Here is a 922,746-nt window from a genome sequence, read left to right on the forward strand (position 1 = left end):
CGCGGTGTTGGGCCGGTACCCCAGCGCGGCGATCGCGTGCTCGACCCGGGAGCGGGTGTCCGGGCGGATGTTGTTGGCGCCGTTGATGACCCGCGACACCGTCTGGTGCGAGACGCCGGCCAGCCGGGCGACGTCGGCCATCACCGGGCGCCGCACCGTGCGGTCCGCGGTCACCGGGTGTCCCGCGACAGCACGCGCTGAACCAGGACGAACAGCAGCAGCAGCACCCCGGTCACGATCCTGGTCCAGTACGAGTCCAGGTTCTCCGCGGTCACCAGCGTCTGGATGGTGCCCAGGATCAGCACGCCGATGACCGACCCGACAACCATGCCGACACCGCCGGAGAGCAGCACCCCGCCGATCACCACGGCGGCGATCGCGTCGAGTTCCAGTCCGACGCCGTTGAGGCTGTAGCCCGACAGCTTCTGCACACTGAGCAGCAGTCCGGCCAGCGACGCGCACAGCCCGCTGACCACGTACACCGACACCCGGGCCCGGCCCACGGCCAGCCCCATCAGCATCGCCGACTGGCGGTTGCCGCCGACCGCGTACACCGTGCGCCCGAATCGGGTCTGGTGCAGCACATACGCCGCCGCCACCACGACCACGATCGTCACCACCACGGCGGGGCGGATGAACTTCTCCTCCCACACGTAGAGGTAGTGCAGACCGAACGTGCGCAACAGCGGGTCGTCGATCGGCAGCGTCTCGACGCTGACCACGTAACACATCCCGCGGGCCAGGAACATGCCGGCCAGCGTCACGATGAACGGCTGCACCTCGAAGTACTCGATGATCAGCCCCATCACCAGGCCCAGTGCCGGACCGACCAGCAGCACCACCACGACCGCGACCGGCGTCGGCCAGCCCACCTGCAGGGTCTTGGCCAGGATCACCGTGGACAGCGCGACCACGGACCCGACGCTCAAGTCGATGCCGCCGGTGAGGATCACGAACGTCATCCCGACCGCGAGCACCACCAGATGGGCGTTGTCGATCAGCAGGTTCAGGAAAAGCTGTGTGGTGCTGGCGAAGTCGTACCGCACAGCGACGAGTCCGAACAGTGCGACGAACAGCGCCGACGACGCCATCAGGGGCCGGAAGCGGCCGCCCCGGCTGATCCGCCCCGCCGGGGCGAGGAACTTCGGGCGGACTGCGAACTCGACGCTCATGGCGTGCTCACCTTCTGCGTCGTCGGTTCGGCGACGGTCCGGACCTCGTCCGGCATGCCGGACCCGGCGGTCCCGGCCGGGGCCGCCGCGGGGGGAGTGCGCCTGCGGGTCCACCGGTTGCGCGCCAGCGCGCGGAACTTCGGCGCCTGGGCCAGGCACACCAGGATCACCGCGGCGGCCTTGAACACCAGGGTGGTCTCCGGCGTGATGCCCGCGGTGTACACCGTCGTGGTGAGCGTCTGGATGATCAACGCGCCCAACAGGGTTCCGGTGAGGCTGAACCTGCCGCCGAGTAGCGACGTGCCACCGATCACCACCGCGAGGATCGCGTCCATCTCGATCCACAGGCCGGCGTTGTTGGCGTCGGCGGCGGCGATGTTCGACGCGATCATCAGACCCGCGATGCCTGCGCACACCGCGCAGAACACGTAGACGGCGAACACGATCGTGCGGTACCGCACCCCGGCCAGCCGGCTGGCCTCGGGGTTGACCCCCACGGCCTCCAGCAGCATGCCCAGCGCGCTGCACCGGGTCAGCAGCCCGACCACCGCGAACACCGCGAGGCTGACCAGCACCGCCACCGGTAGGCCGAACGCGTAGCCGGCGCCGAGGACCTTGAACGGATCGCCGGTGACGGTCAGTATCTGGCCTTCGGTGATCAGCAGCGCGATTCCCCGCCCCGCGGTCATCAGCACCAGCGTGGCGATGATCGGCTGGATCCCGAAGATCGACACCAGAGCGCCGTTCCACAGGCCCAGCACCGCCGCGGCGCCGACCGCCAGCACCATCCCCACCGCGATGGTGGCACCGCTGGTCGGGTCGGCAGAGCCGGCCACGTGCGCGCAGGCCAGCGCGCCGGAGATCGCCACCACGGCGCCCACCGACAGGTCGATCCCGCGTGAGGCGATCACCAGTGTCATGCCCAGCGCGACCAGCATGGTGGGCGCGCCGTTGCGCAGGATGTCGATGGTGCTGCCGTAGAGGTGACCCTCCTGGATGCGCACGCCGAGGAATCCGGGGGTCAGGAACACGTTGAGCACCAACAGCGCGACCAGCGCGAGGGCCGGCCAGATCAGCGGTGAGTCGGCGATACGACGCCGGACCGACGGGCGGGCGGTCACTGCCCGTCGCCTGCCGCGATGAGCCGGGTGAGCTCGGAAACCGAACAGCCGCCCCGGATCTCGGCCACGGTCAGGCCGTCGCGCAGCACCGCGACCCGGTTGCTGATGCGGGCCACCTCGTCGAGTTCGGCCGAGATGAACAGCACGGCCATGCCCTCTGCCGACAGTCTGGTGATCAGTTTCTGGATCTGCGCCTTGGCGCCGACGTCGATGCCGCGGGTGGGTTCGTCGAGGATCAGCAGACGCGGCGTCGTGATCAGCCAGCGGGCCAGCAGCACCTTCTGTTGATTGCCCCCACTGAGATTGCGGATCGGGGTGTCGGGGTCGGCCGGTCGGATGTCGAGCATGTCGATGTAGCGCGCGACGAGTTCGGTCTTGGCCTGGGCCGACAACGGCCGCGCGAACCCGCGGCGGGCCTGCAGCGCCAGCACCAGGTTGTCGCGGACCGACATGTCGGCGACGATGCCCTCGGTTTTGCGGTTCTCCGAGGTGAACGCGAACCCGTGACCGATCGCGGCGCGCGGTGTGCGGATCTGTGCCGGTGCGCCGTCGACGCGGACCTCGCCGCCGGTGGCGTGGTCGGCGCCGAACACCAGCCGGGCCAGTTCGGTGCGTCCGGATCCGAGCAGCCCTGCCAGCCCGACGATCTCGCCGGCATGCAGGTCCAGGTCGGTGGGCTTCACCCGCGGCGGCCGCGCGATCTGCTCTACCGACACGAACGGCGTGGCGGACTGCTCGGTGCGCAGTTCGGATGCCTCGGAGGCGATCTCGCCGAGCGTCTCGAGATCGTGTCCGACCATGGCCGAGACCAGCCGGTGCCGGTCGAGCTCGGCGGTGCGCCATTCGCCGACCGTCCTGCCGTTGCGCAGCACCGTCATCCGGTCCGCGATCTCGTAGACCTGGTCCAGGAAGTGGGACACGAACAGCACCGCAGTCCCGTCGTCGCGGAGCCTGCGGACGACCCGGAAGAGCTCGGCGACCTCGCCGGTGTCCAGGCTGGAGGTGGGCTCGTCCAGCACGAGCACCTTCGCCTCGACGGCGGTGGCGCGGGCGATCGCCACCAATTGCTGGACGGCGATCGGATGGCTGCCCAGCACCGAGCGGGGGTCGATGTCGAGTTCGAGCTGGGCCAGCAGCGTGCGCGCCACCTGGTGCACCGTCCGGTAGACGATGCGGCCGAACCGGCGGGGTTCGCGGCCCAGCAGGATGTTCTCCGCGACCGTGAGGTTCGGGCAGAGGTTGACCTCCTGGTACACCGTGCTGATCCCGGCGTCCTGAGCCTGCCGGGGGCCGGTGAACCGCTGTGGTTGGCCGCCGACCGTGATCTGCCCGCCGTCGATGTCGTAAACACCGGTCAACGCCTTGATCAAGGTGGACTTGCCTGCGCCGTTCTCACCCATCAGCGCGTGCACCTCCCCGGGCATCAGGCGGAAATCCACCCCGTCGAGGGCCTTGACCCCGGGGAAGGTGACGTCGATGCCGCGCATCAGCACCAACGGTTCGGTGACTGGATCCATGTTTACGGTCCGCTGTCCGATGCCCGGTTCAGTACTGCCGGTTGGGAAGTGCTTCGATCGCCTGCTCGGTGGTGAACGTCTGGTCCGGGACCACCACGCGTGCGGGGACCTGCTCGCCCGCCACCACCTTCTTCGCCAGATCCATCAGTTGCGGTCCGAGCAGCGGGTTGCATTCCACCAGGAAGTTGAACTTGCCGTCGGCCAGCGCCTGCATGCCGTCGTTGGTGGCGTCGACCGCGACGATCTCGATGTCCTTGCCGGGGGTCTTGCCCGCGGCCTGGATCGCCTCGACCGCGCCCAGACCCATGTCGTCGTTCTGCGCGAACACCAGGTCGATGTCGGGATGGGCCTTGAGGAACGCCTCCATCACCTGCTTGCCGCCGGATCGAGTGAAATCGCCTGTCTGCGACGCGATCACCGTCAGGTTGGGCGATGCCGAGATCGCCTCCTCGAAGCCGGTGTTGCGGTCGATGGCGGGATCGGCACCGGTGGTGCCCTCCAGGATCACGATGTTCACCGGGTCGGTCCGGTCCGCGTACTCCTCGACGACCCACTGGCCGGCACGCGGCCCTCGTCGACGAAATCCGCGCCCAGGAACGTCTTATAGGCATCGGGAACCGTGGTGTCCACCGCGCGATCGGTGAGGATCACCGGGATGTTCGCGTTCTTGGCCTCCAGCAGCACGGCGTCCCAACCGGTGCGCACCACGGGGCTGAACGCCAGCACGTCGACGCCCTGCTGGATGAACGACCGCAGCGCCGAGATCTGGTTCTCCTGCTTGCCGTTGGCGTCGGAGAACTTGAGGTGGACGCCGGCGGCCGAGGCGGCCTCCTGGACGGATTTGGTGTTGGCGGTGCGCCAGCCGCTCTCGGCGCCCACCTGGGAGAAGCCCATGGTGAGGCTGCCGTCCCCGCTCCCGCTGCCGCCGCCCGGTCCGGGGCCGGCCCGCTGCCGCACCCCGCCAGGGCGGTGGCCACGGTGGCTGCCAATGCCGCGAACAGTGCTCTTTTCCTCACGGTCGCTCCTTGCTGGTGGGGGTGATGGCGTCACACCGGGCCGGAGAGTGTGGCCTAGGTAACAGGGTGGATGTTAACGCTAACGTTTTGGCACTGTCAATAGCCAAAAGGGCAGTTCAAGGGCTGCTGGGCGGATTGGTGAGCGCTCACATGGCCCGGCTGCTGCGCGCTCAGCGCACCGGTTTGAGCCGCACCGGCGTGGTGGCCACCAACCCCAGCGGGTCGACGTAGTCGGCGCGCGAGGCAGGTCCCCACATCGCGCCCCAGTGCAGGCATGCCGACACCGGGCAGCCCGGATGTCCCGCGGTCAGCGCGCCGAGGGTGGTGCCCGCCGCGACCACCTGGCCCTGCCGCACCGCGGGGTCCACGGGCTCGTAGCTGGTGCGCAGACCGCCGGGATGGGCGATCGACACGACCGGCCTGCCGGCCAGTAGGCCCGCGAACACCACCGTGCCCGGGGCCGTCGCGTGCACCGGCTGTCCCGCGACACCGGCAAGGTCGACGCCGCGGTGGCCGCGCTGCCACTTCGGGGTCGGTGCATCGAACATCCGCACCACCGCCGGCCGCGGACGCATCGGCCAGCCCAGCCGCCCGTCGTCGGCCGCCGCGGGGGCCACCGGCAGTACCGTGACGGCGACGGCTATCAGCGCGATCCGCATCCGCCCAGTTCAGCGCACTGTCGCCGGGTGGCGGAAGCGCGACATCGCACGCCTGTGCACGGTGTGTGCGCTGGTAAAACCAGCTGCTCGCAGGGTGTAAACTGCTACCCGCAGCTCGTTTGCGCGGGCTGACTTCGCGCGTCTGCGACACGGGCTCCAGTTGTTCCGGGGCATCGTCACCTCGCATGCCGGGCGGTCCCGTCCCGAGGTTCTCCTCGACGGCGGGTCCGGCATCGAAAGCAGACGCCAGGGTCCGGCTCACCCGATGCCGGACGACAACCGACAAGCAAAGAGGTATCGCCAACCATGGCTGTTGTAACCATGAAGCAGCTGCTCGACAGCGGCGCACACTTCGGGCACCAGACCCGTCGCTGGAATCCCAAGATGAAGCGGTTCATCTTCACCGACCGCAACGGCATCTACATCATCGACCTGCAGCAGACGCTGACCTACATCGACTCGGCGTACGAGTTCGTAAAGGAAACCGTTGCGCACGGCGGTTCGATCATGTTCGTCGGCACCAAGAAGCAGGCGCAGGAGTCCATCGCCCAGGAGGCGACCCGCGTCGGCATGCCGTACGTGAACCAGCGCTGGCTGGGCGGCATGCTCACCAACTTCCAGACCGTGCACAAGCGCCTCCAGCGGATGAAGGAGCTTGAGGCGATGGAGCAGACCGGTGGCTTCGAGGGTCGCACCAAGAAGGAAATCCTCATGCTGACGCGTGAGAAGAACAAGCTGGAGCGCTCGCTCGGCGGTATCCGGGACATGCAGAAGGTGCCGTCGGCGATCTGGGTCGTCGACACCAACAAGGAGCACCTCGCGGTCGCCGAGGCCCGCAAGTTGAACATCCCGATCATCGCGATCCTGGACACCAACTGCGATCCCGACGTCGTCGACTACCCGATCCCGGGCAACGACGACGCGATCCGCTCGGCCGCGCTGCTGACCAAGGTCGTGGCCTCCGCGGTCGCCGAGGGCCTGCAGGCCCGTGCCGGCGGCGGCGCCGACAAGCCCGCCACGGAAGCGGCCGAGCCGCTGGCCGAATGGGAGCAGGAGTTGCTGGCCGGTGCCACCACCGCCGCACCCGAGGCCGGCGCGCCCGAGGCCGCAGCACCCGAACAGTCCTGATTTCGACGCCTTTAAGGAAAGACATCTATGGCTAACTACACCGCCGCCGACGTCAAGCGCCTCCGGGAGCTGACCGGTGCCGGCATGCTGGATTCGAAGAACGCGCTGGTCGAGGCCGAGGGCGACTTCGACAAGGCCGTCGAGTTGCTGCGTATCAAGGGCGCCAAGGACGTCGGCAAGCGCGCCGAGCGCGCCACCGCCGAGGGCCTGGTCGCCGCCAAGAACGGTGCGCTCATCGAGCTGAACTCCGAGACGGACTTCGTCGCCAAGAACGCCGAGTTCCAGGCACTGGCCGACCAGGTCGTCGCCGCGGCCGCCGAGGCCAAGGCCGGCGATGTCGAGGCTCTCAAGGCCGCCAAGCTCGGTGACTCGACCGTCGAGCAGGCCATCGCCGACCTGTCGGCGAAGATCGGCGAGAAGCTCGAACTCCGTCGCGCCGCCTACTTCGACGGCACGGTGGAGACCTACCTGCACAAGCGTGCCGCGGACCTGCCGCCCGCGGTGGGTGTGCTGGTCGAGTACGAAGCCGGCGACGCCGACAAGGGCACGGCCGCCGCGCACGCGGTCGCGCTGCAGATCGCCGCGCTGAAGGCCAAGTACCTCAGCCGTGAGGACGTCCCCGAGGACATCGTCGCCAACGAGCGGCGGATCGCCGAGGAGACGGCCCGCGCCGAGGGCAAGCCGGAGCAGGCGCTGACCAAGATCGTCGAGGGTCGGGTCACCGGGTTCTACAAGGACGTGGTGCTGCTCGATCAGCCGTCGGTGTCCGACAACAAGAAGTCGGTCAAGTCGCTGCTCGACGAGGCCGGGGTGACCGTGACGCGGTTCGTCCGCTTCGAGGTCGGTCAGGCCTGATCGCCTGACACGCAGACAACGACAAGACCCCCGAGACAGTGTCTCGGGGGTCTTGTCGTTGTCGGGAGGCGCGACGGCGGGCCGGGCGGCGGATTCCGCACCGCGTCGGCGGCGCGGCACGGGAACCCCGCGAATCACCCGCGATTGTTTGCCAACGCTGCACTGTGTGCGGCAAACCGGGGTGCCTGGGCCGTGCCGCCGAGTTCCGTGGTTTGCCGTGTTCCGTGAGTGATGGCGGTGGCAAAGAGTGCAGCTAATCTGCCTGCCATTTAACGGCTCAGTTAATTGGTGTTCGTTGCTGTTTTCGCTATTTGCTGAGTTAACCTCTGTCCATGTTGGTGGGGAATAAAATTCGCGGTCCAGGTGACGGATACCGTTGAAGTCCGCCGTACGGCAAACATTGCCGTCGGGGGGGAGGTTTCAGCCGAGGAGATCGCTGACTTCGGCCAGTTACGCAGACACAAAGCCTGGGAACGGGTTGCCGGTCCCCTGATCGACCTGTCGACCGCGTCGGCGGCGGTGGCGATCGGGATGTTCTGGGCGTCGCACGATCACCTGCAGCTGCCACCGACCTGGATGCTGTGGTTCTTCGCACCGACCATCCTGATGATGAGCGCGCTGCGGGGTCTCTACCGGCGGTCCCTGGAGCGGACCTTCCTCGACGAACTCCCGACCCTGCAGGCCGTCACCGCGCTGACCGCGATGCTGCTGCTGAGCGGCCTCGTCCTGAACTCGGGGGTGTCCGGCTCCCTCGGCAACACCGTGGCCAGGATCTGGATGTGCGCGGCGGTGCTGATCCCGCTCGGGCGGCTGCTGTGGTACTCGATCAAGCGCCACCTCTACCGCCGCAACGTGCTGACCGCGCCGACACTCATCGTCGGCAATGGCCGGATCGCCGCCAAGGTCGTCGACCGGCTCGAGATCACCCCGGAGTACGGCCTGCGGCCGGTCGGGTTGGTCGACGACGAGCCGCCGTCGATGGGCATCGACCGCGACAAGCCTTCGAGCATCCCGTACCTGGGGCGGCTGGACGACCTGGACCGGGTCATCACCGCCACCGGGGCCGAGTGCATGATCGTCGCGTTCTCCCGCACCCGCGACGACGCGTTGTCCACGGCGGTCAGGCTCGCACAGAACCGGGGCGTGGCGGTGTGGATGGTGCCCCGGATCTTCGACACCATCGGTGTGCACGCCCGCATCGACCACATCGGCGGCCTGCCGCTGATCGCCGCTCCCCGCACCGACCCGCGCGGCTGGCAGTTCGTGGCCAAGCACGTGTCCGACCGGGTGGTCGCGACGGTGGGGCTGGGGCTGATCTCGCCGTTGTTCGTGACCCTGATGCTGCTGGTGCGGCTGAGCTCGCCCGGACCGATCTTCTTCGGCCAGCCCCGGGTCGGCCGCGACGGCCGGGTGTTCATGTGCCGGAAGTTCCGGTCCATGCGCCCGCCCGAGGCCACCGACGGCGCGTTCACCCTCGATCCCGACCGCGCGCCGGGCGGGGTGGAGGGCGAGGACCGGCGCACCCGGATCGGCAAGATCATGCGGGCCACCTCGCTCGACGAACTGCCACAGTTGATCAACGTGATCCGGGGCGAGATGAGCCTGGTGGGCCCGCGCCCGGAACGCCCGGAGTATGTCGACCTGTTCAACATCCAGATCGCCCGCTACGGCGACCGGCACCGGGTCAAGGCCGGCATCACCGGATGGGCACAGGTGCACGGTCTGCGCGGGCAGACCTCGATCGCCGACCGGGCCGAGTGGGACAACTTCTACATCGAGAACTGGTCGCTGTGGCTGGACTGGAAGATCCTGGCGATGACCGTCGGGGCCGTGCTGCGTCGCGCCGAGTGAGGCCGACCCGCCGGTACGCTTTGGTACCGTTCGGCCATGGATCGAGTGCACGCGTTCGGTGACGATGCCCTTGGCGACTCCGACGCCGTCGGCCTGGTCGAGGCGCAGCAACGCGGCGAGGTGTCCGCCGAGGAACTCGTCGAGGCCGCCATCGCGCGCACCGAGAAGGTGAACCCGGCCCTCAACGGTCTCGCCTACCAGGCCTACGACCGGGCACGGGCCCGCGGGCGGCAGCACCGCCGCTACGGCGGGTTCTTCGACGGGGTGCCGTCGTTCGTCAAGGACAACGTCGCCGTCGCCGGGATGCCCACGATGAACGGCACGGACGCCTGGGATCCGGTGCCGGCCTCCGACGACGGCGACTTCGCCGCCGCCTACCTGGCCACCGGCCTGGTGCCGCTGGGCCGGACCCGGATGTCGGAGTTCGGTTTCAGCGCCGCCGCCGAACACCCACGGCTGGGCGCGGTGCGCAATCCGTGGCACACCGGGCACACAGCCGGCGCGTCGTCGTCGGGGTCCGGTGCGTTCGTCGCCGCCGGGGTGGCGCCGATCGCGCACGCCAACGACGGCGGCGGGTCGATCCGGATCCCCGCGGCGTGCAACGGACTGGTCGGGCTCAAACCGAGCCGAGGCCGGCTCCCGCTGGACCGCGACATGCGGCAGATGCCGCTGCGCATCGTGGCCAACGGCGTGGTGACCCGCTCGGTCCGCGACACCGCGGCGTTCTACCGCGAGATGGAGAAAGTGGTCTCGAACCCGAAACTGCCGCCCATCGGCGACGTCACCGGCCCCGACGGCCGACGGCTGCGGATCGCGGTGTGCACCCGGTCGATTGCGCACGAGGCCAGCCCGGAGGTCGCCGAACTCACGCTCAAGACCGCGGCCCTGCTCGAGGCGCTCGGCCACCGCATCACCGTGATCGACAACCCGGTGCCGCAGCGGTTCATGGACGACTTCCTGCTGTACTGGTCGTTCCTGGCGTTCGCGTTGATACGCGGTGGCCGGCGCACCTTCGGCCCGAGCTTCGACCGCAGCAGGCTGGACAACCTGTCGCTGGGTCTGGAACAGCACGCCGCGCGCAATCTGCACCGGGTGCCGACGGCCATCGCGCGCCTGGCGCGGGTGCGCCGCGTCACCTCGCGGTTGCAGGCCGACCACGACGTCCTGCTGACACCCACGCTGGCCCACGTGACGCCGCCGGTCGGGCACCTCGATCCCAGCGCTGCGTACCGGCAGATCATCGACCGGCTCGTCGAGTGGGTGGCGTTCACCCCGCTGCAGAACGCGACGGGGGAGCCGGCGATCTCGTTGCCGCTGGCCCAGTCCGGGACCGGGATGCCCGTGGGGATGATGTTCTCCGCAGGCGTCGGGGAGGAAGCCCGCCTGCTCAGCTTGGCGTTCGAACTCGAACAGGCACAGCCCTGGTGCCGCATCCAGGATTGATCACCGCGACATGACGCCGTAACGGGACGGCGATCTGTTAACAACGCCGACACTGCAGGCGGCTGTTGAGGAAACCTGCGAGTCGCAACATCGCTTCTCGTGGAGACCAGTCAGGTCGGCAACGCACCCACAACAGGTCGATCACCGCAGATCCCCACCGGCTCTCAAAACACGTTCACGTGCCTGATCCGGTTCGCGTTGGCCAACATCCGGCGACGCCCTGAGAGGTTCGTGCTCTCGGTCGTGGGAATCGCGCTCGCGATCGCGTGTGTCACGGTCGTGCGGACCATCTCGGCCAGTTTCGTCATCACCGGCGAAGATTCGGTCGACGATGTGCTCGGGGCAGGGCAGCTCTGGGTGGTGCCTGCCGCCGGCGTGCACTACGACCCTGCGGCGCAGGCCATGGTCGCTTCCGGCCCTGCTCCCGCGATCGCCGTCCCTGAGGGGTGGACCGCGACACGCACGCTGTCAGGGGTCACCGACGTCGACGGCGAATCGGTGTCGCTGCGGGGCAGCGATCAGATTCCCAGCGGCGAAACGAATCTCGGATCGTCGCTGGCTGAGAGGCTCGGAGTCGGCGAGGGCGACCACGTGACGGTCGGCGGGCGTCCGCTGCGCGTCGGCATCACCGGCCACGGCCAGTCGATGACCGTGGCGACCTCCATGGCGCAGTCGATCGTCGGCGACGACGGTTGGTGGGTGGTGGCCGCGCCGCCGGGCAGCGAACAGCGTCGCGACCTCGCGCAGACGTTCGGAGCTGCTGTGGGGCTGCCCTCGACTCCCGACCCGTCGGTGCAACCCGACCCCGCGGGCGCCGGACTCATCTACGACACGGTCGGCGGTTCGGGACCGCTGTCCTTCGCGCAGAAGTTCTCGGCTCTGTTCTCGGGCAAGGTGACCGGGTCGACCCTCGGATTGATATCGATGATCGGGCTCGGTCTGGGCTTCGTCATCGCGATCTCGTCGTTCCTGGCCGCGGTGACCGAGCGGCGCCGCGAATTCGGCATCATGAGCAGCATCGGCCTGGCCGACGAAGTGCTGTACTTCTTCCTCGTCGAATCGGCCATCGTGTTCCTGTCCGCGTACGTGGTGGGCATCATCGGCGCGGGTATCGCTGTGGCGCTGGTGATTCCGGGCATCGCGACGGTGACATCCTGGCTGCAGGGCGCCGCACTGACCGCGATGTTCCTGCCCGCGATGGCCATCGTCGGGGCGTTGGTTCCGGTCCACCGGCTGCTGCAACAGCGCCCGGTGTCGTTGTTGGGGGAACGCTGATGATCAGCAAGGGTCTGTCCTACGGGTGGCTGGCGGCGCGCCGCCGGGTCCGGGAGATGGTGCTTCCGGCCATCACGACCGCCACCGGCGCGTTCCTGGTCGTGCTCGTCTTCGGGATGTCGGACGGGATCCGCACCCAGTCGGCCTCGCTCGGACACGCCGACGAAATCGCCCGTGCCGTCGTGCTGATCGCCGTCACCGTGCTGTTGGTGGGGGTGGCCGAGGTCGCGGTCGCGACCACGCGCACCGTCGCCCATCGCACCGGTGAACTCGGGGTGCTGGGCGCCAACGGGGTGCCACGCCGGCCCGTGGTGGCCGCCCTGCTGGTCGAACCGGTGATCGCGGCCGTGCTGGGCGCGCTCGCCGGTGCGCTGCTGGCCGTCGTCGCCGGGGTCGTCCTCGGTGCCGTCGGCGCCGTCGCCACCGGGGTGTCCTACCCAGGTCTGGCCTCCGGCGCCGTGACCGCGATCGTGGTCAGCGTCCTGGCGGCGCTGACCACGAGCATCGTGCCGACCTGGAAAGCGGCCTCGCAATCGCCCATCCGTTCCCTCGCATCAGGAGGTTGACCGTGACCGCACTCGACGAAACACCAGGTGTCGCAGTTCCCGTCGGCGCCGATCCAGTCGCCCCGGTCATCGAGATCGCGGATGTCTGGAAGCTGCACAAACTCGGCGACGAGATCGTCAAGGCTCTCAAGGCCGCCGACCTGACGGTGCTGCCCGGAGAGTTCGTCTGCCTGATGGGACCGAGCGGCAGCGGCAAATCCACCCTGCTCAACATCATCGGCGGCCTGGACCGGCCGACGAAGGGCACCGTGAAGGTCGCAGGCAAGGACACCGCCGCGCTGACCGAAAGTCAGTACGCCGCGTTGCGCCACGACGCCATCGGCTTCATCTTCCAGAGCTACAACCTGATCCCGTTCCTGTCGGCGGTCGAGAACGTCGAGCTTCCGCTGATGTTCGAGCCCTACGATCGGAAAGCATTGCGTCAGCGCGCGATCGAGCTGCTTGAGCTGGTCGGGCTCGGGCACCGGATCAACCACCAGCCCACCAAGATGTCGGGCGGTGAGCAGCAGCGCACGGCGATCGCCCGCTCGCTGATCAGCAGCCCGGCACTCGTCCTCGCCGACGAGCCCACCGCCAACCTCGACCACCGCACGGGGGAGACGGTGGTGCGGATGCTGCGCGACCTGTGTTCGACCATGGGAGTCACCGTGGTCGCGAGCACCCATGACCCCACGGTGGCCGACGAAGCGAGCCGTGTCATCCGGATGAAAGACGGACAGATCGTCAATTGATCTCAACCACTTTGGGAGACAACCAATGACACAAGCTGAGGCGGCGCCACCTGCGGGGCGCGACACACTGATGACGACCGAACTCGTCCCCGAGCAGATCCTCCCCAAGGTGATGAGCACGTTCGGCCTGACGGCGGCCTACGTCTTCATCATCTGCTGGGTCACCGGTTCCTCGGTGATGGCAGGCGGCGGTTGGACGGCCATCCCGATGTGGGTGCTCGGAATCCTGACGTTCCTGGTCCCCGCGGGTATGGCCGTGGTCGAGCTCGGCAACCTGTGGCCGGGTCAGGGTGGGGTGTACATCTGGGCCTACCGCACCATGGGTGAGACGTGGGGCTTCATCGGCGGCTATCTGTCGTGGGTGCCGGTGATCCTCAATGCGGCATCCTCGCCTGCGGTGGTGCTGCAGTTCCTGCTGCTGGCCTTCCACACCGAACTCGGGCTGACGACCAGCATCATCCTGCAGCTGGTGATCCTGTGGACCGTCATCGGTCTGGCGCTGGCGAAACTGGCCGCCAATCAGAAGATCATGAACATCGTCTTCGTGGTCTACGGCGTGCTGACTCTGACGATCTTCATCAGCGGTCTGCTCTTCGCCGTCGAGAACGGCTCGGCGACACCGTTCAGCTGGGCCGAGGCGACCATCCCCAATTTCGCCGTTGCCGGCTTCCTCTACGGAACGGTGCTGCTGTACCTGCTCGGCGTCGAAACCCCGTACAACATGGGCGCGGAGTTCCTGTCGGTCCGCAAGAGTGGGCCGCGGATGATCCTCTGGGGCTCAACGGCTCTGGTCGCCATCTACCTGATGACCACGCTAGGCACCATGATGGCGCTACCCGGCGACGAGATCGACCCGGTGACCGGCATCATCGGGATGCTGGACGTGGCGGGCTTCCCCGGCCTGATGGAGATCTGCGCGATAGTGCTGGCCGGCATCATCATCGTGGCGCTGATGACCTACCAGGTGGCGTACTCGCGGTTGATCTTCGTCTCCGGCCTGGAACGGCACCTGCCGCGCATCTTCACCCACCTCAACCCACGGACCCGTAACCCGGTGACGGCCATCCTGATCCAGGGCGTCATCTCGTCGCTGATCCTCGTGGGCCTGTACTCGCAGAGCAGCATGGCCAACGTCACCATCTACCTGCAGGGCGGCCTGAGCACGGTGTGGCTGCTGTCAGGGTTCTTCTTCCTGATCCCGCTGGTCGTCGCCCGCAAGAAGTACGCGGACAGGTATGCGAGCGAACAGTTCTGGCGCATCCCCGGCGGCATGGCCGGAGTGTGGGCCGTGGTCGTCGTCGGTTCGATCGGCACGATCGGCGGCATCTACTACTCGTTCGTCACGCCGTGGATCGACGTGCCACAAGCGACCTGGATGACATGGGTCGGATCGATCAGCCTCGGCATGTTCGCCCTCGGGCTCGTGGTCTACATCTTCGGCCGTCGCTCGGCGCACAAGACCAGCCAGGAAGACAACCTGGCTCATCTCGCAGTATTCGACCTCACCAAGACAGAAGCAGAGGACACAACCAAATGACCATGGAGGACACCGCACTGAGCGCGGATCCGATCGGGGACTTCCATCACTACCCGCTCGACCCGCTGAGTGGCCCCGAGATCGAGGCTGCCGCGGCGGTCGTGAGGGAATCCGAATACGGAACTCCCACACTCAAGTTCGTGATGATCCAGCTCGCCGAACCGGACAAGAACGCGGCGCTGACGTTCGAGGGACAGCACGACGTTGCGCGTCGTGCATTCCTGACGATGTACGACGCGCCCGCCAAACTGGTCTACGAGGCGGTCGTCGACCTCGGGGCGCGCGTCGTCGAGTCCTGGACACCGATCCCGGGGCGGTTCCCGTCCTACCTCGTCGAGCACATGACCGGGGTGGAGGAGAAGGTCAGGGAGGATCCCCGCTGGCAGGAGGCGATGCGCAAGCGCGGCGTCACCGACTTCAGCCTCGCGATGATCGACCCGTGGCCCGCAGGCTATTACGGTGCGCAGGACCACTACGACAACTCGGCGCTGATCTGCCGTCCGCTGACGTTCATGCGGGCGGCGCCGTCCGAGCACGGATACGCCCGGCCGGTCGAGGGACTCATCGTGACGTTCGACCTCGACGCGATGGTCGTCGTCGACGTCGAGGACCACGGGGTGGTGCCGTTGCCGCCGACGGCGGGCAACTACAGCGAGAAGTTCATGTTCGACCCGGACAATCGGCCCGCCTTCACCCAGTTCCGCGACGACGTCAAACCGATCGAGATCATCCAGCCCGACGGGCCGAGTTTCACCGTCGACGGCTGGAAGGTGCAGTGGCAGAAGTGGTCTCTGCGGATCGGGTTCAATCCGCGGGAGGGCATCACCCTGCACGAGATCACCTACACCGACCGGGGGGAGACCCGGCCGATCATGTACCGTGCCTCGCTGTCGGAGATGGTGGTGCCCTACGGCGACAGTTCCCCCACGCACTGGAACAAGAACGTCTTCGACATGGGTGAGGTCGGGATGGGGTTCTCGGCCAACCCGCTGACGTTGGGCTGTGACTGTCTCGGCGAGATCCACTACTTCGACGGCACGGTCAACGACTCCAGCGGCAACGCGGTGACGATCCCGAACGCGATCTGCATGCACGAGGAGGATTTCGGGATCTCCTGGAAGCACACCGATTTCCGCACCGAAGAGGTCGAGGTGCGCCGGTCCCGGCGGCTGGTGATCTCGATGATCTGCACGGTCGGCAACTACGAGTACGGGTTCTTCTGGTACTTCTACAACGACGCCTCGATCGAGGTCGAGGTCAAGCTCTCCGGGGTGCTGACCACGGGCGCGGTCGAGATGGCGCCGGGGGAGCAGCCGCGCTGGGGCAAGATGGTGGCTCCGGGTATCTACGGCCCGAACCACCAGCACTTCTTCAACTTCCGCCTGGACATGAGCATCGACGGTGCGAACAACAGCGTCTACGAGGTGGATTCGGTACCCGAACCCGACCCGGAGCTGAACCCGCACCACAATGCGTGGATCACCCGAGACACCCTGGTGGCCTCCGAAGCCGACGGGGCGCGCGACTGGAACTGGTCGACGGGCAGGTACTGGAAGGTGACCAACCCGGCCAAACCCAACGAGCTCGGCATCCCGGTGGCCTACAAGCTGGTGCCCAAGGACGTGGTGCCGGTGATGGTGCAGGAGGGCTCCCACATCTATGACCGCGCCCGCTTCCTGCAGCACAACCTGTGGGTGACCCGGTACGACCCCGCCGAACGGTTCGCCGCAGGCGACTACATGTACCAGTCGGCCGACGTGCAGGGGCTGCCCGATTTCGTCGCCGACGACGCGCCGCTGGAGAACACCGACGTGGTGCTCTGGTACACCCTGGGCGCCCACCACGTGGTGCGGCCCGAGGACTGGCCGGTGATGCCGTGCGCGTACACCGGCTTCCACCTGAAGCCGATCGGCTTCTTCGACGGGAACCCGGCGCTGGACCTGCCGCCGTCACCGCCGAAGGCCTGCCACGCGGGTCAGGCCGGTCTGCCGGTGGCCGAGCGCGCCCTGGAGTCCTGACCCGTACTCCCGTCGTTCCGCCTGAACGGGATGAACAGTGCCAGCGACGCGAGAAGCAGAGCGCTCAGCGCGACGACATTGAGCACCTGGTCACGCGGGCTGTAGTGGTGCAGCATCTGCAGGTGAAGGATCAGATGCAGCAGGTTGAACACCGCCCACGTGCCTGCGGTGACCCGGACGAGCGTGGTGTTGGCCACGCAGATGAACGCCAGCACGCTGAGTACCGTCAGGCCGAGGAAGAAGGCTCCGACGTCCTTGGCGAAATGTTCGTTGTAGGGGCCGAGTTGGGGCAGCCAACTCATCCCCAGGCCGGGGAACGTGTCGTACCAGTGGACAGGCGCGAAGTACGCCCATCCGCCGGTGACCGCGCCCGTGAGGGCAAGAAAGCAGAGCAGGACGCGATGCGGTGTCGGGTTCACGTCGACTCACGGCTCCACGGCGTAGTGGCTGGAGATCGCTATGCGGTTGAGGGCGTTGATGACGGCGGCTACCCAGCGCAGCGCGGCGGCCTGCTGCCCGCTGAGTGCGGCGGTGTCCTCGTCGATGCCTGCGTTGGGGGTGTCGATGCGGGTGATCTCCTCGGCGATCGCCAGTGCGGCCCGCTCGGTGGGGGAGAAGTAGTTCGTCTCCCGCCACGCGGGAAGCACGGCGAGTTGATCGGTGGTCGCTCCCTTGGCCAGCGCGTCGCGCACGTGCATGTGCAGGCAGAACCCGCAGCCGTTGAGCTGGGAGGCCCGGATGCGGACCAGCTCGACGGTCAGCGCGGGCACCCCGGCCGCCAGCGCCGCCTTCTCGGCCTGTCCGGAGAGCGTGATGGTCGTCTGGTATGCGTTCGGGACCGCTGAACTCAGCGGCGTGCGTGCAGTCATGTCAGTGAGACGAGAACGGGGCGGCAGATGTGACAGCGACGAGCGTGCGTGGACTTCGGGAGAATGTCGGCGTGTCGGCCGCAGACACGCCCGCTCGCGCGGTGGAGAGTGCCGCCTGTGGCCCTTCGGTCATCTGACGCTCCTGGGTTTGGCAGGATTGGGGGGTCGTCACGTGGTGGCGGCGTTGTGTGCAGACCGGAAGGAGCCCGATGGCTGATCCAGCGGACGAGCCATTCACCGACCAGCCCCCTCTGATCCGGCCGGCATACGGCAGGGTCCTGCTCAAGCTCGGCGGTGAGATGTTCGGCGGCGGTCAGGTCGGGCTCGATCCCGACGTGGTCGCGCTGGTCGCACGCCAGATCGCCGAGGTCGTCCGCAGCGGCGCGCAGGTCGCCGTCGTGATCGGCGGCGGGAACTTCTTCCGCGGCGCCCAGCTGCAGCAGCGTGGCATGGAGCGCACCCGGTCGGACTACATGGGCATGCTCGGTACCGTGATGAACAGCCTTGCCCTGCAGGACTTCCTGCAGAAGGAGGGCATCGACACCAGGGTGCAGACCGCGATCACCATGGGTCAGGTCGCCGAGCCCTACATCCCGCTGCGGGCCGTCCGGCACCTGGAGAAGGGGCGCGTCGTGATCTTCGGCGCCGGCATGGGTCTGCCGTACTTCTCCACCGACACCACCGCCGCCCAGCGCGCGCTGGAGATCGGCGCCGACGTGGTGCTGATGGCCAAGGCGGTCGACGGCGTGTTCTCCGCGGACCCGCGCATCGAGCCGGACGCCGAACTGCTGACGGCGATCAGTCACCGTGAGGTCATCGACCGCGGGCTCAAGGTCGCCGACGCGACCGCGTTCAGTTTGTGCATGGACAACGGAATGCCGATCCTGGTGTTCAACCTGCTCGTCGACGGCAATATCGCGCGCGCCGTCGCGGGTGAGAAGATCGGGACACTGGTCACCACGTGACGCGTGGCACCGGGAGAGCAACAGCGACGGGAGAAAGACAGTGATCGACGAAACCCTCTTCGATGCCGAGGAGAAGATGGAGAAGGCCGTCTCGGTGGCACGCGACGACCTGGCGTCGATACGTACCGGCCGCGCGAACCCCGGGATGTTCAACCGCATCCATGTCGACTACTACGGCGCCTCCACCCCGATCACGCAGCTGTCCAGCATCAACGTGCCTGAGGCGCGGATGGTCGTCATCAAGCCGTACGAGGCCGGCCAATTGCGCATCATCGAGGACGCGATCCGCAACTCCGACCTCGGGGTCAACCCGTCCAACGACGGCAACATCATCCGCGTCTCGATCCCGCAGCTCACCGAGGAGCGCCGCCGTGACCTGGTCAAACAGGCCAAGGCCAAGGGCGAGGACGCCAAGGTGTCGGTGCGCAACATCCGTCGCAAGGCGATGGAGGAACTGTCCCGGATCAAGAAGGACGGCGACGCCGGCGAGGACGAGGTGACCCGCGCCGAGAAGGACCTCGACAAGAGCACCCACCAGTACACGAATCAGATCGACGAACTGGTCAAGCACAAGGAAGGCGAGTTGCTGGAGGTCTGACCATGACCGACCAGCACTCGACTCCCGTGGGAACCCAGCCGGTCGACGAGCCGCCGAAGAAGTCGTCACGCGCCGGGCGCAACTTCCGGCCGCGCTCGCGGTGGGCTTCGCCCTCGGCGGCATGCTCATCGTCACCCTGCTGTTCGCACCGAAGGTGTGGGTGGTCGTGGTGTCCGTGGCCATCGCGATCGCCACCGTGGAGGTCGGCCGTCGGCTGCGGGAGGGTGGCTTCGCGATCCCGCTGGTACCGCTCCTGGTCGGCGGACAGGCGATGATCTGGCTGACCTGGCCGTTCGGCGCCGCGGGGGCGCTCGGCGCGTTCGGCGGCACCGTCGTGGTGTGCATGATCTGGCGGCTGGTGTCGGGCGGACTGTCCACCGCGCCGCAGAACTACCTGCGCGACACGGCCGTCACCGTGTTCCTGGCCGCCTGGGTGCCGCTGTTCGCCAGCTTCGGCGTGCTGCTGATCTACCCGGACGACGGCGCCGGCCGGGTGTTCTGCCTGATGCTGGGCGTGGTCGCCTCCGACGTCGGCGGCTACGCCGCCGGGGTGCTGTTCGGCAAGCACCCGATGGCGCCGGCGATCAGCCCGAAGAAGTCCTGGGAGGGCCTGGCCGGTTCGCTGCTGCTCGGCGTGGTGGTGTCGTCGCTGGCCGTGGAGTACCTGACCGACAATCCGTGGTGGGTCGGGGTCCCGCTCGGGCTGATGCTCGTCATCACCGGAACCCTCGGCGACCTGGTCGAGTCTCAGGTCAAACGCGATCTGGGGATCAAGGACATGGGCACGCTGCTGCCCGGTCACGGTGGCCTGATGGACCGGCTGGACTCGGTGCTGCCGTCGGCCGTGGCGACCTGGGTCGTGCTGTCCCTGCTGGCCTGAGCACACCCCGACGGGGGATACTGGACGGCAGTCATGCCCAATCCACTTCCGCTCGTCTTCGATGCTCCTCGCCGCGCGCTGCCGCCGAGGCACTTCGCCGACCTCGCCGACTCCGAGTGCGCCGCGGCCCTGGCCGATCTGGGATTGCCGGCCTTCCGGGGAAAACAGCTGGCCAACCAGTATTTCGGCCGGCTGATCGCCGATCCGCTGGAGATGACCGACCTGCCTGCCGCGGTGCGCGAACAGGTCGGCGCCACCCTGTTCCCGACGCTGCTGCACGCCGACCGCGAGATCGAGTGCGACTCCGGCGCCACCCGCAAGGTGCTGTGGCGTGCGGTCGACAACACCACGTTCGAGTCGGTGCTGATGCGCTATCCCGACCGCAACACCGTGTGCATCTCGTCACAGGCAGGCTGCGGGATGGCCTGCCCGTTCTGCGCCACCGGGCAGGGCGGGCTCCAGCGCAACCTGTCCACCGCCGAGATTCTCGAACAGGTCCGCGCGGCCGCGGCCGAACTGCATAACCGCGGTGGCCGCCTGTCGAACGTCGTCTTCATGGGCATGGGCGAGCCGCTGGCCAACTACAACCGGGTGCTCGCCGCCGTCAAGCGGATCGTCGCCCCGCCGCCGAACGGGTTCGGCATCTCGGCGCGCTCGGTCACGGTGTCCACGGTCGGGCTGGCCCCGGCGATCCGCAAGCTCGCCGACGAGAAACTCAACGTGACGCTCGCGGTGTCGCTCCACACCCCCGACGACGAGTTGCGCGACACGCTGGTGCCGGTCAACAACCGGTGGAAGGTCGACGAGGTGCTCGACGCCGCGCGCTACTACGCCGACGCCACCGGGCGCCGGGTGTCGATCGAGTACGCGCTGATCCGTGACGTGAACGACCAGCCGTGGCGGGCGGATCTGCTCGGCAAGAAGCTGCACGGCAAGCTCGGCCCGCTGGTGCACGTGAACCTGATCCCGCTCAACCCGACCCCGGGCAGTGAGTGGGACGCCAGTCCCAAACCGGTCGAGCGCGAGTTCGTCCGGCGGGTCCGCGAGCGCGGGGTGTCGTGCACGGTGCGCGACACCCGCGGCCGCGAGATCGCCGCTGCCTGCGGGCAGCTGGCCGCTCAGAGCTGACGCATCACGGCGCGCCGCCGGGACGGTTGACGAACCACACGTTGTCCTCGCGCAGATGCCGGCTGCGCCAACCGTCGGGCGTGCGCACCAGTTCGTGGAAGTAGTAACCGCCGCACGAGCTCTGGTCGGCCATCCCCGGCAACTGCATCGGGTTGTAGAACATCGCCCGCACCGAGGCGGTGTCACCGGTGACGGTGGCCTCGACGTTGGTGATGTAGTGCATGGTCCACGGAATCGCCTCGAACGCGCTGCTGAACAGCTCGGCGATCTCGTCGCGGGAGCCCGGCGGAATGCCCGCCGACGAGTAGTCGATCACCGCGTCCTCGGTGAACACCGAGCGGTACAGCTCCCAATCCTTGGTGTCGACGCCCCGGGCGTACCGATTCAGCAGCGCCCGGATCTCCAACTCGTCGGCGAGCGCCTGAGGTTCCATCAGTCGGGCAGACCGATCGTCTTGGCCTCCAGGTACTCCTTGTAGCCCTCTTCGCCGTTGCGGTAGCCCAGGCCGCTCTGCTTGGTCCCGCCGAACGGGCTGCCGATACCGAAGTGGCTCTTGCCGTTGATGGTCACGTTGCCGGTGCGCATCCGGGTCGCGACGGCGAACGCGCGCTCCAGGTCGGCGCCGCTGACCTCGCCGGAGAGCCCGTAGATCGTGTTGTTGGCGATCGCGATCGCCTCGTCGTCGGTGTCATACGGGGTGACGGTCAGCACCGGGCCGAAGATCTCCTCCTGGGCGACCTGCGAATCCGGGTCGACGTCGGCCAGCAGCGTGGGCTGGGTGTAGTACCCGACCGGCAGGTTCTCCGGGATGCCGCCGCCGGTGACCAATCGGGCGCCGGAGTCGATGCCGCTGCGGATCAGGCCGAGCACCTTCTGCCGCTGGGTGTCGCTGATCTGCGGGCCCTGCATGTTGCCCGGGGTCCACGGATCGCCGACCGGGAAGTTCTCCATCATGTTCTTGAGGATCTCGATGCCCTCGTCATAGCGGCTGCGCGGCAGCAGGATCCGGGACGGCAGGATGCAGGACTGCCCGCTCATCACGCAGGCCATCATCGCGGCCATCGACAGCGCAGAGCCGAAGTCGGCGTCGTCGAGCACGATGTGCGCGGACTTGCCGCCGAGCTCCAGCAGCGTCTTCTTCACCGTCGGCGCGCCCGCCGCCAGGATGGCGCGGCCGGTGGCGGTGGATCCGGTGAACGTGATCATGTCCACCCGCGGATCGGACGACAGCGCCGCGCCGACCTCGTTGGCGTTGGAGACCACCACGTTGAACACCCCCGCCGGGATGTCGGTCTCCTCGGCCACGATGCGGCCGTATTCACTGCCCGACCACGGGGTGAGCTGAGCGGGCTTGAGCACCACGGTGTTTCCCGCCATCAGGGCGGGCACCGTCTCGGCGATGTTGAGGTAGAACGGCACGTTCCACGGCGTGATCGCGCCCACCACGCCGACCGCCTCGTAGTGGATCTTGCGCCGGGCGGGCCCGAGCGGGGTGTCGTGCACCCCGTTGTCGACGAGGTACTCGAAGTTGCGGCCGTGCTCGGCCCAGTGCTTGACCTCGTCGATCGGGCTCTCGATCTGGCTGCCAGTGACCGAGACGGGGCAGCCGACCTCGGTGATCAGGACCCGGCGCAGCCGCTCCTTGTTGCGGTCCAGCGCCTCGTGCAGCTGGGTCAGGCAGTGGTAGCGGAAGTCCTTGTCGCGTGACCAATCCGTCTCGTCGAAGGCTCTCCGGGCGGCGCCGACAGCGCGCGCCATGTCCTCGACTGTGCCGTCGGTGGCCTGCCCGGCGACTTCCTCGCTGGCGGGATGGACGACATCGAATGTCGCTCCGCTACTGGTGTGTTGCAGCTCGCCGTCGATGAGCATCCGCTCGTCGCCGGCCAACACGCCCGATTCGCTCTGCACTGTGGTCATAGCCACAGCATTACAAATTTTGAGCTGACTGTCAGCCTGATTGATCGATCGATCAGTCGGTGGACGGTCGGATTCCGACCGCGTGGCGCAACTGCGCAAGAAACTCGTCGTCGTCGTCGCTGCGCACGATGTAGTGCGATACCGCGACCCGGATCGCGGTAGCGGCCTTGACCCCGGCATTGGCGCCGGTGAGCAGTCTCTCCAGCTGTGCCCGCATCGACGGGATGATCTCGGACAGCCGCCCGATCACCACCTCGGGCTCGATGTCGACGAGCCGCACCCCCGAATAGGACTGCTGGTATTCGACGATGAAGCGCATCGCCGCGTCGAGCCGCTCATTGCCGCGCAGGCCCGCGGTGGCCTTGGCGATCCCGGTCTCGAACATCTCCCGTTCGTAGACGCCGAACGCCTCGAGCAGCGCCTGCTTGTCGGCGAACCAGCGGTACAGGGTCGGGCGGGACACCCCGGCCTGCAGCGCCACCTCGGACAGGCTCAACTTGGTCTGGCCGCTGCGGCCCAGCACCTCGGAGGTGGCGACGAGGATCCGTTGCCGCGTCGAGATGTCCTCGGCGGCGCCGGCGGTATCGGCTGCGGACTGCTTCACGTTCTACGGGCCTCACTTACGGGTTCGGAGACGATCGTAAAGCGTGGGCCCCTCAGATCGCGGGCGAAGCGCTCGCGTCGTTGGTCACAGGCTCCGCTGGAGCAGGGCCACGGTGTCGAGGTCCTCCAGTGCGTTGAGGCTGCGCGTCAGGCCCTTCAGTGCGATGTCCTCGACCTGCATGCCACCCATGCCGGCGGTGATCAGCGCCGCGACGTACGGATACAGCGCACCCTGCCGGTAGCGGAGCCACAGGTCGTCGCGGTCGATGTCGGGGCCGCCCGATGCGGCCAGCGCGCGCCGGTACACGTCGAGCAGGTCCTGCTGGGTCTGCTGCCGGTCATCGGTGGTCATGGAGGTGACCAGGGTGTAGGCCAGCTCGCGGCTGGGGTGGCCGCGCCGGACCGCCTGCCAGTCCAGCAGTCCGGCCTGCCCGTCGCGGAAGTACAGGTTGCCGGGGTGGGCGTCGCCGTGCATCACGGTGTGCGGCGGGCGGTCCACGAGCGCCGCCACGGCGCGGTAGTTCTCGTCGATGAAGCGTCCGCGCTGCACCGGAAGGTCGGTGCGTTCGGCGATCCGCCGCGACGCCGTCCGCAGCAGCGGAGCGGTGAGCATCGAGGCGCTGTCGCCCGAGGCGGTGTAGAGCCAGCCGAGCGGGCCGGTGCGGCCGCGCGCCGGCAACCGGCCCCAGAACGTCCCGTGCAGCCGGGCCAGCAGTTCCACGACGAGCGCGGCCCGGTCGGGATCGATCGGATGGAGGGTGTCGGGGAATTCGCACGGCAGTCCGGACGGGTCCGCCAGATCTTCCAGGATCAGCACGAACCTGCCCGTGGCCGGGTCGAAACGCGAACCGAAGCTGCGCGGCACCCCTGCCAGCTCCGGTGCGAGCTGGCGGTAGAACCGGGTCTCGGTGTCGGCGAGGTTGCCGAGCTCGCCCATCAGTCGGGTCGTCACTGTCTCGGCGGCCATCTTGACGAACACCGTCGCGGGGATGTCGTCACCGGTCAGTGCGAGGCGGGCGCGCGACGAGGTGCCTGCGTCGCCGCCGAGCACCGACACCGACGTGACCGAGCGGCCGAGGATCGACGACAGTGCCTCGGCATCGAGTTGGGCGACGGTGCGGGGCAGGGCGCGCCGGCCGCCGACCAGCGCGTCGGTCCCGATCCGGCGGAACGCGCGACCCAGATGCGAGGCCAGACCCGCAACGGGCGCGACCCGATTGGCGATGACGGACACCAGGTGACTCCTAGGCTTGGACCGATAGCCCACATAGGGTTACAAAGCGGAACGATTTTGTAAAACGGAGGAGGTCGGAGGCATGGTGGGTCCGCTGGCGGGGGTCCGGGTCGTCGAGCTCGGCGTGTGGGTGGCGGGTCCGGCCGCAGGCGGCATCCTCGCCGACTGGGGCGCCGACGTGATCAAGATCGAACCGCCCACCGGTGACCCGGCCAGGACGTTCGGCCGGATGCTGGGCATCGACCCCCAGGACGCCCAGCACGTCAGCCCGCCGTTCCAGATGGACAACCGCGGCAAGCGCAGCGTGATGCTGGATCTCACCACGGCCGAGGGGCAGTCGGCCGCGCGCGAACTGCTCGCCGGCGCCGACGTGTTCCTGACCAACATCCGCACCGGCGCGCTGCGCCGCATCGGTTGCGACTTCGAGACGGTGGCAGCGGCCAATCCGCGCCTGGTCTACGGCCTGATCACCGGGTACGGCGGTGACGGTCCGGACGCCGACCGGCCTGCCTACGACGTGGCCGCGTTCTGGGCCAGGGCCGGGCTGGCGCATCTGCTGACGCGCCCGGGGGAGACCCCGCCGTTCCAGCGCGGCGGGATGGGGGACCACATGGCCGGTATGACGCTGGCCGGCGCGGTGTGCGCGGCGCTGCTGGCCCGGACCCGCACCGGTACCGGGCAATTGGTGACCACGTCGCTGTACCGGCAGGGCGCCTACACGGTCAGTTTCGACCTCAACACGTTCCTGATCACCGGGCAGCCGATCGCGATCGGCGGCGGGAGTCGATGGGCAACCCGTGCATGAACAACTACACCGCGGCCGACGGGCGACGGTTCTGGCTGGTGGGCCTGCAGGGCGAGCGGCACTGGCCCGCACTGTGCGCGGCGGTCGCACGGCCCGAGTGGCTGGCCGACGAACGGTATGCCACCGGACGGGCGCGGGCCGCCAACGCGGTCGAGCTGATCGCCGAACTCGACGAGATCTTCGCGGGCCGGACGCTCGCGCAGTGGTCGGAAATCTTTGCCGGACAACCGGATCTGTTCTGGTCGCCGATCAACTCGCTGGAGGACGTCGTCGCCGACGAACAGTTCCACGCCGCGGGCGGGATCGTGTACGTGCCCGACGCCGCCGGCGGATCGGTGCCGATGGTCGCCACCCCGGCCGACTTCCACGGGACGCCCACCGAGATCCGCCGTACGGCACCGGAGCTCGGCGAGCACACCGACGAGGTGCTGACCGAGCTGGCTCAGCGCACGAACCGTTCGACGTAGGGCGCGAAGCGGCGGCGCAGTTCGGTCTTGTCCAGGCCGAGGTCGGCGGCCCGGTAGTCCACCGAGCCCAACCTGCCCCTGGTGTGTCCGGCCAGGTATTCGCGGACCGCCGCACGTGATTGCGCGCTCGGCCGGTAGCCGGCGGTGTCCCAGACCCGCTCGACCATGGCCAGGTCGTCGGCCATGAACTCGTCGAAGCGCACGTCGATGGTCCGGTCCGTCGGCAGCTTGTCGTGGTCGCGCAGACATGCCGCCAGCATCTCGTCGATGCGGTCTATCCAGTAGCCGGCCACGGTCGGCACGTCAACCTCGTCGACGCTCATGCGCATCGTGTAGGTCATCATGGTGGCCATCGACACCGCGACGTCGACGGGGTCGCGGTGGGTGACGATGAACGTGGCGTCGGGGAAGACGTTCATGATCGGCACGAACTGCTCGAGGTGCTGCGGGCTCTTGAGCACCCACCGCCGCGGGTGCCCGTCCTGGTGCAGCAGCACCTGGAGCATCATCCGCAGAAACTGGTATCCGGGCGTCTGATCGTTGTCGCGCAGGTAGTCCGACCACCGCGGCAGATGTGTCAGGGTGGTGAAGAACCCGCTGGCGAAGTCCTGCACCATCAACCCGATGTCCTCGTGGATGTGGTCGATCGTCATCTCGTGCATCAACTGGAAGTACGGCATCAGCGTGTTCGAGATGTTCAGCGCCGCACCGGTTCTCTCCCGGCGGGGGGCGATCGTGCCCTCCTCGCCGGGCGGGGGCAGCGGTTCCTGGGCCTCCCAGTACGGCAGCGAGCGCAGGGCGGGATCGGCGGCCAGCAGGCTGTGCAGATGGGTGGTGCCGGTGCGGGGCAGGCCGGCGATGATCAGCGGGGCGCTGATGTCGATGTCGAACACCTCGGGATGGCGCTTGAGGTGCTCGACGACATACAGCCTGCCCTTGAGGAATGTGAGCATCAGCGAGAACGCATAGGTGCGGCCGAACCGGGTCAGCCGGGGGAGCTCGTGAAAGGCCTGCAGCAGCACCGCCATCCGCTCGCGGTAGTCCTGCTCGCCGAAATCGGTGAGTCCGGTCTGGGCTGCCGCCTGCTCGTGCAGTGCGTCGGCGGTCAGCGGGCAGTAGTCGGCCATGGCCGACATGCCGTCGATGATCGCCTGCGCCTCCGCGGTGAACGTCGGCCGGGCCAGGTCGGTGATGTGCACTGGCGCCGGACGCGGAGAGGGGGGAGCTGTCACGGGGCAGGACGCTACTCGGACGTTACATATCTTACAAGAAGTGTTTTGTCGTAAGGTTTGTGGTTATGATCTCGGGCATGTCTGCTCCCGGCGGTGACACGGCGGCCGCGTGGCGTGAATTGCTCACCGCCTTCGCCGATTTCGACAAACAGTTCCTCGAAGGGCCGAAGGCGGTGCGCGGCGGGACCGCGGTGGCCGAGGGGTACCAGAACCTCGCCACCATGCTCTCGCTGTCACTGGACATGCACTTCTTCGCCGACCCGGTCGCGCCGCGCTTCATCGACACGCTGACACCGTTCCGGCCAGACCGGCGCTGGGGCGGCGACAACACCGACTGCTACTACGGTTACGCGGTCGTCGACCCGCGGCGCACCTACCGGGTCAGCGGCCGGCCGAACGACAGTGTCATGTACTCGGTGACGGTCTACAACGAGCCCGAGCCCGGCGCCTGGCCCAACCGCACCGTCGGCCTGCTCTACGACGTCGACATGCCGCTGGACGGTGACGGCCGGTTCGCGTGTCTGCTGGGCCCGCACCGGCCGGCGGGCTATCAGGGGCCGTTCATCGAGCTGTCCCCGGACGCGCGCGGCATCATCACCCGCGACTACCACGAGCATCCCGACACCGGGGCGCGCGTGCAGTGGGACATCGAGGTCGTCGATCACGCCGGGCTGCCGGTCGTGCCTCTGAAATCCGATGCCGACCTGTCGAAGTCGCTGCGGGCGTCGTTGCGCTTCGCCCAGGACATGTACGCGTTGACGCCGCTGATCCTGGCCGAGCGGCAGCCGGTCGAGCTCGCCGACGGTCAGTCGCTGAGCGTGAACACCCTCGCGCCGCCGTACCGCGCGGGCGGCGCGACGTACGGGTACTCGATGCAGGACGCCTGCTACTGCCTCGGCGGGTTCTCGCTGCAGCCGGGGGAGGCCCTGGTGATCACCGCCGAGCACCCGGCGTGCCGGTTCTGGAATCTGACCCTGTGGAACCAGTACATGGCCGCGCTGGACGTCGAATACGGCCGGGCAGGTCTGAATTCCGGTTCGGCCGTGCCCAATTCCGACGGCACGGTCACGATCGTGATCAGCATGGAGCAGCTCGACCATCCCAACGCGATCTCGACCAAGGGCCACCCGGAGGGGCTGATGTCGTTCCGCTGGTTCCTGGCCGACGACCTGCCCGCACATCCCGCCACCGAGGTGGTGCCGGTCGCGGCCGCGCCGGTCACGCTCAGCTGAGGGCCGCGCCCATCACCGGCGCGATCCACTGCCGCAGATAGTCCCGCAGCGCCGCGGGCGACCGCGGTGGATCCGACGGCGCGATGACCATCGACTGGATCATCCGCAACACGAACTCCACCAGGTCGTCCATCCGCTGTCCGGTGAAACCCATGGCCGCCCAATCGATGCGGGTGCGCTCGAGCATGGTGCGGGAGCGCGATATCGCTGCGGGCATCACCATCTGCCGGCTCATGACACGCATCCGGTCGGTCTCCAGCAGCAGCGCCAGCAGAGGTTCGTGGGGCAACTGCTCGACCACGTAGGCGACCGCCTCGACCAGCAGATCGGTGGGATCGCTGAGGCGCCCGGCGATGCGGCCGATGCGGGCCGTCCAATGGTCGAGCGCGATCTGCGCCGCGGCCGCGAGCAGTTCCTCGGTGGAGGCGAAGTAGCGGTAGATGGTCGGGCGGGTGATGCCGACGTCGGCGGCCACCTCGGTGAGCGTGGTCAGGCGCGGGCCCCGACGCTCGATGCTGTTCAGTGCGGCGCTCAGGATGCGCCTGCGCGCCTCGGTGTCGTCGGCGGGCGGCGCGCCCCGCCACCCTTTGCGCCCCATCGGGCGAACACTACCGGCCGGGGTCCTTGACCCCGGCCGCGTGGCGGAGCTGAGCCAGCAACTCGTCGGAGTCGTCGCTGCGCACCAGGTACTGCGAGATCGCCACCCGCACGGCGGTGGCCGCGGCCACGGCCGCGTCGGGGCCGGTGCACAGTCGCTGCAGCCGCTCACGCATCAGCGGCAGCACCCGGGCCAGCCTCCGGATCACCTGGTCGGGTTCCACGTCGACCATCCGCAGTCCGGGATAGGACGATTGGTAGTCGACGATGACGCGAAGGGCCGCATCGAGCCGCTCGGCGGGCGGGAGATCGGCGGTGGCGGCTGCGATCGCCCGCTCGTAGTACTGACGCTCCCACACCACGAACGCGCCGAGCAGTTCGCGTTTGTCGGCGAAGTACCGGTAGAGCGTGGGCCGGGAAACCCCGGCCTGGGAGGCCACCTCCGACAGTGACAGCTTCGTCGTTCCATTGCGGCCCAACACTTCTGCGGTGGCGACCAGGATCCGCTGACGGGTGGAACCGTCCGGGTCGTCGGCATCGCGGGGTCCGCCCTCACCCGACATCCGTTGCGGCATGCACACAGCTTTACAAATTAACAGTGGAGTGTCACGCTATTTCCGTGACTGCACCATCGCTGCGCGAGCGTGAGCACAGCTCGATCGACATCACCTCACACGACTTCTGGAGCCGGCCCTTCACGCAACGCGACGAGTGCTTCGCAGCCCTGCGCGCCGGTGAGGGGCTGACCTGGCACGCGCCGCTGCCGTCGCTGTTCCCGATCGAGGAGCCCGGTTTCTGGGCGCTCACCCGCAGGGCCGACATCGCCTACGTCAGCCAGCATCCGGAACTGTTCACCTCGGAGCGCGGTGTCGCACTCGACCCGATGCCGGCCGAGGTGCAGCGTTTCGCGTCGTTCTTCCTGACCATGGACCCGCCGCAGCACACGACCTACCGGCGGTTGATCAGTTCGGCGTTCACCCCGCGCAACGTCCGCCAGATCGAGGCGCAGATCCAGCGCAACGCCGTCGCGATCGTCGACGATCTGGTCGGGGCCGGCGACATCGACTTCGTCGCCGATTGTGCTGCGCGCCTTCCGATGCTGACGATCATGGAGATGCTCGGCGTGCCGGAGGCCGACCGGCCCGCGCTCGCGCTGGCTGCAGAGAAGCTGTTCTCGATGAGCGACGACGAGTACAGCTCGCTGGAGGAGCGGGCGGCCAACACCCTCAACGAGATCATGTTGCTGTCGAGCACCGGCGTTGAGCTGGCCAGGTTCCGCCGCGCCAATCCGGGTGACGACCTGATGACCGCCATCGTCAACGCCGAGGTCGACGGCCAGCGGCTCACCGACGAGGAGATCGGCGCGTTCCTGATCCTGCTGGCGTCGGCGGGCAACGACACCACCAAGCAGACGACCACGCACGCGATGCTGGCGCTGAGCCGGAATCCCGATCAGCGGGACTGGCTGACGGCGGACTTCGACGGCCGCATCGGCACCGCGGTCGAGGAATTCGTCCGGTGGTCCTCTCCGATCATGCAGTTCGCCCGCTTCGCCACCCGCGACACCGAGATCAACGGCCAGCCGGTGGCCGAGGGGGACAAGGTCGGACTGTTCTACTGCTCGGCCAACCGCGACGAGACCGTCTTCGAGCACCCCGGGACCTTCGACCTGTCCCGCTCGCCCAATCCGCACCTCGGGTTCGGCGGCGGCGGCCCGCACTTCTGCCTCGGTAACCAGCTGGCCAAAGCGGAGCTGCGACATCTGTTCCGTGAGTTGCTCTCTCGGCTGAAGGTCGTGGAGCTCGGCGAACCCGAGCTGCTCTACAGCACATTCGTGCACGGCGTGAAGCGACTACCCGCCCACGTGCGCTGAGGATCGGAGTGGTCATGCGGATCGCAGTGGATCTCACCAGGTGCACCGGTCACGGTATCTGCGAGTCGATCGCCGAGGACGTGTTCGAGGTGCAGGACGACGGCAGCGTGGTCATCCACGGAGCCGAGCGCCCGGAGTCGGACCGCGACCGGATGCGGCAGGCCGTCACCCAGTGCCCGGCCGCCGCCCTCCACTTCGCCGCGGAATAGCGCTATTCCGCGGGCGGGGTTTTCGGCGGGCGGGGGCGCACCAGCACCGACTGCTGGATCGCCCCGACGGCGCCGGCCTCGTCGAACAGGGTGCCCAGTGTGGTGCCCACACCGTCGGGCCCGTAGTTGGTTTCGGCGCGGATGCCGATCCACTCGCCGGCGGGCATCCGGTGGATGTGCACGGCGAGGTCGGTGTTCAGGAACGTCCACTTGCGGATGTCGAGTTTGGTGCCGATGCCGTTGGCGTCGTCGGCGACGGCGAACAGCCGCTCCAACGCCGTCATCGATTCTCCGCCGACCAGGTCGACCTCCGGCCTGATCCAGGATTCCCCGGGCCGGCGGCCATCGGCGTGGTCAGCCAGCGCCAGTCCAGGCTGTGCACGTAGTTGCGGTCCCAGTTCTTCTTCATGTCCCGGCCGCGGGCCTGCGACAGTGGCCGCAGCGGTTCGGCGGCGGCGTGCTCCACGGCGGCGGTATCCAGCGTCTGCAACCGCCACCCGCTGGCCCTGGCAACCGCCCGCGGGGTGCCGTCGGGCCCCGGTGCCAGCATCTCGGCGGTGATCAGCTCGATCTGCTTGCCGGAGCGTTCCCGCCTGCTGCGCACCCACAGGTCGCCTTCGGCGGGGACGGGCCCGAGCAGGTCGACGAGCACCCGGCTCAACCGGGTGTCCGCCCGCGGCTCGCAGCGCTGCAGTCCGCGCACCAGCAGCGCCGAGACCGGCGCGGCGTGCTGGATGTGCGTCGACCATGTGCTGCGCACCAGATCGGAGGCGACGAACTTCTCGCCGAGTTCGTCGGCCCCGACGAGGGTGTAGTAGGAGTCGCGCGTGGTCGGCTCGGACACGGTCACCTTCCGGGGATGTCGACGGTGACGGCGTCGAGGCTGGACAGCGTGGTGCCCCGCAGCCGTTCGGGATACGCGCTGGGCGCGCTCAGCAGGAACAGCGTGCGGTTCTCGGGCCCCCCGAGGGCACAGGCGATGGCGGCGCGGTCGGCGATGTGGATCCGGTCGGTGACCCGGCCGCCGTCCTCGATGCGTTCGAACTGGTGGGCCAGCGTCATCGCCGTCCACACGCCGCCCTCGGCGTCGATGCAGATGCCGTCCGGTGGCCCGTCCAGGCCGTCGGCGAAAACCCGTGGCGCCGAGAGGCTGCCGTCCTCACCGACGGTGAACGCGGTCAGTCGTCGGCCGGTGGATTCGGCGACGATCAGCGTGTCGCCACCGTCGGTGAGGACCATCCCGTTGGGGAAGTCGAGGCTCTCGGCAACCACGTCAGCGCGCCGGCGGTCGGGATCGACCCGGACGACGACGCCGCCTTCGCGGGCCTGGGAGCCGACGTAGGCGCAACCGTGCCGGTCGATCACCATGTCGCCGAGGGCAGCCGGGGTGATCGCCGACAGGTCGGCGACGGTGGTCACCGACTCGCCGTCGTAGCCGAGCACCAGCCGCTGCTCGGTGGACACGATCAACAGCGAACCGTCCGGCCGGAAACCCAGTCCCGACGGGGCGTGACCTGGCAAGCTCAGGGTGCTCATCTCGCCGGCCAGGGTCACGGTGTGCACGGCTTCGCCGAGCATGTCGGAGAACCACACCAGGCCTTCGAACCAGCGCGGGCCCTCGCCGAAGCAGAAGCCGTTGGCCAACGGAGTGAACGTCATGTCGTGACTTTACAAAACACGGGACAAGTGTCACGCTCGCTGGGTGCAGCTGTCAACCAGGAGCATGTCGTGAACATGAAGAAATACCACAGCCACACGTTGCTCTACCTGCACGAGACCATCGACCTCGGGTCGGCGGGCAGCGAACGGTTCGTCGCCGAGTTCGACGGCGTCTACCACCCGATGATGGCCGAGCTCGGCGCCCGGCTGTTCGCCCTCTGGGAGACGACGCCGTACAACGGGCACTGGCCGCAGGTCACCGTGATCTGGGAGATCGACGCGTTCGCCGACTACGCCCGCATCGGCCGGGCCCAGGCGCGCGGCGGCAGTCACGAAGCCGCAGCGGGCAAGTGGGCGGCCTACTTGCGTGAGACCGGTGCGCGCGGCGAGGGCCGCATCATGTACGCCGGGCGCAGCAACAAGACCCTGGCGCAGTTGCAACAGTCGGATTTCAAGGCCGGACTGGTGATTCAGGAGGTCATGCAGACCAAGCCGGGCCGCCAGGACGACTACATCCGCGAGCTCGAACGACTCTACGTACCGTGGTCGGAATCCACCGGCAAGCGCTGGCTGGGCTCGTTCATCACCACCTTCCGGTTCAACGAGGTGATCCACTACTGGGCGCTGGAAGGGGAGTGGGCCTGCTTCGAGAACCACTACCCGTCGTGGAAGGACAGCCCGCCGGCCGAGATCGTCACCTGGATGAGCGTGGCTCCCGCGCTGCGCGACGGCTGGGAGGATTCGATCCTGGCCGCCCTGCCCCCGTCCCCGCTGCAGTGAGTGCGGAAGTGACCACGGCGCAGGACTTCACGTACGACCCGTTCGACCCGGCGGTGATGGCCGACCCGCTGCCGTACTACCGGGTGCTGCGCGACGAGCATCCCGTCTACTACCTGGACAAGTGGGACACCTACGCGCTGTCGCGGTTCGACGACATCTGGCGGGTACTGGAGATCAACGACGGGACGTTCGTCGCGTCGGACGGGACGCTGCCGGCCGCGGCTGTGCTCGCCCGGCACCACGACGGCCCGGTGCCCGACCCGCCCCTGCACCCCATGCCTTTCCACGCCAACTTCGACGCGCCGATCTACGACGAGGTCCGCCGCTGCACCGCGGCGCCGTTCCGGCCCAAGAACGTCGCCAAGCTGGGTGAGCGGATCCGGGTGCTGGCCAACGAACGGCTCGACGAGCTGCTGCCCCTGGGCCGGTTCGACCTGACCCAGGACTACGGCGGGATCGTCGCGGCCTCGGTGGTGTGCGAACTCGTCGGCCTGCCAAGCGATCTCGCAGCTGACGTGCTGGCCACCGTCAACGCAGGCAGCCTGGCGCAACCGGGCAGCGGCGTCGAGGTGGCCAACGCCCGGCCGGGCTACCTGGAGTACCTCACACCGGTGGTGCAGCGCAGGCGCGCCCAACAGGGTGACGCACTGCCGATCGTCGACAACCTGTTGGCCTACCGGCTGCCGGACGGATCGGCACTGTCCGATCTGGAGGCGGCCGTGCAGATGCTGGGGGTGTTCATCGGCGGCACCGAGACCGTCCCCAAGATCGTCGCGCACGGACTGTGGGAACTGTCGGCGCGGCCGGGTCAGCTCGCCGAGGTGCGGTCCGACCTGGACGTCAACGTGCCCGTGGCGCGCGAGGAGATGATCCGCTACTGCGCGCCGGCCCAGTGGTTCGCGCGCACCCTGCGCAGGCCGTTCACCCTGCACGACACCACCATCCGGCCCGGCCAACGGATCATCTCGCTGCTCGCCTCGGCCAACCGGGACGAGCGCGAATATCCCCGCGCCGACGAGTTCATCTGGAACCGGCCGATCGAACGGCTGCTCGCGTTCGGCCGGGGCCAGCACTTCTGCCTGGGCGCACACCTGGCCCGGCTGGAGATCACGATCATGGTGACCGAATGGCTCAAGCGGGCGCCTGCCTTCCGAGTCGACACCGCCGCCGCCTCGCGGCCGCCGTCGAGCTTCCAGTGGGGCTGGAACAACCTACCGGTCGAAGTCGAGGTGTGACGTGTGGGCCTACCGACTCGTCGCGCCGTACACATTCGAGAAAATCGATGTGCCGCAACCGTCTCCGCAGTCACTCCGCGACGGCCAGGTGCTGCTGCGGTTCCTCGCCGCGGGCATCTGCGGCTCGGACCTGCCCGGGTATCGCGGCGCCAAGGGCAGACTGCCCGGTGACACCGGCGCCCGCGCCGCCGAGATGACCGGCTTCCCGATCCACGAGATCGCCGGCGAGGTGATCGCGAGCAGGCACGCCGCGCACCATCCCGGTGACCGGGTGGTCGGGTGGGCGTCGGGCTTCGACGGGCTCATGCAGGAGGTGGTCGCCGACGGCGAAGGTCTGGTGGCCTACCACGACTCGTTGACCCCGGCCCACGCGGTCGCGCTGCAACCGCTGGCATGCGTGCTCTACGCCGTCGAGCAGTTGCCCGAGCTGACCGGCCGGCACGTCGCCGTCCTCGGTCAGGGCTCGATCGGCCTGCTGTTCTCCTACGCGGCCAAAGTCGCCGGGGCGGCCCACGTCACCGGCGTCGACCCGGTGGACCGCACCGACGTCGGGCCCGCGTTCGGCGTCGACACCGTCGTACGCGCCACCAGCGACCGCTGGGTGAGCCACCTGCCCCCGGACGCCAAGCCGGACATCGTGATCGAGGCGGTCGGGCACCAGGTGGCGACCCTGTCGCACGCGGTCGAGGCGGCCGCGTTCGGCGGTACGGTCTTCTATTTCGGTGTGCCCGACGACGACTCGTATCCGATCAGCATGCGCACCATGCTGCGCAACAACCTGACCCTGAAGTCCGGGGTGACGGTCGAACGCAGGCGGGTGCTCGCCAAGGCCGACGCGTTCGCGCGCTCCCACCCGGGGCTGCTGGACAAGTATCTGACCCACACCTTCGGCGTGGACGAGGCCCCCGCGGCCTTCGAGCTCGCCTCGCGTCCGGTGCCGGGCCGAATCAAGATCGCGATCGCGGCCTGACATGGCGAACAGGATCCGGGACGCGCTGGCGGACAAGCCCCAGATATGGGGCGGCTGGGTGGTCGGCCCGACGGTGCTGGGCCCCGAGGAGTTCGCCGCAACCGGCTACGACTATGTCGGATTCGACTGCCAGCACGGCTATCTCAGCGATGCCGACGTCGCCCGGATGCTGCGCCGGCTCGAACACGTCCCGGTCGCGACCGTGGTGCGGTTGCCCACCGCCGACGCCGCACCGATCGGCCGGGTGCTCGACGCCGGTGCCGACGCCGTGGTGATCGCGATGGTCGAGTCGGCCGAGCAGGCCGCGGCGGCGGTGGCCGCCACCCGGTACGCGCCGGCCGGGGTGCGCAGCTTCGGGCCGCTGCGCGCGAGCATGGGCATCGACCCGCAGAGCCTGCAGGACCGCGTGTCGGTGTTCGCGATGATCGAATCCGCACCCGGCCTCGCCGCGGTCGACGACATCTGCGCCGTCGAAGGGCTCACCGGCATCTACGTCGGGCCCGCCGATCTCGCGATCGCGTTGGGCCACGGCCCGACCGACGCGTGGACGCGACCCGACGTGTCGGCGGCGATGCAGCGCATCCAGCGCGCCACCGCCGGTGCCGGGCTCGTCGCCGGCATACACGCCAACACCGGCTCCATCGGACATGCGATGGCGCAGAAAGGGTTCCGGATGATCACCCTGGCCTCGGAGTCGCAGGCGCTGCGCCGCGGCGCCGCCGAGCACCTCGCCGAGGCGCTCGGCCGGTACTCCTGATGGGCGCCGACCGCGTCGCGTTGGTGACCGGCGCGGCCCGCGGGCAGGGCGCGGCGATCGCGGCCCGGCTGATCCGGGACGGGTTCCTGGTGGCGGCATGCGACCTGCTCGTCGACGAACTGCGGCAGACCGTCGACGGGCTCGGAGCCGACCGGGCGATGGCGGTGGAGCTGGACGTCACCTCCGGAGAGCAGTGGGGTGACGCGGTCGCGGCGGTGCTCGACAGGTTCGGCGCGCTGAGCACGCTGGTCAACAATGCCGGCGTGCTGCACCGTGCGTCACTGTCCGACGAGACGGCCGACGGCTTCGAAGGCAGCTGGCGGGTCAACTGCCTGGGCCCGTTCCTCGGTATCCAGGCCGCATTGCCGCACCTGCGCGGTGCGGCGAACGCCTCGATCGTCAACACCTGCAGCACCGGGGCGGTCCGGCCGTTCCCGAACCACAGCGCCTACGGCTCGTCGAAATGGGCGCTGCGGGGCCTGACCCAGGTCGCCGCCGTCGAGCTGGCGCCGGCCGGTATCCGGGTGAACGCGGTGCTCCCGGGCCCCGTCGAAACCCCGATGCTCGACCCGGCCACCCAGTCCCGGCTGGCCGATACGGCGTTCATGGGCCGCATCGGCAAACCGGCCGAGATCGCCGACGCGGTCGCGTTCCTGGTCTCCGAGCACGCCACCTTCATCACCGGTTCGGAGCTCATCGTCGACGGTGGGCAGTCCCTGAAGATTGGATGACGATCCCCATGGCCAACACGCTGTCCGTAGCGATCATCGGCGCCGGCCCCGGAGGCCTGGCACTGGGAATCCTGCTGCGCAAGGCCGGATTCGACGACTTCACCATCTTCGACCGCGAAGACGGCGTCGGCGGCACGTGGCGGATCAACACCTATCCGGGCCTGGCGTGCGACGTGAAGTCGCACCTGTACTCGTACTCGTTCGACCTCAACGCCCGCTGGTCCCGGCTGTGGTCGGGGCAGGAGGAGATCCTGGAGTACTTCGAACGCTGCGCCCAGCGTCACCGTCTGCGGGACAACCTGCGGTGCAACACCGAGATCGTGTCGGCGCACTGGAACGCCGAGTCCCGCACGTGGCGGCTGACCACCGCCGCCGGCGACGAGCACACCTTCGACGTCGTGGTCTCGGCCGTCGGGATGTTCACCCGGCCGGTGATGCCCGACCTCGTCGAGGAGGAACCGTTCACCGGCACGATCATGCACACCGCGCGGTGGGACCCGTCGGTGGACCTCAGCGGTGCCCGGGTGGCGGTGCTGGGCACCGGATCGACTGCGGCGCAACTGGTCCCGGAAGTGGCGAAGAAGGCCGCCAAGGTGTATTCGGTGCAGCGGTCACCGACATGGGTGCTGCCCAAGCCCGACCGGGAGTACAGCGAGCGGGAGAAGTGGATGTTCGCCCACATCCCGCTGGCCAAGAAGATCTACCGCACCCGGCTGTGGTTGCGCAGTGAGTCCAACATCTCGGTCATCGAGCACGGCAGCGACAAGACCCAGGAGTTCAAGAGCATCGCGCTGCGCTCGTTGGAGGCCACGGTGACCGACGACGCGCTGCGCGCCAAGCTCACCCCGGACCATCCGCTGGGATGCAAACGGCTGGTGTTCGCCACCGACTACCTGCAGACGCTGACCCAGCCGCACGTCGAGGTGGTCTCCAGTCCCGCGCGCCGGCTGCGGGCGCGCTCGCTGCTCACCGAGGACGGCACCGAACTCGACGTCGACGTCGTCCTGTGCGCGACCGGTTACGCGGCGGCGGACTACCTCGGGCAGATCGAGGTGCGCGGCGCGGACGGCGCGCTGCTGAGCGAGACATGGCGCGACGGCGCGTTCGCCTACCTCGGGATGACCGTGCCCGGCTATCCCAACTTCTTCATGCTCTACGGGCCCAACACCAACGTCGGCTCCAACAGCGTGATCTTCATCCTGGAGGCGCAGGCGCGCTACATCGTGCGGGCGCTGCGGCACATGCGGCGCAGGAAGCGGAACTACATCGAGGTACGGTCCGAGGTCATGACGCGTTACCTGGACTGGATCGACACCTGGATGCAGGGCACCGTGTGGCTGACCCGGTGCAGCAACTACTTCCGCGCCGCCAACGGCCGCGTGGTCACCCAGTGGCCGCGCAGCGCCCGCACGTTCTGGCAGCTCACCCGGTTCTTCAAGCCCGGTGACTACGCCTTCGCCGAACCCCAGCGCAGGACCGCCATCCGGGTCGGCGCGCAGACCGCGGCGCAATCGGTAGGCCGGCCGTGACCGACCACGACTTCGCTGAGCGCCTCGACCCCGCCCTGCGCCACCTCGCGGCCGCGCGCACCGACCTGTCACCGCACCTTCTCGGCGTCGTGCGGGACTCGCTGAACCAACGACGGGCCGAGACTGCGAGGACACTCGACACCGTCGGTGTGGAGATCGAGCAGCGTGAGATCGCGGTGCCGCAGGGCCACCACGTCACGGTGCGGATCTATCGTGGCGGCGTGCCCGGGTCGGGGGCACTGATCTACTGCCATTCCGGAGCTTTCGTGCTCGGCAACCTCGACACCGACCACCGCCAGTGCGTCGAACTGGCCCGCCGCGGACGGTGCACCGTGCTGTCAGTGGACTACCGGCTGGCCCCCGAGCATCCGTTCCCGGCGGCGCTCGACGATGCGGCCGCGATCCTGGAATGGGCATCCAGGAGCGCGGTCGAACTGGGGATCGACGCGGCGATGATCGCCGTGGCCGGCAGCAGCGCAGGCGCGGCGCTGGCAGCCGGTCTCGCTCAGCGGGCCGCGGCAGGCAGTGCGCCGCCGGTGGTGTTCCAGCTGCTGCACCAGCCGGTGCTCGACGACCGGCTGTCCCCGTCGAAAGAGGAGTTCCTCACCACGCCCGGCTTCGACGGGGAAGCGGTGCAGTGGATGTGGCGGCACTACGGAGCGGGTACGGAGGTCCCGGAAGACGCAGTACCCGCGCGCGCCGAGGACCTGTCCGACCTGCCGCCCGCGCTGATCACCTGCTCGGAGCTCGATCCGCTGCGCGACGAAGCGATCGACTACGCGCTGAGACTGCTGTGGTCCGGCGTCGGCGCCGGTCTGCACGTGTTCAGCGGCACCTGCCACGGTTTCGACTCGCTGGTCCCGGAGTGGGAAGTCAGCGAGCAGCTCTTCGACATCCAGGGCGCGGCGCTACGCCGGGCTTTCCTGCGCTAACTCCCGGGCGATCGCCTGGTGGTAACTGTCGATGTTGGCCGGGTTCACGATGCGGAAGAAGTTGTCGGGCAGGGGTGATTCCCGGTAGGCCTCGACCGTCATGGTCCGGCTGAACAACGTGACGCCGTCGGCGGGTTGAGTGAATTTGTACTGCACACTGATCCGGCCCGGCATGCCGCCGTTGCCCTCGCTGTCGTGGCCGAGGTTGCCGACGGAGTTGAACATCCACAGCCGGGGCCGCATCGCGATCGCCAGATGCCAGGTGAAGATCCGCTTCCCGTCGGGACCGGTCTCGGTCCAGGTGTCGCCGACCTCCAGCGGCAGCTTGTCCGGCACCTTGCCGACATGCGCGCTGCCGGGGTAGGTCCTGGTCCAGTTGACAGGGTTCGTCACGAAGTCGTAGATCTGTTCGGGGGATTGGGTGAACGCCGTCTCTGACGTCGTCGTGACGATTCCCATGCCAGCTCCTTCTCGCCTGCCGCGCGTCTTTACAAAGTCACGCCATAATGTCACGCTGCCAGGTGGGCGGCCAAGGGGGCGCGGGAACTGGAGGTGCCACGGTGGACTTCTCCGAAGTCAGCCTCGCCGAGGGAGATCGAGCATTTCAGGCCGAGCTGCGCGAGTTCCTGGCCTCGGTGGTGACCGACGAGGTCATCGACCGCGACCGCCGGACCGGGGACAACTTCGACGAGACCGTTCATCTTGCCCTCGGCACGGCCGGGTATCTCGAACGCGACTGGCGCGCCGAGGCTGACGGTGGTTTCACCGCCGTGCAGCGGCGGATCTGGGAACTGGAGATCGGTCGCGCGCATACCCCGTGGTTCCACTGGGGGACGACCTCGATGGTCGCTCACGCGGTGACGCGGTTCGGCTCCCAGTCGTTGCGTGACGAGATCCTGCCCGGGGTGCTGGCCGGACGAATCCGGTTGTGCCTGGGCTACACCGAGCCCGAGGGCGGTTCGGACGTGGCCACCTGCAAGACCCGGGCAGTGCGCGACGGCGACGACTGGATTGTCAACGGCGCGAAGATGTTCACCTCGAACGCCCAGCACGCCCAGTACGTCTTCCTGATCACCAACACCGACCCGGCGGCGCCCAAGCACCAGAGCCTGACGATGTTCCTGGTCCCGCTGGACTCGGACGGCGTCGAGATCCAGCCGCTCCGCACCGTCGACGGGGATCGCACCAACATCACGTTCTACAGCGACGTCCGCGTCGCCGACCGGTACCGGGTGGGGCCGGTCAACGGCGGCTGGACCGTGTTGCGCGATGCGCTGAACACCGAACACGGCACCGTCGACCGCGACGAGAACGGATTGAGCAAGCTCGCGGTGATGATCGATCAGGTGCTGCTGCTCGCCGAGGAGCTCGACCGGGTGGCCGGCGAGGTGTCGGCCGACGGTCGGCTCGATGACGAATCGGTCGGTTATCGCCTGGGGCGCAGTGTGGCCCGGCTGGAGGCGGCGATGAGCACGCCGGGCATGTTCGGCAGGGTCGCCCTGGCGCAGACGATGCGCGACATCACGCCAGACCTGATGGACATCGGCGGTGCGGCATCGGCGGTGGAGAACGGGCTCAGCGCCGAGTATCTGTTCCGGCTGGCTGCGCCGGTGGGCATCTACGGCGGCACGCTGGATGTGTTCCGCAACATGATCGCCCAGCACGTGCTGGGACTCGGCAGGCCGAACTATTCGCCGGCGCGCACGTAGGTCCATCCCCTCAGAACGGCGGTGGGTCGTCGCCATAGTCGGGTTCGCGCCAGCCGGTGGGTGATTCCCACGGGGTGTGACTTGGTGATCGCGGGTGTGCTCGCGCGTTGTCGTTGTCGGACAAGCGCTGTCGGCGGTTGCGTCGGCGTTCGGCTTCGATGGACCGGGCTCGGGTGTTCGAAGCGCTCTTCCGCACTTGCTGTGCGGTTGCACTTGCGGTCACCTGCTGGGTTGCGCAAACGTTGGTGGCAACCAACAGTTCCCTGCGAGCATCATGTCTGGTCTTGTCGGCAGCGCTGTATTCGGGGCCACCCATTTACCGTGCGTAGCCCGGGAGTGAGACAGAGCGTTTAATCAGCTATTACGGCTACGGAGCGTGTGGTGGACTGCGAAGGCAGCCCATATCAGAGTCCACATTCCGCCCCAGAGTAACCACCCGACGCCAAAGAATCCCAAGATGCCGCCTGCCGCTTCGGCGCTTTCACGTTCTGACTGACTTGCTCCGGGCTCGACGTCTACGTTGGCTGCTGATGCGAACCAGAACAAGGTCGGGATGACCGTGCCGAGAAGCGAGAAGATTGCCAATAGAGCAAAGCCATAGTGGATGGTGAAGCGTCGTTCGTTGTTATGCGGGCGGCGCTGAGGCGGTGTTGGCGGAGGAGGCGCTGTAGGCCCCCATGCTGTTCCGTCGAAATACCTTTGCCCACCATTGCCCGACGGATCTGGATACCAGCCTGGTGCACTCATTGTGCCCCCTTCCCCATGATTTGAGACGATAACCCGCGCCGCCAGCAAACATATCGGAACTGCTGGCTGTTGCCGGCAGTTCTCGATGCCCTGACATTGGAGCAGCCTTCCAAGGTTGACGCGCGCTGAGTCGCAGCGATTTATTCGTGGCTGAATCTTCTAGCGAAGAATGTCGGTACCGGGCGGCATCCAGCGCGGTTCGTCAGGCAGGACGTTATGGTCGAACACCAGGTATGTCTCACGGGCCTGGATGCTCTCGTCGTAATGGTAGCCACCTGTGGTGGTGCACGAGTAGGACCCGCATGAGGTGCGAATCGGCATGTAACCGGCTGGTGACCAGATGACGCGGGCCCGTTCCCAGCTACCGTCGGAGTAACGCGGCGCGTCACAGATCGTCCGACGCTGTGAACCGAACAATCCCCACCTGATCGTTTCACAGCCGACCCGCGGGTCGGCATTCGCTGGAGCTGCACTGATGGTGACGGATGTGGCAAGCAGGCTGCAAGCAATGGCCAATAAAGCGGTAGCGCGCATAGATATCCCCCCAGGACAATAGCGACACGCATGTATGCTCGTAAATTTACGCTACCGTTATCGTCGGCGCAATGCAGAAGTTTGCGAAAGTTGCACCGCGACGTTGATTCAGAAGCTCTGTACCCAGCGCCGTGGTCGTCGATTCAGGTAGCTGTCCGGGATAGCGCGACCTATACGAGCAAACTTCTACGGGCGATTTGTCCACGCCTGGGGCGGCAGCAGCAGTGTCGGGGGTTCGCGGCCATCTGCCAAGCCGTTCCTCTTTTCCCGTCCATAACATGATCGCCCAGCACGTGCCGGGACTCGGCCGGCCGAACTACTCGCCGGCGCGCACGTAGGTCCGTCCCTTAGAACGGTGGCGGGTCGTCGCCGTAGTCGGGTTCGCGCCATCCGGTGGGTGATTCCCACGGGGTGTGACTTTGTGGCATCAAGCGTTGTTTGCGGTTGCGTCGGCGTTCGGCTTCGATGGATCGGGCTCGGTTGTGGGCGCGGGTGTTTCGGCGTTTGGGCATCATCGCCCCGCGCCCGTTACTGATCACCGGCTCTGGTGGGTCGCCAGTCCACAACGTGCCGGTCGGTGTGCACAGGGCCGGGAAGAGTCGGCGGCTGCCGGGGTGGGTGGTGTAGGTGTGCCCGGTGGGGGCGGTCCAGACGACCGTGCCGTCGGGATACTGTCGGTCGCGCCACCCGGTGGGGCCGGTCCAGAACGTTTTCAGCAAATGATGAAAACGGCACAGCGACTTCAAATTTGAGGCGTGCGTGGGCCCGAGTGGGTAGGGCACGGTGTGGTCGATGTCGGCCAGCGTGGCCGGGGCGTCGCAGCCGGGGAATCGGCAGGTGAGGTCTCGGCAGCGGATGAATTCGGCCAGTGCGCGTGAGGGGGTGTAGCGCGGCTCGGGCCCGGACATACCGGGATGGATGACCTCGCGGATCTTGGCTCTGTCGAGCATGCCGTCGAAGAAGGGTGCGGGCATGAGCCCGGCTCCGAAGATGTAGCCCGACCGCCCCGGGATCAGGGTGGGTGCGCCGCGCCGCGCCGTGGACGCCGGCGCCGGGACGGGCTCTTCGGGCGCGTGGTCGGTGTCTGCGTCGGTCTGCTCGGCGGGCTTGGGCTGCGTTCCTTCTTCTGTCTCTGACTCGGACGCCGTGGTCTCGCAGGACGTCCTCGATTGCCCGGTGGTGTGGTCGGTGAGGGCGTAGACGATGATCTCCTGCACTGGGCGGGGGTTGGTGGCAGCCTCGCAGTCACCGTTGCCGCAGCGGCAGGCCAGGGTGGTGATCCCGTGGAACAGGGCGGCCAGGGCATCCTCGCGGCGCTCATCGAGGGTGCGGGGGTCGGCGTCGCAGACGCTGTAGGCCATCGCGGTCAGGGTGCGTTCCCCAGCAGCGGCATCACCGTCGAACATCCGCGCCCACACCGTGGTGAACCCGGGCGCATCACCGGGGTTGCCGAACTCGATAGTGCGCCCCAGGTCGCCTTCGCGACTCTTCCGTACGGCGTCGGGGTCGTGGCGTTCGACGATGGTGTCGATCTCGGCTTCGGTCTTCTTGACCGACAACGGTCCCCAGCCGAGGATGTCGGCGGCCAGGTCGGCGTCGACCGCGGCGATCAAGTCCGGGTCGGTGATCAGGTCGGTGCGGGTGATGATCGCGCGCACCAACATTTCGCTGATCAACCCCTGCAGGAACAGCGCCCCGAGTTTGGGGAGGCGGTCGCGCAGCACCACCGCGCGGTAGGCCTGATGCAGCGCCAACCCCTGGGTTATCCGATACGCCGCGGCCAGTTCGGCGGTGACCGCCGCTTCCGGGTCGACCCACCAGTCCAGTCGGTCATCGGGGGCGAGGTCGACGCGGCGGATGAACAATTCGGCCATCAGCGCCAGCTTGCGGGCACACACCGCGTTCTCCATCCGCGAGGTCACCGCGGCGGCGTCGATGAGCTCGGCATCCGAGAGCCCGGCGAGCTGGTCGGGCTCCGGAACCGATCCTTCGAACATGTGTGCGACTCTACCGATGGGGTGTGACAGGTGCGGTCGTTACTGGAGCATCTGTGGACCGATTCGGATCTGTGGACAAACCGCCGCAGATCAAAGCTGCGGAATGACCTCCGAGGCCAGCAGTTCCAGCGTCTGATCCGAGGCCCGATCGTGGGTGAACAACACGATCTGGCCGAATCCCAGCTCGACCAGCGCGCCGAGGCGATCTGCCATCTCGGCCGGTGTCCCGATCAAGTCGGTGTCGTGTAATCCGAATCCCTCGCCGCCGAAACGCTTTTCGGCGAGGCTGCGCACCTTCGGCAGTGCGGCGTCATCCGGTGCCAGCGCCATCACCGCCTCGATCGAGAGCGTGATGGTGCCCGGGTCGCGGCCGACGTCGTCGCAGATCGACCGCAAAGCGGCGATCTTCTCCTTGATCTGACCGAGAGCGTAGGTCGGCACATTCCACACGTCGGCATACCGCGCCACCAACGGCAATGTGAACTTCTCGCCGACCCCGCCGACGACGATCGGGGGGTGTGGATGCTGGACCGCGCCCGGTGCGATCGGCATGTCGGTGACGGTGAAGTACTTGCCCGCGAAGTCGATCCGGCCGTCGTCGAAAGCCTGATGCAGGATCTGCAGGGTCTCGCCGAGTTGTTCGGACCGGTCGGCGAAGGTGCCCCACGGCAGGCCGGCGCGACGGTGTTCATCCTCGATGGAGCCGCTGCCGAGGCCGAGGCTGAGCCTGCCGCCGGAGATCTGGTCGAGCGTGGTCGCCATCTTGGCCAGCGTGACCGGATGGCGGAACTGGTTGCACAACACCATGTGTCCGACCCGCAGCGTGTCGGTGCGGCTCAGCAGCGCGGTGGCCAGGGTCCAGGCCTCCATCGACGGATAGTCCGGCATGCCCGGCCCGTACAGATGGTCGTAGAGCCACAGCGAGTCGATGCCGAGGTCCTCGCACCGCAGGGCCCGGTGCAGGATCTCATCGAAGGCGAAGCCCATCTGGGGCAGGTAGATGCCGATCTCCGGCCTGCTCATGACCCTCCTGGGTGCCGCGCTGTACATTGTGCCGTCTGCATGGTAACGACATTCTCGCAAGTGAGAAGGAAGTTCTGGCGAGACGACCCGGAAGGCTGCCATGCAGTTTGCGATCACCCATCCGATGCACAGCCATCCCTACAATCCCGAACTCGTCACCGGGACCGGGATCGCGCAGGTGGCCACGGCCACCGAGAAGGCCGGGTTCGGCGGCTTCGGCTTCACCGACCATCCCGCGCCGACCCGACGCTGGCTGCAGGCGGGCGGGCACGACGCGCTCGACCCGTTCGTGGCGATGGGCTTCGCAGCGGCCCACACCACGACGCTGCGATTGATCCCGAACATCGTGGTGCTGCCGTACCGCAACCCGTTCGTCGTCGCCAAAGCCGGCGCCACCCTGGACCTGATCTCCGGCGGTAGATTCACCCTGGCCGTCGGAGTCGGCTATCTGAAGCGGGAATTCGCCGCTCTCGGTGTGGCATTCGACGAGCGTGCCGAACTGTTCGAGGAGGCGCTGAAGGTGATCCGCGCCGTCTGGACCACCGACGAGGTCACCGTCGAGGGTAGGCACTTCAGCGCCGCCGGCATCGCCGCCCATCCCAGGCCGGCCGCCCCGCCGCCGATCTGGGTGGGCGGCAACACCTCGGCCGCACGGGCGCGGGTCGCCAGGTACGCCCAGGGTTGGTGCCCTTTCCGGGCCCCGGCGCTGCTGGCGCAGACCGCCCGCACGGCGCCGCTGGAGACGTCGGAGCACCTGAAGGCCGGCATCGATGACCTACGGCGCCGCCTGGAGGATGCGGACCGCGATCCGTCCGGCGTCGACATCACGTTCACCAACGACACGGGTGGTTCTCCGGGGTCCACCGACTTCAACGCCGACGAATTCCTCTCCGGCGTGGCCGAACTCGAAAAGGCCGGGGTGACCTGGATTCAGGTGACGGTGCCGGGGGACAGCCTCGCGCACACACTGGAGACCATCGAGGAGTTCGGCGAATCGGTCATCGCCCCGGCGTCGCTCACGACCCGGCGAGCCTGACCAGCGTCTTGCCGATGTTGGCGCCGGTGAACAGGCCGTTGAGCGCGTCCACACAGGATTCGATGCCGTCGAAGATGGTTTCGCGGTGAGTGAGCAGGCCCTGCTCGTCCCAGCCGCGCAGCGCGGCGAACGCCTCGTCGAAGCGCCCCCATTCGTCGAGGGCGTTGAAACCCTGCATCGACGCGGTTTTGGCGAGCAGATTGACGTAGTTCGCCGGTCCCGGGTGCTCGCCGGTGAGATAGCTGGAGATCACCCCGCACAGCACCACCCTGGCCTTGTGCGCGAGCCTGCCGAGCACCGCGTCGAGGATCGGTCCGCCCACGTTGTCGAAGTACACGTTCACGCCCTTCGGGCAGTGCAGGCGCAGCGCCGCGGGCAGGTCGTCGTTGCGGTAGTCGATGCAGGCGTCGAATCCGAAGTCCTGCACCACCGCCCGGCATTTGTCCGGCCCGCCGGCGATACCGACCACCCGCGCCCCGGCGATCTTGGCGATCTGCCCGGCCACCGATCCGGTGGCCCCGGCCGCGGCCGACACCACGACCGTGTCGCCGGGCTGCGGGCGGCCGATCCCGGTCATGCCGAAATACGCGGTGGCGCCCGTCGGCCCGTAGACCGACATCACCGCCAGCTGGTCCACCCGGTCGCCCGGGCCGGGCACCGGCGTGGTGAACAGGTCGTCGCGCACGGTCGTGTACTCCTGGAACCCGGTCAACGTCGTCACGATGTCGCCGACCGTGTAGGCGCGACAACGGCTTTCGATCACCTCGCCGATGCCGGCGGCGCGGATCACCTCACCCAGGCCGACCGGCGGCAGATAGCCGGGCTGGTCGTCGAGCCAGGTCCGCACGGCCGCGTCGACGCCGACGTAGGTGGTGCGCACCAGGGCTTCGCCGGCCGCGGGTTCGGGGGCACGCGTGGTCACCAGCTCGGTGTCCTCGGGTGCGACCAACCCCTGTGGCCGGCGGCGCAACACAATCTGGCGGTTCGTCAGCGTCGACACCCGGCCGAACCTACCCAAGCCCGGATGGCGCCGAGCCGCTATTGAACTAACAGCGCCACAACGCCTCCTGCGTCGTGGTGGCGATCAACGTGCCGTCGGTGTCGTAGAGCGAACCGCGCACCAGCCCGCGGGAGTCGCCCACGTTGAGCTGATGCACCTCGTACCGGTGCCAGTGGTGCGGGGTGAACGCGCGGTGGAACCACACCGAATGATCCAGGCTGGCAGCAAAAGTCGAAGACCCGGGCTCCGGCTCGAGCGGGACGCCGGACGGCCGGGCCACCGGCACCGGCCCGAAGTCGGACAGGAACGTCAGCGTGCACGCGCGCAGCAGTGGGTCGTTCTCGATCTCGTCGCGGGTGCGGATCCAGAACGGGGGCACCGCGAAGACCGAGTCGTCCTCGGGCCGGGTGCGGATCTCGAAGCGGTCGGCGAACTCGATGTCGGGTTCTTTCGCGCACGCGTCGGGCAGCGCCACCGACGGCGCGGGGGAGGGGTGTTCCTCGGCGCCCGGCTCCGGCACATGGAAGGACGCGATCATCTCCAGGATCACCGCGCCCCGTTGGACGGCGGTGACGCGGCGAGTGTCGAAGGAGCGGCCGTCGCGGGTGCGCTCCACGTGCAGTTCCACCTCGTCGCCGTAGCGACCGCCGCGGACGAAGTACAGATGCAGCGACTGCGGCAGCTTGCCCGCCCCCACCGTGGCCCCGGCAGCGCCCAGTGCCTGCGCGGCGATCAGCCCGCCGAACAGCCGGGAGCCGGGCCCGGCGGCGGTCGGCCGGGTGACGAACACGTCGTCCCGGCGGTCGAAGCGCAGAAGGTCGGCGATCCAGCTCTGCTTGACACCTGTCACAAGAAGCCGACCCTATCGGGTGGCGAAGTAGCGCTTCCCGTCGGCGGCTACCGGGCGACGCCCGGCAGCTGTGCGCTCATCTCGACCTTGTCCGCGTCGAAGCTGAGCATGCCGGCGATCGGCAGGCTCTCCGGCGGTGGGTCGGTGTAGCTCCACGCCACGTCCTCGACCACCAGCTCACCGACCACCGCGTCACCAACGACGGCGTCCCAGTACGTCGCGTAACCCTTGTAGTTGCAGTAGGTGACCGTCTCGGAGCGCCGGAGCGCATCGGTGCGGACCAGCGCCGGGTCGACGTAGAGCCGCGGCGCCAACGCCGTCTCGAACACGATCACGGTGTTGGCGGTGTCGACCAGCACGGTCCCGGCGACGACGACCCGCAGCGCACGGGAGGTGGGGCGGCAGTCGACACGGTGGTACGGGTTGGGCGGGTAGTGCACCAGCCGGCGGCCCTCCTCCAGCCAGGCGTCGACGGCCGACCACGGCACCACCGCGAAACCGGGCAGCTCCGGAACCGGCGTGCTCGGCAGATCACCGATGTCCGTGGTCGTGAACGCGTAGCTCAGCGGCTCACCCCGCCGGTGCACCATCACCGCGTCCTCGGTGTCGAGCACGGTGCGCCCGTCGACGAGCGCCTGCACCCGCCGCGGATGCGGCTCGATGTAGACCAGGTCGCCGGACACCTCTGGGCTGAACCGGCCGGCCCGGTCCCGGCTGAGCGGGCCGCTGCCCGCCACCAGACTCATCGAAGCGCTCCGCCGACAACATGATCCGTCGCAGTCAACAGCTGGACCCCTCCGCTCGGACGTCGTGGGTGAGATTTTGGTGAGTGAGATTCTTCTAACAACAGACCACCCCGCAGCGGCAAAGTGACGAAGATCTACGAAACGGGTACCACCTTGCAACCGGGTGGACGACGAACGGGGTGGCCGCGTGAGACGACTCAATGGCGTGGACGCCATGATGCTCTACAGCGAGACCCCGGAAGTCCACATGCACACCCTCAAGATCGGTGTGCTGGACGTGTCCGCAGTCGAGGGCTTCGACTTCGAGTTCTTCCGGCGCGCCGCGTTGGCCAGGCTGCACGCGCTGGCCCCGCTGCGCTATCAGCTCGTCGACATCCCGCTGAAGTTCCACCACCCGATGTGGGTGCAGAACGCCGAGATCGACGTCGACTATCACGTGCGCAGGGCGCGGGTGCCGGCGCCGGGCGGTCGCCGCGAACTCGACCAGCTGATCGGCGAGATCGCGGGCACGCCCCTGGACCGACGGTATCCGCTGTGGGAAATGTATGTCGCAGAAGGGTTGGCGGACAACAAGATCGCAGTCATCCACAAGGTCCACCACGTGCTGGCCGACGGTGTCGCGTCGGCCAATCAGCTGGCGATGGCGATCCAACCGCGCGAACCGGGGATCGGCGGCCAGATGCCCGAGTCGCCCGCCGACTCGACCGCGCCGAGAAACCTGCTCAAGGCCGCGGCACGCGATCACGTGCGCCAGGTGCGACGGCTGCCCCGGCTGGTCAACGAGACCGCAACCGGAGTCTCGCGGGTGCGGAGGCAGGCCAGGGAGCGCGGGCGTCATCCGGACCTGGCGCGCAACTTCGCGCCGCCGCCGACCTTTTTCAACCACGTGGTCACACCGGGTCGGCGCTTCGCGACCGCGCCGCTGGCGCTCGCGGATGTCAAGGAGACGGCCCGGCATCTCGGGGTCACGCTGAACGACATCGTGCTGGCGACCGCGGCCGGTGCGCTGCGCGAACTGCAGTTGCGTTACGACGGGAAAGCCGACTCCCCGCTGATCGCGGGTGTCCCGGTCAGCTTCAACACCTCGCCGGAGCGGCTGTTCGGTAACGAATTCACTTATATGACACCGTCTTTGCCGGTCCATGTGGCGGATCCCATCGCTCGGGTACGGCTCACCGCGACGGCGACGGCCATCGCCAAGGACAATCACCAGCTGCTCGGGGCGATGCTGCTGCCGAACTGGCTGACCTATCTGCCGCCGGCCGCCACTCCGCACATCTTCCGGTCGCAGGCCCGTCGCCTGGAGTCCTCGATGGTGATGAACCTGACCGTCTCGAACGTGCCGGGTCCGAGGGAGCGCGGCGTGATGGACGGCGCCGTCGTCGACGAGATCTACTCGGTGGGCCCGATCGTTGCCGGCAGCGGCATCAACATCACAGTGTGGAGCTACGTCGATCAGCTCTCGATCTCGGTGCTGACCGACGACTCCACACTGAAGGACCCGCACGAGGCCACCGATGCGTTGCTCGCGTCGTTCGTGGAGATCCGGGCCGCCGCAGGGCTGTCGGAGATCCTGACACCTGTCGAGAAGACGATGCCGGTCGCGCCGGCGCTCTGAATCGTACCGAAGTCCGGAACCTGTTGTTCGGCGCACTCTTTCGCGGCGCGTCGACGATTTCCCGCGCGCACCGAGATCCGATCGATACTTTACAGATGCCATCATAAATGTCACGCTATCGAAGGCGCCACGCGATGCGCGCCGAAGATGTGGAGGCAGACGGTGAGAGCTCGGACGTTCGAGACAGGCAGCGTCGCGGGTCCATCCGGGAAGAGGTCCGGAGTCCGCATCGACGGCGAGACCGTGCACACCTACGACCTTCACGTGATCGCGGCCGACGTCGACGGGGTCGTCGCCGCGGCCGGCGGCTGGCTGTGTGACCGGGCGCGGGCCGGCTGGCAGGTCACGGTGGCGGTGCCGCCGGATCGCGACGTCCGGGCGCTGACGATCCTCGGCCTCGACGTCGACGCGCATCAGCCCGCCCTGACCGCACCGCCGGGCACGGCCGCGGTCGCGGTCGACGCCAGGGTGCTGCGCGACGACGAGCGCCTGCGCGAGCGCGTGCTGGACCTGGTCGACGCCGCGCGGGCCGAGGTCACCGTCTGGGGTGACCCGTCCCCGGTCGGATCGGACGGCCGGTTCGACAAGGTGGTGCACCGTCTCAGCGCGGCCGCGCGGGCCTTCAAGGCGCGGGCCCTGCAGACCACCGGACAGGTGGCGCCGGATCTCGCGGTCGAGAGCTTCGTCAGCGCCGCGCTCTGGTATCCGCCCGACGGCGCCGATCTGATGCCGCTGTCGGAGCGCTAGTGGCGTCGCGGCGCTTCCGTTCGGTCAGTGGCGCGGGCGCAGGCCCGGCCCGCCACGGCGTCGTGGTGCTGGCCTGCGGGGTCGCGCCGGTCGTGGCAGCGGTCGGCGGGTTCCTGTGCGACCGCGCACGCGGGGGATGGGACGTCAGGGTGCTGGTGTCCGGGCCGGTCGACACCCGGGCGCTGGCCATCCTCGGGGTGTCGGCGCACCCGGAGCCGGCGGACGTCGAGACGTTTCTGGACGGGATCGCGGCCGGCACGACCGTGGCGGTGCAGGACCGGATGCTCGACGCCGACGCGTCCATCCGTCACCGGTTGCGCCGGGTCGCAGCCCGGCCGGGCGTCACCGTCGCGGTGTGGGGAGAGGGCAGTCCCGCAGGGCCGGCCACGATCGCTCACCGTCCGTCCGCGGCCGCCGAAGCGTTCAAGACCCACGCACTGCGCGCGGCATCGGCCACCGATTCCGGCGGCGCGGGGGTCGAGGTGCTGCACCCGCTGCACGCCGGTGCGTACCGGCGCCTCTCCATCGTCTGAAGAGACCCCATCGTCTGAAGAGCTACTGGGTGTCGCGGTAGCGGTGGATGTACCAGCTGCGTGCCACGAACCCGAGCACCATGGCCGCGAAGCCGACCATGAACCAGTCCTCGACGCGGCCGGTGTGGTTGCCGTGGATCATCAGCAGCAGGAAGCCGGCGACCAGCAGGCCACCGATCTGGTAGAAGCGGTAGTTCTCCGTCGACCAGCCCCACTGGGCGGACGGCACGTCTTCGACGTCGACACCAGTGCGTCGTTCCACCTCGGTGCTTGCCACGGCTGCTCCTCATGGTCGGGCTGACAACTGACGCCAATTCTGGCACAGGCCTACTACGGACCGCCGTAGACCTCGGTGAAGGCCAGTAGGCTCCGCGGTCATGGCATCCCAGATCCTGCAGGACAAGGTCGTCTTCATCACCGGCGCGGCCCGCGGTCAGGGCCGTGCGCACGCCGTGCGGTTCGCCGAGGAGGGCGCCGACGTCATCGCCTACGACCTGTGCGACCAGCTCGACAGCGTCGCCTACCCGATGGCCACCCCCGAGGACCTCGACGAGACGGTGCGGCTGGTGGAGAAGACCGGCCGCCGGATCGTGGCCGAGCGCGGCGACGTGCGCGACCGCGACCGCCTCGCCGAAGTGGTGGACCGGGGCGTCGCGGAGTTCGGTCGCCTCGACTTCGTGCTGGCCAACGCCGGCATTCTGCCCGCCGCGGGCGCGCCCGGCCGCGACATCACCGCGTTCACCGACGCGATCTCGGTGATGCTCAACGGCGTGTACTTCACCATCGAGGCCGCGCTCCCGGCGCTGCTGCGCAACCCCGACGGCGGCGCGATCGTGATCACCAGCTCGGCCGCCGGGTTCACCTCGGTCAGCACCGGGTTCGACACCATGAGCCACGGCGCGGCCGGCTACACCGCCGCCAAGCACGGCGTCGTCGGCGTGATGCGGCACTTCGCCCGCTCGCTGGCCGAGAAGAACATCCGGGTCAACTCGGTGCATCCCGGCGGCGTCGCGACCCCGATGGTGCTCAACGAGGCGCTGGCCGAGTGGGCCGGCGAGCACCCGTCGTTCAGCGCCGCGCAGCAGCCGCTGCTGCAGCTGCCGATGATGGAACCCCACGACGTCAGCGACCTGATGGTCTACCTGTGCGGGCCGTCGGGCCGCTACATGACCGGCGCCGCGATCCCGCTCGACGCGGGCCAGACCTCGAAGTAGTCAGCCGAGCGCGCCGTACCGGCGCTTCAGCTGATGGCGCCGTAGCGGCGCAGCGCCTCGGCCCGTTCCTGCCCGTGGTCCACGAGCGGCTGCGGGTAATCCTCGGGACGGTCGGCGCCGAGATTGTGCACGTCGGCCACGCCGGCCAGTTCCGGCACCCAGCGCCGCACGTAGTCCCCGGACGGGTCGAACTTCTTGCCCTGGGTGCCGGGGTTGAACACCCGGAAGTACGGGGCGGCGTCGGTGCCGCTGCCCGCGGCCCACTGCCAGCCGTGCTGGTTGTTGGCCATGTCGCCGTCGACGAGCTGCTCGAGGAACCAGCGCGCCCCCCACTGCCACGGCAGGTGCAGGTCCTTGACCAGGAACGACGCGGCGATCATCCGGACCCGGTTGTGCATGAAGCCGACCTCGGCCAGTTGCCGCATCCCGGCGTCGACGATCGCGAAACCGGTCCTGCCGCGCTTCCACGCCTCGAAGGTCCGTTCGGCGTCGCCGTCGTCGTCGACCTCGATCGCGTCGAAGCTCCTGTTCCAGTTCCACCAGGTGCTGTCGGGCCATTCGCGCACCACCGAAGCATAGAAATCCCGGAACGCCAGCTCCCGCAGATAGGCCTGCGCGCCTCGGCCGCTGCCCAGGTCGGCGGCCAGGGTGCGCGGGTGGATGGCGCCGAACTTCAGATGGGCCGACATCCGGCTGGTGGCGGCGAGATCGGGGCGGTTGCGGTCCTCGGCGTAGTCGTCCAGTCCGTCGGCGACGAAGCTCCGCCACGCCTGCAGCGCAGCCGTCTCCCCGGCGGGCAGCTCCAGTGCGACGCCGGGATCGGGGATCTCGACGGCATGGCGGCCCGCGACGTCGGCGGGGTCGATCCAGCGCGCCGTCGCCGCACCGGACTCCGCCGGGGCTCGCCAGCCGTGCCTGCGCCAGGCGTCGAAGAACGGGGTGAACACCCTGTACGGGGTGCCGTCGGCCTTGGTCACCCGGCCGGGGGAGACCAGGTAGGGCGACCCGGTGGCCACCAACTCGACGTCGCCGAGCGCGTCGCGGACCTGCTCGTCGCGCCGCCGGCCGAACGGGGTGAAGTCGTCGGACACGTGTACCGAGGACGCCCCGACCGCCTCGGCCAGCGCGGGGAGCCGCGGCGGGGATCGCCCTCGGTCACCAGCAGGCGCCCGTCCAGGCTCTGCTGCACGTCGCGCAGTGCGTCGTAGAGGTACTGCAGCCGCCGCGGTCCCGACGAGGCCCGTAGCCGCGGGTCCAGCACGTAGCAGGCGAGCACCTCGGTTCCGGCGCCGTCCGTGTCGGCGGCGGCCCGCAGTGCGGGCAGATCGGTGAGCCGCAGATCGCGGCGCAACCACAGCACGGCGGTCATGGCGTTGATGCTGCCCGCTGTCACCGGCGGGGAAACCGGTGCGGGCAAAGGTGACGGAACGGTCATCCGGAAGCGTTCCCGCCCCGCTGACGCGAGGGTCCCCCGCACCGGCCGGGGGGACCGTGCGCGGGGGACCCTCTTCTGTGGTGCCGCCGGCTACGCTGGCGGCGGCATCAGCACGGTGTCGATCAGGTACACCGTGGCGTTGGCGGTCTGCACGCCGCCGCACACCACCGAGGCATTGTTGACCTTGAGGCTGTCGGCCATGCCGGACACCGTGAGCGGCGCCCCCTCGACGGTGACGTGCTCGCCGACGACCTGGTCGGGCGCGGCCTGACCGGGCACGACGTGGTAGGTGAGGATGCTGGTCAGCAACGCGGAGTCGGTCTTGAGGGTCTCCAGCGTGGCCGGGTCGATCTTGGCGAACGCGGCATTGGTGGGCGCGAACACGGTGAACTCGCCGCCGTCGAGGGTGTCGACGAGATTGACGTTCGGATTGAGCCGGCCCGAGATGGCCTGCGACAGCGTGGTGAGCATCGGGTTGTCGGCCGCGGCGGTCGACACCGGCGAACTGGCCATGCCCTGCACCGATCCCGGACCGTCCGGCACCTGCTGCACGTAGGCCGCGCAGCCCGGTCCGACGGGCGCGGCCGCGGCGGTTCCCGCGGCGCCCAGTGACAGTCCGACGGCGGCGCTCATCGCGAAGCCCGCTCCGGCAAGAGTTTTCATGCTGATGTTCATGGTCGTGAGATTCCTTCCAGTGGTCGATCGGTGATTCAGTTGGCGGGGGGCGGCATCAGAACGGTGTCGATCATGTAGACGGTGGCGTTGGCGGTCTTGACGCCACCGCACACCAGCCCGGCGTCGTTGACCTTCAGGTCGTCGCCGGCACCGATGACCGTCAGCGGCGCGCCCTGCACCGTGGAGTGCTCGCCTGCGACCTGATCGGGCGCGGCCTGGCCGGGCACGACGTGGTAGGTGAGGATGCTGGTCAGCAACGCGGAGTCGGTCTTGAGGGTCTCCAGCGTGGCCGGGTCGATCTTCGCGAACGCGTCGTCGGTCGGCGCGAACACGGTGAACTCGCCGCCGTCGAGGGTGTCGACCAGATTGACCTGCGGGTTGAGCTGGCCGGAGAGCGCCTGGGTCAGCGTCTTGAGCATCGGGTTGTTCGACGCCGCCACGGTCACCGGTTCGGCTGCCATGCCGGCCACCGAGCCGGGGCCCTCGGGGACCTGCTCGGCGTATGCCGCGCAACCGGAGCCGATGAGGTTGGCCGCGGGATCGGCCGCAGGGGCCATCGACGACGACGTGGTCATCTCGTCGGTCGCCGATGCCATGGCCGACGAGGCGGTGCTGCTGGCCGACGAGGCTGTGCTCCCACCGTCCTCACTCGAACACGCGGCCGCACCGAGGATGGCCACCGCGGCGATTCCCGCCACTGCGGCTGACTTCCGGCGAGTTGTCATCATTTCCTGAATCCCTTCGTGGACGGACACCGTTGCCCGCACTGAATTGGCACACGGGTGATTCCCAGCTGCGGCGCGGTTGGATTGGTCCGGACGGGCCGGCGTCACAGTCGCGTCACACTTGGAGATTCCCGACCGGCGGGCGGCACAATGGGTCGGTGAGCGAAACCGGGGCGCGTCGGCGCGTACTGATTCTGGGCAGCACGGGGTCCATCGGCACCCAGGCGCTCGAGGTCATCGCGGCCAACCCGGACCGCTTCGAGGTCGTCGGACTGGCCGCAGGCGGCGGCAACACCGCGCTGCTGGACCGGCAGCGCGCCGAGACCGGCGTGTCGCGCGTCGCCGTCGCCGACGAGGCCGCCGCCGCGACGCTGGGCGGGGTCACCCACGCCGGGCCGGATGCGGCCACCCGGTTGATCGAGGACGTCGCGGCGACGACCGGTGTCGACGTCGTGCTCAACGCGCTCGTCGGCGCGCTCGGCCTGCAGCCGACACTGGCGGCGCTGGCCACCGGCGCGCGGCTGGCGCTGGCGAACAAGGAATCCCTGGTGGCCGGTGGGCCGCTGGTGCAGAAGGCGGCCGCGCCCGGCCAGATCGTGCCCGTGGACTCCGAGCATTCCGCGCTGGCCCAGTGCCTGCGCGGCGGCAGCGGAGACGAGGTGGCCAAGCTGGTGCTCACCGCCTCGGGCGGCCCGTTCCGCGGCTGGACCGCCGAGCGCCTCGAGGACGTCACCCCGGAGCAGGCCGCGGCGCACCCGACCTGGTCGATGGGGCCGATGAACACGCTGAACTCGGCGTCGCTGGTCAACAAGGGCCTTGAGCTGATCGAGACGCACCTGCTGTTCGGTGTCGACTACGACCGCATCGAGGTGGTGGTGCACCCGCAGTCGATCGTGCACTCGATGGTCACGTTCACCGACGGATCCACCCTCGCCCAGGCCAGCCCGCCGGACATGAAGTTGCCGATCGCGCTGGCGCTGAACTGGCCCGCGCGCGTCGCGAGCGCCGCCGCGGCGTGCGATTTCACCACCGCCTCGCGCTGGGATTTCGAACCGCTCGACGACGAGGTGTTCCCGGCTGTGGCCCTGGCCCGGGAGGCCGGCCGGGGCGGCGGTTGCCTGACCGCGGTGTACAACGCGGCCAACGAGGAGGCGGCTGCGGCGTTCCTCGCCGGCCGGATCCGCTTCCCGGCGATCGTGCGCACTGTGGCCGACGTCCTGCGCGCTGCCGACCAGTGGGCGGCCGAACCAGCTACCGTGGATGACGTACTCGACGCGCAGGACTGGGCCCGTGACCGGGCCAGGCGCGCCGTCGAGCGGGAACCCGCAGGTAGCAGATGATAGGACTCACCCCCGGATGATGTACGTGCTCGGCGTGACGCTGTTCGCGATCGCCATTCTGGTGTCTGTCGCGCTGCACGAATGCGGCCACATGTGGGTGGCGCGCGCCACAGGCATGAAGGTGCGCCGCTACTTCGTCGGCTTCGGGCCGACCCTGTGGTCCACCCGCAGGCCCAACAAGCTCGGCGAGACCGAGTACGGCGTCAAGGCCGTGCCGCTCGGCGGGTTCTGCGACATCGCGGGCATGACCGCGGTCGAGGAACTCGACCCCGAGGACCGGCCGTACGCGATGTACCGGCAGAAGACCTGGAAGCGGGTGGCCGTGCTGTTCGCCGGGCCTGCGATGAACTTCGTCATCGGCCTCGTGCTGATCTACGCGATCGCGGTCATCTGGGGTCTGCCCAACATCAAGGCGCCGACCACCGCGGTGGTCGGGGAGACCTCGTGCATCAAGTCCGAGGTCAGCCAGGGCGAGCTGGGGGACTGCATCGCCAACAGCCCGGCGGCCGCGGCAGGCATCCAGGGCGGCGACGTGATCACCAAGGTCGGTGACACCGAGGTGCCCACGTTCGACGCCCTCGTCGACGCCGTGCGTCAGCAGAACGGCCCCACCACGCTGACCGTCCAGCGCGACGAGAACGGCCGGACGCGGGAGTTCACCACCACCGTCGACGTCACCCCGAGCCAGCGCTACGTCGCCGGCGAGGACGGCGGTCCCGCCGTTCCGGTGGACGTCGGCAGCATCGGCGTGACCGCCGCGCAGTTCGGGCCGACGCAGTACAACGCGCTGACCGCGGTGCCCGGCACGGTGGTGTTCACCAAGGACCTCGCGGTGGAACTCGGCAAGGCGATCGTGAAGATCCCGACCAAGGTCGGCGCACTCGTCGAATCGATCACCGGCGGGGAACGCGATCCCGAGACGCCGATCAGCGTGGTCGGTGCGTCCCGGATCGGCGGGGAGACCGTCGAACACGGCATCTGGGTGGCGTTCTGGTTCTTTCTGGCACAGCTGAACTTCGTGCTCGGCGCGGTGAACCTGATCCCGCTGCTGCCCCTCGACGGCGGACACATCGCGATCGCCCTGTACGAGCGCGTGCGCAACAAGATCCGCGAGCTGCGCGGCAAGGTCGCCGCGGCGCCCGTCAACTATCTGAAGCTGATGCCCCTCACCTACGTGGTGATCATCGCGATGTTGGGTTTCACGCTGCTCACCGTGACCGCTGACGTGGTCAATCCGATCACGTTGTTCCAGTAGGAGATTCAGTCATGACCTCAATCGGCCTGGGGATGCCCGCGCCGCCTGCGCCGGTGTTGGCTCCCCGTCGCAGGACCCGCCAGCTGATGGTGCGCGACGTCGGCGTCGGCAGCGACCATCCGATCTCGGTGCAGTCGATGTGCACCACCAAGACCCACGACATCAACGCCACGCTGCAGCAGATCGCCGAGCTGACCGCGTCCGGCTGCGACATCGTCCGGGTGGCCTGCCCCCGGCAGGAGGACGCCGACGCGCTGTCGGTGATCGCGAAGAAGTCGAAGATCCCGGTGATCGCCGACATCCACTTCCAGCCCAAGTACATCTTCGCCGCGATCGACGCCGGATGTGCTGCGGTGCGGGTGAACCCGGGCAACATCAAGGAGTTCGACGGCCGGGTGGCCGAGGTCGCCAAGGCCGCCGGTGATGCCGGCATCCCGATCCGCATCGGGGTCAACGCCGGATCGCTGGATCCGCGACTGTTGAAGAAGTACGGCAAGGCCACGCCGGAGGCGCTCGTCGAGTCCGCGCTGTGGGAGGCGTCGCTGTTCGAGGAGCACGGCTTCGGCAACATCAAGATCAGCGTCAAGCACAACGATCCCGTGGTGATGGTCGCGGCCTACGAGCAGCTCGCCGCGCAGTGCGACTACCCGCTGCACCTCGGCGTCACCGAGGCCGGCCCGGCGTTCCAGGGCACCATCAAGTCCGCGGTGGCCTTCGGTGCGCTGCTGTCCAAGGGCATCGGCGACACCATCCGGGTGTCGCTGTCCGCGCCGCCGGCCGAAGAGGTCAAGGTCGGCAACCAGATCCTGGAGTCGCTGAACCTGCGCCCGCGCGGGCTGGAGATCGTGTCGTGCCCGTCGTGCGGCCGTGCCCAGGTGGACGTCTACACGTTGGCCAACGAGGTGACCGCCGGGCTGGAGGGCATGGACGTGCCGCTGCGGGTGGCGGTGATGGGCTGTGTCGTCAACGGACCCGGCGAGGCCCGCGAAGCCGACCTGGGGGTGGCCTCCGGAAACGGCAAGGGGCAGATCTTCGTCAAGGGTGAGGTCATCAAGACCGTCCCGGAGGCGCAGATCGTGGAGACCCTCATCGAGGAGGCGCTGCGGCTGGCCGAGGAGATGGGTCGGCAGGCGGGCGACGCACAGGGCGCAGAAGGTGCCTCCGGTTCGCCTGTTGTGACCGTAAGCTGATAGACGGCCCCACGGGGTGGGGCCGGGTGGTCAGGGTCAGTTCAGAAAGAGTCCAGATGTCGGCTCCTCCGCTTTTTCGCCTCGTTGACGAGCGAAGGGTGTCGGTGGTGCGCGACATCCGTGACATGGTCGCCGTCCGCGAGGTTCTCGACGACGATCCCGTGGCCTCCTGCATGGTCGCCGCCCGGGTCGCCGAGCACGGCATCGACCCGTCCAACATCGGCGGCGAACTGTGGACGCGCAGGCGGGCCAACGAGTCGCTGTGCTTCGCCGGGGCCAACCTGATCCCGCTGCGAGGGGCGCCCAACGACCTGAATGCGTTCGCGGACAAGGCGATGAGCAGTGCCCGCCGGTGCTCGTCGCTGGTCGGCCGCGCCGAGTTGGTGCTGCCGATGTGGCAGCGCCTCGAACCGGTGTGGGGCCCGGCCCGCGACGTGCGGGCCCATCAGCCGTTGCTGGCGCTGCAGACCGCCCCGGCGTGCCCCGTCGACCCGGCCGTGCGCCCGGTGCGGATGGAGGAGCTCGACGCCTACCTCGTCGCCGCGATCGATATGTTCATCGGCGAGGTCGGCATCGACCCCCGCGTCGGCGACGGCGGGCGGGGCTACCGCCGGCGGGTCGCCGGCCTGATCGCCGCGGGCCGGGCGTGGGCCCGGTTCGACCGCGGCGAGGTGGTGTTCAAGGCCGAGGTCGGCTCGCAGTCCCCGGCGGTCGGGCAGATCCAGGGCGTGTGGGTGCATCCGGACCAGCGCGGCCGGGGCATCGGCACCGCAGGCACCGCCGCGGTAGCGGCCGCGGTGGTGGGCAGCGGCCGCATCGCGAGCCTGTACGTCAACAGCTTCAACACCGTCGCCCGCGCGACGTATGCGCGCATCGGCTTCACCGAGATCGCGTCGTTCGCGACGGTGCTGCTCGACTGACCGGGCCGGACCCTTACGCTGCACGCATGACCGAGCCCGACGTGACGACGAACCGCACCGCGGCGAGCCGCGAGATGGCGACCGCGGCGAGCCGCGAGATGGCGACCGCGGCGAGCCGCGACATTGCCGCTGCGCTGGTCCACGCTCTGGAACGTCGGCACGAGGTGCTCGACACGGTCGTCGCCTCCGAGGACTACGACGCGGCCATCGAAGCGCTGGCCGATCTGCTCGACACCTCGCACGAAGCCGCCGAAGCCGTGCTGCGGCTGTCCTTCGACCGGCTCACCAAGGTCTCGCGGCGCCGCATCGCCGCCGAACTGCAGAACCTCACCAGCCGGGAGCAGGACTACACCCCGCCGGAGCAGCTGCCGGGGTCCGCGCGCAGGCTGATGCTGCGGCCTTTCAGCCCCGACCGGGATCGCGACATCTTCGCCGCCCGGACAGGGGACATGCGTTCGGCCGGTGACGGAACCGACGCGCCTGCAGGCGATCTCAGTGAGGAGATCGCCGCCGCGGTGGCCCGGGTGGCCGCCGAGGAGGCCGCGTGGCTGGTGGCCGAGGTCGGTTCGGCGAAGGTCGGCATGGTGTTCGGTGACCTGGTCGACGGTGAGGTCGGTGTGCGCATCTGGATCCACCCCGCGCACCGCAAGCAGGGTTACGGGACCGCGGCGTTACGGGCGTCCCGGTCCGAGATGGCCGCGTACTTCCCGGCGGTGCCGCTGGTGGTCAGGGCGCCGGCGGCAGGCGGCTGACCTTTCTCCTCGAAGGCGCGCGGTGCGCCTGCACCGAAATCGGATCGTTACTTCTTAACATCTGACTCAATGGCAACACTGTTCACACACGCAACACGGATGACGGGGTTGGCGACGGCGGCCGCGCTGGTGCTGACGCTCGGCGCGTGCACCCCGCGGCCCAACGGCCCCGAACCCACCGCCGAGAAGTTCTTCGCAGCGCTGGCCACCGGCGACACCAACGCCGCGGCGCAGCTGGCCGACCGGCCGGAGGCGGCGCGGGCAGCACTCAACGAGGCCTGGGCGGGACTGCAGGCCACCGGGCTGGACGCACAGATCCTGAGCTCGAAGTACGCCGAGGACACCGGCAGCGTGACCTACCGCTACACCTGGCACCTGCCCAAGAACCGGACGTGGACCTACGACGGACAGCTGAACCTGGTGCGCGATGAGGGCCGGTGGGAGGTGCGGTGGGGTGCCACCGGACTGCATCCCAGGCTGGGGGAGAACCAGAGCTTCGCGCTGCGCGCCGACGCCCCGCCGCGAGCCTCGGTGCACGAGCGCACCGGAACCAACGTGCTGGTGCCCGGCTACCGGTACCACTTCGCACTCGACGCCAAGGCCGCCGGCGCCGACCTGATGCCCACCGCGCACACGATCGTCGGCGCGCTGCACCGGTTCGACAACACCCTCGACGCGCAGCGGCTGGCCGAGCTGGCCAGTTCCAAGAAGGGCCCGCTGGGTCTGGTCACGCTGAACCAGGCCGACCACGACGCGGTCGCAGGCGCACTCGCCGCGGTGCCCGGCGTGGTGATCACCCCGCAGCCCGAAATGGTGCCGACCGACCCGACTTTCGCGCCCGCGGTGGTCAACGAGATCAAGAAGACGGTGGCCGAGGACCTCGACGGTGATCCCGGCTGGCGGGTGGTCACGGTCAACCAGAACGGCGTCGACGTCGACGTCCTCAACGAAGTGCCGGGTCAGCCGGCGCCGTCGGTGAGCATCACCCTCGACCGTGCCGTGCAGACCGCCGCGCAGAACGCGGTCGGCTTCACCGACAAGCAGGCGATGATCGTCGTGATGAAGCCGTCCACCGGCGAGATCCTCGCGGTGGCCCAGAACTCGGCGGCCGACCGGGAGGGCCCGCTGGCCACCATGGGTCTGTTCCCGCCCGGATCGACGTTCAAGATCATCACCGCGGGCGCGGCCATCGAACGCCAGATGGCAACGCCGAACACACTTCTGGGGTGTCCGGGCACCATGGACATCGGCCACCGCACCGTACCCAACTACGGCGGCTTCGACCTCGGCACCGTGCCGATGTCGCGGGCCTTCGCCAGTTCGTGCAACACCACGTTCGCCGAACTTGCCAGCAGGATGCCGCCGCGCGGACTGACCCAGGCCGCCTCGCAGTACGGCATCGGGCCCGACTACGACATCCCCGGGCTGAGCACCGTCAGCGGATCGGTGCCGCCGACGGTCAACCTGACCGAGCGCACCGAGGACGGCTTCGGCCAGGGCAAGGTGCTGGCCAGCCCGTTCGGCATGGCCCTGGCCGCGGCCACCGTCGCGGCCGGGCACACCCCCGTGCCGCGGCTGATCGAGGGCCGTGACACCCAGATCACCGGCGACCAGCAGCAGATCCCCCCGGCGGTGGTCGACGGGCTGCGCCCGATGATGCGCCTGGTGGTCACCAACGGCACCGCCAAGGACCTGCAGGGCGCGGGCGACGTGCGCGGCAAGACCGGGGAGGCCGAGTTCGCGGGCGGCTCGCACTCGTGGTTCACCGGCTACCGCGGCGACATGGCGTTCTCGGCGCTGATCGTCGGCGGCGGCAGCTCGGAGTACGCCGTGCGGATGGTCAAGGGCATGCTCGACTCCCTGCCGCCGGACTACCTGGCCTGACGCCGCGGCGGTACCGTGGACACCGCCATGACGGACATCAACCACGGTCGAGCCCGCCGCGCCGACGACGGGGGACCGCACGGCCCCGACGCGGTCGAGATGCGCATCTCCGACGCCGACCGCAACGGCACGCTGCGCCGGCTGCACAACGCGGTCGCGCTCGGGCTCATCGACATCCAGGAGTTCGAGGAGCGCTCGGCGGCGGTGTCGCGGGCGCGGTTGCGCTCCGAACTCGACTCGCTGGTCGGGGATCTGCCCGGGCCCGGCGCGATCGTGACGTCGGCGGCCGACCGGGTGGAGCTGCGCGGCGTCCTCGGCTCACTCAAGCGTCAGGGGGAGTGGGTGGTGCCGTCGCGGCTGGCGCTGCACCGACGGATGGGTTCGGTCGACCTGGACCTGACCCGGGCCCGCTTCGCCGGCCCGATCGTGGTGATCGAGCTGGACATGAAGTTCGGCGGCCTGGACCTGCGGTTGCCCGACGGGGCCAGCGCGTCCATCGACGACGTCGAGGTCAACGTCGGCAGCGCCCACGACCACCGCAGGGACGCCCCGGCCGAGGGCAATCCGCACGTGATCCTCACCGGCAAGGTGGTGTGCGGGTCGGTAGACATCCGCGGTCCGCGTAAGTCGTGGCGCATGGGGCCACTGCGGAGCATCTGATCAGGCCCGCTAGCGCGGGTCGAGCACGGCGAAGCTCACCGTGGCGCGCGCGGCCAGCCGGTCGCGGGCCATATCGGTGACGTCCACCGCGATCACCGACAGGCGTCGTCCCGCCCGCACCACGGTCGCCTCGGCGCGCGCCGGCCCCTCGAGCACCGGCGCGAGATAGTGGATGGTCATGTCCGCGGTGGTCACGTCCTGGCCGGGCCCGACGTGCCGATCGGCCAGCCGGCCCGCCGCGATGTCGATCAGCGTCGCGACCAGACCGCCCTGCAGCGCGCCGCGCCGGTTCACCAGATCGGGACGGTTGTCCAGTTCGATGACCATGCGTTCGTCGGAGTCCACCACGTCACGGAAGTCCATCTGGGCGAACAAGTGGCCCGGGGTGACCTGCATGGCGGAACGCTAGCATTGACGCTATGTCAGTACGGACCGCCCTCCGGCCCGGCACGGTCTCGCCGATGCTGCCGGTGCCCAAGTCGATCGCGCGCCCCGAGTACGTCGGCAAGCCCACCGCGCGCGAGGGCAGCGAGCCGTGGGTGCAGACCCCGGAAGTGATCGAGAAGATGCGGGTGGCCGGGCGGATCGCCGCCGGTGCGCTCGCCGAGGCGGGCAAGGCCGTCGCCCCCGGCGTGACGACCGACGCGCTCGACCGGATCGCCCACGAGTACATGATCGATCACGGCGCCTACCCGTCGACGCTGGGCTACAGGGGATTTCCGAAATCCTGCTGCACATCGCTGAACGAGATCATCTGCCACGGCATCCCCGACTCGACCGTGATCGAGGACGGCGACATCGTCAACATCGACGTCACCGCCTACATCGACGGCGTGCACGGCGACACCAACGCCACGTTCCTGGCCGGCGACGTCAGCGAGGAGCACCGGCTGCTCGTCGAACGCACCCACGAGGCGACCATGCGCGCCATCAAGGCCGTCAAGCCTGGCCGGGCTTTGTCCATCGTCGGGCGGGTCATCGAGTCGTATGCAAACCGGTTCGGCTACAACGTGGTTCGCGACTTCACCGGGCACGGCATCGGCACCACGTTCCACAACGGGCTGGTGGTGCTGCACTATGACCAGCCTGCCGTGGAGACCGTGCTCGAACCCGGGATGACGTTCACGATCGAGCCGATGATCAACCTCGGCAGCCTGGACTACGAGATCTGGGACGACGACTGGACCGTGGCCACCAAGGACAAGAAGTGGACCGCGCAGTTCGAACACACGCTGGTGGTCACCGATTCGGGCGCCGAGATCCTCACCCAGCTCTGAGGTTCTCGGTAGCCTGACCAGATGAGCAGGCGCGGGTGGGTCGCGGTGCTGCTTGCAGGCTGTCTGCTCGCCGGGTGCGGGCATGCGGTCACCGGTACCGCCACGTGGCCGGGCACCCGGCTGGAGCGCGTCGTGCTCGCCGAGGCCGACTTCCCGCCCGGTGTGCGCTACCAGCGCACCGTCAATCAGCCCGGCGAGGGCAACGTCGAACGTCCGACGCCGATGCTGTCCCGGCCGGAAGGCTGTGCCGACGCGCTGACCCGCGACATCGCGGTGACCGCGGAATGGGGACCGGGCAGCGCCGCCGAGTACGTCGTCGCCTACGACGGCGCCCGGATGGTGATCACCCTGCTGACGTGGCAGCTGGATCTGGAGCAGCTGGCCGAGACCGCGCAACGGTGCGCCGAATACGAGACGTTCTTCGAGCCGAGCGACCCGGGCATCCCGGTGACGACCACACGGCTGCCGGCGCCACGCAGCGACGCGCTGCTCTACCGGCAGACGATGCGGCTGCGCGGCGAGGACGCCAGCGTGTACTTCGCGTTCGAGAACGTCGGCGACATGGCCGTGTTCGGGATCGCGTTCCCGACTACCGACGAGTCGATATCGGTCAAAGGCACGCTGCCGCAGACCTTTCTGGAGGTCACCGGCAGGCAGGCCGAACGCGCGCAATCGGATTGACGCCGCAGCCGACCGGACGCAAACAGCCCCGGCGACGCGGCAGTGCACTGTAGCGTGGCGCAATGCCTTCCCCCATGGTCACTGTCGACGGCTTCGGCGTGCTCGTCGAGGTCGCAGGCCCGGAGAAGGGCTCGGCCGTGGTGCTGCTCGGCGCGGCCCAGCAATCACCGGCCGCGTACGAGGGCATCTGCCAGCGCCTGCACACCGCTTCACTGAAAACCGTGGTGATCGGCCCCGATCCGCGGCTGACCGCCAAGGGCGTCGTCGGCATCCTGGATGCGCTCGACGTCCGCTGGGCGCTGCTCGTGGGGGACAGGGCCGGCGGCGAGCTGGCGTGGGAGCTGGCCGCCACCCGACTGGACCGGTTCATCGGTCTGGTGGTGATCGACCGGGGGCACCCGAAGGTGGCCGATCTCAGCGGTGCGGTCCGCGACGAGCACTGCCCGCCGGTGGAACTCAACACCACCGCACTGGTCAGCACCAGCGCCGCGCGCGCAGTCGCCAAGGCCAGCCAGCGTTACGTGTACGGCGAATACCGCATCGTCGACCTGCTGGGCCGGCGCAACGCCGCCGACTCGACCGCCCAGCTGGCCGCCGAGATCGTGATGCGCACCAGCACCTGGTAGGCCGTCACGCTTCGGGGGAGGGCACCTCGTCCGGGGTCCAGGCCTGAGGCAGGCCGGGCTGGCCCGGGAACAGGAAATCGACGAACGCCGCCGCGGTCGGCTGCGGCTCGTGATTGGCCAGCCCCGGCCGCTCGTTCGCCTCGATGAACACGTACTCCGGCTGGGTCACATCGGGCACGAGCAGGTCGATGCCGGTGACCGGGACGCCGATCGCCTCGGCGGCCGCGACGCCGACACGGCACAGCTCGGGGTGCACGATCGCGGTGACGTCGTGAATGGTGCCGCCCTGGTGCAGGTTCGCCGTCCGGCGGACCCGGAGGCGCTCGCCCTCGGGCAGCACGTCGTCGAACGAGTAGCCGGCCTCGCGGACCGTCGTCTCGGTCACCACGTCCATCGGGATGAGCGACTCGCCACCGGTGGCGGCCGCGCGCCGCCGGCTCTGCGTCTCGATCAACTCGCCGATCGTGTGCTGACCGGTCCCGGTGATCTCGGCCGGCATCCGCAGCGCGGCGGCCACCACCTTGCCGTCGATCACCACCAGACGCAGGTCGTCGCCGTCGGCCCGCTGTTCGATCAGCACCTCGGGGTGCTGCTCGCGAGCGCGGGCCAGTGCGGCGTCGAGTTCGGCGGGGCCGTCCACCCCGACGGTGATGCCCTTGCCCTGCTCGCCGCGGGTGGGTTTGACCACGACGTCACCGACCTCGGCCAGGAACTCGTGGTCGGCCTCGTCGAAGGTGGCCAGCCGGCCCTTCGGTACCGTGATGCCCGCTTCCGAGACGATGCGCCGGGTCAGGCGTTTGTCGTCGCAGCGGGCCATCGCGACCGCGGAGGTGTACTCGGACAACGACTCCCGCGTCACCACGCTGCGGCCGCCGTGGGACAGCCGCATCTCGCCGGACTCGGCGTCGAGCACCTCGACCCAAATGCCGCGCCGCAGGGCCTCGTCGGCGATGATCCGCGCGTACGGGTTGAGATCCTCGACGGTCTCCGGCGCATGGGTGTAGAGCGGCTCGTTGATCGCGTTCTTGCGTTTGACCGCCATCACCGGCACCCGGTGGAAACCGAGCTTCTCGTACAGTGCGATCGCGGCGTTGTTGTCGTGGGTGACCGACAGGTCCATGTACGCGCGGCCACGGTCCCGGTAGAGCTCGGCCAGACTGCGGGTCAGCGCGGCGCCGACACCGGGCAGCGCGGCGGCCGGGTCGACCGCCAGGGTCCACAGGCTCGACCCGTGCTCGGGATCGGCGAACAGCTCGCGGTGGTCGACGCCGGTGACGGTGCCCAGCACGGAGCCGTCGTCGCCGACCGCGACCAGGTAGTCGACCGCGGGCTGACCCTGGTGGTTCTCCCAGATGACGTCGGTCGGTGCGGGCACCATGCCGCAGCGCACATAGACCCGGTTCATCTCGTCGGCGTCCTCGCGGCCCTGCAGGCTCCGGACGTGGAATCCGTTGGGCGCCTTGGCGGCGGTCTCGGTCTCGGCGAACCGGAGCCGGTAGGTGTGGCTCGGGTCGATGAACAGCTCGGCGGGCGCCCGGGACACCAGGACGTGGGGTTCGCGCGCATAGATGCAGATGTCGCGCCGGCCCTGGCCCTCCTGGCGCAGTACGTCGGCCAGGTGTTCGGGGTCGGCGAAGGTCTGCCCGAAGATCAGTCGGCCCCAACCGAGTTCGAGGACGACGTCGTCGGCCATGGTGTCGAGCAGGCGAGGCGTGGCCGCCTCGTGCAGCGCGAGGGTGATGCCTTCGGTGTTGTCCGCGGAGGGGTCTGCCGTCATGCGGCCGGCCCGTTGATGCCGTGCCGCTGCAGCCACAGTTCGAGCAGCGCGATCTGCCACAGCTCGTTGCCGCGCAGCGGGGTCAGCCTGCCGTTGGGATCGGCCAGCAGCCGCTCCACCGCCTGCGGCCGGAACAGACCGCGCTCCTTGGCCGCCGGGTCGTAGAGCGCGTCGCGCACCATGTCCAGGTACGGGCCCTCCAGATGGGTCAGCGCCGGCACCGGGAAGTAGCCCTTCGGGCGGTCGATCACTTCGGACGGGATGACCTGGCGGGCGGCCTGTTTGAGCACGCCCTTGCCCTCGTGCGCGGTCTTGTACTGCGGCGGGCAGGTGGCTGCCAGCTCGACGAGATCGTGGTCGAGGAACGGCACGCGGCCCTCCAGCCCCCACGCCATCGTCATGTTGTCGACGCGTTTGACCGGGTCGTCGACGAGCATCACCGTGGTGTCCAGGCGCAGCGCGCGGTCCACGCCGGTCTGCGCGCCCGGGCGGGCGAAGTGCTCGGTGACGAACAGCTCGCTGGGATCGTCGGCGGTCAGGTAGGCAGGGGAGACGATGTCGGCGTAACCGGCCTGGTCGCGGTCGAAGAACGCGGCCCGGTAACTGGCCACCGAACCCTCGACCGACGCCGCGCCGGGCGCGCCCATCGGCGGGTACCAGTGATAGCCGGCGAACACCTCGTCGGCGCCCTGACCGGACTGCACCACCTTGACGTGCTTGGCGACCTCCTGGCTGAGCAGATAGAACGCCACGCAGTCGTGGCTGACCATCGGCTCGCTCATCGCGGCGATCGCGCCGTCGAGGGCGGGCAGCATCCGCGCGGTGTCGATGCGGATCTGGTGGTGGTCGGTGCCGAAACGCTCGGCGATGATGTCGGAGTACTTGAACTCGTCGCCCTTGACCCCGTTGACCGACTCGAAACCGATCGAGAACGTCTTCAGCCCGTGCTGGCCGGCCTCGGCGAGCAGGCCGACGATCAGGCTGGAGTCCACCCCGCCGGACAGCAGACAGCCCACCGGCACGTCGGCCACCAGGCGGCGCTTGACCGCGACCCGCAGCGACTCCAGCACTGCGTCTTCCCAGTCCTTCTCGGACCAGTCGGCGCGGTCCTCGCGGCGGGTGAAGTCGGGCTCCCAGTAGGTGGTGGTGACGACCCGGCCGTCCGGCTCGATCGCCATCAGCGAGGCCGGGGGCAGCTTCTCGATGCCGCGCAGGATCGTGCGCGGCGCGGGTACCACGGAGTGGAACGTCATGTAGTGGTGCAGCGCGACCGGATCGATGCGGGTGTCGACCTCTCCGCCGGCCAGCAGGGCGGGCAGCGAGGACGCGAACCGGATCCGGTCGGTGCCGCGGTTCAGGTAGAGCGGCTTGATGCCCAGCCGGTCACGGCCCAGCAGCACGCGGCCGCTGTCGCGTTCGACGATGGCGAACGCGAACATGCCCTTGAGGTGGTCGACGAAGCGGTCACCCCAGTGGTGGTAGGCCTTGAGCAGCACCTCGGTGTCGCTGTGGGAGAAGAAGCGGTAGCCCTGGCCGGCCAGTTCGTCGCGCAGCTGCTCGTAGTTGTAGATGCAGCCGTTCCACGCCACGGTGAGGCCGAGCTCGGAGTCGACCATCGGCTGGGCGCCGGCCTCGGTGAGGTCGATGATCCTCAGCCGCCGATGGCCGAGGGCGACCCGGCCCTGCGACCACGCACCTGCGGCATCCGGCCCGCGCGGGACCAGGACTTCGGCCATCGCCGCGACAGCGCTGATATTCGGGGTTGTTCCGTCGAGGCGCACCTCGCCGGTGGCTCCACACACGTTGTCGACCCTACTCTGTGACGGCTCTGCGATCAGTTGATCAACGGGCCGCCGGATGCCGGGCCCGGCGGCGCGGTCGTGATTACCCGTGCGTCAATCTGCCAAACCCGGGTGGACCGATCAAGATCGAGACGCTCGTCACAGCGGGATCGTTTATTGGTCTGGTGCCCTACCTTTAGACGTGGAAATCTGATCTGCACATGTAGGAGACAGAACCGTAGGGAAGGGCAGGCTCGATGACCAAACGCGGAATGCTGTCGAAGGCGGATCTGGAATCACTGGTCGCAGGCGGCGACATCGACACCGTCATCGTCGCGTTCTGCGACATGCAGGGCAGGCTCACCGGCAAGCGGATCTCGGCCCGGCTGTTCGTCGAGGAAGTCGCCGAGCACGGCGCGGAGTGCTGCAACTACCTGCTGGCGGTCGACGTCGACATGAACACCGTCGACGGCTATGCGATCTCGAGCTGGGAGACCGGTTACGGCGACATGGTGATGACGCCCGACATGTCCACCCTGCGCCGCGTGCCCTGGCTCCCGGCCACCGCACTGGTGATGGCCGACCTGTCGTGGACCGACGGCAAGCGAGTTACGCAGGCCCCGCGCAGCATCCTGCGCTCCCAGCTGGATCGGCTGGCCGAACGCAAGCTGGAGGCGGTGACCGCCACCGAACTCGAGTTCATGGTGTTCGACACCGGTTTCCGTGAGGCGTGGGCCGCCGGGTACCGGAACCTGCGGCCCGCGACCGACTACAACATCGACTACGCCATGCACGCCTCGACCCGGATGGAACCGCTGCTGCGCGACATCCGGCTGGGGATGGACGGCGCGGGCATGTTCTGCGAAGGGGTCAAGGGCGAATGCAACCTGGGCCAGCAGGAGATCGGATTCCGGTACGACGAGGCGCTGGTCACCTGCGACAACCACACGATCTACAAGAACGGCGCCAAAGAGATCGCCGACCAGCACGGCAAGAGCCTGACGTTCATGGCGAAGTTCGACGAGAGTGAAGGAAACAGCTGCCACATCCACATCTCGTTCCGGGGCAAGGACGGATCGGCGGTGTTCGCCGACGACTCCGACCCGCTGGGCATGTCGCCGATGTTCCGCAGCTTCATCGCCGGCCAGCTGGCCACGCTGCGCGACTTCACGCTGTTCTATGCGCCGAACATCAACTCGTACAAGCGATTCGCCGAAGGAAGCTTCGCGCCGACCGCGGTGGCCTGGGGAACCGACAACCGCACCTGCGCACTGCGGGTCGTCGGCCACGGCCACGGCATGCGGGTGGAGAACCGTGCGCCCGGCGGGGACGTCAACCAGTATCTGGCGGTGGCGGCGCTGATCGCCGGCGGTCTGTACGGCATCGACAACGAACTGGAACTCGAAGACCCCGTCGAGGGCAACGCCTACACCAGCGGCGCCGACCGGCTGCCGACCACGCTGGCCGAGGCCGCCGAGGTGTTGGACAAGTCCACGATCGCGCGCGAGGCGTTCGGCGACGACGTGATCGACCACTACCTGAACTACGCGGCGGTCGAACTGAAGGCCTTCAACGCCACGGTCACGGACTGGGAGAGGAGACGTGGTTTTGAACGCCTCTGACGTGCGTCCCGTGATCGGTCTGACCACCTATCTGCAACAGGCGCGGACCGGGGTGTGGGACGTGCGGGCCAGCTTCCTGCCTGCCATCTACTTCGAGGGTGTCGGGATGGCGGGCGGGATCGCCACGCTGCTGCCGCCCCAACCGGTCGAGGACGCGATCGCCGAACGGGTCCTCGACGGTCTGGACGGCCTGATCATCACCGGCGGGCGCGATGTCGAACCGGCCGCCTACGGAGCGCAGCCGCACCCGGCCACCGACCCACTGGTGCCGGACGGCCGCACCCGCGACGCGTTCGAGTTCGCGCTGGTCCGAGCCGCACTGCGGCGTGGCGTACCGGTGCTGGGCATCTGCCGGGGCGCGCAGGTGCTCAACGTCGCGCTGGGGGGCACGCTGCACCAGCACCTGCCCGACGTCGTCGGCCACACCCGCCACCAGCAGGGCAACGCGGTGTTCAGCACCTCCTCGATCGCCACCGTGCCCGGTACCCGGCTGGCGGCCCTGGTCGGATCCGACACGCAGGCGCAGTGCTATCACCACCAGGCCATCGACCGGGTCGGCGACGGCCTGGTCGTCAGCGCGTCGGACACCGCCGACGGGGTGATCGAGGCCGTGGAGATCGACGCCGCGCGGTACCCGGACCACTGGGTGGTGGCGGTGCAGTGGCACCCCGAGGAACGACTCGACGACCTACGGCTGTTCGCCGGACTGGTCGGCGCCGCGGCCGGCTACGCCGGCCACAAGAGACAGAAAGTGAGCAGATGAGTCAGGCAACGGCAAGCGAGGTCGTCAATCCGGCGACCGAGGAGGTGCTGCGCACCGTCGAACACACCGACGAGGCCGGTGTCGACGACGCGGTGGCCCGGGCCAGGGCGGCCCAGCGCCGGTGGGCCGCACAGGCCCCCGCTGAACGGGCTGCCGCGCTGCGTGCCTTCGCCGCGATCGTCGACGCCCACGTCGAGGAACTCGCGCAGCTGGAGGTCGCCAACTCCGGACACCCGATCGGCAACGCCCGGTGGGAGGCCGGCCGACGTCCGCGACGTGCTGCAGTACTACTCGGCGGCGCCGGAACGGTTGTCGGGCAAGCAGATTCCGGTTGCCGGTGGGCTGGACGTGACGTTCAACGAACCGCTCGGCGTGGTCGGGGTGATCACCCCGTGGAACTTCCCGATGACGATCGCGGCCTGGGGCTTCGCCCCCGCGCTGGCGGCTGGGAACGCGGTGCTGGTCAAACCGGCGGAGTGGACCCCGCTGACCACCATGCGCCTCGGCGAGCTGGCCGTCGAATCCGGTTTGCCCGCAGACCTTTTCCAGGTCCTGCCGGGACGCGGGTCGGTGGTCGGGGAGCGCTTCGTCAGCCACCCCGACGTCCGCAAGATCGTGTTCACCGGATCTACCGAGGTGGGCACCCGGGTGATGGCCGGCGCCGCGAAGCAGGTCAAACGCGTCACCCTGGAACTCGGCGGCAAGAGCGCCAACATCGTCTTCGACGACTGCGACCTGGAGCGCGCCGCGGCCACCGCGCCGTACGGGGTGTTCGACAACTCGGGCCAGGACTGCTGCGCACGCAGCCGGATCTTGGTGCAGCGCACTGTCTTCGACAAGTTCATGGAATTGTTGGAGCCGGCCGTCAAGGGTGTCGTGGTCGGTGACCCGAGCTCTGAGGGCACCGAGATGGGCCCGCTGGTGTCCAAGGCGCACTGGACCTCGGTGTCCTCGTTCGTCCCGGACGACGCCCCGGTGGCCTTCCGCGGCAACGCGCCGTCGGGACCGGGATTCTGGTTCCCGCCGACGGTGCTGATGCCCGAGCGCGGCGACCGCACCGTGACCGAGGAGATCTTCGGCCCGGTGGTCTCCGTGCTCCCTTTCGACGACGAAGCCGACGCGATCGCGCTGGCCAACGACACCGTGTACGGTCTGTCCGGCTCCATCTGGACCGAGAACCTGTCCCGCGCGATGCGGGTGTCGCGAGCGGTGGAAGCCGGCAACCTGTCGGTCAATTCGCATTCGTCGGTGCGCTACAGCACGCCGTTCGGCGGGTTCAAGCAGTCCGGGCTGGGTCGCGAACTCGGCCCGGACGCCCCGCTGTCGTTCACCGAGACCAAGAATGTCTTTTTCGCAGTAGAGGAGAACTAGATGGACCTGAGCCAGCGCCTCAAGGACAAGGTGGCTGTGATCACCGGTGGCGCAAGCGGTATCGGGCTGGCCACCGCCAAGCGGATGCGCGCCGAAGGCGCCATCGTGGTGATCGGGGATCTCGACGAGAAGACCGGCAAGTCGGTCGCCGACGACCTGAACGTCACCTTCGTCCAGGTCGACGTGTCGGACCAGGTCGCGGTGGACAACCTCTTCGACACCGCGTTCGAGGTGCACGGTTCGGTGGACATCGCGTTCAACAACGCGGGCATCAGCCCACCCGAGGACGACCTCATCGAGAGCACCGGGATCGATGCGTGGGACCGGGTGCAGGACATCAACCTCAAGTCGGTCTTCTTCTGCTGCAAGGCCGCACTGCGCCACATGGTGCCCGCGCAGAAGGGGTCCATCGTCAACACCGCGTCGTTCGTCGCGGTGAACGGATCGGCGACGTCGCAGATCTCCTACACCGCATCCAAGGGCGGTGTGCTGGCGATGTCGCGCGAACTCGGAATCCAGTACGCGCGGCAGGGGATCCGCGTCAACGCGCTGTGCCCGGGGCCGGTCAACACCCCACTGCTGCAGGAGCTGTTCGCCAAGGATCCCGAGCGTGCCGCCCGGCGGCTGGTGCACGTGCCGATGGGACGGTTCGCCGAGCCCGAGGAACTGGCCTCCGCGGTGGCGTTCCTGGCCAGCGACGACGCGTCGTTCATCACCGGGTCGACCTTCCTGGTCGACGGCGGCATCACCGGCCACTACGTCACGCCGCTGTAGGCGCGATGGCCGCCCACGGACGCGCACGCGAGGAGCACACGTCGAGCGACGCGCTGCTGCGTCCGGTGCGCCCGTTCAACGCGTTCGAGGACTCCGTCGAGCGGTTGTTGCAGACCATCCGGCTCGGCGTGCTGGGGCCGGGTGACTCGCTGCCCCCTGAGCGGGAGCTCGCCGCGCAGATGGGGGTCAGCCGCGACACCGTGCGGGAGGCGATCAAGTCGCTGGCCGAGGCCGGCTACCTGGTGTCCCGGCGCGGCCGGTACGGGGGCACCTTCGTCGCCGACGCACTGCCGGCCCCGCGCGCCCACGACGTCGAGTTCAGCCGCGCCGACATCGACGACGCGATGCGGTTGCGGGAGATCCTGGAGACCGGCGCGGCGCGGATGGCGGCCACGCGCACCCTGACCGGGACCGACCGCGAGGCGCTGTCGGCCCGGCTGCTCGACGTGCGGGGGTGCGCGCCTGCGGACTACCGGCGGCTGGACTCCCGCTTGCACCTGGCGATCGCCGAGGCGGCCGGGGTGCCCTCGCTGGTGCCGATGATCGCGCAGAACCGGATGCGGCTCAACGAGATGCTGGACCGGATTCCGCTGCTGACCCGCAACATTGCGCACTCCGACGAGCAGCACGAGGCGATCGTGGCGGCCATCCTGGCCGGGGACGCCGACGCCGCGGCCGAGACGGCGGCCGCGCACGTGTGGGGGTCGGCGGCGCTGCTGCACGGCTTCCTGGACTGACCCGGACACGCTGACACGCCGCAACACCGGGCACTCGGCGGGTGTCCGCCGGGGACTACATTGCTCGTGTGGAGGATCAGCAGCTCGTCGAGCGGGCGTCGTCGGCGCTGGCCGACGTGGACACGCCGAGCTGGGCGCAGCGGTTCGACCTGGTGTCGGATCCGCACCGGCTGGAGATCCTGCTGTGTCTGCACCGCGCGCCGGGGATCTGCGTCAGCGACCTCGCCGCCGCGCTGGGCAGGTCGGAGAACGCAGTGTCGCAGGCGCTTCGGGTGCTGCGCCAGCAGGGCTGGGTCAACAGCACCCGCGCGGGACGGTCGGTGGCCTACCGGTTGGAGGACGAGACCGTGCACGATCTGCTGCACTGGATCGGCGCCAGGCACGGCTGAGCTCTGCGGCGGACCCGCCGCGCACCGCCTCGAGCTGCCGTCGGGGTTCGTCGTCGGGTCACGCTGACACCGGCTGCGCGGCGCCGACCGGCGCGGCGGGCAGCCGGATGCGGAATGCCGTGACTCCCGAGCCGGAGGTGGCGACGATCGTGCCGCCGTGCGACTCGACGATCGAGGCCACGATCGCCAGGCCCAGCCCGAAACTCCCGTTCTGCCGCGACCGGGACTTGTCGGCGCGCACGAACCGTTCGAACAGATGCGGCAGCAGTTGCGCGTCGATCCCCGGACCGTCGTCGGCCACCGTCAGCGCGACGTACCCGGCTGCGGCCGACACCGTGGTGGTGACCGTGGTGCCCGCCGGGGTGTGCACCCGCGCATTGGCCAGCAGATTGGCCAGCATCTGGTGCAGCTGGGCCCGGTCGCCGAGCACGTTCACCACATTCTCGGACACGTCGTCGGGCACCGAGATCCGCCAGCGGTGCTCCGGTGCGCACACCGCCGCATCGTTGACGGCGTCGACGACCAGGTCGGCGAGGTCGACGTCGGTGGTCTGGCGGTCCTGACCCTCGTCGAGGCGGGCAAGCAGCAGCAGATCGGCCACCAGCGCGTGCATCCGCTGCGCCTCGGCCTCGATGCGGGCCAGCGAGTACTCGGTGGTCTCCGGCAGCACCGAGCTGTCCTGGCGGGTCAACTCCGCGTAACCGAGGATGGCGGCCAGCGGAGTGCGCAGTTCGTGGCTGGCGTCGGTGATGAACTGGCGCATCCGCCGGTCGGACGCGGCGACGTCGGCCAGCGCCTGCTCGACGTGGTCGAGCAGCCGGTTGAGGGTGTCGCCGACCGATCCGACCTCGGTGCGCGGATCGGTGTCGACGCCCGGGACGCGCGGCGTGATCGCGTAGTTGTCCCGGTCCAGCGGCAGGCCCGCCACCTCCGACGCGGTCGCGGCGACGCGGCGCAGCGGGCGCAGCGCGAACCGGACGATCGCGACCGTGCTCAGCGCGGTGATCAGCAGCGCGATCGCGGTGATCCCGGACACGATCGCGGTCTCCCGCACCATCACGTCCCACGCGGGGGTCCGAGATGCCCCGGTGACCAGGAGTTCGTCGCCGTCGCCGGGCAGCCCGACCATGCGGTACCACCCCAGCCCGGGCAACTCGACGGTGCGCGGGTGCGGGTCCGACCACGACAGCCCGGCGATCTTCTCGACCGCGGCCTGCGGCGCGCGCTGCGCATCCCCGTCCCCGAAGTAGGCCGAGTCCACCACCTGTCCGTTCTGGATCAGGGCAACGACGTTGCCGGGCGCCTGCCCGATCAGCTGCGTCAGCGGTTTCATCGCGCCCGCCGCGGGCATCTGACCCTCCGGCCCCGGTGTGCTGCGGTACTTGGCCACCGAGCTGAGCGTGCCGTCGGCCGCGGCGGCCAACTGGTCGTCGATGATGCCGAGCACCGACGAGCGCATCGTCAGCACCGTCAACGTCCCGACCGAGACCAGCGCGACCATCACGACCACCGATACGCCGACGACGAGTTGGCGCAACAGGGTCCAGCTCTGCCAGATGCGCTTCATCGGGCGGGCCGCAGCATGTAGCCGACGCCGCGGACGGTGTGGATCAGCGGATCGCGGCCCGCGTCGATCTTCTTCCGCAGATACGACACGTAGAGGTCGACGATGCTGGTCCGCCCGCCAAAGTCGTAATCCCACACCTGCCTCAGAATATCGTTGCGGGTCAACGCTTTCCGTTGATGACGCATCAGCAGCCGCAGCAGCTCGAACTCGGTGGAGGTCAGTGCGACCGGCTCCCCGGCCCGGGTCACCTCGCGGCTGGCGACCTCGAGCGTGAGATCGCCCACCGACAGCGACTCGTCATCGGCCGGGGTGAGGTAGGCCGACCGGCGCAGCAGTCCGCGCAGCCGCGCGACGAGCTCCTCCAGCGAGAACGGCTTGGTCATATAGTCGTCGCCACCGGCGGTCAGGCCGGTCACCCGGTCGGCGACGGAGTCGCGCGCGGTCAGGAACAGCGTCGGGGTGTAGTCACCGGACTCGCGCAGCGCCGCCAGCACGCCGAGCCCGTCCATGTCGGGCAGCATGATGTCCAGCACCATCAGGTCGGGGGTGTTGGCGCGATAGGCGGCAACGGCCTCGGCGGCGTCGTGGGCGACGTCGATCTCCCACCCCTCGTACCGCAGCGCCATCTTCACCAGATTGGTCAGCGCGCGCTCGTCGTCGACGAGCAGGACGCGGATCGGCGACCCGTCCGCGCAATACATCCTGGGCAGCTTGCCCAGAATCGCGCGACGGGGGCCCTGGTCCTCGACCGGCGCAGACGTCACCCCCTCATTGTGGCCGCCGGGCGTGCACACGTCACCGCAATCATAGAGATTTCATATGTCCCGGCCCGCCGCGTTCACATGATCTCCAAATGTTTGTGGTTCCTATGCGAATCGGTCAGCTCGACCGGATCGTCCATACAGTGGGATCACCAGTCAGAGAATGCCTTTGGAGGATGACAATGGCTCCCATTTCGGAGGACACCGTCCTGGAACGGTTCGAGCGCGACGTGCTACCGCTGATCGATCAGCTCTACCGGGCCGCGCGCCGGCACACCGGCAGCCCCGCAGACGCCGAGGATCTGGTGCAGGAGACGATGATCAAGGCGTACCGCGGATTCCACCGGTTCGAGGACGGCACCAACGTCCGCGCCTGGTTGCTGCGAATCATGACCAACACGTGGATCAACTCCTACCGCAAGACCCAGTGCAGACCGGAAGAGGTTCTCTCCGAAGGGATCACCGACGCGCAACTGGCCGGGCAGGCGCGCCACAGCGGCACCGGACTGCCGTCGGCCGAGCTCGCCGCGCTCGAAGCGATGGGCGACGCCGAGGTCAGAGACGCCCTCGCCCGGCTCCGCGAAGACCAGCGACTGGTCGTGTACTACGCCGACGTGGAAGGCCTGCGCTACCGCGAGATCGCGTTCATCCTCGACATTCCGCTCGGCACCGTGATGTCGCGTCTGCACCGCGGCAGGCGCACCCTGCGCACACTTCTGTTCGACGTCGCCACCGCCCGCGGCTACCTGCGCGGCAACCAGGCGGCATGAGCGTTGCGCGGCAAGCGGATTCAGTGTCGCTTGGATGGCGGCCACGGAGGTTCCCCGCACAGCGCCAGCAACGCGTTCTCGACCACCTCGGGCAGTGCCGGGTGGATCCAGTACTGACCCCGCGCCATGTCCTGGGCGGGCAGGTCGAACGCCATCGCCTGCACCAGCGGCTGGATGATCGACGACGCCTGATGGCCCATGATGTGCGCGCCGAGCAACAGCCCGGTGTCGTCGTCGACGATCAGCTTCGCGAACCCGGTGGAGTCCTCCATCGCCCAGCCGTAGGCCACGTCGCCGTAGTCCTGCACCTTGGACCGGATGCGGTAACCCGCTGCGCGCGCCTGGTTCTCGGTCAACCCGACCGACGCGATCTGGGGTTCGGTGAACACCGCCGACGGCACGTGGCGGTGGTTGGCCGGCATCAGGGCCTCGGTGTCGTCCCAGTCCTGCAGCAGATTGTGCTTGACCACCCGGGCCTCGTGGTTGGCGACGTGTTTGAGCTGATAGGGCGAGCTGATGTCGCCGAGTGCGAAGACGTTGCGTGCCGTGGTGCGCTGGAATTCGTCGACCACGACCCGACCGTCGGCGACCTCGACGCCGGCCAGGTGCGCGTCGAGCTGGTCACCGTTGGGGATGCGGCCGGTGGCCACCAGCAGCGCGTCGGCGCGCACGGTGGAGTCGTCGTCGAGGACCAGCGTCACGCCTGAGTCGTCCGGGCCCGTCGACTTGCTGGCCACGATGTTGCGCCTGCTGCGGATCTCCCACTTCTTGCCCGCGATGTCGGTGAACCGCTCGCAGACGGTGTCGTCAGAGTGGGTCAGCATGGTCGTCCCGCGCAGCACGATCGTCACCCGCGAACCCAGCGAGGAGAACACGTGCGCGAACTCGGCCGCCACGAACCCGCCGCCGACGATGACCAGGTGCTCGGGCAGCTCCGAGATCCGCATGATCGTGTCGCTGGTGTGGTATCTGACCCCGCAGTCGGCGATCGCCGGCGGCACCGTGGCCCGCGCGCCTGCGGCGATCACCACCTGCTCGGCGGTGAACTCGTCGCCGTCGTCGGTGCGCAGCCGGTACGCGCCGTCGGCTTCGCGGCCGGCGAACCGGGTGTGGCTGGCGAAGACCTCGACGTTCGGCGAGGACCGCCGGTAGTGTTCGCCGCCGCTGGCCAGGGGGTCGATGCGGCCGAACACCCGCGACACGATGTCCGTCCAGCGCACGCCGTCGATATGGCCGTCCACGCCGAACCGGCTCGACTCCCGGATCTGCTCGGCCACCCCGGCGGCGTAGACGAACATCTTGGTGGGGATGCAACCGACGTTGAGGCAGGTGCCGCCGAACAGGCCCTTCTCGCAGATCGCCACCCGCTTGTCGACGTAGCGCTCGTCCAGGATCGAGTTCCCGGAGCCGGTGCCGATGATCGCGATGTCGAAGTCAGCCATGGCTTCCGCTTTCGTTCAGTGGGGTGGGGGATTGCGGAGTCTCGGCCAGATACCAGTCCAGCCAGCGATCCAGTTCGGCGTAGGCCGCCCGGCGCGGCTCGGGCAGCGACAGGAACACGTCGTGCTTGGCGTCGGCGATCGGCACGATCGTCGTCCGGTTCCCGATACAGCCCGCCCAGCGGGCGATCTGGCCGACGTCGAGCACCGCGTCGCCGCGCTGGATCCGTTCCGGATCGGCGACCTCGCGCACGCTGTGGTCCGACCGCAGGATCAGATTGGGCACGCCGACGTCGAGGCCGCGGTGCAACCTGGCCTGGGCCCGCCGGATCGCGTGGATCCAGCCGTAGGTGACAGGGAACCCGCCGACCGGTTTCCACTGCAGGTTGTAGTCGAAGTCGCCGCCGTAGTCCCGGTGCAGCGTCGCGCCGTAGCCACCCTGGCCCGGGCGCCGCACCACCGAGTTCTTGCGCAGCCGGCGCATGGCCGTCAGCGTCGCCGACACGGCCGGCGTGCGCAGCACCGCGGGGCCCTGTAGGTCCAGCCACGGGCTGTTGAGCACCAGCCCCGAGATGTGCCGGTGCAGTTCCGGTCGCCGGGAGCGCAGGCGGTGCAGCCACCACGACACCACCAGCCCACCCGCCGAATGCCCGTACATCAGCACCCGCACCGGACCCGCGGCGGCGACGACGTCGAGGGCGGCGTCGAGCTCCGCGTCGTAGCGCCTCAGGTCGGTGGTGAAGTGCGGGGTCTGGCCCGCCCGGTGCGACCGCCCGCACTTGTGCAGATCGATGGCATAGAAGTCGAACCCGCGGGCGGCGAAGTGGTCGGCGAGCTCGGTGTGGAAGAAGTAGTCGGTGAAACCGTGCACCACCAGCACCGCGTGCCGCGCCGACGGCTCCGCCTGGCCGCGGCGCACCAGCGTCGCGACGAGCTCGCCCTCGCCGTCGGGATCGGGCCCCAGCGCGAAGGTGCGCCGCACGTATCCGGGCAGCACGTCGGGCTCCCATCCAGACACGTTCGCCACCCTAGTGCTCCCGACAGTGGTCGGCGGGTTAGTGCCGGGCCCGGCGGGATAACCTGAACACCGGTAAGCCGTGTTGCAGCGGGCAGCGACCACGAAGGACCATCGAGAAGGTGTCAGAACCACAGAAGACAGACGTCCTGCTGGTCGGAGCGGGCATCATGAGCGCCACCCTGAGCGTGTTGCTGCGCCTGGTGGAACCCAACTGGTCGATGACGTTGGTCGAGCGCCTCGACGGTGCGGCGGCCGAGAGCAGCGATCCGTGGAACAACGCGGGCACCGGCCACTCCGCGCTGTGTGAGCTCAACTACACCCCGGCCCGGCCCGACGGCTCGATCGACATCGCCAAGGCGGTCAACGTCAACGAGCAGTTCCAGGTGTCGCGCCAGTTCTGGACCTACGCCGTCGAGAACGGTGTGCTGCCCGACGTGCGCAGCTTCCTCAACCCGATCCCGCACGTCAGCTTCGTCAGCGGCGCCGACAACGTGCAGTACCTGCGCAAGCGCTACAACGCGCTGGTCACCAACCCGCTGTTCGCGACCATGGAGTTCATCGACAGCCCCGACGAGTTCGCCCGCCGGCTGCCGCTGATGGCCGACGGCCGCGACATGCGCGAGCCGGTCGGCCTGAACTGGACCCAGGACGGCACCGACGTCGACTTCGGCGCGCTGTCGCGCCAGCTCCTCGGGTACAGCGCCCAGCAGGGGATGGAAACCCTGTTCGGCCACCAGGTGACGAATCTCAGCCAGAACTCCGACAGCACGTGGACGGTCAAGGTGGTCAACCGCCGGACCGGCCAGAAGCGCACGTTCAACGCGAAGTTCGTGTTCGTCGGTGCCGGCGGCGGTGCGCTGCCGCTGCTGCAGAAGGCCGGCATCAAGGAAGCCAAGGGCTTCGGTGGTTTCCCGGTCGGCGGTCAGTGGCTGCGCACCGGCAAGCCGGAGCTGACGGCCAGGCACCAGGCCAAGGTCTACGGGCTGCCGCCGCTGGGTGCGCCGCCGATGTCGGTGCCGCACCTGGACACCCGCGTGATCAACGACAAGTCGTGGCTGCTGTTCGGGCCGTTCGCGGGCTGGTCGCCGAAGTTCCTCAAGCAGGGCAAGGTCACCGATCTGCCGTTCTCGGTCAAACCCGACAACCTGGTGTCGATGCTAGGTGTGGGCCTGACCGAGATGGGACTGCTGAAGTACCTGATCGGCCAGCTGCTGCTCAGCGAGCCGGCCCGGGTGGAGAATCTGCGCGACTTCGCCCCCAGCGCAAAGGACTCCGACTGGGAACTCGACATCGCCGGACAGCGCGTGCAGGTGATCCGCAAGGCCAAGGGCAAGGGCGGGGTGCTGGAGTTCGGCACCACGGTGCTTGCCGCGGCCGACGGCAGCATCGCCGGTCTGCTCGGTGCATCGCCGGGAGCCTCGACCGCGGTGCCCGCGATGTTCGACGTGATGAAGCGCTGCTTCGCCGACCGGTACCCATCCTGGGAGACCAGGTTCAAGGAGATCGTGCCGTCGCTGGGTGTCCAATTGTCCGATGAGCCTGCGCTTTTCGAGCAGATCTGGGCGCACGGGACGAAGGTGCTCAAGCTCGACAAGCCCGCGGGCGGTGTGCCGGCCACCAGCGGGGACGTGTCGACCGCGGGCACCGAGCACACGCCGACCGACGCAGCGACCGTTTGAGTAGGGACCGGATGGCGGTCGCGTTGCGGCGCAGCTGGGCCAAGGACCTGGACGCCGCGACGCTCTACGAACTGCTGAAGCTGCGCGTCGAGGTGTTCGTCGTCGAACAGGCCACTCCGTACCCCGAACTCGACGGCCGCGACCTGCTGGCCGAGACGCGTCACTTCTGGCTGGAAAACCCTGAAGGAGAAGTCATTTCGACCTTGCGGTTGATGGAGGAGCATCCCGGCGGGCAGAAGGCGTTCCGGATCGGGCGGGTCTGCACCAAACGCAGCGACCGCGGCCACGGGCACACCGCCCGCTTGCTGCAGGCCGCGCTGGCCGAGGTGGGCGACTACCCGTGCCACATCGATGCGCAGACCTACCTGGAGGAGATGTACGGCAGGCACGGGTTCGTCCGTGCCGGCGACGAGTTCCTCGACGACGGCATCCCGCACGTGCCGATGGTGAAGCCGTGACCTCGCCGGTGGAGTCGCCGCCGATCTATCCGTTCAGCGCCGTCATCGGACACGACCGGCTGCGGCTCGCGCTGATGCTGTGTGCGGTGCGGCCCGACATCGGCGGCGTGCTGATCCGCGGCGAGAAGGGCACCGCGAAGTCGACGGCCGTGCGCGGGCTGGCGCAGGTACTGTCGGCGGCGCACAAGACGTCTGGCGAGCCCGGCGGGCATCTGGTGGAACTGCCGATCGGCGCCACCGAGGACCGCGTGGTCGGCTCGCTCGATCTGCAGAAGGTGCTGCGCGACGGCGAACACGCGTTCTCGCCGGGTCTGCTGGCCCGCGCCCATCGCGGCGTGCTCTACGTCGACGAGGTCAACCTGCTGCACGATCACCTGGTCGACGTGCTGCTCGACGCGGCCGCGATGGGCCGGGTGCACATCGAGCGCGACGGTGTGTCGCACAGCCACGACGCGCGCTTCGTGCTCGTCGGCACGATGAACCCCGAAGAAGGCGAGCTGCGGCCGCAGTTGCTCGACCGGTTCGGCCTCACCGTCGACGTGGTGGCCTCCCGCGACGTCGACGTCCGCGCCGAGGTGATCCGCGCGCGGCTGGCCTACGAGGCAGATCCTGCGGCGTTCGCCGAACGGTACGCCGCCGAGGACGCCGAGTTGGCCGACCGGATCGCGGCCGCGCGGGCGTTGGTCGCCGATGTCGTGTTGCCCGACAAGGAATTACGGCGCATCGCCGCGCTGTGTGCGGCGTTCGACGTCGACGGGATGCGCGCCGACCTGGTGGTCGCGCGCACCGCTGTCGCGCACGCGGCGTGGCGAGGGTGCGCCCCCGGGGCGAGCGCAGCGACGGGTGATGTCACCGGGGCGACGGGTGGTATCACCGTCGGGGAAGAGGACATCCGGATCGCCGCCGAACTCGCGCTGCCGCACCGCCGCCGTCGCGATCCGTTCGACGATCCCGGCCTGGATCAGGATCGCCTCGACGAGGCGATGGAACAGGCCGCCACCGAGTCCGCCGCCGAGTCCGCCGAGGGGGAGCCCGAGCCGGACCCGGATCCGGATCCGGATGGCGGCGGTGGCGGTGCGCCCGAGAGCGGGCCGCAGTCCCCGTCCGACGGGCAGGCGCAGCAACGGAATTCGCCGCCGCCGACCGGGCAGAGTGCGGCTCCGTCGGATGCGTTCAAGACCAGGGCGCTGGTCGTCCCCGGTGTCGGGGAGGGCGCGCCCGGCCGCCGGTCGCGGGCCCGCAACCGCACCGGCACGGTCGTGTCGGCGACCGCGGAGCGCGAGTCCGGGCACGGCATGCACGTGTTCGCCACGCTGCTCGCGGCCGCGGGCCGCAAGACCGGCCCCGGCGCGGTGCGGCCCGGTCCCGACGACGTCCGGCGCGCGGTCCGGGAGGGTCGCGAGGGCAACCTGGTGATCTTCGTGGTCGACGCGTCCGGATCGATGGCGGCCCGGGACCGGATGTCGGCGGTGGGTGGGGCGACGCTGTCGCTGCTGCGCGACGCCTACCAGCGCCGGGACAAGGTCGCGGTCATCACCTTCCGCGGGCAGGACGCCCGCGTGCTGCTGCCGCCGACCTCGTCGGTCTACATCGCCAGCCGCAGGCTCGCACAGTTCGACACCGGCGGGAAAACACCGCTGGCGCAAGGTCTTCTGGCCGCACGCGACATGGTGGTCCGGGAACGGGCCCGGGACCGCGCGCGCCGCAGCCTGGTCGTGGTGCTCACCGACGGGCGGGCCACCGGCGGGCCGGACCCGCTCGGCCGGATGCGCACCGCGGCGGCCCGGCTGGTCGCCGAGGGGGCGGCCGCGGTCGTCGTCGACTGCGAGACGTCCTACATCCGGCTTGACCTGGCTCAGGACCTGGCCCGGCAGCTCGGCGCACCGGCCGTGCGCCTGGCCGAACTGCGGGCCGACAATCTGACGTCCCTGGTCAAGGCGCAGGCCGGCCGGGACGCCGCATAGAAAGACGCTGCATAGAAAGAGGTGGCGAGATGCCGCAAGGGCAACCGCTGACTGTTCCCGACGACGGACTGACCACCAGGGCGCGGCGCAACGCCCCGCTGCTCGCGGTGCACACCGGCCCCGGCAAGGGAAAGTCGACCGCCGCGTTCGGGATGGCGCTGCGCGCGTGGAACCAGGGTTTCGACATCGCGGTCTTCCAATTCGTCAAGAGCGCGAAGTGGAAGGTGGGTGAGGAGACCGCGCTGTGTGAGCTCGGCCGCGCGCACGACGAGCGCGGGGTCGGCGGTCCGGTGGAGTGGCACAAGATGGGCGCGGGCTGGTCGTGGACCCGCAAAGCCGGTTCCGAGGTCGACCACGCCGCCGCCGCAGCCGACGGCTGGGCCGAGATCGCGCGCAGGCTCGCCGAGGAGCGCCACGACTTCTATGTGCTCGACGAATTCACCTACCCGCTCAAGTGGGGGTGGGTGGACGTCGACGAGGTGGTGTCGACGCTGGCCGCCCGCCCCGGCACTCAGCACGTGGTGATCACCGGCCGCGACGCCCCACAGGCGCTGCTCGACGCCGCCGACCTGGTCACCGAGATGACCAAGGTCAAGCATCCGATGGACGCGGGCCGCAAGGGCCAGAAAGGCATCGAGTGGTGACGCTTGCCCGCGAGCGTGCGCACAGTTCGGGATCTTGCCGGAGTGTCGCCCGCAGACACGCACGCTCGCGCAGGTGGTGGGGGCGGGGGAGCGGCGGGTGAGTACCCCGGCGGTGGTGATCGCCGCGCCGGCGTCCGGCAGCGGCAAGACGACCGTCGCCACCGGGCTGATCGGCGCGCTGCGCCGGGCGGGGCGCCGGGTGGCCCCGTTCAAGGTCGGCCCCGACTTCATCGACCCGGGCTACCACGCGCTGGCGGCGGGCCGGCCGGGACGCAACCTGGACCCGGTGCTCGTCGGGGAGCCCCTGATCGGGCCGCTGTACCGGCACGGCAGCGACGACGCCGACATCGCGGTGGTCGAAGGCGTGATGGGGCTGTTCGACGGGCGCATCGCCGCCGGGCCCGGAGTCGGGCCCGCCCAGGGCTCGACCGCGCACGTCGCGGCGCTGCTCGGGGCGCCGGTGGTGCTGGTGGTCGACGCCCGCGGGCAGAGCCACAGCGTCGCGGCACTGCTGCACGGCTTCGCGACCTTCGACCGCTCCGTGCGGCTGGCCGGGGTGATCCTGAACCGGGTCGGGTCGCCCCGCCACGAAGAAGTGCTGCGCCAGGCGTGCGAGCAAGCCGGCGTGCAGGTGCTGGGGGCGATCCCGCGTGCCGCCGAGCTCGCCGTGCCGTCGCGCCACCTGGGTCTGGTCACCGCCGTCGAACACGGCAGGCGGGCGACCGACGCGGTGGCCGCGATGGCCGACCTGGTGGCCCGGCACGTCGACCTCGACGCGGTGGCCGCCGTGGCCGCGAGCCGGGTCGCCGACCCGCCGTGGGCTCCAGCCGGTTGCGGGCCCGCCACACGCCCGCCGGTCCGGTGACCGTCGCGATGGCGGCGGGCCGGGCGTTCTCCTTCGGCTACGCCGAGCACCGCGAGATCCTGGCCGCGTGCGGTGCCGAGGTCGCCGACTTCGACCCGCTGTCGGACCCGCTGCCCCCCGACACGGCGGCGGTGGTGCTGCCCGGCGGCTTCCCCGAGGAGTTCGGGCCGCAGCTGTCGGCCAACGACACCGTCCGCGCGCAGATCCGGGCGCTGGCCGCGCGCGGCGCGCCCGTGCACGCCGAGTGCGCGGGACTGACCTACCTGGTCGACGACCTCGACGGAGCCCCGATGTGTGGCGTGCTCGCCGGGTCGGCGACCTTCACCGACTCGCTCACCCTGGGCTACCGCGACGCGGTGGCGGTGTCGGACTCCGCCCTGCACACCGTCGGGGACCGGGTGGCGGGACACGAATTCCACCGCACCGCAGTGCGTTTCGCCGACACTGTGCAGCCGGCCTGGCGCTTCACCGGCCGCGGCGGGCAGGTGGTCGAGGACGGCGCGGTGGCCGGCGGCGTCCATGCCGGGTACCTGCACACCCACCCTGCCGCGCACCCGCAGGCGGTCGCCCGCTTCGTCGCGGCCGCAGCAACCTCTAAGCTCGCCGGGTGAGTTCGGCGGACAACAGGAGCAGTGTGAGTTCTTCCGAGAACGCCTATCTGGTGGGCCTGCGTCTGGCCGGCAAGAAGGTGGTCGTGGTGGGTGGCGGCACCGTCGCTCAACGACGGCTGCCGCTGCTGGTCGCCAGCGGCGCCGACGTGCACGTGGTCACCAAGGCCGCCACCCCGGCGGTCGAGGCCATCGACGAGATCACCCTGACGCTGCGCGAGTTCCGCGACAGCGACCTGGACGGCGCCTGGTACGTCATCGCCGCCACCGACGACCCCGCGGTGAACGCCGAGATCGTGGCCGGGGCCGAACGCAGGCGCGTGTTCTGTGTGCGTGCCGACATCGCCGTCGAGGGCACCGCGGTCACGCCGGCGACCTTCGAATACGAAGGGCTGTCGGTGGGCGTGCTGGCCGGCGGGGAGCACCGCCGCTCGGCGGGCATCCGCACCGCGATCCGCGAGGCGCTGCAGCAGGGCCTCATCGGCGTGGACAGTGCGGACGCCCCCGGGGTGACCAAGGGGACCGTCGCACTCGTCGGCGGCGGGCCGGGGGATCCCGAACTGGTGACCGTGCGAGGGCGCCGGCTGCTCGCGCACGCCGACGTCGTGGTCGCCGACCGGCTGGCACCGCAGGACCTGCTGTCGGAACTGTCGCCCGACGTCGAGGTGATCGACGCGGCCAAGATCCCGTACGGCCGGGCGATGGCGCAGGACGCGATCAACGAGGTCCTGGTCGCGCGGGCCCGGGAGGGCAAGTTCGTCGTCCGGCTCAAGGGCGGCGACCCGTTCGTGTTCGCGCGCGGTTACGAAGAGGTCATCGCGTGCGCCGAGGCCGGTGTCCCGGTGACCGTGGTACCCGGTGTGACCAGCGCCATAGCCGTTCCGGCCCTGGCCGGGATTCCCGTCACCCACCGGGGCCTGACCCATGAGTTCGTGGTGGTCAGCGGGCATGTTGCGCCCGACCACCCCGAATCGTTAGTCAATTGGGATGCATTGGCCGCGATGACCGGCACGATCGTTTTGCTGATGGCCGTAGAGCGCATCGAGCAATTCGTCCGAGTGCTGTTGGCGGGAGGTAGACCTGCGGATACCCCGGTTCTGGTGGTCCAGCACGGGACCACCGCGGCGCAACGGACTTTGCGAGCGACTCTGGCTGACGCCCCGGAACGGATCCGGTCCGACGGCATCAGGCCCCCTGCGATCATCGTGATCGGGGCCGTCGCCGGCTTCGGGGCTTAGAGGACTCTTAAGATTACTGTAGGGTAGCCGCTTATGACGGCTCTCAACGATTCGGAGCGTGCCGCCATCCAACGTGAGGCAGACGGCAGGGACAAACGAGGCTCGAAGCGGGCCTCGAAACAAGCCCTGCCCGATCGCGTGTCCGGCTCGGGAGAGACGGCGGGTGGCCGCGGCGGAGACGGAGCACGAACAAGCAGAACCCCGGCATGGCTGCCGTCGCGGAGATTCTTCGCCGCAGTCATCGCGATCGGTGGCATGCAGTTATTGGCGACGATGGACAGCACGATCGCGATCGTCGCCCTCCCGAAGATCCAGGACGAGCTCGACCTGTCCGACGCGGGTCGCAGCTGGGTCATCACCGCCTACGTACTGACGTTCGGCGGCTTGATGCTCCTCGGTGGCCGCCTCGGCGACACCATCGGCCGCAAGCGGACCTTCATCGGCGGCGTGGCACTGTTCACGATCGCCTCCATCCTGTGCGGTATCGCCTGGGACGAGGCGACCCTGGTGACCGCGAGGCTCCTGCAGGGCGTGGGCGCGGCGATCGCGTCACCGACCGCGCTGGCGTTGATCGCGACGACCTTCCCGAAAGGCCCGGCCCGCAACGCCGCGACAGCGGTGTTCGCGGCCATGACCGGCGTCGGCTCGGTGATGGGCCTCGTCGTCGGCGGCGCACTGACCGAGGTCTCCTGGCGCCTGGCGTTCCTGGTGAACGTCCCCATCGGCCTGATCATGATCTACCTGGCGCGCAAGACGCTGCGCGAGACCAACCGCGAGCGGTTGAAGCTCGACGCCGCCGGCGCGCTGCTCGCCACGATGGGCTGTACGGCCGCGGTGTTCGGCTTCTCGATGGGTCCCGAGGCGGGCTGGATGGCGCCGATCACCATCGGGTCCGGCATTACCGCGGTGGCCTGCCTGATCGCGTTCCTCTGGGTCGAGCGCACCGCCGAGAACCCGGTCGTGCCGTTCGAGCTCTTCCTCGACCGCAACCGGGTGGCCACCTTCGCCGCGGTCTTCCTGGCCGGCGGCGTCATGTTCACGCTGACCGTGACCATCGGGCTCTACGTCCAGGACATCATGGGCTACAGCGCCCTGCGGGCAGGCGTCGGCTTCATCCCGTTCGTCATCGCCCTGGGTATCGGCCTCGGCGTGTCCTCGGCGCTGGTCTCGAAGTATCCACCGCGGGTGCTGGTGATCGGCGGTGGCGTCCTCGTGCTCGCCGCGATGATCTACGGCTCGACACTCGACGCCACCATCCCGTACTTCCCGAACCTGGTACTGCCCATCACGATCGGCGGCCTCGGCATCGGCATGATCGTGGTGCCGCTGATGATCTCGGCGATCGCCGGCGTGGGCTTCGACCAGATCGGTCCCGTCTCGGCGATCGCGCTGATGATGCAGAACCTCGGCGGTCCCGTGGTGCTGGCCATCATCCAGGCCGTCATCACCTCGCGCACGCTCTACCTCGGCGGCACCACCGGTCCCGTCAAGGACATGAACCCCGCGCAGATGCACGCACTGGACCAGGGGTACTCCTACGGCCTGCTGTGGGTCGCCGCCGTCGCGGTCATCGTCGGCGCCGTGGCTCTGTTCATCGGGTACACCGCCCAACAGGTCGCCCATGCGCAAGAGGTCAAGGACGCGATCGACGCCGGAGAGCTCTAGTCCGACGGCCGTAGCCCGTCGGCGACCGCACGCAGCGCGGTCACGACGGCCCGCACCTCCTCACTCGGCGCGGTGGGCGTCAGTGCCACCGACGCGCGACCCGGCCAGGCCGGGTCGTCGACGCCGACCGTGGTGACGCCCGCGGGCACCGACAGCGCCGCCAGTTCCGGCATCACGCAGATGCCCAATCCCGCGGCCACCAGCCCGAGCCGGGCCAGGCCACCCGACCACGCGATAGCGGATGTTCGGCTCCGCCAGCGTCGGCCATGCGGTGAACTGCGGGTGGCCGGCAGATCCCGCCCCGGCGATCCACTGCTCACCGGCGAGTTCGTGCACCGCGACCCGGCCGAGCCCCGCCAAGCGGTGGTCGCTCGGCACCGCGACGCACATGTCACCGGCATAGATCCGGTGCTGGATCAGGCCGTCGAGGTCGTAGTCGGGGAGTCCGGGGCCCGTCGCGATCACCGCGACATCGAGGCGACCGGCCCGCAGATCGCGCACCAGAGTCCGCGAGGGTCCCTCGGTCAGCGCGATCGCCAGTGCCGGGTAGTCGATCGCCAGGCGGGCCGCGGTGCGGGGCACGAGTACCGACATGGCCGCCGGGAAGGCGCCCACCGCCACCCGTCCGGCCAGCCGTTCACCGAGGCTGTCCACGTCGTGGCGCAGCGCAGCCGTCGCGCCGAGGATGCGGGCCGCGTGCTCGACCACCACGGCACCGGCCGGCGTGACGCTCACCCCGCGTACAGCGCGGGCGAACAACCGGTAGCCGACGGCCGCCTCCATCGCCGCAACCTGCCGCGAGACCGCAGGCTGCGAGTACCCCAGCGACCGCGCCGCGGCGGTGAACGAGCCCAGCAGCGCGACCTCGCGACACACCCGAAGGCCTTCCAGCGACAGCTCAGCCATTCGCTGATCGTATGGCTACACGCCGTGATCGTCATGGCGCGTATGGACTGACGTGGGTCCCGATCCCGGTTGACCGAGGGGTAGGACAACCCCGAAAGGACCCTCGTGACCAAGACCTGGTTCGTCACCGGCACCTCCCGCGGCATGGGCCGCGAACTCGTCGAGCAGCTGCTGGCCCGCGGCGATCGTGTCGCCGCGACATTGCGCCGTCCCGCACAGCTCGACGATCTCGCCGCGCAGCACGGCGACCGGTTGTGGCGCCGCGCGCTCGACGTCACCGACGCCGACGACGTCCGCGCCGCGATGGACGAGGCGTTCGCCGCCCACGACCGCATCGACGTCGTGGTGTCGAACGCGGGGTACGGGATCTTCGGCGCGGCCGAGGATCTCACCGACACGCAGATCGACGAGGTCATCGCCACCAACCTCACCGGATCCATCCAGCTGGCCCGCGCGGCGCTGCCGCACCTGAGGGCCCAGGGCGGCGGACTGCTCATGCAGATGTCGAGCATGGGCGGGTACATGACGTTCCCGGCCTTCTCGCTCTACCACGCCACCAAGTGGGGCATCGAGGGCTTCTACGACGCGATGGCCGCCGAGGTGGAGCCGTTCGGCATTCGCACCACGCTCGTCGCCCCCGGCATCGTGCGCACGGGCTTCTTCGACGCCGCGACCCGCGTCCCGTTCAGCGCGCCCTACCGCGGCGGGCCCGCCGACGGCACGCCCACCACCGCCGACGAGATGGCCGTCGACCCCGTCCGGGTGGTCGCCGCCATGATCCGGGCCGCCGACGCCGACGTCCCGCCGCGGCGGCTGGTGCTCGGCACCGACGCGTACACGCTGATCACCGACGCGCTCACCGGGCGGCTGGCCGAGGTCGCCGGCCAGCGTGACAACGCGGCCACCGCCGACTTCGCGGCGCCGCCACAGGCGCGCGAGTGCTGACCACGCCGGTCAGTAAGGTTGTCAGCTGTGATCACCCGCATGTCCGAGCTTTTCCTGCGCACTTTGCGCGACGATCCGGCCGACGCCGAGGTCCCGAGCCACAAGTTGCTCCTCCGGGCCGGCTACGTCCGGCCCATCGGGCCCGGGCTGTACACCTGGCTGCCGCTGGGGCTCAAGGTGCTGCGCAAGATCGAGAAGATCGTCCGCGACGAGATGAACGCCATCGGGGGACAGGAGATCCTGTTCCCGGCGCTGCTGCCCCGCGGCCCGTACGAGGCCACCAACCGGTGGACCGAGTACGGCGACACGCTGTTCCGGCTCCAGGACCGTCGCGGCAACGACTACCTGCTCGGCCCCACCCACGAAGAGGTGTTCACCCTCACGGTCAAGGGCGAGTACTCGTCGTACAAGGATTTCCCGTTGCGGCTCTACCAGATCCAGAACAAGTACCGCGACGAGGCCAGGCCCCGCGCCGGGATCCTGCGGGGCCGCGAGTTCCTGATGAAGGACTCGTATTCGTTCGACATCGACGACGCAGGCCTGAAGAACGCCTACATCGCCCACCGCGAGGCGTACCAGCGGATCTTCGACCGGCTCAAGGTCAGCTACGTGGTGGTCTCGGCGGTGTCCGGAGCGATGGGCGGCAGCGCCTCCGAGGAGTTCCTCGCCGAGAGCGAGGTCGGCGAGGACACCTACGTGCGCTGCCTGCAGTCCGGCTACGCCGCCAACGTCGAGGCCGTGGTCACCCTCGCGCCCGACCCGCTGCCTGCCGACGAGATCGCGAAGCTGCCCGGCGCGACCGTCCACGACACCCCCGAGACCCCGACGATCGCGACGCTGGTCGACTGGGCCAACACCGCCGGTCTGGGCCGCACCGTCACCGCTGCCGACACGTTGAAGAACGTGCTGCTCAAGGTCCGCGAACCGGGCGGTGAATGGGAGCTGCTGGCGATCGGCGTGCCGGGTGACCGGGAGGTCGACGACAAACGGCTCGGGGCGGCCCTGGAGCCCGCCGAGTACGCGATGCTCGACGACGCCGACTTCGCCAGGCACCCGTTCCTGGTGAAGGGGTACATCGGCCCGAAAGCGCTGCTGGCCAACGGTGTCCGCTACCTCGTCGACCCCCGGGTGGTGGACGGCACGGCGTGGATCACCGGCGCCGACCAGCCCGGCAGGCACTACGTCGACCTGGTCGCCGGCCGCGACTTCACCCCGGACGGCACGATCGAGGCCGCCGAGGTCCGCGAAGGAGACCCGTCCCCGGACGCGCGGCCCGCTGGTCGCCGCCCGCGGCATCGAGATCGGTCACGTGTTCCAGCTGGGCCGCAAGTACGCCGACGCGTTCAACGCCGACGTGCTCGGCGAGGACGGCCGGCCGGTGCGCCTGACCATGGGCAGCTACGGCATGGGGGTGTCCCGGCTGGTCGCGGTGATCGCCGAGCAGCACCACGACGAGTTCGGGCTGCGCTGGCCGTCGAGCGTGTCACCGTTCGACGTGCACGTGGTGATCGCGAACAAGGACGCCGACGCACGCACCGGCGCCACCGAGCTCGCCGCCGAACTCGACCGCCTCGGTGTGGACGTGCTGCTCGACGACCGGACGGCCTCGCCCGGCGTGAAGTTCAAGGACGCCGAACTGCTCGGCGTGCCGTGGACCGTCGTGGTCGGCCGCGGCTGGGCCGACGGAGTGGTCGAGCTGCGCGACCGGTTCACCGGGGACAAGCGCGAGATCCCGGCCGCCGAGGCGGCCGCACAGATCACCGCCGCGCTGACCGGGGGATGACCGGGTCTACTCGGCTCCGCCGGGGAACGCCACGGTGACCGACGGGTCGCCGCGCAGTACACGCCACCGCGCTGCGGTGAGCGCGCACTCGGTCAGCGCGGTCACACCCAGCGCCCGCACCGACGGGTCGACGGACTGCTCGACGACCGCACGCCACGCGACCGCTGCATCCTCTTCCATCGTGATCGCGAGGTTGACCGCGTCGGTCGGGGTGTCCACCTCAGACGGCATCCGGTAGCCGGCCGCGGGCAGCGGGCTGTCGACGCCACGTTCGGTCAGCAGCGCGATCGCCGCCTCCCGGCGGGCCCGGTGCTCGGCCATCGCGTCGGACACCAGATAGTTCACGTCGGGCGTGGAGTGCGCCGACACCAGCCCGTACCCGTAGATCGTGGCGTGCTCGGTGGCGACGGCGTCGAACAGCGCGCCGTCGGTCGGATCCTCGGGCCGCGACTGCGCCATCGGCGCCGGCGAGGTCATCGCCCACCCCCGGCACCGGCCAGCGCCACGGTGTAGGCGCAGGCGCAGGACGCGGCGATCGACGCGAGCAGCCCGGCGCGGTACCCGGTCAGCGCACCCGCGGCTTGGGTGGCGCTGTCGGCGGAGGCCCGCAGAGCGCCGATCACGTCGTCGACGGTAGGTGCAGGCACCGACGCCGCCGAGGACGGCGTCGTGGAGGTCGCACCGGCGCTCGGCGCGGCCTGCCCGGTCAGTCGCACGATCTCGTCGGACAGCGCCTCGGCGTGCGCGGACCGCTGCGCGGCGACGTCGGCCAGTACATCGGCGAGCCGTCCGCGGGACGTCGAGGCCAGTTCGGCGGCCAGCTTGCTGTCGGCGCGGGCGCGGTCCAGCGCGGTGGTGAGGTCGTCGAGATCGGGCGGCGGAGGTGCGGCGCCGCACGCGGCGGCACCGGCACCGAGGGCGGCGAGTGCGACCGCGCCGACAAGCACACGTCGACGGCTGACGGTCGGCGGGGGGCTCGGCACGCCCACATCCTGCCACCCGCGCATCGCCGCGATGCGCCGCCGCCCCGGCGGGGGGCTTTCGGTCGTTCGGCGCCCCCGCGCTGGCGTATCGTGGGATGTCGGATTCGCCGGAGCCCTTCCGGCGGATCCGTGTCCGGACAACTCAAGACGAGGAGCTCGCCGTGGCGGAGCGGTCTGCGGGATTACCGTCGCAACGACAGGTGGTCGAACTGCTCGACGGCGAATTCGCGCGCGCCGGATACGACATCGAGGACGTCGTGATCGACACTGCCGCACGGCCCCCGCGCATCACCGTCGTGGCCGACGGGGACCACGGTCTGGACCTCGACACGGTCGCCGAACTGTCCCGCGCCGCGTCGGAGCGGCTCGACGAACTCGACACCGTGCCGTACGTGCTCGAGGTGACCTCGCCGGGCGTGGACCGCCCGCTGACCACCGAGAAGCACTACCGCAGGGCGCACGGCCGGCTCGCCGCGATCACCCTCGACGACGGGGCGAAGCTCACCGCCCGCATCGGCCCGGTCGCCGACGGCGCCGTCAGCGTGGTCGTGCGGGAGGGGCGCAACACCCTGACGGTCCGTGACATCGCGATCGATAAGATCGCCGAAGCTGTTGTCCAGGTGGAGTTTTCGCCGCCGAACCCCCGTGAACTGGAACTGGCCGGCGTCGCCGGAGAGGAAGCCTGAGCATGAACATCGACATGGCGGCCCTGCATGCCATCGAAGCCGACAAGGGAATCACCGTCGACGTGGTGGTCGACACCATCAAGAGCGCGCTGTTGACGGCCTACCGGCACACCGACGGCCACGAGCCCGACGCCCGGATCGACATCGACCGCAAGACCGGCGTGGTCAAGGTGATGGCGCGGCAGACCGACGAAGACGGCAACGTGCTGCACGAATGGGACGACACCCCTGAGGGTTTCGGCCGGATCGCGGCGACCACCGCACGCCAGGTGATCTTGCAGCGGCTGCGCGACGCCGAGAACGAGAAGAACTACGGCGAGTTCGCCGCGCGTGAAGGCGACATCGTCGCCGGGGTGATCCAGCGCGACGCCCGGGCCAACGCCCGCGGGCTGGTGGTGGTCCGGATCGGCAGCGAGACCAAGGGCTCCGAAGGCGTGATCCCGGCCGCCGAACAGGTGCCGGGGGAGAGTTACGAGCACGGCGACCGGCTTCGGTGCTACGTCGTCGGCGTGACGCGTGGGGCCAGAGAGCCACTGATCACGCTGTCGCGGACGCACCCGAACCTGGTGCGCAAACTGTTCTCGCTGGAAGTGCCCGAGATCGCCGACGGTTCGGTGGAGATCGTCGCGGTGGCCCGCGAGGCCGGGCACCGATCCAAGATCGCCGTCGCGTCCAGGGCCCCCGGGCTCAACGCCAAGGGTGCCTGCATCGGGCCCATGGGGCAACGCGTGCGCAACGTGATGAGCGAACTGTCCGGCGAGAAGATCGACATCATCGACTACGACGAGGATCCGGCACGCTTCGTCGCCAACGCACTCTCGCCCGCGAAGGTGATGTCGGTGACGGTGATCGACGAGGCCGCGCGCGCGGCGCGGGTCATCGTGCCGGACTTCCAGCTGTCGCTGGCGATCGGCAAGGAAGGGCAGAACGCGCGGCTGGCGGCCCGGCTGACCGGCTGGCGCATCGACATCCGTAGCGACGACGCGGCCGCCGACGAGCAGAGCGGGCCGCCCGCGCACGCGCCGCGCCGGGACGGCGCGGGCGAGCACTGAGTCGACAAGCACTGAATCGACATTCGCTCGAATTGCACACCGGCTTTCTTTCCAGAGGCGTGATGACGGTAGACTCAGCTGTGATCCAGCGCGAGACATCGGCTCGGATGCAGAAAAACACCGCCACACCTTCGGGCGCACCGGTGCGGACCTGCATCGGATGCCGGAAACGAGAGCTGGCTGTCGATTTGCTCCGGGTTGTCGCTGTCGAAACCGGGAATGGCGAGCACGCCGTGACCGTTGACGCAGCAAGACGGCTTCCTGGGCGGGGCGCTTGGTTGCACCCCGATCCGGGATGCCTGCAAGCCGCAGTTCGGCGGCGGGCCTTCGGCCGAGCGTTACGGATCACCGGTTCACCGGACATCACCGCGTTGTCGCACGCGTTCCCAACCGGGAACGTGGCGGCTGACTCGGGCTAGAGAACAGGTAAGCGAAGAACATGAGCACACCGTGAAGTCCCGATGACCATGTGTCATAGCTAAACCGAGGCGCGGCGCCGACCACCGCTGTCGCCTCCCAGACAGGAGATGTAGTGGCAGGTAAGGCCCGCGTGCACGAGTTGGCTAAGGAACTCGGTGTCACAAGTAAGCAAGTACTCGCCCGGCTCAGTGAGCAAGGCGAATTCGTCAAGTCGGCATCCTCGACGGTGGAAGCTCCCGTCGCCCGCCGGCTGCGTGAATCGTTCGGTGGAAACAAGTCCGACAAGCGGGCCGCGCCGGCAGGCACCAACGGCTCCGCAGGTGTCACGGCGAAGCCGTCCGCCCCGCGGCCCGGTCCCAAGCCCGGCCCCCCGGTAGCACAGCAGCCCGCTGCCGCACCCGCGCCGCCGACGCCCCCGGCACCGCCCGCACCGGCACAACCTCCGGCAGCGCCCCCGGCCCCCGCCGCGGCAGCCCCGCAGGCGCCCCCGGCGGCCGAAGAGACCGCCGCCCGGCCCGCCGCCCCGACCCCGGGACCGCGTCCCGGTCCCGGTGGACCCCGGCCCGGTGCTCCCAAGCCGGCCCCGCGCACGCCGCGCGTCGGCAACAACCCCTTCTCGTCCCAGCAGCCCGTCGAGCGGCCCGCACCCAGGCCTCAGGGCCCGGCCGGCCCAGGCGGGCCCCGGCCCGGACCCGGCGCCGGTGGCCCCCGCCCCGGCGGCGGACCTCGTCCCGGCGCCACGCCGGGCAACATGCCGCCTCGTCCGCAGGGCGCACGTCCCGGCGGCGGCCCCCGTCCCGGTGGCGGTCCCCGTCCCGGCGGTGGCCCGCGTCCCGCACCCGGTGGTGTCGGCAGGCCCGGCGGCGGCGGTGGCGGCGGCGGTAACTACCGCGGCGGCGGCGCAGGTGCCGGCGGCGGAGCAGCCGCAGGCGGATTCCGTGGTCGCCCCGGTGGTGGCGGCGGTGGCCGTCCCGGCCAGCGCGGCGGTGCCGCAGGCGCCTTCGGCCGTCCCGGCGGCGCCCCGAAGCGCGGACGCAAGTCGAAGCGCGCGAAAAGGGCCGAATACGAGAACATGCAGGCCCCGGTCGTCGGTGGCGTGCGGCTTCCGCACGGCAACGGCGAGACCATCCGGCTGGCCCGCGGCGCATCGCTGAGCGACTTCGCCGAGAAGATCAATGCCAACCCGGCTTCGCTGGTGCAGGCGCTGTTCAACCTCGGCGAGATGGTCACCGCCACCCAGTCGGTGGGTGACGAGACCCTGGAGCTGCTCGGCAGCGAGATGAACTACGTCGTCCAGGTCGTGTCCCCGGAGGACGAGGACCGCGAGCTGCTGCAGTCCTTCGACCTCACCTACGGCGAGGACGAGGGCGGCGAGGAAGACCTCGAGTTCCGTCCGCCGGTGGTCACCGTCATGGGTCACGTCGACCACGGCAAGACCCGACTGCTGGACACCATCCGCAACGCCACCGTCCGCGAGGGCGAGGCCGGCGGCATCACCCAGCACATCGGCGCCTACCAGGTCACCGTCGACCTCGACGGCACCGAGCGGCCGATCACCTTCATCGACACCCCCGGTCACGAGGCGTTCACCGCCATGCGTGCCCGCGGTGCGAAGGCCACCGACATCGCGATCCTGGTGGTCGCCGCCGACGACGGCGTGATGCCGCAGACGGTGGAGGCCATCAACCACGCGCAGGCCGCCGACGTGCCGATCGTGGTCGCAGTCAACAAGATCGACAAGGAAGGCGCGGACCCCCAGCGGATCCGGGCGCAGCTGACCGAATACGGACTGGTGGCCGAGGAGTACGGCGGCGACACCATGTTCGTCGACATCTCCGCCAAGCAGGGCACCAACATCGAGGCTCTGCTGGAGGCTGTCATCCTGACCGCCGACGCGTCGCTGGACCTGCGGGCCAACCCCGACATGGAGGCCCAGGGTGTCGCGATCGAGGCCCACCTGGACCGCGGCCGCGGGCCGGTGGCGACCGTGCTCATCCAGCGCGGCACGCTGCGGGTCGGCGACTCGGTGGTCGCAGGCGATGCCTACGGCCGCGTGCGCCGCATGGTCGACGAGCACGGCGAGGACGTCACCGAGGCGCTCCCGTCGCGTCCGGTGCAGGTCATCGGCTTCACGTCGGTGCCTGGCGCAGGTGACAACTTCCTGGTCGTCGACGAGGACCGCATCGCCCGCCAGATCGCCGACCGGCGCAGTGCGCGCAAGCGCAACGCGCTGGCCGCCCGCACCCGCAAGCGGATCAGCCTGGAGGACCTGGATTCGGCGCTGAAGGAAACCAGCCAGCTGAACCTGATCCTCAAGGGCGACAACTCCGGCACCGTCGAGGCGCTGGAGGAAGCCCTGCTGGGCATCCAGATCGACGACGAGGTCGAGCTGCGCGTCATCGACCGCGGTGTCGGTGGCGTCACCGAGACCAACGTCAACCTCGCGTCGGCGTCGGATGCGATCATCATCGGCTTCAACGTCCGTGCCGAGGGCAAGGCGACCGAGCTGGCCAACCGCGAAGGTGTGGAGATCCGGTACTACTCGGTGATCTACCAGGCCATCGACGAGATCGAGAGCGCGCTCAAGGGCATGCTCAAGCCGATCTACGAGGAGAAGGAACTCGGCCGCGCCGAGATCCGGGCGATCTTCCGGTCGTCGAAGGTCGGCAACATCGCCGGCTGCCTCGTCCAGTCCGGCATCATGCGCCGCAACGCCAAGGCGCGGCTGCTCCGCGACAACGTCGTGGTCGCCGAGAACCTCACCGTCTCGTCGCTGCGGCGTGAGAAGGAAGACGTCACCGAGGTCCGCGACGGTTATGAGTGCGGTCTGACGCTGACCTACAACGACATCAAGGAAGGCGACGTCATCGAGACCTACGAGCTCGTCGAGAAGGCGAGGACGTAGTGGCTGATCCCGCACGGGCGAAGCGGCTGGCCAAGCGGATCTCCACCATCGTCGCGACCGCGATCGAGTACGAGATCAAGGATCCCCGGCTCACCGGGGTGACGATCACGGACGCGAAGGTCACCAACGACCTGCACGACGCCACGTTGTTCTACACGGTGCTGGGCCGGTCCCTCGACGAAGAGCCTGACTACGACGGTGCCGCAGCCGCCCTTGAGAAAGCCAAGGGCGTGCTGCGGACCAAGGTGGGGGCGGCGTTGGGGGTCCGGTTCACGCCGACGCTCGCGTTCTCGCGAGACACGGTGCCCGACACGGCGCACCGGATGGAGGAACTGCTGGCCCGCGCGCGAGCGGCCGATGAGGATTTGGCGAGAGTTCGGCAGGGCGCCAAGCACGCCGGTGAGTCTGACCCGTACCGTGTACCTGGGGCGGAGGACGAAGCAACCGGGGACGCTGAGGACACGGGTGACCTTGACACGCTCGATGACAGACGCGGCAGCTGAAGCCCTGACCGCTGCCCGGTTGGGCAGCTCGGCCGCCGCGGGCGCCAGCGTCGACGCCTGCAAAGCCGCCGAACTGCTCACCGCCGCTGACACCGTCAGTGTGGTGTGCCACGTGTTCCCCGACGCCGACACCATCGGCGCCGGACTGGCGCTGGCGCTGGTCCTGGACAAGGCCGGCAAGCGTGTCCAGGTGAGTTTCGCCGAGCCCGACGAGCTTCCCGAGTCGCTGCACACGCTGCCCGGTGGCCAGTTGCTGGTCGCGCCGCATGATCTGCGCCGCGACGCCGACCTGGTGGTCACCGTCGACATCCCCAGCGTGAACCGTCTGGGGACGCTCGTCGAGCTGATCAGGCCGGGCCGTCCGGTGCTGGTCATCGACCACCACGCGTCGAATCAGTTGTTCGGCACCGCGAACTTCGTCGACCCCGCAGCGGATTCGACGACGATGCTGGTCGCCGACCTGCTCGACGCGTGGGAGACACCGATCGACCTGCCGGTGGCGCACTGCCTGTACGCCGGGTTGGCCACCGACACCGGATCGTTCCGCTGGGCCAGCGCCCGCGCGCACCGGCTGGCGGCGCGGCTGGTCGAGATCGGCGTCGACAACGCCGCGGTGAGCCGGACGCTGATGGACTCGCATCCGTTCGCGTGGCTGCCCATGCTGTCGCGGGTGCTGGGCTCGGCACGCCTGGACGCCGACGCGGCCGGTGGCCGCGGGCTGGTGTTCGCGATCGTCGACCACGAGGAGTTGTCGGCAGCCCGCTCGGAGGAGATCGAGAGCATCGTCGACATCGTGCGCACCACCCAGCAGGCCGAGGTGGCTGCGGTGTTCAAGGAAATCGGGCCCCGGCGGTGGTCGGTGTCGATGAGGTCCAAGTCGCTGGACGTGTCGACGGTCGCCGGCACCTTCGGCGGGGGCGGGCACCGGCTGGCCGCCGGCTACTCGGCGACCGGAACCGCTGACGACCTGGTCGCCGCGCTGCGTGCTGCCCTTGGCTGACGCGCTCGAACCGGCGACCAACCGACGGATCGCCGCGCTCGCGTTCCCGGCTCTCGGCGTCCTCGCCGCCGAACCCGTCTATCTACTGTTCGACCTGGCGGTGATCGGCCGCCTCGGCGCGCTGAGCCTGGCCGGCCTGGCGATCGGCGCGCTGGTCATGGGCGTGCTGAGTTCACAGCTGACCTTCCTGTCCTACGGCACCACCGCACGTGCGGCGCGCCTGTACGGCGCGGGCGACCGCCGGGCCGCTGTCGAGGAGGGCGTGCAGGCCACCTGGCTGGCGCTGGGCATCGGGACGGCGATCGTCGTCACGGTGCAGCTGACCGCGCGGCCGCTCGTGTCCGCTTTGGCCGCCGGCGGTGAGATCGCCGACGCGGCGCTGCCGTGGGTGCGCATCGCCAGCCTGGCCGTCCCGGCGATCCTGATCGCCGCCGCGGGGAACGGGTGGATGCGCGGCGTGCAGGACACCATGCGGCCGCTGCGCTACGTGGTCTTCGGGTTCGCGGTCTCGGCGGTGCTGTGTCCGGTGCTGGTGTACGGCTGGCTGGGCGCCCCCGAACTCGGGCTGCCCGGTTCGGCGGTGGCCAATGTGGTCGGGCAGTACCTGGCCGCGGTGCTGTTCTGCCGGGCGTTGCTGGTCGAGAAGGTGCCGCTACGGCTGCGGCCGCAGGTGCTGGGGGCGCAGGTGGTGATGGGTCGCGACCTGGTGCTGCGCACCATGGCGTTCCAGGCCTGCTTCATCTCCGCAGGTGCGGTGGCCGCCCGGTTCGGCGCCGCTGCCGTCGCCGCTCACCAGGTGGTGCTGCAGTTGTGGAGTTTCCTTGCGCTGGTGCTCGATTCGCTGGCGATCGCCGCCCAGTCACTGGTCGGTGCCGCGCTCGGAGCCGGGCAGTTGGGCCACGCCAAGACGGTGGCGTGGCGGGTGACGATCTTCTCCACCGTCGCCGGTGTGGTGCTGGCCGCGGTGTTCGCGCTGGGCAACTCGGTGTTCCCGGCGGTGTTCACCTCGGACCGTTCGGTGCTCGACCAGATCGGGGTGCCCTGGTGGTTCCTGGTGGCCCAGTTGCCGATCGCCGGCATCGTCTTCGCGATCGACGGGGTGCTGCTGGGGGCCGGCGACGCCACCTTCATGCGCAACGCGACGCTGATCAGTGCCTTGGTCGGCTTCCTGCCGCTGATCTGGCTGTCGCTGGCATTCGGATGGGGACTGCTGGGCATCTGGGCCGGGCTGAGCACGTTCATGGTGCTGCGCCTGGTGTTCGTCGGCTGGCGGGCGCTGTCGGGGCGCTGGCTGGTGCCGGGCACCCGCTGACGCCCTGGACTTTCAGTCCGCCGTCACGCCCACGAACGTGCGCGAACTTCGTCATCTGCCCGGCGTGTTGGCCGCTGACACGCACGCTCGCGGCTGGGGGAGGGCTGGGTTCTACTGTCGGACCTGCGTCCGGCCGCGGTCGATCACTTCGCTTCGGCTCGCCGCGATGTCGTCACCGGAGGTGCTGCTCATCCAGTCCCGCGCCGCGGCCGCTTCCTGCCACAACGCTGCGCCGTTCTGCGTCTCGTCGATCTGGTGGTACGACGCCAGCAGCGCGCGCACCGCCTTCTGGTTGTTGCCGACGATCGACGCGGCGATCCGCCGCGCGGTGTCCAGCAGTTCCGCGTGCGGCACGACCTGGGTGACGAGCCCGCAGCGCAGCGCCTCCTCGGCCGACAGGTAGTCACCGGTCATGCTCATCCGGCGTGCCATCCCGACGCCGACCTTCTGCGGCAGCCGCACCGACAGGCCCCACGTCGGCAGCAGCCCGACGCGCGCGTGGGTGTCGGCGAAGCTCGCCTGCTCGGAGGCGATCAGGATGTCGCAGTACAGCGCGATCTCCAGACCACCGGTCACCGCGGCGCCGTTGATCGCACCGATCACCGGCTTGGTCATCGGCGGCCACTTCGGCGAGATGTCGGGCAGTTCGGTGGTGTCGCCGAGCTCCTTGAGGTCCAGACCCGCGCAGAACACCGGGTCGGCGCCGGTCAGGATCACCACGTCGACGTCGTCGTCGGCCTGGGCCTCCCGCAACGCGCCGAACAGTGCCTTGCGCAGCGCGGACGAGAGCGCGTTGCGCGACCGGGGCCGGTTCAGGGTCAGGGTCCGGACCCGATCCCGGGTGTCGATCAGCAGGACGTCCTCGGTGGAATTCTCGGTGCTCATCGGCTCACCGTATCGGCTGCGGCGTCCGCGCCTAGCGTGGATCCCATGTGCCGAAACATCACCGAGCTGAGGGGTCTGGAGCGGCCGCCACGGCCGACGAGATCGAGGCCGCCGCACGCCAGTACGTCCGCAAGGTCAGCGGCATCACCCGGCCGTCGGGGACCAACGTCGACGCGTTCGAAACGGCCGTCGCGGAGGTCACCGCATCCACCCGCCGGCTGCTGGCCGGTCTGCAGCCGCGCAGGCAGCCGCCGAAAACCGTGCCGCCGCTGCGCCGGCCTGAAGTGCGCGCCCGGCTGAACCTCGGATGACCACCACCCTGACCCATCCCGCGCTCAAAGAGTGGAGCGCGGCGATCCACGCGCTGCTCGACGGCAGGCAGACCGTGCTGCTGCGCAAGGGCGGCATTCACGAGAAGCGCTTCGAGCTCGCTCCCGACGTGGCCGCGTCGCGGTTCCTGCTCTTCCCGACCGTCGCGCACAGTCATACCGAGCGTGTCCGTGCCGAACACCGCGACCTGCTGGAGCCCGCCGCCGCGGACAGCACCGAGGACGCCGTCGTGGTGCGGGCCGGCGCGAACGTGGTCGCCGCGGTCGCGGTGGAACGCCCGGAGAATCTGGACGCCATTGCACCGCTGCACATCTGGACCGCCGAATCGGTGCAGTCCGACCGTCTCGACTTCCGGCCCAAGCACCGGTTGACCGCGCTGGTGGTGTCGGCGGTGCCGCTGGCCGAGCCGGTGCGCCTGACCCGCACCCCCGACTACCGGGGCTGTTCGAGCTGGGTCTCGCTCCCGGTCACCCCGGCCTGGGGCGAGCCCGTGCACATTGACGCCGAACTGGAGCGGATCGCGCGGCAGGTGCGGGACTCAGTGGGCTGACGGCGGCTCCGGGCCCGCCGGCAACGCCAGCCGGGTGCCCGCACCGAGGTGCACCGTGTGCCGGGCGGTCGCGAAAGTGGTTGCGGTGGCGACCGGTTCCCCGGTACCCAGGTTGCGCAGGAAGCGCGGATGAGACCCGCCGGCGATCAGCACCCGGATCCGCGAACCCGCCGGGAACGTCCACGCGACGGGATCCAGCTCGACGCGCACGGTGCCCGAATCCGGCGCCGACGCCACGTAGCCGTCACTGACCTTGCGGGAGCGGCCGTCCGCGTCGACCTGACTGATGCGCACGAACACGTCGTTGTGCGGGTTGGCGCACGAGTGCGCCAGCTCCAGCACCGGCACGCCGACCACGTACAGGTCCGCGGCCAGCGCGGTGCCGGTGAACGTCAGCACGTCGGCGCGGCGGGCGAGCTCGGTGTCGTCGCGGTAGCCGCCGACGGGGGAGAGCAGCCGGCCGCCGACCGTCGGGGTCGGATCGGCGGGGTTGTAGACGAAGGTGGCCGAATGGCCGTCCCCGGGCGCCACCGGGGCCAGTCCGCCGCCCGGGGCGGGATGCAGCACCAGCTCCGGCATCACCGGCGGCCAGTCCGGCAGTTCCAGCCAGCCCCGGCCGGCCAGGTGGATCCGCACCGGCGAGCGGCGTTGCGGCGCCGCGCCGCCCAGATGGGTGGCCAGCCAGTCCAGGCTTTCCCGCAGCACGGTCGGAGCGCCCTTGGTCATGATCTGCCCGTGGGTCCACGGCCCGACGGTGAGGCCCGTGGGCACGCCGCGGCCGCTGAGCATGCGGTAGTGCTCGACGGTCTGCTCGACGAACAGGTCCTGCCAGCCGGTCAGCAGCAGCACCGGCACCTCGGCGCGAGCCAGGGCGTCGCGCAGCCGCACCCGGGTCCAGAACGGGTCGTCGCCGTCGGGGTGGTCCAGCCACGACTCGAACCACGGCGCGCCGTCGCCGAGCAGTCTGCGGCTGGCGGCGCCGAGCGGCAAGTCCAGCGACGCCGCGGTGACCCGCCGCTGGGCGCCGGTCTGCCGGACCAGGGCGCGCAGCCGGTTCGGGTCCTCCTGATGGCCCACCAGCTCGCTCCAGCCGAGGAAGTCGTTGAGCCCGAACGAGCCGGTGCCCCACCGGGGCCCGCTGACGTCGTCAGGCCCGACGGTGATCACCGCGGCGGTGAGCTCCGGCGGTGGGTCGGTGAGCAGCGCCCACTGGGTGAAGCCGAGATAGGACAGCCCGATGGTGGCGAACGTGCCGGTGAACCACGGCTGGTCGCGCAGCCAGGCGGCGGTGTCGGCGCCGTCGTCGACCTCGTTGACGAACGGATCGAACTGTCCGCCCGAGCCGTAGGTACCGCGGACGCTCTGGAAGACGACGTGGTAGCCGCGGGCGGCATAGACCGAACCGAACAGCGCCGCGAACGGGAAGCCGCGGCCGTACGGGCCGCGGATCAGCAGGGTGCCCGCCGGCGCGTCGGTGCGCGGTGCGTAGTGGTCGGCGACCAGCTCGACGCCGTCGCGCATCGGCACCGGCACGGCCCGCCGGACCGTGAAGTCGCAGACCGGCGGCGGCAGACCGAGCGCGCGGCTGGTGGCGTGCCGGGCCAGCCGCGAAAGCTGTGAGCTCATCTAACCGACCCTACTGACGGGCCGTCGGTCAGAAGACGTAGTACGGGCTCAGTTCGTGCGCGCGCTGCAGGTTGGTCTGCATGCAGTCCGGGTCCGGCTCGGAGTACACCGGTGAGTAGAACAGCGACTGCTGGATCACGCCGTAGCTGGTCTTGAACGCCACCATGCAGGTGATCCACCAGCGGTTGTTCCAGTCGGTGGGCTTCATGATCCAGAACTGGGCCGCGCGGTGTCCGTTGATGTCGAGTTCGACCGCGTCGGCAGGCAGCGTCTCCTCGTAGGTGCGCCACACGATCGTCTCGACGGCCATCTGGTAGTTCCCGGCGTCGTACTTGCAGCGCAGGCCGTCCTCGTGTGCCGGCGGGGTGAACGCCAGCCCGAGCCGGCTGACGGCGTCGAGCGGAATTTCCTCGCACGGATTGAACGGGTCGGGATCGGTGAGATCGAGCACCGGCCACTTGATCGTGGTGGTCGCGTTCGGCAACGGCACGAACGTCGACCGCAGATCGACGCGGTCCGGGCTCGCCGTCACGGCCGGGTCGGTCTGCCAGACCACCATCACCGCTGCGACCAGCGCGCACAGCGCCGAGAACAGTCGCAGCTTGGCGACCATGACACCCCCTGGGTTTCGTGGCCGCCGTGGGAACGGGCCGCCGCCGGCATCGTCGTCGTTCTGCCGGGAGTGTAGCGGGCGCCCGCCGGGCCCACGGCAGGAACTTAGAACATGTTCTAGTTGCCGGTGGGCGATGCCGCGGTACTCCCCAGTAGGCTTGGCGGTCGTGACCACTGACGAACGGCGCCCGACTTTGTGGGCGGTCAGTGACCTCCATACCGGGCACACCGGCAACAAGCCGGTCACCGAGTCGCTGTATCCGGCCTCGCCGGACGATTGGCTGATCGTGGCCGGGGATGTCGCCGAACGCACGGACGAGATCCGGTGGGCGCTGGACCTGCTGCGAAAACGGTTCGCCAAGGTGATCTGGGTGCCGGGCAACCACGAATTGTGGACCACCAACCGCGATCCGATGCAGATCTTCGGCAAGGCCCGGTACGACTACCTGGTCAACATGTGCGACGAGATGGGCATCGTGACGCCCGAGCACCCGTACCCGGTCTGGACCGAGGAGGGTGGCCCGGCCACGATCGTGCCGATGTTCCTGCTCTACGACTATTCGTTCCTGCCCCAGGGCGCGGGCACCAAGGCCGAGGGCCTGGCCATCGCCAAGGAACGCAACATCGTGGGCACCGACGAGTACCTGCTGTCGGCCGAACCGTATTCGACCCGCGACGCGTGGTGCCGCGACCGGGTCAACCAAACCCGCAAGCGGCTCGAAGACCTCGACTGGATGACGCCGACCGTCCAGGTCAACCACTTCCCGATGGTCCGCGAACCCTGCGACGCGATGTTCTACCCCGAGTTCTCGCTGTGGTGCGGCACCACCGCGACCGCCGACTGGCACACCCGCTACAACGCCATCTGCTCGGTGTACGGGCACCTGCACATACCGCGCACCACCTGGTACGACGGCGTGCGGTTCGAGGAAGTCTCGGTGGGCTATCCGCGCGAGTGGCGCCGCCGCCGGCCCTACCGCTGGCTGCGCCAGATCCTGCCGGACCCGAAGTACGCGCCCGGCTATCTCAACGAGTTCGGCGGGCATTTCCAGATCACCCAGGAGATGCGCGACAACGCCGCCAAGGTGCAGCAGCGGATCAGGGACCGGGCGTGATCGCAGCGAAACTGCTCGCCGGCGTGCTGCCCGGCGAGGTCGACGCGCTGGCCGCGGCCGAGATGTACTCCGACCCCAAGGAGTTGGCTCCGCTGCCGGAGGAGGAGCCGCTGATCGCCAAGTCGGTGGCCAAGCGGCGCAACGAGTTCGTGACGGTGCGCTACTGCGCGCGCCAGGCGCTGGTCGACCTCGGCATGGAGCCGGTGCCGATCCTCAAGGGCCCCAAGGGCGAACCGTGCTGGCCCGACGGCGTCGTCGGGAGTCTGACCCACTGTGAGGGGTTCCGCGGCGCCGCCGTGGGCCGACAGGCCCAGGTGCGCTCGCTGGGCATCGACGCCGAACCACACGGCGTGCTGCCCGACGGCGTGCTCGACGCGATCAGCCTGCCCGCCGAACGGCACGAGCTCTCCGGTCTGCCCGCGGGGGTGCACTGGGACCGGGTGTTGTTCTGCGCCAAGGAGGCGACCTACAAGGCGTGGTTCCCGCTGACCCACCGGTGGCTGGGATTCGAGGACGCCCACATCACCTTCGAGGTCGACGCCACCGGTCAGGCCGGGACGTTCACCTCGGAGATCCTGATCGACCCGGCCGCGGAGTCGGGACCGCCGCTGACCTCGCTGGCCGGCCGGTGGGCGGTCCGCGACGGCATCGCGCTGACCGCGATCGTGCTGTGAGCGCCGGCGTGCACCCGAGGAGCAGTCCGGATCCGGGGCTGGTCGTGGTCGACAAGCCGGGCGGCATGACCAGCCACGACGTGGTGGGCCGGTGCCGCCGACTGTTCGGCACCCGCAAGGTCGGCCACGCCGGCACGCTGGACCCGATGGCCACCGGCGTGCTGGTCGTCGGCATCGAACGCGCCACCAAGATCCTGGGACTGCTGACCGCGACGGACAAGTCGTACACCGCCACCATCCGGCTGGGCCAGACGACGTCGACCGAGGACGCCGAAGGGGAACTGCTGGAGTCGGTTTCGGCGGCATCGGTCACCGACGAACAGATCGAGGCGGCCGTCGCCCCGCTGCGCGGCCGGATCGACCAGGTGCCGTCGGCGGTCTCCGCGATCAAGGTCGACGGCAAGCGGGCCTACCAGATGGTCCGGGAGGGCCACGCCGTGGAACTGGCCGCCCGCCCGGTGCGCATCGAGCGGTTCGACGTGCTCGAGGTGCGGCGGGCCGGGGAACTGGTGGACGTGGATGTGGCCGTGGACTGTTCGAGCGGCACCTACATCCGGGCGCTGGCCCGCGACGTCGGCGCCGCGCTCGGGGTGGGCGGGCATCTGACCGCGTTGCGCCGCACCCGAGTGGGCGGATTCGGGCTCGATCAGGCGCGCACCCTCGAACAACTGGCCGAGCACGCCGAGCTCAGCTGGTCCCTCGACGAGGCCTGTCTGCAGGCGTTCCCGCGCCGCGACCTGTCCGACGCGGAGGTCGTCGACACCGGCCACGGCCGCCCGCTGGCACCGGCCGGCATCGAGGGCGTGTACGCCGCGACCGCCCCGGACGGCCGGGTGATGGCGCTGCTGGAGGACGCCGGTGCGCGCACCAAGTCCGTCGTGGTGATCCGGCCCGCCACCCTGTAGTCAGGCTCGCGTCTTGATCGAGCTCGCGTCTTGATCAAGCTCGCGTCTTGATCAAGCTCGCGTCTTGATCAAGCGTAGAGACGCTCGAACTCCTTGATCGACTTGTCGATGTCGCCCTTGACCGCGCGCACCGCCGCGGAGCCGATCGGACCGAACAGCGGCGCGCCGCCCAGATCCATCCGCACGGTGAACGTGCAGCCGTCCCCGTCGGGAACGACCTTCATCGCCAGCTTGTAGCGCGTCCCGCCGACGCCCTCGCCGCTGATCGCCAGCGCCGACGGCGGGTCGAACTCGCGCACCGTCCACGTCACCCGGTTGCGCATGCCCTTGGCGCCGGCCACCCCGACCACCGTGGCGCCGGGGCCGAGCTCCTCGGGCAGTTCCGAGCGCCAGCCCTGATGCATGCTCATCCAGTCGCCCAGCGTGGACAGGTCCGACGCGTGCGCCCAGGCCTTGTCGGCCGACATGGGCAGGGAACGCGACATCTCGAGCTTGGCCATCTGACTCCTATGCTATGACCCAGATCGCTTGTGCGGCCGGGCTTCCCAGATCGACGGTGGTTTCGGTTCCGGGTTCTGCGGCGTCGGGGTGCGCCGGGTTCTTTATGGCCACCGAGATCATCCCGGCGAAGTCCCGGCGCGCCACCACCCGCAACCGGGAGTCCAGGCTGATCCCGACGGTGTCGAAATACCGCAGCATCTCCGGGTCGGCGTCGGAGATGCGCGCGACGGTGCCCGCGTCGCCGTCCTGGCAGTCCGACAGCTGGCGGGCCGGCGGGGTCGGGACCTTGCCGTCGGCGGCCGGGATCGGGTCGCCGTGCGGGTCCCTGGTCGGATATCCGAGCTTGGCGTCGATCCGGTCGAGCATCCGGTCGGACACGGCGTGCTCGAGCACCTCGGCCTCGTCGTGCACCTCGTCCCAGCCGTAACCGAGCTCGTTGACCAGGAACGTCTCCATCAGCCGGTGCCTGCGCACCATGGCCAGCGCGGCACGGCGCCCGGCGTCGGTCAGGGTGACCGCGCCGTACTTCTCGTGATCGACCAGACCCTGGTCGGCGAGTTTGCGGATGGATTCCGACGCGGTGCTGGCCGACACCCCGATCCGGTCGGCGAGCAGTTTGGTGCTGACCTTCTCGTGCGACCACTCCTGCGCGGTCCAGATGACTTTCAGGTAGTCCTGGGCGACCGTCGACAGATCGGCGGGGTTGTCGCGGCTTCCGTCAGGACTCACGAGGATGAAGTTTAGGCAATCATCACCTGATCCGGTGGTGCTGCTGGGCCTCCGGTGTGCCCAGACCGTAGGCTAGCGGCGTGCAGCGCTGGCGGGGGCAGGACGAAATCCCCACAGACTGGGGCCGATGTGTCGTCACCATCGGAGTATTCGACGGTGTCCATCGAGGGCACCAAGAGCTGATCAGCCGTGCGGTGAAGGCGGGCCGGTCCCGGGGCGTCCCGGTCGTGCTGATGACCTTCGACCCGCACCCGATGGAGGTGGTGTTCCCGGGCAGTCACCCGGCGCAACTCACCACGCTCACCCGGCGCGCCGAACTCGTCGAGGAACTGGGCATCGACGTCTTCCTGGTGATGCCGTTCACCGCCGACTTCATGAAGCTCACCCCCGAGCGGTACGTCCACGAGTTGCTCGTCGAACGACTGCACGCCGTCGAGGTGGTCGTCGGGGAGAACTTCACCTTCGGCAAGAAGGCCGCGGGCAACGTGGAGCTGCTGCGCAAGGCGGGGGAGCGCTTCGGTTTCGCGGTGGACTCGCTGACCCTGGTCTCCGAGGCCGCCGAACCGGCCCGGCACGAGTCGGTGACGTTCTCGTCGACCTACATCCGGTCCTGCGTCGACGCCGGCGACATGGTCGCCGCGGCCGAGGCGCTCGGCCGGCCGCACCGGGTCGAGGGAGTGGTCGTGCGCGGCGACGGCCGCGGGCGGGTGCTCGGGTTCCCGACCGCCAACGTCGCGCCGCCGATGTACTCGGCGATCCCGGCCGACGGCGTCTACGCGGCGTGGTTCACCGTGCTCGGGCACGGCCCGGTCGTCGGCACCGTGACCCCGGGCGAGCGCTACCAGGCCGCGGTGTCGGTCGGCACCAACCCGACGTTCTCCGGGCGCACCCGCACCGTCGAGGCGTTCGTCCTCGACACCACCGCCGACCTCTACGGCCAGCACGTCGCCGTCGACTTCGTCGCCCGCCTGCGCGGGCAGGAGAAGTTCGACTCGGTGGCCGATCTGGTGACCGCCATGACCGCCGACACCGAACGCGCCCGGACCATCCTTTCGGCCCGCTAGCTGGGCTTTCGCCGATTAACAGGCCACGCGGTGGCGCTGCTAGACTTCCTGCCGACCCGGCACGTGCTGCAGTTCGCGGTGGCCGTGCTTCACAGGGTCCGGAATCTGATCCCGGACCCTTCATGTTCGCGGACCGAATTGATGGAGTTGTTTCGTGGCGCTCACTGCCGAACAGAAGAAGGAAATCCTGGGCCAGTACGGCCTGCACGACACCGACACCGGTTCTCCGGAGGCCCAGGTCGCGCTGCTGACCAAGCGGATCGTCGACCTCACCGAGCACCTCAAGCAGCACAAGCACGACCACCACTCGCGTCGTGGTCTGCTGCTGCTCGTCGGCCGCCGCCGCCGGCTGCTCAAGTACGTCGCCCAGGTCGACGTGCAGCGCTACCGGTCGCTGATCGAGCGTCTCGGCCTGCGCCGCTGACGCGTCCGGCCTGACCGCCGGATCCTCACACGTTGCGAGCCCCGTGGCCGTGACCGCCCCGCGCGGTCACGGCCACGGGCGTTTTGCGGCGCGGCCGCAAACGGTGGATTAGGGGTTTCCGGTATGTCCCAATGTAGCATGGGTGCGTTCGGATGCCGTAGGGCACGAACAGCATGGGTGCGGTCCTCGCAGATCCGCGAGCACCGCTCCCGCGTGACATGACACGAACCGCCCGATCGCGCGGTCTTCGGTAGTGGCTGCCGGAGCGAGAACTCCGGCCGCTTCGATCGACGGCCGTCGACGCATCCGGGCGCGGCTTCCCGGGTCTCCGGAGTTGGCCGCACACACCGCGCGTGCTCACGCGAAACCGCTGATGTGAATCAGAGAGGTCATACGGACGTCTATGTCTGTAGTTGAAATCGAAGAAGGCGTGTTCGAATCGACCGCCACCATCGACAACGGGAGCTTCGGCACCCGCACCATCCGTTTCGAGACCGGCCGGCTGGCCCAGCAGGCCGCAGGCGCCGTCGTCGCCTACCTCGACGACGAGACCATGCTGCTGAGCGCCACCACCGCCAGCAAGAGCCCCAAGGACCATTTCGACTTCTTCCCGTTGACCATCGACGTGGAAGAGCGGATGTACGCCGCGGGCCGCATCCCCGGCTCGTTCTTCCGCCGCGAGGGCCGTCCGTCCACGGACGCGATCCTGACCTGCCGTCTGATCGACCGGCCGCTGCGCCCGTCGTTCGTCAGCGGTCTGCGCAACGAGATCCAGGTCGTCGTCACCGTGCTGAGCCTGGATCCCAAGGATCTGTACGACGTGCTGGCCATCAACGCCGCGTCGGCGTCCACCCAGATCTCCGGCCTGCCGTTCTCCGGCCCGGTCGGCGGTGTGCGCGTCGCCCTCATCGACGGCCAGTGGGTCGCGTTCCCGACTGTCGAGCAGCTGGAGAAGGCCGTGTTCGACATGGTCGTCGCGGGCCGCAAGGTCGGTGACGACCCCAACGACGTCGCGATCATGATGGTCGAGGCCGAGGCCACCGAGAACGTCATCGAGCTGGTCGCCGGCGGTGCGGGCGCACCGACCGAGACCGTCGTGGCCGAGGGCCTGGAGGCCGCCAAGCCGTTCATCGCCGTGTTGTGCGATGCGCAGCAGGCGCTGGCCGACAAGGCCGCCAAGCCGGTCGCCGACTACCCGCTGTTCCCGGACTACCAGGACGACGTCTTCTACTCGGTCGCCTCGGTGGCCACCGACGAGCTGTCGAAGGCGCTGGCGATCCCGGGCAAGGCCGATCGTGACGCCCGCACCGACGAGATCAAGGCCGAGGTGCTCGAGCGCCTCGGGGAGACCTACGCCGGCCGCGAGAAGGAGATCGGCGCCGCGTACCGCGCGCTGACCAAGAAGCTCGTCCGCCAGCGGATCCTGACCGACCACTTCCGGATCGACGGCCGCGGTGTCACCGACATCCGCGCGCTCTCGGCCGAGGTCGCGGTCGTCCCGCGGGCACACGGCAGCTCGCTGTTCGAGCGTGGCGAGACCCAGATCCTGGGCATCACCACCCTCGACATGGTCAAGATGGCCCAGCAGATCGACTCGCTCGGGCCCGAGACGTCCAAGCGCTACATGCACCACTACAACTTCCCGCCGTACTCGACCGGTGAGACCGGTCGCGTCGGTTCGCCCAAGCGCCGCGAGATCGGCCACGGCGCGCTGGCCGAGCGTGCGCTGGTGCCGGTGCTGCCGAGCGTTGAGGAGTTCCCGTACGCGATCCGTCAGGTGTCGGAGGCGCTGAGCTCCAACGGCTCGACCTCGATGGGCTCGGTGTGTGCGTCGACGCTGTCGCTGCTCAACGCCGGTGTGCCGCTGAAGGCGCCGGTTGCCGGTATCGCGATGGGCCTGGTGTCCGACGACGTCGAAGTCGACGGCAAGACCGAGCGTCGCTTCGTCACGCTGACCGACATCCTCGGCGCCGAGGATGCCTTCGGCGACATGGACTTCAAGTGCGCGGGCACCAAGGACTTCGTCACCGCCCTGCAGTTGGACACCAAGCTCGACGGCATCCCGTCGCAGGTGCTGGCCGGTGCGCTCGCGCAGGCCAAGGACGCCCGGATCACCATCCTCGAGGTGATGGCCGAGGCCATCGACGCCCCCGACGAGATGAGCCCGTACGCGCCGCGCATCACCACGATCAAGGTTCCGGTCGACAAGATCGGTGAGGTCATCGGGCCCAAGGGCAAGATGATCAACTCGATCACCGAGGAGACCGGCGCGTCGATCTCCATCGAGGACGACGGCACCGTGTTCGTCGGCGCGTCCAACGGCGAGGCGGCACAGGCGGCGATCGACAAGATCAACGCGATCGCCAACCCGCAGCTGCCCAAGGTCGGCGAGCGGTTCCTCGGAACCGTGGTCAAGACGACTGACTTCGGCGCTTTCGTGTCGCTGCTGCCCGGTCGCGACGGCCTGGTGCACATCTCGAAGCTGGGGCGCGGCAAGCGGATCAACAAGGTCGAGGATGTCGCCAAGGTCGGCGACAAGCTGCGCGTGGAGATCGCCGACATCGACAACCGCGGCAAGATCTCGCTGGTCCTGGTCGCCGAGGATTCGGAGACCGCGGACGCATCTGCTGACGCACCGGTTGATGCAGCGTCGACCAGCAGCTGAGTCGAAGGCGGTGCGCCGCACCCTGTTGCCCGGTGGCCTGCGCGTGGTCACCGAGCACATCCCGTCGGTGCATTCCGCATCGGTCGGGGTGTGGGTCAACGTCGGATCCCGCGACGAGGGCCGCAGCGTGGCCGGTGCGGCGCACTTCCTCGAACACCTGCTGTTCAAGGCGACGCCGACCCGCTCCGCGGTGCAGATCGCGCAGTCGGTCGACGCCGTCGGCGGTGAACTGAACGCGTTCACCACCCGGGAGCACACCTGCTACTACGCACACGTGCTGGACTCGGATCTGGCGCTGGCCGTGGACCTCGTCGCCGACGTGGTGCTGCGCGGCCGGTGCCAGGCCGAGGACGTCGAGATCGAGCGGGACGTGGTGCTCGAAGAGATCGCCATGCGCGACGACGATCCCGAGGACACGCTCGGCGACGTCTTCCTGTCGGCGATGTTCGGCGACCACCCGGTCGGCCGGCCCGTCATCGGCAGCGTGGAGTCGATCTCGGCGATGACGCGCGCCCAACTGCATTCGTTCCATCTGCGCCGGTACACGCCGGACCGGATGGTCGTCGCGGTCGCGGGCAACGTCGAGCACGCTGAGGTCGTGAAGCTGGTCCGGGAGCACTTCGGTCCCCGGCTGGTGCGCGGCCGGTCGCCGGTGCCACCGCGCAAGGGTGCGGGCCGGGTCAACGGCAAGCCCACGCTGGAGCTGGTGCGCCGGGACGCCGAGCAGACGCATCTGTCGCTCGGGGTGCGGACGCCGGGACGACACTGGGAGCACCGCTGGGCGTTGTCGGTGCTCAACACCGCGCTCGGCGGGGGCCTGAGTTCCCGTCTGTTCCAGCAGATCCGGGAGACGCGCGGGCTGGCCTACTCGGTGTACTCGACCGTCGACACGTTCGCCGAGAGCGGTGCGCTGTCGGTGTACGCCGGCTGCCTGCCGGAGCGGTTCGCCGAGGTGGTCCGGGTGACCACCGACGTGCTCGCCGAGGTGGCCCGTGACGGCATCACCGCCGAGGAGTGCCGCATCGCGAAGGGCTCGCTGCGCGGCGGGCTCGTTCTGGGGCTGGAGGATTCGGCGTCTCGGATGAACCGGATCGGGCGCAGCGAGCTGAACTACGGCGAGCACCGCACGATCGCCGACACGCTGGCCCACATTGAGGAAGTCACCCTCGAAGACGTCAACGCGGTGGCCCGGGAGTTGCTGACGCGGCCCTTCGGGGGTGCGGTACTGGGCCCGGTGCGGTCAAAACGCGCTCTGCCACGGCCGTTGCAGAAGATCGCGGGTTGACCGTAGCCTGACTCCCGATGACGGAATTCAACCGACGGCACGTGTTGTTCGGTGGGGTGTCGCTGGCTGCCCTGGTCGCCTGTTCACCCAAGACTGTTCTCGCCGAGCCTGCCGGACCGCTGCCCCCACCCGACGAGCGCCTGCAGGCGCTGGCCCAACGGCATGATGCGGAGATCGGCGTCTACGCAGTCGATCTCGTCACGCAGCACAACCTCGCGTTCCGCGCGGACGAGACCTTCGCGGTGTGTTCGACGATCAAGACCTACATCGCCGCGGCGGTTCTGCAGCGCACCCAGACGGGGCAGTTGTCCCTGCAGGACACGGTCCCGATCGAACCCGACGACATCCGGCCGCACTCGCCGGTGACCGAACCGCGGGTGGGGACATCGATGACACTGGCCGAGTTGTGCCAGGCGGCACTGCAGCAGAGCGACAACGCGGCGGCCAACGGACTGCTCGGCGTGCTGGGCGGTCCGCCCGCGGTCACCGCGTTCGCGCGCAGCATCGGCGACGACCGCACGCGGCTGGACCGCTGGGAGGTGGAGTTGAACTCCGCCGTGCCCGGGGATCCGCGGGACACCAGCACTCCGCGCGCACTGGGCCTCGGTTACCGCGAGATCCTCACCGGTGACGTGCTGGAACCGACTGTGCGCCAACAGCTCCTGGACTGGATGCGGGCCAATCAGACCTCCAGCATGCGCGCTGGACTGCCTGCCGGGTACACCAGCGCCGACAAGACGGGCAGCGGGGACTACGGCACGACCAACGACGTCGGCGTGGTCTACGGTCCGGCCGGTCAGCAGGTGCTGCTGTCGCTGATGACGAAGTCGGCCTCGGGGGATCCGGACGCGCCCAGCCTGCGCCCGCTCATCGGAGAGCTGGCGGCGCTGGTGCTCGCGGAACTAGGTTAGCCGCAGCGAGTTGTCGCGCTGCAGCACGAAGAAGTACGGCTTCCTGATGCCGCGCAGGTCCATCGCGCCGAGCACGGTCCGCTCGTCGATCGACCGGAAGACGTCGTTGACCGGCACCTGGTCGTAGATCATCGTCGCGGTGTCGACTCCGCGGTAGCGGGTGGTGCGCAGCCGCGCCTTGGGCCCGCCCGCCTTGAGTGCCGGCCTGAGCAGGGGGACGACGCCGGCGAAGCCGCGCCGCTTGAGCACGGGCAGCCTGGTGGCCACGCCGAGCCCGGCGAACGCCGGTGCGGGGTTCAGCGGCCACAGGGCTTTTCCGTCGGCGGTGGGAAAGAGCAGCGGATGGACGGTCTCGCTGTCGGTGAAGTGCTTGCCCCACCACCCGCTGGCGGTCAGCAGCCCGTCGAGGGGATGACCGGTCGGCACTTCGGCGCCGTGCCAGGTGCCGAACATGGACTCGGGTTCCACGGCCGGACGCGAGTCGAACAGTTCCAGCGCATCGGCGGTGGTCGTCGGAATGTCGCCACCCAGGAGTTCGGTGAGCACCAGCATGTCCCCGATTGTACGTTGACACGTGTCAAGTCGGCAGACTGTCCTGATGCGAGCCGATGATCCATGCCCGTGCGGCACCGGTGATCCGTACGGGCGTTGCTGCCTCCCGTTGCATGTGGGCGAACGCCAGGCAAGCAGCGCCGAGCAACTGATGAGGTCGCGGTACAGCGCCTACGTGGTGGGCGCGTCCGAATACGTGTGGCGCACCTGGCATCCGCGGACCCGCCCCGCCGAGGTCGCCGACGACGTCACGGTGACCTGGACACGGCTGGAGATTCTCGACGTGGTCGACGGCGGGCCCGGCGACGAGACCGGGGAGGTGGAGTTCCGTGCCCACCACCGGGCCGGCGCGCTGCACGAGAGGTCTCGGTTCGCGACCCGCGCCGGCCGGTGGTTCTACCTCGACGGCGAACTCCTCGACTGAGGGCCGCTCAGCCGAGCAGGGCGGCCGGGTCGGTGTAGGGCAGGTCCAGGTCGGCCGCCACCTGCTCGGACAGCAGCGCGCCCTCGTGGGTGGAGAGTCCCTTCGCCAGTGCGGCGTCGGCCCGGCATGCACCGCGCCAGCCGTTGTCGGCGAGCTGGAGCACGTACGGCAGGGTGGCGTTCGTGAGCGCGTACGTCGAGGAACGCGGCACTGCGCCGGGCATGTTGGCCACGCAGTAGAACACCGTGTCGTGCACGGCGAACGTCGGGTCGTCGTGCGTGGTCGGGTGCGAGTCCTCGAAGCAGCCACCCTGGTCGATCGCGATGTCGACCAGCACCGCACCCGACTTCATCGCTGCGACAGTGGAATTGGTGACCAGCTTGGGCGCCTTGGCGCCGGGGACCAGCACCGCGCCGATGACGAGGTCGGCTCCCTTGACCGCGTCCTCGAGGTCGAGGGAGGACGAGTACCGGGTCTCGATGCTGCCGTTGAACTCGTTGTCGATCTTGCGCAGCGTGTTGATGCTGACGTCGAACACGTTGACGTGGGCGCCCATGCCCTTGGCGATGCGGGCCGCGTTGTAGCCGGCCACCCCGCCGCCGATGACGACGACCTCGGCCGGTGCGACACCGGGCACGCCGCCCATCAGCACGCCGCGGCCGCCGTGGCTGCGCATCAGGTGGTAGGCGCCGACCTGGGCCGACAGCCGGCGACCTCGCTCATCGGCGCCAGCAGTGGCAGCGCGCCGTCCGGGGTCTGCACGGTCTCGTACGCGATGGACGTCGTGCGCGATGCCATGAGCGCGTCGGTGCACGGCTTGGACGCGGCCAGATGCAGGTAGGTGAACAGCGTCTGGCCCTCGCGCATGCGCGGGTACTCCGACTCGATCGGTTCCTTGACCTTGAGCAACAGGTCGGCCTCGGCCCACACCTCGTCGGCACCGGCGATCAGCTGTGCGCCGGCACGCTTGAAGTCGGTATCGGCGATCGACGAGCCGTCGCCCGCGCCGGACTGGACGAGCACGTCGTGGCCGCGTGCGACCAGCTCGGCGACACCCGACGGGGTGATCGCGACGCGGTACTCGTTGTTCTTGATCTCGGTCGGGACTCCGACGCGCATGATCGCTCCTCGTGATGGGGACTGGGTAAGTAAAGTGTGAAGAAACCGCGGAATGCAGGCAATATTCCTGTCAAAGATTCTGGAGATACGAGGGTGGCAGAAGGATCGTCAGCAAGGGCCGAGTCGAGGGCGGCAGCGCCGAAGGATGTTCGGGCCGAGGTCGACGACATCGACCGCCGGATCCTGACGGCCTTGCACGCCGATGCCCGGATGCCCAACAGCGCACTGGCCGAGTTGGTCGGCATCGCACCGTCGACCTGTCACGGCAGGGTGCGCCGCCTGCAGGAGATGGGGGTGATCCGGGGGTTCTACGCCGACATCGATCCTGCGGCGATCGGGTTGACCCTCCAGGCGATGATCTCGGTCAACCTGCAGTTCACCGCGCGCGGCAAGATCCGCAACTTCATCCAGCAGATCCGCAGCAAGCCGCAGGTCATGGATGTGTACTTCCTCGCGGGCGCCGACGATTTCATTCTGCACGTGGCCGCGCGGGACACCGACGATCTGCGCAAGTTCGTCGTCGAGAACCTCAACGCCGACGCCGACGTCGCAGGCACCCAGACCTCACTGATCTTCGAGCATCTGCGCGGCGCGTCGCCGCTGTGACGGTCAGGCCGGCGTCAGCGTGACGTTGTGCAGTGCGACGGCGACGTCGGTGGGTGCGATGTCGACGAACGTCGGCGCGTCCCGCAACGCCTCGCCGGTGCCGATGATGTTCTCCGGAGATGTTGGCGTGCAAGGGAAATTGCTGCACCGGAACCATCGGCCGGGCGGGCTCTGATAGGGCTGCATGCTGGGGGACTGGTCCACCCGGTAATGCCCGGGCGGGATGAAAGTGGTCGCCCAACCGTCGCGGGGCTGGGTGGTGACTCCGAAGACGCCGTTGCTGCCGTAGGGCGCCGCGACCGCGGGCGCTGCGGACAGCGCGCCGCCCGTGAGCGCGCACGCGGCAACCAGGGTGAGCGCCGGCCATCGCCGGTGGGCACGAGTCATGCCATGAGATTAACCGCGGTACCGAATGTGCGGTGTCGGCTTCCCGGGACCGATTCCGCACGGCCGTTTTTGTCGGTGGGTGGTGTGAGGATGGGGTCATGTCTTCGACGGTTTCCGATCACGCCGAGCAGGTGGGTCAGTCGGAGCGCCTTGAGAGTTTTTTCGCCGAACTGTCGGAATTGGCCGGACAGCGTAACGCTATCGATGGGCGGATCGCCGAGATCGCTGCGGAGATCGATGAGGCTCGGTTGTGGGGGTTCACCGGGGTCAAGTCGATGGAAGGGCTGATCGCCTGGAAGCTGGGTACCTCGACCCGCAACGCCGAGACGATCGTGGCGGTCGCGCGTCGGTTGGAAGAGTTCCCGCAGTGCGCCCAGGATCTGCGTGAGGGCCGGTTGTCGTTGGATCAGGTCGGGGCGATCGCCGAAGGCGCTGGTGCGGGTTCGGATGCCCATTACGCGGTGTTGGCGTCGCATTCCACGGTCGCCCAGTTGCGCACTGCGATCAAGCAGGAACCCAAGCCCGAACCCGAGCCTCTGCCCGACGCTGAGGCCGAACCGGAGCCGGTGGTGGTGCCGCAGCCGTCGATTTCCAAGCGGGTGGAGGGGGAGTTCGTGTGCTGGCAGATCCGGCTGCCGGCCCCGGAAGCGGCGATCTTCGATGCGGCGCTGCAGTCCCATCAGGATGGGCTGATCGCCCAGTGGCAACGCGACCACCCCGATAGCCAGGATGGTGCGGGGCGCGCGCCGCTGCCGACGGGCGGGAATGCGTTCATGGCGTTGGTGGAAGCGGGCTGGGATGTCGAGGCCGCGCGTCGCCCGCACGGGCAGCACACCACGGTGGTGGTGCATGTCGATGTCAAGGACAAGATCGCCGCCCTGCACCTGGGGCCGGCGCTCTCGGCCGAGCAGCGCCGGTTCCTGACCTGTGATGCCAGCTGTGAGGTGTGGTTCGAACGCGACGGCCAACCCCTGGGCGTGGGGCGCACGACTCGCACGATCAGCCGCCGGCTGCGCCGGGCGCTGGAGTACCGCGACCGCTCGTGTGTGGTGCCCGGGTGCGGGGCCGCCAAGGGCTTGCATGCCCATCACCTGCAGCATTGGGAGGACGGCGGCGCGACCGAGTTGGACAACCTGGTGCTGATCTGCCCGTTCCATCACCGCCTGCACCACCGCGGCGGAATCACCCTCACCGGGCCGGCCGATCAGCTGGTCGTCACCGACCAGAGCGGCAGACCACTGGAACCGGGATCGTTGGCCCGGCCCCCGACTCAACCCCCACCCGAAGTGCCGCCCTATCGCGGACCATCCGGGGAACGCATCCAATGGAAGTGGTACCACCCCTACCAACCCCCACCGCCCACCAGAAACTAGTGCCCGGAGCGAGATTCCTGAGGTCAGTGCGTGGGCGTTAGGGTGTGCGCATGCGAGTCGGAGTTCTGGGCGCCAGAGGCAAGGTGGGCGCGACGATGGTGGCCGGCGTTCGAGGCCGCCGACGACCTCACGTTCACCACGGGCGTCGACGCCGGGGACCCGCTGTCGGCGTTCGTCGACAGCAGCACCGAGGTCGTCATCGACTTCACCCACCCCAGCGCGGTGATGGACAACCTGAAGTTTCTGATCGACAACGGGATTCACGCCGTCGTCGGCACCACCGGGTTCACCGACGAGCGGGTCCGTCAGGTCGAGGAATGGCTCGCGGCCAAGCCCGAGGTGTCGGTGCTCATTGCCCCCAACTTCGCGATCGGCGCGGTGCTGTCGATGCATTTCGCCCAGCAGGCCGCCAGGTACTTCGAATCGGTCGAGGTCATCGAGCTGCACCATCCGCACAAGGCCGACGCGCCGTCCGGCACCGCCGCGCGCACCGCCAGGCTCATCGCCGAAGCGCGGAAAGGCATGCCACCCAACCCCGATGCGACCAGCACCGGCCTCGACGGCGCCCGGGGTGCCGACGTCGACGGCGTCCCGGTGCACTCGGTCCGGCTGGCCGGACTCGTCGCGCACCAGGAGGTGCTGTTCGGCACCCTCGGCGAGACGCTGACCATCCGCCACGACAGCTACGACCGCACCTCGTTCGTGCCGGGAGTGCTGCTGGCCGTGCGCAAGATCCGCGAGCACCCCGGCCTGACCATCGGGATCGAGTCCCTGCTCGACCTGACATGAGCGACGGGGCGCGCGCACTGCGTACACAGCTGCTGATCGGCTTCATGTGCGTCGCGCTGCTGGTGTACTTCGTGCTGCTGGGGCGCTCGGCGGTGTTCCTGATCGCCTCGGGCGAGCCGGCGCCGATCGGGCTCGGGCTGGCGATCCTGATCCTGCCCGTGATCGGCATGTGGGTGATGGTGGCCACGCTGAAAGCCGGTCTGGCACACCAGCGTCTGGCGCGACTGGCGCGTGAACAGGGGATGGAGCTCGACGTCACCGACCTGCCCCGACGGCCGTCGGGCCGCATCGAACGCGACGCGGCGGACGCGCTGTTCGCCACGGTGCGCGACGAAGTCGAGGCCGATCCGGACAACTGGGTGCGCTGGTACCGATTGGCACGCGCGTACGACTACGCCGGTGACCGCGGCCGGGCTCGCGAGACCATGAAGAAGGCTGTGCTGCTGGAGGAGTCGGCGCGATGAGCGCGACGCTGCTGATCGTCCACCACACCCCGTCGCCGCACTGCCACGAGATGTTCGAGGCGGTGCTGGCCGGCGCGACGGGTCCCGACATCGAGGGAGTCGAGGTGCTGCGCAGGCGCTGACGGTGTCGCCGGCCGAGATGCTGGCGGCCGACGGCTACCTGCTCGGCACACCGGCCAACCTCGGCTACATCAGCGGCGCGCTCAAGCACGCATTCGACTGCGCGTACTACCAACTTCTCGACTCGACCAAGGGTCGGCCGTTCGGCGTCTACCTGCACGGCAACGAGGGCACCGAGGGCGCCGAACGCGCGCTGGCCGGCATCACCGGGGGCTTGGGGTGGCAGCGGGCGGCCGACACCGTGGTGGTCGGCGGCAAACCGACCAAAGCCGACCTCGAAGCGTGCTGGAATCTCGGTGCGACAGTGGCCGCCACCCTGATGGACTGACGAAGGAGTTCTGATGCCCGGATTCGCCGAATTCGCGTTGGCTGGTGCGCCGATCGCAGGTGGCGCGCTGCTCGGCCTGGCGGCGGGCAACCTGCGCGGACCCGACGTGCGCGGCGCGATCGCCAGTGACATGGACCTGCTCGAGCGGCTTCCGGCTGATCAGGTCGAGCGGCGTGCGGAGTTGCAGCGGACCATCGACATGCGCATCGACGGGCTGATCGCGGCGGCGGACAAGAGCCGCGAGCTCCGGGAACTGGCGATCTCCTACGAGGGAAACTGGCGCGACATCGTGGTGTTCATCTGCGCGATCCTGTTCACCATCGTGTGGTGGAACGTCGAACACAGCCGGACCAACTGGCTCGTCATGTTCGTCGTCCTGATCATCCTCACCGTGCTGGCGGGCATCTATGCCGCCCGCGGGACGTTGCGCGCCGTCGCGACGTACATGGCGCGCAGGCGGCCCGCGGCTCAGTAGTGGCCCGCGGCTCAGTAGTGGTAGGTGTCCGACGGCGCCGGGATGTGGGCGGGCGCGTCGACGTCGTCGAACTCCGAGGGTTCGATGTCGTAGGCGCGCGCAAGCTCCAGGATCTTGTTGGCGCGGGCGATCCGGGGCAGGTCCGAGCCGTTGCGGATCTCGCCGCCGTCGCGCTCGTACTCGGCCAGAAACTCCTTGGCCCAGGCGATCTCCTCGACCGACGGGGACAGGCCCTCGTTGACCGTCAGGCACTGTTCGGGGGTCAGGCAGATCTTGCCGGTCATGCCGAACTCCGCCGACACCGCGGTGGCCTCGCTGAGCCGCAACGCGCTCGAGCCGACCGTCGGTCCGTCGATCGCGCTGGGCAGGTGGGCGGCCTTCGCGGCGATCGTGAAGCGCGAACGGGCATAGGCCAATGTCAACGGGTTGTCGCCGAAACCGGTGTCGCGCCGGAAGTCGCCGATACCGAACGCCAGCCGGAACGTGCCTTTCGCGGAGGCGATCTCGGTGATGCGCTCCAGGCCGCGCGCGGTTTCGACCAGTGCGACGATCGGGACGCCGGGCAGGCGTTTGGCGGTCTCGGTGACGTGGTCGACCGACTCGACCATCGCCAGCATCACGCCGCCCACCGAGGTGCCTGCCAGTAGCTGCAGGTCGTCGGCCCACCACTGGGTGCCGAAGCCGTTGACGCGGACCCAGTCGGTGTGGCCCTCGCCGAGCCAGCGGGTCACGTTCGCGCGCGCCGCGGCCTTGTCCTTGGGCGCCACCGCGTCCTCGATGTCGAGAACGACGATGTCGGCCCTGGAGTGGGCGGCCGCCTCGAACCGCTCGTACTGCGCACCGTTGACGAGCAGCCAGCTGCGCGCCAGTACGGGGTTGATCCGCCGGCCCTGCTCGCCGAACGCTGATTCTCCGAAAGTCTGGTCGTACACGCAGCTCACACTAGGTGAGTGCCGAAGAACGACCGCATCGCGTCCCAGTGCTTGCGCGCCGCGGGCTCGTCGTAGGGTCCGTTGTCGGGCACGGCGAACCCGTGGAACGCCGAGTACCACTCGATGACGTGCTCGACGCCGGCGGCGGTGAGCGCCTTGTCCAGCAGCTCGCCGTCCGCCGCGGTGAACGACCGGTCGCTCTTGGCGGCGCCGACGTAGACGGCGGCGCGGATCCTGTCGGCGAGCAGGTGCGGGCTGTCCGCGGCGTCGGTGACCAGGCCGCCGCCGTGGAACGACATGGCCGCCGCGACCCGCTCGGGGAGCCGGCCGGCGATCACCAGCGACGTCCTGCCACCCATGCAGTAGCCGGTGGTGCCGAACGCGTCGCCCCGCACTTCGGGTCGCCCGCCCAGGTAGTCGAAGAGCGCGGCCGCGTCCGAGGCCATGATCTCGGGCGTCACCTTCGCGATCATCCCGGACAGGCGTTTGCGCTCGGCCGGGTCCTCGAACACCGTCGACATCGTGAACGGCGCCCAGTCGCCGTCGCGGTAGTACACGTCGGGTACCAGCACCGCATAGCCGTAGCCGGCCAGCCGGTCGGCCATCGCGCGGAAGGTGGGCCGGGCGCCTCCGGCGTCGGGATACATGACCACACCGGGCCAGGGCCCGCCCGAGTCCGGAGTGTGCAGGCTGATGGGGCAGGAGCCGTCGTCGGTCGCCACGGTGTCGGTGATCCTCGGCATGGGTTCCGTTCTACTCCCGTCGGCGCGACGTAAGCTAGCCCCGTGCCGATCGCCACCCCCTACGAGGATCTGTTGCGTCTGGTGTTCGATACCGGCATCGCCAAATCCGACCGCACCGGAACGGGCACCCGAAGCCTGTTCGGTCACCAGATGCGGTACGACCTGAACGCCGGGTTCCCGCTGCTCACCACCAAGAAGGTGCACACCAAGTCGATCGTGTACGAGCTGCTGTGGTTCCTGCGCGGCGACTCGAACGTGCGGTGGCTGCAGGAGCGCGGTGTCACGATCTGGGACGAATGGGCTTCTCCGACAGGAGATCTGGGCCCCGTCTACGGAGTGCAGTGGCGGTCCTGGCCGACCCCGTCCGGCGAGCACATCGACCAGATCAGCGCCGCGCTGGAACTGCTCAAGCGCGATCCCGACTCGCGCCGCAACATCGTCTCGGCGTGGAACGTCGGCGAGATCCCGCAGATGGCGCTGCCGCCGTGTCACGCGTTCTTCCAGTTCTACGTCGCCGACGGCCGGCTGAGCTGCCAGCTCTACCAGCGCAGCGCCGACCTGTTCCTCGGCGTGCCGTTCAACATCGCCAGCTACGCGCTGCTGACCCACATGATGGCCGCGCAGGCGGGCCTCGGGGTGGGGGAGTTCATCTGGACCGGCGGCGACTGCCACATCTACGACAACCACGTCGCGCAGGTCACCGAGCAGCTGTCCCGCGAACCGCGACCGTATCCGGAACTCGTTCTGGCGCCGCGTGATTCGATCTTCGACTACACCTTTGAGGACGTCGTCATCAAAAACTACGACCCGCATCCGGCGATCAAGGCCCCGGTGGCTGTATGAGGACTGCTTGCAGGTCCGAATCGAAGATGTTGAGGACTGCTTGCAGGTCCGAATCGAAGATGTTGAGGACTGCTTGCAGGTCCGAATCGAAGATGTTGAGGACTGCTTGCAGGTCCGAATCATGAGTACGACCGAACTCAACCTGATCTGGGCGCAGTCCAGTTCCGGGGTGATCGGCCGGGGCAACGGGATCCCGTGGCAGGTGCCCGAGGACATGGCCCGCTTCAAGGAGCTGACCATGGGCCACACGGTGATCATGGGCAGGCTCACGTGGGAGTCGCTGCCGGCGAAGTTCCGCCCGCTGCCGGGCCGCCGAAATGTCGTAGTGACGCGGCAGGCTGACTACATGGCTGACGGAGCAGAGGTGGTGACGTCCCTGGAGGACGCCCCGCTGGACGACGCATGGGTGATCGGCGGATCGCAGATCTACGGGCTGGCACTGCCGCTGGCGACGCGGTGCGAGGTCACCGAGGTCGACATCGGCCTGCGCAGGGAAGACGACGACGCGCTGGCGCCCGTTCTCGACGAGTCATGGATCGGCACCGAAGAGGACTGGCGAGACAGCGCGTCGGGGCTTCGGTACCGGTTCTACACCTATAAGAGGCGATGAAACTCACCGCCGCGCAGGCGCGGCGGGTGGCGGTGGCGGCCCAGGGCTTCCACGAGGCCGCGCCGACGGGACCGGTCACGCGCGCGCATCTGAAGCGGCTGATCGCGCGCCTGCAGGTGCTGCAGCTGGACTCGGTGTCGGTGGCGGTGCGCGCGCACTACGCGCCGGTGTTCAGCAGACTGGGACCCTACGACCGCGAGCTGCTCGACCGTGCCGCGTGGAGTCATTCGGCGCGGTCGCCCCGGCTGCTGGTCGAGTACTGGGCGCACGAGGCCGCGCTGATGGCGGTAGACGACTGGCCGCTGCTGCGCTGGCGGATGCGGGAGTACGAGCACGGCCGGTGGGGCAGGGAGATCGTCAAGAAGAACGCCAAGCTGGCCGACGACATCGTCGCCGCGGTGGGCGTGCTGGGGCCGTCGACGGCCGGGCAGATCGAGGCGTACCTGGAGTCCGAGCCGCGGGGCCGCAAGGGTCCGTGGTGGGACCGCAGCGACACCAAGTGGGTCGCTGAGGCGTTGTGGTCGGCCGGCGTGCTGACGACCGCGACGCGGGTCGGGTTCGCCCGGCACTACGACCTGACCGAGCGTGTGCTGCCCGCGGAGGTGGTCGAGCGCCAGGTGGACGAGGCCGACGCGGTACGGGAGCTGGTGTCGCGGGCGGCCACCTCGCTCGGGGTGGCCACCGAAGCCGACCTGCGGGACTACTTCCGGCTCAGCGCCCGCCAGGTCAAACCGGCCGTGGCCGACCTGCTGGCCGCCGGCGAGATCGAGCAGGTCGAGGTCGACGGCTGGTCGGCGCCCGCCTACCTGCGGACCGGGCAGACCGTCCCGCGCCGCGACCGCGGCACCGCGCTGCTGTGCCCGTTCGACCCCCTGATCTTCTTCCGGCCCCGGGTGGAGCGGCTGTTCGGCGGATTCCACTACCGCATCGAGATCTACACCCCGGCGCCGAAGCGGCGGTACGGCTACTACGTGTGGCCGTTCCTGCTCGACGGGAACCTGGTCGGCCGCGTCGACCTCAAGGCCGACCGGACCGCGGGGACGCTGCAGGTCCTCGGCGCGTTCACCGAGGACGGCCGCGACCACGCGCACGTCGCCGCGGAGTTGGCCACCCAGCTGACGTCGATGGCGGGCTGGCTCGGGCTTCCCGACGTGACCGTGGGGGAGCGCGGCGACCTGGTCCCGCGGCTGCGCGCCGCGTTGGCCGGCTGAACCCGGCGTACGGCTGTCCGCTGGGCCCGGCGGCCCGACCGTGACGTTAGGCTCACCCGATGGCCGAGATCGCGCCGCTGCGCGTGCAACTGATCGCCAGGACGGAGTTCACCGCGCCGCCGGATGTGCCGTGGAGCACCGACGCCGACGGGGGCCCCGCACTGGTCGAGTTCGCCGGCCGCGCCTGCTACCAGAGCTGGAGCAAGCCCAACCCGCGCACCGCGACCAACGCCGCCTACGTCCGCCACATCATCGACGTCGGCCATTTCTCGGTGCTCGAGCACGCGTCGGTGTCGTTCTACATCACCGGCATCTCGCGGTCCTGCACCCATGAGCTGATCCGGCACCGGCACTTCTCCTACTCGCAGCTGTCCCAGCGCTACGTGCCCGAGCACGACTCGCAGGTGGTCGCGCCGCCGGGCATCGAGGACGACCCGGAGCTGCTGGCCCTGTTCACCGAGGCCACCGACACCGCCCGTGCCGCCTACACCGAACTGCTCGCGCAGCTGGAAGCCAAGCTGGCCGACCAGGGCAACGCGACACTGCGGCGCAAACAGGCCCGCCAGGCCGCGCGCGCCGTGCTGCCCAACGCCACCGAGACGCGGATCGTGGTGACCGGGAACTACCGGGCGTGGCGGCACTTCATCGCGATGCGGGCCAGCGAGCACGCCGACCTGGAGATCCGGCGTCTGGCCGTCGAATGCCTGCGCCGGCTCACCGACGTCGCACCGCAGGTGTTCTCGGACTTCGAGATCGCGGTGCTGGCCGACGGCACCGAGGTGGCGACCAGCCCGCTGGCCACCGAGGTCTGAGCGCAAAGGCATTCGTGGGGCGCGAGGGTGACCGGGTAATCTTGGTGCCCGTGAGTAACAGCGGATTCGACGCCCCGGCCCGGTTGGGCACCCTGTTGACCGCGATCGTTACCCCGTTCAAGCCCGACGGCTCCCTGGACACCGACGCGGCGGCCCGGCTGGCCACCCGTCTGGTCGATGCCGGGTGCGACGGCCTGGTGGTTTCCGGCACCACCGGCGAGTCCCCGACCACCACCGACGACGAGAAGCTGCTGATGCTGCGCACGGTGCTGGAGGCCGTCGGCGACCGCGCGCGGATCATCGCCGGCGCGGGCAGCTACGACACCGCGCACAGCGTGAAGCTGGCCAAGGCCAGCGCCGCCGAGGGCGCGCACGGGCTGCTGGTCGTCACCCCGTACTACTCGCGTCCGCCGCAGGCCGGGCTGCTCGCGCACTTCACCACGGTCGCCGACGCGACCGAGCTGCCCAACATCCTCTACGACATCCCGCCGCGGTCGGTCGTGCCGATCGAGTGGGACACCATCCGCACGCTGGCCCGCCACCCCAACATCGTCGCGATCAAGGACGCCAAGGGTGACCTGCACGGCGGCGGCCAGGCCATCGCCGAGACCGGGCTGGCTTACTACTCCGGCGACGACGCACTGAACCTGCCCTGGCTGGCCGTCGGCGCGGTGGGCTTCATCAGCGTGTGGGGTCACCTCGCCGCCGCCCAGTTGCGGGACATGATGTCGGCGTTCGCGTCCGGTGACGTCGCGACGGCCCGCAAGATCAGCGTCACACTCGGGCCGCTGGCGCAGGCGCAGGCGCGTCTGGGCGGGGTCACGCTCTCCAAGGCCGGCCTGCGGTTGCAAGGGTTCGAGGCCGGAGACCCGCGGTTGCCGCAGATCCCGGCCACCGACGCCCAGCTCGAGGCCCTGGCCGGCGACATGCGCGCCGCAGGGGTGCTGCGGTAGTGAACTCCGAGCTCAACGCACCGGCTCCGCTGGCCCCCGGCGGGCTCCGGGTCACCGCGCTCGGCGGCATCGGCGAGATCGGCCGCAACATGACCGTCTTCGAGCACCTCGGCCGGCTGCTGGTCGTGGACTGCGGCGTGCTGTTCCCGACCCACGACGAGCCCGGCGTCGACCTGATCCTGCCCGATCTGCGCCATGTCCAGTCACGGCTGTCCGACATCGAGGCGGTCGTGGTCACCCATGCCCACGAAGACCACATCGGTGCGATCCCGTTCCTGCTCAAACAGCGCCCGGACATCCCGATCGTGGGCTCGAAGTTCACCCTCGCGCTGGTGGCCGAGAAGTGCCGCGAGCACCGGTTGTCCCCGAAGCTGATCGAGGTCGGCGAGGGACAGAAGAGCACCCACGGCGTGTTCGAATGCCAGTACTTCGCGGTCAACCACTCGATTCCGGGCTGTCTGGCCATCGGGATCCACACCGGGGCCGGCACCGTGCTGCACACCGGTGACATCAAGCTCGACCAGCTGCCGCCGGACGGCCGACCCACCGATCTGCCCGGGATGTCGCGTCTCGGCGATGCCGGGGTGGACCTGTTCCTGTGCGACTCGACCAACTCCGAGATCCCCGGTGTCGGACCGTCGGAGAGCGAGGTCGGACCCGCGCTGCACCGGTTGATGCGCGGCGCCGAGGGCCGGGTGATCGTCGCGTGTTTCGCGTCCAACGTCGACCGCGTGCAGTCGATCGTCGACGCCGCGGTCGCATTGGGCCGCAAGGTCTCCTTCGTCGGGCGCTCGATGGTGCGCAACATGGGCATCGCGCGGGAACTCGGCTACCTGCGGGTCGCCGACGACGACGTGCTCGACATCGCGGCCGCCGAGATGATGCCCGCCGACCGGCTGGTACTGATCACCACCGGCACGCAGGGCGAGCCGATGGCCGCGCTGTCGCGGATGTCGCGAGGCGAGCACCGCAGCATCACGCTGACCGAGGGCGACCTGATCATCCTGTCCTCGTCGCTGATCCCCGGCAACGAGGAGGCGGTGTACGGGGTGATGGATTCGCTGGCCAAGATCGGCGCCCGTGTCGTCACCAATCAGCAAGCGCGCGTACATGTCTCGGGGCACGCGTACGCGGGGGAGCTGCTGTTCCTCTACAACGGGGTGCGGCCGCGCAACGTCATGCCGGTGCACGGAACGTGGCGGATGCTGCGGGCCAACGCGGCGCTGGCCGCCCGCACCGGGGTGCCCGAGGAGAACATCGTGCTCGCCGAGAACGGCGTCAGCGTCGACCTGGTGGCCGGGCGGGCGAGCATCGCCGGCGCGGTGCCGGTCGGGAAGATGTTCGTCGACGGTCTGGTCACCGGTGACGTCGGCGACGCCACCCTCGGCGAGCGGCTCATCCTGTCGTCGGGGTTCGTCGCGATCACCGTCGTGGTGCGCCGGGGCACGGGCAAACCGGCCGCCCCCGCGCATCTGTACTCGCGGGGGTTCTCCGAAGACCCCAAGGCGCTCGAACCAGTGGCCAGGAAGGTCGAGTCGGAACTGGAGCACTTGGCCTCGCAGAATGTCACCGACCCGTCCCGCATCGCCCAGGCTGTGCGGCGCACGGTGGGCAAGTGGGTCGGCGAGACCTACCGCAGGCAGCCGATGATCGTCCCGACGGTCATCGAGATCTGACCGGCGGTCAGAGCGCGTCCAGGCGATAGCCCAGGCCGCGCAGCGTGACGAACCGGTTGGCGCCCAGCTTGCGCCGCAGATACCGGACGTAGACGTCGACGACGTTCGACCCCGGTTCGTGGTCATACCCCCAGACCTGGTGGAGCAGGTCTTCGCGGGAGAGCACCTGACCGGGGTGCCGCAGGAACGTCTCGGCGAGCTTGCATTCCCGCGCGGACAGGTCCACCGCGTAGTCGCCGACGTGCGCGCGGCGGGTGCGCAGGTCCAGGAGCAGGTTGCCGTACTTCAGCATCGGCGGTGCCGCGGCCCGGCCGGTGGTCAGCCGCAGCCGCACCCGGATGAGCAGGTCCTCGAACCGGAACGGTTTGGCCAGGTAGTCGTCGGCGCCCGCGGCGACGGTGGCCACGGCCTCGGCGACATGGGTGCGTGAGGTGGTCAGCACGATGACCGGCAGCGGACTGCCCTCAACGCGCAGGCGGCGCAGCACCGTGAAGCCGTCGAGCCCGGGCAGGCTGGTGTCGAGCAGCAGCAGGTCGAAGGCGCCGGCGCGGGCCAGCGTCAGCGCGGAGATCCCGTCGACCACCACGCGCACCGAGAACCCCTGGGCCGACAGTCCCTTCCGGACGAAGGTCGAGACCCTGGGCTCGTCCTCGGCGATCAGGATGGCGGACATGGCCGGGTCCGTTCGCGGTCGCCCGTGAAGTCGTGCCAGAAGTCGCCCATGACGTCCCCCTCATGCCCACCCACCACCGGCCGACGGCTCCCCAGCGACCGGCAACGGCCTAGTCGGCGACCGGCTCGACGAGCCCCCGACACCGCCGATGCTACGCCGACCTGCGACGGCGGCGTTCGAACTCAGCGTTCGGCCAGCACCGTCCACTCGATGGGGGAGGCGCGCACGGTGCGGCCGGTCGGGCGGATGTAGGTGTCGCGGAAGTAGCTCGGACCGGCCTGCTCGACCAGGCGCCAGCCGTGTTCGGCCAGCCGCTCACCGACCAGCTCGGGCACCATCCCGGACCGCCACACCTGGCGGCGGCCGCGGAACCGGCGGTACACCGCGTCGGCCCCATGCAGGTCGGCGCCGTCGATGAAGTCCTGGCGGATGTAGGTGAAGATCAGCCTGCTGCCGGGCGCGGCGCCGCCCAGCTGGGCCAGCGTGGCCTGCACGGCTTCCGGGCTCAGGTACTGGGTGACGCCCTCCCAGATGAAGAACGTGCGTTGCTCGGGGCGGTAGCCGTGCTCCTCCAGGGCCGGGATCAGCAGGTCCTGTTCGAAATCGACCGGCACCAGGCGCACCGAGGCCGGGGTGCCGCCGAGCACCCGCTGCAGCACGGCGGCCTTGCGGTCGATGTTGATCTGCTGGTCGACCTCGAACACCGGAAGGTCACCGTGGCGTGCGATCCGGCAGGCGCGGGTGTCCAGACCGGCGCCGAGCACCACCACCGAGTCGGTGACGTTCAGCGGATCCGACAGGCGTTCGTCGATGTAGCGCTTGCGGCAGGCGATGCCGGCCCACAGTCCCGGCCCGGACCGTTCGGTGGCCGCGTGCACCGCCCGGCGGACGGCACCGGAGCGGGTGGCTCGCACCAGCAGGCGCAGGTGCGTGGGCAGGAACGATGCCGCGAGGTCGTCGTCGACGAGTCGCCGCGGCGCCGGTTCGTTGTGCTCGATCGCCGCCAGCACCATCGGCCCGAAGGCGGTCTGCGCGGCGGCGTTCGGGGCGGTCATCGTTTATTGATATACCCCGCGTCGACCGGCAGCGTGACCCCGGTGACGTAGCGGGCGGCGTCGGACACCAGCCAGAACGCCGCGTTGGCGATGTCCTCCGGTTCCAGTGCCGACACCGGCAACGCGTTGCCCATGTCGGGCCCGCCCTCGCTCTGCTGGGCCATCCCGTCCAGCCAGGAACGGGTGAACTCGTTGTCGATCATCGGGGTGTTCACCGCCGACGGGTGTACCGAGTTGACCCGGATGCTGTGCGGGGCAAGGAAATTGGCGTAGACCCGCATGATGCCGACGATGCCGTGCTTGGCGGCGGCATAGCCGACCGAGCCTGCCATCGGGGCGCCGAGGCCGATCAGGCCCGCGACCGAACTGGTTAGCACGATCGATCCGCCGTTGCCGAACTTGATCATCGGCTTCATCGCGACGTCGATGGTGTTGTAGACGCCGGTGAGGTTGACGTCGATCACGTCCTGCCACGCGTCGGCGGCGGCCATCGGTGCGATGCCGGCATTGGCGATCACGATGTCGAGGCGGCCGCCCAGCTTCTCGGTGCCGTCGCGCACCGCGGCCTTCACCGCGTCACGGTCGCGCACGTCGGCCTCGTGGGCGACGATGCGCGCGCCGGCGTCCTCGACGAGTTTGACGGTGGCGGCCAGATCCTCCGGCGTGGCCAGCGGATAGGGGACCGAGTCGATCTGTGCGCACAGATCCAGCGCGATGATGTCGGCGCCCTCGGCGGCCAGTTTCACCGCGTGCGCGCGGCCCTGGCCCCGGGCGGCACCGGTGATGAAGGCGACCTTGCCGCTCAGTTCACCCATGATGTCCCGCTCCTGCGATTTCCCGCTCCTATGATTTCCCGCTAAGGCCGCAGCCGGCCCTTGGCCGGGTCGCCGGCCACCACGGGCTGGAGCATCTTGATGTCCGGCGCGCCGTCGAGCAGCTCGCCGACGGTGCCGAACAGGGTGGCCACCGCGGGGGCGGCGCTGTGCTTCTGCAGCGCATCCCCGTCGGCCCACTGTTCGACGAACACGAAGGTGCCGTCGGCCTCGTGCAGCGCGTAGAGATCGCAGCCGGGTTCGCCGTGCACGGCCTCGATGGCCGTCTGGCACGCGGCGCGGACCGCATCGACGGATTCGGGCTTGGCCTTCATGGTGGCGATGACGACGACAGGCATACGGGCTCCTCGCAACAACAATTCTGGACAGCTGTCCACCTTACTCAGCGAACGTGCCGCGGGTCACATTGGCTCACGTGCAGGTCAGGCGACCGTCACCAATCTGTGACCAGTGTGGCAGATGGTGCATCTGTGACCTTTGGGACTAGGCTGGCTCCCATGGCGAGTAAGACCGCAGCGCGATCCGCAGCCCGTCCGAGCAGGGCAAAGACGCCTTCGCGGAGCGGGTCCCGGTCATCTCGGCCGGCGGCTCCGCGCCGTAAGGCGCCCAGCCGGCGTCCGTCGCCGGTAGCCGCGGCCGGGACCGCGGTCGGCCGCGGCGTGCGTGCCGGCTGGCTGATGGTGGCCAAGGGTGCGGGCAGCACCGCGCGGTCGGTGGGCCGGGCGCGCGAACTGGAGCCCGGTCACCAGCGCGACGGCCTGGCCCTGGCGCTGCTCGGGCTGGCGGTGGTGGTGGCCGCGAGTTCCTGGTTCGACGCCGCCCGGCCGGTCGGGGCCTGGATCGACACCGTGGTGCGGGTGGTCATCGGCGCGGCGGTCGTGCTGGTGCCGGTGGTCCTGGCCGCCGTCGGGGTCATGCTGATGCGCTCGGAGCCCGACCCGGAGTCCCGGCCCAGGCTGATCCTCGGCTTCGCCATGGTCGCGCTGCCCGCCCTCGGGCTGTGGCACCTGTGGTCGGGTGCGCCGCAGGACCCGGACGCGCGTCAGAACGCCGGCGGATTCCTCGGCTTCGCAATCGGCGGGCCGCTCTCCGACGGGCTGACCCCCTGGATCGCCGCGCCGCTGCTGTTCATCGGCGTGCTGTTCGGCGTTCTGCTGGTCACCGGCACGACGATCCGCGAGGTGCCCTCGGTCGTGCGGGACATGTTCACCACGCGCTGGGAGCGTGACTACGACGACGAGTACGACGACTACGACGGCGAGTACGAGGACGACGGCGATTCGCCCGCCGACACCCGGCGCAGCGCCGCCGTCGTCGACGACCTGTCGGACGGCTACTACGACGAGGTGGACCCCGCCAAGGACGAGGCCGAGGCCTGGCCGACCGCGAACCAGCCCACCGAGCCGCTGGACAAGCCCGCCGGTCCCACCGGCACGCCGATGGACAACTACCCGCTCGAGGAGGAGGAGCCCGCGCCCCCGGCTCCGGTGGCCGCCGCGCGTCCGCGCAAGAAGCCGCGTCCCGAGCCCAAGCTGACGCTGGACCGGGTCGTCGAGGGGCCGTACACGCTGCCCCCGCTGGACCTGCTCATCGCCGGGGATCCGCCGAAGCGGCTGACCGCGGCCAACCAGCACATGACCGACGCCATCAACTCGGTGCTGCAGCAGTTCAAGGTGGACGCCGCGGTGACCGGCTGCACCCGCGGCCCGACCGTCACCCGCTACGAGGTCGAACTCGGGCCCGGCGTGAAGGTCGAGAAGATCACCGCGCTGCAGCGCAACATCGCCTACGCGGTGGCCACCGAGAGCGTGCGCATGCTCGCGCCGATCCCGGGCAAGTCGGCCGTCGGCATCGAGGTGCCCAACACCGACCGCGAGATGGTGCGCCTGGCCGACGTGCTCACCGACCCGGTGACCCGCTCCGACCACCACCCGCTGGTGATCGGTCTGGGCAAGGACATCGAGGGCGAGATGATCTCGGCCAACCTGGCCAAGATGCCGCACCTGCTGGTGGCAGGGTCCACCGGCTCGGGTAAGTCCAGCTTCGTCAACTCGATGCTGGTCTCGCTGCTCGCCCGCGCCACCCCGGACGAGGTCAGGATGATCCTGATCGACCCCAAGATGGTGGAACTGACACCGTACGAAGGCATTCCGCACCTGATCACGCCGATCATCACCGAGCCGAAGAAGGCTGCCGCCGCGCTGGCCTGGCTGGTCGAGGAGATGGAGCAGCGCTACCAGGACATGCAGGCCTCGCGGGTGCGCCACATCGACGTGTTCAACGCGAAGGTGCGTTCCGGGGAGATCACCGCCCCGCTCGGCAGCAACCGTGAGTACAAGCCTTACCCGTACATCCTGGCGATCGTCGACGAGCTCGCCGACCTGATGATGACCGCGCCCCGCGACGTCGAAGAGGCGATCGTGCGCATCACCCAGAAGGCGCGGGCGGCCGGCATCCACCTGGTGCTGGCCACGCAGCGGCCGTCGGTCGACGTCGTCACCGGCCTGATCAAGACCAACGTGCCGTCACGGCTGGCGTTCGCGACGTCGTCGCTGACCGACAGCCGCGTCATCCTGGACCAGCCTGGCGCCGAAAAGCTGATCGGCATGGGCGACGGGCTGTTCCTGCCGATGGGCGCGAACAAGCCGCTGCGCCTGCAGGGTGCGTTCATCACCGACGAGGAGATCCACGCGGTCGTCACGGCCACCAAGGACCAGGCCGAGCCCGAGTTCGTCGAGGGCGTCACCGCGGTCAAGGCCGGCGAGCGCAAGGACGTCGACCCGGACATCGGCGACGACATGGACGTGCTGTTGCAGGCCGTCGAGCTGGTGGTGTCGTCGCAGTTCGGCTCGACCTCGATGCTGCAGCGCAAGCTGCGCGTCGGTTTCGCCAAGGCCGGCCGACTGATGGACCTGATGGAGACCCGCGGGATCGTGGGGCCCTCGGAAGGGTCGAAGGCGCGCGAGGTGCTGGTCAAGCCCGACGAGCTGGCGGGCACCCTGGCGCTGATCCGCGGCGGCAGCGACGCCAACGGGGGCGACGCCGACGACGCGGACGACCCCGGCTTCTGACCCCAGCGGGGTTCAGAGGGTGAGCAGCATCCTGGTGTTGCCCAGGATGTTGGGCTTCACATAGGACAGGTCGAGGAACTCGGCGACGCCGGTGTCATAGGAGCGGCACATCTCCTCGTACACCTCCGCGGTCACCGGGGTGCCCTCGATCTCGGCGAAACCGTGCCGGGCGAAGAAGTCCACCTCGAAGGTGAGCACGAAGATCCGCTGCAGGTGCAGTTCGGCGGCCACCGTCAGCAGGCGGTCGACGATCGCATGGCCGACACCGCGCCCGCGCACCTTCGGGTGCACCGCCACCGTGCGCACCTCACCGAGATCGGCCCACAGCACGTGCAACGCCCCGCAGCCGATCAGCTCCCCGTCGATCTCGCCGACCCAGAACTCCTGCACGGACTCGTACAGCGTCACCAGGTTCTTCTCCAGCAGGATCCTGCCCGCGTAGATGTCGACGAGGGCCTTGATTCCCGGCACGTCCGAGGTGGTGGCGCGGCGCACCAGCAGCTGACCGGCGGATGCGTCCGGATCTGCGCTCATGCACCGAAGAGTATCGGCAAGGGCAACAAGTATTCTGTGTCGGTGCCGGGCCAACCACATACCGATCCTGTGGTTCCCCGTGCCCGGGTCGCGAACCTCGCCAACATGCTCACGGGTATCCGGATGCTGCTGGTGCCCGTGTTCCTGGTCGCGCTCTTCGTCGGCGACGGCCACGAAACGACGTGGCGCGTAACCGCGTTCGCGATCTTCGCGGTGGCGGTGATCACAGACCACTTCGACGGGGCGCTGGCCCGCAGCTACGGCATGGTCACCGAGTTCGGCACGCTGGCCGACCCGATCGCCGACAAGGCGCTGATCGGGTCGGCGCTGGTGGGGCTGTCCCTGCTCGGCGACCTGCCGTGGTGGGTGACCGCGGTGATCCTGGTCCGCGAGCTCGGGGTCACGGTGCTGCGGCTGGTGGTGCTGCGCCGCGGCGTGATCCCGGCCAGCCGGGGCGGCAAGATCAAGACGCTCGTGCAGGCGGTGGCGATCGGCCTCTTCATCCTGCCGCTGTCGGACGGCTGGCTGACCGCGGCGTGGGTGATCATGCTCACCGCCGTGGTGCTGACCGTGACCACCGGGGTGGACTACTTCGTCTCTGCGGTGCGGGACTGGCGTGGACGCCCCGCTGGTCGCTGACCGCGGGCCTGCGGCGGTCGCTGGGACATCCGGGCCCGGGATCGGGAACCATCCCGGCGCCGTCGGGCGTTGGACGTGAAGAGCAAACCCACAGCAATCGGAAGGGGCGCGCGATGACGACATTGCTGCGCGAGGTCATCGGCGACGTGCTGCGTCGCGCCCGGGTCGAGCAGGGCCGCACCCTGCGGGAGGTCTCGGACTCGGCGCGGGTCAGCCTCGGCTATCTGTCCGAGGTCGAGCGCGGCCGCAAGGAGGCCTCCAGCGAGCTGCTCAGCGCGATCTGCGGTGCGCTGGACGTGCCGCTGTCGTGGGTGCTGACCGAAGCCGGTGACGAACTCGCCCTCCAGGAGTCCCGGGTCGCGGCGGATGCCGCCCGGGCGGCGAGCACCGCCGGTATCGACGCGAGCACGAAGGTGGTCATTCCGCAGGTGGTGTCGATGGCGGTGGCCTGACCGGTTCCCCGGCAGGGGTGTGGCGATCTGCGCCGAACCGATAAGTTGGGGTGCAGGTACTTCCCGATACAGGCGACACCATTCGACAGACACGAAGGCGGAACGAACACATGGCCAATCCGTTCACCAAGGCGTGGAAATACCTCATGGCGCTGTTCAGCTCGAAGGTCGACGAGTACGCCGACCCGAAGGTGCAGATCCAGCAGGCCATCGAGGATGCCCAGCGCCAACACCAGGCGCTGACGCAGCAGGCGGCACAGGTGATCGGTAACCAGCGCCAGCTGGAGATGCGGCTCAATCGCCAGCTCGCCGACATCGAGAAGCTGCAGGTCAACGTCCGGCAGGCGCTGACGCTGGCCGACCAGGCCGTCGCCGCAGGTGATGCCACCAAGGCCACCGACTACACCAACGCCGCCGAGGCGTTCGCCGCTCAGCTGGTGACCGCCGAGCAGAGCGTCGAGGATCTCAAGGGTTTACACGACCAGGCGCTGCAGGCCGCAGGGCAGGCCAAGAAGGCCGTCGAGCAGAACGCGATGGTGTTGCAGCAGAAGATCGCCGAGCGCACCAAGCTGCTGTCCCAGCTCGAGCAGGCCAAGATGCAGGAGCAGGTCAGCTCGTCGCTGCGGTCGATGAGCGAGCTCTCCGCGCCCGGCTCCACCCCCAGCCTCGACGAGGTGCGCGAGAAGATCGAGCGCCGCTACGCCAACGCGATGGGCGCGACCGAGCTGGCCCAGAACTCGGTGCAGGGCCGGATGATGGAGGTCCAGCAGGCCAGCGTGCAGATGGCCGGGCACTCGCGGCTCGAGCAGATCCGGGCGTCCATGCGCGGTGAGCAGCTGCCCGCAGGCGGGACCACCCCGGCCGCCCAGGAGACCCCGGCCACCCCGGCCGCCAACCCGACACCGGAAAACCCGCTGTCCCAATAACATCCTGCGGAGTGTGACGTGAGTACCCGGACCAACCGACCCGAAGCCTGGCGTTCGCTGACCCAGCGCGGCATCGACACAGCCGCGGAGTGGTCGGAACTGATGGCCGAGAAGCTCAACGCCGCGGCGGACCCGCGCGCCAAACTGCTGCGCAAGCGGCGCTGGGCGCTGCGGCTCGGGGTGTTCTTCACGGTGTCGGCACTGTTCTGGCTCGCGGTGACCGCGCTGGTCGCGTCCTGGAGCACCCCGGTGTGGGCGCTGTTCATCCCGTCGCCGATCGCCGTCGGCGCGGCGTTCCTGGCCACGCTGGCGTTCCTGCGCTACCGCTGGCTGCGCGGTGAACCGCTGCCGCCGCAGCGCGTCTCCCGCCGCCTGCCGGCCTGGGGTTCGGCGGCCCGCGCGCCGATGGCCTCGCTGGCGGCCTCGGAGCGGGGGCTGTTCTCGCTGCTGGGGGTGATGGAGCGCGGTCAGATGCTGCCCGCGGCCGAACTTCTGGAGATGCGGGTGGCCGCCGAACAGACCGCGGCGACGATGGCCGCCACCGCCGCCGAGGTGGTGTCGATGGAGAAAGCCGCCAAGGCCGCCCCGCATTCCCGCGACTACCTCAGCCCGACGATTGCCGCGTTCACCACCCAGCTCGACCGTGGCGCCCGTCAGTACAACGAGATGGTCTCCGCGGCAGCGCAATTGGTGTCAGCGGCGAATTCGGGTCAGCTGTCGAGCTCGCCGATGGTGCAGCGCAGGCACCGCGATCAGCTCGGGATGGCCACCGACCGGCTCACCGCCTGGGCGCAGGCGTTCGACGAGCTGGGCCGGCTGCGGCAGGCCTGACCCCCGGGGCGGCGGGTCAGAACGTCGGGCGCAGCGATGGCACCGCCAGTCCGGCGATGGCTCGCAACGGCGCCTTGACCATCACGTCGAGGAAGTCGAAGTAGTCCCGCCACAGCGTGATCTGGCCGGCGTCGTTGATCTCGAACGTGCCGCACACCCAGAACTGCAGGCGCAGCGGTCCGAAGATCAGCGCGTCGGTGCGCTCGGTGAGGACCGTGCCGCCGCTGCCAGTTATCCGGTGGAACTTCACCAGGAACCCGAACTTCCCCTCACCACGGCGCAGCAGCTTCATGATCCGGCTGCGGCCCCGGATGGACGGCAGGCCCACGTTCTGCCAGACCAGGTCCGGGGCGGCCAGGGATTCGATGGTGTCGAAGTCCTGCTCGGCCATCGCGAACAGGAACTTCTGCACGGTGGCGGTGTGGTCGGTCGCGATCGGCAGTAGCGGATCAGGGGCGTCGTCGGTCATATCGCCCGAGCCTAACCGCGGGTGGTGTGGCAGGGTAGCCCGCATGCGCGTAGCCGTGGTCGCGGGACCGGATCCGGGGCACGCGTTCCCCGCGATCGCGCTGTGCCAGAGATTCGTGGCGGCCGGAGATTCGCCGACGCTGCTGACCGGCACGAGATGGCTCGACACGGCGCGCCGCGAGGGCCTCGACGCGGTCGAACTGCTCGGCCTGGACCCGACCGCCGAGGACGACGACGCCGACGCAGGCGCCAAGATCCACCACCGGGCCGCGCGGATGGCCGTGCTGAACCGCGACGTGATCGCCGAGCTGGCACCGGATCTGGTGGTCTCGGACTCGATCACCGCGTGCGGCGGGCTGACCGCCGACCTGCTGGGCGTGCCGTGGGTGGAGCTCAACACCCACCCGCTGTACCGCCCGTCGAAGGGGCTGCCCCCGATCGGCAGCGGGCTGGCGCCGGGCACCGGGCTGCGGGGCAGGCTGCGCGACACCGTGCTGCGGGCGCTGAGCGCGAAGTCCTGGCGGGAGGGGCTGCGGCAGCGCGCCGAGGCGCGCGCCGGGATCGGGCTGCCCGCCGACGACCCCGGCCCCGTCCGCCGGTTGATCGCGACGCTGCCCGCGTTGGAGGTGCCCCGCCCCGACTGGCCCACCGAGGCCGTCATCGTCGGCCCGCTGCACTACGAGCCGACGACGCAGGTGCTGGCCTTGCCCGCCGGCGACGGCCCGGTCGTCGTGGTGGCCCCGTCGACCGCGACCACCGGTGCCGACGGCATGGCCGAGGTCGCGCTGAGCGCGCTGGTGCCCGGTGACGCGCTACCGGCGGGGGCCCGAGTGGTGGTGTCTCGCCTCGACGGACCCGACGCCGCGGTGCCGCCGTGGGCGGTGGTCGGTCTGGGCAGGCAGGACGCACTGCTGGCGCAGGCGGACCTGCTGATCTGCGGCGGCGGGCACGGGACCGTGGCCAAGTCGCTGCTGGCCGGCGTCCCGATGGTCGTCGTCCCCGGCGGAGGCGACCAGTGGGAGATCGCCAATCGTGTTGTCCGGCAAGGCAGCGCGCAGCTGGTCCGGCCGCTGACCGGGGCGGCGCTGGCCGGCGCGGTGCGGGAGGTCCTCGGCTCGCCGGGTTACCGGGAGGCCGCGAGGCGGGCCGGCGCAGGCGTGGCAGGTGTCGCCGATCCGGTACGGGTGTGCCACGCCGCGATAGGGGCCCCGGCGTAGTTTGTCGGTGTGCGGTTGACGGAATTCCAGGTGCTCGTCGAGGGACAGTTCGGTGCGGCACGGGCGTCGTCGATGCTGGTGGACCACGTGCTGACCAGCATCGGTGGACGCACGCCCGCGCAGGCCATCGAAGACGGTGTCGATCCCCGCGAGGTGTGGCGGGCGCTGTGCGCGGACTTCGATGTCCCGCGCGACCAGTGGTGACCCGTCAGCGTTTCTGCTCCCCGCGCCCGGTGCCGGGGGTGTGGGACGGGCCCACGCTGTCGTCGTCGCGCTGACCTTCCGAGGCCTGCGCCGCCGGTTCCTCCTGCGCGGGGGAGGCGGTGGCGCCGCCGGGGGTGTCGGCCGGGGCCGGGGATTTGTAGTCTGGATCCGTCGTGGGGGCGGTCGCCCCTCCGACCCTGGCGCCGTGCCGCGCGGTGTCCTGCCCGGAGTCGGCCGACTCTTTACGCCCGGCGTAAGGCGGCACTTCGGGCTGGACGTCACGCGGCGGGTCCGTCGTGAAGCCTGTCTCGAAGTCGCGCTCGCCGGGTTCGCCGTGACTGGGCACCGACTCGGCGTCCTCGATCGCGCCGGACGGCCGGTTCGCCGGTCCGCCCGACGGTTGATCTGACCCGGTGTCCCGGGATCCGCTCGCGTTCATGGGACTCACTCCTCACCGGCCGCCGTGTACGCGGCCATACCGCCGGGGCGGATTCCCCGGAGGTGCTCAGCAAAACCGTCCCGCCGGACGTCTTCGCAGTTCATGATCGTCTTCTGGTCGCGTTCACCAGCTCCAGCGTGGCCTGCGTCGCAGTCGTCAGCGCCGCCGCGTCCGCGTCGGTGAGCGACCCGCACACCCAGTCCCAGTGGGCGGCGACGACGTCTCCGGCCTCGGGTGCCGCGGTCAGCGCGGTCGCCCCGCGACGCCACCGCACCCGCTCGGTGACGGGTTCGGCCAGGCGCAGGCCGCCGTCCTGCAGGGCCAGCGGCCGGGTGTCCAGGACCACATGCTCGTCGTCCACCGAAATCACTGTGCCCCAGCGGATCCGGCAGTTCTGCAGGACGCCCAGCGCGGTGCCCGGGTCCCGGTCCAGGAAACGCACCCACGGATAGACCACCAGCACGTGGAAGCTGTGGTGCGCCGACGCGGGCGCCCCGGCGGGGAGGTCGCCGAGCAGCCCGGTCACCTGCCCGGCGAACGCCGACCGGAGCCGCTCCAGCAGCGTCGCCGCGTCCACCGCGTCCAGCGACGGACCGCCCACCCAGTAGCTGTGCACCACCTCGGCGTCGAGTGGATCGGCGCTCCCGGTCGCATCGGCGATCGCCTGCAGGTACGGCCACGCGCCGTCGAATTCGCGTGCCACCGCGGCCATCTGGTCACCGGCGTCCAGCAGCGCATGCGTGTCCTGCGGCCCGCAGTAGCCGAGTTCGTTGGGCGGGTAGGCGAACCGGGTGAACAGCGCGTGGCCGGGACGGCTGCGACCGGTCGGGTATCGGGTTGCCGGGACCACGTCAGCAGATCCGGGGGAGCTGTTCGCCGATGGGCAGGTCGACCACCCGGGTGCCGCCCAGCGCCGTCCGGGCCACCACCATGCCGGGGTGGTCGCCGACGCAGGTACCGATGACCGCCGCCCGGGCACCCAGCGGGTGCGCGCGCATCGCGGCGAGCACCCGGTCGGCGTCGGCGGCGGGCACGAACGCGACGAGCTTGCCCTCGTTGGCGACATAGAGCGGATCGAGGCCGAGCATGCTGCACGCATCGCGCACCTGCGACGGAATCGGAAGCGCGCGTTCGTCGATCGACACCCCGACCTTCGCGGCCCTGGCGATCTCGTTGAGGGTGGCGGCCAGCCCGCCCCGCGTCGGATCGCGCAGCGCGTGCAGGTCGGCGCCGGTGGCCATCATCGCGGCCACCAGACCGTGCAGCGGGGCGGTGTCGCTGGCCACCGTGGTGCCGAACTCCAGCCCTTCGCGGCAGCTCAGCACGGCGACCCCGTGGACGCCGAGGTCGCCGCTGACGATCACCGCATCGCCCGGCCGCGCGCGCTGCGGACGGATGTCGGTGCGGTCGTCGACCAGCCCGATGCCCGCGGTGTTGATGTACACGCCGTCGCCGTGACCGGAGTCGACGACCTTGGTGTCGCCGGTGACCAGTTTCACCCCCGCCGCCAGCGCCGCCGTCCCGACGGCCTGGGCGATCCTGGCCAGTTCGTCGAGTGGGGTGCCCTCTTCGAGGATGAACGCCGTCGACAGCACCTTGGGCACGGCGCCGGCCATCGCCAGGTCGTTGACCGTGCCGTTGACCGCGAGATCGCCGATGGTGCCGCCCGGGAACACCATCGGTTTGACGACGAACGAGTCGGTGGAGAACGCCAGTCGCGCGCCGCCGATGTCGACGACCGCCGAATCCCCGAGCCCGGCGTCGGCCGCGGGCCCGAACGCCGGCATGAACAGCTGCTCGATGAGTTCACCGGACATCGCGCCGCCGCCGCCGTGTCCCATCACGATGTTGGGCGCGTCGCGCAGGGCGACCGGGCACACCCACGCCTGCAGATCCACGGTCGGCTGCGGCTCCGGATCAGGCATGGGTCACCTCGAGCCGCCGGTACAGGTAGTAGGCCGCGCAGGCGCCCTCCGACGAGACCATGGTGGCCCCCAACGGATTTCGCGGTGTGCACCGGGTGCCGAACGCCGCGCACTCGTGCGGTTTGAGCAGGCCCTGCAACACCTCGCCGGACCGGCACACCGCGGACTCCTCGGTGTGGATGCCGGTGACGGCGAATCGCTGCTCGGCGTCGAAGTCGCGGTAGGCCTGCGACAGTCGCCAGCCGCTGCCGGGGATCACGCCGATGCCGCGCCAGGCCCGGTCGGTCACCTCGAACACGTCCAGCAGCATCGCCCTCGCGGCCGGATTGCCGTCGTCCTGCACCGCCCGCTGGTACGCGTTCTCCAGTTCGTGCCGGCCGGATTCCAGCTGCACCACCGTGCGCCGGATGCCTTCGAGGATGTCCAGCGGTTCGAATCCGGTCACCACGATCGGGATCCCGTATCTCTGGCACAGCGGCGGATATTCGGCGGTGCCCATCACCGTGCACACGTGTCCGGCGGCCAGGAACGCCTGCACGCGACACGACGGGGACTCCATGATCGCCGCGATCGCCGGGGGCACCAGCACGTGCGAGACGAGCAGCGAGAAGTTCTCGATGCCGAGCCGTCTGGCCTGGTACACCGTCATCGCGTTGGCGGGGGCGGTGGTCTCGAATCCGATGCCGAAGAACACCACCTGTTTGTCGGGGTGGTCGCGGGCGACGGTCAGCGCGTCCAGCGGCGAGTAGACGACGCGGACGTCGCCGCCCTCGCTCTTGACGCGGAACAGGTCCTTCTCGCTGCCCGGCACCCGCAGCATGTCGCCGAACGAGCAGAAGATCACCTCGGGGCGGGACGCGATCTCCAGTGCCTTGTCGATCACCTCCAGCGGCGTGACGCACACCGGGCAGCCCGGCCCGTGGATCATCTCGACGGTATCGGGGAGCAGCTGGTCGATGCCGTGGCGGATGATCGAATGTGTCTGGCCGCCACAGACTTCCATGATCGACCAGCGCCGGGTGGCGGCCGACGTGATCTGGTCGATCAGCCTTCTGGCCAGCTCGGGATTGCTGAACTCGTCCAGGTACTTCACGGGGTCACCTCCGACCCGTTGCGTGCGGGGTTGGCGGCGCCGGCCTGCCGGGCGGCCGCCTCGAAGCCGTCGCCGAACTCCTCGGCCAGCACGCCCAGGTGTTCGAACTCGGCCAGGGTGCGGGTCGCGGACTCCTCGTCGAGCCGTTGCAGGGCGAACCCGACGTGCACCACCACGTAGTGGCCGATCTCGGCGTCGGGGAGGTACTGCAGGCACACGTCCTTGCGGACGCCGCCGAAGTCGACGACCGACATCAGCGTGCCGTCCCGTTCCTCGATGCTGACGATCCTGCCCGGTACTGCAAGACACATCGGCCTCCTCCTTTCAGACGGCGTTGCCCACCAGTAGTTGTCCCAGCGCGAGGCCCGCGTCGTTCGGCGGCACCATGCGGTGGGTGATCACGTCGAATCCGTGGTCGCCCAGCAGGGTGCGGGCGGTGCGCAGCAGCAGGGCGTTCTGGAACACGCCGCCGGACAGCGCCACGGTGTGCCCGGGATTCGCGGCGGCGACGTCGAGGATCAGCGCCGCGACGGCACGGTGGAAGCGGGCGCCGATCACGCCCGCGGTGACCCCGGCGCGGACGTCGTCGACCACCGCGCTCAGCACGGGCGCGGGGTCGATCAGCGCGGTGGAGTCCGCGGTGCCGACGGCGAACCGGTAAGCCGTGCCGCCCCAATCGCTCTCGCGGGCCAGGCCTTCGAGTTCGACCGCGGCCTGCGCCTCGTAGTCGACCACCTGACGTACCCCGGCCAGTGCGGACACCGCGTCGAACAACCGGCCCATGCTGGAGGTCGGTGCGCAGCCCAGGCCCGTCTCGAGCTGGTGGCGTAGCACCCTCTGTTCGTCGGCGGGGCAGGCGCGCACCGGAGCCAGATCCCGCGTCCACGGCAGGCCCGCGGCCCACAGGTGCGCCAGCGCCATCCGGTACGGGCGCCGCACGCTGACGTCACCGCCGGCCAGCGGGACGTAACACAGCCGGGCCAGGCGCTGGTAGCCCTTGTAGTCGGCCAGCAGGACCTCGCCGCCCCAGATCGCCCCGTCGGGCCCGTAACCCGTTCCGTCGAAAGCGAACCCGAGGACGCGGTCGGAGCCGTCCAGGCCGTGCTCGGCCATCACCGCGGCGATGTGCGCGTGATGGTGCTGCACGAGGCGCACCCGGCCTGCGGCGTTGCGGTGCGCCCACGCCGTCGAGCGGTACCGCGGGTGGGCGTCGGCGACGAGCACCTCCGGGTCGACGGCGGTGAGCCGGCTCAGGTGTTGCTGCGCGGAGTCGAAGGCCGACAGCGTGGCCAGATCGTCCATGTCGCCGATGTGCTGGCTCAGCCAGGCGTACCTGCCTTCGGCGACGGCCAGGGTGTTCTTCAGGTCGGCGCCCACGGCCAGTGTCGGCGGCACCGCGACCGGCAGCGCGATCGGCAGCGGGGCGTAGCCGCGGGAGCGCCGGAGCGGGGTGTCGGCGCGCATCACCGAGTCGTCACATGGTGTCAGGATGGCTCGGTCGTGCCACAGCCGGCCGTCGGCCAGGCCCGAAAGGCGTTCCAGGGCATCGTCGTCGGTGAAGCAGATGGGTTCGCCGCCGAGGTTCCCCGACGTCATCACCAGCACCTGCGGCCCCGGCTCGTCACCGTCGATCCCGAAGAGCAGCGTGTGCAGCGGGGTGTAGGCCAGCAGCACCCCGAGGTCGGGGTTGCGCGGCGCCACCACGTCGGCGACCGCGGCGCCCGCGCGCCGGGGCATCAGCACGATCGGCCGGGCCGGACCCTGCAGCAGCGCCGCGGACGCGGCGTCCACGTCGGCGACGGCGCGTGCCCCGGCCAGGTCGGGCACCATCACCGCGAACGGCTTGTCGCCGCGGCGTTTCCGGGCGCGCAGCGCGGTCACCGCTGCCGGGTCGGCCGCGTCGCACGCGAGGTGGTATCCGCCGACACCCTTGACCGCGAGTACCCCGCCCGCGCGCAACAGCCGCCGTGCCGCGCGCAGCCCAGCCGTCCCGGGCGTCTCGTGCCCGTCGCCGTCCCGGTAGCGCAGCGTCGGTCCGCAGCCCGGGCAGCAGACCGGCTGGGCGTGGAACCGGCGGTCGGCGGGGTCGGAGTACTCGCGCGTGCAGTCGGGGCACATCGGGAAGTCGGCCATCGTCGTGGACGACCGGTCGTACGGCAGCGCGGCGATGAGGGTGAACCGCGGACCGCAGTTGGTGCAGTTGACGAACGGGTGCCGGTAACGGCGGTCGTCCGGGTCGCGCAGCTCGGCGGCGCAGTCGGCGCACATCGCGACGTCGGGGGAGGCGAGCGTGCGGCCGCCGCCGGTGCGGGACGTGTCCGCGATCGTGAAACCGGTGCCGCCGATGAGCGGGACAGATTGCACGTCAACGGATTCGATGACTGCCAGCGGCGGCGGGCGCTCCCGCAGGAGGGCCAGGAACCCGTCGATGTCGTCGGCGGCGCCCTCCAGTTCGACCACGGCCCCGGTGCTGTCGTTGCGCACCGAGCCGGACAGTCCCAGCGCGGTGGCCCCGGTGTAGACGAAGGGCCGGAACCCCACGCCCTGCACCACACCGTGCACTTCGACGCGCACCCGCCGCCGGCCGGTCACGGCTCGTCCTCGTCGGGCCAGGCCCCGGCCCATCAGTTCCAGACCGGCCAGCGCCGCCTCCGCACCGGCCGCGTCGGTCTTCTCGACCACGAACCCCATGTGGATGATCACCCAGTCCCCGGGTGCGAAGCGTTCCTCGGGCAGCATGCCGATGTTGACCTTGCGGTGCTCGCCGGCGACGTCGACGAGCGCGAGCTGGTCGCCGTACCCGGCCACCATGCCGACGACCTGTCCCGGAATGCCCAGACACATGTCAGGCCCCTTCCGCCTGGGGGTGCGCCCGCAGGAGGACCAGCACGTCCTCGACGGCGCGCGCGGCCGCGGGCACCGCGGCCGCGACGGGCGCCGACAGACCGATGCCGTCCTCGACGACGGCGACCTCACATCCGACGACGACGGTGGGCGGGGCCGACCCGCCGAGCGCGGCCAGGCCGGCGAACACCGCGCCGGGATCCATCGCGTGGGCGTCCAGACCGGCACGGGTGGTGAGGGACCGGTGATCGACTTCGAACACGTGCAGCGTGCCGGGCGCGCCGCGGTCGGGGACGGCGTCGACGAGCACCAGCGCCGACCAGTCGTCGAGCAGGTCGTAGGCCAGGTGCATGCCCCGGATGCCGTAGTCGGTCAACTGGATGTCCGGCCCGGCGAGCCGGCGCGGGACGCGGCGGATGACCTCGGGGCCGAAGCCGTCGTCCCCGAGGAAGATGTTGCCGATACCGGCTACCAGGATCCGTGGCGTGATGAGGACTCCTCGCCGGTCACATCCGGCGTATCTTCAGATAGCGCTGCACATCGGGGAGCGACTGCACCCCGATCAGCACCGCGGCGAGGGCCGCGACGACCAGCACCCCCACCGTGATCCGACCGATTACCTCCATGGCGAACTCCTTCCGGCCAGCGGTTCCACCTCATCCGGGGCGAAGTACAGGTAGCGGCCGTACCAGTCGTGCAGATCGGCCGCCGGATCGTCGTCGAGGACGACCCCGATGTGGGTGCCGCCGTCGACGTCGGCGTGCACCGAGGTGACCAGCGCGGTCCGGTCGGCGTAGAAGAAGTCCTGGGCGTCGGCGCGGCGCGACGGGTGCAGCCGGACCCGGCTGCCCCGGGCGACCCGGGTGCCGTCGACCAGGACCGCGTCCAGCTCGGGACGGACCGCGTTGTCGGCCTCCGGATCCCACCAGTCCGTACCGGCGGGGACCTCCGGGATCGGCGACGGCGGCCCGGCGTGCGGATCGCGCAGCACGCCGTGCAGGTCGAGCATCTCCTCGGGGGACATCGCGTCGCAGCGGTCGATGATCCGGGCCGCCAGCGGGTCGGTCGCGCGGGCCTGTGCCTTCTCCTGGTCGGTCATCGTCATCACCCGCAGGGTCAGGATCTCGTCGATCTCGCAGGAGTCGTAGAGGTCGCCGCGACTCTGTTCGGCGATCTCGGGATGGTCGTACAGGATGATCGGCGAGACCAGCACCAGGTGGTGGTCACCGGGCGCGCCGGCGAGCACCGGAAAGCACCGGTGCCGGCCACACCGCGCCGCCGCGCCTGCCGCCGTGTCGGGCGGTTCGAGCAGCGACACGAATTGGCCGCCGCTGATCTCCAGCAGCAGGTGTGCCCCGATCAGGGAGGTCGCGATCGCCGCGGCCCGGTCGGTGGCCGGCGCGACGGTGTTGTGCACCTCGACGGTCAGCCGGAGCAGGCCGTCGTCGGGCTCGGCGCGGATCAGCAGCCGCCCCCGCAGCTCGCGGCGCTCACGCACCAGCCTGCCGCCGGTGACGGTCTCGACATCGGTGCCCGCGGGCACGGTGAAGTCCACGGTGTTCAGGATGTCCGCGGCGTCCAGTGGACCCAGCGCGATCTCGCACTCGACCGCCTCGTCCCAGCTCAGCCATCGGTGCGCGCCCGCCCGCAGCTCGTCGACCTCGCGGTAGCGGCCACCGGCGTACTCCTGCACGGCCCGGTGCTGCAGTTGCAGGAAGCGCACCACCCCGGACAGCCGAGGCTCACCCTGCGGCTCGATGAGGATCTGCGCGCTCAGCGATGAGTTCTCACCGACGCCCGCCTGCTCGGCGCCTGGCGGACCCAGCACACCGAACTGCCAACGGGATCGGTTCTTGTCCGAGGTGGCGCGGTAGGGGTAGAGCAGGTAGCCCTCGTAGAGCACGGCGTCGGCGACGGCGCGGGCTCGGTCCCATCCGGCGTTCATCGCAGTTCCGGTGCGGCGGCGAGCAGTTCGGTGATCGCCTCGTCGAAGCCGAGCAACCCGCGCGCGGAGCGGTAGGCGGCCAACGCGTCGATGGCCTCGCGCGTCAGGCGCACCCAACCGGTGCCCGGGTAGTGCAGCCGGATGAGATCACGCCACACCGAGACCGGCATGTCGAAGGGCTGCTCGCGGTCCCACGGCACCTGCCGGACGCTGAAGCTCTGGTTGCCCCGCCCGAACACCGTGCCGCTGAACAGGAATCGCAGCGGCACCGTGCCCCCGTCGAGGGCGAGCAGATACTTGGCGGCTTTGACCTCGAAATCGTAGGTGCACTCCAGCGGCAGTTCGGCGACGGTGTCCCCGGTGAAGCCGGGCACCACCGCCGAGGTGTGCTGCCACAAGAAGGTCTGCTGAGTCGCCGACCAGCGGTCCCGGGTGCCGAACAGGTCGGTCAGCCCGTCCGCCTCGGCCTCGGAGTAGGTCCGCCGCAACGGTTCTATCCGGACCTGACAGCGCAGCGCGACGGCGTGCACCGGATCCGGCCCGTCGGAGGTGATGCCGATGCGGGCGGTCAGGACCGGGGTCACGGCATAGGGCTCCGGTGCGATGTCGACGACGTCGAAGTGGACCTCGGTCATGGGCGTGGCACCGCCGCGGCGCGCTCGTCGAGGAGGGCGAAGAACTCGTCGACGAAATCCTGTGCCTCCCGGCCGCCGTCGAATCCGTGCCACAGCATGCGCAGCCAGGCCGACGAACTCGTAACACGCGTCGATCGGGACCAGGTAACCGCGGGGCGCCGCGCGCTCGGCGGTGCGCACCAGCACGGCTTCGGTGTCGGCGGCCAGATGGTCCACCCGCGGGTCGGCGGCGCGAACATCGTTCCACGCCTGCAGATCCAGCTCGGACTCGGTGGCACCCGCCGGGCCGGGATAGAGCGCGACCGTGCGACCCAGCGCGGAGTTGTGGAAGAAGAACGCCAGACCGACCGGGATCTGCAGGCTCTCCCACAGCGCGCGGTCCATCGCGAAGTCCGGGAACGCGAGGTAGCGGTCCGGCACGGCGCGGTACCGCAACGTCGCGGCCGCATCGGTGAACAGCAGATAGCAGCCCCGGCAGACGCACATCAGCCGCCGGCCGTCGATGTCGACCACATGGCGGTGTTCGGCGCTGACCTGCTCCGCGCACATCTCGCACCGCTCACCGGCGGGCCGGGCGGTGGCCTGGTCGGCCCGAATCCGGGACAGCACGTCGAACGTCCCCGCCATCAGGCCACCTCCGCGGGCGCGGACACCGCCAGCGAGAGCACACCGCTGCGTTCGAGCACCGGGATCGGCTGTAGGTGCCCGTCGCCGCCCACGCCGCAACCGGCGTGCACCACGTCGAACCCCGCTCCGCAGCCGGGACAGTGCAGCACGGCGCCGGTCAACGCGGCCCCGGCCAGCGACCCGGCGCAGGCCGGGCACCGGTCGCGGTAGGCGAACACGGACCCGCCCACGCGACAGACCAGCGCGGACATGTCCTCCACCCGGAAGCCGCCGATCTCACCTTCGACCAGCTCGGTCAGTTGCGGCACCGGTATCCACCGGGCCGGGCCGCCTGCGGCCCGGACCCGGCTCATCAGCGAGCTCGCCGGGATCATGGCCGATCCCGGGTCCGGTTCGGCCGCCACCACCTCGATCGCCTCGATGTCCGGTGCCGCTGCGCGGACCGCGTCCTGCACCGCCAGTTCCAGCGTCGCCGAGGAGGACGGACAGGTCTTGCAACTGCCCAGCAGCTGCAACCGCACCACGCCGTCGGTGACCCCGAGCAGCGAGACGTCCCCGCCGTGGGAGCCCAGATAGGGCCGCACCCCCGCCAGCGCGTCGGCGACCCGACGCTCGACACCGTGCGGGTGCAGTCCGTGCACCAGCAGCAGGCTGGCGATCAGGTCGTCGTCGGCAAACTCCTGGGCCAGTTCGGGTTTCGCGGTCACCGCCAGGTCGGTCATCCGCTCCAGCGCGGCGCCGTAGAGATCGGTCACCTCACGGACCAGATTCTCGGCCCGCGCCCGCGCTGCCGCCCCGCTCGCACCGATCCCGTCGATCAGCGTCTCCATGCGCTCGCCGGCCGCGCGCCACCGGCCGTCGTCGTGTCGCGGCGTCGGTGGGGCCATGCGCTATTCCCCGGTCACCGACTGGGTGGGGGAGTGCAGCAGGTCCAGTTGCCGGCCCTGACCGAGGTACATGTGCACCCCGCACGGCAGGCACGGGTCGAAACTGCGCACCGTGCGCATGATGTCGATGCCCTTGAAGTGGTCGCGGTCGTTCTCCTCGAAGATCGGCAGGCCCTGCACCGCGTCCTCGTAGGGGCCCGGCGTGCCGTAACTGTCGCGGGGACTGGCGTTCCACGGCGTCGGCGGATACGGGTGGTAGTTCGCGATCTTGCCGTCGCGGATCACCATGTGGTGCGACAGCACCCCGCGCACCGCCTCGGTGAAGCCGCAGCCGACACCGTCGTCGGGCACCTCGAACCGCTCCCACGTCTTGGTCCGTCCGGCACGGATCTCGACGAGCGCCTTCTCCGCGAAATGCAGTGCGCACGCCGCGGCGTAGGCCTGGAAGTAGGTGCGGGCGCGGTTGCGCTCCAACGTGTTGCTGCCGTACGCCGGGATCGCCCACTCGAACTCCACCGGCCCCTTCAGCGCGGTCTTGGGCAGGTTGATCTGCACGCTGTGGCCGGTCGACTTCACGTATCCGATGTCGACGAGCCCGGCCAGCGCCGTCGACCACATCCGGGCCAGCGCGCCGCCGCCGGTGTCCAGTGCCAGGTTGTCCTTGCCGTCGAACCACCGCGGCGACATCACCCAGCTGTACCCGTCGTCGAAGTCCCGCTTCTGCGGTTTGGGATTGGTGTGCTGGTTCCAGGGATGGCGGCGGTCCACCGGGTTGCCCAGCGGGTCATTCTTGACGAACATCTCCTGGTCAGTCCAGTCGTCATAGAAACTGTGCCCCAACAGGATCCGAATACCCAGGTTGATGTCCACCAGCGAGGTGGTGACCAGCTTCCCGTCGACCACCACGCCTGGGGTGACGAACATCTTGCGCCCCCACGACTCCATGTCGCGGTAGGAGAAGTTGCAGTGCTCGGGATCCTGGAAAGAGCCCCAGCAGCCGAGCAGGGTGCGGCGCAGGCCCACCTGTTCATATCCGGGCAGGGCCTCGTAGAAGAAATCGAACAGGTCGTCGTGCATCGGCACGACCTTCTTCATGAACTCGATGTAGCGCATCAGCCGGGTCATGTAGTCGGTCATCAACTGGACGGTCGCCACGGTGCCGACCCCACCCGGGTACAGCGTGGACGGGTGCACGTGGCGACCCTCCATGAGGCAGAACATCTCCCGCGTGAGCCTGCTGACCTGCAGCGCCTCCCGGTAGAACTCGCCGGTGAACGGATTGAGCGCACGCATGATGTCGGCGATCGTGCGGTGGCCGTGCATGTCGGCGTGCGGGGCCACGGTGTTCTCGGCTCTGGCCAACACGCTGGGATTGGTCTCGGCGACCATCTTCTCGCAGTAGTCGACCGCGACCAGGTTCTCCTGGAAGATGTTGTGGTCGAACATGTATTCCGCGGCCTCGCCCAGATTGATCAACCATTCGCCCAGGTGTGGCGGCTGCACGCCGTAGGCCATGTTCTGCGCGTAACACGAACAGGTCGCATGGTTGTCGCCGCAGATGCCGCAGATCCGGCTGGTGATGAAATGCGCGTCGCGGGGGTCCTTGCCCTTCATGAAGATCGAATAGCCGCGGAAGATCGACGAGGTGCTGTGGCACTCCACCACTTCCCGGTTCTCGAAGTCGATCTTGGTGTAGATGCCGAGACTGCCGACGATCCGGGTGATCGGGTCCCACGCCATCTCCACGAGCTGGCCGGGGTCGCGCTCCGCGGGGGACGGCTTGGGCGTGGTCGTGGTCATCGGCCTACTTCTCTCTGTGAAATGCTCAGCAGTGCAACAGGTGTCACGACGCGCGAGGACGCCGAGGTCACCAGGTGCGGGTGACTCCGGTCGTCAGTTCGGTGCCCGGGCGCCGCCAGTGGGGCTCGTGGTCGAGCGTGCGACCGGTGATGTGGCGCAGACTCCGGATCACCGAGCCGTAGAGCTCGGAGCCGGTGGAGGACAGCTTGCCGCCGGGCGGTTCGTCCATGAACGGCATGAACTTGTCCGGGAAGCCCGGCATGGTGCAGCCGATGCAGATGCCGCCCACGTTCGGGCAGCCGCCGACGCCGTCCATCCAACCGCGTTTGGGCACATTGCATTTCACCACCGGGCCCCAACATCCCAGTTTCACGATGCACTTCGGTGACCCGTACTCGGTGGCGAAGTCGCCCTGCTCGTAGTAGCCGCCGCGGTCGCAGCCCTCGTGGACCGTCGCACCGAACAGCCACTTGGGCCGCAACGCGTCGTCGAGCGGGATCATCGGCGCCTGGTCGGTGGCCATGTAGAGCAGGTAGGTCAACGTTTCCGACAGGTTGTCCGGCTGCACCGGACACCCCGGCACGCACACGATCGGGACGCCGGCCTTGGACTTCCAGTCCCAGCCGAGGTAGTCGGGCACTCCCATCGCACCCGTCGGATTGCCTGCCATCGCGTGGATGCCGCCGTAGGTGGCGCACGTGCCTGCCGCCACCACCACGGTGGCCTTCGGGGTGAGCCGGTCCAGCCATTCGCTGGTGGTGATGGGCTGGCCGGTGGCGGGGTCGTTGCCGAACCCGCACCAGTAGCCCTCGTCCTTGATCTTCTCGTTGGGGATGGAGCCCTCGACGACCAGCACGAACGGTTCCAATTCGCCTCTGTCGGCTTTGAAGAACCATTCGAGGAAGTCGTCGGCGCCTCCGTTGGGTCCGCATTCGAAGTCGATCAAGGGCCAGTGGATGGCGACCCTGGGCAGGCCGGGAAGCGCGCCGAGCGCGATCTCCTCGATGCTCGGGAGGGTGGCGGCAGTCAGCGCCACTGAATCGCCGTCACAACTCAGGCCGGCATTGATCCACAGAACGTGGATCAGCGCCTCTTCCGCTTTGACTGCTGCCTCGCTGGGCATATGTCACAGCTTTCCGGGGCCGGGCTGTGGCCCCTGCGGCGCCGGAGTCGACGCTCGGCCCACTTGCACGCCGCTGACTTTGGTCTACTCGCGCGGATATCGGTTGTCAACGGGTTGAGGGCCGGGTTGAGGTACGGTCCGGGCCGGTCTGGATCTCGATCCAGCGGTACCACTGCGCGAGGCCTTCGCCGCTGCTGGCCGACACCGTCAGGATCTCCACGCCGGGGTTGACCGACCTGGCGTGCCGGACGCACTGCGCGACGTCGAAATCGACGTAGGGCAACAGGTCGGACTTGTTGACCAGAACCAGGTCCGCTGCAGCGAACATGTGCGGGTATTTCAGCGGCTTGTCGGCGCCCTCGGTCACCGAGACGATCACCACCTTGGCCTGCTCGCCGAGGTCGAACATGGCCGGGCAGACCAGGTTTCCGACATTCTCGATGAACAGCAGCGAGTGCTCGGGCGGATCGAGGGCGGTCAGCGCGTCGCCGACCATCTGCGCGTCGAGGTGGCAGCCGGCCCCGGTGTTCACCTGCACCGCGGGCACCCCGGTGGCGCGGATCCGCTCGGCGTCGAGCAGGGTCTCCTGATCGCCTTCGATGACGGTCACCGCGGTCCGCGCGCCCAGTTCGCGGATGGTCCGCTCCAGCAACGTGGTCTTCCCGGCCCCGGGCGAGCTCATCAGATTCAGCGCGAGGATCCGGCGCTGCGCGAGCCGGTGCCGGTTGTGCTCGGCGAGGGCGTCGTTCTTGGCCAGCACCCGCTGCTCGAGGTCGACGGTGTGCGGGTGCAGGTGCGGGTGCGCGTGGGGGTGGGGGTGCTGGTGGTCGGCCGGGGTGCCGGGGACGGTGACGGTCGCCGCGTCGTCTCCGCACCCGCAGGTTGCGCACATGGTCAGCTCACTTCCATGGACCGGATCAGGATGTCCTGGCCGGCGGTCACCTCGACGTCGGCGCTGCCACACGGGCAGAGCAGGATGAAATCGGCCAGCACGAAGTCCTCGCCGCAGCCGCGGCAGTGCCCGCTGGCCGGGCGCACGTCGATGTCGAGGCGGGCGCCCTCGGCCGCGGTGCCCTCGGTGACCAGCTCGAAGCAGAATTGCATCGAGTCCGGCACCACCGCGCACAGCGCGCCGACCTCCAGCCGGATCCCGTGTATCCGTCGGCCGGCGGCGTGGTCACACACGGCATCGACGACACTCTGGGTGATCGCCATCTCGTGCATACCGGTCCGTTTCCGTGGCGGATCGCTCCACGATAGGACCGCGCGCGGCACGCGTCCAGGCTCGTCAGCCGGCGGGACCTGCCGAAACGGCGACCCGTCGGCGTGTCCACTTGTATCGAACACCTGTTCGTCTACTGTGGGGGGAGTTCGACCCAGCGACTTGTCGGTGGCCTCACATAGCGTCACTGCCAACCGACCGAGAACCGGTCGACAACGACTATCGGAGAGGTATCACCATGGCGCCACAAGCCCCCGACCGCGAGAAGGCCCTTGAGCTGGCACTCGCACAGATCGACAAGAACTTCGGCAAGGGTTCGGTGATGCGGCTCGGCGAGGACGTCCGTCCGCCGATCGCGGTCATCCCCACCGGTTCGATCGCGCTCGACGTCGCGCTCGGCATCGGCGGGTTGCCGCGCGGCCGCGTGGTCGAGATCTACGGTCCGGAGTCCTCCGGTAAGACCACCGTCGCGCTGCATGCGGTGGCCAATGCCCAGGCCGCCGGCGGTATCGCGGCGTTCATCGACGCCGAGCACGCGCTGGACCCCGATTACGCCAAGAAGCTCGGGGTGGACACCGACGCGCTGCTGGTGTCCCAGCCCGACACCGGTGAGCAGGCGCTGGAGATCGCCGACATGCTGGTGCGCTCCGGTGCACTGGACATCCTGGTCATCGACTCGGTGGCCGCGCTGGTGCCGCGCGCCGAGATCGAGGGCGAGATGGGCGACAGCCACGTGGGTCTGCAGGCCCGCCTGATGAGCCAGGCGCTGCGCAAGATGACCGGTGCGCTGAACAACTCGGGCACCACCGCGATCTTCATCAACCAGCTGCGCGAGAAGATCGGTGTGATGTTCGGATCTCCCGAAACCACCACCGGCGGTAAAGCATTGAAGTTCTACTCCTCGGTGCGCCTGGATGTCCGGCGCATCGAGACCCTCAAGGACGGTACCGACGCCGTCGGTAACCGCACCCGCGTGAAGGTGGTCAAGAACAAGGTGTCGCCGCCGTTCAAGCAGGCCGAGTTCGACATCCTGTACGGCCACGGCATCAGCCGGGAAGGCTCACTCATCGACATGGGTGTCGAGCACGGCTTCATCCGCAAGTCCGGATCCTGGTTCACCTACGACGGCGAGCAGCTGGGCCAGGGCAAGGAGAACGCGCGAAAATTCTTGATGGAGAACCCCGATGCGGCCAACGAGATCGAGAAGAAGATCAAGGAGAAGCTCGGTATCGGGGCTCAGCTGACCGATGGCGCAGCCGATGACGCTCTTCCCGCTCCCGTCGACTTCTAGTCCGGCGGCGGGTGCCGACGAGCCCACCAAGCGAGGCGAGCAGGCGCGGGCAGTGTGTCTGCGCCTGCTCACCGCAAGGGCGCGCACCCGTGCTGAACTGGAGGCCGCGCTGGCCAAGCGCGGATACCCCGACGACATCGCCGCGTCTGTCCTGGACCGGTTGACTGAGGTAGGGCTGATCGACGACGAGGACTTCGCCGAGGAGTGGGTGCGGTCCCGGCGCGCGAATGCCGGAAAAGGCAAGCGCGCGTTGGCTGCCGAGTTGCGCAAGAAGGGTGTCGACGACGAGGTGATCGACGGCGCATTGGCCGGGATCGACGCCGGCGCCGAACGCACCCGCGCCGAACAGCTGGTCCGCGACAAGTTGCGGCGCGAGAAGCTCGGCGACCCCGACGACAGAGACGCCGAGAACAAGGTGGCGCGGCGGCTGGTCGGCATGCTGGCCCGGCGCGGCTATCAGCAGTCGATGGCACTCGATGTGGTCACCGCCGAATTGGCGAACGAGCGGGAGCGCCGCAAGGTGTGAGCGACAGGTGAGCGGGGGAGGTGATCGTCGCTTCCCCCTCTCACATTATTGGGCACCCCCGGTCTTGCGGCAAGACCGGGGGGTGGCCCCAGAATCGGCTGCCGTGACCAGAACACAGCTCAGTGACAGCCGAATTCGACCCGGGGACAGTGACCACCAGCCCGGGGACAGTGACCACCAGGTGGTGATCGGCGGGGGCGGCCCCACCGGCATGATGCTGGCCGCCGAACTGGCGCTGGCGGGGGTGGACGTCGCGGTCGTCGAACGTCGTGACAGCGGGAACCTCACCGGTGCGCGGGCCGGCGGCCTGCTGTCGCGAACCCTCAAGATCCTCGACCAGCGCGGCATCGTCGACCGCTTCCTGGCCGCCGGGCAGACCCTGCAGGTGCACGGTTTCGCCCAGGTCCGCCTGGACATCAGCGACTTCCCGACCCGCCATCCGTACGGTCTGGCGTTGTGGCAGAAGCACATCGAGCGTCTGCTGACCGAACGGGCCGACGAACTCGGGGTCGTGGTGCACCGCGGGCGGGAGGTGGCGGGCTTCACGCAGACCGGCAGCGGGGTCGACGTCAGGTTGTCCGACGGGCAGACCCTGCGGGCGAGTTACCTTGTCGGCTGCGACGGCGGACGCAGCCTCATCCGCAAAGCGGCAGGCATCGACTTTCCGGGCTGGGAACCCACCACCAGCTATCTGCTCGCCGAAGCCGAGATCGCCCCGGAGCCCGGACGGGAACCCGAGTGGGGCATCCGGCGCGACGCCTGCGGGGTGCATGCGCTCAGTCCGTCCGACGACGGGCAGACGCGGATCATGGTCACCGAGCAGCACCTGCGGCGTTCGCGCGAGCCGGGCCTGTTCGAGCTGCGCGACGCGCTGACCGCGGTGTACGGCACCGACTACGGCGTGCACAGTCCGACATCGCTTTTCCGGTTCACCGACGTGGCACGGCAGGCGTCGCGCTACCGCAGCGGGCGCATCCTGCTGGCCGGGGACGCGGCGCACGTGCATCACCCCGTCGGCGGGCAGGGGCTCAACACCGGACTGCAGGATGCGGTCAACCTCGGCTGGAAGCTGGCGCAGGTCGTGCGCGGGACGTCGGCTGACGACCTGCTCGACACTTATCACGACGAGCGGCACCCGGTCGGTGCGCGCGTGCTGCGCAACGCCGTGGCCCAGATGGCGCTGCTGCGCCAGGACGACCGCAGCACCGTGCTGCACGGCGCCGTTGCCGACCTGCTCGCCCTCGACGAGCCGCGCAGGCATGTCGCCGCGATGATGTCCGGGCTCGACATCCGGTACGACCTCGGTGACGGGCACACCCGCTGCTCGGCCGGCGGATGCCCGACCTGGAGCTGAGCACCCCGGGCGGCACGGTGCGCGTCTACGAACTCCTGCACGACGCGCGGGTGCTGCTGCTCGACCTCGGGATCCCCGGCGGCGTCGACCTGACCGGAAGGCACGACCGGGTGCAGCGCGTGCCCGCGCGGTGCGCCCCCACCTGGGAACTGCCGGTGGTCGGGGAGGTTCCCGCACCGTCGGCGGTGCTGATCCGGCCCGACGGGCACGTCGCCTGGGCCGCTACCGAGGACGGTGCCGGGCTCGCCGAGGCCCTCCTCAGGTGGTGCGGCGCACCCGCCACGGCGACGACGTGAAGTCGGCGACCAGCACCCGGGTGATCATGCGGCGCAACACGATCAGCGTCGCGGCCACGGCGATCGCCGTCCACGACGAGTCCACGCTCAACCGCAACAGACCGGCCGCGGTGAGGAATTCCAGCGTCACCCGCAGTGCGATCAGCGGCTTGCCGAACACGATCAGCGCCGCCGACCCGAGCACGATTCCGGCGATCGCGACGCACCACGACGCGGCCAGAACGACGCTCACGGCGCTGGGGGAGCGGGGGCCGGGCCCGGGCGGGCCAGCAGCTCGAGCTCGCGCTTCTCCTGAGCGATCTCGCGATTGAGGAAATAGTTGAGCGCGGTGCGGATGGCGGCGATGGCGGCCAGCTTGCCGATCTCCTCGAACGACGGGGAGATCGCGGTGCGCAGCACGTCCGCGGCGAGCTGGAACTCCAGCCCCAGCACCAGGAAACGGGCCATCGTCAGCCGCACCGCGGAGAACTGGTCGAGGTCGCGCCGGGCCAGCGCGGCGACGAACTTCACGATCGCGACCACCGCGCCGATCATGATCACCACCGCGCCGCACGCCTCGATCAGGCGGACCATCAGGTCGACCATGCCGCGCAGCGTCGCCTCGGGCAGTACGTCGAAGGCCAGCAGCGCGGAACTCACGGCGCCGGTCAGACCCCGCGGCTGCGGTCGCCCTGCAGCTCCAGCGGCTCGGCCTCCATCGGCGCCGGACCCTTGCGGGAGCGGCGCATCCGCTTCTCCAACCGGGTCGCCAGCCACGACAGGGTGAAGTTCATCGCGATCATCAGCAGCGCGATCACGATCAGCGCCGGAATGTAGTTGCCGTAGGCCGAGCCGATCACCGTGCCCTGGCGCACCATCTCGACGAACGTGATCTGGTAGCCGAGCGCGGTGTCCTTCAACACCACGACCAGCTGGGAGACCAGCACCGGCAGCATCGAGGTGATCGCCTGCGGCAGCAGGATCGACCGCATCGTCTGACCTGAGGTCATGCCCAGCGCGGACGCAGCCTCGGCCTGGCCACGCGGCAGCGCGTGCACACCGGCGCGCACGATCTCGGCGATCACCGCGGCGTTGTAGAGCGTCAGGCCGGTGATCACGCCGGCCAGCGCGAGGTGCTTGGACGGGAACACGTCGTAGAACGCGTACAGGAAGTACGCGAAGATCATCATGATCAGCACCGGCACCGCGCGGAAGAACTCGACGAACACCGACGAGGCCCAGCGGATCCCGTTGTGCGTCGACAGCCGGCCCACCCCGAGCACCAGGCCCAGCGCCAGGGCCAGCACGATCGACACGGCCGCCGCCGTCAGGGTGCCCTCGATGCCCGGCAGCACGTAGGTGCGCCACAGATCGGGGGTCAGGAACGGTTCCCATTTCGCGGCGGTGAGCTGGCCCCGCGACTCCAGCCGGGAGTAGACCACCCAGGCGACGAGCGCGAGCACCACGATGGTGACCACCGAGATCACCCGGTTGCGGATCCGCGCGCGGGGACCCGGAACGTCGAACAGGACAGAGCCGGCCACTAGTGAGCCACCGCCAATCGCTTGCCCAGCCAACCGAACACCAGCCCCAGCGGCAGGGTCAGGATCACGAATCCCAGCGCGAAGATGCCGCCGACCACCAGCACCGCCGCGGTGTTCTCGATCATCTCCTTCATCAGCAGCGCAGCCTCGGCGACACCGATCGCCGAGGCGATCGTGGTGTTCTTCGTCAGCGCGATCAGCACCGAACCGAGCGGGATGATGACCGCACGAAACGCCTGCGGCAGCAACACGATCCGCAGGTTCTGCCCGAACGTCAGGCCCAGCGAGCGGGCGGCTTCGGCCTGGCCCAGCGGGATGGTGTTCACACCGGCGCGCACCGTCTCACACACGAACGACGCGGTGTAGACGGTCAGCCCCAGCACGGCCAGCCGGAACCCGCTGTCGGCGATGAACGTCGCCGACCCGCGGTTGGCCAGCGTCAGCCCCAGCGTCTGGGCCAGCCCGAACGAGCAGAACAGGATGATCAGCGTCAGCGGGGTGTTGCGCACGATGTTGACGTACGTGGTGCCGATCCAGTTGAGCATCGGCACCGGGGCCAACCGCATCGCCGCCAGCCCCGTGCCGAGCACGAGCGCACCCACCGCCGACAGAACCGTGAGCTGGATGGTGGTCCAGAACGCGGCGAAGATCTCCGCGCGGTACTCGGTGAAAATCTCCACAGGCGGCTCCGGTGGCTACCTGTGGCTCAGTTGTCGAGCGGCGGGGGTGCCGGCGCGGTGATTCCGGCCGGGCCGAGGTTCTTGTCGAACGCTTCCTTCCAGGCCCCGCTCTCCTCCATCTTGCGCAGCGCGTCGTTGATCTTGGTGCGCAGTTCGGTGTTGTCCTTCTTCAGGCCGATGCCGTAGCGCTCCTCGGAGAACGGCTCGCCGACGATCTTGAACGCGCCGGGGGTCTGGGCGGCGTAGCCGGCCAGGATCGTCTCGTCGGTGGTGACCGCGTCGACGGCGCCGTTCTTCAGCGCGTCGATGCACGCCGAGTAGGTGTCGTACTGCTGCAGCTGCACGCCCTGGTACTCGTCCTTGATCTTCTGCGCGGGCGTGGAGCCGGACACCGAGCACAGGATCTTGTTGTTCTCCAGCGACGCCGCGCCGGTGATGTCGTTGTTGTCCGAGCGGACCAGCAGGCTCTGGCCGGTGACCAGGTACGGGCCCGCGAACGCGACCTTCTCCTTGCGCGCGTCGGTGATCGAGTACGTCGCGGCGATGAACTCGACCTGACCGTTCTGGATCAGGTTCTCCCGCTGCGCCGACGGCGACTCTTTCCATTCGATCTTGTCCGGGGCGTAGCCGAGCTCGTTCGCCACGTAGGTGGCCACGTCCACGTCGAACCCGCTCATGGTGCCGTCGGGGTTCTTCTGGCCCAGGCCGGGCTGGTCGAACTTGGTGCCGATGACGATCGTGTCGCCGCCACCACCACCGCCGCTGCCGCCGTCACCGCCGCCGCACGCGGTCACTGCGAGGGGAAGTGCGGCCGCGAGCGCGAAGGCGCCGACGACGCGTGCGGACAGGGACTTGGGGAACATGGTGGTGATTCCTTTCGCCGGGGGGACCGGGTCAGTGGTGCAGGATCTTGCCGAGGAAATCCTTGGCGCGGTCGGTCTGGGGGTTCTCGAAGAACTCGGCGGGTTCGGCGTCCTCGACGACCGCGCCGTCGGACATGAACACCACGCGGTTGGCGGCTCTGCGCGCGAACCCCATCTCGTGGGTGACCACCAGCATCGTCATCCCGTCGGAGGCCAGGCCCGCCATCACGGCCAGCACCTCGTTGATCATCTCGGGATCCAGCGCGCTGGTGGGCTCGTCGAACAGCATCACCTTGGGGTCCATCGCCAGCGACCGCGCGATCGCCACCCGCTGCTGCTGCCCGCCGGAGAGCTGGGCCGGGTACTTGTCGGCCTGGTTGGCCACCCCGACGCGTTCCAGCAGGCGCATCGCGTTCTCCCGCGCCTGCTCCTTGGACGCCTTGCGCACCTTCATCGGCGCCAGCGTCACGTTCTCCAGGATCGTCTTGTGCGCGAACAGGTTGAACGACTGGAAGACCATGCCGACGTCGGACCGCAACTGCGCGAGCTTGCGGCCCTCCGCGGGCAGGACCACACCGTCGATCGCGATGGTGCCCGAGTCGATGGTCTCCAGCCGGTTGATGGTGCGGCACAGCGTCGACTTGCCCGAACCCGACGGACCCAGCACGACGACGACCTGGCCGCGACCGACCTCGAGGTTGATGTCCTTGAGGACGTGGAGGGCGCCGAAGTGCTTGTTCACCGCCTTCACAGAGATCATCGGCACGTCAGGGGACTCCCTGGGGCTCTCCATGCGTGAAGACCTTACCCAGGGAACGTCCAGCGTGCTGTGAACTCGACGATCGGCGATTTTAGGGGTGGCCGCCGCGCTCCGTAGGATGGCCCCCGTGACTTCCACGGTGACGCAGCAGGCGAGCGGGCTTTCTCCCGACCGTCCGGCGCGAACGTTCGAGGTCCGCACGTACGGCTGTCAGATGAACGTGCACGACTCCGAACGCCTGGCCGGACTGCTCGAGGAGGCCGGCTACCGCCGCGCGGGCGCGGGCGCCGACGCCGACATCGTGGTGTTCAACACGTGCGCGGTGCGGGAGAACGCCGACAACAAGCTGTACGGCAACCTCAGTCACCTCGCGCCGCGCAAGCAGGCCGACCCGGACATGCAGATCGCCGTCGGCGGCTGCCTGGCGCAGAAGGACCGGGACTCGGTGCTGCAGAAGGCGCCGTGGGTGGATGTGGTGTTCGGCACCCACAACATCGGTTCGCTGCCCGCGTTGCTGGACCGGGCCCGCCACAACCGCGTCGCGCAGGTCGAAATCGCCGAAGCGCTGCGGGAATTCCCGTCGGCACTGCCGGCCAGTCGCGAATCATCCTATGCGGCTTGGGTTTCCATCTCGGTCGGCTGCAACAACACGTGCACGTTCTGCATCGTGCCGTCGCTGCGCGGCAAGGAGATGGACCGGCGGCCGGGCGATGTGCTGGCCGAGGTGCAGACGCTGGTCGACCAGGGCGTGCTGGAGATCACCCTGCTGGGGCAGAACGTGAACGCCTACGGCGTGTCCTTTGTAGACGCCGACCAGCCGCGCGACCGCGGCGCGTTCGCCAAGCTGCTGCGCGCCTGCGGACGGATCGACGGGCTGGAGCGGGTGCGCTTCACCTCGCCCCATCCCGCCGAGTTCACCGACGACGTGATCGAGGCGATGGCCGAGACGCCGAATGTGTGCCCGACCCTGCACATGCCGCTGCAGTCCGGCTCCGACCGGGTGCTGCGTGCGATGCGCCGCTCCTACCGGGCCGAGCGCTACCTCGGCATCATCGATCGGGTGCGCGCCGCGATCCCGGACGCGGCGATCACGACCGACATCATCGTCGGCTTCCCCGGCGAGACCGAGGAGGACTTCCAGGCCACCCTCGACGTCGTCGCGGCGGCCCGGTTCAGCAGCGCGTTCACCTTCCAGTACTCCAAACGGCCGGGCACCCCGGCCGCCGACTTGGCTGACCAGGTCCCCAAAGCCGTTGTCTCCGAGCGGTACCAGCGGCTGATCGACTTACAGGAGAAGATCTCGCTGACCGAGAACACCGCACAGATCGGGCGCCGCGTCGAGTTGCTCGTCGCCACCGGCGAGGGACGCAAGGACGCCGCCACCGCCCGGATGTCGGGCCGGGCCCGCGACGGCAGGCTGGTGCACTTCACTCCCGGCCCCGCCGGTGACGAGATCAGGCCGGGCGACGTCGTGGTGACCACCGTCACCGGCGCCGCGCCGCATCACCTGATCGCCGACGGCGCCCCGGTGGAGCACCGGCGCACCCGGGCCGGTGACGCGCACGCGGCCGGGCGGAAGCCGCGCACCGGGGTCGGCCTGGGGATGCCCGCGATCGGTGTGCCCGCCGCGGCGCCGGCGACGAGCGGATGTGCCCGATGAGCGGGGAGTCGAGCGCGAACGGCTTCGACGCCTACAAGAGCGACCTGGAGGCGGCCGAACGGCGCGTCTCCCGCGAGATCGACCCGGGTGCGCGGGCGCTGGTGCTCTCGATACTGGTGTTCGTGCTGCTGGCCACGCTGGTGCTCCCGCACACCGGCGGTGCGCGCGGACTCGACGTGCTCTCCGGCTCCGAGGCGGCCACCGAGGCCGGCGTCGCGCTGCCGTCGCGGGTGTTCGCATGGTTCTCGCTGGTGTTCGGCGTCGGCTTCGCGATGCTGGCACTGCTGACCCGGCGCTGGACGCTAGCGTGGATCGCCCTCGCCGGGTCCACCGTGTCGGCGTTCCTGGGGATGCTGGCGGTGTGGTCGCGGCAGACCGCGCCGGACCCGTATCCAGGTCCCGGGATCGGCCTGGTCGTCGGCTGGCTGGCGGTGATCCTGCTGAGCTACCACTGGGCCCGGGTGGTCGCCACCCGAACCGCGCTGCAACTGGCCGCTGAGCAAGAGCGTCGCCGCGTCATCTCCGAAGGCCAGCAGAAGGGCCTCCTGGAGTCGTTCCCCGGCGAGGGCGACGACGACAAGGGTGACGACGCCGCCCCGCCGAAGAAGCCGACGAACTAGTCAGCGTTTGCGGCTGACCGCGTCCGCCGCCGCGTCCGCCCACTGGCGCCACTGCTCGGCACTGGCGCGTGCCTGCTCGGCGTCCTTGGTGCGACCGGCCGCGGCCGCCTTTTCCGCCTGCCGCTCGAACTGCTCGGCGCGGGCGCGGAACTGATCGGCACGGGCCTGGGCCTCCGGGTCCACCCCGCCGGTCGGGGCGTCGCGGATCTTCTTCTCCACCGACCGCAGCCGGCGCTCCAGGTCGGCCGCGCGTTCCCGTGGCACCTTGCCGATCGCGTCCCACCGGTCGCCGATCGTGCGCAGCGCGGCCCGGGCCGCGTCCAGATCCGAGGTGTCGATCCGCTCCGCCTCGGCCAGCAGCGCCTCCTTGGCCTCGGCGTTGGCGCGGAACTCCGCGTCGCGTTCGGCCGTGGCGGCGTTGCGCGCCGAGAAGAACTTGTCCTGGGCGGCCTTGAAGCGCTGCCAGAGCGAGTCGTCGACGTCCTTGGACGCGCGCCCCGCGGCCTTCCACTCGGTCAGCAGCTCGCGGAACGTCGCCGAGGTCGGCCCCCACTCGGTCGAATCACACAGCGCCTCGGCACGCTCGCACAGCGACTCCTTGGCCTGCCGGGCGCCGGCGCGTTCCCGGTCCAGCTCGGCGAAATGCGAACCCCGGCGGCGGTTGAACGTCTCCCGCGCTGCCGAGTAGCGCTTCCACAGCGCATCGTCGATCTTGCGGTCCAGCCCGGTGATCGTCTTCCACTCGTCGAGGATGGCGCGCATCCGGTCGCCGGCGGCCTTCCACTGGGTGGAGTTGGCCGCGATGTCCTCGGCCTCGGCGGCCAGCGCCTCCTTGCGGGCGGTCTGGGTGGCACGCAGCTCCTCGCGGCGGGCCTTCTCCTCGTGCGAGGCGCTGTCGGCCTGCTCGACGATCGAGGCCAGGCGCGCGGCCAGCGCGTCGACGTCACCGAGCACGTGCGCGTCGGCCAGGCCCTCGGCCAGCGACACCGCCGCCGACCGGATCTTGCGGGCATCGCCGGTCCCGGACGCCAGCCTGGTCTCCAGCAGCACCACCTCGGTGTGCAGGTCGTCGAAGCGGCGCCCGAAGTGGGTGAACGCGGCCTCGGGTTCGCCGGCCTGCCACGAGCCGATGGTGCGCTCACCGGCCGCGGTGATCAGCCAGACCGTGCCGTCGGGATCGACGCGGCCGAACCGGTGCGGATCGCTGGTCGGCGCGGTGCCCACCACCGGCGCCGACACGGGGACGGCCGGCCGGGGACCGGGCCGCATCGCACCCGGCTTGGGTTTGGCGGCGGAGGGCTTGGGTCGTGGGGCCGGCGCGGAGGTGACCTCCTGCGTCGTCGCTTCGGTGCCCTGGGGTCCGGCGTCCGGGGAGCCGCCGCGTTCGGTGATCGTCATGTCCGTTACCTCGTGTCTTGTCGCGCGGTTCCCCGCGCACCTGCCGCGCACCGCGGCGCCTGTGAGCTGACAACGCTCCTGGCTATTGAAACAGGTCGCCCGGCACCGCGCCCACGCGTTGGCCTGTGCCGGTGCCTAGGCTCTCCCGGGACACACCGGAGGAGGTCGCCGATGGCGAAGGCGGATCTGGCCGCACTGCTCGCGCTCGCCGCCGCGTTCTTCATGGCGGCCGGCGACGTCATCCATCAGCGCTCGGCGCACGAGGTGACCGACGAACAGGTCGGCCACCTGCAGCTTTTCGGCAAGCTGCTGCGGGACCGGCAGTGGTGGACAGGCAGCGCGGTGGCCGCGGTCGGTTTCGTGCTGCAGGCCGCGGCGCTGGGCCTGGGCTCGGTGTTGCTGGTGCAGGCGCTGCTGGTCACCTCGCTGTTGTTCGCGCTGCCGATGAGCGCGAAGCTGTCCCACCGCCGGGTGACCCGCTGGGAGTGGCTGTGGGCGGCGCTGCTGGCGGGAGCGGTCGCGATGATCGTCACCGTCGGCAATCCCACCGAGGGTGCGTCGCGGGCCTCGCTGGAGACCTGGGTGGCGGTGGCGCTGGTCCTCGGGCCCGCGGTGGTGCTGTGTGTCATCGGCGCGAGGGTGTGGTCGGGGCCGGTGAGCGCGGTGCTGACGGCGGTGGTCTCCGGCGTGCTGTGGGGCCTGTTCGCCGTGCTGACCAAGTCGGTGGTGCATCATCTCGACGTCAGCAGTCTCGGCGGACTTCTCGCGGTGGCCCGGCTGCCCGAGCTCTACGCGTGGGTGGCGGTGGCGATCCTGGGAACCTCGACCCAGCAGGCAGCGTTCCGCGCCGGCGCGCTGACGGCCTCGCTGCCGACGATGACGGTCACCGAACCGATCGTCGCGTGCGGGCTGGGCGTCGCGGTGCTCGGCGAGTCTCTGCGCCCCGGAGAGGCGGGCTGGATCACCTTGGTCGTCGCGGTGGCCGTGCTGGTGGTGGCCACCGTCGCGCTGGCGCGCGGGGAAGCGGCCACCCGTGACCCGGTGACTGTGTGATTAGTTGGATGCCGTGTTGACCGCCATCGCGATCGTCCCGTCGGCGCCGCTGATGGTCCCCGAGCTGGCCTCCTCGGCCGCCGCCGAGACCGAGGACATGCGCGCGGCCGCGGTGTCCGCGGCGGCCGGTCTGCCGCGCCGCTGGATCGCCGTCGGCGTCGGACCCACCGACAGCGTCCACGACCCGCAGACCGCAGGCACGTTCGCCGGCTACGGCGTCGACGTCAGGGTCGGGCTGTCCGCGCCTGCCGTCACCGGCGAGCCCACGGCGCTGCCGCTGTGCGCGCTGATCGCCGGGTGGCTGCGCGGTGCCGCCACCCCGGACGCCGAGGTGCAGGTGCGCGCCTTCGGCGGCGACCGGGACGCCGCCGCGGCCGTCGGGACCGGCGCCCGGCTGCGCGCCGAACTCGACGCCGCACCCGAGGACGTCGGTGTGCTGGTGATCGCCGACGGCGCCAACACCCTGACACCGTCGGCCCCGGGCGGGTACGACCCGGCCGCGGCGCCCGCGCAGGACGCGCTCGACGACGCGCTGGCCGCCGGCGACACCGACGCGCTGACCCGGCTCCCGGCGGCGATCCTCGGCCGGGTCGCCTACCAGGTGCTGGCCGGCCTGGCCGGACCCGGCCCGCGCTCGGCCGACCAGTACTACCGCGGCGCCCCCTACGGCGTCGGCTACTTCGTCGGCGCCTGGACCCCGTGACCGCCGTGCGACCACTGGCCCTGGTCGGCCCCACCGGGACGGGCAAGTCCGAGCTGGCTCTGGCCGTCGCCGACGCGCTCAGCGGCGACACCGCCGTCGAGGTGGTCAACGCCGACGCGATGCAGCTCTACCGCGGTATGGACATCGGCACCGCCAAGCTCACGCCGGCCGAGCGCCGCGGCGTGCCCCACCACCAGCTCGACGTCCTGGAGGTCACCGAGACCGCGACCGTCGCCCGGTACCAGGCCGCCGCCGCCGCGGACGTCGAGGCGATCGCCGCCAGGGGCGCGGTGCCGGTGATCGTCGGCGGGTCGATGCTCTACGTCCAGTCGCTGCTCGACCAGTGGTCGTTCCCGGCCACCGACCCGCAGGTGCGGGCCCGCTGGGAACAGCGCCTCGCCGACGTCGGCGTCGCGGCACTGCACCGCGAACTCGCCGCGGTCGACGCCGCCGCGGCGGCCTCGATCCTGCCGACCGACGGCCGGCGGATCGTGCGGGCGCTGGAGGTGGTGGAGCTGACCGGGCGGCCGTTCGCGGCGTCGGCGCCGACCATCGGCACCCCGCGCTGGAACACCGCGATCATCGGACTGGACTGGGAGACCTCCGTCCTCGACGACCGGCTGGCGCGGCGCACCGACCTGATGTTCGAGCGCGGGCTGGTCGAGGAGGTCGTCACGCTCGTCGGTCGCGGCCTGCGCGACGGTGTCACCGCAGCGCGGGCGCTCGGCTATGCGCAGGTGCTCGCCGACCTCGACGCGGGCGGTGACGGCAGCGCGGCACGCGAACCCACCTTCGTCGGCACCAGGCGCTACGTGCGCAGGCAACGCTCGTGGTTCCGCCGCGACCACCGCATCACCTGGCTGGACGGCGCGGCAGCCGGCAACGTCGACGCGGTGCTGCGCGCGTGGCGCGACGTATCCTGACCGGGTGAAGTTCGCCAAGGGACACGGCACGCAGAACGACTTCGTGCTGCTCCCGGACCTGACCGCCGAGCTGCCGCTGACCCCCGCCGCGGTCAGCGCGCTGTGCGACCGGCGCCGTGGCCTCGGCGCCGACGGCGTGCTGCGCGTGACCACCGCCGGCGCCGCCCACGCCGCCGGGGTGTTCGCGCGGATCCCCGAGGGGGTCGCCGAGTCCGACTGGTACATGGACTACCGCAACGCCGACGGGTCGATCGCGCAGATGTGCGGCAACGGCGTGCGGGTGTTTGCGCACTACTTGCGGGCCAGCGGACTGGAAACACGCGACGAGTTCGTCGTCGGCTCGCCGGCCGGGCCCCGGCCCGTGGTGCTGCACGGCCCCGCCGGCACCACCGCCGACGTCACCGTCGAGATGGGCAAGGCCGCCCAGCTGGGCACCGGCACCGCAACCGTCGGCGGCCGGGCCTTCACCGGGCTCGCCGTCGACGTCGGAAACCCGCACCTGGCCTGTGTGGACGACACGCTGACCGCCGAGGAACTCCTCGCCCTGGACGTCGCCGCACCCGTGCGGTTCGACACCGCGCAGTTCCCCGACGGCGTCAACGTCGAGGTGCTCACCGCTCCGTCCGGCGGCGCGGTGTCGATGCGGGTACACGAACGCGGAGTGGGGGAGACCCGCTCGTGCGGCACCGGAACCGTCGCGGCGACCGTCGCCGCGCTGGCCCACCAGGGCACACCGACCGGATCGCTGACCGTGCGCGTGCCCGGTGGCGAGGTCCTGGTCACCGTCACCGAGGCCACCAGCTTCCTGCGCGGACCGTCGGTCCTGGTCGCCGACGGGGAGATCGCCGACCGGTGGTGGGCGGCCCAGCAGGGAACAGCCGGCCCGGCCGGGACGTTAATTGGAGTGCATGCTCAATGACATTCGTGCGAATCTTGATTCGCCTATGACCCATCCTGAATTTCCCCACGACAATCCCAGCGCCGGCGAAATGGCCCTGGAGGACCGCACGGCATTGCGCCGGGTCGCCGGTCTCTCCACCGAGCTGGCCGACGTCACCGAGGTCGAATACCGCCAGCTGCGCCTGGAACGCGTCGTGCTGGTCGGCGTGTGGACCGAGGGCAGCGCCGCCGACGCCGACGCCAGCCTCGCCGAACTCCGCGCGCTGGCCGAGACCGCCGGCTCCGAGGTGCTCGAAGGCCTGATCCAGCGCCGCGACAAACCCGACCCGTCGACCTACATCGGCTCCGGTAAGGCCGCCGAACTGCGCGAGATCGTGATCGCCACCGGCGCCGACACCGTCATCTGCGACGGCGAGCTGAGCCCCGCCCAGCTCAACGCGCTGGAGAAGGTGGTGAAGGTCAAGGTCATCGACCGCACCGCGCTGATCCTGGACATCTTCGCCCAGCACGCCACCAGCCGGGAGGGTAAGGCCCAGGTCTCGCTCGCCCAGATGGAGTACATGCTGCCGCGGCTGCGTGGCTGGGGCGAGTCGATGTCCCGCCAGGCCGGTGGCCGCGCCGGCGGCGCCGGGGGCGGCGTGGGCACCCGCGGTCCGGGCGAGACCAAGATCGAGACTGATCGCAGGCGCATCCGCGAACGAATGTCCAAGCTGCGCCGCGAGATTCGCGATATGAAACAGGTGCGCGACACTCAGCGCGGGCGGCGGTTGGCCAACGACGTGCCGGCGGTCGCCATCGTCGGCTACACCAACGCAGGCAAGTCCAGCCTGCTCAACGCGCTGACCGGCGCGGGGGTGCTGGTGGAGAACGCCCTGTTCGCCACGCTGGAACCCACCACCCGGCGCGGGGAACTCCCCGACGGCCGCGAGTTCGTGCTCACCGACACCGTCGGTTTCGTGCGGCACCTGCCGACCCAGCTGGTCGAGGCGTTCCGGTCGACCCTAGAAGAGGTCGCCGACGCCGACCTGCTGGTGCACGTCGTCGACGGTTCCGACGCCAACCCGCTCGCGCAGATCAACGCGGTGCGCCAGGTGGTCAACGACGTGGTCGCCGAGACCGACGTGCCCGCACCGCCGGAACTGTTGGTGGTCAACAAGATCGACGCCGCCGACGGCCTCACCCTGGCGCAGTTGCGCCGCGCGTTGCCGGGTGCGGTGTTCGTGTCGGCGCGCACGGGCGACGGGCTGGAGCGCCTGCAGACCCGGATGGCCGAGATGATCGCGCCGCGCGACACCGTGGTCGACGTCACAATCCCTTACGACCGTGGTGATCTGGTGAACCGGGTGCACGCCGAGGGGCGCGTCGACGCCGTCGAACACACCGAGAGCGGCACCAGGATGAAGGCCCGGGTACCGGTCTCGCTGGCCGCCGGATTGGCCGGGTACACCACGTACTGACCACCTCGAATGCGCTGGGCCGGGCGGCATCGGCTATTGTTGACGAGACGTCGGCTGCGGACCACCGGAGCAGGGTGCCTTTTCACAGCGCCGACGACCATCACCACCAGACATTGTTGTGGCGAACTCGCCACGGTGTGCGCACTCCGCATGACGGTCTCCGTCGCGGCTGCCGGGCACACGCTGCCCGACAAGGCCGAAAGACAGGAAGCCCTCTCAGAATGACCACCCAAACCTTCGCCGAACTCGGTGTGCCCGCAGCCCTCGTCGGCTCACTGGCCGCACAGGGGATCGGCGAGCCGTTCCCGATCCAGGCCGCCACACTGCCCGACTCGCTCGCCGGACGCGACGTGCTCGGCCGCGGAAAGACCGGCAGCGGAAAGACTCTCGCGTTCTCCTTGCCGCTGGTGACCCGGCTCACCGGTCGCCGTAGTCAGCCCTCGCGCCCGTCGGGCCTGGTGCTCGCCCCGACCCGCGAACTGGCCACCCAGATCACCGCGACGCTGGCGCCGCTTGCGGCACTGTCGGGTCTGACCGTCACCACCATCTACGGCGGGGTCGCCCAGAGCAGGCAGGTCAGCGCGCTGCGTTCCGGCGTGGACATCGTGGTGGCCTGCCCCGGACGCCTCGAAGACCTGATGCGGCAGAAGCTGATCAACCTCGACGCGGTGGCCACCACGGTCATCGACGAGGCCGACCACATGGCCGACCTGGGCTTCCTGCCCGGCGTCACCCGCATCCTGGCCGCGACGCCGGCCGGCGGGCAGCGGCTGCTGTTCTCGGCCACCCTGGACAACGGCGTCGACAAGCTGGTGCGCCGCTTCCTGACCGATCCGGTGATGCATTCGGTCGACGAGGCCGCCGACGCGCCGGTCCATATGACCCACCACGTCTTCCACGTCGGGGGTGTCCAGCAGAAGAAGGACCTGGTGCACCGCCTGGCGTCCGGCACCGGCCGGCGGATCCTGTTCATGCGCACCAAGCATCAGGCCCGCAAGCTGGCCAAGCAGCTCACCGAGGCCGGCGTGCCGTCGGTGGACCTGCACGGCAACCTGTCCCAGCCCGCCCGGGAGCGCAACCTGGCCGCGTTCTCCAGCGGCGAGGCGCGCGTCCTGGTGGCCACCGACATCGCCGCCCGCGGCGTACACGTCGACGGGGTCGAACTCGTCGTGCACGTGGACCCGCCGATGGAGCACAAGGCATACCTGCACCGTTCGGGCCGCACCGCACGGGCAGGCAGTGACGGTGACGTGGTCACCGTCGTGCTGCCCGAGCAGCGCAGGGACACCCAGCAGCTGCTGCGCCGCGCCGGAATCACGGTGCGCCCCCGCGACGTCGACGCCGAATCCACCGAGGTCCGCGACCTCGTCGGCGAGATCGCGCCGCTGCGCACCGCCCCGGCCCCCGTGGCCAAGCCCGCCGTCAGGACCTCCGAGCACCGTGGGTCCGACCCGCGTCGCGGAGGCCCGGCACGCACCGGCCGCGGACCGCGCAGGCGCGGGCCGCGCCAGGGCGCTCAGCGGACCGCGAGAACCGGCGGCTGATGCGCACGCACCGGGGGCGGTGCGGCGGTGTACTTCTCGACCTGCACCAGCACATGCGCCCCGGTGCACCCGCGCGCCAGCGCTGAGGTCCCGACGTCCTCGGTGAGCACGTTCGGGTTGCCGTGCACGCACATCGAATCCGGGTCGGCCGGATCGGCGGGGTCGAACCACGCCCCGGTCGACAGCTGAACCACCTCCGGGCGGACCCTGTCGTCGAGCACCACGCCGACCAGGCACGCGCCCCGGTCGTTGAACACCCGGACCACGTCGCCGTCGGCCACGCCGCGCGCCGCGGCGTCGCCGGGATGCATGCGGATCGGTTCGCGGCCCGCCACTTTCGAGGCCTGGCTGACCGCGCCACCGTCGAGCTGACCGTGCAACCGGCCCACGGGCTGGTTGGCGATCAGGTGCAGCGGATAGCGCTGCGCGCGAGGCCCGCCGAGCCACTCGGCGGGTTCGAACCAGGCCGGATGGCCGACGCAGTCGTCGTAGCCGAAGCCGTCGATGTCGGCCGAGAAGATCTCGATCAGCCCGCTCGGGGTGCCCAACCGGTGCACGTCGGGGTCGGCGCGGAAGTCGGCGAGCAGGGTCAGGCCGTCGTCGGTCGGCAGTCGCAGCCGGCCCTCGCGCCAGAACTGTTCGAACGGGGGCACGTCGAAGTTCAGTGTCGTCGACCATTTCTCGTACATGTGCCGGAGCCACTGCCATGACGTACGGCCTTCGGTGAAGGCCTGCCCGACACCGAGCCGGTGGGCCAGCGCGCTGAAGGTGTCGTAGTCGTCCCGCGACTGCGCATAGGGCTCGGTGAGCCGGGGCATCGCCATCAGCAGCGGGTCGTTGCGTGAGCCGGAGAAATCGTCGCGTTCGGCGAAAGTGGTTGATGGAACCACGATGTCGGCATGCTTGGCCATCGGCGTCCAGTACGGTTCGTGCACCACGACGGTGTCGGGGCGGTGCAGCGCGCGGCGCAGCCTGGGCAGGTTCTGATGGTGGTGGAACGGGTTGCCGCCGGCCCAGTACACCAGCCTGATGTCGGGGTAGCGCAACCGCAGACCGTTGTAGTCGAAAGGCTCACCCGGGTGCAGCAGCATGTCGCTGACCGCGGCCACCGGGATGAACGTCGCCACCGGGTTGACACCCTGGGGCAGCCTGGGCAACCCGCACCGCAGTGGGGCCAGGCCGGGCTCGTTCATCGAGCCGTAGCCGTGGCCGAATCCGCCGCCGGGAAGGCCGATCTGGCCCAGCATCGCCGCCAGCGTGAGCCCCATCCAGGGCGCCTGCTCGCCGTGGCGGGTGCGTTGCAGCGACCAGCTCACCGTCACGATCGTGCGGCAGGCGGCCATCCGCCGGGCCAGCTCGGTCAGGTCGTCGGCGTCGAGACCACAGATCCGCGCCGCCCACTGCGGCGATTTCGGCACCCCGTCATCGGTTCCGAGCAGATAACGTTCGAACCGCTCGTACCCGGTGCAGTAGCGCGTCAGGAAGTCACGGTCGGCCAGGGACTCGGTGGCCAGCACATGGGCCAGCGCCAGCATGATCGCGACGTCGGTGCCCGGGATCGGCGCATGCCAGTCGCACTCACCGGCGACGTCGTCGCGCAGCGGCGAGAACGACACGATGCGGCCACCGCGCGCCCGGAACCGGTCCAGCGCATCGCGGGCCGGGTGGGCGGTGGTGCCGCCGTGGTTGACGCCGGTGTTCTTCAACGCCACCCCGCCGAAACACACCATCAGATCGGTGTGTTCGACGATGACCTCCCACTGGGTGGACCGCTTGAACAGATCGTCGTGGGTGCCGACGACGCGCGGCATGATCACCCCGGTCGCCCCGAGGCTGTAGGAGTGACGCGAAAAGGTGTATCCGCCAAGGCAGTTCAGAAAGCGGTGCACCTGACTCTGCGCGTGGTGGAAGCGTCCGGCGCTGGACCAGCCGTAGGAACCGCCGTAGACCGCCTCGTTCCCGTGGGTGTCGATGACCCGGCGCAGCTCGCCGGCCAGTCGCTCGGTGAGCTCGTCCCAGGACACCGCGACGAATTCGTCGGCCCCGCGGCGGGTGGTGGGCCCGGGGCCGTCGTCGAGCCAGCCGCGCCGGATGGCCGGGCCGGTGACGCGCGAGACGTGCCGCACCGACCCGGGCAGATTGCCCAGCGCCGGTGACGGATCGCGGTCACCAGGCAGCGGTGCCACCGATGCGATGTCGCCGTTGGCCACCGTGGCGGTGAATCCGCCCCAGTGCGTGAGGCTGGTCTGAGCTGCGGACACGGCCCCGAGTGTAGGTGGCGGCGTGGGGTCTGCAGCGGCCGAGACCGACCCCGAGGAAGCCGCGCCGGACTTCTCGCACCGGTGTTTCGTGTGCACATTCTTTGCCTGGATTCGGCGAGGTGACTTGGTTATCGACCTCCGCTGCCGCAGAGTGAACCCACGCGGTAACTTTCTCAGAATTTTGCAAGGAGCTTGCAGAAGGACCAGTCGCCGACCCGCGGGGAGGAAGAATGAGCCGGCAGCCGATGCTGCGCCTACGTTTGGTCGGTCGTTTGACGGTCGGATTGCTGGGAATCGCCACGGCGCTCCTGTTGGCACCGTCCGCGATGGCCCAGCCCGAGGTGGAAGCCAACGATGCGATCACCGCGGCATGGCAGGCCGGCGGTGGCGACACCGGGCCGCTGGGCCCCAAAGCGGGCGAGGTCTACCCGGCAGGCGCCGGGTTCGCGCAGAACTTCGCGTCGGGGAAGATGTTCTTCACCCCGACCACCGGCGCCCGCTTCATGCAGGGCGCCATCCTGGAGAAGTACGAGTCTCTCGGCGGTCCCGCCGACAGCGACCTCGGGTTTCCGACCATCGACGAGGGTCCCGGCCGTGCGCCGGACAGCCGCAACAGCACATTCAGCGCCGCCGACAACCCGGTGATCTTCTGGACACCGGCCACCGGCGCGCGTGTGGTCCGCGGGCCGATCAACGCGGCGTGGGACAAGCTCGGCGGATCCTCCGGGGTGCTCGGGGTGCCCGCCGAGGACGAGACCTACGACGGACCGGTCGTCAGGCAGAGGTTCACCGGCGGTGAACTGGCCTACGACTCCGCGACCAAGACCTTCACCACCGTGCCGCCGGAGCTGGCCGGCCCGCTCGCCGACCTGGAGGTCCCCGACGACCCCGTCTCGGCGATCAACGCCGCCCGCCGGGCCGCCGGCGGCCCGCTGGGACCGCTCGGCGCCGCCGAGGGCGAGCCGTATGAGATCGGCGAAGACGGGATGGGCCAGGACTTCGTCAACGGCAAGATCTTCTACAGCCCGCAGACCGGGGCCAACGTCGTCACCGGCCAGGTGCTGGCCAAATACGAGAGCGTGGGCGGCCCCGAAGGCGACCTCGGCTTCCCGGCCACCGGGGAGCAGGACGGCGGGCAGCCGCCGGGTAGCCGGATCAGCACATTCGCCGCCGAGGACAAGCCGGTGATCTTCTGGACGCCGGACCACGGCGCGGTGATCGTGCGGGGTGCCATCAACGCCGCCTGGGACAAGCTGGGTGGCGCCACCGGTGAACTCGGCGCCCCGGTGGCGGATCAGACGCAGAACGGTGACGTCATCACCCAGCGGTTCAGCGGAGGCGCCATCTCCTGGGACACCGCGACCAAGAAGTTCAGCACCGAACCGGCGGGTCTGGGACCGCAGCTGGTCGGCCTGGAGGTGCCGGGTGAGGAAGCCGCCCCCGAGGCGACGCCGCCGCAGGCGCAGGCTCCGGACAACAGCGAGAGTTCCGGCCTGAAGTGGACGTGGTGGTGGCTGCTGGCCATCGTGCCGCTGTTGCTGCTGGCCGGGCTGGGAGCCTTCGCCGTGGTTCGTAGCCGGGGGCGCCGTGCCGAGGTCGATCCGTTCGCGACGACCGAGGACGACTCCTCCCGCAGCTACGAGCCCGCGCTTTCCGCCGTCGGCGGGCAGACCGGCCACGAGGAGGGCCGGGAGGACGAGCTCTTCGGTGAGCGTTACTCCCGGGACGACGTCGGCCCGCTGGGTGCGGCCGCCCCGTCCACCGCCGGCGAGCTGAGCTCCGACCCGCCCGAATTCTGGGGGTCGCAGGCGCCCGGCGACGATGCGCACGACGGGCCGGTCGGAGAGCAGGAAAATCCTGACACCGTGGATACCGCGCCGACGCGTGTGCTGACCCCCGACCCCGAAACCCTGTCGCACGACGTTCCCGACGACCACGGCGCCGAGCCCTGGGACGACACCGTGTTTGAGGACGGCGCCGCGTTCCAGGACGCCGAGATCGCCGCCGATCGCGAGCCGTTCATCGCGCATTTCGGTGGCATGGTCGAGGCACCCGTCGACGCGCAGGTACCGGCGCGTGATCCGGTGACCGACACCGGACGGCACGCGCGGATCGACGTCGACGAGCCGCTGCCGTTCGGCACCGCACTGCACATGCCGTTCGACGATCCGGCCGAGATCCCCGAGGGCTACCCGATCAAAGCGGACACGAGGTCCGGCCTGTACTGGACACCGGAGAGCGTCGACTACCACGAGGCGCCCGTCGAGATCTGGTTCGCCACAGAGGAGATCGCGCGCACGAACGGTTTCGTCCGCGGCGAGTGACCGGGGGCCCGTCGAGCGGGCCGCCGTCACCGTCAGATCTTGCGGATGACGGTGACGACCTTGCCCAGGATCACCGCGTCGTTGCCGGGGATCGGGTCGAACGCGGGGTTGTGCGGCATCAGCCAGACCTGACCGCGGGTGCGCTTGAAGGTCTTGACGGTGGCCTCGCCGTCGATCATCGCCGCGACGATGTCACCGTTGTCGGCGACGTTCTGCTGCCGGATCACGACCCAGTCACCGTCGCAGATCGCTGCGTCGACCATGGATTCACCGACCACCTTGAGCAGGAACAGGGATCCCTCGCCGACGAGTTCGCGGGGTAGGGGGAAGACGTCCTCGACGGCTTCCTCGGCCAGGATCGGGCCGCCCGCCGCGATGCGGCCGAGCACGGGCACGAACGTGGGCTCGGGCAGCGCATCGGAGCCGGCCACGTCGGTCCCGACGATCGGCACGGAGTTGTCGTCGAGCTCGCGGACGTCGACCGCGCGCGGCCGGTTGGGGTCCCGGCGCAGAAATCCCTTGCGCTCCAACGTGCGCAGCTGGTGGGCGACCGACGACGTCGAGGTCAGCCCGACCGCGTCGCCGATCTCCCGGATGCTGGGCGGATAGCCGCGGGTGCTCACCGATGCTCGGATGACCTCCAGGATGGTCCTCTGACGCTCGGTCAGACCGGAGTCGCGATCGCGACGGGTGCCGGTGCTGTCTCTGCTGTCATCGCTCATGTGCCCGAATCTAACCCGGCGGACCGGGATAATCAAACATGTGTTCGAGGCGTGTCGCGTCGGTCCGTCGGCGGTTCTCGCGTGCCCGGACATGTCGGTGGCCTCGGTTAGCGTTCGCAACAGTTCGATCACGTGTTCTATCAATCGAACACCTGATCGAGTAATCTTCGAACACAAGAGCGAACGAATCAGGACCGAAAGGCGAGCTGATGACCATTCTCGACGATCGTGCGACATGGAACGAGTTCGAACGCGCACCCCGCCTGCGTGTGGACGGCGGACGGACCCGCCCCGTGACCCCGGTCCGGCGGCCCCCGTCCCGCCGCCCCGGCGGGGCGCCGGCGAGTTACCGGGGGACCGGGGTGCTGATGTCGAGGGCGTCGCACCGCCGCCGTCCGATCACGCCGGCGACCACCGTGTTGCTGGCACTGGTCGCCGCCGTGATCACGCTGTGGCTCGGTCTGGTCGGCCAGTTCGGCGGTCTCGTCGGTGGCGCGCCGGAGGTTCCCGGTCGCCTCGCCGTGGTGCAGGTGCAGAGCGGGGAGTCCCTGCAGCACGTCGCGCGCAGGGTGGCCCCGGACGCTCCGGTCGCCGAGGTCGTGCACCGCATCCGGGAGCTCAACAAGCTGGAAACCGCGGCGCTGGCCACCGGCCAGACGCTGATCGCACCGGTCGCCTGAGCATTCGTCGAGGACGGCTCCGATGAGGCATGCGCTGTCAGGTCCGGCCGTGAGCCCGCCGTGGGTGACGCAGGTACGCTCAAGGGCGATCGAAGCGATCGAACCCCGGAGTGGCGAAGGAGCGGTGATGCACTGTCCGTTCTGCCGGCATCCCGATTCCCGGGTGGTCGATTCCCGGGAGACCGATGAGGGTCAGGCCATTCGCCGGCGCCGGTCCTGCCCCGAATGCGGGCGCCGGTTCACCACCGTGGAGACCGCGGTGCTTGCGGTCGTCAAACGCAGCGGGGTGACCGAACCGTTCAGCCGGGAGAAGGTCATCCGCGGCGTGCGACGGTCGTGCCAGGGCCGTCAGGTCGACGACGATGCGCTCAACCACCTGGCTCAGCAGGTCGAGGACGCGGTCCGGGCCACCGGATCGCCCGAGGTGGCGAGCCACGAGGTCGGACTGGCGATCCTGGGCCCACTGCGTGAACTCGACGAGGTCGCCTACCTGAGATTCGCCTCGGTGTATCGCTCCTTCACCTCGGCCGAGGACTTCGAGCGCGAGATCCAGGAGTTGCGCGCTCATCGCGGGGTCACCGCCAAGAGCTGACGGGGTCAGTCGAGTTGGCGGTTTCCGTCGTCGACCACCCGTCCGGCCACCTGCACCCAGCCCTCGGGGCTCCACGTCGTCTCGATGACTGAGCCCTGCCCCTGCACGATGGTCAGATCCCGGCTGAGATGCTCGGTGATCCGGACTGCGGCCGCCCCGGTCGCCTCGTCCTCGCGGATCCCCAGGTGCGGTGCGAACATCCGGGACCGAATGGTGCCTGCCGACTCGTCCAGCCAGGTCCACAGGTAATGCTCGGAACCGTCGGCGTAGTCATCGGGGTCGGCGGCGAAGAGCTCGTCGACCGAACCGACCTGGGCGATGGAGAACACGGGGGCCCACTGCGCGCGAGCGCTGACCGAGGTCAGCTCGTCGGCATAGGTGACTTGCACGATGCCCGCGGGCACCTGAAGCGTCTTGACCGGCATTCCGCGGTCCTTCAGCCACCACGACGCCCCCACCGTGGGGTGTCCGGCGAACCGCATCTCGGCGGTGGGGGTGTAGATGTGGACTTGGGCGCTGTGCGTGCCCTCGCGCGGTAGGTGGACGAAAACCGTTTCGCTGTAACCCAATTCGGTGGCGATGCGCTGGCGTTCGGAGGCACTCACCGTCGCGGCGTCGACGACGCCGAGCGGGTTGCCGAAGTTTCCGTCGTGGTCGGTGAATACGCGCAACACGGTCACATCGATGGCCATGGCCCGATGCTACGTGCTCGGCCGGGCCGGCCGGTCAGGTTGCCGAGCGTTCGTCGGCTCCCATCGCATCGAGCACCGCGACGCGGGTGTCGACCGTGCCGGACAACGCGCGTTCGTTGAGGCCCGTGCGAAGCAGTTCGCGCAGATAGTCCTGGTCGTAAACGGCGGGTTCGGTCGAGTCGATGAACCTCTCGACCACCTCGACGAAACGGTCCGGGTCGTCGTGGAACGGGAAGTGGCCCGAACCCCGGAAGATCTCCAGCCGGGACCCCGGCATGGCGGCGTGCGCCATCTCCGCATGACCGACCGGGATGACGGCGTCGAGGTCACCCCAGATCAGTTGCACGGGAACAGATTGCGTCAGATAGCAGCGATCCAGCATCGTGACCACCTGGCCGCGCCAGTCCACGACTGCGCGCAGGGTGCGGGCGAAAGCCGACGATGCCGTGGGTTCGGGCAGGTCGGCCAGGATGCGGAGCATGTGCGGGATGTCGTGGCCGACGCCGGTGGAGCCGAAGACCGTGCCGCCGAGGCGGCCGAGCGCCTGCAGCGCAGGCAGCACCATCGGGAGGCGCAGCAGCGACAGCGCCTCGGTGCCCAGCGGCATCGCGGCGATGCGCAGCGCGATGTTGACGTCCTTGGTGACCCCGCCCGCGCCGACCAGGATGAGCCGGTCCACCAATTGCGGGAACTGGTAGGCGAACTGCATCGCCACCCCGCCGCCGAGCGAGTGGCCGATCACCGTGGCCCTGTCGATGCCGAGGACACTGAGCAGATCCCGCATACCGTTGGCGTAGGCGGCCACCGAGTAGTCCGCGCGCGGCTTGTCCGACTTGCCGTGCCCGAGCAGATCCGGCGCGATCACCGTGAACCGCTGGGCCAGTTGGGCCTGCACGGTGTCCCACGTGGTGGAGTTGTCGCCGATGCCGTGGATCAGCAGGATCGCCGGACCGGAGCCGGCCACCCGGTAGGCCCGCCGGTAGCCGTGGATGGTGCAGTACTCCAGCGTCGGGGTGGTCTCGCGCACGGGGTGCAGATGCGGTTTGCGTTCGGTCATGTCGCCCATTCCGTCGTCGGCACGGCCGGCCGCCGGTGGCGCTACCGGCCGTCCCGGGGGTCTTCTCTGTCCTTGGGCTTCTTCTCACCGGCCTGTTCGGCGAGGAACCGCTCGAACTCGGCGCCGAGTTCGTCCCCGCTGGGCAGATCTTCGTCCCGCGCCAGAAGGGACCGGTTCTCCTGAGCAGCGACGAACGCATCGTACTGACGCTCCAGGGCCTCCACCACCTGAGCGACCTCCGCGCTGGCTCCCACCTGCTCGTTGATCTTGTCGAGCACCTCGGCCGAGGCCTGGGTCAGCGCCGCGGTGGGGATCTGCAGCGACCCGTTTCTGGCGACCTCGGAGATCAGGGTCTCGGCCGCGGATGGATAGTCGGTCTGGGCCAGGTAATGCGGGACGTGCACGGTGAATCCGACGACTTCGTAGCCGTGCTGGGCCATCCGGAACTCCAACAGGCTCGACGCGCTGCCGGGCACCTGGACCTCGGTGACCCAAGGCTGGTGCTCGGCGATCAGCTCCTTGTCGTTGGAGTGTGCGGTCAGCGTCATCGGCCGGGTGTGTGGCACCGCCATCGGGATCGAGCCCAGCCCGATCACCCGGCGCACACCGAGGCGCTCGGACAGCAGCCGGACCGCGGTGATGAACCGCTCCCAGCGCAGGTCGGGTTCGAGCCCGGCCAGCAGCAGGAACGGCGTGCCCACGCTGTCGTGCAGCGCGTACAGGTTCAGCGCCGGCTCGTCGTAGTGGGTGAAATGGTCGGTCTTGAACGTCATCAACGGCCGGCGGGACCGGTAGTCCAGCAGCTCGTCGATCGCGAAAGACGCCACCAGCTCGGTGTCGAGGGTGTCCTTGAGGTGCTGCACGGACAACCGGATCGCATGCCCGGCATCGGAGAACCCCTCGAGCGCGTGGACCAGCACCGGACCGCGGCCGTCGGGAGAGGACAGCTGCGGGGACGGGAACTCGAGTTCGTACATGCCGGTCTGTTCCGGGTGGTACTGCTGGCCGGAATCCTGCTCGTCGTCAGCCATATGTCTCGCCTTCCTCGGTTCGGTACTCACAACTGGTGATGCGGGCAAACCGTGAACCACAAGTGTCCCGCACGGATGCCGCGCCGCCACGCGGGGTGGCCCGCCGTCACGCAGATGTTCGAACACGCACACGCCGATGTGACATTCCGCGAGGAGCCCGCAACGGGCAGGATCGGCGGAGTGGGTGGACTCCGGCGGGCGTGCCCGCTCCTGGCGGCGGCGCTGCTGGGCGCGTGTGCGGGCACCGAGCCCGCGCCGTCGCCACCGCCTGCAGGGGGTCTGCCGTCGGCGACGCCGGTGGCGCCGGACCCCCGCGTCGGAGCGGTGTTCGCCGGCGCCGCGGACCGTCACGTGTGCACCGGCTCGGTGCTGGACTCTGCGGCGGGCGATCTGATCCTGACCGCGGCGCACTGCCTGCCGGACGGCGTGGCGGCGGTGTTCGTACCGGAGTTCGGTGCGGGCCGCACACCGCGTGACGGTTGGCGGATCGACGCGGTGTTCCTGGACCCCCGGTGGGTGGACGGCAGCGAACCGGCCGCCGACTACGCGATCGCGCGGGTGAGCCGAGCCGACGGGAAGCGGCTGCCGCCGCCTGTCGGCGGTGGGCTGGAACTGGGCGCGGCGCCGGAATCGGGCCAGGAGGTCACCGTGATCGGCTACCCCGCAGGCGTCGGTGGCGGTCCATCGGTCTGCCGCGCACCGGCGGGCTTTGCGCGGCAGGGATTCCCGACACTGCACTGTGCCGGGGTGGTCGACGGCTTCTCCGGTGCGCCGTGGATCTCCGGGCCGACGGTGACCGGTCTGATCGGTGGCCTCGACGGTGGGGGATGCGCCGAGGAGGTCTCGTTCTCGCCGCCCTTCGACGACGGGATCGCCGCACTGATGGCGCGTGCGGAGGCCGGCGGACCCGGTGACGAGGCGCCGGGGGCATTCGACGACGGCTGCGCGTGACGGCCGGTTTCATCCCCAGATCCGATTTCATCCACAGTTGCGCCGCGCCCGCACGCCTTCGAACGATCGGTGTCGGCGGCGGTTGCGAGGTTGGCCACATGGCCTCAACACCTCACCCGTATCCCTCGCTCGACCGCCCCGGCGCCCTGATCGCGGCACTACCCGCCGTGCTCGGCTTCGTGCCGGTGAAATCACTGGTCCTGATGACCATCGCCGACGGCGAGATGGGCGCCGTGCTGCGCGCCGACCTGTCCGATCGGCCCGCCGATCAGCTGTACCGGCTGGCCGAACTGGCGGCCTTGTCCGGTGCCGACGCCGCGGTGGCGGTGATCGTCGACGCCGACGGCGCGTACTGCCCGATGTGCGCCGAGGAACACCGGCAGCTGGCCGAGGAGCTGACCCGGGAGATGGAGACGCAGGACGTCGAACTGATCGCCTGCCACGTCGTCGCCGAGATCGCTGCGGGCGCGCAGTGGTACTGCGCCGACGGCTGCGGCAACTCCGGCGTCGTCGAGGACCCGAACGCGTCGCCGACGGCGGTCGCCGCAGTGCTCGACGGTCGCAGGCTCTACCAGCGGCGCGAGGAGCTCGTCGCGGTGGTCACCACGGCCGACCCGGCGCGCACCGCGGCGCTGGCCCGCGCGATCGAGGCCGCCGGACCGCCCGCTCCGTCGCGGCCGGACCCGCTGGTACGCGGGGACATCGAGCATGCGCTGGCGTGCGCCGGCCGGTTCAAGGACGGCGGTGCCCTCGCTGAGGAGGACCGGGTGCGGCTGGCGTGGTCGCTGACCGACGATCGCGTGCGCGACACCCTCTATGCGCTGGCGGTCGGGGACGGCGCCGGCGCGGCCGAGGCGCTGTGGGCCGAACTGGCGCGGTGCCTGCCCGAGCCGTGGCGGGTGGAAGCACTGGTGGTGCTGGCGTTTTCGGCCTATGCGCGCGGTGACGGTCCGTTGACCGGTATCGCGCTGGACGAGGCGTTACGGGCCCAGCCGGCACACCGGATGGCCGGGATGCTGGATCAGGCGCTGCAGTCCGGGATGCGGCCCGAACAGATCCGGGAGCTCGCGCGGACCGGGTACCGGCTGGCCCGCCAGCTCGGGGTGCGCCTGCCGGCGCGGCGGCCGTTCGGGCGCAGAGCGGGGTAGGTCGGTCAGACCTTCTCGACCTTGACGGCGTGCGCCATCTCGTGGGGCAGCTCGACCTGCTCGTGCCCGGGGATCACGATGTTGACGCCGCCGTGGTCGTTGACCTCGACGGTGACCCTGGCGTTCGGTACCACGCCGGCCTCCTTGAGGCGGGCGATCAGATCCGCGTCGCCCTGGACGTGCTCGGTCAGCTGGCGCACGACCACGGCCACCGGCATGCCCGCGGGCAGCTCGGTGAGCCGCACCAGGGCGAAGCTCTCGAAGCTCTCGTCGCCGACACCGAGCTCGGCCAGGCCGGGGATCGGGTTGCCGAACGGGGAGGTGGTGGGATTGTTGAGCACCTGGACCAGCCTGCGCTCGACGTCGACGCTCATCACGTGCTCCCAGCGGCAGGCCTCGGCGTGCACTTCCTCCCAGGGCAGCCCGATGACATCGACCAGCAGGCGCTCGGCGAGCCGGTGCTTGCGCATCACCGCGACCGCGAGAGCGCGACCCTTGTCGGTCAGTTCCAGATGCCGGTCGCCGGCGACGTGCAGCAGCCCGTCGCGCTCCATCCGGGAGACGGTCTGGCTGACGGTCGGGCCGCTCTGATCGAGACGCTCGGCGATGCGCGCGCGCAGTGGGATCACGCCCTCTTCCTCGAGGTCGTAGATCGTGCGCAGGTACATCTCGGTGGTATCAACCAGATCGTTCATCGCAAACCCTCCGTCCGGACCGAGTCTACCGGCCAGATCATCAAATACGGCGCTTCCTCACGCGAGGCCGGACACACCTGCGCCTGCGCGCACGCAGAAAGCCCGCCGGGGTCGCCGGCGGGCCTTCGCTCGTGTGGGGTCGGGCGGTGGGCGTCAGCTCGCGTAGGACCGCAGGCGGTCGGCGCGCTCACCGTTGCGCAGCTTGGCCATCACTTCGCGCTCGATCTGGCGCACCCGCTCGCGGGAAAGCCCGAACAGCTTGCCGATCTGATCGAGGGTGCGGGGCTGGCCGTCGTCGAGGCCGAACCGCAACCGGATGACCTGCTGTTCGCGCTCGTCGAGGGTGGCGAGCACGTAGCGGATGTCGGTGTGCAGCAACTCGGAGATGACGGCGTTCTCGGCCGACATCGCCTCGGCGTCCTCGATGAAGTCACCGAGCGGCGCCTCCTCGTCGCTGCCGACCGGCATGTCCAGGCTCACCGGGTCGCGGCTGTGCTCCAGCAGATCGTTGATCTTCTCGACCGGGATGCCCGACTCGGCGGCCAGTTCCTCGTCGGTGGCCTCGCGGCCGAGGTTCTGATGCATCTCCCGCTTGATCCGGGCGAGCTTGTTGACCTGCTCGACCAGGTGCACCGGGAGCCGAATGGTGCGGCTCTGGTCGGCCATGCCGCGGGTGATCGCCTGACGGATCCACCACGTGGCGTAGGTGGAGAACTTGAAGCCCTTCGCGTAGTCGAACTTCTCCATCGCGCGGATGAGGCCGAGGTTGCCCTCCTGGATCAGGTCGAGCAGCGGCATGCCGCGGCCGGTGTAGCGCTTGGCCAGCGACACCACCAATCGCAGGTTCGCTTCGAGCAGGTGGCGACGCGCGGCCTCGCCGTCGCGCACCACCGCGGCCAGGTCCCTCTTCCGGTTCTCGCCCAGACGCTTCCGGGTGTCGAGAAGGTGCTGTGCGTACAACCCTGCTTCGATCCTCTTGGCCAGCTCCACCTCATCGGCGGCGTTGAGCAACGCTGTCTTGCCGATGCCGTTCAGGTAGACCCGCACCAAGTCGGCGGCTGGACTCTGAGCGTCCAGATCCTGGTCGATGCGGCTGGTGGTGGCATTTGCCATGTCGGCCTCCTGATCGGGTGGGACTTACATGAGCTACAACGTCCCAAGCCCGAAATGAGTTCCCGCGATCCCTGTGCTTCACACCTTCTGATCTGCGGTTATTGGCCCGTGACCTGAGAATGTGCTGAGAATGGCGAAAGAAAGCGCTCAGCCAGGAAGATCGCCACGCGGATCGCCGGCCTCATGTTGCGGCGCAGCGTGGGTCGCGCCGTCGATTGCCGGGCGCTCGGCAGTGGGGAACAGCGGGATCCGCCGCGGCGTGTCGTAGCGACGGGGTTCTTCGGCCTTGCGGGGCGGCCGGTCGTTGGCGATGAGCACCGCCATCCACGGCAGCGGGATGGCCACCAGGATGATGGCCAGGGAGATCAGCCCGTTGTGCCAGATGTTGTAGGCGACCGCGGCGAGGATCAGCGAAGGGATGCGGAAGGACATCAGGGTGAGGTACTTGCGCACACGCCGGCGATGTTGTTCTTCGTAGGCGGGAGCGGCCCGGGTGATCAGTACCGGGCGTCCCTCGTCGTCGAAACTCAGCTCCGAGTCACGCACGGGATCACGATGCTCAATCCGGCGTTCATACCTCCACTGTTCCACATTCCGGCCCGCCTACACCCATCGCGTTTCTTACCGATCGAGGGCGGGGCAGAATGGGCGCCATGCAGACCGACACCATCGAACGGACCGACGCCGACGAACGCGTCGACGACGGGACAGACGACGACACCCCGAAGTTCTTCCACTACGTCAAGAAGGACAAGATCGCCGAGAGCGCGGTGATGGGCACCCACGTGGTGGCGCTGTGCGGCGAGGTGTTCCCGGTGACCCGTTCGGCCAAGCCGGGGTCTCCGGTGTGCCCCGACTGCAAGCGGATCTACGAGCAGCTCAAGAAGTAGCCGCGTCGCCGCCGGCCGCCGGGCTCTCGGCGGCCGGCGCCGCCGGTGCCGGGGACGGCCTGGTGCGTGCGCTGCGGTTTTCGGCCTTGGCTCCCAGCCACGCCCGCAGCCGGTTGGCGTGCGTCTCGGGCGCCGGGAACTCCTCCTGAACGGCGGCGTTCAACTCGGCGCCGATCATGATCGAGAACCCGAGGAAGAACGCGAACAGCAGGAACGCGATCGGGGTGGCCAACGCACCGTAGGTGTAGCCGGTGCTGGTGATCCAGGTCAGATACACCCGCAGCCCCCAGGTCGCGATCAGGAACACCGAGGTCGCCAGCACCGATCCCAGCACCAGTCGGTGCGACGGCAGCGGTTTGGGCAGCGAGACCCGGTAGAGCAGGTTCACCGACACCGTCAGCGCCAGGAACAGCACCGGGAAATAGCCCATGCTCAGCACGTGGTCCCAGCTGTCGGGGATGAACTCGGCGACCTTGCGCGGGCCCAGCGCCAGGAACGGCGCCGCGGCGATCGCGCCCACGAGCATCACGACGTAGAGGCCGAGTGCGTAGAAGCGTTGTCGCACCGGGTGGCGCAGCGGGGTCTGGTCGTGCGCCTCGGTGACGGAGTCCACGAACGCCGAGATCGCCGACGAGCCGGCCCACAGCGAGATCACGAAGCCCAGCGACACCACCTCGCCGCGGGCGCCGCGGACGATGTCGCGCACGGTCGGTTCGATGATCTCGCTGACCACGTTGGGGGAGAAGAACTTCCCCGCCACGCTGATCAGCTGGCTCTGGATCGTGGGCAGCGTGTCCGGGCCGAACAGCGGCGCGATGTAGGCCAGGCTGCCGAGCATGCCGAGCAGCAAGGGCGGCAGCGACAGCGCACACCAGAAAGCGGCTTGCGCCGACTCCGAGAAGATCGAGTCGTCCCAACTCTTTCCGAGCGTCCGGAGCGTGATGCGCCGGATGTGATGCCGCTGTGGTCTGGCCCGCTCGGGTTTGACCCGTGCGTGGTCCTGCTGTGTGCGCCCTGCGCCCGGCCGCTCTGACTGGTCATCCATGACCAGACCAGCATTGCCGATTCGCTGCTACGGCTCCAGCGGGCTCACTTCGAGGACTGCGGCGAGTGCGACCAGCTTGGCCTCGTGCTCGTTGGCGTGGTGCTGGCAGAAGAGCAGTTCGGCACCCGAAGGAAGCTTCGCCCGGACACGGGCCGCGGCCCCACAACGGTCGCAGCGGTCAGCCTTGGTCAATCCAGGACTGGTCAGCGTTGCGGTCATGGCACCTCCATAGGGTGGTAGCGACGTAGTTCCACTCTGTCAGACGCTTGGGGTTCCGGCCTTGTTCCCCGGGGGTTTACAGGTGTGTCGTGTCTCACGGGTTCCCGCGTTACTGCGGCGGAAAGGGGGCGCAATGAGTTCACTTTCAGGTCCTGAGGTGCTCGTACACCTGTGCAGCACCGTCGAGTGGGAGCGTGCACAGCGTGCCGGGGTCCACGCGCCCGGCTCGCTGGACGCCGTCGGCTTCGTCCACCTGTCGAGTCCGTCGCAGGTGCATCTGCCGGCCAACCGGCTCTACGCCGGCCGTTCCGATCTGATGTTGCTCCGGGTCGATGCGGCACGCCTGACCTCTCCTGTCCACTGGGAGCCGGGGGTCCCGAGCGATCCCGATGGCATGGTGTTCCCACATTTGTACGGACCCCTGCCCGTGACTGCTGTGATTAGCGTCACTTCCTATCTGCCCGGCCCGGACGGCACGTTCGCGCCGCTGACCTGACCCGCGCTCTTCAACCGAGTACGTACGCGTCGGCCTCGATCTCGACCACCAGTTCCGGCGAGATCAGCGCCGCCACCTGGACCATCGTGGTCACCGGGCGGATGTCGCCGAACACCTCGGCATGGACGGCGCCGATGTCGGGCCACGCCGCGATGTCGGTGACGAAGATTCGGGTGCGCACCACGTCGGACAGCCGTGCGCCGACGTCGAGCAGGGCGCTCTCGATCCGGCGCAGCACCTCCCGGGTCTGGGCCGCCGCGCCGGGTCCGTCGGCGGTGGTGCCGGCAACGGCGACGAGGGGACCGGTCCGCACTGCCCGGGAGTAGCCCACCGCGGCCTCGTACGGCGAGTCGGTCGAGACGTTCACACGCGTGGTCACCGTGACAAAGTAAGCCGAAAGTGACAAGGGCCTCGACTCGACGCCGATCGTGATTCCCTACACTGCTGGCCGTGGGCATCATCTCTGGCTTTGCACCGTGGATCGTCTTCTGGGTTCTGGTCGGCAATGTGCCGTTTGCGGCGGCGGCGCTGATCGCCCTCGCCCTCGCGGTGGCCGCCTACGTCGCAGGCAGAGCCGATCGCCCGGCCGCACCTTCGAGATCGGCGCGGTCGCAACGTTTGTGGTGCTGACCGTGCTGGCGCTGACAATGAGCCGGTCCTTCCTGGAGCAGTGGCTGCAGCCGCTCGGCAACGCCGGCATGTTTGCGGTCGCGGTCGTCGGCGCGCTGACCGGCAGGCCCTTCATCCGCGACTTTGCGGTGGTGGGCCAACCCAAGGCGGTCCTCGAAAGCGAGCCGTTTGCCCGGATCACCTCGGTGCTGACCTGGATCTGGGTCGCCGCGTTCGGCGTCATGACGGTGTCGTCGATGATCCCGCCGCTGGTTCGGCAGGACGCGACGATCCTCGACACCGGGACACCGCTGAGCTTCGTCTGCTACTGGGTGGTGCCGTTCACCGTGCTGGGTGTTGCGGCGCTGCTGACGCGGGTCCTGCCCGACCGGATGACGCCGCCGGAGGACGAGATCGTGCGCAAGACGACGTTCGTCGCGTTCGCCGAGGCCGAGATCGATCAGCTGATCTATCTGGCGACCGAACACGCCAACCGCGAGGCCGGTGCCGGCAAAGAGGCCTACGACGTGCGGATCGGCTCCAAAGGGGTGCCGCTGGTCGGCGACGAGACCCGCGAGTCGTGGCCGTCGACCTACAAGGTGCGCGACCGCAAGCGCTAACCGTCCGACCCGCCGACAGCGTCATTGACCGCGCCGTTGATTTGCCGTGTTAAATTTCAGCTAATTTACACGGCAAATAGACGGGGGAGAGTACGTGGCGCAGCGACGAGGTGGAGCAGCAGGATCGACGGGCAGGCACAGGGCGCCGTGCGCCCCGGGTGCGGCCCACTCCTGGCTCGCCGCCGGTACCGGCGGCGCGGCGATGGTCGGCCTGGGCGTGCTCGCCGGACTGCAGTCGGAGCCGCCCGTCGTATCCCAGCGTGCCGTGCAACTGGTCTCGTTCGACTCGCTCATCATGCCGAATTCCACTGTGCCAGAAGAACTCTGGCTTTTCGGGACGGCCGGCTCGGGCAAGCGTGACCGGCCGGTCTCGGCAACGTCGGCCGCTGCGGCGGCCCGTCCGATGATCGGTCCGGGTGGCTGGCTCATCGGCGACGGCGCGGACGCGGCCGAAGACTGCCAGGGCAGGGCGTGCAACGGAACCCACGGCGGTCTGCTGTGGGGCGACGGCGGAAACGGTGCGCGCGGCGGCAACGGTGGCAACGCCGGGCTGTTTGGCGGTAACGGCGGCCGCGGGGGCGATGGTCATCTGGCCGGGCAGGACGGCGGCAACGGCGGGCACGCCGGGATCCTCGCGTCGACGGGCAACGGAGGCGACGGCGGGCACGGTGCCGACGGCGGCCTCGGCATTCGGGGCGGCCACGGCGGCGCCGGTGGCAACGCGGGCCGGCTGCACGGCAACGGGGGTGTGGGCGGCAACGGCGGGGCCGGCGGTACCGGGCTGGACGGGGTGAACCCGAATGCGGGCGGCCGGGCCGGGACCGGCACCCCGAACTTCCTCGGTTCGGCCGGGTTCCCGGCGACCAACGTCGTGGTGGACACCGTCGTCACGGGCCGCTCGGGTGGACGTGGCACCGACGGCGCCGCAGGCACCGACCGATCCGGCGGACACGGCGGCCAGGGGCAGGGCGCCACCGGCTTCCTGGCTGCCCCGCACCAGTACGTGATCAGCGGTTCCGGCGGTGACGGCGGCAACGGCGCAGGCGGCGGGGTCGGCGGCAACGGCGGCGACGCGGGGCTGGCGCGCGAATCCACGCCGTTCGCGGCGGCGTTCGGTGGAAGCGGCGGCAACGGCGGGACCGGCGGCGTCGGCGCACGGGGCGGCGACGGCGGCGCGGGCGGCAACGTGGACATCGGGCCGGCCGTCGGGTTCGGCGGCACCGGAGGCAGCGGCGGCACGGGCGGTGCCGGCGCGGCCGGGGCGACCGGCGGCGCGGGCGGAAACGGCGGCGCGGGCGGACGCAGCGGTTCGGTCACCGGCAACGGCGGCGCGGGCGGCAGCGCAGGCAGCGGCGGCACGGGCGGGTCCGGCGCGCAGGGCGGCGACGGCGGCTCCGGCGGCAGGGGAGGAGCCGACCTGTCCGACCCGGGCAGCGGAGCGGTCCGCCCCGGCGCCGGTGGCGCCGGTGGCCGCGGAGGCGTGGGCGGAGCAGGCGGTGACGGCGGGTCCGGTGGCGTCGGCGGCAAGGGCGGCGCGGGCAGCGCCGAGGGCACGGCCGGAACCGACGGCGCGGGCGGCGCGACGGGTGCCGGTGGCGTCGGTGGCACCGGTGGCCGGGGCGGAGCCGGGGGAGCGGCCGGCGACGGCGGCACCGGGTCCGTGGGGAAGGACGGCGAGTCCGGTACCGGGCCCAGCGGCAGCAAGGGCGGTCAGGGTGGCGCAGGCGGCAGTGCGGGCGCAGGAGGCGCGTCAACCGACTGACGCACCTGCCGGCCGTGGGTCAGACCGGAACGGCCTCCACGATCGACAGCGGACTGGCGGTCGGGATCACCCGAGTCATCCGGAATCCGGCCGCGGACAGCAGGTGTGCGTATTCGGAGGCGGTCCGTTCGCGGCCTCCGGCGCTGACCAGCATCTCCAGGTCGACCAGGAAGCCCAGATGGGCCTGTGGCCGCTCGGGCAGCACCATCTCGAACAGCAGCAGCCGGCCGTCCTCGGCGATGGCCGAGCGCACGTTGCCCAGGATCGACACCGAGTCCCGGTCGTCCCAGTCGTGGATGATCGCCTTCAGCACGTAGGTGTCCCCGCCGGCCGGGACGGTCTCGAAGAACGAACCGCCCTCGGCGCGGAACCGCGACCGCACCCCGGCCGGGCCGAGGACGGCGTCGGCCCCGGCGATCACCGGCGGGCGGTCGAACAGGATGCCGCGGGCCTCAGGAGCGCGGCCCAGGATGGCCGCCAGCAGTCCGCCCTGGCCGCCGCCGACGTCGACGACGAGCCTGCGGGAGCTGAAATCGTATGCCGGGACCGCGTTCTCGATCACGGCGCGGGATCCGCCGGTCATCGCGTCGTCGAACAGCCGGGCGAAGTCGGGGTCGGTGTCGAGGTAGTCGAAGATCGGGACCCCGCGCAGCTTCTCCACCGAGGTGCGGCCGGTCCGCACCGAATGCGTCAGCTCGGACCAGTGTTCCCAGTGCTGGCGGCTGCCGACGAACGCGATCATCGGGGCCATCGACTCCGGATGGTCGGAGCGCAGTGCGGCACCGAGCCGGGTCAGCGCGAAAGTGCCGTCACGGCGCAGCTTGAGCACCGACCGGCTCGCCAGCGCGCGCATCAGCCGCTGGGTGGCCTGCGGATCGGCGCCGACCCTGGCGGCCACCTGCTCGGCGCCGAGCGGGCCGCCCGCCAGTTCGTCGGCGATACCCAGTCGCACCGCGGCATAGAGCGCCGCGGTGAACCAGGATCCGAGACCGAGCTCGAGCAGTCCGATGTGAGCGGGGGCGGTGGCCCGGTGCAGCCGTTCCAGCGCACCGCGCACCTTGCCGACCGCGCAGAGCACCGCCGCCGGCGGTAGCTTCCCACCGGTCGGCGTGGAACCTGCTCCGTCGTGTGCCGTCGGCGTGGATCTCATGCCGGCGACGCTAGGCCGGGCGGCTTAAATTTTTCTTGCCCGGGACTTGCGGGCGCCTAGTCCAGGTAGTCGCGCAGTACCTGGGAGCGGCTGGGATGGCGCAGCTTCGACATCGTCTTGCTCTCGATCTGGCGGATGCGCTCCCGGGTCACCCCGTAGACCTGTCCGATCTCGTCGAGGGTGCGCGGCTGGCCGTCGGTCAGCCCGAACCGCAGCCGGACCACACCGGCTTCGCGCTCGGACAGCGTCTCCAGCACCGACTGCAGCTGATCCTGCAGCAGCGTGAACGACACGGCGTCCACGGCCACCACGGCCTCGGAGTCCTCGATGAAATCGCCGAGCTGCGAATCGCCTTCGTCGCCGATGGTCTGGTCCAGCGAGATCGGCTCACGCGCGTACTGCTGGATCTCCAGCACCTTCTCCGGCGTGATGTCCATCTCCTTGGCGAGCTCTTCGGGCGTGGGCTCGCGGCCCAGGTCCTGAAGCAGCTCGCGCTGGATGCGACCCAGCTTGTTGATGACCTCGACCATGTGCACCGGGATACGGATGGTGCGGGCCTGGTCGGCCATCGCGCGGGTGATGGCCTGCCGGATCCACCACGTCGCATAGGTGGAGAACTTGTAGCCCTTGGTGTAGTCGAACTTCTCGACCGCGCGGATCAGACCCAGGTTGCCTTCCTGGATCAGGTCCAGGAACGCCATGCCGCGGCCGGTGTAACGCTTGGCCAGCGACACCACCAGACGCAGGTTCGCCTCCAGCAGATGGTTTTTCGCGCGGTCGCCGTCGCGGCAGATCCACATCATGTCGCGGCGCTGCGCGGTGGTGAGTTTCTCGCCCTTCTCCGCGAGCTCGGCCATCAGCTGCGTGGCGTACAGGCCGGCCTCGATGCGCTTGGCGAGTTCGACCTCCTCTTCGGCGTTGAGGAGGGCGACCTTGCCGATCTGCTTGAGGTAGGCGCGCACCGAGTCGGCCGAGGCGGTGAGCTCGGCGTCCTTGCGGGCCTGGCGCAGCGCCTCGGACTCCTCCTCGTCCCAGACGAAGTCGCCGGAGGCCTTGTCCTTCTCGGACGGCTCGGGAAGCGAGTCGTCGTCCTTGGCCGCCTTGCGTGCCGCCTTCGGCGCGGCGACGCCGGGTGTGGCGGCCTCGTCGTCGGACTCCTCGTCGGAGTCGTCGTCCGCGGAGGTCTCGTCCTCGACCTCGATGTCGTCGAGGACGATCTCGGTGTCGTCGACGTCGAGATCGTCACCGGGCTCGGCCTCGATGCCTTCGGCGTCGTCGTCTACGGCGAGATCGTCGTCGCCCGCGGCGGAGGTGGCCTTCTTGGCGCGGCCCCGGGTCGCGGGTGCGTCTCCGGCCTTGGCGGCACGCTTGGTGGCCTTGGCCGGCGCGCTCTTGGCGGCCTTCTTCGCGGGCGCCTTCTTGGCGGGAGCTTTGGCGGCGGTGCGCTTCACCGGCTCGTCGGTTGCCGGGCTTGCTTTGGTCGCTGCCACGTACACCCTTTCGGTCGTGCGGGTTTCGGGCGCGCACAGGTGCGCCACCGAAATGTGTCGGCTATGGGGAATGTCGGCGGCGATCTCACAGCGTCATCGTGTCGAGGTGGGATACTCCGCTGCTGTTCAGTAGGCGGCCGCCGATGACCATTGTAACGACAGTGTGGGTCCGCGCTGTGCCCAGCGGCAAATTTGACGCCTGCGCGCGTCGGTGCACCCCGCGAGTGCGGCTACTTGCCGGTGGCGGTGACGTCGAATTCCGAGGCCATCGCGGCGCCGACGATACCCGCGGTGTTCTGCAGCGCGGCCGCGACCACGGGTGTGCGATTGCCCAGCAGCGGGATCCACTTGTCGGCCTTGCGGCTGATGCCGCCGCCGGCGATGAACAGGTCCGGCCATATCGCGTTCTCGACGGCCACCAGCACTTTGGTGACCTCTTTGGTCCAGCGTTCGTAGCTCCAGCCCCGGCGTTCCTTGACCGAACTGGCGGCCCGGTGTTCGGCTTCCTTGCCGCCGACCTCGAGGTGCCCGAACTCGGTGTTGGGCAGCAGCACGCCGTTGTGGATGACCGCCGAGCCGATGCCGGTGCCGAAGGTCAGCAACACGATGACACCGGTGTTGTCGCGGCCGGCGCCGAACTTCTCCTCGGCGAGTCCTGCGGCGTCGGCGTCGTTGAGCACGGTCACGGAGTGTCCGTTCAGCGCGCTGCTGATGACCTCCTTGGCGTTGAGGCCGATCCAGCCCTTGTCCACGTTGGCGGCGGTGCAGACGATGCCGTCGGCCACGACCCCGGGATAGGTCACCCCGAGCGGGCCGTCCCAGCCGAAGTGCGCGACGACGTCGGCGATGGTGGCGGCCACGGCGTCGGGGGTGGCCGGCTGGGGGGTGGGCAACTTGAACCGGTCGCCGATCAGCGTTCCCGTGTCCAGGTCGACGATGCCGCCCTTGACGCCGCTGCCGCCGACGTCGATGCCGAACCCCCGCCGCGAGGAGCCGGAGTCGGACGGGGATGACGCGTCGGCTGTCATGCGGGCTCCTCTGCGCAGGTGATCGCACCGGTGCTGTCCGGCGCCCCGGTGTGGCGCCGGTCGCCCGGCGCTTTGACACCCTATCGGCTCGCCAATTGCGATGGGGGCCAGCCGTGCATCCGATGGCGGCGTCGACCGTCACACAGCGTGCTGCACGATGGTGTGGTGAATAGCGACAGCGATCCCGAGCAGCTCCGTGTGGTGGCCGAGCAGTTGGCGAGCGAAGCCGCCGAGTTCGTCGCCCGGAGGCGCCCGGAGGTGTTCGGGGCGGGCCCGCAGCCCGATGGGTCGCAGCCCGCGGTGCGGGCCAAGAGCACCCCTACCGACCCCGTGACCGTGGTGGACACCGAGACCGAACGCCTGCTGCGGGAGCGGCTGGCCGTGCTGCGCCCGGGCGACGCCATCCTCGGCGAGGAGGAGGGCGGCGCGGTCGACGGCACCGACGGACAGCTGACCTGGGTGCTCGACCCGATCGACGGCACGGTGAACTTCCTGTACGGGCTGCCCGCCTACGCGGTGTCGGTGGGGGTGCGGCGCGACGGGGTGTCGGTGGCCGGTGCGGTGGCCGACGTCGCCGCGGGCGCCGTGTACTCGGCGGCCCTGGGGCACGGGGCGACGGTCCGGCGTGCCGGCGAGGTCACCACGTTGCACTGCACCGCCGTGACGGACCTGTCCATGGCGCTGGTCGGCACCGGGTTCTCCTACAACCGCGAGCACCGGCGCAGGCAGGGCGAGATCGTGGCCCGGATCCTCCCGGAGGTGCGCGACGTGCGGCGGATCGGTTCGTGCGCGCTGGATCTGTGCCAGGTGGCCGAGGGCAGGCTGGACGCCTACTACGAGGACGACGTGCACCTGTGGGACTGGGCGGCGGCGGCGCTGATCGCGGCCGAGGCGGGCGCGGTGGTGCGTCCACCCGCGTCGGTGGAGGGCGGCGGGCTGATGGTGGCTTCAGCGCCCGGGATCAGCGCGGCGCTCGGCGACGCGCTGGTCCGCAGCGGGGTGAGCGCGGACTGACTCAGCAGGTGCCGGTGTGGGCCTTGGTCAGCAGGTCCGCGCCGGCGGGTTGGGTGGCGTCGGGGAGCAGGCTGGCCAGCACCGCGTCGATGTCGTCGCTGTGCGTCAGCTCGGTGAAGTCGGTGCCGATCGCCAGGTCGACGGTGTCGTCGGTGCGGCCGTCCTGGAACAACTCGGTACACGGGGCGACCAGCCACACCGATGCGGCGGCGGCCCGGCCGGCCGGGCCGAACCGGATCTGGCCCTGGCACTGTAGGCGGGCGGTCGCGTAGACGGGGTCGTTGGCGGCCTCGGGATTGGTGAAGCCGAGATCACGCAGCTCGCCCGCGATCTCGCTGGCCTGTCCGCCCTGGCCGCTGGCATTGAGCACGCGGACCCGGGCGTCGGCCAGCTTGGCGGGGGTGACGTCGAGCATCGCCGAGCCTGTCACCTGTTCGCCTAGGTTGGGCGGCGGCCCGCCGGGCTCGGCCGGCGGCGGCGGGGGGTTGCAGACCGCGGCCTGCTGCACTTCCGGGGGGCGGGACAGTGCGACCGCCCAAACCAGCGCGGCCGCGACTGCCAGGCAGCAGAACGTCACGATTCCGGGCAGGAAGTTACGGCGGCGGAAGGGTCGACCGTGCTTGTCGAACGCCGTGCCCTCGGTGATTTGCGCGACCACGATCAGCACTCTAGAGCCATCGCGGGCAGGGCTCCGACCGGCGGTGACAACCGGTCCGGTCGACTTGTGACATAAATCACATTAGATCCGAGGGCATTACGGGCACGAATCATTTGGTGGATGCGTTCGACGCTGGTACAAAGCAACGCTGCAACGAGCTTCACGGAGGGGACAGGTATGGCCACCGATTATGACGCCCCAAGGCGCACAGAGACCGATGACGTTTCTGAGGATTCACTCGAGGAACTGAAGGCACGGCGCAACGAAGCTCAGTCAGCTGTCGTCGACGTCGATGAGTCCGAATCCGCGGAGAACTTCGAGCTGCCAGGTGCGGACCTGTCCGGCGAAGAGTTGTCGGTTCGGGTGATCCCGAAGCAGGCCGACGAGTTCACGTGCTCGAGCTGCTTTCTGGTTCACCACCGCAGCCGGCTGGCGAGTGAGAAGAACGGCATGATGATCTGCACCGACTGCGCTGCCTGACGTTTTGGGCTGCGCGCCTGCTCAGGCGCGCAGCGCGGCGAGGACCTCGTCCGGACGCCTGGCGCTGACAAGCCAGTACGGGGTGGGATCGTCCGGATCCTCGAGTACCAGCAGCACCATCGGGCCGACCCAGCCTTTGTGCACGACGTAGGCGGCGGGGTCGAGCTGACGCCCCAGCGCGGCCGACTTCGCCGAGCGCGGAACCTTGGCCGCGCGGGTGATCACCGAGGCGGGCAGGTGCGCGTCGCCGACCCAGAGTTCGGTCTCGGTGCCGTTGTCCACCACCTTCAGCTCGGTCCTGCCGAGCATCACCAGCACGACCGCGGCGACCGGAAGCAGCACCGCATAGGGGAGCCAGTCCGGTACACCGCTGACGCCCTGGTCGACCTCCAGTGCGATCAGGGCGCCCACCCCGAGTCCGGGAAGCCACCACCACAGCGGGACAGACAACCGCTCGCGATAGCGGATCGTTTGGGCAGTGGCGCGCGTGTCAGACACAAGGTCCAGAGTAATCTGTGACGTCGTGTCCACCTCTCTGGCGGTAGTGCGTCTCGACCGCGACCTTCCCTTGCCCAGCCGCGCGCACGACGGCGACGCCGGGGTCGATCTCTACAGCGCTCAGGACGTCGAGCTGGCTCCCGGTCAGCGGGCCCTCGTGCCCACCGGGGTCGCGGTGGCGATTCCGCACGGCATGGTCGGACTGATTCATCCCCGTTCGGGACTTGCTGCGCGCGTGGGACTTTCGATCGTGAACAGCCCGGGCACCGTCAACGCCGGCTATCGGGGGGAGATCAAGGTCTCGTTGATCAACCTCGATCCCGCGGCCGCGATCGAGATCCGCCGGGGTGACCGGATCGCCCAATTGCTGGTGCAGCGTGTCGAGTTACCCGAGTTGGTCGAGGTGACGTCTTTCGACGAGGCGGGGCTGTCCGACACGACCCGAGGTGACGGTGGCCACGGATCCTCGGGCGGGCATGCCAGTCTGTAGGGGGAGAGGTCATGGCAGTGGGCAGACACCACAGTGACAGCGCTGCAACGCCTGAGGAGGTGACGTCGGTGGACTCCGTCGACGAGGAGCTTGAAGGCCCGTTCGATATCGACGACTTCGACGACCCGTCGGTCGCCGAGGTGGCGCGGCTGAATCTGGGCTCGGTATTGATCCCGATGCCCGAGAACGGCCAGGTTCAGGTCGAACTCAACGAGACCGGAGCGCCGAGCGCCATCTGGGTGGTGACGCCCAACGGACGCTTCACGATCGCGGCGTACGCGGCGCCGAAATCGGCGGGGCTGTGGCGCGAGGTGGCCGCGGAGCTGGCGGAATCGCTGCGCAAGGACGCTCCCCGGGTCAGCATCGAGGACGGGCCGTGGGGCCGCGAGGTGGTCGGCTCGGGCGGCGAGGGTGCCGCGGTCGTGCGGTTCATCGGCGTGGACGGTTACCGCTGGATGGTCCGCTGCGTGGTCAACGGCCCGTACGAGCGGATGGCCGTGCTGGCCGAGGAGGCGCGAAACGCGCTGGCCGATACGGTGGTTCGGCGCGGAGACACTCCGCTGCCGGTGCGTACCCCGCTTCCGGTGCAGCTGCCGGAGCCGATGGCCGCCCAACTGGCCGCCGCGCAGCAGCAGGCCGCGGCGCAGCAGCAACAGGCCGGCGGGCAGCCCCCGCAGCCGCCACAGGCACCGCAGCAACCGCAGCCACCACAGCCACCGCAGCCGACGGCCGAACAGCAGCAGCCGCCGCAGCCCGACGCACGTCGCTCGGCGCTGGGATCGGCGATGCAGCAGTTGAGGTCCAGCACCGGCGGATGACGATCAAGCGGTGAGGGACGAGCCGCGTTGAGGAATCCGCCGATCAGACACCGGCGGATGACGATCAAGCGGTGAGGGACGAGCCGCGTTGAGGAATCCGCCGATCAGACACCGGCGGATGACGATCAAGCGGTGAGGGACGAGCCGCGTCCGGTGACGGTCAGGCCCCGTGCGTGGCGTCCTGCAGCGCGGCGAGGCATTCGGCGCCCAGCACCCCCGGATCGGCGCCGATCGCGTCGAGGGTGACGGTGCGCAGCGCCGCGCACGGCGACGCCGTCGCCCACTCCATGCCCACCTCGAGCGGGTGTACCGCGTCGTCGGTGGCCGACACCACACCGAGTGGGGCGCGAAGGCGCTCCAGCGCGGCGCTCGTCGGGGCGACGAAGCCGGCCGCCTCGTCCATCGCGTCCGGCAGCGCCGGCCACTGGCCCAGCCACGACCGGGTCAGTTCGTCTGCCAGCCATTTCGGGGTGGTCGCCTGCATCTGCGCGGTGGCCGCGGCCAACCCGTCCCGGCGCAGCATCTCGGCCGAGTAGCGCGCGGCCATCGCCGCAGGCGCGGTGTCGGGCGCACCGGTCCAGGCCGGCAGCGCGGCCAGCACCGCCACCACCCCGCTCGGGTGGGTCAGCGCCCACTCGGCGGCGACCGCCGCACCGATCGAGATCCCGCCCACTGCGATCGGCCCGAACCGCGCCGCGTCACTGAGCGCGTCACGGTAGCTGCCGATGAGCCGGTCCGGTTGTGGCGGGGGCGCCACCACCACCGCGCCGGCCGCGTGCAGGGCTGTGCCGAAAGCCCGGTAGACGAAGTCGTCGTCGGATCCCGTGCCGGGCAGCAGGACCGTGATCACGTCGCGCAGATTGACCGCCATGTGTCGATCGTGCCTGGTCGTGACGGCCGCGGCGACGCGGCCCCACGCGACCCGCGGCGTAGTTAGCATCTGGGAACCAACAGGTCTACCGTGGCGTTGGTTCAACAGGATCCACAGTGGATGGCAGAAGATCAGGAGACGCCATGGCCACGGCCGAGGGATATCTTCGCCGGCTCACCCGACGATTGACCGAAGACCCGGAAAAACGAGATGTCGACGAGCTCACCGATGAGGCCGCAGGCACCGGCGCGCAGAAGGCCATCGACTGTCAGCGCGGTCAGGAAGTCACCATGATCGGCACCCTGCGCAGTGTCGAGTGCAACGGCAAGAGCGGCACAGGCGGAGTCAAGGCAGAATTGTTCGACGGCACCGACGCGGTGATGCTGGTCTGGCTGGGCCAGCGTCGCATCCCGGGCATCGAGACCGGTCGCACTCTGAAGGTGCACGGCCGAGTCGGCAAGCTCGACAACGGATCCAAGGCGATCTACAACCCCCGCTACGAGATCCAGCGGTGAGCGCCCCGGGTACCGATCCGGGCTCGCAGCAGACCGCTCCGGCACGTGGCGCCGCCGTCCTGGAACAGATGGGCGGCATCAGCGGCCTGATCTACTCGTCCCTGCCCGTCGTGGTGTTCGTCCCCGTCTCGTCCGCGTTCGGGTTGATGCCCGCGATCGCGGCCGCGCTGGGCGTCGCGACGCTGATCCTGATCTGGCGGCTCATCCGCCGCGAGTCCACCCAGCCGGCGATCTCCGGCTTCTTCGCCGTCGGCATCAGCGCGTTGATCGCCTATCTGGTCGGCGCGTCCAAGGGCTACTTCCTGCTCGGCATCTGGACGTCACTGATCTGGGCGGTGGTGTTCACGCTGTCGGTGGTGATCCGCCGTCCCGCCGTCGGCTACATCTGGGGCTGGGTGCACACCGGCGACCGACGCTGGCGCGAGGCACGGCGGGCGGTGCTGGCCTACGACATCGCGACGATGGTGTGGGCGGTGCTGTTCGCGTCGCGGTTCCTGGTGCAGCAGCACCTGTACGACGCCGACCAGACCGGCTGGCTCGGGGTGGCCCGCATCGCGATGGGCTGGCCGCTGACCGCGGTCGCCGCACTGGTCACCTACATCGCGATCCGCTCGGCGCAGCGGACGCTGCGGGAGCGCGGTCTGCACGAACCGGCGGCACCGGAACGGCGCACCGACGCCGACAGGGACGCCGAGGACGCCAAGGACATCGACGGGGCAGCGCGCGAGTCGAACTGACCGCCTTATCGCGGCTGGGGTTTGAGCAGCAGCTCCCGCAGTTCCTGCTCGGCCTCGGTGACCGCCACGAACAGCAACTCGTCGCCGCCCTCAAGCGGCTCGTCGCGTTCCGGCACGATCACCCGCGGCCCGCGCAGGATCGTCACCAGCGTCACATCCCGCGGCAGCTCAAGGCGTTTGACGGGCTTGCCGCCCCACGGGGTGTCGTCGGGCAGCGTGATCTCGACCAGGTTGGCCTGCCCTCTGCGGAACTCCATCAGCCGCACCAGATCGCCGACCGACACCGCCTCCTCCACCAGCGAGGCCAGCATGCGCGGGGTGGACACCGCGACGTCGACGCCCCACGCCTCGTCGAAGAGCCATTCGTTGCGAGGGTCGTTCACCCGGGCCACCACCCGCGAGACCGCGAACTCGGTCTTGGCCAGCAGGCTGAGCACAACGTTGGCCTTGTCGTCTCCGGTGGCGGCGATCACGACGTCGAACTCCTCCAGCTGGACCGATTCCAGCAGGCTGATCTCGCAGGCGTCGCCCAGCCGCCAGTGCGCCGTCGGGATCGCGTCGACGTCGATGTGGTCGGGGTTGCGTTCCAGCAGCGTGACTTCGTGCGCCGCGACGAGTTCGCGGGCGATGGACCGTCCCACCGCGCCCGCTCCGGCGATCGCGACCTTCACGCGTCGGCCTCCTCGCCGGGCGGCAGCGCGGCGATCGCCAGTGCCTCGGCGATGTGCCCGGAGATCGCGGCCAGGTACACCTGATCGCCTGCCTGGATCATCGTTTTCACGTCCGGCAGCAGCCCGGCGCCGAAGCGGATCAGGAACGCCACCCGGCCCAGGGTCGCCGCCTCCAGCTCGGTGATCCGGCGGCCCACCCAGGCTTCGTGCAACGCCAGTTCGGTGACCCCGACGTGGCCGCTGGGATCGCGCCACTTGGTGGTCTCGGTCTCCCGGGTCAGCACGTGCAGCAGCCGGTCGGTGGTCCACGGCACGGTGGCCACGGTGGGGATGCCGAGTCGTTCGTAGACCGCGGCGCGCTTGGCGTCGTAGATGCGCGCGACCACCCGCTGCACACCGAAGGTCTCGCGGGCCACCCGCGCGGAGATGATGTTGGAGTTGTCGCCCGAGGACACCGCGGCAAAGGCGCCGGCGTGCTCGATGCCGGCCCGCACCAGCACGTCGCGGTCGAACCCCATCCCGAGCACGCGCTCACCCGGGAAGTCGGGGGAGAGCCGGTGGAATGCGGTGCCGTCGCGGTCGATCACGGCGACGTCGTGGCCGATCCTGGCCAGGCTGTCCGACAGGGATGCGCCCACCCGGCCGCACCCCATCACCACTACACGCACCTGATGGTCCTTTCCCGGACGGGGTCGCTGCAAACCCGTGCATCTCGGAACCTACCGCTTCCCGACGGTATTGGACCTTCGGGCATACCCTTGGCACTCGTGTCCAAGCTTTCGACCGCCGCCAGGCGCCTGGTGCTGGGCCAGGCCGTTCCGCAGCGACAAGCTGTCGCACACCCTGCTGCCCAAGCGGATAGCGCTGCCGGTCTTCGCCTCCGATGCGCTGTCCTCGACGGCCTACGCACCCGAGGAGATCTTCCTCGTGCTGTCGGTGGCGGGCCTGGCCGCGTACTCGATGGCGCCGTGGATCGGACTGGCGGTGGCGGCGGTGATGCTGGTCGTGATCGCCAGCTATCGGCAGAACGTGCACGCCTATCCGTCCGGCGGTGGGGACTACGAGGTGGTGACCACCAACCTGGGTCCCACCGCGGGCCTGACCGTGGCCAGCGCGCTGCTGGTGGACTACGTGCTGACGGTCGCGGTGTCGATGTCGTCGGCGATGTCGAACATCGGCTCGGCGGTGCCGTTCGTCAACGAGCACAAGGTCTGGTTCGCCGTCGTCGCGATCCTGGTGCTGGCGTCGCTGAACATGCGCGGGATCCGGGAATCCGGAACGGCTTTCGCGATTCCGACCTACGCGTTCATGATCGGCATGTACCTGATGCTGGCGTGGGGCTTCTTCCAGATCTACGCGCTGGGCACCCCGCTGCGCGCCGAATCGGCCGACTTTCACATGCAATCCGAGCACGGGGACATCCTGGGCTTCGCGCTGGTGTTCCTGGTGGCGCGGGCGTTCTCGTCGGGTAGCGCGGCGCTGACGGGCGTGGAGGCGATCAGCAACGGAGTGCCGGCGTTCCGTAAGCCCAAGTCCCGCAACGCCGCGACCACGCTGCTGCTGCTCGGGGTCATCGCGCTCACGCTGTTCATGGGGATCATCCTGCTGGCCAGGGCGATCGGCGTGCAGATCGCCGAACGTCCGCTCGAACAACTCGAAGGTGCCCCGCCCGACTATCACCAGAAGACGCTGATCGCCCAGCTCGCCGAGACGGTGTTCCACGGTTTCCCGCTCGGGCTGTATCTGATCGCCTCGGTGACCGCGCTGATCCTGGTGCTGGCCGCCAACACGGCCTTCAACGGTTTCCCGGTGCTGGGATCGATTCTGGCCCAAGACCGTTTCCTGCCGCGCCAGCTGCACACCCGCGGGGACCGGCTGGCGTTCTCCAACGGCATCCTGTTCCTGGCCTTCGGCGCCATCGCGTTCGTCGTGGCGTTCCAGGCCGAGGTGACCGCGCTGATCCAGCTCTACATCGTCGGGGTGTTCGTGTCGTTCACCCTCAGCCAGATCGGCATGGTCCGGCACTGGACCCGGCTGCTGCGCACCGAGACCGAACCGGCCGCGCGCGCACGGATGGTGCGGTCCCGGCTGATCAACACCGTGGGCCTGCTGTGCACCGGCACCGTGCTGGTCATCGTGGTCGTCACCAAGTTCCTGGTCGGCGCGTGGATCGCGATCCTGGCGATGGCCGCACTGTTCGGTGTGATGAAGCTCATCCACCGGCACTACGCCGCGGTCAGCCGCGAGCTGGACGCCCAGGCCGCCGAGACCGAGGACGTGGTGCTGCCCAGCCGTAACCACGCGATCGTGCTGGTGTCCAACGTGCATCTGCCGACGCTGCGCGCACTGGCCTACGCGCGGGCCACCAGACCCGATGTGCTGGAGGCCATCACGGTCAGTGTGGACGACGCCGAGACCCGCCAGCTGGTGCACAAGTGGGAGCAGAGCGACATCTCCGTGCCGCTGAAGGTGATCGCGTCGCCGTACCGGGAGATCACCCGGCCCGTGCTGGAGTACGTGAAGAGGGTCGGCAAGGACTCACCGCGTACGGTCGTCACCGTGTTCATACCCGAGTACGTCGTGGGGCACTGGTGGGAACAGTTGCTGCACAATCAGAGTGCGCTGCGGCTGAAGGGCAGATTGCTGTTCGAGCCCAATGTCATGGTGACGTCGGTCCCATGGCAGCTGACCTCCTCGGAACGGCTCAGGAAGCTGGCGCCGCAATCCGCGCCCGGCGATGCGCGCAAGGGGTTCCTGGAATGACCGACGACCTGATCCTGACCACCACGGCCGCGGCCAACGGCGGCAGTTGTGTTGCGCGCCACGACGGCCGGGTGGTGTTCGTCCGCTACGCGCTGCCCGGGGAGACGGTGCGGGCCCGGCTGGTGGGCGACCGGGGTTCGTTCTGGAACGCCGACACCGTCGAGGTGCTCGAGCCGTCGCCCGACCGTATCGACTCGCTGTGCCCGATCGCCGGGGTGGACGGGTCGGGGTGCTGCGACCTCGCGTTCGCCGAGCCGTCGGCGGTGCGCCGGATCAAGGGCGCGGTGGTGGCGAATCAACTGGTCCGGCTCGGCAACCACCACTGGCGTGACGAGTCAGACGCCTCGGCGGAACCGGTGGGCGACGGCCGGGCGACCGGGTGGCGCACCCGGGTGCGGCTGGACACCTCGGTCGACGGGCGCGCGGGATTCCACCGCTACCACAGCGCCGAGCTGGTGCACCGGCTCGACTGCGCCCAGCTGCCCGAGGGCATGCTCGACGGACTGGCCGAGAACCGGTGGCCCAAGGACAGCACGGTCCACGTCGTCGTCGACGACGACGGTGTCCGGCACGTCGCCCATTCCGGTCGCGGCCGGCGCACCACCGTCGTCGAGGGCGGCTACGAGGCGGTGCAGCGGGTGGGCGGGCGCACCTGGCAGGTTCCGGTCACCGCGTTCTGGCAGGCCCACCGCGACGCGCCCGCGCTCTACAGCGGGCTGGTCGCCGAGTGGGCCCAGCTGCAGCCCGGGATGACCGCCTGGGATCTGTACGGCGGCGCAGGGGTCTTCGCCGCGGCGCTGGCCGAAGGCGTCGGGCCGACGGGCGCGGTGACGACGGTGGACACCTCCCGCGGCGCGTCGCGGGCCGCGCGCTCCGCGCTGGCTGACCTCGACAACGTCACCGTGGTGACCGATTCGGTGCGCCGCGCCCTGGCCGGCCAGGACCGCCGCGCCGACGTCGCCGTGCTGGATCCGCCGCGCACCGGCGCCGGCCGCGAGGTCATCGATCTGCTGGGCGCGGCGGGGGTACCCCGGATCGTGCACATCGGCTGTGAGGCAGCATCGTTCGCCCGCGATGTGGGCCTCTACCTCGGTCACGGCTATGCGGTCGAGCAGCTGCGGGTGTTCGACTCGTTCCCGCTGACCCACCACGTGGAGTGCGTCGCGGTGCTTTCCAGGTTGTAAGGTGACCGTCCACAGGTGTGCCGGGAAGTCTGGTCGGCGGTACGTTCAGAGACGCCGAACAACGAGGCAGGCCTTGTGACATCCGATCCACGCAGACAACGTCTACAGCTCACTCCGTTCTCACGCGGCTCGTGGGCCGAGACCAGCAGGGTCACCGAGATCCTGCGCAAGGAGACCGTCGGCGGGGTGATCCTGCTGATCGCGGCCGCCGCTGCGCTCCTGTGGGCCAATTCCCCGTGGTCGGAGTCCTACTTCGCGCTGCGCGACCTCGAGCTCGGCGGCGAGCCGTTCGGACTGCACCTGGACCTGAGCGTCGGGACCTGGGCCGCCGACGGGCTGCTGGCCATCTTCTTCTTCGTCGTCGGGCTGGAACTCAAACGCGAGTTCGTCGCCGGTGACCTGCGCGACCCCAGCCGGGCCGCGCTGCCGATCGCGGCCGCGGTGGGCGGCATGGTCGTGCCCGCACTGATCTTCGTCGCGATCACCGCCGGCGCGGCGAGGGGGCGGTGCGCGGTTGGGCGATCCCGACCGCCACCGACATCGCGTTCGCGGTCGCGGTGCTGGCGGTGATCTCCACGCATCTGCCGTCGGCGTTGCGCACCTTCCTGCTGACCCTGGCCGTCGTCGACGACCTGCTGGCGGTCACGGTGATCGCGGTGTTCTACACCGAGGACATCAACGCGACGGCACTGGCCCTGGCCGCGGTGCCACTGGCACTCTTCGGTTTCTGCGTGCAGCGGCGGGTGCGGTCGTGGTGGGTGCTCATCCCGCTCGCGGTGGTGACCTGGGTCCTGGTGCACGAGTCCGGCGTGCACGCCACCGTGGCGGGCGTACTCCTCGGCTTCCTGGTGCCGGTGCTGCGCAGCCAGGCCGCCGGGGGACCGGAGGCGGGACCGGGCCTGGCCGAGCACTTCGAACACCGCCTCCGGCCGATCTCGGCGGGTGTGGCGATCCCGGTGTTCGCGTTCTTCGCGGCCGGGGTGAGCCTGGGGGGCGCCAGCGGTCTGGCCCGGGCGTTCAGCGACCCCATCACCCTGGGCATCGTCGCGGGGCTGGTGCTCGGCAAGCCGATCGGCATCTTCCTGACCACCAGGGTGCTGGTGGCCGTGTCCCGGGCGAAACTGGACGCTGCGCTGCGCTGGGTGGACGTGCTCGGGGTGTCCATGCTGGCGGGCATCGGGTTCACCGTGTCGCTGCTGATCGGTGATCTGGCCTACGGATTGGGCTCCGAACGTGACGAATTTGTGAAGGTCGGGGTGTTGTCGGGATCACTGTTTGCGGCCGCCGTGGCCACCGTGGTCCTGCTCACCAGAAACCGTGCCTACCGGCGCATTTACCGTGAAGAATCGGTCGACGCCGACTATGACGGAGTGCCGGATGTGTACCAGACTCAACAGGACCGGCCGGCGGGGCCGTGCGTAGACTGACGGGATGCTTGAACAGATCCGCGGTCCCGCAGATCTACAACACCTGTCGCAGGCGCAACTGGAGGAACTGGCTCGGGAGATCCGAGATTTCCTGATTCACAAGGTTGCTGCCACGGGTGGACACCTGGGACCCAACCTCGGCGTGGTCGAGTTGACGCTTGCCCTGCACCGGGTCTTCGACTCTCCGCACGATCCGATCGTGTTCGACACCGGGCATCAGGCCTACGTACACAAGATGCTCACCGGCCGCAGCCAGGACTTCGGTTCGCTGCGCAAGAAGGACGGCCTGTCCGGCTACCCGTCGCGCGCCGAGAGCGAGCACGACTGGGTGGAGTCCAGCCACGCCAGCTCGGCGCTGTCCTACGCCGACGGATTGGCCAAGGCCTTCGAGTTGTCCGGGCACCGCAACCGGCACGTGGTGGCGGTGGTCGGCGACGGCGCGCTCACCGGCGGCATGTGCTGGGAGGCGATGAACAACATCGCCGCGTCGCGGCGTCCGGTGGTCATCGTCGTCAACGACAACGGCCGTAGCTATGCGCCGACGATCGGCGGGTTCGCCGAGCACCTCGCCGGGCTCCGGCTGCAGCCGGGCTACGAGCGCGTGCTGGAGGAGGGCCGCAAGGCCGTCCGCGGCGTGCCGATGATCGGCGAGTTCTGCTATCAGTGCATGCACAGCATCAAGGCGGGCATCAAGGATGCGCTGTCGCCACAGGTGATGTTCACCGATCTCGGCCTGAAGTACGTGGGGCCGATCGACGGCCACGACGAGCACGCCGTGGAGGGTGCGCTGCGCCATGCCCGCGCGTTCAACGCGCCGGTGGTGGTGCACGTGGTGACCCGCAAGGGCATGGGCTATTCCCACGCGGAGAACGACCTCGACGACCAGATGCACGCGTGCGGGGTCATCGACCCGCAGACCGGGCTGGCCACCTCGGTGCCGGGTCCCGGCTGGACCTCCACGTTCTCCGAGGCGTTGATCCGGCTGGCGGCCAAGCGCCGCGACATCGTGGCGATCACCGCCGCGATGCCCGGGCCCACCGGGCTGAGCGCATTCCGGGAGAGTTTCCCGGACCGCTTCTTCGACGTGGGCATCGCCGAGCAGCATGCGATGACGTCGGCCGCGGGGCTGGCGATGGGTGGCATGCACCCGGTGGTGGCGATCTATTCGACGTTCCTCAACCGCGCGTTCGACCAGATGCTGATGGACGTGGCGCTGCACAAGCTTCCGGTGACGATCGTGCTGGACCGGTCCGGGGTCACCGGGCCGGACGGCGCCAGCCACAACGGCATGTGGGACCTGTCGCTGCTGGGCATCGTGCCCGGCATGCGGGTCGCCGCGCCGCGCGACGGCGCCCGGCTGCTCGAGGAACTCGGCGAGGCCGTCGAGACCAAAGACGGGCCGACCGCCGTGCGGTTCCCGAAAGGCGATGTCGGCGAGGACATCCCGGCACTCGAACGGCGTGACGGGGTGGACATCCTGGCCGTGCCCGCCGACGGGCTGTCCGAGGACGTGCTGGTGGTCGCCGTCGGTCCGTTCGCCGCGATGGCGCTGGCGGTTGCCGAGCGGCTGCGCAACCAGGGCATCGGCGTGACGGTGGTGGACCCGCGGTGGGTGCTGCCGGTCCCCGAGCTCATCGCGACGCTGGCGCCCCGGCACAAGCTGGTCGTCACCATCGAGGACAACGGCGGTCACGGCGGGGTCGGATCAGCGGTGTCGAGTGCGTTGCGGCGCAAGGAGATCGACGTGCCGTGCCGTGACGCCGCGCTGCCGCAGGAGTTCTTCGCCCACGCCTCGCGCGGTGAGGTGCTGGCCGAGGTAGGCCTGACCGAGCGCAACATCGCCCGCCAGATCACCGGCTGGGTGGCGGCGCTCGGCGCTGCCGACGGCGACCGCGAAGTCAGCGAGCGCGTGGACTGACGGTGCTGAGGACTTTCTCCGCACGCCTCGCGGCGGCGGTTCTGCTGATGATCTCTGCGCTGGTGACCGGTGTGTCCCCGGCGAACGCCGGGACCCCGGTGTGGTCGGGTCTCGACGCCAGGAGTTGGGTCGCGCCCGCGGCGTCGCCGGGCACGCTGCTGGAGACGGTGACGCTGGATCCGGCGCTGTCGGTGCCGGGCGCAGCCGCGGCGTACCGCATCCTGTACTCCACCATCGACCAGCACGACCGCCCGGCGGTCAGCACCGCTGTGGTGTTCACCCCGAAAACCGTGGCTCCGCAAGGCGGCTGGCCGGTGGTGGCGTGGGCGCACGGCACCGTCGGGCTCGGTGACGACTGCGCCCCGTCGGCGCTGCCGCGCAGCGACCGCGACGGCGAGTACCTGTCGCACTGGCTCGACCAGGGTTACGCCGTGGTCGGCAGCGACTACACCGGTCTGGGCACGCCGGGTCTGATGAGCTACCTCAACAGCCGGACCACCGCCCGGGCTGTGGTGGATTCGGTGATCGCGGCTCACCAGATGGGTCTGGACCTGTCGCCGAAGTGGGCGGTGGTCGGGCAGTCCCAGGGTGGCGGAGCCGCCGTGGCGACCGCCCGCTGGGCCACCGAGTTCAGCGCCGGACACGGACTCGACTACCGCGGCGTCGTGGCCACCGGCACCCCGGCCAACGTCGAGACCATCGTCAAGCAGGCGGGCCCCGACATGGCCGTTCCGGCCGAACTCGGTCCGATGGGCAGCGCCTACACCGCCTACATCGTCGCGGCGCTGCGGGAGGCCCGTCCCGACCTCGATCTGGACGCGGTGCTGACCCCTGCGGGCCGCGCCGCCGCCGACAAGGCCGAGACGCTCTGTGCCGGTGAGCTTCCCGGCGCCCTCGACGGGTTGACGGTGCCCGGATTCTTCACCGCGCCGATCGCGTCGATCCCCGGCGCCGGCGAGGCGATCGATGCGTTCATGGGCATCCCGGCGGACGGTTACGACCGGCCGATCTTCCTCGGTGTCGGTCTGCAGGATCGCGACGTGCCCCCGGATCTGACCCTGCGGTTCGCCGAGCGGTTGACGGCCAACGGCCAGGACGTGACGCTGAAGGTGTACCCGGACTCCGACCACAGCGGTACGGTGCTGACGTCGATGCCGGATTCGAGCGCGTTCCTGTCGCGGGTGCTGGCCTGAGCGCTGCCGGTCAGCGCGCGAACCGCGGTCTGCGGGCAGAAGTTTGACTCGTTGGCACAGGTGATCGCATAGTGTATCCAATCACCTGAAAGCGAGAGCCGATGTCACCGCGCACCGCAACCAATCGTTCCGGACCCCGGAACAACAACGAGGGCGACGCGTCGAGGGCCCCGGCCGCGGATGCCGATCGGGGACGCCGGTCGGATTTCGTCCGCCCCAAGACCGCCCAGCAGGCCGTCGCGGAGGCGCTGCGGCACGACATCACCACCGGCAAGCTGGCCCCCGGAAGCTGGATCGTGCAGGAGGCGGTCGCCGAGCAGTTCGGCATGTCGCGCATCCCGATCCGCGAAGCGCTCAAGACGCTGGAGGCCGAGGAGTACATCACCTACGTGCCGCACAGCGGCTACCGCGTCACCAAACTCAGCCTGACTGACCTGGTCGAGGTGTTCACCCTGCGCGCCATCCTGGAGGAGGCGCTGATCCGGGATGCGATGCCCGGGGTCACCGACCAGATCGTCGACGAGATGCGCAGCTGCAACGCCGAGATGGACAAGGCGCTCGCCGAGGGCGATCTGATCTCGGTCGGCGTCTTCAACCGGCAGTTCCATTTCCTGACCTTCCACGCCAGCGGGATGGCCCGCACCAAACGCATCGTCACCCAGTTGTGGAACACCGCCGACGCGTACCGGCCGATGTACTCGACGCTGCTCGACATGCCGAAGGTGTGCCACGAGCACGTGGCGATGATCGACGCGATGGCCGCGCGTGACGTCGAACGGATGGTGGCGCTCAACAACGAGCACCGCGCCCACGCGATCGAGCCGATCCACCGGATCTTCGAGTCCGAGCCGGACACGACGGCGTGACGGTCGCCGACCGGCTGCGCGAGTTGGGGCTGTCCCTTCCCGCCGCGCCGCCCCCGAAGGGTGCCTATTTCCCGAGCCGGCGGTGCGGCGATCAGCTCTGGGTCTCGGGTGCGACGGCCCGCCGGGCCGGGGTGCCCGCGCTGCGCGGGATCGTCGGCGACGATGTGAGCGTCGAGACCGCCCAGGAACAGGCGGCACTGGCCGCGTTGAATCTTCTCGGCTCGATCGACGCCGCGGTGGGGCTGGATGCGGTACGCGCGGTGGTGCAGCTGCGCGGCTATGTGCGCGCGGTCGGCGAATTCGACGCCCATCCGACGGTCATCGACGGTGCGTCGCAGGTGCTGATCGACGTGTTCGGTGCGGACGTCGGCGCGCACGCGCGGACCGCGATCGGTGTCGCGTCGCTGCCGGGCGGTGCCTGCGTGGAACTTGACCTCGTAGTCAGCGTCTAGGTGGTCAGCGTCGTGCAGGGCTGAGGCGGTCCAGCCAGCGCCCGATCGCCAGGCCCAGGGCGAGTCCGGCGAATCCGTTGGCCGCCAACGTGATCCATTCCGGTCGTGGTGCCGGGGCCGGGCGTGACGGGCGTTCGGTGATCGCGGCGGCAGACGGTGTGGGGCCGCCGACGATCACGGCGTCGAGCCGTTCGACGAACTGGCCGATGATGCGATTGCTCACCGGCACGATCGCGCTCTTGCCGAATTGGGCGATGCGGCCGCTGAGTTCGAGGTCGGTGGTGACGGTGACGGCCGTCCTGCCGGCCTGTTCGCGGGCCACCAGGCGCACCGTGGCCTCGGTCGAGCCGTTGCCCTTCCGGTCGGCGGCCGTGCCGGAGACCACCATCTCCCTGGCGGCGTCGTCCTGGGTGACCAGAGTCGCCTTGCCTGCCAACGTCATTCCGATCGGGCCGACCTTGACAGTGACGTGGGCGTGGTAGTCGGCGCCGTCACGGTGGTCCAGTTCGGCGCCCGGGACGCACCGGACGACGGTCGGGATGTCGGTGAGCACCGCCCACGCGTCGTCCAGCGGCGCGTCGACCGTGAACTCGTTGATGAGTTTCATTCGCTGCCTCCGGTTGTGGTTCGGACCACGTCACCCTACGATTGGATACGATATACAGCAATCTCAAACTCGCCCCCGAGGAGGCTTTTCCGAATGCTGAGCATGGGTGTAGGACTGTTCCCCACCGAACCGGCGGCAGCGATGTGTTCCTATGTCCGGCTGTGTGAGGACCTCGGCTACGACCACGTCTGGTTCGGCGATTCCCAGAACATCTGGCGGGAGTCGTCGACGGTGATGGGTGCGGCGGCGGTCGGCACGGAGCGGATCGTGTTCGGCACGGGGGTCACCAACGCGGTCACCCGGCACCCCTCGCTGCTGGCCTCCACGTGGGCCACCCTGGCCGAGTTCACCGGTGGCCGAGTCGCTCTGGGTATCGGCACCGGGGACTCGTCGCTGCGGACGATGGGCCTCAAGCCCCTCAAGCTGGCGGAACTGGAGAAGTCGATCACGGACCTGCGGGCGCTGTTCCGCGGCGAGAAGGTCGCCGAACCCACCAGTGGCGCCGAGTACCACCTGAACTACCTCACCGGCCCGGTGGACATCCCGATCTACATCGCGGCGTCCGCGCCGAAGATCCTGGAGATGTCCGGCCGCATCGCCGACGGCGTCATCGTCCTGGTGGGCACGGCGCCCGAGTTCATCGAGGGCGCGCTGCAGACCATCGAACGGGGCGCGCGGCAGAGCGGGCGCACGCTCGACGATCTGCACATCGTGTTGTGGACCCCGACGGCGATCGGCGAGGACAGCACCGAGGCGCGAGATCTGGTGCGCGCACACGTCTCCCGGGTCGCGATCCGTCCGCTGCCGGCCAAGGTGGACCCCTCGTTGGAGAAGGCCATCGACCGGATCCGGGAGCAGTACAACTACTACGAGCACATGAATCCCGAGGCCGCACACGCCGACCTGGTGCCCGACGAGCTCGTCGATCTCTTCGCGCTGGCAGGCACCAAGGCCGAGTGTGCCCAGCGCCTCAAGGAGATCGAGTCCCTCGGGGTCGACCAGGTGTCGATCGTGCCGTTCGTGCGGCCCGGTCAGAGTCGTGAGGGCACGATTCGCGCCTTCGCCGACATCGTCAACGGTCGCTAGGGTGAGCCGGCCCGACGCCGCGGACCTGCGGGCGCACCCGGCGCCGGGCAGTGCCGTGCCCGGCGCGCCCCCGGCGTTGAAGCGGGCGCTGACCCCCGCTGACGGGGTCGTCGAATCTGGACCTGCGCCGACGGCCGCCACCGAATATGCTGACCCGCGGCGCGAGGCCGGGAACGCCGAAGCTGCGAACCGATCCGGTCTGCATGGCGCGTTCGCGCTGCTGGGAGTCGCGGCGGGGCTGGAACTGGCCGCTGTGATCTCCCGCCGACATCGCGGTAAATGTTGACCAAGATCACACAGCTTCGTATAGTGTATCCAATATTCAACCCCCTTCTGGAGGCTCCCTTTATGTCACGGTTCCCCAAGGTCATCGGCGCGATCGTCGCCACGTCCGCCCTTCTCGTCGGTGCCACCGCGTGTGCCGACGAATCCGCCGGGCCTGGCCGAACGCCGGCGGCGGGGGAGCCGCGACCGACACGCTGAGCATCTCGGCGACCGGCGTCGACAGCCTCCCCTTCATGGCGATCCTGACCGCGGGCATCAACAAGAAGTGGTTCGAGGAGGAGGGCCTCAAGGTCGACCTGTTCTCCGGCGGCGGCGGCGGCAACACGCTGCGCGTCGTGACCAGCGGTGACGCCGACATGGCGATCGCGGGCAACAGCTCGGTGCTTCTTGCTGCGCAGAAACCCGATTCGAACCTCAAGGTCGTCGCGCCGTGGTTCCAGATCAACGACTTCTCCTGGATCAGCCCGCCCGGGCGTTCGATCGAGGGCGCCGTACTGGGCTTCAGCTCCGCCGGTTCGTCGACCGAACTTCTCGTCAAGGGTCTGGAACGTGAACTCGGCCAAGGTGTCCGGGCGCAGGCGGTCGGCCAGATGGGTGACAACTGGACCGCCGCCAAGGCGAACCAGATCACCGCGGGCTGGGCCATGCAACCGTTCATCGCGGAGAAGCAGGCCACCGAGAACGCCGAGGTGCTGATCAACTCCCGCGACGTGCTGGGCGACCTGCCCGCCGACCTGGTCGCGGTCAACACCGATTACGCCGAGGCCAACCCCGAGAATCTGAAGAAGTTCTTCAAGGTCGCCGACCGGCTCAACGAGTGGGTCGTGTCCAACCCTGACGAGGCCGGCGCCGAGATCGGGCCGCTGGTGGGGGTCTCCCCGGAGGTCATGCAGGCCGCCCTGCGCAACAACCCCGACCTGGCCAAGGCCTACTCGCTCAAGGTCGATCCCGAGGGCCTGAACAACCTCTCCGAACTGATGCTGGCCGCCGGCCAGATCGACCAGCCGGTGGACTGGGCCACGGTGCTGGACCAGCAGTACCTGCCCGAGGATGACCGGGCCACCTTCTGACCGACCGTCGACTCCCAGCCCACGACCGAGCGAAAAGGTAGCGTCTTGAACTCACCAGGCATCGAGATGACCGGAGTGTCAGTCGTTTTCGACACACCGGCCCGTCGCGTCACGGCGGTCACCGGCATCGACCAGAGTGTTCCGCATTCGAGCTTCGTGTCCATCGTCGGGCCGAGCGGATGCGGGAAGTCGACCCTGCTCGCAGTGGTCGCGGGTCTGCAGAAGGCCACCACCGGCACCGTCAGCGTCGCCGGCACGCCGGTGACCGGCCCCGACCCGAAGATCGGCGTGGTGTTCCAGGAGGACTCGACGTTGCCGTGGCGCACCGTCGAGGAGAACGTCAGCTTCGCCATGGAGATGATCGGCGTCCCGAAGGACACGCGGCGCAAGCGGGCCAAGGAAGCCGTCGACCTGGTCGGCTTGAGCGGATTCGAGAAGTCTTATCCCTCACAGCTATCCGGCGGTATGCGGCAGCGTGTCGCGCTGGCGCGCACGCTGGCGGTGCAGCCTGAGGTGGTGCTGATGGACGAGCCGTTCGCAGCGCTCGACCAGCAGACCCGGCTGTTCCTCGGCACCGAGGTGCGCCAGATCTGGGCCAGGACGAAGCAGACGATCATGTTCGTCACGCACGACATCTCCGAGGCGATCCTGCTCTCGCAGCAGGTCTGGGTGATGTCGTACCGTCCCGGAACGATCATCGACGTCGTCGACATCGACCTGCCGGGGGAGCGCGACGCCGGGGTGGTCTCCACGCCGCGCTTCAACGAGCTGCACAACCGGATCTGGGGATCCCTGCAGGCCGAGTCGATGCGTGGCTTCCAGCAGCAGGAGACGGCGGCCACGTGAGCACCTCGTTCGCGGCCACCGACGACCTGCCCACCGAGGCCACGCCGCCCGGGACACCGGCCGCCACGCAGCGTCGCGGGCGCCGGTTCGGGAAACTGGCCTACAGCGCGGGGTCGACGGTCGCGCTGCTGCTGGTGTTCACCGCGTTCGCCGAGATCGGCTCCGCGGTGGGCTGGTGGAACGACCACGTGATGCCCGCGCCGTCGGTGATCCTCGCCGAGTTGGGCGTTCTGCTCACCGAATCGCAGTTCTGGCTGGACGCGCAGCGCACCGGCATCGAGGTCGCGCTGTCGATCCTGTTCGGCTGCCTGCTCGGGTTCGCCGCGGGCCTGCTGTTCTGGAAGGTCCCGCTGCTGGGCCGGGTGTTCGAGCCGTACCTGGTCTCGTTCTACGCCGTGCCGCTGGTGCTGTTCTACCCGGTGATGATCGTGCTCGTCGGCATCAACTCGATGTCGGTGATCATCCTGGCCACCATCATGGCGGCCATCCCGATGGCGCTGAACACCGCCGTGGGCCTGAACCAGATGCCGCCGGTGTACATGAAGCTGGCGCGCTCGCTGAAAGCCTCACCGCGGCAGACCCTCTTCGCGATCGCCATCCCCGCCGCCGGACCGTTCATCGTCGCCGGTCTGCGGCTGGCGGTGGTGTACGCGCTGATCGGCACCATCGCGATGGAGTTCACCACGGCCCAGGCCGGATTGGGGTACCGGATCCGGTATCTCTACGAGATCTTCGACAACGTCGGCATGTTCGCCTACATCGTGGTCGTGCTGTTGCTGTCGTGCCTGCTGACGGTCGCGCTGGCCACCGTCGAGCGGGTGTTGTTGCGAGGGAGGAACGCGTGACCGCCACCATGCCGGCCCAGTCCCGAGCCCGAAGCCGACCTCGACCGATAGCGACACCGAACGCGTTGCACCGTCCCGCTTCTCGTGGCGTGCCGTGCTGGCCAGCCAGGCCTTCGGGGCCAGCCTGCTGGCGGTCGTGGTGGTGCTCGCCTGGCAGGTGATGTCCGGTCTGACGTTCGTGATCCCGTCACCGGCGCAGACGATCGTGGTGCTGTTCGAGAATCTGTCGGATCCCGCCTATCTGTTCGACCTGCGCGTGACCGCGCAGGCGGTGCTGATGGCGTTCGTCGTCGGTACCGCTGTCGGCGGCGGGGTGGGCCTGCTGCTCGGTCTGTCGAGCCGGCTGCGGATGATCTTCGAACCGCTCATCATCATGCTCAACGGGATTCCCAAGATCGTGCTCTACCCGGTGCTGCTGCCGATCTTCAGCCTGTCGGGTTCCAAGGTCGTGATGGGGGTGTTGTTCGCACTGTTCCCGGTGCTGATCAACGTGTCCACCGGCGTGCAGGAGATCCCGAAGGTCTACTGGAAGCTGGCCCGCTCGGTGCGTGCCAACGCCTGGCAGATGTTGACCCACATCATCTTTCCGGCAATCCGGCGTCCGCTGCTGACCGGGATCCGGCTTGCCGTCAGCCTCGCGGTGGTCGGCGTCGTGCTCTCGGAGTTCTTCGCCACCCGGCGCGGTCTGGGCAGAGTCGTGCTGCAGGCCTACAGCCACGGCGACTACCCGTCGATGGTGGCCACCATCATGCTGCTGATCACGATCTCGTTCGGTATCTCGATCGCCCTGTGGCAGTGGGAGAAACGGCTACATTGAGCCGATCAGTGGGCAGCTCGGTGCGGCGCCGGGAGGACGACCGCATGCTGGCCGGGAACGGGCGGTTCCTGGCCGATCACGCCGCGGGCGCCAAACACGTCGTGTTCATCAGGTCCACCCAGGCACACGCCAGGATCACCGGCATCGACACCGGCGCCGCCGAGCAGATGCCCGGTGTGCACGGCGTTTTCACCGCGGCCGACCTCGGCCTGGAGCACACGCCGATCCCGTCGTTGACCACGCCTGATCCCGACTTCACCGCGGCCACCTCGCTGGTGCTCGCCGAGCAGCGGCTGGCGATCCTCGCCTCGGACCGGGTGCACTTCGTCGGCCAGCCGATCGCGGTCGTGGTCGCCGACGACCGGTATCTGGCCGAGGACGCCGCCGAGCACGTCGTGGTGTCCTACCAGGGCTTGGAACCGGTCGTCGACGCCGCGGCGGCGCTCGACCCCGCCGCTCCCGTGCTGTTCGACCACCTGGGCCACAACGAGGCGGCCCGGCTGGAGTACGAGTTCGGCGATCCCGGGCACGCGTTCGAGGCGGCGGCGCATGTGGTCGAGGACACCTACCGGATGGAGCGGCACGGTGCGGTGCCGCTGGAATGCCGCGGTGTGCTGGCCGAATACGCCGCCCCGCTGGGCCGCGTCGAGGTGTCCACCTCTACCCAGATCCCGCACATGGTGCGCAACGCGATCTGCTCGGTGACGGGCTGGACGCGCGACCAGGTGAAGGTCAGCGTGCCCGACGTCGGCGGTGGATTCGGCACCAAGGCCAACGTGTACGCCGAGGAAGTCGTCCTCGCGGTGCTCGCCGAACACGTCCGGCGCCGGCTGATCTGGGTCGAGGACCGGCAGGAACATCTGGTTTCCAGTGCGCAGGCGCGCGACCAGACGCACCGGGCTCGGCTGGCGGTCGACGCGGCCGGGCGGATCCTGGCGTGGGACGTCGACTTCGTCGTCGACATCGGCGCCGGAAGCCTCTGGGTCGCAGGCATCGTGGCCAACACCGCGGTGCACCTGATGGGGCCCTACCGCGTCCCGGCGGTGCACGTACGCGGCCGGGCCGCGCTGACCAACAAGACGCTGGTGGCGCAGTATCGCGGTGCGGGCCGGCCGGAGGCGACGTTCTCGCTGGAACGCAGCCTCGACGCGGCCGCTGCCGCGGTGGGCATCTCCGGGGCCGAGATCCGCAGGCGCAACCTGTTGACCGCCGAGGACATGCCCTATCCGCGGCCCATCCCGTACCGCGACGGGGTGCCGATCGTCTACGACGGTGGCGACTACCTCGCGTGCCTGGAGTCGGTGCTGGCGGCGCTGCCGCCGTCGGAGGCCGACGTGTGCGCCCTGCAGAACCCGGACCACCACATCGGTTACGGGCTGTCGTCTTACCTGGAGGCGACCGGGCGCGGACCGCACGAGACCGGGCGCGCGCGCCTGCTGCCCGACGGCCGGTTCGAGGTGACGGCCGGGGCGGCCTCGGCGGGCCAGGGACATGAGACGGTCTTCGCGCAGGTGGCCGCCGACGCGCTGGAGGTCCCGCTGGAGCGGGTGCGCTACGTGGCCTCGGACACCGAACGCCTGCCCGAGGGGGTGGGCACGTTCGCCAGCCGGTCGGCCATCCTGGCCGGCTCGGCGGTGCACCAGGCGTGCCGTGAGCTGCTGGAGCTCGCGTCGGCGCGCGCCGCGGACCTGATGGGCGCCGCCCACGCCGATTACGCCGACGGCCGGTTCACCGCGGGCGACCAGGTGCTGGGCTGGGACGAACTGGCCGCGGCGGGCCGGGTCGGCGGGGCAGGCGAAAGCAGTGCGGCACTGGACGTGACGTCGGTGTACCGGGTCGAGACGGTGACCTGGACGATGGGCGTGCACGCGGTGATCGTCGGTGTGCACCGGCGGACCGGAATCGTGAAGGTGTTGCGCTACGCGGTATCCCACGAGGGAGGCCGGGAGATCAACCCGCGCATCGTCGAGGGCCAGATCGTCGGCGGCGTCGCGCAGGGCATCGGTGGCGCGCTCTTCGAGGCGTGGCGGTACTCGCCGACCGGGGAGCCGACCTCGACCACCTTCGCGGCCTACCACCTGCCGCTGACCACCGACGTGCCCGACGTGATCGTCAGTCATCTGGCCGTCGACACCCCGGCCAATCCCCTCGGCGTGCGCGGCGCGGGGGAGAGCGGCACCATCGCCGTGTACTCGGCGGTGGCCGGTGCCGTCGACGACGCCGTCGGCGGCGGTCTGCACGTCACCAGCACGCCGATCCAGACCGGTGACCTGTGCCGGGCGCTTGACCGGGTGGCCTCGTGAAGCCGGCGCCCTTCGACTACCACCGGCCCGAAACGGTCGCCGGGGCATTGGATCTGCTGGCCGGGGACCCCGACGCCAAGCTGCTGGCCGGCGGCCAGTCGCTGCTGACGTTGATGAACCTGCGCCTTGCCCGGCCGTCGGCGGTGATCGACATCGGCAGGCTCACCGAACTGAACCGGATCTTCGACGACACCGACGACCTGATCCTGGGCACTTTGGTGACGCACCGCACCGTGGAGGTGGACCCGCTGATCGCGGCGCGCGCTCCGCTGCTGAGCGAGGCGGCGCGGCACATCGGGCATGTCGGCATCCGTAACCGCGGCACGATCGGCGGTTCCATCGCCCACGCCGACCCTGCCGCCGAGATGCCCTTGGCCACACTCGTTCTGGACGCGACATTCCATGTCGAGTCGGCGTCGTCCGGGCGACGCACGGTCGGCGCGGACGAGATGTTCGTGTCCTTCTACACCAACGCGCTGGCGCCCGACGAGATGATCACCTGGATCTCGGTGCCCGGGATCCGGCCGGACCAGGGCTGGGGTTTCGTCGAATACGCCCACCAGCACGGCGATTACGGCCTGGCCGGCGCGGGTTGCATGCTCACCCTCGGACCCGACGGCCGGATCTCGGCGCTGCGCGCCGGCGTGCTGAGCGTGGCCGACCGGCCGCTGCTGTTCGTGGGCGACGATGTGGTCGGCGAGCTGCCGTCGGAACGGTTGTGGCACCAGCTGGGCCTGCGGTGGGCCGCAGGCACGGAACCGGTCGCCGACGACGCCGACTATGCGCGGCGGCTCTGCGCGGCCGCGCTGACCGAGGCGATGACCGCCGCGCACCGGCGCGCCGGCGCGTCCGGAAGGGAGCACGATGCAGGCTGACACACCGGCGCCGGTGACCATCTCGCTGATCGTGAACGGCAGGCAGATCTCCCGCGCCGTGTCTCCCCGGCTCACGCTCGCCGACTTCCTGCGCGACGAACTCGGGCTCACCGGAACGCATCTGGGCTGCGAGCACGGGGTCTGCGGCGCATGCACGGTGTTCGTCGACGGCCGTTCCGGACGGGCGTGCCTGATGCTCGCGGTGCAGGCCGACGGGCTGCGGGTGGACACCGTGGAGGGGCTCGACCAGTTCGAAGAGGCCGCGCGGCTCAAGCAGGCGTTCACCCGGTGCGGTGGGCTGCAGTGCGGCTTCTGCACCCCGGGATTCCTCGTCAGCGCCGTCGAACTGCTGCGCGATCCGGATGCGGAGAAGCCGCTGACCGCCGAGTCGGTGCGGGAAGCATTGTCGGGCAACGTGTGTCGCTGCACCGGCTATCAGGGCATCGTGGCGGCGGTACTGGATGCCGCGGCGGCGCCCGCCGATGGCGCGGACAGTGCCGAGTCCTGACGGTGCACCCACTTCGGCGGTGCCGCCGGCCCCGCGCCGCCGGCATCCCGCGGAGCTGCTGAGGCCGGTCGGCCGGAGCCGGTGGGGGATGGCGGCCTGGCTGGCGGGCGCGCTCGGCGCGATCCTCGCGATCACCGCCGCTGTCGGACACGCCGAACTCGGGTCGGCGATGGGTCTGGGATTCGTGTTGACCGCGGTGCCCTCGCTGGCGCCGACCCGGCGCGCGGCGTTCGCGACCATCGGGATCCGGGCGCTGGCGGTGCTGATCGGCGCCGTGCTGGCCGTGTTGACGCTCGGCCACCCGGCGATGCTGGCGGCCGTGACGGTCGCGGCCGCGGTGTGCGGCGGCCTGTTGGCGCGGGTCGGCCCGACAGCCGCGCTGGCCGTGGTGCTGATCGCGGTCGATGTGCCGGACGACGGTGGCGCCGAACGGTTATTGCCCTACCTGGGGGGCGCGCTGGTGGTCGCCGTCGCATGGACGGCGTGGTTCCTGTGCGCCGAGGCGCTGCGCCGGCGGCGCGGGGCGCCGGCCCCTGCCCCGCCCGCGGCCGGGCGGGCATGGCGGGAGTCGTGGCCGCATGCCGTGCGGGTGGGGGTGGCCGTCACCGCCGCGGTCTGGGTGGCAGGCCTGCTGCCCGACGACCTGGTCGGCGCGCACTGGCTGGTCACCAGCGTCGTGCTCACCGTGCAGCCCGCCGCCGGGGACACGGGAATGCGCCTGGCACAGCGTCTTTCGGGCAACGCCGTCGGCGCGTTGATCGCCGCGGTGGTGCTCGGGACGCATCCGTCGATACCGGTGGTCGCGGTCCTCACGGTGGTGCTGTTCACGCTGGCGATGGCGCTGCGGCCGGTGAACTACACGTGGTGGGCGGTGACGGGCCCGCCGGTGCTGCTGGTGATCAGCGAGTACCCGCAGCTTTTCCCGTGGTACGAGGGAGGGGTGCGGCTCGCGATGAATCTGGCCGGCGCCGCGATCGTGTTGGTGGTGGTGTTCGGCGTTCCGGCGTTGACGCGCAGGGGATTCCGCGGCCCGGCGACTTCCCAGAAGCCGAATCAGAAGATAGTGTATACAAAATCCAATCAAGGAGGCGCTAGGTGACGACGCTGCTCGTGGAGGACATCGGCCTCCTGGTGCATGGCGATCCGGCGGTCGCGCCGGTGCGCGACACCACCCTGCTCGTCGAGGACGGCGTGGTGACCGGGATCGGGGTGAGCGCCGCGGCGCCCGACCAGGTGCTGTCGGCGGGCGGGCTGACGGTGATGCCCGGTCTGGTCGACGGCCACGTCCACCCCACCTTCGGGGAGTGGACGCCGGCCCAGGACGCGATCGGCTGGATCCACAACTACCTGCACGGCGGGACCACCTCGATGGTCTCGGCCGGCGAACTGCACATCCCCGGGCTGGCGTTCGACGCGCTCACCCCGGAACTCGTGCTGTCGATCGCGATCACCTCCAAGCACACCACCGGCAGGATGCGCCCGTCCGGGGTCAAGGTGAACGCCGGCACCGTGCTGCTGGTGCCGGGGATGACCGAAGAGCACTTCGACCGGGCCCACCGGGAGGGCATCGACCAGCTCAAGTTCATCTTCTACGACTGGAGCAGACTCGGCGACGGGGAAGCCCAGCGCTATGTCCAGTGGGCGCACGAGCGCGGGATGACCGTCAAACTGCACTCCGGCGGCGTCTCGCGGTCGGGGTCGAGCCGGGTCGCCGGCGCCGACGTGGTGACGGCCGTGGGTCCCGACGTGGTCGGGCACATCTCCGGCGGACCCATTCCGCCGCCGGACGCCGACATCCTGGCGATCATCGACGGACTGCCCGACACCCATGTCGAGGTCTGCAGCTCGAACAACTACCGGGCCACCGGAGTCGTCGTCGACGCACTGACGCGCCTCGGCAGGCTGGACCGGCTCACGCTCGGCACCGACACCCCCGGCGGCACCGGCGTCATCCCCCGCGGGATGTTGCGCGCGGTCTGCTATCTCGCCTCGGTGTGCGGCGTCGACCCTGTCGCGGCCGTGGCCGCGGCGACCGGACAGACCGCGGCCGCCCACGGGCTGGACACCGGCGTCATCGCCGAGGGCAGGCCGGCCGATCTGCTCGTGTTGGGCCCGATCACCGGATCGACGGCCACCGACGCGCTGGAATCCTTCGCCGTCGGCGACCTGCCCGGCATCGCGACCGTGCTGGTCGACGGCGTCCCCCTGGTCGCCACCCGCAGCGAACAGACCCCGCCGCCGAGCCGCTCGGTGACCTGGCGGGGCGCCCGGCCGCGACCGACCGAACCGGAGCGCACCGCGCCTGTCGGAGCGCACACCTCCGGCTGCTGCTGACCACCCCCACCACGAGTCACCCCCACCACGACGTAAAGGAGACACCATGTCCGGCCAGCCTTCGCCGCACACCGGTCCGATCACCCCCGATGTGCTGCTGCGCGCCGACAGCCTGCTCGACGACGAGGAGCGCCAGATCCGCGACACCGTGCGCGCGCTGGTGAAAGCCCGCATCTCGCCGGACATCGCGGCCTGGTACGAGAGCGGCGAACTGCCCGTGCGTGAACTCGCCGTCGAACTCGGCGAACTCGGGCTGCTGGGCATGCACCTGCAGGGCTACGGCTGCGCGGGCACCTCGGCGGTCGCCTACGGCCTGGCCTGCCTGGAGCTCGAGGCCGGCGACTCCGGAATCCGGTCGCTGGTCAGCGTGCAGGGCTCGCTGGCGATGTTCGCGCTGCACGCCTTCGGCAGCGAGGAGCAGAAGCAGCAGTGGCTGCCGGAGATGGCCGCTGGGCGCAAGATCGGCTGCTTCGGTTTGACCGAACCCGACTTCGGGTCCAACCCCTCCGGCATGCGCACCCGCGCCACCCGCTCCGGGGACGACTGGATCCTCGACGGCACCAAGATGTGGATCACCAACGGCTCGGTGGCCGACGTCGCCGTCGTGTGGGCGCGCACCGAGGAGGGCATCCGCGGATTCGCCGTGCCCACCGACACCCCCGGGTTCACCGCCAGGTCCATCACGTCGAAGATGTCGCTGCGCGCGTCGGTGACCAGCGAGCTGGTGCTCGACGGTGTCCGCCTTCCCGACAGCGCCCGGCTGCCCGGCGCGACGAGCCTGCGCGCGCCGCTGAGCTGCCTCAACGAAGCCCGGTTCGGCATCGTGTTCGGCGCCGTCGGCGCGGCCAGGGACTGCCTGGAGAGCGCGCTGGCCTACGCGCAGTCGCGTCACCAGTTCGACCGGCCCATCGGCGGCTTCCAGCTGACCCAGCAGAAGCTCGCCGACATGACGCTGGAGTACGGGAAGGCGTTCCTGCTGGCCCTGCATCTGGGCCGGGCCAAGGACGCCACCGGCCTGCGTCCCGAAGAGGTCAGCCTGGGCAAGCTCAACAATGTCCGCGAGGCCATCGAGATCGCCCGCACATCGCGCACCATCCTGGGCGCCAGCGGCATCACCGGCGAATACCCGGTGATGCGGCACGCCAACAACCTGGAGTCGGTGCTGACCTATGAGGGCACCAGCGAGATGCATACGCTGATGATCGGGCAGGCCCTCACCGGCACCGCCGCGTTCCGCTGACCGCCAGGAGTCGCTGTGGCAGAACCGATCGACGAGTACTTCAGCACGGCTGTCTCGTCGCTGACTGCGCCGGAAGCCGGCAAACCCGAGGTGTTGCAGGGGGTTTCGGCCCAGGACTGCATCGACGTGTTCGACGCGCAACTGGGCAGCAGGCATCTCGACCTGGCCGCGCGCTGGTTGCGTGGCCAGGGCAAGGGCTTCTACACGATCGGTTCGTCCGGTCACGAGAGCAACGCGGCGGTCGCGGCGGCCCTGCGCCCCACCGACCCCGCGCTGCTGCACTACCGCTCCGGCGGGTTCTTCCTGGCCCGCGCGCAGCAGGTGCAGGGCAGCGATCCGTTGCGTGACGTGCTGCTCGGGATGGTCGCGTCCACCGAGGAGCCGATCTCGGGCGGACGGCACAAGGTGTTCGGCAGACACGACCTCGCGGTGATCCCGCAGACGTCGACGATCTCCTCGCACCTGCCGCGCGCGGTCGGCGTGGCGTTCGCGATCGCGCGGGCACGCAAGCTGCAGGTGGACGGCGCGTGGCCGGCCGACGCGCTGACGGTGTGCAGCTTCGGCGACGCGTCGGCCAACCACTCGACCGCGGTCGGCGCGATCAACACCGCGATGCACACCGCCTACCAGGGCATGCCGCTGCCGCTGCTGTTCGTCTGCGAGGACAACGGCATCGGCATCAGCGTCAAGACCCCGCGGGGCTGGATCGCGCGCACCTATCGCGGCCGGGAGGACCTGAGGTACTTCACCGCCGACGGTACGAACCTGCCCGAGGTGCTGACCGTCGCCGCGGAGGCCGCCGAATACGTTCGGGCCAAACGCCGTCCGGCGTTCCTGCACCTGCGCACCGTGCGGCTCATGGGTCACGCCGGCTCGGATTACGAACCCGGCTACCGCAAGAGCGACGAGATCACCGCCGACTACGAACGCGACCCGGTGCTGTGCACCGCGCGCACCCTGGTCGAGGCGGGCGTGCTCACCCCCGCACAGGTGCTGGACCGCTACGAGGCCAAGCGCGCCGAGGTGCTCGCCGCGGCCGAGGAGGTCGCCGAGCTGCCGCAGCTGGACAGCGCGCGGGCGGTGATGACGCCGCTGACCGACGCGCTCGACGACGCGGTGCGGGCCGGGCGCAGCGCCGCGGAGGCTGAATCCACCGCCGGTGAGTCGGCGCCGCTGACGGTGGCCCAGGGCATCAACCGGGCGCTGGCCGACGTGCTGGCCCGCCACCCCGAGGCGATGATCTTCGGCGAGGACGTGGGCCGTAAAGGCGGCGTCTACGGGGTGACGCGCGGACTGCAGGCCAAGGCGGGCACCGCCCGGGTGTTCGACACCCTGCTGGACGAGCAGTCGATCCTCGGGCTCGCGCTGGGTGCGGGCGTCTCGGGGCTGCTGCCGATTCCCGAGATCCAGTACCTGGCGTACCTGCACAACGCGGCCGACCAGATCCGCGGCGAGGGTGCGACGCTGCAGTTCTTCTCCGATCGTCAGTACCGCAACCCGATGGTGGTGCGCATTGCCGGCTACGGCTACCAGAAGGGCTTCGGCGGGCACTTCCACAACGACAACTCGATCACCGCGATCCGCGACCTGCCCGGCGTGATCGTCGCGTCACCGGCCCGGCCGGACGACGCCGCGGCGATGATGCGCACGTGTGTCGCGGCTGCGCGGGCGGCCGGGGTGGTGTGCCTGTTCCTCGAGCCGATCGCGCTCTACCACACCCGCGACCTGCACGAGGACGGCGACGACCTGTGGCTGGCCCGCGACAGCGGCGGCGCGGTGCCGATCGGGCGGGCTCGGGTCTACGGCGACGGCCGCGATCTGACGGTCCTGACCTACGGCAACGGGCTCCGGATGAGCCTGCGGGTCGCGCGCAGGCTCGCCGAGCGTGACATCGACGTGCGCGTGGTGGACCTGCGCTGGCTGGCGCCCCTTCCGCTGGCCGACATGCTCGCCGAGGCCGAGGTGACCGGCCGGGTGCTCGTGGTCGACGAGACCCGGGAGAGCGGCGGCGTCAGCGAGGGCATCCTGACCGCGTTGATCGACCACGGCTACACCGGCGCGCTGGCGCGGGTGGCCAGCCACGACAGCTTCATCCCGCTCGGCGACGCCGCACTGGAGGTGCTGTTGTCCGAGGAGACGATCGAGGCGGCCGCGATCAAGCTGGTGTCGGCCGGCCGCTGAGGCTCGCCGCGAGTCCGGGGCCGGGGCCCACCTCGACCTCGGCCGCGGTGATCTCGTCGCCGCACGTGTCGCACAGCAGGCGGGTGTGGGTGTGGCCGCCGCACCCGCGGTGCCGGTACTCGACGAACGGTCCGTCGGGGGCCAGATACTTGTCGCCCCATGCGCGCAGCGCCATCAGCACCGGGTAGAGATCGCGGCCCTTGTCGGTCAGCCGGTACTCCTGGCGCGTCCGCCGGTCGTCGCGGTAGGCGTGCCGCTGCAGCACGCCCGCGTCGACCAGGCGCTGCAGCCGCTCGGCAAGTACGGCCCGGCTGAGGCCCAGTCCGGCCTGGAAATCCTCGAAACGGCGCACCCCGGCGAACGACTGGCGCAGCACCACCAGGGTCCAGCGGTCGCCGAGCAGCGCGAGCGGGCGCAGGATCGAGCACGGCTCGGCGGCCAGGTCGTCATGACGCATGCGGCGATTCTACCTATTGCGTTCAAAAAGAGAACTCAGTTATGGTCCCAGGCGTGGACGCTGAACTGAACCGCTGGCGCGACGCCGGACACCACTTCGACTACCTGGGCTTCGACGTGTTCTACCGCCACGAGGGCACCGGCCCAGCCCTGCTGCTGATCCACGGCTATCCGTTCAACAGCTGGGACTGGGAACCGTTGTGGGAGAGGCTCACCGAACGTTTCACCGTGATCGCGCCGGACATGCTGGGGATGGGTTTCTCGGCCAAGCCGGTGGCCTACGGCTACAGCGTGCACGACCACGCCGACATGCACGAGGCGCTGCTGGATCACCTCGGTGTGGACTCGGTGCACATCCTGGCCCACGACCTCGGCGACTCGGTGGGCCAGGAATTGCTTGCCAGGCACGAGTTCTCGCAGCACGCGTACGGGGCGCCGGGTATCGAGTCGGTGACCTGGCTCAACGGCGGGATGTTCACCGAGGCCTACACGCCGCGGCGCATGCAGAAGCTGATGTCGGGAACGGCGCTGGGGGATGTGCTGAGTCCCCTCCAGGACAGCCGGATCGCGCGGCGGCTACTGGAGCCGACGATCAACGAGATGTTCGGCCCGCACACCAAGCCGAGCCGGCGCATGCTCGACCTGTTCCATCAGATCCTGGAGTACAACGACGGAAAACGGGTGCTGCACAAGGTCGGCCGGTTCCTCGATGACCGCAACCGGCACCGCAACCGATGGGTGCGCGCCATGCGCGAGACCGCTGTGCCGATGCGGCTGATCGACGGCGCGCTGGACCCGAATTCCGGTGCGCACATGGCGCGCCGGTACGCCGAGGTGATCGCCGATGCCGACATCGTGATGCTCGACGACATCGGGCACTGGCCTCAGATCGAGGCACCGGACGCGGTGTGGACGCACTTCGTCGCGCATGCCGACGCGGTTCTCAGCCGGCGGTAGACAGCGCTTTCGCCAGCACCGGGACGGTCAGCTCCCGTTGCCACTGACGAGCGGCGGATCCCCGCAGGAAGTCCTCCACCGCCGCGGTGGCCGCGTCGATGCCGTCGACGGGCTGCCAGTCCCAGCACAGTCTGCGCACGATCTCCGGTGAGAGCAGGTTCTCGGCCGGCACCGAAACCCGTTCGGACAGCGCGGAAAGCTCGGCGCGTGCCGCCTCCAGCCGGGCCGCGGCCTCGGGCTTGCGGCGGGCCCACCGCGATGCCGGCGGGGGACCGTTGGACGGCTCCTGGGCATCCGGTGGTTCGCCGGCCCGGGCGCGGGCCAGCGCGTCCAGCCACACCTGGGCGCTGCGCCGTTGCTTGGAGCCGCCGAAAACCGGCAGCGCCGTGAGCTTTTCGACGGTGTCCGGGTTGGCGGTGGCCGCGCTGATGATCGCGCTGTCGGGCAGGATGCGGCCCGGCGCGATGTCGCGGCGCCGCGCGATCTGGTCGCGGGTCTGCCACAGTTCCCGCACCGCGGCCAGTGTCCGCGGGTCGCGGACCTTGTGGATGCCCGAGGTGCGCCGCCACCGGTCCCGTCGTGTCGGGGTCGCCTCGGCTGTCCGCAGGTACTCGAATTCCTGTGCCGCCCAATCGGCTTTGCCCTGTTCCTGCAGCACCGCGTCGATCGCGTCGCGCAGCTCGACGAGCACCTCGACGTCCAGCGCGGCGTAGTTGAGCCATTCGGCGGGCAGCGGACGCTTCGACCAGTCCGCGGCGCCGTGGCCCTTGGTCAGCTGCAGGCCCAGCAGGCGCTGCACCATCGCGGCCAGATTGACCCGCTCGTAGTTGGCCAGCCAGGCCAGCTCGGTGTCGTACAGCGACGGCGGGTGCATGCCGATCTCGGCCAGGCACGGCAGGTCCTGGTCGGCGGCGTGCAGCACCCATTCGTCCTCGGAGAGCACGTCGGCCACCGGGGCGAGGACCTGGAGCGGGTCGCCGCCGTGGCTCACGGGGTCGATCAGCACGGTGCCCGCGCCGGCCCGCCGGATCTGGACCAGGTAGGCGCGGTTGGAGTAGCGGAAGCCGGACGCCCGTTCGGCGTCGACCGCGAACGGCCCGTGCCCGGAGGCCAGCAGTTCGGCGGCGTCGGCGATCTCGTACCGGCTGACGGACAGGCGGGGCACCCCCTCGCGGGGGGCCAGCAGCGGTTCCGCCTCAGGCAGGTCGTCGGCGGCGTCGGTGGTCTCGGTGGCGTCGGTCAACTGGTCGTCGGGCAGTTGTTCGTCGGCGCCGCCGGGGGAGGCTGCGTTCTCGGGTTCTGGCATCGGGCTCAGGCGCGGGTGCGGGAGTTCAGGTCGGTCACTCCGGTGGGCGGCAGCCCCGCGGCGTGCTCGAGCACCTCGCAGAACGCCTCCACGTGGGGGCCGAGTTCGAGGTCGGTGGCGGTCCAGGATGCGCGCAGTTCCAGCTGGTGGGCCCGGGGCGGTCCGGAGATGTCGCCGTAGCGCACCGAGGTGGTCGCGGTGACGGTCCCGCCGAGCGCGGTCACGTGTTCGGCCCGCTCGTGCAGCGCGTCGACCAGCCAGCTCCACGCCACCTCGGGCAGCAGCGGATCCACGGCCTCGGAGGAGTCCAGGTCGGCCTGGATGTAGGCGACCAGGCGCATGGTGCCGTCCCAGGCGTCGGCGCCCTCGGGGTCGTGCAGCAGGATCAGCCGGCCGAACGCGTTGCCCTCGGAGCGCTCCGGGATGATCGCCGTCTCGGCGTGTTTGACCTCGGCGCCCAGCGCATAGCTGAACGGCGCGAGGCGCTGCGGCGGACGGATCGGGCCCAGTTCGATCTCCGGCCGTGGGGTGGTGGCATTCATGGCCGCCACCGCTTCACGGAATTGGGCCGGTTCGGCGGTGGTCACGGCGTTTGACGCTAGCGGATTCGGCCAGGTCTGTGCTCATGGCGCGCCGATCCGGGCCCGACCCGACATGGCAGCATGGGGGGCGATGAACACGCGTCGCGAGCTGCCCGAATCCCCGTACCTGGCCGCCGTCGCCGGCCGCAAGCCGCTCCGGGTGCCGGTGTGGATGATGCGGCAGGCAGGACGGTCGCTGCCCGAATACCGCGCGTTGCGGGCCAAGAACACCATGATGCAGGCCTGTTTCGACGCCGACCTGATCACCGAGATCACGCTGCAGCCGGTGCGCAGGCACGGCGTGGACGCCGCGATCCTGTTTTCCGACATCGTGGTGCCGCTGCGCGCGGCGGGCATCGATCTCGACATCGTCCCGGACGTCGGGCCGGTGATCGCGCACCCGATCCGCACGGCCGCCGACGTCGCCGGGGTCAGACCGCTGGAGCGCGACCAGGTCGCGCCGGTGGCCACCGCGGTCGGCGGCTGGTCGCCGAGCTGGGCGATGTCGCGCTGATCGGGTTCGCCGGGGCGCCGTTCACGCTGGCGTCCTACCTCATCGAGGGTGGACCGAGCCGCAACCACGAGCGCACCAAGGCGATGATGCTCGCCGACACCACCACCTGGCACGCGCTGATGACGGCGCTGACCGACGTCACGATCGCGTTCCTGCGCGCCCAGGTCGACGCCGGTGTGGACGCCATCCAGGTGTTCGACTCGTGGGCCGGCACGCTGTCGCTGGCCGACTACCGCGCCTACGTGCTGCCGCACAGCGCGCGGGTGTTCACCGAGCTCGCCGCGGCCGGGGTGCCGATGACGCACTTCGGGGTCGGCACCGCCGAACTGCTGGGCGCGATGTCGGAGGCGGTCACCGGGCACGGGGTGCCCGCGGTGGTCGGGGTGGACTGGCGCACGTCGCTGACCGACGCCGCGGCGCGGGTGCGCCCGGGCACCGCGCTGCAGGGCAACCTGGACCCGGTGGTCCTGCTGGCCGGCCGGTGGTCGACCGCGCGGTGCGCGCAGTGGTCGAGGACGGCAGGCGCGCGGTGGACGCCGGCGCGGTCGGGCATGTGTTCAACCTCGGCCACGGCGTGCTGCCCGCCACCGACCCCGCCGTGATCACCGACGTCGTGGCGCTGGTGCACGAGCTGTGAGCCCCGCGACCCGGCGCTATTGCGTTGTCGGCGGCGGCATCTCGGGCCTGGTCAGCGCATACCGGCTTCGGGTCGCCGCCGGGCCGGACGCGGAGATCACGCTGCTCGACCCGGCCGACCGGCTCGGCGGGGTGCTGCGCACCGAGCGCATCGGCGGCCAGCTGCTCGACGTCGGCGCGGAGGCGTTCGTCGCGCGCAGGCCCGAGGTGCCTGCGCTGCTGGCCGAGCTGGGCTTGGGCGACAGGCAGATCGCCACGTCGGGGGCGCGGCCGCTGATCTACAGCGAGGGCAGGTTGCACCCGCTGCCCGCGGACACCGTGCAGGGCATTCCGTCGCGACCGGCCGCGCTGACCGGCCTGGTCGACGACGCGACCGTCCGGTGGATGCTCGACGAACCACGGCGGCCCTTCTCCTGGCGCCAGGGCGCCGACCCGTCGGTGGCCGATCTGGTCGGCGACCGCTTCGGCGAGCAGGTGGTGACCAGGTCGGTGGATCCGCTGCTGGGCGGCGTGTACTCCGGCTCGGCGGCGACGATCGGCATCCGGGCCGGGGCCCCGACGGTCGCCGCGGCCCTCGACGGCGGGGCGCGCAATCTCACCGAGGCGGTGACCCGGGCGCTGCCGCCGCCGCAGCCGGGCTCGGTGTTCGGTGCGATCGACGGCGGCTACCAGGTGCTGGTCGATGAGCTCGTGCGCCGCGCGGAGCTGCAGTGGGCGCAGGTCGCGGTGCGCGGCGTGCGCCGCGACGGCCGGGTCTGGTCGGTGCTCGACGACGAGGGTGGCCACTGGCCTGCCGACGCGGTGGTGCTGGCGGTGCCCGCGCCGCGCCTGCCCGCGCTGATCGCCGACCTGGCTCCGGACACCGCCGCCGCGGCCCGCCGGATCCCGGTCGCGTCGGCCGCGGTCGTGGCGCTGGCGCTGCCCGGCGGCACCCCGCTGCCCGAGCAGTCCGGGGTGCTCGTCGCGGGACGCGGCCGGCTGCACACCAAGGCCGTGACGCTGTCGTCGCGCAAATGGGGGCGGCGGGCCAACGTCGAGATGGTCCGGCTGTCCTACGGGCGCTTCGGTGAGGACCTGGCGCGCAGCGCCGGTGACGAGGATCTGCTGACCTGGGCGGGCCGGGATCTCAAGACGCTGTTCGGCGTCACCGTGGACCCGGTCGACGCACGGGTGGTCCGCTGGATCGACGCGATGCCGCAGTACGGGCCGGGCCACGCCGCGCTGGTCGCCGAGCTGCGGGCGGGGCTGCCGAGGGGGCTGGCCGTGGCCGGTGCCTACCTGGACGGCATCGGGGTGCCCGCGTGTGTGGCGTCGGCGACGCGGGCCGCGGCGGCGCTGATGGTCGGCGGTGCGCCGGAGCCCCGGTGACGTGCCGGATCACATCGGCGTGCGTGGCACGATAGGCGCATGGCCAAGCTCGATTACGACGAACTGAACTCGACGATCCGCTACCTGATGTTCTCGGTGTTCGCGGTGAAGCCGGGCGTGCTGGGCGCCTCGGACGACGCGCGCGCGTCGGTCGTCGACGAAACCGCGACCTTCCTCAAACACCAGGAGGACGCGGGGGTGGTGGTGCGCGGCCTGTATGACGTCGCGGGTATGCGTGCCGACGCCGATTTCATGATGTGGACGCACGCACCGACCGTCGAGGCGCTGCAGAAGACCTACGCCGACTTCCGCCGCACCACCGCGCTGGGCCGGGCGTCGACCCCGGTGTGGAGCAACGTGGCGCTGCACCGCCCGGCCGAGTTCAACAAGAGTCACATCCCGGCGTTCCTGGCCGGTGAGGAGCCGGGCGCCTACATCTGCGTCTACCCGTTCGTGCGGTCGCTGGAGTGGTACCTGCTGCCCGACGAGGAGCGCCGCCGCATGCTCTCCGAGCACGGAATGGCCGCCCGCGGGTACAAGGACGTGCGCGCCAACACCGTGCCCGCGTTCGCGCTCGGTGACTACGAGTGGCTGCTGGCCTTCGAGGCGCCCGAGTTGCACCGCATCGTGGACCTGATGCGCGATCTGCGGGCCACCGACGCGCGCCGCCACGTGCGGGAGGAGACGCCGTTCTACACCGGCCCGCGGGTCTCGGTCGAACAGCTGGTCGCGGCGCTGCCCTGAGCGCCGCGGGTCAGGACTCCGACGGCACCAGGCGCAGCGAGATCGAGTTGATGCAGTAGCGCTGGTCGGTCGGGGTCGGGTAGCCCTCGCCCTCGAAGACGTGTCCGAGGTGGCTGTGGCAGTTGGCGCACAGCACCTCGACGCGGCGCATGCCCAGCGAGTCGTCGGAGCGCAGGATCACCGCGTCGGAATCGGCGGGGTCGAAGAACGACGGCCAGCCGCAGTGCGACTCGAATTTCTCGGTACTGCGGAACAATTCGGCTCCGCAGGCGCGGCACTGGTAGATGCCCTCGGTCTTGGTGTCGGTGTACTCGCCGGTGAACGGGCGCTCGGTGCCGGCCTGCCGGAGTACTGCGAACTCCTGGGGGGTCAGCCGTTCGCGCCACTGGTCGTCGGTGAGCTCCAGCTTGGGACCTGTCATGGGTTTCAGGCTACTCGGACGGCGTGGTCGCAGGCGTGCGCTGCGTGAGCCACGGCGGATCGATGCCCTCGTCGAGGCGGCCGTCCCGTTTGGCGTCGAGGTAGCGGAACAGCAGCACCGAGAACACCACCACCATCAGCAGCGACCAGCCGAAGGTGATTCTCAGGTACTCGAACGCCCGCCCGGTGGTGGGCAGTTGCCACAGCAGCCAGCGGTCCATCGTCAGGAAGCCGTAGGCGGCCAGCCACGCCACCCAGTTGCGGATCACCGAGTTGGGCAGCACGACGGTCATCAGGAACGGGAACAGGGCGATCGAGTAGTAGCCCTGGCCCAGCGACAGCGCCAGCCACGACGTCGTCAGCAGCACACCTGAGGACGTCAGCATCCAGAAGAACGGATCGCGGGAGCGGTAGTAGCGGTACAGCAGCCACAGCGACGCCGCGGCGAGCACCACGAAGGCCAGTCGCAGCGCCATGATCAGCCACATCGGCAGGCCGTAGTAGACGCCGTTGCCCAGGATCGAGCTGTTGAAGTAGTCGCGGGTGGACATGATGTAGGGCACCGTGCGGGTGATGAAGTTCATCGGGTCGCTGATCAGCGGCCAGGCCGCCAGGTTGAACGCGACCGGCATCGCGAACGCGGTGACCAGGGCCCGCCACTGGCGGTTGAGCAGTGGCAGCAACAGCAGCGGCGCCAGCAGCGGCTTGACCACCAGCGTCAGCCCGATGCTGACGCCGGCCCACCACTCGTGACTGCGGTTGCCGTCCAGCAGCCACCGGAAGAACAGCACCTCCAGCAGCAGCATGACACCGTTGATGTTGCCGAACACCAGTGTGTTGGTGACGCTTTCGGTGCAGAACGTGGCCAGCAGCAGCGCGGGCGCGGCGACCGAGGTGAGCGTGTAGTTGAACAGCCGCAGCAGGAAATACCCGGCCAGGATGATCGCGACGGTGTTGAAGAAGATGAACCAGTTGCGCGACGCGACCTCGGGCAGGTAACCGAACGGCGCCATGATGAGGGTGCCGCCGGGCGGGTACAGGTAGTGCGGGTCTACGTGGTCGAAGTGCTCGTTGTAGATGTCCCAGTTGAACTTGAAATTGATGACCGCGCGATAGACCGGGGCGAAGTCGTCGGTGATGTAGCGGTTGAACACCAGCACGTAACTGCGGTGGATCACCGCCATGATCGCCAACGGCCACAGGATGGATCGCAGGACCGACGCCGTGGTGGGAGGTGCCGTGCGAGGTCGGAAAGCCGTCAGAACAAGATCGCGCACGCCCCGCACCGTACCGTAGCGTCCGCCGGGGCCCGTCAGGCCGGGCAGTACGTGTCGGTCGACGGGAGCTCACCGGTCTTGAGGTACTCGATCGCGGGCGGCAGCGCGCACGGGGAGTAGATCGTCGCGCCGTGCCCGATGCCCTGCCAGATCACCCGCCGGTTGGCCGAACCGGCGTTGATGGCGGTCGCGGCCACCGCGGCGACCCCCTCGTTGCCGACGATCGGGTTGTTCTGCACCCCGAGCAGCAGGGTCGGGATCTTCAGGTCGCTGGGCTCCTTCGGGATGCTGCCGCTGGGCCAGTTCAGGCACTTCACCATGTCCAGCGCGCCGACGGCACCGAACTGCGGGTACATCTTGGCCCACGCGACCACCAGTTCCCTGACCCGGTCGGGGGTGGGCCGGTTCAGCGCGTCGCTGCAGGAGTTGACGAACTGCCCGTCGGTCTGGCGCAGGGTCTCGGCCTGGTTGATCAGGTTGTTGAGCCGGTTGGTGTCGCCGGACCGGGCGTCGGCGACGGCCAGCGCGAGCTCGTTGCCCGCATCGATCCGGCCGCCTCGGGGGTAGCCCAGCGCGGTGGAGATGGCATCGGCGACCGCGGCCACCGACGCGCCGCCGGGACCGCGGCCGGCCCGGGCGTCGGCGAGCAGCGCGTCCACCGCGCCCTTGGGGTCGGGTCCGGCCGGGCAGCTGGTCGCCGCGCACTGGGTGGCCCACGCATCCAGCGCGGCCTGTTCGCCCTTGACGCGCTGCTCGGCGGCGGCTTCGGCCGAGATGCCCAGCGGCAGCGGCGAGTCCAGCACCAGCCGGGCCACCTTGTTGGGATGCGACCCGGCGTAGGCGAGGGCCACCTGGGCGCCGTTGCCGATGCCCAGCAGTGCCAGCGCCGGGACGTCCCAGGTGGTGCGCAGCCGTTCGATGTCCTCGGCGGCGTGGGCGTTGTCGTAGGCGGAGTCCCCGGGGGCGATGGTGTCGGTGCAGCTGGTGGTCGCGGTCATGGTGATTGCGCCGAGGTTGGCGACGGGGTCGTCACCGGACTGGAACTGCGCCTGCTCGAACATCTCCTGCCGGTCGAACAGGTCGCGGCAGTCCAGCGCTCCGGACAGGCCGATGCCGCGCCGGTCCACGGACACGATCGGGTGGCTCTTGAGCACGTCGGCGCCGGCGCGGGACAGCCACACCGGCAGCTGCACGGACGAGGGCAGGTCCGAACCGGTGGTCATCACCAGCGGGCCGGCGTCGGCGGGGGTCTGCACCGACGTGGCGCGCACCACCCCGATGCTGACGGTGCCGGTGGCGCCGTTGATCGGGTCGAGGTCGGCGTCGTAGCTGGCGCAGTCGAGTTTCACCCCGGGCAGGGCCTGTACCGCCGCGGACGCGAACACCCGCGAGGTGCAGTCCCGCCAGGACAGGTCGTTCTTCGGCACCTCGACGGCCGGCGGTCCCGGGGGTGCGTCGCTGGTCTGCGGCTCACCTTGGGGGTGGGCACCGGAGTCGGTGGCAAAGCGCGGGTTGGCGGCCAGGCCGGGGGAGCAGGCCGCCAGCGGGAGTACGGCGGCCATCGACAGCACGACAGCCGGCACCAGACGACGCATGGGCACCACAGTACTGACCGGCACCTATCCGGCCGCCGGGGCTGAGCCGGAGCGGTCGCGGGCGTAGCGCAGGTACAGGAAGCCGTCGGCGTCGGTGAGCGTATGCCGCAACTGCAGCGCGCTGCGCACGTCGACCGGGCCGGTCACGATGCGCGACGCGGCGCCGCCGACCAACGTCGGGGCGACGGTCAGGCACAGCTCGTCGAGCAGGTCGTGCGCGGCGAACAGCCCGAGGGTGGCGGGGCCGCCCTCGGCAAGCACCCGCAGCAGGCCGCGCTCGGCGAGGATCGCCAGCGCGGTGTGCGGGTCCACCGAGTCCGGGTCGGCGCCGGACGCGTCGATCACCTCGGCGACCCGGCCCAGCCGCTGCCGGGTGTCCTCGGCCGCGCCGGACGACGTCAGGATCAGCGGGGCGATCTCGCTGTGGTGGAAGAGCTTCGCGTCGTGGTCCAGGCGGCCCGATCGGGTGAGCACCGCGATCGGCGGCACCTCGGACTGGCCCCGGTGCTGCCGGGCGAGCCGCGCGGTCGCACCGAGCTGGACCCCCGAGTAGTTCTCCACCCGGGCCGTGGTGGCGCCGACGACGATCACGTCGGCGAGTTCGCGCAGCGCGGCGAACAGCGCGCGGTCACCGGCGCCGCCGAGTTGGCCGGACTTGCCGGCGCTGGTCGCGCCGCCGTCGGCGGAGGTGATCATGTTGGCGCGGACGAAGCAGCGGCGCGGGCCGTCGGGGTAGGCCTCGGGGTAGGTGTAGCGCGCCGCGAGTTCGGCCGCACCGAGTTCCCCGCTGGGGCCCAGCAGTGTGAACTGCGTCCCGTCACCGTCGCCGGACATACGCAGAATCACAGCACGCCGATAGGGTGCGTGCATGCACGGGTCCAGTGATGTCGCACATCTGGTGGATCGACAGCCCAGCGTCACCCCGGAACGTCTGATCGCGCAGCTGATCCCGCCGCCCACGTTCGCCGACGTCAGCTTCGACAGCTACCGGCCTGATCCGGCCGAGCCGTCGCAGGCCGAGGCGGTGCAGATCTGCCGCCGGTTCTGCGAGCAGGCCGTGGAGCGGCGGGCGGGCAAGAAGAAGCTGTTCGGCAAGCGGGAGGTGCTGCCCGGGGTCGGGGTCTACCTCGACGGCGGGTTCGGTGTCGGCAAGACCCACCTGCTGGCGTCGTCGTACTACGCGGTGTCGGGCAAGAAGGCGTTCGCCACGTTCGGCGAGCTGACGCAGCTGGCCGGGGTGTTCGGCTTCCAGGATTGCATCGAGCTGCTGTCGGACTACGTGCTGGTGTGCATCGACGAGTTCGAGCTCGACGACCCCGGCAACACCACGCTGATCTCCCGGCTGCTGTCGGCTCTCGTCGAGCGCGGGGTGTCGGTGGCCGCGACGTCGAACACGCTGCCCGAGCAGCTCGGCGAGGGCAGGTTCGCCGCGCAGGACTTCCTGCGCGAGATCAACACGCTGTCAGCGATGTTCACCACGGTGCGGATCGAGGGGCCGGACTACCGGCACCGCGACCTGCCGCCGGCGCCGGAACCGCCCGGTGACGCGGAGGTGGCCGAGCGGGCCGCGCAGGTGCCCGGGGCGACGCTCGACGACTTCGACGCGCTGTGCGCGCACCTGGCCACGATGCACCCGTCGCGCTACCTGACGTTGATCGAGGGGGTGACGCAGGTGTTGATCACCGGCGTGCATCCGCTCGACGACCAGAACGTGGCGCTGCGGCTGGTGTCGCTGACCGACCGGCTCTACGACGCCGGGATCCCGGTGTTCGCGTCGGGCGCCAAATTGGACACCGTCTTCAGCGAGGAGATGCTCGCCGGCGGTTTTCGGAAGAAGTACCTGCGGGCGACGTCGCGGCTGCTGGCGCTGACCGCCGCCGGTCAGGCCGGGCGCACCATCACGTAGTCCTGCTCCCAGTGGCCGCCGAGGCGGAACCTCTTGGTGCCCGCGACGGTGAACCCGTGCTTGGCGTAGAACCGCTGCGCCCGCTCGTTGCGCTGGTTGACGCCGAGCCACACCGAGGCCGCGCCGAGCGTCTGCGCGTGCCGCAGCACCTCGGTCATCAGCGCCGCGGCGACGCCGGCGCCGTGCGCGTCGGGCAGCACGGTGACGTCGGGGTCGTCGGGCAGGCCGCGAATCATCATGGCGTAGCCGAGGATCCGACCGTCCTCGACGGCGGCCAGCACGGTCCGGTCGGGGTCGGCGAGGTACTCGGCGAACCGCTCGGCGGACAGGTTCTCGGCGATGAACGCCGCGACGTCGTCGGGTCCGACGCCGGCGGGCAGGCCAGCGGGAAGGTGCGGGCGGCGACGTCGGCGAGTTCGGCGACGTGACCGGGCCGGCGGGTTCGACCCTCAGGCCACGTTCCACTGCGCCAGGCGGGTTCCGGTGATCTTGTCCACGAGTACGACGTTGGACACCAGGTCCCGGTAGCAGTCCCACCAGACCCCGCCGGTGAACGACTGCCCCGCCACCGCGGTCGTCATCAGGTGCTGCAGCGCGTCGGGGGCGTCGCTGTTGCGGGACTCGTAGGCATCGCCGGTCGGGGTCACGCCGCGGAACGAGTAGGTGATCGCCATCGCGTACGGCGTGGGCACCTTCACCGGCGTGACGGTGACATCGGCGCGGTAGACCTGGTAGCGCGGCGCCCGCGGCGGGTAGCCGAAGCCGGGCGGCGGGGCCGAGGGCACGATGTTGTTGACCGACACGTCGGCGACCAGGCCCTTGTACTCGACGCGCAGCGTCTCACCGAGGCGCCCGATCGGGATGTCCGCGGCCGAGACCGGTGCGGCGACGACACCGCCGAGCGTGGCCAGGGTGGCGAACAGGACTACGAGCCAGCGACGCATGCCTGGCATGATCGCACACCGGCGTCGATAGCTGGATGGTCTTGGCCCTCAGGACGTCCAGGGGCCGACGCCACCGACCTTGTCGATCCGGATTCTGGTCAGGAATCCGGGCGGCGCGTCCGGCGGCGGGAAGCCCGAGTCCGGGGCGGACAGCGTCTGGGCCAGTTGTGCCAACAGCTCGGGTGCACCGCCTTCGACCACACGCGCGGTCCCGGTGACGGCCAGGTAGGGCCGCATCGCCTTTCCGACGCCTTCGGGCGAGAGGATCGTGAGCGCCACCCGGGGATCGCGTCGCACGTTGCGGACCTTCTGGTGCTCGGCGAGGTGCGCGGTGACGAGTTCGTCGCCGTCGGGGGTGGACTGCAGGGCGACCCAGACGAGGGTGACCTGGGGGCTGCCGTCGGGGTTCAGCGTGACCAGCGTGGCGTCTGCGCCGTTGCCGATGAGATCGCGGGCGGCGTCGTTGAGTTTCATGCCACGTTCTACGCGTGCGACATGCCGTTTCATTCCTCGGTTTCCATCGCCAGCAGTGCGGTCTTGGCACGCGCGCCGCCGACGTACTGGCCGGTGCCGCCGTCGGAGCGCACCACGCGATGGCACGGGATGACCACCGGCAGGGGGTTGCGCGCGCACGCGGTGCCGACGGCGCGCACGGCGCGGGGGCTGCCGACGGCGGCGGCGACCTGGGCGTAGCTCTCGCGCCGCCCGTACCCGATGTCACGCAGGTGCTCGAGCACGGTACGGCGGAACCCGGCGGCCAGCCGCAGGTCCATCGGCACGTCGAACGTGGTGCGCCGCTTGCCGAAATACTCGTCGAACTGACGCGCCACGAGGTCCAGGCGGGCGGGGGCGTGCATGATGCGCGGACTCAGCGTCTCGGCCAGCCGGGCCAGCACCGCGTCGTGGATCTCGATGTCGAACGCGACCCGGACCAGCCCGGCCGGGGTGGCCGCCAGCAGCAGGGTGCCCACGGGGGAGTCGAGCGTGCGGTAGGCGAGGTCGAGCAGCCCGTCGGCGTCGGCCGCGGCGGCGAGCCGGCCGTGCAGGCGCGCCAGCGTGTCCTGGTCGTCGGTCATCGACACGTCGAACATGTTGGTGTTCATGGGTTTCCGTCCTCGCGGTAGTGGGCGCGCAGGTTCTTGATGCCGTCGGCGGCCGCGCGGCGGGCCGCCTCGGGGGTGTTGCCGAGGATGGCGGCGATCTCGGCGAAGGGCAGCCCGGCGATGTGGTGGTAGGCCACGGCGTGCCGCTGCTTGTCGGGCAGTCGCTGCAGGGCCGCCCACAGATCGGGGTCTCGGTGTGCCGGGTCGGCCCGGGCGTCGGGCCGGTCGGGCAGCGTGTCGACGGGCATGGGCCGCCGGGTCCGGGCCCGGCCCACGTCGAGGGCGCGGCGGTGGGCGATGGTCACCAGCCACGCCTCGACGTTGGCGTCCGCGGGGAGCTCGGGATAGGCCCGCAGCGCCGACAGGAACGTCTCGGACCAGGCGTCCTCGGCGTCGGCGGCGCCGACGACCGCGCGGCAGACCCGCAGCACGGTGGCCCCGTGCCGGGCCACCACCTCCTCGAACGGTCGCACCTTCACATCATGAAGACGTCCGGTCGGGCCGGGATGTGAGATCACCGCGCGGTGAGCGCCTCCAGCGCTTCGCGGAGTTCGCGCTCGAAGCGGTCCCGGTCCACGCCGATCGCGTGCAGCACGCCGTCGTCGTCCTCTTCCTCGTAGAGCGCCAGCAGCAGGTGCTCGGTGCCGACGTAGTTGTGGCCCAGGCGCAGTGCCTGGCGGAAGGTCAGTTCGAGTGCCTTCTTCGCGCGGGTGTCGAACGGGATCAGCGCCGGCACGTCACCGACGCTGGGCGGCAGTGTGATCCGGTCGGCGGCGGCCGCGATGTCGATGCCTTGGCCGGCCAGCAGGTGCATCGCCAGCCCGGTCGGGTCGGCGAACAGGCCGAGGATCAGGTGGGCGGGCAGGATCTCGGGGTTGCCTGCGGCGTGCGCCTTGTTCTGCGCCTCGACGATCACCGCACGGGCACGGTCGGTGAACCGGCTGAAACCGGCGCTGGGGTCGAGCGCGGCGGTGTCGGCCGGAGAGCGCGGGACGAACCGCTTCTGGGCGGCCTGTTTGGTGACGCCCATGCACCCGCCGATCTCGGTCCACGACGCGCCGGACCGGCGGGCCTGGTCCACGAAATGCCCGATGAGGTGGTCGGCCACCTCACCGAGCGCCTCGGCGGCCAGCACCGCGTCGGTGAGTTGGTCGAGGGGCTGGTCGTGCACGCGGGTGATCACGTCGATCAGGTCATCGAGCCGGACGGGGTGGCTGATCTTGGCGGCATCGCTCATGCGTCAACCGTAAGTTGACGCAGCTGCATCGTCAACCCCGGGTTGACGTCAACCTCGGGGGTAGCCGCGGCGCACGGTGCGGTCCAGGATGCCCAGCGTCCCGCGCAGGGCGAGTTCGGAGACCACAGGGAAGATGCCGGCGTCGCGCCAGTGCTGGTGGATGTCGGACCAGTCGTAGAACGAGGTGACCAGCGTGCCCTGGTCGGCGGGTGCCAGTCGGTAGCCGTAGACGTGGCCGATCTGGGGCCTGAGCCGGCCGAGGATGGTCCACGCGATGAGCGCGTCCTGTTCGAAGTCGGTGATCTTCACGGTCACGTCATAGCGGCCGAGTTCGGGAAAGTCGTTGAGCGCCTCGCGATCCATGTGCACCACGAAGGTGTCTCCGACGGCCCGGGCCGGGGCGCCGTCGGCGTCCTGGAGCATGCCGGTGGCGTCGATGGCCACGTGCCCATGGGGGTCGCACAGCACGGAGAAGATGTCGGCCGCCGGTGCGGCGATGGTGCGGGATACCTCGATGCGATCGGTCATCGCTCGATGGTGCCATGGAGTGGCGCCGGTCACTCTGGCGTTTCGTCTGCGCTGGATTTCGGTAATCGGGGAGAACCATGAAGACCAACGGGAGCACCTCGCCGCATCCGCGGATGCTGCGGCGCGCGTTGGACTTCATCCACGAGAACTCTCAGTACGACATCTCGATTCGCGACATCGCCGCGGCGGCCGACGTGACGCCGCGAGCCATCCAGTACGCGTTCCGCGAGCACCTGCAGAGCACGCCGCTGGAGTATCTGCGGCGGATCAGGCTCGAGCGGGCCCACCGGGAACTGAAGTCGGCCGACCCCGCCTTCGACACCGTCACCTCCATCGCGGGGCGGTGCGGGTTCAGCCATCCCGGGCGATTCAGCAGCGCCTACAAGCAGGTGTTCGGGGTCGAGCCGAGCCGCACTCTGCGCTCGGTCTGACCACCGCGGGCAGCGGTCACATCGGCGTGAAGCCGACCCCGTTGAACTTCCGGCCTGCCATCCCTGAGAGCCCATGCAGACCAGCGGGCGGCCGTCGGGGGCCTGGGCGGCCGACTGAGGCTTCGGGCACGGGCCGCCGATGTCGCGGACGCCGACGAGCTCATAGCTGGTTTGCCAGAACCCGGTGTAGATCGGCGGCCACTGGTTGGGAATCCACCGGCACTGCAGCGCCTCACCGGCGGGTCCGCGTCCGAAGGTGAAGCGGTCCATGTTGGTGCAGGGGGCGGTCCGGTAGGCGTCGTAGACCATCCCCGGGACGTCGGTGGCGTAGCGGCCGGGCTTGTCGGGGTACATGGGCCCCGGCTCGGCGGCCGCCGTCGGAGCCGAGCACAGGACCGCAGCGCCGAGCGCGGTCGCTGCGAGCATTTCGCGGATCATGTACCACCCCTACGTCGTCCGAAGCCGTACCGGCGTACTGCGACATTAGCGGGTGCCATGGGGAGGCTGTGAGGTTTCGGTAGGCCAGAACGATCTCGGCCCGCCACCCGGGGGGTAGGTGGCGGGCCGAGCGTATCGGGTTCGTCTTGGCGTTCAGTCAAACCGAACACTGCTGACGCTAAGGCCGGAACCTGAGAGCCACCTAATAGACAGTTAGGCGCCGCCTTCGAAAACGCGGCTATTTAAGCCGCAGGACCGAGGCCGGCACCCAGTGGGTCACCGGATCCTTCTCGCCGCCGTGGCGGACGGGGTAGGTGACCAGCCCCCACCATCGACCTTGCTCGCTCAACCCCCAGCAGCGCAGGGTGCCCTCGACGATCGCATCCATCTGCAGGCCCTTCGGGTGATAGCGGCTTTCGCAGTGCGGTTCGCGCGGGAACAGCGCGACCAGGTCGACCAGGACGGCCCGGGGCGGGTGCACGCGACGGAAGACGGGGCGGAGAGGCTGCCCGCCGTGCCCGATCTTCTGCATCGCCACTGTTCGATCATATGTTCGATGGCAGGCGGGTGGGAAAGGGGCTTACCCGGAGGTGTCCGTGGCGCGGGCGTCGCGAACGATGCGCCGGATCTCGGCCGTGTTCGGCGTCAGTCCGGCCTTGCGTAGCTGGTCCTCGACGCTGCGGACGGCGTCGTCTTCGGATCCGCCTGTGGGCACCTGCAGGCCGTCGCCGAGCTGTTCGTGGACCTGTTGCTCGATCTTCCGCTGCAGCCGACGGATGCCGACATTGTTGATCTTGATCTTCACGATGGCGTCTCGTCTCGGCGAGGGCTGCGGCGGGTCGGTAACTCCCACCTATAGAAGACACCGGGCAGCCGACAAATGCGGACAATCTGCTCGGTCTGCGGAGACGAAAAGGGCCCGGGCTGAGCCCGGGCCTTTGCGTAACATGGTGCGCGATACTGGGATTGAACCAGTGACCTCTTCCGTGTCAGGGAAGCGCTCTCCCGCTGAGCTAATCGCGCCGGTAACAACTTTGGAGGTGGAGACGGGAATCGAACCCGTGTGCACGGCTTTGCAGGCCGTTGCCTCACCACTCGGCCACTCCACCGCTGGGGTTGATGCCACTGCATCCTCGAGCGGATGACGGGATTCGAACCCGCGACCCTCACCTTGGCAAGGTGATGCGCTACCAACTGCGCTACATCCGCACGCCACGGGCGAGATCGTCGCCCGTCGCGATGCAGAACATTAGTCCAGGCAGTCCGGCATACACAAATCCCTTGCTCGCGCGGCGTGCCGACGCTCAAAACCGCAGGTGGAGCCGTCCCGCTATCGTGCGGCCGTGGCAGGGGGAATTCACCGGGTCGGCGCGCCCGCGGCTCCTGACGCAGCGGGGTGCGCCCGGGAACCGGGAGTGTCCCTCGCGGGGCGCTCGACCGTCGTCGGGCAGCGCGTCCCGGGCGCATCGCGCGGAGTGCGCTGGCCCGTCGACCCGTTTTCACCAGGGCGTTTCTCGGGCGATCGGGACCGCGTGCTAGTCTTCTGCCTCGTTCCACTCGTCGGATATCCGGTCTCGTAGCTCAGTGGGAGAGCGTCCGCCTCACACGCGGAAGGTCGCTGGTTCGAAACCAGCCGGGACCACCACCAATCACGTCTCACCGCAGGTTGCCGCCGCGCCGCGGTGCGCACTCACTCCGGCCCAGGCCAAGAACCGGATCAGTCGGGGCGGTTGCGGCGTCCTGCCCGCGCGGCGAACTCGTCCAGTGCGCTCAGAACTTCAGGTGCGCGCCAAGCTCTGTTTCGCCCACGATCGGTGAATTCGACGATGACGCCGGCTTCGGTGAGGGGATCGATGTACCGGCGTGCATTTCCGGTCCTGATGCCGAGTTCACGTTCGAGCAGTCGCGCGTTGAACACGGGGTGCTTGACGAGCAGATCGGCGACGCGATGTACCGCGGAGTCGCGGCGGGCGACGATCCTTGAATTCCATTCGCCGCGAATCGATCTGAGGTCTGCGACGAGTCGGCGGCCGTTGGCGACCGCCAGCAGTGACGCTTCCGAGAGTCGCTCGATGATGGCGGCGGGATCACCGTTGCGATAGGAGCCGAGGGCACCGAAGTAGGCATCGGTGTCTGTAAGGAGCCCGGCCGAGACCGGCACGGTGATCTGGCGGGTGAGTCGCTTCTGGCGCAGCATCGCCTGGATCAGTGCCCGTCCGGTGCGGCCGTTGCCATCGGTGAAGGGGTGGATGGTCTCGAATTGTGCGTGGCCGATAGCGATTTGGGGGAGGGTGGGTACATCGGCGCGACGGATGAAGGCAAGTAGATCGTCGATGGCGCCGGGCACGCGGGTGTGGTGCGGGGCGATGTAGTCGGCGCCGCGGGGGCCGAAGTTTCCGCCGCCGATCCAGACTTGCTCAGTGCGCCAATGTCCCGCCGATGCGGGATCGCTGCCCCGCATCAGAGCGGCGTGCATGGTGAGGATCGCGGTCTCGTCGAGGCGGTCTGCCAGGGAGACCGCGGCCTTCATCGCTTCGGTGTTGCTCACGATCAGCGCGGCATTGCGCCGGCCGGTGTCACCGAGAACTTCTGCTTCGGCGATTGCACGGGCCGAGGCGGTCAGGTTTTCGATGTTGGAACTCGCCGCTGACTCGGAGCGCAGCAGTACCGCGGAGAAGGGCGCGATCTCATCGCCCAGTTCGGCGTCGAAACGAGTGATCTCGTTGCTTGCTTCTTCCGCGTCGGCCAGGACCGCCGCGGGAAGAGAGACGGTGAGCTCGGCGATGGCGGCCGGGATCGCGGCTCGGTACTTTCCGGCTTGTCGCTGCGCCGCGCGCAGGTCGGCGAGTCCATAGCCGGCTTCCACGGCGGCATCCCACGTCAGCGTTTCGTACGTGAGCGCGGTGCCCGCACCAACTGATGCCACGCCGCAAAGATAGCATCACTTATCGGATAAGTGATGCTAAAAGTGTCGACAGCATCACGTACCGGCCGCGTCGGAATCACGCGCACGCCGCGCTCGTCCTCCCCGCCGTGCGGCTACCCGTAAACGAACCCTCCTGCAGGTCGGCGGGCCTGCCGCAAGGACTCCGTAAAGGAACCCCGCCGGGGCGTCAAGAAACCGTCAGGAACCGCCGTAGCCGGTTCGCGCGGATGTTGACTCCAAGCGAGCCCACCCGATGTGGGCCGCGAAACGGAGTTGAACTGATGTCTGTTCTTGCCTACTTCGGGCTGACCGTCGCGCTCTTCGCGATGTTCACCGGGGCCGTGAGGGTGCTCGAGCGATGAGCCTCGCCAACGGTGTCGGCCTGGTCCTGGCCGTCGCGATCGCCCTGTTCCTGATTGCCACCCTCCTCTTCCCGGAGAGGTTCTAGTGTCGGCCACCACCGCGGGGATCCTGTTCGTCCTCGCTCTCGTCATCGCGCTCGCGGCCGTGCACGTGCCGCTGGGCGACTACATGTACCGCGTGTACAACACCGCCAGGGATTCCCGCGTCGAACGCGGCATCTACAAAGTCATCGGCGCCGACCCGAAATCCGAGCAGACCTGGGGTGCCTACGCCCGCAGCGTGCTCGCTTTCTCCGCGGTCGGCGTGCTGTTCCTGTTCTTCCTGCAACTGGTGCAGGGCAGGCTGCCGCTGCACCTCACCGATCCCGGCACCGAGATGACGCCGGCGTTGGCATGGAACACCGCGGTCAGCTTCGTCACCAACACGAACTGGCAGGCGTATTCGGGGGAGTCCACCCAGGGCCACCTGGTGCAGATGGCGGGCCTGACCGTGCAGAACTTCGTGTCCGCCGCGGTCGGCATGGCCGTCGCGATCGCACTGGTTCGCGGCTTCGCCCGCACGAGAACCGGTGAGCTGGGCAACTTCTGGGTCGACCTGGTGCGTGGCACCCTGCGGATCCTGCTGCCCGTCGCCGTCATCGGTGCGATCATCCTGATCGCCGGCGGGGTGATCCAGAACTTCGCCCTGCACTCGCAGGTCGTCAACACCCTGGCCGGCGGCACCCAGACCATCCCCGGCGGCCCGGTCGCCAGCCAGGAGGCGATCAAGCTTCTCGGAACCAACGGCGGCGGCTTCTTCAACGTCAACTCCGCTCATCCCTTCGAAAACCCCACCGCGTGGACGAATTTCGTGCAGATCTTCCTGATCGCGATGATCGCGTTCTCGCTGCCACGCACCTTCGGCAAGATGGTCGGCAACACCCGGCAAGGGCTGGCCATCGTCTCGGTGATGGGTGTCATCGCCGCGCTGAGCGTGACGCTGCTGATGCTGTTCCAATTGCAGGCCCACGGCACGGTGCCGACGGCGGTCGGCGCGGCCACCGAAGGCGTCGAGCAGCGCTTCGGTGTCGCGAACTCGGCGGTGTTCGCCGCGGCGACCACACTGACGTCGACCGGTGCGGTCAACTCGTTCCACGACTCCTACACGAGCCTGGGCGGCATGATGACCCTGTTCAACATGCAGCTGGGTGAGATCGCGCCCGGCGGTGTGGGATCGGGTCTGTACGGCATGCTGATCCTGGCGATCATCACGGTCTTCGTCGCCGGCCTGATGGTCGGCCGCACCCCGGAGTACCTGGGCAAGAAGATCACCCCACGGGAGATCAAGCTCGCCGCAAGCTATTTCCTGGTCACGCCGCTGCTGGTGCTGACCGGCACGGCGATTGCGATGTCGGGTCCGGAGCAGCGTGACAGCATGCTCAACAGCGGGCCCCACGGACTTTCGGAAGTGCTCTACGCGTTCACGTCGGCGGCCAACAACAACGGCTCGGCCTTCGCCGGCATCAGCGTGAACACGCCCTGGTACAACACCGCGCTCGGGTTGGCCATGCTGCTGGGACGTTTCCTGCCGCTGATCCTCGTGCTGGCGCTGGCCGGCTCGCTGGCCCGACAGGGCAGCACGCCCGCCTCGGCCGGCACCCTGCCGACCCACCGTCCGCAGTTCGTCGGACTGGTCTCCGGCGTCACGCTGATCCTGGTCGCCCTGACCTTCCTGCCCATGCTCGCACTCGGGCCCCTCGCTGAAGGAATCCACTGAAAATGACTGTCACCATGGTGACTTCGGCGGTCGAATCCGCCGAAGCCGACTCGAAACCCGCGGCCCGCGTGGGCGGTGGGCTGCTCGACCCCACGATGCTGCTGCGCTCGCTGCCGGACGCGCTGCGCAAGCTCGATCCGCGCACGCTGTGGCGCAACCCGGTCATGTTCATCGTCGAGATCGGCGCCGTCTGGTCGACCGTCCTGGCGCTGATGGAGCCGTCCTGGTTCTCGTGGCTGATCGTGGTCTGGCTGTGGCTCACGGTGATCTTCGCCAACCTCGCCGAGGCGGTCGCCGAAGGCCGCGGCAAGGCCCAAGCCGACTCGCTTAGGAAAGCCAAGTCCGACACCGTCGCCCGCCGACTGAACGGCTGGACACCCGGCCGCACGGGCACCGAGGAGAGCATCGCGGCCCCGATGCTCAAGCAGGGCGACTATGTCGTCGTCGAAGCCGGACAGGTGATCCCCGGCGACGGTGACGTCGTGGAAGGCATTGCCTCGGTGGACGAGTCGGCGATCACCGGAGAATCGGCACCGGTCATCCGGGAGTCCGGCGGTGACCGGTCGGCGGTTACCGGCGGCACCACGGTGCTGTCCGACCGCATCGTCGTCAAGATCACCCAGAAGCCGGGGGACAGCTTCGTCGACCGGATGATCGCCCTCGTCGAAGGCGCCAACCGGCAGAAGACGCCCAACGAGATCGCACTGAACATCCTGCTCAGCGCGCTGTCGATCATCTTCGTGTTCGCCGTCGCGACGCTGCAGCCGCTGGCGGTGTTCGCCAAGGCCGGCAACCCCGGCGTGCCCGACACCCTCGCGCTCGACGGCAATGGGGTGACCGGCATCGTCATGGTGGCGCTGTTGGTGTGCCTGATTCCGACCACCATCGGCGCGCTGCTGTCGGCCATCGGCATCGCGGGCATGGACCGCCTGGTGCAGCGCAACGTGCTGGCCATGTCCGGTCGCGCCGTCGAGGCCGCCGGCGACGTCAACACCCTGCTGCTGGACAAGACCGGCACCATCACCCTCGGCAACCGGCAGGCCGGCGAGTTCATCCCGCTGCGGGGTGTCAGCCCGGAGACCCTCGCCGACGCCGCGCAGCTGTCGAGCCTGGCCGACGAGACCGCGGAAGGCCGTTCGATCGTGGTGTACGCCAAGGAAACCCACGGGCTTCGGGCCCGTCAGCCCGGCGAGTTGGCCGGCGCGCGCTGGGTCGAATTCACCGCCGCCACAAGGATGTCCGGGGTCGACCTGGAGGACGGCCAGTCGCTGCGCAAGGGCGCGGCCGGCTCGGTGGCCGAGTGGGTGCGCGGCCAGGGCGCAACGGTGCCGACGCAGCTGACCGACATCGTCAACGACGTCTCGAACTCCGGCGGCACACCGCTGGTGGTGGGCCGCTCGCACCACGGCAGCGCCGAGATACTGGGGGTCATCCACCTCAAGGACGTGGTCAAGCAGGGCATGCGGGAACGCTTCGACGAGATGCGCCGCATGGGGATCCGCACCGTCATGATCACCGGCGACAATCCGATGACCGCCAAGGCGATCGCCGAGGAAGCAGGTGTCGACGACTTCCTCGCCGAAGCCACCCCGGAAGACAAGCTGGCGCTGATCAAGAAGGAGCAGGCCGGGGGCCGGCTGGTCGCGATGACCGGCGACGGCACCAACGACGCACCCGCCCTGGCCCAGGCCGACGTCGGCGTGGCGATGAACACCGGCACGTCGGCGGCCAAAGAGGCCGGCAACATGATCGACCTCGACTCGGACCCGACCAAGCTGATCGAGATCGTCGAGATCGGCAAGCAGCTGTTGATCACCCGTGGCGCGTTGACCACGTTCTCCATCGCCAACGACATCGCGAAGTACTTCGCCATCATTCCTGCGTTGTTCGTGACGTTGTTCCCCGGCCTGGACCTGCTCAACATCATGCGGTTGCACAGCCCGCAGTCGGCGATCCTGTCCGCGGTGATCTTCAACGCGATCGTCATCGTGTTCCTGATCCCGCTGGCGCTGCGGGGTGTGCGCTATACCCCCGCGAGCGCGTCGAAGTTGTTGAGCCGCAACATGCTGATCTACGGCCTCGGCGGCATCGTCGCCCCGTTCGTCGGCATCAAGCTCATCGATCTGGTAGTCCACCTCTTCCCCGGGATGTCTTAGATGAATCTGTCCACCGTCCTCCGCCACCACTGGGCGGCGCTGCGCGCGCTGCTGCTGCTCACCGTCCTGCTCGGGCTGATCTATCCGGCGCTGGTGTGGTTGCTCGCCCAGGCGCCCGTGCTCAAGCACAACGCCGACGGCTCCCTCGTCGAGGTCGGCGGCCAGGCGGTCGGCTCCAGCCGGCTCGGCCAGCTGTTCACCGACGCCGACGGCAACCCGCTGCCGCAGTACTTCCAGTCCAGGCCGTCCGCTGCCGGTGACGGCTACGACCCGATGGCCACCAGCGCCGGCAACCTGGGACCCGAGGACATCGTCGACACCGAGGATCGCACCAGTCTGCTGACCCTGGTCTGTACCCGGAGCCTGCAGGTCGGGGAGGCCGACGGCGTCAGCGGCGCCCGACCGTTCTGCACCAATGACGGTGTCGGTGCGGTGTTGTCGGTGATCGGGCCCCGGGACGCGCGCGGCGTCGTGGTCAACCCCACGCGGGTGATCAGTGTCAATCAGCCGTGCGCGGACACCACCGCGCCGTTCGTCGCGACCTACCAGGGGGTGCGCGTGGAATGCAATGACGGCCAGGACTATTCGCTCGGACAGATCGTTCCCGTCAAGGGTGCCGCGGGGGAGCCTCAGGTACCCGCCGACGCCGTCACCGCCAGCGGCAGTGGACTGGACCCCGACATCTCGCCGGCCTACGCCGATCTGCAGGTCGAGCGCGTCGCGCGGGCCCGCGGGATCAGCGCCGAAGACGTGCGCGCGATCGTCGCCGAACACACCCGAGGACGGGATCTGGGGTTCATGGGGCAGCCACGGGTCAACGTGCTGGCCGTCAACCTGGCCCTGGACGGGCGCTCCGGTCGGCCGGCGTGACGGTCAGGCGCGCACCGGGCGATTGCCGGGTGCGCGCCGCGACTGACAAGGTGAACAGGTGAGCACCGGCGGATACCGCACGAAGCGGGGTGAACTGCGCATCTACCTGGGCGCGGCCCCGGGGGTGGGCAAGACGTTCGCGATGCTCGGGGAAGCTCACCGCCGGCTGGAGCGCGGCACCGACCTGGTGGCCGCGGTGGTCGAGACACACGGCCGCAAGAAGACCGCCGAGCTGCTCGAAGGCATCGAGATCGTCGCGCCCCGCTACGTCGACTACCGGGGCGGCACGTTCGCGGAACTGGACGTCCCCGCCGTGATCGCCCGCAATCCCGAGGTGGTCCTGGTCGACGAACTCGCGCATACCAACACCCCGGGCAGCGCCAATCCCAAACGCTGGCAGGATGTCCAGGAGCTGCTCAATGCCGGGATCACGGTGATCTCGACGGTCAACGTCCAGCACCTGGAGAGCCTCAACGACGTGGTCGCGCGGATCACCGGAATCGCCCAGCAGGAGACGATCCCGGACGCGGTGGTCCGCAGCGCCGATCAGATCGAGCTGGTGGACATCGCCCCGGAAGCGCTGCGGCGGCGGCTGTCCCACGGAAACGTCTATCAACCCGAACGCATCGACGCGGCGCTGAGCAACTACTTCCGGCAGGGAAATCTGACCGCGCTGCGGGAATTGGCCCTGCTGTGGCTTGCCGACCAGGTGGACGCGGCGCTGGCCAAGTACCGCGCCGACCACGAGATCCGCGACACCTGGGAGGCCAGGGAGCGGGTCGTCGTGGCGGTCACCGGCGGTCCCGAGTCAGAGACGTTGGTGCGCCGGGCATTTCGTATCGCCTCGAAGTCCAGCGCCGAGCTGATGGTGGTCCATGTCGTCCGTGGTGACGGCCTCGCGGGCGCGTCCGCGCCGGAGCTGGGCAAGATCCGGGAGATCGCGTCCAGTCTCGGCGCCACCGTGCACACGGTCGTCGGCGACGACGTCACCACCGCGCTGATGGATTTCGCGCGGGAGCGCAACGCCACCCAGCTGGTGATCGGCACGTCGCGGCGGTCCCGCTGGGCGCGGATCTTCGACGAGGGCATCAGTGCGAGAACCGTGCAGGAATCCGGCCGGATCGACGTGCACATGGTGACCCACGAGCACGCCACGCCGGGCTGGTCGATGGCCTCGCTGTCACCGCGCAGCCGCCACCTGACGTCGTGGCTGGCCGCGGTCGTGGTGCCGGCGGTGCTGTGCGCGATCACCGTGCTGTGGCTCGACCCGATGCTCGGTATCGGCGGCGAGAGCGCGCTGTTCTTCATCGGCGTGCTCGTCGTCGCGCTGCTCGGCGGGGTGGCGCCGGCCGCACTGTCGGCGGTGCTGTCGGGATTTCTGCTCAACTACTTTCTCGTCGAACCCCGGTACACGCTCACGATCTCCGCGCCGGACAGCGCGGTCACCGTGTTCGTGCTGCTCGCCGTCGCGGTGGCGGTGGCCGCGCTCGTCGACAGCGCGGCCAAGCGGGCGCGGGAGGCGGGCCGCGCCGCCCGGGAAGCCGAACTGCTCGCGCTGTTCGCGGGCTCGGTGCTGCGGGGCGCGGATCTGAGCGCGCTGCTGGAGCGGGTGCGCGAAACCTATCTGCAGCAGTCGGTGTCACTGCTGCGCGAAACCCCCGAGGACGGGCCGGTGGTCGTCGCGTGCGTCGGCGACCACCCCTGTACCGACATCGCTTCGGCCGACACGGCGATCGAGGTCGGCGATGACGAATTCTGGCTGCTGCTGGCGGGCCGCAAGCTGCAGGCACGCGAGCGTCGCGTGCTGGGCGCGGTTGCGGCGCAGGCCGCGGGACTGGTGCGTCAGCGGGAACTCACCGAGGAGGCCAGTCGCGCCGAGGCGATCACGAAGGCCGACGAGTTGCGACGCTCGCTGCTCTCGGCGGTCAGCCACGACCTGCGCACGCCGCTGGCCGCGGCCAAGGCGGCGGTGTCGAGTCTGCGCAGCGAGGACGTCGACTTCTCCCCGGAGGACACCGCCGAACTCCTCGCGACGGTGGAGGAGTCCATCGACGGGCTCACCGCGCTGGTCGGCAACCTGCTGGATTCCTCCCGGCTGGCCGCCGGGGTCGTCACACCGGACTCCGGACGGGTCTACCTGGAGGAAGCTGTCCAGCGCGCACTGCTCGGGATCAGGCGCGGTACCGCGGCGTCCGGACTCGGCGCGCTGGAACGGGTGAAGGTCGAAGTCGGTGACGCGGTCGTGCTCGCCGATCCCGGGCTGCTGGAGCGCGTGCTGGTCAACGTGATCGACAACGCGCTGCGGTACTCCATGGGCGGCGTGGTCCGGGTCAACGCCGGCCGCGTCGGGGAGCGAGTGCTGATCAACGTCATCGACGAGGGCCCCGGCGTGGCCAGGGGCACCGAGGATCAGCTGTTCGCACCGTTCCAGCGGCTCGGCGACACCGACAACACCAGCGGAGTGGGGCTGGGCCTGTCGGTCGCCCGCGGCTTCACCGAGGCGATGGGAGGGTCGATCTCGACCGGTGACACCCCCGGTGGTGGGCTCACCGTCGTCGTCGACCTTCCTGCCGACTCCTCAGGAGGCTCACGATGAGCAAGACCCGGGTGCTCGTCATCGACGACGAACCGCAGATCCTGCGCGCGTTGCGGATCAACCTGTCGGTACGCGGCTACGAGGTGTTCACCGCCGCGACCGGTGCGGAGGGCCTGAAGCTGGCCGCCGAGAGCAAACCCGACGTGGTGATCCTCGATCTCGGCCTGCCCGACCTGACCGGGATCGACGTGATCACCGGCCTGCGCGGATGGCTCTCGGTGCCGATCATCGTGCTGTCGGCGCGCACCGACTCGTCGGACAAGGTGCGTGCCCTCGACGCCGGCGCCGACGACTACGTGACAAAACCGTTCGGGATGGACGAGTTCCTCGCGCGGTTGCGGGCCGCCGCACGGCGTAGCGCGGCAGCCTCCGACATGGATGAGCCGGTGATCGAAACATCCTCGTTCACAGTCGATCTCGCCGCCAAGAAGGTCACGCGCAACGGCGCCGAAGTGCACCTGACGCCGACCGAATGGGGGATGCTGGAGATGCTGGTCCGGCATCGCGGCAAGCTGGTCGGGCGCGAGGAACTGCTGCGCGAGGTCTGGGGACCGGCGTACGCCAAGGAAACACATTATCTGCGGGTGTATCTCGCGCAGCTGCGGCGCAAGCTCGAGGTCGACCCGGCCAAACCCAAACACCTCCTCACCGAGGCCGGAATGGGCTACCGCTTCGAACAGTGAGGCACGTCAACATCGCGCTAAGAACGGTCCAGCCGGCGTCAGGAGTGCGTATGGGCGGTGGCGACGGCCGGTCGCCGGCCGTAGACCTGAGTCATGACCCTGCTTGTGCACGCCACCGATGACCCTCCGCTATCTGCCGCTCGCGCACCGGGGATACGCGTCAACGCGGGCCACTGCATTCCCGCCGCCGCCCTGGTCGACCGGGGGCTGGCGGACTGGGCGCGCTCGCGCGGGGTTTCGGTGACCGCGCGCGACGACCGCGATCTCGACCTCGTGCGGTACCGGCGAATCCGCCCCATCCAGGTGGTGTTCCGCTGCGGTCCCGCCGCGGCCCCTATTCGCCGCGCCGTGGCGATGGACGTGTCGCGGTTCATCGTCGACACCGCGCAGCACATGGCGCAGGTCGCGGAGGAGGCCCACAACACGAGGTACCTCTACCTGACCGGTCAGGCGCCGGTGATGCTGGGGGACCGGCGGCTGACCGTCATCGGGCTGCACACCGAGGTCGAACATGCCGGGGATGCCGCCGAATGGGCTGCCGCGGCGCGCAGGCTGGTTCATCGTGCCACGGTGCTGCGAGCCTGCGGTGCACCGGTCAGGCGACTTGCCCTCAGCGGCGGGTCGATTCAGTTCTGGGCCTACACCCCGCAGGCCGCCGGCATCGTGGCGGCGGTCGACGACGCGGTCCGGACCGCATGCGACGAGCGCGCACTGGCCCGGCCCGCAGTCACCCTGGCCGCGCTGACGGTGGCGCCGGCCCTCGTCCGGGCGCGGTGAGCAGCGCGGCGGCCTCGTGCGCCGCGACCGAAACCAGCGCTCACCGCAGCTGCCAACCCGATTTCCCGCTCCAGGTTGTCTGATGCCTGCTCTGGGCGAACCGGTCGAGTCGGGCCAGCGCCGCATTGAGGTCGTCGGCAACCGGCAATTCCTTGACGGGATCACAGATGTCGAGCAGCCGCTGGACGGCCGGGCTCGGCACGATGACCCAGTCCACGTCCCTACGTACGCTGTGCACGCTGATGTAGTACAGCGCGGTGAATCCCTGGCTGCCGAAGAAGTCGACTGCGCGGAGGTCGAGCACAAGTTGTCGGGACACTCGGGTGTGCCGCTCGACGTAGCGCGCCAGCGCGCGACCGTTCACGGCGTCGATCTCGCCGATCACCGCGACAGCGACACGGTAGGGCGAACAATGGCGCACGGCGAATTTTGCGTTGCCGCACCGCTGTTGCTCCTCGTCCAGGGCAGCAGCGGCTTGGTAGGTGGGTTCAGTACCGACGGAGACCATCCTCATTTCCACAGGCGTATTGCAGCGAAGTCATGGGGCACATCCGCGGCTGGGCACTCAACCGCAAACCAGAGTAGTACGGATTCCGTAGGTTGTGGCACACACTCGATGATCGCGAGTTCTGGGCAGACTGGCCGACATTGCCGCATCCGGTACCCAGCGCGGCTGACGAAAGCGTCAATCTCGCGGTGGCTGTGCTGCGGAATCCGTCGTCAGTCGCCGGGTGGGGCGCCCCGCCGCGTCTCGATCACCTGCGCGGCGATGTCGGTCAGGCGTGTGTTGCTCTCCTGGGACAACCGCCGCAGCATGCTGAATGCCTGTACCTCGTCCACCCCGAAGCGCTCCATGATGATGCCTTTGGCCTGCCCTATCCGGTCCCTGCTGCCCACCGCGGACCTGAGCTGTTCACCCTGGTGGTGCGACGTGATGGCCGCGGCGGCGTGGGCGGCCAGCACGCTGCCGACCATCTGCTTCTCGGCATCCCATTCGGTGGGGGCGAAGCCGAACAGGTTCAGCGCACCCGCGGTTCGGTCGTGGGTGTAGAGCCGTAACGACAAGCTGCTGAGCACGCCCAGCTTCTGCACGGCAGCGGTGTAGGCAGGCCAACGTGTTTCGTGGCGGAAGTCGTCGGTGCGCACGACGTCATGGCCGGTTGCGGCCTCCAGGCATGGTCCCTCCTGGAGCGATTGCTGGAGTTCGTCGAGCTGGTGCGGCAGTTCGGTGGTGATCGCATGGGACTCGAACTTGCCGCCCTTGCCGATCAGCAGGATCCCGGCGGTGTCCACGCCCGGTATCAACTCTGCCGCAGCAGAAGTGACCTCCTGGAAGATCTCCTCAACCGTCCGCGGCACTGCGACGCTGCGGGCCAGCATTGCCATCCGCACCGCCAGTGCATGGCTCGTCGACGTAGTCACGCCGTGCTGTCTGCCCGGTCTCCTTGCCGCCAAACCCAGTGAGGGCATAACCACACCGTCATGGGGTAGCACCACCGGTGCACGCCGCCCAGCGGGCCGACGCCGCCGAAATTCGAGGAGACTTCATTGCCCAGACAGAAACGGCCCACACAAGAACGCACCCAGCCGCTCCGTGTCGTCATCACCGGCGCGTCGAGCGGAATCGGGCAGGCCACCGCCGAATTGCTGGCGAAGCGGGGTGCACGGTTGGTGCTGGCGGCGCGCAATGCCGAAGCGCTGCAGACAGTGGCCGGACGGTGCGAACAGCTCGGCGGCGAAGCGATCTGCGTGCCGACCGACGTGACCGACAGCGAAGCGGTGCGAGTGCTGGCCGAGCGTGCCGCAGCTGATCTCGGTGGCGTCGACGTGTGGGTGAGCAACGCCGGTACCGGAGCCGTCGGACGTTACGAGGAGACACCGATGCAGTCGCACGAGCAGGTGATCCGGATCAATCTGATCGGCCACATGAACGACGCACATGCTGTGCTGCCGACTTTCCTGCGGCAGGGCCACGGGATATTCATCAACATGATCTCGCTCGGCGGTTTCGCCGCCGCGCCCTTCGCGGCGGCCTACAGCGCAGGCAAGTTCGGTCTGCGTGGCTTCGCCGAAGCCTTGCGCGGGGAGCTGGCGCAGTACCCGGACATCCATGTCTGCGACGTCTACCCGGGGTTCGTCGACACCCCGGGACTGCGCCACGGCGCCAACTACGTCGGGCGCAGGATCTCCGCGCCGCCACCGGTGCTGGATGCGCGCCGGGTCGCCGAGGCCATCGGACGGCTGTGCGACAAACCAAGGCCCACAACGGTGATCGGCGGCTCTGCCGTCCTCACCCGGGTCGTACACGCGGCGAATCCGGTGCTCACCGCGCGGATCGCGGCGCGGCTCATGCAGTCCTACTTCGACCGGGCCGAGCCGGTGGCAACCAGCGACGGCAACCTGTTCGACCCGTCGGCCGATGCCGCGGTCATCGACGGAGGCTTACGCAAACCGGCGCGGGGGATAGCAGCCGGCACCTTCGCCGTCGGCAGCCTTGCTGCCGCAGCAGGGGCCCTGGCGCTGGCTCGGACGAAGTCGCACCGCTGACCGGCTCGGCCTCACCCGATCTGCGCGCGCAGCGTAGCCAACGCCCGGCTGAGCAGCCGCGACACGTGCATCTGTGACACGCCGATGCGTTCGGCGATCTGGCTCTGCGTCTGGTTGTCGAAGAACCGCAGCTGCAAGACCATCCGGTCGCGAGCCGGGAGGCTGGCCAAGAGCGGTTGCACGGTCTCGACGTCGATGACGCGCTGGATGTTCTCGTCGGGGCCGCCGATGGTGTCGAGCAGGGTCAGGCCGTCGCCGTCACCGTTGAGCATGGTCTCCTGCTCGGTGGAACGGGTGGAGTATGCGTTCGCGGCGACCAGCCCTTCCACGATCTCGTCCCGGTCCATTCCGAGATACTCGGCAAGTTCGCTCGGTGTCGGCGCCCGATTGAGCGTATGAGTGAGCTCGGACTTTGCCGCATTCATCCGTACATTGAGCTCTTTGAGCCGGCGTGGCACCTTCAACGACCAGCCGTGGTCGCGGAAGTACCGGCGGACCTCACCCATCATGGTCGGCACCGCGAACGCCAGGAAGTCATTCGCGGCGTCGACGTCGAAACGGTTGACCGCGTTGAGCAGGCCGACGCGCGCGACCTGGACGAGGTCCTCGTGGGCTTCGCCGCGTCCCCGGAAGCGGCGCGCGATGTGGTCGGCCAGGGGCAGACACCGCTCGATGATCACCTCGCGTTGGCGCTGATACGCAGCCGATGCGGGGTCGAGGGTGGCCAGCTCGCGGAACATGTCCACGACGTCGTCGTAAGCGCCGCTGTTACGGGACCGGGATCTGCCCGGTTGCCTGCGCTCGATCGTCCCGGTTTGAGTGATCGGGGCGGGGACGGTCGTCGCAGTGGTCCTGGCGATGGTCCGGGCGGCAGTGGTCTTGGGGTGTTCGATCGTCTGCACGGGTCACGCTTTCGGGTCGTGCACATGACGGAGGGAACGCTCGATGCCGTTCGGCTCGCGAAGAGCCTCTACCGGGGCGGTGATCTGTCCCCGGCGGGCGAATTGTCTGAGGGGTGAGCATCCTCGTCACGCTGTGGACCGCTCACTAGCGATTGGTATTCGGACCAACGGGTCACGCCGGGTTCTCGACATGCGCTTGCGGCGGTAGGTAGGTCGCCTCGATGTGCAAAACGCCTGGACGCTCAAGCATTTCCTGCTGCGAGATGGTGACTCACTTCAATCACCTGCTGAAGAGAATACTGGCTGGACCGGCAATCGCAACCCCGATGCGAGGGTTCTCAGCGTTCTGCCATCGCCGCTTGTTCGCGCTGGGTGCCGCCCACCCGGGGCCGCTTCACCCGGGTGTGGCGGCGCGCAGCCGGTCTAGAACCAGACTTTTCGACCACCGACCGGGCGGCCGACGGCACCGAGGATCCACAAGACGATGCCGACGACGACGAGGATCCCGCCGATGGTGTAGAGGATCGAGAGTCCGGTGAAGTATCCGATCAACAACAGGATGACTCCGAGGATGATCACTATTTGCTCCGATCCGAGGTGGTGTGGGTCTGCAATTGCGAGATAGGTATGTCCGGCGGTTGCGGAAAATAAACCTGCCGGTGTGAAAGGAGTCCGGTCTGATATCCGGCCGACACCGCGGACGCTGCCCCCGGCTCTGGACGGCGGTCCCCGGAGTTTGGTCACCGACGGGCGCGGGCATCACCCGGCCATGCCGCAACAGGTCAGTGGTCTTCAGGGTCAGCACCAGCTCGGGACCGGCGGCACGGTCGTGCGCAAGCGTCGGCCGACTGCCGTGTTGGGGGCCTTCGTCGTCGGTGTGGCGACCGGTGCGCTGACCCGTTCCCGACGGTCTCGGCACGCCCCGCTGCCGGTCCAGCCGAGCCCCCGCCCCGACCCCCGTGCGGAGGCCGGACCGGACCCTGAGGCCGCGCCGCCCGCCGAAGACCTGAACAAGCCAGACGCCCCGCCCGTTGACCACCCGGCCAAACCCGACTCGCCGTCCGACCTGACCCGGCCGTCGGTGAAGTACGTGCTGCGGCAGACCGTGAGCCAGTTCAGCCGGGACCAGTGCACCGATCTGGCGGCCGCGCTGACCTACTACGCGGTGCTGTCGCTGTTCCCCGCGCTGGTGGTGGTGATGTCGCTGCTCGGGGTGCTCGGCCAGGGGGAGCGCACCGCGGACGCGATCCTGCAGATCGTCGACGACGTCAGCCCCGGCGCGGCCGTCGACGTGCTGCGCGGGCCCATCGAGAATCTCGTCAACGCGCCGTCGGCCGGCTTCGCGTTGGTCGCAGGCATCCTCGGCGCGCTCTGGTCGGCGTCCGGCTTCGTCGGCGCGTTCGGGCGCGCGATGAACAGGATCTACGAGGTCGAGGAGGGGCGGCCGATCTGGAAGCTGCGGGCACAGCAGCTGCTGCTCACGCTGGTGGGGCTGCTGGTCGCGGCCGCTGTCGCGCTGGTGCTGGCGCTCAGTGGACCGGTCGCCGAGGCGGTCGGCGGCTACCTCGGCATCGGCGAGACCGGGCTGGCGATCTGGAACGTCGCGCGCTGGCCGGCGCTGCTCGCGCTCATCGTGGTCGGAGTGGCCGCGCTGTACTACCTCAGTCCGAACGTCCGGCAGCCGAAGTTCCGCTGGATCAGCATCGGCGCGGCGATCGCGATCCTGACCTGGGTGGTGGCCTCGCTGGGCTTCGGCTTCTACGTGGCCAACTTCGGCAACTACAACAAGACCTTCGGCACCCTCGCCGGGGTCATCGTGTTCCTGCTGTGGGTGTGGCTGACCAACCTGGCGCTGCTCTTCGGCGCCGAGATCGACGCCGAAATGGAGCGCGGTCGTCAGCTTCAGGCCGGGATCAGGGCCGAGGACACCCTGAAGCTGCCGTTGCGCGACACCACCGTGATCGACAAGAACCGGGCCAAGGACCGCGAGAATCGGTTGCGGGGCCGCAAACTTCGCCGCTCCCGCGGCCGGCAGGGATAGCTGCCGTTTGCCGTGCCGGGCTGCCGGGTAAAGGGCCGATTCAGCCAGAGAAAAGGAGGCCGATGCCGTGAGCGTCGTCCGTCGTAGTCGTTCCCTCGTCCGTCGCGGTGTCAAGGTGCAGCGCCGGGTCGCGCTCGCCCAGATGCTCTTCTGGCCGTTACTCATCGGTGGTGGACTGGCGGCCGGGGCGACCGCGCTCGCGGTGCGGCGTCGCAGCAGGGCCGACACGCACCCAGCCCCGCCGGTGGTGGTCGGATAAACCCGGGCGCCACGCCACCTGCTGCTTTACGCTGAGCGGATGCGGTTGGCGTGGCCGCTGGTAGGCCGCGGACACGAGACCCGTCTCATCGAGGCGGCGCTGTCGGACGCCGCCATCGCCGGTGTGGTGATCTCCGGCGGCGGGCGTGGGCAAGAGCCGGGTGGCATCGGCGGCGCTGGACGGCGCGGCCACCCGCGGCGACGAGGTGCGCTGGATCGCCGGTTCCTCGGCCGCACGCGCCATCCCGCTGGGTGCCATGGCCTCGTGGGCCGATCCGGCTGACACGCACGCGCTGCAGTCGGTCTGCGGCGTGATCGAACGGCTCACCGCGGCGCCGCGGCCGGTGCTCGTCGGGGTGGACGACGCGCACCAACTCGACGACATGTCGCTGTTCGTGCTCCACCAGATCGTGCACCGCCGCACCGCCAAGCTCGTCGTGACGCTACGGGAGGGCGAGGCGGCCCCCGGCGGGCTCACCGAACTGTGGCGGCTCGCCGATTTCGAGTGGCTGACGCTGGCGCCGCTGACTCGGGGCGACACCGCGACGCTGTTGACCCGCACCCTCGGCGGGCCGGTGGACGCGGAGTCGCTCGGCCGACTCCACCGGCTGACCGGTGGCAACGTGCTCTATCTGCGGCACATCGTGGAACAGGAACTGGCCGACGGCCGGCTGACCCGGCGCCACGACCACTGGTGCTGGAGCGGCCAACCCTCGGTGCCGCAGACGCTGGTCGAGCTGATCGAATCGCGGATGGGGGCGCTGCGCCCCGAGGTGGCCGCCGTGCTCGATGTGCTCGCGGTCGGCGAACCTCTGGAACTTGCTGTGCTGCAACGCATCACCGATGCTGCGGCGGTGGAGGAGGCCGACGTGCACGGCCTGGTCAGCGTCGACCGGGACGGTCCGCGCCCCGAGGTCAGGGTGGCGCACCCGCTGTACGGAGAGGTGCGGCGCAACCGCACCGCGCCGACCCGGCTGCGCCGGTTACGCGGACTGGTCGCCACCGAACTGGCCGGGGCCCCGGATCGCGACGAGGTCCGAATCCTGGTGCGCCGGGCGGCGCTGACGCTGGACTCCGACCTCGAACCCGACGCGGACCTGTTGCTGTGCGCGGCCCGCGGGGCGGTCTGCCTGGCCGACCTGCCGCTCGCCGAACGGCTGGCCGAGGCGGCGGGCCGGGCCGGGGCGGGTCCGGCGGCGCAGTTCGTCCGCGCGCACGCGCTGTCCTGGCTGGGCCACGGCGACACCGCCGAAGAAGTGCTCACCGCCGTCGACACCGCCGCACTGAGCGAGGCGGATTTCGCCCGCTACACCTTCTTCCGGGCCAGCAACATGCTGTGGGCACTGGCCGAACCCGCACGGGCGCAAGAGATCATCGCCGCAGCCGGGCGCGTGACGTCCGCGCCGGCACGCGACGAGATCGCCGCCGTGCGGGCCGTGCACGCCTTCGCCACCGACCGGCCGGGGGATGCGTTGGCCGCGGCGCAGGACCTGGATCTTCAGGACCTGCCCGCGCCGATCGGCGGCGAGGTGGCGTGGGTGCTGACCAGCATCCACGGCGACGCAGGGCGGACCGGCGTCGCGGAATCCGTCGCCGAGACCGGCTATGAGATCGTGCGCAGTTCCGACGCCCCTCAGTTGCGGTGCAACATCGCCGACGCCCACATCGGCGCGCTGCTGATGGCAGGCCGGGTGCGGTCGGCCGGGCAACTCGCCGAGCGGGAACGGCGCCACGCCGCCGACCTGCCCGGAGCCGCACGGCTGCTCGGGGTGGCGATCGCCGGTCGCGCCGCCCTCGGGGCGGGCCGGGTCGCCGACGCGCGGTCGCTGCTGGGCCGGGCGACGACCACGCTGTCCGCCGCGGGCCACGACCTCGGCTGGGGCTACCGCTACCGCGTTCCGTACGTGGTCGCGCTCGCGGCGACCGGCGACATCGACGGTGCCGCAGAACTTCTGGCGGTACTGCGGGCGAAGCGACGGCCGTTCCGGTCGCTGAGTGCGGAGACCGCGGTGGCCGAGGCCTGGGTGGCCGCAGGCCAGGGGGCCACCAGCGAGGCCATCGGCGTCCTCGGCCGCGCCGCCGAGAATGCCGCAGCGGCAGGGCAGTTCGCCGTCGAGGTGGAATGCCTGCAACTGGCCACCCAGTTCGGCGCGCGGACCACCCATCCACGGTTGCGTGAGCTGGCCGCGGTCATCGACGGTCCCCGGGTGCAGGTGGCTGCCCGGCTGGCCGCGGCGCTGGAGGCCGGTGACCCGGCCGAGCTCGCGGCGGTCTCGGAGGTCTTCGAGGACATGGGTGATCTCATCGCGGCGGTGGACGCGGCCGCGCACGCGGTGGTCTTGTACCGGCGTGCGGGTCTGCGCGGTTCGGCGCTGGGCTGCGCGGCACGGGCCGACGCACTGTCCGCCGACGGCGGGGGAGTGCACACCCCGGCGCTGACGGCCGCGGGCTCGGACCTGCCGGTGACCGAGCGGGAGCGCGAGGTGATCGCGCTGCTGGGACTGGGCCTGTCCAACCGCGACATCGCCGATCGCCTGGTGCTCTCGCCCCGGACCGTGGAGGGCCACATCTACAAGGCGATGGCCAAGACCGGCGTGAACAGCAGGGAGGAACTCGCCGCGCTCCTGCGTCCCCGCACGCTGCGTCGGCCGCCGCACCCGTGACCGGCGGACCCGCTCACCACCAGCCGGTGGCCACCCTGAGCTGCCGGCCCAACTCGTCGGCCATGGTGCGCATGTACGTCGCGGACACGTGATGAGAGTCGTGGTAGACCATCACGTTCCCCTCGGCGGCCCGGCAGTCGGTGGCGTCGCAGACGGCATCGCTGAGATCCAGCGGTCGCATCAGCGGGTACTGCTCGGTGTAGGCCAGCGTCGGGTTGACGTCCGACAGCGCCCAGGACCGCTTCACCCCGCAGCTGACGGCGTCGCCGCCGCGTGCCAGGCAGTCCGCCGGGTCCCTCAGCCACCCGTTCCTGACCAGCCACGGGGTGTCGCGCATGCCGAGCACCGGGATGCCGCTGGCGGCGAACGTGTCCCAGATCCCGAGGTAGCCCTCCGGCACGATGTCGCCCGGGCCGTCGATCCTGGGCCTGGTGGTGGTGGTGAACACGAAGTCCGGCCGGTCGGCGACCAGCTTGTTCATCACGTCCTGGTTCCACTGGTGACACTGTGGATAGGGGTTGTCCGAGATCGCGATCGTGGGCACCAGTTCGGTGGTCAACGGGCAGCCCATCTTCAGATAGGTGACCACGCGGAAGCCGTGGCGCATGCCGAGCATGTCCAGTGCGGTGATCCAGTGCTCGGCGTGTGAGCCGCCCGCCAGTGCGATGGTGCGCAGCGCGTCGGGATCGCCGTAGATGCAGTTGATGATGTCGGGGTTGAGGAAGTCGCTGATGCAGCCGTCCTGGGTGGTCGCGGGCAGGTCGTCGCGGGCTTCCAGGACGCTGGGCCGCATCGGCAGTTCCGGCACCCGCAGCCGGTTGGTCAGCGCCCGCGCGCCCGGGTAGTCGCGTTCGGGAAGCAGGGCCAGTTCATGACCGTGGGCGCGCTGCGTGGTCACGTGTTCACGCCAGGAGAACGATGTCGCCGCCAGCGCGACGGCGAGCAGCACCACCGCGGCACCGAGTGCGACGGTGGGGCGGCGCAGCCAGCCCCATACCCGCGCGGCCCGGTGCGGGCTTTCCGGCCGGGCGGCCGGGTAGCGCAGCGGGTTCTCGACGAAGCGGTGGGTGAGGAACGCCAGGAGCAGCGACACCGCCAGCACCCCGAGGCCGTCGAGGACGCCCGCGCCGGCCCGCCCGGTGTGTACCAGCCAGAAGATCAGCAACGGCCAGTGCCACAGATACAGCGAGTACGCGATCGCGCCGAGCCAGATCAGGACGCGGCCCGACAGCATCCGCAGCGGGGCGGCGACCTTGTCCGGCCGCCCCGCCCCGGCGGCGATCACCAGCAGGGTGGCACCGACCGGCACCAGGGCCCACGGTCCGGGGAACAACTGCGCCCCGTCGATCCAGGCGCCGCATGAGACGATCAGCGCGATTCCGGCGGCCGCGGCCACGGTCCGCAGCCACCTCGGCATCCGCAGCCCGGTGAACAGCAGCGCCGCGACGGTGCCTGCGAGAAGTTCCCAGGCGCGCGCAAAGCTGTCGTAGTACGCGCTGGGCGGGTGCTCGGCCTGCGCGAGGACCGCGTACCAGAACGACGCCACGGTGAGCGCGCCGAGCACCGCGATCAGCACGCCCTTGAGCCGGGCGCCGGCGATCGGGCGGACCAGCGCGGCGAGTACCAGGACCACCACCAGCAGCGCCAGGTAGAACTGGCCCTGCACGGACATCGACCAGAGGTGCTGCAGCGGGCTGACCGCCTCGCCGGCGCGGCTGTAGTCCGCTGCGGTTCCGGCCAGGTGCCAGTTCAGGTAGTAGCCCAGGCTGGCCAGGCTCTGGTCGGCGAAGGATTCCCACCGGGTCTGCGGCTGGATGGTCACGGTCAGCAGGGCCGCGAAGCCCAGCACCACGACCAGCGCGGGCAGTAACCGCCGCGCCAGCCGGCGCAGCACCGGGAGCGGGTTGAGTGACGACTGGGGGTCCAGTGCGCGGCGCAGCACCATCGCGCCGAAGAAGTAGCCGGACAGCACCAGGAAGACGTCCACGCCGCCGGACACCCGGCCGAACCAGATGTGGAACACGGCGACCAGGGCGATGGCCAGGCCTCGCAGCCCGTCGAGATCGGCGCGGCGGCTTCCCTCGGGTGCCTGCGCCGGCCCGCGCCACCTGCCCGACAAGTTCACCACCTAGATCACGGATACCATCTCCGCCCGCCGGGGATCGTCGCCGGACCGGGTCGGCCAGTAATTTACCCAATGCAGCGGCCCATCCGCGCATGACGGCGGGCCGGTGCAGGTCAGGCCGCGGCCGGTGCGGGGTGCAACTGCACCTCGCGGGCCTTCACCACGAAGTACACGGTCTGTCCGGGCACCAGGTTCAGCTCGGCGGCGGCCGCCACCGTGATGTCGGCGGCCAGGCCGGTGCCGCCGTCGGGCTGGTCGGCGCCCCGCACCCGGACGCCGTCCCCGTGCACGTCCACCTCGCCGATGGTCAGCTCGATCACGTTGCGTGGGCTGCCGTGGGGCGGATCCAGGTGCACCGCCACCGCGTCGGGCCGGAACAGGGCGACGACGGCCGCGCCGACGGCGACGTCGCCGGTCCCCGAGATCACGGTGTTCCACGCGGTGCGCACGACGCCGGGCTCGGCGACGGTGCCCGCAACCAGGTTGACCCCGGCGATGCGGGCGGAGAAGTCGCTGCGGGGGGCCGTCAGCACCTCCCGCGCCGGGCCGCTCTCGACGATCCGGCCGTTCTCGACGACCGCGACCCGGTCGGCCACGGCCAGCGCGTCGAACAGGTCGTGGGTGACGATCACCGCCGTGCGGCCGGCATCGCGCAGCACCTCGCGCAACAGCCGGCGCATCGCGGGCGCGGCCGCGACGTCGAGGGCGGCCATGGGTTCGTCCAGCAGCAGCAGCTGGGGCTCGGCGGCCAGCGCACGGGCCAGCGCCACCCGCTGCGCCTGGCCCCCGGACAGTTGCGCGGGACGCCGGCCAGGTCGGCCGCGCCGACGGCCGCCAGCCACCGCTGCGCGCAGTCGCGGGCCTGCCTGCGGGACCGGCCCCGGCAGCGCGGCGCATAACCGACGTTGCGCTCCACGGTCATGTGCGGAAACAGCAGCGGCTGCTGGTTCAGCAGCGCGACGCGCCGCGCGTGCGGCGGCACGAACGTCCCCGACGCGGTGTCGGTGACCACGGTCGCACCCACCTCGATGCGGCCCGCGTCGGGCCGGAGCAGTCCGGCGATCAGGTGCAGCAGCGTGGACTTGCCGGCGCCGTTGGGCCCGAGCACCGCCAGCACCTCACCGTCGTCGAGGGACAGGTCGACGTCGATCCCGCGCTGATCCAGGCGGGCCCGCATCCGCACGCCGCTCACAACGGCCCCGCAAGGCGGCGGCCGGCGGTGGCGATCACGATCGCGGCGGCGACGACGATCAGCAGCAGCGACAGCGCCACGGCGGCGTCGGGGTCGGTCTCGCGTTGCAGGTAGATCTCCAGCGGCAGCGTCCTGGTGACACCTTGCAGCGACCCGGCGAAGGTCAGCGTGGCGCCGAACTCGCCGAGGGCACGCGCGAAGGCCAGCACCGCGCCCGAGATCAGGCCGGGAAGCACCAGCGGCAGCGTCACCGTGCGCAGCACCGTGGTCGGCCTGGCGCCCAGGGTGGCGGCCATGCGCTCGTAATCCGATCCGGCCGAGCGCAGCGCGCCTTCGAGGCTGACCACCAGGAACGGCAACGACACGAACGACTGCGCCAGCACCACCGCGGTGGTGGAGAACGCGATGCGGATGCCGAGCACGTCGAGGTGCTGCCCGAGCAGGCCCTGCCTGCCGAACGTGTACAGCAGCGCGATGCCGCCGACCACCGGAGGCAGCACCAGCGGCAGCAGTACCAGCGCCCGGCACACGGAGCGGCCGGGGAACTGTCCGCGGGCCAGCGCCAGCGCCATCGGAACGCCGACCAGCACACAGACCACGGTGCTGGCCGCCGCCGTCTTGAGGCTGAGAAGCAAAGCGGCACGGGAGGATTCGGAGGTTATCAGCGGCACGAAGTGCGGCCAGTCGATCCGCAGCAGGATCGCCAGCAGCGGGGTGAGCACGAACAGCGCCCCGGCCGCGGCGGGGAGGTAGATCCAGGCCGGCAGTCCCACCTGCGTCGGCGCGGCGACGGGTCGGCGGACGCTCACGGCGTGCCGAACCCCGCCGCGGACAACACCTCCCGCCCCTGCGGGCCGGTGACCAACTCGACGAACCTCTGCGCGGCGGGCGGATCGGCCGCCTCGGTCAGCGTGGCGATCGGGTAGGTGTTGACGGCCTCGGAGGATTCCGGGAACGGGATCGTGGTGACCCGGTCACCGGCGGCCGCGGCGTCGGTGACGTAGACCAGGCCTGCATCGGCCTGGCCGGAGGTGATCTTGCCGAGCACGTCGGTGACCGCGGACTCCTCGCTGACCGGGGTGAGGGTCACGCCCGCCGCGTTCTCCACCTTCTCGGTGGCTGTCCCGCACGGCACCTGCGGTGCGCACACCACGACCTGGATCGCGGGGTCGGTCAGATCTTCGAAAGAGGTGATCCCCGCGGGGTTTCCCGCCGGGGTGACGATGGTCAGCGTGTTGGTCGCGAAGTCCTGGGGCGCCCCGGCGACCAGTCCGTCGTCGAGGGCCCTGGTCATGGTGGTCGCGTCGGCCGAGGCGAACACGTCGGCGGGCGCGCCCTGGGCGAGCTGGGCCACCAGGTCCGACGAGCCCGCGAAGTTCAACGTGACTTCGGTTCCGGGATGATCGTTTTCGAATCGCGCGGCGAGTTCGGTGAACGTGGATTGCAGCGACGCGGCGGCGAAGACGGTGACGTCGCCGGTGGCCGCCTCCGAATCATCTGCTCTCGCAGAGCATCCCGTGGCCAGTGCGGCGATGGTCAACGCCGCGAGGACACCGACGGCCGGTGTCACGAAGTCCCTCCCGGGGTGTCGATGATGACGTTGGTCGCCTTGATCACGGCGACGGCCACGACTCCGGGTTCCAGGCCCAGTTGACGGGCCGACTCGGTGCTCATCAGTGACACCACCGTGAACGGTCCACACTGCATCTGCACCTCGCTCATCACCCGGTCGGCGGTGACCTTGGTGACCAGTCCGACGAACCGGTTGCGCGCCGAACTGCCCACTCCGGACGGGTCCGGCGGCGGGGACGCGTGGTCGCGCGCGAACTCGGCCAGCGCCTTCCCGTCGATCACGGTGCGGCCCGTGCCGTCCTTGGCCGACGGCAGGTTGCCGCTGTCGATCCAGCGCCGCACGGTGTCGTCGCTGACCCCGAGCAGGGTGGCCGCGTCCCTGACGCGGATGTCCGGCATGTGGCCCCCTCTCGGCGCAGAGCTTCCGCTTTTGAGGAGTGATTGTGTCACCCTGGCCGCATCTGCGGAAAGTCGGGTCAGGTCGGTGGCGGCACACTCACCGCGATCACCGCGGTGTCGTCTTCCAGGCCCGCACCGAAGCCGTCGAGCAGGCGCTGTACCGCGGCCACGAAGGTCGGCGCGTCGGTGGGGCTCTCCCGGCGCGCGAAGTCGAGGAAGTCGTCGTGATCGTCGAAGCGCCGGTTCGGCCCGGTTCTGGCCTCGGTGAGCCCGTCGGTGTAGAGCACCAGCGTGTCGCCGGGCCCGAGATGGACCGTCCGCGCCACGAACCGCGGCTTCTTGAGAATGCCGACGGCCTGACCCCCGGTGGTGTGCACATACCGGGTCTGTCCCGACGCCGACATCAGCAGCGCAGGCGGGTGCCCGCCGCTGGCCAGTTCGACGTCGAACCCGTCGGCGGTCGGCGCGATCACCCCGAACAGCACGGTGCAGAAGTGGGGGTCGTCGCCGTGGAACTCGTGGCTGAGGACCGCGTCGAGGTTGTGCAGCACGGTGACCGGGTCGTCGTCGTAGGCCGCGGCGGCGCGCAGGGTGTAGCGGGTCAGCGACGTGACGGCGGCCGCGCCTGCGCCCTTACCCGACACGTCGCCGAGGAAGATGCCCCACTTGTGCCGCGTCAGCGGGAACAGGTCGTAGAAATCTCCGCCGACGTCGTCGGGGGACGCGGTGTGGTAGTGCGCCGCGGCCACCAGGCCGTCCGGCGGGGTCAGACTCGGTGGCACCAGCGAGCGTTGCAGGGTCGCGGCCAGCAGTTGCACGCGTTCACGTTCGCGGTCGGCGACGCGGCGCGCCTCCAGCAGCTGGCGTTCGTAGGAGCGCCGTTCCGTGGCGTCCTGCACGGTGATGCGCAACGCGACCGGGGCGCCGTCGGCGCCGGTCCTGACGTTGGCGGTGACGAAAACCGGTAGCCGCGAACCGTCTTCGCCGATCAGATCGAGGGTGATGCCGGTGAGGGAACCGGTCATCTGCAGCAGCGGGGCGAAATGCGTCTCGTAGTGGATCCGGCTGCCTGCGGCCAGCAGATCGGGAAACCGGCGTCCCGCCAACTCCTGCGGCGGATGCCCGACCCAGCCGGCGAACGTGTGGTTGGCCAGCGTGATGCGGCCGTCGGGGCCGGTGAGCAGCAGGCCGCACGGCGCGTTGTCGAAGAAATCGTCGACCGCGTCCGGAAAGTGCCGGCGCCGTGGGTCGGTCACAGGCTCTCGGCGAAGTCCGCGATGGCGGCCGCGGTCGCCTCGGGGACGCTCAGGTGGGGGCAGTGGCCCGCCGCGTCCAGCGTCACCAGCGTGCTGCCCTCGATGTGGGCGTGGCAGTAGGCGCCCACGTCACGGGGCGCCAGGGAGTCGTAGGCGCATTCGACGATCGTGGTGGGCACGGTGACGCGGGCCAGATCGGCCCGGTTGTCGGACAGGAACGTGGCGCGGGCGAATGTCAGCGCCCGGACCGGATCGGCGCGGCAGAACGTTTCTGCCAGTTCGGCTTCCAGCTCCGGGCGATCGGGGGTCCCCATGATCACCGGCGCCATCGCGCGCGACCAGCCCAGGTAGTTGCTCTCGATGGAATCCAGCAGTTCGTCGATGTCGGACCGGCTGAACCCGCCGCGGTACGGCCCGTCGTCCAGATAACACGGCGACGGGGTGAGCAGGACCAGCCCGGCGAACGCGGCGGGGGAGTCCGCGGCGGCGAGCACACCCATCATCGATGCCACCGAATGGCCGACGAACACGACGTCGCGCAGCTCCAGTTCGTCGACGATCGCCAGCACGTCGTCGGCGTACTGCTGCAGGCCGGTGTAGCGCTGCGCGTCCCAGGCCGACGGATCCGAGGCGCCCGAACCGACGTGGTCGAACAGGACGAGACGGAACCGGTCGGCCAGCAGCGGCACGACCAGCCGCCACAGATTCTGGTCGCAGCCGAATCCGTGGGCGAGCATGATCGGGCGGCCGTCGGCCCGTCCCGTCACCCGCACGTTGTTCTTGGAGCGGACGTCCATTCTGAGATGATCTCAGAACAGCCCGTCCCGCAGATCGTGTACCGAAAGCGCAATATGACCGACGAGATCAGCAGTCCTGCCTTTCCGCCCGGCCGCAGCGAAGTCGCCATCAGCACCCGAACGGTCGAGAACGCCGAGGTGGTGACCGTGTCGGGGGTGGTGGATGCCGCGACCGCTGCCGAGGTCACCGCGGCGCTGCAGCAGGTCTTCGACGCCGCCCCGGCGGCGGTGGTCATCGACCTGTCAGATGTGACGTTTCTGGCGTCGGCCGGGATGACGGTGCTGATCAAGGCCAGCGAGCAGGCCAGAGAACAGGCCGGATCCGCGGCCGGGTTCGCAGTGGTCGCCACCGGCTCGGCGACCAAGAGGCCGCTGACGCTCGTCGGCCTCGACGGCGAACTCAACCTGTGCGAGACCGTGGACGAGGCACTGCGGCGCGTGTCGTGACCGTCAGTCGTCGTCGAGCACGGAGAACGGCTGGGTAGGGTCCTCGACCACCGACAACTGGGCGGCCGACTCCGACGGCACCACCTTGCGTGCCAGCGCCTGCAGCGCGCGCTCGGTCCCGACATCGTGGCCGGCGCGTTCGGAGAGCAACCAGCGGACCTCCAGCAGGTCGCAGTAGGCCTGGATCGGGCTGCCGATCCCGCCGACCGCGGAATGGGCCCGGTGCATGGTGGGGGTGGCCACCTCCATCACCCACAGCTGGGCGGCGGTGCGCTCGTCGACGTCGTGGCCGGCCTCGTAGCAGAGCTGGCCCTGGTAGGCCTGCAGGTCCCCGAGCAGGATCCGCGCCTGACCTTCGCCGACGTCCAGCCCGGTCAACCGCCGCAGCTGCTGGGCGTGGTACTTGCGGTCGCCCACGGCCACGTGCAGCCGCAGGTCGTCGGTGTCCGTGCTGACCGGCCGCAGCGACACCTCCTCGACGGCGAATCCGGCCTCGTTGAGTTTGCGGATCGTGCCCTCGACCCGGTAGCGGTCGGCGAAACCGAAGGTCGGCTCCGCCGTGAGCAGACCCCACAGCTGCTCGTAGCGGGCCCTGATGTCGACGGCTTCCTGGATGAATCCCGGCTGCAGCTCCGGGCGTTCGAGTTTGGCCGCCATGTCCAGCAGCCCGGCCGCGACGTTCTCGACGGTGATGTCGATGTCGTGGTTGCGCTGCCCGTCGGACAGGCCAGGATGCACCTCGCTGGTCTCGGCGTCGACCAGGAACGCCTGCAGCACCTGGCCGTCTCGGGAGAACAACGTGTTGGCCAGCGAACAGTCGCCCCAGAACACGCCGTGCCGGTGCAGTTCCACCAGCAGCGTGGCCATCGCGTCGAACAACCGGGCCCGGTGCTTGGGCGCGTCCGGCGGCAGCCGCATGAACAGCCGCCGGTACTGCCACGAGCCGACGAGATATCGGGTCAGCAGCACCGCGGTGTCGAACCCGGGCTGGAAGACCAGTCCGGCCGGGCGCACGGCGTTGAGGCCCATCTCCTCCAGCCGGCTCAGCACGCCGTACTCGCGGGCGGCGATACGGGGCGGGAGGTCCTTGAGCGCCCACAGCTCGCCGTCGCAGTGGACGAACCGCACCAGATGTCGGCTGGGCCCCACCCGCATGTCGCGCAGCGGGACCTCAGGCGCCGTCCAGTCGGCGAGCGGCCGGTCCCAGGGCAGCGCGATGAGACCCGGGCAGGGTGCCCGTAGCCGCAGCTCGGGGGCGGCCATCGCCGGGCGTCCGCAGGCTCAGCCGGTGGCCGCCGCGTGCCTGCCGCGGGACTCGGTCTCGGTCACCCTGGTCAGATTGTCGCCGGAGTGTGGGTCGAACAGGTGCAGGCGTTCGGCATCCAGCCACAGCGTGGCCTTGTCGCCGCCGCGCACCCGGCTCAGCGGATCCAGCTCGACGCAGATCTGGGTACGCAACTGCTCACTGTCGAGCTCGTTGGCGAGCTCGGCGAGCTGGCCAACGATCTCGGGCGAGGCCTCGAACGGCACGAACGCGTACTGCTCGTTGCCCAGCCATTCGGTGACGTCGATATCGACGTCGAAAGTGACGCCGCGCGAACGTTTGTCGTCGTCGACGAATCCGGCGTCCTCGAACGCTCCCGGCCTGATGCCGGCGATGTAGACCTTGTCGTTCTCGACCACCTCGCGCCACTCGTCGCGCAGCGGGACTTTCGCGAACGGCAACTCGATCTCGTCGCCGCGCACCTTGGCGGGGACGAAGTTCATCGGGGGAGAACCGATGAAGCCGGCGACGAACAGATTCACCGGCTGGTCATAGAGCTCACGCGGGCTGGCGACCTGTTGCAGCACGCCTTTTCTCAGCACCGCGACCCGGTCGCCGAGGGTCATCGCCTCGGTCTGGTCGTGGGTGACGTAGACCGTGGTGACGCCGAGCTTGCGTTGCAGCCGCAGGATCTCGGTGCGCATCTGGCCGCGCAGCTTGGCGTCGAGGTTGCTCAGCGGTTCGTCGAACAGGAACGCGTCGGCCTCGCGCACGATGGCCCGGCCCATCGCGACGCGCTGCCGCTGCCCGCCGGACAGGTTGGCCGGCTTGCGGTCGAGGTGTTCGGTCAGCTCCAGCGTCGCGGCCGCGTCGTTGACCCGCTTGCGGATCTCCTCGTCGGAGAACTTGCCCGACAGCCGCAGCGGGAACGCGATGTTCTCGAACACCGAAAGGTGCGGGTACAGCGCGTAGTTCTGGAACACCATGGCCAGGTTCCGGTCACGCGGAGCCATGTCGTTGACCCGCTTGTCGCCGATCAGCATGTCGCCGGAGGTGATGTCCTCCAGCCCGACGATCATCCGCAGCAGGGTGGACTTGCCGCAACCCGACGGGCCGACAAGGATCATGAACTCGCCGTCGGCGATGTCCAGACTCACATCGTTGACCGCCGGATAGCCGTCACCGTACTTCTTGACGATATTGCGCATCGTGATTGCTGCCATGGGGCTATCCCTTCACTGCTCCGGAAGTAAGACCGGCGACGATGCGCCGCTGGAAGATGAGAACCAGGATGACCACCGGGATGGTCACGATCACCGAGGCCGCCATGATGTAGGGCACCGGTGATTCGAAGTACGACGCCCCCTGGAAGAACGCCAGCGCCGCCGGAACGGTACGGGCACTGTCGGTGGACGTCAGCGAGATCGCGAACAGGAAGTCGTTCCAGCAGAAGAAGAACGTCAGGATCGCGGTGGTGAACACCCCCGGCGCCGCCAGTGGGACGATCACCTTGCGGAACGCCTGCCACGCCGTGGCACCGTCGACCTGCGCGGCATGCTCCATCTCCCACGGAATCTGGCGGAAGAACGCCGACATCGTCCAGATCGACAGCGGCAGTGCGAAGGTCAAGTACGGGATGATCAGGCCGAGCCAGGTGTCGTAGATGCCCAGCCCGCGCCACATGTCGAACAGCGGGCCCACCAGCGCGGCCTGCGGGAACATCGCGATGCCCAGCGCCAAGGACAGCAGCACCTTTTTGCCCGGAAACTCCAGACGGGCAATGGCGTACGCGGCGAACATCGCGATGATCACCGAGATGACCGTCGCGATGATCGCTATCCCGATCGAGTTGATCAGCGCCCGGGTGAACAGTGGCTCACTGAAGATCTGCGCGAAATTGTCGAAGGTGATCGAACTCGGCAGGAACGACGGCTTGCCCGAGACGATGTCCGACGGCGGCTTGAACGCCAGGCTGATCATCCACAGCATCGGCACGAAGCTGTAGATCACGATCACGATGCCCGCGATCGTCCACCACTTGGTGTTCTTGGTCACTGGTCACCCCTGACTTGCGAGAGGTCGGTTTTGAAGACCTTGATGAATATCCAGGCGATGGCGACCACCGACAGGAACAGCAGCACCGAGACCGCCGATCCCATACCGAGATTCACCAGCGTGACGTTCTGCCGGTAGGCCAGGAACGAGATGGTCTCGGTGTTGTTGGCGCCCGCGGTCATCACGTACGGGTTGTCGAAGATCCGCCAGGCGTCCAGCGTCCGGAACAGCAGCGCGACCATGATGGCGGCCTTCATGTTCGGCAGGGTGATCTTCCACAGCCGCTGCCATGCGGTGGCGCCGTCGACCTTGGCCGCCTCCTGCATGTCCTCGGGGACCTGCACCAGACCGGCGAGCAGCAGCAGCGAGATGAACGGCGTGGTCTTCCAGATCTCGGACAGGCAGATCACGAAGATGGCCGACCACCGGTTACCGAACCAGTCGAACTCTGTCAGGTTCAGCCACTGGTTCACGAACCCGGAGTCGATGGCGAACGCGTAGCGCCAGATGAACGCCGAGACCACCGTGACGATGCCGTAGGGAATCAGGATGGCCGTGCGCAGCGGACCGCGGCCCCGCACGATGCGCAGCATCACGAACGCGAACCAGAACCCGAGCACCAGTTCGACGGCCACGGTGACGACGGTGATCGCCAAGGTGGTGACGAAGTCGTTCCACCAGATCGGGTCGGTGAGGATGACGAGGTAATTGCCCAGCCCGACGAAGCTGCGTCCCTCCGGGTCGGTGAGCCGGAAGTTGTACAGCGACAGCACCAGTGCGTAACCGAGCGGGTAGGCGGTGACGAGCAGCATCACCACATACGACGGCAGGGTCAGGTAGAGCCCGAGCCGGCGTTCGCCCTTGACGCGTTCGCTGACCGAGGGTTTACCCGGATCCTTCTGGATCGGCGGGTCTGCCAAGGCGGTCACAGCAGTCGCCTTCCCGCCAGCACGTCAGCCATGAATTGGTCTGTCCTTTCCGGTGTTTCGGCATTCACCGAGGCCGGCGGGTGCCAGGTCTGCTGGATCGCGCCCGAGATGTCGGTGTAGAACGGCGTCGGCGGGCGGGGGCCGCCGTCGCCGATGGACTCCCGGATCAGGTCGGCGTTCTCGTACGTCTCCCGGATCTCCGGACTGTCGTAGGACGCCGAATACGGGGACGGTTCGCTCTCGTCCAGCATGTACTGGGTCGCCTTCGGTTCGGCGTTGATGCACTCGACCAGCGCCACCGCCTGTTCCGGGTACTTGGTGTAGGCGCCGATACCGAGGTTCGCGCCGCCCAGCGGCGGCGCGCTCGGGAGGTCGGGGGACACCCTGGGGTAGCGGGCCCAGCCGATGTCGTCGACGACTTCCTGAGCCAGAGTGCCTTCCTCGGCCGCGCTGCGCGCGGCGGCGAGCACGTAGGGCCAGTTGACCATGAACATGCCCTGATCGGACTGGAAGTTGGCGCGGGCCTGCTCTTCCGATGCGTTCGACATGTCGGTGGGTGCGGCGGGGGAGCGACCGAGGTTTCCGACGATCTCGGCGGCCTTCTCGCCGGGCGGGGTGGCCAGTGACGGCTTGGCGTTGCGGCCGGCCTCCACGTCCTCCAGCAGCGCGCCGCCACCGGAGAGCACCAGCGCGTTGATCAACACCGTGTAACCCTCATAGCGCTGCGCCTGGACCGCGATCTTCTTCTTCTGGCCGACAGCGGCTTTGAGCATCTCATCCCAGGTGAACGTCGGCGATGCGGGATCGACGCCGGCCGCGGCGGCCGCCGATTTGCGGTACCAGAGAAGCTGGGCGTTGGACTTGTACGGCGCCCCGTAGAGGGTGTCCTCCCACATGCCGGTCTCGATCGGGGCGGGCAGCATCCCGGCAGTCAGCCGATCGGCCTCTTCCGCGGTGTACGGGCGAAGGAAACCGGCGTTGGCGAACTCGGCGGTGAACACCACGTCCATGCTGACCAGATCGATCGACGAATCACCGGCGGCCAGGCGGCGGACCATCTGCTCACGCTGGGCGGTGGCGGTGCTGGGCAGCGATTCGATGCGCACCTGATAGGCGCCGTTGGAGGCGTCCGCGCACTGCTCGGCGCGGGCGACAGAGCCTCCGTTGTCGGGAAGGATGTACCACGTCAGCGTCGGAGGGCCTCCCTGACTACCGCAGGCCGACAACAACGTCGCCGCGATCACGGGTGCGCTGGCCAGCGCGATCGCCCGACGTCGTCGCCCGCGGGCGAACTGAATCCGTTTCATCACGTCCTCGTCTATGAAGTTGTGGTCTCCGATGAGGGCCACGGGCAGCACATTCGGTACGTCTGAGAGTGTGTCACACCTCACAGGCCTGGTGGGGAAGGGTGTCAGCGTGGCGGGGCGGTGGATCCGCGGATCACCAGCCGGGTCGCCGATGTGGTCACCGGTGGCGCTGTTTCGGGAGTTCCCTGGTGCCGGGCGACCGTGGTGAGGTCGGTGATGTCCGCGGCCGGACCGTCGCCCCCGATGATGATCGAAATATGTTGCGGTACAGAGATTTCAGAGCGCTGCAGGGTGTGCGGCGCGCCGGCGCGACCTTGTCGGGGGGCAGTGGTGCACCGAGTTGACACCCGCCTGTCGTGACACGAATCTGGACGAGAGAACGTTTTCGTCGGGTATCGCGCTGTGGAGGATCGACCGTTGTCTGCTGAAGAGTCGCACTGGTGGCACACCGCCGTCGTCTACCAGGTCTACATTCGCAGCTTCGCCGACGGCGACGGTGACGGCGTCGGGGACATCCAGGGCCTGCGCGCCCGGCTGCCCTACCTGGCGCAGCTGGGCGTCGACGCGATCTGGATCAACCCGTGGTACCCGTCTCCGATGGCCGACGCGGGCTACGACGTCGCCGACTACCGCGACATCGACCCGGCCTACGGCACGCTGGAGGACGCGCAGGCCCTGATCGCCGACGCGCACGCGCTGGGCATCCGGGTGATTCTCGACATCGTGCCCAACCACACCTCGGACCGGCACGAATGGTTCAAGGCGGCGCTGGCCGACGAACCCGGCGCGCGGCAGCGGTACCACTTCCGGCCCGGTCGCGGCACGGACGGCGGATCCCCACCCAACAACTGGCAGAGCGTGTTCGGGGGTCCCGCGTGGACCCGGGTGGACAGCGGTCCGCTGAAGGGCCAGTGGTATCTGCATCTGTTCGCCCCCGGACAGCCGGATCTGAACTGGGAGCACCCCGAGGTGCGTGCCGAGTTCGAGGACATCCTGGCGTTCTGGTTCGACCGGGGCGTCGACGGTTTCCGGATCGACGTCGCCCACGGGCTGGTCAAGGAGGCGGGGCTGCCCGACGGCGCGGACGCCGACGCCGAATCGCAGGTGATGCTGCACACCGAGGGCCGTCACCCGGCCTGGGACCAGGACGGCGTGCACGACATCTACCGCGGCTGGCGTTCGGTGGCCGAGCGCTACGCCCCGGAGCGGATCTTCATCGCCGAGGCGTGGGTGCCCAGCAACGAACGGCTCGCGCGCTACCTGCGCCCGGACGAGTTGCACACCGCGTTCCAGTTCGACTTCCTGCGCGCACCGTGGCGCGCCGAGTGGCTGCGCAAGGTCGTCGACGACGCGATCAGCTCCGCCGCGTCGGTCGGCGCGCCGCCGACCTGGGTGCTGTCCAACCACGACGTCACCCGCACCGTGACGCGGTTCTCGCGATCCCAGCCCGCACATCTGGTCGACACCGAGTGGGAGCGGGGACGCTGGGGCGAGGAGGTGCCCGATCACGCGCTGGGCCGGCGGCGTGCGCGTGCCGCGGCGCTGGTGCAGCTGGCACTGCCCGGGACCGCGTATGTCTACCAGGGCGAGGAACTCGCGCTGGAGGAGATCGAGGACCTGCCCGCCGAGGCGCGTCAGGACCCGACCTGGGTGCAGTCCGGCTACACCGACGTCGGCCGGGACGGCTGCCGAATCCCGTTGCCCTGGAACGGGACCGAACCGCCCTACGGATTCTCGCCCTACCCCGGCGCGGTGCTGTGGCTGCCGCAGCCCGGGCACTGGGCGCAACGCAGCGCCGAGGCCCAGGAGCACGACCCCGGTTCGACGCTGAACCTGTACCGGGAGGCGCTGCGGCTGCGTCCTGAGCTGTGGTCGAGCGCCGGCCCGGTGGAATGGATCGAGGTCGCCCCCGACGTGGCGGCCTTCCGGCGCGGGGATGCCCAGTGCTGGGTCAACACCGGCACCGACGACGTGCGCCTGCCGGCCGGGGCGACGGTCGCGCTGGCCTCGGAACCCGGAGTCGAGCGGGTGCTCCCGCCCGACACCGCGGTGTGGTTGCGCTGAACGGCCCAGAAGAGGTCTTTGTGCCCTGACCGTGGTGCCGTCGACAGCGCACCCTGGAGGGGACGAGAACTCCCGAAGGGAAAAGAAGCGATGTCCGGTCATTTTCCCGATGGCGACACCCTGCGGTCCGCGCTGTCGCTTGCCAGTCGTGCCCCCTCGGTGCACAACTCACAACCGTGGCGGTGGCGGGTGGGCGATCAGCGCCTGGACCTGTTCGCCGATCCGGACCTCTTGTTGCCGCACACCGACCCCGACGGTCGTGACCTGATGCTCAGCTGCGGCGCCGCGCTCAACCACTGTGTGGTGGCCCTGGCGGCGCTGGGTTGGCAGTCCAAGGTGCACAGGTTCCCGGACGCGGGCGACCCGCAGCACCTGGCGGTGCTCGAACTGCACCGCTACCCGGCGGCGGAGGTGGATGTGACGCTGGCCGCGGCGATTCCGCGTCGGCGCACCGACCGCCGGTACTACAGCTCGTGGCCGGTGCCGCGCGGTGACATCGCGTTGATGGGCGCCCGCGCGGCCCGGGCCGGGGTGCTGTTGCGCCGCGTCGACGATCTGGTGGGCCTGACCCGGTTGGTGAACGCGGCGGCCCACCGGCACGGCGCGGACGCGGGCTATCTCGCCGAGCTGGCGACCTGGAGCGGGCGCTACGCCTCGACCGCGGGCGTCCCGGCCCACAGCGTCCCCGGCGCCGACGGCAGGGGACCGATCCCGCTGCGCGCGTTCGCCGGCGGGGTGTTGTCGCAGACCCCGAACGCCGAGGGGGACGACGACAACGCGGCGGTGCTGGCACTGGGCACCGTCGACGACGACCGGCTGTCCTTGCTGCGGGCGGGGGAGGCGACCAGCGTGGTGCTGCTCACCGCCACGGCACTGGGTTTGGCCAGCTGCCCGGTCACCGAGCCGTTGGAGATCGCCGACACCCGCGATGAGTTGCGCCGCGACGTGTTCGGCGCCGACGGACATCCGCAGATGCTGCTGCGGGTGGGCTGGGCTCCGGTCAACGCCGATCCGTTGCCGTCCACTCCGCGCCGCGATCTGGCCGAAATCGTTGTCGGCCTTGACGAATCGCCCCTGAGGTAGGCGGGCTAGGGGTAGTCGGGGCGGCGTTGCCGTTCGAGTTTGGAGACGAACACCGCCGCCTGGGTGCGGCGTTCCATCCCGAGTTTCGCGAGCAGGCGGGACACGTAATTCTTGACCGTCTTCTCGGCGAGGAACATCCGGGCCGCGATCTGTTTGTTGGTCAGCCCTTCACCGAGCAGGTCGAGCAGCACCCGCTCCTGCTCGCTCAGTCCGGACAGCGGGTCGCTGGGTGCGCCCTCGCCCCGCAAGCGGGCCATCAACGCCGCGGCGGCCCGGTTGTCCAGCAGCGAGCGGCCGGCGCCGACCTCCTTGATGGCCCGGGCCAGTTCCATGCCCTTGATGTCCTTGACCACATAGCCGCTGGCCCCGGCGAGGATCGCGTCGAGCATCGCCTCGTCGGAGGTGAACGAGGTCAGGATCAGGCAGCGCAGGTCGGGAAGCCGGGACAGGAGTTCGCGGCACAACTCGATGCCGTTGCCGTCGGGCAGCCGGACGTCGAGCACCGCGACGTCGGGCTGGGCCGCGGGGATGCGGGTCAGCGCCTCGGCGACGGTGCCGGCCTCGCCGACCACGTCCAGCTCGGGGTCACTGCCCAGCAGGTCGATCAGTCCTCGCCGGACCACTTCGTGGTCGTCTACCAGGAAAACCTTCAGCATTCGTGACGTCGTCCCTGTCCAGGTGGGCACTGATCACAGTGCGGTGTGCGGTTCGCACACCAGTATCGAGCAATCGGTGTCGCGCAGGGCCGCGTTCCCGGGGGCGCCCAGCAGTGCGGCGATGCCGTCGGGCCGGTTGCGGGCGGTGACCACCAGTTGGACGGCGTCCCCGTGGGCCGAGAGGTAGCCGAGGGTGCCGCCGGGATCGTGCACCGCGGAGATGTCCACATCGGGGAAGGTGTGGCGCCATTCGGCCAGCCTGCGGTCCCAGCGCGCGCTGACCTCGGCGGGGGTCAGCACCCGTGCCGGTGCGTGCCGTCGGCGCGCCTCGTCGAGCCCGCGGCGCATCACCTCGCCGCCCGCGTCGGTGTCGGTGTACTCGATCACCACGGCGCGTTCGGCGCGGTGTTGCGGCCGTTGTGCGCGCACGATCGCGACCGCACAGCGCGCCGCCGCGGTCAGCGCCGCCGCGGTGGAACCGATCCGGCCGCTGGTGGAGTGCCTGAACCCGCGCGCGCCGAGGCACAGCAGCGACGCAGGACGGGCCGCCTCCAGCAGCGTCTCGACCGGTCTGCCCTGCAGCATCTCGAGCTCGATTTTGACGGGGCGCTCGGTGGCCTCCACGGCGGTCAGCGCGTGACGCAACGCGATCTCGCCGGTCGCCACGCGGCGGGCCTGGTCTTGCGGATCGACCGCGCCGGGTGCGGCGTCGACCACGTAGACCAGCCGCAGCGGGATGTCGGCCTCGACGGCCTCCTCGACCGCCCACAGCGCGGCGTCCACTGCCGCCGGGGACCCGTCGATGCCGACGACGATGCAGGGTCGTTCCTGTGCCCCTAGCACCGGGAGCCGCTGCGCATCTCGAGCACGTCTTCCACGGCACGGCGGGGAGTGGGCGGGGGACTGGGATCCAGCGCCGGGGCCAACCCGACCCGCACCAGCACCTGCGGGATCGCGGTGCTGTCGATCAGCGCGGCGACGACGTCGCGCCCTTCGGGGATCTCGGTGATGTGGGTGACGGTGCAGGTCGCCATCCCCGCCATGGTGGCCTCCAGGAGCACCGCCGACAAGGCTTCGCCGCACCGCAAGACGCTCTCGGCGCAGTCGTCGTCGGTGGACAGCACCAGGATCCCGGCGTGGTCCTCGTCGGGACGGCCGTGCCGATCCGGGGCGGTGGTGACCGGGAACGCGCGGCCGACGTGCACCCGGTCGCTCTCGGCCGCGGAGATCAGTGCGCTGTGTGGAATCCCTTCGCCGGTGTTGAAATCCGCTGTCCACCAGGAGAGTTCGGCGTGATACCGGGAATCGTAGAGGCGCAGCGCATCGGCCAGGTGGGAGGCCTCGGCCAACGGGCCCCGCACGTCGTCGGCGACGGCCGCCAGCCGTGCCGCGCCGTGGCGCGAGGTGAGCTCCAGCGCCTCGATCAGCAGCTCCCAGTCGGGCGGGGCGGCCATCGCCAGCCGATCGCTGCGCCGCAACAGGATCGCGTCGGCGCGCCGCCGGTGATCCTCGGCGTCCGCGGTCGCGCTGAACTCGATTCGGGCGAGGTGGCAGGTGTTGTCCGGATCGGGGAAGCGCTGCACGTGGGTCTGCCACCCGGCGGCGGCCATCGCGACCCGGAAATGGTCGAGCGCCGCGCCGCAGCTGATCAGCGCCTCGCGGCCGGACGCGTCTGCGGTGCGCAGCAGCCGCTGCGGATCGGCGAAGAGATCCACCCCGGCGTCGGTGATGGCCCACCGCCACGGCTGGCTGTTGTGCAGGGAAGGCGCCCGGCAGGCCAGTCCCAGTGCGTGGACGATCGTGACGGCGGGTACCGGTGTCGTAGTCATCTGGCCTCCTCCGGTTCACCTTCCAGCCTGCACGGGCGGTGGTTTCCGGGACAGGGCCAATGGTCCTCAACCACGGCGCCGCGTCCGTGGTGCACCATGGTCGTGTGGGGGAGATCGACGAGGCCGAACCTGACGGCGGGCTGCGCGCGGTGCGCGGCACCCTGTCCCAGCTTCGGCTGCACGAGCTTCTCAACGAGGTGCAGGACCGCGTCGAGCAGATCATCAAGGGCCGCGACCGACTCGACGGCCTGGTCGAGGCGATGCTGGTGGTCACCTCGGGTCTGGAGCTCGACGCCACGCTGCGCACCATCGTGCACACCGCGATCGACCTGGTCGACGCGCAGTACGGCGCGCTCGGGGTGCGGGGTTCCGAGGATGAACTCGTCGAGTTCGTCTACGAAGGCATCGACGAGGCCACCAGAGACCTGATCGGGCATCTCCCGGAAGGCCGAGGAGTGCTCGGGGTGCTCATCGACGACCCCAAACCCATTCGTCTGGAGGATATCTCGGCCCATGCTGCGTCGGTGGGCTTCCCGCCGAACCATCCGCCGATGCGCACCTTTCTCGGTGTCCCGGTGCGCATCCGCGACGAGGTGTTCGGCAACCTGTATCTGACCGACAAGATCGGCGGCGAGCCGTTCAGCGAGGACGACGAGGTCCTGGTCGAGGCGCTGGCCGCCGCGGCGGGCATCGCGATCGAGAACGCCCGCCTCTACGAGCAGTCGCGTGCCCGGCAGGAGTGGATCGCGGCCACCCGCGACATCGGCACCGAGTTGTTGTCGGGCACCGATCCCGCCGGGGTGTTCCGCCTCGTCGCCGAGACCGCGCACAAGCTCAGCGGGGCCCGCACCACCATGGTGGCGATCCCGGAGGATCCGGACCTGCCGGCCGAGGAGGTGGACGAACTCACCGTGGCGGCCTGGGCCGGTCTCATCGACGGCGTGCCGCCGCCCATTCCCGTCGCGGGCACCGCGGTCGGTGCCGCGTTCACCCAGCGGCTGCCGGGCAGGTTCAGCGGCGAGGACGTCGGCATCGGCGGTGTGACGGGGCCGGCCCTGGTGCTGCCGCTACGGGCCACCGATGCCGTTCCCGGCGTGTTGATCGCGGTGAGAGATGGTGGCGCACAGACGTTCTCGATCGACGAGCTGGACATGATGACGGCATTCGCCGACCAGGCCGCGCTGGCGTGGCAATTGGCCAGCACGCAACACCGGATGCGCGAACTCAGCATCCTGACCGACCGGGACCGCATCGCCCGGGATCTGCACGACCACGTGATCCAACGGCTGTTCGCCGTCGGACTGTCGTTGCAGGGCACGATCGCGCGCGCACGCTCCGACGAAGTGCAGCAACGGCTTTCCGGCTGCGTGGACGACCTGCAGGATGTGATCCAAGAGATCCGCACGACGATCTTCGACCTGCACGGCGGTTCCTCGGCGATCACCCGGCTGCGCCAGCGGCTCGACGAGGCGGTGGCCGCCTTCCCTGAATCGGGGATCCGCGCCTCGGCGCAGTACGTCGGCCCGCTCTCGGTGGTCGACGCGACACTGGCCGATCACGCCGAGGCCGTGGTGCGCGAAGCGGTCAGCAACGTTGTTCGCCACTCCGGTGCGACGGCGCTCACGGTGCTGGTCACCGTCGACGACGATCTGTCGATCGAAGTCGTCGACAACGGCAGGGGAATCGACGCCGACGTCACCGGAAGCGGGCTGGCGAATCTGTCGCAACGTGCCGTGGAGGTGGGCGGCTCCTTCACCGTGCGGGCGCGTCCGGATGGCGGCACCACGCTGACGTGGCGTGCCCCGTTACCGTGACCCGGCGGGCGGGTTCGCCCTGCCCACCCTGATCGGCATCGTTTCCCCAGCTTGACGCTGGTTTCTCCGCGCTGAGACGGTTTTCTCGTCTGTGACGGGAACGCTTCTCCTTCGCAACGGTTGGATAACGCCAGATTTGTCGCGTCGGTGATTTCTCAAATTGTCGGTTCAGTAAGCCCCGTAAGGCCGCAAAACGGAGTTCGCGCAGCACGACGTAGAAGGACTGGGATCAGATGTCACGGACCAAGAAGGGCGTGGTCGTTGTCATGATGGGCAGCGCGGGGATCTTCCTGAGCGCTCCGGTGCTGAGCCCATCGGCAAACGCGAACCCCACTCGAGGCGGTGTGCCGTGCGTGGGCATTCTCCAGCAGCTGGTGTCTCGTCCCGGCGATATCCCGCAGGCCCTGACGGACACCGCGCGCGCTTTCACCAACCCCGGTCAGCCGGCTCCTCCGGTGGTCGTGCCGCCGGCCAGCTCGTCGTCCTCGATCGGCACGCCGCCCGCGCCGCCGACGCCCCCGGGCTCGGTGCTCCGGCCTTCTTCGGGCGCGACCCCGCCCGTCCCGCCGTCCCCGGGTACGCCCGCCTCGACGTCGACAAGCGGTGCGACGCCGCCTGTTCCGCCCGCTCCGCCCGGATCGACGGGCATCCCGAACTCGGGTGCGACACCGCCCGCACCGCCGGTGCCGGGTGCGCCCGCGGTGACCACGACCAATGGCGGGACCCCGCCCGCACCGCCGGTGCCGGGTGCGCCCGCAGGCGTTCCGGTGGGTAATCCGGGCCCGCCGGCACCGCCGGTCCCGGGTCTGCCGATCGTCGGTGACGGTGGCGCGGCGCTGCCGCCGCTTCCCCCGGTCCCCGGTGGTCCCGCGGCGATGCCAGCCGGTGCTGTTCTGCCTCCGGCCCCGCCTGCTCCGGGTGCGCCGATCTTCGGTGAGGCCGGTGCGGCTCCCGCTCCCGGCGCCCTGGCAGGCCCTGGCGGCGCGGGCGCTCCGCTGGAAGGCGCCGCGGGTGCGGTGGCTCCCGGTGGTGGTGCCGGCGGTGGCGCCGGTGTCCCGGGCGGCGGTGCGCCGCTGGCCGCGGCTGCCGGTGAGGCCGGCCTGCCCGCCCCGGGCGCGCCGGTCGAGGGTGCGTCGGGTGTGGTGCCGCCTGTCGGTCCGCCCGCGCCGGGCGCTCCGGTGGAGGGTGCATCGGGTGTGGTGCCGCCTGTCGGTCCGCCCGCGCCGGGCGCCCCGGTGGTGGGTGACGGCGGCGTGGTGACCCCGCCGGCTCCCGGTAGCCCCGGTGTTCCCGTCGTCGACGAAGGTGGCGTCGTGACGCCGCCCGCTCCTCCTGCGCCGGGTGCGCCGGTGGTTGACGAGGCCGGTGTGGTGACCCCGCCCGCTCCTCCTGCGCCGGGTGCCCCGGTGGTTGACGAGGCCGGTGTGGTGACCCCGCCCGCTCCTCCTGCGCCGGGTGCCCCGGTTGACGGTGCGAGCGAGATCGCCACCTCGCCCGGGCCGGGAGCGCCTGGTGTTCCCGTCGAGTCTTCGGTGGAGGGCGCCACGCCGCCCGCGCCCGGAGCTCCCGGCACCCCCTCGGTGAACACGGTCGAGACGTTCTCTCCGCCTGCCCCACCCGCACCGGGAACCCCGTCGTCGAGCACTGTCGAGACGTTCTCGCCGCCGGCGCCGCCGGCACCCGGCACTCCTGTCGAATCCTCGGTGGAGATCCCGGCGCCGCCTGCTCCCGGCGTGCCCGGTGTGCCTGCCGGTGGTGAGGTCAATGTGGCGACCCCGCCGGCTCCGGGCGTGCCCGGAACTCCGGTGCATACCGCGCTCGAAGTGGCGACGCCGCCTGCACCCGGTGTGCCCGGCGTGCCGATTGAGGCGTCGTCGAGCGTGGTGACCCCGCCGTCTCCGGGTGTGCCTGGGACGCCGGTGAATTCGTCGATCGAGGTGGCGACCCCGCCGGCTCCGGGTGTGCCCGGTGCGCCGATTGAGGCGTCGTCGAGCGTGGTGACCCCGCCGTCTCCGGGTGTGCCTGGGACGCCGGTGGATTCGGCGATCGAGGTCGCGACGCCTCCTGCTCCCGGTGTGCCTGGTGTGCCGGTGGATTCGGCGATCGAGGTCGCGACGCCTCCTGCTCCCGGTGTGCCTGGTGTGCCTGCCGGTGGTGAGGTGGATGTGGTGACGCCTCCTGCTCCGGGTGTGCCCGGTGCTCCGGTGGTGAGTGAGGCCGGTGTGGCGACCCCGCCCGCTCCGGGTCTGCCTGGGGTGCCGGTGGATTCGGCGATCGAGGTCGCGACGCCTCCTGCTCCCGGTGTGCCTGGTGTGCCTGCCGGTGGTGGGGTGGATGTGGTGACGCCTCCTGCTCCGGGTGTGCCCGGTGCTCCGGTGGTGGGTGACGCCGGTGTGGCGACCCCGCCGGCCCCGGGTCTGCCTGTCGTCCCTGCCGGGGGTGAGGGCGGCGTCGTGACGCCGCCCGCACCCGGTGTCCCGGGTGCCCCGGTCATCGGTGAGGCCGGCCTGGTTCCGCCGCCGGGGGTTCCTGCGCCCGGTGCCCCGATCGACGCGGCTGCCGGAGTGGCGGGACCCGCGGGACCGCCCGCCGCGCCCGTCTTCGGTGAAGCAGGTGCCGCCGGTGTGCCCGGCGGAGGTGCGCCCGTCGAGGGCGCCGCCGGAGCAGTCGGTGCCGGAGCCGGTGTCCCCGGTGGCGGTGCCGGTGTCGGTGCGGGTGCACCGCTGGATGCCGCCGCTGGTGCCGCCGTTCCGGGCGGAGTTCCCGGTGCGCCGATCTTCGGTGAGGCCGGGGTGGCCACGCCGCCTGTGCCGGGTGTTCCCGGTGGTCCGGGTGCGGTGCCCGTCGGTGTGGTGACTCCGCCCGCGCCGGGTGTTCCCGGTGGTCCGGGTGCGGTGCCCGTCGGTGTGGTGACTCCGCCCGCCCCGGGTGTCCCCGGTGCGCCGATCTTCGGTGAGGCCGGGGTGGCCACGCCGCCTGTGCCGGGTGTTCCCGGTGGTCCGGGTGCGGTGCCGGTCGGTGGGGTGACCCCGCCCGCGCCGGGTGTCCCCGGGACGCCTGCGGCGGTCACGGTTCCCGGTGGGACTCCGGGGACGCCGCCGGTTCCGCCGTCCTCGACCGGCGTCTCGGTCAACACGGGCACGCCGCCGCTGCCCGCCACGCCGGGCACGCCTGCCGCGTCCTCGGTGCCCGGGAACACGCCCGGTCTGCCGCCGGCCCCGGGCACGTCGACCGGGGTCAACACCGCGACGCCGAGATCCCCGATCCCCGGGACCCCGGGCAGCTCGGTGGCGCTCGAAGATCTGCTGACGCCTCCCGGAATGATCCGGTCGGTCCAGGACGCGACGTCCTCGGTGGTCAGTGTCCTTCCGCCGCCGCCTGCTCCGGTGCCGGGCGGAGCAGGATCGGTCAGTGTCGGCGTCCCCGGCCCGCCGGACCCGTTCACCCCGCTGGCCGCGACCAGCCTGTCGAACCTGGTGTCGCCGCCGTCGCTGAGCATCCCGTCGATCCCGGGCCTGCCGGTGCCGCTTCCCAGCGAGGTGCCGGTCCCGTCCGATCTGCTCTGTGTCGGTACGGATTGGTCTGCCACCCAAGGTGATTCAGGTGCGGCTCCGGTCAACGCCGAGATCCCGCGGGCACTGATCACGGGTACGGCGCCGGCGGGTGAGCGCCGGGACCGGTGGGACACCCACTAGACCCGAACGGCCCCGGCCGTCCGTCCTCCCGCTGCGAGAGGTTCGGACGGCCGGCGCCGTCCAGTTCGAAGTGATTGGGCGAGAGGCTGTCTCGGGACGGTCAGGCGGTCGACGCCTGCGCGTCGGCGACCAGTTCGGTGGCCACCTTGATCAGCGGCACGTTGGTGTCCTGGGACAGCTTGCGCAACAACTCGAAGGCCTGGACGGCGTCCACGTGGTAGCGCTCCATGATCATGCCTTTCGCCTGGCCGATCATGTCCCGGCTGGCCAGCGCGCGCTTGAACTGGTCTTCGCGGCGCGCGGAATTCCAGGCAACCGACGAGTGCGCGGCGAAGATGAGTCCGAGAGTGCGCGACTCGGGGGTGAAGGCATCGGCCGTTTCGGCGTAGACGTTCAATGCACCCAGCGTTTCGTCGGCGATGAACAGCTGAAACGCCATGATCGCGCGAATGGGTGTCTCTGCCAGCGCGTCGCGCCGGTAGTTCGGGAAACGCTCCTCGGTCTGCAGGTCGGGGACGTGGACAACCCGTTCCTCCCACGCCGCTGTCAGGCAGGGCCCTTCCAGGTGCTGCTGCTGGATCTTGTCCAGCAGTAGCGGCCAGTGATGTGTCGCCGCCGGGGTCTCGATGCGATTGGCATTGCGGCTCAAAGTGATTCCGGCGTACTGCGCACCGGGGATCTCAACAGCGGCGATCTCGGCCAACTCGGCCACGACGGTGTCGGAGTCGGTGTCGGACCTGTTGTGCAGTCCCTGGACAAGTTCGGCCACCCGTAGATGTGCGGCCTCCATGCCGGCTGGATCGATCATCCCTCACCCGTCCGATACTTACGCGTCAATATGGCACTACAGGCTACCGCTGACCGCAACGGTCGGTGCGGGCATGGGAAATGTTGCCTCTGTGACCGTTTGCTGCGGTCGTCGGGGCGGTTCCCGGCACCGCTGCGCCCCTGATGGGGCCCGTTTTGCACACCGGCAGGCGCTTTCAGCGAATTCACAGGGGGGATCAGAGCGCGCGGAGATACCGGTCGGTGACCACCCGTTGCACCACAGAGGTCACCGGGGCGCCGAGCCGGCTCCACCACGTGGCATGCCGGGAGAACGCAGTCACCTCCGCAGACACCGCTTCAGAGTCGGGCTGGTAGCTCACCAGGAAAAGCTCCTCGCCGGATACCGCATGTCCGGGCAGCGTGCCGTAGGCGAAACCCCGGCGGTCGGGCTCGTCGACGACGTAGACCACCCGGCACGGCGCGACCACGGGTCCGAGGTGCACCAGGACCTCGGCGCCCACGGCCGCCTCGACGGCGGTGGCCTCCACCCGCAGCCCCGCCCCGCGCAGCATGCCCCACCGCATCCCCGCGGCGGCGGCTTGCTCGAACCGGTCCCGGCCCCGGCCGATCACCGACGTCTTCCGCAGGTGGCGGTAGCCCGCGGGCAGTTCGGCGGCCGTCGCGCCCACCTCGGGGTAGGTCAGCGGCCAGGCTCGCCAGATCAGTCAGTTTCACGGTGCCAGCTTGGCACCGACCGCGTACCGTCGGTGCCGTGACTGCTGCCCCCGCGCCGACCTTCGCCCTCGGCGGTGAGCTCACCGTCAACCGTCTCGGGTTCGGCGCGATGCGGCTGACCGGCAAGGGCGTCTGGGGGCCGCCTGCCGACCGGGACGAATGCCTTCGGGTGCTGCGCCGGGCCGTCGAGCTCGGGGTCGACTTCATCGACACCGCGGACTCCTACGGCCCGTATGTCAGCGAGGAGCTGATCCGCGAGGCGCTGCATCCCTACGACGGCGTGGTCATCGCGACCAAGGCCGGGCTGCTGCGCACCGGCCCGGACGTCTGGGAGCCGCTCGGGTTCCCGGCCTACCTGCGCCAAGAGTGCGAGCTGAGTCTGCGCCGGCTCGGCGTGGACACCATCGACCTGTTCCAGCTGCACCGCATCGACTCGAAGTTCCCGGCCGAAGACCAGATCGGTGAACTGACCGCGCTGCAGCAGGAGGGCAAGATCCGGCACATCGGACTGTCGGAGGTCGACGCCGACCAACTGGCCGCCGCCCGTGCGATCGCGCCGATCGTGTCCGTGCAGAACATGTACAACCTCACGACGCGCGGCTCCGAGCCGGTGCTGGAGGTGTGCGAAGCCGAGCAGATCGCGTTCATCCCGTGGTTCCCGCTGGCTGCGGGCCCGCTGGCGGCGCCTGACGGCCCGCTGCAGCGCATCGCCGCCGAGCACGGGGCCACCCCGTCGCAGCTCGCGCTGGCCTGGTTGCTGCACCGTTCACCGGTGATGCTGCCCATCCCCGGCACCTCCAAGGTCGCCCATCTGGAGGAGAACGTTGCCGCGGCGGCCATCGAATTGACCGACGCCGAGTTCGAGACACTGAGCAACGCCGGCGCCGCCGCGGGCTGAGCAACCAATACGGTGGGCGGGTGAGCACCAACAGCGCGGCTGACACACACGTCGGTACTGGATCCGACGCCCGCCTCGGTACTGGAGTCGACGCCCGCGTCGGTACTGGATTCGACGCCCGCGTCGGTGGAGGTTTCAATCCGCCGAAACCCACCGACCGCGGGGGACCGGACTACGGGCGTTTCGTCGAGGCGGTGCGGGCACTGCAGGATCACGCGCGCGCCGCGGATGCCCCCGACACGGTGATCACCGAGGCCGCCGACCTGATCGAGAAAGCGTCGGCGCTGCTGGCGCCGTTCGACGCCGACGAATGGTCCTCGCCGTCGGGCCGCCGGATGGACCTGCCCAACCGCGGCAACATCCTCAGCCCGCCGGTCGACCTGCACGTCACCGAGGACGGCCGGGTCCGCGGCACCGCCCGGTTCCGCCGCTATCACCTGGGCCGCAACGGCGCCGCGCACGGCGGCGCGGTGGCCCACCTGTTCGACTCGCTGCTCGGTTTCACCGCGTTCAAGCTCAGCGGCAGCAAGGCCCAGCGCACCGCGTTCCTGCACGTCGACTACCGCAAGATCGCGCTGATCGGTGCCGAGCTGCAGGTCAACGCCGGCATCGACGACATCGTCGACCGCAAGATCTTCGTGTCGGGGCGTCTGCTCGACGGCGACCAGGTGCTGGCCGAGGCCCATTCGCTGTTCGTCAGACTCAAGCCGGGGCAGCCGTGAGCGAAGACACCGGGCTGCGCGGGCTGACCCACAAGTGGGCGCGGTGGCGGGACCGGCTGCGGCAACGCCGCGCCCTCGATCTGGCCTACCGCATCGCCGTCGGCATCGTCGGCCTGCTGGTGCTGGTCGTCGGCATCCTGGCCATCCCGTACCCCGGCCCCGGCTGGGCGATCGTGTTCCTCGGTCTGGCGATCCTGGCCACCGAGTTCGAATGGGCGCACCGGCTGCTGAGGTACGTCCGCAAGCGCTACGACGCGGTGATGGACTGGTTCAAGGAGCAGGGACTGTGGGTGCAGGCCCTCGGCGCGCTGCTCACGTTCGCCGTGGTGGTCGGGACCTTGTGGTTGCTGGGAGCCCTGGCGTTCGTCGGGGGACTGTTCGGGATCGAACACAGCTGGCTGGATAGCCCCATTGGTATCGGGGCGTGAGCCCCCGCACCGATAGCATGGTCGCGGTCGACCCGGCCCGCACCCACCTGAACGTTTGGAGAACCCAGCGATGAGCGCCCCCGCCCGCCCCGCCCCCGTAGCCCCGATCCGGGTCGCTGCCGGGACGACCGCCGGGCAGGCGGTGCGTGACGCCGGCTTGCCGTCCCGCGGCGCGTCCGACGCCGTCGTCGTCGTGCGCGACCCCGAGGGTCGGTTGCGGGACCTGTCCTGGATTCCCGACGCCGACGTCGAGGTGGAGCCGGTTGCCGCCGACACCGACGACGGCCGCAGCGTGATCCGGCACTCGGCGGCCCACGTGCTGGCCCAGGCGGTCCAGGACATGTTCCCCGAGGCCAAGCTCGGCATCGGCCCGCCGATCACCGACGGCTTCTACTACGACTTCGAGGTCGCCGAGCCGTTCACCCCCGAACATCTCGAGGCCCTCGAGAAGCGGATGCGCAAGATCGTCAAGGACGGTCAGCTGTTCGAGCGCCGGGTGTTCGAATCCAAGGACCAGGCCCGCGAGGAACTCGCCGACGAGCCGTACAAGCTCGAGCTCATCGACGACAAGTCCGGGGACCTGGAGTCATCGGACGAGATAATGGAGATAGGCGGCGACGAACTGACCGCCTACGACAACCTCAATCCCCGTACCCGCGAACGGGTGTGGGGCGATCTCTGCCGCGGCCCGCACATCCCGACCACCCGCTACATCCCGGCGTTCAAGCTGACCCGCAGCTCGGCGGCCTACTGGCGCGGCGACCAGAACAACGCCAGCCTGCAGCGCATCTACGGCACCGCGTGGGAGTCGCAGGAGGCACTCGACCGCCACCTGGAGCTGATCGAGGAAGCGCTCAAGCGCGACCACCGCAAGCTCGGCGTGGAGCTGGACCTGTTCAGCTTCCCCGACGAACTGGGTTCGGGCCTACCGGTTTTCCATCCCAAGGGCGGAGTGGTGCGTCGCGAGCTGGAGGAGTACTCGCGGCGCAAGCACATCGAGGCCGGCTACGAGTTCGTCAACACCCCGCACATCACCAAGGAACAGCTCTACATCACCTCCGGGCACCTGGAGTGGTACGCCGACGGCATGTTCCCGCCGATGCAGATCGACGCGGAGTACAACGAGGACGGCACGGTGCGCAAGCCCGGGCAGGACTACTACCTCAAGCCGATGAACTGCCCGATGCACCACCTGATCTACCGGTCGCGGGGGCGTTCCTACCGCGAACTGCCGTTGCGGCTCTTCGAGTTCGGCAGCGTGTACCGCTACGAGAAGTCCGGCGTGGTCCACGGGCTGACCCGGGTGCGCGGCATGACCCAGGACGACGCGCACATCTACTGCACCCGCGAGGAGATGCGCGACGAGCTGGCCCGGCTGTTGCAGTTCGTGCTGGAACTGCTGGCCGACTACGGGCTCAACGACTTCTATCTGGAGCTCTCGACCAAGGATCCCGAGAAGTTCGTCGGCTCCGACGAGCTGTGGGAGGAAGCCACCGAGACGCTGCGCGAAGTGGCCGAATCCTCGGGGCTGCAACTGGTTCCCGATCCCGGTGGCGCGGCGTTCTACGGTCCGAAGATCTCGGTGCAGGTGCGCGACGCGCTGGGACGCAACTGGCAGATGTCGACGATCCAGCTGGACTTCAACATGCCCGACCGCTTCGAGCTGGAGTACACCAGCCCTGATGGGACACGTAAGCGGCCGGTGCTGATCCACCGTGCGCTGTTCGGGTCGATCGAACGGTTCTTCGGGGTGCTCACCGAGCACTACGCCGGCGCGTTCCCGGCCTGGCTGGCGCCGGTGCAGGTGGTCGGCATCCCGGTCGCCGACGACCACATCCCGTACCTGGAGGGGCTGGTGAGCCGGCTGCGCGGGCTCGGCATCCGCGCCGAGGTGGACACCAGTGACGACCGGATGGCCAAGAAGATCGTCAACCACACGAACCAGAAGGTGCCGTTCATGCTGCTGGCCGGCGACCGCGACGTCGAGGCCGGAGCCGTTTCGTTCCGGTTCGGGGACCGCACGCAGATCAACGGCGTGCCGAGCGACCGAGCCGTCGAGGCCATCGTGGACTGGGTGCGCCGCCGCGAGAACGCGGTTCCCACAGCGGAACTCGTCGAGATCAACGCTGAAGCGGACGAGGGGTGACGTGGACTCCGAGGACACGATCGTAGACCGCGGTGTCGGCGACCCCGATCAGCTGCAGCGGCTCTGGACACCGCACCGGATGACCTACATCGTCGATGCGGTGAAGGCGGGTCCGGAGACGTCGTCGGAACCGTTCACCGACATCCCGAACATGTCCGACGAGGACGGGCTGGTCGTCGCGCGCGGCGAGCTCGTGTACGCGGTGCTCAACCTCTACCCGTACAACCCGGGTCACCTGATGGTGGTCCCGTACCGGCGGGTGGCCGAGCTGGAGAGCCTCACCGTGGCCGAGAGCGCGGAGCTGATGGCGTTCACGCAGAAGGCCATCCGGGTGATGAAGGCGGTGTCACGCCCGCACGGCTTCAACGTCGGCCTCAACCTGGGCACCTCGGCCGGCGGATCGCTGTCCGAACACCTGCACATGCATGTGGTGCCGCGCTGGGGCGGGGACGCCAACTTCATCACCGTCATCGGCGACTCCAAGGTCATCCCGCAACTGCTGCGGGACACCCGCCGGTTGCTGGCCGCCGAGTGGGACAGGCAGCAGTGAGCGATTTCTACCTGATGACCCGCGCGGCCTACACGAAGTTGTCACGGCCGGTGGCCAAGGGCGCGCTCAAGCTCGGGCTGACCCCGGACAGTGTCACCATCCTGGGCACCGCCGGCTCGGTGCTGGCCGCGCTGACCCTGTTCCCGATGGGTTATCTCTTCGCCGGCGCGTTCGCTGTCGCGTTCTTCGTGCTGGCCGACATGCTCGACGGGGCGATGGCCCGGCAGAGCGGCGGCGGCACCCGGTTCGGGGCGGTGCTCGACGCCGCGTGCGACCGGATCAGCGACGGGGCGGTGTTCTGCGGGCTGCTGTGGTGGGCGGTGTTCGGGCTGCACAGCACCGGCCTGGCGGTGGCCACCATGATCTGCCTGGTGTCGTCGCAGGTCATCTCCTACATCAAGGCCCGCGCGGAGGCCAGCGGCCTCAACGGCGACGGCGGCCTGATCGAGCGTCCGGAACGCCTGTTGATCATCCTGGCCGGGGCGTGCTTCTCCGATCTGCCGTTCTTCCCGCTGCCGTGGCTGCTCGACGTCGCGATGTGGCTGCTCGCGATCACCAGCGTGGTCACGGTGGGGCAGCGGTTGCACAGCGTACGGACCTCGGCCGCGGCCATGGACCCGCTGCCGGTGCGCGAAACCGGGGACACGCCGAAGACCACCGACCAATGACAGAGCACCCGGCCGGGTCCGGCGGCACTGGACGGGGACTGCGCTCGCTGCCGTCGGCGGTGGGTGGACAGCTGGCTGACTGGGGCTACGCCGCCGGCTGGCAGCTGGTCCGTGCGGCCCCGGAGGCCGTGGCGCGCAACACCTTCGACGCCGGCGCGCGATGGGCGGCCCGCAACGGCGGACCCGAACAGCTGCGCAAGAACCTCGCGCGGGTGACGGGGACGACCCCGGAGCGCGTGCCCGAAGACCTGATGCGCGCCTCACTGGCGTCCTACGCGCGGTACTGGCGCGAGGCGTTCCGGCTGCCGGCGATGGACCACGCGGACCTGGCCCGACGACTGCGCGTCAACGACATCGAGCTGCTGTGGGCGGCACTGGACGCCGGCCGCGGCGCGGTGCTCGCGCTGCCGCACAGCGGCAACTGGGACATGGCCGGGGTGTGGCTGGTGCAGAACCACGGCACGTTCACCACCGTCGCCGAACGGCTCAAGCCTGAGTCGCTCTATCACCGCTTCCTGGCCTACCGCGAGCGCCTCGGCTTCGAGGTGGTCCCGCTCTCGGGCGGCACGCGGCCCCCGTTCGACGTGCTGCGCGACCGGTTGCTCGGCAACGGCGTGGTGTGCCTGATGGCCGACCGGGACATGACCCGGACAGGAGTGCCGGTCGACTTCTTCGGCGAGCCGAGCAGGCTGCCCGCGGGCCCGGCCAAACTCGCGCTGACGACCGGAGCCGCGCTGCTGCCGGTGCACTGCTGGTTCGAACCCGACGACTGGGGCATGCAGGTCTATCCGGAACTGGACACCTCGTCCGGGGACGTCATCGCCATCACCCAGGCCCTGGCCGACCGGTTCGCGACCAACATCGCCGCCCACCCCGAGGACTGGCACATGATGCAGCCGCAGTGGCTGGCCGACCTGTCCGACGAGCGCCGGGCCCGCCTGGAGTCTTACGGATGAGGATCGGGATGGTCTGCCCGTACTCGTTCGACGTTCCCGGCGGGGTGCAGTCGCACGTGCTGCAGCTGGCCACGGTGTTGCGCGCCGACGGCCACGAGGTCAGTGTGCTGGCACCGGCTTCTCCGGAAGCGGGGGACGCCCTGCCCGACTTCGTGGTCTCCGGCGGCCGGGCCGTACCGATTCCGTACAACGGCTCGGTGGCGCGGCTGCGCTTCGGCCCTGCTACCCACCGCAAGGTCAAGAAGTGGCTGCAGCAGGGCGCTTTCGACGTGCTGCACCTGCACGAGCCCAATGCGCCCAGCCTGTCGATGCTCGCGCTGAACATCGCCGAGGGCCCGATCGTGGCCACCTTCCACACGTCGACGACCCGGTCGCTGACGCTGTCGGTGTTCGAGCCGATCCTGCGGCCGATGCACGAGAAGATCGTCGGCCGCATCGCGGTGTCCGACCTGGCGCGGCGGTGGCAGATGGAGGCGCTGGGCAGCGACGCCGTGGAGATCCCCAACGGTGTCGACGTGGGCAGTTTCGCGTCGGCGCCGCTGCTGCCGGGGTATCCGAGGCCGGGCCGCACCGTGCTGTTCCTGGGCCGGTTCGACGAGCCCCGCAAGGGCATGTCGGTGCTGCTCGGCACGCTGCCGGCGCTGGTGGAGCGGTTCGCCGACGTGGAGATCCTGGTCGTCGGCCGCGGCGACGAGGACGCACTGCGCGCCCAGGCAGGCCCGTTGGCCGGTCATCTGCGGTTCCTCGGGCAGGTCTCCGACGCCGAGAAGGCCTCGGCGATGCGCAGCGCCGAGGTGTACTGCGCGCCCAACACCGGTGGCGAGAGCTTCGGCATCGTGCTGGTCGAGGCGATGGCCGCCGGGACCGCCGTGGTGGCCAGCGACCTCGACGCGTTCCGGCGCGTCCTCGACGACGGGCAGGCCGGCTGGTGGCCGTCGACGACTCCGCCGCGCTGGCCGAGGGGCTGATCGAGGTGCTCGCCGACGACGCGGCCCGCGCCGGCTACATCGAGTACGCGGCCGGGGCGGTGCAGCGCTACGACTGGTCGGTGGTGGCCCGGCAGATCCTGCGGGTGTACGAGACCGTCGCCGGCGCCGGGGTGAAGGTTCAGGTCGAGTCGTGATCCCGTGGGTGACCGCGGTCGTCATCGCGGTGCTGGTCGCGGTGATCCTGCTGACCGTCGGCTGGGCCTACCAGACGGCGAACCGGCTGGACCGGCTGCACGTGCGCTATGACCTGTCGTGGCAGGCGCTCGACGGGGCGCTGGCTCGGCGCGCGGTGGTGGCCAGGGCGGTGGCCGTCGAGGCCTACGGCGGGGGACCGGAGGGCAGACGGCTGGCCGCGCGGGCCGCCGCCGCCGAGCGGGCGCCCCGGTCGGGACGCGAAGCCGCCGAGAACGAGTTGTCGGCCGCGCTGGCGCGGGTGGACCCGGCGTCGCTGCCGTTGCCGCTGGTCGCCGAACTGGCCGACGCCGAGGCACGCGTGGTGCTGGGCCGCCGCTTCCACAACGACGCGGTGCGCGACACCCTCGCCCTGCGCGAGCGTCCGCTGGTGCGGGCGCTGCGCCTGGGCGGGACCGCGGCGCTGCCGACCTATTTCGAGATCGCCGAGGGTGGGGAGCTGTCGGCCCGGGAGCCCGCCCCGGTGAGCAAGCGGACGTCGGCCCGGGTGGTCCTGCTCGACGGCGACGGTGCGGTGCTGCTGCTGTGCGGATCCGATCCGGCCGCGGCGGGCGGGGACATGCCCGCCCCGCGCTGGTGGTTCACCATCGGCGGCGCCGCGCAGGAAGGGGAGTCGCTGGCCCAGGCCGCGGTGCGCGAACTACACGAGGAGACCGGGCTGCTGCTGGCGCCGGAGGACGTCGTGGGTCCGGTGTGGCGACGCGACGCCGTCATCGACTTCAACGGCTCGGTGATGCGCAGCGAGGAACTGTACTTCGTGCACCGCACCGCCCGGTTCGAGCCGTCGGCCGCCGGTCGCTCCGGGCTGGAGCGCAGCTACATCCACGGTCACCGCTGGTGCGACGCGGCGACGATCGACAGTCTGGTCACCCAGGGGGAGACCGTGTACCCGCGGCAATTGGGGGAGCTTCTCGCCGAGGCCAACGCGCTCGCCGACGCGGGTGCGCCGCCGGACGGGCCGCCGCGCGCCATCCGGTGAGCTCAGCTGTATCGCTGATCACGTCGGCGCGGACCGAATCGATTTGCGGTCGCCTCTAGACTGGATCGGTAGCGATCTAAGGAGAAGGCAGTGGAATCCGAAACGTCGGGGGCAGATCTGGGGGCTCCCGCTCGCGGAACAGCGCGGGTCAAGCGTGGTATGGCCGAGATGCTCAAGGGCGGCGTGATCATGGACGTGGTCACCCCTGAGCAGGCGCGTATCGCCGAGGGCGCGGGCGCGGTCGCGGTGATGGCGCTGGAACGGGTTCCGGCCGACATCCGGGCTCAGGGCGGGGTGTCGCGGATGAGCGACCCCGACATGATCGAGGGCATCATCGACGCGGTCACCATCCCGGTGATGGCCAAGGCGCGGATCGGTCATTTCGTCGAGGCGCAGATCCTGCAGAGCCTGGGCGTGGACTACGTCGACGAGTCCGAGGTGCTGACCCCGGCCGACTACACCAACCACATCGACAAGTGGCGCTTCACCGTGCCGTTCGTGTGCGGCGCGACCAACCTGGGCGAGGCGCTGCGCCGGATCACCGAGGGCGCGGCGATGATCCGCTCCAAGGGCGAGGCCGGTACCGGCGATGTGTCCAACGCCACCACCCACATGCGCAAGATCGGCGGCGAGATCCGCCGGCTGACGTCGCTGTCGGAGGACGAGCTGTACGTCGCGGCCAAGGAATTGCAGGCGCCCTACGATCTGGTCGTCGAGGTGGCGCGGGCCGGCAAGCTGCCGGTGACGCTGTTCACCGCCGGTGGCATCGCGACCCCGGCCGACGCGGCGATGATGATGCAGCTCGGCGCCGAGGGCGTGTTCGTCGGGTCGGGCATCTTCAAGTCCGGGAACCCGGCCGAACGGGCGGCGGCCATCGTCAAGGCCACCACGTTCTACGACGACCCCGACGTGCTGGCCAAGGTGTCACGCGGACTCGGCGAGGCGATGGTCGGCATCAACGTCGACGACATCCCGCAGCCGCACCGCTTGGCCGAGCGCGGCTGGTAAGTGGCGATTGAAGAGATCCTCGATCTGGAACAGCTCGAGGTCAACATCTATCGCGGCGGTGTCTTCAGCCCGGAATCGGGTTTTCTGCAGCGCACTTTCGGCGGTCACGTCGCCGGCCAGTCGCTGGTGTCCGCAGTGCGGACGGTGGACCCGAAGTTCCAGGTGCACTCGCTGCACGGCTACTTTCTGCGGCCCGGTGACGCGCGCGCGCCGTCGATCTACACCGTCGAGCGGATCCGCGACGGCGGCTCGTTCTGCACCCGCCGGGTAAGTGCGATCCAGCACGGCGAGACGATCTTCTCGATGTCGGCGTCGTTCCAGACCGACCAGAGCGGCATCGAGCATCAGGACGCGATGCCGTTCGCGCCGCCGCCCGACGACATCCCGGACTTCAAGTCCAGCAGCAAGGTGTTCGACGACGCCAGCTTCCGGCAGTTCGACGAGTGGGACGTGCGGATCGTCCCGCGCGACCGGCTCGGCGTCCGCGAGGGCAAGGCGTCCCAGCAGCAGGTCTGGTTCCGGCACCGCGACCCGCTGCCCGACGACCACGTGCTGCACATCTGTGCGCTGGCCTACATGAGCGATCTGACTCTGCTGGGTTCGGCCCAGGTGAACCACATCGAGGAGCGCAAGCACCTGATGGTGGCCTCGCTGGACCACGCGATGTGGTTCATGCGGCCCTTCCGCGCCGACGAGTGGCTGCTCTACGACCAGTCGTCGCCGTCGGCGTGCGGCGGGCGTTCCCTGACCCAGGGCAAGATCTACAACCGCTACGGCGAGATGGTCGCGGCGGTGATGCAGGAGGGGCTGACCCGGTTCACCCGCGACTTCGGCACGGGCCGCGAGTGAGCGCCCCGCAGGTCGGGGTGCTGGCTCTGCAGGGGGACACCCGCGAACACCTCGCAGCGCTGACCGAGGCCGGGGCGCAGGCGCGCACCGTGCGTCGGCGCGCTGAACTCGACGCGGTGGACGCTCTGGTGATTCCGGGTGGCGAGTCCACCGCGATGAGCCATCTGCTGCGCGAGTTCGAGCTGCTCGAGCCGCTGCGGGCCCGGCTGGCCGACGGCATGCCGGCCTACGGGTCGTGCGCGGGAATGATCCTGCTGGCCAGCGACATCGCCGACGCCGGAGTGCCCGGGCGTCAGGCCCTGCCACTGGGTGCCATCGATATGACGGTGCGCCGCAACGCTTTCGGTCGTCAGGTCGATTCGTTCGAGGAGGACGTCGACTTCGACGGGCTGGACGGCACGGTGCACGCGGTGTTCATCCGGGCGCCGTGGGTCGAGCGCGTCGGGGCTGGTGTCGAGGTGCTGGCGACCGCCGGTGGACACCCCGTCGCGGTGCGTCAGGGCAAGGTGCTGGCCACCGCGTTCCACCCCGAGGTGACCGGCGACCGCCGCGTGCACAAACTCTTCGTCGACTCGCTCTAACGCAGCGAATCCGGCGCGCTCGAGCACCCTGGGTGTCGCATTGCGCGCCGGATTCGCCGGAAAGTCAGCGCAGGGGCAGTCCGGTGAGGGCGCGGGCCATCACCAGCCGCTGGATCTCGCTGGTGCCCTCGAAGATCGTGAAGATCTTGGCGTCGCGGTGCATCCGCTCGACCGGGTACTCGCGCGTGTAACCGTTGCCGCCGAGGATCTGGATCGCCTCGTCGGTCACGTACACCGCGGTCTCAGACGCCACCAGCTTGGCCATCGAGCCCTCAGCCGAGGTGAACTCCTTGCCGTTGCGGGCCATCCAGCCGGCGCGGTAGACGAGCAGCCGGGACGCGTCGATGCGGGCCTTCATGTCGGCCAGCTTGAACGCGACGGCCTGGAACTCGCCGATCTTGCGGCCGAACTGTTCGCGCTCGCAGGCGTAGTCGCGGGCGTACTCGTAGGCGGCGCGCGCGACCCCGACGGCCATCGCGCCGACGGTGGGGCGGGTCCGCTCGAACGTGGCCAGTGCGGCCTGGCCTGCGGCCTTCTTGCCCTCGCGGACCTTGGCGATCCGCGCGTCGAACTTCTCCTTGCCGCCGACGATCAGCCGCCCGGGGATGCGGACGTCGTCGAGCACCACCTCGGCGGTGTGCGATGCGCGGATGCCGTGCTTGAGGAACTTCTGGCCCTGGCTGAGGCCCTTCGTGCCGGGCGGAATCAGGAACGACGCCTGGCCGCGGGTGCCGAGTTCGGGATACACCGACGCCACGACGACGTGGACGTTGGCGATGCCGCCGTTGGTGGCCCAGGTCTTGGTGCCGTTGAGCACCCATTCGTCGGTCGCCTCGTCGTAGCGGGCGCGGGTCAGGATCGCCCCGACGTCCGAGCCGGCGTTGGGTTCGGAGGAACAGAACGCGGCGACCTTGGGGTCCTCGACGGTGCCGAACATCTGCGGCACCCATTCGCCGACCTGCTCGGGAGTGCCGTTGGCGGCCACCGACGCCGCGGCCAGGCCGGTGCCCAGGATGGACAGCGCGATGCCGGCGTCCCCCCAGAACATCTCCTCGAACGCCACGATCATGCCTAGGCCGCTGGGTTCGGCGGCCTGTTCGGCGAAGAACTCCACCGAGTAGAGGCCGACCTTGGCGGCCTCCTGGATGATCGGCCACGGGGTCTGCTCGCGCTCGTCCCATTCGGCCGCGGCGGGCCGGATGACGTCGGCGGCGAACTCGTGGACCCACTTCTGCACGTCGAGCAGATCGGAGGACAGCTCCAGGGAGAATGTCATGAACAGCGACCTTACTCCGGAGTAAGGTAGCTGACGGCAAGTGTGTCCGACTTAACACCACGACCGGCAAGTAAACTCGTGGACCGGACTTTCACGACGCCCGGATGAACTAGAAGAGAAGAAGGTAAAAGCTGCATGAGCGGCCATTCCAAGTGGGCGACCACCAAGCACAAGAAGGCCGTGATCGACGCGCGTCGCGGCAAGAACTTCGCCAAGCTGATCAAGAACATCGAGGTCGCGGCACGCACCGGCGGTGGCGACCCCGCCGGTAACCCGACGCTCTACGACGCCATCCAGAAGGCCAAGAAGAACTCGGTGCCCAACGACAACATCGAGCGTGCCCGCAAGCGCGGCGCGGGCGAGGAAGCCGGCGGCGCAGACTGGCAGACCATCACCTATGAGGGGTACGGCCCCAACGGCGTCGCGGTGCTCGTCGAGTGCCTCACGGACAACCGCAACCGCGCCGCGGGCGAGGTCCGGGTCGCGATGACCCGCAACGGCGGCAACATGGCCGACCCCGGCTCGGTGGCCTACCTGTTCTCCCGCAAGGGTGTGATCACCCTCGAGAAGAACGGCCTCTCCGAGGACGACGTGCTGGCCGCGGTTCTCGACGCCGGCGCCGAGGATGTCAACGATCTGGGCGAAAGCTTCGAGATCATCTCGGAGCCAACGGATCTGGTGGCCGTGCGGACCGCACTGCAGGACGCGGGCATCGACTACGAGTCCGCCGAGGCGAGTTTCCAGCCGTCGGTGACGGTGCCGGTCGACCTGGAGGGCGCCCGCAAGGTGCTCAAGCTCGTCGACGCGCTCGAAGACAGTGACGACGTCCAGGACGTCTACACCAACATCGACATCCCGGACGACGTCGCGGCCGCACTCGACGAGGAGTAGGCGCTCAGGGCGCAGGCACGAACGACAGCTCGGTGCACTCCACGAGCATCTCTTTGAGGCCGTCGAGTGCGCCGGCGTCCACGTCGGCGGATAGCTGCGTGAGCGCGCGGTCCGCCGTGGCGACCAGATCCGCGATGTGCCTGCGGACGTGTTCGGCCGCCCCGCAGGCCAGCATGATCTGCTGGACGTCGGCGATGTCGGCCTCGTCGGCGGCCTGACTGCCGACGATCGCGGTGAGCACGTCCACCTGCGGCTCGCTCGCCAGGTTCAGCGCGACGCCGAGCAGTTCGGTGGGCTTGCCCGCCCGGATGTCGTCGCCGGTCCGTTTCCCGCTGGTCTCGGTCGTGCCGAACAGGTCGGCCAGGTCGTCGCGCAGCTGGAACGCCTGCCCGACGGCGCCGGCGTAGTCGCGCAGCACCGCGGCGGTCGTCGACCCGGCGGACCCGGCCACCTGCAGGCCCAATGTCATCGGGCGCTCGACGGTGTAGGCGCTGGTCTTGTACCGCAGGATCTTCTCGGCCGTGCCGGCGCGGTAGTCGCGACCGGCCTGGGCCCGCAACTCCAGTAGCTGACCGGCCAGTACCTCGGCCCGCATGGCCCGGAAGACCCGCGACGCGCCGCGGGCGAGGTCGAGGGGCAGTTCGGCGACCGCGTCGTCGAACGTGTCGTGCGCCGCCGACCACAGCAGGTCCCCGACGAGCAGCGCCATGTGGTCGCCGAAGTCGGTGGGGTCGCCCCATCCGGCGGCGGAGCGGTGGCCGGCCGCCAGCGCCGCGCGCACCGACGGTTGCCCGCGGCGCACCTCGGAGCGGTCGATCACGTCGTCGTGCACCAGGATCGCCGCGTGCAGCAACTCCAGCGCGGCGGCCGGACGCACGAGCGGGCCCGGGTCGGCGCCCGCCGGGGCGCCGACCCGCCACGCCCAGTAGGCGAACCGGGGGCGCAGGCGTTTGCCGCCTGCCTGCACCGCGGACCGGCAGAGCCAGGCGACCTCGTCCAGTTGCTCGTCGACCGAGCGCAGCGGTTCGGCGACGCCGTCCCGCACGACGGCATGGAGGTGGTCCTCCAGAGCCGACAGGAATGTCGTCTGATCGGTGTCCGGCACGCCGTTGATACTCGCGCCCCGACCCGCTGCGGCGCGACGCGAACCGCGGACGTTGTAGATCCCTACAGTCGCGCACCCGGCGACTGTGCGCCCGGACCGCAGTTGGCCACTCCGCGCGACTGATGCCCCTGCGCATGCCCATACTTGCGTGTCTTCGGGCCATCGAAAGGGAGACCAGATGTCGTCTAGCGAGCAAAAGAGCTCAGCGCCAAAGGAATTGAAACGCGAGTTCTCGCTGTGGTCGGCGTTCGCGTTCGCATTCGCGTTCATCTCGCCGATCGTGGCGATGTACGGCATCTACGGTCTGTCGATCGCGACGGCCGGGCCGGGATTCTGGTGGACGTTCATCATCGTCGGCGTCGGGCAGTTCTTCGTGGCGCTGGCGTTCGGTGAGCTGGTGTCGCGCTGGCCCTTCGAAGGCTCGATCTATCAGTGGACCAAGCGCCTCGCCGGCGAGGTCGCCGGCTGGATGGCCGGCTGGGTCCACATGTGGGCGCTGGTGATCATCATGGCCACGGTCGCCTACGGCGGCGCCGGATTCCTGGCCCAGCTCGTCGGGATCGAAGCTCCGACCGCCGTGCAGCAGAGCATCATCGCGCTGCTGATCCTTCTCGCCGGCACCGGAGCCAACATCCTGGGGCGCGGATTCCTCAAGGCGCTCATGGGCGCCAGCATCATCGCCGAGATCATCGCCTCGGTGGGTCTGAGCACCTACCTGCTGATTTTCCACCGCCACCACGGTTTCGACGCCATCTTCCACGGCATCGACCTGACCAGCGGGTGGTCGATGGCCTATCTCACCGGTCCGTTCCTGGCCGCGCTCGCGTTCACCGGCTGGTCCATCCTCGGCTTCGAAAGTGCCGGCGCGATCGCCGAAGAGGTCAAGAACCCGCAGCGCAGCGTGCCCAGGGCGATGCTGTTCGCGGTGGCGTTCATCGCGATCGTGATCGCCTACGCCTCGCTGGCCGTGACGCTCGCGGTGCCCGACTTCGACAGGCTGACCTCGGGCGAGGAAGCCGACCCGGTCACCTACGTATTGCGCAGCGCGCTGGGCGATTCCGCGGTGAAGCCGATCCTGTTCCTGTTCGTCATCGGTTTCCTCGCCAGCTTCCTGGCGCTGCAGGCCACCGCGTCGCGGGTCATCTGGTCCTTCGCCCGTGACCGGGTGCTGCCGGGTTCCCGGGTGCTGGCCAAGCTGTCCAAGGCCGAAGCCCAGCCGATCAACGCGATCCTGGTGACCACGGTCATCGGAGCGTTCGTCTACCTGATCTCGGCGACCGACATCTATTCGGTGCTGGTCACTTTCACCGCGGGCGGCTACTACATGGCGTTCCTGTTCCCGTTGGTCACCGGGGTGGTGGCGCGGATGCGCGGCACCTGGGTGCCGGGGCCGTGGAACCTGGGCAGGTTCGGCACCCCGGTGGCGGTGGTGGCGCTGCTGTGGGCCGGCTTCTCCTTCGTCAACATCGTCTGGCCGCGCACGGTGTCGGACACCTGGTACATCAACTGGGCGTTCTTCGTCGCGATGGGCGCGATCCTGGCGCTGGGCGCGGTGATCGTCAAGGTGCGCAAGGTCGGTGAGCGTCCCCTCGGCGGACCCGACGGAACCGACGGTCCCGACGGACCGGCCGAGCCGGTGCACGAGACCCGGGCGGAACTCGTATGAGCGAGCGGGATTCCTCTCCGGTCGCCGTCGTGACCGGCGCAGGCAGCGGCATCGGTTCCGAGATCGCGCAGATCCTGCAGGCCGGCGGCTGGAAGGTCGCGTCGATCTCGCGCGAACCCGCACCGGCCATGGACAAGTGGCTGGTCGCCGATGTCGCCGAGGAGCGGGAGGTCAACGACTCCATCGCCGAGCTCGAGGCGACCTTCGGGCGGATCGACGCGGCGGTGATCTGCGCCGGCATCTACGAAGAGACCCCAGCCCTGGACATCTCGCAGGCCTCCTGGGAGCGGATGCTGCGGGTGCACGTGGGCGGACTGGCCCATGTGTGCCGTGCGGTGCTGCCGCAGATGCGGCGACGGGGGAGCGGGCGCATCGTCGGGATCGCGTCCGAGCGTGCGATCGGCGGAGGCAGCAACGACGCCCACTACGCCGCGGCCAAAGGTGCGGCGCTGAGCCTGCTGCGCAGCATCGCCGTGGAGGTGGCCGGCGACGGCGTGCTGGTCAACGCGGTCGCCCCCGGCCCGTGTGACACCCCTCTGCTGCCGCCCGACTCCTGGGAGCGTGCCGAGGAGTTCACCTCGGGGCTGCCCGCGCGGCGCATCGCCCAGCCCCGCGAGGTCGCCGAACTCGTCCGGGCACTGCTGGAGGAGGACCTCTTCCTGTGCGGAGAAGTGTTGTCGGTCAACAGCGGAACGGTGATCTGATGATGTGTGGAGAACCTCGCCGGGTGTTCGTCTCCGGCCTCGACACCAGGCTCGGCGCTGCAGTACGCGACCACTTCGCCGAGCGCGGCGCCGTCACCGACGGCACCACCGCGGACGTCGACCATGCGGACAGGGACGCTGTCCGCACGGCCGTCGCGCGCGCGGTCGACGCGATGGGCGGCATCGACGTGCTGGTCGTCGCACACGGACTGCCCCATGTCGCCCCCATCGGCGACGAGTCGATGCAGGACTTCTGGCGGCATGTCGACACCACGCTGACCGGCAGCTTCCTGTACGCGCAGGCGGTCGCCGAGCACATGCGCGACGCCGGCACCGGAGGCCGGATGGTGCTGACCACCTCGCGCTGGCACGTCGGCGGGCCGTCCCTGGCCGCCGTCGCCGCCGCGGCAGGGGGGATCGTCGCGCTGACCAAGACGCTGACCCGCGACTTCGGCGGGTTCGGTATCGGCGTGAACGCCGTCGCGATCGGTGCGATCGACTCGGAATGGTCGGTTTGTGATGCGGCGGCAGGTGTTTCGTGCGACGCGCCACCGCTGAACCGGTGCGGGACCGTCGAGCAGGCGGCGCGCGTCATCGCCCTGCTGTCCGGCCCGACCTCGGTGCAGCGGTGGGCCAGATAGTCAATGTCGACGGTGGATTGTCCCGGAACCGGGTCTAGGAAGGGTTTTGATGAACAACGACAGCGGCCGCAACCCGATCGTCGGTGCGGCCGACCCCCAGGTGCAGCCCCGCTACGCGGGGTGGACCACCTTCGCGCGGCTCCCTCGGCTGGAGGACGTGGCCCACGCCGACGTCGTCGTGGTGGGCGTGCCCTTCGACAGCGCGGTCACCTACCGTCCGGGAGCACGCTTCGGCCCCAACGCGATCCGGCAGGGCTCGCGCCTGATCCGCGGCTACAACCCCGAGCTGGACATCAAACCGTTCGAGGTCTGTCAGTTCGCCGACGCAGGAGACCTGGCGTGCAACCCGTTCGACATCGCCGAGGCGGTCGATCAGGTCGCCGAACAGCTCACCGAACTGCTCGCCAAGGGCACCCGCGCGGTGATCCTGGGCGGAGACCACTCGGTGGCGTTGCCGTCGCTGCGGGCCGCCCACAGCGTGCACGGGCCGATGGCACTGGTGCACTTCGACGCCCACCTCGACACCTGGGACAGCTACTACGGCGCCGACATCACCCACGGCTCGCCGTTCCGCCGGGCCTTCGAGGAGGGTCTGCTGCTGGACCGCAACATCCACGTCGGGGTGCGCGGATCGATCTACGACAAGCAGGATCTCGTGGAGGACGCGAACTTCGGCTTCTCCGTGGTGACCTGCCGCGACATCGACACCCTCGGCGCCGCCGGTGTCATCGAGAAGATCCGCGCGCGGGTCGGTGACGCACCGGTGTACGTGTCGGTCGACATCGACGTACTGGATCCGGCGCACGCGCCGGGCACCGGCACCCCGGAGGCGGGCGGCATGTCGAGCCGCGAACTGCTGGAGGTCGTGCGCGGTCTGGATTCGGTGAACCTGGTCGCCGTCGACGTCGTCGAAGTCTCGCCGGCCTACGACCACGCGGAGATCACCGCCATCGCGGCCGCGAACGTCACCTGGGAGTTCCTGTCCGTCTTCGGAAGAAAGGCACAACGATGACCGCCCCGATCCCCGCCGGCCCGGTGACATGGCCGGACGGCAAGCGCTGCGCTGTCGCGTTCACCTTCGACGTGGACGCCGAGTGCCCGCTGCTGACCACCGATCTCGCGTTCGCCGACCGGATGGGTGCGATGTCGCACCAGGCCTACGGCCCGCTGGTCGGGGTGCCGCGCCTGCTGGGCATCCTCGAGGAATTCAAGGTTCCCGGAACGTTCTTCGTTCCCGGCTACACCGCGCACCGCCATCCCGACGCGGTCCGCTCGATCGCCGAGGGCGGCCACGAGATCGCCCATCACGGCTACCTGCACGAGTCCCTGGTCGGTGTCAACGAGGCCACCGAGCGGGCGATTCTGGAGCGCGGACTTGAGGCGCTCGAGGAGGTCGCCGGAGTGCGGCCGAGCGGTTACCGCGCCCCGATGTGGGAGATGAACTGGCATTCGCCGAAGTTGTTGGCGGAGTTCGGCTTCCTCTACGACTCGACGCTGATGGACTCCGATCACCCCTACGAGTTGGCGGTCGGCGACACCTCGCTCGTCGAGCTGCCTGTCAGCTGGGCCCTCGACGACTGGCAGCAGTACTGCTTCATCCCCGACTTCTCCGGCACCGGGCTGATCGAGACACCGGCCAAGGCGATCGAGCTGTGGCGCAGTGAACTGGCCGCCATGCGTGAGATCGGTGGCGCGTGGATCCTGACCAACCATCCGTTCCTGTCCGGCCGTCCCGGCCGGGCCGCCGCGCTGCGCGAGTTCATCGCCGAGGTGTGCGCGATGGACGACGTGTGGGTGGCAGGCATGTCGGAGATCGCGAATCACGTTCGCGCCCAGCAGCTCACCCCGCGAACCCTGACCCGTCCCGAACCGACCCCGGTCACCGCCCGACCGTAAGGAGAACCACCATGAACCGCGACGCACTGACCCCGGAGAAGTTGCGCGAGGCCTACCAGCACGTCTGGTTCGTCGTCGCCCGGTCCCAGGACATCGTGACACCGCAGTCGGCCACGCTGCTCGACCAGAACCTGGTGGTGTTCCGCGACTCGACCGGCGCCGCGCGGGTCACCGACCGGCGCTGCATCCACCGCGGCGGCAACCTCGCCGACGGAAAAGTGATGGGCGACAGCATCGCCTGCCCGTACCACGGCTGGCAGTTCGACGGCGGCTCCGGGCAGTGCACCCGCATCCCGTCACTGCCCGCCGACGGCCGGATCCCGCCCAAGGCCGAGATCAAGGCCTATCCCGTCATCGAGCGGTTCGGCCACGTGTGGACCTGCCTGGGTGATCCGGTGTTCGACCTGCCCAACCCGCCGGAGATCGCCGACCTTGAGTTGGAATGGCGCGCAGCCGAACCCATCCACGCCGAGTGCGGGTTCATGGCGGCCACCGAGAACTTCCGCGACATGGCCCACTTCCCGTTCGTGCACGAGCCGTCGATGGGCGAGGTCGACCCGGTGGTGACCGATCTCGAGGTCAAGCGGGACGGACGCGAGGTGTGGGCGTCCTACTACTACAAGCAGGTCCCCTCCGCGCAGTTCTCGGCGGTCGGCGACGCGTGGATGCACTACCACTCCTACGCCCCGGGCATCGCCACGATCCTGTACGACTTCGGCCCGGAGACCGGCAAGCGCTACCTCGTGGACTTCCCGTCGCCGGTGAGTTACGACAAGTGCATCATCTTCTGGGGCGTGGCCACCGACCGCGACTTCCGCGGCGGCTCGGTCGACGAGATCCTGGCCACCGAGACCATGGTGTTCAACGAGGACACCCCGGTGCTCGAAGGCCTGGACCCCAAGGAGGTCCCGCTGGCGGGACAGGCGTTCGAGGTCTCCGCACCGGCAGACATCTACACGCTGAACTACCGCCGTGCCACGCAGTACGCCGTGCAGACGATCCAAGAGGCCCGCGGACTCGTCGAGGCGTCCGCCACCACCACGGAACCGGCCGCGGTCAACGGCCACGACCGAGCGTGAGGCTGCGCGTCACCCAGTTGCGTTGGGAGGCCGAGCAGGTCGTCAGCGTGGTGCTGCGCAGCACCACCGGCGACCCGCTGCCTCCATGGGAACCCGGCGCGCATGTGCCGGTGACCCTGCCGTCGGGGCTGGTGCGCCAGTACTCGCTGTGCGGGGACGCCGAGGACCCGGCCGGCTACACCATCGCGGTTTTCCTGGTCGGTGACGGACGCGGCGGGTCCCGGGAGATCCACGAGCGGCTGCGCGTCGGGGAGGTCCTTGAGGTCGGAGAGCCACGCAACAACTTCGCGCTGACCGACGCGCCGCGCTACCTGTTCCTGGCCGGCGGCATCGGCATCACCCCGGTGCTGGCGATGATCGAATCGCTGCAGCGGCGCGCGGAACCGCCGCCGTGGCGACTGATCTACGGCGGCCGCAGCCGGACGGCGATGGCCTTCCTCGACCGGCTCGGCGTGCTCGACAGCGTCGAGATCGTGGCGCAGGACGAGGCCGGTCTGCCCGACCTCACCGGCGCACTGGCCGACAGCGCGCCCGGGACCGCCGTGTACTGCTGCGGGCCGCCGGCGATGCTCGCCGCCGTGCAGGCCGCCTGTGAACTCCGTCCCGAGGTGGCGCTGCACACCGAGCGGTTCGCCGCGGCAGGCGGTGAGGTCGCGCGCCCGGCCGACGGCGACGGTGCCTTCGACGTCGAGTTGGCCCGCAGCGGGGTCACCGTCACGGTGACCGACGACACGACCGTGCTCGACGCCGTCCTGAAAGTCGCGCCGGACACCCCGTTCTCGTGCGCCGCGGGATTCTGCGGCACCTGCGAGACCAAGGTGCTCGCCGGTGACGTCGATCACCGGGACGAATTGCTCAGCGACAAGGAACGCCAGGCAAACGCGACGATGATGATCTGCGTGTCCCGGTCACGCGACGGAGGCACGCTCAGGCTCGACCTATGAGGGCACGATCGGCGGCTTAGACTGCGCAGCCATGACAGTCCAGTCAGCGGATCCGGCGGCAGCACCCCACGACGGGACTGTCAGCCTGCGCCAACTGCTGGCGGAACCGGATTTGCACGTCGACACGCTTACGCCGGCCTGCGACCTGGACCGGCCGATCCGCTACGTCTACCCGACCGAGCTCGCCGATCCGTCGCCGTACCTGGCCGGGGAGGAGCTGATCCTCAGCGTCGGCGTGCCGGTGGCCGGTCAGCCCGCCGAGGCGATCCAGCACTACGTGGGGACGCTGACCGACCGCGGCGTCGCGGCCCTGCTGATCGGGCTGGGCGACGTCCTCGACGAGATACCGGCCGTGTTGGTGGACGCCTGCAGCGAGCGCGACCTGCCGCTGCTGATCCAGCACGCCGCCGTCCCGTTCCGTCGGATCATCGACTGGGCCGAGTCGCGGAGGGCCCGCGACCGGGAGACCGACGTCCGCGAGCGTGAACTCGGCGCCCTGCTGCGCTGGTTCGTCGCGGGCACTCTCGGCGTCGGCCCGGTCGAGTCGGAGTTGGCCCGGTACGGGCTGTCCGGCGCGCCGGTGGTGGTGTGCGCCTTCACCACCGACGTGCACGCCCGGGTCCACGAACTGGTCGACCGGCACTCCGGCGCCGTGGCCTCACTCGACGACAACATCGTCGCGCTGTGCCCGCAGACCGCGGAGTTCAGCGCGGATCTCGCGGCCTCGCCGCTGGCGTGCGGGGTGGCCCTGGCCGCCGACGCCCAGTCGATGGCCTACGCGATTCCGGAAGCGCTCGAGGCGCTGCACGAGGCCAGCAGGTGGCGGCGCACCGTGCACATCGACGAGATCGCCACGCTGCAGGGTCTGCTGGCCGCCGTCCCGAAGGTGCGTCTGGTGCCGTTCGTGCACCGCCTGCTGGTGCCTCTGGTCGACCATGACAAGGACAACAGTTCGTACCTGGTGGCGTCACTGAAGGCGTTCCTGGCTCCTGGCAACGACATCTCCACAGCGGCCGGTCAGCTGTACGTGCATGTGAACACGCTGCGCAACCGGTTGGCGAAGATCGCGGAACTCACCGGGGCCAGCCCGCTGGACGAGTCCGACCGCATCAACTTCCGGATCGCGCTGTGGGCGGCGCGCAGCATGGGCATGACGGAAACCGCGGCGCCGGACACCGAGGCTGGCACCGTCTCGGCAAAATCCCAGTCGCCCAACACTTTCGCGGGACAAGCACGCGGTCGTCGGCTGCCGCCGCCCGGCAGCTGACCGGCGTCCCGCGCTGTAGCCGGCCACACCCGGACCGTGGCGGATTGTCGGCTTCTCCAACTGCCGCGCGGGCAGCCGCCCGACTCGGTAGTGTGAGCGTCGCCGGTCGGAGCACAGTGAGGAAATGCCTTGGTCTTCTATGTCTTTCGCTGCGAAGCCGGGTGTGGCACCACGCGGCAGAGGCACCCGATGCAGACCCGTCCGGACGTGGTCGACTGTCCTGACTGCGGCGGTCCGGCCCGCCGGATGATCGCCGCGCCTCATCTGGGCCGTTCCGGCGGCACCGCGATGGCGCTGCAGGACGCCACCCGGAGCACTGCCGATAACCCCGCGGTCGTCTCGGCCCCGCCCCGCGGCGGCGCCGGCCGCAAGGTCACGACCAACCCGCTGCACCGCAACCTCCCGCGCCCCTAGAAGGAGATCCCATGCCTGACGTCGTCTTCCCGCTCGACTCCACCAAGAAGTTCACCGATCAGGAGAAGCTCGGCCACAACCGCTGGCATCCCGACATCCCGGCCGCGGTGACGGTCAAGAAGGGCGACTCGTTCCGGGTGCACTGCCGCGAGTGGTTCGACGGCGCGATCCACAACGACGATTCGGCCGACGACATCCTCAACGCCCCGCTGACCACCGTGCACGTGTTGTCGGGCCCGATCGCCGTCGAGGGCGCCAAGCCCGGCGACCTGCTGATCGTCGACATCCTCGACGTCGGCCCGATCCCGCAGGAGGACTCGGGCCCGCTGGCCGGCCAGGGCTGGGGCTACACCGGCATCTTCCCGACAGAGAACGGCGGCGGTTTCCTCACCGAGCAGTTCCCCGATGCCTACAAGGCGATCTGGGACTTCTCCGGGCAGAAGGCCACCTCACGCCACATTCCGGGAGTGGCGTTCACCGGGATCGTGCACCCCGGCCTGATGGGTACCGCGCCGTCTCGCGACCTGCTCTCGACGTGGAACACCCGCGAGGCCGCACTGATCGCCACCGACCCCGACCGGGTGCCGCCGCTGGCGCTGCCGCCCGAGCCGCAGGACGCGATCCTGGGTGGCCTCACCGGTGACGCGTTCACCAGGGCCGCCGCCGAGGCCGCCCGCACCGCGCCGCCGCGGGAGAACGGCGGCAACCAGGACATCAAGAACCTGACCAAGGGCAGCCGGATCTTCTACCCGGTGTTCGTGGACGGCGCCAACCTGTCGGTCGGTGACCTGCACTTCTCCCAGGGCGACGGGGAGATCACCTTCTGCGGCGCCATCGAGATGGGCGGCTTCATCGACCTGCGGGTCGACGTGATCCCCGGCGGCATGGAGACCTACGGGGTCAGCGAGAACGCGATCTTCATGCCAGGCAACACCGACCCGCAGTACTCGGAATGGCTGGCGTTCTCCGGCACGTCGGTGACTCTGGACGGCGAACAGCGTTACCTCGACTCGCATCTGTCCTACCAGCGGGCCTGCCTGCACGCGATCGACTACCTGACGAAGTTCGGCTACAGCCCCGAACAGGCCTACCTGCTCCTGGGCGCCGCGCCGATCGAGGGCCGGCTCTCGGGCGTCGTCGACATCCCGAATGCCTGTGCGACCGTGTACATCCCGACTGCCATCTTCGATTTCCCGATCGCGCCGTCGGCGGCCGGGCCGGTGAAGATCGACCAGGGGATCGGGGCGCCGCGCGCGTCGTTCCGCTGAGAGTTCACCGAGCGGCGGTGACGGCCAGGAAGGTCGCGATCGCCGCAGCGGTCTTCTCGGGCTGGTCGAGCATGGGCAGCACGTAGGCGTCGTCGACGGTCTCCAGGCGTCCCTGGGGAAGTAGTTCGGCGAGCCTGCGCCCGTGCTCGGCCGGCATCACCGGGTTGTCGGTCCACAGCACCAGTGCCGGGCGGTCGAATTCGCGCAGCCGATGGGTGGCGCGGACGAGATCGTCGCCGTCGAACCGGGTGCGGCAGTATTTGACCAGGTCGCGCCGGATCCTGCGGTCGGCGAGTCCGTGCTGTACCCAGTCGTCCGCAATAGGCTGGGGGACAGGGTATTTGGCCATCATCCCGAACATGAGCCGCTGGCGGCGCAGCAGGCCGACCTTGAGTTGGCGCATCGCCAGCCACATGGTGCCGGTGGTGCGGGCGGCCAGCCACGCCATCTTTCCGGGCAGGCCGGGGGGAAAGTTGTCGAACGCCTCCGACGGGCAGGTCACCAGCCGGCCCACCCGCTGGTCGCGGCCCAGGTCGGTGAGGAACAGTGGACCGCCCCAGTCGGTGACCACCAGCGTGACGCCGGTCAGGTCGAGCGCGTCGAGGAAGTCGGCGACGATGCCGACCATGCCGGGCAGGGTCAGGTCGGCGTCGTCGTGCATCGGGATGCGGTGCCCGCCCATCGGCAGCACCGGCAGTAGGTAGCGGAACCCCGACGGCAGGTGCGGCAGTGCGAGGTCCCACTGCGTGTCGTTCATCAGCAGGCCGTGCAGCAGCACGACCGGTGGGCCGCCGGGTGTGCCTTCCTCGCGGTACTGCAGGGCCCCGGCGCCGATCTGGACCGTCCTCATCGCACCTCCACTAGAATGGTCGTTCTAGAACGTATGCTCTAGCCTGGCACCAGGAGGTGGCGATGGCAAGGTCGACGAGGGAATCGATCCTGACCGCGGCCGCGGAGTTGATGCGGCACCGGGGTTACGCCGGGGTCGGCATGAAGGACATCGCGCACGCGTCGGGTGCGCCGATCGGGTCGCTCTACCACCACTTCCGTGGCGGCAAGGCCGAGATCGCCCGGGAGGCGCTGACCAACGCGGGACTGGCCTACGGGCTGCTGATCCCGGCGGTGATGGACGCCCACACCGACCTGGGTGACGGCATCGAGGATGCGTTCGGCCAGGCCGCCGCGGACATGGCCGACACCGGCTTCGCCAACATGTGCCCCGTCGCGAGCGTCGCGGCCGAGACGGCCGACACGGTCGAGGAGCTGCGCACGGCGGCCGGTGACGTGTTCATCGGCTGGATCGAGGGTGGCACCGCGTACTTCGTGTCCAGGGGACTCGACGGGGACATGGCCGGAGAGGTCGCGCTGACGCTGATCGCGGCGCTGGAGGGCGCGTTCCTGCTCGCCCGCACGTTGCGCGACACCGCGCCGCTGCTGGCGGCGGGCCGCGCGCTGGGTGCCCGGTACCGCGGCACCGTGCTGTCCGCACGGCAGGCCGACCCGCGTGTCCTGCCGGGTGGGGTCGGCCGCACCGGTTAAGCTCTCGAACAAATGTTCTGTTTCGAGAAGGGGCTGGCGTGCGGGTGATGGGTGTCGACCCCGGCCTGACCAGGTGCGGACTGTCGGTCATCGAGAGCGGAAAAGGTCGCCAGGTCGTCGCGCTCGACGTCGACGTCGTGCGGACTCCGGCCGACCACCCGCTGGCGCACCGACTGCTGGCCATCAGTGACACGGTCGAGCACTGGCTGGACACCCACCGGCCCGACGTGATCGCGATCGAGCGGGTGTTCTCCAACCAGAACGCCAATACCGCGATGGGCACCGCGCAGGCCGGTGGCGTGGTCGCGCTGGCCGCGGCACGCCGCGACATCGACGTGCACTTCCACACGCCCAGCGAGGTCAAGGCCGCGGTCACCGGCAACGGGCGCGCGGACAAGGCGCAGGTCACCGAGATGGTCACCAGAATTCTTGCGCTGCAACAGAAGCCGACTCCTGCCGACGCGGCGGACGCACTCGCGCTGGCCATCTGCCATTGCTGGCGCGCACCGATGATCGCCCGGATGGCCGCCGCGGAGGAGATGGCTGCCGAGCAGCGCCGCAAGTACCAGGCCACGCTCAAGGCCAAAGCGAAGGCGAAGGGCACGGCGAAGACGAACGGCACGGCGAAGACGGGCCCGATGTCCGGGAGTGCCCGATGATCGCGGCGGTCCGCGGCGAGGTCCTCGACATCGCCCTCGACCACGTGGTGATCGAGGCTGCCGGCGTCGGTTACAAGGTGATGGCCACCCCGGCCACGCTGGCCACCCTGCGCCGCGGCGCGGAGGCCCGGTTGATCACGGCGATGATCGTGCGCGAGGACTCGATGACGTTGTACGGCTTCGCCGACAGCGACGCGCGCAACCTGTTCCTGACGCTGCTCGGGGTGTCGGGGATCGGTCCGAGCATCGCGCTGGGCGCACTGGCGATGTACGACGGACCGTCCCTGCGGCAGGCCATCGGCGACGGCGACGTCACCGCGCTGACCCGAATTCCGAAGGTGGGCAAGAAGACCGCGGAACTGCTGGTGCTGACACTGCGCGACAAGGTGGGCGCGACGGCCTCGGGCGGCGTCACTGCTGCAGGCGGGCACGGGATCCGCGGTCCGGTGGTCGAGGCCCTCGTCGGTCTGGGTTTCGCGCAGAAGCAGGCGGAGGAGGCCACCGACAAGGTGCTGGCCAACGACCCGGAGGCCACCACCTCGAGTGCGCTGCGCGCCGCGCTGTCGATGCTGGGGAAGAAGTGACATGGGCCGGTTTCCGGACGGGGCAGACGACATGCCCGACGAGCGCGAGGTGTCGCCGGCGCTGACCGTCGGCGAGGGCGACGTCGACGCCAGCCTGCGCCCGCGCTCACTCGGTGAGTTCATCGGCCAGCCGCGGGTGCGGGAGCAGCTTCAGCTGGTCCTGGAGGGTGCCAAGAACCGCGGCGGCACACCCGACCACATACTGCTGTCCGGGCCGCCGGGTCTGGGCAAGACCTCGCTGGCGATGATCATCGCCGCCGAACTCGGGTCGTCGTTACGCCTGACGTCCGGGCCCGCGTTGGAGCGCGCCGGTGATCTCGCCGCGATGCTGTCGAACCTCGTCGAGCACGACGTGCTGTTCATCGACGAGATCCACCGCATCGCCCGGCCCGCCGAGGAGATGCTGTACCTGGCGATGGAGGACTTCCGCGTCGACGTCGTCGTCGGGAAAGGCCCTGGCGCGACGTCCATTCCACTGGAGGTCGCACCGTTCACGCTGGTGGGTGCGACCACCCGCTCGGGTGCGCTGACCGGCCCGCTGCGGGACCGGTTCGGGTTCACCGCGCACATGGACTTCTACGAGCCCGCCGAGCTGGAACGGGTGCTGGCCCGCTCGGCAGGCATCCTGGGCATCGAGCTGGGTGCCGACGCCGGCTCCGAGATCGCCCGCCGCTCGCGGGGCACACCACGCATCGCCAACCGGCTGCTGCGCCGGGTCCGCGACTACGCCGAGGTGCGCGCCGACGGGGTCATCACCCGCGACATCGCCAAGTACGCGCTCGAGGTCTATGACGTCGACGAACTCGGGCTGGATCGGCTGGACCGCGCGGTACTGTCGGCGCTGACGCGCAGCTTCGGCGGAGGGCCGGTCGGGGTGTCCACGTTGGCCGTCGCGGTCGGCGAGGAGGCGACCACGGTCGAGGAGGTGTGCGAGCCGTTTCTGGTGCGGGCCGGGATGATCGCCCGCACCCCGCGCGGTCGGGTCGCCACCGCCCAGGCCTGGACGCATCTGGGGTTGAAGCCGCCGGCCAACGCCACCGGGCTCGGCCAGGCGGACCTGTTCGACTGACAGGAGGTGTCGCCGATGGTGACTGCCGGGTTGATCGTGGCGGTGCTGGCCGCTCTGTTGCACGCGTACATCTTTGTGATGGAAGCGCTGACCTGGACCTCGCCGCGTACCCGCGCGGTGTTCGGCAACACCGAGGAGCAGGCGCAGGCCACCAAGCTGATGGCCCTCAACCAGGGCTTCTACAACCTGTTCCTGGCGATCGTGACCGTGATCGGGGTGATCGCGGCGTTCAGCGGCGCCACCGGGGTCGGCCTGGCGTTGGTGTTCGCCGGGGTCGGGTCGATGGCCGCCGCCGCGGTGGTGTTGCTGGTCTCGGCGCCCGACAAGTCGCGGGCGGCGGTCACGCAGGGCGCGCTGCCCGTCGCGGCCATCGCGCTGCTGCTCCTGGGCATCCTGCTGTGACGTCTGCGGTATGAGGAGGCGTGCGGCCGGCGCGGTCGCGGCGGCGCTCGTCGCGCTGGCCCCGGGTGCGAGCAGTACGGCCCAACCGCCGCCTGCGGTCGCGGGCCCGGTGGACCTCGGCGACGGTCGCACGCTGTACCTCGACTGCCAGGGCTCCGGTGCGCCAACGGTTTTCGTGATCCCCGGGCTCGGCAGCTACGGCCAGGTGTGGAACCACCTGATCCCGGCCGGGGACCGGGTCTGGTCGAGCCCGTACGACGACATCGAGATCGCCGATCCGGTGCCCGGGGCCGACGCGGCACAGCCGGCCATCGCGAGGACGACGCGCGTGTGCGTCTACGACCGCCCCGACACCCGCCCCGACGGTGACCACCGATCGACGCCGGCGGCTCAGCCGCACGGCATCGTGCGCGACGTCGACGACGTGGTGGCGCTGATCGCCGCCGCGCGGCTGCCCACGCCGCTGGTCTTCGTGGCCCATTCCTACGGCGGGCTGGTGCTGGACCTGCTGGCCCGCACGCACCCCGATCTGGTGGCGGGTCTGGTGTTCGTCGAGCCGACCTCGGAGTTCCTGCCCGGTCTCGGAAGTCCGGCCCAGAACGCGGCGTTCTACGCCGCGGGCAGCCAGGGGCGGGCGCCGGGGGAGAGCGTGTGGTTCGAGGAGGCCTTCGCCGAGGTGGCCGCCGCGCCGCCGCTGCCGCGCGTCCCGGCCGCGGTCCTCAGCGGGGACCGGTTCCCGCCGCCGGCGCAGCTCACCCCGGACACCTACACGCAGGCGCAGATCCACCGCGCCAACGACCTGCTCGCCAAGGCGCTGGGCACCACCAACGTGGTGGTGCCGGAGGCAGGCCACAACATGATGCTCTACCAGCCCCGCGCCGTCGCCGACGCGGTCGTCGGGGTCGTGCAGCAGGTGCGCTCAGGCCGCTGACCGGCCAGGCCCGGCGGTACTGGTTGCCGCCGGAGCGCTTGGCCTCGTACATCGCCGCGTCCGCGGCTTCGACGAGCTCGCCCAGGATCTCCCGGGTGTCGGCGTCGCGGTTGAGCCGGGCGCACACCACACCGACGCTCGCCGTGACCCCCCAGGAACTCGTCGCGATCGTGGCGCGCAGCCGCTCGGCCAGCGCGTCGGCGTCGTCCTCGCGGGTCGCCTCGGCGATCAGGAACTCCTCGCCCCCGACCCGCCCCACGATCGCCTGCCCGCGGGTGGCCTGGCGCAGGCTCGCCGCGACCGACACCAGCAGCCGGTCCCCGGTGGCGTGCCCGCGGGTGTCGTTGACCCGCTTGAAGTGGTCGAGATCGATCATCGCCACGGTCAGGTGCGGCAGCCCGCGGGCCGGCGCCGTGCTGACCAGGTACCGGACCGCCCGGTAGAAGCCGCGCCGGTTGCGCAGCCCGGTCAGCGCGTCGGTGTGCGACTGCAGCGCGTCACCGCCGAGGAGGTGTACCAGCACCTGCGCCGAGAACGGCACGGCCAGCACCCCGACCGCGATCATCAGGAACGCGACGGTGGCCAGGTAGCCGTCGCCGGCGGCGGTGATCTCGGCTGCGCAGCGCAACGCCACCGCGGTCGCGGTGGCCAGCACCATCACCAGGTGAGGGGTGGAGTGGAAGAACGCCACATAACCCGCCAGCGCAGCGAACGTGATACATGCCAGCAGCCCGGTCAGCGGGTCCGGCCAGACCAGCGCGAGCGCGGCGATGCAGACGTTCGACACCACCGCGAACGCCAGCGATTCCCGCCGGGTGGGCCAGTGCGAGAACCAGACGACGGCCATCACCACGCATATCGCCACCACCGCCACACTGACCGCGCGACCGAGGTTCGTGTCGGGACCCGACGGACTGAGCAACATCAGACCCGGCACGGTTCCGAGCACCATGACGATGCCGCCCATCATGTTGCGGGTGAAGCCGCGGAGATAGCGTGAGCCGAGGTAGCCCGACAACCAGTGGTAATGGTCGGGCTGGCCCCACCACTGGCGTATGCGTCTCACGCGACCGATGGTAGTGACTGCACCGGGTCATGCGGGAGGGTGCATTTGTGGCAACGTTTGATGTCAGTCGGCGCGCAAACCCCCGGGTTATTGCCGAGCGGGCGTGGGTACCCGCTGGCATCACCCGAGGAGGAATCATGGTCGACACAACCCACCGGGGGCGCAAGGGCGCGATGCAGATCCCGAGGAGCCGCGGTGCGGTGAGCGGCCTGCTGATAGTGGCGCTGGGCGTTTGGGGCGCGCTGGCGCCTTTCATCGGCCCGCTGTTCGACTTCGCGTTCACCCCGGACCGCCCGTGGGCGTGGACCGCGGGCCGGGGCTGGCTGGAGGTGTTGCCGGGCCTGGTCGCCGTGGTCGGCGGTTTGCTGCTGTTCGTGTCCCGCAACCGTGCCACCGCGATGCTCGGTGGTTGGCTGGCGGTGGCCGCAGGCGCCTGGTTCGTGGTCGGGCGTGCGGTGGCCGGTCCGCTCGGCCTGGGCAGCGCCGGCCGGTGGCGGAGAACGAGACCAAGCAGGTCTGGCTCGAGGTCACTTACTTCTCCGGGCTGGGCGCGCTGATCGTGTTCCTGGCAGCGCTGGCCGTCGGCCGGTTGTCGGTCCGCACGGCGCGCGACGTCGCCTACCGCGAGGCCCGCCTGCACGCCGCCGAGACGCCTCCGGTGACCGAGGGCGCCCCGGCAGGCACGGCGGGCTGGGGGCCCGATGACGCGGTGACCCAGCCCGTGGGACGCAAGCGGCGCGGCCTGTTCGGCCGCCGGCGCAACAAGGATCGCGACACGATGGCCGTCTGACGACGGTCTAGAGCAGCCCGAGCAACTGCAGATCGGTGACGTACTTGACGATCACCTGCGGCGTCACCTGCGGGATGTCCTTGTCCGGGCCGATTTTCGCGTCCTGCACCGCCTCGCGGAACCGCTCTGTCGGTGCGATCGCGCCGCGCACCGGGATCCCGGGCTGCTGGTAGTTGTGCAGCAGAGGCAGCAGGGAGACCTGGCGCTGCCGGTCGGGCAATGCGTTGACCGCCACCGTGAACCGCTGCAGCCACGTCGCGTAGTCGCCGACGCGTCGCACCGGGAAGCCGGCGTCGATGAGCCAGTCGACGTACTCGTCGAGACCGATCCCGTCGTCGTGGGGATTCATCACGTGGTAGGTCTCGAACCCGGACACCACCTGCGCGCCGAGTGTCGAGATCGCCTCCGCGATGAACTCCACCGGCAGCCCGTCATAGTGCGCGCGGGGGCGGCGGCCGTCGGCCTCGAGCCGGTAGAACGACTCCGGGGCGACGCCGGTGGCGACGAGGCTGAAGATCAGCCGGGTGAACATGTCCGGCAGATTCAGCTGCCCGGCATAGGTGGTGTCGGCCAGGATCATGTCGCAACGGAACACCGACACCGGTAGCCCGCACAGGTCGTGGGCTTCGCGCAGCAGCACCTCGCCCGCCCACTTGCTGGTGCCGTAGCCGTTGGCGTAGCTGTCGTCGACAGTGCGGGTGGCGCTCATCTGCCTGACGTCGGCGTCTTCGGTGAACCGGCCCGGTTCCACGCCTGCGCCGACGGCGATCGTCGACACGTAGACGAACGGCTTCAGCCTGGTGGTCAGCGCGAGGCGGATCAGTTCGGCGGTGCCGACCACGTTCGGCCCGAACAGCTGGCTGTACGGCAGGACGTGGTTGACCAGCGCGGCCGGGTCGACGATCAGGTCGACGGTGTCGGCGAGGCGCTGCCACGTCTGCTTGTCGAGTCCCAGGTCGGCGTCGCCCTTGTCCCCGGCGACGACCTCCAGGTGGTCGGCGGCCAGCCGCCGGTAGTGCTCGAGCAGCTTCGGGTCCCCGCTGTCGAAGGTTCGATCCAGCCGATCGCGGGCTGACGCATCGTCTTTCGCGCGGACCAGGCAGATCAGCGTGCCGCCGACCAGCGACAGCCTCTCCAGCCATTCCAGTGCCAGGTACCGGCCGAGGAAGCCGGTGGCCCCGGTCAACAGCACGGTCCGGATCTCCGAGGCGGGTCCGGGCAGCGCGGGAGCCGCGTCCAGGGTGGCCGCGTCGACGAACTTGTCCAGCGTCAGGTCGCGGGCATGCACCTCGGTCACCGGTTGGTCCGAATGCCCGTGCACCGACGTGAAAGTCGGCCGCACCGAGCCGGTGCTGCGCGCGGTCTCGATGTGGCCGGCCAGCGCCTGGAGATCGGTGGCCGGGCTGACGATCACTCCGACGGGAATCTCGACGTCGAAGATGTCGTGGAGCAGATTCGCGAAGGTCAACGCCGACAACGAGTCTCCGCCCAGGTCGGTGAAGTGGGCATCCGGGCGCAGGTCGGCGGCGGCGGTGCCCAGCATCGCCCCGGCAGCGCGCAGCACGGTTTCCTGCACCGGGCGTTCGGCGCCGGACCGGCGCAGCTCGCGCAGCTCGTCGGTCTGGCTCTCGGCGAGTTCGGTGTAGAGGGCTTCCAGCCGGTCGCCGTAGCGCTCTTTGAGTTTGGGCCGGGCCAGCTTACGGATCCCGGTCAGCAGGCCGTTCTCCAGCGTGAACGGCGTGGTCTCGATCAGGAAATCGCGGGGGATCTCGTAGGACTGCAGGTCGGCGGCCTTTGCCACATCCTGAAGTGACTCGGCGACAGCAGCTTTCACGTCCTCGCGGGCCAGCGCCGCGTCGGTGGGCACCACCACGGCGAGCAGGTAGGGGCGCGCGCTGTTGCCGTAGACGTAGATCTGGCGGATCAGCGGACTGTCGGCGAACACCGCTTCCAGCTTGGAGACGGCGACGAACTCGCCCTGCGAGAGCTTGAGCACGTTGTTGCGGCGGTCCAGATAGGTCAGTCGATCCGGTGCGGTTTCGGCGACGATGTCCCCGGTGCGGTAGAAGCCGTCCTCGTCGAACATCTCGGCGGTGATGTCGGGGCGCTTGTAGTACCCGGGGAACAGGCTCTCGGATTTGACCAGGAGCTCACCACGCGGGTGGGGGCGGTCGGTGGAGAAGTAGCCGAGGTCGGGGACGTCGGCGAGTTTGTAGTCGATGACCGGTGGGCGCTGGATCTGCCCGTCCACGAACACCGCACCGGCTTCGGTGGAGCCGTAGCCGTCGGTCAGGTGCATGTCGAGCAGTTGCTCGACGAAGCTTTCCATCTCGGCCGACAGCGGCGCGGACCCTGTCATCGCGGTCACGTAGCGGCCCCCGAGCAGGCTCTGGCGGAGGTCGGCGAGCACCTCGGCCTCGTCGGCCGTGCGGCGCTCCAGCTCCTTGGACACTTCGGCGAAGATGGTGTCCCAGATCCGCGGCACGAAGCTCAGCTGCGTCGGGCGGACCAGGGCGAGGTCCTCCAGGAACGTCGACAGGTCGCTCTTGGCCGCGAAGTACGCGGTGCCGCCGGCGCCCAGCGTCGCGTACAGCAGCCCGCGGCCCATCACGTGACTCATCGGCAGGAAGTTCAGCGTGATCGACGGGATGGGGCCGTGGTCACCCCAGAACGACCGGCTCGATCGTCGCCACGTGGTGGCCACCAGGTGCTCGGGGTGCATCGCGCCCTTGGGGGCGCCGGTGCTGCCGGAGGTGTAGATCAGCAGCATCAGGGTGTCGTCGTCGGGTGAGAACTGTTCCCGCGCAGGCATTGTCGAGCCGCGGGCGATGACGTCGGCGAGTGTTTCGACCTCCAGACGCGAACCGGCGGCGCGCAGCCGGTCCGTCGCGGAGGTGAGCGCGTCGCGGTGGTCGTCGATCTCGGGGTGGTGGTCGAACACCACCAGGCGCGCCGCGTGGGGTGCCTCCAGGGCCAGCGTGACGGCGTCGTCGAGGGTGTCCACCGACGAGGCGATGAGGACCGGCTCGGTCTCGGCGATGATCGGGCGCAGGGTGCTGACCGGCGCACTGGTCTGCAGCGGGACCAGGACCGCGCCGAGCATCGACAGGGCCATGTCGACGGTCGTGTAGTCGACGCTGGTGAAGCCGAGCAGGGCGACCCGGTCACCGGGCTGCACCTCGGTGAGCGCGGCGGTGACGCCGCGGATCCGCTGAGCCAGCTCGCCGTAGGTGATGGTCTCGAAGTGGGGGAGGAGCTCGGCGACGGTTCGGCCGGTGGCGCCGTCTTCGACGAAGCGCACCGCGCGCCGGCCGAGCGCGGGCCGGTCGGCGTATCCGTCCAGCACCGTCCGCATGACGTCGGGCAGGTGTGCCGCGTTCTGCTCGACGGCCGTGGCGACGGTTTCGTCGGGTACGGCGGCGGCGAACTGGGGGTCCGTGGCGAAGAGGTCGGCGATGCGACGGGCAAGGCGGCCTTCGCGGGTATCGGTAGACATGGTCTGTCCTCAGATGGATCGCGGGCGGCGGGGGGCGCGACGATGCGCCACCAGAAACTACGTTAGTAAAGCTAAGTGTATTCCGGCCACGGTAGGCGGTGCCGCTGATAATCAGCTGTGAATCCTTGCGGCGCTGGCGATCTCGCGTACCCGGTGAGTGGTTCGTCACAGTGCGGTCGCATGGTTAACCGCGCCACATCACGGTCGGTTGCGCCCTCGGGCGCAGTTACCGTTGGTCATCGGTCGGACGATCGTCGGAGGAGGTCAGAGGGTGCACCCGCAGTCGCAGCGCCTCGCCGAGCTGTTCTCGGCCCGAATCGCGTCCGGTGTCCCCGACGACCTCGCCGCCATCGTCCTTGGCCCGCGCCTGCGCGGGCTCTGCGACGCGTTGGGTGCGCCGGAACGGGACTGGTGGCAGGTTGCCCGGTGGGCCAGGCCGACTGGACGACGCCGGGCAGCGGGACGCGTTCGGCGCCTACCTCGACGTGCTGGTCGCCCACCGGTGCGGCCACCCCGGCGAGGATGTGGTCTCCGACCTCATCGCCCACGAGGTCGACGGCGACGGTCTCACCGCAGACGAGATCCGGGACATCCTCGTCGATTTCGTCCGCGCAGGCGCTCAGCCGGTGTAGGCCATCACGTGCTTGATGCGCGTGTAGTCCTCCAGGCCGTACATCGACAGGTCCTTGCCGTGGCCTGACGCCTTGAACCCGCCGTGGGGCATCTCGGCGACCAGCGGGATGTGCGTGTTGATCCAGACGCAACCGAAATCGAGTGCGTTGGACACCCGCAGCGCCCGGGACACGTCCTTGGTCCACACCGACGACGCCAGCCCGTACTCGACGCCGTTGGCCAGCGCGATCGCCTCGTCCTCGCCGGTGAACGACTGCACCGTGATGACCGGGCCGAAGATCTCCTGCTGGATCAGCCGGTCGTCCTGACGCAGTCCGCCGATCACCGTCGGCTCGATGTAGAAACCCTTGTCGCCCTGTCGGTTTGCGCCGACCGCCACGGTGGCGTGCGACGGGATGTCCTCGAAGAAGGACAGCACCCGTTGCATCTGGTTGACGTTGTTGACCGGCGGGACCCACGCGTCCTCGTCGTCGGCGGGCCGGCCGAACGTCGTGGTGGCGCCCTTGGCCTGCTCGGCCAGCGCGGCGGTCAGGTCCGCCGCGATCGACGCCGACGCCAGCACCCGGGTGGCGGCGGTGCAGTCCTGTCCGGCATTGAAGTACGCCGCGGTGGCGATGCCCTCGGCGGCCGCCGCCAGATCGGCGTCGTCGAACACCACCACCGGGGCCTTCCCGCCGAGCTCCAGGTGGGTGCGCTTGAGGTTGCCGCCCGCGCTGACCGCGACCGCCTTGCCTGCGGCCACCGAACCGGTGATGGCCACCATCGCCGGGGTCGGGTGCGCGACCAGGTTCGCGCCCGTCACCCGGTCGCCGGCGATGACGTTGAGCACGCCCGGGGGCAGGTGCTTGGCGGCCAGCTCCGCCAACATCACCGTCGTCACCGGGGTGGTGTCACTGGGTTTGATGACCACCGTGTTGCCCGCGGCGATGGCCGGGCAGATCTTCCAGATCGCCATCATCATCGGGTAGTTCCACGGCGCGACCTGACCGATGACGCCGACCGGCTCGCGGCGGATCCACGAGGTGTGGTCGGCCATGTACTCACCGGCGGACTTGCCCTCCAGCACCCGCGCCGCGCCGGCGAAGAACCGGATCTGGTCGACCATCGGCGGGATCTCCTCGACCGCGGTGACGTGATTGGGCTTGCCGGTGTTGCGGCCCTCCGCGGCCACCAGCGCGTCGGCGTTCTTCTCGACCTCGTCGGCGAAGCCCAGCAGTGCCTTCTGGCGCTCCGACGGCGTGGTCTTGCGCCACCCGGTGAACGCCTTGGCGGCCGCGGCGTAGGCGTTGTCGACGTCCTGCTCGTTGGACACCGGCGCGGTGCCGTACTCCTCGCCGGTACTCGGATCGACCAGCGGCATGGTGGCGCCGCTGCTGGAGTCGACGAGTTGGCCGTCGATGAAGTTCCGGACGGTGGTCATGTCAGTCAGCTCCTCTGTCAGAGATCGCGCAGGATGAGTTCGAGGACGTCGAGGCCTTCGAGCAGAAGCTCGTCGCTGATGGCCAGCGGGGGCAGGAAGCGGAGCACGTTGCCGTAGGTGCCGCAGGACAGCACGATCACCCCGGCCTGATGCGCGCCGGCGAGCAGGTTGCGGGTCAGTTCCGGGTCCGGATCCAGCGTGCCGGGCTTGACCAGCTCGACGGCGATCATCGCCCCGCGGCCGCGGACGTCGCCGATGCGCTCGTCCTCGGCCTGCAGCCGGCCCAGCTTGTCCTTCATCAGCGTCTCGATCTGCGCGGCGCGCTGCACCAGGCCCTCGGCCTCGATGGTCTCGATGGTGGCCAGCGCGGCCGCGCACGCCACCGGGTTGCCGCCGTAGGTGCCGCCCAGCCCGCTGACGTGCGGGGCGTCCATGATCTCGGCGGGGCCGGTGACCGCCGACAGCGGCAGGCCGTCGGCGATGCCCTTCGCGGTGACGATCAGGTCCGGGACGATGCCTTCGTGTTCGCACGCGAACATCGCGCCGGTGCGCGCGAAACCGGTCTGCACCTCGTCGGCGATGAACACCACGCCGTTGGCGCGGCACCACTGCAGCAGCGTGGGCAGGAACCCGTCGGCGGGCACGATGAAACCGCCCTCGCCCTGGATCGGCTCGATGATCACCGCGGCCAGGTTGTCGGCGCCGACCTGCTTGTCGATCACGCTGATCGCGCGCCTGGCCGCGAGTTCGCCGTCGGTGGCCAGTTCCTTGCCGAACTCGGCGTCGCGGAACGGGTAGGACAGCGGCGCGCGGTAGATCTCCGGGGCGAACGGGCCGAAGCCGTGCTTGTAGGGCATGGACTTGGCCGTCAGCGCCATCGTCAGGTTCGTGCGGCCGTGGTAGGCGTGGTCGAACGACACCACCGCCTGCTTGCCGGTGTAGGCGCGGGCGATCTTGACGGCGTTCTCGACGGCCTCGGAGCCGGAGTTGAACAGCGCCGAGCGCTTGTCGCCGTCGCCGGGGGTCAGCCGGTTGAGCGCCTCGGCGACGGCCACATAGCCCTCGTACGGGGTCACCATGAAGCAGGTGTGCGTGAAATTGCGGAGCTGCTCGGTGGCGCGCTCCACCACTCGGGGGGATGCGTTACCGATGGTGGTGACCGCGATGCCCGAGCCGAGGTCGATCAGCCGGTTGCCGTCGACGTCCTCGACGATGCCGCCGAACGCCCGCGCCGCGTAGACCGGCATCGTGTTGCCGACGCCGCGGGCCACCGCCGCGCCCTTGCGCGCGATCAACTCGGCGGACCGGGGACCGGGGATGGCGGTGGCGAGGTGGCGGCTCTGTTCCAGAGCGCTCACAGAGGACCTCCTACAGACCTGAGCGGAAAACGTGAGTTCGACGACTCTGTGTTACCGGTCGAGCCTAGCTGCTGAAGGTGCCGATCCGTCGACAAGACGGGCACCATGTTGCGGAATCGACAGGTGGTTGCTCCTGAGGCGACTGATTTCGTCGCCAACAGCGTCGACGGGGTCTGGTGGGGTAGGGCCCGTGCGACGGGGGTCGTGGTTCGGGGCCGCCGCAATGGCACACTGGTCAATTGAGTCCGTGTGACGGGCTCTCGCTGCTGCAGGTCCGCGAGCCTGTCCGCATGACCGAATACCCAAGAATTTAGAGAGACACTGCCGCCATGGATCTGGTCGTATTCCTGCCACTGCTCATCATCATGGGCGCGTTCATGTTCTTCGCCTCACGGCGCCAGAAGAAGGCCATGCAGGCGACCATCGACCTGCACAACTCGCTGGAGGTCGGCGACCAGGTGCACACCACCTCCGGGCTGAAGGGCACGATCGCCGGCATCGGCGACGACTACGTCGACCTGGAGATCGCCCCCGGTGTGGTCACCACCTGGATGAAGCTGGCCGTGCGTGACCGCATCGCCGACGACCTGGACGACGACGTGGACGATCTGGACGACGACGCCGAGCCCGGCGCCGAGATCGCCGATCGGCCCAACACCAAGACCGACAGCTGAAACCTCAGCAGAAGCACGTAGTCTTTGCGTGCTTCTGCGTCTTGACGTGTTTGCGCGCCCTGGTGCGGTACCCGACGAACTGATCTCGAGGAGACTCTGACCCGTGGCATCGTCTTCGACGGTTCACCCTGCCCGCTACCTGGCACTCTTCCTGGTGCTGCTCACCGGCGCGTTCCTTCTGGTGTTCCTGACCGGTGACAAGAAGGCCGAACCGAAACTCGGTATCGACCTGCAGGGCGGCACCCGCGTCACCCTGACCGCGCGCACCCCGGACGGTTCGCCGCCTACGCGCGAATCGCTGGAACAGGCCAAGCAGATCATCGGCTCGCGCGTCGACGGTCTCGGCGTCTCGGGCTCCGAGGTCATCATCGACGGGCAGAACCTGGTGATCACCGTCCCCGGTGACGACACCAGCGAAGCCCGCAGCCTCGGTCAGACCGCACGTCTGTACATCCGGCCGGTGGTGCACGTGATCCCGGCCGCCGGCGCCATGCCGCCCGGCGAGGAGGCCGGCCCGCAGGGGGTGCCTCCCGGCGCCGACCCGGGCGCTCCGGTCGTGCCTCCCGGCGCCGACCCGGGCCTGCCGCCGGGCGCGGATCCCGGCGCCCCGGCCGCGCCGCCCGCGCCGCAGCCGCGACCCTTCCCGCAGCAGCCCGCGCCGACACCGGCCCCGACGCCGGCCCCGACTCCCGCGCCCGCTCCCGGCGCGTCGCTGCCCGGTGGCGACGAAGAGGTGCCGCTGGCCACCCGCATCCAGGACGAGAAGCGGCTGCGCCAGAGCACCGAGCAAGCCATCCAAATCCTGGCGCTGCAGTTCCAAGCCACCCGTTGCGGCCAGGAGGACGTGCTGGCCGGCAACGACGACCCGAACCTGCCGTTGGTCACCTGTTCGCAGGACGGCAACGAGGTCTACCTGCTGGACAAGTCGATCATCAGCGGCGAACAGATCGCCAACGCGTCGTCCGGGCTCAACCAGCAGGCCGGCGAGTACGTCGTCGACGTCGAGTTCAAGAGCGACGCCGCGAAGGTGTGGGCGGACTTCACCGCCGCCAACATCGGCACCCAGACCGCGTTCGTGCTCGACTCCCAGGTGGTCAGCGCCCCGGTGATCCAGGAGGCGATCCCGGGCGGCCGCACGCAGATCACCGGCCAGTTCACCCAGGACACCGCGCGCGAACTCGCCAACGTGCTCAAGTACGGCTCGCTGCCGCTGTCGTTCGAGTCCTCCGAAGCCGAGACGGTGTCCGCCACCCTGGGCCTGTCCTCGCTGCGGGCCGGGCTGATCGCCGGCGTGGTCGGGCTGGTGGCCGTGCTGCTGTACTCGCTGCTCTACTACCGGGCGCTCGGCGTGCTGATCGCGCTGTCGCTGACCGCCTCGGGCGCGATGGTGTTCGCGATCCTGGTGCTGCTGGGCCGGTGGATCAACTACACGCTGGACCTGGCCGGTATCGCAGGTCTGATCATCGGTATCGGTATGACGGCGGACTCGTTCGTGGTGTTCTTCGAACGCATCAAGGACGAGATCCGGGAAGGCCGCTCGTTCCGGTCCGCGGTGCCACGAGGCTGGGCCAGGGCCCGCAAGACCATCGTCTCCGGCAACGCCGTGACCCTGCTGGCGGCCGCGGTGCTCTACGTGCTGGCCGTCGGACAGGTCAAGGGCTTCGCGTTCACGCTGGGCCTGACCACGGTTCTCGACGTCGTGATCGTCTTCCTGGTGACGTGGCCGTTGGTGTACATGGCGTCGAAGTCCGCGGCGTGGGCCAAACCGTCGCTCAACGGATTGGGCGCGGTCCAGCAGATCGCACGCGAACGCCGAGCGGCCGCGAACGCGGCGGGACGGGGATAGGTCATGGCGACACGCAACCGCACAGACACCGCCGAGTCCGGCGCGATCGAGGCCCCGGACCTGGAGTCCGCCTCGGCAGGCACGCCCAAGCACGGCTTCTTCGTCCGGCTCTACACCGGCACCGGCGCCTTCGAGGTCATCGGCAAGCGCAAGCTCTGGTACACGGTCAGCGGTCTGATCGTCGCGGTGTCGATCGCCGCGATGCTGGTGCGCGGGTTCACCTTCGGCATCGACTTCGAGGGCGGCACCAAGGTGTCGTTCCCCCGCAGCGACGCCCAGGCCACCACCTCGCAGGTCGAGACGGTGTTCAACGACACGATCGGCACGCCGCCGGATTCGGTGGTCGTCGTCGGCGCCGGTGATTCGGCGACGTTCCAGATCCGGTCCGAGACCCTGGACAACGAGCAGATCGTGGAACTGCGCCAGGCGCTGTTCGACGCGTTCCAGCCCAACGGTCCCGATGGCCAGCCCAGTCCGCAGGCGATCAGCGACTCCGCGGTGTCGGAGACCTGGGGCGGTCAGATCACCCAGAAGGCGCTGATCGCGCTGGTGGTGTTCCTGGTGCTGGCAGCGGTCTACATCACCGTGCGCTACGAGCGGTACATGGCGATCGCAGCACTCGCGACGCTGGTGTTCGACCTCGTGGTGACCGCAGGCGTGTACGCGCTCGTCGGGTTCGAGGTGACACCGGCCACGGTGATCGGCCTGCTGACGATCCTGGGCTTCTCGCTCTACGACACGGTCATCGTGTTCGACAAGGTCGAGGAGAACACCGAGGGCTTCGAGCACACCACCCGCCGCACGTTCGCCGAACAGGCCAACCTCGCGGTCAACCAGACGTTCATGCGGTCGATCAACACCAGCCTGATCTCGGTGCTGCCGATCATCGCGCTGATGGTGGTCGCGGTCTGGCTGCTCGGCGTCGGCACGCTGATGGACCTGGCGCTGGTCCAGCTCGTCGGCGTGATCGTCGGTACCTACTCGTCGATCTACTTCGCCACCCCGCTGCTGGTGACCCTGCGGGAGCGCACCGACCTGGTGAGCAAGCACACCCGCCGGGTGCTCAACCGCAGGCAGACGGCCGCGGCGAAGGCCGGCGGCGGCGAGATCGCCGACGACGGCACGCTCGCCAAGGACGAGGCGGCCGAGCCGGCCACGGTCGCGGCGGCGCCCGCCGCTCCGCCCGCGCCCGCCCCGGACAAGCCTGCCCCCGGTGCCCGCCCCGTGCGGCCCACCACCAGCCGGACCGGGCGACCGTCGGGTAAGCGCACCCCGCGGAACCGGTAGCCGATGGCCGGTCGCACACGTCGCGCGGTCGCGGTGACAGCGGCGCTCGCCCTGCTGGGCGGACTCGGGCTCACCTCGTGCGGTGAGCGGACCGCCGACACCGTCGACTACGCGGTCGACGGGACTCTGGTCACCTACAACACCAACACCGTCGTCGGCGCCGCCTCGGGCGGGCCGCAGGCGTTCGCCCGCGTGCTGACCGGGTTCAACTACCACGGACCGGACGGCCAGATCGTCGGCGATCACGACTTCGGCGCCGTCTCGGTGGTCGGCCGCAGCCCGCTGATCCTGGACTACGAGATCAAGGCCGAGGCGGTCTACTCCGACGGCAAGCCGATCACCTGTGACGACATGGTGCTGGCGTGGGCCTCGCAGTCGGGCCGGTTCCCCGGCTTCGACGCGGCCAGCCGCGCGGGTTACGCCGACATCGCGACCGTCGAATGTGCGCCCGGACAGAAGAAGGCGCGGGTGTCGTTCGCGCCGGAACGCGGGTTCACCGACTACGGCCAGCTGTTCGACGCGACGTCGATGATGCCGGCCCACGTGATCGCCGACGTGCTCGGCCTGGGCGAGGGCGGAGTGACCACGGCGCTGCTCGGCAACGACGCGCCGGTGGTGGAACGCATCGCGCAGGTCTGGAACAGCACCTGGGACCTGAGCCCCGACCTCGACCTGAAGAAGTTCCCGTCGTCGGGTCCGTACAAGCTCGACTCGGTCACCGACGACGGCGCCGTGGTGCTGGTGGCCAACGACAAGTGGTGGGGCACCGCGCCGGTGACCTCCGAGATCACCGTGTGGCCGCGCAGCCCCGAGCTCCAGGACAAGGTCAACGAGGGCGGCTACGACGTCGTGGACATCGCCACCGGCTCGTCGGGCACGCTGAACCTGCCCGACGACTACGTGCGCACCGACTCGCCGTCGGCCGGCGTCGAGCAGCTCATCTTCGCTCCGCAGGGACCGCTGGCCGCGGTGCCCGCCCGCCGCGCGCTGGCGCTGTGCACCCCGCGCGACGTCATCGCCCGCAACGCCGGTGTCCCGGTGGCCAACGCGCGGCTGAACACCGCGACCGAGGACGCCTACAGCGCGGCCGAGGCCACCCCGCAGGTCAACGAGTTCGCGGTGGCCGATCCCGTCGCTGCCCGCGCCGCGCTGGAGGACGAGCCGCTGACCGTGCGCATCGGCTACCAGACGCCCAACGCGAGGCTGGCCGCCACCGTCGGCGCGATCGCGAAGGCGTGCGCCCCGGCGGGCATCACCGTCGAGGACGCCGCGGGCGAGGACGTCGGGCCGCAGTCCCTGCGCGACAACACCGTCGACGTGCTGATCGCCAGCACCGGCGGGGCGGCAGGCAGCGGGTCGTCCGGCTCGTCGACGGTGGATGCCTACGCGTTGCACAGCGGCGACGGCAACAACCTGGCGCGGTACCGCAACGAGCGCATCGACGCGATCATCGCCACCCTGGCGGTGATCTCCGACCCGAAGGAGACCGCGCGCCTGCTCGCCGAGGCGGCGCCGATCCTGTGGGCCGACATGCCGACGCTGCCGCTGTACCGGCAGCAGCGCACACTGCTCACCTCGACCAAGATGTATGCGGTGAGTGGCAATCCGACGCGATGGGGTGCTGGGTGGAACATGGACCGTTGGAAGCTGAGCCAGTGACCGACGTCGCCGAGGTCATCGCCTCCCTGGTGCGGGAGGTCCCCGACTTCCCGGAACCCGGGGTGCAGTTCAAGGACCTCACCCCGGTGCTGGCCGACGGCCGCGGGCTGGCCGCGGTCAGCAATGCGCTGGCCGACGCCGCGCGCGGGGCCGACCTGATCGCCGGGGTGGACGCCCGTGGCTTCCTGGTCGGCGGCGCGGTCGCGCTGACCCTCGGGATCGGAGTGCTGGCGGTGCGCAAGGGCGGCAAGCTGCCCCCGCCGGTGCTCGGTCAGAGCTACGACCTCGAGTACGGCTCGGCCACGCTGGAGGTGCCTGCCGACGGCATCGAACTGGCCGGTCGGTCGGTGGTGGTGATCGACGACGTGCTGGCCACCGGCGGCACCCTGGCCGCCACCCACCGGCTGCTCACGCGGGCCGGCGCGCACGTGACGGGCGCGGTGGTGATCATGGAGCTGACCGCGCTGGGCGGTCGTGCCGCGCTGGAACCGCTCGAGGTCACCAGCCTCTACACCGTCTAGCGGACTATCCTGCGAAGAGCACCGATCCTGGAGGTGGAGATGGCTGACAAGGTTCGGACCGAACCCGTCGCCGACCAGGCTGTGCCATCGCCGTCCCGGCCGCCCGTCGCCGGCCCGGAAACCCAGCCGATGGAGCTGCCCCGGGCCGACAGTGCCCGGGTCGACACCGCCAAGCCGGCCACCAGCGCGTCGCGCCGGGTCCGCGCCCGGCTGGCCCGCCGGATGACGTCTCAGCGCAGCACCATCAACCCGGTGCTCGAGCCGCTGGTCGCGGTGCACCGGGAGATCTACCCCAAGGCCGACCTGACCCTGCTTCAGAAGGCCTACGAGGTCGCCGAGCAGCGTCATGCCGACCAGTTGCGCCGCTCGGGCGATCCGTACATCACCCATCCGCTAGCGGTGGCCAACATCCTGGCCGAACTCGGCATGGACACCACCACGCTGATCGCGGCGTTGCTGCACGACACTGTCGAGGACACCGGCTACACGCTGGAGGCGCTGACCCAGGAGTTCGGCGTCGAGGTGGGCCATCTCGTCGACGGCGTCACCAAGCTGGACAAGGTCGCGCTCGGCACCGCCGCCGAGGGCGAGACCATCCGCAAGATGATCATCGCGATGGCGCGGGACCCGCGCGTGCTGGTGATCAAGGTCGCCGACCGGCTGCACAACATGCGCACGATGCGTTTCCTGCCGCCGGAGAAGCAGGCGCGCAAGGCCCGCGAGACCCTGGAAGTCATTGCGCCGCTTGCGCATCGGCTCGGCATGGCGACGGTCAAGTGGGAGCTGGAGGATCTGTCGTTCGCGATCCTGCACCCGAAGAAGTACGAGGAGATCGTGCGGCTGGTGGCCGATCGGGCCCCGTCGCGGGACACCTACCTGGCCAAGGTGCGCGCCGAGATCACCGCGACGCTCAACGCGTCGAAGATCCACGCCACCGTCGAGGGCAGGCCCAAGCACTACTGGTCGATCTATCAGAAGATGATCGTCAAGGGGCGCGACTTCGACGACATCCACGACCTGGTCGGGGTGCGCATCCTGTGCGACGAGGTGCGTGACTGCTACGCCGCGGTCGGTGTGGTGCACTCGTTGTGGCAGCCGATCGCGGGGCGGTTCAAGGACTACATCGCCCAGCCGCGGTTCGGGGTCTACCAGTCGCTGCACACCACCGTGGTCGGCCCCGAGGGCAAGCCGCTGGAGGTGCAGATCCGCACCATCGACATGCACAAGACCGCCGAGTACGGCATCGCCGCGCACTGGCGGTACAAGGAGGTCAAGGGGCGCAACGGTTTACCTGCGGGCAGCGCGGCGACCGAGATCGACGACATGGCCTGGATGCGGCAGCTGCTCGACTGGCAGCGGGAGGCCGCCGACCCAGGCGAATTCCTGGAGTCGCTGCGTTACGACCTTGCGGTGCAGGAGATCTTCGTGTTCACCCCGAAGGGCGACGTGATCACGCTGCCGACCGGTTCGACGCCGGTGGACTTCGCCTATGCCGTGCACACCGAGGTGGGTCACCGCTGCATCGGCGCCCGCGTCAACGGCCGGCTCGTCGCGCTCGAACGCAAACTCGAGAACGGGGAAGTGGTCGAGGTCTTCACGTCGAAGGCGCCGAACGCAGGCCCGTCGCGGGACTGGCAGACCTTCGTGGTGTCCCCGCGGGCCAAGGCCAAGATCCGGCAGTGGTTCGCCAAGGAGCGCCGCGAGGAGGCGCTGGACTCCGGCAAAGAGGCGATCGCGCGCGAAGTTCGTCGCGGCGGACTTCCGTTGCAGCGCTTGATGAATGCCGACACGATGGCTGCGCTGGCCCGGGAGCTGCGCTACGCTGACGTCTCCGCGCTCTACACCGCCGTCGGTGAGGGGCACGTGTCGGCGCGCCATGTGGTGCAGCGGCTGCTGGCCCAGCTCGGCGGTGACGACGAGGCCGCCGACGAGATCGCCGAGCGGTCCACGCCGGCGACCATGCCGGTGCGGCAACGCACCAACGACGACGTCGGGGTCGCGGTGCCGGGCGCGCCGGGGGTGCTGACCAAGCTGGCCAAGTGCTGCACGCCGGTGCCCGGCGACAACATCATGGGCTTCATCACGCGCGGCGGCGGAGTCAGTGTGCACCGCACCGACTGCACGAACGCGTCGTCGTTGCAGCAACAGTCCGAACGCATCATCGACGTGCAGTGGGCGCCGTCGCCGTCGTCGGTGTTCCTGGTCGCGATCCAGGTCGAGGCGCTCGACCGGCACCGGCTGCTCTCGGACGTGACGCGCGTACTGGCCGACGAGAAGGTCAACATCCTGTCGGCGTCGGTGACGACGTCCAACGACCGGGTCGCGATCAGCCGGTTCACCTTCGAGATGGGCGATCCGAAGCATCTGGGCCACGTGCTCAACGTGGTGCGCAACGTCGAGGGCGTGTACGACGTCTACCGCGTGACGTCGGCGGCCTGAGCCGGGGCGGTGTGAGCCGGCGCCTCAGCGCGCGGGCATGACCACTGTGCTGAGCAGCCTCTTGGTCCGGCCCGGGCCGCGGCGAAGGCCGCGAACGCCCGCCGGTGGTCGTCTGGGGTGAGGTCGCGCGCCTGCTCGGGGGACACCACAGCGGCAGGCAGGTGCAGACGGAAGATCGCTGGGCTGCACGCTGACCTTCGCGTACCGCCATCGGTGGTGACGGCCGTCGACGCCGACGCCCGCTCGTCGGCGGACGCCGTGCGCTGAGCGGGTGGTCAGTCCAGCTGGATTGACTTCACCGTGGTGGCCAGCTTCGGCGCACCGTCGGCTCCGCCGCCGTCGACACCCTCGGCCGCGATCTTGTCCAGGGTCTCCAGACCGGTCTCGTCGATGGTGCCGAACACCGTGTACTGCGGCGGCAGCTGCGAGTCCTGGTACACGAGGAAGAACTGGCTGCCGTTGGTGCCCGGGCCGGCGTTGGCCATCGCCAGCGTCCCGCGCGGGTAGACGACCGGCTGGTTGAGTGCCGGGTCGTCGGGCTGGTACTGGTCGGTCGGGTACTCGTTGGCGAACTCGTATCCGGGCCCGCCGGTGCCCTCGCCGGTCGGGTCGCCGCACTGCAGGACCGCGAGGGACTCGCTGGTCGTCAGCCGGTGGCACGGGGTGTCGTTGAAGTAGCCCTGCTGGGCCAGGCTGGCGAAGCTGTTGACCGTGCACGGGGACTTGCCGTTGTCCAGCTGCAGCCCGATGTTGCCCCGGTCGGTGGCCATGCTGGCGCTGACCTGGGCCGGCTCGGTGGGCACCTTGCCCGAACGCGGCGGGTTGTTCTCCTTGCTGGCCGCATCGGCGGACTGCGGGTACTGGCAGTTCTGGCCCAGTCCCGCGGGGGCGACGAACTCGGGCAGCCCGCCGGACTGCGGCGGTGCCGGCATGTCGAACGCCGACGACGTCTCCGGGGTGGAGGAGGCAGGCGCTGCGGTCGGGGTGTCCGAGTCGCGGTTGGTGATCACGATGGTCGCGACCACTGCGCCGACCACGACCACGGCCGCAGCCGCGGATCCGATGATCGTGTACTGGCGACGCTTGCGCTCTCGCTCGGCCCGATTCTCCAGCTGACGTTCCAGTTTGCGCTTGGCTGTCTCACGCCGTTGTTCGTTCGTCGGCACGCCCGGTGTCCTCCTCGAAAGTTGATCCGGTCGGCACCGAGTGTGCCAGTTCGCGCTCGGCGCGCCCGCCGCGACCCTCGTGAACAGCGCCAAGAGCTCGGCATGGGAAGCTGGAAGGCGTGTTGATCACCGGATTCCCGGCCGGCGTGTTGGCGTGCAACTGCTACGTGCTGGCCCCGCGACAGGGCGCCGACGCCATCGTCGTCGACCCCGGTCAGCGGGCGATGGGTCCGCTGGCGCGGATTCTCGACGAGAACCGGCTCACCCCGGCTGCGGTGCTGCTCACCCACGGTCACATCGACCACATGTGGTCGGCGCAGAAGGTGTCCGACACCTACGGCTGCCCGACCTTCATCCATCCGGCCGACAGGCACATGCTCAAAGATCCGATTGCCGGGCTCGGGCAGGGATTCCTGGCCGGGCTGGGCAGGCTGGCCCTGAGCCCGGTGTTCCGCGAACCCAGACAGGTGCTCGAACTGGACCGCGACGGCGACAAGATCGAGCTCGGCGCGATCACGGTGGCCGTCGACCACACCCCGGGCCACACCATGGGTTCGGTGGTGTTCCGCGTCGAGGAGGGCCCGGACCGCATGGTGTTCACCGGGGACACCCTGTTGCGCGCGACGGTCGGGCGCACCGACCTGCCCGGTGGTAGCGGACGGGACCTGATGGAATCTCTCGTGACGAAGCTGTTGGTGCTCGACGACGACACCCTGGTGCTACCGGGGCACGGCGAGCGCAGCACCATCGGCGTCGAACGCCACACCAACCCCTTTCTCGAAGGTTTGACTCCGTGACTGACTCGTTCAAGGCGCCCAAGGGCGTCCCCGACTATTTCCCGCCCGACTCGGCGGAGTTCGTCGCCGTGCGCGGCGGACTGCTGACCGCGGCGCGGCGGGCCGGCTACGGCGACATCGAGTTGCCGATCTTCGAGGACACCGCGCTGTTCGCGCGCGGGGTGGGGGAGTCCACCGACGTGGTCTCCAAGGAGATGTACACGTTCGCCGATCGCGGCGACCGGTCGGTGACGCTGCGTCCCGAAGGCACCGCGGGCGTGATGCGGGCGGTCATCGAGCACGGCCTGGACCGCGGGCAGCTACCGGTCAAGCTGTGCTACTCGGGACCGTTCTTCCGGTACGAACGGCCCCAGGCCGGCCGGTACCGGCAGCTGCAGCAGGTCGGGGTGGAGGCGATCGGCGTCGACGATCCCGCACTCGACGCCGAGGTGATCGCGGTCGCCGACGCCGGGTTCCGCTCGCTGGGCCTGGACGGTTTCCGGTTGGAGATCACCTCGCTGGGCGACGACAGCTGCCGGCCGCAGTACCGGGAACTGTTGCAGGAGTTCCTGTTCAAGCTCGACCTCGACGAGGAGACCCGGCGCCGCGCCGAGATCAACCCGCTGCGGGTGCTCGACGACAAGCGCCCGCACATGAAGGAGATGACCGCCGACGCGCCGGTGATGCTCGATCACCTCTCGGATGCGGCCAAGCAGCATTTCGACACGGTGCTGGCGCACCTGGACGCGTTGTCGGTGCCGTACGTGATCAACCCGCGGATGGTGCGCGGGCTGGACTACTACACCAAGACGACGTTCGAGTTCGTGCACGACGGGCTCGGCGCGCAGTCCGGCATCGGCGGCGGCGGTCGCTACGACGGGCTGATGTCACAACTGGGCGGGCGCGATCTGTCCGGCATCGGGTTCGGGCTCGGCGTGGACCGGACTCTGCTGGCGTTGCGGGCCGAGGGCAAGACCGCCGGGGAGACCGCGCGGGTCGACGTGTACGCGGTGCCGCTGGGCGCCGACGCGAAGGTGCGGCTGGCGGTGCTGGCCGCGCAGCTGCGGGCGGCCGGTGTGCGCGTGGATGTCGCCTACGGCGACCGCAGCCTCAAGGGCGCGATGAAGGGCGCCGACCGGTCCGGTGCGTCGATCGCGCTGGTGGCAGGCGATCGGGACCTGGAGGCCGGCACCGTCGGGGTGAAGAGCCTGGCCACCGGCGAACAGGTCGACATCGCCGTCGATCAGGTTGTCGCCGAGGTCGTTTCGCGCCTGTCCTGACGTTCCTGGCGTTCCTGGCGCGAGCGTGCGTGTTTGCGGCCGACACGCCGCAGAAAAGGCCGAGAAAGCGCACGGTCGCGGCCACGCTCGGCCGGTGTGACGCTGACGATCGGCACCTGACGTCGCCGGCCGAAGGTGCGCCAAATGCTCAGCGAGCGTGCGTATTTGTCGGGCTTCTTCCGGCGTGTCCGCCGCAGACACGCACGCTCGCGGGAAAAAGGGAAGGGAAGAAGGGGGAGGGGGCTAAATGGCCATCGCGGCGCGGACGTCGGCCTCCGATGCCGAGCCGCCGGTGCCACTGGTGGTGACGCGCCCGGCCTCCAGGATGTAGTAGCACTGCGACGATTCCAGCGCGAAGCCGATGTGCTGTTCGACGAGCAGCACCCCGAGGTCGCCGCGGGCGGTCAGCGCGGTGATCGCCTCTTCGATCTCGTGCACCACCGACGGCTGGATGCCCTCGGTCGGCTCGTCGAGGATCAGGCACTTCGGCGTGGTGATCAGCGCGCGGGCGATCGCGAGTTGCTGACGCTGTCCGCCCGAGAGCAGGCCGGCGCGACGGCCCAGCAGCTCCTTGAGTGCCGGGAACAGGTCGAGCTGCTCGTCGATCAGCGCCTTGCCGTTCTTGCGGCCGTCGGCAACCACCTGCAGGTTCTCCGCGGTGGTCAACTGCCCGAACGACTGCTGGCCCTGCGGCACGTAGGCCAGTCCGCGCGCCACCCGTGCGCTCGGTCGCAGCTTGGTGATGTCCTCGCCGTCGAAGAGCACCTTGCCCGCGGTGCATTTCAGCAGCCCGACCGCGGCCCGCAACAGCGTGGTCTTCCCTGCGCCGTTGTGTCCCATCACCGCAGCGACACCGTCGGTCGGCACTTCGAGGCTGACCCCGTGGATGACCTGGCTGCGGCCGTAGCCGGTGCGGACGTCGACCATTTGCAGCATCAGGAGTTCCCCTCGACGAGCTCGATTCCGTCGGCGCCTGCCGCGGCGGTCCCCAGATAGACCTCCTGGACCTTCGGATTTGCCTGCACCTCGGCGACCGATCCCTCGGCGATCACCTGTCCGCGCGCGAGCACGGTCACCGATGTCGCGAATGCCCGCATGAAGTCCATGTCGTGCTCGACGACCACCACGGTGCGTTCGGCGCCGATGCGGCGCAACAGGTTTCCGGTCTCTTCGCGCTCCTCGGTGCTCATGCCCGCCACGGGTTCGTCGAGCAGCAGCACGTCGGCGTTCTGCACCAGCAGCATGCCGATCTCCAGCCACTGCTTCTGGCCGTGGGCGAGCACGCCGGCGGGCTGGTCGGCCAGATGGCTCAGCCCGATGGTGTGCAGGGCCTGTTCGATCGCCGGGAGGATCCCGCGCCTGCGGCGCAGCAGCGTCCACACCGACCGGCCCGCGCCGGCGGCGATGTCGAGGTTCTGCAGCACTGTCAGTTCCTCGAACACGCTCGCGGTCTGGAACGTGCGGCCGACGCCCTGGCGGGCGATCTTGTGCACCTTCTTGCCGAGGAGTTCGACGCCGGACTTGTTCACCGAGCCGGTGGCGGGCACCAGGCCGGTGATGGCGTCGATCACCGTGGTCTTGCCCGCGCCGTTGGGGCCGATCAGGAATCGCAGGTCGCCCTGGAACAACGTCAGATCGACATCGCTGACGGCTTTGAATCCATCGAAATCCACTGTCAGACCGCGGACTTCGAGGTACTGGGCACCCATGCCGGCGTTGCCGCCGACGGCGGGTTCCCTGCCCGCGGCACTCGCCCGGATCTCGGTCATGAACCCGCACCCACCTTCTCTGCGTCGGGATCGACGGTCTTGTCCGCCTCCGGTTCGGTCTTGGCGCGGCGACGGCGCTTGAGCAGCACCCCGAGCCCGGCCAGACCGGCGGGGAAGAATCCGACGACGATGATGAACAGCAGGCCCTGGGCGTACGTCCACTCCGACGGGAAGCGTTCGGAGAACAGCGTCTGCGCCCACGCCACGCCGATCGCGCCCAGCACCGGGCCCAGCAGGGTGGTCCGGCCGCCGATCGCGACGCCGATCAGGAACGCGATGGACGGCAGGATGCCGACCTGCGACGGCGCGATGAAGCCGACGATCGGTGCGAACAGGGCGCCGGCGATGCTGGCGAACAACGCGGCCACGGTGTAGGCCACCACTTTGATGTTGGCCGGGTCGTAGCCCAGGAATCGCACCCGCTCCTCACCGTCACGCACGGCGACCAGCAGTTCGCCGTAGCGGCTCTGCATGAGTTGGCGCACCACGGCGACCACGATCAGCAGCACCGCCGCGGCGATGAAGTACAGCATCCGCCGGTTCACCGGGTCGCTGAGCGTGAAGCCGAAGAACGTGCGGAACCTGTTGAGGCCGTTGGATCCGCCCAGGCTGGTCTGGCCGACCAGCAGAATGGCCAGCGCGGCGGCCAGCGCCTGGGACAGGATCGCGAAGTAGGCGCCCTTGACCTTGCGCTTGAAGACGCCGAGCCCCAGCGCCGCGGCGATCGCCGCGGGAACCACGACGATCGCGACCAACGTCACCACCGGCGACGCGAAAGGCGCCCAGTAGGCGGGCAATTCGCGCACACCCTGGATCTGCATGAAGTCGGGCACCGCATCGCCGGCCAGTTGCGCGTCGGCGATCTTCAGATGCATCGCCATCATGTAGCCGCCGAGCCCGAAGAACACGCCCTGGCCCAGCACCAGCATTCCGCCGCGGCCCCAGGCCAGGCCGATGCCGACGGCCACGATCGCAAAGCACAGGAACTTGCCGAGCAGGCTGAGCCGGAAGTCCGACAGCACCGCCGGTGCGATGACGAACAGCACCAGCGCGGCGACCCCGAACCCGGCCCAGGTCTGCCAGCGTCCCAGATAGGCCCTCACACGAGACTCCTTGTCCTGACGGTGAACAGACCTTGCGGACGGGCCTGCAGGAAGATCACGATGATCACGAACACGATCACCTTGGCCAGCGACGCGGTGGTGTTGTACTCGATGAACGAGTTCAGGAACCCGAGGGTGAACGCCGCGATCACCGTGCCCTTGATCTGGCCGAGTCCGCCGACCACGACCACCAGGAACGCGTCGATCAGGTAGCTCTGCCCGATGGTCGGGCTGGTGGAGCCGATCAGCGTCAGCGCCACCCCGGCCACCGCGGCCAGACCGGACCCGATGAAGAACGTGGTGATGTCGGTCTTGCGTGACGAGATGCCGCTGGTTTCAGCGAGATCGCGGTTCTGCACCACCGCCCTGATGCGCCGGCCCATCGGGCTGACCTTGAGCACCGCGGCCAGCACCGCGACACACACCACGGCCAGCACCAGGATGAAGATGCGGGTCTTGGGGACCACCGCGCCGAAGATCTCCATGCCGCCGGACAGCCACTCCGGGGCCACCACGTTGACCGCGGGGGCGCCGAAGATGTCCCGGGCGACCTGCTGCAGGATCAGGCCGACGCCGAAGGTGACCAGCAGCGTGTCCAGCGGCCGGTGGTACATCCGCTGGATCAGCGTCACCTCCAGCAGGGCGCCCATCGCGCCGCCGACGAAGAAACCGATCACCAGCGACAGGATCAGGGAGACCCCGGCGCTGGAGATGAGCTGCTGCACCACGTAGGCGGTGTAGCAGCCGGCCATGATGAACTCGCCGTGCGCCATGTTGATGACGCCCATCTGGCCGAAGGTCAGCGCGAGGCCCAGTGCGGCCAGCAACAGGATTGAGCCGAGGCTCAATCCTGTTGCCAGTTGTCCGATTACGGCATCCATAGGTGGATCAGCCGGACAGTCCGGCGGCCCACGGGTAGGACTTGAGGAACGGGTCGGGCTCGATCGGGGCCGGCGACTCCCACACCGTGTAGATCAGACCGTCGGGCCGGATCTCACCGATGCGGGCGGTCTTGGTGATGTGGTGGTTCTCGCCGTCGATGGTGACCAGGCCCTCGGGTGCGTCGAAGGTCACTCCGTCGGCGTTGTCCTGGATCGCCTTGACGTCGAAGGACTGCGCCTTCTCGACGGTGTTCTTCCACAGGTAGACCGACGCGTAGGCGGCCTCCATCGGGTCCGAGGTGGGCTTGTCGGCGCCGAACTTGGCCTTGTACGCCTCGACGAACGCGTTGTTGGCCGGGGTGTCGATGGTCTGGTAGTAGTCCCACGCGGTGAGCTGGCCGGTGATGTTCTGCACACCGATGCCGCCGACCTCTTCCTCGGCGATCGACACCGAGACCACCGGCATGTCCTGCGGGGTGAGGCCGACGTTCTTGTACTCACGGAAGAACGCGACGTTGGAGTCGCCGTTGAGCGTGTTGAACACCGCGTCGGCGCCCGCGGAGCGCACCTTGTTGATGATCGTGGAGAAGTCGGTCGAGCCCAGCGGGGTGTAGTCCTCGCCCTTGATCTCGATGCCGTTGGCCTCCGCGTAGGCCTTGATGATCCGGTTGGCGGTCTGCGGGAAGACGTAGTCGCTGCCGACGAGGTAGAGCGACTTGACGCCCTTCTCCTTGAGGTAGTCGAGAGCGGGCACGATCTGCTGATTCGTGGTCGCGCCGGTGTAGAAGATGTTGGGGGAGGACTCCAGGCCCTCGTACTGGACGGGGTAGTAGAGCAGCGAGTTCGCGCTCTCGAACACCGGCAGCATGGCCTTGCGGCTCGACGAGGTCCAGCCACCGAACACCGCCGCGACGCAGTCGCTGCTGATCAGCTTCTCGGCCTTCTCGGCGAACACGGTCGGCTCGGACGCGCCGTCCTCGCCGACCAGCTGGATCTGCTTGCCCAGCACACCGCCGGAGGCGTTGATCTGTTCGACGGCCAGATCGATCGCGTTGCGGACGGTGACCTCCGAGATCGCCATGGTGCCCGACAGCGAGTTCAAGGCGCCGACCTTGATGCTCGAACCGGACGTGTCCACGCACGACTCCGCATTTGCTGAGTCGGTGTCGGTCGCCTTGCTGCCGCAACCGGCCAGCAGCATGCTCGCGACTGCCACGACGCTTCCTGCAGTCAGCGCGGATCGTCTCACACGGTGGCGTCGGAGTGGGTTCATGAACGGCCTTTCTGGCAGTCGGCAGCGTTCATCCGCAGATGAGGCGCCGAGGTGGTGTACTTCAGAACGCTTCAGAAACCGAAGTGGTGACACCATCCCGGTGTCGAATCCGGACGTTAGAGCGCCCGTGTTTCTTCTAAATGTCTGCGTGTGACGGGCAGGTTAACCTGTCGGCACCCACTGTCTCTGGTTTGCCATCGCTACGCGCCCGGGTCACAAGACTGCCGCCGGGTAACGATCCGGTACCGTCCGGCGATGTGACCAACATGCGAACAGCAACAACCAAGCTAGGAGCGGCGGTCGGCGCGGCAGCACTGGTGGCCGCCACAGGATTGGTCGGCGCGGCGACCGCGAGCGCCCAGGAAGGGCACCAGGTCCGTTACACGCTCACCTCGGCCGGCGCCTACGAGTTCGACCTGTTCTATCTGACGGCGCAGCCGCCGAGCATGCAGGCGTTCAACGCCGACGCGTATGCGTTCGCCAAGCGGGAGAAGGTCAACCTCGCCCCAGGTGTGCCGTGGGTCTTCGAGACCACGCTGGCCGACCCGAACTGGGCGATCCTGCAGGTGAGCAGCACCACCCGCGGCGGGCAGGCCGCCCCGAACGCGCACTGCGACATCGCCGTCGACGGTCAGGTGCTCACCCAGCACGACGACCCCTACAACGTGCGGTGCCAGCTCGGTCAGTGGTGAGTCACCTCGCCGCCAGTCCGGCCAGCGCCGGCGGTAGCGGCTCGCGGTGCAGCACCCCGAGGCGCTGGGTCGCGCGGGTCAGCGCGACGTAGAGGTCGGCGGCCCCGCGCGGGCCCTCGGCGAGGATCCGCTCCGGGTGGACCACCAGCACGGCGTCGAACTCCAGACCCTTGGTCTGTGTGGGCGCCACCGTGCCCGGAACACCGGGCGGACCGATCACCACGCAGGTGCCGTCCCGGCCCGCCTCCTCGCGCACGAAATCCTCGATGGCACCGGCGAGTTCGTCGTCGGTGACCTGCCGTGACCACGGCTCGACGCCGGTGGCGCGCACCGATTCCGGCGGGGTGGCCGCGGGGGCGAACTCGGCGAGCACCGACGCGGCGACGGCCATGATCTCGGCGGGGGTGCGGTAGTTGACCGTCAGCGTCCGGTACACCCACCGGTCCGGCACGTACCGCTTGAGCACCGCGTCCCACGACGTGGCCCCTGCGGGTGAGCGGCGTTGCGCGAGATCGCCGACCATCGTGAACGACCGGCTCGGGCAGCGGCGCATCAACACCCGCCAGTCCATCTCGGAGAGTTCCTGGGCCTCGTCGACCACGACGTGCCCGTAAGTCCAATCCCGGTCCGCGGCAGCACGTTCGGCGAGATCCCGGCTGTCGCGCTCGAGGAAGCGTTCGGCCAGTTCCTCGGCGTCGATGACATCGCGGGCCAGCAGCAGGTCCTCGTCGTCCATCAGGTCCTCGCGGTCGACCATCAGGTCGAGCACGCCCGCGGCGTAGGCGGCTTCCTCCCGCCGTTCCTTCTTGGCCGCCTCCTCGGCGGATTTGTCCCGGCCCAGCAGGTCGACGAGCTCGTCGAGCAGCGGCACGTCCGACACCGTCCACGCGTCACCGTCGGCCCGGTACAGCACGGGGTCCGCCCCGGCGGCGCGCAGCCGCTCCTTCGACGAATACAGCTCGGACAGAAGCTTTTCCGGAGTCAGCACCGGCCAGAGCTGGTTCAGCGCCGCGGTGAACGCGGCGTTGTCCTCGAGCTCGTCGAGCAGGTCGGCCCGCAGGTGTTCCCAGGCGGCCTTGTCGGCACGGGTCAGCCAGCCTCGGCCGATCTTGGCGATCGCCCGTTCGGTCAGTGCCCAGGTGACGACGTCGACGAACACCGCACGCGCGTCGTTGTGCGGCTGGTCGGCAGCACGTGCCTCCTGGATCGCCCACTGGGCGATCTCGGCGTCGATGCGCACCGACACGTCGGACAGGTCGATCGGGATGGGCTGCTCGGGGACGCGCTGACGGTCGGCGACCGCCGCGGCGAGCACGTCGAGCATCGCCAGGGAGCCCTTGACCTTGGCTGCCGCGGGGTGGTCCTCGGCGCCGACGTGCAGACCGGGCACGAGGTCGCCGGTGGTCAGGAACACCACGTTGGTCTCGCCCAGCGACGGCAGCACGCGCCCGATGTGGCGCAGGAACGCGTTGTTCGGCCCGACCACGAGGACGCCGTGGCTCTCCATCCGCTTGCGCTGGGTGTAGAGCAGATAGGCGACGCGGTGCAGCGCCACCACGGTCTTGCCGGTGCCCGGCCCGCCCTCGATGACCAGCACGCCGGGATGGTCGAGCCGGATGATCGCATCCTGTTCGGCCTGGATGGTGGCGACGATGTCGCGCATGCCGTCGCCCCGGGGCGCGTTGACCGCCGCGAGCAGCGCCACGTCGCTGGAGGTGCCCGGCTGTTCCCCGGCGTCCTCGTCCAGCGGCGTGCCGAACACCTCGTCGGTGAAGTCGAGCAGGCGGCGGCCCAGGCTGTGGAACTGCCTGCGTCTGCGCATCTCCTCCGGGTGGGCGCCGGTGGCGGTGTAGAACGCCCGGGCCGCGGGTGCGCGCCAGTCCAGCAGCAGTGGTTCGTGGTCGTCGTCGAGAACGCCGATCCGGCCGATGTAGAGACGTTCGCCCGCGGCGCTGTCCAGCCTGCCGAAGCAGAGCCCGTGGTCGGCGACGTTGAGCCGGTCCATCTGCGCGGCCGTGGCACGCACCTCGGCATCCCGGGACACCAGGGTGGCGCCGTTCTGCTTGTCGACGGGGCTGCGCAGCGCGGCGGCGTATCTGTCCTTGACCCGCGCCCGCTCGGCGTCCAGCCGGGAGTACAGCCCGTCCACGTACTCGCGTTCGGACTGCAGTTCGGCCTGGTAGTGAGTTGACATGTGCCCCTTCGAGATCTGCGCTGAGCCTGCGATTGTCCGCCATCGCCCCGGCCTTGCCAAGCGAGCCTGCTTGACACTCTATCGAACGTGTGTTCGCATGGGGTATGCGCTGGGCAGGTCAAGGTATCGCCGTCGACGACGGAGCGCTGCCCGGTCTGCAGCGCATGGGTCTGGTCCGCAGCGTGCGTACCCCGCAGTTCGACGGAATCACCTTTCACGAGGTGCTGTGCAAATCGGCGCTGAACCGGGTTCCCGAAGGCGCGGCGCATCTGCCGTTCCGGTTCACCGTCAACGGCTACCGCGGTTGCTCGCACGCGTGCCGTTACTGCTTCGCCCGCCCGACGCACGAGTATCTGGACTTCGACAGCGGCCGGGACTTCGACACCCAGGTGGTCGTCAAGACCAATGTCGCCGAGGTGCTGCGCCGCGAACTGAGCCGGCCGTCGTGGACCCGCGAAACCGTCGCGCTGGGCACGAATACGGACCCCTACCAGCGCGCCGAGGGGCGGTACTCCCTGATGCCCGGCATCATCGGCGCGCTCACCGATTCTGGGACGCCGTTCTCGATCCTGACCAAGGGCACGCTGCTGCGCCGGGACCTGCCGCTGCTCACCGATGCCGCGCAGCGGGTGGACGTCAGCGTCGCGGTGTCACTGGCGGTGGGTGACCCCGGCCTGCACGCGCTGATCGAGCCCGGCACGCCGACGCCCGAGGCGCGGCTCGGGCTGATCTCGGCGATCCGGGCGGCGGGCCTGCGCTGCCACGTGATGGTGGCGCCGGTGCTGCCGCGGCTGACCGATTCCGACGAGCATCTCGACGACCTGCTCGGACGTATCGCGGCCGCGGGCGCGTCCAGTGCCACGGTGTTCGGCCTGCACCTGCGGGGCACCACGCGGGGCTGGTTCATGGACTGGCTGGCGCGCACCTATCCCGACCTGGTCGGTGAGTACCGGCGGCTGTACCGGCGCGGCGCCTACCTGCCTGCCGAGTACCGGGCGGACCTGGCGCGACGGGCCGCGCCACTGATGGCGAAGCACGGTCTGGTCAGCGGATCGCGGATGAGCGCGCCCGCGCCCCCGCCTGCTGTCGCGGCGGTCTCCGTGCCGGCGATGCAGCCCACATTGTTTTAGAACCGCCACGTTTAGCACCGCCACGTTCTAGAGCCGCCACGCCGCGGTGCCGACCTGTTCGGCCAGGGCTCGCAGCGCCGGCAGCGCGCGGCGCAGGGCGTCGGCCTGCTCGGCGGGCAGACTCGCCAGCGCCGCCGATACGGTCGCGGTGATCGACGCCTCGATCTGCTCACGTTCCTTCAGTGCCCGCGGGGTGGGCGCCAGCAAGGTGACGCGCCGGTCGTGGGCGGCGGGTCGTTTCTCGACGAGCCCGCGGTCGTGCAGGGCGCGCACCGCGGCGCTGACGTTGCTGGGCTGCATGGCCAGTGACTGGGCGACCTCGGACATGGCGCGGCCCGGCTGGTCCATCACTGCGCGCAGTACCGCCAATTCGGAGGCGGGCAGCGGCTCGACGCCGGCCTGGGCCGGGCCGAACCGTGCGATGCGCCAGGACAGGTCGTGCAGCGTCAGGGCCAGCTCGCGCAGCCGGCTCCCGTCGAGCATGTCGGCCATCTCACACTCCAATAGTTATGAATAAATATGTATTATAGAATAACTAATCTCCAGATTCGAGGATCTTCCGGCATTGCGCACCCCCGCCCCGGCGACCACGCCACCCACCGTCCCTCCCATCCTGGTGCTCGCCCTGTTGACCGCGGTGACACCCTTCTCGATCGACATGTACATGTCGGCATTCCCCGCCATCGCGGTCGAGTTCGGCACCTCGGCGTCGATGGTGCAGTTCACCCTGACCACGTTCCTGATCGGCCTGGCCGCCGGTCAGCTGTTCATCGGTCAGCTCTCCGACCGGCTCGGCCGACGCGGGCCCCTGCTGGTCGGCATCGTCGCGTGTCTGCTGGCCAGCGTGGCGTGTGCGCTGAGCCCGTCGATCGAGGTGCTGATCGCGCTGCGGTTCGTGCAGGGATTCGCCGGCGCGGCGGGGGTGGTGGTGGCCCGCGCGATCATCGCCGACCGCTCCCAGGGTGCGCAGGCCGCACAGCTGTACTCGGTGATGATGGTGATCGGCGTGCTGGCCCCGATCGTCGCGCCGGTCCTCGGCGGCCAGGTGGTCGTCGCGCTCGGCTGGCGGGCGGTGTTCGTGGTGCTGGCCGCCTGAACCTGCTCATGCTGCTGGGCGCCTACTTCATGGCCGGGGAATCCCTGCCCGCCCACCAGCGGCGCCCGGCGGGCCTGAAAGCCTTTGGCCGCAGTGTGGTTTCGGTGCTGTCGAACCGCCGGTTCATGGGCTACACGCTGACCCTGGGCTGCACGTCGGCGGCGATGTTCTCCTACATCTCGGCGTCGCCGTTCGTGCTGCAGAACATCCTCGGCATGTCCCCGCGCACCTACTCGCTGACCTTCGGCGCGTGCTCGCTGGGCGTCGCCGCATCCGGTGTGCTGTCGGCGCGGCTGGTCCGCAGGGTCGCGCCCCGCACACTGCTGTCCGGCGGTGTCTGCGCGATGATCGTCATCACGCTGCTGCAGCTGGTCAACGTCACCGCCGGGGGAGTGCTGCCCTGGGCGACGATCGCGCTGATGGCCTGTTTCATGGGCACGCTGGGCTTCATCTACGCCAATGCCACGACGCTGGCGATCGGCGAAGTGCGCAGTGCCGCCGGAACCGGTTCCGCGCTCATCGGATTCCTGCAGTACGGCCTCGGCGCCGCCGCCTCCCCGCTGGTCGGGCTGGCGGGTCAGTACAGCGCGGTGCCGATGGGCATCGTGATGTTCGGCGCCGCGGTGGCCGCCGCGGTGATGCTGTTCGGCGTGGCGCGCGGCCACAGTGCGTCCGAGGAGTCCGAGCCGGCGGTCATCCCTGTGCCAGCAGGTGACACCACGAGTCGGTGAGGGTCTGCAGGACCACCTGCCGGTCGGCCTCCCAGCCTCGGCTGAAGAACCGCCGCGATACGTATTCGAACTGACCGAACGCCAGAGCGCTTCGCACCCAACGGCTCTCGGGGTCAAAGCGGCCGGCGCGGTCCAGGCCGGACTCGATCGCGGCGATCGTGCCGTCGAACCAGCTCGAGATGGTCGCCGCCACCTCGGGTTCGCTGGCTTCGGCCTGGTGGGCCACCAGTAGATAGGGGCCGACCCTGGTCCACTGGTCGAACTTGTGGTCCAGCCACTTGCGCACCAGCTCGCGGTCGCCGGAGGCCACGACGGCGGCCAGCGGCGGATCGTCGTCGGCGGTCAGGATCTCGTCCACCTCGGCCAGCAGCTCCTTGATCAGCGCCGCCTTCGACCCGAAATGCAGATAGAAGGTGGTCCGGGTGGTCCCGGCTGCCGCCGCGATGTCGTCGATCGTCGTTGCGGGGTAGCCCTTTTCGCTGATCAAGGCCAGACCCGTGTCGAGCAGCAGGCGACGTGTCTGTTGCTTCTGGGCATCGCGCAGGGTGGCCACGTGACCGACCTTACATGGGGAAAACTCACGATACACGCTGTAAACTGAAATTACTCCCGATCAAGTTAGTGAGGCCTATCCATGGCATCTGCCTGCCGTTACTCCGTCGGCATCGACATCGGCGGGACGTTCACCGACGCCGTCCTGCTCGACGAGTCGGGCACCGCGCGGCTGCTGAAAACGCCCACCACGCCGCACGATCCGTCCGAAGGGGTGAACAACGCGCTGGCGCTGGCCGAACAGGAATTGGGCCTGCAGCCCGGCTCGATCCTGTCCCAGGTCGAGTTCTTCGGGCTGGGCACCACCGTGGCCACCAACGCGCTGATCGAGCGCAAGGGTGTCCCCACCGGCATCATCACCACCAAGGGGTTCGGCGACGCGATCCTGATGCAGCGCGCCCACGGCCACTGGATCGGCCGCGAGCTGCACGAGATCATGCACGACTCGCAGCGCCGGGTGGCCGAACCGGTCGTCCCGCGGCCGCTGATCCGCGAGGTCACCGAACGCATCGACCACCGCGGCGAGGTGCTCGTCCGGCTCGACGAACAGGAGGTCCGCATCCAGGTGCAGGCGCTGCTCGACGACGGCGTGCGCGCGATCGCGGTGTGCCTGCTGTGGTCGTTCCGCAACCCGGCCCACGAGCAGCGCGTGGCCGCGATCATCCGCGAGATGGCTCCCGAGGTGTACCTGAGCATCTCCAGCGAGCTCGCCCCGGTGCTCGGTGAGTACGAGCGCACCGCCACCACCGCGCTGAACGCGTACCTCGGCCCCGCGGTGCGCGACTACATGACCAAGCTCGACGGCTCTCTGCGCGACCGCGGCCTGAAAGGTTCGCTGCGCATCCTGGACTCCGGCGGCGGGGTGATCACCCCGGAGCGCTGCGGCGAGACCGCGGTCTCGGTGCTGACGTCGGGTCCCGCGGGCGGGGTGCTGGCCAGTGCCCAGCTCGCCCGGCAGATCGGCACCCCGAACGTGCTGACCACCGACATGGGCGGCACCTCGTTCGACGTCGGCATGATCACCGACTACGAGCCCGTGGTGCAAACCTTCCAGGAGGTCAACGGCTACCGGGTGCTCAAGCCCGCCGTGCAGGTCACCGCGATCGGCGCGGGCGGCGGCTCCATCGCGCGCGTCGTCGGCGGCCAGCTCATGGTCGGCCCGACCAGCGCGGGCTCGCTGCCCGGGCCCGTCTGCTACCGACGCGGCGGCACCGAACCCACCGTCACCGACGCCGACGTGGTGCTCGGCATCATCGACCCCGCCTACTTCCTCGGCGGTTCCTTCGAGCTCGACCGCGAGGGTGCCGAACGCGCCGTGCACGACAAAATCGCGGCGCCGCTGGGAATCTCGGTGCAGGAGGCGGCCGCGGGCATCAAGGCCATCGCGGACCACCGGATGGCCGACCTGCTCGACACGCTGACCGTCGGCCACGGTCACGACCCCCGCGACTTCGTGGTGTTCGCCTACGGTGGCGCCGGCGGATCGCACTGCCACCGGTTCGGGGCCGAGCTGGGCGCGCAGTCGATCATCGTGCCCGCGACCGCGACCGTGCACTCGGCGTTCGGCGCGGTGATGAGCGATCTGCACGTCTCGGCCGAGATCTCCGACCCGATGCACTCGGCGAGCTGGCACGGGGCGGTGGACGCCTTCGATCCCGACCGTTTCAACCGGCATTTCGCCGAACTCGAGGCCGAGGTCGGCAAGGAGCTGCTCGAAGGCGGGGCGGCAGCCGACCGGATCACCGTCGCGCGCTTCGCCGAGGTGCGGTTCCGGATGCAGAGCAAGACCCTGAGCGTGCCGGTGGAGGCGGGCACGCTGGACTCGGATTCGATTGCGCGCCTGCTGTCGTCGTTCGAGACGCAGTTCGTCGACCTCTACGGCCGCGAGGCGCTGTTCCTGGGCGCCGGGGTGGAGATCGTGTCCTTGCGGGTGCAGGCCAAGGGGGCACTGGACAAGCCGCGGGTCACCCGTGTCGTCAGCGCCGGTGCCGGCGGTGGGCACATGCCGTCGTCGAGGCCGGTGTACCTGGGCCCCGAACACGGGCTGGTGAGCGCGGACGTGGCCCGCGGCACCGACCTGCGCCCGGGTGACCGGGTGCAGGGGCCGGCGGTGATCGAGCACCCCGGCACCACGATCTTCGTTGGGCCGGGGCAGAGCGCGGTCATCGACGACCTGGAGAACACCGTCATCAACAACGACCCGAAGGGGCACTGACCGATGGACCTGACCGTGGACCTCGTCACCTACGAGGTCATCCGCAACCGGCTCACCGCGATCGTCGCCCAGCAGTCCGCCGTGCTCAAGAACGTGTCCGGCTCACCGCTGGTGACCGAGGCCAACGACTGCAACACCGGGGTCTACCTGGCCTCCGGCGAAGTCGTTGCGATGGGGCCGCACAACCTCTTCCACTCGGGCTCGATGGAGACCGTGGTGGATCACATCATCGCCGACTGCACGGACACGATCGGCATCGGCGAGGGCGATGTGTTCATCACCAACGACCCGTACAAGGGCGCGCTGCACATGCCCGACATCACCATGCTCGAACCGGTGTTCTTCGACGGCGAGCGCATCGGGTGGGTCGGCACCTGCGCGCACGTGCTCGACATCGGCGGGATGACCCCGTCCAGCTGGTCGCCGACGGCACGCGAGATCTACCAGGAGGGCCTGGTTCTGCCGCCCACCAAGATCGTCGAGGCCGGCAAGACCCGTCAGGACGTGTGGAATCTGATCCTGGCCGCGTCCCGGCTGCCGGCCAACCTGGGCCTGGACCTCAAGGCGATGATCGCCGCGAACACCCACGCCAAGCAGGGCCTGCTGAAACTGGTGGAGCGCTACGGCGCCGACACGGTGCGCACGGTGATGACCACGATGCTGGACCGGTCCGAAAGCCTGGTCCGCGAACGGCTGGCCGGACTGCCGGACGCGGTGACCCGCGCGCGCAGCTACTTCGACCACAACGGCCATGAAAGCACTTTGGCCCGAGTCGAAGTGGAGCTGCGCAAAGAGGGCGACCGGCTGGTGTTCGACTACGGCCGGACCGCCGAGCAGCTGCCGGGGTTCTTCAACTGCACCATGTCGGGGCTGCGCGGCGGCGTGTTCTCCGCCATCCTGCCGCTGCTGGCCCACGACATCCCGTGGAACAGCGGCGTGATGCGTGTCATCGAGGTGTCCGCACCCGAGGGCACGATCGTCAACGCCCGGCACCCGGCTCCGTGCGGGGCGGCGACGGTCGGCGCCACCGCGATGGTGTGCAACACCGCAGGCGCCGCGGTGTCGAATCTGGTCAGCGTCGACGAGGCGCTGCGTGCGGAGGCCCGTGGCGGCACCACCGGCGCGTTGATGGTCTGTCACATCGCCGGTCGCAACCAGTACGGCGAACCCTTCGGCGGCGCGATGACCGAGGTGTTGGCCGGCGGCGGCGGCGCGAATGTGCGTGCCGACGGCGTGGATTACCGCGGGCCGCACGAGATCCTGACCGCCCAGTTCAACAACGTCGAGGGGGAGGAGTCGATCTTCCCGGTGCTCTACCTCGGCCGCTACGCCAACACCGACGGCGGGGGAGCCGGGCGCCACCACGGCGGTGTCTCGGTCGCGTCGACTTTCACACTGCACCAGACGGATTCGATGCACGCGGTGATGGCCGGCCACAGCATGTCGATGCCCTCGACCTACGGTGTGCACGGCGGTCTGCCCGGTTCGACGCATCAGGTCACGATCGTGCGCGGCTCCGACATCGCCGACCAGCTGGCCGACGGGCGGAATCCGGTCACCTCGGCCGGGCTGACCGGTCACCGTGAGGTGTTCACCGGTTCGCCCGGTGAACTGCAGTTCCACGCAGGCGACGTCGTCGACTGGAGCTTCCACGGCGGTGGCGGCTGGGGTGACCCGCTCGACGCCGAGCCGGCCGCGGTGCTGGCCGACGTGCGCGCCGGGCGCATCTCGGCCGAGGGCGCCGAGCGGTTCTACCGCGTCGTGCTCGCCGGGGACGCTGTCGACGTCGCGGCCACCGAGCGCAAGCGTCGGCAGACACGGGCCGAGCGGATGAGCTGGACGAGAGCGCCGGGTGCGCACTGTGTGCAGGCGCAGCTGCCCGAGAACACCACGAGGATCGGCGATCACCTGGTACTGGCCCGCGGACTGGACTCCGCGGTCTATGCGTGCGATTGCGGCACCGTGCTCGCCCCGGTCGCGCAGAGCTGGAAAAAGCAGGCGTGCCACGCGGAACTGACAGAGCAGGACCTCGGGGCCAAGGTGCGGCTGCACCCCGGCCTGCGCGCCGACGCGTACGCGTGCCCGGGCTGCGGCGCGCTGCTGGCCGTCGAGGTCCGCGCCCGGGCCGACGAGCCGCTGCGCGAGCTCGAGCTCGCCGCAGGCTGAGCGTCAGCTCTTGTTGCGCTTGACCTGGTTGAACGGAACTCCCTTGTCGGCGGCCAACTCCCGGGGGAAGCCGAGGATGCGCTCGCCGATGACATTGCGCGCCATCTCCGAGGAGCCCCCGCCGAGCGAGCCGGTCTGGCGGGACAGGTAGCGGATCCCGACGTCGAGCAGGCCGGTCAGTTCGGGGGCGTCGTCCGCGCCCTCGTCGATCACGCCTGCGGTGCCGGCGATCGCCAGCGCGGTGTCGACCTCGAGTTCGGTGGTCTCGGCGTGGAACAGCCGGATCAGCGTGCCGGCGTTCGGCGGCAGCGACCCGTCGGTGATGCTGCGGAAGACGTGGTCGATGAGCTGTTCCTTGACGATCCGGCGCACGAGCGCCTTGCCTGCGAGGTCCTGCATGCGGGGGTCGTCGCCCTGCCCGGTGGCCACGGCCAGCGCTACGTGGTCGGGTGGCATCTCGCTGGCGTTCTCGGCGGCGGTGCCGCTGGCGAACTCCGAGCCGCCGCCGACGGCGCGGCGCTCGTGGTGCAGCTGCCGGGTGGCGACCTCCCAACCCTTGTTCACCTCGCCGACCACGGCGTCGAGCCCGAGTTCCAGCCCGTCGAAGAATTCCTCGCAGAACTCCTCGTTGCCGTTGACCTCCTTGATGCGGCGCATGGTGATGCCGGGCGCGTTCAGCGGCACCAGGAACATCGTCAGGCCTTCGTGTTTGGGCACGGTCCAGTCGGTGCGGGCCAGCAGCAGCCCGTAGTCGGCGGCGAACGCGCTGGTGCTCCACGTCTTGGCGCCGTTGATGATCCACTTGTCGCCGTGGCGCTCGGCGCGGGTGATCACCCCGGCCAGGTCGGAGCCGCCGCTGGGCTCGGACAGCAACTGGCACAGGATCTCGTCACCGCGGATGGCCGCCGAGATGCGGTCGCGTTTCTGATCTTCGGTGCCCATGTCCAGGATCGTCGCCGCGCAGATCGTGAAGGTCGGCACGTTGAGGATCATCGGCATCTCGTAGGAGCGGCATTCGGCGTTGAACGCCCGCTGGTAGGCGTAGTCCAGGCCGAGACCGCCGTACTCACGCGGGAAGCAGATGCCCGCGAAACCGCCCTCGTGCAGACGCTTCTGCAGCTCCTTGGCGTGGTCCCAGGACGACTGCTCGGCACGCACCGAGAACGGCGGATGCTCGGGGTCGATGCGCGGCATGTTCTCGGCGAGCCAGGCGCGTGCGCGGGCGGCGAACTCGTCGACCGACTCGACGGTGCCGGTGGAACCTGCCGATGCCATGGTGTGGGTCATTTCGCCGCCTCCGTCGTGCTGCTCAGCGCGTACACCGCGCGATGGTGGTCCTCGGGCGAGCCGAACATCGCCCGGTAGAGCACAGCCCGGCGCAGGTACAGGTGCAGGTCATGCTCCCAGGTGACGCCGATGCCGCCGTGCAACTGCACGCAGTCCTGCAGCATCACCGGCGCACGTTCGGCCACATAGGCTTTGGCGACGCTGACGAGCAACTCCGCGTCGGGGGAGCGTTCGGCGACGGCGCGCACCGCCCCGGCGGTGGTGCCCCGCGCGGCCTCGAACCACATCTTCATGTCGGCGGCGCGGTGCTTGAGCGCCTGATAGGAGGCCAGCGGGCGGCCGAAGCTGTGCCGGTCGAACAACCACTGGTTGGTCATCGACAGCACGGAGTCGAGGATGCCGACGGTCTCGGCGCACTGCAGCACCAGCGCGATCTGCCGCTGGCGCTCGATGATCGCCGGCGTCTGCTCGGCGGTGCCCACCACCGCGGATTCGTCGACCTCGACGCCGTCGAAGCGCACCCGGGCGTACCGCTTGACCAGGTCCACCGACGTCTGCGGGATCACCGTGACGCCCGCGGCGTCGCTCGGCACCAGGAACTGGCGGACGGCGCCGTCGAGTTCGGCGGTCACCAGCAGCGCACCGCTGTCGGCGCCGGCCTCCACCCGGTCCTTCACCCCGTCGACGCGGTAACCGCCGTCGGTGCGGGTGGCTTTCGTCGTGGCCTGCAGCGGCGCGAACGGCCGTCGCGGTTCGTACACCGCCCACGACGCGACGAGTTCACCGGAGACCAGCGCCTCGATGGTCTCCTCGTGGCCGTCGGGAGCGTCGACCAGCCCGGACAGCACGATGCTGACCGGGTGCAGCGGGCCGGGCGCCACGGTGTGTCCGATCTGCTCGGCGACCATCGCCAGGTCGGCGACGCCGTCACCGGAGACGCTGCCGCCGCCGAGCTCTTCGGGCACCAGCAGGCTGGCCCAGCCCAGTTCGGCGGCGCGCTGCCACCATTCGGGCTGGAACGACACGTCGGAGGCGTGCAACCCGCGGACATGGGTCAGGGACGCCTGCTTCTCCAGGAAGGTCGAGGTGGTGGAGGCGAACAGCAGCTGTTCCGGATTGGCGGTTGTCATGAAATCAGTTCAGCCTCTTCGTAGTCGGTGTCACGCGAGGACGAGGGCGGGCACGTCGGGCGTGTGCACCACCTTGTTCTCGACCTTGAACAGATCGATCATGTTCTTGCCCATGACCTTTCGGACGCCCTCAGCGTCGAGGCCGTGCGCCTCGAGGTCGGACACCAGGTTCAGCGGATCGGCAAGACCCTCGGGATGCGGCCAGTCCGAACCGAAGATCACCCGGTCGGCGCCGCACAGGTCGGCCATCTTCTTGAAGTCGTCCTCCCAGAACGGGGCGACGTACACGCAGCGTTTGAACGCCTCGATCGGGTCCTCGGGGAACTCGTTCGGCATCTTCGCGAACACGTCTTTGAACTGGTAGAAGAGGTAAGGCACCCAGGACGCGCCGTTCTCGACAGACAGGACCCGCAGGTCCGGGTTGCGGGTGAAGGCGCCGTGGCAGACCAGCGCGGCCATGGTGTCCTCGATCGGGCGCTTGCCCATCGCCACCATCCGGAACGACGTCGGCTTGAACGGCAGGAACTCGTCGGCCGGTTCCCAGTCGTTGAGGTACTGCGCGTAGCCGCTGTCGGAGGCGTGCATCGCCACCGGGATGCCGGCCTTCACACACGCCTGCCAGAACGGGTCGAACTCCTCGGTGCCGAACGAGCGGGTGCCGCGGTAGCCGGGCACCGGGGCGGGCCGGACGAGCACGGTCTTGGCGCCGCGCTCCAGGCACCACTCGAGTTCCTCGAGGGCGCGGTCGACGATCGGCAGCGTGATGACCGGAGTGGAGAAGATCCGGTCCTCGTAGTTGAACTGCCAAGTCTCGTACATCCATTCGTTGAGCGCATGGATGATGTCGTGGATCAGTTCGGGATCGTCCTTGAGCCGCTCCTCGACCAGTGAGGCCAGCGTCGGGAACATCAGCGTGTAGTCCAGGCCGAGCCCGTCCATCACCTCCAGGCGCGCCGCGGGTTCACGGAAGGCCGGAATGGCCTTCATGGGTTTGCCCATCACCTCGCGGTAGCTCTTGCCGCCGCTGCCGTGCCGGAAGTAGTCCTCCTGGGCGCCCGGGCGCGCGACCACCTCGAAGGTCGGGTTGGGGATGTAGTCGCTGATGTGGTTGCGCACCATGATCTTGGTGCGGCCGTGCACGTCGATGTAGTCGATGACGCCCTTGCGCTTGTCCGGAAGGAACTTCGTCAGCGCTTCCTTGGGCTCATAGAAGTGGTTGTCGGCGTCGAACACCGGAAAGTCGAGGATGCGTGACGGCATGACATGGGCTCCTCACGGGACGTGTTTGCACTCAGCGGTAATGGCATTACCGAGAATGGTAACGACATTACCACGGGCGTTATCGCAGGAGTCCGCGCACGCAGAAAGTGTGGATCTGGGCCGCGACGATCGGTGTCCCGTTGAGTCCGGCGCCCAGATCGCGCAGCCGGAGCGCGCCGAGCACCGTCTGCATCAGGATCGCGGCGTCGGTGTCGATGTCCAGGTCGGGACGGAACGCGCCCTCCTCGATCCCGCGGCGCAGGATGTCGGCGATCAGCCGGTGCAGCGGCGCGAGCACGTCGGCGAACTCCTTGGGCCGGGTGTCGATCAGATGGTCGTTGTAGTAGGTCAGACCCCTGTTGATGCTGTCCTGGGTGCTGGACTCGGGCGGGGCGCTGATCCGGTCGATGAGCCGGTGCAGCGCGTCGACCCCGCTCAGGGATGCGGTCTCGACGCGCCAGCGTTCGGTCGCGTCGGCCATGATCTTGTCGGTCAGCGCCAACAGCAGCTCGTCCTTGGTCGCGAAGTGCTGATAGAACGCGCGCAGCGACGTCTTGGCGCGCTCGACCACCTCCAGGACGGTGAAATCCGTGCGGCCCGTCTCGCCGAGGATCTCCAGCGCCGACCGCATGAACCGGCTCGCGCGGGATTCGGGTTCATCCACGGTAATGACGTTACCGCTTTTGGAAAACCTCAGTTACTGTTCCCACGACAGTCACCGAGTGGAAGCGATGGCACATGACAACCGATTCGGCGCAAACCCCGTGGACGGTCCAGGGTCTGCTCGACCTGTTCGACGCGCAGCCTTCCGGGCAGGACGTCTTCACCGCGCAGACCGGCCTGGCGGCCGAGGACGAGCGGCAGGTGGTGGAGGGCACGCAGGTGCTCGCCCAGTCGATCGTCGCTGCCGCCAAGCGCTTTCCGGACAAGTCGGTGCGTTCGGTGTACTCGGTGTTCGCCAGGGCGGTGCTGGTCGGCGCCGGTCCGGTCGAGTTGGACGTCGACGTGGTCAGCGAGGGCCGGTCGACGGCGACGGCGGTGGTCACGGCGAAGCAGAACGGTAAGCGGTGCATCACCACGACCGTGCTGGTCGACGTGCCGACCGCCGACGTGATCCGTCATCACCTGCCCAGGCCCGAGGTGGCGCCGCCGGCCGAGGCGAACGCGTCGGCGATGCCGATGACCGGACGGGAACTGCGCCTGGTCGACGTCGTCGACGTCAACAGCCCCGACGAGGTCGGGCCACCAGAGCTGTTCGCGTGGCTGCACTACGACCCGATTCCCGAGCGCGACGATCTGGCCAAGGCGCTCATCGCGTATTTCACCGGACACCTTGGCATTTCGACCACGATGCGGGCCCATGAGGGCATCGGCACCAGCCAGGCCCACCTCACGGTGTCGACCGCGCCGATGACGGTGTCGGTCAGCTTCCACGAGCCGGTGCGCTGGGACGGCTGGCTGCTCTACACCCACGAGAGCACGCAGGTGGGTGCCGGCATGTCCTACGTGCGGGGGACGGTGCACACCGAGGACGGCGAGTTGCTCGCATCCTTCACCCAGGACGCGCTGATCCGGCCCCTGCGCACCACCGACACCGCAATCAAGGAGCATTCGCGCCTCTAGAGTGCGGCCAGCACGGCCGAGCGCAGCACCTCCAGCGGCAGGCCGCCGAGGTCCAGCGCCCGGCTGTGGAACTCCTTCAGTGACACCCCCTGGGCGACGACCTCGTCGCGCAGTTGCTGCCAGATGCGTTGGCCGATCGCGTAGGACGGCGCCTGTCCCGGCCAGCCGAGGTAGCGGTCCAGCTCGAACCGCAGGTTCTCTTCAGCCATCGCGCTGTGGGCCTGCAGGAACGTCCACGCCCGGTCCGCATCCCAGGTGCCGCCGTCGGGCGCCTTCAGTCCGCAGTGCACACCGATGTCGATCACCACCCGGGCTGCGCGGAACCGTTGTGCGTCAAGCATTCCCATTCTGTTGCCGGCGTCCTCCAGCCAGCCCAGCTCGGCCATCAGCCGCTCGGCGTAGAGCGCCCAGCCCTCGCCGTGGCCGGACACCCAACAGCCGAGCCTGCGCCAGCGGTTGAGCTGGTCGGCCAGCACCACCGCGCGGCCGATCTGCAGGTGGTGTCCGGGCACGCCTTCGTGGAAGACCGTGGTGGTCTCCTGCCAGGTGTGGAACGTGTCGACGCCGCGCGGCACCGACCACCACATCCGGCCGGGACGGGACAGGTCCTCCGACGGGCCGGTGTAGTAGATGCCGCCGGTGTGGGTCGGCGCGATCCGGCACTCCAGGTTGCGCAGCGCGGGATCGATGTCGAAGTGCTTGTCGGCCAACGCATCCACCACGCGGTCGGACAACTCCTGCATCCAGCGCTGGAGTGCGTCGGTGCCGTGGACGAGGTAGCGCTGCTCGCCGTCGAGCCGGCGCAGCGCCTCGGCCGCCGACGCCCCGGGGTAGAGCCGGTCGGCGATCGCGTCCTGCTCGGCCACGATGCTGTCCAGCAGGTCCAGACCCCACTCGTAGGCCTCGTCGAAATCGACTGCGGCGCCGAGGAAGTTGCGTGACATCACGGTATAGACGTCGCGCCCGCAGCCGTCGGTGTCCCGGGCGTGCGGGGCGATGTCGTCGCGCAGCGTGGTCGCCAGCCAGCTGTAGGCCTCGGCCGCGTTCCTGGCGTGCCGGGCGAGTTGGGGCTGCAGCGCGGGGACGTCGGCGTCGGCGACCATCGTCACGAACAGTTCGGCGTTCTGGTCGGCCTGCTGGATGCCCCGGCGCACCTGCCGGGCCGCGGGGGCGCGTCCGTCGCGGGCCGCCGCACGAAGCGCGTCGGCGTACCCGGCCACCCGCTGCGGGATCTGGGTCAGCCGCCGGTCGACGGTGGCCCACTCGTCCTCGGTGTCGGTGGGCATCAGGTCGAAGACGTCGCGCATGGTCTGCAGCGGGGAGGCGATGACGTTGAGTTCGCCGAGATCGAGGCCGGCGTCGTGCATGGTGAGCAGCACGCCGAGGCGCTCGCGCATCGCGGCGGCGGTGACCACGTCGACGGCATCGGTCGCGGTCACGCCGTCGAGTTCACGCAGCGCGGCGCGGGCGGCCTCGGCGCGGGCCTTCACACCGTCGGGGGAGTAGTCGGTGATCTGGTCGTCGTGGCCGGCGATGCCCGATTCGGTGGCTGCGCACGGATCCAGCGCCGCCGAGATCTCCAGATAGCGTTCGGCGACGGCGTCGACGGCCGTGGTGGGCCTAGCCAAGGTTGTTCGTCGCGAAGGTGTCGCACTTGGCCGGGTCGCCGGTCTGGTACCCGGTGGTGAACCACTTCTGGCGTTGCGCCGAGGAGCCGTGGGTCCACGACTCCGGGCTGACGCGGCCGGTGGCCGCCTCTTGGATACGGTCGTCGCCGACGGCCGAGGCCGCGGACAACGCGTCGGCGATGTCCCTGTCGGTCAACGCTTCCAGGAATGGCACGTCGGTTCCTTCCTGCTTGGTGATTGCGGCGTAGTGCGCCCACACCCCGGCGTAGCAGTCGGCCTGCAGTTCGGTGCGCACGCCTCCGCCGGTGGGTCCGGTCGGATCCTGCTGGGCGCGGCCGAGCACGCCCTGCAGGTTCTGCACGTGGTGGCCGAACTCGTGGGCGACGACGTACTCCTGCGCGAACGGGCCGCCGCTGGAACCGAACTGGGTCGTGAGCACGTCGAAGAACCCGGTGTCGAAGTAGGCGGTCTGGTCTCCCGGGCAGTAGAACGGGCCGACCTCGCTGCTGGCGAAGCCGCAGCCGCCGGTATTCACACCGCCGGTGAAGATCTCGACGTTCGGCCGCCGGTAGCCGGGCATCAGCTGCGCCCACACGCCGTCGAGGGAGTTCCCGGTCGCCACGACCCGGCACTGCACGATCTCGTTGGCGTCCTTCCCGGTCCGGCACTGGCTGAGGTCGAACCCGGGCGCCTCGACGCCCTGGGTGTCCATCGGGGCCTGGGCGGGCATCACCGTGCCAGGGTCGACGCCGAGGAACAGCGCCACCACGACGATCAGGAGCCCACCGAGACCGCCGCCGACCGCGATGCCGCGCCCGGGACCGCGGCCCCCGCCACTGCTGGTCGATGTGGTGCTGGTGTCGATCCGCATGCCCTCGTTGAAGGTCATGTCGCTACCCCCGTCCACCGCCTGCCCGCTGCGCGGGGCTGCCTGACACCCATGCCGGTCCAGCTTCGCACACTACGATTTGGCGCGTGGCTGCCGTCGCCGGAGAACCAGCTGTGCTGAGCACGCCGTCTGGGGATCTGCGTGGTGAGGTCGAAGGGGGCATCGGGGTCTGGCGTGGGGTGCCGTACGCCGAGCAACCGGTCGGACCGCGGCGGTTCCTGGCTCCCGAGCCGCCGGCCCCGTGGTCGGGGGTGCGCGGCGCGCGGGAACACGGGCCGTTGCCGCCGCAGACCAAGTCTTTCGTCGGGGGTGGTCGCGACGATCCGAAGGTGCGCGACGAGGCGTGCTTGACGCTGACGGTGTGGTCGCCGGACACCACCGCGTCGCTGCCGGTGATGGTGTGGATCCCCGGTGGCGCGTTCGTCTACGGCGCGGGACAGTTCCAGCTGTACAACGGCGCGCGGCTGGCGGCCAACGGCAACGTGGTCGTCGTCAACGTCACCTACCGCATCGGTGTGTTCGGCGGGCTGGAGCTCAGCGACCTCGGAGACGGGTTCGACGACAACCTCGCGCTGCGGGACCAGATCGCGGCGCTGCGCTGGGTGCGCGACAACATCGCCGCGTTCGGCGGGGATCCCGGCCGGGTGACGATTTTCGGCGAGTCCGCGGGCGCGACGTCGGTGCTGGCGTTGATGGCGGCGCCGGAGGCCGCCGGCTTGTTCGACCGGGCGATCGCGCAGAGCCCGGCGCTGCCGCTGATCGCCGACCGTGAGTTCCGGGCGGCCCATGCGCACGAGTTCCTGCGCCGGCTCGGTGTCGACGCCGACGAGGTCAAGGCACTGCCGCAGCGTCAACTGCGGCGGGCGGCGGGCATGCTGCAGCTCAAGAGTGCCGCGACCACCCCGACGCTGGCCTACGGGCTCACGCACGGCACGGATCTGTTGCCGCGCCATCCAGTCGATGCCGCGCGGGAGGGACTGATGTCACCGGTGCCGTTGATCGTGGGGACCAACAGCCATGAGGCGTCGATGTTCGCGTGGACGAAGCCGCCGATGCTGCCGACCACCAAAGCCTCGATCGACGGGTACTTCGAGCGTGTCGCGCCGCACGCCAAACAGGCGGTGCTGCAGGCATATCCGGCCTATCCGCGGCGCAGCGCGCTGGTGGCCTTGGGTGCGGATGCGATGTTCGGCGGACCCACCTGGGCTTTCGCGGACGCCTACAGCTCGCATGCGCCGACGCGGATGTACCGCTTCGACCATTTCGGGTTGAGCCTGCGCATGCTGGGTCTGGGCGCGACGCACGGCAGCGAGATCGTCCACATCCATCACAGCTACGCGTCGTTCGTCGGGCGCAAGCTGCACCCGTTGGGACGGCGGATCCAGCCCGGTGTCGGGCGCCGGATGCAGCGGGCCTGGCTGGATTTCGCCCTGGGTGGGGCCGGCGTTGAACAGTGGCCTTTGTACGAGGCAGGGGAGCGTCTGACGCGGTTGATCGCGTCCACTCGGGACGTGATGGCGTCTGATCCCGACCGGGACCGCCGGACCGCCTGGGCGGCGGTGTATCAGAACGGTGGCGGGTCGTCTCCGTAGTCGGGTTCGCGCCATCCGGTGGTTGATTCCCACGGGGTGTGACTGCGTGGTTCGGGGTGTGCTCGGGTGTTCTGGTTGTCTGGTGCGCGTTGTTTGCGGTTGCGTCGGCGTTCGGCTTCGATGGATCGGGCTCGGTTGTGGGCGCGGGTGTTTCGGCGTTTGGGCATCTTTGTGCCGCGGTGGGGGCTGATGACCGGCTCGGGTGGGTCGCCGGTCCAGAGGGTGGCGGTGGGCTTACATAGTGCGGGGAAGAGTAGTCGGCTGCCGGGGTGGGTGGTGTAGGTGTGGCCGGTGGGTGCGGTCCAGACGACGGTGCCGTCGGGGTATTGGCGGTCGCGCCATCCGGTGGCGCCGGTCCAGAACGTTTTCAGTAAGTGGTGAAAACGGCACAGGGCTTTGAGGTTTGAGGCGTGGGTGGGTCCCAGCGGGTAGGGCACGGTGTGGTCGATGTCGGCCAGGGTGGCCGGGGCGTCGCAGCCGGGGAAGCGGCACGTCAGGTCTCGGCAGCGGATGAACTCGGCCAGCGCCCGCGACGGGGTGTAGCGCGGTTCGGGTCCGGACATGCCGGGGTGGATGAGGGGGCGGATTCTGGCGCCTTCGCACATCTGGGCCAGTAGCCGGGTCGGGGTGAGCCCGGCCCCGAAGATATAGGCCGGCCTGGTCCGCGGCGCGGGCGCCGCCTCGGGTCTCTTCGACGTCAGTCTCTTCCGCGCCGCTGGCCTCTTCGCCGCCAGCGGTGTCCTCGTCGGTGCCGCTGGTGTCGGGGGTGGGGTCGGTGAGGATGTAGAGGGTGGTGTCGCGGACCGGTCGGGGGTGGTCGGTGCCTGCGCAGGTGGTGTTGCCGCAGCCGCAGGCCAGGGTGGCGGGCGTGGTGTTGCCGGTCAGGCGGGCGGTGATGGCCGCGGCGCGGCGGTGGTCGAGGCTGCGGGGGTCGTCTTCGCACACGCTGAAGGCCATCTGGTCCATCAGTTGTTCGGCGATGGCGGCGTCCCCGGCGAACAGCCGCGCCCAGATCGTGGTGAATCCGGGCGGATCGGTGGGGCTGCCGAACTGGACTGCGGGTTCGATCACGGTTTCTTTTTTGGTGCGTACGGCGTCGCGGTCGTGGCGGGCCACCAGCGCGTCGATCTCGATCTCGGTCTTGGCCACCGACTTCGCGCCCCAGCCGCTGATCTCGGCGGCCAGCTCAGCATCCACGGCAGCCATCACCGCCGGGTCGGTGATCAGGTAGGTGCGCCAGACGATGGCCCGGACCAGCATCTCGCTGATCTGGCCGGCCAGAAACAGCGCGAACACCTTCGGCAGCCGGTCCCGTAATGCCACGCCGCGGTGGGCTTGAGCGGAAGCCAGGCCGGCGGTGATGTGTTGGGCGGCGCCCAGTTCGGCGGTGACCGCGGCGTCGGGGTCGATCCACCACAGTTCGCGGTCTCCGGCGGGCAGGTCGGTGCGGCGGATGAACAGCTCGGCCATCACCGCCAACTTCCGGGCGCATGCGGCGTTCTCGACGCGGGCGCTGGCGCGGGCGGCATCGACCAACTCCGCCGCCGACAACCCGGCCAGCTGCTCCGGCTCCGGGACCCCCGACGTGTCGAACATGTGTTCGAGTATATCGGGGTGCGCTGACCGCGTTGACTCATCAAAAATGCGCGCGAAAGGGTGATTCGTTGCCTCGCTGAAAATGCGCGCGTAGGCCAAGTGGATGGGGTTGACATTGGCTCAGCGCAGAGCAATCACCGAGACCACCGCGACTCGCTACCAGGGGGCGAGTAAGCGCGATAAGGGTCTGATCCTCGATGAGTTGTGTGCCAACACCGGCTGGCATCGCAGCCATGCCCGTAAGGCCCTCAAAGCCGCACTGGCGCCCACCGTCATTACCCTGCGCGGTCCTCGACCGGTGCACTACGGAACCGAGGTCATCGCTGCGCTGACGGTCTGCTGGACGGTGTTGGGCATGCCCGCCGGCAAACGGCTGGCACCGATGCTCGCCGAGTTGGTGGCCGTCCTGCGTCACTTCCGGGAGCTGGTCATCAGCGACGAGACCGCGGCACTGCTGGTGTCGATGTCGGCAGCCACCATCGATCGCCGCCTGGCCGATGAGCGGGCCAGATGCAAGATCAGGGGGCGCGTGGGCACCAAGCCGGGGTCACTGCTCAAAAGCCAGATCGCCGTGCGTACCTGGGCCCAATGGGATGACGTGGTGCCCGGCTTCGTCGAGATCGATACGGTATTCCACGACGGCGGCCTCCGCGGTGGGGGTCATGCCTTCACGCTGACGGTCACCGACATCGCCACCGGCTGGACCGAGAGCCGTTCAATGCCCGACAGGATGGCCAAACACATACTGGCTGCACTCAATCACGTCGCCGCGGCGATGCCGTTCCCCATTCTCGGCGTGGACTCCGACAACGGATCAGAGTTCATCAACGACGACCTGCTGGCATGGTGCCAAGACCGCCGCATCACGTTCACCCGGTCACGGCCGGGCAACAAGAACGACGGCTGTCACGTCGAGCAGAAGAACTGGGCGGTGGTCCGCACGGTGGTGGGCTACTACCGCTATGACACCGCGTCAGAGCTGTTGCTACTCAACGAGATCTGGCAGCTGCAGTCGAAGCTAACCAACTACTTCCACCCCCAACAAAAATTGATCTCCAAAGTCCGCACAGGCGCCAAAGTGTCCAGGAAACACGACAAGGCCACCACCCCGTTTCACCGTGCGATCAACCACCCGAGCATGACCGTGGACCGCATCGTGGCACTCAAACGGACCTACTCGCTAATCAATCCGGCCGCTACCCGACGCCAGATCCAGGCGTTGACCACCCAGCTCTTTACTCTGGCCACCAGCAAAGCCCCAGGCAACGCACCCGCTCCAGTCACCAAGCGCGCACGCTCACGTGAGGCAACGAAGCACCCTTCGCGCGCATCTTGACATGAGGCAACTGGTGACAGCAGCGGCGGGTTTCTGCCACCGGTGCGGCTAATTTCTGCCAGCTGAAATTATTGCGCTGACCTGCCGGTTCTAGCCATCAGAAGCACAGAGCAATACACCGCCAGGGAAGAAGTTGAGATCAATGAAGAACCTCACCATCGCCACCGCGTTCGCCGCCGGCCTGGGTGCTGCAGTCCTGGGACTGGCTGCACCGGCTGCTGCCGCACCGTCGGGCTCCAACGCCGATGCCACCATCAGCCAGCTCGAAGCCCAGGGCCACCGCGTGGTGGTCAACCGGCTCTCGAACGCTCCGCTGAGCGAAGCCAGTGTCGTGGGCATCAACAAGGGCGGTGACATCCGCTCGACCACCCGCGACTACTTCAACGACCGCACCTACCAGAACACCAAGACCGGCAACAGCATCTACTACGTCGACGTCAAGTAACCCGACAGAGCTTCCCGGGTGACAGGGCCACCTCCGTAAAAAGGGGGTGGCCCTGTTGCATGCCGAGCGGGGCGCGCGAGGGACGGTCAGCGGGTCGCGAACCGGCGGTCGGTATAGCCGCGCAGGTTGTGCAGGAAGCGCTGAAACATCCAGCCCATCACGGGTTTTCCGGCGGCCAGGCCAATGCGTCCCGCCAGGCCGTTGGGCTTGAGCGCCATGATCCAGGTGAGGTGGCAGCCTTCGGCGGTGGGCACCACGCGGTAGTCCTCGGCGAAGGCCGAGATACTCGACGTGCTGGCCTCGTTGAACCGGAAAGCCATGCGGGTAAACGGTTCCCACGCGAGGAACTCTTCGGCGCCGGTGATCCCGCCGCGCATGTCCACGGTCCGGGTGGTCCCGACTCCGCGCGGCTCGGGGCTGGTCCACGTCACCTTGGTGATGACGCTGGCCCAGTGCGGCCAGGAGGTCTCGTCGGCAAGGACCTCGAACAGCTGCTCCGGCGTGATGGCCAGGTCGACGGTGCTGACGAAGCGGTATGGGGCGGTGTCGACGAAGTCCAGGCCCACGCGCTCGCAAGGATGCATGACCATACACAGTAGGCCACCATGATTGGTCTGCGCGCCGGCCCGGACCGTCAGCCCGGTCCGTCGCTCGCGGCCGCCAGCAACGGCACCAGCACCTCGCTCATCGGCGCGGGCAGACCGTGGGCACGCGCCTTGCGCAGGATCACCCCGTTGCGGATGTCCCATTCCAGCGGCACCCGTGCCTCCCGGTCGGTCAGCATCGACGTCGTCAGGTCTTCGGGCACCGACGCGAACAACCTGCCCAGCTGCTCGGGCACGTCGTCGCCGAGCGACGCACCCTCGGCCCGCGCGACGGCCAGGCACTCGGCGCCGTAGCGGCGCGTCAGCTCGGCGATGTCGTCGCGCCGGTACATCCCCGACCGCCGCCCCGTCAGCACCATCAGCCCGGCCACCGCGTTGGTCAGCAGCTTGTGCCAGGCCGCGCTGACGTAGTCGGGGTCGTTCTCGACGGTCAGCCCGGGCACCCGCAACAGGCCGGCCAGGCGGCGGCCCGCGTCGTCGTCGGGCAGGACCAGCCGCGCCGCGGTACGCAGCCGCACCCAGCCCTCGGCCTGGCGTTCGGCGGAGATCCACACCACCGACGGCACCACGGTCGTGCCGGGGCGGTAGCGGCCCACCCGCTCGACCTGTTCGACCCCGTTCTGCAGCGCGCACACGATGGTGTCGTCGCCGCACAGACGGTCCAGCCACACCGAGGCGCCCGCGTTCTGCGTGTCCTTGACCCCCCACAGCACGACGTCGACCGGGTCGGTGACGGACACGGGATCGGTCACCACCGGGCCCGGCGCCACCAGAGGGCCGCTGACCCCGCTCTCGGGATCCGGGCGCACCTCGATCGACTCCCGGGCGCTGCGGCCGCACACGATCACCTGGTGACCCGCGGCGTGCAGCAGCGCCGCAACGGTGGCTCCGATGGCTCCCGGACCCACCAGCGCGATGCGCATAACCATGCTCGCCAAACTACCCAGCGCAGGCCACTAGACTGACCCGTTGACTATCCCCCGCGAACAGGAGTACTTCGTGCTGCGCACCCGCACCGCCGGTTCATTGCGCCCCACCGACGCCGGTCAGACGGTGACGCTGGCCGGCTGGGTGGCGCGCCGCCGCGACCACGGCGGCGTCATCTTCATCGACCTGCGCGACGCCTCCGGGGTGGCGCAGGTCGTGTTCCGCGAGGGGGAGGTGCTCGCCCAGGCCCACCGCCTGCGGTCGGAGTTCTGCATCGCCGTCACCGGGGTCGTCGAGATCCGGCCGGAAGGCAACGCCAACCCGGAGATCGCGACCGGCGAGGTGGAGGTCAACGCGACGTCGTTGACGGTGCTGGGGGAGAGCGCACCGCTGCCGTTCCAGCTGGACGAGACCGCAGGCGAGGAGGCTCGGCTCAAGTACCGCTACCTCGATCTGCGCCGTGAGGGCCCGGGCAACGCAATCCGGTTGCGCTCCAAGGTGAACGCCGCCGCCCGCGCGGTGCTCGCCGAGAACGACTTCGTCGAGATCGAGACCCCGACGCTGACCCGCTCGACCCCGGAGGGCGCCCGCGACTTCCTGGTGCCCGCGCGGCTGCAGCCCGGCTCGTTCTACGCGCTGCCGCAGAGCCCCCAGCTGTTCAAGCAGCTGCTGATGGTGGCGGGCATGGAGCGGTATTACCAGATCGCCCGCTGCTACCGCGACGAGGATTTCCGCGCCGACCGCCAGCCGGAGTTCACCCAGCTCGACATGGAGATGAGCTTCGTCGACGCCGATGACGTGATCGCGGTGTCCGAACAGGTGCTGCGGGCCGTGTGGGCCACGATCGGCTATGACCTGCCGCTCCCGCTGCCGCGGATCAGCTATGCCGAGGCGATGCGCCGGTTCGGTTCCGACAAGCCCGACCTGCGCTTCGGCCTGGAACTCGTCGAATGCACCGACTACTTCAAGGACACCCCGTTCCGGGTGTTCCAGGCCCCCTACGTGGGCGCGGTCGTCATGCCGGGCGGCGCGTCGCAGCCGCGGCGCACCCTCGACGGCTGGCAGGAGTTCGCGAAGCAGCGCGGCCACAAGGGCTTGGCCTACGTGCTGGTGGCCGAGGACGGGACGTTGGGCGGGCCGGTGGCCAAGAACCTGACCGACGCCGAACGCGACGGGCTGGCCGCGCACGTGGGCGCTCAGCCGGGGGACTGCGTGTTCTTCGCCGCGGGTACGGCCAAGACCGCCCGCGCGCTGCTCGGCGCCACCCGCATCGAGGTCGCCAAGCGTCTGGACCTGATCGACCCGAACGCGTGGGCCTTCACCTGGGTGGTGGACTGGCCGATGTTCGAGTCCGCCGACGAGGCCACCGCCTCCGGTGACGTCGCGGTGGGCTCCGGCGCCTGGACCGCGATGCACCACGCGTTCACCGCGCCCAAGGCCGAGTCCGAGGCCACCTTCGACACCGATCCGGCCGGCGCGCTGTCCGACGCCTACGACATCGTCTGCAACGGCAACGAGATCGGCGGCGGTTCGATCCGTATCCACCGCAGTGACGTCCAGGAGCGGGTGTTCGCGATGATGGGGATCGACCACGACGAGGCCCGGGACAAGTTCGGATTCCTGTTGGACGCCTTCACGTTCGGGGCTCCGCCGCACGGCGGCATTGCGTTCGGCTGGGACCGGATCACCGCGCTGCTGGCCGGCGTGGACTCGATCCGGGAAGTGATCGCGTTCCCGAAGTCCGGCGGCGGCGTCGACCCGCTGACCGATGCGCCCGCCCCGATCACCGCGCAGCAGCGTAAGGAATCCGGGATAGACGCCAAGCCCGAGAAGCTGGACAAGGCATGACCGAACCGGACAACGACAGCGCCGCGCTCGAGGAGTTCAACCGCAAGGTCGTCGACGAGTTCCGCGCCAACGGCGGCAGGGTCGGCGGCCCGTTCGAGGGCTCCACGCTCCTGTTGCTGCACACCACCGGTGCGAAGTCGGGCAAGTCGCGGCTCTCTCCGCTGGGGTACATGACCCTCGGCGACAGGATGCTGATCATCGGCGCCTATGCCGGTGCGCCCAAGCATCCGGCTTGGGTGCACAACGTGCGGGCGAACCCGAAGGCCTACATCGAGATCGGCACCGACGCCTACGACGTCGACGTCCGGGAACTGCCCGACGACGAACGCGAAGCGCTGTATCCCAGGATCGTCGAGAGCGCGCCCAGGCTGGCCGAATACCAGGCCGAGACCGAGCGCGTCATCCCGGTGTTCGAGCTCACCCGGCCTAACGTCCCGTCAGCTCGGTTGTCAGCCGGTCGAGCAGTTCCGCGTTGGCCGAGGTGACGACCGGCCCGAGACGGGTGCCGACGTCAGCATTCTCGAACACCTGATGCCAGCCGACCTTCGTGCCGGTCGGTGTGGGCTCCAAGGTGACCGTCAGCAGGTACCGCGGACCGGATACGTGGTGCAACACGATCCGGTGCGGGGGATCCAGTTCGGTGACGGTGATCTCGTTGCGGTAGTCGCGGCCGTCGGGACCGTGCATGACGAACGACCAGGTGGCGCCTACCTCGAACGCGAACGCGGTGAACGTGTTGGTGAAGCCTGCCGGACCCCACCAGCGGGCCAGTCGCGTGCTGTCGGTGAACGCGGCGTAGACCTCGGCCGGAGAAGCACCGATGGCACGGGATGCCTGGAAAGCCATGTCTTTCACGCTAGATTCGCTGTCCCCTCCGGGTCGTCATCGGGCGCCGGGCGCCGCGATGGGCATGGCGTAGGTGGTCAGATCCCCGTGGTCTGCCGAGCGGATCGTGGCCGGTTGGTCGACGGCGCGGAGATCGACGAGCACGTCGGCCCCGATAGCGGTGCTGACCGCCGGGTACAGGGTGGTCATCTCGAACCAGATGCGGATCGGCTCGCCCTCGACCCGCGCCCCGGTCGTCCGGCGACCGTGCACGGCCAGTCCGTCGGTGGTGACGTCGAGCAGTACGTGGTCGGCGGGGTGCTCCTCAAGTGCCTGCAGAAGCCGTGGCTTCGAGACCGCCAGGCGCGTGCTCACCGCACCGAGTGCGTCCACCATCTGCCGGTAGTCCGGGAATGGTTCGCTCAGTAGGCGGCAATGGCGGTCGCCGCGGTCGTCCGCCCGGAACCAGACACCGTGGTCAGTCCCCTCGATGTTCACCAGCGGTGCGCGGCGCAGCGCCGCTACGGCTGCGCGGAGGTCGTCGGCGTGCACGGTGGCCGTCCATGCCGTGGTGGCCTCCTCGACGGACATCAGCGAGCGTGTGCAGAGACGGTACCGATCGGTCGCGGTCAAGGTGATTGCCCCGCAATCGGCTTCGAGGCGCACACCGTTGAGTGCAGTCAATCCTGGTTCGCACGAGGTAGCGGCGAGGACCTGGTCGATCGCGGCGGCGACCATCGGCCCCCTGACGGTGCCCACCTGTAATGGGGGAGACGCGGGCAGCGACGCTCTGATGGCCGCGGCCTGCTGTTGGACGGCGAAGGCGTCCGTGATCACCGTGTGGACGTGCTCGTCGATCAGGCGCATCGCCTCTTCCCGGTCGGCGTCGAGCGCGGATTGCACCGCGGCGAGCGGCAACCCGATCTCACGCAGCCCTCGGAGCAGTACGGCGCGCTCCAGTTGCGCTGCCCGGTAGAACCGATAACCGGTCGCCGGGTCCACCTCCGCCGGGAGGAGGAGGCCGGAGTCGGCGTAGAAACGCAACGCGCTCGCGGTGAGACCGCTCTGCCGGGCGAATGATCCGATCGGCATCAGCTTCGAATGTGCCACTCCGACATCATCGAACTTCGACCTACCTGAAGGTCAATCCCTCAGTCCCCGCCGGAGGAGTTCCTCAGAGCCGCTCGATGACGGTGGCGTTGGCCATCCCGCCGCCTTCACACATGGTCTGCAGCGCGTAGCGCCCGTCGCGCTGCTCCAGTGCGTTGACGAGCGTGGTCATGATGCGCGCGCCGCTGGCGCCCAGCGGATGCCCGATCGCGATCGCGCCGCCGTTGACGTTCGTGCGCGACAGCAGGTCGGCGCTTCCAGCGCCGGCCACGTCGGCGGCCCAGGAGAGCACGACCGGGGCGAACGCCTCGTTGACCTCGAACAGGTCGATGTCCGACAGCTTCAGGCCCGACCTCGACAGCGCCTTCTCGGTGGCCGGGATGACCCCGGTGAGCATGTACAGCGGATCGGAGCCGACCGCGACGGTGGTGTGGATCCGCGCCAGCGGCCGCAGCCCCAGTCGCCGCGCCGCGGCTCCACTGGTGATCAGCACCGCGGCGCTGCCGTCGGACAGCGGTGACGAGTTGCCCGGGGTGATGTGCCAGCCGATCTGCGGGAACCGCGCGCCGATCGCCTCGTCGTAGAACGCGGGCCGCAGCCCCGCCAGTGTCTCGACGGTGGTGTCGGGGCGGACGATCTCGTCGGCGGTCAGGCCTGCGACGGGCGCCAACTCGTTGTCGAACAGCCCGTCCTTGGCGGCCCGGGCCGCCTTCTGATGGCTCGACGCGGAGAATTCGTCGAGCTGGGTGCGCGACAAACCCCACTTGGCGGTGATCAGTTCCGCGCTGATGCCCTGGGCGACAAGGCCTTCCGGGTAGCGGGCGGTCATGTCGAGGCCGAACGGATTGCTGCCGGGCAGCACCGAGGAACCCATCGGTACCCGGCTCATCGACTCCACACCGGCCGCGACCACCACGTCGTACGCGCCGGCCAGCACGCCCTGCGCGGCGAAGCTGATCGCCTGCTGGCTGCTGCCGCACTGGCGGTCGACGGTGGTGCCGGGCACGGTCTCGGGGAAGCCGGCGCCGAGCAGTGCGTTGCGCGCGATGTTGACGGCCTGGTCGCCGACCTGGGTGACGGCGCCTGCGATGACGTCGTCGACCTCGGCGGGGTCCACCCCGGTGCGCGCCACCAGTTCGCGCAGGCTGTGCACCAACAGATCGGCGGGCAGCACGTCGTGCAGTGCGCCGCTGGGCTTGCCCTTGCCGACCGGAGTGCGGACGGCGCCGACGATGACGGCGTCGCGATCGGAATAGTCGGCCATGACATCCTCCTGGAGTGCGGAGCTGAGTATGATTAGATGTACCTAGATGTAACACCTAGGTATAGTCATAACAACCCAGCTGTGGAGTGATGTACATGACAGTGCTGCAGGGACCGCTGGCCGACCGCAGTGCGTGGTCGGCGGTGGGCCGGTGCCCGATCGAGAAGACGATGGCGCTCGTCGGCACCAAGTCCGCGATGCTGATCATGCGTGAGGCCTACTACGGCACCACCAGGTTCGACGACTTCGCCAAACGGGTGGGCATCACCAAGGCCGCCGCGTCGGCGCGGCTGTCCGAACTGGTCGAGGCGGGTCTGCTGACCAAACGCCCCTATCGCGAACCCGGCCAGCGGGTCCGTGACGAGTACGTGCTGACCGAGGCGGGCACCGAGTTGATGCCGGTGGTGTGGGCGATGTTCGAGTGGGGGCGCAAACATCTCGACGACGACGCGGCACTGCGGCTCACCCACCTGGGGTGTGGCGAGCCGGCGGGTGTCGAGATCGTCTGCGCCGCAGGACATCCGGTACCGCCCGACGAGCTGGGGATCCAGCTCGCCGGGCGGACACGTGATCAGCCCAGCTGAGCGCGGAACTCCCGGGCTGCGGTCATGAGCTCTTCGACGCGTGACTTCTCGACGGCGTTGGCGAACAGGCCGTCCTTCTTGAAGTAGGTGCCGACCACCGCGCCGTCGGCGACGCTGAGCTGCGTCCCGACGTTCTCGGCGCGCACACCGGTGTTGACGAACACCGGCACCTCGCCCGCGGCGGACTTCACGACCCGCAGCGCTTCGGCGTCGGTGGGAGCACCCGCGGTGGCTCCCGACACGCAGATCGCGTCGGGCCGGGTCGCGAAGACCGTGGTGCGGGTGATCGAGGCCAGGTCGCGATGGGCCAGGTACTGCGCCGACTCCGGGACGATGTTGAAGAGCAGCTTCACGTGCGACCCGCCCACCCGCGCGCGGTGCCGGGCGACCTCTCCGACGTTGGTGTCCCACAGTCCGAAGTCGCTGGCGTACACCCCGGTGAAGATCTCGCGGACGAACTTCGCGCCTGTGGCCACCGCCAGGTCGATCGACGCCCGGCCGTCCCACAGCACGTTCACGCCGTAGGGCACCGAGAGGTCGGGTAGCAGTTCACCGATGATCCGGGCCATGGTGATCGCGGTGATCGGTTCGGTCTTGGTCAGGTACGGCAGGCTGAACTCGTTGCTGATCATGACGGCGTCGACGCCGCCCTCCTGCAGTGCGTGCAGCTCGGTGCGGGCACGGTCGACGACAGCGGTGATGCCTGCGGCGGAGTCGAAGCCGGGATCACCGGGCAGCGCGGACAGGTGGAGCATGGCGATGACGGGCTTGGTGACGTTGAAGACCTCGTCGAGCCAGGTGGTGGTCACTTCTGATGCCTTTCTCTTGCGGTGAAGTGTGGTGAGGGGGAGGGTGTTTCGGCGCGGACTCAGTCCATGTAGGCGCCGCCGTTGACGGCAAGCGCCTCACCGGTGATGAAACGGGCGTCCTCGGAGAGCAGGAACGCGACCGCGCGGGCGACGTCCTCGGGCTGTTCCAGCCGGCCCAGCGGCGTGTCGGAGATCATCATCGCGCGCACACCGTCGGGGGTGGTGCCGCGCAACTCCGCTTCCCACTCCAATTCCCTTGACTGCATGGGAGTCTCTACGAAGCCGGGGCACACGCAGTTGACGGTGATGCCGTGCTCGCCGAGTTCGCAGGCCATCGCCTGGGTCAGGCCGACGACGCCGAACTTCGACGCGACATAGTCCGCCAGGAACGGCACCCGGCCCTGCTTGCCCGCCATCGACGCGGTGTTCACGATCATCCCGGGTGTCCCCGCGCGCACCATCTCCCGCGCGGCGGCCTGGCCGCAGACGAAGACGCCCTTGAGGTTGACGTCGAGGGTCTGCTCGTACCGCTCGATCGGTGCGTCGAGGAAGCGGTGCATGAAGGAGATCCCCGCGTTGCTCACCCACGCGTCCAGCCCGAACCGTCCGGCGATGTCGGACGCGACCGCGGCTGCGGCCTCGGGGGAGGTGACGTCCAGCGGCGCCGACTCATGCCCGGCCGTCGGATTCGGCAGTGCCGCTGCGACCTCGGCCGCGGCCCCGCCGTCGACATCGGTGACCACCACCCGCCAATCCCGTTGGGCCAGTGTGTTGGCGATCGAGCGTCCGATACCGGAGCCCGCGCCGGTCACCACGACAGTTCTCGTCATCTGTGCTACTCGTTTCCTATCTTTTCTGCTCAGCCGACAAGACGTCGGCCGGTGGCGGTATCGAAGAGGTGGGTGGCGCCGGGACGGGCAGCCAGGTCGACGGCGGTGCCCTCGGAGATGCCCGACAGTCGCGAGGTCTCCACCACGCTGGTCAGTTCGGTGCCGCGCGCGTCGATCGTGACGATCGCGCGCGGGCCGAGATGCTCGATCAGGATCACCCGGGCCGCCGCGTCGCCGTCGGAGACGGTGGGCAGCAGGTCGTCGGGCCGCACCCCCAGTGTCACCGGGCCGGCGGCCGTCGGCTGATCGACGGCCAGGCTGAAGCCGTTGCCCATGGTGAACGTGGTGCCCGAGACCTCGCCGTCGATCAGGTTCATCTTCGGGCTGCCGACGAACGCCGCGACGAAAGTGTCTGCGGGACGGGCGTATACCTCCTGCGGGGTGCCCTGCTGGGCGATCTGGCCGTCGCGCATCACCACCATGCGGTCCGAGAGCGTCATCGCCTCTTCCTGGTCGTGGGTGACGTAGACCGAGGTGATGCCGAGGCGGCGCTGGATCTGCAGAAGCTCGGTGCGGGTCTCCACCCGCAGCTTCGCATCGAGGTTGCTCAGCGGCTCGTCGAACAGGAACACCGAGGGCTCGCGGATGATCGCCCGGCCGATCGCGACGCGCTGCTGCTGGCCGCCGCTGAGGTCTTTGGGCTTGCGGTTCAACAGTTTCGCAAGCCCCAGCGACTCGGCGATCTCCGCCGCCCGGGCGAGCGCCTCGCCTCGCGGCGTCTTGGTGGCGCGCAACGGGAACGCGATGTTCTCGGCCACCGTGAGGTGCGGGTAGAGGGCGTAGTTCTGGAACACCATCGCGATGTCGCGGTCCCGCGGCTGCAAGTGGGTGACGTCCCGGTCGCCGATGGTGATGGTGCCGGAGGTGACGGTCTCCAGACCGGCGAGCATGCGCAGCGAGGTCGACTTGCCGCAGCCCGACGGGCCGACGAGCACGGTGAAGGATCCGTCGGGCAGCTCGAGGTCGAGATCGCTGACGACAGAGGTGTTTCCGTACGCCTTGTTGACGCCGGAGAAGCGAACGGTTGCCATGGTGCGCAAAAACCTATCTATGCCTAGAACTTCACCGCGCCGCCGCTGATGCCCTGCACCAGCTTGCGTTGGATGAAGAAGCTCGCGATGACGACGGGGACGACCGCGATGAGGATCGCCGCGCTCATCGAGCCGATCTGCACCCCGCGGAACGTGTTGAAACCTGCGATGGCCACCGGCAGGATCGCCGCTTTGCCGGGAGCCAGGATGAGCCCGTAGAACAAGTCGTTCCACGACAGCGTGAACCCGAAGATGGCCGCGGCGCCGATGCCCGGATAGACCTGCGGCAGCACCACCATGCGGAACGCCGCGAACCTGCTGAAGCCGTCGACCTGGGCCTGTTCCTCCAAAGACCGGGGCACCGCCTCGAAGAAGCCGATCAGGAACCAGGTCACCACGGGCAGAACGAAACTCAGGTGCGCGAAGATCACCGGGATCAGCGTGTCGGTCAGCCGCAGCGCGTAGGCCATGGTCAGGAACGGAAAGACCAGCACCGCCGGCGGCAGCACCTGCGCGGCGAGCATGCCGAACTTGGTGAGGGTGCCGCCGGCCCGGTAGCGCGCGATCGCGTAGGCGCCCATGCTGCCGACCACCACGCTGATGCCGACGGTGACCAGCGCGACCAGCGCGCTGCGCCCGGCAGCGCCGAGGATGCCCGAGGCCAGCACGTTGTGCCAGCTGGCGAAGTTCGGGGTGAACGCGATCAGGAACGGATCATTGAGCTGTTCGGACGTTTTCACGCTGGCCAGCGCGATCCAGACGATGGGGAAGAGCACCGAGATGCCCGCGGCCCAGAGCAGTGCCACCCGCAGAACGGTGACCACGGTGGAACGGGTCATCGCGCTCCCTCCTGTCTGCGCGTCCTCTCCATCCGTCGGAATGCGATCACGATGACCGCCAGCACGACCACCATCACGATGAACGCCATCGACGAAGCCGAGCCGAGCCGGAAGAATTGGATGCCGGTCTGGTAGATGAAGTACTGCAGCGTCTCGGTTTCGGTGCCGGGCCCGCCGCGGGTGGTGGCGAACACGTACTCGAAGACCTTCATCGCGTCCAGGCTGCGCAACAGGATCGCGACCACCAGCACGGGTGCGAGCAGCGGCAGCGTGACCCGACGCAACACATAGAGACCACTCGCCCCGTCGACGCGCGCGGCGTCCAGCGGTTCCTTCGGAATCGATTCCAGGCCGGCGAGCAGCAGCAGCACCATGAACGGCGTCCACTGCCAGACGTCGATGAACGCCAGTGTGTACAGGGCGCGGCCGGGCCCGAAGAAGTCGTACTCGATCCCGAGTCCGTCCAGCATCGCCGGGATCGCCCCGAGTTGGTCGTTGAGCAGGAACCGGAACGTGAGCCCGACCGCGATCGGGGTGATGAACATCGGCGCCAGCAGCATCGAACGGGTGAGATCCTTTGCCCACTTCTGCTTTTGCAGCGCCAGTGCGATGGCCAACCCGATCACCAGCTCAAGACCGACGGCCACCAGGACGTAGAGCGCGGTCGTGCCGAACGCGCCCCAGAAGGCGCCGTCGGAGAACGTGGCGACGTAGTTGTCGGCGCCCACCACGGTGGGCGCTCCTCGATCGGTCAGCTTGTAGTCGGTGACGCTGAGGTAGGCGGCGTAGACCAGGGGGAAACCGACCACCCCGACGAAGAGGGCGGCGAGGGGGGCGACCATCCCGTGCTGAAACCTCAGAGGTGACTTCACGGTCGGTCTCGCTCCTTTCGCGGGGTGGTCGGTTTCCGGTTCGGGCACAGGGGTCAGCCCTGGATCTTCTCTGCTTCGGCCTGTGCGGCGGCCAGAGCGTCTTCGACGCTCTTCTTGCCGGCGACCGCCTCGTTGAGCTCGGTGCCGACGGCCTGGATCATCTCCTCGCCGCTGGGACCCTGAGTCAGCGGAGCGGCGTCGCTCAGCAGTTGCTCGACGGTGCGGTAGTACTCCTCACCGAACTGTCCCTGCAGCACCGCCGGGTCCTGCAGCGTGCTCTGGCGGATCGCCGCGCCGCCCTTCTCGGTGCGCACCACGTCGTTGGGCTTGGCGGTGATCCACGAGACGAATGCCCACGCCGCGTCGGGGGTCGCCGAGTTGGCCGGGATCGCCCAGCTCCACGAGCCGAGCACCTGCTTGCCGCCCGGGATGGGGGCGAGCTTGACCTTGCCACGGCCGGCCCGGAGCCCGGCTCGTTGATCGCAGGCAGCTGCCAGTTGTAGTTGATCATCGACGCGGACTGGTTCGCCGCCACCGAACGCTGCGCCTCGTCCATGCCCCAGCTGAGGCTGTTGGCGGGTGCGGCGGTGTTGTAGGTGTCGATGTACGCCTCGAGGGCGCGCTTGGCTTCGGGTGTGTTCAGCGTGACGTTGCCGTCGGCGTCGTAGATCGATCCGCCTGCGGCGAACAGCCAGTTGCCCCACTCTTCGAAGATCTTGTAACCACGCTGCGGCTGCATCGCGATGCCGGCGCGGTCGCCGCTCTTGAGCGCCTTGCTGGTGCTGACCAGTTCGTCGAGCGTCGTCGGAACCTGCTGGTTGGCGGCCGCCAGATCGTCGGCGTTGTACAGGTATCCGAGCGCGTAGTTGTAGAACGGCACGCCGTAGCGGACCCCGTCGACGGTGGTGATGTCGGTCAGCGGCTTGAAGAAGTCGCCGGCGTCGTAGTCCGGGGTGCTGTCGATGCGGCTGTCGAGCGGCTGCAGGAAGTTCGCGTTGGCGAAGTCGACCATCCACGGGTTGTCGACCACGATCAGGTCGTAGGTCGGCGACGAGGACTGGAACGACGACACCAGCTTGTCGCGCATCTGGTCGAACGTCAGCGACTCGATGTTGACGTCGACGTCCGGGTATTCCTTGTTGAAGTCGGCCACCATCGACCGCACGATGTCGGTGTCCGGGACGTTCTCCATCAGGATCCGCACCGTGCCCGAGATGTCGGTGGGGACCTCACCGCTGCCGGTGGACTCGGCCTGTTCCGGTCCGCCGCTGCCGGCGCAGGCCGACAGTACGAGCGCGCCGGCGGCGAACATCGCGAGGAAGGCGGTACGGGTCTTGCCGCGCCGCCTTTGGGTGGGGATTTGAGCGAATCTCATTACAGTGCTGTTCCTTTCATCGGGTGGTGCGGGCCAGAGTGTGGGAGATCGGGGCCATCGCGGTACCGAGCTCACGCCAGGTGGCGTAGGCCTCGTCGTAGGCCGCGCGGCGGGCCGGATCCGGGGTGTAGGGCGCGTCCAAAGTGATGAAGCGTGCCGCGTCCGACCAGTCGTCGAGCGCGCCGACGCCGATCGCGGCGATCACCGCGGCGCCCAGCGACGCGCCCGGGTGACCGCGCACCGGAAGCATGTCGTGGCCCAGCACGTCGGCGTGAATCTGTTTCCACAGAGTCGATTTGGAGCCGCCGTTGGTGATCATCACCCGGGTGAACGGGATGCCGATCTCGCCGAACACCTCGACGTGGTGGCGGAACCCGAACGCGATCGCCTCCAGCACCGAGCGGTACATGTCCGCCCTGGTGTGCCCCAGGTGCATGCCGGCGAAGACGCCACGCAGGTCCGGGTCGTGCAATGGGCTCTTCTCGCCGAGGAAATACGGCAGGCACAGGATCTCGGCGGGCGGGCGGGAGGCGGCCTCGTCGTCGAGCGCGGTCAACTCGGGACCGCCGATCAATGCCTGGAACCACCGGATCAGGCTGCCGCTGGTGGCCATGCAGCCGTTGGGCAGCCAGTGGCCCGGCACCGGGTGGGCGTCCAGATACAGGCGTTCGTCGACGATCTGCGTGTCGCTGGCGACCAGGATGTCGCCCGCTCCACCGAGTTTCACCAGGGCGTCGCCGGGATCGTTGACACCTGCCGCGAACGCCGACAGCACGTGGTCTGCCCCGCCGACCACCAGCGCGGTGCCTGCGCGCAGGCCGGTCTCCGCCGCGGCGCGGGCACTGAGTTCGCCGACCCGGGTGCCGGGACGCCGGATCGGGGCCAGCGTGGCCGCGTCCAGGCCGGCGGCGCGCAGCACGTCGGTCGCCAGTTCCCCGTCGATCTCGAACAGGCCCGACTCCAGTGCCCAGTTCTGTTCGACGTGCACCGGTGCGCCCAGCGCGGACAGCACCCAGTCGTAGGAGCCGACCCAGTGCGCGGTCTCGGCGTACACCTCGGGTTCGTGTTCGCGCAGCCACACCGTGGTGGGGGCCACCGACTGCTGGGTCAGCGCGGACCCGGTCAGGCTCACCAGGTCGGTGCCGGCCAGCACCTCGGCCAGCTCGGCGACCTCGCGGTGGGCGCGGGCGTCGTTCTGAAGTATCGCGTGCCGCAACGGGTTCCCCGCGGCGTCGACCGGGACCACGGCCGGCACCATGCCCGAGGTGGCCAGGGCGCCGATCTGCTCGGGCGCCACCCCGCTGGTGGCCACCACCTCGCGGATCGACTCGATGACGTTGCGGTACCACTGCGCGGTGTCGGCCTCGGCGAAGCCGGGCGCGGGGGAGTGCAGGGTGGTCTCCCGGTTCGCGGTGGCCAGCAGGCCGCCCTGCGTGTCCAGGAGCACCGTCTTGGTGCCGGTGGTGCCGATGTCGACACCGATGGTGTATCTGCTCACCGCTGTCCTCCGGCTGCCTGTGTAGATGAATCGTCTTGTCCGGCAACACAGATCACTTCAACGCCGGCTTCGCGCGCGGCGACCAGTGCGGGGTGGTCGGGCGGTCCGTCGCTGACGATGGTCTGGACCTGGGACAACGCGGTGATGCTGACGAAGGTGACGCGGCCGAGCTTGCTCTTGTCCGCTGCCACGATCACGCGGTCGGCCCGCCGGCCGGCCACGCGTTTCACCCGGCTCTCGGCCTGGTGGTAGTCGGAGATCCCGCGGTCGCTGTCGATACCGGCCACACCCATCACATAGGTGTCGCAGTTGTAGCTGGCCAGCGTGTCCTCGGTGATGGGCCCGATCAGGCTGAGCTCACCGGCGCGCAGCTCGCCGCCGGTGAGTATCACGGTGGTGTCCGGCTCGTCGACCAGGGCCAGCGCGGCCAGCACGCTCGGCGTGACGACCGTCAGGCCGAGGCCGCGGCCCTTCAGTGAGTTGGCGACGGCCAGCGCGGTGCTCCCGGAGTCCAGGATCAGTGTCTCGTTGACCCCGATCAGGTCGGCCACGACGTCGGCGATGTGGATCTTCTCCTGCGCGGCGTCGGCCACCCGGGTCGCGAACGACGGCTCGGTGTCCTTGCCCTGCACTGCGATCGCGCCGCCGACGACCCGGCGCAGCACACCGAGGCCTTCCAGCACCTCGACGTCACGGCGGATCGTCATCTCGGAGACGTCGAACTCCTCGGCCAGGTCGGCGAAGTTGACCTCGCGGGCGGAGCGAACGCGTTGTTCGATCCGTTCCCTGCGGGTCTTCACGTCTAAGGTCACGACACACTCTCTGTTTAAAATTCACAGAAAACTCCCGTTGGATCTCAGGATCTTCCGGGTTTCTGGGGCGGGGGTGTGAATCTATAACACGATGGTGTGGAGACGCCACATTTCGCGCCGATGGGTCCAGGATCGGCCGCGCAACTGCTCGTGCCGGTCCCGCGAGCGCGAAATGACCCGATACCGCGCACCGCCCAGACCTGACGCATCCTGCGTCTGGCACTCCGGTGTGGTGGGATCTAGCGCTATGGGTATCAAGGTGGCCCTGGAGCACCGCACCAGCTACACGTTCGACAGACTCGTCGAGGTCTATCCGCACGTGGTCCGGCTGCGCCCTGCGCCGCACTCGCGCACCCCGATCGAGGCCTACTCGTTGACGGTCGAACCGGCCGATCACTTCGTCAACTGGCAGCAGGACGCCTTCGGCAACTTCGTGGCCAGGCTGGTGTTCCCGTCGCGCACCCGGAGTTTGACCATCACCGTCGGGCTGATCGCGGACATGATGGTGGTCAACCCGTTCGACTTCTTCATCGAGGAGTACGCCGAACGCGTCGGCTTCGCCTACCCGGCGGCGCTGGCCGAGGACCTCAAGCCCTACCTGCGCCCGGTCGACGAGGACGACGACGGCTCCGGGCCCGGCGGCCTTGCCCAGGCATGGGTGGAGAACTTCACCGTGGCCTCCGGCACCCGCACCATCGACTTCCTCGTCGCGCTCAACCGTGCCGTCAACGCCGACGTCGGTTACTCGGTGCGGATGGAACCGGGTGTGCAGACCCCGGACGTCACGCTGCGCACCGGTATCGGGTCGTGCCGGGACTCGGCGTGGCTTCTGGTCTCCATCCTGCGTCAGCTCGGCCTGGCCGCCCGGTTCGTGTCGGGCTACCTCGTGCAGCTGACCTCCGACGTCGAAGCGCTCGACGGGCCGTCGGGCCCGACCGCGGACTTCACCGATCTGCACGCCTGGACCGAGGTCTACATCCCGGGCGCCGGCTGGATCGGTCTCGACCCGACCTCCGGGCTGTTCGCCGGCGAGGGACACATCCCGCTGTCGGCGACGCCCCACCCGGCCTCGGCCGCGCCGATCACCGGTGCGACCGAACCCTGCGAGACGACATTGGAATTCACCAACGTCGTGACCCGCGTCCACGAGGACCCGCGGGTGACCCTGCCCTACACGGAGCAGGCCTGGGCGGCGATCAACGCGCTGGGCGCGCGCGTCGACGACCGGCTGGCCGCGGACGACGTGCGGCTGACGATGGGCGGTGAACCGACCTTCGTCTCGATCGACAACCGCGTCGACCCGGAATGGACCACCGACGCCGACGGCCCGCACAAGCGCGAGCGGGCCTCCGCGCTGGCCGCCCGGCTGAAGGCGGTGTGGGCGCCGCACGGCCTGGTCCAGCGCAGCCAGGGCAAGTGGTATCCGGGGGAGCCGTTGCCGCGCTGGCAGATCGGCCTGTACTGGCGGACCGACGGCGAACCCCTGTGGGCGGACGAGAAACTGCTGGCCGACCCGTGGTCGGAGGACCCGGACCCGCGCACACCGGAGCCGGACGCCCCGGCCCGGCTGCTCGGCGCGGTCGCCGACGGCCTCGACCTGCCCGCCGGTCAGGTCCGGCCCGCCTACGAGGACGGGTTGGTGCGCCTGGCCAAGGCCGTGCGCCGGCCCGACGGCGACCCGGTGCCCGCCGAAGACGATCTCGGCGGCGACAGTCCCGACGCGCGCGCCGAACTGCTGGCCCGGCTGGACACCTCGGTGGCCGAGCCCGCCGCGTTCGTGCTGCCGCTGCACCGCCGCGACGACGACACCGGGTGGGCGAGCGCGGACTGGCGGCTGCGCCGCGGCCGGATCGTGTTGCTCGACGGCGATTCCCCGGCCGGACTCCGCCTCCCGCTGGACTCGATCAGCTGGCGTCCACCCCGCCCGGCACTGCCCGCCGACCCGATCGAGCGCCGCCCGCCGCTGCCCGGCCACGGAACGGCCGGGCACGACCCCGCGACCCCGGAGGAAGAGGACACCGACCGGTTGCCGACGACCGCGCTGGTCGGCCAGGTCCGCGACGGTCTGCTGTACGTGTTCCTGCCGCCCACCGAGGAGCTGGAGCACTTCGTCGACCTCGTGCACCGGATCGAGTCGGCCGCGGCGGCCGTCGGGTGCCCCGTGGTGATCGAGGGCTACGGACCGCCCGACGATCCCCGGCTCACGGCCATGTCGATCACCCCGGATCCGGGCGTCATCGAGGTCAACGTCGCCCCGACCGCGTCGTTCGCCGACCAGCGCGCGCAACTTGAGACGCTCTACGCCCAGGCCAGGCTGGCCCGCCTGTCCACCGAACAGTTCGGCAACGACGGCACACACGGCGGCACCGGCGGCGGCAACCACATCACCCTCGGCGGCATCACCCCGGCGGATTCGCCGCTGCTGCGCCGTCCCGACCTGCTGGTCTCACTGCTGACCTACTGGCAGCGGCACCCGGCGCTGTCCTACCTGTTCGCCGGCAGGTTCATCGGCACCACCTCGCAGGCGCCGCGGGTGGACGAGGGCCGTCCCGAGGCCCTCTACGAGCTGGAGATCGCGTTCGCCGAGATCGCCCGGCTGACCCGGGAGCCGGGCGAAACCGCCGCTCCGGAACATGGTTGCTCCGCAAGCTCCGCTCCGGAACATGGTCGCTCCGCAAGCTCCGCTCCGGAACATGGTCGCTCCGCAAGCTCCGCTCCGTGGCTCGCCGACAGGGCCCTGCGGCACCTCCTCACCGACATCACCGGCAACACCCACCGCGCGGAGTTCTGCATCGACAAGCTCTACAGCCCCGACAGTGCCCGGGGCCGCCTCGGGCTGCTGGAGCTGCGCGGTTTCGAGATGCCGCCCCACCCCCAGATGGCGATGGTGCAGTCGCTGCTGGTCCGCTCGCTGGTCGCCTGGTTCTGGGACGAACCGCTGCGCGCGCCACTCATCCGGCACGGCGCCAACCTGCACGGTCGATACCTGTTGCCGCACTTCGTGATCCAGGACATCGCTGAGGTCGCCGCCGAGTTGCGCGGGCACGGCGTCGAGTTCGACACCAGCTGGCTGGACCCGTTCACCGAGTTCCGCTTCCCGCGTATCGGGACCGCGGTGCTCGGCGGCGTCGAGATGGAGCTGCGTGGCGCCATCGAACCGTGGAACGTGCTGGGCGAAGAGGCCACCGCCGGCGGGACCGCGCGCTACGTCGACTCCTCGGTGGAGCGGCTGCAGATCCGGCTGATCGGCGCGGACCGGCAACGCCATCTCGTCACCGTCAACGGCCACCCGGTGCCGATGCTGGCCACCGACAACCCCGACGTCCAGGTGGGCGGGGTGCGCTACCGCGCCTGGCAGCCCCCCAGCGCGCTGCACCCCACGATCACCGTCGACGGTCCACTGCGGTTCGAACTCGTCGACGCCGCCACCGGCATGTCCCGGGGCGGATGCACCTATCACGTGTCCCATCCCGGCGGCCGCGCCTACGACACCCCTCCGGTCAACGCGGTGGAGGCCGAGTCACGGCGGGCCCGGCGGTTCGAGACCAGCGGCTTCACCCCGGGCAAAGTCGATCTGGCCGGTCTGCGCGAGAAGCAGGCCCGGCAGGCCACCGATGTGGGTGCACCGGGCATCCTCGATCTGCGGCGAGTGCGTACCGTTCTGCAGTAATGGCCTTCCCCGCACCATCTCCGACACCTCACCAGGGAGCCGGACCCGCCGACCTGGACAACCCGCTGGCGCCCTACGGCACCATGCGGGCCCAGCAGGCGCTCTTCGACCTTCTGCCGCAGCTCAGCGGGCCCGCCGCGGGCTACGACGAATTCGTCGACGAGGCAGGCCAAGTGAGGCCGGCATGGCAGGAACTCGCCGAGTGCGTGCGCGAGCGCGGCCGCGACGGCCTCGACCGGCTGCGCGCGGTCGTGCGCGGCCTGGTCGACAACGACGGCATCACCTACATCCAGACCGACGGCGACGACACGGTGGCGGGGCCGTGGCACCTCGACGCGCTGCCCCTGATCATCTCCGCGCCCGACTGGGACCGGTTGGAGGCGGGGCTGGTGCAGCGGTCGCGCCTGCTCGACGCAGTGCTGACCGACCTCTACGGCCGGCGGTGCGCACTCACCAGCGGGGTGCTGCCGCCGCAGTTGCTGTTCGCCCATCCCGGATACGTCCGGGCCGCCCACGGCATCGAGCTGCCCGGACGCCACCAACTGTTCCTGCACGGCTGCGACATCAGCCGCGACGGCGCCGGCGACTTCGTCGTCAACGCCGACTGGACCCAGGCGCCGTCCGGGGCCGGGTACGCGCTGGCCGACCGGCGGGTGATCGCGCACGCGATCCCGGAGCTCTACGAGCAGATCGGCCCGCAGCCGGTGTCGCCGTGGGCCCAGGCGCTGCGGCTGGCGCTCGTCGAGGCCGCCCCGGAGACCGCCGAGGAACCCGTCGTGGTGGTGCTCAGTCCGGGCATCCACTCCGAGACGGCGTTCGACCAGGCCTACCTGGCCAGCGTGCTGGGGCTGCCGCTGGTGGAGAGCGCGGATCTGGTGGTCCGCGACGGCAAGCTGTGGATGCGTTCGATGGGCACCCTCAAGCGGGTCGACGTGGTGTTGCGCCGGGTCGACGCGGCCTACGCCGACCCGCTCGACCTGCGGCCCGATTCCCGCCTCGGGGTGGTGGGGCTGGTGGAGGTGCTGCGCCGCGGCGCGGTCACCGTGGTGAACACGCTGGGCAGCGGCGTGCTGGAAAGCCCTGGGCTGCTTCGCTTCCTGCCGGAGCTGGCCGAGAAACTGTTCGGTGAGTCACCGCTGCTGCCGACCGCCCCGCTGTACTGGGCCGGCATCGACGTGGAGCGCTCACACGTGCTGGCCAACCTGTCGTCGCTGCTGCTCAAACCGGTCACCGGGGGAGAGGCCATCGTCGGGCCGGAATTGTCGACCGCCCAGCGGGAGTCGCTCGCGGCGCGTATCGCCGCCACCCCGTGGCAGTGGGTCGGTCAGGAACTGCCGGAATTCTCGTCGGCCCCTGCGGACTTCCTTCCCGGCGGGCTGTCGTCGTCCAGCGTCGGCATGCGGCTGTTCACCGTGTCCCAGCGTGGCGGGTACGCGCCGATGATCGGTGGCCTGGGATTCCTGGCCGCCCCGGGCGCCGACGGGTACCGGCTCAAATCCGTTGCGGCCAAGGATATCTGGGTCCGCACACCCAGTCGGGTCACCGCCGAGACGATCCCGGCGCTGCCGGGGCTGGCCAGCGCGAGCCCGACCCAGGAGATCAGCTCGCCGCGTGTGCTGTCGGACCTCTTCTGGATCGGCCGCTACGCCGAACGCGCCGAACACATGGCGCGGCTGCTCACCGTCACCCGCGAGCGCTACCACGAGTACCGGTACCGGCGCGCGATGGACGGCAGCGAATGCGTGCCCGTGCTGCTGACCGCGCTCGGCGCGATCACCGGAACCGACACCGGCGCAGGGTCGGACTACGCGGAGATGGTCGCGACCGCGCCGACCACCCTGTGGTCGCTGACCGCGGACCGGCACCGGTCCGGTTCCCTGGCCCAGTCGGTGGAACGGCTCGGCCTGGCCGCCCGCGCGGTGCGCGACCAGATGTCCAACGACACCTGGATGGTGCTGACCGCACTGGAACGCGCGCTGCTGGCCGCGCCGGGCACCCCGCCGGACTCCAAGGCCGAGGGTGAGACGTTCCTGGCGTCGACGAACAGCCTGACGCTGTCCGGGATGCTGACGCTGTCGGGTGTCGTCGCCGAATCGATGGTGCACGACGTCGGCTGGGTCATGCTCGACATCGGCAAGCGGATCGAACGGGCCCTCGCGCTGACGGCGCTACTGCGGGCCACCATGACCACGGCGCGGACCCCGGGCGCCGAGCAGACCATCACCGAATCGACCTTGGTCGCCTGCGAATCGCTGGTGATCTACCGCAGGCGCAACCCCGGCAAGTTCAGCGTCACCGGTCTCGCGGAGCTGCTGCTGTTCGACGCCGACAATCCGCGCTCGCTGGTGTACCAACTCGACCGGCTGCGCACCCACCTGCGATCGCTGCCCGGCGCGTCGGGGTCGTCGCGACCCGAGCGCATGGTCGACGAGATCGCCGCCCGGCTGCGCCGCATCGAACCCGGCGAGTTGGCGGAGGTCGCCCCCGACGGCCGCCGCGACGAGTTCGACGCGCTGCTCGGCGCCATCCACCACGACGTGCGCGAGCTCGCCAGCGTCATCACCGCGGTCCACCTGTCGCTGCCCGGCGACATGCAGCCGCTGTGGGGCCCCGACGAACGCCGGGTCTTCCCGTGAGCACCCGCTGCTACCAGATCACCCACCGCACGGAGTACCGGTATTCCGACGTGGTGACCAGCTCCTACGGGCGGGGATTCCTGACGCCCCGCGACTCGGACCGCCAGCGGTGCCTGTTCCACGAGCTCGACCTGGATCCGGAGGCCGCCGACAGCTCCACCAGCCGGGACGGCTGGGGCAACGTCAGCTCGTATTTCCACGTCACCGAACGGCACCGGGCGCTGACGGTGACCAGCCGCTCCGTCGTCGAGGTGGATCCGCCGCCGCCCGATCTGTACGACGGGCCGTCGGCGCGCGCGCCGTGGGAGATCGCCCGCCCGGTCGGCCCCGACGGGGCGGCGGCGGTCGAGTTCACCCTCGACCTGAGTCCGCCCGAGCTCACCGACGAGATCCGCGCCTATGCCGCACCGAGTTTCACCCCGGGCACGCCGCTGATCGACGTGCTGCGGGATCTGACGCAGCGCATTTACACCGATTTCACCTACCGCTCGGGCTCGACCACCGTATCGACCAAGGTGAGCGAGGTTTTGGCGGCGCGGGAAGGGGTATGTCAGGACTTCGCGCGGCTGGCGATCGCCTGTCTGCGGGCCAATGGTCTGGCCGCCGGTTATGTCTCCGGGTACCTGGCCACCGACCCTCCCCCCGGGAAGGAACGCATGGTAGGAGTCGATGCGACGCACGCGTGGGCGTCGGTGTGGACACCTCAGAATCTCTGGCTGGGACTGGACCCGACCAACAACCAGATGGTCGACGAGCGCTACGTAACAGTCGGATACGCCCGGGATTACGCCGACATACCGCCGCTGCGCGGGATTATCTACACCGATTCGGAGAGCAGCGTGATCAAGGTCGCCGTCGACGTCGCGCCGTATCAGGGGAGAGTGCCGAATGCGTGACTTCACATGCCCGAACTGCGGCCAACGGTTGGCGTTCGAGAACTCGGTGTGCCTGAACTGTGGTAGCGCACTGGGGTTCTCGCTGGACGACATGGCGCTGCTGGTGATCGCGCCCACCGAGGAGAGCGAACACGCGGGCGCGGTCGACGAGCAGCGCTTCCAGCTGTGCGCGAATCTGCATCTGGCCGAGTGCAACTGGCTGGTCGAGAAGGGGCCGATCGCCAAGCTGTGCGTGTCGTGTGCGCTGACCCGAACCCGGCCCAACGACGCCGACACGATCGCGCTGGCGGCATTCGCCGGCGCGGAGCGCGCCAAGCGCAGGCTGATCGTCGAACTGCACGAGCTCTCGCTGCCGATCGTCGGACGCGACGTCGACCCCGACTTCGGGCTGGCCTTCGATCTGCTGTCCAGTCAGTTCGAGAAGGTCTTCACCGGCCACGAGAACGGCGTGATCACACTGGATCTCGCCGAGGGTGACGACGTCCACCGCGAGCAGTTGCGAATCTCGATGGACGAGCCGTACCGGACCCTGCTCGGGCACTTCCGGCACGAGATCGGCCACTACTACCAGTACCGGCTCATCGGCACGTCGCAGGACTACCTGGACCGCTATCACGAGTTGTTCGGCGATCCGGAGGCCGACTACCAGGCCGCTCTCGACCGCCACTACAGCGAGGGCGCGCCGCCGGGCTGGCAGGACGACTACGTGTCCTCTTATGCGACCATGCATCCCGCCGAGGACTGGGCCGAGACGTTCGCGCACTACCTGCACATCCGCGACACGCTGGACACCGCGGCGGCGTTCGGGTTCGCCCCGGCCACGGCGACCTATGACCGGAGGATGCTGGGCCCCAGCGGTTTCGACACGCTCATCGACCTCTGGTTGCCGCTGTCGTGGGCGCTGAACATGGTGAACCGCTCGATGGGCAAAGAGGACATCTACCCGTTCGTGCTGCCGCCGCCGGTGCTGGAGAAGATGCGCTTCATCCACACCGTGATCGACGAGATCACCTCGAACCCGGCGAAACTGGCGGAGATCGGCTCACCGGTCGAGGACCAGAGCCAGCAACTCGGCTAGTTCATCAGCTTCTGCATGAAGCGGTGCGCACCGAGCACCACCTTCGCGCGGTCGGGATGATTGCGCCGCGCGACGTCGTCCTCGTTGCCGCCGACCACGTGCACCGGCCCGTGCGGCAACTGCCGAAGGCCCTCGGCGGCGACGTCGGCGGGCTCTGAGACGCGCAGCCCGGGCACGTCGAAGTTCAGCCCGACGCGCTCCATCGCCGGGGTGCGGGTGACGCCGAGCACCAACTCCAGCACGTGCACGTCATGCTCGCGCAGCTCCAGCCACAGGCCCTCGGCGAAGACCCGGCCGAACGCCTTGACCCCGCCGTACACGGTGTGCCGCACCGAGCCGAGATATCCGGCCATCGACCCGACCAGCAGGATACCGCCGCGCCGGCGGTCCCGCATCGGGCGCGCGTAGTGCTGCACCAGCGTCATCATCGCGGTGATGTTCAGGTCGATCACCCGCCCGAACTCGGCGAGGTCGGCGTCGAGGAACTCCTCGCTGCACGTGTTCGCGCCCGCGTTGTAGATCAGCAGGCCGACCTCCAGGTCGGCGGCGGCCTCGATCACCGCGTCGGCGCCGTCGACCAGATCGACCGCCAGTGTGCGGACCTGCACCCCGTACTCCCGGCATCGGGCGGCGGTGTGCTCCAACGGTTCCGGCTTGCGAGCCACCAGCACCAGGTTCACCCCGGCCCGAGCCAGCTGGTCGGCGAACTCCGCCCCGACGCCTTCCGATCCTCCGGCCACGACCGCCCAGGGCCCGTAGCCCGCCACATTCGTCATCCACAGATCATCGCGCCCCGCGCCGGGGTGTTGGTGCCGGGGTATCTCCGCGGTGGGCCACTACGATCAGCCGGTGGCTGATCGCTATGGCGCCGACATTCTGGCCAACAACCCACACCAGGCCCGCAAGCCGCGCTCGACGGAGCAACCGATCGAGATCGGCATGGTCGTCGAGGACGCGCAGACCGGTTTCGTGGGTGCGGTGGTGCGGGTCGAGTACGGCCGGATGGTGCTCGAAGACCGGAACGGCCGTACCAAACCGTTCCCGGTCGGGCCCGGCTATCTGATCGACGGCAAGCCCGTCATCCTGACCGCACCCAAGAAGGCGGCACCGACCGCGCCGGCCCGCACCGCGTCCGGCTCGGTCGCGGTGAAGGGAGCGCGCGCGAAGGTCGCGCTGGCCAGCCGCATCTACGTCGAGGGCCGCCACGACGCCGAACTCGTCGAGCAGGTGTGGGGTGAGGACCTGCGGATCGAGGGGGTGGTCGTCGAATACCTCGGCGGCGTCGACGACCTCGCCGCGATCGTCGCCGACTTCCGCCCGGGCCCGGACGCCGGCTCGGCGTGCTCGTCGACCACCTCGTCGCCGGGTCGAAGGAAGCCCGCATCGCCGACGCTGTCCGCCGCGGACCGGGCGGCGAGCACACGCTGGTGGTCGGGCACCCGTACATCGACATCTGGGAGGCGGTGAAGCGGCCCGCCTCGGCATCGCCGAATGGCCGAGGATCCCCAAGGGCCAGGACTGGAAGCACGGCGTGTGCGCGGCGCTGGGCTGGAAGCACCGCGACCAGGCCGACATCGCCGCGGCCTGGCAGAAGATCCGCGGCCGGGTGCGGGACTGGACCGACCTCGAACCCGAACTGATCGGCCGGGTCGAGGAGCTGATCGACTTCGTCACCGCACCCGTGTAAGCAGGGAGCGTGTCCGACAGTCTGTTCGATGTGCCCGGCGAGCGGGTGGCACCGGCCGCGGCCCCGGTGGGCGCCTCAACGCCGCTGGCGGTCCGGATGCGCCCCGCCTCGCTGGACGAGGTGGTAGGCCAGGGGCACCTGCTCACGCCGAACTCGCCGCTGCGACGGCTCGTCGAGGGATCGGGCGCGGCTTCGGTGATCCTGTACGGCCCGCCCGGCACCGGCAAGACCACGCTGGCGTCGATGATCTCCCAGGCCACCGGTCGCCGGTTCGAGGCGCTGTCCGCGCTCGCCGCCGGCGTCAAAGAGGTGCGGGCGGTCATCGAGGAGGCCCGCGTCGCGCTGCTGCGGGGCCAGCAGACCGTGCTGTTCATCGACGAGGTGCACCGGTTCTCCAAAACCCAGCAGGACGCGCTGCTGGCCGCGGTCGAGAATCGGGTGGTGCTGCTGGTGGCGGCCACCACCGAGAACCCGTCGTTCTCCGTGGTGGCACCGCTGCTGAGCCGGTCGCTGATCCTGCAGCTGCAGCCGCTGACGCCCGCCGAGGTCGCCACGGTCATCCGGCGCGCCATCGAGGATCCGCGCGGCCTCAACGGCAAGGTCAGGGTCACCGATGAGGCGATCGACCAGCTGGTGCAGCTCTCGGCCGGCGATGCGCGCCGGGCGCTGACCGCGCTGGAAGTGGCCGCCGAGTCGGGCCAGGAAGTCACCGTCGAGATCGTCGAGCAGTCCCTGGACAAGGCCGCGGTGCGCTACGACCGCGACGGCGACCAGCACTACGACGTGGTCAGCGCGTTCATCAAGTCCGTCCGCGGCTCCGACGTCGATGCCGCGCTGCACTACCTGGCCCGGATGCTGGTGGCGGGGGAGGACCCGCGGTTCGTCGCGCGCCGGCTGATGATCCTGGCCAGCGAGGACATCGGGATGGCCGACCCGACGGCCCTGCAGATCGCGGTCGCCGCGGCCCAGACCGTGCAGCTGATCGGGATGCCGGAGGCACAGCTGACCCTCGCGCACGCCACCGTCTACCTGGCGACCGCGCCGAAATCGAACGCCGTGACCACCGCGCTGGGGGCGGCGATGAACGACGTGCGGGCGGGCAAGGCGGGTCTGGTGCCCGCACACCTGCGCGACGGCCACTATTCAGGCGCCCAGAAGCTGGGCAACGCGGTCGGCTACAAGTACGCCCACGACAGCGCCGACGGGGTTGTCCCGCAACAGTATCCGCCCGACGAACTGGTGGGCGTGGACTACTACCGGCCCACCGGGCGGGGGGCGGAACGCGAGATCTCGACTCGGGTGGACAAGCTGCGGGCGATCATCCGGCGCCGACGCTGACTCGCCGGACCGCTGCAGACATGAGGTGACCCCGACTGGTCGGGGGCCCAGCCGGGATCACCAAGGATGGCTGCGGTGTTACCGCAGCATTCCCGAGCGTCGTCCGCCGGTCACGCCGGGCCGGCGGCGGCTCATCAGCGAGGCGACCAGCGCCACACCGATCGCGGCCACGACGACCTGGACCAGCAGCTCGAGCCAGTCGACGCCCTTGGTGGCGGTCGGGATGCCGAGCGCGGCGGCCAGCCACGTGCCGATCAGTGCGGAGACGATGCCGACCAGGATGGTCACGATCATTCCGATGGACTGCTTGCCCGGCAGGACGAGGCGGCCGAGTACGCCGACCACGATGCCGATCAGAATTGCGCTGATGATGCCGGTGACGGTCATGTCTCCTCCAAGGTTCGCGGTGCCGCAGACATACCCTGGCCCCGACGGCAATAAACGCTCGCGTAAACGCCCGGACCGCCTCGTAGGCTCGACCGGATGAACACCGAAGTGCTCGAGGTCGACACGTCCCGGCGCCGCACCGTCGACCTGACCGAGGCGGTGCGGGACTTCTGTCGCGCCCAGGGCGACGGCCTGTGCAACGTGTTCGTGCCGCACGCCACGGCGGGGCTGGCGGTGATCGAGACCGGCGCGGGTTCCGACGACGACCTGCTCGACGCGCTGGAACGGTTGCTGCCCCGCGACGACCGCTACCGGCACGCGCACGGTTCACCCGGGCACGGCGCCGACCACGTGCTTCCCGGGCTGGTGTCGCCGTCGGTGACGGTGCCGGTGGCCGACGGGCAGCCGCTGCTGGGCACCTGGCAGAGCATCGTGCTCATCGACCTGAACAGGGACAATCCCCGTCGCTCGGTGCGGCTGAGCTTCGTGTCGGGCTGACGGTTCCGGCGAGACCGCGACCGGTACTGTGGTGCGGTCGAGTATTCGCAGGTTAAACCGAAGGACAACAGGACGTGGAGACACACGAGATCAGGAAACGCTTCCTTGATCACTTCGTGAAAGCGGGTCACACCGAGGTGCCGAGCGCGTCGGTGATCCTCGACGACCCCAACCTGTTGTTCGTCAACGCCGGGATGGTGCAGTTCGTCCCTTACTTCCTCGGCCAGCGCACGCCGCCGTGGAATCGTGCCGTCAGCGTCCAGAAGTGCATCCGCACCCCGGACATCGACGAGGTGGGCATCACCACCCGGCACAACACCTTCTTCCAGATGGCCGGCAACTTCAGCTTCGGCGACTACTTCAAGAAGGCCGCCATCGAGTTCGCCTGGACGCTGCTGACCAACCCGGTCGACCAGGGCGGATACGGCTTCGAGCCCGAACGGCTCTGGGCCACCGTGTATCTCGACGACGACGAAGCCATCGGCTACTGGCAGGAGGTGGCCGGGCTGCCGCTGGACCGCATCCAGCGCCGCGGCATGGCCGACAACTACTGGTCGATGGGCATTCCCGGACCGTGCGGGCCGTCCTCGGAGATCTACTACGACCGCGGCGCCGAGTACGGCGTCGAGGGCGGGCCCGAGGCCAACGAGGACCGCTACATCGAGATCTGGAATCTCGTGTTCATGCAGAACGAGCGCGGTGAGGGCACCTCGAAGGAGAACTTCGAGATCCTCGGGCCGCTGCCGCGCAAGAACATCGACACCGGCATGGGCATCGAGCGGGTGGCCTGCCTGCTCCAGAACGTGGACAACGTCTACGAGACCGATCTGCTGCGCCCGGTCATCGACCTGGTCGCGGGCCGCGCGCCGCGCGGGTACGGGCAGGGCATCCACGACGACGACGTCCGCTACCGGATCATCGCCGACCACAGCCGGACCGCCGCGATCATCATCGGCGACGGCATCAGCCCCGGCAACGAGGGCCGCGGGTACGTGCTGCGCCGCCTGCTGCGCCGCATCATCCGTGCCGCCAAACTGCTCGGCGTCGACGAGCCGATCATGGCGTCGTTGATGACGACGGTCCGCGACGCGATGAGCCCGTCCTACCCGGAACTGGGCACGGACTTCGATCGCATCCAGCGCATCGCGGTGGCCGAGGAGACGGCCTTCAACCGGACGCTGGCGTCCGGGTCGCGACTGTTCGACGAGGCGGCCCGCGCCACCAAGGCCGCCGGCGCCGGAAAGCTCTCCGGCCGTGACGCGTTCACCTTGCACGACACCTACGGCTTCCCGATCGAACTGACCCTGGAGATGGCCGCCGAGGCCGACCTCAGCGTCGACGAAGAGGGCTTCCGCGGGCTGATGGCCGAGCAGCGGGCCCGTGCCAAAGCCGACGCGGCGGCACGCAAGCAGGCCCACGCCGACCTGTCGGCCTACCGCGAGCTCGTCGACGCCGGACCGACCGAGTTCACCGGCTTCGACGAACTGTCCAGCGAGGCACGGATTCTCGGCATCTTCGTGGACGGCAAGCGGGTTCCGGTGGTGGCGCACGCCGGCCGCGACGGCGCCCACGAACGCATCGAGCTGATCCTGGACCGCAGCCCGTTCTACGCCGAGTCCGGCGGGCAGATCGCCGACGAGGGCACGATCGCAGGCACCGGGTCCTCGGAGACCGCCAAAGCAGCGGTGACCGACGTCCAGAAGATCGCGAAAACCCTGTGGTCCCACCGCGTCAACGTGGAGTCGGGGGAGTTCGTCGAAGGCGACACCGTGCTGGCCGCCGTCGACCCGCGCTGGCGCCACGGCGCCACCCAGGGCCACTCGGGCACCCACATGGTGCACGCGGCGCTGCGACAGGTGCTGGGGCCCAACGCCGTCCAGGCCGGCTCCCTGAACCGCCCGGGCTACCTGCGGTTCGACTTCAACTGGCAGGGCGCACTGTCGGACGACCAGCGCAGCCAGATCGAGGAAGTCACCAACGAGGCCGTCGAAGCCGACTTCGAGGTGCACAGCTTCACCACCGGGCTGGAGAAGGCCAAGGCCATGGGGGCGATGGCGCTGTTCGGCGAGAACTACCCCGACGAGGTCCGGGTGGTCGAGATCGGTGGACCGTTCTCCCTGGAGCTGTGCGGCGGCACCCACGTGCGCAGGTCGGCACAGATCGGCCCGGTGACGATCCTCGGCGAGTCCTCGGTGGGCTCGGGGGTGCGCCGCGTCGAGGCCTACGTCGGTCTGGACTCGTTCCGCCACCTGGCCAAGGAACGCGCGCTGATGGCGGGCCTGGCGTCGTCGCTGAAGGTTCCGTCCGACGAGGTGCCCGCGCGGGTGGCCACGCTGGTGGAGCGCCTGCGCGCCGCGGAGAAGGAACTCGACCGGCTGCGGCTGGCCAGTGCCCGCTCGGCGGCGGTCAACGCCGCCGCCGGTGCCGAGCAGATCGGCGCCGTGCGGCTGGTGGCCCAGCGGATGGCCGGCGGCATCTCGGCCGGTGACATGCGCTCCCTGGTGGGCGACATCCGCGGCAAGCTCGGCAGCGACGCCGCGGTGATCGCGCTGATCGCCGAGGGGGACAACGACTCGGTCCCGTTCGTGGTGTCCGTCAACCCGGCCGCGCAGGACCACGGACTGCGCGCCGACGAGCTGGTCAAGGTCATGGGCGCGGCGGTGAACGGCCGCGGGGGTGGCAAGGCGGATCTCGCCCAGGGCTCCGGCAAGGGGGCTGCGGGTATCGATGCGGCGCTGGCGGCGCTACGCGCGGAGATCGGCCGGAGCTGACCGAGTGCCCGACACCGACTCGACCAGCCGCATGCCTGACCGGCCGGGCGATCCGAGCACGGCTCCGGATCCTGGGCGTGGGCGACGGCTCGGTGTCGACGTGGGCACGGTGCGGATCGGGGTCGCCGTCAGTGACCCGGACGCGGTCCTGGCCACGCCGGTCGAGACGGTCCGCCGCGAGAAGCGGGGAGATCGACACGTGCGCCGGCTGGCCGCACTGGTCGACGAGTACGAGGTCGTCGAGGTCGTGGTCGGACTGCCGCGGACGCTGGCCGACCGGGCGGGGACCTCGGCGCAGGATGCGGTAGACGTCGCAGACGTGCTGGCCCGGCGCATCGCGCCGGTACCGGTCCGGCTCAGCGACGAGCGTTTCACGACGGTGACAGCACAGCGTGCCCTGCGGGAGGCAGGTGTTCGTTCCCGCGGCCAGCGATCGGTGATCGATCAGGCCGCGGCGGTGGGGATCCTTCAGAACTGGCTGGACCAGCGGCGGGCGGCGTTGCCCGCACACGGAGAGGTCTCGGATGACTGACGACTGGCGGAGTGACCGGGCCGAGCCGTTGGCGGTGGGACCGCCGAGACAGCGGATGACCCGACGCGAACGCGCCCGGCAGGAGCGTCTGCGGCGCAGGCGGCGCGTCGCCGTCGTCTTCTCGGTGACGATGCTGGTGGTCATCGTGATCGGCGCGGTGTTCCTCGGGTCGCGGATGTGGCACTCGCTGTTCGGCGGGGCCGGCGACGACTTCGCAGGCAGCGGCCTCAACGACGTGGTGATCCAGGTGCACGACGGTGACTCCACCACCGCGATCGGGCAGACCCTGCACGACAACAACGTGGTGGCCAACGTCAAGGTGTTCGTCGAGGCCGCCGACGGCAACGCGGCGATCTCGTCGATCCAGCCCGGCTTCTACAAGGTGCGCACCGAGATCCCGGCCGCCGATGCCGTGGAGCGCCTCGCCGACCCGGACAACCGCGTCGGCAAGCTGGTGATCCCGGAGGGCCGCCAGCTCGACGACGTGCGCGACGTCAAGACCGACGCGGTGACCGCGGGCATTCTGACGCTGATCGCCAATGCGTCGTGCGTGGAGCTCGACGGGGACCGCCGCTGCGTCGCCGCCGAGGACCTGAAGAACGTCGCGAGCGGCGCAGACCCCGCCGCCATCGGTGTGCCGCAGTGGGCGAGCGGCGCGGTGGCCGCGCTCGGCTCCGATCACCGCCGGCTGGAGGGCCTGATCGCGCCGGGCGCGTGGAACATCGACCCGTCGGCCAGTCCGCAGGACATTCTCACCACGCTGATCTCCGACAGCGTGGTCCAGTACGAGGCAGGTGGTCTGCTCGCCGCCGCCACCGCCGCCGACATGTCGCCGTACGAGATCCTCACCGTCGGATCGCTGGTGCAACGGGAGTCCACTCCGGAGGACTTCTCCAAGGTCGCGCGGGTGATCTACAACCGCCTCGACGAGAACCGCACCCTGGAGTTCGACTCGACGGTGAACTACCCGCTGGACCGGATCGAGGTCGCCACCACCGACGCCGACCGCGCCCAGGCCACCGAGTGGAACACCTACGTGCGGCCCGGCCTTCCGGCCACGCCGATCTGCTCGCCGAGTTCGCCCGCGCTGCTGGCCGCCGAGCATCCGGAGCCGGGGGACTGGCTGTACTTCGTGACCGTCGACATGAGGGGCACCACGCTGTTCGCCCGCGAGTACGAGCAGCACCTGGCCAACATCGAAATCGCCCGGCGCAACGGCGTCCTCGACTCGGCGCGATGACAGTCACCGCCCGACGGGCGGCCGTGTTGGGGTCGCCCATCGCTCATTCGCGCTCGCCACAGCTGCACCTGGCCGCCTACCGGGCCCTGGGGCTGACCGACTGGACCTACGAGCGCATCGAGTGCACCGCCGAGCAACTGCCCGCTCTGGTGGCCGGGTTCGGCCCGGAGTGGGTGGGGGTCTCGGTGACGATGCCGGGCAAGTTCGCCGCGCTGCGTGTCGCGGACGAGGCCACCGACCGGGCCAGGTTGGTCGGCTCGGCCAACACACTGGTGCACACCGGCGCCGGGTGGCGCGCGGACAACACCGACGTCGACGGCGTGATCGGCGCGCTGGCCGGGGTCCGGGTGTCGGACCGGGCGATGGTGCTCGGCTCGGGCGGCACTGCCCCCGCGATGGTCGTGGGATTGGTGACGCTGGGCGCGCGGTCGGTGGAGGTGGTGGCCCGCAACGCGGCCAAGGCCGCGGGGCTGGTCGACCTCGCGCAGCGGTGCGGCGCGCACGGCGAGTGGGTCGACCTCGACCAGGACCGGCTGGCCGACGCGGTGACCGGCGTCGAGGTGGTGGCGAACACCGTGCCTGCGGACGCGGTGGCGCCGTATGCGCACGCTTTGGCCGCGGCGCCGGTGCTGCTGGACGCGATCTACGATCCGTGGCCCACCCCGCTGGCGGCGGCCGTGCAGGCCGCGGGCGGACGGGTCATCGGCGGACTGGAGATGCTGCTCAACCAGGCCTTCGCCCAGGTGGAGCAGTTCACCGGGCGACCGGCGCCCAAAGAGGCGATGCGGGCGGCGCTCACCGGGCCCTAGCCTTGGTGGGTGGGGGAGTTCGGGCCGGCGGTGGCCGCCGTCGGGGTGGCCGTGTGGCTGATCACGTTGAGCACGTACGACTTTCGGCACCGGCGGCTGCCGAACATGCTGACCGTCCCCGGCGCGGTGGTGATTCTGTCGGCCGCGGCGGTGACCGGGCACGGCGGGGCCGCAGCGCTCGGGGCGGCCGCGCTGTCGGCGATCTACGCCGCGGTGCACCTGATCGCACCGGCGGCGATGGGCGCAGGCGACGTCAAGCTCGCCGTCGGGCTGGGTGGGCTGACGGGCGTGTTCGGGCCGGACGTGTGGGTGCTGTCCGCGGCCGGTGCGCCGCTGCTGACGGCCGCGCTGGCACTGGGCCTGCGCGCGTTCGGTGCGGGCCCGACGGTGCCGCACGGTCCGTCGATGTGTCTGAGCAGCGCGGCGGTGCTGACCCTGGTGTTGCACAGCCAGGGCCTGTGAATGTCGCCGGTTTTCGGGACTGAGGGTCCGTCATGCGAAAATGGGCCGCGTGTTGCGATGGACGACTGCAGGTGAATCCCACGGCCGGGCGCTGGTGGCCATGGTCGAAGGCATGGTCGCCGGCGTCCATGTGACGTCCCAGGACATTTCGGCCCAACTGGCCCGCCGCCGCCTCGGCTACGGCCGCGGCGCCCGGATGAAGTTCGAGCAGGATCAGGTCACGGTGCTGACCGGGGTGCGTCACGGGCTGACCCTCGGCGGCCCGATCGCGATCGAGATCGGCAACACCGAGTGGCCGAAGTGGGAGGCCGTGATGGCCGCCGACCCCGTCGACCCCGAGGTGCTGGCCGCGAGCGCGGCGCGCAACGCACCGCTGACCCGTCCCCGTCCCGGGCACGCCGACTACGCGGGCATGCTCAAGTACGGCTTCGACGACGCCCGCCCGGTCCTTGAGCGCGCCAGCGCGCGCGAGACGGCGGCCCGGGTCGCCGCGGGCACCGTGGCGCGGGAGTTCCTCCGGCAGGCACTCGGGGTCGAGATCGTCTCCCACGTGATCTCCATCGGCGCGTCCACGCCCTACGACGGACCGGCGCCGCAGTTCGCCGACCTGGCTGCGATCGACGCCAGCCCGGTGCGCGCGTTTGACCCGGCCAGCGAGGCGCTGATGATCGACGAGATCGAGGCCGCCAAGCGCGACGGAGACACCCTCGGCGGGGTGGTCGAGGTGGTCGCCCACGGACTTCCCGTCGGCCTGGGCTCGTTCACCAGCGGCGACAACCGGCTCGACAGCCAGCTTGCTGGTGCGGTGATGGGCATCCAGGCGATCAAGGGTGTCGAGATCGGCGACGGGTTCGAGACCGCCCGGCGACGCGGCAGCGTCGCCCACGACGAGATCTACCCGGGCCCCGGCGGCGTGATGCGCTCCACCAACCGGGCCGGCGGACTCGAGGGCGGCATGACCAACGGGCTGCCTGTCCGCGTCCGCGCCGCGATGAAGCCGATCTCCACCGTGCCGCGCGCGCTGGCCACCGTCGACATGACCACCGGCGACGAGGCCGTCGCGATCCACCAGCGCTCCGACGTGTGCGCGGTGCCCGCGGCCGGCGTGGTCGTCGAGACCATGGTCGCGCTCGTGCTCGCCCGCGCCGCGCTGGAGAAGTTCGGCGGCGACTCGCTGGACGAGACCCGGGCCAACATCGAGAACTACCTGCGTGCCGTCGCGGCGCGCGAGCCGTCCACCGGCGGGGCAAGGGCCTCGGGCTGATGGCGCCGAAGGCGGTACTGGTCGGGCTGCCCGGCTCCGGCAAGTCCACTATCGGACGGCGCCTGGCCAAGGCGCTGGAGGTGCCGCTGCTCGACACCGACGCCGCCATCGAGAAGCGCACCGGCCGCACCATCGCCGACGTCTTCGCCACCGACGGCGAAGCCGAGTTCCGGCGCATCGAGGAGTCCGTGATCCGCGAGGCGCTGGCCGAGCACGACGGCGTGCTGTCGCTGGGCGGCGGAGCGGTGATCACCGAGGGCGTGCGCGAGGCGCTGTGCGGTCACACCGTGATCTATCTGGAGATCAGCGCCGCGGAGGGCGTGCGCCGCACCGGCGGCACCACCGTCCGCCCGCTGCTGGCCGGTCCCGATCGTGGCGAGAAGTTCAAAGCGTTGATGGCCCAACGGGTTCCGCTGTACCGGCAGGTCGCCACGATGCGCGTCAACACCGATCACCGCAACCCTGGTGCGGTGGTGCGGCACATCGTCGGCCGCTTGGAGAACCCGACGGCCAAACCCGACCGACGGCGTCGGCGATCTGTCTGGCGACGGGCGCCGCTGTCACTGACGGCCTCGCCGTCGACGGAGGCGCCGCCCAGTCCCGCCGCGGTCGCGGCCAAGAAGAGCACGGGCTCGCCGTGCACGCGAAAGGACACCCCGTGACAGAGTCGGTGACCGACCCGGTAACCGTGCACGTCCGTACCGACCCGCCCTACCCGGTGATCATCGGCACCGGGCTGCTCGGCGATCTGGCGCGCATCCTCGACGGCAGGCACAAGGTCGCGATCCTGCACCAGCCGACGCTGACCCAGACCGCGGAGGCCATCCGGAGCCATCTGGCGGAGCAGGGCATCGACGCGCATCGCGTCGAGCTCCCGGACGCCGAGGGCGGCAAGGAACTGCCCGTCGTCGGGTTCATCTGGGAGGTGCTCGGCCGCATCGGCGTGGGCCGCAAGGACGCGATCGTCAGCCTGGGCGGAGGAGCGGCCACCGACGTCGCCGGCTTCGCCGCGGCCACCTGGTTGCGCGGCATCGACATCGTGCACGTGCCGACCACGCTGCTGGGCATGGTCGATGCGGCGGTCGGCGGCAAGACCGGCATCAACACCGACGCGGGCAAGAACCTCGTCGGCGCGTTCCACCAGCCCGCCGCGGTACTCATCGACCTGGCGACGCTGGAAACGTTGCCGCGCAACGAGATCGTGGCCGGCATGGCCGAGATCGTGAAGGCGGGCTTCATCGCCGACCCGGTCATCCTGGAGATGATCGAGGCCGATCCGCAGGCCGCGCTCGACCCGACGGGGTCGGTGCTGCCGGAGCTGATCCGGCGGGCGGTCGTGGTCAAGGCCGAGGTGGTGGCCGCCGACGAGAAGGAATCGCAGCTACGCGAGATCCTCAACTACGGGCACACCCTCGCGCACGCGATCGAGCGCCGGGAGCGGTACCAGTGGCGCCACGGAGCGGCGGTGTCGGTGGGCCTGGTGTTCGCCGCCGAACTGGGCCGGCTGGCCGGGCGGCTCGACGACGCCACGGCCGAACGGCACCGCGCGATCCTGACGTCGCTGGGCCTTCCGGTCAGCTACGACGCCGACGCACTGCCGCAGCTGCTGGAGTCGATGCTCGGGGACAAGAAGACCCGTGCGGGGGTGCTGCGGTTCGTCGTGCTCGACGGGCTCGCCAAGCCCGGACGGCTGGAAGGTCCGGACCCGGCGCTGGTCGCCGCCGCGTACGCCGAGGTGGCGCGCAGCTAGTTGGTGTCGCTTTTGCGGTCGACCGGGCGGGTCGAATCGTCCTCGGCGAGGGCGACGGACGACGGCTGGCGCTCGGTCTCGGCGCCGTCCGGATACGTCTCGTAGTCGCGGTCGTCGCGCACCGCGGCGAACACGTCGGTGTCGGCACGGTCGTCGTCGGTCTCCCGGCGGCGCGGCTCGTCGGGGGTCTTGCGGTCGACGAGCCAGCGTCCGAGTGCGACACCCAGGATGGCCGTCAGGAACACCAGCAGCGCGGTGAACGCGGCGAACGTCGTCAGCTCGTTGATCAGGCCCTCGACGTACAGGTTCTTGTAGAAGATCCCGATGAACCAGGCCACCGCCCCGCTGACGACGCCGGCGAACAGGCCCGCCAGCAACCACGTCATCGCCATGTCGGCGCGCCGTTCGGGGTCCGGGTTCGCCCGCGCGTCGCGGCGACCGTCGACATAACCCCAGATCAGCGACGCGATGGCGTATGCCACGACCAGCGTGACACTGATCAGACCCGCCTTGGTTTCCCACGCGTTGATCAACGCGCCCTGCAACAGTCGGACGATGACCATCAGGGCCGCGAACACCAGTCCGCGCAGCAACCACTTACTCATGAGGGCTCACCTTAGCGAGTAGCGTCACTCGCTGTGACGATTTCTCAGCGCCGCCACCGTTTACGTCAGCGCCTCGCCGAGGCCGGACTGGACGCGATGCTGGTATCCGACCTGGTCAACGTGCGTTATCTGGCCGGTTTCACCGGTTCCAACGCCGCACTGTTGGTCTCCGTCGACGACGAAACGCCGGTGCTGGCGACCGACGGGCGCTACCGGACCCAGGCCGCGCAGCAGTCGCCCGACGCCGAGGTCGTCATCGAACGGGCCTGCGGACCGCATCTGGCGGCGCGCGCGGCCGCGGCCGGAGTCCGCAGACTGGGGTTCGAGAGCCACGTCGTCACCGTCGACGCGTTCGCGGCGCTGACGAAGGCAGCCGGAGAGGGCTGTGAGTTGGTCCGTGCCGCAGGCACCGTCGAAGGTCTGCGTGAGGTCAAGGACGCCGGGGAGATCGCGCTGCTGCGACTGGCGTGCGAGGCCGCCGACGCGGCGCTGAAGGATCTGGTGGACCGGGGTGGGCTGCGCGCAGGCCGTACCGAGAAAGAGGTCCGCAACGAGCTGGAGGCGCTGATGCTCGAGCACGGCGCCGACGGCGCGTCGTTCGAGACGATCGTCGCGGCCGGGGCGAACTCAGCGGTCCCGCATCACCGGCCCACCGACGCCGTGCTGGCCGCCGGCGACTTCGTCAAGATCGACTTCGGCGCACTGGTGGCCGGATACCACTCCGACATGACGCGGACGTTCGCGCTGGCCCCGGTCGCCGACTGGCAGCGGGACCTCTACGACCTGGTCGCCGCCGCCCAGCGGGCAGGCAGCGAGGCCGTCGCACCCGGGGCGGCGCTCAAGGCGGTCGATGCGGCGGCACGGCAGGTGATCGTCGACGCCGGGTACGGCGAGAACTTCGGGCACGGCCTCGGGCACGGGGTGGGGCTGCAGATCCATGAAGCGCCGGGAATCAACGCGGCTTCCGCCGGTACACTGCTTGCTGGCTCTGCGGTGACCGTGGAGCCCGGCGTCTACCTGCCCGACCGCGGCGGTGTCCGCATCGAGGACACGCTCGTGGTCAACAAGCGCCCCGAACTACTCACCAGGTTCCCCAAGGAACTGGTGATCATCTAGAAAGCTAGGAGTACAACCGCGTGGCATCGACCGCCGACTTCAAGAACGGGCTCGTCCTCCAGATCGACGGCCAGCTGTGGCAGATCGTCGAGTTCCAGCACGTCAAGCCGGGCAAGGGGCCGGCCTTCGTGCGGACCAAGCTGAAGAACGTGGTGTCCGGAAAGGTCGTCGACAAGACCTACAACGCCGGCGTGAAGGTGGAGACCGCCACGGTGGACCGCCGCGACGCCACCTATCTGTACCGCGACGGGTCGGACTTCGTGTTCATGGATTCCGAGGACTACGAGCAGCATCCGCTGCCCGAGTCGCTGGTCGGCCGTGCCGCCGGCTTCCTGCTGGAGAGCATGCCCGTGCAGATCGCGTTCCACAACGGAACCCCGCTGTATCTGGAGCTCCCGGTGACCGTCGAGCTCCTGGTCGCGCACACGGAGCCGGGCCTGCAGGGCGACCGCTCCAGCGCCGGCACCAAGCCGGCGACGATGGAGACCGGCGCCGAGATCCAGGTGCCGCTGTTCATCAACACCGGCGACAAGCTCAAGGTGGATTCGCGCGACGGAAGCTACCTGGGAAGGGTCAATGCCTGACCGGAGGGGTGACCGGGGGCGGCACCAGGCCCGTAAACGAGCCGTCGACCTCCTCTTCGAGGCCGAGGCCCGCGGCCTCTCGCCGGCGGAGATCGCCGAGGGGCGAAATGCGCTGGCGGAGAAGCAGACTGATGACCTCACTCCGCTGAACCCGTACACCGTCACGGTGGCGCGCGGGGTCACCGAGCACGCCGCGCACATCGACGACCTGATCTCCTCGCATCTGCAGGGCTGGACGCTGGACCGGCTGCCCGCCGTGGACCGGGCGATCCTGCGGGTGGCGGTGTGGGAACTGCTGCACGCCGAGGATGTGCCGGAGCCGGTGGCCGTCGACGAGGCGGTGGAACTGGCCAAGCAGCTCTCGACCGACGATTCGCCGGGCTTCGTCAACGGAGTGCTCGGCCAGGTGATGCTGGTGACACCGCAGATCCGCGCGGCGGCCGCTGCGGTGCAGGCCAGGTCCGACGGCGGCAGCGGCACATAGATGGGCGCGCCGCAGGACTGGGCTCCGTATTCGAGCGTGCAGGACGCGGCGCGGGTGTATCTGCGCGACCCCGATCTGGCACTGGATCAGATCCGGTCCGTGGTGGAGCCGTCGGCGATCAGCTCCTTCGTCATGTCGCGGGGACTGCGCGACGAGCGGTGGGGTGAGGCGCTCTGGCAGGAGGTGCTCGCCACCGACGGGCACCGCCTGGTGATGTGGCGTGCCGACGACGACGTCGCGTCGTCGGACGTCTCCGTCGAGCCACGCCGGATTTTGTTGTCCTCGGTGCGGACGATCCTGTTGTCCACCATCACCGACCAGGTGCTGTCCACCGAGTACGAAGTGCTCGGAGACGGCACGCGCCGGCTGGCGGAGGTGAAGCTGCGGTTGTACACGCAGTTGGTCACCAGGGCGCGGCAGAAGTCGGCGACCGAGACCGACATCTATTGCGAATCGTTCCGCTTCGTGAAGTCCGTGGACAACGGCGGACTGGCGCAGATGCAACGGCTGCTGCAGTTCGGCCGGGTGCTCTCGCAATCCCTGTAGCCGCTAGGCGGCGTCGAAGGTGACGAGGTCGATGCTGAGTCGGCCTTCGGCCAGGCTGAGCCGTCGTCGCACCGGCGGCCCCGGCAGTTGCGGTGCGGTCGAGGTGTAGGTCGCTCCCGTCGGGGTCACGTACTCGGCCCGATGCTGCCCGTCGGTCTCGCTGGTGGTCACCTGCCAGCCGGGAGCTTCCTTGGTGTAGTTGCAGGCCTCGCACAGTCCGAGCCCGTTGGCTGCGCTGGTCTTTCCGCCTTCGCGGGCGGGGACGGCGTGGTCGTGGTGGCGGATCGCGGCATTGCAATACGGCGTGCGACACGTGCGGTCGCGGCGCTGCAACAGCAGCGCCAGTCCTTTCGGAAACTTCCGGGCCTTCGATTCCATCGCCACCAACTGCCCCGAGTCGGGGTGACGGTACAGCCGCCGCAGCGTGGCCTTGGGTTCGTTGTCAGCGGCCGCATCCCCGGTCAGCGCCCGGCAGAACCCGGCCGGCACTGGGCCGTAGCCGTCGAGCCAGCCCAGCTCGTCATCGTCGCCGGCCAGTGTCGTGTCGGCCATCACCAGACTCACCGCCACCGGCACCGGTTGATCGGCAGCCCGGCCGGTGACCCGCTCATAGACGGTCTCGGCCATCACCTGACCGCGCGGCCGCGCATCAAAGGTGGTGTCGGCGGCTCGTTTACACGCCGCATACAGGCCGACGCCTTTGGCCAGGGGCAGCCGCACGCTGACACACACCATGGTGTCCGACACCGGCCGCACACTGACCGCGCAATCGGCCACCGCGGCCCGGCCCCGCGCGACCACGGCCGCCGCGTCCAGCCGGGCGGTGATCTTCTTGGCCTCGGCCTCGATCCGGTTGTTGCCCCACCCGGCCAACCTGGTGACATCGGCGCACAGTTCGGCGTCCAGTTCCCGCCGATGCGCCACCGACAGACACGCGGATTCCCGCACGATCAGGGTGGCCCGCCATTCCGAGAGCCCCCCGCACGCCAGCGCGGCCAACGTGTGCGGCATCTCGTGCACCAACGCCTGCGCGAACCCCAGATGCCGCCCGCCGCAGACCGGGGCGTCGTGGCGAGCCAACGCCACCTCCGCACCGAGGCCTTTCCCGCGCTTCGCGGGTGGGATCCCGGCCGCCTCCTCGGCCGCGTGCCGTTTGGCCGCCCACAACGCCGTCGCGCGCGCCTGGGCCGCCGCAGCCGCGGACTTCAGCGCCTCCAACCGCTCGACGGCCGCCCGCAGCTCGGCCTGCGACGCCCCATCGTCGATATCGAACAAACTTTCGAACATGCACCCGACGCTACCCCCGGGCCCCGACAAGAACGGCCCTAAAGCTCCAGAGCCTGATAGGTGTTGCGGACGAACTTCGGCTGAGCGCTCTGCAGCTTGGCCAGTGAGGTGTTCCCGGCGACCGCCGCGGCCGCGTCGGCGGTCAGGTTCGGCAGGTTCTGGATCAGGTAGATCAGGATGACGTCGGCCGACGGGTCGGCCTGCCACCACGTGCCGTAGGCGCCGGGCCAGGAGAACGTGCCGAGGCCGCCGGGGCCGAACAGCTGGCGTGACTTCGTGGGATCGGTCACCACCGACAGGTTCAGCCCGAACCCGCGGCCGACCCAGAACGGCGCACCCAGGAAGTCGTGGCGCTTCTGTTCGTCGGTGAGTCGATCGGTGCGCATCAGGCGCACCGACTCCTCGGACAACACCCGCACGCCGTCGAGTTCGCCGCCGGCCAGCAGCATCCGGGCGAAGCGCAGATAGTCGTCCGCCGTCGAGAACAGTCCCGCCCCGCCGGTGCAGAACGGGGGATCGACGATCGGCGGCGGACCCATCACGTCATGGCGCAGCGTGTTGTCCTTGTCCAACTGGTACATCGTGGCCGCGCGCCGCCTGCCGGTCGGCCCGACATGAAAGCCGGTGTCGGACATGCCGAGTGGGCCGAGGATCCGTTCGTTGAGGACCTCGCTGAGCGGCTTGCCCTCGATCCGCGACAACGCGATACCCAGCACGTCGGTGGCGTGGCTGTAGGTCAGGCGCTCGCCGGGCTGGTGCACCAGCGGCAGCGCGGCCAGTTCGGTCAGCCAGCGGTCCTGGTCCTGGCGGGTCGGCAGCTTGCGGTAGGCGTCCGACAGCGGACCCACGACCGAGAACATGTATGCGAGCCCACTGCGGTGGGTCATCAGGTCGTCGATGGTGATGTGCCGCTGCGCGGGCACGGTGCGGTCAAGCCGGCCGCGGGGGTCGACCAGCACCCGCATGTCCGCGAGTTCGGGCAGCCAGGTCGCGACCCGGTCGTCGAGGTTGAGCCGGCCCTCCTCGATCAACGACATCGCCGCGGCCACCGTCACCGGCTTGGTCATCGACGCGATACGAAAGATGGTGTCGCGCTGCATCGGTAGCCGCGCCTCGACGTCGCGGTAGCCCAACTCGTTGACCTGCCGCACCTCGCCGGCGTGCCAGACCAGCGTGACTGCGCCGGCCAGCAGTCCGGCGTCGATCGCTTCGACGATGGAGGTCTTGTTGCGGTCGAAGTTCATCCGGCCGAGGCTACCTGCCGAATACCTCGCTGCCCTGCGACGGTGCTAAGCTCGCCGCAGTTTCCGACATCCTTTAACGACCCGTCCAGTGAGGCGGAGAAGGAGGTCAGGCTCACTCGTGGGCTCAACCGACCAACCCGGTCACGACCGGGAGCTGATGTCCTCAGCGGACGTCAGCCGCACCATCGCTCGTATCGCCCACCAGATCATCGAGAAGACCGCGCTCGACGGTCCCGACGGACCTCGCGTCATCCTCCTCGGTATCCCCACTCGCGGCGTGACGCTGGCCACCCGGCTGGCCCGCAACATCGCCGAGTTCAGCGGCGTCGACGTGGCACACGGAGCCCTCGACATCACCCTCTACCGCGACGACCTGATGACCAAGCCGCCGCGGGCACTGGCGGCCACCTCCATCCCCGACGGCGGTATCGACGGCGCGCTGGTCGTCCTCGTCGACGACGTGCTCTACTCCGGCCGGTCGGTGCGCTCCGCGCTGGACGCGCTGCGCGACCTCGGCCGGCCGAAGTCGGTCCAGCTCGCCGTGCTGGTCGACCGCGGGCACCGCGAACTGCCGATCCGCGCCGACTACGTCGGCAAGAACGTCCCGACCTCGCGCGCCGAGAACGTCAAGGTCCGGCTCACCGAGGACGACGGCGTCGACGTGATCTCCATCGCACCCTACGGAGGGCCTGCCAGGTGAAGCACCTGCTGACCGCGGCCGATCTCAGCCGCGACGACGCCACCGCGATCCTCGACAACGCCGACCGGTTCGCCGAGGCGCTGGTGGGCCGCGAGGTCAAGAAGCTGCCCACGCTGCGCGGCCGCACCATCATCACGATGTTCTACGAGAACTCCACCAGGACCCGGGTGTCCTTCGAGGTGGCAGGCAAGTGGATGAGCGCCGACGTGATCAACGTCAGCGCCTCGGGATCCTCTGTCGCCAAAGGGGAATCGCTGCGGGACACCGCGCTGACGCTGCGCGCCGCGGGTGCCGACGCGCTGATCATCCGCCATCCCGCCTCCGGCGCCGCCCAGCAGCTTGCCGCCTGGACCGTCGACGAACACGGTGGCCCGTCGGTCATCAACGCCGGCGACGGCACCCACGAGCACCCCACCCAGGCACTGCTGGACGCGCTGACCATCCGGCAACGGCTCGGGTCCATCGAGGGCAGGCGCGTGGTCATCGTCGGCGACGTGCTGCACAGCCGGGTCGCTCGCTCCAACGTGGCGCTGCTGCACACGCTGGGCGCGGAGGTGGTGCTCGTCGCACCTCCGACGCTGTTGCCGGTCGGGGTCGCGGACTGGCCGGTGACCGTGTCGCAGGAACTCGACGCCGAGCTGCCGCTGGCCGACGCCGTGCTGATGCTGCGCGTGCAGGCCGAACGGATGAACGGCGGCTTCTTCCCGTCCTCCCGCGAGTACTCGGTGCGCTACGGGCTGTCGGAGAAGCGGCAGGCCAGGCTGGCCGAGCATGCCGTGGTGCTGCACCCTGGGCCGATGCTGCGCGGCATGGAGATCGCGCACTCGGTGGCGGATTCCTCGCAATCGGCAGTGCTGCAACAGGTTTCCAACGGTGTTCACGTCCGGATGGCGGTGCTGTTCCACCTGCTCGTCGGAGCTGAAGAGGAGGCGATCAGCGCATGACGGTTCTCAAGGGAGTCCGTCTCTACGGCGAGGGTGACCCGGTCGACGTGCTGGTGCGCGACGGGCAGATCGCCGAGATCGGCGAAGGCCTGACCGCGGGCGCCGACGACACGGTGATCGACTGCACGGGCCAGATCCTGCTGCCGGGCTTCGTCGACCTGCACACACATCTGCGCGAACCCGGCCGCGAGTACGCCGAGGACATCGAGACCGGTTCTGCCGCAGCGGCTCTCGGCGGCTACACGGCGGTGTTCGCGATGGCCAACACCGACCCGGTCGCCGACTCGGTGGTGGTCACCGATCACGTGTGGCACCGCGGCAGGGAGGTCGGCCTGGTCGACGTCCACCCCGTCGGCGCGGTCACCGTCGGGCTCAAGGGCAAGCAGCTCACCGAGATGGGGCTGATGGCCGCCGGCGCCGGCCAGGTCCGGATGTTCTCCGACGACGGTGCCTGCGTGGACGATCCGCTGGTCATGCGCAGGGCGCTGGAGTACGCCTCGGGCCTGGGCGTGCTGATCGCCCAGCACGCCGAGGAGCCCCGGCTGACCGTCGGCGCGGTGGCCCACGAGGGCCCGAACGCCGCCCGGCTCGGGCTGGCCGGCTGGCCACGCGCGGCCGAGGAGTCCATCGTCGCCCGCGACGCGCTGCTGGCCCGCGACGCCGGCGCCCGCGTGCACATCTGCCACGCCTCGACGACAGGCACCGTGGAGCTGATCAGGTGGGCCAAGGAACAGGGCATCTCGATCACCGCCGAGGTCACCCCGCATCACCTGCTGCTCGACGACACCCGCCTGCAGACCTACGACGGGCGCAACCGGGTGAACCCGCCGCTGCGCGAGGCCGCCGACGCCGTGGCCCTGCGGCAGGCGCTCGCCGACGGCGTGATCGACTGCGTGGCCACCGATCACGCGCCGCACGCCGAGCACGAGAAGATGTGCGAGTTCGCCAACGCCAAGCCCGGCATGCTGGGTCTGCAGACCGCTCTCTCGGTCGTCGCCGAGACCATGGTCGAGCCCGGCCTGCTGACCTGGCGTGACGTGGCCAGGGTGATGAGCGAGGCACCCGCGCGGATCGTCGGTCTGCCGGATCAGGGCCGACCGCTGGAGGTCGGTGAGCCGGCCAACCTGACCGTGGTCGACCCGGCGGCGCGCTGGACCGTACAGGGCCCGGCGCTGGCGAGCCGCTCGGACAACACGCCGTATGAGGACATGGAACTGCCGGCCGTGGTCACCGTGACGATGCTGCGCGGCAGGATCACCGCGCGCGACGGGAAGGTGACGGAGTGAACACCCCGACGCTGGTGGCCTCGCTGGTGCTCGCGGCGATCCTGGCGTTGCTGATCGCGGTGCTGATCCAGGCGATGATGCGTGGCTGGCGACGCCGAGTCGAACGCCAGGCCAAGCTGATCGGCACGCTGCCGTCGCTGCCCGACAGCGTGGGGCCGGCGCTCATCCCTGCCACCAAGGGCCTCTACATCGGCAGCACGCTGGCGCCGCACTGGAACGACCGCGTCGCCGCCGGCGACCTGGGCTTCCGCGCCAAAGCCGTCCTCACCCGCTACCCCGAAGGAATCATGTTGCAGCGCACCGGCGCCGGGCCGATCTGGATACCCGACGACGCCATCTCCGAGATCCGCACCGAGAAGAACCTGGCCGGTAAGGCCCTGACCCACGAGGGCATCCTGGCGATCCGCTGGCGACTGCCGTCGGGGACCGAGATCGACACCGGGTTCCGCGCCGACAACCGCGGCGACTACGCGAAATGGCTCCCCGAGGAGGTGGCATGACGAACAAGGCCCTGCTGGTGCTGGAGGACGGCCGCATATTCACCGGCACGACGTTCGGCGCGGTCGGCGAGACCCTCGGTGAGGCGGTGTTCTCGACCGGGATGTCGGGATATCAGGAGACGCTCACCGATCCGAGCTACCACCGCCAGATCGTGATCGCCACCGCGCCGCAGATCGGCAACACCGGCTGGAACCACGACGACAGCGAAAGCCGCGGCGACAAGATCTGGGTCGCCGGCTACGCCGTCCGGGACCCGTCGCCGCGCGCGTCGAACTGGCGGGCCACCGGCACCCTCGACGACGAGCTCACACGTCAGGGCATCGTCGGCATCGCCGGCATCGACACCCGCGCGGTCGTGCGCCACCTGCGCAGCCGTGGCTCGATGAAGGCAGGCATCTTCAGCGGCGCCGCCGCCGAGGCGCCGGTCGAGGAACTGGTCAGCCGGGTGCGCGGTCAGGAGTCCATGCTCGGCGCCGACCTGGCCGGCGAGGTCAGCACCGACGCCGGATATGTGGTCGAACCCGAAGGGCCGCCGAGATTCACCGTGGCGGCTCTGGACCTGGGCATCAAGACCAACACACCGCGCAACTTCGCCAAGCGGGGCATCCGCAGTGTGGTGCTGCCGTCCGCGGCGACGTTCGAGCAGATCGCCGAGGTCAAGCCCGACGGTGTCTTCCTGTCCAACGGTCCGGGCGACCCGGCGACCGCCGACCACATCGTCGCCGTCACCCGCGACGTGCTCGAAGCCGGTATCCCGTTGTTCGGCATCTGCTTCGGCAACCAGATCCTGGGCCGGGCGCTGGGGCTGGCCACCTACAAGATGGTGTTCGGCCACCGCGGCATCAACATCCCGGTGATGGACCACACCACCGGCCGGGTCTCGATCACCGCGCAGAACCACGGCTTCGCGTTGGAAGGCGAGGCGGGCCAGACGTTCGACACGCCGTTCGGCCGGGCCGAGGTCAGCCACACCTGCGCCAACGACGGTGTGGTGGAGGGGGTCCGGCTGAGCAACGGCCGCGCCTTCTCGGTGCAGTACCACCCCGAGGCGGCCGCGGGCCCGCGGGACGCCGAATACCTCTTCGATCAGTTCATCGACCTCATGAACCAGGGCAAGCCCGGGGAGTCCAACTAATGCCACGTCGCCCAGATCTCAACCACGTCCTGGTGATCGGGTCCGGCCCGATCCTCATCGGCCAGGCCGCGGAGTTCGACTACTCCGGCACCCAGGCGTGCCGGGTGCTGCGGGCCGAGGGCCTGCAGGTCACCCTGATCAACTCGAACCCGGCCACGATCATGACCGACCCCGAGTACGCCGACCACACCTACGTCGAGCCGATCACCGCGGAGTTCGTCGAGAAGGTCATCGCCCAGCAGGCCGAGCGCGGCAACAAGATCGACGCGCTGCTGGCCACGCTCGGCGGCCAGACCGCGTTGAACACCGCGGTCAAGCTGTACGAGAACGGCGCCCTCGAGCGCTACGACGTGGAGCTGATCGGCGCGGACTTCGACGCCATCCAGCGCGGCGAGGACCGGCAGAAGTTCAAGGACATCGTCACCAAGGTCGGCGGCGAGTCCGCCCGCAGCCGGGTCTGCTACACCATGGACGAGGTGCGTGACACCGTCGCCGACCTCGGCCTGCCGGTGGTCGTGCGGCCCAGCTTCACGATGGGCGGTCTCGGGTCCGGCATGGCGTACTCGGCCGAGGACGTCGAGCGGATGGCCGGTGAGGGCCTGGCGGCATCGCCGTCGGCCAACGTGCTCATCGAGGAATCCATCTTCGGGTGGAAGGAATACGAGCTCGAGCTGATGCGCGACGGCCGCGACAACGTCGTGGTGGTGTGCTCGATCGAGAACTTCGACCCGATGGGCGTGCACACCGGCGATTCGGTGACCGTCGCCCCGGCGATGACGCTGACCGACCGCGAGTACCAGACCATGCGCACGCTGGGCATCGAGATCCTGCGTGAGGTCGGCGTGGACACCGGCGGCTGCAACATCCAATTCGCGGTCAACCCGGCGGATGGGCGGCTCATCGTCATCGAAATGAACCCGCGTGTGTCGCGGTCGTCGGCGCTGGCCTCCAAAGCCACCGGGTTCCCGATCGCCAAGATCGCGGCGAAGCTGGCGATCGGCTACACCCTGGACGAGATCGTCAACGACATCACCAAGGAGACGCCGGCCTGCTTCGAGCCGACTCTGGACTACGTCGTGGTCAAGGCGCCCCGGTTCGCGTTCGAGAAGTTCCCGGGCGCCGACGGCACGCTGACCACCACGATGAAGTCGGTGGGCGAGGCGATGTCTTTGGGCCGCAACTTCATCGAGGCCCTCGGCAAGGTGATGCGGTCCCTGGAGACCAGCCGCACCGGCTTCTGGACCGCCGCGGACCCCGACGGCGACGTCGATGAGGTGCTCACCCGGCTGCGCACGCCGACCGACGGCCGGCTCTACGACATCGAGTACGCGCTGCGCCTGGGCGCCGGCGTCGAACAGGTCGCCGAGGCCTCCGGGGTGGACCCGTGGTTCGTCGACCAGATCAGCGGGCTCGTGCGGCTGCGCGCCGAAGTGATCGACGCGCCGGTGCTGGGCGCCGAACTGCTGCGCCGCAGCAAGCACAACGGGCTCTCGGACCGCCAGATCGCGGCGCTGCGCCCGGAACTGGCGGGGGAGATGGGTGTGCGCGCGCTGCGGCAACGCCTCGGCATCCACCCGGTGTTCAAGACCGTGGACACCTGTGCCGCCGAGTTCGAGGCCAAGACGCCGTACCACTACAGCAGTTACGAGCTGGACCCCGCCGCCGAGACCGAGGTGGCCCCGCAGACCGAACGGCCCAAGGTGCTGATCCTGGGGTCGGGACCCAACCGCATCGGGCAGGGCATCGAGTTCGACTACAGCTGTGTGCACGCGGCGACCACGCTCAGCGAGGCCGGCTTCGAGACCGTGATGATCAACTGCAACCCGGAGACGGTGTCCACGGACTACGACACCGCCGACCGGTTGTACTTCGAGCCGCTGACGTTCGAGGACGTGCTGGAGATCTACTACGCCGAACAGCAGTCCGGGGAGGGCGGTCCCGGCGTGGTCGGGGTCATCGTGCAGCTCGGCGGGCAGACCCCGCTCGGGCTCGCCGAACGCCTGGAGAAGGCCGGGGTGCCGATCGTCGGCACGCCGCCCGAGGCCATCGACCTGGCCGAGGACCGCGGCGAGTTCGGTGAGGTGCTGCGCCGGGCCGGACTGCCCGCGCCTCGCTTCGGCATGGCCACCAGCTTCGACCAGGCCCGCCGGATCGCCGCCGAGATCGGCTACCCGGTGCTGGTCCGGCCGTCCTACGTGCTGGGCGGCCGCGGCATGGAGATCGTCTACGACGAGGACACCCTCGAGGGCTACATCACCCGCGCCACCCAGCTGTCGCCGGAACACCCGGTGCTCGTCGACCGCTTCCTCGAAGACGCGATCGAGATCGACGTGGACGCGCTGTGCGACGGGACCGAGGTCTACCTCGGCGGGGTGATGGAGCACATCGAGGAGGCCGGCATCCACTCCGGCGACTCGGCGTGTGCGCTGCCCCCCGTGACCCTGGGGCGCAGCGACATCGAGGCGGTGCGGCAGGCCACCGAGGCGATCGCGTTCGGGATCGGCGTGGTCGGCCTGCTCAACGTGCAGTACGCGCTCAAGGACGACGTCCTCTACGTGCTGGAGGCCAACCCGCGCGCCAGCCGCACCGTGCCGTTCGTATCCAAGGCCACCGCGGTTCCGCTGGCCAAGGCGTGTGCCCGGGTGATGCTGGGCGCGAGCATCGCCCAGCTGCGGGAAGAAGGTGTGCTGGCGCGCACCGGCGACGGCGCCATGACCGCGCGCAACGCGCCGGTGGCGGTCAAGGAGGCGGTGCTGCCGTTCCACCGGTTCCGCAAATCCGACGGCTCCCAGATCGATTCGCTGCTCGGGCCGGAGATGAAGTCCACCGGCGAGGTGATGGGTATCGCCCACGACTTCGGCAGCGCGTTCGCCAAGAGCCAGACCGCCGCCTACGGCTCGCTGCCGTCACAGGGCACGGTGTTCGTGTCGGTGGCCAACCGGGACAAGCGCTCGCTCGTCTTCCCGGTCAAGCGGCTGGCCGACCTGGGCTTCAAGATCCTGGCCACCGAGGGCACCGCGGAGATGTTGCGGCGCAACGGAATTCCGTGCGACGAGGTACGCAAGCACTTCGAGGAGCCCAGCCCCGACCGGCCCGCGCTGTCGGCGGTCGACGCGATCAGGGCAGGCGATGTCGACATGGTGATCAACACCCCGTACGGCAACTCGGGGCCACGGATCGACGGGTACGAGATCCGTTCGGCCGCGGTGTCGATGAACATTCCGTGTGTGACCACGGTGCAGGGCGCCTCGGCGGCCGTGCAGGGCATCGAGGCGGGCATCCGCGGCGACATCGGCGTGATGTCGCTGCAGGAACTGCACAGCGTGCTGGGCTCCTGACGGTGAGCGGGTTCGGTGAACGTCTCGCCGAGGCCATGGCGCTGCGCGGCCCGCTGTGCCTGGGCATCGACCCGCATCCCGAACTGCTGCGGGCCTGGGGGCTGAGCACCGACGCCGCCGGGCTGGCCGCGTTCAGCGAGCTGTGTGTGGCGGCGTTTCAGGACTTCGCGGTGGTCAAGCCGCAGGTCGCGTTCTTCGAGGCGTACGGGTCGGCCGGCTACGCCGTGCTGGAGCGCACGATCGCCGACCTGCGGGAGGCCGGGGTGCTGGTGCTCGCCGACGCCAAGCGTGGCGACATCGGGTCCACCATGGCCGCCTACGCGGCCGCCTGGGCCGGTGACTCGCCGCTGGCCGCCGACGCGGTGACGGCATCGCCCTACCTGGGGTTCGGGTCGCTGCAGCCGCTGCTGGACACCGCCCGCGAACACGGCCGGGGGGTCTTCGTGCTGGCCGCGACGTCCAACCCGGAGGGCGCGTCGGTGCAGCGCGCCGCCGGGGCGGGCGGGCGCACGGTGGCGCAGTCGATCGTGGACGCCGCCGCCGAGGTCAACCGCAGTACCGGAAGCAGCGACGTCGGGGTGGTGGTCGGTGCGACGCTGGCCGACCCGCCTGACGTCAGCGCGCTGGACGGCCCCGTGCTGGTGCCGGGGGTCGGTGCCCAGGGCGGTCGCCCGGAGGCCCTCGCGGGCCTCGGAGGGGCGGCGCCGGGCCGGCTGCTGCCCGCGGTCTCCCGTGACGTGCTGCGGGCCGGTCCGGACCTCGCGAAGCTGCGCGCGGCCGCCGCGCGGATGCGCGACTCCGTCGCCTATCTGGGCAGCTAGGACGCTCGTCGCGCCGGGCGGTTGCGACACGCCCGACACGCGATGACCAGGGAAATTCTCAGAGGATCACGTCACCGCGCCACGTGCCCGGGGGCCACACGGCAGGTAGTTTCGCCGGCAAACATCCCGGAACCACGAATACCTGTCGTATGCAGGCTGTTTGGTATCGAAAGACCCCGGCAGGCGTGTGCCGACGCTGCGTCTGCGCAGACTGGGCAGGTGTCGGGCAGCGCGCTACACGCTGGGGTTTTGATGCGACAAGCCGGGGGTGGGGTTAGCTTTCGTCAGGCTGCGTGGGTACGGTCGTCCACGCTGGCTGGTTCTGGTTCCGCCACTACCAGCCGAGACAAATCAGTTGATGGACGATACGGAGGAAACCCGTGGCCCTTCCCCAGTTGACCGACGAACAGCGCGCGGCAGCGTTGGAGAAGGCTGCTGCCGCACGTCGAGCGCGAGCCGAGCTCAAAGACCGGCTCAAGCGCGGCGGCACCAACCTCAAGCAGGTGCTCAAGGACGCAGAGACCGATGAGGTCCTGGGCAAGATGAAGGTCTCCGCGCTGCTCGAGGCCCTGCCCAAGGTGGGCAAGGTCAAGGCGCAAGAGATCATGACCGAACTCGAGATCGCCCCGACCCGCCGGTTGCGCGGTCTCGGCGATCGCCAGCGCAAGGCCCTGCTGGAAAAGTTCGACTTTTCCTAAAAGGGCTGTGAGCGAGGGCAGAGGGCCGGACGGCGCATCCAGGGCAACGGTCCTGGTGTTGTCCGGCCCCTCTGCCGTCGGAAAGTCCACCGTCGTCCGGTGCCTGCGCGAGCGGATCCCGGACATGTACTTCAGCGTCTCGGCGACCACGCGCGCCCCGCGGCCCGGTGAAGTCGACGGAGTGGACTACTTCTTCGTGACGGCAGAGCGATTTCAGCAGCTCATCGACGAGGGCGCGCTCCTCGAATGGGCGGACATCCACGGCGGATTGCACCGTTCGGGCACCCCGGCCGCGCCGGTGCGTGCGGCCACCGAGGCGGGCAGACCGGTACTGATCGAGGTCGACCTCGCCGGTGCACGAGCGGTCAAACGGGCGCTGCCCGAGGCCGTCACCGTGTTCCTGGCACCCCCCAGCTGGGAGGTGCTGGAGCGGCGCCTGATCGGCCGGGGCACCGAGACACCCGAGGTGAGGGCGCGCAGGCTGCAGACCGCCAGAGACGAGTTGGCGGCGCAGGGCGACTTCGACCGCGTGGTCGTCAACGGGCAATTGGAGTCTGCCTGCGCAGAATTGGTATCCTTGCTGGTGGCCCACGCGCCGGTGCGGCACGACCAGGCTTGATCGCCCCCTGCACCATCCGACGCTTCATCTTCACAATCGCCAGGAGAACTTCTACGTGAGCACCCCGCACGCCGACCCGGTGGGCATCGATCCGGCCGCCGCCAGCGCCTACGACACACCGCTGGGCATCACCAACCCGCCCATCGACGAGCTGCTGGACCGCGCGTCGAGCAAGTACGCGCTGGTGATCTACGCCGCCAAGCGTGCCCGCCAGATCAACGATTACTACAACCAGCTCGGCGACGGCATCCTCGAATACGTCGGCCCGCTCGTCGAGCCGGGGCTGCAGGAGAAGCCGCTGTCGATCGCGATGCGCGAGATCCACGGCGACCTCCTCGAACACACCGAGGGCGAGTAGCCGGGGCGGCCCCCCAGTGGAGCGCAAGCGGATCATCGTCGGCGTCGCCGGTGGCATCGCTGCCTACAAGGCCGCTTCGGTGGTCCGCCAGCTGACCGAGGCAGGGCACAGCGTGCGGGTGGTTCCCACCGAATCCGCGCTGCGTTTCGTGGGCGCCGCGACGTTCGAGGCGCTGTCGGGCAACCCGGTGCACACCGGCGTGTTCGAGGACGTCCACGAGGTGCCGCATGTGCGGATCGGCCAGACCGCCGACCTCGTCGTCGTCGCTCCGGCGACCGCCGACCTGCTGGCCCGGGCCACCGTCGGGCGTGCCGACGACCTGCTGACCGCGACACTGCTGACCGCGCGGTGTCCGGTGCTCTACGCGCCGGCGATGCACACCGAGATGTGGCTGCACCCGGCGACCAGCGAGAACGTGGCGACGCTACGCAAGCGCGGAGCGGTCGTCATGGAGCCCGCCTCGGGTCGGCTCACCGGCGCCGACACCGGACCCGGACGACTTCCCGAGGCCGAGGAGATCAGCACGCTGGCCCAGCTGCTGCTGGCCCGCGCCGACGCGCTGCCCTACGACCTGGCCGGCGTGAAGGTCCTGGTGACCGCCGGCGGCACCCGTGAGCCGATCGACCCGGTGCGCTTCATCGGCAACCGCAGCTCCGGCAAGCAGGGCTACGCGGTGGCCCGGGTGATGGCCCAGCGCGGCGCCGACGTCACCCTCATCGCCGGTAACACCGCCGGACTGGTCGGCCCGGCAGGCGTGCACGTCGCCCATGTCGGATCGGCCGCGCAACTGCGCGACGCGGTGTCCAAGCACGCGCCGGACGCGAACGTGCTCGTGATGGCCGCCGCGGTGGCCGACTTCCGGCCGGCCAACCCGGCCACGAGCAAGATCAAGAAGGGTCCGACCGAAGAGGGCGACCCCACCATCGAGCTGATCCGCAACGACGACGTGCTGGCCGGCGCAGTCCGGGCCCGCCGCGACGGACAGCTGCCCAACATGCAGGCCATCGTAGGATTCGCCGCCGAGACCGGCGACGCGAACGGCGACGTGCTGTTCCACGCCCGGGCCAAGCTGCGGCGCAAAGGCTGCGATTTGCTGGTCGTCAACGCGGTCGGAGAGAACCGGGCCTTCGAGGTAGACCACAACGACGGGTGGCTGTTGTCGGCCGACGGCACGGAGACGGCGCTGGAGCATGGGTCGAAGACCGTCATCGCGAGTCGTATTGTGGACGCGATCGCAGGTTGCCTGCACTCAGGTGGAGGGTAGGCCAGACAGCACACGTCAGCGTGCGCGTAAGGGTTGCGCGCAGCGGGGGGACACGCTTGGGTGCTAGAGGCACCCGGCGCGGCGTTGCCTCCGCAGGTATAAGTTGACTGACTAACTATCTCAGGTTCGCTTGAGTGGAAGGAATCGGACGTGAGTGAAGCTCGGCTGTTTACCAGTGAGTCGGTGACCGAAGGACACCCCGACAAGATCTGTGACGCCATCAGCGACTCGGTGCTCGACGCGTTGCTCGCCGAAGATCCCAAGTCCCGCGTCGCGGTGGAGACACTGGTGACGACCGGGCAGGTACACGTCGTCGGTGAGGTCACCACCGCCGCCAAGACGGCGTTCGCCGACATCACCAACACCGTCCGGGAGCGCATCCTGGAGATCGGCTACGACAGCTCGGAGAAGGGCTTCGACGGCCTGACCTGTGGCGTGAACATCGGCATCGGCGCGCAGTCGCCGGACATCGCCCAGGGCGTGGACACCGCACACGAGACCCGCGTCGAGGGTGCCGCCGATCCGCTGGACTCCCAGGGCGCCGGCGACCAGGGCCTGATGTTCGGCTACGCGATCGCCGACACCCCCGAGTTGATGCCGCTGCCGATCGCGCTGGCCCACCGGCTCTCGCGCAAGCTGACCGAGGTCCGCAAGAACGGCACGCTGGCCTACCTGCGTCCCGACGGCAAGACCCAGGTCACCGTGCAGTACGACGGCACCACCCCGGTGCGCCTCGACACCGTGGTGCTGTCCACCCAGCATGCCGACGGCATCGATCTGGAGAGCCAGCTGGCCCCCGAGATCAAGCAGCACGTCATCGACGCGGTGCTCACCGAACTCGGCCACGAGACGCTGGACACCTCGAACCCGAGGATCCTGGTCAACCCGACCGGCAAGTTCGTCCTCGGCGGACCCATGGGTGACGCAGGCCTGACCGGCCGCAAGATCATCGTCGACACCTACGGAGGCTGGGCTCGCCACGGCGGCGGTGCGTTCTCCGGCAAGGATCCGTCCAAGGTGGACCGTTCGGCGGCGTACGCGATGCGCTGGGTGGCCAAGAACGTCGTCGCCGCCGGCCTGGCCGAGCGCGTCGAGGTTCAGGTCGCCTACGCGATCGGCAAGGCTGCGCCCGTCGGTCTCTTCGTCGAAACCTTCGGCTCCGAGACCGTCGACCCGGTCAAGATCGAGAAGGCCATCGGCGAGGTCTTCGACCTGCGTCCCGGTGCGATCGTCCGCGACCTGGACCTGCTGCGCCCCATCTACGCGCCGACCGCGGCGTACGGGCACTTCGGCCGTACCGACATCGACCTGCCGTGGGAGCAGCTGAACAAGGTCGACGAGCTCAAGGCCGCCGTCTAGTCTCCCGAGTTTGCGCTGAGGGTCGTGATCCTTCCGGGATCACGACCCTCACTGCATTTTCGGCCGTTCACCCGCCGACCGCTCCCTACTTCAGCGCAGAACGCAGCGCGGCCAGCCCTCGATCGGTGGCCTCGGTGGCCGCGGGCACGATGCCGGCGTACCCGAGGTAGCCGTGCACCAGCGACTCGGCGTGATGCACCTCGACCGGCACGTCGGCCGCGGTGAGCAGTTCGGCGTAGCGGAGTCCGTCGTCGCGCAACGGGTCGTGCCCGGCGACGGCGATGTAGGCCAGCGCCAGGCCGGCGAGGTCGCCACGCGCGGGCACCAGGGTGGCCGGCGGGTCGGACAGATCGGTGTCGGCGACGTACCAGCGGGTGAGGCCCTTGCACGCGGCCAGGTTCAGGACCGGCGCGTCGGCGTTCTCGGTGAACGACGGCAGCGAGGTGTCGAACGTCGTCGACGGGTACCACAGCAGCTGGAACCGCAGCGACATACCGGCGTCGCGGGCCGACTGCGCGACCACCGCGGCGAGGTTGCCGCCCGCCGAGTCACCGGCCACGGCCAGCCGTTCCGGGTCGGCGCCGAGCTCGGCGGCGTTGTCGGTCACCCACCGGGTGGCGGCCCAGACGTCCTCCACCGCAGCCGGATACGGATGCTCGGGGGCCAGCCGGTACTCCACCGAGACCACCACCGCGCCGGCGCCCATGGCGTGCATGCGCGCCGTGCCGTCGTAGGTGTCGAGGTCACCGATGCTCCAGCCGCCGCCGTGGATGAACACCACCAGCGGCAGCACGGCGTCCTCGGCGGCGGACGGTACACGCGCACCGCGATCGGTCCCGCCGGTCCGTCGATAGTGCGGTCCTGCGCGGTGACCTCAGGAAGGATCGGATTGCGGGGCAGTTCCGCGAACCGGCGCCGGGCCTGCTCGGGGCCGCCCTCGGTGGTCAGCTGGAACGGGACGACCTCCAGCACCTTCTGCAGTACGGGATCCAACTCAGCCATGGCACACACCGTACGCACCCGGGCGACGGGGGTAGCCGCCCACCACGGCATATTTTCGCCGAGAATGGGGCTACCCCGCAGAGTGAGGAACGTCCGTGAGCTTTCTGCCAGGCCGTCGGAAGCCGGTTGCCGACCAGGCCCGCCCCATCTGTCTGGCCCCGCTGACCGTGCTCGAGCTGGGCCCGCCCGAGTTGGTGGCCTGTGCGGCCGAGGCCGGCTACGACGGAGTCGGGCTGCGGCTGATCAGGGCCACCGAGCAGGAGCCGATCCGGCCGACCGTCGGCATCACCCCGATGATCCGCGAGACGCGGAGCCGGCTCGCCGACACCGGACTGTTCGTCCTGGACATCGAAGTGCTCCGACTGCGCCCCGAGACGCGGGTGCGTGACGACTTCACCGCGTTCCTGGAGACCGGCGCCTACCTGGGCGCGACTCAGGTCCTGGTCACCGGCAACGACCCCGACCACGGCAGGACCGCGGACAATCTCGCCGAACTCGGGCTGCTGGCAGCGGAATTCGGGTTGACGCCGAACCTGGAGCCGATGCCGTGGACGGAGGTGCGCGACCTCGGCGAGGCCGTGCGGATCGTCGGTCGCTGCGCGGACAGCGGGGCAGGCCTGCTCGTCGACGCGATCCACTACGACCGCGAACTGGCCACCCCCGAGGATCTGAGCAGGGTGCCCGACGAGTGGATCCGCTACGCGCAGATCTGCGATGCCGCGTTGCCACGCCCGGAGTCGGTGGACGAACTGCGCCACCAGGGTCGCTCTGCCCGGCTGTTTCCGGGGGAGGGCTGCATCGGGGTGGTCCCGATGCTGCGTGCGCTGCCGCTGGTGCCGGTCAGCGTCGAGGCTCCGGTGCAGTGGAACGCACCCGCGGGTGTGCGTGCCCGCGCCGCGTTGCGCTCGGCGCGCTCGGTGGTCGCCCTCGCCGATGCGGGGCAGCCTGCGCTGTCGGCTTGACCGACGTCAGGGGGTGAGGGGCGCCCGCGCCGTACCGATGAGATCGACGACCCGGGCGACATGCGGGTCCCTGACCACCGAATCGTGGTCACAGTGGATGCGCTCGACGGTCAGGTCGCCGGTCAGCAGCCGCGCCCACACCCGATCGTCGTCGAGGTTGAACGTGCTGAGCACCAACAGGGTTCGCCCGGAGTAGGGCCGGGGCCGGTGCAGTCGGCCGACCCGGACACCGACCTCGCGCAGTGCGGTGACCTTCTGCTCCGCGGTCCCCTCGGCGATCCCGGCCAGCGGGAGCCACAACCGGTGCCGCCACAGCACCGACCGGTCGGCAGGCGTCTGCTCGAGCAGCGTGGACCGCACCCCGGGCAGGTGCCGCCGGGCTGCGCGCACGGTCCGCGGCGGCAGGAACGGGTCGAGCATCGCGACCAGTTCGACCTCGTGGCCCAGCGCCTGCAGGCGAGCGGCGACGTCGACGGCGATGAACGCCCCGAGCGAGTGACCGACCAGCCGGTACGGCCCTTCCGGTTGCAGCTCGAGCAGATCCGTCAGATGCCTGCGGGCAGCGCGCCCGACCGTCCAGTCCGGGACGGCCCGGTTCTCCAGCCCCTGCGCCTGGAACGCCACCACAGCGGTGCCGCGGTCGACCCGGTCGGCCAGCGGCGCGAAGGTCAGCGCCGAGGCGCCGGCACCGGCGAAGCAGAACAACGTGTCCCGGGTGCCGGCCGTCGGCGGGCGCAGCAGCACCGTCGTCGGCGCGAGCGGGTTACCTTGCGGGACAGGAACTCCGGACCGCCGCGCGGCCACCGTCCGGGCCAACTGGGCCACCGTGGGCGCACCGGCCACGTCCGAGGCCGTCAGCCGCACCCCGTGCTGCTCCCCGAGCGCGGTGATGAGCTGCTGGACGTTCAGTGAATCTCCGCCGAGCGCATAGAAGTTCTCGTCGCGGCCCACCTCGTCGAGGCGCAGCACCCGCGCCCAGGTGCGTGCGACGTCGGTCTCCAGGCCCGGCGCCGGAGGCAGGATCGGGCCGCGCGCCGGGGCAGGCAGTGCCCGCCGATCGACCTTGCCGCGCTCGTTCCGGGGCAGGGCCTCCAGCATCACCACATGGTGGGGCACCATCCAGGCCGGAAGTCGTTCGTGCAGTTGGGCCCGGATGTCGGCGACCGCCGGTGTGCGGATTCCGGGTACGGGCGCGACGTAGGCCGTCAGGGTCGGCGCCTCGGCCGTGGTGTCGGCCAGCACGAGCGCCTCCCGGATGCCGGGGCAGTCCAGCAGCGCGGCCTCCACCTCGGCGGGCTCGACCAGGTAGCCGCGGATCTTGAGGGCCGCGTCCATGCGCCCGAGCACCACCAGAACCCCGTCGTCGATGCGGGCCCGGTCGTTGGTGACGAAAGTGCGGCTGCCGTCCGGGTTCTCGGTGAAGGTGGTCGACGCGCCGGCGGGTGACAGATAGCCGGCAGCCAGGTACGGGGAGGTCACGGTCAACCGTCCCTGGTCGTCGACGGCCAGCGTCTTGTGCGGCACCGCCACGCCCGCCGGGACCACACCCGCGGGTATCGGGTCGCCGGGCCAGATGTCGAAGTGGGCGATGCCCAGCGTCTCCGACGATCCCGCCCAGTTGGTCAACACCGCATTCGGCGCCAGCACCCGGGCCCGGCGGAGAACGTTGCCGTACACCGGTTCACCGGTGGTCACGATGCGCCGCACCCGGTCCAGGCTGCGTCCGTGCGCGGCGTCAGCCACCGACTGCAGGAACGACGGGGTGCACATGACGATGTCGGTGTCGGCCAGCCGGTCGGCCGCGGCCTCAGGAGTGCAGCTGCGCGGGTCGACCACGATCACCTCGGCCCCCGACAGCAGGGACCCGATCATCACGTTGAGCCCGGCGGCGAAGCTGACCGGCATGCACAGCGCGACCCGCGCACCGTCGACGATGCCGAACCGGTCCCGGTGCAGGATCCAGTCACTGAGCCACGTCCCGTTGACGTGCAGCACGGCCTTGGGTTCGCCGGAGGAACCGGAGGTGAACTGGATGCTGGTCACCGTCTGCACACCCAGCTGCGGAGCCTCGGCCTGCATCGCCGGCGCATCGCCGACCCGGTCGGCCGGCCACACCGGATACCGGCCACCGAGTTGTGCGGTCAGCCGGTCGCCGTCCTCGACCACCACGGTGCCCAGAGGGCGGGCCTGCTGCTCGAGCGCGTCGAAGATATGGGTCATCCGGTCCACCGGCAGCCCGGTGTCCAGCGGAACCAGCGGGGCGCCGGAGGCGAAGCTGCCCAGGATCACGGCGGCGGTGTGCGGGGTCAGGTCACCGACGAGAGCGACCGCGGACCGCGGGTCGGGGCGGGCGGCCAGCGCCGCCGCCCAGCCGGCCGCGGCGGCGTGCAACTCGCCGTAACTGAGGGAGCCGCGGTCGGTGTGCAGCGCGATGTGGTCCGGTTTCTGTGCCGCGACCTCGGCGAATCGTGCTGCCACCGAGTCATGCTCGACGTCGCCGAAGCGGGACAGGTCCGGCCGGGTGACCGCGGGCGGCACAGAATCGAGGGCCTGGCCGCGTGGGGTCGCGGCGACCTTGCGCAGCAGCAGCACGGTGGGCACCAGCAGGATCAGGGTGTTGAGCAGTTCGGCGGCCAGGTAGGTGTAGCCGATCGCGTCGATGCCCCAGCGCCTCGTGGTCAGCGTGACCCCGCTGACCACCACGATGCCGAGCAGCAGCTGTGCGGCCACCGCGAGCCGCAACCGGCGCTGCAGCCGGGCCAGTGCGGTGTAGACGGTCATCAGCGCCACCGAGGGCAGGGTGAGGGCCATGATCCGGATCAGGGTGGTGCCGTGCTCGGCGTACTGCGGTCCAAGGATGCCGAGGATCAGCGGCGCGCTGACCAGCAGGGCCGCGCAGCCGGTCAGTGCGGCGCCGCCACACAGCAGAACGAAACGCACTGTGCAGGAGCGCAGGTCGGCGCCCGGTGTGGACGCGGCGGCGATGAACGGCGCGGCGGTGGCCCCGACGAGCACGCCGAGCGTGTTCACCACCAGCCAGCACATGGAGAAGTACGCGTTCATCTCGGTGCCGAGTTGGGCGACGACGATCAGCGGCACCAGCAGCGGGACCGTCACGCCGACGGCGTTGATGGCGTACGAGCTGGCGAAGAACTGGACCAGTTCGCGCCGCGGGGGCAGGGTGGCGGCCCCGTCGCGGCGCGCGGTCTCGCGCCGGATCACCACCACCGCGATGATCGCGGTGATCACCGCGGCGGGCAGCACCCAGGACCACACGATCGCGGCTCCGGTGCCCAGTGGGATCAGCGCGGCGACCGCGACGAGCTTGGCGGTGGACTGGCCGATGTTCTTGGTCGCGATCATCCGGGCCCGGCTCAGCCCTATCAGGATCTGGTCCTGCAGCGCGTATACCGCCAGCACCGCGACGAACGCCGGGAACACCACGGCCTCAGGCCACTTCGGGAACAGCGCGGCACGGGGGCCGAGCAGGACGAACACGATTCCGAACAGCAGAGCGGTACACGAGACCAATGCGACGCCGGTGCGCACCACCCGTTGGGTGTGGCCGCCGGCCAAGGGCAGGAAGCGTTCATAGAGGCTGCCGAGGCTGAAGTTGGCCAGGATCGCGATCAGGGCCGCCGACGAGATGATCGCCGACGCCCGCCCGACCTCGGCGGCGTCGTACCCGCGCGCGGCCACCGTCCAGAACACGAAACCGAGCACCCCGGTGGCTGCGCTCGACGTCATCACCGCGGCGATGTCGATGCCGAGACCGGGGGAGGTGGGGCGGCCAGTCGTCGGCATCGTGGGTCCTAAGTGGGCGAGGGCTCGAAGGGGGTCGGACGGGGCCGTCGATGACCGCTGAATCACGATACTAGAGCGGCCAGAGTTTGCTTAGGCTACCCAAACTTGTGATGCTGCTCATAGACGGCGAGGGAGCGCCCACAACGAGCCTCCCGTTGACTAAGGTAACCCTCAGCTAATGGCCGTCGGTGTCACGGCCAGTCTCGTCAACCCCAAGTGCGCTCCGTTGCAGATTGCGCAGAAGCAAGGTAGGACAAGGAGTTTGACCACGTGACGGAGATCGTTCCGGAGTCCGACGTGCGCGTTCCAGCGGACATCGGCAATCTGCTGGCAAATATCGACAAGCCCGCGCGGCCCGACGGGGGCCGACCGACCGTCACCGTGGTCCTGCCCGTCCGCAATGAGGTGCGCAACCTGTCCTACGTCGCGCAGCGGATGCCGCCGGTCGACGAGATCGTGGTCGTCGACGGCGGGTCCGTCGACGGCACGGCCGACGAGGCACGCCGGTTGTGGCCGAACGCCACGGTGATCGAGCAGAGCCGCGCAGGCAAGGGCAACGCGCTCGCGTGCGGCTTCCTGGCCGCCACCGGGGACATCATCGTGATGATCGACGGCGACGGTTCGACCGACCCCGCCGAGATCCCGCGCTTCGTCGACGCACTCGTCGGCGGGGCCGACCTGGCCAAGGGCAGCCGATTCTCCCGCGGCGGGGGCAGCGACGACATCACCCACTTCCGGCGGCTGGGCAACAAGGGCCTCAACTGGCTGGTGAACCGTTTGTTCAGGACGCAGTTCAGCGATCTGTGCTACGGCTACAACGCTTTCTGGCGGCGCAACCTGAACTGCCTCGACCTGCCTGCGACCGACCTGCCGGAACCGCAGTGGGGCGACGGATTCGAGATCGAGACCGTCATCAACGTCCGAGCCGCGCGCAGCGGCTGGCTGATCCACGAGGTGGGCAGCTTCGAGGGCAGGCGAATCTACGGGCGCTCCAACCTGAATGCGGTGACCGACGGGCTGCGGGTGCTGCGCACCATCAACCGCGAGCGCCGGGAACACCGGGACACACGTGCCGCCGCGGGCGCTGGTTGGTCGCGGTGACCGCGCACCCCCTACCGCTCGAGGACACCGGCCCGGCCGCGATCTCGGTGAGTGTGGTGATCTGCTGCTACACCAGTGGCCGCAGGCAGATGCTCGGCGAGGCCGTCGGCGTGGTGCTGCGTCAACTGCGCCCCGACGACGAGCTGATCCTCGTCGTCGACGGCAACGAGGTCCTGCAGCGGGACCTACACGACGCCTACGGTGCGTCGGTGACGGTGTTGCCCAATCGATTCCGGCGAGGCCTCGCCGGCGCCAGGAACACCGGCCTGCAGGCTGCCACCGGTGAGGTCGTCGTGTTCCTCGACGACGACGCGGTACTGCACCCCGACGCGCTCGGCGACGCGCGCGCGGCGTTCGCCGACTCCACCGTGACCGCGCTCGGCGGGGCGGTCCATCCGTCCTGGCACGCCGGGCGGCGACCCGCGTGGTTTCCCCCGGAGTTCGGTTGGGTCGTCGGATGCGACTACCGCGGGTTGCCGCCCGACGGGTCCGCGATCCGCAACCCGATCGGCGCTGCGATGGCCGTACGCAGAAGCGACCTCGCCGGTATCGGCGGGTTCTGTGACGAGCTCGGCCGGGTCGGCAGCCTGCCCGCGGGCTGCGAGGAGACGATGATGGGCATCGAACTCGTCCGCCGCGATCCGGGTGCGCGGATCATCCGCCGCACCGGGTTCGCCGTGTCGCACGCGGTGCCGGCGGACCGCACGACGTTGTCGTACTTCGCGAGCCGCTGTTTCCACGAAGGCCGCAGCAAGGCGACGCTCGCCCGGCTCTGCGGAAGCGGTCCGGCGCTGCGCAGCGAGCGGGCGTACGCCACCAGGACGTTGCCGTCCGGGGTGTGGCACGCCCGCAGGTCTCCGGCCCGGGTGCTCGCGCTGGCGTTCGGGCTGCTGAGCACCACTGCCGGCTACCTGACCGGCCTGGCGGTCGCGGTGCTGCGGCAGGGGTCGCAATGACGAGAATCGCGGCGTGGCTGGCGAATCCGCGGGTCACGGCCTGGTGGTCGCTGGCACCGCTGGCCTACTTCGTAGTCGAGTGGGTGGTCTCGGCGACGTGGCGGGGTCACTACGGCTACCGCCGCGAGCAGCTGGGCCCACTCGGGATCGCGTTCTGCGGACCCGCGGGGGACTGGCCGTGCAGCCAGCTTTACCCGGCGATGAACGTGGGACTGGTGGTGACGGGACTGGCGGTTGCGTTCGTCGCGGTGAGCCTGTTCGTGCAGCGGTCAGTCGACCGCGGCCCCGCGCTGGCGCTGGCGGTCGCCGGGTGGGGCCTGGCCGCGTCGGGCCTGGTGACCTACCGGGTGGACTACGCCTGGAATCTGACGTTCGTCGTGATGTTCATGACCCTCGGCTCGGTCGCGGTGTTGTTCCTCGCGCTGGGTTCGGGAACGGCGATGTCGCCCGATCGGCGCGCCGTCGCGCTGATCTGCTCGGTGGTGAGCCTCGTCGGCTACCTGGCCTACATGGGCGGGCACATGGTCTTCGGGTCCGGCGGTGCGCAACGCATGGCGATCTACGGCGTCCTGCTGGCCGTCATCGCGGTCGGCACCACCGGATTCAGCCGCACCCGTGAGCGTGATCCGCAGGAACTCGTCGGGGAAACACCGTGACACAGCGCAACTTCCGGTGGGCGGTGCGGATCGCCGCGCTGGCGTGGGTGATAGCGGTCACCGGGTGCTCGGCGCCCGCGCCGGTCGGCAACGCGGAGTCGGGTGGACCCCGGGTCGTCTTCGCCGACGACTTCGACGGCCCCGCGGGGGCGCGACCGGCGCCGCAGTGGCGCTTCCAGACCGGTGCCGGCGGCTGGGGCAACAACGAGATGCAGACCTACACCGACCGCCCCGAGAACGTCAGCCTCGACGGCGCCGGACACCTGGCGATCAGCGCCCGCGGCGTGTCCTTGGACGGGATCACCTCCGCGCGGATCACCACCCAGGGCAGCGTCGAGTTCACCACCGGCCGTGCGGAGGCCCGGATCAAGCTGCCTGCCGGCGCCGGTCTGCATCCGGCGTTCTGGCTGCTCGGCAGCGACATCGACAGGGTCGGGTGGCCGGCCGCGGGGGAGATCGACGTGATCGAGACGCTCAACCACGCCGCCGAGTTCCATACCGGCGTGCACCTTCCGCGCACGGGATCGCCACGCGGTGAACAGATCTCGGCCTCCGGTCCGGTCCCGTTCCCGCTGGCCGACGAGTTCCGCACCTACTGGGTGGAACGCAGTCCCGGCCGCATCGTCACCGGTGTCGATGACATCACACTGTTCAGCGTCACCCCTTCCGACCTCGACGAGGGGAGTCGGTGGGTGTTCGACGCACCGTTCTTCCTGCTGCTCAACGTCGCCGTCGGCGGTGACTGGCCCGGACCGCCGGACGAGTCCACCCCGAACCCGTCGACCATGCTCGTGGACTGGGTCCGGGTGACCGCGCCGTGACGCCGCGCACCGTCGCCCCCGCGATGCCGTCGCCGGGCCCACCGACCTGGCCGCACGCACGCTGGGTGGGCATGCTCGACCTCGACGAGTCGACTCCCGGCGGCGAGATCGAGTTCGCCCCGCGCCACGCCGACGGTTACCGGACGGCGCGGGTGCTGGTGCGGCATCGCCACCAGCCCGTGGCCTTCGTCGAGGCGCCCATCGACGATGCCGTGGTGCGGTTACCCGTTCCGCCGCTGCCTGCCCCGGACGCCGCCGCGGACGCCGACGAATTGCCCCCGATCTCGGTCGTACTCTGCACCAGAGAACGTCCGGACCAGCTCGCCGACGCGCTGAATTCGGTGCTCGCCCTGGACTATCCGGACTTCGAAGTGGTCGTGGTCGACAACGCTCCGCGCACCGACGCGACCGCGCTGGTGGTGCGGCAGTGCGCCGACGCGCGGGTGCGCTACGTCGAGGAGCCCGTGCCCGGGTTGTCGGCGGCCAGGAACACCGGGTTGCGCCGGGCCCGTCATCCCGTGGTGGCCTACACCGACGACGACGTGGTCGTCGACCGGCACTGGTTGCGCGCGCTGGCCGCCGGTTTCGGCCGGGCGCCCCAGGTGTCCTGCGTGTCGGGCCTGGTGCCCAGCGGAGAACTGCGTACCGCGCCGCAGGCCTACTTCGACCAGCGGGTGACCTGGGCCGGATCGCTGCAGCGCCGGGTGTACAGCATGGCCGCCCCACCGGCCGACCAGCCGCTGTTCCCGTTCCAGGTGGGCCGTTTCGGCACCGGGGCCAACTTCGCCGTGAAGCGTGATCGGGTGCTGCAGCTCGGCGGTTTCGACGAGGCGCTCGGTGCCGGCACGGCCTCGCAGGGCGGCGAGGACCTCGACCTGTTCTTCCGGGTGCTCACCGCCGGTGACGCGCTGGCCACCGAACCGGCGGCGATCGTGTGGCACCGGCACCGCAGTGACAACGACGCCCTGCTCGCGCAGGCCCGCGGGTACGGGCTCGGTTTGGGCGCGTGGCTGACCAAAGTAGCTCTGGATCCCGCGCACCGACGGCTGGCGGTCCGGGTGTTGCGCCGGCGGTTCCGGTCGTCGCTGCGCGCGGGCGCCGACTACGGGGCCATCATGACCTCGCCGGCCCGGCTGCCCGGCGGCGTCGGTGACCAGGTGCCGTCCTCGGTGGGCCGCGCCGAGGTGCTCTCCGTGCTGGGCGGACCCCGGGCGCTGTGGCTGGGCAGGCGCAGGAAACGCCGTGACTGCGCGACGGCGGGCCGCCGATGACCGCCATCCTGGAACCGGCCACCACCCGCAGGTCTGCCGGAGATCACCCCGAACCCATTGTGCTGCGGCGTGTTCCCGTCATGCCCGTCCGCATGGCCGACCTCGCCTCCGTCGGCGCGGTCGCGGGGGCGCTCGCGTTGACCGGCCTGCCGAGCGCGGTGCGTGCGATCGCGCTCGTCGTGTTCATCGCGGTCGGACCCGGTGCGGCGGTGACGACCTGGGTGCGGATCCCCCGGCGCGCGCTGCTGTCGACGGTGCCGGTGCTCGGCATGGCGATCGCCACGCTGACCTCGATCGCCGCGATGTGGTCCTACCGGTGGGACCCGCACGCGATCCTGTGGGTCCAGGTGCTTCTGGTCGCAGGCAGCAGCGCGTACTGGTACCGGCGCAACGCCACCTCCGTGCTGGACGCAACCCGCGGCTGGCATCGGCGCGTCCTGGCCCGCCGGGCGCCACCGGGCAGACGCTTTGTGCGACGGCGTCTCTCGCTGCTCCTGAGCGCCCTCGCGCTGATCGTCTGGGTGGTGGCGGTGCCCGGGCTGCCGGGCGCGGACGCCGGTTATTACGGCCTGCTGTTCTCCGGCAGCGGCCCGCTGCTCGCGGTGTGCATCGGGCTGTGCACCTGGGCGCTGCTGGTCGCGGTGCGCGACCGGCTGCTGGTGCCCGCGGTGGCGGCGGTGCTGTCGGCGATCGTGGTGTCCAGGGTGACCACGGTGGTGGCCACCGAGGTGCCGCTCTACGACTGGACCTACAAGCATCTCGCGGTCGTCGACTACATCATGGTGCACGGGCACATCGCCCCCGACGGCACCGACATCTACGCGCAGTGGACTGCGTTCTTCACGCTGTGGGCGTGGTTCTGCGAGGTCACCGGCATCGCGGCGATCACCGTCGCGCACCTGTTCGCCCCGGTGATGCACGTGCTGATCGGGTTGACCGTCTACTCCGCCGCGCGGGTGCTCGGACGTTCCCGGCGTACCGCGGTGACGGCGTCGTTCGTCGTCGAGATCGTGAACTGGGTGGGGCAGGACTACTTTTCGCCGCAGGCGTGGTCGGTGGTGCTGGCCTTCGGGATGATGACCCTGTTGCTGGCCTCGCCGCGCAGCCGGGCCTGCGGGATGCTCGCCGTGGTGGTGTTCGCCGCGACGGTGCCGACCCATCAGCTGACCCCGTTCTGGGCGGTCGGGGCGGCATGCGTGCTGTGCGTGTGCCGCCGCGCCCGCCCGTGGTGGAGCGCGGCGGTGATGGTGGCGATCGCCGTGACCTATCTGCTGCTGAACCTCGAAGCCGTGCTGCCCTACGGGCTGCTGTCCGGCGGCAGCCCGCTGGACAACGCCAACAGCAACATCCAGAGCTCCGGGCTGCCCGCGAAGGACTTCACCTCCGCGGTGGTGCGCGGCCTGTCGGTGATCGTGGTGCTGAGCGCGCTGGCCGCCGCGGTGTGGATGCGACGCAGACGACGCCCGGTGCTCGCGCTGAGCATCGTCGCGTTCAGCTCGTTCGGGCTGCTGCTGGGGCAGAGCTACGGCGGTGAGGCGATCTTCCGCGTCTACCTGTACTCGCTGCTGGGCTGCGCGATCCTGATCGCCCCCGCGGTGGTCGGCGCACTCGACGGCGCGGGCACCCGGCTGCGGAGTCTGTCGGCGCGGACGGTGGCCGCGGTCGCGGCGACGGTGGTGGCCGTGGCGGGTCTGCACGGCTATGTCGCGTTGTGGCCGTTCATCTTCGAGACCCGCGCCCAGGTCGATCTGATGCAGTCGCTCACCACCGATGCGGACAAACGCACCCGGTTCGTGATGATGCGACTCGGCGGCATGCCGACCCGCCTCAACGCCGACTACGCCGAACTGACGCTGTTCAATCCGTACTACGACGAACCGGTGAGTTACGACCTGTGGGACGGCAGGGACCCGCGGCTGGCCGAACTGAAGGCCTCCTTCCCGACCGAGGAGGACCTGAAGACCCTCAGCGACGACGTCACCAACGGCGTCTACACGGCCTACGTGATCTTCAGCGAGCAGTCCAACAAGGCGATCCGCTACTACGGCGACTTCCGTCCCGAGGCGGTCGGCATCGTGCAGGACGCGCTGCGCCGCTCGCCGAAGTGGACGGCGATCCACGAAGACGGCGAGACCGTGGTGTTCCGCAGCGTCAACCCGTACTACGCACCGGGCAACGACAACGTCGAGTGACCTCAGCCGAGGAGCTTGCGCACCTGTTCCGGAACAGAAGCCAAAGCGGCGCTGACCTTTTCGGCGTCGAACACGGTGTCGTGGAACTCCGCGGTCAGCCACAGCGAGCCCGTCACCGTCGCCGAGGTGACGGTCACCCCGCACGGGCGGCCGGGTCGCTGGCCACCAGGAGCCGGGCCTGTCCCGGGTCGCTGAACACCCACGGGTTTCGGGGCACGGTGCCGATGCTGGAGTGCAGCAGCCGTAGCCGGGGCCGGTCGGGCAGCAGCGGTTCGGCGTGATGCCCGGACCGCATCGCGGCCCTGGTCTTCACCGTGCCCGCCAGCAGGTTGGCGACGGGGCGCGCCATCCGCGCCGCAGCGGTCATCTCCGCCTGCAACCGCTGCGGGCCGTCGTCGCGGTCGAGCGTGAAGTCGAGGCCGGCGGAGAACGACGCGAGCGTGCTGTGCCCGTCCGGCAGGTAGCGGCGGACGTCGAACGGCACGGTGACCGCGGGGTCCACGTCGAGCCCGGCCGCGGCGAACGCCTCGTGCAGCGCGCAGGTCTGGACGGCGAACATATTGACCCCGGGCAGCGCCGAATCCCGCAGCCGCCGTAGGTCGGCGAGCATCTCGGCGGGGACCTGGGCCACCCGCGTGGCTGGCGACGGGACCAGCGTGCGCGTGCCGCCGCCCACCGCGGGCTCCGGCGCGCCGGCGTTGCGGCGGTGCTGGCGCCACAGCGGGAGCAACCGCTGCGGGGACAGGCCGATGGCGCGCACCCCGGCCAGGACCAACGGTGGGGCGGCCCGCCGGTACGGGGCCCACACCGCGTCGTCGCGGGGGTCCACGGCGCCGAGCAGCACGCCGACGAGCATGTCCAGCAGCGGCACCTCGCCGAGACCGTGGCTGAAGTCGATCGCGAGATGGTCACCGGCAGCAAGGATCCGCAGCCCGCCGCCCGGGCACTGCCGCAGCGTGGTCAGCAGCTCCACCGGATCGGCCGGCACGTGATCGGTGGACGAGACCGCCCGGCGCAGCGCGGACGGCGAGAACCGCCATCCGGTGTCGGAGGTCGAGGGCTGCAGCGCGATCCTGGCGGCCGGTCCGGCCTCGGCCATCGCCAGCAGCCGGGCGGTGAGTTCGTCGAGCGGCGGCAGCGCCACCGGCCCGAGCACGACCGCCGAGCGTCGGTGGCTGTGCTGCACGTCGAGCGCCGCGACGCGAACGCTGCCCGTACGCTCGCGGCGCCCAATTCTGCCCATCGATTCAGATAGTAGGTTCTCCGAATGCCCAGGACTCGAGGACAGGCGTTGTGGACGGCCGCCGCGATCGTGGCGGCCGGCTACGGCGTGTTCCTGATCGTGACCGCCACCCGGGTGCCCGCGGGCGCCGAGCTGACCGGCCAGTTCGTCCTGCAGCCCGCGGTGAAGGCGCTTGCCGCGGTGCTGCTCGCGACCGCGGCCCTGACCCACCCGATCCGCCGGGAGCGGCGCTGGCTGGTCGCGGCGCTGCTGTTCTCCGCCGCCGGGGACTACCTGCTCGCGATGCCGTGGTGGGAGCCGTCGTTCGTGTTGGGTCTGGCCGCCTTCCTGGTCGCGCACCTGTGCTTCCTGGCCGCCCTGTGGCCGCTGGCGGTGTCCTCGCCATCCCGGCTGGCCGGCGTCGCGGTCGTCGTGGTGGCGTGCGCGGCGCTGCTGGTGTGGTTCTGGCCCGAGCTGCTGGCGCAGGGGATGGCGGTGCCGGTCGTGGTGTACATCGCGGTGCTCGCGGCGATGGTGTGCGCGGCGTTGCTGGCCGGCCTGCCCACCCCGTGGACCGCGCTCGGCGCGGGGTGTTTCGCGGTGTCGGACGCGATGATCGGCATCAACAAGTTCGTCCTCGGCACGGAGGCGCTGGCGGTGCCGATCTGGTGGATGTACGCCACCTCGCTGTTGCTGATCACCGCAGGCCTGCTGTTCGGTCGCACGTCCGTCCCGTCTGCTACACCTGCGGGGTGACCACCACCCGGCAGGCCGCCGAACACGAGCCGATCGCTCGTGTGCTGCCGATGCTCACGGTGCCGCACCTCGACCGTGAGTTCGACTACCTCGTGCCCGGCGAACTGTCCGACGACGCCCAGCCCGGGGTCCGGGTCCGGGTCCGTTTCCACGGCCGGCTCGTCGACGCATTCGTGCTCGAACGGCGTTCGGACACCGACCATGTCGGGAAACTGGGTTGGCTGGAGAAGGTGGTGTCGGCGGAGTGCGTGCTCACCCACGACGTGCGCAGGCTCGTCGATGCGGTCGCCGCCCGGTACGCGGGCACCCGCGCCGACGTGCTGCGGCTGGCGGTGCCGCCCCGGCACGCCAACGCCGAGAAACGCAAACGCGAGCCGCTCGGCCCGCCGTCGGCCGTACCGGTCGACGTCACCGGCTGGCAGGCCTACAGCGGGGGAGAACAGTTCATCACCGCACTCGGTGAGAGCCGCGCCGCACGCGCGGTCTGGCAGGCGCTGCCCGGGGAATCCTGGCCGCGGCGACTGGCCGAGGCGGCCGCGGTCACGGTCAACGCGGGCCGCGGGGTGCTGGCGGTGGTGCCGGACCAGCGCGACGTCGACCTGCTGCATGCCGCGGCCGTGGACCTGGTGGCGCCCGACCGGGTGGCCGCACTGTGGCCGGCCTGGGCCCGTCCGAGCGGTACCGGCGCTGGCTGTCGGTGCTGCGCGGCGACGCCCGGCTCGTGATCGGCACGCGCAGTGCGGTTTTCGCGCCGGTGGCCGACCTGGGCCTGGTGGTGCTGTGGGACGACGGCGACGATTCGCTGTCCGAGCCGCGGTCGCCGTACCCGCACGCCCGCGAGGTCGCGATGCTGCGCGCACACCAGGTGCGCTGCGCCGCGATGATCGGCGGCTACGCGCGGACCGCCGAAGCCCAGGCGCTGGTGCGCAGCGGGTGGGCCCACGACCTGACCGCCACCCGGCACACCGTGCGCGCGCACGCCCCGCGGGTGGTCGCGCTCGAAGACAGCGCCTACGCCCAGGAACGTGACGCCGCCGCGCGCACCGCCCGGCTGCCCACCGTCGCGCTGGACGCGGCGCGTAAGGCGCTGGCCGCCGAGGCCCCCGTGCTGGTCCAGGTGCCGCGCCGCGGGTACGTCCCGGCGCTGGCGTGCGCCCGCTGCCGCACGGTGGCGCGGTGCCGGCACTGCACCGGCCCGCTGTCACTGCCCAGCCGCGACGCCCCGGGCGCCGTGTGCCGCTGGTGCGCACGCGAGGAACTGGCCCTGCGCTGCACGCGGTGCGGCTCGGACGCGGTGCGGGCCGTCGTCGTCGGAGCCCGCCGCACCGCCGAGGAACTCGGGCGGGCGTTCCCCGGTACGCAGATCGTCACCTCCGGCGGTGACGACACCGTGGCGACGGTGCCGCACCGCCCCGCCCTGGTGGTCGCGACCCCGGGCGTGGAGCCGGTCGCCGACGGCGGCTACGGCGCCGCGCTGCTGCTCGACAGCTGGGCGCTGCTGGGTCGGCAGGACCTGCGTGCCGCGGAGGACACGCTGCGGCGCTGGATGGCGGCCGCCGCGCTGGTGCGCAGCCGCGCCGACGGCGGCGTGGTCACCGTCGTCGCCGAGTCGGCGATCCCCACCGTGCAGGCACTGATCCGGTGGGATCCGGTGGGCCACGCGGAATCCGAACTGGACTCGCGCACCGAGGTGGGGCTGCCGCCCGCGGTGCACATGGCCGCCCTCGACGGCGTGCCGCAGGCGGTGACCGCGCTGCTCGACGCCGCGTCGCTGCCCGACGGCGCCGAGGTGCTCGGCCCCGTCGACCTGCCGGTGGGCGCCCGCAGGCCCGCCGGGCTGACCGCCGACGAACCGGTGAGCAGGATGCTGGTCCGGGTGCCCCGCGACGGTGGGCTCGCACTGGCCGCCGCGCTGCGCCGTGCCACCGTCGTGCAGAGCGCACGCCACGACCAGGAGCCGGTTCGCGTCCAGATCGACGCTTTGCACATAGGGTGATGCGCATGTCGGCGGCTCGCGTGGGCAAAGCGCTGATTCCGTTGATCTTGATCGCCCTCGGGGTGCTCTGGCCCGTGGTGTTCCACGGGGGCTCGGGCGGTGCCCCGGTCGACGACCCGGTGGTGATCGCCGACTACGACGTCGACATCGTCGTCGACGCCGCCGGCGACCTCACCGCGGTGGAGACCCTGACCACCGAGTTCTTCAGCACCGACCGGCACGGGATCTTCCGGTACTGGGACATCACCAACGCGAACGACCCGCATCTGCGGCAGCGGCCCGAGGTCACCTCGATGCTGCTCGACGGCGCGCCGGTGCCGTACCGGATGTCGTCGGAGGCCGGCGGACGGTTCCGGGTGGCCAAGATCGGCGACCCCGACCGCTACCTCGGCGACGGTACCCATGTCTTCGAGATCCGCTACACCGTCCCCGGCGTCCTCGACCCCGGCGACACCGGCGCCGACCGCACGTTCGCCGGGTCCACGGGCGACCCCGGGGCACCGCCGTCGGTAGCTCAATTGACGGCTCCGCCGTCGGTCTTCTTCTGGAACGTCATCGCTCCCGGTTGGAACAACCGCATCGAGCGCGCCGACATCAGCGTGACCCTGCCCGGCCCCGTCGGAACCGCCCAGTGCTCGGTCGGTTACGGCGTCGGGAGCGCATGCGGCGAGCTGACCGTCGACGGCAACCGGGTGCGGCTCAGCGCGGAGGCGCTGCCGCCGCGCACCCCGGTGACGGTGCGCGCCGGGGTCGACGTGCCGACCCCGCCCAGGGAGAGCGTGCCGTGGTCCTACCCGTGGGACCGGGTGCTGGGTCAGTCGGTCACCGGGGTGCTGTGGCTCGCCGCGTTCACGGTGCTGGCCGGACTCGCCGCGCTCGCCTGGCTGCGCACCGTGGTGGAGAAGCCTCCCGCGTTCCCGCTGCAGTACGCGCCGCCGCCGGGACTCGGCCCGGTCCAGACCGAGTACATCCGCACCGAGGCGGTCTCGAGGAGCGGCCTCACCGCCACGCTGCTCTACCTCGCCGAACGAGGCCTGATCAGCCTGCGGCAGGACGGCGACAAAGAGTGGACCGTCCGCGGCATCGGCGAACCGAAGCAGTGGTCCGGGATCGACCCGGTCAGTCTCGCGGTGGCCACCCGGCTGAAGGTGCGCAACCGCGGAAAGGTGTTCACGGCCGAGAAGACCGCCCACTCCGGCGAGCGGCTCGCCAAGGCCAGAGCCGACATGACCGAGGAGGTCGAGAAGTGGGCGCTCGACGCCGGACTTCTGGTGCCCCGCAAGAAGGAACTGTGGCTGCGTGCGGCCAACGCCGCGGCCTTCGTCCTGATGGTGTGCGCGTTCTTCCGCTGGGGATTCCCCACCACCGGTTGCGCGCTGCCGTTCGCGGCGTTCTTCCTGCTCTCGGCGGCGTCCTGGCGGGACGGCATCGGCACCCGGCGCACCGCCGCCGGCCGCGAACTGTGGTCCCGCGCCGGCGGATTCCACCGTGTGCTGGCCACCGACTCGGCCGAGGCCCGGTTCGACTTCTCCGCGCGCAAGGATCTCTACCTGGCCTACGTCCCGTACGCCGTCGCCGCCGGCGTCGCCGCGCTGTGGGCGAAGAAGTACCAGGCCTACACGGGCGCGGTTGCCCCGCAACCCGATTGGTATGTCATGTGGCCGTCGCCGGGCGGGTCGGGCGCCGGCGGCGGCCCCGACTTCGACAGCTTCGATTCCGCGGTGTCCTCGTCGATCGGCGCGTACACCGTCGCGCAGGCGGCGTCCTCGTCCTCCTCGGGCGGGAGCAGCGGCGGAGGCGGCGGTGGCGGTGGCGGCGGTGGGGGAGGAGGAGGTTCGTGGTGAGATTCCTGCTGGTGGTGGTGCTGGTCCTCGCGGTGCTGGTGCTGATCGGTTTCGTGATGGGCTACAACAGGATTCGCTCAGCCGATATCCGGGTCGCCGAGGCGCTGGCCGGCATCGACGTCGAACTGACCCGGCGCGCCGCACTGATCCCGGCACTGGTGCACATCGTGCAGAGCTACGCCGCCCACGAGAAGGCCGTGCTCGATCGGGTGACCGACGCCAGGGCTGCGCTGACCTCGGCCACCGCGGGCAGATCGGTCGCCGAACGCAGCGCCGCCGAGAATCGGCTCGACTCCGCCCTGACCCCGCTGCTGGCACTGGGGCAGAGCCATCCGCAGCTGAACTCGTCGGAGAACTTCCTGGACCTGCAGCGCAACCTCGCCGACACCGAGGACAAGCTGGCGTTCGCCCGGCAGTACTACAACGACGCGGTCGCGACGCTGAACCGGCAGCTCAACACCATCCCGTGGATGTTCGTCGCGCCGCTGAGCGGAGTGACCGAGAAGGAGTACTACCGGACTCCGCGCTGAGTGGTCCTCCCTAGACTGGCGCGGTGCGTCTCGTCTTCGCCGGCACCCCGGAACCCGCCCTGCCGTCCCTGCAACGGCTGATCGACTCGTCCCGCCACGAGGTGATCGCCGTGGTGACGCGCCCGGACGCGGCCGCCGGACGCCGGGGCAGGCCCGCGCCGTCGCCGGTGGCGGTGCTGGCCGCCGAACACGGCATCCCGGTGCTCAAGCCGGGCCAGGCCCAACTCCGAGGAGTTCGTCGCCGAACTCGCCGCGCTGTCGCCGGACTGCTGCGCGGTGGTGGCCTACGGCGCACTGCTGGGCGACGCGCTGCTCGAGGTGCCCGCGCACGGCTGGGTCAACCTGCACTTCTCGGTCCTGCCCGCGTGGCGGGGCGCCGCGCCGGTGCAGGCCGCGCTGGCCGCAGGCGACGAGGTGACCGGCGCGACCACCTTCCAGATCGAACGCAGCCTGGACTCGGGACCGGTGTTCGGCGTGGTCACCGAGACGATCCGGCCCACCGACACCGCAGGAGACCTGCTCGGGCGGCTGGCGGTGTCGGGTGCCGGGCTGCTCGAAGCCACCATGGACGGTATCGAGGACGGCACCCTGACGGCGGTCCCGCAGCCCTCCGACGGGGTCAGCGTCGCGCCGAAGGTCACGGTGGAGGACGCCCGGATCCGCTGGGAGCTGCCCGCACACGTCGTCGACCGGCGCATCCGCTCGGTCACCCCGAACCCGGGCGCGTGGACCACCATCGGCGACCTCCGGGTCAAGATCGGACCGGTGACGGTGCCGCCCGACGGGCCCGAAGGGCTTGAGCCCGGCCAGATCCGGGCCGACAAGAAGCACGTGCACATCGGGACCGGCTCCGCAGCGGTACTGCTCGGCACCGTGCAGCCGCCCGGGAAGAAACCCATGAACGCCGCGGACTGGGCCCGCGGAGCCAGGCTCGACGAGAACGGATGGGCCCGATGAAACGCAAACCCCTCGACCCCGCCCGCCAGGCGGCTTTCGACGTGCTGCGGGCGGTGTCCGAACGGGACGCCTACGCCAACCTGGCACTGCCCGCAATCCTGCGCGACCGCGGCATCAGCGGGCGGGACGCCGCCTTCGCCACCGAGCTGACCTACGGCACCTGCCGCACCCGCGGGCTGCTCGACGCCGTCATCGCCGCCGCGGCGGGCCGCCCGGTGGACCGCATCGACCCCGTGCTGCTTGATCTGCTGCGCCTCGGCAGCTATCAGCTGCTGCGCACCCGGGTCGACGACCATGCCGCGGTGTCCACCACCGTCGACCAGGCCGGTATCGAGTTCGACACCGCACGAGCGGGATTCGTCAACGGTGTGCTGCGCACCATCGCGCGCCGCGACGAGGCGTCCTGGGTCGACGAGCTCGCGCCGCCTGCCGACAAGGACCCGGTCGGGCACCTGGCCTTCGTGCACGCGCACCCCCGCTGGATCGCGCAGGCGTTCGCCGACGCGCTCGGCGCCCGCGCCGACGAGCTGGCCGCGCTGCTGGCCGCCGACGACGCCCGCCCCGAGGTGCACCTCGCCGCCCGGCCGGGAGCACTGACCGCCGCCGAACTCGCCGAGCAGGTCGGCGGCACGGTCGGCCGGTACTCGCCGTACGCGGTCTACCTCGGGGACGGCGACCCGGGCCGGATCGCGGCCTTGCGTGAAGGCAAGGCGCTGGTGCAGGACGAGGGCAGCCAGCTGGTCGCCCGCGCGATCACGCAGGCGCCGCTGACCGGCGCCGACGGCGGCCGCTGGCTGGACCTGTGTGCCGGGCCGGGCGGCAAGACGGCGCTGCTGGCCGCGCTCGGCGCACCCGCCGGGGCCACGGTCACCGCGGTGGAACCGGCGCCGCGGCGTGCCGAGATGGTCGAGCAGAACACCGCGGGTCTGCCCGTCGAGGTGGTCCGGGTCGACGGCCGTGAGTCGGGCCTCGAACCCGGCTTCGACCGGGTGCTGGTCGACGCGCCCTGCACCGGGCTGGGCGCGCTGCGCCGCAGGCCCGAGGCGAGGTGGCGGCGCCAGACCGGCGACGTGCCGCCGCTGGCCAAGCTGCAGCGCGAACTGCTGGCCTCGGCGATCAGGCTGACCAGACCCGGCGGCGTGGTGCTCTACGCGACCTGCTCGCCGCATCTGGCCGAGACCGCGGGAGTGGTCGCCGACGCGCTGCGCAGGCACCCGGTGACCGCGCTGGACACCAGCGAGCTGTTCGAGCCCGCCGAGGACGCCGGCGCGGGTTCGTCGGTGCAGCTGTGGCCGCACCGGCACGGCACCGACGCGATGTTCGCCGCCGCGCTACGGGTGGACCGAGCACCGTTAGGGTGATGTCCATGTCTGGACCGCTCGCCCGAGAAGCCAAGAACTCGCCGCTCATCGCGCCGTCTATCCTGGCCGCGGATTTCGCCCGGCTGGCCGACGAGACCGCGGCCGTCCACGGCGCCGACTGGCTGCACGTCGACGTGATGGACAACCATTTCGTGCCGAATCTGACCCTCGGTCTGCCGGTGGTGGAATCCCTGCTCAAGGCCAGCGACATCCCGATGGACTGCCATCTGATGATCGAGAATCCCGAGCGGTGGGCGCCGCCCTACGCCGAGGCGGGCGCTTACAACGTGACCATCCACGCCGAGGCCACCGACAATCCGGTGGCGGTGGCGCGGGACATCCGCGCCGCCGGCGCCAAGGCGGGGCTGGCGGTCAAACCGGGCACGCCGCTGGAGCCCTATCTGGAGATCCTGCGCGAGTTCGACACCCTTCTGGTGATGTCGGTCGAACCCGGCTTCGGCGGGCAGAAGTTCATCGCCGAGGTGCTGCCGAAGGTCGGCACCGCGCGGCGGCTGGTGGACGCGGGGGAGTTGACCATCCTCATCGAGATCGACGGCGGCATCAACGCCGACACCATCGAGGCCGCGGCCGAAGCCGGGGTGGACTGCTTCGTGGCCGGGTCCGCGGTCTACAGCGCGGAGGATCCCGCCGCGGCGGTCCAGGCACTGCGCAGGCAGGCCGCGTCGGCATCCAGACACCTGACGCTGTGAACCTCGACGCCGCGATGGCCGCGGCCATCGAGCAGGCCGAGAAGGTCAAGGGCAGGACCTATCCGAATCCTCCTGTGGGAGCGGTGATCCTGGACCAGGACGGTGCCGTCGCCGGGGTCGGCGCGACAGCGCCGCCGGGCGGCCCGCACGCCGAGGTGGTCGCGTTGCGCCGGGCCGGGCAACGCGCCGCCGGCGGCACCGCGGTGGTCACGCTGGAGCCCTGCAACCATTTCGGCCGCACCCCGCCGTGTGTCGACGCGCTGCTCGCGGCCGGAGTGGCCGAGGTGGCCTTCGGCGTCGCCGACCCGAACCCGGTGGCCGCGGGCGGGGCGGCGCGGCTGGCCGAGGCCGGTGTGAAGGTGAGCGCGGGGGTGCTGTCCGCCGCGGTCGCCGGCGGTCCGCTGCGTGAGTGGCTGCACAAACAGCGCACCGGATTGCCGCATGTCACATGGAAATTCGCCACCAGCGTGGACGGGCGCAGTGCGGCCGCCGACGGCACCAGCCAGTGGATCACCAGCGAGGCCGCCCGCGCGGACGTGCACCGCCGCCGGGCCGCCGCCGACGCGATCGTGGTGGGCACCGGGACGGTGTTCGTCGACGACCCGACGCTGACCGCGCGGCGACCCGACGGCAGTCTGGCCGACCACCAACCGTTGCGCGTCGTGGTCGGTGAGCGCGAGATCTCGCCTGACGCAGCGGTTCTCAACGACGACTCGCGGACGATGGTGATCCGCACCCGTGACCCGCTCGAGGTGGTCAAGGCGCTGTCGGACCGCACGGACGTGCTCGTCGAGGGCGGCCCCACCCTGGCCGGTGCGTTCTTGCGGGCCGGGGCGATCGACCGCATCCTGGCCTACGTGGCGCCGATCCTGCTCGGCGGCCCGGTCACCGCGGTCGACGATGTCGGCGTGCTCAGCATCGCCCAGGCGCAGCGCTGGCGCTTCGACGGCGTGACCCCGGTGGGCCCCGACGTGTTGCTCAGCCTCACCCCTGTGTAGTCCGGCTTAGGTTGTTATCCAATCGTTTTCACATGTTCATCTGGCGTCTGCGTGCGCGGCGTCACATGCGTCGCAGCGCGCGTGGCGGTCCCGGAGTCACCGGCTCTCGGTAGACTGGTCGGGAATTCGCGCTTTCACCGATGAGTTGCGCATGAAAGCACGAGCAAAGGAAAACAACCATGACTGCACTGCAGGACTGGATCAGTAACAACCCTGTGGACACCCTCACCGCCGCGATCCGAGATGTCTGGCGGGACCTGACCTCCGACGCCGACGACCAGGGCGCCGACCAGGCCGAAGAGCCTCAGCTGATGGGCCGCGGACTCGAGCGCTGCTGAGCCTCGTCCGCCGGCTCCTCGGCGTGTTCGTTCCTGCCCGCGATCAGCAGACCCAGCACCGCTCCGACCACGCACACCACCGCGGTGATCGTGAAGATCTCGCCGTACTGCAACACGTAGGCCTCGGTCATCGCCTGTTCCACCCGTTTGCCCTGGGCAACGAGCATGTCGGTGGGTGAGGTGTTCGGCGGCAGTGGGATCGCGGCCAGTCGTTCTGCTTGGAACTGGCTGAAGCGGTACAGACCCCACGCCGACAGCGCCGCGATACCGATCAGCATGCCGATCATGCGGGCGACCACCACCGACGCCGACGCGATGCCGTGCTGGGCGGCCGGAACCACCCGCAGGGTCGCTGAGGTCAGCGGGCCGATGACCAGGCCCAGCCCCAGCCCGGCGACCGCGAGGTCGCTGTCGAAGGTGGGCAGCTGCACGAACCCCAGGTCGTGGTGCGCGGTCAACACGTCGATGGTCCAGTGCGAGATCAGCCAGTAGCCGGCGGCGGCGATCATCAGGCCGGCGAACGCGACAATGCGGTCGCCGATCCTGGTGGCCAGCCAGCCGCCCAGCAGCGCGCCGACCGGCAGTGCGCCGAGGAACCAGAGCAGCATGAAGACCGCTTCGCTCTGCTCCTTACGGAGCACCCCCTGCGCGAACAGCTCGATGTTGACCAGCGTCACCATCAGCGCTGCGCCAGCACACAGCGAGGCACCCAGGCCCGCCAGGAACGGCCGGAACCGCACCCCGGCGGGTTCGATGAGCCGGGTGGTGGCGAACTTCTCCCACACGAAGAACGCGACGGCGGCGACGGCTGCGGCGGCCAGCACCGGCAGGCCGTAGCTCGGCAGCATCTGCTTGCCGTCGGGTGTCTGGTTGTAGAGCCCGACGACGGCGAGGCCCAGTGCCAGTGCGAGCAGGAGCCCGCCCACCACGTCGACCTTCTCCGTCGGTGCGTCCTTGGCCCGGCCGGGCAGGCTGAAGTGGATCATCAGCATCGCGAGCGCCGCCAACGGCACGTTGACCCAGAACACCGCCTGCCAGTGGGTGAACAGCGCGACCAGCGCGACGCCGTAGAGCGGGCCGAGCACGCTGCCGAGTTCCTGGGCGGCGCCGACCCCGCCGAGGACCGCGGCACGGTTGCGGCTGACCCACAGGTCCGCCGCCAGGGCCAGGGTGACGGGCAGCAGGGCGCCGCTGGCCACGCCCAGGACAGCACGGCCGATGACCATCATCACGAGGTCGGTGGACAGTGCGGTGATGACCGAGCCGACGGCGAAGGTGGCCAGGCTGGCCTGGATCAGGATCTTGCGCCCGAACTTGTCCGACGCACGGCCCAGCAGCGGCATCGCCGCGATGTAGCCCAGCAGGTAACTCGTGATGATCGGCGTGACCCGTTGGATCTCGTTGATCGCGATGCCGACGTCGAACATGATGTCTCGGATGATCGAGATGACGACGTAGGTGTCGAGCGCGCCGAGCATCACCGCCAGGCTGCCCGCGCTGATCGCCATCCACCGATTGGTGGTGCCGGGGCCCGCCGACGGGCCCGCGGTCTCCGCGATGGGGGTGCGGTGCATCACACCGCGGGTTTGTCGACGGTGACCGGCTCGCCCCACTTGGACAGCGTCATCGTCACGCTGTTACCCGGGGTGGGCTCCAGGCGGGCCTGCATCAGCTCGTGCGCGCCCTCCTCGGCGATCCACGCGGTGCCCGGCACCGGGCCGGTGGCGGCGATCTGCGGGGCGATCTTGTTGACCGCGTCGGCGCTGACCTGACCGGTGACCCGGACGGTCTGCACGCCCTCGATCGTTTCGCGGCCGTCGGCGGTCGGGTCGGAGAAGTTGGCCAGCACGTTGGCCAGGCCGACGTCCGGGTTCAGGATCGCGGCCACGTCGTAGATGTCGGAGGCGGGACCGAAGTTCGACAGTGCGCCGCCTGCGGTGATCGCGGCGTAGAGATCTCCGTCGGAGACCACGAACTCCACGTCGTTGAGCCGCTGGCCCAGGAAGATGATGTTCGCGGTGCCCTTGGCGGCTACCGCGGGGGCCTGCGTCAGGTCGCCCTCCAGCGACTCGACCGGCAGGTCGGGGATCTGGCCCTGCACGGTCAGCTTCAGGTGCGCGCTGGTCTGCCCCTTGGTGGTCGCGCTGGACTCCGCCAGCAGGGCGGCGGCGTCGGGCAGTTCCTTGCCGGTGTCCTCGGAGGACGAACCGGAACAACCGGCGACCAGTGCGACGGTGGTGAAAAGGGCGGCGAAGATCGCCAACAGGCGGGTCTGCATGCCTGCATCGTAGAGGGTGCGGCGATGTGGATGCGCGGCCCGGGGCCCGCGCGGTCCCCCCGAACTTGCCTCTGAACTGCGAATTCGGTGACTATCGGGGCGCTCAGATGATCGGCGGATCGCCGGGCCGAAGTACGCGCAGCCACCGGTACCCGTACGGATCGAGCGGCATTTCGACGCGACCGTGGGAATCCAGGAAATACTCGCTGCGATCGTCGAGCAGGTCCACCAGCTTCGAATCGGCGGGCACATCACCGAGCTCCAGCGGCACCAGGCAGCCCTCGGCGCCGAAGTTGTGCAGGGCCACCATCGCCCAGCCGGACGGTTCGCGGCAGACGTGTGCCAGCACCGCCGGGTGGGGTTGGTCGAGCACTTCGGGGGTGGACCAACCGATCTCGGGTTGCTGACGGTAGGTGTAGATCAGATCGCGGACGAACCACCAGAAGGACTTGTGGTCGCGGCGCTGGTCGGCGGCGTTCACCCGCTCCGGGCCGTACAGCCCGTCGGGCAGCGGCCGCGTCAGGCGGCGTCTGGCGGCCGTGGAGAATCCGCCGTTGTCCCCGCTGGTCCACTGCATCGGTGTGCGCACCGCCAAACGTCCAGGGACGTCCAGGTTCTCGGCCATCCCGATCTCCTCGCCGTAGAACAGCACCGGGGTCCCGGGCAGCGAGAACGCCAGCGAGTACACCATCCGCATCCGCCGCTCGTCGCCGCCCAGCATGGCGGGCACCCGCCGCCGCAGCCCTCGGTCGTACAGCTGCATCTCGGGTTCCGGACCGAACGCGTCGAAGACCTCGCGGCGTTCGTCGTCGCCGAGTTTGTCGAGGGTGAGTTCGTCGTGGTTGCGGACGAAGTTGGCCCACTGACTGGTGATGTCGAGCACGGGCCGGTCGCGCAGCGCCTGGGTGATCGGGCCTGCGTCGCCACGGGCCAGCGACAGGTAGAGGTGCTGCATCCCGATGAAGTCGAACTGCATGTTCAGGCCGTCGCCGTCGGGTCCGCCGAAGAACGTCTTCTGATCCTCGTAGGCGACGTTGACCTCGCCGAGCAGGACCGCGTCGCCGAGCCGGCGGGTGATGAAGTTGCGGACGTCGCCGAGATACTCGAAGGGGTCGAACACGCCGGGGTCTCGGGGCGCGCCGTCACGGGCGAACAGGAACGGCACCGCGTCGATGCGGAATCCCGAGACGCCCAGTTGCAGCCAGAAGCCGAGGGTGCGTGAGATCTCCTCCTGCACATCAGGGTTGGCGATGTTCAGATCCGGCTGGTGCTTGTAGAAGTGGTGCAGGTACCACTGGCCGGTCTTGGGGTCGTGCTCCCACAGACTGTCCTCCTGATCGGGGAACACGACGTCTTTCGCGGTGTCGGGCGGCTCGGTGTCGCTCCAGACGTAGTAGTCGCGGTACGCGTCGTCGGTGCTGCGCCGCGCCGACCTGAACCACGGATGGGCATCCGAGGTGTGGTTCATCACGAAGTCGACGATCACCTTGATGCCGTTGGCCTTCGCGGTGCGCACGAGCTCGACGAAATCACCCAGGGTGCCCAGCCGCGGGTCGACGGAGAAGAAGTCGGTGATGTCGTACCCGTCGTCCTTGCGCGCGGTCGGATAGAACGGCATCAGCCACAGGCAGGTGATGCCGAGGTCCGCCAGGTACTCGATGCGTTCGGTCATGCCGCGGATGTCCCCGCAGCCGTCGCCGTTCCAGTCGTAGAACGTCTCGATGTCGGCGCAGTAGAAGACGGCGTTCTTCCACCACAGATCGCCGGTCTCGATCTTCCTCACGCCGGCACCGCCGGCGCGGTGGGGGACAGCTGGGGCAGCACGTGCTCGCCGAACGCGTCGATGAACGGCCGCTGGTGCTGGCCGACGAAGTGCAGATACAGCTCGTCCCAGCCCTGTTCGAGGTATTCGTGCAGCCACGCCGCGTGCCTGCCGAGGTCACTGGAGACCCGCACCGATTCGGTGACCTGGTCCGCGGTGACGGAGGCGCCGATCACGTCGAACGCCTCGACGGTCTCGATGTCCCAGCACACCGGCGGGGCGAAGACGTTGTTGCGCCACTGGTCGTGCGCGATGGCCAGGGCCTCGTCGTCGGTCGGGGCCCAGCTGAGATGGATCTGCAGGCGCGCGGGCCCGCGCCCACCGGCGTCGCGGTACGCCGCGAGCACCTGCTGCAGCTTCTCTGGCGGCTGGTTGACGGTGATGAGCGCGTCGGCCCACTGGGCGTGGCGGGCCGCGGTGGCAGGTGTCACGGCGGGGCCGACCAGGTCGGGCACCCGCTCGGGCAGGGTCCACAGTCTGGCGCGGTTGACCTGGATCAACCCGTCGAAGCTCACCTCCTCGCCGTTCAGCAGCCGCCGGATCACCTCCACGCACTCGACCAGCCGGCGGTCGCGGATTTCTTTGCGTGGCCAGGTCTCGCCGGTGATGCGCTCGTTGGACGCCTCACCGGAACCCAGTGCGGCCCAGAACCGGCCGGGGAACATCTCGGCCAGCGTCGCGATCGCCTGGGCGACGATCGCCGGGTGGTAGCGCTGGCCGGGCGCGTTCACGACGCCGAAGGGCAGCCCGGTGCTGGCCAGCGCAGCGCCCAGGAAGGACCAGGCGAACCCGGACTCGTTCTGGCGTTCGCTCCAGGGGCTGAAGTGATCCGAGCACATGCCTGCGGTGAACCCGGCCTGCTCGGCGTGCACGACGTCTTGCAGCAGCTGTCCGGGCGGGATCTGTTCGTGGGAGCAGTGGAATCCGATGACCGTCATCGGCCCGGAATACCCCTTTTGCCCAAGGTCTAGGCTGGTCGGCGTGTTCACCGGAATCGTCGAAGAGTTGGGTGAGGTCGTCGGCAAGGAGGATCTCGGGGACTCCGCCCGCCTGGTCATCCGTGGTCCCGTCGTGACGTCGGATGCCGGGCACGGCGACTCGATCGCGGTCAACGGGGTGTGCCTGACCGTCGTCGACGTGCTCGCCGACGGCGCGTTCACCGCGGATGTGATGAACGAGACACTGAACCGCTCCAGCCTGGACGGCGCCGCCGTCGGCGCGAAGGTGAACCTCGAACGCGCGGCGGCGTTGAGCAGCAGACTGGGCGGCCACATCGTCCAGGGCCACGTCGACGGCACCGGCCACATCATCTCCCGGACGCCGTCCGAGCACTGGACCGTGGTGCGCATCGCGCTGCCGGCGGCACTGTCGCGCTACGTGGTCCAGAAGGGCTCCATCACTGTTGACGGGGTGTCGCTGACGGTGTCGGGACTGGGACACGACTGGTTCGAGGTGTCGCTGATCCCGACCACCCTCGGGCTCACCACGCTGGGCCACGCCGAGGTCGGTGCGCACGTGAACCTCGAAGTCGACGTCATCGCCAAGTACGTCGAGCGGCTGCTGGAGTCCAGGGGCGTCGCCACCGATCTGTGAGCGACGGTTCTGCCCACGGGACCGGCGGGCAATAAGCCGGGCCGTCCCGTGGTTCATACTGAGAGGTATTGACACGTGGTTCCGTGCTGGGAACCGGCAAGGGTGGTGAAGATGACGAGGCTGGATTCGGTCGAGCGCGCGTTGGCCGACATCGCAGCGGGCAAGGCCGTGGTCGTCATCGACGACGAGGACCGGGAGAACGAAGGCGACCTGATCTTCGCCGCCGAGAAGGCCACCCCCGAACTCGTGGCGTTCATGGTCCGCTACACGTCCGGCTACCTGTGTGTGCCGCTCGACGGCGATATCTGCGACCGGCTCGGGCTGCTGCCGATGTACGCGGTCAACCAGGACAAGCACGGCACCGCCTACACCGTTACCGTCGACGCGAAAAAGGGTGTCGGCACCGGTATCTCGGCGATGGACCGGGCGACCACGATGCGTCTGCTGGCCGATCCGGAAGCCGTCGCCGACGACTTCACCAAACCCGGCCACGTGGTGCCGTTGCGCGCCAAGGACGGCGGCGTGCTGCGCCGCCCCGGCCACACCGAGGCCGCCGTCGACCTGGCCCGGCTGGCCGGCCTGCAGCCTGCGGGCGCGATCTGCGAGATCGTCAGCCAGAAGGACGAAGGCGCGATGGCGCAGACCGACGAGCTGCGGATCTTCGCCGACGAGCACGGCCTCGCGCTGATCTCCATCGCGGACCTGATCGAGTGGCGCCGCAAGCACGAGAAGCACATCGCGCGGATCGCCGAGGCGCGCATCCCGACCCGCCACGGTGAGTTCCGCGCGGTCGGCTACAGCAGCATCTACGAGGATGTCGAGCACGTGGCCCTGGTCAAGGGCGACATCTCGGGTCCGCACGGCGACGGGCACGACGTGTTGGTGCGCGTGCACTCGGAGTGCCTGACCGGCGACGTGTTCGGGTCCCGGCGCTGCGACTGCGGACCTCAGCTGGACGCCGCGCTGGCGATGGTGGCCCGGGAGGGCCGCGGCGTGGTGCTGTACATGCGCGGGCACGAGGGCCGCGGCATCGGGCTGATGCACAAACTGCAGGCCTATCAGCTGCAGGACGCCGGCGACGACACCGTCGACGCCAACCTCAAGCTCGGGTTGCCCGCCGACGCCCGCGACTACGGCATCGGGGCGCAGATCCTCGTCGATCTCGGTGTGCGGTCGATGCGGCTGCTGACCAACAACCCGGCCAAGCGGGTCGGGCTGGACGGTTACGGGCTGCACATCATCGAGCGGGTGCCGCTCCCGGTGCGCGCCAACGCCGAGAACATCCGCTACCTGATGACCAAGCGGGACCGCATGGGCCACGACCTCGTCGGCCTGGAGGATTTCGACGAAGCCGTCCCCGGCGAGTTCGGTGGGGCGGTATGAGTCCGGCCCACGGTGTCCCCGATCTGCCCACCCTCGACGCCGGTGACCTGAAGCTGGGCATCGTCGCGAGCACCTGGCACGAGACGATCTGCGACGCGCTGCTCGACGGCGCCCGCAAGGTCGCCGCCGACGCAGGCATCGACAACCCGACCGTGGTCCGGGTGCTCGGTGCGATCGAGATCCCGGTGGTCGCGCAGGCGCTGGCCCGCGACCACGACGCGGTCGTCGCGCTCGGCGTGGTGATCCGCGGTCAGACACCGCATTTCGACTACGTGTGCGACGCGGTGACCCAGGGCCTGACCCGGGTGTCGCTGGACGCGTCCACGCCCGTGGCCAACGGCGTACTGACCACCGACAACGAAGACCAGGCACTGGACCGGGCCGGGCTGCCGCACTCCACCGAGGACAAGGGCGCGCAGGCTGCGGCCGCCGCGGTGTCGACGGCGCTGACGCTGCGCCGGCTGAGATCGGATTCATGAACACGCGGGCCGGGGACCACTGGGATCTGGTCGTCAAGCCGCATCTGACGCCGTACTTCGCCTACGGGGCGGCGGTGGTGATCGTCGCCGCGCACGTCGTGGTCGGCGCACTGCTCAAGGTGGGCTCCACCGGTGTGGTCTTCCGCACCTGGGACCAGGTGGCGATCGCGATGGTGGGCGTGGTGATCGCCGTGTTCGTGTCGCTGTTCGCGCGGCCCCGAATGCGTATCGGCCCCTCTGGTGTCGCGGTGCGAAACCTGTTCGGCTACCGGCTGTTCCCGTGGGACGAGGTGGTCGACGTGTCGTTCCACGAGGGAGCGCGCTGGGCCAGGCTGGACCTGCCCGACGACGAGTACGTCCCGGTGATGGCCATCCAGGCGGTCGACAAGGGCCGCGCGGTCGACGCGATGGAACAGGTGCGCACGCTGCTGCGGCGCTACCAGAGCCGCCAACCGGGCATCAATTCACGTCACCCATGACCAGGCCCTCGCGGCGCGGGTCGGCTCCGCCCACCCAGCCGGCGTCGGACCGGACGATCGCCGAGAGCCCGCTGGACTGATCGGCGAGGTCCACCTTGTGGCCCAGCTCGCGCAGCCCTTTCACCAACGGGTCGTCGGCGCCGTCATCGGCGGTGTCGATCACCGGATGTTCGCCGCCCACGTTGGTCTCGGGGGAGTTGTCCGCGCCGAAGTCGACCATCGACACCGCCTGCTGCGGGTCCAGGCCCCAGTCGAGCATCCCTACCACCGTTTTGACCACGAACTGGATGATCGTCGAACCGCCCGGTGAACCGGTGACCCCGAACAATCGGCGGCCGTCGGGACCCTCGTCGAAGATCAGCGTGGGCGCCATCGTGCTGCGCGGCCGCTTGCCCGGCTCGACCCGGTTCGCCACCGGCGCCCCGTCGGGACCCGCGGGCTCGGCCGAGAAGTCGGTCAGCTGGTTGTTGAGCAGGAACCCGTCGACCATGTGGAACGACCCGAACGCGGACTCGACCGTGGTGGTCAGCGATGCGGCGTTGCCCTGCCGGTCGACCACGCTGATGTGGCTGGTGCCGTGCTCGGGCACCGGGGCGACCGGCGCGGTCGGCGGCCCGAACTCGCCCGGTTGCGCAGTGCCCATGCTGCGCTCCGGGGAGATCAGCGCGGCCCGGCCGGCCAGGTACTCGCTGGCCAGCAACGTCTGGGGAGTTCCCCCGGGTAGCGCCACAAACGCGGTGTCGGCGACGTAGCGGTCCCGGTCGGCGTAGGCCAGCCGTTCGGCCTCGGAGATCAGGTGCACGCCGGTCACCGACGGGCGTCCGCCGTTGAGGTCCACGTCGGTGGGGCCGTACCGGTCCATCGGGAAGCGCTCCAGCATGCCGAGGGTGGCCGCCACGGCGATCCCGCCCGACGACGGGGGCGGCATGCCGCAGATCTCCCGGCCCCGGTAGGTCGTGCACAGCGGGTCCCGCCGTACCGCGGTGTAGCCGCTCAGATCGTCGAGGGTCACTAGGCCGGGGGTGCGCCCGCCGGACGGGTCGGCGGCGGCGGCGACGATGTCGCGGGCGATCTGGCCGGTGTAGAACGCGTTCGGGTCGGTCGCAACGGCGCCCAACGTCTTCGCGTAGGCCGGATTGATCAGCGTGGTGCCGACCCCTTTCGGGCTGCCGTCGGGCTCCAGGAAGTACGCGGCGGCCTCCTCGTCGAGGCGCAGCCGCGGGGCCGCGTCGGCGATCGCGGTGGCCAGCCGGCCGCTGATCTCGAAGCCGTCGTCGGCCAGCGTGACGGCGGGCGCGAACAGGTCCAGCCACGGCCTGCCGCCGTGCTCGGCGTGCACGTCGGCCAGCATCCGCACGATCCCGGGCACGCCGATCGAGCGGCCGGAGGCGCGGGCGTCGGGCTGGGGCTCGGTGCGGTCGGTGTCCGACACCCAGCGCAGGTAGTTCTCGGTCGCCGCCGCCGGGGCGACCTCGCGTCCGTCGTAGGCCTGCACCGTGCCTGTACCGGCGTCGTAGTAGAGCAGGAACCCGCCGCCGCCGATGCCCGAGGACTGCGGCTCCACCAGGCCGAGCACCGTCTGGGCGGTGACGAGCGCGTCGGCCGCGCTGCCTCCGTCCCGCAGCACCTCGCACGCCGCGCGGGTGGCCAGTGGGTTCGCCGTGACGACGGCGTAGCGCTGGGTGTGCACCGCGGTCATGTCGCGCCGGTAGCCGCTCGCGGTCTCCGGGTCCGACGCGTCACCGGCACCGGCACCGCCCTCCGGTGTGCCGTTGGTCACGATGTCGCAGGGGGCCGGCGGCGCGGCCGGGGTCTGCGACCCCGCCGAACAACCGGCGACGACGAGCAAGGGCCCCAGAAGAGAGGCCATTAGCAGGCGGGCGGGCCGCGTCGGTGCCACGGGAGTGCCTCTACCCGGTCGGAGCCCGGCAGTAACCTGGGACCGTGCCCGATCCAGCGACGTACCGACCCGCTCCGGGGTCGATACCCGTCGAACCGGGGGTGTACAGGTTCCGCGACCCGCACGGCCGGGTGATCTACGTCGGCAAGGCCAAGAGCCTGCGCAGCCGGCTGAACTCGTACTTCGCGGATCTGTCGGGCCTGGCCCCGCGGACCCGCCAGATGGTGATGACCGCGGCCAGCGTCGAGTGGACGGTGGTCAACACCGAGGTCGAGGCGCTGCAGCTGGAATACAACTGGATCAAGGAGTTCGATCCGCGGTTCAACATCCGCTACCGCGACGACAAGTCCTATCCGGTGCTCGCCGTGACCCTCAACGAGGAGTACCCGCGGCTCAAGGTCTACCGCGGGCCGCGCCGCAAAGGGGTGCGCTATTTCGGCCCGTACTCGCACGCCTGGGCGATCCGCGAGACGCTCGACCTGTTGACCCGGGTGTTCCCGGCCCGCACCTGCTCCAACGGAGTTTTTAAGCGGCACAGCCAGATTGACCGGCCATGCCTGCTCGGCTACATCGACAAGTGTGCCGCGCCGTGCGTGGGCCGGGTCAGCGCCGAGGAGCACCGGCGCATCGTGATGGACTTCTGCGACTTCCTGGCAGGCAAGACCGACCGGCTGATCCGGGAGATGGAACAGCAGATGAACGCCGCGGCCGAGGCATTGGACTTCGAGCGGGCGGCCCGGTTGCGCGACAACATCGGTGCCATGCGCCGGGCGATGGAGAAGCAGACGGTGGTGCTCGGCGACGGCACCGACGCCGACGTCGTCGCGTTCGCCGACGATGAACTCGAGGCGGCCGTGCAGGTGTTCCACGTGCGCGGCGGACGGGTGCGCGGCCAGCGCGGCTGGATCATCGAAAAGTCCGGCGAGCCGGGCGAATCCACGCTGGAATACCTCGTCGAGCAATTCCTCACCCAGTTCTACGGCGACCAGGCCGAACTCGGCGGCGCCAGCGACGCCGGCGGGGACGAGGCGACCACGCCGGTGCCCAAGCAGGTGCTGGTGCCGGTGCTGCCCGACAGCGCCGACGAACTGGAGACCTGGCTGTCGCAGCTGCGCGGCTCCCGCGTCGCGCTGCGGGTCCCTCAGCGCGGCGACAAACGGGCGCTGGCCGAGACGGTCAAGCGCAACGCCGAAGGTGCGCTGAACCAGCACAAACTCAAGCGCGCCGGCGACTTCACCGCCAGAAGCGCTGCGCTGCAGAGCATTCAGGACGCACTGGGGCTGGCAGAGGCTCCGCTGCGCATCGAGTGCGTCGACATCAGCCATGTGCAGGGCACCGACGTGGTGGCCTCGCTGGTGGTGTTCGAGGACGGGTTGCCGCGCAAGTCCGACTACCGGCACTTCGCGATCCGGGAAGCCGCCGGGGACGGCCGGTCCGACGACGTAGCCTCGATCGCCGAGGTGACGCGGCGGCGGTTTCACCGCCACCTCAAGGAGACCCCGCAGCCCGGCGACATGGTGGCCGAGGGAAGATCGCGCCGCTTTGCCTACCCGCCCAACCTGTTCGTGGTGGACGGCGGCGCGCCGCAGGTCAACGCCGCGGCCGCGGTGCTCGAGGAACTCGGCATCACCGACGTCGCGGTGATCGGGCTGGCCAAGCGGCTCGAAGAGGTGTGGGTGCCCTCGGAGCCGGACCCGGTGATCATGCCCCGCAACAGCGACGGCCTGTACCTGCTGCAGCGGGTCCGCGACGAGGCGCACCGGTTCGCGATCTCCTACCATCGCAGCAAACGCTCGAAGCGGATGACGGCGTCGGCGCTGGATTCGGTGCGCGGGCTCGGCGAGCATCGCCGCAAGGCCCTCGTCACCCATTTCGGGTCGCTGGCCAGAATCAAGCAGGCCGGGATCGACGAGATCACCGCGGTTCCGGGCATCGGCGCGGCGACCGCGCGGGCCGTGCTCGAAGCGCTCGGCGCCGACGTCCCACCGGCTGCCGCCGCCGATTCCGGCGCGCCGACCACGGATATCGGCAATGATCAGAGCAGGGTATCGGGATGACAGAGCAGGGCATGCACGAGGAACTGCGTGGAGGCACCGGACGCGCCGGTGACGAAGAGGGCTTCGAGCCGGCCGCCGAGAACGGGATCGACGTCGTCCTCGTCACCGGTCTGTCCGGCGCCGGGCGGGGCACCGCGGCCAAGGTGCTGGAAGATCTCGGCTGGTACGTGGCCGACAATCTGCCGCCGGAGTTGATCGCGCGGATGGTCGACTTCGGGCTGGCCGCGGGCTCGCGGATCACCCAGCTCGCGATCGTGATGGACGTGCGTTCCCGCGGCTTCACCGGGGACCTGGACTGGGTGCGCAGCGAACTGGGCACGCGCGGCATCGTGCCGCGGGTGCTGTTCCTGGAGGCCTCCGACGACATCCTGGTCCGCCGCTACGAGCAGAACCGGCGCAGCCACCCGTTGCAGGGCAACCAGACCCTGGCCGAGGGGATCGCCGCCGAACGGACGATGCTCGCGCCGGTGCGGGCATCCGCCGATCTGGTGATCGACACCTCGTCGTTGTCGGTGCACGCGTTGCGCGACAGCGTCGAACGGGCCTTCGCCGGCGAGGCGGTCGCGCACACCGCGGTGACCGTCGAGTCGTTCGGCTACAAGTACGGGCTGCCGATGGACGCCGACACCGTGATGGACGTCAGGTTCCTGCCCAATCCGCACTGGGTGGACCGGCTGCGGCCGCACACCGGCCAGCACCACGAGGTGCGCGACTACGTGCTGGGCCAGCCCGGCGCCGTCGAGTTCCTGGACTCCTACCATCAGCTGCTCGACGTGGTGATCGACGGCTACCGCCGAGAGGGTAAGCGCTACATGACCGTCGCCATCGGATGCACGGGCGGGAAGCACCGCAGCGTGGCGATGGCCGAGGCGCTGGCCGAACGTCTGCAGGACGCCGACCTGACGGTGCGGGTGCTGCACCGCGATCTGGGGCGCGAATGAGCTTCTCCGCCCGCGAGGGACAGACGAGCCCGCGCATCGTCGCGCTCGGCGGTGGGCACGGCCTCTACGCCACGCTGTCGGCCGCGCGCAGGCTCACCCCGCACGTGACCGCGGTGGTCACCGTCGCCGACGACGGCGGATCCTCCGGCCGGCTGCGCAGCGAGCTGGACGTCGTGCCGCCAGGAGATCTGCGGATGGCGTTGGCCGCGTTGGCTTCTGACAGTCCGCACGGCCGGCTGTGGGCGACCATCATCCAGCACCGGTTCGGCGGCAGCGGCGCGCTGGCCGGGCATCCGATCGGCAACCTGATGCTGGCCGGCCTCAACGAGGTGCTCGCCGATCCGGTCGCCGCACTCGACGAGCTGGGCCGCATCCTGGGCGTGAAGGGCCGGGTGCTGCCGATGTGCCCCGTCGGGCTGGGCATCGAGGCCGACGTCGTCGGGCTGGACTCCGACCCGCGCGTCAGCCGCGCGATCCGCGGCCAGGTCGCGATCGCCACCACCGTCGGGAAGGTCCGCCGCGTCCGCCTGCTGCCCGGGGACCCGCCCGCCACCCATCAGGCCGTCGACGCGATCCTGAACGCCGACCTGGTGGTCCTCGGACCGGGGTCGTGGTTCACCAGCGTGATCCCGCACGTGCTGGTGCCGCAGCTGGCCGAGGCGCTGCAGGCCACCACCGCGCGGCGGGCGCTGGTGCTGAACCTGGTGGCCGAACCGGGGGAGACCGCGGGCTTCTCGGTGGAACGTCACATCCACGTGCTGGCCCAGCACGCGCCGGGTTTCACCGTGCACGACATCATCGTCGATTCGGCCCGGGTGCCCAGCGATCGCGAGCGGGACCAACTGCGCCGGACCGCCACCATCCTCGGCGCGAACGTTGAGTTTGCTGACGTTTCCCGACCTGGTACACCTTTACATGACCCGGCGAAGCTGGCCGCGGCGTTGGAGGGGGTTCGCAAGCGCGGCGTGGCTGCCCATGGCACCAACCAGGGGTTTCAGCAGCCGACCATGCCCACACCGACAGCGAACGGACCGAGAGGTGACGACCCGTGGCGATGACAGCCGAGGTCAAGGATGAACTGAGCCGCTTGGTGGTGAATTCCGTGAGCGCGCGCCGTGCGGAGGTGGCCTCGCTGCTGCGTTTCGCCGGCGGGCTGCACATCGTGTCGGGGCGGGTCGTCGTCGAGGCCGAGGTCGACCTCGGCATCATCGCGCGCCGGTTGCGCAAGGACATCTACGACCTCTACGGCTACAACGCCGTGGTGCACGTGCTCTCGGCCAGCGGGATCCGCAAGAGCACCCGCTACGTGGTGCGGGTGGCCAAGGACGGGGAAGCGCTCGCGCGGCAGACCGGTCTGCTCGACCTGCGCGGCCGGCCGGTGCGCGGACTGCCCGCCCAGGTGGTCGGCGGCAGCGTCGCCGACGCCGAAGCGGCTTGGCGCGGAGCGTTTCTGGCGCACGGCTCGCTCACCGAGCCGGGCCGGTCGTCGGCGCTGGAGGTCAGCTGCCCCGGGCCCGAGGCGGCGCTCGCGCTCGTCGGCGCGGCCCGGCGTCTCGGGGTCAGCGCCAAGGCCCGCGAGGTGCGCGGCGCCGACCGGGTGGTGGTCCGTGACGGCGAGGCCATCGGGGCGCTGCTGACCCGGATGGGCGCCCAGGACACCCGGCTGACCTGGGAGGAGCGGCGCATGCGCCGCGAGGTCCGGGCCACCGCGAACCGGTTGGCCAACTTCGACGACGCCAACCTGCGGCGCTCCGCGCGCGCCGCGGTCGCCGCCGCGGCCCGGGTGGAACGCGCGCTGGAGATCCTCGGCGACACGGTGCCTGACCACCTGGCCGCCGCAGGCCAGCTCAGGGTCGCCCACCGGCAGGCCTCGCTGGAGGAACTGGGCCAGGCTCGCGGATCCGCCGATGACCAAAGATGCTGTGGCAGGCCGTATTCGGCGTCTGCTGTCGATGGCGGACCGGAAGGCCAAACAGGACGGCATCCCCGACACCGAGTCGGCTGTCACACCGGACCTGCTCGAAGACGCCTGAGCGCCGTCAGGCCGCCTCGGCCCGGACGGTCTGCGCCGGGTTCGCCGCGGGATTGGCCGCCAGCTCTTCGAGGACGACCGACCAGGTGTACGGGCTGGTGACCATGTTCAGGTGCCCGAGTAACAGTCCCGGGTAGCGGTGCTGCAGCACGATGTTGGTGACGTTCGGCCCGTCCAGCGCCTGCAGGGTGTACGGCGTCGCGACCTCGTCGTAGGCGGTGCTGATCGTGGTGTACCGCACGCCTGGGCGGGTGTCGCCGTTGCCGTAGACCTCGTCGACGAATGGCGAGCCGTAGGACTGCTGATAGAACGCCGGGGCGAACCTCTCGGAGATCCCGATGTAGAGCTGCCGCAACACAGGCAGTTGCAGCACCAGCGAGACCAGGCCCATGAAGGTGGTGCCGTGGTGGCCGGGGCCGATGCCGATGAGCTGGGACACCTTGTCCGCGCCGCCGAGGTTGTTGATGTAGTAGGACGGCAGCGCGCCGCCGCCCTGTGAGTGGCCGATGAGGATGACCTGCGGCGCACCGGTCTCGGCGAGCACCCGGTCGATCTCCGCGGCCAGTTCGAGTCCGGAATTCCTGATGTCGCCGATGGACTGGATCAGCGCGTTGGGGTTGGTGGTGACGTTGCCGTAGTTGAACGTGTAGACCTTGTAGCCCGCATTCGCCAGCACCGGCGCCCCGACAGACCAGTTCATGCCCTGCGTGATGACCGTCGAGTTGAGCAGGATGATGGGCAGCGGTTTCTCCGGCGTGACGCCCACCGACGGGTCGTTGGCCCCGGCCGGGGATTTCGTCGGCCGGAACAGCGCCATCCCGTCCAGGAGGCCGTAGGTGACCGGGAGCGGTCCGGTGACCGCGTCGGCGAAGCCGCCGACCAGCGTGCGGCCGACCGCGGCGGCGGTGTTGGCGACGAAGGTGGCCAGCAGGTGGGGCACGCCGAAGAAGCTGTCGGGGCCGAAGGCGTGGGCGACGGCGGTCGCCGTCGCGTACACCACCGACGCCAGGATCGTCCCGACGTCGGAGAAACCGCCCGCCAGTTGCCGGTCCAGCCGGGGCGCGATGTACGGCCGGGGCCCCGGTGCGACATCTGGTGCCACCGTTGCCCGTTCGTCGTCGGCGCGGGCGTCGCGGAGCAGTGCCGCCGGGCTCGCCTCGTCGGTGCTCGCGGTCGCCTCGTCCACCTCTGCGAGTTCGCGTCGCGACGCGGGTCCGGGGTCGGCGGGGGAGTCCGTGACCGAGCGATCGGCTCCGGCCGGAACGTCGGTCACGGCGGCCGCCTCGAGCGCGCGCTCGGCGCGGCGCCTGTCGGCGGCCCCGGCAGGCTCCGCCGGCGCGCCGACGTCCTCGGCGGTGTCTTCGGTGACGTCTTCGACCGGGTCTGCCGCGGTGTCTTCGGTGACGTTGTCGGTGACGTCTTCAGCGGTGTCTTCGGCAGGGTCCTCGGTGTCTTCGGTGACGTCCTCGGCGGTGTCTTCGGTGACGGTGTCGCGCTGCGAGGTCGCCGGCGTGTCCGCGTGGCCCGACCCGTGACCCGTCGAGCTCCCGTCGTCGGCGAGCGCGACCCCGACGGACAGCGCCATGGTCGCGTAGAGCGCCAGGATGAACGCCGCGATTGCTCGCTTGAGCAGCCCGATCAACACCACGTGCCTCCTCGAATCGATTGGACCTTAGCTGCGCGTCCCGTCGACGGGACGGGAAACGGCCTACGTTGGACGGATGACGACGTTGCGTGTGGGTGTGGCCTATCCGGAACCGCCGTTCAACGCGATGCCGGGGAAGTCGGGCCTGGACATCGACGTGATGACCGCGCTGGCGGGGGCCATCGCCGAGGAGGTCGAGTTCGTCGCCTACGACGGCGCCGATTTCGACGGCATCTTCGACCGCCTCGCCGCCGGTGACTACGACTGCGTGATCGCCGGCATCACCGTCACCCCCGAGCGGGAGCACAAGGCGGCGTTCCTGCCGCCCTACCTGATCTCCGGGCAGGGCCTGGCGGTCGACACCGCCCGGCTGCCGCAGGTGCACTCGGTAGACGATCTGGCCGGACTGACCGTCGGCGTCCAGCGCGGCAACACCAGCGAGGCGATCGCGCAGCAGCTGGTGGCCGACGGCAAGGCGGCGCGGGTCCGGGTGTACGACTACGGCGCAGTGAGCACCGCGATCGCCGACCTCGTCGCCGGCGGTTGCGACGCGGTGATGAAACTCGCGCCGGCGCTGGCCGAACTGGTCAAGCAGGTGCCCGGAGTCGAGCTGGTGCAGCGCGGGCTGTCGGTCGAGGACATCGCGGTCGCGGTCAACCCCGCCGACCAGAAGTTGCTGGCGCGGCTCCAGGTCGCCCAGGCAGAGCTCGAAGAGGACGGCACCCTGCAACGGGTTCGCCGTAGATGGCTCGGCAATCCGTATGTCGACCAGAGCGTCGGCATGCTGTGACATCGCCCAGGGGCGACCTCACCAGCGTGTGAGGCCAACCACTAGGCTGGGCACCAGTAGTCGACGGCGCAGTTCACCGAAAAAATGAGGACAGAGGAGACACCCGTGACGATCCGTGTTGGTGTGAACGGCTTCGGCCGTATCGGACGCAACTTCTTCCGCGCGTTGGACGCGCAGAAGGCCGAAGGCAAGAACAAGGACATCGAGATCGTCGCGGTCAACGACCTCACCGACAACGCCACCCTGGCGCACCTGCTGAAGTTCGACTCGATCCTGGGCCGGCTGCCCTACGACGTGAGCCTCGAAGGCGATGACACCATCGTCGTCGGCAGCACCAAGATCAAGGCGCTCGAGGTCAAGGAAGGCCCGGCGGCGCTGCCCTGGGGCGACCTGGGCGTCGACGTCGTCGTCGAGTCCACCGGCATCTTCACCAAGCGTGACAAGGCCCAGGGCCACCTCGACGCGGGCGCCAAGAAGGTCATCATCTCCGCGCCGGCCACCGACGAGGACATCACCATCGTGCTCGGCGTCAACGACGACAAGTACGACGGCAGCCAGAACATCATCTCCAATGCCTCGTGCACCACGAACTGCCTCGGCCCGCTGGCCAAGGTCATCAACGACGAGTTCGGCATCGTCAAGGGCCTGATGACCACCATCCACGCCTACACCCAGGACCAGAACCTGCAGGACGGCCCGCACAAGGATCTGCGCCGCGCCCGCGCCGCCGCGCTGAACATCGTGCCGACCTCCACCGGCGCCGCCAAGGCCATCGGCCTCGTGCTGCCCGAGCTGAAGGGCAAGCTCGACGGCTACGCCCTTCGCGTGCCGATCCCGACGGGCTCGGTCACCGACCTGACCGCCGAGCTGAGCAAGTCGGCCACCGTCGACGAGATCAACGCCGCGATGAAGGCCGCGGCCGAAGGTCCGCTCAAGGGCATCCTGAAGTACTACGACGCCCCGATCGTGTCCAGCGACATCGTCACCGATCCGCACAGCTCGATCTTCGACTCGGGTCTGACCAAGGTCATCGACAACCAGGCCAAGGTCGTCTCCTGGTACGACAACGAGTGGGGCTACTCGAACCGCCTCGTCGACCTCGTCGCCCTCGTCGGCAAGTCGCTGTAGCCGGCAATGGCGATCAAGTCACTGAACGACCTTCTCGCCGAGGGGGTGTCGGGCCGGGGCGTGCTGGTGCGCTCCGACCTCAACGTCCCGCTCGACGGCGACACGATCACCGACCCGGGGCGGATCATCGCCTCCGTGCCGACATTGAAGGCGTTGAGTGACGCCGGCGCCAAGGTGGTCGTCACCGCGCATCTGGGCAGGCCCAAGGGCGAGCCGGACCCGAAGTTCTCCCTCGCGCCGGTCGCCACGGCGCTGGGGGAGCGGCTGGGCCTGCACGTGCAGCTGGCCGGCGACGTCGTCGGCAGCGACGCGCTGGCCCGCGCCGAGGGCCTGACCGACGGCGACATCCTGCTGCTGGAGAACATCCGCTTCGACCCGCGGGAGACCAGCAAGGACGAGTCGGAACGGCTCGGCCTGGCCAGGGCGCTCGTCGAACTGGTCGGCGGCCCAGACGGTTCGGGCGGGGCGTTCGTCTCCGATGGCTTCGGTGTGGTGCACCGCAAGCAGGCGTCGGTGTACGACGTGGCGACGCTGCTGCCGCACTACGCCGGTTTCCTGGTCGACACCGAGGTCAAGGTGCTCACCCAGCTCACCGAGTCCACCGAACGCCCCTACGCGGTGGTGCTCGGCGGTTCCAAGGTCTCGGACAAGCTGGCAGTCATCGAGAACCTGGCGACCAAGGCCGACAGCCTGGTCATCGGCGGCGGCATGTGCTTCACCTTCCTTGCCGCCCAGGGACTTTCGGTGGGCAAGTCGCTTCTCGAAGAGAGCATGATCGAGACCTGCCGCAAGCTGCTCGACGACTACGGTGACGTGTTGCACCTGCCGGTCGACATCGTCGTCGCCGACGAGTTCTCCGCGGATTCACCCGCCGAGGTGGTGCCTGCCGACCGAATTCCCGACGGCAAGATGGGCCTGGACATCGGCCCGGAATCGGTGCGCCGGTTCTCCGCGCTGTTGTCGAACGCGAAGACCATCTTCTGGAACGGCCCGATGGGGGTGTTCGAGTTCCCGGCGTTCGCCGCGGGCACCAAGGGCGTCGCCGAGGCCATCATCACGGCCACCGGCAAGGGCGCGTTCAGCGTCGTCGGCGGTGGCGACTCCGCGGCGGCGGTCCGCCGGCTCGGGCTGCCCGAGGACGGTTTCTCGCACATCTCGACCGGCGGCGGCGCGTCGCTGGAATACCTTGAGGGCAAAGAGCTGCCCGGCATCCAGATCCTGTCGGACTGAACGAGGAGATCGAACTTGTCGCGTAAGCCGCTGATCGCGGGCAACTGGAAGATGAACCTGAACCACTTCGAGGCGATCGCGTTGGTGCAGAAGATCGCATTCTCGTTGCCGGACAAGTATTTCGACAAGGTCGACGTCACGGTCATCCCGCCGTTCACCGATCTGCGCAGCGTGCAGACGCTCGTCGACGGTGACAAGCTGCGGCTCACCTACGGCGCCCAGGACGTGTCCCAGCACGACTCCGGTGCGTACACCGGCGAGATCAGCGGAGCGTTCCTGGCCAAGCTGGGCTGCACGTTCGCCGTCGTCGGGCACTCCGAGCGGCGCACCTACCACGGCGAGACCGACGAACTGGTGGCCGCCAAGGCCAAAGCGGCGCTCAAGCACGGGCTGACGCCCATCGTGTGCATCGGTGAGCAGCTCGAGGTGCGCGAGGCGGGCAACCACGTGGAGTTCAACGTGAACTCGCTGCGCGGTTCGCTGGCCGGGCTGTCGGCCGAGCAGATCAGTCAGACCGTGATCGCCTACGAACCGGTGTGGGCGATCGGCACCGGCCGGGTGGCCAGTGCCGCCGACGCGCAGGAGGTCTGCAAGGCGATCCGGGCCGAGCTGGGAAATCTCGCCTCGCCCGAGGTCGCGGCCGGGGTGCGGGTGCTCTACGGCGGCTCGGTGAACGCCAAGAACGTCGGCGAGATCGTCGGGCAGAGCGACGTGGACGGTGCGCTGGTCGGTGGCGCGTCGCTGGACGGTGAACAGTTCGCCACGCTGTCGGCGATCGCCGCCGGCGGGCCGCTGCCGTAACCGCCCGCCCGCTTCGGTAGGCTTGCCCCCATGCAATTGGCCCTGCAGATCATCCTGGTTGTGACCAGTGTGTTGGTCGTTCTCCTGGTTCTGCTGCATCGCGCCAAGGGCGGCGGTCTGTCCAGCCTGTTCGGCGGCGGTGTGCAGTCCAGTCTGTCCGGCTCCACCGTCGTGGAGAAGAACCTCGACCGGCTGACGCTGTTCGTCACCGGAATCTGGATCGTCTGCATCATCGGGATGGCGCTCCAGATCAAGTACAGCTGACGCTGACCGCACGCCGGCCCACCCCCGACTCGTTCTGCGGTGGGTTCCGGCAGCGGAGATAATCGATTGATGGCTCAACCACCCGACATCCCCGACAGCACGCTCGAACCGATCGGCTCGGTCCAGCGCACCCAGGGTGGCCGGGAAGCCACCGAGCCCATGCGCGAGGACATCCGGCTGCTTGGCGCGATGCTCGGCGACATCGTGCGCGAGCAGAACGGCGACGACGTCTTCGATCTCGTCGAGCGGGCCCGGGTGGAGGCGTTCCGGGTGCGGCGGTCCGAGATCGACCGGGCCGACATGGTCAAGATGTTCGACGGGGTGGACGTCGGGCTGGCCATCCCGGTGATTCGGGCGTTCACCCATTTCGCGTTGCTGGCCAACGTCGCCGAGGACATCCACCGCGAGCGGCGCCGGGCGATCCACGAAGCCGCCGGCAAACCACCGCAGAACAGCAGCCTGGCCGCCACCTACCTCAAACTCGACGACGCCGACCTCGACGCCGGCGCGGTCGCCGAAGCCCTCGCCGGCGCGCTGGTCTCGCCGGTCATCACCGCGCACCCGACCGAGACCAGACGCCGCACGGTGTTCGACACCCAGCACCGCATCACCGAGCTGATGCGGTTACGCCTGCACGGGTTCACCGTCACCCCCGAAGGCAAAGACGTCGAACGCGAGCTGCGCCGCCACATCCTCACGCTGTGGCAGACCGCGCTGATCCGGTTGTCCCGGTTGAAGATCCAGGACGAGATCGAGACCGGGCTGCGCTACTACGAGGCCGCGTTCCTGGAGGTCATCCCGCAGGTCAACGCCGAGGTGCGGTCGGCGCTGCAGGAGCGCTGGCCGGGCTCGGGCATCCTGGACGACCCGATCCTGCGGCCCGGGTCGTGGATCGGCGGAGACCGCGACGGCAACCCCAACGTCACCGCCGAGGTGGTCCGGCTGGCCACCGGCAGCGCGGCGTACACGGCGTTCGCGCACTACTTCACCGAACTGACCGCGCTCGAGCAGGAGCTGTCGATGTCGGTGCGGCTGGTGCACACCAGCGAGCAGCTGGCCGCGCTCGCCGACGCCTGCGACGAGCCCGCCCGCGGCGACGAGCCGTACCGCCGGGCACTGCGCGTGGTGCACGCCCGGCTCACCGCGACGGCGCGGCAGATCCTCGACCGGCAGCCCGAGCACGAGCTCGATCTCGGCCTCGAGCCGTACTCGGAGCCCGGCGAACTGCTCGACGACCTCGACGCCGTCGACCAGTCGCTGCGCGCCAACGGAAGCGCGCTGCTGGCCGACGACAGGCTGGGCCGGCTGCGGGAAGCCGTGCGCGTGTTCGGCTTCCACCTGTCGGGGCTGGACATGCGGCAGAACTCCGACGTGCACGAAGAGGTGGTCGCCGAGCTGTTGGCCTGGGCCGGGGTGCATCCGGACTACGCCTCCCTCGACGAGCCTCAGCGCGTCGAGCTGCTCGCCGCCGAGCTGGCCATGCGACGGCCGCTGATCAGGCCGGACGCCGAGCTGTCCGAGCTGGCGCGCAAAGAGCTCGACATCGTGTCCGCCGCCGCCAGGGCGGTGCACGTGTTCGGCCCGCAGGCGGTGCCGAACTACATCATCTCGATGTGCCAGTCGGTGTCGGACATGCTCGAGGCGGCGATCCTGCTGAAGGAGGCGGGGCTGCTCGACGCGTCGTCGGAGCATCCGTACGCCCCCGTCGGGATCGTTCCACTGTTCGAGACCATCGACGACCTCCAGCGCGGGGCGTCCATCCTCGAAGCGGCCCTGGACCTTCCGCTGTACCGAGCGGTGGTCGCCGCGCGCGGCGACAGCCAGGAGGTGATGCTCGGCTACTCGGACTCCAACAAGGACGGCGGCTACCTCGCGGCGAACTGGGCCCTGTACCGCGCGGAACTGGATCTGGTCGAGACCTCGCGCAAGACCGGGATCCGGTTGCGGCTCTTCCACGGTCGCGGCGGCACCGTCGGCCGCGGCGGCGGGCCCAGCTACGACGCGATCCTGGCGCAGCCGCCCGGCGCGGTGCAGGGCTCGCTGCGGATCACCGAACAGGGCGAGGTGATCGCCGCCAAGTACGCCGAACCCCGCATCGCGCACCGCAACCTGGAGACACTGCTGGCGGCGACCCTGGAGGCCACGCTGCTCGACGTCGAGGGACTCGGCGACGAAGCGGAACCGGCCTACCAGGTGCTCGATGACCTCGCCGCCCGCGCGCAGCGCGCCTACGCCGAACTGGTGCACGAGACACCGGGTTTCGTCGAGTACTTCAAGGCCTCGACACCGGTCAGCGAGATCGGTGCGCTCAACATCGGCAGCCGGCCCACCTCACGCAAACCGACGACGTCGATCTCCGATCTGCGGGCGATCCCGTGGGTGCTGGCCTGGAGCCAGTCCCGGGTGATGCTGCCCGGCTGGTACGGCACCGGCACCGCGTTCGAGGACTATGTCGGGGAGGGGCCGGGCAGTGCGGACCGGCTCGCGGTGCTGCAGGACCTGTACCGGCGATGGCCGTTCTTCGCGACCGTGCTGTCGAACATGGCGCAGGTGCTGGCCAAGTCCGACCTCGGGCTGGCCGCCCACTACTCCCAGCTCGTCGAGGACGAGGCGTTGCGGCGCAGGGTGTTCGACAAGATCGCCGACGAACACGCCCGCACCATCCGCATGCACCGGCTGATCACCGGTCACGACGACCTGCTCGCCGACAACCCGGCGCTGGCCCGCTCGGTGTTCAACCGCTTCCCGTACCTGGAACCGCTCAACCACCTGCAGGTGGAGTTGCTGCGGCGCTACCGATCCGGCGACGAGGACGAACTGGTGCAGCGCGGCATCCTGCTCACGATGAGCGGGCTGGCCACCGCGCTGCGCAACAGCGGCTAGATGATCTAGAGTCCCGTGCTGCGCCGCACCCGGTCGACCGCGCCGCGGATCACCTGTTCGGTCGCGGCCAGCGGCGAGATCACCGACTCGCCGATACCGACGATCCGTTCGACGCGGGCCACCACACCCTCCATCCGGTCGACGACACCGTGCAGTCGCGGTGCGAGCTCATTGATCTGGTTGATGGTTTCGTTGAACCGCTCCAATGTGGCGTCCAGAACCTCGGTCGAACTGTTCAGATCCTCCAACGTCTCGCTCAGGCTCTCCAGGATGGTGTCGACCTGTTCGACGGTGACATCGGCGTTCATCGCCGCCTGCGCGAGCTTTCGGATCCGTTCCGGCCCGGTGCGAACTGGTCTGTCAGCCTTGTCTGCCATCTGGCCAGTATGACCGACGTCACGCCGGGGCCCGGCCTGTGTGGTAGACCAATGTCGTGGATGAGTTCGCAGGGGACCGACGGCGAATACCGGCGCGCTGACAGAGATCGGCGCGCTCCTGTAGCTCAGCAGGCCATCACGTCCACCACCGCTCAGAGCATCGAAGCCGCGGCCTCGTCCAGTAGCCACACCGTCGCGTCCCGCCCGACGGCGCCCGCGGCGGGAATGTCGACCGGTTTCGCGCCGCCGACGGCGGCGGCCACCGCGTCGGCCTTGCCGGCCCCCGACACCACCAGCCACACCTCACGCGAGCGCGCGATCGCGGGCAGTGTCAACGTGATTCGCTGCGGCGGCGGCTTGGGGGAGTCGCTCACCCCGACCACCATCCGTAGGCTCTCGCGTACCGCGGCGGTGTCGGGGAACAGCGAGTTGACGTGGCCCTCGGGGCCCATGCCCAGCAGGTGCACGTCGAACACGGGCGTGGGCTCGGCACCGCCGGCCTCGATCAGCACCTGCGAATAGGCCTCGGCGGCCGCGTCCAGCGCGTCGCCGAACTCACCGTCGCTCGCGGCCATCGGGTGCACGTTGCTCGCCGGGATTCCGACGTGGTCGAGCAACGCCTCGCGGGCCTGCTTCTCGTTACGCTCGTCGTCGTCGTGCGGCACGAATCTCTCGTCGCCCCAGTAGATGTGGACCTTCGTCCAGTCGATCTCTTCGCTGCGCCCTCCGACCCGCTTGAGCAGGCCGATCCCGGTGCCGCCGCCGGTCAGCACCACGTGCGCCACGCCGCGCGCGGTGATCGCCGACGTGATCGCGTCCACCAGCCGGTCACCCGCGGCGGCCACCAGAGCGTCGGTGTCGGAATAGGTTTCGATCGTCGGGGTCATCGGTAGCTCACCTTGTCCAGTCCGGCCAGTGCTTCGCGGTAGATCTCGTCGGCGTCGAGCCGGCGCAGTTCCTCGGCCAGGCACTCCGGCACCTCCCGCCGGGCCAGCGGCAGCAGTGCCACCGGGCGCGAGGTGCGGCTCAACGTGGCCGTCACGCCCTCCTGCGGGCGGCTGAGCGTGACGGTCTCGCTGGCGCGGTGCAGCTCGACCTTCAGTGTGCCGACCGCGCGGGTGACGGTGCCGTCGATCCGGCTGGCCAGCCAGCCGGCGAGGATGTCGAGCGCGGGCTCGGATCGCAGACCGGACACCACCGCGGACTCGATGGGTTCGTGCGGGGTCTCGTCGATGGCGGAGGCCAGCAGCGCCCGCCAATAGGTGATCCGGCTCCACGCGATGTCGGTGTCACCGACGGCGTAGCCGGGCAGCCGGCTATTGATGGCGGCCAGCGGGTCGGGACAGTTGGTGGCGTCGGTGATGCGGCGGATCGCCAACCTGCCCAACGGATCCTGCGAGGGGACCGCAGGCGCGGCGGCGGGCCACCACGCCACCACCGGGGTGTCGGGCAGCAGGAACGGCAGCACCACGCTGTCGGCGTGGTCGGCGAGTTCGCCGTAGAGCCGCAGCACCACGACCTCGCCGGCGCCCGCGTCGCGGCCCACCCGCAGTTCGGCGTCCAGACGTGCCTCGGCGCCGTCACGGTCGACGGGCAACGCCACGATGACGCGGCAGGGATGCTCGCGGCTGGCGAAGTTCGCCGCCTCGACGGCCTCCTCCAGCGCGGCATCGCTGTCGGCGGCGATCACCAGGGTGAGCACCCGCCCGAGGGTGAGCGCCCCGCCTTCCTCGCGCAGCCCGGTGATCTTCTTGTTGATCTCGTTGGTGGTGGTGTCCGTCAGCTCCACGATCACTACGGTCGCCTCCATTCCCGGCCGAGATGGTGCACCATCTCGTTGGCCGACGCCGGACCCCAGGTGCCGGACTTGTACGGTTCCGGCTGGCCGTGCGCGGCCCAGTTCTCCAGCACCGGATCGAGGATCTCCCAGGACAATTCGACCTCGGCGTTGACGGGGAACAACGAGGGTTCCCCGAGCAGGACGTCCAGGATCAGCCGTTCGTAGGCCTCCGGGGAGTCCTCGGCGAACGCCGAGCCGTAGGAGAAGTCCATGTTGACGTCGCGCACTTCCATCGCGCTGCCGGGCACCTTGGACCCGAACCGCATGGTGATGCCCTCGTCGGGCTGGATGCGCAGCACCAGCGCGTTCTTGCCCAGCTCCTCGGTCATGGTGCTGTCGAACGGCAGATGGGGTGCGCGCCGGAACACCAGTGCGACCTCGGTCACCCTGCGCGCCAACCGTTTACCGGTGCGCAGGAAGAACGGGACGCCGGCCCAGCGCCGGGTGTCCACCTCCAGCGTGATCGCCGCGAAGGTCTCCGTGACGGAATCGCTGGCGAAACCCTCTTCCTCCAGCAGCCCGGGAACCTTCTCGCTGCCCTGCCAGCCGGCCGCGTACTGACCGCGGGCGGTGGTCCGGTCCAGCGGTTCCAGCGGCCTGGTCGCCGAGAGCACCTTGAGCTTCTCGACCTGCAGTTCGTGCGGGCTGAAGTTGACCGGCTCCTCCATCGCGGTGAGCGCGAGCAGCTGGATCAGGTGGTTCTGGATGACGTCGCGTGCGGCGCCGATCCCGTCGTAATAGCCTGCGCGGCCGCCCAGTCCGAGGTCCTCGGCCATCGTGATCTGCACGTGGTCGACGTAGTGCGAGTTCCACACCGGCTCGAAGAGCTCGTTGGCGAAGCGCAGGGCCAGGATGTTCTGGACGGTCTCCTTGCCGAGGTAGTGGTCGATGCGGAACACCGACTCCTCGGGGAAGACGCTGTTGACGACGGCGTTGAGCTCGCGGGCGCTGTCGAGATCGTGCCCGAACGGCTTCTCGATGACGACCCGGCTCCAGCCGTCCGTCTGGCGGGCCAGCCCCGACTTCTGCAGCTGCTCGCACACCACCGGGAACGCGTTGGGCGGAATCGACAGGTAGAACGCGTGATTGCCACCGGTGCCGCGTTCGGCGTCCAGCTTGTCCAGCGTCTCACTGAGCCGTTCGTAGGACGAGGCATCGTCGAAAGTGCCCTGTACGAAGCGGAATCCCTCGGCGAGCCGGTCCCAGACCTCCTGGCGGAACGGGGTCCGCGCGTGCTGCTTGACCGCGTCGTAGACGACCTTGCTGAAATCCTCGTCGGCCCACTCCCGCCGGGCGAAACCGACCAGGGCGAACGACGGGGGGAGCAGGCCGCGGTTGGCCAGGTCGTAGATCGCGGGCATCAACTTCTTGCGTGCCAGGTCTCCGGTCACCCCGAAGATCACGACGCTGCACGGTCCGGCGATGCGGGGCATGCGCTTGTCGCGCTTGTCCCGCAACGGGTTACGCCACGATTCGGCCATCTGGCGGGGTCAGCTCTTGGCGCTGTCGAGCTGACCTTGGGTGGCCTCCATGAGCTCTTGCCACGACTTCTCGAACTTCTCGACGCCCTCCTCTTCGAGGACGATGAACACGTCGGTCAGGTCGATGCCGACCGCAGCGAGCTGATCGAACACCTCCTGGGACTCGGCGGCCCGCCCGGTGACGGTGTCACCGGTGACCACACCGTGGTCGGCGACCGCGTCGATGGTCTTCTCCGGCATGGTGTTCACCGTGTTCGGGGCGACGAGTTCGGTGACGTACAGCGTGTCGGAGTAGTCGGGGTTCTTCACCCCGGTCGAGGCCCACAGCGGCCGCTGCACGCGGGCGCCTGCGGCCTTGAGCGCCTCGAAGCGCTCGCCGCCGAGGAACACCTCCTCGTAGGCCGCGTAGGCCAGGCGGGCGTTGGCGACGCCGGCCTTGCCGCGCAGGGCCAGCGCCTCGTCCCCACCGATCTTCTCCAGCCGGCTGTCGATCTCGGTGTCCACCCGGGACACGAAGAACGATGCGACGGAATGGATCTTGCTCAGGTCGTGACCGGCTTCCTTCGCCTTCTCCAGGCCCTGCAGGTAGGCGTCCATCACCAGGCGGTACCGCTCCACCGAGAAGATCAACGTCACGTTGACCGAGATGCCCTCGGCGAGAACCGATGCGATCGCCGGGACGCCGGCCTCGGTCGCGGGGATCTTGATCAGCAGGTTCGGCCGGTCGACGATCTTCCACAGCTCGATGGCCTGCAGGATCGTTTTGTCGGTGTCGCGGGCCAGGCGCGGGTCGACCTCGATCGAGACCCGGCCGTCCACGCCGTCGGAGAGCTCGTACTGCTTGGCCAGCACGTCGCACGCGTTGCGCACGTCGTCGGTGGTCACCGTCCGGATCGTGGCCTCGACGTCGGCGCCGCGCTCGGCCAGCTCCTTGACCTGCGCGTCGTAGGCGTTGCCCTTCGACAGGGCCGCCTGGAAGATCGACGGGTTGGTGGTCACACCGACCACCGACTTGGTGTCGATGAGCTCGGTCAGGTTGCCGGTCTGCAGCCGGTCCCTGGACAGGTCGTCGAGCCATACCGACACACCTGCGGCGGCCAGAGCCGCCAGGTTCGGGTTCTGTGTCATGTCAATTCCTTCGCTGGTCAGTTGGCGATGGTGCGTTCGGCGGCGGCCACCACGGCTTCGGGGGTGAAACCGAACTCGCGGAACAACGTCTTGTCGTCTGCGGACTCGCCGTAGTGCTCGATGGAGATGATCTCGCCGGTGTCGCCGACGAGCTTGTACCAGCTCTGCGCGACCGCGGCCTCGATCGCCACCCGGGCCGACACGTTCGGGGGCAGCACGCTGTCGCGGTACTCCTTGGGTTGGGACTCGAACCACTCGACACACGGCATCGACACCACGTGCGCCGAGATGTCCTTCTCGGCCAGCAGCTTCTTGGCCTCGACCGCGACCTGCAGTTCCGAACCGGTGGCGATCAGGATCACGTCGGCGTCCTCGGCGGGCTTACCGCCGCCGAGCACATAGCCGCCGCGGGCCACACCCTCGGCGTCGGTGCCCTCCAGCACCGGGACGCCCTGCCGGGTCAGGATGAACCCGACCGGGCCGCTGCCGTTGCCACGGGCCACGATGCTGCGCCACGCGTACGCGGTCTCGTTGGGGTCGCCGGGGCGCACCACCGACAGGTTCGGGATCGCGCGCAGCGCCGCCAGGTGTTCGATCGGCTGGTGGGTGGGGCCGTCCTCACCCAGACCGACGGAGTCGTGGGTCCAGATGTAGATGGTGTCGATGTCCATCAGCGACGCCAACCGCACCGCCGGGCGCATGTAGTCGGAGAACTGCAGGAACGTCCCGCCGAACGCCCGGGTCGGGCCATGCAGCACGATGCCGGACAGGATCGCGCCCATCGCGTGCTCGCGCACGCCGAAGTGCAGCACCCGGCCGTACCAGTCCGCGGAGAAATCGTCGGTGGAGATCGACGGCGGGCCAAAGGATTTGACGCCCTTGATCGTGGTGTTGTTGCTGCCGGCCAGATCGGCCGACCCACCCCACAGCTCGGGCAGCTTGGGTGCCACGTCGTTGAGCACCTGTCCGAACGCCGCGCGGGTGGCCACCGGCTTGGAGCCGGGCTCCCAGTACGTCAGGTCGGCGTCCCAGCCCTCGGGCAGCTCCTGCGCCTGCAGCCGGTCCAGCAGCGCCTTGCGGTCCGGCTCGCGCTCGGCCCACGCGTCGAAGTCGGTCTGCCACTTCTGGTGGGCCTCGCGGCCCCGGTCGACGAGCTTGCGGGTGTGGGCGATCACGTCGTCGCCGACCTCGAAGTTCCTCTCCGGGTCGAAGCCGAGGATCTTCTTGACCTCGGCGACCTCGTCGGCGCCGAGCGCCGAACCGTGCACGCCGCCCGTGTTCATCTTGGTCGGCGCCGGATAGCCGATGATGGTCCGGACCGAGATGAACGAGGGCTTGTCGGTGACGGCCTTGGCGGCCTGCACCGCTTCTTCAATGCCGACCACGTTCTCGCCGCCCTCGATCTCCTGGACGTGCCAGCCGTAGGCCCGGTACCGGGCCGCGACGTCCTCGGACAGTGCGATGTCGGTGTCGTGCTCGATGGAGATGTGGTTCTTGTCGTAGAAGACGATCAGGTTGCCCAGCTGCTGGGTGCCGGCCAGCGAGGACGCCTCGCTGGTGATGCCCTCTTCGATGTCGCCGTCAGAGGCGATCACGTAGATGTAGTGGTCGAACGGGCTCGCACCGGCGGGCGCGTCCGGGTCGAACAGGCCGCGCTCGTAGCGGGCCGCCATCGCCATGCCGACCGCAGAGGCCAGACCCTGACCGAGCGGGCCGGTGGTGATCTCCACGCCGGGGGTGTGGCGGAACTCGGGATGGCCCGGCGTCTTGGACTTGAACGTCCGCAGCGCCTCGATGTCGGAGAGCTCCAGACCGAAGCCGCCCAGGTACAGCTGCAGGTACAGGGTCAGGCTGGAGTGCCCGCAGGACAGGATGAAGCGGTCACGGCCGATCCAGTGCACGTCGCTCGGGTCGTGGCGCATCTGGCGCTGGAACAACGTGTAGGCGAGGGGGGCCAGACTCATCGCGGTGCCGGGATGGCCGTTGCCGACCTTCTGTACGGCCTCGGCGGCCAGTACCCGGACGGTGTCGACCGCCCGCGAATCCAGATCCGTCCAGTCGTCCGGGTGGTTGGGCCGGGTGAGAGAGGTGATCTCTTCGATCGTGGTCACGACGCGTGCTCCTTGGTTCGGCGGTGGTGTCGATCCGCTTCTTCCACCCTAGTGTGGAACGCCGCTACCGCAGAGTTCATCCCCGCATCCTCGGGAAACGACCCTGCAATTTCGGGCACCGGCGCTCGCGGTCTACCATCCTCTGTAGTAGATGGCCCCCGGGGTTGCCGAGTATCAGTTTGAGGAGTTGGTTGCGTGAGGATTCGCGAAGGCCACCTCGTCGGCGATGCCGCCAAGGGGCCGATCCGATTCCGCGACCGCTTCTTCGGCTACATCGGGCTGACCAAGCCGCGCGTGATCGAGCTCTTGCTGGTCACCACGATCCCGGCGATGCTGCTGGCTGAGCGCGGCACCATCGACCCGCTGCTGATCTTCAACACCCTCGTCGGCGGTCTGCTGGCCGCGGCGGGCGCCAACACGCTGAACTGCGTCGCCGACGCCGACATCGACAAGAAGATGAAGCGCACCGAGCGCCGGGCGCTGGCCCGGGCGACCGTGCCGCGCAGCCATGCGCTGGTCTTCGGTCTGGCGCTGTCGGTCACGTCGTTCTTCTGGTTGTGGTGGACCACCAACATGCTCTCGGCGCACCTGGCCGGCGCCACCATCGCGTTCTACGTGCTGGTCTACACGCTGCTGCTGAAACGCCGCACGTCGCAGAACGTGGTGTGGGGCGGAGCCGCCGGCTGCATGCCGGTGATGATCGGCTGGTCCGCGGTGACCGGCACGATCCAGTGGCCCGCGCTGGTGATGTTCCTGATCATCTTCTTCTGGACGCCGCCGCACACCTGGGCGCTGGCGATGAAGTACAAAGAGGACTACCAGGCCGCCGGGGTGCCGATGCTGCCCGCGGTGGCCACCGAGCAGCAGGTCACCAAGCAGATTCTGATCTATACCTGGCTGACCGTCGCGGCCACGCTGGCACTCGCGCTGGCCACCGGCTGGCTGTACGCGGCCGTGGCCATCGTCGCAGGCACCTGGTTCCTGACGATGGCGCACCAGCTGTACGCCGGTGTGCGCCGCGGTGAGCCGGTCAAGCCGCTGAGGCTTTTCCTGCAGTCGAACAATTACCTGGCTGTGGTGTTCTGCGCGCTGGCCGTCGACTCGGCGCTGGCGCTGCCGACGCTGCTGCACCTCTGACGCTGACCGTGGTCGAGCACGTCTCGCCGGACAACTTCATCCGGGCAGAGAGCGACCTGTATTTCGGCAACGTCGTGCGCGACGGTGTGCTCGGGCAGTTCACCCACTTCCGGGACTTCGGGCCGCTGGACAACCAGCTGGTGGTGCGGCAGAACCGGGACACGCTCTACTCGGTGGGCGTCTTCGATCTGGACGCCGGACCCGTGACGGTCACGCTGCCGGATGCCGGCACCCGGTTCCGCTCACTGCAGGTGATCACCCAGGACCACTATGTGCCCACCGTGATCTACACGGGGGGCGTCCACACCTTCGACCGGTCCGGGATCGGCACGCGGTACGTGATGCTAGCTCTGCGTACGCTCGTCGACCCGAACGATCCGGCAGACCTGGCCGCCGTGCATGCGCTGCAGGACGGCATCGTCGTCGAGCAGGAGTCGGCCGGGGTCTTCGAAGTACCCGACTGGGACCCGGTGAGCCAGAAAGCGGTTCGCGACGCGTTGATCGCGCTGTTCGCCACGCTTCCCGACAGCCGCGGCATGTTCGGCCCGGCCGGCGAGGTCGACCCGGTACGGCGGCTCATCGGGGCCGCCGCGGCGTGGGGCGGCAATCCGGAACGCGACGCGCTCTATCTGACCGTCAACCCGGAGGCCAATGACGGCCAGACCGTGCACCGGCTCACCGTCGGCGACGTCCCGGTCGACGGGTTCTGGTCGGTGACGGTCTACAACGCCGAGGGCTACTTCACGCCGAACCCCGCCGACGCGTACTCGGTCAACAGCGTCACCGCGGTCAGGGACGCCGACGGCGCGGTGACCATTCAGTTCGGCGGCTCTGCGGACCAGGCGACCAATCACCTGCCCGTCACACCGGGCTGGAACTATCTGGTTCGGCTGTACCGGCCGCGGCAGGAAGTCCTCGACGGATCCTGGACCTTCCCGGCCGCTCAGCCCGTCTAGGGAACCAGCACCACCGAGCCGACGGTCTTGCGGCCCTGCAGGTCGCGGTGGGCCTGCTCGGCTTCACTGAGCGCGTACCGGTTGCTGACGGTGACGTCCAGGGTGCCGTCGGCGATCGCGGTGAGCAGTTCGCCGGCGCGCCAGGAGAACTCGTCCGGGGTGCGGGTGTAGTGCGCCAGGGTGGGGCGGGTGAGGAACACCGACCCGGCCGCGTTGAGCCGCTGCGGGTCGACCGGTGGCACCGGCCCACTGGACGCACCGAACAGGGCCAGCGTGCCGCGGACCGCGAGGCTGGCGAGGCTGGCGTCGAACGTCGATGCGCCGACCCCGTCGTACACCGCGGCCACGCCGTCGCCGTCGGTGAGGTCGCGGACGCGCCGGCCGAACTCCGCGGCGCCCCCGGCTTCCTGGCTGGGGTAGTCGAGCACCTCGACCGCCCCGGCGCGGCGGGACAACTCGGCCTTCTCGGGGGTGGACACGGTCGTGATCACCGACGCGGCCAGGCTCGTCGCCCACTGGGTCAGGAGCAGGCCGACACCGCCTGCGCCGGCATGCACCAGCAGCGCATCGCCCTGCTGTACCGGGTACGTCGACTTGATCAGGTAGTGCGCCGTCATACCCTTCAACATCGCGGAGGCGGCCACCTCCGGCGTCACGCCTTCGGGCACATAGGCCACGAAATCCGCAGGTGCCACGGCATATTCGGCGTAGGCGCCCAGAGCCTTGTCGGTCACCACCCGATCGCCGACGTTCAGGGCCGCCACCTCGTCGCCGACGGCCTCGATGATGCCGCACACCTCGTTGCCGACGACGAACGGCACCTCGCGCGGGTACAGGCCGGACCGGAAGTAGGTGTCGATGAAGTTCACGCCGATCGCCTCGGCTCTGATCAGCACCTGATCGGGACCCGGGACGGGCTGGGGCTTCTCGACGAAGGACAGGACCTCGGGTCCGCCGGTCTCGGCGACTTCGATGACGTACATGGCGACCATCATGCCCCTCGCTAGGATCTGTGCTGCCATGAAATTGGAACGCCCCGACGTATTCCACCCGCGCATCGTGCTCGCCGGCTGCCCGGCGTTACCCGAGGGCGACGGCGACGACGACGGCCTCGTCGGCGCGCTGCGGGCCCGCGGACTGCATGCGCGGTGGTCGTCGTGGGACGATCCCGCCACCCTTGACGCCGACCTGGTGATCCTGCGCGCGGCATGGGACTACACCGAGCGGATCGACGAGTTCCTCGCGTGGACGCGGCGGGTCCCGCACCTGCTCAACCCGCCGCAGGTGGTGGCCTGGAACGCCGACAAGCGCTATCTGGCCGACCTGTCGGCGGCCGGGGTGCCGACGGTGCCCGGCGCGTTCTTCGCGCCGGGGGAGCAGGTACACATCCCGTCCGGTGAGGTGGTGGTCAAGCCCGCGGTCGGTGCGGGTTCGGTCGGTGCCCAGCGGTTCACCGACCCGCGGCAGGCCCGCGCGCACGCCGATTCGCTGCATGCGCGCGGCCGCACCGCGCTGGTGCAGCCCTACGACGCGCGCATCGCCGCCGGCGAGACAGCGCTGGTGTTTCTCGGCGGTGAGCAGTCGCACGCGTTCACCAAAGGTCCGATGCTGCCGGCGCCGGGGGAGTCACCGGCGCTCGACGAGTCGGGCACTTACGCGGAGGAGCGGCTGCAGCCGGCCGAACCGGACTTCGCGCTGTGGGACGTCGGCCACGCCGCGCTGGCCGCGGCGGCAGGCCGGTTCGGCCTGCAGGCCTCGGACCTCCTGTACGCGCGGGTCGACATCATCGGGGAGGCGGACGATCCGCGGCTGCTGGAGTTGGAGTTGATCGAACCGTCGCTGGGCTGGCGCCAGCTCGTGGGGGCCGAGCGCGGCCGGCAGGAGCGCCGGTTCGCGCTGGCCGTCGAGTCAGCGCTGGAGCGGTTCGGTCTCGGCCCGCTGGCGCATCGACGCCCATAGCGCCGCGGTCGCGGCCGTGCAGGCCGCGGCGCCCGCCACGTGCAGCGCCACCAACGCCTCGGGCACCCCGGTGAAGAACTGGATGGTGCCCAGCAGTCCCTGCGCGGCGACCAGCACGACCACCACCGCGAGCCGTTTCATCACGTCGCGGGACGCGCGCGCGGTCAGCAGGCCGAAGCCCAGGCCGACCAGCAGCGACAGATAGGCCACCAGCAGTGACGAGTGCATATGCACCAGCGTGGTGATCTCGACCTCCAACCGGGGCACCGGCCGGTCCGGGCTCTTGTCCCCGGCGTGCGGGCCCGCGCCGGTCACCATGGTTCCGGTGACCAGCACCGCGGCCAGCGTCACCGCCGACAGCACGGTCAACTGCCGCAACGGCTTCGGCACCCGCGCCACGACCACACCGTCGTCGGGCTCGCCGATCTTGACGAACAGAAGTACGGCCAGCCACACCATGGCCATCGAGACCAGCAGGTGGATCGCGACGGTCCACCACAGCAGACCCGTGAGCACGGTGATGCCGCCGATGACCGCCTGCGCGACCGTCGAGGCGGGCATCAGCCAGGCGTAGATGAGCACCTCGCGCCGGCGCCGCGCGCGGGTCACCGCCAGCACGGCGGCGGCCGCGGTGAGCACCACCAGGAACGTCAGGAGCCGGTTGCCGAACTCGACGGCCTGGTGGATCCCCGCGACCTCGGCGTGCGGGACCGGGGTGAAGCTCCCGGGGAAGCACTGAGGCCACGTCGGGCAGCCCAGGCCGGAGGCCGTCACGCGCACGATGGCACCGGTGACGGCGATGCCGCCCTGGGTCAGGATCACGGCCACGGCGATGAGGCGCTGTACCCGAAGGCTCGGCTCCGGCAGCAGATCGACGAGCCGCAGGAAGGTACGTCCGACGGGCACGTTCCGATGGTAGAGCGTCGATAACTACGGCTCGTAGTAGGGGCGGGTGACCGGGATCATGATCGCCGCTGAACTGCTCAGGTGAAGCGGAACCAGCGCAGCGCGCACAGCGCCGCGACCAGGCCCCAGACCGCCAGCACGGCAAGGCCCAGCCAGTCCACCGACAGCGTCATCGCCTGGGACAGCGCCTCGGTCAGTGCGCCCGAAGGCGTCAAGCGTGCCACCCATTGCAGGGCTGAGGGCACCATGCCGCCTTCCAGCGTGAGCGCGCCCAGCGCGGCGAAGACGAACCAGAGCAGGTTCGCCACCGCGAGCACGATCTCGGCGCGCAGCGTGCCGCCGAGCAGCAGACCCAGCGCAGCGAAGACCACCGTGCCCAGCGCGATGATCGCCGCGCCGAGCGCCAGGCCCGCCACCGGAGGTCGCCAGCCGAGCGCGAACCCGATGGCGCCGAAAAGGACCGACTGCAGGATGACCACGGTGATCACCGCCAGCGACTTGCCGGCGATGATGCCCCACACCGGCAGCGCGGTCGCGCCGAGCCGCTTCAGCGCCCCGTAGCGGCGGTCGAACGCGACCGCGATCGCCTGGCCGGTGAACGCCGTGGAGATCACCGCGAGCGCCATGATGGCCGGCACGAACGTCCCGGCGCGGTCGGGCCCGAACGATCCCAGCGGCAGCAGGGTCAGCCCGACCAGCAGCGTGATCGGGATGAACATGGTCAGCAGCAGCTGCTCGCCGTTGCGCAGCAGCAGCCGCAGCTCCAGGCTGGACTGGGCGCGCAGCATCTTCGGGATCGGGGCCGGGCGCGGGTCGGGGGTGAAGGTCCCCGGGGCGAACCGGTTGGCGCTGGTCATTTCCGTAGCTCCCGCCCGGTGAGTTCGAGGAAGACGTCTTCCAGGCTGCGCTGCTCGACCCGCATGTCGGTGGCCAGCACGTCCAGCCGCGCGCACCACGCGGTGACGGTGGCCAGCACCTGCGGGTCGATATGGCCCTCGACCAGGTACTCACCCGGCGTGGTCTCGGCCGCCCGGTAGTCCTCGGGCAGCGCGGCGACCAGCAGCGACAGGTCGAGCATCCGCGGAGCCCGGAAGCGCAACTGGTTCTCGGCGCCGCTGCGCATCAGCTCGGCCGGGGTTCCGGTGGCGACCGCCGCGCCGTGGTCGATGATCAGGATCCGGTCGGCCAGTTCCTCGGCCTCGGTGAGCTGGTGGGTGGTCAGCACGACCGTCACCCCGTCGCGGCGCAGCGCGTCGATCAGCTCCCACACCACGATCCGCGCGTGCGCGTCCATGCCGGCGGTCGGTTCGTCGAGAAACACCAGTTCGGGGCGGCCCACCACCGCGCAGGCGAGCGCGAGCCGCTGCTGCTGCCCGCCGGACAGCCGCCGGTAGGTGGTACGCGCCGAATCGGTCAGCCCCAGGGTGTCCAGCAACCACTTCGGGTCCAGCGGGTCAGCGGCGTAGGAGGCGACCAGATCGAGCATCTCGCCGGCCCGCGCCGCCGGATAGGCGCCGCCGCCCTGCAGCATCACCCCGGTGCGCGCGCGCACCTGGGCGTTGTCGGCGACCGGGTCGAGGCCCAGGATCCTGATCGAACCGGAATCAGGCTTCAGGAAGCCCTCGCACATCTCCACGGTCGTGGTCTTGCCCGCGCCGTTCGGCCCCAGCAGCGCGAAGACCTCGGCGGTCTGCACGTCGAGGTCGAGGGAGGCCACGGCGGTCGTCGCCCCGTACTTCTTGCTGACCCCGCGTAACTGGACGGGGGCCGACGAGCGCTCGCGGGAGGAGCCGAGGGCACCGGACGGCGGGGAGGTCACGGGGACTCAGCGTAGGCGTCGGGCTTGGGGCTCGGTGGCGGCGGTGGCGCGGACGGCTCCTCTGCAGGTTCCTCGGCCCGGACCCGCCACGGCAACCGGCGGTAGGTCAACGCCATCAGGACGAGCAGGATCACCGTGCTGGCCACGGTCGCCATCGCGATCTGGAACAGCGTGAACCGGTCGCCGTTGGCGGTCGGGCCGAAGATGCCGACCACCAGCGTGACGGCGATGGCCGCGGCTCGGAAGCGGGGCCGGGTGGCCCAGGTAGCCAGCGGGATGATGGCCCACAGCACGTACCAGGGCTGTACGACGGGGAAGAGGAGCAGGGTGGCGCCGAGCGCGACGCCCAGGCCGCCGACCGGGTGCAGCCGGCCGCGCAACACGGCGAACAGCAGCCACAGCACGATCACCGCGATCAACGTCACACCCATCGCACGGGTCAGTGACAGCACCGCGGTGGTGTGGTCGCCGAGCCCGAGCAGAATCCCGACCTGGCCCGTGCCCAGCGCCAGCAGCGTCGGCGGCGACATCCAGCTGCGCACCACGTTGGCGGTGCCGAGGGTGAACAACCAGCCGAAGCCCAGCCCGCTGGCCCAGCCGATCAGCGCCATCACCGCCAGCGACACCACTCCCAGCGAGGTACTCGCCACCAGGAAGGCCTTGACCGTCCCGCCCCAGCGGTTGGCCAGCGCCATCGCCACGAAACCGAGCGCGAGCAGCGAGGGCAGCTTCACCTGCGAGGACAGCGTGATCAGCACCGCGCCGGCGATCAGCATCGCCAGCGGATACCAGCGGAGCCACTCCTCGCGGCCGTGCGGCCAGGTCAGTGGCCGGGGCATCAGTGGCGTCGCGGCGTCGACTCCGCGCAGCGCCAACTCGGTGCCGGCCAGCATCAGCCCCAGCATCAGCGCCTCGTTGTGGATGCCGGCCACCAGGTGCATGAACAGCAGCGGGTTGGCCGGGCCCAGCCACAGCGCGCTGACCTCGGCGACACCGCAGCGGCGGGCCAGGCGCGGCGTGGCCCAGACGATCATGCCGACGCCCAGCAGTACGACGAGGCGGTGGAAGAGCACGGCCTCGACGATGTTCTCCCCGGTCAGCCACGAGATGCCGCGCCCGATCCACAGGAACAGGGGTCCGTAGGGGGCGGGGGTCTCCCGCCACATACTCGGCACCGACAGCGTGAACACGTGGTCCAGACCCAGCCCCGTGGCAGGGCCGACCTCGTAGGGGTCGTTGCCCTGCAGGGAGATCTCGCTCTGCGCCAGGTAGGAGTAGACGTCCTTGCTGTACATCGGCGGCGCGAGCAGCAGCGGCAACGCCCACAGCATCAGCGTGCGGTCGAGTTGGCTGCGCGTCATCTTGCGCGGACCGAGCGCGAAACGGCCGAGCATCAGCCAGGCCAGCGTCATCATCACCGCGCCGGTGGTGGTCATGGTCAACGACACCGTCTGGATCCGTGACGGCAGGTTGAGCAGCCGGACGCCGAACGTGGGGTCCTGCACCACCGGCCGCGCTCCCGCACCGAGCGCGCCGATGGCCATCAGCACGGTGCCGGTGGCGCCGAAGAGTCGGGTGCGCCGCATCGCGACGAACTCGGCGGCGTTCAGTGGGGTGCCGACGGTCCGTTCGTCGCCGTGCAATCGCGCGATCGACGAGCTGAGAGAGTGTCGGCGGGCTGCCACGATGGCAGCGTAGCGGGCGAATATTCCCCGGCGGCCGGGGCGACGGCTGTGAGAAACGCGACGGTCCGGCTAAGGGTGCCCTTGGTGGACCAGGTCAGGGAATTGGGTCACACTGGTGTTGTGAAAATCCGTCCGCAGAGTTCGGAGGCGCCTGTCTCGGCGTCCCCGCATGCTGCCGACGGTCACACCAGGGGAGCGATCATCCAGCTGCTGCTCGAGTCGGGCCCGATCACCGCGAGCCGGATCGGAGAGCAGTTGGGATTGTCGGCGGCGGGTGTGCGCAGACATCTTGACGCGCTGATCGACGCCGGTGAGGCACAGGCCAACGCCGCGGCCGCCTGGCAGCACGCGGGCCGGGGCAGACCGGCCAAGCGTTACCAGCTCACCGCAGCCGGCCGGGCCAAACTGGAGCACACCTACGACGATCTCGCCTCGGCGGCCATGCGCCAGCTCCGGGAGATCGGCGGGGACGACGCGGTGCGCACGTTCGCGCGTCGCCGCATCGACACGATCCTGGCCGGGGTGGACCCGGTCGGCGAGGCGGCCTCCGACGGTGACATCGAGGCCGCGGCCGACGGGATCGCCGAGGCGTTCAGCAGCGCCGGGTATGCGACCACCACCGCCAGGGTGGGCGGTCCGCTGCGCGGCGTGCAGATCTGTCAGCATCATTGCCCGGTCTCGCACGTCGCCGAGCAGTTCCCCGAGTTGTGTGAGGCCGAACAGCAGGCGATGTCCGAGGTGCTGGGCACACACGTGCAACGGCTCGCGACCATCGTCAACGGCGACTGTGCCTGTACCACCCACGTGCCGCTGGTACCGGCCGAGCGCTGAGCTACGGACAACACGAATCTGGACAACACGAATCTTCGGCACACAGCCCGCGCCGAAGCCACCACAGAGCAAAAGGAGTGTGTCGCAATGACACTCACACCGGAGGTCAAGCCGGAGACGCTGACCCAGGAAGAGGCCATCGCCTCGCTGGGCAAGTACGGCTACGGCTGGGCCGACTCCGACGTCGCGGGCGCCAGCGCGCAGCGCGGGCTGTCCGAAGCGGTGGTCCGCGACATCTCGGCGAAGAAGAGCGAGCCCGAGTGGATGCTCGACGTCCGCCTCAAGGCGCTGCGCACCTTCGACAAGAAGCCGATGCCGAACTGGGGCTCCGACCTCGACGGCATCGACTTCGACAACATCAAGTACTTCGTGCGCTCCAGCGAGAAGCAGGCCGCCACCTGGGACGACCTGCCCGCCGACATCAAGAACACCTACGACAAGCTGGGTATCCCGGAAGCCGAGAAGCAGCGCCTGGTCTCCGGTGTCGCCGCCCAGTACGAGTCCGAGGTCGTCTACCACTCGATCCGCGAAGACCTTGAGGCGCAGGGCGTCATCTTCCTCGACACCGACACCGCGCTCAAAGAGCATCCGGAACTGTTCAAGCAGTACTTCGGCACCGTGATCCCGGCCGGGGACAACAAGTTCTCCGCGCTCAACACCGCGGTGTGGTCGGGTGGCTCGTTCATCTACGTCCCCAAGGGCGTGCACGTGGACATCCCGCTGCAGGCCTACTTCCGGATCAACACCGAGAACATGGGCCAGTTCGAGCGGACGCTGATCATCGTCGACGAGGACGCCTACGTGCATTACGTCGAGGGTTGTACCGCGCCGATCTACAAGAGCGACTCGCTGCACAGCGCCGTCGTGGAGATCATCGTCAAGCCCGGTGGCCGCTGCCGCTACACGACCATCCAGAACTGGTCGAACAACGTCTTCAACCTGGTGACCAAGCGGGCGCGGGCCGAGGCCGGCGCCACCATGGAGTGGGTCGACGGCAACATCGGCTCCAAGGTCACGATGAAGTACCCGGCCGTGTGGATGACCGGTGAGCACGCCAAGGGCGAGGTGCTCTCGGTGGCGTTCGCCGGCGAGGGCCAGCATCAGGACACCGGTGCCAAGATGCTGCACCTGGCGCCCAACACCTCGAGCAACATCGTGTCCAAGTCGGTGGCCCGCGGCGGCGGCCGCGCGTCCTACCGTGGCCTGGTCCAGGTCAACAAGGGTGCGCACGGCTCCCGCTCGAGCGTGAAATGCGATGCGCTGCTGGTGGACTCCATCAGCCGCTCCGACACCTACCCGTATGTCGACATCCGCGAGGACGACGTCACGATGGGTCACGAGGCCACGGTGTCCAAGGTCAGCGAGGATCAGATGTTCTATCTGATGAGCCGCGGCCTGACCGAGGACGAGGCCATGGCCATGGTGGTGCGCGGCTTCGTCGAGCCGATCGCCAAGGAGCTCCCGATGGAGTACGCGCTGGAGCTCAACCGGCTGATCGAGCTGCAGATGGAAGGGGCCGTGGGTTAGTGAGCAACGATCTGACCACCGCGGTCGAGGGTGCCAAGAAGACAGGCTCGTTACTGAACCTGAACAAGGGTGAGCTGTTCTCCTCGTTCGACGTCAACGCGTTCGAGGTCCCCGGCGGCCGAGACGAGCTGTGGCGGTTCACCCCGCTCAAGCGGCTGCGCGGGCTGCACGACGGCTCGGCCGTCGCGACCGGCAAGGCGGACATCACCGTCACCGAACGTCCGGGCGTCACGGTCGAGACCGTGGCCCGCGGCGACGCGCGTCTCGGGCAGGCCGGTGTGCCGTCCGATCGGGTTGCCGCGCAGGCGTTCTCGGCGTTCGAGTCGGCGACCATCGTGACCGTCGCGCGCGACACCGAGGTGGTCGAGCCGATCGAGATCGTCGTCACCGGACCCGGCGAGGACGCGGTCGCCTACGGCCACCTGCAGATCCGGGTCGAGGAACTGTCCCGGGCCATCGTGGTCGTCGACCTCCGCGGCAGCGGTGTCTACGCCGACAACGTCGAGATCATCGTCGGCGACTCGGCCGGCCTCGGTGTCATCTGGATCGCCGACTGGGCCGACGACACCGTCCACGTCAGCGCCCACCACGCCCGGCTGGGCAAGGACGCCGTGCTCGGGCACGTCAACGTGACCCTGGGCGGCGACGTGGTGCGCACCACCGCCACCGTGCGCTACGACGGGCCCGGCGGAGACGCCAAGATGCTCGGCACCTACTTCGCCGACGACGGACAGCACTTCGAATCGCGCCTGCTGGTCGACCATTCGCAGCCCAACTGCAAGTCCGACGTGCTGTACAAGGGTGCGCTGCAAGGTGATCCGGACTCGAAGAAGCCCGACGCGCACACGGTGTGGATCGGTGACGTGCTGATCCGCGCCGAGGCCACCGGCACCGACACCTTCGAGGTGAACCGCAACCTGGTGCTCACCGACGGCGCCCGCGCGGACTCGGTGCCCAACCTCGAGATCGAGACCGGCGAGATCGTCGGAGCCGGGCACGCCAGTGCCACCGGACGTTTCGACGACGAGCAACTGTTCTACCTACGGGCCCGGGGCATCCCCGAGGCCCAGGCGCGTCGCCTGGTGGTGCGCGGCTTCTTCAACGAGATCATCGCGAAGATCGCCGTCCCCGCCGTGCGTGAGCGCCTGACCGAAGCCATCGAACGAGAACTAGCAATCACGGAATCGAGAACCTCCTAGCCATGACCACACTGGAAATCAAGGACCTGCACGCCTCGGTCTTCACCCCCGAGGGCGACGAGGTGCCGATCCTCAAAGGCGTGAACCTGACCGTCAACTCGGGTGAGACGCACGCCGTGATGGGCCCGAACGGGTCGGGCAAGTCGACGCTGTCCTACGCGATCGCCGGCCACCCCAAGTACACCGTCACCTCCGGATCGATCACCCTCGACGGTGCGGACGTGCTGGAGATGAGCATCGACGAGCGAGCGCGCGCCGGGCTCTTCCTGGCCATGCAGTACCCGGTCGAGGTGCCGGGCGTGTCGATGTCGAACTTCCTGCGGACCGCGGCGACCGCGGTGCGCGGCGAGGCGCCGAAGCTGCGCCACTGGGTCAAAGAGGTCAAGTCCGCGATGGGCGATCTCGACATCGACCCGGCGTTCGGCGAGCGCAGCGTCAACGAGGGCTTCTCCGGCGGCGAGAAGAAGCGCCACGAGATCCTGCAGCTGGGTCTGCTCAAGCCCAAGATCGCGATCCTCGACGAGACCGACTCCGGTCTGGACGTCGACGCGCTGCGTGTCGTCAGCGAAGGCGTGAACCGGTTCAAGGACGCCGAGAACGCCGGTGTCCTGCTGATCACGCACTACACCCGCATCCTGCGCTACATCCAGCCGCAGTTCGTGCACGTGTTCTACCAGGGCCGGATCATCGAGTCGGGTGGGCCCGAGCTCGCCGATCAGCTCGAAGAGAACGGCTACGAGCGCTTCACCCAGGCTGCCGCTGCAGGGGCCTGACGTGACGACGTCGGCACAGGCGCTCGACGCCGCCGAGGTGGCCAGGGTCAGGGCGGACTTCCCGATCCTGAGCCGGGTGATGCGGGGCGGGAACCGGTTGGCGTACCTCGACTCCGGGGCGACGTCGCAGAAGCCGCTTGCCGTGCTCGACGCCGAGCGTGACTTCCTGCTCACCTCCAACGGTGCGGTCCATCGCGGCGCGCACCAGTTGATGGAGGAGTCCACCGACGCGTACGAGCAGGGCCGCGAGGACATCGCCGCGTTCGTGGGCGCCGACTCCGACGAGCTGGTGTTCACCAAGAACGCCACCGAGGCGATCAACCTGGTGGCGTACGCGCTGGGAGACAAGCGGTTCGAGCACGCGGTCGGGCCGGGCGACGTCATCGTCACCACCGAGTTGGAGCACCACGCCAACCTGGTGCCGTGGCAGGAGCTGGCGCAGCGCACCGGGGCGACGTTGAAGTGGTTCGGCGTCACCGACGACGGGCGCATCGACCTCGACTCGCTGGAACTCGACGCCAACGTCAAAGTCATCGCGTTCAGCCACCATTCGAATGTGACCGGCGCGGTCGCCCCGGTGGCGGAGCTGGTCGCGCGGGCCAGGGCGGTCGGTGCGCTCGTAATGCTCGACGCCTGCCAGTCGGTACCGCACCAGCCGGTCGACTTCCACGCGCTGGACGTCGACTTTGCGGCGTTCTCCGGGCACAAGATGCTGGGACCCACCGGTATCGGCGTGCTCTACGGCCGGCGTGAACTGCTCGACGCGATGCCGCCGTTCTTGACCGGCGGTTCGATGATCGAGACGGTCACGATGGAAACCACCACCTATGCCCCCGCACCGCAGCGGTTCGAGGCGGGCACCCCGATGACCTCACAGGTGGTCGGGCTCGCCGCGGCCGCACGGTATCTGGATGCGCTGGGCATGCCCGCCGTGGAAGAACACGAGCGGGAACTGGTGGCCGCGGCGCTGGCCGGGCTCGGCGGGATCGACGGTGTCCGCATCATCGGACCGGCCACGATGGACGGGCGCGGGTCGCCGGTGTCGTTCGTGGTCGACGGTGTGCACGCACACGACGTCGGGCAGGTGCTCGACGACGACGGCGTCGCGGTGCGCGTCGGTCACCACTGCGCGTGGCCCCTGCACCGCCGGTTCGGCATCGCCGCGACCGCGCGCGCATCCTTCGCGGTGTACAACACCGTCGAGGAGGTGGACCGGCTGGTGGCCGGCGTGCGCAGGGCCGTCGAGTTCTTCGACCCGGCGGGCAGGAACTGACGGTGCGTCTGGAGCAGATCTACCAGGAAGTGATCCTGGATCACTACAAGCATCCGCACCACCGCGGTCTGCGGGAGCCGTTCGCCGCCGAGGTGCAGCACGTGAACCCCACCTGTGGGGACGAGGTGACGCTGCGGGTGGCGCTGTCCGAGGACGGCGAGACCGTCACCGACGTCTCGTACGACGGTCAGGGATGTTCGATCAGCCAGGCGTCGACGTCGGTGCTCACCGACCAGGTGATCGGGCAGACGGTCGGGGATGCGCTCAAGACGGTGGCGGCGTTCTCCGAGATGGTGTCGTCGCGCGGCAAGGTGGACGGCGACGAGGACGTGATCGGTGACGGCATCGCCTTCGCCGGCGTCGCGAAGTACCCGGCGCGCGTGAAGTGCGCGCTGCTGGGCTGGACGGCTTTCAAAGCGGCAGTGGCGCAGGCCTACGGGCCCGAGAATTCCGAGGAGATTTCACATGACTGACACGGCACCCGCGGGCGGAGCGAGCCCCGAATCGGTGGAGCCCAACGGCGAGCTGCTCGCCGAGCTGGAGGAGGCGATGCGTGACGTCGTCGACCCGGAGCTGGGCATCAACGTCGTCGACCTCGGCCTGGTCTACGGCATCAACCTGGAGAAGAGCGAGGCGGGCCCGGTCGCGCTGATCGACATGACGCTGACCTCGGCCGCCTGCCCGCTGACCGACGTGATCGAAGACCAGTCCCGCACGGCGCTGGTCGGCGCCGGTCTGGTCGACGAGATCAAGATCAACTGGGTGTGGAATCCGCCGTGGGGGCCGGACAAGATCACCGAGGACGGCCGCGAACAACTGCGGGCGCTCGGCTTCACCGTCTGACCGTCTCACTCTCCGTACGCCTGCCCGGGCTTGCCCGCTCGGAGTAGGCAAATTCGACGTGGCAGCCCGGCGCGTTCGTGCGCGTCGGGAAACGCCATTCCGCGGGCGGCATGTTGCCCGCCCGACCCCGGCTGACGCATGCGCTGGCAAATTCATCAGCGTGCGCCGCAGCCACCTTCCCGGATCTCTGCGTGACTTCTGCCCGCACGTGATTTCGGTCGAAAACACGCGCGCCCGTTGATGGTTCGCTAACGTTTGCTCCGCACACCGCGATAGCTGGGAGGAGCCTGCTAAGGCTGTTCCTTGGGAGATCTCCGCTAAGCAATTGCATTAGCTCTCCTGCCTGCGCGGATCGCTGCTCCACCATCGCGCCACGAGAACGGATGTCGCAATGAGCAACGGCCGCCGCACCGGATCGCGGACACGCGTCCGCAAACACTGGCTGGCCGGCGGGGTGATGGCGGCCGGCCTCGGCGCGGCGATGATCACCGGTGCTGCGACGGCGTCGGCCGGTGCGGACACCGACACCGCGCCGAGCACGTCGGCGACGGCGGCGGCCGAGGGCCCCGGGAGTAGCGGTGCCGCGACCGACGACACGGCTCCCGGCGACACCAGCGAGGACAGCACGGACGGCGCCGCCGACGTCGAGGACGACGTTGAGGACGACGTTGAGGACGACGTTGAGGACGAGGCGGAAGACGCTGCCGCAGACGAGGACACCGACGGCGGCGCAGACGACGACGCGGCGGAGCAGCTCGACGAGGACCCGGTCGACGAGGCACCCGCCGACCCTGCCGACCAGGATCTGCACGACGGCACCGGAACCGGGGCTGCGACACCGGACGAGGCGCCGAGAGCAGACGCGACCGACGAGGCCCGCCGGGACCGCGCTGTTGGCCGGGTGACGCCCATGCCGGCGGAGTCCGCCGAACCCGTCGTCGAAGCCGTCACGCTGCGCACCACCGCCGCCGTCGAGGTGGATCCGGTACTGGTCGCCGCGGCGACGAGCACCGAGGTGACGTGGGGCTCGATGATCGTCGACTTGCTGTACTCCATCGGCATCCGCAGCAAGAAGATGGGCACCGACTGGCTCGCCATCCCGGTGTCGAAGACCGCGCAGGCCCGCTGGCTGGTCCGGCGGTCGCTGATCTACCGCAACGTGGTGATCCCGCAGCCGAACCCGCCGTCGCACCCGAAGCCCTTGTGGGAGACCAACTTCTCCAGCATGGACGAGGCTCTGCGGTACTGGGGGCTGCAGACGGGGCGGTGGGGACAGTCGGCAGGGGAGAACCAGTACTACACCGACGGCGACAACGTCTACATCGACGCGGACGGGAACCTCGTCATCGAGGCGCGCAGAGAGGCCACCCCGGACCGGCTCGGCGCACCGCACAACTACACCTCGGCGCGCGTGGTGACGATGGGCAAGCAGTCCATCGGGGTGGGAACCCGCGTGGTGGCGCGCATCCAGATGCCCGTCACCAAAGGGGTGCTGCCGGCGTTCTGGTCGGTCGGACTCGAACCCGGCCACGAATACGACTGGCCGCGCCAGGGCGAGATCGACATCGTCGAGATCCCCGGCATGGGCACCCCGGATTCACGCAGCACCTGGACCGGCAACATCCACGGCCCGGCCGCGGGCAACAACGGCATCGACGTCAAGCTGCACGGCGTGGACGCCGACCTCGGGGTGGATCTGTCGCAGGGCTTCCACGACTACGGGATGGACTGGCACGCCGACCGCATCGTCTGGCATGTCGACGGCGTCGAGGTGGGCCGGATCACCAAGGTGCAGTACGAGGCGCTCGGCGGGGACTGGACCCCGTTCTCGGGTGTCTGGGACCACTACCTCATCCTCAACGTCGCCGTGGGCAACCCGTGGACCGGGGACCCGAGCCCCACCGCCCCGTTCCACGCGCAGATGAAGGTGGACTGGGTGAAGGCCTACGCTTTGTAGAGGCACTGCGTCACCAGCGGCACCGACGTGGCAGGAACACACCATTCGACAGGAACGTTGAGGTAACCGTGGCTACTCAAGACATCACCGCAGAAGAGTTCAACGACACCATCACCGACAACGAGATCGTCCTGGTGGATTTCTGGGCCTCGTGGTGCGGACCGTGCAAGGCGTTCGCCCCGACGTTCGCGGCATCGTCGGAGAAGCATCCCGACGTCGTCTACGCGAAGGTCGACACCGAGGCCGAGCAGCAGCTCGCCGCGGCGGCCGACATCCGCTCCATCCCGACGCTGATGGCGTTCAAGAAGGGCAAGCTGGTGTTCAACCAGGCAGGCGCGCTGCCGCCGGCCGCGCTGGAGGACCTGGTCCAGAAGATCAAAGAATTCGACATCGACGCCGCCGTCGCCTCGCAGGACAACGCTCAGGACTGAGCACCCGCGTTAGTGTGCTTGCCGTGACCGATGGTGACGGCTTCGTGCTGGTGGAACATCCGCGACCCGGCGTCGCCCTGGTGACGCTGAACCGTCCCGAGCGAATGAACTCGATGGCGTTCGACGTGATGGTTCCGCTCAAGAGCGCACTGGACCAGATCAACCACGACAACGACGTTCGCGTCGTGGTGCTGACCGGAGCGGGCGCCGGGTTCTCCTCCGGGGCGGACCACAAGTCGGCGGGATCGGTGCCGCACGTGGAAGGGCTGACCCGGCCGTCGTTCGGCCTCCGGTCGATGGAGGTGCTCGATGACGTCATCCTGGCGCTGCGCAAGCTGCATCAGCCGGTCATCGCAGCGGTCAACGGCGCCGCGATCGGCGGCGGCCTGTGTCTGGCGCTGGCCGCCGACATCCGGGTGGCCGCAGCCGATGCGTACTTCCGGGCCGCGGGCATCAACAACGGGCTGACGGCCAGCGAGCTGGGGCTGAGCTACCTGCTGCCGCGCGCCATCGGCTCCTCGCGGGCGTTCGAGATCATGCTCACCGGCCGCGACGTCGACGCCGACGAGGCCGAGCGCATCGGTCTGGTGTCCAGGCAGGTCCCGTCCGCCGAACTCCTGTCCACCTGCTACGACATCGCCGAGCGCATCGCGGGGTACTCGCGGCCGGGCGTCGAGCTGACCAAGCGCACGCTGTGGAGCGGGCTGGACGCCGGGTCGCTGGAGGCCCACATGCAGGCCGAGGGGCTCGGCCAGCTCTACATCCGGTTGCTGACGAGCAATTTCGAGGAGGCGGTGGCGGCCCGCAAGGACAAGCGTCCGCCGCACTTCACCGACGACCGGTAGCAGGGGCCTGTGGTTAACGATTGGCCTCAGGCCAGCCGGAGCCATTAGCCTTTAACCAGTCATCCACGGCATGGGTTGCGGTGCAGCCCGTCATGCCTATCAGTTTCAGGAGCATCAGCGTGATCACCGCCACGGACCTCGAGGTCCGCGCAGGAGCGCGCACGCTTCTCTCGATCGAAGGGTCGGCGCTGCGGGTGCAGCCCGGCGACCGCATCGGCCTGGTCGGCCGCAACGGCGCGGGCAAGACGACGACGATGCGCATCCTCGCGGGGGAGGGTGAGCCGTACGCCGGGACGGTGACCCGCACCGGAGAGGTCGGCTACCTGCCGCAGGACCCCAAAGAGGGCGACCTCGACATGCTGGCCCGCGACCGGGTGCTCTCGGCGCGCGGCCTGGACACCCTGCTGTCGGATCTGGAGAAACAGCAGGCGTTGATGGCCGAGGTCGCCGACGACGCCGCACGCGACAAGGCCGTCCGCCGCTACGGCCAGCTGGAGGAGCGGTTCGCCGCGCTCGGCGGATACGCCGCCGAGAGCGAGGCAGGCCGGATCTGCGCGAGCCTCGGCCTGCCCGACCGGGTGCTCACCCAGCCGTTGCGCACGCTGTCCGGTGGTCAGCGCCGTCGGGTCGAGCTGGCCCGGATCCTGTTCGCGGCGTCGGACACCGGCTCGGGATCAGACACCACGCTCCTGCTCGACGAGCCCACCAACCACCTCGACGCCGACTCGATCGGCTGGCTGCGCACCTTCCTGCAGAACCACAGCGGCGGGCTCGTCGTGATCAGTCACGACGTCGACCTGCTGGCCGACGTGGTGAACCGGGTGTGGTTCCTCGACGCGGTCCGCGGCGAAGCCGACGTCTACAACATGGGCTGGCAGAAGTACCTCGACGCCCGCGCCACCGACGAGCAGCGGCGCCGCCGCGAGCGCGCGAACGCGGAGAAGAAGGCAGGCGCGCTCCGGGCGCAGGCCGCCAAGATGGGCGCGAAGGCCACCAAAGCTGTTGCCGCGCAGAACATGTTGCGCCGTGCCGAGCGGATGATCGCCGAGCTCGACGCGGAGCGGGTGGCCGACAAGGTGGCCCGCATCAAGTTCCCGACGCCCGCACCGTGCGGCAAGACCCCGCTGGTCGCCAAGGGTCTGACCAAGACGTACGGCTCGCTGGAGATCTTCAGCGGGCTGGACCTGGCCATCGACCGCGGTTCCCGCGTCGTCGTGCTCGGGCTCAACGGCGCGGGCAAGACCACGCTGCTGCGCCTGCTGGCCGGGGTGGAGACCCCTGACGCCGGTGGACTCGAACCCGGACACGGACTCAAGATCGGCTACTTCGCCCAGGAGCACGACACTCTCGACAACATGCGAACCGTCTGGGAGAACATCCGGTCCGCCGCTCCCGACACCGGAGAGCAGGATCTCCGCGGCCTCCTGGGGGCGTTCATGTTCACCGGTCCGCAGCTCGAACAGCCCGCGGGCACACTGTCCGGCGGCGAGAAGACCCGGCTCGCGCTCGCCGGGCTCGTCGCGTCCACGGCGAACGTGCTGCTGCTCGACGAGCCGACGAACAACCTCGACCCCGCATCGCGGGAACAGGTACTCGACGCACTGCGCAGCTATCAGGGCTCGGTGGTGTTGGTGACCCACGATCCCGGGGCCGCCGAGGCGCTCAATCCGCAGCGGGTGCTGTTGCTGCCCGACGGCACCGAGGATTTCTGGTCCGAGGAGTATCGCGATCTGATCGAATTGGCCTGAGAATTCACGTTTCCCCTGTGTCAAGGGTCACGCCGTTGGGTATGCGGTCGCTACATCCGTGCGGCACTGCATGCGGGGAAGGCGCGAACGTGAATAAAAACGGCAAATCGAGAGATCAGCTGATGACCGAGTTGCGCAGCGCCTATGAGCGCGGCGCCAGTATCCGAACGCTGGTGGCCGCCACCGGCCATTCCTACGGCTCCATCCACAGCCTGCTGCGCGAATCGGGGGCGACGATGCGCAGCCGCGGCGGCCCGAACCACCGCGGCCGGCGGGCGGCCGGCTGACCGGGCGGCCTACCGTAGGCGGACCGAATCCTCCACCAAATCCAGTACGGCACTGAGCTTTCCGGGGTCGTCGCCGGATGCCAGCCGGGCCACCAGCCCGTCGAGCACCAGCTCCAGATAGGTACGCAGCACGTCGCCTTCGACGTCATCGCGCAGCCGGCCTGTTTCTGGCGCCTGAGCCGCTCGGTGGTGGCCGCCGACAATTCGGCGGACCGCTCCGCCCAGCCCCGGCTGAAGGTCGGGTCGTTCCGCAGTTTGCGGGCGATCTCCAGCCGGGTTGCCAGCCAGTCGAATTGGTCTGGCGCGGCGAGCATGTCGCGCATCACCTGGATCAGGCCCTCGCGCGCCGCGACGTCGGCCATCCGTTCGGCGTCCTCGCGGGCGAGTTCGAAGAACAGCGTGTCCTTGTCGCGGAAATGGTGGAAGATGGCGCCGCGCGACAGCCCGATCGTCTGTTCGAGCCGTCGCACGGTCGCCTCGTTGTATCCGTACTCCGCGAAGCAGCGCCGGGCACCGTCGAGGATCTGGCGGCGGCGGGCCGCCAGATGATCGTCGGTTACCCGGGGCACAGTGAGATCAGCCCGCCCTACGTGGTCTTGAGCATGTTGCGCAACACGTACTGCAGGATGCCGCCGTTGCGGTAGTAGTCCGCTTCGCCGGGGGTGTCGATCCGCACGACCGCGTCGAACTCGATCGGGTCGCTTCCCTCCTTGGTGGCCTTCACGTGCACCGTCTTCGGGGTCTTGCCCTCGTTGAGCGCCTCGATGCCGGTGATGTCGAACGTCTCCGTGCCGTCGAGCTTCAGCGACGCCGCCGACTCACCCTCGGGGAACTGCAGCGGGATGACGCCCATGCCGATCAGGTTCGACCGGTGGATCCGCTCGAAGGACTCGGTGATGACTGCACGAACACCGAGCAGGCTGGTGCCCTTGGCGGCCCAGTCGCGCGATGAACCCGACCCGTACTCCTTGCCGCCGAGCACGACCAGCGGGACGCCCTGCTTCGCGTAGTTCTGCGCGGCGTCGTAGATGAACGCCTGCGGGGCGTCATCCTGGGTGAAGTCGCGCGTGTAGCCGCCGGACACGTCGTCGAGCAGCTGGTTCTTGAGCCGGATGTTGGCGAAGGTGCCCCGGATCATCACCTCGTGGTTGCCGCGGCGCGATCCGTAGGAGTTGTAGTCCTTCTTCTCCACACCGTGCTCGTCCAGGTACTGCGCGGCCGGGGTGCCCGGCTTGATGCTGCCTGCGGGGGAGATGTGGTCGGTGGTGACCGAATCGCCCAGCAGTGCCAACACCCGCGCGCCGGTGATGTCGGTGACCGGCTGCGGCTCGGCGGGCATCCCGTCGAAGTACGGAGGCTTGCGCACGTAGGTCGAGTCCTCGGCCCACTCGAATGTGTCTCCGCTGGGGGTGGGCAGGTTGCGCCACCGGTCGTCGCCCTTGAAGACGTCGGCGTAGTTCTTCTTGAACATCTCGGTGTTGATCGCCGACGCGATGGTGTCGTCGATGTCCTTCTGCGACGGCCAGATGTCCTTGAGGAACACCTTGTTGCCGTTCTCGTCGGTGCCCAGGCAGTCGTTCTCGAAGTCGAAGTCCATGCTGCCGGCCAGCGCGTAGGCGATCACCAGCGGCGGCGACGCCAGGTAGTTCATCTTCACGTCCGGGTTGATCCGGCCCTCGAAGTTGCGGTTACCGGAGAGCACCGCGGTCACCGACAGGTCGTTGTCGTTGATCGCCTTGCTGATCTCCTCGGGCAGCGGGCCGCTGTTGCCGATGCAGGTCGTGCAGCCGTAGCCCACCAGGTAGAAGCCCAGCTTCTCCAGGTACGGCCACAGGCCCGCCTTGTCGTAGTAGTCGGTGACGACCTGGGATCCGGGCGCCATGGTCGTCTTGACCCACGGCTTGCTGGTCAGGCCCTTCTCGACGGCGTTCTTGGCCAGCAGTGCCGCACCGATCATCACCTCCGGGTTCGAGGTGTTGGTGCACGAGGTGATCGCGGCGATCACCACGGCGCCGTGGTCGATGACGAACTCTCCGCGCTCGTCGGACTTCACGGTGACCGGGTTGGTGGGCGGCCCTCGGCACCGTTGGCGGCCGACACCACGTCCACCGAGTCCTCGTCGGCGAAGGACAGCGCAACCGGATCGCTGCCCGGGAACGTCTCGTCGACGGCCTCGTCGACGTTCGAGTGCGGCGCGGCATTGCCGTTCTCGACGTAGTTGTGAATGTCCTTGCGGAAGGCGGACTTTGCGTCGTCGAGGGCGATGCGGTCCTGCGGGCGCTTCGGCCCGGCGATCGAGGGCACCACGTCGGAGAGGTCCAGCTCGATGTACTCGGAGAACTTGGGTTCGCGGCTCGGGTCGTGCCACATGCCCTGTTCCTTGGCGTACGCCTCGACGAGGGCGAGCTGCTCGTCGCTGCGGCCGGTCATCCGCAGGTAATCGATGGTCACCTCGTCGATCGGGAAGATCGCTGCGGTGGAACCGAACTCGGGGCTCATGTTGCCCAGGGTGGCGCGGTTGGCCAGCGGCACCTCCGCCACGCCTTCGCCGTAGAACTCGACGAACTTGCCGACGACGCCGTGCTTGCGCAGCATCTCGGTGACGGTGAGCACGACGTCGGTCGCGGTGACGCCCGGGCGGCGCTCGCCGCTGAGCTTGAAGCCGACGACGCGGGGGATGAGCATCGACACGGGCTGGCCCAACATGGCCGCCTCGGCCTCGATGCCGCCGACGCCCCAGCCGAGTACGCCGAGGCCGTTCTCCATGGTGGTGTGGCTGTCGGTGCCCACACAGGTGTCGGGGTAGGCAACCCCGTCCCGTTCCATCACGACGCTGGCCAGGTATTCGATGTTGACCTGGTGCACGATGCCGGTGCCGGGCGGGACGACCTTGAAGTCGTCGAACGCGCCCTGGCCCCAGCGCAGGAACTGGTAGCGCTCGCCGTTGCGCTCGTACTCGATCTCGACGTTGCGCTCGAAGGCGTTGGCGGTGCCGAACAGATCGGCGATCACGGAGTGGTCGATGACCAGGTCGGCAGGAGCCAGCGGGTTGACCTTCTGCGGGTCGCCGCCGAGGTCGCCGACGGCCTCGCGCATGGTGGCCAGGTCGACGATGCACGGCACGCCGGTGAAGTCCTGCATGATCACCCGGGCCGGGGTGAACTGGATCTCGATGCTCGGATCGGCCTCGGGATCCCAGTTGGCGATGGCCTCGACGTGTTCCTTGGTGATGTTCGCGCCGTCCTCGGTGCGAAGCAGGTTCTCGGCCAGCACCTTGAGGCTGTAGGGAAGTTTGTCGGTACCGGGGACCGCGTCGAGGCGGTAGATCTCGTAGCTGTTGTCTCCGACCTTCAGCGTGTCCTTCGCCCCGAACGAGTTCAGGGATGAATTCTTGCTGCTCACATCAACTCCCGGATTCAGATCATGGCCGCGACGGGCTGTGTCGGCGCCTTTGTCACCCTAACAGTACGCTTGTCCTGTAAGTAACCCCAGGTCGGTGCCGGGGCCTCGTCACCGGGTCGGCGTGCTGTCACCTGTGCCGGGTACCCAGAATGTCGCGTCCGTGTCGTGGCGGCCGGGTGTGCGCCGTCGGCTAGCCTGCTTGCCTGTGACCGGACCGCTTTTCGTGCCGTTCCTGCCGACCTACATCCCGCCGGAGCTGTGCCTGACCGTGGGCATCGACCCGGCGGCGCCAGGCGCGCCCGACGTGTGCATGGACGTCGTGCGGGACGACGTCGCTGCGACGGGTGTCAGCGCCCGGGGTCTGGACCCCGAAGCGGTGGCGCAACTGGAGCAGGTCGTCGAGGACGCCGAGAGTCAGGGCATCGATCTCAAGATCGTGGTGGTCGATGCGAACCCGCCGATCCACACGCCGCTGCGCGACGTCGCCACCGAGATCGGCGCCGACAACCCGGGCGCGACGGTGCTGGCGCTGAGCCCGAGCTTCGCCGGCACCTACAGTCCGGAGTTCGACCGGGTGACCCTGGAGGCCGGCGAGGATCTGGCCAAGACGGGGGATCCGGTGCTGTCGTCGAAGAATTTCGTGGGCGAGTTGACGGCCCCGCACTTTCCGTGGACGCCATTCACCATTGTCGTTGTTTCCGCAGTCGCTCTCGCCGTCGTCGCGACCCGCCTGCTGCAGAAATGGGGCAAACGCGATGCGTCTGCCGATAGTGCCTCCACCAGCTCTGACTGACGCACGCAGCTACGTCTGCAAATTCAAAGATCACCATTTGATAACACCGATTGCAATTACATTGTTGTAATTTGTGGCTAAAGTTTCTTTGGCGTCAGAAGTGACGTACGGTGCAATCGGTGCCTGTTGTTGCGGTTGTTCCTGATGTGACTTCTGAGCTTGGGCGCCCGGCCCTGTGCCGACACCTATGCGTGGAGCCTGAGGAGATTCGAGTCGAATGAGACGCACCCCCGGCAGCGCCTCCGCTTCGCGGCTGTGCGCGGCGTCGCTGGCTATGGGCATGTCGATGGGCATGGTCATCACGCTGCCGAACCTGGCGCCCAACCTGGCCCTGGCGCAGCCTGTCCAGCAGAGCGGCCTGGCCGCGCTGGTGACCGACGTCGCCAACGTCAATCAGAAACTGCAGGACCTCGGCGCGCAGATCCAGATGCAGCAGGAGAGCGTCAACAAGGCGATCCTCGACGTGCAGAACGCCCGGGAAAAGGCAGAGGCCGCCAAGCTCGAGGTCGACGCCAGCGCGCAGCGCGTCAAGGACGCCAACGCCGCGATCGCCGCCGCGCAGGACCGGTTCGACACCTTCGCCGCGTCGATGTATGTCAGCGGACCGTCGAGTTCCTATCTGAGCGCGTCCGATCCGTCGGACATCCTGCGCACCGCGGCGACCGGGCAGGCGCTGTCGATCAGTTCGCAGAAGGTGATGGCCGATCTGCAGCGGGCCCGCACCGAACAGGTCAACCGGGAGTCCGCCGCCCGGCTGGCCCAGCGCCAGGCCGATGACGCGGTCAAGGCCGCCGAGGGCAGCCAGCAGGACGCGGTGGCCGCGCTGACCAACGCCCAGGAGACCTTCAAGTCCCAGCAGGTCGAACTCGACCGGCTCACCGCCGAGCGCGCGCAGGCGCAGGCCAAGCTGCAGGAGGCCAGGACGCTGGCCGCCCCGTCGGGCACCGGACCCGCCGCCGCGCCCGCGGGGGCGGCCAAGCCCGCGCCGGGGTCGGCTGCGGCGCCCGCCCCGGGCGGCGGCAGTGCCGACTGGGACGTCGACCCCGCGACCGGCAACCGCGAGACCGCCTGGGACATGACGCTGCCCCAGATCCCGAGCGCGTTCGTCAGCGGCGATCCGATCCAGATCATCAACGCGGTCATCAAGATCATCACGACGTCGTTGAAGGTCACCCAGGATCTCGGCCGCAAGTTCCTGCAGAGCATCGGTCTGCTGCCGACCCCGACCGGCATCACCAACGGTGCGATCCCGACGCTGTACGGCAGGCAGGCCACCGAGTACGTGATCAAGCGCGGCATGTCGCAGATGGGTGTGCCGTACTCGTGGGGCGGCGGTAACGCCTCCGGCCCCAGCCGCGGAATCGACCGCGGCGCGAACACGGTCGGCTTCGACTGCTCCGGTCTGATGCTCTACATGTTCGCCGGCGTCGGCATCAAGCTCGACCACTACTCGGGCTCGCAGTACAACGCAGGCCGCAAGGTGCCGTCGTCGCAGATGCGCCGCGGCGACATGATCTTCTACGGCCCCAATGCCAGCCAGCACGTCGCGATGTACCTCGGCGACGGCCAGATGCTGGAAGCCCCGTACACCGGTTCGGTGGTCAAGATCTCGCCGGTGCGCACCAGCGGGATGACCCCGTTCGTGACCCGAATGATCGAGTGGTGATCGCCCTGCGTCGCTTCGTCATCGCGGTGGCAACCGCCGTCGCACTGCTGGCAGGCGCTGTCGCGCCGGCCACCGCCCAACCCGACAGCGGGCAGTGGGACCCGACCCTGCCGAAGATCTTCAGCGCCGGCGCGCCCGGCGACCCGCTGGCGATCGCGAACGCGTCGCTGGCGGCCACCGCCCAGGCCACCCAGGTGACCATGGACTTGGGCCGCAAGTTCCTGCAGACCATCGGGCTGGCGCCCAAGGACGCAACCGGTGTCGCCCCCGGCGTCGTTCGGGGGCCCGCGGCCATCGAGTACGTGATCCGGCGCGGCGGCACCCAGATCGGCACCCCGTACTCGTGGGGCGGCGGTAAGCCCAACGGTCCCAGCCGCGGCATCGACTCGGGCGCCAACACCGTCGGCTACGACTGCTCCGGCTTCACCCAGTTCTCCTACGCCGGCGTGGGCGTACTGATCCCGAAGTACTCCGGCGATCAGTACAACACCGGCCGCAAGGTCCCGGTCCAGCAGGCCAAGCGCGGCGATCTGCTGTTCTGGGGTCCCAACGGCAGCCAGCACGTCGCGATCTACCTCGGCGGCGGCAAGATGCTGGAGTCCTCGGGTAGTGCCGGCAAAGTGACCGTCAGCCCCGTGCGCATGTCCGGCCTGCAGCCGTACGTGGCCCGCATCATCGAATCCTGAGTGTGGCCTGAGTTAAAGCTGAGCAGCACGGGCGACGTCGACGGATCTCCAACCGCCTGGAATAGTTGACGGCGAGCGCGCGGCCAGCACGGGCCGCGCCGCGAGTGGCCAGCATGTACGGCGCATGTGGAAGGAATGTTGATGACCTCACCGAGTGGACCGCCGCAGGGCGCTGGAGGATATCCCGGACAGGCCCCGGCACAGGGCTACTCCGCGGGTGCGCACGCCGCGCCTGCGCAGTCCGGTTCCGCGCAGTCCAACGGCGGTCTGCAGAACGAGGTGCACACCCTGGAGCGGGCGATCTTCGAGGTCAAGCGGATCATCGTCGGCCAGGACCTGCTCGTCGAGCGGATGCTGGTGGGGCTGCTGGCCAAGGGGCACGTGCTGCTCGAAGGCGTCCCCGGCGTGGCCAAGACACTCGCCGTCGAGACCTTCGCGAAGGTGGTCGGCGGGACGTTCGCCCGCATCCAGTTCACCCCCGACCTGGTGCCCACCGACATCGTCGGCACCCGCATCTACCGGCAGGGCAAGGAAGAGTTCGACATCGAACTCGGCCCCGTGGTGGCCAACTTCCTGCTTGCCGACGAGATCAACCGTGCGCCGGCCAAGGTGCAGTCCGCGCTGCTCGAGGTGATGGCCGAGCGCAAGATCTCCATCGGCGGCAGGACCTTCCCGCTACCCAGCCCGTTCCTGGTGATGGCCACCCAGAACCCGATCGAGCAGGAAGGCGTTTACCAGCTGCCGGAGGCCCAGCGTGACCGCTTCCTGTTCAAGCTCAACGTCGACTACCCGACGCCGGAGGAAGAGCGCGAGATCATCTACCGGATGGGCGTGAAGCCGCCGGAGCCCAAGGCGATCCTCAACACCGGTGACCTGCTGCGCCTGCAGGACGTCGCCGCCAACACCTTCGTCCACCACGCGCTGGTCGACTACGTGGTGCGCATCGTCACCGCCACCCGCGAACCGGAGAAGTTCGGCATGCCGGACGCCAAGGCGTGGATCGCCTACGGCGCGTCCCCGCGCGCGTCGCTGGGCATCATCGCCGCGTCCCGGGCGCTGGCCCTGGTGCGCGGCCGCGACTATGTGATCCCGCAGGACGTCGTCGAGATCATTCCGGACGTGCTGCGGCACCGCCTGGTGCTGACCTACGACGCGCTGGCCGACGAGATCTCCGCCGAGACCGTGGTCAACCGCATCCTGCAGACAGTCGCGCTGCCGCAGGTGAACGCGATTCCGCAGCAGGGGCATGCGGTGCCGCCCGTAGTCCCGGCCGCGGCGGCCGCGGCGAGCGGTCGCTGACCTGGTGACCCGCTCAAGCCGCTCTGTCGACCTGCCGTCGATGCAGCGCGGGGAGATCCGGGACCCTGCGCTGACCGCGGCGCTGCGCAAGCTCGAGCTCACCGTGCGCCGCAAGCTCGACGGTGTGCTGCACGGTGACCACCTCGGGCTGCTGCCGGGCCCGGGATCCGAACCGGGGGAGTCGCGGGTCTACCAGCCCGGCGACGACGTCCGGCGGATGGACTGGTCGGTGACCGCGCGCACCACCCATCCGCACGTCCGGCAGATGATCGCCGACCGCGAGCTGGAGACGTGGCTGGTGGTCGACATGTCGGCCAGCCTGGACTTCGGCACCGCCAACTGCGAGAAGCGCGACCTGGCGGTGGCTGCGGCCGCGTCGATCGCATTCCTCAACAGCGGCGGCGGCAACCGGATCGGCGCGATCATCTCCAACGGCGAGACCACCCGCCGCGTGCCCGCGCTGTCGGGCCGCATGCACGAGCAGGAACTGCTGCGGGCCATCGCCACCACCCCGCGCGCGCCGGTGGGGGTGCGCGGTGACCTCGCCGCGGCGATCGACGCACTGCGGCGGCCGGAGCGGCGCCGCGGCATGGCCGTGATCATCAGCGATTTCCTCGGGCCGATCGACTGGATGCGTCCGCTGCGCGCCGTCGCCGGCCGACACGAGGTACTCGGGATCGAGATCCTGGACCCGCGGGACATCGAGTTGCCCGACGTGGGTGATGTCGTGCTGCAGGACACCGAGACCGGCCGCACCCGCGAGTTCACCATCGACGAGCAGTTGCGCACCGACTTCGCCAGGGCCGCCGCGGCGCACCGCGCCGAGGTGGCACGCACCCTGCGCCGCTGTGGTGCCCCGCTGCTGACCCTGCGTACCGACCGGGACTGGATCGCCGACGTGGTCCGGTTCGTCGCGAGCCGGCGCCGCGGTGCGCTCGCATCGCGGTGATGACTTCTCCGACGATCCCGATAACGACGAAATGACAAGTGACGCATGACTTTACCGTTGCTCGGACCGATGTCGCTCTCAGGTTTCGAACATCCGTGGTTCTTCCTGTTCTTCTTCGTCGTGCTCGGGATCATCGCGCTGTACGTCGTGATGCAGCTGTCCCGCCAGCGGCGGATGCTGCGCTTTGCGAACATGGAGCTGCTGGAGAGCGTGGCGCCCAAACGGCCCAGCCGGCTGCGGCACCTGCCTGCGGTGCTGCTGATCCTGTCGCTGGTGTCGTTCACGATCGCGATGGCCGGGCCCACCCACGATGTGCGGATCCCGCGCAACCGGGCCGTGGTGATGCTCGTCGTCGACGTCTCGCAGTCGATGCGGGCCACCGACGTGGCCCCCAACCGGCTGGTCGCCGCGCAGGAAGCGGCCAAACAGTTCGCCGACCAGCTGACCCCGGGCATCAACCTCGGCCTGATCGCCTACGCGGGCACCGCGACGGTGCTGGTGTCACCGACCACCAACCGTGAGGCCACCAAGACCGCGATCGACAAGTTGCAGCTCGCCGACCGCACCGCCACCGGTGAGGGCATCTTCACCGCACTGCAGGCGGTGGCCACCGTCGGCGCGGTGATCGGCGGCGGCGACGAACCGCCACCGGCGCGCATCGTGCTGATGTCCGACGGCAAGGAGACCGTGCCGTCCAACCCGGACAACCCCAAGGGCGCCTACACCGCCGCGCGCACCGCCAAGGACCAAGGGGTGCCGATCTCCACGGTGTCGTTCGGCACCCCGTACGGCTACGTCGAGATCAACGACCAGCGCCAGCCGGTCCCGGTCGACGACGAGATGCTCAAGAAGATCGCCGACCTGTCCGGCGGCGAGGCGTTCACCGCATCCAGCCTCGAGCAACTCAAGCAAGTTTTCACCGACCTGCAGGAGCAGATCGGCTACGAGACCATCAAGGGCGACGCCAGCGTGGGCTGGCTCCGGCTCGGTTCCGCTCTGCTGGCGCTCGCCGCGCTGGGGGCGCTGCTGTTCAACCGGCGCCTGCCCGGCTAGTACCGCGCGGTGCCTTCGGCCAGCGGGGGATAGGCGACCGACGCCAGTCCGTCCACCGTCGCGCCGGCGAACTGCAACGCGGCCAGCAGTTGGGGCGCCACCGGAACCTGCAGTTGCGGTGCGGACACCGTGTCGAGACGTTCCAGCTGATCGGGCGTCAAGGTGATCTCCAGGCCGGCGAGGTTGGTCTCCAGATGCTGGAGACGTCGTGCTCCCAGGATCGGCACGACGGTGCCGCGGCGGGCCCGCAGCCACGCCAATGCCACAGCGGCCGAGGTGGTGTCGAGTTCCTCGGCAACGGCCGCGACCGCATCGATCACCGTGAACTCGGCCTCGGTCGGACCGCCGACGAAGGCGGCCCGGGCAGAATCGGTGACGTGCGTCCCACGCCGGTATTTTCCTGACAGGAACCCGTTCTGCAACGGGCTCCACGGCACCAGCGCCAGGCCCTGGTCCCACGCCAGCGGGGCGATCTCGGCCTCCACTGCGCGGTTCAGCAGCGAGTAGCCGACCTGCAGCGCCACCAGGGGTGTCCAGCGGGCGAGCAGCGCCATCGTCTGCGCCTGGGCGGTCACCCAGGCGGGGATGTTGGAGAAGCCGATGTAGCGGACCTTTCCAGCCCGGACCAGATCGTCGAGGGTGCGCATGGTCTCCTCGATCGGTGTGTGCCGGTCCCAGTTGTGCAGCCAGTACAGATCGACGTGGTCTGTGCGCAACCGGCGCAGGCTCTCCTCGAGTTGAGCCACCATCGACCGTCTGCCGGCGCCCCCACCGTTGGGGTCGCCCGGGTACATGTTGGTGAAGAACTTGGTCGCCAGGATGACACGATCCCGCCGATGGGGACGCGCAGCGAAATAGTCACCGAGAATCTTCTCGGAGTGTCCGTTGGTGTAGAAGTTCGCGGTGTCGATGAAGTTTCCGCCGCGCTCGAGGTAGCTGGTGATGATGGACTCGGACTCGGCGACACTGCAGCCGGCTCCACCGGAATCCTCACCGAATGTCATGGCACCCAGGGCGAATGGGCTCACGCGCAGGCCGGAACGGCCGAGCGTGACGTAATGGTCGAGTGTCATCTTTGTTCTCCTTCGTGGCGTCGGATCGGACACTGTCGATACAACGCCGTGGTGCCGGTGAACGGTAGACCGATACGCCCAAGCTCTTGCCTGATCCTGCTCACTATGGATGGATCAGGCGTTCCGTGGTTGGCTGGACCGCATGCGACGGCCCGACGAGGCGCTGACCGAACTGCGCGAGCTGGTGGACGCCCACGCGACACCGGACATGTCGACGGCCATCGGTGGTCTGCTGCTGTCCCGCGCCACCGGATCGGCACCGGAGTACTCGCTGACCGCGCCCTTGCTGGTCGTGATGGCCCAGGGCGCCAAACGACTGCATCTCGGCGACCAGGTCTTCGAGTACCGCGCGGGCGACGTCCTGGTCGTCACCGCCGAGCTGCCGGTCAGTGGGCACTTCATCGGTGCCGATCCACGCACCCCGGCGTTGGGAATCGGCATCGAGTTGCGCCCGCTGGCGATCACCGATCTGATGCTGGCGGCCCGCAGCGGCGCGCGGCCGTCGCCATCGGCGCCGGCGATGTCGACCGGTCCGGCCGGGCCCGATCTGCTCGACGCGGTCCTGCGGATGGTGCGGCTGCTGGACCATCCGCAGGACGCCGACGTGCTGGCCCCGCTCATCGAGCGGGAGATCCTGTGGCGACTGCTGACCGGGCCGCACGCCGCGGTGGTGAGTCAGATCGGCAGCGCGGGGAGCGGGCTCGCCCATGTCAACAGAACCATCCGCTGGATTAGGGAGAACTATGCCGAGCCGCTGCGCATTGCCGAGCTGGCGTCGATGGCCGGGATGAGTCCGTCGGCATTCCACCGCCACTTCCGGGCCGTCACCGCGATGAGCCCACTGCAGTTCCAGAAGCAGATCAGGCTGCAGGAGGCCAGGAACCTGTTGCTGTCGCGCGCCGGGGACATCGCGGGGGTGGGCCATCTCGTCGGCTACGACAGCCCCACCCAGTTCAGCCGGGAGTACCGCCGGATGTTCGGTGCGCCCCCCGGCCGTGACGCGGCACGGCTGAGCGCCCCGACCGCGCTTCTGCCGTGATCGGCGAACGCGATGCGATTTCGGACGGGTGCCGGTCAGGCACTAAGTTGACCGTCATGAGCGACTCTGCTGCCGTCGAAGCCGCCCCCACCGGTCGACCCGCGTTCGTATCCCGTTCGGTGCTGGTGACCGGCGGTAACCGCGGTATCGGTCTGGCCATCGCGCAACGCCTGGCCGCCGACGGGCACAAGGTCGCCGTCACGCACCGCGGTTCGGGTGCGCCCGAGGGTCTGTTCGCGGTGGAGTGCGACGTCACCGACAACGACGCCGTCGACCGCGCCTTCACCGAGGTCGAGGAGCATCAGGGCCCGGTCGAGGTGCTGGTGTCCAACGCGGGCATCTCCGCCGACGCGTTCCTGATGCGGATGACCGAGGAGAGGTTCCAGAAGGTCATCGACGCGAACCTGACCGGAGCCTTCCGAGTGACCCAGCGGGCCTCGCGCACCATGCAGCGCAAGCGGTTCGGCCGGATCATCTACGTGGGCTCGGTCTCGGGCATGTGGGGCATCGGCAACCAGGCCAACTACGCGGCCTCCAAAGCCGGGTTGATCGGCATGGCCCGCTCCATCTCCCGTGAGCTGTCCAAGGCCAACGTCACCGCGAACGTGGTGGCGCCCGGCTACATCGACACCGAGATGACCCGCGCGCTCGACGAGCGGATCCAAAAGGGCGCGCTGGACTTCATCCCGGCCAAGCGCGTCGGCACCGCCGCCGAGGTCGCCGGCGTGGTCAGCTTCCTGGCCTCGGAGGACGCGAGTTACATCGCCGGCGCGGTGATCCCGGTCGACGGCGGCATGGGCATGGGCCACTAACAGAGATAAGGACTTTCACATGGCAGGTTTTCTCGAAGGTAAGCGCATCCTCGTCACGGGGATCATCACCGACTCCTCGATCGCGTTCTACATCGCCAAGGTCGCCCAGGAGGCCGGCGCCGAACTGGTGCTGACCGGGTTCGACCGGATGAAGCTGATCCGCCGCATCGCCGACCGGCTGCCCGCACCGGCGCCGCTGATCGAGCTCGACGTGCAGAACCAGGAACACCTCGACACCCTGGCCGACCGGGTCACCGCCGAGATCGGCGAGGGCAACAAGCTCGACGGCGTGGTGCACTCCATCGGCTTCATGCCCCAGACCGGCATGGGCATCAACCCGTTCTTCGACGCGCCCTACGAGGACGTCGCCAAGGGCATCCACATCTCGGCGTACTCCTACGCGTCGCTGGCCAAGGCCGTGCTGCCGATCATGCACCCGGGCGGCGGCATCGTCGGGATGGACTTCGACCCGACCCGCGCCATGCCCGCCTACAACTGGATGACGGTCGCCAAGAGCGCGCTCGAATCGGTGAACCGGTTCGTCGCGCGGGAAGCCGGCAAGGTCGGAGTGCGGTCCAATCTCGTTGCGGCGGGCCCGATCCGGACGCTGGCGATGAGCGCCATCGTCGGCGGCGCCCTCGGCGAGGAGGCCGGCGCCCAAATGCAGCTGCTGGAAGAGGGCTGGGACCAGCGGGCGCCGCTGGGCTGGAACATGAAGGACCCCACCCCGGTCGCCAAGACGGTCTGCGCCCTCATGTCGGACTGGTTGCCCGCGACCACGGGCACCGTGATCTACGCCGACGGCGGCGCGAGTACTCAGTTGCTGTGAGATCCCGTGACGTTTGACGCGCTGCTGCTGCTGTCGTTCGGGGGCCCGGAGGGCCCCGAACAGGTGATGCCGTTCCTGGAGAACGTCACCAGGGGACGGGGCATCCCGCGGGAGCGGCTGGAGTCCGTCGCCGAGCACTACCAGCATTTCGGCGGCGTCTCACCCATCAACGGCATCAACCGGGAGCTGATCGCCGCGATCGAGGCCGAGCTGTCCCACCGCGGTCTGCAGATCCCGGTCTACTTCGGTAACCGCAACTGGGCGCCGTACGTCGAGGACACCGTCACGGCCATGCGCGACAACGGCATCCGCCGTGCGGCCGTGTTCTCCACCTCGGCCTGGGGCGGGTACTCGGGCTGCACGCAGTACCAGGAGGACATCGCCCGCGGCCGGGCGGCGGCAGGTCCGGACGCCCCGGAACTGGTCAGGCTGCGGCAGTACTTCGACCACCCGCTGCTGATCGAGATGTTCGCCGACGCCGTCGACGCCGCGGCGGCGACGCTTCCCGAGAAGCTGCGCGGTCAGGCGCGCCTGGTGTTCACCGCGCACTCGATCCCGTTGCGCGCCGCATCGAGGTGCGGGCCGGACCTCTACCAGCGCCAGGTCGAGCACACCGCCGCGCTGGTCGCGGCCGCCGCGGGCTACCCCGAGTACGACCAGGTGTGGCAGTCCCGGTCGGGGCCGCCGCAGGTGCCGTGGCTGGAACCGGACGTCGGTGATCATCTGACAACGCTGGCCGCACAGGGAACCAGGGCGGTGATCGTCTGCCCGGTGGGCTTCGTCGCCGACCACATCGAGGTGGTGTGGGACCTCGACAACGAACTGGCCGAACAGGCCGCGAAGGCCGGCATCGCCTTCGCCCGGGCGTCCACCCCCAACGCGCAGCCGCGCTTCGCCGAACTGGCCGTCGATCTGATCGACGAACTGCGACTTAAGGTTCCGCCGCGACGAGTCGGCGGCGGGCAGGTGCCGTGCTACGGCAGCACCGTCAACGGCGCGCTGTGCACGCCGGACTGCGCAGGCTGACGGGTCCTAACCGCGCCAGGCCGAGTGCAGGATCGCCTCCACCGCGGCCAGCCGCGCCGAGCGCACCACCGCGGTCAGTGGCCGCAGCACGTCGCTGGCCAGCTGGACCTCCGACGAACTCTGCAGGCCGATCGGGATCAGTCCCGAGCTGACCGTGATGATCGCGTCCACGTGGGCGGCGTTCTCCATCACCCGCACCGCCCGCGTCGGGGCGTGGTCGGGGATGCGGTGCAGACGGGTGGAATCGAGCACCTGCTCGACGAGCCGGCGCGGGTCCGCCACCTCACCCCCGGACGCGCCGGCGCGCAGCGCGCCCAGGGCGTCGGCGGCCGAGCGCACCGCGTCGCGCAGCTGGTACTCGGACTCGCCGAGGTCGAAGTGTCCGGCCGGCGGGGCCGAGTCGAACGAGTACACCGTCCAGGACAGCCCGCTCAACTCGGCTTCGAACTCGTAATCGTCGTCGGGGTCGTCCGGGTCGGGAAAGCTGTCCTGGTACTCGAAGTCGGGCACCAGCCCGATCGCGCCGTCGGCGCCGTTGACGATGACCGCCTCCCCGGCGGTCACGGCGTCGCGGCCGAACTGCGTGCCCGGCGGCAGGCCCCGGACGTCGCCGGGGACCGGCAGGGTCAGCGCGATCGACGGTTGCGGAACGCCTCGGCCTGCGACCGTGCGCACCGTCTGCAACAGCGACATCGAGGCCGCTTCGTCGAGGTCCGGCCAGGACAGCCCGGTGCGCTCCGCGGCGACCGAATCGTAAGCGGTCACCGAATGCTTTGGCGTCCACTGCGATAACGCGTCAAGGACGTCGTCGGGCGCGGCAGCGCCTGCCAACCAGGCGTTGGCCCATACCGAAAGCGAAACACTGGGGCACCACATGATGGCTGCAGTGTAGTTGTTGCCGGCTCATCGAGTCGGTTGCGCGTTAGGCTGGCTTCATGCCCGTCTCGCTGATCTGGCTGATCGCAGCATTGGCGCTCGCCGGCGCGGAGGCGCTCACCGGTGACCTGTTCCTGCTGATGCTCAGCGGAGGCGCGCTGGCCGCGGCCGGCTCCAGCTTCGCGTTCGACGCGCCGATCTGGGTCGACGGCATCGTGTTCCTGGTGGTGTCGCTGCTGCTGCTGGTCGGGGTGCGTCCCGCGCTGCGCCGCAGGATGCAGTCCGGCACGGGTCTGCCCGAACCGGCCAAGGCGCTGGAGGGCAAGAGCGCGCTGGTGCTCGACCGGGTCGCCCGCCACGAGGGCCAGGTCAAGCTCGACGGTGAGGTCTGGACCGCCCGGCCCTACAACGAGACCGACATCTACGAACCCGGCGATCAGGTCACCGTCGTGCACATCGACGGCGCGACCGCGGTCGTCTCCAAGATCGGCTAGAGAAGGGACTCCACATGGATGGTGCTATCACGGGGCTGGTCTTACTTGGTGTGCTGGTGTTGTTCGCCGTGGTCGTGGTCGCCAAGTCGGTGGCGCTGATCCCACAGGCTGAGGCCGCGGTCATCGAACGGCTGGGCCGCTACAGCAAGACGGTGTCCGGTCAGCTGACCCTGCTGGTGCCCTTCGTGGACCGCATCCGGGCCCGCGTCGACCTGCGGGAGCGGGTGGTGTCGTTCCCGCCGCAGCCCGTCATCACCGAGGACAACCTCACCGTCAACATCGACACCGTGGTGTACTTCCAGGTCACCAACCCCCAGGCGGCGGTGTACCAGATCAACAACTACATCGTCGGCGTCGAGCAGCTGGCGACCACCACGCTGCGCAACGTCGTCGGCGGGATGACCCTCGAGCAGGCCCTCACCTCTCGCGATTCCATCAACAAACAACTGCGCGGCGTGCTGGACGAGGCCACCAACAGGTGGGGGCTGCGCGTCGCGCGGGTCGAGCTGCGCAGTATCGACCCGCCACCGTCGATCCAGGATTCGATGGAGAAGCAGATGCGCGCCGACCGCGAGAAGCGGGCGATGATCCTGACCGCCGAAGGCAGCCGGGAGGCGGCCATCAAACAGGCCGAAGGCCAGAAGCAGGCGCAGATCCTGGCGGCCGAAGGCGCGAAGCAGGCCGCCATCCTCACCGCCGAGGCCGACCGGCAGTCCCGGATGCTGCGCGCGCAGGGTGAACGCGCCGCCGCATACCTGCAGGCCCAGGGCCAGGCCAAGGCCATCGAGAAGACGTTCGCGGCGATCAAGGCCGGCCGACCGACCCCGGAGATGCTGGCGTACCAGTACCTGCAGACCCTGCCGCAGATGGCCAAGGGCGAGGCCAACAAGGTGTGGCTGGTGCCCAGCGACTTCGGTTCGGCGCTGCAGGGGTTCACCAAGCTGCTCGGCGCGCCGGGCGAGGACGGCGTGTTCCGCTACACCCCGTCGCCGGTCGACGACGCTTCGGCCCGGCCCGTCGACGACTCCGACGAGGTCGCCGACTGGTTCAACACCGAGACAGATCCCGCGATCGCCGCGGCAGTGGCCAAGGCCGAGGCCGACGCGCGGACCCCGGTCGACAGGCCGGGACACCTGTCTGCTCCGGCGGCGCCCAGCCAGATCAGTGCGCCGCGGCCCGGGGCGCAGGACCAATAATGAGCGCGCTGACGTCGCAGCGGACCTACGCCGTGCTCGCCGCGATGCAGGCCGCCGTCGCCGCGGCCGGTGTCGGGCCCATCGCGCCGGTCAAGAAGTCGTTGGAGGACGTCGGGCTGCCCAGGAAACTCTGGCCGCTGCTTCCGATCGTCAATGCGGCCAGCGCGGTCGGCCTGCTGTCGGTGTTCCGCTGGCCGGCACTGGCGCGGCTGACGACGTTCATGCTGACCGTCTACTTCACCCTGGCCGTCGGCTCCCATGTCAGGGCCAAGGACTGCTCTCCGAATCTGGTCGCCGCGTCGTCGCTGCTGACGCTGTTCGCCGCGATGACGGTGAAGGGGCCCGACGTCAGGACGCCGTGACCGGGGTCCGGCTGCGCCGCTCGGTCCTGATCTCGTAGAGCAGTCCGGCGACCCCGATCGCCGCCGTGCACACCGACACCACCAGCAGCAACGGGCTGATGCGGCCGGTCAGCGCATCCCCGAACACCACGATCGCCGACGTGCCGGGAAGTACGCCGACCAGGGTGGCGAGCGTGTACGGCAGCGCCCGCACCGACGACGCGCCCGCAGCGTAGTTGAGTACCGAGAACGGCACGGCCGGGATCAGCCGGGTGGCCAGCACCACGGGCCAGCCCCGCTCGCTCAGCCGCTTGTCGACCGCGGTGAGGCGGGGATGGGACACCAGGCGGCTGACCTGCCAGCCCGCCGTCCGGACCAACACCAGCGCGATCACCGCGCTGAGCGTGCTGGCGACCACCGCGATCGGGATGCCCAGCAGCGGACCGAACAGCAGGCCCGCGGCCAGCGTGAACACGGTGCGGGGGAACGGGAACACCGTCGCCACGACATGGGCGGCGAAGAACACCAGCGGGAACCACGGCCCCGCCGCGGTGGCCCAGTCCCGCACCTGCAACGCGGTGGGAAACGGCACGAAAAGCGCAACTGCGACGAGAATCACAATCCCCATCAGCGCCGCGGCGAGCCTGCCCCGCGGAGCCGTCTTCAGCGTGACGACGACCGCGGCACCGACGGTACCCAGCGTGCTGACTACGGATTTCACGATTCCCAAGGGTACGGGGGTGCGGCAGATGCGCTCGTCGGGCGGGACAGTGCGGTTGGCTACCAGCCCACGAGAGTGTGATGGCGATCATTTAGCCTGATGGCTGTGCAGAATCCCAGCGCCGGCGCTGCCGGCGGAGTAATCGATTCCGATCTGGACCGGTGGCGCTCCGCTGTGGCGGGCGTGCTGGCGAAGTCCCTGAAGCGGGACCCGGCCGACCTGCCCGCCGAACCCGAGCGGCTGCTCGACTCGGACACCTACGACGGCTTCCCGATCCGGCCGCTCTACACCGGCGCCGACGAACTGGCCGAGCCCGCGCTGCCGGGGCAGTGGCCGTTCGTGCGTGGCGGGGACGCGCTGCGCGACGTGAAGTCGGGGTGGAAGGTCGGCGAGACCTTCCCCGCGGAGGCCGCGAGTGTGGCCGAGGCCAACGGGGCGATCCTGCTGGGCCTCACCGAAGGCGTCAGCGCGCTGGTGCTGCGGGTCGGCGACGCCCCCGGGGCGGTCGCGCCCGCCGACCTGGCGGGATTGCTGGACGGTGTCTATCTGGACCTGGTGCCGGTGGTGGTCGAGGTGGCCGGCGACGGCTCCGCCTACGGCGCGGCCGCCGACGCGCTGCTGGCGCTGCTGACCGGGCTCGACGCGGATCAGCGTTCGCGGCTGTCGATCGACCTCGGGGCCGACCCGCTGACGGCACCGCTGTCCGGGCGTCCGGCGCCGGGGAACGACGACATCGTCGCCGTCGCCGAGAAGGCCTTGCAGTACGGCACTCACGTCCGCGCGATCACCGTCGACGGGCCGGCGTTCCACAACGCGGGTGCCGGCGCGTCCTGGGAACTGGGTGCGGCCGTCGCGGCCGGGGTGGCCTACCTGCGGATACTGACGGACGCGGGCCTGTCCACCGCAGACGCGCTCGGACAGATCAGCTTCCGGTTCGCCGCCGACGACGACCAGTTCATGACTATCGCCAAAATGCGTGCCGCACGCCAACTCTGGGCCCGCGTCGCCGAGGTCGTGGGCGAGCCGGATGCCGGTGCGGCCACCCTGCACGCCACCACGTCACTGCCGATGATGACCGCGCGGGACCCGTGGGTGAACATGCTGCGCACCACGGTCGCGGCGTTCGGGGCCGGCGTCGGGGGAGCGGACACCCTGCTGGTGCACCCCTTCGACGTCGCGATTTCCGGTGGATTCCCCGGCACCGCCCGTAGTTTCGCGCGCCGCATCGCCCGCAACACCCAGCTGCTGCTCCTCGAGGAGTCCCACCTGGGCCGGGTGCTGGACCCGTCGGGCGGATCGTGGTTCATCGAGGACCTGACCCGCAGCCTGGCCGGCCAGGCGTGGCAGCACTTCCAGGAGATCGAGGCCGAGGGCGGCTTCGACGCCGCCCGCGAGCACGTCAGCGCCGGCATCGCCGAGGTGGCCCGCCGGCGCGCCGACGACGTCGCGCACCGGCGCACCGCGGTCACCGGCGTCAACGAGTTCCCCAATCTCGGTGAAGTCCCGCTGCCCCAAGGGGATCCGCTGCCGCACGTGCAGCGCTACGCCGCGGCCTTCGAGGCGCTGCGGGACCGCTCGGATGCCTTCCTGGAGAAGACGGGCGCGCGGCCGAAGGCGCTGATGCTGCCGCTCGGGCCGTTGGCCGAACACAACATCCGGACCACCTTCACCGCGAACCTGCTCGCCTCCGGCGGGATCGAGGCCGTCAACCCGGGCCCGCTGGATGCCGCCGGGGTCGCCGCCGCGGTGTCCGACGCCGGCGTGACCGAGGTCGCCGTGATCTGCGGCATCGACGCCCGCTACGCAGGTGAGGTCGCGGCCGTTGTCGAGGCCGCACGCGCGGCAGGGGTTTCCCGCGTGCTGCTCGCCGGACCGGAAAAGGCGGTCGCAGAAGTCGATTCGAAACCCGACGGATACCTCACCGCGAAGATCGACGCGGTCAGCGCCCTGTCGGACCTGCTGACCCGATTGGGAGCATGACATGACCGCCACCGAATCCAGGAACATCCAGAGCTTCGCCGACGTCCCGCTGTCCGGGGACCAAGCGGGCACCGCGCCGGCGCCCGCCGACGTCGACCGGCAGGTGTCGGCCGCCGCGGCCGCCCACGGCTACACCGCCGATCAACTCGACTGGTCCACCCCGGAGGGCATCGACGTCAAGCCGGTCTACATCGGCGCCGACCGCGACGCGATCGTCGAGGCGGGCTACCCGCTTAACAGCCTGCCCGGCGAGCCGCCGTTTGTGCGCGGGCCGTACCCGACGATGTACGTCAACCAGCCGTGGACCATCCGCCAGTACGCCGGGTTCTCCACCGCCGCGGAGTCCAACGCGTTCTACCGCCGCAACCTGGCCGCCGGCCAGAAGGGTCTGTCGGTCGCATTCGACCTGGCCACCCACCGCGGCTACGACTCCGACCACCCTCGGGTGGCCGGTGACGTCGGCATGGCCGGCGTGGCGATCGACTCCATCCTCGACATGCGCCAGCTCTTCGACGGGATCGACCTGTCGACGGTGTCGGTGTCGATGACGATGAACGGTGCGGTGCTGCCGATCCTCGCGCTGTACGTGGTGGCGGCCGAAGAGCAGGGCGTGCCGCCGGAGAAGCTCGCCGGGACCATCCAGAACGACATCCTCAAAGAGTTCATGGTCCGCAACACCTACATCTATCCGCCGAAGCCGTCGATGCGGATCATCTCCGACATCTTCGGCTACACCAGCGTGAAAATGCCGAAGTTCAACAGCATTTCGATCTCCGGCTACCACATCCAGGAGGCGGGGGCCACTGCGGATCTGGAGCTGGGCTACACGCTGGCCGACGGGGTGGAGTACATCAAGGCGGGCCTGGACGCCGGCCTGGACATCGACAAGTTCGCCCCGCGGCTGTCGTTCTTCTGGGGCATCGGCATGAACTTCTTCATGGAGGTCGCCAAGCTGCGGGCAGGCCGGCTGCTGTGGAGCGAGCTGGTGTCGCAGTTCGATCCCAAGAGCGCGAAGTCGCTGTCGCTGCGCACGCATTCGCAGACCTCGGGCTGGTCGCTGACCGCTCAGGACGCGTTCAACAACGTGGCCCGCACGTGTGTGGAGGCGATGGCCGCCACCCAGGGCCACACCCAGTCGCTGCACACCAACGCCCTGGACGAGGCGCTCGCGCTGCCCACCGACTTCTCGGCGCGCATCGCCCGCAACACCCAGCTGCTGCTGCAGCAGGAGTCGGGCACGACGCGGCCGATCGACCCGTGGGCCGGGTCCTATTACGTCGAATGGCTGACCTACCAGCTCGCCGAGAAGGCCCGGGCGCACATCGCCGAGATCGCCGAGCACGGCGGTATGGCACAGGCGATCGACGCGGGCATCCCGAAGCTGCGCATCGAGGAGGCCGCCGCCCGTACTCAGGCACGTATCGACTCCGGCCAGCAGACGGTGATCGGGGTGAATCGCTACCAGGTCGACGAGGACCACGAGATCGAGGTGCTCAAGGTCGAGAACAGCCGGGTGCGTGCCGAGCAGATCGCCAAGCTGGAGCGGTTGCGTGCCGAGCGTGACGAGGCCGCCACCCAGGCCGCGCTGGCCGAGCTGACCCGCGCCGCCGCGGCGTCCGGGCCTGCCGGTGAGGACGGGCTGGGCAACAACCTGCTGGCCCTGGCGATCGACGCCGCCCGCGCGAAGGCCACTGTCGGGGAGATCTCGGACGCACTGGAGAAGGTCTACGGCAGGCACCAGGCCGAGATCCGCACCATCGCAGGGGTGTACCGAGACGAGGTGGGCATGGCCAGCAACGTCAGCAGCGCAACGGAACTCGTCGAGAAGTTCGCCGAGGCCGACGGCCGCAGGCCGCGCATCCTGGTCGCCAAGATGGGCCAGGACGGCCACGACCGCGGCCAGAAGGTGATCGCGACCGCGTTCGCCGACATCGGCTTCGACGTGGACGTCGGCTCGCTGTTCTCGACGCCCGAGGAGGTCGCGCGCCAGGCCGCCGACAACGATGTGCACGTCGTCGGGGTGTCCTCCCTGGCGGCCGGTCACCTGACGCTGGTCCCTGCGCTGCGCGACGCGCTGGCCGAGGTCGGCAGGCCCGACATCATGATCGTGGTCGGCGGCGTGATCCCGCCCGGGGACTTCGACGAGTTGTACGAGGCCGGGGCGACGGCGATCTTCCCGCCGGGAACGGTCATCGCCGACGCCGCGATCGGTCTGCTGAACAAGCTGGCCGAACGACTCGGGTACACCTTGAGCTAGATGAACCAGCCGGTCAGTGAACTCGCCGCGGCGTTGCGCGGTGGTGACCGCTCCGCGCTGGCGCGGGCGATCACGCTCGTCGAGTCGACCCGTGCCGATCATCGGCAGCGGGCCCAGGAGCTGCTGCTGGAGCTCTCGCCGGCCAGCGTGCCGAGTGCGCTGCCCGAACCGGCGACGCGGGTCGGCATCACCGGGGTGCCCGGGGTCGGCAAGTCGACGACCATCGAAGCGCTCGGCATGTACCTGATCGAGCAGGGGCACCGGGTCGCCGTGCTCGCGGTGGATCCGTCGTCGACGCGCACCGGCGGCTCGATCCTGGGGGACAAGACCCGGATGGCGAAGCTGGCCGTGCACCCGGACGCCTACATCCGGCCGTCACCGACCTCGGGGACGTTGGGCGGGGTCGCCAAGGCGACACGCGAGACGATTGTTTTGCTGGAATCGGCCGGTTACGACGTGATCCTGGTCGAGACCGTCGGTGTCGGGCAGTCCGAGGTGACGGTTGCCAACATGGTCGACACCTTCGTCTTCCTGACCCTCGCGCGCACCGGTGACCAACTGCAGGGCATCAAGAAGGGCGTGCTGGAGCTGGCCGACATTGTGGTGGTCAACAAGGCCGACGGCGAGCACGCGCTGGAGGCCAAGTCCGCCGCGCGGGAGCTCGCAGGCGCCATCAGGCTGATCTATCCACGCGAAACACTTTGGCGCCCACCAGTTTTGACCATGAGCGCGTTGACCGGCGCCGGACTGGCCGAGCTGTGGGAGACGGTGCTCAAGCATCGCCGCGTGTTGACCCAAGCCGGCGAGTTCGACGCCCGGCGCCGCACCCAGCAGGTCGAATGGACCTGGTCGATGGTGCGCGACACCATCCTGGACCGGGTGCTGTCCAGTCCGGGCGTGCGTGCGATCCGTGGCGACGTCGAACGCCAGGTCCGCGACGGCGAGCTGACTCCGGCGCTTGCTGCGCAGCAGATTCTCGACGCGGTCGAGCCACCGCCGGCAAGCATCGATTAACAAATCGGTAACTCCGGGTTGGTTTGCCGGGCACCGGGGTAAATTCGAGCTGTGACGGGCGCCATGAACCCGGAGCGCGACGAGGCGCTCTCACACGGCCAAGGTGCGACCTTGCCCCGTGGTATCCAGGGGGCGGCCGACCCCAACTTCGGTTGGGCGGTGCGCGCGTTCGCGCAGATGTTCCCGTGGCGCCGGCTCGGCGGCGGAGCCCTGTCGGTGTACCTCGACGGCGAACCGGTCGTCGACGTGTGGACCGGCTGGGCCGACCGCAGGGGCACCCGGCGCTGGACCGCCGACACTGCGCCGATGGTGTTCTCGGCGACCAAAGGTGTGGCGGCGACCGTCATCCACCGACTCCACGACCGCGGGCTGATCGACTACGACGCCCCCGTCGCCCAGTACTGGCGCGAGTTCGGCGCGAACGGCAAGTCGGCGATCACCGTGCGCGACGCACTCCGGCACCGCGCCGGGCTGTCTCAGCTCAACGGCGCCGCCAGGGCAGACCTGCTCGACCACCTGACCATGGAGGAACGGCTCGCCGCCGCGCCGATCAGCTGGTTGCACGGGAAGCCCGCTTACCACGCGTTCACGTTCGGCTGGCTGCTGTCGGGCCTGGCCCGATCGGTCACCGGCAAGGGGATGCGGGAACTGATCCGCACCGAGGTGGCCGCGCCGCTGAACACCGACGGGCTGCACCTCGGGCGCCCACCGGTGCAGGCCCCCACACAGCCGGCCCAGATCATCGGTCCGCAGTCCCAGCTGCAGAATCCGATGTTCAACCTGGTGGCTCCCCGGATCGCGGCGCTGCCGTTCTCGGCGGCCTTCGGCGCGATGTACCTGCCCGGGGTGAAAGCGCTGGTGCAGGGGGATACGCCGCTGCTGGACAGCGAGATCCCGGCGGCCAACGGGGTCGCGACCGCGCGGGCGCTGGCGCGCATGTACGGCGCGATCGCCAACGGCGGACGTATCGACGGCACCCAGTACCTGTCCAGCCAGACCGCGGCCGAGCTGATCGGCCGGCCGAGCCTGCGCCTGGACCACAGCATGGTCATGCCGCTGTCGTTCCACCTCGGCTACCACGGACTGCCGCTGCCCGGCGTCATGCCCGGGTTCGGGCACGTCGGTCTCGGCGGATCGCTCGGCTGGGCCGAGCCGCACACCGGGCTGGCCTTCGGCTACGTGCACAACCGACTGCTCACCCCGCTGGTGGTCAGCGACCAGGCCGGTTTCGTCACCACCGCCGCGCTGATCCGGCGCGGGGCCGCGCTGGCCCGCAGGAACGGCTATCGGCCGGTGCGCGAGTACGGGGCGGGGTTCGACGACGCGACCGCGACCGCGGTCTGATCGACCCGGGCTATCTCAGCGGTTCGCCCCGGTGAACCAGCGGGTCCGCATCCGCCACGACTGCGCCGACGTGAGCGCGAACCCCGCGCCGCAGGCGCACGCGAACACCCAGACCAGCGTGGTCCCCTCAACGGTCTGCAACTGCGGGACGAACGCGGTGGTGATGCGCACCAGGCAGGCCAGGATGCCCATCGTCGACGCGAACAGGTACACGTTGGCGACCTGGCGCGAGCGGGGGTCGGTGCGCAGGATCATCAGCGCCCGCACGCAGTAGGCGAGCAGGTAGATCAGCATGCCGCAGAGCAGCAGCCAGTACACGTTGAGCCAGAAGTCGGTGGGCACGTCGAAGAAGTCGGCGCGGTAGATCGACGCGCCGTTGCCGAGCCAGAACGTGGCGAGCAGAAGCGGAATGCACAACGTCGCCGGACGTTCGATGTGCTGGCGGAACCGTTGCTGGAGCGCGTGGTCCTGTTCCAGCCGGCCCAGCGTGTTGTAGACCACCGCGGACGCGGCCACGATGTAGAAATCGTGGGCCAGATAGTCCTCGAGATTCCACTTGCCGGTCAGCGCGTGGAGCAGCGGACCGACCGTTTCGGACGCCAGCGGCGACATCAACAACACCGCAGCCCCGTGCAGGGCGATGTTGAGAGTCGCGGCCACTTCCCACCGGCATGACCAGGTCACTCGGCGAATCCACAAGCTCCACCCGATGCATATCAGGGTGATCACGATGAGTGATGCAAGAGCCATTGGGAATCGCTTTCGAGCGTGCCGTTGTCAGCAAATTGTAGGCGCCGATGCCGTCAAAGGGGAGGAGCGTCCAGTCGGGGTGTCAGATCGGCGAGCCGCGTGCGTCGCCCGGTGTCCGCCTTTGTCGTGGTCGTGGGCTGTGTGGCGACCGCGGCGGGGGTCCGGCCCGTCGCCTCGACGTACTGCCAGATCTCCTGCCGGCTCATCAGGCCGAACTGAATCTGCAGGTCCGGGTAGCTAAGACCGAAGCGGTCGGCGACCAGGCGCAGCTCCTCGGCCGAGGGGTAGTCGGCTTCTTTGATGCGCCGGTAATACGTGCTGCTGGAGATGCCGAGCGCGTCGATCAGGTCCTTGGCGTCGATCTCTCCGTCCAGCAGATAGTCGAGCAGGGCTTTCAACTGTCTGCCGTTCTCGTCCGTGCGGGGCATTTGACCACCTTAATGTGCGATCCCCCGTTTGGGCATCCCCTCCCGGCAAATACATGGCACGCTCTTTATTGACATAGCCGTCACAGTTTTGGGAGCGGTCTCCCAATTCTGGGACATTCGCTGTACGGTTAGCCACATGGTCGCTCCATACATCTCGGACGAGGTCAAACAACGGCCCGTCCTGTCCGCGCTGAAATCGCTGGATGTGTTCGATCGCGTAGCGATCGACGTGCTGCCCGCCCGCTCGCTGAAGTTCGGCACCGTGCCGTCGAGCGAACTGACCGAGGAACTCGACGGCGCCGCGGAATGGCTGGGAGTGCCCGGCCGAGGAGATTCTGCTGGCCGCCCTCGGCCGCACCTTCGGTCGCACCCGCGGCGACGGAACCGTGGCCGTCGACGTCACCGGCGGCCACCGCTGGCTCAACCATCCGGTGGCCGTGGCGTGCACGGCCGACCCGGAGGTCGGTCCCACCGAGATGTTGCAGAGTGCGCACAGCGCGCTGGCCGGATCGCCCGGCCATCCGGTCGCGCAGTCCGAGGTGTTGCTGAACGTCGCCGACGGGGCGGACGAGGGCCCGAGCGCCCGCGCGCTCGAGTTGCGCGTGCAGCGCGTGGGCGATCTGCTGCAGATCGACTGGTGGTACGACGAGTCCCGCCTGGACGCGTACTCGGTGCAGGAGTTGGCCGAGCAGTTCCCGCTGGCCGTTGTCGAGATCACCTCGGACGCTGCGGCGCCACGCTAGACGCGCCCGCTAAACTGGGGCGATCGGCGTCGATCCGGCCATCACCGGGGAGCCTTCGGAAGAACGGTGGGAGCGCCGGTCGCGCTCACGCCCAGTAGAACCGAACGGGTGGGCCCGTCATCGCCTGACATGAGCGGCGCACCCAGGGTGCGCAAGCGGGGTGGTACCGCGGCGCTCGCGCACCGGCGCGACGTTCGTCCCCGTGCCTGAATTCGACATGGCACGAGGAGCACGACGTCCGTGACCGCCTATCCGAAGCCCGCCGCTGGCGCTCCGAAGTTCCCGACGCTGGAAGCCGATGTGCTCAGCTACTGGGACAGCGACGACACCTTCAGGGCCAGTGTCGCGCGCCGCGACGGTGCGCCCGAATACGTGTTCTACGACGGGCCCCCGTTCGCGAACGGGCTGCCCCACTACGGTCACCTGCTCACCGGCTACGTCAAGGACATCGTGCCGCGCTACCGCACGATGCGCGGCTACAAGGTGGACCGCCGGTTCGGCTGGGACACCCACGGCCTGCCCGCCGAGCTGGAGGTGCAGCGCCAACTCGGCATCACCGACAAGGCCCAGATCGAAGAGATGGGCATCGAGAAGTTCAACGACGCGTGCCGGGAGTCGGTGCTCAAGTACACCGGTGAGTGGCGCGAGTACGTCACCCGTCAGGCGCGGTGGGTCGACTTCGACAACGACTACAAGACCTTGGACATCGGCTTCATGGAGTCGGTGATCTGGGTCTTCAAACAGCTCTGGGACAAGGGCCTGGCCTACGAGGGCAACCGGGTGCTGCCGTACTGCTGGAACGACGAGACCCCGTTGTCCAGCCACGAGCTGCGGATGGACGACGACGTCTACCAGGACCGGCAGGACCCCGCGCTGACGGTGGGCTACCGGGTGGACGGGGGACCGGTCCCGGATCTGGTCGGCGCCTATCTGCTGATCTGGACCACGACGCCGTGGACGTTGCCGTCCAACCAGGCGGTCGCGGTCAACCCCGATGTCACCTACGTCGTGGTCGAGGCCGACGGGCGCCGCTACGTGCTCGCCGAGTCGCGGCTCGGCGCGTACGCGCGGGAACTGGGCGAGGAGCCCACGGTCGTGTCCATCTACACCGGACGCGACCTGCTCGACGTGCACTACGCGCCGCCGTTCCCGTACTTCATGGACTCGCCCAACGCGTTCCGGGTGCTGCCCGCCGATTTCGTCAGCACCGAGGACGGCACCGGCCTGGTCCACATGTCGCCGGCCTACGGCGAGGACGACATGGCCACCGCCCAGGCGGGCGGGATCGAGGCCGTGACCCCGGTGGACGCCAAGGGGCGCTTCGACGCGACCGTCCCCGACTACGCGGGCCAGCACGTGTTCGACGCCAACCCGCAGATCATCCGCGATCTCAAGAACGGGTCGGGCGCCGCGGCCGCCAACGGCGCGGTCCTGCTGCGCCACGACACCTACGAGCACTCCTATCCGCACTGCTGGCGCTGCCGCAATCCGCTGATCTACCGGGCGGTGTCGTCCTGGTTCATCAAGGTCACTCAGTTCCGCGACCGCATGGTCGAGCTGAACCAGCAGATCACCTGGTATCCCGAGCACGTCAAGGACGGCCAGTTCGGCAAGTGGCTGCAGGGCGCGCGGGACTGGTCGATCTCCCGGAACCGCTACTGGGGCACGCCGATTCCGGTGTGGAAGTCCGACGATCCGGCCTACCCGAGGATCGATGTCTACGGCAGCCTCGACGAACTCGAACGCGACTTCGGGGTCCGGCCCGACAACCTGCACCGGCCGTACATCGACGAGCTGACCCGGCCCAACCCCGACGACCCGACCGGCAAGTCGACGATGCGGCGCATCGAGGACGTGCTCGACGTGTGGTTCGACTCCGGGTCGATGCCCTACGGGCAGGTGCACTACCCGTTCGAGAACCAGGACTGGTTCGAGTCGCACTACCCGGGTGACTTCATCGTCGAGTACATCGGGCAGACCCGCGGCTGGTTCTACACGCTGCACATCTTGGCCACCGCGCTGTTCGACCGGCCGGCGTTCCGCACGTGCGTCTCGCACGGCATCGTGCTGGGCAACGACGGGCAGAAGATGAGCAAGTCGCTGCGCAACTACCCGGACGTGTCGGAGGTGTTCGACCGCGACGGCTCCGACGCGATGCGCTGGTTCCTGATGGCGTCGCCGATCCTGCGCGGCGGCAACCTGGTCGTCACCGAGCAGGGCATCCGCGAAGGGGTGCGGCAGGTGCTGCTGCCGTTGTGGAACGCGTATACGTTCCTGGCGCTCTACGCTCCCGAGAAGGGCACCTGGCGCACCGATTCGCAGCACGTGCTGGACCGCTACATCCTGGCCAAACTCGCGGTGCTGCGTGACGAGCTGACTGCCTCGCTCGACGTCTGCGACATCTCGCAGGCCTGCGACCAGCTGCGCCAGTTCACCGAGGCATTGACGAACTGGTATGTGCGGCGGTCACGTTCACGTTTCTGGGAAGAGGACTCCGACGCGATCGACACCCTGCACACCGTGCTGGAGGTGACCTGCCGGCTGGCCGCTCCGCTGCTGCCGCTGATCACCGAGCGGATCTGGCGCGACCTGACCGGTGAGCGGTCGGTGCACCTGACGGACTGGCCCGAACCGGGTGTCGTGCCCGCCGACCCGCAACTGGTCGACGAGATGGACCTGGTGCGCGACGTCGCGTCGGCCGGGTCGTCGCTGCGCAAGGCCAAGAAACTGCGGGTGCGCCTGCCGCTGCCGAAATTGACGGTGGCAGTTGATGATCCGGCGCGGCTGGCACCCTACCGGGATATCATCGCCGACGAGCTCAACGTCAAGTCCGTCGAGCTCACCGACGACATCGCCGCGCACGGCCGCTTCGAGTTGACCGTCAACGCCCGCGTCGCGGGCCCGCGCATCGGCAAGGACGTGCAGGCCGCGATCAAGGCGGTCAAAGCGGGGGAGGCGGTCGTCAACGACGACGGCACCCTGACCGCGGGCCCGGCCGTGTTGCAGCCCGAGGAGTACAGCTCGCGGCTGGTGGCGGCGGAGCCACGGGAGACGGAGCGCAGCGGAGCTCGACCCGAGGATGTGTACACCGCGGCACTGCCCGACGGCGCGGGCCTGGTGGTGCTCGACGGCACCGTAACCCCTGAGTTGGAGGCCGAGGGCTGGGCCAAGGACCGGATCAGGGAACTGCAGGAGCTGCGCAAGTCGACGGGTCTTGAGGTATCCGACCGCATCGCCGTGGTGATGTCGGTGCCCGCACAGCATCAGGAGTGGGCGCAGACGCACCGAGACCTCATCGCCGGGGAGATCCTGGCGACCAGCTTCGAGTTCGGTGAACCCGACGGCGGGACGGAGATCGGCGACGGCGTGTGCGTGGCCATCGCCAAGGCCTGACAGCGGCGGAGTCAGCCCTCGGTGACCCGCGCGGCGTGACCGGCGAACGCGACCACGTCGCCCGCGTGCAGCTGCCTGCCGCGGCGCCGCTCGGTCTCGCCGTTCACGCTGACCTCACCGTCGGCGATCGCCGACTTGGCGTCGGCGCCGGAGTCGATGAGGTTCGCCAGCTTGAGGAACTGGCCGAGCCTGATCGACGCATCGCGGATCGCGACATCGGCGGGTTCGCCACTCGGGTGTGCCATACCGGCCACGGTATCGGCACCGCCTAGCATCGGCGGGTGTGGCTGCCCGATGGGTCCTGCACTTGGACATGGACGCGTTCTTCGCATCCGTGGAGCAGCTGACCCGCCCGACCCTGCGGGGGCGGCCGGTGCTCGTCGGGGGCGTGGGCGGACGCGGGGTGGTGGCCGGCGCGAGTTACGAGTCGCGGGTGTTCGGCGCCCGCTCGGCGATGCCGATGCATCAGGCGCGCAGGCTGGTCGGCGCCGCCGCGGTGGTGCTGCCACCGCGCGGTGTGGTGTACGGGCTGGCCAGTCGCCGGGTCTTCGACACGGTGCGCGCCAAAGTTCCTGTGCTCGAACAGCTCTCTTTTGACGAGGCGTTCGGCGAGCCGGCCGAGCTGGTCGGCGCCGCGCCGGCCGAGGTGGCCGCGTTCTGCGAGGAACTGCGGGCCGAGGTGGCCGCTGTCACCGGGCTCGTCGCGTCCGTCGGCGCCGGGTCGGGAAAGCAGCTGGCCAAGATCGCCTCCGGGCTGGCCAAACCGAACGGCATCACGGTGGTGGCCCGCGACGAGGAGCGGGCACTGCTGGACGGGCTGGCGGTGCGCAAGCTGTGGGGCATCGGGCCGGTGGCGGAGGAGAAGCTGCACCGGCTGGGCATCGAGACCATCGGTGGGTTCGCCGCACTCACCGATGCCGAGGTCGCCAACATCCTCGGGCCCACCGTCGGGCCTGCGCTGCACCGGCTGGCCCGCGGGATCGACGACCGCCCGGTGGCCGAGAACGCGCCCGCCAAGCAGATCAGCGCGGAGTCCACGTTCGCCGAGGATCTGACCACGTTGCCGCAACTCGTCGACGCGGCCGGGCCGATCGGTGAGCACGCGCACCGGCGGCTGCTCAAGGACGGCCGTGGCGCGCGCACCGTCACCGTCAAGCTCAGGAAGTCCGATATGAGCATCCTGACCCGGTCGGCCACGCTGCCGTATGCCACCACGGACCCGGGCACGCTGATCGCGACCGCGCGCCGGCTGCTGCTCGACCCGGTCGAGATCGGGCCCATCCGGCTGGTCGGGGTGGGGTTCTCCGGGCTCTCCGACGTCCGGCAGGAATCGCTGTTCCCGGACCTGGAGACGGTCGGCTCCGACGAGATCACCGGCACTGGCGCCGCCGCACCCGCCGCAGAGCCCGCGCCGTCGGCGCCGGCCTGGCGGGTCGGCGACGACGTCACCCACCCCGACCTCGGGCACGGCTGGGTGCAGGGCGCCGGGCACGGCGTGATGACCGTGCGGTTCGAGACGCGCAGCAGCGGGCCGGGCCCGACCCGCACGTTCCGCGCCGACGATCCCGCGGTGACCCGCGCGAACCCGGTGGACAGCCTGGACTGGCCGGAGTTCGTCGCGGAGCTCGCCGAGCGCGACGCCCCGTGACCGGGGTCAGCCCCAGGCCGCGAACACCTGCTGAGGGTCGGCCGCCGCGGCCAGCGACGCCATCAACAGCACCCGGGCCTGAGGCGGCCGCAGCCGGGGGACCACGACCGCACCCGCGTCCACCAGCGCGCGGCCCGGGCCGTAGCCGGGGCTGACCCGCCCGCCCGGCACGCGGGTGGACACCGCGACGACGACACCGTCGCGGCAGTGCCTGCCGACCCCGTCGATCAGGGCGGCGCCGGCGTTCCCCGAGCCCAGGCCCTCCAGCACGATGCCCCGTGCGCCGGCCGCCACGCACGCGTCCAGCGCCGCGGAGTCGGCCCCGGGGTAGGCGGCGACGATGTCGACCCGCGGGGCGTCCGCGGCGCGCAGCGGCCCCAGGTACGGGCGTACGCGTCCGGCGTCGGCGGCGTACCCGGCGAAGCTCTGCAGGTCGGCCGTCGACACCTTGTGCACACCGAGGGCGGCGAAGACAGCGCCGGCGAAGCTGACCACCACCCCGGTGCCCCGCGACTCCGGCCGCGCCGCCACCGCCAGCGCACCACGCAGATTGGCGGGGCCGTCGGCGTCCGGGGCGTCGGCGCTGCGCTGGGCGCCGGTGAGCACCACCGGGACGTTTCCGTCGTAGGTCAGCTCCAGCCAGAGGGCGGTCTCCTCCATGGTGTCGGTGCCGTGGGTCACCACGACGCCGTCCGCGCCGGAGGCCGCCGCGTCGCCGACAGCGGCCCCGATCCGGTCCCAGTCGGCCGGGGTGAGCAGCGAGCTGTCCACCGCGAGTACGTCGATGACCTCGACGTCGAGGCCCGCGGTCAGGTCGGCGCCCGAACGCGCGGGACGCTTCACCCCCTCGGCGTCGGCACTCGTCGAGATGGTGCCTCCGGTGGCGATGACGACGAGACGACCCATGGCTGGGATTCTCACCCACCGGCGCTTTGCGATGATGGAGGCGTGACTGATGAATCGTCGAGCCCGGTCGAGCCCACGACAGGTGACGACAAGGCTGCCGAGGAGGTGCCGGCTGCGACGCCGGTACCGCGCCGGCTGCGCCTGCTGCTCACCATCGCGGGCGTGGTGCTCGTCCTCGACGTCATCACCAAGGTGCTCGCGGTCAAGCTGTTGACGCCCGGCCAGCCGGTGTCGATCATCGGCGACACGGTCACCTGGACGCTGGTGCGCAACTCGGGTGCGGCGTTCTCGATGGCCACCGGATACACCTGGGTGCTGACGCTGGTCGCCACCGGTGTGGTGATCGGCATCATCTGGATGGGCAGGCGGCTGGTGTCGCCGTGGTGGGCGGTCGGGCTCGGGTTGATCCTGGGTGGCGCGCTGGGCAACCTGGTGGACCGGTTCTTCCGGTCGCCGGGCCCGCTGCGCGGCCACGTCGTCGACTTCCTGTCCGTCGGCTGGTGGCCGGTGTTCAACGTGGCCGACCCGTCGGTGGTCGGTGGCGCGATCCTGCTGGTGGTGCTGTCGCTGCTGGGCTTCGACTACGACACCGCGGGTAGGCGTAAGCCCGAGGACGGCGAAAAGTCCGGGGCGGAATGACGACACGGTCGATGCCGGTGCCCGAGGGGCTGGCCGGGATGCGGGTGGACGCCGGGCTGGCCCGGCTGCTCGGCTTGTCCCGGACGGCGGCTGCCGCGATCGCCGAGGACGGCGGCGTCGAACTGGACGGGGCTCCGGTGGCCAAGTCCGACAAGCTGACCGCGGGCGCCTGGCTCGAGGTGCGGCTGCCCGAGGCGCCACCGCCGGTGGAGAACGTCCCCGAACAGATCGAGGGGATGACGATCCTGTACTCCGACGACGACGTCGTCGCCGTCGACAAGCCGCCCGGGGTCGCCGCGCACGCGACCGTCGGCTGGCACGGGCCGACCGTGCTGGGCGGGCTCGCCGCCGCCGGCTTCCGGATCAGCACCTCCGGCATCCACGAGCGGCAGGGCATCGTGCACCGACTGGACGTCGGCACCTCCGGGGTGATGGTGGTGGCGCTGTCCGAGCGCGCCTACACCGTGCTCAAGCGGGCATTCAAGCAGCGCACCGTGCACAAGCGCTATCACGCTCTGGTGCAGGGCCATCCGGATCCCTCCAGCGGCACCATCGACGCCCCGATCGGTCGGCACCGCGGCCACGACTGGAAGTTCGCGGTCGTCGAGGGCGGCCGCGAGAGCGTCACCCACTACGACACGCTGGAGGCGCACCAGGCGGCCAGCCTGCTCGACATCGAGCTGGAAACCGGACGCACGCACCAGATCCGGGTGCACTTCGCCGCGCTGCACCACCCGTGTTGCGGTGACCTGACCTACGGTGCGGACCCGACGCTGGCGAAAAAGCTGGGGCTGGAACGGCAGTGGCTGCACGCGCGGTCCCTGGCGTTCGCGCATCCGGCGGACGGGCGGTGGATGGAGATCACCAGCCCGTATCCGGCGGACCTGCAGCACGCTCTCGACGTCTTGCGCCGGCACGACCTGTGAGGTCGGGTCTGCTCTACGGAGCCGGCGCCTATGTGATGTGGGGCCTGTTCCCGGCCTTCTTCCCACTGCTCAAACCCGCAGGCGCGGTGGAGATCCTCGCCCACCGCATCATCTGGGGCTTCGCGCTGATGGTCATCGTGGTGGCGCTGGTCGGCCGGATGTCCGACCTGCGCACCATCGACCGGCGGACGTGGCTGCTGTTGATCGCCGCGGCCGGGCTGATCTCGGCGAACTGGCTGATCTACGTGTACGCGGTGAACAACGGTCACGTGGTGGACGCCGCGCTCGGGTACTTCATCAACCCGCTGGTGGCGATCGCACTCGGGGTGCTGATCTTCCGCGAGCGGCTCAACCGCTGGCAGTTCTTCGCGCTGGCGCTCGCGGTGGTGGCGGTGGTGATCCTGACCGTGCAGCTGGGGCAGCCGCCGCTGGTAGGTCTCGGCCTGGCCTTCTCGTTCGCGCTGTACGGCGCCGTGAAGAAGCTGGTCCGCGTCGATCCGCGGGTCAGCGTCGGGCTGGAGGCCGCGATCGCGGCGCCGTTCGCGATCGGGTATCTGGTGGTGCTGCAGGCCGGCGGCGGTGGCACCCTGACCGGCCACGGCGCTTCGCACGTCGTGCTGTTGATCCTGTCCGGGATGCTGACCGCGCTGCCGCTGCTGCTGTTCGCCGCGGCCGCGCAGCGGCTGGCGATGGTCACGCTGGGCCTGTTGTTCTACGTGACGCCGGTGATGCAGATGTCCTGGGGCGTGCTGGTCGGCGGCGAGCCGATGCCGCCGATGCGGTGGGTGGGCTTCGCGTTGATCTGGCTGGCGCTGCTGGTTTTCACCGCGGACGCGGTCCGGCGGGCCCGCATCGACCGGCGGTCTTCTCAGCCGAGCCGGGTCTGAATTTGCGAAAGTTCGCGTTGACCGTTCGGTAGCTATGTCATAACGTTTGCTCGTGGAGTATGCCGACCCTGCCGTGCCCCCGGTGCGCAAGCGAGGCCGCCCGGTCGGGGCCGACTCCGAGCAGACCCGCCGCACCATCGTGCGCGCCGCGGGCGAACTGGTCGCCGAGCGGGGATACCACGCCGCGACGTTCCAGCAGATCGCCGCCAGAGCGGGGGTCAGCAGGCCGACGCTGCACTACTACTACGCGAGCCGCGAGCAGCTCTACGAGGCGCTGCTCACCGACCTGCGCGACAACGTCGACGACTGCGCCGCCGAGGCGATGCCGGCGGGCACCCTGCTTACGCAGTTGGCCGCGTTCATCGCCGGGATCCAGCGGCTGGGCGCTGCCCAGCCGGCCCTGTTGAAGGTGCTCGTCACCGCCCGGATCGACCACCACCGCGGAGCGCACCGCCACGACGGCGCCGCCGCGCTGGCCGCGGCCGTGCACGCGTTCTACGACGCGGTCGTCGTCGACGCCGTCCGGCGCGGCGAGCTGCCGCCCGACACCGACGCGCACGCGGTCGCCGACCTGCTCGGCGCCCTGTTCTGGGGGCTCGGGTTCCACGCCGGGTTCATCGGCGGGCACGACCAGTCTCTCGAAATAGCCAGGCAATTGTTCAGTTGCCTCGCAAACGGGTTGCTGGATTCGCAGCAGCCTGCGCCTGTCGAGGCGTGAGCAGGACGACGCGAGACACGCAGCCCGACACGCCGGGCGCTGTCGGTGGGCGGTCCTAGACTGACTTCCCTATGAGCGGGTCATTCGTGCATCTGCACAACCACACCGAGTACTCGATGCTCGACGGCGCCGCGAAGGTCAAGCCGATGCTGGCCGAGGCGCAACGACTGGAAATGCCCGCGATCGGCATGACCGACCACGGAAACATGTTCGGCGCCAGCGAGTTCTACAACGCGGCGACCGACGTCGGCATCAAGCCGATCATCGGGATCGAGGCGTACATCGCGCCCGCCTCGCGGTTCGACACCAAGCGTGTCCTGTGGGGTGATCCGAGCCAGAAGTCCGACGACGTCTCCGGCAGCGGGTCCTACACCCACATGACGATGGTCGCCGAGAACGCGACGGGTCTGCGCAACCTGTTCAAGCTGTCGTCGCTGGCCTCGTTCGAAGGTCAGCTCGGCAAGTGGTCGCGGATGGACGCCGAGATCATCGCCGAGCACGCCGAGGGCATCATCGCCACCACCGGCTGCCCGTCCGGGGAGGTGCAGACCCGGCTGCGACTGGGCCATCGGCAGGAGGCCCTCGAAGCGGCGGCCAGGTGGCGGGAGATCTTCGGGCCGGAGAACTTCTTCCTCGAGTTGATGGACCACGGCCTCGACATCGAGCGGCGCGTGCGCGAGGGTCTGCTCGAGATAGGCCAGAAGCTGGGCATCCCGCCGCTGGCCACCAACGACTGCCACTACGTCACCCGCGACGCGTCGCAGAACCACGAGGCGCTGCTGTGCATCCAGACCGGTAAGACGCTCTCGGACCCGACCCGCTTCAAGTTCGACGGCGACGGCTACTACCTGAAGTCGGCGTCCGAGATGCGCGCGCTGTGGGACGGCCAGGTGCCCGGGGCGTGCGACTCGACGCTGCTCATCGCCGAACGCGTGCAGTCCTATGCCGACGTGTGGACGCCGCGGGACCGGATGCCGGTCTTCCCGGTCCCGGACGGGCACGACCAGGGGTCGTGGCTGCACCACGAGGTGATGGCGGGGCTGGAGCGCCGCTTTCAGAACGTCGCCGACGGATCCGTGCCCGCGGAGTACATCTCGCGCGCCGAGTACGAGATCAAGGTCATCTGCGACAAGGGTTTCCCGGCGTACTTCCTGATCGTCGCCGACCTGATCAACTACGCGAAGTCGGTCGGCATCCGGGTCGGCCCCGGCCGTGGCTCGGCCGCGGGCTCGCTGGTGGCCTACGCGATGGGCATCACCAACATCGACCCGATCCCGCACGGTCTGCTGTTCGAGCGGTTCCTGAACCCGGAGCGGCCGTCGGCCCCCGACATCGACATCGACTTCGACGACCGCCGACGCGGCGAGATGCTGCGGTATGCGGCCAACAAGTGGGGCAGCGACCGCGTCGCCCAGGTCATCACCTTCGGCACCATCAAGACCAAGGCCGCGATCAAGGACTCGGCGCGGGTGCACTACGGGCAGCCCGGCTTCGCGATCGCCGACCGGATCACCAAGGCGCTGCCGCCGCCGATCATGGCCAAGGACATCCCGGTCTCGGGCATCACCGACCCGACCCACGAGCGGTACAAGGAGGCCGCCGAGGTCCGGGCCCTGATCGACACCGATCCCGATGTGCGCACCATCTACGAGACCGCGCGGGGCCTGGAGGGCCTGGTCCGTAACGCCGGTGTGCACGCGTGCGCGGTGATCATGAGCTCCGAACCGCTGATCGACGCGATCCCGTTGTGGCGCCGCCCGCAGGACGGCGCGGTGATCACCGGTTGGGATTACCCGTCGTGCGAGGCCATCGGCCTGCTGAAGATGGACTTCCTCGGGCTGCGGAACCTGACGATCATCGGTGACTGCATCGAGAACATCAAGGTCAACCGCGGGGTCGACATCGACCTGGAGTCGCTGGCCCTCGACGATCCGAAGGCCTACGAACTGCTCGGCCGCGGCGACACCCTGGGGGTGTTCCAGCTCGACGGCGGGCCGATGCGCGACCTGCTGCGGCGCATGCAGCCCACCGAGTTCAACGACATCGTCGCCGTGCTGGCGCTGTACCGCCCGGGCCCGATGGGCATGAACGCCCACAACGACTACGCCGACCGCAAGAACGGCCGGCAGCCGATCAAGCCGATCCACCCCGAGCTCGAAGAGCCGCTCAAAGAGATCCTGTCCGAGACCTACGGCCTGATCGTCTACCAAGAGCAGATCATGTTCATCGCCCAGAAGGTCGCGTCCTACACCATGGGCAAGGCCGATGCGCTGCGAAAAGCCATGGGCAAGAAGAAGCTTGAGGTGCTCGAAGCCGAGTACAAGGGCTTCCGCGAGGGCATGACCGCCAACGGCTTCTCCGAGGCCGCGGTGAAAGCGCTGTGGGACACCATCCTTCCGTTCGCCGGCTACGCGTTCAACAAGTCGCACGCCGCGGGCTACGGGCTGGTGTCCTACTGGACGGCCTATCTCAAGGCGAACTATCCGGCCGAGTACATGGCGGGTCTGCTGACCTCGGTGGGTGACGACAAGGACAAGGCCGCGGTCTATCTCGCCGACTGCCGCAGGCTGGGCATCACGGTGTTGCCGCCGGACGTCAACGAGTCGGTGCAGAACTTCGCCTCCGTCGGCGACGACATCCGCTTCGGTCTGGGCGCGGTGCGCAACGTCGGCGCCAACGTGGTGGCCTCGCTGGTGAACACCCGCTCCGAGAAGGGCAAGTACACCGACTTCTCGGACTACCTCAACAAGATCGACATCGCCGCCTGCAACAAAAAGGTGACGGAGTCGTTGATCAAGGCGGGCGCCTTCGACTCGCTGGGCCACCCCCGCAAGGGTCTGTTCCTGGTCCACACCGACGCGGTCGACTCGGTGCTGGGCACCAAGAAGGCCGAGGCGATGGGTCAGTTCGACCTGTTCGGGGGCGGGGACGACGGTGCAGGCGGCGCCGATTCGGTGTTCACCATCAAGGTGCCCGACGAGGAGTGGGAGGACAAGCACAAGCTCGCCCTGGAACGGGAGATGCTCGGCCTGTATGTGTCGGGCCACCCGCTCAACGGGATCGCCCATCTGCTGGCCGCGCAGGTCGACACGCAGATCCCGGCGATCCTCGACGGCGACGTGGCCAACGACACCCAGGTCCGGGTCGGCGGCATCCTCGCGTCGGTGAACCGGCGCGTCAACAAGAACGGACTACCCTGGGCCTCGGCGCAGATCGAGGACCTCACGGGCGGCATCGAGGTGCTGTTCTTCCCGCAGACCTACTCGATGTTCGGCGCCGAGATCGCCGACGACGTCGTGGTGCTGGTGGGCGCCAAGGTCGCGATTCGCGACGACCGTATCTCGCTGATCGCCAACGAGCTTGTGGTGCCCGACTTTTCGAGCGCCCAGGCGAATCGTCCGGTCGCGGTGAGCCTGCCGACACGGCAGTGCACGGTCGACAAGGTGTCCGCGCTCAAGCAGGTGCTGGCGCGACACCCCGGCACGGCACAGGTGCATCTCCGGCTGATCAGCGGTGAGCGCATCACCACGCTGGAGTTGGATCAGTCGCTGCGGGTCACCCCGTCCTCGGCGTTGATGGGCGACCTCAAGGAACTGCTCGGGCCGGGCTGCCTCGGCGGATGACCGCCGTCGCGGCGTAGCCCGGCCGAGGCCGCGCGGACGCGCTCGAAGGGGTCAGGCTGCACCGGGCCACCGCGGTGGGCCTGGTGAGCAGCGCGCTGGAGCGTGACGAGTTGTTCGCGGAACGGTCGACGCCGTCGGGGGCGCCGGACGGGTTCGGGGCCGTGCAGCGGCGGCGCTTCAATCAGGCCGAGGGGATCCGCGCCCAGCGCGACCGGCTATCGACGCAGTGAGCAGACCAGTCCGAGGCTCAGCCAGAGCGCGGTGGCAACGCCGGCTCCGCTGAGAACAGCCGGTGCGGCGGACGTGGTGGCGAGGCCGACCAGGACGAACACCAGGAACCCGACCAGCAGCGAGAGCACTTTGTAGGCGGGCCAGGGCACCCCTGCCACAGACAACGACGTGGCCGGACGGGCCACTACGGCTCGGAATTGTTCGGCGGTCGTCATGGGATCACGATAGCTCGTATCTGAGTTTTCGGCCAGCCGAAACATTGGTTGTGGGGTGGCGGCTTGAACGCATTTCACCCGGGGTGCGATCTGGTGGCACCATTGTCCGGTGTCCACTGAGCTGAGCCAGAGTCCCAGGATCGATCCGTCCGCGCCGCTGCGCGCGGCGGACATCGACGCGGCGGCGCAGCGAATTTCCGGGGTGGTGTCCAAGACCCCGCTGCAGTTGAGCGAACGGCTGTCGGCGCTGACCGGAGCCCAGGTCTATCTCAAGCGTGAGGACCTGCAGGCGGTGCGTTCGTACAAACTGCGCGGCGCCTACAACCTGCTGATGCAGCTGAGCCCCGAGGAGAAGGCCGCCGGCGTGGTGTGCGCATCCGCCGGTAACCACGCGCAGGGCTTCGCGCTGGCCTGCCGTTCCATGGGCGTGCACGGCCGCGTCTACGTCCCGGCCAAGACGCCCAAGCAGAAGCGCAACCGGATCCGCTACCACGGCGGTGACTTCATCGAGTTGATCGTCGGCGGCAAGACCTTCGACATGGCCGCCGAAGCAGCGCTCGAGGACGTCACCCGCACCGGGGCGACGCTGGTACCGCCGTACGACGACCTGCGCACGATGGCCGGGCAGGGCACCATCTCCGTGGAGATCCTCGACCAGCTCGGCTTCGAACCGGATCTGGTGGTGGTGCCCGTCGGCGGCGGCGGGTGCATCAGTGGGATCACCACCTACCTGGCCGAGCGCACCGCGACCACGTCGGTGCTCGGTGTCGAACCGGCCGGGGCGGCGTCGCTGGTCGCCGCGCTGGCCAAGGGGGAACCCGTCACGCTCACCGACGTCGACCAGTTCGTCGACGGGGCTGCGGTCGCCCGGGTCGGCGCGCACCCGTTCGCGGCGTTGTCGGCCGCGGGGGACATGGTGTCGATCACGACGGTCGACGAGGGCGCGGTGTGCACCGCGATGCTCGACCTGTACCAGAACGAGGGCATCATCGCCGAGCCCGCGGGCGCGCTGTCGGTGGCCGCGCTGCTCGACGCCGACATCGAGCCGGGATCGACGGTGGTGTGCCTGATCTCCGGTGGCAACAACGACGTGTCCCGCTACGGCGAGGTCCTGGAACGCTCGCTGGTGCACCTCGGTCTGAAGCACTACTTCCTGGTTGACTTCCCGCAGGAGCCGGGCGCGCTGCGGCGGTTCCTCGACGAGGTGCTGGGGCCGAACGACGACATCACGCTGTTCGAGTACGTCAAGCGCAACAACCGCGAGACCGGTGAGGCGCTGGTCGGCATCGAGATGGCGGCCGCCTCCGATCTGGAGGGGCTGCTCGAGCGGATGGACGCCTCGGAGTGCCACATCGAGCTGCTCGAGCCCGGGTCGCCGACCTACCGCTACCTGACCTGACGCCGCAGGATCGCCACGCTGTGCCCGCCGACGCGGGTGGTCTCGTCGCCGACGGTCGGTTCGTCCCACGCCAGCACCACCTCGCCGGCGACGGGCACGTCGACCGGTTCGGGGCCCAGATTGCACGCGATCGCCAGCGCGCCGCGGTGCATCACGAGCCACCGGGCGTCTTCGTCGTAGTCGACGCGGAGGTCGTCGAGCCACGGGTCGGCCATGTCCGGCTCGCTGCGGCGCAGCGCGACGAGGCCGCGGTAGAACTCCTGCAGCTTCGCGTGGTCGCCCGTGCCGATCTCCTCCCAGTTCAGCTTGGAACGCTGGAAGGTCTGCGGATCCTGCGGATCGGGAATCGCGTCGGCGTCCCAGCCGTGCTCGGCGAACTCGCGTTTGCGGCCCTCGGCGGTCGCGCGCGCCAGTTCGGGTTCGGGATGGGAGCTGAAGAACTGGAACGGTGACGACGAGCCCCACTCCTCGCCCATGAAAAGCATTGCCGTGTAGGGCGATCCGAGCACCAGCGCGGCCTTGACCGCCAGCTGGCCGGGGGTCAGGTTCTGTGAGGGCCGGTCGCCGATGGCCCGGTTGCCCACCTGGTCGTGGGTGACGGTGTAGGCCAGCAGGCGGGTGGCCGGGATCGTCGCCGTGTCGAGCCGGCGGCCGTGTCTGCGGCCGCGGAACGACGAATAGGTCCCGGCGTGGAAGAACCCGTGCCGCAGCGTCTCTGCCAGCGTCTCGATGCTGCCGAAATCGCCGTAGTAGCCCTGTCGTTCGCCGGACACCGCGGTGTGGATCGCGTGGTGGATGTCGTCGTCCCACTGGGCGGTCAAGCCGAGCCCGCCGTCCTTGCGCGGCGTGATCAGCCGCGGGTCGTTCATGTCGCTCTCGGCGATCAGGGACAGCGGCCGGCCCACTTCCTCTGCCAGCGCGTCGGTTTCGGTGGAGAGCTCTTCGAGAATGTGGATCGCGGTGGTGTCGACAAGCGCGTGCACGGCGTCGAGGCGCAGCCCGTCGGCGTGGAAGTCCCGCATCCAGCGCAGCGCGCAATCCAGGATGTAGCGGCGCACCTCGTCAGCGCCGGCATCGGCGATGTTGATCGACTCGCCCCACGGATTGGAGCCGCTGGACAGATACGGCCCGAACTGCGGCAGGTAGTTGCCCGACGGGCCGAGGTGGTTGAACACCGCGTCGATGAGCACGCCCAGACCCCGGGCGTGGCAGGCGTCGACGAACCGGATCAGCCCGTCCGGACCGCCGTAGGCCTCGTGCACCGCGTACCAGAGCACGCCGTCGTAGCCCCAGCCGTGCGTGCCACCGAACGCGTTGACCGGCATCACCTCGACGAAGTCGACGCCGAGATCGACCAGGTGCTCCAGCTTCTCGATCGCCGAGTCGAACGTGCCGCCGGGGGTGAAGGTGCCGATGTGCAGCTCGTAGATCACCGAGCCCTCGATCGAGCGGCCCTGCCAGCCGGTGTCCGACCACGCGTCGGGCGAGGGCTGCCACAGCTGAGAGCGCTCGTGGACGCCGTCGGGCTGGCGCGGGGAGCGCGGATCGGGCAGCACCTTCGGGTCGTCGTCGAGCACGAACCCGTACCGGGCGTCGGGGGCGGCGTCGACGACGGTGCGCCACCAGCCGTTCTCATCGCGTGTCATCGGATGCAGCGTGCCGTCGACGTCGAGTCGCACCTGTTCGGGTCGCGGTGCCCATACCGCGAATTCGTGGTCAGGCATCGTCACGCACCAGCAGCGCGACGGGCAGGCCCGCGAACAGGTCCGCGGCGCGGACCGGCCCACGCAGCGACGCGCCGGTCAGGCGATCTGTCCAGGTGCCCTCGGGAAGCGTCAATGTGGTTTCCCCCCAACCGGTCTCGTCCAGGCGTGCGGTCCACCGGCCGACGGCCACCACCACGTCGTCGCCGCGTTGGAACGACACGACGTGCTCCGCGGCGTCGCCGTCGGCGAGCAACGGCTGGTACCCGCCGGACAGGAACGTGTCGGGCCGCTCGCGGCGCAGGTGCAGCGCCGCGCGCACCACCCGCATCTTCGGGTGCTCCCCGGTGGCCAGGGCCTCGCGGCGGGCGGCGTAGTCCACCGCGCGCCGGTTGTCCGGATCCACCAGGCTGTCCTCCCACAACTCGGTGCCCTGGTACACGTCGGGCACGCCGGGGGCGGTCAGCGTGATCAACTTCTGGCCCAGCGCGTCGTTGCGGCCGTGCGCGTCGAGGCGGCTCACCAGTGCGGTCATCTCGGCCCCGACCGGACCGTCGATGACGGTGTCGATCCAGCGGTGCACGGCGGACTCGAACTCCTCGTCGGGGTCGTTCCACGACGTGTGCAGCGCCGCCTCGCGGATCGCCTTCTCGGTGTAGGCGTGTAGACGTTGCCGCAGGCTGTCGCTCACCGCCCCGTCTGCCGGCCACACGCCGAACATGTTCTGCCACAGGAACAGTCCGGTGGCCGGATCCGGGGGAGGGGTGCTCGTCTGCCAGCTCTGTACGAACTCCGACCACAGCGACGGAACCTGGGACAGCACCCCGATGCGGGCGCGCACATCCTCGCCGCGCTTGGTGTCGTGGGTGGTCAGCGTCGCCATCGCCGCCGGCCACATCGCCGCGCGCACCGCGGCCCGCTGGTGGAACTCCGCGGCGCTGACCCCGAACCGCTCCGGTTCGCCGCCGACCTCGTTGAGCGACACCAGCCGGGCGTCGCGGTAGAACAGACAGTCCTCCATCGACTTGGCGGTCGCGGCGCCGCACAGTTGTTGCAGCCGCACCTCGACCTCGCGGTGGGTCAGCGCCGCGGCGAGCAGTTCGAGTGCGTCGGCAAGTTCGGGCTGTTCGGCGGCGGTCTCGGCCAGGGCCACCGGCAGCACCGTGGCCAGCGACGGGTAGTCGGACCGGTAGACGCCGATGTGGCTGAGCACGGTGGCGATCGCGTCCGGGAGACGGTCGTGGTCCCGGCCGGTGGCCGCGATCACGGTGCGGCGCAGCCGAGCGAGTTCACTGCCGAGCGTCACGGTGACCGCGTGCTTCTTGAGTGCGCGGGCCTGGGCGTGGGCGGCCGAATGGTCCACGCCCGCCGCCTCGACCAGCGCGGTCAGCGCCTTGCGGCCGGACGGGTCGACGAACAGCCCGCCGCATTCACGCAACGCGTCGTAGCCGGTGGTCCCCGCGACGGGCAGGCTGTTGTCCAGCGCCTCGTCCACGGCGAGGATCTTCTCGATGACGATCCACGCCTGTGGCCCGGCGATCTCCCGCAGCCAGGCGAGATAGCCTGCGGGATCGGACAATCCGTCCGGGTGGTCGATGCGGATGCCGTCCACCAGGCCCTCGGTCAGCCACCGCCGGACCTCTTCGTGGGTGGCGTCGAACACGGCGCGGTCCTCCTGGCGCAGCCCGGCCAGCGACGTGATCGAGAAGAACCGCCGGTAGCCGCACACGTTGTGGCGCCAGCCGATCAGTTTGTAGTGCTGACGGTCGTGCACCTGCGGACCGCTGCCCGGCTGTGCGTCCGGGCCGGTGCCCGGCGCGATCGGCCATGTCCGGTCGCCGAGTCGCAGCACGTCACCGTCGACGGTCAGATCCGCGACGTCGTCGTCGGAACCGAGCACCGGCAACACGATCCGGCCGTCGGGGTCGAGGGTCCAGTCCACGTCGAAGAACGACGCGTACCGCGACTCGCGGCCGTGGGCCAGCAGGTCCCACCACCACGCGTTCTGCTCCGGGGACTCGACGCCGACGTGGTTGGGCACGATGTCGACCACCACGCCCAGCCCGGCCGCATGCGCTTGTTGCACCAGGCGTTCGAACCCCTCGGGCCCGCCGAGTTCAGCGGAGATGGTCGTCGGGTCGGTGACGTCGTAGCCGTGGCTGGAGCCTTCTCCCGCGGTCAGGATGGGGGACAGGTAAAGGTGGGAGACGCCGAGATCGGCGAGGTAGTCGACCAGGTTCTCGGCATCGGCGAAGGTGAACGCCTCGCCGCTGGCCTGCCCGCGCATCTGCAGCCGGTAGGTGGACAGTACGGTCATGGTCAGGCCGTCTTACGCAGCACGAGGAGCGAGTAGGGCTCCAGCGAGATCGTCTCGCCGGCAACCACTTCCAGCGTGGTCTCGCCCTGGGGTTCGGTGGTGTCGATGGCGCCGGCCCACTCCTTGGCGTAGTCGCCGTCGGGTACCACGAAATCCAGCGGCTCGTCGTGGGCATTGAAGCACAACAGGAACGAGTCGTCGGTGACGCGTTCGCCACGGTCGTCGGGAGCCGGAATGGCGTCGCCGTTGAGGAAGACCGAGATGCACTCGAAGCCCGACCCCCAGTCCTGCTGCGTCATCTCCTGCCCGGACGGGTTGAGCCAGGCGATGTCACGCACCTGGTCGCCGGTACGCAGCGGCTTGCCCTCGAAGAACCGCCTCCGCCGGAACACCGGATGGTCCTTGCGGAACTTGACCACCCGGCGGGTGAACTCGACGAGGTCGGCGTTGGTGTCACACAGCGACCAGTCCATCCAGGACAGTTCGGAGTCCTGGCAGTAGACGTTGTTGTTGCCCTGTTGGGTGCGGCCCATCTCGTCGCCGTGCGCGATCATCGGCGTGCCCTGCGAGAGCATGAGCGTGGCTATGATGTTGCGCATCTGCCTGCCGCGCAGCGCACGGATCTCGGGGTCGTCGGTCGGCCCCTCCACCCCGCAGTTCCACGAGCGGTTGTGGCTCTCGCCGTCACGGTTGTGCTCGCCGTTGGCCTCGTTGTGCTTCTCGTTGTAGGACACGAGGTCGTTGAGGGTGAAGCCGTCATGGCAGGTGACGAAGTTGATGCTGGCGGAGGGCCTGCGGCCCGTCGCCTCGTAAAGGTCCGACGACCCGGTCAGCCGGGACGCGAACTCGCCTAGGGTTGCGGGCTCTCCCCGCCAGTAATCACGCACAGTGTCGCGATACTTCCCATTCCATTCGGTCCACAAACCTGGGAAATTGCCGACCTGATAACCGCCTTCACCGATGTCCCACGGCTCGGCGATCAACTTGACCTGGCTGATGACCGGATCCTGCTGGATGATGTCGAAGAACGCCGAGAGGCGGTCGACGTCGTAGAACTCGCGGGCCAGCGTGGAGGCGAGGTCGAAGCGGAAGCCGTCGACGTGCATGTCGATCACCCAGTACCGCAGCGAGTCCATGATCAACTGCAGGGTGTGCGGATGGCGGGCGTTGAGGCTGTTGCCGGTGCCGGTGAAGTCCTTGTAGAGGCGCAGGTCCCCGTCGAGCAGACGGTAGTAGGCCGCGTTGTCGATGCCGCGGAAGTTGACGGTCGGGCCGAGGTGGTTGCCTTCGGCGGTGTGGTTGTAGACCACGTCGAGGATCACCTCGATGCCGGCTTCGTGGAACGCGCGCACCATCGTCTTGAACTCGGCCACCGCGCCGCCGGCGGCGCGGTTGGCGGCGTACTGGTTGTGCGGCGCGAAGAACCCGAACGTGTTGTAGCCCCAGTAGTTTCGCAGTCCGAGGTCGAGCAGCCGGTGATCGTGCATGAACTGGTGCACCGGCATCAGCTCGATCGCCGTGATGTTCAGCGATTTCAGGTGGTCGATGATCACCGGGTGGGCGAGACCCGCATACGTGCCGCGCAGTTCCTGTGGCACCCCCGGATGGGTCTGCGTCATGCCTTTGACGTGCGCTTCGTAGATGACCGTCTCGTGGTACGGCGTGCGCGGCGGGCGGTCCGAACCCCACTGGAAGAAGGGGTTGATCACCACGCTGGTCATCGTGTGGCCCAGTGAGTCGACGCGCGGCGGCACCCCGCCGCCGGCCGGATCCTCGGCATCCAGATCGTAGGAGTACAGCGCCTGGGAGAAGGCGAAGTCGCCGTGGAACGACTTGCCGTACGGGTCGAGCAGCAGCTTGCTGGAATCGCACCGGTGCCCGGCGCCGGGATCCCATGGGCCGTGCACGCGGAAGCCGTACCGCTGGCCGGGGGTGACCGTGGGCAGGTAGCAGTGCCAGACGAAGCCGTCGACTTCTTCGAGTTCGATGCGCTGCTCGCGCCCGTCCTTGCCGATCAGGCACAACTCGACACGTTCGGCGACCTCGGAGAACAACGAGAAGTTCGTTCCCGCACCGTCATAGGTGGCGCCGAGCGGATAGGAGTCACCGGGCCAGACGGTATGGACGGACGAGCCCTCGGTCGTGGTCATCAGCCGGACCACCAGCCGGTGGCCGCGCCGATCTGGCGGCCCAGTTCATTGGTCATGGTGCGCATGTACGTCGACGAGATGTGGTGTGCGTCGTGGTACACCAGCACGTTCCCCTCCACTGCCCGGCAGTAGTCGACACGACACACTGCGTCGGTCATGTCCAACGGCTTGAGCAACGGGAACCGCTTGACGTAATCCAGTGTCGGGTTGCGATCAGACAGTACTTCGGATCGCTCGATGCCGCAGGAGACGGCGTCGCCGCCGTCGGAGAGGCAGTCGGACGGGAAGAACGGTTCCCCGTCGCGCACCATCCACGGGGTGTCGCGCATGGCCAGCACCGGAATCCCGTTGTCCGACAGTTCCTGCCAGATGCCGAGATAGCTCGAGGGCATCACGTCGCCCGGCTTGATGTTCCACGGGCGGGTGGACGTGGTGAAGACGTAGTCGGGGTGGTCGGCGATGATCTTGGGCAGCACCCGGTCGTTCCATTCCCGGCACTTGGGATAGGGATTGTTGTTCCCCATCACCAGCGGCATCTCCTCGGTGGTCAGCGGGCAACCCATCTTCAGGTACGTGACGACCTTGAAGTGGTGCAGCCGGCCGAGCAGGTCCAGTGCGGTGATCCAGTGCTCGGCGTGCGAACCGCCGGCCAGCGCGATGGTCCGCGCGGCCGCCTTGTCGCCATAGGTGCAGTTGATGATGCCGACGTTGTCGAAGTCGCTGATGCAGCCGTCGGTGGTGGACTGCGGGATGTCGTTCTTGGCTTCGAGCGCGGTCGGGCGCATCGGCAGCTGCGGCACCCTGGCGTTCTCCACCAGCGCCCGCGCGCCGGGGTAGTCGCGGGTGGACAGCACCGACAGCTCTTTGCCGTTGGCGCGCAGCACCGTGACGTGCTCGCGCCAGGTGAACGACGTCGCGGTCAGCGCCACCGCCAGGAGCGCCACGGCGGAGCCCAGCACGATCGTGGGCCAGGCGCAGCCGCGACCACAGCGACACCGCGCTGACGGGGCCGGTCGCCGCTGCCGAACCGCGCATCCGCAGCGGCTCCTCGACGTAGCGGGTGGTCAGCCACGCGAGCACACCCGACACCAGCAGAACCGATGCGCCTTCGACGAAGTTGACCCGCGAGTTGCCGGTGTAGGCCAGATAGAAGATCAGCAGCGGCCAGTGCCACAGGTACAGCGAGTACGCCATCGCGCCGAGCGCCACGAAGGGCCCGGACGCCAGCAGCCGGTTCGGCGCCGGGATCCGGCCCGCCGTGTACGGATCGGCGTGGCGGTTGGCCGCGGTGAGGATGAACAGCAGCGTCGCGCCGACGGGGACCAGGGCCCACGGGCCGGGGAACTCGCGTACCCCGTCGATCAGCGCGCCACAGGACAGGATCGCGCCGAGCGCGACGACGGCGAGCACGGTGCGCAGCCACATCGGGCAGCGCACGTAGGGCACCAGTGCGCCGACCAGCGCCCCGAGCAGCAGTTCCCATGCTCTGGCGAAGCTGTCGTAGTACGCCGTGGCCTGGTCGATGTTGTGCGCGTTGATCGCGTGGACGAACGACGCGACGGCCAGCGCGGTGAGCAGGACCACGAACGCGATGCGTGCGTGCCTGCCGAAGACGCGGCGGAACACCCACGCCGACAACATGATCAACGCCAGGAACGCGATGTAGAACTGGCCCTGCACCGACATCGACCAGATGTGCTGCAGCGGGCTGACCGTCTCGCCGGCGCGCAGGTAGTCCGACGCGGTGCGGGCCAGCTCCCAGTTCTGGTAGTAGCCCAGGCTGGCCAGGCTCTGGTCGGCGAAGGTCTCCCAGCGGGTCTGGGGCTGGATCAGCACCGTCAGTACGGCGGACACGGCCAGCACCACGACCAGCGCGGGCAGCAGTCGCCGGATCAGCCGGGTGACCTCCGGCACCGGACGCAACGCCACGCCGGGGGTCAGCGCACCGCGCAGCAGGCGCCCGCCGAAGAAGAAGCCGGACAGCACGAGGAAGACGTCGACGCCGCCGGAGACCCGGCCGAACCACACGTGGAACACGGCGACGAGCGCGATGGCGACGCCCCGGAGACCGTCCAGATCGTGCCGGTAGAAGCCCGAGTTGCGGGTGCCCATCCCCGCGCCACGCGCCGCGCGCGCTGCCGAAGTCGGGCCCGGGGCTCTCGGAGATGCCGGCCGGGCAGGGGCGAGGGTCATCATGGTCGACGGCTAATCTACCGAAGGTGCCTGCGATGACGCCTATCGAGATCAGCGCCGTCGACGCCGCTCACATATGGCATCCGTACAGCCCGATCGGTGCGGACGCGCTCGCGCCGGTGGTCGCCGTCGGCGCGCGCGGAGCATGCCTGACGCTGGTCCATCAGGGTCGCGAGGTCGAGGTGCTGGATGCGATGGCGTCGTGGTGGACCGCGGTGCACGGCCACGGCCACCCGGTGCTCGACGCGGCGATCACCCGTCAGCTCGCGACGATGAACCACGTCATGTTCGGCGGGCTCACCCACGAACCCGCGGCGCGGCTGGCGCAGCTGCTCGTCGAGGTCACCCCCGACGCACTGCAGACGGTGTTCTTCAGTGATTCGGGTTCGGTGTCGGTGGAGGTCGCGGTCAAGATGGCGCTGCAGTACTGGCGCAGCTCCGGCCACACCGCCAAGAGCCGGCTGATGACGTGGCGCGGCGGCTACCACGGCGACACGTTCACGCCGATGAGTGTGTGCGACCCCGACGGCGGCATGCACGAGCTGTGGACCGGGAAGAACTCGCTGCTCGCCGACCAGGTGTTCGCACCGCCGGTGCCGGCGGCCTACGACTCCGGCTATGTCGACACGTTCGAAGCGCAGCTCGCCGCGCACGCCCACGAGCTGGCGGCGGTGATCGTCGAACCCGTCGTGCAGGGCGCCGGGGGGATGCGGTTCCACGATCCGCGGTACCTGACCGAGCTGCGGCGGATGTGCGACGAGCACGGCGTGCTGCTGATCTTCGACGAGATCGCCACCGGGTTCGGCAGGACCGGGGCGCTGTTCGCCGCCGACCATGCCGGGGTGTGCCCCGACATCATGTGCGTCGGTAAGGCTCTGACCGGCGGATACCTGACGCTGGCCGCGACGCTGTGCACGCGCGCGGTGGCGGCGACGATCAGCGAGCACCCGCCGGGGGCGTTGATGCACGGCCCGACGTTCATGGCCAACGCGCTGGCCTGCGCGGTGAGCGTGGCCTCGGTCGAGTTGCTGCTCGCCACGGACTGGCAGAGCCAGGTGCGTGGCATCGCGGAAGGGCTCCGCTCGGGCCTGGCCCCGGCCGCGGACCTGCCACACGTCGTCGACGTGCGGGTGCTCGGCGCGATCGGCGTGATCGAGGTGGACCGGCCGGTGGACCTCGCCGTCGCGACGCCGGTCGCGATCGAGCACGGGGTGTGGCTGCGGCCGTTCCGGAACCTGATCTACGTGATGCCGCCCTATGTCTGTACCGGCGAGGAGATCGCACAGATCGCCTCGGCGATGATCGCAGTCGCGCGTGCACTAACCTGAACGGTGTTCAATGGCCGGCCGGGCTGCTGTCGGGGCCCGGCTCGCCGGTTCATTCCTTCCAGGAGGAGCGCCGTGACACGCGTGGGTCTTTCCCCGTTGGCCTGGCTCGGTGAGGTCGAAGCCCAGCGGCGTGCGGCCGGATTGCGCCGGTCGCTGCGCACCCGCCGACCCGTGGGCGCCGAGTTGGACCTGGCCTCCAACGACTATCTCGGGCTCTCCCAGCACCCGCACGTGATCGACGGCGGTGTCGCGGCCCTGCGCACCTGGGGCGCCGGATCCACCGGATCGCGTCTGGTCACCGGCAACACCGAACTGCACGAGGCCTTCGAGGCCGCGCTGGCGGCGTTCGTGGGCGCCGAGTCCGCGCTGGTGTTCTCCGCGGGCTACACCGCCAACCTCGGCGCCGTCGTCGCGCTGTCGGGACCCGGCTCACTGCTGGTCTCCGACGCGCTGACCCACGCGTCGCTGGTGGACGCCTGCCGGTTGTCCCGGGCGCGGGTCGCGGTCACCCCGCACAACGACGTCGCCGCGGTCGAGCACGCGCTGGCCACCCGCTCGGAGGACCGCGCCGTCGTGGTCACCGACTCGGTGTTCTCGGCCGACGGCGACCTCGCGCCGCTGCGCGACCTGCACGCCGCGTGCCGCAGGCACGGCGCTCTGCTGATCGTCGACGAGGCGCACGGTCTGGGTGTGCGGGGGACCGGGGGCCGCGGACTGCTCGACGAGGTCGGGTTGGCCGGCGCCCCCGACGTCGTGATGACCACCACGCTGTCCAAGGCGCTGGGCAGCCAGGGCGGGGTGGTCCTGGGCCCGGCGGCGGTGCGCGCCCACCTGATCGACGCGGCCCGGCCCTTCATCTTCGACACCGGCCTGGCGCCCGCCGCGGTCGGCGCCGCACACGCCGCGTTGCAGGTGCTCATCGAAGAGCCCTGGCGGGCGCAGCGCGTGCTCGACCACGCCGCGACGCTAGCCTCGATCTGTGCGGGGCCCGACGTTCCCACCTCGGCGGTGGTGTCGGTGATTCTCGGCGAGCCCGAGGTCGCCTTCGCCGCGGCGTCCGCCTGCCTCGACCGCGGTGTCCGGGTCGGCTGCTTCCGGCCACCGACGGTTCCGGCGGGCACCTCGCGGCTCCGGTTGACCGCGCGGGCGTCGCTGACCGAGGACGAGATGACGCTCGCCCGGCAGATCCTGACCGAAGTGCTGGCGCCGGCATGAGTGTCCTGGTGGTCACCGGGACCGGCACCGGGATCGGCAAAACCGTCGCGACCGCGGCGCTGGCGTGCCATGCGCGGCTGGCCGGGATCGACGTCGCGGTGTGCAAGCCGGTGCAGACCGGCACCCGCGATGGCGACGACGACCTCGCCGAGGTGGCCCGGTTGGCCGGGATCACCGAGCTGCACTCGTTGGCCAGATTCCCCGAGCCGCTCGCACCGCTGGCGGCCGCGCAGCGGGTAGGCGCGGTACTGCCGGAGCGCTCCGAGATCCTGGACCTCGTCGCCTCGGCGGCGCGTCCCGGCCGGCTGACCCTGGTCGAGGGTGCGGGCGGCCTCTTGGTCGAGATCGGTGCCGGCGGGACGACGCTGCGAGACGTCGCCGACGACCTCGGGGCGCCGGTGCTGACCGTCGTCGCACCGGGTCTGGGCACGTTGAACCACACCGTGCTGACGCTGGAGGCGTTGGCGCACCGGGGGATCGCGAGCGCGGGTCTGGTGATCGGCGCATGGCCTGCCCAGCCTGGGGTGGCCGAGATCGACAACCGCGACGCGCTGGCCCGCCTGGGCCCGGTGCGCGCCGCGCTGCCCGCCGGTGCCGGGTCGCTCGGTGCCGCCGACTTCGAGCGCCTCAGCGCCGACGCGTTCGACCGGAGCTGGGTGTCGGGTCTGGCCGGCTGATGGTGCACTCGGTCGAGCTGCTGTTCGACGCCGCGACCGAGTCCGCGGTCCGCCACATGTGGGAGGAGTTGTCCGAGGCCGGGATTCGCAGCATGGCCGGGCACCGGTCGCCGACCAACCGGCCGCACGTGACGCTGACCGTCGCCGAGGAGTTGGACGGCGCCGTCGACGACGCGCTGGCCGAGGTGCTGGGCCGGTTGCCGCTGCCCGGCGTCCTCGGCGCGCCGATGCTGTTCGGCGCCGGCCGCGCCGTCACCCTGGTGCGGCTGCTGGTGCCGAGCCGGGAACTGCTCTCCCTACAGGCCGACGTGCATCGGATCTGTCTGCCGCATATGCCGAAAGGCGCGCTGCCGCACGCGGATCCGGGTGGGTGGACGCCGCACGTGACGCTCGCCCGCCGGGTCCCGGTCGATCAGCTGCCCGCGGTGTTCACGCTGCGCGCGGTGACCCGGGATCTTCCCGTCACGGCGGTGGGGTTACGGCACTGGGACGGCGACGAACGCGTCGAGCACGCGATCACACCGGCGGGGTAGTCCGTCCGGTCTCAGCGGTGGTGTTCGCGGCGATGCCGTCGAGGAGCAGTCGCAGCCCGAACGTGAACCGGGCACTCGGATCCTCGGTCCACGCCGTCTGCACCACGTCGGCGCCCGCGGCGTCCCACTGCAGGCGGGACTGCTCGTCGACGGTGAAACCGAGCACGTAGTAGAGCACGGTGCGGGCGGCCAATTCGGCCTCCACGTCGCCGACGCCGGCCTCGGCGATCGCCGCACTGAGCCGGCCCAGCACGCGCGTCATGGCCTCGGACTGCCCGGCCGCGAAGCTGGCCGAGACCAGTTCGGCGCCGTCGGTGTGCGAGAGCAGCGCGTCGCGCAACTGCGTGCAGAGCGCGCCGATACGGGCCCGCCAGTCGGCGTCGACCTCGTCGACCGGCTCCAGGATCCGGTCGGCCACCGCGCCGAGCAGCTGCTGCTTGTTCTCGAAATGCCAGTACAGAGCTCCGGGGGACACGTTGAGCTCGCGACCGAGCCGCCGCATCGACAGGTCGGCGATGCCGTAGTCGTCCAGCAGCCGCGTCGCGACATCGACCACGTCCCGTTTGTGAAGCTGCACACCCTTACCCTAACCTGAACAGTGTTCAATTAGCCGGCTCGCCGGCCATCAGCGGGGCGACGAGGAGACGATCTGTGAGCGACATTCTGGCAGTGGCACGCGAGCAGGTGCTCGGACGGGGCGAAGGTCTCGACCAGGCCCAGACGCTGCAGGTGCTGCAGCTGCCGGACGACCGACTCGACGACCTGCTGGCGCTGGCCCACGAGGTGCGGATGGCCTGGTGCGGTCCCGACGTCGAGGTCGAGGGCATCATCAGCCTCAAGACCGGCGGGTGCCCGGAGGACTGCCATTTCTGTTCGCAGTCAGGACTTTTCGCGTCCCCGGTGCGCAGCGCCTGGCTGGACATCCCGAGCCTGGTCGAGGCCGCCAAGCAGACCGCCAAGACCGGGGCCACCGAGTTCTGCATCGTCGCTGCCGTCCGTGGGCCCGACGAGCGGTTGCTCGCCCAGGTCGCCGCCGGCATCGAGGCGATCCGCAACGAGGTCGACATCCAGATCGCGTGCTCGCTGGGCATGCTGACCCAGGAGCAGGTCGAGCGCCTCTCGGCGATGGGTGTGCACCGCTACAACCACAATCTGGAGACCGCCCGGTCGTTCTTCACCAACGTCGTCACCACGCACTCCTGGGAGGAGCGCTGGGGCACCCTGCAGATGGTCCGCGAGGCCGGCATGGAGGTGTGCTGCGGCGGCATCCTCGGCATGGGGGAGACGCTCGAGCAGCGCGCCGAGTTCGCGGCCAACCTGGCCGAACTGGACCCGCACGAGGTCCCGCTGAACTTCCTCAACCCGCGACCTGGCACCCCGTTCGGCGACCTCGAGGTGCTGCCCGCCACCGAGGCGCTCAAGGCCGTCGCCGCGTTCCGGCTGGCGCTGCCCCGCACGATGCTGCGATTCGCCGGGGGCCGGGAGATCACCCTCGGCGATCTCGGGGCCAAGAAGGGCATCCTCGGCGGCATCAACGCGGTCATCGTCGGCAACTACCTGACCACCCTGGGCCAGGCCGAGGCTGACCTGCAGCTACTCGACGATCTGCAGATGCCCATCAAGGCTCTCAACGCGACCCTGTAGAACCGATCAGGTGATGGTCACCGACAGCACAGAGCTGCCAGCACCGGTCGGTGCGGGCGCCTACAACGTCTACACCGGCGCGCAGGCGGGCAGCGCCGTCCCCACCGCGGCCCAACTCGGCCTGGAGCCGCCGCGGTTCTGCGCCGCGTGCGGCCGCCGGATGATCGTGCAGGTCCGCCCCGACGGCTGGTGGGCGAGATGCTCCCGGCACGGTCTGGTGGACTCCACCGACCTGGATCTGTACCGATGAGCGGCCACACCGCGGCCACGGCAACCACCGCGGACGCGGTGGACCCCGCGGCGCCGACGGTTTCCCGGTCCAGGGCGCTGGCGACCGTCGTGGCCGGACTCGCGGCGGCGGGGGTGCTGACCGGCGCACTGTGGGCGTGGCTGGCGCCGCCGATCCACGGGGTGATCGCGCTGACGCGCGCCGGCGACCGCATCAAGGCCTATCTGGGCGCCGAGGCCGACCACTGGTTCACCTCGGCCGCCCTGATGATCGGGATGCTCTCGGTGCTCGCCGTGGTGGCCGCGGTGCTGGTGTGGCAGTGGCGGCCGTATCGCGGGGCCGGCATGGTGGGAGCGCTGACGCTCGGTTCGGTCGCCGCTGCCGCGACCGCGTCCGGCGTCGGCGTGCTGGTCGCGCACCTGCGGTACGGCGGGATCGACATCGCCGGGGCGCCGGTGACCGAACAGCAGCGGGTGCATTACATCGTCGAGGCGCCGTCGGTGTTCTTCGGCCACTCGCCGTTGCAGATCGCGCTGTCGTTGCTCTATCCGGCAGCGGTTGCCGCACTGGTGTACCTGTTGGCGGCGGTGGCGACTCCCCGCGACGACCTCGGCGCCTGGCCGCCGGTGGAATACCCGGTCGTGCCTACTGGTCGAAGCGTGACAGGGGCTGACGTTCCACCCGTCGTCCCAACATCACCTTCGCCGTGATCCTGCCCAGGGTGAGCATGCCCCGGTAGGTGGACGGGTTCAGCAGCGTCGGCCACTTGGTCCGGCTGATGTGGGTGCGCAGCGGCCGCCCGGCGAACCGGTCGCGGAGCCAGCGCAGCGTCATGGGTGCCGACATCGGGTGCAGCAGAAGGTGTTCGCTGAACATGTCGCGGTGATAGGTGACGCGGGCGCCGCCGTTGGTGTAGGTCTCGGTGAGCTCGTCGATGTCGTCGACGGAGATGATCCGGTCGTGCACCGCCTGGACGATGAGCACCGGAACCTGCGGCGCGGCGGTGCCGAGCTTGATGCTGTCGAAGACGTGCTGCACCTCGGGGGTCTGCAGGATCTCCTCCAGCGGCCGGTCGACCATGTCGGCCATGTCCCGGCCGACCAGCCGGAGCATTGCGTGCGCGGTGGTCATCTTCTCGATGCGGGCGAGCATCGCCTTGCCGTCTTCGGTCGCGTGGGACTGGATGATCCGGTGGAGGTCGGGATAGATGTGGGTCAGCGCGGCGACCACCATCGCGGGTAACCCCGAGTAGATGCTGCCGTTGAGACGGCGGAACGCGTGGCCGAGATCGCCGACCGGCGAGCCCAGGACCGCACCGACGACGTTGAGGTCGGGGGCGTAGGTGTGCTGCACCTCCGCGGCCCACGCCGAGGCCAGACCCCCGCCGGAGTACCCCCACAGCCCGACAGGGGCGTCCTGGGCCAGCCCGAGCGCCTCGTGGTTGAGCGCGGCGCGCACGCCGTCGAGGACGTGGTATCCGGGCTCGAAGGGTGCACCCCACATGCCTGCGGTGCCCTCGTGGTCGGGCACCGACACCGCCCAGCCCTCGGCCAGCGCGGCGGCGATCAGCAGGAACTCGAACTGCGCGACGGCGCCGACGGCCTTGGCCCCGCGCCGCAGTGCGTACGACGGGAAGCACCGCCCGGCCACCGCGTCGATCGCGCACTGGTAGGAGACGATGGGCACCGGTCTGCCCGCGGTTCGCTCGGCCGGCACCACCACGGTGGTCGCCGCGGCCTGGGCCTCACCGTGCAGATCGGTGCTGCGGTAGAGCAGCTGGGTCGCGTGGAACTGCTGCGGAATCACCCCGAGGAAGGCCAGTTCCACGTCGCGCGAACGCAGCACGGTGCCCGGGCGGGCATGCTCGAAGCCCGCGGGCGGCTGGTAGAACGGATCGTCGGCCGGAATGACCGGCCGTGACTTGGGTTGCAGGGGTTCGTGGGGCGGCTGACCGATCCATTCGGCGCCGGTCGACCGCGCCACGTTGCCCAAGTCCATCTGGGCATTGTTACTTAAGAATGCTATGAGAAGCTAGCCGACTCACCCGGGCGGGCGCAGCGCGGCGAACTCGTCGGTGACGCGGTATTGGGAGTCGGTGAAGCGGTAGAGCGCGGCCGGACGTCCGCCGCTGCGGCCCGAACGCGCCACGGTGCCGGTGCGGGTGATCACCTGGCGGCGTTCCAGCACCCGCTGCAGGTTGGTCGCGTCGACGGGGTGCCCGAGTGCGGCGCTGTAGATGTCGCGCAATGTCGACAGCGCGAATGTTGCAGGCGCCAAGCCGAATCCGATGTTCGTGTAGGACAGTTTGGCGACCAGGCGGTTGCGGGCGTGCTCGACCATCGGGCCGTGGTCGAAGGCCATCGGGGGTAGGTCGCTGACGGGGTGCCAGCGGGTGTCCGGCGGCAGTTCCGGTGTCGCGGGGGAGGGCACCAGGCCCAGGAACGTCGACGCGATCGTGCGCGAACCGGGGACGCGGTGTGGGTCGGAGAACACGGCCAGCTGCTCGAGGTGAGCCAGCTCGCGCAGGTCCACCTTCTCGGCGAGCTGGCGGCGGACCGAACTGGTCATGTCCTCGTCGGGTCCCAACCGGCCACCGGGCAGCGCCCACCGACCCTTCTCGGGATCGAGCGCCCGCTGCCAGAGCAGCACGTGAAGTGCGGGTTTACCGGTGGGCGCCGGTGGCGCACCCTGGCGCACCTGGAACACCACGGCCAACACTTCGTGCTCGGTGTTAGTATGTGCCATGTTTTCGATTGTAAGTCGAAAACCTCGATAACGTGAAGGAGTCAGCGATGACGGTGCTCGCTGGGATGTTCGACGCAGAACTGACCGCCCGGATCGTGGACGGTCCGGGAGGCTTCTCGGGGGTCGACGGGGACGACGCTTGGGCCGCCGAGGTGCGCCGTCTGCTCGACCTGCGCGGTGCGACGCTGCTCGCGCACAACTATCAGCTACCGGCCATCCAGGACGTCGCAGACCACGTCGGGGATTCGTTGGCGCTGTCGCGGATCGCCGCCGAGGTGCCCGAGGACACCATCGTGTTCGCCGGCGTGCACTTCATGGCCGAGACGGCCAAGATCCTGTCGCCGCACAAGACGGTGCTGATCCCCGATCAGCGGGCCGGCTGCTCGCTGGCGGACTCGATCACCGCCGACGAACTGCGCGCCTGGAAGGCCGAGTATCCCGGCGCCGTGGTGGTCTCCTATGTCAACACCACCGCCGCGGTGAAGGCCGAGACCGACATCTGCTGCACCTCGTCGAACGCCGTCGAGGTGGTCGCCTCGATTCCCGAGGACCGCGAGGTGCTGTTCTGCCCGGACCAGTTCCTCGGCGCGCACGTGCGGCGGGTGACCGGCCGCACGAATCTGCACGTGTGGGCCGGCGAATGCCATGTGCACGCGGGCATCAACGGCGAGGAGCTCGCCGACCAGGCCCGGGCCCATCCCGACGCGGAACTCTACGTCCACCCCGAATGCGGTTGCGCCACTTCGGCGTTGTACCTCGCCGGTGAGGGCGCCTTCCCCGAGGACCGGGTGAAGATCCTGTCCACCGGCGGGATGCTCGACGCCGCCCGCCAGACCGACGCGCGACAGGTGCTGGTGGCCACCGAGGTCGGGATGCTGCACCAGTTGCGCCGTGCCGCACCGGAAGTCGACTTCCGGGCGGTCAACGACCGCGCGTCGTGCCGGTACATGAAGATGATCACCCCTGCCGCCATGCTGCGCTGCCTGGTCGAGGGCGCCGACGAGGTCCACGTGGATCCCGAGGTGGCGGCGGCAGGCCGGCTGAGCGTGCAGCGGATGATCGAGATCGGGCAGCCCGGCGGCGGGGAATGACGCCGTCGTGCGGCGGGGCCGGGATGTGGCGCCGACGCGCCGACGTGGTCGTCGTCGGTACCGGGGTCGCCGGACTCGCCGCGGCGCTGGCGGCGCACCGCCGCGGGCGCAAGGTGGTGCTGCTGAGCAAGGCCGGTGAGACCGCGACGGGCTACGCCCAGGGTGGTATCGCGGTGGCCTTGCCGGACGCCGACGATTCGGTCGACGCGCACGTGGCCGACACGCTGACCGCGGGTGCCGGGTTGTGTGACCCGGACGCGGTGCGTTCGATCGTGGCCGACGGTTACCGCGCCGTCTCCGAACTGGCCGGCCTCGGAGCCTGTTTCGACGAGTCCGCGCCGGGGCGATGGGCGCTGACCCGTGAAGGCGGACACACCAGGCGCCGCATCGTGCACGCCGGCGGAGACGCCACCGGCGCCGAGGTGCAGCGCGCGCTCGACCGGGCTGCCGCGGTCTTCGACATCCGGCGCGCCCACGTCGCACTGGGTCTGCTCTTCGACCACGGCGCGGTGGCCGGGGTATCCGTCCTGAGCCCGGACGGACCCGGCGCGGTGTACGCGCCGTCGGTGATCCTCGCGACAGGCGGTCTGGGGCACCTGTATTCGGCCACAACCAACCCGGTCGGCTCGACCGGCGACGGCGTCGCCTTGGCGATGTGGGCCGGGCTGCCGGTGGCCGACCTCGAGTTCATCCAGTTCCACCCGACGATGCTGTACACCGGCCGAGGCGGCGGCCGCCGCCCGCTGATCACCGAAGCCCTTCGCGGCGAGGGAGCGAAAATTGTTGATGCGCAAGGAGTTTCCGTGACATCCCGGGTGCACCCGATGGGGGACCTGGCACCTCGCGACGTGGTGGCCGCGGCGATCGACGCGCGGTTGTCCGAGACCGGGGACGACTGTGTCTACCTCGACGCACGTGCGGTGCCCGACTTCGCCGCCCGGTTCCCGACCGTCAACGCGGCCTGTCTGCGGGCGGGCGTCGATCCCACCCGTGCGCCGATTCCGGTGGTTCCCGGCGCCCACTACAGCTGCGGCGGTGTGGTGACCGACGTCCACGGGCGCACCGGGGTCGCCGGGCTCTTCGCCGCCGGTGAGGTCGCCCGGACCGGGATGCACGGCGCCAACCGCCTGGCCTCCAACAGTCTGCTCGAGGGCCTGGTGGTCGGCGGCCGCGCGGGCGAGGCGGCCGCGAGCCATGCTGCAGCGGCCGGGCCGGGCCGGATCGTCGATCCGCCGCCCGCGGTGCGGCCTGCGTTGCGGCGCAACGAGGTCGCCCGGCTGATGACGCGGCACGCCTCCGTCGTCCGCGACAGTGACGGACTGCGTGAGCTGGCCGGGGCGGTCGGCGCCGCGCGTCCGCGCGCGCTGCGGTCGCGGTCGGACTTCGAGGAGGCGGCGCTGACCGCGGTCGCCGGTGCGGTCGCGGCCTCGGCACTGGCGCGCACCGAGACCCGTGGCTGTCACCATCGCCGCGATTTCCCCGGGCCCGACCCGGCGCAGGCGATCAGCGCGGTTCGCGATGCGGCTCCCGCGGCTGTGGCGGTGGTCTGCTGATGACACTCACCAACGCCGAACTGGCCGATGCCCGTGCCGTCATCGCCCGCGCTCTCGACGAGGATCTGCGCTACGGGCCCGATGTGACCACGCACGCCACCGTTGCCGCCGGGGCGCGCACCACCGCCTCGATGGTCTCGCGGGAACCGGGGGTGGTGGCCGGTCTGGACCTGGCGCTGCTGGTGCTCGACGAGGTACTCGGCGCCGACGGATACCGCGTCGAGCACCGGGTGTCCGACGGCACGCGGTTGGCCGCCGGCGGCGTCGCGCTGACCGTCGAGGCGCCCACGCCGGGTCTGCTGACCGCCGAACGCACCATGCTGAACCTGGTGTCACATCTGTCGGGCATCGCGACCGCGACGGCGGCCTGGGTCGACGCGGTGTCGGGTACCTCCGCGCAGATCAGGGACACCCGCAAGACCCTGCCCGGGCTGCGCACCCTGCAGAAGTACGCCGTGCGCGTCGGTGGCGGCACCAACCACCGGCTCGGCCTCGGCGACGCCGCGCTGATCAAGGACAACCACGTCGCCGCCGCCGGTTCGGTGGTCGCCGCACTGCGCCAGGTTCGTGCGGCCGCACCGGATCTGCCGTGCGAGGTCGAGGTGGACTCGCTGGAGCAACTCGACGAGGTGCTCGCCGAGGACGTGGAATTGGTGCTGCTGGACAACTTCCCGGTGTGGCAGACCCAGATCGCGGTGCAGCGCCGCGACGCGCGGTCGCCGAAGACGAAACTGGAGTCCTCGGGCGGTCTCGCGCTGGAGAACGCCGCCGACTACGCGGGCACCGGGGTGGACTATCTCGCGGTGGGGGCGCTGACCCACTCGGTGCGTGTGCTCGACCTGGGGTTGGATCTGTAGACCATGAAGTGGTCGCTGGCGGTCGCGGTGCTGGCCCTCGGGGTGGCGGGGTTCGCGCTGTTTCACACGTACGACACCGGGCCGGACTACACCGACGCACAGCGCGGTGACGCGACGGCGCGGATCTGCTCGGCGTTCGACACGGTGCGGACCGGGGTCGCGACCAACACCAACGTCGAGGCACCCGCGGACATCGCCGGAGCACTGGCGGCGGCGGCCAACGCGCGGGTGGCGCTGTTCGACGGTGGGCAGTACCTGCTGGCGCGGCTCGATCCGGCCACGCCCGCGGAGCTGGCCGGCGAGGTCCGCCGGTTCGCCGACCATCTGATGGACATCGGCGCCGCGGCCACCGCGGGCGTACCGAACGACGACCCGGTGCAGGCCCGCCTGCTCCAGGACGCCGAGGCCGCCGCCACCGCGATCAGCGGGCGCTGCCGCTAGTCGTCAGGCCGCCGCCGGACCGCGCCGCAGCAGCGACAGCACCACTGCCGCCGCGGCGAACAGCCCGGAGAACACCCGGTTGAGCAGGGTCTGCTGGCGCGGGGTGCGCAACCAGGTCAGCAGGCGCACCGCCAGCCCGGTGTAGAGCCCCATCACGACCATGTCGACGGCGACCATCGTCACCCCGATCGCGAGGTACTGCGGCAACAGCGGCGCGGTCGGCACCACGAACTGCGGCATCACCGCGAGGAAGAACAGCAGCCCCTTGGGGTTGGTGGCGTTGACCAGGAACCCCCGCGCCATCAGCGACCTGCGGCCGCCTGCGGTGGCCCGGTCGATCTGGGCGTTCAGGTCGACGGCCGCGCTGCGCCACTGCCGGACCGCCAGATAGGCCAGGTAGGCCACGCCGACCCACTTGATCACGGTGAACGCGAGGATCGAGTTGGCGACCGCGGCGCCGAGGCCGATCGCCACGAGTGTCAGCTGCAACATCAGCCCGGCTTCCAGGCCGAAGATGCTCCAGTAGCCCCGCCGGACACCGTGCGTCAAGCCCGTGGCCATCGACTGGATCGCACCCGCTCCCGGCGACACCGCGATCACGATCGCCGCTCCGAGGAACGCCAGCCACATCTGCCAGGTCATGCCACGATTCTGGCAGGCGGCGTCAAACGATATCCGCGACGAACACCGCGATGTTCTTCGCCTGACGGCGTGCCATACCCGGCAGCGCGGCGACTCCGTCGCCGTTGGGCACGATCCGCGGATTCACGATGTGCACTTCGTCACGGAACAGCCGGACGTCGCCCTCACCCGCAGCGAGGATGTTCTTGGCCCAGTCGGTCTTGCCGTGGCCCAGCACGATGGCCAGTTCGTCGCCCTTGCGGTACGCGGTCACCACGGTCTCGTAGTTGCGTCCAGACGTCCGACCTCGGTGTTTGATGACCGACAGCCCGGGCAGCTTGCCTGCGAGCGGCTTGATCACCGGGTTCATGTACTTGATCTGGATCCGGTCCAGCCACTCCGGGAACATCCGCGGCAAGTCGGACATGACGCCTCCAAATGGATTTGGCCTGCTCTGGGACAATGGTCAGCGTGAATGTATCGCCAGGGCTTCTGCGGCGCATCGATCTGCGCGGCGCGACGTTGTCGGCGGCGCGGCTGCGGGGTGTGCTGCCGCGCGGCGGTGTCGACGTCGACGCGGTCGTCCCCAAGGTCAGACCCATCGTCGACGCGGTCGCCGCGCGCGGGGCCGAGGCCGCACTCGAGTATGGCGCGTCCTTCGACGGGGTGCGGCCCGACCGGGTGCGGGTGCCCTCGGACACGCTGACAGCGGCGCTCGACGCGCTCGATCCCGACGTCCGGGCCGCGCTGGAGGTCGCGATCGAGCGGGCCCGCACCGTGCACGCCGACCAGCGCCGCACCGACACCACCACCACGCTCGCGCCCGGGGCGACCGTGACCGAGCGGTGGGTGCCGGTCGAGCGGGTCGGGCTCTACGTGCCCGGCGGCAACGCCGTCTACCCGTCGAGCGTCGTGATGAACGTCGTCCCCGCCCAGACCGCCGGCGTGGAATCCCTGGTGATCGCCAGCCCGCCGCAAGCGTCGAACCCTGCCCCGTTTGAAGGCCTGCCGCACCCGACGATCCTGGCCGCGGCCGCGCTGCTCGGCGTCGACGAGGTATGGGCGGTCGGCGGTGCACAGGCCGTCGCGCTGCTGGCCTACGGCGGCACGGACACCGACGGGGCTGGGGCAAGCGGAGCGCCGGGAGATGGCACCGAGCTGGCCCCGGTCGACATGATCACCGGACCCGGCAACATCTACGTCACCGCGGCCAAGCGCATCTGCCGCTCCCAGGTCGGCATCGACGCCGAGGCCGGACCGACCGAGATCGCGATCCTGGCCGACCACACCGCCGACCCGGTGCACGTGGCCGCCGACCTGATCAGCCAGGCCGAGCACGACGAGATGGCGGCCGGGGTGCTGGTCACCGACAGTCCCGAACTGGCCGACGCCACCGACCGCGAGCTGGCCGTGCAGTTGGAGACGACCGTGCACCGCGAACGGGTGACCGCCGCGCTGAGCGGACAGCAGTCGGCGATCGTGCTCGTCGACGACGTCGACGCCGGGGTGCGCGCCGTCAACGCCTACGCCGCCGAGCACCTGGAGATCCAGACCGCCGATGCCACCCGGGTGGCGGGCCGGATCCGTTCTGCAGGTGCGATCTTCGTCGGTCCCTACTCGCCGGTGAGCTTGGGCGACTACTGCGCCGGGTCCAATCACGTGCTACCCACCGCGGGCTGCGCGCGGCACTCCAGCGGGCTGTCGGTGCAGACGTTCCTGCGGGGCATCCACGTCGTGGACTACACCGAGTCGGCGCTCAAAGGCGTGTCCGGTCACGTGATCACGCTCGCGCAGGCCGAGAACCTGCCCAGCCACGGCGAAGCCGTCCGACGGAGGTTTGAAAGGTGATGAGCGCTTGCGCGAAGAACAGACGATCGTGACGGCTCCGGTACCCGGCGCATCGGTCACACTCGACGATCTGCCGCTGCGTGAGGACCTGCGCGGGAAGTCCCCGTACGGCGCTCCGCAGCTGAGTGTTCCGGTGCGGCTGAACACCAACGAGAACCCGCACCCGCCGACCCAGGCGCTGATCGACGACGTGACCGAATCGGTGCGGGCGGCGGCCGCGGAGTTGCACCGGTACCCCGACCGCGACGCGGTCGCGTTGCGCACGGACCTGGCCGCCTACCTGCGGGCCCAGACCGGGGTCGCCCTCGGTGTCGAGAACGTGTGGGCGGCCAACGGTTCCAACGAGATCCTGCAGCAGTTGCTGCAGGCGTTCGGCGGTCCGGGACGCAGCGCGCTGGGCTTCGTGCCGTCCTACTCGATGCACCCCATCATCTCCGACGGGACCCAGACCCGGTGGCTGGTGGCCGACCGCGACGACGACTTCCGCCTCGACGCGGACGTCGCTGCGGCCGCGATCAAGGAGCACAACCCGGACGTCGTCTTCGTCACCAGTCCCAACAATCCGACAGGACAGAGCGTTTCGCTCGACGACCTGCGGACCATGCTGGACGTGCTGGCATCGCAGCCCGGCGGCATCATGATCGTCGACGAGGCCTACGGCGAGTTCTCCTCGCAGCCCAGCGCGGTCGAGCTGATCGACACCTATCCCACCCGGCTGGTCGTCAGCCGCACCATGAGCAAGGCGTTCGCGTTCGCCGGCGGGCGGCTCGGCTACCTGGCCGCCGCCCCCGCGATCATCGACGCGATGCTGCTGGTGCGCCTGCCCTACCACCTGTCGTCGCTGACCCAGGCCGCCGCGCGCGCGGCTCTGCGCCACGCCGACGACACGCTGAGTAGCGTCGCGACCCTGGCCGCGGAACGCGAACGGGTGTCCCAGGCGTTGACGGACATGGGCTTCCGGGTGATCCCCAGCGACGCGAACTTCGTGCTGTTCGGCGAGTTCGCAGACGCTCCCGCCACGTGGCAGCGCTACCTCGACCACGGGGTGCTGATCCGCGACGTCGGCATCCCCGGATACCTGCGCACCACCATCGGCCTGGCCGAAGAGAACGACGCGCTGCTGACAGCCAGCGCCCGAATAGGAGCACCGTGAGCGAACCGATCCGCCCCGCCCGACGCGCCACAGTCGAGCGCAAGACCAAAGAGTCCGACATCGTCGTCGACCTCGACCTCGACGGCACCGGACAGGTCAGCGTCGACACCGGGGTCCCGTTCTTCGACCACATGCTGACCTCGCTGGGCACCCACGCCAGCTTCGACCTGACCATCAAGGCCGTCGGCGACATCGAGATCGAGGGCCACCACACGATCGAGGACACCTCGATCGTGCTCGGTCAGGCGCTCGCGCAGGCACTCGGCGACAAGCGGGGCATCCGCCGCTTCGGCGACGCGTTCATCCCGATGGACGAATGTCTGGCCCACGCCGCCGTCGATGTGTCGGGGCGCCCCTATTTCGTGCACACCGGCGAGCCGGACTACATGGTGCAGTTCACCATCGCCGGGTCGGCCGCGCCTTATCACACGGTGGTCAACCGGCACGTCTTCGAATCCCTGGCCTACAACGCCCGGATCGCGCTGCACGTCCGCACCCTCTACGGACGCGACCCGCACCACATCACCGAGGCCGAGTACAAGGCGGTGGCCCGCGCGCTGCGTCAGGCCGTCGAGTACGACCCTCGCGTCAGCGGCGTCCCGTCCACCAAAGGCAGCCTGTGACAGCGAAACTCGTCGTCCTGGACTACGGATCGGGCAACCTGCGGTCTGCGCAGCGGGCCCTGGAACGGGTGGGGGCCCAAGTCGAGGTCACCGCCGACCCGGACGCGGCGGTCAACGCCGACGGCCTCGTGGTGCCCGGTGTCGGCGCCTTCCAAGCGTGCATGGAGGGGCTGACCGGCATCGGGGGAGAGAAGATCATCGCCGACCGCGTGGCAGCCGGCCGGCCGGTACTCGGTGTGTGCGTGGGCATGCAGATCCTGTTCACCCGCGGGGTGGAGTTCGGTGTGGAGTCCGCGGGGTGCGGGCAGTGGCCCGGCTCGGTGATCCGGCTGGACGCGCCGGTGATCCCGCACATGGGCTGGAACGTCGTCGACGCCCCCGCTGACAGCGTGCTGTTCAAGGGCATGGACGCCGACACCCGGTTCTACTTCGTGCACTCCTACGCCGCCCAGCAGTGGGAGGGCGCCGACACCGCGCGCCTCACCTGGGCCACCCACCACGTGCCGTTTCTGGCCGCGGTCGAGGACGGCCCGCTCTCGGCCACCCAGTTCCACCCGGAGAAGAGCGGTGACGCGGGCGCCGAATTACTGTCCAACTGGGTCGGGGCGCTAAGTTGACCAGCGTGAATTCCGCGAACGCCGCCTCCCAACTGGTCCTGTTGCCCGCCGTCGACGTGGTCGAGGGCCGCGCCGTCCGCTTGGTGCAGGGGCAGGCCGGCAGTGAGACCGAGTACGGTTCGGCGCTCGACGCGGCACTGACGTGGCAGCGCGACGGCGCGGAGTGGATCCACCTGGTCGACCTCGACGCGGCGTTCGGCCGCGGCTCGAACCGCGAACTGCTCGCCGACGTCGTCGGCCAACTCGACGTCGCCGTCGAACTGTCCGGCGGGATCCGCGACGACGACTCGCTGGCCGCCGCGCTGGCCACCGGCTGCGCGCGGGTGAACCTGGGCACCGCGGCACTGGAGAACCCGCAATGGTGCGCCAAGGTCGTGGCCGAGCACGGCGAGAAGGTCGCGGTCGGACTGGACGTCAAGATCGAGGACGGCCGGCACCGGTTGCGCGGCCGCGGCTGGGAAACCGACGGCGGCGATCTGTGGACCGTGCTGGAACGCCTTGACGGCGAGGGCTGTTCACGCTTCGTCGTCACCGACGTGACCAAGGACGGCACGCTCAACGGGCCGAACCTGGACCTGCTGGCCCAGGTCTGCGAACGCACCGACGCGCCGGTGATCGCGTCCGGTGGCGTGTCCAGCCTCGACGACCTGCGGGCGATCGCGACGCTGACCGACCGTGGCGTCGAGGGCGCCATCGTCGGAAAGGCGCTCTACGCGGGCCGTTTCACGTTGCCGCAAGCTCTCGACGCGGTCCGCACGTGAGGCCGGAGCCGAAGCAGCTCGCCGAACTGCTGGAGACCGCGGCGGGTGTGCTGGACGCCGCCTCGGCCCAGTTCGTGGCCGGCCACCGGGCCGACTCGGCGGTGGCCAAGAAGGGCAACGACTTCGCCACCGAGGTCGACCTGGCCATCGAGCGGAGGGTGGTCGCCGAGCTGACCCGTCTCACCGGCATCGGTGTGCACGGCGAGGAGTTCGGCGGTGAACCCCTGGACGCCGAGTCGGTCTGGGTGCTCGACCCGATCGACGGCACCTTCAACTACGCGGCCGGTTCGCCGATGGCGGCGATCCTGCTGGGCCTGCTGTGGGACGGCGAGCCGGTGCTCGGTCTGACGTGGCTGCCGTTCATGGATCAGCGCTACACCTCGATGGTCGGCGCGCCCGTGCTGTGCAACGGTGCGCGACTCGACCCGCTGGAACGGGTCACGCTGGCCGAATCGATGGTCGGGACAGGCACGTTCAACATCGACTCCCGGGGACGCTACCCCGGCCGGTACCGGATCAAGGTGCTGGAGAATCTGAGCCGGGACTGCTCGCGGATGCGGATGCACGGCGCCACCGGCGTCGACTTCGCCTATGTCGCCGCCGGAATCCTCGGCGGGGCAATCAGTTTCGGTCACCATGTGTGGGACCATGCCGCCGGTGTGGCGCTGGTCCGCGCCGCGGGCGGCGTCGTGACCGATCTGACCGGGCAGGACTGGACGCCGTCCTCGCCGTCGGCGCTGGCCGCCGCGCCGGGTGTGCACGAGGAGATCCTGGAGCTCATCCGGGCCGCCGGCGACCCGCAGGACTACCTGTGAAGGCGGCCGGCGACGTCGCCACCCGGGTGATCCCGTGCCTGGACGTCGACGACGGCCGGGTGGTCAAGGGTGTCAACTTCGCGAACCTGCGCGACGCCGGCGACCCGGTCGAACTCGCCGCGGCCTACGACGCCGAAGGCGCCGACGAACTGACGTTCCTCGACGTCACCGCGTCGTCCTCGGGGCGCTCGACCATGCTGGATGTGGTGCGCCGCACCGCCGAACAGGTGTTCATCCCGCTGACCGTCGGCGGCGGAGTGCGCTCGGTCGCCGACGTCGACGTGCTGCTGCGCGCCGGTGCGGACAAGGTGTCGGTGAACACGGCCGCGATCGCGCGTCCGGAACTGCTCTCCGAGCTGTCGCGCCAGTTCGGCTCCCAGTGCATCGTGCTGTCGGTCGATGCCCGCACGGTGCCGGAGGGAGCGCAGCCGACTCCTTCGGGCTGGGAGGTCACCACGCACGGTGGCCGGCGCGGCACCGGGATCGACGCGGTCGAGTGGGCCGCCCGCGGTGCGGAACTCGGGGTGGGGGAGATCCTGCTCAATTCGATGGACGCCGACGGCACCAAGGCCGGCTTCGACCTGGCGATGCTGCGGGCGGTGCGCGGCGCGGTGACGGTGCCGGTGATCGCCAGCGGCGGTGCAGGTGCGGCCGAGCACTTCGCGCCTGCCGTCCTCGCCGGCGCCGACGCGGTGCTGGCCGCCAGCGTGTTCCATTTCCGGGACCTCACCATCGGTCAGGTGAAGGCGGCGATGGCCGCCGAAGGGATCATCGTGCGATGAGCGCTCTCGACCCGGCGATCGCGGCACGGCTCAAGCGCAACGCCGACGGGCTGTTCACCGCGGTGGTGCAGGAGCGCGGCACCGGTCAGGTGCTGATGGTGGCCTGGATGGACGACGACGCGCTGGCCCGCACGCTGGAAACCCGTGAAGCGACCTATTTCTCACGCTCGCGCGGCCAGCAGTGGGTCAAGGGCCTGACGTCAGGACACACCCAGCATGTGCACTCGGTGCGGCTGGACTGCGACGGCGACACCGTGCTGCTGGAGGTCGATCAGGTCGGCGGTGCGTGCCACACCGGTGACCACACCTGCTTCGACGCGGACCTGCTGCTCGCACCCGATTCCTAGCCGCCCGGCGCCGTCGAGTCGGAACTTGTTGCCGAGGATCGACCCGGAAACCGGACACAAGCTCAGAGTCGGCAACTAGACGATGCGGTTGGCTTTGGCCCGCGCCGTCCAGCGTCCGGCGTCGTAGCCGACGACCACCGGATGGGCGAACGCCGCCGACACGGTGTCGGTGGTGATGGTCTCGCGGGCGGGCCCGCAGGCGACCGTGCGGCCCTCCGAGATCAGCAGCGCATGCGTGGTCGTGGTCGGGAGTTCCTCGAGGTGGTGGGTGACCAGGATCGACGCCACCTGCGGGTGAGTCTGGTCCAGCGCGTCGACGGTCTCCAGAAGCTGTTCGCGCGCCGCCACATCCAGCCCGGTGGACGGTTCGTCGAGCAGCAGCAACCGCGGTTCGGCGATCAGCGCGCGGGCGATCAGCGTGCGCCCGCGCTCACCCTGCGACAGCGTCGGCCACACGTCGTCGGCCTTGTGGGACAACCCGACCGCCGAGATCATCTCGTCGGCACGGGCGCTCTCCTGAGCGGACGGCGCCCACCGCATCGGTGTGTCGATGGTCGCGGTGATGCCGGTCAGCACCACCTCGCGGACGGTCAGCGAATACTGCAGCTGATGGCGCGGATTGACGTGTCCGATGTGGTGCCGCAGCCGGGCCAGGTCCACCCGGCCCATCTGGTCGCCGAGGATCCGCACGGTGCCCGAGGTCGGGAACAGCGTCGCCGCGCAGAAGCCCAGCAGGGTGCTCTTGCCTGCGCCGTTGGGGCCCAGCAGCGCCCAGTGCTCGCCCTCCTCGACCGTCAGCGAGATTCCGTCGATGATCTGTTTGCCGTTGCGACGGAACGTCACATCGGCCAGTTCGAGCACCGGTGTCATGCGCGCCGGCGCAGGGTCTCCAGCGCTTTGTCGGCATGGGTGTCCATGCTGAACTCGCTGGCGATCACGTCGAGCACGGTGTGATCGGTGTCGATGACGAACGTGGTGCGTTTGACCGGCATGAGCTTGCCGAGCAGTCCGCGTTTGACGCCGAACTGGGTCGCGACCACGCCCTCGGTGTCCGACAGCAGCGGGTAGTCGAACTTCTGCTGCTCGGCGAACGCGGCCTGCTTGTCGACCGGGTCGGCGCTGATGCCCACCCGGTTGGCGCCGACCGCGGCGAACTCGGCTGCCAGATCCCGGAAATGGCAGGCCTCCTTGGTGCAGCCCGGGGTCATCGCGGCCGGGTAGAAGAACAGCACCACCGGACCGTCGGCGAGCAGCCCGGTCAGCGTCCTGGCGGCGCCGGTCTGGTCCTTCAGCTCGAAGTCGGCTACCCGATCACCCGGTTTGAGGGGATTCATGTTCTCAACCGTACTTCTGGGACAATCACCCCGTGCAGACGACCGCCACCCTCAGCGCGACCACGACGCGCGAGGACTTCCGGGCGCTGGCCGCCGAGCATCGCGTGGTCCCGGTGACCCGCAAAGTGCTCGCCGACAGCGAGACGCCGCTGTCGGCCTATCGCAAGCTCGCCGCGAATCGGCCCGGCACCTTCCTCCTCGAGTCGGCCGAGAACGGGCGGTCGTGGTCACGCTGGTCGTTCATCGGCGCGGGCGCGCCGTCGGCGCTGACCGTCCGCGACGGCGAGGCCGTCTGGCTGGGCGTCATCCCGCAGGACGCACCGTCGGGCGGCGACCCGCTGCAGGCGCTGCGCACGACGCTGACGTTGCTGGAGACCGCCCCGCTGCCCGGCCTGCCGCCGCTGAGCTCGGGGCTGGTCGGCTTCTTCGCCTACGACATGGTGCGCCGCCTGGAGCGGCTGCCCGAACGGACGGTCGACGATCTCGGCCTGCCCGACATGATGCTGCTGCTGGCCACCGACATCGCCGCCGTCGACCACCACGAGGGCACGATCACGCTGGTCGCCAACGCGGTGAACTGGAACGGCACCGACGAGCGCGTCGACTGGGCCTACGACGACGCGGTGGCCCGGCTCGACGTGATGACCGCCGCGCTGGCCGAACCGCTGTCCTCCACGGTGGCCACGTTCGGCCTGCGCCGCAGCACCGGTCGCAGCGCACCGTCGAGGAGTACACCGCGATCGTCGACAAGCTCGTCGGCGACATCGAGGCCGGCGAGGCGTTCCAGGTGGTGCCGTCGCAACGGTTCGAGATGGACACCAGCGCAGACCCCCTCGACGTGTACCGGATGCTGCGGGTGACCAACCCGAGCCCCTACATGTATCTGCTCAACGTTCCCGACCAGGCTGGGGGACTTGACTTCTCGATCGTCGGCTCCAGCCCTGAAGCGCTGGTCACCGTCAAGGACGGGCGGGCCACCACGCACCCGATCGCCGGTACCCGGTGGCGCGGCGACACCGAGGAGGAGGACGTCCTTTTGGAGAAGGAGTTGCTCTCCGACGAGAAGGAACGCTCCGAGCACCTGATGCTCGTCGACCTGGGCCGAAACGACCTGGGGCGGGTGTGCCGGCCGGGCACCGTCAAGGTCGAGGACTACAGCCACATCGAGCGCTACAGCCACGTGATGCACCTGGTGTCGACGGTGACGGGCCTGCTCGCCGACGACAAGACCGCACTGGACGCCGTGACGGCGTGCTTCCCGGCGGGCACGCTGTCGGGGGCGCCCAAGGTGCGGGCGATGGAGCTGATCGAAGAGGTCGAGAAGACCCGCCGCGGCCTCTACGGCGGTGTCCTGGGCTATCTGGACTTCGCGGGCAACGCCGACTTCGCGATCGCGATCCGCACCGCGCTGATGCGCGGCGGCACCGCCTACGTGCAGGCCGGCGGTGGCGTCGTTGCCGACTCCAACGGGCCCTACGAGTACAACGAGGCGTCCAACAAGGCCCGCGCGGTACTGGCGGCGATCGCGGCCGCCGAGACGCTGAGCGAGCCGTGACCCGCGTCGGGCAACTGCTGTTGGTGCTCGCCGCGGCGGGCCTGTGGGGGGCGTCGCGGCTGACGTGGGTGCAGATCACGTCGTTCGACGGGCTCGGCCAGCCGAAGACCACCGACCTGACCGGGTCCACCTGGTCGACGGCGCTGATCCCACTGGCCCTGCTGGTGCTTGCCGCCGCTGTCGCGGCGCTGGCGGTGCGCGGTTGGCCGCTACGGATCCTGGCCGTGCTGGTGGCAGCTGCGAGCGCCGGGATGGGGTACCTGGCGATCAGCCTGTGGGTGATCACCGACGACGCGGTCCGGGCGGCCCGGCTGGCCGATGTGCCGGTCGCGGACCTGCTGGACACGCAGCGGCACTACACCGGCGCGGTGATCACGTTGGTCGCCGCGTTGCTGTCACTGCTGGGGGCCGTACTGTTGATGAGATCGGCGACACAGCGGCGCGGGGAGGCGCAGCGCTACGCGCGGCGCGCTGTCACGGAAGACGAAGTGGGGGACGGGACGATGTCGGAGCGGATGATCTGGGACGCACTCGACGAGGGGCGGGACCCCACCAACCCGGACAATCAGGGGCGGTGACGAAGCATGGCTCGGTTGCGACTACCCTTCGGTATTGATCGAACGGCCGTCAGGGGAAGGGATACGACGCCTATGGGTTCGGCGACCGTGCTCGACTCCATCATCGACGGGGTCCGCGTCGACGTTGCCGCTCGCGAAGCCGTCGTCAGCTTTGACGAGGTGAAAGAGCAGGCCAAGCGCGCTCCGGCCCCGCTTGACGTGATGGCAGCGTTGCGTGCCCCCGGTATCGCGGTGATCGCCGAGGTCAAGCGTGCGAGCCCGTCGCGGGGAGAGCTGGCTCAGATCGGTGATCCGGCAGCGCTGGCCGGTGCGTATGAGGACGGCGGTGCGCGGGTGATCAGCGTGCTGACCGAGCAGCGACGCTTCAACGGCTCGCTCGACGACCTCGACGCCGTGCGTGCGGCCGTGTCCATCCCGGTCCTGCGTAAGGACTTCATCGTCAAGCCGTACCAGATTCACGAGGCCCGGGCCCACGGTGCGGACATGTTGCTGCTGATCGTCGCGGCGTTGGAACAGCCCGCGCTGGAATCGCTTCTCGAACGCACCGAGTCGCTGGGCATGACCGCGCTCGTCGAGGTGCACACCGAGGAGGAGGCCGACCGGGCCCTGCAGGCCGGGGCGTCGGTGATCGGCGTCAATGCCCGTGACCTCAAGACCCTCGAGGTCGACCGGGACTGCTTTGCCCGGATCGCTCCCGGATTGCCCAGTAACGTGATCCGCGTCGCCGAGTCGGGAGTGCGCGGCACCGCCGACCTGCTCGCCTACGCCGGCGCAGGCGCCGACGCGGTGTTGGTCGGCGAGGGGCTGGTCACCAGTGGCGACCCCCGTAGCGCCGTGGCTGACCTGGTCACCGCCGGTACCCATCCGTCCTGCCCGAAACCTGCGCGTTAAGTGGTCGATTTCGCCGGTCCGGACCTGCCGCGCGCCAGCGCCGCAGTCGCCGAACCCACCTCTCACGATCCCGATGACCGGGGCCACTTCGGTGTCTACGGCGGCAGGTATGTCCCCGAGGCGCTGATGGCCGTCATCGAGGAGGTGACCGCAGCCTACGAGAAGGCCCGCGGTGACCAGGCGTTCCTCGACGAACTCGACAGGCTTCAGCGCCACTACACCGGTCGTCCGTCACCGGTGTACGAGGCCGAGCGGCTCAGCGAGCATGCCGGTAATGCGCGGATCTTCCTGAAGCGGGAAGACCTCAACCACACCGGATCCCACAAGATCAACAACGTTCTGGGCCAGGCTCTGCTGGCCAAGAAGATGGGCAAGACCCGGGTCATCGCCGAGACCGGCGCCGGGCAGCACGGTGTCGCGACCGCGACCGCATGCGCGTTGCTCGGGCTGGAATGCGTCATCTACATGGGTGCGGTCGACACCGCGCGCCAGGCGCTCAACGTGGCCCGCATGCGTCTGCTGGGCGCGTCGGTGGTCGCAGTCGAGTCCGGGTCGAAGACGTTGAAGGACGCGATCAACGAGACGTTCCGGGACTGGGTCACCAACGCCGACAACACCTACTACTGCTTCGGCACGGCCGCGGGACCGCACCCGTTCCCGATGATGGTGCGTGACTTCCAGCGCGTCATCGGCATGGAGGCCCGAGCCCAGATGCTGGACCAGGCTGGCCGGTTGCCCGACGCGGTCGTCGCGTGTGTAGGCGGCGGGTCCAACGCGATCGGCATCTTCCACGCGTTCATCGACGATCCCGGTGTGCAGCTGTTCGGTTTCGAGGCCGCCGGTGACGGAGTGGAGACCGGCAGGCACGCCGCCACTTTCACCGGTGGATCGCCGGGTGCCTTCCAAGGCTCGTACTCGTACCTGTTGCAGGACGACGACGGTCAGACGATCGAATCTCATTCCATCTCAGCGGGTCTGGATTATCCGGGAGTCGGCCCTGAGCACGCGTTGCTCAAGGACGTGGGTCGTGCCCAGTACCGGCCGATCACCGACTCCGAGGCGATGGACGCGCTGTCGTTGCTGAGCCGCACCGAAGGCATCATCCCGGCGATCGAGTCGGCGCACGCGGTGGCGGGTGCTCTCAAACTGGGTTCCGAGCTGGGCGCCGGATCGATCATCTTGGTGAACGTCTCGGGCCGGGGCGACAAGGACGTCGAGACCGCAGCCAAGTGGTTCGGTCTGTTGGAGGACGGGACGAGATGAGCCGGCTGGCTGGACTGTTCGAATCCTGCCAGGCGGAGGGACGCTCGGCGCTGATCGGCTATCTGCCTACGGGGTTCCCGGATGTCGAGAGCTCCATCGCGGCGATGGTCGCGTTGGTGGAATCCGGCTGCGACATCGTCGAAGTCGGCGTGGCGTACTCGGACCCGGGGATGGACGGACCGACGATCGCGGCCGCCACCGAGGTGGCGCTGCGCGGCGGCGTCCGGGTGTACGACGCGCTGCGCGCGGTCGAGGCGATCAGCAACGCCGGTGGCCAGGCCGTGGTGATGACCTACTGGAATCCGGTGCTGCGCAAGGGTGTTGACACCTTTGCCCGCGACCTTGCGTCGGCGGGTGGGGCAGGCATGATCACGCCGGACCTGATCCCGGACGAGGCGGAGGAGTGGCTGGCCGCGTCAGACGCTCACGACCTCGACCGGATCTTCCTGGTGGCGCCGTCCTCGACGCCGGAACGGTTGGCGGAGACGGTGAAGGCGTCGCGCGGATTCGTCTACGCGGCATCGACGATGGGCGTCACCGGTGCCCGCGACGCGGTGTCCAACGCCGCGCCGGAGCTGGTGCGACGCGTCAAGTCGGTTTCCGACATCCCGGTCGGGGTGGGCCTGGGCGTGCGTTCGCGCGAGCAGGCCGCCGAGATCGGCGCCTACGCCGACGGCGTCATCGTCGGCTCGGCACTGGTATCCGCCCTGAAGGAGGGCGTCCCGGCATTGCGGACGCTCACCGAAGAACTCGCTGACGGCGTACGGCAGAGGATCACTGCGTGACAACTACGGTCCTGGCATACATCCCCAGTCCGTCTCAGGGGGTTTGGCATCTAGGGCCTTTCCCGGTCCGCGCCTACGCGCTGTTCATCATCGCCGGGATCATCGCCGCACTGGTCATCGGCGACCGACGGTGGGTCGCCCGCGGTGGTCAGCCCGGCGTCATCTACGACGTCGCGTTGTGGGCGGTGCCGTTCGGCTTGATCGGCGGACGCCTTTATCACGTGCTCACTGACTGGCAAACGTACTTCGGCCCGGGCGGTGTGGGCGCTGCCGGCGCCCTGCGGATCTGGGACGGTGGCCTGGGCATCTGGGGGGCAGTGGCCCTCGGCGGTGTCGGTGCGTGGATCGCGTGCCGGCACTATGGCATACCGCTGCCGGCGTTCGGCGACGCGATCGCACCCGGAATCGTTCTCGCACAGGCGATCGGACGGCTCGGGAACTACTTCAACCAGGAGCTGTTCGGTCGCGAGACCACCGTGCCGTGGGGCCTGGAGATCTATGAGCGGGTGAACGCGTCCGGGATGCGGGATGCGCTCAACGGGGTGTCCACCGGCGAACTGGTCCAGGTCGTGCACCCGACGTTCCTCTACGAACTGCTGTGGAACCTGCTCGTTTTCGTCGTGCTGATCGTGGTCGATCGCCGATTCAACATCGGCCACGGTCGACTGTTCGCGCTCTATGTCGCGGGCTACTGCGCCGGCAGGTTCTGGATCGAGCTGCTGCGCAGTGACGCGGCGACGGAGCTCGCCGGAATCCGGATCAACTCGTTCACGGCCACGTTCGTCTTCATCGGCGCCGTCGTCTACATCATGGCCGCGCCCAAGGGCCGTGAGGATCCTGCGACGCTGCGCGGCAAAGCCGACGTCGACGCCCCTGCCGAGGACTTCGCGAAAGCCGCCGCTGTCGCGTCCGGCGGGGGGATCGTCGCCGCGGCCAAGGTCGCCGAAGAAGACGCCGCCCGGGAGGCCGAGGGTGACGACAAAGCTGAAGTCGAAGCCCTCATCACCGAACTGGAATCCGGGGAATCTTCCCCCGAGGCCGGTCTGGGTTCGGTCGATGGTGACGAAGCTGCGGCTGCGGTTGCCGATGCCGGCGAGGCTCATGACGTTGCGGTCGAGGGTGAGGCTGACGCTGAGGAGTTGGTCGCCGAGGTCGAGGCTGAGACCGAGGTCGTTGAGGCCGAGGCTGGTGGCTTGGGTGCGGTGGAAGGTGACGAGGCTGCGGCTGCGGTTGCCGATGCCGGCGAGGCTCATGACGTTGCGGTCGAGGGTGAGGCTGACGCCGAGGAGCTTGTCGCCGCAGTCGATGCCGAGTCGGTGATCGCGGTTGATGAATCGGGTGAGGCGGAGGTCGTCGATGCCGAGGCTGGTGGTCTTGATTCGGTGGAAGGTGACGAGGCCGCTGCTGCGGTTGCCGATGCTGGCGAGGCTAATGAGGTTGCGGTCGAAGGTGAGGCTGACGCTGAAGATCTGATCGCCGCCGTTGACGCGGAGCCGGAAGTCGCTGAGGTTGATGCCGAGTCGGTGATTGCGGTTGATGAGTCGGGTGAGGCGGAGGTCGTCGAGGCTGACGCTGGTGGCTTGGGTGCGGTGGATGGTGACGAGGCTGCTGCTGCCGTTGCCGATGCTGGCGAGGCTCACGAGGCCGCGGTTGAGGGTGAGGCTGACGCCGAAGAGCTCGTCGCCGCCGTCGATGTCGAGTCGGAAGTCGCTGAGGTAGACGAATCTGCTGTTAACGAGCCGGATTCCGAGGATGAGCTCGCCGCGGAGGTCGCTGAGGTTGATGCCGAGTCGGTGATTGCGGTTGGTGAGTCGGGTGAGGCGGAGGTCGTCGAGGCTGAGGCTGGTGGCTTGGGTTCGGTGGATGGTGACGAGGCTGCTGCTGCCGTTGCCGATGCTGGCGAGGCTCACGAGGCCGCGGTTGAGGGTGAGGCTGACGCCGAAGAGCTCGTCGCCGCCGTCGATGTCGAGTCGGAAGTCGCTGAGGTAGACGAATCTGCTGTTAACGAGCCGGATTCCGAGGATGAGCTCGCCGCGGAGGTCGCTGAGGTTGATGCCGAGTCGGTGATTGCGGTTGATGAGTCGGGTGAGGCGGAGGTCGTCGAGGCTGACGCTGGTGGCTTGGATGCGGTGGATGGTGACGAGGCTGCTGCTGCCGTTGCCGATGCCGGTGAAGCTCACGCGGCCGCGGTTGAGGGTGAGGCTGACGCTGAAGATCTGATCGCCGCTGTCGACGCGGAGCCGGAAGTCGCTGAGGTTGATGCCGAGTCGGTGATCGCGGTCGGTGAGTCTGGTGAGGCGGAGGTCGTCGAGGCCGAGGCTGGTGGTCTGGGTTCGGTGGATGGTGACGAGGCTGCTGCTGCGGTTGCCGATGCCGGTGAAGCTCACGCGGCCGCGGTTGAGGGTGAGGCTGACGCTGAAGATCTGATCGCCGCTGTCGACGCGGAGCCGGAAGTCGCTGAGGTTGATGCCGAGTCGGTGATTGCGGTTGGTGAGTCGGGTGAGGCGGAGGTCGTCGAGGCTGAGGCTGGTGGTCTGGGTTCGGTGGAAGGTGACGAGGCTGCGGCTGCGGTTGCCGATGCAGGTGAAGCTCACGAGACCGCGGTCGAGGGTGAGGTGGACGCCGAGAAGTTGGTGGCGGACGTCGAGGCTGAGCGTCCGACCGAGCCTGCCGTCACTCCCAGAACGGTGGTGAACCAGGTGCGGTCCGAAGTCACGCAGCGCGTTGGTCAGTGGGTCCGCCGGCGCCGGAACCGCTGACCGTTCCGTCCCGCGGGTCAGGGACGTTCGGTCCCCGCGCCCGAACGCCGCAAATTGCCGCGTCGAACGCGGTAGCGTGCAAGCTCGGCCGCCCAGCGGTGTGAAGGAGGCTACGGTGAGGCGCTGCATCGTCGGAGTATTGGCCGCGCTGCTGGCGTCCACCGTGCTGATGGCGGCGGCGCCGACGGCGGGCGCGGGTTGCCTCTACGGCGGAGCGTTCATCAGCAAGTGCGACGGACCCTTCCAGCCCGACGGCACCTGGCAACGGTGCGTTGGGATTGCCCGCGGCATTCCGAGCGGTTTCAGCACGCACCTGGTGCCGGAGAAGCGCTGCGCACCGATGGGTCCCGGCCAGCCTGCCCAAGACCCCGCCTTCGCCGATCCGCCCGTGCGCATCGCCGACTGAACCGCCGCGACGGCGAACACGTTTGCCCGCGTAGGCACTCTGGCATGCTGGTGTGATGACCGAGCCCCCGTTCAGCGGTAACGACAGCGGAAGCCCGTACACGCCACCCCCGTCCCAACCGGGTTACACCGCGCCGGGACCCCAATACTCTGCGGCTTCTGGCTCCTATCCGCCGCCCGCGCCCGGCTACCAGACCGGATACGTCGACCCCGCCGCGCCGTGGGGCCGCCACCCGGTGACGGGGGAGCCGCTGTCGGAGAAATCCAAGCTGGTCGGCGGGCTGCTCCAACTCCTCGGCCTCGTCGGCTTGCTCGGCATCGGACGCATCTACCTGGGCTACACGAAGCTCGGCATCATCCAACTGGTGGTCGGCCTTCTGACCTGCGGCATCGTCGCCATCGTCTGGGGCATCGTCGACGCTGTCCTCATCCTGACCGACAAGGTGCGCGATCCGGAGGGGCGTCCGCTGCGCGATGGCACCTAGCTCCGCAACGGGCACGCGCAACCGGGTCCTGGCCGGCCTGGGCGCCGGCGCGGTAGGCGTCGGCGCTCTCGCCTATGTCGGCCTCGGCGATCCCCACAGCGCGGACTTCATGTTCCCCGCGTGCCCGTTCAAGGCGCTCACCGGCTGGAACTGCCCGGCCTGCGGCGGGTTGCGGATGACCCACGACCTTCTTCACGGCGACGTGGCCGCGGCCTTCGTGGACAACGCCTTCATCCTCATCGGTGCGCCACTGCTGCTGGCCTGGCTGTTGTTCCGCCGCCGGCAGGGCCGCCCGGCCTTCACCACACCGGCCTACGTGGTCATGGTCACAGCGGTGCTCGTATGGACCGTTGCTCGCAATCTGCCGGGATTTCCGCTGGTCCCGACGGTTCTCGACGGGTAGCAAACATTCCGCGCTGATACACTGGATCCACGGGCCGGTGCAGTCCCTGATGACGAAACTCAGGACTGTGGAGGCCAGTGTCCATGCTTTATTCGGCTTTGCCCGAACCTCAAGGCCTGTACGACCCCGCCAATGAGGTGGATTCCTGCGGCGTGGCCATGGTGGCCGATATCCAGGGCCGCCGCTCACACTCCATCGTCGCCGACGGTCTGGTCGCGCTGGAACATCTTGAGCACCGCGGGGCCGCGGGCGCCGAGGCCACCAGCGGTGACGGAGCCGGCATCCTGATCCAACTGCCCGTCGCGCTGCTGGGTGAGGTCGTCGACTTCCCGTTGCCCGGTCCCACCGCCGACGGCGCGAACACCTTCGCCGCCGGCGTCTGCTACCTGCCCCAGGATCAGTCAGCCCGCGAAAAAGCCTGCGAGACCGTCGAAGCCATCGCCGTCGAAGAGGGTCTCGAGGTACTGGGCTGGCGTGAGATGCCCGTCGATCCCGACGGAGCCGAGTTGGGCGCCACGGCTCGCAACTGCATGCCCCACATGGCGCAGTTCTTCGTCGCCGCCCCCGAAGACAACGGTGTCCGGCCGGCCGGTATCGAACTCGACCGCCGCGTCTATCCGCTGCGCAAACGTGCCGAACGTGCGGGGGTCTACTTCCCGTCACTGTCCAGCCGCACCATGGTCTACAAAGGCATGCTCACCACAATGCAGCTGCCGCAGTTCTTTTCGGATCTGCGCGACGAGCGTTGCGTCAGTGCCATCGCCATTGTGCACAGTCGCTTCTCCACCAACACGTTTCCGTCCTGGCCGCTGGCCCACCCGTTCCGGTTCGTCGCCCACAACGGCGAGATCAACACGGTGCGCGGCAACCGCAACCGGATGCACGCCCGCGAAGCGAAGCTCGCCAGCGCCGACATTCCCGGTGACCTGAGCCGGCTCTCGCCGATCTGCACCCCTGACGCGTCGGACTCGGCGTCTTTCGACGAAGTGCTGGAGTTGCTGCACCTGGGTGGGCGGAGTCTGCCGCACGCCGTGCTGATGATGATCCCCGAAGCGTGGGAGAACAGCACCACCATGGATCCCGCGGAGCGCGCCTTCTGGCAGTTCCACTCGTCGCTGATGGAGCCGTGGGACGGTCCGGCGTGCGTCACCTTCACCGACGGCACCCTTGTCGGAGCCGTACTGGACCGCAACGGGTTACGGCCCGGGCGCTGGTGGCGGACCATCGACGACCGGATCATCCTGGCCAGCGAGGCGGGCGTCCTGGACGTGCCGTCGGCCCAGATCGTGGCCAAAGGCAGGCTGCAGCCGGGCAAGATGTTCCTCATCGACACCGCGGCGGGCCGCATCGTCTCCGATGACGAGATCAAAGAGAAGCTCGCCCACGCCGAACCCTACGGCGAATGGCTGCATGCGGGCCTGCTGGAGCTCAAGACCCTGCCGGAGCGGACCCGGGTGCAGCCCAACCACGAATCGGTGGTCCGCAGGCAGGTCAGTTTCGGCTATACCGAAGAGGACCTGCGGATCCTGCTGACCCCGATGGCGGCCTCGGGTGCCGAGCCGCTGGGGTCGATGGGCACCGACACCCCTGCCGCGGTGCTCTCGCAACGGTCCAAGCTGCTCTACGACTACTTCGTCGAACTGTTCGCGCAGGTGACGAACCCGCCGCTGGACGCGATCCGGGAAGAGATCGTCACATCGATGTCGCGCATCATGGGCCCCGAGCAGAATCTGCTCGAGCCGTCGGCGGCGTCGTGCCGGCAGATCAGGCTGACCTGGCCCGTGCTGGACAACGACGACCTGAACAAGATCGTCCACATCAACGCCGACGGTGAACACCCCGGTCTGCGCACCGCGGTGCTGCGCGCCCTCTACGACGTGGAGCGCGGCGGCGAGGGACTGGCCGAGGCGCTGGAGGAGCTGCGCCTGCGTGCCTGCGATGCGATCGACAAAGGCGCACGGACACTGGTGATCTCCGATCGGGACTCCGACCACACCAAGGCGCCGATCCCGTCGCTGCTGGCCGTCTCGGCCGTGCACCACCACCTCGTCCGCACCAAGAAGCGCACGACTGTCGCCCTGGTGGTCGAGTCCGGCGACGCCCGCGAGGTCCACCACATCGCGATGCTGATCGGCTTCGGCGCCGCCGCGGTCAATCCCTACCTGGCCTTCGAGTCGATCGAGGATCTCATCCGGGAAGGTGAGCTCACCGGGATCGAGCCGGCCACCGCGGTGCGCAACTACACCAAGGCGCTCGGCAAGGGGGTGATGAAGGTGATGAGCAAGATGGGCATCTCCACCGTCGCTTCCTACACCGCCGCGCAGGCGTTCGAGGCCATCGGCATCGACAAGGGCGTCATCGACGAGTACTTCACCGGCACACCGACCCAGCTCGGTGGCATCGGCCTCGACGTGATCGCCGAAGAGGTCAAGCTGCGCCACCGCCGCGCCTATCCGGAGAACCCGACCGAGCGGGTGCACCGGCGGCTCGAGGTCGGCGGCGAGTACGCCTTCCGCCGTGAGGGTGAGCTGCACCTGTTCAGCCCCGAAGTGGTTTTCCTGCTGCAGCATTCGACCCGGACCGGCCGCTACGAGGTGTTCGAGAAGTACTCCGCGGAGGTCGACCGGCTGGCCCGCGAAGGCGGAGCGCTGCGCGGCCTGTTCGAGTTCAAGACGGGCGTGCGCCCCGCGGTGCCGCTCGAGGAGGTCGAGTCGGTCGACTCGATCGTCACCCGCTTCAACACGGGCGCGATGAGCTACGGGTCGATTTCGGCCGAAGCGCACGAGACGATGGCCGTGGCGATGAACAAGCTCGGCGGCCGGTCGAACTCCGGCGAGGGCGGCGAGGACGTCGACCGGCTCTACAACCCGCAGCGGCGCAGCGCCGTCAAGCAGGTGGCCTCCGGCCGCTTCGGCGTCACCAGCGACTACCTGGTGAATGCGACCGACATCCAGATCAAGATGGCCCAGGGTGCGAAACCTGGTGAAGGTGGCCAGCTTCCGGGCTACAAGGTCTACCCGAACATCGCCAAGACCCGCCACGCGACGCCCGGTGTCGGCCTCATCTCGCCGCCGCCGCATCACGACATCTACTCGATCGAGGACCTGGCGCAGCTGATCCACGACCTGAAGAACGCCAACTCCGAAGCCCGTATCCACGTCAAGCTGGTCAGCTCGGTGGGCGTCGGTACGGTCGCCGCCGGGGTGTCGAAGGCGCACGCCGACGTCGTGCTGATCTCCGGCTACGACGGCGGCACCGGCGCCGCGCCGCTGACCAGCCTCAAGCATGCGGGCGCCCCGTGGGAGATCGGCCTGGCCGACACCCAGCAGACCCTGATGCTCAACGGTCTGCGCGACCGCATCACCGTCCAGTGCGACGGCGGCATGCGCACTGCCCGCGACGTGATGGTGGCGATGCTGCTCGGTGCCGAGGAGTACGGGTTCGCGACCGCGCCGCTGGTGGTGTCGGGCTGCATCATGATGCGCGTCTGCCACCTCGACACCTGCCCGGTCGGTGTGGCCACGCAGAACCCCGAACTGCGGGCCCGCTACACGGGCAAGCCGGAGTTCGTGGAGAACTTCTTCCGGTTCATCGCCGAGGACATCCGCAGGTATCTGGCCGAGATGGGTTTCCGCACTGTCGATGAGGCGGTCGGGCACGCCGAGATGCTCGACACCGCCGCAGGCGTCGCGCACTGGAAGAGCCGGGGCCTGGACCTGACCCCGATCTTCGCGGTGCCGCCCGATGCGCACACCGGGCAGCCCACCGCGCGTCGCCGGGTCCGCGAGCAGTACCACGCGCTGGATCAGGCGTTGGACCAGACGCTGATCCAGCTGGCCGAGGGCGCGTTGGAGGACGCGCACCCGGTGCGCCTGGAGCTGCCGATCCGCAACGTCAACCGCACGGTCGGCACGCTGCTGGGCAGCGAGGTCACCCGGCGTTACGGGGCGCAGGGCCTGCCGGAGGACACCGTGCACATCACGCTGACCGGATCGGCCGGGCAGTCCCTCGGCGCCTTCCTGCCGCCGGGTGTCACCCTCGAACTCGTCGGTGACGCCAATGACTATGTGGGCAAGGGCCTTTCGGGTGGAAAGATCATCGTCAAACCCCAGGACGACGTGCTGTTCCTGCCGGAGGACAACGTGATCGCCGGCAACACGCTGTTGTTCGGGGCCACCGCCGGTGAGCTGTACCTGCGCGGCCGGGTGGGGGAGCGGTTCGCGGCGCGTAACTCCGGCGCGCTGACCGTCGTGGAGGGCGTGGGCGACCATGCATGCGAGTACATGACCGGCGGCCGGGTGGTCGTCCTGGGCAAGGTGGGCCGCAACATGGCCGCTGGCATGTCGGGCGGTATCGCCTACGTCCTGGGCCTGGATCCCAAGCGGGTGAACACCGAGATGGTGGAGCTCCAGCGCCTCGAACCCGAGGACCTGGCGTGGCTGCACGACGTCGTCGCCCGGCACGCCCGAAACACCGGCAGCACGGTGGCCACCTCGGTGCTGTCCGACTGGCCGAGGCGCAGCGCCCAGTTCACCAAGATCATGCCGCGCGACTACCAGCGCGTGCTGCAAGCGACCCGGATGGCGCAGGCCGAAGGCCGGGATGTCGATTCGGCGATCATGGAGGCCAGCCGTGGCTGATCCGCACGGATTTCTCGAAGTGACCAGGGTGGAGGCCGCCAAGCGGCCGGTCGACGAACGGGTCGGCGACTGGCGTGAGGTCTACGAACGTCAGGACCCGCACCAGCGGGCCGGTGAGGTCTCCCAGCAGGCCCGCCGCTGCATGGACTGCGGAATCCCGTTCTGCCACTCGGGAACCGCGGGCTGCCCGCTGGGCAACCTGATCCCCGAGTGGAACGACCTGGTGCGCCGGGGCCGGTGGGACGCGGCCAGCGACCGCCTGCACGCCACCAACAACTTCCCGGAATTCACCGGTCGGCTGTGCCCGGCGCCGTGCGAGGCGGCGTGCGTGCTGTCGATCGCCGAGGAGCAGACCGGCGGAAGCGTCACGATCAAACGCATCGAGCAGACGATCGCTGACCATGCCTGGATGACCGGCATCGTCGAACCCCAGCCCGCGGCGATCTCCACCGGCAAGCGGGTCGCGGTGGTCGGCTCCGGCCCGGCCGGGCTGGCCGCGGCGCAGCAGCTCACCCGTGCCGGGCACGACGTCACCGTCTACGAGCGGGACGACCGGATCGGCGGTCTGATGCGCTACGGCATCCCGGAGTACAAGCTGGAGAAGTCGACGCTGAACCAGCGGCTGGCCCAGATGCGCGCCGAGGGCACCCGGTTCGTCACCGAATGCGAGGTCGGGGTGGATGTCCCGGTAGAGCAGCTGCGCGCCCAGCACGACGCGGTGGTGCTCGCCGTCGGTGCGCTGCGCGCCCGGGACAACCAGGTCGAGGGCCGTGAGCTCGACGGCGTGCATCTGGCGATGGAGCATCTCGTGCCCGCCAACAAGGAGTGTGAGGGCGACGGTCCCAGCGAGATCAGCGCCGAGGGCAAGCACGTGGTGATCATCGGCGGCGGTGACACCGGAGCGGACTGTCTGGGCACTGCGCACCGACAGGGTGCGGCGTCGGTGACCCAGCTCGACTACAACCCCGAACCGCCCGAGCAGCGCGACGACACTCGCTCGCCGTGGCCGACCTGGCCGATCATGCTGCGCACCCGGCTGGCCCCGGCGCACGCCGAGGGCGGACACCGTCGCTACGAGGTGGCCGTGCAGCGGTTCCTCGGTGACGGCAAGGGCAACCTGCGCGCGATGGAGATCGCCGAGGTCAAGGTCGAGCGTGACGAGGAGGGTCGCAGGCACGTCGTCCCGGTCGGCGACACGCTGGAGATCCCGTGCGAGCTCGCGCTGCTGGCGATCGGCTTCGAAGGCGTCGAGCGCATGGCGCTGCTCGACGAGCTCGGTCTGGAGCTGAACAGGCGGGGCACGCTGTCGTGCGGATCGGACTGGCAGACCGACGCCCCCGGGGTGTTCGTCTGCGGGGACGCGCACCGCGGTGCATCGCTGATCGTGTGGGCGATCGCCGAGGGCCGCAGCGCCGCGCACGCCGTCGACGCCTATCTGATGGGGGACTCGGATCTGCCCGCCCCGGTACGGCCCGGGACCCTACCGCTGGCCGTCGTCTGAATCGATTAACGACTATGCTCAGTTGCCGTGAGTAGACGCGGGAAGATCGTCTGTACGTTGGGCCCGGCCACCGCCTCCGAGGAGGCTGTCAGGCAGCTGGTGGAGTCGGGAATGGACGTCGCCCGGCTGAACTTCAGCCACGGTGACTACCCCGACCACGAAGCCAACTACAAGCGCGTGCGCGCCGCGTCCGACGGGACCGGGCGCGCCGTCGGGATCCTCGCTGACCTGCAGGGACCCAAGATCCGCCTCGGCAGGTTCGCCGACGGACCGACAGTCTGGACCAACGGCGAGACGATCCGGATCACCGTCGAGGACATCGAAGGCACCCGCGACCGGGTGTCGACGACCTACAAGCGGCTGGCGCAGGACGCCAGCCCCGGGGACCGGGTGCTGGTCGACGACGGCAACGTCGGTCTGGTCGTCGAGCACATCGACGGTAACGACGTCGTCTGCACCGTCACCGAGGGCGGCAAGGTCAGCAACAACAAGGGCATGTCCCTGCCCGGGATGAACGTCTCGGCCCCCGCGCTGTCGGAGAAGGACATCGACGACCTGGAGTTCGCGCTGCGACTCGGCGTCGACCTGGTCGCGCTGTCGTTCGTGCGTTCGCCGGCCGACGTCGAACTGGTCCACGAGGTGATGGACCGGGTCGGGCGTCGGGTGCCGGTCATCGCGAAACTGGAGAAGCCCGAGGCGATCGACAACCTCGAGGCCATCGTGCTGGCGTTCGACGCGATCATGGTCGCCCGCGGCGACCTCGGGGTGGAGCTGCCGCTGGAGGAAGTGCCGCTGGTCCAGAAGCGCGCGATCCAGATGGCAAGAGAGAACGCCAAACCGGTCATCGTCGCGACCCAGATGCTGGAGTCGATGATCGAGAACTCCCGGCCCACCCGGGCCGAGGCCTCCGACGTCGCCAACGCGGTGCTCGACGGTGCCGACGCGGTCATGCTCTCGGGGGAGACCTCGGTGGGCAAGTTCCCGTTCGAGACGGTGCGCACGATGGCCCGCATCATCTCCGCGGTGGAGGACAACTCGGTGGCCGCACCGCCGCTGACGCACGTGCCGCGCACCAAGCGCGGCGTGATCTCCTACGCCGCCCGCGACATCGGCGAACGGCTCGACGCCAAGGCGCTGGTGGCGTTCACCCAATCCGGTGACACCGTGCGCCGCCTGGCCCGGCTGCACACCCCGCTGCCGGTGCTGGCGTTCACCGCGCTGCCCGAGGTGCGCAGCCAGTTGGCGCTGACCTGGGGTACCGAGACGTTCATCGTTCCGCACATCGACACCACCGACGGCATGATCCGTCAGGTCGACCAGTCGATGCTCAACCTGGGCCGCTACAAGCGCGGCGATCTGGTGGTCATCGTCGCGGGTGCGCCTCCGGGCACAGTAGGCTCCACGAATCTGATCCACGTCCACCGCATCGGGGAGGACGACGTCTAGCCAAACCAGGAGGTAGCAGGGTGCAGAAGTCTGGGCCACAGGCGGACTTCGAAGAACTGCTGGCGATCCTGGACCTGGACCGGCTCGACGACGACACCTTCGTCGGCAGGCATCCGAGCAAGAACCCGATCCGGACCTTCGGCGGCCAGATGATGGCGCAGGCCTTCGTCGCTGCCAGTCGCAGCCTCAAGCATCCCACTCCGCCCAGCGCGCTGTCGGTGCACTTCATCGCCGGCGGCGACCCTGACCTGGACCTGGAGTTCCACGTGGTGCGGCTGCGTGACGAACGGCGGTTCGCCAACCGCCGTGTCGACGTCATGCAGAAGGGTCAGCTGCTGACCACCGCGATGGTGTCGTATCTGACCGGCGGCAAAGGACTCGAGCACGGGGTACAGCCGCCGCCGTCGACCGATCCGCTCGTTGCGCCGCCGATCGACGATCTGCTGCGCGGCTACGAAGAGGTCGTGCCGCACTTCGCGAACGCGTTGCGTCCCATCGAGTGGCGCTACACCAACGATCCCGCGTGGGTGATGAGGGACAAGGGCGAGAAGCTCACCCACAACCGGGTGTGGATGAAAGCCCAGGGCGTGATGCCCGACGACCAGGTGCTGCACACCGCGGCGATGGTGTACTCGTCGGACACCACGGTGCTCGACTCGATCATCACCACGCACGGGCTGTCGTGGGGGCACGACCGGATCTTCGCCGTCACCACCAATCATTCGGTGTGGTTCCACCGGCCCGTGCGGTTCGACGACTGGGTGCTGTACTCGACGACCTCCCCGGTCGCCGCGGACTCGCGCGGGCTGGGTACCGGTCATTTCTTCGACCGCCAGGGTCAGCCGCTGGCCACCGTGGTGCAGGAGGGCATCGTGAAGTACTTCCCGGGCCGGGCTACGGCGTCGGAGTGACGGTGATGGAGAACGATTCCTCCACCCGCTGGGTGAACTCGTCGGCGCACCGTTGTGCGGCCTGCTCGTCGTTGCCGGCGCGCTGCAGGCAGTCGACGTAGTCGCCGCCGCCCAGATCCCGGAACAGCGCCACCCCGAGCGTCGCGTAGATCGCGACGATGACCAGGCTCGCGACGATCGACACCGCACCCAGCACGATGCCGGCGAGAGCGACGCCGGCGTTGGTGGCCTCGCCGCGTTTGACCCGGGTCCGGGCCAGGAAACCCAGCACGATCCCGGCGATGCCGAGCAGGACACCGCCGACCACCGTCCAGCACAGCAGTAGCCCGACTATTGCGAGGACCAGCGCTGCGGTGCCCAGACCGTTCTTCGGGGCGGCAGGAGGTGGCGGCGGGTAGCCGTAGCCGCTGTAGCCGCCGTAGCCGCCGTACGCTCCGTAGCCGCCGTAGGGCTGCGGCGGGTAGCCGCCCGGGTAGGTGCCGGGGGGAGGCGGCGGCGGTTCGCTCATGTCGCTGAGACTACCGTCACAGGCAGATTGTCCGGCAGGTGGTGAGTGGCGACGACGACGGTTCTGCGCCGGTCGAACAGCGCACCCGGGGTGAGGATGTCGGTCAACATCCGGTCGGCGTCGGACGCGTCGAGGTGCTCGGTGGGCTCGTCGAGCAGGACCGTCGGCGCCTTCGACACCAGGGCGCGGGCCAACAGCAGCCGCCTGCGCTGGCCGGCCGACACCGCCGCGGCGCCGCCGACCAGAACGGTCGACAGGCCCCTGGGCAGGCTGTCCAACCACGGACCGAGTCCGGTGCGCCGCAACGCATCCCGAAGTTCGTCGTCGGTGGCGTCGCCACGGGCGACGAGCAGGTTGTCGCGCACGGTGGTGGAGAAGAGGTGCGCGTCCTCGGCGAAGAACGTCCCCGGCGTGTGCATCAGAAGCGTGGTCTTGCCGCTGCCGCTGGGACCGACGACGGCGATGCGGTCACCGGGATGCAACTGCAGCGGGGTGACCGCGGGCCGGCGATCAGGTCCTGCGGGCGGCTCGGTCAACGCGAGCAGGCGCCGCGCGGCCACCCGGGCCCGGGTGAGGGCCACCGCGGCCCCCGGCAGCGCCCCGGTGGCCTCGAACGACGCCAGCGGCAGCAGCATCAGGATCGCGACGGTGGTGGGAGCGACGGTGCCGGACAGCGCGATACCGGCGAACACCGCGCCCAGCACGCTGACGCCGACGGCGGCGGTCGGTGCAGCCGCAGCGACCGCCGCCGGTGCCGCGGCCTGGTCCACCGCGCGGCCCCAGCGGCGCTGCTCGACGCCGGCCTCGGCGATGACGTCGGTCAGCCGACCGCTGACGCGCAGTTCGGGTGCATGCTCCAAGGCGAGCATCACCGCGTTGTCGCGCTGCGAATGATGTTCCTCGGCAACTGTTTCAGCGGCCAGCGTGGCCCGGGCGGAGAGCAGTGGCGCGAGAATCCCGGCGACCAGCAGGCAGACCGCCAGCACCACGGCGGCCGGCACGGAGACGGCTGCGATCACCGCGACGGCTGCGACTCCGAGCACGGCGGCCACGCAGGCCGGGATGACGGCCCGCACCACGACGTCGGACAGTTCGTCCACCCCGGCGCCGACGCGCGCGACCAGATCGCCGCTGCTGCGCCGCATCACGACATCCTCAGGCCCGGCGGCCAGCCTGCTGAAGATCCGTTCGCGTGCGGTGCCTGCCGCGCGCAGCGCGGTGTCGTGGGAAGCGAGCCGCTCGCAGTACCCCAGCACGCCCCGCGAGATGCCGAGCGCCCGGACGGTCACCGCGGCCACCGTCAGGTGCAGCACCGGCGGCATCTGCCAGGCCCGCGTGATCAGCCACGCCGACACACCGGTCAGTGCGAGCGCGCTGCCCAGCGACAGCGCGCCCAACGCCACGGCGAGCGCGATTCGCGGCGCCCGCGGGGCGAGCAACGACCATGCCTGCAGCAACGGATCACGGCGCGACACGTTGACCTCCCATGTCGACCACCACGTCGCCGAGGGCCAGGACGGTGTCGCGGTGGCCCACCACGATCACCGTCGCCCCGTCGGCGGCGCGCTGTCCGATCGCGTCCAGCACCCGCGCCTCGGTGGGCCCGTCGAGGTGGGCGGTGGGTTCATCGAACAACAGCACCGGAGCCGCGGATCCGAGCACCCGGGCCAGGCCGAGTCGCTGGCGTTGCCCCAGGGACAGCCCGACCCCGCCGCGCCCGATGACGGTCTGCAAGCCGTCGGGCAACGTGGCCAGCACCTCGTCGAAGCACGCGGCCCGGCAGGCCGACCCCACATCGGGCAACGGGCCGAACAACTCCAGGTTCTGCTGCACGGTGCCCGGGATCAGCACCGGCCGCTGCGCCAGCCACGCCACCTTCGACCACCACTGACCGCGGTCCAGGTCGGCCACGTCGATGCCGTTCACCCGGATCCGGCCCGACGTCGGCCGGTCCAGACCGAGGATCGCCTGCAGCAGTGTCGATTTCCCGATGCCGTTGGGGCCGGTCAACACCGTCACCCGGCCGGGCCGGGCGGTCAGATCCGGTATCTCGACCTGCACGGTCACCGCGTCGCCGGGCAGGGCGGCGGTGCCGGTCTGCGGCGGCGGCACCGCGTCGAGGAAGCGGAACGCCGCCTGCACCGCCGTCTTGCCGTCCTGGGCGGCGTGGAACGCGGCCCCGACCCGGCGCAACGGCCAGAACACCTCCGGCGCGAGCAGCAGCGCGGTCAGGCCGGCGGTCAGCGTCATCTCGCCGAACACCAGCCGCATGCCGACCGCCACCGCCACCAGCGCCACCCCGAGTGTGGCGATGAGCTCCAGCACCAGCGCCGACAGGAACGCGATGCGCATCGTGGACATCGCCGAACGCCGGTGTGCCGCGTCGAGTTCGGTGATCTGGATGGTGGCCCCGGCGGTGCGGCCCAGCGCCCGCAGGGTGGACAGCCCGGCGACCAGGTCCAGCAGCCGGGACTGCAGGGTGGTCATCGCGGCCAGTGCCGCGGCCGACCGGTCCGCGGTGGCCATCCCGATCAGGATCATGAACACCGGGATGAGCGGCAGCGCGATCAGCACGATCACCGCCGACTTCCAGTCGTAGAGCGCGATGACGACCACGGTGGCGGGGGTCAGCACCGCGGCCAGGAACAGTGACGGCAGATAGTTGGTGAAGTAGACCCGCAGTCCGTCGAGGCCGCGGGTGATCACCACCGCGGCATCGTCACGGTGGGCGGCCAGGTCGCGAGGCGGCAGTACCGTGGCCGCGGTCAGCACCTGCTCGCTGAGGTCGGCGATCACGGCGCTGGCTCCGCGCTGGGCGAGTCGGCCCTGCTGCCACTGCGTCACGGTGCGGATCAGCCACAGCGCCCCCAGGATCGCGATCGGCACACCCAGCGCGGAGACGCTGCGGGACGCCGGATCGGTGATCACCCGCGCGACGATGCCGGCCAGCACCACCGCCGAAGCGATGGTGCAGGCGGCGATGAGCACGCCGCAGGCCGTGGTGGCCACCAGAAACCGGCGCATGCCGGCGGAGGCCCGCCACAGGCGCGGGTCGATCGGCAGGCGCGAGGGATCGGTCAGGACGCTCGCCTGGAAAACCCGACGGAGGCCGGGATCGCATCGGCGGTGACCCGCTTACGGAACACCCAGTAGGACCACGCCTGGTAGGCCAGCACCAGCGGGAGCAACGTCAGCGAGGCCCAGGTCATGATGCGCAGCGTGTACGGCGTCGAGGAGCCGTTGTAGATCGTGATGTTCCAGTCCGGATTAAGCGTGGACGGCAGCAGGTTGGGATACATCGAGCCGAAGATCAGCACCGCAACTGCGGCGACCACGATCACCATCGCGGTGAACGCGATGCCTTCGCGCGTCCCCCGCCACACCAGCGCCACCGAGACCAGCAACGCCACCACCGCGACCCCCAGTGCCAGCCACGTCCACGGTCGTCCGTAGGCCAGCTGCGTCCACAGGCCGAATCCGCCGGCGAGCACGATCACTGGAATCGACAGCGTCCGGCCGACCCTGAACGAATCCTGGTGCAGCGCACCGGCGGTACGCAACGCCAGGTACACCGAGCCGTAGAACAGGAACAGCGACGCCGTGGCCAGGCCGCCGAGGAGGGTGTACGGGCTGAGCACGTCGCCGATGCCCGCATGCGAGTGACCGTCGGCGTCGATCGGCAGACCCCGTAACAGGACCGCGAAGGCCACGCCCCACAGGAACGCGGGAAGCCACGATCCGAGCGCGATGCCGATGTCAGCCCAGCGGCGCCACTGGTGATCGTTGATCTTGCCGCGCCACTCGATGCCCACGATCCGCAGGATCATGCCGAAGAGTATTGCCAGCAAAGGGAGATACAGCGCCGAGAACAGCGTCGCATACCAGTTCGGGAACGCGGCGAACATGGCCGCGCCGGCAGTGATCAGCCACACCTCGTTGGCGTCCCAGACCGGACCGATGGTGTTGAGCACCGCGCGACGGCGGTTGTCCGGGTCGCCCGGGCCGAGGGTGCCCATCGGTGACATCAGCATCCCGACGCCGAAGTCGAAGCCCTCGAGGATCAGGAAGCCGAGGAACAGCACCGCGATCAACACGAACCACAGTTCTTGGAGGCCCATGGCGATCTCCTAGTAGGCGAAGGACAAGGGTTCGACGTCCTCCTTGTCGGGCGGGGTCGGCGGCGCCGGCTCGGAGTCGTGCTCCTGCGGCCCCTCGGCCACGTAGCGCCGCATCAGGTAGAACCAGACGACCGCCAGCGCGCCGTAGAGCAGAGTGAACACCGCGAGGGAGAACATCACGGTGCCTGCCGCATGGTTGGACACGCCTTCCTGCACTGTCATCCGCACCATCTGGTCGCCCGTGGGATTGGGCACCACCACCCAGGGCTGGCGTCCCATCTCGGTGAAGATCCACCCTGCCGCATTCGCCAGGAACGGCGTCGGGATGGTGAGCAGACCGAAGGTGCCGAACCAGCGCTGGTCGGGTATCCGCCCGCGCCGGGTCAACCACAAGCTCAGCAGCGCGAAGGCCACCGGCACCAGCAGCAGCCCGATCATCGCGCGGAACGACCAGTAGGTGACGAACAGGTTCGGCCGGTAGTTGCCGGGGCCGAACTTCTCCTCGGCCTCCGCCTGCAGGTTCTCGACGCCCTGCAACGTCACCCCGGAGAACGTGCCCTCGGCCAGGAACGGCAGCACGTAGGGCACCTCGATGACGTGGGTGACGCTGTCACAGTTGTTGTGCGTGCCGACCGTCAGGATCGAGAAGTCGGGGTCGGTTTCGGTCTGGCACAACGATTCTGCGGAGGCCATCTTCATCGGTTGCTGGTCGAACATCAGCTTGCCCTGGATGTCGCCGGTGAAGAACAGGCCGGCGGCGGCGACGATTGCGACCGCGCTGCCGAGGATGGTGGCGGGCCGGTACATCGTGCGGGCCTCGACCTCTTCGCCGGGCCTGCGATGCGACCGGACCATCAGCCACGCGCAGATGCCCGCCACGAAGGCGCCTGCGGTGAGCAGCGAGGCCGTCACCGCGTGCAGGAAGGCCCAGATCGCGGTGTTGTTGGTCAGCAGCGCCCCGAAGTCGACGAGTTCGGCGCGCCCGCTCTCGGGGTTGAACTTGGCGCCGACGGGATGCTGCATGAACGAGTTGGCCGCGATGATGAAGTACGCCGAGGCGTTGACACCGAACGCGACGATCCAGATGCACGCCAGGTGCACGCGCCGGGGCAGCCTGCTCCAGCCGAAGATCCACAGCCCGATGAAGGTGGACTCGAAGAAGAACGCGACGAGACCCTCGAACGCCAGCGGGGCGCCGAAGATGTCGCCGACGAAGCGCGAGTACTCGCTCCAGTTCATCCCGAACTGGAACTCCTGCACGATGCCGGTGGCGACGCCGATCGCGAAGTTGATCAGGAACAGCTTGCCGAAGAACCGGGTCAGGCGGTACCAGGCGGTGTTACCGGTGACGTGCCACACGGTCTGCATGACCGCGATCAGCGGGGCCAGGCCGATGGTCAGCGGGACGAAGATGAAGTGGTAGACGGTGGTGATGCCGAACTGCCATCGCGACACATCCAATGCGTCCATGCGCCACTCCCAGGCTCAACGAGTCCAACTACGACACAGTGTAGTAGCTCATTCGCGAGGTAGCGCTAGGGACTTTTGGCCTCAGTCCGGTAGTGCGGTCGCGACGTCCCTTCGCACAGTGTCGACTTTCTTGTTCGCCGACCGGATCCCGAAGGCCGAGATGACCTCGAAGACGCCGATGACGATGAGCCAGATGCCGACGACCAACGTCAGCGTGGTCAGCGACTCGAACGGGGCGGCCAGCATGATCACACCGGCGATCAGGCTGATGACCCCGATGAAGATCTCCCAGCCGCGGCCGGGCAGCAGCGGGTCGCTGATCGCCGACACCGCGGTGGCCACCCCCCGGAAGATGAAGCCGATGCCGATCCAGATGGCCAGCAGCAGGATCGACTCCTGCAGGCTGCGGAAGCAGAGCACCGCCAGGATGAGCGCGGCCGCGCCGCTGAGGAACAGCAGCACACGGCCGCCGGCGGAGACGTCGAGGCTGAACGCGAAGATGACCTGCGAGACGCCGGTGACCAGCAGGTAGGCGCCGAAGAAGATGGCCGCGACCAGGATGGTGATGCCGGGCCACACCAAGATCAACACGCCGAGCAGCACGGCGAGGATCCCGGACAGCAGCGCCGACTTCCAGAGATGCTGCAACATGCTTGGGGCAGCGGCTGATTCCATTTTGGAAGTGTGACACACCGGCGACACGCCCTAGCCGGATTTTGTATTACGTCTGCCGATGTCGGGACACGGTCGTTAATGTCCTGTTACCGGCGCTGCGCGTCGGATCATCGGTCGTTAACGTTCCTGGCTGGGAAAGACTGGCTCGGGGGACTCAGGCGGAAGCGCCACGACCCGAAGAAGAAAGTAGAGGCGAATCGTGTTGGCTGGAATTCAAGCCCGCCGGACCAAGGTCTGGCGCGTGGCAGCAATCTTCGCTGCCACCGGCGCCCTGGCTCTGTCGGGCTGTTCGAGCAGCTCGGAACCATCTAGTGAAGAAGGATCCCCGACCGCGGCGACTCCCGCGGAAAAGGTGGACTCGATCGCCAACACCGTGCCCGAGGCCATCAAGTCGACCGGCACGCTCGTCGTCGGCGTCAACATCCCGTACGCGCCGAACGAGTTCAAGGACGAGAGCGGCAAGATCGTCGGCTTCGACGTCGACCTGATGAACGCGATCGCCGGCACCCTGGGCTTGACCGCGGAGTACCGGGAGGCGGATTTCGCCAAGATCATCCCGTCCATCCAGGGCGGCACGTTCAACGTCGGCATGTCGTCGTTCACCGACAGCAAGGAGCGCGAGCAGCAGGTCGACTTCGTCACCTACTTCTCGGCCGGACCCTGTGGGCACAGCCCGCCGGCGGTCAGATCGATCCGGAGAACGCCTGTGGCAAGAAGGTCGCGGTACAGGCGACCACGGTCCAGGACACCGACGAACTGCCCGCGCGCAGCAAGAAGTGTGTCGACGAGGGGCAACCGGCCATCGAGATCATCCCGTTCGACAGCCAGGACGCCGCCACGAACGCGGTGGTCCTCGGCCAAGCCGACGCCATGTCCGCCGATTCGCCGGTGACGCTGTATGCGATCAAGCAGACCAACGGCAAGCTCGAGCAGGCCGGCGAGACGTTCGACTCGGCGCCCTACGGGTGGCCCGTGCAGAAGGGCTCGCCGCTGGCGCAGTCGCTGCTGCAGGCGCTCGAGCACCTGATCGAGACCGGTAAATACGAAGAGATCGCCGCCAACTGGGGCCTTGAAGAGGGCATGATCGACAAACCGGTGATCAACGGCGCGATCAACTGACGAACATGACCGATGTCGGCACGCCGCCACAAGCGATCGACGCCGTTCCGCTCCGCCACCCATGGAGGTGGGTGGCGGCGGCCGTCATCCTCATCCTCGTCGGACTGTTCCTCTACGGGGCGGCGACCAACCCGGCCTACGGGTGGTCGACGTTCGGCGAGTACCTGTTCCATGAGCGGATCCTGCTGGGTGTCTTCAACACCTTGCAGCTGACCGTCTACTCGATGGCGATCGGCATCGTGCTCGGGGTGATCCTGACCATGATGCGGTTGTCGTCGAACCCGGTGCTCGGCGCGGTGTCATGGGTGTTCCTGTGGATCTTTCGCGGCACGCCGGTGTACGTGCAGCTGGCGTTCTGGGGCCTGTTCCCGACGATCTACCAGAATTTGCAGCTGGGGGTGCCGTTCGGCCCGTCGTTCTTCCACGTCAACCTGCAGAGCCTGTCGATTCCGTTCGCGCTGGCGGTGATCGGCCTGGCGCTGAACGAAGCCGCCTACATGGCCGAGATCGTCCGTGCCGGCATCACCTCGGTGCCCGAAGGCCAGTTCGAAGCGTCCACCGCGCTGGGCATGTCGTGGGGGATGGCGATGCGCCGAACCGTGTTGCCCCAGGCCATGCGGGTGATCATCCCGCCGACCGGTAACGAGGTGATCAGCCTGCTGAAGACCACGTCGCTGGTCACCGCAGTGCCGTACGCGTTCGATCTGTACAGCATCGCCACCCGCGAGATCGCGGCGCGGATCTTCGAGCCGGTGCCGTTGCTGATGGTGGCGGCCACCTGGTACCTGGTCATCACCAGCGTCCTGATGGTGGGCCAGTACTACCTGGAGCGGTACTTCTCGCGTGGCGCTTCGCGCAAGCTGACGACCAAACAGCTCGAAGCGTTGGCGAAGGCGCAGATGGGTACGGGAGTGTGACGATGGCGCACGACACTTCATCTCCGATGGTCAAAGCCGAACTGGTCTGCAAGGATTTCGGCGCGCTGAAGGTGCTCAAGGGCATCACCCTGGAGGTGCACAAAGGTCAGGTGCTGGTGCTCGTCGGGCCGTCGGGGTCGGGCAAGTCCACGTTCCTGCGGTGTATCAACCATCTCGAAACCGTCTCTGCGGGAAGGCTCTACGTCGACGGAACGCTTGTCGGTTATCACGAGCGCGGCGGCAAGCTGCACGAGATGAAGCCACGCGAGGTCGCCAGGCAGCGCCGCGATGTGGGCATGGTGTTCCAGCATTTCAACCTGTTCCCGCACCGGACCGCTCTGGGGAACGTCATCGAGGCACCCATGCAGGTCAAGGGGCTCGGCAAGAAGGAGGCCGCCGAGCTCGGCCGCGACCTGCTGGCCCAGGTGGGTTTGGCCGAGAAGGCCGGTGCCTACCCGGCGCAACTGTCCGGCGGTCAGCAGCAGCGGGTGGCGATCGCCAGGGCGCTGGCCATGGATCCCAAGCTGATGCTGTTCGACGAACCGACCTCGGCGCTGGATCCGGAGCTGGTCGGTGAAGTGCTGGGGGTCATGCAGAAGCTTGCGGCCGAAGGCATGACGATGATCGTGGTGACCCACGAGATGGGCTTCGCTCGCGAGGTCGCCGACGAATTGGTGTTCATGGACGCCGGTGTGGTGGTCGAGCGGGGTGACCCACGCGAGCTGATGGCCAATCCCCAGCATGAACGGACGCAAGCGTTTCTCTCCAAGGTCATGTGACGCCTGACCCCGCCACGCCGTTGTGGCGTGCCGCTCAGGTGTTCCGCCTGCTCACCTGCATCTACGCCGTCGGGTTCCACGTGGCGATCAACGACGAGCTGGCGCGCCCGGGCATCGGTTGGGTGCTGCTGGCCGTGCTGCTCGGCTGGAGCGCGGCCTGCGCGGTGGCCTATCTGCAAGGGTTCGGGCGACGGCCGGCGTGGGTGCTGGCCGAGGTCGCCGTGGTCGTCGCGCTCATGCTGTCCACCGAGTGGGTGGCCTCGGACCAGTGGGCACAGGACAACCAGTCGTGGCCGACCACGTTGTGGGCCACCAACGCCACCATCTCGGCGGCCGTGCTGGCCGGTCCGGTGCGGGGCATGGTGACCGGTCTGGTCGTGGTGGCGGCCAGCGCTGCGCTGAAGGAGCACATCAGCATCGACGTCGGCCGCAACGCCACCATCGTGATCGAGCTGGCGGTCGGACTCGCTGTCGGCATGGCCGCGCAGACCGCGCGCCGGGCGCACGCCGAACTGGAGCGGGCGGCCCGTCTGTCGGCCTCATTGGAGGAGCGCGAACGGTTGTCGCGGCAGGTCCACGACGGCGCGATCCAGGTGCTGGCGCTGGTCGCCCGCCGCGGACGCGAGATCGGGGGAGACACCGCCGAACTCGCCGAGCTGGCGGGACAGCAGGAGCGGGCGCTGCGCAGGCTGGTCAGCACCCAGGAGATCGCGCCCCGTGACGGCGGAGTGTCCGATCTCGGGGCGATGCTGCGGCGGCGTGCGACGGACCGGGTGTCGGTCAGTGTGCCCGCCGGTCCCGTCCTCCTGGACGCGGCGATCGCCGAGGAGCTGCTGGCCGCGACGGCCAACGCGCTGGACAACGTCGACGCGCACGCGGGCCCCGCGGCGCGCACGTATGTTCTGCTGGAGGACCTGGGGGACACGGTCACCGTCAGTATCCGCGACGACGGGGTGGGCATTCCCGAGGGCCGGCTTGCCGAAGCGGTGCGAGAAGGTCGCGTCGGAGTGTCGAAATCGATTGTGGGGCGCATGAATTCATTGGGAGGCCGGGCCGAGCTCACCACCGGCACAGGCTCGGGGACGGAGTGGGAATTGACCGTGCCGCGCACACCGGGCCCGGCGCGGTGACCGATCAGCCGACCAGCGTGATGGTCGTCGACGACCACCCCATCTGGAGGGACGCGGTGGCGCGCGACCTGGCTGACGCCGGGTTCGACGTGGTCGCCACCGCGGACGGCGTGGCATCGGCGAAACGGCGTGCCGCGGTGGTCAAACCCGCGGTGGTGCTGATGGACATGCGGTTGTCCGACGGCGACGGCGCGCAGGCGACCACCGACGTGCTCGCCGTGTCACCGGCGTCCCGGATCCTGGTGCTGTCGGCATCCGACGAACGCGAGGACGTGCTGGAGGCGGTCAAGGCCGGGGCCACCGGCTATCTGGTCAAGAGCGCGTCCAAGCAGGAGTTGAACGACGCGGTGCGGGCCACCGCGCAGGGCCGGGCGGTGTTCACGCCCGGACTGGCCGGTCTGGTGCTCGGCGAGTTTCGTCGGCTTGAGCGCGACGCCCCCGCCGGGCCGACGCTCACCGAGCGCGAGACCGAGATCCTGCGATACGTCGCCAAAGGTCTGACCGCCAAACAGATCGCGTCCCGGCTGTCGCTGAGCCACCGCACCGTCGAGAACCATGTGCAGGCGACATTCCGGAAACTGCAGATCGGCAATCGGGTCGAGCTGGCCCGGTATGCGATCGAGCACGGGCTGGACGAGTAGTTGTACTCATCCGCGACGCCGCACCCGATTGCGACGATGGCGGTATGACCGAACCGCACACCGCCGTCCTCACCCGGCTCTCCGCGGACTTCGCCGCGATCTCCCGCCAGCTCGCCCGGGTCTCCGCCGATCTGGTCGAACTCGACCGGATACTGGCCGCCCGGCCGCGTCCGGCGACGACGGTGCCCCCGGCGCCCGCACCACCCCCAGTGCCCGTGCCATCCCCGGCGCTCGCGCAGCCACCGATGCCCTACTGGCCGCAGTACGCCGGTGCCTCACCGCCGCAACGCGGGTGGCCGCAGCCTTCGGCACCGCCTGCGGTGCCGAAGGTGCGCAAGGAACGTTCGGAGGGTTGGATCGGAAAGATGCTCGCCGTGGCCGGTGTCGCGGTCACGCTGGTCGGCGTGGTGCTGCTGCTCGTGCTGGCCGCTCAGGCCGGGATCCTGCGAGCCGAGTTCCGGGTCGCTGCCGGAGGCGCGCTGGCGGTGGGACTGGTCGCGGCGGGCTGGTGGCTTCAGCGCCGGCCCGGTGGACGCGTCGGCGCGATCGCGCTGGCCGCCACCGGCGTGGCCGCCGCATACATGGACGTCATCGCGGTCACCGTCATCTATGACTGGATGCCGCCGCCGGTGGGGTTGGTGGTTGCCTCCGCGATCGCCGGCGGCGGGCTGACGCTGGCCCGGCGGTGGGACTCCCAGCAGCTCGGGCTGCTGGTGCTGGTGCCGCTGATCGGGCTGGCGCCGCTCCTCACCGACGGGGTCTCGCTGCTGCTCGTCGGGTTCATGCTCACGCTCTCGGCGGTGTCGCTGCCGGTGCAGCTCGGCAAGGACTGGATCTGGCTGCACGCCGCGCGCACCGCGGCCCCGGTACTGCCGCTGCTGGTCGCGTTGTGGGCCCGGTACCTGGATTCCCGGCACGATCTGTGGCTGGCCGGTGCCTGCGGCATCGCGGCCGCACTTGCGCTGCTCGGTGCGTTGCTTCTGTTGCCCAGGACCACGCACCGCGGTGGAACGGCGCTGTTGACCGTGGCCGGGGTGCTCCCGGTGCTGTGCGTGTCGCTGGCCGTCGACCGGGTGGTCGCGGCGCTGATGGCGGCGGCGCTGGCAGCGGCGCTGCTGGCGATCGTGCTGGCCGGCGAGCGGCTGCCCGGCGTCCCGGGTGTGGTGCGGCACGTGTTCTCGGCGGCCTCGGCGGTGGCGGCGCTGATCGCGGTGACCGTCGCGTTCGACGGCAGGATCGGCGGGCCGGTACTGCTGGCGATGGCGGTGACGCTGGCGCTGGTGGGCCGAAACGACGTCGTCGCGCGCTGGGCGGCAACAGGGTTCGGATTCGTCGGCGGGTGTGCACACCTGGCCGTCTGCCCGCCGTACACGCTGCTGGAGCCCACGAGCGTCGGGACCGCCGGTGCGGTGTCCACGCTGGTGTCCAGCGTGCTGCTCGCTGCCGCTGCAGTGACCGCGGTCTGGGCGTGGAATCGTGACGAGAGCCTGCTCTGGGTGGGAGCGGTGGCGGTGATCGGCTATGCGGTCACCTCGTTCACGGTGACCGCGGGGATGTTGATCTCCGGCGGTGACGGGGGCTTCTTCGCCGGGCACATGGTCGCCACCATCGGTTGGATCGCGATGGCCGCGGCGGTGCTCGGCTATGCCGCCCGGCTGCCGCGAGCGGACCGCTCCGTCCCGATAGGCGGCGGTCTGGGGCTGGTGGCCGCGGCGATGGCGAAGTTGTTCCTGTTCGACCTCGGGACCCTGGGCGGGATGTTCCGTGTCGCGGTGTTCATCGCGGTCGGTCTGATTCTGCTGGCAATGGGTGCGGGCTATGCCCGGATGCTGGAACGCCAGGACGACCAACCGGTGACCAACGACACGTGCTAATCTGGACTGAGTCCAGAAAAGGAGGCGTTGTGATGAGCATGAGCACACTGACGAACGCACGTAAGTCCGAGGCCGATGTGACCAACTTCCAGGCCTCGCCGGAACTGAGCGCCGCCCTCCAGCAGGTGTTGGTCGACCTGATCGAACTCCATCTGCAGGGCAAGCAAGCCCATTGGAACGTGGTCGGGAGCAACTTCCGCGACCTGCATCTGCAGCTCGACGAGGTCGTCGATTTCGCCCGCACGGCCAGCGACACCGTCGCCGAACGGATGCGTGCCCTCGACGCGGTGCCCGACGGCAGGTCTGACACCGTGGCCGCGACGACGTCGCTGCCGGAGTTTCCCGCCTTCGAGCGCAGCAGCGGCGAGGTCGTCGACCTGATCAGCGCGCGCATCTACGCTGCGGTGGACACCCTGCGGACCGTCCACGACAGCGTCGACGCCGAAGATCCCAGCACCGCCGACATCCTGCACCAGTTGACCGACGGGCTGGAGAAGCTGGCCTGGCTGCTCAAGTCCGAGAACCGGAAGGTGTGACCCCGTCCGCGGAGCGGGCGATTCGGCCGGGGTCGGCCCGATGCCCCACCAGATACCAGGTGCGCATCGGGCCCTTGCCCTTCACCTCGACGACGCCACGTTCGACGAACACGAACCGCTGGTGTAGGCGCTGATAAACGTTGTGGGGCACCTGAATTCGGCCCTCGATATCGGTACTCTCCATGCGTGAGGCCACATTGACCGCGTCGCCCCACACGTCGTAGAAGAACTTCTTCGCCCCGACCACACCCGCGACCACGGGCCCGGTCGCCATCCCGATGCGCAGCGGAACATCGCGTCCGCGTGGATCTTTCAGGTCCGCAACCGCATCGGCCATATCGAGTGCGAAATGGGCAAGGGCCTCGATGTGGTCGGCGCGGGGGACGGGCACACCGCTGACCACCATGTACGAATCGCCGCTGGTCTTCACCTTCTCCAGGCCGTGGCGGTCGACGAGCGCGTCCAGATCGGTGAACAACCGGTCCAGGAACCGCACCAGTTCGGCGGGGCCGGTGTCGCTGGCTCGTTTGGTGTAGCCGGCGATGTCGGCGAACAGGATCGACGCGTCGTCGTACGCGTCGGCGATCACCGTGCGCGTCGGCGCCTTGAGTCGTTCGGCGATCGCCTCGGGCAGGATGTTGGTCAGCAAGCGTTCCGAGCGTTCGTACTCGGCGTCCATCGCCGCTTCGGCGCGATAGATCTCGCGCATCGTGTACCAGATGGTCGCGACGATCATCACTCCTGAGGTCACCACCGCGGTGACGAAACCCGCCGTCAGCGTCCAGGCAGGACCGAGGCCGCGGTCGTGGGGCACCAAGACCTCGAGTCCGATCGTGATCGCCGCACCGACGGCTGCGATCGCCGAAGCCAGCACGATCCGCTCGATGCCGAGCACGAGCACCAGCAGCGACGCCGCGGCCAGGAAAAAGAACTGCAATCCGGAACCGGTGCCCACGTGGTAGCAGATGAAACCCACTGACACGTAGGCGAACGTCACGAACACCAGCGGCGCGACCAGTTCACCGAACCGGCAAAGCCGAGGGATCGTCAGAAATGCGACAGCGCAGGCGAGGTTGACCGCCCCCAACCACCACAGCGGACCACCGAGCGCGAGCTGAAACACCCCGAAGGCCACCGATGCCGCCGACGCGATCCAGCTCGCGATTATCAACACTCGGGCCCGACGGCCGGCCCGTTCGGCGCGGTGCCGGTCCGGCGACCACCCGTGGACGCTCTGCGTTCCCTCGGGGAGGCAGACCGGTCGCACGTTGACCACGGCGAAAGATTACGCCCCGGACTCCTGATCGACTGCGTATTGCCATGACGCGGAGTAGCTTTTCTGGCAGGGGTAGGCGGGGGGCATCGTGGCATCCACCATCGACGACAAGCCGCCGACCGACACTGCCGACGGTGGTCACGAGGTTGCCCGCGGCCCCGCCGAGCAGCGCGCCGAATGGCGGTGGCGCCTCCAGCTCTCTTCCGTGACGCTCAAGCTGGTCATGGCGTTCACCGGGGTGGTGTTCGCCTTGTTCGTGCTGGCGCACATGATCGGCAACCTGAAGGTGTACGCCGGCGCTGCCGGTTTCGACCACTACGCGCACTGGCTCCGCACACTCGGCGAACCGCTGCTGCCTTTCGAGGGCGCCCTGTGGCTCTTCCGCGTGGTGCTGGGGCTCTGTCTGCTCGCCCATGTGGGCGCAGCGGTGATGCTCACGGTGCGCGGGCACCGGGCGCGGGGCCGCTTCAGGCGTGCCGGCATGCGGTCACTACGGACGTTCACCGCCCGCACGATGTTCGTCGGCGGAGTTGTGCTGTTGCTGTTCATCATCTTTCACATTCTCGACCTGACCACCGGTACCCGGCCGGCCGCCAGTGAGACGTACAGCGCCGGACGCGCGTATGACAATCTGATCGCCAGCTTCGAGCGGCCCGCCGTCGCGCTGTTCTACTTCCTGGCGATGGCGGTGCTCGGCGCGCATCTGGTCCACGGACTGTGGACGGTGGTCAACGATTTCGGCGTGACCGGGCACCGCGCCCGTCAGGTGCTGGTCGCCGGCGGTGGACTGCTGGCGCTGTCGGTGACGGTCGGCAACATGTCGATCCCCGTCGCTGTCCAGTTGGGCTTCCTGTGACCACGCCCGGGCGGCTGCGCGTCGTCGGAACCGCGGTCGACGGCGGGGTGCCCGCCGGGGACCCCGCCACCGCCTGGGAACGCCGCCTGCTGGACTATCGTCTGGTCAGCCCGCTGAACCGGCGCAAGTTCACCGTGATCGTGGTCGGTACCGGCCTCGCCGGTGCCGGCTGCGCGGCGGCGCTGGGCGAACTGGGCTACCGCGTCGAGTCCTTCACCTTCCACGACACCCCGCGGCGCGCACACAGTGTCGCGGCCCAGGGCGGGATCAACGCCGCGCGCGCCCGCAAGGTCGACAACGACAGTGTGGCCCGTTTCGTCAAGGACACCGTCAAGGGTGGCGACTTCCGGGCCAGGGAGGCCGACTGCTTCCGGCTGGCCCAGGAGTCCGCCCGCGTCATCGACCACATGGACGCCATCGGGGCGCCGTTCGCCCGGGAGTACGGCGGCAGCCTGGCCACCCGGTCCTTCGGCGGTGTCCAGGTCTCCCGGACTTACTACACGCGGGGCCAGACCGGCCAGCAGCTGCAGATCGCCGCCACCCAGGCACTGCTGCGACAGGTGGACACCGGGTCGGTGAACCTGCACACCCGCAGTGAGGTACTGGACGTGATCGTCGACGACGGGGTGGCCCGCGGGATCGTCACACGCAACCTGATCACCGGTGAGGTGCGGGCGTTCACCGCGCATGCGGTCGTGTTGGCCACCGGCGGCTACGGCAACGTCTTCTTCCGATCGACGCTGGCCAAGAACTCCAATGCCAGCGCCACCTGGCGGGCCTACCTGCGCGGCGCGTTGTTCGCCTCCCCGTCCTTCATCCAGTTCCACCCGACGGCGCTGCCGGTGAACTCGGAGTGGCAGTCCAAGACCATTCTGATGAGCGAGTCGCTACGCAACGACGGTCGGATCTGGGTACCCAGGAAGGCCGGAGACGAGCGCGCTGCCAACGACATTCCCGAGACCGAGCGGGACTACTACCTGGAACGGATGTATCCGGCGTACGGCAATCTGTCACCCCGCGATGTGTCGTCGAGGGCCGCACGTGCGCAGATCGAATCCGGTCACGGTGTCGGACCGCTGAAAAACAGTGTGTACCTGGACTTCCGGGATTCCGTGCAGAGGCTCGGGCGCGACAAGATCGCCGAGCGGTACGGAAATCTGTTCTCGATGTACCAGGACGCCACCGGCGAGGATCCCTATCGGGTGCCGATGCGTATCGCTCCCGGAGCGCACTTCGCGATGGGCGGTCTGTGGAGCGACTTCGACGAGATGACCTCGATCCCCGGTCTTTTCGTCGCCGGTGAGGCGGGGTGGACCTACCACGGAGCGAACCGGCTCGGGGCGAACTCGCTGCTCTCGGCGTGCGTTGACGGATGGTTCACCCTCCCGTACTCGATACCGAACTACCTGGCGGGTCTCCTCGGCACCACACCACCGGGTCCCGACCATCCTGCGGTGACCTCGACGCTCGCTGAGGTCCGCGCACGGGTCGACGCGCTGCTGTCCATCGACGGCACACAGGGCCCGGATCGCTTCCACCGCCGGTTGGGCGAGATCCTCTACCGGGGTTGCGGGGTGTCGCGGTCGGAATCCGGACTGAAGGCGGCGATCGTCGGCATCGACGCGCTGACCGCAGACTTCTGGTCAGACCTGCGCGTCGCCGGATCCGGTCTGCAGTTCAACCAGGAGTTGGAGAAGGCGGGCCGAGTGGCCGACTTCCTCGGCCTGGCCCGGTTGATGTGCATCGATGCACTCGATCGCGACGAATCCTGTGGAGCGCATTTCCGGGTGGAACACCAGACCAGCGGTGGGGAAGCCCAGCGCGACGACGAACACTGGTGCTTCGTGTCGGCCTGGCAACACGGCGGCGCCGCTCCGGCAGTCCGCCGTGACGAGCCGCTCACGTTCTCCGCGGTGCCTCTGCAGACCAGGAACTACGCATGAAAGATCCACTGTGAAGCTGATATTGGACATCTGGCGCCAGGCCGATGCCGGCGTGGCGGGCGGTTTCGAAACCTATCGTGTCGATGACGCGGCGCCGGAGATGTCGCTGCTGGAACTGCTGGACCGGCTCAACGACGCACTGGTCGCCGAAGGCCGGGACCCGGTGGCCTTCGACTCCGACTGTCGGGAAGGAATCTGCGGGTCCTGCGGCATCACCGTCGACGGCCAGGCCCCACGGACCGCTGGCCAACACCCCGTCCTGCCGTCAGCACGTGCGGTCGTTCTCCGACGGCGCGCGGGTGCGGTTGGAACCGTTCCGGTCGACGGCGTTCCCGGTGGTGCGGGATCTGGTGGTGGACCGCTTTGCGCTGGACCGGATGATGGTCGCGGGAGGCAATGTCGCGGTGGACGCCGGCACCGCCGGCGACGCCGATGCCGAACCCGTTCCGCACGACGACGCCGAGTACGCGCTGGATTTCGCGGCGTGTATCGGATGCGGGGCGTGTGTGGCGGCCTGTCCCAACGGCGCGGCCCACCTGTACGCCGGAGCCAAACTGCTGCATCTGGCGGTCGCGGGCCGCGGCGGTCAGGAACGCGGCCGGCGCGCCAAATCGCTGGTGGCGCAGATGGAGTCCGACTTCGGGCCGTGTTCGAGTTACGGCGAGTGCTCGCGGGTGTGTCCGGAGAGCATCCCGATGACAGCCGTGGCGGCGGTCAACCGGGAAGTGGTGCGATCCCGGCTCCGAGGCAAGCCCGACTGAGAGCGGCGGACGCGGGTGAGCAGGCCTTGGGTGCCGTATCTGTGGAAGGCCGGAATTCCGGTGCTGGTCGCCGTGGTGGTGTATTTCCTGCCGGTGCCCGACGGTGTCGAACCGACCGGGATGCGCATGCTCGGCATCTTCCTCGGCACCATCCTCGGGCTGATCCTGCAGCCACTCCCGACCGGTGCGGTGGCGCTGATCGGGATGGCGGCGGCGATGCTGACCAAGACCGAGTCGGCCGCCAGGGCGCTGGCCGGATTCGCCAACACGACGGTGTGGCTGATCGTCGCCGCATTCTTCATTGCCGAGGGTTTCCTGATCACCGGCCTGGGCCGACGCATCGCGCTGATCTTCGTCACCCGCCTGGGGCGTTCGACGCTGGGATTGTCCTACGGAATGGCGCTGACCGATCTGATCCTGGCGCCCGCCACACCGTCGAACACCGCGCGGTGCGGGGGAGTGGTGTTCCCGGTGGTGGCCTCACTGAGCCGGCTGGAGGACTCCCATCCCGAACCCGAGGAATCGCGCAAGAGGCTCGGTGCGTTCCTCACCCTGACCGCATTGCAGGTCAACGTCGTCACCTCGGCGATGTTCCTGACCGCGATGGCCGGCAATCCGGTCGCCCAGGCGGCAGCTCGAGACTTTGGTATCGAGATCTCCTGGGGCCGATGGGCATTGGCGGCGATCGTGCCCGGAGCGGTGAGCCTGATCGCCGTGCCGTGGGTGATGTCGAAGATCTACCCGCCGACGGTCGACAAGACGCCTGAAGCGCCCGACGAGGCGCGAGCCCAGCTGCGCGAGGCCGGACCCATGTCGCGGCAGGAATGGATCATGGCCGCCACGTTCGTGTTGCTGTTGCTGCTGTGGTGCCTCGGCGACTTTCTCGACATCGATGCCACCACCGCCGCGTTCACCGGGATCGCGGTCCTGCTGATCACCGGCGTGCTGTCCTGGAAGAATCTGGCGGACAACACTTCTGCGTGGAGCACGCTGGTGTTCTTCGGTGTCCTGGTCGGCATGGCAGCCGAACTCAACCAGCTCGGGGTCATCGACTGGATCGGAGAGTCGGTGGCCGGATCAGTGGACGCGCTGCCGTGGCTGGCGGCGTTCGCGATCCTGACGACGGTCTACTTCTACTCGCACTACCTGTTCGCGTCCAACACCGCGCACATCGTGGCGATGTACGGCGTGTTCGTCGGCGCCGCGATCGCCACCGGGGCGCCGCCACTGTTCGCCGCATTGGTGTTCGGGTTCATCGGCAGTCTGTTCGGGGGGCTGGCGCACTATTCGTCCGGGCCAGCCGGCGTGATCTACGGATCGGGCTATGTCAAGACCGCGGAGTTGTTCCGCATCGGCTTCCTGATGAGCCTGCTCAACATCGCGATCTGGACGTCGATCGGCGGACTGTGGATGAAGGTCCTCGGCATCTGGTGAAGCCATGCCGCACCGGAAAACTGCGCACCGAACATCCCGAACACGCAGAGATCAGTCTCAGTTGGCGGCATCACCGCGCGGTGCTTGAAGCCTGTCGGCCACGAATTGTGCTGCCTGGTCGGCCATTCCGTTGCTCTTGTAGGCGCTGTGCGCGGCACGGTCGAGCCCGCCGGGGAAGCACACCGGATCCCCGGGGTCGCACAGTTGAATGGTCTTCGATGCATACAGGGGATCGACGGCGATCGAGGGAGCGTTGCGGTCGACGAGGTTGAGAAACCACGAATCCGGGGTGCCGAAGAGAGCTACGGCAGCGACGTGGGGAGCGACGTCCGCAGGCATCGGACCGGTGATATTCGGCGGCAGGATGAACCCCGGAGGTACTGCCGAGAAGGTGGTGTAGGCGGCGACGGCCGCACCTTGGGAGTATCCGCCCAAGACGATGTTGGTGTCGGGGCAGGCTGCCACGGTCGACTCGATCTGGTGGGCGGCATCGGCGACACCGTCTGCCGCGGTCTGAAAGTCGAGGGAGGCGGGGTAGTTCACCGGACGTACGGTCGCCGGTGTGGGGAGCCGGGTGTTGAGGGCATCGATGAAGGACTGTCCGGTCGCCCCGACACCTGGTGGTTCGAGGGTTCCGCGCGCGAACACGACTTCCACAGCAGGACACGCGGGAGCGGGTTGAGCGGTGGCGATGGCGGCGGTCTGCGTAGTCATCGTGGCTGCCACGGCGAGCGTCACGGCGAGTCGGCGGGCCCGGTCGGAGAAGTTGAGCGAGAAGATCATCCGGGCGCCCTTCGTGGATGTGACAGCGCACGCAGCCTAGACCCGCAGCTGTTATCCAGGGCATCGTAGCCCGGGTGTGCACACCGGTTGGTGCATTCGAATCACGGGATCGACAGTGGTCGCTCGGTCAACTTGGATCTGGCATGCAGACTGCGCAACACGGGTGTCTGGGCCGGTCGGAACTACACAACCTGCGTGGTGCCCTCGGTGAGATTCGAACTCACACTGTACGGGTTTTGAATCCGTTTCCTCTGCCAGTTGGGATACGAGGGCGCGGCCTACCACCCTAGATGATGGCCCCGCGCTCGCTCATCCGGCCCGTGCCGTTCACAATGTTGGGATGTCATCTGCTTCCGCGTCGCCGTCAGACGCCGTCGTCCCGCCGCGCCGTGTCCTGGTCGCCGAGGACGAGGCCCTCATCCGGCTCGACCTGGCAGAGATGCTCCGCGAGGAGGGCTACGAGGTCGTCGGTGAAGCCGGTGATGGGCAGGAAGCCGTCGAGCTGGCCGAGTCGCTGCGTCCTGACCTGGTGATCATGGACGTCAAGATGCCCCGGCGCGACGGTATCGATGCCGCCTCGGAGATCGCCGGCAAGCGCATCGCGCCGATCGTCATCCTCACCGCGTTCAGCCAGCGCGAACTGGTGGAGCGGGCCCGTGACGCCGGCGCGATGGCCTACCTGGTGAAACCGTTCAGCATCACCGACCTCATCCCGGCCATCGAACTGGCGGTCAGTCGATTCAGCGAGGTGGCCGAGCTGGAGAAGGAGGTCGCCAACCTCTCCGACCGGCTGGAGACCCGCAAACTGGTCGAGCGGGCCAAGGGTTTGCTGCAAACGAAGCAGGGGATGACCGAACCCGAAGCGTTCAAGTGGATTCAGCGCGCGGCGATGGATCGGCGCACCACGATGAAGCGGGTGGCCGAGGTGGTCCTGGAGACGCTGGATCCCCCCGCCGAGCCGACGGCCTAGCCGACGCAGCAGCCGGCACGGGCGACGCCACCGGTTAAGTCTGGGTTTCCACAACCGTTCTTTCGCCGTTTCAGCCGGGTTATCGGCGCGGCGCCTTTTCCAACACCACGCACGGGGGCGGCAGGTTGGTTATGGTCGTCGCGGAGCATCGCCGAAGTGTCGTTCCGGTTTGTGCACGGTCCGGCCCGCGGCGTCGAGCAGAACATCGAACCGGAGGTGATACGTGCGCGGTCGCGTGGCACGCAATGCATTTGCTGTCGGTAGTGCGGGTCTGATTGTGCTGGCCATGGCCGGCTGCAGCCAGAGCACGCCCGAGGAAGAGGCGTCGCAGACGAACCTCAGGATCGTGGAGAAGGTCCAGATCGACCAGAGCGGCGCCGAGGTCGCCGCATCCGAGGGTGCCGCACCCGCCGATCCGGCCGGTGACGGCAACGCCACCTGCCCGCCGGTGTCGATCGCCATGGCCGGTGCTCTCAACGGCCCAGACGCAGCCCTGGGCATCAATATCAAGAACGGTGTGCAGCTGGCGGTCGACAAGCACAACGAGGCGAACCCGGGCTGCCAGGTGCAGCTCATCCCGTTCGACACCGAAGGTGACCCGCAGAAGGCCACCGGCATCGCCCCCCAGATCGTCAACGACCAGTACACGATCGGCCTCGTCGGTCCCGCCTTCTCCGGCGAGACCAAGGCCACCGGCGGCGTCTTCGACCAGGCCGGCCTCGTGTCGGTCACCGCGTCGGCGACGAACGTCGACCTGTCCAAGAACGGTTGGCGTACCTTCTTCCGCGGGTTGGCCAACGACGGCGTGCAGGGTCCGTCGGTCGCCAACTACCTGAAGAACTCGCTGGGCCACAAGAAGGTCTGCGTCGTCGACGACAGCACCGACTACGGCCTGGGCCTGTCGCAGGCGGTCCGTGAAACCCTCGGACCCGTGGCCGACTCGGCGTGCAACATCTCGGTGAAGAAGGGCGACAAGGACTTCTCGGCAACCGTCACCCAGATCAAGGGCGCCGCGCCGGATTCGGTCTTCTTCGGCGGCTACTACGCCGAAGCGGCCCCGCTCGTCCAGCAGCTCAGGGACGGCGGATTCGAGGGCGTCTTCGCCAGCGCCGACGGCACCAAGGATCCCGAGTTCGTCAAGCAGGCCGGCGAATCGTCCAAGGCCGCGGTGCTGGCCTGCCCGTGCGGACCGGCCACCGGGTCGTTCGCCGACGAGTACACGGCGAAGTTCAACCAGGAACCCGGCACCTACAGCGCCGAGGGTTACGACCTGGGCACGATCCTGCTCAAGGGCATCGACTCGGGTGCGATCACCCGGCCGGCGCTGCTCGACTTCGTGCGCAACTACCAGGGTCAGGGTGTGGCCCGCGAGTACCAGTGGACCCCGGAGGGTGAGCTCACCACCACCCTGATCTGGATCTACGACGTCCAGTAACGGCTGAGGCGAAGCGCGTTCGAGCATCTGACTCGGGCGCGCTTCGTCGTTCTCGCCCAAGAACGCTGTCGCCCAAGAGCTCTGTCGCCCAAGAGCTCTGCCGCTCAGAACGACCTGTCGTGAGGAGTTTTCCGCCGGATGGACCTGGCCGCAAACATCAATTTCAACGTCGGAGCGCTGGTGGACAGCTTCTGGCAGTTGACGATCGACGGCCTGTCGTGGGGAGCGATCTACGCCCTGGTCGCTGTCGGCTACACCCTCGTGTTCGGGGTGCTTCGCCTGATCAACTTCGCGCATTCCGAGATCTTCATGCTGGGCATGTTCGGCGCGTACTTCGCGCTGGACATCATCCTGGGTTTCACGCCGAGCGGTAACGCCTACAGCAAGGGTGTGGCGCTGACGATCCTGTACCTGGGATTCGCGATGCTGTTCGCGATGATGGTGTCGGGCAGCGCGGCGGTCGGATTGGAGTTCGTCGCGTACCGCCCACTGCGCAAGCGCAACGCCCGGCCGTTGACGTTCCTGATCACCGCCATCGGGATGTCCTTCGTGCTGCAGCAGTTCGTGCTGTTCATCCTGCCCAAGCTGATCCCCGGCTACGGCGGCCCGAACGCTCAGCAGCCCATCGTGCTGGTGCAGCCCAAGACCCAGTTCGAGGTCTTCGGTGTCGCGGTCTCGAACGTCACCCTGGTGATCGTGGTGTCGGCACTCGTGCTCGCCGTGCTCACCGACACCGCGATCAACCGCACCAAGTTCGGTCGCGGTATCCGGGCCGTCGCGCAGGACCCGACGACGGCCACCCTGATGGGGGTGTCGCGAGAGCGCATCATCATGACCACGTTCCTCATCGGCGGACTGCTCGCCGGGGCGGCCGCGCTGCTGTACACCCTCAAGGTGCCCCAGGGCATCATCTACTCCGGCGGATTCCTGTTGGGTATCAAGGCGTTCTCGGCTGCGGTGCTCGGCGGTATCGGCAACCTGCGCGGTGCGCTTCTCGGCGGCCTGCTGCTCGGGGTGATGGAGAACTACGGGCAGGCCGTGTTCGGCACCCAGTGGCGCGACGTCGTCGCGTTCGCGCTGCTGGTGCTGGTGCTGCTGATCCGCCCGACCGGGATACTCGGTGAAAGCCTCGGGAAGGCACGGGTATGACGCGAATCATCGACTGGTGGGACGGACTGACCCGGGCCCAGAAATGGGTGTTCGGCATCGTCCTGTTCGCCGGGATCGCGCTGTCGCCGTTGTTCAAGCCGGGCTTCATCGATACCCCGGGCATCAGCTTCGGCGGCACCATGGCCCAGTTCGCGATGGTGGCGATCATCGCGATCGGGCTCAACGTCGTCGTCGGCCAGGCCGGACTGCTCGACCTGGGCTACGTCGGGTTCTACGCCGTCGGCGCCTACACGGTCGCGCTGTTGACCAGCCCGGAGAGTCCGTGGAACCAGATGAGCCCGCAGGGCATCCTGACCACGCCCTGGGCGTGGCTGGCCTGTGTGCCGCTGGCGATGGCGGTCACCGCGTTGAGCGGGCTGATCCTCGGCACCCCGACGCTGCGCCTGCGCGGTGACTACCTGGCGATCGTCACCCTCGGCTTCGGCGAGATCATCCGGTTGTTGGCCGACAACCTCGCCGACGTCACCAACGGGCCGCGCGGACTCAACCAGGTCGCGTTCCCGCATTTCCGCGAGGACCCTCAGCACCCTGAAGGGGTGTTCTCGGTGGCCAATTCGAGCGGCGACGCGAACTACGGCACCTGGTGGTTCTGGCTCGGGCTGATCCTGATCGTGGGGATCCTCTTGCTGGTCGGCAATCTGGAACGCAGCCGCGTCGGGCGCGCCTGGATCGCCGTCCGCGAGGACGAGGACGCCGCAGAGGTGATGGGCGTCAATGCGTTCAAGTTCAAGCTGTGGGCGTTCACCATCGGCGCGGCGATCGGCGGGCTCTCGGGTGCGCTGTACGCCGGACAGGTGCAGTACGTCGCACCGCCGACGTTCAACATCATCAACTCGATGCTGTTCCTGTGTGCGGTGGTGCTGGGCGGGCAGGGCAACAAGCTCGGCGTGATCCTGGGTGCGTTCATCATCGTGTACCTGCCCAACCGGTTGCTCGGCGTGCATTTCCTGGGCATCGACATGGGCAACCTGAAATACTTGTTCTTCGGCCTGGCGCTGGTGGTGCTGATGATCTTCCGGCCGCAGGGCCTGTTCCCGGCCCGGCAGCACCTGCTCACCTACGCCAGAGCCGCACGCAAACTGCTGCGGACCCAGCCCATGGATACGGAGCCGGTCAAATGACGTCGCCGCAGGACGGGGCCGCACCGGAGACCTTCGTCGACAGTGTCGCCGAACTCGCGAGCGTGCACCGCGAGATCCAGGCCGGCGAGGGCGAGGTGCTGCTGCAGACCAACGATCTGACCGTGAAGTTCGGTGGCCTGACCGCATTGGACGCGGTGACGTTCAACATCCGTCGCGGCGAGATCCTGGGCCTCATCGGACCCAACGGGGCGGGCAAGACGACGTGCTTCAACGCGATCACCGGCGTCTACCGGCCGACGTCGGGGTCGGTGAGCTTCGACGGCTCGACGATCGGCAGGATCAAGCGTCACCAGATCACCCGGCTGGGTATCGCCCGCACCTTCCAGAACATCCGGCTGTTCGGTGAGATGACCGCGCTGGAGAACGTGATGGTGGGCACCGACGCCCGCCACCACACCTCGGTGCCGGGTGCGCTGTTCCGCTCCCCGCGGCACCGCCGCGAAGAACGGTCGGCGATCGAAAGGTCCGCGGCACTGCTCCATTTCGTGGGGATCGCCCACCGCGGTGAGGAGAAGGCCAAGAACCTCTCCTATGGCGACCAGCGTCGACTGGAGATCGCGCGGGCGCTGGCCACCGAACCCAAGCTGCTGTGCCTGGACGAGCCCGCCGCCGGGTTCAATCCCAGCGAGAAGTCCGCGCTGATCGACCTGATCCGCAAGATCCGCGACGACGGCTACACCGTGCTGCTGATCGAACACGACATGCGGCTGGTGATGGGGGTGACCGACCGGATCGTGGTGCTGGAGTTCGGCCGCAAGATCGCCGACGGGCTGCCCGCCGAGATCCGCGAGGACCCCAAGGTCATCGCCGCCTACCTGGGAGTGCCCGACGATGAGCTCACCTGAGACCCCCGAGACCCCTGAGCGGCAGCCCGATTCGCGTCCGGTGCTGCTGGAGGTGCGTGACATCGTCGTGCACTACGGCCGGATCAAAGCCCTGCACTCGGTGTCGCTGACCGTGCACGATGGCGAGCTGGTGACCCTGCTGGGTTCCAATGGCGCAGGCAAGACCACCATGATGCGCGCGATCTCCGGGCTGTTGCCGCTGACGTCGGGTTCGGTGTGGTTCGACGGCAAGGACATCAGCCGCGTCAAGGCGCACAAGCGGGTGGCCGACGGCCTGATCCAGGCCCCGGAGGGACGCGGCGTCTTCCCCGGCATGACGATCATCGACAATCTTGAGATGGGTTGCTACGGAAGGAAGTTCGCGTCCAAGGCGGAGCACGACGAGCGGCTCGACTGGGTGTTGGAGACCTTCCCCCGCCTGGCGGAACGCAGAAGTCAGCTGGGTGGCACCCTTTCCGGCGGGGAGCAGCAGATGCTGGCCATCGGGCGCGCATTGATGGCGCGGCCGAAAGTGTTGCTGCTCGACGAGCCGTCCATGGGGTTGGCTCCGATGGTGATCTCGCAGATCTTCCGGATCATCGCCGAGATCAACGCCGCGGGCACCACGGTGCTGCTGGTCGAGCAGAATGCGCAGCAGGCCCTGAGCCGGTCGGACCGGGCCTACATCCTGGAGACCGGCGAGGTCACCCGCACCGGTGATGCTCGGGAGCTGCTGTCCGACACGAGCATCCGCGCGGCCTACCTCGGCGTCGCCTGACCCCTGCCTTCCTTGCGCGAGCGTGCGTGTCCGCGGGCGACATGCCGACGGAATTCCTGACTTTCCGCACGCTCGTGGCGGCCGATCAGCCGATGCGGAACCGTTTGAGTCGTGCCGTCGCGCCGCCGGTCAACTGGACGTCGCTGCGCGGTACCCCGAAGTGGTCGGCGAGCACCCGGATCACCGCGGCGTTGGCCTTGCCCTCGACTGCACGCTCTCGGACGTAGACGGTCAGCACGCCGTCGGGTCCGGTTTCCACCAACGGGCCCTTGCTGCTGCCCGGCTTGACCCGGACCGAGATCACCTCAGTCATGGGTCTATTGAGCCGTGAGCGTGCGCATTGTGGGGGATTTCCGCGGTGTGTTGGCCGCCGACACGCACGCTCGCGGTATGTCCCCGGGGTTGGTTAGCGGGCGACGATGACCGAGGAGCCGTGGCCGAAGAGGCCTTGGTTGGCGGTGATGCCGACGGTGGCGTTTTCGACTTGGCGGCCGGTGGCTTGGCCGCGCAGTTGCCAGGTGAGTTCGCAGACTTGGGCGATGGCCTGGGCCGGGATCGCTTCGCCGAAGCAGGCCAACCCACCGGAGGCGTTGACCGGGATGCGGCCGCCGACGGTGGTGGCTCCGGAGCGGAGGAGGTGTTCGGCCTCGCCCTTGGCGCACAGACCGAGGTGCTCGTACCAGTCGAGTTCCAACGCGGTGGACAGGTCATAGACCTCGGCCAGGGACAGGTCCTCGGGGCCGATACCGGCTTCGGCGTAGGCGGCGTCGAGGATCTGGTCTTTGAAGACGCGTTCGGGCCCGGGGACCACGGCGGTGGAGTCGGTGGCGATGTCGGGCAGCTCGGGCAGGTGCTGCGGGTATTGCGGGGACTGCAGGCTGATCGCCCGCACCGAGGGCACTCCCTCGACCGAACCCAGGTGTTTCTCGGCGAACGACTTGCTCGCGACGATCACCGCGGCCGCGCCGTCGGAGGTGGCGCAGATGTCGAGCAGCCGCAACGGATCCGACACCACGGGGGAGGCCAGCACGTCCTCGACGGTGGCGGCTTTGCGGTAGCGGGCGTTGGGGTTGTCCAGGCCGTGGCGGGCGTTCTTGACCTTCACGTTCGCGAAGTCTTCGAGGGTGGCGCCGTAGAGGTCCATCCGCAGGCGGGCCAGCATCGCGAAATAGACGGTGTTGGTGGCGCCGATGAGGTGGAAACGCTGCCAGTCGGGATCGTTCTTGCGCTCGCCGCCGACGGGGGCGAAGAAACCCTTGGGGGTGGTGTCGGCGCCGATGACCAGCGCGACGTCGCACAGGCCGGCCAGGATGTGGGCGCGGGCGCTCTGCAGGGCCTGCGATCCGGAGGCGCAGGCGGCGTAGCTGGAGGTGATCGGGATGCCGTTCCAGCCCAGCTTCTGCGCGAACGTCGCGCCGGCGACGAAGCCGGGGTAGCCGTTGCGGATGGTGTCTGCGCCGGCGACGAGTTGGATCTGGCGCCAGTCCAGCCCGGCTTCGGCCAGGGCAGCGCGGGCGGCCACGACGCCGTACTCGGTGAAGTCGCGTCCCCATTTACCCCAGGGGTGCATACCGGCACCGAGGATGTAGACCGGTTCAGGGCTCATGAGGCGATTCTCCAGGCGTGGACGATGCGCTCGACGCCGTCGTCGTCGACATACAGCGGCATGGTGGTCAGTTCCATCTCCATGCCGACCTTGAGGTCGGCGGCCAGGGTGCCCTCGACGACCTTGCCGAGCACGATCAGGCCTTCGGCGGCGAGTTCGACCGCGGCCACGGCGAACGGCTCGAAAGGATCCGGTGACGGGTAGGGAGGTGGTGGGGCGTACCGGTTTTCGGTGTAGCTCCACAGCCGGCCGCGCCGCGACAGTGGCACCTGGGCCAGGTCGTCGCCGTCACAGCCCGGGTTGGGGCAGTTGTTGGCTCGGGGCGGGAACACGAAGGTTCCGCACTGGTGACACTTGCCGCCGATCAGATACGGATCTCCGGACCCGTCCGTGGCGAACCACCCGTCGATCGCAGGCTGCGTGGAAGCTGACACGCGGTCAGCGTACCGAGTTCGGGGCGCAAAGTTGAAACGTGTTCCAGTTTTGTTCCGGTGAGCGGGCTAGCCGGCCTCCAGCAGGATGCCGAGAAGTTCGTCGGGACAGTCGCGCATCAGGTTGTGTTTGCCGTCGAGTTCGTGGCAGATCCAGGTCGGGTCGTCGCGCACCCGGTCGTAGGACGGCTGCAATGGTGACTGTGCGGGCCAGTCCCGCGCGTAGACGAACACCCGTCGGCGGAACCGGTCCAGTCCACCCTGTAGACGCAGCGGTTGCAGAAGTGTGGCCAGCGGATGCGGCGTCGCCCGCGGATCGAAGAACGGCAGCGGCGGCACGCCGAACCCGGTGTCGTCGACCCGGACGTACCAGCTGCGTTCCTCGTCGTCGACCAGATCCCAGCACCTTTCGCCGTCGCGCGGCACCACGGCGTCGACGAACACCAGTGCGTGCACCCGGTCGGGGATCCGGTCGGCGACACCGGTGATCACCATGCCGCCGTAGCTGTGCCCGACGAGGACGAGATCGGCGCCCGCGGAGGTGTCGTCGCTGATCGCGGCAAGCACGTCGGTGAGGTGGGTCTCCAGGTTGACCGCACCCGGCAGCAGGTGGGACCGCTCCGCGACCCCGGTCAGCGTGAGCGCCAGCACGTGATGCCCCTGTGCCCGTAGCGAGGCCGCGAGATCGTCGAAACACCATGCGCCGTGGCACATCCCCGGAATCAACACATACGTGCTCATGCTGTCCACGCTGCCCGCGGGTCAGCTATAAGTCCAATACAACCTTGTTCTCAAATTTATAATCGATGCTTATGGAGCTTCGGCAGCTGGAGTATCTGGTCGCGGTGGTCGAAGAACGCAGCTTCACCAGAGCAGCCCAGCGTGAACGCGTGGCACAGCCTGCCGTCAGCGCACAGATCCGCCGGTTGGAACGCCTGGTCGGACAGCCCCTGCTGACGCGCACGAGCCGGGAGGTGCGGCTGACTCAGGCCGGTGCGGCGCTGCTGCCCCACGCGCGTGCGGCGCTGGCCGCGGTGCGTGCCGCCCAGGCCGCGGTCGACGACGTCGCCGGCCTGGTGCGCGGCGCCGTCTCCGTCGGCACGGTGACCCTGCATCCGGTCGACACGGCACGGCTGATCGCCGACTTCCACGCCGATCACCCCGGCGTCGAGATCACGCTGAGCACCGACAACTCCGACGAGCTGCTGGCCGGGTTGGCCGACGGCAGGTTGGATGCCGCCATCGTGTCGATCGGTGTCGACGAGGAACCGGCGGGGGTGGACTACCAGGTGATCACCGACGAACCGCTGGCCGCCGCGGTCGCTCCCGGCCACCCTCTGGGGCGCCGCAAAACAGTGACGCTGCAAGGGCTTTGCGAGTTCGGGCTGATCTCGCTGCCGCGGGGGACCGGGCTGCGGTCGCGGCTCGACCAGGCGTGCGCGGCTGCGGGGTTGCGGCCCCGGATCGCGTTCGAGGCGACCAACCCGCAGGAGCTGGTGCAGCTGGCCCGCCACGGTCTGGGGGTCGCGCTCGTGCCGCAGTCGATGGTGGGCGACAGCGGGCTGCACGAGGTGCGGATCACACCGCGGCTGCGGGGCCGGCTGGTGTGGGCCTGGCGGGTGGACGCGGCCGGTCCCGCGGCGCGTCTGCTCAACGAGCGGGCCCGCGCGATGATTGCGGCGACGGGCGCACCGCCTGTCAGCCCGCATGCCTAGAGTGATGTCCGTGAGCCCTGCCAAGACTGCATCGGAGACCAAAGCCGGTAAACCGGAGGTCGGCGACAAGCCCACCCTGATGCTGCTGGACGGCAACTCCCTGGCCTTCCGGGCGTTCTATGCGCTGCCCGCCGAGAACTTCAAAACCCAGGGTGGGCTGACCACGAATGCGGTCTACGGCTTCACCGCCATGCTGATCAACCTGCTGCGTGACGAGCAGCCCACCCACATCGCCGCGGCGTTCGACGTGTCCCGCCAGACGTTCCGCAAAGAGAAGTACCCGGAGTACAAGGAAGGTCGTTCTGCCACCCCGGACGAGTTCCGCGGCCAGATCGACATCACCAAAGAGGTGCTCGGCGCGCTCGGGATCACCGTGCTGGCCGAGCCCGGTTTCGAGGCCGACGACCTCATCGCGACACTCGCGACGCAGGCCGAGAACGAGGGTTACCGCGTGCTGGTGGTCACCGGGGACCGCGACTCGCTGCAACTGGTGAGCGACGACGTCACCGTGCTGTACCCGCGTAAAGGCGTCAGCGAACTGACCCGGTTCACCCCCGAAGCGGTGGTGGAGAAGTACGGGCTGACGCCGGCCCAGTACCCGGACTTCGCGGCGCTGCGGGGCGATCCGAGCGACAACCTGCCGGGCATCCCCGGGGTGGGGGAGAAGACCGCGACCAAGTGGATCGTGGAGTACGGGTCGCTGCAGGCGCTGGTGGACAACGTCGACAAGGTCAAGGGCAAGGTCGGTGACGCGCTGCGGGCCCACCTGTCCAGCGTCGTGTTGAACCGCGAACTCACCGATCTGGTCAAGGACGTGCCGCTGGCGCAGACGCCGGACACGCTGCGCATGCAGCCGTGGGATCGCGACCAGATCCATCGCCTCTTCGACGACCTCGAGTTCCGCGTGCTGCGCGACCGCCTGTTCGACACCCTGGCCTCGACCGACCCCGAGGTGGACCAGGGCTTCGACGTCCGTGGTGAGGCGCTGCAGCCGGGGACCCTGGCAGGCTGGCTGGCCGAGCACAGCAACGGTCAACGCTTCGGTCTCGCGGTCGTCGGCAACCACCTGGCCTTCGACAGCGACGCGACCGCACTGGCCATCGTCGCTGCAGACGGCGACGGCCGCTATCTCGACCTCGCCGGCCTGGACCCCGAGGACGAGAAGGCCCTGGCCTCGTGGCTGGCCGATCCCGACGTGCCGAAGGCGCTGCACGAGGCCAAGCTCGCGATCCACGATCTGGCGGGCCGGGGATGGACCCTCGCCGGCGTCACCTCCGACACCGCGCTGGCCGCCTATCTGGTGCGGCCCGGCCAGCGCAGCTTCACTCTCGACGACCTCTCGCTGCGCTACCTCAAACGCGAGTTGCGCGCCGACAACCCTGAGCAGCAGCAGCTTTCGTTGCTCGACGACGGCGAGGGCGTGGACGACCAGGCAGTGCAGACTTTGCTGCTGCGCGCCAGTGCGGTCGTCGACCTGGCCGACGCGCTCGACGAGGAGCTCGCCCGCATCGACTCCTCGGCGCTGCTCGCCACCATGGAGCTCCCGGTGCAGCGGGTGCTCGCCGAACTGGAGACCGTCGGCATCGCGGTCGATCTGCAGATGCTCTCCGAACTGCAGAGCGAGTTCGCCGGTCAGATCCGGGACGCGGCCGAGGCCGCCTATGCGGTCATCGGCAAACAGATCAACCTCGGCTCACCGAAGCAGCTGCAGGTGGTGCTGTTCGACGAGCTGGAGATGCCCAAGACCAAGCGCACCAAGACCGGATACACCACCGACGCCGACGCGCTGCAGTCCTTGTTCGACAAGACCGGCCATCCGTTCCTGCAGCATCTGCTGGCCCACCGGGACGCAACCAGGCTGAAGGTCACCGTCGACGGCCTGCTGAATTCGGTTGCCGCAGATGGCCGTATCCACACCACGTTCAATCAGACCATCGCGGCGACGGGCCGGTTGTCGTCCACCGAACCGAACCTGCAGAACATCCCGATCCGCACGGAGGCGGGACGGCGGATCAGGGACGCGTTCGTCGTGGGAGGTCGCCCTCCGGGCTCCGGCGGAGGCACGGCTCTCGCCGAGCTGATGACCGCCGACTACAGCCAGATCGAGATGCGGATCATGGCCCACCTGTCCAGGGACGAAGGCCTGATCGAGGCGTTCAACACCGGGGAGGACCTGCACTCGTTCGTCGCCTCCCGGGCGTTCTCGGTGCCGATCGACGAGGTCACGGCCGAGTTGCGACGCCGGGTCAAGGCGATGTCGTACGGCTTGGCCTACGGGTTGAGCGCCTACGGGCTCTCCCAGCAGCTCAAGATCTCCACCGAGGAGGCCAAGGAGCAGATGGAGCAGTACTTCGCCAGGTTCGGCGGGGTGCGCGACTACCTGCGCGACGTGGTCGACCAGGCACGAAAGGACGGCTACACCTCGACGGTGTTCGGTCGGCGGCGGTATCTGCCTGAGCTCGACAGTAGTAACCGGCAGGTCCGTGAGGCTGCCGAGCGGGCCGCGTTGAACGCGCCGATCCAGGGCAGTGCCGCCGACATCATCAAGGTCGCGATGATCAACGTCGACCAGGCCATCAAGGACGCCGGGTTGTCGTCGCGGATGCTGCTGCAGGTTCACGACGAGTTGCTGTTCGAGGTGGCCGAGGGCGAGCACGACCGGCTCGACGCGCTGGTGCGGGAGCACATGGGTAACGCCTATCCGCTCGACGTACCGCTGGAGGTCTCGGTCGGCTACGGGCGCAGCTGGGACTCAGCGGCTCACTGAGCAGGGCCCGGAGCGATTATGTAGGGTTGCATACATAGTCGGCGAAAGGACTGCCCGTGCCCGGACATACGTTCGACACAGCGATCGCACTCGACACCACGGAAGTCAAGGGCGTGCTGCGTGGCCACACCTGCCCCGAATGGGCGAACATGGTCGGCCCGTTCGGCGGGGTGACCGCGGCCGCGCTGCTGCGCGCCGTGCAACTTCAGCCCGAGCGGATCGGTGACCCGGTCGCGTTGACGGTGAACTTCACCGCGCCCGTCCTCGACGGTGCCTTCGACATCGTCGCCAAGGCCGTGCGTACCAATCGCACCAATCAGCACTGGGTGGTCGAGCTGTGGCAGGAAGGCTCGGTCCGGACCAACGCCACCGCGGTGTTCGGCACCCGCCGCGACACCTGGTCGGAGACCGAACGGTCCCGACCGTCGGTGCCCGGCCCCGAGGACATCGCGCCGACCGGCCTGCCCGAGATCGTGGTGTGGGCGGGCAACTACGACATGCGCTACGTCGAGGGTGCCGTGCCCGATCAGGACAGCGGCCCGACGGAGTCCTCGACCACCACCCTGTGGGCGCGGGACAAGCGGGGCCGCGCACTCGACTTCCCGGCCCTGACCGCGCTCAGCGACATCTTCTACCCCCGCGTGTATCTCCGCCGCGGCGGGATGTCACCGGCCGGAACCATCTCGCTGACCACGTATTTCCACGCCGACGGCGACGAACTCGCGGCCGCAGGCGACGACTTCGCGCTGTGCCGGGCCCGGGCGAACCGGTTCTCGCGCGGCTACTTCGACCAGTCAGCGGAGATCTGGAGTCGGTCGGGCGAGCTGCTGGCCACCACGCATCAGCTGGTCTATTTCAAGGCCTGAGCGTCGGAGCGGCCTCAGGTCCGCGCCGCCGGTCATCAGCGGATCGGTGCCGGTGCGCGGTAGTGCGCCATCTGCTGAAGCGCGGGTGAACCGGCGCGCGCCGCATGCACGGCGTAGGTGTCCTCGTAGAGCAGCGCCACCGTCCGCTGGTCGGCGAAACCGCGGTCGATCCGGTCCCGGACGAACGCCAGCTCCACGACCTGCTGGGCGAACCGCTTGACCGACCGGCCTGCCAAGGGCCCACCGAACCGCGTGGCGGTCGCCACCGCCTGCTTGCGGGTCCGCATCGAACCCAGCCAGGTCGCCTCGTTCGGGGTGATGACCCCCGCGGCCACCATGCCGGGCAGCTTCTCGGCCACGATGCGCTGCTCCCGGCGCCGGCTGCTGACCGCCAGCAGGATCGCCGACCCGAACACCGGCATCATCCAGAACACATAAGTGCCGAAGTACGCGCCGGCGCCGAGGAGCGAGGAGCCGTTCCACATCGCGTGCAGCACCACCGCCGCGAGATAGCCCAGCAGGATGCACCCGGCCTTGGCAAGCGCGCTGCGCTTCTGCAGGGCGAACCACACGCCGAGGGCGAACATGGTGGTGAACAGCGAATGCGCGAACGGTCCCATCACCAGTCGAAGCGCGGCGGTGACCAGCGAATCGGCCAGCGATTCGCCGTTGGCGATGTAGAGGATGTCCTCCAGCCACGCGAAGCCGGCGCTGGCCAGGCCGGCGTAGACCAGGCAGTCGGTCAGCGAGTTCATCTCGTTGCGGCGCGCCCCGGTCATCATGATCAGCAGAAACACGCCCTTGGCCGCCTCCTCCGTCACCGGCGCGCCGATGACCAGCGTGAACGGGTTGACCCCGGATGCGGCCGGGTCGACCGACGGGTTGAGCCACACGTCGAGGAAGATCTGCAGGATCGCGGAGAGGATCACCGCGACCGACGTGCCCCAGATGAACGCGAAGAGCAGCAACCGCGGCGGTTCGGGCTCCCACCGGTCCAGCCACAGATAGGCCAGCACCACCACGGCCATGGCCATGCTGGACAGCACGAGCCCGATACCGGTGCCGACCGGGTTGGCCAGGGTCAGCAGGATCACGAGCAACCCGGCCAACGTGCCCAGGGCGATGAGCAGGCCCAACGGCGCCCCGACGGTGCGCACGCGCCGCGCGAAGGGCGCTCCGAACTGATGGAATCGGTGGGGCCCCCCAGGAGCGCCGGTGTACGACACGTCAGCAGGGTAGCGGGTCGGGGAAGGGGGGTTTGTCCTGCGTGGACTCAGTCGAGTAGCCTCGACACGTACCTGTGTGTTCGATTCGCGGGTGCCGCCAACAAAACATCACATGTCCCTACGATTAAACCTGTCCGGAGCAACCCACCACATGCCAAGTCCCTCCATCACCTCGCCGCAAGTAGCCATCAACGACATTGGCTCGGCCGAGGACTTTCTCGCCGCGATCGACAAGACCATCAAGTACTTCAACGATGGCGACATCGTCGAAGGCACCATCGTCAAGGTCGACCGTGACGAGGTTCTGCTCGATATCGGTTACAAGACCGAAGGCGTCATCCCCTCCCGCGAACTCTCCATCAAGCACGACGTCGACCCCAACGAGGTCGTTTCCGTGGGCGATGAGGTGGAGGCCCTTGTCCTCACCAAGGAGGACAAGGAAGGCCGTCTGATCCTGTCCAAGAAGCGCGCTCAGTACGAGCGTGCCTGGGGCACCATCGAAGAACTCAAGGAGAAGGACGAGGCCGTCAAGGGCACCGTCATCGAGGTCGTCAAGGGCGGCCTGATCCTCGACATCGGCCTGCGCGGCTTCCTGCCGGCATCGCTGGTGGAGATGCGTCGCGTCCGCGATCTGCAGCCGTACATCGGCAAGGAGATCGAGGCCAAGATCATCGAGCTCGACAAGAACCGCAACAACGTGGTGCTCTCGCGCCGCGCCTGGCTGGAGCAGACCCAGTCCGAGGTGCGCAGCGAGTTCCTCAATCAGCTCACCAAGGGCGCCATCCGCAAGGGTGTGGTCTCCTCGATCGTCAACTTCGGCGCCTTCGTCGATCTCGGCGGCGTCGACGGCCTGGTGCACGTCTCCGAGCTGTCCTGGAAGCACATCGATCACCCGTCCGAGGTGGTTCAGGTGGGCGACGAGGTCACCGTCGAGGTGCTCGACGTCGACATGGATCGCGAGCGGGTTTCGTTGTCGCTCAAGGCGACTCAGGAAGACCCGTGGCGCCACTTCGCCCGCACCCACGCGATCGGCCAGATCGTGCCGGGCAAGGTCACCAAGCTGGTTCCGTTCGGCGCGTTCGTCCGCGTCGAGGAGGGCATCGAGGGCCTGGTGCACATCTCGGAGCTCTCCGAGCGCCACGTCGAGGTTCCGGACCAGGTCGTCCAGGTCGGCGACGACGCGATGGTCAAGGTCATCGACATCGACCTGGAGCGTCGCCGTATCTCGCTGAGCCTCAAGCAGGCCAACGAGGATTACTCCGACGAGTTCGAGGCCTGGAAGTACGGCATGGCCGACAGCTACGACGACCAGGGCAACTACATCTTCCCCGAGGGCTTCGACGCCGACACCAACGAGTGGCTCGAAGGCTTCGAGAAGCAGCGTGACGAGTGGGAGGCGCGGTACGCCGAGGCCGAGCGCCGCCACAAGATGCACACTGCGCAGATGGAGAAGTTCGCCGCTGCCGAGGCTGCCGAGGCCGCCAAGCCGGTCTCCAACGGATCGTCGCGGTCCGAGGAGTCCAGTGGCGGCGGATCGCTGGCCAGCGATGCGCAGCTCGCCGCTCTGCGGGAGAAGCTCGCAGGCAACGCCTGACAGTTCTGATCGAAGGCCCCGGCTCCCTGTGGAGTCGGGGCCTTCGTCATCTCCGGGGGACACGTGCACATATCGCTTTTTGACAATGATTTTCATTAACGGGTTGGATCGTCGCCATGACGACAACCCGACTGCTTCCTCTCCTGTCCGTGGCACTGCTCGGCGCGGGATGCGCCACCCCCGCCGGCGCGCCGTCCGCCGACCCGACCGCCGCCGACACCGTCCGGGCGGCACCGACCGAGCGGGCCACGGCGACGCCGCGACTGGCGCTCAGCTACGACGGCGGAGTCCTTGTCGTCGACGCCGACACCCTGGACCAGGTCGCCGACATCCCGGTGGAGGGCTTCGTCCGGCTCAACCCCGCAGCCAACGGGCGGCACGTATTCGTCTCGCAGACCGATGGATTCGCCGTGCTCGACATGGGGACCTGGACCGACGCACACGGCGACCATGGTCACCACTACACCGCGGAACCGGTGATGACCGACCTCCGCTTCGGAGGTGACCAACCTGGCCACGTCGTCGCCCACGACGGCAAGGTGACCCTGTTCAGCGACGGCACCGGCGCTGCCGAGGTGGTCGACCCGCACGCACTGCTCGACGGCGTCGCCGTCGCCGAGACCCGGGTCACCACAACACCGCACCACGGGGTCGCGGTGGCCCGGGAAGACGGCACCGTCGTGGTGAGCGTCGGCGACGACGACGGCCGGACCGGCCTCCAGATCCTCGACGCCACCGACAGCGTGATCGCCGCCGACGACCGGTGCCCCGGACTGCACGGGGAAGCCGCGGCCGCCGCCGGAGTGCTGACCTTCGGCTGCGAGGACGGGCTGCTCATCGTGCGCGGCAACGACATTCAGAAGGTTGCCAGCCCAGATCCCTACGGGCGCATCGGGAACCAGGCCGGAAGCGATGCCTCGACTGGGGTTCTCGGCGATTACAAGACCGATCCCGACGCCGAAATCGAACGGCCACAACGGTTCACCCTCACCGACACGGCGACCGGCACGCTGCGCGTGGTGCCGCTGGGCACCAGTTACAGCTTCCGATCGCTGGACCGCGGCGCCGACGGCGAAGCGGTGATCCTGGGCACCGACGGGGCGCTGCACGTCTTCGACCCGGTCAGTGCGCAGCGGATCGGCCACTTCGGCGCCGTGCCGGCATGGACCGAACCCGACGAATGGCAGTCCCCGATGCCCGATCTGCACGTGCAGGACGACGTGGCCTACGTCAGTGACCCACGCGCCCGGCGTCTGCTGGCGATCGACCTCGCCGACGGCGCCGTCCTTGCCGAGACCACGCTGGCTCACCCGGCGATCGAGATGACTGGTGTCGAAGGCTGAGCCTGCGGCCTGACACACTGGGGCGGTGCTGCGCATTGGGTTGACCGGAGGAATCGGGGCAGGCAAATCGACGGTGTCGTCGACGTTCAGTGAACTCGGCGGCATCGTCGTCGACGGCGACGTGATCGCCCGCGAGGTCGTCGAGCCGGGCACGCCAGGCCTGGCCGCCCTCGTCGAGGCCTTCGGCGAGGAGATCCTGCTGCCCGACGGCGCTTTGAACCGGCCCGCTCTGGCCGCGATCGCGTTCAGTGACGAGGCGAAGCGGGCCACACTCAACGGCATCGTGCATCCGCTTGTGGGGCAACGGCGTTCGGAACTGATCGAGAGCGCCAAGGAGGCCGGGGGAAATCCCGTCGTCATCGAGGACATCCCGCTGCTCGTCGAATCGCAGATGGCGCCGATGTTCCCGCTGGTGATCATCGTGCACGCCGACGAGGACCTGCGGGTGCGGCGGCTCATCGAGTACCGCAGTTTCTCCGAGGAGGATGCCAGGGCCCGCATCGCGGCCCAGGCGAGCGAGGCGCAGCGCCGCGCCGTGGCCGACGTGTGGCTGGACAACTCGGGCAGCGCGGGGGAGCTCGTGGAGAAGGCCCGCGCGCTGTGGCACGAGCGCATCCAGCCGTTCGCCCACAACCTCGCGGCGGGCTCCCCGGCATCGGCGGCACCCCAACTGGTTCCGGCCGATCCGCAGTGGCCGGCGCAGGCGGAGCGGATCCTGGCCCGGCTGCGGACCGCCTGCGGGCACCGGGCGGTGCGGGTCGACCACATCGGTTCGACCGCGGTGCCGGGACTGGACGCCAAGGACGTCATCGACGTCCAGGTCACCGTCCCGTCGCTGGAGGTCGCCGACGAACTCGCCGACGCGTTGCACGGGGCCGGCTACGTGCGCACCGCGGTCACCTCCGACGTCGGTAAGCCCGACGGACGCAGCACCGTGGCCGAGTTCGACCACTCCGGCAGCGCCGACCTGTGGCACAAGAGGCTGTACTGCTCGGCGGACCCGGGACGTCCCACCAACGTGCACGTGCGGGTGCAGGGCTGGCCCAATCAGCAGTTCGCGCTGCTGTTCGTGGACTGGGTGACCGCCAACCCCGCCGTGCAGGCCGAGTACCTGGCGCTCAAGCGCCACGTCGCCGCGCAACAGCCGGCAACGACGGGCGCCTACGCCGAGGCCAAGGAGCCGTGGTTCCTCGACAACTACCGCCGGGCCTGGGAGTGGGCGGACGCGACGGGCTGGCGACCCTAGGGCGCGTCCGACTCCGGCTGCGGCACCGCCGGTGCCGCGGTGTCGATCGGCAGGTTCAGCGGGGCCCCGCACTGCAGCACGCCGTAGAGCGGGTCGTCCTTGGGCCGGAACAACCGCGGGGCGATGAACTGGTCGGCCTTCGCGACGATCTGGTCGTCGACCAGGATCTCGCAGTGCAGGTTCGACCCGTACGGCCATTCGATGGAAAGCTCCATGCCGGCCTGCGCGGGGTCGGCGAGCACCGCGTTGATCTCGAAGGTCTGACCCGGCAGCAGCGTGGGCTGCGCGCTGTTGACGTTCTCGTCGTCCATCCGGTAGGCCACCACCGCTCCCCGTGAGGTGCCGTCGGCACGCGCACGGTAGAGCACGTTGTGCAGGATCTCGGGCTCAGCGGGCGCCGGCGCGACCTCGGTACCGGGACCGGGCGGCTGAGCCGAGGCGACCGGGGCGGCCAGCAGGGCGACCGACAGCGTGGCTGCGGCGGCCGTCGCAGCGGTCCGCATGCGCTTGGCGGGAACCATGGATCCAGAGACTACCGTCCGCCGTTGACCGGACACGTGCACAGTCGTTGCCATCAGGATCAAGATCGCCGGTCTGCAGCAAACCGTTACACGCCGCGCCAGGTGAGCGGCATCCCAGCCTCCGACAGCCAGGCGCCCAGGTCATAGCCGTGCCGGGCGAGCGCTTCGACGGTGGTCAGCGCGGTGCACACGGCGCGCTCGGCCGCTTCCGGGGTCAGTAGTCCCTCGCCGAGGGCGGCGACCAGTTCGTCGACATCGGTCACCTGCACGTCGCGGCCGGTGCGCAGGACGAGATCGACGTAGTGGTCCGTGCCCTCCCAGCGGGTGCTGCCCGCCCGGTACTCGCCGATGTCGAGGTAGAAGTCCTGGTCACGCTCGTAGCCGGGGTTGAAGTGGAACACCGTCGCCCGCAGGTTCAGTGCGGGCAGCAGCCACGACTCCAGGTAGTGGAACTGCGCCCGCCCGGGCGCGGGCCGGGCCATGTACAGACCCCACGGCCGGACGGTGTACACGTCGACGGCCCGGACGATGCCCTTGGGATCGGTGTTGGTGCCGGCGTTCGAGGTCGAAGATCTCGTACTTGGGAGGATGGATGCAACCAGCATAAATGCAGGCCGGCGGCGGTGCCGCGCTGTGGGAACAGAACCTGTCGGTGTCAGGTTCTACCCTGGTGAGATGGCTTTTGCGACCGAACACCCAGTGCTTGCGCACTCGGAGTACCGCCCCGTGGACGACGTCGTCCGCTCCGGCCGGCGTTTCGAGGTGGTCAGTGAATACGAGCCCGCCGGAGACCAGCCCGCCGCGATCGACGAACTGGAACGCCGGATCCGCGCGGGGGAGAAGGACGTCGTGCTGCTGGGTGCGACCGGCACCGGTAAGTCGGCCACCACGGCCTGGCTGATCGAACGTCTGCAGCGCCCCACCCTGGTGATGGCGCCGAACAAGACACTGGCCGCGCAGCTCGCCAACGAGCTGCGGGAGATGTTGCCCAACAACGCCGTCGAGTACTTCGTGTCCTACTACGACTACTACCAACCCGAGGCGTACATCGCCCAGACCGACACCTACATCGAGAAGGACAGCTCGATCAACGACGACGTCGAGCGGCTCCGCCACTCGGCGACCTCGAACCTGCTGTCGCGCCGCGACGTGGTCGTGGTCGCGTCGGTGTCGTGCATCTACGGCCTGGGCACCCCGCAGTCATACCTGGACCGCTCCGTCGAGCTCAAGGTCGGCGACGAGGTGCCCCGCGACGCGCTGCTGCGGTTGCTCGTCGACGTGCAGTACACCCGCAACGACATGTCGTTCACGCGCGGCTCGTTCCGGGTCCGCGGAGACACCGTCGAGATCATCCCGTCCTATGAAGAGCTGGCCGTGCGCATCGAGTTCTTCGGCGACGAGATCGAAGAGCTGTACTACCTGCATCCGCTGACCGGCGACATCGTGCGCAAGGTCGACTCGCTGCGGATCTTCCCGGCCACCCACTACGTCGCCGGGCCGGAACGGATGGCGCAGGCGATCACCAGCATCGAGGCCGAGCTGGAGGCGCGCCTGGCCGAGTTGGAGGGGCAGGGCAAGCTGCTGGAAGCTCAGCGCCTGCGGATGCGCACCAACTACGACATCGAGATGATGCGCCAGGTCGGCTTCTGCTCCGGCATCGAGAACTACTCGCGGCACATCGACGGCCGAGGCCCCGGCACCGCGCCGGCGACGCTGATCGACTACTTCCCCGAGGACTTCCTGCTCGTCATCGACGAGTCGCACGTCACCGTGCCGCAGATCGGCGGCATGTACGAGGGCGACATGTCCCGTAAGCGCAACCTCGTGGACTTCGGCTTCCGGCTGCCCTCGGCGGTGGACAACCGCCCGTTGACCTGGGAGGAGTTCGCCGACCGGATCGGCCAGACGGTCTACCTGTCGGCGACACCGGGCGCCTTCGAGCTGAGTCAGGCAGGCGGCGAGTTCGTCGAGCAGGTCATCCGCCCGACCGGCCTCGTGGATCCGCAGGTGATCGTCAAACCGACCAAGGGCCAGATCGACGACCTGATCGGCGAGATCCGCAAGCGCACCGAACGCGACGAGCGGGTGCTGGTCACGACACTGACCAAGAAGATGGCCGAGGACCTGACCGACTACCTGCTGGAGATGGGGATCCGGGTCCGCTATCTGCACTCCGAAGTCGACACCCTGCGCCGGGTGGAGTTGCTCAGGCAGCTGCGGCTGGGGGAGTACGACGTCCTGATCGGCATCAACCTGTTGCGTGAGGGCCTGGACCTGCCCGAGGTGTCGTTGGTGGCGATCCTCGACGCCGACAAGGAAGGCTTCCTGCGTTCGCCGCGCAGCCTGATCCAGACCATCGGGCGCGCCGCGCGAAACGTCTCCGGCGAGGTGCACATGTACGCCGACAAGATGACGGATTCGATGAAGCAGGCGATCGACGAGACCGAGCGTCGCCGCGCCAAGCAGATCGCCTACAACAAAGAGCACGGCATCGACCCGAAGCCGTTGCGCAAGAAGATCGCCGACATTCTCGATCAGGTGTACCGGGAGGCCGACGACACCGAAGCGGTCGAGGTCGGGGGCTCCGGTCGCAACGCGTCGCGCGGCAGGCGGGCGCAGGGCGAGCCAGGCCGCGCGGTCAGTGCGGGCGTGTTCGAGGGCAGGGACACCTCCAACATGCCGCGTGCCGAATTGGCCGACCTGATCAAGGATCTGACCGCGCAGATGATGACCGCGGCACGCGACCTGCAGTTCGAGCTCGCGGCGCGGATCCGCGACGAGATCGCCGACCTGAAGAAGGAACTGCGCGGCATGGATGCCGCGGGCCTGAAATGACTTGAGCTCAACCGCTGTTGAGGTTTTAGGTTCAGGTCGTGACCGAAGTCGAAAGTGAGACCGTCGCCGCCGGCGGCTGGCGTGAACTCCTCGGCCCGCGCAATCTCGGCGCGGCGACCGTGCTCGCCGGCGGCGTCGCGCTGTACGCCACCAACGAGTTCCTGACGATCAGCCTGATGCCGAGCGCTGTCGGCGACATCGGCGGCCAGCGTTTCTACGCGTGGGTGACGACGGTGTACCTGGTCGGGTCGGTGGTGGCCGCCACCCTCGTGCATCCGGTGCTGCTGCGCCTGGGCCCGCGGTTGGCGTACCTGTCGGGCCTGACGGTGTTCGGGCTCGGCAGCCTCGGATGTGCTGCCGCGCCCAGCATGGAGCTGCTGCTCGTCGGGCGCACCGCGCAGGGCGCCGCCGGCGGCTTACTGGCCGGCCTCGGCTACGCGGTGATCAACACCGCGCTGCCCAGCCGGCTGTGGACCAAAGCGTCCGCGCTGGTGTCGGCGATGTGGGGCGTCGGCACCCTGCTCGGCCCGGCCGCGGGTGGCTTGTTCGCCCAATACGGTTCGTGGCGTTGGGCGTTCGTGGTGCTGGTGGGGATGGCCGCGGCCATGTCAGTGCTGGTGCCGATCGCACTGCCCGCGCGGTCCGATGCCCCCGCCGGGTCGGCGCAGCGTTTCCGGGTGCCGGTCTGCTCGCTGCTGTTGCTGGGCGCCGCCGCTTTGCTGGTCAGTGTCGCCGGCGTGGCCGACGACGGCCGGGTCACCGGCGCCCTGGTGGCGGCCGGCTTCGGGCTGGTGGGTCTGTTCGTGGTCGTGGACCGCCGGGTGCGCTCTTCGGTGTTGCCGCCCAGCGCATTCGGGCGCGGACCGCTGAAGTGGATCTACCTGACGCTGGGCGTGCTGATGGCCGCGACGATGGTGGACCTCTACGTACCGCTGTTCGGTCAACGGCTGGCACACCTGACGCCGGTGGCGGCCGGCTTCCTCGGTGCGGGACTCGCGATCGGCTGGACCGTGAGCGAGATCAGCAGCGCGTCTCTCGCCCGGCAGACGGCGATCGTGCGGACGGTGGCGATCGCACCGTTGGTGATGGCCACGGGTTTCGCCATCGGCGCGCTGGCGCAGCGCGACGGTGCCGGCCCGGTGTTCGTGACGCTGTGGGCGGCGGGTCTGGTGGTCAGCGGTGCCGGGATCGGCATGGCCTGGCCCCATCTGTCGGCGTGGGCGATGAGCAAGGTGGACGACCCGGCCGAGGGGCCCGCGGCGGCGGCCGCGATCAACACGGTGCAGGTGATCGCAGCGGCCTTCGGCGCCGCCCTGGCCGGGGTGGTCGTCAACGTCGCCGGCGACGGGGACGTGATCGCGGCGCGCTGGCTGTTCGGATCATTCGCGGTGCTCGCCGCGCTCGCGGCGGTGGCATCGACCAGAAGCGGCCGATCGCGATCACGCTGATCCGAACTCTTCACCCGGTCGCGGAGAGCTGGCACTCTCGTTGTCAGTGCGGGTGTGGCCGAGTGGCTAGGCACCGGCCTGCAAAGCCGTTTACACGGGTTCGAATCCCGTCACTCGCTCGCACGAGGCTCGCCGAAAGGCGTGCGCGCCGTTGACCTACCGCGGTGATCGTTCAGTTCTGTGGTGGGCCGTTCACTGCGTCGGCGAGCCGGTTCAACACGTCGGTAAGGGCGCGCTGTTCGGCGGGAGCGAGGCTGCTGAAGAGTTCTTCGGCGATGCGCAGATAATCGCTGAACCAGGCTTTCGCCTGCGCGGCTCCTTCCGGTGTGGTGGTCAACCGGACCGCCCGGCGATCAACGCTGTCTGCGGTGCGGACGACGAGACCGTCGCGGACGAGGGCTTCCACCAGCGTCGACGCGGTGCCCTGGCTGATTCCCACCGCCCGGGCCACATCTGCCAACCGAACCGGCTGTAGCCGGTCCACCTCGGCGAGCAACTTCGACCTCGGAGTCGACACGCCGTGTTCGCCCAACCGGTCATCGAACGCGCGTCCCACCGACTTGGCGGCGCGGCCGAATGCGTCGGCAAGTGTTCCCGCCTGAGACACCGAGTTCAAGTCCTCTGATCCGCCCATTGACGCACACTATCGGGTACATATAGTTTGACATCAAATTATTTGACCCAGGAGGAGTTCCGATGAAGATTCTTGTGACAGGCGGCAGTGGGTTCGTGGGGCAGCGCGTCGTGAGACGGCTCGTCGACGAGGGGCATCAGGTGAGCGCTCTGGCTCGCAGCGACCGGACCGAGCTACTCGTGGCCGAAGCCGGTGCGACGCCGGTGCGGGGCGGCCTGGTCGACCTGTCTGGCGACGCGCGTCCGCGGTGGACCCGAGTGCTCGGCGATGTCGAATCCGTGGTCCACAGTGCGGCATTCATGGAGTTCTGGGGTCCCGATGAGTTGTTCAGGCAGCGCAACCATGAGCCGACCGTCGCTTTGCACGCCGCAGCTGCGCACGCCGGGGTACGCAAGTTCGTTCTGATCAGCGCGGCCAGCGTCTCTACCGGAAGCCAGCGCGCGGCGATGGTCAACGAGGACACCGACGACGGCCGGCCCAACATCGCCTACAGCCGCGTCAAACTGGCGACCGAACGTGCACTGCTGCAGGCTGTCACCCCGACGATGAGCACGATCGCGCTGCGCCCTCCTTTCATCTGGGGCGCCGGGATGGCCACCCTCTCCCAGTTCGTCGCCGCGGTCGGCGCGGGCCGGTTCGCGTGGATCGACCAGGGCCGCCACCTCATGGATTTCGTTCATGTCGACAATCTCGCCGAGGCCGCCTACCTGGCGTTGGAGCATGGGCGTGCGAGTGCCAAGTACTACGTCACCGATGGCACACCCATGCCGATTCGCGATTTCATGACCCCACTGCTGGCCACCCAGGGTGTCGACGTGAGCGGGGTGCGCAGCTTTCCGCTGGCCGTCGCCCGCCCCATGGGGGCGATGCTCGACGCAGGCGCCCGCCTGCTGCGGCGCCCGCATCCGCCGGCGTTGACCAATTGGACGACCTCTTTCATGGGCCGGGGCCGGACCTACGACATCACCGCTGCCCGTCGCGAACTCGGATACCGGCCGTTGGTCTCGGTCGCCGACGGGCTTGCCGAGATGGCCACCGTGCACGATGCGAGGCAGGGACGTCGATGAACCGTGACTGTCAAACCTATTGGCCCGTAACGGGTTCAGGGCACTGAGGGCGGTGCCGTTCGTTTTCTTTACCAACCGGAAGGTAAAGTAACCCGGTGACTTCGACCTTTCCGGTGCGCGGGCGCCCGTCGTCGATGACGAGCATCCTCGACGCCGCCCTGCGCCTGCTCGACGCGGGCATCCCGGTCTCCTTCGACTCGGTGGCCCAACAGTGCGGGCTGACCAAGCCTGGACTGATGTACCACTTTCCGACCAAGACGGCGCTGATGGAGGCGTTGGTCGATCACATCGTGGACGCGCAGGAACAGGGAATGTCCCGTGAACTCGGCATCCCCCTGGAAGTGGCCTCGCCGAGGCAGCGGCTCGGCGCCTATGTGCGGTGGGCCCTGCAGACTCGTCATCGGCCGTCGGATCTGGTGATGCTGAGCGATCCCAGGACCGCAGAATGCACGGTCGCGCGGTGGACCGAACGCTTCCAACCCTGGGTCGAGGTTCCCGCCGACCTCCCGCCGGCCGAACGGGCCCGGCTGCAGGCCGCCCGATTGCTCGCCGACGGCGTGTGGCTGGCGGATTCGTCGACGACCTTCCCCCTCGATGACGACGAACGGCCGCAGGTGCTCGCGGTGGCGCTCGAGCTGCTGGGGGAGCAGTCGTGATGGCGTGGGTGTATCTGCTGCTGGCCATCGTGTGCGAGGTGTCGGCGACATTGTCGCTCAAGGGATCTGCGACGACGCCGGCGCTGTACGTCGTCGTCGTGCTCGGTTACCTGGTGTCCTTCGTGCTACTGGCCCTGGTCCTCAAACGGGGGATGGGGCTGGGAGTGGCGTATGCGATCTGGGGCGCGACCGGGGTGGCGGCGACCGCGGTGCTGTCGGCGGTGATCTTCGGTGAGACGCTGACCGCCGTGATGGGCGTCGGCCTGCTCTGCATCATCGGCGGCGTGGTGCTCGTCGAGAGTGGCTCCCGCGCGGGCGCCGAATGATGCAGTACCTGTTGCTGGTCGTCGCGATCGGATGTGAGGTCACGGGCACGCTCGCGCTGCGGGCCGCGGCCAGAGGGCGGCCGGCGTTCTACGGCGTCGTCGTCGTCGGTTACCTGCTGGCGTTCACGCTGCTGTGGTGGTCGCTGCGGTTCGGGATGCCGCTCGGCGTCGCGTACGGCATCTGGGCAGCGGCCGGCGTCGCACTGACGGCCCTGGCGTCGCGGTGGCTGTTCGGCGAACCGCTGACGTGCAGAATGCTCGCCGGCATCGCGCTGATCGCGGTCGGCGTGATGGTGGTGGAGATCGGTGCCGGTCACTGACAGGGCGAAGCAGGTTATCCGGGTGACGACCCGATTACACTTTTTGTCGCGACACAGAATGGCAACCATTCGATCACCGTTGCGTCGCAGCATGGTTCATATTTGCTAGAACTGTGTCAGCGTTGTGGCGTGCTCGCACGCCAGGTGGTCCGTTCGCTCTGTGCTGCGGTGGTGACGGCCCTGGCTGTGTCGTTGTCCATCGCCGCTGCTCCCGTTGCTGGGGCGGTGTCATGCCCGGATGTCGAGGTGATATTCGCCCGCGGCACGAGCGACAAGCAAGGGTTCGGGCCGGTCGGCAGAGCGTTCGTCGACGCGGTCAAGAAGAAGCTGTCCGGTAAGAAGGTCTCGGCGTACGCGGTCAACTATCCGGCGAGCTGGAACTTCCCGAAGTCCACGTCTGCGGGTGCGGTGGACGCCAACAAACACGTGCAGTACATCGCGGGGATGTGCCCCAGGACCAAGATCGTGCTCGGCGGCATGTCCCAGGGCGCAGGCGTAATCGACCTGATCACCATCGGCAATCGCCGGATCTGGTTCTTCACCCCCGCCCCGCTGCCCGATGCGATGGTCAACCACGTCGCCGCGGTCGCGGTGTTCGCCAATCCGTCGCGCGACCAGCCGTCGCTCGGGCCGCTGACCAAGATCAGCCCGCTGTACGGGCACAAGACCATCGACCTCTGCGCCGACGGAGACCCGTACTGCTCGCGCGGAATGAACTATTTTGCCCACTGGTCCTACCCGTGGAACGGGATGGTCGACGAGGCGGCCACTTTCGTGGCGAACCGCGTGCTCGGCCGCCAACCGTGAGTGAATTTGCCCTGTCCGCAATGATTCTGGAGAGAATCGAAGAGAAGTCACCGCCGGACGTCCGCCCGGTATCGGTTCGGTAACCGCCTCGTCGTCAGACCCCGCCACCGGCTAGGTTTTCCCGCCAGGGGGCACCGTTGAAATTTCAAGGACAAAGACATTTCACCCAAGACGATGTCACCCAGCATCAACCGAATCGGTGTCGCCGTGCTGACCGTGGGCGTGGCGTGGCCGCTCGCGACCTACAGCGCACCTGCCGCCGCCGAACCGAGTCCCGGTGTGCCGTGTCTGGAGATGGTGCAGCAGCTGGCCGCCGAACCGCCGAATGTCCTCGAGACGCTCGACACCGCGACCGGCGCGTTGTCCAACATGGTGGCCGAGGAACCGCCGCTTCCGGCGATTCCGGTCGCCGACGTGATGCACGGTGTCTCGGCGCTGGCGGCACCCGGTCCGACGCCGCCCCCTGTCGAAACCGCGCCGCTGGTTCATGCCGCCGCCCCCGTTCCTGCCGCGCCCGCGGGTCCCGTTGTCGCGCCGGTGATTCCGGCTGCACTGCCGCCCATGCCAGCGGTGCCGGTCGTCCCGGTGGCCTCAGAGGCGCCTGCGGTCCCGCTGCCGGCGCCGCCGGTCGACGCCGTCCCGGCGGCCGCCTCCGCGCCGGTGCCGCCGCCGACGACGGAGGCGCCTGTCGAGCTGGCAGCCGCGGCGCCGCCGGCTGAAGCGCCACCCCCGCCGCCTGCCGAACCTGTGCCTGTCGCCGCCGAGCCGGTCGTCGCAGAACCTGTTGCGCCAGAACCGGTCGTCGCAGAACCTGTTGCCGTTGAGGAAGTCTCGGCGTTCCAGGATGCTCCGCCGGCCCTCGCGGACCCGCCGCTCGCGGGATCCGATCTGCCCGCGGAGTCGGCGCCGATCCTGCACGCCGCGGCGGTGCCCGTGGCCGCACCCGGTCCGGTCGTCCCGGTCGTCCCGGTGCCGCCGCTGCCCCTGGGCGCACCAGTGCCGGTGGTGGCGATGAGCGCACCGGCACCGGCACTGTCGCTGCCGGCGCTGCCGCTCGGTGACGCGTTGCCTGCATTCCCGCTGCTTCCCGCGACCCTTCCCGTTCCCCGGGACCTCATCTGCGAGGGGACCGCATGGTCTGCGGGTCCCGCCGCGGCGACCGACAGCGCCGCACCCGCAGACGTGACGGGGAACCGGGACCGTGAGGACTGGTGAGTCGCGGCCAGAGTCGCGTTGGCGCACTGCGCGATAGCCCCGGTGTACTCCGCATCACGTCACGGCCGTCGAGTGACGTTGCGGGGGTTCGCTGGAGCCGAAACATCGCGGATGGCATTGTTGTGCGGTGATTCGCACCCATGTTCGCCCGTAGGCACGTTACTGTCTCGGGTGGCATTGCAACTGACGCTGGGAGGATATGGATGAGCGCCTATCAAACGGTGGTGGTTGGTACGGACGGATCAGATTCGTCGCTGCGTGCCGTCGACCGCGCCGGTCAGATCGCTGCCGGGGCGAACGCGAAGCTCATCGTCGCGACCGCCTACTTCCCTCAGCACGAGGACGCCCGCGCCGCGGACGTGCTCAAGGACGAGGGTTACAAGATGTCCGGCAACGCTCCGATCTACGCGATCCTTCGTGAGGCACGCGACCGCGCCAAGGCTGCTGGAGCGCAGAATATCGAGGAGAAGGCCATCGTCGGCGCGCCGGTGGATGCTCTCGTCGAACTTGCCGAGGAGGTCAGCGCTGATTTGCTGGTCGTCGGCAATGTCGGCCTGAGCACGATCGCCGGCCGCCTGCTGGGATCGGTTCCCGCCAATGTGGCGCGGCGGTCCAAGAGCGATGTGCTGATCGTGCACACCTCCTGACCCGGAGCGAACACGAAGAACCCTGGGCCGGCTAGCCGACCCAGGGTTCTCTCATGTCAGGTGTTCGACGCCTTGGCGATCGCGGTGATGGCCGCGTCGAGCGCCGAGTTGAACTCCTCGTCGCTCTGCTGGGCGGTCAGACCTTCGGTCAGGGCACGCGAGAAGCTCGCGATCACGCCCTGGTTGGCTGCCAGCTTGTCGCAGGCCTGCTCCCGGTTGTAGCCGCCCGAGAGCGCCACCACCCGCAGCACCTTCGGGTGCTCGACGAGCTCACGGTAGAGGTTGTCGACATCGGGCAGGGTCAGCTTCAGCATCACGGCCTGGTCGTCGCCCAGGCTTTCGAGGGCCTTGAGGATCGACGCCTTGAGCTGCTCCTCGGCCTTGCCCTTCTCCGGGCTGTGGATGTCGACCTCGGGCTCGATGATCGGCACCAGGCCGGCGGCCAGGATCTGCCTGCCGACCTCGAACTGCTGCTCGACGACCGCGTCCAGGCCGGCGCCGGGCAGCTTGATCACCGAGCGCATCTTGGTGCCGAAGACGCCCTTGTCGCGGGCGCGGGCGAGAAGCTCGTCGAGGCCCGGGATCGGCTTCATCACCTGGGCGCCGTCTTTCTCCTCGGCCAGGCCCTTGTCGACCTTCAGGAACGGCACGATCTGCTTGACGTTCCACAGGTAGTCGGCGGTGTCGCGGCCCTCGATCTGCCGGTCCATCGTGTCCTCGAACAGGATCGCGCCGACGATCCGCTCGCCGTCGAAGCTCGGGCTGGTGATGATGCGGGTCCGCATCTCGTGCACCAGATCGAACATCTCGGCGTCGCTGGAGTACGCGTCCTCCGCGATGCCGTACAGCTTCAGCGCCTTGGGCGTGCTGCCACCGCTCTGGTCGAGCGCCGCAATGAAGCCGGCTCCCTGCTGGGCCTTGTTGAACTGGTCGCTGCTCATGATCCCTTTCTGAACCTTCTCTCCGGTACCGCGGTCACCAACCGCGCTCGCGCCATTCGTCCAGATGCGGACGTTCGGTCCCGAGCGTGGTGTCGTCGCCGTGTCCTGGATACACGGCGGTCTGATCGGGGAAGACGTCGAACACGCGCTCGGTGACATCGCCGAGCAACTGTTCGAAGTCGCCTTCCTTCCAGGTCTTGCCGACCCCGCCGGGGAACAGGCAGTCACCCGTGAACAGGTGGACCCTGCCGTCGGTGGCGGCCCGCTCAGCGCCAGCGCCACCGAACCGGGCGTGTGGCCGCGGAGGTGGATCACGTCGAAGTGCAACTCGCCGACGGTCAGCGTGTCGCCGCCGGACAGCAGGCGGTCCGGGGCGACGGGCAGTGGTCCGGCGTCCAGACTGTGCGCCGCCGTCGGTGCATCGGTGCTGTCCACGATGTCCTTGAGGGCCAGCCAATGGTCCTGATGCTGATGGCTGGTGACGATCAGCGACAGCGTCGGCGCGTGCCGGTCGATCAGTTCGAGCAGGATCTCCGCGTCGTTGGCGGCGTCTATGAGTAACGTCTCACCAGTCTGGGAACAGGTGACCAGGTAGGCATTGTTGTCCATGGGGCCCACCGACACCTTGATGATCGACGCGCCCGGAAGTGTGCGTCGCGCCGCCCGCTGGGGCTCGACGTGGCCCGTGTAGTTGTCGTCGACGACTGTCATGGGCAACCACGTTACTTCGTGGGTTCCGGGCGGCGTCGACACCGTCGGAGAAACATGTCGGTGGTCAGACCTAGCATGGGTCTGTACTGCGCCCACCCAACGAACAGGGCCGAGACATTTGAGTATCAGAAGGGGCATCGGTGGCTGACCGCCTAGTTGTCAAGGGTGCCCGGGAGCACAATCTGCGCGGGGTCGACCTCGATCTGCCGCGCGACGCGATGATCGTGTTCACCGGGTTGTCGGGCTCCGGCAAATCGTCGCTGGCCTTCGACACGATCTTCGCCGAGGGGCAGCGCCGCTACGTCGAGTCGCTGTCGGCGTACGCCCGCCAGTTCCTGGGCCAGATGGACAAACCCGACGTCGACTTCATCGAGGGCCTCTCGCCCGCGGTGTCCATCGACCAGAAGTCGACCAACCGGAACCCGCGTTCGACCGTCGGCACCATCACCGAGGTCTACGACTACCTGCGTCTTCTCTACGCCCGCGCCGGCACACCGCACTGCCCCGTGTGTGGGGAACGGATCGCCAAGCAGACCCCGCAGCAGATCGTCGACCAGGTCCTCGCGATGGACGAGGGGCTCCGGTTCCAGGTGCTGGCGCCGGTGGTGCGCACGCGCAAGGGCGAGTTCGTCGACCTGTTCGACAAGCTGAACACCCAGGGCTACAGCAGGGTGCGGGTCGACGGCGTGGTCTATCCGCTGACCGACCCGCCGAAGCTGAAGAAACAGGAAAAGCACGACATCGAGGTCGTCGTGGACCGGTTGACGGTCAAGGCGAGCGCCAAGCAGCGTCTCACCGACTCGGTGGAGACCGCACTGAACCTCGCCGACGGCATCCTCGTCCTCGAATTCGTCGACCGTGAGGACGATCACCCGCACCGCGAGCAGCGCTTCTCGGAGAAGCTGGCCTGCCCGAACGGCCACCCACTGGCCGTCGACGACCTCGAGCCCCGGTCGTTCTCGTTCAACTCGCCCTACGGGGCGTGCCCGGAATGCCTGGGTCTGGGCATCCGCAAGGAGGTCGACCCCGACCTCGTGGTGCCCGACCCCGACCTCACCTTGGCCGAGGGGGCCATCGCGCCCTGGTCGATGGGCAACACCGCCGAGTACTTCACCCGGATGCTGTCCGGTCTGGGCGACCAACTCGGGTTCGACGTCAACACCCCCTGGAAGAAACTCCCGGCCAAGGCGCGCCGGGCGATCCTGGAGGGCTGCGACGAGCAGGTGCACGTCCGGTACAAGAACCGCTACGGACGCACCCGGTCGTACTACGCCGACTTCGAAGGCGTGATGGCGTTCCTGCACCGACGGATGGAGCAGACCGACTCCGAGCAGACCAAGGAGCGGCTCGAAGGCTTCATGCGCGACGTGCCGTGCCCGGAGTGCGACGGCACCCGCCTCAAGCCGGAGATCCTGGCCGTGACGATGACGGCCGGGAAGTTCGGCCCGAAGTCCATCGCCGAGGTCTCCGAACTCTCGATCGCCGAGTGCGCGGAGTTCCTCAACGCGCTGACCCTGGGCACCAGGGAGGCGGCCATCGCGGGGCAGGTGCTCAAGGAGATCCAGTCGCGGCTCGGCTTTCTGCTCGACGTCGGGCTGGACTATCTGTCGCTGTCCCGGGCGGCGGGCACGCTGTCCGGTGGTGAGGCGCAACGCATCCGGCTGGCCACCCAGATCGGTTCCGGTCTGGTCGGGGTGCTCTACGTGCTCGACGAGCCCTCGATCGGGCTGCATCAGCGTGACAACCGCAGGCTGATCGACACGTTGGTCCGCCTGCGCGACCTGGGCAACACCCTGATCGTCGTCGAACACGACCTCGACACGATCGCGCACGCCGACTGGGTGGTCGACATCGGCCCCGCCGCCGGTGAGCACGGCGGCCAGATCGTGCACAGCGGCACCTACGCGGATCTGCTCAAGAACCCCGAATCGATCACCGGCGCCTATCTCTCCGGTAAAGAGCAGATCGAGGTCCCGGAGATGCGCCGGGTGGTGGACAAGAAGCGTCAGCTCACCGTGGTCGGCGCGCGCGAGCACAACCTGCGCGAGATCGACGTCGCGTTCCCGCTCGGGGTGCTGACCTCGGTCACGGGCGTCTCGGGCTCCGGCAAGTCGACGCTGGTCAACGACATCCTGGCTTCGGTGCTGGCCAACAAGCTCAATGGGGCGCGGCAGGTGCCGGGCGGCACACCCGGATCAACGGACTGGACCAGCTCGACAAGCTCGTCCGCGTCGACCAGTCGCCGATCGGACGGACCCCGCGGTCCAACCCTGCGACGTACACCGGGGTGTTCGACAAGATCCGCACCCTGTTCGCCGCGACCACCGAGGCCAAGGTGCGCGGCTATCAGCCGGGCCGGTTCTCGTTCAACGTCAAGGGTGGGCGGTGCGAGGCGTGTTCGGGCGACGGCACCATCAAGATCGAGATGAACTTCCTGCCCGACGTGTACGTGCCGTGCGAGGTGTGCCACGGCGCCCGCTACAACCGCGAGACCCTCGAGGTGCACTACAAGGGCAAGACCATCGCCGAGGTCCTGGACATGTCGATCGAGGAGGCGGCCGAGTTCTTCGAGCCGATCAGCTCGATCCACCGGTACCTCAGGACTCTCGTCGACGTCGGGCTCGGCTATGTCCGGCTGGGTCAGCCCGCCCCGACGCTGTCCGGCGGCGAAGCCCAGCGCGTGAAGCTGGCCTCCGAGTTGCAGAAGAGGTCGACCGGGCGCACCATCTACATCCTCGACGAGCCGACCACCGGCCTGCATTTCGAGGACATTCGCAAGCTGCTGACCGTGATCAACGGCCTTGTGGACAAAGGCAATACGGTGATCGTGATCGAGCACAACCTCGACGTGATCAAGACCTCGGACTGGATCATCGACATGGGACCCGAAGGTGGATCGGGCGGCGGCAGCGTGGTCGCGACCGGCACGCCCGAGGACGTGGCGGCCAACCCGGACAGCTACACGGGCCACTTCCTCGCCGAGACGCTGGGCATGGCCCGGCCGAAGGCGAAGGCGCGCAGGCGAACCAAGGTCAGCGCCTGACGGTGTCCATCGCGGTGACCGTGCGTCCTGCGGAGCCGGAGGACGTGGACGCCATCGGCGCGATCTACACCCACTACGTGCGCACCGGTGTGGCGACGTTCGAACTCGAACCGCCGGGGCGCGACGAGTTGTTGCGCCGGATGGCCGCGGTCACCGGCGCCGGCCTGCCGTATCTGGTGGCCGTCGCGGACGGTGGAGTAGCCGGATACGCGTACTGCGCGCCGTGGAAGTCCCGGCGGGCGTACCGATTCACGGTCGAGGACTCCGTTTACGTCGCGCCGCACGCGGCCGGGCGCGGTGTCGGGGGTGTCCTGTTGGACGCTCTGCTCGACGAATGCGCACAGGCGGGGATCCGGCAGGTGATTGCGGTCATTGTGGACGCCGACGCGGCCGCATCGCTGAGCCTGCACCGCCGGCGCGGCTTCGCCGACGCGGGCCGGTTGTCGGCGGTCGGTTTCAAACACGACCGCTGGCTGGACACGGTCCTTCTGCAGAAGACCCTCCCTCACCCCGGTTGAGGCTTGCATGCGGGGGACGGGAAGCGCGGGTTCACCCGCACCCCGTCCAGCCAATCCGTCAGCGCGTCGGCCCGCTCCGAGAGTGCCTTGCGCCCAACGCGTCCCACGTCCTCGAGCATCACCAATTCCACCCGGCCTGCGGAGTCCTGCCGCCACGCACCGACGATGCGCCCGTCCACCCAGACCGTCGGGCCGGCGTTACCGTTGCGGTCGAACACAGCGTCGCGGTGCGGTCCCAGGTACCAGTCCCGCCCGGCCCACCCCATCGTCGTGACGTCCAGCCCGGGCAGCAGCGCGCACCAGGGTTCGACGTCGGGCACACGCTCTTCGTCGCCGGGCAGCACATAACCGGGCACGCCGTCCAGGTCGACCTCGACGGCGTCGACGTCGTTCAGCGCCTGCCGGGCCCAGCCGAGCGTGCTGCCGAACCACCACTTCACGTCGGTCACCGTGGCGGGGCCGAAGGCGTACAGCCAGCGCCGGACCAGATCGGCGCGGGCCTGCTCCGGCGGCATGGGCTCGGCGGGCGTCAGCCACTGGCCGGCCGCGACCCACCGGGGCCGCGACGTGGTCCAGCCGCCGTCGTTGGGGCCGCGGACGATGTGACCGCGAGCGGCCAGCACGGTGAGCACCCGCGGCGCCAGATGCGCTTGCCCGCCGTACGGCTTGCCGGGGGCGGGGTCGTGGGTTCCGGTCAGCTCCGGGAGCGCTTCACGCACCTGCGTGGCCGTCCGCGGCCCCGCATCCTGCAGATGCCGGAGCACCGCCGCACCGGCGGTGTCCAGCCAGGTGAGCCCGTCGGCGGCCACCCCGGCCTTCTCGACATCGGCGGCCAGCCGGCGGGTTTCGTTGGCTGCCACCCGGTCACTGGCCGCCGACTGCACCGCCGGCAGATGTTCGGCGTGGACCACCCACAGCGTGCGCCGCATCGCGAGATGCTTGACCAGTGAACGCCGTTCGTAGAGCGCTGCGTTCAGGTCGGCGACGGTGTATCCGGACAGCCTGGCCCACAGCGACAGGTGAGGGGTGGCCGGGTCGGTCGCGTGCAGACCGACCAGCCGACCGGTCACCGCTTCCGCCGTCGCGGGACCGTCCCGCCCGGGGACCAGCAGGTGACGGACGGCCAGTCTGGCGCGCCGCTCGGGGAGGGTGATAGTCCGCATCGAGGTCGAACCGTACCGCCGGGGCCCGACACCGGTCCGGCTATTGGTCCTCGGCAGCCTTCGGGGTCATCGATTCGCGGATCCGGGCGAGCCGTTCGGCCGCGGCGCGCTGCCGCATGTCGTACTGCTGCTCGACCCCGTGGCCCTCCGGTGTCTCCGAGGCGAGTTCCGCCGAACCGACCGACGTCGCATAGCGCGTCTCGATCTTCTCGCGAACAGAATCGAACGTCGGCACCCCGTCGGAGGTGTAACCGGGTTCGGACTCGGTGGGGGGAACGTCCGGCATATGGGCCACGCTACCCGCGGATCGTTCCGGGCAGGCCGACTTGCGCTGCCGCCGGGGTACCGATCTTGCCCGCGAGCCAGGGCAGTGCTGCGGTGAACGCCGTCGACGCGAAGGGCCAGTCGTGATTGCCCGGTTGGCTCACCACCGCGCAGTCGATGCCCGCCGTGCGGCCCAGCGCGCACAAGGTCTGCGCGGCGGCGGCCTGGTCGTTGGGTTTGGGGTCCAGGGCCACCGAGACGGCGTCGTTGACGTCGAACCACCCCGCCATGCCGCGGTACGGGCCGTGCCGGGTGATCACCGCCGCCGGATCGAACGAGGTGTACGCGGCGCTGTCGCCGCCGAAGAGGCGCTCGACCGTCTCGTCCCGGGTGCCGGCGTTCGGCGCGGCGTCACCGGCGATGTCGACGAAAGCACTGAACACATCCGGGTGCATCACGGTCAGGTCGACTGCACAGGTGCCGCCCATCGACCAGCCGACCACCCCCCAGTTCGCGGGGGCGGCACTCACCCCGAACTTCGCCTTCACGTAGGGCACCACGTCGCCGACGAGGTGTTCGGCGGAGTTGCCGCGGGGTCCGTCGACACACTCGGTGTCGTTGTTGAACGTGCCGCCGGGGTCGACGAACACGAACACCGGGGCGTACCCGGCGTGGGCCGCGGCGAAGTCGTCGAGCGTCTTGACCGCCCCGCCGGCGCGCAGCCAGTCCGCCGGGGTGTTGAACTCACCGCCGATCATCATCACCGCAGGCAGGGCGGGGGGAGGGTCACTCGCGAACCACGCCGGCGGCAGATAGACCCACTCCTGGCGGTGCTTGAAACCCGATGCGCTGTCGGGAATGTCGACGGCGACCAGGCTGCCCTTGATCGGGATCTTGTGCCCCCTCTGCATCGCCGCGATGGTGACCTGGTCGGTCTGGTCGGGCAGCGGTCCCGCGGTCAGCTGACCCCAGGCGTTCTGCACGGTGGGGAAATAGCCGACCCAGAGGTTCAGCACGAGTGCCGTGGACAGCGCGCACAACGGCACCGCCAGCACGGCAACCACCCGGCGCCACCACGGCGCTTTCCACCAGCCGGCCACCAGCACCCCGAAAGCGAACCCGGACAATGCGATCCACGCCCAGAACGTGACCGGTGCCGGGTTCGTGTCGTCGGCCACCCCGGCCGAGCGGATGTAGCAGTACGCGGCGACTGCGAGCACCCCGCCGATCAGCGCCGACCAGGGCAGCCACACCAGCCGCCACCGCCGGGTCCGCCAGCCGGTCGCCGCGGCCACGGCGACCACTGCCAGGATCTGCACCGAAACCGGCAACCAACCGTGCATCAATGTCACAGCACCCAGCTTGACCGGCGTGGCTGGAGACCAGCTGTGATCCTCCTGCGAACGCGGTTCGGCCCGGCGTCCGGGCTATCGGGGCTTGGCCAGCGGGAACGGCAGGGTCTCGCGGATGCTGCGCCCGGTGATCAGCATGACCACCCGGTCCACCCCCATGCCGAGTCCACCCGTCGGGGGCATCGCGTACTCCATCGCCTGCAGGAAGTCCTCGTCGAGTTCCATTGCCTCCGGATCGCCGCCGGCGGCCAGCAGCGACTGTTCCTGCAACCGGCGGCGCTGTTCGACCGGATCGGTGAGCTCGCTGTAGGCGGTGCCGAGTTCGACGCCCCACGCGACGAGATCCCACCGCTCGGCCACCCCGGGGATGCTGCGATGCGGCCGGGTCAACGGCGAGACCGAGGTGGGGAAGTCCTTGTAGAAGGTCGGTTCCCGGGTCTGATCCTCGACCAGGTGCTCGTACAACTCGAGGACCACCGCGCCGGCATCCCAGTGCGTCAGGTACGGAATGCCCGCGCGGTCGCACAGCTTCCGCAGCGTCGCCACGTCGGTGTCCGGGCCGATGTGCTCGCCGAGCGCCTCGGACACCGCGCCGTGCACGGTCTTGACCGCCCACTGACCGGAGATGTCGACGGGCTCGAGAACCCCGTCGGCGCGCGGCCGCATGAACACGTGCGCACCGTTGGCCGCCTGCGCGGCGTTCTGGATCAACTCCCGGCAGCCGTCGATCCACACGTTGTAGTCGGCGTGTGCCTGGTAGGCCTCCAGCAGCGTGAACTCGGGGTTGTGGCTGAAGTCGACACCCTCGTTGCGGAACGCGCGCCCGAGCTCGAAGACCCGCTCGACGCCGCCGACGCACAGCCGCTTCAGGTACAGCTCCGGGGCGATCCTCAAGTACAGATCGAGGTCGTAGGCGTTGATGTGGGTCAGGAACGGCCGGGCGTTCGCGCCGCCGTGGATCTGTTGCAGGATCGGCGTCTCCACCTCCAGAAAGCCTTTGCCGACCAGGGTTTCGCGGATCGCGTGCAGCACCCCGCTGCGGGCCCGGATCAGCTCGCGGGCGTCGGTGTTGACCGCGAGGTCGACGTAACGGGCGCGGACGCGCGCCTCCTGGTCGGTCAGGCCCTTCCACTTGTCCGGCAGTGGACGCAGGCATTTGCCGATCAGTCGCCAGTCGGTCGCCAGCAGTGACCACTTGCCCGACCGGCTGTGGCCCATCGTCCCGGTCACCTCGATCAGGTCGCCGAGATCGATGGCCCGGGTGAAGTCGGCGGTGTCCCCGCCGGCCAGCAGCGAATTGTCCAGCACCACTTGGGTTTCCCCGGACCAGTCGCGTAGCTGGGCGAACAGCACACCGCCGTAGTCCCGCAGTCGCAGCACCCGCCCGGCGACGGTGACCTCGGTGCCGTCCGCGCCGGCCGAGGCCTGCGCGACGGTGTGACTGGGTGGGCTACCGACCGGGTACGCGTCGATGCCCTGCGCCTGCAGCGCCTTGAGTTTGGCCATCCGGACCCGGACCTGCTCGGGCAGCCTCGGCTGGTCGTCCTCGGCAGCATCGGCCGCCTGCGCGATCCTGTCGGGTGCGGTGCCGTCGCTGTGTAACAGGCCGGTGGCCACCAGCGTGCCGGGCGCGGCGATGTGCTGGCCCGTGTGTGGCTGTGCGTTGCGACGCGAGAACGGAAGCACCAGAAAGCCTTCGGCGATGACCGAGGCGACGCCGACGCGGGGCACCAGCCGGGCGTCCTCGTAGCAGGCGTACCGCGGCACCCACTCGGGCTGGTACTTCATGTTCGACCGGTAGAGGGTCTCCAACTGCCACCACCGGGAGAAGAACACCAGCAGCCAACGCCACAGCCGCGCCACCGGGCCCGCGCCCAATTGGGCGCCCTGCTCGAATGCCGAGCGGAACATCGCGAAGTTCAACGAGATCCGGGTGACACCGATGTCCTCGGCTTGCATGCACAGCTCGCTGACCATCAGCTCGACGGTGCCGTTGGGGGAGTGCGGGGAGCGGCGCATCAGGTCCAGCGACACGCCGTTGCTGCCCCACGGCACCAGGGACAGCAACGCGACCACGTCGTCCGTCCCCGAGTCGGTGTCCTGCACCGCCTCCACCAGCAGGCAGTCGCCGTCGGCGGGGTCGCCGAGCCGGCCCAGCGCCATCGAGAACCCGCGTTCGTCCTCAGTGTCGCGCCAGGCGTCCGCCCGCCGGACGACCTCGGTCATCTCGTCCGCGGACAGCTCCCGGTGCCTGCGGATGCGCACCGTGGCACCGGCGCGGCGGGCGCGCGTCACCGCCTGCCGGACCGCCCGCATCTCGGGCCCGGACAGCCGGAAGTTCTCGGGATGCAGGATCGCCTCGTCGCCGAGCTGGAGTGCGCTGAGCCCGGCCTCACGGAACGTCTGGGCGGCCGTGGAGCTGGCCCCCATCACCCCCGGCGCCCACCCGTAGGTCTCGCACAGCTTCAGCCACGCCTGGATGGCCTGCGGCCAGGCTTTCGGGTCGCCGACCGGATCGCCGCTGGCCAGGCACACGCCGACCTCAACGCGGTAGGTGATCGCGGCGCGGCCGTCCGGTGCGAACACCACCGCCTTGTCCCGGCGGGTGGCGAAGTAGCCCAACGAGTCGTTCTTGCCGTAGACCTCCAGCAGCCCCCGGATCGCCGACTCGTCCTCACCGGTGAGGGCGTTGTCCGCGCGCTGCGACTGGAACAGCACGATCGCGGCGACCATCAGCGCGACCGCCCCGAACAAGCCGAGCAGCGCGTTGACGAACACGTGCGGGTGACCGCTGAACTGGTCGGCGTCGGCGCCGGCGAACGCGCTCACCCGGTTCAGCGCGTACCAGAAGCGATACGGACGGGCGAGGCTGCCGGGGAACAGCTCCAGCAGGCCCCAGCCGACGAGCGTGCCGACGGCCATCCCCGCCACCAGGGTCGCGGCGGACTTGACCAGCGCCCCGCGGCGAACCCGGGCCCAGAACTGGTTGCGGGCCAGGAGCAGGAACGCGACCGCCGCGACATGGAAGACCAGCCCGATGATCTCGCCGACTTCCTGGTACCAGCGTTGCTCGCCGTCGACCAGGGCGGCGACGTTCCACCCCGCCGCCGCCACCAGGTAGCCGACCAGGATCCACCACGCGAGGCGTTTGCGGGCGGCGAGTGCCGCCGCCAGCAACGCCAGCACGAAGGCCCACGCGAAACTCGTGTCCGGGAAGTTGAAGATGTAGTCGTCGACCCACTCCCGCGGAACCCGGATCACCGAGCGGACCAGGGGCGACACACTCGCCAGCAGGGACAGCGTGGCGATGACGCCCACCACCCAGCCGGCGGCCGCCGGGACCCACCGATAGGTGGACGACGGATGTGCCCGGACGAGGCGGGTAGCGGTCATAGGCCGGGAGGATATTCGCTCCGGCCGGGAATTCCCTGCTACCAGACCGGCCCGGTGTATTTCTCTCCCGGACCGTGACCGGGCTCGTCCGGAGCCGCGCTGGCCTCGCGGAACGCCAGCTGCAGGGTTTTGAGACCGTCACGGACCGGGCCCGCGTGCGGGCCCAGGTACTCGACCGACGCGGTGACGAGGCCGGCGAGTGCGGTGATCAGGCGCCGGGCCTCGTCGAGGTCCAGGTGCGGGCTGTCTTCGGGGTCGGCGTCGGACAGGCCGAGCTTCTCTGCGGCCGCACTCATCAGCATCACGGCCGACCTGGTGATCACCTCGACCGCGGGTATCGTCGCCAGTTCGCGAACGTTCGGGCCGTCGGCGGCGGCGCCGGATTCGGGGATGTCGGAGGTATCGGTCATGGCTGCTAGACTGGCATGCGCGACCGTCCCGGCTCACGCCAGGGACAGCAAGTGGAGTCCCAAACTCCCACCGCCGGCCACCGGATCACCGAAGGCTACGCGGTCCGGTCACAGACATCGTCGATGTCTGTCCTGGTCGGCATTGGGCCCTGCTCTGAGCAGGGCTTACGCGTTTCTTCGGAAGCAGCGTGCCGGCGGATCGAGGGACTCCTGAGGACAACATAGGAGGCCCCATCAGCACTGAGACCCGCGTCAACGAGCGCATTCGCGTACCTGAAGTCCGGCTGATCGGACCTGGCGGTGAGCAGGTAGGCATCGTGCGCATCGAAGATGCACTCCGCGTCGCCGCCGATGCCGATCTCGATCTTGTCGAAGTAGCCCCCGACGCCAAGCCGCCGGTGTGCAAGATCATGGACTACGGCAAGTTCAAGTACGAGACGGCACAGAAGGCGCGTGAGTCTCGCAAGAACCAGCAGCAGACCGTCGTCAAGGAACAGAAGCTGCGTCCCAAGATCGACCCGCACGATTACGAGACCAAGAAGGGTCACGTCATCCGCTTCCTCGAAGCCGGGTCCAAGGTCAAGGTGACGATCATGTTCCGCGGACGCGAGCAGTCGCGACCCGAACTGGGTTTCCGACTCCTGCAACGCCTGGGCGCCGATGTCGCCGATTACGGCTTCATCGAGACGTCCGCGAAGCAGGACGGCCGCAACATGACGATGGTGCTGGCGCCGCACCGCGGCGCGAAGACTCGCGCGAAGGCGGCGCACGACGCCGATGAGCCGCTGGCGCGACGATCTCCTGGCACCGATGAGCCCGTCGCGCGAAGAGGATCTGGCACCGACACCCAGGCTGCGCCGCCTGCCGGCGCACCGACCGACACACCGAAGAACTGAGGAAAAATGCCCAAGGCGAAGACCCACAGCGGCGCTTCGAAGCGGTTCCGTCGCACCGGAACCGGCAAGATCGTCCGTCAGAAGGCCAACCGTAGGCACCTGCTCGAGCACAAGGCGTCCAAGCGCACCCGTCGGCTCGACGGCCGCACCACGGTGTCGGCGAACGACTCCACGCGCGTCGCGAAGATGCTCAACGGCTAGAGCGCGACAGCCCCGAACCTGACCCGACCGAGATAGGAAAACCCCATGGCACGCGTGAAGCGCGCACTCAACGCGCAGAAGAAGCGGCGCACTGTACTGAAGGCCTCGAAGGGCTACCGCGGCCAGCGGTCCCGGCTGTACCGCAAGGCCAAAGAGCAGCAGCTGCATTCGCTGACCTACGCCTACCGTGACCGCAAGGCACGCAAGGGTGACTTCCGCAAGTTGTGGATCACCCGCATCAATGCCGCCGCCCGCGCCAACGGCATCACGTACAACCGGCTGATCCAGGGCCTCAAGGCCGCCGGCGTGGAGGTCGATCGCAAGAACCTCGCCGAGATCGCCGTCAGCGACCCGGCCGCCTTCACCGCGCTGGTCGAGATCGCCAGGGCCGCGCTGCCCGAGGATGTCAACGCTCCCTCGGGCGAGGCTGCCTGACCCTCACCGAGCGTTCTGCCCGGGTGGCGGCGGCAGTCAAACTGCACCGCCACACCGGGCGCCGCCGCGCCGCACGCTTCCTCGCCGAAGGTCCCAACCTGGTCGAGGCCGCGTTGCGGCGCGGTCTCGTTCACGAGGTCTTCGCCACCGAGAGCGCCGCAGAGAGATTCGCCGCGCTGCTCGAGGCGGCCCCGGTGCATCTGGTGTCGGACAAGGCGGCAAAAGCGTTGTCCGACACCGTGACGCCGGTCGGCTTGGTCGCCGTGTGTGCGATGCCCGAGATCGGGCTCGACGACATTCTCTCGCGAAACCCGACGTTGGTCGCGGTGCCGGTGGGTATCTCCGAACCGGGCAACGCCGGCACGATCATCCGGGTGGCCGACGCGATGGGCGCCGACGCCGTGGTGCTCGCCGGTGACAGCGTCGACCCGTACAACGGGAAATGCCTGCGCGCGTCGGCGGGCAGCATCTTCAACATCCCGGTGCTCAGCGCACCCGATGCCGTGGCTGCCGTCTCCGCGATCAGAGACGCGGGGCTGCAGGTGTTGGCGACCACGCTCGACGCCGCTGTCAGCCTCGAGGACGTCGCCCTGGATACGCCGACCGCGTGGCTGTTCGGGCCGGAGGCGCACGGACTGCCGAGCGAGGTGGTGGACATGGCCACCACACGGGTGCGGATCCCGATGGCCGGAGGGGCCGAAAGCCTCAACGTCGCGACGGCAGCGGCGATCTGCCTCTATCAGAGCTTCCGTAGCAAGTAACTCAGCAGTTGCTGACCTTGTTGGTTCGGGGTTTTCCAAACCCCGCCGAACTACACCGAGGGGTGCCGGGACCGATAGTTCGTTTCCCTTTGCAACATCTTGAACTGCGCATTTGTCGGTTTTCGACGAAGGATCTAGACCGGATCCACCTCACAAATAGTTCCCTGGATCTATTGCCGAGTGGCGGACCCATTCGTAACCTGATCTACTAGGGGCAACTTCACGCGGGGGGCGGGTGGGGACCATGAATCGTTGGGTCACTTTGATCGGGGTCGTCGCGGTGGCGTTCACGCCTGCCGTGGCCAACGGGGCGACGGCACTTCTGGTCGGCGGCAAAGGCGGCTACGCCGAGCTGACCGACGAACAGATGTCGACGGCCTTCGGCGGCTTCTTCGGCGACTACCACCGGGTCAGCGTGCCGTTTCCCGGCGCGGACGATTTCCAATACTCGGTCGAGGTCGGTACGAACAACCTCTACGACTCGATATTCCAGACGCTCGAGGCCAAGCCGGACGAGCTGATCACGATCGGGGGTGTCTCGGAAGGCGCTCCCGCGGTCGACAGGGTGCTGCGCAGGCTGATGGAACTTCCGGCGGAGGACCGGCCCAACCCGCAGCGCCTCAACGCGATGATCTACGGCGCACCCAGCAAGCTGCTGATGACGGTCGGGGGTGTCCCGTACCGGCCGCTGCCGGACACGCCGTACAACGTGATGATCGTGATGGCCGAGTACGACGGCGTGACGGACTTCCCGGACAACCCGTTCAACCTGCTCGCCCTCCTGAACGCGGTGATGGGTGGTGTCGACCTGCACGTCGACGCAGCATGGACCGATCTGTACACGGTGCCGACGAAGTACCACATCGTCGAAGGCAAGGCGGGCGGCAAGACGACCCTCGTGCTGATCCAGACGCCGTTGCTCCCGATGCTGCGCCCGCTCAAGGACGCGGGTTTCGCGCCGGAGTTCGTCGCGTTCCTCGACAAGTTGTTGCGGCCGATCGTCGACTCCGCCTACAACCGTCCGAAGTGGGAGGTCGGCATTCCACCCACGCTCGCCGAGATGGACCTGTCCGCGCAGCAGGCACCGATGTTGAACCCGCCGCCCGCCGCACCCGAGCTCACCTCGGGGTCGGCCCCGGAGGCCCGGCGGCAGCTGACCGCCCACCCCCAGACGCTGCCACCGGCCGAGCCGGCACCGACGAAGCAGCCCGAGGTGCTGAACCCGGTCGCACCGGCGGCCGACGGGGAGCACGGCGGAGGCCCGTCACTGGATACGCAGGGACCGGCAGTCGGTCCGGATGTGGGCGCCGAGGAGATCGGGCAGCCCGATCCCGAGGATGGCACGCCGATCGACGACAACGACCTGGGCCGTGACGATTCCGAGGGCGACGACTCGGACCCCGGCGAGTCCGGCAACCAGGACTCGGGCAACGACGCCGGCAACGACGACGCCGGCAACAGCACCGCCAACGGACCGGCCGGCGGCACCACGGACAACGGCAACAACAACAACAACGACAACGACAGCGGCGCGGAGTAGCGCGAAGTCGGACAGTAATTCGAATGCGCGCGGTGTGGCCTGAAGCTACGGTGACGGCCGTGACCGAACACCGTCCTGCCGCCGAGCGTTGGCGCGCCGAACTACGTCACCGCCTGATCACGGCACGCAAAGAACGCGACGCCACGTCGACGTCGGCGCTTCGCTCGACGATGAGCGCGATCGACAACGCGGAGACCCCCGACGGGCCTGTGCCGGCAGCGGGTGCGATCGCCGACAGCGCAGTCGGCGTCGGTGCGACCGAGGTGCCCAGAAGGGAGCTCCGCGATGCCGAGGTGCTAGGCCTCATCCACGCCGAGATCGGCGAACGACGAAGCGCGGCCGACCAATTCACCCTTACCGGGCACCATGACCGGGCAGCGGTGCTGCACGCCGAGGCCGACGTGCTCGCCCGACTGCTCGACGAGGTCTGAGCCAGCCCGCTAGCCCTTGAGCAGACCCTTTGCCACGTGGGTGATCTGGACCTCGTTGCTTCCTGCGTAGATCATCAGCGACTTCGCGTCGCGGGCCAGCTGCTCCACGCGGTACTCGGTCATGTAACCGTTGCCGCCGAAGAGCTGCACCGCTTCCATCGCGACGTCGGTCGCGGCCTGCGAGCAGTAGTACTTGATCGCCGACGCCTCGGCCAACGAGATCGGCGCGCCTTTCTCGGCGGCTTCGATGACGCGGAACAGCATGTTGCGCACGTTCATCCGGGCGACTTCCATGTTGGCCAGTTTCAGCTGGATCAGCTGGAACTGCCCGATCTCCTTGCCCCACAGGGTGCGTGTCCTGGCGTAGTCCACCGAAAGCCGCAGACACTCCTCGATGACACCGAGCGCCATCGCCGCGACCCCGATCCGTTCGGCGGAGAAGCTCGACCGGGCGCTGTCGCGGCCGTCACCGGATTTGTTGTCCTCGGTCTCTCCGAGCAGGCGGTCTTTACCCAGCCGCACGTTGTTGAAGAACAGTTCGCCCGTGCGGGAGGAGTGGATCCCCATCTTGCGGAACGGTTTCGACTGGACGAAACCCTCCATGCCGCGGTCGAGGACGAAGGTGAGGACCTTGCGGTCGCGCTTGTCCACCGACGGATCGCCTTCGTCCAGCTTGGCGTACACGACGACGACGTCGGCGTCCGGGCCGTTGGTGATGAACGTCTTCTGGCCGTTGAGGATGTAGTCGCCCGAGCCGTCCGCGGCACGGGTCACATAGGACTTCATGCCGCCGAAGGCATCTGATCCCGAGTCGGGTTCGGTGATGGCCCAGGCGCCGACCTTCTCGTAGGTCACCAGCTCCGGCAGCCACCGCTCCTGCTGGGCCAGGGTGCCCCGGCTCTGAATCGTCGGCACCGTGAGACCGAGGCTCACGCCCATGCCCGTCACCACGCCCATCGACACCCGGCACAGTTCGCTGACCACGACGAAACCCATACCGCCCTGGCCGCTGCCGAACATGCCGCCCCCGCCGCCTCCCGAGGACGACTCGCCGTTGCGGAGCCTGCTCAGTCGCTTCTGCAGCGCCTCACTGGCCATCGCATCGATGCCGAACGTGGTGAAGAGCTTGCGGATGATGGGGTAGGGCTCCATCTCACCGCTTTCCAGCGCATCGACGTGCGGACGGATTTCTTTATCGACGAACTCGCGGACGGCATCGCGCACGGCAAGATCGACATCAGACCATTCCAGCATGCGTTCAGGCTGCCTTATGGCGTCCGCGGGCCGGACGGCCCCCCGCCAAAGAGAACGTCGTGTGCACCAGCGAACCGACCCGGTCCAGCAGCGATCTCTGCGGAGGCAGGTAGTGCATGGGCATGTGCCGCCGGTCCCGCGGCGGAGCCATGAACGACGGCGCCTCCACCAACGGAGCGTCGGCGGGGACCCTGCCCTCGGCGCGGCGGTATGCGGCCACCGCGCGGGGATGCAGGCGGATCTCGTCGGGTACCGCGAGGAAGGCGAGTTCGACCAGCTTGCCGAACAGCCTCAGCACGATCTCGTCACCCGGTGTCCACCGCATGCCCGCCCGCTCGCGCACCACCGGATCGAAAACCCCTGCGGCGACCCAGCGTTGCGCGCCGATCATCGGTTTGAAGATCTGGTCCCACAACGGCGTGGGCAGTGCCACGAACCACGGCTTGGGGATCCGCATCGAAAAGATGTCCAGCGTCGCCTTGTTGATCTCCAGCTCCTCGCGGCACTTGCGATCCCAGTACTCGCAGAACGCCTCCCAGGATTGCGGGACCGGTTTCATGCTCATCCCGTACATCCGGTACCACTGCACGTGCTCGTCGAAGAGCTGTTGTTTCTCGGCTTCGGTCAGGCCGCCGCAGAAGTACTCGGCGGTCTTGATGATCAGCATGAAGAACGTCGCATGCGCCCAGTAGAACGTCTCGGGGTCGAGGGCGTGATAGCGCCTGCCGTCGGCGTCGACGCCCTTGATCGTGTTGTGGAACCCGCGGACCTGGGCGCCGGTCTGCGCGGCGCGATCACCGTCGTACACCACGCCCATGATCGGGTACACCGACCGCGCCACCCGCTGCAGCGGCTCGCGCAGCAGGATCGAATGGTCTTCGACACCGGCGCCCAGTTGTGGATACATGTTCTGGATGGCGCCGATCCAGACGCCGAGGATGCCGGTCCGCACGTCGCCGAAGTACTTCCACGTCAGGGAATCCGGGCCCAGAGGATGGGCGTCGGAGGCCCGGGCGGAGTCTGCCATCGCCGTTGATCGCACCCTTTCCACGATAGGCGCTGACAACAATCGTTGTCTATGGATCGGAGGGCGTCCCGGACGGCTCGATTACGCTTGCGCCGTGGACGACGACCCGCCGGGCGAGCCAGCAGGCCGACGGTCTGCAGGACCCGTGGGCTGGTTGCAGGGCGTCAACCACCACGACGGCATCATCGAGTTTCTGCGCCGCACCCGGCGTGCGCTGCCCGGTGACCCCGAGTTCGGTGATCCGCTGTCGGTCAGCGGGGAGGGTGGCCCGCGTGCGGCGGCCCGCGCCGCCGACCGGATCCTGGAACGCGACGCGGTGACCCGAGAGGTCAGCCTGGGCGCACTCCAGGTCTGGCAGGCGCTGACCGAACGCGTCTCGGGGCGCCCCGCCAACGCCGAGGCCACCCTGGTGTTCACCGATCTGGTGGGGTTCTCGGCGTGGTCGCTCAAGGCCGGCGACGACGCCACCCTGCGCCTGCTGCGCCGCGTGGCGCAGGTCGTCGAACCCCCTTTACTGGAAGCCGGCGGGCACATCGTCAAGCGCATGGGTGACGGGCTGATGGCCGTGTTCGCCGAACCCACCACCGCGGTGCGTGCCGTCATCGCGGCCCGGCAGGCCGTGAAAGCCCTTGACGTCGACGGGTATACGCCGCGGATGCGGGTCGGCGTGCACACCGGCAGGCCGCAGCGGATCGGTTCGGACTGGCTGGGCATCGACGTAAATCTCGCTGCCCGCGTGATGGAACGCGCCACCCGCGGGGAACTCGTCGTCTCCGAGGCCACCCTGGAACGCATCCCAGACGAGGAGTTTCAGACCCTCGGTGTGACGGCCAAGAAACTGCGCAGGCTGGTGTTCGGGGCTCGGCAGGACGGCGTGCCCTCGGATTTCACCATGTACCGGCTCAAAACTCTCAGACAGTTGCCAGCGGCCGAGGACGGCGACGGGGTGCCTGCCGGCGGATAGTGGGCTCGGTGCGGGTCACACTGTGTTACACGACGCTCGTCGTCGGGGTCACGGCGGTCACCGTGCAGATGGCGCCGGACCGGTACGCCGCCCTTGTCCGTCATGTCAGCACCAACTTGCACAATCTCGGTCACGGTCGGTTCGCGACGCTGATCGGCAGCGCGTTCGTGGTCGACGCGGGACCGGTCTACCAGTGGCTGCCCGGCCTGGTGTGCGTACTCGCTGCGGCCGAATTGCTCTGGGGCGCCTGGCGGTTGGTGCAGATAGTGGTGGCCGGCCATGTCGTCGCGTCGTTGGTCGTGGCTGCGGGCTTGGCCGTGGCGATGCGCGTGGGCTGGTTGCCCGCGGCGATCGCCCGGGCCTCCGACACCGGGATCAGCTACGTCGCGATGGCCGCGCTGGGCGGGCTGACCGGGGCCATCCCGCCGCGGTGGCGCCCGGCGTGGACGGGGTGGTGGGGGTCGGTCGCGGTGACGGTGCTCGCGGGCGGCCCCGACTTCACCGATGTCGGACACGTGCTGGCGCTGGCGATCGGGAGCGCGCTGTCACTGCGTTTCGGTCCGCCATCGGGTTGGACCGGGCCGAGGCTCACGCTGTCGGCGGCCGGGGCGGTGTTCGGCTATCTCGTGCTGACCGGTGGTGCTCCATCGGTGGGCTACGGCGTCGCCTGGGGCGCTCTCGGCGCGCTGTGCGGTCTCGGTGTCGCACGACTGTGGCGCGGGCGAAATGAAGCGAGGCACCTCCCGATGGGAGGTGCCTCGCCTGCAGTGTCTGCTCAGCGCACGTCGACGTAGTAGATGCTGCCCGTCTTCGTCTGCTGGTAGGTCCGGTCGTTGAAGTAGTCGCGGACCGTGGAGCGCAGGTCGCCACCCTTGTTGATACCGACCACGGTGGCCTGGCTCAACGGGGCGTCGGAGAGACGGTTGACCACGACCCGGTTGCCCTGGGCCTCCAGCCGGCTGATCGTCTGCTCGGCGCTGCCTCCGGTGGGGGCGGCAGGCGCGGGGGCGGCCAGGCCGACTGCGGCGGCGCTCAGACCGGCAGCGATGGTGGTGGCGATGGTGAGGTTCCTCATGGTTCTGCTCTTCCCATTGTCTCGGGTCGGAGCCGTGGAGCGTGTCGCGCGGTTCGACTTCTGGTGGTGCTGGATCTTGATGATCTGAACCCTTAAACCCGCAGCTCACCGCATAAATTCCGGTGGCAGTATTTGGTCGGCGATTGGCAGGAGTCCGTCGTCGGAGGCAGACGGAGTGCCCGGGAACGCATCGCCTATGATCGCCGGGTGGCTGATCAGCCAGGAGACCTAACAGACCAAGCGCTGGCCCAAGCGGTCAGCGCAGCCGAGCGTGCCTTCGACCAGGCCGCCACTCTCGACGAGCTTGCCCGGGCCAAGACCGAGCATCTCGGTGACCGGGCCCCGATCGCCGTCGCGCGACAGGCACTGGGCTCGCTGCCCAAGGCCGAACGCGCCGACGCAGGCAAGCGGGTCAACGTCGCGCGCACCGAGGCCCAGCGGCTGTACGACGAACGGTTGGCGGTGCTGCGTGCCGAACGCGACGCCGCGGTGCTGGTCGCCGAGCGCATCGACGTCACGCTGCCGTCGACCCGTCAGCCGGTCGGGGCGCGGCACCCGATCACAATCCTGGCCGAGAACGTCGCCGACACCTTCGTCGCGATGGGCTGGGAGCTGGCCGAAGGGCCGGAGGTGGAGACCGAACAGTTCAACTTCGATGCGTTGAACTTCCCGCCCGACCACCCGGCTCGCAGCGAGCAGGACACCTTCCACGTGGCCCCGGACGGCTCCCGGCAGGTGTTGCGCACCCACACCTCGCCGGTGCAGATCCGTGCGCTGCTGGAGCGGGACCTGCCGGTGTACATCATCTCGATCGGGCGCACCTTCCGCACCGACGAACTCGACTCGACCCACACCCCGGTCTTCCATCAGGTGGAGGGCCTCGCTGTGGACAAGGGACTGACGATGGCGAATCTGCGCGGCACGCTCGACGCGTTCGCCCGCGCGCAGTTCGGCCCCCAGGGCCGGACCCGGTTCCGGCCGCACTTCTTCCCGTTCACCGAGCCGTCCGCGGAGGTCGACATCTGGTTCCCGAACAAGAAGGGCGGACCCGGCTGGGTCGAATGGGGCGGCTGCGGCATGGTGAACCCGAACGTGCTGCGGGCGTGCGGCATCGACCCCGAGGTGTACTCGGGCTTCGCGTTCGGCATGGGTCTGGAGCGCACGCTGCAGTTCCGCAACGGCATCCCGGACATGCGCGACATGGTCGAGGGTGACGTGCGGTTCTCGCTGCCGTTCGGGGTGGGGGCCTGATGCGCCTTCCGTACAGCTGGCTGCGCGAGGTCGTGCAGGCGGGCGCTCCGGGCTGGGACGTCTCCGCCGAGGACCTGGAGCAGACACTGATCCGCATCGGCCACGAGGTCGAGGAGATCATCCCCGTCGGGCCGGTGACCGGTCCGCTGACGATCGGCCGGGTCGCCGAGATCGAGGAACTCACCGAGTTCAAGAAGCCGATCCGCGCGTGCAAGGTTGACGTGGGAGAGTCGGAGCCGCGTGACATCGTCTGCGGGGCAACGAACTTCGCGGTCGGGGCGCTGGTCGTGGTAGCGCTTCCCGGCACTGTGCTGCCTGGCGACTTCACCATCGCCACCCGCAAGACCTACGGGCGCACCTCCGACGGCATGATCTGCTCGGTCTCCGAACTCAACCTCGGAACCGACCGTTCCGGCATCCTGGTGCTGCCGCCGGGCACCGCCGAGCCGGGCACCCCGGCGGCCGACATCCTCGGCCTCGACGACGTGGTCTTCCATCTGGCGGTCACCCCGGACCGGGGTTACTGCCTGTCGGTGCGCGGGATGGCCCGCGAGATCGCCAATGCCTACGACCTCGAGTTCGTCGACCCCGCTGACGTCGCGCCGCTGCCCGTCGAGGGTGAGGCGCTGCCGGTGACCATCGAGCCCGGCACCGGGGTGCAACGGTTCGGTCTGCGCCCGGTCACCGGGATCGATCCGAAAGCGGTGTCCCCGTGGTGGGTTCAGCGCAGGTTGCTGCTCAGCGGCATCCGCGCGATCTCGCCTGCCGTCGACGTCACCAACTACGTCATGCTCGAGCTGGGCCACCCGATGCACGCCCATGACCGCAGCCTGATCACCGGCGGGTTCCGGGTCCGGTTCGCCGAGCCGGGGGAGAAGGTCGTCACGCTCGACGACGTCGAGCGCACCCTCGATCCGGTCGACGTGCTGATCGTCGACGACGTCGCCACCGCGGCGATCGGCGGGGTGATGGGCGCCGGCACCACCGAAGTGCGCGAGAACACCACCGACGTGCTGCTGGAGGCCGCCGTCTGGGATCCCGCGGCGGTGTCCCGCACCCAGCGCCGGCTGCGGCTGCACAGCGAGGCCAGGCGCTACGAGCGGACCGTCGATCCTGCCGTGTCGGTCGCCGCGCTGGACCGTTGTTCTGCGCTGCTGGCCGAGATCGCAGGCGGCACAGTCGAACCCAAGCTGACCGACTGGCGTGGCGACCCACCCCGCGAAGACTGGTCGCATCCGGCGGTCAGCATGCCCGTGGATCTGCCCGACCGTACCGCCGGTGTCGAGTACCCGCAGGACGCTGTGCGCAAGCGGCTGACTCAGATCGGTGCCACGGTCGTCGTCGACGGAGACACGGTGACGGCGACGCCGCCGAGTTGGCGTCCCGACATCCGGCAGCCCGCCGACCTGGTCGAGGAGGTGATGCGCCTGGAGGGGCTCGACGCGATCCCCTCGGTGCTGCCCGCCGCCCCGGCCGCCGCGGCCTGACCGCCTCACAGAAGCGTCGGCGTGCAGTAGGAAAGTCGATGGCGCTCAACGGTTTCGTCGAGATCCTGCCCACCCCGTTCCTTCCGGCGGCGATCTTCGACCAGTGGGGACTGGCTGACGACGATGCCCGCCGCAACACCACCCAGGTGCTCAACCCGCTCGAATCCGACCGCCCGAACCTGGCCACCACGCTGTTGCCAGGACTGCTCGAAGCGTTGAGCCGCAACGTGTCCCGTGGAGCGGCCGACGTCGCGCTGTTCGCGATCGCGCAGGTGGTGGAGCCGACGCCCGACACCCGAGCCATCGAGCGCATCCCCAACGACCGGCGACCCACCGACGAGGAGATCGCGACGCTGGACGCGTCGCTGCCCCGGCAGCCGCAGCACGTCGGCGCGGTGCTGGCGGGCCTGCGGGAACCTGCCGGGCCGTGGGGCCGGGGCCGTCCCGTCGAGGCCGCGGACGCATTCGAGGCCGTGCGGGTCATCGGCCGCGCAGTCGACGTCGAATTCACCTTCCGGGCCGCGCAGTACCTGCCGTGGCATCCGGGCCGGTGCGCGGAGATCCTGGTCGGCGACGTGGTCGTCGGTCACGCCGGGCAACTGCACCCCGCGGTGGTCGAACGTTCCGGTCTGCCCAAGGGCACCTGCGCGGTGGAGATCGACCTCGACGCGGTGCCGCTGGTCGAGCGGCTGCCTGCGCCCGCGGTGTCGCCGTTCCCGGCTGTGCTGCAGGACGTCGCACTGATCGTGGACGAGGATGTCGCGGCGCAGAGCGTCGTCGACGCGGTCCGCGAGGGTGCAGGCGCACTCCTCGAGGATGTCCGGATCTTCGACGTCTACACCGGCCCGCAGATCGGTGAGGGCCGCAAGTCGCTGGCCCTGGCGCTACGGTTCCGCGCGCCGGATCGCACGTTGACCGAGGACGAGGCCAGCGCCGCGCGTGAGTCCGCGGTGGCGGCCGCAGCGGCCAGTGTGGGCGCAGTTCAACGCCGTTGATCTCAGTCGGCAGGTGGGTCGAACCCGGCTGCTGCGCATGCCGCCACGTGTTGTCGCTGTAGCGCGCAGAAAGCCGCTGTGTCGCCGTCGTATTTGGCGACAAGCGCGCGAAGGCGCAGCGTTGCAAGCCTGTTGAAGACGAAGCCGTCGTCCGTGGGGATCGCGGCGAGGCGTTCGATGGCAGCCAGCGCCGCGTCGCGATCGAGGGAAGTGCCACGACGGATCAGAGCCTCGGCGAGCACCGTCGTGGCGACTCCCAAGGACAGCATCTCGCCACTGTCCGTCATCGCCGCGATCGCGGTGCGGGCGAGGTCGATCGCGCCGTCGAGGTCGCCGACCCGCGCCCGATGACGGGCCAGCGTCGGATTCACCAGACTGGCGGCGTTCATCGTGAATCTGCGCCTCGTTGCGAAGTCTTCGGCCAACCGGAGCAGCTCGATTCCTTGCTGTCCAGGGTCGCCGGCGTGGATGAGCGCGATGCCACGGACGATGCGGGCCAGCGTGAGGGTGTATCCGTCGCCTGCCTGCTGGGCCATCTCAAGTGCTTCGGCGGTCTCCCGGAGAGCTGTGGCGTCGACCCGGCGGGCACCGACCGGTACCGCGAGGATGTACTTGTAGACCACCGAGATGATGTGGTTCATCGGGTCCAGGCCCCTGGCCATCAGGATCGCGGTGTCGCCGTCGGATCGCCACCCGTGCATCCCCAAACACAGCCGGTACAGCCCACGCATCCTGATCGCGGCAACGGTGGGGAGGCTGAACAGGACGTCGCTTCGTGCCGCGGGCTCGGTAGCGATCGCGGAAGCGCGTTCGGCGAGGTGCAGCGCTTCGCGAAGCTCTCCGACCTCTGACTTCGCGTACCCCAACGCCAACAGGAGAGCCGGTGTCAACGCCGGATCGTCGATCGATCCGAGCAGGGATGTCAGTTCCACGATCAGCGGAATGGCCTCGTGGTGCCGATGTTGGCCGGCGAGGGCCAGAATCATCCCGGCAGTCCCGATGGCGAGGGATCGGTCGTCACCCGACGCCTTGCACAGGATCCGCAACTCGTTGAAGCCCGTTCCGTCGAGATCGCCGCCTGTCTTCCAGACTTCGGCACAGAGCTTTGTCAGCGCGGTGATCAACCGCGACACCCGTTCCGGGTCGGCCTCGGGCAGATCGGCTGCCGCACGGCGGGCGCGTTGCCAACTCGCTCGCGCGGCCGAGCGGTCCCTACTGTTGAGCCACGCACCAGCGCGCATATGCCAGTCGAATGCCTGTCGAAGATCACCGGCGGTGTGGAGATGGGCCGCGATCAGCGCGGCATTCGGGTGGGCCTTCGCCGGGTCCTCACCGGCCAGCTTCGCCGCAGCCCGTCGATGTAGTTCAGTCCTCGTTGCCCTCAACTGCGATTCATAGGCCACAGTCCGCACGACGGGGTGACAGAAGGCGAAGCCTGCCGCCGGAACCCCGGCCGCAGGCTCCACGAATTCTGCATCACAGAGCTCGGTGAGCGAGGGCGCCACCGGCACGCTTTCGTCCACCAGCGCCTCCAGAAGGCCTGTATCGAAATGCATCCCGATCACGGCACCGGCGTAGAGCACCGATTTCGCCGCGGACCCGAGGCGGTCTATACGGGCGGCAACCGTGGCCTGCAGGGTGGGCGGCACCGGAATATCGGCAAGCGGGCGGGCACATCGGTATCGACCCCGCGTGCCCCGCAGGGCACCGCGCTCGGCCAGGTCTCTCACGATCTCCGTCACGAAAAAAGGGTTACCGGAGGAGTTCTCGACGATCTGGTGCGTCAGCGCACGTAGCGACGGATCGGTGCCGAGCAGCTCCGACAACAGGGCTGTGGTGTCCGCTTCCGCCAGAGGTGGCAGGACGATCGACATCGCGCCGCGCAGATCGGCGAGCGCACCCGAGTATTCCGGTCGGTGCGTGATCAGCAGTAGTGAGGCAGCAGTGCCCGGTGCGTCGGCCATACCGGCGAACAGGGATTCACTTGCGGCGTCGATCCAGTGCGCATCCTCGATCACATAGAGAGTCGGCGTGGCTCGGTCGAGGAGGCATCGTCGCACCAGTGCAGCTACCCGTCGCTGGCGCGCTTCCGGACTGATGTCGGACAGCACCGACGTTGCGTCGGCGATCCCCAGCAGATCGTCGAGTAACAACAGGTCGTTTTCGTCGGCGCCGGCCAGTGCCTTGCGCACCTGGCGCCGTGCCGTTGCGTTGTCGCGGCCGGTGACGGTGAACACCGACCGCAGCAGGTTGGCGACGGCCCCGCCGGAGATACGCCGGGTATGTGACTCGCAATGCGTCGTGTGTACCTCGACGGAACGGGCGACAGCCATGCGGGTCACCTCGCGGCGGACGCGGGTCTTGCCGATTCCCGCGGGACCCGCGACACGGACTGCACCACCTTCACCGGCCACCGCACGGTCCAGAAGCGCCCCGATGGATGCGAGCACCTCGGCGCGCCCGACAAGCGCTGGTTCCCCGTGTGTCCGGGGTGTCAATGGATTGTCGAGAACGGCCAACAGGCGGCGTACCGGAACGGCGTGGGGCTGCCCCTTCACCGGCACCGCCTGCGACGGCCCCAGAACTGCGGCGTGCTCCACCTGTGCGGCGGTGCTCTCACTGAGCATGACGCCGTCGGGCGGGGCGACGGACTCCATGCGCTGCGCCAGACCGACGTGCTCGCCAATCGTGGTGTATCCGAGCGCTCGCGTGCCGATCTCGCCGGCGATGACCTTCCCCGAATTCAGTCCCACCCGCAGATGCAGCGCGACACCGTCGCGTGCCTGAACCCCGACTGCAACCTCGCGCGCCTGCTCGCATACTCCGAGTGCGGCCCGGCACGCCAGCAGCGCATGATTCTCCAGTGCGAACGGAGCGCCGAAAACCGCCATCAGGCCGTCGCCGGTGAACTGGCTGACGACGCCTCCATGGAGTTCGACGACATCGGTCGCGCGGTCCACGAGTTCGGCCATGATCTCGCTGAGACGCTCGGGTCCGACGGTTCGCGCGATGTCCATCGATCTCACGACATCGGCGAACATGACCGTTACCTGCTTGTACTCGCCGCCGAGCGCACGGGGAGCGCGCGCGCCGCAGCGGTCACAGAAGCGGGCCCCGGAGCGTAGCTCCAAGCCACACGCTCGACAGGAATGTGGTTCCATCGGAACCCCCGCGAAGTGTCGAAACAGGTCGAAAACAGCGTATGCGGCGACTGCCGGCAATCCGCCCGAGGCCCGTGCCTAATGAATTTGCATATCGTTGCATAACGATGCAAAAATGGCCGACATGGTTTCAGTGGCGATTGCCGGTGCCAGCGGTTATGCCGGCGGAGAGATTCTACGTCTACTCCTCGGTCATCCCGCCTACGCTGACGGCAGGCTGACCATCGGCGCGCTGACCGCGGCCTCCAGTGCCGGAACGGCGCTGGCCGAACACCACCCGCATCTGCTGCCGCTCGCCGACCGTGTGCTGGAACCGACCGCACCCGAGGTGCTGGCCGGCCACGACGTCGTCTTCCTGGGCCTGCCGCACGGCCACTCCGCCGCGCTGGCAGAGCAACTGGGTCCCGACGTCCTGATCGTCGATTGCGGCGCCGACTTCCGGCTCACCGACGCCGACGCCTGGCAGCGGTTCTACGGTTCCGAACACGCAGGCAGCTGGCCCTACGGGCTGCCCGAACTTCCCGGTGGCCGTGAGCGGCTGCAGGGCGCCAAGCGTGTCGCGGTGCCCGGCTGCTATCCCACCGCCGCGCTGCTGGCGCTGTGGCCCGCGCTGGCCGAGGGTCTCGTGGAGCCCGCCGTGACCGTCGTCGCGGTCAGCGGGACCTCCGGGGCAGGCCGGGCGGCCAAGGTCGACCTGCTGGGCGCCGAAGTCATCGGATCGGCACGCGCGTACAACATCGGCGGCAAGCACCGGCACACCCCCGAGATCGCCCAGGGCCTGCGCGCCGTGTCCGGCGCGGACGTCACGGTCTCGTTCACCCCGGTCCTGATCCCGACGTCGCGGGGCATCCTCGCGACCTGCACGGCCCGCACCGACGCGACGGCATCGCAGTTGCGTGCCGCCTACGAAAAGGCCTACCACGACGAACCTTTCGTCTACCTGCTGCCCGAGGGTCAGCTGCCCAAGACAGGCGCGGTGATCGGGAGCAACGCCGCACAACTGGCGATCGCGGTCGACGAGGACGCGTCGACGTTCGTCGTGGTCGCCGCCATCGACAATCTCGTGAAGGGAACCGGAGGTGCGGCTGTGCAGTCGATGAACCTCGCGCTGGGTTGGCCCGAGACCGAAGGGCTCTCCACTGTGGGGGTGGCCCCGTGACGCGGCTGCTGCGCACCCAGGGCGTCACCGCGCCCGCCGGATTCCGGGCCACCGGCATCGCCGCCGGGATCAAGGCCTCCGGGAAGCTCGACCTGGCGCTGGTGTTCAACGAGGGCCCCGACCACGCGGCCGCGGGCGTGTTCACCCGCAACAAGGTCAAGGCCGCGCCGGTGCTGTGGTCCCAGCAGGTGCTGACCACCGGTCGGCTGCGCGCGGTCATGCTGAACTCGGGGGGCGCGAACGCGTGCACCGGTCCGGGCGGATTCCAGGACGCCCACGCCACCGCCGAGGCGGTCGCCGCGGCGCTGTCGGACTGGGGGACCGAGACCGGGGCGATCGAGGTCGCGGTCTGTTCGACCGGGCTGATCGGCGACCGGCTGCCGATGGACAAGGTGCTGGCCGGGGTGCGCGAGGTCGTGCAGGAGATGGCCGGTGGCCTGACCGGCGGCGAAGAGGCCGCCCGGGCCATCATGACCACCGACACCGTGCCCAAACAGGCTGCGCTGCACCACGAGGACAAGTGGACCGTCGGCGGGATGGCGAAGGGCGCCGGCATGCTCGCCCCGTCGCTGGCCACGATGCTCTGCGTCATCACCACCGACGCGGTCGCGAGCGCGGAGGCGCTGCAGGCCGCGCTGAAGAACGCGGCCGCCCGGACGTTCGACCGGCTCGACGTCGACGGCAGCTGCTCGACCAACGACACCGTGCTGCTGCTGTCGTCGGGCGCCAGCGAGGTCGCGCCCAGCCAGCAGGAGCTCGACGACGCGGTCCTGCGGGTGTGCGACGACCTGTGCGCGCAGCTGCAGGCCGACGCCGAAGGCGTCACCAAGCGGGTCGTGGTCACCGTCACCGGCGCCGAGAGCGAGGACGACGCGCTGACCGCCGCCCGGGTGATCGCCCGCGACAGCCTGGTCAAGACCGCGCTGTTCGGCTCCGACCCGAACTGGGGCCGTGTGCTGGCCGCAGTCGGCATGGCACCGGTCAAGCTCGATGCCGACCGGATCACCGTGTCCTTCAACGGTTCCCCCGTCTGCGTCGACAGCGTCGGCGCCCCGGGGGCGCGGGAGGTGGACCTGTCCGGCGAGGAGATCGCGGTGGTCGTCGACCTCGGCGTCGGCTCCGGTGCCGCGTCGATCCGCACCACCGACCTGTCGCACGCCTACGTCGAAGAGAACTCGGCCTACAGCTCATGAGCATGGCCACCGCCGACAAGGCGCAGGTGCTCGCCGACGCGCTGCCGTGGCTGACCGCGCTGAACGACAAGATCGTGGTGGTCAAGTACGGCGGCAACGCGATGACCGACGACCGCCTCAAGGCCGCGTTCGCCGCCGACATGGTGTTCCTGCGCAACTGCGGAATTCATCCCGTGGTGGTGCACGGCGGCGGCCCGCAGATCTCGGCGATGCTCAAGAAGCTCGGCATCGCAGGCGATTTCAAGGGCGGCTTCCGGGTCACCACCCCGGAGGTGCTCGACGTCGCGCGCATGGTGCTCTTCGGTCAGGTCGGCCGTGAGCTGGTGAACCTGATCAACGCCTACGGCCCCTACGCCGTCGGCATCACCGGTGAGGACGCCCACCTGTTCACCGCGGTGCGGCGCACCGTGATGGTCGAGGGCGTGGCCACCGACATCGGGCTGGTCGGCGACGTGGAGCGGGTCAACACCGACGCCGTCCTGGATCTGATCGACGCCGGCCGGATCCCGGTGGTGTCGACGATCGCCCCGGATGCCGCAGGCCTGGTCTACAACATCAACGCCGACACCGCCGCGGCCGCGCTGGCCGAGGCGCTCGGCGCCGAGAAACTGCTGATGCTGACCGATGTCGAGGGTCTCTACACCCGCTGGCCCGACCGCGGATCCCTGGTCAGCCAGATCAATGCGGAGGAGCTGGCCGAGCTGCTGCCGACACTGGAGGAGGGCATGGTGCCCAAGATCGAAGCCTGCCTGCGCGCGATCGACGGGGGCGTGCCGAGCGCGCACGTCATCGACGGCCGGGTGGAGCACTGCGTGCTCGTCGAGTTGTTCACCGACGAGGGCGCGGGCACGAAGGTGGTGCAATCGGCATGACCGACGGAGATCTGCTGCACCGCTGGTCGGCGGTCATGATGAACAACTACGGCACGCCGGCGCTGGCTCTGGCGAGCGGGGACGGCGCCGTCGTCACCGACGTGGACGGCAAGACCTACGTCGACCTGCTCGGCGGCATCGCGGTCAACGTGCTGGGCCACGGCCACCCCGCGGTGATCGAGGCGGTCACCCGCCAGCTCCACACCCTCGGGCACACCTCGAACCTCTACGCCACCGAACCCGGTGTGGCACTGGCCGAATCGCTCGTCGGGCTGCTCGGGGCGCCGGCCAAGGTGTTCTTCTGCAACTCCGGCACCGAGGCCAACGAGGTCGCGTTCAAGATCACCCGGCTCACCGGCCGGACGAAACTCGTCGCCGCCCAGGGCGCCTTCCACGGCCGCACCATGGGGTCGCTGGCGCTGACCGGGCAGCCGGCCAAGCAGGCGCCCTTCGAGCCGCTGCCCGGCTACGTCACCCACGTGCCCTACGGCGACGTCGAGGCACTGCGCGCCGCGGTCGGCGACGACACCGCCGCGGTGTTCCTGGAACCGATCATGGGGGAGGGCGGCGTCGTCGTCCCGCCCGCCGGCTACCTGGCCGCCGCGCGCGAGATCACCTCGGCGCACGGCGCGCTGCTGGCGCTCGACGAGGTGCAGACCGGCGTCGGACGCACCGGAACGTTCTTCGCCCACCAGCACGACGGCATCACCCCCGACATCGTCACGCTGGCCAAGGGTCTGGGCGGCGGACTGCCGATCGGGGCCTGCATGGCCGTCGGCGACACCGCCGACCTGCTCACCCCCGGCCTGCACGGCAGCACCTTCGGCGGAAACCCGGTGTGCACCGCAGCGGCGCTGGCGGTACTGAAGGTGCTCGCCGACGACGGTCTGGTGGAACACGCCGACGTGCTCGGCAAGACGATCGCCCACGGCATCGAAGCGCTCGGCCATCCGCTGGTCGACCACGTCCGCGGCCGCGGGCTGCTGCGCGGCATCGTGCTCACCGCCGACGCCGCCAAGCCCGTCGAGACCGCGGCCCGCGAGGCTGGTTTCCTCGTCAACGCCGCCGCGCCTGCCGTCGTGCGGCTCGCGCCGCCGCTGGTGCTCACCGACGCACAGGCCGAGGCGTTCCTCACCGCACTTCCGTCCATCCTCGACCAGGCCGCACAGGAGACTTCTCGATGATCCGGCATTTCCTTCGCGACGACGACGTCTCACCTGCGGAGCAGGCCGAGGTGCTGGCGCTGGCCGCCGATCTCAAGAAAGACCGGTTCAGCCGCCGTCCGCTCGAGGGGCCGCGCGGGGTCGCGGTGATCTTCGAGAAGAACTCGACCCGCACCCGGTTCTCGTTCGAGATGGGCATCGCCGAGCTCGGCGGGCACGCCGTGGTGGTCGACGGCCGCAGCACCCAACTGGGACGCGAGGAGACCCTCGAAGACACCGGCCAGGTGCTGTCCCGCTACGTCGACGCGATCGTGTGGCGCACCTTCGCCCAGGAACGGCTGACCGCGATGGCCTCGGGTTCGTCCGTCCCGATCGTCAATGCGCTGTCCGACGAGTTCCACCCGTGCCAGGTGCTGGCCGATCTGCAGACGCTGGCCGAACGCAAGGGCGCGCTGAAAGGCCTGCGGCTGGCCTACTTCGGTGACGGCGCCAACAACATGGCGCACTCGCTGATGCTCGGCGGGGTGACCGCCGGGATCGACGTCACCATCGCCGCGCCGCAGGGTTTCGAGCCGCACCCGATGTTCGTCGCCGCGGCAGAGGCCCGCGCCCAGCAGACCGGCGCCACCGTCGCACTGACCGACGATCCGGTGCGCGCCGCCGCCGGCGCCGACGTGCTGGTCACCGACACGTGGACCTCGATGGGGCAGGAGAACGACGGCCTCGACCGGGTGCGGCCGTTCCGCCCGTTCCAGATCAACGCCGATCTGATGTCCCGTGCGGACTCCGAAGCGGTGGTGCTGCACTGCCTTCCGGCGCACCGCGGACACGAGATCACCGACGACGTGATCGACGGCCCGCAGAGCGCGGTGTGGGACGAGGCCGAGAACCGGCTGCACGCGCAGAAGGCGCTGCTGGTGTGGCTGCTGGAACGGGCGGGAACCGGACGATGACCGCCGCCAGTACCCGGGCCGGCAGGCAGGCCCGCATCGTCGCGCTGCTGTCGGCGCAGTCGGTGCGCAGCCAGAGCGAGCTGGCCGCACTGCTGGCCGACGAGGGCATCGACGTCACCCAGGCGACCCTGTCCCGCGACCTCGAAGAGCTCGGCGCGGTCAAACTGCGCGGCGCAGACGGCGGGGTCGGGGTCTACATCGTCCCCGAGGACGGCAGCCCGGTGCGCGGTGTGGCCGGCGGTACCGAACGGGTGTCGCGACTGCTCGGGGACCTGCTGGTGTCGACCGACTGCAGCGCCAACCTCGCGGTGCTGCGCACCCCGCCGGGTGCGGCGCACTACCTGGCCAGCGCGCTGGACCGGGCCGCGCTGCCGTATGTGGTCGGCACCGTCGCCGGTGACGACACCATCCTCGTGATCGCCCGCGAACCGATGACCGGCGCCGAACTGGCCGCCACCATCGAGAACCTTTCCAAAGCCTGAAGTAGTTCAACAAGAAGGAGTTTCGTTATGTCCGAACGCGTCATCCTGGCGTATTCCGGCGGTCTGGACACCTCGGTGGCCATCAGCTGGATCGGTAAGGAGACCGGTCGCGAGGTCGTGGCGGTGGCCATCGACCTCGGGCAGGGCGGCGAGGACATGGAGGTCATCCGGCAGCGCGCCCTGGACTGCGGCGCCGTCGAAGCCGTCGTCATCGACGCCCGCGACGAGTTCGCCGAGCAGTACTGCCTGCCCGCCATCCAGTCCAACGCCCTGTACATGGACCGCTACCCGCTGGTCTCGGCGCTGAGCCGGCCGTTGATCGTCAAGCACCTCGTCGACGCGGCCCGCGAACACGGCGGCGGCATCGTCGCGCACGGCTGCACCGGCAAGGGCAACGACCAGGTGCGTTTCGAGGTCGGATTCGCATCGCTGGCACCGGATCTCAAGGTGCTCGCCCCGGTCCGCGACTACGCATGGACCCGGGAGAAGGCCATCGCGTTCGCCGAGCAGAACGCGATCCCGATCAACGTGACCAAGCGGTCGCCGTTCTCCATCGACCAGAACGTCTGGGGCCGGGCGGTGGAAACCGGCTTCCTGGAGCATCTGTGGAACGCGCCGACCAAGGACGTCTACGACTACACCGAGGATCCGACCGTCAACTGGAGCAGCCCCGACGAGGTGATCGTCGGGTTCGACAAGGGCGTGCCGGTGTCCATCGACGGCAACCCCGTCACGGTGCTGCAGGCCATCGAGCAGCTCAACGCGCGCGCCGGGGCCCAGGGCGTGGGCCGCCTCGACGTGGTCGAGGACCGGCTCGTCGGCATCAAGAGCCGCGAGATCTACGAGGCGCCCGGCGCGATGGTGCTCATCACCGCCCACACCGAGCTCGAGCACGTCACGCTGGAGCGTGAGCTCGGCCGGTTCAAGCGCACCACGGACCAGAAGTGGGGCGAGCTGGTCTACGACGGTCTGTGGTTCTCGCCGCTGAAGACCGCGCTGGAGTCGTTCGTCGCCAAGACTCAGGAACACGTCAGCGGTGAGATCAGACTGGTGCTGCACGGCGGTCACATCGCGGTCAACGGCCGGCGCAGCGCCGAGTCGCTGTACGACTTCAACCTCGCGACCTACGACGAGGGCGACACCTTCGACCAGTCGGCGGCCAAGGGCTTCGTGCACGTGCACGGCCTGTCGTCGAGCCTGTCGGCGCGCCGGGATCTGGCGGGTAAGTGATGAGCCGCCCGCGCGAAGAGCACCCGCTGTGAGCACCAACGAGGGTTCCCTGTGGGGCGGCCGGTTCGCCGACGGCCCCGCGGACGCCCTTGCCGCGCTGAGCAAGTCGACCCACTTCGACTGGGTGCTGGCGCCCTACGACGTCGCGGCGTCCAAAGCGCATGCTCGCGTGCTGTTCCAGGCCGGCCTGCTGACCGAGGAGCAGCGTGACGGGTTGCTGGCCGGGCTGGACAGCCTGGGCGCCGACGTCGCCGACGGCAGCTTCGGGCCGCTGGTCTCCGACGAGGACGTGCACGGCGCACTGGAACGCGGCCTGATCGAGCGGGTCGGCCCCGACCTCGGCGGGCGACTTCGCGCCGGACGGTCCCGCAACGACCAGGTGGCCACGCTGTTCCGGATGTGGTTGCGCGACGCGATCCGCCGGGTCGCCGACGGCGTGCTCGACGTGGTGGGGGCGCTGACGACACAGGCGGCGGCCCACCCGACCGCGATCATGCCGGGCAAGACGCACCTGCAGTCGGCGCAGCCGGTGCTGCTGGCCCACCACCTGCTCGCGCACGCCCACCCCCTGCTGCGCGATGTGGACCGGCTCGCCGACTTCGACGCCCGGGCCGCGGTGTCGCCGTACGGTTCCGGCGCGCTGGCCGGATCGTCGCTGGGCCTGGACCCCGACGCGATCGCCGACGAGCTGGGTTTCGCAGCGGCAGCGGACAATTCGATCGACGCGACCGCATCCCGCGACTTCGCGGCCGAGGCGGCGTTCGTGTTCACGATGATCGGGGTGGACCTGTCTCGGCTGGCCGAGGACATCATCCTGTGGAGCACCACGGAGTTCGGCTACGTCACACTGCACGACGCGTGGTCGACCGGCAGCTCGATCATGCCGCAGAAGAAGAACCCCGACATCGCCGAACTGGCCCGCGGCAAGTCCGGCCGGTTGATCGGCAACCTCGCCGGGCTGCTGGCCACCCTGAAGGCCCAGCCGCTGGCGTACAACCGGGATCTGCAGGAGGACAAGGAGCCGGTCTTCGACTCGGTGGCCCAGCTGGAGATGCTGTTGCCGGCGATGGCCGGGCTGGTCGCGACACTGAGCTTCGACGTGGACCGGATGGCCGAACTCGCCCCGCTGGGCTACACGTTGGCCACCGATGTCGCCGAATGGCTGGTGCGCGGCGGCGTGCCGTTCCGGGTGGCGCACGAAGCCGCGGGTGCCGCGGTGCGTGCGGCCGAGGCCCGGGGTATCGGTCTGGAGGAGCTCGCCGACGCCGAACTCACCGGCATCCATCCCGCCCTCACCCCGGAGGTGCGCGACGTGCTCACCACCGAGGGGTCGGTCAACTCGCGGGATGCACGCGGCGGCACCGCACCCGTCCAGGTGGCCCGGCAGCTGAGCGCGGTGCGCGACGTGTCGGACTCGTTGCGACTGCGGCTGCGACGGTAGCCGGGCGTTAGCATCCATCGGCATGGACACCCGTGCCGTGCGCCGGTGGCTGGCCTCGCGGAAGGTGAGCCAGTGGTGGAGAGCCGCACTGGTGGTGATCCTGGGCGTCGCGGCGCTGTTCGGCGGGCTCGACCCCGTCGACACCAAGGCCACACCGTTCACGCCGGGGGAGGAGTTCAGCGACGGCCAGTTCACCGTGACCGTCGACCGGGCCCGCCTCGTCGACGAGATCCGAGGCGGGGGACGGGTCGTCGGTACGGCCAAGCCGGGCCGCCGGTATCTCGGGGTGGTCGCGACCCTGCGCAACGATGCGACCGTGCCGGGCCGGTTGCGCAACGAGCTCGACGTCCGCGACGTGCCGGGCAAGGAGTTCCATGGCGTGTTCCGCTTCCGGGACGGTTCGCCGATCCAGAACCTGGGGCCCGGGCTGACCGAGCAGCTGGTCTTCGCCTGGCTCGTCCCCGACGATGTGCTGGGTGCCGGAGACACGGTGACGATCCGGATCTGGAAGAAACACCGTCGCCAGCTGATGGTCACCTACGGCGGGGAGGAGTGGCTCGACAGCCTGACCGACTACGGCGTCACCGAACTCCCGGTGGGAACGCCGTCGTGACGTATCGCAGCGCGAACCTCGGGACGGTGTGGTCGGCGATCGCCGTCGTCGCCACCGTCTCGGCCGCCGCGGTGATCTGGCACCACCTCCCGGCGCCCACCGATCTGTACGGCCCCTTCGACGTCCGCGGCGCGGCGGGCGACCGTGTCCAGGGCCGCGCAGTCGCCGCCACGGTGACCTCGGTACGTGTTGCGCCGCAGGTCAACTCGGTCACGGCGGCCGGCGACTGGGTTGTCGTCGACACCACCGTGGAGGCGACGCGCACCACCGAGCTTCCCCGAGCAGATCTGATCGTCGGCCCGAACCGATACCTGCCGTCGGACCGGTTCTTCGGAAAAAGCCTGATGGCAAAGATCTCCCCGGGTATCACCCAGCGCGGCAGCTGGGTGTTCGACGTCGCCTCGGAACTCGTCGCGCCGGACGCCACCGAACCCATCACCCTGCGGGTATGGGTGGGCAGCGACATCCTGGATTCCCGTCTGGTCATCGATGTTCCCGCAGGCGACCCGCGCATCGCCAGGGCAGGCGATGTGGAACTCACCCCTCCGGAACTGAGTGCAGAATGAGCCGCATGGCGGCGCTGTGGCAGCGCAATCTCACCGGCGCCGTCGTGGTCGCCTGTGCGGTAAGCGCTTTCGTCGCGCTCGATTTCGGCCCGCCGTGGGCGGCCTACCGGAACACGGTGACGCCCGAGTTGGTCGTTCCCGACGGTCGCAGCGGTACCGCGGACGGCCAGACCTGGAGGGTGGACTCCATCCGGTACCTCAATCGCCCCCCGCTGAGCTTCGGTCCGCAGCTTCCGGAGGGCACGGTGCTCACCGTGATCGTCGTCGACTGGACCGGGACTGCGCGCCCGGGCTACTGCAAAGGCGTCCTCACGGACGGGCAGCGTCGGTGGGAGGCCGAAGGAGTCGGCGGGTTCAGCCCGATCCCACCGGAGGGGATCAAACCGCTGTGCGACAAGCCGGGCCGGATCCAGTTCGGCTTCGTGCTGCCGTCGGATGTGGTGCCCACCGCGCTGGATGTCACCCACGACGGCCAGATCACGGCGCGGATGCTGTTGTAGCGTCCTTCGGGCGGACGTGCTCCAGGCAGTACGCGACCGTGGAGGCGATCAAGCAGATCCGCAGCGGCTCGATGATCAGGTGCGAGACGAACACAAGCGCCGGTTGCGCCCAGTCCCAGAACGCCATCGGATGCGGGCCGACAGCCCAGGCCACGCTGCGGAACAGGTACCCGGCCCGCACCTCCGGCCGGTAGAAACTGCCTGCCATGTCCAGCCACGCCAAGCCGACGTAGCCCAGCACATACAGCGACAACGCCAGCACACCGCCGTGCAGGATGAGCCGCGCCGAGTCGGCGATGGGCCGGTAATTGCCCAGCCGCGACAGCGCCCAGTCGCGTGCCTCGTCGCGGCGGACATCGGACAGGCGCGACCACCGGGTCCGCACCTGCTGCTCCCGGGCGGCCGCCACTTCGAACACCCGGTCGGCTCGTCGGCCGGCGACCCGGCGCGCAGCGCCCCGCCAGTCCTCGGGCATGGTGACGCCGTAGATGATCGCGCCGACCGCCAGCCACAGCAGCGGTATCGTCGCGCCGCCGAACACCGTGCCCACAGCCCAGGCCACGGTGTCCCAGACCAGCTCCAGAGGGCGCAGATGGGAGAACAGCTCGGCGCGGGTTTCGGTGAACCACACGACGATCCGCCGTTCCGCCAGCCAGCCGGCGGGATTGATGAAGAAGGTGAGGTCCTTGCTGGCAGCGAAACTCACACCGAGAAACACCCACAGGGCGTCCACGTAGACCCGGACCGTGATCATCCAGCCGGGCAGGTTGTCCTTGAAACGGCTGAGTACATACCGCAGCACGAGCGCGGCGAAGATCAGTACCCAGGTGAGCGTGCTGACCGGCAGGGTTTCCGGGTGCAGCTCGGTGACTCCCGGAGTCACCACGGCATCGTCGATCCGATAGTCGAGCGCACGCGCCTGGAATGCGATCCAGTCCTCGGCGAACAGCTTCCACGCCAGGTAGATCGCGAAGAACGGCACGATGACCGTCGAGAACACGTCGATGCCGCGCGCCGACCGCCGCGGTAGCGCCGCCAGTGCCGGGATCGCAGGCCGCAGCACGAAGAACATCGCGACGTAGGAGCCCAGTCGGGCCAGCCCGGCCAGCGGCATGATGAGCGAGGCCCAGACGTCGTTGTCGTGGCCGGCCCACGCCGCCAGCTCGATGGCGCCGCGCCGCCCGAGCATCCCCAGCAGATAGCACGCCGCCAACTGCGGCCAGTAGCGCAAACAAAGCACCGATGGCCGCAGCAGTGACGTCATCTAACTCTCAAGCCGTTCCGAGAGCTCCATCCAGCGCGACTCCAGTTCGGCCACCTGCTTCTCCAGGTCCCGCACCTCGGCGGTGAGCCGGCCGAGGCCGACGTGGTCGGACTGGTCGTGCGCGGCCATCTCGCCGTGCTTGGCGGTGATGCGGTCGGCCAGCTTGGCCAGCGACCGGTCGATCGACGAGATCTCCTTCTCCACGTTGCGCAGTTCGGCGCCGGACAGCCCCTCGGCGACAGCTTCTTTCGCACGGGGTGCCGAGCTTTCCGGCTGTGCCGCCGCGAGCCGGAGGTACTCGTCGATGCCGCCGGGCAGATGCCGGAGCCGGCCGTCGAGGATCGCGTACTGCTGGTCGGTGATGCGCTCGAGCAGGTATCGGTCGTGGGAGACCACGATCAGTGTGCCCGGCCACGAGTCGAGCAGATCCTCGGTCGCCGTGAGCATGTCGGTGTCGACGTCGTTGGTCGGCTCGTCGAGCACCAGCACATTCGGCTCCGACAGCAGCACCAGCATCAACTGCAGCCGGCGGCGCTGACCGCCGGACAGTTCGCCGACCCGCGCGGACAGATGCTCTCGCGCGAAACCCAGCCGCTCGAGCAACTGCGCGGGCGTCACGTCCTTGCCGTCGATCTGGTAGGTCGTCTGCAGGCGGGCCAGCACTTCGCGCACCATGTCGCCGGCCAGGGGATCCAGCTCCCGGGATTCCTGGTCCAGCACAGCCAATTGCACCGTCTTGCCGCGCTTGACCCGGCCCGCGGTCGGCGTCACCGTGCCCGCGATCAGGCCGAGCAGCGTGGACTTCCCGGCGCCGTTGGCGCCCAGGATGCCGGTGCGTTCACCGGGGGCGATCCGCCACTCGACGTCGCGCAACACCTCCCGGTCCGCGGAGCCGTCGGCGCCTGCCGGGTAGCTCACCGACACGTCGAGCAGGTCGATGACGTCCTTGCCCAGCCGGGCCATCGCCGCGCGGGACAGCTCCACGCTGTTGCGCAGCGGCGGGACATCCGAGATCAGCGCGTTGGCGGCGTCGATCCGGAACTTGGGCTTCGACGTCCGCGCAGGCGGGCCGCGGCGCAGCCAGGCCAGCTCCTTGCGCATCAGGTTCTGTCGCTTGGCCTCCACGGCCGCGGCCTGGCGGTCACGTTCCACGCGCTGCAACACATACGCGGCGTAACCGCCCTCGAACGGCTCCACGATGCTGCCCTGCCCGCGCCCGGAACCGGGGGGATGGACCTCCCACGTGGTGTTGGCCACCTCGTCGAGGAACCACCGGTCGTGGGTGACCACCAGCAGCCCGCCCGATCCGCGGGCCCACCGCTGCTTGAGATGCGCGGCCAGCCAGGTGATTCCCTGGATGTCGAGGTGGTTGGTGGGCTCGTCGAGTGCGATGACGTCCCAGTCGTCGATCAGCAGCGCAGCCAGCTGCACGCGGCGGCGCTGACCGCCCGACAAGGTTCCGACCACGGCGTCGAACGGGATGTCGGCGACCAGACCGCCGATCACGTCACGGACCCTCGATACACCGGCCCACACGTGGTCGGGTTGGTCACCGACCAGCGACCAACCCACGGTGCGCTCGCGGTCCAGCGTGTCGGCCTGGTCCAGCGATCCGACCCGCAGACCGCCACGGCGCGTCACCCGCCCCCCGTGCGGTGCGACGCGTCCGGTCAGCAGGCCCAGCAGGGTGGATTTGCCGTCGCCGTTGCGGCCGACGATGCCGATGCGGTCGCCTTCGCTCACTCCGACGGTCACCGAATCGAAGACCACCCCGGTGGGGTACTCCAGATGGAGGTTTTCGCCTCCGAGCAGGTGTGCCATCGCCCGCCGACCTTAGTCGTTGGGCGACGGCGGCACCCAATCGGCGGGGCGCGCGATTAGCCGGGACCGGTCATCGGGGCTGTGCCATGATGTCGGCGGCAGTCGGGTTGAGCAGATACTCACAGTGGGGAGTGATACGTGGTGGACCTCTCGGCGATCACCCGGCCGGTCGGACGGTTGGTCGCGACTGCCCAGAACGGGCTCGAGGTGTTGCGCTACGGCGGCTTGGAGACCGGCGCCGTGCCGTCGCCGTTCCAGGTCATCGAGAGCGTGCCGATGTACCGGCTGCGCCGCTACTTCCCGCCCGACAGCCGCCCGGGCAGCGCGCCCGTCGGACCTCCGGTGCTGATGGTCCATCCCATGATGATGTCGGCCGACATGTGGGACGTCACCCGCGACGAGGGCGCCGTCGGAATCCTGCACAAGGCCGGCATCGACCCGTGGGTCATCGACTTCGGCTCGCCCGACCAGGTCGAAGGCGGCATGCAGCGCAACCTCGCCGACCACGTGGTCGCGCTGAGCGAGGCCATCGACACCGTCAAGACGGTGACCGGGCGCGACGTGCACCTGGCCGGCTACTCGCAGGGCGGGATGTTCGCGTATCAGACCGCGGCCTACCGCCGGGCGAAGGACCTGGCCAGCATCGTGGCGTTCGGTTCGCCGGTCGACACGCTCGCGGCGCTGCCGATGAACCTGCCCGCCAGCCTGGCGCCCGTCGCCGCCGACTTCATGGCCGACCACGTGTTCAGCCGCATCGACATCCCGGGATGGCTGGCGCGCACCGGATTCCAGATGCTCGATCCGGTCAAGACGGCCCAGTCGCGACTGGACTTCCTGCGTCAGCTGCACGACCGCGAAGCGCTGCTGCCCCGTGAGCAGCAGCGGCGGTTCCTGGCCAACGACGGATGGATCGCGTGGTCGGGGCCGGCGATCTCCGAGCTGCTCAAGCAGTTCATCGCGCACAACCGGATGATGACCGGCGGCTTCTCCATCCACGGGGACCTGGTGACGCTGTCGGACATCGACTGCCCGGTGCTCGCCGTGATCGGTGAGGTCGACGACATCGGCCAGCCCGCGTCCGTGCGAGGTATCAAGCGCGCCGCACCCCGGGCCGACGTGTACGAGTTCCTGATCCGGGCAGGCCATTTCGGCCTGGTGGTGGGGTCGAAGGCCGCGACGCAGACCTGGCCTGCGGTGGCCGAGTGGGTGCGCTGGCTCGATGGCGGCGGCAGCATGCCCGAGGGCGTGACGCCGATGCCGGTGCAGCCGACCGAACCGAGCGAGCGCGGGGTGTCGCTGACCTCGAGGGTGACGCACAGCGCCACCGCGGCCACCGAGATGGCGTTCACCCTGGCCCGGTCCGCCGCCGACGCGTTCGTCGCGGCGAACAAGTCCGCGCGTGCCCTGGCCGTCGAAACCGCGCGCACGCTGCCGCGCCTGGCCCGTCTCGGCCAGGTCAACGACCACACCCGTATCTCGCTGGGCCGCATCATGACCGAGCAGGCACGGGACATGCCCCACGGTGAGGCGCTGCTGTTCGACGGCCGGGTGCACACCTACGAGGCCGTCGACCGGCGCATCAACAACGTGGTGCGCGGCCTGATCGGGGTCGGCGTGCGCCAGGGCGTGCGCGTCGCGGTCCTGATGGAGACCCGGCCCAGCGCGCTGGTGGCGATCGCGGCACTGTCCCGGCTCGGCGCGGTGGCGGTGCTGATGCCGCCCGACGCGGACTTCGCCGAAGCCGCGCGGCTCGGCGCGGTGACCGAGATCATCGCCGATCCGACCAATCTCGAAGTGGCACGCAGACTCGGCATGCGGGTGCTGGTGCTCGGCGGCGGCGAGTCCCGAGACCTCGACCTGGCCGCCGACGACGACGTCGTCGACATGGAGAAGATCGACCCCGACCAGGTGAACCTGCCGGGCTGGTACCGGCCCAATCCCGGGCTGGCCCGCGACCTCGCCTTCATCGGCTTCAGCACCGTCAGCGGCAGCCTGGTGGCGCGTCAGATCACCAACTACCGCTGGGCGCTGTCGGCGTTCGGGACGGCGTCGGCGGCCAACCTCAGCCGCAGCGACACCGTGTACTGCCTTACCCCGCTGCACCACCAGTCGGGGCTGCTGGTCAGCCTCGGCGGTGCGGTCGTCGGCGGTGCCCGCGTCGCGCTGTCGCGGGAGCTGCGTCCGGCCCGCTTCATGCAGGAGATCAGGCAGTACGGCGTGACGGTGGTCTCCTATACCTGGACGATGCTGCGGGAGGTCATCGACGACCCCGCGTTCTCGCTGCACGGAAGCCATCCGGTCCGGCTGTTCATCGGCTCGGGTATGCCGGCCGGGCTGTGGACCCGGGTGGTCGAGGTGTTCGAGCCGGCCAACGTGGTGGAGTTCTTCGCCACCACCGACGGTCAGGCCGTGCTGGCCAACGTCAAGGGCGCCAAGATCGGCAGCAAGGGCAGGCCGCTGCCCGGTGGCGGCGAGATCGCGCTGGCCGCCTACGACCCCGTCGACGACGTGATCCTCGAAGACGAGCAGGGCTTCGTGCGCCGCGCCGAGGTCGGGGAGGTGGGCGTGCTGCTCGCCCACCCGCGCGGACCGGTGGACCCGCTGGCGTCGGTGAAGCGCGGTGTGTTCGCCCCCGCCGACACGTGGGTGTCCACCGAGTACCTCTTCCGCCGGGACGAGGACGGCGATTACTGGCTGGTCGACAACCGCGCCTCGGTGATCTGCACCCCCCGCGGGCCGGTGTTCGCGGCAACGGTCAACGACGCCGTCGGGCGGCTCGGCGCCGTCGACATGGCGGTCACCTACGGGGTGGAGGTGAACGGGCAGACGCGGGCGGTCACCGCGCTGGCGTTGTGTCCCGGCGGGAGCATCCCGTCGGCGGATCTCTCCGAAGCGCTGGGCGACCTGCCCGTCGGTCACGCGCCCGACATCGTGCACGTCGTCTCCGACATGACGTTGACCGCGACGTTCCGTCCGTTGGCCGGTCCGTGGGAGAAACAGGGGATTCCGAAGGCCTCCCGTAACGCCTGGTACCTGGACGCCGATAGCAGTCGGTACAAGCGGTTGACCGCTGCCGTGCGCAGCGAGCTCGCGGGTGGTCAGCAGTGATGCCCGCTCCGGTACGCGCTGTTAGGCTCGCCGGGGCGACTACGGAGGTTGGGATGACGCAGGACAAGATGACCAGATCGTCGCTGCACCGTGCGTTCACCGGTGCCTTCGTCGGGACCGCGCTGGCGTTCGGGCTGGTCATGGGTGTCGCTCCGGTCGCTTCGGCGCAGCCGACGACCAAAGCCGAAGAGCCGCCCGCGCCCCGGATCTCGCCCGACCAGGTGCTGATGATGATCTCGCAGGAGTATCAGACCGGCCGCGGTGGTGGCCAGGTGTCCAAGCTCATCGAACAGGTGATGACCCTGCGGTCCCGCGGTATCCGCCCGTCGATCGCCAACACCCAGGCCCTGGCCGCCGGCCTCGACGCGCGGCCGAATCAGGGCCCGCTGATCGAAGCGCTGAAATCCACACTGACGTATCAGCGCAAGGCGCTCGCGCAGTCGCAGGGCGCCCAGCAGCAGGCGCCGGCCGCGCCGGGACCGCAGACCGGCATGGGCCCGAGCGGTCCGTCCTGGGCGCCCGGCCAGGGCAACCCGATGCTGCAGGACGGCGACACGATCTTCCCGATGCCGGGTCGCTGACCCGATGGCTCTCGACGACACGCTCAAGGCGATCCTGGTCTGCCCGCAGGACCGCGGACCGCTGGTCTTCACCGCCGACGCGCTGTACAACCCCCGGTTGCGGCGCAAGTACCGCATCGACGACGGAATCCCGGTGCTGCTCGTCGACGAGGCCGTGACGGTCGACGACGACGAGCATCAGCGCTTGATGTCGGCCGCCGAACAGGCGTAGGCCGGTCCTGGTCGTCGGTGCCCCGAGCTGATCTGGACGTCGATCCCCTCACCGCCGCGCGGTTGCTGCTGGGTTCACGGCTCACCGGCCGTGGTGTCACCGCGACGATCGTCGAGGTGGAGGCGTACGGCGGACCCGCCGACGGGCCCTGGCCGGATCCCGCGGCGCACTCGTTCCGCGGGCCCGGACTGCGTAACTCGGTGATGTTCGGCCCGCCCGGCCGGCTCTACACCTACCGCAGCCACGGCATCCACGTCTGTGCGAACGTCGTGTGCGCCGCCGACGGCGTCGCCGCCGCGGTGCTGCTGCGTGCGGCGGAGATCGACACCGGTCACGACCGGGCCTGGGCGCGTCGCGGCACGTCGGTGCGTGAGGTCGCACTCGCGCGGGGGCCCGGCAACCTGTGTTCGGCCCTCGGGATCACCATGGACGACAACGGGATCGACCTGTTCGATCCGCACGCCCCGGTCCGGCTGGAGCTGAGTGAGCTGCGGGTCGGCCAGACCGGACCGCGGGTCGGGGTGAGCAAGGCGGCCGATCGGCCGTGGCGGATGTGGCTCCCGGACCACCCCGAGGTGTCGGCGTACCGGCGCAGTCCGCGGGCACCGGTGCCGGGCGGAAGCGACTAGTACGGGAAGATCGACCAGGTGAGCGTTACGAGCACCTCGAAGATCCTCGATGAGTTGGACTGGCGCGGACTGATCGCCCAGTCCACCGACCGCGAAGCCCTCGCCGAAGCCCTGGCCGAAGGGCCGGTCACGGTGTATTCCGGTTTCGACCCCACGGCGCCGAGCCTGCACGCCGGTCATCTGATCCCGCTGCTCACGCTGCGGCGCTTCCAGCAGGCCGGACATCGTCCGATCGTGCTCGCCGGCGGAGCGACCGGGATGATCGGCGACCCGCGGGAGGTGGGGGAGCGCACCCTGAACACCGCCGACACCGTCGCGGACTGGGCCGACCGGATCCGCGGTCAGCTCGAACGGTTCGTCGAGTTCGACGATTCCCCGACCGGCGCCGTCGTCGCGAACAACCTGTCCTGGACGAGCGAACTCTCGGCGATCGAGTTCCTGCGTGACGTCGGCAAATTCTTCTCGGTGAATGTGATGTTGGACCGGGATACCGTGCGCCGCAGGCTCGAAGGCGAGGGCATCTCCTACACCGAGTTCAGCTACATGCTGTTGCAGGCCAACGACTACGTGGAACTGCACCAGCGCTACGGCTGCACACTGCAGGTCGGTGGATCCGACCAGTGGGGCAACATCATCGCCGGCGTGCGGCTGGTCCGGCAGAAGGCGGGCGCCGCGGTCCATGCGCTGACCACGCCGCTGGTGACCGACTCCGAGGGCAAGAAGTTCGGCAAGTCCACCGGCGGGGGCAGTCTCTGGCTGGACCCGGAGATGACCAGCCCCTATGCCTGGTACCAGTACTTCGTCAACACCGCCGACGCCGATGTCGTGTCCTACCTGCGGTGGTTCACCTTCCTCGACGCCGACGAACTGCGCGAGCTCGAGCAGGCGACCGAAGAACGCCCGCACGAAAGGGCCGCCCAGCGCCGGCTGGCCCGGGAACTCACCAATCTCGTGCACGGCGAGGCCGCCACGCTCGCGGTCGAGCACGCGAGCCAGGCGTTGTTCGGCCGCGCGGAACTGTCCGAACTCGACGAACCCACGCTGGCCGCGGCGTTGAGAGAGGCGTCGGTTGCCCCCTCGAGGCCGGCGGACCCGATGCGATCACGGATCTCCTTGTGGCGAGCGGACTCTGCGCGAGCAAGGGAGCCGCCCGCCGCACCATCGCCGAAGGCGGGGTGTCGGTCAACAACGTGAGGGTCACCACAGAGGACTGGTCGCCGCAGCCGTCGGACTTTCTGCACGGCAAGTGGCTGGTGCTGCGCCGCGGCAAGCGCAACATCGCCGGAATAGAGCGAATGGCGTGAATGGCGCGGTGAATTCCCAGGTCAAGCTCATCGATGCGGCGGGAACACGTCGGGACTCTGCGTTGTTGAAGCTGATCGGGTCGCCCGGCAGCCACGCCGGCCGCAGTGGGACGCGCACCTCGAAAACGCGCTCTACCAGCGGATTTGACTCCTGAGTTATCCCTGACGTAACTTATCGAAGTCGCCGCGACACGGGCCAAAAACCCGGAGAGCGCGGCGCCACTCCAGAGGGAAGTCCGCTAACGCGGATGTCCTCTTCTGTCCGAACGAGGGTCACGGCTTTTAAGCCGGGGTTCTTGCGCGGCCGGTCTGGGGCGTGTTGTTTGAGAACTCAATAGTGTGTTTGGTGGTTTTTGTTTGTTGTTTTTGGTTCACCTCTTTTTCCCGTTTAGGGGTGGGCTGTTTTTTGATGCCAGTTTTGGTGTCTTGTTTGATGATCGGATTTCTCTGATTGTGAATTCTGCCTTGCCTTTGGGTGAGGGGTTTTTGTTTGGAGAGTTTGATTCTGGCTCAGGACGAACGCTGGCGGCGTGCTTAACACATGCAAGTCGAACGGAAAGGCCCTTCGGGGTACTCGAGTGGCGAACGGGTGAGTAACACGTGGGTGATCTGCCCTGCACTTTGGGATAAGCCTGGGAAACTGGGTCTAATACCGAATACACCCTTCTGGCTGCATGGTCTGGGAGGGGAAAGCTTTTGCGGTGTGGGATGGGCCCGCGGCCTATCAGCTTGTTGGTGAGGTTACGGCTCACCAAGGCGACGACGGGTAGCCGGCCTGAGAGGGTGACCGGCCACACTGGGACTGAGATACGGCCCAGACTCCTACGGGAGGCAGCAGTGGGGAATATTGCACAATGGGCGCAAGCCTGATGCAGCGACGCCGCGTGAGGGATGACGGCCTTCGGGTTGTAAACCTCTTTCGCCAGGGACGAAGCGCAAGTGACGGTACCTGGAGAAGAAGGACCGGCCAACTACGTGCCAGCAGCCGCGGTAATACGTAGGGTCCGAGCGTTGTCCGGAATTACTGGGCGTAAAGAGCTCGTAGGTGGTTTGTCGCGTTGTCCGTGAAAACTCACAGCTCAACTGTGGGCGTGCGGGCGATACGGGCAGACTGGAGTACTGCAGGGGAGACTGGAATTCCTGGTGTAGCGGTGGAATGCGCAGATATCAGGAGGAACACCGGTGGCGAAGGCGGGTCTCTGGGCAGTAACTGACGCTGAGGAGCGAAAGCGTGGGGAGCGAACAGGATTAGATACCCTGGTAGTCCACGCCGTAAACGGTGGGTACTAGGTGTGGGTTTCCTTCCTTGGGATCCGTGCCGTAGCTAACGCATTAAGTACCCCGCCTGGGGAGTACGGCCGCAAGGCTAAAACTCAAAGAAATTGACGGGGGCCCGCACAAGCGGCGGAGCATGTGGATTAATTCGATGCAACGCGAAGAACCTTACCTGGGTTTGACATGCACAGGACGCCGGCAGAGATGTCGGTTCCCTTGTGGCCTGTGTGCAGGTGGTGCATGGCTGTCGTCAGCTCGTGTCGTGAGATGTTGGGTTAAGTCCCGCAACGAGCGCAACCCTTATCTTATGTTGCCAGCGCGTAATGGCGGGGACTCGTGAGAGACTGCCGGGGTCAACTCGGAGGAAGGTGGGGATGACGTCAAGTCATCATGCCCCTTATGTCCAGGGCTTCACACATGCTACAATGGCCGGTACAAAGGGCTGCGATGCCGTGAGGTGGAGCGAATCCTTTCAAAGCCGGTCTCAGTTCGGATCGGGGTCTGCAACTCGACCCCGTGAAGTCGGAGTCGCTAGTAATCGCAGATCAGCAACGCTGCGGTGAATACGTTCCCGGGCCTTGTACACACCGCCCGTCACGTCATGAAAGTCGGTAACACCCGAAGCCGGTGGCCTAACCCCTTGTGGGAGGGAGCCGTCGAAGGTGGGATCGGCGATTGGGACGAAGTCGTAACAAGGTAGCCGTACCGGAAGGTGCGGCTGGATCACCTCCTTTCTAAGGAGCACCACGAGACTTGAGCCCGCCCACGACCGTGGGGGTTCGGTGACTCAAGCGATTCGTTGGATGGCCTTTCGCCTGTAGTGGGTGGGGGTCTGGTGCACTCAACAAACTTGGCTGAGCTGGTACGGGATTGCCGGTGAGGAAAATTATCAGACACACTATTGGGCTTTGAGACAACAGGCCCGTGCCCCTTTTTGGGGGGTGGCTCTGCGTTGGCAGGGTCGGCGTGTTGTTGCCCTGCTTTGGTGGTGGGGTGTGGTGTTTGATTCGTGGATAGTGGTTGCGAGCATCTGAATGCACAGCGCTTGTGGTGTTGTGTGTTCGGTGTAATGCAAATTTTTCTGATACTCGCATGCAGTCCCTTTTGGGGGTTGTGTGTGGGTGACTCATTTTTTGGTTTTGTGTTGTAAGTGTTTAAGGGCGCATGGTGGATGCCTTGGCACTGGGAGCCGATGAAGGACGTGGGAGGCTGCGATATGCCTCGGGGAGCTGCCAACCGAGCGTGGATCCGAGGATGTCCGAATGGGGAAACCCGGCACGAGTGATGTCGTGTCACCCAACGCTGAATATATAGGCGTTGGGGGGGAACGCGGGGAAGTGAAACATCTCAGTACCCGTAGGAAGAGAAAACAAAAGTGATTCCGTGAGTAGTGGCGAGCGAAAGCGGAGGATGGCTAAACCGCGTGCATGTGATACCCGGCGGGGGTTGTGTGTGCGGTGTTGTGGGGCGTTTCTTCTCTCATCCGCCGATGAGGGCAGGAGTTAGAAACTGTTGGGTTAGTCGAAGTGGCCTGGGATGGTCTGTCGTAGAGGGTGAGAGCCCCGTAGACGAAAACTCAACAGCTCCTGTGGAATGTTTCCCCGAGTAGCAGCGGGCCCGTGGAATCTGCTGTGAATCTGCCGGGACCACCCGGTAAGCCTGAATACTTCCCAGTGACCGATAGCGGATTAGTACCGTGAGGGAATGGTGAAAAGTACCCCGGGAGGGGAGTGAAATAGTACCTGAAACCGTGCGCTTACAATCCGTCAGAGCCTTCGTGTTAAAGCGTGGGGTGATGGCGTGCCTTTTGAAGAATGAGCCTGCGAGTCAGGGACATGTCGCGAGGTTAACCCGTGTGGGGTAGCCGTAGCGAAAGCGAGTCTGAATAGGGCGTATCCACACAAGAGTGTGTGGTGTAGTGGTGTGTTCTGGACCCGAAGCGGAGTGATCTACCCATGGCCAGGGTGAAGCGCGGGTAAGACCGCGTGGAGGCCCGAACCCACTTAGGTTGAAGACTGAGGGGATGAGTTGTGGGTAGGGGTGAAAGGCCAATCAAACTCCGTGATAGCTGGTTCTCCCCGAAATGCATTTAGGTGCAGCGTCGCAGTGTTCGTGTCGGAGGTAGAGCTACTGGATGGCCGATGGGCCTCACAAGGTTACTGACGTCAGCCAAACTCCGAATGCCGACACGGTGTAATGCGGCAGTGAGACGGCGGGGGATAAGCTCCGTGCGTCGAGAGGGAAACAGCCCAGATCGCCGGTGAAGGCCCCTAAGCGTGTGCTAAGTGGAAAAGGATGTGCAGTCGCGAAGACAACCAGGAGGTTGGCTTAGAAGCAGCCACCCTTGAAAGAGTGCGTAATAGCTCACTGGTCAAGTGATTGTGCGCCGATAATGTAGCGGGGCTCAAGCACACCGCCGAAGCCGCGGCAGCACACTTCGTGTGCTGGGTAGGGGAGCGTCCTGCATCCGGTGAAGCAGCCTAGTGATGGAGCTGTGGAGGGTGTGGGAGTGAGAATGCAGGCATGAGTAGCGATAAGGCAAGTGAGAACCTTGCCCGCCGGAAGACCAAGGGTTCCTGGGCCAGGCCAGTCCGCCCAGGGTGAGTCGGGACCTAAGGCGAGGCCGACAGGCGTAGTCGATGGACAACGGGTTGATATTCCCGTACCCGTGTGTGAGCGTCCCTGATGAATCCATCTTGCTAACCGCCCAAATCCAGTGGCACCGATCCCTTCGGGGTGAGGGCTGCTGGGGCTGCGCGGGACCCAGGTGGGTAGTAGTCAAGCGATGGGGTGACACAGGAAGGTAGCCGTACCAGTCAGTGGTAATACTGGGGTAAGCCTGTAGGGCGAGTGATAGGTAAATCCGTCACTCATGATGCCTGAGAGGTGATGCATAGCCGATTGAGGCGAATTCGGTGATCCTATGCTGTCGAGAAAAGCCTCTAGCGAGCGCACACACGGCCCGTACCCCAAACCAACACAGGTGGTCAGGTAGAGAATACCGAGGCGTACGAGTGAACTATGGTTAAGGAACTCGGCAAAATGCCCCCGTAACTTCGGGAGAAGGGGGACCCACGTACCGTCATGGCTTTTGCGGCCGGCAGCGGGGGTGGGTGGCACAAACCAGTGAGAAGCGACTGTTTACTAAAAACACAGGTCCGTGCGAAGTCGCAAGACGATGTATACGGACTGACGCCTGCCCGGTGCTGGAAGGTTAAGAGGACCCGTTAACTCGTAAGGGTGAAGCGGAGAATTTAAGCCCCAGTAAACGGCGGTGGTAACTATAACCATCCTAAGGTAGCGAAATTCCTTGTCGGGTAAGTTCCGACCTGCACGAATGGCGTAACGACTTCTCAACTGTCTCAACCATAGACTCGGCGAAATTGCATTACGAGTAAAGATGCTCGTTACGCGCGGCAGGACGAAAAGACCCCGGGACCTTCACTACAACTTGGTATTGGTGCTCGATACGGTTTGTGTAGGATAGGTGGGAGACTGTGAAGCGGTCACGCCAGTGATTGTGGAGTCGTTGTTGAAATACCACTCTGATCGTATTGGGCCTCTAACCTCGAACCGTATATCCGGTTCAGGGACAGTGCCTGGTGGGTAGTTTAACTGGGGCGGTTGCCTCCTAAAATGTAACGGAGGCGCCCAAAGGTTCCCTCAACCTGGACGGCAATCAGGTGTTGAGTGTAAGTGCACAAGGGAGCTTGACTGCGAGACGGACATGTCGAGCAGGGACGAAAGTCGGGACTAGTGATCCGGCACCTCTGAGTGGAAGGGGTGTCGCTCAACGGATAAAAGGTACCCCGGGGATAACAGGCTGATCTTCCCCAAGAGTCCATATCGACGGGATGGTTTGGCACCTCGATGTCGGCTCGTCGCATCCTGGGGCTGGAGCAGGTCCCAAGGGTTGGGCTGTTCGCCCATTAAAGCGGCACGCGAGCTGGGTTTAGAACGTCGTGAGACAGTTCGGTCTCTATCCGCCGCGCGCGTCAGAAGCTTGAGGAAACCTGTCCCTAGTACGAGAGGACCGGGACGGACGAACCTCTGGTCTACCAGTTGTCCCACCAGGGGCACTGCTGGATAGCTACGTTCGGACAGGATAACCGCTGAAAGCATCTAAGCGGGAAACCTTCTCCAAGACCAGGCTTCTCACCCATTAAGTGGGATAAGGCCCCCCGCAGACCACGGGATCGATAGACCAGACCTAGAAGCCTAGTAATAGGCGCAGGGAACTGGCACTAACCGGCCGAAAACTTACAACAACAACAAAACCTCGCAACCACACCACAAACCCAGACACACTCAACACGACCCGGTTCACCGGGACATTGTTGAGACACACCCCACCACCAAAAACACGGGGCATCACAGATTCACGACAGATTCACGCTCGATAACGAGTGAATAGAGTTACGGCGGTCCATAGCGGCAGGGAAACGCCCGGTCCCATCCCGAACCCGGAAGCTAAGCCTGCCAGCGCCGATGATACTAACCACTGGTTGGAAAAGTAGGACACCGCCGAACACACATTGACCTGTACCCCCCAACACCGTTGGGGGGTACAGGCATTTATGCGTCCGCCTGTTTATCAACCGAACAGCATCGGAAACGCCGACGCACCACCACCCTCCATCCCCAACAAATGAAGCCCCATTTCGCCAACCGGACCGCCCGAAACGCACCCGCCACACCAATCAGCCGGGCAATCTCCTTTTCTTGACGCCATTTCTGTATTTGCAGATTATGAGGCCGCTCAGCTGGGGGATATCCTTTTGCCGTGCCCCAAGACAATCAGGGTGGCCGCGGCGACCGTCGACCCGGCCGCAACGGCAACGGCAACGCCAACGGCAACCGGCAGCCGCGCCGTGACGCGCGATCGGCGCCGCGCGCGTCGGGTCCGAACCGGGCCCGTCCCAGTCAGCCAAGGCCGGCGAACGACGACTCGCGGCCGGAAGGTCCGCCGATCCCGAAAGAGATCGAGGCCAAACAGCTCGCGCCCGAGATCCGTGGAGAACTCACCACCCTCGACCGCAGCACCGCCGACACGGTGGCCCGGCACCTGGTGGCGGCCGGCGAGCTTCTCGACGAGGACCCCGAAGCCGCGCTGGCCCACGCCCGCGCCGCCCGGGCCCGTTCGGGCCGGATCGCCGCAGTGCGTGAGGCCGTCGGCATCGCCGCCTACCAGTGCGGCGACTGGGCGCAGGCGCTCGCTGAGTTGCGTGCCGCACGCCGAATGGGAAGCCGCTCACCGTTGTTGGCGTTGATCGCCGATTGCGAACGAGGTGTCGGGCGTCCCGAGCGGGCCATCGAACTCGCCCGCAGCCCCGAGGCCACAGCGCTCACCGGAGACGACGCGGACGAGCTTCGCATCGTCGTGGCCGGTGCACGGTCGGACCTGGGTCAGCCCGAGCAGGCGCTGGCGGTGCTGTCCACCCCGTCGCTCGACCCGAGTCGCACCGGGCAGACCGCGGCGCGGCTGTTCTACGCCTACGCCGAGACGCTGCTCGTCCTCGGCCGCAAGGACGAAGCGCTGCAGTGGTTCCTGCACGCCGCCCGTGCCGACATCGAGGGCGTCACCGACGCCGAAGAGCGCGTCACGGAATTGTCCTGACGTGACCAGCCTTGCGCAGCAGCATGATTGCCTGCTGCTCGATCTCGACGGCACGGTGTTCCGGGGCCATGAGCCCACACCCGGCGCCGTCGAGACGCTCGCCGCGATCGAGTCGCGCATTCTGTTCGTCACCAACAACGCCTCCCGCGACGCCGATCAGGTCGCCGCGCACCTGTGCGACCTCGGCTTCACCGCGGGCGCAGGCGACGTCGTCACCAGCGCCCAGAGCGCGGCGCGGCTGCTGGCCGACCAATTGCCTGCCGACGCCAAGGTGTTGGTGGTGGGCACCGACGCGCTGGCGGGCGAGGTCGCCGCGGTCGGTCTGACGCCGGTCCGGCAGTGGTCCGACGAGCCCGTCGCCGTGGTGCAAGGGCATTCGCCGGACACCGGCTGGTCCGACCTGGCCGAGGCGGCACTGGCCATCCGGTCGGGTGCGCTGTGGATCGCCGCCAACATCGACAAGACCCTGCCCTCGGAGCGGGGCCTGCTGCCCGGCAACGGTTCGATGGTCGCCGCGATGCGCACCGCCACCGACCGCGACCCCCAGGTGGCCGGCAAGCCGGCTCCGGCACTGATGCGGGACGCATTGGCCCGCGGGCGCTTCGATCGGCCGCTGGTCGTCGGGGACCGCCTCGACACCGACATCGCCGGCGCCAACGCCGCGCAGCTGCCCAGCCTGATGGTGCTGTGCGGGGTCAACAACGCCGAGGACGCGATCTGGGCAGTGCCCGGCGAGCGCCCGACCTACCTTGCCGAAGACCTCCGAGCGCTGACCGGCGGAGATGCGGAGGCGCGGCGGGTGGCTCCGCATCCCGGTTGGCAGGTCGACGTCGACGACGCCGCGGTGACGCTGCGCTCCACGGGAGCCGAGCCCGGCAACGCGCTGTCGGCCGTGCGCGCCGTCGCGGCGGCGGTCTGGGCCGCGGATGCGGACCGCCGGCCGGTCCGGGTCGCGGACGACGCGTCCCGACAGGCCGTGCAGCGGTGGTCGCTGGTCTGCGCCGCCATCGACTAGCGTGAACCCCGCTATGACCAACGACCCCACCCAGATCCGCGCCCAGGTCACCGAACTGCTGGGCGAGCCCGGCGAGGTGTCCGCGGCCGACCTGGATTCCGTCGCCGCGCGCCTCGAGGAGGCGCACGATCTGCTGGTGCGCGCGCTGGAATCCGTCGAGAAGGGCTGACCCGCGTGACGCGTCGCGCACGTGTTGACGCCGAACTGGTCCGGCGGGGGCTCGCCCGGTCGCGCCAGCAGGCCGCCGAGCTGATAGGCGCCGGCCGGGTCCGCGTCGACGGCATGCCCGCGGCCAAACCCGCCACCGCGATCGCGGTGACCGCCAATCTGACCGTCGAGGGCGACACCGATTCGTGGGTGTCACGAGGGGCGCACAAACTGATCGGTGCGCTGGATGCGTTCGGGCTGTCCGTCGCCGGCCGCCGCTGTCTGGACGCAGGCGCCTCGACCGGCGGATTCACCGAGGTGCTGCTGGCCCGTGACGCCCGCGAGGTGGTCGCCGTCGACGTCGGCTACGGCCAGTTGGCCTGGTCGTTGCGCACCGACGAGCGGGTGACGGTGATGGAACGCACCAACGTCCGCGAACTCACCCAAGAGGCCATCGGCGGGCCGGTCGACCTGATCGTGGCCGACCTGTCGTTCATCTCGCTGGCGACCGTGCTGCCCGCACTGACATCGTGCGCGTCACCCGGCGCGGATATCGTTCCCATGGTGAAACCTCAGTTCGAGGTCGGCAAGGAGCGGGTCGGTGCCGGCGGTGTGGTGTCAGACCCGGAGTTGCGGGTCGACGCGGTGCTGTCGGTCGCGCGCCGGGCCGCGGAGTTGCACTGGCCTGCCGTCGCGGTGACCGCGAGCCCGCTGCCCGGACCGGCAGGCAACGTGGAGTACTTCCTGGATTTGCGCACCCCCGGCGAACATTCGTTGCAGGGGGACGATTTGGTGGCCGCGGTGCGCCGCGCGGTGGACGAGGGGCCGCAATGACCGAACGCACCATTCTGCTCGTCGTGCACACAGGCCGCGAAGAAGTGACCGAGGTAGCCCGCCGCTGCGAGAAAGTGCTGGGCGACAACGGGATCGGCCTGCGTGTGCTGTCGGCCGAGGCTGTCGACCGAGGCCCGGTCCACCTCGCGCCCGACGACATGCGCGCACTCGGCGTCGAAATCGAGGTGGTCGACGTCGAGGAGAGCGCCGCCGAGGGATGCGAGCTGGTGCTGGTGCTCGGCGGCGACGGCACGTTCCTGCGGGCTGCCGAACTGGCGCGCAACGCCGAGATCCCGGTGCTCGGGGTCAACCTGGGCAAGATCGGGTTCCTGGCCGAAGCCGAGGCCGAGGCCATCGACGCCGTGCTCGACCACATCATCAGGTGTGACTACCGGGTCGAGCACCGGATGACGCTCGACGTCGCGGTCCGCGCCGGCGGAGAGTTGCTCGACCGCGGATGGGCGCTCAACGAGGCGAGCCTGGAGAAGGGGCCGCGGCTGGGTGTGCTCGGCGTGGTGCTCGAGGTGGACGGTCGGCCGGTGTCGTCGTTCGGCTGCGACGGCGTGCTGGTGTCCTCGCCCACGGGGTCCACGGCCTACGCGTTCTCGGCGGGCGGCCCGGTGCTGTGGCCGGATCTGGAGGCCATCCTGGTGGTGCCCAACAACGCGCACGCGCTGTTCGCCCGCCCGATGGTGACCAGTCCCGAGGCGCTGATCGCCATCGAGATCGAGGCCAGCGGTGACGACGCGCTGGTGTTCTGCGACGGCCGGCGGGACATGGTCGTGCCGGCAGGCGGCCGCCTGGAGGTCACCCGGTGCGCCACCCCGCTGAAGTGGGTGCGGCTGGACAGCGCGCCGTTCACGGATCGGCTGGTGCGCAAGTTCCGGCTGCCGGTCACGGGGTGGCGCGGACAGTAGTGCTCAACGAAATCCGAATCGAGGCGCTGGGTGCGATCAGCGCGGCGACTGCCGAGTTCGACGGCGGCCTGACTGTGCTGACCGGCGAGACCGGCGCGGGCAAGACGATGGTCGTCACCGGTCTGCACCTTCTCGGGGGTGCGCGCGCCGACGCGACCAAGGTGCGTTCCGGCGCGGAGCGCGCCGTCGTCGAGGGCCGGTTCACCACCGCCGAACTCGGGGGCGCGGTGGCCGCGCAGGTCGACGACATCCTCGATTCCTCGGGGGCCGAACGCGACGACGACGGCAGCATCATCGCTGCCCGCTCGGTGAGCCGCGACGGGCCGTCGCGGGCCTACCTCGGTGGCCGCAGCGTGCCGGCGAAGTCGTTGAGCGGCTTCACCAACGAACTGCTCACCCTGCACGGCCAGAACGACCAGCTGCGCCTGATGCGGCCCGACGAGCAGCGCGGCGCGCTGGACCGCTACGCCGACGTGACCGCTCAGCTCGAGCGCTACCGCACCGCGCGTGAGGCCTGGCTGGAGGCCAAGCGCGACCTCGACGACCGCAGGCGGCGCGCCCGGGAGATGGTGCAGGAAGCCGACCGTCTGCAGTTCGCGCTGAACGAGATCGACGTCGTCGCGCCGCAGCCGGGGGAGGACGAGGCGCTGGTCGCCGACATCCGCCGGCTGTCCGAACTCGACGCGCTGCGCGATGCGGTCGAGACCGCCAGGACGGCGCTCTCGGGGGACGGCGACGACGGGTTCTCCGCGTCCCACGCGGTCGGTCAGGCACGGACGGCGCTCGAGGGCACCGACGACGTCCCGCTCAAGACGCTGGCCGAGCAGCTCGGCAGCGCGCTGGCCGTGCTGGTCGACGTGTCCGGCGAACTGGGCCACTATCTGAGTGAACTCCCCACCGACACAAGCACTCTGGAAACCAAGCTGGCGCGTCAGGCCGAGCTGCGGACGCTGACGCGGAAGTACGCCGCCGACGTCGACGGGGTACTCGAGTGGGCCGCGCAGGCCCGCGACCGGCTCGCCCAGCTCGACGTGTCCGAGGAGGCCCTGGCCGGCCTGGAGCGCCGGGTGGGGGAGTTGCAGGCCAAGGTGGCTGCGGCGGCGCAGGACCTGACCAAGGTGCGGGTCAAGGCCGCCAAGGGATTGTCGAAGGCGGTGACCGCCGAACTGGCCGGTCTGGCGATGGCGGGCGCGCAGTTCGCGATCTCGGTCAGCCCGCTGCCCGCCCGCGCCGACGACACCGCGCCGCTGCCGTTGCCGTCGGGCGCCACCGTGCACGCCGGCCGCGACGGAGCCGACGCTGTGGAGTTCGGGTTCGCTGCGCACGGCGGCTCGGATCTGCTTCCGCTGAGCAAGAGCGCCTCCGGCGGTGAGCTCTCCCGGGTGATGCTGGCCCTCGAGGTGGTGCTGTCCGCGTCGACCGAGGGCACGACCATGGTGTTCGACGAGGTCGACGCCGGCGTCGGGGGCCGGGCGGCGGTGCAGATCGGGCGCCGCCTCGCCCGGTTGGCGCGCACCCATCAGGTCATCGTGGTCACCCACCTGCCCCAGGTCGCCGCATACGCCGACGTGCATCTGGTCGTCGAGGGGGCCGCCGGGCGCGCCGACGGCAAGGGCAAGGCGAAATCCAGCGGGGTGCGCCGCCTGCAGGAGGAAGACCGGGTGGCCGAGCTGGCCAGGATGCTGGCCGGGCTGGGGGAGTCCGACAGCGGCCGCGCGCACGCCCGCGACCTGCTCGACGCCGCGCGAAAGGACCGGGACGCACCGGCGTAACCGTGTGACAGATGTGAAAGTAGGTAACTTCTGAGGCTGGTGTTACGGCGCGCCTCCGACGTATTCGTGAGGTTGCTGGCCAGAATCGGCCCATGAAGATGTCAGCGCTGCTGTCCCGTAATGCCAGCTCACGGCCAGGTATCACCGGTATCGCCCGCGTGGACCGCGACATCGATCGGCTCCTCAGACGGGTCACCCCCGGCGACATCGTCGTGCTCGACGCCCTGGACCTGGACCGCGTCACCGCCGACGCCCTGGTCGAGGCCAACGTCGCCGCGGTGGTCAACGCGTCTGCGTCGATCTCGGGCCGCTACCCCAACCTCGGCCCCGAGGTGCTGGTCGCCAACGGCATCGCGCTGGTCGACAGCACCGGGCCCGAGGTCTTCAAGAAGGTCAAGGACGGCGCCCGCATCCGCCTCAACGAGGGCGGCGTCTACTCCGGCGACCGCCGGCTCGCCCTGGGCACCGTGCGCACCGACGCCGACATCCACGAGATGATGCAGGAGGCCAAGGGCGGCCTGGTCGCGCACCTGGAGGCGTTCGCGGGCAACACCATCGAGTTCATCCGCAGTGAGAGCCCGCTGCTGATCGACGGGATCGGCATCCCCGACATCGACGTCGACCTGAACCGCCGCCACGTGGTGATCGTCGCCGACGAGGACAACGCGGCGGCCGACCTCAAGGCGCTCAAGCCGTTCATCAAGGAGTACCAGCCGGTCCTCGTCGGTGTCGGCAGCGGCGCCGACATCCTGCGCAAGGCCGGCTACCGGCCGGCGCTGATCGTCGGCGACCCCGACAAGATCAGCACCGAGGTGCTGCGCAGCGGCGCCCAGGTGGTGCTGCCCGCCGACGCCGACGGCCATGCCGCCGGACTGGAGCGCATCCAGGACCTCGGCGTGGGCGCGATGACGTTCCCGGCGGCGGGATCCGCGGCGGACCTCGCGCTGCTGCTGTGCGACCACCACGGCGCCTCGCTGATCGTCACCGTGGGCCACACGGCCAGCATCGAGGAGTTCTTCGACCGCACCCGCCAGCAGAGCAACCCGTCGACCTTCCTGACCCGGATGAAGGTCGGGGAGAAGCTCGTCGACGCCAAGGCCGTCGCCACGCTGTACCGCAGCCGTGTCTCCGGCGGCGCCGTCGCGTTGCTGGTGCTGGCCATGCTGATCGCGGTGATCGCCACGCTGTGGGTGTCGCGCGCCGACGCCGCGGTGATCGAATGGGTGTCCCAGTACTGGAATCAGTTCCTGCTCTGGGCCCAGGGTCTGGTCTCGTAGGGGCGACGGGATGATCTCGCTGCGTTCCCACGCCATCTCGCTGGCCGCCGTGTTCCTGGCACTGGCGATCGGTGTCGGCCTGGGCTCGGGCCTGCTGTCCAACACTGTGCTGTCGGGCATGCGCGCCGACAAGCAGGAGATGCAGCAACAGGTCGACACGCTGACCGGCGAACGTAACGCGCTCAACGAGAAGCTGCGCGCGGCGGGCGATTTCGACGCCCAGGTGGCGCCGCGCATTCTGCGCGACGGTCTGGGCGGCAAGTCGGTGGTGATCTTCCGGACCCCCGACGCCGCCGACGACGACGTCGACGGGCTCATCCGGCTGATCGGTCAGGCGGGCGGCACGGTCAGCGGCACGGTCGGTCTGACGCAGCAGTTCGTCGAGGCGAACGCGGCGGAGAAACTGCTCTCGGTGGTCAACTCGCCGATCCTGCCCGCGGGCGCCCAGCTGAGCACCACGACGGTCGACCAGGGCTCGCAGGCGGGCGACCTTCTGGGTATCGCACTGCTCAACGACAGGGATCCCAGGACCCCGCCCGTCGACGACGCCCAGCGCGGCACCGTGCTGGACGCGCTGCGCGACACGGGCTTCGTGACGTACGACACGACACGCATCGGCGCGGCCGACACCGCACTCGTGGTCACCGGCGGCCCGCTCGGCGACGACGCCGGAAACCGCGGCTCGACGGTCGCGCGGTTCGCCTCCGGACTCGCTCCGCACGGTTTCGGCACCGTTCTGGTCGGGCGCGACGGATCGGCCACCGGAGCCGCCGCAGTGGCGGTGACCAGGTCGGACGCCGCGATGAAGAACGCGGTCAGCACCGTGGACGACATCGGCAGCGAATCCGGGCGCATCACCTCGGTGCTCGCCCTGGGCGCGCTGATCAACGGCGCCCGGCCGGATCAGTTCGGCATCGGCCCGGGAGCGACCTCGGTCACGGTGCCGCAGTAGCCCGGCGCGTCAAACCCAAAGGGTGCCGGTCGGTGTTAGGGTGGGGTTCCGTGGGTCGGCAGGCCCCAAAATGGGTGTGAACCCAGCGAAAACAAGCCCTGCCCGGTCATCACGGAGGTTGTTCTTGCCAGCGTTACGCAAGCACCCGCAAACGGCCACCAAGCACCTCTTCGTCACTGGTGGTGTGGTGTCGTCACTCGGCAAAGGTCTCACGGCGTCCAGCCTGGGCCAGCTGTTGACGGCGCGGGGCCTGCAGGTGACGATGCAGAAACTCGATCCCTATCTGAACGTCGACCCGGGAACGATGAACCCGTTCCAGCACGGCGAGGTGTTCGTCACCGAGGACGGTGCCGAGACCGACCTCGACGTCGGCCACTACGAGCGCTTCCTGGACCGGAACCTGTCCGGGTCGGCCAATGTCACCACCGGACAGGTCTATTCGCAGGTCATCGCCAAGGAGCGGCGCGGTGAGTACCTCGGCGACACCGTCCAGGTGATCCCGCACATCACCGACGAGATCAAGCGCCGCATCCTGGCGATGGACGACGCCGACGACCAGGGCAACCGGCCCGACGTGATCATCACCGAGATCGGCGGCACCGTCGGCGACATCGAATCGCTGCCGTTCCTGGAGGCCGCCCGGCAGGTCCGCCACGAGGTGGGCCGGGAGAACTGCTTCTTCCTGCACTGCTCGCTGGTGCCGTACATGGCGCCCTCCGGTGAGCTCAAGACCAAGCCGACGCAGCACTCGGTCGCTGCGCTGCGCAGCATCGGCATCACGCCCGACGCGCTGATCCTGCGGTGTGACCGGGACGTGCCCGAGGCGCTGAAGAACAAGATCGCGCTGATGTGCGACGTCGACATCGACGGCTGCATCTCCACCCCGGACGCGCCGTCCATCTACGACATCCCGAAGGTGCTGCACCGCGAGGAACTCGACGCCTACGTGGTCCGGAGGCTGAACCTGCCGTTCCGCGACGTCGACTGGACCCAGTGGAACGATCTGCTGCTCCGGGTCCATGAACCGCGCGAGACTGTGCGAATCGCGTTGGTGGGCAAGTACATCGACCTGTCCGACGCCTACCTGTCGGTCGCCGAGGCGATCCGGGCCGGCGGCTTCGCCCACCACGCCAAGGTCGAGATGCGCTGGATCGCCTCCGACGACTGCGAGACCGACGCGTCGGCCGCGGCCGCGCTGGCCGACATCGACGGGGTGCTCATCCCCGGCGGGTTCGGCATCCGCGGTATCGAGGGCAAGATCGGGGCCATCCGGTATGCGCGCAAGCGCGGACTGCCCGTACTCGGCCTGTGCCTGGGCCTGCAGTGCATCGTCATCGAGGCCGCACGGTCGGTGGGGGTGACGGAGGCCAACTCCGCCGAGTTCGACCCCGCCACCCCGGACCCGGTCATCTCCACGATGGCCGACCAGCGCGACGTGGTCGCCGGCGAGGCCGACCTCGGCGGCACGATGCGGCTGGGTGCCTACCCGGCCGTGCTGGAGCCGGATTCGATTGTCGCGCAAGCCTACGAATCCACCGAGGTGTCCGAGCGGCACCGGCACCGCTACGAGGTGAACAACGCCTACCGGGACCGGATCTCCGAGAGCGGGTTGCGGTTCTCGGGTACCTCGCCCGACGGACACCTGGTGGAGTTCGTCGAGTATCCGCCCGAGGTGCACCCGTTCCTGGTGGGCACCCAGGCCCACCCGGAACTCAAGAGCCGGCCCACCCGGCCCCACCCGCTGTTCGTCGCGTTCGTCGGTGCGTCGTTGGACTACAAGAACGCCGAACGGCTGCCGGTGGAGATGCCCGAGATCCCCGAGCACGAAATGAACGCCAACGGCGCCGAGCACACACTCGAGGACGCCCCGGCTCGTGGGTGACGGTGATCGCGGGCGTCACGAGTTCACCACCGTCTCCTCGGAGACCATCCACGTCGGGAAGATCCTGGCAATGCGCGCCGACGAGGTGCGTATGCCCGGCGGCGGTACGGCGCGGCGCGAGGTCGTCGAGCACTTCGGCGCGGTCGCGATCGTCGCACTCGACGACGACGGCCGCATCGTGCTGATCCAGCAGTACCGGCACGCGTTCGGCCGCCGGCTGTGGGAGCTGCCCGCCGGTCTGCTGGATTACGGCGGTGAACCGCCGCACGAGACCGCGGCGCGCGAGCTGGTCGAAGAGGCCGGCCTGGCGGCACGCCACTGGGCGACCCTGGTCGATCTCGACTCGGCACCGGGATTCTGCGACGAGAGTGTGCGGGTGTTCCTGGCCACCGGGCTCAGCGAGGTGGACCGGCCTGAGGCCCACGACGAGGAAGCCGATCTGACCCTGGAGCGCGTCGACCTCCCCGACGCCGTGGCCAGGGTGTTCTCCGGGGACATCGTCAACTCGATCGCGGTGGCCGGGATCCTGGCCGCGCACACGGTGCCGGACGTCTCGGCGCTGCGTCCCGTCGACGCGCCGTGGGTGGACCGGCCCCGGACGTTCGCCCGCCGGATGGGACATCTGTGACGACCGGGGTGGAACCGACGGCTCTGGACGAACAGTTCCAGGGCTATCTGGACCACCTCGCGATCGAACGGGGAGTCGCGGCCAACACCCTGAGTTCCTACCGCCGGGATCTACGGCGCTACGCCGAACACCTCGCCGCCCGCGGAATCACCGACCTCGCCGGGGTGGCCGAGGCCGACGTCAGCGAGTTCCTGGTGTCGCTGCGCCGCGGCGATCCCGACAACGGGGTCGCGCCGCTGTCGGCGGTGTCGGCGGCCAGGGCGGTGATCGCGGTCCGCGGACTGCACCGGTTCGCCGCCGCCGAGGGCATTACCACCGTCGACGTCGCGCGTGAGGTCAAACCGCCGACGCCCGGCCGCCGGCTGCCCAAGAGCCTCAGCATCGACGAGGTGCTGGCGCTGCTGGATGCCGCGGGCGGCGACAGCGACGCCGACGGGCCCCTGACGCTGCGCAACCGGGCACTGCTGGAACTGCTGTACTCCACCGGCGCCCGGATCTCCGAGGCCGTCGGTCTGGACGTCGACGACGTCGACACCCAGGCGCGGTCGGTGCTGCTGCGCGGCAAGGGCGGCAAGCAGCGGCTGATCCCGATCGGTCGTCCCGCGGTCAGCGCGCTGGACGCGTACCTGGTGCGCGGTCGGCCCGAATTGGCGCGCCGGGGCCGAGGCACGCCGGCGATCTTCCTCAACGCCCGCGGCGGACGGCTGTCCCGGCAGAGCGCCTGGCAGGTGCTGCAGGACGCGGCCGAACGCGCGGGGGTCACCGCGACGGTGTCGCCGCACGTGCTGAGGCACTCGTTCGCCACCCACCTGCTCGACGGCGGCGCCGACGTCCGCGTCGTGCAGGAACTGCTCGGGCACGCGTCGGTCACCACCACGCAGATCTACACGATGGTCACGGTGAACGCGCTGCGCGAGGTGTGGGCGGGCGCGCACCCGCGGGCCCGTTAGCCCGGGGCGCCGAGGTACTTCGACTCCAGCACCAGATCGGGCAGCAGCGACTGGTACTCGACGTGCGCTTTGTGCTCGACGGTGTCCCAGCGGGTGCCCTGATGGTCACGCATGTACCGCCGGTAGCCGGGGGCGCCGGGGATGCGCACGTTGTCGGCAACCGCGACGGACCCCGGGTGCAGCCATCCGCGCTCTTCGACGCTGAGCAGATCCGGCAGGTAGGCGCTCTTCTCGTGGTCGATGAACAGCAGGTCGATGCTGCCCTCGGTGACGCCGTACTCGTCGGCCAGCGCGTCGAGGGTGCGGCCGCCGTCGCCGAGCGTGCCGACCACGCAGGTCACCCGGTCGGCCACCCCGGCGTGCGTCCAGATGCGGCGCGCGACCTCGGCGTTGGCCGCGGAGAACTCGACCGACAGCACCCGTGCCGACGGCGCCGCGCGGGCGATGCGCAGCGCGCTGTATCCGCAGTAGGTGCCGAGCTCGAGCACCAGCGCCGGTTCTGTGCGGCGCACCGCGGCGTCGAGCAGTTCGCCCTTCTCCACCCCGACGTTCACGAGCATCGCTTTCTTGTATGCGAAGGTGTCGATCGCCGACAGCGCCGCGTCGATGTCGCCGGGACGGCTGTGCGTCTCGACGTAGGCGGCGCAGGCCGCTTCCCGGCCGTCACCGATCTGGCCGGTGCGCACGAACGACGGCATGCCTACCGCCAACCGCACCCACCGCGACAGCGGCAGCTTCATGGCGCTCAGCATAGGCGCGCCGCGCCCCGGTCAGTCCGAGCTTGAACCCGAATCGGACGAGCCAGTGTCCGAGGCGGCGGAATTCCCGGCGTCGCCCCCGCTGCTGCTGCCGAATCCACCGGACCCACCGCTGCCGTTGGGCGAGCCGCCGTTGCCGCCGTCTCCGCCGGTGCCCGTACCGCCGATGCTGCCGCCGAAGGCTCCGCTGCCGCCCCAGCCGCCCCGGGTGGTGCCGTCGCCGCCGTCACCACCGTCGCCTCCGTCGCTGTCACCGGTGACGCTCAGGGCCGGCCCTCCGCTGCCGCCGCGCGCGCCGGTGGGGCCGTCGGTGCTGTCGGCTCCGTCGCCGCCGTTGCCGCCGGTGCTGCTGTCCGTGACGGTTGTGCTGCTGCCGCCCGCTCCTCCGCGCCCGGGCCGGGTTCCGGTGCCGCCGTCACCGCCGTTTCCGCCACGTCCTGAGACGACCGAGACCGCGTTACCGCCGTTACCGCCGTTGCCACCGAATTCCGTTGCAGCACCACCAATTCCGCCGTTGCCGCCGGTCGAGTCGGCGACGCCGATCGCATTGCCGCCGGACCCGCCCCGGCCGGCCACGGACTCGCCTGCGCCGCCGGAGCCGCCGTCGCCGCCTGCCGAGATTCCCAACGCGATGCCGTCCCCGCCACGACCACCGGTGCCGCCGATCACGTCGCTCTGGCCGCCGGTGCCGCCGTCGCCGGCGACGCCGACGACCGTCGTCAGGACGGGGAGCCGCGGAATGAGGTTCACCGTGCCGCCGCCGGTGCCGCCCGATCCGCCGAGCACGCCGCCGGCTCCGCCGGTGCCGCCGTCGCCACCCGTGCCGATGGTGAACGAGCCGAGGTCGATACCCAAGGCGTCGATGAGCGCGCCGACATCGATGCCGCCCAGGTCCAGTCCACCGAGCAGTTCGTCCAGGTCGACGTTGTCGCCGGCGACTTCGAGCAGGGGAGCGAGACCGAAGACGCCTTTGCCGCCCGTTCCGCCCGCGCCGCCGATCAGCCCGCCGTCGCCACCGCTGCCACCGGCGGCCTCTTCGGCGTCGATCAGCCCGGCCAGTTGGCTCAAATCGAGATCCACATCCTCACCGCTGAGCAGTTCGGAGATCAGTTGCGCCAGTGCGGGACCGCTGAGCAGGTCGAACGGATTCGAATAATCCCGCGTGCCGCCGGTGCCACCGGCACCGCCGGTGACCGAACCATCGCCGCCGTCACCGCCGCGCCCCGCTGTGGCGTGCCCGACCGGTAACGGCACCTGCTGGTTGAATTCCAGCCCCAGGATCGGGACTCCACCGGAAAGCGTGGCATCGGCAAAAGTGGTGCCGCCCGTGGCCGACCCGCCGTTGCCGCCGCGCCCTCCGAACGCGACGCCGGACGGGTCTCCGCCGCCGGCACCGCCGGCGCCGCCGGTGCCGGTGAGGTTGCCGTCGCCGCTGCCGCCGTTGCCTCCGCGACCACCGAAGAGTCCGTCGCCGCCGGCCCCGGCTGCACCACCGGTGGCGGTGCCCACCGCGATCCCGTTCGCCGTAACGGTGCCGACGTCGAAGCCGAGGATCCTCAGCAGTGCGCCTTGGACGTCGGCGGTGCCGTCTGCGGTCGCCGCCCCGCCGTTTCCGCCACGTCCGCCGGCGACGGCGCCCGTGCCGCCCGCCGCGCCTGCACCCCCGACAGCGGTGAGCGTCGCATCCGCGGTGCCACCTGTTCCGCCGGCCCCGCCGAACAATCTGCCGTTGCCGCCGGCGCCGCCCGCACCGCCGATGCCGGTGCCGTTGCCGCCGGTACCGGTGGCCGTCACGGTGGAGGGCAGCACGTCGAAGCCGAGAAGCCCGGTGACGACGTCACGGATGTCCTGGGGGAACTCGATGCCGGTGGTGGTGGCGCCGACACCGTCGGAGGTGCCCGTCCCGCCGGCACCGCCGCGGCCGCCGGCGCCGAGATATTCGGCCTCACCGCCGACGCCGCCATCCCCGCCCACGCCGAGCAGGCGACCGGATCCGGTGCCTCCCGCGCCGCCGGCCCCGCCGCTGCCCGCCAGTGGTCCACCGGCTCCGCCGTCGCCGCCCGTGCCACCGGTGCCCGCCACACCGGCGGTGGTCGATTCGGTATCGCCGGTGCCGCCGGCGCCGCCTGCTCCGCCGTTGCCGGCGGCCCCGGCGTCGCCGCCGTCGCCCCCGTTGCCGCCGGTGCCGGCGCCCGCGGTGAAGCCGGTCGTGGTGGTCGGATCCGACGTCGAGGACAGGGTCCAGGTGCCGCCGAACGCCGGCTTGCTGTAGGTCTCGGTCACGGCGACCGTTTCGGTGGCACTGCCGGTGTTGGTCCCGGTGCCGCCGATGCCGCCGTTGCCACCGTCGCCGATCAGCGTCGAGCCGACGCCGCCGGCCCCACCGTCACCGCCCGTGGCCTCGTTGACGCCGGAGACGGTCGTCGCCTCTCCACCGGCTCCGCCGTTGCCGCCGTCGCCGATCAGGTATCCGCCGGCACCTCCGACTCCACCCGTACCGCCGGTGGCTGTACCTGCCACGACGCTGTAGGTGGTCTCGTAGGTGTCGAATCGGCGCGTCGGTAACAGGACGCTGTTGTACGACCGGTCGGTGAGTTCGCGTTCACCGGCGACCGGGTCTCCGCCGGTCGACTCGGCGGTCCCGCCGAGACCGCCGGAGCCGCCCCTGCCGAACAGACCGGCCGCGCCCCCGCTGCCTCCTGCGCCGCCGCCGGCATCGCCGGCCTCCGAGGTGGCGGTGCCGCCTGCACCGCCGGAGCCTCCGTCGCCGAACAACCTGCCGCCGTTGCCGCCGTTGCCGCCGGCGCCCCCGGCCGACCCGGTGGCCGACGACGCGCCGGTCGCGCTGCCGGCGGCGCCCTGGCCTCCGGTGCCGCCTGCGCCGAACAGGCCGGCATCACCGCCGTCACCGCCCCTGCCGTCGTTGTATCCGAGCAGGCCGGCGCCGCCGGCGCCGCCGATGCCGATGAAACCCGCGTTGCCGCCTGCGCCGCCGAACGCGCCGGCACCGCCGTTGCCCCACAGCAGGCCCCCATTACCGCCGAGGCATCCGGCGGTGCAGGACGGGTCCAGTGCCAGTGCGTCCAGGCCGTCACCGATCAACAGTCCGCCCGGCCCGAACAGCCGGATCGCGGCCGGCGCGTCCTCGATCTGCAGCGGTTGCGGTCCGGTGGACCCAGCTCTCCCGAGCAGCGGCGCGCAATCGGTGCGATCGCTGACGGTGCACACGGCCGATGCGGGAGCGGTGTCGGCTTCGGCGGTGGCCACCCCGATCGTGACCAGCGCGCCGGCGGCCAATGCAGCATTCAGGGCGGCACCACCGGCAAGTCTCTTGGCCAGCAGACGGCGTTGAGCGCGGTTTCTCCGCCGTGGCGTTCCCGGCGCAGCGGCCGCGGTCGGTCGAGCAGTCATATGTGTCCCCCCAGGTAAAGCAATGCCGAATCCCACCTGACTCCGGACCGTAGCAACTTCAGCCTGGCTTCGGTATGCCGATTCGCGCACGGTTCTCATTTGCGCCTTTTGGCTTACCGCACAATACTTTTGATCTTGAATCCAGCATCAGAACTTCGCCGGGACAGGTGCTCCTCCGCAAACTATCCACCTCAAACGGCGCATTTCGGTTTGGCTCGAGTTCGCCGGGTGAACGGTGGTCGATGGGGCGTCAACGGGTACGGACCTCGGTGCTTGTCGGCCGGGTCGCGCGTCAATCGGTGACCCCGCTCCTGCGGGTCTGCCTCACTGATTCGCCGGTCACCGTTAAACTTGCCCCGATGCCCGCCATGCCTGAAGGTTGCCTGACCAGCGACGGTCCGGTATGACCGACCCGACAGGCGGCCCCGTGGACACCGCGCCGGCGGTCCCGGACGACGAACCGGTGCCAGGCCTGACCGGCCGCGTCCCCCGCCGGACCCCCGAACCGGCGCCCCGCACCTCGCACGGACCCGCCAAGGTCATCGCGATGTGCAACCAGAAGGGCGGCGTCGGCAAGACCACCTCGACGATCAACCTCGGTGCCAGCCTGGCCGAGTACGGCAGGCGGGTGCTGCTCGTCGACCTCGACCCGCAGGGCGCGCTGTCGGCCGGGCTGGGCGTGCCGCACTACGAGCTCGAGCACACCGTGCACAACCTGCTGGTGGAGCCGCGGGTGTCGATCGACCAGGTGCTGATCAAGACCAGGGTGCCGGGCCTGGACCTGGTGCCCAGCAACATCGACCTGTCGGCCGCCGAGATCCAGCTCGTCAACGAGGTGGGCCGCGAGCAGACCCTGGCCCGCGCGCTGTACCCGGTGCTCGACCGCTACGACTACGTGCTGATCGACTGCCAGCCGTCACTGGGGCTGCTGACCGTCAACGGGCTGGCGTGCAGCGACGGGGTGATCATCCCGACCGAGTGCGAGTTCTTCTCGCTGCGCGGGCTGGCGCTGCTGACCGACACCGTCGAGAAGGTGCACGACCGGCTGAACCCGAAGCTGTCGATCAGCGGAATCCTGATCACCCGCTACGACCCGCGCACGGTGAACTCGCGCGACGTGATGGCCCGCGTCGTGGAGCGCTTCGGCGATCTGGTGTTCGACACCGTCGTCACCCGCACCGTGCGCTTTCCCGAGACCAGCGTCGCGGGCGAACCGATCACCACCTGGGCGCCGAAATCGGCTGGGGCCGAGGCGTATCGGGCGCTCGCGCGTGAGGTCATCCACCGGTTCGGCGCGTGAGCGAGACATCTGGACAAGAGTCGGCGCCGGTTGGTTTCCAGGTTCGGCTCAGTAATTTCGAGGGCCCGTTCGACCTGCTGCTGCAACTGATCTTCGGGCACCGGCTGGACGTCACCGAAGTGGCGTTGCACACGGTCACCGACGAGTTCATCGCCTATACCAAGCAGATCGGACCCCAGCTCGGGCTCGACGAGACGACGTCGTTCCTGGTGGTCGCCGCGACCCTGCTGGACCTGAAGGCGGCGCGGCTGCTGCAGGCCGGCGAGATCCACGACGAGGAAGACCTGGCGCTGCTGGAGGTGCGCGACCTGCTGTTCGCCCGGCTGCTGCAATACCGGGCGTTCAAGCACGTGGCCCTGATGTTCGCCGAGCTGGAGAACGCGGCGCTGCGCAGCTACCCGCGAGCGGTGTCGCTGGAGGACCGCTACGCCGAGTTGCTGCCCGAGGTGATGCTGGGCGTGGACGCCGCCCGGTTCGCCGAGATCGCGGCCACAGCGTTCACCCCACGCCCGGTGCCGACCATCGGCACCGACCACCTGCACCAGGTCGCGGTCTCGGTGCCCGAACAGGCCGCCAACCTGATGGCGCTGCTCGAGCGGCGGGGGATCGGCCACTGGGCATCCTTCACCGATCTGGTCGCCGACTGCCAGGCCCCGATCGAGATCGTGGGGCGCTTCCTGGCGCTGCTCGAGTTGTACCGGGCCAGGGCGGTAGCATTCGAGCAACCAGAACCGCTTGGTGTGCTCCAGATTTCGTGGACCGGAGAGCGGCCTAACAGCCAACAGTTGGCGACCGCGGACGCGGAATAGAAAAGACTATGACAGAAGACATCTCGACCGGCACCGAGCTTGACGACGCAGAGCCCGGTGAGGTCACCGACGCCGAGCTGGACGACGCCGAACTGGACGCGGTGCTGGAGGCGTTGCTGCTGGTGGTGGACACCCCGGTCACCGTTGACGCGCTCTGCACCGCCACCGAGCAGCCGCCCGCCCGGGTCACCGAACGGCTGCGGCTTCTCGCGGCCGGGCTGGCCGCCCGCGACAGCGGTATCGACCTGCGCGAGGCCGCAGGCGGCTGGCGGATGTACACCCGCTCCAAGTACGCCCCCTACGTCGAGAAACTGCTCCTCGACGGGGCGCGGTCCAAGCTGACCCGCGCCGCGTTGGAGACCCTCGCGGTGGTGGCCTACCGTCAGCCCGTCACCCGGGCCAGGGTCAGCGCGGTCCGCGGCGTCAACGTCGACGCCGTGATGCGCACACTGATGGCCCGCGGGCTGATCACCGAGGCGGGCAACGACCCCGACTCCGGTGCGGTGACCTTCGCCACCACCGAGCTGTTCCTCGAGCGGCTCGGGCTGACGTCGCTGACCGACCTGCCCGACATCGCACCCCTACTTCCCGACGTCGACGTGATCGACGACATCAGCGAAAACCTCAGTGAGGAGCCACGTTTCATGAAGCTCAACGGCACATCGGCGCCGCAGGCGCCGGCGGCCATCGACGTGGATCAGGACTGAACCATGACCGAAAACGAAGGAATACGGCTGCAGAAGGTGCTGTCGCAGGCGGGCATCGCCTCACGACGGGTCGCCGAGAAGATGATCCGCGACGGCCGGGTGGAGGTCGACGATCAGATCGTCACCGAACAGGGCACCCGGGTGGATCCCACGGTCTCGGTGATCCGGGTCGACGGCGCCCGCATCGCGGTCGACGACACCCTGGTGCACCTGGCGATCAACAAGCCGCGCGGCATGCACTCCACGATGTCCGACGATCGGGGCCGGCCCTGTGTCGGTGACCTGGTCGAGCACCGCGTGCGAGGCAACAAGAAGCTCTTCCACGTCGGTCGCCTGGACGCCGACACCGAAGGTCTGCTGCTGCTGACCAACGACGGGGAACTGGCCCACCGGTTGATGCACCCGTCCTACGAGGTGCCCAAGGCCTACGTCGCCACCGTGCTCGGCTCGGTGCCCCGTGGGCTGGGCCGCAAGCTGCGCGACGGGATCGAACTCGAGGACGGGCCGGTGCGCCTCGACGACTTCGCGGTGGTCGACACCCTGCCCGGCCGGACGCTGGTGCGGGTGACCCTGCACGAGGGCCGCAAGCGCATCGTGCGCAGGCTGCTGGCCAAGGTGGGTTTCCCGGTGCAGGAGCTGGTGCGCACCGACATCGGCCCGGTCAGCCTCGGCGATCAGCGCCCGGGCAGCATCCGGGCGTTGAACCAGAAGGAGATCGGCGAGTTGTACAAGGCGGTCGGGTTGTGACACCGTCCCTGGTGATTGCCATCGACGGGCCCGCGGGCACCGGAAAGTCCACCGTGGCAAGGGGTTTGGCGACAGCGCTGCATGCGCGCTACCTGGACACGGGTGCGATGTACCGGATCGTCACCTTGGGCGTGCTGCGAGCCGGGGTCGACCTCGCCGACGCCGCGGCGATCGGCGCGGTCGCGCAGGACATCGAGCTGGCGGTCGGCAGCGACCCTGCCGAGGACCGCTCCTACCTGTCCGGTGAGGACGTCTCGGCCGAGATCCGCGGGGACGCGGTCACCAAAGCCGTCTCGGCGGTCTCGGCGGTACCCGCGGTGCGCACCCGGCTGGTCGCACTGCAGCGTGAATTGGCCTCGGCGCCGGGCAATGTCGTCGTCGAAGGCCGCGACATCGGCACCGTGGTGCTGCCCGACGCGGACGTCAAGATCTTCCTGACCGCATCGGCGGAGGAGCGCGCACGGCGCCGCAACGACCAGAACGTCGCCGCGGGGCTACCCGGCGACTACGAGGCGGTGCTCGCCGACGTCAAGCGCCGCGACCATCTGGACTCCACGCGCGCGGTGTCGCCGCTGCGTGCCGCCGACGATGCGGTGGTGGTCGACACCAGCGCCATGAACCAGGCCGAGGTCGTCACCTACCTGACCGAGCTCGTCGAGCAGAAAGCGAGTGTGACGCGATGAGCGAGGACGGCACCTGGTCGGACGAAAGTGACTGGGAGGTCGGGGCCGACGAGGTCGCCGACGCGATCGAGGAAGTCTCCGCCCCGCCGCCGGTGGTGGCGGTGGTCGGCAGGCCCAACGTCGGCAAGTCCACTCTGGTCAACCGGATCCTCGGCCGGCGCGAAGCGGTGGTGCAGGACATTCCGGGCGTGACCCGGGACCGGGTGTCCTACGACGCCAGCTGGTCCGGTCAGCGGTTCGTGGTCCAGGACACCGGCGGGTGGGAACCCGACGCCAAGGGCCTGCAGCAGCTCGTGGCCGAGCAGGCATCGGTGGCGATGCGCACCGCCGACGCGATCATCTTCGTCGTCGACGCGGTGGTGGGCGCCACCGCCGCAGACGAAGCGGCGGCAAAGTTGTTGCAGCGCTCCGGGAAACCGGTGTTCCTGGCCGCGAACAAGGTCGACAACGAGCGCGGTGAGGCCGACGCGGCCGCGCTGTGGTCGCTGGGTCTGGGGCAGCCGCACTCGATCAGCGCCATCCACGGCCGCGGTGTCGCCGACCTGCTCGACGTCGTCATCGCCGACCTGCCCACGATCTCGGAGGTGGCCAGCGCCGGCGGGGGCGGTCCGCGCCGGGTGGCGCTCATCGGCAAGCCGAACGTCGGCAAATCCTCACTGCTGAACCGGCTGTCCGGTGACGAGCGGTCGGTGGTGCACGACGTCGCGGGCACCACGGTGGACCCGGTGGACTCGCTGATCGAAATGGACGGCAAGCTCTGGCGTTTCGTCGACACCGCGGGTCTGCGCCGCAAGGTCGGCCAGGCCAGCGGGCATGAGTTCTACGCGTCGGTGCGCACCCACGGGGCCATCGATTCCGCCGAGGTCGCCATCGTGCTCATCGACGCGTCGCAGCCGCTGACCGAACAGGACCAGCGGGTGCTGTCGATGGTCATCGAGGCCGGCCGCGCGCTGGTGCTGGCCTTCAACAAGTGGGACCTGGTCGACGAGGACCGCCGCTACCTGCTCGACCGCGAGATCGATCTTCAGCTGGCGCAACTGCAGTGGGCGCCCCGAGTGAACATCTCGGCCAAGACCGGCCGGGCCGTGCAGAAACTGGTGCCCGCACTGGAGACCTCGCTGCAGTCCTGGGACACCCGGATCTCGACCGGGCGGCTCAACACGTTCTTCAAGGAGATCGTCGCCGCGACGCCGCCTCCGGTGCGCGGCGGGAAGCAGCCGCGGATCCTGTTCGCCACCCAGGCCACCTCGCGGCCGCCCACCTTCGTACTGTTCACCTCGGGGTTCCTGGAAGCCGGCTACCGGCGCTTCCTGGAGCGCAAGCTGCGCGAGACGTTCGGCTTCGAGGGCAGCCCGATCCGCATCAACGTCCGCGTCCGGGAGAAGAGGGGACCGAAGGCCCGGAGGTGACGGCGCCCGATCGCCGTTAGGCTGAGCCGGGTGTCCGTTCTCGACATGGTCCTCATCGCGCTCGCCGGTGTCGGCGCCGGTGCGATCAACGCGCTCGTCGGCTCCGGCACGCTGATCACCTTCCCGACCCTGGTGGCGCTCGGGTTCCCGCCCGTGACCGCGACGATGTCGAACGCCGTCGGCCTGGTCGCAGGCGGGCTGTCGGGCACCTGGGGATACCGACGCGAACTGCGCGGGCAGTGGAGCCGGCTTCGCTGGCAGATCCCGGCCTCGTTCCTCGGCGCCCTCGGCGGGGCCTGGCTGCTGCTGCATCTGCCCGAGAAGGTGTTCACCCAGGTCGTCCCCGTGCTGCTGGTGCTCGCGCTGGCGCTGGTGGTGATCGGGCCGCGTATCCAGTCGTGGGCCAAGCAGCGGGCCGAGGCCGCGGGCCGCTCGCTCGACCACGTGTCGACGGCGAGGATGGTCGCGCTGGTGGCCGGCACGTTCGCGGTCGGCGTGTACGGCGGATATTTCACGGCGGCACAGGGGATCCTGTTGATCGCCGTGATGGGTGCGCTGCTGCCCGACGACATGCAGCGGATGAACGCGGTCAAGAATCTGCTGTCGCTGATCGTCAACATCGTGGCCGCGGTGGCCTACACCGTGGTGGCGTTCGACCGGATCAGCTGGGCTGCGGCGGGCCTGATCGCGATCGGATCGCTGCTCGGCGGTTTCGCCGGCGCGCACTATGGCCGCCGGCTGTCCCCGGGCGCGCTGCGCGCGGTGATCGTCGTGGTCGGCCTCATCGGGCTGTATCGACTTGTCACCGTGTAGGCTGAACCGGATTTTGGGATCGACTCGATGATGGGAACCTCGATGGCTGTTCGCGTGCTGGTCGCGCTGTCGCCGTCGGAGATTTCTGCGCTGGAGCCCTTCTGGCCGTCGCGTCGGCTGATGGCCTTCGACGAGTGGTGTTGTCCGCGTCCCTGACGCGCCCACCCGTAATCCCTCCGGTCGCCGCGCGGCGACCGCCTCCTGAAGGCAGCCATGCGTTCGCTTCTCATCTTCACCTTCGTCGGAGTCGGCGCCCAGCTCGTGGACGGTGCCCTCGGCATGGCGTTCGGGGTCACCGCGACGACGTTGCTGGTGCTCTCCGGTGTGGGGGCGGCGCAGGCCAGCGCGGCGGTGCACCTCGCCGAGGTCGGCACCACGTTCGCGTCCGGGCTGTCGCACTGGAAGTTCAAGAACATCGACTGGACGCTGGTGGCCAAGCTCGGTGTGCCCGGCGCGGTGGGCGCCTTCCTGGGCGCCACCGTGCTGTCGTCGCTGTCCACCGAGCACGCCGCCCCGTTGATGGCGGCGATCCTGGTGGGCATCGGTGCCTATGTGCTGCTGCGGTTCTCGCTGCGCACGCCGTTGACCTTCGGGACGCGGGGGAGCAGTCACAGCGTCAAGTTCCTGGCCCCGCTCGGTCTGTTCGGCGGTTTCATCGACGCGTCCGGCGGTGGCGGCTGGGGTCCGGTGACCACCAGCACCCTGCTCTCCCAGGGCAAGACCGCGCCGCGGACGGTGATCGGTTCGGTCAGCGCGTCGGAGTTCCTGGTGGCGGTGTCGGCGTCGCTGGGCTTCCTGATCGGGTTGCGTCAGGAATTCCTGGAGAACTGGCCGGTGGTGCTCGGCCTGATGGTCGGCGGGGTGGTCGCCGCGCCGTTCGCGGCGTGGCTGGTGAGCCGGATCAGCCCGGCGCTGCTGGGCACTGCGGTCGGCGGCGTCATCGTGCTCACCAACAGCCAGAAGCTGGTGCACTTCTTCGATATTCAGTGGCCGTGGTCCACCGCGATCTACACGCTGATCGTCGTGGCCTGGGCGTCGCTGGTGGTCTACGCGTGGCGGGTGTCGCGGGCTCCGCAGGTGGCTCCGGAGTCCGCTGCGGCGGCGCCGGCCTCAGAACCGGTCGCGCGCTGACTCCTGCTCCAGCACCGCGTCGAGGTCGCTGAGCCGCTCCATCGAGGACACCGCGCGGCGGGTGCGCATGTTCCGCGCGAGTAGGTCGCGGTGGCGGTGGGTGAAGGCCCAGTAGCCGGCGGTGAACGGACACGCGTCGTCGCCGAGGCGTTTCTTCGGGTCATAGGCGCAGTCCCCACAGTGGTCGCTCATCTTGTTGATGTACGCGCCGCCAGAGGTGTACGGCTTGGTGGCCAGCAGCCCGCCGTCGGCATGTTGACTCATGCCGACGACGTTGGTGGGCATCACCCAGCGGAACCCGTCGACGTAGGCGGTGGCGAACCAGTCGGTGAGTTCGTCGGGCCGGTATCCGCGCTGCAGCGCGTGGCTGCCGAGGATCATCAGGCGTTGGATGTGGTGGGTCCAGCCGCGGTCACGGACGCCCTTGAGTGCGTCGTGCAGACACCGTGCGGTGACGGCGTCGGCGTCCAGGTCGGTCCACCAGTCCGGCAGCGGCGTGCGGGCGTCGAGTTCGTTGTGGTCGGTGTAGTCGGGGCCGAAATGCCAGTAGAGGTGCCACATGTACTCGCGCCAGCCGAGGATCTGGCGGATGAAGCCCTCGACGGCCGCCAGCGGCGCCTGCTTGTCCCGGTAGGCCTGTTCGGCTTTGTCCACAGCTTCGAGCGGGTGCAGCACGCCGAGGTTGAGCGGGACCGACAGCAGGGAGTGCGCCATCGCCCAGTCGTCGTCCATGATCGCGTCCTCGTACCGGCCGAAGTGGGGGAGTCGGTGCTCGACGAACCGGGTCAGCGCGCGTTGGGCCTCGGCGGGGGTGACGGCGAACAGGCGCGGCCCGTCGGCGCCGACGGTGTCGAGATTCATCGCGTCGAGATCGTGGCGGACCTGGTCGTCGATGTCGTCCTCGCGGGGTTTGTACGGGGCGGGGACGTCGAGGGTGGTCTGCTTCTTGGGCGGGGACTCACGGTTGTCCTCGTCGTAGTTCCACCGGTTGCCGACAGGTTCGGAGCCGTTCATCAGCACGCCGAAGCGGCGGCGCTGGTCGCGGTAGAAGTCCTCCATCCGGAACCGGGTGCGCTCGCCGGCCCAATCTTGGAAATCCTTGCGGGACAACGCGAAGGTCGACGTCGGCAGGATATCGGCGACCAATCCCTTCTTCCTGAGCCGGTGCACGAAGAGTTCGGCGGCATGCGAGGTCGGTTCGTGGACGAGCGCGGGACGTTTGAACTGCGTGAGCGCGTCGGTGTAGGTGTCGGCCCGGAGCAGGGTGGCGCGGTCGCCGAGGTCGCGCTCGGCATGGCGCAGGGCCGAGAGCACGAGGTGCAGTTTCTGGCGGTGGTAGCGCCGCTTGGCCAGCGCTGATCGGGCTTCGATGAGGACGATCTCGCGGTGGGCGTGCTCGCCGCCGTGGACGGCCGGGCCGAGCTGATCGGCGAACAACCACAGGGGAGTGTCATCGGCGCTCACCCCGCAGGGATGCCCCGAACCGCGACGACCACCGCGGTTGGGATTCCGGTGTCACGCTGATGTAAGCTTTCGACCGCTGCCGGCGATCCCGGCAGCGCCGCGGGCTGTGGCGCAGCTTGGTAGCGCACTTGACTGGGGGTCAAGTGGTCGCAGGTTCAAATCCTGTCAGCCCGACGTAGGTCAGAGGCGGTTTCCGGAGAACGGGAGCCGCCTTTCTCCATTCCGTAGTGCCTTGGCATACCGCCTTCAATGTCCCAACGCGTCGCCGAGGCCCTTTCACCCAAAGCGACGGCGTCGATGCCCCGCACAGATCTCCGGTGATGCGCGCCGACGGGTCAACGGGCGCGGTCTTGGTCCCCGCGCGCAGCGTGTGTTTCGAGGTTCGCGGCGTGCGTGCCTACATAATGGCCGGGTGTCGAAGCGTGCGGAGTACGTGTTCGCGTTGTATGAGGGTTCACTAGCCGATCCCGGCGACCGCAACCCGTACGCGGGTCAGTCGCTGGTTCTCGCGAAGCTGTGGATGCGTGGTTACATGCGGATGCTGCGGGTGCGGATCGAGACAGGGCCTGCGATGCAGCGCTCTCGAGGAGAGGTCGCCTAACCCGCTCTGGCAGCAGTTCATCAGCGGCGCACAGCGCGAACGAATGCTGAACGTCTACCGCGGGCTGCGCGGCAGGGCATCGGCGACATTCTCGCCGTGGCGCACGAGCTTGACGGCGCACCATAGAGCCAGCCTGGCTATGGCAGACGTGGTTGAACCGATTCGACCCGACAAATCACCACAGGCGGCGCTCAGCCCTGTGCCACATCATCAGCCCTGAAAGACGCCTTCCTGGCCGCCTGAGTGAGCCATGCTGGTCGCTCGATTGGTTGCCGTGATGTCGCGAGACACGGAATAGCAGCGGATCGACTTCAGGTCCGCGGTTTTCCGCTCGGGGACTATCAGGCCGCCTCATTGTCGGGTGGTGCCCGGCCCGCCGGCTTGTCCGTGCTCGTCGGCCGTCGGGGGCTCGTCCGTCTCGGCGTCACTGATCGCAGCGCCGGGCACCACACTGTGGTTGTCGCGCAACAGCTCTGGCTCCTCGGGTGGACGGAGGAGGCGTTCGGGGCGGTGGTAGTTGTTGACGTGGGCTTGCCCCTTGTCCAGGTCGGGCGGGGGAATCCATTCCACCTCGCATCGCTCGTTCATCCGGGTGCTCCAACCACCCTCGGTGACCGACCGGTTGTCCGGCCCGCACGCCAGGCCGAGTTCGTCGATGTTGGTGTTGCCGCCGTCGACCCAATCGGCGACCACGTGATGGACCTGGGATCCGTAGGCGCCGACGGTGCAGCACGGTTTCGTGCAGCCGCCGTCGCGGGCGATCAGCATGATCCGCTGCGCCGGAGAGGCCAGCCGCTTGGTGCGGAACAGATCCAACGCCGACCCGGTCGCGCGGTCGAACACCGCCAGATAGTGGTTGGCATGCCCGGCCATCCGGATGACGTCGGCGATCGGCAGGACGGTGCCGCCACCGCTGACACCGACTCCGGCCCGCGATTCCAGATCTTGCAACGTGGTGCGGATGATCACCGACACCGGCAACCCATTGAGCTTCCCGAGTTCCCCGCTCATTAGCGCAATACGACCGACCGCGACGAAGGCGTCGTGCTGGCGCTGGGCCAGGCTGCGTTGATCGTTGTCAATCTGGGCTTGCGAGGTGTGCCGGAAGTGCAGGGTTCGGGATCGTCGGGGTTACACATTCCGGGGGCGGCGTACTTGGCGAAGATCGCCTCCAACACCGCGCGGGCCTCCGGGGTCAACTGCGCAGTCATGGTGGTCATCGCGTCGGCGCCCTGCTTACCTAACGAGACGCCGCGCTTGCGGGCACGTTCGGTGTCATCAGGCTCCGGACCGTCCTGATCCATCAGGAACAACGTCCGATCCGCGGAGTCCTTCAACTCCTTCGGGCCATTGCCCACCGCAGTACGCACCAGGTCGACCTCGAACTGCTCCCGGGTGGCGGTGTCCACCCAGCCCGGTACCTTCTTGCTCGATTTTCGGATCACTTCGACGTGTTCGGCGTTGATCCAGCCGCGCGCCTGGGCCATCGCAGTCGCCGGCAAAAGCGGCGGCAACGGCGGCCCGGTCAACGACCTCCGCGGTGCCAACACCTCGGCCTCGGCCAGCCGCCGGTGGGCCTCCGACCCCGAGATCCGCCACCGAGTCGTGAGGACGTCTTTCCAGGACTTCGCGCCCATCTGCTGCGGAGTGGCCTCGGCCTGCAACCGCGCCAGCAGCCGGTGGCTCATCGCCGGTAGTTGGCACGACAGAGTCTCGAGGTCGTCCAGAACGGCAACAAGATCCGGCCGCGTCAGCAGATCCACCTCGTACGCGGCCACCTCCTCGAATGCAGCCCGCACCGCGCTGACCGCGCTTTGCAAGTCCCCACCCGCCATATATCGAACATACATTCGACCACCGACAAATCCAGTCCTTCAAGATGCTTCGACCCCGACGGTCGGGCTGCGATCGTCCGACATCGTCCGTTGGGATTCCGGTTCAGCAGTTGGTTGGAATACCCTGCAGCGCTGCCGAATACGGCGACCGAAATCGAACAGGCGAACCTGATGATCTGGGTGCGACAGCGCTCCGAGAGCGCCGTCGAACGCGGTGCCCCCCGCTATACCCCCTCGGACCTACATGCCCTGACGCGTGAGTTTCATGAACAAATTTCACAGTCTCCTCAGCCTTCATTCCGAGAACACAGATAACAATTGCGCTGCGCATCGTTCAGCTTTGAAGGGACATCCGTTGCGCATGCGCAAGGTGTTGGGTGCGGCGCTGACCGCACTGCGCTGTCCACAACGTCGTTGGCCGTGGCTGCACCGACCGCGCATGCCGGCACGGTGAATTGGGATGCGTTCGCGCACTGCGAATCCAGCCGCAACTGGGCCGCCAACACCGGCAACGGGGTCTACGGCGGCCTGCAGTTCTTGCCGTCCGCCTGGCGCGAACACGGCGGTGTTGGCTCGCCGGCGCAAACGCCACGTGAGTACCAGATCATGGTCGCCGAACGGGTCCTTCGCACGCAGGGGATCGGCGCTGGCCCGTCTGCGGCGCTTTCGCCCTTTCCCCGAGGTCGTCGGCTCCTGCCGGTACCGGCAGCGCATGGCCATCGCCCCCGACCGCAGATGAGACGTAGGTCACCAGAAAGTTATGAACTTCTATCACAATCTCCTCAACGTTCACTGAGAGATCAGCAGTAACAATGACGGTCATCCGAAATCGACCACCACGTCGGTGCGTGAGGTTCACACGTTCGGCGGCCGAGGGGGAATTCCGTGCACATGCTCCGAGGAGTAGGCGTGGCACTGACCGCGGCAGCGCTGTCGACGGCGTCGGTCGCGGTGGCAACGCCGAACGCTCACGCCAGCACCGTGAACTGGGACGCGGTCGCTCAGTGCGAATCCAGCGGCAACTGGGCGATCAACACCGGCAACGGGTTCTACGGCGGCCTGCAGTTTCTGCCGGCGACTTGGCGGGAGCACGGCGGCGTCGGCTCCCCGGAACGAACTCCGCGCGAGTACCAGATACTCATCGCCGAGCGTGTGCTGCGCACGCAAGGTATCGGTGCCTGGCCTGTCTGTGGGGCGTTCGCTCTGTCCCCGAGGTCTTCGGCTCCTCCCGGTACCGGCAGCGCATGCCGGGTGATGTCCGGGATCCAGTTCGGCGTCGTGAACCTCGGCAGGATGTGTGCCGCGCTGACGAATCAGGCGCGCGCTGTCGCTTCCATGCTGGCCCGCTGAGCCCGGCCCGGCACCGTCACGGCATGACCGCGGACCGCCAGGCCAGCGGATTGAGCTCCCGGTACGGGTCACTGCTGCGGATACGTCGGAGGTCGTCCAGGTCGGATTCCAGCTGCGCCTGCACCTCGGCCTTGAGCTTGACTATCCACGCCTCCCGCTCGACGCCGTCCGGCGGTGATGAGCTGATGGGCGGCCCGAAACGAAGGTACATCCGTTGCGGGCGGGGAATGAGGGTTGGCCCGACCCCGCGCAGCAGTGGCATGGCCATGTCCGGCGGTCCGCCGGTGCGCTTACCGAGCCAACCGCTGAACCGGCCCCACACGCTGTCGCGGGTGACCAGGCTGGTGTAGACGTCGTCCGCGCCGACCAGTGCAGCGGTGACGATCGGATAGTCGTGATCGCTGGCCAGGCGAGCGAAGCCGTAGCGGTTGTCCCACCGCAGCCGGTATTCCTCACCTTTGAACTTCGCGATCTCGCGGCCACCACCTGGAAAGACCAGGATGGTCTCGCCGTGACGCATGAGTGCGCCGGCCGTCTCGGGGGAGCCCACCACCGCGCCGTAGGCGGCGATCAGATCGGCCTGCAACCCCCTGGCCTTTCCGAACTGCCGGTCGGCCAGGGGCCGGACCTGTTTGCCAATCGTGTGGCGCACGAAGTACGGGATCATCACGATCTCGGCGAACGACATCTGTGTGTGATTGCCGACGATCAGGAAGCGGCCGTCGGCCGGCAGACCGTCCAGACCCTCGACGTAGGGGCGATACAGATTCATCAGCGGTTCGAGATTGTCGGCGGCGACCGTGAGCAGGGTGCGCCACATGCGTTCGCCCGGGGGGACGACGATGACGTCGCTGCCCGCAGGGGTGCGTCGGCGTTCGCAGTCATTGCGTGCCATCCTCTCCCAGGGGCAGTCCGCCGACCTGAGGACGTGTGAGACCTCGGAGTCCGAAGGGTACCGGCGCCGGTCGGGAGGGCTTCTTGTTCCCCCGATTGTACAAACCGGGCCTGAGTGCGCGGCAGGACAGCGTACGGGGACTCTGCCGCAATGCAATTCGGTGTTTGATGGCGCGCCGTGGCCTCGATGATCCCAGGGCCGGGCGGTCCGCGGCCGCTGGTCCGTCTGGGCGTGCGACACCACCCGACGGCGTGCAAGCGCGACGCGGAATCACCGTCGCCATCCCGGTGTTGCAGAACGTCGTGGCCATCCAAGACCTCTTCCAGCCCCTGACCGTGCGCTCGCTGACGGTGCCCAACCGGTTCGCCATGGCGCCGATGACCCGGCAGGCCTCGCCCGGCGGGGTGCCCGGCGCCGACGTTGCCGAGTACTACCGGCGTCGCGCCGCCGGAGGTGTCGGGCTGATCATCACAGAAGGGGTCCGACTGCCCGACCCGGCCGCGGGTTACCCGTTCGCCATCCCGACGATCGCCGGTGACGATGTCCTCGCCGGCTGGTCACGCGTGGTGGCCGCAGTGCACGCCGAGGGTGGCACGATCGCCGCGCAGCTGTGGCACCAGGGCGCCGAGCGCGACGACGCCGACGGAGTCACGCCGGTCAGTCCGTCCGGAGTGGACGGGCTCGGCCGGCCCAAGGGGCGGGCGCTGGACACCGGCGAACTCCCCGGCATCGCCGATTTGTTCGCACAGGCCGCACGTACCGCCCGCGAGGTCGGCTTCGACGCCGTCGAACTGCACGGGGCCCACGGCTACCTGCTCGACGAATTCTTCTGGGCGCGGACGAATGCCCGCACCGACGGCTACGGGGGCGATCTCGCCGCACGCACCCGATTCCCCGCCGAGGTAGTGGCCGCGGTGCGCGCCGCGGTCGGCCCGGATTACCCCGTCATCTTCCGGTTCTCGCAGTGGAAGGGCCTCGACTACACGGCCTCCATCGCCGACGATCCGACGCAATTGCAGGAGTTGCTCACCCCGTTGGTCGAAGCCGGCGTCGACGTCTTCCACCCGTCGACGCGCCGGCACTACGTGCCTGCGTTCCCCGACCACGACAGCCAGCTCAGCTTGGCGGGCTGGACCAAGAAGGTCGCCGGGCTGCCGGTCATCGCGGTGGGTTCTGTCGGTCTGGAGACGCAATTCCGCAGCGAGAAGCAGGGCCAGGTCATCCAGCCGGCTCCTGTGGAGCGTCTGGTCGAACAGTTCGGGGCCGGCGAGTTCGACATCGTGGCGATCGGGCGCGCGCTGCTCGCCGACCCGGCGTGGGTGAATCGCCTCCGCGACGGCGAACTCGACGCGTTCGCCGGCTACGACCCCGCGACCGCGTTGGCCTCACTCGCCTGACGTGCGGCGCAGGGGGCGTCGGCTGTCATCCGCGCCGGCACAGGGTGCAGTCACTTTCCGGCACCGTCGTGACGCTGATGCGGCGTTTACGCATCTCGACCTGGAGGCGCCCCAGGAGCGCCGGGCGATCCAACGCGTGATCTTGTGGTCGGCCGGTGCTGTCCCGCACGACCTCGACGCGATCATCGCTGTCCCACAGGGCGATTGAGTATCCGAAGTTGTGAGCGGTGCGGTAACGCACGCCCCGGACGGCGGCCCCGGCTGGCTGGTCTTCGAAGATGGCGCGAGCCCACTGCTGGGTGAGCGCGCGAGCCTCGTGGCCATCGGCGAGGCTGGGCAGTGCCCCGATAGCCATGGCTGCTCCAGACTTTGTGAGATCGAACAAGGGCAGCGCCGCGGTGGGTGCCACCACTGACACCCGGTACCGAGGGCAGACGGCGGCGATCCCCGCATCGCCGAAAACTTCACTCGCTGAGGTGGCCAGGTCAGCGCCGACGTAGAGAACGCGTCGACCATCGGGATCGAGCTGCGGGGGGTTGGCCTCGTGGTGGTGGTCGAACCGGTGGAGCGGTCCGAATCGACGGAAGGTCATCCCGTCCGGGGTGTGAGCGCCACGGTGGTACACGCGGCACCACCTCCACCGCGCAGAGTTTGGGCGTGGCGTCCAGTTCCAGCGGAACCCGGCCGCTCGCGGCAACGGACGCGTTGGAGCGTCGAGCGCTCTTACCACGCGGCCGATGTGAGGGCCTGCGCCAGCGCGATCACGGACGCGCTGCCGTGCAACACCATCTCCGCGCGCGGGGTGCGGCCGCCGAACTCGGGTTGTTCGCGCTGCATCCATCGCGAGAGGCTGACCACTCCGCCCGGAAACACCGACTGCAACTCATCGAGGTCGGGAAGGGCGCCGGACGGGTCGTCGGGATTGAATTGCCAAAGCGGCAGGCGCCATTCGCGACCGACCTTGAATCCGATCAACTTGCCGGCGGCGAGCTTGGCGGTGACGCTTTGTGGCGCGACGTCGAGAAGCTGTGCGGCTTCATCGCGGCTGATGCTCTCTGCCGACAATTGGCGGCGCTGCGCGAACTGGTCCTTCAGGTCGGCGAACACTGCCTGCGCGGCGGTGGTCGAGTCTGGTGCCTGCCCCCAGAATCTCTCATCGAGTCCGTCGTCGGGGTCGGCGGTCACGGCCGCGCGCAGGCGGTCGAGCTCATCGTCAGACGCTGCGTTGACGACCGATGTCGCAGACGCCCGCAGCTGCCGGCGATCATCGATCGTCGCGGCCGGATCGATGACCGCGTCGAGGGGCACCACTGCCAGGCCGGCCTTGCGCAGGGCACGCTCCAGCGGCCCGCGTTCGGGACCGTCGACCGGAAGGCCTTCCGGAAGGCGATTCGTCGGCTCGTCGGCCGCGGCGGGTTCCAGGACGAAGATCTCGGTCATACCTGTCACCTCCTCTACGCAGGATACGCAGCATAAATCGCCTTCGCCAGGCATGCGTGAAAACCCAGCCGGGGCGGTGAGCAGGGTTCCCTGCGAGTCCTGCCCGGTCGCGCGAGCCGCATGCAGACCGGAATTGCCCGGCGCCCTCGAGTAGCCGGCGTTAGCCTGGACCAGGACTGCTCGGGAATGCTTGCGCGATCGCCGTATTGGCCGGGGAGGCCGGGCAAGTGAATGGACGTCCCATGAGAGCCGACGACGCCGAAGCGCTGCTGGTGAAGGTGCGCAGGTACTGCATGGAACTGCCTGACGTGACCGCAGCGCCGCCCGGCGCCCGACGCCTACCGACGGCCACGCCCCGAAGTTCTCGTCGCCCGACTGGATCCCGCCGGCGGGCATCGAACCGACAGACAGGAGGCCGGCATGAGTGATAACGAAGACTGGAACACGAAGGTCATCAACGAGTTTCGTGCCAACGGAGGAAGGGTCGGCGGCAACTTCGAAGGCGCTCCGGTGGTGCTCGTGCACCATACCGGGCGCAAGAGCGGCAAACAGAACGTGACGCCGATGATGTACCTGCAGGACGAGCAGGACCCCTCCACCATCTATGTCTTCGCGTCCAAGGCCGGTGCCCCGTCGAATCCCGCCTGGTACTACAACCTGACCGCCGCCGGGCGGGCCAACATCGAGATCGGCACCGAGACTCACGATGTCTCGGTCACCGAGGTCACGGGGGAGGACCGGGACCGCATCTACGCCGAGCAGGCCCGCCGTTACCCGGGTTTCGGCGAGTACGAGGAGAAGACCGCCGGGATCCGGGCCATCCCGGTGCTGGCTCTGCGCCGCGTCTGACGTCCCCTGTGCGGCGGATCTGATCTACTATCTGCGTATGGATGCAGATAGTAGATCCTGTGGCCGCCGGTTACCCGACGACGAGGTGAACCTGGTAGTCGAGGTGTTCCGGATGCTGGCCGACGCGACCCGCGTACAGATCCTGTGGGCGCTCGTCAGCCGTGAGATGTCGGTCAACGACCTCGCCGCCCACATCGGCAAACCGGCGCCGTCGGTGTCCCAGCATCTGGCGAAGCTGCGGATGGCGCGGCTGGTCCGGCCGCGCCGCGAAGGCACCACGATCTTCTACAGCCTGGACAACGACCACGTCCGGCAGTTGGTCACCGACGCGGTGTTCAATGCCGAGCACGCCGGACCCGGCGTTCCCGGGCACCACCGCGACGCCGCCGATCTCGCGACGCTGCATGCCGATCCGCAGCAACCTTCCGGGAACGGACGTCGCGCATGAGTCACGAAAGCGGTGCGCACCACCACGGCCACGCTCATCCCCACGCCCACGCTCATCCCCACGCCCACGAGCAACACGGCCGTTTCGGCGCCGTGAGGCACGCGGTCCGGGAAGTGTTCGCGCCGCACAGCCACGACGCCTCCGACAGCATCGACGACGCACTGGAATCCAGCGCCGCCGGCATTCGCGCGGTCAAGATCAGCCTCGTCGTGCTGGGGCTGACCACGCTCGCACAGGTCGTCATCGTCGTCATCTCCGGCTCTGTGGCCCTGGCCGCCGACACCATCCACAACTTCGCCGACGCGCTGACCGCGATCCCGCTGTGGATCGCCTTCTCGCTCGGCACCAGAGCCGCCACCCGCAGGTTCACCTACGGCTTCGGCCGGGCCGAGGATCTGGCCGGGCTGTTCGTCGTCGCGATGATCGCGATGTCGGCCGTCATCGCCGGATACGAAGCCGTCATGCGTTTGATCCACCCGCAGCCGATCGATTATCTGGGTTGGGTGGCACTGGCCGGGCTGGTCGGGTTCCTCGGCAACGAATGGGTCGCGCTCTACCGCATCCGCGTCGGCCGGCGCATCGGCTCGGCAGCCCTGGTGGCCGACGGCCTACATGCCCGCACCGACGGATTCACCTCGTTGGCAGTGCTTTTCAGCGCCGGCGGGGTGGCTCTCGGTTTTCCCCTGGCCGATCCGATCATCGGGCTGGTGATCACCGTCGCGATCCTCGCTGTACTGCGCACCGCGGTACGCGACGTCTTCGCCCGTCTACTGGACGGCGTCGACCCGGCGCTCGTCGACGCTGCCGAAGCGGCGCTGGCCGACCGGCCCGGGGTGCGCGGGGTCCGGAACGTCCGTATGCGCTGGGTGGGACACCGTTTGCACGCCGACGCCGAGCTGGACGTCGACCCGGCGTTGAGCCTGGTCGAAGCGCACCGCCTCGCCCACGATGCCGAGCACGAGCTCACCCATGCCGTGCCGAAGCTGTCCTCGGCGGTGATTCACGCCTACCCGCACGCAGGCAGCGCCGACGAGGCGGTGGCGGTTACCGAGCGAGGTCCGGCGTCGACGATAATTCCCGGGTGAATCCTGAGACGTCCGAGCCCGTCGGCACCACCCGGTTCGGTCGCTTCGAGTGGCGCGACCTGACCCAGGCGGCGGTGTTCGCCGGCCTGCTCGCCGCGCTCGGCCTCCCCGGCACCCTGACTTTCGGACCCACCGGCGTCCCGATCACCCTGCAGACCCTGGGCGTGATGTTGGCCGGGTCCATCCTCGGGCCCCGCAAGGGCGCATTGGCGATCGTGCTGTTCGCGGTCCTGGCCGTCGCCGGATTGCCCATCCTGGCCGGCGGCCGTACCGGCCTGGTGTCGCTGTCGTCACCGACCGCCGGATTCTTCATCGGCTGGTTGCCGGCCGTCATCGTGATCGGGTTTCTGACTGCACTGATGATGCCGCGCTACCGGGTGCTGTGGGGCATCCTCATCAACGTCGTCGGCGGCATGGGGGTGATCTACCTCTTCGGCACGGTCGGTTTGATGCTGCGCACCGACCTGTCCTGGTGGGCCGCACTGTCCACCAACGGCATCTACGTGCCCGGCGACATCGCCAAAGCCGTGGTGTGCGCCTATGTCGCCGCGCAGGTCCACCGGGCCCGCCCCGGTCTCATCACGTCCCGCCGGGCAGCCCCCGCCGATGGCTGACGATCCACCGGGTGCGATCGTCGTCGAGAACGTGTCGCACGCGTTCGGTGACCGCCCCGTCCTGCGCGACGTCTCGCTGACGCTGACCGAGCGGCGGATCGCCGTCGTCGGCGCCAACGGCAGCGGCAAGTCGACGCTGGCGCGGCTGTTCAACGGCCTGGTCGTGCCGGACCGCGGAGCGGTGCGCGTGCACGGCCTCGACACCAGGCGCTCCGTCAAGCAGGTGCGCCGCCTGGTCGGGTTCGTGTTCACCGACCCGGACCGGCAGATCCTGATGCCCACCGTCGGCGAGGACGTCGAGCTGTCACTGTCGCGCCTGTCGCTGGACCGGCGGGCCCGCGCCGAACGGGTGGCACAGGTGCTGGAACGGTTCGGCCTGGCCGGTCATGCGGATCAGCCCGCCCACCTGCTCTCCGGCGGCCAGAAGCAGTTGCTGGCGCTGGCGACGGTACTGGTCACCGAACCGTCGGTCGTGGTAGCCGACGAACCGACCACCCTGCTCGATCTGCGTAACGCCAGGATGCTGCGGGCCGCGTTCGCTGCCCTGGACACCCAACTCGTGCTGGTCACCCACGACCTCGATCTGGCGGGTGACGCCGATCGGGTCGTCGTGCTCGACGACGGCCGGGTGGTGGCCGACGACGTGCCGTCGGTCGCGCTGCCGGCCTATCGGCAGCTGATGTCATGACCGTGTTGGGGGACTACCGGCCCGGGCGGTCGTGGCTGCACCGGATGCCTGCCGGGGCGAAGCTGGTCGGCCTGGGCGTGCTGATCGTCACGATGACAGTGGTGGTGAACTCCCCGGCACGGCTCGGTGTGGCGGCCGCCGCGGTGTTGGTCGGCGTGGCCTCGGCGCGGTTGTCCCCGCGGGTGCTGATCAGGCAACTGTGCCAGGTCTTCTGGGTGGTCGGCTTCATCTTCGTGCTGCAGGTGCTGCTCACCGACTGGCAGCGCGCGCTGGTGGTGTGCGGGGTGCTGCTGCTGGCGGTGTGCCTGGCCGCGATCGTCACGCTGACCACCAGGACGGCCGACATGCTGGACGCCGCGACCCGGGCGATGACGCCGCTGGCGCGGTTCGGATTCCCAGTCCGGCAGGTGGCCATCGCGCTGGCGCTGACGATCCGGTCGATCCCGCTGCTGGTGGAGATCATCCGGCAGGTCGAGGAGGCCCGCCGGGCACGCGGGCTGCGAATCTCGCCGCGGATCGTGTTCGTGCCGGTGATCGTCGCGGCACTGCGCGCTGCCGACGATTTCAGCGAGGCGCTGATCGCCCGCGGGATCGATTGATCAGCAGCAGTTGGGGTCGAGCGCGGTGCACAGCGCCTGCAGCGCCTCGGGCCGCACGCGGTGGTAGACGCTCATCCCGCGGCGTTCGGAAACCACCAGCCCGGCCTTGCGGAGCTGGCCGAGATGATGGCTCACCGTCGACTCGGCCAGCTCCAGGATGGTCGCGAGATCACCCGAACTCTCTTCGCCCGCAGGGGAACTGAACAGATACGACACGATCCGGACCCGCGCCGGATCGGCCAGCGCCTTGAGGCGGACCGCGATCTCGAGGGCGTCGGCATCGCTCATCGGTCCCGAGGCCACCGGTGCGCAGCACACCGGCGTCGTCGTATCGATCACCGGTAGCGCTTTGGGCATACGACCATGGTGCCACAGGATTGACATATATCGAAAAGGTCGGCGATGATGTCCACACGAATTCGATATATGTCACAACCCTGGAGGTGGCGGAGATGTCCCGTGTGCAGCCGGCGCTCGACGTCGACGATCTCGAGCGAGGCCGTGCACGCCGCGATCGCCCGGTTGACCGAGGAGGGCATGTTCACCGAAGAGGAGATCGGCACGGTGCTCGCCGACTCGGAGACCTTCGGCGTCAGTCGCAAGCTCACGACGCCGTGCTGCTGACCTCATGAGCCGAGCGCTGAGCGACAGCGAGAACATCTCTGCGACACGACTTTCCACGCTGGACCGGTTCCTTCCGGTGTGGATCGGACTGGCGATGGCGGCCGGTCTGCTGCTCGGACGCTGGGTGCCGGGCCTGGATTCGTTTCTCAACGGAATCCAGGTCGACGGCATCTCGCTGCCGATCGCGGCCTGCTGATCATGATGTACCCGGTGCTGGCCAAGGTGCGCTACGACCGGCTCGACACCGTCACCGGCGATCGCAGACTCCTGCTGAGTTCACTCGCGTTGAACTGGGTGCTCGGCCCGGCGTTGATGTTCGCGCTCGCCTGGCTACTGCTGCCCGACCTGCCCGAGTACCGCACCGGCGTCATCATCGTCGGTCTGGCCCGCTGCATCGCCATGGTCATCATCTGGAACGACCTCGCCTGCGGGGACCGCGAAGCCGCCGCGGTGCTGGTCGCACTGAACTCGGTGTTCCAGGTCGCCATGTTCGCGGTGCTGGGCTGGTTCTACCTGTCGGTGCTGCCCGGTTGGCTCGGGCTGGAGCAGACCGCGATCTCGGCGTCGCCCTGGCAGATCGCCAAGTCGGTGCTGGTCTTCCTGGGCATCCCGCTGCTGGCCGGCTACCTCACGCGCCGGTTCGGGGAACGCGCCAGAGGGCGGTCGTGGTACGAGACCGAGTTCCTTCCCAGGATCGGTCCGTGGGCGCTGTACGGGCTGCTGTTCACCATCGTGATTCTCTTTGCGCTGCAAGGAGAACAGATCGCCGCCAGGCCGTGGGACGTGGTCCGCATCGCCGCTCCGCTGCTGGTCTACTTCGCCGTCATGTGGGGTGGGGGCTACCTGCTGGGTGCGGTGCTGGGGCTGGGTTACCAACGCACCACCACGCTGGCGTTCACCGCGGCCGGCAATAATTTCGAACTCGCGATCGCCGTTGCCATCGCGACCTACGGCGCCACCTCCGGGCAGGCGCTCGCGGGAGTGGTCGGCCCACTGATCGAGGTACCGGTCCTGGTCGCTCTGGTTTACGTCTCGCTGGCACTGCGGCGGCGATTCACCCCGTCGAGGAGCACCCGATGACCGACAAACCCACCGTCCTGTTCCTGTGCACCCACAATGCGGGACGCTCGCAGATGGCCCTGGGGTTCTTCACCCATCTGGCCGGGGACAGGGCCGTCGCATGGTCGGGCGGTTCAGAGCCTGCTGACGCGATCAACCCGTCCGCGATCGCCGCGATGGCCGAGGTCGGCATCGACATCACCGCCGAGCATCCCAAGCCCTGGACCGACGAGATCGTCCGTGCCGCCGACGTCGTGATCACCATGGGCTGCGGAGACGCCTGCCCGTTCTATCCCGGTAAACGCTACGAGAACTGGGACCTGCCCGACCCGGCCGGACAGCCTGTGGAGAACGTGCGGCCGATACGCGACGACATCGAACGTCGCGTCCGTCGACTCCTCGACGGGTTGTAGCCAGAAGAACAGGCTCTGTCGCTTGCCTGTGGCCCCGAACGTGTGCGCGTACGCTGAGGTTGCCATCCGGACCTGATCGGGTGGTTCGAGGTAAGCGATGTGCCAGTCATGAGTCCGAATTCTTCAGCAGGGCAGCCGAGTGACGCTGAGCGCGAAGCGCTCTCTCACCGCGAGACGCTGGCCAGACACCGCGACGACACGCTTGCGAGACGCGAATGGCTCGCGGACGAACGAGAACGCGTCGCCGACGAGCGTGACCGGATCGCTGACGAACGCGAGATCACCGCAGACGAGCGCGAGACGGCCGCGGACGAACGGGAAGGCAGCGTCGCTCAGCGGGAACGTGAACGGCGCGAGCGCGCCGAGCGGCATGTCGAGCGCGGCGGAGCGTATACGCGCCGCGAGCAAGCGGAGATCGAGCGCGAGTCCGCGGAAAGTGAGCGGGGGCGCTGAGCTGCGGTGGTTCCGCCGTGGTCGGCCCACTCCGGGCGGCTTGCGCTAGAAGATGAGTCCTTGCGCCTTGTTGGTGGCCGCGGCGAAGCGGTTCTGCACATCCTCCCAGTTGACGACGTTCCAGAACGCTTTCACGTAGTCGGCTTTCACGTTCTTGTACTGCAGGTAGTAGGCGTGCTCCCACATGTCGACCTGCAGCAGCGGGATGATCCCGAGCGGAACGTTGGCCTGCTGGTCATACAGCTGGAAGGTCAGCAGACGTTTCCCGAGGCTGTCATATCCCAGCACCGCCCAGCCCGAGCCCTGCAGACCGTTGGCCGCGGCGGTGAACTGCGCGCGGAAGTTGTCGAACGACCCGAACTGGTCGTCGAGCGCCGCGGCGAGGTCCCCTGTCGGTTTGTCGCCGCCGTTGGGGGAGAGGTTCTTCCACCAGATCGAGTGATTGACGTGTCCGCCGAGATGAAACGCCAGATTCTTCTCGTTCAATAGGATCGCGCTGTGATCGCCGGCGGCGCGGGCCTCGTCCAGCTTTGCCAGCGCGTCGTTGACACCTTTGACGTAGGTGGCGTGATGCTTGCTGTGGTGAATCTCGTTGATCTGGCCCGAGATGTGCGGCTCGAGTGCGCCGTAGTCGTAGTCCAGTTCGGGCAGGGTGTACTCGGTCATCAGGTCCTTTCTGCTCGTCCCTTCCTCACTACCCGCGCGCGGCGATTACACACATCGTGTCGGCTCATATCCAGCAGTTGGGTCGGGTTCCGTCGATATCTGTGAGCTGATATTCGATCGCCAGTTCGGCTGAAGTCACCGACTGTTGGTTCCAGCGAAGCTTGTCCGGGTCGGCCGCCAGGGCAGCGACACCTCGACCCACATAGCGCGGAGATTCGGATTGGGCGAATCCCGTTGGCGCCGTGGGAAGCCCACCGGGCCTACCGGTGTTCAACGCGTCGCGCCAGTGCTCCTCAGTGACGCCGTAGTTGTCGAGCATCATCTCAGAGCGGAGCCAGCCGGGACTCACTGCCACGGCGGCGCCCCGGTGCGCGGCGAGTTCGTGGCCCTGGCAGAAAGCCAGTCGGTTGACCGCGTTCTTGACCAGGTCGTAGAACGTGGAAATGCGGTAGTGCGTCGCGTTGTAGCTGGCTGTGCCGTCGGTGACCTCGACAAGCAGGCCGCCGGGCTTGGAGATGACAAGGGGCAGCAGGTAGTGCGAGGTGATCAGATGGGTGTCGATTCCGAGCCGCAGGATCCGCAGTCCGGCCTCTAGATCGTGTTGCCAGATCGGCGTGTTCCATTGCGCCGGTCCGCCTTTGAGGATCTCGCCGCCCCAGATGTCGTTGACCAGAACATCGATGCGGCTGAACTCGCCCCGGAGGCGGTCGGCGAGCGTCCGTACCTGTTCGGGATCGAGATGGTCTACCGGTATCGCGATCCCGGTTCCACCGAGGTCGGTGACGAGGCGAGCGGTCTCTTCGATGGTCTCGGGCCGGTCGTAATCAGAGATCAGGTGCGCTTGTGTGCTGCTGCGTCCGGTGCAGATCACGGTGGCCCCGGCCTCGCCCAGCCCGGCAGCGATTCCGCGGCCTGCGCCGCGCGTCGCGCCCGCCACCACGGCAACCGCCCCCTGCAAGGCCGCACCCATCGAGCAAATGATGCCTCAAAACGCGGTGATCTTGGTGAAACACGGTCGGCGTAGCCCGGCCGGAGCGTAATTTACGCACAGCACAATCAGCGAACAAGCAAAGGATCGTCATGGGTTACGCCAGCCACGTTGGTCGTGTCGGAGCACTCGCGGTGACGTTGGGAGTGGGTTGGGCGGTGGCGTCCGCACCGGGCGTGGCCGTGGCCGAAACGACCGACTCCGCCGGTTCCAGTTCCAGCCAGTCCTCGTCGGAGAGCACGTCAGCGCCGTCGAACGACACGTCAGCCGCGAACGACGCCGGCGACACCGGAGGCGGCGGCGAAGCGGACCAGGACGTCGCAGACGACCGGGACACAGATGACGATGCAGACGAGCCGGAAGCCGGCGACGAGGACGCCGACGAGTCCGACGAGCCGGAAGCGGCCGACGAGGACGCCGAGGAGCCGGAAGGCGCCGACGACTCGGCAGTGACATCGACGAACGGGGCGTCCGCCGCTGCAACACCACCGACCAGGGAACCCGCGGCCGAGCCGACCGGGGCCGAGGAGGCGGCGTCACCGCAGACCGATGCACTCGAGGCAGTCGAGCCGGATCCGGTCGAGACCGCCCCGGCGGCCACGACGACGTCGACGTCCACCGCTACCGCAAACACCACCGTCACCACCGCAAGCACCACCACCGAGAACACCTCCGAGGCGGCGGCCGAGCCGACCCTGGTCACCTTGATCTCTGACGTGGTCAGCGCTCTGCTCAAGCCGCCGGCCGAACCGACTCCGGTGACACCGCTTGACGGCTCGGTAATGCTGGCATCGCTGGCCGCGGTGCGGGATGAGCTGGAGCGCAGCGTTCTTCGCCGCATGGCGGCGACCATGCCGGCGGCGGCGTACGTCGACGACGGCACTCCCAATGTGCTGGTGATCGGTGTGGACGGCCTGAACCTCAGCCGTGTGCTGGCCAACCCCGACATCACGGCCAACCTCTGGAGTCTGATCCAGGGCAGCACCACCGCCGCATCCACCATCGTCGGGCACACCACGATCTCGAATCCGTCCTGGACGTCGATCCTGACCGGCGCTTGGGGGGAGAAGACGGGGGTGATCAACAACGTCTTCACGCCGTGGACCTATCAGAAGTGGCCGACGGTGTTCAGCCAGCTGGAAGCGCTCAGCAACGGTGCCATCGAGACCACCTCGATCGCGAACTGGGATGTCATCTCGGCCATCGCGGCGACGGGGCTGCGCGCGGACAACATCTTCAATGTGGCGCCGATCGAGGGGGACCCGAACTGGTTCCTGTCCGATGACCGGGTCGGCGACCTGACCGAGGCCGCGATCGCCGCCGCCGGTGCCGACACCGCGAACTTCATGTTCAGCTATTTCGTCGGCATCGACGAGAACGGCCACGAGTACGGCGGGGGTTCGCCGGAGTATCTCGCGGCTCTGGCGAATTTCGACCGCAACCTCGGCGAGATCATGCAGGCCGTCGCGTTGTGGGAGGCCGCCACCGGGGAGAAGTGGACCATCATGATGGTCACCGACCACGGCCACCAACCACAACTCGGGCTTGGTCACGGTTTCCAATCGCCTGATGAGACAACGACGTTCGTGATCGCCCGCAGCCCCGGGCTGTTCGGTGAGGGCCTGGTCAACCTCAAGTACTCGATCGTGGACGTGACGCCGACGGCGCTGGCGTTGTTCGGTTACGAGCCGACGGTCGCCAATCTGGACGGCGTCTCGCTGACCGACCTCGGCGATGCCGACGTCACGCCGGTCGACAACGACGAGGCGCTGCGCGGCACGTTGCAGGACATCATCGGCAAGTACGGTTACCCCGACATCGGGACCAGCCTCGCGCTGGGCGCACGCACCATTTTCGCCTCGGTGCCCTACTACGTCGACATGCTGACCACCGGCATCTCCGCGAGCCTGCAGTCGATCGCCGACGCGGGCATCTTCCTGCTCAGCCCGCTGGCGGCACTGGCGATCATCCCGGTCAGAATCATCGGCGGTCTCACCTACGTCGGAACGAACGTCGTCGCGCAGATCGTGGCCCGGCTCACCGGTGTCACCGGCGCGAGCATCTTCCCGCTGTGGCCGCCGGCCCCGCCGAGCTTCCCGCAGTCGCCCCAGGACGCGTCTACCCCGGATCTCGTCGCGCTGGTGTGCACCGACGGACGGGTCTCGAGCGCGGTGTTCGCGTGCGGAGCGGCCACCGTCGCGGCGTGAGCAACTGCGGGGGAACGATTTGACGGACGCGGTCTCACCTTGCCGGGATGAACGTCGTCGCGCGACTCACCGGTGTCACCGGCGCGAGTACTTTCCGAGCTACCGCTGCATCGAAGCGATGAAGTAGGACTCGTCCCCGGTGGGGTAGCCGCCGCCGTCGGTGGCGATGTGGACGTGGTCGAAGTGGTTGAGCGTCTCCGAGCCGTAGTCGGCGGTCCAGCTCGGCGCGCCGATGCCGGGGTAGAAGCCCTGCCGCCAGATCACGTGCAGCACGCCCCACCGTTTCGCGTTGGCCAGCGCGTACCCGGCGATCTGGTTGCCGAGCTCGATGCCCTGCTCGCTGTTGTGGTTCGGGATCATCACGTCGATGGCCAGACCGTTGGGATGCCATTTCAGCGGATCCTGCCGGTACCCACCGATCGTCTTGATCTCCGGGAACATCGCGCTGATCGCGCGGGCCGCCCAGATGGTCTTGACCTGCAGACCGCCCTCGGGCGCGACGCCGGCCGGTAGCGCGAGATCGAACACCCGGGCGTCCGCCGGTCCGCTGGCGGCCAGCAACTCCGCCTCGGTGAGCGGGCTGGGGGTCAGCGCCTCGGGCGGTGCAGACTGCGGCGCGCCCGCGTTCGGTGGTGTGTGCGCCTGCCTCGGCGGCGCCGAAGTCTGGGCGTAGACCATGCCGGCGGACACCAGGAGCGAGGTGGCGACGGCCAACCACCGTCCTCGCCCGTTGGCTAACACCCTGGTGCCCACGGAGAGTCACCTTAAATGCCCGTCCCCAGGCCGGGCGGCAATTGCGGCATCGCGTTTCGATCGGTTCTGAACCGTGACGGGACAGCTTGCCCATCACGGCCACACCTGTCACGGCGGCGTCAGCCGCTCTATGGTGGAAGGCGGGTTCACCCGATCTCGCGGGTGATATGGCCGAACCCGAGGGCGGGAGGTCCCATGTCCGTGTACGAAGCCGCGCAGCCCGACAGCGAGTTGCCGGCACTGGTCGACAGCCCCGCAGCCGTGCTGTCCGAGGAGCGGCGGCGCCTCTTCGATGTGGTGGAACTGGTCGACAGCATGCAGCGCCGAGCGGCGACCGAGTTCGAGGCGGTGCTGCGGGAACTCAATGCGGTGACGGTGGATTCGGTACCCGGGGCGCAGTACGCGTCGGTGACCGTGATCGACGACGGGGTCGAGTCGCTGGCCGCGACGCACCCGTATCCCGGCTTGCTGGACGACGTTCAGCGCGAGGCCGGCGAAGGGCCCTGCCTGTCCGCTGCGTGGAATCACCAGATCATCCACATCCACAACCTCAGCACCGACGAGCGGTGGCCCCGCTACCGGGCGGCCGCCATGGCGCGCACACCGGTCCGGTCGATTCTGTCCTTCCGGTTACACAACGAGGGCCGAAGGTTGGCGGCGCTGAATCTGTACGCCGAAGCCACCAAGGCGTTCGACGAGGAGTCGGTGGAGCTGGGCCTGATCTATGCCGCCCACACGACGGTGGCGTGGAACGCGATGCGCCGTCATGAGCAATTCCGCAGCGCGCTGGCCAGCCGGGACGTCATCGGTCAGGCCAAAGGGATCCTGATGGAACGGTTCAGCATCGACGCGATGGCCGCCTTCGATCTGCTGCGCAAACTGTCACAGGAATCCAACATCAAACTCGTCGAGGTCGCCGAGCGGCTGATCGGTATCGGGCACCCGCACGCTTAGGGCAGCTTGGCGACCGTCAGCAGCAGGGCGGCATCGGTCTGCGCCACCACCGAATGACGCGCATCGGGGATGAACACCAGATCCCCGGCGCGGGCGTCCCAGTGCTGATCGCCGCTCACCAACCGGACCGAGCCCTTGAGCACGTAGAGCGTGGCTTCACCGGGGTTCTCGTGCTCGCCGAGCTCGGAGCCGGCGAGCATCCCGATCACCGTCTGCCGCAGCACTCGCTCGTGGCCGCCGACCACGGTGTCGGCGGCGTTGCGTCCGCTGGCGGCCGCGCTTTCCAATTGCTGACGAGCCAGAGCTTCAATCGACACCTTCTGCATGACAGCCATTCCATGCCGCGGGTGTCGCAACGTCAACCCATCAGAACGGTTGCACGCTCTGCACGCCGACGACCGCGCCGTGCCCGGTTTTGTCGTTGGTGAAGCGCATACCCGCCGACGTCGGCACGATCGTCCAACCCAGCGCGCGGTAGGCCTTGTCCGCCGCCAGTGTCGTCGGCGCCGCGGCCCCGAGATTGCCGTCCACCCAGGACCCGGTGCCGTCGGTGTTGATGCGCACCCCGTGGTAGGGCCCGCTGCCGTCGACATGCTGTTGCCAACTGGTGCCGTCGGTCTCGCAGCCGATGAACGTCGACTCGACGATGCACTGGGTGTCTCCGGCGCCGGTCTGCACCACGACGTAGCCGTACTGGTTCGGCGGCAGCGTCTCGACGTCGCCGGCAGGCAGCGCCGCCGGCGCGCCGGCGGCGGTCTGGGCGAAGCCGGCCGCCTGATAGGACGCGACGGTGAAGCCGAAGTTCTTCAGCGGCTCCAGATCGGAAACCTCCCCGGACGGCGTCCAGATCGCCAGCGGTCTGCCGTCCACGACCGTCTCGGCGACATGCGTGGACGGCTGCCAGGACAGCACCGAATCCATCGACGGTTCGGACTCGAAGTGGTCGAAGTTGACCACGCCGTCGCCGTCCTTCGGCACGCACGTGTTGCCGGTGACGGTGTGGCGGGTGCCGGAGTCGACATCGACGTCGTCGCGGCACACTGCGCTGCGCCACTCGGCCGGCGAGCCCGTCACCGCCTGCGCAGGCGCGGCGGCGGCGTTTGCCGCACCCTCCGGCGCGGGCGCCGACGAGCATCCGGCCGCCAGCAGCGCCACCCCCAGCGCCGCAGCCCCACACCCCGACCGTGTCGTCAATGACATGTCCCGCCTCTTCCGTCCATCCGTTTGCTCGAACGCCGTGAATCTAGCGGCGCAAACCCGCCGTCGGACTCCGCGCACCGGATCGGTGGCCAACTGTGACGACACCGTGTCCCAAGGGCCACACTCGTCTGCCTTGTGCAGGCGACGCGCGAGAGGGCCACGCACGTAGGCAGATAGCTGGGACGGGTGTGACCGTCGGCCGGGGCCCTGCCGGAACGGCCGTCGATCGCGGCGTCCTCCGGTCCCGAATGCGGGGTCGTTCGATAGGCTTCGCCAGAAGGGTGCCTTCGAAACTGACAGAAACTGACGCGGGAGACGACAATGAGCGCCGAGCAGCCGACCATCATCTACACGCTGACCGACGAGGCGCCGCTGCTTGCGACCTACGCCTTCCTGCCGGTGGTTCGCACCTTCGCCTCCGCGGCCGGCATCGACGTCAAGTCGACCGACATCTCGGTCGCCGCGCGCATCCTCGCCGAGTTCAGCGACCGCCTGACCGACGAGCAGAAGGTGCCGGACAACCTGGCCGAGCTCGGCGAGCTGACCCAGCTGCCGGAGACCAACATCATCAAGCTGCCCAACGTGAGCGCGTCCGTGCCGCAGCTGCTGGCCGCGATCAAGGAACTCAAGGCCAAGGGCTACGACCTGCCCGATTATCCGGGCGAGCCGAAGACCGACGAAGAGAAGACCATCAAGGAGCGCTACGCCAAGATTCTCGGTAGCGCCGTGAACCCTGTTCTGCGCCAGGGCAACTCGGACCGTCGCGCACCGAAGGCGGTCAAGGAGTACGCCCGCAAGCATCCGCACAGCATGGGGGAGTGGTCGCAGGCCTCGCGCACCCACGTCGCGACGATGAAGACCGGCGACTTCTACCACGGCGAGAAGTCGATGACGCTCGACAAGGACCGCAAGGTCAAGATGGTGCTGACCACGAAGAGCGGCGAGACCGTCGTCCTCAAACCCGAGGTCAAGCTCGAGGCCGGCGACGTCATCGACAGCATGTACATGAGCAGGAAGGCGCTGATCGCCTTCTACGAAGAGCAGATCGAGGACGCCTACAAGACCGGCGTGATGTTCTCGCTGCACGTCAAGGCGACCATGATGAAGGTCAGCCACCCGATCGTCTTCGGCCACGCGGTGAAGGTGTTCTACAAGGACGCTTTCGAGAAGCACCAGAAGCTCTTCGACGAGCTCGGCGTCAACGTCAACAACGGCATGTCCGATCTCTACGACAAGATCGAGCAGCTGCCCGCCTCGCAGCGCGAGGAGATCATCGAGGACATCCACCGCTGCCACGAGACCCGCCCCGAGCTGGCGATGGTCGACTCGGCCCGCGGCATCACCAACTTCCACTCGCCGTCCGACGTGATCGTCGACGCGTCCATGCCCGCGATGATCCGTCTCGGCGGCAAGATGTACGGCGCCGACGGCCGCACCAAGGACACCAAGGCCGTCAACCCGGAGTCCACGTTCTCCCGGATCTACCAGGAGATGATCAACTTCTGTAAGACCCACGGCCAGTTCGATCCGACGACGATGGGCACCGTCCCCAACGTCGGCCTGATGGCGATGAAGGCCGAGGAGTACGGGTCTCACGACAAGACGTTCGAGATCCCCGAGGACGGGGTCGCCGACATCGTCGACATCGACACCGGCGAGGTGCTGCTGAGCCAGAACGTCGAGGAGGGCGACATCTGGCGCATGCCGATCGTCAAGGACGCCGCGATCCGCGACTGGGTGAAGCTGGCCGTCACCCGCGCCCGCGCCTCCGGGATGCCCGCGGTGTTCTGGCTCGACACCGAGCGCCCGCACGAGGTGGAACTGCGCAAGAAGGTCAAGGAGTACCTCAAGGACGAGGACACCGAGGGCCTGCAGATCCAGATCATGCCGCAGGTCTGGGCGATGCGTTACACGATCGAGCGCGTGATCCGCGGCGAGGACACCATCGCGGTCACCGGCAACATCCTGCGCGACTACCTCACCGACCTGTTCCCGATCCTCGAGCTGGGCACCAGCGCCAAGATGCTCTCGATCGTGCCGCTGATGGCCGGCGGCGGGATGTACGAGACCGGGGCCGGCGGGTCCGCGCCCAAGCACGTGAGCCAGCTGCTGGAGGAGAACCACCTGCGCTGGGACTCGCTCGGCGAGTTCCTGGCCCTCGGCGCCAGCTTCGAGGACATGGGCCGCAAGTCGGGCAACAAGAAGGCCGAGCTGCTCGGTAAGACCCTCGACTCCGCGATCGGCAAGCTGCTGGAGAACGACAAGGGCCCGTCGCGCAAGGCCGGCGAACTCGACAACCGTGGCAGCCAGTTCTACCTGAGCATGTACTGGGCCCAGGAGCTGGCCGAGCAGACCGAGGACAAGGAGCTCGCCGAGCATTTCGCGCCGCTGGCCAAGACCCTCGCCGAGAACGAGTCGACCATCGTCGAGGAGCTCAACGCGGTACAGGGCAAGCCGGTCGACATCGGCGGCTACTACTACCCGGACCGGGAGAAGACCACCGAGGTGATGCGTCCCAGCCCCACCTTCAACGAGGCGCTGGAAGCCGCGCGGAGCTGACGCAAGCGTCAGATTTGCTCGACCGTCCGACCCGGCGACCGTCGGTTTCGCCACACGCCGGGCGGGCGGGACTGTGTCGTGCGTAACATGGTCAGCTGACCTGCCGATGAAGAGCTAACACCGGCAACAGTCTGGGGGTAGTCATGCACGTGGTCCTGGGTCTTTCGCTCACCTCGACGAGTGCCGCGTGGGTGCTTGTCGATCTTCGCGACGGCAGCATCGTCGCCGACGACGTGGTGGCTGTCGACGGTGTCGACGACGTTGCCAAGGCGGCGGCGCGCAGCGTCCAGTCGTTCGCCATCCGCGCCGACCGCGACATCGACGCCGTCCGGCTGGTCTGGGACGGCAGCGACCCGAACGCCGGCAAGACCGCCATCCGGGTACGGACGAAGCTGCGCCTGTTCGGGATCGACGACATCGTGACGGTCACCGAGGACGTCGCCCTGGAAGGCCGCAACCGGACCGCCCGCCACATCGACGAGGACCTGGTGCTGGCCTACGGTGCGGCACGGGCGGCCGGCGCCACCGACACCGGGGGCGTGCTCGACAGGATCGCCGACAGCCCGGCGTACCGCAGAATCCGCACCGCCGCCTCGGCGGTCCCGGGCGGGATCGCCGCCCGCGCCGCCGCCGTCGTCCTGGTCGCGCTGGCCGGCGGCCTGGTCGCCTACACCCTGGTCGGCACCCCACAGCCGGGTCCCGACGCGCCGGACAACACCGTCGCCGAGGCGGTGCTGCCGGCCCCGCCGGCCGCAGTTCCGGTCGCGCCGGTCGTGACGCCGCCCGAACCCGAGGTCGTCCCGCTGCCGATGGTCCCGGACGTTCCCGCCGCATCGCAGCCCGAGTCAGTCTGGGTCCCCGAGGTCGCCGAGGCGCCGGCGGTGGCCGAGGTATCCGCGGTGCCCGAGGTGGCGGTTGCGGTCGACGAGCCTCTCGTCACCGAGGCGCCCGCCGCCGCTGTGCTCGGCACGAATCCGGTCGTGCCGCAGCCGGTCTCGGTCGTCGGCGAGCCGCACCTGTCCGGTCCCGTCCCGGTGGCCGGCCCCGTCGCGGCGGCGCCTGTCGTCGCCCCGCCGACCCCGCCCGCGCCGCCTGCCCCCGCCGGCCCGCTGGGCGCGTTGTTCCGCGCGCTGCCCTGACGCCGGTAGAACTACTCACGCCCCGCCGCCGTCGGGCGGGCATGCTGAGCACATGACACCGACTTCGCGCGATCGTGCCGTCGACGTCGCCCGGCTGGGCTCGTTGCTGGTGGTGATGTTCGGGCACAGTGTGCTGCTGCTGGCCACCATCGACACCGCCGGTGTGCACATCGGCAACCTCATCGGCGCGGTGCCCGGGGTGGCGCCGCTGACGTGGGTCGCCCAGGTCATGCCGCTGTTCTTCCTCGCGGGCGGCGCGGCCGCGGTGTACGGCCATCAGGCCGGGATGCCTTGGGGGGCCTGGGTGTTCACCCGCGCACAGCGGCTGTACCGGCCGGTCTTCTGGTACCTGGCGGCGTGGTCGGTGGGTCTGCTCGTCGCGCACCAGGTGTTCGGCGCCGGCTCCGCGGCCGGGCTGGGCGCCGAAAGTGTGGCGCTCCTCTGGTTCCTGGGCGTGTACCTGGTGGCACTGGCTTTCGTGCCGGCGCTGACCCGGCTGCGCACCGGGGCCGCCGTGGCCGTGCTGGTCACCGGCCTGACCGTTGCCGCCGCGGCGACGGACGCGCTGCGGTGGGCCACCGGGGATCCCGAGGCCGGGGTGCTCAATTTCCTGTTCGTCTGGTTGATTCCGGTCGCGATCGGCGTCGGCTACGCGCGCGGGCTCACCTCTCGCCGCAGTGCGCTGGTCGCGGGGGTCGCCGCCTTCGCGGGCCAGCTGGCGCTCGTCACGTTCGGCCCCTACGAGGTCTCCCTCGTGGTCACCGGCGCCGAGAAGGTCTCCAACGTCTCACCGCCCACCGTGGTCCTGGCGCTGCACTGCATCTGGATGTCGTGCGCGTTCGTCTGCGCGGCCGGCGCGCTGGGCCGCTGGGCCCGGCGGCCGCGGGTGTGGCGTGTGGTGTCGGCGGGCAACGCCGGCGCGATGACGCTGTACCTGTGGCACATCGTGGCGATCGCGATCGCCGCGTTCGCGCTGCACGCCGCGGGGCTGGACGCCTACGACCCTGCCGCGCCCGGATTCTGGGGCAGGCTCGTGCTGCGGGCAGCGGTGTTCGCCGTCGTGATGTTCGTGCTGTTCCGGCTGCTGACGCCACTGGAGCGGCGCCCGCTGCCGTGGTGGGACCGTCCGGTCGGGGGCAGCGGGGTGCGCGCCACCGCGGCCGGCGCACTGATCTGCGTCTCGGCGGTGACGCTGGTCGTGACCGCCAAGTTCGGGCTCGGCGAGGTGCCGGGGTGGACCGCGCTGGGCGTGTTCCTGACGTCGGCCGCCGCCGCTCGACTCTGCGTACCGGCGCCGGCTGGGCTCACCGTCCCGCCGGCACAGACAGCAGTCGGCTCGCCGCGGCCTTGACCGGGTCGGGCAGGACGCGCAGCGCCACGCCCATCGCCTTCGACATCGGCGATGCGGCCACCACCTGCCGGTCGCCGCGCATCAGCGCCGCGAACCCCTGGCGTGCGACCTCGGCGGGATCGTCCTTGGGGCCCGACCCGACCGGCGTGTCCAGCATCTTGGCCCGGGCGAAGAAATTGGTGTCGGTGGGACCGGGTATCAGTGCGGTGACCGTGATCGGGGAGTCGCGCAACTCGTCCTGAAGGGCTTTGGCGAACGACTGCACAAAGGACTTCGACGCGTTGTAGACCGTCTGGTACGAGCCGGGCATCATCGACGCGACCGACGACGTGAATAGCACCCGGCCCGCTTCGCGATTGGCCATCTCCCGCAGGACCAGCTTCGCCAGGTGCACCGTCGAACGCACGTTGAGGTCGATGACTGCGAGGTCGTCCTCCAGGTCGCTCTCGAGGAACATGTCACCCCGTCCGACGCCGGCGTTGAGCGCAGCGGCCGACAATGCGCGGCCGCCTGCGATCGTGCTGTTGAACAGGTGCTCGACGCCGTCGGACGTGCGCAGGTCCACCTGTACCGGCTGTACGGAGACGCCGTAGGAGGACAACTCGGCGGGGACGGCATGGATGGCCTCGTCCTCGGCGCAGACCACGAGGTCGTAGCCGTTCTGCGCGAACTGGCGGGCCAACTCGAGGCCGATGCCGCTGGAGGCCCCGGTGACCAGGGCGAGTTTTGTTTCTGTCATTGCCGTGCCGTACCCGACGGTGCGCGGGGAAAACAGGATTCGCTTTGTGGATGGCGAGTACCGATTACGAACACATCCGACACGGCGTTCACAGGTTGTGTGGAAAACTTGATCCTATCCAGAGAACGGAGAAAGATCGTCTGCGATGACCGAAGAACCCGACTACTCGGCGGTGCTGAGGTCGGCCGCATTGCGGGTCACCCGGCCACGGATGGCCGTGTTGCACGCTGTCGGACAACACCCGCACGCCGACACCGAACTGATCATCGGTGCAGCCCGCGAACTCGTGCCGGACATTTCCCGGCAGACGGTGTATGACGCGCTGAACGCCCTCGCGGCAACAGGATTGGTGCGGCGCATCCAGCCGGCCGGTTCGGTGGCCCGATACGAGACCCGCGTCGGCGACAACCACCACCACGTGGTGTGCCGGTCCTGCGGCGTGATCGCCGACGTCGACTGCGCGGTGGGCGAGGCGCCCTGTCTCACCGCCTCCGATCCTCTCGGCTTCGAAGTCGACGAAGCCGAAGTCATCTACTGGGGCATCTGCCCCGACTGTTCGACAGCCCCAGCATCGACATGATGTACGGATTACGAAAGGGAAGATTGTGACCGACACCTCCGACGCACGCCCACCCCATTCCGACACCAAGACCGCCAGTCACAGCGAATCCGAGAACCCGGTGATCGATTCACCGGAGCCCAAAGCGCATGGGCCACTGACCAATAAGGACTGGTGGCCCGAGCAGGTCGACGTCTCGGTGCTGCACAGGCAGAACGAGAAGGGCAACCCGCTCGGTGCCGACTTCGACTACGCGACCGAGTTCGCCAAGCTCGACCTCGAGGCGTTCAAGCGCGACGTCATCGAGGTCATCCAGACCTCCCAGGACTGGTGGCCGGCGGACTACGGCAACTACGCCGGCCTGTTCATCCGGATGAGCTGGCACGCCGCAGGCACCTACCGCATCTTCGACGGCCGTGGCGGCGCCGGGCAGGGCGCGCAGCGCTTCGCCCCGCTCAACAGCTGGCCGGACAACGCCAACCTCGACAAGGCGCGCCGGCTGCTGTGGCCGATCAAGCGCAAGTACGGCAACAAGATCTCCTGGGCCGACCTGATCGCCTACGCCGGCAACGCCGCGCTGGAGCAGTCCGGATTCGAGACCGCCGGCTTCGCGTTCGGCCGTGAGGACATCTGGGAGCCCGAGGAGATGCTCTGGGGCCAGGAGGACACCTGGCTGGGCACCGACAAGCGCTACGGCGGAAGCAACGACAAGGACCGCACGCTGGCCGAGCCGTTCGGCGCGACCACCATGGGTCTGATCTACGTCAATCCCGAAGGCCCCGAAGGCAAGCCGGATCCCCTGGCCGCCGCCAAGGACATCCGCGAGACCTTCGGCCGGATGGCGATGAACGACGAGGAGACCGCTGCGCTGATCGTCGGCGGCCACACGCTCGGCAAGACCCACGGTGCCGCCGATGTGAACGTCGGGCCGGAGCCCGAAGGCGCCCCCATCGAGGACCAGGGCCTGGGCTGGAAGTGCCCGTTCGGTACCGGCAAGGGGCCCGACACGGTCACCAGCGGTCTCGAGGTCATCTGGACCGGCTCCAACTCCACGTGGAGCAACGCGTTCCTGGAGAACCTGTACGGCAACGAGTGGGAGCTGACCAAGAGCCCCGCCGGCGCCTGGCAGTTCGAGGCCAAGAACGCCGAGGCCACCATCCCGGATCCGTTCGGGGGCCCGCCGCGTAAGCCCACGATGCTGGTCACCGACATCTCGATGCGGGAAGACCCGATCTACGGCAAGATCACGCGGCGCTGGCTCGATCATCCCGAGGAGATGGACGAGGCGTTCCGCAAGGCGTGGTTCAAGCTGATGCACCGCGACATGGGGCCGATCAGCCGCTACCTCGGACCGTGGATCCCCGAACCGCAGGTGTGGCAGGACCCGGTGCCGGCGGTCGACCACGAGCTGATCGACGAGTCCGACGTGGCCGCGCTGAAGAACGCAGTGCTGCAGTCGGGTCTGTCGGTGCCCCAGCTGATCAAGACCGCATGGGCGTCGGCCTCGAGCTTCCGGGGGACCGACAAGCGCGGCGGTGCCAACGGTGCGCGTATTCGCCTTGAGCCGCAGCGCAGCTGGGAGGCCAACGAGCCGTCCGAGCTGGCCAAGGTGTTGCCGGTGTTGGAGAAGATCCAGCAGGACTTCAACGCCTCGGCGACCGGCGGCAAGAAGGTCTCGCTGGCCGACGTCATCGTGCTGGCAGGCAACGCGGCGATCGAGAAGGCCGCCAAGGACGCCGGATACGAGATCTCCGTGCACTTCGCGCCGGGCCGCACCGACGCGTCGCAGGAGAGCACCGACGTCGATTCCTTCGCGGTGCTCGAGCCGCGTGCCGACGGTTTCCGCAACTACGCGCGGCCGGGGGAGAAGACCCCGCTCGAGCAGCTGCTGGTCGACAAGGCGTACTTCCTCGACCTGACCGCTCCCGAGATGACCGCGCTGATCGGCGGCCTGCGCGTGCTGAACGCCAACCACGGCGGCAGCAAGCACGGCGTGTTCACCGACCAGCCCGGTGTGCTGAGCAACGACTTCTTCGTCAACCTGCTCGACATGGGCACGCAGTGGAAGCCGTCGGAGCTGAGCGAGAACGTCTACGAGGGCAAGGACCGGGTCACCGGCCAGCCGAAATGGACTGCCACCGCGAACGATCTCGTGTTCGGCTCGAACTCGGTGTTGCGTGGCATCGCCGAGGTCTACGCCCAGGACGACAGCAAGGGCAAGTTCGTCGAGGATTTCGTCGCCGCCTGGGTCAAGGTCATGAACAACGACCGCTTCGACCTGCAGTAGGCCGGACCGGTCAGAGCCGGTTCTCGGGTCCGAGTACCGCCCACACCGTCTTCCCGTTCGCCGTCGGAGTTGAGCCCCACGACCGGCTCAGCACGGCGACGATCGCCAGTCCGGAGACGGTGTGGGCGCCGGAGTCGGGATCCTCATGGCGGGCAGCTGCGGATTGCGAGTCGTCGCTGACCGCGACGGTCACTCCGCCGTCGGAGGTCTCCACGATCAGCCGGGGACGGCTGGCGGTGTGCTCCAGCACGTTCTCGACGAAGACGGTCGCCACCGTGGACGCCGTCGGAATCATCTCGGACAGCCCCCAGGCTGTCAGCCAGCGGGTAACGAGCCTCCGGGTCTGTGCGGGGCTGTCCCCGCCCGCCTCGAGCTCAGCGGATGCGCGTTTGCGTATCCGTTGCGGAGCGCTGACCGCGGCCCGTGCGCTGTCTGCGTCGGCGTACACCGGAACGTAGCGAGTCGCACCGGAGCGCTTGATCGACGCACGCCCGTTGCCGTCGGCGCAGACCAGCATGACGGGGATGTCGGGCCAGGTACTGACATGCCATCGCGCGCTGGTGAACACGGTCCACGCGCTGTGGGCCGGAACCCGCAATTCGGTGACGTCGACGACCACCGCCGTCGGTTCGGCCAGGGCGGCTTTGATGACGCTGTCGCGCACTTCCCGGTAGGTGGAACTGTCGAGTGTGCCGCGGACCGTCAGCACGGTGGCCTCGCCGGGCGATGCCACCACTGAGACGTCCACAACGCTACGTTCGATCATCGTCTGATCACTGTCGTCGGTCAGCCGTCCTTCTCAGCGACCGCGGTCTCGACGAGTGTCATGCGCTCGCGGAGCACAGCCAGTGCCTTGTCGGTTTCGGCCGCCAGCGCCGCATACCGGTGGCGCACCGCGTCCGAGACGGCCTTGTCGGCGAGCTGGCGCGCCAGACGCGACTTCTCCTGCAGGCTGCGCACCGCGACCAGTAGCGCGTTCTGCACTTCTCGGTCGCGGGCCGACAGCAGCGCGTCGGCACTCCAGGCGTGCCCGATGTGGCACCGGAAATACCCGTCGAGCACGGTCTGAAGGGATCCGTTGCAATCCGGGCACGTGAAACCCGATGGCGGCCCGAAAGTCTCAAGGCCCACATCGGCCGAGAACGACTGCGTCATGGCGATGTGGTTCTCGATCTCCATGTACGGTTCCGGAAGCGTGTTGCGGTGTGGGCGGTCCTGCGACGCCAGTTCGCAGAGGACGAGCCCGATGTCGGCGGCGCGCGTCGTGCGGTCCACCACACCCGCGCGTAGCGCGTTGGACGGCATCGCGGGAAACAGCGCATCGTCGGGGGACTGGCACAGCGTCGTGCCGCCGCGGGCGCGGATCGCGGCGAGCCCGAGCACCCCGTCGTCGAGGACCCCGGACAGAAGTATCCCGACCGCCCGCGGCCCGAAGGCCAGGGCCACCGAGCGGAACAGCGCGTTGAGTGCAGGTCGGTGCCCATTCTCACTGGGACCATTCGACAGCACGATCCGGTGATCCTGGGTGAGCAGGTGTCGGCCCGGTATGGCGACATAGATGTGCCCGGGCTCCAGTTCCGTGCCGGCCTCGGCGCTGACCGCGGGCAACGGGCCAGCGCGATCGATGATCTGCGCCAGCACGCTGGGCCCGTTCGCGGGGAGATGCAGCGCCATCAGCACGGCGTAGGGCAGGTCGGCCGGCAGCCCCGATGCCGTCTTCGTCAGCGCTTCGACGCCGCCGGCGGAGCCGCCCACGGCCACCACTCCGCGGAACTTGTCATCGCGCGCGCCAGTCACGCAGACAGTGTTACCCATGCGGCGCTGACGTAACCGACTTCGATGCGAAGTCCCGAAAGCGAAGACACCGGTACACCAGGCGAAGAGGGACGGTTCGGTTCGTTTGTTTCGGCACGGGGGGGCTCACCTACCCCAGGAGAGTGTTGCCGACGACGAGGAGTCAAGATTTGAAGCTGGCGATGGTGGGTGAGATGCCGGGTGACGGATTGGTCACCGGGGGATATGACCTCTTCGGCCTGGCCGAGGCGCTGGCGGGCCGCGGCCACGAAGTGCGCTTGTTCACCGTGACCCCGGAGTCGTCACAGCTGAGCCCCGGCGGCGTCGCCGTGGAATCGCTTCCCGTGGACGCCGGCGGTTCAACCCAACGTCCCCAGGACCTCATGCCGTTGATCGGCGAGATGGCCCGCCATCTCATCGACGCCTTCGACGAGACACCGCCCGATGTCGTGCACTGCCACGGCTGGGCCTACGGAATGGCCGCTCAGTTGGCAGCGAAGCGGCGGCCGGTGCCCACGGTGCAAGCCTTCAGCGCCCTCGGAGCGGTGAACCGCCGGTTCCGCGACGACGGTGCCGCCGACACGTCGATCAAGATCGAGTCCCTGCTGGCGCGCAACGCCACCGCGGTGACGGTTGCCTGCACTGACGACATGCAGGAGATCATCCGCCTCGGCTGTCCACGCGCGAACGTGTCGGTGCTGCCGCCCGGAGTCGAGGTCGACGTCACCGCGGAGGAGATCGTGTCGCGCGGTGCGGAGACATCGCGCCGAATCGTGGCCGTCGCCCGCGACTTCTCCCCACAGCACGGCCTGGCGCAGGTGCTCAGAGTGCTTCCCGCGCTCGGCGCGGACCTCGTGCTGGTCGCCACCGACGGCGACGACGGACAGCACTGCACTGAGCTCGCGGACCTGGCGCGCGAGCTCCGGGTGGAGCGGCGTGTGCGCATCGTCACCAGTGCCCAGCGTGACACCCTGACCGCGGTGTTCCGGTCCGCCGACGTGGTCGTGGTGCCGTCGCTGTATGAACCCTGCTGCGACACGGTGCTGCTGGCGATGTCCTGTGGGGCCCCTATCGTGGCGACCTCGGTCGGCGGGGCCCGCGATGCCGTCATCGCCGATGTGACGGGACTGTTGGTGCCTCCGGGTCGGCTCGACGCCCTCGGTCGCGCGCTGCGGTCGATTCTGGGTCAGACGGTGCTGCGCCAGGGCATGGGACTGGCCGGCCGGTCGAGGGCGCGCTCGCGCTACTGCTGGGACCGCATCGCCACCGATGCGGAGGTGGTCTACGAGTCAGTAGCCCGCCGCGAACACGCACACATGCACTGAGCTGCGAGTACCGCCGCCGGGCGAACGTTCAAAACTGTTGCGAAGCAGGAGTTTTGACCACTTCGAAGTGATCATGAACTTCTTTTCCCAGAACGTTTGTCGAATTCTCTTAAGGGTATTTGGCGCCCCATGCCGCCGAGCTGTCGGCGCCGCAGGGTGCTCATATGGCACGTCCATGGATCGTGGACGGAGTCTTTCGTGGCGGGCGACCACCACTACCTGATCCCGGTGAACGAGACCCGCGACCAGAACGGTCGGGGCACAGCCGGGAGGGACTGGCCCTCCGCGTGTGAGATCGACGCTGCAGAACTGTCCACCGCCGACGTCGATCTCGTCGTGCTGCAACGTCCGCACGAAGTCGAGCTGGCCGAGCACTGGCTGGGACGGCGGCCGGGCATCGACGTGCCGGCCGTGTACGTCGAGCACAATGCGCCCCGGCCCCACCCCGTCGACAGCGTGCACCCGATCGCCGCACGCACCGACATCCCGCTGGTTCACGTCACCGAATTCAACCGCCTGATGTGGGACAACGGCTCAGCGCCCACTTACGTCATCGATCACGGCGTGGCTGACCACGGCCGCCTCTACCAGGCGGAGATCCCGGCAGCCGCAACGATGATCAACGAGCCGGTCCGGCGCTGGCGAACGGTCGGTGCCGACCTGCTGACGCCGTTGAGCCGGTATGCGCCGATCGACGTCTGGGGGATGGGCACGACCGACATGAACGCCGACGTTCGGGTCGCCGAGCGCGTGACCGGCCGCGGCGATGTGTCCGGGCACGGGGTGCTGCAGTCGGTGTCCCGCCGCTGTGTGTACCTGCACACCGCGCGGTGGACATCGCTGGGTCTGTCCCTGCTCGAGGCCATGAGCGCCGGCATGCCGGTTGTCGCGGTGGCGGCAACGATGGCGCCGCTGGCAGTGCCCTCCGATGCCGGGGTGGTCAGCGCCGACGTCACCGTGCTGGGAGAAGCGCTCGAGCACTTCATCACCAACAGGGAGGCCGCCGAAATCGCAGGCAAGGCCGCACGTGAGTTCGTGCTGGCGCACTTCGGGCTCACACGCTTTCTCGGCGCCTGGGACCGGTTCATCCAGGAGGTTTGTTGATGCACACACCGGCTCAGCGGCTGGAGATCGCCATGGTCTCGGAACACGCCAGCCCACTGGCTTTCCTCGGGGGTGTCGACGCCGGCGGCCAGAACGTCGCCGTCGCCGAGCTGTCCTCGGCACTGGCCGCACAGGGCCACCGCGTGGTGGTCTACACCCGGCGCGATGATCCCGACCTTCCCGACCGGGTGGACACCGAACGGGGCTTCACAGTCATCCACGTTCCTGCCGGACCGGCTCGTCCGGTTCCCAAAGATGAACTGCCCCAATATATGCCGGAGTTCGGTGATTACCTCGCCGAGTGCTGGAAGCGATGGCGTCCGCAGGTGGCCCACGCCCATTTCTGGATGTCGGGGCTGGCCACCAGAGCGGCCGCAGGACGCCACGGAATCCCCGTGGTGCAGACTTTCCACGCCCTCGGCGTGGTCAAACGCCGGCACCAGGGAGCCGACGACACCAGTCCCGAGGACCGGATCCGGTTGGAGTCCGCACTGGCCCGCGGCGTCGACTGGGTGGCCGCCACCTGCACCGACGAAGTCTCCGAACTGCGCCGAATGGGCCGGGATCATTACCGGGTGTCGGTGGTGCCGTGCGGCGTGGATCCAGGTGAGTTCACCGACACCGGCCCGGCTGCCACCCGCGGCAGACTGCACCGAATCGTGTCGGTCGGCAGGTTGGTGCCGCGCAAAGGATTCGACACCGTCATCGCGGCGATGCCACACATGCCGACCGCGGAGCTGGTGATCGTCGGCGGTCCCGACAAATCCGAACTCGACAGTGACCCCGAGGCGCAGCGGCTGCTGGGTGTGGCGGCGAGCAACGGGGTGGCCGACAGGGTGCATCTGATCGGGGCGATCAGCCGCGAGGAGATGCCGATGCTGTTGCGGTCGGCAGACGTCGTGGCCGCCACGCCGTGGTACGAGCCGTTCGGAATCGTGCCGCTGGAGGCGATGGCGTGCGGGGTGCCGGTCGTCGCGTCGGCGGTCGGCGGGATGCTGGACACCGTGGTGCCGGGCGTGACCGGCACGCTGATCCCGGCGCATTCGGCGGACCGGTGCGCCGACGCCATCGCCCCGATCCTGTGGAACCGGGAGCTGCGCACCCGGCTCGGCCGGGCGGGCCGGGACCGGGTGCATGAGCTCTACACCTGGGACCGCGTGGCGCGGGACACGGCCGCCATCTACGGCCGGCTCACGGAGTCGGCGAGATGAGTCAGCTCGTCTCCAGCGTGCGGACCGCCCGCTCCACGGGAGCGGGCAGGCGGTGGCGCGCCGAGATGACTGCGGGGACCGCGCGCAACGCCTCGGCGAGTGCGGCCGCGTGGGCACGGTCGCGGGCGGCGGCCCAGGCGAAATCGGCCGAGGACTGCACACATCGGCGCAGTGGGCGCCGCAGCCAGGCGGTCAGCACGGTATTCCGAAGCACCCGTGCCTGCTCGGCCGAACTCGGCGCGCGCAGCGCCGACGGGCGGTGGTATGCCGTCAACCGGTCGCAGAAGCACAGGTCCCACCCGATGGTGGCCAGGTCGACCGCCAGGAGTTGCTCCTCGCCGCGGAAGTGCAGGATGGGCGAGAAACCGCCGACGGCCTGGAAGGCCGACTTCCGGACCATCGCCGAGCAGGCCTGGAAACCCAGTATGGACGGGCCGGGCAGCGCCGGATCCCGTCCCAGCGGGCTGTCGGCCAGCTCGGCGACGATGGGATCCTCGCGCATGTCGGGCCAGACGAGCGTGCGGCCGGCGAGCACCGCGACCGACGGATGCGCGTCGAAGACCTCCTCGGCGATCGCAGGGGCGTCCGGCTCCCACCACGAGTCGTCGTCGCAGAACGCCACATACGGGGTCGAGCAGTGCGCCACCCCGACATTGCGGCCCACCGCACCGAGGTTGTCGGGCAGCTCGATGACGGTCAGCCGCCGTCCCGAGCCGGCCGCGATGTGGTTGGCCACGGCAACCGAGTCATCGCGAGAAGCATTGTCCACCAAGATGATCGGGGATTGTGTGGTGTCGAGTAACAATCGCAGCACCGCGGCGAGCTCTTCGGAGCGGTTCCGGCTGGCGATCACGAACGAGGTGCGGGAACCCGCTGGCATGGCCTCTGGCATGGCCAGTGGTGCTACCCGTGAGGTACCGGCACAAACCCGGTTCGGCCGAGTGCTGGTCACCGGCGGAGCCGGCTTCCTGGGCAGGCACCTGTGCGCGGCACTGGTCCGGGCCGGCGCCGAGGTGATCTGCGTGGACAACCTGTCCACCAGCCCCAAGGGGGCCGACCCCGACCCCGATGTCGTGTTCGTCCACCACGACGTCACCCTCCCGCTGCCCGAACCGTGGCGGCACACGCGATTCGACACGGTCTTCCATCTGGCCTGTCCGGCCTCGCCGCCGGACTATCTGCGGTTGCCGCTGGCCACCCTGCGGACCGGCGCGCTGGGCACCGCCGAGGTGCTGGATGTGGCCGACCGGCACGGCGCCCGCATCGTGCTCGCCTCGACCAGTGAGGTCTACGGTGACCCCCTTCAGCACCCGCAATGCGAAACCTATTGGGGCAACGTCAATCCCATTGGACCGCGTAGCGTCTACGACGAGGCCAAGCGGTATGCCGAGGCGTTGGCGTTCGCGTACCGCAGGGAGCGTGGCACCGACATCGGGGTGGCCCGCATCTTCAACACCTACGGGCCCGGTATGCGCCCGGACGACGGCCGGATGGTGCCGGCGTTCTGCGGGCAGGCGCTGCGCGGCGAGCCACTGACGGTTGCCGGGGACGGCACCCAGACCCGCTCGCTGTGTTACGTCGACGACACGATCGCCGGTCTGATCGCGTTGGGCGCGAGCGACTTCTGTGGCCCGGTGAACCTCGGCAACCCGGTGGAGTTGCCCGTGCTGCGTTGCGCCGAGATCATCCGCGACCTCGTCGGCGCACAGGTGCCGATCGAGCACCGGCCCGCCGCCGCCGACGATCCGCAGCGCCGGTGCCCGGACATCACCGTGGCCCGGGAGCGTCTGGGCTGGTCACCGAACATCGGCTACCTCGACGGGCTGTCCGCCACCGTGGACTGGTTCCGGTCTGTCCTGGCGCCGATGTCCGCACCGCGAGTCTAGGGGAGATCCATGCGAATTCTGGGCGTCAACGCCGTCTTCCACGATCCGGCTGCCGCGCTGGTCGTCGACGGTCAGATCGTGGCCGCCGCCGAAGAGGAACGCTTCTCGCGGCGCAAGCACGGCAAGCAGGCGGTGCCGTTCTCCACCTGGGAACTCCCGGTCGCCGCCGCCAGGTGGTGCCTGGAGGAGGCGGGTCTGGCCCCCGGCGACCTCGACGCGGTCGGCTACTCCTACCAGCCCGCGCTGATGGACGGCGACGCCGGGCAGACCGAAGGGCTCGACCGGGACTGGGAGTATCTGCGCACGATGTACGCCCAGCGGGCGCCGCGGTTCCTGGCCACCGCGTTGCCGGGCCTGGACCCGGCTGTGGTGCACCACGTTCGCCACCATGTTGCGCACGCCGCGTCCACCGCGCTGGCCTCACCGCATCCCGACACCGCGGTGCTGGTGGTCGACGGGCGGGGCGAGCGCACCTCGATGCTGGCCGGCGTCTACCGCGACCAGAAGCTCGACGTGCTGGCCGGCCAACCGTTGCCGCATTCGCTCGGTCTGCTCTATGAAAGCCTCACCGAACATCTGGGATTCGCGCGCTCCAGCGACGAGTACAAGGTGATGGCGATGGGCTCCTACGGCAGGCCGCGATTCGCCGACCAATTGCGCCAGAAGGTCTATGCGTGCGGCGACGGAGGGTTCCGCACCGAGCCCGTCGACTGGACCCGGTTCGCGCCACCACGGACACCGACAGCCAAGGAGTCCATGTCCGCGCTGGCCCGCCCAGAACCGGTCTACGCCGACCTCGCCTGCAGCGTGCAGCGCGTGGTCGAGGAGGTCCTGCTCGACCTCGTCGGCTGGCTGCGCGGCCGGGTCGACGGTGACAGCATCTGCCTGGCCGGCGGCGTCGCGCTGAATTGCGTTGCCAACTCCCGCATCTACGCCGAGAGCGGATTCGACCGGGTGTGGATCCAGCCGGCGGCTGGCGATGCCGGGACTGCGCTGGGCGCCGCGCTCGCGCTGGCTGCCGAGGCCGGCGACCCGATCGCACCGATGCCGTCGGCGCAGCTGGGACGGGGCTGGACCGACGAGCAGATCGGTGCGGTGCTCGACCGGGCCGCCGTGCCCTACGAACGGCCAGCCGACCTGGCCGCGGCGGTCGGGGACGCGCTGGCCGCCGATCAGCTGATCGGATGGTTCCAGGGTCGTTCGGAGTTCGGGCCGCGCGCCCTGGGCGGAAGGTCCCTGCTGGCCGATCCGCGCAGCGTGGCCAACCTGGAGCGGCTCAACGACGTCAAGGGCCGCGAGCAGTTCCGTCCGGTGGCCCCGATGGTGCTGGCCGACCGCGCCGGCGAGATCTTCGGCCGCGGCCCGCTGCCGAGCCGCTACATGTTGTTCGTCCACGACGTCGCCGAGGACTGGCGGGCCCGCATTCCGGCGGTCACCCATGTCGACGGGACCGCCCGCGTCCAGACCGTCGACGAAAGCCAGCCTCTGCTGCACGCCACCATCGCCAGATTCGCCGCACACACCGGGGTGCCGGTGGTGGTGAACACCAGCTTCAACACCGCGGGCCGGCCCATGGTGGACAGCCCGCAGGACGCCCTCGAGTGCTTCGGCAGCTCACCGATCGACGTGCTCGCGATCGGCCCCTACCTGGTGCGGCGGCCGCGATGACCCTGGATGTCACGCTCGTCATCCCGACCATCGGGCGAAAGTCGCTGTCGGAACTGCTCACCGCGCTGTGCGACGACGACGGCCAGAAGCCCGCGGAGGTGATCGTCGTCGACGACCGCGCCGTACCCCGGCCGCTGCCGCTGCCGCACGGTCTGGCCATTCAGGTGCTCCACAGCGGGGGACGGGGTCCGGCGGCGGCGCGCAACGTCGGCTGGCGGGCCGCGGCAACCCGGTGGGTGTGCTTCCTCGACGATGACGTCCTGCCCCACCCCGGGTGGCTGCGCGCGCTGCGCAGTGACCTGACTGCCGCGGAAGCGGCGCGGGCAGCCGGATCCCAGGGCGGCATCGAGGTGCCCCGCACCGGTGCACAGCGACCGCCCAGCGACGACGAACGCCGCACGCTCCGACTGGCCGACGCCCGGTGGATCACCGCCGACATGGCGTATCGGCGGGACGTCCTGGTGGCGGTCGGCGGGTTCGACGACCGCTTCCCCCGCGCCTACCGGGAAGACTCCGACCTCGCACTGCGGATCGTCTCGGCCGGGCACCGGATCATCGAAGGGGCCCGCCGCTGCACCCACCCGGTGGCCCCGGCGACCCGGTTCACCTCGGTCCGGGTGCAGATCGGCAACCGGGACAACGCGCTACTGCGCCGCAAGTTCGGCCCCCAGTGGCGGTCTCGTATCGGGGAGGGCCGCGGTCGCATGCCGGCCCACACAGCGACCACGGCCGCCGCCGTCGCAGCGACGGTCGCGGCAGTACTGAGAAAGCGCGCCACCGCCGCCGCCTGCGTGCTGCTGTGGGCCGGGCTCACCGCCGAGTTCGCCGTCCGCCGCTTCCTCAGCGGTTCCCGGACCTTCTCCGAGCTGGGGTCGCTGGCCTCGACCAGCGCGCTGATTCCGCCGGCCGCGGTGGCGCACCGGCTGATCGGGGAGTGGCAACACCGCAACGCGCGACCGGAACCGCCGCTGGCGGTGCTGCTGGACCGCGACGACACCTTGATCCAGGACGGTCCCTACCTCAGCGACCCGGACGGTGTCGTGCCGATGCCCGGCGCCGACCGCGCGCTCGACCGCCTCCGCAGTCGGGGACTGTTGCTGGCAGTGGTGACCAACCAGTCCGGGGTGGCGCGCGGGTTGATCACGCCGCGCCAGCTCGTCGAGGTCAACGCGGCGGTCAGCGGCCGGCTGGGCCCGTTCGACTCCTGGCAGGTCTGCGTACACGGCGAGGAGGACGGCTGCCGGTGCCGCAAACCGGCGCCCGGCATGGTGCTGTCCGCAGCCGCCGAGCTGGGAGTGCCGCCGAGCCGGTGCGTGGTGATCGGCGATACCGGCGGCGATGTCACGGCGGCGTTGTCGGCCGGGGCGCGGGCAGTGCTGGTGCCGACCCGAAGGACCCTGCCGGATGAGGTCGCCGCTGCGCGCGCGCATCCCCGGGCCGCGGTGGCACGCACGCTGAACGACGCGGTGGACCTGGTGCTGCTGGAGGCGCGGTGACGTCGGCCCTGGTCGCCCGGCTCGACAGCGCCGGGGACGTGTTGATCACCGGTCCGGCGATCCGGGCGGTGGCCAATGCCCACGACAGGGTGGTGATGCTGGCGGGTCCGCGGGGGCGGGCCGCGGCCGAACTGCTGCCCGGTGTGGACGAGATCATCGAATGGCAGGCCCCCTGGGTGGATTTCGACGCGCCGGAGCTCACCTCCGCGCATGCCGACGACCTGATCAAGCGGCTTCGCGACACCGCGCCGGAGCGGGCCTACATCTTCACGTCGTTCCACCAGTCGCCGTTGCCGTTGGCGCTGCTGTGCCGGATGGCCGGCGTGCCGTGGGTCGGCGCGAGCAGCGTCGACTACCCCGGCAGCCTGCTCGACCTGCGTCACCAGGTCCCCGACGGCGTCCCGGAACCGTTGCGCGCGCTGTCGCTGACCACTGCCGCCGGGTCCGGCTCCCGGAAGGGGACACCGGAAACCTCAGAATCACCCGGCCGCCGCCACTGCCGGCGTGGTTGGCACCGCAGCTGGGGAGCGACGGTTTCGTCGTGTTCCATCCCGGGGCGGCCGTGCCGGCGCGTCGCCCCGGCGCGGACCGCAGCGCGGCGATGGTGGCGACGCTGGCACGTGCCGGCTACCGGGTGGCGGTCACGGGCGGCGCGAACGAGCGGGAGCTGACCGCACAGGCCGCTGCCCAGCATGCGCTGGACCTCGGTGGACGGACGAGCTTCGCCGAGTTGGCCGCGGTGCTGGCCGCTGCGCGGGTGGTCGTGGCGCCCAACACCGGAGCCGCACACCTGGCAGCCGCGGTCGGGACGCCGGTGGTTTCGCTGTTCGCACCGGTGGTGCCGGCCTCGCAGTGGGCGCCGTACGGCGTACCGGTCAAAGTGCTCGGGAACCAGGACGCCGCCTGCCGTGGTTCGCGGGCGCGCACCTGCCCGTTGGACCGCCACACCTGCCTGGACGACATCAGCGACATCGCACTGCTGACCGCGGTGCAGGAGTGGGGAGGCACACCATGATCGCGACACACTTCGACGACCTGATCGAGGCGGTGCACCGCTGCCGCGGGCACATCAGTCAGGTCGACTCCTGGGGGCACCGGCTGGCCGAGGTGCTGGTCGGCGGCGGGCGACTGCTGGCGTGCGGCAACGGCGGCAGTGCGGCCGAGGCGCAACATCTGACCGCAGAGCTGGTCGGGAGATTCAAAGACGAGCGGCAACCGCTGTCCGCCATCGCCCTGCACGCGGACACCTCGGCACTGACCGCGGTCGTCAACGACTACGGCGGTGACGAGATCTTCGCCAGGGGAGTCCGCGCCCACGGCCGCCGTCACGACGTGCTGGTGGCGCTGTCGACCAGCGGCACGAGCCACAACGTGTTGACCGCGGTCAAAGCCGCGCACGAGATCGGGATGAGCACCTGGGCATTCACCGGTCCGGCACCCAATCCGCTGGCGGCCATGTGCGACAACGCGATCAGCGTCGACGCACCCGACACGGCCACCGTGCAGGAAGTACACCTGCTTCTGGTCCATGCGTTGTGCATGGCGGTGGACGAACGGATCCTCGGCGGGGTGAACGCATGACCGCCGGACCGCTGGTCGTCGTCGGAGACGCGATGCTGGACCTCGACATCGAAGGCGCCGCGACCCGGCTGAGCCCCGAAGCCCCGGTCCCGGTGGTCGACGTCGAGCGCAGCTGGCAGCGCCCCGGCGGCGCCGGGCTGGCAGCGCAGCTGGCGGCACGCACCCGCGACGACGTCGTACTGATTGCCGGTATCGCCGAAGATGGCGCCGCCCGACAGCTCTCAGATCTTCTCCGGTCCGCGGGGGTGCACCTGATCGCGTTGCCGATGCGTGGCGACACCGTCACCAAGACCCGGGTCAGGGCGCGCGGGCAATCCGTGTTGCGCATCGACCGAGGTGCGGCCACGCCGGTCCCGGGTCCGCTTCCCGGGCATGCGGTGCAGGTGCTGGCCCGGGCGCAGGCGATCTGCGTGGCTGACTACGGCGGCGGGGTGGCGGCGCTGCTGGCGGTCCGCGAGGCGCTCGGTGTCGCGGCCCGCCGCGTGCCCGTGGTGTGGGATCCGCACCCGCGCGGGGCTTCGCCCACGTCGGGTTGTCGTCTGGTGACCCCGAACGAGGCGGAGGCGCAACACTTCTGCGGTGGCCACGGCAGCGCCGGGGTGATACTGCGGGAACGATGGAACGCCGAAGCGGTGTGTGTGACGCTCGGCGCCCGAGGCGCCCGGGTCTTCGGCGCCGACGGCAGAACGACCCACATCGGTGCACCGGCCCTGACCGGCGCCGGGCCGGTAGGCGACGCGTGTGGTGCCGGCGACCGGTTCGCCGTGGCGGCAACCGCCGCAATGGCCGACGGCGCGGATCCGGTGGCCGCCGTCACCGAAGCCGTCACCGCCGCAGCGCGATTCGTCGCGGCGGGCGGGGCTGCGGCGGTGTCCTCGCCGGTACCGCCCGAGGTCCGGTCCCACACCGACGACCACGGCGTCACCGACGCGGTCGCCCTGACCGAGCGGCTGCGCGCCGCGGGCCGCACCGTGGTCGCCACCGGCGGGTGTTTCGACCTGCTGCACACCGGCCACATCCGATTGCTGCGCACTGCACGGCAACTGGGCGACGCGTTGGTCGTGTTGATCAACGCCGACGATTCGGTGCGGGCGCTGAAAGGTCCCGACCGGCCGGTGATGGCGGCCGCAGACCGGGCGAGGGTGCTGGCCGCGCTGGCATGCGTGGACGCCGTGGCGGTATTCGACGAACCCACCCCGGAGCGGCTGCTGGCCGACATCCGGCCCGACATCTGGGTCAAGGGCGGTGACTACACCGCGGACGCGCTACCCGAAGCCGGCGTCGTGCGGGCCCACGGCGGCGACGTCGTCATCGTGCCGACGGTGGCCGGCTACTCCTCCTCCGCCCTGATCGCCGCGGCGCGGTCCGGGCCCTCCCAAGAAAGGTGATGCACATGGCAGACCACTCACACCCCAACCCCGGCGCGGTGCTGATCACCGGCGGCGCCTCCGGCCTCGGGGCGGCGGTCGCCGACGCGGTGCGGCAGCGCGGCGGGACACCGCTGGTGATCGACAAGGACCGCCCCGCCGACGGCATCGCGCACGTCTGCGCGGACCTGGCCGACACGGACGCCGTGGACGCCGCGGTCGCGACACTGGCCGACGAGGCCGGCGGCCCGTTCACCGGAGTGTTCACCGCGGCAGGCATCGACGCCTGCGGCACCCTGCGCGACGTCCCCGCCAAGGAATGGGAGCGCGTGGTCATGGTGAACCTGCTCGGCACCGCCGCGGTCGTCAGGTCGGCGCTGCCGCACCTGTCGAACGGCCGCAGCCGCATCGTCACGTGCGCGTCGACACTCGGCATCAAAGCGGTCAGCGACGCGACCGCCTACTGCGCATCGAAGTTCGGGGTCGTCGGGTTCACCCGCGCCCTGGCCGCCGAACTCGCCGGCGACATCGGGGTCACTCTGCTGATCCCGGGCGGCATGCACACCGCGTTCTTCGACAGCCGCACCGAGCAGTACAAGCCCCCGCCGGACGCCAAGCTCAACCAGCCCGCCGATGTGGCCGCGGCCGTGCTGTTCGCGCTCTCGCAACCGCCCGGCTGTGAGATACGGGAACTCGTCGTGTGCGCGTCCACGGAATCGTCATGGCCCTAGCCGCCGACGACGGCGAGCCGCGGACCATCGTGGTGCTGCGGGCGCTCGGGCTCGGCGACCTGCTCACGGCCGTGCCCGCGCTGCGCGGGCTGCGCCGGCGTTATCCGGACGCCAGGATCACGCTGGCCGCGCCCGAACGCTACCGCGAACTGGCTCTGCACACCGGAGCGGTCGACGAGGTGGTCGACACCCCCGCGCTCGGTCCGGTTCGCGGGGTGGCGGAGCGGCCGGACCTCGCGGTCAACCTGCACGGCCGAGGACCGGAGTCGATCGCCGCACTGCTGGCACTGCGTCCCAGGATGCTGTTCACCCATCGGCACGACGACTTCCCCCAGACCGCCGGCCCACAGTGGCAAGCCGACAAGCACGAGGTGGACCGCTGGTGCCAGATGCTGCACTGGGCCGGCATCGTCTGCCGCGCAGACGATCTACACATCGAACGGCCACCGGGTTATCCCGACCACTCGGACACCGTCGTGATCCACCCCGGTGCCGGCGCTCCGGCCCGGCAGTGGCCGGTACAGCGATTCGCCGAGGTCGCCGCGGCACTGGCCGGGCAGGGCGTCCCGGTGGTCATCACCGGCTCACCCGCCGAGGCCGAGCTCGTGAAAGAGGTCCGGTCTGCGGCGGGATTGCCTGAGTCGGCGATCTGGCCGGTGACGTCCGACCTGCTCGCACTGGTCGCGTTGATCGCCGACTGTCGACTGCTGATCTGCGGAGACACCGGTGTCGGTCACATCGCGACCGCCACCGGGACCCCGTCGGTGCTGCTGTTCGGCCCCACCCCGCCGCAGCACTGGGGCCCGCGCGGCCACGGATGCCACGTCACGCTGTGGGCCGGCGATCGCGGAGACCCGCACGCCGACACCCCGGACGCCGGCCTGCTGCTGCTGACGGCTCCGCGGGTGCTGTCCGCGGCCCGAGACGTACTGGCGCAGTGCCCATGAACAGCGACATGCGTGTCGGGGTCGTCGGCACCGGCTACGTCGGATTGACCACCGCGGTCTGCCTTTCCGGCCACCGGGGCGCCGACACCGTCGCCGTCGACATCGACCGGATGAAGGTGGACCGGCTCAGCGCCGGCGTCGCCGTACTGGACGAGCCTGGCCTGGCGCGACTACTCACCACCGGCACCGACACCGGGACGCTGCGGTTCTCCACCGACTTCGCGGCGCTGGCCGACCGCGACGTGGTGTTCGTCTGCGTGCCGACCCCGCAGGGCAACGACGGCGCATCCGATCTGCGGGCGCTCGACGACGCGGTCGGCCGTCTCGCCGGTGTACTGCGACCGGGTGCGGTGATCGCGGTGAAATCCACTGTCCCGGTGGGTACCACCCGGCGGTTCGCTTGGCGGCTGGCATTCGCCCGGATCGGTGTGGTGTCCAGCCCGGAGTTCCTCCGGGAAGGCCATGCGGTCGCCGATTTCGTGCACCCCGACCGCATCGTGGTGGGCGCACTCGCCGACCGCGACGCCGACCAGGTGTGTGCCGCCTACGGGGACATCGGACCGCTGCTGCGGATGAGCCCGGAGAGCGCGGAGTTGGCCAAATACGCCAGCAATGCGTTCCTGGCGGTGAAGCTGTCCTACGCGAACTCGATCGCGTCGTTGTGCGCGCGACTGGGGGCCGACATCGGTGACGTGATCGCCTGCATGGGCGCCGACGACAGGATCGGCCCGTCGTTTCTGCAACCGGGACCGGGATGGGGCGGGTCCTGCCTGCCGAAGGACACCGCAGCACTGGTGCACACCGCGCGTTCCCACGACGTGCTGCTCGGTGAGGTGGAAGCGGCCCGGGTCACCAACGCCGCGCAGACGCGACGCATCGGCAATGCGCTGCGCGAAGCGTTGGGCAGCGGTCTCACGGGCACCCGGATCACCGCATTGGGACTCACCTTCAAGGCGGCCACCAGTGACACCAGGGATTCCCCTGCGCTCGCGGTGTGCGCCCATCTGGCGGCCGAGGGTGCGGTGGTGAGCGGCTACGATCCGCGCCTGCCCGCCATCGATCCGGATCAGCTGGAGCGGGCGCGGGTGACCGCCGTCGACGACCCGTACCGTGCCGCGAAGTCCGCGGATGCGATCGTGGTGCTGACCGAGTGGCCGGAGTTCGGTGATCTCGACTGGTCGGCGATCGCCGACCATGCGCCGGGGGCGGTGGTCGTCGACACGCGTCGGCTGCTCGATCCCGGCGCGGTCAGATCCGCCGGACTCGGTTACCTGGGCAGCGGGTGCCCGGATGGATTCTGATGCTCGTCACCGCCGCGGAGGAGTTGGTGGCCGGTGACCTCGAAATGGACACGTCGGGCGATCTCGACCGCATGATCGGCGAAGCGCTCGTAGAAGCGACCCACAAGTACGAGGTCCGCCGCCACCGTCGGCCCGTGCTGCCACTGCGGCTCCATCAGCCGGGCGAACAGCTGGCGGTGCAGAGCGTTCATCCGCTCGTCACCGTCACAGACCCTGCACGCCAGCTCCGGGTCACGACCCCGGACGGTGGCTTGGGCCAGATCGGCCAGTTCCACGGCGAGCGAAGCCATCTCGGAGAAGAGATCGGCGATGTCGTCCGGCACGGCCCGGTCGGGGTGCCTGCGCCGCGCAGTGCGTGCCACGTTCGAGGCCAACCCGCCCATCCGGTCGGCGTCCGCGGCGATGTAGAGCGCGGCGACGACGGCGCGCAGATCGCGCGCGACGGGCGCCTGCAGCGCGAGCATGCTGTACGCGCGGTCGTGTACCGCGGAGCCGAGCCGGGTGAGCCGTTTCAATTCGAAGGCGACGCGCTCGGCGGTCGCCGGGTCGCCGTTGAGTAGTGCGACCGACGAGACACCCATGATCGCCGAGGCGCGCCCGCACATGTCGGCCAGATCCTCGGTGAGGGCCTCAAGGGCCCGATGGAACTCATCGCGCATGACAACTCCACGTGTCTTCCGTTTCAGGGGCCTTACCCTGGGGGCGCTGGGTCAAACCGAGTAGGTTCGGAGCGTCCGAGCACCACGGCGAACGGATCGCGGTTTGAACTCACTGCCTGACGACGATGAGCAAGAGGCCTTCGAGGCGCTGTTGCGATACATCCGCGACGCCCGAGGTTTCGACTTTACCGGCTACAAGCGCACCTCGCTGATGCGCCGGGTGCGCCATCGGATGGACCAGGCCGGCTTCACGACGTTCGAGGAGTACCTCGACACGCTGCAGGCCAGCGCCGACGAGTTCGCCGCACTGTTCAACACCGTGCTGATCAACGTCACGAGCTTCTTCCGCGACCCCGCGGCGTGGGACTACCTGCGCAAAGAAGTGGTGCCGACGCTGCTGGCCGAACGCAGCACGACCGAGCCCATCCGGGTCTGGAGCGCCGGCTGCGCGTCGGGCCAGGAGGCGTACTCGCTGGCGATGATCCTCGCCGAGGAGATGGGAGTCGAGGAATTCCGGCAGCGGGTCAAGATCTATGCCACCGATGTGGACGAGGAGGCCCTGAACGAGGCGCGTGCGGCGTCCTACGACGCCAAAGCCGTGGAGTCGGTGCCCGAAGAACTCCTCGACCGTTACTTCGAGTCGGTCCACGGCAGGCACGTCTTCCGCAAGGACTTGCGGCGTGCCGTCATCTTCGGGCGCAACGATCTGGTCAAGGATGCACCGATTTCGCGGGTGGACCTGCTGGTGTGCCGCAATACGCTGATGTATCTGAACGCCGACACCCAGCGAAATGTCTTGGGGCGGTTGCATTTCGCGCTGGCGCCCAGCGGCGTGCTGTTGCTCGGGCACGCCGAGATGCTGCTCAGCCATACCGACCGGTTCACTCCGCTGAACCTGAAGCATCGTGTCTTCCGCAAGGCAGCGGTCGCGGGCGACAGCGGTGAACGGCACTCGGCCGCCACGATGCTCGAGCGCCACGGCGACGTGTCCGATCTGGCCTCGATCCGCGATCTGGCGTTCCGGGCCAGCCCGGTCGCACAGATCGTCGTCACCGGCGACGACACCCTGGCCATGATCAACCAGCAGGCGGAGAGCACGTTCGGCCTCTCACAACGCGACATCGGCCGGCTGCTGCGCGATCTCGACCTGTCCTACCGTCCGGTGGAACTGCGGACCTACCTGGAACAGGCCCGAGTGGAGCGGCGCGCCGCCCGCATCCAGGACGTGCAGTGGCGCAGACCGGGCGCGGAGACCGTGTGGTTCGAAATCCACGTGAACCCCTTGGTGGACCTCAACAACGGGCTGCTCGGGATCTCGGTGGTGTTCTTCGACGTCACCTCCACGCGCGCATTGCTGGACACCGTCGTGCAGACCAACGGCAAGCTGGAGACCGCCTACGAGGAACTGCAGTCGACGAACGAGGAACTGGAGACCACCAACGAGGAGCTCCAGTCCACCGTCGAAGAGCTGGAGACCACCAACGAGGAGCTTCAATCGACCAACGAAGAACTCGAGACCATGAACGAGGAGTTGCAGTCGACCAACGACGAACTGCACACCATCAACGAGGCGCTGCGGGAAAGCAGCCTCGAGCTCGCGGAATCGACGGCGTTCATCGAGTCGCTGGTCGGTTCGATCGGCCTGGCCCTGATGATCGTGGACCGGCAGATGCGTGTGGTCGTGTGGAACCGCGGATGCGAGGAGCTGTGGGGCCTGCGACAGGACGAGGTCATCGGCAAGCCGCTGCCCGGCCTGGACATCGGGCTTCCCGCTGACGAGGTCAAGCCCCTCATCGGGCGGGTGTTCGTCGACGGCGACCTCAGCGAGCAGACCACCGTGGAGGCCGTGAACAGGCGGGGGAGAGCCGCGCGTATCCGCCTGATGTGTACGGCCTTCCGCTCAGGTGACGGTGCGGTCAACGGGGCGGTGCTGCTGATGGAGGTCCTGCCCGGCCTCTAGGACGGGGTGGCCGGGGTGCGCGGCGCATACCGCAAAATCGCCGCGACGCCGTCTCTGGGGGCCAACCGTTCGTCGACACCGATCAGGTTCGCGTCGATGCCGACCGCTGCCAGGGGTAGGGCCTCGTCGGCCCTGACCGTCACGCAGCGCTCGGAGCCCAGCTCGGAGAGCACCTCAGGGGTGGGCGCCACGCTGATCGGCGAGTCGCCGAGATACACCGTGGCATCCCCGATGTCGCCGATGATCAGAGTTTCCACCGCGCCTTCGCGCAGTGCGGCGCAGACGCCGGCGAGGCCCTCGGTGGCCAACCCGGAGTCACGGTCATGCTCGGCGTTGAACCTCTGCGCGGCGGCATCGATGTCATCGACACGGCGCAGGCGCAGCTGCGTCTCGATGTCGTGCTGCAGCGCCGACTCGTCGATACTGCCGCGGGCACCGGCGTTGATCTCGGTGACCGAGTCGGTGACGCGCTTCGGAAGTGCGCCGAGCAGGTCGGCACGTGAGGTGACCTCGCCCGCGATGAACACGACGTCGGGTCCGCCGTCGTCGAAGGCCTTCACCACTTCGTCGGCGACCTTCTGGATGTTCTTCAGCCGCGCCCCTTCCGCCGCGCGCTGCGGGTCGCCGTAGCCGGGCGACTCGGCACCGGTCGCCTTGTGCACCGGGTACTCGCCGCCGGTGACGGTGCTGCTGCGGCTTCGGCCACCGGCCCGCACGGTGATGTCGGCACCCTGGTGGTCCACGACCACGAGCAGGTATGGGCGGTCGTCGGCGCCGTGCACCACCGCGGGAATCAGATAGGGCAGCTCGGAGACACGTGCGGTGGGCTGCTCCGGAGGCCGCACCAGACGCTCGACGAGACGCACCCCGCGATCGGCGATCACCGCGCACCCACTGCGGCCGACGGCCGGCGGCGTCTCCTCGAGTCCACGACGGACGCTGTCGATCAACTCGGCATCAGCTCCCTGGGCGCTCAGCTGCTCCGCGACGGCGCGCCACCGCAACTCGGACTGTTTCTCCGCATCGGCGGTGTCGTGCGAGTCGTCGACATACACAGACGCGAACGGGCCGTCGGCTTCCAGAAGCGAGCGAAAACGATGTGACTGCATGGCCTTCGGGTGCCCGGAGCGGAGCCGCGCAAACGTTCACCCGTCCAGAAGCGCACCGGCGAACCGCAGATCGGCCACCAGCGACCGGAACGACTCCTCACGGTCCTGGGAGCGCCCACGCAGCACCGCCGAAGGGTGCACGGTCGCCACCGCTTTCGCATCACGCACACCGTTCGGGACGGTGTCGGGTGGCAGTTCAAGGACCTCGCCGCGGTGCGCGGTGAGACGAAACGAGTTGCCGAGCAGAGATTTGGCGGCGGTGGCTCCCAGCAGCACCACCACGGCGGGCTCCACGGCCTCCAGTTCCGCGAACAGCCACGGCCGGCACGCGACCACCTCCGTGCGGCTGGGCGTCTTGTGGATACGGCGGGTCCCGCGCTCGGGCGGGGCGAATTTGAAGTGCTTGACCGCATTGGTCAGATAGACCGGAGCACGGCTCAGACCCGCTTCGTCCAAAGCCTTGTCGAGCAAGCGGCCCGCGGGTCCGACGAACGGTTCACCGGCGAGGTCTTCGCGGTCGCCGGGCTGCTCGCCGATCATCATCATGCGGGCGTCACCGGGACCGCTGCCGAAGACGGCGCGGCTGGCGTTGGCGTACAGGCTGCAACCACGGCAGGACTGCGCGGCGGCGGCCAGCCCGGCGAGATCGCGGCTTTCCGGAACGAACTGGTCGGCACCTGAGGTCTTCATGGCGAGGGGGTACCCCCAATTCCGACCAGCCACAAAGCGAAACGCGGGCACCGAGGAATATCCGCCAGGCGAAGTGTTTCGTCCCCGCGACCGTCCCAAAGTTCCTGCGTAGCATCGGTTTCAGCACCACTTGAGCGGACGCCGGAGAAGTCGGGGGGTCGCCGTCGGTACGCCGGGCCGTGGACGGGTATGCCAACCGGCATGAGTGCGTCCGACGGGCTCGACCTCGCTTGGGTCGCCGCGGCCTTCGACAGGCTGTCGTTGCTGCCGGACGACGCCGCCGAGCATGCCAGGCTTCGCAACGAGATCATCCGCAACTGCCTTCCGCTGGCCGACCGGATCGCCCGGCGGTATGACCGCAGAGGGGAAGCGCACGAGGACCTGGTCCAGGTGGCGCGGGTCGGGTTGATCAACGCGGTCAACCGGTTCGACCCCGCTGCGGGGAACGAGTTCCTGTCCTTCGCGGTTCCCACCATGCTCGGCGAGGTCAAGCGGTACTTCCGGGACTGCGGCTGGGCCGTGAACGTGCCCCGTCGGCTCAAGGACCTCTATCCGGCGCTGGGGCAGGCCACGGCGGAGCTGACGCAGCGACTCGGCCGCTCCCCGAATTCGGCGGAGCTGGCCGAACTGCTGGCGGTGGACCGGATGGACGTCGTCGAGGCGCTGACCGCCGCGGCCGGATTCAAGACACGGTCGATCGATTCCGGTCCCACGCGCGAGGATGGGAGTGCCGCGATGATCGACCGATTGGGGAGCCCGGACCGGGATATCGGGTTCATCGACGAGTGCGATGCGCTGCGCGCCCAGTTGGCGTCGCTGCCCGCGCGCGAGTACCGGATCGTCATCATGCGGTTTTTCGAATCGTTGACACAGTCGGAGATCGCGGCGCGCATGGGAATCTCACAGATGCACGTGTCGCGGCTGCTGACGCAGTCACTGACCCGCCTTCGCAACGGGATGCTCGACTCCGACGACACCGCGATCGCCTGACCGCGCGCCTCGGCGCGCCAAGGTCTGGTGCGGGCTCTCGCCGTACACCTCGCGGTAGAGCACGGCGAACCGTCCCGTGTGCCCGAACCCCCAGCGCGTCGCGGTTGCGGTGACCGTCGTCGTCGAGCGGTCGGCGAGGATCAGTTCCTGGCGTGCCTTGGCCAACCGCACCCGGCGGAGGTGGGCCGAGGGAGTGGTCCCGAGGTGGCGCCGGAACAGGTACTGGATGGTTCGCGGGGTGGCGAACGCCTTCGCGGCCAGATCAGCGATGGAGATGCCGCGCCCGGCGTTGGCGTCGATATAGGCCAGCACCGTGCGCAACGTCTCCGGGAAGGTCTCCGTCGGCAGCGGCACGGTGTGATCGTCGGTGTGGTGTGGAAGCCGGCCAGTGTCGCAGCACGCAACAGGGCGGCGAGCGCGTCGACCATGCTTTCCGCGGCCCTGCGGTCGTCGGACTCCAGCACGTCGGTGACGTAGCTGATCGTGCGTTTGAGCATCTCGGACGTCGCCTGCGTGCGCGGTGCCAGCCAGCCCGCACGGCCGGCCGAGCGGGGGTGTGCACCCTGAAGGTGGATCGCGGTGACGCGTGCGGTGGTGAACTCCACCGACACCGGGCGCCGGCCCGCTGTGACCAGTCTCAGGTCGCCCCGACCTGCCTCTGCGCAGTCCTGCCCGGACCGGTACAGCACTGTGCCGGCGTGAACCCAGAGTACGACGTCCTCACGGAGCTGCTCGGCTGTGAGAGTCGTTGTGCCCGAATGGGTCACCTGGTCGACCTGGAAGCCGGCCGACGCGTGCCGGACGTGGTGGTAACGAATCGGCGCAGCCGCGTCGGCAGCTGGATACCGATGTCTTCGCCGTAGATCGCGTGCAGGCGTTCGCGTACGGCCCGCGGGTGGTCGGCGGAGAATTCGGCGCGCGTCAGTGGGAGCGGCTCACCAGGTGCGGTCAAGAACCCGACGCTGCCTACCGACGAGTCGAATCGCCAGACGGCACGGTCCTCAAGTCCACCAGCACCTTTCATCCCACGCTGCGCGAGCAATGCCTGGAATTATGACACGTCAGGCAATGCTCGTCGCAGCGCGGGACGAAAGTCACGCCGCCGAGATCCGAATGCGAAAGGCTCACTTACGCCGTGTGCGCCGGGTTTTCGGAGCCTCGGCGCGCACCGGAGCGACTGCCGAGGACATCACCGCTTCCGCGCGCTCCCAGACCCGGTGCATACCGAGCGCGGCCAGCAACTCGGCGCCGAAGGACGTCGACACGTCGTCGGCCGTCAGCACGCCGGGCAGACCGAGGTCGATGTCGGCGTTCTGCAGGGCCGTGCGCGCATCGCCCCATGCCGCCACCGGCTTGCAGTGCCGAAGCATCTCCTGCAGGAGGATGACCATCTTGATGTCGGCACGCGCGAGTGCGCCACCGGCCACCACGACGGCGTCGAACTCGATGGATCGCGCGGTGTCGAACGTGCGGTCCACCACCAGCGTGCGCCTGCCCGACTTCAGTTGCCCACCGGCCGGCGCGACGACCGCCGGGACGACCCCGGCCTTGTCCATCGCCTTGACCAGTTTGGCCACCCCGGCCAGGTCGGAGTTCTCGTCGGCGATGATCGCGACCTTGCGACCCTTGACCGGTCCTGGTGTGGTGACGACCTGGGACAGGGCCGGTGACAGCGTCACCTCGACGGGCGGATTGCCCTTGGGGGCCGGAAGGCCCAGCCCCTGCGCGACCTGCTCACACAGATCGGCGTCGACGTTGGCCAGCACCTCCAGCTCGCGCTCCTTGATGGCCTGCTCGTAGCACTTGCCGAGTTCGAAGGTGAACGCCTCGACGATGTGGGCCTGCTCGATCGGGGTCAGCGACCGGTAGAACATCGCCGCCTGGGTGAAGTGGTCGTCGAACGACGTCGGCGCGACCCGCCCGACCCGGCCCTCCACCGGACGGGCGCTCTGCACGTATCCGCCCTCGTCGGCGTCGGCGACCAGCGGTTCACCGCCGTCGATGCTGTTCGGCCGGTACGGCGCCTGGCCGGTGTGGATGGCCGTCTGGTGCATGCCGTCGCGCAACATGTCGTTGACCGGGCAGCGGGGCCGGTTGATGGGCAGCTGGGTGAAGTTCGGCCCGCCCAGCCGGGTCAGCTGCGTGTCCAGGTACGAGAACAGCCTGGCCTGCATCAGCGGGTCGTTGGTCACCTCGATGCCGGGCACCAGGTTGCCGGTGTGGAATGCGACCTGCTCGGTCTCCGCGAAGTAGTTGGTGGGATTGCGGTTCAGGGTCAGCTTGCCGATCCGCTGCACCGGCACCAGCTCTTCGGGCACGATCTTGGTCGGGTCGAGAAGGTCGATGCCCTCGAAGGTCTCGGTGCCGTCGTCGGGCATCACCTGCACACCGAGCTCGTACTCCAGCGGCGCACCCGCCTCGATGCCGTCGGCCATGTCGCGGCGGTGGAAGTCGGGGTCGAAGCCCGCGGCGAGCTGGGCTTCCTCCCACACCAGCGAGTGGACGCCGGCCACCGGCTTCCAGTGGAACTTCACCAGGCTGGTCTCACCTTTGCCGTTCACCAGCCGGAAGGTGTGGACGCCGAAGCCCTCCATGGTGCGGTAGGAGCGCGGGATGCCGCGGTCACTCATGTTCCAGAACACGTGGTGGGTGGCCTCGGTGTGCAGCGACACGAAATCCCAGAACGTGTCGTGCGCGGACTGCGCCTGCGGGATCTCCCGGTCCGGATGCGGCTTACCCGCGTGGATCACGTCGGGGAACTTGATGCCGTCCTGGATGAAGAAGACCGGGATGTTGTTGCCGACGAGGTCGAAAGTGCCCTCCTCGGTGTAGAACTTGACCGCGAATCCGCGGGTGTCGCGGACGGTGTCGGCCGAACCGCGGGAGCCGAGCACGGTCGAGAAACGGCAGAAGACGTCGGTCTGCTGACCTTTCTTGGCCAGGAACGCGGCCTTGGTGATCGAGGCCGCGTTGCCGTAGGCCTCGAACACGCCGTGCGCTGCGGCGCCGCGGGCGTGCACCACCCGCTCCGGGATGCGTTCGTGGTCGAAATGGGTGATCTTCTCCCGCAGGTGAAAATCCTCCATCAAGGTGGGCCCGCGGCTTCCGGCCTTCAGTGAATGGTCGGTGTCGGGGATCCGTACACCCTGCGCAGTGGTGAGGTAACGACCGGTCTGCGCCCTCGGATCGGGTTGCTCATCAGTGCTTTTCGAAGCACCGGTGGGGCTGACCCGGGCGGGTGCGGACTGGTCGCGCTTGCGCGGAGCTGGCATGAAAGGTGCCTCCGAGTTCGGGGTAGCAGGAGCCCCACCGCAATACCCGTTCAGGAACGTGTCAAACGCTCGGTCACGACGCTCTTGACGGTCTGATAGACCAGGTGCCGGGCACCCGGATCGCCTTGGGCCAAGGCTCGACTCAGGCCAGCATCTGGTCCGACGTCACGTGCGGAGGGATCGGTGGGACCTCCGGATCGCACCGGACATCGAGCAGGGTGGGCCCCGGTGACGAGAGCGCCCAGTCCCACGCGTCGCCGAGGGCGGACTCCGACTCGACCGTCATCGCGTCCACCCCCATGGCCCGGGCCACCTCGGCGTAACTGACGGCGGGCAGGCTCTGGGACCGCTCGAACTTCGGTGTACCGCTGGCCCGCAGCTCCCAGGTCACCTGGTTGAGGTCGCCGTTCCCGAACACGCACAGCACGAGGCGCCGGTCGTCCCACTCGTCGCGGTACCGGCTGATCGTCAGCAGTTCGTTGAGGCCGTTCATCTGCATGGCGCCGTCACCGACCAGGGCGATCACCGGACGGTCCGGGTGGGCGAACTTCGCGCCGATCGCATACGGCACCGCGCACCCCATGGTGGCCAGCGTGCCCGACACCGAACCGCGCATCTCTGCGGTGAACTTCAGGCAGCGCGCGTACCACGTCGTCGACGACCCCGAGTCCGCGGTGACAATCGCGTTGGCGGGCAGTCGTTTCGACAGTTCCCACGCGATACGCATCGGGTTGACCGGCTCCGCCGAGACCATGCTCTGCTGTTCCAGCACCGCCCACCACTGCGCGACGTTGGCCTCGATGGTGTCCCGCCAGCTCGTCTGCGGCTTGGGCTGCAGATGTTGTTGCAGCGCAACCAAAGTCGCCTTGGCATCGGCGACGATGTTGAGCTCGGTGGGATACCGCATCCCGATCGAGGTGCCGTCGTCATCGATCTGCACCGCGCGCGCCTGGCCGAACTCCGGCAGGTACTGGGTGTACGGGAAGTTCGAGCCGACGATGAGCAGCGTGTCGCAGTCGCGCATCATCTCGTAACTCGGCCGCGACCCGAGCAGCCCGATCGGACCGGTGACGAACGGAAGATCGTCGGGCAGAACGTCCTTGCCCAGCAGGGCTTTCGCCACGCCCGCGCCGGTGAGCTCGGCGACGCGGATGATCTCCCGGTGCGCTCCCCGGGCCCCCTGGCCGATCAGGATCGCGACGCGTTCGCCGTCGTTGAGAATCTCCGCGGCGCGGCGCACCTGATCCTCGGCGGGGGTGATGATCCCGAACTCGTCGGCCGGATCGCTGGACGGGACGTGCTTGAACTTGTGCTCTGGCGGCTCGTACTCCTGCTCCTGCAGATCCGACGGGAGGATCACCACGGTCGGCCCCCGCCTGGTCCTGGCGGTCCTGATCGCGCGGTCGAGCGTGGCGGGGAGCTGTTCGGAGACGTTGACTTCGACGACGTAGTCGCTGGCGACGTCACCGAACAGCGCCTGCAGGTCGACCTCCTGCTGATAGCTGCCACCCATCGCGCTGCGGGCGGTCTGCCCGATGATCGCGACCACCGGCACGTGGTCGAGCTTGGCGTCGTACAGACCGTTGAGCAGATGTACCGCTCCCGGACCCGACGTCGCCATGCACACCCCGACTTCGCCGGAGAACTTCGCGTACCCCACGGCGGCCAGCGCGGCCATCTCCTCGTGCCGGGTCTGGATGAACAGCGGGTCGTCGTCGGCGCGGCCGAGCGCCGAGATCAGTCCGTTGATGCCGTCCCCGGGGTAGCCGAAGACGTGGGTGACGTTCCACTGGCGAAGGCGGTCGAGGATGAAGTCGGCCACATCGGTGCTCATACCGGCGACTACCCGGCAGGTCGTCATCGAAACTCGAGTAGGGTTCCGCGCGTGATCACGTCTGGCGCAGTCAAGTCTGTAAACGCCCGTCTCGCTGAGGAACTGGCCGTCGCGGAGTCGCAGGTCGCCGCGGCTGTGCGCCTGCTCGACGAGGGTGCGACAGTGCCGTTCATCGCCCGTTACCGCAAAGAGGTGACAGGCAGCCTCGACGATGGCCAGCTGCGCCTGCTGGAGGAACGGCTGGCCTACCTGCGCGAGCTCGACGACCGCCGCAACGCGGTGCTGGCGTCGATCAAGGAGCAGGGCAAGCTCACCGACGAGCTGACCGCGGCGCTGATGGCCGCCGACACCAAGGCGCGCGTCGAGGACATCTACCTGCCGTACAAGCCCAAGCGGCGCACCAAGGCGCAGATCGCCAGGGAAGCCGGCCTCGAACCGCTGGCCGCACGCCTGCTGGCCGACCCGACCCTGACACCCGAGGTGGTGGCCGCGGATTACCTCGGCGAGCAGGTCGCCGACGCCGCGGCCGCGCTGGAGGGCGCCCGTCACATCATCGTCGAACGCGCCGCCGAGGACGCCGAGCTGGTGGGCGCGCTGCGCGAGCGGTTCTGGGAGCAGGGGACCCTGCGGGCCAGGCCGGCCTCCGAGGGCGCCGCGGCAGGGGAGAAGGCGCAGAAGTTCCGGGACTACTTCGACCATTCCGAACAGCTCGAGGCGATGCCGTCGCACCGGGTGCTGGCGGTGCTACGCGGCGAGAAGGAGCAGGTGCTGGCGTTGAGCCTGGACGGCGGCGACGACGATCACTACCTGGCGATGATCGCCTCCGCGCTCGACATCGACCTGACCGCCGGCGCAGCCGCCACGCCGTGGCTGGCGTCGACCGTCGGCTTCGCGTGGCGGACCCGGCTGTCGGTGTCGGCGTCGGTGGACGCCCGGGTGCGCCTGCGGCTGCGCGCCGAGCAGGACGCCGTGACGGTGTTCGCCAAGAACCTCAAGGATCTGCTGCTGGCCGCCCCCGCCGGCAACCGCACCACGATGGGGCTGGACCCCGGTTTCCGGACCGGGGTGAAGGTGGCGGTCGTCGACGGCACCGGCAAGGTGCTCGACACCTGCGCGATCTTCCCGCACCAGCCGCAGAAGCAGTGGGACACCGCCAAAGCGACTCTCGCAGCGCTGGTGGCCCGTCACGGCGTCGAGCTGATCGCGGTCGGCAACGGCACCGCGTCCCGCGAAACCGACGCCCTGGCAGGCGAACTCATCGCCGACATCCGCGCGGCCGGAGCGAAGGCACCGGCCAAGGCGATGGTCAGCGAGGCCGGCGCGTCGGTGTACTCGGCATCCGCCTACGCCGCGCACGAGCTCCCCGACCTCGACGTGACGCTGCGCGGCGCGGTGTCGATCGCGCGGCGTCTCCAGGACCCGCTCGCCGAACTGGTCAAGATCGAGCCGAAGTCGATCGGGGTGGGGCAGTACCAGCACGATGTCACCCCCGGCATCCTGGCCAAGAGCCTGGGCGCGGTCGTCGAGGACGCGGTCAACGCCGTCGGTGTCGACCTGAACACGGCGTCGGTCCCGCTGCTGTCCCGCGTCTCGGGGATCACCGAGTCGCTGGCCGAGGCGATCGTCGCCCACCGGGACAAGACCGGCCGGTTCCAGAACCGACGCGCGCTGCTCGACGTGCCGCGCCTGGGCCCCAAGGCTTTCGAACAGTGCGCGGGCTTCCTGCGGATCCGCGACGGGGAGGATCCACTGGACGCGTCCGGCGTGCACCCCGAGGCCTACCCGGTGGTGCGGCGGATTCTGGACCGCTCGGGCGTCATGCTCGCCGAGATCATCGGCAACGAACGCACGCTGCGCACCCTGCGGCCCGCCGACTTCGCCGACGACCGCTTCGGCATCCCGACGGTCACCGACATCCTCGCCGAACTCGAGAAGCCGGGCCGGGACCCACGTCCGGCATTCACCACCGCGACGTTCGCCGCGGGCGTGGAGAAGGTCGGCGACCTCAAGGTGGGCATGATCCTGGAGGGGGTGGTGACGAACGTGGCCGCGTTCGGCGCATTCGTCGACGTCGGCGTGCACCAGGACGGGTTGGTGCACGTCTCGGCGATGTCCAACCGGTTCGTCTCCGACCCGCACGAGGTCGTGCGGTCCGGTCAGGTGGTGCGGGTCAAGGTCGTCGACGTCGACGTCGAGCGGCAACGCATCGGGTTGAGCCTTCGCCTCGACGACGACGTCAAACCTGAGCGCACCCCCCGCCGCGGCGGCGAACGGCCCGCCGCACCGAAACGAAACCCGCAGCGGACCAACAACTCCGGTCGCAAAGAACAGAGCCGTCCGGCGGGCTCGATGGCTCAGGCGCTGCGGGAGGCCGGCTTCGGCCGGTGACGCCGACGGGCGGTCACCGGAGCTCGCCCTCGGCGGCCGCCAGCGCGGCGAATTCCTCGTCGGGGGAGTTGGCCACCAGGTGGTGCCTGCTGAAGAGACCGAAGTACGCCATGAACGCGGCGAACACCAGCAGACAGCACAGCGCGGCGACACTGTCGACGAGGAACGTCGCGATGACCGCGAGCACCGTGATCACCAACGCGAAACCCGTGGTCGCGACCCCACCCGGCGTGCGGTACGGGCGCGGCATGTCGGGCTCGCGCCTGCGCAGCACGATGTGGCTGACCATCATCAGCACGTAGCTCACCGCGGCCCCGAACACGGCCATGTTGAGCAGCAGGTCGCCCTTGCCGATCAACGACAGCAGGAACCCGATGACGCCGGGCACGATCAGTGCCAGCGTCGGTGCCTTGCGCCTGTTGGTCACCGACAGGATCTTGGGCAGGTACCCGGCCCGCGACAGCGCGAACAGCTGCCGCGAGTACGCGTAGATGATCGAGAAGAAGCTCGCGATCAGACCGGCCAGCCCGATGTAGTTGACGACCTTGGCCAATCCGCTGTCGCCGAGCGCCTCCACCAGCGGATTGCCCGACTCCGACATCGCCGCGGCGCCGCCGGCCCCGGTGGTCAGCACCAGCACGGTCACGCAGGTGACCAGCAGCACCGCCATCCCGGCGATGATGCCCTTGGGGACGTTGCGCTCGGGCTCCTCGGCCTCCTCGGCCGCCAGCGGAACCCCCTCGATGGCCAGGAAGAACCAGATCGCGAACGGGATCGCCGCCCACACGCCCAGCAGGCCGAACGGCAACATCGAGGACGCGCCTACGGCGTCGGTGACGGCGATGTCGGTCAGGTTCGCACTGTCGAACCGGGGGATCGCCGCGATCGCGAACACCACGATGCCCACCAGCGCGATCGCGGTGATCACGAACATGACCTTGAGCGCTTCGCCCACACCGGACAGATGGATGCCGATGAAGATCGCATAGGCGGCGAGGTAGACCCACCAGCCGTCGGTGATGCCGAACAGGTTCAGCGACTCGACGTAGGCGCCGATGAACGTCGCGATGGCGGCAGGTGCGATCGCGTACTCGATCAGGATCGCTGTGCCCGTGGCGAATCCGCCCCACGGGCCGAGCGCCCGACGGGCGAACGTGTAGCCACCACCGGCGGCGGGCAGCGCCGACGACATCTCGGCCATGCCGAGGACCATGGCCAGGTACATCGCCGCGATCACCACCGCCGCGATGGCCAGGCCGCCGAAGCCGCCCTGCCCGAGGCCGAAGTTCCACCCGGAGTAGTCCCCGGACACCACGTAGCTGATGCCGAGCCCGGCGAGCAGAATCCAGCCCGCGCTGCCCGTCTTCAGTTGCCGCTTCTGCAGATAGGTCTCGGACTCCCGGTGCGCCTCCACGCCGCGCACGGTGTGTGAACTACGACTTTCGCCGCTCATGTAACGGACTCCTTCCGCGTCGTGAGCTAGCACACTACTCTGCGGCGGCGTGCGGTGGCGTCGTAACGGGGCCGTGAAATCAGCGGATCCGCAACATGATTCGAAGATCCGACGGTACGCGAAGGAGCGGCACGGCAGCGGTGCCGCACCGCGTACGGCGCGCGCGGATCGCGGGCCGGCGTTACGCTGCTGCCCGGCCTGCACGAGCGCGCACGCCCGAGACCTAAAGGTCTGAGAGCCGACCTTTGGGAGGAGACTATGGCGTGCGGTGCGCGGTGTCCAGTACCCGAGAGCCGAAGACCGGGTTGTAACACCACCTCAGAGCCGCCCGATACATCGCACACACCGCGAAACGACGGAAGGGGACGCCCGTGGGCATGATTCTGGGGCTCTCACTGACCTCCCAGGCCGTCGTCTGGGTGCTGGTCGACGACGCCGACCGCGCCATCGTCGACCATGACGAGCTCACGTTCCAGCCCGGTACCGAGATCGCCCGCGCGGCCGCCAGGGGCGCCGGGATGATCGCCGCCGCCGGCGGCCACCGCGTCGACCGGATCCGGCTGACATGGGACGACGACGTCAGCCGCGACGGCATCCGGTTGGCCGCCCAACTCATCGACCTCGGCATCGCCGACGTCGAAACGGTGCCGCTGGCCCACGCGCTGGGCGTCATGGTCGCCCCCGACACCGCCCCCGGACTGGCACTGGCCTACGGCGCCGCCGTCGCGCAGGGCCCCATCGAATCCCGTGGCGCATCCCGCGGTCGCCGCGGCCTGAGCCGTCGCCGTATCGCGGTCGCCGTGCTCGGCGCCGCCGCGGCGGCACTGCTGGCCGGCCTGCTGGTCACCTCGGGAACGGCGCCGCGCGTCGAGCAGACCGCCGCGGTGACCGAGCAGACCGCGCCGACGGGCACCGGCTGGGTGGCCGTCTCGGCGCCGACCAGCGCGACGGCCGGCATGGTCCGCAAAGTGGTCGAACCGGTCGAAGAGGACGCGAGCCCGGTGTGGACGCCGGCGCCCCGGGCCTACGTCGCGGCCGCGCCCGCACCCGCGCCCACCCCGGCCGCGGTCGCGGTGCCGCACCTGACTGCCCCGGAGGCGGTGCCGACGCCCCAGGAGCACCTCACCGGCGAGTGGCCGGGCCCCGCGGTCTCCGTTCCCGTGGTCCAGATTCCCCTCGAGATGACAGATCCGGCGATTCTGTTCAGTGCCCTGCCCTGAGCGGCTAACGTCGACGCCGTGACGGCGGTGGCAGATCGTGCCCGCGGAATGCGTGAGCTGGTGTGCGAACAGGCTGCCGAATGCGAGCGGATCCGCACGATGACACCGGCGGTCGTCGACGCGATGTGGTCGTCCGGGCTGATGACGGCGTTCAACCCCGTGCCTGCGGGCGGCGTCGAACCGAGCTTCGCCGAGATGATCGAGACGTGGATCGAGATGGCTTGGCAGGACGGCTCGTTCGGCTGGGTCGGGATCGCGAACCTGCCGTCGTCGTTCGCCGCGGCGGCCTATCTGCCCGACCCCGGGTTCGCCGAGGTCTTCACGGCCAACGACAACCGGGTGACGATGGGCGGCCAGTTCTTCCCCAACGGCCAGGGCGTCGCCGTCGACGGCGGCTACCGGCTGACCGGGTCGTGGAGCTTCGGTTCCGGCACCGGGCACGCCCAGTACGTCGCCGCCGGATTCCTGCCGATGGTCGACGGCGAGATCCGCTGGGTCGCCGAGGGAGTGCCCGACATGCTGGTGGCCGTGGTGCCGCGGGCGGACGTCGCGTTCGCCGACGGCTGGCACGTGCAGGGTCTCAAGGGCACCGGCTCCTACGACTACGCGATCGACGACGTATTCGTGCCGCACGCACGCACTTTCGCGTTGTTCACCCGGCAGCCGCTGCGGGGCAGCTCACCCGCGACCCGGATGGGCATGATGCCGGTGACCGCTGCGGGCCACGCGGCCTGGGCGCTCGGGGTGGCCAAGAGCATGCTCGACGACGTCGCCGAGCTCGCCGCGACGAAGTTCCGGATGAGTGACATGGCCGCGCTGGCGAGCCGACCCACCTTCCAGAAAGGGCTGGCCCACCACGTCGCGGCGTGGCGGGCGGCCCGCCTGCTGGTGCTCGACGCGTTCGGCGCCGCCGAAGCCGCCGTGGCCGCCGGCGGCGACCTGACGCCGACGTTGCGCGCGGACATGAGGGTCGCGGCGGTCTATGCCACCGACGTCGCGCGCGGCTGCGCGGAGTGGGCGCATCTGGCCGCGGGTACGAGTTCGATCCGCGAGGGCAGCCGGCTGGAGCGCGCGTTCCGCGACGTCTACACCGGCACCCAGCACGCGTTCATCAGCGAGAAGGTGGCCATCGATGCCGCCCAGGTGTGGCTGGGTGTGGTCGAGGACCAGTTCGGGCTCTGAGCGCGCAGCGGTCGATCAGGCTCTGATCAGGCTCAGGCGACGATCTCGCGCAGGAAGCGCCGGCTCGCCAGCAGGTAGCAGCCGATGGCGACCAGGTGCATCACCGGCACCACGCACAGCAGCGCCCGCCCCAGCGAGAGATCGCCGAGTTCCGGCTTGAGCGCGTCGCTGATCAGCCCCGCCACCAGCGGGCCCACCGACCCGAGGATCGCGCTGAAGAACAGGAAGATCGCCGACGCGGTGGCACGCTGCTCGGCCGGCACGAGGCGCTGGATCGCCGCGATCGACGGCGCCATGTACGCCGTGCCCACGACGTAGCTCAACGCGATGAAGCACACCGACAGCGTCGCGCTGCCGACCAGGAAACCGAGCGTGGAGAACGGGATCAGCACCGCGGTCATCAGCGCGACCAGCCAGAGCAGCCAGCGCGGATCCACCGCCGAGAGCCGGTCGGCCACCTTGCCGACGACGAGCAGGCCCAGGATGCCGGTGATGCCGCTGGCCAGCCCGTACTGCAGCCCGACGTCGCCGAGCGACATGCCCCGGGCACGCATCAGGAATGCGGGCGCGAACGTCGTCAGCGCGTAGCCGGCCACCGAGATCGACGCCGCCCCGGCCACGATCGCCAGGTAGCTCGGCTTGCGCAGGATGTCCCACCACTTCACCGGAACCTGGTGCACCGCCACGGTTTCGGCCAGCGGCCGCTGCCTGCGCCCGACGACGGCCAGGACGACCGGCACGACGGCCACGCTGATCGCGCCCATCACCACGAACGCGGTGCGCCAGCCCAACGCCTGGGCCAGCAGCCCGCCGCCGATCAGGCTGGCGGCACTGGCCAGCGGGATCGCCAGGGTGATCACCGCCAGGGGAGCGGCGCGGCGCTCGGGCGCGAAATTGCGGGCCACGTAGGCGTGCGCGGCCGGAGTCGACCCGGCTTCGCCGATCGCGACGCCCACGCGGGTCAGCGCGAGCTGGAAACCGGACTGCACGGCACCACCGAGCATCGTCATCACGCCCCACAGCGACAGACAGCCCGAGATCACCAGCCCGTAGGCCCCGCGGTCGGAGATGCGGGCGATCGGGATGCCGATCAGCGCGTACACGGCCAGGAAGCCGAAACCGTTGATGAGCCCGATCGCGGTGTCGGACAACGACAGTTCTTCGCGGATCGGTTCGGCGAGCACGGCGGGCAGGAACCGGTCGGCGTAGTTCAGCGTGCCGACCACCGCCAGCACCGACACCGCCGCCCACGCCCGGCGTGGTCCGTGGGTGTCGCTGCTGGTCTCCACCGCCGATGGTGCCGACATCAGTTCTCCTCGCTGGGGGCGTTACAGACGGCTCCAAGAATGTCAGGCAGAGGCGAGGTGGAGGGGCAAAACGGCAACCCTGGATTCGGCACGCCGCGCGCTGGTTATATATGCTAATTATCCTGTCCGGTTACCGATCCGAAAGTGATGCGATGACCCCGATCAAGACCACGCTGGCCGCTGCCGCGGTCGCCGGCGGGTTGGCTGCCGGCCTTCTGGGTTCGGCCGCTGTCGCCGGTGCGCAACCGCCTCCGCCGCCGCTGCCCGCGCTGGGCGAGGTGCCGCCGGCCTGGGCGCCGCCCAAGCCCGCCGAGGTCTGGATCGGCCAGCCCGTGGTGTGGAATTCGGGCTGGGGCGGACGCTGGGGAGTGTGGATCAACGGTGGCTGGATCTCGCTGACGTCGAACCCCGTCACCGGCGGAGGCTGACGATGAGCGAGCCCGCCCAGCTGCCTAGCTGCGCTATACAATCTGTGGGACCCGACCGAACGATGAGGCTGGAGAGACGATGAGCGGATTGATGAGTCGCGTCGCACGGGTGGGTCTGGGATTCCTCGGCGCCGCCGCGGTGAGCGCGAGCCTGGCCGGACCGGCGATGGCCGACTCCACCGAGGACTATCCGGTTCCGCGTCGCATCATCCACACCACCTGCGACGTCGAGCAGTACCTGGCCGCGGTGCGCGACACCAGTCCGGTGTACTTCGAGCGGTACATGATGGACCGCGCCAACCGTCCTGCCGACGTCCAGCAGGCCGCGTTCGACCGCATCCACTGGTTCTTCTCGCTGGACCCGGTCGGCCGGCGCCAGTACTCCGAGAACACCGCCACCAACGTGTACTACGAGCAGGTGGCCACCCGCTGGGGCAACTGGGCCAAGATCTTCTTCAACAACAAGGGCGTCGTGGCCCACGCCACCGATGTCTGCATGGACTACCCGCGCGGCGACATGTCCGTGTGGCACTGGCCCGTCGCCCGGTAACCAGGGCAGCCCCGAACGTCACACAGATCCACGTTCTGCAGCGAAAGTGCAAGTGCACCACTGCAGAACGTGGATTTCTGTTATGCGTGGGACGGCAGGACCCCGGGGGCGCAACGCGAATGTGGGTGCTGTGCACGCATTTTCAGAGAAAAGCGTGCACAACACCCACATTCGCGCGCGATGCGCTGAAAACTACTGACGCGCCTGGTCGAGGATCGGCAGCCGGTCGGGGCAGTAGGTCCGCAGACCCGCGGCCAGGAACTGCCACGCCTGCTCGGTGGTGGCGCCCTTCTCCAGCTGGTTGTGCACGAAGTCGGCCGCCTCGAACGCATCCGCGTCGACGCCGGTCGCGACCCGCTTGCACGCGATCTTGCCGATCCAGGCGTTGTAGTCCTTCTGCCCGTAGATCCCGTACGTGTGCAGCTCGTTGGAGAACGCGGTGTCCGGGTCGGCTGCTGCGGGCGCGGCGAACGCCAAGCCCGCGGCGACCGTCGCGACACCGATCAGTACGCGCTTCATGCCCTCACTCCTTCTGACGGATCCGATTGCAGCCCACCGGGTCTGGGCCATGGTGCGGGGACGGGCCGGTTGCGGACACGCTGTGGCCACCAGAACCACGGCCCCAGTAGCGCGGCGATCGACGGCGTCATGAAGGCCCGGATCACCAACGTGTCGAACAGCAGGCCCAGACCGATGGTCGTACCGACCTGTCCGATCACGGTCAGCTCACTGACCGCCATCGACATCATCGTCAGCGCGAACACCAGGCCCGCGGCCGTGACCACCGAGCCACTGCCGCCCATCGCGCGGATGATCCCGGTGCCGATGCCTGCGTGTATCTCCTCTTTCAGGCGGGACACCAACAACAGGTTGTAGTCCGCGCCCACGGCCAACAGGATGATCACCGCCATGGCCAGCACCATCCAGTGCAGCGGCTGGCCCAGGATGTGCTGCCAGAACAGCACGGACAGACCGAACGAGGCCGCCAGCGACAGCACCACCGTGCCGACGATCACCGCGGCCGCGACCACAGCACGGGTCAGGATCAGCATGATGATGAAGATCAGGCCCAGCGCGGCGATGCCCGCGATCAACAGGTCGTAGTTGTTGCCGTCCTGCATGTCCTTGAACACGGCCGCCGTACCGCCGAGGTAGATCTTGGACCCCTCCAGTGGGGTGCCCTTGACCGCCTCCTTGGCCGCGGTCTTGATCTTCTCGATCTTGGCCACGCCCTCGGGGCTCAGCGGGTCGCCCTCGTGGGAGATGATGAAGCGCACCGCGTGCCCGTCGGGGGACAGGAACTGTTCCAGACCGCGCTGGAAGTCGGCGTTCTCGAAGATCTCCGGCGGCAGGTAGAACGAGTCGTCGTTCATCGAGTCGTCGAACGCCTCGCCCATCGCGTCGGCGTCCTCGGACATCGCCGCCATCTGGTCCTGCTGACCCTTCTGCGACTGATACATCGTCAGCATCATGGTCCGCATGGTCTTCATGGTCTCGATCATCTCGGGCATGAGCGCGACCATCTGCGGCATCAGCGAGTTCAGTCTCCGCATGTCGGGCAGGATCTCGCGGAAGTCGTCGGTCATCACGTTGATGCCGTCGAGGGTGTCGAACACCGACCGGATCGCCCAGCAGACCGGGATGTTGTAGCAGTGCGGTTCCCAGTAGAAGTAGTTGCGGATCGGCCGGAAGAAGTCGTCGAAGTTGGCGATGCTGTCCCGCAGATCTTCGATGTCGGTCAGCATGTTCTCCATCTTGGAGACCATGTCGTTGGTGATCGACGCCATCTGGGCGGTTAGGCCCGACATCTTCTCCATGGTCTTGATGGTGTTCGCCATCTCGTCGGCCTGGACCAGCATGTCGGCCATCCGGTCCTGCATGTACTTCTCGTTGAGCCGCTGCGTGGTGCCCTGCATGCTCATCTGGAACGGGATCGACGTGTGCTTGATCGGTTTGCCGTCGGGCCGGGTGATCGCCTGCACGCGGGCGATGCCCTCGACGCGGAAGATCGCCTTGGCGATCTTGTCGATGACGAGGAAGTCCGCCGAGTTCCGCAGATCGTGATCGCTTTCGATCATCAGCAGCTCGGGGTTCATCCGGGCCTGGTCGAAATGCGCATCGGCGACCGCGTAGCCCTGGTTCGCGGGCAGATCCGCAGGCAGGTAGTCGCGGTCGTTGTAGTTGGTCTTGTAGCCCGGCAACGCGAGCAGGCCGACCAGCGTGATCGCCATCGTCGCGACCAGGATCGGGCCCGGCCACCGGACGATCGCGGCACCGATCTTGCGCCAGCCGCGAATCCGCATCGCGCGCTTGGGCTCCATCAGCTTGCCGAAGCGGGTCGCGACGCTGATGATCGCGACCATCAGCACCACGCCGGCCATCACGACCACGAACATGCCGATGGCCAGCGGCACACCCATGGTCTGGAAGTACGGCAGCCGGGTGAAGCTCAGGCAGAACGTCGCGCCGGCGATGGTCAGGCCGGAGCCCAGCACCACGTGGGCGGTGCCGTGGAACATCGTGTAGTACGCGGACTCTTTGTCCTCGCCGAGTGTTCGCGCTTCCTGATATCGACCGATCAGGAAGATCGCATAGTCGGTCGCCGCGGCTATCGCGAGTGTCACCAACAGGTTGGTGGCGAACACCGACAGTCCGATGATCTCGTGATAGCCGAGGAACGCCACCACCCCGCGTGCGGTGGCCAGCGACAGCACCACCATCACCAACGTGATGAGCACGGTGACGATCGAGCGGTACACCAGCAGCAGCATCACGATGATCACCGTGAAGGTGGCGGCCTCGATGAGCCGCATGCTGCGGTCACTGGCGATGTGCTGGTCGGCGGCCAGGGCCGCCGGACCGGTCACGAACGCCCTGACGCCGGATGGCGGCTCGAGGCTTTCGACGATCTGCTGGACCGACTTCACCGACTCGTTGGCCAGCGCCTCGCCCTGGTTACCGGCGAGCTTGACCTGGACGTAGGCGGCCAGCCCGTCGTTGCTCTGCGATCCCGACGCGGTGAGCGGGTCGCTCCAGAAGTCCTGCACGGACTGCACGTGCGTGGTGTCGGCTTCCAGCCGGTCGACCAGCTCGTCGTACCACGCGTGGGCTTCGTCGCCGAGGGGTTTGTCGCCCTCGAACACGATCATCACCGAGCTGTCGGAGTCGCCTTCCTCGAACAGCTCACCGACCTTCTTCATCGAGATCATCGACGGCGCGTCGTTGGGGCTCATCGAGACCGCCTGAGCCTCGCCGACCGCCTCGAGCTGCGGGACGGTGACGTTGACGACGACGATCAGCGCGATCCAGCCCAGGATGATCGGCACGGCGAACAGCCGGATCATCCGGGGGATGAACGGGCGATGCGGCTGGCGCGCAGACGGGAACTCGTCGGTGCGGGCGTCGGAAACGGGTGCGCTCATGCGGATTTCACAAAGCAGAAGGTCTGGGCGTTCAAGCCGTCAGTCGTCCTCTCGTCCTTCAACTCGTCGTCGACGAAGATGCGGCAGGTGATGGTGCTGCCGTCTCCCTGGGCGACGATGTTGGGCGCTGCGGACGGCTCGGTGGTCTCCAAGGTCAGTGACCACGGCAGGGCAGCCCCGTCGACGCGCTGGGGTTTGGCGTCGAGGTCGAGATAGTTGACGTCGGCGTACGAGCCGGAGCCGGTAATCTCGTAGCGGACCACCTTGGGATCGAACGGTTCGGGGAGATCGGCGAAGTTGCGCGGGGTCTCGATGATGCCCTCGGATCCGAAGAAAGTCCGGATGCGCGAGACCGTGAGGCCTGCGATCACGACGACGACGATGATGAGCAACGGGAGCCATACCTTTTTGGCAATGGCGATCACGACTGCCGGCCCCGACTTGTGGCGCGCATTAGACCCCTGTGGTTGTGTCTCTCGGTTTAGCGAATCGTAACTTAGCCCATATAAGTTCTCATTCTGCGACAGATTAGCTCAAGAAAATGTGGCGCTGCTAACGCGCGGGGGACCAGCGCGGCTCACGTCACTCTGGCGTAATGATCGCATAGGATGCTGAGCGGTCGCACAACTGCCGAGGAGCGTGCCGCGATGACGACGACGGTGTCCGACGATCTCTACTACGACCCCTACGACCTGAACATTGTCACCGATCCGTACCCGACGTATGCGCGGCTGCGGGAGGAGGCGCCGCTCTACCACAACGAGCGGTACGGCTTCTGGGCGTTGTCGCGCCACGCCGACGTGGAGAAAGCGCTGCTCGACTGGTCGACCTTCTCCAACAGCCGCAGCGACATCCTCGAATTGGTCAAGTCCGATTTCGCCATGCCCAAGGGCGTGATGATGTTCGAGGATCCGCCCGAGCACACGATGTTGCGCGGGTTGATGTCACGGGTGTTCACGCCGCGGCGAATGGCCGAGATCGAAGACCAGATCCGGCGCTACTGCGTGAACTGCCTGGACCCGTTGGTCGGCTCCGACGGTTTCGATGTGATCGCCGAACTCGCCGCGATGATGCCGATGCGGGTGATCGGGATGTTGCTGGGCATCCCGGAGTCCGAACAGGTCTCGGTGCGCGACGCCAACGACGCGAACCTGCGCACCCGACCCGGCGCCCCGATGAAGGTCGCCGATCCCGACCGGATCGCCGACGGCCGCATCTACGCCGACTACGTCGAATGGCGGGCGGCCAATCCGTCCGACGATCTGATGACCGCGCTCCTCAACGTCGAATTCACCGACGAGACCGGGGTGCACCGCAAGCTGACCCGCAAAGAGGTCCTGCACTACACCCAGGTGGTGGCCGGGGCGGGCAACGAGACGACCGGGCGGCTGATCGGATGGCTGGCCAAGGTCCTCGCCGAACACCCCGACCAGCGACGCCAGATCGTCGAGGACCGGTCGCTGCTCGGCCGGGCCATCGACGAGACGCTGCGGTTCGAACCCACCGGGCCGCACGTCGCGCGGTACCTCATCAAGGACTTCGAGTACGACGGCACGCAGGTGCCGGCGGGCAGCGCGATCCTGCTGCTGTTCGGCGCCGCCAACCGCGACGACCGCCGGTACGACGACCCCGACACCTTCGACATCCACCGCGACAACATCAGCCACCTCACCTTCGGCAAGGGACTGCACTACTGCCTGGGCGCCAACCTCGCCCGCCTGGAAGGCCGGATCGCGCTCGACGAGCTGCTCAACCGCTGGCCGGAGTGGGACATCGACCACGACACCGCCCGGCTGGCGCCCACCTCGACGGTCCGCGGCTGGGAACAGCTACGGATGCTGGTCGGCTGACCCGTCGCCGGCTCCGGCTGCGGGGTTGTTCTCGCCGCCTCCGGCAGCGGAATCGAGGACGCTGACGGCTATCCCGTAGGGCAGGAAACGCACCCGTCGCTTCGGGTCGGTGTTCTCCTTGTTGGCCCGCAACGCGTCCAACTCGGTCGGATACACCTGCTCGATGTGCGCGCCGCCGTCGTCGTCGATCGTGTAGATGGCCCACACGCCGTCGCCGGTCTCGCCCGTCGTCTCGGGCCGGGTGCGGGGGCGGGTGTCGAACAGCGTCGACCAGCCCGCCCGCTCACCCGGGGTGTTGAGGAACCTGCCGAGGCCGTCGATCGCTTCGCGCAGGCCTTCGCCCGCCTCCCGGACGACGCGGTCGAGATCCTCGGGGTCGAAACCGAACGGCCCGCTGTTGCTGCTCATGTAGACCAGTGTGCCCCTGACGGCAGGTCTAGTCGACTGTCGCGGGTCGAGGTGGTAGGCAACCATATGCCCTTCACACGAGCTGACGTGCTGTCAGCGGCCCAGCGGTCCCTGACCGCGGCGGGATCGCACGACCGCGCCGGGTGGATCGGCCTCTTCACCGCTGACGGCCGGGTCGAGGACCCGGTCGGGTCGACGCCGCACCGCGGACACGTCGCGATCGGGCGGTTCTACGACACGTTCATCGGCCCGCGCGTGATCACGTTCCGCGCCGACACCGACCTCGTCGTCGGTACCACGGTGATCCGGGACGTCGAGTTGGAGATCCAGATGGCCACCGGATTGACGATGCGGGTGCCCACCTACATCCGGTACGACCTGCGCGCCGACGGTGACGACCTGCGGATCGCGTCGCTGGCGGCGTACTGGGAACTGCCCTCGATGGTCGGTCAGTTCGCCCGCGGCGGGCTGGCCGCCGTGCCCGCGGGCATGGCGCTCGGCAGGAGCATGCTCACCAACCAGGGGGTGACCGGCGCCCTCGGCTTCCTCGGCGGTTTCCGCGGCGTCGGATCCGGCGGCCGCGCACTGTTCACCCGGTTCCTCGACGACGCCTGCGACGGCGACGAGGTCGGCATGCGCCGCCTGGTCTCCGACAACCCCGTCACGATCGGTGACAGCGAACCCGTGAGCTCGTCGGATCTCGTCAGGCACCTCTCGGGCGGTACGTGGAGCAAGCTCGTCACCGCCGGCCACTCGGTCGCGGCGCGCGTCGAACGCGACGGCAGGCGCTGCGTGCTCATCGGCGAGATCGGGCGCTCCGGCCGAGACGACGCCACCCTCGACCGGATCCGGCTGTTCGGCGAACTCGAGTGACGCCGACGCATTTCGGCGCGTTGTCGCGCTGGACGCGCCACACGTGAGAACGTAGGCAGCATCATGTCCGACCCTGACACCGCCGAGTTCCTCACCTACGAGCAGTTCGGCCGCCGGTTCTTCGAGATCGCCGTGACCGAGGAGCGGGTCGGCGACGCGATCGGCGAGATCGCCGGCGAGTCCTTCGAGATGGGCCCGATCGCGCAGGGACCGGGCAAGCTGGCGAAGGTCACCGCGAAGGTGCGGATCCAGCAGCCCAGGGTCAGCAGGGAACTCGGTGAGCTGATCTCCTTCAACATCCGGATACCGCTGGAGATCGACATGGTGGTCGATCTGCGCATCGACAAACCGAAGTTCGTGGTGTTCGGCGAGATCTCGTTGCGCGCGACCGCCAAGGCCGCCGAGCCGCTACTGCTGATCATCGATGTGGAGAAGCCGCGCCCGTCCGACATCTCCATCCACGTGACGTCGAAGTCGCTGCGCGGCGAGGTGGTGCGCATCGTCGGCGGGGTGGACGCCGAGATCAGACGATTCATCGCGCTGCACGTGGCCGGCGAGATCGACAGCCCCGGCGCCCAGAACGCCAAGATCATCGACGTCGCCGAGCGCCTGGACGCGGCCTGGACCGGGATCTGACGCCGCCCGAACCGATATCGTCGGGCGGTGCCCAAGCTCAGTGCCGGCCTGCTGCTCTTCCGTGACCACGACGGGGTGCTCGAGGTCCTCCTCGGCCATCCCGGCGGACCCTTCTGGGTGCGCAAGGACGACGGCGCATGGTCGATTCCCAAAGGCGAGTATCTCGAGGGGGAGGACCCCTGGGCCGCCGCGCAGCGCGAGTTCGCCGAGGAGATCGGCAAGCCCGCGCCCGCCGGCCCGAGGATCGATCTGGAGCCCGTGCGTCAGCCCGGCGGAAAGCTGGTCACGGCGTTCGCTGTTCGCGGCGACCTCGACCTCGAGGGCGCGGTCAGCAACACGTTCACCCTCGAATGGCCGAGAGGCTCAGGCACGTTCAAGGAGTTCCCGGAGGTCGACCGGGTGGCCTGGTTCGACCTGGAGACGGCGCGCACGAAGCTGCTGAAAGGCCAGCGCCCGCTGCTCGACCGGCTCGAGGAGGCCGTGGTCGGTCAGGCCCGCCCGGAGGTCCGGGGCGAGACGTAGCCGCCGGCCGGTCCACGATCAGGGGCGCGGCGAGGTGTTCGCGATGATCGGTGCGCCCTGGCCGGCGGGCATGTTCGACACCACGCCGGGGGCCGGCGGCGCCATTCCGGCGCCGGGTGCACCGGCGATCGGAACCATCGGGGTCGGCGTGACCGTGGTGACGCCGTTGGCGCCGATGGTCGGCCCGCCGGTGGGACCCATGGCCTTGATCTGGTCGGCAGCGGCCTGCGTGCAGTCGAGCATCAACAGCATGCGGCCACCGCTGGTCACCTTCTGCTGTCCGACCAGGCACGCCGACTGGGACAGTGCGCTGCCTGTCGCGCCACCGAAGTAGGCCTTGACGCCCTGGCTCTTGAGGATGGCCAGCGCGCGGCCGTACTGCTCACCGACGACGTTGTACGGGCTCGTCTGCGCCGCGGGCTGTGACACCGCGACACCGGCACCGATCAGCGCAGCTGTTCCGGCGGCGACCAATCCGCCGCTGAGCACAACGAGCTTGTTCACTACAACTCCCTCGGTTCGGTGTGCGGCGAACATATCGCAGCAGTCACGGATGTGAAACCGCTGCGGCAGCCGCCGGTGTTACATCGTCTCGTTCTACCGCACCCCGCAGCCGGTCCGCGCGGTCAACGGGGTGTCAGGCGCAGTGTGGTTGCGGCGACGCTGATGCGCCCGGCGGGGTGGCGTCGGGCGTGGCGGGTCATGGCTCTGCGTGTCAGTCGTCGCAGTGACAGCCGGGCGTGGTCTCACCCGTGCTCGGGACCGCGAGCCCCGTTGGCCGGCAACACGTGTCGCCCCGCCAGGCCTCGATACCCTCCCTGACCGCGATCGCCGCGATGACCAGCCCGGCCACCGGGTCGGCCCACGCCCACCCGAACAGACTGTTGAGCAGCAGGCCGACCAGCAGCACCGCTGACAGGTACGTGCACAGCAGCGTCTGCTTGGAGTCCGCGACGGCCGAAAGCGAGCCGAGTTCGCGCCCGGCCCGGCGCTGGGCGTAGGACAGCACCGGCATGATCGCCAGGCTCACCGCGGCCAGGACGATGCCGACGGTGGAGTGTTCGGCTTCGCCGACGCCCAGCAGCGCCGAGACGGCGTCCACGGTGACGTAGGTGGCCAGCGCGAAGAACGAGAACGCGATGATGCGCAGTGCGATCTTCTCGCGGGCTTCGGGGTCACGCCCGGCGAACTGCCATGCGACCGCCGCCGCCGAGGAGACCTCGATGACCGAGTCGAGCCCGAACCCGATCAGGGCGGTCGAGGACACCCGTGCGCCCTCGGTGAGGGCCACGATCGCCTCGATCATGTTGTAGGAGATCGTGAGTGCGACGAACAGCCGGATGCGGCGGGCCAACACAGCCCGCCGGTCCGCGGTCAGCGCGCCGCGTGCCGTCGAGGTCATCAGCCGCACCCACAGACGGCGCCGTCGGGCCCGACGCACCGGCATTGCGGATCGACCGCAAGGACCAGGCCCAGAAGGTCGTCGAGGGCGTGGCCGATGCGCGCATCCGCGAGTTCATAGCGGGTGCGCCGGCCCTCGGGTACCGCCACCACCAGGCCGCACCCGCGCAGGCATGCCAGATGGTTGGAGAGCATCTGCCTCGAGACACCGATCTGGTCGGCCAGGTCGGCGGGGTAGCCCGGCGCGGCGTTGAGGCTGAGCAGGATCCGAGTCCGCGTCGCATCAGAGAGGGCATGGCCGAACCGGGCCAGCGCGTCGGTGTGGGCGAGGGTCTGCACCACAACGACGGTACACCAATTTCTGTATTCAGACGCGCGTGTACTGGCAGCTTTGCGCGTCCGCATCCGCGCGCGATTACGGCGGTGATTCGCCGCCGTTGCGACCCGGCTGCACCGCGGCGCGCATCGCGTCGCACAGCGCCGCCGCGCGCGGTTGCTCGAAGATGTCGTCCAACAGGATCTGCCTGCCGTCGGGGCCGGCCAGCGGCACCCGCCAGTTGAGGTATTCGTCGATGGTCCCGGGTTGATTCTGGGCGCGCACCTCGCCGACCGCGTCGGCCAGGGACAGCGCCAGCAGCCGCGACGGTGTGCGTCCCAGATAGCGGTGCAACGCCAACACGACCTCGTCGACGTCGGGCGATTCCCCGACCAGCAGGCCGGCGCGACGGAGTTCGGCCATCCACGCCTGCTGATGCGCGCGGTCGAGGGCCAACTCCTCCTCGGCCGGGCGGGTCAGCAGACCGAGCTCGTCGCGCAGCCGCACATGCTCACCGGCCAGATAGCCGGCCGTCGGCGGCAGGTCGTGCGTCGTCACCGCCGACAGGCAGAATTCGCGCCACCGTTCGGCAGGCAGCGGGCCGCCTCCTCCGTCCCGGTCGCTCTCGAACCACAGGATCGACGTGCCGAACAGTCCGCGCTCCCGCAGGTAGTCCCGCACCCACGGCTCCACCGTCCCGAGATCTTCGCCGACGACCACCGCACCCGCGCGGTGCGCCTCCAGCGCCACGATCCCGATCATCGCCTCGTGGTCGTACCGCACATAGGTGCCGTCGGTGGGCAGCGCGCCCTTCGGGATCCACCACAACCGGAACAGGCCGATGATGTGGTCGATCCGGACACCGCCGGCATGCCGCAGCACCGCGCCGACCATCGCCCGGAACGGTTCGTAGCCGGCCTCGGCGAGCCGGTCCGGCCGCCACGGCGGCTGCGACCAGTCCTGGCCGAGCTGATTGAACTCGTCGGGCGGGGCGCCCGCGGTCACCCCGAGTGCCAGCACGTCCTGCAGCGCCCACGCGTCGGCGCCGCTGGGATCCACGCCGACCGCAAGGTCGTGCATGATGCCCAGGTCCATCCCGGCCGCGACGGCGCGGTCCTGTGCGGTGGAAAGCTGCTCGTCGACCAGCCACTGCAGCCAGCGGTGGAAATCGACCTCGGTGGACCGTTCCTCGGCGAACGCGGCGACCTCCGCACTCCGCGGATGCTGCAACCCCTCCGGCCACTGCCGCCAATCGCCGCCGAACTGGTCGGCCAACGCACACCAGGTCGCGAAATCGTCGAGACTGCGGCCTTCCCGCTGTCGGAACGCCTGATAGGCGATCTCCCGGCCGGCGGACCGCTCGACCAGGTACAGCGTCTCCAGCGCCGCACGCTTGGACGCCCACACGCTGTCCCGGTCGATCCGCCCGGACCTGTCCGCGCGGGTCTGCACCTGCGTCTGCGCCTTGCGGATCCGGCCGCGGTGCCTCACATAGGCGAACTCGGGCACCGCCTGCACGCGCAGATAGATCGGGTTGACGAACCGGCGCGACGTCGGCAGATACGGCGACGGCTCCATCGGCGCGATCGGCGCCGCCGCATGCAGCGGATTGACCAGCACGAAGCCGGCGCCGTGCCGGGCCGCCGACCAGACCGCGAGATCGGTCAGATCGGTCAGATCACCGAGTCCCCAGGAGTTCCGGGACCGCACGCTGTACAGCTGGGTGGCCAGCCCCCACGCGCGGCCGGTGCGCAGCCGGTCGGCGCTGTGCACCGTCGAGGGCGCCACGATCACCGTGGTGCTGACGTCGGACTCACCCACCTGCAGGTGCAGTCGGTGGTACCCGGCGGGCAGGTCGGCAGGCAGCTCGAAGCTCGCCTCACCCACCAGCCTTCCGTCCAGATCGTAAGGAGGCCGGTTGTTTTCGAGCTGACGCAGGCCGGTGCGGACACTGCCGTCCTCAAGCCGCAGCCACAGCGGCGCCGGGTCGCCGTGGGTGACGTGCACCCAGAACGGGGCCGTCGCGCCTGCGCGCCCGACGATCGACGGAGGCAGCGCGCGGGCCCAGTATTCGCGGTCGTGCCGGGCGAGGGCCTCGGCGCGGTCCCGGTCGGTGGCCGCCGCGACGCCGAGCGCGTCGAGCACCGCGATGAGCGTCGACGGGGGGACCGGGACCCACCTGCCCGTCCAGTCCGTGTACTGGGTTGCCACCCCGTACCGGTGCGCGAGGTCGATCAGCTCCGTGGGCACTTCCGACACATCCGCCATGGCGCCAATCTTGCCCTGGCAGGCGGCATCGCGAGCGGCGAGGCGGTGCCGGTATGGTCGCTGCAATGGCGTCAGCCCGGGTCGCGGTCGCCGCGCTGTTCCTCGCCAACGGTGCACTGTTCGCCAATCTGCTGCCCAGGTATCCCGAGATCAAGACGGACCTGGCGATGTCCAACGCGGGCTACGGCGCCGCGGTCGCGTCGTTCTCCGCCGGTGCGCTGCTGGCCGGACCGGCTGCCGCGGCGCTGATCAGACGGTTCCAGTCGGCCCGTGTCGCCCTGGCCACGACGATCGGGCTGGCAGTGGCGATCGTGGTCGCCGGGGTGGCCGGCACGCCGGTGGCCTTCGCCGCGGCGCTGTTCGTCGCCGGGGCCTGCGACGCCATCGCCGATGTCGCGCAGAACGTCAACGGGCTTCGGCTGCAACGCAATTACGGTCGGTCGATCATCAACTCGCTGCACGCGGTGTGGGCCGTCGGTGCGGTCGTCGGGGGCCTGATGGGCGCGGGCGCCATCGCGCTGGACATCCCGCGCGCGATCCACCTCGGCGTCGCGGGCGTGGTGTTCTGCGGCGCCGTCATAGCCGCCTACCCGCATCTGCTGCACGGCCCCGACCACGACGACCACCCGTCGACGCGCAGCACCGACACCCGCGGGGTGCGGCCTGCGGTGCTGCTGACGCTGCTCGCACTGGTCGGCATCGCGATGGCCGGGGCGACGGTCGAGGACGCAGGCAGCTCGTGGGCCACGCTCTACCTCCGCGACAGCCTCGGCGCACCCGGCGCGGTCGCGGTGCTGGGCTACGTCGCGCTGGTCGGTTTCCTGTGCATCGGCCGGATGCTCGGTGACCGACTCGTCGACCGGTTCGGCGAGCGCGTGGTGGCGCGCAGCGGAGGACTGCTGGCCGCGCTCGGAATGGGCGTCGCGCTGGCTTTCCCCACCGTGCCCGGCACCATCGCCGGCTTCGCCGCCGCCGGCCTCGGCGCGGCCACCGTCGTGCCCGCGGCCATGCGGGCCGCCGACGAACTGCCCGGCCTGCGGGCGGGCACCGGGTTGACCCTGGTGACCTGGCTGATGCGGGTCGGCTTCCTCGGCGCGCCGCTGATCGTCGGGGTCGTCGCGGACGCGGCCAGCCTGCGTGCCGGCCTGCTCATCGTCCCGGTCGCCGGCGTGGCCCTGATTTTGCTGGCCGGGGTGCTCAGCAATCGCCGCCGAGTATGAGCGGTAGGCCGGTCCGACGACCCGCCGCTGGTACAGTGGCGTACCGGAACCCGAGCGAAGGAGCTTCGGCATGACCGCGGACGCATCCCCCCGCAGTTCAGCAGTTGCCCGCCCCGTCGTGGACACCACCAACGGACCTGTCCGGGGCGTCGACGACGGCACCGTCAGGTCCTGGCGCGCCGTCCGCTACGCGGCCGCGCCGGTCGGGGAGTTGCGGTGGCGGGCGCCCCAGGCGCCCCCGCGCTGGTCAGAGCCCGCCGACGCCGGCCGGGTGGGGCCAGTGTGCCCCCAGCCCACCGACCCGAAGATCCCGATCGACCTCGGCGCCCCGCAGGGTGAGGACTTCCTGACGCTGAACGTGTGGGCGCCCCCGGGCACCCAGCCCGGCGACGGCAAACCGGTCCTGGTGTGGGTGCACGGTGGCGCCTACATTCTCGGCTCGGCCAGCCAGCCGCTCTACCACGGCCGGGCGCTGGCCACCGGCGGAGACGCCGTCGTGGTGACCGTGAACTACCGCCTCGGCGCACTCGGCTTCCTGGAACTGTCCACGCTCGGCGGTGGCAGTGAACGCTTCGCGACCAACCTCGGGCTGCGCGACGTGCTGGCCGCGCTGGAGTGGGTGCGTGACAACATCGCCGCGTTCGGCGGTGACCCCGGCCGGGTCACCCTGTTCGGCGAGTCCGCCGGCGGCGGCATCGTGACCTCGCTGCTGGCCAGCCCCGCCGCGGCCGGACTGTTCAGCAAGGGGATCGCGCAGAGCGCACCGGCCACCTCCATCTACGACCTCAGCCGTGCGCAACGGATCGCCGAACGCTTCCTCGACGTGCTCGGCGCCGGCCGCGACGATCTGCACCGGCTCGCCGACGCCCCGGTCGACGCGCTGGTCGCCGCGTCCCGCGTGGTGTTCGACGAGGTGCCGGTGCGCACCCCCGGCAGGCTGGCGTTCGCGCCGACCGTGGACGGCGACCTCCTGCCGGACTACCCGGTGCACGCGGCCCGCAAGGGTCTGACCCACCCGGTGCCGCTGATCATCGGCACCAACAAGAACGAGGCCGCGCTGTTCCGGTACATGAAGTCGCCGCTGCTGCCGATCGCGCCCGAAGCCATCAAGGCGATGTTCGCCGAGATCGAGGCCGAACAGCCCGGCCTGCCGTTGCCCGGCCACGACACCCTCAAAGGCACCTACCGTGGGCGCGGCAAGGCCCACGGCCTCAGACTGACCAGCGACCTCGGGTTCCGGATGCCGTCGATCTGGTTCGCCGACGGGCACCGGTCGGTCGCGCCGGTGTACCTGTACCGCTTCGACTTCGCGACCCCGCTGCTGCGCGCGGTCCGCATGAATGCCGCGCATGCGACCGAATTGCCGTTCGTCTGGGGCAATTTCGGCAAGGGCCGGAAGGATCCGACCTTCGCCCTCGGCGGGCGCAAGGCCGGGATGGCGGTGTCCGAGCGGATGCGGGCACGGTGGGTCAACTTCGCCGCCACCGGCGAACCCGACGCCGGTGACGCTCCGCCGTGGCGGCCGTACGGCGCCGAGGACCGTGCGACGCTGGTGATCGACAAGCAGGACACGGTGGTCGACGACCTCGACGCCGGCGTCCGCCGGGCCTGGGGCGAAGACGTCCTGAGCTTCCTGTAGAGCAGTAGAGAATCACCTCGGAGGTGCTCGTCGTGGAGTTCCTGGACTTCTTGCCGCCACAGATGCGCGAGCCGGTGCTGTTCGCGATCCCGTTCTTCCTGCTGCTGTTGATCATCGAGTGGACCGCCGCGCGCAAGCTCGAGCACGCCGACCCGGAAGACGCGAGCCCGGCCGCCGGCGCCTACCACACCCGGGACTCGTGGACGAGCATCTCGATGGGGCTGGTGTCGATGGCCACCATGAGCGCGTGGAAGTTGCTGGCGCTGTTGGGCTATGCCGCGATCTATGCCTATCTCGCGCCGTGGCAGCTGTCCGCGTCGCAGTGGTACACCTGGGTGATCGCGCTCGTCGGCGTCGACCTGCTGTTCTACCTGTATCACCGGATGGCGCACCGGGTTCGGCTGGTCTGGGCGACACACCAGGCCCACCACTCCAGCGAGTACTTCAACTTCGCGACCGCGCTGCGGCAGAAGTGGAACAACAGCGGCGAGATCCTGATGTGGATCCCGTTGCCACTGTTGGGAGTGCCGCCGTGGATGGTGTTCTTCGCGTTCTCGGTCAGCCTGATCTACCAGTTCTGGATCCACACCGAGCGGATCGGAAAGCTCTGGCGGCCGGTCGAATTCGTGTTCAACACACCGTCGCACCATCGCGTGCACCACGGTATGGACCAGCTCTACCTGGACCGGAACTACGGCGGCGTCCTGATCATCTGGGACCGCATGTTCGGCACCTTCCAGCCCGAGGTGCACCGGCCGCGCTACGGCCTGACCAAGCCGGTGAACACGTTCAACATCTGGAAACTGCAGACCCACGAGTACGTCGCGATCGCCCGCGACCTGCGCGCCGCACGCGGGTGGCGGGCCAAACTCGGCCACGTCTTCGGGCCGCCGGGATGGCAGCCACCCGTCACGTCCGGGACCGGGACAGCCGCGCATGCCAGGACGTAGTGTGCGCGCTGTGCAGACAGTCTTCGACGCCCACGTCGACCCCGCGCTGGTGGACCGGTCGCTGGCCACCAGCACCCACGGTTCGGTGTGGCTGGACATCGCGCGCCCGCAGTTCCCGCCGCCGTCGGGCCCCGTCACCTGCGACCTGCTGGTCATCGGCGGCGGCTACACCGGTCTGTGGAGCGCGCTGCACGCGGCCCGCCGCCACCCCGACCGGCGCGTCGTCCTCATCGAGGCCGACCGCATCGGCTGGGCCGCCTCGGGACGCAACGGCGGCTTCGTCGAGGCCAGCCTGACCCACGGCTACGAGAACGGGAAGTCGCGCTGGCCCGACGAACTCGACACCCTCGAGCGGATGGGCCTGGAGAATCTCGACGGCATGCAGGGCGAGATCGCCGAGCTGGGCCTGGACGTCGAGTGGGAACGCACGGGCATGCTGACCGTGGCCACCGAACCGCACCAGGTGCAGTGGCTGACCGAGGCCGCTGCCGACGGGCAGGGACAGTTCCTCGATCGCACCCAGGTCCGCGACCAGGTCGACTCGCCCACCTACCGGGCGGGCCTGTTCAGCGCCGACACGTGCGCGATCGTCAACCCGGCCAAGCTGGCCCTGGAGCTGGCCCGCGCCTGCCGGGAGGTCGGCGTCGAGGTGTTCGAGCACACCACCGCGACGCGGATCGACTCCGGGGGAGCCGCGCTGCGGGTGCACACCGACGGACCCGCGATCACCTGCCGCCAGGTGGTGCTGGCCACCAACGTGTTTCCCAGCCTGCTGCGCCGCAACAGGCTCTACACCGTGCCGGTCTACGACTACGTGCTGGCCACCGAGCCGCTGACCGACGCGCAACTGGCCCGCGTCGGCTGGGGCGGCAGGCAGGGTATCGGCGACAGCGCCAACCAATTCCACTACTACCGCCTGACCCGGGACAACCGGATCGTCTGGGGCGGCTATGACGCCGTCTACCACTTCGGCCGGAAGGTGAAGTCGGCCTACGAGGACCGGCCGGAGACTTACCGCCGGCTCGCGGCGCACTTCTTCGTCACGTTCCCGCAGTTCGACGACGTCACGTTCACCCACCGCTGGGCGGGCGCGATCGACACCAACACGCGGTTCTGCGCGCACTGGGGACTCGCACGGGAGGGGCGCGTCGCATACGTCAACGGGTTCACCGGGCTCGGCGTCGGGGCGACGCGGTTCGCCGCCGACGTCTGTCTGGACCTGCTCGACGGCACACCGACGCCGCGCACCGAACTGGAGATGGTGCGCCGCAAGCCGCTGCCGTTCCCGCCCGAGCCGTTGGCCAGCGCGGGCATCCAGGCCACCCGCTGGTCACTCGATCGCGCCGACCATTCCGCCGGTCGGCGCAACCTGCTGCTCAAGGCCCTCGACGCGGCAGGGCTGGGCTTCGACTCCTGAACCGTTTGTAACGGACCTTTATCCAACCGCGATGAGCCGGTTACATCATCATCACGGTAGGGCGGAGGGGTCTGTGTCTCGGTTGTCGTCTCGGATGCTGCACGTGCTGTTCGCGGTCCTCGCGCCCCTGCTCGCCGTCGTGCTGCAGGCGGCGCCCGCGCAGGCCCAGCCCGGCGTTCTCGTCTTCCCCGGTATGGAGATCCACCAGGACACCGTGCTGTGCACGCTGGGCTACGTCGATCCGCACACCCGGATCGGCTACACCGCGGGCCACTGCCGCGCGTCGGGCACCGTCTCCGACAAGTTCGGCACCATGATCGGCACCCAGGGCACGTTCCGCGACAACACCCCGGACGGCATGACGGTCGACACCAATCACCAGATCACCGACTGGGAGGTGATCCATCTCGCCCCGCACGTCGCGGTCAACAACGTGCTGCCCGGCGGCAAGGTGCTGGTCACCGATTCCGCGGTGCAGCCCATGCGCGGCATGCCGGTGTGTCACTTCGGCGTGGTCACCGGCGAGAGCTGCGGCACCATCGAGTCGGTGAACAACGGCTGGTTCACCATGACCAACGGCGTGGTCAGCCGCAAGGGCGACTCCGGCGGCCCGGTCTACACCCCGACCCCCGACGGGCGCACCGTGCTGATCGGGCTGTTCAACAGCACCTGGGGCACGCTGCCCGCCGCCATCTCGTGGGAGGTGGCCAGCCAGCAGGCCCAGGCGGACACCGTGTCGGCGGCCTCGGCGACCGTCACGCCCGCCAACTAGCGGAGCTCGAACACCGGGATCGACGGCGCGGCCGCGCGCAACTCATCGGCGGTCGACTCGGGGGTGAGACCCCCGACGTGGCCTTTGACCTGCCAGAACCACCGGTCCAGGTAACGCTTGAGCAGTTCGGGCTTCGCATCGTCGTCGACCTCGACCAGGGCATGGGTGTGCGACCGCCACCGCGGTCCGGTCTGCACCTGCCCGGCCGCACGGGCGTTGCGCGCCCACTGTGTGTTGCCCCGCGGGGAGACCAGGTAGCGCCGGCCGTCGATGGTCATCAGGTTGACCACCACCCCGCGCAGCCGGCCGGAGGTGCGGCCGGCAACCCGGATCGCGGTGCTGCCCTGGATGCTGATCCCGGCCTCGGCGAGGCGACGGACGACGGTGTTGAACATGCGGGCCCCCGGCCCGGGGGCGTCGTAGCGGACTGTCATCTGTTCTTCTCCGTTCTGGCGGTTTAAAGAGAGAGCACCGCTCTCTCTTTTTAGGATGCCACACTGACCGGCGTGGGCAAGCGACAGGACGCCAGGGACCGCCTCGAGCGCCGGATCGTCGAACTCGGACGCGCACGGCTGGCGACCGACGGCGCGGCGGGACTGTCGCTGCGTGCGATCGCCCGCGACCTCGGCATGGTGTCCTCCGCGGTCTATCGATACGTCGCGAGTCGGGACGAACTGCTCACCCTGCTGCTGGTCGACGCCTACACCGAGCTCGCCGATTCCGTCGAGCAGGCCCGCGACGCAGCGAGTGGGGGATGGCGGCACCAGCTGACGGCGATGGCGCGGGCCGCGCGGGAATGGGCGGTGCAGCGGCCGGCCGTCTGGGCGCTGCTCTACGGCAGCCCGGTCCCCGGCTATCGCGCGCCGCGCGACGAGACCGTCGGGCCCGGCACCCGCGTGGTCGGGGCGTTGCTGGAGGTGGTTTGCGCGGGCGTCGCCGCCGGTGACATCCCTTCGCCGGGCGATGCTGCACCGCAACCGCTTTCGGCGGACTTCGACGGCCTGCGCAAGGAGTTCGGGGTCGCGCTCGACGACGCCGTGATGGCCAGAAGCATGGTTTTATGGGCGACGCTGGTCGGCGCGATCAGCCTCGAGGTGTTCGGCCAGTACGGGCCGGACACGTTCTCCGAGCCCTCGGCGCTGTTCGACGCCCAGGTGGCGCTGCTGTCCGATCTGCTCGAACAGCGCGCTCCGGGTCAGAACAACTGAGTGCCGGCGGGCCCGACGACGAACCCGTGCTCGCCGTACTGCCGGTCGGGCGGGTCGGGTGTGTCGGCGGACCATGACGCGGGCTTGGCCGCCAGGCAGGCCAGGGTGGCCGCGTCCGGCACGGCGCACACCACACCGTTGCCTGTGTCCATCCGGGCACCGACGGGCAACAGCAGACGGTCGCCCTCGACCGGACCGGGATCGGGTTCGCGCAGCGCAGCAGGTCTGGTCAGTGACACGCCGACCGAGACGAGCCCTTCGCAGAACACCCCGAGGTCGGGGATCAGACTGGACCGGCAGTGCAGGCCCGCCGGCGTCCGGAACTCCCACCCCGACAGGCTCGGATGCGCCCCGTAGACCGCGTACGGCCCCGGGTCGACGGCGGGATAGGCGCTGACGTCGGGGAACTCGGCGGGAACCTCGGTCGGCTCCGCGTGAGCGACGCCCGCGCCGAGCAGCAGGGCCGGGATCGCGGCCAGAATCGTGAGGCGCATACCGGGATTATCGCGTCGGGCCGCCCGTCTGTTAGCCCGTCGAATAGAACACGTTCTAGCTTGTCCGCACTGCTGGCGATATCCTCTCAGGGATGCTTGACCAGACACCTGTCCAGATTGCCTGGGTGACCGACGACCTCGCCGCCACCGAGACGGCGCTGACGTCGCTCCTGGGTGCCCGGACCTGGGTGCGCATGCCCGGAGTGCATTTCGGTCCGGACACCTGCACCTACCGCGGCAGGCCCGCCGACCACGTCGCCGACATCTCGCTGAGCTACGCCGGTGACACCCAACTCGAGGTCATCTCCCCGGTCAGCGGGCAGAGCATCTACCGGGAGTTCCTCGACCGGTGCGGACCCGGACTGCACCACGTGTGCCGGGCGTTCGACGCTGCGGGCTTCGACGACGCGGTGGCCCGGGCCGACATCGTCATGGCAGGCACGATGCCGGGCGGCATGAGGTTCGCCTATGCAAGCGCGGCGGACGCGGGAGTACCGTTCATCGAATTCGCTCACGTGCCAACGGAAATTCAGGCGCTTTTCGACCACATCAAACAGGAGCAGCAGAAGTGAGCATGCAGCACATCCCGGACACCGTGCCCGTCGGCGACGTCACGTCCTGGTCCGACGAGGCCGACGTCGTGGTCATCGGGTTCGGCATCGCGGGCGGGTGCGCCGCCGTCAGCGCCGCCGCGGCCGGCGCCCGCGTCCTGGTGCTGGAGAAGGCCGCCGCAGCCGGCGGCACCACCTCGATGGCCGGCGGTCACTTCTACCTCGGTGGCGGCACCGCGGTGCAACAGGCCACCGGGCACGAGGACAGTGCCGAGGAGATGTACAAGTACCTGGTGTCGCAGTCGCGCGACCCCGAGCACGACAAGATCCGGGCCTACTGCGAAGGCAGCGTCGAGCACTTCAATTGGCTTGAGGGCCTTGGCTTCCAATTCGAACGCAGCTACTACCCGGGCAAGGTCGTGGTGCCCCCGGGCACCGAGGGGCTGTCCTACACCGGCAACGAGAAGGTGTGGCCGTTCTGCGACCAGGCCAGGCCCGCTCCGCGCGGGCACTCGGTGCCGGTGCCCGGGGAGCTCGGCGGCGCCTCGATGGTCATCGACCTGCTGCTCAAGCGTGCCGCCGAGCTCGGGGTGCAGATCCGCTACGAGACCGGGGCGACCGCGCTGGTCACCGGCGACGACGGCGCGGTCGTCGGGGTGCGGTGGAAGCACTTCACCGAAACCGGTGAGGTGAAGGCGAAGTCGGTGATCATCGCCGCGGGCGGGTTCGCGATGAACGCCGAGATGGTGGCCGAGTACACCCCCGCGCTCGGCCAGGAACGCAAGACCAAACACCACGGCACCGTCGCGCCGTACATCCTGGGCAACCCCAACGACGACGGTCTCGGGATCAAACTCGGTGTCTCGGCCGGCGGGGTGGCCGCGAACCTGGACCAGTTGTTCATCACCGCGGCGGCCTACCCGCCCGAGATCCTGCTCACCGGGATCATCGTGAACAAGAACGGCGACCGGTTCGTCGCCGAGGACTCCTACCATTCGCGCACATCGGCTTTCGTGCTCGAACAGCCCGAGCAGACGGCGTACCTGATCGTCGACGAGGCGCACATGCAGATGCCGGAGATGCCGCTGATCAAGTTCCTCGACGGCTACGAGTCCATCGAGGAACTGGAGAAGGAGCTCGGCATCCCGGCGGGCCGGGTCGCCGCGACGCTGGAGCGTTACAACGCCAACGCGGCGCAGGGCGTCGACCCCGACTTCCACAAACAGCCGGAATACGTTGCGCCGCAGGACACCGGCCCGTGGGCGGTGTTCGACCTGTCGCTGGGCCGGGCGATGTACTCCGGGTTCACCATGGGCGGGTTGACGGTGTCGATCGACGGCGAGGTGCTGCGCGCGGAGGGCACCGCGATCCCCGGCCTGTACGCCGCCGGCGCGTGCGCGTGCAACATCGCCCAGGACGGCAAGGGATACGCGAGCGGCACCCAGCTCGGCGAGGGTTCCTTTTTCGGCAGGCGGGCGGGAGAGCACGCCGCGCGGCGCGCTCCTAGGTCGGCTGGGGCTCCAGCTCGCTGAGTTCCCACCGGCCGTCGCCGAGCAGTTTCAGCTCCCGGGTGTGGTGCTGCTCGACGGTGCTGCGGTGGCTGACGCTGACCAGAATCGTGTCGGGCAGCTCGGCGCGGACCAGTTGGTAGAGCATCAGTTCCAGCCCCTCGTCGAGTGCCGACGTCGACTCGTCGAGGAACACCGCCCGGGGTTTGGTCAGCAGGATCCGGGCGAACGCGATGCGTTGCTGCTCGCCGGGGGAGAGCACCTTGGCCCAGTCCTGCTCCTCGTCGAGCCGGTTGACCAGATGGGGCAGCGCGACCCGGTTGAGCACGTCGCGCAGCGCCGCGTCGTCGACGTCCTCGGCGTTGTTCGGGTAAGCCACTACCGTGCGCAGATCACCCAGCGGCACGTACGGCAGCTGGGACAGGAACATCGTCTGGTTGGTGTCCATCGGGTACTTGATCGTGCCCGACGCGTACGGCCACAGCTTGCCGAGGCTGCGCAGCAGCGTCGTCTTCCCGCTGCCGGACGGTCCGGTGATCATCAGCGCGTCACCCGGTTCCAGAGTGAGGTCGAGCGGACTCACCAGCTGCTTGCCGTCGGGAGTGTGGACCTCGACGTCGTCGATTTCGACGCTCCCGTCGCGGGATTCCTCACAGGCCACACACGGCAGGGCCCGGCCTTCTTCGTTGGCGATCACCAGGCCGTACAGACGGATGATCGCCGCCCGGTAGCCGGCGAAGTCGTCATACGCGTTACGGAAGAACGACAGGCCCGACAGGATCGCGCGGAAGGCGGCGCCCGTCTGGGACAGCTGACCCAGCGTGATCTCGCCGTTGTAGAAGCGGGAGAACTGCACGATGTACGGGATCAGCTCCTGCGCCTGGGTGATCGACAGGTTCCAGCCCAGGAAACCGGCCATCCGGTTCACGTACTTCTTGTAGTTCTCGACGATCGGCCGGAACCGGCGGCGGAGCCCGGTGCGCTCGGCGAGCTCGCCGCGGTAGAACGCCACCGCCTCGGACGCGTCGCGCAACCGCACCAGCGCGTAGCGGAACGCCGCGTTGAACTTCTCGTTGTTGAACGACAGACCGATGATCGGCCGGCCGATCCAGAACGCGATCACGGTGGCGAACAGGATGTAGAGGATGCCGATCCAGAACATCGCCTTGGGCAGCTCGAAGCCGACGAACGGCAGGGTCACCGGTCCCGACAGATTCCACAGAATCAGGGTGAACGAGATCATCGAGGCGATCGACGACACGGCACCGAACAGCAGAGTGGAGCCCGAGGTGTTGTTCGGCCGGTTCGGCAGCGGACCGACACCGGTGGTGAAAATGTCGATGTCGGTCTGGATGCGCTGGTCGGGGTTGTCGATGGTCGAGTCGATGAACCGCGCCCGGTAGTACGCCTTGCCGTCGAGCCAGTCGCCGGTCAGTTGATCGGTGAGCCAGGTGCGCCAGCGCAGCATGAACCGCTGGGTGACCAGCAGGTCGATCATGATCAACGACACGTTCAGCACCGCCAGGATCGCGAACACCCACATCGACAGCCAGAATCCGTCAGCCCCGGACTGCCGGACCGCGTCGTCGCCGGAACTCAACCCGCCCGCGATGACCTGGAAGCCGGTCATCATGTCGCTGCCCTGGTAGGTGAACAGCACCGACAAGCGCACGCTGGTCATCACCAGCAGCAGCATCCCGGCCAGCCACAGCCAGACCACCACACTCTCGGGGCCGGTGAAGTAGCCGCGGGTGATGCGCCAGAACTGATGACCCCACGTGGTGAACCGCACGAGGAGGAACAGGACCACCATCGTGGCGACCGCTGCGTACGCCCAGCCCTGGGCGACCCACCACAGCGAGGTCCACAGCTCATTGCCCCAGTCGCGAGTCGGGGTGAACGTTTCCATTCGGGCAAGGTACCCCGGCGACCTGGCTACGGGGTCGCGGCGTGGCGTTGCGGGTCGTCGAGTCGCTCCAGCCGCCATTCGCCGCCGCCGATGAGCTCCAGGCGCCGGTGGTGGAACGGCGCGACGGAGGTGCGGTGACTGACGCTGACCACGATGGTCCGGGGCAGTTCTGCGCGCAGCAACTGGTACAGCGTCTGCTCCAGCCCCTCGTCCATCGCCGAGGTCGACTCGTCGAGGAACACCGTCCTGGGCCGGGCCAGCAGGATGCGTGCGAACGCGATGCGCTGCTGCTCGCCCACCGAGAGCACCCTGGCCCAGTCCTGCGTCTCGTTGAGCCGGATGACCAGGTTCGGCAGCGCGACGTCGAGCAGCGCCTTCTGGATGTGCCGGTCCTCGAACGTGCCCGACGGCTGGGGATAGGACACCACCGTGCGCAGGTCGCCGACGGGGAAGTAGGGCAGCTGCGGAACGAACATGGTCTCGTCGCGGCCCTCGGGCAGCAGCACCCGGCCCGACGCGTAGGGCCACATGCCGGCCAAGCTCTGCATGAGCACCGACTTGCCGATGCCTGACGGGCCCGTGATCACCAGCGCCTCACCGGTTTCCATCGACAGGTCGAGGGTGCGCACCAGCGGCGTGCCGTCGGGCCTGCGCACCTCGACCTTCTGGACCGCCAGCTCGCCGTTGCCGGAAAGCTCGGTGCTGACGTTGGTGAACGCGCCCGCGCGGGTGTTTTGGTCGACCAGGCCGTCGAGCCGGATGATCGCCGCGCGGTAGCTCGCGAACTGGTCGTAGGCGTTGCGGAAGAACGACAGCGAATCGTGGATGGCGCCGAACGCGTTGGACGACTGCCACACGTCGCCGAAGGTGAGACGCTGAGCGAACAGCCCCTGCGCCTGCACCAGCCAGGGCAGCGGGTTGATGGTCTGGCCCACCGACACGTTCCAGCCGAAGTACAGCATCATCCGGTTCAGCCAGCGGCGGTAGTTGTCCATCACCCCGTCCAGCCGGCCCTTGAGCACCGACCGCTCCGTCGGCTCGCCGCGGTACAGCCCGATCGCGGCGCCCGCGTCGCGCACCCGGACCAGCGCGTACCGAAAACCCGCGTTGCGCAACTCGTTCACATAACTGAGCCGGATCAGCGGACGTCCGATGACGAACGCGACGACCGTCGCGATGAGCACGTAGACGACGACGATCCAGAACAGCGCGCGCGGCAGCGTGAGCCCGCCGAGGGTGACCGGCTCGGACAGCCGCCACAGGATCGGGCCGAACGACAGCACCGACAGCACCGCCTCCACGGCGCCGAACAGCAGGGTGCTGCTCGAGTTGTAGATCGGGTTGTTCGGGGTGCCACCGACACCGGCGGTGAACACGTCGACGTCCTGCTGGATCCGCTGATCGGGGTTGTCGATCGGCCGGCCGGCGAACTGGGCGCGGTAGTAGGCGAGGTCGCCGAGCCAGTCGTCGATGAAGCGCCGGCCCAGCCAGATCCGCCACCGCATCATGAACCGCTGGGTGAGGTACATGTCGGCCAGTAGCCGGACCACGAAACACGCGGCCAGTACCGCGAACACCCGCATCGACGCCCAGAAGCCGGCGACGCCGCTGTCCATACCGCCCTGGAAGGCCACCTGAAGCGAGGTGAACAGATCGTTGATGTAGTAGGTCAGCAGCACGTTCAACCGCACCGAGATGATCACCGACAGCAACAGCAGCCCGAACAGCAACCAGACCAACCCGCTGCGCCTGCCGGTGAAGTACGCGCCCGTCACGCGCCAGAACTGGCGTCCCCACTCGGTGAACCGGCTCAACAACCCCAGGATCACCAGCAGAGCGACGGCGGCCACCGCAAACGTCGTGCCGATCCAGACCAGCGAATTGAAGAACTCGCGGCTCCAGTCGAGAGTCGGCCGGAACGTCTGAGCGTCAACCGTGTCCACCGCCGGGTGGCCCCCCTCCGCACGCGTTACGGTCTGCGGCGAAGTTACCGCAGGTTGGGGCGCGGCGGGGACACCCCACTATCCGAATGTCGTCCGCGGCGAGATCACCACCACGACGCACGAGGGGACGAACGAGGGTAAGCGGGCGCGTAACGTGATCGTGTGGCACGCACCTCCTCCAAGACTGACTCTGCGAAGACCGGCCGGATCTCCGGCCGATTCTGGAAGCTGCTCGGCGCCAGCACCGACAAGGACCAGGACCGCTCCATGTCGCTGGTCCGCAAGGCGGCCGACTTCGACTCCAAGGCCGCCGAACTCGACGAGGACCAACTCCGCAAGGCCGCCAAGCTGCTCGACCTCGGTGACCTCGCCGACGCCGCCGACATCCCGCAGTTCCTGGCGATCGCCCGCGAGGCCGCCGACCGCGCGATCGGCCTGCGGCCGTTCGACGTGCAGCTGCTCGGCGCACTGCGGATGCTGGCCGGCGACGTCGTCGAGATGGCCACCGGCGAGGGCAAGACGCTGTCCGGCGCGATCGCCGCGGCCGGTTACGCGCTCGCCGGGCGAAACGTGCACGTCATCACCATCAACGACTACCTGGCCCGGCGCGACGCCGAGTGGATGGGGCCGGTGATCGAGGCCATGGGGCTGAGCATCGGCTGGATCACCGCCGACTCCACCCCGGCCGAGCGCCGCGCCGCCTATGCCTGCGACATCACCTACGCCTCGGTCAACGAGATCGGCTTCGACGTGCTGCGCGATCAGCTGGTCACCGACGTCGCCGACCTGGTCTCGCCGAACCCGGACGTGGCGCTGATCGACGAGGCCGACTCGGTGCTCGTCGACGAGGCACTGGTCCCGCTGGTGCTGGCCGGGACCAGCCACCGCGAGACCCCGCGTCTGGAGCTGATCCGGCTGGTCGGCGAGCTCGACGAGAACGAGGACTACGCCACCGACACCGACAGCCGCAACGTGCACCTGACCGAGTCCGGCGCCCGCAAGGTGGAAGCGGCCCTCGGTGGGATCGACCTGTACTCCGAAGAACACGTCGCGACCACGCTCACCGAGATCAACGTGGCGTTGCACGCCCACGTGCTGCTGCAGCGCGACGTCCACTACATCGTGCGGGACGACGCGGTACACCTGATCAACGCCTCGCGCGGACGCATCGCGACGCTGCAGCGCTGGCCGGACGGACTGCAGGCCGCGGTGGAGGCCAAGGAGGGCATCGAGACCACCGAGACCGGCGAGGTGCTCGACACGATCACCGTGCAGGCACTCGTCAACCGGTACCCCCGGGTGTGCGGCATGACCGGCACCGCGCTGGCGGCCGGTGAACAGCTGCGGCAGTTCTACAAGCTCGGGGTCTCACCGATCCCGCCGAACAAGCCCAACATCCGCGAGGACGAGACCGACCGGGTGTACGTGACGATCGCGGCCAAGAACGACGCAGTCGTCGAGCACATCACCGAGATCCACCAGACCGGGCAGCCGGTGCTGGTCGGCACCCGGGACGTCGCCGAGTCCGAGGACCTGCACGCGAGGCTGGTCAAGGCCGGGGTGCCCGCCGTCGTGCTGAACGCCAAGAACGACGCCGAGGAAGCCTCCGTCATCGCCGAGGCCGGCAAGCTCGGTGCGGTCACCGTCTCCACCCAGATGGCCGGCCGCGGCACCGACATCCGGCTCGGCGGCTCCGACGAGTCCAGCCACGACCAGGTAACCGAGCTGGGTGGTCTGCACGTGATCGGCACCGGACGCCACCACACCGAACGCCTCGACAACCAGCTGCGCGGCCGCGCCGGCCGCCAGGGCGACCCCGGCACCTCGGTGTTCTTCTCCAGCTGGGAGGACGACCTGGTCGCGTCGCACCTGGAGGACAACAAGCTGCCACTGGAGTGCGACGAGAACGGCCGGGTGCTCAGCCCGAAGGCGGCGACCCTGCTCGAGCACGCCCAACGCGTCGCCGAGGGCCGGCTGCTCGACGTGCACTCCAACACCTGGCGCTACAACCAGCTGATCGCGCAGCAACGCGCGATCCTGGTGGAGCGGCGCGACACCCTGCTACGCACCGCGACGGCCCGCGACGAGATCGCCGAGCTGGCGCCGGAGCGCTACCAGGAGGTCAGCGCCCGCCTGGGCGACGACGCCGACGAGAAGCTGGAGAAGATCTGCCGGCTGATCATGCTCTACCACCTGGACCGGGCCTGGGCCGACCACCTGGCGTTCCTGGCCGATATCCGGGAGAGCATCCACCTGCGCGCGCTGGGCAGGCAGAACCCGCTCGACGAGTTCCACCGGATGGCCGTCGACGCGTTCGCGTCCCTGGCTGCCGACGCCATCGAGGCGGCTCAGCAGACCTTCGAGACCGCGCCGTCGATCGAGGACGAGCCCGGGGTCGACCTGTCCAAACTGGCCCGCCCGACGTCGACGTGGACCTACATGGTCCACGACAACCCGCTGGCCGACGACACCCTCTCGGCGCTGAGCCTGCCCGGGGTGTTCCGCTAGGTTTACCGGCATGGCCCGCACCTTCGGACAAGGGGATGCGGTGGCACCGCGCGACAAGGTGCTGACAGTGCCCAACGCGCTGTCGGTGATCCGCCTTGTGCTCGTCCCGGTGTTCCTCTACCTGATGCTGGTCGCCGACGCGACCGGCTGGGCGCTGGCCGTGCTGATCTTCAGCGGGCTGTCCGACTGGGCCGACGGCAAGATCGCCCGGCTCTACGCCAACCAGTCGTCCCGGCTCGGGGAGCTGCTGGACCCGGCCGTCGACCGCATCTACATGATCACCGTGCCGATCACGATGGCCGCGGTCGGCCTGCTGCCGTGGTGGTTCGTCGCAGCGCTGCTCGGCCGCGACGCCGTGCTGGCCGCCACCCTCCCGCTGCTGCGCAGCCGCGGGCTGTCGGCGCTGCCGGTCACCTACATCGGAAAGGCGGCGACGTTCGCGCTGATGGTCGGGCTCCCACTGGTGCTGGGCGGCCAGTTCGACGCCCAGTGGAGCCGGGTGGTGCTGGCGGCCGGCTGGGGCTTCCTGATCTGGGGCCTGGCGATGTATCTGTGGTCGGGCGTCCTGTACCTGATCCAGGTCAGGATGGTCATGCGCACGATGCCGCCGTCATGAGCACGATGGGGGGATTCGACTCCGGGCGCAACGCGGACAAGGCGGGCGCGCCCACGCGCATCCCGGTGCCGTCACTACTGCGGTCGCTGCTGACCGAACACCTCGACCCCGGCTACGCCGCCGCCGCACAGTCAGGCAGGCCGCGCCGGCGCGGCTCCGACGCGCTGTGGCAGGTGTTGGCGGCGGTCCTGGTGGCCACCGTCTTCGCGCTGGCCTGGGCGCAGGCCCGCGACACCGCACCCGGCGTGCGGGAAACCCAGCAGGTGCTGGCAGGTAGCGTCCGCTCGGCCGAGGCGGCCACCGATGCGGCTGCGGTCCGCCGCGCGGAACTGACCGACCGGGTCGACGCCGAACGGCGCAGCCGGCTGGAGGGCGACGCCACCGGGCGGCAACTGCTCGGCGAGCTCGACGTGGCCGACGGCGAGGCCGCGGCCACACCCGTGATCGGGCCGGGGCTGACCGTCACCGTCACCGACCCGGGGATGTCGCGCAATCTGACCGACGTGTCCAAACAGCGGGTCGAAGGCAGTAGGCAGGTCATCCTGGACCGGGACCTGCAGCTGGTGGTGAACTCGCTGTGGGCGAACGGGGCCGAGGCCATCTCCGTCGGCGGGGTGCGGATCGGCCCCAACGTGACGGTCCGCCAGGCCGGCGGCGGCATCCTCGTCGACAACCAGCCGGTATCCAGCCCGTATGCGATCCTCGCCGTGGGACCGCCGAGGGCCATGCAGGACGGCTTCGAGCGCAGCGCGGGCCTGCAACGGCTGCGGCTGCTGGAGACGTCCTACGGCGTCGGCGTCAACGTCACCGGCGGTGACGGGCTGGTGCTGCCCGCCGGGTCCGTCCGAGACATCAACTTCGCCAAACAGATTGGGCTCAAGTGATCGGCATCGTCGCTCTGGTCGTGGGCATCGCGCTCGGGGTGGTGTTCCACCCCGACGTGCCCGAGTTCGTCCAGCCCTACCTGCCGATCGCGGTGGTGGCCGCGCTCGACGCGGTGTTCGGGGGCCTGCGGGCCTACCTCGAGGGCATCTTCGACTCGAAGGTGTTCGTCGTGTCGTTCGTCTTCAACGTGCTGGTGGCCGCGCTGATCGTCTACGTCGGTGACCAACTCGGCGTCGGCACCCAGCTGTCGACGGCGATCATCGTCGTGCTCGGCATCCGGATCTTCGGCAATGCCGCGGCACTTCGGCGGCGGCTGTTCGGGGCCTGAGCATGAGTGAACACGGCCGCCACGAACTCCCGCCCGACGAGGGCCCCGCCGAGGGCGGGGGCGGCCGCTCGCAGGCCGTGTTCGGGGTACTGGCCGTGTTGCTGTGCCTGCTGCTCGGGGTGGGGATCGCCACCCAGGTCCGGCAGACCGATTCCGGTGACTCGCTGGAGACCGCCCGTCCGGCCGACCTGGTGGTGCTGCTCGACTCGCTGCAGCAGCGCGAGGCAGCACTGAACACCGAGGTCGCCGACCTGCAGCAGACGTTGAGCGAGTTGCAGACCTCCGGCAGCGACGACCAGGCCGCGATCGAGAACGCCAGAGCTCGGCTGGCCGCGCTGTCGATCCTGATCGGCACCATCGCCGCGACCGGGCCCGGCGTGACGTTGACCATCGCCGACCCCGCCCAGGGGGTGGGCTCGGAGACCATGCTCGACGTGATCAACGAGCTGCGCGCCGCGGGCGCCGAGGCGATGGAGATCCGCGGGCAGCAGGACGGCCGACCGGTGTCGGTGCGGGTCGGAGTGTCCACCTGGATCGTCGGCAGGCCCGGGGCGCTGGTCGTCGACTCCGTCACCATGGGGCCCGCCTACACCGTCGTCGCGATCGGCGACCCGCCCACGCTGGCCGCCGCGATGAACATTCCCGGCGGCGCGATGGACAGCGTCGAACGCGTCGGCGGCACCATGGTGGTGGAACAATCCGAGCGGGTCGACGTCACCGCCTTGCGGCAACCGAAACCGCGCCAATACGCTCAGCCCGTCAAATGACCCACACCGATCAAGGAGCGCCGTGAGCGAGATTCCCGCCGACTTGTCCTACACCGCCGAACACGAGTGGGTGCAGCAGACCGGCGACGACACGGTGCGTGTCGGCATCACCGACTACGCGCAGTCCGCGCTGGGCGACGTCGTGTTCGTCCAACTGCCCGACGTCGGTGCCCAGCTCACGGCGGGGGAGTCGTTCGGAGAGGTCGAGTCCACGAAGTCGGTGTCGGACCTCTACGCCCCGATCACCGCCAAAGTCGTTGCCGTCAACGACGAATTGGAGAGCAATCCGCAGCTGGTCAACTCCGACCCGTACGGCGAGGGCTGGCTGGTGGAACTGCAGGCCGACGCCGGCTCGCTGCAGGGAAGCCTGGACGGTCTGCTCGACGCGGAGGGCTACCGCACCCACGCAACGGACTGAGGTGTTGTTAGGGTCGTTCAGACAGACCGGAACGCGACGTGCGGATCCGGCAGTGGATGGCACAACGCGGTCGTATGCGCGGTACGGTCGACACCAGCGGTGCATCGGGCTGGAGGTCCGGCCGGGTATCGCCAAGCAGCCAGTAAGGAGCAGCGGGTGACGGACAAGGACTTCAACGCCGGGGCCGACTCTGACGAGGTCACCGTGGAGACCACTTCGGTGTTCCGCGCGGACTTCCTCAACGAGCTCGACGCGCCGCCCGCAGCGGGCGGCGACAGCGCGGTCTCGGGGGTCGAGGGCCTTCCGGTCGGCTCGGCACTGCTGGTCGTCAAGCGCGGCCCGAACGCCGGGTCGCGGTTCTTGCTCGACCAGCCGACCACGTCGGCGGGCCGCCACCCCGACAGCGACATCTTCCTCGACGACGTCACCGTCAGCCGCAGGCATGCGGAGTTCCGGCTGGAGGGCGGCGAGTTCCAGGTCGTCGACGTCGGCAGCCTCAACGGCACCTACGTCAACCGCGAGCCGGTCGACTCGGCCGTGCTGGTCAACGGCGACGAGGTGCAGATCGGCAAGTTCCGCCTGGTGTTCCTGACCGGGCCCAAGGGCGCCGACGGTGGCGCTTCCGAATGAGTGACTCCGCCCGGTAAGCAGCGATGACGCAACCCGACACACCGTCACTTCGCGGGATGTCGATCGGCGTCGTCCTGGATCTGCTGCGCGACGAGTTCCCCGACGTCACCATCTCCAAGATCCGTTTCCTGGAGGCCGAGGGGCTCGTCACGCCCGAGCGCACCGCGTCCGGATACCGGCGATTCACCGCCTACGACTGCGCCCGGCTGAGGTTCATCCTCACCGCGCAGCGCGATCACTATCTGCCGCTGAAGGTGATCAAAGCCCAGCTGGACGCCCAGCCCGATGGCGAACTGCCACAGCCGGGTTCGGCGTACACCACGCCGCGCCTGGTGTCGGTGGGCGGGGACGTCGCGGACGCGCGCCGGCACGGCGGCACCCACTCAGGCCCGGCTGACCCGCGAGGACCTGCTGGAACGCTCCGGCGTGGGCGAGGACCTGCTGGCCGCGCTGGTCAAGGCCGGCATCATCACCCCGATCTTCAAGGGTGCGGGCACGAGCTTCTATGACGAGCACTCCGTGGTGATCGCCCAGTGCGCACGCGCCCTGGGTGACTACGGCGTGGAGCCCCGTCACCTGCGGGCGTTCCGCTCCGCGGCCGACCGGCAGTCCGACCTGATCGCGCAGATCGCCGGCCCGGTCGGCAAGGGCGGCAAGGCCGGAGCCCGCGACCGGGCCGACGATCTGGCCCGTGAAGTGGCCGCGTTGGCGATCACGTTGCACACGTCGTTGATCAAGTCGGCCGTACGCGACGTTCTGGATCGCTGAGGACTAGACTCGAGGGACGGGTTCGTCGGCGTGCGGAGGGTAGGCACACATGGGTGAGGTTCGTGTGATCGGCATTCGCGTTGAGCCGCCCCAGAACCAGCCCGTGCTGTTGCTGCGGGAGTCCAACGGCGACCGTTACCTCCCGATCTGGATCGGCCAGTCCGAGGCCGCCGCCATCGCTCTCGAACAGCAGGGCGTGGAACCGCTGCGGCCCATGACCCACGACCTGTTCCGAGATGTGATTGCCGCGCTCGGCCATTCACTCAAAGAAGTGCGCATCGTGGATCTGCAGGAGGGCACCTTCTACGCGGACCTGATCTTCGACCGGGACATCAAGGTCTCGGCGCGTCCGTCCGACTCGGTGGCGATCGCGCTGCGCGTCGGCGTGCCCATCTACGTCGAGGAGGCCGTGCTCGCCGAGGCCGGCCTGCTGATCCCCGACGAGAGCGACGAGGAGTCCGGTCCGGTTCGCGAGGACGAGGTGGAGAAGTTCAAGGAATTCCTCGACAGCGTCTCGCCCGACGATTTCAAGGCGACCTGAACCGGTCGCCGATCTTGGTCACGGATCCGTCTCGTCAGGTTCGACACGCGGTGCGGGTTTTCTGAAACCCCGAATCGGGCAGCCATACTTGGGGCCGACGGGCAGTCAACAGACGCCGTCAAGCGTATGCTCGAGCGAGGCTCGGGCAGGGTGTAAGCGGGGGTTGAGTGCGCCCACGCAGGTCAGAGTCAAGATCGGCGAGAGGATTCGCAAGTGGGAGACAGGCCACGCCAGGAGCAACTGGACCTCACCACCGGCTCCCCACAGGCCGACGGCCCCCGTGTGACGACCGAGCCCGTGCAGGGCGGGTTGTTCCCCGACGACTCGGTGCCTGACGAGTTGGTGGGCTACCGTGGGCCCAGCGCGTGCCAGATCGCCGGCATCACCTACCGCCAGCTCGACTACTGGGCGCGTACCTCACTGGTGGTGCCGTCCATCCGCGGCGCGGCGGGCTCGGGCAGCCAGCGGCTGTACTCGTTCAAGGACATCCTCGTCCTCAAGATCGTCAAGCGACTTCTCGACACCGGCATCTCGCTGCACAACATCCGCGTCGCGGTCGACCACCTGCGCCAGCGCGGCGTGCAGGATCTGGCCAACATCACGCTGTTCTCCGACGGCACCACGGTCTACGAGTGCACCTCGGCCGAGGAAGTGGTCGATCTGCTGCAGGGTGGCCAGGGCGTGTTCGGCATCGCGGTGTCCGGGGCGATGCGTGAACTCACCGGCGCGATCGCGGACTTCCCCGGCGAGCGCGCCGACGGCGGGGAGTCGATCTCCGCGCCCGAGGACGAGTTGGCGTCGCGGCGCAAGACCCGGGACCGCAAGATCGGTTAGCCAGTTCTGCAGAGAGGGCCGCTTCGGCGGCCCTTTTTTGTTGCCCGCGACGGCATGGCGTTGGACACACCATCGGTGGCGCAGGCCTGGGTGTCGTTGCTCACATCGCGCTTCCCGGGCTCGTCCATGCGACCAACGCGTGCTGCACCCGGGTCACCACCACGGGTTTTCCGGCCCTCTGACCGGTAGGCAAAACCTGCATTCAACCGTGGCGGCGTTTCCGCCGTGTAACAACGAAGTATCCACTGCGGCAGTTAATTTCATGTTACGAGGCATCAGTTTGACAGATACAAGCGGCCGCTTTTGACTGCTTGACGCGGTCCAGCCTCACCTCGGAATCTTGACCGATCGCACCGGCGACGAAGCCGGCACCGATGTCGAGCACCGCCGAAACTTGTTCGCGTGGAAGGATTTTTATGAAGTCATTACCGAAGGTGATCGCGATGTGCGGTCTGGCCGCATCGCTGACCCTGTCCTCGTGCTCAAGCAACAACGAGAATCCCTCCGGTGCAACGGAACTGATGCTGGCCGTGGAGACCAGTGCCGGAGATCCGCTGGCGGACATGTTGCTTGCCTTCGCCGACGAAGTGCAGAACGAGCTCGGCGACTCGGTGTCGCTCACGGTGCAGACCGGCGGCGCCATCGGCGACGAGGAGGCGGTGCTGCAGGGTCTGCGAGCCGGCGCGATCGACGTCGCCGCGGTGAGCGGGTCGGTGGCGAACCTGGACCCGACCTTCAGCATCATGGACATGCCGTTCGTGTTCACCGATCGCGACAAGGTCGTGGAGTTCCTCGACGGGCCCTACGGTGACGAGCTCAGCGACTCGCTGGTGGAATCCGTGGGCGCGCGGGTCCTCGGGTTCGGCGAGAACGGATTCCGCCACATCACCAACAACAAGCGGCCCATCGTCACCTCGGAAGACCTGGCGGGGCTGAAGATCCGGGTGCCCGGAAACCCGGCGCGTGTCGCGCTGTTCGAGGCCCTCGGCGCCGCCCCCACCCAGATCGACATCGGCGAGGCCTACCTGGCGCTGGACCAGGGTGTGCTCGACGGACAGGAGAACCCGCTCAAGGTCATCGACGCGTTCTCCTTCTACGAGAAGCAGCGCTACCTGTCGCTGACCTCACACATCTACAGCCCGGTGTACCTGACGATCAACGAGGACACCTGGCAGGGACTGTCGCCGGAGATCCAGCAGGGCCTGGAGAAGGCCGCTGCCGCCGCGGCGGAGACCAGCCGCAATTCCGGTGCCGAAGCCGACCAGCAACTGCTGGCCAAGTTCGAAGCTGCCGGCGTGGAGGTCAACGACGCCGACGTGCAGCAGCTCAGCGAGGCCGTCATCGAGGTGCGCGAGCAGATCGCCGACGAGATCCCCGGTGACTTCGCCGACCGCGTCCTGTCGGAGTACCGCCAGTGACCCCCGCCCAGCAGACTCAGCGGCCCCGGCTGCCGCTGGGCGCACTGAACACCGCGAGCCGAATCGGACTGGTGTACATGGCTTCCAGCACGCTGATGGAGGCCGAGATGTACGCGATGGCCACACCGGCGGCCACCGTGCACACCAGCCGGGTGACCCTGCCCAGCGTCACCGTCGACGGCATCGACGCGATGATGCGGTCACCGGAGCTGCGCACCGCGGTGGAACTGGTGGCGCAGGCCCCGCTGGACGTCCTGGTCTTCGGGGGCACCAGCGCATCGTTCCTGCACGGCACGGAGTGGGACCGCATGCTGGTGGGCCATCTCGAGGAGTGGAGCGGCCTGGAGGGCCGGTGCACCACCACCTCCACGGCCAGCATCGCCGCGCTCAAGGCGGTCGGCGCCGGCCCGATCAGCCTGGTCACCCCGTACCGGCAGGAGGTGATCGACCGCGCGACCCGGTTCTTCGGGGACAACGGCCATCCGGTGGTGGCCAGCGTCGGGCTCGGGATCACCAGCGACTGGGAACTGGCCCAGGTGCCGCTGGAGCAGATCTACGACCTCGCCGTGGCGACCGACACCAGCGAGTCCAGCGCGGTGTTCATCAGCTGCACCAACTTCGCCAGCGTCGGGGCCATCGCGGCACTGGAGACCGCACTGGGCAAGCCGGTGATCAGCGCGGTGCAGGCGTCGTTCTGGTACGCACTGGAGATCGCCGACGTGCACGCGGCCCGGCCCGGGTTCGGCACCCTGATGGACAACCGCCTCGCGCCGGCGACAGGAGACCGGCCATGACGACAGTGCCCGGGGCGCACCACCCCATCGCCGAACCCGACGACGTCGCCATGCAGTTCGACTCCACGGTCGGCGTGGATCCGGTCCCGGGCACCCACACGCTGATCGACCGGGTGCTGGAGGTGCTGGCCGCCTCGGCGCTGACGGCGATCACGCTGATCCTGTTCGCCAACGCGGTGCTGCGCTTCGCGTTCAACGCGCCGCTGGGCTGGACCGAGGAACTGGTGACCGGGCTGATGCTGTGGCTGACCATGCTGGGGTTCACCCTCGGCGTGCGGCGGCGGGAATCGATCTCGATCCGCGCCTTCGTCGGCCGGCTGTCGATCCGCAACCAGGTGTGGCTACGGCTGGCCACCGACCTGCTCACCGCCGCGGTGCTGCTACACCTGGCCTGGTTCGCCTACCTCTACGTCACCAAGTTCGGTGACGATCCCGTCCCGTACCTCCGGCTGCCCAGCGGTTTCTTCACCGCGGCGCTGCCGATCGGTGCACTGGCCGCGGCGCTGATCGTGCTGTTCCAGCTCCCCGGCTGCCGGGCGGCGATCCTGCGTCAGATCGACGAGGAGAAGGAGTGACACTCGCAATCACCCTGGCCGTGATCGTCGGCCTGCTGCTGCTGGGCACCCCGCTGATCATCGCGATGGCGGGCGGTGTCGCGCTGTACGCGACGCTGGCCGGCTCCTGGATGCTGCAGTACCCCCAACAGGTCACCGACGGGATGAGCAGTTTCGTGCTGCTGGCCATGCCGCTGTTCATCCTGGCCGGGGTGGTGATGAACGCCGGCGGTATCGCCGAGCGGGTATTCGCGTTCGCGCGCAGCCTTTTCGGGCCGTTGCCGGGCGGGCTGGCGCAGGTGAACGTGTCGACCAGCCTGTTCTTCGGCGGCATGGTGGGCACTTCGGTCGCCGACCTGGCCGGCACCGGGTCGACGATCATCCCGCAGATGCGCAAGCACGGATACCCGGGGGCCTACTCGGCTGCGGTGACGGCCTCCTCGTCGGGCATCGGCCCGCTGATCCCGCCGTCGTCGCCGTTGATCCTGTACGCCGCGGCCACCGGCACCTCGCTGGGCGCCCTGTTCCTGGCCGGCATCATCCCCGGCCTGATCCTGACCGTGGTGCTCATGGTGGTGGTGGCCGTCCAGGCCAAGCGCAACGGCTGGGGCGAGAAACTCCCGTTCAGCTGGGCCGAGGTCTGGCGCACCGGCCGCGGGTCGATCCTGGCCTTCGGCGTCCCGGTGCTCGTAGTGCTCGGCCTGGTGCTGGGGCTGTTCACCCCGACCGAATCAGGCGCCTTCGCCGTCGTGTACGCGATCGTCATCTCCACGGTGCTGTTGCGCACGCTGGGGATGCGCAAGCTCTACCGGTGTCTGGTCGAGGCCGCGGTGCTGACCGGCGAGGTGATGCTGATCGTCGGGGTGTCGGTCGCGCTCGGCGCGGTGCTGGCGATGGCCGGACTTCCCAAGGCGCTCACCGACTTCGCCACCATGATCGTGCCCGGCGACGTCCAGATCGGTTACGTCGTGGTGCTGGCGCTGACGGCGATCCTGGCCGGCATGCTCTTCGACCCGCTGATCCCGGTGATCATGCCGGTGATGCTGCCGACGATGATCGCGGTGGGCATCGACCCGGTGCACTTCGGCGTCATCATCGTGCTCACCGTCATCATCGGCCAGGTCACCCCACCGGTGGCGATGTCGCTGGTGGTCGCTGCCAAGATCGCCAAGGTCGACGCGTGGAACGTGTTGCGCGCCAACACACCGTTCCTGCTGGCCACCATCGCGGTACTGGCGCTGGTCATCGTGTTCCCGCCGCTGGCGACGTGGCTGCCGACGGTGCTGGGCGGGCCGTGACCGGCGTGGACCAGCTGCGGGGCATCTCGCTGACGCAGCTGCGGTACTTCATCCGGGTCGCCGAACGCGAGAGCATGACGCGGGCGGCCGAGGACCTGTTCGTGGCTCAGTCCGCGGTGTCCTCGGCCGTCGCCCACCTGGAGAAGGAGCTCGGGGTCCAGCTGTTCATCCGACGCCACGCCAGGGGCCTGATCCTCACCGCGGCCGGCAAGGAACTGCTGCTGCGGGCCCGCCAGACGCTCACCGCGCTGGCCGAGGCGCTGGAGATGATCGCCGGTGACGCGCAGACGTTCCTGGGGCCGCTGCAGGTGGTGTGCTTCAGCCCGCTCGCCCCGTTCTATTTGCCGTCGATCCTGGCCGGGCTCAAGCGCGAGCATCCGGGCCTGGAGGTGCACGTCACCGAGGCGGTGGCCGGCGAGGTCGGCCAGTACCTGGAATCCGGCAGGGCCGAGGTGGCACTGACCTACGATCTGGCCCTCGGTGACGGTATCGATCGCGACGTGCTGGCCGAGATACCGCCGTACGCTGCCCTTCCCGCGTCCCACCGGCTGGCCGGGGCGCGCAGCGTGCGGTTGGCCGACCTGGTGGACGAGCCGATGATCCTGGTCGACCTTCCCCACAGTCGCGACTATTTCCTCGGCGCGTTCACCGAGCGTGGCATGCACCCCAACGTGCAGTACCGGTCGAGCAGCTACGAGACCGTCCGCGCGATGGTGGCCCAGGAGCACGGTTTCAGCCTGTTGCACCAGCGCCCGGCCACCGACACCACCTATGCAGGCGGCCGGGTGGTGGCGGTGCCGCTGGCCGACGAGATCGCGCCGCTGCGGGTCGTCGTGGCGACTCTGCAATCCATGCGGATGAGCAGGCGGGCAGGCGCGTTCGCCGAACGGTGCCGCACCGTGGTGACCGCGAACGGATGACGCACCAGCGCCACACATCTCCTGGCGTGATGCATTGGATCTGTTAATCCGAAGTCGAACAACGCAATTGACTGTTTGCCAGGGCGCCGCGCAGCGCCTTGGATCGAACGGGAACCACCGACACACACTGGAGGACACACTGTGAGCGGCATCGAACCGACGTACGTCGAAACCCCCTCGGGCCGAATGCACGTCGTCACCAAGAACGGGCATCTGGACGGGCCGTGTCTGGTGCTGCTGCACCAGACCCCGCGAAGCTGGGACGAATTCCGCGCCGTGGCCGACCTGCTCGACGGCTATCGCCTCGTGATACCGGATCTGCCCGGATACGGTGGTTCGGAGCCGTTGCGCGACAACACGATCGAAGCGACCGCTGCGGCGGTGCTCGGGGTGCTCGACGCGCTGCGCGTGCCGTACGCGCACCTGGTCGGCCATCACTTCGGCGGGCTGGTCGCCTATCACCTGGCGGTGTCCGCACCTGAGCGCGTGCTCTCGTTGGTGCTGTCGTCGACGCCGTTCATCGATGCCGCCGAACGGGACCGCCGCCGGGACGCGCCGCCGTTCAACCACTTCCCGGCCACCGCCGACGGGGAACACCTCGCGCAGCTGTGGCGGCGCCGCAGTGAGTACCTGGCGCACCCCGATCCCGAGGTCCAGAGCCGCTACGTCCGCGATGTGCTGGCGCAGCCGGATCCCGACCGCGGCCACGCGGCCGTCGCCGCGTACCGGTCCGAGGACGGGGTGGGCCGCTACGGGGGACAGGTGCTGTGCCTGGCCTCGGCCCGCGACCCCCGGGCCTTTCCCCGACGCGCGCAGATCCTGGCCGCGTTCCCACAGGCCACCGAACATGTTCTGGCCGAAGGTGACATCTCCAGCCCCGAGACCTGTCCCGGCGAGTTCGCGCAGGCGGTGCTCGACTTCCACACCGGGCTGGTGCTGCGATGACCGTCAGCGAGACGATGTCGGCCGCCGTGCTGCGCGACCCGGGCGCACCGGAGCCACTGCGCATCGAGCGGGTGCCGACCCCGCAGCCCGGCCCCGGCGAAGTGCTGGTGGCCGTCGGTGCGCTCGGCCTCAACAACGCCGAGATCCTCCAGTGTCGCGGCGCGATGCCCGCACCGGCCGGTGGGGTTCCGGGCCTGGAATGCGCGGGTTCCGTCGTGGCCGTCGGGGCAGGGGTGGCGACCCCGCGCCTCGGGGACCGGGTCGCGGTGCTGGCCCGGGCCGGCACCTACGCCGAGTACGTCGCCGTCCCCGTGGGGGCGTGCCTGCGGATTCCCGACGAACTGGACCTGGTGGCCGCCGCCGCGCTGCCGGAAGCCGCCGCCACCGCGTGGTGGAATCTGGCGCACCGGGGCCGGTTGCGGGCGGGGGAGCGGGTCCTGGTCCACGGCGCAGCCGGGGGAGTCGGGTCGTTGGCAGTCCAGCTGGCCCGCGGCCTGGGCGCCACCGTCATCGGCACCGCGCGGGGTCCCGCCAAGACCGCACTGTGCGCCGAGCTCGGGTGCCATCACGTGATCGACTACGGCGCCGAGGACGTGTTCGGCGCGCTGCGCCGGATCGTGCCCGGCGGGGTGGACGTCGTGCTGGACAACCAGGGCGCGGCCACCGTCGCCGACAACATCGCGGCGCTGGCGCCGCAGGGCCGGCTGGTCGTCGTCGGGGTGGCCTCCGGGACCGACGCGGCGGTGGACCTCGGGGCGCTGATGGCCGGGACGGTGGAGATCTCGTCGTCGAGTCTGGGCCGGCTCGACGACGACACCCGCAGCGCGCTCTGCCGGGAGGTCGAAACGGAGATCCTGCCGAAGGTGGTCACCGGATCGGTGCGCCCGGTGCTGGATGCCGCGTCGTTCACCTTCGACGAGATCGCTACAGCCCAAAGGCGATTCACCGCGCCGGACCGGATCGGAAAGGTCACGGTGACGATGCCCGGCTACATCGTCAAAACCGATGCAAACCAGCGGAACTAACTCTTTGCCTGATGGCCGGGCGGCGGGCAGCATCGTAGGTGCGGACGCCGATGCCGCCTTCCGTGGCCCCAGCCGAGAATCCGAATTGCGAGGGATGTCAGTGAAATCCACCTTGATGCCGGTCGGCGCGCGGGAGTTCGTCCGCGCCATCAGCTGCGCCGCCACCCCGGTCACCATTGTGACCACCCACGCCGACGGCCTGCGCTGGGGCCAGACCGTCTCGGCGGTGAGCCGGGTCTCCGACGAACCGGCCGTCCTCGGCGTGTGCATCAACCGGCGCAGCCCCATCAACGCGGCGATCCGGGACTGCGGTTCCTTCAATGTATCGCTGCTACGTCCCGAACATCACAGCGCTGCAGACAGTTTCGCCGGGCGCAGGCACACCGGCCGTCCGGCGTTCACGTTCCTCGACGACGAGTGGCACTCCGGCGCCAACGGGCTGCCGGTGTTCGTCGACAGCGTGGCGGCCTTCGAATGTGAGCTGCACAGCATCACCGACGTCGGCTCCCACCACCTGTACCTCGGCGAGGTGCGCCACGTCGCACACACCGACGCCGAACCGCTGCTGCACATGCGCGGCAGCTATCGCACTCTCGCCGCACACAACACGGAAGGACACCACGCATGATCAGAACCGGAGACGAGTACCGGGAATCCATCAACACCGGTCGTGAGATCTACATCGACGGCGAGCAGGTGCACGACGTCACCAAGCACCCGATGTTCGCCCCGATCGTCGACATCCGCGCCCGCATCTACGACCTGGCGCACGAGGCGGCCACCCAGGACGTGATGACCTACGTCGACGAGAACGGCGAGCGCAACGCGATCGCCAACAAGATGCCGCGGACCCAACAGGATTGGCAGGACAAGCGCCGCGCCATCGACGTGGTGCTGGATGAGGCGCGCGGGGTGGTGACCCGGGTCGGCGACGAGACCATCGGCGAGATGTGGGCGCTCTACGACGGCCAGGACGTGCTCAACGAGGTGGATCCCCGCTTCGCCGAGAACATCCGGCGCCACGTGCAGAAGGCCGCCACCGGCGACCCGTTCCACATCTCGGCCAACACCGATCCCAAGGGCGACCGCTCCAAGCGGCCCCAGGATCAGGATCCGGACATGCTGCTGCACGTGGTCCGCGAGACCGACGACGGGATCATCGTGCGCGGCGCCAAGTACGAGACCGCCGCGCCGTACGCCACCCAGGCCTACACCAAACCGACCATCGCCAACTGGGGTGACGCGAAACTCTCCGACTACGCGGTGGGTTTCATCGCCGACCTGAACGCACCGAACCTGAAGTTCATCTGCCGCACCGGATTCGCCGGCCGCCGCGACGCCGCGGACTACCCGCTGTCCAACCGGGTGGACGAGGTCGAGTCCTTGGTGATCTTCGACAACGTGCTGATCCCGTGGGACGACATCCTGTTCTACCGGCACACCCGGGCGGCCACCTTCGTGCGCAGCTGCCTGCACCGCTACAGCGCGCTGCCCTACGTGCACCGCTCGATCCGGTTCGCGGACCTGATGATCGGCGCCGCACTGTTCAACGTCCGCCAGACCGGGCTGGACAACAACCCGGCGGTGCAGGAGAAGCTGGCGATGCTGGCCTGCTACCGCGAGGGCATCGACGCGCACCTGACCGCGGCCATCGCCACCGCCGAGACCAGCCCGGGCGGACTGTTGATGCCCAACCAGTCACTGCTCTACGCCGGCCGGGTGTGGGCGCAGACCCAGCTGCCGCAGATGATGCACTGGGCCCGCGAACTGTGCGGCGGGCAGATCTGCATCACGCCGGACTCGGCCACCTTCGGCATGCCGGGCGCGGCGCCGTGGCTGGAGAAGTACTACTCGATCACCGACGAGTGGCAGGCCGACGACCGGCGCAAGCTGCTGGCCTTCGCCCGCGACCTGCTCAACAGTGACTACGCCGGGCACCGGCTGACGTTCCAGTTGTTCGCGCAGGCGCCGCCGTTCGCGCACTACCAGGCCGTCTACCGCAACTTCGACTTCGACGGCCCCCTGGCCATGGTGAAGGCGGCCGCGGAGCTGTCGGATCGGGTGGGCGCATGAAGCACCGGCGCATCCGGCCGTTCAACACCCGCGACACCTACCCGGAGCAGAACCTGGACAACGACCTGTGCCAGGCCGTCGTCGCCGGTGACACCGTTTACGTGCGCGGGCAGATCGGCCAGAATCTGGACACCTCGGAGAATGTCGGTGTCGGCGACGTGGCCGCCCAGACCGAGCAGGCGATGTCCAACATCGCCACTCTGCTCGCCGAGGCCGACGCGACCCTCGACGACATCGTGAAAGTGACGATCTACCTGGTGGATCCGCGCTACCGGGAGACCGTGTACCGGGTGATCGGCCGCTGGCTCAAAGGTGTGCACCCGGTCTCGACGGGGCTGGTGGTCAGCGCGCTGGCCCGGCCCGAGTGGCTGGTCGAGGTGGACGTGATCGCCGTCCGGCAGCAGGTGAGCGCGTGACGTTCTCGATGGCGGCGCTGGACCGCGACACCGGCGCGTTCGGCATGATCATCACCTCCTCGTCCCCGGCGGTGGCCTCCCGGTGCCTGAACATCCGGCCCGGCCTGGGCGCGGCGGCCAGCCAGAATGTGACCGACCCCAGGCTCGGCGGACAGCTGCTGGACCGGCTGGCCGCCGGCGACGACGCCCCGTCGGCGCTGGACGCGGTGGTGGCCGGCCACGAGCTGCGCGACTACCGGCAGCTGACGGTGCTGGACCGGGCCGGTCGCTCGGCGGCGTTCAGTGGCGCAGGCGCCCTCGGCGTGCACCACCACGTGGCCGGCGACGGCGTCGTCGCGGCAGGCAACATGCTGGCGAGCCCGGCCACCATCACCGAGCTGATCCGCGGATACGAGAGCTCCGCCGCGGCGGAGTTCGAACGCCGGCTGCTCGACGGGCTGGCCGCCGCGATGGCCGCCGGCGGCGAGGAGGGACCGGTGCACGCGGCGGGCCTGCTGGTCTACCGCGAGGTCGAGTGGCCTGAGACGACGCTGCGGGTGGACTGGACCGACGACGACCCGTACAGCCGGCTGGCCGAACTGTGGGCGGTGTGGGAGCCGCAGCGCGACGACTACGTGCGCCGGGCGCTGGATCCGTCCGCCGCCCCCAGCTTCGGGGTGCCGGGTGATCTCTGACCCGAAGGCCGCCGCCAGGGCACAGCTGGAGCGTGACTGGGACACCGTGCACGGGATCAGCACCGGACTGCACGCCGATCCGGAACCGGCGTGGCAGGAGGTCCGGGCGCACCGGATGCTCACCACCGTGCTGGCCGAGCGCGGCTTCAGTGTCGACGATCGCGCCGGCGGACTGGACACCGCCTTCCACGCCCGCGCCGGCAACGGTCCACTGCACGTCGCGTTCGTCGCCGAGTACGACGCGCTTCCCGGTCTCGGACACGCCTGCGGGCACAACCTGATCGCGGCGTCGGCGATCGGGGCGGCACTGATGGTGCAGGCCGCCGACGCGGGCCGGGCGCTGACCGTGCACGTCCTCGGCACCCCGGCCGAGGAGGGCGGCGGCGGCAAGATCCTGATGCTGGAGGCGGGCGAGTTCGACGGCCTGGATGCGGCACTGATGATGCATCCCGGACCGGTCGACGCGCCGCGGGCCGAGCCGATGGCGGTCGCGCACTGGCGCGTCATCTATCGCGGCGTCAGCGCGCACGCAGGCACCTACCCGCACCTGGGTGTCAACGCGGCCGACGCGTTCACCGTCGCCCAGGTGGCGATCGGGCTGCTCCGCCAGCAGTTGCCGTCTACGGCGCGGGTGCACGGCGTGGTCACCGAGGCCGGGACCGCACCCAACGCCATCCCGGACACCGCGTCGGGACGCTGGTATGTGCGGGCCCGCTCGCTGGCCGACCTCCGCGACATCGAGAAGCGGATCCGGGCCTGCTTCCAGGCCGGCGCCATCGGCACCGGCTGCGAGCTGGAGATCGAGCTGGAGTCGCCGCCGTACTCGGAATTCCGCACCGACGACGAAATCCTCGACATGTTCGTCGCCAATGCAGCGGTGCTGGGCCGGGACATGACCGCCGAGGCGCCGGAGGGCGCGGCGGCGATGAGGACGGCGTCCACCGACATGGGCAACGTGTCGCAGGAGGTGCGCGCGATCCACCCGTATCTGGGCATCGGATCGCTGCCCGCGGTCAACCACCAGCGGGAGTTCGCCGACGCGGCGATCGGCCCGGCCGCCGACGCGGCGCTGCGTGACGGCGCGACCGCGCTGGCATGGACGGCGCTCGATCTGGCCGGACGGTAATATCGCAGGCGCATCGCCCTCACGCGGGAGAGTTCCGTGGCCGCCAGCCACGGACGCCGAAGGAGCAACCCCTCTCCGTCAACCTCTCAGGCCCCAGGACCGCGCCAGGCCCCGATGCCTCTGGAAAGAGGTGCCCCGGACTCCGGGTCACCCGCCCATGGGGAAAGGCTCCCTCGCCGCCACGGCGGAGCGGCCGAATCTCTCAGGCAGCCCGGACCGGGTCGACGACAGAGGGGGAGGAGCCGCGTTCGTCTGCGCCCCGGGAGAAGTCCTCACGTGTCTGATCAGTCCCGCACCCTCTCGTTCGTCGACCGCCACATCGGCCCCGACGCGCAAGCCGTCGAAACACTGCTGAGCACGATCGGCGTCAGCTCCCTGGATGAACTGGCGGGCAAGGCCCTGCCCGCCGGGATCCTCGATGCGCTGACCGCGGCAGGCACCGCCCCCGGCCTGGAGCCGCTGCCGCCTGCGGCCAGTGAGGCCGAGGCACTGGCCGAGCTGCGCGCGATGGCCGACTCGAACACCGTCGCCGTCTCGATGATCGGGCAGGGCTACTACGACACGCTGACCCCGCCGGTGCTGCTGCGCAACATCATGGAGAACCCGGCCTGGTACACCGCCTACACGCCGTACCAGCCCGAGATCAGCCAGGGCCGGCTCGAGGCGCTGCTGAACTTCCAGACCATGGTCACCGACCTGACCGGCCTCGAGGTCGCCAACGCGTCGATGCTCGACGAGGGCACCGCCGCGGCCGAGGCGATGACCCTGATGCATCGCGCCGTGCGCGGATCGTCGACCCGGCTGGTGGTGGACCTCGACGTCTACCCGCAGACCGCGGCGATCCTGGCCACCCGCGCGGCTCCGCTGGGCTTCGAGATCGTGACCGCCGACCTGCGCAACGGCCTGCCCGACGGCGACTTCTTCGGGGTGATCGTGCAACTGCCCGGTGCAGGCGGCGCGGTCACCGACTGGTCCGGGCTGGTCACCGAAGCCCACGAGCGCGGCGCGCTGGTCGCGGTCGGCGCGGACCTCCTGGCGTTGACGCTGATCACCCCGCCCGGAGAGATCGGCGCCGACGTCGCGTTCGGCACCACCCAGCGGTTCGGGGTGCCGATGGGCTTCGGCGGCCCGCACGCCGGCTACCTCGCGGTGCATTCCAAGCACGCCCGCCAGCTGCCCGGCCGCCTGGTCGGGGTGTCCGTCGACGCGGACGGTTCACCGGCCTACCGGCTGGCGCTGCAGACCCGCGAGCAGCACATCCGCCGCGACAAGGCCACCAGCAACATCTGCACCGCGCAGGTCCTGCTGGCCGTGATGGCGGCGATGTACGCGTCCTACCACGGTCCCGACGGGTTGCGCGCGATCGCGCAGCGTGTCCACAACCACGCCCGGGCGCTGGCCGCGGGCCTGACGGCGGCCGGTGTCGAGGTCGTGCACGAGTCGTTCTTCGACACCGTGAAGGCACGGGTCCCGGGCCGCGCCCACGAGGTCCGCACCGCGGCCAAGGAGCGCGGCATCAACGTCTGGCTCGTCGACGACGACCACGTCTCGGTGTCCTGCGACGAAGCCACCACCGACGGCCACATCGCCGACGTGCTGGCCGCGTTCTCCGCCGAGCCGGCCACCGGCGATTACGCCGGCCCGTCGATCACGACGAGGACCTCGCAGTTCCTCACCCATCCGGCGTTCTCGAAGTACCGCACCGAGACCGAGATGATGCGCTACCTGCGGTCGCTGGCCGACAAGGACATCGCGCTGGACCGCAGCATGATCCCGCTCGGCTCGTGCACGATGAAACTCAACGCCGCCGCCGAGATGGAGCCGATCACCTGGCCGGAGTTCGGCCGCCAGCACCCGTTCGGGCCGGCCTCCGACACCCCGGGTCTGCGCCGCCTGATCGCCGACCTGCAGACCTGGCTCACCGCGATCACCGGGTACGACGAGATCTCGCTGCAGCCGAACGCCGGATCGCAGGGGGAGTATGCCGGTTTGCTGGCGATCCAGGCCTACCACGCGGCGCGCGGCGACACCGGACGTGACGTCTGCCTGATCCCGTCGAGCGCGCACGGCACCAACGCGGCGTCGGCGGCGATGGTCGGCATGAAGGTGGTCGTGGTGGCCTGCCGGGCGAACGGCGACGTCGACCTCGACGATCTCCGGGCCAAGGTCGCCGCACACGCCGACCGGCTGTCGGCGCTGATGATCACCTACCCGTCCACGCACGGCGTCTACGAGCACGACGTCGCCGACATCTGCGCCGCGGTGCACGACGCCGGCGGCCAGGTCTACGTCGACGGCGCGAACCTGAACGCGCTGGTCGGGCTGGCCCGTCCGGGCCGCTTCGGCGGCGACGTCAGCCACCTGAACCTGCACAAGACGTTCTGCATCCCGCACGGCGGCGGCGGGCCCGGCGTGGGCCCGGTCGCGGTGCGCTCGCACCTGGCGCCCTACCTGCCGGGCCATCCGCTGGCCCCGGAACTGTCCGACGAACACACCGTGTCGGCCGCGCCGTACGGGTCGGCGTCCATCCTGCCGATCACCTGGGCCTACATCCGCATGATGGGCGCCGAAGGGCTGCGATCGGCCACCCTGGTGGCCATCGCGTCGGCCAACTACATCGCGCGCCGCCTCGACGAGTACTACCCGGTGCTCTACACCGGCGAGCACGGCATGGTCGCCCATGAGTGCATCCTCGATCTGCGCGCGATCACCAAGACCACCGGAGTCACCGTCGACGACGTCGCCAAGCGGCTGGCCGACTACGGCTTCCACGCGCCGACGATGAGCTTCCCGGTCGCAGGCACGCTGATGGTGGAGCCGACCGAGAGCGAATCGCTGGCCGAGATCGACGCCTTCTGCGACGCGATGATCGCGATCCGCGGCGAGATCGACAAGGTCGGATCCGGGACGTGGTCGGTGGACGACAACCCGCTGCGCGGCGCCCCGCACACCGCGGACTGCCTGCTGGTCGAGGACTGGGACCACCCCTACACCCGCGAGCAGGCCGCCTATCCGCTGGGCAAGGCGTTCCGGCCGAAGGTGTGGCCGCCCGTGCGGCGCATCGACGGCGCCTACGGCGACCGCAACCTGGTGTGCTCCTGCCCGCCGGTGGAGGCCTTCGCCTGACGGGTGTCGCCGGGTTATAGGGTGACGCGCATGACGGGAGCCCCAGGAGAGGTCGCGGCCGGACAGCCCAAGCTGTTCATCTTTCCGCACGCGGGTGGTTCGGCGCAGTACTACGTGCCCTTCGCCAAGACGTTCACCACCGACGTCAAGCGGGTCGCGGTGCAGTATCCGGGGCAGCGCGGCAAGCAGGATTTCGCGGCGTTCACCAGCCTGCCCGCGCTCGCCGACGAGGTGTGCAAGATGGTGTCGCCGGACAAAGACCACGGCGGCCCGGTGAGCTTTTTCGGGCACAGTATGGGCGGTTTGCTGGCGTTCGAGGTGGCCCGCCGCTTCGAGGAGGCGGGCCTGCCGATCACCGCGCTGTTCGTCTCGGCCGTCGCGGCGCCGGGCCGGGTCGGGTACGAGGACATCCCCGACGACGACGAGGGGCTGCTGGCCGCGGTCAGCTCGATGACCGGCGCCAACCCGGAGTTCATGAAGAACCCGGAGTTCGCCGCCGCGATCCTGCCGACGCTGCGCGGGCTGAAGGCGATCGCCAATTACACCTGCCCACCGGAGGTGCGGTTGTCGGCGCCCATCCACGCGTTCTACGGCGACGACGACGAGATCGCCACGACGGACAAGGTCAAGCCGTGGGCAGAGCGGACCACGGCCGAGTTCACCGCGCGCGAACTGCCCGGGCACCACTTCTACCTCAACGACCACCTCGGCGAGGTGGTGCCGGACATCGAGACCAAGCTCTGGGCGCGGTTGGCCGGCACGGTGTGAATCCGGTGTGGTCTTCGCCACACGGGTTGGTCGCTGGGCGGGCGCGTCAGCTCCGCTGCCCCGATTGTCGGCGACCCCGCAGTGCTGTCGCGGATCACCTGTCTGGCCTGCATATTACCGCTGAGTCAGATAATTAATTGACGCCAGCGTGCGATCTGGGCAAACCCCTTACGCGCGCGTCAAGACGATACGAGCACTGCGTTCAGCGATCGCGTCGGCGTAACCGCGTACCTAGACGTCATAGGTTGGAGCAACGCGAATACCGGGTGCCAAGTGCAGCGTTACATCATCTGGCAAAACTGTGAAGATGCTGCCAATTCGGTGTCAGGTCATTGCAAATGCAGGAAAATGAAGAAAAGAAGCCCAATCCGCCGACTTCCCTCTGGCAAGCATGTCGTGGTCTAATCCTTGGTCGGATTACGCGACAATATTGACGGGTCAGTGTTAGCCTTCGGGCGAGCGGGGGAGTGCGCGGCCGAGAGCTGCGAACTGGTTTGCCATCCACGGCAATGGAGCCGGGACGCAGAAGATACGAAAGGACGTCGCCATGCCGTTGCTTGAGTCGACCATTCCTGGGTTGCTCGCCGAGCGCGCGCGTACGCAGCCCGATGACGTGGCCTACACGTTCCTCGATTTCGACGTCGATCCCGAGGGCTTCGAGGAAACGCTGACGTGGTCTCAGGTCTACCACCGTGTCCAGGTGGTCGCCGAGGAACTGCTGCGGCACGGCTCCAAGGGGGACCGGGCCGCGATCCTGGCCCCGCAGGGCCTGGAATACATCATCGCCTTCTACGGCGCGATGGCAGCCGGGTTCATCGCGGTGCCGCTGCCGGTGCCGGCGATGGGCCAACTCGACGAGCGGGTCAACGGCGCGCTGCGCGACTGCCAGCCGGTCGCGGTGTTCACCACCTCGGCCGTCGTCGGCGACATCATGACCTACGTCGGCGGGCTCACGGGCGGTACGACGCCGGCCGTCATCGAGGTCGACGCCCTGGATTTCGATTCGCCACGACACGTCGAGGTGAACGTCGGTCCGCTGCCCAAGACCGCGTACCTGCAGTACACGTCGGGCTCCACACGCTCGCCGGCCGGCGTGATCATGACCCACCGCAACGTCATCGCCAACCTCGAGCAGATCTTCACCGACTACATGTCGCACCGGGGTGGCGTGCCGCCGCAGGACACCACGCTGGTCTCGTGGCTGCCCTTCTACCACGACATGGGCCTGATCCAGGGCGTCTTCGCGCCGCTGCTGTGCCCACCGGACCGCGGGGAGACCCGTTGGGGCCGCCCCGCCAAGATCATGAGCCCGGTCGCCTTCCTGCAGCGGCCCGCCCGCTGGATCCAGCAGCTCGCACTCAACCCGCACGCATGGTCGGCGGCGCCGAACTTCGCGTTCGAACTGTCCGTGCGGCGCACCTCCGACGCCGACCTGGAGGGGATGGACCTCGGCAACGTACTGGGCATCATCAGCGGCAGCGAGCGCATCCACTCGGCCACCATCCGCCGATTCAACGAGCGGTTCGCGAAGTTCAACATGCCGGACACCACCGTGCGGCCGTCCTACGGCCTGGCCGAGGCGACCCTGTACGTGATCTCGGCGCAGATCGGGCACACCCCCGCCACCGTGCGGTTCGACTACGAGAAGCTGTCGGCCGGTCACGCCGAGCGTTGCGGCTCCGAGTCGGGTACCGAGCTGGTGAGCTATGGAGCGCCGCGCTCGTCCACGATCCGCATCGTGGACCCCGAGACCCGCACCGAGAATCCCGACGGCAAGATCGGCGAGATCTGGGTGCACGGCGATCAGGTCGCGACGGGCTACTGGCGCAACCCACAGCAGACCGAGCGCACCTTCGGCGGCGAGATCGCCGCCCCGTCCGAGGGCACCCCGGTCGGGCCGTGGCTGAAGACCGGCGACCTCGGCGTGATGTCGGAGGGCGAGATGTTCATCATCGGCCGCATCAAGGACCTGCTGATCGTCGACGGGCGCAACCACTACCCCGACGACATCGAGGCCACCATCCAGGAGATCACCGGCGGCCGGGTGGCCGCGATCTCGGTGCTCGACGACACCAGCGAGCAGCTCGTCGCCATCGCCGAGCTGAAGAAGAAGGGCAGTTCCGAGGCCGAGGCTCTGGACAAGCTGCGGGCGGTCAAGCGCGAGGTCGCCTCGGCGATCAAACGGTCGCACAGCGTGCGCGTCGCCGACCTGGTGCTGGTGGCACCGGGTTCCATCCCCATCACTACTAGCGGAAAGATTCGGCGCTCTGCCTGTGTCGACCGATACCGACAGGACGAGTTCAGCCGGCTGGACGTCACTACATGACCTCTGCTTTCGACGAGGACGCAATCCGTAACTGGTTGGTCGACTATCTGGTCACCAACATCGGCTGCAGTCCCGACGAGATCGATTTCGATGCCCCTCTGAACGACCTGGCTGTCGGCTCCAGCGACGCGGTCGTGCTGACCGGTGAGCTCTCCGAGCTGCTGGGCCGCGCGGTCTCGCCGGTGGAGTTCTGGCAGTACCCGACGATCAACGCGCTCGCGAAGTTCCTCACCGGCGGCGAGGTCGAAGCCGCCACCGAGGCGCCCGTCGTGCGCGAGTACAGCGCGGACGACGAGCCGATCGCGGTGATCGGGCTGGGCTGCCGGTTCCCGGGCGGTGCCGACCTCGAGGGCAACATCGCCGGCCCCGACGCGTACTGGCAGTTCCTGATGGAAGGCCGGTCGGCGGTGCGCGAGGTGCCCGCGGACCGGTGGGAGTCGTTCCAGGTCAACACCCCGGAGGCGGCGGCCGCGCTGGCCGGCACCACCCGCTGGGGTGCGTTCCTGCGCGACCTGGACGCGTTCGACGCCGAGTACTTCGAGATCTCGCCGAGCGAGGCCGACAAGATGGACCCGCAGCAGCGCCTGCTGCTGGAGGTCACCCAGGAGGCGCTCGAACACGCCGGCATCCCGGCGCACACGCTGCGGCACACCCAGACCGGGGTGTTCGCGGCGGCCTGCCTCGGCGAGTACGGGTATCTGTCCACCGTCGACCTCGGTGACGTCGACTCCTGGTCGGGCACCGGTGGCGCGCTGAGCATCATCGCCAACCGGGTGTCGTACTACTTCGACCTGCGCGGCCCGTCCCTGACCGTGGACACCGCGTGTTCGTCGTCGCTGGTGACGATTCACCTGGCATGTCAGAGCCTGCGCTCGGGTGACTCCAACATGGCGCTTGCCGCCGGGGTGAACCTGCTGCTCTCGCCTGCGGTCACGCGCAGCTTCGACCAGCTCGAGGCGATGTCCAAGACGGGGCAGTGCCACGCGTTCGACGCCGCCGCCGATGGTTTCGTGCGCGGTGAGGGCTGCGGGGTCGCGGTGCTCAAGCGGCTGTCCGACGCCCAGCGCGACGGCGACCGCATCCTCGCGGTGATCCGCGGTTCGGCGGTCAACCAGGACGGCCGCTCCAACGGTCTGATGGCGCCGAACCCGGCCTCCCAGATGGCGGTGCTGCGCTCCGCCTACGCCGCCGCGGGCATCGAGCCCCGCGAAGTCGATTACATCGAGACGCACGGCACCGGGACGCTGCTGGGCGACCCGATCGAGGCCCGCGCGCTGGGCACGGTGCTCGGCAAGGGCCGCCCGGCCGATGCGCCGCTGCTGCTCGGCGCGGTGAAGTCCAACCTCGGCCACCTGGAGGCCGCCGCAGGCATCGCCGGGTTCGCCAAGGCCGTATTGGCCCTGCAACACAACCAGATCCCGGCCAACCTCGGCTACCAGAACCCCAACCCGCACATCCCGTTCGACAACCTGCGCCTCAAGGTGATCGCCGAGCACACCGACTGGGCCTCGTCCGGCCGGCCGCGCCGTGCGGGCGTCTCGTCGTTCGGCTTCGGCGGCACCAACGCCCACGTGATCCTCGAGCAGGCACCGGTGCCCGCGCCCGCGCCTGCCCCCGAACCCTCGGCGGTCACCACCCTGGTGGTGTCCGGCAGGACGCCCGAGCGGATCGCCGCGCAGGCCGCGATGCTGTCCGAGTGGATGGCCGGGCCGGAAGGCGCACCGGTGTCGCTGCCGGAGATCGCCCACACCCTCAACCACCACCGCACCCGCCACCAGAAGTTCGCGACGGTGGCGGCCCGCGACCGCGACCAGGCCATCGCCGGACTGCAGGCGCTGGCCGCCGGGCAGAGCGCACCCGGGGTCGTCGCCGCACCGACGGCGTCGCGCAAGCCGGGCACGGTGTTCGTGTACTCCGGGCAGGGGTCGCAGTGGCCGGGGATGGCCCGCCAACTGCTGGCCGACGAGCCGGCGTTCGCCGAGGCGCTGGCGGAGATCGAACCGGTGTTCGTCGAGCAGGTCGGCTTCTCGCTGCGCGACGTCGTCGCCAACGGCGAACCGATCAGCGGTGACGCCCAGGTACAGCCGGTGCTGATGGGTCTGCAACTTGCGCTGACCGAGCTGTGGCGTTCCCACGGCGTGCACCCGGATGCGGTGATCGGGCACTCGATGGGCGAGGTGACCGCCGCGGTGGTGGCCGGGGCGCTGAGCCGGGCCGACGGGCTGAAGGTGATCGCCGCACGCTCGTCGATCATGTCCCGGCTGGCCGGGCAGGGCGCCGTCGCGCTGGTCGAGCTCGACCCCGACGCCGCGGCCGCGTTCATCGCGGACTACCCCAGTGTCGAGGTGGCCGGCTACGTCTCGCCGCGCCAGACCGTGGTGGCCGGCCTGCCCGAGCAGGTCGACGCGGTGATCGCCGCGGTGACCGCCGAGGACAGGTTCGCCCGTCGGGTCAACATGGAGGTCGCCTCGCACACCGCGCTGATGGACCCGGTGCTGCCGGATCTGCGTGAGGCGCTGGCCGGTGTCACCCCCCGGATGGCGAACATCCCGTTCCTGTCCACGGTCACCGAGCCCGACGGCGAGCCGACGCTGGACGCCGACTACTGGGTGGCCAACGTGCGCCAACCGGTCAAGTTCCGCCAGGCCGTCGAAGCGGCCGCCGCGGAGATCGGCACGTTCATCGAGGTCAGTCCGAACCCGATCCTGACGTATGCGATCAGTGACACGCTGGAGTCGCCCGCGCACGCCACATTCGGCACGCTCGCGCGCGACGCCGACGACACGCTGACCTTCCACACCGCGCTGAACGCGACGTTCACCGGCCATCCGCCGGAGACCCCGCACCACGGCGAGCCGCACGCGGCGCTGCCTGGCGCCACGCCGTGGCATCACACCCGCCACTGGGCGATCCGCAAGCAGGCCGCCTCGGGTGCGTCGGCGCCGAACCCGGGCACCGTGCTCGGGGCGCACACCGCCGTCGCCGGGACCCGGCCCGGGCATCTGTGGCAGGCCCGGCTCGCGCCGCAGGCCCGGCCCTACCCGAACGCGCACCGGTTCGCCGGGGTGGAGATCGTTCCGCTGTCGGTGCTGCTGCAGACCTTGTCGCTGGCGGCCTCCCGCACCGGGCCCTCCGCGGTGACCGACGTCCGGTTCGACTTCCCGATCACCGTCGACGGACCCCGTCTGGTGCAGGTCTACAGCGACGGGGACACGATCACGATCTCGTCGTCGACCGCGACCGGGGACGACGACGCGCCGCAGCGCTGGGTCCGCCACGCCACGGCGCGCGTCGCCCACCAGGTCCCGGACGCGGATGCCGCGCCCGCCGTGCCGTCGTCGGCGTACGACCCGTCGGCGCTGACCGAACTCCACAGCGCGTGGGGCATCGACGGCCTGGCCTACCCGTGGACCGTCGCATCCCACGACGCGACGTCCGGGGAGCTGAGCACCGTCGTCGACCTCGGGTCCGGTTCCCTGACCGGCCTGCTGGACGCCGCCGTCAACCTGGGCCGACTCGTCGACTCGTCGACCCCCGGACTGATGGTGCCGTCCGCCGCCGCCGACGTGCGCGTCGACCAGGCGCCGGCCGGTGCCCGCGGCGTGGTCGTGGCCCGCAACCGCGGACGGGACGGCGACGACCTGCTCGTCGACCTCACGATCACCGGCGAAGACGGCACGCCCTACGCCCGGATCACCGGGCTGCGGTACGCGCCGGTCGAGATCGCGACGGTCACCGCATCGGCCGCCGCCGACCCGCAGCGCATCGCGCACCGGCTCGACTGGCAGCCCTGGACCCCGGAGGCCGCGGCGACCGATACCGGTGCCGTCGCGGTCGTCGGCGACGGCGAGACCGCCCTCGCGGTGCGCGACGCCGTCGCGGCGACCGGCCGGTCGCTGACCGAGGTGTCCGACGCGCGTTTCGTCGTGTACGTGGCCTCCGACAGCCCGGTGGACTCCGACAGCGCTCAGGCGAGCGACCAGGATGAGACCGTGCGGCTGACCACCGAGGTGGCAGGCCTGGTCGGCGAACTCGCCGATCGGGAACCGCGCAACCCGGCCACGTTGTGGATCCTCACCCGCGGGGTGTACGAATCCGCGACCGACACGGCGCTGCGACAGAGCGGCCTGTGGGGTCTGGCGGGCGTCGTCGGCGCAGAACAGCCCCAGCTGTGGGGCGGCCTGGTCGACTTCCCGGCCGACGACGTGGCCGCCGCCGCGGACGTGTTCGCGACCGCGCTGTCGACACCGGTCAAGTCGGTTGCGATCCTGCGCGACGGCGAGCTGCGCACGTCGGCGCTGGCCTCGATCGACGACGCCCCGGCACGCGAGACACTGCGCTGCCGGCCCGACGCGGCATACCTGATCACCGGCGGCATGGGTGTGCTCGGCCTGCTGATGGCCGACTGGCTGGCCGATCGCGGCGCCCGCCGCGTCGTGCTGGCCGGCCGCACCGCACTGCCGCCCCGCCGACAGTGGGACGGCACCACCGACGACGCCACGCGCCAGAAGATCGCCGCGATCCGGGCGCTGGAATCGCGCGGGGTCGCCGTCGACACCGTGGCCGTGGACATCGCGTCGCGTGACGCGGTGACCGCGATGCTCGACAAGCGCGACGCCGACGGCGCACCGCCGATCCGCGGCGTCATCCACGCCGCGGGTATGACCGAGGCGCAGCTGCTCACCGAGGTCAGCGCCGAGCGCGTGCACCGCACGGTGTGGCCGAAGATCGCCGGAGCGCGGGTGCTCGACGAGGTCTTCCCCGTCGGCAGCCTCGATTTCCTGTACCTGGCCGCGTCGGCGGGCGCGGTGTTCGGCGTCCCGGGACAGGGCGCCTACGCCGCAGGCAACGCCTATCTCGACGCGTTGGCCCGGTTCCGGCACAGCCAGGGCGACAACACCGTCAGTCTGGACTGGGTGGCATGGCAGGGGCTCGGCTTCGGTAGCGAGGCCCAGGTCGTGATCTCCGAGCTGGAGCGCGTCGGGTCGCGTCCGGTGGTGCCGGCCGAGGCGTTCGCTGCCTGGGACCACGTCACCCGCTTCGACATCGCCCAGGTGGTGATGGCCCCGATGCAGTCCGCCGAGGACGCCACCGCGGTCACCTCCGACGCACACCGGGCGGCACCGACGCGGGACTGGGCGGCGCTGGCGCCCGACGAGCTGCTCTCCGAGCTGCAGGACGGGCTGCGCGGCATCCTGGCGACCGAGCTGCGGTTGCCCGAGAGCGACGTGCACACCGACCGGCCGTTCGCGGAGATGGGCCTGAACTCGGTGATGGCGATGTCGATCCGCCGCGAGGTGGAGCGTCTGGTCGGGTTGGAGTTGTCGGCGACGATGCTGTTCAATCACCCGACGATCGCGTCGTTCGCGAACTACCTGGCCAAACAGCTCGTGCCCGACACCGACGGTGACGACGAGGTCGCCGACGACGGTGACAGTCTGCTGGATTCGCTGTTCGACAGCGTTGAGAACTGATTTTCCTGATTGCCCCGATGCACGAGACCATGTCGGGAGTGGATTGAAAGGATGTACCGATGGCGTTGCCTGAAGCCACGATCCCTGCGGTTCTCGCCGACCGCGCGCAGCAGCAACCCGACGACATCGCGTACACCTTCGTCGACTACGAAACCGACCCCGCCGGGGTCGAGGAGAGCCTGACCTGGGCCGAGGTGCACGAGCGTGTGCTGGTCGTGGCCGCGAAGCTGGCCAAGCTCGGTTCGCCGGGGGACCGGGCCGTGATCCTGGCCCCGCAGAGCCTGGAGTACATCGTCGGGTTCCTCGGCGCGATCCAGGCCGGGTTCATCGCGGTGCCGCTGTCGATGCCGCAGACCCGCCACCACGACGAGCGGGTGACCGGCGCGATGAAGGACTCCGCGCCGGTGGTGGTGCTGACCACCTCGTCGGTGGTCGACGAGGTCCGCAAGTACGGGCAGGGCGACCCGAAGCAGCGGCCGCCGAAGTTCCTCGAGATCGACACGCTGGACTTTGACTCACCGGCCGCGGAGACGCCGGTCGCGCTGCCCAAGACCGCCTACCTGCAGTACACCTCGGGTTCCACCCGGCAGCCCGCCGGGGTGGTGGTCACCCACAAGAATGTGGTGGCCAACCTCGAACAGCTGCTCACCGACTACTACGAGACCTACTCCGACGGCGCTCCGGCCGACACCACGGTCGTGTCGTGGCTGCCCTTCTACCACGACATGGGCCTGATCGTCGGGGTGTTCATCCCGATGATGCTCGGCCGGCCCGCGGTGCTGATGAGCCCGGTCGCGTTCATGCAGAAGCCGGCCCGCTGGATGCAGCAGCTGGGGTCGCACCCGAGCGCGTTCACCGCGGCGCCGAACTTCGCGTTCGAGCTCGCCGTCAAGCGCACCAAGGACGAGGACCTGGCAGGCAAGGACCTCAGCACCGTCGTGGTGATGATCAACGGCGCCGAGCGGGTGCACGGCGCCACGGTGCGCCGGTTCAACGAGCGGTTCGCGGCGTTCGGGCTGCCCGCCTCGGCGATGCGCCCGTCCTACGGTCTGGCCGAGGCGACGGTGTACGTGGTCGCGTCGGCGGGCGGGCGGCCCCCGACCGCGGTGCGTTTCGACTACGAAAAGCTGGCCGCCGGTCACGCCGAGCGCTGCGACGACGAGACCCTGGACGACACCGGCGCCGAGCTGATCGGCTGCGGCGTGCCCCGGTCGACGACCGTGCGCGTGGTCGATCCCGACACCCTGGCCGTGAATCCGGCGGGCAAGATCGGCGAGGTGTGGCTGAACGGCGAGCACGTCGCCGCCGGCTACTGGCACAACCCGAAGCTCAGCGAACTGTTCGCCGCCCAGTTGGGCGACCCGGGTGCGGACACCCCGAAGGGGCCGTGGCTGCGGACCGGGGACCTCGGGGTGATGTTCGACGACGAGCTGTTCATCATCGGCCGGATCAAGGACCTGCTGATCGTCGACGGGCGCAACCACTACCCGGACGACATCGAGGCCACCGTCGCCGAGTTCACCGGGGGCCGGGTCGCGGCCATCTCGGTGCCCGACGAGGCCACCGAGAAACTGGTGGTCGTCGCCGAGCTGAAGAAGCAGGTCGACGAGGCCGCGGCGGGCCGCGAATGGGCCGAAGTACTCGAGTCGCTCAAACAGCAGGTGACCTCGGCGATCTCGATGACCCACAGTGTTCGGCTCGCCGACTTCGCGTTGGTTCCGCCCGGCTCACTGCCGCTGACCACCAGTGGGAAGGTGCGCCGCGCGTCCTGCGTCGAGCTGTACCGCAAGGACCAGTTCAGCCGTCTGGACACCACTACATGACCTCTGCTTTCGACGAGGCTGCTGTTCGGCGCTGGTTGACCGACTACCTGGTCACGAACAACGGTTGCAGTCCGGAGCACATCGAACGCGGCGCCTCGATGCACGACCTCGGCGTCGGGTCCCGCGACGCCGTGGTGCTCACCGGCGTGCTGTCGGAGTTCCTGGGCCGCGCGGTGTCGCCGGTGGACTTCTGGCAGTACCCGACGGTGGACTCGCTGGCCAAGTTCCTCACCGGCGGTGAGGTCGAGCCCGTCGATCCAGCCCCGGGGAGCGACCGCACGGCCGCGATGAACGAGCCGATCGCGGTGATCGGCCTCGGGCTGCGGCTGCCCGGCGGCGCCGACCTGGAAGGCAACATCGAAGGCCCCGAGGCCTTCTGGGAGTTCCTCACCGAGGGACGCTCGTCGGTGCGCGAGGTGCCCGAGGGCCGGTGGTCGTGGTTCGACGACGGCACCGCCGAGGGCGCGGCGGCGCTGGCCGGCACCACCCGCTGGGGTGCGTTCCTGCGCGACCTGGACGCGTTCGACGCCGAGTACTTCGAGATCATCCCGCGCGAGGCCACCCGGATGGACCCGCAGCAGCGGCTGCTGCTGGAGGTCACCCACGAGGCGCTCGAGCACGCCGGCATCGCAGCCGACGCGCTGGCCGAGACCCAGACCGGGGTGTTCGCCGGGGCCAGCGCCCCGGACTACGCGCAGTTGGGCTCGGCGGACCTCGGTGGCGTCGACGCCTGGTACAGCACCGGTGGCGCGCTGAGCATCATCGCCAACCGGGTGTCGTACTACTTCGACCTGCGCGGCCCGTCGGTGACCGTGGACACCGCGTGTTCGTCGTCGCTGGTCGCCATCCACCTGGCCTGTCAGAGCCTGCGCTCCGGGGATTCGGAGCTGGCGCTGGCCGCCGGGGTGAACCTGCTGCTCTCGCCCGCCCCGACCAAGAGCTTCGACCAGGCCGAGGCGATGTCGAAGACCGGGCAGTGCCACGCGTTCGACGCCGCCGCCGATGGTTTCGTGCGCGGTGAAGGCTGCGGGGTCGCGGTGCTCAAGCGGCTGTCCGACGCCCAGCGCGACGGCGACCGGGTGCTTGCGGTGATCCGCGGTTCGGCGGTCAACCAGGACGGTCGCTCCAACGGTCTGATGGCGCCGAACCCGTCGGCGCAGATGGCCGTGCTGCGCGCCGCGTACGCGGCGGCCGGGGTGGATCCGCGTGAGGTGGACTACGTCGAGGCGCACGGCACCGGGACGCTGCTGGGCGACCCGATCGAGGCCCGCGCGCTGGGCACGGTGCTCGGCAAGGGCCGCCCGGCCGATGCGCCGCTGCTGCTCGGCGCGGTGAAGTCCAACCTCGGCCACCTGGAGGCCGCCGCGGGTGTCGCCGGGTTCGCCAAGGCGGTGCTGGCGTTGCAGCACAACCGGATTCCGGCCAACCTCGGCTACCAGAACCCGAACCCGCACATCCCGTTCGACAAGCTTCGGCTGAAGGTGATCGCCGAGCACACCGACTGGGCGCCCGCGGGCCGGCCGCGCCGTGCGGGTGTCTCGTCGTTCGGCTTCGGCGGCACCAACGCCCACGTGATCCTCGAGCAGGCACCGGTGGCCGCGCCCGCGCCTGCCCCCGAACCCGACGCGGTGACCACCCTGGTGGTGTCGGGCAAGACCCCCGAACGGATCGCGTCGCAGGCCGCGATGCTGGCCGAGTGGATGGCCGGCGCCGGGGCCGAGGTGCCGTTGGCCGAGGTGGCCCACACGCTCAACCACCACCGCACCCAGCACCACGCGTTCGCGACCGTCGTCGCCCGCGACACCGCTGCGGCGGTTGCCGGTCTGCAGGCGCTGGCCGAGGGCGGGTCCGCACCGGGCGTGGTCGCGGCGGCCGCGGTGCACCCGAAGCCGGGCACCGTGTTCGTGTACTCCGGGCAGGGGTCGCAGTGGCCGGGGATGGCCCGTCAACTGCTGGCCGACGAGCCGGCGTTCGCCGAGGCGCTGGCCGAGATCGAACCGGTCTTCGTCGAGCAGGTCGGCTTCTCGCTGCGCGACATCGTCGCCAACGGCGAACCGGTGAGCGGTGATGCCCGAGTGCAGCCGGTGCTGATGGGTCTGCAACTCGCGCTGACCGAGCTGTGGCGGTCCCACGGCGTGCACCCGGATGCGGTGATCGGGCACTCGATGGGCGAGGTGACCGCTGCGGTGGTCGCCGGGGCGCTGTCCCTGGCCGACGGGCTGAAGGTGATCGCCGCACGCTCGTCGATCATGTCCCGGCTGGCCGGCCAGGGCGCCGTCGCGCTGCTCGGCCTCGATGCCGACGCGGCCACCGTGCTGATCGCCGACCACCCCAGCGTCGAGATCGCGGGTTACCTGTCGCCGCGCCAGACCGTGGTGGCCGGCCTGCCCGAGCAGGTCGACGCGGTGATCGCCGCGGCCACCGCACAGAACACGTTCGCCCGCCGGGTCAACATGATCGTCGCGTCGCACACCGCGCTGATGGACCCGGTGCTGGCCGACATCCGCGCGGCGCTGGCCGACGTCGCACCGAACATGCCGACGCTGCCGTTCCTGTCCACGGTCAGCGACGCCGCCGACCCACCGGCGCTGGACGCCGACTACTGGGTGGCCAACGTGCGCCAACCGGTCAGGTTCCGCCAGGCCGTGGAAACCGCAGCCGCCGACAACGGCACGTTCATCGAGATCAGCCCGCACCCGACCCTGGCCCCGGCGATCAACGACACGCTGAGCGCACTCGGGGACGGGCACCACCACACCGTCGGCACGCTGGCGCGCGACGCCGACGACACCGTCACCTTCCGCGCGAATCTCAACGCCACCCACACCTCACGTCCGCCGCACACCGTCCACCTCGGCGAACCGCACGTCGCACTGCCGACCACCCCGTGGCACCACGGACGGCACTGGGTCGACGTGCGGCCGCCGCGGCGCGGTGCGCCGGTCCGCTCCGGAGCGCTGCCCGAAGACAGCGCAGTACCGCCGGAATGGTTCTGCGAACTCACCTGGCCCACCAAACCCCTTGCTGGCCAAGACGATCCGGCCGATACTGCGAACGACAGCTGGCTGGTGGTCGGTGACGACGCGCTGGCGGCCGCGATGGGCCGGCTGCTCGGCCGGCCGGTGGCCACCGGCGACGGCACCGATCTCACCGGCGCCACCCACGTGCTGTACGCCCCGGCAGACGGCGACGACCTGGGCTACGACATCTTCGAGACCGGCCGCACGATCGCCACGGCCGCGGCGTCCCGGGAGCAGCCGCCGACGCTGTTCCTGCTGACCCGCAACGCGCAGCCGGTCAGCGAGGGGGACCGGGCCAACCCGGCGCAGGCGGTGCTGTGGGGACTGGGTCGCACGCTGGCGCTGGAGCATCCCGAGATCTGGGGCGCGGTCGTCGATACCGACGAGTCGGTGCCCGCGGCGGTCGCGGCCCGGTGGCTGCTGGCCGAGGCGCACGCAGGCGACGGCGAAGACCAGGTGGTCTACCGAGCGGGCGCCCGCCGGGTGGCCCGTCTGGTGCACGCGCTGCCGCCCGCGCCCGACGGCGCCGATTCCCTCGACCCCGACGGCGCCCACCTGGTCGTCGGCGCGACCGGCAACATCGGCCCCGGCCTGATCGAGCAGCTCGCCGCGATGGGCGCCCGGACCGTGGTCGCGGTGTCGCGCAATCCGGGAACCCGGCTCGACGAGCTGACCGCGAGGCTGGCCGCGTCAGGCACCACACTGGTCACCGCCGCCGCGGACGCGTCCGACGAGACGTCGATGCGCGCGGTGTTCGACCGCTTCGGCGCCGACCTGCCGCCGCTCAAGGGCGTCTACCTCGCCGCGATGAGCGGCGGACCGGTCACGCTGGCCGAGATGACCCACGACGACGTGGTGGCGATGTTCCGACCCAAGATGGACGCCGCGGCGTTGCTGCACACCCTGTCGATCGACCATCCGGTCGAGCAGTTCGTGCTGTTCTCGTCGATCTCGGGCGTGCTCGGGTCGCGCTGGCTGGCGCACTACGCGGCGACGACGACGTTCCTGGACACGTTCGCGTTCGCCCGCCGCGCGGCGGGCCTGCCCGCATGCGCGATCAACTGGGGTCTGTGGAAGTCGCTGGCCGACGTGCAGACCGGGTTCGAGCGGCAGGCCACCGCCGAGTCCGGCCTGGAGCCGATGGACGACGCGGTCGCGATCACCGCGCTGCGCTCGTTCGTCGGGCCGCAGGCCCCGGCCCGTGCCACCGTGGTCGCCGCGGACTGGGCGCGGCTCGCCGCGGCGTACCACACCCGGGCCGAGCTGCACATCCTCGACGAGCTGCTCGCCGACGCGACGGCCACCGGCCAGGCTTTGCTGACCGGCGACACCCGTTTTCGGCGTGAGCTGCAGGAATGTGCTCCCGAACAGCGGGTCGAGATGCTCACCGACCACGTGTTGGCGCAGGTCGCGGCCGCAATGGGGCTTGCTTCGGCGCACACGCTGGACCCCACGGTGGGGTTCTTCCAGTTCGGGATGGATTCGCTGATGAGCGTAACGTTGCAGCGCTCGCTGAGCGAAAGCCTAGGGGAGGTACTACCGGCGTCGGTGGTGTTCGACTACCCGACCGTGGAAGCGCTCACCGATTATCTGGCGACGGTGCTTCCTGAGATAATCCAGACCGCCGGTGGCGAGGGTGGGGACCACGACAAGGACGTCGAAGGCGACCCCACCGTCCAAGAGGACGCATACGACGACCTCGCCGAGGACGAACTACTGGCGAGACTGTCGGAGAGATTGAGTTGAGTGGAATGACCCAAGCGTCCTCGAAGCCGGCGGCCAGCCCTGACCGCCGGGCGATCATCACCGAGGCCCTGCGCAAGATCGACGATCTGACCGCTCGCCTCGCGGCCGCCGAGAAGGTCGAGACCGAGCCGATCGCCGTCGTCGGCATCGGCTGCCGGCTGCCCGGCGGTGTCGACAACGCCGACGACTTCTGGAAGCTGCTGTGCGACGGCGAAAGCGGCGTCATCCGGGTGCCCGCCGACCGCTGGGACGCCGATGCGTTCTACTCGCCCGACCACACCGTGCCGGGCACCATCGTCAACCGCGAAGGCGGTTTCCTGACCTCGTGGCGTCCCGACGAGTTCGACGCCGAGTTCTTCTCGATCGCCCCGCGCGAGGCCGCGGCGATGGATCCGCAGCAGCGGCTGCTGCTCGAGGTCGCCTGGGAGGCGCTCGAGGACGCCGGCATCAACCCGCGCGGTCTGCGCGGCTCGGCGACCGGCGTGTTCGTCGGCATGACGACCAACGACTACTACCACTCGATCGTCGGCAAGCTGGCGCCCGAGGACATCGACCCCTACATCCCGTTCGGCAACGCCCCGAACTTCGCGGCGGGCCGGTTGTCGTACTTCCTCGGGGTGCGCGGCCCGGCCGTGGTCAGCGACACCGCGTGCTCGTCGTCGCTGGTGTCGATCCATCTGGCCTGCCAGAGCCTGCGCCGCGGTGAGAGCGACCACGCGCTGGCCGCCGGGGTCAACCTGATCCTGTCGCCGGAGAACAACATCGCGTGTTCGCGCTGGGGAATGCTGGCGCCGGACGGCAAGTGCAAGACGTTCGACGCCGGCGCCGACGGCTACGTCCGCAGCGAGGGCGCGGGTGTGGTGGTGCTCAAGCGCCTCACCGACGCGCTGCGTGACGGCGACCGGGTGCTGGCCGTGGTGCGCGGCTCGGCGGTCAACCAGGACGGCGCGAGCAGCGGCCAGACGGTGCCCAACGGGCCGGCCCAGCAGGAGCTGATGCGCAAGGCGCTGCAGACCTCGAAGCTGGATCCGTCCGACATCGACTACATCGAGGCCCACGGCACCGGCACCTCGCTGGGTGACCCGATCGAGCTCGACGCGCTGTCGGCGGTCTACGGCGACCGCAAGGACTCCGCACCGCTGGTGCTGGGCTCGGTCAAGACCAACCTCGGCCACCTCGAGTCGGCCGCCGGTGTCACCGGCTTCATCAAGACCGTGCTGAGCGTCCACCACGGCCACATCCCCAAGCAGCTGCACTTCACCGCGCTGACCCCGCAGGCCGGCGAGGCAGCGCAGAAGTTCCGGATCGCGTCCGAGCCGCTGTCGTGGCCGGACACCGTGGGCGGCAGGCCCCGCCGTGCGGCGGTGTCGTCGTTCGGCGTCAGCGGTACCAACTCCCACATCCTCGTCGAGCAGGCCCCCGAGCCCACCGACGTGCCTGCCGAGCAGCCGGAACCGCCGGTGAGCACGCTGATCGTCACCGGCAAGACCCCGGCCCGGATCGCGTCGCTGGCCGGGCGGCTGGCCGACTGGCTGCAGTCACCGGCGAGCGCCGGGATGAGCCTGGCCGACGTCGCGGCCACCCTGAACCACCGCCGTGCCCAGCACACCAGGTTCGCGACTGTCGCCGCGGCCGACCGCGACCAGGCCGTCGCCGGTCTGCGCGCGCTGGCCGAGGGCTACCCGGCCCCCGGTGTGGTGCCGACCCACGACGGCGCCTGCGGTTCGGGCACGGTGTTCCTGTACTCCGGGCAGGGTTCGCAGTGGGCGGGCATGGGCCGCAGGCTGCTGGCCGACGAGCCGGCGTTCGCCGCCGCCGTCGACGAGCTCGAGCCCGACTTCGTCGCCCAGGCCGGGTTCTCGCTGCGCGACGTGCTGAGCTCCGGGGAGACCGTGGTCGGCATCGACCGCATCCAGCCCGTGCTGGTCGGCGTGCAGCTGGCGTTGACCAAGCTGTGGCAGTCCTACGGCGTGCAGCCGGACGCGGTGATCGGTCACTCGATGGGCGAGGTGACCGCCGCGGTGGTCTCCGGTGCGCTCAGCCCGGCCGACGGCCTGAAGGTGATCGCGACCCGGTCGCGGCTGATGAAGCGGCTGTCGGGCCAGGGGGCGATGGGCCTGCTGGAGCTCGACGCCGAGGCCGCCGAGAAGCTGATCGCCGGCTACTCGGGCCTGACCGTGGCGGTGTACGCGTCGCCGCACCAGACGGTGATCGCCGGCCCGCCGGATCAGGTCGACGCCGCGATCGCCGAGGTCGACAAGCTCGACAAGCTGGCCCGCCGGGTGGACGTCGACGTCGCGTCGCACCATCCGATCATCGACCCGATCCTCGACGACCTGCGTGCCGAGCTGGCCGACCTGCAGCCGCGCCGGCCCAGCATCCCGGTGATCGTCACCACCGACGGGCGCCCGACCGACGGCTCCTGCGTGTTCGACGCCGACCACTGGGTGGCCAACCTGCGCAACCCGGTGCGCTTCGCCCGCGCGGTCGCCGCCGCCGGTGCGGACAAGGCGATGTTCGTCGAGGTCAGCCCGCACCCGCTGCTCAGCCACGCGGTCAAGGACACGCTGTCGACCCCTGTCGCAGAAGGGGATTCGGCCCGGCATTTCCACAGCATCGCCACGCTGCACCGCGACGCCAACGACACGGTCAGCTTCCGCACCAACCTCAACGCGACGCACACGGTGCGCCCGCCGAAGACCCCGCAGCGCGGCACCCGGGTGCAGCTGCCCACCACGCCGTGGCATCACGCCCACCACTGGCTCGACACCGCGGCCGCGCAGACCAGCGCAGAACGCGTGCAGCACAACGGAACCGACGTCGCGCTCGCCGAAGGTGAAATGCACGAGTGGTTCCACCGGCTGAGCTGGCCGGTGCGTGAACTGGCTGCCGCGACCGCTGCCGACGTGCCGTGGCTGGTGCTGGCCGACGAGACGAGCGCCGACCTGGCCGAGCTGCTCGGCGCGGGTTCGCGCGCGCTGCCGCTGTCGGTGCTCGACGACGCCGGTGCATTGCGCGCCGGGCTGACCGGTGTCACGCACGTCGTCTACGTTCCGGAGGTCTCCGCCCGGCGCTTCGACGCGGCGCCCAGCTACGCGGCGTTCCACCAGCTGCGCAAGCTGGTGGTCACGCTGGCCGGAACCGCCGACGCACCAAGGCTTTTCATCGTCACCCGGAACGCACAGGCCGTGGTCGACGGCGAGCGGGCCAACCCGGCGCACGCGGTGCTGTGGGGTCAGGGCCGGACGCTGGCATTGGAGCACCCGGAGTTCTGGGGTGGCCTCGTCGACGTCGACGAGATGCTGCCCCCGGAACTGCTGGCGCAGTACCTGCACGCCGAGGCCTCCACGTTGTCGGGGACCGACACCGGCCGGGACGATCAGGCCGTCTACCGCGCCGCCGAGCGCCGCGTCCCGCGGCTGGTCCCACACCCGCTGCCCGCAGTGCCGCTGACCCGATTGGACAGTGGCACCAGCCATCTGGTGATCGGCGCGACCGGCAACGTCGGGCCGTACCTGATCCGCCAGCTCGCCGACATGGGTGCAGGCACGGTGGTCGCGGTGTCGCGCCGCGGCGGTTCGCAACTGGCCGAGCTGGCCGGGGAGCTCTCGGCCCGCGGCACCACGTTGGTCGAGGTCGCCGCCGACGCCGCCGACGAGACCGCGATGGCGGCGGTGTTCGCCCGCTTCGGCGCCGACCTGCCGCCGCTGGACGGGATCTACCTGGCGTCGCTGGCCGGCGGCGAGGCGCTGCTGGCCGACATGACCGAGGACGACCTGACCCCGATGTTCCGGGCGAAGGTCGACGCCACCGCGGTGCTGCACAAGCTGTCACTGCGCACCCCGGTGCGCCGCTTCGTGCTGTTCTCGTCGATCACCGGGCTGCTGGGTTCGCGCGCCGTCGGCCACTACACGGCGGCCAACGCGTTCGCCGATGCGTTCGCCCACGCGCGGCGCGCGCTCGGGCTGCCCGCGACAGTCGTCGACTGGGGTCTGTGGAAATCGTGGGCCGACGCCCAGCCGCAGATGAAGGCCGCAGGCCTGGAACCGATGCCCAACGACGTCGCGATCAGGATGCTGCCCGCGGTGCTCAGCCCGGACGCCGCGGTGCAGACCGTGGTGGCCGGTGCCGACTGGGCCCGGCTGGCCGACGCGTACCGGATGCGGGCCTCGGTCAAGGTTCTCGACCACCTGGTGTCCGGGTTCGGCGACGACGCCGATCTGGCAGCCGTACCTGTCCCGGCATGGGGCACCGTGCTCGGCGTGCCGGTCGAGGGCACCTCCCACGACCGGGTGTGGCGTGCCCGGGTGCTGCCCGGCGAACGCTCGTACCCGGTCGCGCACCGCGTCCGCGGCGTCGAGGTGGTGCCGGTTTCGGTGCTGCTGCAGACCCTTTCGGCAGCAGCTTCGCAACTCGACGGGGCCGCCACCGTCGGCGACGTGCGGTTCGAGTACCCGATCGTGGCCGACCAGCCGAAGGTCGTGCACGTGGTGGCCGACGGGGACGCGCTGACCGTGTGGTCCAGTGCGTCGCCGGACAGCCCGGAGCAGCGCTGGACCCGGCATGCGAGTGCGCAACTGACCGCGGCCCCCGCCGGTAGACCCGACGGCGACCAGAGTGCCGGCGGCCGGGTGTTCGACGGCGCGTCGATCTCCGAGATGCAGCGCGCACTGGGTGTCGAGGGCCAGCCGTTCGAGTGGACCGTCGCCGACTGCACGACCACGGCGGTCGGCGCCCGCGCCGACGTCGCGGTGCCCGCCTCGGCGGAAACACCCGGCGCCGCACTGGTGGACGCCGCGGTACACGTGGCCAGGCTCGCCGACGCCGACAACACGCAGCTGCTGCTGCCCGCGGGCGCCGAGAGTCTGACGGTCGCCGCGGCCGCAGGCGCCGACGGTGTCGTCGAGGCCTACCGGCGCGCCGGTGACGGGGACAACCTGGTCGTCGACGTGCTGGTCAGCGGCCCCGATGGCGCGGTGTGGGTCGACATCCGCGGGCTCACCTACGCCCCGGTGGAGTCCGCGCCCGCCCCGGTCGCCGACGAAAGCGCCGTTCAGGCAACAGAATTCGTTGACTGGTCGACGATGACGCGGGCGCAGACGGTGGCCGAGCTGCGTACCCGGCTGCGCACCATCCTGGCCCGCGAGCTCGGGATGCCGGACAACGCCGTCGATTTCGACATGCCGTTCCCGGAGTTGGGCCTGGACTCGATGATGGCGATGAACCTGCTGCGCGACGCCAAGGCGCTGGTGCGCGTCGACCTTTCGGCCACGATGTTGTGGAACCATCCGTCGATCGCGCAGATGTCGGACTTCGTCGCCGACCTGCTGGCGCCGCTGCAGAACGCGGTCGACGAGCCCGAACCCGAATCAAACGAGGACGCCGAAAGCGATTCAGACTCGTTCAGCGTGCTGGACGAGCTGTTCTCTTCCGTCGAGTCGGCGAACGCCGGCAGTGAGGGATCAATCTGATGAAGACCACCTTCGACCGGATCTCGGCCATGTCGGCCGAGCAACGCGGCAAGCTGGCCGAGCAGTTCGAGAAGGCCTCGCGCGTCGCAGGCGCCGAGCCCATCGCGGTGGTCGGCATCGGCTGCCGGTTCCCTGGCGGGGTGACCGGCCCGGACAGCTACTGGCAGCTACTGGAGAACGGGGTCGACGCGGTCACCGAGGTGCCCGCCGAGCGCTGGGACGGCGACGCGTTCTACGACCCGGACCCGATGGCGCCCGGACGCATGCCCACCAAGTGGGGCGCCTACCTCGACGACGTCGCCGGCTTCGACGCCGACTTCTTCGGCATCACCCCGCGTGAGGCCGCCGCGATGGACCCGCAGCAGCGGGTACTGCTCGAAGTCGCCTGGGAGGCACTGGAGAACGCCGGCCTGGCGCCGGACACGCTCGGCGAGACGCGCACCGCGGTGATGATGGGCGTCTACTACACCGAGTATCAGAACGCGTCCGCGGGCAACCCCGACACCATCGACGCGTACTCGGCGACGGGCAACGCGCACAGCGTGACCGTCGGCCGGATCGCGTACCTGCTCGGGCTCAAGGGCCCGGCCGTCGCGGTCGACACCGCGTGCTCGTCGTCGCTGGTGTCGATCCACCTGGCCTGCCAGAGCCTGCGGATGCGCGAGAGCGACCTCGCGCTGGCCGGCGGGGTGAGCCTGAACCTGCGCCCGGAAACCCAGCTGGCGCTGGCCAAGTGGGGCATGCTGTCGCCGCACGGCAAGTGCCACGCGTTCGACTCCCGCGCCGACGGCTTCGTCCGCGGCGAAGGCGCGGGCGTGGTCGTGCTCAAGCGCCTCACCGACGCGGTGCGCGACGGCGACCGCGTCGTCGGCGTGGTACGCGGCTCGGCGGTCAACCAGGACGGCCGCTCCAACGGGCTGACCGCGCCCAACGCGCCGTCGCAGCGCGACGTGATCACCCGGGCGCTGCGCTCGGCCGACGTCGCCGCGAACACCGTCAACTACATCGAAACCCACGGCACCGGAACAGGTCTGGGCGATCCGATCGAGTTCGACGCGCTCGCCGCGGTGTACGGCAAGGGCGATGTGCCGTGCGCGCTCGGCGCGGTCAAGACGAACATGGGCCATCTCGAGGCCGCGGCCGGTGTGGCCGGCTTCATCAAGACGGTACTGACGCTGCAGCGCGGCAAGATCGCGCCGAACCTGAACTTCGAGAAGTGGAACCCGCAGATCGACCCGAAGCCGACGCGGCTGTTCGTGCCGACCGCGGCGGGGGAGTGGCCCAAGAGCGAGCATCCGCGCCGCGGCGCGGTGTCATCGTTCGGCATGGGCGGCACCAACGCCCACATTGTGCTGGAGCAGGGCCCCGAGCCCGTGCCCGCGGCGTCCGGCGCCGGCGGGGTCGTCACCCTCGTGGTGTCGGGCAAGACGCCGGCCCGGCTGGCCGCCTCGGCCGGGTCGCTGGCCGACTGGCTGGAGGGCGCCGGCGCTTCGGCGCCGCTGGCCGACGTCGCCTACACCGTCAACCACCACCGCAGCCGGCACCAGACCATCGCCACGGTGTGCGCGCGCAGCCAAGCCGAGGCCGTCACCGGCCTGCGGGCTCTGGCCGACGGCCGTCCCGCACCGGGAGTGGCGGGCATCCGCGACGCGAAGGTCGGATCCGGCACGGTGTTCCTGTACTCCGGTCAGGGTGCGCAGTGGGCCGGCATGGGCAAGACGCTGCTGGCCGAGGAGCCCGCGTTCGCCGCCGCCGTCGACGAGCTCGAACCCGCCTTCCTCGACAAGGTCGGTTTCTCGCTGCGCCAGACGCTGGAGGCCGGCGAACCGGTCGTCGGCATCGACCGCATCCAGCCGGTGCTGGTCGGCATGCAGCTGGCACTGACCGAGCTGTGGCGCTCCTACGGCGTCGAACCCGACGCGGTGATCGGCCATTCGATGGGCGAGACGACCGCCGCGGTGGTCGCCGGCGTGCTGACCCCGGCTGAGGGCCTGGACGTCATCGCCACCCGGACCCGGCTGATGAAGCGGCTGTCCGGGCAGGGCGCGATGGCGCTGCTGGAGCTCGACGCCCAGGCCACCGAGAAGCTGATCGCCGACCGGCCCGACGTCACGGTCGCGGTGTACGCCTCGCCGAAGCAGTCGGTGATCGCGGGCCCGCCCGATCAGGTCGACGAACTCGTCGCCGCGGTCGACGCGCAGGGCAAGCTGGCCCGCCGCGTCGAGGTGGACGTCGCGTCGCACCACCCGACCATCGACCCGGTGCTGCCCGAGCTGCGGGACGCACTGGCCTATCTGGTCCCGGCCGCGCCGAAGATCCCGCTGATCTCGACGGTCGCCTACACCGGCGACGCCCCGATGTACTCGGCCGACTACTGGGCGGCCAATCTGCGCAACCCGGTGCGGTTCTCGCAGGCGGTGCACGAGGCCGGCGCCGAGCACAGCAACTTCATCGAGATCAGCCCGCATCCGCTGCTGTCGCACGCCATCTCGGACACGCTGGCCGCGGAGTCCACCAACCGCCGGTACCACGTCGGCGCGACGGTGAACCGGGACCAGCCGGAGACGCTGGCGTTCCACGCGCAGCTGTCCACGGTGCGTCCGCCCGCGGTCAAAGAGCCCGAGGACGCGCCGGGCCGACTCGTCTCGGCACCGCCCACGGCATGGCAGCACGTGGCCTACTGGATGGCGGATCGATCTGCTGCCCAGGGTTTCTCGGGGGCGCACCCGCTGCTGGGTCTGCACGTGGAGCTGCCGTCGGGCAACGGCCACGTGTGGCAGTCCGACGTCGGCCTGCAGGCCCATCCGTGGCTGGCCGACCACATCGTGCACGGGCTGCCGGTGATGCCCGGCGCCGGTTTCGCCGAGATCGCGCTGGCCGCCGGAGCCGAGGCGCTCGGCCTGCCCGCCACCGGTGTCGAGGTCAGCGTCGAGGTCGAGCAGATGCTGCCGCTCGACGACCACACCAAGCTGACCACGCAGCTGACCCGCGACGAGGACGGCACGCTGCGCGTCGAGATCCACTCCCGCTCGGATGCGGGCAGCTGGACCCGGCACGCGACCGGCACGGTGCGCGCCGCCGAGGACACCGCGGCGCCGGCCAAGGTGGTGCCCGGCTCGGACGGGACGCCGGTGTCGCCGTCGGAGTTCTACACCGCGCTGCGCCGCACCGGCGCCCACCACGCGCACGCGTTCGCGGCGCTGACCCGCATCGTGCGGTCGTCCGGCACGGCCGACACCGAGATCGTGCTGCCCGACGAGGCGACGCCGCACCGCGGCATCACGCTGCACCCGGTGCTGCTCGACGCCGCCCTGCAGGGTCTGGCCGCGGCGATGGCCGACGAGACGCTGGCCGATTCCACCGACGTCACCTATCTGCCCGTCGGTTTCGGTTCGCTCCGGGTCTTCGGCACCCCAAGCCGGCGGGCCAAGTGCCGCGCCGAGCTGATCAGCGTCGTCGAGGACAGCGGCGACGCGGTCGGCCGGGTCACCCTGACCGACGACACCGGCGCTGTGCTGGCCCGGGTCGACGACGTGCATCTCAAGCGCATCCAGCGCCGGACCGTGCCGCTTCCGTTGTCGCAGAAGATCTTCGACTCGCGCTGGGTCGAGTCCGCGGTAGCTGCCGGCGGCCCGGCCACCGGCAGCTGGCTGGCGCTGGCCGACGGTGCGGCCGGCCTGGCCCGCGCGCAGGAGTTCGCGACGCGGTTCGGCGGCGACACCCGCCGGGTGGTCACCGCCGACCTCGCCGACGAGGCGGGGATGCGCGAGGCGTTCGCCACCGCCACCGCCGACCCGGATCTGCCGCCCGCAGGCGTGGTCGTGTTCGTGGACAACCCCGCCTTCGACGGCACCGACGCCGCGGACGGTCTGGAACACGCCCGCGACGTGATCTGGCGGGTGGCGGGCACCGTGCGTGCGATCGTCGGCAGCTGGCACGGCAGGGCGCCGCGGCTGTGGCTGGTCACGGAGGGTGGTTTGGTCGTCTCCGACGACGAAAGCGGTTTGGTCGTCTCCGACGACGAAGGCGGTTTGGTCGTCTCCGACGACGAAGGCGCACACGGAAACCCCGGCGCCAACAGCCTCAAGGGCCTGGCGCGCGTGCTGGCCTACGAGCACCCGGACCTCAAGACCACGCTGCTCGACGCCGGCACCGGCGATCCGGCCGCAGCGCTGATCGCCGAGATCGAGGCCGCAGGCAACGACGACGTCATCGCCTGGCGGGACGGCACCCGGTTCGTCGAGCGGCTGTCCCGCGCCACCCTGCCCGCCACGCCGGGTCAGCTGGTGGTGCGCAAGGACGGCGCCTACGTCGTCACCGGCGCGCTCGGCGGTGTCGGCATGTCGGTGGTCCGCTGGCTCGTCGACAACGGTGCGGGCCGGCTCGTGCTCAACGGCCGTAGCGGCCCGTCCGACGAGGTGCAGTCGGTGCTCGACGAACTGTCGGCCCGCGCCGAGATCTCCGTCGTCACCGGCGATGTCGCACAGCCGGGGGTGGCCGAGCGACTGGTCGCGGCCGCCGAGGAGACCGGTAAGCCGTTGCGCGGCCTGATCCATTCGGCCGCCGTGCTCGAAGACGAGATCTTCGTCGGCCTGACCCGGGAGAGCCTGGACAAGATCTGGGCGCCCAAGGCCGCGGGCGCGCTGCGCCTGCACGAGGTCACCGTCGACAAGCAACTGGACTGGTGGGTCGGCTTCTCGTCGATCGTGTCGCTGCTGGGTTCGCCCGGCCAGGCCGCCTACGCCTGCGCGAACGCGTGGCTGGACGGGCTGGTCGCCTGGCGCCGGGCCGCCGGACTGCCCGCGATCGCGATCAACTGGGGTCAGTGGGCCGAGGTGGGTCTGGCCAGCACGCTGCGGTTCTCGGTGCTGGACCCGATCACCCCGGCCGAGGGCGTCGACGCGCTCGGCGGTGTGCTGGCCGCCGGCTTCTCCCGGGTCGGCATCGCCCGGCTGCGGCTGGACCGCGCCGCGGCGGCGTTCCCGGAGATCCATCAGATCGGCTTCTTCGCCGACCTGGTCGGCGAGCTGGAGACCGACGACGTCGACGAGGACTGGGGCGGCGCCGAGGCGCTCAAGACCATGGACGCCGCCGAGGTCAACCGGGTCGTGGTGGCGCGGCTGCGTCGCCGCATCTCGGCGATCATGGGTTACTCCGACGACAGTGCGGTCGACATCGCCCAGCCGCTGACCGAGCTGGGCCTGGATTCGCTGATGGCGGTGCGGATGCGCAACACCATCCGCGGCGACTTCGGGGTGGAGCCTCCGGTCGCACTGCTGCTGCAGGGCGCTACGCTGTCCGATCTCGCGCTCGATCTGATCCGTCAGCTCGGGCTCGAGGAGCAGGAGTCTGCCGAGCGCCCGAACGCGCTGCGGGAACGCGCACAGCAACGTGCCGCATCGCGTCAACGAGCCGCATCGCGGCGGAAAGTAGGACCACGATCGTGACGAGCGGTGCCTTGAACAACCCCGACGAACTTCCCGACAACGCCGTAGCGGTCATCGGCATGGCCGGCAGGTTCCCGGGCGCGGGGTCGGTGTCGGAGTACTGGCGCAACCTGCGCGGGGGCGTCGAGTCGATCGTCGACCTGTCCGAGGACGACCTGCTCGCCAACGGCGTCACCGAGAAGGCGCTGGCCCACCGCGGCTACGTGCGCCGGGCCGGGCTGATGCCGGGCATCGAAGAGTTCGACGCCGACTTCTTCGGCTTCACCCCGTACGCCGCCCGCATGCTCGACCCGCAGCACCGACTGTTCCTGCAGACGGTGTTCCACGGGCTGGAGGACGCCGGCTACGACCCGAAGGAACTGGACGCCACCGTCGGCGTGTTCGGCACCAGCAGCTCGAGCGGCTACCTGCTGCACAACTTGATGTCGAACTTCGACCCGATGATGGTCATCGGGCAGGGCGCCAGCTTCGAGATGGTCAACCTGTCGCTGCAGAACGACAAGGACCACCTGGCCACCCGGGCGGCCCACCAGTTCGACTTCCGCGGGCCTGCGCTGTCGGTGGCGACCGCCTGTTCGTCGTCGCTGGTCGCGGTGCACCTGGCCTGCCAGTCGATCCTCAACGGGGAGTGCGACATCGCGCTGGCCGGCGGCTCGTCGCTGCGCATCCCGCACCACGTCGGCTACTGGTACGAGCAGGGCGGGATGGTCTCGCCCACCGGCCGGTGCCGCCCGTTCGACGTGCGCGCCGACGGCACGATCTTCGCCAGCGGTGTCGGAGTGGTGGTGCTCAAGGCGCTGGCCGACGCCGTCGAGGACGGCGACCACATCCACGCCGTCATCCGCGGCTCCGCGCTGAACAACGACGGCGCCACCAAGATGACCTACGCCGCGCCCAACGCGCTGGGCCAGGCTGAGGTGATCGCCGAGGCACATGCGATCGCCGGGGTGGACGCGTCGTCGATCACCTACGTCGAGACCCACGGCACGGGCACCCCGCTCGGCGACCCGATCGAGCTCGAGGGGCTGCGCCAGGCATTCGAGCTCGCCGAGGAAACCCGCAGTGCGCCTTGCTATGTCGGGTCGGTCAAGTCGAACATCGGCCACCTGGAGACCGCGGCGGGTATCGCCGGGCTGATCAAGGCCATCCTGTGCCTGGAGCACAAGGCCATCCCGGCCACGCTGCACTACACCAGCCCGAACCCCGAGCTGCACATCGACCGCGGACCGTTCCGCATCCGCGGCCAGGACGGCCCGTGGGAATCCGACGGCATCCGCCGCGCGGGCGTCAGCTCGTTCGGCGTGGGCGGCACCAACGCCCACATCGTGCTGGAGGAGGCGCCGGCGGTGGCCGCCGCGCCGGCCGCCGCACAGGCCCGCCCGCAGATCCTGGTGCTGTCCGCCAGAACCGAGGATGCGCTCGCCCAGTCGCGGGCCGCGCTGGCCACCGAGCTAGCGGAGACTGACGAGATCAGCCTGCCCGACGCCGCGTACACGCTGACCCGGCGCCGCAAGGAGCCGGTCCGGTTGGCCGCGGTCGTGCACGACCAGGCCAACGCCGCCGCGGTACTGTCGGCAACCGAGACAGACAACGTGTTCGTCGGACAGGCCGTCCCCGATCTGGCGGACTCGGCCGAGCGGGTCGCGTTCCTGTTCCCGGGCCAGGGCGCCCAGCACGTCGGCATGGCCCGCGGCCTGTACGACAGCGAGCCGGTGTTCGCCCGGCACTTCGACGAGTGTGCGACCGCATTCAGCGACGAGATGGGCTACGACCTGCGCGCCGAGATCTTCGACGGCGTCGGACGCAACCTGGAGCACACCGACCGGGCCCAGCCTGCGCTGTTCACCGTCGAGTACGCGCTGGCCAGACTGGTCCAGTCCTACGGCGTCGAACCGGCGATCATGGCCGGGCACAGCATCGGGGAGTACCCGGCAGCGACGATCGCCGGCGTCTTCGACCTCGACACCGCGGTCAAGGTGGTGTCCAAGCGCGCCAAGCTGATGCACGCCGCGCCGCGCGGCGTGATGGTCGCGGTGCCGTTGAGCCCCGCGGCAGTCGCCGAACACCTGACCCCGGACGTCGACGTCGCGACGATCAACGACCCGGGCAGCTGCGTGGTGGCCGGCAGCGAGGACGCGATCCGCACCTTCCAGGCCGCGCTGGCCGAGAAGGGCGTCGCGGCCCGGCGGGTGCGCACCTCGCACGCGTTCCACTCCCGGCTGATGGACCCGGTGGTCGCCGAGTTCGGCGCGTTCCTGTCCGGGGTGACGCTGCGGGAACCGCAGATCCCGTTGCTGTCCAACATCACCGGGACCACGATGACCGCGGCCGAGGCCACCAACCCGGCGACCTGGGCCCGCCAGATCCGGGCCACTGTGCGCTTCGCCGACGAACTCGACGCGCTGCTGGCCGCACCGGACCGGGTGCTGGTCGAGGTGGGCCCCGGCGGCACGCTGACCTCGTCGGCGGGCAGGCACCCGAAGTGGGGCGAGCGGCACCGCGCGGTGCGGCTGATGCGGCACCAGGCGCAGAACCGCAACGACCACGACACCTTCCTGCTGGCGCTGGGCCAGCTGTGGGCCGCCGACGTCGAGGTCGACTTCGACCAGGGCGCCGAGCAGCAGCACACGCTGGTCACGCTGCCCGGCTATCCGTTCGCCAAGCAGCGGCACTGGGTCGAGCACAACGCCAACGCCGCCTGGCTGGCCGGCGGCGCGGGCACCAACGGCATGGCGGCCGCGGCCGACTCCGCCGGTGCCGCGCCCGCCGCGGCCGGCGGCGCCTCCACGGTGGAGGCCAAGCTGCAGCGCATCTGGTGCCAGTGCCTGGGCCTGTCGAACATCGACCGCAACGCCAACTTCTTCGAGATCGGCGGCGACTCGCTGATCGCGATCAGCGTGGCGATGACCGCCGGGCACGAAGGTCTGGACCTGACCCCGCAGGACCTCTACGAGAATCAGACCGTGGCCTCGCTGGCCAAGGTGCTCTCCGCCCGCTACGCCGAGGGCGGGCTCGCCCGCCAGACGCTCGACGACGCGGTCCATCCGCCGGTCCCGCCGAACGTGGCGTACTTCCTGGAGCACGGCCTGCGCGATATCGGGCGTTGGCGTATCCCGGTTATCCTGGGGCTGCGTCCCGACGTCGGCGAGGACGACGTGCGGGCGGTGCTGACCGCGGTCACCGACGCGCACGACGCGCTGCGGGTGCACCTGGTGGAGCGGTCAGGCACCTGGGATCAGCGGATCGCCGAGCCGGGGGAGTTCACCGAGCTGGTGACCCGACAGCTGCCCGACGGCCTGGCCGCGGGCAGCCCGCAGGAACGGGCGGCGGTGCTGGAGTTCCTCGACGAGCAGGTCCGCGAGCATCAGATGGTGGTGCCGCTGACCGCGACGTTCATCCGCGGCGCCGCCGGTGGCCCGTCGCACCTGGCGCTGAGCCTGCACGGCATCATCGGCGGCTCGGGCGAGGACGGGGTGTCGCGTGACGTGCTGCTCACCGACATCTTCACCGCGTTCAGCCAGCGGATGGCCGGCGAGGAGATCACGTTGGCACCGGTGCCGGCGTCGTGGCGGGAGTGGTCGCAGCGGTGCGCAGGCCTGGCCAGCCACCCGGCCGTGCTCGACAGCCGGGACCACTGGTTCGAGACGGCGCAGCGGTCCACGCTGAGCGTCGCTGGCCCGGATCCCAGCGAGCGCCCCGGCGCCGACGAGGTGGCCCGGCTGTCGACCGCGCTGTCGGCCGCCGAGACCGGTGAGATCGACGACGCCCGGCGGCGGCTGCGCCTGCCGGTCGAGGAGATCCTGCTGGCCGCGCTCGGCCGCGCTGTCGCCGGCACGACCGGCGAGGGTGCGGTGGCCGTCGACCTGGCCGGCCGCGGCCGCTCGGTGCTCAAGCCGGACGTCGACCTGCAACGCACCGTCGGCTGGTTCAGCACCATCCACCCGGTGGTGCTGAACGCGACCGGTCACGGCTCGGCCCGGGAGTCCCTCGAGGAGGTGCGCGACACGCTCAAAGCGGTGCCGCACTACGGCATCGGGTACGGCCTGCTGCGTTACCTGTACGCGCCGACCGCGCGGGTGCTGGGCGCGACCCGGCCCGCCGACATCCTGTTCTCCCACGTCGGCACCATCCCCGAGGTGCCCGTCGAACAGCCCGAGGACGCGCCCGTGCGGTTCGACGCGGACACCGCCATGCCGATCCGCGACGCGCTGCCCGGCCTCGGGCACGCGATCGAGCTGCGGGTTTACCGCACCGGAGGGGTGCTGCACCTGGACTGGTGGTACGACACCCGCCGGCTCGGGCCCACCGATGTGGAATCCTTTGCCGGGCAGTACTCGACCGCGCTCCTGGAGATCACCCGGGATGCGCTGGCCGAGGAGGACAGCGACGCCGGCGACGAACTGGCGCTGGTCGATCTGTCGTGAGCGGTTAGAGGAGAGCGCATGACCAGGTCCGACAAGGCGGTGGTCGTCGCCGGCATCAAGAAGTCCTTCGGCTCCGTCCAGGCGCTGCGCGACGTGAGTTTCGAGGTCGAACGCGGCGAGGTGCTCGGTCTGCTCGGCCCCAACGGGGCCGGCAAGACCACCACCGTGAACATCCTGTCCACGCTGATCAAGCCGGACAGCGGCCGCGCGCTGATCGCCGGACACGACGTCGTCAGCGACCCCGCCGGGGTGCGCCGGGCGCTGATGCTGACCGGTCAGCACGCGGCGCTCGACGACCTGCTGACCGGCCGCGAGAACCTGCTGATGTTCGGGCGGTTGCAGGGGCTGTCCAAGAAGGTCGCCAAGCAGCGCGCCCAGGAACTGCTGGAGCAGTTCGACCTGGTGCAGGCCGGCGACCGTGCGGTGGGCAACTACTCCGGCGGCATGAAGCGGCGGATCGACATCGCCTGCGGTCTGGTGGTGCGCCCCGAGGTGGTGTTCCTCGACGAACCGACCACCGGTCTGGATCCCCGGAGCCGCCAGGCGATCTGGGAACTGGTCACCGACTTCAAAGAGGCCGGCATCGCCACGCTGCTGACCACCCAGTACCTGGAGGAGGCCGACCTCCTCAGCGACCGCATCATCGTCATCGACAAGGGCACGGTGATCGCCGAGGGCACCGCCGACCAGCTCAAGGAGCGCACCGGCGGCACCTACTGCGAGATCGTGCCCCGCCACATCGGCGACATCCCGGAGGTGGTGCGCATTCTCGGCGCGCTGGTGCCCGAGGCCAACCGGGCCGCGCTCGACGACACGTCGGACCGGATCTCGATGCCGGCACCGGACGGCGCCAACACACTGATGCAGGCGCTGCACCTGCTCAGCGAGCACCGCATCGAGCTGATGGACATCGCGCTGCGCCGGCCGTCCCTCGACGAGGTGTTCCTCGCGCTGACCGGGGACAGCACCCGCGGCAGGGGCGACCAGTCCGACGACCTCGTGGCTGCGGACTCGTACGCGTGATCACCCGGTCCGCCATCCCGACAGCCGCCCGGCCGCCGGTCTCCGCGGTTCAGCAGTGGTGGGTGCTGACCGTCCGGATGATCACACCGACCCTGCGCAACGGGGAGCTGGCCACCCAGATCGTCGGGTCGATCGTGTTCACCATCGGCTACTACCTGCCGCTGAAACAGATGATGGGCGCAGTTCAGCCGCTGAGCAGCTACGCCCAGTACCTGACGCCGCTGATCGTGCTGCAGGCCATCTGGTTCGCCGCCATCTCGGCGGCGTTCCGGTCGGCGACCGATTCGGTGCAGGGCATCAACCGCCGGTTCCGCGCGATGCCCATCCCGGTGCTGACACCGCTGGCGTCGCGGATGACCGCCAGCATGTACCGCTGCTGCATCGCGCTGGCCGTGTCGGTGGCCTGCGGCCACGTGATTGGTTTCCGGTTCCACAACGGTGTCGTCAGCGTGGTCGGGTTCGTCGCGCTGGTGCTGCTCATCGGCGCCGCGCTGGCTCTGATCGGCGACCTGATCGGCATCGCGACCCAGAATCCCGAGGCCACCGCGCCGATGATGCTCATCCCGCAGCTGACGCTCGGCCTGGCATCGGTGGGTCTGCAGCCGGTCGAACGCTTCCCGGAGTGGATCCAGGGCTTCGTGCGCAACCAGCCGCTGTCGCAGTGGGTGTACGCACTGCAGGCGCTCGCCGGGGACAGCTCCGGCGCCGCACCGGAGACCACCTGGGCGGTGATGTTCCCCGCGGTGGCGTGGGCGGTCGGCAGCATCGTCGTGGCACTGACCCTGCACGCGTGGGTGACCAGGAAGCGGCGGACCGAATGACCGTGGAGCACTCGGAGCCCGTGGTGGGCGCGCCGTTCCGGCCCGGTGGCAGGCACCGCCGCGAGAAGATCTGGGAGAACTCGCCCAAGCGGCTGCTGCCGCAGGTGGGAATCCTGACCTGGCGCATCCTGCGGCGCTGGAGCCGCGACCCGGCGACGCTGGTCCAGTCGTTCGTAATGCCTGCGGCCTTCCTCGTCGCTCTGGACATCGTGCTGGGAGACGTGCTGCAGGAGGTCACCGGACACAGTGGCCTCTACGGCCAGGTGCCGCTGGTCGCACTGGTCGGCGGGATGACGGGTGCGATCATCGGCGCGGTCGGGATCATGCGGGAACGCGAAGTCGGGCTGCTGGCCCGGTTCTGGGTGGTGCCCGTGCACCGCGCTGCGGGCCTGCTGTCGCGGCTGACCGCCGATTTCGTCCGCATCGTGGTGATCACGTTGGTGGTGATGTGCGTCGGGCTCGCACTCGGATTCCGGTTCGAGCAGGGCATTCCCGCGGCCGTCCTGTGGGTGTTCATGCCCGCGCTGTTCGGGGTCGCGTTGTCGGCTGCGGTGCTGACCCTGGCGTTGTTCTCGTCCAACACGATCGTGCCGCAGGCCACCGAGATCGTCATCGCGATGCTGATGTTCTTCTCCATCGGATTCGTGCCGCTGGACCAGTACCCGGAATGGCTGCAACCGATCGTCGAGCATCAGCCGGTCAGCTATACGATCGAGGCCATGCGGGGCCTGGCGCTCGAGGGCCCCATCGCCGAGCCCGTGATGTTCTCGGTGTTGTGGGCGGTCGGGATCGCCGCGGTGTGCGCGGTCCCGCTGGCGATCGGATACCGCAAGGCCAGCAAGCGTGGGTGACGGGACCTCCCCACCCACCGACACCTCCACCGAGACACCGGGAGTCTGACACTGATGTTTCCTTCATCGGGCATCCGAAAGCTCGCGCGCAGCGAAGAGATGTTCGCCGAGACGCACAACTTCATCGGCCTGGCCGCACACGTGGAGGGTCCGATGGACGCCGACGCGCTGTCGGACGCGTTCGACCTGCTGCTGCAGGCACACCCGGTGCTCGGCGGACATCTGGAGCAGCTGCCCGACGGCAAGTGGGAGATCGTGCTCGACGACCTGATGCATCCCGGCATCGAGGTGGTGGAACTGGCCGGCGACGCGCCCGCCCCGCCGCTGATCTTCGACCAGACCCAGTCGCTGGTGCATCTGCGCCTCACCGTCCGCGACGGCGTCGCGCAGCCCACCCTGTACATCCATCACAGCCTGGCCGACGGGCACCACCAGTTCAGCCTGGTCGAGGAGTTGTTCTCCACCTACACCGATCTGGTGACCACCGGCACCGCCAAACCGGTGCAGGTGCACCCGGCGCCCGAGCCGCTGGAGGTGATCCTGGCGAACCGGGGGGTGGAGAAGCGGACCCGTTCGGGCCTGGAGCGGCTGCTCGCCGCGATGTTCGCCTACGACCTGCCGCCGTCGCGGCGCGCCCCGGCCGAGGTCAACCCCGTTCTGCCGCAGCTCGTCCCGATGGCGTACTGCACGCTGCCGGAGCAGGACACCGAGAAGATCATCGCGTTCTGCCGGGCCAACAAGCTCGGCCTGAACAGCCTGCTCTCGGCGGCGGTGCTGATGGCCGAATGGAATGTACGCAACACCCCGAACATCCCGGTGCCCTACGTCTATCCGGTGGACCTGCGCTACCTGCTGTCCCCGCCGGTCTCGGCCACCGAGAGCACCAATCCCGTCGGCATCGCCACCTATCTGGCCGAGATCGAATCGGGCACCGACATCGCCGCGCTGGCCCGCGACATCAACGACACCTACAAGAAGGACATCGCCGAAGGCGTGATCCAGCAGAGCTTCCTGCACTTCAGCCCGCAGTACGTGGGCAACCCGCCCGGCCTGCCCGACGTCGTGATGTTCACCGACAACGGCATCGTGCCGCCGCTGCGCACGCCGCCGGACATGCAGGTGGCCGCCAGCCACGGCGAGTTCTACTTCGCGGTCGGCGCGGGCATCGAGATCTACACCAGCAAGATCTTCAACGGTCAACTGATGATCGAGTACCACTCCCACGGACCGGACCGCGAGAAGTCAGTCGCGGCGATCGAGGACCAACTTCGCGCCGTCGTGGCCAAGCAGTCCGGTGTGGGCTGACGCTCAGCGTTGCTGAGCGGGGGAGCCGTACGCGAAGCGGTGGTACTGCAGCGCCGTGCGCAGCGGCGGCACCAGCCGCACCGCGCGTTTGAGCGCCTGCATGGCCGGGCCCGTTCCGGCATACGTGCTCGCGTCGAAAAACGTTGTGGCAGCGAGCAATCGGATGTCGGGCAGCTTGTCGAGGATCTGCTGAGGATCGTTGACCGCCCAGTACAGCACCGAGCCGGAGGTGCGCACCAAAGACTGTGTCTTCTGGGACTTGATCGCCAGCCAGTTGAAGAAGTCGATCTGCAGCTCGCCGACGCCGAACCGGTCGACGAAGCGGCGCAGCAGCGCGATGCCCTCCTCCTCGGTGAGGTACATGCTGATGCCCTCGGCGATCAGCAGCGTGGGGCGGTCGGCAGGGATGTCGTCGAGCCAGGTCGGCTCGGTGGCCGGGGTGGCGATGAGCTGATAGTTGCTGCGGGACGGGTAGATCTGCTCGCGCAGCGCGATGACCTCGGGGAAATCCACGTCGTACCAACGCACGTCGGGTCCGGGATCGACCCGGAACACGCGGCAGTCCAGGCCGCAACCCAGGTGCACGACGGTGCATTCGGGGTGGGCGGCGATGAACTCGCGGACCCAGCCGTCGTAGAGCGCGGTGCGAACGGTGAACAGCGGCGCCCACTTCGGCGTGATCTCGAGTTCGCGCCAGTCGAAGTCGAGCTTGTCGATCGCGGCCTTGGCGAACCGGTCGCCGAGGATCGGGCGGTCGAAGTCAGCGTCGAGGGCTTTCAGGTACAGAGTCGACAGCATGGTCTTCGCCGGGCCAGTGAGGTCGACCGGAACTTTGTTGCTCACGTGTGTGAGGCTATTCGCAAAGGGCCCGGCGTGGCACGTCGGGTCGAGGATGACGAGAGGATGTGCCGACCGTGACTCCATCGGGTCCGCCGCGCGTGCTGTTGCTCTACTACAGCTACACGGGACAGGCGAAGAAGGTTCTCGACGCGGCGGGGGAGGTGTTCCGGTCCCGCGGGTACGACGTGACCGAGGCGCCGATCGAGTTCACCGACCCACGGTACGCCGAGCGGTTCTCCCGCTTCCCGATGCACCGGGTCTGGCCCGAGTTCCTCGGGATGCTGCCGGCGCAGACACTGAAGCGCACCGGCGACATCCGCACGCCCGACGCGGTCCGTACCGGCGACTACGACCTGATCTGCATCGGGTCACCCACCTGGTGGGACACCGTGTCGATGCCGCTGCGCACCTTCCTGACCTCGCACGAGGCACGGAACCTGCTGGACGGCAAGCGGTTTGCGGTGTTCGTGGTGTGCCGCCGCAAGTGGCGAAAGAACCTCGCCGAAGTGCGCAAGCTCGCCGAGAAGAAGGGCGGGCGCTACGTCGACGGCATCCACTTCACCTACCCGGGCGGGGAACTGTCCTCGATGCTGTCGCTGACCAGCTATCTGGGGTCGGGGGAGTACAAGGAGCGTTCGCTCGGGATCAAACTGCCGCCCACCAACATCAGTGACGAGCAGTGCGAGGAGTCGCGGCGGTTCGCGGCCCGCGTCGCCGACAAGGTGTTCGGCAAGCAACCGCGGGGGAACTGAGGCCGTGCCGCGCTCTTTCGACCTGACGACCGAGGCGCCTGCCGGGGTCGCCGACGTGCTGGCGGCGTTCGGCTTGCGCGAATACTGGCTGGACCGGCTCGCCGCCTACGGCGGCGACTCGATGCGGCTGGATTCGCTGGATGTCGCCCAAGACGGCACGGTGGCGGTTCGCACCACCCAGGATCTGCGCGCGGACATGCTGCCCGGTGCGATCGCCCGGGTGCTGCCCGGCGACACAAAGATCATGCGGACCGAGACGTGGCGGCCTGCGGTCGACGGCCGGGCGCACGGCGACTTCAGCATCACCGCGCGCGGGGTGCCCAGTTCCGGGTCGGGCACGATGCTGCTCACCGCGGCCGGATCCGGTTCCGTCCTGCGGGTCAACGGCACCCTCGAGGTCCGGGTCCCGATGGTGGGAGGGCGGATCGAACGCTATGTCGCCGACCTGATCGGCAAGGAGGTCCCGCAGATGCAGCGGTTCACCGCCGAGTGGATCGACGGGAGGGCCTGACGGTGCCGGAACCCATCCCCACCGCCGCCGAGGCGCTGGCCCGGCTGGACATGCCGCTGGTCGAGGCGATGATGACGCAGCGTGCGATCCGCCGGGTGCTGCCCGATCCGGTCGACGACGAGATCGTGCTCAAGTGCATCGAGCTCGCGCTGCGGGCGCCGACCGGCGCCAACGGGCAGAACTGGGAGTTCATCGTCGTCAAGGACCCCAAGATCAAGCGCAAGCTGCAGCGGCGTTACCGGTTGGCATGGCGCGTGTTCCACCGCACCACGATCCGCGACGTCGCCTCCTACGACGACGAGATGGCAAAGAGTGTGAAGGCCATCGAGTGGCAGCTCGAGCACTTCCACGAGATCCCGGTGCTGATCATCGCGTGCCTACGGCTGTCGGCCCGAGAGGGCAAGGTGCCGTTCGTGCCGATGCCGCACGCGGCGGCGTCGGCATTCTTCGGATCGATCTACCCGAGCGTGCAGAATTTGTTGCTGGCAGCGCGCTCTATGGGATTGGGCGCTTCGCTGATCACGTTGCCTTTGTGGAATCTGACGTCTGCGCGCCGGGTGCTGAAGTTGCCGACCGAGGTGACCCCGTGCTGTGTGGTTCCGCTGGGCTGGCCGCGCGGGCGATACGGTCCGACCACGCGCAGACCTGTTGACGAGGTGGTCCATCTGGACCAGTACGGGAACCGCGCCTGGTTCGGACCGAAGGGTCTGGATCGAGCCTGATCTGCTTGACGCACCCGTCAGACTTCGCTGTTTGACACGCGGTGTTTTTACTTTGCTAGACAACGCCGTTGATGTTCGGTTACGTTCCTTGCTGTTGGGGGACAGCAAATTCACAGGAACATACGAAGGGGGCGTCATGCCTGGTGCCGTCAAGCCTTACATCACGGCCGGCGTGGCGTTGGTGGGGGCCAGCGTCATTTCCGTAACTCCGATCGCGCCGCAGGTGATCGCCGAACGCGCGACCGACCGCTATGTCGCGCTGACCGCGGCTGCGAGCAACCTGTGCGAAACCGAGCCGACGTCGGCGCTGTGCACCGACACCGGTTCGGCCGACGTGTCGGTGACCAACCGTGCCGTGTTCGGCGAGTCGTCGTTGCTCTACATTCCTGGCAACCTCTTCAACGCGCTGCTGAGCCTGCCGGCCTGGGAGATCCAGGCGATGGACCGGCTCGCCGACGCGATGATCGGTACCGGCAGCTGGCAGGTGTGGGGGCCGACCAACGTGTTCGGTTTCGACGAATGGGATCCGCCGAAGCTCAAGGCGTTCATCGATGTGCTGATGCCGTTCAAGCCGTTCTCATCGGTGCTCGGCGAGCAGATGAGCGTGTGGGCACAGGCCAACCTGCCGATGAACTCCGGATGCGCCGGCACGCCGGGTGCCTGCCCGGACATGAGCATGCTGCTGGCCAGCATGTTCAAGGTCCCGGTCTCGCAGCTGTACGACGGCTACACGTTCCCCGGCGCCGGTGAGCAGGGCTCGACCAACCCGTTCGACGGCACACCCGTGTCGTGGGCGGGCACCACCGTCCAGCTGGAGCCGTGGGGTCCGTTCAAGAACACCTGGGAGTGGCTGACCACGCCGCCCAAGCCGGTGGCCAGCGTGCCGCTGGCCGACTTCATCCGGGTGCCGCTCAAGCTCGCCAAGTCGCTGTTCGATGCGTTCAACCCGTTCGTCCAGAACAGCAGCATCTTCAACCCGAAGAACGGGTTGATCGCCGTGGTGGCCAAGGCGCTGGCGCCGCTGTTCTGCAAGAACTGCAATTTCGACAACCTCTACGACAACCCGTGGCTCTATGACAATTACGACCCGCATCCGCCGGTCGAGGCCGCCGGGACCGAGGACGACGCGCAGAAGTCGGAGTCGGACGGGTCCGGCACGACCGAGGGTGAAGCCGAATCCGGGCCCGACCAGCCGCCGGCTGGAGAAGGCACCGACGACGACGCGCCGGTCGACACCGAGCAGGCCGCGGTCAGCACCCTGCTGAGCAAGTTCCAGTCCGCCGGGACCGAGGACGAGGGATCCGGCGCCGACGAGGACAGCACGCCCTCGCCCGCCGAGGAGCCCGCCGAGGAGCCTGTCGAGGACCCGGAGGAGCCGGTCGACGAAGTCGAGGATGACGCTTTCGACGAGGCCACCGACGAGGACGACGAAGACACCGACAAGGGCGGCAAGCACCGCCTCGACGACGGCGACGACGACAACTCGGTGCAGTCGATCCAGGACAAGGTCGACGGCGAGAAGGACAAGAAGGACGATGCCGGCGACAAGGGCGCCGACAAGAACGACGGCGGCTCGGAGTCGGGCTCCGGGAACGACTAGCGGCGCCGCGCGGCGAGCCGCAGCACGGGAAGCAGCAGTGCGCGCGGGGTGAAGCGCCCGCCGAGTCCGGTCAGCTTCGGCACCAGACCGGGCACGACGAGGCGCTTGCCCTCGCGCATCGCCGCGATACCGGCTTCGGCGACCTCCTCGACCGAAACCTGCACTTTCCCGCCCGGCGGCTGCTCCCCGGCGATCTCCCACCATTCGGTGGGGACGGGCCCGGGGCACAGCGCAGTGCAGGACACGCCGCTGCCGCGCAGGCCTTCGTGCACGGCCTCGGAGAACGTCTGCACGTAGGCCTTGGTCGCCGAGTACACGGCGGCACCGGGCAACGGCTGGAACCCGGCGATCGAGCCGATGTTGAGCACCGCTCCGGTGCCGCGGTCCACCATCTGGGGCAGCACGGCGTGGGTGAGTTCGGTCAGCGCAAGCACGTTGACGATCACCTGGTCGCGCTCGCGGTCCGGCGGCAGGTCCTGCAACAGCCCGTTGGTGCCGAATCCCGCGCTGTTCACCAGGCCGGCCACCGGCCTACTGCGCAGGCGCTCGACTGCCTCGGCGCGGTCGGCTTCGGCGTTGAGGTCCAGTGGCACCACGTCGACCGAAATCGAACGGCCACTGAGCAATTCGTCGGACAGCGCGACCATTCGGTCGCGCCGCCGGGCGATCAGGGTCAGGTTGTAGCCACGCCGGGCCAGCCCGCGGGCGATGTGTTCGCCGATGCCCGACGAGGCGCCGGTGATCACGACGGTGCTGTCGGGGTTCGGTCGGGCAAGGCTCATGGGCCGCGATAGTACCGAGCCTGCCGGACTGGCCGCCGTATACGCTGTGCGCGATGCTGGAGGTAATCGACAAGGGGGCGGTCACTGAATCCCACCCTGCGCCATTGCTGTTCGTACACGGCGCGTGGCACGCGGCGTGGTGCTGGGACGAGCACTTCCTCGATTACTTCGCCGGACGTGGCTATCGCGCACTGGCGGTCAGCCTGCGCGGCCACGGCGGAAGCCCCACCGATAAAAAGCTCAAAGACCTGACGTTCGACGATTTCGTCGCCGACATCGGCGCCGCCGCCGATGCGCTGCCCGCCCGCCCGGTGATCGTCGGGCACTCGATGGGCGGGGTGCTGGTGCAGCGGTATCTGGAGACCAGCGACGCCCCGGCCGGTGTGCTGATGGCCTCCATGCCGCCGCAGGGCTCGCTGCGCTCCGGACTGCGGTGGATCAAGAGCCACCCGTGGCATTTCGCCAAGCTGACGGTGACCGGCAGATCGCTGCCGTACGTGAGCACCCCCGAGTTGGCCCGCGAGCGGTTCTTCTCGCCGGGCACCCCCGAGTCGGTGGTCCGCCACTACGCCGGACGCCTTCAGGAAGAGAGTGCCCGGATGGGTCTCGACGGGCTGGTCAAACGACCCCGACCCGACAGGGTCCGGGCACCAATGCTGGTCCTCGGCGCCGCGGAGGACGGCGCGGTGACCAGAGACGAGGTGCGTGCGACGGCGCTCGCGTACGGCACCCAGGCGCACATCTTTCCGGGCATGGGACACAACATGATGCTGGAAACCGGCTGGGAGACGGTCGCCGGCCGCATCGATTCCTGGCTGCACGACCGCGGGCTGTGACAGCACCGCCGAGGCGTTGCCAAGCGGACCGGAGCCATGATTGCCACGTGCATCTGACGTCCGCGTCAGCAAATGGCCGCTAAGGGCCCGTCACCGTGCGGTCCTCAGTCGGCAACAGGCGTTCGCCGCGGCCGGACGGCGCCGCCGCGGGCTCCGGCGACGGATGTCGGGGTGGTGCGGATCCGGCAGCACGCCCGGACCCTGCCGCGGCGTCGGCCGGCCTGTGTCGGTCAGCCTCGAGGTGGCGCGCCTGTCGGTGGGCGCCGGCGATCGCGCCTGACGGATTCCGCGCCCGTGCGGGCGCGCAGCCGCAACACGTTGTCCGTCAACGTGATTGCCGTGCCGAACCGGTTCCGGTGCCGCAGCTGGATGTTAGCTGTGAACCGTCGGCGACCCGCGCCACGCCCGAGTGCGGGCGGCGGAATGCGTCCGGCGACGGACACCGTGGGTGGCCGAATCATGGCCTGGATACCCCGTTTCGCACTGCTTCGGGGCGGGGCGGGCCACCCCCCGTGAACCGGGTTTTCGCACGTGAAAGCAGTCGGGACGGGCCCATGCCGGCCGCCGGGCATGACCGGGCCGGCCGGGCACGCCACAGCGCAACGGATACGACCTCGATCAAGCGTTTGCTGATTGGGCTTCCCAAAACCCGGCCGTGGGGTATTCTCCCTTCGTCAGGGATCGCGCCCGTCGGGCAGCTTTGACGAATCGACACCACGCAAGCCCATCATGTGCGACGCATGTCGCCGGTGGATGCCCAGGTGGAGCCGGGTCGTCGAGGTCGGGGGGCTTGTCGTTCGGTGCGGCCCGGCATGATGCCAACCGCGTGATCCCGCTTGTTGCGAGCGGGATCGTCTGCACTCTGGAAAGGGACGTTTGTGAATCGAGCGACGAAGACGGCGCTGACGGCGGCACTGCCGTTCATGATGCTGCCGCTCACCGTTGCCGGGCCGCTCCCCACGGCAAGCGCTGCCGCCGTTGAGCTTCCCCCGGGTCCGGCCACCGTTCTTCACACCGGTCCCACGCCGTGGTCGACGCCGAACAACCTCGACGGCATCCTCTGCGAGGTCGGGCGTGAGTGCCGCGAGGTCTACTACCAGTGGGTGCTGCCCTTCGGCACCTTCGAGCCCGGGCTGGCCGAAAACGTCAAGACGATGAACTTCGCACTGAACAACACCGCCGGCGACAAGGTCGCCTACGGGTTCAGCGGCGGCGCGCGGGTGGTCTCGAAGTGGCTGGAGGACAACGCGGACTCCACCGCGATCTCGCCCGAGGAAATGTCGGTGGTGCTGCTGGGCAACGGCGGCCGCAAGTACGGCGGGCTCAACGGCTGGTTCTACGGCGACTCGCTGATGACCCCCACCGAGACAGAGTTCTCGATACTTGACGTCGCCCGTCAGTACGACCCGATCGCCGACTTCCCGGACAATCCATTCAATCTGCTCGCGCTGGCCAACGCGATCTCGGCGTTCGGCAACGTGCACATGAAGTACTCCGAGGCCGACCTCAACGCTCCGGGCAACTACGTCTGGAAAGAGGGCAACACCACCTACGTGTACATCCCCACCGCGCAGCTGCCGCTGCTGGCCGGGCTGCGCACCTGGGGTATGGGCGCGCTGGCCGACCAGCTGGAGGCGCCGCTGCGGGCGATCATCGACAAGGCCTACAACCGCGATTACCTGGACGACGCCGAGATCATCGGCGCCCCCGCCAACAACGGTGCCGTCGGCACCGGTGCAGTCGGCAACGGCGCGGTCGGCAACGGTGCCGTCGGCACCGGCACGTCCGGCACGCCTGTGCAGCCCGTCGCCGCGGTCATCCCGACCGGACCCGGTGAAGCCTGCTCCGGCTACAACACCGACGGCTGTGACATCAACAAGGATCAGAACTACACCCCGATCACCGCGCCGAACCTCGACAACCCGGCGTGGCAGAACGTGCTGCCGAACCTGTTCAACGCGCTGATCAGCGTGCCGCGGGCATACCTCGACGGGCTCAACGACCTGTCGCACGCGCTCGAGGTCACCGGCAGCTGGTGGGTCTACACGCCGACCAACGTGCTGGGCTACGACCCCGCCGACCCGCCGAAGATCACCTCGATCACCAACCTGCTCATCCCGTTCAAGCCGTTGTCGAACGCGCTCGGCGAGCACGTGTCGTGGTGGGCCAAGGCCAACCTGCCGATGGACGCCGGCTGCACCGGTACCGCGCCGCCGACCTGCAAGGACGCCAACAGCATCCTGAGCAAGATGTTCCTGGCGCCCATCTGGGACCTGATCGCCGGCTACAAGTTCCCCGAGCTGAACAATCCGGTCAGCGGCGAGGAGGGCCAGGTCGGCGAGGAGATCCCGGGCCAGACCGGCGACCCGGTCCCGTGGTCCGGCAAACCCGTTCAGCTGAACCCCTGGGATCCGGTGTACAACACGCTGAACTACCTGTTCGCACCGCCGGAGCAGAATCGCCCGAAGGCGATCACGCTGACCGAGGTGGTTCAGTCGGTGGTCCGCTTCACCAAGGCGGTGTGGCTGGACTTCAACCCGTTCGTACCGGGCAGCTTCCTGTGGAAGGGCTACCCGTACACGCTGGTGACGCCGTTCATCAAGCCGTTCGTGAAGTTCCTGTGCCCGACCTGCGACCCGGACAACCCCGGGGATCCGACGCCGTTCGGGGAAGAGCCGGAGAACGCCGGAGAGCAGGGCACCGAGGGCGCCACACTTCTGGCGTCGAACAAGACCGTCGGCGAGACCGCCGACGAGGCCGAGGATGAGGAAACCAAGGGCGACAGCGTCGTCTCCGACGCGGTGAACGACCTGCTGAAGAAGTTCAAGCTCGCTCCGCAGGACGAGACCCCGGTCGACGAGAAGGCAGGCGACGAGGTCACCGACGAGACGCCGGCCGACGAGGTCACCGACGAGACGCCCGCCGAGGAGGCCCCGGCCGACGAGACTCCGGTCACCGACGACGAGGGCAAGACCGAGACCGGCGCTCCGGGCGAGACCAAGCCCGATACCGGCGTCGACGAGGACAAGGCCGGCGACACCGACGAGGCCGACGACACCGACAAGGACGCGACCGACAAGGACGCCGAGAAGGACGCCGACAAGAAGCAGGACAAGGCCGACAAGTCCGAGGACTCCGAGAAGCCGGCCACGGGCGGCAAGCACCGCAAGGCCGACAAGGAGACCGAAGGCTCGGACGGCAAGTCCGACAGCGGTGCGAAGAAGGAGAGCGCGGGCGCGAGCAGCGGCGGCGCTGACTCCGGCGAATAGGAAAGCCCGGACTATTGACCGTAATATCGCCGGGGTGAGTACGGAGCAGCTCGATGCCGTCATCGTCGGAGCAGGGTTCGGTGGGATGGGTGCGGCGATCCAGCTCAACCAGCTGGGTTACCGCAACATCGCAATCCTCGACCGCGAAGACGACTTAGGTGGGACGTGGCACGTCAACCGTTATCCAGGCCTGACGGTTGACGTCCCGTCCACCACCTACTCGTACTGGTTCGAGCCGAACCCGTACTGGTCTCGGCTGTACGCGCCGGGCTCGGAACTCAAGACCTACGCCGAGCACGTCGCCCACAAGTACGACCTGCGGCGGTATATGCGGTTCAACACCGTGGTCGAGGGCGCCCGGTGGGACGAGGACTCCCAGCAGTGGGCGATCTCACTGGCAGGCGGTCAGACGCTGCAGTCGCAGTTCCTGGTGCTGGCAACGGGTTACCTGTGCCAGCCGAAGAAGCCGGACATCCCCGGCATCGACACGTTCGCCGGGACGGTGCTGCACGCGCAGGAATGGGACGACGACTATTCGCTGCGAGGTAAACGGGCCGCGATCATCGGTACCGGTTCCACCGGTGTGCAGCTCATCCCGAAGCTCGCCGAGGACGTCTCCGAGCTGACGGTCTACCAGCGCACCCCGATCTGGGTGATGCCGAAGTTCGACCTGTCGTTCGGTCCGAGGACGCAACGGCTTTTTGCGAAATTCCCTGTCACACAACGCTTCGTGCGGCTGTCCAGCGACATGTTCATGGATGTCATGACCACGCTGGCGATGTGGAAGTTCCGTCAGCTGCGGCCGATCAACACCGCGGCAGCCAAGATCGGGACACTGCACCGATTCCTGGCCATCCGCGACAAGGAACTGCGCCGCAAGCTGACACCGGACTACGACTTCGGCTGCAAGCGGCCCACGCTGTCCAACGTCTACTACCGAACCTTCACCAAGCCGCACGTGCAGTTGGACACCGGCGGCATCGAACGGATCGAACCCGACGGCATCGTCGGCAGGGACGGCACCAAGCGCGTCATCGACACGCTGGTGCTGGCCACCGGATTCGACGTGTGGGAGTCGAACCTGCCCGCCATCGAGGTGATCGGCCGGGAAGGCCGTGATCTCGGAAAGTGGTGGCGGGAGAACCGTTTCCAGGCCTACGAGGGCATGACGGTGCCGATGTTCCCGAACCTGGTGACCCAGGCCAGCCCGTACGCGTGGGTGGGGATGTCGTGGTTCGACACCGTCGAGTACCAGATGCGCCACATGAAGCGGCTGTTCGGCGAATTGCAGCGCCGGGGCGGACGCACTTTCGAGGTCACCGACGAGGCCAACGACAGGTTCCTCGAGCGGATGCTGACCCTGCTCGACGACTCGGTGTTCCGGCTGGGTGACTGCGCGAGCTCACGCTCCTACTGGTTCAACAGTTCCGGCGAGGCGCCACTGTTCCGGCCGACGTCCATCCGTCAGGCGGTCAAGGAGCAGGAGAGATTCCCGCTCAGCGACTACGAGATAGCCTGATAGTTCACTAGCTCACCAGAAGTAAGGGGTGACGACATGGCAACGGCCACCACCGATCCAGTGCGGCTCCCGCCGGGGCCGAGGATCCCGAAGCTCATCCAGGGCGCTGTCGTCCTGACGCAGCGCTACGGGTCGATCGCCGCGCTGGGCCGCAAGTACGGCCCGACGTTCACGCTGAACATCCCGGTGTTCGGCGAGACCGTGGTGATCAGCGACCCCGTGCTGGTCAAGGATCTGTTCAGCACCCACCGCGATCTGGTGGGCCGGCCGCAGAACAACCTGGGCGGCGACGTACTCGGGCCCGGGTCGATCTTCAACCTCGAGGGCGACGAGCTTCAGGCCCGCCGCAAGCTGCTGCTGCCGCCGTTCAACGGCAAGAGCATGCGGGGCTACGCGAGCATCACCGAGGAGGAGGCCGTCCGCGAGATCCGGACCTGGCCCGAGGGCGTGGAGTTCGAGACCCTCGAACCGATGATGCGCATCACCCTGAACACCATTCTGCGGGCCGTGTTCGGCGCCGAGGGCGCGCAGCTCGACGAACTGCGCGAGCTGATGCCCAAGGCGGTGGAGTTCGGTTCCAAGATCGCGCTGATGCCGTCGATCGTGCGGCGCGACTTCGGCCCGTGGAGCCCGGGCGGCAAGTTCGCCGCGTACCGCAAACGGATGGACGAGCTGCTCAATTCGCTGCTCGACGACGCGCGCAACGATCCGGACTTCACCGAGCGCAACGACGTGCTGTCGCTGCTGCTGCAGGCCCGCTATGACGACGGCTCGCCGATGCCGGACTCCTACATCCTCGACGAGTTGCTGACGATGCTGGTGGCCGGGCATGAGACCACCTCGACGCAGCTGGCGTGGACCGTCGAGCGGATCCGCCGCCACCCCGAGCTGCTGGTCCGTCTCACCGAGGAGGTCGACGCCGGCGGCAACGAACTGCTGCTCGCGACGATCGCCGAGTCGCAACGCACCCGGCCCGTGCTGACCGCCGCGCTGCGGCGCGCCCGGACTCGGATTCAGCTGGGGGAGTGGGTGATTCCCGAAGGAGCCACGATCATGGCCAGCACCCAGCTGGCGATGGCCGCCGAGTCGAGTTTCCCGGACGCCGAGACGTTCGATCCCGACCGCTTTCTCGGCAAGGCGCCGAACCCGTTCGCGTGGATCCCGTTCGGTGGCGGCATGATGCGGTGCATCGGCGCGTCGTTCGCGACGATGGAGATGGAAGTGACGCTGCGCGCGATGCTGCGTGAGTTCACGATCGAACCCACCACCGAGCCCGACGAGAAGCCGCACAGCCGCGGCGTCACCGTCACGCCCGCCCGCAACGGCCGCCTCGTCGTGCACCGGCGCCGCGACGCCGCCCCACGCGATGCCGACTCGCTGTCGGTCGCCGAGAACACCTAGAAGCGGTACTGCAGGATTCGCGCCTTGCGCGCGATCGCCGGGATCCGGTGCGACAACCGGCCGGCCAGGCGTAGACCGGCGGGAAACTGCGCGGACTCGGGGCGCTGCATGACGCTGGCCTCCTCCAGCAGCGTCAGGCGCGGGTTCCATGCTTCGGGGCGCCGGGCGTCCTTGAACCCGGCGAAGTTCCACTGGCTGTGCGGCGAGTTCGTCTTGCCCGCGGTGCTCACCTTGCCCACCAGGCGGTTGAGCTTGCTGACCGGGCCGTAGTCGTTGAAAGCGATGACGCCGGAACCGAAATGCTCGGTGACCCGGCGCAGGACGGCGATCACGTCCGTCTCGTCGAGGAACGCGACGAGTCCGTCGGCGAAGACCAGCGTCGGCCGGTCACCCGGTATCGAGTCGGTCCAGTGCGGTTCGAGCACCGAGGCCGGCACGGCATGGTCCCGCTCGTGGCCGGGCAGAAGGGCTTCGCGCATCGCGATGACGGCAGGCAGATCGACGCTGTACCAGTCGGCGGTGGACGGCGGATCGACGCGCAGCACCGCGCTGCTGAAGCCCGCGCCGAGGTCGACGATGACGGCGTCGGGATGGTCGCCGATGAAGCGCGTGATGCGTTCGTCGAGCATCTTGGCCCGCAGCGCCACCAGCGGCACCACGCTGGGGGTCGCGGCCAGAGTGGTGAAGTCGTAGTCGATTTCGTCGACGGTCAGCTCGGCCTGGCGGTCACCGAGGATCGGGCGGGACGCCCGGCTGTCGAGGGCCCGGCAGTACTCGGTGAGCAGTGCGGTCTGTTCGATGGGGGTGAGGCCGCTGACATCCATCCCGCCAGCCAAGCACATCCACCCCGCAGGCAACCGGCGACTACTCGTCGCCGCTCGCCTCGGCCGGCGATGACGGACCGTCGGAGCTGTCATCGGCACCGGACTCCTTCTCGGCGGCCTCCGCCTCCTGCTGCGCGGCCTCCGCCTCCTGCTCCGCGGCCTCGGCCACCTGCTCGGCCACCTCGTCGAAGGCGTCGTCGGATCCCGCTTCCGACTCCTCGAGATCCTCGGCGAGCTCTTCCTCGGAGTCCTCGGCGAGGTCTCCGCCGACGTCTGGGGCTGTGTCTTCCCCGGGAAGCTCGGTGAGACCCTCCCCGGCGGTGTCGTCGTCGCTGGATACGAACTGGACCGCCTGCGCGGCTTCCGTCGCGTCACCGTCGTCCTCGGGCGCCGGATCAGTCGACGGCGCTTCAGGTTCGGGCGTCGCCCGGGAGTCCGGCTCGGGCTCGGGTTCCGGAGCCGGCGCGGCAGGCAGCCCGGGCTTGGCGGGCAGGTAGGACCGGTCGTAGCCGGCCTCGATCATCTCGCGGAGAGGGCCGTCGAGTGCTTTGGCGAGTCCGGCCAGACCAATCCAGCGCAACGGCTCGAGCAGCGGGAGTTTGTCGTTCGGCACGAAGACGTAGGTCGTCTTACCCTCGGTCCACACGTAATTGGCCGGATCGTAGAGATCGAGTTCTTCGTAGTCGGTGTGGGTGACCGCGAAGCCGGCGAAGACGTTGAGCAGCGCGAGCAGGTTCAGCGGATTGTCGGGGAAGTCGGAGGCCATGTCGTACTGACGGGCCACGTCGAGCACCGCGTAGTCACTGTCCGGCACCGTCTGACCCCACCCGACGTGGGCTCCGCCGTATTTGCGGCCCGGATTGCCGATCAGGACGAAACTCAGGTTCTCCGGACTGGGGGCGCCCTCGGTGCCGGCGTACTTCGCCAACCAGTCCGCCGCCACCCGGGCGCCCTGGCTGTATCCGTACACGATCTGGTTCGGTTGCGCGGGGTCCGGAAGAGGTTGCCGCAGCGCCTTGTCGAGCAGGTCCATCCCTTGTGACCGGAGCAGGTACGGGTACGGCACGGACGAGCACTGGCGCTGGGCGGCACACACCTCGCCCTGAAGGTCGTCGTCGTTGCCGCCCGGCAGCAGGCTCAGGGTCAATACCCTGGCTTTCTCAGGAAGGTAGGAGAATTCGGCGACAGCGGGCGTCGCCGATCCCACAGCGGGGAACACCATGAGCGGCGTGGCCGCGGCGGCCATGGCCGCGATCCACTTGGTGCGCCGATTGTTCTTCGTCCCTGCAGCCATGCTTCTCGCCCCCCAGCGGTTCATGTCGCGCACGTTTGCTGACACCAGCTCAGCGTACGCGCCTCACGGCGTGGTCACGCGCACTTTCGCGGGCGCGTTCTCATATTGCGCTGCCACTTCGTAATGGTGCAGACCGGCCGTTCGGTCGGGCAGGGGTAACCCGCACTCGCAGGTGTCAAACCGGAACTTCGTTTGCTGGATAGCGGGGCCGCCGGCTACCGGACGCGGCCTGCGACGAAGTTGGCCGCCTCCTCCACCATGCCGTTGTCGGCGTAGGCGAAGTGGGCGGGCAGGTTGAAGCCGGGCGAGCAGAACGGATCGTCGAGCGCACACAGATCGATCGATTTCGGCCCGTAGGTGCCGCTCATCTGAGGCAGGGGACCGCCACCTCGGATGTCGCGCAAGGGGTTTCCGAAGACCGCGACGGCGGCCACATGGTCGGCGACCCGTGCCGGCATCGGGGTGGGGGTGAACCGGCCCAGCGGGCGTGGATCGACGGTGATCAGGTCGATGACGCCGGCGCCCTGCGACATGCCGCCCAGGACCAGCTTGGTGTCCGGGCAGTTGTCGGCCATCCACTGCACCCGTCCCGACGCGTCGGCCGCGCCCATCGGCGCCGACTTGTCGAAGTCGAAGCCGGCGGGGTAGTTCACCGCGTAGGTGCCCACCGACTGGTCACCGACCTTGGTCCGCAGCGCGTTGACGAACGCATCGCCCACCCAACCGAGGCCGGGATCCGCGCCGGTCCCGCGCGCGAAGATCACCTCGATGTCCGGACACGGATCCGCCGAGGCGGTCGGCGCCGCGACCCCTGTCTGCCATAGGGCGGCCGAAACCGCGACTGCCGCACCGACACTGCCCAGAACACGCCTCGCCTGCATGTATCCATGCTGTCATACCGCAGGGAATGCACTGGTCAGACGGTGGCGACCAGTGTGTTCAGGCGAAGGTGTAGTCGGTGAACGGGAAGCTGTCGTTCTCGCGGTTGGTCTGGTTCGTCGAGGCCGGACGCACCAGTGTCTCGCCGCTCGGGCTGAAGTAGTAGGAGCGGGAGCGGGCGCAGTCGCCACGCCGGAACACGGTCTTGCCCAACAGCTTCGACATCCGCTCGCTGAACCGGTCGGTGGCGTCCTCGGTCACCTCGAACGTGGCAGCGTCGCGCCGTTGCAGCTCGCCGAAGAGCCGGTCCATGTGCCGCATCTGGTACTCCATCGTGTTGAAGTACGACAATCCGCTGGTGGCATACGGTCCGGCCAGGCTCAGAAGGTTCGGGAAGGCCGGGATGGTCACCCCCTGATAGGCCTTGAAGCCGTTGTCCCGCCACCACTTCCCGAGGTTGCGGGCGTCGCGGCCGATCACCTCGATCGCCGGGATGTTCGCTTCCCAGATGTCGAAACCGGTGCACAGCACCAAGGTGTCGATCTGGGTCTTGGTGCCGTCGCATGCCACGATGCCGTCGGCTTCGACCCGCTCGATGCCCGAGGTCTGCAGATGCACGTGCGGTTTGGCGAGCGTGCGGTAGTAGGAGTTCGAGTACGTCGGCCGTTTGCAGCCGAAGTCGTAGTCAGGCGTCAGCTGCTCGCGCAGACGCCGGTCCCGGATCGAGACGAACCGCAACGCCTGAGACAGGTGGGAAGCCCCGACGTTGAGCTGCCTGAAATACTTGTAGTTCAGTACCGACAGAATCATCATCACTTCGAGGTTCGCATCGGTGCTGAACCGGAAGGCGCGTTGCAGCAGTGGTATCCGGGCGAAGAGTCGACGCAGCAGCGGCGGGATCGCGAAGTCGAACTTCGGCACCACGTGAATCGGTGTGCGCTGGTACACCGTGAGCTCTGTGGCGGTCTTGGCCAGCTCGGGGATCAACTGCACCGCGGTGGCGCCGGTGCCGATCAGACCGATGCGCTCGCCGGCGGGGGAGTAGTCGTCATCCCAGTCCATGCTGTGCACGATGCGACCTGCGAAGTCCTCGATGCCGGGGATGTCGGGGGTGCGCGGCTGCGACAGGTAGCCGGTGGCGGTGATCAGGAACCGCGAGGTCAGCGTCTCGCCGCCTGAGAGCGTCACCTGCCACCGTCTGGCGTCCTCGTCCCACCGCGCCCCGTCGACGGGGCTGTTGAACCGCATGTGCCTGCGGATGTCGTACTTGTCGGCGACGTGTTCGGCGTAGGCCTTGAGTTCATGGCCCGGGGCGTAGAGCCGTGACCACTTCGGATTCGGCTCGAACCAGTAGGAGTAGGTCGACGAGGGGATGTCGACCGCCAGCCCCGGGTAGTGGTTGACGTGCCACGTCCCGCCGAGGTCGTCCTCGCGGTCGACGATCAGGATGTTGTCGTAACCCATTTTCCTGAGCTGAATCGCGGCACCCATGCCGCCGAAACCCGCTCCTACGACGATCGCGTCGTATTGCACATCCATGGCGATCAACGCTACCTCACAGCAAATCGGGTCCCCGCCCACTGGATCTTAGGCCGTACAGGTCGGCTGCGCTCGCTGGTGAGGTCCCGGCAGACCCGTGCCCACACACCACGGAGCCCCGGCGGGGGGCCGGGGCTCCGGGCTGGTCTCCGAGACTTCGGCAGCCTCAGGTTCGGGGAGGGGTTACTCCGAGGAGCCGGAGTCGGACGACCCGGATCCGTCGGACGACGAGTCGGCCGACGAGCCCGAATCACCGGAATCCGAGGAATCCTCGGTTCCGCTCGCGTCGTCCTCGTCCTTCGTGGCCTCGTCCGCGTCGCCCACCTCGGCGTCCTCGTTCGCGGCGTCCTCGTTCGCGGCGTCCTCGTCGTCGCTGCCCGATCCCGTGTCGCTGTCCTCGTCCACGACGTCGAGATCCGCGTCCTCGTCAATGACGACGCTGGTGTCCTCGGCGCCGTCACGGTCGACCACCTCGGCGGCGGGCTCGGTCACCTCGGTCGAGACGTCCTTGACCGTGCCGGCCTCCTCGACCACGTCGACGTCGGCAACAGGGGTCGGGTCAGGAGCCGCTGCGGGCACCGAGTCCTCGGTGACCGACACCGGCGTGGCCAGTGCGCGGGCCGGGGCGGTGTCCACGACGTCGTTGCGGCTGTATCCCTTGTCGATCTTCGCCCGCAGCTCGGCCTCCATCGGTGCGAGGAACGGCAGCAGCTGGACCAACGGGAGCTTGGCCGTCGGGATCAGGTAGTTCGTCACCTTGCCGCCCGCCTCGTTGTACTCGACGCTGGTGATGTACTCGTCCTTGAGATCTGCGAACATCATCGGCACGTGCACGAAGATGCCGCCGGCCATCGCGTTGGCGATCGCGAGGAAGTTCCACCACCGGTCGGGGAAGTCGGCCAGACCGTCGTACTCGCCGAGTACGACCTTGACCTCGTACTGCGAGTCCGGCGGCGGCTGGTAGGTGTAGTCGTACTTGTTGTTGTAGCGCGCCTTGTTGATCAGCTTCTGGCGGCTGGAGTCGGCGACCACGATGAAGGTCAGTTCGTCGGCGCTCGGCGCGTTGGGATCCTGTGCCAGTTGACGGAGCACCTCGGTGACGACCAGCGAGCCGGCCGACAGCCCGACGATCTTCACCTGTTCGTTGGCAGGGAGGTTGCCGTCCGCATCCCGGACGAGCTTGCCGACGGCGGTGCCGATCGCGGCGTTGAGATTGTTGATCCCGATGTTGATCGACTGGCCGAGGGTGTAGGTCTTGCCCGTGTAGGGCGCGGCCTCCGCCGGCCACCCGATGCTGACCCGGTCCATGCCGTGCAGCTCGTCCTTGAGGACCTGCGCCATCACCAGATCGTGCATTGACGGGGTTGCCAGCCCGCCGACGACGAGGCCGGTCGGGCTGCTGATCCCCGGCGCCGCGGTGGACAGCGCCAGGGCAGCCGAAGCAAATGCGGCACCACACACAACTCGTGCCTTGCGAAAGTTCCTACGCATGTGTTCTCCCCGATAAGTAGCGATGACGTGATCCGCCAACTGTCGTGCGCCAAATCATATTGCTGGTGCGTCAACTTCGTACAGCAAATTCGCCCAAATGCATATTCGGGAAGTTATAGCAAATAGTGGTTATATTGCTGTTATGTGTAGTTTATGCCATCTCTACATTAGTAGAGAATTTGCCGGGCTCGGTGCCGGAAAAGATTCGGCAGACAGTGCCGCCTGTCAGTTTATGTAGTTTGTAGTGCATAGATATCTCAGGATCTCCGCCATCCGCAACGATTTCAGCCAAAACTACAGAGCTGTCACTTTGCACCGATAAGTGCGTCGATAATGGCGTTGCGTCGGTAGCTGGCTGCTAGCCCGCTAAAAATTTATCTTAAACGTTATTCTGCGCAACAGCACATGCTTGTGAACAGCGCAGTCCTTGCTGGTTAATGTCACCCGGCGGGAACGTCTTGTCCTGGCTGTGATAACCGCCCACCCGGCAGGGCCCGAGCGAGATCTGGCGAGTGTGCCGAGGGCAACGGATCACGTCCGCAGGATCCCGCAGCTGCGGACGCGTCGATCAGGACCCCGGCTCAGATGTGCCGCGTGGTCGGCGAAACCGGAGTTCAGAGCGTTGACCGGGGGGTTGCAGCAGCCTGCGGCACGCAGTGGGCTGAGTGCTCGGCCAAGGGTGTGATCCGTGTTTGCTGACGCGTTCGCTGGCGGCCCCCCGCTGAGGTATCGTGCAACTTCTGTCCGGCAGCGGGCAGACGAGCACGGGCGTGCCGTCGAACCGCCCGGCCGACGTCGACGAACACGGGCACCCCGCGGCCCGAAAGAAGGGACTTCTGTGAATCGAGCGACGAAGGCCGCGATGACCGCGGCTGTGGTGCCGTTTGCTGCGTTGCCGCTGGCGTTCGGCGGATCAGTTGCCACAGCCGCCCAGCTCATTCCTGCCGGCCCCGCGGCGGTGCTGCACCACGGCCCGACGCCCTGGGCCATGGACGACAACCTCGGCGGAGCGCTGTGTGAGGAGCCCAAGGTCTGCCGCGAGGTCTCCTACCAGTGGATCGTCGCGCTCGGCACGGTCGAAGTCGGCATCGCGCAGAACGTGCGGGCCCTCGATTTCGCGATCAAAAACCTGCCGTCCGATTCCGACGCGCCCGAGGACAAGATCGTCTACGCGTTCAGCGGCGGCGCCCGGGTGGCCTCGGTGTGGCTGCGCGATCACGGCAGCGATCACGAGAACAGCACTGCCACACCGGCGCCGGACGACATGACCTTCGTCCTGCTGGGTAACGGGGGCCGCAAGTACGGCGGGCTGAACGGCTGGTGGTACGGCGACAAACTGCTGACGCCCACCGACACCGACTACTCCGTCGTCGACGTCGCCCGCGAGTACGACCCGATCGCAGACTTCCCGGCCAACCCGTTCAACCTGCTGGCCCTGGCCAACGCGGTCGCGGCCTTCACTTACGTGCACATGAGCTACGACGACGTCGACCTCGACGATCCCGCCAACATCGTGTGGACCGAGGGCAACACCACCTACGTGCACGTGCCGACCAAGAACCTGCCGCTGCTGCAGGGCTTCCGCGACTTCGGTCTGGGCTGGCTGGTCGACGGCTGGGAGGAACCGCTGCGCGCGATCATCGACCAGGCCTACGACCGCACCTGGCTGGACGGCAAGGCGCCACAGGGCGAGGCCGGGGACGATGCGCTGCAGACCGGGCTCGACGAGCAGCAGGAGGCCTCCCCCCGCACCGTCGCGCGCACCCAGGCCGCTGGCCACCAGGTCACCGACGAGCTCGGCACCGACTCCACCGACTCCACCGACTTCACCGACGATGCCAACGATGACGTGGGCGGTGAGCAGACCCCGGAGCCCGCGACCGACGAGGACAAGACCGCGGAGGACAGCACCGAGGAGGACCCCGCCGACCCGGTGACCGACGAGGACACCGCCGAGCCGGCCGACGAGGACGCCGGCGCCGCGGATGATCCGTCAGACGCTGCCGATTCGGAGGCCGACTCAGAGGCTGATTCGGAGGCCGACTCCGAATCCGGTGTCGACTCCGGCGGGGACGCTGGCGACTCCGACGGAGGCGGCGAGGCCTAGGGGCCGGTATGCCCGGCCGCTATCCTTCCCGGGTGGCATCCAGAGACGCAGCGCAACTGACCGGCAAGGTCGCCTTCATCACCGGCGGCGCATCAGGGATCGGGGCCGCGCTCGCCGCCGAACTCGCCGGAGCGGGCGCCGCGGTGTGGATTGCCGACCGCCAGTTCGAGGCGGCCGACGAGCTCGCGCAACGGCTAGGGGGATCGGGCGCCCAGGTGCATGCGGTCGAACTCGACGTGCGGGACGCGGCCGCCTTCGCTGCGGCGGTCAATGCCACGGTCGACACCGCGGGCCGTATCGATTACCTGTTCAACAACGCCGGAATCGGGATCGGCGGCGAGGTCGACACGCTGAGCCTCGACGACTGGACCGACATCATCGACGTGAACCTTCGCGGCGTGATCCACGGCGTCCAGGCCGCGTACCCGGTGATGATCAGGCAGGGCAGCGGCCACATCGTGAACACGGCGTCGATGGCCGGCCTGGTGACCACCGCCGCGCAGGCCGGCTACTCGGCGACCAAGCACGCGGTGGTGGCGCTGTCGAAAACCCTGCGGGTGGAAGCCGCCACCCACGGCGTGCGGGTCTCGGTGCTGTGCCCCGGGGTCGTGCGCACGCCGATCTTGTCGGGGGGCGCCTACGGCCGCAACACGAGCGTCAGCAAGGAGAACCTGGTCAAGCTCGGGGAAGCGCTGCGCCCGATGGACCCCGCCGCCTTCGCCGACAAGGCCCTGCGCGCCGTACTGGCCGACCAGGCGATCATCGTGGTGCCGCGGTGGTGGAAAGCGCTGTGGCTCCTGGAGCGGTTGTCACCGGCGCTGTCGATGCGTACGGCCGCGGTGGCGCTCAAACGCACCCGCGAGGTGCAGTCAGCCGTACCGCCGCAGTAGCGCCTTTTCCCGCCGCGGGCTCAGCGCGGCCAGCCGGACGTCGCCGCCGTAGTGGGCCAGCACCCGGTGGTCCATCACCCGCTGCCATACCGGCGGGACGATCGCCAGCAGCACCATCGTGGCGTACCCCGACGGCAATTGCGGGGCCTCGTCGGCATGGCACAACGCCTGGTACCGCCGGTGCGGATTGGCGTGATGGTCCGAGTGGCGCTGCAGGTGGAACAGGAACACGTTGGAGATCACCGAGTTGCTGTTCCAGCTGTGCGCCGGCCGCACCTGTTCGTAGTTGCCGTCGCGGCGGCGCTGTCGCCGAAGCCCGTAGTGCTCCAGGTAGTTGATCGATTCCAGCAGGCAGATCCCGACCACCGCCTGGCCGAGCAGCCACGGCAGCGCCGGCACCCCGAACACCGCGACCAGTGCGGTGAACAGGACCCCGGTCATCGCCCAGGAGTGCAGCGCGTCGTTGCGTGGCGTCCACGGCGACTTCCCGTTCCTGGCCAGTCTGCGCCGCTCCAGCGTCCACGCCGAACGCAGGCTGCCGAAGACGGACCGGAACAGGAAGGCGTACAGGTTCTCTCCGAGGCGGGCGCTGGCCGGGTCCTCGGAGGTGGCGACGCGAGCGTGGTGTCCCCGGTTGTGTTCGACGAAGAAATGGCCGTACCCGGTCTGGGCCAGCGCGACCTTGCTCAGCCACCGCTCGGAGCGCACTCGCTGGTGGCCCAGCTCGTGAGCGATGTTGATCGCCACGCCGCCGATGCCGCCCACGGTGAGCATGAGGCCGACCTTGTCGAGCGGGCTCAGCGTCACCCCGCCGCCGCCGGTCCACACCCAGCAGGCCAGCGCCAGGGACAGGTACTGGGCGGGCAGATACAGATAGGTGGCCCACCGGTAGAAGCGGTCGGTCTCCAGCCGGGCCAGTGCGCTGTCCGGGGGATTCTCGGCGTCCAGGCCGACGAGGTAGTCCAGCGCCGGGATCACCAGCAGCATCATCACCGGGCCCGACCACCAGAACACCCCCCAGCCGGTGACCGTCACCGCAACCCAGGACGCCGGAACGAGCGTGGGTATCACCAGGCCGAGCAGCCAGACATACCGCTTGCGGTCCCGCCAGGCTGGAGCAACTTCAGTCGAGACGCCTGTGCGTGCCTGTGCGCGCTGCTGAATCGGCATCTTCTGAAGATTCCTCCTCTTAGCCGAGCCGTCTCTTGATCATTGCCGGACCAAGCGACGATTGAGTAACGCGGTCATACCATTGCGGCTCGTCAGGGGCAATCGGGAGCGAAGCCAATTTCGGCGAGCCGGATCGGGCCCCAGAGTACCGGTTGCTGGTCGCCCGTTCCGGTCCACGCCTCCGGCGTTTCGGGCGGCCCGGCACACGCGGGGGACAGCAAATTCTGCGGAGGCTGCGGCGTCAGTGCTGCAGCCCGACGCTGACCGGCGGGTCCACCGCCTCGCCGGCAACGTTTCGCCGCACGACGTCAGCCAGGCTGGTGGGCGCGTCGACAGCCTCCAGACCTGCCTGGGAAAAGGTCTCCGCGGTGAACAGGTTCGGATCCAGCAACGGGTTGGTCAGCGCCTGTGTCCCACGACGTGTAGTCGCCCATCGTGCTCAGCGCGCCCGACGGGTCTCCATCGTGTACACGGCCCCGTTGATCAGCCGCCGGTTGACCACCTGGTTCACCTTCGGCGTGCGCCGCAGCGCGCGCGCCAGAACACCCCGGTCACGAACGTGAAGATACGTCCGTGGGCCGGGATGTCGCCAGGTCGCTGATCCGGTCAGGACAGCATCGCCGAGAGGGCGGCGGCGAGTTCGGGGGAGTCCGACGAACCGAGGTTCTGATAGCTGCCGCCGGTGATCTGCGCGACCGACTCCCAGGTGGGCCGGTCGGTGTCGTCGCCGAAGTCGATGACGTTCACCGCCACCGGGCGGTCCGGGTTGAACGCGCCCCGGACGTAGTCCTGCAGTCCGGCAGCGCCCAGCGATCGGTCGGTGTGCGGGCCCGCGGTGAGGACGAGTACCGAGTTCTTCTGACCCTCACGGTATTTCGCTGTGGCATCGGTGTAGACCAGCCGCAGCGTGGTGAACGACACCGCGCCGCCCGAGGACGGGGTCTGAGAGTCCAGCGCCGCGGTCAGCGTGTCCGAGCGGGACGCGCCGTCGACCTGATCCGACAGCGGCCCGACGCTGACCTCGGAACGGCCCTGCACCCCGTCGAACGTCCACAGTCCGACCCCGGAGTCGGGCGGCAGCACCGCGAGGCGGTCCTTGAGCGCGTCGACGACGTTGCGCAGCCGCGACGCGCCGCCCTCGTCGGTCGGCATCGACTGATCGAGCATCACGGTGACCGTCGGACTCTGCACGGGACTGCTCACCGTCTCGGCGATGGTGGTCCGCAATTCGTCGTCACCGATCTCCAGCGGGGCCGCCACCGGCGCGAAGTCGACGACGTCGCTGCCCGGCGATTCGGTGCCCTCGACGCGGAAGCCCGCCTCGGCCAGGTCGGCGAGCTGCTCGGGTTTGCGCATGAACCGCGCGAACTCGCTGGCTGCGGTCACCTGCTCCTGGGACAGCCAGTCGCCGGCCAGCAGGACGGTGGGGAAGTCGGCGATCGCCGTCGGCCCCGGCGGGATCCAGGCCGCGAGCTTGTCCTTGGCCTCGGGCAGCGACGCGGCGCGCTGGAACACCCGCTGTTCGGTGGTCGCGACGGCGTGCACCGGCGCGGTGGCCGGATCCGACGCGTCGACGAGTGCGTCCAGCGCCGTGTCCGCGTCGCGGTCGGTCAGCTCGGGTTCGCGTGACATCACCGCGCTGACCGCGCCGAGGCCGGACGTCGGCGACGCGCCGGACGGCGCGGCCGCAGCGGCCAGCGCTTCGGCGGCGAGGTAGGAGGCATCGCTGTCGTCGCCGAGCGGCAACGCCAGTCGCAGGCCGCCCCAGCCCCGCAGGCCCAGCCCCTCGAGCGCGGCCGGGTCGGTCTGCAGCCGCGGCAGGGTGCCCCAGCTCTGGTCGCCGAGGGCGTCCCGGAGCTGCGGTGCCACGGCGAGGACGACGGGGGAGGACACCAGGGAACGGCTGTCGCTGACGGTCTGCGTGCCCGTTGCGGCTTCCAGCCTGGCCGCGGAGACCGAACTGCCCGGGATCCACAATGCGGGGCGCTCACCCAGATCTCCGGGCCACTGTTCGGCGAAACCGTCGACCACCCGGTCGGAGTCGGCGCTCTGCACGCCGACCTTGACGCACCGGTCGCCGACCGGGGCGGCGGTCTCGTTGTAGCGCTGGGCGAGCGCGCCGACCGATTCGGCAATCGCCGGATCGGCGACCACGGCCACCGCGAGTTCACCCTCGACACACCGGGCAGCCGCGGCGTCGGAGCGCCCGGACAGCGCGTCACCGACGAAGCGCCAGAGAATGACGACGCCGACCACGACGACCACGGCGACGAGCGCCACGACGACGCTGACGCTCACGCCGCGCCGGCCGGGTGTCACCGCGCGGTGACTGCCCGTCCACTCGCCGCCCTCCCAGTCGCCGGTGTGCTGGGCGCCGGATCTCGGCGACGCACCGTCTCCGGCGCCGTCGGCATCGAAACCCCCTGGGGGAGTGCCGGTCTGGTCGCGGGACTCTTCTGGATCCGGGAGGCTATGCCGGCCCATGCCTGCCTTCGCTGCACACGCTGGTTACGTCCTTAGTTCGGTCGACCCGTGGATACTGCCTGTCCTGCGTCAGCCAACGTTACTAGTCGCCTTGAACTCCCGGCGCCGGCGATGAAGGATCGGCTCGGTGTAGCCGTTGGGCTGGTCGGCGCCGGCCAGGATGAGTTCCTGGGCGGCCTGGAAGGCGATGCTGTTGTCGGGATCTGTTGCCATGGGCCGGAAGTCGGGATCCGCGGCGTTCTGCTCGTCGACCACCGCGGCCATCCTGCGCAGGCTGGCCTTGACGTCCTCTTCGGTGATCACGCCGTGGCGCAGCCAGTTGGCCAGCAGCTGGCTGGAGATGCGCAGCGTGGCGCGGTCCTCCATCAGCGCGACGTCGTGAATGTCGGGGACCTTCGAACAGCCCACGCCCGCGTCGATCCAGCGCACCACGTAGCCGAGGATCGACTGGCAGTTGTTGTCGACCTCCTCGCGGATCTCGTCGCTGGCCCACGCGAGTTCCTGGGCCAGCGGGATCCGCAGCAGCTGGTCGACGGTGCCGCGGCGCTGACCGGCGAGTTCCTTCTGCACGGCGAACACGTCGACCTGGTGGTAGTGCATCGCGTGCAGGGTCGCCGCGGTCGGCGACGGCACCCACGCGGTCGTCGCGCCGGCCTTGGGCTGGCCGATCTTCTGCTCCACCATGTCGGCCATCAGATCGGTCATCGCCCACATGCCCTTGCCGATCTGGGCCCGGCCGGAGAACCCGGTCTCCAGGCCGATGTCGACGTTCTGGTCCTCGTAGGCCTTGATCCAGTCGGTGGACTTCATCGCGCCCTTGCGGATCATCGGCCCGGCGTCCATCGAGGTGTGGATCTCGTCGCCGGTGCGGTCCAGGAAGCCGGTGTTGATGAACGCGACCCGGTCGGCGGCGGCCTTGATGCACGCCTTCAGGTTGAGCGTGGTGCGCCGTTCCTCGTCCATGATGCCCACCTTGATGGTGTTGGGCGGCAGGCCGAGGACGTCTTCGACGCGGCTGAACAGCTCACAGGTGAAGGCGACCTCGTCGGGGCCGTGCATCTTGGGTTTGACGATGTAGATGGAGCCGGTCCGGCTGTTGACCAGCGGCCCGCTGTCCCCGGTCCGGAGCCCGTGGATGCCGATCAGGCTGGTGAACAGCGCATCCTGGATGCCCTCGGGGATCTCGTTGCCCTGGGCATCGGTGATCGCGTCGTTGGTCATCAGGTGACCGACGTTGCGCACGAACAGCAGGCTGCGGCCGGGCACGCTCACCTCGGTCTCACCGTCCGGGGCGGTGTAGACGCGGTCCTCGTTGAGCACGCGGGTGAAGGTCTTGCCGCCCTTGCTGACCTCTTCGGCCAGGTCGCCGCGGTTGAGGCCCAGCCAGTTGCGGTAGCCCAGCACCTTGTCGGCCGCGTCGACGGCGGCCACGGAGTCCTCGAAGTCCATGATCGTGGTAACCGCGGACTCCAGCACGACATCCTTGATGCCGGCCTTGTCGGTCGAGCCGATGGGGGAGTCGGCGTCGACGAGGATCTCGACGTGCAGGCCGTTGTTGACCAGCAGCACCGCCGTGGGTGCATCCGGTTCACCGAGGTAGCCGACGAACTGTTCGGGCGCAGCCAGGGCCACGGATTTGTCGTCGAGCGTCGCGCTGACGCTGCCGTCCTCGATCTTCAGGCCGGTGATGTCCGACCAGGAACCGGACGCCAGCGGCACCGCCTGGTCGAGGAACTTGCGGGCGTAGGCGATCACCTTGTCGCCGCGCACCGGGTTGTAGGAGGAACCGGGCTCGGCGCCGTCCTCCTCGGAGATGACGTCGGTGCCGTACAGCGCGTCGTACAGCGAACCCCAGCGGGCGTTGGCGGCATTGAGCGCGAAGCGCGCGTTGAGGATCGGCACCACCAGCTGTGGGCCGGCGGTGGTGGTGATCTCGTCGTCGACACCGGCGGTGGTGATCGTGAAGTCGGCCGGCTCGGGCTCCAGGTAGCCGATGTCGGTGAGGAACTGTTTGTACTCGGCGGGTTCGAAACCACCGATCACCCGGGCACGGTGCCACCGGTCGATCTGCGCCTGCAGATCGTCGCGGCGCGCCAGCAGCTCCTGGTTGCGCGGGGTCAGGTCGGCGACGACCTTGTCCACGCCGGACCAGAACGTGTCGGGATCGATGTCTGTGCCGGGCAGCGCCTCGTTGTTGATGAAGTCGTACAACTCGGGGGCGACGCGCAGGCTACCCACCGTCACGCGATCGGTCATGATTCCTCCCTCGTGTGCACGCGCGTCCGCGCCATGCCTCTTGCACTGTCGTCGGTCCAGCTTACCCACCGGTAACAGGGCCTATGCCCGGGTGGCGCTCTGCTGCAACATCAGGGCGTGTTCGAGCAGCCGGGACCGCAGCGGCGCGGCACGCTCCGCGATCACCTCTTGCATTCGCACGTATTCGGCTCTGCCGCTGGGCGTTTCGACCGCGATCGGCTCGAAATCGTAGGCGCGCAGGTCGTAGGGACTGGCCCGCATGTCGAGTACCCGGGCGTCGAGGGCCAGCTGCAGGCAGTCCAGTACGAGGCCGGAGTCGACCAGCGGGCCCAGCTTGAGTGCCCACTTGTAGAGATCCATGCCCGCATGCACGCAGCCGGGCTGCTCGGCGGCGAGCTGGGTGTCGCGGGTCAGGCGGGCGGCGTTGCGTTCGACGGCGGGCTCGGTGAAGAATCGGTAGGCGTCGAAGTGGCTGCACCGCAACGGCATCGACTCGACGACCGCATCGGTGCCTGCGGCGCCGAGACGCAGCGGCACTCGGTCGTGGCGCACCGAGGAGGCCCGGTAGACCATCGCCCATTCGTGCATTCCGAAACAGTTGAACCGGGCCGGCCGCGACGCGGTGGCGCGCAACAGGTCCGCGATGAACGTCACAGTGCCGAGCCGACTGTTCAGATGATCGCGTCCGACGGCCACCCCGCCACCGACGCGCGCATACCCGGACCGCTCCAGATAACGGTCCGCGGCGGGCCCTTCGAGCACCACGCCGTAGCCGGGGTGCCAGACCCGCAGCCGGCCGGGGCGGACGTTGTAGTAGGTGAACAGGAAGTCGTAGACGGGATGGGCTTGTCCCGCGCGGCGGCGCCGCTGATGCGGGGCCAGCACGTCGTCGGCGCGCCGGGTGTACGCGGACGCGCGGTCGACCCAGTCGGCCTCGGACAGTCGGGTCTCAGATGCGGTGCGTGCTGTCACGGACGGTTCCCACGAGGTCCTCCACCAGATCCTCCAGCGCCACCATCGCGGTGGAGGTGCCGTCGGGCGCGGTGACCAGCGCAAGATGGCTGTTGGTACGTCGCAGCCGGGTGAGCGCGTCCGGCAGCGGCAGTGAGGCCGGCACCTTCGGCAGCGGCCGAACCATCGACGCCTCGACCACGGCTGCGCTGCCGGCAGCACCGTTGAGCAGCGGCAGGACGTCCTTGATGTGCAGGTAGCCGATGAACGCCCCGCCGGGGTCGACGACCGGGAAGCGCGAATAACCGGTCTCCTTCAACGCCTCCTCGAGCACCCCGACGGTCGGGCCCGCGCCCTCGTGCGCGACCGGGACGGCGCGGATCTTGTCCAGCGGCATCGCGACGTCGTTGACCACCCGGTTGCGGATCTGCAGCGCCCGGGTCAGCCGGGTGTGTTCCTCGGGATCGAGCAGCCCCTCCGACAGCGACTCGGCGATCATCTCCGACAGTTCGACAGTCGAGACGGTGACGTCGAGTTCGTCCCTGGGTTCGACGCCGAACAGCCTCAGCGTCGAGTTCGCGCACCAGTTGTAGAACGCGATGAACGGCCGGGCCAGCCGCATGTACCCCAGGTAGACCGGGATCAGCAGCATCGCGGTGGACTCGGGCCCGGCGATCGCGATGTTCTTCGGCACCATCTCGCCCAGCAGCACGTGCAGCGTCACCACGATCGACAGCGCCACCAGGAACGACACGCTGTGCAGCACCGCGTCGGGGATGCCCAGCAGGCCGAACGGCTTCTCCAGCAGGTGCGCCACCGCGGGTTCGGCGACCCGGCCCAGCAGGATCGAACAGATCGTGATGCCGAGCTGGGAGCCCGCCAGCATCAGCGACAGATGCTCGCCGGCCCGGATGACGGTGACCGCGCTGTGCTTGCCCTGCTCGGCCAGCGCTTCGAGCCGGTCCCGGCGCGCGGAGATCAGCGAGAACTCCGAGGCCACGAAGAACGCGTTGGCGGCCAGCAACACGAAGGTCAGGAGCACGCCGAAGATGTCACCCACCGCCGGCCCCCTCACGGCCCAGTTCGGTCAGGCGCAGCTGGTCGATCCGGCGGCCGTCCATCTTCACGACGGTGGCCAGCCAGCGCGGCGGATGGTCCGGCGACCCGTCCGGGTCGAAGGCGGTCAGCTCCACCGATTCACCTTCCGTCGGGATGTGGCCGAGCTTCTCCAGCACCAGCCCGCCGATCGTCTCGTAGTCGCCCTCGGGCGGGCGGAACGCGGTGCCCTCGGCGACCTCGTCGATCCGCAACAGCGCCGAGACCTGCCAGCCCCGGCCCGCCTGGACCACGTCCGGCGGCTCGTCGTCGTGTTCGTCGCGCACGTCGCCGACGATCTCCTCGATGAGGTCCTCCACCGTCACCATGCCCGCGGTGCCGCCGTACTCGTCGACCACCAGCGCGGTCTGCAGGCCGTTGGCGCGCACCTCCGACATCACCGAGTCGCCGTCGAGGGTCGACGGCACCTTCGTGACCGGCAGGGCCAGTGCGGACAGCCGGGTGGTGGCGCGTGCCGTGGCGGGCACCGCGAACACCTGCTTGACGTGCACCATGCCGATGGTCTCGTCGAGGTCGCCATGGATGACCGGGAAGCGGGAGTGCCCGGTCCTGATCGCCGCCTCGCTGAGGTCGACGACGGTGTCGTCGGCGTCGAGGGTGTCGATCTTGGAGCGCGGGGTCATCAGTTCCTCGGCGGAGCGGTCGCCGAACTGCAGCGAGCGGTCCACCAGCACCGCGGTGACCGGGTCCAGGGACCCGCTCTGCGCCGATGAGCGCACCAGAGACACCAACTCCTGCGGGGAACGGGCCGACCGCAGCTCCTCGGCCGGTTCGATGCCGAGGCGGCGCAGGATCCAGTTCGCGGTCCCGTTGGTCAGCCGGATCAGCGGCTTGGCCAGGAACGAGAACATCAGCTGCAGCGGGGCCGCCCAGCGTGCCGTCGGCACGGGCCGGGCCACTGCGAGGTTCTTCGGGACGAGTTCGCCGAACACCATCGAGATCGAGGTCGCGATCAGGATGGCCAGGACCAGGGCCAGCCCGGTGACGAGCTGGTCGGGGACGCCGATGGCGCTCAGCGCCGGGTCGATGAGCCGCGCGACGACCGGTTCGGCCAGGAACCCGGTGGCCAGCGTGGTGATGGAGATGCCGACCTGCGCACCGGACAGCTGCGTCGACAGCGTGCGGTGGGCCCGCTGCACCATCTGGTCGCGGCGGTCGCCGGAGCGCACGTTGGCCTCGACGGTGCTGCGCTCCAGCGCGGTCAGGGAGAACTCGGCGGCCACGAAGATCGCCGTGCCTGCGGTGAGCAGCGCGAACGCCAGCAGCGAGAGCAGTGTCATCGCGAGGTTCATCGGGCTGCCCCCGAAAGACGCCAGCCGGGCCCGGAGCCCGGCCGACTAGAGGACGGCTCGGCCTCGCAGGGTTCGAGGTCGGGTCGTCCGGCGGACGTGGCCGGCTCGGATGGACCTCCATCCAGTGCCTGCGGCACCTGGTCCCTTTCGTCTGGAGATGGCGGATGCGCGGTGTTGCCTGCGCGAAATCAGCTGATTGTCAACACATGCTAGCGGAATCCCGACGGCGGCCGATGCCCCCGTTTCAGTTAGCCGGGCTCACTTCACCGGAATGGTACTTTCGACGCAATTAGAGGAAAGGCAAGCCTAATGTCGACTTCGTTCAGCCGGGTAGCCGGGGCACTGGGAGCGGTCGCGGCGATGCTCGCGTTCAGCGCGTGCGGCTCGGAGACCCAGACCGACAGCGAGAACAAGATCGTCGTGTACTCCGGCCGCAGCGAGGCACTGATCGCCCCGCTGATCGAACAGTTCACCGCCGACACCGGTGTCGAGGTGGAGACCCGGTACGCGGGCGCGGGCGAGCTGGCCGCCCAGCTGATCACCGAAGGCGACAAGTCGCGGCCGACGTGTTCCTGTCCCAGGACGCCGGCGCGCTGGGCGCGGTGTCCAAGGCCGGCCTGCTCGCCCCGATCAACGCCGACACCCTGGCGGCGGTGCCCGCGCAGTACTCCGCCGCGGACGGCACCTGGGTCGGCGTGTCCGGGCGCGCCCGGGTGATCGTGTACAACCCCACGCTCGCGCCGACCCCGCCGGACACCATCGACGGCCTGCTCGCGCCGGAGTGGAAGGGCAAGATCGGCTACGCGCCGAGCAACGCGTCCTGGCAGGCGTTCGTCACCGGCCTGCGGGTGGTGCGCGGCGACGACGGCGCCGAGCAGTGGCTGCGGGCGTTCAAGGCTCAGGAGCCGCAGGCGTTCGAGAACAACGTCGCCGTCCGTGACGCGGTGGATTCCGGTCAGGTCCCGCTCGGCCTGGTCAACCACTACTACCTCTACGAGCTGATCCAGTCCAAGGGTGCGGACGCGGTGGTGGCCGAGAACAAGTTCATGGCCCCCGGCGATCCCGGCGGGCTGGTCAACGTCGCCGGGGTTGGCGTGCTGAAGGCCGCCCCGAATCCCGAAGGCGCGCAGCGGTTCGCCGCGTACCTGGTCGGTGAGTCCGCGCAGAAGTACTTCGCCGAGGAGACCTCGGAGTATCCGCTCATCGCGGCGGTGCAGCCGTCTGCGGAGATGCCGCCGCTGGCCGACCTGCAGCCGCCTGCCGTCGACCTGTCGCAGCTCGACGACATCGAGGTGACGCAGGAGATGCTGGTCGACACCGGCCTGTTGACGAACTGATCCCGGTGGCGGTACTCGCCCGGCCGGCCCGCAGTCGCCCGCCGGCGCTGCTGCTGCTGCCCGCGGCACTGGTCGCGGCCTGCACGCTGGTGCCGCTGGTCTATCTGGCCGAACGCGGACTGGAGCGCGGCTGGGCGTTCGTCATCGACGAACTGTTCCAGCCGCGCACCGCCGCGCTGATCGGGCGGTCCCTGCTGCTGGTCGGCGTCGTCACCGCCGCCTGCGTCGTGCTGGGGGTCGGGCTGGCCGTGCTCGTCACCCGGACCGACCTGCGCGGCCGGCGTGCGCTCGCGGTCGCGTTGACGCTGCCGCTGGCGATGCCGAGCTATCTGCTGGCCTACCTGTGGGTGTCGGCCCTGCCCACGGTCAGCGGCTTCTGGGGCGCCGCGCTGGTGCTCACGCTGGTCAGCTATCCGCTCGTGTTGCTGACGACGATGGCCGCGCTGGGCCGGGTCGACCCTGCGCAGGAGGAGGTGGCCCGGTCGCTCGGGCTGGGCGGTGTGGCGGTGTTGTTCCGGGTCACGTTGCGCCAGGCCCGCGCGGCGATCGCGGCAGGCGCGCTGTTGGTCGCGCTGTACGTGCTCAGCGACTTCGGCGCGGTCGCTGCGATGCGGTTCGAGGCGTTCACCTGGGTGATCTACGGCGCCTACCGGTCCGGGTTCAACCCGTCCCGGGCCGCGGTGCTGTCGCTGGTGCTGATGGTGTTCGCGGTGGCGCTGGTGATCGCCGAGCACCGGGCCCGCGGCCTGGCCGCGGCCTCCCGGGTGGGAGGAGGGGCGGCCCGGCCCGCACCGTTGAACCGGCTCGGCCGGTGGACTCCGGTCGCGCTGGTGGTGCCCGCCGCGGTGCTCGGCGCCGCGCTGGTGATCCCGGGCGTGGAGCTGGCGCAGTGGCTGGTCACCGCGGGCGCGCGGTGGGACGTGGCCCAGTGGTCCGCCGCGCTGGGCTCGACGGTGTGGTTGTCGGCGGCCGCGGCGCTGGTGTCCACCGCGGCGGCGCTGCCGTTGGGGGTGCTCGCGGCCCGGCACCGGGACCGGGCCACCCGCGTACTGGAAGGCGCCAGTTATGTCGCGCACGGGCTTCCGTCGATCGTCATCGCGATCTCGATGGTGTCGCTGGGTGTGCTGCTGCTACGGCCGATCTACCAGCGGGAGCCGCTGCTGATCCTGGCCTATACGGTGCTGTTCGTGCCCATGGCCATCGGTTCGATCCGCGCGGCGGTGGAGGCGGCCCCGATTCGGTTGGAGGAGGTCGCCCGATCGCTGGGCCGCGGCCCGGTCCGGGCGTTCGGCACGGTCACCGCCCGCGTCGCGCTCCCCGGCATCGCGGCAGGCGCCGCGCTGGTTCTGTTGACCTGTATGAAAGAGCTGCCCGTGACCCTGCTGCTGCACCCGACCGGCACCGACACGCTGGCCACCCGGCTGTGGGGCTACAGCTCGGTCAGCGACTACGCCTCGGCCGCGCCGTACGCCGCCGCGCTGCTGCTGTTCGCCGCGGTCCCGACCGCGCTGCTGGGGATGTGGGGCACCGGGGACGGCGCGGTGCGCAGTGACTGACGCGGCGGCGGTCAGCGCCCGCGGCATCCACAAGGCGTTCGGCGACCGGGCGGTGCTCTCCGGCGTGGACCTCGAGCTGGCGCCCGGCACCATCACCGCGGTCCTCGGGCCGTCCGGCTGCGGCAAGACCACCCTGCTGCGCATCCTGGCCGGCTTCGAGGACCCCAACGCCGGAACGGTGAGCATCGCCGGACAGACCGTCGCCGGTCAGGGCCCGACCGTGCCCGTGCACCGCCGCCGGGTCGGGCTGATGCCGCAGGAGGGCGCGCTGTTCCCGCACCTGAGTGTGGGGGAGAACGTGGCGTTCGGCTTGGGCCGGGAAGGCCGGGAGCATGCGGCGACTCAGGTCGCGCACTGGCTGGAGGTGGTCGGGCTGGCCGGGTTGGCCGACGCCCGCCCGCACGAGATCTCCGGGGGACAGCAGCAGCGCGTTGCGCTGGCCCGGGCGCTGGCGGCCCGGCCGCGGGTGCTGCTGCTCGACGAACCGTTCGCCGCGCTGGATGCCGGGCTGCGGGTACGCGTGCGCGAGGACATCGCCACGATCCTGCGCGACACGGCGACCACGGCGCTGCTGGTCACCCACGACCAGGCCGAGGCGCTCTCCCTGGCCGATTCGGTGGCGCTGCTGATGGCCGGGGTGGTGGCCCGCCACGGCGCGCCCGCCGACCTCTACGACCGGCCCGGATCTCTGGCCAGCGCCCGTTTTCTGGGCAGCACGGTGGAGATCGCCGCGACGGTGCACGGCGGGCTCGCGCAGACCTGCCTGGGCCGGCTACGCACCTGCGACGGGGTCGCCGACGGTCCCGCGGTGGTGGTGCTGCGCCCCGAACAGCTGCGGTTCGGCACCGGGGCATCCGGCACCCCGGCCCGGGTGACCGCACGCCGCTTCTACGGCGCGGACACCGTGGTGCACGTCGAACTCGCCGACGGCACCCGGTTGCAGATGCGCAGCCCGGTGCCGACCGCACTGGAGGACGGGGACCCGGTCACTGTCGAGGTCGCCGGCGACGTGCTGGCGTACCCGTCACCAACCGGTGGGCAGCGGATGGCCCTCGGCGAACCCTGCCGCTGACTGCACGCCGAGCACGACCTTCTCGTGCAGTTCGGGCAGTGTGGTGGCGCCGACGTAGGTGCAGGTGCTGCGCACGCCCGAGGTGATGTGGTCGATCAGGTCCTCCACCCCGCCGCGTGCGGGGTCCAGGCTCATTCGCGACGACGAGATCCCCTCCTCGAACAGCGCTTTGCGGGCGCGGTCGAAGGCCCCGTCGCCGGCCGTGCGCGCCGCGACGGCACGCTTGGACGCCATGCCGTAGCTCTCCTTGTAGGGCCGGTTGTCCCGATCGCGCATCAGGTCGCCCGGCGACTCGTAGGTGCCGGCGAACCACGACCCGATCATCACGTTGGACGCCCCCGCAGCGATCGCCAGTGCCACGTCGCGCGGATGCCGCACCCCACCGTCGGCCCATACGTGGCCGCCGAGTTCCCTTGCTGCCGCGGCACATTCGACCACGGCGGAGAACTGGGGCCGGCCGACACCGGTCATCATCCTGGTCGTGCACATCGCGCCGGGCCCGACGCCGACCTTGACGATCGAGGCTCCGGCGTTGATCAGGTCGCGGGTGCCGCCTGCCGACACGACGTTGCCCGCGGCCAGCGGCAGACCCAGGTCCAGCGACGCCACCACCTCGATCGCGTCCAGCATCTTCTGCTGGTGGCCGTGTGCGGTGTCGATCACCAGCAGGTCCACGCCCGCCTCGGCGAGTTCGCGTGCCTTGGCGCCGACGTCGCCGTTGATCCCGACGGCCGCGGCGATACGCAGGCGTCCGCGGGCGTCGACGGCGGGGCGGTAGATCCCGGTCCGGATGGCGCCGGTGCGGGTCAGCACGCCGGCCAGCGAACCGTCGGCCTCGGTCATCACCGCCACGTCCACCGGCGCGTGCTCGAGCAGGTCGAACACCTTGCGCGGGTCGGTGCCCACCGGCGCGGTGACGAAATCGGGGACGGCCACGTCACGCACCCGGGTGAACCGGTCCACGCCCATGCACGACGCCTCGGTGACCAGCCCGATCGGCCGGTTCACCCCACCTGAACCGCTCCTCGCGTCCGCGGCGACCACCACCGCCGCGCCGTGGGCTCTCTTGTGGATCAGCGCGACCGCGTCGGACACCGAGTCGTCCGGCGACAGGACCACCGGGGTGTCGACCACGGTGTCGCGGGTCTTGACGAAGTCCACGGTGTGCTGCACCGCCGACGCGGGCAGATCCTGCGGCAGCACCACGATCCCGCCGCGGCGCGCCACCGTCTCGGCCATCCGCCGCCCGGCCACCGCGGTCATGTTCGCGACCACCACCGGGATCGTCGTGCCCGACCCGTCGACCGTGGACAGGTCCACGTCGAAGCGCGACTGCACCTCGGAGCGGCCGGGCACGACGAACACGTCGTTGTAGGTCAGGTCGTACGGCGGGTGGTGACCCTCGAGAAACTCCACGACCCCGAGTCTAGTGGCCGGGCTTCTCCCGCGAGCAGACACAAAATCGCATTCAGAACACGTAAATCGTGCGAGTTTGTGTCTGTTCGCCGGAAAAAAATCAGGCCTCGACCTCGCTGCGGTCGCCGCTCCACAGCGTGTGGAACCGGCGCTGTGGGTCGGTGTCGATGCGGCCGTAGGTGTGCGCGCCGAACAAGTCGCGCAGTCCCTGGGTCAGCGCGGCGGGCAGCCGTTCGGTGCGCAGCCCGTCGTAGTAGGACAGCGCCGAGGAGAAGCCCGGGATCGGGATGCCCAGTTCGGTGGCCGTGACCACCACGCGGCGCCAGCTGTCGATCGCGGCCTCGATGGCGTCGCGGAAGTACGGCGCCACGAGCAGGGTCGGCAGGTCGGGATCGGTGTCGAAGGCGTCCTTGATCCGGTTGAGGAACTTGGCGCGGATGATGCAGCCGCCGCGCCAGATGGTGGCCAGGTCGCCGGGGGTGATGTTCCAGTCGTACTCGATGCTGCCGGCCTGGATCTGGTTGAAGCCCTGCGCGTAGGCGATGATCTTCGACGCGTACAGCGCCTGGCGCACATCCTCGATGAATTGCGCTGCGTCGGCGGGCTTTTGACCCAGATGACCGGAGGCCAGGCCGGTGGTCGCCTTGCGCTGGGTCACCGAGCCCGACAGCGCCCGCGCGAACACCGCCTCGGCGATGCCGGTGACCGGCACACCGAGGTCCAGGGCGGACTTGACCGTCCAGCGGCCGGTGCCCTTCTGCTCGGCCTCGTCGAGGATCACATCCACCAACGGCTTGCCGGTCTTGGCGTCGATCTGGCGCAGCACCTGCGCGGTGATCTCGACCAGGAAGCTGTCCAGGTCGCCCTTGTTCCACTCGTCGAAGACGTCGGCGATCTCGGGTGCGGACTTGCCGAGCCCGTCGCGCAGCAACTGGTAGGCCTCACCGATGAGCTGCATGTCCGAGTACTCGATGCCGTTGTGCACCATCTTGACGAAGTGGCCGGCGCCGTCGGGGCCGATGTGCGTGCAGCACGGCACCCCGTCGACGTGCGCGGAGATCTCCTCGAGCAGCGGGCCGAGGGATTCGTAGGACTCCTTGGGGCCGCCCGGCATGATCGACGGCCCGTTCAGCGCGCCCTCCTCACCACCGGAGATGCCCGCGCCGACGAAGTGCAGCCCGCGCTCGCGGATCGCCTTCTCCCGGCGGATGGTGTCGGTGTAGAGCGCGTTGCCGCCGTCGATGATGATGTCGCCCTCTTCCATCGCGTCGGCGAGCTCGTTGATCACCGCGTCGGTGGCCTCGCCTGCCTTCACCATGATCAGCACTCGGCGCGGCTTCTCCAGCGCGTCGAGGAACTCGGCGATGGTCTCGGAACGGACGAACTTGCCGTCGGATCCGTGCTCGGCCAGCAGCGCGTCGGTCTTGGCGATGGAGCGGTTGTGCAGTGCCACCGTGTAGCCGTGTCGGGCGAAGTTGCGGGCGATGTTCGACCCCATGACGGCGAGGCCGGTGACACCGATCTGCGCTGTACCCGTGGTGGACTGCGACGAGCTCATGGACGGAACCCTTTCGTTCGGTGAATGCGGCACCGCAAATCTACGGTGCGCGCCACTAGGCCGAGAACAGCCTCTGGAGCTCGGTCAGCCACGGCACCGCGAGAGCGATGGTCGGCACGATCAGCACCGCGGCCGCCGCGACGTACGCGCCCGCGGCCAGGATCCTGCTGTTGGGCTCCCCGCCGAGGCGGCGCACCCGCACCACCGTCGTCGGGCCGCCTGCGGCCAGCGCACCGCGGGGCGCGCGGGCGGACGCGCACGCGACCAGCGCACGGGCCAGCGGGGTCGGGCCTTCGCGGCGCACCGCGGCGTCGTCGGCCAGGAGTTCGATCAGCAACTTGACCGCGTTGAGCGCGTGCGCACTGCGCACCCAGCGGGGGAACGCCGCGTGCACGGCGGTGAACATCTCCAGTACGAGATCATGCCGGGCGCGTAGGTGGGCGTGTTCGTGCTCCAGGATCGCAGCGACTTCACTGTCCGACAGGGCTTTGAGGGCGCCTTCGCTGACCACGACGCGGCTGCGGACCCCGGGCAGGCAGTAGGCCAGCGGCTCGGCGACGTCGAGGATGCGCAGTCCGCGGTCGGCCCGGTCCCGGGAGTCGTGGGCGCCGACCAGGTCGACGACCATGCGGTGGTGGGCCCGGCGTCGGCGCGTCGCGATGGCGACCTGCAGGACCGACGCGATCAGCCGGGCGCCGATCACCAGCGTCAGGACGAACACGATGACGTAGGCCGTCCACAGCGGCCAGCCCAGTACGGCGATCTCACTGACGATGGTGGCCGTCGGGCGGCCGTCCGGACCGGGTACGAAAAGCCTGCTCGCGATGGCTATTCCGGCCGAGAACGCGGACAGGACGGCGGCGGACGCGATCGCCTGCCACAGCACGATCGCGGCGCGGGGTGCCCGCAGCGGCCAGCTTGCCCGGGCCAGCATCGCCGGCACCGGCCCCGACAGGAGCAAGGCGACGATCGAGAAGGCCAGCGCGGACACGCTGTCAGTGTCTCTCAGCTGGTGCCTGTATCGCCAGCCGGTGCCCCGTTGCGGTGCTTGTCCTCCAGCTCGGTGAGCGCGCGGCGCAGCGCGGCTGCCTCGTCGGCACCGACCCGCTCCACGAAATGCACGAGTGCGGCTTCCCGGCTGCCGGAGTCGGCGGCCTGGTCCAGTGCATCGACCATCAGCCCCGCGACCAGTTCATCCCGGCCGTGGGTCGGCGCATATCGGTGCGCGCGGTCGTCGCGGTGCTGCACCACCAGGTTCTTCTTCGCCAGCCGCTGCAGCACGGTCATGATCGTCGTGTAGGCGAGGTCGCGGTGAGCGGCCAGGGCCTCATGCACCTGGCGCACGGTTTGCGGCTCGCCGGTGGACCACAGGTGGTCCATGACAGAACGCTCGAGTTCCCCGAGCCTCGTCAGCTTTGCCATCGTCCGTTCATCTCCTACCGGCAGTAGGTCAAAGCGTACTACGTGCTTACTACCGCGTGTCGTATCAAATTACGTTGCCCGCCGGCGCCGCCGCCCGGCGCCCTGCGATGCCAACGTCAGCACCTGCGCCGGGGACTCCCCACCTGGCTTGTGAGTCGAGTCACAGGGACTGGCCGCCTCCGGAGCCATGACTATAGTAAGGCTAACCTAACCAGGGAACGGAGGTGTCATGACGGTTCTCGTCGAGGATCCCCTGATCGCGAGCATGGCGATCAGCCGCACGCTGCCGATACATGAATCGAGCCGCCGGCTCCGGGAGCTCTACCGCGAATGTCCGCGCGTCTACGGCGTCGCGGTGATGGGCGATCTGTCGCGGCGCCGGTGGTGGCCACTGACCGACCTCCTGACCACGGACCGTCTGACCGCGATGTTCGAGGCCGGCGTGGCCGAGACCGAGAGCCCGGCCGCGGTGGCCCAGCAGCTGGCAGCCACGTTCGCCCACGTCGTCGTCGGCCGGGTGATACCGCTGCTGGCCGTCGAGGGGCGGGCCTGGGACACCGGCTTGGAGAACCTGTGGGCGCATGTCGACTCCGAGGGCGCCATCGACTGGGTCGGGGTGGTCGATCCCACCCTGCGCGCATTGCCGGAGGACCCGTTCTTCGCGTCGCGCCGCGGCTTCCGATCCGCGCACGACGGCATCGTCGCTCTCCCCAGCGAGGCGGCACTGACCACCTGGATCGCCCATCGCAGCCATTGCGCACTCGGACCGGTCTTCGCCAGGCTCGCCGCCGTCAGCGGCGGCGCGATCACAGTGGCGGCGATGTGGCACATCGTGGGCGCCACCGTGGTCAGCGCGGCCACCCAGACGCCGTTGCTGGCCGGCACGAGCGAGGTGGACAGCATGCGCCGCAGCCAGGCGGTGCTCGACGCGCTGGTCGGATTCGGGCTGCCGGTGCGCGGGACATCCCGGGCGAATGCCGGAAAGCTCTTGCTTAATTAGGCAAGCCTTGCCTATTCTTGTCCCATCGGAACCACTGGACCGAGCCGGAGTCCTGAGGGCTGCAGAGACCCCCGGTCCGACCGAAGGAAGGGTCCCGCGCCATCGGCGCGGGGCCCTTCCGCTCGTCGGGAGACCGCACCCCGGCGCAGCCGCGCGCTCCGCGCGCGTGTAGACAAAACGCGTGACGACAGAAGTACCGGAGGGCCTCGGCGAAGGCTTCGACCGAGTTCTCGGCCTGGAGTATCTGGAGATGACCCCCGACGGCGGGCAGGCCCGGTTGGAGATCACCGAAAAGCTGCTGCAGCCATGGGGAATCGTGCACGGCGGGGTGTACTGCGCGGTGATCGAGAGCATGGCCAGCGTTTCCGGGCATATCTGGCTCTCCCAGCACGGAGGCGGCACGGTCGTCGGCGTCAACAACAACACCGATTTCCTGCGGGCCATCGGATCCGGGACCGTCACGGCGACGTCGACGCCGATCCATCGCGGCCGCCGCCAGCAGTTGTGGCTGATCACCATCACCGACGACACCGACCGTGTGGTGGCGCGCGGGCAGGTGCGCCTGCAGAACATCGCCCAGGACTGACGGGGCGGCTCCTCGCGCGGCCGCACGGGGGTCGTGGCAGGATCGCCCACTATGCGTTTGACGCCGCATGAACAGGAACGGCTGCTGCTGTCGTATGCCGCCGAGCTCGCCCGCCGCCGCCGGGCGCGGGGACTGAGGCTCAATCACCCCGAGGCGGTCGCGGTGATCACCGATCACATCCTCGAAGGCGCCCGCGACGGCCGCACCGTGGCCGAGCTGATGGTCAGCGGCCGTGAGGTTCTCGGTCGCGACGACGTGATGGACGGCATTCCGGAGATGCTCGCCGACGTCCAGGTGGAGGCGACGTTCCCGGACGGCACCAAACTCGTCACCGTCCACCACCCGATCCCGTGAGACAGGTGCGGCACATGATTCCAGGCGAGATCGTCTTCGGCGACGGCGACATCGAGATCAACGGGCACGGTCCGCGGCTCGAGCTGGACATCGTCAACACCGGGGACCGGCCGGTGCAGGTCGGCAGCCACGTCCATGTGCCGCAGGCCAACAGCGCGCTGGACTTCGACCGGGCCGCCGCGCGCGGGTACCGGTTCGACATCCCCGCCGGCACCGCGATCCGGTTCGAACCCGGTGTCGCGCAACATGTCCGGCTGGTCCCGCTGGGTGGTAGGCGGGAAGTGCACGGCCTGAGCCTGGATCCGCCGGGACGATTGGACGAGAAATGACGCAGATCTCCCGGTCGCACTACGCGGCGCTGTACGGACCGACCACCGGCGATCGGATCCGGCTGGCCGACACCGACCTTTTCATCGAGATCACCGAGGACCGCAGCGGCGGGCCGGGCCGCGCCGGCGACGAAGCGGTGTTCGGCGGCGGCAAGGTGCTGCGCGAATCGATGGGCCAGTCGCGGGCCACCCGCGCCGAGGGCGCCCCCGACACCGTCATCACCGGCGCGGTGATTCTCGATCACTGGGGGATCATCAAGGCCGACATCGGGATTCGTGACGGCAGGATCACCGCGATCGGCAAGGCGGGCAATCCCGACATCATGTCGGGCGTGCACCCGGACCTGGTGGTCGGGCCGTCGACCGAGATCATCGCCGGCAACGGCCGCATCGTCACCGCGGGGGCCATTGACTGCCATGTGCACCTGATCTGCCCGCAGATCATGGAGGAGGCGCTCGGCGGCGGCATCACCACCATCGTCGCCGGCGGCACCGGGCCGGCCGAGGGCAGCAAGGCCACCACTGTGACCCCCGGCGCCTGGCACCTGGCCCGCATGCTGGAGGCGCTGGACACCTGGCCGGTCAACGTCGCGCTGCTCGGCAAGGGCAACACGGTCAGCGCCGAAGCCATGTGGGAGCAGTTGCGCGGTGGCGCAGCGGGTTTCAAGCTGCACGAGGACTGGGGGACCACGCCGGCGGCGATCGACGCCTGCCTGACGGTGTGCGACGCCGCCGGGGTACAGGCCAACATCCACACCGACACGCTCAACGAGGCCGGGTTCGTCGAGGACACCCTCGCCGCGATCAAGGGCCGGTCGATCCACGCCTATCACACCGAGGGCGCAGGCGGCGGGCACGCACCCGACATCATCACCGTCGCAGGCCACCCCAACGTGCTGCCCAGTTCGACCAACCCGACGCGGCCCCACACGGTGAACACCCTCGACGAGCATCTCGACATGCTGATGGTGTGCCACCACCTGAACCCCGGGGTGCCCGAGGACCTGGCGTTCGCGGAGAGCCGGATCCGGCCGTCGACCATCGCCGCCGAGGACCTGCTGCACGACATCGGCGCGATCTCGATGATCGGCAGCGACTCGCAGGCGATGGGCCGCATCGGCGAGGTGGTGATGCGCACCTGGCAGACCGCGCACGTGATGAAGCGCCGCCGCGGATTCCTGCCGGGGGACAACGGCGCCGACAACGCCCGCGCGCAGCGCTACGTCGCCAAGTACACGATCTGCCCGGCCGTCGCCCACGGGATGGACAGCGAGATCGGTTCGGTCGAGGTCGGCAAGCTCGCCGACCTGGTGCTGTGGGAGCCGGCGTTCTTCGGTGTGCGCCCGCACGCCGTGGTCAAGGGCGGGATGATCGCGTGGGCGGCGATGGGGGACGCGAACGCGTCGATCCCGACACCACAGCCGGTGCTGCCGCGCCCGATGTTCGGCGCCGCGCCCGCGGCGGCCGCGGCGACGTCGGTGCACTTCGTGGCACCGCAGGCGATCGAGGACGGTCTGGCCGACCGGATCGCGGTGAACCGCAGGCTGGTCCCGGTCGGCAACGTCCGCGGCGTCGGCAAGGCGCAGATGCCCCGCAACGACGCGACTCCCGACATCGAGGTGGATCCGGACACCTTCACGGTGCGCATCGACGGCGAGGTCTGGCAGGAACAGCCCGCGACCGAACTACCGATGGCCCAGCGCTACTTCCTGTTCTGATGACCAACCTCGCCACGCTGCTCACCCTGTCGGACTCCCGGCTTCCCACCGGCGGCCACGTGCACTCCGGCGGCGTGGAGGAGGGGGTGACCAGCGGGCTGGTGGTCGACCTGGTCACGCTGCAGGCGTATCTGGCGCGCCGGATCCGCACCAGCGGGCTGGTCACCGCGTCGCTGGCAGCGGCGGTGCACGGCGGAACGCTGTGCGCGGCGGCCGGTCAGGCCGGTGACGCCGAAACCGATGCGCGCACACCGTCTCCCGCGGCCCGTGCGGCCTCGCGCGCGCAGGGCCGCGGCCTGGTCCGGCTCGCCCGCCGGGTTTGGCCCGGCCAGGACTGGGACGCGCTGGGACCCACGCCGCACCTCGCGGTGGCCGCCGGGGTGGCCGGCCGGGTCGGCGGCCTACTCCCCGAACACACCGCGCTGTCGTTGGTGTACACGACGATGACCGGCTCGGCCACCGCCGCGCAGCGCCTGCTCGCCCTCGATCCCGGCGACGTCGCGGCGCTCACGTTCGCGCTGTCGCCGCTGTGCGAGGAGACCGCCGCCGAGGCCGCCAAGGATCTCGCCGATCTGTCCGATCCGCTGCTCGACGTGCTCGCCGAGCGCCACCTCGACCGCGAACGCCCACTGTTCGCCTCCTAGAAAAGGTCTGCCATGCCACCGCATTTCCTGGACGGCCAGCCGCACCAGCACACCGACCGCCCCCGCCGGGTGCGCCGACCGGGGGAGCCGTTGCGCATCGGTGTCGGCGGCCCTGTCGGCTCCGGAAAGACCGCGCTGGTGGCCGCACTGTGCCGCCGGCTGCGGGACGAGTTGTCGCTGGCGGTACTGACCAACGACATCTACACCACCGAGGATGCGGACTTCCTGCGGCGCAACGCCGTGCTGCCCGACGACCGCATCGCCGCGGTGCAGACCGGGGGCTGCCCGCACACCGCGATCCGTGACGACATCACCGCCAACCTGGACGCCATCGACGATCTCGTGGCCGCGCACTCGGGTCCCGGTCAGGGCCTGGACCTGATCCTGGTCGAGTCCGGCGGCGACAACCTGACCGCGACGTTCTCCTCCGGCCTGGTCGACGTCCAGATCTTCGTCATCGACGTCGCCGGCGGCGACAAGGTGCCGCGCAAAGGCGGTCCCGGTGTCACCTTCTCGGATCTGTTGGTCATCAACAAGACCGATCTCGCGCCGATGGTCGGCGCCGACCTCGACGTGATGCGCCGGGACGCGGCCGCGGTGCGCAGCGGCCGGCCCTTCGAGCTGATCTCGTTGGCCGACGACCCGGCGGCGACGCCGGTCCTGGGCTGGGTGCGCGAACAGCTCCGGGTCGCCCAGGAGGTGTAGATGCGCTCGGACGTGGTGATCGTCGCGCGGCCCGGACGCGGACCCCACCTCGAGTGCAGTGGCGGGATCGCGGCACGGCGCACCGCACCCGACACGGTGCACCTGGTGTCGTCGGTGGCCACCCCGCTGGGCGGCGACGCGATCTCGATCCGCGTGGTCGTCGAGCAGGGCGCCCGGCTGAAGGTCCGCACCGTGGCAGCCACCATCGCGCTCCCGGGTGCGACGACCACCGAGTCACACGCGACCTGGGAGCTCGAGGTCGCGGGCGCGCTGGACCTGGACCCGGAGCCGACCATCGTGGCGGCCACCTCCCGGCACCTGACCTGGACCCGCATGACGCTGGCCGGCGCCGGGGAGCTGCGGCTGCGCGAGCGGGTACAGATCGGCAGAACCGGTGAGCGGCAAGGCTTCTGGTCAGGATCGCTGCACGCCGACCTCGACGGCGCCCCGCTGCTCAGACACCGGGTGGAGCTGGGCCACGAGTCGTCGGCCGACGACGAGATCGCGGCTCCGCGGGCCGCGGTCAGCGAACTGCACTATCCCCGTACCGATGTCGACACCGCCGGGGTCGCACTGCGGCTGGCCGCAGGCGGATGCCTGACCACCTGGCAGGGGGAGAGGCTCTAGCTCGCGGCCCTCTCGGTGTCCTGCGCGGCGGCGGCGATCTCCTCGAGTTCCTCGATCCGCGTCCGCGCGTAGGCCTGCTGTTCGGTGATGGTCAGCTGACCCCGCTTGGTCGACAGGAACGTCACAGTCCACGACAGCAGCGTGACGATCTTGGTCTTGAAGCCGACCAAATAGACCAGGTGCAGCACCAGCCAGGACAGCCAGGCGATGAAACCCTCGAACTCCAGCGGACCGATCTTGGCGACCGCGCTGAACCGCGACACCGTGGCCATCGAGCCCTTGTCGAAGTAGTTGAACGGTTCACGCTCGGCGGGGTCGGCGCCCTTGAGGCCCGCCGCGATCGCCTTGGCGGCGTACTTGCCGCCCTGGATCGCCCCCTGGGCCATCCCGGGCACACCTTCGACGGCGGCCATGTCGCCGACGACGAACACGTTCGGATGCCCCGGGATCGACAGGTCGGGCAGCACCTTGACCCGTCCGGCGCGGTCGAGCTCGACGCCGGACTGTTCGGCCAGGTCACGGCCGAGCGGGCTGGCCGACACCCCGGCCGACCACACCTTGCACGCCGCCTCGATCCGGCGGATCGTGCCGTCGGGATCCTTGACGGTGATGCCGTTGCGGTCGACGTCGGTGACCATCGCGTTGAGCTGGATCTCGACGCCCAGCTTCTCCAGCCTGGCCTGCGCCTTCTTGCCCAGCTTCTCACCCATCGGCGGCAGTACGGCAGGCGCGGCGTCGAGCAGGATCACCCGCGCCTTCGTCGAATCGATGTGCCGGAACGCACCTTTGAGCGTGTGGTCGGCCAACTCGGCGATCTGACCGGCCATCTCGACGCCCGTCGGACCTGCGCCGACGACCACGAAGGTCAGCAGCTTCTCCCGGCGGGCGGGGTCGCTGGAGCGCTCCGCCTGCTCGAACGAACCGAGGATCCGGCCGCGCAACTCCAGTGCGTCGTCGATCGACTTCATGCCCGGGGCCCACTCCGCGAAGTGGTCGTTGCCGAAATACGACTGGCCGGCACCCGCGGCGACGATCAGGCTGTCGAACGGCGTGACGTAGGTGTGGCCGAGCAGTTCGGACCGGATCGTCTTGGTCTTCAGGTCGATCTTCGTCACGTCGCCGAGCAGCACCTGCGCGTTCTTCTGATTGCGCAGGATCACCCGGGTCGCGGGCGCGATCTCGCCTTCGGAGATGATGCCGGTCGCGACCTGGTAGAGCAGCGGCTGGAACAGATGATGGGTGGTGCGGGCGACCAGCTTGATGTCGACATCGGCGCGCTTGAGCGTCTTGGCCGCGGTCAACCCGCCGAAACCCGATCCGATGATCACGACCTTGTGCCGATCGGTCGGAGTGGCTCCGGGATGGCTCATTCCAAATTCCTTACCGGTCCTTGTTGCGGGCCCCTGGTCGGGTCCTGAGACCTTCCTCGTCTACCCGTTCCGAACAACCAGAACCTTAGTCGTTGCCCTTCCGCACGACGCGGTGAGATGGCCCACCGCGGCCCGTCAAGCGCTGACCAGCGGCTTCAACGCCTCACCCAGCGCGGAGATCTGCCCCGGTTGGTAACCGACCATCCCGGTGGGCAGGAACACGATCACGCCGTCGATGCCCGCGTCGAGGACCTTGGCCTTGATCTGTTCGGCCACCTGGTCGGGGGTGCCGGCCACCATCCGCTGCCGGAAATCCTCGGGGATCATGTCGGCGGAGACGCCTTCGCCGACGACCGCCCCGACCAGCATGCTGGTTTCCAGCGTGGCCGGATCGCGGTCGATCTCCTCGCACCGTTGGCGGACGACCTCGACCTTCCTGGCGAGCTCGTCGAAGCCGGCGATCACGTTGAGGTGGTCGAAATGCCGCGCCGCGAGCGGGATCGTCTTCTTCTCGCCGCTGCCGCCGATCATCAGCGGAATGTGATCGCGGAAGCGGGGATTGGCCATCGCCTCCTCGGTGCGGTAGTAGCGCCCGGTGAACGTCGGGCGCTCGCCCGCGAGCATCGGGACGATGATCTGCAGCGACTCGCCGAGCTTGTCGAACCGCTCGGTGAACGTGCCGAACTCGAAGCCGAGCTGGTCGTGTTCGAGCTCGAACCAGCCGGTACCGATACCCAGCACGGCCCGGCCCTGGCTGATCACGTCCAGGGTGGTGATGTTCTTGGCCAACAGGGTCGGATTGCGGTAGGTGTTGCCGGTGACCAGTGTGCCCAACTGCACGTTCTCGGTCACCGTGGCCAGCGCGCCCAGCGCCGTGTAGGCCTCCAGCATCGGTTGGTCAGGGGTGCCGTTGCCGGGCAGTTGGTAGAAGTGGTCCATCAGGAACACCGAATCGAAGCCCGATGAGTCGGCCTCTTGAGCCTGGGCGATGACGGTGGGGAACAACTCGGGCACGCCGGTGCCGTACGAGAAGTTGTTGATCTGCAAGCCAAGTCGGATGGTCATCAGCCTGACACTACGATTCCGCCTGCCCGGGCGGCGGCCGTTTCGCTCGCCGCGAAGCGCGGAATAAACGGCCGTCGAACCCGGTTCCCTCGGGCTCAGCCGAAGTTGGCGAGCGCGCCGTGGGTGACGTGCAGTGTCTGGCCGGTGATGTGGCGGGCCGATCCGGTGGTCAGGAACAGCGAGAGCCGGGAGATCTCGGACGCGACCGACGGGGGGGTGGCGCTCAGGCCGTCGTATCCGGGCTCCACGCCACGGCCCACGGCCACCGCGTTGACCGTGATGCCGCGGATGCCGAAGTGGTTGGCCAGGCCGGCGGTCCAGTCCGACACGGCCGCCTTGACCGCTGACGCAGCACTGCCTTCGCGGGGGAAGTCGGGGATGACGGTGACGATGGAGCCGCCGGACCGCATGTGGTCGCCGAGCACCTGCACGGTCAGCATCGGGGCGACGACGCCGGCGTCGAACAGGCCGCGCCACTCCGTGGCGTGGTCGTCGAGGGTGTAGGTGCGGGGGTCGCCCGCCGTCCAGGTCGGCGCCGGCACATTGATGATCGTGTCGAGGTGAGCGGGGACGCGGCCGTGCAGCTCGGCGACCGAAGCCGGATCGGTGTTGTCGAAGACGAGCGCGTCGACGTCGAGCTCCTTGGCCAGAACCTCGAGCTCCTCACGGCGGCGACCGCCGATGAGCACGGTGTGGCCGGCTTCGCTGAAGTTCTCCGCGATCGTGCGTCCCAGATCTGTGTCGCATCCTGTGATCAGCACGTCCATCGGGCAGGCCTCCTGTTGTGTTCGACGCTGAACCCCAGCGAGCGCCGCCAATGTTACTGGACAGTAGCTAGATGGGAAAATGCGGCGCGCCGCGGGGTAACGCATCACTCACTGCCGACGATGAACAATGTGAGAGCAGCGCCCGATCACTCCGGGCCCCCGACACCACCCGCGCCACGCGCGGGTGGTGTTGCGTGTCAGCTAACTATTGAAACGCCGGGAACTGGCGTTATGCCGATACAGCAATATAACAATTCGGTACATTCTGCGCAGGTCGCACTTGCGTCACGCGCGCAACACGGTAGTTTCTTCCCCATGGATCAGCCGGACGTGCATCTTCAGCGCCGTAATGGGTTGCCGACGTCGTTGCGACGCTCGGCACTGACCGGCGCCACCGCGGCCGCGTTGGCCGCAGCCCTTGCCCTGCCCGGAGTGGCGTACGCCCAGCCGGCGCCGCCCGCCCCGTCGCCGGCCCCGGTAGCCGAGGCGCCGCAGGCGCCCGCCGATCCCAACGCCCCGGTCCCGCCCGCGCCGGTCGACCCGAACGCGCCGGTTCCGCCGGCGCCGCCCGCGCCTGCCGATCCCAACCCCCCGGCACCCGCGCCCGCCGATCCGAACGCAGCACCGGCACCTGCCGACCCGAACGCTCCGGTTGACCCGAACGCCCCGCAGGCGCCCGCGCCGGAACCCGGCCGCGTCGACAACGCCGCCGGCGGCTTCAGCTACGTGGTGCCGGCCGGCTGGGAGGTCTCCGATTCGACCCAGTTGTCGTACGGGCAGGCGCTGCTGACCAAGCTGCCGCCCGAGGGCGCCCCGGCCGACGCGCAGCCGCCCAACGACACCAGCGTGCTGCTCGGCCGGCTCGACCTGAAGCTGTTCGCCGGCGCGGAGAGCGACAACACCAAGGCCGCCCAGCGACTGGCCTCGGACATGGGTGAGTTCTTCATGCCGTTCCCGGGCACCCGGATCAACCAGCAGACCGTGCCGCTGGACGCCAACGGCATGACCGGCGTCGCGTCGTCCTACGAGGTCAAGTTCACCGACACCAACAAGCCCAACGGCCAGATCTGGGCCGGCGTCGTCGGTACTCCGGTCGCCCCGGGCACGCCGCGCGGGCAGCGCACTCCGGAGCGCTGGTTCGTGGTGTGGCTCGGCACGGCGACCAACCCGATCCCGCAGAATGAGGCGATCACGCTGGCGAACTCGATTCGTCCCTTCACGCCTCCGCCGCCCCCGGTGGCCGATCCGAACGCGCCGTTGCCACCGGCGGATCCGAACGCGCCGCCGCCGCGTCCCGCGGTCGGTGTGCCCGTTCCGGTCGACCCGAACACGGCCCCCGGGATGCTGCCGCCCGCCTGATCGTGTCCGTTCGCTGCCTGTTTCCACTGCCGTTTCGTTACCCGGCGTAGGTATACCTGGGCTTGACCCGGTCGCGTTCGCTCCGGGTCGGCGACAGAACAGGAGTACCTGATGGACGTCGTGGCAGCTACCGAGTTTCTCGCCCGTTCGACCACGCTGACCAGCGTGGGCTGGATCGGCTACATCATCATCGGGGCGCTCGCGGGATGGATCGCCGGCAAGATCATCAAGGGGTCCGGCTCGGGCCTGCTGATGAACATCGTGATCGGCATCGTCGGTGCCCTCATCGGCGGCTTCCTGCTGAGCTTCTTCGTCGACACCGCAGGCGGCGGCTGGTGGTTCACGCTGTTCACCGCCATCCTCGGTGCGGTGATCCTGCTGTGGATCGTCGGGAAGGTCACCAAGTCGCGCGTCTGACCGCGTCCGTCCGTGGCATCGTGAAACGATGACCGCGCCCAGGATGCGCGCCTGGCAGGTGCGAAAGCCCGGGCCGATGGCCGCCCGGCCGCTGGTCCGGGCCGTGGTGCCGGTACCCGAGCCCGGTCCCGGCGAGCTGCTGGTCGCGGTCCGGGCCTGCGGGGTGTGCCGCACCGATCTGCACGTGACCGAGGGCGACCTGCCGGTGCACCGGCCGTCGGTGATCCCCGGCCACGAGGTGGTCGGGGAGGTCGTTCGGATCGGGGAGGGTGCGGGAACGCGGTTCTCCGTCGGCGACCTCGTCGGCATCGCCTGGCTGCGCCACACGTGCGGCGAATGCCGCTACTGCCTGCGCGGTCACGAGAATCTGTGCCCGCGGTCCCGGTACACCGGGTGGGACGCCGACGGCGGCTACGCCGAGTTCACGACCGTGCCGGAGGCCTTCGCACTGCGGCTGCCCGGCGGTTACTCCGACATCGAACTGGCCCCGCTGCTGTGCGCCGGCATCATCGGCTACCGCGCGCTGGCGCGCGCCGATCTCCCGCCGGGCGGCCGGCTGGGCATCTACGGGTTCGGTGGCAGCGCCCACCTGACCGCGCAGGTGGCGCTCGCGCGCGGAGCTGAACTGCATGTGATGACGCGGGGGCAGCGGGCCAGGGATCTGGCGCTGGCCCTCGGCGCGGCCTCGGTGCAAGGCGCCGCCGACCCGCCGCCGGTTCCGCTGGACTCGGCGATCCTGTTCGCCCCGGTCGGCGAGCTGGTGCTGCCGGCGATGGCCGCGCTGGACCGCGGCGGCACGTTGTCGATCGCCGGGATCCACCTCACCGACATCCCGGTGCTGAACTACCAGCGCCACCTCTTCCAGGAACGGCAGATGCGCTCGGTGACGTCGAACACCCGCACCGACGCCCAGGAGTTCCTGGACTTCGCCGCCGAACACCGGCTCGAGGTGTCGAACCCGCAGTACCCGCTCGACCGGGCCGACGAGGCACTCGGCGATCTCAGCGCCGGGCGGATCGCCGGCGCGGCGGTGCTGCTGGTCGGGTAGTCGTCAGGACAGGTGCCACACCAGCGCGGCCGCGAGCGCGCCCAGCCCGTTGAGCGACCAGTGCAGCGCGATCGGTGCGATCAGGCTGCCGCTGCGGCGCCGCAGCCAGGAGAACACGAAGCCCGCCGCGGCGGTGGCCACGACCGCGCCGACCACGCCGACGACCATGCCGAAGACGCCGCCGCCGAGGATCCGGGTGAAACCCACGTTGCTCGCCGTCAGGCCCATCGAGGTGGCGATGTGCCACAACCCGAACAGCAGGGACCCGGCCGCGGCGACGCCGCGCCACCCCCAGGCCCGGTCGAGCGCGCCGTGCAGCACGCCCCGGAAGGCCAGTTCCTCGGGGATCACGGTCTGCAGCGGAATGATGATCATCGACGCGATCAGCGCACCCGAGAGTGTCGCGTAGTTGTTGTTCAGGAACAGCGGCCTCGTCCAGGGCAGCAGCGCGCCGATCGCGATGACCGCGCCGACCAGGCCGACTGCGCCGAGCGCGTATCCGGCACCGGACTTCCAGTGCTCACGGCCCAGCCCGAGTTCGCTCCAGCCCAGTCCGCGGGAGCGGACCACCAGCACCAGGCCGACCGCTGCGGCAGGCACGACGACGACGTTGGCCCACGGGGTCGTGAAATGCGCGAGCAGGTTCGACAGCGCGAGGACGACCACGACGACCGCGATGTCGACATAGACCCGGAAATGGTGGAGCGCGGCGAGCTGGGCCACCACGGGGTGGGGCTCTATCGGGGCGGCGACGGCATCTGACATAACCGCCCCAGAATACCGGTCATTCGTTGTCGCCCCCGGTGGACGAGGTGGCGTCGGCGCCCGCCGTACCGAACCCGGACTCCCGCGCCGCGGGCCACACCCAGTCCTTGACCTCGGGGATGTCGTCGCCGTGCGCGCGGGTGTACTCCCGCGCGGCGAGGCGCTTGTCGGCCATCTGCTGACGCAGCGGGGCGCACCGCGAACCCAGCGACGGCACCCGATCGATCACGTCCATCACCAGGTGATAGCGGTCGAGGTCGTTGAGCATCACCATGTCGAACGGCGTCGTCGTGGTGCCTTCCTCCTTGTATCCGCGCACGTGCAGGTTCGCGTGCCCGGTGCGGCGGTAGGTCAGGCGGTGGATCAGCCACGGATATCCGTGGTAGGCGAAGACGATCGGCCGGTGGGTGGTGAAGATCATGTCGAAGTCACGGTCGGTCAGCCCGTGCGGGTGCTCGGTCGAGTCCTGCAGCCGCATCAGGTCCACGACGTTGACGAAGCGGACCTTCAGATCCGGCAGATGCTGGCGCAGGATGTCGGCCGCGGCCAGCGCCTCCAGCGTGGGCACGTCACCGGCCGAGGCGAGGACCACGTCGGGGTCGGTGCCCAGCACCTCCGAACCGGCCCACTCCCAGATACCGACACCGCGGGTGCAATGCGCGACCGCCTCCTCCATGGTCAGGAATTGCGGGGACGGCTGTTTGCCCGACACGACGACGTTGACGTACTGGCGTGACCGCAGGCAGTGGTCGTAGGTGGACAGCAGCGTGTTGGCGTCCGGCGGCAGGTAGACGCGCACCACCTTGGCGCTCTTGTTCACGACGTGGTCGATGAAGCCCGGGTCCTGGTGGGAGAACCCGTTGTGGTCCTGACGCCACACGTGGCTGGACAGCAGGTAGTTCAGGCTCGCGATCGGCCGCCGCCACGGGATCTCGTCGGTGACCTTGAGCCATTTGGCGTGCTGGTTGAACATCGAGTCGATGATGTGGATGAACGCCTCGTAGCAGTTGAACAGGCCGTGCCTGCCGGTCAGCAGGTAGCCCTCGAGCCAGCCCTGGCACTGGTGCTCGGAGAGCATCTCGACCACCCGTCCGACCCGGGCGAGGTGCTCGTCGACCTCGGGACCGAAGAACTCGGCGTCCCACTGTTTGTCGGTGGCGTCGTAGACGGCCTGGAGCCGGTTCGACGCGGTCTCGTCGGGGCCGAAGATGCGGAAGTTGTGCGGGTTGAGCCTGATCACGTCGGTCAGCCAGTGCCCGAGCACCCGGGTGGCCTCGGCGATGGTGCCGCCGGGCGCGGGCACGTCGACGGCGTAGTCGCGGAAGTCCGGCAGCCGGAGGTCCTTGAGCAGCAGCCCGCCGTTGGCGTGCGGGTTGTCGCTCATCCGCAGCTGGCCGGCCGGGGCCAGCGACGCGATGTCGGGCAACAGTTTCCCGTCGCCGTCGAACAGCTCGTCGGCACGGTAGGAGGCCAGCCAGTCGGCCAGCACACGAAGGTGGTCGGCAGTGTCGCGGGCGTTGGCCAGCGGCACCTGGTGCGCCCGCCACGAACCCGTGGTCTTCTTGCCGTCGATGTAGGCCGGACCGGTCCAGCCCTTCGGGGTGCGGAAGATGATCATCGGCCAGCGCGGCCGCGACCCGTCGTCCGTGGCCCCGGCTTTGATCTCGGCGATCTCGTCGAGCGCGTCGTCGAGCAGCGTCGCGAACCGACGGTGCGCGTCGGCATGGTCCCCGTCGGCACCCCCATCGGCGTCGTCGGGGACCTCGAAGAAGTACGGGTGATAGCCGTAGCCGGTCATCAGGCTGCGCAGTTCCTCGGTGGGGATGCGCGCCAGCACCGTCGGGTTGGCGATCTTGTAGCCGTTGAGGTGCAGGATCGGCAACACCACGCCGTCCTGGGCGGCGTTGATCAGCTTGTTGGAGTGCCAGCTGGTCGCCAGCGGTCCCGTCTCGGCCTCCCCGTCGCCGACCACCGCGGCCACCAGTAGATCAGGATTGTCGAAGGCCGCACCGTAGGCGTGGGACAGCGCGTAGCCGAGTTCGCCACCCTCGTGGATCGACCCGGGGGTCTCGGGGGCCACGTGCGACGGGATGCCGCCGGGGAACGAGAACTGGCGGAACAGCCTGCGCAGGCCCTCGTCGTCCTGGGTGATGTCGGGGTAGATCTCGCTGTAGGTGCCGTCGAGGTAGGCGTTGGCCACGAGGCCCGGTCCGCCGTGGCCGGGGCCGGTTACATAGATGGTGGGCTGGCCACGCTCCTTGATGGCCCGGTTGAGGTGGGCGTAGAGGAAGTTCAGTCCCGGTGTGGTGCCCCAGTGGCCGAGCAGTCGCGGTTTGACGTCGTCGCGGGTCAGCGGTGTGCGCAGCAGTGGGTTGGCGAGCAGGTAGATCTGACCGACCGACAGATAGTTCGCCGCGCGCCACCACCTGTCGATCTGGTCGATCTGCGCGGCGTCGAGAGGGCGACGTTCCACGATTTTCCACGCGTCGGTCTTCCGCGCGGCGGCCGAACTGTCCTGGGTCGTCGTCGTGGTCGTCATCTCTCCATCCAACTCAGCATCGGGGTGCAGTCAACCCGTACCCGATGGCCTGGGCGTTAATCTTTCTGCCGGCACCGCGCGTGCCGACCCCGGCGTCTCGACGACTCCGCCCCACAGCGAAAGGCAGCCCGCTCTGATGCCCATCGATCCCAGGACGCCGGTTCTCGTCGGCTACGGTCAGGTCAACCAGCACCAGGAGGACCCCGCCGTCGAACCGGTCGACCTGATGGCGGCGGCGGCCCGCGAGGCGGCCGATGCCCGCGTGCTCGAGGCGGTCGACGCGATCCGCATCGTGAACCTGCTGTCGTGGCGCTACCGCGATCCCGGACTGCTTCTGGCGCAACGGATCCGGGCCGACAAGGCCGCGACCCGCTACACCGGCATCGGCGGCAACGTGCCGCAGACCCTGGTCAACCTGGCCTGCCTGGACATCCAGCAGGGCCGCGCCGACGTGGTGCTGATCGCCGGTGCGGAGACGTGGCGCACCCGCACGAAGCTGCGCGCGGCGGGCCGCAGGCCGGAGTGGACCAGACAGGACGAGTCGGTGCCCGCTCCTCCGGGCGCCGACGAGAACGTGCCGATGGCCGGGCCGTCGGACGAGCGGATCAACCTCGACCGACCGGCCTACGTGTATCCGATGTTCGAACAGGCGGTGCGCATCGCCGCCGGCGAATCACCCGACGAACACCGCAGGCGCATCGGCGGGTTGTGGGCCGAGTTCTCGGCGGTGGCGGCGGGCAACCCGCACGCCTGGAGTCGGGAGGCGCTGACCGCCGAACGGATCTGGCAGCCGTCGCCGAAGAACCGGATGGTCAGCTGGCCCTACACCAAGCTGATGAACTCCAACAACATGGTCGACCAGGGCGCGGTGTTGATCCTGACCTCGGCGGAGAAGGCGCGCGAGCTGCAGATCCCCACGGAGCGTTGGGTCTTCCCGTACGCAGGCGCCGACTCGCACGACACGTACGCGATCGCCGAGCGGGCCGAGTTCCATGCCTCCCCGGCCATCCGCATCGCGGCGCGCGCTGGAACTGGCAGGCGCCGGGGTGGACGACATCGACCTGATCGACGTGTACTCGTGCTTCCCGTCGGCAGTGCAGGTCGCGGCCCGGGAGCTCGGGCTGCCGGTCGGGGACCCGGCGCGGCCGCTGACCGTCACCGGCGGGCTGACGTTCGCGGGCGGACCGTGGAACAACTACGTCACCCACTCGATCGCGACGATGGCCGAGCTGCTGGTCGCCGAGCCCGGCCGCCGCGGCCTGATCACCGCCAACGGCGGCTACCTCACCAAGCACAGTTTCGGCGTGTACGGCACCGAACCCCCGACGCACGGATTCCGTTGGGAGGACGTGCAATCGGAGGTGGACCGGGAGCCGACCCGCACCGCCGCGGTGGAGTGGACCGGGGTGGGCACCGTGGAGTCCTGGACCACCCCGGTGGACCGCGACGGCGCGCCGGAGAAGGCGTTCCTGGCCGTCCGGACCCCGGAGGACGCCCGCGCGCTCGCGGTGATCACCGACCCCGAGGGCGCCGCGGTGACCGTGACCGAGGACATCGCCGGCGCCGCGGTGCGGGTGCACCCCGACGGCACCGCGTCGCTGGAGTAGCAGCCGGTAACGCGGCCGTCACGTGAGCGGCATGTCGCGGTAGTCGCGACGACCTACGTTGCTCTCCCATGAAGACGCTGCGACACCCCGCCCTGCAGATCGGGCTCGCCGCCATCGCCGGGATCCTCTTCGGCCTGGCCGTCGGCGAGTGGGCGGCCAACCTGAAGTTCGTCGGCGACCTGTTCATCCGCCTCATCCAGATGTCCATCGTGCCGCTGGTGATGGCGTCGGTCATCGTGGCGACCGGTTCGATGACCGGCGCCGGCACCGGCAGGATCGCGGTACGCACCTTCGGGTGGATGTTCGGCTTCTCGGTGGTCGCCGCGCTGCTGGCCTGGGTGCTCAGCACCGCGTTCCAGCCGGGCACCGGCATGGTCTACTCCGAGGAACTCGACCCCAGCCTGGAGGAGTCGGCGGGTGAGGCGCTGGGCTGGCAGGACACCGTGCTGAACTTCGTCTCGACGAACGTCTTCGACGCGATGTCGTCGGCGACCATGGTGCCGATCATCGTGTTCTCGCTGCTGTTCGGTATCGCGCTGCGCGTCCACGTCACCCGCACCGGGGACACCGGGGTGCTCACGTTCATCGACCAGATCCAGCAGATCGTGCTGACGATGATCCGCCTGGTGATGTACATCGCGCCGATAGGTGTGTTCTGCCTGCTGGCCGACATGGCGGGGGACGTGGGTTTCTCGGTCGTCACCACGGCGCTGAAGTACCTCGGCACCACGCTGGTCGGGGTCCTGATCCTGTTCGTGCTGTTCGTCGTCGTGGTCACCGTCCGGACCCGGCTGAACCCGTGGAAGCTTCCCGCGAAACTGGCCGAACAGACCGCTATCGCGATCACCACCACCAGCTCGGCGGTGACCTTCCCGACCGTGCTGAAGAACACCGTCGAGAAGGTGGGGGTCAGCCAGAAGGTCGCCAACTTCACGCTGTCGATCGGGCTGACGATGGGCTCCTACGGGGCCGTCCTCAACTACATGATCGTCGTGATGTTCCTCGCCCAGGCCGGGGACATCCACCTGAGCTTCGGGCAGATCGCGCTCGGGATGGCGCTGGCGATCCTGCTGAACATGGGCACGATCACCGTCCCGGGCGGTTTCCCGGTGGTGGCGATGTTCCTGGCGACGTCCCTGGACCTGCCGTTCGAGGCGGTGGGGCTGTTGATCGCCGTCGACTGGTTCGCCGGGATCTTCCGCACGTTCCTCAACGTCAACGGCGACACGTTCGTGGCGATGCTGGTCGCCGACGCCGACGACGAGATCGACCGTGACGTCTACAACGGCGACAAGGTGGTCGTGGCCGAGGAGATCGACATGGCGGAGTACGGCGCGGCGATGGCGCACGCCGATCGGACCGACTGACTACCGAACGGCTACAGCAGTCCGAGCGCGGCGACCGCATCGCGCTCGGCGCGTAGCTCGGCCACGCTGGCGTCGATGCGGGTACGCGAGAACGGGTTGATGTCGAGGCCCTCCACGATCTCCCACCTGCCGTCGACCGACCGGCACGGGAACGAACACACCAGGCCTTCGTCCACCCCGTAGACACCGGGGGAGGGCAGCGCCACCGACGTCCAGTCGCCGGCGGGCGTGCCGTGCACCCAGTCGTCGATGTGGTCGATCGCCCCGTTGGCCGCCGACGCCGCCGAGCTCGCGCCCCGCGCCTCGATGATCGCGGTGCCGCGCCGGGCCACGGTCGGAATGAAATCGTCTGTCAGCCAATGGGTGTCGGCAGCGTAGTCGGCGCCCGAGCGGCCGCCGACCAGCGCGTGGAAGATGTCGGGGTACTGGGTCGGCGAGTGGTTGCCCCAGATCGTCATCCGGCTGATCTCGGCGACCGGGACCCCGGCGTGCCGCGACATCGCGGCGATCGCCCGGTTGTGGTCCAGCCGGGTCAGCGCGGTGAACCGTTCGGCGGGGATGTCGGGGGCGTGCGCGGCGGCCACCAGCGCGTTGGTGTTGGCCGGATTACCGACCACCAGCACCCGCACGCCGTCCGCGGCGCCGGCGTTGAGCGCCCGGCCTGCCGTCGCGAAGATCTCGGCGTTCGCACCGAGCAGGTCGGCGCGCTCCATGCCCTTGGTGCGCGGTCTGGCACCGACCAGCAGCGCCACGTCCACGCCGTCGAATGCGCGGACCGGGTCGTCGTAGATCTCCAGACCGGCCAGCAGCGGGAACGCGCCGTCGTCGAGTTCCATCACCACCCCCTCGGCCGCGCGCACCGCGCCGGGCAGCTCCACCAACCGCAACGTGACCGGCGTGGAGCGGCCGAGCATGGCCCCGGCGGCGATGCGGAACAGGGCGGCGTACCCGATCTGACCGGCCGCGCCGGTGACAGCGACGGTGACCGGGGGCGCGGTTGTCGACGACATGGAATTCACCCTAGTCACGGTGCGTCGACCGGCACATCGGTGTAGCTGGCCGTGTAGCTGTCGGAGGAGAACGTGAAGCCCTTCCCGCTGAGCTCGGACAGACACGAGATCCCCACGGCCTCTTGTACATTGCAGCGAAACCCGGCGGCGGCCAGTACCCGGTTGAAGGGCAGGACGGCGGCGGGTCGGGCTTCCAGGCCGAACTCCCGGGGCTCGAGAGCGACGAAGTGTGGATCGGCGGTGCGGTCCACGACCACGGCGGTGGGCGGGCCCGGCTCGCCGTCGGCGCCGGGCACCTCGTCCGGTGCGGGGCCGATCCCGATCCGGGCGGCGTTCTGCGCATTCTGGCAGCCCGCCCGCACGCGCGGCAGGATCGCGCACTCCCACCGTCCGCTCGGGGAGGTGAAGTAGTAGCCGGTCCGCCCGTCGACCTCGGCGGCGTAGTCGTGCGCATCGGCCAGGTGGACGTTGCTCGGCCGGGTTGTCGTGACGGTCGGCGCTGGGGTGGCCGGTGCCCGCGCGGCGTCGTCGGTGTTGACCACCGTGGGCCCCGAACACGCCGTGCCCAGGAGTGCGGTGCCCACGAGCAGCGCGGGGATCACGGATCGCATGAGCCCATTGGATCATCCACGGCTCAGGAGGCGACCTCGTCCCGCAGCCGGGCATCGAGAGAGACCCGCACCAGGGCCGCCGCCAGCCGGGCACACTCTGATTTGCCCAGGGCGGCGAGGGCGTCGGCGTCCTGCGGAAGTCCCAACTCGGCTGCCGCGGATCTGGCCCGGGCGTCGAAATGCGGGCGCACCCAGGTCCACACGTCCTGCACTTCGCGCAGGAAGATGTCGGCGCCGGTGTCGCCGATGCCC

At 69.3% G+C, this 922,746-nt stretch carries 794 protein-coding genes, 7 tRNA genes, 3 rRNA genes, 56 pseudogenes and 2 riboswitches (2 of these 862 only partly in view); of the genes and pseudogenes, 542 read left to right on the plus strand and 318 right to left on the minus strand.

Annotated elements, in window-relative coordinates:
- From C6A87_RS10310 to C6A87_RS10340, 6 genes and pseudogenes are all read right to left on the minus strand, one after another.
- Positions 1-174, minus strand: partial view of a LacI family DNA-binding transcriptional regulator gene (locus tag C6A87_RS10310; protein WP_311117133.1) — the 5' portion only. Its footprint begins 864 nt before the window's first position; only the first 174 of its 1,038 coding nucleotides appear in the window; the start codon lies at positions 172-174; the stop codon falls past the left edge of the window.
- Positions 171-1,172 (minus strand): galactofuranose ABC transporter, permease protein YjfF, encoded by a 1,002-nt coding sequence (yjfF, locus tag C6A87_RS10315; RefSeq protein ID WP_311117134.1) that lies wholly within the window; start codon positions 1,170-1,172, stop codon positions 171-173. Before yjfF ends, C6A87_RS10310 begins: the two co-directional genes overlap by 4 nt.
- On the minus strand, positions 1,169-2,293 hold the full coding sequence (locus C6A87_RS10320) for an ABC transporter permease (RefSeq protein WP_311117135.1): 1,125 nt from the start codon (positions 2,291-2,293) through the stop codon (positions 1,169-1,171). The genes yjfF and C6A87_RS10320 overlap by 4 nt, the downstream gene beginning before the upstream one ends.
- Positions 2,290-3,810 (minus strand): sugar ABC transporter ATP-binding protein, encoded by a 1,521-nt coding sequence (locus tag C6A87_RS10325; RefSeq protein WP_311117136.1) that lies wholly within the window; start codon positions 3,808-3,810, stop codon positions 2,290-2,292. Before C6A87_RS10325 ends, C6A87_RS10320 begins: the two co-directional genes overlap by 4 nt.
- Before the next feature lie 28 nt (positions 3,811-3,838).
- Positions 3,839-4,704 (minus strand): annotated as a pseudogene (locus C6A87_RS29185) (ABC transporter substrate-binding protein).
- Positions 4,705-4,996: 292 nt separating this feature from the next.
- Positions 4,997-5,485: a M23 family metallopeptidase gene (locus C6A87_RS10340; protein WP_311117139.1), complete on the minus strand. Its 489-nt coding sequence runs from the start codon at positions 5,483-5,485 to the stop codon at positions 4,997-4,999.
- Positions 5,486-5,791: 306 nt separating this feature from the next.
- Here C6A87_RS10340 and rpsB point away from each other — a divergent pair, with 306 nt between their 5' ends.
- The 9 genes from rpsB (at position 5,792) to C6A87_RS10385 (ending at position 16,889) form a co-directional block, all read left to right on the plus strand.
- Positions 5,792-6,613, plus strand: a complete 822-nt coding sequence (gene rpsB, locus C6A87_RS10345; RefSeq protein ID WP_311117140.1) for a 30S ribosomal protein S2 — start codon at positions 5,792-5,794, stop codon at positions 6,611-6,613.
- A gap of 27 nt (positions 6,614-6,640) precedes the next feature.
- Entirely contained in the window at positions 6,641-7,468 is an 828-nt protein-coding gene (gene tsf, locus C6A87_RS10350; RefSeq protein WP_003928570.1) for a translation elongation factor Ts, read from the plus strand.
- A 363-nt stretch (positions 7,469-7,831) separates the two neighbouring features.
- Positions 7,832-9,319: a sugar transferase gene (locus C6A87_RS10355; protein ID WP_311117141.1), complete on the plus strand. Its 1,488-nt coding sequence runs from the start codon at positions 7,832-7,834 to the stop codon at positions 9,317-9,319.
- 36 nt (positions 9,320-9,355) lie between these two features.
- Complete coding sequence (locus C6A87_RS10360) at positions 9,356-10,762, plus strand: amidase (RefSeq protein WP_311117142.1); 1,407 nt, start codon at positions 9,356-9,358, stop codon at positions 10,760-10,762.
- A gap of 99 nt (positions 10,763-10,861) precedes the next feature.
- Positions 10,862-12,037 (plus strand): ABC transporter permease, encoded by a 1,176-nt coding sequence (locus C6A87_RS10365; protein WP_311117143.1) that lies wholly within the window; start codon positions 10,862-10,864, stop codon positions 12,035-12,037.
- Complete coding sequence (locus C6A87_RS10370; RefSeq protein ID WP_311117144.1) at positions 12,037-12,603, plus strand: FtsX-like permease family protein; 567 nt, start codon at positions 12,037-12,039, stop codon at positions 12,601-12,603. The genes C6A87_RS10365 and C6A87_RS10370 overlap by 1 nt, the downstream gene beginning before the upstream one ends.
- A 2-nt stretch (positions 12,604-12,605) precedes the next feature.
- Entirely contained in the window at positions 12,606-13,334 is a 729-nt protein-coding gene (locus tag C6A87_RS10375; protein ID WP_311117145.1) for an ABC transporter ATP-binding protein, read from the plus strand.
- 25 nt (positions 13,335-13,359) lie between these two features.
- Complete coding sequence (locus tag C6A87_RS10380) at positions 13,360-14,871, plus strand: APC family permease (RefSeq protein WP_311117146.1); 1,512 nt, start codon at positions 13,360-13,362, stop codon at positions 14,869-14,871.
- On the plus strand, positions 14,868-16,889 hold the full coding sequence (locus tag C6A87_RS10385; RefSeq protein ID WP_311117147.1) for a primary-amine oxidase: 2,022 nt from the start codon (positions 14,868-14,870) through the stop codon (positions 16,887-16,889). Before C6A87_RS10380 ends, C6A87_RS10385 begins: the two co-directional genes overlap by 4 nt.
- On the opposite strand, the gene C6A87_RS10390 is transcribed toward C6A87_RS10385, so the two are convergent.
- Positions 16,847-17,308, minus strand: coding sequence for a hypothetical protein (locus C6A87_RS10390; RefSeq protein WP_311117148.1), 462 nt, complete (start codon positions 17,306-17,308; stop codon positions 16,847-16,849). The genes C6A87_RS10385 and C6A87_RS10390 overlap by 43 nt on opposite strands.
- A 6-nt stretch (positions 17,309-17,314) precedes the next feature.
- Positions 17,315-17,758, minus strand: a complete 444-nt coding sequence (locus C6A87_RS10395; protein ID WP_311117149.1) for a carboxymuconolactone decarboxylase family protein — start codon at positions 17,756-17,758, stop codon at positions 17,315-17,317.
- 209 nt (positions 17,759-17,967) lie between these two features.
- Between C6A87_RS10395 and pyrH the strand changes: the two genes are divergently transcribed.
- From pyrH to rlmN, 4 genes and pseudogenes are all read left to right on the plus strand, one after another.
- Positions 17,968-18,723 carry a UMP kinase gene (gene pyrH / locus C6A87_RS10400; protein ID WP_311117150.1) on the plus strand — a complete coding sequence of 252 codons (756 nt, stop codon included), beginning with the start codon at positions 17,968-17,970 and terminating at the stop codon, positions 18,721-18,723.
- Positions 18,724-18,763: 40 nt separating this feature from the next.
- The gene (frr, locus tag C6A87_RS10405; protein WP_311117151.1) at positions 18,764-19,321 is read left to right on the plus strand and encodes a ribosome recycling factor; all 558 of its coding nucleotides are present in this window, start codon (positions 18,764-18,766) and stop codon (positions 19,319-19,321) included.
- Between the two features lie 2 nt (positions 19,322-19,323).
- Positions 19,324-20,201, plus strand: a pseudogene (locus C6A87_RS10410) (phosphatidate cytidylyltransferase).
- Positions 20,202-20,234: 33 nt separating this feature from the next.
- Entirely contained in the window at positions 20,235-21,329 is a 1,095-nt protein-coding gene (rlmN, locus tag C6A87_RS10415) for a 23S rRNA (adenine(2503)-C(2))-methyltransferase RlmN (RefSeq protein ID WP_311117152.1), read from the plus strand.
- Between the two features lie 4 nt (positions 21,330-21,333).
- On the opposite strand, the gene C6A87_RS10420 is transcribed toward rlmN, so the two are convergent.
- The 4 genes from C6A87_RS10420 to C6A87_RS10435 form a co-directional block, all read right to left on the minus strand.
- Positions 21,334-21,762, minus strand: a complete 429-nt coding sequence (locus C6A87_RS10420) for a nuclear transport factor 2 family protein (protein WP_311117153.1) — start codon at positions 21,760-21,762, stop codon at positions 21,334-21,336.
- On the minus strand, positions 21,762-23,246 hold the full coding sequence (locus C6A87_RS10425) for an aldehyde dehydrogenase family protein (RefSeq protein WP_311117154.1): 1,485 nt from the start codon (positions 23,244-23,246) through the stop codon (positions 21,762-21,764). The genes C6A87_RS10420 and C6A87_RS10425 overlap by 1 nt, the downstream gene beginning before the upstream one ends.
- Positions 23,247-23,298: 52 nt before the next feature.
- Complete coding sequence (locus C6A87_RS10430; protein WP_311117155.1) at positions 23,299-23,850, minus strand: TetR/AcrR family transcriptional regulator; 552 nt, start codon at positions 23,848-23,850, stop codon at positions 23,299-23,301.
- 84 nt (positions 23,851-23,934) lie between these two features.
- On the minus strand, positions 23,935-25,083 hold the full coding sequence (locus C6A87_RS10435; RefSeq protein ID WP_311117156.1) for a phosphotransferase: 1,149 nt from the start codon (positions 25,081-25,083) through the stop codon (positions 23,935-23,937).
- Between the two features lie 82 nt (positions 25,084-25,165).
- Between C6A87_RS10435 and C6A87_RS10440 the strand changes: the two are divergent.
- Positions 25,166-26,355: pseudogene (locus C6A87_RS10440) on the plus strand (CaiB/BaiF CoA transferase family protein).
- On the opposite strand, the gene C6A87_RS10445 reads toward C6A87_RS10440, so the two are convergent.
- Positions 26,331-27,587, minus strand: a complete 1,257-nt coding sequence (locus C6A87_RS10445; protein ID WP_311117157.1) for a sulfotransferase — start codon at positions 27,585-27,587, stop codon at positions 26,331-26,333. The pseudogene C6A87_RS10440 and the gene C6A87_RS10445 sit on opposite strands and share 25 nt — an antisense overlap.
- A 77-nt stretch (positions 27,588-27,664) precedes the next feature.
- Here C6A87_RS10445 and C6A87_RS10450 point away from each other — a divergent pair, with 77 nt between their 5' ends.
- Complete coding sequence (locus tag C6A87_RS10450) at positions 27,665-28,819, plus strand: DUF1214 domain-containing protein (protein WP_311117158.1); 1,155 nt, start codon at positions 27,665-27,667, stop codon at positions 28,817-28,819.
- Here C6A87_RS10450 and C6A87_RS10455 read toward each other — a convergent pair.
- Together C6A87_RS10455 and C6A87_RS10460 are read right to left on the minus strand one after the other, a co-directional pair.
- On the minus strand, positions 28,812-29,417 hold the full coding sequence (locus tag C6A87_RS10455; RefSeq protein ID WP_311117159.1) for a TetR/AcrR family transcriptional regulator: 606 nt from the start codon (positions 29,415-29,417) through the stop codon (positions 28,812-28,814). The two genes, C6A87_RS10450 and C6A87_RS10455, sit on opposite strands and share 8 nt — an antisense overlap.
- 10 nt (positions 29,418-29,427) lie before the next feature.
- The gene (locus C6A87_RS10460; protein WP_311117160.1) at positions 29,428-29,991 is read right to left on the minus strand and encodes a helix-turn-helix domain-containing protein; all 564 of its coding nucleotides are present in this window, start codon (positions 29,989-29,991) and stop codon (positions 29,428-29,430) included.
- A 44-nt stretch (positions 29,992-30,035) separates the two neighbouring features.
- Here C6A87_RS10460 and C6A87_RS10465 point away from each other — a divergent pair, with 44 nt between their 5' ends.
- Together C6A87_RS10465 and C6A87_RS10470 are read left to right on the plus strand one after the other, a co-directional pair.
- Positions 30,036-31,289: a cytochrome P450 gene (locus C6A87_RS10465; protein WP_311117161.1), complete on the plus strand. Its 1,254-nt coding sequence runs from the start codon at positions 30,036-30,038 to the stop codon at positions 31,287-31,289.
- Positions 31,290-31,303: 14 nt separating this feature from the next.
- Positions 31,304-31,498 carry a ferredoxin gene (locus C6A87_RS10470; RefSeq protein ID WP_311117162.1) on the plus strand — a complete coding sequence of 65 codons (195 nt, stop codon included), beginning with the start codon at positions 31,304-31,306 and terminating at the stop codon, positions 31,496-31,498.
- Between the two features lie 2 nt (positions 31,499-31,500).
- Here C6A87_RS10470 and C6A87_RS10475 read toward each other — a convergent pair.
- Both C6A87_RS10475 and C6A87_RS10480 read right to left on the minus strand, forming a co-directional pair.
- A pseudogene (locus C6A87_RS10475) lies at positions 31,501-32,348 on the minus strand (thioesterase family protein).
- Positions 32,345-33,157, minus strand: a complete 813-nt coding sequence (locus tag C6A87_RS10480) for an SMP-30/gluconolactonase/LRE family protein (RefSeq protein WP_311117163.1) — start codon at positions 33,155-33,157, stop codon at positions 32,345-32,347. The pseudogene C6A87_RS10475 and the gene C6A87_RS10480 overlap by 4 nt, the downstream one beginning before the upstream one ends.
- Before the next feature lie 75 nt (positions 33,158-33,232).
- On the opposite strand from C6A87_RS10480, the gene C6A87_RS10485 reads away from it, so the two are divergent.
- The 7 genes from C6A87_RS10485 to C6A87_RS10515 are packed head-to-tail and all read left to right on the plus strand — an operon-like array spanning position 33,233 to position 40,091.
- Positions 33,233-33,937, plus strand: a complete 705-nt coding sequence (locus C6A87_RS10485) for an NIPSNAP family protein (protein ID WP_311117880.1) — start codon at positions 33,233-33,235, stop codon at positions 33,935-33,937.
- A 56-nt stretch (positions 33,938-33,993) separates the two neighbouring features.
- Entirely contained in the window at positions 33,994-35,172 is a 1,179-nt protein-coding gene (locus C6A87_RS10490; RefSeq protein ID WP_311117881.1) for a cytochrome P450, read from the plus strand.
- 1 nt (position 35,173) lies between these two features.
- Positions 35,174-36,142 (plus strand): zinc-binding dehydrogenase, encoded by a 969-nt coding sequence (locus tag C6A87_RS10495; protein WP_311117164.1) that lies wholly within the window; start codon positions 35,174-35,176, stop codon positions 36,140-36,142.
- Position 36,143: 1 nt separating this feature from the next.
- Positions 36,144-36,899 (plus strand): aldolase/citrate lyase family protein, encoded by a 756-nt coding sequence (locus tag C6A87_RS10500; RefSeq protein WP_311117165.1) that lies wholly within the window; start codon positions 36,144-36,146, stop codon positions 36,897-36,899.
- The gene (locus tag C6A87_RS10505; protein WP_311117166.1) at positions 36,899-37,630 is read left to right on the plus strand and encodes an SDR family oxidoreductase; all 732 of its coding nucleotides are present in this window, start codon (positions 36,899-36,901) and stop codon (positions 37,628-37,630) included. The genes C6A87_RS10500 and C6A87_RS10505 overlap by 1 nt, the downstream gene beginning before the upstream one ends.
- A gap of 8 nt (positions 37,631-37,638) precedes the next feature.
- On the plus strand, positions 37,639-39,159 hold the full coding sequence (locus C6A87_RS10510) for an NAD(P)/FAD-dependent oxidoreductase (protein ID WP_311117882.1): 1,521 nt from the start codon (positions 37,639-37,641) through the stop codon (positions 39,157-39,159).
- A complete protein-coding gene (locus tag C6A87_RS10515; protein ID WP_311117167.1) occupies positions 39,156-40,091 on the plus strand; it encodes an alpha/beta hydrolase fold domain-containing protein in 936 nt (311 codons plus the stop codon). Before C6A87_RS10510 ends, C6A87_RS10515 begins: the two co-directional genes overlap by 4 nt.
- On the opposite strand, the gene C6A87_RS10520 is transcribed toward C6A87_RS10515, so the two are convergent.
- Positions 40,068-40,550 carry an SRPBCC family protein gene (locus tag C6A87_RS10520; protein ID WP_311117168.1) on the minus strand — a complete coding sequence of 161 codons (483 nt, stop codon included), beginning with the start codon at positions 40,548-40,550 and terminating at the stop codon, positions 40,068-40,070. The two genes, C6A87_RS10515 and C6A87_RS10520, sit on opposite strands and share 24 nt — an antisense overlap.
- A gap of 101 nt (positions 40,551-40,651) precedes the next feature.
- On the opposite strand from C6A87_RS10520, the gene C6A87_RS10525 reads away from it, so the two are divergent.
- Positions 40,652-41,800 carry an acyl-CoA dehydrogenase family protein gene (locus tag C6A87_RS10525; RefSeq protein ID WP_311117169.1) on the plus strand — a complete coding sequence of 383 codons (1,149 nt, stop codon included), beginning with the start codon at positions 40,652-40,654 and terminating at the stop codon, positions 41,798-41,800.
- Between the two features lie 354 nt (positions 41,801-42,154).
- On the opposite strand, the gene C6A87_RS10530 is transcribed toward C6A87_RS10525, so the two are convergent.
- From C6A87_RS10530 to C6A87_RS10540, 3 genes are all read right to left on the minus strand, one after another.
- A complete protein-coding gene (locus C6A87_RS10530; protein ID WP_311117170.1) occupies positions 42,155-42,547 on the minus strand; it encodes a DUF2510 domain-containing protein in 393 nt (130 codons plus the stop codon).
- 881 nt (positions 42,548-43,428) lie between these two features.
- Positions 43,429-45,078 (minus strand): DUF222 domain-containing protein, encoded by a 1,650-nt coding sequence (locus C6A87_RS10535; RefSeq protein ID WP_311117171.1) that lies wholly within the window; start codon positions 45,076-45,078, stop codon positions 43,429-43,431.
- Between the two features lie 90 nt (positions 45,079-45,168).
- Positions 45,169-46,101, minus strand: coding sequence for an LLM class flavin-dependent oxidoreductase (locus tag C6A87_RS10540; RefSeq protein ID WP_311117172.1), 933 nt, complete (start codon positions 46,099-46,101; stop codon positions 45,169-45,171).
- Between the two features lie 100 nt (positions 46,102-46,201).
- Here C6A87_RS10540 and C6A87_RS10545 point away from each other — a divergent pair, with 100 nt between their 5' ends.
- On the plus strand, positions 46,202-47,137 hold the full coding sequence (locus C6A87_RS10545) for a TIGR03619 family F420-dependent LLM class oxidoreductase (RefSeq protein WP_311117173.1): 936 nt from the start codon (positions 46,202-46,204) through the stop codon (positions 47,135-47,137).
- Here the strand turns inward: C6A87_RS10545 and C6A87_RS10550 are convergent.
- Genes C6A87_RS10550 through C6A87_RS10560 form a run of 3 tightly spaced genes read right to left on the minus strand, consistent with a single transcriptional unit; the run spans position 47,118 to position 49,733 of the window.
- A complete protein-coding gene (locus tag C6A87_RS10550; RefSeq protein WP_311117174.1) occupies positions 47,118-48,137 on the minus strand; it encodes an NADP-dependent oxidoreductase in 1,020 nt (339 codons plus the stop codon). The genes C6A87_RS10545 and C6A87_RS10550 overlap by 20 nt on opposite strands.
- A 46-nt stretch (positions 48,138-48,183) precedes the next feature.
- Positions 48,184-48,987 carry an acyl-CoA thioesterase domain-containing protein gene (locus tag C6A87_RS10555; RefSeq protein WP_311117175.1) on the minus strand — a complete coding sequence of 268 codons (804 nt, stop codon included), beginning with the start codon at positions 48,985-48,987 and terminating at the stop codon, positions 48,184-48,186.
- Between the two features lie 47 nt (positions 48,988-49,034).
- Positions 49,035-49,733 (minus strand): DUF427 domain-containing protein, encoded by a 699-nt coding sequence (locus C6A87_RS10560; protein WP_311117176.1) that lies wholly within the window; start codon positions 49,731-49,733, stop codon positions 49,035-49,037.
- A gap of 187 nt (positions 49,734-49,920) precedes the next feature.
- Here C6A87_RS10560 and C6A87_RS10565 point away from each other — a divergent pair, with 187 nt between their 5' ends.
- The 3 genes from C6A87_RS10565 (at position 49,921) to C6A87_RS10575 (ending at position 52,631) form a co-directional block, all read left to right on the plus strand.
- Positions 49,921-51,351, plus strand: a complete 1,431-nt coding sequence (locus C6A87_RS10565; protein ID WP_311117177.1) for a wax ester/triacylglycerol synthase family O-acyltransferase — start codon at positions 49,921-49,923, stop codon at positions 51,349-51,351.
- A gap of 162 nt (positions 51,352-51,513) precedes the next feature.
- Positions 51,514-52,098: a hypothetical protein gene (locus C6A87_RS10570; RefSeq protein WP_311117178.1), complete on the plus strand. Its 585-nt coding sequence runs from the start codon at positions 51,514-51,516 to the stop codon at positions 52,096-52,098.
- Positions 52,098-52,631: a hypothetical protein gene (locus C6A87_RS10575; RefSeq protein ID WP_311117179.1), complete on the plus strand. Its 534-nt coding sequence runs from the start codon at positions 52,098-52,100 to the stop codon at positions 52,629-52,631. The genes C6A87_RS10570 and C6A87_RS10575 overlap by 1 nt, the downstream gene beginning before the upstream one ends.
- A gap of 22 nt (positions 52,632-52,653) precedes the next feature.
- On the opposite strand, the gene C6A87_RS10580 is transcribed toward C6A87_RS10575, so the two are convergent.
- Positions 52,654-52,908, minus strand: coding sequence for a DUF2631 domain-containing protein (locus C6A87_RS10580; protein ID WP_311117180.1), 255 nt, complete (start codon positions 52,906-52,908; stop codon positions 52,654-52,656).
- Between the two features lie 100 nt (positions 52,909-53,008).
- Here C6A87_RS10580 and C6A87_RS10585 point away from each other — a divergent pair, with 100 nt between their 5' ends.
- Complete coding sequence (locus C6A87_RS10585) at positions 53,009-53,845, plus strand: mycofactocin-coupled SDR family oxidoreductase (protein WP_311117181.1); 837 nt, start codon at positions 53,009-53,011, stop codon at positions 53,843-53,845.
- A gap of 26 nt (positions 53,846-53,871) precedes the next feature.
- On the opposite strand, the pseudogene C6A87_RS10590 reads toward C6A87_RS10585, so the two are convergent.
- From C6A87_RS10590 to C6A87_RS10600, 3 genes and pseudogenes are all read right to left on the minus strand, one after another.
- Positions 53,872-55,214, minus strand: a pseudogene (locus tag C6A87_RS10590) (cryptochrome/photolyase family protein).
- Positions 55,215-55,370: 156 nt separating this feature from the next.
- Positions 55,371-55,955 (minus strand): fasciclin domain-containing protein, encoded by a 585-nt coding sequence (locus C6A87_RS10595; protein ID WP_311117182.1) that lies wholly within the window; start codon positions 55,953-55,955, stop codon positions 55,371-55,373.
- A gap of 35 nt (positions 55,956-55,990) precedes the next feature.
- Positions 55,991-56,683, minus strand: a complete 693-nt coding sequence (locus C6A87_RS10600; protein ID WP_311117183.1) for a fasciclin domain-containing protein — start codon at positions 56,681-56,683, stop codon at positions 55,991-55,993.
- A 155-nt stretch (positions 56,684-56,838) separates the two neighbouring features.
- Here C6A87_RS10600 and dxr point away from each other — a divergent pair, with 155 nt between their 5' ends.
- The 7 genes from dxr (at position 56,839) to C6A87_RS10635 (ending at position 64,681) form a co-directional block, all read left to right on the plus strand.
- Complete coding sequence (gene dxr / locus C6A87_RS10605; RefSeq protein ID WP_311117184.1) at positions 56,839-58,020, plus strand: 1-deoxy-D-xylulose-5-phosphate reductoisomerase; 1,182 nt, start codon at positions 56,839-56,841, stop codon at positions 58,018-58,020.
- Between the two features lie 16 nt (positions 58,021-58,036).
- Entirely contained in the window at positions 58,037-59,275 is a 1,239-nt protein-coding gene (locus C6A87_RS10610; protein WP_311117185.1) for a M50 family metallopeptidase, read from the plus strand.
- Between the two features lie 11 nt (positions 59,276-59,286).
- Positions 59,287-60,465, plus strand: coding sequence for a flavodoxin-dependent (E)-4-hydroxy-3-methylbut-2-enyl-diphosphate synthase (gene ispG / locus C6A87_RS10615; protein WP_311117186.1), 1,179 nt, complete (start codon positions 59,287-59,289; stop codon positions 60,463-60,465).
- A 56-nt stretch (positions 60,466-60,521) separates the two neighbouring features.
- Positions 60,522-61,385, plus strand: coding sequence for a GNAT family N-acetyltransferase (locus C6A87_RS10620; RefSeq protein WP_311117187.1), 864 nt, complete (start codon positions 60,522-60,524; stop codon positions 61,383-61,385).
- Positions 61,386-61,459: 74 nt separating this feature from the next.
- Positions 61,460-62,137 (plus strand): GNAT family N-acetyltransferase, encoded by a 678-nt coding sequence (locus tag C6A87_RS10625; RefSeq protein ID WP_396837085.1) that lies wholly within the window; start codon positions 61,460-61,462, stop codon positions 62,135-62,137.
- Positions 62,138-62,206: 69 nt separating this feature from the next.
- Positions 62,207-64,021 (plus strand): penicillin-binding transpeptidase domain-containing protein, encoded by a 1,815-nt coding sequence (locus C6A87_RS10630; RefSeq protein WP_311117188.1) that lies wholly within the window; start codon positions 62,207-62,209, stop codon positions 64,019-64,021.
- A 27-nt stretch (positions 64,022-64,048) separates the two neighbouring features.
- Entirely contained in the window at positions 64,049-64,681 is a 633-nt protein-coding gene (locus tag C6A87_RS10635; protein WP_311117189.1) for a DUF1707 domain-containing protein, read from the plus strand.
- Between the two features lie 9 nt (positions 64,682-64,690).
- On the opposite strand, the gene C6A87_RS10640 is transcribed toward C6A87_RS10635, so the two are convergent.
- Entirely contained in the window at positions 64,691-65,077 is a 387-nt protein-coding gene (locus C6A87_RS10640) for a PaaI family thioesterase (RefSeq protein ID WP_311117190.1), read from the minus strand.
- A 23-nt stretch (positions 65,078-65,100) separates the two neighbouring features.
- On the opposite strand from C6A87_RS10640, the gene map reads away from it, so the two are divergent.
- The 3 genes from map (at position 65,101) to C6A87_RS10655 (ending at position 67,265) form a co-directional block, all read left to right on the plus strand.
- Positions 65,101-65,958 carry a type I methionyl aminopeptidase gene (gene map, locus C6A87_RS10645; protein ID WP_311117191.1) on the plus strand — a complete coding sequence of 286 codons (858 nt, stop codon included), beginning with the start codon at positions 65,101-65,103 and terminating at the stop codon, positions 65,956-65,958.
- Between the two features lie 21 nt (positions 65,959-65,979).
- Positions 65,980-66,639 (plus strand): hypothetical protein, encoded by a 660-nt coding sequence (locus tag C6A87_RS10650; RefSeq protein WP_311117192.1) that lies wholly within the window; start codon positions 65,980-65,982, stop codon positions 66,637-66,639.
- Between the two features lie 62 nt (positions 66,640-66,701).
- A complete protein-coding gene (locus tag C6A87_RS10655) occupies positions 66,702-67,265 on the plus strand; it encodes an alpha/beta hydrolase (protein WP_311117193.1) in 564 nt (187 codons plus the stop codon).
- A gap of 4 nt (positions 67,266-67,269) precedes the next feature.
- Here C6A87_RS10655 and ngg read toward each other — a convergent pair whose 3' ends face one another.
- Positions 67,270-69,042, minus strand: coding sequence for an N-acetylglutaminylglutamine synthetase (ngg, locus tag C6A87_RS10660; RefSeq protein ID WP_311117194.1), 1,773 nt, complete (start codon positions 69,040-69,042; stop codon positions 67,270-67,272).
- On the minus strand, positions 69,039-70,844 hold the full coding sequence (locus C6A87_RS10665) for an N-acetylglutaminylglutamine amidotransferase (RefSeq protein ID WP_311117195.1): 1,806 nt from the start codon (positions 70,842-70,844) through the stop codon (positions 69,039-69,041). The genes ngg and C6A87_RS10665 overlap by 4 nt, the downstream gene beginning before the upstream one ends.
- 236 nt (positions 70,845-71,080) lie before the next feature.
- Between C6A87_RS10665 and C6A87_RS10670 the strand changes: the two genes are divergently transcribed.
- From C6A87_RS10670 to C6A87_RS10695, 6 genes and pseudogenes are all read left to right on the plus strand, one after another.
- Positions 71,081-72,445 (plus strand): glutamine synthetase family protein, encoded by a 1,365-nt coding sequence (locus tag C6A87_RS10670; protein WP_311117196.1) that lies wholly within the window; start codon positions 71,081-71,083, stop codon positions 72,443-72,445.
- Positions 72,432-73,208, plus strand: a complete 777-nt coding sequence (locus C6A87_RS10675) for a gamma-glutamyl-gamma-aminobutyrate hydrolase family protein (protein ID WP_311117197.1) — start codon at positions 72,432-72,434, stop codon at positions 73,206-73,208. The genes C6A87_RS10670 and C6A87_RS10675 overlap by 14 nt, the downstream gene beginning before the upstream one ends.
- Positions 73,205-74,579: pseudogene (locus tag C6A87_RS10680) on the plus strand (aldehyde dehydrogenase family protein). The gene C6A87_RS10675 and the pseudogene C6A87_RS10680 overlap by 4 nt, the downstream one beginning before the upstream one ends.
- Positions 74,580-75,353, plus strand: a complete 774-nt coding sequence (locus C6A87_RS10685; RefSeq protein ID WP_311117198.1) for a 3-oxoacyl-ACP reductase — start codon at positions 74,580-74,582, stop codon at positions 75,351-75,353.
- Positions 75,354-75,358: 5 nt separating this feature from the next.
- Entirely contained in the window at positions 75,359-76,090 is a 732-nt protein-coding gene (locus C6A87_RS10690) for a GntR family transcriptional regulator (protein WP_311117199.1), read from the plus strand.
- Positions 76,091-76,158: 68 nt separating this feature from the next.
- The gene (locus C6A87_RS10695) at positions 76,159-76,479 is read left to right on the plus strand and encodes an ArsR/SmtB family transcription factor (RefSeq protein ID WP_396837037.1); all 321 of its coding nucleotides are present in this window, start codon (positions 76,159-76,161) and stop codon (positions 76,477-76,479) included.
- Between the two features lie 58 nt (positions 76,480-76,537).
- Here C6A87_RS10695 and C6A87_RS10700 read toward each other — a convergent pair whose 3' ends face one another.
- Complete coding sequence (locus C6A87_RS10700; RefSeq protein ID WP_311117200.1) at positions 76,538-78,046, minus strand: HAMP domain-containing sensor histidine kinase; 1,509 nt, start codon at positions 78,044-78,046, stop codon at positions 76,538-76,540.
- The gene (locus C6A87_RS10705) at positions 78,043-78,747 is read right to left on the minus strand and encodes a response regulator transcription factor (protein WP_396837086.1); all 705 of its coding nucleotides are present in this window, start codon (positions 78,745-78,747) and stop codon (positions 78,043-78,045) included. The genes C6A87_RS10700 and C6A87_RS10705 overlap by 4 nt, the downstream gene beginning before the upstream one ends.
- 236 nt (positions 78,748-78,983) lie before the next feature.
- Here C6A87_RS10705 and C6A87_RS10710 point away from each other — a divergent pair, with 236 nt between their 5' ends.
- Positions 78,984-79,577: a sigma-70 family RNA polymerase sigma factor gene (locus tag C6A87_RS10710; protein ID WP_311117202.1), complete on the plus strand. Its 594-nt coding sequence runs from the start codon at positions 78,984-78,986 to the stop codon at positions 79,575-79,577.
- A gap of 20 nt (positions 79,578-79,597) precedes the next feature.
- Here the strand turns inward: C6A87_RS10710 and mtr are convergent, their stop codons facing one another.
- Positions 79,598-81,019, minus strand: a complete 1,422-nt coding sequence (mtr, locus tag C6A87_RS10715) for a mycothione reductase (RefSeq protein ID WP_311117203.1) — start codon at positions 81,017-81,019, stop codon at positions 79,598-79,600.
- On the minus strand, positions 81,012-82,034 hold the full coding sequence (locus C6A87_RS10720) for an alpha/beta hydrolase (protein ID WP_311117204.1): 1,023 nt from the start codon (positions 82,032-82,034) through the stop codon (positions 81,012-81,014). Before C6A87_RS10720 ends, mtr begins: the two co-directional genes overlap by 8 nt.
- A gap of 119 nt (positions 82,035-82,153) precedes the next feature.
- Here C6A87_RS10720 and mqo point away from each other — a divergent pair, with 119 nt between their 5' ends.
- From mqo to C6A87_RS10755, 7 genes and pseudogenes are all read left to right on the plus strand, one after another.
- A complete protein-coding gene (mqo, locus tag C6A87_RS10725; RefSeq protein WP_311117205.1) occupies positions 82,154-83,713 on the plus strand; it encodes a malate dehydrogenase (quinone) in 1,560 nt (519 codons plus the stop codon).
- A gap of 11 nt (positions 83,714-83,724) precedes the next feature.
- The gene (locus tag C6A87_RS10730) at positions 83,725-84,171 is read left to right on the plus strand and encodes a GNAT family N-acetyltransferase (protein WP_311117206.1); all 447 of its coding nucleotides are present in this window, start codon (positions 83,725-83,727) and stop codon (positions 84,169-84,171) included.
- A 74-nt stretch (positions 84,172-84,245) separates the two neighbouring features.
- Positions 84,246-86,135 (plus strand): magnesium chelatase subunit D family protein, encoded by a 1,890-nt coding sequence (locus C6A87_RS10735; RefSeq protein ID WP_396837087.1) that lies wholly within the window; start codon positions 84,246-84,248, stop codon positions 86,133-86,135.
- A 29-nt stretch (positions 86,136-86,164) separates the two neighbouring features.
- Positions 86,165-86,779: a cob(I)yrinic acid a,c-diamide adenosyltransferase gene (gene cobO / locus C6A87_RS10740; protein ID WP_311117208.1), complete on the plus strand. Its 615-nt coding sequence runs from the start codon at positions 86,165-86,167 to the stop codon at positions 86,777-86,779.
- 97 nt (positions 86,780-86,876) lie between these two features.
- A pseudogene (locus C6A87_RS10745) lies at positions 86,877-88,255 on the plus strand (cobyrinate a,c-diamide synthase).
- A 23-nt stretch (positions 88,256-88,278) separates the two neighbouring features.
- Positions 88,279-89,512 (plus strand): annotated as a pseudogene (gene cobA / locus C6A87_RS10750) (uroporphyrinogen-III C-methyltransferase).
- Positions 89,513-89,523: 11 nt separating this feature from the next.
- Positions 89,524-91,155 carry an MFS transporter gene (locus C6A87_RS10755; RefSeq protein ID WP_311117210.1) on the plus strand — a complete coding sequence of 544 codons (1,632 nt, stop codon included), beginning with the start codon at positions 89,524-89,526 and terminating at the stop codon, positions 91,153-91,155.
- A gap of 60 nt (positions 91,156-91,215) precedes the next feature.
- Here the strand turns inward: C6A87_RS10755 and C6A87_RS10760 are convergent, their stop codons facing one another.
- Positions 91,216-92,061: a LysR family transcriptional regulator gene (locus tag C6A87_RS10760; RefSeq protein WP_311117211.1), complete on the minus strand. Its 846-nt coding sequence runs from the start codon at positions 92,059-92,061 to the stop codon at positions 91,216-91,218.
- Between the two features lie 105 nt (positions 92,062-92,166).
- Here C6A87_RS10760 and C6A87_RS10765 point away from each other — a divergent pair, with 105 nt between their 5' ends.
- Together C6A87_RS10765 and C6A87_RS10770 are read left to right on the plus strand one after the other, a co-directional pair.
- Positions 92,167-93,006, plus strand: a complete 840-nt coding sequence (locus C6A87_RS10765; RefSeq protein ID WP_311117212.1) for an SDR family oxidoreductase — start codon at positions 92,167-92,169, stop codon at positions 93,004-93,006.
- A gap of 27 nt (positions 93,007-93,033) precedes the next feature.
- A pseudogene (locus C6A87_RS10770) lies at positions 93,034-94,789 on the plus strand (proline--tRNA ligase).
- 6 nt (positions 94,790-94,795) lie between these two features.
- On the opposite strand, the gene C6A87_RS10775 reads toward C6A87_RS10770, so the two are convergent.
- Positions 94,796-95,266, minus strand: coding sequence for a ferritin-like domain-containing protein (locus C6A87_RS10775; RefSeq protein WP_311117213.1), 471 nt, complete (start codon positions 95,264-95,266; stop codon positions 94,796-94,798).
- A complete protein-coding gene (locus tag C6A87_RS10780; RefSeq protein WP_311117214.1) occupies positions 95,263-95,796 on the minus strand; it encodes a hypothetical protein in 534 nt (177 codons plus the stop codon). The genes C6A87_RS10775 and C6A87_RS10780 overlap by 4 nt, the downstream gene beginning before the upstream one ends.
- Positions 95,797-95,933: 137 nt before the next feature.
- Here C6A87_RS10780 and rimP point away from each other — a divergent pair, with 137 nt between their 5' ends.
- The 7 genes from rimP to C6A87_RS10815 all read left to right on the plus strand — a co-directional run bounded on the left by rimP (position 95,934) and on the right by C6A87_RS10815 (position 103,650).
- The gene (gene rimP / locus C6A87_RS10785; protein WP_311117215.1) at positions 95,934-96,458 is read left to right on the plus strand and encodes a ribosome maturation factor RimP; all 525 of its coding nucleotides are present in this window, start codon (positions 95,934-95,936) and stop codon (positions 96,456-96,458) included.
- 2 nt (positions 96,459-96,460) lie between these two features.
- Positions 96,461-97,510, plus strand: a complete 1,050-nt coding sequence (nusA, locus tag C6A87_RS10790; RefSeq protein WP_311117216.1) for a transcription termination factor NusA — start codon at positions 96,461-96,463, stop codon at positions 97,508-97,510.
- 107 nt (positions 97,511-97,617) lie between these two features.
- Complete coding sequence (locus C6A87_RS10795) at positions 97,618-97,929, plus strand: YlxR family protein (RefSeq protein ID WP_396837088.1); 312 nt, start codon at positions 97,618-97,620, stop codon at positions 97,927-97,929.
- 113 nt (positions 97,930-98,042) lie between these two features.
- A complete protein-coding gene (gene infB, locus C6A87_RS10800; RefSeq protein ID WP_311117218.1) occupies positions 98,043-100,835 on the plus strand; it encodes a translation initiation factor IF-2 in 2,793 nt (930 codons plus the stop codon).
- Positions 100,835-101,338, plus strand: a complete 504-nt coding sequence (rbfA, locus tag C6A87_RS10805) for a 30S ribosome-binding factor RbfA (protein ID WP_311117219.1) — start codon at positions 100,835-100,837, stop codon at positions 101,336-101,338. The genes infB and rbfA overlap by 1 nt, the downstream gene beginning before the upstream one ends.
- Positions 101,319-102,338, plus strand: a complete 1,020-nt coding sequence (locus C6A87_RS10810) for a bifunctional oligoribonuclease/PAP phosphatase NrnA (protein WP_311117220.1) — start codon at positions 101,319-101,321, stop codon at positions 102,336-102,338. The genes rbfA and C6A87_RS10810 overlap by 20 nt, the downstream gene beginning before the upstream one ends.
- Entirely contained in the window at positions 102,331-103,650 is a 1,320-nt protein-coding gene (locus C6A87_RS10815) for an MATE family efflux transporter (protein ID WP_311117221.1), read from the plus strand. Before C6A87_RS10810 ends, C6A87_RS10815 begins: the two co-directional genes overlap by 8 nt.
- Before the next feature lie 111 nt (positions 103,651-103,761).
- Here the strand turns inward: C6A87_RS10815 and C6A87_RS10820 are convergent, their stop codons facing one another.
- Positions 103,762-104,535 carry an enoyl-CoA hydratase gene (locus tag C6A87_RS10820; RefSeq protein ID WP_311117222.1) on the minus strand — a complete coding sequence of 258 codons (774 nt, stop codon included), beginning with the start codon at positions 104,533-104,535 and terminating at the stop codon, positions 103,762-103,764.
- Positions 104,536-104,580: 45 nt separating this feature from the next.
- Here C6A87_RS10820 and C6A87_RS10825 point away from each other — a divergent pair.
- Both C6A87_RS10825 and C6A87_RS10830 read left to right on the plus strand, forming a co-directional pair.
- Positions 104,581-104,846: pseudogene (locus C6A87_RS10825) on the plus strand (DUF2277 domain-containing protein).
- Entirely contained in the window at positions 104,843-105,415 is a 573-nt protein-coding gene (locus tag C6A87_RS10830; protein ID WP_311117223.1) for a DUF1802 family protein, read from the plus strand. Before C6A87_RS10825 ends, C6A87_RS10830 begins: the two are co-directional and overlap by 4 nt.
- Here the strand turns inward: C6A87_RS10830 and C6A87_RS10835 are convergent.
- Both C6A87_RS10835 and C6A87_RS10840 read right to left on the minus strand, forming a co-directional pair.
- Entirely contained in the window at positions 105,404-107,041 is a 1,638-nt protein-coding gene (locus C6A87_RS10835; RefSeq protein ID WP_311117224.1) for a CocE/NonD family hydrolase, read from the minus strand. The genes C6A87_RS10830 and C6A87_RS10835 overlap by 12 nt on opposite strands.
- 28 nt (positions 107,042-107,069) lie before the next feature.
- Positions 107,070-107,654: a DUF3558 domain-containing protein gene (locus tag C6A87_RS10840; RefSeq protein ID WP_311117225.1), complete on the minus strand. Its 585-nt coding sequence runs from the start codon at positions 107,652-107,654 to the stop codon at positions 107,070-107,072.
- A 133-nt stretch (positions 107,655-107,787) separates the two neighbouring features.
- On the opposite strand from C6A87_RS10840, the gene C6A87_RS10845 reads away from it, so the two are divergent.
- From C6A87_RS10845 to truB, 3 genes are all read left to right on the plus strand, one after another.
- Positions 107,788-108,768: a metallophosphoesterase gene (locus C6A87_RS10845; RefSeq protein WP_311117226.1), complete on the plus strand. Its 981-nt coding sequence runs from the start codon at positions 107,788-107,790 to the stop codon at positions 108,766-108,768.
- The gene (locus C6A87_RS10850) at positions 108,765-109,442 is read left to right on the plus strand and encodes a 4'-phosphopantetheinyl transferase (protein ID WP_311117227.1); all 678 of its coding nucleotides are present in this window, start codon (positions 108,765-108,767) and stop codon (positions 109,440-109,442) included. The genes C6A87_RS10845 and C6A87_RS10850 overlap by 4 nt, the downstream gene beginning before the upstream one ends.
- Positions 109,443-109,507: 65 nt before the next feature.
- Positions 109,508-110,347 (plus strand): tRNA pseudouridine(55) synthase TruB, encoded by an 840-nt coding sequence (gene truB / locus C6A87_RS10855; RefSeq protein ID WP_396837089.1) that lies wholly within the window; start codon positions 109,508-109,510, stop codon positions 110,345-110,347.
- 68 nt (positions 110,348-110,415) lie between these two features.
- On the opposite strand, the gene C6A87_RS10860 is transcribed toward truB, so the two are convergent.
- Complete coding sequence (locus tag C6A87_RS10860; RefSeq protein WP_311117229.1) at positions 110,416-110,847, minus strand: SRPBCC family protein; 432 nt, start codon at positions 110,845-110,847, stop codon at positions 110,416-110,418.
- Between the two features lie 7 nt (positions 110,848-110,854).
- Positions 110,855-111,577: a manganese-binding transcriptional regulator MntR gene (gene mntR, locus C6A87_RS10865; RefSeq protein ID WP_311117230.1), complete on the minus strand. Its 723-nt coding sequence runs from the start codon at positions 111,575-111,577 to the stop codon at positions 110,855-110,857.
- An 80-nt stretch (positions 111,578-111,657) separates the two neighbouring features.
- On the opposite strand from mntR, the gene C6A87_RS10870 reads away from it, so the two are divergent.
- From C6A87_RS10870 to bla, 5 genes are all read left to right on the plus strand, one after another.
- Positions 111,658-112,641 carry a bifunctional riboflavin kinase/FAD synthetase gene (locus C6A87_RS10870; protein WP_311117231.1) on the plus strand — a complete coding sequence of 328 codons (984 nt, stop codon included), beginning with the start codon at positions 111,658-111,660 and terminating at the stop codon, positions 112,639-112,641.
- Between the two features lie 154 nt (positions 112,642-112,795).
- Positions 112,796-113,065, plus strand: coding sequence for a 30S ribosomal protein S15 (rpsO, locus tag C6A87_RS10875; protein ID WP_260751597.1), 270 nt, complete (start codon positions 112,796-112,798; stop codon positions 113,063-113,065).
- A gap of 403 nt (positions 113,066-113,468) precedes the next feature.
- Positions 113,469-115,730: a polyribonucleotide nucleotidyltransferase gene (locus tag C6A87_RS10880; protein ID WP_311117232.1), complete on the plus strand. Its 2,262-nt coding sequence runs from the start codon at positions 113,469-113,471 to the stop codon at positions 115,728-115,730.
- A complete protein-coding gene (locus C6A87_RS10885) occupies positions 115,705-117,015 on the plus strand; it encodes a pitrilysin family protein (protein WP_311117233.1) in 1,311 nt (436 codons plus the stop codon). Before C6A87_RS10880 ends, C6A87_RS10885 begins: the two co-directional genes overlap by 26 nt.
- Before the next feature lie 17 nt (positions 117,016-117,032).
- A complete protein-coding gene (gene bla, locus C6A87_RS10890) occupies positions 117,033-117,926 on the plus strand; it encodes a class A beta-lactamase (protein WP_311117234.1) in 894 nt (297 codons plus the stop codon).
- On the opposite strand, the gene C6A87_RS10895 is transcribed toward bla, so the two are convergent.
- Positions 117,918-118,478, minus strand: a complete 561-nt coding sequence (locus C6A87_RS10895) for a DUF4334 domain-containing protein (RefSeq protein WP_311117235.1) — start codon at positions 118,476-118,478, stop codon at positions 117,918-117,920. The two genes, bla and C6A87_RS10895, sit on opposite strands and share 9 nt — an antisense overlap.
- Positions 118,479-118,524: 46 nt before the next feature.
- Between C6A87_RS10895 and C6A87_RS10900 the strand changes: the two genes are divergently transcribed.
- A complete protein-coding gene (locus tag C6A87_RS10900) occupies positions 118,525-118,902 on the plus strand; it encodes a YchJ family metal-binding protein (protein ID WP_311117236.1) in 378 nt (125 codons plus the stop codon).
- Positions 118,903-118,909: 7 nt separating this feature from the next.
- Here C6A87_RS10900 and ald read toward each other — a convergent pair.
- A pseudogene (ald, locus tag C6A87_RS10905) lies at positions 118,910-120,021 on the minus strand (alanine dehydrogenase).
- Between the two features lie 93 nt (positions 120,022-120,114).
- Between ald and C6A87_RS10910 the strand changes: the two are divergent.
- Positions 120,115-120,627 (plus strand): Lrp/AsnC family transcriptional regulator, encoded by a 513-nt coding sequence (locus C6A87_RS10910; protein ID WP_311117237.1) that lies wholly within the window; start codon positions 120,115-120,117, stop codon positions 120,625-120,627.
- Between the two features lie 3 nt (positions 120,628-120,630).
- On the opposite strand, the gene C6A87_RS10915 is transcribed toward C6A87_RS10910, so the two are convergent.
- Positions 120,631-121,014: a hypothetical protein gene (locus C6A87_RS10915; protein WP_311117238.1), complete on the minus strand. Its 384-nt coding sequence runs from the start codon at positions 121,012-121,014 to the stop codon at positions 120,631-120,633.
- Positions 121,015-121,112: 98 nt separating this feature from the next.
- Between C6A87_RS10915 and C6A87_RS10920 the strand changes: the two genes are divergently transcribed.
- The 5 genes and pseudogenes from C6A87_RS10920 (at position 121,113) to C6A87_RS10940 (ending at position 124,563) form a co-directional block, all read left to right on the plus strand.
- Positions 121,113-122,387 (plus strand): DUF222 domain-containing protein, encoded by a 1,275-nt coding sequence (locus C6A87_RS10920; protein ID WP_311117239.1) that lies wholly within the window; start codon positions 121,113-121,115, stop codon positions 122,385-122,387.
- 50 nt (positions 122,388-122,437) lie between these two features.
- Positions 122,438-123,176, plus strand: a pseudogene (gene dapB, locus C6A87_RS10925) (4-hydroxy-tetrahydrodipicolinate reductase).
- Positions 123,173-123,640 carry a hypothetical protein gene (locus C6A87_RS10930; protein ID WP_311117240.1) on the plus strand — a complete coding sequence of 156 codons (468 nt, stop codon included), beginning with the start codon at positions 123,173-123,175 and terminating at the stop codon, positions 123,638-123,640. Before dapB ends, C6A87_RS10930 begins: the two are co-directional and overlap by 4 nt.
- Positions 123,637-124,088: pseudogene (locus C6A87_RS10935) on the plus strand (flavodoxin family protein). The gene C6A87_RS10930 and the pseudogene C6A87_RS10935 overlap by 4 nt, the downstream one beginning before the upstream one ends.
- Positions 124,089-124,101: 13 nt before the next feature.
- A complete protein-coding gene (locus C6A87_RS10940) occupies positions 124,102-124,563 on the plus strand; it encodes a hypothetical protein (protein ID WP_311117241.1) in 462 nt (153 codons plus the stop codon).
- Positions 124,564-124,574: 11 nt separating this feature from the next.
- On the opposite strand, the gene C6A87_RS10945 is transcribed toward C6A87_RS10940, so the two are convergent.
- Together C6A87_RS10945 and C6A87_RS10950 are read right to left on the minus strand one after the other, a co-directional pair.
- A complete protein-coding gene (locus tag C6A87_RS10945; RefSeq protein ID WP_311117242.1) occupies positions 124,575-125,504 on the minus strand; it encodes a CoA ester lyase in 930 nt (309 codons plus the stop codon).
- Complete coding sequence (locus tag C6A87_RS10950) at positions 125,501-126,238, minus strand: dienelactone hydrolase family protein (protein WP_311117243.1); 738 nt, start codon at positions 126,236-126,238, stop codon at positions 125,501-125,503. Before C6A87_RS10950 ends, C6A87_RS10945 begins: the two co-directional genes overlap by 4 nt.
- A 42-nt stretch (positions 126,239-126,280) precedes the next feature.
- Here C6A87_RS10950 and C6A87_RS10955 point away from each other — a divergent pair, with 42 nt between their 5' ends.
- The 6 genes from C6A87_RS10955 to C6A87_RS10980 all read left to right on the plus strand — a co-directional run bounded on the left by C6A87_RS10955 (position 126,281) and on the right by C6A87_RS10980 (position 132,343).
- The gene (locus C6A87_RS10955; protein ID WP_311117244.1) at positions 126,281-127,081 is read left to right on the plus strand and encodes a thymidylate synthase; all 801 of its coding nucleotides are present in this window, start codon (positions 126,281-126,283) and stop codon (positions 127,079-127,081) included.
- A gap of 121 nt (positions 127,082-127,202) precedes the next feature.
- Positions 127,203-127,691 (plus strand): dihydrofolate reductase, encoded by a 489-nt coding sequence (locus C6A87_RS10960; protein WP_311117245.1) that lies wholly within the window; start codon positions 127,203-127,205, stop codon positions 127,689-127,691.
- Positions 127,688-128,902 carry a DNA glycosylase AlkZ-like family protein gene (locus C6A87_RS10965; RefSeq protein ID WP_311117246.1) on the plus strand — a complete coding sequence of 405 codons (1,215 nt, stop codon included), beginning with the start codon at positions 127,688-127,690 and terminating at the stop codon, positions 128,900-128,902. The genes C6A87_RS10960 and C6A87_RS10965 overlap by 4 nt, the downstream gene beginning before the upstream one ends.
- 59 nt (positions 128,903-128,961) lie before the next feature.
- On the plus strand, positions 128,962-129,714 hold the full coding sequence (gene thyX / locus C6A87_RS10970; protein ID WP_311117247.1) for an FAD-dependent thymidylate synthase: 753 nt from the start codon (positions 128,962-128,964) through the stop codon (positions 129,712-129,714).
- Between the two features lie 50 nt (positions 129,715-129,764).
- A complete protein-coding gene (dapA, locus tag C6A87_RS10975; RefSeq protein WP_311117248.1) occupies positions 129,765-130,667 on the plus strand; it encodes a 4-hydroxy-tetrahydrodipicolinate synthase in 903 nt (300 codons plus the stop codon).
- On the plus strand, positions 130,667-132,343 hold the full coding sequence (locus C6A87_RS10980) for a ribonuclease J (RefSeq protein WP_311117249.1): 1,677 nt from the start codon (positions 130,667-130,669) through the stop codon (positions 132,341-132,343). The genes dapA and C6A87_RS10980 overlap by 1 nt, the downstream gene beginning before the upstream one ends.
- A 7-nt stretch (positions 132,344-132,350) precedes the next feature.
- Here the strand turns inward: C6A87_RS10980 and C6A87_RS10985 are convergent, their stop codons facing one another.
- The 4 genes from C6A87_RS10985 to C6A87_RS11000 all read right to left on the minus strand — a co-directional run bounded on the left by C6A87_RS10985 (position 132,351) and on the right by C6A87_RS11000 (position 135,242).
- On the minus strand, positions 132,351-133,016 hold the full coding sequence (locus tag C6A87_RS10985) for a response regulator transcription factor (protein WP_311117250.1): 666 nt from the start codon (positions 133,014-133,016) through the stop codon (positions 132,351-132,353).
- Between the two features lie 182 nt (positions 133,017-133,198).
- The gene (locus C6A87_RS10990; protein ID WP_311117251.1) at positions 133,199-134,071 is read right to left on the minus strand and encodes an SAM-dependent methyltransferase; all 873 of its coding nucleotides are present in this window, start codon (positions 134,069-134,071) and stop codon (positions 133,199-133,201) included.
- On the minus strand, positions 134,068-134,886 hold the full coding sequence (locus tag C6A87_RS10995; RefSeq protein WP_311117252.1) for a mycofactocin-coupled SDR family oxidoreductase: 819 nt from the start codon (positions 134,884-134,886) through the stop codon (positions 134,068-134,070). The genes C6A87_RS10990 and C6A87_RS10995 overlap by 4 nt, the downstream gene beginning before the upstream one ends.
- Before the next feature lie 41 nt (positions 134,887-134,927).
- Positions 134,928-135,242, minus strand: a complete 315-nt coding sequence (locus tag C6A87_RS11000) for a putative quinol monooxygenase (protein WP_311117253.1) — start codon at positions 135,240-135,242, stop codon at positions 134,928-134,930.
- 159 nt (positions 135,243-135,401) lie between these two features.
- Here C6A87_RS11000 and C6A87_RS11005 point away from each other — a divergent pair, with 159 nt between their 5' ends.
- A complete protein-coding gene (locus C6A87_RS11005; protein ID WP_311117254.1) occupies positions 135,402-137,975 on the plus strand; it encodes a DNA translocase FtsK in 2,574 nt (857 codons plus the stop codon).
- 12 nt (positions 137,976-137,987) lie between these two features.
- Here C6A87_RS11005 and C6A87_RS11010 read toward each other — a convergent pair whose 3' ends face one another.
- Positions 137,988-138,509, minus strand: coding sequence for an amino-acid N-acetyltransferase (locus tag C6A87_RS11010; RefSeq protein WP_311117255.1), 522 nt, complete (start codon positions 138,507-138,509; stop codon positions 137,988-137,990).
- A 42-nt stretch (positions 138,510-138,551) separates the two neighbouring features.
- On the opposite strand from C6A87_RS11010, the gene pgsA (C6A87_RS11015) reads away from it, so the two are divergent.
- The 4 genes from pgsA (C6A87_RS11015) (at position 138,552) to C6A87_RS11030 (ending at position 141,357) form a co-directional block, all read left to right on the plus strand.
- Complete coding sequence (pgsA, locus tag C6A87_RS11015; protein ID WP_311117256.1) at positions 138,552-139,148, plus strand: CDP-diacylglycerol--glycerol-3-phosphate 3-phosphatidyltransferase; 597 nt, start codon at positions 138,552-138,554, stop codon at positions 139,146-139,148.
- A 113-nt stretch (positions 139,149-139,261) separates the two neighbouring features.
- The gene (gene clgR, locus C6A87_RS11020; protein ID WP_311117257.1) at positions 139,262-139,600 is read left to right on the plus strand and encodes a transcriptional regulator ClgR; all 339 of its coding nucleotides are present in this window, start codon (positions 139,262-139,264) and stop codon (positions 139,598-139,600) included.
- 110 nt (positions 139,601-139,710) lie between these two features.
- Positions 139,711-140,526, plus strand: coding sequence for a phage shock protein PspA (gene pspA, locus C6A87_RS11025; protein ID WP_311117258.1), 816 nt, complete (start codon positions 139,711-139,713; stop codon positions 140,524-140,526).
- 18 nt (positions 140,527-140,544) lie between these two features.
- Complete coding sequence (locus C6A87_RS11030) at positions 140,545-141,357, plus strand: phage shock envelope stress response protein PspM (RefSeq protein ID WP_311117259.1); 813 nt, start codon at positions 140,545-140,547, stop codon at positions 141,355-141,357.
- A gap of 16 nt (positions 141,358-141,373) precedes the next feature.
- Here C6A87_RS11030 and C6A87_RS11035 read toward each other — a convergent pair whose 3' ends face one another.
- On the minus strand, positions 141,374-141,826 hold the full coding sequence (locus C6A87_RS11035; protein WP_311117260.1) for a limonene-1,2-epoxide hydrolase family protein: 453 nt from the start codon (positions 141,824-141,826) through the stop codon (positions 141,374-141,376).
- A 43-nt stretch (positions 141,827-141,869) separates the two neighbouring features.
- On the opposite strand from C6A87_RS11035, the gene C6A87_RS11040 reads away from it, so the two are divergent.
- Positions 141,870-143,042, plus strand: coding sequence for a nucleotide disphospho-sugar-binding domain-containing protein (locus tag C6A87_RS11040; RefSeq protein WP_311117261.1), 1,173 nt, complete (start codon positions 141,870-141,872; stop codon positions 143,040-143,042).
- A gap of 9 nt (positions 143,043-143,051) precedes the next feature.
- Positions 143,052-143,246, plus strand: a complete 195-nt coding sequence (locus C6A87_RS11045) for a DUF3046 domain-containing protein (RefSeq protein ID WP_311117262.1) — start codon at positions 143,052-143,054, stop codon at positions 143,244-143,246.
- Between the two features lie 4 nt (positions 143,247-143,250).
- Here C6A87_RS11045 and C6A87_RS11050 read toward each other — a convergent pair whose 3' ends face one another.
- The 16 genes and pseudogenes from C6A87_RS11050 to C6A87_RS11120 all read right to left on the minus strand — a co-directional run bounded on the left by C6A87_RS11050 (position 143,251) and on the right by C6A87_RS11120 (position 157,788).
- Positions 143,251-143,685, minus strand: coding sequence for a hypothetical protein (locus C6A87_RS11050; protein WP_311117263.1), 435 nt, complete (start codon positions 143,683-143,685; stop codon positions 143,251-143,253).
- A gap of 100 nt (positions 143,686-143,785) precedes the next feature.
- Positions 143,786-144,535, minus strand: coding sequence for a DUF6390 family protein (locus tag C6A87_RS11055; protein ID WP_311117264.1), 750 nt, complete (start codon positions 144,533-144,535; stop codon positions 143,786-143,788).
- Between the two features lies 1 nt (position 144,536).
- On the minus strand, positions 144,537-145,610 hold the full coding sequence (gene hypE, locus C6A87_RS11060) for a hydrogenase expression/formation protein HypE (protein ID WP_311117265.1): 1,074 nt from the start codon (positions 145,608-145,610) through the stop codon (positions 144,537-144,539).
- The gene (hypD, locus tag C6A87_RS11065; protein ID WP_311117266.1) at positions 145,603-146,703 is read right to left on the minus strand and encodes a hydrogenase formation protein HypD; all 1,101 of its coding nucleotides are present in this window, start codon (positions 146,701-146,703) and stop codon (positions 145,603-145,605) included. Before hypD ends, hypE begins: the two co-directional genes overlap by 8 nt.
- A complete protein-coding gene (locus C6A87_RS11070; RefSeq protein ID WP_311117267.1) occupies positions 146,700-147,014 on the minus strand; it encodes a HypC/HybG/HupF family hydrogenase formation chaperone in 315 nt (104 codons plus the stop codon). The genes hypD and C6A87_RS11070 overlap by 4 nt, the downstream gene beginning before the upstream one ends.
- 13 nt (positions 147,015-147,027) lie before the next feature.
- A complete protein-coding gene (gene hypF, locus C6A87_RS11075; protein ID WP_311117268.1) occupies positions 147,028-149,547 on the minus strand; it encodes a carbamoyltransferase HypF in 2,520 nt (839 codons plus the stop codon).
- A gap of 1 nt (position 149,548) precedes the next feature.
- Positions 149,549-150,037: a hydrogenase maturation protease gene (locus C6A87_RS11080; protein WP_311117885.1), complete on the minus strand. Its 489-nt coding sequence runs from the start codon at positions 150,035-150,037 to the stop codon at positions 149,549-149,551.
- A 16-nt stretch (positions 150,038-150,053) separates the two neighbouring features.
- Positions 150,054-150,173 carry a DUF6893 family small protein gene (locus C6A87_RS29190; protein ID WP_396837039.1) on the minus strand — a complete coding sequence of 40 codons (120 nt, stop codon included), beginning with the start codon at positions 150,171-150,173 and terminating at the stop codon, positions 150,054-150,056.
- Positions 150,164-151,492, minus strand: a complete 1,329-nt coding sequence (locus C6A87_RS11085) for a hypothetical protein (RefSeq protein WP_311117269.1) — start codon at positions 151,490-151,492, stop codon at positions 150,164-150,166. The genes C6A87_RS29190 and C6A87_RS11085 overlap by 10 nt, the downstream gene beginning before the upstream one ends.
- Entirely contained in the window at positions 151,489-152,127 is a 639-nt protein-coding gene (locus C6A87_RS11090) for a DUF6084 family protein (protein WP_311117270.1), read from the minus strand. Before C6A87_RS11090 ends, C6A87_RS11085 begins: the two co-directional genes overlap by 4 nt.
- Positions 152,124-152,754 (minus strand): annotated as a pseudogene (locus tag C6A87_RS11095) (DUF5947 family protein). Before C6A87_RS11095 ends, C6A87_RS11090 begins: the two are co-directional and overlap by 4 nt.
- A complete protein-coding gene (locus C6A87_RS11100; RefSeq protein WP_311117271.1) occupies positions 152,754-153,641 on the minus strand; it encodes a NifU family protein in 888 nt (295 codons plus the stop codon). Before C6A87_RS11100 ends, C6A87_RS11095 begins: the two are co-directional and overlap by 1 nt.
- 3 nt (positions 153,642-153,644) lie before the next feature.
- Positions 153,645-155,441: a nickel-dependent hydrogenase large subunit gene (locus C6A87_RS11105; RefSeq protein WP_311117272.1), complete on the minus strand. Its 1,797-nt coding sequence runs from the start codon at positions 155,439-155,441 to the stop codon at positions 153,645-153,647.
- Positions 155,442-155,508: 67 nt separating this feature from the next.
- Positions 155,509-156,564, minus strand: a complete 1,056-nt coding sequence (locus C6A87_RS11110; RefSeq protein ID WP_311117273.1) for a hydrogenase expression protein HypE — start codon at positions 156,562-156,564, stop codon at positions 155,509-155,511.
- A gap of 106 nt (positions 156,565-156,670) precedes the next feature.
- On the minus strand, positions 156,671-157,456 hold the full coding sequence (gene hypB / locus C6A87_RS11115; protein WP_311117274.1) for a hydrogenase nickel incorporation protein HypB: 786 nt from the start codon (positions 157,454-157,456) through the stop codon (positions 156,671-156,673).
- A gap of 2 nt (positions 157,457-157,458) precedes the next feature.
- Positions 157,459-157,788, minus strand: a complete 330-nt coding sequence (locus C6A87_RS11120) for a hydrogenase maturation nickel metallochaperone HypA (protein WP_311117275.1) — start codon at positions 157,786-157,788, stop codon at positions 157,459-157,461.
- Between the two features lie 236 nt (positions 157,789-158,024).
- Between C6A87_RS11120 and recA the strand changes: the two genes are divergently transcribed.
- From recA to C6A87_RS11135, 3 genes and pseudogenes are all read left to right on the plus strand, one after another.
- On the plus strand, positions 158,025-159,077 hold the full coding sequence (gene recA / locus C6A87_RS11125) for a recombinase RecA (protein ID WP_311117276.1): 1,053 nt from the start codon (positions 158,025-158,027) through the stop codon (positions 159,075-159,077).
- Positions 159,046-159,603: a recombination regulator RecX gene (gene recX, locus C6A87_RS11130; protein ID WP_311117277.1), complete on the plus strand. Its 558-nt coding sequence runs from the start codon at positions 159,046-159,048 to the stop codon at positions 159,601-159,603. Before recA ends, recX begins: the two co-directional genes overlap by 32 nt.
- Positions 159,604-159,814: 211 nt before the next feature.
- Positions 159,815-161,253, plus strand: a pseudogene (locus C6A87_RS11135) (FAD-dependent monooxygenase).
- Here C6A87_RS11135 and C6A87_RS11140 read toward each other — a convergent pair.
- From C6A87_RS11140 to C6A87_RS11165, 6 genes are read right to left on the minus strand one after another with little or no spacing between them, the layout of a single operon-like run.
- Positions 161,216-161,485, minus strand: a complete 270-nt coding sequence (locus C6A87_RS11140) for a hypothetical protein (protein WP_311117278.1) — start codon at positions 161,483-161,485, stop codon at positions 161,216-161,218. The pseudogene C6A87_RS11135 and the gene C6A87_RS11140 overlap by 38 nt on opposite strands.
- Positions 161,482-161,892 carry a DUF1622 domain-containing protein gene (locus C6A87_RS11145; RefSeq protein WP_311117279.1) on the minus strand — a complete coding sequence of 137 codons (411 nt, stop codon included), beginning with the start codon at positions 161,890-161,892 and terminating at the stop codon, positions 161,482-161,484. The genes C6A87_RS11140 and C6A87_RS11145 overlap by 4 nt, the downstream gene beginning before the upstream one ends.
- A gap of 8 nt (positions 161,893-161,900) precedes the next feature.
- Entirely contained in the window at positions 161,901-162,776 is an 876-nt protein-coding gene (locus tag C6A87_RS11150) for an amino acid ABC transporter permease (RefSeq protein ID WP_311117280.1), read from the minus strand.
- On the minus strand, positions 162,776-163,456 hold the full coding sequence (locus C6A87_RS11155) for an amino acid ABC transporter permease (RefSeq protein WP_311117281.1): 681 nt from the start codon (positions 163,454-163,456) through the stop codon (positions 162,776-162,778). The genes C6A87_RS11150 and C6A87_RS11155 overlap by 1 nt, the downstream gene beginning before the upstream one ends.
- Before the next feature lie 26 nt (positions 163,457-163,482).
- Positions 163,483-164,319 (minus strand): glutamate ABC transporter substrate-binding protein, encoded by an 837-nt coding sequence (locus C6A87_RS11160; protein ID WP_311117282.1) that lies wholly within the window; start codon positions 164,317-164,319, stop codon positions 163,483-163,485.
- Between the two features lie 31 nt (positions 164,320-164,350).
- The gene (locus tag C6A87_RS11165) at positions 164,351-165,112 is read right to left on the minus strand and encodes an amino acid ABC transporter ATP-binding protein (RefSeq protein WP_396837040.1); all 762 of its coding nucleotides are present in this window, start codon (positions 165,110-165,112) and stop codon (positions 164,351-164,353) included.
- Positions 165,113-165,197: 85 nt separating this feature from the next.
- Between C6A87_RS11165 and miaB the strand changes: the two genes are divergently transcribed.
- Together miaB and C6A87_RS11175 are read left to right on the plus strand one after the other, a co-directional pair.
- Positions 165,198-166,739, plus strand: a complete 1,542-nt coding sequence (miaB, locus tag C6A87_RS11170; RefSeq protein WP_311117283.1) for a tRNA (N6-isopentenyl adenosine(37)-C2)-methylthiotransferase MiaB — start codon at positions 165,198-165,200, stop codon at positions 166,737-166,739.
- Positions 166,736-167,359 (plus strand): hypothetical protein, encoded by a 624-nt coding sequence (locus tag C6A87_RS11175; RefSeq protein WP_396837041.1) that lies wholly within the window; start codon positions 166,736-166,738, stop codon positions 167,357-167,359. The genes miaB and C6A87_RS11175 overlap by 4 nt, the downstream gene beginning before the upstream one ends.
- On the opposite strand, the gene C6A87_RS11180 is transcribed toward C6A87_RS11175, so the two are convergent.
- On the minus strand, positions 167,360-168,757 hold the full coding sequence (locus tag C6A87_RS11180) for a DUF349 domain-containing protein (RefSeq protein ID WP_311117285.1): 1,398 nt from the start codon (positions 168,755-168,757) through the stop codon (positions 167,360-167,362). It lies immediately after the preceding gene.
- Positions 168,758-168,928: 171 nt separating this feature from the next.
- Between C6A87_RS11180 and C6A87_RS11185 the strand changes: the two genes are divergently transcribed.
- From C6A87_RS11185 to C6A87_RS11210, 6 genes are all read left to right on the plus strand, one after another.
- On the plus strand, positions 168,929-169,810 hold the full coding sequence (locus tag C6A87_RS11185; protein ID WP_311117286.1) for a DMT family transporter: 882 nt from the start codon (positions 168,929-168,931) through the stop codon (positions 169,808-169,810).
- Between the two features lie 13 nt (positions 169,811-169,823).
- Positions 169,824-170,513, plus strand: coding sequence for a hypothetical protein (locus tag C6A87_RS11190; RefSeq protein WP_311117887.1), 690 nt, complete (start codon positions 169,824-169,826; stop codon positions 170,511-170,513).
- A gap of 5 nt (positions 170,514-170,518) precedes the next feature.
- Entirely contained in the window at positions 170,519-171,436 is a 918-nt protein-coding gene (miaA, locus tag C6A87_RS11195) for a tRNA (adenosine(37)-N6)-dimethylallyltransferase MiaA (RefSeq protein WP_311117888.1), read from the plus strand.
- Between the two features lie 4 nt (positions 171,437-171,440).
- Positions 171,441-172,355 carry a diaminopimelate epimerase gene (gene dapF, locus C6A87_RS11200; RefSeq protein WP_311117287.1) on the plus strand — a complete coding sequence of 305 codons (915 nt, stop codon included), beginning with the start codon at positions 171,441-171,443 and terminating at the stop codon, positions 172,353-172,355.
- Positions 172,356-172,380: 25 nt separating this feature from the next.
- Positions 172,381-173,793, plus strand: coding sequence for a GTPase HflX (hflX, locus tag C6A87_RS11205; RefSeq protein ID WP_311117288.1), 1,413 nt, complete (start codon positions 172,381-172,383; stop codon positions 173,791-173,793).
- Between the two features lie 221 nt (positions 173,794-174,014).
- On the plus strand, positions 174,015-175,337 hold the full coding sequence (locus C6A87_RS11210) for a DEAD/DEAH box helicase (RefSeq protein ID WP_311117289.1): 1,323 nt from the start codon (positions 174,015-174,017) through the stop codon (positions 175,335-175,337).
- On the opposite strand, the gene C6A87_RS11215 is transcribed toward C6A87_RS11210, so the two are convergent.
- Complete coding sequence (locus tag C6A87_RS11215) at positions 175,310-177,598, minus strand: molybdopterin guanine dinucleotide-containing S/N-oxide reductase (protein WP_311117290.1); 2,289 nt, start codon at positions 177,596-177,598, stop codon at positions 175,310-175,312. The genes C6A87_RS11210 and C6A87_RS11215 overlap by 28 nt on opposite strands.
- Before the next feature lie 230 nt (positions 177,599-177,828).
- Between C6A87_RS11215 and C6A87_RS11220 the strand changes: the two genes are divergently transcribed.
- Complete coding sequence (locus C6A87_RS11220) at positions 177,829-179,922, plus strand: hypothetical protein (protein ID WP_311117291.1); 2,094 nt, start codon at positions 177,829-177,831, stop codon at positions 179,920-179,922.
- 32 nt (positions 179,923-179,954) lie between these two features.
- On the opposite strand, the gene lexA is transcribed toward C6A87_RS11220, so the two are convergent.
- Positions 179,955-180,644 carry a transcriptional repressor LexA gene (gene lexA / locus C6A87_RS11225; protein WP_311117292.1) on the minus strand — a complete coding sequence of 230 codons (690 nt, stop codon included), beginning with the start codon at positions 180,642-180,644 and terminating at the stop codon, positions 179,955-179,957.
- Positions 180,645-180,853: 209 nt separating this feature from the next.
- Between lexA and C6A87_RS11230 the strand changes: the two genes are divergently transcribed.
- Complete coding sequence (locus C6A87_RS11230; RefSeq protein WP_311117293.1) at positions 180,854-181,324, plus strand: LysM peptidoglycan-binding domain-containing protein; 471 nt, start codon at positions 180,854-180,856, stop codon at positions 181,322-181,324.
- Positions 181,325-181,451: 127 nt separating this feature from the next.
- A complete protein-coding gene (gene nrdR / locus C6A87_RS11235; protein ID WP_311117294.1) occupies positions 181,452-181,916 on the plus strand; it encodes a transcriptional regulator NrdR in 465 nt (154 codons plus the stop codon).
- Between the two features lie 5 nt (positions 181,917-181,921).
- Here the strand turns inward: nrdR and C6A87_RS11240 are convergent, their stop codons facing one another.
- The 3 genes from C6A87_RS11240 to C6A87_RS11250 are packed head-to-tail and all read right to left on the minus strand — an operon-like array spanning position 181,922 to position 184,696.
- Entirely contained in the window at positions 181,922-182,608 is a 687-nt protein-coding gene (locus C6A87_RS11240; protein WP_311117295.1) for a PhzF family phenazine biosynthesis isomerase, read from the minus strand.
- 34 nt (positions 182,609-182,642) lie between these two features.
- Positions 182,643-183,665 carry an alpha/beta hydrolase gene (locus tag C6A87_RS11245; RefSeq protein WP_311117296.1) on the minus strand — a complete coding sequence of 341 codons (1,023 nt, stop codon included), beginning with the start codon at positions 183,663-183,665 and terminating at the stop codon, positions 182,643-182,645.
- Between the two features lie 41 nt (positions 183,666-183,706).
- Positions 183,707-184,696: a PAC2 family protein gene (locus C6A87_RS11250; RefSeq protein ID WP_311117297.1), complete on the minus strand. Its 990-nt coding sequence runs from the start codon at positions 184,694-184,696 to the stop codon at positions 183,707-183,709.
- Between the two features lie 114 nt (positions 184,697-184,810).
- Here C6A87_RS11250 and C6A87_RS11255 point away from each other — a divergent pair, with 114 nt between their 5' ends.
- On the plus strand, positions 184,811-185,647 hold the full coding sequence (locus C6A87_RS11255) for a serine protease (protein ID WP_311117298.1): 837 nt from the start codon (positions 184,811-184,813) through the stop codon (positions 185,645-185,647).
- A 98-nt stretch (positions 185,648-185,745) separates the two neighbouring features.
- A complete protein-coding gene (locus C6A87_RS11260) occupies positions 185,746-186,795 on the plus strand; it encodes a DUF4192 domain-containing protein (protein WP_311117299.1) in 1,050 nt (349 codons plus the stop codon).
- Between the two features lie 5 nt (positions 186,796-186,800).
- Here the strand turns inward: C6A87_RS11260 and C6A87_RS11265 are convergent, their stop codons facing one another.
- The 3 genes from C6A87_RS11265 to C6A87_RS11275 form a co-directional block, all read right to left on the minus strand.
- On the minus strand, positions 186,801-187,490 hold the full coding sequence (locus C6A87_RS11265; RefSeq protein ID WP_311117300.1) for a metal-dependent transcriptional regulator: 690 nt from the start codon (positions 187,488-187,490) through the stop codon (positions 186,801-186,803).
- A gap of 153 nt (positions 187,491-187,643) precedes the next feature.
- Positions 187,644-188,603, minus strand: coding sequence for a sigma-70 family RNA polymerase sigma factor SigB (sigB, locus tag C6A87_RS11270; protein ID WP_311117301.1), 960 nt, complete (start codon positions 188,601-188,603; stop codon positions 187,644-187,646).
- A gap of 147 nt (positions 188,604-188,750) precedes the next feature.
- Positions 188,751-189,149 (minus strand): DUF3099 domain-containing protein, encoded by a 399-nt coding sequence (locus C6A87_RS11275; RefSeq protein ID WP_311117302.1) that lies wholly within the window; start codon positions 189,147-189,149, stop codon positions 188,751-188,753.
- Between the two features lie 107 nt (positions 189,150-189,256).
- Between C6A87_RS11275 and C6A87_RS11280 the strand changes: the two genes are divergently transcribed.
- On the plus strand, positions 189,257-189,493 hold the full coding sequence (locus tag C6A87_RS11280) for a DUF3039 domain-containing protein (RefSeq protein WP_311117303.1): 237 nt from the start codon (positions 189,257-189,259) through the stop codon (positions 189,491-189,493).
- Here C6A87_RS11280 and C6A87_RS11285 read toward each other — a convergent pair.
- Both C6A87_RS11285 and C6A87_RS11290 read right to left on the minus strand, forming a co-directional pair.
- Positions 189,483-190,538, minus strand: a complete 1,056-nt coding sequence (locus C6A87_RS11285; RefSeq protein ID WP_311117304.1) for a YihY/virulence factor BrkB family protein — start codon at positions 190,536-190,538, stop codon at positions 189,483-189,485. The genes C6A87_RS11280 and C6A87_RS11285 overlap by 11 nt on opposite strands.
- 27 nt (positions 190,539-190,565) lie before the next feature.
- Positions 190,566-190,757 carry a hypothetical protein gene (locus tag C6A87_RS11290; protein ID WP_311117305.1) on the minus strand — a complete coding sequence of 64 codons (192 nt, stop codon included), beginning with the start codon at positions 190,755-190,757 and terminating at the stop codon, positions 190,566-190,568.
- Positions 190,758-190,890: 133 nt separating this feature from the next.
- Here C6A87_RS11290 and C6A87_RS11295 point away from each other — a divergent pair, with 133 nt between their 5' ends.
- Positions 190,891-191,253: a DUF952 domain-containing protein gene (locus C6A87_RS11295; protein WP_311117306.1), complete on the plus strand. Its 363-nt coding sequence runs from the start codon at positions 190,891-190,893 to the stop codon at positions 191,251-191,253.
- 10 nt (positions 191,254-191,263) lie between these two features.
- Here C6A87_RS11295 and C6A87_RS11300 read toward each other — a convergent pair whose 3' ends face one another.
- The gene (locus C6A87_RS11300) at positions 191,264-191,632 is read right to left on the minus strand and encodes a RidA family protein (protein WP_311117307.1); all 369 of its coding nucleotides are present in this window, start codon (positions 191,630-191,632) and stop codon (positions 191,264-191,266) included.
- Between the two features lie 71 nt (positions 191,633-191,703).
- Here C6A87_RS11300 and C6A87_RS11305 point away from each other — a divergent pair.
- Together C6A87_RS11305 and C6A87_RS11310 are read left to right on the plus strand one after the other, a co-directional pair.
- Positions 191,704-192,482: pseudogene (locus C6A87_RS11305) on the plus strand (hypothetical protein).
- A gap of 94 nt (positions 192,483-192,576) precedes the next feature.
- Positions 192,577-194,244, plus strand: a complete 1,668-nt coding sequence (locus C6A87_RS11310; protein WP_311117308.1) for a hypothetical protein — start codon at positions 192,577-192,579, stop codon at positions 194,242-194,244.
- Between the two features lie 19 nt (positions 194,245-194,263).
- Here the strand turns inward: C6A87_RS11310 and C6A87_RS11315 are convergent, their stop codons facing one another.
- From C6A87_RS11315 to ppgK, 3 genes are all read right to left on the minus strand, one after another.
- Positions 194,264-195,394 (minus strand): methyltransferase, encoded by a 1,131-nt coding sequence (locus C6A87_RS11315; RefSeq protein ID WP_311117309.1) that lies wholly within the window; start codon positions 195,392-195,394, stop codon positions 194,264-194,266.
- A 56-nt stretch (positions 195,395-195,450) separates the two neighbouring features.
- Positions 195,451-196,884 carry an RNA polymerase sigma factor gene (locus C6A87_RS11320; protein WP_311117310.1) on the minus strand — a complete coding sequence of 478 codons (1,434 nt, stop codon included), beginning with the start codon at positions 196,882-196,884 and terminating at the stop codon, positions 195,451-195,453.
- 230 nt (positions 196,885-197,114) lie between these two features.
- Positions 197,115-197,912, minus strand: coding sequence for a polyphosphate--glucose phosphotransferase (ppgK, locus tag C6A87_RS11325; RefSeq protein WP_311117311.1), 798 nt, complete (start codon positions 197,910-197,912; stop codon positions 197,115-197,117).
- Between the two features lie 162 nt (positions 197,913-198,074).
- Between ppgK and C6A87_RS11330 the strand changes: the two genes are divergently transcribed.
- Positions 198,075-198,926 (plus strand): inositol monophosphatase family protein, encoded by an 852-nt coding sequence (locus C6A87_RS11330; RefSeq protein WP_311117889.1) that lies wholly within the window; start codon positions 198,075-198,077, stop codon positions 198,924-198,926.
- Between the two features lies 1 nt (position 198,927).
- Here C6A87_RS11330 and cei read toward each other — a convergent pair whose 3' ends face one another.
- Entirely contained in the window at positions 198,928-199,584 is a 657-nt protein-coding gene (gene cei / locus C6A87_RS11335; protein ID WP_311117312.1) for an envelope integrity protein Cei, read from the minus strand.
- 177 nt (positions 199,585-199,761) lie between these two features.
- Between cei and C6A87_RS11340 the strand changes: the two genes are divergently transcribed.
- Complete coding sequence (locus C6A87_RS11340) at positions 199,762-200,064, plus strand: DUF4193 domain-containing protein (protein ID WP_003933994.1); 303 nt, start codon at positions 199,762-199,764, stop codon at positions 200,062-200,064.
- 21 nt (positions 200,065-200,085) lie between these two features.
- Here the strand turns inward: C6A87_RS11340 and C6A87_RS11345 are convergent, their stop codons facing one another.
- On the minus strand, positions 200,086-200,562 hold the full coding sequence (locus tag C6A87_RS11345) for a DUF3093 domain-containing protein (protein ID WP_311117313.1): 477 nt from the start codon (positions 200,560-200,562) through the stop codon (positions 200,086-200,088).
- A 25-nt stretch (positions 200,563-200,587) separates the two neighbouring features.
- Here C6A87_RS11345 and dut point away from each other — a divergent pair, with 25 nt between their 5' ends.
- Positions 200,588-201,052 carry a dUTP diphosphatase gene (gene dut, locus C6A87_RS11350; protein WP_311117314.1) on the plus strand — a complete coding sequence of 155 codons (465 nt, stop codon included), beginning with the start codon at positions 200,588-200,590 and terminating at the stop codon, positions 201,050-201,052.
- A gap of 11 nt (positions 201,053-201,063) precedes the next feature.
- Positions 201,064-201,870, plus strand: a complete 807-nt coding sequence (locus tag C6A87_RS11355; protein ID WP_311117315.1) for a DUF3710 domain-containing protein — start codon at positions 201,064-201,066, stop codon at positions 201,868-201,870.
- A 160-nt stretch (positions 201,871-202,030) separates the two neighbouring features.
- Here C6A87_RS11355 and C6A87_RS11360 read toward each other — a convergent pair whose 3' ends face one another.
- Positions 202,031-202,741 carry an alpha/beta fold hydrolase gene (locus C6A87_RS11360; RefSeq protein ID WP_311117316.1) on the minus strand — a complete coding sequence of 237 codons (711 nt, stop codon included), beginning with the start codon at positions 202,739-202,741 and terminating at the stop codon, positions 202,031-202,033.
- Between the two features lie 143 nt (positions 202,742-202,884).
- Here C6A87_RS11360 and C6A87_RS11365 point away from each other — a divergent pair, with 143 nt between their 5' ends.
- A complete protein-coding gene (locus C6A87_RS11365) occupies positions 202,885-203,256 on the plus strand; it encodes an OB-fold nucleic acid binding domain-containing protein (RefSeq protein WP_311117317.1) in 372 nt (123 codons plus the stop codon).
- A complete protein-coding gene (locus C6A87_RS11370) occupies positions 203,253-203,993 on the plus strand; it encodes a DUF3159 domain-containing protein (protein ID WP_311117318.1) in 741 nt (246 codons plus the stop codon). Before C6A87_RS11365 ends, C6A87_RS11370 begins: the two co-directional genes overlap by 4 nt.
- 5 nt (positions 203,994-203,998) lie before the next feature.
- Here C6A87_RS11370 and C6A87_RS11375 read toward each other — a convergent pair whose 3' ends face one another.
- Together C6A87_RS11375 and C6A87_RS11380 are read right to left on the minus strand one after the other, a co-directional pair.
- Positions 203,999-204,664, minus strand: coding sequence for a TrkA family potassium uptake protein (locus tag C6A87_RS11375; protein ID WP_311117319.1), 666 nt, complete (start codon positions 204,662-204,664; stop codon positions 203,999-204,001).
- Complete coding sequence (locus C6A87_RS11380) at positions 204,661-205,332, minus strand: TrkA family potassium uptake protein (RefSeq protein ID WP_311117320.1); 672 nt, start codon at positions 205,330-205,332, stop codon at positions 204,661-204,663. Before C6A87_RS11380 ends, C6A87_RS11375 begins: the two co-directional genes overlap by 4 nt.
- A gap of 99 nt (positions 205,333-205,431) precedes the next feature.
- On the opposite strand from C6A87_RS11380, the pseudogene C6A87_RS11385 reads away from it, so the two are divergent.
- The 7 genes and pseudogenes from C6A87_RS11385 (at position 205,432) to C6A87_RS11415 (ending at position 214,467) form a co-directional block, all read left to right on the plus strand.
- Positions 205,432-207,427 (plus strand): annotated as a pseudogene (locus C6A87_RS11385) (APC family permease).
- On the plus strand, positions 207,424-208,611 hold the full coding sequence (locus C6A87_RS11390) for a TRAM domain-containing protein (protein ID WP_311117321.1): 1,188 nt from the start codon (positions 207,424-207,426) through the stop codon (positions 208,609-208,611). Before C6A87_RS11385 ends, C6A87_RS11390 begins: the two are co-directional and overlap by 4 nt.
- Before the next feature lie 75 nt (positions 208,612-208,686).
- Positions 208,687-210,038 (plus strand): annotated as a pseudogene (gene nhaA / locus C6A87_RS11395) (Na+/H+ antiporter NhaA).
- A gap of 4 nt (positions 210,039-210,042) precedes the next feature.
- A complete protein-coding gene (gene dxs / locus C6A87_RS11400; protein ID WP_311117322.1) occupies positions 210,043-211,956 on the plus strand; it encodes a 1-deoxy-D-xylulose-5-phosphate synthase in 1,914 nt (637 codons plus the stop codon).
- A gap of 47 nt (positions 211,957-212,003) precedes the next feature.
- Complete coding sequence (locus tag C6A87_RS11405; RefSeq protein WP_311117323.1) at positions 212,004-213,149, plus strand: lipase family protein; 1,146 nt, start codon at positions 212,004-212,006, stop codon at positions 213,147-213,149.
- 101 nt (positions 213,150-213,250) lie between these two features.
- The gene (locus tag C6A87_RS11410) at positions 213,251-214,015 is read left to right on the plus strand and encodes a GntR family transcriptional regulator (protein WP_311117324.1); all 765 of its coding nucleotides are present in this window, start codon (positions 213,251-213,253) and stop codon (positions 214,013-214,015) included.
- The gene (locus C6A87_RS11415) at positions 214,012-214,467 is read left to right on the plus strand and encodes a RidA family protein (protein ID WP_311117325.1); all 456 of its coding nucleotides are present in this window, start codon (positions 214,012-214,014) and stop codon (positions 214,465-214,467) included. The genes C6A87_RS11410 and C6A87_RS11415 overlap by 4 nt, the downstream gene beginning before the upstream one ends.
- Before the next feature lie 4 nt (positions 214,468-214,471).
- Here C6A87_RS11415 and C6A87_RS11420 read toward each other — a convergent pair whose 3' ends face one another.
- A complete protein-coding gene (locus tag C6A87_RS11420) occupies positions 214,472-215,074 on the minus strand; it encodes an SRPBCC family protein (RefSeq protein WP_311117326.1) in 603 nt (200 codons plus the stop codon).
- Positions 215,075-215,176: 102 nt separating this feature from the next.
- Here C6A87_RS11420 and C6A87_RS11425 point away from each other — a divergent pair, with 102 nt between their 5' ends.
- From C6A87_RS11425 to C6A87_RS11480, 12 genes are all read left to right on the plus strand, one after another.
- A complete protein-coding gene (locus tag C6A87_RS11425) occupies positions 215,177-216,160 on the plus strand; it encodes an LLM class flavin-dependent oxidoreductase (RefSeq protein WP_311117327.1) in 984 nt (327 codons plus the stop codon).
- 416 nt (positions 216,161-216,576) lie between these two features.
- Positions 216,577-217,515: an ABC transporter substrate-binding protein gene (locus C6A87_RS11430; protein ID WP_311117328.1), complete on the plus strand. Its 939-nt coding sequence runs from the start codon at positions 216,577-216,579 to the stop codon at positions 217,513-217,515.
- 66 nt (positions 217,516-217,581) lie between these two features.
- Complete coding sequence (locus C6A87_RS11435; protein ID WP_311117890.1) at positions 217,582-218,361, plus strand: ABC transporter ATP-binding protein; 780 nt, start codon at positions 217,582-217,584, stop codon at positions 218,359-218,361.
- The gene (locus C6A87_RS11440; protein WP_311117329.1) at positions 218,358-219,206 is read left to right on the plus strand and encodes an ABC transporter permease; all 849 of its coding nucleotides are present in this window, start codon (positions 218,358-218,360) and stop codon (positions 219,204-219,206) included. Before C6A87_RS11435 ends, C6A87_RS11440 begins: the two co-directional genes overlap by 4 nt.
- A gap of 94 nt (positions 219,207-219,300) precedes the next feature.
- Positions 219,301-220,023 carry an ABC transporter permease subunit gene (locus C6A87_RS11445; RefSeq protein WP_311117330.1) on the plus strand — a complete coding sequence of 241 codons (723 nt, stop codon included), beginning with the start codon at positions 219,301-219,303 and terminating at the stop codon, positions 220,021-220,023.
- An 8-nt stretch (positions 220,024-220,031) separates the two neighbouring features.
- Positions 220,032-222,326 carry a xanthine dehydrogenase family protein molybdopterin-binding subunit gene (locus C6A87_RS11450; RefSeq protein ID WP_311117331.1) on the plus strand — a complete coding sequence of 765 codons (2,295 nt, stop codon included), beginning with the start codon at positions 220,032-220,034 and terminating at the stop codon, positions 222,324-222,326.
- The gene (locus C6A87_RS11455; protein WP_311117332.1) at positions 222,323-223,201 is read left to right on the plus strand and encodes an FAD binding domain-containing protein; all 879 of its coding nucleotides are present in this window, start codon (positions 222,323-222,325) and stop codon (positions 223,199-223,201) included. Before C6A87_RS11450 ends, C6A87_RS11455 begins: the two co-directional genes overlap by 4 nt.
- Positions 223,191-223,709, plus strand: coding sequence for a (2Fe-2S)-binding protein (locus C6A87_RS11460; protein ID WP_311117333.1), 519 nt, complete (start codon positions 223,191-223,193; stop codon positions 223,707-223,709). Before C6A87_RS11455 ends, C6A87_RS11460 begins: the two co-directional genes overlap by 11 nt.
- 88 nt (positions 223,710-223,797) lie before the next feature.
- Positions 223,798-224,808, plus strand: a complete 1,011-nt coding sequence (locus C6A87_RS11465; RefSeq protein ID WP_311117334.1) for an FUSC family protein — start codon at positions 223,798-223,800, stop codon at positions 224,806-224,808.
- Positions 224,805-226,043 carry an amidohydrolase family protein gene (locus C6A87_RS11470; RefSeq protein ID WP_311117335.1) on the plus strand — a complete coding sequence of 413 codons (1,239 nt, stop codon included), beginning with the start codon at positions 224,805-224,807 and terminating at the stop codon, positions 226,041-226,043. The genes C6A87_RS11465 and C6A87_RS11470 overlap by 4 nt, the downstream gene beginning before the upstream one ends.
- 46 nt (positions 226,044-226,089) lie before the next feature.
- Positions 226,090-227,283, plus strand: a complete 1,194-nt coding sequence (locus tag C6A87_RS11475) for an acyl-CoA dehydrogenase family protein (RefSeq protein ID WP_311117336.1) — start codon at positions 226,090-226,092, stop codon at positions 227,281-227,283.
- Between the two features lie 15 nt (positions 227,284-227,298).
- Complete coding sequence (locus C6A87_RS11480) at positions 227,299-229,464, plus strand: thiamine pyrophosphate-dependent enzyme (protein ID WP_311117337.1); 2,166 nt, start codon at positions 227,299-227,301, stop codon at positions 229,462-229,464.
- Here the strand turns inward: C6A87_RS11480 and C6A87_RS11485 are convergent.
- The gene (locus C6A87_RS11485) at positions 229,439-229,921 is read right to left on the minus strand and encodes a helix-turn-helix domain-containing protein (protein ID WP_311117338.1); all 483 of its coding nucleotides are present in this window, start codon (positions 229,919-229,921) and stop codon (positions 229,439-229,441) included. The two genes, C6A87_RS11480 and C6A87_RS11485, sit on opposite strands and share 26 nt — an antisense overlap.
- Positions 229,922-229,974: 53 nt before the next feature.
- On the opposite strand from C6A87_RS11485, the gene C6A87_RS11490 reads away from it, so the two are divergent.
- The gene (locus C6A87_RS11490) at positions 229,975-230,877 is read left to right on the plus strand and encodes an alpha/beta hydrolase (RefSeq protein WP_311117339.1); all 903 of its coding nucleotides are present in this window, start codon (positions 229,975-229,977) and stop codon (positions 230,875-230,877) included.
- Here C6A87_RS11490 and C6A87_RS11495 read toward each other — a convergent pair.
- Positions 230,864-232,183 carry a ribonuclease D gene (locus tag C6A87_RS11495; RefSeq protein ID WP_311117340.1) on the minus strand — a complete coding sequence of 440 codons (1,320 nt, stop codon included), beginning with the start codon at positions 232,181-232,183 and terminating at the stop codon, positions 230,864-230,866. The genes C6A87_RS11490 and C6A87_RS11495 overlap by 14 nt on opposite strands.
- Before the next feature lie 5 nt (positions 232,184-232,188).
- On the minus strand, positions 232,189-232,725 hold the full coding sequence (locus C6A87_RS11500; RefSeq protein ID WP_396837090.1) for a DUF3000 domain-containing protein: 537 nt from the start codon (positions 232,723-232,725) through the stop codon (positions 232,189-232,191).
- Between the two features lie 130 nt (positions 232,726-232,855).
- On the opposite strand from C6A87_RS11500, the pseudogene hemE reads away from it, so the two are divergent.
- From hemE to hemQ, 3 genes and pseudogenes are all read left to right on the plus strand, one after another.
- Positions 232,856-233,915, plus strand: a pseudogene (gene hemE, locus C6A87_RS11505) (uroporphyrinogen decarboxylase).
- The gene (locus C6A87_RS11510) at positions 233,912-235,282 is read left to right on the plus strand and encodes a protoporphyrinogen oxidase (RefSeq protein WP_311117342.1); all 1,371 of its coding nucleotides are present in this window, start codon (positions 233,912-233,914) and stop codon (positions 235,280-235,282) included. Before hemE ends, C6A87_RS11510 begins: the two are co-directional and overlap by 4 nt.
- A gap of 39 nt (positions 235,283-235,321) precedes the next feature.
- On the plus strand, positions 235,322-236,026 hold the full coding sequence (gene hemQ / locus C6A87_RS11515) for a hydrogen peroxide-dependent heme synthase (protein ID WP_311117343.1): 705 nt from the start codon (positions 235,322-235,324) through the stop codon (positions 236,024-236,026).
- A 10-nt stretch (positions 236,027-236,036) separates the two neighbouring features.
- On the opposite strand, the gene msrB is transcribed toward hemQ, so the two are convergent.
- From msrB to C6A87_RS11535, 4 genes are read right to left on the minus strand one after another with little or no spacing between them, the layout of a single operon-like run.
- Positions 236,037-236,447, minus strand: coding sequence for a peptide-methionine (R)-S-oxide reductase MsrB (msrB, locus tag C6A87_RS11520; protein ID WP_311117344.1), 411 nt, complete (start codon positions 236,445-236,447; stop codon positions 236,037-236,039).
- A 10-nt stretch (positions 236,448-236,457) separates the two neighbouring features.
- The gene (gene aftC / locus C6A87_RS11525) at positions 236,458-237,723 is read right to left on the minus strand and encodes an arabinofuranan 3-O-arabinosyltransferase (RefSeq protein ID WP_311117345.1); all 1,266 of its coding nucleotides are present in this window, start codon (positions 237,721-237,723) and stop codon (positions 236,458-236,460) included.
- Between the two features lie 35 nt (positions 237,724-237,758).
- A complete protein-coding gene (locus C6A87_RS11530) occupies positions 237,759-239,318 on the minus strand; it encodes an alpha/beta fold hydrolase (protein WP_311117346.1) in 1,560 nt (519 codons plus the stop codon).
- 24 nt (positions 239,319-239,342) lie between these two features.
- On the minus strand, positions 239,343-240,152 hold the full coding sequence (locus C6A87_RS11535) for a pyrimidine reductase family protein (RefSeq protein ID WP_311117891.1): 810 nt from the start codon (positions 240,150-240,152) through the stop codon (positions 239,343-239,345).
- Between the two features lie 34 nt (positions 240,153-240,186).
- Here C6A87_RS11535 and zapE point away from each other — a divergent pair, with 34 nt between their 5' ends.
- The gene (gene zapE, locus C6A87_RS11540; protein ID WP_311117347.1) at positions 240,187-241,224 is read left to right on the plus strand and encodes a cell division protein ZapE; all 1,038 of its coding nucleotides are present in this window, start codon (positions 240,187-240,189) and stop codon (positions 241,222-241,224) included.
- Here zapE and C6A87_RS11545 read toward each other — a convergent pair.
- From C6A87_RS11545 to C6A87_RS11575, 7 genes and pseudogenes are all read right to left on the minus strand, one after another.
- Positions 241,200-241,689: pseudogene (locus C6A87_RS11545) on the minus strand (GNAT family N-acetyltransferase). The gene zapE and the pseudogene C6A87_RS11545 sit on opposite strands and share 25 nt — an antisense overlap.
- On the minus strand, positions 241,674-242,168 hold the full coding sequence (locus C6A87_RS11550) for a hypothetical protein (RefSeq protein WP_311117348.1): 495 nt from the start codon (positions 242,166-242,168) through the stop codon (positions 241,674-241,676). The pseudogene C6A87_RS11545 and the gene C6A87_RS11550 overlap by 16 nt, the downstream one beginning before the upstream one ends.
- 48 nt (positions 242,169-242,216) lie before the next feature.
- Positions 242,217-242,642 (minus strand): PPOX class F420-dependent oxidoreductase, encoded by a 426-nt coding sequence (locus C6A87_RS11555; RefSeq protein ID WP_311117349.1) that lies wholly within the window; start codon positions 242,640-242,642, stop codon positions 242,217-242,219.
- A gap of 29 nt (positions 242,643-242,671) precedes the next feature.
- A complete protein-coding gene (locus C6A87_RS11560) occupies positions 242,672-243,271 on the minus strand; it encodes a methylated-DNA--[protein]-cysteine S-methyltransferase (protein ID WP_311117350.1) in 600 nt (199 codons plus the stop codon).
- Positions 243,268-243,750 carry a sigma-70 family RNA polymerase sigma factor gene (locus C6A87_RS11565; RefSeq protein WP_311117351.1) on the minus strand — a complete coding sequence of 161 codons (483 nt, stop codon included), beginning with the start codon at positions 243,748-243,750 and terminating at the stop codon, positions 243,268-243,270. The genes C6A87_RS11560 and C6A87_RS11565 overlap by 4 nt, the downstream gene beginning before the upstream one ends.
- A gap of 35 nt (positions 243,751-243,785) precedes the next feature.
- Positions 243,786-244,508: a Clp protease N-terminal domain-containing protein gene (locus tag C6A87_RS11570; protein ID WP_311117352.1), complete on the minus strand. Its 723-nt coding sequence runs from the start codon at positions 244,506-244,508 to the stop codon at positions 243,786-243,788.
- 48 nt (positions 244,509-244,556) lie between these two features.
- Positions 244,557-245,036: a polyketide cyclase gene (locus C6A87_RS11575; RefSeq protein WP_311117353.1), complete on the minus strand. Its 480-nt coding sequence runs from the start codon at positions 245,034-245,036 to the stop codon at positions 244,557-244,559.
- Between the two features lie 77 nt (positions 245,037-245,113).
- Here C6A87_RS11575 and C6A87_RS11580 point away from each other — a divergent pair, with 77 nt between their 5' ends.
- The gene (locus C6A87_RS11580) at positions 245,114-245,467 is read left to right on the plus strand and encodes a helix-turn-helix transcriptional regulator (RefSeq protein WP_311117354.1); all 354 of its coding nucleotides are present in this window, start codon (positions 245,114-245,116) and stop codon (positions 245,465-245,467) included.
- A 16-nt stretch (positions 245,468-245,483) separates the two neighbouring features.
- On the opposite strand, the pseudogene C6A87_RS11585 reads toward C6A87_RS11580, so the two are convergent.
- The 6 genes and pseudogenes from C6A87_RS11585 to C6A87_RS11610 form a co-directional block, all read right to left on the minus strand.
- Positions 245,484-245,905, minus strand: a pseudogene (locus C6A87_RS11585) (hypothetical protein).
- A gap of 238 nt (positions 245,906-246,143) precedes the next feature.
- On the minus strand, positions 246,144-246,437 hold the full coding sequence (locus C6A87_RS11590; protein ID WP_311117892.1) for a hypothetical protein: 294 nt from the start codon (positions 246,435-246,437) through the stop codon (positions 246,144-246,146).
- A 48-nt stretch (positions 246,438-246,485) separates the two neighbouring features.
- Positions 246,486-246,710 (minus strand): hypothetical protein, encoded by a 225-nt coding sequence (locus C6A87_RS11595; RefSeq protein WP_311117355.1) that lies wholly within the window; start codon positions 246,708-246,710, stop codon positions 246,486-246,488.
- A gap of 143 nt (positions 246,711-246,853) precedes the next feature.
- Positions 246,854-246,928: transfer RNA gene (locus C6A87_RS11600), tRNA-Val, on the minus strand.
- A gap of 12 nt (positions 246,929-246,940) precedes the next feature.
- A tRNA-Cys gene (locus C6A87_RS11605) sits at positions 246,941-247,014 on the minus strand.
- Positions 247,015-247,041: 27 nt separating this feature from the next.
- Positions 247,042-247,114: transfer RNA gene (locus tag C6A87_RS11610), tRNA-Gly, on the minus strand.
- Positions 247,115-247,475: 361 nt separating this feature from the next.
- Here C6A87_RS11610 and C6A87_RS11615 point away from each other — a divergent pair.
- Positions 247,476-247,550, plus strand: a tRNA-Val gene (locus tag C6A87_RS11615).
- A 72-nt stretch (positions 247,551-247,622) separates the two neighbouring features.
- On the opposite strand, the gene C6A87_RS11620 is transcribed toward C6A87_RS11615, so the two are convergent.
- Positions 247,623-248,831, minus strand: coding sequence for a Fic family protein (locus C6A87_RS11620; RefSeq protein WP_311117356.1), 1,209 nt, complete (start codon positions 248,829-248,831; stop codon positions 247,623-247,625).
- 358 nt (positions 248,832-249,189) lie between these two features.
- Here C6A87_RS11620 and C6A87_RS11625 point away from each other — a divergent pair, with 358 nt between their 5' ends.
- The 7 genes from C6A87_RS11625 (at position 249,190) to C6A87_RS11655 (ending at position 258,031) form a co-directional block, all read left to right on the plus strand.
- Complete coding sequence (locus C6A87_RS11625; RefSeq protein WP_060941689.1) at positions 249,190-249,279, plus strand: potassium-transporting ATPase subunit F; 90 nt, start codon at positions 249,190-249,192, stop codon at positions 249,277-249,279.
- Positions 249,279-250,949: a potassium-transporting ATPase subunit KdpA gene (gene kdpA / locus C6A87_RS11630; RefSeq protein WP_311117357.1), complete on the plus strand. Its 1,671-nt coding sequence runs from the start codon at positions 249,279-249,281 to the stop codon at positions 250,947-250,949. Before C6A87_RS11625 ends, kdpA begins: the two co-directional genes overlap by 1 nt.
- Positions 250,950-250,963: 14 nt before the next feature.
- On the plus strand, positions 250,964-253,105 hold the full coding sequence (gene kdpB, locus C6A87_RS11635; protein WP_396837091.1) for a potassium-transporting ATPase subunit KdpB: 2,142 nt from the start codon (positions 250,964-250,966) through the stop codon (positions 253,103-253,105).
- Entirely contained in the window at positions 253,106-253,975 is an 870-nt protein-coding gene (locus tag C6A87_RS11640) for a potassium-transporting ATPase subunit C (RefSeq protein ID WP_311117359.1), read from the plus strand.
- A gap of 58 nt (positions 253,976-254,033) precedes the next feature.
- Entirely contained in the window at positions 254,034-256,571 is a 2,538-nt protein-coding gene (locus C6A87_RS11645; protein WP_311117360.1) for a sensor histidine kinase KdpD, read from the plus strand.
- On the plus strand, positions 256,568-257,254 hold the full coding sequence (locus C6A87_RS11650) for a response regulator (protein ID WP_311117361.1): 687 nt from the start codon (positions 256,568-256,570) through the stop codon (positions 257,252-257,254). Before C6A87_RS11645 ends, C6A87_RS11650 begins: the two co-directional genes overlap by 4 nt.
- 93 nt (positions 257,255-257,347) lie before the next feature.
- Positions 257,348-258,031, plus strand: coding sequence for a hypothetical protein (locus C6A87_RS11655; protein ID WP_311117362.1), 684 nt, complete (start codon positions 257,348-257,350; stop codon positions 258,029-258,031).
- Between the two features lie 40 nt (positions 258,032-258,071).
- Here the strand turns inward: C6A87_RS11655 and C6A87_RS11660 are convergent, their stop codons facing one another.
- Complete coding sequence (locus tag C6A87_RS11660; protein ID WP_311117893.1) at positions 258,072-258,539, minus strand: STAS domain-containing protein; 468 nt, start codon at positions 258,537-258,539, stop codon at positions 258,072-258,074.
- A gap of 212 nt (positions 258,540-258,751) precedes the next feature.
- Positions 258,752-259,453, minus strand: a complete 702-nt coding sequence (locus C6A87_RS11665; protein WP_311117363.1) for a GAF and ANTAR domain-containing protein — start codon at positions 259,451-259,453, stop codon at positions 258,752-258,754.
- 126 nt (positions 259,454-259,579) lie between these two features.
- Between C6A87_RS11665 and C6A87_RS11670 the strand changes: the two genes are divergently transcribed.
- Entirely contained in the window at positions 259,580-260,578 is a 999-nt protein-coding gene (locus C6A87_RS11670) for an SDR family oxidoreductase (protein ID WP_311117364.1), read from the plus strand.
- 11 nt (positions 260,579-260,589) lie between these two features.
- Here the strand turns inward: C6A87_RS11670 and C6A87_RS11675 are convergent, their stop codons facing one another.
- Positions 260,590-261,318 (minus strand): SigB/SigF/SigG family RNA polymerase sigma factor, encoded by a 729-nt coding sequence (locus C6A87_RS11675; protein WP_396837092.1) that lies wholly within the window; start codon positions 261,316-261,318, stop codon positions 260,590-260,592.
- Between the two features lie 585 nt (positions 261,319-261,903).
- On the minus strand, positions 261,904-262,059 hold the full coding sequence (locus C6A87_RS11680; RefSeq protein WP_003933814.1) for a hypothetical protein: 156 nt from the start codon (positions 262,057-262,059) through the stop codon (positions 261,904-261,906).
- 190 nt (positions 262,060-262,249) lie between these two features.
- Between C6A87_RS11680 and C6A87_RS11685 the strand changes: the two genes are divergently transcribed.
- The 3 genes from C6A87_RS11685 to C6A87_RS11695 all read left to right on the plus strand — a co-directional run bounded on the left by C6A87_RS11685 (position 262,250) and on the right by C6A87_RS11695 (position 266,442).
- Complete coding sequence (locus tag C6A87_RS11685) at positions 262,250-263,521, plus strand: YhjD/YihY/BrkB family envelope integrity protein (RefSeq protein ID WP_396837042.1); 1,272 nt, start codon at positions 262,250-262,252, stop codon at positions 263,519-263,521.
- A gap of 67 nt (positions 263,522-263,588) precedes the next feature.
- Positions 263,589-263,780 carry a hypothetical protein gene (locus C6A87_RS11690; protein WP_311117365.1) on the plus strand — a complete coding sequence of 64 codons (192 nt, stop codon included), beginning with the start codon at positions 263,589-263,591 and terminating at the stop codon, positions 263,778-263,780.
- 145 nt (positions 263,781-263,925) lie between these two features.
- Positions 263,926-266,442, plus strand: coding sequence for a LuxR C-terminal-related transcriptional regulator (locus tag C6A87_RS11695; RefSeq protein WP_311117366.1), 2,517 nt, complete (start codon positions 263,926-263,928; stop codon positions 266,440-266,442).
- 13 nt (positions 266,443-266,455) lie between these two features.
- On the opposite strand, the gene C6A87_RS11700 is transcribed toward C6A87_RS11695, so the two are convergent.
- The 7 genes and pseudogenes from C6A87_RS11700 to C6A87_RS11730 form a co-directional block, all read right to left on the minus strand.
- A complete protein-coding gene (locus tag C6A87_RS11700) occupies positions 266,456-268,570 on the minus strand; it encodes an acyltransferase family protein (protein ID WP_396837043.1) in 2,115 nt (704 codons plus the stop codon).
- A 110-nt stretch (positions 268,571-268,680) separates the two neighbouring features.
- Positions 268,681-269,759 (minus strand): annotated as a pseudogene (locus C6A87_RS11705) (sulfate/molybdate ABC transporter ATP-binding protein).
- Complete coding sequence (locus C6A87_RS11710) at positions 269,756-270,568, minus strand: ABC transporter permease (RefSeq protein ID WP_311117367.1); 813 nt, start codon at positions 270,566-270,568, stop codon at positions 269,756-269,758. The pseudogene C6A87_RS11705 and the gene C6A87_RS11710 overlap by 4 nt, the downstream one beginning before the upstream one ends.
- Complete coding sequence (modA, locus tag C6A87_RS11715; RefSeq protein ID WP_311117368.1) at positions 270,565-271,329, minus strand: molybdate ABC transporter substrate-binding protein; 765 nt, start codon at positions 271,327-271,329, stop codon at positions 270,565-270,567. The genes C6A87_RS11710 and modA overlap by 4 nt, the downstream gene beginning before the upstream one ends.
- On the minus strand, positions 271,326-271,730 hold the full coding sequence (locus tag C6A87_RS11720) for a TOBE domain-containing protein (RefSeq protein ID WP_311117369.1): 405 nt from the start codon (positions 271,728-271,730) through the stop codon (positions 271,326-271,328). Before C6A87_RS11720 ends, modA begins: the two co-directional genes overlap by 4 nt.
- A 77-nt stretch (positions 271,731-271,807) precedes the next feature.
- Positions 271,808-272,986 (minus strand): SpoIIE family protein phosphatase, encoded by a 1,179-nt coding sequence (locus C6A87_RS11725; RefSeq protein WP_311117370.1) that lies wholly within the window; start codon positions 272,984-272,986, stop codon positions 271,808-271,810.
- On the minus strand, positions 272,983-273,783 hold the full coding sequence (locus tag C6A87_RS11730; protein ID WP_311117371.1) for an alpha/beta hydrolase: 801 nt from the start codon (positions 273,781-273,783) through the stop codon (positions 272,983-272,985). Before C6A87_RS11730 ends, C6A87_RS11725 begins: the two co-directional genes overlap by 4 nt.
- Positions 273,784-273,789: 6 nt before the next feature.
- Between C6A87_RS11730 and C6A87_RS11735 the strand changes: the two genes are divergently transcribed.
- A complete protein-coding gene (locus C6A87_RS11735; protein WP_311117372.1) occupies positions 273,790-274,230 on the plus strand; it encodes an STAS domain-containing protein in 441 nt (146 codons plus the stop codon).
- 3 nt (positions 274,231-274,233) lie between these two features.
- Here C6A87_RS11735 and C6A87_RS11740 read toward each other — a convergent pair whose 3' ends face one another.
- Genes C6A87_RS11740 through C6A87_RS11760 form a run of 5 tightly spaced genes read right to left on the minus strand, consistent with a single transcriptional unit; the run spans position 274,234 to position 279,827 of the window.
- The gene (locus C6A87_RS11740; protein ID WP_311117373.1) at positions 274,234-275,493 is read right to left on the minus strand and encodes a DUF4032 domain-containing protein; all 1,260 of its coding nucleotides are present in this window, start codon (positions 275,491-275,493) and stop codon (positions 274,234-274,236) included.
- Positions 275,494-275,511: 18 nt separating this feature from the next.
- Positions 275,512-276,717: a sn-glycerol-3-phosphate ABC transporter ATP-binding protein UgpC gene (locus tag C6A87_RS11745; RefSeq protein WP_311117374.1), complete on the minus strand. Its 1,206-nt coding sequence runs from the start codon at positions 276,715-276,717 to the stop codon at positions 275,512-275,514.
- Between the two features lie 4 nt (positions 276,718-276,721).
- Positions 276,722-277,549 (minus strand): carbohydrate ABC transporter permease, encoded by an 828-nt coding sequence (locus tag C6A87_RS11750; protein WP_311117375.1) that lies wholly within the window; start codon positions 277,547-277,549, stop codon positions 276,722-276,724.
- Positions 277,546-278,478: a sugar ABC transporter permease gene (locus C6A87_RS11755; RefSeq protein ID WP_311117376.1), complete on the minus strand. Its 933-nt coding sequence runs from the start codon at positions 278,476-278,478 to the stop codon at positions 277,546-277,548. The genes C6A87_RS11750 and C6A87_RS11755 overlap by 4 nt, the downstream gene beginning before the upstream one ends.
- Positions 278,475-279,827 carry an extracellular solute-binding protein gene (locus C6A87_RS11760; protein ID WP_311117377.1) on the minus strand — a complete coding sequence of 451 codons (1,353 nt, stop codon included), beginning with the start codon at positions 279,825-279,827 and terminating at the stop codon, positions 278,475-278,477. The genes C6A87_RS11755 and C6A87_RS11760 overlap by 4 nt, the downstream gene beginning before the upstream one ends.
- Before the next feature lie 375 nt (positions 279,828-280,202).
- Between C6A87_RS11760 and C6A87_RS11765 the strand changes: the two genes are divergently transcribed.
- Both C6A87_RS11765 and C6A87_RS11770 read left to right on the plus strand, forming a co-directional pair.
- Positions 280,203-281,849 carry a glycoside hydrolase family 13 protein gene (locus tag C6A87_RS11765; protein WP_311117378.1) on the plus strand — a complete coding sequence of 549 codons (1,647 nt, stop codon included), beginning with the start codon at positions 280,203-280,205 and terminating at the stop codon, positions 281,847-281,849.
- Positions 281,850-281,939: 90 nt separating this feature from the next.
- Positions 281,940-282,932, plus strand: a complete 993-nt coding sequence (locus C6A87_RS11770; RefSeq protein ID WP_311117379.1) for an Acg family FMN-binding oxidoreductase — start codon at positions 281,940-281,942, stop codon at positions 282,930-282,932.
- Positions 282,933-282,937: 5 nt separating this feature from the next.
- Here the strand turns inward: C6A87_RS11770 and dosR are convergent, their stop codons facing one another.
- Genes dosR through C6A87_RS11785 form a run of 3 tightly spaced genes read right to left on the minus strand, consistent with a single transcriptional unit; the run spans position 282,938 to position 285,417 of the window.
- Positions 282,938-283,588 (minus strand): hypoxia response regulator transcription factor DosR/DevR, encoded by a 651-nt coding sequence (gene dosR / locus C6A87_RS11775; protein WP_311117380.1) that lies wholly within the window; start codon positions 283,586-283,588, stop codon positions 282,938-282,940.
- Positions 283,589-283,621: 33 nt separating this feature from the next.
- Complete coding sequence (locus C6A87_RS11780; protein WP_311117381.1) at positions 283,622-284,431, minus strand: universal stress protein; 810 nt, start codon at positions 284,429-284,431, stop codon at positions 283,622-283,624.
- Positions 284,425-285,417 carry an Acg family FMN-binding oxidoreductase gene (locus C6A87_RS11785; protein WP_311117382.1) on the minus strand — a complete coding sequence of 331 codons (993 nt, stop codon included), beginning with the start codon at positions 285,415-285,417 and terminating at the stop codon, positions 284,425-284,427. Before C6A87_RS11785 ends, C6A87_RS11780 begins: the two co-directional genes overlap by 7 nt.
- 59 nt (positions 285,418-285,476) lie before the next feature.
- On the opposite strand from C6A87_RS11785, the gene C6A87_RS11790 reads away from it, so the two are divergent.
- Entirely contained in the window at positions 285,477-287,231 is a 1,755-nt protein-coding gene (locus C6A87_RS11790) for a GAF domain-containing protein (protein WP_396837044.1), read from the plus strand.
- A gap of 439 nt (positions 287,232-287,670) precedes the next feature.
- On the opposite strand, the gene C6A87_RS11795 is transcribed toward C6A87_RS11790, so the two are convergent.
- Positions 287,671-287,946: a hypothetical protein gene (locus C6A87_RS11795; protein ID WP_311117384.1), complete on the minus strand. Its 276-nt coding sequence runs from the start codon at positions 287,944-287,946 to the stop codon at positions 287,671-287,673.
- On the opposite strand from C6A87_RS11795, the gene C6A87_RS11800 reads away from it, so the two are divergent.
- A complete protein-coding gene (locus C6A87_RS11800; protein ID WP_311117385.1) occupies positions 287,933-290,926 on the plus strand; it encodes a hypothetical protein in 2,994 nt (997 codons plus the stop codon). The two genes, C6A87_RS11795 and C6A87_RS11800, sit on opposite strands and share 14 nt — an antisense overlap.
- 100 nt (positions 290,927-291,026) lie before the next feature.
- Here C6A87_RS11800 and C6A87_RS11805 read toward each other — a convergent pair whose 3' ends face one another.
- Together C6A87_RS11805 and C6A87_RS11810 are read right to left on the minus strand one after the other, a co-directional pair.
- Positions 291,027-291,734 carry a GAF and ANTAR domain-containing protein gene (locus C6A87_RS11805; protein WP_311117386.1) on the minus strand — a complete coding sequence of 236 codons (708 nt, stop codon included), beginning with the start codon at positions 291,732-291,734 and terminating at the stop codon, positions 291,027-291,029.
- Between the two features lie 196 nt (positions 291,735-291,930).
- A pseudogene (locus C6A87_RS11810) lies at positions 291,931-292,429 on the minus strand (DUF1990 family protein).
- Positions 292,430-292,466: 37 nt separating this feature from the next.
- Between C6A87_RS11810 and C6A87_RS11815 the strand changes: the two are divergent.
- From C6A87_RS11815 to pdxT, 12 genes and pseudogenes are all read left to right on the plus strand, one after another.
- Positions 292,467-293,327, plus strand: a complete 861-nt coding sequence (locus C6A87_RS11815) for an aldo/keto reductase (protein WP_311117387.1) — start codon at positions 292,467-292,469, stop codon at positions 293,325-293,327.
- A gap of 20 nt (positions 293,328-293,347) precedes the next feature.
- On the plus strand, positions 293,348-294,049 hold the full coding sequence (locus tag C6A87_RS11820) for a PaaI family thioesterase (protein ID WP_311117388.1): 702 nt from the start codon (positions 293,348-293,350) through the stop codon (positions 294,047-294,049).
- Entirely contained in the window at positions 294,046-294,477 is a 432-nt protein-coding gene (locus tag C6A87_RS11825) for a TIGR02611 family protein (RefSeq protein WP_311117389.1), read from the plus strand. The genes C6A87_RS11820 and C6A87_RS11825 overlap by 4 nt, the downstream gene beginning before the upstream one ends.
- A gap of 70 nt (positions 294,478-294,547) precedes the next feature.
- A complete protein-coding gene (thrS, locus tag C6A87_RS11830; protein WP_311117390.1) occupies positions 294,548-296,623 on the plus strand; it encodes a threonine--tRNA ligase in 2,076 nt (691 codons plus the stop codon).
- Entirely contained in the window at positions 296,604-297,173 is a 570-nt protein-coding gene (locus tag C6A87_RS11835; protein ID WP_311117897.1) for an HIT domain-containing protein, read from the plus strand. Before thrS ends, C6A87_RS11835 begins: the two co-directional genes overlap by 20 nt.
- Positions 297,170-297,841: a phosphatidylinositol phosphate synthase gene (gene pgsA / locus C6A87_RS11840; RefSeq protein WP_311117391.1), complete on the plus strand. Its 672-nt coding sequence runs from the start codon at positions 297,170-297,172 to the stop codon at positions 297,839-297,841. Before C6A87_RS11835 ends, pgsA (C6A87_RS11840) begins: the two co-directional genes overlap by 4 nt.
- Positions 297,838-298,797: a phosphatidylinositol mannoside acyltransferase gene (locus tag C6A87_RS11845; protein ID WP_311117392.1), complete on the plus strand. Its 960-nt coding sequence runs from the start codon at positions 297,838-297,840 to the stop codon at positions 298,795-298,797. The genes pgsA (C6A87_RS11840) and C6A87_RS11845 overlap by 4 nt, the downstream gene beginning before the upstream one ends.
- Positions 298,794-299,920, plus strand: a pseudogene (locus C6A87_RS11850) (glycosyltransferase family 4 protein). Before C6A87_RS11845 ends, C6A87_RS11850 begins: the two are co-directional and overlap by 4 nt.
- Positions 299,917-300,957 carry an NUDIX hydrolase gene (locus C6A87_RS11855; protein ID WP_396837045.1) on the plus strand — a complete coding sequence of 347 codons (1,041 nt, stop codon included), beginning with the start codon at positions 299,917-299,919 and terminating at the stop codon, positions 300,955-300,957. The pseudogene C6A87_RS11850 and the gene C6A87_RS11855 overlap by 4 nt, the downstream one beginning before the upstream one ends.
- Before the next feature lie 159 nt (positions 300,958-301,116).
- The gene (gene pdxS / locus C6A87_RS11860) at positions 301,117-301,965 is read left to right on the plus strand and encodes a pyridoxal 5'-phosphate synthase lyase subunit PdxS (protein WP_311117899.1); all 849 of its coding nucleotides are present in this window, start codon (positions 301,117-301,119) and stop codon (positions 301,963-301,965) included.
- Positions 301,966-302,814, plus strand: coding sequence for an acyl-CoA thioesterase II (gene tesB, locus C6A87_RS11865; RefSeq protein WP_311117393.1), 849 nt, complete (start codon positions 301,966-301,968; stop codon positions 302,812-302,814).
- Positions 302,811-303,395: a pyridoxal 5'-phosphate synthase glutaminase subunit PdxT gene (gene pdxT / locus C6A87_RS11870; RefSeq protein WP_311117394.1), complete on the plus strand. Its 585-nt coding sequence runs from the start codon at positions 302,811-302,813 to the stop codon at positions 303,393-303,395. Before tesB ends, pdxT begins: the two co-directional genes overlap by 4 nt.
- Before the next feature lie 64 nt (positions 303,396-303,459).
- On the opposite strand, the gene C6A87_RS11875 is transcribed toward pdxT, so the two are convergent.
- Entirely contained in the window at positions 303,460-304,671 is a 1,212-nt protein-coding gene (locus C6A87_RS11875) for an acyl-CoA dehydrogenase family protein (RefSeq protein ID WP_311117395.1), read from the minus strand.
- 135 nt (positions 304,672-304,806) lie between these two features.
- On the opposite strand from C6A87_RS11875, the gene C6A87_RS11880 reads away from it, so the two are divergent.
- The gene (locus tag C6A87_RS11880) at positions 304,807-305,562 is read left to right on the plus strand and encodes a YebC/PmpR family DNA-binding transcriptional regulator (protein ID WP_311117396.1); all 756 of its coding nucleotides are present in this window, start codon (positions 304,807-304,809) and stop codon (positions 305,560-305,562) included.
- 4 nt (positions 305,563-305,566) lie between these two features.
- On the opposite strand, the gene C6A87_RS11885 is transcribed toward C6A87_RS11880, so the two are convergent.
- Positions 305,567-306,667 (minus strand): polyprenyl synthetase family protein, encoded by a 1,101-nt coding sequence (locus tag C6A87_RS11885; protein ID WP_311117397.1) that lies wholly within the window; start codon positions 306,665-306,667, stop codon positions 305,567-305,569.
- 178 nt (positions 306,668-306,845) lie between these two features.
- Between C6A87_RS11885 and C6A87_RS11890 the strand changes: the two genes are divergently transcribed.
- The 10 genes from C6A87_RS11890 (at position 306,846) to fmdA (ending at position 316,546) form a co-directional block, all read left to right on the plus strand.
- On the plus strand, positions 306,846-308,333 hold the full coding sequence (locus C6A87_RS11890; RefSeq protein ID WP_396837046.1) for an APC family permease: 1,488 nt from the start codon (positions 306,846-306,848) through the stop codon (positions 308,331-308,333).
- Positions 308,330-309,037 (plus strand): SDR family oxidoreductase, encoded by a 708-nt coding sequence (locus C6A87_RS11895; RefSeq protein ID WP_311117399.1) that lies wholly within the window; start codon positions 308,330-308,332, stop codon positions 309,035-309,037. The genes C6A87_RS11890 and C6A87_RS11895 overlap by 4 nt, the downstream gene beginning before the upstream one ends.
- 23 nt (positions 309,038-309,060) lie before the next feature.
- Complete coding sequence (locus tag C6A87_RS11900) at positions 309,061-309,678, plus strand: SDR family oxidoreductase (protein ID WP_311117400.1); 618 nt, start codon at positions 309,061-309,063, stop codon at positions 309,676-309,678.
- A 49-nt stretch (positions 309,679-309,727) separates the two neighbouring features.
- Complete coding sequence (gene speB, locus C6A87_RS11905; RefSeq protein ID WP_311117401.1) at positions 309,728-310,690, plus strand: agmatinase; 963 nt, start codon at positions 309,728-309,730, stop codon at positions 310,688-310,690.
- Positions 310,687-311,574 carry a polysaccharide deacetylase gene (locus tag C6A87_RS11910; RefSeq protein WP_311117402.1) on the plus strand — a complete coding sequence of 296 codons (888 nt, stop codon included), beginning with the start codon at positions 310,687-310,689 and terminating at the stop codon, positions 311,572-311,574. The genes speB and C6A87_RS11910 overlap by 4 nt, the downstream gene beginning before the upstream one ends.
- 11 nt (positions 311,575-311,585) lie before the next feature.
- Positions 311,586-312,653, plus strand: coding sequence for an aromatic ring-hydroxylating dioxygenase subunit alpha (locus C6A87_RS11915; protein ID WP_311117403.1), 1,068 nt, complete (start codon positions 311,586-311,588; stop codon positions 312,651-312,653).
- The gene (locus C6A87_RS11920) at positions 312,650-313,597 is read left to right on the plus strand and encodes a PDR/VanB family oxidoreductase (protein WP_311117404.1); all 948 of its coding nucleotides are present in this window, start codon (positions 312,650-312,652) and stop codon (positions 313,595-313,597) included. The genes C6A87_RS11915 and C6A87_RS11920 overlap by 4 nt, the downstream gene beginning before the upstream one ends.
- 31 nt (positions 313,598-313,628) lie before the next feature.
- Positions 313,629-314,864, plus strand: a complete 1,236-nt coding sequence (locus C6A87_RS11925) for a PucR family transcriptional regulator ligand-binding domain-containing protein (RefSeq protein WP_311117405.1) — start codon at positions 313,629-313,631, stop codon at positions 314,862-314,864.
- Positions 314,865-315,053: 189 nt separating this feature from the next.
- On the plus strand, positions 315,054-315,278 hold the full coding sequence (locus C6A87_RS11930) for a zinc ribbon domain-containing protein (RefSeq protein WP_311117406.1): 225 nt from the start codon (positions 315,054-315,056) through the stop codon (positions 315,276-315,278).
- 11 nt (positions 315,279-315,289) lie between these two features.
- Positions 315,290-316,546 (plus strand): formamidase, encoded by a 1,257-nt coding sequence (gene fmdA / locus C6A87_RS11935; protein WP_311117407.1) that lies wholly within the window; start codon positions 315,290-315,292, stop codon positions 316,544-316,546.
- 4 nt (positions 316,547-316,550) lie between these two features.
- Here the strand turns inward: fmdA and C6A87_RS11940 are convergent, their stop codons facing one another.
- Positions 316,551-317,396, minus strand: coding sequence for an alpha/beta fold hydrolase (locus tag C6A87_RS11940; RefSeq protein WP_311117408.1), 846 nt, complete (start codon positions 317,394-317,396; stop codon positions 316,551-316,553).
- A gap of 62 nt (positions 317,397-317,458) precedes the next feature.
- Between C6A87_RS11940 and C6A87_RS11945 the strand changes: the two genes are divergently transcribed.
- From C6A87_RS11945 to C6A87_RS11970, 6 genes are read left to right on the plus strand one after another with little or no spacing between them, the layout of a single operon-like run.
- Positions 317,459-318,085, plus strand: coding sequence for a TetR/AcrR family transcriptional regulator (locus C6A87_RS11945; RefSeq protein WP_311117409.1), 627 nt, complete (start codon positions 317,459-317,461; stop codon positions 318,083-318,085).
- 38 nt (positions 318,086-318,123) lie between these two features.
- Positions 318,124-318,744 (plus strand): crossover junction endodeoxyribonuclease RuvC, encoded by a 621-nt coding sequence (ruvC, locus tag C6A87_RS11950; protein ID WP_311117410.1) that lies wholly within the window; start codon positions 318,124-318,126, stop codon positions 318,742-318,744.
- Positions 318,741-319,328 carry a Holliday junction branch migration protein RuvA gene (ruvA, locus tag C6A87_RS11955; protein WP_311117411.1) on the plus strand — a complete coding sequence of 196 codons (588 nt, stop codon included), beginning with the start codon at positions 318,741-318,743 and terminating at the stop codon, positions 319,326-319,328. The genes ruvC and ruvA overlap by 4 nt, the downstream gene beginning before the upstream one ends.
- 1 nt (position 319,329) lies before the next feature.
- On the plus strand, positions 319,330-320,397 hold the full coding sequence (ruvB, locus tag C6A87_RS11960) for a Holliday junction branch migration DNA helicase RuvB (protein WP_311117412.1): 1,068 nt from the start codon (positions 319,330-319,332) through the stop codon (positions 320,395-320,397).
- Positions 320,398-320,412: 15 nt separating this feature from the next.
- The gene (locus C6A87_RS11965) at positions 320,413-320,799 is read left to right on the plus strand and encodes a DUF1304 domain-containing protein (RefSeq protein ID WP_311117413.1); all 387 of its coding nucleotides are present in this window, start codon (positions 320,413-320,415) and stop codon (positions 320,797-320,799) included.
- 10 nt (positions 320,800-320,809) lie between these two features.
- Positions 320,810-321,730: an alpha/beta fold hydrolase gene (locus tag C6A87_RS11970; protein ID WP_311117414.1), complete on the plus strand. Its 921-nt coding sequence runs from the start codon at positions 320,810-320,812 to the stop codon at positions 321,728-321,730.
- 73 nt (positions 321,731-321,803) lie between these two features.
- On the opposite strand, the pseudogene C6A87_RS11975 reads toward C6A87_RS11970, so the two are convergent.
- Positions 321,804-322,700: pseudogene (locus tag C6A87_RS11975) on the minus strand (diguanylate cyclase domain-containing protein); the annotation flags it as partial.
- Between the two features lie 233 nt (positions 322,701-322,933).
- Here C6A87_RS11975 and C6A87_RS11980 point away from each other — a divergent pair.
- A pseudogene (locus tag C6A87_RS11980) lies at positions 322,934-323,586 on the plus strand (hypothetical protein).
- 7 nt (positions 323,587-323,593) lie between these two features.
- Here the strand turns inward: C6A87_RS11980 and car are convergent.
- Entirely contained in the window at positions 323,594-327,082 is a 3,489-nt protein-coding gene (gene car, locus C6A87_RS11985) for a carboxylic acid reductase (RefSeq protein ID WP_311117415.1), read from the minus strand.
- A gap of 419 nt (positions 327,083-327,501) precedes the next feature.
- Between car and C6A87_RS11990 the strand changes: the two genes are divergently transcribed.
- Positions 327,502-327,714, plus strand: coding sequence for a hypothetical protein (locus tag C6A87_RS11990; RefSeq protein WP_311117416.1), 213 nt, complete (start codon positions 327,502-327,504; stop codon positions 327,712-327,714).
- Here the strand turns inward: C6A87_RS11990 and C6A87_RS11995 are convergent.
- Both C6A87_RS11995 and gabT read right to left on the minus strand, forming a co-directional pair.
- On the minus strand, positions 327,702-329,135 hold the full coding sequence (locus C6A87_RS11995) for a gamma-aminobutyraldehyde dehydrogenase (protein ID WP_311117417.1): 1,434 nt from the start codon (positions 329,133-329,135) through the stop codon (positions 327,702-327,704). The genes C6A87_RS11990 and C6A87_RS11995 overlap by 13 nt on opposite strands.
- Positions 329,136-329,152: 17 nt before the next feature.
- Positions 329,153-330,493, minus strand: coding sequence for a 4-aminobutyrate--2-oxoglutarate transaminase (gabT, locus tag C6A87_RS12000; protein WP_311117418.1), 1,341 nt, complete (start codon positions 330,491-330,493; stop codon positions 329,153-329,155).
- 329 nt (positions 330,494-330,822) lie between these two features.
- On the opposite strand from gabT, the gene yajC reads away from it, so the two are divergent.
- The 6 genes from yajC to C6A87_RS12030 all read left to right on the plus strand — a co-directional run bounded on the left by yajC (position 330,823) and on the right by C6A87_RS12030 (position 338,919).
- Positions 330,823-331,167, plus strand: coding sequence for a preprotein translocase subunit YajC (yajC, locus tag C6A87_RS12005; protein WP_311117419.1), 345 nt, complete (start codon positions 330,823-330,825; stop codon positions 331,165-331,167).
- A gap of 103 nt (positions 331,168-331,270) precedes the next feature.
- Positions 331,271-333,013, plus strand: a complete 1,743-nt coding sequence (gene secD, locus C6A87_RS12010) for a protein translocase subunit SecD (protein ID WP_311117420.1) — start codon at positions 331,271-331,273, stop codon at positions 333,011-333,013.
- A gap of 3 nt (positions 333,014-333,016) precedes the next feature.
- The gene (gene secF / locus C6A87_RS12015) at positions 333,017-334,300 is read left to right on the plus strand and encodes a protein translocase subunit SecF (RefSeq protein ID WP_311117421.1); all 1,284 of its coding nucleotides are present in this window, start codon (positions 333,017-333,019) and stop codon (positions 334,298-334,300) included.
- 3 nt (positions 334,301-334,303) lie between these two features.
- Entirely contained in the window at positions 334,304-335,959 is a 1,656-nt protein-coding gene (locus C6A87_RS12020) for an ABC transporter substrate-binding protein (protein ID WP_311117422.1), read from the plus strand.
- Positions 335,941-336,480: an adenine phosphoribosyltransferase gene (locus tag C6A87_RS12025; protein WP_311117423.1), complete on the plus strand. Its 540-nt coding sequence runs from the start codon at positions 335,941-335,943 to the stop codon at positions 336,478-336,480. The genes C6A87_RS12020 and C6A87_RS12025 overlap by 19 nt, the downstream gene beginning before the upstream one ends.
- A gap of 39 nt (positions 336,481-336,519) precedes the next feature.
- Positions 336,520-338,919 carry a RelA/SpoT family protein gene (locus C6A87_RS12030; protein WP_396837047.1) on the plus strand — a complete coding sequence of 800 codons (2,400 nt, stop codon included), beginning with the start codon at positions 336,520-336,522 and terminating at the stop codon, positions 338,917-338,919.
- A gap of 275 nt (positions 338,920-339,194) precedes the next feature.
- Here the strand turns inward: C6A87_RS12030 and C6A87_RS12035 are convergent, their stop codons facing one another.
- Positions 339,195-340,085, minus strand: coding sequence for a peptidylprolyl isomerase (locus C6A87_RS12035; RefSeq protein ID WP_311117424.1), 891 nt, complete (start codon positions 340,083-340,085; stop codon positions 339,195-339,197).
- A gap of 119 nt (positions 340,086-340,204) precedes the next feature.
- On the opposite strand from C6A87_RS12035, the gene C6A87_RS12040 reads away from it, so the two are divergent.
- Positions 340,205-340,882 (plus strand): MBL fold metallo-hydrolase, encoded by a 678-nt coding sequence (locus tag C6A87_RS12040; protein WP_311117425.1) that lies wholly within the window; start codon positions 340,205-340,207, stop codon positions 340,880-340,882.
- Complete coding sequence (gene hisS / locus C6A87_RS12045) at positions 340,879-342,141, plus strand: histidine--tRNA ligase (protein ID WP_311117426.1); 1,263 nt, start codon at positions 340,879-340,881, stop codon at positions 342,139-342,141. Before C6A87_RS12040 ends, hisS begins: the two co-directional genes overlap by 4 nt.
- Before the next feature lie 243 nt (positions 342,142-342,384).
- On the opposite strand, the gene urtE is transcribed toward hisS, so the two are convergent.
- The 5 genes from urtE to urtA are packed head-to-tail and all read right to left on the minus strand — an operon-like array spanning position 342,385 to position 347,167.
- Positions 342,385-343,077 (minus strand): urea ABC transporter ATP-binding subunit UrtE, encoded by a 693-nt coding sequence (gene urtE, locus C6A87_RS12050; RefSeq protein ID WP_311117427.1) that lies wholly within the window; start codon positions 343,075-343,077, stop codon positions 342,385-342,387.
- Positions 343,077-343,910 carry an urea ABC transporter ATP-binding protein UrtD gene (gene urtD, locus C6A87_RS12055; RefSeq protein ID WP_311117428.1) on the minus strand — a complete coding sequence of 278 codons (834 nt, stop codon included), beginning with the start codon at positions 343,908-343,910 and terminating at the stop codon, positions 343,077-343,079. Before urtD ends, urtE begins: the two co-directional genes overlap by 1 nt.
- Entirely contained in the window at positions 343,907-345,013 is a 1,107-nt protein-coding gene (urtC, locus tag C6A87_RS12060) for an urea ABC transporter permease subunit UrtC (protein ID WP_311117429.1), read from the minus strand. Before urtC ends, urtD begins: the two co-directional genes overlap by 4 nt.
- Entirely contained in the window at positions 345,010-345,894 is an 885-nt protein-coding gene (gene urtB / locus C6A87_RS12065; RefSeq protein ID WP_311117430.1) for an urea ABC transporter permease subunit UrtB, read from the minus strand. Before urtB ends, urtC begins: the two co-directional genes overlap by 4 nt.
- A 7-nt stretch (positions 345,895-345,901) precedes the next feature.
- The gene (gene urtA / locus C6A87_RS12070; RefSeq protein ID WP_311117431.1) at positions 345,902-347,167 is read right to left on the minus strand and encodes an urea ABC transporter substrate-binding protein; all 1,266 of its coding nucleotides are present in this window, start codon (positions 347,165-347,167) and stop codon (positions 345,902-345,904) included.
- A gap of 266 nt (positions 347,168-347,433) precedes the next feature.
- Between urtA and C6A87_RS12075 the strand changes: the two genes are divergently transcribed.
- Positions 347,434-347,859 carry a hypothetical protein gene (locus C6A87_RS12075; RefSeq protein WP_311117432.1) on the plus strand — a complete coding sequence of 142 codons (426 nt, stop codon included), beginning with the start codon at positions 347,434-347,436 and terminating at the stop codon, positions 347,857-347,859.
- Position 347,860: 1 nt separating this feature from the next.
- Here C6A87_RS12075 and helR read toward each other — a convergent pair whose 3' ends face one another.
- Entirely contained in the window at positions 347,861-350,053 is a 2,193-nt protein-coding gene (gene helR, locus C6A87_RS12080; RefSeq protein ID WP_396837048.1) for an RNA polymerase recycling motor ATPase HelR, read from the minus strand.
- Positions 350,054-350,157: 104 nt separating this feature from the next.
- Between helR and C6A87_RS12085 the strand changes: the two genes are divergently transcribed.
- Positions 350,158-351,183, plus strand: a complete 1,026-nt coding sequence (locus C6A87_RS12085; protein ID WP_311117433.1) for an Rv2578c family radical SAM protein — start codon at positions 350,158-350,160, stop codon at positions 351,181-351,183.
- Positions 351,184-351,210: 27 nt separating this feature from the next.
- On the opposite strand, the gene C6A87_RS12090 is transcribed toward C6A87_RS12085, so the two are convergent.
- Entirely contained in the window at positions 351,211-351,675 is a 465-nt protein-coding gene (locus tag C6A87_RS12090) for a MarR family winged helix-turn-helix transcriptional regulator (protein WP_311117434.1), read from the minus strand.
- A 73-nt stretch (positions 351,676-351,748) separates the two neighbouring features.
- Between C6A87_RS12090 and C6A87_RS12095 the strand changes: the two are divergent.
- Positions 351,749-353,010, plus strand: a pseudogene (locus C6A87_RS12095) (multidrug effflux MFS transporter).
- On the opposite strand, the gene C6A87_RS12100 reads toward C6A87_RS12095, so the two are convergent.
- A complete protein-coding gene (locus C6A87_RS12100; RefSeq protein WP_311117435.1) occupies positions 352,973-353,563 on the minus strand; it encodes a TetR/AcrR family transcriptional regulator in 591 nt (196 codons plus the stop codon). The pseudogene C6A87_RS12095 and the gene C6A87_RS12100 overlap by 38 nt on opposite strands.
- A gap of 81 nt (positions 353,564-353,644) precedes the next feature.
- On the opposite strand from C6A87_RS12100, the gene C6A87_RS12105 reads away from it, so the two are divergent.
- Together C6A87_RS12105 and C6A87_RS12110 are read left to right on the plus strand one after the other, a co-directional pair.
- Entirely contained in the window at positions 353,645-355,777 is a 2,133-nt protein-coding gene (locus tag C6A87_RS12105) for a hydantoinase/oxoprolinase family protein (protein WP_311117436.1), read from the plus strand.
- A 3-nt stretch (positions 355,778-355,780) separates the two neighbouring features.
- Complete coding sequence (locus tag C6A87_RS12110) at positions 355,781-357,943, plus strand: hydantoinase B/oxoprolinase family protein (protein WP_311117437.1); 2,163 nt, start codon at positions 355,781-355,783, stop codon at positions 357,941-357,943.
- 3 nt (positions 357,944-357,946) lie between these two features.
- On the opposite strand, the gene C6A87_RS12115 is transcribed toward C6A87_RS12110, so the two are convergent.
- The 4 genes from C6A87_RS12115 to C6A87_RS12130 all read right to left on the minus strand — a co-directional run bounded on the left by C6A87_RS12115 (position 357,947) and on the right by C6A87_RS12130 (position 362,251).
- Positions 357,947-359,230 (minus strand): acyl-CoA dehydrogenase family protein, encoded by a 1,284-nt coding sequence (locus C6A87_RS12115; RefSeq protein WP_311117438.1) that lies wholly within the window; start codon positions 359,228-359,230, stop codon positions 357,947-357,949.
- A complete protein-coding gene (locus C6A87_RS12120; RefSeq protein ID WP_311117439.1) occupies positions 359,227-360,360 on the minus strand; it encodes an acyl-CoA dehydrogenase family protein in 1,134 nt (377 codons plus the stop codon). Before C6A87_RS12120 ends, C6A87_RS12115 begins: the two co-directional genes overlap by 4 nt.
- Positions 360,361-360,390: 30 nt before the next feature.
- On the minus strand, positions 360,391-361,620 hold the full coding sequence (locus C6A87_RS12125; RefSeq protein ID WP_311117440.1) for an amidohydrolase family protein: 1,230 nt from the start codon (positions 361,618-361,620) through the stop codon (positions 360,391-360,393).
- Between the two features lie 79 nt (positions 361,621-361,699).
- Complete coding sequence (locus C6A87_RS12130) at positions 361,700-362,251, minus strand: TetR/AcrR family transcriptional regulator (RefSeq protein ID WP_311117902.1); 552 nt, start codon at positions 362,249-362,251, stop codon at positions 361,700-361,702.
- 107 nt (positions 362,252-362,358) lie between these two features.
- Between C6A87_RS12130 and C6A87_RS12135 the strand changes: the two genes are divergently transcribed.
- Complete coding sequence (locus C6A87_RS12135) at positions 362,359-363,243, plus strand: acyl-CoA thioesterase domain-containing protein (protein WP_311117441.1); 885 nt, start codon at positions 362,359-362,361, stop codon at positions 363,241-363,243.
- On the opposite strand, the gene C6A87_RS12140 is transcribed toward C6A87_RS12135, so the two are convergent.
- Positions 363,240-364,871 carry a DUF885 domain-containing protein gene (locus C6A87_RS12140; RefSeq protein ID WP_311117442.1) on the minus strand — a complete coding sequence of 544 codons (1,632 nt, stop codon included), beginning with the start codon at positions 364,869-364,871 and terminating at the stop codon, positions 363,240-363,242. The two genes, C6A87_RS12135 and C6A87_RS12140, sit on opposite strands and share 4 nt — an antisense overlap.
- Positions 364,864-365,760, minus strand: a complete 897-nt coding sequence (locus tag C6A87_RS12145; protein WP_311117443.1) for a neutral zinc metallopeptidase — start codon at positions 365,758-365,760, stop codon at positions 364,864-364,866. The genes C6A87_RS12140 and C6A87_RS12145 overlap by 8 nt, the downstream gene beginning before the upstream one ends.
- A gap of 86 nt (positions 365,761-365,846) precedes the next feature.
- Here C6A87_RS12145 and C6A87_RS12150 point away from each other — a divergent pair, with 86 nt between their 5' ends.
- Positions 365,847-367,352 (plus strand): carboxylesterase family protein, encoded by a 1,506-nt coding sequence (locus tag C6A87_RS12150; RefSeq protein WP_311117444.1) that lies wholly within the window; start codon positions 365,847-365,849, stop codon positions 367,350-367,352.
- Positions 367,353-367,586: 234 nt separating this feature from the next.
- Here the strand turns inward: C6A87_RS12150 and C6A87_RS12155 are convergent, their stop codons facing one another.
- Positions 367,587-368,948 (minus strand): DUF222 domain-containing protein, encoded by a 1,362-nt coding sequence (locus C6A87_RS12155; protein WP_311117445.1) that lies wholly within the window; start codon positions 368,946-368,948, stop codon positions 367,587-367,589.
- Positions 368,949-369,051: 103 nt separating this feature from the next.
- Here C6A87_RS12155 and C6A87_RS12160 point away from each other — a divergent pair, with 103 nt between their 5' ends.
- Complete coding sequence (locus C6A87_RS12160) at positions 369,052-370,284, plus strand: transposase family protein (RefSeq protein WP_311115498.1); 1,233 nt, start codon at positions 369,052-369,054, stop codon at positions 370,282-370,284.
- A 142-nt stretch (positions 370,285-370,426) separates the two neighbouring features.
- Positions 370,427-370,729 (plus strand): hypothetical protein, encoded by a 303-nt coding sequence (locus tag C6A87_RS12165; protein ID WP_311117446.1) that lies wholly within the window; start codon positions 370,427-370,429, stop codon positions 370,727-370,729.
- 86 nt (positions 370,730-370,815) lie between these two features.
- Here C6A87_RS12165 and C6A87_RS12170 read toward each other — a convergent pair whose 3' ends face one another.
- The gene (locus tag C6A87_RS12170; RefSeq protein WP_311117447.1) at positions 370,816-371,319 is read right to left on the minus strand and encodes an SRPBCC family protein; all 504 of its coding nucleotides are present in this window, start codon (positions 371,317-371,319) and stop codon (positions 370,816-370,818) included.
- 44 nt (positions 371,320-371,363) lie between these two features.
- Complete coding sequence (locus C6A87_RS12175; RefSeq protein WP_311117448.1) at positions 371,364-372,263, minus strand: oxidoreductase; 900 nt, start codon at positions 372,261-372,263, stop codon at positions 371,364-371,366.
- Between the two features lie 70 nt (positions 372,264-372,333).
- On the opposite strand from C6A87_RS12175, the gene aspS reads away from it, so the two are divergent.
- On the plus strand, positions 372,334-374,109 hold the full coding sequence (aspS, locus tag C6A87_RS12180; RefSeq protein WP_311117903.1) for an aspartate--tRNA ligase: 1,776 nt from the start codon (positions 372,334-372,336) through the stop codon (positions 374,107-374,109).
- Positions 374,106-374,594 carry a nitroreductase family deazaflavin-dependent oxidoreductase gene (locus tag C6A87_RS12185; protein ID WP_311117449.1) on the plus strand — a complete coding sequence of 163 codons (489 nt, stop codon included), beginning with the start codon at positions 374,106-374,108 and terminating at the stop codon, positions 374,592-374,594. The genes aspS and C6A87_RS12185 overlap by 4 nt, the downstream gene beginning before the upstream one ends.
- On the opposite strand, the gene C6A87_RS12190 is transcribed toward C6A87_RS12185, so the two are convergent.
- The 3 genes from C6A87_RS12190 to C6A87_RS12200 form a co-directional block, all read right to left on the minus strand.
- Positions 374,536-374,955, minus strand: coding sequence for an SRPBCC domain-containing protein (locus C6A87_RS12190; RefSeq protein WP_311117450.1), 420 nt, complete (start codon positions 374,953-374,955; stop codon positions 374,536-374,538). The two genes, C6A87_RS12185 and C6A87_RS12190, sit on opposite strands and share 59 nt — an antisense overlap.
- 36 nt (positions 374,956-374,991) lie before the next feature.
- Positions 374,992-376,044, minus strand: coding sequence for a MerR family transcriptional regulator (locus C6A87_RS12195; protein ID WP_311117451.1), 1,053 nt, complete (start codon positions 376,042-376,044; stop codon positions 374,992-374,994).
- Between the two features lie 64 nt (positions 376,045-376,108).
- Complete coding sequence (locus C6A87_RS12200) at positions 376,109-377,308, minus strand: acetyl-CoA C-acyltransferase (RefSeq protein ID WP_311117452.1); 1,200 nt, start codon at positions 377,306-377,308, stop codon at positions 376,109-376,111.
- A gap of 95 nt (positions 377,309-377,403) precedes the next feature.
- Between C6A87_RS12200 and C6A87_RS12205 the strand changes: the two genes are divergently transcribed.
- Positions 377,404-377,892 carry a helix-turn-helix domain-containing protein gene (locus C6A87_RS12205; RefSeq protein WP_311117453.1) on the plus strand — a complete coding sequence of 163 codons (489 nt, stop codon included), beginning with the start codon at positions 377,404-377,406 and terminating at the stop codon, positions 377,890-377,892.
- Here the strand turns inward: C6A87_RS12205 and C6A87_RS12210 are convergent.
- The 8 genes and pseudogenes from C6A87_RS12210 to C6A87_RS12245 all read right to left on the minus strand — a co-directional run bounded on the left by C6A87_RS12210 (position 377,880) and on the right by C6A87_RS12245 (position 386,018).
- Complete coding sequence (locus C6A87_RS12210) at positions 377,880-378,701, minus strand: BtpA/SgcQ family protein (protein ID WP_311117454.1); 822 nt, start codon at positions 378,699-378,701, stop codon at positions 377,880-377,882. The genes C6A87_RS12205 and C6A87_RS12210 overlap by 13 nt on opposite strands.
- 59 nt (positions 378,702-378,760) lie before the next feature.
- A complete protein-coding gene (locus tag C6A87_RS12215; protein ID WP_311117455.1) occupies positions 378,761-379,531 on the minus strand; it encodes an SDR family oxidoreductase in 771 nt (256 codons plus the stop codon).
- Between the two features lie 29 nt (positions 379,532-379,560).
- On the minus strand, positions 379,561-380,622 hold the full coding sequence (locus tag C6A87_RS12220; RefSeq protein WP_311117456.1) for a sn-glycerol-3-phosphate ABC transporter ATP-binding protein UgpC: 1,062 nt from the start codon (positions 380,620-380,622) through the stop codon (positions 379,561-379,563).
- 23 nt (positions 380,623-380,645) lie between these two features.
- Complete coding sequence (locus tag C6A87_RS12225; protein WP_311117457.1) at positions 380,646-381,461, minus strand: carbohydrate ABC transporter permease; 816 nt, start codon at positions 381,459-381,461, stop codon at positions 380,646-380,648.
- On the minus strand, positions 381,458-382,321 hold the full coding sequence (locus C6A87_RS12230) for a carbohydrate ABC transporter permease (RefSeq protein WP_311117904.1): 864 nt from the start codon (positions 382,319-382,321) through the stop codon (positions 381,458-381,460). Before C6A87_RS12230 ends, C6A87_RS12225 begins: the two co-directional genes overlap by 4 nt.
- Before the next feature lie 65 nt (positions 382,322-382,386).
- Positions 382,387-383,708, minus strand: a pseudogene (locus tag C6A87_RS12235) (ABC transporter substrate-binding protein).
- A gap of 16 nt (positions 383,709-383,724) precedes the next feature.
- Positions 383,725-385,206, minus strand: coding sequence for an FGGY-family carbohydrate kinase (locus tag C6A87_RS12240; protein ID WP_311117458.1), 1,482 nt, complete (start codon positions 385,204-385,206; stop codon positions 383,725-383,727).
- Positions 385,203-386,018 carry a DeoR/GlpR family DNA-binding transcription regulator gene (locus tag C6A87_RS12245; RefSeq protein WP_311117459.1) on the minus strand — a complete coding sequence of 272 codons (816 nt, stop codon included), beginning with the start codon at positions 386,016-386,018 and terminating at the stop codon, positions 385,203-385,205. The genes C6A87_RS12240 and C6A87_RS12245 overlap by 4 nt, the downstream gene beginning before the upstream one ends.
- A gap of 247 nt (positions 386,019-386,265) precedes the next feature.
- Between C6A87_RS12245 and C6A87_RS12250 the strand changes: the two genes are divergently transcribed.
- From C6A87_RS12250 to C6A87_RS12265, 4 genes are read left to right on the plus strand one after another with little or no spacing between them, the layout of a single operon-like run.
- Positions 386,266-389,688, plus strand: a complete 3,423-nt coding sequence (locus C6A87_RS12250; protein WP_311117460.1) for a transglutaminase family protein — start codon at positions 386,266-386,268, stop codon at positions 389,686-389,688.
- Entirely contained in the window at positions 389,688-392,324 is a 2,637-nt protein-coding gene (locus C6A87_RS12255) for a circularly permuted type 2 ATP-grasp protein (RefSeq protein ID WP_311117461.1), read from the plus strand. The genes C6A87_RS12250 and C6A87_RS12255 overlap by 1 nt, the downstream gene beginning before the upstream one ends.
- Positions 392,321-393,220: a transglutaminase family protein gene (locus C6A87_RS12260; protein WP_311117462.1), complete on the plus strand. Its 900-nt coding sequence runs from the start codon at positions 392,321-392,323 to the stop codon at positions 393,218-393,220. Before C6A87_RS12255 ends, C6A87_RS12260 begins: the two co-directional genes overlap by 4 nt.
- The gene (locus tag C6A87_RS12265) at positions 393,213-394,298 is read left to right on the plus strand and encodes a putative zinc-binding metallopeptidase (RefSeq protein WP_311117463.1); all 1,086 of its coding nucleotides are present in this window, start codon (positions 393,213-393,215) and stop codon (positions 394,296-394,298) included. Before C6A87_RS12260 ends, C6A87_RS12265 begins: the two co-directional genes overlap by 8 nt.
- Here the strand turns inward: C6A87_RS12265 and C6A87_RS12270 are convergent.
- Positions 394,295-395,074, minus strand: coding sequence for an SDR family NAD(P)-dependent oxidoreductase (locus tag C6A87_RS12270; protein ID WP_311117464.1), 780 nt, complete (start codon positions 395,072-395,074; stop codon positions 394,295-394,297). The two genes, C6A87_RS12265 and C6A87_RS12270, sit on opposite strands and share 4 nt — an antisense overlap.
- Positions 395,075-395,147: 73 nt before the next feature.
- Between C6A87_RS12270 and C6A87_RS12275 the strand changes: the two are divergent.
- Positions 395,148-395,985, plus strand: a pseudogene (locus C6A87_RS12275) (DUF3097 domain-containing protein).
- Between the two features lie 9 nt (positions 395,986-395,994).
- Positions 395,995-397,323: a replication-associated recombination protein A gene (locus C6A87_RS12280; RefSeq protein WP_311117465.1), complete on the plus strand. Its 1,329-nt coding sequence runs from the start codon at positions 395,995-395,997 to the stop codon at positions 397,321-397,323.
- A 78-nt stretch (positions 397,324-397,401) separates the two neighbouring features.
- Here the strand turns inward: C6A87_RS12280 and C6A87_RS12285 are convergent, their stop codons facing one another.
- On the minus strand, positions 397,402-397,710 hold the full coding sequence (locus C6A87_RS12285) for a GlsB/YeaQ/YmgE family stress response membrane protein (protein ID WP_311117466.1): 309 nt from the start codon (positions 397,708-397,710) through the stop codon (positions 397,402-397,404).
- A 108-nt stretch (positions 397,711-397,818) separates the two neighbouring features.
- Between C6A87_RS12285 and C6A87_RS12290 the strand changes: the two genes are divergently transcribed.
- The 9 genes and pseudogenes from C6A87_RS12290 (at position 397,819) to aroB (ending at position 407,036) form a co-directional block, all read left to right on the plus strand.
- Positions 397,819-398,208 (plus strand): secondary thiamine-phosphate synthase enzyme YjbQ, encoded by a 390-nt coding sequence (locus C6A87_RS12290; RefSeq protein WP_311117905.1) that lies wholly within the window; start codon positions 397,819-397,821, stop codon positions 398,206-398,208.
- A 74-nt stretch (positions 398,209-398,282) separates the two neighbouring features.
- Positions 398,283-400,979: an alanine--tRNA ligase gene (gene alaS / locus C6A87_RS12295; RefSeq protein ID WP_311117467.1), complete on the plus strand. Its 2,697-nt coding sequence runs from the start codon at positions 398,283-398,285 to the stop codon at positions 400,977-400,979.
- Between the two features lie 31 nt (positions 400,980-401,010).
- The gene (gene ruvX, locus C6A87_RS12300; protein ID WP_311117906.1) at positions 401,011-401,511 is read left to right on the plus strand and encodes a Holliday junction resolvase RuvX; all 501 of its coding nucleotides are present in this window, start codon (positions 401,011-401,013) and stop codon (positions 401,509-401,511) included.
- Positions 401,504-402,751, plus strand: coding sequence for an endolytic transglycosylase MltG (mltG, locus tag C6A87_RS12305; protein WP_311117468.1), 1,248 nt, complete (start codon positions 401,504-401,506; stop codon positions 402,749-402,751). The genes ruvX and mltG overlap by 8 nt, the downstream gene beginning before the upstream one ends.
- Positions 402,748-403,560 (plus strand): shikimate dehydrogenase, encoded by an 813-nt coding sequence (locus C6A87_RS12310; RefSeq protein ID WP_311117469.1) that lies wholly within the window; start codon positions 402,748-402,750, stop codon positions 403,558-403,560. Before mltG ends, C6A87_RS12310 begins: the two co-directional genes overlap by 4 nt.
- A gap of 9 nt (positions 403,561-403,569) precedes the next feature.
- On the plus strand, positions 403,570-404,022 hold the full coding sequence (locus C6A87_RS12315; RefSeq protein WP_311117470.1) for an A24 family peptidase: 453 nt from the start codon (positions 403,570-403,572) through the stop codon (positions 404,020-404,022).
- 49 nt (positions 404,023-404,071) lie between these two features.
- Positions 404,072-405,286 (plus strand): chorismate synthase, encoded by a 1,215-nt coding sequence (aroC, locus tag C6A87_RS12320; protein ID WP_311117471.1) that lies wholly within the window; start codon positions 404,072-404,074, stop codon positions 405,284-405,286.
- Positions 405,286-405,795 (plus strand): annotated as a pseudogene (locus C6A87_RS12325) (shikimate kinase); the annotation flags it as partial. The gene aroC and the pseudogene C6A87_RS12325, both read left to right, overlap by 1 nt.
- 161 nt (positions 405,796-405,956) lie before the next feature.
- Entirely contained in the window at positions 405,957-407,036 is a 1,080-nt protein-coding gene (gene aroB / locus C6A87_RS12330) for a 3-dehydroquinate synthase (protein WP_311117907.1), read from the plus strand.
- On the opposite strand, the gene C6A87_RS12335 is transcribed toward aroB, so the two are convergent.
- A complete protein-coding gene (locus tag C6A87_RS12335; RefSeq protein ID WP_311117472.1) occupies positions 407,033-407,641 on the minus strand; it encodes a B-4DMT family transporter in 609 nt (202 codons plus the stop codon). The two genes, aroB and C6A87_RS12335, sit on opposite strands and share 4 nt — an antisense overlap.
- 33 nt (positions 407,642-407,674) lie before the next feature.
- Between C6A87_RS12335 and C6A87_RS12340 the strand changes: the two genes are divergently transcribed.
- The 4 genes from C6A87_RS12340 to C6A87_RS12355 are packed head-to-tail and all read left to right on the plus strand — an operon-like array spanning position 407,675 to position 410,371.
- Positions 407,675-408,757: a Xaa-Pro peptidase family protein gene (locus C6A87_RS12340; protein ID WP_311117473.1), complete on the plus strand. Its 1,083-nt coding sequence runs from the start codon at positions 407,675-407,677 to the stop codon at positions 408,755-408,757.
- Positions 408,758-408,777: 20 nt separating this feature from the next.
- Positions 408,778-409,341, plus strand: coding sequence for an elongation factor P (efp, locus tag C6A87_RS12345; protein ID WP_311117474.1), 564 nt, complete (start codon positions 408,778-408,780; stop codon positions 409,339-409,341).
- Positions 409,334-409,825, plus strand: a complete 492-nt coding sequence (gene nusB, locus C6A87_RS12350) for a transcription antitermination factor NusB (protein WP_311117475.1) — start codon at positions 409,334-409,336, stop codon at positions 409,823-409,825. Before efp ends, nusB begins: the two co-directional genes overlap by 8 nt.
- Positions 409,826-410,371 carry a hypothetical protein gene (locus C6A87_RS12355; protein ID WP_311117476.1) on the plus strand — a complete coding sequence of 182 codons (546 nt, stop codon included), beginning with the start codon at positions 409,826-409,828 and terminating at the stop codon, positions 410,369-410,371.
- 3 nt (positions 410,372-410,374) lie between these two features.
- On the opposite strand, the gene C6A87_RS12360 is transcribed toward C6A87_RS12355, so the two are convergent.
- Positions 410,375-411,658, minus strand: coding sequence for an HNH endonuclease (locus C6A87_RS12360; protein ID WP_311117477.1), 1,284 nt, complete (start codon positions 411,656-411,658; stop codon positions 410,375-410,377).
- A 38-nt stretch (positions 411,659-411,696) separates the two neighbouring features.
- Positions 411,697-412,902, minus strand: coding sequence for a serine hydrolase domain-containing protein (locus C6A87_RS12365; RefSeq protein WP_311117478.1), 1,206 nt, complete (start codon positions 412,900-412,902; stop codon positions 411,697-411,699).
- Positions 412,903-413,059: 157 nt separating this feature from the next.
- Between C6A87_RS12365 and pyrR the strand changes: the two genes are divergently transcribed.
- The 12 genes from pyrR to metK all read left to right on the plus strand — a co-directional run bounded on the left by pyrR (position 413,060) and on the right by metK (position 425,925).
- Positions 413,060-413,602, plus strand: a complete 543-nt coding sequence (pyrR, locus tag C6A87_RS12370) for a bifunctional pyr operon transcriptional regulator/uracil phosphoribosyltransferase PyrR (protein ID WP_396837093.1) — start codon at positions 413,060-413,062, stop codon at positions 413,600-413,602.
- Complete coding sequence (locus C6A87_RS12375) at positions 413,599-414,546, plus strand: aspartate carbamoyltransferase catalytic subunit (protein WP_311117480.1); 948 nt, start codon at positions 413,599-413,601, stop codon at positions 414,544-414,546. Before pyrR ends, C6A87_RS12375 begins: the two co-directional genes overlap by 4 nt.
- Entirely contained in the window at positions 414,543-415,832 is a 1,290-nt protein-coding gene (locus tag C6A87_RS12380) for a dihydroorotase (protein WP_311117481.1), read from the plus strand. The genes C6A87_RS12375 and C6A87_RS12380 overlap by 4 nt, the downstream gene beginning before the upstream one ends.
- The gene (locus C6A87_RS12385; RefSeq protein ID WP_311117482.1) at positions 415,829-416,332 is read left to right on the plus strand and encodes a transporter; all 504 of its coding nucleotides are present in this window, start codon (positions 415,829-415,831) and stop codon (positions 416,330-416,332) included. Before C6A87_RS12380 ends, C6A87_RS12385 begins: the two co-directional genes overlap by 4 nt.
- Positions 416,329-417,468, plus strand: coding sequence for a glutamine-hydrolyzing carbamoyl-phosphate synthase small subunit (gene carA, locus C6A87_RS12390; protein ID WP_311117483.1), 1,140 nt, complete (start codon positions 416,329-416,331; stop codon positions 417,466-417,468). The genes C6A87_RS12385 and carA overlap by 4 nt, the downstream gene beginning before the upstream one ends.
- Positions 417,468-420,806 (plus strand): carbamoyl-phosphate synthase large subunit, encoded by a 3,339-nt coding sequence (gene carB / locus C6A87_RS12395; RefSeq protein ID WP_311117484.1) that lies wholly within the window; start codon positions 417,468-417,470, stop codon positions 420,804-420,806. Before carA ends, carB begins: the two co-directional genes overlap by 1 nt.
- A gap of 2 nt (positions 420,807-420,808) precedes the next feature.
- Positions 420,809-421,627: an orotidine-5'-phosphate decarboxylase gene (pyrF, locus tag C6A87_RS12400; protein WP_311117485.1), complete on the plus strand. Its 819-nt coding sequence runs from the start codon at positions 420,809-420,811 to the stop codon at positions 421,625-421,627.
- A gap of 380 nt (positions 421,628-422,007) precedes the next feature.
- Positions 422,008-422,325: an integration host factor, actinobacterial type gene (gene mihF, locus C6A87_RS12405; protein ID WP_003932123.1), complete on the plus strand. Its 318-nt coding sequence runs from the start codon at positions 422,008-422,010 to the stop codon at positions 422,323-422,325.
- A gap of 7 nt (positions 422,326-422,332) precedes the next feature.
- On the plus strand, positions 422,333-422,944 hold the full coding sequence (gene gmk / locus C6A87_RS12410; RefSeq protein WP_311117486.1) for a guanylate kinase: 612 nt from the start codon (positions 422,333-422,335) through the stop codon (positions 422,942-422,944).
- 55 nt (positions 422,945-422,999) lie between these two features.
- Entirely contained in the window at positions 423,000-423,302 is a 303-nt protein-coding gene (rpoZ, locus tag C6A87_RS12415; protein WP_003932125.1) for a DNA-directed RNA polymerase subunit omega, read from the plus strand.
- A gap of 16 nt (positions 423,303-423,318) precedes the next feature.
- A complete protein-coding gene (gene coaBC / locus C6A87_RS12420; protein WP_311117487.1) occupies positions 423,319-424,566 on the plus strand; it encodes a bifunctional phosphopantothenoylcysteine decarboxylase/phosphopantothenate--cysteine ligase CoaBC in 1,248 nt (415 codons plus the stop codon).
- A gap of 150 nt (positions 424,567-424,716) precedes the next feature.
- On the plus strand, positions 424,717-425,925 hold the full coding sequence (gene metK, locus C6A87_RS12425) for a methionine adenosyltransferase (protein ID WP_311117488.1): 1,209 nt from the start codon (positions 424,717-424,719) through the stop codon (positions 425,923-425,925).
- Positions 425,926-426,010: 85 nt separating this feature from the next.
- Here the strand turns inward: metK and C6A87_RS12430 are convergent.
- A pseudogene (locus tag C6A87_RS12430) lies at positions 426,011-426,927 on the minus strand (alpha/beta hydrolase).
- Positions 426,928-427,022: 95 nt separating this feature from the next.
- Between C6A87_RS12430 and C6A87_RS12435 the strand changes: the two are divergent.
- Positions 427,023-427,889: a TIM barrel protein gene (locus tag C6A87_RS12435; protein ID WP_311117489.1), complete on the plus strand. Its 867-nt coding sequence runs from the start codon at positions 427,023-427,025 to the stop codon at positions 427,887-427,889.
- A 6-nt stretch (positions 427,890-427,895) separates the two neighbouring features.
- Here C6A87_RS12435 and C6A87_RS12440 read toward each other — a convergent pair whose 3' ends face one another.
- Complete coding sequence (locus C6A87_RS12440; protein WP_311117490.1) at positions 427,896-431,693, minus strand: alpha/beta fold hydrolase; 3,798 nt, start codon at positions 431,691-431,693, stop codon at positions 427,896-427,898.
- A gap of 270 nt (positions 431,694-431,963) precedes the next feature.
- On the opposite strand from C6A87_RS12440, the gene C6A87_RS12445 reads away from it, so the two are divergent.
- From C6A87_RS12445 to C6A87_RS12470, 6 genes are read left to right on the plus strand one after another with little or no spacing between them, the layout of a single operon-like run.
- Positions 431,964-432,794 carry a glycosyltransferase family 2 protein gene (locus C6A87_RS12445; protein ID WP_396837049.1) on the plus strand — a complete coding sequence of 277 codons (831 nt, stop codon included), beginning with the start codon at positions 431,964-431,966 and terminating at the stop codon, positions 432,792-432,794.
- Positions 432,791-433,750, plus strand: coding sequence for a glycosyltransferase family 2 protein (locus tag C6A87_RS12450; protein WP_311117491.1), 960 nt, complete (start codon positions 432,791-432,793; stop codon positions 433,748-433,750). The genes C6A87_RS12445 and C6A87_RS12450 overlap by 4 nt, the downstream gene beginning before the upstream one ends.
- A complete protein-coding gene (locus tag C6A87_RS12455; RefSeq protein ID WP_311117492.1) occupies positions 433,747-434,406 on the plus strand; it encodes a hypothetical protein in 660 nt (219 codons plus the stop codon). Before C6A87_RS12450 ends, C6A87_RS12455 begins: the two co-directional genes overlap by 4 nt.
- Positions 434,403-435,227, plus strand: coding sequence for a glycoside hydrolase family 16 protein (locus C6A87_RS12460; protein WP_311117493.1), 825 nt, complete (start codon positions 434,403-434,405; stop codon positions 435,225-435,227). The genes C6A87_RS12455 and C6A87_RS12460 overlap by 4 nt, the downstream gene beginning before the upstream one ends.
- Positions 435,228-435,250: 23 nt before the next feature.
- On the plus strand, positions 435,251-436,498 hold the full coding sequence (locus C6A87_RS12465) for a glycosyltransferase family 2 protein (protein WP_396837094.1): 1,248 nt from the start codon (positions 435,251-435,253) through the stop codon (positions 436,496-436,498).
- Positions 436,495-438,690 (plus strand): hypothetical protein, encoded by a 2,196-nt coding sequence (locus tag C6A87_RS12470; RefSeq protein WP_311117495.1) that lies wholly within the window; start codon positions 436,495-436,497, stop codon positions 438,688-438,690. The genes C6A87_RS12465 and C6A87_RS12470 overlap by 4 nt, the downstream gene beginning before the upstream one ends.
- Positions 438,691-438,692: 2 nt before the next feature.
- On the opposite strand, the gene C6A87_RS12475 is transcribed toward C6A87_RS12470, so the two are convergent.
- Together C6A87_RS12475 and C6A87_RS12480 are read right to left on the minus strand one after the other, a co-directional pair.
- The gene (locus C6A87_RS12475) at positions 438,693-438,827 is read right to left on the minus strand and encodes a hypothetical protein (RefSeq protein WP_311117496.1); all 135 of its coding nucleotides are present in this window, start codon (positions 438,825-438,827) and stop codon (positions 438,693-438,695) included.
- Positions 438,824-439,933 (minus strand): hypothetical protein, encoded by a 1,110-nt coding sequence (locus C6A87_RS12480; protein WP_311117497.1) that lies wholly within the window; start codon positions 439,931-439,933, stop codon positions 438,824-438,826. The genes C6A87_RS12475 and C6A87_RS12480 overlap by 4 nt, the downstream gene beginning before the upstream one ends.
- A gap of 24 nt (positions 439,934-439,957) precedes the next feature.
- Between C6A87_RS12480 and C6A87_RS12485 the strand changes: the two genes are divergently transcribed.
- The 9 genes and pseudogenes from C6A87_RS12485 to C6A87_RS12525 all read left to right on the plus strand — a co-directional run bounded on the left by C6A87_RS12485 (position 439,958) and on the right by C6A87_RS12525 (position 449,402).
- Positions 439,958-440,668 carry a lysoplasmalogenase gene (locus tag C6A87_RS12485; protein WP_311117498.1) on the plus strand — a complete coding sequence of 237 codons (711 nt, stop codon included), beginning with the start codon at positions 439,958-439,960 and terminating at the stop codon, positions 440,666-440,668.
- Positions 440,665-442,664, plus strand: a pseudogene (locus tag C6A87_RS12490) (primosomal protein N'). Before C6A87_RS12485 ends, C6A87_RS12490 begins: the two are co-directional and overlap by 4 nt.
- Positions 442,665-442,669: 5 nt before the next feature.
- Entirely contained in the window at positions 442,670-444,508 is a 1,839-nt protein-coding gene (locus C6A87_RS12495; protein WP_311117499.1) for a DUF2207 domain-containing protein, read from the plus strand.
- Positions 444,502-445,038, plus strand: a complete 537-nt coding sequence (locus C6A87_RS12500) for a LemA family protein (RefSeq protein WP_311117500.1) — start codon at positions 444,502-444,504, stop codon at positions 445,036-445,038. The genes C6A87_RS12495 and C6A87_RS12500 overlap by 7 nt, the downstream gene beginning before the upstream one ends.
- A gap of 23 nt (positions 445,039-445,061) precedes the next feature.
- Positions 445,062-445,995: pseudogene (gene fmt, locus C6A87_RS12505) on the plus strand (methionyl-tRNA formyltransferase).
- On the plus strand, positions 445,983-447,356 hold the full coding sequence (locus C6A87_RS12510; protein ID WP_311117501.1) for a transcription antitermination factor NusB: 1,374 nt from the start codon (positions 445,983-445,985) through the stop codon (positions 447,354-447,356). Before fmt ends, C6A87_RS12510 begins: the two are co-directional and overlap by 13 nt.
- A 5-nt stretch (positions 447,357-447,361) precedes the next feature.
- Positions 447,362-448,066 carry a ribulose-phosphate 3-epimerase gene (gene rpe, locus C6A87_RS12515; RefSeq protein WP_311117502.1) on the plus strand — a complete coding sequence of 235 codons (705 nt, stop codon included), beginning with the start codon at positions 447,362-447,364 and terminating at the stop codon, positions 448,064-448,066.
- Positions 448,063-449,064 (plus strand): bifunctional diaminohydroxyphosphoribosylaminopyrimidine deaminase/5-amino-6-(5-phosphoribosylamino)uracil reductase RibD, encoded by a 1,002-nt coding sequence (gene ribD / locus C6A87_RS12520; protein ID WP_311117503.1) that lies wholly within the window; start codon positions 448,063-448,065, stop codon positions 449,062-449,064. The genes rpe and ribD overlap by 4 nt, the downstream gene beginning before the upstream one ends.
- Before the next feature lie 179 nt (positions 449,065-449,243).
- Positions 449,244-449,402 (plus strand): hypothetical protein, encoded by a 159-nt coding sequence (locus tag C6A87_RS12525; RefSeq protein ID WP_311117504.1) that lies wholly within the window; start codon positions 449,244-449,246, stop codon positions 449,400-449,402.
- On the opposite strand, the gene C6A87_RS12530 is transcribed toward C6A87_RS12525, so the two are convergent.
- The 4 genes from C6A87_RS12530 to C6A87_RS12545 form a co-directional block, all read right to left on the minus strand.
- The gene (locus C6A87_RS12530) at positions 449,369-450,976 is read right to left on the minus strand and encodes an MFS transporter (protein WP_311117505.1); all 1,608 of its coding nucleotides are present in this window, start codon (positions 450,974-450,976) and stop codon (positions 449,369-449,371) included. The genes C6A87_RS12525 and C6A87_RS12530 overlap by 34 nt on opposite strands.
- Positions 450,976-451,680, minus strand: coding sequence for an LppX_LprAFG lipoprotein (locus tag C6A87_RS12535; RefSeq protein ID WP_311117506.1), 705 nt, complete (start codon positions 451,678-451,680; stop codon positions 450,976-450,978). The genes C6A87_RS12530 and C6A87_RS12535 overlap by 1 nt, the downstream gene beginning before the upstream one ends.
- 103 nt (positions 451,681-451,783) lie before the next feature.
- Positions 451,784-453,463 carry an alpha-amylase family protein gene (locus C6A87_RS12540; protein ID WP_311117507.1) on the minus strand — a complete coding sequence of 560 codons (1,680 nt, stop codon included), beginning with the start codon at positions 453,461-453,463 and terminating at the stop codon, positions 451,784-451,786.
- Positions 453,460-454,440 carry a TIGR03885 family FMN-dependent LLM class oxidoreductase gene (locus tag C6A87_RS12545; protein WP_311117508.1) on the minus strand — a complete coding sequence of 327 codons (981 nt, stop codon included), beginning with the start codon at positions 454,438-454,440 and terminating at the stop codon, positions 453,460-453,462. Before C6A87_RS12545 ends, C6A87_RS12540 begins: the two co-directional genes overlap by 4 nt.
- Before the next feature lie 43 nt (positions 454,441-454,483).
- On the opposite strand from C6A87_RS12545, the gene C6A87_RS12550 reads away from it, so the two are divergent.
- From C6A87_RS12550 to C6A87_RS12565, 4 genes are all read left to right on the plus strand, one after another.
- Positions 454,484-455,095 carry a riboflavin synthase gene (locus C6A87_RS12550; RefSeq protein WP_311117509.1) on the plus strand — a complete coding sequence of 204 codons (612 nt, stop codon included), beginning with the start codon at positions 454,484-454,486 and terminating at the stop codon, positions 455,093-455,095.
- Between the two features lie 111 nt (positions 455,096-455,206).
- A complete protein-coding gene (locus C6A87_RS12555; RefSeq protein WP_311117510.1) occupies positions 455,207-456,478 on the plus strand; it encodes a bifunctional 3,4-dihydroxy-2-butanone-4-phosphate synthase/GTP cyclohydrolase II in 1,272 nt (423 codons plus the stop codon).
- Positions 456,475-456,957 carry a 6,7-dimethyl-8-ribityllumazine synthase gene (gene ribH, locus C6A87_RS12560; RefSeq protein WP_311117511.1) on the plus strand — a complete coding sequence of 161 codons (483 nt, stop codon included), beginning with the start codon at positions 456,475-456,477 and terminating at the stop codon, positions 456,955-456,957. Before C6A87_RS12555 ends, ribH begins: the two co-directional genes overlap by 4 nt.
- Positions 456,954-457,436: a PH domain-containing protein gene (locus tag C6A87_RS12565; protein ID WP_311117512.1), complete on the plus strand. Its 483-nt coding sequence runs from the start codon at positions 456,954-456,956 to the stop codon at positions 457,434-457,436. Before ribH ends, C6A87_RS12565 begins: the two co-directional genes overlap by 4 nt.
- On the opposite strand, the gene C6A87_RS12570 is transcribed toward C6A87_RS12565, so the two are convergent.
- Positions 457,417-459,306 (minus strand): gamma-glutamyltransferase family protein, encoded by a 1,890-nt coding sequence (locus C6A87_RS12570; RefSeq protein ID WP_311117513.1) that lies wholly within the window; start codon positions 459,304-459,306, stop codon positions 457,417-457,419. The two genes, C6A87_RS12565 and C6A87_RS12570, sit on opposite strands and share 20 nt — an antisense overlap.
- 74 nt (positions 459,307-459,380) lie before the next feature.
- Here C6A87_RS12570 and uvrC point away from each other — a divergent pair, with 74 nt between their 5' ends.
- The 4 genes and pseudogenes from uvrC (at position 459,381) to whiA (ending at position 464,367) form a co-directional block, all read left to right on the plus strand.
- Positions 459,381-461,393, plus strand: a complete 2,013-nt coding sequence (uvrC, locus tag C6A87_RS12575; RefSeq protein WP_311117514.1) for an excinuclease ABC subunit UvrC — start codon at positions 459,381-459,383, stop codon at positions 461,391-461,393.
- Positions 461,390-462,334: an RNase adapter RapZ gene (rapZ, locus tag C6A87_RS12580; protein ID WP_311117515.1), complete on the plus strand. Its 945-nt coding sequence runs from the start codon at positions 461,390-461,392 to the stop codon at positions 462,332-462,334. The genes uvrC and rapZ overlap by 4 nt, the downstream gene beginning before the upstream one ends.
- The gene (gene yvcK / locus C6A87_RS12585; RefSeq protein ID WP_311117516.1) at positions 462,331-463,392 is read left to right on the plus strand and encodes a uridine diphosphate-N-acetylglucosamine-binding protein YvcK; all 1,062 of its coding nucleotides are present in this window, start codon (positions 462,331-462,333) and stop codon (positions 463,390-463,392) included. Before rapZ ends, yvcK begins: the two co-directional genes overlap by 4 nt.
- A pseudogene (gene whiA, locus C6A87_RS12590) lies at positions 463,389-464,367 on the plus strand (DNA-binding protein WhiA). The gene yvcK and the pseudogene whiA overlap by 4 nt, the downstream one beginning before the upstream one ends.
- Before the next feature lie 6 nt (positions 464,368-464,373).
- Here the strand turns inward: whiA and C6A87_RS12595 are convergent.
- Complete coding sequence (locus C6A87_RS12595; protein WP_311117517.1) at positions 464,374-466,014, minus strand: alpha/beta fold hydrolase; 1,641 nt, start codon at positions 466,012-466,014, stop codon at positions 464,374-464,376.
- A 73-nt stretch (positions 466,015-466,087) separates the two neighbouring features.
- Here C6A87_RS12595 and C6A87_RS12600 point away from each other — a divergent pair, with 73 nt between their 5' ends.
- From C6A87_RS12600 to ppc, 6 genes are all read left to right on the plus strand, one after another.
- On the plus strand, positions 466,088-466,801 hold the full coding sequence (locus C6A87_RS12600) for an ABC transporter substrate-binding protein (RefSeq protein ID WP_311117518.1): 714 nt from the start codon (positions 466,088-466,090) through the stop codon (positions 466,799-466,801).
- A 105-nt stretch (positions 466,802-466,906) separates the two neighbouring features.
- Entirely contained in the window at positions 466,907-467,929 is a 1,023-nt protein-coding gene (gap, locus tag C6A87_RS12605; RefSeq protein ID WP_311117519.1) for a type I glyceraldehyde-3-phosphate dehydrogenase, read from the plus strand.
- Positions 467,930-467,935: 6 nt separating this feature from the next.
- Positions 467,936-469,159: a phosphoglycerate kinase gene (locus C6A87_RS12610; RefSeq protein ID WP_311117520.1), complete on the plus strand. Its 1,224-nt coding sequence runs from the start codon at positions 467,936-467,938 to the stop codon at positions 469,157-469,159.
- 15 nt (positions 469,160-469,174) lie between these two features.
- Positions 469,175-469,960 (plus strand): triose-phosphate isomerase, encoded by a 786-nt coding sequence (tpiA, locus tag C6A87_RS12615; protein ID WP_311117521.1) that lies wholly within the window; start codon positions 469,175-469,177, stop codon positions 469,958-469,960.
- A 30-nt stretch (positions 469,961-469,990) separates the two neighbouring features.
- Positions 469,991-470,224: a preprotein translocase subunit SecG gene (gene secG / locus C6A87_RS12620; protein WP_311117522.1), complete on the plus strand. Its 234-nt coding sequence runs from the start codon at positions 469,991-469,993 to the stop codon at positions 470,222-470,224.
- Positions 470,225-470,293: 69 nt separating this feature from the next.
- A complete protein-coding gene (gene ppc / locus C6A87_RS12625) occupies positions 470,294-473,107 on the plus strand; it encodes a phosphoenolpyruvate carboxylase (protein ID WP_311117523.1) in 2,814 nt (937 codons plus the stop codon).
- Between the two features lie 5 nt (positions 473,108-473,112).
- On the opposite strand, the gene C6A87_RS12630 is transcribed toward ppc, so the two are convergent.
- The 6 genes from C6A87_RS12630 to tkt form a co-directional block, all read right to left on the minus strand.
- Positions 473,113-473,484 carry an ATPase gene (locus tag C6A87_RS12630; protein ID WP_311117524.1) on the minus strand — a complete coding sequence of 124 codons (372 nt, stop codon included), beginning with the start codon at positions 473,482-473,484 and terminating at the stop codon, positions 473,113-473,115.
- 152 nt (positions 473,485-473,636) lie between these two features.
- Positions 473,637-474,371 (minus strand): 6-phosphogluconolactonase, encoded by a 735-nt coding sequence (gene pgl / locus C6A87_RS12635; RefSeq protein ID WP_311117525.1) that lies wholly within the window; start codon positions 474,369-474,371, stop codon positions 473,637-473,639.
- Positions 474,368-475,279: a glucose-6-phosphate dehydrogenase assembly protein OpcA gene (gene opcA / locus C6A87_RS12640; RefSeq protein WP_311117909.1), complete on the minus strand. Its 912-nt coding sequence runs from the start codon at positions 475,277-475,279 to the stop codon at positions 474,368-474,370. The genes pgl and opcA overlap by 4 nt, the downstream gene beginning before the upstream one ends.
- Positions 475,279-476,805, minus strand: a complete 1,527-nt coding sequence (gene zwf / locus C6A87_RS12645; RefSeq protein WP_311117526.1) for a glucose-6-phosphate dehydrogenase — start codon at positions 476,803-476,805, stop codon at positions 475,279-475,281. The genes opcA and zwf overlap by 1 nt, the downstream gene beginning before the upstream one ends.
- Before the next feature lie 9 nt (positions 476,806-476,814).
- A complete protein-coding gene (tal, locus tag C6A87_RS12650; protein ID WP_311117527.1) occupies positions 476,815-477,933 on the minus strand; it encodes a transaldolase in 1,119 nt (372 codons plus the stop codon).
- 17 nt (positions 477,934-477,950) lie between these two features.
- On the minus strand, positions 477,951-480,044 hold the full coding sequence (gene tkt / locus C6A87_RS12655) for a transketolase (protein WP_311117528.1): 2,094 nt from the start codon (positions 480,042-480,044) through the stop codon (positions 477,951-477,953).
- Positions 480,045-480,287: 243 nt separating this feature from the next.
- On the opposite strand from tkt, the gene C6A87_RS12660 reads away from it, so the two are divergent.
- Entirely contained in the window at positions 480,288-481,181 is an 894-nt protein-coding gene (locus C6A87_RS12660) for a heme o synthase (protein WP_311117910.1), read from the plus strand.
- 8 nt (positions 481,182-481,189) lie between these two features.
- On the plus strand, positions 481,190-482,137 hold the full coding sequence (locus C6A87_RS12665) for a DUF1214 domain-containing protein (RefSeq protein WP_311117529.1): 948 nt from the start codon (positions 481,190-481,192) through the stop codon (positions 482,135-482,137).
- Here C6A87_RS12665 and C6A87_RS12670 read toward each other — a convergent pair.
- Positions 482,134-483,120 carry a quinone oxidoreductase gene (locus tag C6A87_RS12670; protein WP_311117530.1) on the minus strand — a complete coding sequence of 329 codons (987 nt, stop codon included), beginning with the start codon at positions 483,118-483,120 and terminating at the stop codon, positions 482,134-482,136. The two genes, C6A87_RS12665 and C6A87_RS12670, sit on opposite strands and share 4 nt — an antisense overlap.
- 37 nt (positions 483,121-483,157) lie before the next feature.
- Here C6A87_RS12670 and C6A87_RS12675 point away from each other — a divergent pair, with 37 nt between their 5' ends.
- On the plus strand, positions 483,158-484,096 hold the full coding sequence (locus C6A87_RS12675; RefSeq protein ID WP_311117531.1) for a hypothetical protein: 939 nt from the start codon (positions 483,158-483,160) through the stop codon (positions 484,094-484,096).
- Here C6A87_RS12675 and C6A87_RS12680 read toward each other — a convergent pair.
- The 4 genes from C6A87_RS12680 to mptB form a co-directional block, all read right to left on the minus strand.
- Entirely contained in the window at positions 484,046-485,002 is a 957-nt protein-coding gene (locus C6A87_RS12680) for a heme A synthase (protein ID WP_311117532.1), read from the minus strand. The two genes, C6A87_RS12675 and C6A87_RS12680, sit on opposite strands and share 51 nt — an antisense overlap.
- 77 nt (positions 485,003-485,079) lie before the next feature.
- Entirely contained in the window at positions 485,080-485,859 is a 780-nt protein-coding gene (locus C6A87_RS12685) for an ABC transporter permease (protein WP_311117533.1), read from the minus strand.
- A complete protein-coding gene (locus C6A87_RS12690; protein WP_311117534.1) occupies positions 485,856-486,821 on the minus strand; it encodes an ABC transporter ATP-binding protein in 966 nt (321 codons plus the stop codon). The genes C6A87_RS12685 and C6A87_RS12690 overlap by 4 nt, the downstream gene beginning before the upstream one ends.
- A complete protein-coding gene (gene mptB, locus C6A87_RS12695; RefSeq protein ID WP_311117535.1) occupies positions 486,818-488,506 on the minus strand; it encodes a polyprenol phosphomannose-dependent alpha 1,6 mannosyltransferase MptB in 1,689 nt (562 codons plus the stop codon). The genes C6A87_RS12690 and mptB overlap by 4 nt, the downstream gene beginning before the upstream one ends.
- Positions 488,507-488,626: 120 nt before the next feature.
- Here mptB and C6A87_RS12700 point away from each other — a divergent pair, with 120 nt between their 5' ends.
- The 12 genes from C6A87_RS12700 to C6A87_RS12755 all read left to right on the plus strand — a co-directional run bounded on the left by C6A87_RS12700 (position 488,627) and on the right by C6A87_RS12755 (position 500,220).
- Positions 488,627-489,337 (plus strand): helix-turn-helix transcriptional regulator, encoded by a 711-nt coding sequence (locus tag C6A87_RS12700; protein WP_396837050.1) that lies wholly within the window; start codon positions 488,627-488,629, stop codon positions 489,335-489,337.
- Between the two features lie 87 nt (positions 489,338-489,424).
- Positions 489,425-490,864: a Fe-S cluster assembly protein SufB gene (sufB, locus tag C6A87_RS12705; RefSeq protein ID WP_311117537.1), complete on the plus strand. Its 1,440-nt coding sequence runs from the start codon at positions 489,425-489,427 to the stop codon at positions 490,862-490,864.
- Positions 490,864-492,063: a Fe-S cluster assembly protein SufD gene (gene sufD, locus C6A87_RS12710; RefSeq protein WP_396837051.1), complete on the plus strand. Its 1,200-nt coding sequence runs from the start codon at positions 490,864-490,866 to the stop codon at positions 492,061-492,063. Before sufB ends, sufD begins: the two co-directional genes overlap by 1 nt.
- A gap of 2 nt (positions 492,064-492,065) precedes the next feature.
- Positions 492,066-492,836: a Fe-S cluster assembly ATPase SufC gene (gene sufC / locus C6A87_RS12715; protein WP_311117538.1), complete on the plus strand. Its 771-nt coding sequence runs from the start codon at positions 492,066-492,068 to the stop codon at positions 492,834-492,836.
- A 37-nt stretch (positions 492,837-492,873) separates the two neighbouring features.
- A complete protein-coding gene (locus C6A87_RS12720) occupies positions 492,874-494,109 on the plus strand; it encodes a cysteine desulfurase (protein WP_396837095.1) in 1,236 nt (411 codons plus the stop codon).
- Positions 494,106-494,582 (plus strand): Fe-S cluster assembly sulfur transfer protein SufU, encoded by a 477-nt coding sequence (gene sufU, locus C6A87_RS12725; RefSeq protein ID WP_311117912.1) that lies wholly within the window; start codon positions 494,106-494,108, stop codon positions 494,580-494,582. Before C6A87_RS12720 ends, sufU begins: the two co-directional genes overlap by 4 nt.
- Positions 494,575-494,952, plus strand: a complete 378-nt coding sequence (locus C6A87_RS12730; RefSeq protein ID WP_311117540.1) for a metal-sulfur cluster assembly factor — start codon at positions 494,575-494,577, stop codon at positions 494,950-494,952. Before sufU ends, C6A87_RS12730 begins: the two co-directional genes overlap by 8 nt.
- Positions 494,953-495,343: 391 nt before the next feature.
- A complete protein-coding gene (locus C6A87_RS12735) occupies positions 495,344-496,909 on the plus strand; it encodes a glycoside hydrolase family 16 protein (RefSeq protein WP_311117541.1) in 1,566 nt (521 codons plus the stop codon).
- Positions 496,910-496,977: 68 nt separating this feature from the next.
- Positions 496,978-497,340, plus strand: a complete 363-nt coding sequence (trxA, locus tag C6A87_RS12740) for a thioredoxin (RefSeq protein ID WP_311117542.1) — start codon at positions 496,978-496,980, stop codon at positions 497,338-497,340.
- Positions 497,337-498,185 (plus strand): enoyl-CoA hydratase, encoded by an 849-nt coding sequence (locus C6A87_RS12745; RefSeq protein WP_311117913.1) that lies wholly within the window; start codon positions 497,337-497,339, stop codon positions 498,183-498,185. Before trxA ends, C6A87_RS12745 begins: the two co-directional genes overlap by 4 nt.
- A gap of 119 nt (positions 498,186-498,304) precedes the next feature.
- Positions 498,305-499,933 carry an ABC-F family ATP-binding cassette domain-containing protein gene (locus C6A87_RS12750; RefSeq protein WP_311117543.1) on the plus strand — a complete coding sequence of 543 codons (1,629 nt, stop codon included), beginning with the start codon at positions 498,305-498,307 and terminating at the stop codon, positions 499,931-499,933.
- A gap of 89 nt (positions 499,934-500,022) precedes the next feature.
- Positions 500,023-500,220, plus strand: coding sequence for a helix-turn-helix domain-containing protein (locus C6A87_RS12755; RefSeq protein ID WP_311117544.1), 198 nt, complete (start codon positions 500,023-500,025; stop codon positions 500,218-500,220).
- Positions 500,221-500,229: 9 nt separating this feature from the next.
- Here C6A87_RS12755 and C6A87_RS12760 read toward each other — a convergent pair.
- From C6A87_RS12760 to C6A87_RS12770, 3 pseudogenes are all read right to left on the minus strand, one after another.
- Positions 500,230-500,789 (minus strand): annotated as a pseudogene (locus C6A87_RS12760) (helix-turn-helix domain-containing protein).
- A 17-nt stretch (positions 500,790-500,806) separates the two neighbouring features.
- A pseudogene (acnA, locus tag C6A87_RS12765) lies at positions 500,807-502,435 on the minus strand (aconitate hydratase AcnA); the annotation flags it as partial.
- Positions 502,436-502,439: 4 nt separating this feature from the next.
- Positions 502,440-503,622: pseudogene (locus C6A87_RS12770) on the minus strand (aconitase family protein); the annotation flags it as partial.
- A gap of 205 nt (positions 503,623-503,827) precedes the next feature.
- On the opposite strand from C6A87_RS12770, the gene C6A87_RS12775 reads away from it, so the two are divergent.
- From C6A87_RS12775 to C6A87_RS12800, 6 genes are all read left to right on the plus strand, one after another.
- Positions 503,828-504,415 carry a DUF6676 family protein gene (locus tag C6A87_RS12775; RefSeq protein WP_311117546.1) on the plus strand — a complete coding sequence of 196 codons (588 nt, stop codon included), beginning with the start codon at positions 503,828-503,830 and terminating at the stop codon, positions 504,413-504,415.
- Between the two features lie 217 nt (positions 504,416-504,632).
- Positions 504,633-506,081 (plus strand): NlpC/P60 family peptidoglycan endopeptidase RipA, encoded by a 1,449-nt coding sequence (gene ripA / locus C6A87_RS12780; protein WP_311117547.1) that lies wholly within the window; start codon positions 504,633-504,635, stop codon positions 506,079-506,081.
- A complete protein-coding gene (ripB, locus tag C6A87_RS12785; protein ID WP_311117914.1) occupies positions 506,081-506,767 on the plus strand; it encodes an NlpC/P60 family peptidoglycan endopeptidase RipB in 687 nt (228 codons plus the stop codon). Before ripA ends, ripB begins: the two co-directional genes overlap by 1 nt.
- Before the next feature lie 141 nt (positions 506,768-506,908).
- A complete protein-coding gene (locus C6A87_RS12790) occupies positions 506,909-508,066 on the plus strand; it encodes a MoxR family ATPase (protein WP_311117548.1) in 1,158 nt (385 codons plus the stop codon).
- A gap of 40 nt (positions 508,067-508,106) precedes the next feature.
- Positions 508,107-509,015: a DUF58 domain-containing protein gene (locus C6A87_RS12795; RefSeq protein WP_311117915.1), complete on the plus strand. Its 909-nt coding sequence runs from the start codon at positions 508,107-508,109 to the stop codon at positions 509,013-509,015.
- 45 nt (positions 509,016-509,060) lie between these two features.
- The gene (locus C6A87_RS12800) at positions 509,061-510,068 is read left to right on the plus strand and encodes a VWA domain-containing protein (protein WP_311117549.1); all 1,008 of its coding nucleotides are present in this window, start codon (positions 509,061-509,063) and stop codon (positions 510,066-510,068) included.
- Here C6A87_RS12800 and C6A87_RS12805 read toward each other — a convergent pair.
- On the minus strand, positions 510,065-511,141 hold the full coding sequence (locus C6A87_RS12805; RefSeq protein WP_311117550.1) for an aldo/keto reductase: 1,077 nt from the start codon (positions 511,139-511,141) through the stop codon (positions 510,065-510,067). The genes C6A87_RS12800 and C6A87_RS12805 overlap by 4 nt on opposite strands.
- A gap of 109 nt (positions 511,142-511,250) precedes the next feature.
- Here C6A87_RS12805 and C6A87_RS12810 point away from each other — a divergent pair, with 109 nt between their 5' ends.
- The 4 genes from C6A87_RS12810 to C6A87_RS12825 are packed head-to-tail and all read left to right on the plus strand — an operon-like array spanning position 511,251 to position 514,847.
- Positions 511,251-512,180 carry an AraC family transcriptional regulator gene (locus C6A87_RS12810; protein ID WP_311117551.1) on the plus strand — a complete coding sequence of 310 codons (930 nt, stop codon included), beginning with the start codon at positions 511,251-511,253 and terminating at the stop codon, positions 512,178-512,180.
- Positions 512,181-512,236: 56 nt separating this feature from the next.
- Positions 512,237-512,992 carry a 3-oxoacyl-ACP reductase FabG1 gene (fabG1, locus tag C6A87_RS12815; RefSeq protein WP_311117552.1) on the plus strand — a complete coding sequence of 252 codons (756 nt, stop codon included), beginning with the start codon at positions 512,237-512,239 and terminating at the stop codon, positions 512,990-512,992.
- A 19-nt stretch (positions 512,993-513,011) separates the two neighbouring features.
- A complete protein-coding gene (inhA, locus tag C6A87_RS12820; protein ID WP_311117553.1) occupies positions 513,012-513,821 on the plus strand; it encodes an NADH-dependent enoyl-ACP reductase InhA in 810 nt (269 codons plus the stop codon).
- A 6-nt stretch (positions 513,822-513,827) separates the two neighbouring features.
- Entirely contained in the window at positions 513,828-514,847 is a 1,020-nt protein-coding gene (locus C6A87_RS12825; RefSeq protein ID WP_311117554.1) for a ferrochelatase, read from the plus strand.
- Positions 514,848-514,853: 6 nt separating this feature from the next.
- Here C6A87_RS12825 and C6A87_RS12830 read toward each other — a convergent pair whose 3' ends face one another.
- Positions 514,854-515,723 (minus strand): hypothetical protein, encoded by an 870-nt coding sequence (locus C6A87_RS12830; protein WP_311117555.1) that lies wholly within the window; start codon positions 515,721-515,723, stop codon positions 514,854-514,856.
- 59 nt (positions 515,724-515,782) lie between these two features.
- On the opposite strand from C6A87_RS12830, the gene C6A87_RS12835 reads away from it, so the two are divergent.
- From C6A87_RS12835 to C6A87_RS12845, 3 genes are read left to right on the plus strand one after another with little or no spacing between them, the layout of a single operon-like run.
- Positions 515,783-516,217, plus strand: a complete 435-nt coding sequence (locus C6A87_RS12835) for an NfeD family protein (protein ID WP_311117556.1) — start codon at positions 515,783-515,785, stop codon at positions 516,215-516,217.
- Between the two features lie 14 nt (positions 516,218-516,231).
- On the plus strand, positions 516,232-517,413 hold the full coding sequence (locus C6A87_RS12840) for an SPFH domain-containing protein (RefSeq protein ID WP_311117557.1): 1,182 nt from the start codon (positions 516,232-516,234) through the stop codon (positions 517,411-517,413).
- On the plus strand, positions 517,413-517,775 hold the full coding sequence (locus tag C6A87_RS12845) for a DoxX family protein (RefSeq protein ID WP_311117558.1): 363 nt from the start codon (positions 517,413-517,415) through the stop codon (positions 517,773-517,775). Before C6A87_RS12840 ends, C6A87_RS12845 begins: the two co-directional genes overlap by 1 nt.
- On the opposite strand, the gene C6A87_RS12850 is transcribed toward C6A87_RS12845, so the two are convergent.
- Complete coding sequence (locus C6A87_RS12850; RefSeq protein WP_311117559.1) at positions 517,762-518,475, minus strand: TVP38/TMEM64 family protein; 714 nt, start codon at positions 518,473-518,475, stop codon at positions 517,762-517,764. The two genes, C6A87_RS12845 and C6A87_RS12850, sit on opposite strands and share 14 nt — an antisense overlap.
- Positions 518,476-518,574: 99 nt before the next feature.
- Here C6A87_RS12850 and mutA point away from each other — a divergent pair, with 99 nt between their 5' ends.
- From mutA to C6A87_RS12870, 4 genes are read left to right on the plus strand one after another with little or no spacing between them, the layout of a single operon-like run.
- Positions 518,575-520,455 carry a methylmalonyl-CoA mutase small subunit gene (gene mutA / locus C6A87_RS12855; RefSeq protein WP_311117560.1) on the plus strand — a complete coding sequence of 627 codons (1,881 nt, stop codon included), beginning with the start codon at positions 518,575-518,577 and terminating at the stop codon, positions 520,453-520,455.
- A gap of 1 nt (position 520,456) precedes the next feature.
- The gene (gene scpA / locus C6A87_RS12860) at positions 520,457-522,712 is read left to right on the plus strand and encodes a methylmalonyl-CoA mutase (RefSeq protein ID WP_311117561.1); all 2,256 of its coding nucleotides are present in this window, start codon (positions 520,457-520,459) and stop codon (positions 522,710-522,712) included.
- A complete protein-coding gene (meaB, locus tag C6A87_RS12865) occupies positions 522,713-523,726 on the plus strand; it encodes a methylmalonyl Co-A mutase-associated GTPase MeaB (RefSeq protein ID WP_311117562.1) in 1,014 nt (337 codons plus the stop codon). It abuts the gene before it with no gap.
- 51 nt (positions 523,727-523,777) lie between these two features.
- Complete coding sequence (locus C6A87_RS12870; RefSeq protein ID WP_311117563.1) at positions 523,778-525,070, plus strand: serine hydrolase domain-containing protein; 1,293 nt, start codon at positions 523,778-523,780, stop codon at positions 525,068-525,070.
- A 15-nt stretch (positions 525,071-525,085) separates the two neighbouring features.
- Here the strand turns inward: C6A87_RS12870 and C6A87_RS12875 are convergent, their stop codons facing one another.
- Positions 525,086-525,820 carry a hypothetical protein gene (locus tag C6A87_RS12875; RefSeq protein ID WP_311117564.1) on the minus strand — a complete coding sequence of 245 codons (735 nt, stop codon included), beginning with the start codon at positions 525,818-525,820 and terminating at the stop codon, positions 525,086-525,088.
- A 53-nt stretch (positions 525,821-525,873) separates the two neighbouring features.
- Positions 525,874-526,248, minus strand: coding sequence for an XRE family transcriptional regulator (locus C6A87_RS12880; protein ID WP_311117565.1), 375 nt, complete (start codon positions 526,246-526,248; stop codon positions 525,874-525,876).
- A gap of 386 nt (positions 526,249-526,634) precedes the next feature.
- Between C6A87_RS12880 and C6A87_RS12885 the strand changes: the two genes are divergently transcribed.
- Together C6A87_RS12885 and ileS are read left to right on the plus strand one after the other, a co-directional pair.
- Complete coding sequence (locus C6A87_RS12885) at positions 526,635-526,991, plus strand: hypothetical protein (protein WP_311117566.1); 357 nt, start codon at positions 526,635-526,637, stop codon at positions 526,989-526,991.
- Between the two features lie 240 nt (positions 526,992-527,231).
- Entirely contained in the window at positions 527,232-530,384 is a 3,153-nt protein-coding gene (ileS, locus tag C6A87_RS12890; protein WP_311117567.1) for an isoleucine--tRNA ligase, read from the plus strand.
- 11 nt (positions 530,385-530,395) lie between these two features.
- On the opposite strand, the gene C6A87_RS12895 is transcribed toward ileS, so the two are convergent.
- A complete protein-coding gene (locus C6A87_RS12895) occupies positions 530,396-530,629 on the minus strand; it encodes an RNA-binding S4 domain-containing protein (RefSeq protein WP_311117568.1) in 234 nt (77 codons plus the stop codon).
- A gap of 38 nt (positions 530,630-530,667) precedes the next feature.
- Between C6A87_RS12895 and C6A87_RS12900 the strand changes: the two genes are divergently transcribed.
- Positions 530,668-532,032, plus strand: a complete 1,365-nt coding sequence (locus C6A87_RS12900) for a DNA polymerase IV (protein WP_311117569.1) — start codon at positions 530,668-530,670, stop codon at positions 532,030-532,032.
- 6 nt (positions 532,033-532,038) lie between these two features.
- On the opposite strand, the gene C6A87_RS12905 is transcribed toward C6A87_RS12900, so the two are convergent.
- Positions 532,039-532,938 carry an asparaginase gene (locus C6A87_RS12905; protein WP_311117570.1) on the minus strand — a complete coding sequence of 300 codons (900 nt, stop codon included), beginning with the start codon at positions 532,936-532,938 and terminating at the stop codon, positions 532,039-532,041.
- 42 nt (positions 532,939-532,980) lie between these two features.
- Between C6A87_RS12905 and lspA the strand changes: the two genes are divergently transcribed.
- The 6 genes from lspA (at position 532,981) to C6A87_RS12935 (ending at position 539,961) form a co-directional block, all read left to right on the plus strand.
- Positions 532,981-533,577, plus strand: coding sequence for a signal peptidase II (gene lspA, locus C6A87_RS12910; RefSeq protein WP_396837052.1), 597 nt, complete (start codon positions 532,981-532,983; stop codon positions 533,575-533,577).
- The gene (locus C6A87_RS12915; RefSeq protein ID WP_311117571.1) at positions 533,574-534,503 is read left to right on the plus strand and encodes an RluA family pseudouridine synthase; all 930 of its coding nucleotides are present in this window, start codon (positions 533,574-533,576) and stop codon (positions 534,501-534,503) included. The genes lspA and C6A87_RS12915 overlap by 4 nt, the downstream gene beginning before the upstream one ends.
- A complete protein-coding gene (rarD, locus tag C6A87_RS12920; RefSeq protein WP_311117572.1) occupies positions 534,500-535,390 on the plus strand; it encodes an EamA family transporter RarD in 891 nt (296 codons plus the stop codon). The genes C6A87_RS12915 and rarD overlap by 4 nt, the downstream gene beginning before the upstream one ends.
- Before the next feature lie 52 nt (positions 535,391-535,442).
- Positions 535,443-536,108 (plus strand): TetR/AcrR family transcriptional regulator, encoded by a 666-nt coding sequence (locus tag C6A87_RS12925; protein ID WP_311117573.1) that lies wholly within the window; start codon positions 535,443-535,445, stop codon positions 536,106-536,108.
- 71 nt (positions 536,109-536,179) lie between these two features.
- Positions 536,180-539,731, plus strand: a complete 3,552-nt coding sequence (gene dnaE, locus C6A87_RS12930) for a DNA polymerase III subunit alpha (RefSeq protein WP_311117574.1) — start codon at positions 536,180-536,182, stop codon at positions 539,729-539,731.
- 83 nt (positions 539,732-539,814) lie between these two features.
- Complete coding sequence (locus C6A87_RS12935) at positions 539,815-539,961, plus strand: hypothetical protein (protein ID WP_311117575.1); 147 nt, start codon at positions 539,815-539,817, stop codon at positions 539,959-539,961.
- On the opposite strand, the gene C6A87_RS12940 is transcribed toward C6A87_RS12935, so the two are convergent.
- On the minus strand, positions 539,947-540,177 hold the full coding sequence (locus tag C6A87_RS12940; RefSeq protein WP_311117576.1) for a hypothetical protein: 231 nt from the start codon (positions 540,175-540,177) through the stop codon (positions 539,947-539,949). The genes C6A87_RS12935 and C6A87_RS12940 overlap by 15 nt on opposite strands.
- A 109-nt stretch (positions 540,178-540,286) precedes the next feature.
- On the opposite strand from C6A87_RS12940, the gene ilvA reads away from it, so the two are divergent.
- Entirely contained in the window at positions 540,287-541,576 is a 1,290-nt protein-coding gene (gene ilvA, locus C6A87_RS12945) for a threonine ammonia-lyase IlvA (protein WP_311117577.1), read from the plus strand.
- Here ilvA and treZ read toward each other — a convergent pair.
- The 4 genes and pseudogenes from treZ to C6A87_RS12965 form a co-directional block, all read right to left on the minus strand.
- On the minus strand, positions 541,564-543,300 hold the full coding sequence (gene treZ, locus C6A87_RS12950; protein ID WP_311117578.1) for a malto-oligosyltrehalose trehalohydrolase: 1,737 nt from the start codon (positions 543,298-543,300) through the stop codon (positions 541,564-541,566). The two genes, ilvA and treZ, sit on opposite strands and share 13 nt — an antisense overlap.
- Positions 543,293-545,596: a malto-oligosyltrehalose synthase gene (gene treY / locus C6A87_RS12955; RefSeq protein WP_311117579.1), complete on the minus strand. Its 2,304-nt coding sequence runs from the start codon at positions 545,594-545,596 to the stop codon at positions 543,293-543,295. Before treY ends, treZ begins: the two co-directional genes overlap by 8 nt.
- Positions 545,597-545,598: 2 nt before the next feature.
- A complete protein-coding gene (gene glgX, locus C6A87_RS12960) occupies positions 545,599-547,746 on the minus strand; it encodes a glycogen debranching protein GlgX (RefSeq protein WP_311117580.1) in 2,148 nt (715 codons plus the stop codon).
- Positions 547,746-549,942 (minus strand): annotated as a pseudogene (locus tag C6A87_RS12965) (acyltransferase family protein). Before C6A87_RS12965 ends, glgX begins: the two are co-directional and overlap by 1 nt.
- A 23-nt stretch (positions 549,943-549,965) precedes the next feature.
- On the opposite strand from C6A87_RS12965, the gene C6A87_RS12970 reads away from it, so the two are divergent.
- The 4 genes from C6A87_RS12970 (at position 549,966) to C6A87_RS12985 (ending at position 553,692) form a co-directional block, all read left to right on the plus strand.
- Positions 549,966-551,267: an adenosylmethionine--8-amino-7-oxononanoate transaminase gene (locus C6A87_RS12970; RefSeq protein ID WP_311117581.1), complete on the plus strand. Its 1,302-nt coding sequence runs from the start codon at positions 549,966-549,968 to the stop codon at positions 551,265-551,267.
- 72 nt (positions 551,268-551,339) lie between these two features.
- Complete coding sequence (locus C6A87_RS12975) at positions 551,340-552,482, plus strand: 8-amino-7-oxononanoate synthase (protein ID WP_311117582.1); 1,143 nt, start codon at positions 551,340-551,342, stop codon at positions 552,480-552,482.
- Positions 552,479-553,159 (plus strand): dethiobiotin synthase, encoded by a 681-nt coding sequence (gene bioD / locus C6A87_RS12980; protein ID WP_311117583.1) that lies wholly within the window; start codon positions 552,479-552,481, stop codon positions 553,157-553,159. The genes C6A87_RS12975 and bioD overlap by 4 nt, the downstream gene beginning before the upstream one ends.
- The gene (locus C6A87_RS12985; RefSeq protein WP_311117584.1) at positions 553,159-553,692 is read left to right on the plus strand and encodes a 2'-5' RNA ligase family protein; all 534 of its coding nucleotides are present in this window, start codon (positions 553,159-553,161) and stop codon (positions 553,690-553,692) included. Before bioD ends, C6A87_RS12985 begins: the two co-directional genes overlap by 1 nt.
- Here C6A87_RS12985 and C6A87_RS12990 read toward each other — a convergent pair.
- Positions 553,676-554,269: a TetR/AcrR family transcriptional regulator gene (locus C6A87_RS12990; RefSeq protein WP_311117585.1), complete on the minus strand. Its 594-nt coding sequence runs from the start codon at positions 554,267-554,269 to the stop codon at positions 553,676-553,678. The genes C6A87_RS12985 and C6A87_RS12990 overlap by 17 nt on opposite strands.
- A gap of 74 nt (positions 554,270-554,343) precedes the next feature.
- Between C6A87_RS12990 and bioB the strand changes: the two genes are divergently transcribed.
- From bioB to C6A87_RS13005, 3 genes are read left to right on the plus strand one after another with little or no spacing between them, the layout of a single operon-like run.
- Positions 554,344-555,336, plus strand: coding sequence for a biotin synthase BioB (gene bioB, locus C6A87_RS12995; RefSeq protein ID WP_311117586.1), 993 nt, complete (start codon positions 554,344-554,346; stop codon positions 555,334-555,336).
- Positions 555,337-555,349: 13 nt separating this feature from the next.
- Positions 555,350-555,586, plus strand: coding sequence for a hypothetical protein (locus tag C6A87_RS13000; RefSeq protein WP_311117917.1), 237 nt, complete (start codon positions 555,350-555,352; stop codon positions 555,584-555,586).
- The gene (locus tag C6A87_RS13005) at positions 555,583-556,275 is read left to right on the plus strand and encodes a DUF2567 domain-containing protein (protein WP_311117587.1); all 693 of its coding nucleotides are present in this window, start codon (positions 555,583-555,585) and stop codon (positions 556,273-556,275) included. Before C6A87_RS13000 ends, C6A87_RS13005 begins: the two co-directional genes overlap by 4 nt.
- On the opposite strand, the gene C6A87_RS13010 is transcribed toward C6A87_RS13005, so the two are convergent.
- On the minus strand, positions 556,211-557,563 hold the full coding sequence (locus C6A87_RS13010) for a lipase family protein (protein ID WP_311117588.1): 1,353 nt from the start codon (positions 557,561-557,563) through the stop codon (positions 556,211-556,213). The genes C6A87_RS13005 and C6A87_RS13010 overlap by 65 nt on opposite strands.
- Before the next feature lie 42 nt (positions 557,564-557,605).
- Entirely contained in the window at positions 557,606-558,310 is a 705-nt protein-coding gene (locus C6A87_RS13015; protein ID WP_311117589.1) for an NUDIX domain-containing protein, read from the minus strand.
- Between the two features lie 47 nt (positions 558,311-558,357).
- On the opposite strand from C6A87_RS13015, the gene nadA reads away from it, so the two are divergent.
- Genes nadA through C6A87_RS13035 form a run of 4 tightly spaced genes read left to right on the plus strand, consistent with a single transcriptional unit; the run spans position 558,358 to position 562,252 of the window.
- Positions 558,358-559,401: a quinolinate synthase NadA gene (gene nadA, locus C6A87_RS13020; protein WP_311117590.1), complete on the plus strand. Its 1,044-nt coding sequence runs from the start codon at positions 558,358-558,360 to the stop codon at positions 559,399-559,401.
- A 23-nt stretch (positions 559,402-559,424) separates the two neighbouring features.
- Positions 559,425-560,954 carry an L-aspartate oxidase gene (locus C6A87_RS13025; RefSeq protein WP_396837053.1) on the plus strand — a complete coding sequence of 510 codons (1,530 nt, stop codon included), beginning with the start codon at positions 559,425-559,427 and terminating at the stop codon, positions 560,952-560,954.
- Complete coding sequence (gene nadC / locus C6A87_RS13030; protein ID WP_311117592.1) at positions 560,954-561,811, plus strand: carboxylating nicotinate-nucleotide diphosphorylase; 858 nt, start codon at positions 560,954-560,956, stop codon at positions 561,809-561,811. The genes C6A87_RS13025 and nadC overlap by 1 nt, the downstream gene beginning before the upstream one ends.
- A 3-nt stretch (positions 561,812-561,814) precedes the next feature.
- Positions 561,815-562,252 (plus strand): hypothetical protein, encoded by a 438-nt coding sequence (locus tag C6A87_RS13035; RefSeq protein WP_311117593.1) that lies wholly within the window; start codon positions 561,815-561,817, stop codon positions 562,250-562,252.
- A gap of 3 nt (positions 562,253-562,255) precedes the next feature.
- On the opposite strand, the gene C6A87_RS13040 is transcribed toward C6A87_RS13035, so the two are convergent.
- Both C6A87_RS13040 and C6A87_RS13045 read right to left on the minus strand, forming a co-directional pair.
- Entirely contained in the window at positions 562,256-562,894 is a 639-nt protein-coding gene (locus C6A87_RS13040) for a LysE family transporter (protein WP_311117594.1), read from the minus strand.
- A gap of 22 nt (positions 562,895-562,916) precedes the next feature.
- The gene (locus C6A87_RS13045) at positions 562,917-563,300 is read right to left on the minus strand and encodes a nitroreductase family deazaflavin-dependent oxidoreductase (RefSeq protein ID WP_311117595.1); all 384 of its coding nucleotides are present in this window, start codon (positions 563,298-563,300) and stop codon (positions 562,917-562,919) included.
- Positions 563,301-563,335: 35 nt separating this feature from the next.
- On the opposite strand from C6A87_RS13045, the gene hisD reads away from it, so the two are divergent.
- The 8 genes from hisD to hisI are packed head-to-tail and all read left to right on the plus strand — an operon-like array spanning position 563,336 to position 569,819.
- Positions 563,336-564,721, plus strand: coding sequence for a histidinol dehydrogenase (gene hisD, locus C6A87_RS13050; protein ID WP_311117596.1), 1,386 nt, complete (start codon positions 563,336-563,338; stop codon positions 564,719-564,721).
- A gap of 28 nt (positions 564,722-564,749) precedes the next feature.
- The gene (locus C6A87_RS13055) at positions 564,750-565,874 is read left to right on the plus strand and encodes a histidinol-phosphate transaminase (RefSeq protein WP_311117918.1); all 1,125 of its coding nucleotides are present in this window, start codon (positions 564,750-564,752) and stop codon (positions 565,872-565,874) included.
- Positions 565,871-566,497, plus strand: coding sequence for an imidazoleglycerol-phosphate dehydratase HisB (gene hisB / locus C6A87_RS13060; RefSeq protein ID WP_311117597.1), 627 nt, complete (start codon positions 565,871-565,873; stop codon positions 566,495-566,497). The genes C6A87_RS13055 and hisB overlap by 4 nt, the downstream gene beginning before the upstream one ends.
- Entirely contained in the window at positions 566,494-567,114 is a 621-nt protein-coding gene (hisH, locus tag C6A87_RS13065; protein WP_311117598.1) for an imidazole glycerol phosphate synthase subunit HisH, read from the plus strand. Before hisB ends, hisH begins: the two co-directional genes overlap by 4 nt.
- Positions 567,115-567,146: 32 nt before the next feature.
- Positions 567,147-567,875, plus strand: a complete 729-nt coding sequence (priA, locus tag C6A87_RS13070) for a bifunctional 1-(5-phosphoribosyl)-5-((5-phosphoribosylamino)methylideneamino)imidazole-4-carboxamide isomerase/phosphoribosylanthranilate isomerase PriA (protein WP_311117919.1) — start codon at positions 567,147-567,149, stop codon at positions 567,873-567,875.
- Positions 567,872-568,690 (plus strand): inositol monophosphatase, encoded by an 819-nt coding sequence (locus C6A87_RS13075; RefSeq protein WP_311117599.1) that lies wholly within the window; start codon positions 567,872-567,874, stop codon positions 568,688-568,690. The genes priA and C6A87_RS13075 overlap by 4 nt, the downstream gene beginning before the upstream one ends.
- Entirely contained in the window at positions 568,687-569,472 is a 786-nt protein-coding gene (hisF, locus tag C6A87_RS13080) for an imidazole glycerol phosphate synthase subunit HisF (RefSeq protein WP_311117600.1), read from the plus strand. Before C6A87_RS13075 ends, hisF begins: the two co-directional genes overlap by 4 nt.
- Positions 569,469-569,819 (plus strand): phosphoribosyl-AMP cyclohydrolase, encoded by a 351-nt coding sequence (hisI, locus tag C6A87_RS13085; protein ID WP_311117601.1) that lies wholly within the window; start codon positions 569,469-569,471, stop codon positions 569,817-569,819. The genes hisF and hisI overlap by 4 nt, the downstream gene beginning before the upstream one ends.
- A 75-nt stretch (positions 569,820-569,894) precedes the next feature.
- On the opposite strand, the gene C6A87_RS13090 is transcribed toward hisI, so the two are convergent.
- Both C6A87_RS13090 and C6A87_RS13095 read right to left on the minus strand, forming a co-directional pair.
- Positions 569,895-570,689, minus strand: a complete 795-nt coding sequence (locus tag C6A87_RS13090) for an ATP-binding cassette domain-containing protein (protein WP_311117602.1) — start codon at positions 570,687-570,689, stop codon at positions 569,895-569,897.
- On the minus strand, positions 570,686-571,153 hold the full coding sequence (locus C6A87_RS13095; protein ID WP_311117603.1) for a peroxiredoxin: 468 nt from the start codon (positions 571,151-571,153) through the stop codon (positions 570,686-570,688). Before C6A87_RS13095 ends, C6A87_RS13090 begins: the two co-directional genes overlap by 4 nt.
- 32 nt (positions 571,154-571,185) lie before the next feature.
- On the opposite strand from C6A87_RS13095, the pseudogene C6A87_RS13100 reads away from it, so the two are divergent.
- From C6A87_RS13100 to C6A87_RS13160, 13 genes and pseudogenes are all read left to right on the plus strand, one after another.
- Positions 571,186-572,708: pseudogene (locus C6A87_RS13100) on the plus strand (anthranilate synthase component I).
- Positions 572,705-573,286 (plus strand): TIGR02234 family membrane protein, encoded by a 582-nt coding sequence (locus tag C6A87_RS13105; protein WP_311117604.1) that lies wholly within the window; start codon positions 572,705-572,707, stop codon positions 573,284-573,286. The pseudogene C6A87_RS13100 and the gene C6A87_RS13105 overlap by 4 nt, the downstream one beginning before the upstream one ends.
- A 72-nt stretch (positions 573,287-573,358) precedes the next feature.
- The gene (trpC, locus tag C6A87_RS13110; RefSeq protein WP_003932099.1) at positions 573,359-574,177 is read left to right on the plus strand and encodes an indole-3-glycerol phosphate synthase TrpC; all 819 of its coding nucleotides are present in this window, start codon (positions 573,359-573,361) and stop codon (positions 574,175-574,177) included.
- Complete coding sequence (gene trpB / locus C6A87_RS13115) at positions 574,178-575,440, plus strand: tryptophan synthase subunit beta (RefSeq protein ID WP_311117605.1); 1,263 nt, start codon at positions 574,178-574,180, stop codon at positions 575,438-575,440.
- Positions 575,437-576,225 carry a tryptophan synthase subunit alpha gene (gene trpA / locus C6A87_RS13120; protein WP_311117606.1) on the plus strand — a complete coding sequence of 263 codons (789 nt, stop codon included), beginning with the start codon at positions 575,437-575,439 and terminating at the stop codon, positions 576,223-576,225. Before trpB ends, trpA begins: the two co-directional genes overlap by 4 nt.
- Positions 576,222-578,984: a prolipoprotein diacylglyceryl transferase gene (gene lgt / locus C6A87_RS13125; protein WP_311117607.1), complete on the plus strand. Its 2,763-nt coding sequence runs from the start codon at positions 576,222-576,224 to the stop codon at positions 578,982-578,984. Before trpA ends, lgt begins: the two co-directional genes overlap by 4 nt.
- Positions 578,985-579,099: 115 nt before the next feature.
- A complete protein-coding gene (locus C6A87_RS13130; RefSeq protein ID WP_311117608.1) occupies positions 579,100-579,390 on the plus strand; it encodes a hypothetical protein in 291 nt (96 codons plus the stop codon).
- Between the two features lie 55 nt (positions 579,391-579,445).
- Positions 579,446-579,874 carry a TM2 domain-containing protein gene (locus tag C6A87_RS13135; protein WP_311117609.1) on the plus strand — a complete coding sequence of 143 codons (429 nt, stop codon included), beginning with the start codon at positions 579,446-579,448 and terminating at the stop codon, positions 579,872-579,874.
- Entirely contained in the window at positions 579,864-580,277 is a 414-nt protein-coding gene (locus C6A87_RS13140) for a DUF2752 domain-containing protein (protein WP_311117610.1), read from the plus strand. Before C6A87_RS13135 ends, C6A87_RS13140 begins: the two co-directional genes overlap by 11 nt.
- A gap of 83 nt (positions 580,278-580,360) precedes the next feature.
- Positions 580,361-584,917 (plus strand): glutamate synthase large subunit, encoded by a 4,557-nt coding sequence (gltB, locus tag C6A87_RS13145; protein ID WP_311117611.1) that lies wholly within the window; start codon positions 580,361-580,363, stop codon positions 584,915-584,917.
- Entirely contained in the window at positions 584,910-586,418 is a 1,509-nt protein-coding gene (locus C6A87_RS13150) for a glutamate synthase subunit beta (protein WP_311117612.1), read from the plus strand. Before gltB ends, C6A87_RS13150 begins: the two co-directional genes overlap by 8 nt.
- Before the next feature lie 27 nt (positions 586,419-586,445).
- The gene (pyk, locus tag C6A87_RS13155; RefSeq protein WP_311117613.1) at positions 586,446-587,864 is read left to right on the plus strand and encodes a pyruvate kinase; all 1,419 of its coding nucleotides are present in this window, start codon (positions 586,446-586,448) and stop codon (positions 587,862-587,864) included.
- A 20-nt stretch (positions 587,865-587,884) separates the two neighbouring features.
- Complete coding sequence (locus C6A87_RS13160) at positions 587,885-588,775, plus strand: acyl-CoA thioesterase II (RefSeq protein ID WP_311117614.1); 891 nt, start codon at positions 587,885-587,887, stop codon at positions 588,773-588,775.
- Here the strand turns inward: C6A87_RS13160 and C6A87_RS13165 are convergent.
- The 6 genes from C6A87_RS13165 to C6A87_RS13190 all read right to left on the minus strand — a co-directional run bounded on the left by C6A87_RS13165 (position 588,759) and on the right by C6A87_RS13190 (position 595,546).
- Complete coding sequence (locus C6A87_RS13165; protein ID WP_311117615.1) at positions 588,759-589,283, minus strand: DUF4190 domain-containing protein; 525 nt, start codon at positions 589,281-589,283, stop codon at positions 588,759-588,761. The genes C6A87_RS13160 and C6A87_RS13165 overlap by 17 nt on opposite strands.
- Entirely contained in the window at positions 589,280-590,758 is a 1,479-nt protein-coding gene (locus C6A87_RS13170; RefSeq protein WP_311117616.1) for an ATP-binding cassette domain-containing protein, read from the minus strand. The genes C6A87_RS13165 and C6A87_RS13170 overlap by 4 nt, the downstream gene beginning before the upstream one ends.
- Positions 590,745-592,307: a thiol reductant ABC exporter subunit CydD gene (gene cydD, locus C6A87_RS13175; protein ID WP_311117617.1), complete on the minus strand. Its 1,563-nt coding sequence runs from the start codon at positions 592,305-592,307 to the stop codon at positions 590,745-590,747. The genes C6A87_RS13170 and cydD overlap by 14 nt, the downstream gene beginning before the upstream one ends.
- A gap of 53 nt (positions 592,308-592,360) precedes the next feature.
- Positions 592,361-593,401: a cytochrome d ubiquinol oxidase subunit II gene (cydB, locus tag C6A87_RS13180; protein WP_311117618.1), complete on the minus strand. Its 1,041-nt coding sequence runs from the start codon at positions 593,399-593,401 to the stop codon at positions 592,361-592,363.
- Between the two features lie 9 nt (positions 593,402-593,410).
- Positions 593,411-594,871, minus strand: coding sequence for a cytochrome ubiquinol oxidase subunit I (locus C6A87_RS13185; RefSeq protein WP_311117619.1), 1,461 nt, complete (start codon positions 594,869-594,871; stop codon positions 593,411-593,413).
- A gap of 81 nt (positions 594,872-594,952) precedes the next feature.
- Positions 594,953-595,546, minus strand: coding sequence for an HdeD family acid-resistance protein (locus C6A87_RS13190; RefSeq protein WP_311117620.1), 594 nt, complete (start codon positions 595,544-595,546; stop codon positions 594,953-594,955).
- 199 nt (positions 595,547-595,745) lie between these two features.
- On the opposite strand from C6A87_RS13190, the pseudogene C6A87_RS13195 reads away from it, so the two are divergent.
- The 7 genes and pseudogenes from C6A87_RS13195 (at position 595,746) to C6A87_RS13225 (ending at position 602,542) form a co-directional block, all read left to right on the plus strand.
- A pseudogene (locus C6A87_RS13195) lies at positions 595,746-596,665 on the plus strand (ABC transporter substrate-binding protein).
- A 5-nt stretch (positions 596,666-596,670) separates the two neighbouring features.
- Complete coding sequence (locus tag C6A87_RS13200) at positions 596,671-597,582, plus strand: amino acid ABC transporter permease (protein ID WP_311117621.1); 912 nt, start codon at positions 596,671-596,673, stop codon at positions 597,580-597,582.
- Between the two features lie 26 nt (positions 597,583-597,608).
- Positions 597,609-598,361: an amino acid ABC transporter ATP-binding protein gene (locus C6A87_RS13205; RefSeq protein ID WP_311117622.1), complete on the plus strand. Its 753-nt coding sequence runs from the start codon at positions 597,609-597,611 to the stop codon at positions 598,359-598,361.
- Entirely contained in the window at positions 598,358-599,491 is a 1,134-nt protein-coding gene (gene macS, locus C6A87_RS13210; protein ID WP_311117623.1) for a MacS family sensor histidine kinase, read from the plus strand. Before C6A87_RS13205 ends, macS begins: the two co-directional genes overlap by 4 nt.
- A gap of 20 nt (positions 599,492-599,511) precedes the next feature.
- The gene (locus C6A87_RS13215; RefSeq protein WP_311117920.1) at positions 599,512-600,132 is read left to right on the plus strand and encodes a response regulator transcription factor; all 621 of its coding nucleotides are present in this window, start codon (positions 599,512-599,514) and stop codon (positions 600,130-600,132) included.
- 44 nt (positions 600,133-600,176) lie between these two features.
- Complete coding sequence (locus C6A87_RS13220; protein ID WP_311117624.1) at positions 600,177-602,006, plus strand: DUF2339 domain-containing protein; 1,830 nt, start codon at positions 600,177-600,179, stop codon at positions 602,004-602,006.
- A 32-nt stretch (positions 602,007-602,038) separates the two neighbouring features.
- Positions 602,039-602,542, plus strand: a complete 504-nt coding sequence (locus C6A87_RS13225) for a DNA starvation/stationary phase protection protein (protein WP_311117625.1) — start codon at positions 602,039-602,041, stop codon at positions 602,540-602,542.
- On the opposite strand, the gene C6A87_RS13230 is transcribed toward C6A87_RS13225, so the two are convergent.
- Positions 602,517-603,809 (minus strand): adenylate/guanylate cyclase domain-containing protein, encoded by a 1,293-nt coding sequence (locus C6A87_RS13230; RefSeq protein WP_311117921.1) that lies wholly within the window; start codon positions 603,807-603,809, stop codon positions 602,517-602,519. The two genes, C6A87_RS13225 and C6A87_RS13230, sit on opposite strands and share 26 nt — an antisense overlap.
- 94 nt (positions 603,810-603,903) lie before the next feature.
- Here C6A87_RS13230 and C6A87_RS13235 point away from each other — a divergent pair, with 94 nt between their 5' ends.
- The 4 genes and pseudogenes from C6A87_RS13235 (at position 603,904) to C6A87_RS13250 (ending at position 608,812) form a co-directional block, all read left to right on the plus strand.
- A complete protein-coding gene (locus tag C6A87_RS13235; protein WP_311117922.1) occupies positions 603,904-604,674 on the plus strand; it encodes a succinate dehydrogenase cytochrome b subunit in 771 nt (256 codons plus the stop codon).
- Positions 604,671-606,617, plus strand: a complete 1,947-nt coding sequence (locus tag C6A87_RS13240) for a fumarate reductase/succinate dehydrogenase flavoprotein subunit (protein ID WP_311117626.1) — start codon at positions 604,671-604,673, stop codon at positions 606,615-606,617. The genes C6A87_RS13235 and C6A87_RS13240 overlap by 4 nt, the downstream gene beginning before the upstream one ends.
- A 10-nt stretch (positions 606,618-606,627) precedes the next feature.
- Positions 606,628-607,378: pseudogene (locus C6A87_RS13245) on the plus strand (succinate dehydrogenase/fumarate reductase iron-sulfur subunit).
- A 30-nt stretch (positions 607,379-607,408) separates the two neighbouring features.
- Positions 607,409-608,812, plus strand: coding sequence for an anion permease (locus C6A87_RS13250; RefSeq protein ID WP_396837096.1), 1,404 nt, complete (start codon positions 607,409-607,411; stop codon positions 608,810-608,812).
- 57 nt (positions 608,813-608,869) lie between these two features.
- Here C6A87_RS13250 and C6A87_RS13255 read toward each other — a convergent pair whose 3' ends face one another.
- Both C6A87_RS13255 and C6A87_RS13260 read right to left on the minus strand, forming a co-directional pair.
- Entirely contained in the window at positions 608,870-609,595 is a 726-nt protein-coding gene (locus C6A87_RS13255) for a cutinase family protein (RefSeq protein ID WP_396837054.1), read from the minus strand.
- Positions 609,596-609,791: 196 nt separating this feature from the next.
- A tRNA-Leu gene (locus tag C6A87_RS13260) sits at positions 609,792-609,868 on the minus strand.
- A gap of 67 nt (positions 609,869-609,935) precedes the next feature.
- Here C6A87_RS13260 and C6A87_RS13265 point away from each other — a divergent pair.
- The 6 genes from C6A87_RS13265 (at position 609,936) to C6A87_RS13290 (ending at position 615,914) form a co-directional block, all read left to right on the plus strand.
- Positions 609,936-610,565, plus strand: coding sequence for an ANTAR domain-containing response regulator (locus C6A87_RS13265; RefSeq protein ID WP_311117628.1), 630 nt, complete (start codon positions 609,936-609,938; stop codon positions 610,563-610,565).
- Positions 610,566-610,788: 223 nt separating this feature from the next.
- Positions 610,789-612,000 carry a branched-chain amino acid ABC transporter substrate-binding protein gene (locus C6A87_RS13270; RefSeq protein ID WP_311117629.1) on the plus strand — a complete coding sequence of 404 codons (1,212 nt, stop codon included), beginning with the start codon at positions 610,789-610,791 and terminating at the stop codon, positions 611,998-612,000.
- Between the two features lie 138 nt (positions 612,001-612,138).
- Positions 612,139-613,149, plus strand: a complete 1,011-nt coding sequence (locus C6A87_RS13275) for a branched-chain amino acid ABC transporter permease (protein WP_311117630.1) — start codon at positions 612,139-612,141, stop codon at positions 613,147-613,149.
- Positions 613,146-614,291, plus strand: a complete 1,146-nt coding sequence (locus C6A87_RS13280) for a branched-chain amino acid ABC transporter permease (protein ID WP_311117631.1) — start codon at positions 613,146-613,148, stop codon at positions 614,289-614,291. Before C6A87_RS13275 ends, C6A87_RS13280 begins: the two co-directional genes overlap by 4 nt.
- Entirely contained in the window at positions 614,288-615,157 is an 870-nt protein-coding gene (locus C6A87_RS13285) for an ABC transporter ATP-binding protein (protein WP_311117632.1), read from the plus strand. The genes C6A87_RS13280 and C6A87_RS13285 overlap by 4 nt, the downstream gene beginning before the upstream one ends.
- On the plus strand, positions 615,144-615,914 hold the full coding sequence (locus tag C6A87_RS13290; protein ID WP_311117633.1) for an ABC transporter ATP-binding protein: 771 nt from the start codon (positions 615,144-615,146) through the stop codon (positions 615,912-615,914). The genes C6A87_RS13285 and C6A87_RS13290 overlap by 14 nt, the downstream gene beginning before the upstream one ends.
- An 85-nt stretch (positions 615,915-615,999) precedes the next feature.
- Here C6A87_RS13290 and C6A87_RS13295 read toward each other — a convergent pair whose 3' ends face one another.
- From C6A87_RS13295 to C6A87_RS13310, 4 genes are all read right to left on the minus strand, one after another.
- Positions 616,000-616,227, minus strand: a complete 228-nt coding sequence (locus tag C6A87_RS13295) for a DUF167 domain-containing protein (RefSeq protein WP_311117634.1) — start codon at positions 616,225-616,227, stop codon at positions 616,000-616,002.
- 93 nt (positions 616,228-616,320) lie between these two features.
- The gene (locus C6A87_RS13300; RefSeq protein WP_311117635.1) at positions 616,321-617,520 is read right to left on the minus strand and encodes a lipid-transfer protein; all 1,200 of its coding nucleotides are present in this window, start codon (positions 617,518-617,520) and stop codon (positions 616,321-616,323) included.
- Complete coding sequence (locus C6A87_RS13305; protein ID WP_311117636.1) at positions 617,517-617,954, minus strand: OB-fold domain-containing protein; 438 nt, start codon at positions 617,952-617,954, stop codon at positions 617,517-617,519. The genes C6A87_RS13300 and C6A87_RS13305 overlap by 4 nt, the downstream gene beginning before the upstream one ends.
- 66 nt (positions 617,955-618,020) lie before the next feature.
- Positions 618,021-618,692, minus strand: coding sequence for an alpha/beta fold hydrolase (locus C6A87_RS13310; protein ID WP_311117637.1), 672 nt, complete (start codon positions 618,690-618,692; stop codon positions 618,021-618,023).
- A 71-nt stretch (positions 618,693-618,763) separates the two neighbouring features.
- Between C6A87_RS13310 and C6A87_RS13315 the strand changes: the two genes are divergently transcribed.
- The 3 genes from C6A87_RS13315 to C6A87_RS13325 all read left to right on the plus strand — a co-directional run bounded on the left by C6A87_RS13315 (position 618,764) and on the right by C6A87_RS13325 (position 623,299).
- Entirely contained in the window at positions 618,764-619,666 is a 903-nt protein-coding gene (locus tag C6A87_RS13315; protein WP_311117638.1) for a LysR family transcriptional regulator, read from the plus strand.
- Between the two features lie 79 nt (positions 619,667-619,745).
- Positions 619,746-622,433, plus strand: coding sequence for a DNA polymerase I (polA, locus tag C6A87_RS13320; RefSeq protein WP_311117924.1), 2,688 nt, complete (start codon positions 619,746-619,748; stop codon positions 622,431-622,433).
- A 56-nt stretch (positions 622,434-622,489) separates the two neighbouring features.
- On the plus strand, positions 622,490-623,299 hold the full coding sequence (locus C6A87_RS13325; RefSeq protein WP_396837055.1) for a thioesterase family protein: 810 nt from the start codon (positions 622,490-622,492) through the stop codon (positions 623,297-623,299).
- 35 nt (positions 623,300-623,334) lie between these two features.
- Here C6A87_RS13325 and C6A87_RS13330 read toward each other — a convergent pair whose 3' ends face one another.
- A complete protein-coding gene (locus C6A87_RS13330) occupies positions 623,335-624,525 on the minus strand; it encodes a PrsW family intramembrane metalloprotease (protein ID WP_311117639.1) in 1,191 nt (396 codons plus the stop codon).
- A 151-nt stretch (positions 624,526-624,676) separates the two neighbouring features.
- Between C6A87_RS13330 and rpsA the strand changes: the two genes are divergently transcribed.
- From rpsA to coaE, 3 genes are all read left to right on the plus strand, one after another.
- Positions 624,677-626,119 carry a 30S ribosomal protein S1 gene (gene rpsA / locus C6A87_RS13335; RefSeq protein ID WP_311117640.1) on the plus strand — a complete coding sequence of 481 codons (1,443 nt, stop codon included), beginning with the start codon at positions 624,677-624,679 and terminating at the stop codon, positions 626,117-626,119.
- Between the two features lie 116 nt (positions 626,120-626,235).
- Entirely contained in the window at positions 626,236-627,462 is a 1,227-nt protein-coding gene (gene aztD / locus C6A87_RS13340) for a zinc metallochaperone AztD (RefSeq protein WP_311117641.1), read from the plus strand.
- A gap of 25 nt (positions 627,463-627,487) precedes the next feature.
- Positions 627,488-628,708, plus strand: coding sequence for a dephospho-CoA kinase (gene coaE, locus C6A87_RS13345; protein ID WP_311117642.1), 1,221 nt, complete (start codon positions 627,488-627,490; stop codon positions 628,706-628,708).
- On the opposite strand, the gene C6A87_RS13350 is transcribed toward coaE, so the two are convergent.
- Both C6A87_RS13350 and C6A87_RS13355 read right to left on the minus strand, forming a co-directional pair.
- Positions 628,705-629,229, minus strand: a complete 525-nt coding sequence (locus C6A87_RS13350; RefSeq protein WP_311117643.1) for a hypothetical protein — start codon at positions 629,227-629,229, stop codon at positions 628,705-628,707. The two genes, coaE and C6A87_RS13350, sit on opposite strands and share 4 nt — an antisense overlap.
- Before the next feature lie 86 nt (positions 629,230-629,315).
- Positions 629,316-629,823, minus strand: a pseudogene (locus C6A87_RS13355) (DUF402 domain-containing protein).
- Between the two features lie 81 nt (positions 629,824-629,904).
- Here C6A87_RS13355 and uvrB point away from each other — a divergent pair.
- From uvrB to C6A87_RS13370, 3 genes are all read left to right on the plus strand, one after another.
- Positions 629,905-632,064 (plus strand): excinuclease ABC subunit UvrB, encoded by a 2,160-nt coding sequence (uvrB, locus tag C6A87_RS13360; RefSeq protein ID WP_311117644.1) that lies wholly within the window; start codon positions 629,905-629,907, stop codon positions 632,062-632,064.
- Positions 632,065-632,102: 38 nt separating this feature from the next.
- On the plus strand, positions 632,103-633,512 hold the full coding sequence (locus C6A87_RS13365) for an MFS transporter (RefSeq protein WP_311117645.1): 1,410 nt from the start codon (positions 632,103-632,105) through the stop codon (positions 633,510-633,512).
- 48 nt (positions 633,513-633,560) lie between these two features.
- A tRNA-Cys gene (locus C6A87_RS13370) sits at positions 633,561-633,631 on the plus strand.
- Between the two features lie 53 nt (positions 633,632-633,684).
- Here C6A87_RS13370 and C6A87_RS13375 read toward each other — a convergent pair.
- On the minus strand, positions 633,685-634,008 hold the full coding sequence (locus tag C6A87_RS13375) for a MarR family winged helix-turn-helix transcriptional regulator (RefSeq protein WP_396837056.1): 324 nt from the start codon (positions 634,006-634,008) through the stop codon (positions 633,685-633,687).
- A 200-nt stretch (positions 634,009-634,208) separates the two neighbouring features.
- Here C6A87_RS13375 and C6A87_RS13380 point away from each other — a divergent pair, with 200 nt between their 5' ends.
- The 7 genes from C6A87_RS13380 to C6A87_RS13410 all read left to right on the plus strand — a co-directional run bounded on the left by C6A87_RS13380 (position 634,209) and on the right by C6A87_RS13410 (position 639,184).
- The gene (locus tag C6A87_RS13380) at positions 634,209-635,213 is read left to right on the plus strand and encodes an NAD-dependent epimerase/dehydratase family protein (protein WP_311117647.1); all 1,005 of its coding nucleotides are present in this window, start codon (positions 634,209-634,211) and stop codon (positions 635,211-635,213) included.
- A 95-nt stretch (positions 635,214-635,308) separates the two neighbouring features.
- A complete protein-coding gene (locus C6A87_RS13385) occupies positions 635,309-635,869 on the plus strand; it encodes a TetR/AcrR family transcriptional regulator (protein ID WP_311117648.1) in 561 nt (186 codons plus the stop codon).
- A complete protein-coding gene (locus C6A87_RS13390; RefSeq protein ID WP_311117926.1) occupies positions 635,869-636,195 on the plus strand; it encodes an SMR family transporter in 327 nt (108 codons plus the stop codon). Before C6A87_RS13385 ends, C6A87_RS13390 begins: the two co-directional genes overlap by 1 nt.
- Positions 636,195-636,515 carry an SMR family transporter gene (locus C6A87_RS13395; protein ID WP_311117649.1) on the plus strand — a complete coding sequence of 107 codons (321 nt, stop codon included), beginning with the start codon at positions 636,195-636,197 and terminating at the stop codon, positions 636,513-636,515. The genes C6A87_RS13390 and C6A87_RS13395 overlap by 1 nt, the downstream gene beginning before the upstream one ends.
- Positions 636,516-636,683: 168 nt before the next feature.
- Entirely contained in the window at positions 636,684-637,322 is a 639-nt protein-coding gene (locus tag C6A87_RS13400; protein WP_311117927.1) for a cutinase family protein, read from the plus strand.
- Between the two features lie 174 nt (positions 637,323-637,496).
- On the plus strand, positions 637,497-638,537 hold the full coding sequence (locus tag C6A87_RS13405) for a hypothetical protein (protein ID WP_311117650.1): 1,041 nt from the start codon (positions 637,497-637,499) through the stop codon (positions 638,535-638,537).
- A 203-nt stretch (positions 638,538-638,740) separates the two neighbouring features.
- Positions 638,741-639,184, plus strand: coding sequence for a universal stress protein (locus tag C6A87_RS13410; RefSeq protein WP_311117651.1), 444 nt, complete (start codon positions 638,741-638,743; stop codon positions 639,182-639,184).
- A 56-nt stretch (positions 639,185-639,240) separates the two neighbouring features.
- On the opposite strand, the gene C6A87_RS13415 is transcribed toward C6A87_RS13410, so the two are convergent.
- The gene (locus C6A87_RS13415; protein WP_311117652.1) at positions 639,241-640,125 is read right to left on the minus strand and encodes a fructose bisphosphate aldolase; all 885 of its coding nucleotides are present in this window, start codon (positions 640,123-640,125) and stop codon (positions 639,241-639,243) included.
- A 34-nt stretch (positions 640,126-640,159) separates the two neighbouring features.
- Positions 640,160-640,836, minus strand: a pseudogene (locus C6A87_RS13420) (MBL fold metallo-hydrolase).
- Between the two features lie 140 nt (positions 640,837-640,976).
- Here C6A87_RS13420 and uvrA point away from each other — a divergent pair.
- A pseudogene (gene uvrA, locus C6A87_RS13425) lies at positions 640,977-643,879 on the plus strand (excinuclease ABC subunit UvrA).
- A 2-nt stretch (positions 643,880-643,881) separates the two neighbouring features.
- The gene (locus C6A87_RS13430; protein WP_311117653.1) at positions 643,882-644,397 is read left to right on the plus strand and encodes an N-acetyltransferase family protein; all 516 of its coding nucleotides are present in this window, start codon (positions 643,882-643,884) and stop codon (positions 644,395-644,397) included.
- Here the strand turns inward: C6A87_RS13430 and C6A87_RS13435 are convergent.
- The 5 genes from C6A87_RS13435 to C6A87_RS13455 form a co-directional block, all read right to left on the minus strand.
- Positions 644,385-645,560: a winged helix DNA-binding domain-containing protein gene (locus C6A87_RS13435; protein ID WP_311117654.1), complete on the minus strand. Its 1,176-nt coding sequence runs from the start codon at positions 645,558-645,560 to the stop codon at positions 644,385-644,387. The two genes, C6A87_RS13430 and C6A87_RS13435, sit on opposite strands and share 13 nt — an antisense overlap.
- A 40-nt stretch (positions 645,561-645,600) precedes the next feature.
- Positions 645,601-645,846 carry a hypothetical protein gene (locus C6A87_RS13440; protein ID WP_311117655.1) on the minus strand — a complete coding sequence of 82 codons (246 nt, stop codon included), beginning with the start codon at positions 645,844-645,846 and terminating at the stop codon, positions 645,601-645,603.
- A 10-nt stretch (positions 645,847-645,856) separates the two neighbouring features.
- Positions 645,857-647,167, minus strand: a complete 1,311-nt coding sequence (locus C6A87_RS13445) for an alpha/beta hydrolase-fold protein (RefSeq protein WP_311117928.1) — start codon at positions 647,165-647,167, stop codon at positions 645,857-645,859.
- Between the two features lie 84 nt (positions 647,168-647,251).
- The gene (gene lysX / locus C6A87_RS13450) at positions 647,252-650,569 is read right to left on the minus strand and encodes a bifunctional lysylphosphatidylglycerol synthetase/lysine--tRNA ligase LysX (protein ID WP_311117656.1); all 3,318 of its coding nucleotides are present in this window, start codon (positions 650,567-650,569) and stop codon (positions 647,252-647,254) included.
- A gap of 38 nt (positions 650,570-650,607) precedes the next feature.
- The gene (locus C6A87_RS13455; protein WP_311117657.1) at positions 650,608-650,979 is read right to left on the minus strand and encodes a DUF1844 domain-containing protein; all 372 of its coding nucleotides are present in this window, start codon (positions 650,977-650,979) and stop codon (positions 650,608-650,610) included.
- Positions 650,980-651,212: 233 nt separating this feature from the next.
- Between C6A87_RS13455 and infC the strand changes: the two genes are divergently transcribed.
- From infC to C6A87_RS13485, 6 genes are all read left to right on the plus strand, one after another.
- The gene (infC, locus tag C6A87_RS13460) at positions 651,213-651,875 is read left to right on the plus strand and encodes a translation initiation factor IF-3 (RefSeq protein WP_311117929.1); all 663 of its coding nucleotides are present in this window, start codon (positions 651,213-651,215) and stop codon (positions 651,873-651,875) included.
- A gap of 6 nt (positions 651,876-651,881) precedes the next feature.
- On the plus strand, positions 651,882-652,076 hold the full coding sequence (gene rpmI, locus C6A87_RS13465) for a 50S ribosomal protein L35 (RefSeq protein WP_311117658.1): 195 nt from the start codon (positions 651,882-651,884) through the stop codon (positions 652,074-652,076).
- Between the two features lie 45 nt (positions 652,077-652,121).
- On the plus strand, positions 652,122-652,511 hold the full coding sequence (gene rplT, locus C6A87_RS13470; protein WP_311117659.1) for a 50S ribosomal protein L20: 390 nt from the start codon (positions 652,122-652,124) through the stop codon (positions 652,509-652,511).
- A 23-nt stretch (positions 652,512-652,534) separates the two neighbouring features.
- On the plus strand, positions 652,535-653,272 hold the full coding sequence (locus tag C6A87_RS13475; protein ID WP_311117660.1) for an RNA methyltransferase: 738 nt from the start codon (positions 652,535-652,537) through the stop codon (positions 653,270-653,272).
- Between the two features lie 244 nt (positions 653,273-653,516).
- Entirely contained in the window at positions 653,517-654,812 is a 1,296-nt protein-coding gene (locus C6A87_RS13480) for a PE-PPE domain-containing protein (RefSeq protein ID WP_311117661.1), read from the plus strand.
- Positions 654,813-654,871: 59 nt separating this feature from the next.
- Positions 654,872-655,243, plus strand: a complete 372-nt coding sequence (locus C6A87_RS13485; protein WP_311117662.1) for a GatB/YqeY — start codon at positions 654,872-654,874, stop codon at positions 655,241-655,243.
- A gap of 9 nt (positions 655,244-655,252) precedes the next feature.
- Here C6A87_RS13485 and C6A87_RS13490 read toward each other — a convergent pair whose 3' ends face one another.
- Both C6A87_RS13490 and C6A87_RS13495 read right to left on the minus strand, forming a co-directional pair.
- On the minus strand, positions 655,253-656,497 hold the full coding sequence (locus C6A87_RS13490) for an acyl-CoA dehydrogenase family protein (protein ID WP_311117663.1): 1,245 nt from the start codon (positions 656,495-656,497) through the stop codon (positions 655,253-655,255).
- A gap of 4 nt (positions 656,498-656,501) precedes the next feature.
- Entirely contained in the window at positions 656,502-657,524 is a 1,023-nt protein-coding gene (locus tag C6A87_RS13495) for an oxygenase MpaB family protein (protein WP_311117664.1), read from the minus strand.
- A gap of 145 nt (positions 657,525-657,669) precedes the next feature.
- Here C6A87_RS13495 and C6A87_RS13500 point away from each other — a divergent pair, with 145 nt between their 5' ends.
- Positions 657,670-658,488, plus strand: a complete 819-nt coding sequence (locus C6A87_RS13500; RefSeq protein ID WP_311117665.1) for an adenylate/guanylate cyclase domain-containing protein — start codon at positions 657,670-657,672, stop codon at positions 658,486-658,488.
- 8 nt (positions 658,489-658,496) lie between these two features.
- Entirely contained in the window at positions 658,497-659,282 is a 786-nt protein-coding gene (locus tag C6A87_RS13505) for a rhomboid-like protein (RefSeq protein ID WP_311117666.1), read from the plus strand.
- On the opposite strand, the gene C6A87_RS13510 is transcribed toward C6A87_RS13505, so the two are convergent.
- Positions 659,264-659,563: a hypothetical protein gene (locus tag C6A87_RS13510; RefSeq protein ID WP_311117667.1), complete on the minus strand. Its 300-nt coding sequence runs from the start codon at positions 659,561-659,563 to the stop codon at positions 659,264-659,266. The genes C6A87_RS13505 and C6A87_RS13510 overlap by 19 nt on opposite strands.
- A gap of 207 nt (positions 659,564-659,770) precedes the next feature.
- Here C6A87_RS13510 and pheS point away from each other — a divergent pair, with 207 nt between their 5' ends.
- Together pheS and pheT are read left to right on the plus strand one after the other, a co-directional pair.
- The gene (gene pheS, locus C6A87_RS13515) at positions 659,771-660,814 is read left to right on the plus strand and encodes a phenylalanine--tRNA ligase subunit alpha (RefSeq protein ID WP_311117668.1); all 1,044 of its coding nucleotides are present in this window, start codon (positions 659,771-659,773) and stop codon (positions 660,812-660,814) included.
- Positions 660,814-663,296, plus strand: a pseudogene (pheT, locus tag C6A87_RS13520) (phenylalanine--tRNA ligase subunit beta). Before pheS ends, pheT begins: the two are co-directional and overlap by 1 nt.
- Positions 663,297-663,298: 2 nt before the next feature.
- On the opposite strand, the gene C6A87_RS13525 reads toward pheT, so the two are convergent.
- Complete coding sequence (locus tag C6A87_RS13525; RefSeq protein WP_311117669.1) at positions 663,299-666,517, minus strand: adenylate/guanylate cyclase domain-containing protein; 3,219 nt, start codon at positions 666,515-666,517, stop codon at positions 663,299-663,301.
- A gap of 55 nt (positions 666,518-666,572) precedes the next feature.
- On the opposite strand from C6A87_RS13525, the gene argC reads away from it, so the two are divergent.
- Genes argC through C6A87_RS13580 form a run of 11 tightly spaced genes read left to right on the plus strand, consistent with a single transcriptional unit; the run spans position 666,573 to position 676,629 of the window.
- Entirely contained in the window at positions 666,573-667,616 is a 1,044-nt protein-coding gene (gene argC, locus C6A87_RS13530; protein ID WP_311117670.1) for an N-acetyl-gamma-glutamyl-phosphate reductase, read from the plus strand.
- Positions 667,613-668,809: a bifunctional glutamate N-acetyltransferase/amino-acid acetyltransferase ArgJ gene (gene argJ / locus C6A87_RS13535; protein WP_311117671.1), complete on the plus strand. Its 1,197-nt coding sequence runs from the start codon at positions 667,613-667,615 to the stop codon at positions 668,807-668,809. Before argC ends, argJ begins: the two co-directional genes overlap by 4 nt.
- Entirely contained in the window at positions 668,806-669,681 is an 876-nt protein-coding gene (gene argB / locus C6A87_RS13540; RefSeq protein ID WP_311117672.1) for an acetylglutamate kinase, read from the plus strand. Before argJ ends, argB begins: the two co-directional genes overlap by 4 nt.
- Entirely contained in the window at positions 669,678-670,865 is a 1,188-nt protein-coding gene (locus C6A87_RS13545) for an acetylornithine transaminase (protein WP_311117673.1), read from the plus strand. Before argB ends, C6A87_RS13545 begins: the two co-directional genes overlap by 4 nt.
- Entirely contained in the window at positions 670,862-671,797 is a 936-nt protein-coding gene (argF, locus tag C6A87_RS13550) for an ornithine carbamoyltransferase (RefSeq protein ID WP_311117674.1), read from the plus strand. Before C6A87_RS13545 ends, argF begins: the two co-directional genes overlap by 4 nt.
- On the plus strand, positions 671,794-672,279 hold the full coding sequence (locus C6A87_RS13555) for an arginine repressor (protein ID WP_311117675.1): 486 nt from the start codon (positions 671,794-671,796) through the stop codon (positions 672,277-672,279). Before argF ends, C6A87_RS13555 begins: the two co-directional genes overlap by 4 nt.
- A gap of 27 nt (positions 672,280-672,306) precedes the next feature.
- Entirely contained in the window at positions 672,307-673,509 is a 1,203-nt protein-coding gene (locus C6A87_RS13560) for an argininosuccinate synthase (RefSeq protein ID WP_311117676.1), read from the plus strand.
- Positions 673,510-673,537: 28 nt separating this feature from the next.
- A complete protein-coding gene (argH, locus tag C6A87_RS13565; RefSeq protein ID WP_311117677.1) occupies positions 673,538-674,950 on the plus strand; it encodes an argininosuccinate lyase in 1,413 nt (470 codons plus the stop codon).
- A gap of 22 nt (positions 674,951-674,972) precedes the next feature.
- The gene (locus tag C6A87_RS13570) at positions 674,973-675,563 is read left to right on the plus strand and encodes a hypothetical protein (RefSeq protein ID WP_311117678.1); all 591 of its coding nucleotides are present in this window, start codon (positions 674,973-674,975) and stop codon (positions 675,561-675,563) included.
- Positions 675,560-676,129, plus strand: a complete 570-nt coding sequence (locus C6A87_RS13575; RefSeq protein WP_311117679.1) for a hypothetical protein — start codon at positions 675,560-675,562, stop codon at positions 676,127-676,129. Before C6A87_RS13570 ends, C6A87_RS13575 begins: the two co-directional genes overlap by 4 nt.
- Positions 676,126-676,629 (plus strand): hypothetical protein, encoded by a 504-nt coding sequence (locus tag C6A87_RS13580; protein WP_311117680.1) that lies wholly within the window; start codon positions 676,126-676,128, stop codon positions 676,627-676,629. Before C6A87_RS13575 ends, C6A87_RS13580 begins: the two co-directional genes overlap by 4 nt.
- On the opposite strand, the gene C6A87_RS13585 is transcribed toward C6A87_RS13580, so the two are convergent.
- Positions 676,607-677,893: a hypothetical protein gene (locus C6A87_RS13585; protein WP_311117681.1), complete on the minus strand. Its 1,287-nt coding sequence runs from the start codon at positions 677,891-677,893 to the stop codon at positions 676,607-676,609. The genes C6A87_RS13580 and C6A87_RS13585 overlap by 23 nt on opposite strands.
- Positions 677,894-679,714, minus strand: coding sequence for an ABC-F family ATP-binding cassette domain-containing protein (locus C6A87_RS13590; RefSeq protein WP_311117682.1), 1,821 nt, complete (start codon positions 679,712-679,714; stop codon positions 677,894-677,896). It abuts the gene before it with no gap.
- Positions 679,715-679,852: 138 nt separating this feature from the next.
- Between C6A87_RS13590 and C6A87_RS13595 the strand changes: the two genes are divergently transcribed.
- The 19 genes and pseudogenes from C6A87_RS13595 (at position 679,853) to xerD (ending at position 702,813) form a co-directional block, all read left to right on the plus strand.
- Positions 679,853-682,822, plus strand: coding sequence for an acyl-CoA synthetase (locus tag C6A87_RS13595; RefSeq protein WP_396837057.1), 2,970 nt, complete (start codon positions 679,853-679,855; stop codon positions 682,820-682,822).
- A 53-nt stretch (positions 682,823-682,875) separates the two neighbouring features.
- On the plus strand, positions 682,876-683,403 hold the full coding sequence (locus C6A87_RS13600) for a hypothetical protein (RefSeq protein WP_311117683.1): 528 nt from the start codon (positions 682,876-682,878) through the stop codon (positions 683,401-683,403).
- Between the two features lie 4 nt (positions 683,404-683,407).
- The gene (locus tag C6A87_RS13605) at positions 683,408-683,614 is read left to right on the plus strand and encodes a Trm112 family protein (RefSeq protein ID WP_311117684.1); all 207 of its coding nucleotides are present in this window, start codon (positions 683,408-683,410) and stop codon (positions 683,612-683,614) included.
- Between the two features lie 17 nt (positions 683,615-683,631).
- Complete coding sequence (locus tag C6A87_RS13610) at positions 683,632-684,243, plus strand: DNA-3-methyladenine glycosylase (protein WP_311117685.1); 612 nt, start codon at positions 683,632-683,634, stop codon at positions 684,241-684,243.
- A gap of 18 nt (positions 684,244-684,261) precedes the next feature.
- Positions 684,262-685,547, plus strand: a pseudogene (gene tyrS, locus C6A87_RS13615) (tyrosine--tRNA ligase).
- A 487-nt stretch (positions 685,548-686,034) separates the two neighbouring features.
- A 16S ribosomal RNA gene (locus tag C6A87_RS13620) occupies positions 686,035-687,556 on the plus strand.
- A gap of 410 nt (positions 687,557-687,966) precedes the next feature.
- Positions 687,967-691,090 (plus strand): 23S ribosomal RNA (locus C6A87_RS13625).
- A 149-nt stretch (positions 691,091-691,239) separates the two neighbouring features.
- A 5S ribosomal RNA gene (gene rrf, locus C6A87_RS13630) occupies positions 691,240-691,352 on the plus strand.
- The 16S, 23S and 5S rRNA genes sit together here, the layout of an rRNA operon.
- 253 nt (positions 691,353-691,605) lie before the next feature.
- Positions 691,606-692,439, plus strand: a complete 834-nt coding sequence (locus C6A87_RS13635) for a tetratricopeptide repeat protein (RefSeq protein ID WP_311117686.1) — start codon at positions 691,606-691,608, stop codon at positions 692,437-692,439.
- A 1-nt stretch (position 692,440) separates the two neighbouring features.
- Positions 692,441-693,454, plus strand: a complete 1,014-nt coding sequence (locus C6A87_RS13640; protein ID WP_311117687.1) for an HAD-IIA family hydrolase — start codon at positions 692,441-692,443, stop codon at positions 693,452-693,454.
- A gap of 13 nt (positions 693,455-693,467) precedes the next feature.
- Positions 693,468-693,623, plus strand: a complete 156-nt coding sequence (locus C6A87_RS13645; RefSeq protein ID WP_311117688.1) for a hypothetical protein — start codon at positions 693,468-693,470, stop codon at positions 693,621-693,623.
- 5 nt (positions 693,624-693,628) lie between these two features.
- Positions 693,629-694,435, plus strand: coding sequence for a TlyA family RNA methyltransferase (locus C6A87_RS13650; RefSeq protein WP_311117689.1), 807 nt, complete (start codon positions 693,629-693,631; stop codon positions 694,433-694,435).
- Entirely contained in the window at positions 694,432-695,352 is a 921-nt protein-coding gene (locus C6A87_RS13655) for an NAD kinase (RefSeq protein WP_311117690.1), read from the plus strand. Before C6A87_RS13650 ends, C6A87_RS13655 begins: the two co-directional genes overlap by 4 nt.
- Positions 695,352-697,124 (plus strand): DNA repair protein RecN, encoded by a 1,773-nt coding sequence (gene recN, locus C6A87_RS13660; protein WP_311117931.1) that lies wholly within the window; start codon positions 695,352-695,354, stop codon positions 697,122-697,124. The genes C6A87_RS13655 and recN overlap by 1 nt, the downstream gene beginning before the upstream one ends.
- 92 nt (positions 697,125-697,216) lie before the next feature.
- Complete coding sequence (gene steA, locus C6A87_RS13665; RefSeq protein WP_311117691.1) at positions 697,217-698,401, plus strand: putative cytokinetic ring protein SteA; 1,185 nt, start codon at positions 697,217-697,219, stop codon at positions 698,399-698,401.
- Positions 698,402-698,411: 10 nt separating this feature from the next.
- Positions 698,412-699,353: a copper transporter gene (locus C6A87_RS13670; RefSeq protein WP_311117692.1), complete on the plus strand. Its 942-nt coding sequence runs from the start codon at positions 698,412-698,414 to the stop codon at positions 699,351-699,353.
- 124 nt (positions 699,354-699,477) lie between these two features.
- On the plus strand, positions 699,478-701,235 hold the full coding sequence (locus C6A87_RS13675; protein ID WP_311117693.1) for a CTP synthase: 1,758 nt from the start codon (positions 699,478-699,480) through the stop codon (positions 701,233-701,235).
- Positions 701,228-701,863, plus strand: coding sequence for an NUDIX hydrolase (locus tag C6A87_RS13680; protein ID WP_311117694.1), 636 nt, complete (start codon positions 701,228-701,230; stop codon positions 701,861-701,863). Before C6A87_RS13675 ends, C6A87_RS13680 begins: the two co-directional genes overlap by 8 nt.
- 23 nt (positions 701,864-701,886) lie before the next feature.
- The gene (xerD, locus tag C6A87_RS13685) at positions 701,887-702,813 is read left to right on the plus strand and encodes a site-specific tyrosine recombinase XerD (protein ID WP_311117932.1); all 927 of its coding nucleotides are present in this window, start codon (positions 701,887-701,889) and stop codon (positions 702,811-702,813) included.
- Here xerD and C6A87_RS13690 read toward each other — a convergent pair.
- Both C6A87_RS13690 and C6A87_RS13695 read right to left on the minus strand, forming a co-directional pair.
- Entirely contained in the window at positions 702,810-703,553 is a 744-nt protein-coding gene (locus tag C6A87_RS13690) for an O-methyltransferase (protein ID WP_311117695.1), read from the minus strand. The genes xerD and C6A87_RS13690 overlap by 4 nt on opposite strands.
- Positions 703,554-703,583: 30 nt before the next feature.
- The gene (locus C6A87_RS13695) at positions 703,584-706,868 is read right to left on the minus strand and encodes a hypothetical protein (RefSeq protein WP_311117696.1); all 3,285 of its coding nucleotides are present in this window, start codon (positions 706,866-706,868) and stop codon (positions 703,584-703,586) included.
- A gap of 517 nt (positions 706,869-707,385) precedes the next feature.
- Here C6A87_RS13695 and C6A87_RS13700 point away from each other — a divergent pair.
- From C6A87_RS13700 to C6A87_RS13735, 8 genes are all read left to right on the plus strand, one after another.
- Entirely contained in the window at positions 707,386-708,282 is an 897-nt protein-coding gene (locus C6A87_RS13700; RefSeq protein ID WP_003932146.1) for a ParA family protein, read from the plus strand.
- Entirely contained in the window at positions 708,279-709,091 is an 813-nt protein-coding gene (locus C6A87_RS13705; RefSeq protein ID WP_311117697.1) for a segregation/condensation protein A, read from the plus strand. The genes C6A87_RS13700 and C6A87_RS13705 overlap by 4 nt, the downstream gene beginning before the upstream one ends.
- Positions 709,092-709,099: 8 nt before the next feature.
- Positions 709,100-709,798, plus strand: coding sequence for an SMC-Scp complex subunit ScpB (scpB, locus tag C6A87_RS13710; protein ID WP_311117698.1), 699 nt, complete (start codon positions 709,100-709,102; stop codon positions 709,796-709,798).
- Between the two features lie 3 nt (positions 709,799-709,801).
- Positions 709,802-710,545 (plus strand): pseudouridine synthase, encoded by a 744-nt coding sequence (locus tag C6A87_RS13715; protein ID WP_311117699.1) that lies wholly within the window; start codon positions 709,802-709,804, stop codon positions 710,543-710,545.
- A complete protein-coding gene (gene cmk, locus C6A87_RS13720; RefSeq protein WP_311117700.1) occupies positions 710,542-711,228 on the plus strand; it encodes a (d)CMP kinase in 687 nt (228 codons plus the stop codon). Before C6A87_RS13715 ends, cmk begins: the two co-directional genes overlap by 4 nt.
- Positions 711,225-712,637: a ribosome biogenesis GTPase Der gene (gene der, locus C6A87_RS13725; RefSeq protein ID WP_311117701.1), complete on the plus strand. Its 1,413-nt coding sequence runs from the start codon at positions 711,225-711,227 to the stop codon at positions 712,635-712,637. Before cmk ends, der begins: the two co-directional genes overlap by 4 nt.
- Before the next feature lie 30 nt (positions 712,638-712,667).
- Complete coding sequence (locus C6A87_RS13730) at positions 712,668-713,450, plus strand: sulfite exporter TauE/SafE family protein (RefSeq protein WP_311117702.1); 783 nt, start codon at positions 712,668-712,670, stop codon at positions 713,448-713,450.
- Between the two features lie 213 nt (positions 713,451-713,663).
- Positions 713,664-714,581, plus strand: a complete 918-nt coding sequence (locus C6A87_RS13735) for a sulfite exporter TauE/SafE family protein (RefSeq protein ID WP_311117703.1) — start codon at positions 713,664-713,666, stop codon at positions 714,579-714,581.
- Here C6A87_RS13735 and C6A87_RS13740 read toward each other — a convergent pair.
- Entirely contained in the window at positions 714,561-716,045 is a 1,485-nt protein-coding gene (locus C6A87_RS13740) for a cryptochrome/photolyase family protein (protein ID WP_311117704.1), read from the minus strand. The two genes, C6A87_RS13735 and C6A87_RS13740, sit on opposite strands and share 21 nt — an antisense overlap.
- 100 nt (positions 716,046-716,145) lie before the next feature.
- Here C6A87_RS13740 and C6A87_RS13745 point away from each other — a divergent pair.
- Both C6A87_RS13745 and C6A87_RS13750 read left to right on the plus strand, forming a co-directional pair.
- A tRNA-Pro gene (locus tag C6A87_RS13745) sits at positions 716,146-716,219 on the plus strand.
- 238 nt (positions 716,220-716,457) lie between these two features.
- On the plus strand, positions 716,458-716,646 hold the full coding sequence (locus C6A87_RS13750) for a hypothetical protein (RefSeq protein WP_003932155.1): 189 nt from the start codon (positions 716,458-716,460) through the stop codon (positions 716,644-716,646).
- Between the two features lie 341 nt (positions 716,647-716,987).
- On the opposite strand, the pseudogene C6A87_RS13755 reads toward C6A87_RS13750, so the two are convergent.
- Positions 716,988-718,496, minus strand: a pseudogene (locus C6A87_RS13755) (HNH endonuclease signature motif containing protein).
- Between the two features lie 426 nt (positions 718,497-718,922).
- Between C6A87_RS13755 and C6A87_RS13760 the strand changes: the two are divergent.
- Positions 718,923-719,135: pseudogene (locus C6A87_RS13760) on the plus strand (transglycosylase family protein); the annotation flags it as partial.
- Between the two features lie 237 nt (positions 719,136-719,372).
- Entirely contained in the window at positions 719,373-719,831 is a 459-nt protein-coding gene (locus C6A87_RS13765; RefSeq protein ID WP_311117705.1) for a transglycosylase family protein, read from the plus strand.
- A gap of 16 nt (positions 719,832-719,847) precedes the next feature.
- On the opposite strand, the gene C6A87_RS13770 is transcribed toward C6A87_RS13765, so the two are convergent.
- A complete protein-coding gene (locus tag C6A87_RS13770) occupies positions 719,848-720,726 on the minus strand; it encodes a lysophospholipid acyltransferase family protein (RefSeq protein ID WP_396837058.1) in 879 nt (292 codons plus the stop codon).
- Positions 720,727-721,028: 302 nt separating this feature from the next.
- Here C6A87_RS13770 and C6A87_RS13775 point away from each other — a divergent pair, with 302 nt between their 5' ends.
- Positions 721,029-722,123, plus strand: coding sequence for an NADH:flavin oxidoreductase (locus C6A87_RS13775; RefSeq protein WP_311117934.1), 1,095 nt, complete (start codon positions 721,029-721,031; stop codon positions 722,121-722,123).
- Positions 722,124-722,148: 25 nt separating this feature from the next.
- Here the strand turns inward: C6A87_RS13775 and C6A87_RS13780 are convergent, their stop codons facing one another.
- Complete coding sequence (locus C6A87_RS13780) at positions 722,149-722,715, minus strand: RES family NAD+ phosphorylase (RefSeq protein ID WP_396837059.1); 567 nt, start codon at positions 722,713-722,715, stop codon at positions 722,149-722,151.
- 131 nt (positions 722,716-722,846) lie between these two features.
- Positions 722,847-723,563 (minus strand): helix-turn-helix domain-containing protein, encoded by a 717-nt coding sequence (locus C6A87_RS13785; protein WP_311117707.1) that lies wholly within the window; start codon positions 723,561-723,563, stop codon positions 722,847-722,849.
- 420 nt (positions 723,564-723,983) lie between these two features.
- Between C6A87_RS13785 and C6A87_RS13790 the strand changes: the two genes are divergently transcribed.
- Genes C6A87_RS13790 through C6A87_RS13815 form a run of 6 tightly spaced genes read left to right on the plus strand, consistent with a single transcriptional unit; the run spans position 723,984 to position 727,846 of the window.
- Positions 723,984-724,412: a nitroreductase family deazaflavin-dependent oxidoreductase gene (locus C6A87_RS13790; RefSeq protein ID WP_311117708.1), complete on the plus strand. Its 429-nt coding sequence runs from the start codon at positions 723,984-723,986 to the stop codon at positions 724,410-724,412.
- A 37-nt stretch (positions 724,413-724,449) separates the two neighbouring features.
- The gene (locus C6A87_RS13795; protein ID WP_311117709.1) at positions 724,450-724,860 is read left to right on the plus strand and encodes a metalloregulator ArsR/SmtB family transcription factor; all 411 of its coding nucleotides are present in this window, start codon (positions 724,450-724,452) and stop codon (positions 724,858-724,860) included.
- On the plus strand, positions 724,857-725,945 hold the full coding sequence (locus tag C6A87_RS13800; protein WP_311117710.1) for a cation diffusion facilitator family transporter: 1,089 nt from the start codon (positions 724,857-724,859) through the stop codon (positions 725,943-725,945). The genes C6A87_RS13795 and C6A87_RS13800 overlap by 4 nt, the downstream gene beginning before the upstream one ends.
- Positions 725,942-726,559 (plus strand): biotin transporter BioY, encoded by a 618-nt coding sequence (locus C6A87_RS13805; protein WP_311117711.1) that lies wholly within the window; start codon positions 725,942-725,944, stop codon positions 726,557-726,559. Before C6A87_RS13800 ends, C6A87_RS13805 begins: the two co-directional genes overlap by 4 nt.
- Entirely contained in the window at positions 726,552-727,247 is a 696-nt protein-coding gene (locus tag C6A87_RS13810) for an ABC transporter ATP-binding protein (RefSeq protein WP_311117712.1), read from the plus strand. Before C6A87_RS13805 ends, C6A87_RS13810 begins: the two co-directional genes overlap by 8 nt.
- Entirely contained in the window at positions 727,244-727,846 is a 603-nt protein-coding gene (locus C6A87_RS13815; protein ID WP_311117713.1) for an energy-coupling factor transporter transmembrane protein EcfT, read from the plus strand. The genes C6A87_RS13810 and C6A87_RS13815 overlap by 4 nt, the downstream gene beginning before the upstream one ends.
- On the opposite strand, the gene C6A87_RS13820 is transcribed toward C6A87_RS13815, so the two are convergent.
- On the minus strand, positions 727,847-728,203 hold the full coding sequence (locus tag C6A87_RS13820; protein WP_311117714.1) for an Rv2640c family ArsR-like transcriptional regulator: 357 nt from the start codon (positions 728,201-728,203) through the stop codon (positions 727,847-727,849). It lies immediately after the preceding gene.
- 95 nt (positions 728,204-728,298) lie between these two features.
- On the opposite strand from C6A87_RS13820, the pseudogene C6A87_RS13825 reads away from it, so the two are divergent.
- Both C6A87_RS13825 and arsB read left to right on the plus strand, forming a co-directional pair.
- Positions 728,299-728,437: pseudogene (locus C6A87_RS13825) on the plus strand (hypothetical protein); the annotation flags it as partial.
- A 37-nt stretch (positions 728,438-728,474) separates the two neighbouring features.
- A pseudogene (arsB, locus tag C6A87_RS13830) lies at positions 728,475-729,942 on the plus strand (ACR3 family arsenite efflux transporter).
- A 123-nt stretch (positions 729,943-730,065) separates the two neighbouring features.
- Here arsB and C6A87_RS13835 read toward each other — a convergent pair.
- From C6A87_RS13835 to C6A87_RS13845, 3 genes are all read right to left on the minus strand, one after another.
- Positions 730,066-730,350, minus strand: coding sequence for a hypothetical protein (locus C6A87_RS13835; RefSeq protein ID WP_311117715.1), 285 nt, complete (start codon positions 730,348-730,350; stop codon positions 730,066-730,068).
- A gap of 90 nt (positions 730,351-730,440) precedes the next feature.
- Positions 730,441-731,061, minus strand: a complete 621-nt coding sequence (locus C6A87_RS13840; RefSeq protein ID WP_311117716.1) for a superoxide dismutase — start codon at positions 731,059-731,061, stop codon at positions 730,441-730,443.
- 64 nt (positions 731,062-731,125) lie between these two features.
- Positions 731,126-732,031 (minus strand): SDR family oxidoreductase, encoded by a 906-nt coding sequence (locus tag C6A87_RS13845; protein ID WP_311117717.1) that lies wholly within the window; start codon positions 732,029-732,031, stop codon positions 731,126-731,128.
- A gap of 110 nt (positions 732,032-732,141) precedes the next feature.
- On the opposite strand from C6A87_RS13845, the gene C6A87_RS13850 reads away from it, so the two are divergent.
- Entirely contained in the window at positions 732,142-734,256 is a 2,115-nt protein-coding gene (locus C6A87_RS13850; protein ID WP_396837060.1) for an alkaline phosphatase family protein, read from the plus strand.
- A gap of 99 nt (positions 734,257-734,355) precedes the next feature.
- Here C6A87_RS13850 and C6A87_RS13855 read toward each other — a convergent pair whose 3' ends face one another.
- The gene (locus C6A87_RS13855; protein ID WP_311117719.1) at positions 734,356-735,009 is read right to left on the minus strand and encodes a glycoside hydrolase; all 654 of its coding nucleotides are present in this window, start codon (positions 735,007-735,009) and stop codon (positions 734,356-734,358) included.
- A gap of 315 nt (positions 735,010-735,324) precedes the next feature.
- Between C6A87_RS13855 and C6A87_RS13860 the strand changes: the two genes are divergently transcribed.
- Entirely contained in the window at positions 735,325-735,963 is a 639-nt protein-coding gene (locus C6A87_RS13860) for a GAF and ANTAR domain-containing protein (protein ID WP_311117935.1), read from the plus strand.
- Here C6A87_RS13860 and C6A87_RS13865 read toward each other — a convergent pair.
- Together C6A87_RS13865 and C6A87_RS13870 are read right to left on the minus strand one after the other, a co-directional pair.
- Positions 735,960-736,289: a cupin domain-containing protein gene (locus tag C6A87_RS13865; protein ID WP_311117720.1), complete on the minus strand. Its 330-nt coding sequence runs from the start codon at positions 736,287-736,289 to the stop codon at positions 735,960-735,962. The genes C6A87_RS13860 and C6A87_RS13865 overlap by 4 nt on opposite strands.
- 40 nt (positions 736,290-736,329) lie before the next feature.
- The gene (locus tag C6A87_RS13870; protein WP_311117721.1) at positions 736,330-737,163 is read right to left on the minus strand and encodes a hypothetical protein; all 834 of its coding nucleotides are present in this window, start codon (positions 737,161-737,163) and stop codon (positions 736,330-736,332) included.
- Between the two features lie 321 nt (positions 737,164-737,484).
- On the opposite strand from C6A87_RS13870, the gene C6A87_RS13875 reads away from it, so the two are divergent.
- The 3 genes from C6A87_RS13875 (at position 737,485) to C6A87_RS13885 (ending at position 742,212) form a co-directional block, all read left to right on the plus strand.
- Positions 737,485-739,722, plus strand: coding sequence for an NADP-dependent isocitrate dehydrogenase (locus C6A87_RS13875; RefSeq protein ID WP_311117722.1), 2,238 nt, complete (start codon positions 737,485-737,487; stop codon positions 739,720-739,722).
- 143 nt (positions 739,723-739,865) lie between these two features.
- On the plus strand, positions 739,866-740,861 hold the full coding sequence (locus tag C6A87_RS13880) for a hypothetical protein (protein WP_311117723.1): 996 nt from the start codon (positions 739,866-739,868) through the stop codon (positions 740,859-740,861).
- 52 nt (positions 740,862-740,913) lie between these two features.
- On the plus strand, positions 740,914-742,212 hold the full coding sequence (locus C6A87_RS13885; protein ID WP_311117724.1) for an acyltransferase: 1,299 nt from the start codon (positions 740,914-740,916) through the stop codon (positions 742,210-742,212).
- Here C6A87_RS13885 and C6A87_RS13890 read toward each other — a convergent pair.
- The gene (locus tag C6A87_RS13890) at positions 742,166-742,951 is read right to left on the minus strand and encodes an SDR family NAD(P)-dependent oxidoreductase (RefSeq protein ID WP_311117725.1); all 786 of its coding nucleotides are present in this window, start codon (positions 742,949-742,951) and stop codon (positions 742,166-742,168) included. The two genes, C6A87_RS13885 and C6A87_RS13890, sit on opposite strands and share 47 nt — an antisense overlap.
- A gap of 145 nt (positions 742,952-743,096) precedes the next feature.
- Here C6A87_RS13890 and C6A87_RS13895 point away from each other — a divergent pair, with 145 nt between their 5' ends.
- On the plus strand, positions 743,097-743,531 hold the full coding sequence (locus C6A87_RS13895) for a Fur family transcriptional regulator (protein WP_311117726.1): 435 nt from the start codon (positions 743,097-743,099) through the stop codon (positions 743,529-743,531).
- A 22-nt stretch (positions 743,532-743,553) separates the two neighbouring features.
- Complete coding sequence (gene katG, locus C6A87_RS13900; protein ID WP_311117936.1) at positions 743,554-745,797, plus strand: catalase/peroxidase HPI; 2,244 nt, start codon at positions 743,554-743,556, stop codon at positions 745,795-745,797.
- Positions 745,798-745,807: 10 nt separating this feature from the next.
- Here the strand turns inward: katG and C6A87_RS13905 are convergent, their stop codons facing one another.
- Both C6A87_RS13905 and C6A87_RS13910 read right to left on the minus strand, forming a co-directional pair.
- Positions 745,808-746,563 carry an STAS domain-containing protein gene (locus tag C6A87_RS13905; RefSeq protein WP_311117727.1) on the minus strand — a complete coding sequence of 252 codons (756 nt, stop codon included), beginning with the start codon at positions 746,561-746,563 and terminating at the stop codon, positions 745,808-745,810.
- A 20-nt stretch (positions 746,564-746,583) separates the two neighbouring features.
- On the minus strand, positions 746,584-747,612 hold the full coding sequence (locus C6A87_RS13910) for a chemotaxis protein CheB (RefSeq protein WP_396837061.1): 1,029 nt from the start codon (positions 747,610-747,612) through the stop codon (positions 746,584-746,586).
- Between the two features lie 173 nt (positions 747,613-747,785).
- Here C6A87_RS13910 and C6A87_RS13915 point away from each other — a divergent pair, with 173 nt between their 5' ends.
- The 3 genes from C6A87_RS13915 to C6A87_RS13925 all read left to right on the plus strand — a co-directional run bounded on the left by C6A87_RS13915 (position 747,786) and on the right by C6A87_RS13925 (position 751,231).
- Positions 747,786-748,916 carry a glycosyltransferase gene (locus tag C6A87_RS13915; protein ID WP_311117729.1) on the plus strand — a complete coding sequence of 377 codons (1,131 nt, stop codon included), beginning with the start codon at positions 747,786-747,788 and terminating at the stop codon, positions 748,914-748,916.
- Positions 748,917-749,078: 162 nt separating this feature from the next.
- On the plus strand, positions 749,079-750,020 hold the full coding sequence (locus C6A87_RS13920) for a glycosyltransferase (RefSeq protein ID WP_311117937.1): 942 nt from the start codon (positions 749,079-749,081) through the stop codon (positions 750,018-750,020).
- A gap of 20 nt (positions 750,021-750,040) precedes the next feature.
- Positions 750,041-751,231, plus strand: coding sequence for a glycosyltransferase (locus C6A87_RS13925; RefSeq protein ID WP_311117938.1), 1,191 nt, complete (start codon positions 750,041-750,043; stop codon positions 751,229-751,231).
- Between the two features lies 1 nt (position 751,232).
- Here C6A87_RS13925 and C6A87_RS13930 read toward each other — a convergent pair whose 3' ends face one another.
- A complete protein-coding gene (locus tag C6A87_RS13930; RefSeq protein ID WP_311117730.1) occupies positions 751,233-752,111 on the minus strand; it encodes a glycosyltransferase in 879 nt (292 codons plus the stop codon).
- A 10-nt stretch (positions 752,112-752,121) separates the two neighbouring features.
- On the opposite strand from C6A87_RS13930, the gene C6A87_RS13935 reads away from it, so the two are divergent.
- The 9 genes and pseudogenes from C6A87_RS13935 (at position 752,122) to C6A87_RS13975 (ending at position 762,208) form a co-directional block, all read left to right on the plus strand.
- On the plus strand, positions 752,122-753,117 hold the full coding sequence (locus C6A87_RS13935; protein ID WP_311117731.1) for a UDP-glucuronic acid decarboxylase family protein: 996 nt from the start codon (positions 752,122-752,124) through the stop codon (positions 753,115-753,117).
- A 9-nt stretch (positions 753,118-753,126) separates the two neighbouring features.
- Positions 753,127-754,785 (plus strand): carbamoyltransferase C-terminal domain-containing protein, encoded by a 1,659-nt coding sequence (locus C6A87_RS13940; RefSeq protein ID WP_311117732.1) that lies wholly within the window; start codon positions 753,127-753,129, stop codon positions 754,783-754,785.
- Positions 754,782-756,281, plus strand: coding sequence for an HAD-IIIA family hydrolase (locus C6A87_RS13945; protein ID WP_311117733.1), 1,500 nt, complete (start codon positions 754,782-754,784; stop codon positions 756,279-756,281). Before C6A87_RS13940 ends, C6A87_RS13945 begins: the two co-directional genes overlap by 4 nt.
- Positions 756,278-757,296: pseudogene (locus C6A87_RS13950) on the plus strand (glycosyltransferase family 9 protein). Before C6A87_RS13945 ends, C6A87_RS13950 begins: the two are co-directional and overlap by 4 nt.
- Positions 757,293-757,862 carry an SIS domain-containing protein gene (locus C6A87_RS13955; protein ID WP_311117734.1) on the plus strand — a complete coding sequence of 190 codons (570 nt, stop codon included), beginning with the start codon at positions 757,293-757,295 and terminating at the stop codon, positions 757,860-757,862. Before C6A87_RS13950 ends, C6A87_RS13955 begins: the two are co-directional and overlap by 4 nt.
- Entirely contained in the window at positions 757,859-759,250 is a 1,392-nt protein-coding gene (locus tag C6A87_RS13960) for a PfkB family carbohydrate kinase (protein ID WP_311117735.1), read from the plus strand. Before C6A87_RS13955 ends, C6A87_RS13960 begins: the two co-directional genes overlap by 4 nt.
- A gap of 5 nt (positions 759,251-759,255) precedes the next feature.
- Positions 759,256-759,960, plus strand: coding sequence for an SDR family oxidoreductase (locus C6A87_RS13965; protein WP_311117736.1), 705 nt, complete (start codon positions 759,256-759,258; stop codon positions 759,958-759,960).
- Positions 759,951-760,907, plus strand: coding sequence for a glycosyltransferase family 9 protein (locus C6A87_RS13970; RefSeq protein ID WP_311117737.1), 957 nt, complete (start codon positions 759,951-759,953; stop codon positions 760,905-760,907). The genes C6A87_RS13965 and C6A87_RS13970 overlap by 10 nt, the downstream gene beginning before the upstream one ends.
- Complete coding sequence (locus tag C6A87_RS13975) at positions 760,904-762,208, plus strand: UDP-glucose/GDP-mannose dehydrogenase family protein (protein ID WP_311117738.1); 1,305 nt, start codon at positions 760,904-760,906, stop codon at positions 762,206-762,208. Before C6A87_RS13970 ends, C6A87_RS13975 begins: the two co-directional genes overlap by 4 nt.
- On the opposite strand, the gene phoU is transcribed toward C6A87_RS13975, so the two are convergent.
- A complete protein-coding gene (gene phoU, locus C6A87_RS13980; RefSeq protein WP_311117739.1) occupies positions 762,175-762,867 on the minus strand; it encodes a phosphate signaling complex protein PhoU in 693 nt (230 codons plus the stop codon). The two genes, C6A87_RS13975 and phoU, sit on opposite strands and share 34 nt — an antisense overlap.
- A 103-nt stretch (positions 762,868-762,970) precedes the next feature.
- On the opposite strand from phoU, the gene C6A87_RS13985 reads away from it, so the two are divergent.
- Complete coding sequence (locus C6A87_RS13985; protein ID WP_311117740.1) at positions 762,971-764,827, plus strand: CheR family methyltransferase; 1,857 nt, start codon at positions 762,971-762,973, stop codon at positions 764,825-764,827.
- Here C6A87_RS13985 and C6A87_RS13990 read toward each other — a convergent pair.
- On the minus strand, positions 764,824-765,936 hold the full coding sequence (locus C6A87_RS13990) for a hypothetical protein (RefSeq protein ID WP_311117741.1): 1,113 nt from the start codon (positions 765,934-765,936) through the stop codon (positions 764,824-764,826). The genes C6A87_RS13985 and C6A87_RS13990 overlap by 4 nt on opposite strands.
- Positions 765,937-765,972: 36 nt before the next feature.
- Positions 765,973-766,626: a UdgX family uracil-DNA binding protein gene (locus tag C6A87_RS13995; RefSeq protein WP_311117742.1), complete on the minus strand. Its 654-nt coding sequence runs from the start codon at positions 766,624-766,626 to the stop codon at positions 765,973-765,975.
- Positions 766,627-766,827: 201 nt separating this feature from the next.
- Between C6A87_RS13995 and C6A87_RS14000 the strand changes: the two genes are divergently transcribed.
- Positions 766,828-767,616 carry a SigB/SigF/SigG family RNA polymerase sigma factor gene (locus tag C6A87_RS14000; protein ID WP_311117743.1) on the plus strand — a complete coding sequence of 263 codons (789 nt, stop codon included), beginning with the start codon at positions 766,828-766,830 and terminating at the stop codon, positions 767,614-767,616.
- Here C6A87_RS14000 and C6A87_RS14005 read toward each other — a convergent pair.
- From C6A87_RS14005 to C6A87_RS14015, 3 genes and pseudogenes are all read right to left on the minus strand, one after another.
- A complete protein-coding gene (locus tag C6A87_RS14005) occupies positions 767,560-767,970 on the minus strand; it encodes a helix-turn-helix transcriptional regulator (protein ID WP_311117744.1) in 411 nt (136 codons plus the stop codon). The two genes, C6A87_RS14000 and C6A87_RS14005, sit on opposite strands and share 57 nt — an antisense overlap.
- 770 nt (positions 767,971-768,740) lie before the next feature.
- On the minus strand, positions 768,741-770,888 hold the full coding sequence (locus C6A87_RS14010) for a catalase (protein WP_311117745.1): 2,148 nt from the start codon (positions 770,886-770,888) through the stop codon (positions 768,741-768,743).
- A gap of 50 nt (positions 770,889-770,938) precedes the next feature.
- Positions 770,939-772,722 (minus strand): annotated as a pseudogene (locus C6A87_RS14015) (thiamine pyrophosphate-requiring protein).
- Between the two features lie 51 nt (positions 772,723-772,773).
- Here C6A87_RS14015 and C6A87_RS14020 point away from each other — a divergent pair.
- Complete coding sequence (locus tag C6A87_RS14020; protein ID WP_311117746.1) at positions 772,774-775,110, plus strand: Tex family protein; 2,337 nt, start codon at positions 772,774-772,776, stop codon at positions 775,108-775,110.
- A 13-nt stretch (positions 775,111-775,123) separates the two neighbouring features.
- On the opposite strand, the gene eat is transcribed toward C6A87_RS14020, so the two are convergent.
- Complete coding sequence (eat, locus tag C6A87_RS14025; protein ID WP_311117747.1) at positions 775,124-776,563, minus strand: ethanolamine permease; 1,440 nt, start codon at positions 776,561-776,563, stop codon at positions 775,124-775,126.
- A 377-nt stretch (positions 776,564-776,940) separates the two neighbouring features.
- On the opposite strand from eat, the gene C6A87_RS14030 reads away from it, so the two are divergent.
- Positions 776,941-777,783: a hypothetical protein gene (locus C6A87_RS14030; protein WP_311117939.1), complete on the plus strand. Its 843-nt coding sequence runs from the start codon at positions 776,941-776,943 to the stop codon at positions 777,781-777,783.
- Positions 777,784-777,831: 48 nt separating this feature from the next.
- Complete coding sequence (locus C6A87_RS14035) at positions 777,832-778,965, plus strand: acyl-CoA dehydrogenase family protein (protein WP_311117940.1); 1,134 nt, start codon at positions 777,832-777,834, stop codon at positions 778,963-778,965.
- 32 nt (positions 778,966-778,997) lie between these two features.
- Here the strand turns inward: C6A87_RS14035 and C6A87_RS14040 are convergent, their stop codons facing one another.
- Positions 778,998-780,272 carry an MFS transporter gene (locus C6A87_RS14040; RefSeq protein ID WP_311117748.1) on the minus strand — a complete coding sequence of 425 codons (1,275 nt, stop codon included), beginning with the start codon at positions 780,270-780,272 and terminating at the stop codon, positions 778,998-779,000.
- A 152-nt stretch (positions 780,273-780,424) separates the two neighbouring features.
- On the opposite strand from C6A87_RS14040, the gene C6A87_RS14045 reads away from it, so the two are divergent.
- On the plus strand, positions 780,425-780,700 hold the full coding sequence (locus tag C6A87_RS14045) for a hypothetical protein (protein WP_311117749.1): 276 nt from the start codon (positions 780,425-780,427) through the stop codon (positions 780,698-780,700).
- 79 nt (positions 780,701-780,779) lie between these two features.
- A complete protein-coding gene (locus tag C6A87_RS14050; RefSeq protein ID WP_311117750.1) occupies positions 780,780-781,250 on the plus strand; it encodes a DUF5078 domain-containing protein in 471 nt (156 codons plus the stop codon).
- Positions 781,251-781,442: 192 nt separating this feature from the next.
- On the opposite strand, the gene C6A87_RS14055 is transcribed toward C6A87_RS14050, so the two are convergent.
- From C6A87_RS14055 to C6A87_RS14065, 3 genes are read right to left on the minus strand one after another with little or no spacing between them, the layout of a single operon-like run.
- Entirely contained in the window at positions 781,443-781,769 is a 327-nt protein-coding gene (locus tag C6A87_RS14055) for a DUF732 domain-containing protein (protein WP_311117751.1), read from the minus strand.
- Complete coding sequence (locus C6A87_RS14060; protein WP_311117752.1) at positions 781,766-784,672, minus strand: MMPL family transporter; 2,907 nt, start codon at positions 784,670-784,672, stop codon at positions 781,766-781,768. The genes C6A87_RS14055 and C6A87_RS14060 overlap by 4 nt, the downstream gene beginning before the upstream one ends.
- Complete coding sequence (locus C6A87_RS14065; protein WP_311117753.1) at positions 784,669-785,097, minus strand: MmpS family protein; 429 nt, start codon at positions 785,095-785,097, stop codon at positions 784,669-784,671. The genes C6A87_RS14060 and C6A87_RS14065 overlap by 4 nt, the downstream gene beginning before the upstream one ends.
- 222 nt (positions 785,098-785,319) lie before the next feature.
- Here C6A87_RS14065 and C6A87_RS14070 point away from each other — a divergent pair, with 222 nt between their 5' ends.
- Entirely contained in the window at positions 785,320-786,522 is a 1,203-nt protein-coding gene (locus C6A87_RS14070) for a cytochrome P450 (protein ID WP_311117754.1), read from the plus strand.
- Here C6A87_RS14070 and C6A87_RS14075 read toward each other — a convergent pair.
- The gene (locus tag C6A87_RS14075; protein WP_311117755.1) at positions 786,502-786,930 is read right to left on the minus strand and encodes a hypothetical protein; all 429 of its coding nucleotides are present in this window, start codon (positions 786,928-786,930) and stop codon (positions 786,502-786,504) included. The two genes, C6A87_RS14070 and C6A87_RS14075, sit on opposite strands and share 21 nt — an antisense overlap.
- 66 nt (positions 786,931-786,996) lie before the next feature.
- Between C6A87_RS14075 and C6A87_RS14080 the strand changes: the two genes are divergently transcribed.
- The 3 genes from C6A87_RS14080 (at position 786,997) to C6A87_RS14090 (ending at position 788,961) form a co-directional block, all read left to right on the plus strand.
- Complete coding sequence (locus C6A87_RS14080) at positions 786,997-787,803, plus strand: nuclear transport factor 2 family protein (RefSeq protein ID WP_311117756.1); 807 nt, start codon at positions 786,997-786,999, stop codon at positions 787,801-787,803.
- Between the two features lie 63 nt (positions 787,804-787,866).
- On the plus strand, positions 787,867-788,439 hold the full coding sequence (locus C6A87_RS14085; protein ID WP_311117757.1) for a hypothetical protein: 573 nt from the start codon (positions 787,867-787,869) through the stop codon (positions 788,437-788,439).
- A gap of 27 nt (positions 788,440-788,466) precedes the next feature.
- Entirely contained in the window at positions 788,467-788,961 is a 495-nt protein-coding gene (locus tag C6A87_RS14090; RefSeq protein ID WP_311117758.1) for an NUDIX domain-containing protein, read from the plus strand.
- An 18-nt stretch (positions 788,962-788,979) separates the two neighbouring features.
- Here C6A87_RS14090 and C6A87_RS14095 read toward each other — a convergent pair whose 3' ends face one another.
- From C6A87_RS14095 to malQ, 4 genes are all read right to left on the minus strand, one after another.
- Positions 788,980-789,465, minus strand: coding sequence for a hypothetical protein (locus C6A87_RS14095; protein WP_311117759.1), 486 nt, complete (start codon positions 789,463-789,465; stop codon positions 788,980-788,982).
- Positions 789,466-789,676: 211 nt separating this feature from the next.
- The gene (locus tag C6A87_RS14100; protein WP_311117760.1) at positions 789,677-790,363 is read right to left on the minus strand and encodes a cation transporter; all 687 of its coding nucleotides are present in this window, start codon (positions 790,361-790,363) and stop codon (positions 789,677-789,679) included.
- Positions 790,363-790,701 carry a metalloregulator ArsR/SmtB family transcription factor gene (locus tag C6A87_RS14105; RefSeq protein ID WP_311117761.1) on the minus strand — a complete coding sequence of 113 codons (339 nt, stop codon included), beginning with the start codon at positions 790,699-790,701 and terminating at the stop codon, positions 790,363-790,365. The genes C6A87_RS14100 and C6A87_RS14105 overlap by 1 nt, the downstream gene beginning before the upstream one ends.
- A 76-nt stretch (positions 790,702-790,777) precedes the next feature.
- Positions 790,778-792,946 carry a 4-alpha-glucanotransferase gene (gene malQ, locus C6A87_RS14110; RefSeq protein ID WP_311117762.1) on the minus strand — a complete coding sequence of 723 codons (2,169 nt, stop codon included), beginning with the start codon at positions 792,944-792,946 and terminating at the stop codon, positions 790,778-790,780.
- A gap of 65 nt (positions 792,947-793,011) precedes the next feature.
- Between malQ and C6A87_RS14115 the strand changes: the two genes are divergently transcribed.
- The 5 genes from C6A87_RS14115 (at position 793,012) to C6A87_RS14135 (ending at position 798,944) form a co-directional block, all read left to right on the plus strand.
- Positions 793,012-794,166, plus strand: coding sequence for an MFS transporter (locus C6A87_RS14115; RefSeq protein WP_311117763.1), 1,155 nt, complete (start codon positions 793,012-793,014; stop codon positions 794,164-794,166).
- Between the two features lie 70 nt (positions 794,167-794,236).
- Positions 794,237-795,805 carry a carboxylesterase/lipase family protein gene (locus C6A87_RS14120; RefSeq protein ID WP_311117764.1) on the plus strand — a complete coding sequence of 523 codons (1,569 nt, stop codon included), beginning with the start codon at positions 794,237-794,239 and terminating at the stop codon, positions 795,803-795,805.
- A gap of 62 nt (positions 795,806-795,867) precedes the next feature.
- Positions 795,868-796,755 carry a sterol desaturase family protein gene (locus tag C6A87_RS14125; RefSeq protein WP_311117941.1) on the plus strand — a complete coding sequence of 296 codons (888 nt, stop codon included), beginning with the start codon at positions 795,868-795,870 and terminating at the stop codon, positions 796,753-796,755.
- Positions 796,756-796,765: 10 nt separating this feature from the next.
- Positions 796,766-798,172, plus strand: a complete 1,407-nt coding sequence (locus tag C6A87_RS14130) for an FAD-dependent oxidoreductase (protein ID WP_311117765.1) — start codon at positions 796,766-796,768, stop codon at positions 798,170-798,172.
- A gap of 94 nt (positions 798,173-798,266) precedes the next feature.
- Complete coding sequence (locus tag C6A87_RS14135; RefSeq protein ID WP_311117942.1) at positions 798,267-798,944, plus strand: hypothetical protein; 678 nt, start codon at positions 798,267-798,269, stop codon at positions 798,942-798,944.
- Here the strand turns inward: C6A87_RS14135 and C6A87_RS14140 are convergent.
- Positions 798,941-799,378 carry a nitroreductase/quinone reductase family protein gene (locus C6A87_RS14140; RefSeq protein ID WP_311117766.1) on the minus strand — a complete coding sequence of 146 codons (438 nt, stop codon included), beginning with the start codon at positions 799,376-799,378 and terminating at the stop codon, positions 798,941-798,943. The genes C6A87_RS14135 and C6A87_RS14140 overlap by 4 nt on opposite strands.
- 72 nt (positions 799,379-799,450) lie before the next feature.
- Between C6A87_RS14140 and C6A87_RS14145 the strand changes: the two genes are divergently transcribed.
- The gene (locus C6A87_RS14145) at positions 799,451-800,152 is read left to right on the plus strand and encodes a TetR/AcrR family transcriptional regulator (RefSeq protein WP_311117767.1); all 702 of its coding nucleotides are present in this window, start codon (positions 799,451-799,453) and stop codon (positions 800,150-800,152) included.
- Here C6A87_RS14145 and C6A87_RS14150 read toward each other — a convergent pair.
- Positions 800,140-800,646 (minus strand): hypothetical protein, encoded by a 507-nt coding sequence (locus tag C6A87_RS14150; RefSeq protein ID WP_311117768.1) that lies wholly within the window; start codon positions 800,644-800,646, stop codon positions 800,140-800,142. The two genes, C6A87_RS14145 and C6A87_RS14150, sit on opposite strands and share 13 nt — an antisense overlap.
- 92 nt (positions 800,647-800,738) lie before the next feature.
- On the opposite strand from C6A87_RS14150, the gene C6A87_RS14155 reads away from it, so the two are divergent.
- Positions 800,739-801,218 carry a VOC family protein gene (locus tag C6A87_RS14155; protein ID WP_311117769.1) on the plus strand — a complete coding sequence of 160 codons (480 nt, stop codon included), beginning with the start codon at positions 800,739-800,741 and terminating at the stop codon, positions 801,216-801,218.
- Between the two features lie 2 nt (positions 801,219-801,220).
- Positions 801,221-802,729: an FAD-binding protein gene (locus C6A87_RS14160; protein ID WP_311117943.1), complete on the plus strand. Its 1,509-nt coding sequence runs from the start codon at positions 801,221-801,223 to the stop codon at positions 802,727-802,729.
- On the opposite strand, the gene C6A87_RS14165 is transcribed toward C6A87_RS14160, so the two are convergent.
- Complete coding sequence (locus C6A87_RS14165; protein WP_311117770.1) at positions 802,701-804,614, minus strand: ABC transporter ATP-binding protein/permease; 1,914 nt, start codon at positions 804,612-804,614, stop codon at positions 802,701-802,703. The two genes, C6A87_RS14160 and C6A87_RS14165, sit on opposite strands and share 29 nt — an antisense overlap.
- Positions 804,615-804,640: 26 nt before the next feature.
- Complete coding sequence (locus C6A87_RS14170; protein ID WP_311117771.1) at positions 804,641-806,557, minus strand: ABC transporter ATP-binding protein/permease; 1,917 nt, start codon at positions 806,555-806,557, stop codon at positions 804,641-804,643.
- 162 nt (positions 806,558-806,719) lie between these two features.
- Between C6A87_RS14170 and secA2 the strand changes: the two genes are divergently transcribed.
- The 35 genes and pseudogenes from secA2 (at position 806,720) to C6A87_RS14345 (ending at position 863,720) form a co-directional block, all read left to right on the plus strand.
- Complete coding sequence (gene secA2, locus C6A87_RS14175; protein ID WP_311117772.1) at positions 806,720-809,065, plus strand: accessory Sec system translocase SecA2; 2,346 nt, start codon at positions 806,720-806,722, stop codon at positions 809,063-809,065.
- Positions 809,066-809,075: 10 nt separating this feature from the next.
- Positions 809,076-809,681 (plus strand): CDP-alcohol phosphatidyltransferase family protein, encoded by a 606-nt coding sequence (locus C6A87_RS14180; RefSeq protein WP_311117773.1) that lies wholly within the window; start codon positions 809,076-809,078, stop codon positions 809,679-809,681.
- On the plus strand, positions 809,678-810,565 hold the full coding sequence (locus C6A87_RS14185; RefSeq protein ID WP_311117774.1) for a DUF881 domain-containing protein: 888 nt from the start codon (positions 809,678-809,680) through the stop codon (positions 810,563-810,565). The genes C6A87_RS14180 and C6A87_RS14185 overlap by 4 nt, the downstream gene beginning before the upstream one ends.
- Complete coding sequence (locus C6A87_RS14190) at positions 810,562-810,894, plus strand: DUF1290 domain-containing protein (RefSeq protein ID WP_311117775.1); 333 nt, start codon at positions 810,562-810,564, stop codon at positions 810,892-810,894. The genes C6A87_RS14185 and C6A87_RS14190 overlap by 4 nt, the downstream gene beginning before the upstream one ends.
- Before the next feature lie 2 nt (positions 810,895-810,896).
- The gene (locus C6A87_RS14195) at positions 810,897-811,661 is read left to right on the plus strand and encodes a DUF881 domain-containing protein (protein ID WP_311117776.1); all 765 of its coding nucleotides are present in this window, start codon (positions 810,897-810,899) and stop codon (positions 811,659-811,661) included.
- A 22-nt stretch (positions 811,662-811,683) separates the two neighbouring features.
- Positions 811,684-812,079, plus strand: coding sequence for a glycine cleavage system protein GcvH (gene gcvH / locus C6A87_RS14200; protein WP_311117777.1), 396 nt, complete (start codon positions 811,684-811,686; stop codon positions 812,077-812,079).
- Positions 812,080-812,235: 156 nt separating this feature from the next.
- Positions 812,236-812,709 (plus strand): glycogen accumulation regulator GarA, encoded by a 474-nt coding sequence (gene garA / locus C6A87_RS14205; RefSeq protein ID WP_003932243.1) that lies wholly within the window; start codon positions 812,236-812,238, stop codon positions 812,707-812,709.
- A 23-nt stretch (positions 812,710-812,732) separates the two neighbouring features.
- A pseudogene (locus tag C6A87_RS14210) lies at positions 812,733-813,477 on the plus strand (MerR family transcriptional regulator).
- A gap of 49 nt (positions 813,478-813,526) precedes the next feature.
- Complete coding sequence (locus tag C6A87_RS14215; RefSeq protein ID WP_311117778.1) at positions 813,527-814,018, plus strand: bifunctional nuclease family protein; 492 nt, start codon at positions 813,527-813,529, stop codon at positions 814,016-814,018.
- Between the two features lie 213 nt (positions 814,019-814,231).
- Positions 814,232-814,852, plus strand: coding sequence for a MerR family transcriptional regulator (locus C6A87_RS14220; RefSeq protein ID WP_311117779.1), 621 nt, complete (start codon positions 814,232-814,234; stop codon positions 814,850-814,852).
- A gap of 416 nt (positions 814,853-815,268) precedes the next feature.
- On the plus strand, positions 815,269-816,270 hold the full coding sequence (locus tag C6A87_RS14225) for a TRAP transporter substrate-binding protein (protein ID WP_311117780.1): 1,002 nt from the start codon (positions 815,269-815,271) through the stop codon (positions 816,268-816,270).
- Positions 816,267-817,064 (plus strand): Asp/Glu racemase, encoded by a 798-nt coding sequence (locus C6A87_RS14230; RefSeq protein WP_311117781.1) that lies wholly within the window; start codon positions 816,267-816,269, stop codon positions 817,062-817,064. Before C6A87_RS14225 ends, C6A87_RS14230 begins: the two co-directional genes overlap by 4 nt.
- A complete protein-coding gene (locus tag C6A87_RS14235; protein WP_311117782.1) occupies positions 817,061-817,639 on the plus strand; it encodes a TRAP transporter small permease in 579 nt (192 codons plus the stop codon). The genes C6A87_RS14230 and C6A87_RS14235 overlap by 4 nt, the downstream gene beginning before the upstream one ends.
- Positions 817,636-818,916: a TRAP transporter large permease gene (locus tag C6A87_RS14240; protein ID WP_311117783.1), complete on the plus strand. Its 1,281-nt coding sequence runs from the start codon at positions 817,636-817,638 to the stop codon at positions 818,914-818,916. The genes C6A87_RS14235 and C6A87_RS14240 overlap by 4 nt, the downstream gene beginning before the upstream one ends.
- Complete coding sequence (locus C6A87_RS14245) at positions 818,913-819,836, plus strand: LysR family transcriptional regulator (RefSeq protein WP_311117784.1); 924 nt, start codon at positions 818,913-818,915, stop codon at positions 819,834-819,836. The genes C6A87_RS14240 and C6A87_RS14245 overlap by 4 nt, the downstream gene beginning before the upstream one ends.
- 141 nt (positions 819,837-819,977) lie before the next feature.
- Positions 819,978-820,781: an alpha/beta hydrolase gene (locus C6A87_RS14250; protein ID WP_311117785.1), complete on the plus strand. Its 804-nt coding sequence runs from the start codon at positions 819,978-819,980 to the stop codon at positions 820,779-820,781.
- Positions 820,778-821,806 carry a zinc-binding dehydrogenase gene (locus C6A87_RS14255; protein WP_311117786.1) on the plus strand — a complete coding sequence of 343 codons (1,029 nt, stop codon included), beginning with the start codon at positions 820,778-820,780 and terminating at the stop codon, positions 821,804-821,806. The genes C6A87_RS14250 and C6A87_RS14255 overlap by 4 nt, the downstream gene beginning before the upstream one ends.
- A 100-nt stretch (positions 821,807-821,906) precedes the next feature.
- On the plus strand, positions 821,907-822,434 hold the full coding sequence (locus C6A87_RS14260) for a flavin reductase family protein (RefSeq protein WP_311117787.1): 528 nt from the start codon (positions 821,907-821,909) through the stop codon (positions 822,432-822,434).
- Positions 822,431-823,879, plus strand: a complete 1,449-nt coding sequence (locus C6A87_RS14265; protein ID WP_311117788.1) for a 4-hydroxyphenylacetate 3-hydroxylase family protein — start codon at positions 822,431-822,433, stop codon at positions 823,877-823,879. The genes C6A87_RS14260 and C6A87_RS14265 overlap by 4 nt, the downstream gene beginning before the upstream one ends.
- Complete coding sequence (locus tag C6A87_RS14270) at positions 823,876-824,295, plus strand: RidA family protein (RefSeq protein ID WP_311117789.1); 420 nt, start codon at positions 823,876-823,878, stop codon at positions 824,293-824,295. Before C6A87_RS14265 ends, C6A87_RS14270 begins: the two co-directional genes overlap by 4 nt.
- Positions 824,292-824,969 (plus strand): DUF1028 domain-containing protein, encoded by a 678-nt coding sequence (locus tag C6A87_RS14275; protein WP_311117790.1) that lies wholly within the window; start codon positions 824,292-824,294, stop codon positions 824,967-824,969. Before C6A87_RS14270 ends, C6A87_RS14275 begins: the two co-directional genes overlap by 4 nt.
- Positions 824,962-826,095, plus strand: a complete 1,134-nt coding sequence (locus C6A87_RS14280) for a M20 family metallopeptidase (protein WP_396837097.1) — start codon at positions 824,962-824,964, stop codon at positions 826,093-826,095. Before C6A87_RS14275 ends, C6A87_RS14280 begins: the two co-directional genes overlap by 8 nt.
- 14 nt (positions 826,096-826,109) lie before the next feature.
- A riboswitch (glycine riboswitch) is annotated at positions 826,110-826,203 on the plus strand.
- A gap of 2 nt (positions 826,204-826,205) precedes the next feature.
- Positions 826,206-826,336, plus strand: a riboswitch (glycine riboswitch).
- Positions 826,337-826,371: 35 nt separating this feature from the next.
- Positions 826,372-829,221, plus strand: coding sequence for an aminomethyl-transferring glycine dehydrogenase (gene gcvP, locus C6A87_RS14285; RefSeq protein ID WP_311117792.1), 2,850 nt, complete (start codon positions 826,372-826,374; stop codon positions 829,219-829,221).
- Between the two features lie 30 nt (positions 829,222-829,251).
- The gene (locus tag C6A87_RS14290; protein ID WP_311117793.1) at positions 829,252-829,989 is read left to right on the plus strand and encodes an alpha/beta fold hydrolase; all 738 of its coding nucleotides are present in this window, start codon (positions 829,252-829,254) and stop codon (positions 829,987-829,989) included.
- Positions 829,990-830,536: 547 nt separating this feature from the next.
- Complete coding sequence (locus C6A87_RS14295; protein ID WP_311117794.1) at positions 830,537-832,315, plus strand: AMP-binding protein; 1,779 nt, start codon at positions 830,537-830,539, stop codon at positions 832,313-832,315.
- On the plus strand, positions 832,312-837,789 hold the full coding sequence (locus C6A87_RS14300) for a type I polyketide synthase (RefSeq protein ID WP_311117795.1): 5,478 nt from the start codon (positions 832,312-832,314) through the stop codon (positions 837,787-837,789). The genes C6A87_RS14295 and C6A87_RS14300 overlap by 4 nt, the downstream gene beginning before the upstream one ends.
- A gap of 59 nt (positions 837,790-837,848) precedes the next feature.
- Positions 837,849-839,612, plus strand: a complete 1,764-nt coding sequence (locus tag C6A87_RS14305) for an AMP-binding protein (RefSeq protein ID WP_311117796.1) — start codon at positions 837,849-837,851, stop codon at positions 839,610-839,612.
- Positions 839,609-844,378, plus strand: a complete 4,770-nt coding sequence (locus tag C6A87_RS14310; protein ID WP_311117797.1) for a type I polyketide synthase — start codon at positions 839,609-839,611, stop codon at positions 844,376-844,378. The genes C6A87_RS14305 and C6A87_RS14310 overlap by 4 nt, the downstream gene beginning before the upstream one ends.
- 5 nt (positions 844,379-844,383) lie before the next feature.
- Positions 844,384-849,849: a type I polyketide synthase gene (locus tag C6A87_RS14315; protein WP_311117798.1), complete on the plus strand. Its 5,466-nt coding sequence runs from the start codon at positions 844,384-844,386 to the stop codon at positions 849,847-849,849.
- Positions 849,849-855,296 (plus strand): type I polyketide synthase, encoded by a 5,448-nt coding sequence (locus C6A87_RS14320; protein WP_311117799.1) that lies wholly within the window; start codon positions 849,849-849,851, stop codon positions 855,294-855,296. Before C6A87_RS14315 ends, C6A87_RS14320 begins: the two co-directional genes overlap by 1 nt.
- 59 nt (positions 855,297-855,355) lie before the next feature.
- Positions 855,356-859,720, plus strand: coding sequence for a type I polyketide synthase (locus C6A87_RS14325; RefSeq protein WP_396837098.1), 4,365 nt, complete (start codon positions 855,356-855,358; stop codon positions 859,718-859,720).
- Between the two features lie 18 nt (positions 859,721-859,738).
- On the plus strand, positions 859,739-860,743 hold the full coding sequence (locus tag C6A87_RS14330; RefSeq protein WP_311117801.1) for an ATP-binding cassette domain-containing protein: 1,005 nt from the start codon (positions 859,739-859,741) through the stop codon (positions 860,741-860,743).
- The gene (locus tag C6A87_RS14335; RefSeq protein WP_311117802.1) at positions 860,740-861,564 is read left to right on the plus strand and encodes an ABC transporter permease; all 825 of its coding nucleotides are present in this window, start codon (positions 860,740-860,742) and stop codon (positions 861,562-861,564) included. Before C6A87_RS14330 ends, C6A87_RS14335 begins: the two co-directional genes overlap by 4 nt.
- Positions 861,561-862,415 (plus strand): ABC transporter permease, encoded by an 855-nt coding sequence (locus tag C6A87_RS14340; protein WP_396837099.1) that lies wholly within the window; start codon positions 861,561-861,563, stop codon positions 862,413-862,415. The genes C6A87_RS14335 and C6A87_RS14340 overlap by 4 nt, the downstream gene beginning before the upstream one ends.
- Before the next feature lie 54 nt (positions 862,416-862,469).
- Positions 862,470-863,720, plus strand: coding sequence for a phthiocerol/phthiodiolone dimycocerosyl transferase (locus C6A87_RS14345; RefSeq protein WP_311112887.1), 1,251 nt, complete (start codon positions 862,470-862,472; stop codon positions 863,718-863,720).
- 3 nt (positions 863,721-863,723) lie between these two features.
- Here C6A87_RS14345 and C6A87_RS14350 read toward each other — a convergent pair whose 3' ends face one another.
- Positions 863,724-864,563 carry a class I SAM-dependent methyltransferase gene (locus C6A87_RS14350; RefSeq protein WP_311112888.1) on the minus strand — a complete coding sequence of 280 codons (840 nt, stop codon included), beginning with the start codon at positions 864,561-864,563 and terminating at the stop codon, positions 863,724-863,726.
- A 62-nt stretch (positions 864,564-864,625) separates the two neighbouring features.
- Here C6A87_RS14350 and C6A87_RS14355 point away from each other — a divergent pair, with 62 nt between their 5' ends.
- The 4 genes from C6A87_RS14355 (at position 864,626) to C6A87_RS14370 (ending at position 868,145) form a co-directional block, all read left to right on the plus strand.
- Complete coding sequence (locus tag C6A87_RS14355; RefSeq protein ID WP_311112889.1) at positions 864,626-865,312, plus strand: flavodoxin family protein; 687 nt, start codon at positions 864,626-864,628, stop codon at positions 865,310-865,312.
- 4 nt (positions 865,313-865,316) lie between these two features.
- Positions 865,317-865,823 (plus strand): DUF2505 domain-containing protein, encoded by a 507-nt coding sequence (locus tag C6A87_RS14360; RefSeq protein ID WP_311112890.1) that lies wholly within the window; start codon positions 865,317-865,319, stop codon positions 865,821-865,823.
- Between the two features lie 50 nt (positions 865,824-865,873).
- Positions 865,874-866,545, plus strand: coding sequence for a nitroreductase family protein (locus tag C6A87_RS14365; protein WP_396837100.1), 672 nt, complete (start codon positions 865,874-865,876; stop codon positions 866,543-866,545).
- A 136-nt stretch (positions 866,546-866,681) separates the two neighbouring features.
- A complete protein-coding gene (locus tag C6A87_RS14370) occupies positions 866,682-868,145 on the plus strand; it encodes a hypothetical protein (RefSeq protein ID WP_311112892.1) in 1,464 nt (487 codons plus the stop codon).
- On the opposite strand, the gene C6A87_RS14375 is transcribed toward C6A87_RS14370, so the two are convergent.
- Positions 868,142-868,927, minus strand: a complete 786-nt coding sequence (locus C6A87_RS14375) for an SDR family oxidoreductase (RefSeq protein ID WP_311112893.1) — start codon at positions 868,925-868,927, stop codon at positions 868,142-868,144. The two genes, C6A87_RS14370 and C6A87_RS14375, sit on opposite strands and share 4 nt — an antisense overlap.
- A gap of 53 nt (positions 868,928-868,980) precedes the next feature.
- On the opposite strand from C6A87_RS14375, the gene C6A87_RS14380 reads away from it, so the two are divergent.
- The 4 genes from C6A87_RS14380 to C6A87_RS14395 all read left to right on the plus strand — a co-directional run bounded on the left by C6A87_RS14380 (position 868,981) and on the right by C6A87_RS14395 (position 875,952).
- A complete protein-coding gene (locus tag C6A87_RS14380; RefSeq protein WP_311112894.1) occupies positions 868,981-869,763 on the plus strand; it encodes an alpha/beta fold hydrolase in 783 nt (260 codons plus the stop codon).
- 878 nt (positions 869,764-870,641) lie between these two features.
- Entirely contained in the window at positions 870,642-873,032 is a 2,391-nt protein-coding gene (locus C6A87_RS14385; protein WP_311112895.1) for a PE-PPE domain-containing protein, read from the plus strand.
- 34 nt (positions 873,033-873,066) lie between these two features.
- Entirely contained in the window at positions 873,067-874,551 is a 1,485-nt protein-coding gene (locus C6A87_RS14390; RefSeq protein ID WP_311112896.1) for an NAD(P)/FAD-dependent oxidoreductase, read from the plus strand.
- Positions 874,552-874,587: 36 nt separating this feature from the next.
- The gene (locus C6A87_RS14395; RefSeq protein ID WP_311112897.1) at positions 874,588-875,952 is read left to right on the plus strand and encodes a cytochrome P450; all 1,365 of its coding nucleotides are present in this window, start codon (positions 874,588-874,590) and stop codon (positions 875,950-875,952) included.
- Here C6A87_RS14395 and C6A87_RS14400 read toward each other — a convergent pair.
- From C6A87_RS14400 to C6A87_RS14420, 5 genes are all read right to left on the minus strand, one after another.
- Positions 875,949-876,776 carry a class I SAM-dependent methyltransferase gene (locus tag C6A87_RS14400; RefSeq protein WP_311112898.1) on the minus strand — a complete coding sequence of 276 codons (828 nt, stop codon included), beginning with the start codon at positions 876,774-876,776 and terminating at the stop codon, positions 875,949-875,951. The two genes, C6A87_RS14395 and C6A87_RS14400, sit on opposite strands and share 4 nt — an antisense overlap.
- Before the next feature lie 40 nt (positions 876,777-876,816).
- Positions 876,817-878,070: a PE-PPE domain-containing protein gene (locus C6A87_RS14405; protein WP_311112899.1), complete on the minus strand. Its 1,254-nt coding sequence runs from the start codon at positions 878,068-878,070 to the stop codon at positions 876,817-876,819.
- A gap of 215 nt (positions 878,071-878,285) precedes the next feature.
- Entirely contained in the window at positions 878,286-878,951 is a 666-nt protein-coding gene (locus C6A87_RS14410) for a cutinase family protein (protein WP_311112900.1), read from the minus strand.
- Positions 878,952-879,009: 58 nt separating this feature from the next.
- Positions 879,010-880,488 (minus strand): NAD(P)/FAD-dependent oxidoreductase, encoded by a 1,479-nt coding sequence (locus C6A87_RS14415; protein ID WP_311112901.1) that lies wholly within the window; start codon positions 880,486-880,488, stop codon positions 879,010-879,012.
- 183 nt (positions 880,489-880,671) lie between these two features.
- Positions 880,672-881,979 carry a PE-PPE domain-containing protein gene (locus C6A87_RS14420; protein ID WP_396836868.1) on the minus strand — a complete coding sequence of 436 codons (1,308 nt, stop codon included), beginning with the start codon at positions 881,977-881,979 and terminating at the stop codon, positions 880,672-880,674.
- An 862-nt stretch (positions 881,980-882,841) separates the two neighbouring features.
- Here C6A87_RS14420 and C6A87_RS14425 point away from each other — a divergent pair.
- Positions 882,842-884,086 (plus strand): PE-PPE domain-containing protein, encoded by a 1,245-nt coding sequence (locus C6A87_RS14425; RefSeq protein ID WP_311112903.1) that lies wholly within the window; start codon positions 882,842-882,844, stop codon positions 884,084-884,086.
- A 32-nt stretch (positions 884,087-884,118) separates the two neighbouring features.
- Entirely contained in the window at positions 884,119-884,976 is an 858-nt protein-coding gene (locus C6A87_RS14430; RefSeq protein ID WP_311112904.1) for an SDR family oxidoreductase, read from the plus strand.
- Here the strand turns inward: C6A87_RS14430 and C6A87_RS14435 are convergent.
- The 7 genes from C6A87_RS14435 to C6A87_RS14465 form a co-directional block, all read right to left on the minus strand.
- Positions 884,956-886,146, minus strand: coding sequence for an alkane 1-monooxygenase (locus tag C6A87_RS14435; RefSeq protein ID WP_311112905.1), 1,191 nt, complete (start codon positions 886,144-886,146; stop codon positions 884,956-884,958). The two genes, C6A87_RS14430 and C6A87_RS14435, sit on opposite strands and share 21 nt — an antisense overlap.
- 241 nt (positions 886,147-886,387) lie before the next feature.
- Positions 886,388-886,537 (minus strand): hypothetical protein, encoded by a 150-nt coding sequence (locus C6A87_RS14440; protein WP_311112906.1) that lies wholly within the window; start codon positions 886,535-886,537, stop codon positions 886,388-886,390.
- A gap of 215 nt (positions 886,538-886,752) precedes the next feature.
- The gene (locus C6A87_RS14445) at positions 886,753-888,630 is read right to left on the minus strand and encodes a substrate-binding domain-containing protein (protein ID WP_311112907.1); all 1,878 of its coding nucleotides are present in this window, start codon (positions 888,628-888,630) and stop codon (positions 886,753-886,755) included.
- A 69-nt stretch (positions 888,631-888,699) separates the two neighbouring features.
- Positions 888,700-890,886: a malate synthase G gene (locus tag C6A87_RS14450; RefSeq protein WP_311112908.1), complete on the minus strand. Its 2,187-nt coding sequence runs from the start codon at positions 890,884-890,886 to the stop codon at positions 888,700-888,702.
- Positions 890,887-890,967: 81 nt separating this feature from the next.
- The gene (locus tag C6A87_RS14455; protein WP_311112909.1) at positions 890,968-891,858 is read right to left on the minus strand and encodes a 3-methyladenine DNA glycosylase; all 891 of its coding nucleotides are present in this window, start codon (positions 891,856-891,858) and stop codon (positions 890,968-890,970) included.
- Positions 891,836-892,897 (minus strand): hemolysin family protein, encoded by a 1,062-nt coding sequence (locus tag C6A87_RS14460; protein ID WP_311112910.1) that lies wholly within the window; start codon positions 892,895-892,897, stop codon positions 891,836-891,838. The genes C6A87_RS14455 and C6A87_RS14460 overlap by 23 nt, the downstream gene beginning before the upstream one ends.
- Positions 892,890-894,245, minus strand: a complete 1,356-nt coding sequence (locus tag C6A87_RS14465) for a hemolysin family protein (protein WP_311112911.1) — start codon at positions 894,243-894,245, stop codon at positions 892,890-892,892. The genes C6A87_RS14460 and C6A87_RS14465 overlap by 8 nt, the downstream gene beginning before the upstream one ends.
- Positions 894,246-894,554: 309 nt before the next feature.
- On the opposite strand from C6A87_RS14465, the pseudogene C6A87_RS14470 reads away from it, so the two are divergent.
- The 3 genes and pseudogenes from C6A87_RS14470 (at position 894,555) to C6A87_RS14480 (ending at position 898,210) form a co-directional block, all read left to right on the plus strand.
- Positions 894,555-895,582 (plus strand): annotated as a pseudogene (locus C6A87_RS14470) (iron ABC transporter substrate-binding protein).
- 5 nt (positions 895,583-895,587) lie between these two features.
- On the plus strand, positions 895,588-897,138 hold the full coding sequence (locus C6A87_RS14475) for an iron ABC transporter permease (protein ID WP_311112912.1): 1,551 nt from the start codon (positions 895,588-895,590) through the stop codon (positions 897,136-897,138).
- Positions 897,131-898,210, plus strand: coding sequence for an ABC transporter ATP-binding protein (locus tag C6A87_RS14480; protein WP_311112913.1), 1,080 nt, complete (start codon positions 897,131-897,133; stop codon positions 898,208-898,210). The genes C6A87_RS14475 and C6A87_RS14480 overlap by 8 nt, the downstream gene beginning before the upstream one ends.
- Here the strand turns inward: C6A87_RS14480 and C6A87_RS14485 are convergent.
- The 4 genes from C6A87_RS14485 to C6A87_RS14500 form a co-directional block, all read right to left on the minus strand.
- Complete coding sequence (locus tag C6A87_RS14485) at positions 898,163-899,626, minus strand: GuaB1 family IMP dehydrogenase-related protein (protein WP_311112914.1); 1,464 nt, start codon at positions 899,624-899,626, stop codon at positions 898,163-898,165. The two genes, C6A87_RS14480 and C6A87_RS14485, sit on opposite strands and share 48 nt — an antisense overlap.
- A gap of 100 nt (positions 899,627-899,726) precedes the next feature.
- Positions 899,727-901,184 (minus strand): NADP-dependent phosphogluconate dehydrogenase, encoded by a 1,458-nt coding sequence (gene gndA / locus C6A87_RS14490; RefSeq protein WP_311112915.1) that lies wholly within the window; start codon positions 901,182-901,184, stop codon positions 899,727-899,729.
- Between the two features lie 55 nt (positions 901,185-901,239).
- Positions 901,240-902,175 carry a M56 family metallopeptidase gene (locus tag C6A87_RS14495; protein WP_311112916.1) on the minus strand — a complete coding sequence of 312 codons (936 nt, stop codon included), beginning with the start codon at positions 902,173-902,175 and terminating at the stop codon, positions 901,240-901,242.
- Positions 902,176-902,189: 14 nt separating this feature from the next.
- Positions 902,190-902,606, minus strand: coding sequence for a BlaI/MecI/CopY family transcriptional regulator (locus C6A87_RS14500; protein ID WP_311112917.1), 417 nt, complete (start codon positions 902,604-902,606; stop codon positions 902,190-902,192).
- A gap of 229 nt (positions 902,607-902,835) precedes the next feature.
- Here C6A87_RS14500 and C6A87_RS14505 point away from each other — a divergent pair, with 229 nt between their 5' ends.
- The 8 genes from C6A87_RS14505 (at position 902,836) to C6A87_RS14540 (ending at position 908,569) form a co-directional block, all read left to right on the plus strand.
- Positions 902,836-903,606: an iron reductase gene (locus C6A87_RS14505; RefSeq protein WP_311112918.1), complete on the plus strand. Its 771-nt coding sequence runs from the start codon at positions 902,836-902,838 to the stop codon at positions 903,604-903,606.
- A gap of 181 nt (positions 903,607-903,787) precedes the next feature.
- On the plus strand, positions 903,788-904,192 hold the full coding sequence (locus C6A87_RS14510; protein ID WP_311112919.1) for a PaaI family thioesterase: 405 nt from the start codon (positions 903,788-903,790) through the stop codon (positions 904,190-904,192).
- Between the two features lie 51 nt (positions 904,193-904,243).
- The gene (locus tag C6A87_RS14515; RefSeq protein ID WP_311112920.1) at positions 904,244-904,546 is read left to right on the plus strand and encodes an urease subunit gamma; all 303 of its coding nucleotides are present in this window, start codon (positions 904,244-904,246) and stop codon (positions 904,544-904,546) included.
- Positions 904,547-904,560: 14 nt separating this feature from the next.
- The gene (locus C6A87_RS14520; RefSeq protein WP_311112921.1) at positions 904,561-904,875 is read left to right on the plus strand and encodes an urease subunit beta; all 315 of its coding nucleotides are present in this window, start codon (positions 904,561-904,563) and stop codon (positions 904,873-904,875) included.
- The gene (locus tag C6A87_RS14525) at positions 904,872-906,593 is read left to right on the plus strand and encodes an urease subunit alpha (RefSeq protein ID WP_311112922.1); all 1,722 of its coding nucleotides are present in this window, start codon (positions 904,872-904,874) and stop codon (positions 906,591-906,593) included. Before C6A87_RS14520 ends, C6A87_RS14525 begins: the two co-directional genes overlap by 4 nt.
- Positions 906,593-907,237 (plus strand): urease accessory UreF family protein, encoded by a 645-nt coding sequence (locus C6A87_RS14530; protein WP_311112923.1) that lies wholly within the window; start codon positions 906,593-906,595, stop codon positions 907,235-907,237. Before C6A87_RS14525 ends, C6A87_RS14530 begins: the two co-directional genes overlap by 1 nt.
- A gap of 12 nt (positions 907,238-907,249) precedes the next feature.
- Positions 907,250-907,942, plus strand: coding sequence for an urease accessory protein UreG (gene ureG / locus C6A87_RS14535; RefSeq protein WP_311112924.1), 693 nt, complete (start codon positions 907,250-907,252; stop codon positions 907,940-907,942).
- On the plus strand, positions 907,943-908,569 hold the full coding sequence (locus C6A87_RS14540) for an urease accessory protein UreD (RefSeq protein ID WP_311112925.1): 627 nt from the start codon (positions 907,943-907,945) through the stop codon (positions 908,567-908,569).
- On the opposite strand, the gene C6A87_RS14545 is transcribed toward C6A87_RS14540, so the two are convergent.
- The 3 genes from C6A87_RS14545 to C6A87_RS14555 all read right to left on the minus strand — a co-directional run bounded on the left by C6A87_RS14545 (position 908,566) and on the right by C6A87_RS14555 (position 911,771).
- Entirely contained in the window at positions 908,566-909,939 is a 1,374-nt protein-coding gene (locus C6A87_RS14545; RefSeq protein WP_311112926.1) for an NAD(P)/FAD-dependent oxidoreductase, read from the minus strand. The genes C6A87_RS14540 and C6A87_RS14545 overlap by 4 nt on opposite strands.
- A gap of 135 nt (positions 909,940-910,074) precedes the next feature.
- Positions 910,075-911,004, minus strand: coding sequence for an LLM class F420-dependent oxidoreductase (locus C6A87_RS14550; protein ID WP_311112927.1), 930 nt, complete (start codon positions 911,002-911,004; stop codon positions 910,075-910,077).
- A gap of 95 nt (positions 911,005-911,099) precedes the next feature.
- On the minus strand, positions 911,100-911,771 hold the full coding sequence (locus tag C6A87_RS14555; RefSeq protein ID WP_311112928.1) for an SDR family oxidoreductase: 672 nt from the start codon (positions 911,769-911,771) through the stop codon (positions 911,100-911,102).
- A gap of 315 nt (positions 911,772-912,086) precedes the next feature.
- On the opposite strand from C6A87_RS14555, the gene C6A87_RS14560 reads away from it, so the two are divergent.
- The 3 genes from C6A87_RS14560 (at position 912,087) to C6A87_RS14570 (ending at position 914,595) form a co-directional block, all read left to right on the plus strand.
- Complete coding sequence (locus C6A87_RS14560; protein ID WP_311112929.1) at positions 912,087-913,130, plus strand: APA family fibronectin-binding glycoprotein; 1,044 nt, start codon at positions 912,087-912,089, stop codon at positions 913,128-913,130.
- A gap of 111 nt (positions 913,131-913,241) precedes the next feature.
- Entirely contained in the window at positions 913,242-913,547 is a 306-nt protein-coding gene (locus C6A87_RS14565; protein WP_311112930.1) for a GlsB/YeaQ/YmgE family stress response membrane protein, read from the plus strand.
- Positions 913,548-913,575: 28 nt separating this feature from the next.
- Entirely contained in the window at positions 913,576-914,595 is a 1,020-nt protein-coding gene (locus tag C6A87_RS14570; RefSeq protein ID WP_311112931.1) for a zinc-binding alcohol dehydrogenase family protein, read from the plus strand.
- Between the two features lie 3 nt (positions 914,596-914,598).
- On the opposite strand, the gene C6A87_RS14575 is transcribed toward C6A87_RS14570, so the two are convergent.
- A complete protein-coding gene (locus C6A87_RS14575) occupies positions 914,599-915,360 on the minus strand; it encodes a CPBP family intramembrane glutamic endopeptidase (protein ID WP_311112932.1) in 762 nt (253 codons plus the stop codon).
- A 19-nt stretch (positions 915,361-915,379) separates the two neighbouring features.
- Positions 915,380-917,899, minus strand: a complete 2,520-nt coding sequence (locus C6A87_RS14580) for a phosphoketolase family protein (protein WP_311112933.1) — start codon at positions 917,897-917,899, stop codon at positions 915,380-915,382.
- A 136-nt stretch (positions 917,900-918,035) separates the two neighbouring features.
- On the opposite strand from C6A87_RS14580, the pseudogene C6A87_RS29195 reads away from it, so the two are divergent.
- Positions 918,036-919,506: pseudogene (locus C6A87_RS29195) on the plus strand (acetyl-CoA acetyltransferase).
- 68 nt (positions 919,507-919,574) lie between these two features.
- A complete protein-coding gene (locus C6A87_RS14595) occupies positions 919,575-920,873 on the plus strand; it encodes a dicarboxylate/amino acid:cation symporter (protein WP_311112934.1) in 1,299 nt (432 codons plus the stop codon).
- Between the two features lie 11 nt (positions 920,874-920,884).
- Here the strand turns inward: C6A87_RS14595 and C6A87_RS14600 are convergent, their stop codons facing one another.
- The 3 genes and pseudogenes from C6A87_RS14600 to C6A87_RS14610 all read right to left on the minus strand — a co-directional run.
- On the minus strand, positions 920,885-921,883 hold the full coding sequence (locus C6A87_RS14600; protein ID WP_311112935.1) for a malate dehydrogenase: 999 nt from the start codon (positions 921,881-921,883) through the stop codon (positions 920,885-920,887).
- Between the two features lie 14 nt (positions 921,884-921,897).
- Positions 921,898-922,494, minus strand: coding sequence for a hypothetical protein (locus C6A87_RS14605; RefSeq protein WP_311112936.1), 597 nt, complete (start codon positions 922,492-922,494; stop codon positions 921,898-921,900).
- 23 nt (positions 922,495-922,517) lie between these two features.
- A pseudogene (locus tag C6A87_RS14610) lies at positions 922,518-922,746 on the minus strand (endonuclease); it runs 400 nt beyond the window's last position.

Origin of the sequence: Mycobacterium sp. ITM-2016-00317 (genome assembly GCF_002968295.1) — a bacterium.
In the GTDB taxonomy this organism is placed as follows: Bacteria; Actinomycetota; Actinomycetes; order Mycobacteriales; family Mycobacteriaceae; genus Mycobacterium.

Bases quoted from the DNA above. Each gene is read 5' to 3' on its own strand.
- C6A87_RS13280 (WP_311117631.1), top strand. From the start codon at position 613,146: ATGACGCGAATCATCGACTGGTGGGACGGACTGACCCGGGCCCAGAAA.
- C6A87_RS10385 (WP_311117147.1), top strand. From the start codon at position 14,868: ATGACCATGGAGGACACCGCACTGAGCGCGGATCCGATCGGGGACTTC.
- meaB (WP_311117562.1), top strand. From the start codon at position 522,713: ATGAACCAGCCGGTCAGTGAACTCGCCGCGGCGTTGCGCGGTGGTGAC.
- zwf (WP_311117526.1), bottom strand. From the start codon at position 476,805: ATGGCCGAATCGTGGCGTAACCCGTTGCGGGACAAGCGCGACAAGCGC.
- C6A87_RS10985 (WP_311117250.1), bottom strand. From the start codon at position 133,016: ATGTCCGCCATCCTGATCGCCGAGGACGAGCCCAGGGTCTCGACCTTC.
- C6A87_RS13035 (WP_311117593.1), top strand. From the start codon at position 561,815: ATGAAGTGGTCGCTGGCGGTCGCGGTGCTGGCCCTCGGGGTGGCGGGG.
- C6A87_RS13935 (WP_311117731.1), top strand. From the start codon at position 752,122: ATGGCCAGTGGTGCTACCCGTGAGGTACCGGCACAAACCCGGTTCGGC.
- C6A87_RS11010 (WP_311117255.1), bottom strand. From the start codon at position 138,509: ATGAGCGCAGATCCGGACGCATCCGCCGGTCAGCTGCTGGTGCGCCGC.
- car (WP_311117415.1), bottom strand. From the start codon at position 327,082: ATGTCTACCGATACCCGCGAAGGCCGCCTTGCCCGTCGCATCGCCGAC.
- C6A87_RS13220 (WP_311117624.1), top strand. From the start codon at position 600,177: ATGACCGAACCGCACACCGCCGTCCTCACCCGGCTCTCCGCGGACTTC.
- zapE (WP_311117347.1), top strand. From the start codon at position 240,187: ATGCACGGGTCCAGTGATGTCGCACATCTGGTGGATCGACAGCCCAGC.
- C6A87_RS10685 (WP_311117198.1), top strand. From the start codon at position 74,580: ATGGACCTGAGCCAGCGCCTCAAGGACAAGGTGGCTGTGATCACCGGT.
- C6A87_RS10835 (WP_311117224.1), bottom strand. From the start codon at position 107,041: ATGAGCTCACAGCTTTCGCGGCTGGCCCGGCACGCCACCAGCCGCGCG.
- map (WP_311117191.1), top strand. From the start codon at position 65,101: ATGTCAGTACGGACCGCCCTCCGGCCCGGCACGGTCTCGCCGATGCTG.
- C6A87_RS14300 (WP_311117795.1), top strand. From the start codon at position 832,312: ATGACCTCTGCTTTCGACGAGGACGCAATCCGTAACTGGTTGGTCGAC.
- C6A87_RS12915 (WP_311117571.1), top strand. From the start codon at position 533,574: ATGACGACACGGTCGATGCCGGTGCCCGAGGGGCTGGCCGGGATGCGG.
- C6A87_RS12110 (WP_311117437.1), top strand. From the start codon at position 355,781: ATGGACCTGACCGTGGACCTCGTCACCTACGAGGTCATCCGCAACCGG.
- C6A87_RS13915 (WP_311117729.1), top strand. From the start codon at position 747,786: ATGCCGGGTGACGGATTGGTCACCGGGGGATATGACCTCTTCGGCCTG.
- C6A87_RS11340 (WP_003933994.1), top strand. From the start codon at position 199,762: ATGGCCACCGATTATGACGCCCCAAGGCGCACAGAGACCGATGACGTT.
- C6A87_RS11435 (WP_311117890.1), top strand. From the start codon at position 217,582: ATGACCGGAGTGTCAGTCGTTTTCGACACACCGGCCCGTCGCGTCACG.
- cydB (WP_311117618.1), bottom strand. From the start codon at position 593,401: ATGGGCCTCCAAGAACTGTGGTTCGTGTTGATCGCGGTGCTGTTCCTC.
- C6A87_RS12875 (WP_311117564.1), bottom strand. From the start codon at position 525,820: ATGGCTCTTGCATCACTCATCGTGATCACCCTGATATGCATCGGGTGG.
- C6A87_RS10690 (WP_311117199.1), top strand. From the start codon at position 75,359: ATGGCCGCCCACGGACGCGCACGCGAGGAGCACACGTCGAGCGACGCG.
- C6A87_RS12830 (WP_311117555.1), bottom strand. From the start codon at position 515,723: ATGTGGTGCCCCAGTGTTTCGCTTTCGGTATGGGCCAACGCCTGGTTG.
- C6A87_RS13930 (WP_311117730.1), bottom strand. From the start codon at position 752,111: ATGCCAGCGGGTTCCCGCACCTCGTTCGTGATCGCCAGCCGGAACCGC.
- C6A87_RS14500 (WP_311112917.1), bottom strand. From the start codon at position 902,606: ATGGCAAAGCTGACGAGGCTCGGGGAACTCGAGCGTTCTGTCATGGAC.
- uvrB (WP_311117644.1), top strand. From the start codon at position 629,905: ATGGCTTTTGCGACCGAACACCCAGTGCTTGCGCACTCGGAGTACCGC.
- C6A87_RS10960 (WP_311117245.1), top strand. From the start codon at position 127,203: ATGAGTACGACCGAACTCAACCTGATCTGGGCGCAGTCCAGTTCCGGG.
- truB (WP_396837089.1), top strand. From the start codon at position 109,508: ATGACCAGCCACGACGTGGTGGGCCGGTGCCGCCGACTGTTCGGCACC.
- C6A87_RS10830 (WP_311117223.1), top strand. From the start codon at position 104,843: ATGACCACCACCCTGACCCATCCCGCGCTCAAAGAGTGGAGCGCGGCG.
- C6A87_RS14030 (WP_311117939.1), top strand. From the start codon at position 776,941: ATGATTCTGGGGCTCTCACTGACCTCCCAGGCCGTCGTCTGGGTGCTG.
- C6A87_RS13990 (WP_311117741.1), bottom strand. From the start codon at position 765,936: ATGCAGTCACATCGTTTTCGCTCGCTTCTGGAAGCCGACGGCCCGTTC.
- C6A87_RS14405 (WP_311112899.1), bottom strand. From the start codon at position 878,070: ATGGCTGCAGGGACGAAGAACAATCGGCGCACCAAGTGGATCGCGGCC.
- yvcK (WP_311117516.1), top strand. From the start codon at position 462,331: ATGAGCTTCTCCGCCCGCGAGGGACAGACGAGCCCGCGCATCGTCGCG.
- C6A87_RS11640 (WP_311117359.1), top strand. From the start codon at position 253,106: ATGAATCTGTCCACCGTCCTCCGCCACCACTGGGCGGCGCTGCGCGCG.
- C6A87_RS13045 (WP_311117595.1), bottom strand. From the start codon at position 563,300: ATGTCCGACTTGCCGCGGATGTTCCCGGAGTGGCTGGACCGGATCCAG.
- pgl (WP_311117525.1), bottom strand. From the start codon at position 474,371: ATGACCCCGACGATCGAAACCTATTCCGACACCGACGCTCTGGTGGCC.
- C6A87_RS11995 (WP_311117417.1), bottom strand. From the start codon at position 329,135: ATGACCACCGTCCGGAACTTCATCGACGGCCAACTCGTCGACTCCAGC.
- C6A87_RS13945 (WP_311117733.1), top strand. From the start codon at position 754,782: ATGACCCTGGATGTCACGCTCGTCATCCCGACCATCGGGCGAAAGTCG.
- C6A87_RS13875 (WP_311117722.1), top strand. From the start codon at position 737,485: ATGAGCGCCGAGCAGCCGACCATCATCTACACGCTGACCGACGAGGCG.
- C6A87_RS12565 (WP_311117512.1), top strand. From the start codon at position 456,954: ATGAACACGCGGGCCGGGGACCACTGGGATCTGGTCGTCAAGCCGCAT.
- C6A87_RS14545 (WP_311112926.1), bottom strand. From the start codon at position 909,939: ATGAGCCATCCCGGAGCCACTCCGACCGATCGGCACAAGGTCGTGATC.
- C6A87_RS10775 (WP_311117213.1), bottom strand. From the start codon at position 95,266: ATGACCTCGCCGGCGCCGATGGCGCAGTCGCGGCCCGAGGATCCGACC.
- C6A87_RS14225 (WP_311117780.1), top strand. From the start codon at position 815,269: ATGAAGTCATTACCGAAGGTGATCGCGATGTGCGGTCTGGCCGCATCG.
- C6A87_RS10380 (WP_311117146.1), top strand. From the start codon at position 13,360: ATGACACAAGCTGAGGCGGCGCCACCTGCGGGGCGCGACACACTGATG.
- C6A87_RS10545 (WP_311117173.1), top strand. From the start codon at position 46,202: ATGCAGTTTGCGATCACCCATCCGATGCACAGCCATCCCTACAATCCC.
- C6A87_RS10540 (WP_311117172.1), bottom strand. From the start codon at position 46,101: ATGAGCAGGCCGGAGATCGGCATCTACCTGCCCCAGATGGGCTTCGCC.
- C6A87_RS11655 (WP_311117362.1), top strand. From the start codon at position 257,348: ATGACCCTGCTTGTGCACGCCACCGATGACCCTCCGCTATCTGCCGCT.
- hypF (WP_311117268.1), bottom strand. From the start codon at position 149,547: ATGTGTCTGGGCATTCCGGGACAGGTCGTCGGCATGGTGGCCGGGTAC.
- C6A87_RS12685 (WP_311117533.1), bottom strand. From the start codon at position 485,859: ATGACCAGCGCCAACCGGTTCGCCCCGGGGACCTTCACCCCCGACCCG.
- C6A87_RS14050 (WP_311117750.1), top strand. From the start codon at position 780,780: ATGAGCGGATTGATGAGTCGCGTCGCACGGGTGGGTCTGGGATTCCTC.
- C6A87_RS11550 (WP_311117348.1), bottom strand. From the start codon at position 242,168: ATGCGTCGCTGGCTCGTAGTCCTGTTCGCCACCCTGGCCACGCTCGGC.
- scpA (WP_311117561.1), top strand. From the start codon at position 520,457: ATGACCGCCACCGAATCCAGGAACATCCAGAGCTTCGCCGACGTCCCG.
- C6A87_RS13135 (WP_311117609.1), top strand. From the start codon at position 579,446: ATGACCGAGCCCCCGTTCAGCGGTAACGACAGCGGAAGCCCGTACACG.
- C6A87_RS13970 (WP_311117737.1), top strand. From the start codon at position 759,951: ATGGCCCTAGCCGCCGACGACGGCGAGCCGCGGACCATCGTGGTGCTG.
- clgR (WP_311117257.1), top strand. From the start codon at position 139,262: ATGACGACATTGCTGCGCGAGGTCATCGGCGACGTGCTGCGTCGCGCC.
- C6A87_RS12730 (WP_311117540.1), top strand. From the start codon at position 494,575: ATGACTGACACGGCACCCGCGGGCGGAGCGAGCCCCGAATCGGTGGAG.
- C6A87_RS14320 (WP_311117799.1), top strand. From the start codon at position 849,849: ATGAAGACCACCTTCGACCGGATCTCGGCCATGTCGGCCGAGCAACGC.
- C6A87_RS13585 (WP_311117681.1), bottom strand. From the start codon at position 677,893: ATGACGTCACTGCTGCGGCCATCGGTGCTTTGTTTGCGCTACTGGCCG.
- C6A87_RS11160 (WP_311117282.1), bottom strand. From the start codon at position 164,319: ATGTTCCCCAAGTCCCTGTCCGCACGCGTCGTCGGCGCCTTCGCGCTC.
- C6A87_RS12135 (WP_311117441.1), top strand. From the start codon at position 362,359: ATGACAACCGATTCGGCGCAAACCCCGTGGACGGTCCAGGGTCTGCTC.
- C6A87_RS13415 (WP_311117652.1), bottom strand. From the start codon at position 640,125: ATGAGCAGCGACCAGTTCAACAAGGCCCAGCAGGGAGCCGGCTTCATT.
- mutA (WP_311117560.1), top strand. From the start codon at position 518,575: ATGGCTGTGCAGAATCCCAGCGCCGGCGCTGCCGGCGGAGTAATCGAT.
- C6A87_RS12800 (WP_311117549.1), top strand. From the start codon at position 509,061: ATGACTTTACCGTTGCTCGGACCGATGTCGCTCTCAGGTTTCGAACAT.
- C6A87_RS13655 (WP_311117690.1), top strand. From the start codon at position 694,432: ATGACCGAACGCACCATTCTGCTCGTCGTGCACACAGGCCGCGAAGAA.
- der (WP_311117701.1), top strand. From the start codon at position 711,225: ATGAGCGAGGACGGCACCTGGTCGGACGAAAGTGACTGGGAGGTCGGG.
- C6A87_RS14120 (WP_311117764.1), top strand. From the start codon at position 794,237: ATGACCGCGGACGCATCCCCCCGCAGTTCAGCAGTTGCCCGCCCCGTC.
- C6A87_RS10840 (WP_311117225.1), bottom strand. From the start codon at position 107,654: ATGGTCGCCAAGCTGCGACTGTTCTCGGCGCTGTGCGCGCTGGTCGCA.
- C6A87_RS12905 (WP_311117570.1), bottom strand. From the start codon at position 532,938: ATGGGTCGTCTCGTCGTCATCGCCACCGGAGGCACCATCTCGACGAGT.
- C6A87_RS14125 (WP_311117941.1), top strand. From the start codon at position 795,868: ATGCGCGAGCCGGTGCTGTTCGCGATCCCGTTCTTCCTGCTGCTGTTG.
- C6A87_RS12175 (WP_311117448.1), bottom strand. From the start codon at position 372,263: ATGGTTATGCGCATCGCGCTGGTGGGTCCGGGAGCCATCGGAGCCACC.
- C6A87_RS11425 (WP_311117327.1), top strand. From the start codon at position 215,177: ATGGGTGTAGGACTGTTCCCCACCGAACCGGCGGCAGCGATGTGTTCC.
- C6A87_RS11880 (WP_311117396.1), top strand. From the start codon at position 304,807: ATGAGCGGCCATTCCAAGTGGGCGACCACCAAGCACAAGAAGGCCGTG.
- C6A87_RS12085 (WP_311117433.1), top strand. From the start codon at position 350,158: ATGCGCTGGGCAGGTCAAGGTATCGCCGTCGACGACGGAGCGCTGCCC.
- C6A87_RS12555 (WP_311117510.1), top strand. From the start codon at position 455,207: ATGACGAGGCTGGATTCGGTCGAGCGCGCGTTGGCCGACATCGCAGCG.
- C6A87_RS13000 (WP_311117917.1), top strand. From the start codon at position 555,350: ATGGTCACCGACAGCACAGAGCTGCCAGCACCGGTCGGTGCGGGCGCC.
- C6A87_RS10635 (WP_311117189.1), top strand. From the start codon at position 64,049: ATGACGGACATCAACCACGGTCGAGCCCGCCGCGCCGACGACGGGGGA.
- C6A87_RS13435 (WP_311117654.1), bottom strand. From the start codon at position 645,560: ATGCGGACTATCACCCTCCCCGAGCGGCGCGCCAGACTGGCCGTCCGT.
- C6A87_RS11255 (WP_311117298.1), top strand. From the start codon at position 184,811: ATGTTCGAACACGCACACGCCGATGTGACATTCCGCGAGGAGCCCGCA.
- hypB (WP_311117274.1), bottom strand. From the start codon at position 157,456: ATGTGCGCAACCTGCGGGTGCGGAGACGACGCGGCGACCGTCACCGTC.
- C6A87_RS14520 (WP_311112921.1), top strand. From the start codon at position 904,561: ATGATTCCAGGCGAGATCGTCTTCGGCGACGGCGACATCGAGATCAAC.
- C6A87_RS11570 (WP_311117352.1), bottom strand. From the start codon at position 244,508: ATGAGCGATGCCGCCAAGATCAGCCACCCCGTCCGGCTCGATGACCTG.
- C6A87_RS12535 (WP_311117506.1), bottom strand. From the start codon at position 451,680: ATGCAGACCCGCCTGTTGGCGATCTTCGCCGCCCTTTTCACCACCGTC.
- nusB (WP_311117475.1), top strand. From the start codon at position 409,334: ATGCCTGACCGGAGGGGTGACCGGGGGCGGCACCAGGCCCGTAAACGA.
- cydD (WP_311117617.1), bottom strand. From the start codon at position 592,307: ATGCGCCGGTTTCTGGTGGCCACCACGGCCTGCGGCGTGCTCATCGCC.
- rpsA (WP_311117640.1), top strand. From the start codon at position 624,677: ATGCCAAGTCCCTCCATCACCTCGCCGCAAGTAGCCATCAACGACATT.
- C6A87_RS13795 (WP_311117709.1), top strand. From the start codon at position 724,450: ATGGATGCAGATAGTAGATCCTGTGGCCGCCGGTTACCCGACGACGAG.
- C6A87_RS10845 (WP_311117226.1), top strand. From the start codon at position 107,788: ATGCCGCGGTACTCCCCAGTAGGCTTGGCGGTCGTGACCACTGACGAA.
- C6A87_RS10585 (WP_311117181.1), top strand. From the start codon at position 53,009: ATGGCATCCCAGATCCTGCAGGACAAGGTCGTCTTCATCACCGGCGCG.
- C6A87_RS11485 (WP_311117338.1), bottom strand. From the start codon at position 229,921: ATGCGTCATGACGACCTGGCCGCCGAGCCGTGCTCGATCCTGCGCCCG.
- C6A87_RS12455 (WP_311117492.1), top strand. From the start codon at position 433,747: ATGACGAGAATCGCGGCGTGGCTGGCGAATCCGCGGGTCACGGCCTGG.
- C6A87_RS12185 (WP_311117449.1), top strand. From the start codon at position 374,106: ATGACCGAACCGGACAACGACAGCGCCGCGCTCGAGGAGTTCAACCGC.
- C6A87_RS13405 (WP_311117650.1), top strand. From the start codon at position 637,497: ATGTCACCCAGCATCAACCGAATCGGTGTCGCCGTGCTGACCGTGGGC.
- C6A87_RS14235 (WP_311117782.1), top strand. From the start codon at position 817,061: ATGACGACAGTGCCCGGGGCGCACCACCCCATCGCCGAACCCGACGAC.
- sufB (WP_311117537.1), top strand. From the start codon at position 489,425: ATGACACTCACACCGGAGGTCAAGCCGGAGACGCTGACCCAGGAAGAG.
- C6A87_RS12940 (WP_311117576.1), bottom strand. From the start codon at position 540,177: ATGACGACCGCCGAACAATTCCGAGCCGTAGTGGCCCGTCCGGCCACG.
- C6A87_RS11660 (WP_311117893.1), bottom strand. From the start codon at position 258,539: ATGGTCTCCGTCGGTACTGAACCCACCTACCAAGCCGCTGCTGCCCTG.
- C6A87_RS14255 (WP_311117786.1), top strand. From the start codon at position 820,778: ATGACCGTCAGCGAGACGATGTCGGCCGCCGTGCTGCGCGACCCGGGC.
- scpB (WP_311117698.1), top strand. From the start codon at position 709,100: ATGACAGAAGACATCTCGACCGGCACCGAGCTTGACGACGCAGAGCCC.
- C6A87_RS13395 (WP_311117649.1), top strand. From the start codon at position 636,195: ATGCAGTACCTGTTGCTGGTCGTCGCGATCGGATGTGAGGTCACGGGC.
- C6A87_RS11245 (WP_311117296.1), bottom strand. From the start codon at position 183,665: ATGACCGAACGCAAACCGCATCTGCACCCCGTGCGCGAGACCACCCCG.
- trpC (WP_003932099.1), top strand. From the start codon at position 573,359: ATGGGTTCGGCGACCGTGCTCGACTCCATCATCGACGGGGTCCGCGTC.
- C6A87_RS13095 (WP_311117603.1), bottom strand. From the start codon at position 571,153: ATGAATCCCCTCAAACCGGGTGATCGGGTAGCCGACTTCGAGCTGAAG.
- C6A87_RS12115 (WP_311117438.1), bottom strand. From the start codon at position 359,230: ATGACCCACACCATGGCATCGGCAGGTTCCACCGGCACCGTCGAGTCG.
- C6A87_RS12845 (WP_311117558.1), top strand. From the start codon at position 517,413: ATGAGCGCGCTGACGTCGCAGCGGACCTACGCCGTGCTCGCCGCGATG.
- C6A87_RS12200 (WP_311117452.1), bottom strand. From the start codon at position 377,308: ATGGCCGACTATTCCGATCGCGACGCCGTCATCGTCGGCGCCGTCCGC.
- C6A87_RS14525 (WP_311112922.1), top strand. From the start codon at position 904,872: ATGACGCAGATCTCCCGGTCGCACTACGCGGCGCTGTACGGACCGACC.
- C6A87_RS10450 (WP_311117158.1), top strand. From the start codon at position 27,665: ATGTCTGCTCCCGGCGGTGACACGGCGGCCGCGTGGCGTGAATTGCTC.
- lexA (WP_311117292.1), bottom strand. From the start codon at position 180,644: ATGAGCGATGACAGCAGAGACAGCACCGGCACCCGTCGCGATCGCGAC.
- C6A87_RS11625 (WP_060941689.1), top strand. From the start codon at position 249,190: ATGAGCCTCGCCAACGGTGTCGGCCTGGTCCTGGCCGTCGCGATCGCC.
- C6A87_RS11365 (WP_311117317.1), top strand. From the start codon at position 202,885: ATGGCCACGGCCGAGGGATATCTTCGCCGGCTCACCCGACGATTGACC.
- C6A87_RS12735 (WP_311117541.1), top strand. From the start codon at position 495,344: ATGAGCAACGGCCGCCGCACCGGATCGCGGACACGCGTCCGCAAACAC.
- C6A87_RS10880 (WP_311117232.1), top strand. From the start codon at position 113,469: ATGTCTGTAGTTGAAATCGAAGAAGGCGTGTTCGAATCGACCGCCACC.
- C6A87_RS13290 (WP_311117633.1), top strand. From the start codon at position 615,144: ATGAGCTCACCTGAGACCCCCGAGACCCCTGAGCGGCAGCCCGATTCG.
- C6A87_RS14045 (WP_311117749.1), top strand. From the start codon at position 780,425: ATGACCCCGATCAAGACCACGCTGGCCGCTGCCGCGGTCGCCGGCGGG.
- C6A87_RS11745 (WP_311117374.1), bottom strand. From the start codon at position 276,717: ATGGCAGCAATCACGATGCGCAATATCGTCAAGAAGTACGGTGACGGC.
- C6A87_RS14165 (WP_311117770.1), bottom strand. From the start codon at position 804,614: ATGGAAACGTTCACCCCGACTCGCGACTGGGGCAATGAGCTGTGGACC.
- C6A87_RS13790 (WP_311117708.1), top strand. From the start codon at position 723,984: ATGAGTGATAACGAAGACTGGAACACGAAGGTCATCAACGAGTTTCGT.
- C6A87_RS12190 (WP_311117450.1), bottom strand. From the start codon at position 374,955: ATGGCTTTCCAGGCATCCCGTGCCATCGGTGCTTCTCCGGCCGAGGTC.
- speB (WP_311117401.1), top strand. From the start codon at position 309,728: ATGAACAACGACAGCGGCCGCAACCCGATCGTCGGTGCGGCCGACCCC.
- C6A87_RS12600 (WP_311117518.1), top strand. From the start codon at position 466,088: ATGACGACGTTGCGTGTGGGTGTGGCCTATCCGGAACCGCCGTTCAAC.
- yajC (WP_311117419.1), top strand. From the start codon at position 330,823: ATGGATCTGGTCGTATTCCTGCCACTGCTCATCATCATGGGCGCGTTC.
- cobO (WP_311117208.1), top strand. From the start codon at position 86,165: ATGCCGCAAGGGCAACCGCTGACTGTTCCCGACGACGGACTGACCACC.
- C6A87_RS12120 (WP_311117439.1), bottom strand. From the start codon at position 360,360: ATGACAACCGCCAATCCGGAACAGCTGCTGTTCGCCTCCACCACCTCG.
- C6A87_RS13590 (WP_311117682.1), bottom strand. From the start codon at position 679,714: ATGGCACACCTGCTCGGAGGCGAAAACCTCCATCTGGAGTACCCCACC.
- C6A87_RS14370 (WP_311112892.1), top strand. From the start codon at position 866,682: ATGCCTGGTGCCGTCAAGCCTTACATCACGGCCGGCGTGGCGTTGGTG.
- C6A87_RS12380 (WP_311117481.1), top strand. From the start codon at position 414,543: ATGACGGTTCTCAAGGGAGTCCGTCTCTACGGCGAGGGTGACCCGGTC.
- urtA (WP_311117431.1), bottom strand. From the start codon at position 347,167: ATGAACCCACTCCGACGCCACCGTGTGAGACGATCCGCGCTGACTGCA.
- C6A87_RS14600 (WP_311112935.1), bottom strand. From the start codon at position 921,883: ATGTCGTCGACAACCGCGCCCCCGGTCACCGTCGCTGTCACCGGCGCG.
- mtr (WP_311117203.1), bottom strand. From the start codon at position 81,019: ATGGCTGACTTCGACATCGCGATCATCGGCACCGGCTCCGGGAACTCG.
- C6A87_RS10325 (WP_311117136.1), bottom strand. From the start codon at position 3,810: ATGGATCCAGTCACCGAACCGTTGGTGCTGATGCGCGGCATCGACGTC.
- C6A87_RS13815 (WP_311117713.1), top strand. From the start codon at position 727,244: ATGACCGTGTTGGGGGACTACCGGCCCGGGCGGTCGTGGCTGCACCGG.
- treZ (WP_311117578.1), bottom strand. From the start codon at position 543,300: ATGCCTGACCACGAATTCGCGGTATGGGCACCGCGACCCGAACAGGTG.
- msrB (WP_311117344.1), bottom strand. From the start codon at position 236,447: ATGACAGGTCCCAAGCTGGAGCTCACCGACGACCAGTGGCGCGAACGG.
- C6A87_RS11005 (WP_311117254.1), top strand. From the start codon at position 135,402: ATGGCGAGTAAGACCGCAGCGCGATCCGCAGCCCGTCCGAGCAGGGCA.
- C6A87_RS10610 (WP_311117185.1), top strand. From the start codon at position 58,037: ATGATGTACGTGCTCGGCGTGACGCTGTTCGCGATCGCCATTCTGGTG.
- C6A87_RS11915 (WP_311117403.1), top strand. From the start codon at position 311,586: ATGAACCGCGACGCACTGACCCCGGAGAAGTTGCGCGAGGCCTACCAG.
- C6A87_RS10510 (WP_311117882.1), top strand. From the start codon at position 37,639: ATGGCCAACACGCTGTCCGTAGCGATCATCGGCGCCGGCCCCGGAGGC.
- C6A87_RS13200 (WP_311117621.1), top strand. From the start codon at position 596,671: ATGACCGATGTCGGCACGCCGCCACAAGCGATCGACGCCGTTCCGCTC.
- glgX (WP_311117580.1), bottom strand. From the start codon at position 547,746: ATGACCACGACCGAGGGCTCGTCCGTCCATACCGTCTGGCCCGGTGAC.
- C6A87_RS11120 (WP_311117275.1), bottom strand. From the start codon at position 157,788: ATGCACGAGATGGCGATCACCCAGAGTGTCGTCGATGCCGTGTGTGAC.
- C6A87_RS12030 (WP_396837047.1), top strand. From the start codon at position 336,520: ATGGCTGACAAGGTTCGGACCGAACCCGTCGCCGACCAGGCTGTGCCA.
- C6A87_RS11250 (WP_311117297.1), bottom strand. From the start codon at position 184,696: ATGGCTGACGACGAGCAGGATTCCGGCCAGCAGTACCACCCGGAACAG.
- C6A87_RS13570 (WP_311117678.1), top strand. From the start codon at position 674,973: ATGGACACCCGTGCCGTGCGCCGGTGGCTGGCCTCGCGGAAGGTGAGC.
- thrS (WP_311117390.1), top strand. From the start codon at position 294,548: ATGAGCGCCCCCGCCCGCCCCGCCCCCGTAGCCCCGATCCGGGTCGCT.
- C6A87_RS10710 (WP_311117202.1), top strand. From the start codon at position 78,984: ATGACAATGGCTCCCATTTCGGAGGACACCGTCCTGGAACGGTTCGAG.
- C6A87_RS10490 (WP_311117881.1), top strand. From the start codon at position 33,994: ATGGCCGACCCGCTGCCGTACTACCGGGTGCTGCGCGACGAGCATCCC.
- C6A87_RS11110 (WP_311117273.1), bottom strand. From the start codon at position 156,564: ATGCCCAGCGAGGCAGCAGTCAAAGCGGAAGAGGCGCTGATCCACGTT.
- C6A87_RS11280 (WP_311117303.1), top strand. From the start codon at position 189,257: ATGCAGACCGACACCATCGAACGGACCGACGCCGACGAACGCGTCGAC.
- C6A87_RS13165 (WP_311117615.1), bottom strand. From the start codon at position 589,283: ATGAGCGAACCGCCGCCGCCTCCCCCCGGCACCTACCCGGGCGGCTAC.
- steA (WP_311117691.1), top strand. From the start codon at position 697,217: ATGAAGATGTCAGCGCTGCTGTCCCGTAATGCCAGCTCACGGCCAGGT.
- C6A87_RS11875 (WP_311117395.1), bottom strand. From the start codon at position 304,671: ATGACATTCTCCCTGGAGCTGTCCTCCGATCTGCTCGACGTGCAGAAG.
- C6A87_RS11460 (WP_311117333.1), top strand. From the start codon at position 223,191: ATGCAGGCTGACACACCGGCGCCGGTGACCATCTCGCTGATCGTGAAC.
- gndA (WP_311112915.1), bottom strand. From the start codon at position 901,184: ATGAGCTCGTCGCAGTCCACCACGGGTACAGCGCAGATCGGTGTCACC.
- C6A87_RS14040 (WP_311117748.1), bottom strand. From the start codon at position 780,272: ATGTCGGCACCATCGGCGGTGGAGACCAGCAGCGACACCCACGGACCA.
- C6A87_RS10455 (WP_311117159.1), bottom strand. From the start codon at position 29,417: ATGGGGCGCAAAGGGTGGCGGGGCGCGCCGCCCGCCGACGACACCGAG.
- C6A87_RS13410 (WP_311117651.1), top strand. From the start codon at position 638,741: ATGAGCGCCTATCAAACGGTGGTGGTTGGTACGGACGGATCAGATTCG.
- C6A87_RS12525 (WP_311117504.1), top strand. From the start codon at position 449,244: ATGACTGCACTGCAGGACTGGATCAGTAACAACCCTGTGGACACCCTC.
- C6A87_RS13310 (WP_311117637.1), bottom strand. From the start codon at position 618,692: ATGAGCACGTATGTGTTGATTCCGGGGATGTGCCACGGCGCATGGTGT.
- C6A87_RS11675 (WP_396837092.1), bottom strand. From the start codon at position 261,318: ATGTTCCGCGAGCTGGCCACCCTCGACCCCGCATCGGCTGCGTATCAG.
- C6A87_RS14450 (WP_311112908.1), bottom strand. From the start codon at position 890,886: ATGACCGATCGCGTGACGGTGGGTAGCCTGCGCGTCGCCCCCGAGTTG.
- C6A87_RS14465 (WP_311112911.1), bottom strand. From the start codon at position 894,245: ATGAACCTCGCGATGACACTGCTCTCGCTGCTGGCGTTCGCGCTGCTC.
- C6A87_RS12105 (WP_311117436.1), top strand. From the start codon at position 353,645: ATGGCATCTGCCTGCCGTTACTCCGTCGGCATCGACATCGGCGGGACG.
- C6A87_RS12795 (WP_311117915.1), top strand. From the start codon at position 508,107: ATGCAGCGCGGGGAGATCCGGGACCCTGCGCTGACCGCGGCGCTGCGC.
- hisI (WP_311117601.1), top strand. From the start codon at position 569,469: ATGAGCGCTCTCGACCCGGCGATCGCGGCACGGCTCAAGCGCAACGCC.
- C6A87_RS14185 (WP_311117774.1), top strand. From the start codon at position 809,678: ATGAGCACGATGGGGGGATTCGACTCCGGGCGCAACGCGGACAAGGCG.
- C6A87_RS11360 (WP_311117316.1), bottom strand. From the start codon at position 202,741: ATGGCGGTCAATCTGCGCGACGTGATCACGGTCCTGCTGCCCGGCACG.
- secF (WP_311117421.1), top strand. From the start codon at position 333,017: ATGGCGACACGCAACCGCACAGACACCGCCGAGTCCGGCGCGATCGAG.
- C6A87_RS13390 (WP_311117926.1), top strand. From the start codon at position 635,869: ATGGCGTGGGTGTATCTGCTGCTGGCCATCGTGTGCGAGGTGTCGGCG.
- C6A87_RS12470 (WP_311117495.1), top strand. From the start codon at position 436,495: ATGACCGCCATCCTGGAACCGGCCACCACCCGCAGGTCTGCCGGAGAT.
- C6A87_RS13015 (WP_311117589.1), bottom strand. From the start codon at position 558,310: ATGGCACATACTAACACCGAGCACGAAGTGTTGGCCGTGGTGTTCCAG.
- C6A87_RS13670 (WP_311117692.1), top strand. From the start codon at position 698,412: ATGATCTCGCTGCGTTCCCACGCCATCTCGCTGGCCGCCGTGTTCCTG.
- C6A87_RS13840 (WP_311117716.1), bottom strand. From the start codon at position 731,061: ATGACCGAGTACACCCTGCCCGAACTGGACTACGACTACGGCGCACTC.
- C6A87_RS13215 (WP_311117920.1), top strand. From the start codon at position 599,512: ATGGTCGTCGACGACCACCCCATCTGGAGGGACGCGGTGGCGCGCGAC.
- C6A87_RS11265 (WP_311117300.1), bottom strand. From the start codon at position 187,490: ATGAACGATCTGGTTGATACCACCGAGATGTACCTGCGCACGATCTAC.
- C6A87_RS14400 (WP_311112898.1), bottom strand. From the start codon at position 876,776: ATGGATGTCAGCGGCCTCACCCCCATCGAACAGACCGCACTGCTCACC.
- C6A87_RS10370 (WP_311117144.1), top strand. From the start codon at position 12,037: ATGATCAGCAAGGGTCTGTCCTACGGGTGGCTGGCGGCGCGCCGCCGG.
- argC (WP_311117670.1), top strand. From the start codon at position 666,573: ATGGCCGACATGGTTTCAGTGGCGATTGCCGGTGCCAGCGGTTATGCC.
- ngg (WP_311117194.1), bottom strand. From the start codon at position 69,042: ATGACGGCAGACCCCTCCGCGGACAACACCGAAGGCATCACCCTCGCG.
- C6A87_RS13495 (WP_311117664.1), bottom strand. From the start codon at position 657,524: ATGGCAGACTCCGCCCGGGCCTCCGACGCCCATCCTCTGGGCCCGGAT.
- C6A87_RS14570 (WP_311112931.1), top strand. From the start codon at position 913,576: ATGACCGCGCCCAGGATGCGCGCCTGGCAGGTGCGAAAGCCCGGGCCG.
- C6A87_RS10860 (WP_311117229.1), bottom strand. From the start codon at position 110,847: ATGGCCAAGCTCGAGATGTCGCGTTCCCTGCCCATGTCGGCCGACAAG.
- C6A87_RS14295 (WP_311117794.1), top strand. From the start codon at position 830,537: ATGCCGTTGCTTGAGTCGACCATTCCTGGGTTGCTCGCCGAGCGCGCG.
- C6A87_RS13715 (WP_311117699.1), top strand. From the start codon at position 709,802: ATGACCGAAAACGAAGGAATACGGCTGCAGAAGGTGCTGTCGCAGGCG.
- C6A87_RS12130 (WP_311117902.1), bottom strand. From the start codon at position 362,251: ATGCGGTCGGCGCTGGAGATCCTCGGCGAGACGGGCCGCACGGATTTC.
- C6A87_RS14010 (WP_311117745.1), bottom strand. From the start codon at position 770,888: ATGCCAGCTCCGCGCAAGCGCGACCAGTCCGCACCCGCCCGGGTCAGC.
- C6A87_RS10480 (WP_311117163.1), bottom strand. From the start codon at position 33,157: ATGACGTTCACTCCGTTGGCCAACGGCTTCTGCTTCGGCGAGGGCCCG.
- C6A87_RS14135 (WP_311117942.1), top strand. From the start codon at position 798,267: ATGCTGCACGTGCTGTTCGCGGTCCTCGCGCCCCTGCTCGCCGTCGTG.
- C6A87_RS11475 (WP_311117336.1), top strand. From the start codon at position 226,090: ATGTCCGGCCAGCCTTCGCCGCACACCGGTCCGATCACCCCCGATGTG.
- miaB (WP_311117283.1), top strand. From the start codon at position 165,198: ATGGCCCCCGTGACTTCCACGGTGACGCAGCAGGCGAGCGGGCTTTCT.
- C6A87_RS13205 (WP_311117622.1), top strand. From the start codon at position 597,609: ATGGTCAAAGCCGAACTGGTCTGCAAGGATTTCGGCGCGCTGAAGGTG.
- C6A87_RS11040 (WP_311117261.1), top strand. From the start codon at position 141,870: ATGCGCGTAGCCGTGGTCGCGGGACCGGATCCGGGGCACGCGTTCCCC.
- C6A87_RS14055 (WP_311117751.1), bottom strand. From the start codon at position 781,769: ATGAAGCGCGTACTGATCGGTGTCGCGACGGTCGCCGCGGGCTTGGCG.
- C6A87_RS14070 (WP_311117754.1), top strand. From the start codon at position 785,320: ATGACGACGACGGTGTCCGACGATCTCTACTACGACCCCTACGACCTG.
- C6A87_RS11910 (WP_311117402.1), top strand. From the start codon at position 310,687: ATGACCGCCCCGATCCCCGCCGGCCCGGTGACATGGCCGGACGGCAAG.
- C6A87_RS10795 (WP_396837088.1), top strand. From the start codon at position 97,618: ATGCAGAAAAACACCGCCACACCTTCGGGCGCACCGGTGCGGACCTGC.
- C6A87_RS14420 (WP_396836868.1), bottom strand. From the start codon at position 881,979: ATGCGTAGGAACTTTCGCAAGGCACGAGTTGTGTGTGGTGCCGCATTT.
- C6A87_RS13040 (WP_311117594.1), bottom strand. From the start codon at position 562,894: ATGACCTGGCAGATGTGGCTGGCGTTCCTCGGAGCGGCGATCGTGATC.
- C6A87_RS13440 (WP_311117655.1), bottom strand. From the start codon at position 645,846: ATGCCGGACGTTCCCCCCACCGAGTCCGAACCCGGTTACACCTCCGAC.
- C6A87_RS11050 (WP_311117263.1), bottom strand. From the start codon at position 143,685: ATGAACGCGAGCGGATCCCGGGACACCGGGTCAGATCAACCGTCGGGC.
- C6A87_RS13380 (WP_311117647.1), top strand. From the start codon at position 634,209: ATGAAGATTCTTGTGACAGGCGGCAGTGGGTTCGTGGGGCAGCGCGTC.
- ruvA (WP_311117411.1), top strand. From the start codon at position 318,741: ATGATCGCGGCGGTCCGCGGCGAGGTCCTCGACATCGCCCTCGACCAC.
- C6A87_RS10650 (WP_311117192.1), top strand. From the start codon at position 65,980: ATGAGCAGGCGCGGGTGGGTCGCGGTGCTGCTTGCAGGCTGTCTGCTC.
- urtB (WP_311117430.1), bottom strand. From the start codon at position 345,894: ATGGATGCCGTAATCGGACAACTGGCAACAGGATTGAGCCTCGGCTCA.
- C6A87_RS10990 (WP_311117251.1), bottom strand. From the start codon at position 134,071: ATGACCGCCCCGAACGCCGCCGCGCAGACCGCCTTCGGGCCGATGGTG.
- rpmI (WP_311117658.1), top strand. From the start codon at position 651,882: ATGCCCAAGGCGAAGACCCACAGCGGCGCTTCGAAGCGGTTCCGTCGC.
- C6A87_RS13905 (WP_311117727.1), bottom strand. From the start codon at position 746,563: ATGATCGAACGTAGCGTTGTGGACGTCTCAGTGGTGGCATCGCCCGGC.
- C6A87_RS10995 (WP_311117252.1), bottom strand. From the start codon at position 134,886: ATGGGTGAACTGAGCGGCAAGGTCGCCTTCATCACCGGTGCCGCCCGG.
- C6A87_RS12270 (WP_311117464.1), bottom strand. From the start codon at position 395,074: ATGACGAATGTGGCGGGCTACGGGCCCTGGGCGGTCGTGGCCGGAGGA.
- C6A87_RS13770 (WP_396837058.1), bottom strand. From the start codon at position 720,726: ATGGCACGCAATGACTGCGAACGCCGACGCACCCCTGCGGGCAGCGAC.
- C6A87_RS11210 (WP_311117289.1), top strand. From the start codon at position 174,015: ATGACCACCCAAACCTTCGCCGAACTCGGTGTGCCCGCAGCCCTCGTC.
- C6A87_RS14595 (WP_311112934.1), top strand. From the start codon at position 919,575: ATGAAGACGCTGCGACACCCCGCCCTGCAGATCGGGCTCGCCGCCATC.
- C6A87_RS10420 (WP_311117153.1), bottom strand. From the start codon at position 21,762: ATGGAACCTCAGGCGCTCGCCGACGAGTTGGAGATCCGGGCGCTGCTG.
- C6A87_RS13780 (WP_396837059.1), bottom strand. From the start codon at position 722,715: ATGACCTTCCGTCGATTCGGACCGCTCCACCGGTTCGACCACCACCAC.
- C6A87_RS14215 (WP_311117778.1), top strand. From the start codon at position 813,527: ATGGGTGAGGTTCGTGTGATCGGCATTCGCGTTGAGCCGCCCCAGAAC.
- C6A87_RS13455 (WP_311117657.1), bottom strand. From the start codon at position 650,979: ATGACCGATACCTCCGACATCCCCGAATCCGGCGCCGCCGCCGACGGC.
- C6A87_RS10900 (WP_311117236.1), top strand. From the start codon at position 118,525: ATGCGAGCCGATGATCCATGCCCGTGCGGCACCGGTGATCCGTACGGG.
- ribH (WP_311117511.1), top strand. From the start codon at position 456,475: ATGAGTCCGGCCCACGGTGTCCCCGATCTGCCCACCCTCGACGCCGGT.
- dnaE (WP_311117574.1), top strand. From the start codon at position 536,180: ATGAGCGGGTCATTCGTGCATCTGCACAACCACACCGAGTACTCGATG.
- helR (WP_396837048.1), bottom strand. From the start codon at position 350,053: ATGTCAACTCACTACCAGGCCGAACTGCAGTCCGAACGCGAGTACGTG.
- C6A87_RS12670 (WP_311117530.1), bottom strand. From the start codon at position 483,120: ATGTACGTCATCGAAGTCGCCGAGACCGGCGGACCCGAGGTCCTGTCC.
- C6A87_RS11530 (WP_311117346.1), bottom strand. From the start codon at position 239,318: ATGCGTCGTCTGGTGCCGGCTGTCGTGCTGTCGATGGCCGCCGTACTC.
- C6A87_RS13255 (WP_396837054.1), bottom strand. From the start codon at position 609,595: ATGATCTTCTCGCTCAACTTCTCCGACCGGGCCCGCCGACTCGCCGTG.
- C6A87_RS11590 (WP_311117892.1), bottom strand. From the start codon at position 246,437: ATGCAGAAGATCGGGCACGGCGGGCAGCCTCTCCGCCCCGTCTTCCGT.
- C6A87_RS11295 (WP_311117306.1), top strand. From the start codon at position 190,891: ATGAGTTCACTTTCAGGTCCTGAGGTGCTCGTACACCTGTGCAGCACC.
- C6A87_RS13860 (WP_311117935.1), top strand. From the start codon at position 735,325: ATGCAGCGCCGAGCGGCGACCGAGTTCGAGGCGGTGCTGCGGGAACTC.
- C6A87_RS10535 (WP_311117171.1), bottom strand. From the start codon at position 45,078: ATGTTCGAAGGATCGGTTCCGGAGCCCGACCAGCTCGCCGGGCTCTCG.
- C6A87_RS13965 (WP_311117736.1), top strand. From the start codon at position 759,256: ATGGCAGACCACTCACACCCCAACCCCGGCGCGGTGCTGATCACCGGC.
- C6A87_RS14565 (WP_311112930.1), top strand. From the start codon at position 913,242: ATGGACGTCGTGGCAGCTACCGAGTTTCTCGCCCGTTCGACCACGCTG.
- C6A87_RS11240 (WP_311117295.1), bottom strand. From the start codon at position 182,608: ATGGCCATCGATGTGACCGTGTTGCGCGTATTCACCGACCACGACGGA.
- C6A87_RS10395 (WP_311117149.1), bottom strand. From the start codon at position 17,758: ATGACTGCACGCACGCCGCTGAGTTCAGCGGTCCCGAACGCATACCAG.
- trpA (WP_311117606.1), top strand. From the start codon at position 575,437: ATGAGCCGGCTGGCTGGACTGTTCGAATCCTGCCAGGCGGAGGGACGC.
- C6A87_RS10760 (WP_311117211.1), bottom strand. From the start codon at position 92,061: ATGGCTGAGCTGTCGCTGGAAGGCCTTCGGGTGTGTCGCGAGGTCGCG.
- C6A87_RS13580 (WP_311117680.1), top strand. From the start codon at position 676,126: ATGAGCCGCATGGCGGCGCTGTGGCAGCGCAATCTCACCGGCGCCGTC.
- C6A87_RS10735 (WP_396837087.1), top strand. From the start codon at position 84,246: ATGCTGTGTGCGGTGCGGCCCGACATCGGCGGCGTGCTGATCCGCGGC.
- C6A87_RS10930 (WP_311117240.1), top strand. From the start codon at position 123,173: ATGAGCGACGGGGCGCGCGCACTGCGTACACAGCTGCTGATCGGCTTC.
- C6A87_RS11260 (WP_311117299.1), top strand. From the start codon at position 185,746: ATGGCCTCAACACCTCACCCGTATCCCTCGCTCGACCGCCCCGGCGCC.
- C6A87_RS13545 (WP_311117673.1), top strand. From the start codon at position 669,678: ATGACCGACGGAGATCTGCTGCACCGCTGGTCGGCGGTCATGATGAAC.
- C6A87_RS11180 (WP_311117285.1), bottom strand. From the start codon at position 168,757: ATGACGATCACCGAACGCGGCGGCTCCCCGGACGCCGGACCCCAGGGC.
- C6A87_RS14330 (WP_311117801.1), top strand. From the start codon at position 859,739: ATGACCAGGTCCGACAAGGCGGTGGTCGTCGCCGGCATCAAGAAGTCC.
- nusA (WP_311117216.1), top strand. From the start codon at position 96,461: ATGAACATCGACATGGCGGCCCTGCATGCCATCGAAGCCGACAAGGGA.
- C6A87_RS11355 (WP_311117315.1), top strand. From the start codon at position 201,064: ATGGCAGTGGGCAGACACCACAGTGACAGCGCTGCAACGCCTGAGGAG.
- C6A87_RS10425 (WP_311117154.1), bottom strand. From the start codon at position 23,246: ATGACCACAGTGCAGAGCGAATCGGGCGTGTTGGCCGGCGACGAGCGG.
- C6A87_RS10950 (WP_311117243.1), bottom strand. From the start codon at position 126,238: ATGCCGAGGATCACCGACACCGTGGCGACCGACGACGGCTCCTGCCCC.
- C6A87_RS11315 (WP_311117309.1), bottom strand. From the start codon at position 195,394: ATGAGATCCACGCCGACGGCACACGACGGAGCAGGTTCCACGCCGACC.
- ureG (WP_311112924.1), top strand. From the start codon at position 907,250: ATGCCACCGCATTTCCTGGACGGCCAGCCGCACCAGCACACCGACCGC.
- polA (WP_311117924.1), top strand. From the start codon at position 619,746: ATGCTGCTGGACGGCAACTCCCTGGCCTTCCGGGCGTTCTATGCGCTG.
- pyrH (WP_311117150.1), top strand. From the start codon at position 17,968: ATGGCTGATCCAGCGGACGAGCCATTCACCGACCAGCCCCCTCTGATC.
- C6A87_RS14180 (WP_311117773.1), top strand. From the start codon at position 809,076: ATGGCCCGCACCTTCGGACAAGGGGATGCGGTGGCACCGCGCGACAAG.
- C6A87_RS10730 (WP_311117206.1), top strand. From the start codon at position 83,725: ATGGCGGTCGCGTTGCGGCGCAGCTGGGCCAAGGACCTGGACGCCGCG.
- C6A87_RS14575 (WP_311112932.1), bottom strand. From the start codon at position 915,360: ATGTCAGATGCCGTCGCCGCCCCGATAGAGCCCCACCCCGTGGTGGCC.
- C6A87_RS13510 (WP_311117667.1), bottom strand. From the start codon at position 659,563: ATGAGGAACCTCACCATCGCCACCACCATCGCTGCCGGTCTGAGCGCC.
- C6A87_RS10630 (WP_311117188.1), top strand. From the start codon at position 62,207: ATGGCAACACTGTTCACACACGCAACACGGATGACGGGGTTGGCGACG.
- C6A87_RS12075 (WP_311117432.1), top strand. From the start codon at position 347,434: ATGCGAACAGCAACAACCAAGCTAGGAGCGGCGGTCGGCGCGGCAGCA.
- urtE (WP_311117427.1), bottom strand. From the start codon at position 343,077: ATGCTGCAAATGGTCGACGTCCGCACCGGCTACGGCCGCAGCCAGGTC.
- C6A87_RS13300 (WP_311117635.1), bottom strand. From the start codon at position 617,520: ATGAGCCCTGAACCGGTCTACATCCTCGGTGCCGGTATGCACCCCTGG.
- C6A87_RS13140 (WP_311117610.1), top strand. From the start codon at position 579,864: ATGGCACCTAGCTCCGCAACGGGCACGCGCAACCGGGTCCTGGCCGGC.
- C6A87_RS13995 (WP_311117742.1), bottom strand. From the start codon at position 766,626: ATGAAGACCTCAGGTGCCGACCAGTTCGTTCCGGAAAGCCGCGATCTC.
- C6A87_RS13490 (WP_311117663.1), bottom strand. From the start codon at position 656,497: ATGCTGGAATGGTCTGATGTCGATCTTGCCGTGCGCGATGCCGTCCGC.
- hflX (WP_311117288.1), top strand. From the start codon at position 172,381: ATGACCCATCCTGAATTTCCCCACGACAATCCCAGCGCCGGCGAAATG.
- C6A87_RS11770 (WP_311117379.1), top strand. From the start codon at position 281,940: ATGTCCGGTCATTTTCCCGATGGCGACACCCTGCGGTCCGCGCTGTCG.
- C6A87_RS14195 (WP_311117776.1), top strand. From the start codon at position 810,897: ATGAGTGAACACGGCCGCCACGAACTCCCGCCCGACGAGGGCCCCGCC.
- ppc (WP_311117523.1), top strand. From the start codon at position 470,294: ATGGCTCAACCACCCGACATCCCCGACAGCACGCTCGAACCGATCGGC.
- C6A87_RS13800 (WP_311117710.1), top strand. From the start codon at position 724,857: ATGAGTCACGAAAGCGGTGCGCACCACCACGGCCACGCTCATCCCCAC.
- C6A87_RS14080 (WP_311117756.1), top strand. From the start codon at position 786,997: ATGCCCTTCACACGAGCTGACGTGCTGTCAGCGGCCCAGCGGTCCCTG.
- bla (WP_311117234.1), top strand. From the start codon at position 117,033: ATGACGGAATTCAACCGACGGCACGTGTTGTTCGGTGGGGTGTCGCTG.
- C6A87_RS12440 (WP_311117490.1), bottom strand. From the start codon at position 431,693: ATGCCGACGACTGGCCGCCCCACCTCCCCCGGTCTCGGCATCGACATC.
- C6A87_RS12335 (WP_311117472.1), bottom strand. From the start codon at position 407,641: ATGAGTAAGTGGTTGCTGCGCGGACTGGTGTTCGCGGCCCTGATGGTC.
- C6A87_RS11220 (WP_311117291.1), top strand. From the start codon at position 177,829: ATGAGCCGGCAGCCGATGCTGCGCCTACGTTTGGTCGGTCGTTTGACG.
- C6A87_RS11090 (WP_311117270.1), bottom strand. From the start codon at position 152,127: ATGACCGAGGTCCACTTCGACGTCGTCGACATCGCACCGGAGCCCTAT.
- C6A87_RS12165 (WP_311117446.1), top strand. From the start codon at position 370,427: ATGAAGAACCTCACCATCGCCACCGCGTTCGCCGCCGGCCTGGGTGCT.
- C6A87_RS12255 (WP_311117461.1), top strand. From the start codon at position 389,688: ATGGCCTTCCCCGCACCATCTCCGACACCTCACCAGGGAGCCGGACCC.
- C6A87_RS10620 (WP_311117187.1), top strand. From the start codon at position 60,522: ATGTCGGCTCCTCCGCTTTTTCGCCTCGTTGACGAGCGAAGGGTGTCG.
- nadC (WP_311117592.1), top strand. From the start codon at position 560,954: ATGACACTCACCAACGCCGAACTGGCCGATGCCCGTGCCGTCATCGCC.
- C6A87_RS11805 (WP_311117386.1), bottom strand. From the start codon at position 291,734: ATGATCGATCCAGCCGGCATGGAGGCCGCACATCTACGGGTGGCCGAA.
- C6A87_RS12205 (WP_311117453.1), top strand. From the start codon at position 377,404: ATGACAGTGCTGCAGGGACCGCTGGCCGACCGCAGTGCGTGGTCGGCG.
- C6A87_RS13910 (WP_396837061.1), bottom strand. From the start codon at position 747,612: ATGGGTAACACTGTCTGCGTGACTGGCGCGCGCGATGACAAGTTCCGC.
- mltG (WP_311117468.1), top strand. From the start codon at position 401,504: ATGACTGACGACTGGCGGAGTGACCGGGCCGAGCCGTTGGCGGTGGGA.
- C6A87_RS12220 (WP_311117456.1), bottom strand. From the start codon at position 380,622: ATGGCAACCGTTCGCTTCTCCGGCGTCAACAAGGCGTACGGAAACACC.
- C6A87_RS11290 (WP_311117305.1), bottom strand. From the start codon at position 190,757: ATGACCGCAACGCTGACCAGTCCTGGATTGACCAAGGCTGACCGCTGC.
- argF (WP_311117674.1), top strand. From the start codon at position 670,862: ATGATCCGGCATTTCCTTCGCGACGACGACGTCTCACCTGCGGAGCAG.
- C6A87_RS13895 (WP_311117726.1), top strand. From the start codon at position 743,097: ATGACCGAAGAACCCGACTACTCGGCGGTGCTGAGGTCGGCCGCATTG.
- C6A87_RS11890 (WP_396837046.1), top strand. From the start codon at position 306,846: ATGTCGTCTAGCGAGCAAAAGAGCTCAGCGCCAAAGGAATTGAAACGC.
- C6A87_RS14270 (WP_311117789.1), top strand. From the start codon at position 823,876: ATGAAGCACCGGCGCATCCGGCCGTTCAACACCCGCGACACCTACCCG.
- C6A87_RS14155 (WP_311117769.1), top strand. From the start codon at position 800,739: ATGCTTGACCAGACACCTGTCCAGATTGCCTGGGTGACCGACGACCTC.
- C6A87_RS14265 (WP_311117788.1), top strand. From the start codon at position 822,431: ATGATCAGAACCGGAGACGAGTACCGGGAATCCATCAACACCGGTCGT.
- C6A87_RS14060 (WP_311117752.1), bottom strand. From the start codon at position 784,672: ATGAGCGCACCCGTTTCCGACGCCCGCACCGACGAGTTCCCGTCTGCG.
- C6A87_RS11085 (WP_311117269.1), bottom strand. From the start codon at position 151,492: ATGAACGCCGGATGGGACCGAGCCCGCGCCGTCGCCGACGCCGTGCTC.
- C6A87_RS10470 (WP_311117162.1), top strand. From the start codon at position 31,304: ATGCGGATCGCAGTGGATCTCACCAGGTGCACCGGTCACGGTATCTGC.
- ispG (WP_311117186.1), top strand. From the start codon at position 59,287: ATGACCTCAATCGGCCTGGGGATGCCCGCGCCGCCTGCGCCGGTGTTG.
- C6A87_RS12630 (WP_311117524.1), bottom strand. From the start codon at position 473,484: ATGGCAGACAAGGCTGACAGACCAGTTCGCACCGGGCCGGAACGGATC.
- C6A87_RS14580 (WP_311112933.1), bottom strand. From the start codon at position 917,899: ATGACGACCACGACGACGACCCAGGACAGTTCGGCCGCCGCGCGGAAG.
- C6A87_RS11535 (WP_311117891.1), bottom strand. From the start codon at position 240,152: ATGTCCGGCGACGGTGACGGGACGCAGTTCACACTGCTGGGCCCCAGC.
- C6A87_RS14435 (WP_311112905.1), bottom strand. From the start codon at position 886,146: ATGCCGATTCAGCAGCGCGCACAGGCACGCACAGGCGTCTCGACTGAA.
- C6A87_RS10820 (WP_311117222.1), bottom strand. From the start codon at position 104,535: ATGAGCACCGAGAATTCCACCGAGGACGTCCTGCTGATCGACACCCGG.
- C6A87_RS13275 (WP_311117630.1), top strand. From the start codon at position 612,139: ATGGACCTGGCCGCAAACATCAATTTCAACGTCGGAGCGCTGGTGGAC.
- bioD (WP_311117583.1), top strand. From the start codon at position 552,479: ATGAGTGTCCTGGTGGTCACCGGGACCGGCACCGGGATCGGCAAAACC.
- C6A87_RS10810 (WP_311117220.1), top strand. From the start codon at position 101,319: ATGACAGACGCGGCAGCTGAAGCCCTGACCGCTGCCCGGTTGGGCAGC.
- C6A87_RS13890 (WP_311117725.1), bottom strand. From the start codon at position 742,951: ATGACAGAAACAAAACTCGCCCTGGTCACCGGGGCCTCCAGCGGCATC.
- C6A87_RS13810 (WP_311117712.1), top strand. From the start codon at position 726,552: ATGGCTGACGATCCACCGGGTGCGATCGTCGTCGAGAACGTGTCGCAC.
- C6A87_RS12265 (WP_311117463.1), top strand. From the start codon at position 393,213: ATGCGTGACTTCACATGCCCGAACTGCGGCCAACGGTTGGCGTTCGAG.
- ruvB (WP_311117412.1), top strand. From the start codon at position 319,330: ATGGGCCGGTTTCCGGACGGGGCAGACGACATGCCCGACGAGCGCGAG.
- C6A87_RS14085 (WP_311117757.1), top strand. From the start codon at position 787,867: ATGTCCGACCCTGACACCGCCGAGTTCCTCACCTACGAGCAGTTCGGC.
- C6A87_RS11070 (WP_311117267.1), bottom strand. From the start codon at position 147,014: ATGTGTCTTGCAGTACCGGGCAGGATCGTCAGCATCGAGGAACGGGAC.
- C6A87_RS13265 (WP_311117628.1), top strand. From the start codon at position 609,936: ATGTCATCTGCTTCCGCGTCGCCGTCAGACGCCGTCGTCCCGCCGCGC.
- C6A87_RS11035 (WP_311117260.1), bottom strand. From the start codon at position 141,826: ATGACCGACGACGCCCCTGATCCGCTACTGCCGATCGCGACCGACCAC.
- C6A87_RS11735 (WP_311117372.1), top strand. From the start codon at position 273,790: ATGATCTCAGAACAGCCCGTCCCGCAGATCGTGTACCGAAAGCGCAAT.
- C6A87_RS14560 (WP_311112929.1), top strand. From the start codon at position 912,087: ATGGATCAGCCGGACGTGCATCTTCAGCGCCGTAATGGGTTGCCGACG.
- C6A87_RS10920 (WP_311117239.1), top strand. From the start codon at position 121,113: ATGTCTTCGACGGTTTCCGATCACGCCGAGCAGGTGGGTCAGTCGGAG.
- C6A87_RS12225 (WP_311117457.1), bottom strand. From the start codon at position 381,461: ATGACCCGTTCCACCGTGGTCACCGTTCTGCGGGTGGCACTGCTCTGG.
- treY (WP_311117579.1), bottom strand. From the start codon at position 545,596: ATGACCGTACTGTCCACCTACCGGCTGCAGATGCGCGGGCAGGCCAGC.
- C6A87_RS12895 (WP_311117568.1), bottom strand. From the start codon at position 530,629: ATGGCACACCCGAGTGGCGAACCCGCCGATGTCGCGATCCGCGATGCG.
- C6A87_RS11185 (WP_311117286.1), top strand. From the start codon at position 168,929: ATGGCGAAGGCGGATCTGGCCGCACTGCTCGCGCTCGCCGCCGCGTTC.
- C6A87_RS14075 (WP_311117755.1), bottom strand. From the start codon at position 786,930: ATGAGCAGCAACAGCGGGCCGTTCGGTTTCGACCCCGAGGATCTCGAC.
- C6A87_RS10755 (WP_311117210.1), top strand. From the start codon at position 89,524: ATGACGGCTCTCAACGATTCGGAGCGTGCCGCCATCCAACGTGAGGCA.
- C6A87_RS14325 (WP_396837098.1), top strand. From the start codon at position 855,356: ATGGCCGGCAGGTTCCCGGGCGCGGGGTCGGTGTCGGAGTACTGGCGC.
- C6A87_RS11555 (WP_311117349.1), bottom strand. From the start codon at position 242,642: ATGAAACTCAACGACGCCGCCCGCGATCTCATCGGCAACGGCGCAGAC.
- C6A87_RS11940 (WP_311117408.1), bottom strand. From the start codon at position 317,396: ATGAGGACGGTCCAGATCGGCGCCGGGGCCCTGCAGTACCGCGAGGAA.
- C6A87_RS11730 (WP_311117371.1), bottom strand. From the start codon at position 273,783: ATGGACGTCCGCTCCAAGAACAACGTGCGGGTGACGGGACGGGCCGAC.
- C6A87_RS11000 (WP_311117253.1), bottom strand. From the start codon at position 135,242: ATGCCTGTCGTCGTCATCGCCACCATGAAGGCCAAGCCCGAATCCGTC.
- C6A87_RS12310 (WP_311117469.1), top strand. From the start codon at position 402,748: ATGACAGTCACCGCCCGACGGGCGGCCGTGTTGGGGTCGCCCATCGCT.
- C6A87_RS12510 (WP_311117501.1), top strand. From the start codon at position 445,983: ATGGGCCCGATGAAACGCAAACCCCTCGACCCCGCCCGCCAGGCGGCT.
- C6A87_RS14530 (WP_311112923.1), top strand. From the start codon at position 906,593: ATGACCAACCTCGCCACGCTGCTCACCCTGTCGGACTCCCGGCTTCCC.
- C6A87_RS12485 (WP_311117498.1), top strand. From the start codon at position 439,958: ATGCCCAGGACTCGAGGACAGGCGTTGTGGACGGCCGCCGCGATCGTG.
- rpe (WP_311117502.1), top strand. From the start codon at position 447,362: ATGTCTGGACCGCTCGCCCGAGAAGCCAAGAACTCGCCGCTCATCGCG.
- C6A87_RS13225 (WP_311117625.1), top strand. From the start codon at position 602,039: ATGAGCATGAGCACACTGACGAACGCACGTAAGTCCGAGGCCGATGTG.
- C6A87_RS29190 (WP_396837039.1), bottom strand. From the start codon at position 150,173: ATGGAGGTAATCGGTCGGATCACGGTGGGGGTGCTGGTCGTCGCGGCC.
- kdpB (WP_396837091.1), top strand. From the start codon at position 250,964: ATGGTGACTTCGGCGGTCGAATCCGCCGAAGCCGACTCGAAACCCGCG.
- sufC (WP_311117538.1), top strand. From the start codon at position 492,066: ATGACCACACTGGAAATCAAGGACCTGCACGCCTCGGTCTTCACCCCC.
- C6A87_RS11230 (WP_311117293.1), top strand. From the start codon at position 180,854: ATGACCATTCTCGACGATCGTGCGACATGGAACGAGTTCGAACGCGCA.
- C6A87_RS12790 (WP_311117548.1), top strand. From the start codon at position 506,909: ATGACCTCACCGAGTGGACCGCCGCAGGGCGCTGGAGGATATCCCGGA.
- rapZ (WP_311117515.1), top strand. From the start codon at position 461,390: ATGACAGAGCAGGGCATGCACGAGGAACTGCGTGGAGGCACCGGACGC.
- C6A87_RS14150 (WP_311117768.1), bottom strand. From the start codon at position 800,646: ATGCGCCTCACGATTCTGGCCGCGATCCCGGCCCTGCTGCTCGGCGCG.
- C6A87_RS12610 (WP_311117520.1), top strand. From the start codon at position 467,936: ATGGCGATCAAGTCACTGAACGACCTTCTCGCCGAGGGGGTGTCGGGC.
- C6A87_RS14605 (WP_311112936.1), bottom strand. From the start codon at position 922,494: ATGCGATCCGTGATCCCCGCGCTGCTCGTGGGCACCGCACTCCTGGGC.
- C6A87_RS13560 (WP_311117676.1), top strand. From the start codon at position 672,307: ATGTCCGAACGCGTCATCCTGGCGTATTCCGGCGGTCTGGACACCTCG.
- C6A87_RS13645 (WP_311117688.1), top strand. From the start codon at position 693,468: ATGACCAACGACCCCACCCAGATCCGCGCCCAGGTCACCGAACTGCTG.
- C6A87_RS11785 (WP_311117382.1), bottom strand. From the start codon at position 285,417: ATGACTACGACACCGGTACCCGCCGTCACGATCGTCCACGCACTGGGA.
- C6A87_RS13025 (WP_396837053.1), top strand. From the start codon at position 559,425: ATGTGGCGCCGACGCGCCGACGTGGTCGTCGTCGGTACCGGGGTCGCC.
- C6A87_RS13295 (WP_311117634.1), bottom strand. From the start codon at position 616,227: ATGACTGAGGTGATCTCGGTCCGGGTCAAGCCGGGCAGCAGCAAGGGC.
- C6A87_RS14555 (WP_311112928.1), bottom strand. From the start codon at position 911,771: ATGGACGTGCTGATCACAGGATGCGACACAGATCTGGGACGCACGATC.
- C6A87_RS11945 (WP_311117409.1), top strand. From the start codon at position 317,459: ATGGCAAGGTCGACGAGGGAATCGATCCTGACCGCGGCCGCGGAGTTG.
- C6A87_RS13600 (WP_311117683.1), top strand. From the start codon at position 682,876: ATGACGCAGGACAAGATGACCAGATCGTCGCTGCACCGTGCGTTCACC.
- C6A87_RS10505 (WP_311117166.1), top strand. From the start codon at position 36,899: ATGGGCGCCGACCGCGTCGCGTTGGTGACCGGCGCGGCCCGCGGGCAG.
- lysX (WP_311117656.1), bottom strand. From the start codon at position 650,569: ATGACCGCTACCCGCCTCGTCCGGGCACATCCGTCGTCCACCTATCGG.
- C6A87_RS10640 (WP_311117190.1), bottom strand. From the start codon at position 65,077: ATGCAGGTCACCCCGGGCCACTTGTTCGCCCAGATGGACTTCCGTGAC.
- C6A87_RS14305 (WP_311117796.1), top strand. From the start codon at position 837,849: ATGGCGTTGCCTGAAGCCACGATCCCTGCGGTTCTCGCCGACCGCGCG.
- C6A87_RS10485 (WP_311117880.1), top strand. From the start codon at position 33,233: ATGAAGAAATACCACAGCCACACGTTGCTCTACCTGCACGAGACCATC.
- C6A87_RS12495 (WP_311117499.1), top strand. From the start codon at position 442,670: ATGTCGGCGGCTCGCGTGGGCAAAGCGCTGATTCCGTTGATCTTGATC.
- C6A87_RS10460 (WP_311117160.1), bottom strand. From the start codon at position 29,991: ATGCCGCAACGGATGTCGGGTGAGGGCGGACCCCGCGATGCCGACGAC.
- fmdA (WP_311117407.1), top strand. From the start codon at position 315,290: ATGCCTGACGTCGTCTTCCCGCTCGACTCCACCAAGAAGTTCACCGAT.
- C6A87_RS14425 (WP_311112903.1), top strand. From the start codon at position 882,842: ATGACCGCGGCTGTGGTGCCGTTTGCTGCGTTGCCGCTGGCGTTCGGC.
- nrdR (WP_311117294.1), top strand. From the start codon at position 181,452: ATGCACTGTCCGTTCTGCCGGCATCCCGATTCCCGGGTGGTCGATTCC.
- C6A87_RS14550 (WP_311112927.1), bottom strand. From the start codon at position 911,004: ATGACCATCCGACTTGGCTTGCAGATCAACAACTTCTCGTACGGCACC.
- C6A87_RS10780 (WP_311117214.1), bottom strand. From the start codon at position 95,796: ATGCGCGGGTGGCAGGATGTGGGCGTGCCGAGCCCCCCGCCGACCGTC.
- C6A87_RS13820 (WP_311117714.1), bottom strand. From the start codon at position 728,203: ATGCCCAAAGCGCTACCGGTGATCGATACGACGACGCCGGTGTGCTGC.
- C6A87_RS13850 (WP_396837060.1), top strand. From the start codon at position 732,142: ATGGGTTACGCCAGCCACGTTGGTCGTGTCGGAGCACTCGCGGTGACG.
- ripA (WP_311117547.1), top strand. From the start codon at position 504,633: ATGAGACGCACCCCCGGCAGCGCCTCCGCTTCGCGGCTGTGCGCGGCG.
- C6A87_RS13870 (WP_311117721.1), bottom strand. From the start codon at position 737,163: ATGTCATTGACGACACGGTCGGGGTGTGGGGCTGCGGCGCTGGGGGTG.
- C6A87_RS10625 (WP_396837085.1), top strand. From the start codon at position 61,460: ATGGCGACCGCGGCGAGCCGCGAGATGGCGACCGCGGCGAGCCGCGAC.
- C6A87_RS12545 (WP_311117508.1), bottom strand. From the start codon at position 454,440: ATGACGGTCATCGGATTCCACTGCTCCCACGAACAGATCCCGCCCGGA.
- C6A87_RS12215 (WP_311117455.1), bottom strand. From the start codon at position 379,531: ATGACGAGAACTGTCGTGGTGACCGGCGCGGGCTCCGGTATCGGACGC.
- C6A87_RS10700 (WP_311117200.1), bottom strand. From the start codon at position 78,046: ATGAAGCGCATCTGGCAGAGCTGGACCCTGTTGCGCCAACTCGTCGTC.
- C6A87_RS12840 (WP_311117557.1), top strand. From the start codon at position 516,232: ATGGATGGTGCTATCACGGGGCTGGTCTTACTTGGTGTGCTGGTGTTG.
- C6A87_RS11100 (WP_311117271.1), bottom strand. From the start codon at position 153,641: ATGGCCCCACCGACGCCGCGACACGACGACGGCCGGTGGCGCGCGGCC.
- C6A87_RS11420 (WP_311117326.1), bottom strand. From the start codon at position 215,074: ATGAAACTCATCAACGAGTTCACGGTCGACGCGCCGCTGGACGACGCG.
- C6A87_RS12810 (WP_311117551.1), top strand. From the start codon at position 511,251: ATGGATCAGGCGTTCCGTGGTTGGCTGGACCGCATGCGACGGCCCGAC.
- C6A87_RS11845 (WP_311117392.1), top strand. From the start codon at position 297,838: ATGACAGAGCACCCGGCCGGGTCCGGCGGCACTGGACGGGGACTGCGC.
- C6A87_RS12160 (WP_311115498.1), top strand. From the start codon at position 369,052: ATGGGGTTGACATTGGCTCAGCGCAGAGCAATCACCGAGACCACCGCG.
- C6A87_RS11465 (WP_311117334.1), top strand. From the start codon at position 223,798: ATGGCGGCCTGGCTGGCGGGCGCGCTCGGCGCGATCCTCGCGATCACC.
- C6A87_RS14100 (WP_311117760.1), bottom strand. From the start codon at position 790,363: ATGACCTCGACGGCACGCGGCGCGCTGACCGCGGACCGGCGGGCTGTG.
- C6A87_RS11685 (WP_396837042.1), top strand. From the start codon at position 262,250: ATGCCGCAACAGGTCAGTGGTCTTCAGGGTCAGCACCAGCTCGGGACC.
- C6A87_RS12090 (WP_311117434.1), bottom strand. From the start codon at position 351,675: ATGGCCGACATGCTCGACGGGAGCCGGCTGCGCGAGCTGGCCCTGACG.
- C6A87_RS12285 (WP_311117466.1), bottom strand. From the start codon at position 397,710: ATGACCGTCACCGGCATCATCAGCGCAATTCTGATCGGCATCGTGGTC.
- C6A87_RS11105 (WP_311117272.1), bottom strand. From the start codon at position 155,441: ATGACCACGACCACGCCCAAGCCGTCCCCCGCGGAGCGCGACCCCGGC.
- C6A87_RS13845 (WP_311117717.1), bottom strand. From the start codon at position 732,031: ATGGGTGCGGCCTTGCAGGGGGCGGTTGCCGTGGTGGCGGGCGCGACG.
- hypE (WP_311117265.1), bottom strand. From the start codon at position 145,610: ATGCCTGATCCGGAGCCGCAGCCGACCGTGGATCTGCAGGCGTGGGTG.
- argB (WP_311117672.1), top strand. From the start codon at position 668,806: ATGAGCATGGCCACCGCCGACAAGGCGCAGGTGCTCGCCGACGCGCTG.
- C6A87_RS12355 (WP_311117476.1), top strand. From the start codon at position 409,826: ATGGGCGCGCCGCAGGACTGGGCTCCGTATTCGAGCGTGCAGGACGCG.
- eat (WP_311117747.1), bottom strand. From the start codon at position 776,563: ATGAGCGGCGAAAGTCGTAGTTCACACACCGTGCGCGGCGTGGAGGCG.
- C6A87_RS13555 (WP_311117675.1), top strand. From the start codon at position 671,794: ATGACCGCCGCCAGTACCCGGGCCGGCAGGCAGGCCCGCATCGTCGCG.
- C6A87_RS11410 (WP_311117324.1), top strand. From the start codon at position 213,251: ATGTCACCGCGCACCGCAACCAATCGTTCCGGACCCCGGAACAACAAC.
- C6A87_RS11740 (WP_311117373.1), bottom strand. From the start codon at position 275,493: ATGGCCGCCCCCGAGCTGCGGCTACGGGCACCCTGCCCGGGTCTCATC.
- C6A87_RS14365 (WP_396837100.1), top strand. From the start codon at position 865,874: ATGCCGCTGGTCGAGGCGATGATGACGCAGCGTGCGATCCGCCGGGTG.
- C6A87_RS10895 (WP_311117235.1), bottom strand. From the start codon at position 118,478: ATGCTGGTGCTCACCGAACTCCTGGGTGGCGACATTCCGACGACCACC.
- inhA (WP_311117553.1), top strand. From the start codon at position 513,012: ATGGCAGGTTTTCTCGAAGGTAAGCGCATCCTCGTCACGGGGATCATC.
- tsf (WP_003928570.1), top strand. From the start codon at position 6,641: ATGGCTAACTACACCGCCGCCGACGTCAAGCGCCTCCGGGAGCTGACC.
- C6A87_RS14115 (WP_311117763.1), top strand. From the start codon at position 793,012: ATGGCGTCAGCCCGGGTCGCGGTCGCCGCGCTGTTCCTCGCCAACGGT.
- C6A87_RS11575 (WP_311117353.1), bottom strand. From the start codon at position 245,036: ATGACCGATCGCATCGAGGTATCCCGCACCATCGCCGCACCGGCGGCC.
- C6A87_RS14345 (WP_311112887.1), top strand. From the start codon at position 862,470: ATGTTTCCTTCATCGGGCATCCGAAAGCTCGCGCGCAGCGAAGAGATG.
- yjfF (WP_311117134.1), bottom strand. From the start codon at position 1,172: ATGAGCGTCGAGTTCGCAGTCCGCCCGAAGTTCCTCGCCCCGGCGGGG.
- C6A87_RS12155 (WP_311117445.1), bottom strand. From the start codon at position 368,948: ATGTTCGACACGTCGGGGGTCCCGGAGCCGGAGCAGCTGGCCGGGTTG.
- tal (WP_311117527.1), bottom strand. From the start codon at position 477,933: ATGACACAGAACCCGAACCTGGCGGCTCTGGCCGCCGCAGGTGTGTCG.
- C6A87_RS11925 (WP_311117405.1), top strand. From the start codon at position 313,629: ATGACAGTCCAGTCAGCGGATCCGGCGGCAGCACCCCACGACGGGACT.
- C6A87_RS12480 (WP_311117497.1), bottom strand. From the start codon at position 439,933: ATGGGCAGAATTGGGCGCCGCGAGCGTACGGGCAGCGTTCGCGTCGCG.
- hemQ (WP_311117343.1), top strand. From the start codon at position 235,322: ATGGCCAAGCTCGATTACGACGAACTGAACTCGACGATCCGCTACCTG.
- C6A87_RS12125 (WP_311117440.1), bottom strand. From the start codon at position 361,620: ATGCCGTCACGCATCCTCGACTTTCCGGTGTTCGACGCCGACAACCAC.
- C6A87_RS11790 (WP_396837044.1), top strand. From the start codon at position 285,477: ATGGTCCTCAACCACGGCGCCGCGTCCGTGGTGCACCATGGTCGTGTG.
- malQ (WP_311117762.1), bottom strand. From the start codon at position 792,946: ATGGCGGATGTGTCGGAAGTGCCCACGGAGCTGATCGACCTCGCGCAC.
- C6A87_RS14505 (WP_311112918.1), top strand. From the start codon at position 902,836: ATGACGGTTCTCGTCGAGGATCCCCTGATCGCGAGCATGGCGATCAGC.
- rpsB (WP_311117140.1), top strand. From the start codon at position 5,792: ATGGCTGTTGTAACCATGAAGCAGCTGCTCGACAGCGGCGCACACTTC.
- C6A87_RS10705 (WP_396837086.1), bottom strand. From the start codon at position 78,747: ATGTATTGCGCGGACGGGTCGCCGATCCGCGTCCTGCTCGTCGACGAC.
- dosR (WP_311117380.1), bottom strand. From the start codon at position 283,588: ATGCTGAAGGTTTTCCTGGTAGACGACCACGAAGTGGTCCGGCGAGGA.
- C6A87_RS12145 (WP_311117443.1), bottom strand. From the start codon at position 365,760: ATGACCTTCAACGAGGGCATGCGGATCGACACCAGCACCACATCGACC.
- C6A87_RS10940 (WP_311117241.1), top strand. From the start codon at position 124,102: ATGCCCGGATTCGCCGAATTCGCGTTGGCTGGTGCGCCGATCGCAGGT.
- C6A87_RS13735 (WP_311117703.1), top strand. From the start codon at position 713,664: ATGCGTTCGCTTCTCATCTTCACCTTCGTCGGAGTCGGCGCCCAGCTC.
- C6A87_RS10670 (WP_311117196.1), top strand. From the start codon at position 71,081: ATGACCAAACGCGGAATGCTGTCGAAGGCGGATCTGGAATCACTGGTC.
- C6A87_RS13285 (WP_311117632.1), top strand. From the start codon at position 614,288: ATGACGTCGCCGCAGGACGGGGCCGCACCGGAGACCTTCGTCGACAGT.
- C6A87_RS13785 (WP_311117707.1), bottom strand. From the start codon at position 723,563: ATGACCGAGATCTTCGTCCTGGAACCCGCCGCGGCCGACGAGCCGACG.
- thyX (WP_311117247.1), top strand. From the start codon at position 128,962: ATGGCCGAGATCGCGCCGCTGCGCGTGCAACTGATCGCCAGGACGGAG.
- C6A87_RS10965 (WP_311117246.1), top strand. From the start codon at position 127,688: ATGAAACTCACCGCCGCGCAGGCGCGGCGGGTGGCGGTGGCGGCCCAG.
- C6A87_RS13885 (WP_311117724.1), top strand. From the start codon at position 740,914: ATGACACCGACTTCGCGCGATCGTGCCGTCGACGTCGCCCGGCTGGGC.
- ppgK (WP_311117311.1), bottom strand. From the start codon at position 197,912: ATGACAGCCGACGCGTCATCCCCGTCCGACTCCGGCTCCTCGCGGCGG.
- C6A87_RS13880 (WP_311117723.1), top strand. From the start codon at position 739,866: ATGCACGTGGTCCTGGGTCTTTCGCTCACCTCGACGAGTGCCGCGTGG.
- C6A87_RS14140 (WP_311117766.1), bottom strand. From the start codon at position 799,378: ATGACAGTCCGCTACGACGCCCCCGGGCCGGGGGCCCGCATGTTCAAC.
- C6A87_RS14000 (WP_311117743.1), top strand. From the start codon at position 766,828: ATGAGTGCGTCCGACGGGCTCGACCTCGCTTGGGTCGCCGCGGCCTTC.
- C6A87_RS14160 (WP_311117943.1), top strand. From the start codon at position 801,221: ATGCAGCACATCCCGGACACCGTGCCCGTCGGCGACGTCACGTCCTGG.
- C6A87_RS14445 (WP_311112907.1), bottom strand. From the start codon at position 888,630: ATGGGCCGGCATAGCCTCCCGGATCCAGAAGAGTCCCGCGACCAGACC.
- C6A87_RS12365 (WP_311117478.1), bottom strand. From the start codon at position 412,902: ATGAACTTCGACCGCAACAAGACCTCCATCGTCGAAGCGATCGACGCC.
- C6A87_RS13190 (WP_311117620.1), bottom strand. From the start codon at position 595,546: ATGGAATCAGCCGCTGCCCCAAGCATGTTGCAGCATCTCTGGAAGTCG.
- C6A87_RS12250 (WP_311117460.1), top strand. From the start codon at position 386,266: ATGGGTATCAAGGTGGCCCTGGAGCACCGCACCAGCTACACGTTCGAC.
- C6A87_RS11285 (WP_311117304.1), bottom strand. From the start codon at position 190,538: ATGGATGACCAGTCAGAGCGGCCGGGCGCAGGGCGCACACAGCAGGAC.
- C6A87_RS12360 (WP_311117477.1), bottom strand. From the start codon at position 411,658: ATGTTCGAAAGTTTGTTCGATATCGACGATGGGGCGTCGCAGGCCGAG.
- C6A87_RS13350 (WP_311117643.1), bottom strand. From the start codon at position 629,229: ATGGTTCCCGCCAAGCGCATGCGGACCGCTGCGACGGCCGCCGCAGCC.
- C6A87_RS12465 (WP_396837094.1), top strand. From the start codon at position 435,251: ATGCCGTCGCCGGGCCCACCGACCTGGCCGCACGCACGCTGGGTGGGC.
- secG (WP_311117522.1), top strand. From the start codon at position 469,991: ATGCAATTGGCCCTGCAGATCATCCTGGTTGTGACCAGTGTGTTGGTC.
- carB (WP_311117484.1), top strand. From the start codon at position 417,468: ATGCCACGTCGCCCAGATCTCAACCACGTCCTGGTGATCGGGTCCGGC.
- C6A87_RS10595 (WP_311117182.1), bottom strand. From the start codon at position 55,955: ATGAACATCAGCATGAAAACTCTTGCCGGAGCGGGCTTCGCGATGAGC.
- gltB (WP_311117611.1), top strand. From the start codon at position 580,361: ATGCTTTATTCGGCTTTGCCCGAACCTCAAGGCCTGTACGACCCCGCC.
- C6A87_RS12985 (WP_311117584.1), top strand. From the start codon at position 553,159: ATGGTGCACTCGGTCGAGCTGCTGTTCGACGCCGCGACCGAGTCCGCG.
- C6A87_RS13010 (WP_311117588.1), bottom strand. From the start codon at position 557,563: ATGGACTTGGGCAACGTGGCGCGGTCGACCGGCGCCGAATGGATCGGT.
- C6A87_RS11930 (WP_311117406.1), top strand. From the start codon at position 315,054: ATGCAGACCCGTCCGGACGTGGTCGACTGTCCTGACTGCGGCGGTCCG.
- C6A87_RS14035 (WP_311117940.1), top strand. From the start codon at position 777,832: ATGCGTGAGCTGGTGTGCGAACAGGCTGCCGAATGCGAGCGGATCCGC.
- C6A87_RS12880 (WP_311117565.1), bottom strand. From the start codon at position 526,248: ATGCCCCGCACGGACGAGAACGGCAGACAGTTGAAAGCCCTGCTCGAC.
- C6A87_RS14415 (WP_311112901.1), bottom strand. From the start codon at position 880,488: ATGGATGTGCAATACGACGCGATCGTCGTAGGAGCGGGTTTCGGCGGC.
- C6A87_RS11165 (WP_396837040.1), bottom strand. From the start codon at position 165,112: ATGGAGAGCCCCAGGGAGTCCCCTGACGTGCCGATGATCTCTGTGAAG.
- C6A87_RS11390 (WP_311117321.1), top strand. From the start codon at position 207,424: ATGACCGACGACCTGATCCTGACCACCACGGCCGCGGCCAACGGCGGC.
- urtD (WP_311117428.1), bottom strand. From the start codon at position 343,910: ATGACCGAGATCCGGGCGAGTGCCGCGGGCAGGGAACCCGCCGTCGGC.
- hisD (WP_311117596.1), top strand. From the start codon at position 563,336: ATGGTCAGCGTGAATGTATCGCCAGGGCTTCTGCGGCGCATCGATCTG.
- recA (WP_311117276.1), top strand. From the start codon at position 158,025: ATGGCGCCACAAGCCCCCGACCGCGAGAAGGCCCTTGAGCTGGCACTC.
- sigB (WP_311117301.1), bottom strand. From the start codon at position 188,603: ATGGCAAATGCCACCACCAGCCGCATCGACCAGGATCTGGACGCTCAG.
- C6A87_RS13090 (WP_311117602.1), bottom strand. From the start codon at position 570,689: ATGACACCGGTGCTCGAACTGGCCGATGTGACGTTCCGTCGCAACGGC.
- C6A87_RS12570 (WP_311117513.1), bottom strand. From the start codon at position 459,306: ATGGCCTCTCTTCTGGGGCCCTTGCTCGTCGTCGCCGGTTGTTCGGCG.
- C6A87_RS14515 (WP_311112920.1), top strand. From the start codon at position 904,244: ATGCGTTTGACGCCGCATGAACAGGAACGGCTGCTGCTGTCGTATGCC.
- C6A87_RS14310 (WP_311117797.1), top strand. From the start codon at position 839,609: ATGACCTCTGCTTTCGACGAGGCTGCTGTTCGGCGCTGGTTGACCGAC.
- rlmN (WP_311117152.1), top strand. From the start codon at position 20,235: ATGCCCAATCCACTTCCGCTCGTCTTCGATGCTCCTCGCCGCGCGCTG.
- fabG1 (WP_311117552.1), top strand. From the start codon at position 512,237: ATGAGCGACTCTGCTGCCGTCGAAGCCGCCCCCACCGGTCGACCCGCG.
- C6A87_RS10340 (WP_311117139.1), bottom strand. From the start codon at position 5,485: ATGCGGATCGCGCTGATAGCCGTCGCCGTCACGGTACTGCCGGTGGCC.
- pyrR (WP_396837093.1), top strand. From the start codon at position 413,060: ATGTCCTCAGCGGACGTCAGCCGCACCATCGCTCGTATCGCCCACCAG.
- C6A87_RS11175 (WP_396837041.1), top strand. From the start codon at position 166,736: ATGAGCGGGGAGTCGAGCGCGAACGGCTTCGACGCCTACAAGAGCGAC.
- C6A87_RS14395 (WP_311112897.1), top strand. From the start codon at position 874,588: ATGGCAACGGCCACCACCGATCCAGTGCGGCTCCCGCCGGGGCCGAGG.
- C6A87_RS10915 (WP_311117238.1), bottom strand. From the start codon at position 121,014: ATGACTCGTGCCCACCGGCGATGGCCGGCGCTCACCCTGGTTGCCGCG.
- C6A87_RS10530 (WP_311117170.1), bottom strand. From the start codon at position 42,547: ATGAGTGCACCAGGCTGGTATCCAGATCCGTCGGGCAATGGTGGGCAA.
- ruvX (WP_311117906.1), top strand. From the start codon at position 401,011: ATGCCTGACCGGCCGGGCGATCCGAGCACGGCTCCGGATCCTGGGCGT.
- C6A87_RS14290 (WP_311117793.1), top strand. From the start codon at position 829,252: ATGACGGGAGCCCCAGGAGAGGTCGCGGCCGGACAGCCCAAGCTGTTC.
- C6A87_RS10500 (WP_311117165.1), top strand. From the start codon at position 36,144: ATGGCGAACAGGATCCGGGACGCGCTGGCGGACAAGCCCCAGATATGG.
- C6A87_RS12675 (WP_311117531.1), top strand. From the start codon at position 483,158: ATGAAATTGGAACGCCCCGACGTATTCCACCCGCGCATCGTGCTCGCC.
- C6A87_RS12530 (WP_311117505.1), bottom strand. From the start codon at position 450,976: ATGCACCGCACCCCCATCGCGGAGACCGCGGGCCCGTCGGCGGGCCCC.
- C6A87_RS14380 (WP_311112894.1), top strand. From the start codon at position 868,981: ATGCTGGAGGTAATCGACAAGGGGGCGGTCACTGAATCCCACCCTGCG.
- nadA (WP_311117590.1), top strand. From the start codon at position 558,358: ATGACGGTGCTCGCTGGGATGTTCGACGCAGAACTGACCGCCCGGATC.
- C6A87_RS13185 (WP_311117619.1), bottom strand. From the start codon at position 594,871: ATGGACGCATTGGATGTGTCGCGATGGCAGTTCGGCATCACCACCGTC.
- C6A87_RS11650 (WP_311117361.1), top strand. From the start codon at position 256,568: ATGAGCAAGACCCGGGTGCTCGTCATCGACGACGAACCGCAGATCCTG.
- C6A87_RS13975 (WP_311117738.1), top strand. From the start codon at position 760,904: ATGAACAGCGACATGCGTGTCGGGGTCGTCGGCACCGGCTACGTCGGA.
- C6A87_RS11580 (WP_311117354.1), top strand. From the start codon at position 245,114: ATGAAGACCAACGGGAGCACCTCGCCGCATCCGCGGATGCTGCGGCGC.
- C6A87_RS13960 (WP_311117735.1), top strand. From the start codon at position 757,859: ATGACCGCCGGACCGCTGGTCGTCGTCGGAGACGCGATGCTGGACCTC.
- C6A87_RS13765 (WP_311117705.1), top strand. From the start codon at position 719,373: ATGCTCCGAGGAGTAGGCGTGGCACTGACCGCGGCAGCGCTGTCGACG.
- C6A87_RS13865 (WP_311117720.1), bottom strand. From the start codon at position 736,289: ATGCAGAAGGTGTCGATTGAAGCTCTGGCTCGTCAGCAATTGGAAAGC.
- C6A87_RS14540 (WP_311112925.1), top strand. From the start codon at position 907,943: ATGCGCTCGGACGTGGTGATCGTCGCGCGGCCCGGACGCGGACCCCAC.
- C6A87_RS13940 (WP_311117732.1), top strand. From the start codon at position 753,127: ATGCGAATTCTGGGCGTCAACGCCGTCTTCCACGATCCGGCTGCCGCG.
- C6A87_RS14340 (WP_396837099.1), top strand. From the start codon at position 861,561: ATGACCGTGGAGCACTCGGAGCCCGTGGTGGGCGCGCCGTTCCGGCCC.
- C6A87_RS11500 (WP_396837090.1), bottom strand. From the start codon at position 232,725: ATGAATGCCACCACCCCACGGCCGGAGATCGAACTGGGCCCGATCCGT.
- C6A87_RS13955 (WP_311117734.1), top strand. From the start codon at position 757,293: ATGATCGCGACACACTTCGACGACCTGATCGAGGCGGTGCACCGCTGC.
- C6A87_RS10560 (WP_311117176.1), bottom strand. From the start codon at position 49,733: ATGAGTCTGGTGGCGGGCAGCGGCCCGCTCAGCCGGGACCGGGCCGGC.
- C6A87_RS12170 (WP_311117447.1), bottom strand. From the start codon at position 371,319: ATGGTCATGCATCCTTGCGAGCGCGTGGGCCTGGACTTCGTCGACACC.
- C6A87_RS13480 (WP_311117661.1), top strand. From the start codon at position 653,517: ATGAATCGTTGGGTCACTTTGATCGGGGTCGTCGCGGTGGCGTTCACG.
- C6A87_RS10600 (WP_311117183.1), bottom strand. From the start codon at position 56,683: ATGATGACAACTCGCCGGAAGTCAGCCGCAGTGGCGGGAATCGCCGCG.
- C6A87_RS11495 (WP_311117340.1), bottom strand. From the start codon at position 232,183: ATGCCAGAACCCGAGAACGCAGCCTCCCCCGGCGGCGCCGACGAACAA.
- C6A87_RS11965 (WP_311117413.1), top strand. From the start codon at position 320,413: ATGGTGACTGCCGGGTTGATCGTGGCGGTGCTGGCCGCTCTGTTGCAC.
- C6A87_RS11560 (WP_311117350.1), bottom strand. From the start codon at position 243,271: ATGAACACCAACATGTTCGACGTGTCGATGACCGACGACCAGGACACG.
- rplT (WP_311117659.1), top strand. From the start codon at position 652,122: ATGGCACGCGTGAAGCGCGCACTCAACGCGCAGAAGAAGCGGCGCACT.
- C6A87_RS13445 (WP_311117928.1), bottom strand. From the start codon at position 647,167: ATGCACGGTTGGTTGCCGGTTTCGGTGCAGATCCTGGCAGTGGTCGCC.
- C6A87_RS14410 (WP_311112900.1), bottom strand. From the start codon at position 878,951: ATGCAGGCGAGGCGTGTTCTGGGCAGTGTCGGTGCGGCAGTCGCGGTT.
- C6A87_RS10360 (WP_311117142.1), top strand. From the start codon at position 9,356: ATGGATCGAGTGCACGCGTTCGGTGACGATGCCCTTGGCGACTCCGAC.
- pdxS (WP_311117899.1), top strand. From the start codon at position 301,117: ATGGCCGAGATGCTCAAGGGCGGCGTGATCATGGACGTGGTCACCCCT.
- C6A87_RS10655 (WP_311117193.1), top strand. From the start codon at position 66,702: ATGCCTTCCCCCATGGTCACTGTCGACGGCTTCGGCGTGCTCGTCGAG.
- C6A87_RS11895 (WP_311117399.1), top strand. From the start codon at position 308,330: ATGAGCGAGCGGGATTCCTCTCCGGTCGCCGTCGTGACCGGCGCAGGC.
- recX (WP_311117277.1), top strand. From the start codon at position 159,046: ATGACGCTCTTCCCGCTCCCGTCGACTTCTAGTCCGGCGGCGGGTGCC.
- C6A87_RS12020 (WP_311117422.1), top strand. From the start codon at position 334,304: ATGGCCGGTCGCACACGTCGCGCGGTCGCGGTGACAGCGGCGCTCGCC.
- dxs (WP_311117322.1), top strand. From the start codon at position 210,043: ATGCTTGAACAGATCCGCGGTCCCGCAGATCTACAACACCTGTCGCAG.
- C6A87_RS11405 (WP_311117323.1), top strand. From the start codon at position 212,004: ATGATCTCTGCGCTGGTGACCGGTGTGTCCCCGGCGAACGCCGGGACC.
- C6A87_RS11720 (WP_311117369.1), bottom strand. From the start codon at position 271,730: ATGCCGGACATCCGCGTCAGGGACGCGGCCACCCTGCTCGGGGTCAGC.
- C6A87_RS13315 (WP_311117638.1), top strand. From the start codon at position 618,764: ATGGAGCTTCGGCAGCTGGAGTATCTGGTCGCGGTGGTCGAAGAACGC.
- carA (WP_311117483.1), top strand. From the start codon at position 416,329: ATGACGAACAAGGCCCTGCTGGTGCTGGAGGACGGCCGCATATTCACC.
- C6A87_RS14375 (WP_311112893.1), bottom strand. From the start codon at position 868,927: ATGAGCCTTGCCCGACCGAACCCCGACAGCACCGTCGTGATCACCGGC.
- aztD (WP_311117641.1), top strand. From the start codon at position 626,236: ATGACGACAACCCGACTGCTTCCTCTCCTGTCCGTGGCACTGCTCGGC.
- C6A87_RS12835 (WP_311117556.1), top strand. From the start codon at position 515,783: ATGCCCGTCTCGCTGATCTGGCTGATCGCAGCATTGGCGCTCGCCGGC.
- C6A87_RS14315 (WP_311117798.1), top strand. From the start codon at position 844,384: ATGACCCAAGCGTCCTCGAAGCCGGCGGCCAGCCCTGACCGCCGGGCG.
- phoU (WP_311117739.1), bottom strand. From the start codon at position 762,867: ATGCGCGATGAGTTCCATCGGGCCCTTGAGGCCCTCACCGAGGATCTG.
- C6A87_RS10520 (WP_311117168.1), bottom strand. From the start codon at position 40,550: ATGGGAATCGTCACGACGACGTCAGAGACGGCGTTCACCCAATCCCCC.
- C6A87_RS13690 (WP_311117695.1), bottom strand. From the start codon at position 703,553: ATGAAGCTGCCGCTGTCGCGGTGGGTGCGGTTGGCGGTAGGCATGCCG.
- pspA (WP_311117258.1), top strand. From the start codon at position 139,711: ATGGCCAATCCGTTCACCAAGGCGTGGAAATACCTCATGGCGCTGTTC.
- C6A87_RS13605 (WP_311117684.1), top strand. From the start codon at position 683,408: ATGGCTCTCGACGACACGCTCAAGGCGATCCTGGTCTGCCCGCAGGAC.
- C6A87_RS12805 (WP_311117550.1), bottom strand. From the start codon at position 511,141: ATGACACTCGACCATTACGTCACGCTCGGCCGTTCCGGCCTGCGCGTG.
- C6A87_RS13700 (WP_003932146.1), top strand. From the start codon at position 707,386: ATGACCGACCCGACAGGCGGCCCCGTGGACACCGCGCCGGCGGTCCCG.
- C6A87_RS11970 (WP_311117414.1), top strand. From the start codon at position 320,810: ATGAGGAGGCGTGCGGCCGGCGCGGTCGCGGCGGCGCTCGTCGCGCTG.
- C6A87_RS13005 (WP_311117587.1), top strand. From the start codon at position 555,583: ATGAGCGGCCACACCGCGGCCACGGCAACCACCGCGGACGCGGTGGAC.